At 44.3% G+C, this 922,746-nt stretch carries 908 protein-coding genes, 4 tRNA genes, 3 rRNA genes, 1 other RNA gene, 11 pseudogenes and 3 riboswitches (2 of these 930 cut by a window edge); of the genes and pseudogenes, 394 read left to right on the top strand and 533 right to left on the bottom strand.

All coding sequences use genetic code 11. The annotated features are described in order from the left end of the window. From SUN_RS06930 to SUN_RS06915, 4 genes are all read right to left on the bottom strand, one after another. Nucleotides 1–1,422 carry the 5' portion of an FUSC family protein gene (locus SUN_RS06930; RefSeq protein ID WP_041672715.1) on the bottom strand. Its footprint begins 774 nt before the window's first position, so 1,422 of the gene's 2,196 nt are visible here — the first part of the coding sequence; its start codon is at nt 1,420–1,422; its stop codon lies off the left edge, out of view. Further along, a complete protein-coding gene (locus tag SUN_RS06925) occupies nt 1,398–2,096 on the bottom strand; it encodes a potassium channel family protein (protein ID WP_011981027.1) in 699 nt (232 codons plus the stop codon). The genes SUN_RS06930 and SUN_RS06925 overlap by 25 nt, the downstream gene beginning before the upstream one ends. A gap of 25 nt (nt 2,097–2,121) precedes the next feature. Beyond that, the gene (locus SUN_RS06920) at nt 2,122–3,201 is read right to left on the bottom strand and encodes an AI-2E family transporter (protein WP_011981026.1); all 1,080 of its coding nucleotides are present in this window, start codon (nt 3,199–3,201) and stop codon (nt 2,122–2,124) included. 112 nt (nt 3,202–3,313) lie between these two features. Beyond that, nucleotides 3,314–3,685, bottom strand: a complete 372-nt coding sequence (locus SUN_RS06915; RefSeq protein WP_011981025.1) for a YbgC/FadM family acyl-CoA thioesterase — start codon at nt 3,683–3,685, stop codon at nt 3,314–3,316. A gap of 195 nt (nt 3,686–3,880) precedes the next feature. Here SUN_RS06915 and SUN_RS06910 point away from each other — a divergent pair, with 195 nt between their 5' ends. Next, on the top strand, nt 3,881–5,200 hold the full coding sequence (locus SUN_RS06910) for an FAD-dependent oxidoreductase (protein WP_011981024.1): 1,320 nt from the start codon (nt 3,881–3,883) through the stop codon (nt 5,198–5,200). Nucleotides 5,201–5,490: 290 nt separating this feature from the next. On the opposite strand, the gene SUN_RS06905 is transcribed toward SUN_RS06910, so the two are convergent. The 5 genes from SUN_RS06905 to SUN_RS06885 form a co-directional block, all read right to left on the bottom strand. Further along, complete coding sequence (locus SUN_RS06905) at nt 5,491–6,069, bottom strand: PqiC family protein (protein ID WP_011981023.1); 579 nt, start codon at nt 6,067–6,069, stop codon at nt 5,491–5,493. After that, the gene (locus SUN_RS06900; RefSeq protein ID WP_011981022.1) at nt 6,070–7,671 is read right to left on the bottom strand and encodes an intermembrane transport protein PqiB; all 1,602 of its coding nucleotides are present in this window, start codon (nt 7,669–7,671) and stop codon (nt 6,070–6,072) included. Then, nucleotides 7,658–8,287: a paraquat-inducible protein A gene (locus tag SUN_RS06895; protein ID WP_011981021.1), complete on the bottom strand. Its 630-nt coding sequence runs from the start codon at nt 8,285–8,287 to the stop codon at nt 7,658–7,660. The genes SUN_RS06900 and SUN_RS06895 overlap by 14 nt, the downstream gene beginning before the upstream one ends. Further along, nucleotides 8,284–8,916 (bottom strand): paraquat-inducible protein A, encoded by a 633-nt coding sequence (locus tag SUN_RS06890; protein ID WP_011981020.1) that lies wholly within the window; start codon nt 8,914–8,916, stop codon nt 8,284–8,286. The genes SUN_RS06895 and SUN_RS06890 overlap by 4 nt, the downstream gene beginning before the upstream one ends. Before the next feature lie 87 nt (nt 8,917–9,003). Next, nucleotides 9,004–9,228: a hypothetical protein gene (locus tag SUN_RS06885; protein ID WP_011981019.1), complete on the bottom strand. Its 225-nt coding sequence runs from the start codon at nt 9,226–9,228 to the stop codon at nt 9,004–9,006. A gap of 194 nt (nt 9,229–9,422) precedes the next feature. Here SUN_RS06885 and SUN_RS06880 point away from each other — a divergent pair, with 194 nt between their 5' ends. Together SUN_RS06880 and SUN_RS06875 are read left to right on the top strand one after the other, a co-directional pair. Next, nucleotides 9,423–10,904: an NAD(P)/FAD-dependent oxidoreductase gene (locus SUN_RS06880; protein ID WP_011981018.1), complete on the top strand. Its 1,482-nt coding sequence runs from the start codon at nt 9,423–9,425 to the stop codon at nt 10,902–10,904. A 199-nt stretch (nt 10,905–11,103) separates the two neighbouring features. Further along, nucleotides 11,104–12,549 (top strand): NAD(P)/FAD-dependent oxidoreductase, encoded by a 1,446-nt coding sequence (locus SUN_RS06875; protein WP_011981017.1) that lies wholly within the window; start codon nt 11,104–11,106, stop codon nt 12,547–12,549. Between the two features lie 47 nt (nt 12,550–12,596). On the opposite strand, the pseudogene SUN_RS06870 reads toward SUN_RS06875, so the two are convergent. Both SUN_RS06870 and cutA read right to left on the bottom strand, forming a co-directional pair. Beyond that, nucleotides 12,597–13,063: pseudogene (locus SUN_RS06870) on the bottom strand (low molecular weight protein-tyrosine-phosphatase). After that, nucleotides 13,039–13,359, bottom strand: coding sequence for a divalent-cation tolerance protein CutA (gene cutA, locus SUN_RS06865; RefSeq protein WP_011981015.1), 321 nt, complete (start codon nt 13,357–13,359; stop codon nt 13,039–13,041). Before cutA ends, SUN_RS06870 begins: the two are co-directional and overlap by 25 nt. Before the next feature lie 110 nt (nt 13,360–13,469). Here cutA and SUN_RS06860 point away from each other — a divergent pair, with 110 nt between their 5' ends. From SUN_RS06860 to SUN_RS06845, 4 genes are all read left to right on the top strand, one after another. Beyond that, on the top strand, nt 13,470–14,297 hold the full coding sequence (locus SUN_RS06860; RefSeq protein ID WP_011981014.1) for a thioredoxin fold domain-containing protein: 828 nt from the start codon (nt 13,470–13,472) through the stop codon (nt 14,295–14,297). 116 nt (nt 14,298–14,413) lie between these two features. Next, complete coding sequence (locus SUN_RS06855) at nt 14,414–15,013, top strand: trimeric intracellular cation channel family protein (protein WP_011981013.1); 600 nt, start codon at nt 14,414–14,416, stop codon at nt 15,011–15,013. Nucleotides 15,014–15,058: 45 nt separating this feature from the next. Beyond that, on the top strand, nt 15,059–15,649 hold the full coding sequence (locus SUN_RS06850; RefSeq protein ID WP_011981012.1) for a hypothetical protein: 591 nt from the start codon (nt 15,059–15,061) through the stop codon (nt 15,647–15,649). 1 nt (nt 15,650) lies between these two features. Further along, nucleotides 15,651–16,265, top strand: coding sequence for a fumarylacetoacetate hydrolase family protein (locus tag SUN_RS06845; protein WP_011981011.1), 615 nt, complete (start codon nt 15,651–15,653; stop codon nt 16,263–16,265). A 1-nt stretch (nt 16,266) separates the two neighbouring features. Here the strand turns inward: SUN_RS06845 and SUN_RS06840 are convergent, their stop codons facing one another. Further along, entirely contained in the window at nt 16,267–16,971 is a 705-nt protein-coding gene (locus tag SUN_RS06840) for a leucyl/phenylalanyl-tRNA--protein transferase (protein WP_011981010.1), read from the bottom strand. 84 nt (nt 16,972–17,055) lie between these two features. On the opposite strand from SUN_RS06840, the gene SUN_RS06835 reads away from it, so the two are divergent. The 8 genes from SUN_RS06835 (at nt 17,056) to uvrA (ending at nt 27,047) form a co-directional block, all read left to right on the top strand. Then, nucleotides 17,056–17,517, top strand: a complete 462-nt coding sequence (locus tag SUN_RS06835) for a 23S rRNA (pseudouridine(1915)-N(3))-methyltransferase RlmH (protein ID WP_011981009.1) — start codon at nt 17,056–17,058, stop codon at nt 17,515–17,517. A gap of 12 nt (nt 17,518–17,529) precedes the next feature. Next, a complete protein-coding gene (gene dksA, locus SUN_RS06830; protein ID WP_011981008.1) occupies nt 17,530–17,886 on the top strand; it encodes an RNA polymerase-binding protein DksA in 357 nt (118 codons plus the stop codon). A 9-nt stretch (nt 17,887–17,895) separates the two neighbouring features. After that, nucleotides 17,896–18,930 carry a hypothetical protein gene (locus tag SUN_RS06825; RefSeq protein WP_011981007.1) on the top strand — a complete coding sequence of 345 codons (1,035 nt, stop codon included), beginning with the start codon at nt 17,896–17,898 and terminating at the stop codon, nt 18,928–18,930. Nucleotides 18,931–18,946: 16 nt separating this feature from the next. Then, nucleotides 18,947–19,903 carry a tRNA dihydrouridine synthase DusB gene (gene dusB, locus SUN_RS06820; protein WP_011981006.1) on the top strand — a complete coding sequence of 319 codons (957 nt, stop codon included), beginning with the start codon at nt 18,947–18,949 and terminating at the stop codon, nt 19,901–19,903. Between the two features lie 73 nt (nt 19,904–19,976). Beyond that, a complete protein-coding gene (locus SUN_RS06815; RefSeq protein WP_011981005.1) occupies nt 19,977–20,399 on the top strand; it encodes a hypothetical protein in 423 nt (140 codons plus the stop codon). Between the two features lie 54 nt (nt 20,400–20,453). After that, entirely contained in the window at nt 20,454–21,197 is a 744-nt protein-coding gene (locus SUN_RS06810) for a sulfite exporter TauE/SafE family protein (protein ID WP_011981004.1), read from the top strand. A 112-nt stretch (nt 21,198–21,309) separates the two neighbouring features. Further along, nucleotides 21,310–23,910 carry a bacteriohemerythrin gene (locus SUN_RS06805; RefSeq protein ID WP_011981003.1) on the top strand — a complete coding sequence of 867 codons (2,601 nt, stop codon included), beginning with the start codon at nt 21,310–21,312 and terminating at the stop codon, nt 23,908–23,910. Between the two features lie 311 nt (nt 23,911–24,221). After that, nucleotides 24,222–27,047, top strand: coding sequence for an excinuclease ABC subunit UvrA (gene uvrA / locus SUN_RS06800; protein ID WP_011981002.1), 2,826 nt, complete (start codon nt 24,222–24,224; stop codon nt 27,045–27,047). 17 nt (nt 27,048–27,064) lie between these two features. Here uvrA and SUN_RS13060 read toward each other — a convergent pair whose 3' ends face one another. Further along, a complete protein-coding gene (locus SUN_RS13060; protein WP_050748044.1) occupies nt 27,065–27,460 on the bottom strand; it encodes a hypothetical protein in 396 nt (131 codons plus the stop codon). Nucleotides 27,461–27,601: 141 nt separating this feature from the next. Between SUN_RS13060 and polA the strand changes: the two genes are divergently transcribed. The 3 genes from polA (at nt 27,602) to SUN_RS06780 (ending at nt 34,684) form a co-directional block, all read left to right on the top strand. Next, a complete protein-coding gene (gene polA, locus SUN_RS06790; protein WP_011981001.1) occupies nt 27,602–30,298 on the top strand; it encodes a DNA polymerase I in 2,697 nt (898 codons plus the stop codon). An 83-nt stretch (nt 30,299–30,381) separates the two neighbouring features. Then, a complete protein-coding gene (locus tag SUN_RS06785) occupies nt 30,382–34,080 on the top strand; it encodes a DUF7149 domain-containing protein (RefSeq protein WP_011981000.1) in 3,699 nt (1,232 codons plus the stop codon). A gap of 40 nt (nt 34,081–34,120) precedes the next feature. Further along, nucleotides 34,121–34,684, top strand: coding sequence for a hypothetical protein (locus SUN_RS06780; RefSeq protein WP_148154677.1), 564 nt, complete (start codon nt 34,121–34,123; stop codon nt 34,682–34,684). Between the two features lie 222 nt (nt 34,685–34,906). On the opposite strand, the gene SUN_RS06775 is transcribed toward SUN_RS06780, so the two are convergent. Genes SUN_RS06775 through SUN_RS06765 form a run of 3 tightly spaced genes read right to left on the bottom strand, consistent with a single transcriptional unit; the run spans nt 34,907 to nt 36,339 of the window. Continuing rightward, on the bottom strand, nt 34,907–35,452 hold the full coding sequence (locus SUN_RS06775) for a methyltransferase family protein (protein ID WP_011980998.1): 546 nt from the start codon (nt 35,450–35,452) through the stop codon (nt 34,907–34,909). Between the two features lie 8 nt (nt 35,453–35,460). Further along, nucleotides 35,461–35,976 (bottom strand): DUF1858 domain-containing protein, encoded by a 516-nt coding sequence (locus SUN_RS06770; RefSeq protein ID WP_011980997.1) that lies wholly within the window; start codon nt 35,974–35,976, stop codon nt 35,461–35,463. A 12-nt stretch (nt 35,977–35,988) separates the two neighbouring features. After that, nucleotides 35,989–36,339, bottom strand: coding sequence for a NifU family protein (locus tag SUN_RS06765; RefSeq protein ID WP_011980996.1), 351 nt, complete (start codon nt 36,337–36,339; stop codon nt 35,989–35,991). 211 nt (nt 36,340–36,550) lie between these two features. Between SUN_RS06765 and ccsA the strand changes: the two genes are divergently transcribed. Next, nucleotides 36,551–39,664, top strand: coding sequence for a cytochrome c biogenesis protein CcsA (gene ccsA, locus SUN_RS06760; RefSeq protein WP_011980995.1), 3,114 nt, complete (start codon nt 36,551–36,553; stop codon nt 39,662–39,664). A 19-nt stretch (nt 39,665–39,683) separates the two neighbouring features. Continuing rightward, entirely contained in the window at nt 39,684–40,568 is an 885-nt protein-coding gene (locus tag SUN_RS06755) for a metallophosphoesterase family protein (protein ID WP_011980994.1), read from the top strand. 8 nt (nt 40,569–40,576) lie between these two features. On the opposite strand, the gene SUN_RS06750 is transcribed toward SUN_RS06755, so the two are convergent. Continuing rightward, entirely contained in the window at nt 40,577–41,212 is a 636-nt protein-coding gene (locus tag SUN_RS06750; RefSeq protein WP_011980993.1) for a tRNA cyclic N6-threonylcarbamoyladenosine(37) synthase TcdA, read from the bottom strand. Between the two features lie 99 nt (nt 41,213–41,311). Then, complete coding sequence (gene surE, locus SUN_RS06745; protein ID WP_011980992.1) at nt 41,312–42,106, bottom strand: 5'/3'-nucleotidase SurE; 795 nt, start codon at nt 42,104–42,106, stop codon at nt 41,312–41,314. Between the two features lie 111 nt (nt 42,107–42,217). On the opposite strand from surE, the gene greA reads away from it, so the two are divergent. The 3 genes and pseudogenes from greA to SUN_RS13355 all read left to right on the top strand — a co-directional run. After that, nucleotides 42,218–42,706, top strand: a complete 489-nt coding sequence (greA, locus tag SUN_RS06740; protein WP_011980991.1) for a transcription elongation factor GreA — start codon at nt 42,218–42,220, stop codon at nt 42,704–42,706. Between the two features lie 53 nt (nt 42,707–42,759). Continuing rightward, nucleotides 42,760–43,767, top strand: coding sequence for an N-acetyl-gamma-glutamyl-phosphate reductase (gene argC / locus SUN_RS06735; protein ID WP_011980990.1), 1,008 nt, complete (start codon nt 42,760–42,762; stop codon nt 43,765–43,767). A gap of 638 nt (nt 43,768–44,405) precedes the next feature. After that, nucleotides 44,406–44,531 (top strand): annotated as a pseudogene (locus tag SUN_RS13355) (transposase); the annotation flags it as partial. A gap of 72 nt (nt 44,532–44,603) precedes the next feature. Here the strand turns inward: SUN_RS13355 and SUN_RS06730 are convergent. Both SUN_RS06730 and SUN_RS13485 read right to left on the bottom strand, forming a co-directional pair. After that, complete coding sequence (locus SUN_RS06730) at nt 44,604–44,942, bottom strand: hypothetical protein (protein WP_011980989.1); 339 nt, start codon at nt 44,940–44,942, stop codon at nt 44,604–44,606. Nucleotide 44,943: 1 nt separating this feature from the next. After that, entirely contained in the window at nt 44,944–47,097 is a 2,154-nt protein-coding gene (locus tag SUN_RS13485; protein ID WP_232501315.1) for an RHS repeat domain-containing protein, read from the bottom strand. Here SUN_RS13485 and SUN_RS13260 point away from each other — a divergent pair. From SUN_RS13260 to trxA, 3 genes are all read left to right on the top strand, one after another. Continuing rightward, nucleotides 46,981–47,685 carry a transposase gene (locus SUN_RS13260; protein WP_232501314.1) on the top strand — a complete coding sequence of 235 codons (705 nt, stop codon included), beginning with the start codon at nt 46,981–46,983 and terminating at the stop codon, nt 47,683–47,685. The two genes, SUN_RS13485 and SUN_RS13260, sit on opposite strands and share 117 nt — an antisense overlap. Continuing rightward, a complete protein-coding gene (locus SUN_RS06715; protein ID WP_011980986.1) occupies nt 47,682–48,386 on the top strand; it encodes a UDP-2,3-diacylglucosamine diphosphatase in 705 nt (234 codons plus the stop codon). Before SUN_RS13260 ends, SUN_RS06715 begins: the two co-directional genes overlap by 4 nt. 227 nt (nt 48,387–48,613) lie before the next feature. Continuing rightward, nucleotides 48,614–48,991: a thioredoxin gene (gene trxA / locus SUN_RS06710; RefSeq protein ID WP_011980985.1), complete on the top strand. Its 378-nt coding sequence runs from the start codon at nt 48,614–48,616 to the stop codon at nt 48,989–48,991. 170 nt (nt 48,992–49,161) lie between these two features. Here the strand turns inward: trxA and SUN_RS06705 are convergent. Then, nucleotides 49,162–49,237, bottom strand: a tRNA-Arg gene (locus SUN_RS06705). Between the two features lie 129 nt (nt 49,238–49,366). Here SUN_RS06705 and SUN_RS06700 point away from each other — a divergent pair. Continuing rightward, a complete protein-coding gene (locus tag SUN_RS06700; RefSeq protein ID WP_011980984.1) occupies nt 49,367–50,284 on the top strand; it encodes a manganese-dependent inorganic pyrophosphatase in 918 nt (305 codons plus the stop codon). A 215-nt stretch (nt 50,285–50,499) separates the two neighbouring features. Further along, nucleotides 50,500–51,873: a DEAD/DEAH box helicase gene (locus SUN_RS06695; protein WP_011980983.1), complete on the top strand. Its 1,374-nt coding sequence runs from the start codon at nt 50,500–50,502 to the stop codon at nt 51,871–51,873. 169 nt (nt 51,874–52,042) lie between these two features. On the opposite strand, the gene SUN_RS06690 is transcribed toward SUN_RS06695, so the two are convergent. After that, nucleotides 52,043–52,852 (bottom strand): hypothetical protein, encoded by an 810-nt coding sequence (locus tag SUN_RS06690; RefSeq protein ID WP_011980982.1) that lies wholly within the window; start codon nt 52,850–52,852, stop codon nt 52,043–52,045. Beyond that, nucleotides 52,852–54,207, bottom strand: coding sequence for a hypothetical protein (locus tag SUN_RS06685; RefSeq protein ID WP_011980981.1), 1,356 nt, complete (start codon nt 54,205–54,207; stop codon nt 52,852–52,854). The genes SUN_RS06690 and SUN_RS06685 overlap by 1 nt, the downstream gene beginning before the upstream one ends. A 62-nt stretch (nt 54,208–54,269) precedes the next feature. Here SUN_RS06685 and SUN_RS13595 point away from each other — a divergent pair, with 62 nt between their 5' ends. From SUN_RS13595 to SUN_RS06540, 30 genes are all read left to right on the top strand, one after another. Beyond that, nucleotides 54,270–54,425: a hypothetical protein gene (locus tag SUN_RS13595; protein WP_158298183.1), complete on the top strand. Its 156-nt coding sequence runs from the start codon at nt 54,270–54,272 to the stop codon at nt 54,423–54,425. 77 nt (nt 54,426–54,502) lie between these two features. Next, nucleotides 54,503–55,906 (top strand): MBL fold metallo-hydrolase RNA specificity domain-containing protein, encoded by a 1,404-nt coding sequence (locus tag SUN_RS06680; protein ID WP_011980980.1) that lies wholly within the window; start codon nt 54,503–54,505, stop codon nt 55,904–55,906. 63 nt (nt 55,907–55,969) lie between these two features. Beyond that, entirely contained in the window at nt 55,970–57,223 is a 1,254-nt protein-coding gene (locus tag SUN_RS06675; RefSeq protein ID WP_011980979.1) for an Nramp family divalent metal transporter, read from the top strand. A 9-nt stretch (nt 57,224–57,232) separates the two neighbouring features. Then, a complete protein-coding gene (locus SUN_RS06670) occupies nt 57,233–58,789 on the top strand; it encodes a cation:proton antiporter (protein WP_011980978.1) in 1,557 nt (518 codons plus the stop codon). A gap of 3 nt (nt 58,790–58,792) precedes the next feature. Beyond that, nucleotides 58,793–59,338, top strand: coding sequence for a DedA family protein (locus tag SUN_RS06665; RefSeq protein WP_011980977.1), 546 nt, complete (start codon nt 58,793–58,795; stop codon nt 59,336–59,338). Then, the gene (locus tag SUN_RS06660; protein ID WP_011980976.1) at nt 59,338–60,030 is read left to right on the top strand and encodes a 2,3-bisphosphoglycerate-dependent phosphoglycerate mutase; all 693 of its coding nucleotides are present in this window, start codon (nt 59,338–59,340) and stop codon (nt 60,028–60,030) included. The genes SUN_RS06665 and SUN_RS06660 overlap by 1 nt, the downstream gene beginning before the upstream one ends. Nucleotides 60,031–60,100: 70 nt before the next feature. Further along, entirely contained in the window at nt 60,101–62,722 is a 2,622-nt protein-coding gene (locus tag SUN_RS06655; protein WP_011980975.1) for a plasma-membrane proton-efflux P-type ATPase, read from the top strand. Next, complete coding sequence (locus SUN_RS06650; RefSeq protein ID WP_011980974.1) at nt 62,706–64,094, top strand: NAD(P)/FAD-dependent oxidoreductase; 1,389 nt, start codon at nt 62,706–62,708, stop codon at nt 64,092–64,094. The genes SUN_RS06655 and SUN_RS06650 overlap by 17 nt, the downstream gene beginning before the upstream one ends. Continuing rightward, complete coding sequence (ppk2, locus tag SUN_RS06645) at nt 64,094–64,852, top strand: polyphosphate kinase 2 (protein WP_011980973.1); 759 nt, start codon at nt 64,094–64,096, stop codon at nt 64,850–64,852. Before SUN_RS06650 ends, ppk2 (SUN_RS06645) begins: the two co-directional genes overlap by 1 nt. After that, on the top strand, nt 64,849–66,099 hold the full coding sequence (locus tag SUN_RS06640) for an MgtC/SapB family protein (RefSeq protein WP_011980972.1): 1,251 nt from the start codon (nt 64,849–64,851) through the stop codon (nt 66,097–66,099). Before ppk2 (SUN_RS06645) ends, SUN_RS06640 begins: the two co-directional genes overlap by 4 nt. A 14-nt stretch (nt 66,100–66,113) precedes the next feature. Further along, nucleotides 66,114–66,851, top strand: a complete 738-nt coding sequence (locus SUN_RS06635; RefSeq protein ID WP_011980971.1) for a DUF6629 family protein — start codon at nt 66,114–66,116, stop codon at nt 66,849–66,851. Between the two features lie 180 nt (nt 66,852–67,031). Next, nucleotides 67,032–67,679 carry a peroxiredoxin gene (locus tag SUN_RS06630; protein WP_349674932.1) on the top strand — a complete coding sequence of 216 codons (648 nt, stop codon included), beginning with the start codon at nt 67,032–67,034 and terminating at the stop codon, nt 67,677–67,679. A gap of 71 nt (nt 67,680–67,750) precedes the next feature. Next, a complete protein-coding gene (locus SUN_RS06625; RefSeq protein WP_011980969.1) occupies nt 67,751–68,737 on the top strand; it encodes a YfdX family protein in 987 nt (328 codons plus the stop codon). Nucleotides 68,738–68,752: 15 nt separating this feature from the next. Then, on the top strand, nt 68,753–69,337 hold the full coding sequence (locus SUN_RS06620; RefSeq protein ID WP_011980968.1) for an HdeD family acid-resistance protein: 585 nt from the start codon (nt 68,753–68,755) through the stop codon (nt 69,335–69,337). Then, nucleotides 69,306–69,551: a hypothetical protein gene (locus SUN_RS06615; RefSeq protein ID WP_041672713.1), complete on the top strand. Its 246-nt coding sequence runs from the start codon at nt 69,306–69,308 to the stop codon at nt 69,549–69,551. Before SUN_RS06620 ends, SUN_RS06615 begins: the two co-directional genes overlap by 32 nt. A gap of 122 nt (nt 69,552–69,673) precedes the next feature. Next, entirely contained in the window at nt 69,674–70,318 is a 645-nt protein-coding gene (locus tag SUN_RS06610; protein WP_011980967.1) for a MarC family protein, read from the top strand. 45 nt (nt 70,319–70,363) lie between these two features. Then, nucleotides 70,364–70,714, top strand: a complete 351-nt coding sequence (locus tag SUN_RS06605; protein WP_011980966.1) for a DUF190 domain-containing protein — start codon at nt 70,364–70,366, stop codon at nt 70,712–70,714. Then, a complete protein-coding gene (crcB, locus tag SUN_RS06600) occupies nt 70,714–71,094 on the top strand; it encodes a fluoride efflux transporter CrcB (protein WP_011980965.1) in 381 nt (126 codons plus the stop codon). The genes SUN_RS06605 and crcB overlap by 1 nt, the downstream gene beginning before the upstream one ends. 54 nt (nt 71,095–71,148) lie before the next feature. Beyond that, nucleotides 71,149–73,275 carry an alpha-glucan family phosphorylase gene (gene glgP / locus SUN_RS06595; RefSeq protein ID WP_011980964.1) on the top strand — a complete coding sequence of 709 codons (2,127 nt, stop codon included), beginning with the start codon at nt 71,149–71,151 and terminating at the stop codon, nt 73,273–73,275. 2 nt (nt 73,276–73,277) lie between these two features. Continuing rightward, on the top strand, nt 73,278–74,924 hold the full coding sequence (gene pgm, locus SUN_RS06590; RefSeq protein WP_011980963.1) for a phosphoglucomutase (alpha-D-glucose-1,6-bisphosphate-dependent): 1,647 nt from the start codon (nt 73,278–73,280) through the stop codon (nt 74,922–74,924). Between the two features lie 26 nt (nt 74,925–74,950). Further along, entirely contained in the window at nt 74,951–76,222 is a 1,272-nt protein-coding gene (locus SUN_RS06585; protein ID WP_011980962.1) for a glucose-6-phosphate isomerase, read from the top strand. Then, nucleotides 76,219–78,741 carry a mannose-1-phosphate guanyltransferase gene (locus SUN_RS06580; RefSeq protein ID WP_011980961.1) on the top strand — a complete coding sequence of 841 codons (2,523 nt, stop codon included), beginning with the start codon at nt 76,219–76,221 and terminating at the stop codon, nt 78,739–78,741. Before SUN_RS06585 ends, SUN_RS06580 begins: the two co-directional genes overlap by 4 nt. Further along, nucleotides 78,738–80,759 (top strand): glycoside hydrolase family 57 protein, encoded by a 2,022-nt coding sequence (locus SUN_RS06575; RefSeq protein WP_050748043.1) that lies wholly within the window; start codon nt 78,738–78,740, stop codon nt 80,757–80,759. The genes SUN_RS06580 and SUN_RS06575 overlap by 4 nt, the downstream gene beginning before the upstream one ends. An 8-nt stretch (nt 80,760–80,767) precedes the next feature. After that, complete coding sequence (locus SUN_RS06570; RefSeq protein ID WP_011980959.1) at nt 80,768–82,804, top strand: alpha-amylase/4-alpha-glucanotransferase domain-containing protein; 2,037 nt, start codon at nt 80,768–80,770, stop codon at nt 82,802–82,804. Further along, nucleotides 82,797–83,798 (top strand): galactose-1-phosphate uridylyltransferase, encoded by a 1,002-nt coding sequence (gene galT, locus SUN_RS06565; RefSeq protein ID WP_011980958.1) that lies wholly within the window; start codon nt 82,797–82,799, stop codon nt 83,796–83,798. Before SUN_RS06570 ends, galT begins: the two co-directional genes overlap by 8 nt. Further along, nucleotides 83,795–85,168, top strand: a complete 1,374-nt coding sequence (locus SUN_RS06560) for a glycogen synthase (protein WP_011980957.1) — start codon at nt 83,795–83,797, stop codon at nt 85,166–85,168. Before galT ends, SUN_RS06560 begins: the two co-directional genes overlap by 4 nt. Beyond that, nucleotides 85,165–85,989 (top strand): ROK family protein, encoded by an 825-nt coding sequence (locus SUN_RS06555; protein WP_011980956.1) that lies wholly within the window; start codon nt 85,165–85,167, stop codon nt 85,987–85,989. The genes SUN_RS06560 and SUN_RS06555 overlap by 4 nt, the downstream gene beginning before the upstream one ends. Beyond that, complete coding sequence (gene glgA / locus SUN_RS06550; RefSeq protein ID WP_011980955.1) at nt 85,986–87,467, top strand: glycogen synthase GlgA; 1,482 nt, start codon at nt 85,986–85,988, stop codon at nt 87,465–87,467. Before SUN_RS06555 ends, glgA begins: the two co-directional genes overlap by 4 nt. Next, nucleotides 87,467–89,392: a 1,4-alpha-glucan branching protein GlgB gene (gene glgB / locus SUN_RS06545; protein WP_011980954.1), complete on the top strand. Its 1,926-nt coding sequence runs from the start codon at nt 87,467–87,469 to the stop codon at nt 89,390–89,392. Before glgA ends, glgB begins: the two co-directional genes overlap by 1 nt. A gap of 86 nt (nt 89,393–89,478) precedes the next feature. Next, on the top strand, nt 89,479–89,844 hold the full coding sequence (locus SUN_RS06540; protein ID WP_041672712.1) for a hypothetical protein: 366 nt from the start codon (nt 89,479–89,481) through the stop codon (nt 89,842–89,844). 344 nt (nt 89,845–90,188) lie between these two features. Here the strand turns inward: SUN_RS06540 and tnpA (SUN_RS06535) are convergent. The 3 genes and pseudogenes from tnpA (SUN_RS06535) to ybeY form a co-directional block, all read right to left on the bottom strand. After that, nucleotides 90,189–90,525 (bottom strand): annotated as a pseudogene (tnpA, locus tag SUN_RS06535) (IS200/IS605 family transposase). A 451-nt stretch (nt 90,526–90,976) separates the two neighbouring features. Next, nucleotides 90,977–91,909, bottom strand: a complete 933-nt coding sequence (locus SUN_RS06525) for a calcium/sodium antiporter (RefSeq protein WP_011980953.1) — start codon at nt 91,907–91,909, stop codon at nt 90,977–90,979. A gap of 9 nt (nt 91,910–91,918) precedes the next feature. Further along, a complete protein-coding gene (gene ybeY, locus SUN_RS06520) occupies nt 91,919–92,362 on the bottom strand; it encodes an rRNA maturation RNase YbeY (RefSeq protein WP_011980952.1) in 444 nt (147 codons plus the stop codon). 54 nt (nt 92,363–92,416) lie between these two features. Between ybeY and queC the strand changes: the two genes are divergently transcribed. Next, entirely contained in the window at nt 92,417–93,085 is a 669-nt protein-coding gene (queC, locus tag SUN_RS06515; protein WP_011980951.1) for a 7-cyano-7-deazaguanine synthase QueC, read from the top strand. On the opposite strand, the gene SUN_RS06510 is transcribed toward queC, so the two are convergent. Then, nucleotides 93,086–94,174: a tRNA pseudouridine(13) synthase TruD gene (locus SUN_RS06510; protein WP_011980950.1), complete on the bottom strand. Its 1,089-nt coding sequence runs from the start codon at nt 94,172–94,174 to the stop codon at nt 93,086–93,088. A gap of 162 nt (nt 94,175–94,336) precedes the next feature. Here SUN_RS06510 and SUN_RS06505 point away from each other — a divergent pair, with 162 nt between their 5' ends. Further along, nucleotides 94,337–95,125: a DUF7477 domain-containing protein gene (locus SUN_RS06505; protein WP_011980949.1), complete on the top strand. Its 789-nt coding sequence runs from the start codon at nt 94,337–94,339 to the stop codon at nt 95,123–95,125. A gap of 12 nt (nt 95,126–95,137) precedes the next feature. Here the strand turns inward: SUN_RS06505 and SUN_RS06500 are convergent, their stop codons facing one another. Further along, nucleotides 95,138–95,923 carry a sulfite exporter TauE/SafE family protein gene (locus SUN_RS06500; RefSeq protein WP_011980948.1) on the bottom strand — a complete coding sequence of 262 codons (786 nt, stop codon included), beginning with the start codon at nt 95,921–95,923 and terminating at the stop codon, nt 95,138–95,140. Nucleotides 95,924–96,003: 80 nt separating this feature from the next. Here SUN_RS06500 and SUN_RS06495 point away from each other — a divergent pair, with 80 nt between their 5' ends. From SUN_RS06495 to SUN_RS06485, 3 genes are all read left to right on the top strand, one after another. Beyond that, nucleotides 96,004–96,441, top strand: coding sequence for a hypothetical protein (locus tag SUN_RS06495; RefSeq protein WP_011980947.1), 438 nt, complete (start codon nt 96,004–96,006; stop codon nt 96,439–96,441). A 2-nt stretch (nt 96,442–96,443) separates the two neighbouring features. Continuing rightward, the gene (locus tag SUN_RS06490) at nt 96,444–96,719 is read left to right on the top strand and encodes an acylphosphatase (RefSeq protein ID WP_011980946.1); all 276 of its coding nucleotides are present in this window, start codon (nt 96,444–96,446) and stop codon (nt 96,717–96,719) included. Between the two features lie 109 nt (nt 96,720–96,828). Further along, entirely contained in the window at nt 96,829–97,029 is a 201-nt protein-coding gene (locus tag SUN_RS06485; protein ID WP_041672975.1) for a hypothetical protein, read from the top strand. Between the two features lie 48 nt (nt 97,030–97,077). Here the strand turns inward: SUN_RS06485 and SUN_RS06480 are convergent, their stop codons facing one another. The 3 genes from SUN_RS06480 to SUN_RS06470 all read right to left on the bottom strand — a co-directional run bounded on the left by SUN_RS06480 (nt 97,078) and on the right by SUN_RS06470 (nt 99,802). Beyond that, nucleotides 97,078–98,175 (bottom strand): TRAP transporter substrate-binding protein, encoded by a 1,098-nt coding sequence (locus tag SUN_RS06480; protein ID WP_011980944.1) that lies wholly within the window; start codon nt 98,173–98,175, stop codon nt 97,078–97,080. Nucleotides 98,176–98,356: 181 nt separating this feature from the next. Next, complete coding sequence (locus tag SUN_RS06475) at nt 98,357–98,794, bottom strand: hemerythrin domain-containing protein (protein ID WP_011980943.1); 438 nt, start codon at nt 98,792–98,794, stop codon at nt 98,357–98,359. A gap of 45 nt (nt 98,795–98,839) precedes the next feature. After that, nucleotides 98,840–99,802 (bottom strand): energy transducer TonB, encoded by a 963-nt coding sequence (locus SUN_RS06470; protein ID WP_011980942.1) that lies wholly within the window; start codon nt 99,800–99,802, stop codon nt 98,840–98,842. Nucleotides 99,803–99,915: 113 nt separating this feature from the next. On the opposite strand from SUN_RS06470, the gene hemL reads away from it, so the two are divergent. Both hemL and SUN_RS06460 read left to right on the top strand, forming a co-directional pair. Next, the gene (gene hemL, locus SUN_RS06465) at nt 99,916–101,208 is read left to right on the top strand and encodes a glutamate-1-semialdehyde 2,1-aminomutase (RefSeq protein ID WP_011980941.1); all 1,293 of its coding nucleotides are present in this window, start codon (nt 99,916–99,918) and stop codon (nt 101,206–101,208) included. Further along, on the top strand, nt 101,208–101,675 hold the full coding sequence (locus SUN_RS06460; protein ID WP_011980940.1) for a YchJ family protein: 468 nt from the start codon (nt 101,208–101,210) through the stop codon (nt 101,673–101,675). The genes hemL and SUN_RS06460 overlap by 1 nt, the downstream gene beginning before the upstream one ends. Nucleotides 101,676–101,707: 32 nt before the next feature. On the opposite strand, the gene SUN_RS13045 is transcribed toward SUN_RS06460, so the two are convergent. After that, the gene (locus SUN_RS13045) at nt 101,708–102,610 is read right to left on the bottom strand and encodes a tetratricopeptide repeat protein (protein WP_011980939.1); all 903 of its coding nucleotides are present in this window, start codon (nt 102,608–102,610) and stop codon (nt 101,708–101,710) included. Between the two features lie 141 nt (nt 102,611–102,751). Here SUN_RS13045 and SUN_RS06450 point away from each other — a divergent pair, with 141 nt between their 5' ends. Beyond that, on the top strand, nt 102,752–103,282 hold the full coding sequence (locus SUN_RS06450) for a DUF3558 domain-containing protein (protein WP_011980938.1): 531 nt from the start codon (nt 102,752–102,754) through the stop codon (nt 103,280–103,282). A 41-nt stretch (nt 103,283–103,323) separates the two neighbouring features. Here the strand turns inward: SUN_RS06450 and SUN_RS13480 are convergent, their stop codons facing one another. From SUN_RS13480 to SUN_RS06430, 4 genes are all read right to left on the bottom strand, one after another. Further along, the gene (locus tag SUN_RS13480) at nt 103,324–103,698 is read right to left on the bottom strand and encodes a hypothetical protein (protein ID WP_148154671.1); all 375 of its coding nucleotides are present in this window, start codon (nt 103,696–103,698) and stop codon (nt 103,324–103,326) included. 163 nt (nt 103,699–103,861) lie between these two features. Continuing rightward, nucleotides 103,862–104,521 carry a YeeE/YedE thiosulfate transporter family protein gene (locus SUN_RS06440; RefSeq protein ID WP_011980936.1) on the bottom strand — a complete coding sequence of 220 codons (660 nt, stop codon included), beginning with the start codon at nt 104,519–104,521 and terminating at the stop codon, nt 103,862–103,864. Continuing rightward, nucleotides 104,521–105,024, bottom strand: a complete 504-nt coding sequence (locus SUN_RS06435; RefSeq protein WP_011980935.1) for a YeeE/YedE thiosulfate transporter family protein — start codon at nt 105,022–105,024, stop codon at nt 104,521–104,523. The genes SUN_RS06440 and SUN_RS06435 overlap by 1 nt, the downstream gene beginning before the upstream one ends. 74 nt (nt 105,025–105,098) lie before the next feature. Further along, complete coding sequence (locus SUN_RS06430) at nt 105,099–105,299, bottom strand: hypothetical protein (RefSeq protein WP_148154669.1); 201 nt, start codon at nt 105,297–105,299, stop codon at nt 105,099–105,101. Nucleotides 105,300–105,493: 194 nt separating this feature from the next. Between SUN_RS06430 and SUN_RS06425 the strand changes: the two genes are divergently transcribed. The 4 genes from SUN_RS06425 to SUN_RS06410 are packed head-to-tail and all read left to right on the top strand — an operon-like array spanning nt 105,494 to nt 108,612. Then, on the top strand, nt 105,494–105,805 hold the full coding sequence (locus tag SUN_RS06425; RefSeq protein WP_011980933.1) for an AtpZ/AtpI family protein: 312 nt from the start codon (nt 105,494–105,496) through the stop codon (nt 105,803–105,805). Further along, nucleotides 105,792–106,346, top strand: coding sequence for a hypothetical protein (locus SUN_RS06420; protein WP_011980932.1), 555 nt, complete (start codon nt 105,792–105,794; stop codon nt 106,344–106,346). Before SUN_RS06425 ends, SUN_RS06420 begins: the two co-directional genes overlap by 14 nt. 26 nt (nt 106,347–106,372) lie before the next feature. Beyond that, the gene (locus tag SUN_RS06415) at nt 106,373–107,086 is read left to right on the top strand and encodes an N-acetylmuramoyl-L-alanine amidase (protein WP_011980931.1); all 714 of its coding nucleotides are present in this window, start codon (nt 106,373–106,375) and stop codon (nt 107,084–107,086) included. Then, nucleotides 107,086–108,612: a sodium:solute symporter gene (locus tag SUN_RS06410; protein WP_011980930.1), complete on the top strand. Its 1,527-nt coding sequence runs from the start codon at nt 107,086–107,088 to the stop codon at nt 108,610–108,612. The genes SUN_RS06415 and SUN_RS06410 overlap by 1 nt, the downstream gene beginning before the upstream one ends. A gap of 97 nt (nt 108,613–108,709) precedes the next feature. On the opposite strand, the gene SUN_RS06405 is transcribed toward SUN_RS06410, so the two are convergent. Next, entirely contained in the window at nt 108,710–109,297 is a 588-nt protein-coding gene (locus SUN_RS06405; RefSeq protein WP_011980929.1) for a hypothetical protein, read from the bottom strand. Nucleotides 109,298–109,431: 134 nt separating this feature from the next. Between SUN_RS06405 and SUN_RS06400 the strand changes: the two genes are divergently transcribed. The 4 genes from SUN_RS06400 to SUN_RS06385 all read left to right on the top strand — a co-directional run bounded on the left by SUN_RS06400 (nt 109,432) and on the right by SUN_RS06385 (nt 112,962). After that, complete coding sequence (locus SUN_RS06400) at nt 109,432–110,511, top strand: anhydro-N-acetylmuramic acid kinase (RefSeq protein ID WP_011980928.1); 1,080 nt, start codon at nt 109,432–109,434, stop codon at nt 110,509–110,511. A gap of 201 nt (nt 110,512–110,712) precedes the next feature. Further along, on the top strand, nt 110,713–111,660 hold the full coding sequence (locus tag SUN_RS06395; RefSeq protein ID WP_011980927.1) for an aminoglycoside phosphotransferase family protein: 948 nt from the start codon (nt 110,713–110,715) through the stop codon (nt 111,658–111,660). Between the two features lie 237 nt (nt 111,661–111,897). Then, the gene (gene murU / locus SUN_RS06390) at nt 111,898–112,566 is read left to right on the top strand and encodes an N-acetylmuramate alpha-1-phosphate uridylyltransferase MurU (RefSeq protein WP_041672710.1); all 669 of its coding nucleotides are present in this window, start codon (nt 111,898–111,900) and stop codon (nt 112,564–112,566) included. Between the two features lie 45 nt (nt 112,567–112,611). Continuing rightward, nucleotides 112,612–112,962 (top strand): hypothetical protein, encoded by a 351-nt coding sequence (locus SUN_RS06385; protein ID WP_011980925.1) that lies wholly within the window; start codon nt 112,612–112,614, stop codon nt 112,960–112,962. Nucleotides 112,963–112,967: 5 nt separating this feature from the next. On the opposite strand, the gene SUN_RS06380 is transcribed toward SUN_RS06385, so the two are convergent. The 4 genes from SUN_RS06380 to SUN_RS06365 all read right to left on the bottom strand — a co-directional run bounded on the left by SUN_RS06380 (nt 112,968) and on the right by SUN_RS06365 (nt 116,907). Next, entirely contained in the window at nt 112,968–113,786 is an 819-nt protein-coding gene (locus tag SUN_RS06380; protein WP_011980924.1) for an HAD hydrolase family protein, read from the bottom strand. A gap of 3 nt (nt 113,787–113,789) precedes the next feature. Continuing rightward, nucleotides 113,790–114,530 carry a hypothetical protein gene (locus tag SUN_RS06375; RefSeq protein WP_011980923.1) on the bottom strand — a complete coding sequence of 247 codons (741 nt, stop codon included), beginning with the start codon at nt 114,528–114,530 and terminating at the stop codon, nt 113,790–113,792. Between the two features lie 61 nt (nt 114,531–114,591). After that, nucleotides 114,592–115,779, bottom strand: coding sequence for an NnrS family protein (locus SUN_RS06370; protein ID WP_011980922.1), 1,188 nt, complete (start codon nt 115,777–115,779; stop codon nt 114,592–114,594). A gap of 105 nt (nt 115,780–115,884) precedes the next feature. Further along, entirely contained in the window at nt 115,885–116,907 is a 1,023-nt protein-coding gene (locus tag SUN_RS06365) for a cytochrome-c peroxidase (protein WP_011980921.1), read from the bottom strand. A gap of 179 nt (nt 116,908–117,086) precedes the next feature. Between SUN_RS06365 and SUN_RS06360 the strand changes: the two genes are divergently transcribed. Both SUN_RS06360 and SUN_RS06355 read left to right on the top strand, forming a co-directional pair. Beyond that, nucleotides 117,087–118,010 carry an NAD(+)/NADH kinase gene (locus SUN_RS06360; protein WP_011980920.1) on the top strand — a complete coding sequence of 308 codons (924 nt, stop codon included), beginning with the start codon at nt 117,087–117,089 and terminating at the stop codon, nt 118,008–118,010. After that, complete coding sequence (locus SUN_RS06355; protein ID WP_011980919.1) at nt 118,004–119,542, top strand: DNA repair protein RecN; 1,539 nt, start codon at nt 118,004–118,006, stop codon at nt 119,540–119,542. Before SUN_RS06360 ends, SUN_RS06355 begins: the two co-directional genes overlap by 7 nt. Here SUN_RS06355 and SUN_RS06350 read toward each other — a convergent pair. Next, on the bottom strand, nt 119,523–120,314 hold the full coding sequence (locus tag SUN_RS06350; protein WP_011980918.1) for an Hpt domain-containing protein: 792 nt from the start codon (nt 120,312–120,314) through the stop codon (nt 119,523–119,525). The two genes, SUN_RS06355 and SUN_RS06350, sit on opposite strands and share 20 nt — an antisense overlap. A 143-nt stretch (nt 120,315–120,457) precedes the next feature. Here SUN_RS06350 and SUN_RS06345 point away from each other — a divergent pair, with 143 nt between their 5' ends. The 11 genes from SUN_RS06345 (at nt 120,458) to mrdA (ending at nt 128,769) form a co-directional block, all read left to right on the top strand. Next, on the top strand, nt 120,458–121,228 hold the full coding sequence (locus SUN_RS06345; protein WP_011980917.1) for a TatD family hydrolase: 771 nt from the start codon (nt 120,458–120,460) through the stop codon (nt 121,226–121,228). Between the two features lie 8 nt (nt 121,229–121,236). Beyond that, complete coding sequence (locus SUN_RS06340) at nt 121,237–122,334, top strand: lytic transglycosylase domain-containing protein (RefSeq protein ID WP_011980916.1); 1,098 nt, start codon at nt 121,237–121,239, stop codon at nt 122,332–122,334. Nucleotides 122,335–122,395: 61 nt separating this feature from the next. Further along, nucleotides 122,396–123,181: a septal ring lytic transglycosylase RlpA family protein gene (locus SUN_RS06335; protein WP_011980915.1), complete on the top strand. Its 786-nt coding sequence runs from the start codon at nt 122,396–122,398 to the stop codon at nt 123,179–123,181. A 14-nt stretch (nt 123,182–123,195) separates the two neighbouring features. Further along, nucleotides 123,196–123,768, top strand: a complete 573-nt coding sequence (hisB, locus tag SUN_RS06330; RefSeq protein WP_011980914.1) for an imidazoleglycerol-phosphate dehydratase HisB — start codon at nt 123,196–123,198, stop codon at nt 123,766–123,768. Continuing rightward, nucleotides 123,765–124,262 carry a KdsC family phosphatase gene (locus tag SUN_RS06325; protein ID WP_011980913.1) on the top strand — a complete coding sequence of 166 codons (498 nt, stop codon included), beginning with the start codon at nt 123,765–123,767 and terminating at the stop codon, nt 124,260–124,262. Before hisB ends, SUN_RS06325 begins: the two co-directional genes overlap by 4 nt. Before the next feature lie 80 nt (nt 124,263–124,342). Beyond that, complete coding sequence (locus SUN_RS06320) at nt 124,343–124,765, top strand: hypothetical protein (RefSeq protein WP_148154667.1); 423 nt, start codon at nt 124,343–124,345, stop codon at nt 124,763–124,765. Nucleotides 124,766–124,807: 42 nt separating this feature from the next. Beyond that, on the top strand, nt 124,808–125,281 hold the full coding sequence (gene lptA, locus SUN_RS06315) for a lipopolysaccharide transport periplasmic protein LptA (protein ID WP_011980911.1): 474 nt from the start codon (nt 124,808–124,810) through the stop codon (nt 125,279–125,281). Beyond that, on the top strand, nt 125,278–125,919 hold the full coding sequence (gene yihA, locus SUN_RS06310) for a ribosome biogenesis GTP-binding protein YihA/YsxC (protein ID WP_011980910.1): 642 nt from the start codon (nt 125,278–125,280) through the stop codon (nt 125,917–125,919). Before lptA ends, yihA begins: the two co-directional genes overlap by 4 nt. Next, nucleotides 125,916–126,380 (top strand): N-acetyltransferase, encoded by a 465-nt coding sequence (locus SUN_RS06305; RefSeq protein WP_011980909.1) that lies wholly within the window; start codon nt 125,916–125,918, stop codon nt 126,378–126,380. Before yihA ends, SUN_RS06305 begins: the two co-directional genes overlap by 4 nt. After that, a complete protein-coding gene (locus tag SUN_RS06300; RefSeq protein ID WP_011980908.1) occupies nt 126,377–126,838 on the top strand; it encodes a hypothetical protein in 462 nt (153 codons plus the stop codon). Before SUN_RS06305 ends, SUN_RS06300 begins: the two co-directional genes overlap by 4 nt. Beyond that, nucleotides 126,835–128,769 carry a penicillin-binding protein 2 gene (gene mrdA / locus SUN_RS06295; protein ID WP_011980907.1) on the top strand — a complete coding sequence of 645 codons (1,935 nt, stop codon included), beginning with the start codon at nt 126,835–126,837 and terminating at the stop codon, nt 128,767–128,769. Before SUN_RS06300 ends, mrdA begins: the two co-directional genes overlap by 4 nt. 335 nt (nt 128,770–129,104) lie before the next feature. On the opposite strand, the gene SUN_RS06290 is transcribed toward mrdA, so the two are convergent. The 4 genes from SUN_RS06290 to SUN_RS13715 all read right to left on the bottom strand — a co-directional run bounded on the left by SUN_RS06290 (nt 129,105) and on the right by SUN_RS13715 (nt 131,201). Continuing rightward, complete coding sequence (locus SUN_RS06290) at nt 129,105–129,521, bottom strand: DUF4442 domain-containing protein (RefSeq protein WP_011980906.1); 417 nt, start codon at nt 129,519–129,521, stop codon at nt 129,105–129,107. A 37-nt stretch (nt 129,522–129,558) separates the two neighbouring features. Further along, nucleotides 129,559–129,951 carry a VOC family protein gene (locus tag SUN_RS06285; protein WP_011980905.1) on the bottom strand — a complete coding sequence of 131 codons (393 nt, stop codon included), beginning with the start codon at nt 129,949–129,951 and terminating at the stop codon, nt 129,559–129,561. Next, nucleotides 129,948–130,244, bottom strand: a complete 297-nt coding sequence (locus tag SUN_RS06280) for a helix-hairpin-helix domain-containing protein (RefSeq protein ID WP_011980904.1) — start codon at nt 130,242–130,244, stop codon at nt 129,948–129,950. The genes SUN_RS06285 and SUN_RS06280 overlap by 4 nt, the downstream gene beginning before the upstream one ends. A gap of 93 nt (nt 130,245–130,337) precedes the next feature. Beyond that, entirely contained in the window at nt 130,338–131,201 is an 864-nt protein-coding gene (locus tag SUN_RS13715; protein WP_011980903.1) for a homing endonuclease associated repeat-containing protein, read from the bottom strand. A gap of 473 nt (nt 131,202–131,674) precedes the next feature. On the opposite strand from SUN_RS13715, the gene SUN_RS13040 reads away from it, so the two are divergent. The 12 genes and pseudogenes from SUN_RS13040 to SUN_RS13030 all read left to right on the top strand — a co-directional run bounded on the left by SUN_RS13040 (nt 131,675) and on the right by SUN_RS13030 (nt 146,353). Continuing rightward, nucleotides 131,675–132,307, top strand: a complete 633-nt coding sequence (locus SUN_RS13040) for an IS5 family transposase (protein WP_050748042.1) — start codon at nt 131,675–131,677, stop codon at nt 132,305–132,307. Between the two features lie 71 nt (nt 132,308–132,378). Then, a pseudogene (locus tag SUN_RS13775) lies at nt 132,379–132,588 on the top strand (transposase); the annotation flags it as partial. A gap of 423 nt (nt 132,589–133,011) precedes the next feature. After that, nucleotides 133,012–135,426: a phosphoenolpyruvate synthase gene (gene ppsA / locus SUN_RS06265; protein WP_011980902.1), complete on the top strand. Its 2,415-nt coding sequence runs from the start codon at nt 133,012–133,014 to the stop codon at nt 135,424–135,426. A gap of 13 nt (nt 135,427–135,439) precedes the next feature. Continuing rightward, the gene (gene eno / locus SUN_RS06260) at nt 135,440–136,717 is read left to right on the top strand and encodes a phosphopyruvate hydratase (RefSeq protein ID WP_011980901.1); all 1,278 of its coding nucleotides are present in this window, start codon (nt 135,440–135,442) and stop codon (nt 136,715–136,717) included. Between the two features lie 12 nt (nt 136,718–136,729). Continuing rightward, a complete protein-coding gene (gene gap, locus SUN_RS06255; RefSeq protein WP_011980900.1) occupies nt 136,730–137,743 on the top strand; it encodes a type I glyceraldehyde-3-phosphate dehydrogenase in 1,014 nt (337 codons plus the stop codon). Between the two features lie 10 nt (nt 137,744–137,753). Next, nucleotides 137,754–138,659, top strand: a complete 906-nt coding sequence (locus SUN_RS06250) for an aldolase (protein WP_011980899.1) — start codon at nt 137,754–137,756, stop codon at nt 138,657–138,659. Between the two features lie 25 nt (nt 138,660–138,684). Continuing rightward, nucleotides 138,685–140,079: a dihydrolipoyl dehydrogenase family protein gene (locus SUN_RS06245; protein ID WP_011980898.1), complete on the top strand. Its 1,395-nt coding sequence runs from the start codon at nt 138,685–138,687 to the stop codon at nt 140,077–140,079. Nucleotides 140,080–140,101: 22 nt separating this feature from the next. Further along, nucleotides 140,102–141,442: a 2-oxo acid dehydrogenase subunit E2 gene (locus SUN_RS06240; RefSeq protein WP_011980897.1), complete on the top strand. Its 1,341-nt coding sequence runs from the start codon at nt 140,102–140,104 to the stop codon at nt 141,440–141,442. Beyond that, nucleotides 141,439–142,767, top strand: a complete 1,329-nt coding sequence (locus SUN_RS06235; protein ID WP_011980896.1) for a dihydrolipoyl dehydrogenase family protein — start codon at nt 141,439–141,441, stop codon at nt 142,765–142,767. Before SUN_RS06240 ends, SUN_RS06235 begins: the two co-directional genes overlap by 4 nt. A gap of 261 nt (nt 142,768–143,028) precedes the next feature. Continuing rightward, nucleotides 143,029–143,949, top strand: coding sequence for a TIGR00730 family Rossman fold protein (locus tag SUN_RS06230; protein ID WP_232501357.1), 921 nt, complete (start codon nt 143,029–143,031; stop codon nt 143,947–143,949). A gap of 68 nt (nt 143,950–144,017) precedes the next feature. Then, nucleotides 144,018–144,776, top strand: coding sequence for a DUF6629 family protein (locus SUN_RS06225; protein WP_011980894.1), 759 nt, complete (start codon nt 144,018–144,020; stop codon nt 144,774–144,776). A 347-nt stretch (nt 144,777–145,123) separates the two neighbouring features. Further along, nucleotides 145,124–146,353, top strand: a complete 1,230-nt coding sequence (locus SUN_RS13030; protein WP_011980893.1) for a GGDEF domain-containing protein — start codon at nt 145,124–145,126, stop codon at nt 146,351–146,353. Nucleotides 146,354–146,397: 44 nt separating this feature from the next. Here SUN_RS13030 and SUN_RS06215 read toward each other — a convergent pair whose 3' ends face one another. From SUN_RS06215 to SUN_RS06190, 6 genes are all read right to left on the bottom strand, one after another. Next, nucleotides 146,398–146,784, bottom strand: a complete 387-nt coding sequence (locus tag SUN_RS06215; RefSeq protein ID WP_011980892.1) for a class II SORL domain-containing protein — start codon at nt 146,782–146,784, stop codon at nt 146,398–146,400. An 80-nt stretch (nt 146,785–146,864) separates the two neighbouring features. Then, the gene (locus tag SUN_RS06210; protein WP_011980891.1) at nt 146,865–147,302 is read right to left on the bottom strand and encodes a heme-binding domain-containing protein; all 438 of its coding nucleotides are present in this window, start codon (nt 147,300–147,302) and stop codon (nt 146,865–146,867) included. A 122-nt stretch (nt 147,303–147,424) separates the two neighbouring features. Then, nucleotides 147,425–148,309, bottom strand: coding sequence for a CoB--CoM heterodisulfide reductase iron-sulfur subunit B family protein (locus SUN_RS06205; protein WP_011980890.1), 885 nt, complete (start codon nt 148,307–148,309; stop codon nt 147,425–147,427). Nucleotides 148,310–148,318: 9 nt separating this feature from the next. Further along, complete coding sequence (gene sdhB / locus SUN_RS06200; RefSeq protein WP_011980889.1) at nt 148,319–149,308, bottom strand: succinate dehydrogenase/fumarate reductase iron-sulfur subunit; 990 nt, start codon at nt 149,306–149,308, stop codon at nt 148,319–148,321. A gap of 10 nt (nt 149,309–149,318) precedes the next feature. Further along, nucleotides 149,319–151,046, bottom strand: coding sequence for an FAD-binding protein (locus SUN_RS06195; RefSeq protein ID WP_011980888.1), 1,728 nt, complete (start codon nt 151,044–151,046; stop codon nt 149,319–149,321). A gap of 157 nt (nt 151,047–151,203) precedes the next feature. Then, on the bottom strand, nt 151,204–152,259 hold the full coding sequence (locus tag SUN_RS06190; RefSeq protein ID WP_011980887.1) for a hypothetical protein: 1,056 nt from the start codon (nt 152,257–152,259) through the stop codon (nt 151,204–151,206). 151 nt (nt 152,260–152,410) lie between these two features. Here SUN_RS06190 and SUN_RS06185 point away from each other — a divergent pair, with 151 nt between their 5' ends. Next, nucleotides 152,411–153,232, top strand: coding sequence for a thiamine-phosphate kinase (locus SUN_RS06185; protein WP_011980886.1), 822 nt, complete (start codon nt 152,411–152,413; stop codon nt 153,230–153,232). Nucleotides 153,233–153,237: 5 nt separating this feature from the next. Here SUN_RS06185 and SUN_RS06180 read toward each other — a convergent pair whose 3' ends face one another. From SUN_RS06180 to SUN_RS06165, 4 genes are all read right to left on the bottom strand, one after another. Next, on the bottom strand, nt 153,238–153,843 hold the full coding sequence (locus SUN_RS06180) for a 3-methyladenine DNA glycosylase (RefSeq protein ID WP_198407656.1): 606 nt from the start codon (nt 153,841–153,843) through the stop codon (nt 153,238–153,240). Between the two features lie 47 nt (nt 153,844–153,890). Beyond that, nucleotides 153,891–155,327, bottom strand: coding sequence for an FAD-dependent oxidoreductase (locus tag SUN_RS06175; protein WP_011980884.1), 1,437 nt, complete (start codon nt 155,325–155,327; stop codon nt 153,891–153,893). A gap of 10 nt (nt 155,328–155,337) precedes the next feature. Then, nucleotides 155,338–156,015 (bottom strand): phosphoglycolate phosphatase, encoded by a 678-nt coding sequence (locus SUN_RS06170; protein ID WP_011980883.1) that lies wholly within the window; start codon nt 156,013–156,015, stop codon nt 155,338–155,340. Between the two features lie 305 nt (nt 156,016–156,320). Further along, nucleotides 156,321–156,791, bottom strand: coding sequence for a host attachment protein (locus SUN_RS06165; protein ID WP_011980882.1), 471 nt, complete (start codon nt 156,789–156,791; stop codon nt 156,321–156,323). Between the two features lie 157 nt (nt 156,792–156,948). Between SUN_RS06165 and truD the strand changes: the two genes are divergently transcribed. Both truD and SUN_RS13025 read left to right on the top strand, forming a co-directional pair. Next, a complete protein-coding gene (gene truD / locus SUN_RS06160) occupies nt 156,949–158,016 on the top strand; it encodes a tRNA pseudouridine(13) synthase TruD (RefSeq protein WP_011980881.1) in 1,068 nt (355 codons plus the stop codon). An 88-nt stretch (nt 158,017–158,104) separates the two neighbouring features. Further along, nucleotides 158,105–161,776, top strand: a complete 3,672-nt coding sequence (locus SUN_RS13025; RefSeq protein WP_011980880.1) for a bifunctional diguanylate cyclase/phosphodiesterase — start codon at nt 158,105–158,107, stop codon at nt 161,774–161,776. A gap of 2 nt (nt 161,777–161,778) precedes the next feature. On the opposite strand, the gene SUN_RS06150 is transcribed toward SUN_RS13025, so the two are convergent. Then, a complete protein-coding gene (locus SUN_RS06150) occupies nt 161,779–162,252 on the bottom strand; it encodes a CYTH domain-containing protein (protein ID WP_011980879.1) in 474 nt (157 codons plus the stop codon). A gap of 5 nt (nt 162,253–162,257) precedes the next feature. Beyond that, nucleotides 162,258–163,526 carry a UDP-N-acetylglucosamine 1-carboxyvinyltransferase gene (gene murA, locus SUN_RS06145; RefSeq protein ID WP_011980878.1) on the bottom strand — a complete coding sequence of 423 codons (1,269 nt, stop codon included), beginning with the start codon at nt 163,524–163,526 and terminating at the stop codon, nt 162,258–162,260. Nucleotides 163,527–163,706: 180 nt separating this feature from the next. After that, nucleotides 163,707–163,781, top strand: a riboswitch (cyclic di-GMP riboswitch). A 30-nt stretch (nt 163,782–163,811) separates the two neighbouring features. Between murA and SUN_RS06140 the strand changes: the two genes are divergently transcribed. The 3 genes from SUN_RS06140 (at nt 163,812) to SUN_RS06130 (ending at nt 166,870) form a co-directional block, all read left to right on the top strand. Further along, on the top strand, nt 163,812–164,375 hold the full coding sequence (locus tag SUN_RS06140) for a hypothetical protein (protein WP_011980877.1): 564 nt from the start codon (nt 163,812–163,814) through the stop codon (nt 164,373–164,375). A gap of 86 nt (nt 164,376–164,461) precedes the next feature. Continuing rightward, complete coding sequence (locus SUN_RS06135; RefSeq protein WP_011980876.1) at nt 164,462–164,800, top strand: hypothetical protein; 339 nt, start codon at nt 164,462–164,464, stop codon at nt 164,798–164,800. Beyond that, nucleotides 164,801–166,870: an ATP-dependent helicase gene (locus SUN_RS06130; RefSeq protein ID WP_011980875.1), complete on the top strand. Its 2,070-nt coding sequence runs from the start codon at nt 164,801–164,803 to the stop codon at nt 166,868–166,870. It begins immediately after the preceding gene. Nucleotides 166,871–167,020: 150 nt separating this feature from the next. On the opposite strand, the gene SUN_RS06125 is transcribed toward SUN_RS06130, so the two are convergent. From SUN_RS06125 to SUN_RS13590, 10 genes and pseudogenes are all read right to left on the bottom strand, one after another. Next, nucleotides 167,021–168,022: a sensor histidine kinase gene (locus SUN_RS06125; RefSeq protein WP_011980874.1), complete on the bottom strand. Its 1,002-nt coding sequence runs from the start codon at nt 168,020–168,022 to the stop codon at nt 167,021–167,023. Then, nucleotides 168,012–168,695 carry a response regulator transcription factor gene (locus tag SUN_RS06120; protein WP_011980873.1) on the bottom strand — a complete coding sequence of 228 codons (684 nt, stop codon included), beginning with the start codon at nt 168,693–168,695 and terminating at the stop codon, nt 168,012–168,014. The genes SUN_RS06125 and SUN_RS06120 overlap by 11 nt, the downstream gene beginning before the upstream one ends. Before the next feature lie 7 nt (nt 168,696–168,702). After that, nucleotides 168,703–169,131 (bottom strand): annotated as a pseudogene (locus tag SUN_RS13770) (cytochrome P460 family protein). 398 nt (nt 169,132–169,529) lie between these two features. Further along, nucleotides 169,530–169,991 (bottom strand): nucleoside deaminase, encoded by a 462-nt coding sequence (locus tag SUN_RS06110; protein WP_011980871.1) that lies wholly within the window; start codon nt 169,989–169,991, stop codon nt 169,530–169,532. Then, the gene (locus SUN_RS06105; protein ID WP_011980870.1) at nt 169,992–170,741 is read right to left on the bottom strand and encodes an NYN domain-containing protein; all 750 of its coding nucleotides are present in this window, start codon (nt 170,739–170,741) and stop codon (nt 169,992–169,994) included. Continuing rightward, nucleotides 170,738–171,349: a 16S rRNA (guanine(966)-N(2))-methyltransferase RsmD gene (rsmD, locus tag SUN_RS06100; RefSeq protein WP_011980869.1), complete on the bottom strand. Its 612-nt coding sequence runs from the start codon at nt 171,347–171,349 to the stop codon at nt 170,738–170,740. The genes SUN_RS06105 and rsmD overlap by 4 nt, the downstream gene beginning before the upstream one ends. Nucleotides 171,350–171,386: 37 nt before the next feature. Beyond that, a complete protein-coding gene (locus SUN_RS06095; RefSeq protein ID WP_011980868.1) occupies nt 171,387–172,724 on the bottom strand; it encodes an SH3 domain-containing C40 family peptidase in 1,338 nt (445 codons plus the stop codon). 82 nt (nt 172,725–172,806) lie between these two features. Continuing rightward, nucleotides 172,807–173,886 carry a dipeptide epimerase gene (locus tag SUN_RS06090; RefSeq protein WP_011980867.1) on the bottom strand — a complete coding sequence of 360 codons (1,080 nt, stop codon included), beginning with the start codon at nt 173,884–173,886 and terminating at the stop codon, nt 172,807–172,809. Then, nucleotides 173,883–174,107 (bottom strand): hypothetical protein, encoded by a 225-nt coding sequence (locus SUN_RS06085; RefSeq protein WP_011980866.1) that lies wholly within the window; start codon nt 174,105–174,107, stop codon nt 173,883–173,885. The genes SUN_RS06090 and SUN_RS06085 overlap by 4 nt, the downstream gene beginning before the upstream one ends. 31 nt (nt 174,108–174,138) lie before the next feature. After that, nucleotides 174,139–174,471, bottom strand: coding sequence for a hypothetical protein (locus SUN_RS13590; RefSeq protein ID WP_041672709.1), 333 nt, complete (start codon nt 174,469–174,471; stop codon nt 174,139–174,141). A gap of 285 nt (nt 174,472–174,756) precedes the next feature. Here SUN_RS13590 and SUN_RS06075 point away from each other — a divergent pair, with 285 nt between their 5' ends. Next, complete coding sequence (locus tag SUN_RS06075; RefSeq protein ID WP_011980864.1) at nt 174,757–175,125, top strand: STAS/SEC14 domain-containing protein; 369 nt, start codon at nt 174,757–174,759, stop codon at nt 175,123–175,125. A gap of 10 nt (nt 175,126–175,135) precedes the next feature. On the opposite strand, the gene SUN_RS06070 is transcribed toward SUN_RS06075, so the two are convergent. Genes SUN_RS06070 through SUN_RS06060 form a run of 3 tightly spaced genes read right to left on the bottom strand, consistent with a single transcriptional unit; the run spans nt 175,136 to nt 177,528 of the window. Further along, the gene (locus SUN_RS06070) at nt 175,136–176,299 is read right to left on the bottom strand and encodes a DUF819 domain-containing protein (protein WP_011980863.1); all 1,164 of its coding nucleotides are present in this window, start codon (nt 176,297–176,299) and stop codon (nt 175,136–175,138) included. Nucleotides 176,300–176,314: 15 nt separating this feature from the next. Then, nucleotides 176,315–176,749, bottom strand: coding sequence for a methyltransferase family protein (locus SUN_RS06065; RefSeq protein ID WP_011980862.1), 435 nt, complete (start codon nt 176,747–176,749; stop codon nt 176,315–176,317). Then, nucleotides 176,746–177,528 (bottom strand): patatin-like phospholipase family protein, encoded by a 783-nt coding sequence (locus SUN_RS06060; protein ID WP_011980861.1) that lies wholly within the window; start codon nt 177,526–177,528, stop codon nt 176,746–176,748. The genes SUN_RS06065 and SUN_RS06060 overlap by 4 nt, the downstream gene beginning before the upstream one ends. 69 nt (nt 177,529–177,597) lie before the next feature. Here SUN_RS06060 and SUN_RS06055 point away from each other — a divergent pair, with 69 nt between their 5' ends. From SUN_RS06055 to SUN_RS06035, 5 genes are all read left to right on the top strand, one after another. Continuing rightward, on the top strand, nt 177,598–178,413 hold the full coding sequence (locus tag SUN_RS06055; RefSeq protein ID WP_011980860.1) for an SDR family NAD(P)-dependent oxidoreductase: 816 nt from the start codon (nt 177,598–177,600) through the stop codon (nt 178,411–178,413). 61 nt (nt 178,414–178,474) lie between these two features. Next, nucleotides 178,475–179,008, top strand: a complete 534-nt coding sequence (gene mog / locus SUN_RS06050) for a molybdopterin adenylyltransferase (RefSeq protein ID WP_011980859.1) — start codon at nt 178,475–178,477, stop codon at nt 179,006–179,008. 16 nt (nt 179,009–179,024) lie between these two features. Next, nucleotides 179,025–179,234 carry a hypothetical protein gene (locus SUN_RS06045; RefSeq protein ID WP_041672708.1) on the top strand — a complete coding sequence of 70 codons (210 nt, stop codon included), beginning with the start codon at nt 179,025–179,027 and terminating at the stop codon, nt 179,232–179,234. Next, entirely contained in the window at nt 179,231–179,446 is a 216-nt protein-coding gene (locus SUN_RS06040) for a hypothetical protein (protein WP_041672707.1), read from the top strand. The genes SUN_RS06045 and SUN_RS06040 overlap by 4 nt, the downstream gene beginning before the upstream one ends. Nucleotides 179,447–179,612: 166 nt before the next feature. Continuing rightward, complete coding sequence (locus SUN_RS06035; protein WP_011980858.1) at nt 179,613–180,359, top strand: carbonic anhydrase; 747 nt, start codon at nt 179,613–179,615, stop codon at nt 180,357–180,359. A gap of 19 nt (nt 180,360–180,378) precedes the next feature. On the opposite strand, the gene SUN_RS06030 is transcribed toward SUN_RS06035, so the two are convergent. Continuing rightward, nucleotides 180,379–181,065 carry a rhodanese-like domain-containing protein gene (locus tag SUN_RS06030; protein ID WP_011980857.1) on the bottom strand — a complete coding sequence of 229 codons (687 nt, stop codon included), beginning with the start codon at nt 181,063–181,065 and terminating at the stop codon, nt 180,379–180,381. A 98-nt stretch (nt 181,066–181,163) separates the two neighbouring features. Beyond that, nucleotides 181,164–182,747 (bottom strand): SulP family inorganic anion transporter, encoded by a 1,584-nt coding sequence (locus SUN_RS06025; RefSeq protein ID WP_011980856.1) that lies wholly within the window; start codon nt 182,745–182,747, stop codon nt 181,164–181,166. 417 nt (nt 182,748–183,164) lie between these two features. Here SUN_RS06025 and SUN_RS06020 point away from each other — a divergent pair, with 417 nt between their 5' ends. Then, nucleotides 183,165–183,428 carry a hypothetical protein gene (locus tag SUN_RS06020; RefSeq protein ID WP_041672706.1) on the top strand — a complete coding sequence of 88 codons (264 nt, stop codon included), beginning with the start codon at nt 183,165–183,167 and terminating at the stop codon, nt 183,426–183,428. On the opposite strand, the gene SUN_RS06015 is transcribed toward SUN_RS06020, so the two are convergent. Continuing rightward, nucleotides 183,412–184,665, bottom strand: coding sequence for an NAD(P)/FAD-dependent oxidoreductase (locus SUN_RS06015; RefSeq protein ID WP_011980855.1), 1,254 nt, complete (start codon nt 184,663–184,665; stop codon nt 183,412–183,414). The genes SUN_RS06020 and SUN_RS06015 overlap by 17 nt on opposite strands. Nucleotides 184,666–184,707: 42 nt before the next feature. Here SUN_RS06015 and SUN_RS06010 point away from each other — a divergent pair, with 42 nt between their 5' ends. From SUN_RS06010 to SUN_RS05985, 6 genes are all read left to right on the top strand, one after another. After that, entirely contained in the window at nt 184,708–185,640 is a 933-nt protein-coding gene (locus SUN_RS06010) for a class I SAM-dependent methyltransferase (RefSeq protein WP_011980854.1), read from the top strand. A 110-nt stretch (nt 185,641–185,750) separates the two neighbouring features. Continuing rightward, entirely contained in the window at nt 185,751–186,413 is a 663-nt protein-coding gene (locus SUN_RS06005; protein WP_011980853.1) for a MerR family transcriptional regulator, read from the top strand. Continuing rightward, entirely contained in the window at nt 186,414–189,875 is a 3,462-nt protein-coding gene (locus SUN_RS06000; protein ID WP_011980852.1) for an acyl-[ACP]--phospholipid O-acyltransferase, read from the top strand. 75 nt (nt 189,876–189,950) lie between these two features. After that, nucleotides 189,951–192,476, top strand: a complete 2,526-nt coding sequence (locus tag SUN_RS05995) for a DUF2339 domain-containing protein (RefSeq protein ID WP_158298182.1) — start codon at nt 189,951–189,953, stop codon at nt 192,474–192,476. A 94-nt stretch (nt 192,477–192,570) separates the two neighbouring features. Further along, nucleotides 192,571–193,140, top strand: coding sequence for a Tll0287-like domain-containing protein (locus SUN_RS13020; protein ID WP_011980850.1), 570 nt, complete (start codon nt 192,571–192,573; stop codon nt 193,138–193,140). Between the two features lie 345 nt (nt 193,141–193,485). Further along, nucleotides 193,486–194,475, top strand: coding sequence for an HTH domain-containing protein (locus tag SUN_RS05985; protein ID WP_011980849.1), 990 nt, complete (start codon nt 193,486–193,488; stop codon nt 194,473–194,475). Nucleotides 194,476–194,514: 39 nt separating this feature from the next. Here the strand turns inward: SUN_RS05985 and SUN_RS05980 are convergent, their stop codons facing one another. The 8 genes from SUN_RS05980 to SUN_RS05945 all read right to left on the bottom strand — a co-directional run bounded on the left by SUN_RS05980 (nt 194,515) and on the right by SUN_RS05945 (nt 203,655). Beyond that, the gene (locus SUN_RS05980) at nt 194,515–195,111 is read right to left on the bottom strand and encodes a DUF2238 domain-containing protein (RefSeq protein ID WP_011980848.1); all 597 of its coding nucleotides are present in this window, start codon (nt 195,109–195,111) and stop codon (nt 194,515–194,517) included. 1 nt (nt 195,112) lies between these two features. Further along, nucleotides 195,113–195,721: a class I SAM-dependent DNA methyltransferase gene (locus tag SUN_RS05975; protein ID WP_011980847.1), complete on the bottom strand. Its 609-nt coding sequence runs from the start codon at nt 195,719–195,721 to the stop codon at nt 195,113–195,115. 56 nt (nt 195,722–195,777) lie between these two features. After that, the gene (locus tag SUN_RS05970; protein ID WP_011980846.1) at nt 195,778–196,431 is read right to left on the bottom strand and encodes a TetR/AcrR family transcriptional regulator; all 654 of its coding nucleotides are present in this window, start codon (nt 196,429–196,431) and stop codon (nt 195,778–195,780) included. A gap of 945 nt (nt 196,432–197,376) precedes the next feature. Then, the gene (locus SUN_RS05965; RefSeq protein WP_011980845.1) at nt 197,377–199,293 is read right to left on the bottom strand and encodes an LTA synthase family protein; all 1,917 of its coding nucleotides are present in this window, start codon (nt 199,291–199,293) and stop codon (nt 197,377–197,379) included. 467 nt (nt 199,294–199,760) lie between these two features. After that, entirely contained in the window at nt 199,761–200,192 is a 432-nt protein-coding gene (locus tag SUN_RS05960) for a hypothetical protein (RefSeq protein WP_011980844.1), read from the bottom strand. A 31-nt stretch (nt 200,193–200,223) separates the two neighbouring features. Next, entirely contained in the window at nt 200,224–200,859 is a 636-nt protein-coding gene (locus SUN_RS13015; protein WP_011980843.1) for a hypothetical protein, read from the bottom strand. Nucleotides 200,860–200,922: 63 nt separating this feature from the next. Next, nucleotides 200,923–202,767, bottom strand: coding sequence for a mechanosensitive ion channel family protein (locus SUN_RS05950; protein ID WP_011980842.1), 1,845 nt, complete (start codon nt 202,765–202,767; stop codon nt 200,923–200,925). Between the two features lie 117 nt (nt 202,768–202,884). After that, the gene (locus SUN_RS05945; RefSeq protein WP_011980841.1) at nt 202,885–203,655 is read right to left on the bottom strand and encodes a hypothetical protein; all 771 of its coding nucleotides are present in this window, start codon (nt 203,653–203,655) and stop codon (nt 202,885–202,887) included. Between the two features lie 85 nt (nt 203,656–203,740). Between SUN_RS05945 and SUN_RS05940 the strand changes: the two genes are divergently transcribed. Together SUN_RS05940 and SUN_RS05935 are read left to right on the top strand one after the other, a co-directional pair. Continuing rightward, nucleotides 203,741–204,766: an aldo/keto reductase gene (locus SUN_RS05940; protein ID WP_011980840.1), complete on the top strand. Its 1,026-nt coding sequence runs from the start codon at nt 203,741–203,743 to the stop codon at nt 204,764–204,766. Between the two features lie 111 nt (nt 204,767–204,877). Beyond that, nucleotides 204,878–205,546 (top strand): uracil-DNA glycosylase, encoded by a 669-nt coding sequence (locus tag SUN_RS05935; RefSeq protein ID WP_011980839.1) that lies wholly within the window; start codon nt 204,878–204,880, stop codon nt 205,544–205,546. Nucleotides 205,547–205,672: 126 nt separating this feature from the next. On the opposite strand, the gene acs is transcribed toward SUN_RS05935, so the two are convergent. From acs to SUN_RS05895, 8 genes are all read right to left on the bottom strand, one after another. Further along, nucleotides 205,673–207,628 carry an acetate--CoA ligase gene (gene acs, locus SUN_RS05930; RefSeq protein ID WP_011980838.1) on the bottom strand — a complete coding sequence of 652 codons (1,956 nt, stop codon included), beginning with the start codon at nt 207,626–207,628 and terminating at the stop codon, nt 205,673–205,675. A 139-nt stretch (nt 207,629–207,767) separates the two neighbouring features. Beyond that, nucleotides 207,768–208,388 carry a 3'-5' exonuclease gene (locus tag SUN_RS05925; RefSeq protein WP_011980837.1) on the bottom strand — a complete coding sequence of 207 codons (621 nt, stop codon included), beginning with the start codon at nt 208,386–208,388 and terminating at the stop codon, nt 207,768–207,770. Between the two features lie 11 nt (nt 208,389–208,399). Next, nucleotides 208,400–210,226 carry a putative nucleotidyltransferase substrate binding domain-containing protein gene (locus SUN_RS05920; protein ID WP_011980836.1) on the bottom strand — a complete coding sequence of 609 codons (1,827 nt, stop codon included), beginning with the start codon at nt 210,224–210,226 and terminating at the stop codon, nt 208,400–208,402. 109 nt (nt 210,227–210,335) lie between these two features. Beyond that, nucleotides 210,336–212,012, bottom strand: a complete 1,677-nt coding sequence (locus SUN_RS05915) for a cation acetate symporter (RefSeq protein WP_011980835.1) — start codon at nt 212,010–212,012, stop codon at nt 210,336–210,338. After that, complete coding sequence (locus tag SUN_RS05910; RefSeq protein WP_011980834.1) at nt 212,012–212,326, bottom strand: DUF485 domain-containing protein; 315 nt, start codon at nt 212,324–212,326, stop codon at nt 212,012–212,014. Before SUN_RS05910 ends, SUN_RS05915 begins: the two co-directional genes overlap by 1 nt. A gap of 13 nt (nt 212,327–212,339) precedes the next feature. Beyond that, nucleotides 212,340–213,779 (bottom strand): OprD family outer membrane porin, encoded by a 1,440-nt coding sequence (locus SUN_RS05905; protein WP_011980833.1) that lies wholly within the window; start codon nt 213,777–213,779, stop codon nt 212,340–212,342. 147 nt (nt 213,780–213,926) lie between these two features. Next, the gene (locus SUN_RS05900) at nt 213,927–214,589 is read right to left on the bottom strand and encodes a response regulator transcription factor (protein ID WP_011980832.1); all 663 of its coding nucleotides are present in this window, start codon (nt 214,587–214,589) and stop codon (nt 213,927–213,929) included. Then, nucleotides 214,570–216,225 carry a cache domain-containing protein gene (locus SUN_RS05895; RefSeq protein WP_011980831.1) on the bottom strand — a complete coding sequence of 552 codons (1,656 nt, stop codon included), beginning with the start codon at nt 216,223–216,225 and terminating at the stop codon, nt 214,570–214,572. The genes SUN_RS05900 and SUN_RS05895 overlap by 20 nt, the downstream gene beginning before the upstream one ends. Before the next feature lie 219 nt (nt 216,226–216,444). Here SUN_RS05895 and SUN_RS05890 point away from each other — a divergent pair, with 219 nt between their 5' ends. Next, nucleotides 216,445–217,272, top strand: a complete 828-nt coding sequence (locus SUN_RS05890) for a damage-control phosphatase ARMT1 family protein (RefSeq protein WP_011980830.1) — start codon at nt 216,445–216,447, stop codon at nt 217,270–217,272. A gap of 7 nt (nt 217,273–217,279) precedes the next feature. Here the strand turns inward: SUN_RS05890 and SUN_RS05885 are convergent, their stop codons facing one another. Then, nucleotides 217,280–218,311 carry a bifunctional 3,4-dihydroxy-2-butanone 4-phosphate synthase/GTP cyclohydrolase II gene (locus SUN_RS05885; RefSeq protein WP_011980829.1) on the bottom strand — a complete coding sequence of 344 codons (1,032 nt, stop codon included), beginning with the start codon at nt 218,309–218,311 and terminating at the stop codon, nt 217,280–217,282. A 270-nt stretch (nt 218,312–218,581) separates the two neighbouring features. On the opposite strand from SUN_RS05885, the gene SUN_RS05880 reads away from it, so the two are divergent. Next, nucleotides 218,582–218,977 carry a rhodanese-like domain-containing protein gene (locus SUN_RS05880; protein ID WP_011980828.1) on the top strand — a complete coding sequence of 132 codons (396 nt, stop codon included), beginning with the start codon at nt 218,582–218,584 and terminating at the stop codon, nt 218,975–218,977. 73 nt (nt 218,978–219,050) lie between these two features. Here SUN_RS05880 and SUN_RS05875 read toward each other — a convergent pair whose 3' ends face one another. Next, on the bottom strand, nt 219,051–221,300 hold the full coding sequence (locus SUN_RS05875) for a glutamine--tRNA ligase/YqeY domain fusion protein (RefSeq protein ID WP_011980827.1): 2,250 nt from the start codon (nt 221,298–221,300) through the stop codon (nt 219,051–219,053). A gap of 163 nt (nt 221,301–221,463) precedes the next feature. On the opposite strand from SUN_RS05875, the gene gltX reads away from it, so the two are divergent. From gltX to SUN_RS05860, 3 genes are read left to right on the top strand one after another with little or no spacing between them, the layout of a single operon-like run. Further along, nucleotides 221,464–222,750: a glutamate--tRNA ligase gene (gene gltX, locus SUN_RS05870; protein WP_011980826.1), complete on the top strand. Its 1,287-nt coding sequence runs from the start codon at nt 221,464–221,466 to the stop codon at nt 222,748–222,750. Continuing rightward, complete coding sequence (locus tag SUN_RS05865) at nt 222,747–223,022, top strand: YggT family protein (RefSeq protein ID WP_011980825.1); 276 nt, start codon at nt 222,747–222,749, stop codon at nt 223,020–223,022. The genes gltX and SUN_RS05865 overlap by 4 nt, the downstream gene beginning before the upstream one ends. Before the next feature lie 5 nt (nt 223,023–223,027). Continuing rightward, nucleotides 223,028–224,314: a transglycosylase SLT domain-containing protein gene (locus SUN_RS05860; RefSeq protein ID WP_011980824.1), complete on the top strand. Its 1,287-nt coding sequence runs from the start codon at nt 223,028–223,030 to the stop codon at nt 224,312–224,314. Nucleotides 224,315–224,324: 10 nt separating this feature from the next. On the opposite strand, the gene SUN_RS05855 is transcribed toward SUN_RS05860, so the two are convergent. After that, complete coding sequence (locus SUN_RS05855) at nt 224,325–224,855, bottom strand: hypothetical protein (protein ID WP_011980823.1); 531 nt, start codon at nt 224,853–224,855, stop codon at nt 224,325–224,327. A gap of 89 nt (nt 224,856–224,944) precedes the next feature. On the opposite strand from SUN_RS05855, the gene mobB reads away from it, so the two are divergent. Genes mobB through SUN_RS05840 form a run of 3 tightly spaced genes read left to right on the top strand, consistent with a single transcriptional unit; the run spans nt 224,945 to nt 226,507 of the window. After that, nucleotides 224,945–225,442, top strand: a complete 498-nt coding sequence (gene mobB, locus SUN_RS05850) for a molybdopterin-guanine dinucleotide biosynthesis protein B (protein WP_011980822.1) — start codon at nt 224,945–224,947, stop codon at nt 225,440–225,442. Nucleotides 225,443–225,455: 13 nt separating this feature from the next. Then, complete coding sequence (locus SUN_RS05845) at nt 225,456–226,310, top strand: class 1 fructose-bisphosphatase (protein WP_011980821.1); 855 nt, start codon at nt 225,456–225,458, stop codon at nt 226,308–226,310. Continuing rightward, nucleotides 226,310–226,507 carry a hypothetical protein gene (locus SUN_RS05840; protein WP_011980820.1) on the top strand — a complete coding sequence of 66 codons (198 nt, stop codon included), beginning with the start codon at nt 226,310–226,312 and terminating at the stop codon, nt 226,505–226,507. The genes SUN_RS05845 and SUN_RS05840 overlap by 1 nt, the downstream gene beginning before the upstream one ends. Nucleotides 226,508–226,516: 9 nt before the next feature. Here the strand turns inward: SUN_RS05840 and SUN_RS05835 are convergent, their stop codons facing one another. The 3 genes from SUN_RS05835 to SUN_RS05825 form a co-directional block, all read right to left on the bottom strand. Further along, entirely contained in the window at nt 226,517–228,223 is a 1,707-nt protein-coding gene (locus tag SUN_RS05835) for an AMP-binding protein (RefSeq protein ID WP_011980819.1), read from the bottom strand. An 80-nt stretch (nt 228,224–228,303) separates the two neighbouring features. Beyond that, the gene (locus SUN_RS05830; protein WP_011980818.1) at nt 228,304–228,558 is read right to left on the bottom strand and encodes a GIY-YIG nuclease family protein; all 255 of its coding nucleotides are present in this window, start codon (nt 228,556–228,558) and stop codon (nt 228,304–228,306) included. Then, nucleotides 228,558–229,073 (bottom strand): hypothetical protein, encoded by a 516-nt coding sequence (locus tag SUN_RS05825; RefSeq protein ID WP_011980817.1) that lies wholly within the window; start codon nt 229,071–229,073, stop codon nt 228,558–228,560. Before SUN_RS05825 ends, SUN_RS05830 begins: the two co-directional genes overlap by 1 nt. Nucleotides 229,074–229,242: 169 nt before the next feature. Here SUN_RS05825 and metG point away from each other — a divergent pair, with 169 nt between their 5' ends. Both metG and SUN_RS05815 read left to right on the top strand, forming a co-directional pair. Further along, nucleotides 229,243–231,192, top strand: coding sequence for a methionine--tRNA ligase (metG, locus tag SUN_RS05820; protein WP_011980816.1), 1,950 nt, complete (start codon nt 229,243–229,245; stop codon nt 231,190–231,192). Further along, a complete protein-coding gene (locus SUN_RS05815) occupies nt 231,192–232,172 on the top strand; it encodes a hypothetical protein (protein ID WP_011980815.1) in 981 nt (326 codons plus the stop codon). Before metG ends, SUN_RS05815 begins: the two co-directional genes overlap by 1 nt. Nucleotides 232,173–232,392: 220 nt before the next feature. Here SUN_RS05815 and SUN_RS05810 read toward each other — a convergent pair whose 3' ends face one another. After that, nucleotides 232,393–233,031 (bottom strand): class I SAM-dependent methyltransferase, encoded by a 639-nt coding sequence (locus SUN_RS05810; RefSeq protein WP_011980814.1) that lies wholly within the window; start codon nt 233,029–233,031, stop codon nt 232,393–232,395. A 337-nt stretch (nt 233,032–233,368) separates the two neighbouring features. Between SUN_RS05810 and SUN_RS05805 the strand changes: the two genes are divergently transcribed. Both SUN_RS05805 and SUN_RS05800 read left to right on the top strand, forming a co-directional pair. After that, on the top strand, nt 233,369–234,295 hold the full coding sequence (locus SUN_RS05805; RefSeq protein WP_011980813.1) for an STM4504/CBY_0614 family protein: 927 nt from the start codon (nt 233,369–233,371) through the stop codon (nt 234,293–234,295). A gap of 143 nt (nt 234,296–234,438) precedes the next feature. Beyond that, nucleotides 234,439–236,151 carry an oleate hydratase gene (locus SUN_RS05800; protein WP_011980812.1) on the top strand — a complete coding sequence of 571 codons (1,713 nt, stop codon included), beginning with the start codon at nt 234,439–234,441 and terminating at the stop codon, nt 236,149–236,151. A 60-nt stretch (nt 236,152–236,211) separates the two neighbouring features. On the opposite strand, the gene SUN_RS05795 is transcribed toward SUN_RS05800, so the two are convergent. The 4 genes from SUN_RS05795 to SUN_RS05780 all read right to left on the bottom strand — a co-directional run bounded on the left by SUN_RS05795 (nt 236,212) and on the right by SUN_RS05780 (nt 240,818). Continuing rightward, complete coding sequence (locus SUN_RS05795; RefSeq protein ID WP_011980811.1) at nt 236,212–236,487, bottom strand: hypothetical protein; 276 nt, start codon at nt 236,485–236,487, stop codon at nt 236,212–236,214. Then, entirely contained in the window at nt 236,487–238,301 is a 1,815-nt protein-coding gene (locus tag SUN_RS05790; RefSeq protein WP_011980810.1) for a Na/Pi cotransporter family protein, read from the bottom strand. The genes SUN_RS05795 and SUN_RS05790 overlap by 1 nt, the downstream gene beginning before the upstream one ends. After that, entirely contained in the window at nt 238,301–239,932 is a 1,632-nt protein-coding gene (locus SUN_RS05785) for an inorganic phosphate transporter (RefSeq protein WP_041672955.1), read from the bottom strand. Before SUN_RS05785 ends, SUN_RS05790 begins: the two co-directional genes overlap by 1 nt. 181 nt (nt 239,933–240,113) lie before the next feature. Further along, the gene (locus tag SUN_RS05780) at nt 240,114–240,818 is read right to left on the bottom strand and encodes a L,D-transpeptidase family protein (protein WP_011980808.1); all 705 of its coding nucleotides are present in this window, start codon (nt 240,816–240,818) and stop codon (nt 240,114–240,116) included. Nucleotides 240,819–240,861: 43 nt separating this feature from the next. On the opposite strand from SUN_RS05780, the gene SUN_RS05775 reads away from it, so the two are divergent. The 18 genes from SUN_RS05775 to upp all read left to right on the top strand — a co-directional run bounded on the left by SUN_RS05775 (nt 240,862) and on the right by upp (nt 258,644). After that, nucleotides 240,862–242,241: a Na+/H+ antiporter NhaC family protein gene (locus tag SUN_RS05775; RefSeq protein WP_011980807.1), complete on the top strand. Its 1,380-nt coding sequence runs from the start codon at nt 240,862–240,864 to the stop codon at nt 242,239–242,241. A 23-nt stretch (nt 242,242–242,264) separates the two neighbouring features. Next, nucleotides 242,265–243,383 carry a linear amide C-N hydrolase gene (locus SUN_RS05770; RefSeq protein WP_011980806.1) on the top strand — a complete coding sequence of 373 codons (1,119 nt, stop codon included), beginning with the start codon at nt 242,265–242,267 and terminating at the stop codon, nt 243,381–243,383. Nucleotides 243,384–243,453: 70 nt separating this feature from the next. Beyond that, a complete protein-coding gene (locus SUN_RS05765; protein ID WP_011980805.1) occupies nt 243,454–243,927 on the top strand; it encodes a DUF1566 domain-containing protein in 474 nt (157 codons plus the stop codon). Between the two features lie 83 nt (nt 243,928–244,010). After that, nucleotides 244,011–244,343 (top strand): hypothetical protein, encoded by a 333-nt coding sequence (locus SUN_RS05760; protein ID WP_011980804.1) that lies wholly within the window; start codon nt 244,011–244,013, stop codon nt 244,341–244,343. Nucleotides 244,344–244,389: 46 nt separating this feature from the next. Beyond that, nucleotides 244,390–245,076, top strand: coding sequence for a rhodanese-like domain-containing protein (locus SUN_RS05755; protein ID WP_011980803.1), 687 nt, complete (start codon nt 244,390–244,392; stop codon nt 245,074–245,076). A gap of 49 nt (nt 245,077–245,125) precedes the next feature. Further along, nucleotides 245,126–246,175 carry a lipid-A-disaccharide synthase gene (lpxB, locus tag SUN_RS05750; protein ID WP_011980802.1) on the top strand — a complete coding sequence of 350 codons (1,050 nt, stop codon included), beginning with the start codon at nt 245,126–245,128 and terminating at the stop codon, nt 246,173–246,175. Nucleotides 246,176–246,274: 99 nt separating this feature from the next. After that, nucleotides 246,275–247,357 carry an epoxyqueuosine reductase QueH gene (locus SUN_RS05745; protein WP_011980801.1) on the top strand — a complete coding sequence of 361 codons (1,083 nt, stop codon included), beginning with the start codon at nt 246,275–246,277 and terminating at the stop codon, nt 247,355–247,357. 61 nt (nt 247,358–247,418) lie between these two features. Beyond that, nucleotides 247,419–247,868 (top strand): 3-hydroxyacyl-ACP dehydratase FabZ, encoded by a 450-nt coding sequence (gene fabZ, locus SUN_RS05740; RefSeq protein ID WP_011980800.1) that lies wholly within the window; start codon nt 247,419–247,421, stop codon nt 247,866–247,868. Between the two features lie 8 nt (nt 247,869–247,876). Then, nucleotides 247,877–248,659, top strand: a complete 783-nt coding sequence (gene lpxA, locus SUN_RS05735) for an acyl-ACP--UDP-N-acetylglucosamine O-acyltransferase (RefSeq protein WP_011980799.1) — start codon at nt 247,877–247,879, stop codon at nt 248,657–248,659. 9 nt (nt 248,660–248,668) lie between these two features. After that, nucleotides 248,669–249,889, top strand: coding sequence for an ATP-dependent Clp protease ATP-binding subunit ClpX (gene clpX, locus SUN_RS05730; RefSeq protein ID WP_011980798.1), 1,221 nt, complete (start codon nt 248,669–248,671; stop codon nt 249,887–249,889). A gap of 30 nt (nt 249,890–249,919) precedes the next feature. Further along, nucleotides 249,920–250,954 carry a rod shape-determining protein gene (locus SUN_RS05725; protein WP_011980797.1) on the top strand — a complete coding sequence of 345 codons (1,035 nt, stop codon included), beginning with the start codon at nt 249,920–249,922 and terminating at the stop codon, nt 250,952–250,954. Next, nucleotides 250,944–252,053, top strand: coding sequence for a rod shape-determining protein MreC (gene mreC / locus SUN_RS05720; protein ID WP_011980796.1), 1,110 nt, complete (start codon nt 250,944–250,946; stop codon nt 252,051–252,053). The genes SUN_RS05725 and mreC overlap by 11 nt, the downstream gene beginning before the upstream one ends. Before the next feature lie 74 nt (nt 252,054–252,127). After that, on the top strand, nt 252,128–255,403 hold the full coding sequence (gene carB, locus SUN_RS05715) for a carbamoyl-phosphate synthase large subunit (RefSeq protein ID WP_011980795.1): 3,276 nt from the start codon (nt 252,128–252,130) through the stop codon (nt 255,401–255,403). 5 nt (nt 255,404–255,408) lie between these two features. Further along, nucleotides 255,409–255,849, top strand: a complete 441-nt coding sequence (locus tag SUN_RS05710; RefSeq protein WP_011980794.1) for a hypothetical protein — start codon at nt 255,409–255,411, stop codon at nt 255,847–255,849. Continuing rightward, nucleotides 255,849–256,214 carry an HIT family protein gene (locus tag SUN_RS05705; protein WP_011980793.1) on the top strand — a complete coding sequence of 122 codons (366 nt, stop codon included), beginning with the start codon at nt 255,849–255,851 and terminating at the stop codon, nt 256,212–256,214. Before SUN_RS05710 ends, SUN_RS05705 begins: the two co-directional genes overlap by 1 nt. A 116-nt stretch (nt 256,215–256,330) precedes the next feature. Further along, on the top strand, nt 256,331–257,536 hold the full coding sequence (locus SUN_RS05700; protein WP_011980792.1) for a molybdopterin-dependent oxidoreductase: 1,206 nt from the start codon (nt 256,331–256,333) through the stop codon (nt 257,534–257,536). Nucleotides 257,537–257,547: 11 nt separating this feature from the next. Continuing rightward, nucleotides 257,548–257,865 carry a sulfite:cytochrome C oxidoreductase subunit B gene (locus tag SUN_RS05695; protein ID WP_011980791.1) on the top strand — a complete coding sequence of 106 codons (318 nt, stop codon included), beginning with the start codon at nt 257,548–257,550 and terminating at the stop codon, nt 257,863–257,865. 152 nt (nt 257,866–258,017) lie between these two features. Next, the gene (gene upp / locus SUN_RS05690; protein ID WP_011980790.1) at nt 258,018–258,644 is read left to right on the top strand and encodes a uracil phosphoribosyltransferase; all 627 of its coding nucleotides are present in this window, start codon (nt 258,018–258,020) and stop codon (nt 258,642–258,644) included. Nucleotides 258,645–258,649: 5 nt separating this feature from the next. On the opposite strand, the gene SUN_RS05685 is transcribed toward upp, so the two are convergent. Genes SUN_RS05685 through SUN_RS05675 form a run of 3 tightly spaced genes read right to left on the bottom strand, consistent with a single transcriptional unit; the run spans nt 258,650 to nt 261,615 of the window. Further along, complete coding sequence (locus SUN_RS05685; RefSeq protein WP_011980789.1) at nt 258,650–259,555, bottom strand: CHAD domain-containing protein; 906 nt, start codon at nt 259,553–259,555, stop codon at nt 258,650–258,652. A gap of 54 nt (nt 259,556–259,609) precedes the next feature. After that, nucleotides 259,610–260,260 (bottom strand): TrmH family RNA methyltransferase, encoded by a 651-nt coding sequence (locus SUN_RS05680; protein WP_011980788.1) that lies wholly within the window; start codon nt 260,258–260,260, stop codon nt 259,610–259,612. Between the two features lie 8 nt (nt 260,261–260,268). After that, nucleotides 260,269–261,615 (bottom strand): AAA family ATPase, encoded by a 1,347-nt coding sequence (locus SUN_RS05675; protein WP_011980787.1) that lies wholly within the window; start codon nt 261,613–261,615, stop codon nt 260,269–260,271. 102 nt (nt 261,616–261,717) lie between these two features. Here SUN_RS05675 and SUN_RS05670 point away from each other — a divergent pair, with 102 nt between their 5' ends. Genes SUN_RS05670 through SUN_RS05660 form a run of 3 tightly spaced genes read left to right on the top strand, consistent with a single transcriptional unit; the run spans nt 261,718 to nt 262,860 of the window. Continuing rightward, the gene (locus tag SUN_RS05670; RefSeq protein ID WP_011980786.1) at nt 261,718–262,215 is read left to right on the top strand and encodes a hypothetical protein; all 498 of its coding nucleotides are present in this window, start codon (nt 261,718–261,720) and stop codon (nt 262,213–262,215) included. A gap of 1 nt (nt 262,216) precedes the next feature. After that, nucleotides 262,217–262,417: a YwbE family protein gene (locus tag SUN_RS05665; RefSeq protein WP_041672705.1), complete on the top strand. Its 201-nt coding sequence runs from the start codon at nt 262,217–262,219 to the stop codon at nt 262,415–262,417. Beyond that, a complete protein-coding gene (locus SUN_RS05660) occupies nt 262,414–262,860 on the top strand; it encodes a YaiI/YqxD family protein (RefSeq protein WP_011980784.1) in 447 nt (148 codons plus the stop codon). The genes SUN_RS05665 and SUN_RS05660 overlap by 4 nt, the downstream gene beginning before the upstream one ends. A gap of 12 nt (nt 262,861–262,872) precedes the next feature. Here the strand turns inward: SUN_RS05660 and SUN_RS05655 are convergent, their stop codons facing one another. From SUN_RS05655 to glmS (SUN_RS05605), 12 genes are all read right to left on the bottom strand, one after another. Next, on the bottom strand, nt 262,873–263,118 hold the full coding sequence (locus SUN_RS05655) for a hypothetical protein (RefSeq protein ID WP_011980783.1): 246 nt from the start codon (nt 263,116–263,118) through the stop codon (nt 262,873–262,875). 21 nt (nt 263,119–263,139) lie between these two features. After that, nucleotides 263,140–263,415, bottom strand: coding sequence for a DUF503 family protein (locus SUN_RS05650; protein WP_041672704.1), 276 nt, complete (start codon nt 263,413–263,415; stop codon nt 263,140–263,142). A gap of 440 nt (nt 263,416–263,855) precedes the next feature. After that, a complete protein-coding gene (locus SUN_RS05645; protein WP_011980781.1) occupies nt 263,856–264,326 on the bottom strand; it encodes an REP-associated tyrosine transposase in 471 nt (156 codons plus the stop codon). Nucleotides 264,327–264,888: 562 nt separating this feature from the next. After that, nucleotides 264,889–265,080, bottom strand: coding sequence for a hypothetical protein (locus SUN_RS13470; protein WP_158298181.1), 192 nt, complete (start codon nt 265,078–265,080; stop codon nt 264,889–264,891). 152 nt (nt 265,081–265,232) lie between these two features. Further along, on the bottom strand, nt 265,233–267,713 hold the full coding sequence (locus tag SUN_RS05640; RefSeq protein WP_011980780.1) for a S8 family peptidase: 2,481 nt from the start codon (nt 267,711–267,713) through the stop codon (nt 265,233–265,235). Between the two features lie 12 nt (nt 267,714–267,725). Beyond that, a complete protein-coding gene (locus SUN_RS05635) occupies nt 267,726–268,685 on the bottom strand; it encodes an AAA family ATPase (protein ID WP_011980779.1) in 960 nt (319 codons plus the stop codon). A 120-nt stretch (nt 268,686–268,805) separates the two neighbouring features. Continuing rightward, nucleotides 268,806–269,009, bottom strand: coding sequence for a hypothetical protein (locus SUN_RS05630; protein ID WP_041672703.1), 204 nt, complete (start codon nt 269,007–269,009; stop codon nt 268,806–268,808). Nucleotides 269,010–269,338: 329 nt separating this feature from the next. After that, the gene (locus tag SUN_RS05625; protein WP_050748040.1) at nt 269,339–269,617 is read right to left on the bottom strand and encodes a hypothetical protein; all 279 of its coding nucleotides are present in this window, start codon (nt 269,615–269,617) and stop codon (nt 269,339–269,341) included. Nucleotides 269,618–269,969: 352 nt separating this feature from the next. Beyond that, nucleotides 269,970–271,538, bottom strand: coding sequence for an AMP-binding protein (locus tag SUN_RS05620; protein WP_011980778.1), 1,569 nt, complete (start codon nt 271,536–271,538; stop codon nt 269,970–269,972). Between the two features lie 2 nt (nt 271,539–271,540). After that, nucleotides 271,541–272,734, bottom strand: a complete 1,194-nt coding sequence (locus tag SUN_RS05615) for a glutamate mutase L (protein WP_011980777.1) — start codon at nt 272,732–272,734, stop codon at nt 271,541–271,543. Then, a complete protein-coding gene (locus SUN_RS05610; RefSeq protein ID WP_011980776.1) occupies nt 272,731–274,092 on the bottom strand; it encodes a methylaspartate mutase in 1,362 nt (453 codons plus the stop codon). Before SUN_RS05610 ends, SUN_RS05615 begins: the two co-directional genes overlap by 4 nt. After that, nucleotides 274,089–274,493: a methylaspartate mutase subunit S gene (glmS, locus tag SUN_RS05605; RefSeq protein ID WP_011980775.1), complete on the bottom strand. Its 405-nt coding sequence runs from the start codon at nt 274,491–274,493 to the stop codon at nt 274,089–274,091. The genes SUN_RS05610 and glmS (SUN_RS05605) overlap by 4 nt, the downstream gene beginning before the upstream one ends. Before the next feature lie 206 nt (nt 274,494–274,699). Here glmS (SUN_RS05605) and rraA point away from each other — a divergent pair, with 206 nt between their 5' ends. Next, nucleotides 274,700–275,182: a ribonuclease E activity regulator RraA gene (gene rraA, locus SUN_RS05600; RefSeq protein ID WP_041672702.1), complete on the top strand. Its 483-nt coding sequence runs from the start codon at nt 274,700–274,702 to the stop codon at nt 275,180–275,182. A 34-nt stretch (nt 275,183–275,216) separates the two neighbouring features. Here rraA and SUN_RS13585 read toward each other — a convergent pair whose 3' ends face one another. Beyond that, nucleotides 275,217–275,429, bottom strand: a complete 213-nt coding sequence (locus SUN_RS13585) for a hypothetical protein (RefSeq protein WP_011980773.1) — start codon at nt 275,427–275,429, stop codon at nt 275,217–275,219. A 225-nt stretch (nt 275,430–275,654) separates the two neighbouring features. Between SUN_RS13585 and SUN_RS05590 the strand changes: the two genes are divergently transcribed. Next, a complete protein-coding gene (locus SUN_RS05590; protein ID WP_011980772.1) occupies nt 275,655–276,017 on the top strand; it encodes a hypothetical protein in 363 nt (120 codons plus the stop codon). Nucleotides 276,018–276,031: 14 nt separating this feature from the next. Here SUN_RS05590 and SUN_RS05585 read toward each other — a convergent pair whose 3' ends face one another. The 5 genes from SUN_RS05585 to SUN_RS05565 are packed head-to-tail and all read right to left on the bottom strand — an operon-like array spanning nt 276,032 to nt 279,689. Next, complete coding sequence (locus SUN_RS05585) at nt 276,032–276,655, bottom strand: HAD family hydrolase (protein ID WP_011980771.1); 624 nt, start codon at nt 276,653–276,655, stop codon at nt 276,032–276,034. Nucleotides 276,656–276,663: 8 nt separating this feature from the next. Further along, complete coding sequence (locus SUN_RS05580; RefSeq protein ID WP_011980770.1) at nt 276,664–277,572, bottom strand: PDC sensor domain-containing protein; 909 nt, start codon at nt 277,570–277,572, stop codon at nt 276,664–276,666. A gap of 15 nt (nt 277,573–277,587) precedes the next feature. Next, nucleotides 277,588–278,403 (bottom strand): phosphatidylserine decarboxylase, encoded by an 816-nt coding sequence (locus SUN_RS05575; protein ID WP_011980769.1) that lies wholly within the window; start codon nt 278,401–278,403, stop codon nt 277,588–277,590. Continuing rightward, entirely contained in the window at nt 278,396–279,229 is an 834-nt protein-coding gene (locus SUN_RS05570; protein WP_011980768.1) for a hypothetical protein, read from the bottom strand. The genes SUN_RS05575 and SUN_RS05570 overlap by 8 nt, the downstream gene beginning before the upstream one ends. Before the next feature lies 1 nt (nt 279,230). After that, nucleotides 279,231–279,689 (bottom strand): iron-sulfur cluster assembly scaffold protein, encoded by a 459-nt coding sequence (locus SUN_RS05565; protein WP_011980767.1) that lies wholly within the window; start codon nt 279,687–279,689, stop codon nt 279,231–279,233. 110 nt (nt 279,690–279,799) lie between these two features. Here SUN_RS05565 and SUN_RS05560 point away from each other — a divergent pair, with 110 nt between their 5' ends. Then, complete coding sequence (locus tag SUN_RS05560; RefSeq protein ID WP_011980766.1) at nt 279,800–280,534, top strand: exonuclease domain-containing protein; 735 nt, start codon at nt 279,800–279,802, stop codon at nt 280,532–280,534. A 22-nt stretch (nt 280,535–280,556) separates the two neighbouring features. Here the strand turns inward: SUN_RS05560 and SUN_RS05555 are convergent, their stop codons facing one another. From SUN_RS05555 to SUN_RS05520, 8 genes are all read right to left on the bottom strand, one after another. Then, nucleotides 280,557–281,468 (bottom strand): MBL fold metallo-hydrolase, encoded by a 912-nt coding sequence (locus SUN_RS05555; protein ID WP_011980765.1) that lies wholly within the window; start codon nt 281,466–281,468, stop codon nt 280,557–280,559. Beyond that, complete coding sequence (locus SUN_RS05550; RefSeq protein WP_011980764.1) at nt 281,465–281,920, bottom strand: hypothetical protein; 456 nt, start codon at nt 281,918–281,920, stop codon at nt 281,465–281,467. Before SUN_RS05550 ends, SUN_RS05555 begins: the two co-directional genes overlap by 4 nt. Before the next feature lie 14 nt (nt 281,921–281,934). After that, on the bottom strand, nt 281,935–283,518 hold the full coding sequence (locus SUN_RS05545; RefSeq protein ID WP_011980763.1) for a hypothetical protein: 1,584 nt from the start codon (nt 283,516–283,518) through the stop codon (nt 281,935–281,937). Next, nucleotides 283,512–284,123, bottom strand: a complete 612-nt coding sequence (locus SUN_RS05540; protein WP_011980762.1) for an ABC transporter ATP-binding protein — start codon at nt 284,121–284,123, stop codon at nt 283,512–283,514. Before SUN_RS05540 ends, SUN_RS05545 begins: the two co-directional genes overlap by 7 nt. Beyond that, nucleotides 284,123–285,193, bottom strand: a complete 1,071-nt coding sequence (locus SUN_RS05535; protein WP_011980761.1) for an ABC transporter permease — start codon at nt 285,191–285,193, stop codon at nt 284,123–284,125. Before SUN_RS05535 ends, SUN_RS05540 begins: the two co-directional genes overlap by 1 nt. 8 nt (nt 285,194–285,201) lie before the next feature. After that, entirely contained in the window at nt 285,202–285,729 is a 528-nt protein-coding gene (locus SUN_RS05530) for a YceI family protein (RefSeq protein ID WP_011980760.1), read from the bottom strand. 15 nt (nt 285,730–285,744) lie between these two features. Further along, entirely contained in the window at nt 285,745–286,761 is a 1,017-nt protein-coding gene (locus SUN_RS05525) for a hypothetical protein (RefSeq protein ID WP_011980759.1), read from the bottom strand. 106 nt (nt 286,762–286,867) lie between these two features. Beyond that, nucleotides 286,868–288,640 (bottom strand): multiheme c-type cytochrome, encoded by a 1,773-nt coding sequence (locus SUN_RS05520; RefSeq protein ID WP_011980758.1) that lies wholly within the window; start codon nt 288,638–288,640, stop codon nt 286,868–286,870. A gap of 297 nt (nt 288,641–288,937) precedes the next feature. Between SUN_RS05520 and SUN_RS05515 the strand changes: the two genes are divergently transcribed. Beyond that, nucleotides 288,938–289,600 (top strand): response regulator transcription factor, encoded by a 663-nt coding sequence (locus SUN_RS05515; RefSeq protein WP_011980757.1) that lies wholly within the window; start codon nt 288,938–288,940, stop codon nt 289,598–289,600. On the opposite strand, the gene SUN_RS13010 is transcribed toward SUN_RS05515, so the two are convergent. From SUN_RS13010 to SUN_RS05500, 3 genes are read right to left on the bottom strand one after another with little or no spacing between them, the layout of a single operon-like run. After that, nucleotides 289,591–291,672: a sensor histidine kinase gene (locus tag SUN_RS13010; protein ID WP_011980756.1), complete on the bottom strand. Its 2,082-nt coding sequence runs from the start codon at nt 291,670–291,672 to the stop codon at nt 289,591–289,593. The two genes, SUN_RS05515 and SUN_RS13010, sit on opposite strands and share 10 nt — an antisense overlap. Beyond that, nucleotides 291,669–292,079 (bottom strand): hypothetical protein, encoded by a 411-nt coding sequence (locus SUN_RS05505; protein ID WP_011980755.1) that lies wholly within the window; start codon nt 292,077–292,079, stop codon nt 291,669–291,671. The genes SUN_RS13010 and SUN_RS05505 overlap by 4 nt, the downstream gene beginning before the upstream one ends. Nucleotides 292,080–292,088: 9 nt before the next feature. After that, nucleotides 292,089–293,102 carry a hypothetical protein gene (locus SUN_RS05500; RefSeq protein ID WP_011980754.1) on the bottom strand — a complete coding sequence of 338 codons (1,014 nt, stop codon included), beginning with the start codon at nt 293,100–293,102 and terminating at the stop codon, nt 292,089–292,091. A gap of 114 nt (nt 293,103–293,216) precedes the next feature. On the opposite strand from SUN_RS05500, the gene SUN_RS05495 reads away from it, so the two are divergent. The 5 genes from SUN_RS05495 (at nt 293,217) to SUN_RS05480 (ending at nt 296,338) form a co-directional block, all read left to right on the top strand. Beyond that, nucleotides 293,217–294,083, top strand: coding sequence for a metal ABC transporter solute-binding protein, Zn/Mn family (locus SUN_RS05495; protein WP_011980753.1), 867 nt, complete (start codon nt 293,217–293,219; stop codon nt 294,081–294,083). A gap of 7 nt (nt 294,084–294,090) precedes the next feature. Then, entirely contained in the window at nt 294,091–294,894 is an 804-nt protein-coding gene (locus tag SUN_RS05490) for a metal ABC transporter ATP-binding protein (protein WP_011980752.1), read from the top strand. After that, complete coding sequence (locus SUN_RS05485; RefSeq protein ID WP_011980751.1) at nt 294,891–295,697, top strand: metal ABC transporter permease; 807 nt, start codon at nt 294,891–294,893, stop codon at nt 295,695–295,697. Before SUN_RS05490 ends, SUN_RS05485 begins: the two co-directional genes overlap by 4 nt. Further along, complete coding sequence (locus SUN_RS13580) at nt 295,694–295,867, top strand: hypothetical protein (RefSeq protein ID WP_158298180.1); 174 nt, start codon at nt 295,694–295,696, stop codon at nt 295,865–295,867. Before SUN_RS05485 ends, SUN_RS13580 begins: the two co-directional genes overlap by 4 nt. 96 nt (nt 295,868–295,963) lie before the next feature. Further along, entirely contained in the window at nt 295,964–296,338 is a 375-nt protein-coding gene (locus SUN_RS05480) for a hypothetical protein (RefSeq protein ID WP_011980750.1), read from the top strand. 44 nt (nt 296,339–296,382) lie between these two features. On the opposite strand, the gene SUN_RS05475 is transcribed toward SUN_RS05480, so the two are convergent. The 4 genes from SUN_RS05475 to SUN_RS13710 form a co-directional block, all read right to left on the bottom strand. Beyond that, complete coding sequence (locus SUN_RS05475; RefSeq protein WP_011980749.1) at nt 296,383–296,841, bottom strand: rhodanese-like domain-containing protein; 459 nt, start codon at nt 296,839–296,841, stop codon at nt 296,383–296,385. Nucleotides 296,842–297,051: 210 nt separating this feature from the next. Then, on the bottom strand, nt 297,052–298,056 hold the full coding sequence (locus SUN_RS05470; protein WP_011980748.1) for an AAA family ATPase: 1,005 nt from the start codon (nt 298,054–298,056) through the stop codon (nt 297,052–297,054). A gap of 73 nt (nt 298,057–298,129) precedes the next feature. Then, on the bottom strand, nt 298,130–299,536 hold the full coding sequence (locus SUN_RS05465) for a hypothetical protein (protein ID WP_011980747.1): 1,407 nt from the start codon (nt 299,534–299,536) through the stop codon (nt 298,130–298,132). A gap of 169 nt (nt 299,537–299,705) precedes the next feature. Beyond that, complete coding sequence (locus tag SUN_RS13710) at nt 299,706–300,374, bottom strand: DUF2853 family protein (RefSeq protein ID WP_011980746.1); 669 nt, start codon at nt 300,372–300,374, stop codon at nt 299,706–299,708. 240 nt (nt 300,375–300,614) lie between these two features. On the opposite strand from SUN_RS13710, the gene SUN_RS05455 reads away from it, so the two are divergent. Next, on the top strand, nt 300,615–301,097 hold the full coding sequence (locus SUN_RS05455) for a DUF2231 domain-containing protein (RefSeq protein WP_011980745.1): 483 nt from the start codon (nt 300,615–300,617) through the stop codon (nt 301,095–301,097). Nucleotides 301,098–301,148: 51 nt separating this feature from the next. Here SUN_RS05455 and SUN_RS05450 read toward each other — a convergent pair whose 3' ends face one another. From SUN_RS05450 to SUN_RS05440, 3 genes are all read right to left on the bottom strand, one after another. Next, nucleotides 301,149–303,728: a M14 family metallopeptidase gene (locus SUN_RS05450; protein WP_011980744.1), complete on the bottom strand. Its 2,580-nt coding sequence runs from the start codon at nt 303,726–303,728 to the stop codon at nt 301,149–301,151. Nucleotides 303,729–303,901: 173 nt separating this feature from the next. After that, nucleotides 303,902–305,332: a hypothetical protein gene (locus SUN_RS05445; protein ID WP_011980743.1), complete on the bottom strand. Its 1,431-nt coding sequence runs from the start codon at nt 305,330–305,332 to the stop codon at nt 303,902–303,904. A gap of 18 nt (nt 305,333–305,350) precedes the next feature. Further along, a complete protein-coding gene (locus tag SUN_RS05440; protein WP_011980742.1) occupies nt 305,351–306,250 on the bottom strand; it encodes an ATP-grasp domain-containing protein in 900 nt (299 codons plus the stop codon). A 104-nt stretch (nt 306,251–306,354) separates the two neighbouring features. On the opposite strand from SUN_RS05440, the gene SUN_RS05435 reads away from it, so the two are divergent. Both SUN_RS05435 and SUN_RS13005 read left to right on the top strand, forming a co-directional pair. Beyond that, complete coding sequence (locus tag SUN_RS05435) at nt 306,355–307,458, top strand: M20 family metallopeptidase (protein WP_011980741.1); 1,104 nt, start codon at nt 306,355–306,357, stop codon at nt 307,456–307,458. Nucleotides 307,459–307,508: 50 nt separating this feature from the next. Next, the gene (locus tag SUN_RS13005) at nt 307,509–308,621 is read left to right on the top strand and encodes a GGDEF domain-containing protein (RefSeq protein ID WP_011980740.1); all 1,113 of its coding nucleotides are present in this window, start codon (nt 307,509–307,511) and stop codon (nt 308,619–308,621) included. Between the two features lie 10 nt (nt 308,622–308,631). Here the strand turns inward: SUN_RS13005 and SUN_RS05425 are convergent, their stop codons facing one another. Together SUN_RS05425 and SUN_RS05420 are read right to left on the bottom strand one after the other, a co-directional pair. Continuing rightward, the gene (locus SUN_RS05425) at nt 308,632–309,138 is read right to left on the bottom strand and encodes a ComF family protein (RefSeq protein ID WP_232501356.1); all 507 of its coding nucleotides are present in this window, start codon (nt 309,136–309,138) and stop codon (nt 308,632–308,634) included. 81 nt (nt 309,139–309,219) lie between these two features. Beyond that, the gene (locus tag SUN_RS05420; RefSeq protein ID WP_011980738.1) at nt 309,220–310,035 is read right to left on the bottom strand and encodes an SIR2 family NAD-dependent protein deacylase; all 816 of its coding nucleotides are present in this window, start codon (nt 310,033–310,035) and stop codon (nt 309,220–309,222) included. Between the two features lie 46 nt (nt 310,036–310,081). Here SUN_RS05420 and SUN_RS13575 point away from each other — a divergent pair, with 46 nt between their 5' ends. Beyond that, nucleotides 310,082–310,222, top strand: a complete 141-nt coding sequence (locus SUN_RS13575; RefSeq protein WP_158298179.1) for a hypothetical protein — start codon at nt 310,082–310,084, stop codon at nt 310,220–310,222. Here SUN_RS13575 and SUN_RS05415 read toward each other — a convergent pair. The 3 genes from SUN_RS05415 to SUN_RS05405 all read right to left on the bottom strand — a co-directional run bounded on the left by SUN_RS05415 (nt 310,219) and on the right by SUN_RS05405 (nt 313,557). After that, nucleotides 310,219–310,680, bottom strand: a complete 462-nt coding sequence (locus tag SUN_RS05415) for a hypothetical protein (RefSeq protein ID WP_011980737.1) — start codon at nt 310,678–310,680, stop codon at nt 310,219–310,221. The genes SUN_RS13575 and SUN_RS05415 overlap by 4 nt on opposite strands. A 1-nt stretch (nt 310,681) precedes the next feature. Beyond that, a complete protein-coding gene (gene lepA, locus SUN_RS05410; RefSeq protein ID WP_011980736.1) occupies nt 310,682–312,493 on the bottom strand; it encodes a translation elongation factor 4 in 1,812 nt (603 codons plus the stop codon). A 128-nt stretch (nt 312,494–312,621) separates the two neighbouring features. Then, a complete protein-coding gene (locus SUN_RS05405; protein ID WP_011980735.1) occupies nt 312,622–313,557 on the bottom strand; it encodes a ribose-phosphate pyrophosphokinase in 936 nt (311 codons plus the stop codon). Nucleotides 313,558–313,674: 117 nt separating this feature from the next. On the opposite strand from SUN_RS05405, the gene SUN_RS05400 reads away from it, so the two are divergent. Continuing rightward, nucleotides 313,675–314,286 carry a DUF2062 domain-containing protein gene (locus SUN_RS05400; protein WP_011980734.1) on the top strand — a complete coding sequence of 204 codons (612 nt, stop codon included), beginning with the start codon at nt 313,675–313,677 and terminating at the stop codon, nt 314,284–314,286. Nucleotides 314,287–314,331: 45 nt separating this feature from the next. Here SUN_RS05400 and mnmA read toward each other — a convergent pair whose 3' ends face one another. The 6 genes from mnmA to aroQ form a co-directional block, all read right to left on the bottom strand. Continuing rightward, entirely contained in the window at nt 314,332–315,354 is a 1,023-nt protein-coding gene (gene mnmA / locus SUN_RS05395; RefSeq protein WP_011980733.1) for a tRNA 2-thiouridine(34) synthase MnmA, read from the bottom strand. Continuing rightward, nucleotides 315,351–315,851, bottom strand: coding sequence for a FliM/FliN family flagellar motor switch protein (locus SUN_RS05390; RefSeq protein ID WP_148154662.1), 501 nt, complete (start codon nt 315,849–315,851; stop codon nt 315,351–315,353). Before SUN_RS05390 ends, mnmA begins: the two co-directional genes overlap by 4 nt. After that, nucleotides 315,817–316,905 carry a flagellar biosynthesis protein FlhF gene (locus tag SUN_RS05385; protein ID WP_011980731.1) on the bottom strand — a complete coding sequence of 363 codons (1,089 nt, stop codon included), beginning with the start codon at nt 316,903–316,905 and terminating at the stop codon, nt 315,817–315,819. Before SUN_RS05385 ends, SUN_RS05390 begins: the two co-directional genes overlap by 35 nt. Then, complete coding sequence (gene folK, locus SUN_RS05380) at nt 316,902–317,402, bottom strand: 2-amino-4-hydroxy-6-hydroxymethyldihydropteridine diphosphokinase (RefSeq protein WP_011980730.1); 501 nt, start codon at nt 317,400–317,402, stop codon at nt 316,902–316,904. Before folK ends, SUN_RS05385 begins: the two co-directional genes overlap by 4 nt. 19 nt (nt 317,403–317,421) lie before the next feature. After that, on the bottom strand, nt 317,422–318,441 hold the full coding sequence (locus tag SUN_RS05375; RefSeq protein ID WP_011980729.1) for a M24 family metallopeptidase: 1,020 nt from the start codon (nt 318,439–318,441) through the stop codon (nt 317,422–317,424). Between the two features lie 108 nt (nt 318,442–318,549). Further along, entirely contained in the window at nt 318,550–319,038 is a 489-nt protein-coding gene (gene aroQ / locus SUN_RS05370) for a type II 3-dehydroquinate dehydratase (protein WP_011980728.1), read from the bottom strand. A 111-nt stretch (nt 319,039–319,149) separates the two neighbouring features. Between aroQ and SUN_RS05365 the strand changes: the two genes are divergently transcribed. Together SUN_RS05365 and sppA are read left to right on the top strand one after the other, a co-directional pair. After that, on the top strand, nt 319,150–320,373 hold the full coding sequence (locus tag SUN_RS05365; RefSeq protein WP_011980727.1) for an aminofutalosine deaminase family hydrolase: 1,224 nt from the start codon (nt 319,150–319,152) through the stop codon (nt 320,371–320,373). Continuing rightward, complete coding sequence (gene sppA / locus SUN_RS05360; protein WP_011980726.1) at nt 320,366–321,220, top strand: signal peptide peptidase SppA; 855 nt, start codon at nt 320,366–320,368, stop codon at nt 321,218–321,220. Before SUN_RS05365 ends, sppA begins: the two co-directional genes overlap by 8 nt. Before the next feature lie 196 nt (nt 321,221–321,416). On the opposite strand, the gene SUN_RS05355 is transcribed toward sppA, so the two are convergent. Beyond that, a complete protein-coding gene (locus SUN_RS05355) occupies nt 321,417–321,839 on the bottom strand; it encodes a thioredoxin family protein (RefSeq protein WP_011980725.1) in 423 nt (140 codons plus the stop codon). 158 nt (nt 321,840–321,997) lie between these two features. On the opposite strand from SUN_RS05355, the gene SUN_RS05350 reads away from it, so the two are divergent. From SUN_RS05350 to SUN_RS05335, 4 genes are read left to right on the top strand one after another with little or no spacing between them, the layout of a single operon-like run. Then, on the top strand, nt 321,998–322,207 hold the full coding sequence (locus tag SUN_RS05350) for a hypothetical protein (RefSeq protein ID WP_041672701.1): 210 nt from the start codon (nt 321,998–322,000) through the stop codon (nt 322,205–322,207). A gap of 15 nt (nt 322,208–322,222) precedes the next feature. Continuing rightward, nucleotides 322,223–322,429, top strand: a complete 207-nt coding sequence (locus SUN_RS05345) for a hypothetical protein (RefSeq protein ID WP_041672700.1) — start codon at nt 322,223–322,225, stop codon at nt 322,427–322,429. Nucleotides 322,430–322,456: 27 nt separating this feature from the next. Beyond that, nucleotides 322,457–322,684, top strand: coding sequence for a hypothetical protein (locus SUN_RS05340; RefSeq protein WP_041672699.1), 228 nt, complete (start codon nt 322,457–322,459; stop codon nt 322,682–322,684). A gap of 13 nt (nt 322,685–322,697) precedes the next feature. Beyond that, the gene (locus tag SUN_RS05335) at nt 322,698–324,023 is read left to right on the top strand and encodes an APC family permease (RefSeq protein WP_011980724.1); all 1,326 of its coding nucleotides are present in this window, start codon (nt 322,698–322,700) and stop codon (nt 324,021–324,023) included. Here the strand turns inward: SUN_RS05335 and SUN_RS05330 are convergent. The 5 genes from SUN_RS05330 to SUN_RS05315 are packed head-to-tail and all read right to left on the bottom strand — an operon-like array spanning nt 324,020 to nt 327,869. Then, entirely contained in the window at nt 324,020–324,859 is an 840-nt protein-coding gene (locus SUN_RS05330) for a zinc-dependent peptidase (protein WP_011980723.1), read from the bottom strand. The two genes, SUN_RS05335 and SUN_RS05330, sit on opposite strands and share 4 nt — an antisense overlap. A gap of 1 nt (nt 324,860) precedes the next feature. Beyond that, nucleotides 324,861–325,778 carry an EI24 domain-containing protein gene (locus tag SUN_RS05325; RefSeq protein ID WP_011980722.1) on the bottom strand — a complete coding sequence of 306 codons (918 nt, stop codon included), beginning with the start codon at nt 325,776–325,778 and terminating at the stop codon, nt 324,861–324,863. 17 nt (nt 325,779–325,795) lie between these two features. Next, nucleotides 325,796–325,969 carry a hypothetical protein gene (locus SUN_RS13650; protein WP_011980721.1) on the bottom strand — a complete coding sequence of 58 codons (174 nt, stop codon included), beginning with the start codon at nt 325,967–325,969 and terminating at the stop codon, nt 325,796–325,798. A 3-nt stretch (nt 325,970–325,972) separates the two neighbouring features. After that, nucleotides 325,973–327,325: an APC family permease gene (locus tag SUN_RS05320; protein WP_011980720.1), complete on the bottom strand. Its 1,353-nt coding sequence runs from the start codon at nt 327,323–327,325 to the stop codon at nt 325,973–325,975. Next, nucleotides 327,312–327,869 carry an HdeD family acid-resistance protein gene (locus tag SUN_RS05315; protein ID WP_011980719.1) on the bottom strand — a complete coding sequence of 186 codons (558 nt, stop codon included), beginning with the start codon at nt 327,867–327,869 and terminating at the stop codon, nt 327,312–327,314. Before SUN_RS05315 ends, SUN_RS05320 begins: the two co-directional genes overlap by 14 nt. Nucleotides 327,870–328,031: 162 nt before the next feature. Between SUN_RS05315 and SUN_RS05310 the strand changes: the two genes are divergently transcribed. From SUN_RS05310 to SUN_RS05270, 9 genes are all read left to right on the top strand, one after another. Beyond that, nucleotides 328,032–328,358: a hypothetical protein gene (locus tag SUN_RS05310; protein WP_041672697.1), complete on the top strand. Its 327-nt coding sequence runs from the start codon at nt 328,032–328,034 to the stop codon at nt 328,356–328,358. A gap of 13 nt (nt 328,359–328,371) precedes the next feature. Then, nucleotides 328,372–331,188 carry a helicase-related protein gene (locus SUN_RS05305; RefSeq protein WP_011980718.1) on the top strand — a complete coding sequence of 939 codons (2,817 nt, stop codon included), beginning with the start codon at nt 328,372–328,374 and terminating at the stop codon, nt 331,186–331,188. A gap of 34 nt (nt 331,189–331,222) precedes the next feature. Beyond that, nucleotides 331,223–332,443 carry a hypothetical protein gene (locus tag SUN_RS05300; RefSeq protein ID WP_011980717.1) on the top strand — a complete coding sequence of 407 codons (1,221 nt, stop codon included), beginning with the start codon at nt 331,223–331,225 and terminating at the stop codon, nt 332,441–332,443. A 410-nt stretch (nt 332,444–332,853) separates the two neighbouring features. Then, a complete protein-coding gene (locus SUN_RS05295; protein ID WP_011980716.1) occupies nt 332,854–333,216 on the top strand; it encodes a DUF7674 family protein in 363 nt (120 codons plus the stop codon). Nucleotides 333,217–333,442: 226 nt separating this feature from the next. Next, nucleotides 333,443–333,976 carry an REP-associated tyrosine transposase gene (locus tag SUN_RS05290; protein ID WP_011980715.1) on the top strand — a complete coding sequence of 178 codons (534 nt, stop codon included), beginning with the start codon at nt 333,443–333,445 and terminating at the stop codon, nt 333,974–333,976. 106 nt (nt 333,977–334,082) lie between these two features. After that, nucleotides 334,083–334,349, top strand: coding sequence for a helix-turn-helix domain-containing protein (locus tag SUN_RS05285; RefSeq protein WP_011980714.1), 267 nt, complete (start codon nt 334,083–334,085; stop codon nt 334,347–334,349). A gap of 114 nt (nt 334,350–334,463) precedes the next feature. Next, entirely contained in the window at nt 334,464–334,853 is a 390-nt protein-coding gene (locus SUN_RS05280; RefSeq protein WP_148154659.1) for a hypothetical protein, read from the top strand. Nucleotides 334,854–334,895: 42 nt separating this feature from the next. Continuing rightward, nucleotides 334,896–335,450 carry a DUF3592 domain-containing protein gene (locus tag SUN_RS05275; RefSeq protein ID WP_011980712.1) on the top strand — a complete coding sequence of 185 codons (555 nt, stop codon included), beginning with the start codon at nt 334,896–334,898 and terminating at the stop codon, nt 335,448–335,450. A gap of 78 nt (nt 335,451–335,528) precedes the next feature. Further along, complete coding sequence (locus SUN_RS05270) at nt 335,529–336,296, top strand: transposase (protein WP_011980711.1); 768 nt, start codon at nt 335,529–335,531, stop codon at nt 336,294–336,296. Between the two features lie 166 nt (nt 336,297–336,462). Here SUN_RS05270 and SUN_RS05265 read toward each other — a convergent pair whose 3' ends face one another. Next, on the bottom strand, nt 336,463–337,317 hold the full coding sequence (locus SUN_RS05265) for a type IV pili methyl-accepting chemotaxis transducer N-terminal domain-containing protein (protein WP_011980710.1): 855 nt from the start codon (nt 337,315–337,317) through the stop codon (nt 336,463–336,465). Nucleotides 337,318–337,542: 225 nt separating this feature from the next. Further along, complete coding sequence (locus SUN_RS13865) at nt 337,543–337,665, bottom strand: hypothetical protein (RefSeq protein ID WP_255322728.1); 123 nt, start codon at nt 337,663–337,665, stop codon at nt 337,543–337,545. Between the two features lie 481 nt (nt 337,666–338,146). Here SUN_RS13865 and SUN_RS05255 point away from each other — a divergent pair, with 481 nt between their 5' ends. From SUN_RS05255 to SUN_RS05240, 4 genes are all read left to right on the top strand, one after another. Next, nucleotides 338,147–338,419: a type II toxin-antitoxin system Phd/YefM family antitoxin gene (locus tag SUN_RS05255; RefSeq protein ID WP_011980708.1), complete on the top strand. Its 273-nt coding sequence runs from the start codon at nt 338,147–338,149 to the stop codon at nt 338,417–338,419. Then, nucleotides 338,416–338,772 (top strand): type II toxin-antitoxin system RelE/ParE family toxin, encoded by a 357-nt coding sequence (locus SUN_RS05250; RefSeq protein WP_011980707.1) that lies wholly within the window; start codon nt 338,416–338,418, stop codon nt 338,770–338,772. The genes SUN_RS05255 and SUN_RS05250 overlap by 4 nt, the downstream gene beginning before the upstream one ends. A gap of 58 nt (nt 338,773–338,830) precedes the next feature. Next, a complete protein-coding gene (locus SUN_RS05245; protein ID WP_011980706.1) occupies nt 338,831–339,010 on the top strand; it encodes a hypothetical protein in 180 nt (59 codons plus the stop codon). A 183-nt stretch (nt 339,011–339,193) separates the two neighbouring features. Next, nucleotides 339,194–341,953, top strand: a complete 2,760-nt coding sequence (locus tag SUN_RS05240; RefSeq protein WP_011980705.1) for a UPF0182 family membrane protein — start codon at nt 339,194–339,196, stop codon at nt 341,951–341,953. Between the two features lie 55 nt (nt 341,954–342,008). Here the strand turns inward: SUN_RS05240 and bioV are convergent, their stop codons facing one another. The 6 genes from bioV to SUN_RS05210 form a co-directional block, all read right to left on the bottom strand. Beyond that, entirely contained in the window at nt 342,009–342,521 is a 513-nt protein-coding gene (bioV, locus tag SUN_RS05235) for a pimelyl-ACP methyl ester esterase BioV (RefSeq protein ID WP_011980704.1), read from the bottom strand. A gap of 3 nt (nt 342,522–342,524) precedes the next feature. After that, nucleotides 342,525–344,198, bottom strand: a complete 1,674-nt coding sequence (locus SUN_RS05230; protein ID WP_011980703.1) for an AAA family ATPase — start codon at nt 344,196–344,198, stop codon at nt 342,525–342,527. After that, a complete protein-coding gene (gene mtaB, locus SUN_RS05225; protein ID WP_011980702.1) occupies nt 344,173–345,426 on the bottom strand; it encodes a tRNA (N(6)-L-threonylcarbamoyladenosine(37)-C(2))-methylthiotransferase MtaB in 1,254 nt (417 codons plus the stop codon). Before mtaB ends, SUN_RS05230 begins: the two co-directional genes overlap by 26 nt. Then, nucleotides 345,423–347,120, bottom strand: coding sequence for a mechanosensitive ion channel family protein (locus SUN_RS05220; RefSeq protein WP_011980701.1), 1,698 nt, complete (start codon nt 347,118–347,120; stop codon nt 345,423–345,425). Before SUN_RS05220 ends, mtaB begins: the two co-directional genes overlap by 4 nt. Next, nucleotides 347,117–348,169 carry a 3-dehydroquinate synthase gene (aroB, locus tag SUN_RS05215; RefSeq protein WP_011980700.1) on the bottom strand — a complete coding sequence of 351 codons (1,053 nt, stop codon included), beginning with the start codon at nt 348,167–348,169 and terminating at the stop codon, nt 347,117–347,119. Before aroB ends, SUN_RS05220 begins: the two co-directional genes overlap by 4 nt. Before the next feature lie 63 nt (nt 348,170–348,232). Further along, nucleotides 348,233–349,666 carry a COG3400 family protein gene (locus tag SUN_RS05210; RefSeq protein ID WP_011980699.1) on the bottom strand — a complete coding sequence of 478 codons (1,434 nt, stop codon included), beginning with the start codon at nt 349,664–349,666 and terminating at the stop codon, nt 348,233–348,235. 85 nt (nt 349,667–349,751) lie between these two features. Here SUN_RS05210 and tgt point away from each other — a divergent pair, with 85 nt between their 5' ends. Then, nucleotides 349,752–350,873 carry a tRNA guanosine(34) transglycosylase Tgt gene (gene tgt, locus SUN_RS05205; RefSeq protein WP_011980698.1) on the top strand — a complete coding sequence of 374 codons (1,122 nt, stop codon included), beginning with the start codon at nt 349,752–349,754 and terminating at the stop codon, nt 350,871–350,873. 31 nt (nt 350,874–350,904) lie between these two features. Here the strand turns inward: tgt and SUN_RS05200 are convergent, their stop codons facing one another. Together SUN_RS05200 and SUN_RS05195 are read right to left on the bottom strand one after the other, a co-directional pair. After that, nucleotides 350,905–351,411, bottom strand: a complete 507-nt coding sequence (locus SUN_RS05200; RefSeq protein WP_011980697.1) for a transglycosylase SLT domain-containing protein — start codon at nt 351,409–351,411, stop codon at nt 350,905–350,907. A gap of 217 nt (nt 351,412–351,628) precedes the next feature. After that, entirely contained in the window at nt 351,629–352,519 is an 891-nt protein-coding gene (locus SUN_RS05195; protein WP_011980696.1) for a 5'-nucleotidase, read from the bottom strand. Between the two features lie 115 nt (nt 352,520–352,634). Between SUN_RS05195 and SUN_RS05190 the strand changes: the two genes are divergently transcribed. The 4 genes from SUN_RS05190 (at nt 352,635) to SUN_RS13765 (ending at nt 357,175) form a co-directional block, all read left to right on the top strand. Continuing rightward, a complete protein-coding gene (locus SUN_RS05190; protein WP_011980695.1) occupies nt 352,635–353,198 on the top strand; it encodes a LemA family protein in 564 nt (187 codons plus the stop codon). Nucleotides 353,199–353,209: 11 nt separating this feature from the next. Continuing rightward, nucleotides 353,210–355,081: a DUF2207 domain-containing protein gene (locus tag SUN_RS05185; RefSeq protein WP_011980694.1), complete on the top strand. Its 1,872-nt coding sequence runs from the start codon at nt 353,210–353,212 to the stop codon at nt 355,079–355,081. Nucleotides 355,082–355,225: 144 nt separating this feature from the next. Further along, the gene (locus SUN_RS05180) at nt 355,226–356,821 is read left to right on the top strand and encodes a phospholipase D family protein (protein ID WP_011980693.1); all 1,596 of its coding nucleotides are present in this window, start codon (nt 355,226–355,228) and stop codon (nt 356,819–356,821) included. 132 nt (nt 356,822–356,953) lie between these two features. Continuing rightward, the gene (locus tag SUN_RS13765; RefSeq protein ID WP_011980692.1) at nt 356,954–357,175 is read left to right on the top strand and encodes a gamma-glutamylcyclotransferase family protein; all 222 of its coding nucleotides are present in this window, start codon (nt 356,954–356,956) and stop codon (nt 357,173–357,175) included. Between the two features lie 161 nt (nt 357,176–357,336). Here SUN_RS13765 and cls read toward each other — a convergent pair whose 3' ends face one another. Next, the gene (gene cls, locus SUN_RS05170) at nt 357,337–358,785 is read right to left on the bottom strand and encodes a cardiolipin synthase (protein WP_011980691.1); all 1,449 of its coding nucleotides are present in this window, start codon (nt 358,783–358,785) and stop codon (nt 357,337–357,339) included. Between the two features lie 229 nt (nt 358,786–359,014). Between cls and SUN_RS05165 the strand changes: the two genes are divergently transcribed. From SUN_RS05165 to SUN_RS05135, 7 genes and pseudogenes are all read left to right on the top strand, one after another. Then, nucleotides 359,015–359,263: a hypothetical protein gene (locus SUN_RS05165; protein ID WP_041672694.1), complete on the top strand. Its 249-nt coding sequence runs from the start codon at nt 359,015–359,017 to the stop codon at nt 359,261–359,263. A gap of 255 nt (nt 359,264–359,518) precedes the next feature. Continuing rightward, nucleotides 359,519–360,148: pseudogene (locus SUN_RS05160) on the top strand (transposase); the annotation flags it as partial. Nucleotides 360,149–360,441: 293 nt separating this feature from the next. Further along, nucleotides 360,442–361,878, top strand: a complete 1,437-nt coding sequence (sufB, locus tag SUN_RS05155; protein WP_011980689.1) for a Fe-S cluster assembly protein SufB — start codon at nt 360,442–360,444, stop codon at nt 361,876–361,878. Next, on the top strand, nt 361,875–362,633 hold the full coding sequence (gene sufC, locus SUN_RS05150) for a Fe-S cluster assembly ATPase SufC (protein WP_011980688.1): 759 nt from the start codon (nt 361,875–361,877) through the stop codon (nt 362,631–362,633). Before sufB ends, sufC begins: the two co-directional genes overlap by 4 nt. Next, nucleotides 362,630–363,823: a SufD family Fe-S cluster assembly protein gene (locus tag SUN_RS05145; RefSeq protein ID WP_011980687.1), complete on the top strand. Its 1,194-nt coding sequence runs from the start codon at nt 362,630–362,632 to the stop codon at nt 363,821–363,823. The genes sufC and SUN_RS05145 overlap by 4 nt, the downstream gene beginning before the upstream one ends. Then, complete coding sequence (locus SUN_RS05140; RefSeq protein WP_041672691.1) at nt 363,820–364,254, top strand: SufE family protein; 435 nt, start codon at nt 363,820–363,822, stop codon at nt 364,252–364,254. Before SUN_RS05145 ends, SUN_RS05140 begins: the two co-directional genes overlap by 4 nt. After that, a complete protein-coding gene (locus SUN_RS05135) occupies nt 364,244–364,747 on the top strand; it encodes a metal-sulfur cluster assembly factor (protein ID WP_011980685.1) in 504 nt (167 codons plus the stop codon). Before SUN_RS05140 ends, SUN_RS05135 begins: the two co-directional genes overlap by 11 nt. On the opposite strand, the gene polX is transcribed toward SUN_RS05135, so the two are convergent. After that, nucleotides 364,744–366,459: a DNA polymerase/3'-5' exonuclease PolX gene (polX, locus tag SUN_RS05130; RefSeq protein WP_011980684.1), complete on the bottom strand. Its 1,716-nt coding sequence runs from the start codon at nt 366,457–366,459 to the stop codon at nt 364,744–364,746. The two genes, SUN_RS05135 and polX, sit on opposite strands and share 4 nt — an antisense overlap. Continuing rightward, the gene (locus tag SUN_RS05125; RefSeq protein ID WP_148154657.1) at nt 366,456–367,643 is read right to left on the bottom strand and encodes a hypothetical protein; all 1,188 of its coding nucleotides are present in this window, start codon (nt 367,641–367,643) and stop codon (nt 366,456–366,458) included. The genes polX and SUN_RS05125 overlap by 4 nt, the downstream gene beginning before the upstream one ends. A gap of 104 nt (nt 367,644–367,747) precedes the next feature. Here SUN_RS05125 and SUN_RS05120 point away from each other — a divergent pair, with 104 nt between their 5' ends. The 3 genes from SUN_RS05120 to SUN_RS05110 all read left to right on the top strand — a co-directional run bounded on the left by SUN_RS05120 (nt 367,748) and on the right by SUN_RS05110 (nt 371,480). Beyond that, nucleotides 367,748–368,377, top strand: a complete 630-nt coding sequence (locus SUN_RS05120) for a phosphoribosyltransferase (RefSeq protein ID WP_011980682.1) — start codon at nt 367,748–367,750, stop codon at nt 368,375–368,377. Between the two features lie 260 nt (nt 368,378–368,637). Next, nucleotides 368,638–370,116: a DEAD/DEAH box helicase gene (locus SUN_RS05115; protein ID WP_011980681.1), complete on the top strand. Its 1,479-nt coding sequence runs from the start codon at nt 368,638–368,640 to the stop codon at nt 370,114–370,116. 149 nt (nt 370,117–370,265) lie between these two features. After that, nucleotides 370,266–371,480 carry a hypothetical protein gene (locus SUN_RS05110; RefSeq protein WP_041672690.1) on the top strand — a complete coding sequence of 405 codons (1,215 nt, stop codon included), beginning with the start codon at nt 370,266–370,268 and terminating at the stop codon, nt 371,478–371,480. 36 nt (nt 371,481–371,516) lie between these two features. Here SUN_RS05110 and SUN_RS05105 read toward each other — a convergent pair whose 3' ends face one another. The 4 genes from SUN_RS05105 to SUN_RS05090 are packed head-to-tail and all read right to left on the bottom strand — an operon-like array spanning nt 371,517 to nt 375,009. Continuing rightward, a complete protein-coding gene (locus SUN_RS05105) occupies nt 371,517–372,092 on the bottom strand; it encodes a PqiC family protein (RefSeq protein WP_011980679.1) in 576 nt (191 codons plus the stop codon). After that, nucleotides 372,092–373,732, bottom strand: a complete 1,641-nt coding sequence (locus tag SUN_RS05100; RefSeq protein ID WP_011980678.1) for an intermembrane transport protein PqiB — start codon at nt 373,730–373,732, stop codon at nt 372,092–372,094. Before SUN_RS05100 ends, SUN_RS05105 begins: the two co-directional genes overlap by 1 nt. Beyond that, nucleotides 373,733–374,356: a paraquat-inducible protein A gene (locus tag SUN_RS05095; protein ID WP_011980677.1), complete on the bottom strand. Its 624-nt coding sequence runs from the start codon at nt 374,354–374,356 to the stop codon at nt 373,733–373,735. Further along, entirely contained in the window at nt 374,353–375,009 is a 657-nt protein-coding gene (locus SUN_RS05090; RefSeq protein ID WP_011980676.1) for a paraquat-inducible protein A, read from the bottom strand. Before SUN_RS05090 ends, SUN_RS05095 begins: the two co-directional genes overlap by 4 nt. Before the next feature lie 37 nt (nt 375,010–375,046). On the opposite strand from SUN_RS05090, the gene SUN_RS05085 reads away from it, so the two are divergent. Together SUN_RS05085 and SUN_RS05080 are read left to right on the top strand one after the other, a co-directional pair. Further along, on the top strand, nt 375,047–375,730 hold the full coding sequence (locus tag SUN_RS05085) for a diacylglycerol kinase family protein (RefSeq protein WP_041672689.1): 684 nt from the start codon (nt 375,047–375,049) through the stop codon (nt 375,728–375,730). After that, complete coding sequence (locus SUN_RS05080; protein WP_011980674.1) at nt 375,685–377,361, top strand: beta-N-acetylhexosaminidase; 1,677 nt, start codon at nt 375,685–375,687, stop codon at nt 377,359–377,361. The genes SUN_RS05085 and SUN_RS05080 overlap by 46 nt, the downstream gene beginning before the upstream one ends. Before the next feature lie 124 nt (nt 377,362–377,485). Here SUN_RS05080 and SUN_RS05075 read toward each other — a convergent pair whose 3' ends face one another. The 3 genes from SUN_RS05075 to SUN_RS05065 are packed head-to-tail and all read right to left on the bottom strand — an operon-like array spanning nt 377,486 to nt 380,897. Continuing rightward, complete coding sequence (locus tag SUN_RS05075) at nt 377,486–378,661, bottom strand: exo-beta-N-acetylmuramidase NamZ family protein (RefSeq protein ID WP_148154655.1); 1,176 nt, start codon at nt 378,659–378,661, stop codon at nt 377,486–377,488. 12 nt (nt 378,662–378,673) lie between these two features. Beyond that, the gene (locus SUN_RS05070; RefSeq protein ID WP_011980672.1) at nt 378,674–379,963 is read right to left on the bottom strand and encodes an ATP-dependent DNA helicase; all 1,290 of its coding nucleotides are present in this window, start codon (nt 379,961–379,963) and stop codon (nt 378,674–378,676) included. Beyond that, a complete protein-coding gene (locus SUN_RS05065; protein WP_148154653.1) occupies nt 379,953–380,897 on the bottom strand; it encodes a ribonuclease T2 family protein in 945 nt (314 codons plus the stop codon). Before SUN_RS05065 ends, SUN_RS05070 begins: the two co-directional genes overlap by 11 nt. 69 nt (nt 380,898–380,966) lie before the next feature. Here SUN_RS05065 and SUN_RS05060 point away from each other — a divergent pair, with 69 nt between their 5' ends. Continuing rightward, complete coding sequence (locus SUN_RS05060) at nt 380,967–381,884, top strand: HpcH/HpaI aldolase/citrate lyase family protein (RefSeq protein ID WP_011980670.1); 918 nt, start codon at nt 380,967–380,969, stop codon at nt 381,882–381,884. Then, nucleotides 381,871–382,857: a lytic murein transglycosylase gene (locus tag SUN_RS05055; protein ID WP_011980669.1), complete on the top strand. Its 987-nt coding sequence runs from the start codon at nt 381,871–381,873 to the stop codon at nt 382,855–382,857. Before SUN_RS05060 ends, SUN_RS05055 begins: the two co-directional genes overlap by 14 nt. Nucleotides 382,858–382,867: 10 nt before the next feature. On the opposite strand, the gene SUN_RS05050 is transcribed toward SUN_RS05055, so the two are convergent. The 5 genes from SUN_RS05050 to SUN_RS05030 form a co-directional block, all read right to left on the bottom strand. Next, nucleotides 382,868–383,482, bottom strand: a complete 615-nt coding sequence (locus SUN_RS05050; RefSeq protein WP_011980668.1) for a protein-L-isoaspartate O-methyltransferase family protein — start codon at nt 383,480–383,482, stop codon at nt 382,868–382,870. A 1-nt stretch (nt 383,483) separates the two neighbouring features. After that, nucleotides 383,484–384,287, bottom strand: a complete 804-nt coding sequence (amrB, locus tag SUN_RS05045) for an AmmeMemoRadiSam system protein B (RefSeq protein WP_011980667.1) — start codon at nt 384,285–384,287, stop codon at nt 383,484–383,486. Nucleotides 384,288–384,425: 138 nt separating this feature from the next. Next, the gene (gene amrS, locus SUN_RS05040; RefSeq protein WP_011980666.1) at nt 384,426–385,436 is read right to left on the bottom strand and encodes an AmmeMemoRadiSam system radical SAM enzyme; all 1,011 of its coding nucleotides are present in this window, start codon (nt 385,434–385,436) and stop codon (nt 384,426–384,428) included. A 181-nt stretch (nt 385,437–385,617) separates the two neighbouring features. After that, nucleotides 385,618–387,495, bottom strand: coding sequence for a putative bifunctional diguanylate cyclase/phosphodiesterase (locus tag SUN_RS05035; RefSeq protein WP_011980665.1), 1,878 nt, complete (start codon nt 387,493–387,495; stop codon nt 385,618–385,620). Between the two features lie 41 nt (nt 387,496–387,536). Beyond that, on the bottom strand, nt 387,537–388,952 hold the full coding sequence (locus SUN_RS05030; RefSeq protein WP_011980664.1) for a DASS family sodium-coupled anion symporter: 1,416 nt from the start codon (nt 388,950–388,952) through the stop codon (nt 387,537–387,539). 80 nt (nt 388,953–389,032) lie between these two features. On the opposite strand from SUN_RS05030, the gene SUN_RS05025 reads away from it, so the two are divergent. Beyond that, a complete protein-coding gene (locus SUN_RS05025; protein WP_041672686.1) occupies nt 389,033–390,385 on the top strand; it encodes an SLC13 family permease in 1,353 nt (450 codons plus the stop codon). Between the two features lie 146 nt (nt 390,386–390,531). After that, nucleotides 390,532–392,466, top strand: coding sequence for a hypothetical protein (locus SUN_RS05020; RefSeq protein WP_148154651.1), 1,935 nt, complete (start codon nt 390,532–390,534; stop codon nt 392,464–392,466). Nucleotides 392,467–392,609: 143 nt separating this feature from the next. On the opposite strand, the gene SUN_RS05015 is transcribed toward SUN_RS05020, so the two are convergent. Genes SUN_RS05015 through acsA form a run of 6 tightly spaced genes read right to left on the bottom strand, consistent with a single transcriptional unit; the run spans nt 392,610 to nt 397,935 of the window. Next, nucleotides 392,610–393,587: an alpha-ketoacid dehydrogenase subunit beta gene (locus tag SUN_RS05015; protein WP_011980661.1), complete on the bottom strand. Its 978-nt coding sequence runs from the start codon at nt 393,585–393,587 to the stop codon at nt 392,610–392,612. Beyond that, the gene (locus tag SUN_RS13570; protein WP_158298178.1) at nt 393,574–393,726 is read right to left on the bottom strand and encodes a hypothetical protein; all 153 of its coding nucleotides are present in this window, start codon (nt 393,724–393,726) and stop codon (nt 393,574–393,576) included. Before SUN_RS13570 ends, SUN_RS05015 begins: the two co-directional genes overlap by 14 nt. Continuing rightward, a complete protein-coding gene (locus SUN_RS05010) occupies nt 393,719–394,684 on the bottom strand; it encodes a thiamine pyrophosphate-dependent dehydrogenase E1 component subunit alpha (RefSeq protein WP_011980660.1) in 966 nt (321 codons plus the stop codon). The genes SUN_RS13570 and SUN_RS05010 overlap by 8 nt, the downstream gene beginning before the upstream one ends. A gap of 12 nt (nt 394,685–394,696) precedes the next feature. Further along, the gene (locus tag SUN_RS05005; protein ID WP_011980659.1) at nt 394,697–394,945 is read right to left on the bottom strand and encodes an acyl carrier protein; all 249 of its coding nucleotides are present in this window, start codon (nt 394,943–394,945) and stop codon (nt 394,697–394,699) included. Further along, nucleotides 394,942–396,174: a dihydrolipoamide acetyltransferase family protein gene (locus tag SUN_RS05000; RefSeq protein WP_011980658.1), complete on the bottom strand. Its 1,233-nt coding sequence runs from the start codon at nt 396,172–396,174 to the stop codon at nt 394,942–394,944. Before SUN_RS05000 ends, SUN_RS05005 begins: the two co-directional genes overlap by 4 nt. A 9-nt stretch (nt 396,175–396,183) precedes the next feature. Then, on the bottom strand, nt 396,184–397,935 hold the full coding sequence (gene acsA / locus SUN_RS04995) for an acetate--CoA ligase (RefSeq protein ID WP_011980657.1): 1,752 nt from the start codon (nt 397,933–397,935) through the stop codon (nt 396,184–396,186). A 40-nt stretch (nt 397,936–397,975) separates the two neighbouring features. Here acsA and SUN_RS04990 point away from each other — a divergent pair, with 40 nt between their 5' ends. Next, a complete protein-coding gene (locus tag SUN_RS04990) occupies nt 397,976–398,779 on the top strand; it encodes a lipoate--protein ligase family protein (protein WP_011980656.1) in 804 nt (267 codons plus the stop codon). Then, nucleotides 398,754–399,614 (top strand): lipoyl synthase, encoded by an 861-nt coding sequence (gene lipA / locus SUN_RS04985; protein WP_011980655.1) that lies wholly within the window; start codon nt 398,754–398,756, stop codon nt 399,612–399,614. The genes SUN_RS04990 and lipA overlap by 26 nt, the downstream gene beginning before the upstream one ends. A gap of 1 nt (nt 399,615) precedes the next feature. Here lipA and SUN_RS04980 read toward each other — a convergent pair whose 3' ends face one another. The 9 genes from SUN_RS04980 to SUN_RS12995 form a co-directional block, all read right to left on the bottom strand. Beyond that, nucleotides 399,616–399,957, bottom strand: a complete 342-nt coding sequence (locus tag SUN_RS04980; RefSeq protein WP_011980654.1) for a carboxymuconolactone decarboxylase family protein — start codon at nt 399,955–399,957, stop codon at nt 399,616–399,618. Between the two features lie 90 nt (nt 399,958–400,047). Then, nucleotides 400,048–402,072: a sensor histidine kinase gene (locus SUN_RS13000; protein ID WP_011980653.1), complete on the bottom strand. Its 2,025-nt coding sequence runs from the start codon at nt 402,070–402,072 to the stop codon at nt 400,048–400,050. A 79-nt stretch (nt 402,073–402,151) separates the two neighbouring features. Beyond that, nucleotides 402,152–403,609: a CCA tRNA nucleotidyltransferase gene (locus SUN_RS04970; protein WP_011980652.1), complete on the bottom strand. Its 1,458-nt coding sequence runs from the start codon at nt 403,607–403,609 to the stop codon at nt 402,152–402,154. Nucleotides 403,610–403,614: 5 nt separating this feature from the next. Beyond that, nucleotides 403,615–404,139, bottom strand: a complete 525-nt coding sequence (locus SUN_RS04965) for a YbhB/YbcL family Raf kinase inhibitor-like protein (RefSeq protein WP_011980651.1) — start codon at nt 404,137–404,139, stop codon at nt 403,615–403,617. A 74-nt stretch (nt 404,140–404,213) separates the two neighbouring features. Continuing rightward, entirely contained in the window at nt 404,214–404,846 is a 633-nt protein-coding gene (locus SUN_RS04960; protein ID WP_198407649.1) for an ABC transporter ATP-binding protein, read from the bottom strand. Between the two features lie 23 nt (nt 404,847–404,869). Continuing rightward, the gene (locus tag SUN_RS04955) at nt 404,870–406,393 is read right to left on the bottom strand and encodes an ABC transporter permease (protein ID WP_011980649.1); all 1,524 of its coding nucleotides are present in this window, start codon (nt 406,391–406,393) and stop codon (nt 404,870–404,872) included. Between the two features lie 2 nt (nt 406,394–406,395). Further along, the gene (locus tag SUN_RS04950) at nt 406,396–407,397 is read right to left on the bottom strand and encodes an extracellular solute-binding protein (RefSeq protein ID WP_041672684.1); all 1,002 of its coding nucleotides are present in this window, start codon (nt 407,395–407,397) and stop codon (nt 406,396–406,398) included. After that, a complete protein-coding gene (locus SUN_RS04945; RefSeq protein ID WP_011980647.1) occupies nt 407,397–408,056 on the bottom strand; it encodes a hypothetical protein in 660 nt (219 codons plus the stop codon). Before SUN_RS04945 ends, SUN_RS04950 begins: the two co-directional genes overlap by 1 nt. 407 nt (nt 408,057–408,463) lie before the next feature. Next, nucleotides 408,464–411,157 (bottom strand): Ig-like domain-containing protein, encoded by a 2,694-nt coding sequence (locus SUN_RS12995; RefSeq protein WP_255322723.1) that lies wholly within the window; start codon nt 411,155–411,157, stop codon nt 408,464–408,466. Between the two features lie 230 nt (nt 411,158–411,387). On the opposite strand from SUN_RS12995, the gene SUN_RS04935 reads away from it, so the two are divergent. Then, nucleotides 411,388–412,365 carry an AraC family transcriptional regulator gene (locus SUN_RS04935; RefSeq protein WP_011980645.1) on the top strand — a complete coding sequence of 326 codons (978 nt, stop codon included), beginning with the start codon at nt 411,388–411,390 and terminating at the stop codon, nt 412,363–412,365. Here SUN_RS04935 and SUN_RS13700 read toward each other — a convergent pair. The 15 genes from SUN_RS13700 to SUN_RS04865 form a co-directional block, all read right to left on the bottom strand. Beyond that, nucleotides 412,325–412,732, bottom strand: coding sequence for an HAD-IIA family hydrolase (locus SUN_RS13700; protein ID WP_198407648.1), 408 nt, complete (start codon nt 412,730–412,732; stop codon nt 412,325–412,327). The two genes, SUN_RS04935 and SUN_RS13700, sit on opposite strands and share 41 nt — an antisense overlap. Next, nucleotides 412,716–413,078, bottom strand: a complete 363-nt coding sequence (locus SUN_RS13695; protein ID WP_198407647.1) for a hypothetical protein — start codon at nt 413,076–413,078, stop codon at nt 412,716–412,718. Before SUN_RS13695 ends, SUN_RS13700 begins: the two co-directional genes overlap by 17 nt. A gap of 50 nt (nt 413,079–413,128) precedes the next feature. Next, entirely contained in the window at nt 413,129–413,461 is a 333-nt protein-coding gene (locus SUN_RS04925; RefSeq protein ID WP_011980644.1) for a hypothetical protein, read from the bottom strand. A 16-nt stretch (nt 413,462–413,477) separates the two neighbouring features. After that, nucleotides 413,478–414,308, bottom strand: coding sequence for an EcsC family protein (locus tag SUN_RS04920; RefSeq protein WP_011980643.1), 831 nt, complete (start codon nt 414,306–414,308; stop codon nt 413,478–413,480). Next, the gene (locus SUN_RS04915) at nt 414,296–414,826 is read right to left on the bottom strand and encodes a methylated-DNA--[protein]-cysteine S-methyltransferase (protein ID WP_011980642.1); all 531 of its coding nucleotides are present in this window, start codon (nt 414,824–414,826) and stop codon (nt 414,296–414,298) included. Before SUN_RS04915 ends, SUN_RS04920 begins: the two co-directional genes overlap by 13 nt. An 11-nt stretch (nt 414,827–414,837) precedes the next feature. Further along, nucleotides 414,838–415,518, bottom strand: a complete 681-nt coding sequence (locus SUN_RS04910) for a class I SAM-dependent methyltransferase (protein WP_011980641.1) — start codon at nt 415,516–415,518, stop codon at nt 414,838–414,840. Beyond that, nucleotides 415,519–416,124, bottom strand: a complete 606-nt coding sequence (locus SUN_RS04905; protein WP_011980640.1) for a pyridoxamine 5'-phosphate oxidase family protein — start codon at nt 416,122–416,124, stop codon at nt 415,519–415,521. It abuts the gene before it with no gap. Then, on the bottom strand, nt 416,108–416,491 hold the full coding sequence (locus tag SUN_RS04900; protein ID WP_011980639.1) for a hypothetical protein: 384 nt from the start codon (nt 416,489–416,491) through the stop codon (nt 416,108–416,110). Before SUN_RS04900 ends, SUN_RS04905 begins: the two co-directional genes overlap by 17 nt. Nucleotide 416,492: 1 nt before the next feature. Continuing rightward, nucleotides 416,493–416,882 (bottom strand): tautomerase family protein, encoded by a 390-nt coding sequence (locus SUN_RS04895; RefSeq protein WP_011980638.1) that lies wholly within the window; start codon nt 416,880–416,882, stop codon nt 416,493–416,495. A gap of 417 nt (nt 416,883–417,299) precedes the next feature. Then, entirely contained in the window at nt 417,300–417,707 is a 408-nt protein-coding gene (locus SUN_RS04890; RefSeq protein WP_011980637.1) for a YiiD C-terminal domain-containing protein, read from the bottom strand. A gap of 2 nt (nt 417,708–417,709) precedes the next feature. Beyond that, on the bottom strand, nt 417,710–418,231 hold the full coding sequence (locus SUN_RS04885; protein ID WP_011980636.1) for a hypothetical protein: 522 nt from the start codon (nt 418,229–418,231) through the stop codon (nt 417,710–417,712). An 83-nt stretch (nt 418,232–418,314) separates the two neighbouring features. Then, nucleotides 418,315–418,893, bottom strand: a complete 579-nt coding sequence (locus SUN_RS04880) for a TetR/AcrR family transcriptional regulator (protein WP_011980635.1) — start codon at nt 418,891–418,893, stop codon at nt 418,315–418,317. Nucleotides 418,894–418,953: 60 nt separating this feature from the next. Next, nucleotides 418,954–421,212, bottom strand: coding sequence for an efflux RND transporter permease subunit (locus SUN_RS04875; RefSeq protein WP_011980634.1), 2,259 nt, complete (start codon nt 421,210–421,212; stop codon nt 418,954–418,956). 8 nt (nt 421,213–421,220) lie between these two features. Continuing rightward, nucleotides 421,221–422,393: a hypothetical protein gene (locus SUN_RS04870; RefSeq protein ID WP_011980633.1), complete on the bottom strand. Its 1,173-nt coding sequence runs from the start codon at nt 422,391–422,393 to the stop codon at nt 421,221–421,223. After that, nucleotides 422,390–423,142 (bottom strand): outer membrane lipoprotein-sorting protein, encoded by a 753-nt coding sequence (locus SUN_RS04865; protein WP_011980632.1) that lies wholly within the window; start codon nt 423,140–423,142, stop codon nt 422,390–422,392. Before SUN_RS04865 ends, SUN_RS04870 begins: the two co-directional genes overlap by 4 nt. A gap of 95 nt (nt 423,143–423,237) precedes the next feature. On the opposite strand from SUN_RS04865, the gene SUN_RS04860 reads away from it, so the two are divergent. Further along, nucleotides 423,238–423,900: a TetR/AcrR family transcriptional regulator gene (locus SUN_RS04860; RefSeq protein ID WP_011980631.1), complete on the top strand. Its 663-nt coding sequence runs from the start codon at nt 423,238–423,240 to the stop codon at nt 423,898–423,900. Here the strand turns inward: SUN_RS04860 and SUN_RS04855 are convergent. The 9 genes from SUN_RS04855 to SUN_RS04815 are packed head-to-tail and all read right to left on the bottom strand — an operon-like array spanning nt 423,890 to nt 428,083. Beyond that, nucleotides 423,890–424,339 (bottom strand): PaaI family thioesterase, encoded by a 450-nt coding sequence (locus SUN_RS04855; RefSeq protein ID WP_011980630.1) that lies wholly within the window; start codon nt 424,337–424,339, stop codon nt 423,890–423,892. The genes SUN_RS04860 and SUN_RS04855 overlap by 11 nt on opposite strands. A 37-nt stretch (nt 424,340–424,376) precedes the next feature. Further along, nucleotides 424,377–424,751, bottom strand: coding sequence for a thioesterase family protein (locus SUN_RS04850; RefSeq protein ID WP_041672682.1), 375 nt, complete (start codon nt 424,749–424,751; stop codon nt 424,377–424,379). Further along, nucleotides 424,752–425,258, bottom strand: a complete 507-nt coding sequence (locus SUN_RS04845) for a GNAT family N-acetyltransferase (protein WP_011980628.1) — start codon at nt 425,256–425,258, stop codon at nt 424,752–424,754. It lies immediately after the preceding gene. Next, nucleotides 425,248–425,610: a hypothetical protein gene (locus SUN_RS04840; RefSeq protein WP_011980627.1), complete on the bottom strand. Its 363-nt coding sequence runs from the start codon at nt 425,608–425,610 to the stop codon at nt 425,248–425,250. The genes SUN_RS04845 and SUN_RS04840 overlap by 11 nt, the downstream gene beginning before the upstream one ends. Then, nucleotides 425,603–426,103: a hypothetical protein gene (locus SUN_RS04835; protein ID WP_011980626.1), complete on the bottom strand. Its 501-nt coding sequence runs from the start codon at nt 426,101–426,103 to the stop codon at nt 425,603–425,605. The genes SUN_RS04840 and SUN_RS04835 overlap by 8 nt, the downstream gene beginning before the upstream one ends. Further along, nucleotides 426,100–426,714 carry a TetR/AcrR family transcriptional regulator gene (locus SUN_RS04830; protein WP_011980625.1) on the bottom strand — a complete coding sequence of 205 codons (615 nt, stop codon included), beginning with the start codon at nt 426,712–426,714 and terminating at the stop codon, nt 426,100–426,102. The genes SUN_RS04835 and SUN_RS04830 overlap by 4 nt, the downstream gene beginning before the upstream one ends. 58 nt (nt 426,715–426,772) lie before the next feature. Continuing rightward, complete coding sequence (locus SUN_RS04825; protein ID WP_011980624.1) at nt 426,773–427,342, bottom strand: pyridoxamine 5'-phosphate oxidase family protein; 570 nt, start codon at nt 427,340–427,342, stop codon at nt 426,773–426,775. Further along, the gene (locus SUN_RS04820) at nt 427,323–427,625 is read right to left on the bottom strand and encodes an isochorismatase family protein (protein ID WP_011980623.1); all 303 of its coding nucleotides are present in this window, start codon (nt 427,623–427,625) and stop codon (nt 427,323–427,325) included. The genes SUN_RS04825 and SUN_RS04820 overlap by 20 nt, the downstream gene beginning before the upstream one ends. Continuing rightward, entirely contained in the window at nt 427,622–428,083 is a 462-nt protein-coding gene (locus tag SUN_RS04815) for a YybH family protein (protein ID WP_011980622.1), read from the bottom strand. Before SUN_RS04815 ends, SUN_RS04820 begins: the two co-directional genes overlap by 4 nt. 84 nt (nt 428,084–428,167) lie before the next feature. Here SUN_RS04815 and SUN_RS12990 point away from each other — a divergent pair, with 84 nt between their 5' ends. Beyond that, the gene (locus SUN_RS12990) at nt 428,168–428,728 is read left to right on the top strand and encodes a TetR/AcrR family transcriptional regulator (protein ID WP_011980621.1); all 561 of its coding nucleotides are present in this window, start codon (nt 428,168–428,170) and stop codon (nt 428,726–428,728) included. A gap of 72 nt (nt 428,729–428,800) precedes the next feature. Further along, entirely contained in the window at nt 428,801–429,040 is a 240-nt protein-coding gene (locus SUN_RS13450) for a hypothetical protein (RefSeq protein WP_148154649.1), read from the top strand. A 45-nt stretch (nt 429,041–429,085) separates the two neighbouring features. Here SUN_RS13450 and SUN_RS12985 read toward each other — a convergent pair whose 3' ends face one another. The 7 genes from SUN_RS12985 to SUN_RS04775 form a co-directional block, all read right to left on the bottom strand. Then, the gene (locus tag SUN_RS12985; protein WP_011980620.1) at nt 429,086–429,295 is read right to left on the bottom strand and encodes an SDR family NAD(P)-dependent oxidoreductase; all 210 of its coding nucleotides are present in this window, start codon (nt 429,293–429,295) and stop codon (nt 429,086–429,088) included. A 38-nt stretch (nt 429,296–429,333) separates the two neighbouring features. Continuing rightward, nucleotides 429,334–430,653, bottom strand: coding sequence for a methyltransferase domain-containing protein (locus tag SUN_RS04800; protein WP_011980619.1), 1,320 nt, complete (start codon nt 430,651–430,653; stop codon nt 429,334–429,336). 12 nt (nt 430,654–430,665) lie between these two features. Further along, the gene (locus SUN_RS04795; RefSeq protein WP_011980618.1) at nt 430,666–431,232 is read right to left on the bottom strand and encodes a cysteine hydrolase family protein; all 567 of its coding nucleotides are present in this window, start codon (nt 431,230–431,232) and stop codon (nt 430,666–430,668) included. Between the two features lie 311 nt (nt 431,233–431,543). Continuing rightward, a complete protein-coding gene (locus SUN_RS04790; RefSeq protein ID WP_011980617.1) occupies nt 431,544–432,011 on the bottom strand; it encodes an ester cyclase in 468 nt (155 codons plus the stop codon). 100 nt (nt 432,012–432,111) lie between these two features. Then, on the bottom strand, nt 432,112–432,843 hold the full coding sequence (locus SUN_RS04785) for an AraC family transcriptional regulator (RefSeq protein ID WP_148154647.1): 732 nt from the start codon (nt 432,841–432,843) through the stop codon (nt 432,112–432,114). 150 nt (nt 432,844–432,993) lie between these two features. Beyond that, nucleotides 432,994–433,560, bottom strand: coding sequence for a GNAT family acetyltransferase (locus SUN_RS04780; protein ID WP_011980615.1), 567 nt, complete (start codon nt 433,558–433,560; stop codon nt 432,994–432,996). Continuing rightward, a complete protein-coding gene (locus SUN_RS04775) occupies nt 433,550–434,161 on the bottom strand; it encodes a pyridoxamine 5'-phosphate oxidase family protein (protein WP_011980614.1) in 612 nt (203 codons plus the stop codon). The genes SUN_RS04780 and SUN_RS04775 overlap by 11 nt, the downstream gene beginning before the upstream one ends. Before the next feature lie 99 nt (nt 434,162–434,260). On the opposite strand from SUN_RS04775, the gene SUN_RS04770 reads away from it, so the two are divergent. The 3 genes from SUN_RS04770 (at nt 434,261) to SUN_RS04760 (ending at nt 436,764) form a co-directional block, all read left to right on the top strand. Beyond that, the gene (locus SUN_RS04770; protein WP_011980613.1) at nt 434,261–435,640 is read left to right on the top strand and encodes a PLP-dependent aminotransferase family protein; all 1,380 of its coding nucleotides are present in this window, start codon (nt 434,261–434,263) and stop codon (nt 435,638–435,640) included. A 109-nt stretch (nt 435,641–435,749) separates the two neighbouring features. Further along, nucleotides 435,750–436,379 carry an NAD(P)H-dependent oxidoreductase gene (locus SUN_RS04765; RefSeq protein WP_148154773.1) on the top strand — a complete coding sequence of 210 codons (630 nt, stop codon included), beginning with the start codon at nt 435,750–435,752 and terminating at the stop codon, nt 436,377–436,379. 40 nt (nt 436,380–436,419) lie between these two features. Next, nucleotides 436,420–436,764, top strand: coding sequence for a TraR/DksA family transcriptional regulator (locus SUN_RS04760; protein ID WP_011980611.1), 345 nt, complete (start codon nt 436,420–436,422; stop codon nt 436,762–436,764). Nucleotides 436,765–436,782: 18 nt separating this feature from the next. Here the strand turns inward: SUN_RS04760 and SUN_RS04755 are convergent, their stop codons facing one another. From SUN_RS04755 to SUN_RS04735, 5 genes are all read right to left on the bottom strand, one after another. Further along, the gene (locus tag SUN_RS04755; protein WP_011980610.1) at nt 436,783–437,184 is read right to left on the bottom strand and encodes a rhodanese-like domain-containing protein; all 402 of its coding nucleotides are present in this window, start codon (nt 437,182–437,184) and stop codon (nt 436,783–436,785) included. Nucleotides 437,185–437,247: 63 nt separating this feature from the next. After that, entirely contained in the window at nt 437,248–437,835 is a 588-nt protein-coding gene (locus SUN_RS04750; protein WP_011980609.1) for a transglutaminase-like domain-containing protein, read from the bottom strand. A 3-nt stretch (nt 437,836–437,838) separates the two neighbouring features. After that, nucleotides 437,839–438,633 (bottom strand): methyltransferase family protein, encoded by a 795-nt coding sequence (locus SUN_RS04745; RefSeq protein WP_148154645.1) that lies wholly within the window; start codon nt 438,631–438,633, stop codon nt 437,839–437,841. After that, entirely contained in the window at nt 438,582–439,928 is a 1,347-nt protein-coding gene (locus SUN_RS04740) for a PepSY-associated TM helix domain-containing protein (protein WP_011980607.1), read from the bottom strand. Before SUN_RS04740 ends, SUN_RS04745 begins: the two co-directional genes overlap by 52 nt. A 21-nt stretch (nt 439,929–439,949) precedes the next feature. Then, nucleotides 439,950–441,698: an AAA family ATPase gene (locus SUN_RS04735; protein ID WP_011980606.1), complete on the bottom strand. Its 1,749-nt coding sequence runs from the start codon at nt 441,696–441,698 to the stop codon at nt 439,950–439,952. 391 nt (nt 441,699–442,089) lie between these two features. On the opposite strand from SUN_RS04735, the gene SUN_RS04730 reads away from it, so the two are divergent. Further along, nucleotides 442,090–442,806, top strand: a complete 717-nt coding sequence (locus SUN_RS04730; protein WP_011980605.1) for a c-type cytochrome — start codon at nt 442,090–442,092, stop codon at nt 442,804–442,806. Nucleotides 442,807–442,874: 68 nt separating this feature from the next. Then, complete coding sequence (hrpB, locus tag SUN_RS04725; protein ID WP_011980604.1) at nt 442,875–445,358, top strand: ATP-dependent helicase HrpB; 2,484 nt, start codon at nt 442,875–442,877, stop codon at nt 445,356–445,358. Between the two features lie 179 nt (nt 445,359–445,537). On the opposite strand, the gene SUN_RS04720 is transcribed toward hrpB, so the two are convergent. Further along, on the bottom strand, nt 445,538–445,972 hold the full coding sequence (locus SUN_RS04720) for a heme-binding domain-containing protein (protein WP_011980603.1): 435 nt from the start codon (nt 445,970–445,972) through the stop codon (nt 445,538–445,540). Nucleotides 445,973–446,074: 102 nt separating this feature from the next. Here SUN_RS04720 and SUN_RS04715 point away from each other — a divergent pair, with 102 nt between their 5' ends. Together SUN_RS04715 and SUN_RS04710 are read left to right on the top strand one after the other, a co-directional pair. Then, entirely contained in the window at nt 446,075–446,647 is a 573-nt protein-coding gene (locus SUN_RS04715) for a hypothetical protein (RefSeq protein WP_011980602.1), read from the top strand. Between the two features lie 63 nt (nt 446,648–446,710). Next, nucleotides 446,711–447,052, top strand: coding sequence for a cupin (locus SUN_RS04710; RefSeq protein WP_011980601.1), 342 nt, complete (start codon nt 446,711–446,713; stop codon nt 447,050–447,052). Between the two features lie 36 nt (nt 447,053–447,088). On the opposite strand, the gene accD is transcribed toward SUN_RS04710, so the two are convergent. The 3 genes from accD to gltB all read right to left on the bottom strand — a co-directional run bounded on the left by accD (nt 447,089) and on the right by gltB (nt 453,211). Then, nucleotides 447,089–447,985 carry an acetyl-CoA carboxylase, carboxyltransferase subunit beta gene (gene accD / locus SUN_RS04705; RefSeq protein WP_011980600.1) on the bottom strand — a complete coding sequence of 299 codons (897 nt, stop codon included), beginning with the start codon at nt 447,983–447,985 and terminating at the stop codon, nt 447,089–447,091. Between the two features lie 4 nt (nt 447,986–447,989). Next, nucleotides 447,990–448,724: an inositol monophosphatase family protein gene (locus tag SUN_RS04700; RefSeq protein WP_011980599.1), complete on the bottom strand. Its 735-nt coding sequence runs from the start codon at nt 448,722–448,724 to the stop codon at nt 447,990–447,992. 71 nt (nt 448,725–448,795) lie between these two features. Next, the gene (gene gltB / locus SUN_RS04695) at nt 448,796–453,211 is read right to left on the bottom strand and encodes a glutamate synthase large subunit (RefSeq protein WP_011980598.1); all 4,416 of its coding nucleotides are present in this window, start codon (nt 453,209–453,211) and stop codon (nt 448,796–448,798) included. A 181-nt stretch (nt 453,212–453,392) separates the two neighbouring features. Between gltB and recO the strand changes: the two genes are divergently transcribed. Together recO and SUN_RS04685 are read left to right on the top strand one after the other, a co-directional pair. Beyond that, entirely contained in the window at nt 453,393–454,010 is a 618-nt protein-coding gene (gene recO / locus SUN_RS04690; protein ID WP_041672681.1) for a recombination protein RecO, read from the top strand. A 25-nt stretch (nt 454,011–454,035) separates the two neighbouring features. Continuing rightward, the gene (locus SUN_RS04685) at nt 454,036–454,905 is read left to right on the top strand and encodes a hypothetical protein (RefSeq protein WP_011980596.1); all 870 of its coding nucleotides are present in this window, start codon (nt 454,036–454,038) and stop codon (nt 454,903–454,905) included. A 20-nt stretch (nt 454,906–454,925) separates the two neighbouring features. Here SUN_RS04685 and SUN_RS04680 read toward each other — a convergent pair whose 3' ends face one another. The 8 genes from SUN_RS04680 to SUN_RS04645 form a co-directional block, all read right to left on the bottom strand. Next, on the bottom strand, nt 454,926–455,270 hold the full coding sequence (locus tag SUN_RS04680; protein ID WP_011980595.1) for a zinc ribbon domain-containing protein YjdM: 345 nt from the start codon (nt 455,268–455,270) through the stop codon (nt 454,926–454,928). Between the two features lie 65 nt (nt 455,271–455,335). Next, nucleotides 455,336–457,006 carry an aspartate:alanine exchanger family transporter gene (locus SUN_RS04675; RefSeq protein ID WP_011980594.1) on the bottom strand — a complete coding sequence of 557 codons (1,671 nt, stop codon included), beginning with the start codon at nt 457,004–457,006 and terminating at the stop codon, nt 455,336–455,338. A gap of 31 nt (nt 457,007–457,037) precedes the next feature. Further along, a complete protein-coding gene (locus tag SUN_RS04670; RefSeq protein WP_011980593.1) occupies nt 457,038–458,474 on the bottom strand; it encodes an OprD family outer membrane porin in 1,437 nt (478 codons plus the stop codon). A 10-nt stretch (nt 458,475–458,484) separates the two neighbouring features. Further along, a complete protein-coding gene (gene glsA / locus SUN_RS04665) occupies nt 458,485–459,561 on the bottom strand; it encodes a glutaminase A (protein ID WP_011980592.1) in 1,077 nt (358 codons plus the stop codon). Nucleotides 459,562–459,663: 102 nt separating this feature from the next. Further along, nucleotides 459,664–460,152: a redoxin family protein gene (locus SUN_RS04660; protein WP_011980591.1), complete on the bottom strand. Its 489-nt coding sequence runs from the start codon at nt 460,150–460,152 to the stop codon at nt 459,664–459,666. Between the two features lies 1 nt (nt 460,153). After that, on the bottom strand, nt 460,154–461,008 hold the full coding sequence (locus SUN_RS04655; RefSeq protein ID WP_011980590.1) for a fructosamine kinase family protein: 855 nt from the start codon (nt 461,006–461,008) through the stop codon (nt 460,154–460,156). A 117-nt stretch (nt 461,009–461,125) separates the two neighbouring features. Then, nucleotides 461,126–461,344, bottom strand: coding sequence for a hypothetical protein (locus SUN_RS04650; RefSeq protein ID WP_011980589.1), 219 nt, complete (start codon nt 461,342–461,344; stop codon nt 461,126–461,128). Further along, on the bottom strand, nt 461,344–462,330 hold the full coding sequence (locus SUN_RS04645; RefSeq protein ID WP_011980588.1) for an AAA family ATPase: 987 nt from the start codon (nt 462,328–462,330) through the stop codon (nt 461,344–461,346). Before SUN_RS04645 ends, SUN_RS04650 begins: the two co-directional genes overlap by 1 nt. Nucleotides 462,331–462,417: 87 nt before the next feature. Here SUN_RS04645 and SUN_RS04640 point away from each other — a divergent pair, with 87 nt between their 5' ends. After that, nucleotides 462,418–463,362, top strand: coding sequence for an AEC family transporter (locus tag SUN_RS04640; RefSeq protein ID WP_011980587.1), 945 nt, complete (start codon nt 462,418–462,420; stop codon nt 463,360–463,362). 108 nt (nt 463,363–463,470) lie between these two features. Here the strand turns inward: SUN_RS04640 and SUN_RS04635 are convergent, their stop codons facing one another. From SUN_RS04635 to SUN_RS04595, 9 genes are all read right to left on the bottom strand, one after another. Next, nucleotides 463,471–464,445, bottom strand: a complete 975-nt coding sequence (locus SUN_RS04635) for an ABC transporter ATP-binding protein (protein WP_011980586.1) — start codon at nt 464,443–464,445, stop codon at nt 463,471–463,473. Further along, nucleotides 464,430–465,383, bottom strand: a complete 954-nt coding sequence (locus tag SUN_RS04630) for an ABC transporter ATP-binding protein (RefSeq protein WP_011980585.1) — start codon at nt 465,381–465,383, stop codon at nt 464,430–464,432. The genes SUN_RS04635 and SUN_RS04630 overlap by 16 nt, the downstream gene beginning before the upstream one ends. Next, nucleotides 465,380–466,213, bottom strand: coding sequence for an ABC transporter permease (locus SUN_RS04625; protein WP_148154641.1), 834 nt, complete (start codon nt 466,211–466,213; stop codon nt 465,380–465,382). Before SUN_RS04625 ends, SUN_RS04630 begins: the two co-directional genes overlap by 4 nt. Nucleotides 466,214–466,230: 17 nt before the next feature. Beyond that, nucleotides 466,231–467,184 (bottom strand): ABC transporter permease, encoded by a 954-nt coding sequence (locus SUN_RS04620; protein ID WP_011980583.1) that lies wholly within the window; start codon nt 467,182–467,184, stop codon nt 466,231–466,233. Next, nucleotides 467,181–468,734 (bottom strand): ABC transporter substrate-binding protein, encoded by a 1,554-nt coding sequence (locus tag SUN_RS04615; RefSeq protein WP_011980582.1) that lies wholly within the window; start codon nt 468,732–468,734, stop codon nt 467,181–467,183. The genes SUN_RS04620 and SUN_RS04615 overlap by 4 nt, the downstream gene beginning before the upstream one ends. A gap of 160 nt (nt 468,735–468,894) precedes the next feature. Then, nucleotides 468,895–470,505, bottom strand: a complete 1,611-nt coding sequence (locus tag SUN_RS04610) for a bifunctional metallophosphatase/5'-nucleotidase (RefSeq protein ID WP_011980581.1) — start codon at nt 470,503–470,505, stop codon at nt 468,895–468,897. A gap of 341 nt (nt 470,506–470,846) precedes the next feature. Next, nucleotides 470,847–471,485, bottom strand: a complete 639-nt coding sequence (locus SUN_RS04605) for a porin family protein (protein ID WP_011980580.1) — start codon at nt 471,483–471,485, stop codon at nt 470,847–470,849. A 93-nt stretch (nt 471,486–471,578) separates the two neighbouring features. Then, nucleotides 471,579–472,952: an OprD family outer membrane porin gene (locus SUN_RS04600; RefSeq protein WP_011980579.1), complete on the bottom strand. Its 1,374-nt coding sequence runs from the start codon at nt 472,950–472,952 to the stop codon at nt 471,579–471,581. Next, nucleotides 472,949–474,172, bottom strand: coding sequence for a phosphatidylserine decarboxylase (locus SUN_RS04595; RefSeq protein WP_011980578.1), 1,224 nt, complete (start codon nt 474,170–474,172; stop codon nt 472,949–472,951). The genes SUN_RS04600 and SUN_RS04595 overlap by 4 nt, the downstream gene beginning before the upstream one ends. 311 nt (nt 474,173–474,483) lie before the next feature. On the opposite strand from SUN_RS04595, the gene SUN_RS04590 reads away from it, so the two are divergent. From SUN_RS04590 to SUN_RS04555, 8 genes are all read left to right on the top strand, one after another. Then, complete coding sequence (locus tag SUN_RS04590) at nt 474,484–476,226, top strand: dipeptidase (RefSeq protein WP_011980577.1); 1,743 nt, start codon at nt 474,484–474,486, stop codon at nt 476,224–476,226. Between the two features lie 37 nt (nt 476,227–476,263). Beyond that, nucleotides 476,264–477,580, top strand: a complete 1,317-nt coding sequence (locus SUN_RS04585) for an alpha/beta hydrolase family protein (RefSeq protein ID WP_011980576.1) — start codon at nt 476,264–476,266, stop codon at nt 477,578–477,580. A gap of 5 nt (nt 477,581–477,585) precedes the next feature. Next, entirely contained in the window at nt 477,586–478,854 is a 1,269-nt protein-coding gene (locus SUN_RS04580) for an alpha/beta hydrolase family protein (RefSeq protein ID WP_011980575.1), read from the top strand. A 115-nt stretch (nt 478,855–478,969) separates the two neighbouring features. Continuing rightward, nucleotides 478,970–480,811 (top strand): phosphatidylserine decarboxylase, encoded by a 1,842-nt coding sequence (locus SUN_RS04575; RefSeq protein WP_011980574.1) that lies wholly within the window; start codon nt 478,970–478,972, stop codon nt 480,809–480,811. A gap of 71 nt (nt 480,812–480,882) precedes the next feature. Continuing rightward, complete coding sequence (locus SUN_RS04570; RefSeq protein ID WP_011980573.1) at nt 480,883–481,611, top strand: hypothetical protein; 729 nt, start codon at nt 480,883–480,885, stop codon at nt 481,609–481,611. A 76-nt stretch (nt 481,612–481,687) separates the two neighbouring features. Next, entirely contained in the window at nt 481,688–483,130 is a 1,443-nt protein-coding gene (locus tag SUN_RS04565) for a nitrilase-related carbon-nitrogen hydrolase (protein WP_011980572.1), read from the top strand. Then, nucleotides 483,127–484,062: a histidine decarboxylase, pyruvoyl type gene (hdcA, locus tag SUN_RS04560; RefSeq protein WP_011980571.1), complete on the top strand. Its 936-nt coding sequence runs from the start codon at nt 483,127–483,129 to the stop codon at nt 484,060–484,062. The genes SUN_RS04565 and hdcA overlap by 4 nt, the downstream gene beginning before the upstream one ends. A 37-nt stretch (nt 484,063–484,099) precedes the next feature. Further along, the gene (locus SUN_RS04555; protein WP_011980570.1) at nt 484,100–485,287 is read left to right on the top strand and encodes an asparaginase; all 1,188 of its coding nucleotides are present in this window, start codon (nt 484,100–484,102) and stop codon (nt 485,285–485,287) included. On the opposite strand, the gene SUN_RS13330 is transcribed toward SUN_RS04555, so the two are convergent. Further along, entirely contained in the window at nt 485,170–486,237 is a 1,068-nt protein-coding gene (locus SUN_RS13330) for an amidohydrolase family protein (RefSeq protein WP_198407646.1), read from the bottom strand. The two genes, SUN_RS04555 and SUN_RS13330, sit on opposite strands and share 118 nt — an antisense overlap. 57 nt (nt 486,238–486,294) lie before the next feature. Next, entirely contained in the window at nt 486,295–488,040 is a 1,746-nt protein-coding gene (locus tag SUN_RS04545; protein ID WP_011980568.1) for a bifunctional aspartate transaminase/aspartate 4-decarboxylase, read from the bottom strand. Nucleotides 488,041–488,285: 245 nt separating this feature from the next. Between SUN_RS04545 and SUN_RS04540 the strand changes: the two genes are divergently transcribed. Continuing rightward, entirely contained in the window at nt 488,286–489,419 is a 1,134-nt protein-coding gene (locus SUN_RS04540) for a carbon-nitrogen hydrolase family protein (RefSeq protein ID WP_011980567.1), read from the top strand. Nucleotides 489,420–489,520: 101 nt separating this feature from the next. On the opposite strand, the gene SUN_RS04535 is transcribed toward SUN_RS04540, so the two are convergent. The 3 genes from SUN_RS04535 to SUN_RS04525 all read right to left on the bottom strand — a co-directional run bounded on the left by SUN_RS04535 (nt 489,521) and on the right by SUN_RS04525 (nt 491,989). Further along, nucleotides 489,521–491,056, bottom strand: coding sequence for a class I adenylate-forming enzyme family protein (locus SUN_RS04535; RefSeq protein ID WP_011980566.1), 1,536 nt, complete (start codon nt 491,054–491,056; stop codon nt 489,521–489,523). A 39-nt stretch (nt 491,057–491,095) separates the two neighbouring features. Beyond that, nucleotides 491,096–491,560 (bottom strand): hypothetical protein, encoded by a 465-nt coding sequence (locus SUN_RS04530; protein WP_011980565.1) that lies wholly within the window; start codon nt 491,558–491,560, stop codon nt 491,096–491,098. A gap of 108 nt (nt 491,561–491,668) precedes the next feature. Beyond that, nucleotides 491,669–491,989 carry a transposase gene (locus tag SUN_RS04525; RefSeq protein ID WP_011980564.1) on the bottom strand — a complete coding sequence of 107 codons (321 nt, stop codon included), beginning with the start codon at nt 491,987–491,989 and terminating at the stop codon, nt 491,669–491,671. Between SUN_RS04525 and SUN_RS04520 the strand changes: the two genes are divergently transcribed. Continuing rightward, the gene (locus tag SUN_RS04520) at nt 491,988–492,656 is read left to right on the top strand and encodes an IS630 family transposase (protein ID WP_011980563.1); all 669 of its coding nucleotides are present in this window, start codon (nt 491,988–491,990) and stop codon (nt 492,654–492,656) included. The two genes, SUN_RS04525 and SUN_RS04520, sit on opposite strands and share 2 nt — an antisense overlap. 13 nt (nt 492,657–492,669) lie before the next feature. Here the strand turns inward: SUN_RS04520 and SUN_RS04515 are convergent, their stop codons facing one another. From SUN_RS04515 to SUN_RS04465, 11 genes are all read right to left on the bottom strand, one after another. Further along, on the bottom strand, nt 492,670–493,236 hold the full coding sequence (locus tag SUN_RS04515) for a TMEM175 family protein (RefSeq protein ID WP_011980562.1): 567 nt from the start codon (nt 493,234–493,236) through the stop codon (nt 492,670–492,672). 187 nt (nt 493,237–493,423) lie between these two features. Further along, a complete protein-coding gene (gene budA, locus SUN_RS04510; protein WP_011980561.1) occupies nt 493,424–494,230 on the bottom strand; it encodes an acetolactate decarboxylase in 807 nt (268 codons plus the stop codon). Next, on the bottom strand, nt 494,227–494,955 hold the full coding sequence (locus tag SUN_RS04505) for a hypothetical protein (RefSeq protein WP_011980560.1): 729 nt from the start codon (nt 494,953–494,955) through the stop codon (nt 494,227–494,229). Before SUN_RS04505 ends, budA begins: the two co-directional genes overlap by 4 nt. Before the next feature lie 140 nt (nt 494,956–495,095). Then, entirely contained in the window at nt 495,096–496,646 is a 1,551-nt protein-coding gene (locus SUN_RS04500; RefSeq protein ID WP_041672680.1) for a SpoIIE family protein phosphatase, read from the bottom strand. Nucleotides 496,647–496,797: 151 nt separating this feature from the next. Next, nucleotides 496,798–497,154 carry an ATP-binding protein gene (locus tag SUN_RS04495; RefSeq protein WP_011980558.1) on the bottom strand — a complete coding sequence of 119 codons (357 nt, stop codon included), beginning with the start codon at nt 497,152–497,154 and terminating at the stop codon, nt 496,798–496,800. Next, nucleotides 497,151–497,450 (bottom strand): STAS domain-containing protein, encoded by a 300-nt coding sequence (locus SUN_RS04490; RefSeq protein ID WP_011980557.1) that lies wholly within the window; start codon nt 497,448–497,450, stop codon nt 497,151–497,153. Before SUN_RS04490 ends, SUN_RS04495 begins: the two co-directional genes overlap by 4 nt. Then, nucleotides 497,447–498,886, bottom strand: a complete 1,440-nt coding sequence (locus SUN_RS04485) for an ATP-binding protein (RefSeq protein ID WP_011980556.1) — start codon at nt 498,884–498,886, stop codon at nt 497,447–497,449. The genes SUN_RS04490 and SUN_RS04485 overlap by 4 nt, the downstream gene beginning before the upstream one ends. A gap of 114 nt (nt 498,887–499,000) precedes the next feature. After that, nucleotides 499,001–499,624, bottom strand: coding sequence for a phosphatase PAP2 family protein (locus SUN_RS12975; RefSeq protein WP_158298177.1), 624 nt, complete (start codon nt 499,622–499,624; stop codon nt 499,001–499,003). Nucleotides 499,625–499,694: 70 nt separating this feature from the next. Further along, complete coding sequence (locus SUN_RS04475; RefSeq protein ID WP_011980554.1) at nt 499,695–501,353, bottom strand: metallophosphoesterase; 1,659 nt, start codon at nt 501,351–501,353, stop codon at nt 499,695–499,697. A 157-nt stretch (nt 501,354–501,510) separates the two neighbouring features. Continuing rightward, on the bottom strand, nt 501,511–503,919 hold the full coding sequence (locus SUN_RS04470; protein WP_011980553.1) for a hypothetical protein: 2,409 nt from the start codon (nt 503,917–503,919) through the stop codon (nt 501,511–501,513). 147 nt (nt 503,920–504,066) lie between these two features. After that, nucleotides 504,067–507,660: an oxoprolinase family protein gene (locus SUN_RS04465; RefSeq protein ID WP_011980552.1), complete on the bottom strand. Its 3,594-nt coding sequence runs from the start codon at nt 507,658–507,660 to the stop codon at nt 504,067–504,069. Nucleotides 507,661–508,014: 354 nt separating this feature from the next. Between SUN_RS04465 and SUN_RS04460 the strand changes: the two genes are divergently transcribed. Continuing rightward, nucleotides 508,015–509,544, top strand: coding sequence for an AAA family ATPase (locus SUN_RS04460; RefSeq protein ID WP_011980551.1), 1,530 nt, complete (start codon nt 508,015–508,017; stop codon nt 509,542–509,544). A 21-nt stretch (nt 509,545–509,565) separates the two neighbouring features. Here the strand turns inward: SUN_RS04460 and SUN_RS04455 are convergent, their stop codons facing one another. From SUN_RS04455 to ade, 4 genes are all read right to left on the bottom strand, one after another. Then, entirely contained in the window at nt 509,566–510,234 is a 669-nt protein-coding gene (locus SUN_RS04455) for a porin family protein (protein ID WP_011980550.1), read from the bottom strand. Nucleotides 510,235–510,363: 129 nt separating this feature from the next. Beyond that, nucleotides 510,364–512,631, bottom strand: a complete 2,268-nt coding sequence (locus SUN_RS04450) for a diguanylate cyclase (protein WP_011980549.1) — start codon at nt 512,629–512,631, stop codon at nt 510,364–510,366. A 111-nt stretch (nt 512,632–512,742) separates the two neighbouring features. Then, nucleotides 512,743–514,026 (bottom strand): NCS2 family permease, encoded by a 1,284-nt coding sequence (locus SUN_RS04445; protein ID WP_011980548.1) that lies wholly within the window; start codon nt 514,024–514,026, stop codon nt 512,743–512,745. A 2-nt stretch (nt 514,027–514,028) separates the two neighbouring features. Then, nucleotides 514,029–515,630, bottom strand: a complete 1,602-nt coding sequence (gene ade / locus SUN_RS04440) for an adenine deaminase (protein ID WP_011980547.1) — start codon at nt 515,628–515,630, stop codon at nt 514,029–514,031. Between the two features lie 61 nt (nt 515,631–515,691). On the opposite strand from ade, the gene SUN_RS04435 reads away from it, so the two are divergent. Beyond that, the gene (locus SUN_RS04435; RefSeq protein ID WP_011980546.1) at nt 515,692–516,045 is read left to right on the top strand and encodes a thioredoxin family protein; all 354 of its coding nucleotides are present in this window, start codon (nt 515,692–515,694) and stop codon (nt 516,043–516,045) included. 133 nt (nt 516,046–516,178) lie between these two features. On the opposite strand, the gene SUN_RS04430 is transcribed toward SUN_RS04435, so the two are convergent. The 12 genes from SUN_RS04430 to SUN_RS04375 all read right to left on the bottom strand — a co-directional run bounded on the left by SUN_RS04430 (nt 516,179) and on the right by SUN_RS04375 (nt 527,932). Then, a complete protein-coding gene (locus SUN_RS04430; protein ID WP_011980545.1) occupies nt 516,179–517,549 on the bottom strand; it encodes an FAD-dependent oxidoreductase in 1,371 nt (456 codons plus the stop codon). Between the two features lie 36 nt (nt 517,550–517,585). Further along, nucleotides 517,586–518,902, bottom strand: a complete 1,317-nt coding sequence (locus SUN_RS04425; protein ID WP_011980544.1) for an NADH-quinone oxidoreductase subunit N — start codon at nt 518,900–518,902, stop codon at nt 517,586–517,588. Next, a complete protein-coding gene (locus tag SUN_RS04420; RefSeq protein WP_011980543.1) occupies nt 518,899–520,338 on the bottom strand; it encodes a complex I subunit 4 family protein in 1,440 nt (479 codons plus the stop codon). The genes SUN_RS04425 and SUN_RS04420 overlap by 4 nt, the downstream gene beginning before the upstream one ends. Further along, on the bottom strand, nt 520,335–522,185 hold the full coding sequence (locus SUN_RS04415; protein WP_011980542.1) for an NADH-quinone oxidoreductase subunit 5 family protein: 1,851 nt from the start codon (nt 522,183–522,185) through the stop codon (nt 520,335–520,337). The genes SUN_RS04420 and SUN_RS04415 overlap by 4 nt, the downstream gene beginning before the upstream one ends. Then, nucleotides 522,185–522,481 (bottom strand): NADH-quinone oxidoreductase subunit NuoK, encoded by a 297-nt coding sequence (locus SUN_RS04410; RefSeq protein WP_011980541.1) that lies wholly within the window; start codon nt 522,479–522,481, stop codon nt 522,185–522,187. Before SUN_RS04410 ends, SUN_RS04415 begins: the two co-directional genes overlap by 1 nt. After that, nucleotides 522,474–522,947 (bottom strand): NADH-quinone oxidoreductase subunit J family protein, encoded by a 474-nt coding sequence (locus tag SUN_RS04405; RefSeq protein WP_011980540.1) that lies wholly within the window; start codon nt 522,945–522,947, stop codon nt 522,474–522,476. The genes SUN_RS04410 and SUN_RS04405 overlap by 8 nt, the downstream gene beginning before the upstream one ends. Continuing rightward, the gene (locus SUN_RS04400) at nt 522,944–523,543 is read right to left on the bottom strand and encodes a 4Fe-4S binding protein (protein WP_011980539.1); all 600 of its coding nucleotides are present in this window, start codon (nt 523,541–523,543) and stop codon (nt 522,944–522,946) included. The genes SUN_RS04405 and SUN_RS04400 overlap by 4 nt, the downstream gene beginning before the upstream one ends. Continuing rightward, a complete protein-coding gene (locus SUN_RS04395; RefSeq protein ID WP_011980538.1) occupies nt 523,544–524,497 on the bottom strand; it encodes a complex I subunit 1/NuoH family protein in 954 nt (317 codons plus the stop codon). It lies immediately after the preceding gene. A 10-nt stretch (nt 524,498–524,507) separates the two neighbouring features. Beyond that, nucleotides 524,508–526,151, bottom strand: coding sequence for an NADH-quinone oxidoreductase subunit C (locus SUN_RS04390; RefSeq protein WP_011980537.1), 1,644 nt, complete (start codon nt 526,149–526,151; stop codon nt 524,508–524,510). Continuing rightward, nucleotides 526,152–526,625: an NADH-quinone oxidoreductase subunit B gene (nuoB, locus tag SUN_RS04385; RefSeq protein ID WP_070108834.1), complete on the bottom strand. Its 474-nt coding sequence runs from the start codon at nt 526,623–526,625 to the stop codon at nt 526,152–526,154. After that, nucleotides 526,609–526,947, bottom strand: coding sequence for an NADH-quinone oxidoreductase subunit A (locus SUN_RS04380; protein ID WP_011980535.1), 339 nt, complete (start codon nt 526,945–526,947; stop codon nt 526,609–526,611). Before SUN_RS04380 ends, nuoB begins: the two co-directional genes overlap by 17 nt. Nucleotides 526,948–527,020: 73 nt before the next feature. After that, the gene (locus SUN_RS04375) at nt 527,021–527,932 is read right to left on the bottom strand and encodes a hypothetical protein (protein WP_011980534.1); all 912 of its coding nucleotides are present in this window, start codon (nt 527,930–527,932) and stop codon (nt 527,021–527,023) included. A 383-nt stretch (nt 527,933–528,315) separates the two neighbouring features. On the opposite strand from SUN_RS04375, the gene SUN_RS04370 reads away from it, so the two are divergent. From SUN_RS04370 to yegS, 4 genes are read left to right on the top strand one after another with little or no spacing between them, the layout of a single operon-like run. Beyond that, nucleotides 528,316–529,374, top strand: coding sequence for an AI-2E family transporter (locus tag SUN_RS04370; RefSeq protein WP_011980533.1), 1,059 nt, complete (start codon nt 528,316–528,318; stop codon nt 529,372–529,374). A 1-nt stretch (nt 529,375) separates the two neighbouring features. Then, nucleotides 529,376–529,699 (top strand): hypothetical protein, encoded by a 324-nt coding sequence (locus tag SUN_RS04365; protein ID WP_041672679.1) that lies wholly within the window; start codon nt 529,376–529,378, stop codon nt 529,697–529,699. Nucleotides 529,700–529,709: 10 nt separating this feature from the next. Next, nucleotides 529,710–530,195 carry a hypothetical protein gene (locus SUN_RS04360; protein ID WP_011980532.1) on the top strand — a complete coding sequence of 162 codons (486 nt, stop codon included), beginning with the start codon at nt 529,710–529,712 and terminating at the stop codon, nt 530,193–530,195. 10 nt (nt 530,196–530,205) lie between these two features. Beyond that, nucleotides 530,206–531,102, top strand: a complete 897-nt coding sequence (gene yegS, locus SUN_RS04355) for a lipid kinase YegS (RefSeq protein WP_011980531.1) — start codon at nt 530,206–530,208, stop codon at nt 531,100–531,102. A gap of 3 nt (nt 531,103–531,105) precedes the next feature. Here the strand turns inward: yegS and SUN_RS04350 are convergent, their stop codons facing one another. The 6 genes from SUN_RS04350 to SUN_RS04325 form a co-directional block, all read right to left on the bottom strand. Continuing rightward, nucleotides 531,106–532,977, bottom strand: coding sequence for a TRAP transporter large permease subunit (locus tag SUN_RS04350; RefSeq protein ID WP_011980530.1), 1,872 nt, complete (start codon nt 532,975–532,977; stop codon nt 531,106–531,108). Nucleotides 532,978–532,999: 22 nt separating this feature from the next. Beyond that, nucleotides 533,000–534,178, bottom strand: a complete 1,179-nt coding sequence (locus SUN_RS04345) for a diguanylate cyclase (protein WP_011980529.1) — start codon at nt 534,176–534,178, stop codon at nt 533,000–533,002. Beyond that, a complete protein-coding gene (locus SUN_RS04340) occupies nt 534,175–534,651 on the bottom strand; it encodes a Rab family GTPase (RefSeq protein WP_011980528.1) in 477 nt (158 codons plus the stop codon). Before SUN_RS04340 ends, SUN_RS04345 begins: the two co-directional genes overlap by 4 nt. Before the next feature lie 23 nt (nt 534,652–534,674). After that, a complete protein-coding gene (locus SUN_RS04335; protein ID WP_011980527.1) occupies nt 534,675–536,549 on the bottom strand; it encodes an OmpA family protein in 1,875 nt (624 codons plus the stop codon). Nucleotides 536,550–536,631: 82 nt separating this feature from the next. Further along, nucleotides 536,632–537,183: a hypothetical protein gene (locus SUN_RS04330; protein ID WP_011980526.1), complete on the bottom strand. Its 552-nt coding sequence runs from the start codon at nt 537,181–537,183 to the stop codon at nt 536,632–536,634. A gap of 78 nt (nt 537,184–537,261) precedes the next feature. Further along, complete coding sequence (locus tag SUN_RS04325) at nt 537,262–538,056, bottom strand: hypothetical protein (RefSeq protein ID WP_011980525.1); 795 nt, start codon at nt 538,054–538,056, stop codon at nt 537,262–537,264. A gap of 57 nt (nt 538,057–538,113) precedes the next feature. On the opposite strand from SUN_RS04325, the gene SUN_RS04320 reads away from it, so the two are divergent. Then, entirely contained in the window at nt 538,114–538,557 is a 444-nt protein-coding gene (locus SUN_RS04320; protein WP_011980524.1) for an META domain-containing protein, read from the top strand. 253 nt (nt 538,558–538,810) lie between these two features. Here the strand turns inward: SUN_RS04320 and murF are convergent, their stop codons facing one another. From murF to SUN_RS04295, 5 genes are all read right to left on the bottom strand, one after another. After that, on the bottom strand, nt 538,811–540,268 hold the full coding sequence (gene murF / locus SUN_RS04315; protein ID WP_011980523.1) for a Mur ligase family protein: 1,458 nt from the start codon (nt 540,266–540,268) through the stop codon (nt 538,811–538,813). Continuing rightward, complete coding sequence (locus SUN_RS04310) at nt 540,265–540,996, bottom strand: alpha/beta fold hydrolase (RefSeq protein ID WP_011980522.1); 732 nt, start codon at nt 540,994–540,996, stop codon at nt 540,265–540,267. Before SUN_RS04310 ends, murF begins: the two co-directional genes overlap by 4 nt. Nucleotides 540,997–541,119: 123 nt before the next feature. Beyond that, a complete protein-coding gene (locus tag SUN_RS04305; RefSeq protein ID WP_011980521.1) occupies nt 541,120–542,004 on the bottom strand; it encodes a L,D-transpeptidase family protein in 885 nt (294 codons plus the stop codon). A 12-nt stretch (nt 542,005–542,016) separates the two neighbouring features. Next, complete coding sequence (locus tag SUN_RS04300) at nt 542,017–543,234, bottom strand: L,D-transpeptidase family protein (RefSeq protein WP_011980520.1); 1,218 nt, start codon at nt 543,232–543,234, stop codon at nt 542,017–542,019. Then, nucleotides 543,231–544,370: an NAD(P)/FAD-dependent oxidoreductase gene (locus SUN_RS04295; protein ID WP_041672678.1), complete on the bottom strand. Its 1,140-nt coding sequence runs from the start codon at nt 544,368–544,370 to the stop codon at nt 543,231–543,233. Before SUN_RS04295 ends, SUN_RS04300 begins: the two co-directional genes overlap by 4 nt. Before the next feature lie 75 nt (nt 544,371–544,445). Here SUN_RS04295 and SUN_RS04290 point away from each other — a divergent pair, with 75 nt between their 5' ends. The 3 genes from SUN_RS04290 to SUN_RS04280 all read left to right on the top strand — a co-directional run bounded on the left by SUN_RS04290 (nt 544,446) and on the right by SUN_RS04280 (nt 546,233). Continuing rightward, nucleotides 544,446–544,799: a hypothetical protein gene (locus tag SUN_RS04290; protein WP_011980518.1), complete on the top strand. Its 354-nt coding sequence runs from the start codon at nt 544,446–544,448 to the stop codon at nt 544,797–544,799. A gap of 123 nt (nt 544,800–544,922) precedes the next feature. Further along, nucleotides 544,923–545,621 (top strand): C40 family peptidase, encoded by a 699-nt coding sequence (locus SUN_RS12970; RefSeq protein ID WP_011980517.1) that lies wholly within the window; start codon nt 544,923–544,925, stop codon nt 545,619–545,621. A 36-nt stretch (nt 545,622–545,657) separates the two neighbouring features. Next, the gene (locus SUN_RS04280) at nt 545,658–546,233 is read left to right on the top strand and encodes a hypothetical protein (protein WP_011980516.1); all 576 of its coding nucleotides are present in this window, start codon (nt 545,658–545,660) and stop codon (nt 546,231–546,233) included. 9 nt (nt 546,234–546,242) lie between these two features. Here the strand turns inward: SUN_RS04280 and eco are convergent, their stop codons facing one another. Further along, nucleotides 546,243–546,725 (bottom strand): serine protease inhibitor ecotin, encoded by a 483-nt coding sequence (gene eco, locus SUN_RS04275; protein ID WP_011980515.1) that lies wholly within the window; start codon nt 546,723–546,725, stop codon nt 546,243–546,245. 56 nt (nt 546,726–546,781) lie between these two features. Then, nucleotides 546,782–547,339, bottom strand: coding sequence for a Holliday junction branch migration protein RuvA (gene ruvA, locus SUN_RS04270; RefSeq protein ID WP_011980514.1), 558 nt, complete (start codon nt 547,337–547,339; stop codon nt 546,782–546,784). 157 nt (nt 547,340–547,496) lie between these two features. Between ruvA and SUN_RS04265 the strand changes: the two genes are divergently transcribed. The 5 genes from SUN_RS04265 to SUN_RS04245 all read left to right on the top strand — a co-directional run bounded on the left by SUN_RS04265 (nt 547,497) and on the right by SUN_RS04245 (nt 552,021). Continuing rightward, nucleotides 547,497–547,889 (top strand): hypothetical protein, encoded by a 393-nt coding sequence (locus SUN_RS04265; protein ID WP_011980513.1) that lies wholly within the window; start codon nt 547,497–547,499, stop codon nt 547,887–547,889. A gap of 21 nt (nt 547,890–547,910) precedes the next feature. Next, complete coding sequence (murJ, locus tag SUN_RS04260; protein ID WP_011980512.1) at nt 547,911–549,317, top strand: murein biosynthesis integral membrane protein MurJ; 1,407 nt, start codon at nt 547,911–547,913, stop codon at nt 549,315–549,317. A 63-nt stretch (nt 549,318–549,380) separates the two neighbouring features. Then, a complete protein-coding gene (gene cysS / locus SUN_RS04255) occupies nt 549,381–550,778 on the top strand; it encodes a cysteine--tRNA ligase (RefSeq protein ID WP_011980511.1) in 1,398 nt (465 codons plus the stop codon). Between the two features lie 359 nt (nt 550,779–551,137). Next, nucleotides 551,138–551,641 carry a hypothetical protein gene (locus SUN_RS04250; protein ID WP_011980510.1) on the top strand — a complete coding sequence of 168 codons (504 nt, stop codon included), beginning with the start codon at nt 551,138–551,140 and terminating at the stop codon, nt 551,639–551,641. 23 nt (nt 551,642–551,664) lie between these two features. Continuing rightward, nucleotides 551,665–552,021, top strand: coding sequence for a hypothetical protein (locus SUN_RS04245; RefSeq protein WP_011980509.1), 357 nt, complete (start codon nt 551,665–551,667; stop codon nt 552,019–552,021). Here the strand turns inward: SUN_RS04245 and SUN_RS04240 are convergent. From SUN_RS04240 to SUN_RS04210, 7 genes are all read right to left on the bottom strand, one after another. Then, the gene (locus tag SUN_RS04240) at nt 552,007–552,237 is read right to left on the bottom strand and encodes a histidine kinase dimerization/phospho-acceptor domain-containing protein (protein WP_041672677.1); all 231 of its coding nucleotides are present in this window, start codon (nt 552,235–552,237) and stop codon (nt 552,007–552,009) included. The two genes, SUN_RS04245 and SUN_RS04240, sit on opposite strands and share 15 nt — an antisense overlap. Before the next feature lie 128 nt (nt 552,238–552,365). Beyond that, nucleotides 552,366–553,475, bottom strand: coding sequence for a YARHG domain-containing protein (locus tag SUN_RS04235; protein WP_011980508.1), 1,110 nt, complete (start codon nt 553,473–553,475; stop codon nt 552,366–552,368). Nucleotides 553,476–553,590: 115 nt separating this feature from the next. Next, nucleotides 553,591–554,160 carry a hypothetical protein gene (locus SUN_RS04230; RefSeq protein WP_011980507.1) on the bottom strand — a complete coding sequence of 190 codons (570 nt, stop codon included), beginning with the start codon at nt 554,158–554,160 and terminating at the stop codon, nt 553,591–553,593. Between the two features lie 10 nt (nt 554,161–554,170). Next, a complete protein-coding gene (locus SUN_RS12965) occupies nt 554,171–554,533 on the bottom strand; it encodes a lysozyme inhibitor LprI family protein (protein ID WP_011980506.1) in 363 nt (120 codons plus the stop codon). A 10-nt stretch (nt 554,534–554,543) separates the two neighbouring features. Beyond that, a complete protein-coding gene (locus SUN_RS04220) occupies nt 554,544–555,515 on the bottom strand; it encodes a hypothetical protein (RefSeq protein ID WP_011980505.1) in 972 nt (323 codons plus the stop codon). A 147-nt stretch (nt 555,516–555,662) separates the two neighbouring features. Next, nucleotides 555,663–556,016 (bottom strand): HepT-like ribonuclease domain-containing protein, encoded by a 354-nt coding sequence (locus SUN_RS04215; protein ID WP_011980504.1) that lies wholly within the window; start codon nt 556,014–556,016, stop codon nt 555,663–555,665. After that, entirely contained in the window at nt 556,009–556,323 is a 315-nt protein-coding gene (locus tag SUN_RS04210; RefSeq protein WP_011980503.1) for a nucleotidyltransferase family protein, read from the bottom strand. The genes SUN_RS04215 and SUN_RS04210 overlap by 8 nt, the downstream gene beginning before the upstream one ends. A gap of 126 nt (nt 556,324–556,449) precedes the next feature. Here SUN_RS04210 and SUN_RS04205 point away from each other — a divergent pair, with 126 nt between their 5' ends. From SUN_RS04205 to SUN_RS04165, 9 genes are all read left to right on the top strand, one after another. Continuing rightward, entirely contained in the window at nt 556,450–557,514 is a 1,065-nt protein-coding gene (locus tag SUN_RS04205) for a quinone-dependent dihydroorotate dehydrogenase (protein ID WP_011980502.1), read from the top strand. A gap of 68 nt (nt 557,515–557,582) precedes the next feature. Continuing rightward, nucleotides 557,583–558,917 (top strand): M16 family metallopeptidase, encoded by a 1,335-nt coding sequence (locus tag SUN_RS04200; protein ID WP_050748036.1) that lies wholly within the window; start codon nt 557,583–557,585, stop codon nt 558,915–558,917. 19 nt (nt 558,918–558,936) lie between these two features. Further along, nucleotides 558,937–559,830 carry a 4-hydroxy-tetrahydrodipicolinate synthase gene (dapA, locus tag SUN_RS04195; protein WP_011980500.1) on the top strand — a complete coding sequence of 298 codons (894 nt, stop codon included), beginning with the start codon at nt 558,937–558,939 and terminating at the stop codon, nt 559,828–559,830. 1 nt (nt 559,831) lies between these two features. Continuing rightward, nucleotides 559,832–560,611, top strand: a complete 780-nt coding sequence (locus SUN_RS04190; protein ID WP_011980499.1) for an enoyl-ACP reductase — start codon at nt 559,832–559,834, stop codon at nt 560,609–560,611. A 329-nt stretch (nt 560,612–560,940) separates the two neighbouring features. After that, nucleotides 560,941–561,510 (top strand): CDP-diacylglycerol--glycerol-3-phosphate 3-phosphatidyltransferase, encoded by a 570-nt coding sequence (gene pgsA, locus SUN_RS04185; RefSeq protein ID WP_011980498.1) that lies wholly within the window; start codon nt 560,941–560,943, stop codon nt 561,508–561,510. A gap of 76 nt (nt 561,511–561,586) precedes the next feature. Continuing rightward, the gene (locus tag SUN_RS04180; protein WP_011980497.1) at nt 561,587–562,816 is read left to right on the top strand and encodes an OprD family outer membrane porin; all 1,230 of its coding nucleotides are present in this window, start codon (nt 561,587–561,589) and stop codon (nt 562,814–562,816) included. 251 nt (nt 562,817–563,067) lie between these two features. After that, nucleotides 563,068–565,191, top strand: a complete 2,124-nt coding sequence (gene feoB / locus SUN_RS04175) for a ferrous iron transport protein B (RefSeq protein ID WP_011980496.1) — start codon at nt 563,068–563,070, stop codon at nt 565,189–565,191. A gap of 1 nt (nt 565,192) precedes the next feature. Next, nucleotides 565,193–565,417: a FeoA family protein gene (locus SUN_RS04170; protein WP_011980495.1), complete on the top strand. Its 225-nt coding sequence runs from the start codon at nt 565,193–565,195 to the stop codon at nt 565,415–565,417. Between the two features lie 32 nt (nt 565,418–565,449). Continuing rightward, nucleotides 565,450–566,751: an OprD family outer membrane porin gene (locus SUN_RS04165; protein WP_011980494.1), complete on the top strand. Its 1,302-nt coding sequence runs from the start codon at nt 565,450–565,452 to the stop codon at nt 566,749–566,751. On the opposite strand, the gene SUN_RS04160 is transcribed toward SUN_RS04165, so the two are convergent. From SUN_RS04160 to SUN_RS04145, 4 genes are read right to left on the bottom strand one after another with little or no spacing between them, the layout of a single operon-like run. Beyond that, nucleotides 566,748–567,452: a copper resistance protein B gene (locus tag SUN_RS04160; RefSeq protein ID WP_011980493.1), complete on the bottom strand. Its 705-nt coding sequence runs from the start codon at nt 567,450–567,452 to the stop codon at nt 566,748–566,750. The genes SUN_RS04165 and SUN_RS04160 overlap by 4 nt on opposite strands. Nucleotides 567,453–567,462: 10 nt before the next feature. After that, on the bottom strand, nt 567,463–569,178 hold the full coding sequence (locus SUN_RS04155) for a copper resistance system multicopper oxidase (RefSeq protein ID WP_011980492.1): 1,716 nt from the start codon (nt 569,176–569,178) through the stop codon (nt 567,463–567,465). Between the two features lie 12 nt (nt 569,179–569,190). After that, the gene (locus tag SUN_RS04150) at nt 569,191–569,400 is read right to left on the bottom strand and encodes an SHOCT domain-containing protein (protein ID WP_011980491.1); all 210 of its coding nucleotides are present in this window, start codon (nt 569,398–569,400) and stop codon (nt 569,191–569,193) included. 18 nt (nt 569,401–569,418) lie between these two features. Continuing rightward, complete coding sequence (locus tag SUN_RS04145; protein ID WP_011980490.1) at nt 569,419–569,805, bottom strand: DUF302 domain-containing protein; 387 nt, start codon at nt 569,803–569,805, stop codon at nt 569,419–569,421. 222 nt (nt 569,806–570,027) lie between these two features. On the opposite strand from SUN_RS04145, the gene SUN_RS04140 reads away from it, so the two are divergent. Continuing rightward, nucleotides 570,028–570,546, top strand: a complete 519-nt coding sequence (locus SUN_RS04140; RefSeq protein ID WP_011980489.1) for a general stress protein — start codon at nt 570,028–570,030, stop codon at nt 570,544–570,546. A 113-nt stretch (nt 570,547–570,659) separates the two neighbouring features. Here SUN_RS04140 and SUN_RS04135 read toward each other — a convergent pair whose 3' ends face one another. Both SUN_RS04135 and SUN_RS04125 read right to left on the bottom strand, forming a co-directional pair. Continuing rightward, on the bottom strand, nt 570,660–571,247 hold the full coding sequence (locus SUN_RS04135; RefSeq protein WP_011980488.1) for a c-type cytochrome: 588 nt from the start codon (nt 571,245–571,247) through the stop codon (nt 570,660–570,662). A gap of 348 nt (nt 571,248–571,595) precedes the next feature. Next, nucleotides 571,596–571,964: an ArsR/SmtB family transcription factor gene (locus SUN_RS04125; protein WP_011980486.1), complete on the bottom strand. Its 369-nt coding sequence runs from the start codon at nt 571,962–571,964 to the stop codon at nt 571,596–571,598. A 141-nt stretch (nt 571,965–572,105) separates the two neighbouring features. On the opposite strand from SUN_RS04125, the gene SUN_RS04120 reads away from it, so the two are divergent. Further along, on the top strand, nt 572,106–573,104 hold the full coding sequence (locus tag SUN_RS04120; RefSeq protein WP_011980485.1) for a rhodanese-like domain-containing protein: 999 nt from the start codon (nt 572,106–572,108) through the stop codon (nt 573,102–573,104). 1 nt (nt 573,105) lies between these two features. Further along, nucleotides 573,106–574,485: a class I SAM-dependent methyltransferase gene (locus SUN_RS04115; protein ID WP_011980484.1), complete on the top strand. Its 1,380-nt coding sequence runs from the start codon at nt 573,106–573,108 to the stop codon at nt 574,483–574,485. A gap of 113 nt (nt 574,486–574,598) precedes the next feature. On the opposite strand, the gene SUN_RS13755 is transcribed toward SUN_RS04115, so the two are convergent. From SUN_RS13755 to SUN_RS04110, 3 genes are all read right to left on the bottom strand, one after another. Continuing rightward, nucleotides 574,599–574,682 carry a hypothetical protein gene (locus tag SUN_RS13755; RefSeq protein WP_232501359.1) on the bottom strand — a complete coding sequence of 28 codons (84 nt, stop codon included), beginning with the start codon at nt 574,680–574,682 and terminating at the stop codon, nt 574,599–574,601. Between the two features lie 7 nt (nt 574,683–574,689). After that, nucleotides 574,690–574,815, bottom strand: a complete 126-nt coding sequence (locus SUN_RS13860) for a hypothetical protein (RefSeq protein WP_255322727.1) — start codon at nt 574,813–574,815, stop codon at nt 574,690–574,692. A gap of 64 nt (nt 574,816–574,879) precedes the next feature. Continuing rightward, a complete protein-coding gene (locus SUN_RS04110) occupies nt 574,880–576,391 on the bottom strand; it encodes a multicopper oxidase family protein (RefSeq protein WP_011980483.1) in 1,512 nt (503 codons plus the stop codon). Nucleotides 576,392–576,851: 460 nt separating this feature from the next. Here SUN_RS04110 and SUN_RS04105 point away from each other — a divergent pair, with 460 nt between their 5' ends. From SUN_RS04105 to SUN_RS04085, 5 genes are all read left to right on the top strand, one after another. Next, on the top strand, nt 576,852–577,187 hold the full coding sequence (locus SUN_RS04105) for a hypothetical protein (RefSeq protein ID WP_011980482.1): 336 nt from the start codon (nt 576,852–576,854) through the stop codon (nt 577,185–577,187). A gap of 480 nt (nt 577,188–577,667) precedes the next feature. Further along, entirely contained in the window at nt 577,668–578,003 is a 336-nt protein-coding gene (locus tag SUN_RS04100) for a hypothetical protein (protein WP_011980481.1), read from the top strand. A 222-nt stretch (nt 578,004–578,225) separates the two neighbouring features. Beyond that, nucleotides 578,226–580,601 (top strand): heavy metal translocating P-type ATPase, encoded by a 2,376-nt coding sequence (locus tag SUN_RS04095; RefSeq protein WP_011980480.1) that lies wholly within the window; start codon nt 578,226–578,228, stop codon nt 580,599–580,601. A 42-nt stretch (nt 580,602–580,643) separates the two neighbouring features. Then, on the top strand, nt 580,644–581,297 hold the full coding sequence (locus tag SUN_RS04090; RefSeq protein ID WP_011980479.1) for a response regulator transcription factor: 654 nt from the start codon (nt 580,644–580,646) through the stop codon (nt 581,295–581,297). Further along, nucleotides 581,290–582,438, top strand: coding sequence for a sensor histidine kinase (locus SUN_RS04085; protein ID WP_011980478.1), 1,149 nt, complete (start codon nt 581,290–581,292; stop codon nt 582,436–582,438). Before SUN_RS04090 ends, SUN_RS04085 begins: the two co-directional genes overlap by 8 nt. Here the strand turns inward: SUN_RS04085 and SUN_RS04080 are convergent. Beyond that, nucleotides 582,424–582,765: an ArsR/SmtB family transcription factor gene (locus tag SUN_RS04080; protein ID WP_011980477.1), complete on the bottom strand. Its 342-nt coding sequence runs from the start codon at nt 582,763–582,765 to the stop codon at nt 582,424–582,426. The two genes, SUN_RS04085 and SUN_RS04080, sit on opposite strands and share 15 nt — an antisense overlap. A gap of 82 nt (nt 582,766–582,847) precedes the next feature. Between SUN_RS04080 and SUN_RS04075 the strand changes: the two genes are divergently transcribed. From SUN_RS04075 to SUN_RS04035, 7 genes are all read left to right on the top strand, one after another. Further along, nucleotides 582,848–584,062 carry an SO_0444 family Cu/Zn efflux transporter gene (locus SUN_RS04075; RefSeq protein WP_011980476.1) on the top strand — a complete coding sequence of 405 codons (1,215 nt, stop codon included), beginning with the start codon at nt 582,848–582,850 and terminating at the stop codon, nt 584,060–584,062. Nucleotides 584,063–584,198: 136 nt separating this feature from the next. After that, on the top strand, nt 584,199–584,591 hold the full coding sequence (locus SUN_RS04070; RefSeq protein WP_011980475.1) for a c-type cytochrome: 393 nt from the start codon (nt 584,199–584,201) through the stop codon (nt 584,589–584,591). A gap of 96 nt (nt 584,592–584,687) precedes the next feature. Beyond that, a complete protein-coding gene (locus SUN_RS04060; protein ID WP_162465579.1) occupies nt 584,688–585,158 on the top strand; it encodes a hypothetical protein in 471 nt (156 codons plus the stop codon). 27 nt (nt 585,159–585,185) lie between these two features. Then, nucleotides 585,186–585,824 carry a response regulator transcription factor gene (locus tag SUN_RS04055; protein WP_011980472.1) on the top strand — a complete coding sequence of 213 codons (639 nt, stop codon included), beginning with the start codon at nt 585,186–585,188 and terminating at the stop codon, nt 585,822–585,824. A gap of 124 nt (nt 585,825–585,948) precedes the next feature. Beyond that, nucleotides 585,949–586,884, top strand: a complete 936-nt coding sequence (locus SUN_RS04050; protein ID WP_050748035.1) for a sensor histidine kinase — start codon at nt 585,949–585,951, stop codon at nt 586,882–586,884. 465 nt (nt 586,885–587,349) lie between these two features. Beyond that, on the top strand, nt 587,350–587,664 hold the full coding sequence (locus SUN_RS04040) for a PepSY domain-containing protein (RefSeq protein ID WP_011980469.1): 315 nt from the start codon (nt 587,350–587,352) through the stop codon (nt 587,662–587,664). 36 nt (nt 587,665–587,700) lie between these two features. Continuing rightward, nucleotides 587,701–589,590 carry a heavy metal translocating P-type ATPase gene (locus SUN_RS04035; RefSeq protein ID WP_011980468.1) on the top strand — a complete coding sequence of 630 codons (1,890 nt, stop codon included), beginning with the start codon at nt 587,701–587,703 and terminating at the stop codon, nt 589,588–589,590. A gap of 13 nt (nt 589,591–589,603) precedes the next feature. On the opposite strand, the gene dsbD is transcribed toward SUN_RS04035, so the two are convergent. After that, on the bottom strand, nt 589,604–590,974 hold the full coding sequence (dsbD, locus tag SUN_RS04030; RefSeq protein WP_011980467.1) for a protein-disulfide reductase DsbD family protein: 1,371 nt from the start codon (nt 590,972–590,974) through the stop codon (nt 589,604–589,606). A gap of 161 nt (nt 590,975–591,135) precedes the next feature. On the opposite strand from dsbD, the gene SUN_RS04025 reads away from it, so the two are divergent. From SUN_RS04025 to SUN_RS03945, 17 genes are all read left to right on the top strand, one after another. Further along, entirely contained in the window at nt 591,136–591,441 is a 306-nt protein-coding gene (locus tag SUN_RS04025) for a hypothetical protein (RefSeq protein ID WP_011980466.1), read from the top strand. Between the two features lie 63 nt (nt 591,442–591,504). Then, nucleotides 591,505–591,840, top strand: coding sequence for a PepSY domain-containing protein (locus SUN_RS04020; RefSeq protein ID WP_011980465.1), 336 nt, complete (start codon nt 591,505–591,507; stop codon nt 591,838–591,840). Next, nucleotides 591,837–593,012 carry a TolC family protein gene (locus SUN_RS04015; RefSeq protein WP_011980464.1) on the top strand — a complete coding sequence of 392 codons (1,176 nt, stop codon included), beginning with the start codon at nt 591,837–591,839 and terminating at the stop codon, nt 593,010–593,012. Before SUN_RS04020 ends, SUN_RS04015 begins: the two co-directional genes overlap by 4 nt. Beyond that, nucleotides 593,005–594,141, top strand: a complete 1,137-nt coding sequence (locus SUN_RS04010; protein ID WP_011980463.1) for an efflux RND transporter periplasmic adaptor subunit — start codon at nt 593,005–593,007, stop codon at nt 594,139–594,141. Before SUN_RS04015 ends, SUN_RS04010 begins: the two co-directional genes overlap by 8 nt. A 9-nt stretch (nt 594,142–594,150) precedes the next feature. Then, a complete protein-coding gene (locus tag SUN_RS04005; protein WP_011980462.1) occupies nt 594,151–597,204 on the top strand; it encodes an efflux RND transporter permease subunit in 3,054 nt (1,017 codons plus the stop codon). Beyond that, nucleotides 597,205–597,513 (top strand): hypothetical protein, encoded by a 309-nt coding sequence (locus tag SUN_RS04000; RefSeq protein ID WP_011980461.1) that lies wholly within the window; start codon nt 597,205–597,207, stop codon nt 597,511–597,513. It abuts the gene before it with no gap. A 3-nt stretch (nt 597,514–597,516) separates the two neighbouring features. Beyond that, on the top strand, nt 597,517–597,927 hold the full coding sequence (locus SUN_RS03995; RefSeq protein ID WP_011980460.1) for a c-type cytochrome: 411 nt from the start codon (nt 597,517–597,519) through the stop codon (nt 597,925–597,927). Nucleotides 597,928–597,942: 15 nt separating this feature from the next. Further along, on the top strand, nt 597,943–598,596 hold the full coding sequence (locus SUN_RS03990; protein WP_011980459.1) for a response regulator transcription factor: 654 nt from the start codon (nt 597,943–597,945) through the stop codon (nt 598,594–598,596). Beyond that, nucleotides 598,583–599,815 carry a sensor histidine kinase gene (locus SUN_RS03985; protein ID WP_011980458.1) on the top strand — a complete coding sequence of 411 codons (1,233 nt, stop codon included), beginning with the start codon at nt 598,583–598,585 and terminating at the stop codon, nt 599,813–599,815. The genes SUN_RS03990 and SUN_RS03985 overlap by 14 nt, the downstream gene beginning before the upstream one ends. Nucleotides 599,816–599,914: 99 nt before the next feature. Then, a complete protein-coding gene (locus tag SUN_RS12960; RefSeq protein WP_011980457.1) occupies nt 599,915–600,703 on the top strand; it encodes a hypothetical protein in 789 nt (262 codons plus the stop codon). A gap of 223 nt (nt 600,704–600,926) precedes the next feature. Then, nucleotides 600,927–602,384 (top strand): multicopper oxidase family protein, encoded by a 1,458-nt coding sequence (locus SUN_RS03975; protein WP_011980456.1) that lies wholly within the window; start codon nt 600,927–600,929, stop codon nt 602,382–602,384. A gap of 344 nt (nt 602,385–602,728) precedes the next feature. Further along, nucleotides 602,729–603,010 (top strand): hypothetical protein, encoded by a 282-nt coding sequence (locus SUN_RS03970; protein WP_011980454.1) that lies wholly within the window; start codon nt 602,729–602,731, stop codon nt 603,008–603,010. Between the two features lie 109 nt (nt 603,011–603,119). Further along, a complete protein-coding gene (locus SUN_RS03965; protein ID WP_011980453.1) occupies nt 603,120–604,487 on the top strand; it encodes a hypothetical protein in 1,368 nt (455 codons plus the stop codon). 9 nt (nt 604,488–604,496) lie between these two features. After that, nucleotides 604,497–605,378, top strand: coding sequence for a metal ABC transporter substrate-binding protein (locus SUN_RS03960; protein ID WP_011980452.1), 882 nt, complete (start codon nt 604,497–604,499; stop codon nt 605,376–605,378). Beyond that, on the top strand, nt 605,369–606,121 hold the full coding sequence (locus tag SUN_RS03955) for a metal ABC transporter permease (protein ID WP_011980451.1): 753 nt from the start codon (nt 605,369–605,371) through the stop codon (nt 606,119–606,121). Before SUN_RS03960 ends, SUN_RS03955 begins: the two co-directional genes overlap by 10 nt. A gap of 224 nt (nt 606,122–606,345) precedes the next feature. Next, nucleotides 606,346–606,606, top strand: coding sequence for a hypothetical protein (locus SUN_RS03950; RefSeq protein ID WP_011980450.1), 261 nt, complete (start codon nt 606,346–606,348; stop codon nt 606,604–606,606). A 287-nt stretch (nt 606,607–606,893) separates the two neighbouring features. After that, nucleotides 606,894–608,120, top strand: a complete 1,227-nt coding sequence (locus tag SUN_RS03945) for a response regulator (protein ID WP_148154636.1) — start codon at nt 606,894–606,896, stop codon at nt 608,118–608,120. A gap of 95 nt (nt 608,121–608,215) precedes the next feature. Here SUN_RS03945 and SUN_RS03940 read toward each other — a convergent pair whose 3' ends face one another. Beyond that, entirely contained in the window at nt 608,216–609,391 is a 1,176-nt protein-coding gene (locus SUN_RS03940) for a hypothetical protein (protein WP_011980448.1), read from the bottom strand. 174 nt (nt 609,392–609,565) lie between these two features. Here SUN_RS03940 and rseP point away from each other — a divergent pair, with 174 nt between their 5' ends. After that, nucleotides 609,566–610,618 carry an RIP metalloprotease RseP gene (gene rseP, locus SUN_RS03935; protein ID WP_011980447.1) on the top strand — a complete coding sequence of 351 codons (1,053 nt, stop codon included), beginning with the start codon at nt 609,566–609,568 and terminating at the stop codon, nt 610,616–610,618. 129 nt (nt 610,619–610,747) lie between these two features. Next, complete coding sequence (locus SUN_RS03930; protein ID WP_011980446.1) at nt 610,748–611,431, top strand: YggS family pyridoxal phosphate-dependent enzyme; 684 nt, start codon at nt 610,748–610,750, stop codon at nt 611,429–611,431. Between the two features lie 30 nt (nt 611,432–611,461). Here SUN_RS03930 and SUN_RS03925 read toward each other — a convergent pair whose 3' ends face one another. The 6 genes from SUN_RS03925 to SUN_RS03900 form a co-directional block, all read right to left on the bottom strand. Then, nucleotides 611,462–611,881 carry a hypothetical protein gene (locus SUN_RS03925; protein ID WP_011980445.1) on the bottom strand — a complete coding sequence of 140 codons (420 nt, stop codon included), beginning with the start codon at nt 611,879–611,881 and terminating at the stop codon, nt 611,462–611,464. 24 nt (nt 611,882–611,905) lie between these two features. After that, complete coding sequence (locus SUN_RS03920) at nt 611,906–612,322, bottom strand: Fur family transcriptional regulator (RefSeq protein WP_011980444.1); 417 nt, start codon at nt 612,320–612,322, stop codon at nt 611,906–611,908. 145 nt (nt 612,323–612,467) lie between these two features. After that, nucleotides 612,468–613,064, bottom strand: a complete 597-nt coding sequence (locus SUN_RS03915) for a peroxiredoxin (protein WP_011980443.1) — start codon at nt 613,062–613,064, stop codon at nt 612,468–612,470. A 167-nt stretch (nt 613,065–613,231) separates the two neighbouring features. Further along, a complete protein-coding gene (locus SUN_RS03910; RefSeq protein ID WP_011980442.1) occupies nt 613,232–615,061 on the bottom strand; it encodes a menaquinone biosynthesis decarboxylase in 1,830 nt (609 codons plus the stop codon). 109 nt (nt 615,062–615,170) lie between these two features. Further along, nucleotides 615,171–616,103 carry a L,D-transpeptidase family protein gene (locus SUN_RS03905; RefSeq protein WP_011980441.1) on the bottom strand — a complete coding sequence of 311 codons (933 nt, stop codon included), beginning with the start codon at nt 616,101–616,103 and terminating at the stop codon, nt 615,171–615,173. Between the two features lie 115 nt (nt 616,104–616,218). Continuing rightward, nucleotides 616,219–617,424, bottom strand: coding sequence for an IS256 family transposase (locus tag SUN_RS03900; RefSeq protein WP_011980440.1), 1,206 nt, complete (start codon nt 617,422–617,424; stop codon nt 616,219–616,221). A gap of 270 nt (nt 617,425–617,694) precedes the next feature. Here SUN_RS03900 and SUN_RS03895 point away from each other — a divergent pair, with 270 nt between their 5' ends. Both SUN_RS03895 and SUN_RS13750 read left to right on the top strand, forming a co-directional pair. After that, nucleotides 617,695–618,387, top strand: a complete 693-nt coding sequence (locus tag SUN_RS03895; RefSeq protein WP_050748034.1) for a transposase — start codon at nt 617,695–617,697, stop codon at nt 618,385–618,387. 140 nt (nt 618,388–618,527) lie between these two features. After that, nucleotides 618,528–618,668: pseudogene (locus SUN_RS13750) on the top strand (transposase); the annotation flags it as partial. A 509-nt stretch (nt 618,669–619,177) separates the two neighbouring features. On the opposite strand, the gene SUN_RS03890 reads toward SUN_RS13750, so the two are convergent. Then, nucleotides 619,178–619,753, bottom strand: coding sequence for a class I SAM-dependent methyltransferase (locus SUN_RS03890; protein ID WP_011980439.1), 576 nt, complete (start codon nt 619,751–619,753; stop codon nt 619,178–619,180). Between the two features lie 3 nt (nt 619,754–619,756). Further along, nucleotides 619,757–620,671: a DUF234 domain-containing protein gene (locus SUN_RS03885; protein ID WP_011980438.1), complete on the bottom strand. Its 915-nt coding sequence runs from the start codon at nt 620,669–620,671 to the stop codon at nt 619,757–619,759. 269 nt (nt 620,672–620,940) lie between these two features. Between SUN_RS03885 and SUN_RS03880 the strand changes: the two genes are divergently transcribed. Next, nucleotides 620,941–621,507 carry a pseudouridine synthase gene (locus SUN_RS03880; RefSeq protein WP_011980437.1) on the top strand — a complete coding sequence of 189 codons (567 nt, stop codon included), beginning with the start codon at nt 620,941–620,943 and terminating at the stop codon, nt 621,505–621,507. A 73-nt stretch (nt 621,508–621,580) separates the two neighbouring features. Here the strand turns inward: SUN_RS03880 and SUN_RS03875 are convergent, their stop codons facing one another. The 28 genes from SUN_RS03875 to fabI form a co-directional block, all read right to left on the bottom strand. Beyond that, nucleotides 621,581–622,564 (bottom strand): DUF438 domain-containing protein, encoded by a 984-nt coding sequence (locus SUN_RS03875; protein WP_041672671.1) that lies wholly within the window; start codon nt 622,562–622,564, stop codon nt 621,581–621,583. 89 nt (nt 622,565–622,653) lie between these two features. Next, nucleotides 622,654–622,971 carry a YkvA family protein gene (locus SUN_RS03870; RefSeq protein WP_011980435.1) on the bottom strand — a complete coding sequence of 106 codons (318 nt, stop codon included), beginning with the start codon at nt 622,969–622,971 and terminating at the stop codon, nt 622,654–622,656. Next, entirely contained in the window at nt 622,968–623,390 is a 423-nt protein-coding gene (gene arfB / locus SUN_RS03865; RefSeq protein WP_011980434.1) for an alternative ribosome rescue aminoacyl-tRNA hydrolase ArfB, read from the bottom strand. The genes SUN_RS03870 and arfB overlap by 4 nt, the downstream gene beginning before the upstream one ends. A 3-nt stretch (nt 623,391–623,393) precedes the next feature. After that, complete coding sequence (locus SUN_RS03860) at nt 623,394–623,876, bottom strand: hypothetical protein (protein WP_011980433.1); 483 nt, start codon at nt 623,874–623,876, stop codon at nt 623,394–623,396. A gap of 9 nt (nt 623,877–623,885) precedes the next feature. Beyond that, complete coding sequence (locus tag SUN_RS03855) at nt 623,886–624,248, bottom strand: lysozyme inhibitor LprI family protein (protein ID WP_011980432.1); 363 nt, start codon at nt 624,246–624,248, stop codon at nt 623,886–623,888. A 10-nt stretch (nt 624,249–624,258) separates the two neighbouring features. Continuing rightward, nucleotides 624,259–625,227 (bottom strand): hypothetical protein, encoded by a 969-nt coding sequence (locus SUN_RS03850; RefSeq protein ID WP_011980431.1) that lies wholly within the window; start codon nt 625,225–625,227, stop codon nt 624,259–624,261. Nucleotides 625,228–625,419: 192 nt separating this feature from the next. Next, nucleotides 625,420–625,773 (bottom strand): DUF6172 family protein, encoded by a 354-nt coding sequence (locus SUN_RS03845; RefSeq protein WP_011980430.1) that lies wholly within the window; start codon nt 625,771–625,773, stop codon nt 625,420–625,422. A gap of 270 nt (nt 625,774–626,043) precedes the next feature. Beyond that, nucleotides 626,044–626,439, bottom strand: coding sequence for a hypothetical protein (locus SUN_RS03840; RefSeq protein WP_011980429.1), 396 nt, complete (start codon nt 626,437–626,439; stop codon nt 626,044–626,046). Between the two features lie 65 nt (nt 626,440–626,504). Then, complete coding sequence (locus SUN_RS03835; protein ID WP_041672898.1) at nt 626,505–627,476, bottom strand: virulence protein RhuM/Fic/DOC family protein; 972 nt, start codon at nt 627,474–627,476, stop codon at nt 626,505–626,507. 122 nt (nt 627,477–627,598) lie between these two features. Beyond that, entirely contained in the window at nt 627,599–628,369 is a 771-nt protein-coding gene (locus SUN_RS03830) for an REP-associated tyrosine transposase (RefSeq protein WP_011980427.1), read from the bottom strand. Then, nucleotides 628,287–629,333: a virulence protein RhuM/Fic/DOC family protein gene (locus tag SUN_RS03825; protein ID WP_232501355.1), complete on the bottom strand. Its 1,047-nt coding sequence runs from the start codon at nt 629,331–629,333 to the stop codon at nt 628,287–628,289. Before SUN_RS03825 ends, SUN_RS03830 begins: the two co-directional genes overlap by 83 nt. Before the next feature lie 84 nt (nt 629,334–629,417). After that, on the bottom strand, nt 629,418–630,902 hold the full coding sequence (locus SUN_RS03820; RefSeq protein WP_011980425.1) for a DUF2779 domain-containing protein: 1,485 nt from the start codon (nt 630,900–630,902) through the stop codon (nt 629,418–629,420). Beyond that, nucleotides 630,902–633,919, bottom strand: coding sequence for a hypothetical protein (locus SUN_RS03815; protein WP_011980424.1), 3,018 nt, complete (start codon nt 633,917–633,919; stop codon nt 630,902–630,904). The genes SUN_RS03820 and SUN_RS03815 overlap by 1 nt, the downstream gene beginning before the upstream one ends. Then, entirely contained in the window at nt 633,919–634,449 is a 531-nt protein-coding gene (locus SUN_RS03810; protein WP_011980423.1) for an ABC-three component system middle component 1, read from the bottom strand. The genes SUN_RS03815 and SUN_RS03810 overlap by 1 nt, the downstream gene beginning before the upstream one ends. Next, the gene (locus SUN_RS03805) at nt 634,424–635,707 is read right to left on the bottom strand and encodes an ABC-three component system protein (RefSeq protein ID WP_011980422.1); all 1,284 of its coding nucleotides are present in this window, start codon (nt 635,705–635,707) and stop codon (nt 634,424–634,426) included. Before SUN_RS03805 ends, SUN_RS03810 begins: the two co-directional genes overlap by 26 nt. Next, on the bottom strand, nt 635,704–636,138 hold the full coding sequence (locus tag SUN_RS03800) for a hypothetical protein (protein ID WP_011980421.1): 435 nt from the start codon (nt 636,136–636,138) through the stop codon (nt 635,704–635,706). The genes SUN_RS03805 and SUN_RS03800 overlap by 4 nt, the downstream gene beginning before the upstream one ends. 294 nt (nt 636,139–636,432) lie before the next feature. Further along, nucleotides 636,433–637,755 carry an IS1380-like element ISSlsp1 family transposase gene (locus tag SUN_RS03795; protein ID WP_011980420.1) on the bottom strand — a complete coding sequence of 441 codons (1,323 nt, stop codon included), beginning with the start codon at nt 637,753–637,755 and terminating at the stop codon, nt 636,433–636,435. 100 nt (nt 637,756–637,855) lie between these two features. Further along, complete coding sequence (locus SUN_RS03790) at nt 637,856–638,413, bottom strand: MBL fold metallo-hydrolase (protein ID WP_011980419.1); 558 nt, start codon at nt 638,411–638,413, stop codon at nt 637,856–637,858. After that, nucleotides 638,413–640,782, bottom strand: coding sequence for an AAA family ATPase (locus SUN_RS03785; protein ID WP_050748032.1), 2,370 nt, complete (start codon nt 640,780–640,782; stop codon nt 638,413–638,415). The genes SUN_RS03790 and SUN_RS03785 overlap by 1 nt, the downstream gene beginning before the upstream one ends. Continuing rightward, nucleotides 640,766–641,887 (bottom strand): metallophosphoesterase family protein, encoded by a 1,122-nt coding sequence (locus SUN_RS03780; protein ID WP_011980417.1) that lies wholly within the window; start codon nt 641,885–641,887, stop codon nt 640,766–640,768. Before SUN_RS03780 ends, SUN_RS03785 begins: the two co-directional genes overlap by 17 nt. A gap of 254 nt (nt 641,888–642,141) precedes the next feature. Then, nucleotides 642,142–642,411, bottom strand: coding sequence for a hypothetical protein (locus SUN_RS03775; RefSeq protein WP_011980416.1), 270 nt, complete (start codon nt 642,409–642,411; stop codon nt 642,142–642,144). After that, nucleotides 642,411–642,680 (bottom strand): hypothetical protein, encoded by a 270-nt coding sequence (locus SUN_RS03770; RefSeq protein ID WP_011980415.1) that lies wholly within the window; start codon nt 642,678–642,680, stop codon nt 642,411–642,413. Before SUN_RS03770 ends, SUN_RS03775 begins: the two co-directional genes overlap by 1 nt. 128 nt (nt 642,681–642,808) lie before the next feature. Then, nucleotides 642,809–644,905, bottom strand: coding sequence for a helix-hairpin-helix domain-containing protein (locus SUN_RS03765; protein WP_011980414.1), 2,097 nt, complete (start codon nt 644,903–644,905; stop codon nt 642,809–642,811). Between the two features lie 30 nt (nt 644,906–644,935). After that, the gene (locus SUN_RS03760; protein WP_011980413.1) at nt 644,936–645,274 is read right to left on the bottom strand and encodes a hypothetical protein; all 339 of its coding nucleotides are present in this window, start codon (nt 645,272–645,274) and stop codon (nt 644,936–644,938) included. Between the two features lie 49 nt (nt 645,275–645,323). Further along, on the bottom strand, nt 645,324–646,598 hold the full coding sequence (locus SUN_RS03755) for a CAP domain-containing protein (RefSeq protein WP_011980412.1): 1,275 nt from the start codon (nt 646,596–646,598) through the stop codon (nt 645,324–645,326). Nucleotides 646,599–646,614: 16 nt separating this feature from the next. After that, nucleotides 646,615–647,406, bottom strand: coding sequence for a TrmH family RNA methyltransferase (locus tag SUN_RS03750; RefSeq protein ID WP_011980411.1), 792 nt, complete (start codon nt 647,404–647,406; stop codon nt 646,615–646,617). Further along, nucleotides 647,399–647,737 carry a four helix bundle protein gene (locus SUN_RS03745; protein ID WP_011980410.1) on the bottom strand — a complete coding sequence of 113 codons (339 nt, stop codon included), beginning with the start codon at nt 647,735–647,737 and terminating at the stop codon, nt 647,399–647,401. The genes SUN_RS03750 and SUN_RS03745 overlap by 8 nt, the downstream gene beginning before the upstream one ends. Before the next feature lie 59 nt (nt 647,738–647,796). Beyond that, nucleotides 647,797–648,624, bottom strand: coding sequence for an enoyl-ACP reductase FabI (gene fabI / locus SUN_RS03740; RefSeq protein WP_011980409.1), 828 nt, complete (start codon nt 648,622–648,624; stop codon nt 647,797–647,799). Between the two features lie 82 nt (nt 648,625–648,706). Here fabI and SUN_RS03735 point away from each other — a divergent pair, with 82 nt between their 5' ends. Both SUN_RS03735 and SUN_RS03730 read left to right on the top strand, forming a co-directional pair. Continuing rightward, nucleotides 648,707–649,201, top strand: coding sequence for an asparaginase domain-containing protein (locus SUN_RS03735; protein ID WP_011980408.1), 495 nt, complete (start codon nt 648,707–648,709; stop codon nt 649,199–649,201). Between the two features lie 57 nt (nt 649,202–649,258). Continuing rightward, nucleotides 649,259–649,654 (top strand): hypothetical protein, encoded by a 396-nt coding sequence (locus tag SUN_RS03730; protein WP_011980407.1) that lies wholly within the window; start codon nt 649,259–649,261, stop codon nt 649,652–649,654. Nucleotides 649,655–649,705: 51 nt separating this feature from the next. On the opposite strand, the gene SUN_RS03725 is transcribed toward SUN_RS03730, so the two are convergent. Next, nucleotides 649,706–649,891, bottom strand: a complete 186-nt coding sequence (locus tag SUN_RS03725) for a hypothetical protein (protein ID WP_041672669.1) — start codon at nt 649,889–649,891, stop codon at nt 649,706–649,708. A gap of 127 nt (nt 649,892–650,018) precedes the next feature. On the opposite strand from SUN_RS03725, the gene SUN_RS03720 reads away from it, so the two are divergent. Continuing rightward, nucleotides 650,019–650,768, top strand: a complete 750-nt coding sequence (locus tag SUN_RS03720; RefSeq protein WP_011980406.1) for an endonuclease/exonuclease/phosphatase family protein — start codon at nt 650,019–650,021, stop codon at nt 650,766–650,768. Between the two features lie 54 nt (nt 650,769–650,822). Here the strand turns inward: SUN_RS03720 and SUN_RS03715 are convergent, their stop codons facing one another. The 14 genes from SUN_RS03715 to SUN_RS13565 form a co-directional block, all read right to left on the bottom strand. After that, complete coding sequence (locus SUN_RS03715) at nt 650,823–652,166, bottom strand: DEAD/DEAH box helicase (protein ID WP_011980405.1); 1,344 nt, start codon at nt 652,164–652,166, stop codon at nt 650,823–650,825. Further along, nucleotides 652,166–653,218 carry a CNNM domain-containing protein gene (locus SUN_RS03710; RefSeq protein ID WP_011980404.1) on the bottom strand — a complete coding sequence of 351 codons (1,053 nt, stop codon included), beginning with the start codon at nt 653,216–653,218 and terminating at the stop codon, nt 652,166–652,168. The genes SUN_RS03715 and SUN_RS03710 overlap by 1 nt, the downstream gene beginning before the upstream one ends. A gap of 27 nt (nt 653,219–653,245) precedes the next feature. Further along, nucleotides 653,246–654,574 (bottom strand): magnesium transporter, encoded by a 1,329-nt coding sequence (mgtE, locus tag SUN_RS03705; RefSeq protein ID WP_011980403.1) that lies wholly within the window; start codon nt 654,572–654,574, stop codon nt 653,246–653,248. A 122-nt stretch (nt 654,575–654,696) separates the two neighbouring features. Then, nucleotides 654,697–654,876: a YgaP family membrane protein gene (locus SUN_RS03700; protein ID WP_011980402.1), complete on the bottom strand. Its 180-nt coding sequence runs from the start codon at nt 654,874–654,876 to the stop codon at nt 654,697–654,699. Between the two features lie 116 nt (nt 654,877–654,992). After that, entirely contained in the window at nt 654,993–655,520 is a 528-nt protein-coding gene (locus SUN_RS03695) for a hypothetical protein (RefSeq protein WP_011980401.1), read from the bottom strand. Further along, nucleotides 655,517–655,846: a winged helix-turn-helix domain-containing protein gene (locus tag SUN_RS03690; RefSeq protein ID WP_011980400.1), complete on the bottom strand. Its 330-nt coding sequence runs from the start codon at nt 655,844–655,846 to the stop codon at nt 655,517–655,519. Before SUN_RS03690 ends, SUN_RS03695 begins: the two co-directional genes overlap by 4 nt. Nucleotides 655,847–656,323: 477 nt before the next feature. Further along, a complete protein-coding gene (locus SUN_RS03680) occupies nt 656,324–656,686 on the bottom strand; it encodes a helix-turn-helix domain-containing protein (protein WP_011980399.1) in 363 nt (120 codons plus the stop codon). Further along, nucleotides 656,686–657,021 (bottom strand): toxin-antitoxin system TumE family protein, encoded by a 336-nt coding sequence (locus tag SUN_RS03675; RefSeq protein ID WP_011980398.1) that lies wholly within the window; start codon nt 657,019–657,021, stop codon nt 656,686–656,688. The genes SUN_RS03680 and SUN_RS03675 overlap by 1 nt, the downstream gene beginning before the upstream one ends. Before the next feature lie 241 nt (nt 657,022–657,262). Continuing rightward, nucleotides 657,263–657,694 (bottom strand): ORF6N domain-containing protein, encoded by a 432-nt coding sequence (locus SUN_RS03670; protein ID WP_011980397.1) that lies wholly within the window; start codon nt 657,692–657,694, stop codon nt 657,263–657,265. Nucleotides 657,695–657,758: 64 nt separating this feature from the next. After that, nucleotides 657,759–658,088, bottom strand: coding sequence for a helix-turn-helix domain-containing protein (locus tag SUN_RS03665; RefSeq protein WP_011980396.1), 330 nt, complete (start codon nt 658,086–658,088; stop codon nt 657,759–657,761). Continuing rightward, nucleotides 658,081–658,278 (bottom strand): type II toxin-antitoxin system RelE/ParE family toxin, encoded by a 198-nt coding sequence (locus SUN_RS13320; RefSeq protein ID WP_255322722.1) that lies wholly within the window; start codon nt 658,276–658,278, stop codon nt 658,081–658,083. The genes SUN_RS03665 and SUN_RS13320 overlap by 8 nt, the downstream gene beginning before the upstream one ends. Nucleotides 658,279–658,354: 76 nt before the next feature. After that, complete coding sequence (locus tag SUN_RS03655) at nt 658,355–658,669, bottom strand: helix-turn-helix domain-containing protein (RefSeq protein WP_011980395.1); 315 nt, start codon at nt 658,667–658,669, stop codon at nt 658,355–658,357. Further along, nucleotides 658,662–658,982, bottom strand: coding sequence for a type II toxin-antitoxin system RelE/ParE family toxin (locus tag SUN_RS03650; RefSeq protein ID WP_011980394.1), 321 nt, complete (start codon nt 658,980–658,982; stop codon nt 658,662–658,664). The genes SUN_RS03655 and SUN_RS03650 overlap by 8 nt, the downstream gene beginning before the upstream one ends. 323 nt (nt 658,983–659,305) lie before the next feature. Then, nucleotides 659,306–659,470, bottom strand: coding sequence for a hypothetical protein (locus SUN_RS13565; protein WP_158298176.1), 165 nt, complete (start codon nt 659,468–659,470; stop codon nt 659,306–659,308). A gap of 482 nt (nt 659,471–659,952) precedes the next feature. Between SUN_RS13565 and SUN_RS03640 the strand changes: the two genes are divergently transcribed. Beyond that, nucleotides 659,953–660,168, top strand: coding sequence for a hypothetical protein (locus SUN_RS03640; protein ID WP_011980393.1), 216 nt, complete (start codon nt 659,953–659,955; stop codon nt 660,166–660,168). Between the two features lie 146 nt (nt 660,169–660,314). On the opposite strand, the gene SUN_RS03635 is transcribed toward SUN_RS03640, so the two are convergent. The 7 genes and pseudogenes from SUN_RS03635 to SUN_RS03605 all read right to left on the bottom strand — a co-directional run bounded on the left by SUN_RS03635 (nt 660,315) and on the right by SUN_RS03605 (nt 663,866). Next, nucleotides 660,315–661,202, bottom strand: a complete 888-nt coding sequence (locus tag SUN_RS03635; RefSeq protein ID WP_011980392.1) for an SEL1-like repeat protein — start codon at nt 661,200–661,202, stop codon at nt 660,315–660,317. A 23-nt stretch (nt 661,203–661,225) separates the two neighbouring features. Beyond that, complete coding sequence (locus SUN_RS03630) at nt 661,226–661,609, bottom strand: PIN domain-containing protein (protein ID WP_011980391.1); 384 nt, start codon at nt 661,607–661,609, stop codon at nt 661,226–661,228. Continuing rightward, nucleotides 661,599–661,856, bottom strand: a complete 258-nt coding sequence (locus SUN_RS03625) for a hypothetical protein (protein ID WP_011980390.1) — start codon at nt 661,854–661,856, stop codon at nt 661,599–661,601. The genes SUN_RS03630 and SUN_RS03625 overlap by 11 nt, the downstream gene beginning before the upstream one ends. Nucleotides 661,857–661,978: 122 nt before the next feature. Next, nucleotides 661,979–662,281 (bottom strand): hypothetical protein, encoded by a 303-nt coding sequence (locus SUN_RS03620; protein ID WP_011980389.1) that lies wholly within the window; start codon nt 662,279–662,281, stop codon nt 661,979–661,981. A gap of 157 nt (nt 662,282–662,438) precedes the next feature. Next, nucleotides 662,439–662,672 (bottom strand): annotated as a pseudogene (locus SUN_RS03615) (ORF6N domain-containing protein); the annotation flags it as partial. A gap of 22 nt (nt 662,673–662,694) precedes the next feature. Further along, nucleotides 662,695–663,360: pseudogene (locus SUN_RS03610) on the bottom strand (DUF72 domain-containing protein). A 53-nt stretch (nt 663,361–663,413) separates the two neighbouring features. Next, entirely contained in the window at nt 663,414–663,866 is a 453-nt protein-coding gene (locus SUN_RS03605) for a YbhB/YbcL family Raf kinase inhibitor-like protein (protein ID WP_011980387.1), read from the bottom strand. A gap of 162 nt (nt 663,867–664,028) precedes the next feature. Between SUN_RS03605 and SUN_RS03600 the strand changes: the two genes are divergently transcribed. Further along, nucleotides 664,029–664,742: a DUF434 domain-containing protein gene (locus SUN_RS03600; protein WP_050748030.1), complete on the top strand. Its 714-nt coding sequence runs from the start codon at nt 664,029–664,031 to the stop codon at nt 664,740–664,742. Between the two features lie 168 nt (nt 664,743–664,910). On the opposite strand, the gene SUN_RS03595 is transcribed toward SUN_RS03600, so the two are convergent. From SUN_RS03595 to SUN_RS13855, 3 genes are all read right to left on the bottom strand, one after another. Continuing rightward, nucleotides 664,911–665,396, bottom strand: coding sequence for a pentapeptide repeat-containing protein (locus tag SUN_RS03595; RefSeq protein WP_011980385.1), 486 nt, complete (start codon nt 665,394–665,396; stop codon nt 664,911–664,913). Beyond that, nucleotides 665,393–665,773 (bottom strand): thioredoxin family protein, encoded by a 381-nt coding sequence (locus SUN_RS03590; protein ID WP_148154634.1) that lies wholly within the window; start codon nt 665,771–665,773, stop codon nt 665,393–665,395. Before SUN_RS03590 ends, SUN_RS03595 begins: the two co-directional genes overlap by 4 nt. A gap of 65 nt (nt 665,774–665,838) precedes the next feature. Next, nucleotides 665,839–665,970 carry a hypothetical protein gene (locus SUN_RS13855; protein WP_255322719.1) on the bottom strand — a complete coding sequence of 44 codons (132 nt, stop codon included), beginning with the start codon at nt 665,968–665,970 and terminating at the stop codon, nt 665,839–665,841. A 54-nt stretch (nt 665,971–666,024) separates the two neighbouring features. On the opposite strand from SUN_RS13855, the gene SUN_RS03585 reads away from it, so the two are divergent. After that, complete coding sequence (locus SUN_RS03585; protein WP_011980383.1) at nt 666,025–666,558, top strand: putative iron-sulfur cluster-binding metallochaperone; 534 nt, start codon at nt 666,025–666,027, stop codon at nt 666,556–666,558. A 467-nt stretch (nt 666,559–667,025) separates the two neighbouring features. Beyond that, nucleotides 667,026–667,913, top strand: coding sequence for a polyphosphate kinase 2 (gene ppk2, locus SUN_RS03580; RefSeq protein ID WP_011980382.1), 888 nt, complete (start codon nt 667,026–667,028; stop codon nt 667,911–667,913). A 15-nt stretch (nt 667,914–667,928) separates the two neighbouring features. Here the strand turns inward: ppk2 (SUN_RS03580) and SUN_RS13310 are convergent, their stop codons facing one another. Beyond that, nucleotides 667,929–668,102: a PLP-dependent transferase gene (locus SUN_RS13310; RefSeq protein ID WP_255322721.1), complete on the bottom strand. Its 174-nt coding sequence runs from the start codon at nt 668,100–668,102 to the stop codon at nt 667,929–667,931. Nucleotides 668,103–668,272: 170 nt separating this feature from the next. Between SUN_RS13310 and SUN_RS03575 the strand changes: the two genes are divergently transcribed. The 4 genes from SUN_RS03575 (at nt 668,273) to SUN_RS03560 (ending at nt 674,342) form a co-directional block, all read left to right on the top strand. Further along, nucleotides 668,273–669,472 carry a TolC family protein gene (locus SUN_RS03575; protein ID WP_011980381.1) on the top strand — a complete coding sequence of 400 codons (1,200 nt, stop codon included), beginning with the start codon at nt 668,273–668,275 and terminating at the stop codon, nt 669,470–669,472. After that, nucleotides 669,472–670,674, top strand: a complete 1,203-nt coding sequence (locus SUN_RS03570) for an efflux RND transporter periplasmic adaptor subunit (protein WP_011980380.1) — start codon at nt 669,472–669,474, stop codon at nt 670,672–670,674. The genes SUN_RS03575 and SUN_RS03570 overlap by 1 nt, the downstream gene beginning before the upstream one ends. Before the next feature lie 8 nt (nt 670,675–670,682). Then, nucleotides 670,683–673,796 (top strand): efflux RND transporter permease subunit, encoded by a 3,114-nt coding sequence (locus SUN_RS03565; RefSeq protein ID WP_011980379.1) that lies wholly within the window; start codon nt 670,683–670,685, stop codon nt 673,794–673,796. Nucleotides 673,797–673,895: 99 nt separating this feature from the next. Next, the gene (locus tag SUN_RS03560; RefSeq protein ID WP_011980378.1) at nt 673,896–674,342 is read left to right on the top strand and encodes a hypothetical protein; all 447 of its coding nucleotides are present in this window, start codon (nt 673,896–673,898) and stop codon (nt 674,340–674,342) included. Nucleotides 674,343–674,426: 84 nt separating this feature from the next. On the opposite strand, the gene SUN_RS03555 is transcribed toward SUN_RS03560, so the two are convergent. From SUN_RS03555 to trxC, 7 genes are all read right to left on the bottom strand, one after another. Next, nucleotides 674,427–674,723 carry a c-type cytochrome gene (locus SUN_RS03555; protein ID WP_011980377.1) on the bottom strand — a complete coding sequence of 99 codons (297 nt, stop codon included), beginning with the start codon at nt 674,721–674,723 and terminating at the stop codon, nt 674,427–674,429. Nucleotides 674,724–674,851: 128 nt separating this feature from the next. Continuing rightward, nucleotides 674,852–675,166, bottom strand: coding sequence for a hypothetical protein (locus tag SUN_RS03550; RefSeq protein WP_011980376.1), 315 nt, complete (start codon nt 675,164–675,166; stop codon nt 674,852–674,854). Between the two features lie 163 nt (nt 675,167–675,329). After that, nucleotides 675,330–675,656, bottom strand: a complete 327-nt coding sequence (locus tag SUN_RS03545; RefSeq protein WP_011980375.1) for a hypothetical protein — start codon at nt 675,654–675,656, stop codon at nt 675,330–675,332. A gap of 50 nt (nt 675,657–675,706) precedes the next feature. Further along, nucleotides 675,707–676,048 (bottom strand): hypothetical protein, encoded by a 342-nt coding sequence (locus tag SUN_RS03540; RefSeq protein WP_232501351.1) that lies wholly within the window; start codon nt 676,046–676,048, stop codon nt 675,707–675,709. Nucleotides 676,049–676,209: 161 nt separating this feature from the next. Continuing rightward, nucleotides 676,210–677,397 carry a sensor histidine kinase gene (locus tag SUN_RS03535; RefSeq protein ID WP_041672666.1) on the bottom strand — a complete coding sequence of 396 codons (1,188 nt, stop codon included), beginning with the start codon at nt 677,395–677,397 and terminating at the stop codon, nt 676,210–676,212. Beyond that, complete coding sequence (locus SUN_RS03530) at nt 677,351–678,022, bottom strand: response regulator transcription factor (protein WP_011980372.1); 672 nt, start codon at nt 678,020–678,022, stop codon at nt 677,351–677,353. Before SUN_RS03530 ends, SUN_RS03535 begins: the two co-directional genes overlap by 47 nt. Next, nucleotides 678,015–678,443, bottom strand: a complete 429-nt coding sequence (gene trxC / locus SUN_RS03525) for a thioredoxin TrxC (RefSeq protein WP_011980371.1) — start codon at nt 678,441–678,443, stop codon at nt 678,015–678,017. Before trxC ends, SUN_RS03530 begins: the two co-directional genes overlap by 8 nt. 207 nt (nt 678,444–678,650) lie before the next feature. Between trxC and msrA the strand changes: the two genes are divergently transcribed. Then, a complete protein-coding gene (gene msrA / locus SUN_RS03520; protein ID WP_011980370.1) occupies nt 678,651–679,178 on the top strand; it encodes a peptide-methionine (S)-S-oxide reductase MsrA in 528 nt (175 codons plus the stop codon). A 507-nt stretch (nt 679,179–679,685) separates the two neighbouring features. Next, nucleotides 679,686–680,696 carry an IS5 family transposase gene (locus tag SUN_RS03515; protein ID WP_011980369.1) on the top strand — a complete coding sequence of 337 codons (1,011 nt, stop codon included), beginning with the start codon at nt 679,686–679,688 and terminating at the stop codon, nt 680,694–680,696. Nucleotides 680,697–681,011: 315 nt separating this feature from the next. On the opposite strand, the gene SUN_RS03510 is transcribed toward SUN_RS03515, so the two are convergent. Beyond that, nucleotides 681,012–681,102: transfer RNA gene (locus SUN_RS03510), tRNA-Ser, on the bottom strand. 102 nt (nt 681,103–681,204) lie between these two features. On the opposite strand from SUN_RS03510, the gene SUN_RS13560 reads away from it, so the two are divergent. Then, nucleotides 681,205–681,348, top strand: a complete 144-nt coding sequence (locus SUN_RS13560) for a hypothetical protein (protein ID WP_154806469.1) — start codon at nt 681,205–681,207, stop codon at nt 681,346–681,348. Here the strand turns inward: SUN_RS13560 and pyrF are convergent. Continuing rightward, nucleotides 681,338–682,030 carry an orotidine-5'-phosphate decarboxylase gene (pyrF, locus tag SUN_RS03505; protein ID WP_011980368.1) on the bottom strand — a complete coding sequence of 231 codons (693 nt, stop codon included), beginning with the start codon at nt 682,028–682,030 and terminating at the stop codon, nt 681,338–681,340. The two genes, SUN_RS13560 and pyrF, sit on opposite strands and share 11 nt — an antisense overlap. Nucleotides 682,031–682,097: 67 nt before the next feature. Between pyrF and SUN_RS03500 the strand changes: the two genes are divergently transcribed. The 8 genes from SUN_RS03500 to SUN_RS03465 all read left to right on the top strand — a co-directional run bounded on the left by SUN_RS03500 (nt 682,098) and on the right by SUN_RS03465 (nt 688,341). Next, nucleotides 682,098–682,625: a peptidylprolyl isomerase gene (locus SUN_RS03500; RefSeq protein ID WP_011980367.1), complete on the top strand. Its 528-nt coding sequence runs from the start codon at nt 682,098–682,100 to the stop codon at nt 682,623–682,625. Between the two features lie 45 nt (nt 682,626–682,670). Further along, nucleotides 682,671–684,566 (top strand): NAD(+) synthase, encoded by a 1,896-nt coding sequence (locus SUN_RS03495; protein ID WP_011980366.1) that lies wholly within the window; start codon nt 682,671–682,673, stop codon nt 684,564–684,566. 13 nt (nt 684,567–684,579) lie between these two features. Then, nucleotides 684,580–685,224 (top strand): PAQR family membrane homeostasis protein TrhA, encoded by a 645-nt coding sequence (locus SUN_RS03490; protein WP_011980365.1) that lies wholly within the window; start codon nt 684,580–684,582, stop codon nt 685,222–685,224. Nucleotides 685,225–685,308: 84 nt separating this feature from the next. After that, nucleotides 685,309–685,773: a hypothetical protein gene (locus SUN_RS03485; RefSeq protein ID WP_011980364.1), complete on the top strand. Its 465-nt coding sequence runs from the start codon at nt 685,309–685,311 to the stop codon at nt 685,771–685,773. After that, nucleotides 685,770–686,375 (top strand): hypothetical protein, encoded by a 606-nt coding sequence (locus SUN_RS03480; RefSeq protein WP_011980363.1) that lies wholly within the window; start codon nt 685,770–685,772, stop codon nt 686,373–686,375. The genes SUN_RS03485 and SUN_RS03480 overlap by 4 nt, the downstream gene beginning before the upstream one ends. A gap of 24 nt (nt 686,376–686,399) precedes the next feature. Further along, nucleotides 686,400–686,900 carry a hypothetical protein gene (locus SUN_RS03475; protein ID WP_011980362.1) on the top strand — a complete coding sequence of 167 codons (501 nt, stop codon included), beginning with the start codon at nt 686,400–686,402 and terminating at the stop codon, nt 686,898–686,900. Between the two features lie 71 nt (nt 686,901–686,971). Continuing rightward, nucleotides 686,972–687,922: a nitrate reductase gene (locus SUN_RS03470; protein WP_011980361.1), complete on the top strand. Its 951-nt coding sequence runs from the start codon at nt 686,972–686,974 to the stop codon at nt 687,920–687,922. A gap of 200 nt (nt 687,923–688,122) precedes the next feature. Continuing rightward, a complete protein-coding gene (locus SUN_RS03465) occupies nt 688,123–688,341 on the top strand; it encodes a cold-shock protein (protein ID WP_011980360.1) in 219 nt (72 codons plus the stop codon). A gap of 40 nt (nt 688,342–688,381) precedes the next feature. On the opposite strand, the gene SUN_RS03460 is transcribed toward SUN_RS03465, so the two are convergent. Beyond that, nucleotides 688,382–689,800 (bottom strand): DUF4139 domain-containing protein, encoded by a 1,419-nt coding sequence (locus SUN_RS03460; protein WP_011980359.1) that lies wholly within the window; start codon nt 689,798–689,800, stop codon nt 688,382–688,384. A 51-nt stretch (nt 689,801–689,851) separates the two neighbouring features. After that, nucleotides 689,852–690,217, bottom strand: coding sequence for a c-type cytochrome (locus tag SUN_RS03455; protein ID WP_011980358.1), 366 nt, complete (start codon nt 690,215–690,217; stop codon nt 689,852–689,854). 63 nt (nt 690,218–690,280) lie between these two features. Here SUN_RS03455 and folD point away from each other — a divergent pair, with 63 nt between their 5' ends. Genes folD through rpiB form a run of 4 tightly spaced genes read left to right on the top strand, consistent with a single transcriptional unit; the run spans nt 690,281 to nt 693,236 of the window. Beyond that, nucleotides 690,281–691,126, top strand: a complete 846-nt coding sequence (gene folD, locus SUN_RS03450; protein ID WP_011980357.1) for a bifunctional methylenetetrahydrofolate dehydrogenase/methenyltetrahydrofolate cyclohydrolase FolD — start codon at nt 690,281–690,283, stop codon at nt 691,124–691,126. 3 nt (nt 691,127–691,129) lie between these two features. Next, entirely contained in the window at nt 691,130–692,095 is a 966-nt protein-coding gene (lepB, locus tag SUN_RS03445) for a signal peptidase I (protein WP_011980356.1), read from the top strand. Further along, nucleotides 692,095–692,739 (top strand): site-2 protease family protein, encoded by a 645-nt coding sequence (locus SUN_RS03440; RefSeq protein ID WP_011980355.1) that lies wholly within the window; start codon nt 692,095–692,097, stop codon nt 692,737–692,739. The genes lepB (SUN_RS03445) and SUN_RS03440 overlap by 1 nt, the downstream gene beginning before the upstream one ends. A gap of 35 nt (nt 692,740–692,774) precedes the next feature. Continuing rightward, nucleotides 692,775–693,236: a ribose 5-phosphate isomerase B gene (gene rpiB / locus SUN_RS03435; protein ID WP_011980354.1), complete on the top strand. Its 462-nt coding sequence runs from the start codon at nt 692,775–692,777 to the stop codon at nt 693,234–693,236. A 370-nt stretch (nt 693,237–693,606) separates the two neighbouring features. Here rpiB and SUN_RS03430 read toward each other — a convergent pair whose 3' ends face one another. Beyond that, nucleotides 693,607–693,957 carry a hypothetical protein gene (locus tag SUN_RS03430; protein WP_188085347.1) on the bottom strand — a complete coding sequence of 117 codons (351 nt, stop codon included), beginning with the start codon at nt 693,955–693,957 and terminating at the stop codon, nt 693,607–693,609. Nucleotides 693,958–694,307: 350 nt separating this feature from the next. Here SUN_RS03430 and SUN_RS03420 point away from each other — a divergent pair, with 350 nt between their 5' ends. Both SUN_RS03420 and SUN_RS03415 read left to right on the top strand, forming a co-directional pair. Beyond that, the gene (locus SUN_RS03420) at nt 694,308–695,213 is read left to right on the top strand and encodes a protoglobin domain-containing protein (RefSeq protein WP_011980352.1); all 906 of its coding nucleotides are present in this window, start codon (nt 694,308–694,310) and stop codon (nt 695,211–695,213) included. Between the two features lie 173 nt (nt 695,214–695,386). Further along, on the top strand, nt 695,387–695,947 hold the full coding sequence (locus SUN_RS03415) for an adenine phosphoribosyltransferase (RefSeq protein WP_011980351.1): 561 nt from the start codon (nt 695,387–695,389) through the stop codon (nt 695,945–695,947). On the opposite strand, the gene lepB (SUN_RS03410) is transcribed toward SUN_RS03415, so the two are convergent. Continuing rightward, a complete protein-coding gene (lepB, locus tag SUN_RS03410) occupies nt 695,923–696,609 on the bottom strand; it encodes a signal peptidase I (protein WP_011980350.1) in 687 nt (228 codons plus the stop codon). The two genes, SUN_RS03415 and lepB (SUN_RS03410), sit on opposite strands and share 25 nt — an antisense overlap. Nucleotides 696,610–696,680: 71 nt before the next feature. On the opposite strand from lepB (SUN_RS03410), the gene SUN_RS03405 reads away from it, so the two are divergent. The 8 genes from SUN_RS03405 (at nt 696,681) to SUN_RS03370 (ending at nt 703,991) form a co-directional block, all read left to right on the top strand. Further along, entirely contained in the window at nt 696,681–697,049 is a 369-nt protein-coding gene (locus SUN_RS03405) for an STAS/SEC14 domain-containing protein (protein ID WP_011980349.1), read from the top strand. Nucleotides 697,050–697,122: 73 nt separating this feature from the next. Next, complete coding sequence (locus tag SUN_RS03400) at nt 697,123–697,662, top strand: hypothetical protein (RefSeq protein WP_011980348.1); 540 nt, start codon at nt 697,123–697,125, stop codon at nt 697,660–697,662. 18 nt (nt 697,663–697,680) lie between these two features. After that, nucleotides 697,681–698,781, top strand: coding sequence for a metallophosphoesterase (locus SUN_RS03395; protein ID WP_011980347.1), 1,101 nt, complete (start codon nt 697,681–697,683; stop codon nt 698,779–698,781). A gap of 44 nt (nt 698,782–698,825) precedes the next feature. Beyond that, nucleotides 698,826–700,073, top strand: a complete 1,248-nt coding sequence (locus tag SUN_RS03390; protein WP_011980346.1) for a DUF3298 and DUF4163 domain-containing protein — start codon at nt 698,826–698,828, stop codon at nt 700,071–700,073. A gap of 77 nt (nt 700,074–700,150) precedes the next feature. Next, nucleotides 700,151–701,380 (top strand): tryptophan synthase subunit beta, encoded by a 1,230-nt coding sequence (gene trpB, locus SUN_RS03385; RefSeq protein WP_011980345.1) that lies wholly within the window; start codon nt 700,151–700,153, stop codon nt 701,378–701,380. 126 nt (nt 701,381–701,506) lie between these two features. Beyond that, complete coding sequence (locus SUN_RS03380) at nt 701,507–701,920, top strand: DUF255 domain-containing protein (RefSeq protein WP_011980344.1); 414 nt, start codon at nt 701,507–701,509, stop codon at nt 701,918–701,920. A 70-nt stretch (nt 701,921–701,990) separates the two neighbouring features. Beyond that, nucleotides 701,991–703,463, top strand: a complete 1,473-nt coding sequence (locus SUN_RS03375) for a leucyl aminopeptidase (protein WP_011980343.1) — start codon at nt 701,991–701,993, stop codon at nt 703,461–703,463. Nucleotides 703,464–703,529: 66 nt separating this feature from the next. After that, nucleotides 703,530–703,991, top strand: a complete 462-nt coding sequence (locus SUN_RS03370) for a CZB domain-containing protein (RefSeq protein ID WP_011980342.1) — start codon at nt 703,530–703,532, stop codon at nt 703,989–703,991. A gap of 9 nt (nt 703,992–704,000) precedes the next feature. Here the strand turns inward: SUN_RS03370 and SUN_RS03365 are convergent, their stop codons facing one another. Further along, on the bottom strand, nt 704,001–705,629 hold the full coding sequence (locus tag SUN_RS03365) for a cation:proton antiporter (protein ID WP_011980341.1): 1,629 nt from the start codon (nt 705,627–705,629) through the stop codon (nt 704,001–704,003). A gap of 140 nt (nt 705,630–705,769) precedes the next feature. On the opposite strand from SUN_RS03365, the gene ychF reads away from it, so the two are divergent. The 4 genes from ychF to SUN_RS03345 are packed head-to-tail and all read left to right on the top strand — an operon-like array spanning nt 705,770 to nt 708,524. Next, entirely contained in the window at nt 705,770–706,873 is a 1,104-nt protein-coding gene (gene ychF, locus SUN_RS03360) for a redox-regulated ATPase YchF (protein ID WP_011980340.1), read from the top strand. A 41-nt stretch (nt 706,874–706,914) separates the two neighbouring features. Beyond that, nucleotides 706,915–707,385, top strand: a complete 471-nt coding sequence (locus SUN_RS03355; protein WP_011980339.1) for a DUF302 domain-containing protein — start codon at nt 706,915–706,917, stop codon at nt 707,383–707,385. 27 nt (nt 707,386–707,412) lie between these two features. Continuing rightward, nucleotides 707,413–708,042: a YceI family protein gene (locus tag SUN_RS03350; RefSeq protein WP_011980338.1), complete on the top strand. Its 630-nt coding sequence runs from the start codon at nt 707,413–707,415 to the stop codon at nt 708,040–708,042. 8 nt (nt 708,043–708,050) lie between these two features. Next, the gene (locus SUN_RS03345) at nt 708,051–708,524 is read left to right on the top strand and encodes a DUF1456 family protein (protein WP_011980337.1); all 474 of its coding nucleotides are present in this window, start codon (nt 708,051–708,053) and stop codon (nt 708,522–708,524) included. A 3-nt stretch (nt 708,525–708,527) separates the two neighbouring features. Here the strand turns inward: SUN_RS03345 and xth are convergent, their stop codons facing one another. Then, entirely contained in the window at nt 708,528–709,298 is a 771-nt protein-coding gene (gene xth, locus SUN_RS03340; protein ID WP_011980336.1) for an exodeoxyribonuclease III, read from the bottom strand. A 49-nt stretch (nt 709,299–709,347) separates the two neighbouring features. Between xth and SUN_RS03335 the strand changes: the two genes are divergently transcribed. Beyond that, on the top strand, nt 709,348–709,941 hold the full coding sequence (locus tag SUN_RS03335) for a class I SAM-dependent methyltransferase (RefSeq protein WP_011980335.1): 594 nt from the start codon (nt 709,348–709,350) through the stop codon (nt 709,939–709,941). 98 nt (nt 709,942–710,039) lie between these two features. On the opposite strand, the gene serB is transcribed toward SUN_RS03335, so the two are convergent. Continuing rightward, the gene (serB, locus tag SUN_RS03330; protein ID WP_011980334.1) at nt 710,040–710,663 is read right to left on the bottom strand and encodes a phosphoserine phosphatase SerB; all 624 of its coding nucleotides are present in this window, start codon (nt 710,661–710,663) and stop codon (nt 710,040–710,042) included. Nucleotides 710,664–710,731: 68 nt separating this feature from the next. On the opposite strand from serB, the gene SUN_RS03325 reads away from it, so the two are divergent. From SUN_RS03325 to hemC, 8 genes are all read left to right on the top strand, one after another. Beyond that, nucleotides 710,732–711,649, top strand: a complete 918-nt coding sequence (locus SUN_RS03325) for a methylenetetrahydrofolate reductase (protein WP_011980333.1) — start codon at nt 710,732–710,734, stop codon at nt 711,647–711,649. Nucleotides 711,650–711,819: 170 nt separating this feature from the next. Next, a complete protein-coding gene (locus SUN_RS03320) occupies nt 711,820–712,092 on the top strand; it encodes a DUF2018 family protein (RefSeq protein WP_011980332.1) in 273 nt (90 codons plus the stop codon). A gap of 11 nt (nt 712,093–712,103) precedes the next feature. Further along, nucleotides 712,104–713,000, top strand: a complete 897-nt coding sequence (locus SUN_RS03315; protein ID WP_011980331.1) for a polyprenyl synthetase family protein — start codon at nt 712,104–712,106, stop codon at nt 712,998–713,000. Then, the gene (gene hemA, locus SUN_RS03310; protein ID WP_011980330.1) at nt 713,000–714,307 is read left to right on the top strand and encodes a glutamyl-tRNA reductase; all 1,308 of its coding nucleotides are present in this window, start codon (nt 713,000–713,002) and stop codon (nt 714,305–714,307) included. The genes SUN_RS03315 and hemA overlap by 1 nt, the downstream gene beginning before the upstream one ends. Next, nucleotides 714,304–716,010, top strand: a complete 1,707-nt coding sequence (locus SUN_RS03305) for a proline--tRNA ligase (RefSeq protein WP_011980329.1) — start codon at nt 714,304–714,306, stop codon at nt 716,008–716,010. Before hemA ends, SUN_RS03305 begins: the two co-directional genes overlap by 4 nt. Nucleotide 716,011: 1 nt before the next feature. Further along, entirely contained in the window at nt 716,012–716,443 is a 432-nt protein-coding gene (locus tag SUN_RS03300) for an FxsA family protein (RefSeq protein ID WP_011980328.1), read from the top strand. Continuing rightward, nucleotides 716,382–717,212, top strand: coding sequence for a DsbA family protein (locus SUN_RS03295; RefSeq protein ID WP_011980327.1), 831 nt, complete (start codon nt 716,382–716,384; stop codon nt 717,210–717,212). Before SUN_RS03300 ends, SUN_RS03295 begins: the two co-directional genes overlap by 62 nt. Nucleotides 717,213–717,337: 125 nt before the next feature. Beyond that, nucleotides 717,338–718,309 (top strand): hydroxymethylbilane synthase, encoded by a 972-nt coding sequence (hemC, locus tag SUN_RS03290; protein ID WP_011980326.1) that lies wholly within the window; start codon nt 717,338–717,340, stop codon nt 718,307–718,309. Between the two features lie 843 nt (nt 718,310–719,152). On the opposite strand, the gene SUN_RS03285 is transcribed toward hemC, so the two are convergent. Genes SUN_RS03285 through rsmH form a run of 3 tightly spaced genes read right to left on the bottom strand, consistent with a single transcriptional unit; the run spans nt 719,153 to nt 723,494 of the window. After that, a complete protein-coding gene (locus tag SUN_RS03285; protein WP_011980325.1) occupies nt 719,153–722,293 on the bottom strand; it encodes an efflux RND transporter permease subunit in 3,141 nt (1,046 codons plus the stop codon). Then, nucleotides 722,294–722,569 carry a hypothetical protein gene (locus SUN_RS03280; protein WP_041672663.1) on the bottom strand — a complete coding sequence of 92 codons (276 nt, stop codon included), beginning with the start codon at nt 722,567–722,569 and terminating at the stop codon, nt 722,294–722,296. Nucleotide 722,570: 1 nt separating this feature from the next. Next, nucleotides 722,571–723,494: a 16S rRNA (cytosine(1402)-N(4))-methyltransferase RsmH gene (gene rsmH, locus SUN_RS03275; RefSeq protein ID WP_011980324.1), complete on the bottom strand. Its 924-nt coding sequence runs from the start codon at nt 723,492–723,494 to the stop codon at nt 722,571–722,573. 126 nt (nt 723,495–723,620) lie between these two features. Between rsmH and SUN_RS03270 the strand changes: the two genes are divergently transcribed. Continuing rightward, on the top strand, nt 723,621–724,193 hold the full coding sequence (locus tag SUN_RS03270) for a class II aldolase and adducin N-terminal domain-containing protein (protein ID WP_011980323.1): 573 nt from the start codon (nt 723,621–723,623) through the stop codon (nt 724,191–724,193). Nucleotides 724,194–724,394: 201 nt separating this feature from the next. Then, nucleotides 724,395–724,790 (top strand): response regulator, encoded by a 396-nt coding sequence (locus SUN_RS03265; protein WP_011980322.1) that lies wholly within the window; start codon nt 724,395–724,397, stop codon nt 724,788–724,790. Nucleotide 724,791: 1 nt separating this feature from the next. Here the strand turns inward: SUN_RS03265 and SUN_RS03260 are convergent, their stop codons facing one another. After that, nucleotides 724,792–725,097 carry a hypothetical protein gene (locus SUN_RS03260; protein WP_041672662.1) on the bottom strand — a complete coding sequence of 102 codons (306 nt, stop codon included), beginning with the start codon at nt 725,095–725,097 and terminating at the stop codon, nt 724,792–724,794. Between the two features lie 133 nt (nt 725,098–725,230). Between SUN_RS03260 and SUN_RS03255 the strand changes: the two genes are divergently transcribed. Further along, entirely contained in the window at nt 725,231–725,902 is a 672-nt protein-coding gene (locus SUN_RS03255) for a response regulator transcription factor (RefSeq protein ID WP_011980321.1), read from the top strand. Here SUN_RS03255 and SUN_RS03250 read toward each other — a convergent pair. From SUN_RS03250 to SUN_RS03230, 5 genes are all read right to left on the bottom strand, one after another. After that, a complete protein-coding gene (locus tag SUN_RS03250; protein WP_011980320.1) occupies nt 725,871–727,241 on the bottom strand; it encodes a sensor histidine kinase in 1,371 nt (456 codons plus the stop codon). The genes SUN_RS03255 and SUN_RS03250 overlap by 32 nt on opposite strands. Next, nucleotides 727,241–728,848: a response regulator gene (locus SUN_RS03245; RefSeq protein ID WP_011980319.1), complete on the bottom strand. Its 1,608-nt coding sequence runs from the start codon at nt 728,846–728,848 to the stop codon at nt 727,241–727,243. The genes SUN_RS03250 and SUN_RS03245 overlap by 1 nt, the downstream gene beginning before the upstream one ends. A 58-nt stretch (nt 728,849–728,906) precedes the next feature. Continuing rightward, nucleotides 728,907–729,428 carry a SixA phosphatase family protein gene (locus SUN_RS03240; protein ID WP_232501350.1) on the bottom strand — a complete coding sequence of 174 codons (522 nt, stop codon included), beginning with the start codon at nt 729,426–729,428 and terminating at the stop codon, nt 728,907–728,909. 69 nt (nt 729,429–729,497) lie between these two features. Next, the gene (locus SUN_RS03235; RefSeq protein WP_011980317.1) at nt 729,498–729,887 is read right to left on the bottom strand and encodes a hypothetical protein; all 390 of its coding nucleotides are present in this window, start codon (nt 729,885–729,887) and stop codon (nt 729,498–729,500) included. Nucleotides 729,888–729,902: 15 nt separating this feature from the next. Then, a complete protein-coding gene (locus tag SUN_RS03230) occupies nt 729,903–730,424 on the bottom strand; it encodes a PAS domain-containing protein (RefSeq protein WP_011980316.1) in 522 nt (173 codons plus the stop codon). A gap of 143 nt (nt 730,425–730,567) precedes the next feature. Between SUN_RS03230 and SUN_RS03225 the strand changes: the two genes are divergently transcribed. Then, nucleotides 730,568–732,619, top strand: coding sequence for a hybrid sensor histidine kinase/response regulator (locus SUN_RS03225; RefSeq protein WP_011980315.1), 2,052 nt, complete (start codon nt 730,568–730,570; stop codon nt 732,617–732,619). Here the strand turns inward: SUN_RS03225 and SUN_RS03220 are convergent. From SUN_RS03220 to SUN_RS03210, 3 genes are all read right to left on the bottom strand, one after another. Then, entirely contained in the window at nt 732,609–733,901 is a 1,293-nt protein-coding gene (locus tag SUN_RS03220) for a putative bifunctional diguanylate cyclase/phosphodiesterase (RefSeq protein WP_011980314.1), read from the bottom strand. The two genes, SUN_RS03225 and SUN_RS03220, sit on opposite strands and share 11 nt — an antisense overlap. Nucleotides 733,902–733,922: 21 nt before the next feature. Further along, complete coding sequence (locus tag SUN_RS03215; protein WP_011980313.1) at nt 733,923–734,300, bottom strand: response regulator; 378 nt, start codon at nt 734,298–734,300, stop codon at nt 733,923–733,925. Nucleotides 734,301–734,475: 175 nt separating this feature from the next. After that, nucleotides 734,476–734,940, bottom strand: a complete 465-nt coding sequence (locus SUN_RS03210) for a hypothetical protein (RefSeq protein WP_011980312.1) — start codon at nt 734,938–734,940, stop codon at nt 734,476–734,478. A gap of 142 nt (nt 734,941–735,082) precedes the next feature. Here SUN_RS03210 and SUN_RS03205 point away from each other — a divergent pair, with 142 nt between their 5' ends. Then, the gene (locus tag SUN_RS03205) at nt 735,083–736,465 is read left to right on the top strand and encodes a tetratricopeptide repeat protein (RefSeq protein WP_011980311.1); all 1,383 of its coding nucleotides are present in this window, start codon (nt 735,083–735,085) and stop codon (nt 736,463–736,465) included. A gap of 9 nt (nt 736,466–736,474) precedes the next feature. On the opposite strand, the gene SUN_RS03200 is transcribed toward SUN_RS03205, so the two are convergent. After that, entirely contained in the window at nt 736,475–737,797 is a 1,323-nt protein-coding gene (locus SUN_RS03200) for an adenosylmethionine--8-amino-7-oxononanoate transaminase (RefSeq protein ID WP_011980310.1), read from the bottom strand. A 119-nt stretch (nt 737,798–737,916) separates the two neighbouring features. Here SUN_RS03200 and SUN_RS03195 point away from each other — a divergent pair, with 119 nt between their 5' ends. The 7 genes from SUN_RS03195 (at nt 737,917) to SUN_RS03165 (ending at nt 745,137) form a co-directional block, all read left to right on the top strand. Further along, entirely contained in the window at nt 737,917–739,380 is a 1,464-nt protein-coding gene (locus SUN_RS03195; RefSeq protein ID WP_232501349.1) for a peptidylprolyl isomerase, read from the top strand. Continuing rightward, a complete protein-coding gene (ftsA, locus tag SUN_RS03190; RefSeq protein WP_011980308.1) occupies nt 739,377–740,762 on the top strand; it encodes a cell division protein FtsA in 1,386 nt (461 codons plus the stop codon). The genes SUN_RS03195 and ftsA overlap by 4 nt, the downstream gene beginning before the upstream one ends. A 30-nt stretch (nt 740,763–740,792) precedes the next feature. Beyond that, on the top strand, nt 740,793–741,962 hold the full coding sequence (gene ftsZ, locus SUN_RS03185; protein ID WP_011980307.1) for a cell division protein FtsZ: 1,170 nt from the start codon (nt 740,793–740,795) through the stop codon (nt 741,960–741,962). A 150-nt stretch (nt 741,963–742,112) separates the two neighbouring features. Beyond that, complete coding sequence (locus SUN_RS03180; protein ID WP_011980306.1) at nt 742,113–742,691, top strand: UPF0323 family lipoprotein; 579 nt, start codon at nt 742,113–742,115, stop codon at nt 742,689–742,691. A gap of 3 nt (nt 742,692–742,694) precedes the next feature. After that, nucleotides 742,695–743,873: a glutathionylspermidine synthase family protein gene (locus SUN_RS03175; RefSeq protein ID WP_011980305.1), complete on the top strand. Its 1,179-nt coding sequence runs from the start codon at nt 742,695–742,697 to the stop codon at nt 743,871–743,873. 316 nt (nt 743,874–744,189) lie between these two features. Further along, on the top strand, nt 744,190–744,648 hold the full coding sequence (locus SUN_RS12950; RefSeq protein WP_011980304.1) for a tetratricopeptide repeat protein: 459 nt from the start codon (nt 744,190–744,192) through the stop codon (nt 744,646–744,648). Between the two features lie 12 nt (nt 744,649–744,660). Beyond that, nucleotides 744,661–745,137, top strand: a complete 477-nt coding sequence (locus SUN_RS03165; RefSeq protein ID WP_011980303.1) for a hypothetical protein — start codon at nt 744,661–744,663, stop codon at nt 745,135–745,137. Between the two features lie 65 nt (nt 745,138–745,202). Here the strand turns inward: SUN_RS03165 and SUN_RS03160 are convergent, their stop codons facing one another. The 4 genes from SUN_RS03160 to prmC form a co-directional block, all read right to left on the bottom strand. After that, nucleotides 745,203–746,042, bottom strand: coding sequence for a symmetrical bis(5'-nucleosyl)-tetraphosphatase (locus tag SUN_RS03160; RefSeq protein ID WP_011980302.1), 840 nt, complete (start codon nt 746,040–746,042; stop codon nt 745,203–745,205). Nucleotides 746,043–746,047: 5 nt separating this feature from the next. After that, on the bottom strand, nt 746,048–746,575 hold the full coding sequence (locus SUN_RS03155; RefSeq protein WP_011980301.1) for a DNA-deoxyinosine glycosylase: 528 nt from the start codon (nt 746,573–746,575) through the stop codon (nt 746,048–746,050). Between the two features lie 88 nt (nt 746,576–746,663). Continuing rightward, on the bottom strand, nt 746,664–747,143 hold the full coding sequence (locus tag SUN_RS03150; protein ID WP_011980300.1) for a DUF4149 domain-containing protein: 480 nt from the start codon (nt 747,141–747,143) through the stop codon (nt 746,664–746,666). A gap of 82 nt (nt 747,144–747,225) precedes the next feature. Beyond that, nucleotides 747,226–748,074 carry a peptide chain release factor N(5)-glutamine methyltransferase gene (prmC, locus tag SUN_RS03145; RefSeq protein ID WP_011980299.1) on the bottom strand — a complete coding sequence of 283 codons (849 nt, stop codon included), beginning with the start codon at nt 748,072–748,074 and terminating at the stop codon, nt 747,226–747,228. Between the two features lie 122 nt (nt 748,075–748,196). Between prmC and SUN_RS03140 the strand changes: the two genes are divergently transcribed. Continuing rightward, complete coding sequence (locus tag SUN_RS03140; RefSeq protein WP_011980298.1) at nt 748,197–748,751, top strand: YiiD C-terminal domain-containing protein; 555 nt, start codon at nt 748,197–748,199, stop codon at nt 748,749–748,751. Nucleotides 748,752–748,770: 19 nt separating this feature from the next. Here the strand turns inward: SUN_RS03140 and SUN_RS03135 are convergent, their stop codons facing one another. Continuing rightward, on the bottom strand, nt 748,771–750,054 hold the full coding sequence (locus SUN_RS03135; protein WP_011980297.1) for a M48 family metallopeptidase: 1,284 nt from the start codon (nt 750,052–750,054) through the stop codon (nt 748,771–748,773). Nucleotides 750,055–750,209: 155 nt separating this feature from the next. Between SUN_RS03135 and abc-f the strand changes: the two genes are divergently transcribed. Then, nucleotides 750,210–752,159 (top strand): ribosomal protection-like ABC-F family protein, encoded by a 1,950-nt coding sequence (abc-f, locus tag SUN_RS03130; protein WP_011980296.1) that lies wholly within the window; start codon nt 750,210–750,212, stop codon nt 752,157–752,159. Here the strand turns inward: abc-f and cmoB are convergent. The 5 genes from cmoB to SUN_RS03105 all read right to left on the bottom strand — a co-directional run bounded on the left by cmoB (nt 752,156) and on the right by SUN_RS03105 (nt 756,164). Beyond that, on the bottom strand, nt 752,156–753,061 hold the full coding sequence (cmoB, locus tag SUN_RS03125; protein WP_011980295.1) for a tRNA 5-methoxyuridine(34)/uridine 5-oxyacetic acid(34) synthase CmoB: 906 nt from the start codon (nt 753,059–753,061) through the stop codon (nt 752,156–752,158). The genes abc-f and cmoB overlap by 4 nt on opposite strands. Further along, on the bottom strand, nt 753,062–753,601 hold the full coding sequence (locus SUN_RS03120; RefSeq protein WP_011980294.1) for a peptidylprolyl isomerase: 540 nt from the start codon (nt 753,599–753,601) through the stop codon (nt 753,062–753,064). It lies immediately after the preceding gene. An 11-nt stretch (nt 753,602–753,612) separates the two neighbouring features. Beyond that, entirely contained in the window at nt 753,613–753,912 is a 300-nt protein-coding gene (locus SUN_RS03115; RefSeq protein ID WP_011980293.1) for a hypothetical protein, read from the bottom strand. A gap of 86 nt (nt 753,913–753,998) precedes the next feature. After that, on the bottom strand, nt 753,999–755,528 hold the full coding sequence (gene rny / locus SUN_RS03110) for a ribonuclease Y (protein WP_011980292.1): 1,530 nt from the start codon (nt 755,526–755,528) through the stop codon (nt 753,999–754,001). An 81-nt stretch (nt 755,529–755,609) separates the two neighbouring features. After that, nucleotides 755,610–756,164 carry a 5-formyltetrahydrofolate cyclo-ligase gene (locus SUN_RS03105; RefSeq protein WP_011980291.1) on the bottom strand — a complete coding sequence of 185 codons (555 nt, stop codon included), beginning with the start codon at nt 756,162–756,164 and terminating at the stop codon, nt 755,610–755,612. 85 nt (nt 756,165–756,249) lie between these two features. On the opposite strand from SUN_RS03105, the gene SUN_RS03100 reads away from it, so the two are divergent. From SUN_RS03100 to SUN_RS03080, 5 genes are all read left to right on the top strand, one after another. Further along, nucleotides 756,250–756,885, top strand: coding sequence for a TlpA family protein disulfide reductase (locus SUN_RS03100; protein ID WP_011980290.1), 636 nt, complete (start codon nt 756,250–756,252; stop codon nt 756,883–756,885). A 14-nt stretch (nt 756,886–756,899) separates the two neighbouring features. Further along, the gene (gene ftsY, locus SUN_RS03095) at nt 756,900–757,766 is read left to right on the top strand and encodes a signal recognition particle-docking protein FtsY (protein WP_011980289.1); all 867 of its coding nucleotides are present in this window, start codon (nt 756,900–756,902) and stop codon (nt 757,764–757,766) included. 171 nt (nt 757,767–757,937) lie between these two features. Further along, complete coding sequence (gene radA, locus SUN_RS03090; protein ID WP_011980288.1) at nt 757,938–759,290, top strand: DNA repair protein RadA; 1,353 nt, start codon at nt 757,938–757,940, stop codon at nt 759,288–759,290. Nucleotides 759,291–759,578: 288 nt separating this feature from the next. Beyond that, nucleotides 759,579–759,938, top strand: coding sequence for a holo-ACP synthase (acpS, locus tag SUN_RS03085; RefSeq protein WP_011980287.1), 360 nt, complete (start codon nt 759,579–759,581; stop codon nt 759,936–759,938). A 54-nt stretch (nt 759,939–759,992) separates the two neighbouring features. After that, complete coding sequence (locus SUN_RS03080; RefSeq protein WP_011980286.1) at nt 759,993–760,397, top strand: hypothetical protein; 405 nt, start codon at nt 759,993–759,995, stop codon at nt 760,395–760,397. Nucleotides 760,398–760,415: 18 nt separating this feature from the next. Here the strand turns inward: SUN_RS03080 and SUN_RS03075 are convergent, their stop codons facing one another. The 3 genes from SUN_RS03075 to SUN_RS03065 are packed head-to-tail and all read right to left on the bottom strand — an operon-like array spanning nt 760,416 to nt 763,874. After that, the gene (locus tag SUN_RS03075) at nt 760,416–761,402 is read right to left on the bottom strand and encodes an SAM-dependent methyltransferase (RefSeq protein WP_041672661.1); all 987 of its coding nucleotides are present in this window, start codon (nt 761,400–761,402) and stop codon (nt 760,416–760,418) included. Further along, nucleotides 761,392–762,651, bottom strand: a complete 1,260-nt coding sequence (locus tag SUN_RS03070) for a TolC family protein (RefSeq protein ID WP_011980284.1) — start codon at nt 762,649–762,651, stop codon at nt 761,392–761,394. Before SUN_RS03070 ends, SUN_RS03075 begins: the two co-directional genes overlap by 11 nt. Continuing rightward, entirely contained in the window at nt 762,648–763,874 is a 1,227-nt protein-coding gene (locus SUN_RS03065) for an aspartate aminotransferase family protein (protein WP_011980283.1), read from the bottom strand. Before SUN_RS03065 ends, SUN_RS03070 begins: the two co-directional genes overlap by 4 nt. 114 nt (nt 763,875–763,988) lie before the next feature. Here SUN_RS03065 and SUN_RS03060 point away from each other — a divergent pair, with 114 nt between their 5' ends. The 3 genes from SUN_RS03060 (at nt 763,989) to SUN_RS03050 (ending at nt 765,751) form a co-directional block, all read left to right on the top strand. Next, nucleotides 763,989–764,291 (top strand): hypothetical protein, encoded by a 303-nt coding sequence (locus SUN_RS03060; protein ID WP_011980282.1) that lies wholly within the window; start codon nt 763,989–763,991, stop codon nt 764,289–764,291. A gap of 181 nt (nt 764,292–764,472) precedes the next feature. Next, nucleotides 764,473–765,510 (top strand): AI-2E family transporter, encoded by a 1,038-nt coding sequence (locus tag SUN_RS03055; RefSeq protein ID WP_011980281.1) that lies wholly within the window; start codon nt 764,473–764,475, stop codon nt 765,508–765,510. Next, entirely contained in the window at nt 765,503–765,751 is a 249-nt protein-coding gene (locus SUN_RS03050; protein ID WP_011980280.1) for a hypothetical protein, read from the top strand. Before SUN_RS03055 ends, SUN_RS03050 begins: the two co-directional genes overlap by 8 nt. A gap of 34 nt (nt 765,752–765,785) precedes the next feature. On the opposite strand, the gene SUN_RS03045 is transcribed toward SUN_RS03050, so the two are convergent. The 28 genes and pseudogenes from SUN_RS03045 to SUN_RS02915 all read right to left on the bottom strand — a co-directional run bounded on the left by SUN_RS03045 (nt 765,786) and on the right by SUN_RS02915 (nt 796,975). Beyond that, a complete protein-coding gene (locus SUN_RS03045) occupies nt 765,786–767,570 on the bottom strand; it encodes a molybdopterin-dependent oxidoreductase (RefSeq protein WP_011980279.1) in 1,785 nt (594 codons plus the stop codon). Beyond that, entirely contained in the window at nt 767,567–768,358 is a 792-nt protein-coding gene (locus tag SUN_RS03040) for an HlyD family efflux transporter periplasmic adaptor subunit (RefSeq protein ID WP_011980278.1), read from the bottom strand. Before SUN_RS03040 ends, SUN_RS03045 begins: the two co-directional genes overlap by 4 nt. A 41-nt stretch (nt 768,359–768,399) precedes the next feature. Continuing rightward, a complete protein-coding gene (locus SUN_RS03035; protein ID WP_011980277.1) occupies nt 768,400–769,560 on the bottom strand; it encodes a hypothetical protein in 1,161 nt (386 codons plus the stop codon). Between the two features lie 270 nt (nt 769,561–769,830). Next, nucleotides 769,831–770,274 (bottom strand): annotated as a pseudogene (gene tnpA / locus SUN_RS03030) (IS200/IS605 family transposase). Nucleotides 770,275–770,403: 129 nt separating this feature from the next. Beyond that, a complete protein-coding gene (locus SUN_RS03025) occupies nt 770,404–772,572 on the bottom strand; it encodes a DEAD/DEAH box helicase (protein ID WP_158298175.1) in 2,169 nt (722 codons plus the stop codon). Nucleotides 772,573–772,605: 33 nt separating this feature from the next. Further along, nucleotides 772,606–773,796, bottom strand: coding sequence for an ATP-binding protein (locus SUN_RS03020; RefSeq protein ID WP_011980275.1), 1,191 nt, complete (start codon nt 773,794–773,796; stop codon nt 772,606–772,608). 193 nt (nt 773,797–773,989) lie between these two features. Further along, nucleotides 773,990–774,339: RNase P RNA component class A (rnpB, locus tag SUN_RS13250), an RNA gene on the bottom strand. 239 nt (nt 774,340–774,578) lie between these two features. Then, a complete protein-coding gene (locus tag SUN_RS03015; RefSeq protein ID WP_011980274.1) occupies nt 774,579–775,133 on the bottom strand; it encodes a 2-oxoacid:acceptor oxidoreductase family protein in 555 nt (184 codons plus the stop codon). A gap of 11 nt (nt 775,134–775,144) precedes the next feature. Next, complete coding sequence (locus SUN_RS03010) at nt 775,145–776,002, bottom strand: 2-oxoglutarate ferredoxin oxidoreductase subunit beta (protein ID WP_011980273.1); 858 nt, start codon at nt 776,000–776,002, stop codon at nt 775,145–775,147. After that, complete coding sequence (locus tag SUN_RS03005; RefSeq protein WP_011980272.1) at nt 776,003–777,139, bottom strand: 2-oxoglutarate synthase subunit alpha; 1,137 nt, start codon at nt 777,137–777,139, stop codon at nt 776,003–776,005. Beyond that, on the bottom strand, nt 777,139–777,471 hold the full coding sequence (locus SUN_RS03000; protein ID WP_011980271.1) for a 4Fe-4S dicluster domain-containing protein: 333 nt from the start codon (nt 777,469–777,471) through the stop codon (nt 777,139–777,141). Before SUN_RS03000 ends, SUN_RS03005 begins: the two co-directional genes overlap by 1 nt. Nucleotides 777,472–777,699: 228 nt before the next feature. Next, nucleotides 777,700–778,572 (bottom strand): succinate--CoA ligase subunit alpha, encoded by an 873-nt coding sequence (gene sucD / locus SUN_RS02995; RefSeq protein ID WP_011980270.1) that lies wholly within the window; start codon nt 778,570–778,572, stop codon nt 777,700–777,702. After that, nucleotides 778,572–779,747: an ADP-forming succinate--CoA ligase subunit beta gene (gene sucC / locus SUN_RS02990; protein WP_011980269.1), complete on the bottom strand. Its 1,176-nt coding sequence runs from the start codon at nt 779,745–779,747 to the stop codon at nt 778,572–778,574. The genes sucD and sucC overlap by 1 nt, the downstream gene beginning before the upstream one ends. A 172-nt stretch (nt 779,748–779,919) precedes the next feature. Beyond that, nucleotides 779,920–781,317, bottom strand: a complete 1,398-nt coding sequence (fumC, locus tag SUN_RS02985) for a class II fumarate hydratase (protein WP_011980268.1) — start codon at nt 781,315–781,317, stop codon at nt 779,920–779,922. A 210-nt stretch (nt 781,318–781,527) separates the two neighbouring features. Further along, nucleotides 781,528–782,085: a Fe-S-containing hydro-lyase gene (locus tag SUN_RS02980; protein ID WP_011980267.1), complete on the bottom strand. Its 558-nt coding sequence runs from the start codon at nt 782,083–782,085 to the stop codon at nt 781,528–781,530. A gap of 11 nt (nt 782,086–782,096) precedes the next feature. Further along, nucleotides 782,097–782,948, bottom strand: a complete 852-nt coding sequence (locus tag SUN_RS02975) for a fumarate hydratase (RefSeq protein ID WP_011980266.1) — start codon at nt 782,946–782,948, stop codon at nt 782,097–782,099. An 8-nt stretch (nt 782,949–782,956) separates the two neighbouring features. After that, entirely contained in the window at nt 782,957–783,901 is a 945-nt protein-coding gene (locus tag SUN_RS02970; RefSeq protein WP_011980265.1) for a malate dehydrogenase, read from the bottom strand. 4 nt (nt 783,902–783,905) lie between these two features. Continuing rightward, complete coding sequence (locus tag SUN_RS02965; RefSeq protein WP_011980264.1) at nt 783,906–784,868, bottom strand: malate dehydrogenase; 963 nt, start codon at nt 784,866–784,868, stop codon at nt 783,906–783,908. 264 nt (nt 784,869–785,132) lie between these two features. Continuing rightward, nucleotides 785,133–787,316, bottom strand: coding sequence for an NADP-dependent isocitrate dehydrogenase (locus SUN_RS02960; RefSeq protein WP_011980263.1), 2,184 nt, complete (start codon nt 787,314–787,316; stop codon nt 785,133–785,135). 157 nt (nt 787,317–787,473) lie between these two features. Next, the gene (locus SUN_RS02955; protein ID WP_232501348.1) at nt 787,474–788,499 is read right to left on the bottom strand and encodes a hypothetical protein; all 1,026 of its coding nucleotides are present in this window, start codon (nt 788,497–788,499) and stop codon (nt 787,474–787,476) included. A 120-nt stretch (nt 788,500–788,619) separates the two neighbouring features. Then, the gene (locus tag SUN_RS02950; protein ID WP_148154632.1) at nt 788,620–789,522 is read right to left on the bottom strand and encodes a hypothetical protein; all 903 of its coding nucleotides are present in this window, start codon (nt 789,520–789,522) and stop codon (nt 788,620–788,622) included. A gap of 92 nt (nt 789,523–789,614) precedes the next feature. Continuing rightward, nucleotides 789,615–793,181, bottom strand: coding sequence for a DNA polymerase III subunit alpha (gene dnaE, locus SUN_RS02945; RefSeq protein ID WP_011980260.1), 3,567 nt, complete (start codon nt 793,179–793,181; stop codon nt 789,615–789,617). A 136-nt stretch (nt 793,182–793,317) separates the two neighbouring features. Then, nucleotides 793,318–793,635, bottom strand: a complete 318-nt coding sequence (locus SUN_RS02940; RefSeq protein WP_011980259.1) for a hypothetical protein — start codon at nt 793,633–793,635, stop codon at nt 793,318–793,320. Between the two features lie 27 nt (nt 793,636–793,662). Further along, entirely contained in the window at nt 793,663–793,953 is a 291-nt protein-coding gene (locus tag SUN_RS02935) for a hypothetical protein (protein ID WP_011980258.1), read from the bottom strand. A gap of 100 nt (nt 793,954–794,053) precedes the next feature. Further along, on the bottom strand, nt 794,054–794,614 hold the full coding sequence (locus SUN_RS02930; RefSeq protein ID WP_011980257.1) for a DJ-1 family glyoxalase III: 561 nt from the start codon (nt 794,612–794,614) through the stop codon (nt 794,054–794,056). A gap of 1 nt (nt 794,615) precedes the next feature. Next, nucleotides 794,616–795,569 (bottom strand): NAD(P)-binding domain-containing protein, encoded by a 954-nt coding sequence (locus SUN_RS02925; protein ID WP_011980256.1) that lies wholly within the window; start codon nt 795,567–795,569, stop codon nt 794,616–794,618. Nucleotides 795,570–795,654: 85 nt separating this feature from the next. Continuing rightward, the gene (locus SUN_RS02920) at nt 795,655–796,455 is read right to left on the bottom strand and encodes an efflux RND transporter periplasmic adaptor subunit (RefSeq protein WP_011980255.1); all 801 of its coding nucleotides are present in this window, start codon (nt 796,453–796,455) and stop codon (nt 795,655–795,657) included. A gap of 97 nt (nt 796,456–796,552) precedes the next feature. Continuing rightward, entirely contained in the window at nt 796,553–796,975 is a 423-nt protein-coding gene (locus SUN_RS02915) for a hypothetical protein (RefSeq protein WP_011980254.1), read from the bottom strand. Between the two features lie 195 nt (nt 796,976–797,170). On the opposite strand from SUN_RS02915, the gene SUN_RS02910 reads away from it, so the two are divergent. Together SUN_RS02910 and SUN_RS12945 are read left to right on the top strand one after the other, a co-directional pair. Next, nucleotides 797,171–798,322 carry a hypothetical protein gene (locus SUN_RS02910; protein WP_011980253.1) on the top strand — a complete coding sequence of 384 codons (1,152 nt, stop codon included), beginning with the start codon at nt 797,171–797,173 and terminating at the stop codon, nt 798,320–798,322. Between the two features lie 138 nt (nt 798,323–798,460). Continuing rightward, complete coding sequence (locus tag SUN_RS12945) at nt 798,461–801,544, top strand: hypothetical protein (RefSeq protein WP_011980252.1); 3,084 nt, start codon at nt 798,461–798,463, stop codon at nt 801,542–801,544. 30 nt (nt 801,545–801,574) lie between these two features. Here the strand turns inward: SUN_RS12945 and SUN_RS02895 are convergent, their stop codons facing one another. The 13 genes from SUN_RS02895 to pheS all read right to left on the bottom strand — a co-directional run bounded on the left by SUN_RS02895 (nt 801,575) and on the right by pheS (nt 820,112). Further along, nucleotides 801,575–802,561 carry a crotonase/enoyl-CoA hydratase family protein gene (locus tag SUN_RS02895; protein WP_011980251.1) on the bottom strand — a complete coding sequence of 329 codons (987 nt, stop codon included), beginning with the start codon at nt 802,559–802,561 and terminating at the stop codon, nt 801,575–801,577. A gap of 13 nt (nt 802,562–802,574) precedes the next feature. Then, a complete protein-coding gene (locus SUN_RS02890; RefSeq protein ID WP_011980250.1) occupies nt 802,575–804,545 on the bottom strand; it encodes a putative bifunctional diguanylate cyclase/phosphodiesterase in 1,971 nt (656 codons plus the stop codon). 131 nt (nt 804,546–804,676) lie between these two features. Next, nucleotides 804,677–805,243, bottom strand: coding sequence for an elongation factor P (gene efp / locus SUN_RS02885; RefSeq protein ID WP_011980249.1), 567 nt, complete (start codon nt 805,241–805,243; stop codon nt 804,677–804,679). 112 nt (nt 805,244–805,355) lie between these two features. Further along, complete coding sequence (locus SUN_RS13850; RefSeq protein ID WP_011980248.1) at nt 805,356–807,080, bottom strand: efflux RND transporter permease subunit; 1,725 nt, start codon at nt 807,078–807,080, stop codon at nt 805,356–805,358. Further along, nucleotides 807,080–808,711 (bottom strand): efflux RND transporter permease subunit, encoded by a 1,632-nt coding sequence (locus tag SUN_RS13845; protein WP_011980247.1) that lies wholly within the window; start codon nt 808,709–808,711, stop codon nt 807,080–807,082. The genes SUN_RS13850 and SUN_RS13845 overlap by 1 nt, the downstream gene beginning before the upstream one ends. 6 nt (nt 808,712–808,717) lie before the next feature. Further along, nucleotides 808,718–809,512, bottom strand: coding sequence for an efflux RND transporter periplasmic adaptor subunit (locus tag SUN_RS02870; RefSeq protein ID WP_011980246.1), 795 nt, complete (start codon nt 809,510–809,512; stop codon nt 808,718–808,720). Beyond that, on the bottom strand, nt 809,509–810,927 hold the full coding sequence (locus tag SUN_RS02865; protein WP_011980245.1) for a TolC family protein: 1,419 nt from the start codon (nt 810,925–810,927) through the stop codon (nt 809,509–809,511). Before SUN_RS02865 ends, SUN_RS02870 begins: the two co-directional genes overlap by 4 nt. Before the next feature lie 219 nt (nt 810,928–811,146). Continuing rightward, nucleotides 811,147–812,736, bottom strand: coding sequence for a phosphoglycerate dehydrogenase (serA, locus tag SUN_RS02860; protein WP_011980244.1), 1,590 nt, complete (start codon nt 812,734–812,736; stop codon nt 811,147–811,149). A gap of 88 nt (nt 812,737–812,824) precedes the next feature. Continuing rightward, nucleotides 812,825–814,483 carry a 30S ribosomal protein S1 gene (locus SUN_RS02855; protein WP_011980243.1) on the bottom strand — a complete coding sequence of 553 codons (1,659 nt, stop codon included), beginning with the start codon at nt 814,481–814,483 and terminating at the stop codon, nt 812,825–812,827. A 177-nt stretch (nt 814,484–814,660) separates the two neighbouring features. Beyond that, nucleotides 814,661–815,944, bottom strand: a complete 1,284-nt coding sequence (gene aroA / locus SUN_RS02850) for a 3-phosphoshikimate 1-carboxyvinyltransferase (protein ID WP_011980242.1) — start codon at nt 815,942–815,944, stop codon at nt 814,661–814,663. Nucleotides 815,945–815,954: 10 nt separating this feature from the next. Next, entirely contained in the window at nt 815,955–816,788 is an 834-nt protein-coding gene (locus tag SUN_RS02845) for a 4-hydroxy-3-methylbut-2-enyl diphosphate reductase (RefSeq protein WP_011980241.1), read from the bottom strand. Nucleotide 816,789: 1 nt separating this feature from the next. Continuing rightward, complete coding sequence (gene pheT / locus SUN_RS02840; RefSeq protein ID WP_011980240.1) at nt 816,790–819,123, bottom strand: phenylalanine--tRNA ligase subunit beta; 2,334 nt, start codon at nt 819,121–819,123, stop codon at nt 816,790–816,792. Next, the gene (gene pheS / locus SUN_RS02835) at nt 819,120–820,112 is read right to left on the bottom strand and encodes a phenylalanine--tRNA ligase subunit alpha (protein WP_011980239.1); all 993 of its coding nucleotides are present in this window, start codon (nt 820,110–820,112) and stop codon (nt 819,120–819,122) included. Before pheS ends, pheT begins: the two co-directional genes overlap by 4 nt. 131 nt (nt 820,113–820,243) lie before the next feature. On the opposite strand from pheS, the gene SUN_RS02830 reads away from it, so the two are divergent. Continuing rightward, a complete protein-coding gene (locus SUN_RS02830) occupies nt 820,244–820,597 on the top strand; it encodes a histidine triad nucleotide-binding protein (protein WP_011980238.1) in 354 nt (117 codons plus the stop codon). Nucleotides 820,598–820,714: 117 nt separating this feature from the next. On the opposite strand, the gene argH is transcribed toward SUN_RS02830, so the two are convergent. From argH to SUN_RS02805, 5 genes are all read right to left on the bottom strand, one after another. Then, nucleotides 820,715–822,109 (bottom strand): argininosuccinate lyase, encoded by a 1,395-nt coding sequence (gene argH / locus SUN_RS02825; protein WP_011980237.1) that lies wholly within the window; start codon nt 822,107–822,109, stop codon nt 820,715–820,717. 251 nt (nt 822,110–822,360) lie between these two features. Continuing rightward, nucleotides 822,361–822,476, bottom strand: a 5S ribosomal RNA gene (rrf, locus tag SUN_RS02820). Nucleotides 822,477–822,662: 186 nt separating this feature from the next. After that, nucleotides 822,663–825,543: ribosomal RNA gene (locus SUN_RS02815) — 23S ribosomal RNA — on the bottom strand. Between the two features lie 338 nt (nt 825,544–825,881). Continuing rightward, a tRNA-Ile gene (locus SUN_RS02810) sits at nt 825,882–825,958 on the bottom strand. A 130-nt stretch (nt 825,959–826,088) separates the two neighbouring features. Next, a 16S ribosomal RNA gene (locus tag SUN_RS02805) occupies nt 826,089–827,599 on the bottom strand. The 16S, 23S and 5S rRNA genes sit together here with 1 tRNA gene alongside, the layout of an rRNA operon. Nucleotides 827,600–827,944: 345 nt before the next feature. Here SUN_RS02805 and SUN_RS02800 point away from each other — a divergent pair. Beyond that, entirely contained in the window at nt 827,945–829,267 is a 1,323-nt protein-coding gene (locus SUN_RS02800; RefSeq protein WP_011980236.1) for an alkaline phosphatase, read from the top strand. A 125-nt stretch (nt 829,268–829,392) separates the two neighbouring features. Here SUN_RS02800 and SUN_RS02795 read toward each other — a convergent pair whose 3' ends face one another. The 5 genes from SUN_RS02795 to mqnE all read right to left on the bottom strand — a co-directional run bounded on the left by SUN_RS02795 (nt 829,393) and on the right by mqnE (nt 835,452). Further along, nucleotides 829,393–831,213, bottom strand: a complete 1,821-nt coding sequence (locus SUN_RS02795) for a citrate/2-methylcitrate synthase (protein WP_011980235.1) — start codon at nt 831,211–831,213, stop codon at nt 829,393–829,395. Between the two features lie 15 nt (nt 831,214–831,228). Next, complete coding sequence (locus SUN_RS02790) at nt 831,229–832,539, bottom strand: ATP citrate lyase citrate-binding domain-containing protein (protein WP_011980234.1); 1,311 nt, start codon at nt 832,537–832,539, stop codon at nt 831,229–831,231. 112 nt (nt 832,540–832,651) lie between these two features. Beyond that, the gene (locus SUN_RS02785) at nt 832,652–833,743 is read right to left on the bottom strand and encodes a hypothetical protein (protein WP_011980233.1); all 1,092 of its coding nucleotides are present in this window, start codon (nt 833,741–833,743) and stop codon (nt 832,652–832,654) included. Nucleotides 833,744–833,755: 12 nt separating this feature from the next. Then, a complete protein-coding gene (locus SUN_RS02780) occupies nt 833,756–834,325 on the bottom strand; it encodes an anthranilate synthase component II (RefSeq protein ID WP_011980232.1) in 570 nt (189 codons plus the stop codon). Nucleotides 834,326–834,372: 47 nt separating this feature from the next. Next, nucleotides 834,373–835,452 carry an aminofutalosine synthase MqnE gene (gene mqnE / locus SUN_RS02775; protein ID WP_041672660.1) on the bottom strand — a complete coding sequence of 360 codons (1,080 nt, stop codon included), beginning with the start codon at nt 835,450–835,452 and terminating at the stop codon, nt 834,373–834,375. Nucleotides 835,453–835,511: 59 nt separating this feature from the next. Between mqnE and SUN_RS02770 the strand changes: the two genes are divergently transcribed. Together SUN_RS02770 and glmS (SUN_RS02765) are read left to right on the top strand one after the other, a co-directional pair. Next, nucleotides 835,512–837,989 (top strand): HD domain-containing protein, encoded by a 2,478-nt coding sequence (locus SUN_RS02770; protein ID WP_011980230.1) that lies wholly within the window; start codon nt 835,512–835,514, stop codon nt 837,987–837,989. Continuing rightward, on the top strand, nt 837,990–839,798 hold the full coding sequence (gene glmS, locus SUN_RS02765; protein ID WP_011980229.1) for a glutamine--fructose-6-phosphate transaminase (isomerizing): 1,809 nt from the start codon (nt 837,990–837,992) through the stop codon (nt 839,796–839,798). It abuts the gene before it with no gap. 69 nt (nt 839,799–839,867) lie between these two features. On the opposite strand, the gene SUN_RS02760 is transcribed toward glmS (SUN_RS02765), so the two are convergent. The 10 genes from SUN_RS02760 to thiC form a co-directional block, all read right to left on the bottom strand. Then, nucleotides 839,868–840,590 carry a choline/ethanolamine kinase family protein gene (locus tag SUN_RS02760; RefSeq protein WP_011980228.1) on the bottom strand — a complete coding sequence of 241 codons (723 nt, stop codon included), beginning with the start codon at nt 840,588–840,590 and terminating at the stop codon, nt 839,868–839,870. Next, entirely contained in the window at nt 840,571–841,179 is a 609-nt protein-coding gene (pnuC, locus tag SUN_RS02755; protein ID WP_011980227.1) for a nicotinamide riboside transporter PnuC, read from the bottom strand. The genes SUN_RS02760 and pnuC overlap by 20 nt, the downstream gene beginning before the upstream one ends. A 1-nt stretch (nt 841,180) precedes the next feature. Continuing rightward, nucleotides 841,181–841,435, bottom strand: a complete 255-nt coding sequence (locus tag SUN_RS02750; protein ID WP_011980226.1) for a hypothetical protein — start codon at nt 841,433–841,435, stop codon at nt 841,181–841,183. 11 nt (nt 841,436–841,446) lie between these two features. Then, nucleotides 841,447–843,507 carry a TonB-dependent receptor gene (locus SUN_RS02745; protein WP_011980225.1) on the bottom strand — a complete coding sequence of 687 codons (2,061 nt, stop codon included), beginning with the start codon at nt 843,505–843,507 and terminating at the stop codon, nt 841,447–841,449. Nucleotides 843,508–843,573: 66 nt separating this feature from the next. Then, nucleotides 843,574–843,672: riboswitch (TPP riboswitch) on the bottom strand. A 62-nt stretch (nt 843,673–843,734) separates the two neighbouring features. After that, nucleotides 843,735–844,547 (bottom strand): bifunctional hydroxymethylpyrimidine kinase/phosphomethylpyrimidine kinase, encoded by an 813-nt coding sequence (gene thiD / locus SUN_RS02740; protein ID WP_011980224.1) that lies wholly within the window; start codon nt 844,545–844,547, stop codon nt 843,735–843,737. Continuing rightward, complete coding sequence (locus SUN_RS02735) at nt 844,537–845,169, bottom strand: thiamine phosphate synthase (RefSeq protein WP_011980223.1); 633 nt, start codon at nt 845,167–845,169, stop codon at nt 844,537–844,539. The genes thiD and SUN_RS02735 overlap by 11 nt, the downstream gene beginning before the upstream one ends. A 115-nt stretch (nt 845,170–845,284) precedes the next feature. Then, entirely contained in the window at nt 845,285–846,097 is an 813-nt protein-coding gene (locus SUN_RS02730; RefSeq protein ID WP_011980222.1) for a thiazole synthase, read from the bottom strand. A 40-nt stretch (nt 846,098–846,137) separates the two neighbouring features. Continuing rightward, nucleotides 846,138–846,338: a sulfur carrier protein ThiS gene (gene thiS / locus SUN_RS02725; RefSeq protein WP_011980221.1), complete on the bottom strand. Its 201-nt coding sequence runs from the start codon at nt 846,336–846,338 to the stop codon at nt 846,138–846,140. Further along, nucleotides 846,335–847,456: an FAD-dependent oxidoreductase gene (locus SUN_RS02720; protein ID WP_011980220.1), complete on the bottom strand. Its 1,122-nt coding sequence runs from the start codon at nt 847,454–847,456 to the stop codon at nt 846,335–846,337. Before SUN_RS02720 ends, thiS begins: the two co-directional genes overlap by 4 nt. An 89-nt stretch (nt 847,457–847,545) precedes the next feature. Next, complete coding sequence (thiC, locus tag SUN_RS02715) at nt 847,546–849,435, bottom strand: phosphomethylpyrimidine synthase ThiC (RefSeq protein WP_011980219.1); 1,890 nt, start codon at nt 849,433–849,435, stop codon at nt 847,546–847,548. A 104-nt stretch (nt 849,436–849,539) separates the two neighbouring features. After that, a riboswitch (TPP riboswitch) is annotated at nt 849,540–849,647 on the bottom strand. Nucleotides 849,648–850,092: 445 nt separating this feature from the next. Between thiC and metE the strand changes: the two genes are divergently transcribed. Then, on the top strand, nt 850,093–852,363 hold the full coding sequence (gene metE / locus SUN_RS02710) for a 5-methyltetrahydropteroyltriglutamate--homocysteine S-methyltransferase (protein ID WP_011980218.1): 2,271 nt from the start codon (nt 850,093–850,095) through the stop codon (nt 852,361–852,363). Between the two features lie 84 nt (nt 852,364–852,447). Here the strand turns inward: metE and SUN_RS02705 are convergent, their stop codons facing one another. The 3 genes from SUN_RS02705 to SUN_RS02695 all read right to left on the bottom strand — a co-directional run bounded on the left by SUN_RS02705 (nt 852,448) and on the right by SUN_RS02695 (nt 854,093). Next, on the bottom strand, nt 852,448–852,711 hold the full coding sequence (locus SUN_RS02705; RefSeq protein ID WP_011980217.1) for a hypothetical protein: 264 nt from the start codon (nt 852,709–852,711) through the stop codon (nt 852,448–852,450). Between the two features lie 74 nt (nt 852,712–852,785). After that, nucleotides 852,786–852,863: transfer RNA gene (locus SUN_RS02700), tRNA-Pro, on the bottom strand. Nucleotides 852,864–852,980: 117 nt separating this feature from the next. Further along, nucleotides 852,981–854,093: an Mrp/NBP35 family ATP-binding protein gene (locus tag SUN_RS02695; protein WP_011980216.1), complete on the bottom strand. Its 1,113-nt coding sequence runs from the start codon at nt 854,091–854,093 to the stop codon at nt 852,981–852,983. Between the two features lie 194 nt (nt 854,094–854,287). Between SUN_RS02695 and SUN_RS02690 the strand changes: the two genes are divergently transcribed. The 4 genes from SUN_RS02690 to SUN_RS02675 are packed head-to-tail and all read left to right on the top strand — an operon-like array spanning nt 854,288 to nt 858,000. Next, nucleotides 854,288–855,409, top strand: a complete 1,122-nt coding sequence (locus SUN_RS02690) for a bifunctional 2-C-methyl-D-erythritol 4-phosphate cytidylyltransferase/2-C-methyl-D-erythritol 2,4-cyclodiphosphate synthase (RefSeq protein ID WP_011980215.1) — start codon at nt 854,288–854,290, stop codon at nt 855,407–855,409. Then, complete coding sequence (locus tag SUN_RS02685) at nt 855,406–856,287, top strand: response regulator (RefSeq protein WP_011980214.1); 882 nt, start codon at nt 855,406–855,408, stop codon at nt 856,285–856,287. The genes SUN_RS02690 and SUN_RS02685 overlap by 4 nt, the downstream gene beginning before the upstream one ends. A 34-nt stretch (nt 856,288–856,321) precedes the next feature. Then, a complete protein-coding gene (locus tag SUN_RS02680; RefSeq protein ID WP_011980213.1) occupies nt 856,322–857,500 on the top strand; it encodes a sulfate adenylyltransferase in 1,179 nt (392 codons plus the stop codon). A gap of 8 nt (nt 857,501–857,508) precedes the next feature. Continuing rightward, nucleotides 857,509–858,000 carry a phosphatidylglycerophosphatase A family protein gene (locus SUN_RS02675; protein ID WP_011980212.1) on the top strand — a complete coding sequence of 164 codons (492 nt, stop codon included), beginning with the start codon at nt 857,509–857,511 and terminating at the stop codon, nt 857,998–858,000. On the opposite strand, the gene SUN_RS02670 is transcribed toward SUN_RS02675, so the two are convergent. From SUN_RS02670 to SUN_RS02550, 25 genes are all read right to left on the bottom strand, one after another. Beyond that, entirely contained in the window at nt 857,992–858,633 is a 642-nt protein-coding gene (locus tag SUN_RS02670) for a hypothetical protein (protein ID WP_011980211.1), read from the bottom strand. The genes SUN_RS02675 and SUN_RS02670 overlap by 9 nt on opposite strands. A 4-nt stretch (nt 858,634–858,637) precedes the next feature. Further along, entirely contained in the window at nt 858,638–860,083 is a 1,446-nt protein-coding gene (locus SUN_RS02665; RefSeq protein ID WP_232501347.1) for a DUF3482 domain-containing protein, read from the bottom strand. Beyond that, complete coding sequence (locus tag SUN_RS02660) at nt 860,029–861,405, bottom strand: DUF2868 domain-containing protein (protein WP_011980209.1); 1,377 nt, start codon at nt 861,403–861,405, stop codon at nt 860,029–860,031. Before SUN_RS02660 ends, SUN_RS02665 begins: the two co-directional genes overlap by 55 nt. Before the next feature lie 6 nt (nt 861,406–861,411). Beyond that, on the bottom strand, nt 861,412–862,692 hold the full coding sequence (locus tag SUN_RS02655; protein ID WP_011980208.1) for a malic enzyme-like NAD(P)-binding protein: 1,281 nt from the start codon (nt 862,690–862,692) through the stop codon (nt 861,412–861,414). 330 nt (nt 862,693–863,022) lie between these two features. After that, nucleotides 863,023–863,484, bottom strand: a complete 462-nt coding sequence (locus SUN_RS02650) for a hypothetical protein (protein ID WP_011980207.1) — start codon at nt 863,482–863,484, stop codon at nt 863,023–863,025. Then, nucleotides 863,484–863,957: a hypothetical protein gene (locus SUN_RS02645; RefSeq protein WP_011980206.1), complete on the bottom strand. Its 474-nt coding sequence runs from the start codon at nt 863,955–863,957 to the stop codon at nt 863,484–863,486. The genes SUN_RS02650 and SUN_RS02645 overlap by 1 nt, the downstream gene beginning before the upstream one ends. Beyond that, nucleotides 863,954–865,105 carry a 4Fe-4S dicluster domain-containing protein gene (locus SUN_RS02640; protein ID WP_011980205.1) on the bottom strand — a complete coding sequence of 384 codons (1,152 nt, stop codon included), beginning with the start codon at nt 865,103–865,105 and terminating at the stop codon, nt 863,954–863,956. The genes SUN_RS02645 and SUN_RS02640 overlap by 4 nt, the downstream gene beginning before the upstream one ends. Nucleotides 865,106–865,108: 3 nt before the next feature. Next, nucleotides 865,109–865,756: a TorD/DmsD family molecular chaperone gene (locus tag SUN_RS02635; RefSeq protein WP_011980204.1), complete on the bottom strand. Its 648-nt coding sequence runs from the start codon at nt 865,754–865,756 to the stop codon at nt 865,109–865,111. 151 nt (nt 865,757–865,907) lie between these two features. Next, nucleotides 865,908–869,261 carry a molybdopterin-dependent oxidoreductase gene (locus SUN_RS02630; protein WP_011980203.1) on the bottom strand — a complete coding sequence of 1,118 codons (3,354 nt, stop codon included), beginning with the start codon at nt 869,259–869,261 and terminating at the stop codon, nt 865,908–865,910. Nucleotides 869,262–869,272: 11 nt separating this feature from the next. Then, nucleotides 869,273–870,220 carry an NrfD/PsrC family molybdoenzyme membrane anchor subunit gene (nrfD, locus tag SUN_RS02625; RefSeq protein WP_011980202.1) on the bottom strand — a complete coding sequence of 316 codons (948 nt, stop codon included), beginning with the start codon at nt 870,218–870,220 and terminating at the stop codon, nt 869,273–869,275. After that, the gene (locus SUN_RS02620; protein ID WP_011980201.1) at nt 870,220–870,975 is read right to left on the bottom strand and encodes a 4Fe-4S dicluster domain-containing protein; all 756 of its coding nucleotides are present in this window, start codon (nt 870,973–870,975) and stop codon (nt 870,220–870,222) included. Before SUN_RS02620 ends, nrfD begins: the two co-directional genes overlap by 1 nt. A gap of 272 nt (nt 870,976–871,247) precedes the next feature. Continuing rightward, a complete protein-coding gene (locus tag SUN_RS02615; RefSeq protein WP_041672659.1) occupies nt 871,248–872,216 on the bottom strand; it encodes a hypothetical protein in 969 nt (322 codons plus the stop codon). Between the two features lie 71 nt (nt 872,217–872,287). After that, the gene (locus tag SUN_RS02610; RefSeq protein ID WP_011980199.1) at nt 872,288–872,725 is read right to left on the bottom strand and encodes a DsrE family protein; all 438 of its coding nucleotides are present in this window, start codon (nt 872,723–872,725) and stop codon (nt 872,288–872,290) included. After that, on the bottom strand, nt 872,722–873,534 hold the full coding sequence (locus SUN_RS02605; protein WP_011980198.1) for a thioredoxin family protein: 813 nt from the start codon (nt 873,532–873,534) through the stop codon (nt 872,722–872,724). Before SUN_RS02605 ends, SUN_RS02610 begins: the two co-directional genes overlap by 4 nt. Continuing rightward, nucleotides 873,531–874,316: a thioredoxin family protein gene (locus SUN_RS13300; protein WP_011980197.1), complete on the bottom strand. Its 786-nt coding sequence runs from the start codon at nt 874,314–874,316 to the stop codon at nt 873,531–873,533. Before SUN_RS13300 ends, SUN_RS02605 begins: the two co-directional genes overlap by 4 nt. Next, a complete protein-coding gene (locus tag SUN_RS02595; protein ID WP_011980196.1) occupies nt 874,313–875,227 on the bottom strand; it encodes an MBL fold metallo-hydrolase in 915 nt (304 codons plus the stop codon). The genes SUN_RS13300 and SUN_RS02595 overlap by 4 nt, the downstream gene beginning before the upstream one ends. Before the next feature lie 8 nt (nt 875,228–875,235). Further along, nucleotides 875,236–876,777 carry a hypothetical protein gene (locus SUN_RS02590; RefSeq protein ID WP_011980195.1) on the bottom strand — a complete coding sequence of 514 codons (1,542 nt, stop codon included), beginning with the start codon at nt 876,775–876,777 and terminating at the stop codon, nt 875,236–875,238. Nucleotides 876,778–876,932: 155 nt separating this feature from the next. Then, a complete protein-coding gene (gene soxB / locus SUN_RS02585; protein WP_011980194.1) occupies nt 876,933–878,708 on the bottom strand; it encodes a thiosulfohydrolase SoxB in 1,776 nt (591 codons plus the stop codon). Nucleotides 878,709–878,717: 9 nt separating this feature from the next. Next, nucleotides 878,718–879,479: a sulfur oxidation c-type cytochrome SoxA gene (gene soxA / locus SUN_RS02580; protein ID WP_011980193.1), complete on the bottom strand. Its 762-nt coding sequence runs from the start codon at nt 879,477–879,479 to the stop codon at nt 878,718–878,720. 3 nt (nt 879,480–879,482) lie between these two features. Further along, nucleotides 879,483–879,821 carry a thiosulfate oxidation carrier complex protein SoxZ gene (gene soxZ, locus SUN_RS02575; RefSeq protein WP_011980192.1) on the bottom strand — a complete coding sequence of 113 codons (339 nt, stop codon included), beginning with the start codon at nt 879,819–879,821 and terminating at the stop codon, nt 879,483–879,485. 55 nt (nt 879,822–879,876) lie between these two features. Beyond that, complete coding sequence (gene soxY, locus SUN_RS02570; protein WP_011980191.1) at nt 879,877–880,356, bottom strand: thiosulfate oxidation carrier protein SoxY; 480 nt, start codon at nt 880,354–880,356, stop codon at nt 879,877–879,879. A 17-nt stretch (nt 880,357–880,373) separates the two neighbouring features. Next, entirely contained in the window at nt 880,374–880,934 is a 561-nt protein-coding gene (soxX, locus tag SUN_RS02565; protein WP_011980190.1) for a sulfur oxidation c-type cytochrome SoxX, read from the bottom strand. Nucleotides 880,935–881,025: 91 nt separating this feature from the next. Then, the gene (locus tag SUN_RS02560; RefSeq protein ID WP_070108832.1) at nt 881,026–882,219 is read right to left on the bottom strand and encodes a sensor histidine kinase; all 1,194 of its coding nucleotides are present in this window, start codon (nt 882,217–882,219) and stop codon (nt 881,026–881,028) included. Further along, nucleotides 882,170–882,829, bottom strand: coding sequence for a response regulator transcription factor (locus SUN_RS02555; protein WP_011980188.1), 660 nt, complete (start codon nt 882,827–882,829; stop codon nt 882,170–882,172). Before SUN_RS02555 ends, SUN_RS02560 begins: the two co-directional genes overlap by 50 nt. Continuing rightward, complete coding sequence (locus SUN_RS02550) at nt 882,826–883,932, bottom strand: cache domain-containing protein (RefSeq protein WP_011980187.1); 1,107 nt, start codon at nt 883,930–883,932, stop codon at nt 882,826–882,828. Before SUN_RS02550 ends, SUN_RS02555 begins: the two co-directional genes overlap by 4 nt. A 182-nt stretch (nt 883,933–884,114) precedes the next feature. Between SUN_RS02550 and SUN_RS02545 the strand changes: the two genes are divergently transcribed. Beyond that, complete coding sequence (locus tag SUN_RS02545) at nt 884,115–884,582, top strand: DsrE family protein (protein WP_011980186.1); 468 nt, start codon at nt 884,115–884,117, stop codon at nt 884,580–884,582. An 11-nt stretch (nt 884,583–884,593) separates the two neighbouring features. Then, nucleotides 884,594–885,439: a metallophosphoesterase family protein gene (locus tag SUN_RS02540; RefSeq protein ID WP_011980185.1), complete on the top strand. Its 846-nt coding sequence runs from the start codon at nt 884,594–884,596 to the stop codon at nt 885,437–885,439. Here the strand turns inward: SUN_RS02540 and SUN_RS02535 are convergent, their stop codons facing one another. From SUN_RS02535 to SUN_RS13735, 5 genes are all read right to left on the bottom strand, one after another. Further along, a complete protein-coding gene (locus SUN_RS02535; protein ID WP_011980184.1) occupies nt 885,440–886,459 on the bottom strand; it encodes a sensor histidine kinase in 1,020 nt (339 codons plus the stop codon). It abuts the gene before it with no gap. A gap of 63 nt (nt 886,460–886,522) precedes the next feature. Then, nucleotides 886,523–886,927, bottom strand: a complete 405-nt coding sequence (locus SUN_RS02530) for a thioredoxin family protein (RefSeq protein WP_011980183.1) — start codon at nt 886,925–886,927, stop codon at nt 886,523–886,525. Nucleotides 886,928–886,931: 4 nt separating this feature from the next. Then, the gene (gene dapE / locus SUN_RS02525; protein ID WP_011980182.1) at nt 886,932–888,035 is read right to left on the bottom strand and encodes a succinyl-diaminopimelate desuccinylase; all 1,104 of its coding nucleotides are present in this window, start codon (nt 888,033–888,035) and stop codon (nt 886,932–886,934) included. A gap of 11 nt (nt 888,036–888,046) precedes the next feature. After that, nucleotides 888,047–888,391, bottom strand: coding sequence for a rhodanese-like domain-containing protein (locus SUN_RS13740; protein WP_011980181.1), 345 nt, complete (start codon nt 888,389–888,391; stop codon nt 888,047–888,049). A gap of 90 nt (nt 888,392–888,481) precedes the next feature. Then, nucleotides 888,482–888,826, bottom strand: a complete 345-nt coding sequence (locus tag SUN_RS13735) for a ferredoxin-thioredoxin reductase catalytic domain-containing protein (RefSeq protein WP_041672658.1) — start codon at nt 888,824–888,826, stop codon at nt 888,482–888,484. A 102-nt stretch (nt 888,827–888,928) separates the two neighbouring features. Here SUN_RS13735 and gatC point away from each other — a divergent pair, with 102 nt between their 5' ends. The 6 genes from gatC (at nt 888,929) to lysS (ending at nt 893,567) form a co-directional block, all read left to right on the top strand. After that, nucleotides 888,929–889,219, top strand: a complete 291-nt coding sequence (gatC, locus tag SUN_RS02510) for an Asp-tRNA(Asn)/Glu-tRNA(Gln) amidotransferase subunit GatC (RefSeq protein WP_011980180.1) — start codon at nt 888,929–888,931, stop codon at nt 889,217–889,219. 5 nt (nt 889,220–889,224) lie between these two features. Next, a complete protein-coding gene (locus tag SUN_RS02505; protein ID WP_011980179.1) occupies nt 889,225–889,566 on the top strand; it encodes an arsenate reductase family protein in 342 nt (113 codons plus the stop codon). Between the two features lie 19 nt (nt 889,567–889,585). Further along, entirely contained in the window at nt 889,586–890,644 is a 1,059-nt protein-coding gene (locus tag SUN_RS02500) for a type IV pilus twitching motility protein PilT (protein ID WP_011980178.1), read from the top strand. A 54-nt stretch (nt 890,645–890,698) separates the two neighbouring features. Beyond that, complete coding sequence (locus tag SUN_RS02495; protein WP_011980177.1) at nt 890,699–891,319, top strand: CvpA family protein; 621 nt, start codon at nt 890,699–890,701, stop codon at nt 891,317–891,319. 12 nt (nt 891,320–891,331) lie between these two features. Further along, entirely contained in the window at nt 891,332–891,778 is a 447-nt protein-coding gene (locus tag SUN_RS02490) for a Fur family transcriptional regulator (RefSeq protein ID WP_011980176.1), read from the top strand. A gap of 145 nt (nt 891,779–891,923) precedes the next feature. Further along, complete coding sequence (lysS, locus tag SUN_RS02485) at nt 891,924–893,567, top strand: lysine--tRNA ligase (protein WP_011980175.1); 1,644 nt, start codon at nt 891,924–891,926, stop codon at nt 893,565–893,567. 74 nt (nt 893,568–893,641) lie between these two features. On the opposite strand, the gene mltB is transcribed toward lysS, so the two are convergent. The 3 genes and pseudogenes from mltB to SUN_RS02470 all read right to left on the bottom strand — a co-directional run bounded on the left by mltB (nt 893,642) and on the right by SUN_RS02470 (nt 897,497). Continuing rightward, on the bottom strand, nt 893,642–894,661 hold the full coding sequence (gene mltB, locus SUN_RS02480; protein WP_011980174.1) for a lytic murein transglycosylase B: 1,020 nt from the start codon (nt 894,659–894,661) through the stop codon (nt 893,642–893,644). 95 nt (nt 894,662–894,756) lie between these two features. Continuing rightward, nucleotides 894,757–895,956, bottom strand: a complete 1,200-nt coding sequence (locus SUN_RS02475; protein ID WP_011980173.1) for a cation:proton antiporter — start codon at nt 895,954–895,956, stop codon at nt 894,757–894,759. 217 nt (nt 895,957–896,173) lie between these two features. Continuing rightward, nucleotides 896,174–897,497 (bottom strand): annotated as a pseudogene (locus tag SUN_RS02470) (IS1380-like element ISSlsp1 family transposase). Nucleotides 897,498–897,790: 293 nt separating this feature from the next. Between SUN_RS02470 and SUN_RS02465 the strand changes: the two are divergent. After that, nucleotides 897,791–899,041 carry a serine hydroxymethyltransferase gene (locus SUN_RS02465; RefSeq protein WP_011980170.1) on the top strand — a complete coding sequence of 417 codons (1,251 nt, stop codon included), beginning with the start codon at nt 897,791–897,793 and terminating at the stop codon, nt 899,039–899,041. 24 nt (nt 899,042–899,065) lie between these two features. Here SUN_RS02465 and SUN_RS13730 read toward each other — a convergent pair whose 3' ends face one another. Next, nucleotides 899,066–899,368 (bottom strand): hypothetical protein, encoded by a 303-nt coding sequence (locus tag SUN_RS13730; protein WP_041672657.1) that lies wholly within the window; start codon nt 899,366–899,368, stop codon nt 899,066–899,068. A gap of 36 nt (nt 899,369–899,404) precedes the next feature. On the opposite strand from SUN_RS13730, the gene SUN_RS13725 reads away from it, so the two are divergent. Beyond that, complete coding sequence (locus tag SUN_RS13725; protein ID WP_232501346.1) at nt 899,405–899,548, top strand: hypothetical protein; 144 nt, start codon at nt 899,405–899,407, stop codon at nt 899,546–899,548. 95 nt (nt 899,549–899,643) lie between these two features. Here the strand turns inward: SUN_RS13725 and SUN_RS02455 are convergent, their stop codons facing one another. The 3 genes from SUN_RS02455 to SUN_RS02445 form a co-directional block, all read right to left on the bottom strand. Then, nucleotides 899,644–899,952, bottom strand: coding sequence for a hypothetical protein (locus SUN_RS02455; RefSeq protein WP_011980168.1), 309 nt, complete (start codon nt 899,950–899,952; stop codon nt 899,644–899,646). A 24-nt stretch (nt 899,953–899,976) separates the two neighbouring features. After that, complete coding sequence (locus SUN_RS02450) at nt 899,977–900,195, bottom strand: hypothetical protein (RefSeq protein ID WP_041672656.1); 219 nt, start codon at nt 900,193–900,195, stop codon at nt 899,977–899,979. Nucleotides 900,196–900,335: 140 nt separating this feature from the next. Continuing rightward, complete coding sequence (locus SUN_RS02445; protein ID WP_011980167.1) at nt 900,336–901,037, bottom strand: hypothetical protein; 702 nt, start codon at nt 901,035–901,037, stop codon at nt 900,336–900,338. Between the two features lie 310 nt (nt 901,038–901,347). Here SUN_RS02445 and SUN_RS02440 point away from each other — a divergent pair, with 310 nt between their 5' ends. The 7 genes from SUN_RS02440 to SUN_RS02410 all read left to right on the top strand — a co-directional run bounded on the left by SUN_RS02440 (nt 901,348) and on the right by SUN_RS02410 (nt 910,751). Continuing rightward, a complete protein-coding gene (locus tag SUN_RS02440; RefSeq protein WP_011980166.1) occupies nt 901,348–904,440 on the top strand; it encodes an efflux RND transporter permease subunit in 3,093 nt (1,030 codons plus the stop codon). Between the two features lie 100 nt (nt 904,441–904,540). Next, on the top strand, nt 904,541–905,302 hold the full coding sequence (locus SUN_RS12940; protein ID WP_011980165.1) for an SPOR domain-containing protein: 762 nt from the start codon (nt 904,541–904,543) through the stop codon (nt 905,300–905,302). A 3-nt stretch (nt 905,303–905,305) separates the two neighbouring features. After that, on the top strand, nt 905,306–906,712 hold the full coding sequence (locus tag SUN_RS02430) for an anthranilate synthase component I family protein (protein ID WP_011980164.1): 1,407 nt from the start codon (nt 905,306–905,308) through the stop codon (nt 906,710–906,712). A 3-nt stretch (nt 906,713–906,715) separates the two neighbouring features. Then, a complete protein-coding gene (locus SUN_RS02425; RefSeq protein ID WP_011980163.1) occupies nt 906,716–907,513 on the top strand; it encodes a shikimate dehydrogenase in 798 nt (265 codons plus the stop codon). Next, nucleotides 907,510–908,838 carry a multiheme c-type cytochrome gene (locus SUN_RS02420; RefSeq protein ID WP_011980162.1) on the top strand — a complete coding sequence of 443 codons (1,329 nt, stop codon included), beginning with the start codon at nt 907,510–907,512 and terminating at the stop codon, nt 908,836–908,838. Before SUN_RS02425 ends, SUN_RS02420 begins: the two co-directional genes overlap by 4 nt. 76 nt (nt 908,839–908,914) lie before the next feature. Next, complete coding sequence (locus SUN_RS02415; RefSeq protein ID WP_011980161.1) at nt 908,915–909,568, top strand: response regulator transcription factor; 654 nt, start codon at nt 908,915–908,917, stop codon at nt 909,566–909,568. Continuing rightward, nucleotides 909,561–910,751, top strand: a complete 1,191-nt coding sequence (locus SUN_RS02410; RefSeq protein ID WP_011980160.1) for an ArsS family sensor histidine kinase — start codon at nt 909,561–909,563, stop codon at nt 910,749–910,751. The genes SUN_RS02415 and SUN_RS02410 overlap by 8 nt, the downstream gene beginning before the upstream one ends. A 38-nt stretch (nt 910,752–910,789) precedes the next feature. Here SUN_RS02410 and SUN_RS02405 read toward each other — a convergent pair whose 3' ends face one another. Continuing rightward, complete coding sequence (locus SUN_RS02405) at nt 910,790–912,142, bottom strand: class II 3-deoxy-7-phosphoheptulonate synthase (protein WP_041672863.1); 1,353 nt, start codon at nt 912,140–912,142, stop codon at nt 910,790–910,792. A 287-nt stretch (nt 912,143–912,429) separates the two neighbouring features. Next, on the bottom strand, nt 912,430–913,137 hold the full coding sequence (gene cmoA / locus SUN_RS02400) for a carboxy-S-adenosyl-L-methionine synthase CmoA (protein ID WP_011980158.1): 708 nt from the start codon (nt 913,135–913,137) through the stop codon (nt 912,430–912,432). A 174-nt stretch (nt 913,138–913,311) separates the two neighbouring features. Here cmoA and SUN_RS12935 point away from each other — a divergent pair, with 174 nt between their 5' ends. Beyond that, on the top strand, nt 913,312–915,135 hold the full coding sequence (locus SUN_RS12935; RefSeq protein WP_011980157.1) for a diguanylate cyclase domain-containing protein: 1,824 nt from the start codon (nt 913,312–913,314) through the stop codon (nt 915,133–915,135). Here the strand turns inward: SUN_RS12935 and SUN_RS02390 are convergent. From SUN_RS02390 to SUN_RS02355, 8 genes are all read right to left on the bottom strand, one after another. Further along, nucleotides 915,127–915,948, bottom strand: coding sequence for a bifunctional riboflavin kinase/FAD synthetase (locus SUN_RS02390; RefSeq protein WP_011980156.1), 822 nt, complete (start codon nt 915,946–915,948; stop codon nt 915,127–915,129). The genes SUN_RS12935 and SUN_RS02390 overlap by 9 nt on opposite strands. A 32-nt stretch (nt 915,949–915,980) precedes the next feature. Then, nucleotides 915,981–916,694: a 23S rRNA (cytidine-2'-O)-methyltransferase TlyA gene (locus SUN_RS02385; RefSeq protein WP_011980155.1), complete on the bottom strand. Its 714-nt coding sequence runs from the start codon at nt 916,692–916,694 to the stop codon at nt 915,981–915,983. Further along, nucleotides 916,691–918,637 carry an NAD-dependent DNA ligase LigA gene (ligA, locus tag SUN_RS02380; protein WP_011980154.1) on the bottom strand — a complete coding sequence of 649 codons (1,947 nt, stop codon included), beginning with the start codon at nt 918,635–918,637 and terminating at the stop codon, nt 916,691–916,693. The genes SUN_RS02385 and ligA overlap by 4 nt, the downstream gene beginning before the upstream one ends. Next, the gene (locus tag SUN_RS02375; RefSeq protein ID WP_011980153.1) at nt 918,634–919,281 is read right to left on the bottom strand and encodes a SanA/YdcF family protein; all 648 of its coding nucleotides are present in this window, start codon (nt 919,279–919,281) and stop codon (nt 918,634–918,636) included. The genes ligA and SUN_RS02375 overlap by 4 nt, the downstream gene beginning before the upstream one ends. A gap of 3 nt (nt 919,282–919,284) precedes the next feature. Then, nucleotides 919,285–920,424: a dihydropteroate synthase gene (folP, locus tag SUN_RS02370; RefSeq protein ID WP_011980152.1), complete on the bottom strand. Its 1,140-nt coding sequence runs from the start codon at nt 920,422–920,424 to the stop codon at nt 919,285–919,287. 184 nt (nt 920,425–920,608) lie between these two features. Then, nucleotides 920,609–921,226, bottom strand: a complete 618-nt coding sequence (locus SUN_RS02365; protein WP_011980151.1) for a DNA polymerase III subunit delta' — start codon at nt 921,224–921,226, stop codon at nt 920,609–920,611. A 2-nt stretch (nt 921,227–921,228) separates the two neighbouring features. Beyond that, nucleotides 921,229–921,774 (bottom strand): HobA family DNA replication regulator, encoded by a 546-nt coding sequence (locus SUN_RS02360; RefSeq protein ID WP_011980150.1) that lies wholly within the window; start codon nt 921,772–921,774, stop codon nt 921,229–921,231. A 6-nt stretch (nt 921,775–921,780) separates the two neighbouring features. Further along, a protein-coding gene (locus tag SUN_RS02355; protein ID WP_011980149.1) for an aspartate kinase crosses the window boundary here: on the bottom strand, nt 921,781–922,746 show its 3' portion. Its footprint extends 240 nt past the window's final position; the window shows 966 of its 1,206 coding nt (coding positions 241–1,206); its start codon lies off the right edge, out of view; its stop codon occupies nt 921,781–921,783.

Genomic DNA, 922,746 nt, shown 5'->3' with positions numbered 1-922,746 from the left:
GAAGTAAAACCCCATGAAGGCGTAGAGGAAAATGAAGAGCGCAAGCTCCCATCCGTAATGTATGTTGGGCAGTACCAGAATGTACATGGCTGCCGCAAAGATGAAGGAGAAAGTGAAAAGGATGATCAGGATGGAGGGCTTCAGCGGACTGTAGGTGGTCAATACACTCAAAGCAGTCGCCAGCGTGACAATAAGAAATCCGCCGGGAGGGTTGAGCGTGATCCAGAAGATGACGGTCGCCCAGAAGATCAGAAAAGTGATGAGTGTACCTTTCATATCTTCGGTATCGAACCAGTTGAACGAGGATGTTGTAACTTTGCTCAGTTCGAACCGTGTAGGATAGGGACTGAGTATGGCATTGATTTTTTCAGCCAGTGCCCTGAGCTGTCCATGTAGTTTCCGTATGTCAAGTATGGTCGCGATGAGTGCGGCTCTGTCAGTATGAGAAAGGGATGCGACGGCTTCTTTGTCGTATATCGCTTTCCATTCGGCAGGTATCTCTATCTCTTTTTGCTGTCCGATCGCATTTTTGAGAGAAGAGAAAAGCTGTTTTATCTCATGGTCTGCCTGATCGAAATTTGTGACATATTTGCCGTAGCTGCCTGAAAAATGTGTTTCGTCATGGTAGGAAAGGAGCATGAGAAGTTCATCGATCTGTCTGACGTTCTGCAGGATCGTATTTCGCTGTGCAAGATTCAGGCCTGAACTTTCCGTAGATGTACCGGTGACGGAGTTTTTGAGTGCCGCTTCCTGTGACTGCAGTTTTTCGTACAGTGCCTTGCGTTCAGCCCTCTCTCCGTCTCTTTTGCTATAGAGCTCTTCCTGTGTCGATACTATTTCGTTCGTGATATCGACGGTGTCGTTCTTTGCCTTGACCGGCCAGAGAAATATGCCGACAAACGTAAAAATGGCGATACCCAGAACGGTCATGAAAGTACGGTCGATACCGTAAAGAAAGACATCATCCACTTCACCGTTCTTGAAGACCATCATCATGGTCACGGCAGTGAGCATGAAAACGGTATTGTCTCCCCTGTAGGCCCTTGTGAGGTAAAGAGCGATGCTGACACAGATGGAGAGAAAAATGAGGTAGAGTTCCCTGTCCTGGGGAAAAAGGCCGATGAGCACCATACCGACGACGGCGCCGATGATTGTTCCGACTACCCGGCGCAGTCCTTTGGTGACGGATTCTGCCACCGGTCCGGCAACGGCGATCAGCATAATGGCAATGGCGGCCGTCGATCCGTTCTCCCATCCCTGCGCAAAGGAGATGATGTAGGCAAGCATGATGGACAAAGAGACCTTTACGGCGAACTTGAATTTCTCGGAGAGTGAAAAAGAGAGCAGGCGGTCCAGGAGTGTATGAAGAGAAGCCTGCTTTGCCCCAACGGCTTCTTTCACTTGGGTTCTTCTTTTCTGCATACTTCATCCGCCCGTTTTTCCTGAATGGCGGATAGGTGCAGAGAGATCAGGCTTGATACGATAATGGCCATGTAAAAGACCCCGAAAACCGCTTCCATGGAGACAAAGAATTCTGCGATATGGTTGGTAGGCAGAATATCGCCGTACCCCAGTGTGGTCAGTGTCACAAAACTGTAGTAGGCGACACGGGCAAAGATCTGCTGCCAACTTCCCGCCTCAATGCCTGAAAAGGCCTGATGGTCCGTTGCAAGGATGATGAGATAGATCATCGCCCAGATCAGCCCCAGCAGAAGATAGAGGGTCATTGAACCGATGATCTTGTTACCGTCGATATCTCCGACAAAAAGTACCTGCCTGAAGGCCGCTGCAAAAGCGCCTACGAAGAAGAGGAGCAGGGTAAAGAGTATAAAGTAGACATCGAAGTGGTGCGGAAAGAATTTTCCGAGCAGCGTCAACACGATAAAAACAGCAATGACAAGGTAAATGAACCACTTGACCGTGACATCGGTCTTCAGGCTTTTGATACTGGCAAGCAGCATCAGAACGGTCATGAAAGAGAAAAGGTCCTCCATCATGCTTCCCTGTACCTCGGCGACCACCGCTGCAGAGAAGAGCAGAATGACCAGGGCAAAGAAGAGATAGAAGAAATTATTTTTCCGGGTGATCTTTTTCATAAAACTTCAATGGTCCAGTTATAGTCTAAGACTTTTGGAGCGCTTCGTCCTCTTTCACTTCTGCTATCCAGAAACCAAAGAGTGTGTAAGCCAGAGCGAAAATGACTGCACCGACGAAGAGGCCTATCATGCCCATCAGCATCATGCCGCCGATGGCACCGATAAGGATGACCAGCATCGGTACATCGACACCTCTTCCCATCAGCATAGGCTTAAGCACGCCGTCACTCGCTCCGACGATGAGCATATAGATGGTAAAGACCACTTCGGCAGTTCCCGACCCCTGTGAGAAGACATAGAGAATGATCGGCAGAATGATGATCAGCGCGGGAAGCTGGATAATGGTCAGGAACATGATGATCACAGCCCAGACAATGGCAAGCGGTACTCCCATGAGCGTCAGACCGATCAGCGCAAAGATCGCCTGGATGATAGCGACACCGAGAACACCGTTGACCACGGAACGAACGGTGAGCGTAGAAAGTTTGGCCCAGTCATTACCTTTGTCGCCCATGAGACGGCGGGAAAGATCTTTGTAAAATTTCACCGCGCCTTCGCTTCCTATAAGAAAAGCGGCCGCGATAAGCATGGAGACCACAAACATAAAGACCGTACCGATCAGACCGCCCAGGGAAGAGAGTAAAGCAGTGATCCCATTTTTAATCTCTTTGGAGAAAGGCTTGAGGGTCTTTTTGAGATCATGTGAAGCATTGTTCCACAAAGTATAGGTTTTCTCTCCGATAACGGGCCATTCCTTGACCTTCTCGGTCGGTGGAGGAATAGTGATCTCGCCATCCTTCATTGAATGAATGATCTTCTCAGAGGTTTCGATGGTCTTTCCCGAAAGGGCATAGGTGGGAAGTATCAACCCTGCGATGACCATTACGGTAATGGCAATGATGATCTTCTTCCTGTGACCGAAACGCTTTTCGAGCATATTTACCAGAGGTGCAATACCCACAGCGATAATGATACCCCAGACAGTGACTGCCATGAATGGCTTTGCGATCAGATAGGAGAGGTAAACGACCAGTGCGATAATGCCGACCTTGACGGCTATTTCTATGGCAAGATTTACCTTCTCTTCACGTTCAGTGATGTTCATGATATGGATTCCTTCGGATAATATAAGTTGAATAAATAATTATACCCGATGATTCTGTCAAAAATCTGTCATTTGATAAAATTTTGATAAATTTTTTTATCTGTGACAGGTTTTAAAATATATCAAAAATTATTTGGAATTTTTCGGGGATGCGTCTGGGTCTGCCATTCTCTATATAGACCAGCACCACTTCCATGGAAAAGATTTTTGTTTCTTCCCTGAATATCTCCTGCAGCAGCACCATAGAGCTGCTTTTCTGACTCAGGATCTTCGATGTGACATACAGCATATCTCCCAGTGTGGATGTCGCCAGAAAATCGGCTTTGATGTTCCGTACCACAAAACCACTGTCCGAACCCTCTCCGGGCACCATATCACGTTCAAAGAATATTTCCGAACGCGCTCTCTCGCAGAAGTTGATGTAACGCGAATGATAGGTAATCCCTCCGGCATCCGTATCTTCATAATAGACTCGTATTTTCACCTGTTTTTCTCCTATTTGATATATTGTAACCAAGAGTAGCTTTTATCCTTTATGCTATATAAAGTTTCCGAGGTTATTTGGAATACCGTATAGTTAAAATAATTCTCTCGGTATTGGGGAGAGGGAATACAAAGTAAGACGCAATTAATTAAATTATGATATAACTATATCTTAATTTAATTATAATTGGGAGATATGCCAGTGAACAGAAGAGATGTTTTAAAGTATGGGACAAGTGTATTGTTATCTGCAAGTTTGGCTTATTCAAAAGAAGAAAAAAAATTAGAAAAAACAGACAATATTCTTAATAAAAAGAAAACAAAAAATCCCCGTATAGTAGTTGTAGGTGGTGGTTGGGCCGGACTTGCACTGGCGAAAGATGTCAAGCACCGTGTACCCCATGCAGAAGTGACAATGATAGAAAGACGTGATCATTTTGTCTCATGCCCTATGAGCAATGAGTGGCTGGTAGACTTGGTAGATCTGGAATATTTAACACACAGTTATCTGGATGCAGCTAAAAATAACAACTATATTTATTTGCATGCTGAAGTGACAGATGTAGATAAGAAACATCATATACTTAAAACCAGTATAGGTGATGTGGGGTACGACTATCTTGTGTTTGCTACAGGCATAGAATATGACTACCATGATCTGGTACAGGATGATAAAGCTTTGGAACAGAGGTTGAAAACTGAATATCCTGCGGCATTCATACCGGGTTCAGAGCATATGACACTGAAAGAAAAAATACATCATTTCAAAGGTGGAAATTTTGTGTTGACCGTACCCGGTGGTAACTACAGATGCTTGGCTGCACCTTATGAACGTGCCTGTCTCATTGCAGATTATTTTGATAAACAAAACATTGATGGGAAAGTCATTATTTTGGATGCGAACAGTGATATAAAAATCAAAGCAGAGGGGTTTCATTCGGCATTTAAGGAACTTTATAAGGATCGTATAGAATATCAGTCTTCTGTTGAGATAGACGCTATTGATCTGGATAAAAAAGTGATCACCACGGGGTTTGATGAGATAATGTTTGCCGATGCGAGTTTCTATCCTAATGTAAAGGCACCTTATCTTTTGGAAAAACTCGGTATGACACGCCAGACAGCGCATAACAGAGTAGAAGCAGACATTAACCAATACACCTACAAATTTAAAGGAAGTAACAATATCTATGCCTGTGGCGACGTACGCCCCATGGGCTTTTCCAAATCAGGAAATACAGCGTATTCAGAAGGACTGAATGTCGCTAAAATGATCGCAGATGAAATAGCAGGGAAAACACCGGTTTGGCAATCTCCTGTGACTACCTGTTTTTCAATTCTTAGAACAAAACCGGAAAAATGTATCTCACTCTATACCGAGTACGCGTATGATAAAAAGGGCGGCATGCTTTTTAAGAATAACATGACCGATGAAGCATGGAAGACCAATGGTTTAGGCAAGTCACGCGTAGCCTATGGCTGGGCTGAAAGTATGTATAGCAATATGTTTGGTTAACACTTTTTCAGCGTTTTTGGGATTTTATGTAGGTAGGAGTGCCTGTAGTTGTGTATTTTGTTTAACCCGGATTTTGCAATAGAAATCACAGAACTTGCATCAGTCATTGCACTATGGTCATTCACAAAAAACCATCGATTAACCTATTGGTTAAACTCAAATTTTTTGCAAACACCCATAGCCAAGCACTTGATACATTTCTTGCGATTCTATTACAAAATCCGGGTTTAAAAAATAGTGCCTATTGAATTTTCGCAATAGACTCCTATCTTGTATATTCGATGTCCTCTTTATATACGTGTGCGTATCCTGGATGCGATACGTCTGCTGAGCCTGTCGATCAGGCGGCTTTGGGTGTCGACGATTTCGTCAAGTGTTTTGCCTCCCTGGGCAGTATAGTTTACAGATTCACTGTAGAGTACACTGTTCTGCGCTTTGTCCACGAGGCTCCAGCGTCCCTGAAGGGTGACCTTGCCGTTCTCATAGCCGTCGAAACGGTCAATGGTGACATAGATACGGTACTTGTCGTCAATGGGTTCTTCCCATGGGGAGGTCAGGAAGGTATAGTGTGGAAGGAGGGTGGAAATATTGTGTGCAAGAACAGTTTGAATGTTCTGTGCAAGTGAACCTGCCCAGAGTGCTTTGTCATGTACATTGACACGGCCTGCACTCAGTCTTGTAACAACCTCTGATTTTCTAAGGTACTCGGCCACTTCGACTTCGGCGATACCGATGACCGTTGCTCTTTTGCTTTTGATACTGTCTGCCTGCGGAGCACTTTTGGGGTGCAGCTGGTAGAAATCCGATTTGCTGCTGCAGCCGCTCAGAAGACCCAGTGCAATGAGAAGTATGGCTATGTTTTTTTTCATCTATTTTTTTCCTTGTATGAGTGATTCCGGATGTCGCTCGAGATAATCGGTCAGGTTCTTTATGGAACGGCTGGTTTTGGTCATTTCATCGAGCAACCTGATGATCTTCTTGTTGATCTGGGCATTGGAGTCGAGATAATTCTGCTGCAGGGCCTGCATGCTGGAACCGGCACCTTTCATCATGTTGTCCGTACTTTTGATGGTGGCATTGAGCTGCGGCAGTGTACCGGTTCTGAGCTCTTTAAGTGTATCCCGAAGTTCTTTTCCTATCTCTTCGAACGGTACGGAAGCGATTTTGTCAAGAACGGTTTTCAGGTCGCTTTTGAGTGTTTCAATGGTTCCGGGTACGGTAGGAATGACATAGAGTCCGTTCTCCTGTTTAAGTGTTGCTGCCGGTAAATCTTTGTACATGTCGAGGTTGACGTACAGCTCGCCGGTAATGAGATTACCACTTTTAAGCTGCGCTCTGAACCCGTTCTCTATCAGTTTCTTCAAAATAGCCGGATTGACACCGTTGGATGCATTCTTTTCACGATGCATGATCGTAAAACGCTCCGGTTCGATCTTGATCAGTATGGGGATCCTGAAATGGGCATCATAGGCATTACCGACCAGTGAAAAGTCGACGACTTCACCGATATTCACGCCACGGAACTCTACCGGTGCACCGACAGAGAGCCCACGAATGCTGCTGTCAAAGTAGACCCAGAAGAAAAGTTCGCGCTGATAATGCCTTTTTTGTGCCTCTTTCATTGTGTTGTACAGGGTGAATACATGATTGGGTTTTACCTTCTTTACTGTTCCCTGTTGACGGAAATTATCAAAAGAAAGACCTCCCGAAAGGATGGCAGTGAGTGATTCGGTACGTATGTCCACACCATTGGCACTGAGTGAAGCACTGATACCACTGGCGTTCCAGAAGCGTGTCTGGTTGTTGATAAGTTTGTCGTACGGTGCCTTGATGAATACTTCGATGTCGACTTCTCTCCCGTCATGAGAGAGATGATAGGCACTAACGCTTCCTGCAGGAAGTTTTTTGTAGTAAATGGGAGAACCGATATCGATTGAGCCGATATCCTGTGCTTTCAGTATATACTGCGTTCCTTTTTCATCTGCAGGGACAGGAGGAATAATGTCAAGGCCTTTGAACTTCCGGGTGGACTCTTTTCCTTTTTTGGGATCCATCACAATATAGACACCGGAGAGAAGTGTTTCGAGACCTTCCACCTGATTGGCTGAGATTCTGGCTTTCATGACCCAGAATCTAGTTTTTTCAGTCAGGTAGGGCCTCATGTTCTTTTTCATTTCTGCCGTGATGATCACCTGGGAGAGGTCTTTGCTGAAATCCACATTGATGACTTTTCCCACCTCGATATCTTTGTATTTGATAACGGTTTTTCCGGCAATTACTCCTTCAGCCGATTTGAAGGTGATGTGGATGACCGGACCTTTTGCATTGATACTCTGAATGATCAGCCATGCTCCGACGATCAGAGCAACGATCGGTACGATCCATACAGTCGAGATCGCTTTGCGTTTCTTCTGCCATACGGCTTCCTCTATTTCCACATTTGAGAGATCATCGTTATTATTGTCTTGCATTACACTCCTTTGTATTGTCCCAGATCAGTTTCGGGTCGAACGACATGGCTGAGAGCATGGTCATGATGACGACCAGCAAAAAGAAATTGGCACCCATACCGGGTTTGATCTCTGTCAGCGCCCCAAAGTGGACCAGCGCGACCATGGTTCCCACGACATAAACATCGACCATGGACCATCGTCCGATGACCTCTGTAAGCACATACAGCTTTTTTCTTCTTTTACGGTGCTGACATGAACTTTTTTGCACTGAGATGAGCAGATAGATCAGAATGAGTATCTTCAAAATTGGTACAAAGATACTTGCCGTGAAAATGACGAACGCGATAAGGTAGGCACCCGTATCAATAAAGTACAGTACGCCGCTCATGATCGTATCGGATTCCGTACCCGCAAAAGTAGCAACATGCATCATGGGCAGTACATTCGCGGGAATGAAAAAGACGATACTGGCAAGCAGATAAGCCCATGTTTTCTGGATGGCATCGGGCTTTCGGATATGGACTTCACTGTCACAGCGGGAACAGTAAGCTACATCATCCGTACCTGCCATGGGCACTTTGACAATAGCTTGGCATACGGGGCAGTCGGTCAACCCCCTTTCTATCGCTCTCATGACTGTACCTTTTGACGCTCAAGGCGTTTACGGTCACCAATGCGCTCCCAAACCTGATGCGGATCGAAGATAGATTGTGAAGCAGCCATGATCAGGACCATCAGCATAAATGCCCAGAGTGAGGTACCGGGGATGATCGTCCCCATTTTAACCAGTTTTACAATAGAGACGAGTATGCCAAGAAAGAGGACATCCAGCATGCCCCAGGGAAGCAGTTTTTCCAGCAGTTTGAGCATTTGCGTCGCATAGCGCGGCAGGAAACCGTGATAGAGTGAGCCGAACAGAACGCAGTAGAGAAGGATACGGAAGAGAGGAACGACAATAGTCGTCAGCAGGATCGCCGTTCCCATCATCCACTCTTCATCCTGGAAAAGATAATAGATACTGGTCGCAAAATTGGCATGGGAACTGTTACCTGCCACATGAAAACTTAAAAAAGGAAAATAGTTCGTTATGATGAAGAGAAAAAGTGCCGCAAGGTTGTAAGCATAGAGTTTTTCCACCATACCGGGTTTGTAGGTATAAAGCTTTGTACCGCAGTTCGGACACTTGTATCTGCCCGGCCTGTTGGGTGTACTGATCTTGCTGATTTCGTCACATTCATGGCAGATGTGGTAGTGTGTGCTCATTAAGATCCATACTTTTTTTAATGATAGGATATCATCACTTTGCTTATAGGTTAAGTGAATTCCGTATGAATACGAAGAATTTCAAATCTACCGAGACGATTTTTGAAACAACTTGACAAGCCCCCTCGGTACGGCGATGATGATATAGATGATCAAGGTAAAGATCAATGGATGCATAGGTCCTAATCCGTAGGCTCCTGCATCAGGGAGTGCCATCAAATGGTCTAGCGGGTGGGAAGTCCATTCTTTGAAATGCATTCCTATTGCCAAAACCAGAAATATACTTACAAAAATAATCAGCTCTTTTTTCACAATGTATTCCTTGGTAAAAAATAATGCTCTAATCATAACAAAAAGAATTTAGAAATGAGTAAGAATATTTTCAGTGTTTTTAAATTATTATCTTTGCAAATAATTATTATAATTTTTTACAAAAATTCAGCTTGATTAAATTGTAAAAAATTTATAATAATCCTGATTTTTAATTTTAAGAAATAAGGAAGAATATGTCTAAGAAAATAGAATCAAGCAAGATTGCATATGATGCGTTAAACCTTGCTGAGGGTATGAGCAGAAGAGATGCGCTGAAGGTTATGGGACTGACAGGCGGTGCAGCAATGATGATGGGTGCTCCTACGCAGGCGGAAGCCGGGCCAAGCAGTGACAAAAAAGCCAAGATCGTTATCGTAGGTGGTGGTGCCGGCGGTATCATGGCGGCAGCAAGATTGAGAAAAGCGGCATCGAATGCCGAGATCACACTGATCGCTCCCAATGAGACACATCTTTACCAGCCGGGCCAGGTATTTATGGCGGCAGGGCTCTATAAAGAGAGTGATATTCAGCACAGCAATGCCGATCTTGTACCGGATGGTGTTACGTGGGTGAAAGATGAAGTGACGGTATTCGATCCTGACAACAATAAAGTAACGACAGCGAAAAATGGTGATATTCCTTACGACTTTTTGGTAGTTGCAACAGGTCTTGCCTATAATTATGAAGGTATCGAGGGCATGAGTGCTGACCTGGTAGGTAAAAACGGTATTTCTTCAGTCTATCTCAACAATCCCGTAGAGGGAACAGCAAGAGGCGGGGTCGCTACCTGGGAATGGTTCACAGATATGAGGGCGGCAGCAGAAGCGGCTTCGCCGGAAAACCCGATCAAAGTCATCTGTACACAGCCTGATACACCGATCAAATGTGGTGGCGCACCACAGAAGATCCTCTACCTGAGTGACGATAACCTGAGAGGGAACGGTCCAAATGGGGGTGCGGATGTCAGTAAAAATGCACAGTTCAGTTTCTGTAAGAAAGGCACAAAGCTCTTTGGTCTTCCGGGATATAACAAGACACTGGTGGAAGAAGTGACACCGATGTACGGCAATATCACCGATAAATGGAACCATGTACTCAGAAAGATCGATGCAGAAAAGAAAATAGCGACTTTTGAGCATACATATCAGACCAAAGGTGAATACGATAAAGATCTTGGCGAATATGATATGATCGACCATAAAGAAACGGTGGAGATGGAGTATGACTTTATCCATGTCGTTCCACCGATGAAACCGGTTGATGCGGTTGCCAGTTCTCCTCTTGGATGGCAAAAAGGGTCCGCAAAAGGCTGGTTGGAGTGTGACCAGTACACATTGCAGCACAGACGCTATGAAAATGTATTCGGAATCGGAGATATTCTCGGTATTCCAAAAGGAAAGACAGGTGGATCAGCAAGACACCACGGACCGGTTCTTACGGAAAATCTTATTGATGTCATGAACGGGAAAAAACCCACAGCGAAGTTTGACGGATATACGGTATGTCCACTCAAAACACAATACGGTGATATCATGCTTGCAGAGTTTGATTTTGACGGTGTAGCTCCGTCATTCCCATTCCTCGATCCCACCAAGCCAAGATGGATATGGTGGGCATTCGACCTCTATATGCTCAAACCTATGTACTGGCATCTAATGATGAGAGGGTTGATGTAGACTTGCTGCTTGAAAGTGGGGCTGTCCCACTTTCTAAATTGTGATGATTTTTTCTTTTTATAGTTCCAATACTTTACATTTTCTTGCCTAAATTCATATTTCTTATGACGTTAATAGAAAGCAATCTTGCGTATTAATGATATTGCCTCTTTTTAAATTATGTTAAAATAAACCAAGACCAATTTGAAAAAGGAAAACTATGTCTAACAAAATGGAAACAAGTAAGATAGCATACGAGGCCTTGAACGCTGTAGAAGGAATGAGCAGAAGAGACGCTTTGAAGGTGATGGGCCTGACAGGCGGTGCAGCAATGATGATGGGCGCTCCTACCCAGGCACAGGCGGGACCAAGTAGTGACAAGAATGTCAAAGTACTTGTCGTTGGTGGCGGTGCCGGAGGTATCATGGCGCTGGTAAGACTGCACAGAGCGATGCCGAATGCACAATTCACCATCATTGCGCCCAACGAGATACATCTCTATCAGCCCGGGCAGGTATTTATGGCTGCGGGGCTCTACACGCATGACGATGTCGTCAAGCCGAACAAAGACTTCATTCCCGAGGGCGTGAACTGGATCAAGGATGAAGTGGCGACATTCGATCCCGACAATAACAAAGTGACCACAGTTGGCGGCAAAGAGGTAGGCTATGACTATATGGTCGTGGCTACAGGTATTGTTTACCACTATGACCGTATCAAGGGATTGACGGAAGCGGATATCGGTACCAATGGGATCTCCTCCGTGTACCTGAGCGATCTTGCCAAAGGTACGACAAAAGGGGGCGAAGTCACCTGGACCTGGTTCAATGAACTCAAGGCGGCGGCAGCTTCAGGCAAGAAGCCGACAGCCATCTATACCCAGCCCAATACGCCTATCAAGTGCGGCGGGGCACCGCAGAAGATCCTCTATCTGAGTGCGGACCACTTGAAAAAAGAAGGGCTGGAGGCGAACTATATCTTCGCTACGAACGGCGGAAAACTCTTTGGTCTTCCGACCATCGCAAAGTCGCTTGAGAACGTGCAGAGCTGGTACGATACCATCACCAACAAATTCAAACACAACCTTGTAGCGATGGATGTTGCCAACAAGGTAGCGACCTTTGAAAGAACGTACGAGGTTAAAGGCGAATACGACAAAGACCTGGGTGAGTACGATATGATCACTAAAAAAGAGATGGTGGATATGAACTATGACTTTATCCATGTCGTACCGCCGATGTCCCCTCCCAAAGCTGTTGTTGAGTCCAAGCTCGGATGGCAGAAAGGGTCTGCAAAAGGCTGGCTTGAGGTCGATCAATATACGCTTCAGCACAGAAGATACTCCAATGTATTCGGCATAGGGGATGTCTGTGGTATTCCCAAAGGAAAGACGGGCGGATCTGCAAGACACCACGGTCCGATCGTTGCGGGCAACCTGCTTGCAGCAGTCAACGGCGAACCGCTGAAAGAGAAGTTTGACGGATATACGGTCTGTCCTCTGAAAGTGGAATATGGCGAGATCATCATGGCGGAATTCAACTATGACGGCCTTGCTCCGACCATGCCGTTCCTCGACCCTGCGACACCGAGATGGTTCTGGTGGGCGTTCGACCTCTATATGCTCAAACCTATGTACTGGCATCTTATGCTCAGAGGCTGGTTTTAATAGAGTGTTGGAAAGACAGGAGTTCTATCTGTCTTTCCGTACCTTTTCTACCTGCACTCCTTTTCCAAAAGATCCTCTACACATCTGTCAATCATATCAAATACCTTTTCAAACCCTTCAAAACCGTTAAAGAAATAGGGATCGGGAACATCCATTCCATTGCAAGCACCAAAATCACCCAGTTTGAACACAGTAGAAAAACCGAAATTTTCAAGGTCCTCCTTGTTTTGTTCATCCATGGCGATGCACAGTCAAATGTTTCTGTATCTTCACTTCTGAGAGGACGGGAGCGCTGGCCTGAGATATCGACACTATGGTCTCTGGCGATTTTGACGGAATGCTCACAGGGGGCTTTCCCTTCATGCCAGTCGCTGGTTCCCGCCGAGTCGATATGCAGATACAGACCTTTCTCTTTGGCATATTTTTTGGCTATGCCTTCAGCCAATGGACTCCGGCAGATATTGCCCAGGCAGACAAAAAGTATTTTTTTCACAGTGTCTCCCTTTCTATCCATGCCAAATATGCTCCGTTGGCATCCAGTATAGGTGTCATGAGGATCTCCGGTACCTCGTAGGTATGCCTTTGTAAGATCTGCTTCTTTATCGCAGGGAAGTGTTCATTTTTTGTTTTCATTTGCAGGAGAAACTCTTTGCTCTCATCAAGAGAACCTTCCCAGCAGTAGAGGCTTTCTATGGGATAAAGCTGTGCACAGGCGATCAGTTTTGCTTCAAGCATGGCCCTGCCCATCTCTCTCGCTCTTGCTTCATTGTCGATGGTCGTGGTGACGATGCAGTATCTGGTTTCATTCATAGAGAGTATCTTATAGTATAATCTCTTATAAACCTCTCAAGTATTTGAACTGTTAAAGAGAACTTTACGTTATAATCGTTCCCAAAATTCTTTCAAAGGTTTTACCCCAAATGAAACGGTTTCTTTCTATACTCTTGACATTTTCACTACTTCAGGCCCAGAGCTTCTTTACGCTCACAGGAGTAAAGCAGTACCGTATCCTTGTTGCCAATACTTCATCCAAGGTAGACAAGCGTTATAACAAAGAGATTGAAGCAATGTTGATGGAGATGTCAAAAGAGATCGGTATAGACATGAAAAAAGATACCGGTACAGTTCTGGTGCTGGTATTGCGAACGATTTTGGTGGACCAATGTATCGGTATCAGGATCGATCTGGAGTTGGGTGAGTATCTGCCGCGTCCGGGAAGCAGTGAAAATGTTCTGGCCATCACTTACATCGATACACGAAGGATAAGTGTCGATGCGGTAGAAGATGACCTGACAGATACGGTTGAAGAGATGGCGGAAAAATTTGCACTGCAATACAAAGATGACAACAAAGTGCTTATGAAAGTTCAGGAGGACAAAAAGAATTCAGAGAAAAAAGTATTGCATGAGAATTTTGCACAGGAGATGGGGTATGAGACCAACTATAGGGTTGCTATGGAGAAAGCCAAAAAAGCCGGAAAACCCGTGATGGCATTCATAACGACAACTTACTGTCCCTGGTGTAGAAAAATGGAAAGTCGTATTTTAAGCAAAGCCCGGATCGATGCGCAGATCAAGAAAAAATACATACCGCTACTGCTGAATTTCGATGAAAAAGCTTTCCCCAAAGCACTCCATAAGATCACTGTGACACCGACAGTATACATAATCGACAGCAAAACGGAAAAGATCCTGCATACTTTTGTCGGCTACAGCAGTAGAGAGGATATTCTTAGAGAGTTGAAATGATAGAAGAGAAAAAGCTTTTTGCTCACGTTTGCATATGTCGGAGCTGGAGGAATTTTTTGACATGATCGATAGCATCCCTGGGTAGGCTTAGATGCTTTTTTAGCTATAATCCCCTTATGTTTGAAATCGCAGAATATATTGGTATCATCGCTTTTGCCATTTCCGGTTTTTTCGTGGCGGTCAGAAGCAGGCTTGATTTTCTCGGTGTACTCATTTCGGTCTTTCTGACTGCACTTGGGGGAGGGATCATCCGCGATGTCGTAGTCGGAAGAACACCCTATGCCTTTACCTACAATACTCCCGCTGTCATCGTCATTACGGTGATGATATTGCTGATACTCCTGAAGTTCCATAAAAAAGAGAGCATTGAGAACCGGCCCCTTTTCATTTTCAGTGACTCGGTAGGGCTGATCTCTTTCAGTATCACCGGAGCGATGATCGCTTTGGAGAGTCAGGTAAACCTGACCGGCGTGCTGGCTTTGGCATTCGCCACTGCAGTAGGAGGGGGTATTACGAGAGATGTCATCATCAACGAGGTCCCTTTTGTTTTCAAGACCGGCTTTTACGGTACGGTTGCGCTTCTGGTCTCACTGCTTGTCTATCTGCTGCATATGCAGGGATGGATGAACTATTATACACTGAGTGTGGTCTTTGTATTCGGAGTAATGCTTCGTATCGTCGCTTATTACAGAAAATGGTCCATTCCTCTGGTTTGACCGCTTTCTCTCGATATGGTACAATCATACAAAAAAGGATACACCATGATCAAAAAAACCATTTTCAGTCTGCTGCTTCTGTGGGGATTCTCCTCTACGGTATCTGCCGACATGGCAGCACAGAGACCCGATATGAATGCTCAAATGGCGCAGATGCAGAAGGGAATGGCGCTTCTGCCGTTTTTGACCGCTCCTATAGAAAGCAATGAAAAACTCACATCAAAGGATGTCGAGTTGTTTCTGAGTACGATACAGAAGAAAGACATGCACTATGCCGACTACAGTGAGAAGATGGAAAAAGGCTATGAAGAGGCCGCGGCCGTGCTGAAAAAAGGTGTCAGTTTCGATACCTTCGTCAAAAAAGCCATAGAGCTTTCCGGTGTACAGGGTGTACTGGACAAAGATGCCAAAGAGATCGGTTATGAAGATGCCCTGGACCTGACATTGAAAACCACACGGATCGTCAGAGCCATGATGGCAATAGAGATGGAGAAGCAGATAGCCAAAGCCCCCAAGGAACAGCAAGCTATGATGCGCAATATGATGTCAGGAATGATGGGCGTACCCAAACCCGAAGATTTAGAAGTGGTTAAGCCCTATGCGGATCAACTCAAGCAGATCATGAAAAAACAGTAACATGAAAACTGTAAGATATCGGAATGAGAATGTTCCTGTCTCGAAAGTGGTCTGCATAGGCAGGAACTATGTAGAACATATTGAAGAACTCGGTAACGAAATACCTCAGAACATGGTAGTGTTCAACAAACCGAATTCGGCCATTTCTGACAGGCTTCACTACTTTTCCGAGCAGTGCCGTTTCGAAGGTGAGATCTGCTTCCTGATACGAGAGGGAAAGATCGATGGTGTAGGATTCGGGCTTGATCTTACCCATGCCGACATACAGAACCATCTCAAGAAGAAAGGACTGCCATGGGAACGTGCCAAAGCTTTTGACAAATCAGCAGTCCTCAGTGATTTTGTACCTCTGAACGAGCCAGTGGAGAGTTTGCATATGAAGCTTTACATCAATGATACGCTGGTCCAGTTCGCCACGTATGAACTGATGATGTACAAACCCCATACGATGCTTGAAGAGATACAGCAGTTTATGACACTTGAAGACAACGATATTATAATGAGCGGTACGCCCAAAGGCGTCTCAACCTATAATTTGGGGGATACTTTCAGGGGTGAAGTTTATGCAGGGGAAATGCTATTGGTATCTGTAGAGTGGAAAGCAGAGCAGCAATAAGTTATTGCCCGGTTGCCTCGAACCAGCGTTTCAAAAATTCAGGCCGTTCATAGACTTTTGCACCCAAAGTAAATTTGTAATCCATATAGGGTTGTCCAAGATTCCAGAATGCGAAGCCTTCGGTTTCAAGGTGTTGTGCCAGCAGTACCAGTTGGGCTGTACCGTAATTGTTATAGGGTTTTGCTCTACGGCTGAATCCGCTCAGGCTGGTGTATGTCCTGCCTATGATATAGCCTATCTCTCCGGCAATGAGCTTTTCCTCTTCTCTGAGTGTAACGGAGATGACCTTGAAGTTCTCATCTTTCCCTTCTGTCTCTTTGAGCATCTTCAGGTAACGTGGTGTCAGCCAGTTGTTCCTGTGTGTCAGCTCTATGGCCTGGGCAACGGTATCGAGTTCTGTGCCTATCTCGATGCTGAGTGCTTTTCGTTTGAGTAGTTCCTGTACTTTTCTGCTGATATGGAGGTCTTTGAAGTTGAGCAGGACGTAGGCGAACTGTATCTCGGGAAGCAGCAGTTCATCCTCCTCGAAATAGTCGGTGACCGCTATAAAGCCTGCTTTAGCCTGTGCAATATAATACACAGGTGTAAAATCTTCGCTCCAATAATAGTTTTTACGCATATCCGAATAGATATTCTCCTCAAGAAATTCCCGATCGATCAGAAGGTCATAGGGTAGATGATATATGCCGAGCTGAATCGTATCCATGAGGTTGATGCAATGCTACTCCCTTCTTCTTTTTGTAATTGTATAGAAAAATGGATACAATTACAAAATTTTTTTGGGGTCCCTATGAAAATAAACGTCATTATTATCGATAAAAAGGGAAAAGACCAGCTTTATGCCCCTTTGATCGAACACTATAAAAAAATATCCAAACCCTTTGCTAAAGTCGAAGTGATCGAGCTTTTTGACAAAGAGATCGCAAAAGCACAGGATATCTCACCTGAAGCAGCACAGAGATCTTACAGCAAAGCACTGGAGAAATATTTGGGCAGTGGCATAAATATCGCTTTGGATCCTGCTTCAAAAGAGGTGGACAGTTTCGAATTCGCGAAATTGCTTAAGGATAGCGTGACTGTAAACTTCTACATTGGCGGTGCATACGGCTTTGAGAGGGATTTTTTAAGCAAATGTAATAATGCCGTATCATTTGGTAAAATAACGCTTTCACATAAACTGGTGAAGGTTGTGTTGATGGAGCAGATATTCAGAGGGCTGACCATCAATCATAATCACCCATATCACAAATAATTAGGAAGATAAATGTTGACACAGGAAGAACTGAAAGAGTTTGAGAACAAGTTGCTGGACAGACGTGTTCAGATAGAGAAGAACCTTAACGGAACCGCACTTGAACTGGAGGGTATGAGAAATCTCGATCTTAATGACGAGGGTGATTATGCTGCAGCATCTGCCGAAACAGCAGTCGATAGCGCGATTTTGGAGCAACAACGTAAAGAATTAGCGGAAATTGACCTTGCTTTGGATAAAATAAAAAACGGAACTTACGGTATTTGTGAAATGTGTGAAGAGCCTATCGGAAAGGCACGACTTGAAGTGAAGAACTTTGCACGTTTCTGTATCACTTGCCGTGAGATAAACGAAAAAGAACAACAATAAGGATAGAACATGAGACTGGGGCTATATATCTTCGCTGCTTTGACATTAATGGCTATTACAGGGGCACTGACCTATACGGTCAATCCCAATAACTATCTTGTAGAATTCATGGGGATCAATTTCAATTTCCCTGTGGCAGTTTGGGTTGTACTGCCTATGGGAGTGTTATTGCTCTTTACAGCTATCCATATGATCTTTTATTCTCTGAAAAGTTATTTCAAACTCAAGAAATGGGAAAAAGATGCTTCTACGCTTGAAGATGCACTCTACTGGTCTTTGGTCAATGAACCGAAAGAACAGAAGTACGCGATGGAAGAGATCAGAGGTTCTGCAGTTGTTCTCGGCAAATCGTCATTGAATGTCAATGATGCGGTCGAGGGGCTCAATGCAAGACTTTCAAAAGTACTGAACATCCTTAACAAGATCAAGAGCGGAGAATATGTCGATCTTAAAGAGAATAAGATGGCAAAAGTCTTCAGTGACGGGAATCCGCACCTGATTCAGAACAGGCTCAACCGTTTGCATAACGATCCTGACTTCGTTGAAGAGGTCATGAAATCCTCTTCCCAGTACTCCAAAATGGTACAAAAGCAGGCTCTTGATATTTTTGCGCGCAAAGAGACATTCTTCAAAGCACGCAAATATGCAAAGATCTTCGACCCTGAAAGTCTGCATGTCATGCTTGCCAGAGCGGTACATGAGGAGGATATGGGCTTGAGTGTCGATATATTGAATGACTTCGTAGCAGTATTGAAGCTGAGCTGTACCGACTTTGTAAAGATCGCCAATGTCACGAAGAAGGTCCTTTCTCCTAACGAAAATCTTGCTCTTTTCAAATCATATCAAAGCAAGTATCCAAAGTCGCAGACAGCCTATCTTTATCTTCTTTTCGATTACGAACTTATAGATGAAGCAAGTGCCTATCTCGATGAACATGGAGAGCATGAATTCCTGAAATTTAGAGCTTTCAACGAGTTGAAGAAGAGCCATAAAAAATTCAAACTCGAAGATCTCGTTAGCGTCGATACTATTTGTGTAAAATAGGTATCCTCTACCTTACATGGCATCCCTCGATTTTTCAAAACCCCTTTATGCTCTGGCCCCTCTCGCGGGCTTTACGGATCTTCCTTTCCGATCGGTTGTCAAAAAATTCGGTGTCGACCTTACCGTTTCCGAAATGATCAGCTCCAACGCACTGGTGCATAACAGTAAGAAAACCCATAAAATGCTTGAAAAGAGCCCGCGGGAAGATCCGTATTCCATCCAGATCGCAGGCTCTGACCTTGAGGTGATAAGGCGTGCCGTGGAGATCATAAACGAGCAGGAAGGGGTGAGCGTCATAGACCTGAACTGCGGCTGTCCCGCTCCCAAAGTGGTCAACAACCTCCAGGGAAGTTCTCTACTGACCGATCTTCCACAGATGGGAAAGGTTATAGAGACCATCAAAACACACTCCAATAAACCCTATACCAGTATGAAGATGCGCCTCGGTTTCAACGAAAAGAACCATGTCGAGATCGCCAGGATCGCAGAGGCGAGTGGAGCGGACTACATTGCAGTGCATGGACGGACCAGAGCAGGACGCTACAAAGCGCCTGTCGATTATGATGCCATCAGGGAGATTAAGGAAGCAGTAAACATTCCGGTCATTGCCAATGGGGATATCGATTCACCCGAAAAAGCACAGTGGGTCCTGGAACATACAGGTGCCGACGGTGTGATGATCGGCCGTGCAGCCGTAGGTAAGCCCTGGATTTTCAAGCAGATAAAAGAAGGCATGGCACAGCCGACTTCTGAACTTATCAAAGAAGTGGTCCTGGAGCATTTTGACCAGATGATCGATTATTATGACAAATACGGGGCGATCATCTTCAGAAAGAATCTTCACTCCTATTCCAAGGCGGGATATCAAGGTGCATCACTCTTTAGAGACAGGGTCAACCGTATAGAAGACCCCAAAGAGATGCGTGAAGTGGTAGAAGAATTCTTTTCTCAGAAATTCTTCCATGAAGCGTAGTGTTTTTTGATGTATATCAAAGATATCTAAACGACTTCAGACTATAATCACACAAATTTTTCAAGGCCAAACTATGACTTTTGTATTCATTAAGACCATTCACCTTTTTGCCGCCTTTATTTATGGTGGTTTTCTTATTACGGACAATCTTTTTCTTAACAAGATCAAACGCTCCTACAGCGAAGAGGAGCATGCAGCTATACGCGAATCTTTTATGAAGTATGTACGTAAAGTGGTCCCGCCAAGCCTTATTGTGGCTGTATTGACGGGACTCTATCTTATCTCTCAAGTCTATGGTCCCATCGGGCCGGACGGTCTGACCTGGTTCCAGTCAGTTCTGTCCCTAAAAGCCTTTCTCGGTATCTGGCTTGGACTCAGAGGCGGACTGCAGGTTTACTTCAAGATACAGCCATTTGTATTCAAAAGCCATGTCCTGCCTTTCGCCTTTGTGATCACGATCATTTTCCTGTCACAATTTATGTATTTACCAGTATAGAAGATTCATTCAAAATAATGTTATAATTCTCGCATTCATTTTTGGAGTAGGCCCATGTTCATAGAACTATTACTTGTCGGTATCTTCATCGGGTCTATGTCCGGTTTTTTCGGTATTGGCGGGGGAATGATCCTCGTACCGATACTGCTTGCTATCGGTTTTGAGATCAAAGATGCCATCGGTATCTCCATCATCCAGATGGTCTTCTCTTCGGTCTACGGCTCCTACCTGAACCATAAAAAGGGTTCCCTGATTGTTGGTGAAGGGATCTTTGTCGGTATCGGCGGTTTTGCCGGGGGGTATCTTGGAGGATATGTGACACATTATGTCTCCGATACGGTGCTGCAGATACTGTTTCTCGGTATATTGCTTTTTGCCCTTTTCAGACTGTTCTTCTCAAAGATGCATATAGACGATTCCCACTCAAAAACCCTGAACAAAGGATTGCTCTTTTTCATAGGATTACTGATCGGTATTTTCTCCATTACCCTGGGGATCGGCGGGTCCATCATTCTGACACCGATCCTGGTAGGCCTGCTGCATTATCCGCTCAAAAAAGCGATCAGCGCCGGGCTTTTCTTTGTTGTCTTCTCATCCATCGCAGGTATGATAAGCCGCCTGATGATAGGCACGATAGACTTCCAGAACGGGCTCATCGTGGCAGTTGCCTCACTGGTGGGTGTATTCGGAGGGATCTGGCTTAAGGACCATGTCCATGACACACACCACAAGTCGGCCTTGATGCTGCTCTATCTTATATCTCTGGTGATCCTGGTCAGGAAGATGTTCTTTGCATAAAGCATAGATGAGTGTATTGGATTATAAGGTTTTGATTTAGTAACTTTTTACCTACCTACATCTTTTACTATTTATGATATGATATATCTAAAAAATAGTGGTGGTAGGCAGGATGAAAAAGGTGGATATTTTTCCATGGGATGATAATTTCAATACAGGTATTGAAATTATAGATACCCAGCATTATCAATTAGTTTCAATTATCAATCGCTTAGCTATGAATACTACCCATAGAATAGGCGACCTTAATATTATTTTTGAGGAGCTTATTGATTATACACTTTATCATTTTAAAACAGAAGAAAGTATTTGGCATAAGTACCTTCCTGATAATTCACTCGAAATAGAACATCAAGCTACGCATCAAGGGTTTATCGATAAGGTATTACGATTTAAATCTGAGCAATTTACGTCATCTTCCGATAAACTTTCTGAAGAGACATTAAGTTTTTTGGCTACTTGGCTTGCTTCACATATCCTTGAGTCAGATCGTTATATGGCACAAATAGTGCTTTCTTTACAGAATGGATTTTCTTTGGCAGAGGCAAAAGTGCATGCAAAAGAAAAAATGGGTGAATTGACTTCTCTTCTAATCAATATAATCTTATCGAGATACAAGACCCTTTCTTCTAATACAATAGACCTTCTAAATGAGATAAAAAGTCGTCAAGATAAAGAGGAAAAGTTAAAACTTGCTGCCAGCGTTTTCAGTCATGCCCGTGAAGGCATCATCATTACTGATGCCGAAAATAAAATTATCGAAGTGAATGACACATTTATATCTATGACAGGCTATAAGCGTGAAGAAGTTTTGGGCAAAAACCCTAAATTACTCAAGTCAGGAAAACACGATTCTGGATTTTATGCTGAAATATGGAGATCAATTAGTGAAAAGGATTATTGGAGTGGTGAAATAATTAATCGTCGAAAAAATGGCGAGGAGTATATGGAAATGCTTACTATCAGTGCGATATTAGATGATCAGGGAAAGCCAAAGAATTATGTAGCATTATTTACTGATATCACTACAAAAAAAGAACATCAAAAACAGTTAGAACATATTGCCCATTATGATGTTCTAACCAGCCTTCCTAACCGAGTATTGTTGGCAGATCGTCTCTCTCAAGCTTTACATAGTAGTCGACGAAATAATCTGGTTTTAGGTGTTGCATTTATTGATATTGATGGCTTCAAAGAGATCAACGATACATATGGACACAATACGGGAGATGACCTGCTGATCACACTCTCCTCGCGTATGAAAGGCGCTTTACGAAATAATGATACATTAGCAAGAATTGGAGGAGATGAATTCATAGTTGTATTTACTGATTTAAAAAAACCTGAAGATTGTCACCCAATGTTAGAGCGATTGTTACAAGTAACCTCTGCTCCCATTATCCTCAATAATAAAAGTATGAGTGTTTCCGCGAGCATAGGACTAAGTATCGCAGCTCCCGATAAAGAGATAGATGCGGATCAGCTTATACGTCAAGCAGATCAGGCGATGTATCAAGCGAAACAATCTGGTAAGAACCGTTACTCTGTGTTTGATATAGAAAAAGATAGTGCTGTGAATATCAAAAGAGAAAGATTAAATCAGATTAGTAAAGCAATGGATAATCGTGAATTTGTCCTCTATTACCAGCCTAAAGTGAATATGACTACGGGTGAAGTGATTGGTGTTGAAGCATTGATACGTTGGGAACACCCGGATCATGGTTTACTTCTTCCAGGAGAGTTCTTACCGATTATTGAAAACAACATGATAAGCATAAAGTTAGGTGACTGGGTTATCGAAACAGCGCTTAGTCAGATCGAAACATGGCAAAGACAGGGATTAGATATCTCTATCAGTGTCAACATTAATGCGCTCCAACTACAGCAAATAGATTTTGTATCACGTTTGGAAGAACTATTGAGTATGCATGCTACCGTTGATCCTAGTCTTTTAGAACTGGAAGTACTTGAAACGAGCGTAATAGATGATATAACACAGGTTTCTAACGTTATGCATAGGTGTATAGATCTTGGTGTGCGGTTTGCATTGGATGATTTCGGAACCGGATATTCCTCCCTGACATACCTTAGACGTTTACCTGCACATTTAATTAAAATAGATCAAATTTTTGTACGCGATATGCTTATTGACCCTGATGATCAGGCAATAATTGAGGGTGTAATAGGTCTATCTAAAGCATTTGGGAGAAAAGTAATTGCTGAAGGTGTAGAAACCATAGAACATGCTAAAGCGCTCTTACAAATCGGTTGTGAACTGGGACAGGGATATGGAATTGCAAAAGCGATGAAAGCTTCAGATATTCAAGAGTGGATTAAATCATGGAAATCAAATACTATGTGGAGTAAGTTTGTGTATGATCAAAAAGACTTTAATGTTCATTTAGAAGTTAATCATCAACACTGGATTAATGCTTTACAAGGGTATTTAAATGGTAAACAAGAGAATCTTCCACCAATGAATTCAGATAAATGTCATTTTGGAAAGTGGTTGCAAAATGAGGGACATGAACAGTATGGTCAGCATCCTGCATTTCCCATGCTGATTAATATACATGAACGCCTCCATGTACTCGGTCGAGAACTTGTTGATCTTTATACACAAGGTAAGCAGGATGAAGCTCAATTACGTGAAGTTGAGTTATTGGCAATATACAGTGAACAAGTCAATAAAATAAAAGAAATATTATCTTGATGTATAGACTTTCCCTTATAACATAGACAAAAAGGAATGACACAAGAGAAAATAAGAAGTTACTAGAAGTTCAGAAGCTTCAAAAAGGAATAGTAACCCTCTATGGATTTCATATAGAGAGTATAGTCTTATTGTATGAACCAAGTGTGAATCTTATATTGACATTTAAATGGTTTTAGAAAACCACATAAAATATATAAGTTTATAAGGTTTTCAATTGGTAGCTAAATAAAGTGTATAGACTTCATATTAGCTACCTAGTTATGCTATAATTCCAAATTAATTTTTCAGCAAGGCAAAGAAATAGAAATATGGCAAAAAAACAAGATATGATCCATGTGTATGGAGCCAAAGAGAATAATTTAAAAAATATTGATATCTCTATACCAAAGAACCAGCTGGTGGTCATTACGGGAATTTCGGGTTCCGGTAAATCGACACTGGCATTCTCTACGCTCTATGCCGAAGGACAGAGACGCTACATCGAGTCTCTCTCCTCCTATGCAAGACAGTTCCTCGGACGTGTGGGGAAACCTGATGTGGACAAGATCGACGGTCTAACCCCTGCGATCGCGATAGACCAGAAGACTACTTCGAAGAACCCGCGTTCGACGGTGGGGACCATTACGGAGATCTACGACTACCTCAGACTGCTTTTTGCCCGTGTGGGCGTACAGCACTGCCATAAGTGCGGAAAGCCCATCTCTTCCATGTCGGCTTCTGATATCATCGAAGAGGTACTTAAACTGCCCGAAGGTGCCAAACTGATCATCATGGCGCCGCTGGTCAAGGCGAAGAAAGGTACCTTTGCCGATATGCTTGAATCCCTGCGACACAAAGGGTATGTCCGTGCGATGATTGACGGAGTGATGGTACGTCTGGATGATGAAATAGAGCTCAGCAAAACCAAGATGCATACCATCAAAGTGGTCATCGACCGTGTGGTCATCAAAGAAGATAACCGCGACCGTATAGGGCAGGATGTAGAGAAGGCGCTCAAAGAGAGTTACGGCGAGATGGAAATCGAAGTGCTTAACCATGAAGAGCTTGGGCTCGACCGGAAAGACTATCACTACTCTGAGCATCTGGCCTGTTTTGACTGTAAACTCAGCTTTGAGCCGCTGGAACCGGTCAGTTTTTCGTTCAACTCACCCAAGGGTGCCTGTCCTGCCTGTGACGGTCTGGGGATCCGTTATGCCATCGACCTCAAAAAAGTGATCGACCAGGACCTCTCCATCGATAAAGGTGCAGTGAAGATTATGTATGGATTCAATAAAAGCTACTATACGAAATTCCTCAACGCTTTTTGTGAACAGAACGGTATCGATATTAAAAAGCCCTACGGTGAACTTGAGACACATGAGCAGAAAGCGATCCTCTACGGTAACGGGTCCACTGTGGACTTTACCTGGAAAAGACATAAGCTCAAGCGTGAATGGCCCGGTGTGGTCAAGTTCGCTCATGACATGTTCAAGGACGAGAAAGACCTTTCAGAGTATATGACAGAGAAGGTCTGTGACAAGTGTAACGGGCACAGGCTTCGTCCGCGTTCACTGGCGGTGAAGCTCGAAGGAAAGAACATTGCCGATATCATCGATATGCCGATCGATGAATCCTATGCCTATTTTGCAGACAGAAATAACTTTTCTCACCTGACCGAGCAGCAGCAGATGATCGCGGAGTCTATCCTCAAAGAGCTGTATGAACGTCTTTACTTCCTGCACGATGTGGGTCTGGGCTACATTACACTCAGCCGTGACGCCAGAAGTATCTCGGGTGGTGAGGCACAGCGTATCCGTATCGCTTCGCAGATCGGTTCGGGGCTGACAGGGGTCATGTATGTACTCGATGAACCAAGTATCGGTCTGCATGAGCGTGATACGATGAAATTGATACGTACACTCAATTCTCTCAAAGAAAAAGGTAATTCCGTGATCGTAGTCGAACATGACAAGGAGACGATTCTTGCAGCGGATTACATTGTCGATATCGGCCCGGGAGCAGGGGAGTACGGTGGGAAGATCGTTTTTTCGGGAGATGCCAAAAAACTGCCTAAAGCCAAAACGCTTACGGCCGATTACCTTTTTGGTAAGAAGGAGATCTCCTATTCGCATGACAATCCGCAAAAGAAGTGGATAGAAATTAAAAATGTGACGATCAACAACATCGAGAATCTCGATGCAAAGATCCCGCTGCATAACTTTGTCTGTATCACGGGTGTGAGCGGAAGCGGAAAGAGCTCGCTGATCCTCCAGACACTTTTGCCTGTGGCAAGGGAACTACTCAACAACGCCAAGAAGGTCAACAAAGTGGATGGTGTGGAGATCACGGGGCTTGAACATCTTGACAAAGTTATTTATCTCGACCAGAGCCCCATCGGACGAACACCGCGTTCCAATCCGGCGACCTATACGGGTATCATGGATGAGATACGCAAACTTTTTGCCCAGACCAAAGAAGCCGAACTGCGCGGATACAAGATAGGACGTTTCTCTTTCAATGTTAAAGGCGGACGCTGCGAGAAGTGCCAGGGGGACGGACAGATCAAAATAGAGATGCACTTCCTTCCTGATGTGCTGGTCAGCTGTGATACCTGTAACGGTACCAGGTACAATGCCCAGACACTTGAAGTGCTTTACAAAGGCAAATCGATTGCCGATGTACTGGCGATGAGTGTAGGGGAAGCCCTGGAATTCTTCAAAGCCATTCCTTCCATTGCCGCCAAGCTTAAAACACTGACAGCGGTCGGACTCGACTATATTACACTTGGACAGAATGCTACAACGCTTTCGGGTGGTGAAGCGCAGCGTATCAAACTGAGCAAAGAGCTCAGCCGTAAAGATACAGGTAAAACACTTTATATACTCGATGAACCAACCACGGGACTTCATTTTGCCGATGTGGACAGACTTACCGGGGTACTGCACCACCTGGTGGAACTGGGTAATTCTGTTGTAGTTATTGAGCATAACCTCGATATGGTCAAAAATGCGGATTATATCGTAGACATGGGACCTGAAGGTGGAGACAAGGGTGGTTTGATCATTGCAACGGGTTCACCGGAAAAACTGGTGGAAGAATATAATAAAACAGGCTCCTATACTGGTGAATATTTGGCTAAAGAGTTAAGTTCCTGATCTGAAGCTGAAGGAAATTAGTGTAGACGGTGAATATTTTTTTTCTTTGTATTCCGATGTGTGAAAGAGATAGCGCTTTTAATGATCCATAGAATGATCAATGTAGCAAGAATCTCATAACCGATCGCCCATGTCATAATAAAAGGCGATTCACTATTGACGGAAACGAATACATCAAACTTGCCGTCAGCAATATAGAAAAAAAGAAAAAGTAGACCCAAAATATAAGGTAATGAAACAAAATAAATAGCCAAAAAGACCTTTTCAAATCCTTCAGGAAAGAAAAGAGGGGTATCTTGCAATTTTACTTCCTTTTTTGTAAAGCTCCCGCCAATACCATCAGCAGACTTTATACGTTTTTGTGGATGTGAAAAATGAGTAGCACCATTAGATGAATGTTCTCTATTTTCCATGGATCCCACCTTTTACATTTTACATTAATTATTATTATTTTATTGAAAAAGTAATAATAGTTTACTTAATATAATTTCTTTTGATATGTTACATTGTAACCATAAATTGGATAAAATACATAAAAAAATCAGGTATTCTCTTTGAAAACAATCACTATTATAGACACTTTCGGTTTCTTCTTCAGATCCTATTATGCTTTGCCTCCACTGCGTAATTCAGAGGGGTTTCCTACGGGACTTCTGACAGGCTTCATCAATCTTGTAGATTCGCTGCACCGTGACCACGGAACGGATTATCTCGTCTTTGCGCTCGACAGCAAAGGGCCGACATTCCGAAACGAGATCTATCCGGAGTACAAAGCAAACAGGGAAGCACCGCCGGAAGACCTGACCAAACAGCTTCCCGTTGCGATCAGGTGGGTGGAGAAGATGGGTTTTGCCAATCTTGCCAAAGAGGGCTTCGAAGCGGATGACATCATCACCACAGTGACTAAATTTGCCAGAGAGCAGGATATGAAGGTTAAAGTGGTCTCGCATGACAAAGACCTCTATCAACTAATAGACGACGGTTTGGTCGTGATGTATGACTCCATTAAAAGAAAAGAGATAGACGAAGCCGCCTGCATCGAGAAATTCGGTGTCAATCCGAAAGATTTCGTTGATTTTCAGGCGATCGTGGGTGATGCTTCGGACAATGTTCCCGGTGTGAAAGGCATTGGTGTGAAGGGAGCGGCCAAGCTCATCAACGAGTTCCATACGCTTGAGAATATTTATGCGAATATAGAAAAGTGCGGTACACCGCGTATACAAAAACTTTTGCTCGAATACAAAGAGAGTGCGTTCCTCTCTCGCGAACTGGTCAAAATGCGAGATGATGTCTATGATGATCTCGACCTGAGCAAGTTCGTTTTTGAAGAGAGAAATTATCTCAGCTGTCTGATCGACGAATTTGAAAAGTATGAAATGAAACGGGCACTTCAAAAAGCAAAAGTAGGGCAGAGTGAAGTAGGATGTCATGACATTGCACCGCCAAAACTGAAGACACCTTTACTTACATTCGAATCGATAACACTCGATACCAAAGAGAAACTGAATGAAGTCATAGATGAACTTTCCAAGGATACACTGGTCGCTTTCGACACCGAGACTACCGGACTCGATACACGAACGGATAAGATGGTCGGTTTTTCTTTCTGTACCTCAAATGAAAAGGCTTACTATGTGCCGGTAGGGCACTCTTACCTCGGTGTAGAGGAGCAGGTTGATCCTGAAGATGCTGTGGCTGCACTCAAAAAACTGATGAAACAAAAAATAGTCGGACAGAATCTGAAGTTCGACCTCTCTCTGCTTTACAATCAATACGGGATGGAAGAGGTACTCCCCTTTGCCGATACGATGATCATGGCATGGCTTACCGATCCGGGTTCAAGGGTCGGATTGGATTCTCTGGCACAGAAATTTTTCAAATATGATATGAAACCTTTCAAAGAGATGGTCAAAAAAGGGGAGAATTTCTCCCATGTCAATATCGCCGATGCAACCTTCTATGCGGCGGAAGATGCCTGGATGACTTTTCTGCTCTATGGCGCTATCAAGAAGAAGATGGAGCTCTCTTCGCTTACACATCTGCTGAAAGAGGCAAAGGATGTAGAGTATCCGTTCATCAATGTACTGATACGCATGGAACGCCTGGGGATCAAAGTGGACCAGGTCAAGCTGGAAACACTGAAGAAAACACTCAGCGAAGACCTGCACCGGCTTACTTCGGAGATACATGAACTCAGCGGTAGCGAATTCAACATCCGTTCCACACAGCAGCTCGGCGTAGTACTGTTCCAGCATCTGGGGCTCAAGGGTGGCAAGAAGACCAAGACCGGCTACAGTACTAATGAAGCGGTACTGCAGTCACTCAAACATGAGCACCCGGTTATAGGAAAAATACTCGAATACCGCGAATACCACAAGATGCTCTCTACCTATGTGGAACCCCTGCTGAAACTGGCCAAAAAAGATGAGAAAAGCCGCATCTATACCTCTTTCATTCAGACAGGTACGGCAACGGGACGTTTGAGCTCCAAAGACCCCAATCTTCAGAATATCCCGGTGCGTTCCACTTTGGGGCGTTCGGTACGTGAAGCGTTTGTTGCCAAAGAAGGTTATAAACTGGTCAGTATCGACTACTCGCAGATCGAACTGCGCCTGTTGGCACACTTCTCAAAAGATGCCGCACTGATGGAAGCGTTCAACAAAGGTACGGACATCCACATGGCAACGGCCGTCAAACTCTTCGGTGAGGAAGAGGCGAAAGCAAAACGTAACTTCGCCAAGTCTGTGAACTTCGGTCTGCTCTACGGCATGGGTCCTAAGAAACTTTCTGACGAACTGGGCATCACCTCTGCAGAAGCCAAAGAGATCATTGCTAACTATTTCGCGAGTTTCCCCACGGTGAAGAATTTCCTCGAAGGCATACAGGAGAGGGTGAAAATAGACGGATATGTGGAAACACTGTTGAAACGAAGACGTATTTTCGACTACGAGAATGCCAATGGTATGCAAAAAGCCGCCTACATGCGTGAATCGGTCAACACGGTCTTCCAGGGATCGGCAGCCGATCTCATCAAACTCTCCATGAACGATATCGACAGTATGATCATCGATGAAGCGCTGGAAGCGCATATGCTGCTGCAGATACACGATGAACTGATCTTCGAGATCAGGGAGGATCAGGTCGAGAAAATTTCCAAACGTTTCGTGCATGTCATGGAACATATCTGGGAGCTTGAAGTGCCGCTGGTCTGTTCCGTGAGTGTCGGTGACAGTTGGGGTGAACTGAAGTAGATATATTGTTTTTTTTGGATGGGAGCTGTTCTTATACGGTTTTTTTACGCTAAAATAACTCCACTACGAAAAGGGTGAGATTCATGTTGAAACTTGAAGTTAAAAAGCCAAGAAAGTTCATTAGTCCGTTATTGTCCAAAAAGAGTGTCACTGCAGCCGAGATAGAAGAGTTCGAAGAGGCAACGCAAAACTATCTTGAAGTGCTTGAAAGACAGCGGATCGAAAAACAGTCCGAACCCAACATTGTCTCCAATGCTTTAAAGCCTTATTTTGAAAACCTCTCTTATGTTGCGCAAAGCTATTCCCAACAAGGTCAGAGCGGTATGGATCTGGCTTTGATGCTGGAACACAGTCCGTCAGTCATTATCGAAGCAAAAGTCTTTGACTCTGCTGCCATGATCACGCAAAATGACATCAACAAAAAAGCACTGCATGAAGCTATTTTGTATTTTATGCGTGAGCGCAAGAAGGGCAATAACAGGCTTTACCACATTATCATCACCGATTTTTACCGCTGGTTTGTTTTTGATGCCAAAGATTTTGACAAGCTCTTTTGGCAGGACAGAGAGATAAAAAAGGTATTTGAAAGCGTAAAAGACTCTTCTGTGCTCGGTGACAGAACAGAAGATTTTTACAGGATGATCGCAGAGCAGATATCGGGAATGAAAGAGAATCTCATAGATGACAAAGTCATTGAGGCTGCCTATTTTGATCTTAGAGATGCACGAAAGCCAAAAGAGACCATAGCGCTCTATAAACTGCTCTCCAAAGACACTCTTTTAAAAGCTTTCAATCCCAATGATGCCAATACACTCAATAAAGAGTTCTATAATGAACTACTGTATATCTTGGGACTGGAAGAGCAAAAGAGTGGAGGCAAAAAACTTATCTCCAGGGCAAAAAAACCTCACGGCGCATCACTGTATGAAAACATAGCCAGGAACTTGAAGCTGGCTGGACATACACAAGAGTTTGAGGTCATCATACGGCTGATGATCGTATGGATAAACCGTATCTTGTTCTTGAAACTTCTGGAGTCACAGCTTGTCAAGTGGAACGGCGACACCAAGTATAGATTTTTAAATCGTCAAACCATAGATGATTTTGACAGGATGAAGATCTTTTTCTTTGATATCCTGGCGAATAGACCACACGACAGGGCTCATAAGGAGTTTGGACATATACCCTATTTGAATTCTTCACTTTTTGAGATGAATGAGATAGAGAAAAAATACATAGATATCTCTTCGCTTGAAGACAACTGCGAACTGCCTTACTACAGCAAAACCGTACTCAAAGATACTCGGGGCAAGCGTAAAGAAGGCAGTGTTAATATGCTGCACTACCTCTTTGAGTTTCTGGATGCCTATGATTTCTCCAGCGAGGGGAGCGAAGAACTTGTAACGGAGAGCAAGTCTCTCATCAATGCTTCGGTACTCGGACTGATCTTTGAAAAGCTCAACGGCTATAAAGACGGGAGTTTTTATACGCCGAGTTTCATCACGATGTACATGTCCAAAGAGACCATCACCAAAGCCATCATAGAGAAGTTCAACCAACTCAAAGGCTGGAACTGCAGTTCACTCAATGAGCTGGATGACAAGATAGAAGACAAAAAAGAAGCCAATGCCATCATAGACTCACTGAGCATCTGTGATCCGGCTGTGGGGAGCGGGCATTTTTTGGTCTCGTCACTTAACACCATACTGGAGATCAAAAGCCAACTTCGCATACTCTTTGATGCTGAGGGTAAGCGTATAAAAGATGATTATGAACTAAGTGTTGAAAATGATGAACTCATAGTCAGAGATGATGAGGGTGAGATATTTGAATACAAGCGCAATTCCAAAAAAGCTACACGCATACAAAAAATGCTCTTTACTGAGAAACAGAAGATCATCGAGAACTCACTCTTCGGTGTAGACATTAACCCCAACTCTGCACAGATCACACGGCTCAGGCTTTGGATAGAACTGCTCAAGAACTCGTATTACGACGAGTCGAACCAACTGGTCACGATGCCGAACATAGACATCAACATCAAAGTGGGCAACTCGCTCATCAGCCGTTACGGCCTGCACGACGAGATAGACATACCAAACATCAAACATGCCATCGTCCGTTACAAAGAGGTGGTCAAGGAGTACAAAGAGGGGAACTTCGTACAGTCCAAAGAGGAGATACGCTCTGCCATAGAGGAGCTCAAGGGGATGTTCGGTCTGACGCTTCAGGCACAGTGGAAGCAGACGGAACGGTATAAAAAACTTCTTGAAAGCTATGTTAAAGAGTTTGGATTAAACAGTTTGCCAAGAGATATTCTGTTAGATGCATTGGATTTTAACCTCGATAAACTTGGCGGTAGCCAAACAAGCATGTTCAGTGAAGATCAAACACTTACAAAATCCAAAAAGGTACAAAAAGAGAAATTACTAAAACAGATTGAAAAAGCTTCCAAAGAGATCGACGAGATCAAAAAAGGAAAGGTGTATGAAAACGCTTTTGAGTGGCGCTTTGAGTTTCCAGAGGTACTGGACGAAGAGGGGAACTTTGTCGGGTTTGATGTGATAATCGGCAATCCGCCGTATATTCCGCTTAACAAACTCAAGGAGATCGACTACAGCCAGTTTGGCTACAGGGTCTTTGACAAAAGTGGAGATATACTGTCACTCTTTTTTGAAAAAGGCATTACTATTTTGAATCAATATGCCTCTATGTCACTCATCACCTCAAACAGCTGGCTGAAGACCAAATACGGCGAGGTGCTCAAAGATCTTTTTTCTGCATCTGGTGCATCGGTGCAGATCATCAACTTCGAAGATACACAGATATTTGAAGAGGCAACGGTGGAAACATGTATCGTAACGATCGACAGAAGCAAGCCGGCAGACACAAAAACGGTCAATATCAGAAAGTTCGATGCCAAGAGAGCAACGGTAGAGACGCTGAAAGAGGCGATAACAACTTTTGCATCAAGCGGTGAGGATAACGCAAAGCTCATGCAGAAAATAGAAGAAAGAGGGAAACAGCTAAAAGAGTGGGATATATCCATCAATTATGGAATAAAAACGGGTTTCAACAAAGCATTTATTATTGATACGGAAACCAGAAACCGGCTCATTGCAGAAGATCCCAAAAGTGAAGCACTGCTCAAGCCTATGGTGCGTGGACGGGATGTGCAAAAGTATGCTATTGAATGGGCGGATATGTGGCTAGTCGCTACACTCCCTTCTCTAAATCTGGATATCGAGGAGTACCCTGCCATAAAATCATATTTGAGCAGTTTTGGCAAACGGCTTGATCAAAGCGGCGAAAAAGGCAGCCGTAAAAAAACCAATAACAAATGGTTTGAAACTCAGGATTCAATTGCGTATTATGAAGAGTTCGATAAGCCCAAAATTGTCTGGGGCGAGATTTCAGATGCACCCAAGTTTGCGTATGATGAGAGCGGTATATATGGAAATGACAAAATTTTCATCATGACAGGTGAACACTTAAAATATTTATTATCTATACTGAACTCCAAGCTATCCGAATGGTATTTTTCAAAAATATCTGTTACAACAGGTCAGGGTACGATTTTATGGAAGAAGTATAAACTGGAAATCCTTCCTATTGCAGAATGTAAAGACCAGCAACCTTTTATAGATCTGGTAGACCAGATAATAGAGCATAAAAAACAAAATCAGGACACCACTGACCTCGAAGCCAAAAGCAACCGGATGGTTTATGACCTGTATGGCTTGGCAGAAGAGGAAGTTGCGGTAATAGAGGGGAAAATATGACAATTTGACATATTTTTGTATCTGAATTAATTTACAGTGTATGATTGAAGAAAAAGGTAGAATGATGTCAAGTATGAATGAAAAATATAATGTAGTGCTGCATGGACTTGTAAATACTGAAAATAATTGTGTTAATGCATCAATTTTTAATTTGGAATATGATGAGTATAGAAGTATAGTTGATGAATTGGAGTATGATGATCTTATAAATAGAGGTGAATGGTGTTTATCTGGTGGTTATCATTTTATGGGTTTAACATTTAGGGGTAGAAATTTTATAGAAAATAATGACAAGAAAGAGTATCATAAAATAGAAAAAACAGAGATACATAATAATCTTAGTATAGAAACAAACCATGGTATAGCTGTAGCTGGGAATGATAATATTATCAACAGTTCAGAATTCAATCAAAAATTCACTCAATTAATGCAGGGGATACAAAACTCAAGTATAGAAAATAAAAATCAAATAATTAATGAATTAAATGAACACAAAGATGACAAAGTGGCGTTGCAATCATATTTAGGAACATTACTGACTCGTGGTGCAGAGGTTGCTGCTATTGTACCTGCAATAGGTACATTGTTGGGAATGTTGGGATAAATAGTCAACCCTGAAAAAGCACTGAAGTCAGCACAGAACAGATACTATCCCTCAGCCATACGCGCATTGAAAGAGTGCATTAAAATAGAAAATGAAAACGATACATCGTCATGGCACATAGAGGAAAATGTGCCCTACATGAAAAAACTTTTGGCAAAACATGAACGAAAACGTAAATTTGTAGAACTGTTCTTTAAAGCATTTGACACTATTGTATGAACTTCATGATATTGGGATATTTCGTTTTACAGGTTTCATGAAAAGCTTTTTAAGACAGGAAAGCCTGAATGAGACCATGGGTACCTTCTGGGCATAGGCTTTGTACTCATCGCCGAATTTCTTTTTGACTTCCATCTCTTCAAATATGATGACCATGAAAATGATGAAGAGCATTTCGACAGGTGCAATGATACAGATGAACGTAGGGCTTCCCAAAAGCAGGGCCCATCCCAAAGGGAGCAGTGTGAGTCCAAAGAGCATGGGGTGGCGCATACAGCTGTAAATTCCTGTGGTCACAAGGCGGTTCGTTTCGAGCCGGGGAATATCGCCAACTCTTCCTTTGGTCAGCTCTCTTCCTCCGTTTGCAGCGGCATGAAAGGCCAGCCTGAGAATGATCAGACCTGCCATAGCTGAGAAGAGATGGAAGAAAGGGCTGGCAAAGAGAGGATCATTCAGATCATTTTTTATGCCGATGTACGCACCGCCGAGGAGCATCAGCAGCCATAAGAGAATTCGAACGATGACAGAAGCGGTAGTTTTTACTTTCATCCGGGACTTCAGGCTTTTCTGATCAGCGTGATGAACCGGTCTTCTTTTTCTTCCTTTACCGCGACTTCATGACCTTTTTGGGTGAATTCATCGATGAGGGGCTCGGGCCTGAAGTCCGAGACGATCTCCAGGATCTCTCCGGAAGCGAGGGGTCTGACGGTTTTGTTCGCTTCGGCAAGAGGATTGCCCTCGTTGTCGAGTATCTCGTTGGCATTGAGGGTTGCTTTGGGCGCTCCCTTTGTCCAGTCCGGAAGGGGTTCATACTCTTTTGTGTCAGTTTCTGATCTTTCGGTCTGCAGAGGTTCCTGTCCTACCGCAGTTCTAAGTTGATTGAGCAGGTCATTGGCATCCATCCCACCGACGATGGCAGCCTGTTTTACGGTTGCCAGTTTGGCAATAGTACGTCTGAGTACAGGGTTGTTCAGTTTTTTGAATTTGGGATTGATCCCTATAAGGATATCTTTCATCCCTTCATAATTCTTAAGCAGATCGGCTATAGTTGTTGCAAGGGTTATCTCTTTCATCATATTCACCTTTTAAAAATATTTTTTAATTTTATCGAAAAGACCTTCTTCGTCTTCGACCTTCTCTTCTTCCGTATCCTCTTCGGTGTAACAATCATCCGGCAGTGTGTTTTCAGGCGTGCCGTCGACATTGACCACATTGAGTTCCGGGTGTATCAGTTCCCTCAGTTTCTTCTGTACGACCATCTTGGTGGTCATCAGACTCATGGAGCAGCCGTGGCAGGTACCGGTGAGTTCAATGTAAACCGTTCCGTTTTTCACACCGAGTAATTTGATGGCTCCGCCGTGAGACTCGACATATTCATTAACAGAGGGCAGGTGGTGTTTGACTGCCTGGTAAATATCCTGATCGTTAAATGTCATCTATTATCCTTTATAATGAGAATGATTATCTGTTGTGATAATATTCCTTTTTTCCTTAAATAGGACTAAAAATATCTTATTTTATTGCAAGAGAATTTTTTTGCCTTGATTTTTTATCAAAATTATCGAATGATTAATAAAGATGGGCTATAATCACCCCTTATTAACCCGGCTCAAGTATTCGGGATCACATTTTGAAGGTTTTTGTCACATGATAAAACATATTTTTTCTATGAAAATGGCAGTGCTCGTGCTGTTTATTTTCGGTGTCAGCATAGGTATTGCGACATTTATCGAGAATGATTACGGCACACAGACAGCCCAGGCACTTATTTACAAGGCAAAATGGTTTGAACTCTTTTTGGCGTACTTCACGGCCATACTTCTTTACAATATCTTCAAGTACAAGTCGTACAAAACGAAACCGGCTGTATTCCTCTTCCACTTTTCCTTTTTCATTATAGCAATTGGGGCATTGATCACTCGATATGTCGGCTATGAGGGGATCATGCACATCCGTGAGGGGCAGACAACGAATATTATGGTTTCTGATACAAAAATACTGCAGGTATTTGCCAAAAGCGGTGACAAGAACGCTTCTCTGGAAAAAGAGCTCTATTTCTCCTCCATGACGAAGAACCATCTCTCTGAAAGCCTGTCGGTTGGAGACAAGAAAGTAAAAATTGATCTGGTCAAGTACTTGCCGACCGCCGATAAAGAAGTCGTAAGTGATCCAAACGGCAAGACCATGCTCGAACTCAAGATATCTGCCGGTGGACGGGGTAAACTGTATTACTTCGGGAAAGGCGACAGAATAGATTTCGGGAATTTTTATGTTGCGTATGAGCCCAAAGAGGAAAAAACGGACAAACCTACTTTTCTGATCAGCGGTGATCCGGATGCGCTGAAGGTTCATTTCCCTTTTCTCCTCGAAACACTCAATATGGAAACCAAAAAACCTGCTGAGCTCGATGCAGGTGAAAATAATTTGACCCGCAGAATGCTCTACCGTTTTGCCGACAATGCTGTCGTGTTGAAATCTGTTAAAGAGAAGGTACGTTTGAGAACGGTCTCCCATGACATTAAGACAAAGCCCGGTAAATCCGAGTTTGTGCAACTGAAGGTCAGTGTCGGTGACAAGAGTAAAATAGAGACATTCCGTCCTTCCAAGGGACAGGTAGGGAAATTGCACAAATTTACACTCAACGGAGTGGATATCAGCATGAGTATCGGTGCCAAGGTCATCAGGCTTCCCTTCTCCATAAAACTGGTCGATTTCCAGCTTGAGCGTTACCCGGGGTCAATGACTCCATCGTCATATGCCAGTGAAGTTGTACTCATTGACAAAGAAGAGAATCTGACCATGCCGTACAGGATCTATATGAACCATATTCTCGATCACAGATCATACCGATTTTTCCAGTCATCCTATGATCCTGATGAAAAAGGTACGGTCCTTTCAGTCAACCATGATCCGGGAACCATACCGACTTACATCGGCTATATTCTTCTGGCACTTGGAATGCTCTGGAGTCTCTTCATTCCGAACGGACGTTTCCAAAAACTTCTCAAGGGTGCGAGAAAACTGCAGCATGGTGCCATTGCACTCTTGTTCGCACTTATGTTGGCTGCACCGCAGTATATACATGCGGCAGCTCCCTCACTTACACCGGAACAACAGACTGCACTCTCAAAGTATGATGCAAAACATGCCGTGAAGTTTGGAGAACTGGTCGTACAGGACCATCAGGGGCGTATGAAACCGATGGATACCATTGCCCATGATGTCGTTGCAAAGATCACAGGGAAAAGCTCCGTGTTCGGTATGGAACCGACACAGATCTTTATGGGTATGATACTCCAGCCTGAGCTGTATCAGAATATACCGATGATCAAAATAGGGCATAAAAAGATCGCGCTTGACTTGGGACTGCCCGAAGATACGAAGTTTGCGAAGTTCACCGATTTCTTCAGTAAAAAAGACAACGGCTACAAGCTCTTCGATGCCGTGTCCGAAGCCAGCAGGAAGAAACCCCTTGAAAAATCACAATATGACAAAGAACTGATCAAAGTAGATGAGCGTGTAAATGTTTCCTTCATGGCGTATCAGGGAACATTGATGCGTATCTTCCCGAAACCCAATGACAAGAATCATAAATGGTATGCACCGATGGAGGCTATGAAAACATTCCCTCCCAAAGAGGCACAAAATGTAAAAATGGCTATGTCAGCGTATTTTATCATGGCAGGGCAGGCACTCAAAACAGGTAACTGGAAAAATGCTGACCTTGCACTGCGCGGGATACATAAATATCAACAAAAATATGGTGCCGATGTACTGCCAAGCAAACGCCATGTGGAAATGGAGATCTGGTACAATAAACTGGGACTCTTTGGTAAACTGGTACCGGTTTATCTCTTGTTGGGGCTTCTCCTGCTTATCTTTGCATTCATTCATGTCATCAAGCCGAACTTCCCTATGAAGTGGATCATGCGCGGTGCATGGACCATACTGATCATCGCGTTCATACTGCATGTGGCCGGTATGGGTATCCGCTGGTATATCGCAGGACATGCACCGTGGTCAAATGCCTATGAATCCATTATATTCATTGCAGCTTCCACGGTACTGGCAGGGATCATTCTTGCACGCAAGTCACCGTTCGCACTGGCCGGGACCGCGATCCTGGCTGGTGTGACCATGGGCGTGGCGCACATGAACTTCATCAACCCCGAGATCACCAACCTGGTACCGGTGCTCAAGTCCTACTGGCTGATGATCCACGTGGCGACGATCATTTCCGGAGACGGTTTCCTCGGTCTTGGATCCATACTGTCACTTCTGGTACTGATCCTCTTCATCATCAGAGGGAAAGAGGGCAATGCCAATATAGACCGCTCCATCAAAGAGTTGACGAACCTTGCCGAAATGGGACTCATTATCGGCCTGATGCTTCTGACCGTAGGGAATTTTCTGGGCGGTGTCTGGGCCAACGAGAGTTGGGGACGCTACTGGGGCTGGGACCCCAAAGAGACCTGGGCGGCGGTGACCATCCTGATCTATGCGACTGTACTGCATATGCGTTTCGTGCCGAAACTGCACGATACCTTCATCTTCAACGTGGCATCCACCTGGGCATACTCATCGGTGCTTATGACCTATTTCGGGGTGAACTACTACCTCTCCGGACTGCATTCCTACGCAGCGGGTGATCCTGTACCGATCCCTATGTGGGTCTACTATGGCATTGCAGGGCTTGCGGTACTTACGCTCCTGGCATGGAGGAACAGGAAGATGAAAAAGGCTCCTGTAAAGCCGATATGATATACCCTGTGGAGAAATGATGCAAAAGCCTCTTCGTATCCTGCATTTCAGTGATATACATGTCAATATACAGATCCGTCACATGCACTGGAAAAAATGGTTCAGCAAACGTGCCATAGGTGCCATAAACCTGTTGCGGGGACGGGCGAGCTATTTTGATGATACAGAGAAGAAGCTTGCCGCACTGGTACGCTTCAAAGAAGAGAACGACATCGACATCGTCATCAATACCGGTGACTATACCGCTTTGGGGCTCAGGAGCGAACTGATCCTTGCCAGACAACTGCTTGACCCGCTCATGACCCCTCCGCAGAACTACATTACCGTGCCGGGCAACCATGATATCTATGTACATGAAGGAAACAGCCATTACCGTTTTAGCGAACAGTTCTGTTCTGTCTTGCAAAATGATCTACCTGAATACTGTAGGGGAGGCCACTGGCCGCTGATACGCCTTTTGGGGGATGATGCAGCAGTGATTGCAATCGATAGTGCCCGCCCTAATCCGGTGCCCTGGAAATCCAGTGGTGAAATTCCTCCCGAGCAGTTGCAGGCACTCGAGGAGATACTGAAAGATGAAAGAGTCAAGGGACGTTTTCTCTTTGTGATGACGCACTATGCACCTCGTCTCTCCAATGGAGAACCGGATAAAAAACTGCATGGTCTCATCAATGCGGATGATTTTCTGGAAACCTGCAAGGGGATAGAAAACGGTGCCATTCTTTTTGGACATATTCATAAAACCTACCGTCTGCATGTTCCGGGTGTGAAGAGTGAACTTTTCTGTGCCGGGAGTGCCACAATGCAGGGTCATGAGGGTTGCTGGGTTTATGAAATGGAAGGAAAAAAGATGCAGGCGAAACAGATTGGCTGGGATGGTGAAAATTACTGTTTTGTTGAGTAGGACAGTCTCTATCCAAGTATACGCTTGATCGCTTCCGAACAGACGGTAAGGCCTACTGCACCAGTCACAGCCACGCATGAGCCTTTTTCTTTGCACCTGTCCTCTTCGGGCGAGAAGACCACTGTGAAATTCCTGTCGAACTTCGCTTTTTTGAGTTCATTGCGTATCTTTCGTGCCAGTGCATCTCCATGCGTTTTCCAGATGGAGGAGACCTCTATCTTGTTCGTATCATAGCGTTTGGCGGAACCCAGTGCCATGATGAGCTTTTTGTAACACTTTTTAGCCACTTCTATCTTGACTTTGGTGGTATCGGCTGCATCGATGATGATATCATAGGGGTCAAAATCAAATGATGCCACCCAGGCTATATCCATTTTATGGTTTATGATCTTGACACCCGGGTAGAGCTTTTCCAAAGCTTCGACCTTGACTTCTCCTACAGCCTCAGAACCGATCTGCCTGTTTTGGTTGGTCTCGTCAAAGACATCATAGTCAAGTATGGTGATGTCCTGAACACCGGAACGGTAGAGACAGTCAAGCGTATAGGAGCCGACACCGCCCACACCGAGTATCAGTACCTTGGCTTTTTGAAGTTTTTCAAAGTCTTCATCTCCAAAGAGCATACGGCAGCGTTCATATCTCATTGTTTTTCTCCGAAAAAGCAATGAGGGTGAAGAGCGAGGAATGAGGAATGTCGGTAAGCATTGTATGAAAAGGCTTTTGTTGATGGATAATTAATTGCGTCATTTGTTGAGCCACTCCTCCAGATTGTGGATATCGCTGTGCGAGGTCATGTCAAGCTGAACGGGAGTTATGGAAATATAATCCTCTTTTACGGCTTCGAAATCGGTGGTATGTCCTGCGGTTTCCATCCATTCCAGCCGCGGAAGACCTATCCAGTAATATTCCAGTCCCCGGGGATTGTAGTGGACTTCCGCATGAAAACCGTAATGCTTGTTCCCCAGCCGGGTACTCTTGAAACCTTTGCATTCGGCAGCAGGAATAGGGGGGATATTCACATTGAGGAATTTACGGTCCGGCAGAGGGTAAGAGCCTTCGAAGATCTTCTGTACCAGTTTGATGATGCTCTGCTGTGCCAGTTCATATCCGAACTCCCTGATGCTCGCTCCGCTATTCATATAAACCTGTGAGACAGCGATGCCGGGAATGCCCTGAAGTACCGCTTCCATAGCGGCGGATGCAGTTCCTGAGTAGGTGATGTCCTCACCCATATTTGCTCCTATATTGATACCGGATATGACGATATCGGGCTTTTTTTCATTGGCAAAAAGTTTGGTGAGAGAAAGGAAAATGCAATCCGTAGGCGTACCGTCATCAAGCTTGTAAAAGTGTTCGGACACTTCAACGAAACGCAGCGGTCTTGTCAGGGTCAGTGAGTGCCCGCAGGCTGACTTCTCCGTGGTCGGTGCCACTACTGTCACATCTCCCAATGGTTTCAATGCTTCGACAAGAGCCAAAAGGCCTTCCGATTCGTATCCGTCGTCATTGGTGACCAGTATCTGTTTACGCTTTGACATAAGGGAGGATCCTTGAGTTGATTATTTGAGCGCTATTATAACCTTTTTGGTATAATACTTTAAATTTGAGGGAACCTCTAATAATCAATGAACTATTTTAAAGGATGAATCGTGCAAAAAGAGCCGATGCTGGAAGAGACATACAGAAAACTGTCTGAAGAGTTGGAGCAGCTGAAGTCAGTTGAGAGAGGCGTGATCGCCAAGGTCATTGATGAAGCACGTGAACTTGGTGACCTTAAAGAAAACGCGGAATACCATGCAGCAAAGGACAAACAGGGTCTTATGGAAGCGCGTATCGCTGAGTTGACCGACGTGGTAGGACGGGCACAGGTGGTAGACCCTTCCACTTTTTCGCACGACCGTGTCAGTTTCGGTTCGACCGTAGTACTGGTAGATCAGGATACGGATGAAGAGGTACGTTACACCATTGTAGGTGGACAGGAGTCCAACCCACAGTCAGGTCTTATTTCGATTCAGTCTCCGATGGCAAGAGTGCTCATCGGGAAAGAAGAGGGAGATGAAGTGGAGCTTACCCTCCCCAGTGGTAAAAAAACATATGATATCGAAGAGATACTCTATGAAGAGATCACATTAGGTTAGAGATTGAACAAATAATGTAGGGTGCGATATTTCGCACCAAAGAGGATAAAAAAATGATAAAAGTAGGTGTAGTAGGGGCCAGTGGATATACAGGGCTTGAACTGGTCAAGATGCTGATCACCCATCCGGGTTTTGAACTGACCTATCTGGCTACAACACAGGGCGATACGACCATTGAAGCCCTGCATCCGTCACTGGAAGGTGTTGTAACATTGGAGGTGGAGAAAGCGGATGTTAATGCCGTAGCGGATGCCTGCGAATTGGTTTTTCTGGCTCTTCCGCATAAAGCATCCATGGGTTTCGCCAAAGGGCTCATTGAAAAAGGTGTCAAGGTCGTAGACCTCTCGGCGGACTACCGTCTGGAACTCGATACCTATGAAGCACATTACTGCGAACATGAGGACAAAGAACATCTTGACGAGAGTGTCTATGCGCTCATCGAATATTACAGGGAAGAGCTCAAAGAGGCGGAACTTGCGGCAGGCCCGGGGTGCTACCCTACAGCCACTCTGCTCGGCATACTCCCATTTATCCCCTACATTGATACCTCTGCACCACTTTTTGTCGATGCCAAATCAGGTGTGAGTGGAGCAGGGAAGAAACTTTCAGAGACAACGCATTTTGTAACGGTCAATGACAATATCTTTGCCTATAACCCATTGAAACACCGCCATGCACCTGAGATCGCGGAGAAGATCGAGAAAGTACATGGAGCAAAGATGAACGTAAACTTCGTTCCCCATCTCATTCCGGCTACACGTGGTGAACTGGTTTCCGTTTATGCGACGCTCAAAGAAGATATCGATCCACTGGAAGTTTTGAGAAAGCACTATGCAAACGACAGGTTCATTCGAATACGTGAAAAACCGGTCGATATCAAAAGTACGGCAGGAACGCATTTCTGTGATATTTACGCTGCAAAGAACGGTCATGCACTGTTTGTCAGTTCTGCCATAGACAACCTGTTGCGTGGAGCAAGTTCTCAGGCACTGGCTGCGGCAAACTTGATGTGTGGATATGATGAGGGGATGGGGTTACCGGTGATTCCTTATATGCCGTAATGTGTATGTAGTGATTTAGTCTAAGTAAAAAAGTTAATAGTATTAGGAGGGGAGTTATGAAAAATATAGATAATGTCACTTCAAGGACATAGAGCAATCATATTATGATGATGGCTATGTTGTCGAACATGGGAAAAAACAATAAGCCAAAATATCTAGAGTGCTACGATTACGTTCACCTGACCCCTGTGCTCTTCTTTTTTGAGAGTAAGTACCATCTGTGAGTTTAGTGACTAAAGAGTTATTGATATCTCTAGTGAGGGTGAAGTCACCACTTTGTATAAGCAGTCCATCTTTATCATAACTATAGTTTTCTGTCTTGTCAGCGTATGTGAAACTTACTACTCTAAAGTCATTATCATAGCTAAGCTCTGTGTCTCTTCCAGTACACCACTTTGTACCATACTTGTAAGTAGGGTACAATCGTAGGTGAAGCTAAAGCTTTCACTCCCGTGTGTAATACTACTTAGGTTGTTTTGGCACACATAGTTGTAGTTTGTTGTTCCCTCTGGTATGACGATGCTTTTTGTTATAAGTTTTGGGTTATGTGACATGGGTTATTTTAGCCTGTTTTGGCTTTGAGGTTTGGGTTTTAGTGGGGTTGTCGTTGTCACCCGACCCCTCTACTTCATCGGTTCAAGAAGTTGAGGCAGAAACCCTATTGGGGAAACAATTTCTGGGCGAAAGGGTACTGTGTGGATACAGTAGGGCTTGATGGTGATATGATACGGAAGTATGTAAAATATCAAGAGAAAAGTATATAAATTTCATACTATTGTTCCAAAAATACGATTACGTTCACCTGAACCCCTATGCTTTGGGAGGCAGTCAGGTTTTTATGCCCATCTGTGAGTTTCAGGTAAACACATCTCACATAATTCTTGCCCTTCAAAACTTCCTCCATTATAGACAAAAGAAAAAAAACATTCTTCTTCTAATCCTATAGGATTCTTGTCTCTGTTAATCATATAAGCAGCGCATTTATCGCATTGCGTGATTGAATATTTTTCTTTATTTAATGTCAATGTTCTATATTCAGTATTATTACTGTTAATATTGTATTTCAGGAGTATCTTTTCTAAATCCTCAAGTAAGTTATTTAATTCATTTTGTTGTATAGTTGATGTATCAGATTCAAAACTAATATCAAAAATCACATTAGAAATATATTTCAATTTATTTACCTCCTCTATGGTATATTTGACCTTGTGGTCCGGTACAGGTTACTGTAACATGTTTTGCTTGACATTTTAATCTTCTTTTTGCTCTTTTTTCTGCTTCTTTTTCAGCAATAGATCTATTTTTATGTTTCCAAACTGCCTGTTTGCATTTTTGATTATTTTTTTCTGGACAATTATTAGGTATATTATCATTGCAACAAGCTACTACGGCACAAGTCCAAACACCTTTTCTTCTTCTTGGGGTAATTGGAGATGTTTTAGAGGAAGCATCTTCTCGTGTATCACCAGAAATTAAACTTGCTAATGATGCAACAGCAGCCGTCACAAGTTCTCCTGCTGTAATGGTAATTTCTGGTAAAAAAGGTATAGCAAACTGTATAAACAATCCCTCAGCATCCACAAAATCAACAGGATCCCCAAGCACATACCCATAAAGATTACTATCTCCACCGGCAAAGCCAATCGGGTCTTTAGCCGTCCACTTCCCAGTATAAGCATCATAATCACGGTAACCAAATCTAGTGAGTTGTGTATCTGTATCATAAAGACCACCAGCAAACCCAAACGGTACTTTGAATGCTTCGTTGCTGTCTGTTAAGATATTACCAAATGTATCATAAGTTATTTCTTTTATGACGTTGTGTGAAGCATCCGAGACTGCACGAAGTGAGCCTACTTGGTCGTAGTGCAGGTAGTACTTTGTTCCATTGCTGTCTGTCATAGCTACAGGTATACGCCCGTCTGCATATTCAAAGCGTTGTACCAAGTTATCATCTTTGTCGTAAATGGCTAGTAGGGTGGCAAGGTCAGCCCACAAGTATTTTTCTGTGATTTCACCATCTATGAGCTTAGCCACTCTTTGATTAAGGGCATTGTATTCGTATGTTACGGTCACTGAGCCTGTCGAAGTGGTAGGTGTAACAACCTCTCTAAGTTCTCCCATAGTGCCATAAGAGTATGTCGTAGTCCCATGTGGTGTAGTCTTCTCTGCAAGGTAACCATCTTCATCGTATCTGTAGGTATTGTCTCCATAGACTATAAGGTTATCATCAAGTGTGTAGCTTCCTGTGGTTTCTATTCCATACACATTTGCCCATGCTCTGTTACCGTTACTGTCATATCTGTATTCCTCTACAGTCACTCTACTGTTCTTCTTTCCCCCTTTCTCTACTTTGATGAGTCTGTCTCTCTCATCATAGCTATAATGATACGTCACATGCTGTTTCTGCTTTTTAAAGCCTTTTTTCTTTTTCTTTCTTGGTACCAGTTTGACAATGGTCTCTTCTTTTTTAGCAATCCTCGCTTTTTTACGTCTGAGTTCTAATTTAAAGACTTGGTCTTTTTGTGTTTTAAGGTCACCGAAGTTATTGTAGGTTCGTTTTTGGGTGAGTGTGCCATCTGTAATCTTTTGAGTCAAACCATTCTCAGGGTTTCTAGTGAGAGTATAATCTCCACTCTGAGTAAGTAGTCCGTCTTTGTCATAACTGTAGTTTTCTGTCTTGTTTGCATAGGTAGTGCTTGTGGTTTGGAAGTTGTTGTCATGGGTGTAGTTGGTTGTGTGATTAAGTACCCCTTGTTGTGTGACAGTTATCGGTAATGTACCATCATAGGTGAAGCTAAAGCTTTCACTCCCGTTTGTGATACTACTTAGGTTGTTTTGACATGTATAGTTGTAGTTTGTTGTTCCCTCAGGTGTTGTAATGCTTGATACTCTGCCATCAGAATAAGTAGTATCGATGCTCTTTTGGCTTGGCTTTGTGACTTTAGTGACACGACGTTGTTTATCGTAGGTATAAGTGGTTGTTTTTTGCAGTGGGCTGGTGTAGTGGGTTCTTTTGTTTACTCCATTGTACGAGAAGGTATGGTCTGCTGGTGTGGAGATATAGGGGTCAGGTGAACGTAATCGTAAGTTGTTTTTCGATATACTTTTACACTTTGATAAAATAAAAAAGGAGTGATAGATAGTATGGCAAGACGACCGCGTATAGAGATAGCAGGGAAGTATCATATCATCAATAGAGGTGTGGCGCAGATGCATGTATTTGAAGAGCCTGAAGATTATGAATACTTTGAAGACCTGATGTGCTTTTATGCCAAAAGCTTTGGTATTATTATCCATAATTATTGCTTGATGAGTAATCACTATCATCTACTCATCGAAATTACACAGCAAAACCTCTCAAAGTTTATGAGACAACTTAGCATGGGTTACTCTATCTACTTCAATAAAAAGAACAAACGCACAGGACATCTCTGGCAAGGACGCTTTAAATCATGGTACGTGACAGACGAAGCGTACTTTTATACACTGATGTGTTACATAGAGCAGAATCCACTTAAAGCCAATATGATTGAAGATATAAGAGAATACCCTTATAGCTCCTACCATTACTTTTTGGACTACGAGAACATACCAGAATGTTTGCAAAATGCATGGATCGTACAAAACTATAAAGAAGACACGGAGGCTATAGAAGCATTTTTAACCGTTCCCGTAGACAGCGAGCAACTAGCAGAACTAAAAACCGCATCAAGTCTAGTGGAAGCGCCCAATGTGGATAAAAAACCAGATATAGAAAAACTGAAAAAACGTTTTTCAAAAAAGCAGGGGACCAAAGAGAGAAATGTTACAATATGCAAAGCATATAAAGAGGGGTACTCGCAGCACATGATTGCAAAAGTATTGGGTTTGGCACAATCAACCGTGAGTGCTATTGTTAAAAGAGGAATGAAGTGATAGAGATACAGGGAAACGCTTTATTCATAGCTGATTCTCATTACCCTCATCATGGTGATGCGTTTCTTGAAACTTTACAAAAGTTAGAAAGTGGGGAAGTGCAAACCCCTCAGCTTTTTCTGATGGGTGACAACTTCGATCTTCTCTTTGGCTACAATGAGTATATTCAAACTTTTTCTTTAGAAGCCATCGAACTGTTACAGAAGCTTTCCCAAAAGATAGAGATACACTATTTTGAAGGGAATCATGACTTCTGCCTGAAAGAACTTTTCCCTCAGGTTCAGGTGTACAGCAGAGAAGAGCAGCCTGTTTTCTTTAATTTGGGAGAAAAGAAAGTAGGTATCTCCCATGGAGACAAGTATGCCACAGATTTTGGATATGATCTCTACTGCAAAATTATGCGAAATAAAACAACATTGACCGTGCTGAAGCCTTTTGAAAAGGCTATCATCGATGACAGAATGAAAAAACTCTTGGAAAAAAACATCTGCCATACATTTACTGGGTTTGAAAAGAGGGTCGAAGAGATCATGAAACATTATGAGGAATGTGATCTGGTGATCGAGGGGCATTACCATCAGGCCAAAGTATTTGGTAACTATATCTCGCTGCCTTCACTCGCATGTCAGGAACAGGTTGCTGTAGTAAAAGAAGGAAAGGTCCTGTTTGTTTCACTGAAAGAGCTTGAGACCGGTTTGTAGTATTATTTTCAGTCCGTTATGTCATAATGTTGGTTAATCCCGGATTATGCATTAGAAATCACAGAACTCTGTTCAAACCATTGCACCGTGGGCACTTGCACAGAAACAATCGATGCACCTTTGGATGCACCTCATATTCTGCGCAAATACCCACAGCATAAGCGTTTGGCAGATTTCAAGCGATTCTAATGCATAATCCGGGTTAATTAAATTTATAAGGATCAAAAATGGCATTAGAAAATCTGACAGCGCAGAACTTTAACGAGAAAGTAACCTCTAACGAAATAGTAATTCTTGACTTCTGGGCTCCATGGTGCGGGCCGTGTAAACAGTTTGCCCCCATCTTTGAAAAAGTAGCAGGAGAGTACCCTGACATTCTTTTTGGAAAGGTCAATACAGAAGAGGAGCAGGAGTTGGCCGGACACTTTCAGATAAAGTCTATCCCGACTACAATCATCTTAAGAGACAACATTGCTATCTTCCAGCAGCCGGGTCTCATGCCCGAAGAGGGTCTCAAAGATGTCATCAGACAGGTACAGGAACTTGACATGGATATGGTACGCAGAGAGATCGAGCAGCAGCAGTCAGGTGAAGCTGTAGAGTAAGATTATCTGAAGATATTTTATACCTGTGTGCAACTCCATATTTAGGGATACTGTATTTTAGTACTTATTTCTATTATTATCTTAAGACAGTGTTGTATATTGATAGGCTTTAAGCGCCGTTGTAGAGAGGAAAGATAGGTTTTATTGGTTGAGGTTAAAATGGTTGCCAATGGTGTCCCCGGGAGGACTCGAACCCCCAGCTAGGCCTTAGGAGGGCCCTGCTTTATCCGGTTAAGCGACGAGGACAAAATAGTACAGACGGCATTATAGCAAAAGATGTTTTGATTTTCCCAAATTTACCCTTGCTTGATACAAACAATTTTTGGCTTTCTCAATCTAATAAGATATAATACGAAAAAATTTACAGGATATAATATGGCTACCTATATTTTTGGACATACAACACCGGACTCAGACTCCATCGTCGGAGCGATATCACTTTCATACCTCAAGAACCAGCTTGGTGAGGATTGTGTACCTACACGACAGGGAGAGATCAACCCTGAAACGAAGTGGATACTTGATAAATTCGGTTTTGAAGCACCGGAACTCAAAACATCCTATGCAGGAGAGAAGGTCTACCTGATAGACTTCATGGAACGTTCCCAAAGCCCGAAAGACATCGATGAAGCGACCATTTTGGGCATTGTGGACCACCACAAACTCGGTGACCTCACCACGAATGCACCGCTGGAAATGTGGGTACGTCCCGTAGGATGCTCCAATACCATCGTCAAGCAGATGTTCGACTATTATGATGTGGAGATACCCAAAAACCTTGCCGGGATCATGATGTGTGCCATTCTCAGTGACACGGTCATTTTCAAATCGCCTACCTGTACCAAAGAAGACACCAAAGCGTGTAAAGAACTTGCGAAGATCGCGGGTATCGAGGATTACAAAGCAGTGGGTATGGAGATGTTCATCGTCAAATCTAATGTTCTTGGCGCAACACCGAGAGAACTGGTGACAAGAGACTTCAAGGACTTCAACATGGGTGGTAACCTCATTGGTGTAGGACAACTTGAAGTGGTTGACCTTTCTGTCTTCGACAAGATGAAAGCAGACCTGATGGATGATATGAAGAAGTTGAAAGAAGAGGGCGGCAGACACTCTGTACTTCTTCTGCTCACGGACATCATGCAGGAAGGTTCCCAGATGCTCGTGGTCAGTGATGAGCCTGAAAAGATTGAAAATGCTTTCAACGTGAAACTTGAGAACGGCGAAGCCTGGCTCAAGGGCGTTATGAGTCGTAAAAAGCAGATCATTCCTTTCCTTGAAGAGCAGTTTTAACACGAAAAAGAGGTGTTTTCAAAAAGTTAACACCACATTACCGATAATTACGCTATAATGCCGGACAATTTAAGCGTATATCGGTCAACGACTTTCTTTTTAAACCCATACTTCGGGTGGCACAACACACAAACAACTCAGCCTAAGACCGACCTATTTACCAATACGGTAGGCTCGGAATTACTCTCTAACAAGAGATATACATTAGGATATTTATGTCATTTACAAACCTGGGATTAAACGAATCCCTTCTCAAAGCAATAAAAGATCAGGGGTACACCTCTCCAACACCCATTCAGAAGCAGGCAATACCTGTAGTCATAGAAGGCAAGGATGTCCTTGCCGCGGCGCAGACCGGTACGGGAAAAACCGCAGGTTTTACCCTGCCTCTGCTTGAGAGACTTTCAGAAACCCACCCGAAAATGGGTAAAAAACAGATACGTGTCCTGGTACTGACACCAACACGTGAACTTGCCGCACAGGTTGCCGAGAGCATCAAGACCTACGGCAAATATATGAAGTACACTTCTACAGTCGTTTACGGCGGTGTGGGTATTAACCCGCAGCTGGCGACCATCCGAAGGGGTGTCGACATTGTTATTGCAACACCGGGAAGGCTTCTGGACATTGCAGGTCAGCAGGGCATAGATTTCTCTGCGTTGGAGACACTTGTCCTCGACGAAGCAGACAGAATGCTTGATATGGGCTTCATTCATGACATTAAAAAACTGATGAAGATGATGCCAAAGGAAAGACAAACACTGCTCTTCTCCGCAACATTCTCTCTCGAGATTAAAAAGCTGGCTTCAGGACTTTTAAAAAATCCTGTGCTCGTAGAAGTGGCGAGAGAGAACACTACCGCAGACCAGATCAGCCAGGTCGTCCACTTTGTGGATAAATCACGAAAAAGAGAGCTGCTTTCGCAACTCATCAAAACAAAGGACTGGAGACAGGTTCTCGTCTTTACGCGTACCAAACATGGTGCGAACAGGCTGACGAAACAGCTTGAAGAAGCAGGCATCTCCGCTGCGGCCATTCATGGTAACAAAAGCCAGGGTGCAAGAACAAAAGCACTTGCCTCCTTCAAGGCCAATGAGATCCGTGTGCTGGTAGCAACGGATATTGCCGCAAGAGGGATCGACATAGACCAGCTGCCGCACGTGGTCAATTATGAGCTGCCGAATGTACCTGAAGATTATGTGCACCGCATCGGGCGTACCGGGCGGGCAGGGCAGAGTGGTGAAGCTGTTTCTCTGGTCTGTGTAGATGAACACAAGCTGCTTTTCGACATAGAGAAGTTCATAAAATCAGAGATCAAAAAAGTACATATAGAGGCTTTCACGCCGGACCCAAATATCAAAGCGGAACCCATTCAGAACGGAAGAGGCGGCGGACAGAAACGTGGAGGCGGTAATAGCCGTAACAGATCGAGGAATACAAATACATCCAACAGAGAACATAAAGAGAGTTCCGCCAAAAAAGCAAACACAAAAAACAGTGCTGCGGCCAAGATAGGTAACAACATTCAGGAAAAACTGGACAAACTCGAAAAGAGGGATATGAATCCGAACAGGCAAAGAAGAAGATAATAAAAATGAATAGAGGACAGCACCTCCTCTTGTCTTTGTGAAGAAAGATCAGTTCTTTGCCTTTCCATTGACGTTTAATTCTTTTATAAACAAGAATTCAAATTTATCGTAAGTGTGTATTTGCATAACCCGGGTTAATGTCATTGTTATTCCCGTGTTTTGCTGGCTATTATTTTATATCCTCGAGTAGCATCGGTGTACCGATAGCCTGTAGTCTGGCGTTGCTTACTTTAAAGTAGGTTTCCCAGAAAGAAGTGAGGGCTTTGAGTGTTTTGGAGTCCCGGTAGCTGTTCTTCCCGACCATACCTGCACCGATGATGTAGACCCTCGCACCGTCGAAGTCGGCTGTGTAGCCGCTTTTTTGCAGTTTGGCCATCTCTTTTTTTGTATCGATCCTTCTGAGCGAACCTTTGGAGTAGAAGGAAGTGATGGAAGAGTGTTCCATCATATCCGAGACTAGCAGTACCACTTTCTCTTTGGCTTTGGAAGGTTTGATGATGTGCTCTGCAATATCGTCGAGCGACTTGAGGATGTCTGAGTGCGGCAGTTTCTTGTTCGCACCTTTGAGGGTCCGTACCAGTGCCTTTGTCGCTTTCTTTTTGGCATATTTGTACTGCCCGTTCATGCAGGCTTGGTATTTTCTGAGCTTCTTTTTGGCGATCTCGTGTTTTGCACTTTCGGGCAGCAGCGCTTCGAGGCTTCCGGAGTAGGGTACATCGGTATATTTGCCTTTGGCGTTGGCCGAAAAGGAGGCGATGGTCACGGCATAACCGTTCTTGATGAACTTCATCATGTTCTTGTAGGTATAGATCATCATATTCTTGTCAAGCGGTGTGGTCTGGTCGACAAGAATGAAGAGTTCTTTCTCTACAGCAGGGTTCGGGTTCTCTATCTGCAGGGCTTTGTAGCAGCTTGGCACATCGTTGCGTGCCAGAAGCAGTGTACCGAGTGTCAGAAGGGTTAAAAATAGTCGTTTCATCATTTGTCCTCGAATGTCAGGTACTGTCGGAAAGTTCTCTCTTTGTTGTTGCGCAGCAGGGCAGTCGTTTCGGCATCCGTTCCCGTGTTGTCGTTGATGATGTTCATCTTGTGCTGCAGTTTCTGAAGCTGCTGCTGCGCTACTCTTGCAATGTGTGTTTTGACCCTGTCGTAGTAGGAAAGGAAGGCTTTTTTGGTCGCGAAGCCTCTCAGGCACTCGTAGGCCTCTTTGGATTCACGTCCTGCAAAGTCCCAGTGCATTCCGAAGAAGATACCCAGTATCTGTATGAAAATGAACATCAGTCCCAGTACGATAAAGGTGGCGTCGCCGCCTTTCTGGTTTGTTTCATCTTCGATTGCCGCCGTATTCTTTTCTGCCGGGGCTGTCGCATCTTTTGCGTTATCTCCGAACAGTGAAGAGAGATCTTCTTTGGCATCTGCTGCTGCGTCATCTCCGAATAGTGTGCCGATATCATCATCGCTGCCGGCACTCTCCGCTCCCGCAAAAGGTGAAGCATCTTCGTTGAAGATATTCATTGCCGTTTCATGAGAACTGGCGATCTCCTGCGTCAGGACCTGGTGTCTGATATAGGTTGCCCCGATGGCAACGGCGAAGATGAAGATCAGTGTCAGAATGGTCTTTGTATAGGTCGTCTTTACCTTATCGTTCACATCGAGACGGTTGAGCATTCTGATGTAGTTGGGAGAAGTACTGTCGTCAAAAGTGTTGTCGATGCTGATGAGCTGCTCGTCAGGTTTGAGGTCTCTCCAGTTCGAACCGCCGGCATTGTCGTTCTTGTACCAGCGGCGGATCTTCTTGATGAGCGTGTTCTTGTGCAGTTCCTGTCCTGTCATATGCGTCAGCCAGACCAGCAGGATGGCGAGCATGGCAGCCACGCCGATAGCACCTTTCTGCTGTGTCGCTTCACTGGCTCCGGGGATGGTGAAGCCCGCAAGCACATAGGCGAAACCGAAAGCTTCGACGATGACAAGTACGAAGATCATGATCCATATGAAAGTAGGGGTCGGTTTGCGTCCAAGTTCGCCTGCGGCATGCAGGTACTCTTTGGCTTCATCATACGATTCGCTGTCCTTGTCCACCTTTTCATAGAAGTTGTAGTAGTCACGGCAGAGACGCTCTTCGGAATAGAACCATTTGTGTTTTTCATCGAAGCCCTCGATGTCTTTCGCGAGTACGGAGAGCTTTCCGATCACCGGAAAGTTGTAGGTGAAGTTCAGCCACCAGAACTTCACTTCCTGCCAGTGTGTGATGATGAAAGCCAGAACGATCGCGCCAAAAACAAGCAGCAGCGTCTCGATCTGATGCATCATGATGAATGCCCATATTTTTTCCATATACTTCTCCTATAATAAGTGACGATTATTATATCTAAAAATATTTTGCTATAGTTGGTATTATGAAAAAATCCTTATTGATATTTATTATTTTGGCACTGCTGATCATTCTTGCAGGATTCGCCTACAAGAAATACTGTGAAACAAAACCGGGCGCCTGCAAACAGGAAAAGATTGATCCGGATGATTTTGGCCCGCAAGAAGGCATCGACTGGTAAACATTTCTCCTTATACGTTTACTTAAAAGTGATATACTATTTTATAGAAATACCATATCAGCCATAAAGGAGCAAAAATGGCAACAGTAGTATCTTATGGAGCAGCGGAGGTCGTGACCGGGTCATGTCACCTGCTGGAAATTGACAGCGGAACACGTATTCTTGTAGATTGCGGGATGTTCCAGGGACGCGAGGAGCATCGCAATTACGGCCTGTTTGATTTTGATGCGAAGAGTGTTGATTATCTGCTGGTAACCCATGCACACCTCGATCATGTAGGCAGGATACCCAAGCTGGTCAAGGAAGGCTTTAGCGGGACCATCGTCGCTACAGATGCTACGTTTGCCCTGGCAGAAGTCGTGTTACTTGACAGTGCAAAGATCATGAAAGAGGATTATCATACCCACTATAAGAAAGCACAGAGAAGAGGAAACGAAGGAAAAGTTCTTTTGCCGCTTTATGAGGAGAAAGATGTTCAGGCTGCATTAGCACTGCCGCATATTATGCCGGAGTATGACAAGCCCTTTGAACTTTGTAAAGATGTCACGGTTACTTACCGTAATGCCGGGCATATTCTTGGGTCTGCCTATATAGAGATACGCTATAAAGAGGGAGAGGAAGAACGCCATATCGTTTTCTCCGGAGATATCGGAAATGATAACGATATGGTCATCCCCAATCTCGTTCCGTGTAAAGCAGCGGATTTCCTTTATGTGGAATCTACCTATGGAGACCGTAACCACAAGGGTGCGTTGGAGAGTGAAGAGGAGTTCCGTTCCGTCATTACCAAAACACTTGAGAACTGGGGAAATGTCATTATTCCTTCGTTTGCCATAGAACGGACACAGGAGCTTCTCTGCATTCTCAAAGAAATGCATGACAAAGGCGAACTGCCCGAATGCAAGATCTTTCTTGACAGTCCCATGGCGACCAGAGCGACCGCTGTCTATAAAGAGTTTGCAGAAGAACTCCTGAGTACCGAGTGCCAGACGATCAAGAAGCGTGATGGTACGGTATTTGATTTTGACGGCTTGAACTATACACTTACTGTGGATGAATCCAAAGCGATCAATGATGTCGACGAACGGGCGATCATCATCGCAGGAAGCGGTATGTGTAACGGGGGCAGGATACTGCATCATTTCAAGAACCGTTTGTGGAACCCTAAAAATGCAGTGATTTTTGTCGGCTACCAGGCAGTAGGGACATTGGGACGACGCATCGTGGACGGCGCCAAATGGATCAAGATCTATCATGAAGACATCCGTATCAAGGCAAGTATGTATACGATCAACGGTTTTTCCGCACATGCCGACCAGAACGGCATCATTAAGTGGGTAAAAGATATCGAAGATCTGCAGCGTATCTTCCTCATTCACGGAGAAGAGGAAAAGCAGGAAGTCCTTAGAAAAGTCATGGGTGAGAAGCTGCATGAAAAAGCACATATCGTTGCACCGGAAGAGGTGATATACCTCTCCTGATCCACACTATAAACGGTTCAGATATTAAGTCAAGAGGATAGATAAGCTAAGGCAAGGGAAGCAATGCAGTTAAGATTTAAAGAAAAGATACGTTTTGATATTGCCAAAAACCGTGAACGCATAAAGCAGCTCGGGCCGGGTCTCATTACCGGCGGGGCAGGGGACGACCCGTCCGGAATCGTTACCTACACGGTCGTCGGAGCTACGACCGGTTTTTCCCAGTTATGGCTTCTGCTGCTTTCAACACCGATGATGATCGCTATCCAGAACCTGGTGGCGCGCATTGCGATCGTGACAGGGAAAAGCCTGCCGGAGATCACAACAGCATACTATTCAAAAAAACTGACCGTTCTGATGATCATGATACTGGCTCTGGCCAACATCCTGACCATCGGTGCAGACCTTAATGCCATCGCGGCTATTTTCCATACGCTTACCGGTTATCGTACCGTCTATTTTCTCATCCCTATTACTGCACTCATCGCTTACCTGATCACATTCGGGCAGTATAAAAAGATAAAATCGATCTTCATTGGCATGACAGCAGTCCTTGTCGTCTATATCATTGCAGCTGTTCTTGCCAAACCGCCGGTACTGCTGCTGCTGAAAAATACACTGGTGCCGCATATAGAGATGAACAGTGCGTGGATCATTGCAGCGCTCGGAATGCTGGGAACGACCATTTCTCCCTATCTGATGTTCTGGCAGGCGGCGGAAGAAAAAGAAGAGAAAAAGAGTATCGTTCAGGCAGATGAAGTCGGTTTCGACACTATCACCGGTATGGTCTACTCGAACCTGCTCGCTTATGCCATGATCGTCACCGGGGCAGTGATGCTCTATGGTAAACACAGTAATATAGAAGACGTTATGACATTGACGGAAGCCCTGCGACCTGCCGCAGGGGACTATGCTTTTGCCCTGTTCGCACTGGGTATAGTCGTTGCCGGTTTCCTGGCGATCCCCGTACTGGCAGGATCGACCGCCTATGCCGTAGCTGATACTTTTGGCTGGCGGGAGGGTATGGACTACAAAGTCAGTGATGCCAAAGGGTTCTATGTTGTATTTATCGGTGCGCTGATCATCGGAGATATGATCGATATGTATCCGGGTATTACGGTTGTCGATGCACTGTACTATTCCCAGGTGCTCAACGGGATGCTTATCCCCGTACTCATAGCTTTTGCCCTGGCGATTGGAAACAACAAAACGATCATGGGTGAGTATGTCGCCACACGGTTTCAAAACGTTTTTTCCCTGTTTGCCATGCTTGTTACACTCGGGCTTACCGTCGTGATGGTCTGGCAATGGATAGGGTAGGAGGAACAGATGTCGTATGAATCGGTAATACTGATACTCTTTGTCATTGCTTCTGTTGTTGCGGTCATTACGCGGTATATCAATCTTCCCTATACCATTGCATTGGTGGCTGTAGGGCTTATGCTGGGGGGATTACACCTTTTGCATCCGCCGTCCCTGACACAGGAACTGCTCTACTCCGTCTTTCTGCCGCCGCTCATTTTTGAAGCGGCGATCCATCTGCGGGCTTCAGAACTGTGGCGAGACGGCTGGCCCATCGCCACACTGGTCATCCCTGGCGTGATCGCCTCGACACTGCTGACAGCTGCGGTCATGGTCCCCGTCAGTGTCCATTTCGCCTTGATCGATGCGATCACCTGGCCTGTCGCCATTCTCTTCGGTGCGGCCGTTGCCGCGACCGACCCGGTAGCCGTCGTCTCGCTTTTCAACAAACTGGGTGCGCCCAGGCGGCTGAGACTGCTCATAGAAAGTGAAAGCCTGCTCAATGACGGTACATCTATCGTTGTTTTCATTCTTGCCATGCAGTATATCATGGGCGACTTGGGAACACCACAGGATGCTGTAGTTGATTTCTTCAGGATTGTCGGTTTCGGTTTGCTTGTGGGTGTCATAGTCGGGCTTGCCACTGCTGCGGTGATGCACCACCTCGATGATGCGATGATCACCATCACACTGACGACCATTGCAGCATACGGTTCATTTCTTATTGCAGACAGGCTTGGTGTCTCCGGTGTCATGAGTACGGTAGCCGCTGGGCTGATCACCGGAGGAAAGGGACTGTCGGAGATACTCTTTCCCTCCATCCGGCTTGCCACGGAAACCTTCTGGGAATACATCGCTTTTGCCATGAACTCCCTGATCTTCCTCCTGATGGGATTTGCAGTAAATCTAACATTGTTATGGGAGCTTTTTCCCATCATACTGATCGCGTATGTTTCGGTCCTGGCTGCACGTTTCTTTGTTGTGACCGGCACCTGGGCAGTATTCTACCCCACCAATCACAAATTCCCGTTTTCTTGGGCGGCAGTGATGACATGGGGTGGGCTCAGGGGCGCACTTTCCATGGTTTTGGCACTCAGTATTCCCGATTCGTTCGCATTGAAAGAGCTGATTGTGACACTGGTCTTCGGTGTGGTCCTCATCTCCATCTTCGTACAGGGACTTACCATGTCGCCGCTGATGAAAATGCTGGGTATCGTTTCACCTGTTTCCCAGCTAAAGCACTATGAACTTCTCAAAACGGAAATCTCACTCTACCAGGACATAATAGATAAAATGAACAAGCTGCATCAACGGCGTTTTCTGAGTGCAGAGAGTCTTGAGTCTCTGACAAGCGAATACCAGAAGAAGATCGACGCACTCTCCGAAGAGCTCGATAAAGCAGAAGTGGACAAAGAAACTTTGGTAAAAGAAGAGGTACTGAAAACAAAACGGAGGATGATCATGGAAGAGGCAAAGACACTGCTTGAACGGTATCAAAGCGGAACCATCAGTATTGAAGTCTATAAAACGGTCAAGCATGAACTCGACAGTCAGCTGTTCGAGCTTGAAAATATGGAGGCATAAACGATGATAGATTTTTTCATAGCACACTTCTCTTATCCTATTCTCTTTGCCTGGAGCTTTCTCGAGGGAGAGATAGGGTTGACACTGGCGGGTTACATGATCGAACAGGGAAAGTTTGACCTGACAAAAGTTTTGCTTATCACCATGAGTGGTGCCTTCATCAGCGATACGGTACTTTTCCTCTCGGGCCGCCTGTTCAAGTCAAAAACAGAGATGCTGCTTAAGAACTACGAGCACAAAATGCAGAAAGTTGAAAGCTGGTTCCTTCGCTTTGGAAGCTGGATTGTTGTTTTTGAACGTTTCATCTACGGTACACATATTCCTGCGCTGCTGATGCTGGGTGTATCAGGTTTCAACTTCTGGAAATTCCTTCTGCTTGAGATCATTGGTGTGGCCCTCTGGTCGGTGACCTTTACGACTCTGGGCTACTACTTCGGCCAGACGGTCATCGATGCACTGACATTTGTACAGCGTCACCTCACCATTGCCCTGCTGGCAATGCTGTTTTTCTATGTCATCTATCTACTGCAAAAAGAGGAGGAAGCATAATGGCTTCAACACTGATACTTTTACGACACGGGCAGAGTGTCTATAACCAAAAGAACATCTTCACGGGGTGGACAGATATCGAACTGAGTGATCAGGGACGGCAGGAGGCGAAAAAAGCGGCTACGGAACTGAAAAGACTGAAGCTCTATCCTGATGTCTGTTATACCTCCTGGCTTAAACGCGCGATCCATACGGCACAGATCGCATTGTCCCAGATGGCGTGGGAACATATAGATTGCATCAAGAGCTGGAAGCTCAATGAACGCCACTACGGCGCCTGGCAACAGTGCAACAAAGATGTTGTAAAACAGGAAATAGGCGAGGAAGCCTTCTTAAGCGTCAGGAGAGGCTACAGTACTCCGCCGCCCCCACTGGATGAGAACGATCCCCGCGCCGCGAAGTTCGACCCCAAATACAGAGATCTCGACCCGGCACAGCTGCCCAAAAGCGAATCACTGAAAGACACCCACGCGAGAGTGAAAGAGTACTATCGTGACGTGCTCATTCCCGAGTTGTCGAAGGGAAAGACAGTCCTTGTCAGCGCACACGGAAATTCACTGCGTGCCCTGGTCATGGAAATCGAAGGCTTAAGTACCGATGCCGTCGTTAAACTCGAGATCCCGACAGGGAAACCGCTGGTCTACCGTTATGACACAGGGATGACTGCCATCAAAAAAGTGAAAGTTGATTGATCTTCATTAACTTTTTTGTAAGGTTTGGGAGTATAATAAAAAAATAATTGATACCAAAAAGGAAACCGAGATGCCAAATGATCCAAAAGATACGGACAACAGCTCTATCCCTGAAGATCAAGAAAAATCAGTAAATACGGATATTAAAGGCCTGACACATGAAGAGGCACAGGAGCGCCTTAAGAAATTCGGCCCCAATGCCATCACAGCCAAAGAAAAGAGTTGGCTACAGCGACTGTTTAAGCGATTTTGGGGACCCATCCCCTGGATGATCGAAGTAGCCGCCGTTCTCTCTGCAGCGGCGCAACGCTGGGAAGATTTTACGATTATCATAATCCTTTTATTCGTCAATGCCTTTGTCGATTTCTACCAGGAGTCCAAAGCACTCAACGCCATTGCAGTACTCAAGAAGAAGCTTGCACGAAAAGCACTGGTACTGCGCGACGGTGAATGGCAGGAGATCGATGCCAAAGAGCTTGTCCCCGATGATATCATCAAGGTCAAGATAGGAGATATCGTCCCCGCAGATGTAGCCCTGATTACCGGAGGGGATTTTCTTCTGGTCGATCAGTCAGCCCTGACCGGTGAATCACTCCCCGTTCACAAAAAGATCGGCGATGAGCTCTATGCCAATGCCATCATCAAACAGGGTGAGATGATAGCAAAAGTCACAGCAACAGCCAAGAATACCTACTTTGGAAAGACCGTAGGACTGGTCGCAAAAGCGGAGCAGGAAGAAGTAAGCCATTTCCAAAAAATGGTGATCAAGGTCGGTAACTTTTTAATTCTTTTAACTTTGTTCATGATTGCCATAATCATATATCACGGTATAGAAACACAGCAGCCAACGGTAGAACTTCTTATCTTCGCACTGGTACTGACCATTTCCGCCATTCCTGTGGCAATGCCCGCTGTCTTAACTGTGACCATGGCTATCGGAGCACAGGTGCTGGCAGCCAAACAGGCGATCGTCAGCCGTTTGGCTGCCATCGAGGAAGTGGCCGGCATGGATGTACTCTGTTCGGACAAGACCGGTACGCTCACGCAGAACAGGATGAGTCTTGCCGATCCTTATCTTGCTGACAACTATACGGCTGATGAGCTGATGGTATTTGCCGCGCTTGCCAGTAAAGAAGAGAACAACGATCCCATTGAAAAACCTATTTTTGACTACATACATCAGAAAAAGCTTGAAGAAAAACTCAAAGGCAGGCAGCTCAAAAAATTCCTACCTTTTGACCCTGTCCATAAAAGAACCGAAGGGATCTATGAAGGCGATGACTGTGAACTCATTTACACAAAGGGCGCTCCACAGGTCATCATAGAACAGAGCGACGACAAAGAGTTCGATAAAGCCAAAGCCTACAAGCAGGTCGAGAACTTTGCTTCGAAAGGCTTCAGAACCCTCGGTGTGGCATTTCGAAAATGTGAAGAAGATGCCTATCACTTTGTAGGCCTCATCCCTCTGTTCGATCCTCCGCGTGAAGATTCGGTCGAAGCCATTAGCGAAGCCAAAGATAAAGGTGTATCTGTCAAGATGGTTACCGGTGACAACATCGCTGTCGCCAAATACATCGCTTCGATGCTGAAGATCGGTGACAATATAGAAGATATCCATACGCTCAAGGGCGAGTCGGTCGAAGAGTATCTCTATCTTTCACAGATCCTTTCACGCGCCATTGCCGAGTCTATGCATCCTGACGCCTCCAAGGATGAAATCGATACTATGGTCAAAAAGATCGTCCAGAAAGTACAAAAAGAGCTTTACAATATGCCCGTTCCAAAAGGCAGCGTGAAAAAACACGAATCGGAGATCGTCGCACTGATAGAAAAGGCGGACGGATTTGCGCAGGTCTTCCCTGAAGACAAGTATATGATTGTCGATTCGCTGCAAAAAGCGGACCATATCGTCGGTATGACGGGCGACGGTGTGAACGATGCGCCTGCACTCAAAAAGGCTGACTGCGGTATTGCCGTAAGCGGTGCGACCGATGCGGCACGTGCCGCAGCCGACATCGTACTGATGGCTCCGGGGCTGACGGTGATTGTCGATGCGATCAAAGAGGCAAGACAGATCTTTGAACGTATGAAAAGCTATACGATCTTCCGTATAGCAGAGACGATCCGTGTCATTATTTTCATGACGCTTGCCATCGTGATCTACGATTTCTATCCTATTACGGCACTGATGATCATCATCCTGGCACTTTTGAACGATATCCCTATCATGACAATTGCCTATGACAATACGAAGCTGCGGGAGACACCGGTAAGATGGGACATGAAAGAGGTCTTCATCCTGGCTTCCTGGCTCGGACTGGCAGGAGTTCTATCATCCTTTACGCTTTTCTGGATTCTGATCTCCCTGATGCATCTGCCGTTGGATTTTGTTCAATCGGCCTTCTTTGCCAAACTGGTCATAGCCGGGCACGGAACGATCTACAATACCCGTATCGATGATTGGTTTTGGAAGCGGCCGTGGCCGTCCTGGACACTGTTCAATGCCACCTTCTTCAGCCGTGTCGCCGGTACGATTATTGCCGTGTACGGCTTCGGCCTGATGGAACCGATCGGTTGGGTATGGGGACTCAGCATGTGGGCCTATGCATTGACCTGGTTCGTCTTCAACGATGTAGTGAAAATGGGTGTATTACGTTATTATAGAAGGAAATATCATGAAGATATCATCTAAAGGCAGTACTATGGAAAGAAGAGACGCTCTTAAAGTCATGGGAATAGGCGGTGCCGCACTGTTGGCCGGCGGTGGTACATCCGCTTCGGCAAAAACAAAACTTTCCACATTCGCAAGCAGAAAGAAAGCTGATATTGTTATCATCGGAGGCGGTACGGCAGGAATGACCGTTGCAGCCCGGCTGAGACGGTCTGCACCCAATGCGAAGATCACGCTGATCGCTCCCAATGAAACGCATCTCTACCAAAGCGGACAGGTCTATGTTGCCGCAGGACTCTTCAGTGAATTTGACAACAAGCGCCCCACCAGTGAGCTGCTTCCGGACAACGTGATCTGGATGAAGGACAAAGTGACGGCATTCGATCCTGACAAAAACCGGGTACAGACAGCAAAACATAACACTGTTCCCTACGATTATCTTGTTGTGGCCCTTGGATGTGAATATGATTATAATGCAGTCGAAGGTATGTCTTCCGATGATATAGGAAAACACGGTATCGCCAGTGTGTATATGAATGATCTCAACGAAGGAACCTCCGAGGGTGCTATTGTTTCACGCATGTGGATGAAAGCCATACGCAGAAAAGCCCAAAAATCGGAGGTCAGGGTTCTGTTCTCCGACTCCCAAACGCCTGTCAAAGGGGAGGGTGCTTCTCTCTCCATGCTCTTTTTAGCCAATGATATGCTCAAAGGAAACGGGTTGAAAATAAAAGACAAAGACCTTCAACATAAAGTAAAGTTTACATTGACCAAAGCGGGTAAAGTGCTTTTTCCTTCTGCAAAGATCGATGCAGCGCTGAAAAGAACAATGAAAAAAACAGACAATGTCTCTGTCTCCTATGGGCATATACTAAAACGTATCGATAAAGAGAAAAAAGTAGCGGTCTATGCGAATGGTGATGAGGAAGTGAATGTCAGCTATGACTACCTGCATATCACTCCGCCTATGAGGGCACCACAGGTCGTACGTGATTCTGAACTTAGTATAAAGAATGGACCGCATAAAGGGTGGCTCGATGTCGATGAAAATACACTGCGTCACCCCAAGTACAGAAACGTTTTTGGTCTGGGTGATGTAGTGGGACTTTCTTCAGGGAAAAGCGGTGGCGCCGTCAGGGAACAGGCGATCGTCCTGCAGGATAACATTGCCGCTGTTATGGAAGGAAAGGTAGAGCCAATGAGCTATGAAGGGTATTCTGTTTCACCTATCAAGACACGATACGGTAGAGTGATGCTTGCCGAATATACGCCCAAAGGACTTGCACCGATGTTCCCACTCAATCCGACTACTCCGAGATGGATATGGTGGGAAATGGATCTGCATTTGATGAGACGTGCCTATTATGACCTGATGATGAGAGGAATGCTGTAGTGAAAAAAAATGTCTATAAAAAAGAGCTCTACAAGTTGCAGGTGGAACTGGTCAAATTCCAAAAATATGTGATCGAAGAGAATGTAGCTGTATGTCTGGTCTTGGAAGGGCGTGATACAGCAGGGAAGGACGGGACGATCAAGCGTTTTACCGAACATCTGAGCCCGCGTGAAGCACGTACGGTCGCTTTAGGAGTACCAAGTGACAAAGAGAAGAAATCCTGGTATTTTCAACGTTATGTACCGCATCTTCCGAGTGCAGGTGAGATCGTTTTTTTCAACCGAAGCTGGTATAACCGTGCCGGTGTGGAAAAAGTGATGGGTTTTTGTACCAAAAAACAGTATAAGGCTTTTATGGAGGAAGTAGGCAGTTTTGAACAGATGCTCACACACTCGAATATTTGTTTTTTCAAATATTTTCTCGATATTTCCAAAAAAGAACAGAAAAAGCGCCTGGAAGCACGCAAGACTGATCCGCTTAAACAGTGGAAGCTCAGTCCTATCGATGCCAAAGCACAAAAAATGTGGGATGCTTACTCCAAGACAAGAGATGATATGTTCAACAAGACTTCTTTTGTCTATGCGCCATGGTATGTCGTCCATACAGATGATAAAAAAGAGGCACGCATCAACATCATAAAACATTTTTTGAGTCTCAATGACTATCCAAATAAAGATAAATCACTGCTGGTATATGACCATGACGTCATTTGCAAATTTGATCCGGTCTGTTATGAAAAAGAGATGATCGCACCATGAACCTGAGCCCCGATCTTATTCATCTTGCCATTACCATTGTCTTCAGTTTTCTTGTAGGAATGGAACTGAAGGCCTACCGTCAGCAGTATCATGCTAACGATGATAATTTGTTCTTTGGTACGGCACGTACCTATACCTTCATAGGAATACTCGGGTTTATCTTCTACAAAATGGAGCCTGAACATTTTACGCTCTACATTACTGTACTGGTCATGCTGTCCGTATTATTTTTAGTATTTTACAAACAAAAAATAGAGAATGGCAGGTCAAGCATTCTGCCTTATGTAGTGTTGCTTGGTGTCTATGCCTTCGGTCCGATGACCGAGCGCTTTTCGCTCTGGATGCCGTCACTTCTCTTTGTGCTGATCATTTTTCTTTTAAATGCCAAACAGTCTCTGCAGCGGTTCAGCACCGATGTCAATATGCACGAATTCGAAACATTGGGAAAAATGGTCCTGCTTTCCGCTGTGATCCTTCCTCTGCTTCCCAATACCAATACCATTCCATACGTCCCTATCTCTCCTTTCAAGATGTGGCTGGCGGTCGTCGTCATTTCGGGAATCAGTTACGGCGGATACCTGGTACAGAAGTACTTTTTTCCTTCCAAAGGATATTTCCTTACAGGGATATTCGGCGGGACATACTCTTCTACTGCAACGACGGTCGTGCTGGCACGAAAGGCAAAAGCAGGGGGTAATAACCCGGTAATAGATGCAGCGATTATCGCGGCGACCTCTATGATGTATCTGAGGCTTCTGGTCGTGGCGATGGTCTTCAATTTTTCTGTCGCAAAGTCGCTTGCCCTGCCATTCATTGCACTGTCCCTTGCAGGTATGGTCATCTCTTTTATATATTTGCGGCAAAGAGAGCATAAAACCACCAATGCTGACTTTGTTGACGAGAACCCGCTTGAACTAAGAACTGCTTTTGTGTTTGCCGGACTTTTCGTGCTGATGATGGTAGTTACGCATTTTGTCATCGGTCATTACGGTAATGGGGGCTTACAGATACTCTCATTTGTGGTTGGATTCACTGACATTGATCCTTTCATCCTGTCTCTTCTTACCGGAAAATATTCTGTTGCACAGACGGAACTGGTCACAGCTATTATGATCGCGGCAGGAAGTAACAATATCCTTAAATCTGCCTATGCATTATGGTTTGGAGGCGTAAAAGGTGGTAGAAATTCAGCGGCATGGATCGCACTTCTCGGTGTTGCAACCATTGCAATGGGGTTTTGGATTTAATGAAAGGATAAACAGTGGATTTTGCTATATTGAATTTTACAGTTTCCGGAGCGATTTTCATTGTAGGGATCATGACCTTGAAAAAAGTAAGTTCACCTAATGAAGTGGTCTTTGCCAGTCTGCCGCTGTTTTTTTCTTTACACCAATTTACCCAGGGATTTGTCTGGCTTGGTATGGATCATCTCATTGGCGGCAGAGCATTGCATATGGCTGAGAGTATCTTTGTTTTCTATGCACAGGGGCTGTTGCAGTTCCTTGTGCCTTTGGCGATCTGGCTGCTCCAGCCTGCAGGTATCCGTAAGCACCTCATTGCATTCCTCATGTTTTTAGGGGCTTTGTTAACAGCATATTCTCTGTGGAAACTTTCGATCGTACCGACCCATGTATCCATAGTGGATGGTGTGCTTGCCTATGACAATCCTGCGACAAAACATTTGTGGCTGGCTGTAGGGTATATCATTACCACCTGCGGAGCACTCATACTCAGCAGCAGTATTGCCATTCAACTTTTTGGATGGCTGAACCTTTTGGGACTGACTGTGGTATACCTTATAAAACCGTACGGATTTACATCACTATGGTGCTTGTATGCTGCAGGTGTGAGTATTTTACTCTATTTCTATTTTGTAGAACGACGTATCCGGTTTTTACAGGATATCAGAGAGAAAGAGATTGATATGAGTAAGACGCTTACAGAGGAACTTGCCAAACTGGAACATCATTACCCCAGCCTGGCAAAGAGCATAAAATAAAGGTACCCTGACATATTTTTTATCTTTCATAAGATATTATTAATTTTTTCATTGTCTTCATTAATAATAGATTAGTGTTTTAGTACTATAATTTTTTTGTTGATAAAAATTATCTATAAAGGAAAATTTATGGCGTGTGATAACACAGAAGTCGTTCCTCTTAAAGAAGAACCTGCAAATATGGAAAAAAACCAAGAGAAAAAGGAAAGTAACATGAGTTCAACATTAGTAATGAGAAAAACACCGGAATTTACAATGGAAGCATACGATGCAAAAACAGGTCACTATACAACAGTGAGCAGCAAAGATTATGAAGGGAAATGGCATGTAGTATGTTTCTACCCTGCCGATTTCACCTTTGTGTGTCCTACGGAACTGGCAGCGATGAATGCAAAAGCGGATGAATTTGAAAAAATGGGTGTAGAGATTTTGGCAGTTTCAACGGACACAAAGTTTTCGCATAAAAGATTTGTAGAGACTGAACCTGTTTTAAAAGATTTCAAATTAACGATCGGTGCAGATGGCACAGGAGAGGTCAGTCGTGCATTCGGTGTGTACTTGGAAGATGAAGGTGTTGCACTGAGGGGAAGATTCCTTATTGATCCTCATGGTGTATGTGTTGCCCAGGAAGTACAGGCACCGTCAGTAGGCAGGAACGTCAATGAATTCCTTCGTCAGGTAGAAGCATGGCAGCATGCTGAAAAAACCGGTGAAGTATGCCCTGCAAACTGGAGACCCGGTAAAAAAACACTACCTGTAAATAAAGAAGCAGAAAAAATGACCGGCCGTGTAGGTGATTATGTAACGGTAGAAGAGTTACTCTCCTAATACATTAAACATCGGTTATACAAATAGGATTAAGATTTTACTGTAACAAATAAAAATTATAAGGATATAAAATGAAAAAAAGATTTTTACTTTCAGCTTTGACATGCGGGTTGCTTTTAGGAGCAACAGGATTGCAGGCAAAAACAGACAAAAAAGAACTGGTCAACAATGTGATGCAGCAGGAGGTTAAGAACCATAAGCAGGCTCCCAAAGAGATCGTTGCAGGTATGCAAAATACTTTTGCAGCACTCCAGGCAATGCAGGCAGGTAAAAAAGAAGATGCCAAAAAGGCACTTGAATCGGCAACGAAGAGTTTCGATGCTGCGCTGAAAGCCGATCCGTCACTTGATATCATTCCTATCGATGAGAGATTCCAGGCTTTTGCTTTTATGGGAACATCCGATGTCATAGACGCAAGACTCAAACTGGCACAACAGCTTTTGAAAGCGCATGATACACAGGCTGCCACTGCTGTTCTGACACCCCTCAAAGATGAACTGGATATTTCCGTTATCTCCATTCCAATGAAGATCTATCCGGTAGCGACGAAAAAAGCGTTGGATGAACTGAACAAAGGAAATGACAAGGCAGCATTTGCAGCCATAGCGGAAGCCATGAACTCGCTTGTAGTGGTCAAAGCGATCATCCCGACACCATTGCTGACAGCTCAGGATCTCATTACAGATGCATCCAAACTGGACAAAAGCAAAAAAGACGAAGCCCAGAAACTGCTGGCTGCAGCCAAAGAAGAGCTCAAGAGAGCGGAACTTCTCGGTTACGTCTCGAGACATGAAGCGGCCTACAAACTGCTCAATGATGACATAGAGAAGATCCAGAAAGAGATCAAAGGTAAAAATATGGTTGAGAAACTGTATGATACATTGAAAAATGATTTCAAGAAGATCATTGCCAATACGAAGATCTCAAAAGAGACACCCGAACAGGCAGCAGAACAAAAAGTCAATGTATTTGAAAAGAAAGAGGCCCAAAAAGCAGTGAAGGTCAAAGAGGAATTCAAACAGGAAGCACAAAAAGACGAGAAAAAAACGGTACAATAAACCAAAGGATTCAATATGTGGAACTGGAACAACAATCTCAGTCCTGAGATGAACATTAACAAGAACCTGGTAGACAACTTCAAGAAGTATGCCAAGATAAGCGGGATCGTCTTCATCGTACTCGGTACGGCGGGGATCGTATTTCCCACCTTCATGTCGTTCACGACACTGGCATTCGTGGCATACCTGATGCTTTTTGCCGGCATATCCGCCGGATGGCTAACGTGGCAAAGTAACAAGAATGACTGGGCAGGATGGCTGAAAAGCTTCCTGCTTGTCATGGTAGGGCTTTTTATGATCTTCTACCCTATGCAGGGGATCGCTGCGCTTGGCCTGCTGTTTGCCATCTATTTCTTTACCGATGCCTTCGCCGGATTTGGCCTGGCATTTTCACTCAAGCCCCAGAAAATGTGGTGGCTGTGGCTTATCAATGCCATCACTTCACTGGTGCTGGGTGTCATCTTCATTGTCGGATGGCCGTTCAGTTCCCTCTTTATGGTCGGACTGCTTGTAGGAATAAGCCTTCTTTTTGATGGTGTAGCACTGCTTTCAGGAGGCATTTTTCTCGATGAGATCGACAAAAAAGAAGACAAAGATTAGCCTTAAACACAAAATAGCACTTTTCACGGTCTATTTTGTACTGTTCATAGCCCTTACGGCCATGGTAGACTACTATGCCTATGATCTGATTAATCCGTGGATATTCATTGTGCTCAGTTTCGCCGGAGCGGTATGGGCCACAATGGCCCATGTAAAAAGCAAAGAGAAGTCCAAAGCGGATGAACTGGCGCATGACCTTGAAGAAATCATATAACCCAAATCTCTCAAGATTTTTCTGTATAATCTGATATGAAAATCAATACAACAGCATTAGTAAAAAATAGGAAAGTCCATCAAAATCGTTTCTTTACAGCAAGCCAATAACAAGGTAACAAAATGACAGCATATCTTTCTATCCTCTCGCATGACATCATCGCACTGATCACCATACTCAACCCTATTGCCGCTGCAAGCATTATGGTAGGAATGGTGACACCACCTACACCTAATGTTATCAGGCCTATCGCCTTTAAGGCGACATTGACAATACTCATTGCATCATTGGTAACTCTTTTCAGCGGCGAATTTGTATTCAAACTTTTTGGTATCAATGTCTTGTCTCTGAAAGTCATAGGCGGCATCATCCTGATGCTCATTGCTATTAATATGGCATATGGACAGCAGAGTAAAGCAAGACATTCAAAAGAAGAGGCAGATGAAGCGACGGAGAAAGAAGATGTATCAGTCATTCCTCTTGGTATCCCCATCCTTTTCGGACCCGGGGCAATTGCCACGATCATTGTCTTGAACAACAACCACTTGCAAAACCATTCGATGGTGATCAGCTACGGACTTATCAGTGCGGCTATTTTTGCTGCAGCAATTGTGATCTACTTTACACTGCGTTACGCTGGAGCTATCAACAGGGCACTCGGCGTAACAGGAATGAAGATACTGACAAGGATCATGGGACTAATCGTCGGTGCAATCGCTGCACAGTTCATCATCAGCGGTGTCAAAGGTCTCTGGGGAACAATGTAGAGATATACTGAACAAAGTTAGAATTTCACATATCAAAGGAAAAAGATGCAACGTTATTTGGGAATACGGAAAGAGTTAAAGATCTATATCAGTAATGAAGATACGGTAGATGGCAAACCGCTTTTTGAAGCACTTTTGACTTTGGCAAAAGAGAAAGGGCTAGCCGGAGCAACCGTTCTGAAAGCCGTCGCTGGAATGGGAGCACACTCCGAGATACACAGTTTCAATGTCTGGGCACTCAAACAGAAAGTACCGTTGATCGTCACTATCATAGACACCGAAGAGAAGATCAAAGCGTTCCTTGATGCAGCAGACGGTATGATAGCCGAAGGGCTTGTGACGATGAACGATATCGAGATCATCCAGTACCACCATCCCAAGTTCGGAGACAAATGATGCAGCCCTATTTGTTGCTAGCCGTGGGTACGGGAGGTTTTGTAGGTGCGATCCTTCGTTTTCTCATCAGCGGCTGGGTGCAGAGACTTTCGCCGACACTGTTTCCCGTCGGTACGCTGAGTGTGAATGTGTTGGGGAGTTTTATTATCGGTTTTCTGGCACTATATTTTGAATCGGTCGTGGCTCCGCACCAAAAAGCACTGGTGATCACCGGGATGCTCGGTGCACTAACAACCTTCTCTACTTTTTCCCTTGAGACGGTTACAATGCTGCAGGGAGGACTGTGGGGGCGTGTGGTAACAAATATCACGCTTAATGTTTTCCTGTGTGTGGTTGCTACGATGCTTGGTATGATGCTTTTCAAACGACTATATGGATAAATGAGATAGAAGACAGGAATATACTCTAAAATAAGATAAGATTGGAAATAAAGAATGTTCATTGATGATCCTTCAAAAAATATCGCTATACCAAAGCTGCCCAAAGAGATAGAATTTCTCAGTGATATCGCCCTAAACCTTTGGTGGACATGGAATCCGAGGGGGAAAAATCTTTTTAAACTCATCAATCCGTACTTATGGAAAGAGAGCAGTGAAAACCCTATAAAAATGTTAAATGCTTTATCCAGGAAAGACCTTGCCTCTTTGGGAGAGGATGAAACATTTATGAAAGAATACAAATATGTCCATGCCCTGTTCAAAGACTATATGCAGGACAGCAGAGTCTATGCCGAAGAAGAGCCGCTTCCCATTGCCTACTTCTGTGCAGAGTATGGGTTACACCACTCTGTACCCATCTATTCGGGGGGGCTTGGTTTTCTTGCGGGAGATATTCTCAAAGAATCAAGTGATATGGGGCTGCCGATGGTAGGCATAGGGTTCATGTATGCGCAGGGCTATGTCAGGCAGGTCATAGGCAGCGACGGGTGGCAGAACGGGAGCAATGAAACCATAGACAAGGACAGTGCACCGATTGAAAGGGTTTTGGACCACGACGGAAACCATTTTACGATACAGGTTCCCTTTATCGACCCGCCGGTCTATACTTCTGTGTGGAAGATCAATGTCGGCAGAGTCACACTCTACCTGCTCGATACAGATGTGGAACAGAATGACCCCTGGGACAGAGGTATCAGCTCCCACCTTTATGTCCCCGATATGAATCAGCGTCTCAGGCAGCAGATAGTACTGGGTATAGGCGGATACAGAGTGCTTGAAGAGCTTGGCATCAAATATTCCATTCTCCACCTGAACGAAGGGCATCCGGCCTTCGCGCTTTTTGAAAGGGTGAGAAGTTTTATAGAAGATGAAAAAATGAGTCTGGATGAAGCGGTGGAGAAAGTCAAAGAGACCTCTGTCTTTACGACACATACGCCGCTCCAGGCCGCTACAGATGTATACAGTTTCGATATGATGAGCAACTACTTCAGAGACTACTGGCAAAAACTTGGTCTGAGCAAAGAGCAGTTCTTCAGTTTTGGCAGCAATCCCGATGCACCCAATGACGGTTTCAATATGACCGTTCTTGGACTGAAAATGTGCCATCAGCGAAATGCTGTCAGTAAAAAACACTCGGAAGTGACCAAAGAGATCTGGAAGAATGTCTTTGCTATGGATACGAAAGAGAATGTACCCATAGAATATGTGACAAACGGGGTGCATATTCCCACCTGGCTGAGTGATGAACTGACCCGAACCTATGACAAAGTGCTGGGTGAGCAGTGGCAGCATCTGGAAGATGAAGAAGCGGTATGGAGCAGGGTGGAGGAGATCGATGAAGAGAAGATCTGGGATATGCATTATGCCAATAAGGTCCGGCTTGTCAATTTTGTAAGAGAGCGGGTCAGGCAGAAATGGGCCAACGAGGGTATAGACCCGCTGGTAGCAATGGCGGAAGGCGTTATGCTGGACCCCGATGTACTGACCATAGGCTTTGCACGAAGAATGACAAGCTACAAACGGCCGAACCTGATCCTGCATGACCTTGAAAAACTGGAAAAGATCGTCATTGACTGTGACAGACCCGTTCAGATCATCTTTACGGGCAAGGCGCATCCCTCCGATAATCCGGGAAAGAAAATGATACAGAATATTTTCAAGGTTGCACAAAACCCCCGTTTTAAAGGTAGAATAGCTTTCATTGAAGATTATGGCGAAGAAGTGGCAAAATATCTTGTCAGGGGTGTCGATGTGTGGCTGAACAATCCGCAGATACCTATGGAAGCCTGTGGTACCAGCGGCATGAAAGCCAGTCTGAACGGTACGCTGCATTTCTCCGGGTTGGACGGCTGGTGGCCGGAAGCCTACAATGGTGAGAACGGCTGGAAGATCGGAAAAGAAATATCCGATGATGCCCGGGATGCCCAAGATATTTATGATATACTTGAAAATGAGATCGTTCCACTTTTTTACAACATCGATAACGAAGCATTTCCCAAAGAGTGGGTTAAGAAAATGAAAAAGGCAATGATGAGCATATCACCGCAATTCAGTGCACGAAGAATGATGAAGGACTATCTGGATAAATTTTATATCCCTATCGGCAAAAAAATAAAGGAGTAACAGTGGCAGATTCACATCTCAGTGCATTGGCAGGGCAAAAGGTTCCCAAAGAGCAGCTTGAAAACATTCCCAAACTGATCAGTGCATACTACACACTTGTTCCGGACATCGAGCAGAAAGAACAGAGAGTGGCTTTCGGTACTTCCGGCCACAGGGGAAGTGCCTACAAAAAAAGTTTCAATGAAGCCCATGTGAAGGCCATCAGCCAGGCGATATGTGACTACAGGAAGTCAAAAGGGATCGATGGTGTTTTGTTCATAGGCAAAGATACCCATGCGCTTTCCATACCGGCTCAGCTGACAGCCCTGGAAGTCTTTGCTGCCAATAAAGTTGCTGTAGCCATCGCCGAGGATGACGGCTATACCCCGACACCGCTCGTCTCATTCGCTATCATAGAAGCCAATAAAAAAGAGGGCAGCCTCTGTGACGGCATCGTTATTACCCCTTCACACAATCCTCCTGCTGACGGCGGGTACAAATACAATCCGCCCAACGGCGGTCCGGCAGATACCGATGTGACTTCACAGATAGAAAAGCGGGCCAATGAAATATTGGAAAATGATTTGAAAGAGATACGATCGTGCACCCTCAAAGAAGCGATGTGTTCGGGTTATATCACTGCATATGATTTTATGACCCCTTATGTTGCTGCGTTGAAAGAGATCGTCGATATGGATTCCATTAAAAAGGCCAATCTCAACATCGGTGTCAATCCTCTGGGGGGAGCGAGTATCGCCGTGTATCAAAAGATCAATGAAGTATACGGGCTTGACATGGATATACTCGATCCCTATGTGGACCCGACGTTTTCCTTCATGCATTTGGACCATGACGGAAAGATACGCATGGACTGCTCTTCACCCTATGCCATGGCAGGGCTGATCGAGCTCAAAGACAAATATGACATTGCGTTTGCCAACGATGTGGATTCGGACAGGCATGGTATCGTCACGCCCAAAGGCGGGCTGATGAACCCGAACCATTATCTGAGCGTGGCGATATGGTATCTCTTCACATCGAGAAAGAACTGGCGTGAAGATCTGAAAATAGGCAAAACGCTGGTTTCCAGTTCCATGATAGACAGGGTCGCTAAATCCCTGAACAAAACGGTATATGAAGTGCCGGTCGGTTTTAAATGGTTCGCCAAAGGTCTGATGGACGGTGAACTCGGCTTTGGCGGAGAAGAGAGTGCGGGTGCTTCGTTCCTTCGATTTGACGGAAGTGTCTGGACCACGGACAAAGACGGTATTATTTTGAACCTTCTTTCTGCGGAGATTTTGGCGAAAGAAAAAAAGGACCCGGCACTGATCTATGCCGGTTTTGAACTAAAGTTCGGCAAAGCGTATTATGAAAGAATAGATGCTCCTGCATCGAAAGTGCAGAAAGAAAAACTGAAAAATCTCAAACCCCATGATATACATCAAGATACGCTTGCCGGAGAAAAGATAGAATGTATCTATGCCAAAGCACCGGGAAATGATGCCGATATCGGCGGAGTGAAGATCGTTACGAAAAACGGATGGGTTGCACTCAGACCGTCGGGTACAGAAGATATTTACAAGATATATGCTGAGAGTTTTCTCTCACGTGAGCATTTAAAGACACTACAGAAAGAGGCAAGCGGGATCGTTGATGCGATAATGGATTGAATATAAAAGGGAAGAGAGACCGACCTATGGTTACTTACGAGAAAGACTTTAGCCTGCAGAGGGATGAACCCGGCAAGGCAGAGATGATGGATGTGTTCCATGCCATCGAGAAAGAAGCAAAAGAAGGGGTCAGCGGGTACTATACTCTTCCTGAAGATTCGAAGATGATCATAGAGGAGGTGGAAAGCTATGTCGGTCGGGAACCCGGTATTTTCGTTTCACTCGAAACGATTGTCGTGATGGGGATCGGCGGTTCCTCTTTGGGGACCAAGGCGATACACGCTGCTCTTGAAAGCAAATATACAGAAGCAAAGAACATTTTTTTCCTTGAAAATCCTGATCCAGTATCTCTACGCAAACAGTTTGACCGGATAGATAGAGACAAAACACTTTTTATTGTCGTTTCAAAATCCGGTTCCACCATAGAGACCACCTCCATATTCAAAGCGGCTATCGACCATTTTGACCTGCACCTTGAGGGTAAAGATGCTCAGCGGATTATGGTCATTACCGATGAAAATTCGCCTCTGGACCGCTTTGCCGCCTCATACAGCATCAAAAGTTTTCATATCCCCGCCAATGTCGGAGGACGTTTCTCTGTACTCAGCAGCGTGGGGATCGTGCCTCTGATGCTTGCGGGCTATGATGTACAGGCTATACTGGAAGGAGCAGGCAGTTTTGCCAAGCGTTTTTTTGAAGTAGAAGAAGAACACCTGCTCAGAAAAGCCCGTTTTTTGACACAATACCGTGACGACTACCCGGTGACAGTACTTTTCTCCTACGGAGACTGTCTGGAGAACTTCACAAAGTGGTTTGTTCAGCTTTGGGGTGAATCTCTCGGAAAAATAGACGGGCAGGGCAGGCATACGGGTTTGACACCGGTGGGCCACATCGGTTCGGTCGATCAGCATTCTTTTTTGCAGCTTATCATTGAAGGTATGAGAGACAAGACGGTGACCTTCATTAAGATAGAAAATTTTGATTATGATCTGGAAATTCCGGATATATCGTTAAAGTATATTGAAAAAGTCGATTATGTCAATGGACACACTTTCAATGAGCTGATCGATGTAGAATGTGATGCGACAAGAGAAAGCCTGATGGCAAAGAAGATACCGGTGGACAGGATCGTGCTGGGCAAGGTGGATGAAGCAAATATCGGAGAACTTATTATGTATTATGAAATACTGACTTCGGCTTGTGGTATTATGATGAATATAGATACCTATGATCAGCCTGGCGTTGAACTTGGCAAACAAATACTGGTAAAAAAATTTAGGAAAGAGGCGGGAAAATGAATAAAAAAATAAAAGCCGTAATGATGGCGGGTGGCTTCGGAACCAGAATACAGCCTCTTACCCACTCTATGCCAAAACCCATGCTCCCCATCTGTAACATTCCCATGATGGAACATACCATGAGAAAACTTGTTGATATAGGTATCACAGAAATTGTGGTTCTGCTCTATTTTAAACCGGAGATCATAAAAAACCATTTTGGTGACGGCAGCAGAATAGGTGTAAAATTAGAGTATGTATTGCCCGAAGAAGATTTAGGCACTGCTGGAGCGGTCGGAGCAGCAAGAGAATTTCTCGATACGACCTTCATCATTGTCAGCGGTGACCTTGTGAGCGATTTTGATTTTGAAAAGATCATCGATCATCACTACAAGACCGAATCCAAACTGACCATCACTCTTACCTCTGTAGAAAATCCGCTTCAGTTTGGCGTTGTGATCGCCGATGAGAACGGAAAAATTGAGAAATTCCTGGAAAAACCGAGCTGGGGGGAAGTGTTCAGCGATACCATTAATACAGGTATTTATGTCATTGAACCCGAAATTCTTGACTACATTCCGACTGAAGACAATTTTGACTTTGCCAAAGACCTGTTTCCTCTGTTGATGAGTGAGGGAATTGACCTGATGTCCTATGATGCCAGGGGATACTGGCGCGATGTCGGAAACCCCGACAGTTACCGGGAAGTATACGGTGATATATTCAAACAGAAGATAAAAGTTGCTTTTCCGGGTAAAAAAATAGAATATCCTGACGGTGTATTGTATCTTGGGGAAGAGAGCGAGATCGACCCTTCGGTGGAGATCATCGATACGGTTATCATAGGCTCACACGTCCAAATAGGGAAAAATGTACGGCTGCATAATGTCTCGATAGGCGACAATGTTGTGATACAGCCGGAAACAAAGATCAGGAACAGTGTGCTGTGGCATGATATCATCATAGGAAAAAAATGCGTGTTCGATAACAGTATTATTTGCAACGATACACACATAGATGATATGGTTACGGCAAAAGCCGGTGTTATACTGGCGGAAGGCTGTGATGTTGGCAAATTGGCTGTATTCGATCAGGATATCACCGTATGGCCGCATAAAACCATAGAGGCAGCTTCCATCGTGAACAAAAATGTCATATGGGGGAACAAATATAAAAACTCCATTTTTGAAGACGGCAGGGTAACGGGGAAAAGCAACGTGGAAATATCGTGCGAGATGGCTTGCCAGCTTGCAGAAGCGTTTGCAGCCCATCTGCCGTTGGGAAGTACGGTTATCGTAGGCAGGGACCACAGTAAAAGTGCCCGTATGCTTAAAAGAGCGTTTCTGGGAGGCTTGCTTTCAGGCGGTGTCAATATTGTAGATTTAAAGGCAATGCCTCCGGCAGTACTCCGGCACAACCTTGGTATAAAGAAGGAACTGGTTGCAGGTATCTATTTCAGACAGAATGTATTTGACCCTACGGGTGTAGAGTTTACGTTTTTCAGTGAAGAGGGACTGCGTATAGACGGTAATATGGCCAAATCTGTCGAGAAAGCTTTTTTTCAGCAGGATTACCGCAGGGTTGACTATGATAAGATCGGAAGAATAGAAGAGAATTATATCCATCATCTCAATGAATGTATTACCTACAAAAAAGCGGTAAAAGAGGCGATCGACCATAAGATCATCAAAAAGAACGGATTCAGGGTTGCTATAGATCTGATGTACGGCGGTACCAAAGATATTTTCCCGGAGATCATATCGGAACTGCAGATAGAAAACATTATATTGAATAGCTATACTGATTATCATAAAATGGCAAATATGGCACATGTCGAAAAGAAATCGAAAGACGATATTTCCGCCATCGTCAAGAACCTGAAGTTCAATATCGGTTTTTTGATGTATCCGAACGGCCAGCAGTTGGGCATTGTCGGTGATGACGGGGAAGTTCTTGGCAGGATTAAAGGACTTTTCGTTGTACTTTCCCTTTTGAACCTGGAAGCGAAAGAGAAAGAGAAAAAGCTCAATGTATTTTTACCCACCTGGGCGCCGGACCTGACAGACGAACTGTTCGAAAATCTTGTGATAGAGAGAGGAAAGTATGCCAACTTCAAGGCGGATAAAGTGAAAAAATATGATCTCGTTGCAACGATCGACGGCAATTTTGCTTTTACCGAGTTCTCCCTCCACCGAGATGCCATGTATGCCAGTCTGAAGATCATGGAAATGCTGTCACGCCATCAAGTGACAATTTCGGACATTTCCAAACAGTTTGAACGATTTTACTATAATCATATCGAAGTAGAGTGTTCACAGGCCCAGAAGGGAAAAATGATGAAACGCTTCTTTCAGGAAGCTAAAGATAAAAAGTCCTGTACCACTGACGGGGTCAAGATATGGGAAAACGAGACTGACTGGATACTGATGATCCCAGATCAGGTGAGGGATCTGCTGCATCTGTACGTACAGGCAAAAGATAAAAACAGCGGGGAGGCTCTGGCAGCAAGATACGAAGCAAATATCAAAGAGTGGATGTGAGTCTGAAACTCTCTTTTCTCTGGCATATGCATCAGCCGAATTATGTGGATGAAAACGGCATCATGTGCATGCCGTGGGTCTTTTTACATGCGATCAAAGACTATTATGAAATGCCCTGGCTGCTCTCACGGTTCCCGAGACTGAAAGCAACGTTCAATCTTACCCCGACCCTGATCAGACAGCTTAAACTCTATGAAGCACACAGATATGAAAAAGATAAATTTCTAACGCTCTGGATCCGGGAAGTATCGACGTTGGAAGAAGAAGAAAAAAAATATCTGGTAAAACTATGCAGGTCCGCTCTGTTCGAGACAATGGTTAAACCGCTCAAAAGATATGCAGCACTGTATCATAATGAGAATTTTACAGAGAGTGAACTCAGAGACCTTGAAGTCCTGTTCCTTTTGGCATGGTGCGGTAATTACCTGAGACAGAACAGTACAGTTGTACAGACTTTGATACGTAAAGAGACAGCATATACGCAGAGTGACAAAGAAGAACTTCTCGATGCACTGTTGAAGTTCATTCCGCAGATCCTCCCCTTTTATGGAAGCCTTTTGCAAAGCGGACAGATCTCACTCTCTACCACACCTTACAATCATCCGATCCTCCCGCTTCTGATCGACATGCAGACGGCAGTGATCTCAAACCCAAAGACCACACTGCCACAGGATCCTCTCTCTCTGAAAGATGACGCACGCAAGCAGGTAGACAAAGCCATTGAACTGTATACGGAGGTATTTGGACAGAGGCCTACCGGTCTGTGGCCGGCAGAAGGGGCTGTAGATGAAAAAAGTCTACACCTTTACCGTGAAAGCGGTATCCAATGGATCGCCACAGATGAAGCGATCCTGTTGAAAACACTTAGTAGCAGCGAAAAAAGCCTCTGCTATCAACGGTATGAATATGATTCTGTTTTCATTGCATTCCGGGATCATGCGCTCAGTGACAGTATAGGGTTCCGCTACCGTTTCATGGAGGAAGAGGAGGCAGTAAAAGACTTCATGAAACGACTCGATGAGATCGGGCAGCAGAATCCCGATGCGAGCGTTTTTGTCATCGTGGACGGGGAGAATGCTTGGGAATTCTACCGGAACAATGCCATGGATTTTTTCCTGGAACTGTACGATGCCATTTCAAAAAGCCGGACTGTTTCCCTGCAGAAACTTGATGAAGCGGCTAAAGAAGTGAGACGGGAGCTAAGCTCCCTGCAACCGGGCAGCTGGATATACGGCACCTTTGATACCTGGGTAGGGCAGAGTGAGAAGAACAGGGCGTGGGAGTTGATATACAAGACAAAGAGAGAGACTGCTTCTTCGTACCGGAAACTTGACAAAGAGACAAAAGCATTGGCGGACGAACACTTTCTGGCCAGTGAATGTTCGGATTGGTTCTGGTGGTACGGAGAAGATCATTACAGTGATTTCCTTGAGGAGTTCGATACCCTTTTCCGTTTGCACCTTATAGCGATTTACGAACTGTGCCGTATACCTGTACCGTCAGACCTTTATCTGAATATTTTCAGGAAAAGAAATGTTTTTCTCAGCCAGGTCAGACCGCAATTCCCACTGTCGGTAGAGGTCGATGGAAAAGAGAGTTCGTTCTATGAATGGCTTGGTGCCGGTATGATAGATGAGAGCAAAGCCTTTTCTACCATGGACGGTGCAAAAAGGATCGTGCAAAAACTCTACTATGGTGAAAATGAAACAATGATGTATTTCAGGCTTGACGTGAATGTGGAGCAGTTCCTGCAAGCGTACAAGGAGATAAAACTGCATTTTAAAGAATTGGCCGATGTCATCGTTCTTCCTGTAGCCACACATTATCAGCAGGATGGTTTAACTTTGGCATGCAAGGATATGGTAGAATTCTCCATAGATAAAAAATACTGTCAGAAAAAAAGCAATCTTCATCTTCAGCTGGAAATAACAGATAAGCAAAACAGCAGTGAATTTGTACCGATCTTCGGTGATATAGAAGTGTGCCTCGATGATTACAGTAAAAACTGGTTTATATAGGAAAAGAGATGGATAAAAAAGTCAAACTGCTTTTTGGCATACATATGCATCAGCCGGTAGACAACTTCAGGGAAGCTGTGGACGAGGCTGTAGAAAAATGTTACAAACCTTTTTTTCAAACCGTAAAAAAGTTCCCCTTTTTCAAGTTTTCCCTGCACTGCAGCGGATGGCTGATGGAGGAGATCAGAAAACGACATAAAGAGGTTTTCGCTGATATACAGGCGTTAAATGAGAGGGGAAGCATAGAATTTTTCACTGCCGGTTTTTATGAGCCTGTCCTGTGTGCCATTCCTCCCTGCAACAGAACGGCCCAGATAAAAAAACTGAACAAAGCGGTCAAAAAACAGTTTAAACAGATCCCGAAGGGGTTGTGGCTGACGGAGAGGGTCTGGGAGAATGGCATCATAAGTGAACTGATAGAATGCAATATCTCTTATGTGATGGTCGATGACTATCACTTCAGGGCAAGCGGATTTGACGAAGAGGTACTTGACGGATACTTCCTGACAGAAAATAACGGTGAGAAGATCGCTCTTTTCCCCATTAGCCAGACATTGAGATATGCACTTCCTTTTAAAAATGTGGAGGAGGCGGTGGAGGCGGTCAAAAAAAGCGCCCGTGACGGCGGTGCAGCTATTATTTTTGATGATGCCGAAAAATTCGGACTTTGGCCGCAAACCCATGAATGGGTTTATGAAAAAGGGTGGCTTGAAGCATTTTTGAGTGCACTTGACAAAGACGAGCATATTGAAAGCCTGCATTTTAGAGAGTTCCATGAAACCCATAGAGCAAAAGGTCTGGTCTATCTCGATAATGTCGCCTATGAAGAGATGGGAGAATGGAGCCTGAAGTCACAGGATACATTGAAGCTCAAAGCGATAAAAGAAGAAGTTGCAAAAGAGTATCCCAAAGATGTAGATAAGTTTGTCAAAGGTGCTTCCTGGAAAAACTTTTTTGTCAAATATGAAGAGTCGAACAGGCTTCATAAAAGGATGATAGAGGTTTCAAAGCATCAGACAGATAACAAAAAATACCTTGATGCACTCTACAGACTGCAGACTAATGATGTCTTTTGGCACGGTATTTTTGGAGGGCTCTATCTGCCGAACCTGAGAGACAATGCCTATGCCTATCTTTGTGAATGTGAAAATTTACGGTATCAAAAAGAAAAGCATACGATGGAAGTCAAAGATATAAATCTGGATGGATATGATGAGATAAAGAGTGTCACCAAAAATTTTATAGTAAGGTTTGACAGCAGGCAGGGAGGACAGATGGTAGAGTTTTTGCAAAGGGACAGAAAGTTCAACTATCAGAATACCCTGACCCGGCGGGAAGAAGCCTATCATCAGGCGCTGCTGGAAGAGATGCAGCCAACAGGGGAAGAAGCTCAGCGAAAAGAGGAGATCGCTACGATACATACCTTGAGATCAGATGCGGACAGAGGCATCAGGGAGGCTTTGTATTTTGACTGGTATATCAAAAATTCTTTTATTGACCATGTCAGTGATAAAAGTCTGACGCTTGAGAATTTTAAACAATGCCGCTTTAAAGAATATGGGGATTTTGCCGATCAGCCGTTTATCTATGCTGTCGACAAAAGAAAACTTACGTTCAAACGTGACGGTGGCATCTATGATGACAAAACCTATGAGACGACAGTGGTGAAAAGCTATATCTGTGATGCGCAGGCCATACAGTTTTCTGTAGACATAACGACACAAAGCCAGGAGAGTTATCTGTATGGATTGGAATTCAATCAGCATTATGCCGATCTCGAGAATGTACTGCTGAACGGACAAAGGCTCAACGAGGATATCACACTTGAGAGGATCAAATGTTTTTCTTTAAGAGACAGCTATACCCAAAAAGAGATCATTTTTACGCTCGACCATACTTTTACCCTACTGGCAACACCGCTTTGTACGGTCTCAAAAAGTGAAAAGGGATTTGACCGGATGGTACAGGGAGTCAGTTTTATTCTGATCTTCCCTTTTGTGGAGATCCTGAATCTTCAGGGTTCCCTGGAGGTAAAAGATGTCTGAGATACGTTACGATATGCTGCATGATACATATGTAGTCATTGCACCCGACAGACTGACCCGTCCCAATCTTTTTCCGGCCCATTCGGCAGCCTTGAAAGACACAACTGCCTGTCCCTTCTGTGCCGGACATGAATCGATGACACCACCTGAAATATTTGTATTGAAAGATGTCAAGGGCAGATGGAGAACCCGGGTGGTCCCCAACCTCTATAAAGCTCTTGCGATAGAAGCGACCGATGAGAGAAAAGAAGAGGGAATCTATGAAAAAATAGACGGTTTCGGTGCCCACGAGATCATTGTAGATACTCCTGAACATGTCACAGATTTTGATGAATTGAGCGCTGTACAGATGACCGACTGGCTCCTGACGATGAGACAAAGGGGTAACGATCTGAAAAAAGACAGTCGACTGCACTATTTTACCCTCTTTAAAAATCAGGGTAAAAATGCCGGTTCGACCCTTCCCCATGTACATACACAGCTTATAGCACTGCCGGTCGTTCCCAGAAAAGAGCTTCAGGTTCTGAAGCATCTTTATGCCTATTACAGAGAGCATGGACGAAGCATGTTCAAAGATATAGTAGACTATGAAAGGGAACAGAAAACCAGGGTAGTGGATGAGAGTGAGCATTTCCTGGCTTATGCCCCGTATGGTAGTCAGTTCGCTTTTGAAGTTATCATTATGCCCAAGATCGAACTGTCAGACATTGGTTCATGCCATGACAGCCTGCTTGCAGAGGCAGCTTCACTGCTTAAAAAAGTATTATCGGGTTTAAGAAGAGAGCTGAGAGAGTTTGACTATAATATCTATATACAAAATCCGCCTTTTCAAAAAGCATATGAGACAGAAGCGTTTTTTGACGATATCAAAAATTTTTACAGGTTTTATATACGGGTGATCCCCCGGCTGTATCAGACAGGAGGCTTCGAATTGCAGAGCAGTATGACGATCAACCCCTTAGCCCCTGAAAAAGCAGCAGGACTGCTGCGATGAAGGTCCTTTTTGCCAGCAGTGAGATCTACCCGTACTCCAAAAGCGGCGGACTGGGAGATGTGGCACATTCTCTACCGCTTGCACTCAAAGAGCAATGCCGTATCATCAGTATTACACCGCTCTATCGTTTTATAGACAGGAAAAAATTTCGTTTGAATTCTCCCGGTACCGTCTGCACGATGTCTATTGCCGGAAAGAGCTATACATACGAGCTTTTCCGGTCAGAGGAGAGTGATACCCTGTTCGTCTATAACGATGTTTTATGTGAATCCGAAGCGCTTTACGGATATGACAATGATGCACTGCGTTTCGGACTCTTTTCCCATATCATCGCTGATGTCGCCAGAAAGATGAAAGTCGATATCGTACATTTGAATGACTGGCATACCGCTTTGGCCGCATTGCTTTTAAAAGACGATCGCGTCAAAACCGTTTTCACGATACATAACCTTGCCTATCAGGGGATATTTGACAAAAAAGTGTTGAAAAAACTGGCTATCGATAAAAAATATTTTACGATGGAAGGTCTGGAGTTTTACGGGAAAGCCAATTTCATGAAGGCAGGGATCGCTTACAGCGACAAAATTACGACGGTCAGCCCCACCTATGCAAAGGAGATACTCACCGAGGCATACGGATGCGGCCTGGACGGATTTCTCAAAAAACACAAAAAAAAGCTCAAAGGAATACTGAACGGAATAGATACTACATTTTTCAATCCGCAGAGAGACAGTACCATTTATGTAAATTTTGATGCAGCCCACATAGAAAATAAGGTTAAAAATAAAAAAGAATACTACAAAAAGCTGGGTATTAAAAAGAGGGAGAAACCTCTGTTCGTTTTTATCGGCAGGCTGGTGGAGCAAAAAGGAATATCGATCATCATAGACCTGCTTAAAGATCTTTCAATGGAACCTTTGGAGTTGGTCATGCTTGGAGAAGGGGAGCAGGAGACAGAAAAAAAACTCTCTATACTGTCAGGTAAATATGAAAACATTCACTACATAAAGGGATATGATGAGGCACTTTCACACCGTCTGTACGCAGCGGCAGATTTTCTGCTGATGCCTTCACTGTTCGAGCCCTGCGGGCTCAACCAGATGATAGCTGCACACTACGGAGCCGTACCGTTGGTACACAGTACCGGAGGGTTAAAGGACAGTGTGTTTGAGGGAAAGAAAAAATGTATACAGGGATTGGTATTTGACCCTTTTTCCAAAAAGGAATGCCTTGCTGCCATCCACAGAGCTTTGACATTGTATCGGGACAAAAAGGCATACATTAAGATATCGACATATGACATGCAATGCGATGTTTCTTTTAACAAAAGCGCAAAAGCCTATATGAAGATCTATGAGGCTCTGTTGTGAGCAAACTCTATATAGATATAGGCGGAACCTACCTGAGAAGCGAACTGCTTAAAAATGGAAAAACATTCAAAGAGAAAGTGTCAAGCCGGGGGATATCTTTGAGCGAATACCTCGAACAAAAGTTAGGAGCCTATCCTGACATAGCAGAGATCGGGATCTCCTTTGCCGGTCAGGTAGACCATGGAAAGATAGTTTCCTCTCCGAATATTGCAGTTAAAGAATATGATATTAAAAAATATATTGAAAAGAAATACCCGGTATCCCTGAAAATAGACAATGATCTCAACTGTGCGATGCTCGCAGAAAAAGAGGATATAAAGAGAAAAAATATGGCACTGTTATACATAGGTACAGGTATGGGGTCCGCCGTTCTGGAGCAGGGTGAAATTGTAAGGGGTGAGCGAAATCTGGCATATGAGATAGGGCATGTACCTTTTAAAAAGGCACCGTTCCGGTGCGGCTGCGGCAAAGACAACTGTCTGGAGCTTTTCAGCAGCGGCAGCGGGTTGAAAAAGTGGTATACCTATTACGGACTCCCCCAAATGACTTTGGAAGAATTGAGAAAGTCTAAAGACAAGTATGCGAAGAAGATATATCAGAACTTTCAGGAAGGTCTGTTCCGGGCGGCTGCTACACTTGTGACGCTGGCAAATCCGAAAGTCCTGGTACTTGGCGGAGGTGTCGTTTCTGCCAATCATTTTTTGAAAGAGAAGGTAGAAAAGAAGATCGGAAAATATGCGCTGGCCTCAAACCTGGAAGGCTTGGAGATAAAGCTGAGTCAATTAAAAAATGCATCAATAGAAGGAGCAAAACAATTATGAAAAGAAAGATCAGGACACTTTTTGTAGCGAGTGAAGTCGTACCCTTTGCTAAAACAGGGGGACTGGCTGATGTCAGTGGTGCTTTGCCGAAAGCTTTGGCCAGACTCGGGTCAGATATAAAGGTGGTCATGCCCCGCTACTATACCATAGACAAGAACACTCTGGAGCATATACCCATGGCACTGGGGGTCGATATGGGAGCTATGGGGGAACTTTGGGCCGGAGTCTACAGGACTTATCTTCCGGACAGTGAAGTCGAGATCTATTTTATCGATCATGAGGCCTTTTACGGCCGAAGCGGCCTTTACCATGAAAGTGAAGCCTATGAGGACAATGACAAACGATTTGTTTTTCTCTCAAAAGCCGCATTGCAGTTATGCCGGGCACTCAATTTCAAACCTGATATCGTCCATGCCAACGACTGGCACACTGCTACACTGCCAATACTGCTGAAGACTTCTTTGCATGAAGATGATTTCTTCAAAGAGAGTGCATCGGTGCTGACAGTGCATAATTTGCAGCATCAGGGAGTTTTTGGCAAAGAACTGATGAATGTACTTGGGGTAGGCTGGGAACACTTTACTCCCATGGAACTTGAAGCAATGGACAATGTCAATCTCCTCAAAGGCGGTATTACCTTCTGTGATGCTTTGACAACGGTCAGTAAAAAATATGCCAGGGAGATACAGACACCTGAATTCGGTTTCGGTCTCGATGAACATCTGAGAGCCCATGCCCACAAACTGTACGGCATACTCAACGGGATCGACTACACGGAGTGGAATCCTTCGGTAGACAAATATATTGCTGTGAACTATGATGTGGATACACTCGAAAAAAAGAAAAAATGCAAGCAGGATCTTCAGAAAAGATTTAATCTCCCCCAGAGAGAGGATGTCCCTCTTATCGGTTTTGTCGGTAGATTTGTCACACAGAAAGGCATCGAGCTGATCGCCACGGTCATCGATGGACTGCTTGAGATGGATATACAGGTCGTGATGCTGGGCAACGGAGAGTTCTGGGCAGAAAATTTCTTCAGTCAGGTAGCAGCCGGACATCCTGATAAATTCGGATGCTATATCGGATACAGTAACGAACTGGCCCACCAGATAGAAGCTGGGAGCGATCTTTTCCTGATGCCTTCACTGTTCGAGCCCTGTGGACTGAACCAGATCTATTCCCTGCGATATGGTACCTTGCCCATCGTCAGGGCCACGGGCGGACTGGATGATACGATCGTGAACTATGACCCCCAGACCAAAGAGGGCAACGGATTCAAGTTCTACCATGCCACTCCTGATGCCCTCTACCATACGGTAAAATGGGCAGTAGAGACCTATCATCAGGAGAAGGATGATTTCCTTCATATGCAGAAAAATGCTATGAGGGAACATTTCAGCTGGCTGGATTCGGGCACTGCGTATCTCGATATCTACAAGGCACTCTATTACCATCAAAAAATTCAAAGGTATAAATAATGCTTCATACAATGCACTATGACGTGTCCCGGTTCAAGCCGCTGGATATCTATCTATTTAAAGAGGGAACCCATACCAAGCTTTATGAGAAATTCGGTTCCCATTTTATGAGAAGCAAAGGCAGGAGCGGTGTTTACTTTGCCGTCTGGGCTCCCAATGCCAAACGGGTCAGTGTCGTAGCCGACTTCAATGCCTATGATGAGCGGGCACATCCGTTGAAAATGAGAGACGATGACTCAGGGATATGGGAAGGCTTCATTGAAAATGTGAAGGAGTATGTGACATACAAATATCATATTGTCTCAAATTACCACAACATCGTAAACCTAAAGACGGATCCGTATGCCAAATATTGTGAAAAGCCCTCCAATTCGGCCTCTGTCACCTACAAGCTTCAAGGCTACCGATGGAAGGACAGTGACTGGATGGAGAGGAGAGCCGACTTCAATGGGCATGACAAACCTATGAGCATTTATGAAGTACATCTGGGTTCCTGGAGAAGAAAGGTGGAGGAGGGCAACCGCTACCTTACCTACAGCGAATTGGCAGACGAACTGGTTGCGTATGTCAGGGAGATGGGCTATACCCATGTAGAACTGATGCCTATTACGGAATACCCGTTCAAGGGTTCCTGGGGCTATCAGGTCACGGGATATTTTGCTCCGACGGCACGTTACGGAAAACCCAAAGAATTTATGAAACTGGTAGATACGCTGCACCGGAACGGCATAGGCGTGATACTCGACTGGGTACCCTCACACTTTGTCACGGACGGCCATGGCCTTGCGACATTTGACGGAACCTGTCTGTATGAGCATCGGGATCCCAGACTGGGGTTTCAGCCGCAGTGGGGCAGTGCGGTCTTCAATTACAGCAGGAATGAGGTACGTGCTTTCCTGATAAGCAGTGCTTCGTTCTGGTTCGAGAAGTATCATATCGACGGTATCAGGGTGGATGCTGTGGCTTCCATGCTTTATCTTGACTACGGTAGAGAAGCGGGGGAGTGGCTGCCCAACAGAGAAGGCGGCAGGGAAAATCTCGAAGCCATCGACTTTTTAAAACAGCTGAACCTGTCAGTGTATGGTGAATTCAAGGATATCGTGATGATCGCAGAGGAATCCACCGCCTATCCGATGGTCAGCAAGCCGGTCCATCTCGGCGGTCTGGGGTTCGGGTTCAAATGGAATATGGGATGGATGCACGATACGCTGAAATATTTTGCGCTGAACCCTGTCTACAGGCAGCATCATCAGGATGACCTGACCTTCAGCATCTGGTATGCGTTCGATGAAAATTTCGTACTGCCATTAAGCCACGACGAGGTCGTACATATGAAAGGTTCCCTGATTAACAAGATGGCGGGAGATGACAACCAGAAATTTGCGAACCTTAGAGCTTTATATACCTACATGATGGCGCATCCGGGTAAAAAACTGCTTTTCATGGGTGGAGAATTTGCCCAGTACCGGGAGTGGGACTATGAAAGCTCACTCGACTGGCATCTGCTTGAGAGTCCGAGACATAGAGGGATTCACACAATGTTGAAGGAGCTGAACCAGTTATATAAAAATGAAAAAGCCCTCTATCAGTATGATAGTGAACATGCCGGATTTGAATGGGTGGAACGCTCTGACAATCTGCACAATACCATCTCTTTCTTCCGAAAAAGCGACAATGTCGATGAGACGGTCATCGTGGTATGCAACTTTGCAGACAGAACGAGAGAGGACTATAGAGTTGCTGTTCCCAAGGAGGGTAAGTACAAAATGATCTTCAATTCGCAGAACAGCAGATATGAAGGGTGGAGTCATGACAGTGAAAGTATTTATGAGAGTGAAAAACATTTGGCGTGGGACAGAGAAGATTCTATCAGCTTCACTATGCCGGCACTCGGTGTTGTCTATTTCAAATTAATTGTAGAATGAATGATACGGGTTGATTTAAATCAATTTTGTGTTACAGGAATGATGATAGAATAAATAATAACCAAATTTAAAAAAAGGAGAGATTTATGAAAAAAATTATCATCTCAACTGCAGCAGTAGCTACTATTGTATTTGGAGTGACAACCCTTGCTGCCAATGAAGGTGTTAGTGACTCTGTAGCAAAAAAAGAGGCAGCGGCTCTGGCCAATCCCAAAATGACAGAAGGTGAGCATGCAGCAAAGGCTAAGGTAGAAGAAGCGGCTGCAGAAGGGGAGTTTAAAGATAAAATGGACAGAGAGAAGTTCAAGAAAGAGGCTGCATCTGATGAAAAGAAAGTTGATGAGGTCACAAAAGTAAAAGAGCTTGAGGCAAAAGACCAGGCCGAAGCACCGAAAAAAATAAAAGCGTTTGAAAAAGAAGCTGTTTCCGACGAAAAGAAAACTGTAAAGTAAATACAATATGATTTTTTTCACTATCTTCATAGTAGTGTGGAGATAGCCTTTTCTATTATTTACTTTCTTATTAAAAAATCGGAATACATATCTTTAGCTCGGAAATTACTATCACCTAAATAGAATATGGGCACCTCTAAAAACCCATCCCAAATCACCGATATGGTAAAATAGATAATCAAAGAGAAGTAGAGGGAAAAGTATATGCCAGGACTGTGTGATTATGAGAACCAGTCACAGACCTCCGGCAAAGCCGAAGGCATGAAAGTATGAACCGCTCAAAGCGGTCTTAATCGCCTAAAGGCAACAACTCAAAACAGTGACAGTTTATCCAACTTCCTATCTTACTGTTCTTGATGACGAATATACTTTCGCATCTTTCCTTCATCCCTGCCAACCGTAGACACATGATAGCCTCTTGCCCAGAAACTCTGTCCTGTTAAATTCTTTCTTCATCCAAGATAAATCCGTGCAATTGAAATGAGCATAAGAACATGATCGTTCATCAAACGCCCTTCTTCAATTTTACACTCTTTTTGTTTAGAAAGTTCATGAAATATCTCTCCCAAATACTTTCTCAGTTCTCCGTACAGTGTTTTCTTTCTGTATTTTGGTATCCATACTACTATGGTACTTGCATTCCCAAACACTATGTTTGATGGTTTGTTGTATAATATTCATCCTGTGCCATCCTTTTTCTTTGAACTTTGAGCAGTTCAAGAACTTATGATATCACAGAGACTCCCGGAGCTGTCAAACTTTGGGAGTCCACCAGTAGAACTGGTGGTTTACTCAGGGGAATTAGAGAAGATCAATGCTCATCAGCTACCACTGAATAAATTGGATAAGATTATTGACTGGGACATATTTCATAAACCTATAGAAGAGGCACTCTACATAGAACCAAAAGCACTTGAGGAAGACCACCATTTGACAGGGTAATGATGTTCACTCAACTTTTCTACTGAAAATAGAAGAATTGTTGAGAATTATTTTAAAAAATTAGAATGGATTTATCTTGGCTACTGAAATGGTGGTTTTTAGAAGTGCCCATATTTTTAAACCCCATACTACCGAGGTTTGCTTAGGTTTTTAGCAACCCGTTTTCTTACTTTAACTCTGATTTTATTATTTACATACTTTGTATGGTATTATTCAGAAAGAGTCCTAGAATGATCACCAGGCTGATACCGGCGGATTTGGTGTACAGTTTGTTAGCGGTAAGAAAGACCAGGATCAGTGTGGCCACGATCATCGTAGAGATATCGAAAAGATAGGCAGATGCATTGATGGGCATGGGATTTGCTAATGCTGCTGAGCCAAGCACCACGGTTGTATTGGCGAGGTTCGAGCCGATGATATTACCGATGGCCATATCGACCTTTCCTTTCATGGCAGCCGAGATACTGACGACAAGTTCGGGCATGGAAGTTCCCAGAGAGATCATGACAATACCAATGACCCACTCGGAGATGCCGAAACTTTTAGCGATCTCTGAAGCACTCTCTACCGTAAAATGTGCGCCGACGATCACCAGTATGAATGCACCGACAAGTACAGGGATCGTCGCCGCCCAGGAGAAATGACTTACATCGATTTCATCGAGGTCCTCAAGAGGGATACTTTGGGCATCCTGGAGTAAAAAGAGCAAATAGGCACCCATGAGCAGCAGAAGCAGTACGGCATCAAAACGTGAGATGACACCATCGAGGATCATCAAGATGAAGACCAGGACGGGTACCAGTGCCCAGGTACTGTCCTTGGCGAAGAAATCCCGCTTGGGGCTGATATTTCTGGCAATGAGAAACACACTTGCGAGTACCAGGGTGATGTTCAGTATGTTGCTTCCGATCACGTTGGAGATGGCGATCTCCGGCTTATGGTTCATACTTGCCGCGATACTTGCTGCCATTTCAGGCAGGGAAGTTCCAAGTGCGATCAGTGTCGCCCCGATGATGAACTCAGGTATATTGAACTTGAGTGCGATCTTCTCACTCTGTTTGATGATGAGTTCAGCGCCCCAGATGAGCGCACCCATCGCAATGACAAAAATGACAAAATTCATCGGTTTCCTTTAATCGTTTCGTATGATAAGACTGGAAGGCAGACCGAATTCTTCAATGATCTCCCGCTCTTTCTGGCGCATTTCGCCCTCATCCGTTTCATGGTCGTATCCCAGCAGATGCAAGAGTCCGTGTATGAAGAGCAGTTTGAGTTCGTCCTGCTCTGTATGGCCGTATGTCTTTGCTCTTTCTCTCACAAAATCAGCCGAGATGACGATCGTCCCCAGCGGGATATCGAAGACACTTTGTTCTGTAAAGGGTGTCTCCAGCGGAAAACTGAGAACATCGGTGGGATTGTCCCTGTCTCTATATTCCCGGTTGAGTTCCTGTATGTTCTCATTGTCCGTGATGATGAGTTCTATCTCTCTGTTGGTCAAAGACTGCGCGATCTTCTCGAGGGCTTCGATATCGACATTTAAAGTGGTCTGATTGTCCAGTTCTATTATAGTATGCATGCCCGAAGTTTACCCAAATCTTGGTAAAATGGTATTAAAAAGTAGGATATCGTAATGGGTAAAAAAGCAGTCTGTATTATATCGGGAGGCATGGACAGTGCTCTAAGTGCAAAGATCGCGCAGGAAGAGGGCTATGAGATTATTGCCTTGCATTTTAACTATGGACAGCGTACCCGGAACAAAGAGCTGGAATGTTTCCGAAAGATCACTCAGGAGCTGAATGCCTCGGAATCTTACGAGATCGATCTTGATTTCTTTGAGCAGATCGGTGCCTCGGCACTGACGGACAAAAGTATTGACGTTCCTATCGGAGGGCTGGAAGAAGGTGTGCCGGTGACCTATGTGCCTTTCAGAAACGGCATCTTCCTCTCCATTGCTGCGGCTATTGCAGAGAAACATGGGGCTGAAGCACTCTTCATCGGTGTGGTCGAAGAGGACAGTTCCGGTTATCCGGACTGTCGTGAAAGCTACATTGAACAGATGCAAAAAGCGATCAACCTGGGTACGAAAGATGAGACGAACATCGAGATAAAGATGCCTCTTGTCTCACTGAGAAAGAGCCAGATCGTACAAAAAGCCATTGAGCTGGGTGTTCCCCTTGAAGATACATGGAGCTGTTATCAGGCGGAAGATGCAGCCTGCGGTGTCTGCGACAGCTGCCGCCTGCGTCTGAGAGGGTTTGAAGTTGCCGGAGTAAAAGACCCTATAGCATACAGAAAGTGATTAGGATTTAAGAGAGAACTTCCCGATCTCTTCGAGGAAAGTCGTGGCATAAGCGCCTTTAGGAAGGTAAAAGTCCACGATAAGTTTCTGCTGCTCTTTCTGATATGCTGTTTCGACCTCTTTGGGCCAGATCCAGGCAAAACGTCTGTCTCCCTTGAGTGAACTCAGTTCCGTATCGTCAAAAGGCTCTTCGAGATGGTAGGCGTCACTTTTGGCACGCATGGCATTGGCACCGCAGAGCAGTCCTGTCGGAGAGATCTTTGCCTGTTTGAATGCCAGGGCGCTTTGCATCATATCTTTGACATAGTTTGGTTTTCCGTAAGGGTAGGGCATGATGATATCCCCCAGAAAGAGTTTGAAGAACTGCGGCTGTTTGGCAAGTACTTTGACCAGCTCAGGAGGATATTTGAGTTTTTTGGCAGCGCTGTCAGGCTTCTCTTTGGCAATGACTGCAGAAAGTTTGACGCGCGAAGCGAGCCATTTGTTGAAGAGGTGGCTCTGATAGGCGGAAACAAGCAGTTTCTCTTTGCTCCCTTTAAGCTTTTTCCCACTGTGCGCGATCTCCTTGCCCTGAAGGTAGGACTGGCTGTCCTCTCCAAAACGCTGGTAGCCGTAATAGTTCGGTATACCGTCTACCTGCATTTTCTTGGCAGTGGTGTTGAAGAACTTCGCATCTTTCTCGTTGATCTTGTGCAATACAATGCTGAAACGGTTTCCTTTGAGATGGCCTATTTTGATAGGAGCTTTGTTATAGGTACGTTCGAGTATTTCCACGCGTTCGGTCGTCAGATTTTTGTTGAGCTCTTTTTCATATCTTTTAGGCAAAGAGATGTACTGTATGGTTGTGGCATTTTTATCTTTCAGACCCGCATACCCGATATCGCGTTCCTGAAGTCCGGTTGCTTTTGCCAGAACGGTCACGAGTTTCCAGGTACTCATATCGGTCTTTTTGATCTTGAGAATGAGAAAATTTCCTGTTCCCGTAAAATCGTAGAGAGGTATTTCCTCAACGAAAAAACGTTCAATGGTCTGATTGAAGTCAAAGTGAAGCGGTGAATGGTCGTAGGCATAGGTCTTAATGTGATTCATGTCGGAATTATATCCAAATCTATCACCGTATGATACATTTTTAATCCCTATGAAGGTAAGTCGTCCGGTTCCACCTTATTTTTTATTGGATATGCGATACAATAAAGTTTAGTTGAACTTATACAATTTCATAATTTCAATAAAAGAGATTGAGGAGAATAGATGAAAAAGATTTTAAAAATAGCAGCGGTAGCATTGATACTGCCGGCAAGTGTGATGGCAGCAGATTTCTGGGTGGGTCTTTTTGCAAAAGATACGGGCTTTACCGGTCAGTCCTATACGACGAGTAAAAGCCTTTCGCGTCTGAAGACGACTATCGACAACGAATGGGCCAAGGGCTATGACCTGATAGATGTCTGTTACGGACATGATGTCTGGATGGCGCTCTATGCAGAAGGTGCCGGGTACAAACAGCAAGCCTATACGCATAGACGTGATATCAAAAAATTCGCCCAGGCGGTTGAGGCTTACAAAGAAAAAGGTTTCACGCTGATCAATGTCGAGTACGGCGCAGGTGACTGGCTGGGTATTTTTGCCAAAGGAGCCAAATACAAGGATGTTGTGTTTGACTACACACGGTACCGTGATGATTTTGAAAAGACTATCATAAAACGCTGGCAGCAGGGGTATATGTTGATCGATATCGAAGCTGCAGAAGGTTATTGGAGTGGGATCTTTGCCAGAAACACCGGTTTCAAGAACCAGGGGTACGATATGGTCGATGACTGGGATCTTGTCAGTTCCGTGATCAAAAAACGATGGAAAGCCGGTTACCGACTGGTAAATATCGAATATACGGCGGGAGAGTGGTTTCTGCTTTTTGCAGTCTACCCGAAGGAAAGAGAAGAACTCTTCGCAAACAATGAAGATATCGAGGATTTCCAGAAAACCATCCGAAAGAACTGGAAAAAAGGTTTTTACCTGATCGACCTTGCTAACGGCAGGGACTGATCACCCTTTCTATTAACCGCATTTGCCGGGGGCACACTTCATGCCTCCGCATTTCCCTTCCAGCTTGCTTTTCACACTTCCTGTTTGCATACTGTCCATCATTTGCTGCATTTCTTTGGGATGCGCAATGAATTTGTAGCCTTTATAGAGTGTGTAGAATCCGTAAAAAACCACAAGCATAGCAGCCAGTTTCATCATAGTACCTCTCAAGGAGCCCTTTTGAAGGAACTTCGTGACCGTTCCCAAAAAGAAGAGTGCAGGGATGGTCGCCAGTCCGAAGGTCGCCATAACGATGGCGCCCCAGAGTGGACTGGCAGTCGCTGCTGCAAAGATGGCAAAAGAGTAGACCAGCCCGCAGGGGATGATACCGTTGAGCATACCAAGCAGGTAGAAACTTGAAAGAGAATTGCTGCTGATGAGTTTTCTGAACGTGTTCTGGTACCATTTGTTCTTCGAGACGGACCATTCAGCAGAATTGAGAAATTTGAGATTGCCCAGTAATGAGAGGCCGGCTGCCACCATCAGGATACCCGTGAGCACAAAGAGGACTCCTTTGGTGGTCGGGGTAAAGGCGATGGCTTTACCCATTAGGCCAAACAGAGCTCCCAATATACTGTATGTGGTCACCCTTCCGAAGTTGTAGGCAAGATGTGAGATGGTCTGTCGTACCCATGAAGCCTTATGGTCAATCTTGCTTGAGCTGTAGGCAACGACGATCCCCCCGCACATACCGATGCAGTGTCCCACACTGCCCAGAAAAGCGGTACTCAGAATAATGAGCAGATCAATATTGTTCATTTTGTCTCACTTTGGTCAAAAAATTATAAAACTATAGTCTTTTTTTGTTAAAATGGTGTTAAGTTTCATCAAGGAGCATAATGTTTAAAATATTCAAAAGAAATGTCATGAAGATGTTCAGAGAGATCCTGGTCTATCACAACAGCTCTCTGGAATTCCGGGCCAAACTGCTGACACTGATGATCACTTCTGACAGTGAAATATCAGAATGTGAAAGGCAGAAACTCAAGGAGATCGCCCATACGATCTATCATGACGATCAGGAGCGGGCTGAACTTCTGATCGATACAGTATATGAGTTCCATACCAAGATCGTGACAAACAATGGCCTGGATTTCGAGCATCTTGTTGCACAAGTACGAAAAGAGGTTAAAGAGGTAAAACGTTTCTGTGAGAAGATCGATATCGGCCTTTTGATGCAATTGCATGAATGTGTGGATGAAAATGACGATGAGGCACTGTTCCAGATGCGTGTCATCGAATTCCTGCAGAGCCTGAAAGATGAATGTAGGATGTAAAAATGGAATGGTACAGATTTATTATTCACGGGAGAGTGCAGGGTGTCTTCTACCGAAAGTTCGTTTCACAGGCACTGATGAGAAAGCAGATCAAAGGTTACATTCAAAATCTGCCTGACGATACGGTAGAAGTGGTAGTTGAGATCTTTGATGACGATTTCGACAGTGTCATGAAAATACTAAAAGAGGGCTCGCCCCTAAGCAGTATCGATGAGATCACCTATGAGATCATCGATGATGCCCAGTTCAATACGGATGGCTTCGAGATAAGATATTGAGTCCCGGAGGGTGGTGCATTCCTGCCCACCACATAAGGAAACCGGCACAAGAAGAAACTGAATGGCGAAAGCCATGAACAACAATAAAAAATCAATATGGAGAATAAAAATGGCAAGTGGATGGGGATGCCAGTTTATGGGAAAGAACGGTGATATTAAAGATTGGTGCATGAAACTGCACCATCCCTGTGATCCGGGATGCAAAGGCTGTATCATCTACGGACAGGTGGAATTCTCCCAGCCTCAGGTAGATGAGGAACAGGAGAGAAAAGTCAAGAAACGCAGTGACAATCCTCTGGGAGGGCGTTAAGAGATTTGATAGTTATAATTCCCTAAGAAAACAACTGTTAAATCTTAGTTAGCTCCTAATCTCAAGAAAGTTCTTTGTACTGATATCATCCCAGGGTTTATTCAGCTTGTAGAATGCTTCGTAACTTTTAAGTACACGTTTGAAGTCATTACTTTTGGTACTTTCGTCGGCCAGCACCTCTTTAAGTGCTACTTTGGCTGCATCCATCATCTCTTTGGGGAATGTTTTGATCTGTACTGTGTCCGGTAGTTCCGCCAAAGCTTTGGCATTTTTGAATCGGAATTCCTGCAGCATATTCCCTGTCATCTCTTCACTGGCTGCGGTAATGATAGCCCTGTGTTCTTCACTAAGTTTCTCCCAGCGGGCTTTGTTGAACGTGATTTCCAGAATGGAGCCCGGTTCATGCCAGCCGGTGTAGTAGTAGGGGGCCGCTTTGGCAAAACCCATCATACTGTCAAGCGCTGGTCCGACCCATTCGGTTGCATCAATGGTACCGCGCTCAAGTGCTGTGTATATTTCTCCGGCTGGAAGAAGTACGGGATTGACCCCCAGACGCTTCATTACTTCTCCGCCCAGTCCGGGAATGCGCATTTTGAGACCTTTCAGATCTGCAAGGCTTTTGATCTCCTTTTTGAACCATCCGCCCATTTGTGGTCCGGTCGTACCGCCTATGAGCGGATAGAGGTTGAACTTTCCGTACAGTTCTCTCCAAAGTTCATAGCCTCCTCCGAATTTCAGCCAGGTGATCATCTCTTCACTGGTCAGCCCTAGCGGCATACCACCAAAGATGGAAAAAGCGGGGTTCTTACCCTTCCAGTAGTAGACACCGGAGTGAAATGCATCTATCTGTGCGGCAGAGGTAGCATCGAAAACTTGCATTGCCGGTACCAAAATATTCTTAGCAAAGACCTTTATTTCCAAGGTTCCGCCGCTAAGTTCTCCACAGCGCTGGGCAAAGGAATCTACTCCTGTTCCCATAATAGGAAAATGTGCCGGCCATGAGGTGGCTAGTTTAAGGGTGACCTTTTTACCATTTTTGATATTAACAGAGCCTTTGGCTATTTTTTCTTCAGCTCTGTGGCATCCTGAAAGTGCAAGGGTACCTGCATTTAATGCAGTAGCGGTTATAAAGTCTCTTCGTTTCATCTATTGTCCTGTAGCGGTTTCAATTTTGGGTTATTATAGCAAAGAAGCGGTAAAGGGTTGGATGCAATAGTTGATCCAAAAAAGTCATAGGCTATAGCATATAAAGAGCTATGAGAAAGTTTGTTGGATGGACTACGATAATTAAAACATTCTTGATGATCTTTCCTTCTTTATTTCACAGTTAATCACTATTGAGCTTTGAGTAAAGATTTGACTCTTCAAAGCTAATACGCTGTGCAAGTATGTCTACAAGCTCTTTGAATGTCGTGTAGAACTCATCATCAAGCGGTACATCCGGGCTTGCATATTTTGCTAGAAAATTCATCAGAGTGATTTTGGTAGATTTGAAACCAACGACAAAATCTTCTACCATTGACTGTATATGTTTATCGATCTTTTCCGTTTCTTCTTTCATCAGTTTGAAGAGTTTTAGGTCTTCATCCATCACATGGTCTACTGCAAGCTTATTAAGTTCTTTGAGTGCCTGCTTTGCAGCTTTTTCATTATATGCATCATAGGATTCTAGCACTTTGGTAGCCAATGCTACTATCGCTCTATGTTCCTCTTCCCATTTTTCGACTAATTTCTCATTTTTTGTTTTAAAGAGTGATCTGAACATAATCTAATTTCCTCACTTTTTATTATATTATAACATAAATTTTTTTTAATAAATACTATATTGTACATAGAAAGTGATCTTTGTCGTTGTCTTGGGATGTGGGTAGTCTTTGTAGGCGATGCGTATGACCTGCAAGGTATTATCATCCAGTGCCGTGTATCCGATACGGCTCCGCAAATGAAGGCCGGTGATATTCCCGTTGGGGTGAAGGTAGAAGGTGACCACGTTGGTTCCTTCCTGGTGTGTTCTTACTGCCACATCGGGATAGCCGTTCTGAATGAGCGTACGCTGGGTGATACGGTGAATGACCCCAAGGTTCCTTTTGATGAACTTTTTCTGCGTAGGCGTAAAGCTGTTGAACTCGGAGCCATAGAGCTGTTTGATCATCTGCGAACCGTAATTGGGTCTGGAAGGCGCGCTTGGTGCCAGTGAAACGGAGCGGCCTGAACCCATCAGTGCGCCGGCCAGTCCTTTTTTCGGATGTGACGGTTTCCTTGGTTTCTGTGGTTTGCTTTTTTTGACTATTCTCTTCTTTGGCTTCTGCTCTTTTTTCTTGACTACTTTTTTTGGTTTTTCCTCTTTTTTGGCCACCTTGGTGACATTGTTCTCTTCACTCTCTTTTTGCTTCACGGTCAGACGTGCTTTTTCATCGAGCAGTTTTTTCCTGGCAATTGGAGTAGGGGCTTTTACAGGCTTCTTTTCTATGGGCTTTTTTTCAACAGGCTTGGGCTTTGGAGGTGCAACGGGTTTTGGTTTGGAATGTGGTGGCTGTGGCTGGACCGGTTGTGGTCTGGGTTGGGGTGGCACGGCCGGTCTGGGTGCCGGAGGTGTCGGTGGTACGGTTTTGAACTGTTTGAGATTCAGGGAGATCTTTTTACCCGGAGGCGGTGGCGGAGGGAACTTCATCTCTTTGAACGGGAGGAAAATGAGCAGAAAAATGAGCAGGTGCAGCAGTAGGGAAAGCAGAAGCCCCTCAAGCGTACGTATGGTTCTCCCTCTGATCTTCATCGTGTGTACAGCCTTTTTGTCTGGTAGTGTTCAAGTATCCTAAGTCCCCTTAGTGTATAATCCCCATACTTTATCCATAATGGATGCAATTATACTTAACAAGGATTAATACTATGGCATACGACAAAAGTATTGCGGCATTTGAAGAGGCTTACAAGGTCATCCCCGGAGGTGTTGACTCTCCAGTACGTGCGTTTAGCGGCGTAGAGGGAACACCGCCGTTCATAGAAAGAGGTGAAGGGGCATACCTTTTTGATATTGACGGGAACAGATATATCGATTATGTACAAAGCTGGGGTCCGCTGATCTTCGGTCATACCGATGCAGATATCGAAGCTTCAGTTATCGATTCGGTCAAAAAAGGACTGAGTTTCGGAGCACCGACAACAGTTGAGACGGAACTGGCCGAAGAGATCGTTTTGATGTTCGAGAGTATCGACAAAGTACGTTTTGTCAGTTCGGGAACCGAAGCGGTCATGTCGGCGATCCGTCTGGCAAGAGGGGCAACGGGCAGGGATAACATCCTGAAATTCACCGGATGCTACCACGGACACTCCGATTCGCTGCTGGTACAGGCAGGTTCGGGCTTAGCGACATTTGGTACACCGTCAAGCCCGGGAGTGCCTGCTGACCTGACCAAACATACGCTTTTGGGGACCTACAATGACATTGAAAGTGTCGAGAAGTGTTTTGCGGACTCTCCGGAAGGGATCGCCTGTGTAATCATCGAACCGATCGCCGGAAATATGGGGCTTGTACCTGCGGATGAAACCTTCCTGCAACAGCTTAGAGCTCTATGCGACGCACATGGTACCCTGCTGATCTTCGATGAGGTGATGAGTGGCTTCAGGGCTTCCCTTAAAGGTGCACAGGGTATTACGACAGTGAAGCCTGATATGGTGACACTTGGAAAGGTCATCGGTGCGGGTATGCCTGTTGGTGCCTTCGGAGCCGGAGCGGAGACTATGGCACAGCTCTCTCCCGAAGGGCCTGTCTATCAGGCTGGAACACTTTCGGGTAACCCGGTCGCCATGGCAGCGGGACTGACCAGTCTTAGAAAACTCAAAGCCAATCCGGCCATCTATGTCGAACTGGGGAATAAGGCCAAAAAACTGGTCGAAGGACTGAAGAGGGCGGCAGATTCCGTCAATGTGCCCATGGTCACGGATGTGAGAGGTTCCATGTTCGGTTTCTTCTTCTCCGACAAGCCGGTCAAGAATTTTGCCGATGCGATGGAAAACGACCAGAAACTCTTTGCCAAATTTCACAAAGGGATGCTTGACAGAGGTATTTACCTTGCCTGCTCCTCTTTCGAGACAGGGTTCATCTCAACAGCCATCACTGATGAGATGATAGATGAGACGGTCAAAGCGGCCTATGAGACACTCAAAGAGATCAAAGGCTAATGCAGCCCATGCAACAGTGTTACTGCAAAAGTGGCCTACCGTTCTCACAATGTTGTGAGCCCATTCTGCGTGTATTTGAACCTGCTCCCACTGCACTGGCACTCATGCGTTCACGCTACTCCGCCTACTGTCTGGGTGATGTCAACTACCTGCAGGCGACCACGCATGACCATACCTGGAGCGATGAAGAGCTGAAGTTTATACAGGACTGGGCGGACAACAGCCACTGGCAGCATCTCGAGATCGTTGATCATGACGAAGATACGGTAGAGTTTAAAGCCTATTACATCTACGACGGTGTACAGCATATGCACCATGAAAAATCAGCTTTTTTGAAAGTGAATGACATGTGGAAATATGTGGATGGAGACATTTACGAAGATAAAGTGAATTTTTTACGCAACGAGGCCTGTATTTGCGGTTCTGAGAAGAAATATAAACGTTGCTGTGCGCAAAAGCTTAAATAGGATTTTTACCTTGTTTTTGTTCTAGAAAACAGTCACATTTGTATATTCAGGGGAGGGTTTTTATACTCTTTTTTAATTTCCTCCAGATAATCGTGCTTCTCTTTTGGTGGAGCTGGTCGTGACAGCTTTATCTTTTCTTTTCTCCTGAGCTCATCGGGTAGATCGATTCCGCCGCATTCCATGTTCTGATAGGGAATAAGTGTACCGATGTCTTGGCAATAGCCTAAGCTACAGCCAAGTAAATCCCCTTTTGTTTTTGCTGTTTTTACACAGTTTTCCTCTTGCTTCAGGTAATACCTGAGTATGGGCTTGGAGAGCTTGTATATCTCTTTGCTGATAGCCTTTTCTTTTTTCTCCAATGCCTCACTCAAATATGTTCGACAGGCTTGATGTTCAATAGCTCTGTAACGGGTGTGTAAATGCAAGATTTTTCGCATTCGCTTTGGGTACTTTTTGTAAAGGATACAGTCGAAGCAATCAAGACAGTATCTGTCAGGTCTTGCTATGATATTTGCAGATGGACACTTTTTGATAAATGGATCAACATGTGTTTTTGAACAGGTTTGCTTAAGGGTTTCGTATTGTTCATTATAGTAACTTTTCCCATTGTACTCAGCCATTTTTTTAATCGTTTTATAATAGTATGGCAGCATTTTATCGGTGCAGATGGCCGGATCACTGAGTCTGAGTTCTATACCGGCATGCACAAAGTTATAGTAAAAATAGGCTTTTTGTGGATTCTTTTGAATGCCTATTCCCTTCTCGTAAAATGTGGCCAGGTTATACGCGGCCTTGACATTGCCCTGCATATACCCCTTAGAGTAAAGGGAAAATGCCTTTTTATAATGCCCTTTTTTATATTCTTTGTAGGCTTCGTCCGTAACTGAGCCAAAAAGTAAAGCGTTTACTATGGCCAACAAAATTAAAATTTTCATTTCAGCTCCTTTACCTGCTTTTTCAATACTACACAATTATAATGAAACAGTGTGCCAAAAGTGTTCAAACATGAGTGATATAACCATTAGAACAATAATTTGGTATACTTTTGGCACATTTGTATAGAAAGGAATATGGAAATGAAAAAATCAGTGATAACAGCAGCGATTCTGTTTGGTATGGCTATTTCAGGCTGTGGTGCTTCCTCCGATGCATCGAACGGAAGTGCATCAAAAGGCAGTGCCGTGGCAAAAGAGGATGTTTGTACTCTGTTGACAACAGCAGAAGTTTCACAATTGGTAGGTGAGGCAGTCCATGATGGAAAACGGGATACAAAGCATACTTACCCGAATTCCTCTGCCTGTACCTGGACCTCTGTCAGCCACGATATGCCGCTTCTAATCCTGACTTACAATCAGCATGCAGCCTCACATGATCTAGCTTATTATGCTCCACCGGGCAATGCTGTAAAGAAATTGAATAGTGCTCCAAACGAAGCCGTTGCCGTTTTGACATCAAAACAAAATCTTTTCGAAGTGATAGTCAGAAGTGGAAATAATGCTATCCTGCTCATCGCACCATATCTGAAAGTGAAAGAGGGAAGTGATAAATGGAAGAATGAAGTGAAGTTGACTGATCTCGCGGCTGAAAGGGCAAAAAAGAGGGAATAGCAGGACTTCTTTTTAAAAGCAGTCCTGAAATTTGGAGGGAATTATTTTTTGTCTCCCGTGACAACTTTTTTGCCTGCTTCAGCACCTTTTTCAGCACCTTTTTCAGCACCCTTTACTGTACCTTCCACAGCGCCTGCCACGGCACCTACAGCAGCACCAACAACATCACCTACTACAGGTACGACTTCATGTCCCTTTTTGGCTCCTTCTTCGATCCCTTTCCCTGTACCTTTAACGGCACCTACTGCCGCGCCACCTGCAGTACCGACAGTTCCACCTGTCAATCCGGCTGCTGCTTCACCGGTCTTTTCCACCACCTTTTTACCTTCCTGTGCAACCTCATCTGCAAAAACTGAACCTGTAAGTCCGATAAGTAGAGTAACTGTTAATAATGATCCTGTAATAATTTTTTTCATGTATATCCTTCTGTTGAGTTATATGTATTTCTACATCTTATATTTTACATAGTTTGTTGTTAATAATCAAGAAAAAATTAAAATTTGCAGGAAGAAAAAAACAACATAATGTTCATCTGGAAGTAATGTGCACTATTATGTTGTATGGATAAATGTATTTTGTTTACTGTCTGTCCGGTCTCTGGTCGTCAGGCAGTTTGGAGAGATCGGCTTCATCGAACATTTCCACTTTTGGAATGGCAATGGCGATAAGCGTGACTATGATACCGAAGATCAGCACCACAAGATGTTCATGTCCCGGGAAAAGTTCGGGGAGGGTGAGTTTACCTGCGCTTGTTCCCATCAACGGTTTGAAGAAGTCATCGTAATAGAATGTAAAAACCAAGCCGCCGAGTAGTCCGCCGATAGCGCCTACAAGAACATCGATACGTCCTTCTGCAATGGAGACCGGTCCTGTTCCGGGACATTTCCCGAAGATAGCCATGGAGATACCGAAGAGCGTACCGCCTATGATCAGCCCCTGCCAGATGATGGGTTTTACATGGTAGTGTGCCCATCCCGCTTCTATCATGAAATAGAGTGCAATACTGGTAAGCCCCACGGCAAGGAAGAGCATTTTAGGGACAATGGTGTCCTTCAGCATGGCAAATCCGGCGATCTTTTCAAATTTGTCGACACGGGTATACTGGATGATACCACCGAATATTACGCCGATCAGAAAGACTAGTGCAAGAGAACCGTGCCCCTGATGGATCACGTTTTCGAACATTTGTGCCAGGCGTGAAAAAAAGTCATCACCGGCAGTTTTAACTACGATATCCATTATTTCTCCTCCTTGTTATAGAAAAGTTTTCCCGTAATGAGCAGAGCGACCATTACAACGGTACCGAATATCATGGAAGAGATGGCCATCTGGCTCATTCCTGACATAAAGTGACCGCTGGTGCATCCGCCTGCCAGCCTTGCACCGATGATCATGACGAATCCCGCAACAAAACTCCAGAGCAGTCTGGAAAGAACCGAATTGTTCTTGTATTTCTTCCACCCCGTCGGAACAAGGGAGAACCTGAAACTTTTGGTGATGAACACTGAGGTGACGAACCCGCCGAACAGGGCACCCGTAAGCATCACGCCTTCCCAAGCACCGGGATTCTGTATCTCTTTGAGGTATGTGTATTTGTCTGCATCAAGATCGAAGATGAGGTCTGCGAAGTAGGGTACGTAGGTAGATGCACCTATAGGTCTGTCTGCTCCGAATATGGAAAATGTCATCAGAAGAAGCAGTGACATAAGTATGCCACCCATCCACCAGGGTAATCGAGCCATAGTAATCCTTTAATAGATATTTTTCATATTATAACAAAAAGATATTATAATCATAAAATTAAATTATTTTATGATTATATGCATTTTTTTTGAAATGATGTTATTTTTTTATCGAGGCAATCTTTATACTCTTTGTCATAAAATCGTTTTGTTTTCATCCAGCTTCTATAGCTTCTATCGAAACAGGTTTCATGAAACAGGTCTATCAGATCACAATAATCCGCCTTTTGTGCTTTACATGCTGCTATCTGCTGTGATTCTATTTTGAGACTCATTTGATTGTCGGATCTCGATGAAAAAATATAGGAGATCGCAAAAATAATAAGAACGAGTATGAATGACTGTTTGTTCCAACGCATGGTATTCTCTCAATTTTATATCAGATGTGCTCTATAGTATACAGAAACATCTTTTATTAAAGATTTTGTTATACTTTCAATAATTATTCGAGCTTCCCAAGGAAACAGATATGCAAAGAAAAGAAGATGATCCAAAATTCAAAAAGATCGTAGATGCTGCTGACGGACTGAGCCTCGGTATCTCCATGGTCGTGGCAGTGCTGATAGGTGTTGCGATAGGGCTGGGGTTGCAAAAACTTACCGGTGCGATGTGGACACTTTGGATAGGGGTGTTCATTGGTATAGCTGCAGCAGTCCTGAATGTCTACAAAGCGTATGATAAGCAGAAGAGATCACTGGATGAGTTGGCGACTGATCCGCGTTACCGACACCAGAGAAAATATACGGCAGACGATGATGAGGATGAGGATGACAGGTATTAATAAAACACTTTTCATCATATTGGTCATTGCAGACATTCTTCTTACAGGAGTCTCATTAATATTTTTTGATATCAAAACACTCTGGAATACTCAGATAGGTTTTATCTCTGCAACGCTCGTGATGATCGCTTCGATGCTCAGCTACCGCCGGATGGTCAACGCAAGGGTTGAGAATGAAGTGATCACAACGGACATCGACAAGGATGTCATCGATAAGCTCGAAGATCCCTACGACCTCTACAGTGAAGAGGTGCTTGAATCAGAAGAGGAGAAGGACCCTTCCCAGACGGTCAAGGAGGAAAAAAAGAAACTCAAAGAGAACAGACGGACACCCTTTGAAGTACTCAAAGATACAAAGGCGGCACTGTCACTCTACAGATTGGGTGCCTATGCTGTTCTCATTTTGGGATTCCTCTATCTGCACAGGCATGGATTGCTGGATATACCGAGCTACATTGTCGCACTGGGTATTCCTCCCGTGATCATCGTAACGATCCTGCTCAGGAACAAAGAGAACCATAGCCAAGATTCGATAAAATAAATGATATCGCCAAGAGGAACCTCTTTATGACAAAAACTTTAGTAAGCGCTTTGGCGTTTCTGACACTCGGTCTGCAGAGCATGCCGGCAGACAGCTTTAAATGTACGACCAAACCCATCCAGCCACCTTTGCGTATTGTCGATAAGCCCATAGATTTCGGCAAGCAACGTGTGAACATGACCAAAGCGTATATACGACAGCATTACGGGCTTAAAGTGAAGAACATCACCATTACGCCCCGTATCATCGTGCTGCACTGGACAGCGGAGATGGACCTCAAAAAATCCTTTAACCGGCTTAAACCGCAAAGACTGTTGACAGACAGGAAAGACATCGCCAAAGCTTCGGCGCTCAATGTCTCCGCACAGTTTCTCGTGGACCGTGACGGGACCATTTACCGTCTGATGCCGGAGAACTGGATGGCGCGTCATGTCATCGGCCTGAACTATTCGAGTATCGGTATTGAGAACATTGGAGGGAAGGGGAACAAGGCGGAAGACCTCACCCCTGCGCAGCTGCGCTCCAACATCGCACTGGTGCGTTACCTCAAGGCAAAATATCCGACTATAAAATACCTGATAGGCCACTATGAGTACAGACAGATGGAGCATACTCCTCTCTGGCTTGAGAAGGACAAAGGCTACCGAACGGTCAAGAATGACCCGGGCAGGAAGTTCATGTCCGCTGTACGAAAAAATGTAAAAGATCTGCATCTGAAGATGCCTCCCAGAGGCAGATAATGCATTCGGCTTTCTCCACGCTGGACTGGGCGGTCTTTTCTTCATATTTTTTGGTATTAATCGTTACATCCGTTCTTTTAAGCCAAGGAAAGATCAGAAATACCAGAGACTATTTTGTAGGAAGCAATACCGTTCCGATGTGGGCTGCAGCCATCTCGGTACTGGCCACTTCGCAGTCGGCAGCCACCTTTCTGGGAGGCCCGGAATACGCCTACAGCAAAGATCTGACCTTTATCGGATTTTACCTCTCTGCCTTTTTGGCTGTTGTGTTTGTGGCCAAAGTGCTCATTCCCCGTTTCTATGCCATTAAAGCGGTGACAGTTTATGAACTGCTTGAGAAGCGTTACGGTGCATCTGCAAAGAAACAGGCGGGTGTCATGTTCCTTGTGGGGCGCCTGTTTGCTTCGGGAGCACGGCTGTACATAGGAGCACTGGCCATATCGATGATCCTTTTTCTGGATATTGCAGCCGCTCATGTGGCCATTTCCATTGCCGTTTTGATGCTGGGTGCACTGGCCTATGTCTATTTTGGTGGGGTAAAATCGGTCATTTTTTCCGATATTATTCAGGCAGTCACCTACATCGGGGCAGGGATTGCGGTACTGATCTACCTCTATATGAGTATGAATGCCGATATGGGTACGATCGTCTCGACACTGCAGACAGAGCATAAACTCAAACTGCTTGACTGGTCTTTGAGCGGTGGATTCTCAGTCTGGGCACTGCTTGGCGGATGGCTGCTGTTGAACATTGCTGCCTATGGGCTGGATCAGGATATGACGCAACGGGCTTTGACCTGTAAAGATACCAAAGAGGCGCAGAACTCCCTGATGTTCTCGATCTATATGACGATCCCCGTGGCCATTCTGTTCCTGTGTATAGGGCTGTTGCTCTATCTCTTCTATCAACATCCCGAACTCTCTGGGCTCAATACCGAAGTGGTACAGAAATTCGACGGTGAGAAGATCACGATATTCATGTACTATATTTTGCATGAGATGCCTGAGGGGATGCGCGGACTGGTGACGGTCGGAGCGGTTGCTGCGGCCCTCTCTTCTTCCAACTCCGTATTGGGTGCCATGTCCTCCGTGGCCATTGAAGACCTTTACAAACCCTGGAAGCGCAAAAGAAGTAATGTGGATGAGATGCATTTCGTCAAAGCGGGCAGGGCGGCTGTATTACTATTTGCCGTGGCCCTTTCAGCTATGGCGATGATCAGCTACTACTGGCAGCGCTACACCGAACTGCCGCTGCTCAGTTTTGCGCTGGGTGTCATGGCTTTTGCCTATACCGGACTGTTGGGGGTCTATGCTGCGGCCATATTTACCAAACGCGGCAGTGCAACAACCGTACCGCTTTCTCTGATAGGCGGTTTTATGACCGTGCTTCTTCTTCAGCCCTATGTACTTGGTGCCGCATTTGACTTCAAACTGGGATTTGCCTGGCAGATACTCATAGGTACGATCGTGGCATTCGGGATCATGATGGGTGCAAAAGATCACGACATAGTTAATCAAAATACATAGATTGGATTTTGACGACTACTTTGTCACAATGTATTCTGTGAATTGTTGTAAAGCAGCCGGGACTAAAGCCATTATTGGTTCCGATTTTTAGGTGGGACTATCTGCAAAATCCGTAGTACCTCCAGTCTGCTGGACGGTAGAAGTAGCGGTCAAAGAGGCCTTTTCCTTTTAGACGGTCATGGTAGCCGTAAAAACGGTCGTATCGGTAAAAAACACCTTCAAAATAGTATCCGTAGCGGTTAAAATAACCATAGTAAAAGCCGTTTTGGTCGTAAAAGGCGGCTCTGTCATAGCGGTATGCGAGAACCCATCCCCGTTTAAAGTGTCTATGTCCGTGTTCGTATTGTGTATTGTTGTCTCTGGGGATACCATAGAAAACTTCGGAATAACGTTCAGTATAGCGCTGTTTCTGTTTATACCTTGCCCCTGTAGGATGATTATAACGGGAAGGACTGTTACTGTGATGGTATTGTTTTGGATGATGTACATTGTTTAAATATCTTCTGTGCCGTTTGAACTCTTCTTTTGTTTGGAATTTACGGTGTTTTGCTTTCTGCTGTGTCAGTTGTCTGTCGAGTTGTTGTATTTTGACTTCACTCATGGGCTGAGGCTTTGCTTCAAGCAGTATAGTGGAAATTAAAGCCAAACCCATCAGAGTTAGCATTTTTAAAATTTTACGTGTCATTGATGACTCCTTTGATTGTAATAGGGCATGATAAAATAAGTTTGTGGAGGCTTTGTGATGCCATAGTGGAGCAATCGTGGAGAAGTTCCTAAAGTATGATAAAATACAGTTTCAAATCCGTATACAGGAAAGTCATGAATAAAGAACGTTATATCGGTATTATGTCGGGTACATCACTGGATGGCGTGGATGTGGTACTGTGTGAAATAGACAAGAAGTCCTGCCTGCTCAAAGCATCTGTCGAATATCCGTTCCCCGATGATCTGAAAAAGGAGATACTCTCCATGATCAACGGCAAATGCACTTTGGCTCAGGTGGGCAGTGTGGATGTTAGACTGGGAATACTTTTCTCCGATGCGGTCAATGCCCTGCTGGAGATAGAGAAGATAGATCCCAAAAGTATCAAAGCCATCGGTTCGCACGGACAGACGCTCTGGCATGAACCTGTAGGGAAGTATCCCTTCTCCATGCAGCTGGGGGACCCCTCTGCTATCGCGGTGAGGACCGGCATCAAAGTCGTAGCGGATTTCAGGCAAAAGGATATGGCGCTTGGAGGGCAGGGGGCACCTTTCGCTCCGGCCTTCCATGCCTTTCTTTTTGGGGGCACAGATGCCTCGGTGAGCATTTTGAACATCGGGGGTATGGCAAACATCACCGTTCTGGGGAAAACGCTCTTGGGCTACGATACAGGCCCGGGAAACGTGCTTATGGATATGTGGGTCGCAGAGCATAAAGATGTTACTTATGACAGAAACGGTGAATGGGCACGAAGCGGAGAGGTGATCTACCCACTTTTAGAAGCAATGCTGGAAGATCCCTATTTTTCTCAGCCTCACCCCAAGAGTACAGGAAGGGAGAAATTCAACGAAGCATGGCTTCAAAAACATCTTAACGCTCAGCACTCAACGCTCAACGCTCACGATGTACAGCGTACATTGTTGGAACTGACTGCCGTCAGCATCTCCAATGAAGTTCTGAAATTCAATCAGGATATCCTGCTGCTCTGCGGGGGAGGAGCAAAGAACGCTTTTCTTGTAGAACGGCTTGGTACACTGATGCCCAACATTCAGATAGGTATAGCCAACGATGCCGACAATATAGAAGCGATGACCTTCGCCTGGCTGGCGTACAAACGTCTGCACAATGAACACGTGGATCTCAAAGATGTGACGGGAGCAAGGCAGAATGCCATTCTTGGAGGTGTCTATGTATAGTCAATATTTACTTTTATTGTGTAAAAATATTCACTATCATCATAGATTTCAAGTGAGTACTCTCTTCATTTTTTTCTCAAAGAGAGTGATGACTGCGTCACCGTTTCACTTCACAAGAGAAAAAACGAAGCAAAAAATCGTCGTGGTTCTCGAATCGCTTCGCTTTCAAGGGCGTTCACCACGACAGGGAAGAGCAATTTAATGAATGAAAATATAAAAGTATGGCTCGAGAGTATCGGCTGGGGGGACTGGGAGATCGAAGTGGCTTCAGCCGATGCAAGTTTCAGGTCCTACTACAGGCTTAAAAGACAACGTCATGCTGAGACGTTTATCCTTATGGACAGTTCTTTGATGCCTGAAAGCCTGCCTCCTTTCGTAGAGATGAATGAAAGACTTAGTGCAGTTGATGTACATGTACCTTCTATCATAGTAAAAAATATTAAATCAGGATACCTGATACTTGAAGACTTCGGCAGTACACATTATCTCGATGTGCTGAATGAGGACAATTATCGTGAACTTTATATGAAAGCCATCGATGAGATCGTCAAAATGCAGAGGGCAGACACAGAGGGGTTGCCTCTGTACGATAGAACGTTCCTTCTATTTGAAATGGATCTGATGGAGGAGTGGTACCTCAATAAATATTTACAAATATTAATTTCTGAAGATCAGCAGAAAATCATCAGAGAGACGCTGGATATTATAGTTGACACGGTACTGGAACAGCCGCAGGGTGTTTTCGTGCACCGTGATTACCATTCAAGGAATATTATGCTGATACCCGGCAACGAAGTGGGTGTGATTGATTTTCAGGATGCAAGAGCAGGGGCGGTCACCTATGATCTGGTCTCCCTTCTAAAAGACTGTTATATCGAATGGCCTAAGGAGGCGGTGGAAGAGTTGGCTCTGTATTATAGAGACCAGGCAGGATTAAAAGTAGATGATGCAGCATTTTTGAAGTGCTTCTACTTTATGGGCCTGCAGCGGCATATCAAGGTACTGGGGATCTTCTCGCGGCTTTCTCTGAGAGACGGGAAAGATGGGTATCTGAAGGATATACCGCTGACTTTGAAGTATGTGCTGGAAACGGCTTCCAGGTATCCGGAGACTCTAAGTTTTGCTAAAATGTTAGAAGCAATAGTATGATTTGATGGAGAAGATGATTTGCATCTTAGATTGCAAGTGAGTACTCTCTTCATTTTTTTAGAAAAAACGAAGCAAAAAATCGTCATCTCTCTCGAATCGCTTCGCTTTTCTGGCACTAAATTCCGATACCCCTGTCGCTAAAGCGTAAGTGGGGTGCAATGTCGTTCGAGATGACAAGGCACGATTTGCGTGATTAATGGAAAAGGTGCGCGGCACGCACCGAAAGGATGTTTATATATGAAAGCAATGATACTCGCAGCGGGGCTTGGAACACGTATGCGTCCTTTGACGGACCATACCCCTAAACCGCTTTTGGAGGTAGGAGGTATTCCCCTTATCGTTTGGCACCTTGAGCGTCTTGAGCATGATGGCTTCAGGGAGATCGTCATCAATGTGGCGCACCTGGGTTACAAGATCATCGAGGCTTTGGGTGATGGTTCCGAATGGGGTGTTAAGATCAGCTACTCCGATGAACAGGAAGAGGGATGTCTGGAAAGCGGTGGAGGGATCGTTAAGGCCTTGCCGCTGTTTGGTGATGAGATTTTTCTTGTCGTCAATGGCGATATCTTCACTGATTATGATTTTAACTGCAAAATGAAACTGGGTGAGGGCATACTGGCGCATCTTGTGCTGGTACCCAACCCCGAGCACAATCCCGAAGGAGACTTTGCCCTGCTCGAGGGAAAAGTGGTCGATGCCAAAGAGTATACCTTCGCGGGTATCGGCTACTACTCTCCGAAACTCTTCGAAGGTGTTCCCTATGGGAAACACAGTATCGTCCCGCTTCTCAAAGCAGCCATGAAAGAGGGAAGGATTACCGGCGAGCTTTATGAGGGTGAATGGCTTGACATCGGTACGCCTGAAAGGCTGGAACTTCTGAACGCACAGCTTTTCAATAGTAACTAAATACTATAATCTTGGATAAAGCAATTACAATTGGAGGAGAAAACAATGCATAATAAATTGATTTTGGCAGCGACAAGTGCGACTTTGCTGCTGGTTACGGCATGCAGTACAAACCAGCCTGCATTCAACCCTGCAGACACGACAGTGGTATCGGTAAAAGGGAAATCATACAACATTCCCAAAGGCGCGCACCCTTCACCGTATGTCGATGACAAAGTGATTGAATTCTATCAGAAGATCGGTTTGAAATCGTGTAGGAAAGGCGACATGACATGGGAAGAGGAAAAGGCCAAAGAAGAAATGGGTATCGCTATCAGCAAAGGCGACAAGTCTATCTATAAAAAACTTGCAAAGGAAGGAAGAATAGGCTGCGCAAGCCCCATAGCTTCCAAGTAAACCGACTACACTCCTGCCAGGTATTTCGCCACGGCATCCTCGTCGTTGCGGTGGGGCAGGACGATATCTGCAACACTCTTAACTTCATCCAACGCGTTCGAGACCGCCACTGAAGTACCGGCAAGTTTGAACATACCGATGTCATTTACCGAGTCGCCGAAGACTGTGACATCGGAAGGGTCACGTTCGAGATACTCCATGACCTTTTTGAGTGCATGGGCCTTGTCCCCTTCGGGATGCAGTAGGGTGAGGAACCAGCCTCCGCCGTATTTCTCTGGAGAGAGTTTCGCTTCTATCTCATTTCCAAACGTATTTTTAAGTGCTTCATAAAGCGGTCTCAGCTGTGCTTCATACCCGAAGTAGACGATCTTCAGGTTCTGTTCCATGGTTCTGTTGTCAGGGTTGAACTGCATACGCGGATCATCCTTGTAGCCTTTGAGCACATCACGTTGATAATCATTGAGCTTTCTTGGGTATAAAAAAGATTCATTGATATCACTGTCCTTCACCCCGATAATGAAGGGGTCAATATCATGTGCTATGCCCACTTCCACAATAGCATCTCCCAGTGTTTTCCCGATGGTCTTGATGTCTATGATCTCCTGTTCCGGAGTTACGATAATGGAACCGTCCAGCAGGATCATGGGGGCATTGATTTGCAGTTGGATCAGCAGCTCCTTCGCTTTGGTGAAACTTCGGGCAGTAGCAATGCCCATGAGGGCATGTTCTGCTTTCATGTTCCATGTTTCGATGCTATAGGGACTAAGGCTCAGGTCTGTACGCAGAAAGGTATGGTCAAGGTCTGTAATATAGATGGGTTTCATTGTTTATCTTTGGTGTTTGGAAAGGTCATAACGGCTGGCAATAGAAAGGAAGAACTCTTTAAGTGCATAGGCTGTTGCACCGAAAACAGCTTTGGATTCATGGTCCATGACAGGTGTTTTGACGATCTCAAGCAGTTCCTCGAGTTCTTCAATGGTGAAATCTTTGACGGCATAGATCGTTTCGATCTTCCCTGTCTCCATCATCATTTTTATGTATCTCTCCCGGCTTTTTTTCATGCTCGCTTCATCCATTTTGGCACCACCGATACTGTTCTGCATCAGCGGTTTCATCAGGTTGTCAAAGAGAATGCCAATGGAATCTTTTGTGTACAGTGCTTCGCCGATCTTTTCTGCCAGTTCAATGCGTGCAGATTCATCGGAGTCCTGCTGTATCCGCTTAACGTAGGATTCCGCCAGCTTGGGATCGAATTCCGGATCGTTCTGTGACGATATGAAGCGCATAAGCAGTACGTTACGGTACTGCTTAATGATCTCATCCATCTCGTCCTCGCTCAGATTTTTCTGAAGGTACTCTCTGAAGCGTATGGGGAGCATCTGCATATCATAGGTACTGGTTTCGTTGTTCTCATTGCGATTAAGGTTGTTCTGCATCATGGAAAACTGCTTTTCGAGTTCAAGCAGCTGTTCTTCCGAGTAGGAGACCGTAAGGTAGCGTTCTACCTGTTCAGGTGTGGCGGAGAAGAGCAGTGTCGAGAGCAGTATGGAATATAGAAACTTTTTCATAAATGGGATTATAGCATAGAAATGCAGGGTGCGTAACCACGCACCTTTTAGACATAAAGATTCAACTCAGCTTTTTCCCGTTGATAAGAACGGCGAAGAAACGCACAGCCCAGGCAGTGAACATGATAAGCCATGCCGTTGCAGAGACGTCGAAGAGGACCATGAAGTTCCATCCCAGTGCTGCTGCGAGGGAAACAAGTATACGTAAGGCTACGACAACCTGTGTCCAGTAGAAAAGGAAGGTAACCCATCTGTCTGCCTGCATTATATTCCCTGAATGGCCGATGGTCACTCGGGTGCCGAAACCGATCATGATGGTAAGGACAAAGCCGAGTACCAACATGTGAATATCGAGTACCAGAAAGTTCACACCGCTTAGCAGTGTTGTAAGATTTACCAGTGCTGAAAGAATGAAGGCAACAGGTACCCAGAAGAGTGCGATATGCAGTATCCAGAGCAGAGGATTGGGGTTGGGGAAGGGCAGTTTCCATCTAAGAATTTCTTTACCTGTGAACAGACCGATCAGCAGGTCTACGATGAAAGAACTGTTGGTATAGATACCTTCAAGAAGGACATGCAGGATCAGCAGTACGAAAATAGTCTTCATCAGGTAGTCATTTCGTCCCGCCATACTGTGTGAGAAAAAAGGAACCATTCGCTGAGCTACTGAAAAGGTCAGAAAAAAGAGGAAGAGATAGGTGGATATCTCTGTGGAAAGTCCCATAAGCGGTGAGTAGAAGAATGCAGCAATGATGAAGAGAAAATGTGCCAGTACCCCCATCTTCATCGCTGTGAGTATCCAGTAGACATCATGTTTGTCATCCATGGTCGTTGTGTTGTAGATATTCCTGAGTATGTTGGTCCCCATCACATGGCCGATGAACACTACAGCCATGCCGATACCTGAAAAAACAGGGGTCACGATACTGCCAAGCAGCACGAGCGTTGCGCCGATGTAATAGAAACCGAAAACACGCATATAGGTACTTTTCCCGATGACCGGCGTGGCTGTGAAGCGTGGGAATGTCGTAAAAAGAAAACCGAAAAAGGCCGGAGTGAACATCAGGTAAGTGAATACGTAGACGTGGAACCCGACCGGAGAGACCGCCATATGCAGTACGCCTTTGTAGGCAAGCATGAATATCAGCATCCCTGCAAGGGCGGAGATGAACGCCAGAATGAAAAATGGCTGGTGGGGCTGTGAAAAGAAGTAACTGTCTTCAGACTCTTCCGAGAATTTCATATGCATGAAGATACCTTTTGTTTATATTATGAGGAAATTGTTAAAACATCATCATAACAAAAAAGTTTGAAAAAAAAGAGGTCCTGCCCCGAAAAGGGGCAATAGGAGAGATTACTTGAAGTCTGGCTTTGGTGTTTTGAGTGTACTTTCCGGGAACTGAGGGTAAACGATCTCAGGTTTTTTCCCATCGAGTGCCTTGAAGAATGTCACGATCTTGGCAGCATCTTCATCGGAGATCTTCATTCCAAGCTGTGTTTCACCCATGATCTTGACCGCTTCTTTCAGATCCCATACAGTACCGTTATGGAAATAAGGTGCTGTTTCGGTAATGTTTCTCAGTGTCGGTGCTTTGACCATACCGTTCTTGTCACCCTTGAAGTCACCTACGTTGGCATATTTGAACTTTCCAACTGCAGGGAATGGCTGCATACTTCCGCCCAGAGCGATACCTGTATGGCAGGAAGTACATCCTTTGTCGATGAATGTAGCAAGACCTGCTTTTTCGGCATCGCTCAACGCATCTTCTTTCCCGTTGAGGTAGTCATCGAATCTTGAAGGTGTTACAAGTGTTCTTTCAAAGATACCGATGGTTTTAGTGATAGTGACAAAATCTACTTTGACATCCTTTCCGTACGCTTTTTTGAATTCATCCACATACGCAGGGATGGAATTGACTCTTGCTTCTACCAGTGAAGGTGCTGCAGCCATTTCAGGTGCAGCCTGCATAGGACCCTGTGCCTGGTCCTCAAGGTCTGGGCTTCGTCCGTCCCAGAACTGTTTGTCGAAGAATACCGCATTGTAGACTGTCGGCGAATTGAGGTGATGCGGGTTTGCCGTCCAGTTGTGGCCTGTCGCGGCAGGTACACCGTCTACACCGCCAAGACCAATGTTGTGACAGGTATTACATGAAATGATACCGCTCTTTGAGAGTCTTGGTTCGAAATAGAGTTTCTTGCCCAGTTCAACTCTTTCAGGCGTGATGGTATTCTTCGGATCGATCAGCTTCATCAGCTCTGCTTTGTCCGCAGGGATCGCTTTTAATCCCGCATTTTTGGCTTTGTCTGCAACCGATGCTGCACCAAGCAGCAGTGAAGATGCCAACAACGACATTCCCATAAATTTAATGATTTTCATCTATACACCCCTAAAATTTTTGATAATCGTATTATAAAGAAAAAATCCTTAATAACAATTAAAATTGTCAAATAATAATAATTATTCTTTAAATTTTTTCAGAGGATGTCTATTCTCTATACAGTCTGAAAGAATAAACCTGACAATTCGACAGTTTTTTAATCCTCAAAAGCAAGATTATGATACTCTACAACCAATACGATACAAAACCCTTCAGGAAAACGATGAGTAACGAGAAACTTATACAGATAAAAACAGCCGGATTCATTTTAAAGCCTGACTCTCCGGAGATCAGACCTCTTTATGAGAAGATCAAAACGCAGTTCGAAGCCAAAGGTATCAGTGTAATGCTTTCTGAAAAGTCTGCAAGGATGATAGACTTGAACGGCATGCCTTTTGAAGAAATGTGTGCCAAGGCTGACTTTCTTGTTTCCCTGGGTGGGGATGGTACACTGCTGTCACTGGTCCGCCGCAGCTACGGATATCATAAACCGGTTGTCGGTATCAACGCCGGCAACCTGGGGTTTCTGGCGGATATCACTCTGGATGATATCGATGCCTTTTTGGGACGCCTGCTTTCCGGAGAGTACCGGATAGATGACCGTATGATGATCAAAGGATATATTGCAAAAAGATCAGGTGAAAAGAAAGAATTCATTGCCTTCAACGATGTGGTCATCACCTCTCCCGAGCCTTCCAAAATGGTAAAAGTCAATGCTTCGATCGACGGGGAACGCTTCAACAGCTACACGGGTGACGGGCTTATCATCTCCACCCCTACGGGATCGACAGCCTACAACCTTTCAGCAGGAGGCCCCATTGTCTACCCGTTGACACAGGCATTCATCATTACCCCGGTACTGGCACATTCTTTGGCAAACCAGCGTCCTCTGGTCGTACCGGCGGACTTCAGTATTGAACTGGATGCGGAGAAGTACCGTGCCATCGCTTCCATAGACGGACAGGAAGTGTATGAACTCGAAGAGGGGGATGTGCTCTACATTGCCGGTGCCAAAAAAGGTGCGAAGCTGATCCACAGGATGGAACACAACTACTTCTCTGTACTTCGTGAAAAACTTCACTGGGGAGACCGAAATTGGTAGAGCGTCTCTATCTTCGTGACCTGGTGACCTTTCAGGCACTCGAGCTTGAATTTGAGCAGGGGCTTGTGGTCTTTACCGGGCCCAGCGGTGCGGGAAAGTCAGTGTTGATGTCTGCCATTCTTTCCAGTTTCGGTTACAGTACGCAGGGGGCGGCGGCACTTTGTGAACTCAATGTCATCAAACCGCCAAAACTTTCCAGTGAAGCCTATCTGCTTGAAGAGGATCTGAGCATCAGGACAATGAAGAAGGAGAAGCTACGTTATTTCATTGATGGGCAGAATATCTCCAAGAAAGCATTGTCCGGACTTTTTTCTCCTTATGTACGCTACCTGAGTGTACGTGACAAAGGCGGTTTTGATTCTGAAACGCTTTTGGAGTTGATCGATAGTACACTGCTTACGAAAGACAAATCATATAAAAAGCTTTTCAAAGAATACAAAAAACGCTATCTGAATTACAGAGAGAAAGCACAGGAACTCGCAAAGATAAGAAAAGATGAGACCAGGCTGGCAGAACTGATAGAGTTCGCTACCTATGAGATAGAAAAGATAGAGGCCATCGATCCTTGCCCGGGTGAGGAAGAGGAGCTGCTTCAGGTCAAGCAGCAGCTTTCACGCATAGACAAGATCAAAGAGGCGCTTGAGAACGCTTCGGAGATATTCCATTTTGAAAGCAGCGTGGAGGAGGTCTACCATCTACTGGATAAAGAAGGTGATCTCTTCTTCGAAGCGATGAACCAGCTGCGTGCCGATTTTGAAGACACACAACTGCTTGCAGACGAACTGGAAGAAGTTGATGTCGAAGAGGTCCTTGATAGACTGAGTGACCTGACTGCACTGAAGAACCGTTACGGTTCCATTGAAGAGGCATTGGCATATAAAGAGGCTAAAAAAGTGGAACTTTCAGGCTATGTGAACATAGAACATGACAAAAGTATGCTCGAACAGTTTCTGGCACTCGAACACAGCGAATTAGGCATTCTTGCCGGAAAGATCTCCCAGGCGCGTAAAAAAGAGGCTTTGGAGATAGAAAAGAAGTTGGCTGAATATCTTGCAAACCTGAAACTGCCTCAAATGCAGTTTCAGTTTACCAGTGTGCCCCTGAATACTTTAGGAATGGATGAAACCGGTATGATGCTTGGCAATTCAACCACAGCGACACTCAGCGGCGGGGAATTCAACCGTCTTCGTCTGGCTCTGATGGCGGTCAGCATCGATAAAGGTGCTGACAAGCAGGGTGTACTGATACTCGATGAGATCGATGCCAATGTCAGCGGGGATGAATCCATCGCCATTGCAACAATGATTGCCCAACTTTCATCAGTGTATCAGATATTTGCCATTTCCCATCAACCTCATCTCTCTGTAAAGGCTGATCAGCATATCGTGGTCACCAAAGAGGGGAATGAGAGCAGGGCGGAAGTGTTGGGTGATGCAGGCCGTATCAATGAGATCGCACGTATCATCTCGGGAGAAAAACCAACCGAACAGGCGGTAGCATTTGCGCAGAAGCTTAGAGATACTGCACTTTGAGTCTTTCAAGCTGGATCTTCAGCTCTTCATAGTAAGATTTTGAGAGTATGGGATCGTTTCCTGTTTTCAAATATGTATTGTAGTCTATGAGCAGATCGGCAACACCACCTGTACCGATATTGGTTGATGAGCCTTTGATACTGTGGGTCAATTGCTCCATCTGATGAAAATCCCCCTCCTGTAGGGCTTTTTCTATGAGAGGCAACTGTTCTTCTATCTGGGAGATAAGCTCTTTGACGAAATCTTTCGCTTCTTCATCGGAGAGTCCCATCTCAACCAGTCTTGAATGGTCGAAGTCGGGATAGGCTGGAAGGGCCTTTGCTTCTTTAGCTGTTGTGGCTGCCTCTTCCTTGGCCTGTTTTTTAGCTTCTGCCTGGGCAGTCTCCCTGGCAGCTTTCTCTTTCTGGGCTTTTCTTTTGGCTTCTGTCTCTTCGAGAGCTTTTCTTTGTGCTTCCTTCTCGGCAGCTTTTTCAGCTTCTTCTTTTGCTTCGGATGCTTCTCTGGCAGCTTTTTCTTTTGCTTTCTTCCGTATTTCTCTTTGGGCTCGTTGTCTGGCTTTTTCTTTTTGGAGTTCCGTAGCCTCTTTCAACTCTTCTTTTGCTTCTTTTGCTTGGGCTTCAGTTTCTTCCGGGGTAACCGGTTTTTCTGTCTTTTTCTTAATTTTTGGTTTGGGAACTTCTTTTTTTAGATGAGGTTTTGTAGTTCGATTCTCACTATAGACAAGCAGAGCAAGGATCAGAAACATAATAAAGAGTAAAAAATATGCAACCATTAGAAAGAGCCTCCAACCTTTTTAATATATAAACTATATCTTATTTAAGATTAGAGAAAGTTTCCCACTTCTGTTTTTGGATTCCATTCCCTGATTCTGTGATTTTTTGCTATAATCCATTTCAAAAAAGCAGGTACTGACCGATGATCATAGATACACATTGCCATTTGGATGATACACGCTACAATGATGACCTGGATGAAGTGATACACAGAGCGGAAGAGAATAGTGTAGAGAAATTCATTATACCTGGTGCTGATCCGGAGAGTCTTGAGAGGGCTGTCTGGATCGCGGAAAAATATGACTCTGTCTATTTTGCCGTAGGAGTACACCCCTACGATGCCCAAAACTACGACCGAACTTTTCTTGAGAAATATGTGATCCATCCCAAGTGTGTCGCCATCGGTGAATGCGGTCTTGACTACTTCAGGCTTCCGGAATCTGAAGAGGAGATCACAGCTGAAAAGAAACGCCAGAAAGAGGTTTTTATAGACCAGATCCTTTTGGCAAAAGAGCAAAAGAAACCGCTGATTGTTCACATCCGTGATGCAAGTGCGGACTCTCTCGAACTGTTGCAAAAGTATGCCGGAGAGGAGGGTGGGGTACTGCATTGTTACAATGCGGACGAATCTCTGCTGAAACTTGCTGACAGGAATTTCTATTACGGAATCGGCGGGGTACTGACATTCAAGAATGCAAGGAAGCTCATCAATGTCTATCCGAAGATCCCGCAGGAGAAACTCCTCATCGAAACGGATGCACCTTACCTGACACCGCATCCGCACCGTGGAGAACGCAATGAACCTTCATACTGTACTTTTGTGGCAGAAAAGATGAGTGAACTCAGTGGGTTGCCTCGTGAAAAGATGGAAACACTGACGACAGAGAATGCCGCCAGGCTGTTTGGGATATAAGGCATAAGATGCACAGAGCGTTTAAAAGTATCATCTTTCTGTTGTTACTGATACAGACAGCTTTGTTCTCTACTTCGCTCGCCGAGAAATACCCCGTTTACAGTTATGTTTTTTCAGAGTTCGATGTGGATGAGTCCTACATCGACAATGAGGACTTTGAAGCTTTTGTTAATAAGAACGAGAAAAAGATAACACGTTTTTACAAACGTTCCATGCAAAGAGGAGAGATACTCTCTCCCATGGTCAGAGGCTACCTGATGGACCAGGGGTTGTCCGATCTTTTCATCTACATCTCCATGGTAGAATCAGGATTTTCCACCGATATCGTCTCGTCAAAAAAGGCGGTAGGACTTTGGCAGTTCATGCCTGCTACAGCCCAGCACTATAAACTGGAAGTCTGTAACGGTTTTGATGAGCGCTGCGATCCTGTCTCTGCCACAAGTGCAGCGATCGATTATCTTGGCAAACTGCATGAACAGTTCGGCAAATGGTATCTTGCTGTGATCGCCTATAACTGCGGTGAAGGGCGTCTTCGTAAAGCCATCAGACTGGCAGGCAGTGATGATCTGGAAATTCTGACCGATGAAAGAGACAGGTACCTGCCCAAAGAGACAAGAAATTACATACGCAAGATTCTGCTTGCCGCGATGATAGGCGAAGGGAAATTCATCGATTTTTCTGCAAACCCTGAACGAAGCGATGAAAAGCTGTACCGTGTCGAAATATCGGGAGGTACTGACCTGGGAAGACTGGCTGAAATGCTGAAGATGAAACCCCGGGAACTTCTCAGCTTGAACAGACAGTTCAAAAAAGGTATAGTTTCAAAGGACAAAGCATTGTATACTTTGATGATCCCCGAAGAGAAGATGATACTTTTCTATCTCAAATATGAACTGAAAGAGGAGAAAAAAAGCTTCAAACCCAATCTAGTCTCCCATGTCGTTCAAATGAGGGACACACTGCAGAGTATTGCCGAACAATACCACAGTTCCGTAGAAGAGATCAGGGCAGCCAACAAACTCGAAGACGATTTTCTTGAACTCGATTCTATTCTGCTTGTACCAGTCAGCAGGGAAACCTTTGAAAAGATGCTCCAGACACGTTAGTCGGACAAGCGTAGATAAAGAGAAATAAAGAGATAATATTCAAAAACAATCGGGGACCTATTTGAGACGATCTTCCACACTTCTGCTGCTTGCGGTTTTCATATTTTCGACCATGTTGTTTACGGGATGTGCAAGTAAAAAACAGCGGATATACAAGGCGTCAGGTCATACGTCAGCGGCAAGACAGAAGTCTACTATGCGTTGTTATACGGTACGGGGGAAGCGTTATAATCCCACCTATGTAAAAGTAGGGCAGAAAATGAATGGTATCTCGAGTTGGTACGGGCCCAATTTTCACGGCAAATACACCAGTAATGGTGAACGTTACAATATGTATGCCAGAACAGCTGCGCACAAGACCTGGCCGATGGACACGATGGTCAGGGTACACAACCTGCAGAACGGCAAGAACACGATCGTCCGCGTCAATGACAGGGGGCCGTTCGTGAGAGGACGTATCATAGACTGTTCCTATAAAGCGGGAAAAGAGATCGGGCTTGACAGATTGGGGATTGCCAAAGTACAGATAGAGGTGGTCGGGTTCGCCGGGAAAGTGCAGTCTGATGCCGCCATTGCAAAAGCGCGCAGGACCAACACCGAAGCACGCGTGAAACTGACGAACTTCGGTGTACAGGTGGGTGCGTTCAGACGCTATGAAGGTGCGAAGATTTACCGGGAGAAATATGCCGGACGCTATCCGAAGTACAAGACGGTCATCAAAAAGTTCGCGGATGTGAACGGTGCGCCGCTCTATCGTGTATGGCTGATGGGCTTCAGCTCAGAGGATGAAGCACGAGACTTTAAAAACTGTAACGATATGTCTGGGGCATTCATTGTACGAAATTAAGATGAGGGGATAAAATGATTGAAGTAACAAGAGAGACAAAAGAGACACAAATCTCGGTGAAACTGAACCTTTACGGGAAGGGACAGGCGAAGATAGACACGGGTGTTGGATTCTTTGACCACATGCTCGAAGCATTTACCAAACATGCACACATCGATATGGAAGTAACCTGTACCGGTGATACACATATCGATGACCACCATACGGTTGAAGATGTAGGCATTGTGATCGGTCAGGCTTTGCGGGAGGCGATCTACCCTGTCAAGAGCATTGAGCGTTTCGGGAATGCGACGGTCGTAATGGATGAAGCAAGTGTGACCTGTGACATTGACCTCTCCAACCGTGGCTTTCTTGTCTTTGAATTGCCTATTGGCGGTAAAGTAGGGGAGTTCGATGTAGAACTGGTCGAAGAGTTCTTCAGAGCCTTTGCTTTCAATCTACCATTGACACTGCATCTTATCTATAATCGCGGAAAGAACAAACACCACATCATCGAAGCGGCTTTTAAAGCCCTGGCTGTGTCACTGAGACGTGCAGTAGCTATCAATGAGAATGCAGGTATACCGAGCACCAAAGGTGTACTGTGAGCATAGAACTGATCGTACTTGATGTCGACGGTACCATGACTGACAGCCGTATTACCTATTCACAGACCGGTGATGAAATAAAATCTTTCAACGTCAAAGACGGTCTTGCCATCGCCAGCTGGAGAAAACTGGGAAAGCAGGTAGCTATCATTACCGGCAGGAAATCGGCCATTGTCGAACGCCGCGCCAAAGAGCTGCATATCGAGCATTTCTATCAGGGGGTCGAGAACAAAAAAGAGGTTCTTGATGCTCTTTTGGAAAGACTCGATATAAGTATGAAGCATGTAGCAGCCATAGGTGATGACCTCAATGATCTGAGTATGCTCAAGGCGGCCGAGATCTCTTTTGTGCCAAGGGATGCCTCTGCACATGTAGACAGGATTGCTACGGTTGTCCTCTCCAAAAGAGGAGGGGATGGTGCGGTGAGAGAAATGATAGAGTATCTTATTGTCAAAGAGGGACTGGAAAAAGAGTATTTGGAATTATGGGCATAAAACTTGAACTACTGCTTGCTGTACTAATTGTAACGATATTATCACTTGCTTATAGTATCAAGATTACTGATAATATATCGATGAAAAAAGTTTCTAAAAAGGAATTGGAATTTACTGATATAACCCTGGTGGAGGTTGATACCAAAAAACTGGTTTTTACTGCATTTGGTACCTATGGTATCCATCAGGGAGATATCTTGACAGTAGAGAATATTGTCTACCATACGGATGCAATAGAACACTTATTGGCAGATAAAGGGCTATTTATCGATAATAAAGTCTATCTTGACGGGCATATAAAAATGAAGCAGAATGAGGGTTTTAACTACAGAGCAGAACATGCTGCGTATGACAAAAAGACGGAGATACTCACCATCACTTCGAAGTTCACAGCGGTCATGGACAAAAATATCGTACATGGCAATACCGGCTGGTACGATACCCGTAAAAAAATCCTTTTTGCCAAAGAGGTCGATGCCGTGCTTTATACGGCCGAAAAGTAATAAAATGGTATAATAAATATCAAATTTTAAGAAGGTTATATTTTGAATTTCACCAAGCTGTTGCTCCCGTTTCTGTTGCTATGTACTTTGCATGCCGAAAAAGTGGAAGTGACCTCTGACTCCATGAAAGCCGAAGATCTTAAAAAAGAAGTGCATTTCATCGGGAACGTCAAAATTAAACAGCTTGACAGCTGGCTGCACGGCGATAAGGTCATCGTCTATTTTGACGAGAACAATGAGACCAGGATGTATGAAGCGGTCGGTAAAGATAATGTTGTTACATTCGAGGTTAAAGAGAAAAAAGGGTTTTATAAAGGGAGTGCTTTGAATGTGAAGTATTACCCTCTTACTTCCAAATATGTGCTGACCGGTAAAGCGGTCATCGATGACCTTCTTAACAAGCGTCATATCGACGGAGATGTTATAGTTCTGGATATGACCACGGGAAATGCAACAGTCAAGGGTAGCAGGAAGAAACCGGTTAAATTCATTTTTGATATGGAGGAGAAGAAGTGAATGCCCCACGAGTCGTAGAAGCTGCTTTTATCAAGTCCGCACAGAGTATTGCCGACTCCCTGCCTGAAGATATGAGTGAAGTGGTCTTCCTTGGCCGCTCGAACGTAGGTAAAAGTTCAACTCTTAACTCCCTGACACAGCGAAAGAATCTGGCTAAAAGCTCTGCGACTCCTGGTAAAACACAGTTGATCAATTTCTTCGAAACACGCTACCTTTACAATGAAGAGAGTTTCCCCGTACGTTTTGTCGATCTTCCCGGTTTCGGATATGCCAAGGTTTCCAAGTCGCTTAAAGAGGTATGGCAGAAAAATCTGGTCGAGTTCATCGAACACCGTATATCCATCAGACTTTTCATCCATCTTCGCGATGCACGTCATCCCCATGCCAAGATAGACGATGATGTGGAAGCGTATATTTCTGAGTTCATCCGCCCCGATCAGCGTTATCTGACCGTGTTCACCAAAATAGACAAACTCAACCAGAAAGAACGGGCAAAGCTCAAACGTGAATTTCCCGGTTCCATTACCGTATCGAATCTAAAAAAGAACGGCCATGACAGGGTTCATTATGAAATACTCCGTACGATCTTCGGTATCGATGAAGAAACAAAAAAACCTGACGGGGAGAAAACGGTTTGATCACTCTGGTAAAAGCAAACCTGTCAGATATTCCCGAGATGCAGTCACTGGTGCTTTCAGAGGTAAAAGACGGGGTGATCCTCAACCGCAGCGAAGATGAAGTGGCCACGAACATACGCTCTTATGTGCTGGCTAAAGAAGGCGAAAAACTGGTAGGTTATACAGCGCTGCATATCCATTCCAGAAGGCTGGGAGAGATACGAAGCCTCATCGTGAATGAGGCGTATCGCGGACAGAGGATCGGCCAAAAACTGGTTGAATTCGCAGTGGAAGAGGCGAAAGCCCTGCATGTAGAGGAAGATGTATTGGTATTGACCTATACACCGGGATTTTTTGAGAAACTCGGTTTCAGGGAGATCAGCAAAGAAGCGATCCCTGAACACAAGATCTGGGCAGACTGCATCAAATGTATTCATTTCCCGGTCTGCAACGAAGTGGCACTGGTGTATAAACTTTCATGAAAAATCCTACACTGACCAAATATCTGATGAAACTGCTTTTCTGGGCATTGATACTCTTCTTTGTGCTCTTCTACCCTATGCTGATCTCATTCTATGTTTTCCTGCCGTTGCTTGTAGGTGTCATGGGGTATCTTTTCATTAGCGGGGTAGACCAGGGAAAGTGGGGCTATGTTTTGATCTCGCTGATCTATTTCATCAATCTGGAGCTCAACCTCTCCCTTCCGTTTTTTCTGATCCTTATTTCAGTACTGATCGTCTATATGCTCTTCTACGGTACCCTGACACATTTGAAAAAGTGTAAGATATGTGTACCGATCCTCACCGTACTGCTTATCGATGTGGTATATCTTGGTATTTTGCTTGCCTATGATTTCATATTCAGTACCCACAGTATTGTGTTGGATAATATCCTGCTCTATTCCCTGATCGTGGATCTCCTTGTGGTCGTAGTGATATGAGATATAAGATAACACTGCTGCTTTTCATACTGGTATGGGCAGCGATGATCACTCGGCTCTATCATGTAAGTGTCAAATCAAACTTCTATTATGAAGGACTTGCCAAGGCAAACATAGAGAGAAAAGAGTATATCAAACCTGTAAGAGGAGAGATCACCGATCGTAACGGGAATCTTCTGGCAATGAACCAGATCGGGTTCTCTCTATCGATAAAACCGCATCTTTCCACGAAGAATGTCGAGGGGAAGAAGAGCCAGTTAGAGCAGGCAGTGGATATCCTGATTGAAACCTTCCCCGACCTGAACAAAACAATGATGATGAAAGTATATAAAAAGAAGAGTTCTCCCTACAATCACAAATACATCAAAGTGGTCGATTTCCTACACTATGCGGACATGATGGGGGCATACCCAAGGTTAAGTATGTTTGATGATATCAAAATAGAAGCAGAGACGAAACGATACTACCCCTATGGCAGATACGCAGCCCATCTCATAGGGTATACCGGAAGGTCAAATGCCAAAGAAAATGAATCAGATGAAGTGGTCGATGTTGTCGGGAAAGTGGGTAAAAGCGGGCTTGAAAAGTATTACAACAGTTTCCTTCAGGGTGAACTGGGATACCAGGTCAACAAGGTGACCGCGAGGAACAAGGCCATTGATGTCCTTGAAAAAATGCTACCCAAAGACAATAGAAACCTTGAGCTCAATATCGATATTGACCTGCAAAAGATGATCTATGAACACTTTGGTGATGCGACCGGTGTGGCAATCGTGATGCGAACAACGGGTGAGATCATTGCAGCGGTGAGTTATCCTGCTTATGATCCGAATCTTTTTGTCGGAGGGATCAGCTCAAAGGACTGGAAAGCGCTGCAGGAAGACCTGGCACATCCTTTTACCAACAAGATCACCCACGGGACCTATCCTCCTGGATCTTCCATTAAGCCGGGAATGGCCATGGCATTTGACAAGGCCAAGCCGGGTATTTTGGAGAAGAGCGAATACTGTAAAGGCTACATGACCATCGGGAACAGTAAACATAAATTTCGATGCTGGAAACATAGTGGTCATGGTACGGTATATCTGCGTAAAGCGATCATGCAGAGCTGTGACGTTTACTTTTACAAGAAAAGCCTTCAAGTGGGGATTGATGCGATGGCGAAAAATCTTCGCTCATTCGGTCTGGGAGTGAAAACTGGTGTAGACCTTCCAAGAGAATACAACGGTGTTATACCGGACAAAGCATGGAAAATGAAGCGATTCAAGAAATCATGGTTCTTAGGAGAAACGGTCATTGCTGCTATCGGACAGGGGTATGACCTTGTCACGCCACTTCAGGTAGCACGCTATACGGCATTGATAGCCACGGGTAATCTTGTTACACCACGTGTGGCAAAGCGTATCAACGGTGTAGATATCAATATGACAAGTGTTCCAATAAAATTCAACCCGATATCTATCTCTGAGGTACGTAAAGGAATGTACGATGTCTGTAATATTCCACATGGTACAGCGTACAGACTTATGCATGATCTTCCTATTAAAGTAGCGGGCAAGACAGGTACATCCCAGGTGACATCCATACCACAGGGAATGGGGAAGAGGCTCAAAGAATCCGAACTGGCCTACTTCCACCGTTCCCATGCTTGGATCACGACCTATGCCCCCTATGACAATCCGCAATACGTTGTAACGGTCCTCATCGAGCATGGCGGCCACGGTGGTAGTACCTCTGCACCTATGGCGGGAGATATCTACCGTTGGCTGTATAAGAACAATTATTTCACGAGCAAGCTGCAAAAAAATATTGATACAGCGGTCGGAACAGAACAGATGGAAAGTGTTGAAGTACAGAAGAAAAAAGAGAAGATCAGAAAACGAAATGAAGAGCTCAGAAAGAAGAGCAGCGAGGGACTGTCACTCTTTTAAGAAAACAGCTTCAAGACACGTACACTGAGGTGTCGAAAATGTTTTACACCTGGTGTCTTAGTGTAGATTTTATGTATACCTTTTATTGCAAGATTAGAATAAAGGGACTTAAATGGCTACTGAATAGATTATAAAATCTCCTATATAGAACTTTTTATAAGGTTTTTTATTGAAGGGCTTAGATTTATAGCTCGCAAACGTCGCTACAGCGAATAACCTTATAAAATATGTTAGATTATAAGGTTTTAAATTTCGTGAACAAGAAATTTGTAACGGTAGAATAGAGCTAATAAGTCGTCGTAAGGCTACTTTATTCGCTTCTATGTCTTGTTATCTTATTTTTTTGTTACTTGAACAAACCAGTTAAACTTACCGTTAAATGTTTCTACTCCATCACTATCAATCAATTTAATGTCAATAGTAATGTTTGCACGTGATTTTTTTTCAAGTTGTTCTTGAAATTTAGACTTTATATCATCATCAATTGATGCAAATGCAATAATGTTATTTTTTGAAAGTTGTTTAAACTTAGTTTCACAACTTCTAAAAACTGGAACAGTTTTTTCAATTAGCTCTGGAAATCTACTTTGTAGATAATCTATACTGGCAGTCTCAGCTAATGTAAATTGGGAACCAGCATGTTGAGTTTGAAAAAAACTTTCTGTCTTTTCCTGAAATGGCAGTTCTAGGTTGCCATCATGGTTTCTAAAAATACCTAAATATTTAACTAGTGGAATGTTTTCAACATTCATAACTGTTCCTTTTGTAAGATAATGCTGGCGGTGATTCTTAGCTGCCGATTGGTGAACATAGCTCAATTACTGAACCATCCACTGCTCTAACATAGCCAACAAGCTGGCCCCATGGCTTTTCTTCAGGCTCCTTGATTGGGATTGCCCCCGACTCAACAGCTTTATTAAAGGCCGATGCTACATTCTCTGTAACAAACGCCAATTCAATGCCAAAAGGTTCAGCTTCTACACTTGCCTTTATGTACTTTCCGCCAAGGTTCATATTTCCCATTTCATGGGATGCAAATGCCAATGTTGTTTCACCTGTGTTCAACTCGCCATAAGCTTTGGACTCATGAATGAATTTGATTTCAAAACCAAACGCTTTAGAATAGAACTCCAGTGTTTCTTCTACGGATGAAACATATATTATCGTATATCCATATTTCATTTTATTTCCCTGTTTTGATTCATCTCGTTTTTTCGAGTCTCGGTAAAAGACCACCATGGTAGTGGTTCTCCGCCCTCCATGAAATGGATGACAGACATAAACACATCAATAACACATGGATCATGCCTTTTCCCTGATATCGCGCAAAGCTTTTCATACATTTTGAGGGGATCATTTCCGATCAAATTTTTCGGATGGTCGATACCAATCATATGAAGATCATGGGCAGTGGCTCTTCCGATATTTGGAAGATCTTCCAACCTTGATACTGATTCTCTGTCTGGGTTCTTCATGTGATTTCTTATGCGGCTAACGTTTGTCGTGAGCAATAATTTTCCCGCTAGGGTAAATTATTGGTCTCCTCGTATTTGTTATGTTTTCTTTTTTCAAACTAAGTCACTTTTTCCTAAGTTACAATCTGAGCATAATGTTTGTAGATTTTCTAATACAGTTTCGCCACCTTTAGACCATGGATAAATATGGTCAACATGTAAAATTGTTTTTGGGTCAGTTGCAGGTGACCTTCCACAATTTTTACATTTAAAATTATCATTTTGAAATGTTCTAAATCTTAATCTAAGGTTGATAGTTCTTGATGTTTTATGATGAATTGAATTTAAGGGTAATTTCTTTGGTTGGCTTTCTTCTTTTATTAAAGCTTCAGGCTCTTCTTGATTCGTATATTCAATAAAAGCTTCTAGTGTTTTTCTCCAATTACCAAATCTATTACTATATGTATTTCGAGTTATTTTTGATGGCTCTTCACTCATTTGAGTAACAGTTGGTTGTTTACCATGATATATCCAAACATTCAATATGTTTTCAAATAAATCTTTGTTAGAGTATCGGTTTTGCGAACTTTCAACAGTTAAACCAGCTTCTTTAAGTGCATTTGACCATGAACCAAAACAACGTTCTATTTTACTTGTATTCGATATTTTTTTGTGTGTATTGAAAACTGCTCGACTTAAAATATTTACGTTAGGAAGGTTTGAAATTCTTTTAAGTTCTTTGATTAAATCATTCTTTGTAATTTCATAATCTTTAAGAGATGAAAGACCTGCTTTTTCAAGAGCTTTAATCCAGCCACCAAATCTTTTTCTTAATGTTCCTTCTGAATACCTGCCATGTGTATCATATTCTTTTCTCGTGATTTTTGTCTTATTAAGTTCTTTGGCGATTTTTTTCAAATCACTAATAAGGTCTTCGTCAGAAGAATTTCGATTATCTGGTTTCAATTCAAACTTCATTTATTAAAAACTTCCTTTTCTTCATATTTTGTGAACATAACTATTTATTAACAGAACACTTTGTCCTGCTATTACGATATTTCAGTATTAATAGTATATCCAATATGTCTCGTTATTTACGAAAAGAGATTAAATTTGTATATTTTTATAGTATTTCGTGTTTTTATAACATTTGATAATGTCCCTTTAGGCTGAAATTAGCCATTATCCAGACAAAGTGTTCTATTATTTGTTGATTTCTGGCAATAACGGACAAAATGTCCTGTTTGTAAAACCTCATAAAATTATATAGTCACTCCTTAAAAACCCAAACACCTCCTTAAAACAGGCACTTTGGAAGCGATAAAAGGGTATAATAACGACCAATAAACATACTAAAACAGGTCACTTCCTGGTCGAAACAGGTGTTAAAATTGCTTCCAAAGTCCCCTAAAAATAATCAACCCAATCTTTTTCATTCACAGCTTCGAGATATGCTGGATTCAAATGATCCTCTCATTGCCCTTGCAGATACCATAAACTGGGAATTCTTCGATGAATCCTTTGCCAAATATTACAGTGATGAAGGAAGACCGGCAAAGCCAATCCGCCTTATGGTCGGACTGCTGCTGTTAAAACAGTTGGAGAATCTCTCTGATGAGAATGTGGTTCTACAATGGAAACGTAATCCTTACTACCAATACTTCTGCGGTATGACAGAATATGTTCCGGCACTGCCTTGTGATGCAACAGAACTTGTCAAGTTCCGTCAGCGTATCGGAACAGAAGGGGTAGAGTCAATCTTTGCAATGAGTGTTGCATTGCATGGTAAAGATGCTGAGGAGAAACAAGTTATAATCGATACCACTGTGCAAGAAAAGAACGTCACTTACCCAACAGATGGGAAACTGGCTATCAAGATGATACATCATCTACATAAGATTGCCAAAGAAGAAGGCATACAGTTAAGAAGAACCTATGTTAAGGAAATTAAAGGACACCGTATTTCACTTCAATTTTTCAGACATCCAAAGAAGATCAAGAAAGCAAGAGCTGCCATGAAAAAACTTGGAACCATTGTTGGTATTCTTATCAGGGATATTTCAAGAAACCTCGATGAAGCATAACTTGAAAAACATAAAGAAGTATTTGATCTCTATACAAAAGTGATCAATCAAAAGAGGTAGACGGTACAAAAATCTGCATTCCTGATACTCCAAAGAAACGAGATACCAAATACCAGAAAGAACAAAAACGAAAGAAGTTTAGAAGACGGGCTGCCATTGAACCCATCATTGGTCATGTCAAGTCAGACCATAGGATGCAGAGGAACTATTTGAAAGGATTTGTGGGAGATCAGACCAACCTTTTACTGGCTGCAACGGCATTCAATCTCAAGAAGTGGATGAATAACTTCTCTGTGGTGCTTTTTTTAGTCAAAATTGCATATGTCATTTACTTTATGCTGCATATCAGAGCCGAAGAAAGACGAAAATATGCTGATCTTTATCTGATACTTTACAGGTTGTGGTAGAATTGATGGTATAGAATAGTTGGTCTGTCTGAGAAGTAGGTTTTTCAGGGTTGACTACTTATGTTAAGTTTGTATTTCAAGACTATTCCCTACATACAGTCTCAATAATAGGTTTCCCAAATCCCAAAATAGAAATAAGTGATTAGTTTTATTAGATTGATGTTAATTTATTTATGGTTGAATTGGTGTTAGATTTGTGGATACTAACAAATGGTAAACAAAAATCGTAGTATACTTATTTAATGTGTAAATTTGAGCAACTTTTAAAATATATGATTAGATCAAAAAGGGTATGCAATGAGTAAAAATATCAAATGGTTCAATGAGATAGGTATTGAGGATGTCGCCGAAGTCGGAGGAAAGAACGCTTCTCTTGGTGAGATGTACCAAAACCTGACACAGGAGGGCGTCCGTGTTCCCAACGGTTTTGCCGTGACCTCCAGTGCCTACAGACATGTACTGAAAAGCAACGGTGCGTGGGAAAAGCTTCATGCGCTGCTTGATGACCTCGATGTGACCAGTGTCGATGCGCTTCAGAAAGCGGGAAAGGCATCTCGAGAGATCGTTTACAACTGTGAGCTCCCCGATGATCTCAAGTCGGAGATCCTTTCTGCCTATGCAAAGCTCAAAGAGGAGTATGATGAGAGCCTCTCACTTGCCGTCCGATCTTCTGCTACAGCCGAAGATTCTCCCGAAGCCTCTTTTGCCGGACAGAACGACACTTACCTGAATATTTCGAACGAAGACGAACTGATAGACGCCTACAAACGCTGTCTGGCTTCCAACTTTACCGACCGTTCCATCCACTATAAATACGACAATAATTTTGACTACCTCAAAGTCTATCTCTCTGTGGTCGTGATGAAGATGGTGCGTAGTGATATCGGTGCGAGCGGGGTGATGTTTTCTCTCGATACGGAAACAGGGTTCAAAGATGTCGTATTCATTAACGCCGCGCTCGGACTTGGCGAGAATGTCGTACAGGGTACCATTAACCCGGATGCTTTCTATGTTCATAAACCTACCTACAACAAAGGGTTCAGAACGGTTCTGAAGCGTTCTCTTGGTTCCAAAGAGAAAAAGATGATCTTCACCGATACGATCAACCTGGACAATATTGCGGTGGAGTATACGAAGAATGTTCCGACGACAGAGGAAGAGCAGAACCGTTTCTGTATCACCGACGAGGATGTCATGGTACTGGCCGGCTATGCTATCAAAGTGGAGAACCATTACTCACAGAAAGCGGGCTTCCATAAACCGATGGATATGGAGTGGGCAAAGGACGGGATCGACGGGCATCTCTACATGGTACAGGCACGTCCGGAAACGGTTCAGTCACAGAAAAAGGGCAATGTCCTGGAAACCTACCACCTTAAAGAGAAAGGCAAAGTCCTGGTAACCGGACAGGCCATAGGTACCAAAATAGGGCAGGGGAAAGCGCACTACATCGCAAGCGTGAAAGAGCTCGACACCTTTAAAGCGGGCGAAGTACTCGTCGCCGATACGACCAACCCTGACTGGGAACCCATTATGAAGATCGCTTCAGCTATCATCACGAACAAAGGTGGGCGTACCTGCCATGCGGCGATCCTGAGCCGTGAACTCGGCATTCCGGCAGTGGTCGGGTGTGACAATGCGACGGAGGTTCTCAAAGATGCAGATGAAGTGACAGTGAGTTGTGCTGAGGGGGAAGAGGGACATATCTATGAAGGTATTTTGGATTTCGAGATCATTAAAACAGACCTGAGCAACCTTCCCAAAACAAAAACGGAGATCATGATGAATCTCGGTAATCCGGATATCGCTTTTTCACTCTCCTCATTGCCGGTCGACGGGATCGGTCTTGCACGTATGGAATTCATTATCAACGAATACATCAAAGCCCACCCGATGGCGCTCAAGCATCCCGAAAAAGTGGATGAAGCTACAAGAGCCAAACTTCAGGAGTTGACACAGGCATATGATTCCATGGAAGACTTCTTTGTCAAAACACTTTCCGAAGGGGTGGCTACCATCGCTTCGGCTGTTTACCCCAAGCCCTGTATCGTGCGTATGAGTGACTTTAAATCGAATGAATATGCCACGCTTCTGGGCGGTGACACCTTTGAGCTTAAAGAAGACAACCCCATGATCGGATTCCGCGGGGCATCACGTTACGCCCATCCCAACTATGAAGAGGGCTTTGCGCTTGAGTGTGCGGCCATGAAGCGTGTACGCGACGAGATGGGATTTGATAATGTCACTTTGATGATACCGTTCTGCCGCAGGGTGGATGAGGGACAAAGGGTCATCGATACGATGGCCAAATACGGACTCAAACAGGGCGAGAACGGCTTGAAGATCTACGTAATGTGCGAGATTCCGAATAACGTCATCCAGATAGATGCCTTCAGCAAGCTATTTGACGGTTTCAGCATCGGAAGCAATGATCTTACGCAGCTTACCCTCGGTGTAGACCGTGACAGTCAGGTGGTCGCGTTTGATTATGACGAACGCGACGAGGGTGTCAAAGAAATGATCAGAATGGCGGTCGAAGGATGCAAGCGCAACAAACGGCACAGCGGTATCTGCGGTCAGGCACCGTCAGACTATCCGGAAATGGCGGAGTATCTTGTGCGGCTTGGCATCGAGTCGATGAGCCTGAACCCCGACAGCGTGCTGAAGACCATAGAGAACATCGGCAAACTTGAAAAAGAGCTGGGAAGATAGAAAAGGATAAGAAATGTCAAAGAGCAGTATAGTATCGATCGACGCCATAGAGATCCTCGATTCACGGGGCAATCCTACCGTACGGGTACTGATGGAACTCGATGACGGTACGGAAGCGAGTGCTTCGGTACCTTCGGGTGCCAGTACGGGAGAGTACGAGGCGCATGAACTGCGTGACGGTGACAAAAAGCGTTACGGAGGCAAGGGCGTGAAAAAGGCCTGTGAGAATATCGTAAAACAGATCGCACCGACCCTGTTGGGCATGGATGCTTCGGAACAGGCAAAGATAGACCGTACACTGATCGAACTCGACGGTACGGACGATAAAAGCCGTCTGGGTGCCAATGCGATCCTCGGGGTTTCCATGGCGGCGGCCAAAGCGGCGGCACAGAGTCAGCATACACCACTGTACCGCTACCTCGGCGGTGCGGAAGCAAGACGTCTTCCCGTACCGTGCATGAATATCCTCAACGGCGGCGAACATGCAGATAACAGTGTGGATTTTCAGGAATTCATGGCGGTACCGCACGGTGCACCCTCTTTCTCCGAAGGGCTGCGCTATGTGGCAGAGACTTTCCATACGCTGAAAAAACTGCTGCATGAGAGAGGTCTTGCCACCTCAGTCGGCGATGAAGGCGGTTTCGCTCCCGATCTCGGCAGCAACGAAGAAGCCATTGAGCTCATTGTAGAAGCGATCGAAAAAAGCGGTTACCGTCCCGGAGAAGATATCTCCATAGCTATCGACAGTGCGGCCACTTCGTTCTCGACTGACAAAAAAGGGCATTACGACCTGAAATGGTCCGGTGCGGGAAAAATGCAGAGCAATGACCTCATTGCACTGGCCAAAGAGTGGGTTGACAAGTATCCTATCATACTCTGGGAAGACCCTTTGGCAGAAGAGGACTGGGAGGGATTCGCCCAGTTCACCTCTGCGCTCGGGGACAAGATAGAAGTGGTTGGTGACGATATCTTTGTGACCAACACGAAATTCATCTCCCGCGGTATTAGAGAACATACGGCCAATGCCTCTCTAATCAAACTCAACCAGATAGGCACGGTCAGCGAGACCGTTGCGGCGGTCAGGCTCTGCGAAGAGAACGGGTGGAGATCGTTTCTTTCCCACCGTTCCGGTGAGACTGCAGATACCTTCCTCGCCGACTTTGCCGTTGCCATGCAGAGCGGCCACCTCAAAAGCGGGTCGGCCTCACGCAGTGAACGCCTTGCCAAATACAACCGCCTCCTAGAGATCGAACACGCTCTTGGCACGGATGCCAAATACTACTGGAAATAGAAAGGAAACTTCATGAAAAAACGTATTGCTATCAACGGACTCGGACGCATAGGGAATCAGGTACTCAGACACTATATACATGCACTGCCCGCACATTGTGAAATTGTCGCCGCCAATACATCGAGTGTTGAAGATGCAGCCTATCTGCTTAAATATGACTCTGTACACGGACGGGCGGATTTCGACATCGGTACGGAAGAGAAAAAACTCATTATCGACGGGCACGAGATCGCGATCGTCAGCAGCCATGACCCCCGCGAACTGCCGTGGAAAGAGCTGAATATCGATATTGTGCTGGAGTGTACGGGACATTTCACCGAAGGCAGCCTTGCGGCACAGCATCTTGAAGCCGGTGCAAAAAAAGTGATCATTTCCGCTCCCGGGAAAAATGTGGACAAAACGATCGTGCTCGGGGTCAATGAGAACGAATACGATCCCGCGGCGCATCATATCCTCTCCAATGCTTCCTGTACGACCAATTCACTGGCACCTGCCATGAAAGTGCTCGAAGAGAATTTCGGTGTAGAAAATGCGATGATCACAACAACTCATGCCTATACTTCGACACAGACAACGGTGGACAAGCGTGCGAAAAAACGCAGACGCGGCCGTGCGGCAGCGGTAAACATCATACCGACTACGACAGGTGCGGCGATCGCGACAACAGAGGTGATCCCTGCACTCAAAGGCAAGATGGAAGCGATGGCGCTGCGCGTACCGGTACCTGATGGTGCGGTGACTGAGATCGTGGCACTGCTGAACAAGCCGGTGACTGCCGAAGAGGTGAACAAGGCATACAGTACCGCGGCTGGGGGCGAGATGAAAGGTATTCTTGATATTACGACGGAAGAGGTCGTCTCCTCCGATATGCTGGGTAATCTGCACTCAAGCATTATCGACGGTCTCTCGACGGCGGTTGTAGGTGAGCGTATGGTCAAAGTGCTGGCATGGTATGATAACGAATACGGCTATTCGCAGCGCCTGCTGGAACTTGCCGATTATGTCGCGAAAAAAATGGAAGCGTAAGGAGAAGATGATGAAAATGACACTCCCGGCAGATGTCCCTGCCGATAAAGAAAAAGCGTTTATTGAGAATTTCGAGAAAACGACCGGCGGAAGCGGACGGCTAATGCTCTTTGCCGGAGACCAGAAAGTCGAGCATCTCAACAATGACTTCTACGGTGAAGGTATTCCGCTCGAAGACAATGACCCCGAACATCTTTTCAAGATCGCCTCAAAAGCCGACATCGGTGTCTTTGCGACACAGTTCGGGCTCATTACCCGTTACGGACGTGACTACAGCGATATTCCCTATCTGGTAAAACTCAATGCCAAGACCAATCTCATCCCCTACGAAGCCAAAGACCCTTACTCACAGCAGTGGTTGGAAGTGGAAGATATCGTCCGTTTTCAAAAGAGCAGTGGGCTGGATATACGTGGGGTGGGGTATACGCTTTATCTGGGCAGCGAACATGAACATGCCATGCTGCGCGAAGCGGCACGTATCGTGCATGAGGCGCATCTCAACGGCTGGATCGCTGTGCTCTGGATCTACCCGAAAGGCAATTTTGTCAAAGACCAGCATGACAGACATCTCATTGCCGGTGCGGCCGGAGTAGGTGCGGCACTCGGAGCGGATTTTGCAAAACTCAAAGTACCGTACATAGACGGTAAACTCGATACTGAGGGGTTGAAAGAGGTGACAACCGCTGCGGGACGGACAGGTGTGCTGTGTGAAGGCGGGGACAAAACGTCGCCTGAAGCATTCCTGATGGAACTGCATGAACAGATACACCATGGCGAAAGCCGCGGGAACGGAACGGGGCGCAACATCCACCAGCGTCCACTCGATGAAGCTATCCGTATGGCGGATGCCATTTATGCGGTCACGGTCAAGAACGCTTCTGTCGAGGAAGCTTTGCAGATACTGGAAGGTAAGTAAGAGCCTTTCAAACAAAGGAAAAAGAATGAAGAAATATGATCTCGTAGTCATAGGGGCAGGGCCCGGCGGTACGCCTGCGGCTATGGCAGCGGCACAGTTTGGTAAAAGCGTATTGCTCGTCGACAAGAGAGATGCACCCGGCGGAGAATGCCTTTTTGAAGGATGTATTCCCTCCAAAGTACTGGAGAATGCCGCCAACCGGTTTGAAATATTCAAGGAGATGAAAGCCTTTCATATCGATGTCGATGGCAAAGAGCAGATACACTGGGAAGCCGTACTTGAGGACAAAAAGCAGATACTCAAACGCAGGTCGATGGGGGCGTTGAAACAAGTGGAGAGGTTTCCGAACCTGGAGTTCAGACAGGGAACGGCACGCTTCACCGATACGCATACCATTGATGTCGATGGAGAGAAGATCGCCTTTGACCATGCGATCATCGCGACAGGTGCTGCAGCATTCCTTCCTCCCTTTGAAGGGAAAGGGGTCAAAAATGCCTGGACCAATGCGGAAGTTTTTGAAAAAACGGAACTTCCCGAAGAGATCACCTTTATCGGTGCGGGAGCGATCAGCTGTGAGCTGGTACAGATGTTCAACAAACTGGGAACCAAATGCCACATGCTTGAACGGGGTGAAAGAATTCTGAAGCACATCGATGAAGAATCAGCCATGGTGGTGCAGGAGAAGATGATACGTGAGGGCATCGATGTGCAGCTCAATGTCACTTTTGGAAAAATAGAGGGTGAAGAGGGGGCGTTCTCCGTCAGCTATACGCAGGACGGTGAAGCAAAAGTCCTTGAAACACCCTATCTGCTCATCGCTACGGGACGCGCTGCCAATGTGGAAGGTCTCGGACTTGAAACTGTAGGCGTGGACTTCGACCGGCACGGTATCCATGTCGATGAAACGCTGCAGACCACGCAGGAGAACATCTATGCGGTAGGAGACTGTACGGTAGGGCCGAAGTTCGCACACTGGGCCACCTATGAAGCGGGGATAGCCATCCATAATATTTTCGCACCTATGAAGCATAAAACAGATATGTCCAAACTCAGCTGGGTACTCTTCTCAGATCCGCAGATCGCCTCTGTGGGGCTTAGCGAAGCGGATGCACAGAAACAGGGGATGGAAGTGTCCGTAGAACGTTACGACTATGCCGTGGATGCCCGTGCCCAGCTTGACAAAGCGGAAGAGGGCTTCCTGAAATTCGTCATAGAAAAGAAAAGCGGGATCATACGCGGTATTCAGATCGTGAGTGAGGATGCTTCTTCTCTCAGTGGTGAAGCTTCTCTGATCGTTGCCAATGAACTCAAAGCGATGGATGTAATGAAAACGATCCATCCGCATCCGACACTGACGGAAAGCTTCGGAAAACTGGCACAGCAGATTTTTTTTAAAAGTATGATGCAGCCAAGAAGATAAATAAAAGGACAGGAGGAGTGCTATGGACTACAAGGTCGTGATGCCCCGTCTATCGGATTCGATGGATGAAGGACAACTGGTAGAATGGAAGATCCGGCCGGGGGATGTGGTCAGGAACGGTGACGTAATCGCAGAGGTCGAGAGCGACAAAGCGGTCATGGAGATACAGATCTTCAAAAGCGGGACGGTAAAAGAACTGCTCATAGATGCGGGTAGTACCGTGCCGGTCGGAACGCCGATGGCGGTGATCGATACGGATGTGGGCTCAGGAAGCAGTGTTAAAACGGAAGAAAAATCCAAAGAGCAAAACAGCACGTCAGTCTCTGCAGCCCAAAAACCTACAGAAACCGTACCTGTAAAAGAGAAGCGTCCTCCTGCAGTAGAAACGAAAAAAGCACCTGTTGAAACCCAGGCATCTGTACCAAGTGCCATCGATATACTTATGGGGATTTCTGATACTTCAACAGAAGAGAAGTCCTCCTATACCGGAGGCAATGCATCGCCAAGAGCCAGAGCGCTTGCCGCGAAGTACGGTCTTGACATTGAAACACTTCAGAATGAAGGCAAACTGCCTGTCCCGGCACATTCGGCAGATGTAAAAGGATATTGGTTGCGTCGCTACTTTACCCCCAAAGCACTTGAACTCATAGCCAGGTACAACCTTTCGATCGATCTTTTCGAGGCGCGGAAGAAGCATGACGAAGCCGAGATCATAGCCTATATCCAATCGCATGAAGTACCTCTGCCCGAACCGATCGACATGCCGCACAAAGCGATGATAGCCATCGTGAATGCTGCGCAGAAACGTCCGGTCTACCATATGACGGACCGTATCGATGCCACGTTGCTGAACCACTATGTATCCAAAGATCTGACGATCACGGTCTGGTTGCTCAAACTCTTTGCTGAAGCGATGATGCGGCAGAAGTATTTCCGTTTAACATTGACGGACGATCATATGCAACTCTGGCCGAATGCTTCCATCTCCGTTGCCATGGCCCATGGCGAGTACCTCTATATGCCGGTATTCAAGACAGTGAACACAAAGAACCCTGCGGCGATCGCAGAAGAACTGCATCAGTTCAAGACAAAGATCTCCCAAAAGAAACTGACGAAGGAGGACCTGACAGGTTCGACCTTCGGAATCTCCAATCTGGGGATGACCGGTATTGAACAGTTCGATGCGATGATTAACAAAGATGACTGTGCCATAGCGGCGATCGGCAGTGAGATTGAGGGAAGGATCACCGTTACTCTCACGGTCGACCATCGCATCGTTAACGGATATCAGGCGGCATTGTTCATGCAGGAACTCAAAACACTGGCACAGGATGAAATGTTCTTTAAGGAGGTAGCACAATGATTTACGACTATGATATTCTTTTTCTGGGCGGAGGCCTGAACTATGCGGGTGCCGTAACTGCGGCGAAAGCCGGGCTGAGAACGGCACTGGTAGAAAAAAAGATGGTACATCTGGGAGGGACCTGCCTGCATAACGGGTGTATCCCTTCCAAAATGTACCTGCATGCCGCTGAAACGGTCCTGGCTTCAAGAAAGAACCATTTTACGGGGAAGATAGCCCTGGATATGGCAAAACTCGATGCCGAAAAAGAGGCCATGCTCTCCAGGGCGACGGGTGCGATCACAAAGCAGTGCAGCGATGTGGAGCTGATAGACGGGGAAGGGGTCCTTACCGCACCATATACCGTAAAAGTCGCTGACCGTACTATTACGGCAAAACATATCGTCATCGGTACAGGATCCTCTGCATTTATCCCTGAGGGGGTCGACTATGACGGAGAAGATGTCATCAGCAGTGACGATGTGCTCAATATGAAGGAGCTTCCCGAGAAGATCGCAGTGTACGGCTCCGGAGCGATCGGTCTGGAAATGGCAAGCTTTTTTGCGGCTGCAGGAATAGAGACCGAGCTGATCTGGCGGCATGATAGGCTTTTGAGGAAAGCACATCCTACGATCTCAAAGCATTTGATGAAACAGTTCGAGAATCTCGGTGTGACCCTGATGGGATACCAGACGATCAAAACGGCTAAGAAGACGAAGCGCGGCGTGCATATCGTCTTTGGTGATGGGAAAGAGCACTACGTACCCAAACTGCTGGTAGCCACCGGCCGGCGTGCCAATACGGCTGCCATACAGACCGAGGAAGTGAAGGTCGGCAAAAAAGGGATAGAGACGGACATGCATTTTGAAACGACGCTGCGAGACCACTACGCCGTCGGAGACTGCAACGGAAAGATTCAGCTTGCCCATGCCGCCCGGGCGGAAGTACTCTATGTGGTCCGCCGTATCCTTGGGAAGCAGCGTGAAGCGATACGTATAGATAATATCGTCAAATTCATACATACGCTGCCCTCATCCTATGCCTATGTCGGAAAGATACGCTCGCAACTGGAGGATGAGGGTGTGATCTATCATGAGAGCAGCGTGCCGCTGGGAGGATTGCCCTATCCGCATATCAACGATGCCGACCTCGGGCTCATGGCTGTCTACAGTGATGAAGAGAACTTCATCATAGGTGCCGAGATCTTTGCGCCCCATGCAGAAGAGCTTGTTGCCATCGTTGCCATGGCGATCGCCGGAGAGATGGATGCCACACTCGCCAAACGGACGATACTGGCGCATCCCACCTTCAGCGAGAGTCTGGAAAAAAGTTTTATGCGTCTATAAGGTCATTACGCTAAAACGATACTTACAGCCGTATAGCAAGAACTATCGGGAATGGATTTTCCTCTGGTGAACGTATATATTATCTAAAAAATTTTCCCGATGCTTGTATCGGTTGGAGTCTGTCAAAATAATTTATCGAGGGTTCCGTCCCGATGATAAATTTAAAAACCATTTGATACCCCGTTGCTTGCAGCGGGGTAGTTCATTGAAAAAAAGTAAAAAGTGAGTTCTGATATGCAAGAAAAAAACAATAAAAAAGAAATGTTTTACAAGATACCAAAAGTTCATAAAAAGCTAATGCCATGGCAGCACCCTAAACCTGAAGAGGAAGAACCTGAGGTACGTGAACGTATTGAAGCTATTATGCGTAACCACAATTATATAGAGGCAGACAGTGATTCTGATTTTCTTCGAAGAGATGAAGTACGTGGCGTTAGGCTTGAAGTAGATTACCTTAAAACAGAGTTACTGCTGAAAGAACATGGCATAGAGCATACTATTGTAGTTTTTGGTTCAACACGTATTTCCGAAGAATCTGAAATAAAAAGACGTATCGAAAAACTCGAGGAGAGCCTTAGTGACAAAGGTGATAACAGTGACATGGAAAGGGAGTTGCGTACGACTAAAAACCTATTGGCAAAAACCCATTATTACGATACGGCAAGGGAATTTGGACGGCTTGTAGGTAATTCGGGGAAAGGTCCTGATGACGCAAGAGTCACACTGATGACAGGGGGAGGGCCGGGCATAATGGAAGCGGCGAACCGTGGGGCTTTTGATGTCGGTGCTAAAACGATAGGACTGAACATCACTTTGCCGTATGAACAGTACCCCAATCCCTATATCACACCTGAACTCTGTTTCCGGCTCCATTACTTTGCTGTCAGGAAAATGCATTTTCTCAGACGTGCCAAGGCACTGGTGGTTTTTCCTGGCGGTTTTGGTACCATGGATGAGTGTTTTGAGGTCCTGACTCTGGTTCAGACACGAAAAGTCGATCCCATTCCCATCATATTCGTAGGGGAAAGCTACTGGAAAAACATGGTCTATTTTGAAGGTTTTGTGGAAGAGGGTGTAATAGACCCGGAAGACATGGATATATTTACCTTTGTAGAAACGGCTGAAGAGGCCTGGGAGACGATACTTCAATGGTATATTGATAGTGATGATCCTCTGGTATAGAGCACTGTTCTGAAGATCCCATTCTATTAGTCAATTCTATATTCAGAGGGTTTAAGTATAATAATCCTATGTTTTCTATTATTTTGAATTTTACCCTTTCGGGTGCACTTTTTGTCGTAGCAATCCTAACTTTCAAAAAGGTCAGCATACCCAAAGAGGTGGCCTTTGCCAGCTTGCCGTTTCTCTTTGCACTGCATCAGTTCACGCAGGGATTTGTCTGGCTGGGGATGTATGGCTTGATCGGTCCTCGTGCTCTGGGTCTTGCGGAAGGTATTTTCGTATTCTATGCACAGGGATTGCTGCAATTCCTCATTCCTTTGTCACTCTGGCTCATCGAGCCGGCAGGAACACGGAGAAAACTGATAGGGGTACTGATGGTTATCGGTGGTATCCTTACGGCGTATACACTCTACGGACTTGCCGAAGAATCTACCTCTGTTTATGTAAAAAATCATATACTGGTCTATGTCAATGAATGGACAGACAAAATCTGGGTAGGGATCCTGTACGTTCTGACCACATGCGGTGCACTACTTTTGAGCCGAAGTATCGCTATACAGCTTTTTGGTTTACTGAACTTTTTATTTCTAGTCCTTGTCTATGTTTTCATCCCATACGGTTTGACTTCTGTCTGGTGCCTCTATGCCGCTGCGATCAGTGTCCTGCTCTACTTCTATTTTGTAGAACGCCGTATCGCTTTCCTGCAGATACTGAAAAAGAAAGAGGTTGATTTCAACTCCAAGCTGGAAAAAGAGTTGAACACTCTGAAACACCGTTACCCAAAGTTGAGAGAAAAATGGCAAAGACGTTTTAGTGTGGACAGATAATCTTCTCACCTATCTGTCTAAAGCCTTCTGTTTTTATTGGCTATAAACAGTGGTGCCAACTCTATCTTATTTTCTCTTACTTCCACTGCTATGATTCCTTTTTCTTTTTATCATAGCTGGTTTGGAATTTACAGAATTATTTTTACGTTACCTCACTCACTTTCAAAAATGTGGTATATCAGAGCAGAGGAAAGACGAAAATATGCTGATTTTTATCTGATGCTTTACACAGGTTGTGGTAGAATTAATGGTATAGAATAGTTGGCTTGTCTGAGAAGTAGTTTTTTCAGGGTTGACTATTTAGAGTTATATGTATTTATTATCAGTCTAAAATCAAAAGGGGAAGTGTGCAGTATAAAAATGCCAATTCTAAAAAAATATTACTTGCAATAATTTTATATCTCTTTTGGGTTGGCTATTTTACTGTAAATAACTATATAGAAGAGAAGAATAGAATATACAAAGAAATAGATACAAAACTTATATCTGGTGCTAAAATTTTACCTTTACTGCTTTCTAGTAATTTCCATAAAAAAGAAATGAATAAAGATACTGTTAGCAAAGAGGAAGACTGGAGAAATATTATCTTAATTTCTAAGGTTGCTGATGTAATGGGACTGAAATATATTTATTCATTAATATTAAAAGATGGCAAAATATACTTTTCCTCTTCAAGTGGAACTGCTGAAGAACGGAAAACTCACCACAATTTAGCAACCTATTTTACACATTATGATGATGTCCCTCCAGAAGTTAAAATGGCTTTTGATACGGGTAAAATACAGTTTGCTGAATATTCTGACAAGTGGGGAGACTTTCGTAGTGTATTTATCCCAATGCTGACAAAAGGTAAGGTAACCTATCTAGTTGCGGCAGATATCGAAACTAGTTATGTTAAATCATTATTAAAAGATTCTCTGTTTAAAAGCTTGATGAATTCTTTATGGTTTGTAATGTTTCTAGTACCTTTTATTATTTTTTATTTTCGAGAACTATGGTACTCTAAAAAAGCTTTAGAGTCAAAAGTCGAAAAGCGAACTAAAGAGTTGAATAAAACAAATGAAAAATTAAAAAAATTGGCATCTACAGACCCATTGACTGAGTTATTTAATCGAAGACATTTTGAAAGTTTAACAGAGCCATTCTTGGAACTTGCAAAAAGAAATGATACAGAGATAGCCATCATAGTGATAGATATTGATAATTTTAAAAAAATAAATGATACCTATGGACATAAAGTTGGTGATGATGTTATTGTGGATTTAGCCACAATCTTAAAAAGAGGAAGTAGACAAAGTGATATTGTATGTAGATGGGGCGGAGAAGAGTTTATAATACTTTTAGCAAATACAAATGGTAAAAGTGTTCTTACAATTGCTGAAAAAATAAGAAAAAAAGTTGAAAATCTTGTTAGAACTCTTGAAGATGGAAATGAATTGAAGTTTACAATAAGTTGTGGTGTAGCATTAGTTAATAAGGAAAGTAATACAAGTATACATAATGTTATTGATAGAGCAGACAGAGCACTTTACAAAGCGAAAAATAGTGGAAAAAATAAAGTAGTAGAAAGTACTTAGTCAACCCTGAAAAGGCTTCTAAAACCCGCATAGCGGGCCTTGTATTAGTCTGCTACAGCTACTTCAACAGGAGTAGATTCCCAGATTCCGTGTTTTGTACAGTAACCGTGTGCAACAAGGTTAAGTTTGCTTTTCATTGGTCTGATGTTGAATGTTACTTCAGCATGAGATTTTTCGTTACCGAGTGTTCCCGGTACGAATGTAGCCATAGCGAGTTTTGTGTCACCGTCAAAAAGTGTGATAGACTCGATGTAGTGGTCGAAATCATCCGGGTGAGTGTATTCCTGACCCATTTTAACGTTTACTGCAAGCATTTCACCTTTTTTTGCGTCACCTAAAACGGTGATGAACGGTGAGTGTCTGTCGATAAGGTCTTTTTTTGCTTCTCTTTCTACTGTGTCGATGTCAACATATTTATTAATTTTTGGCATGTTATATCCTTTTAATTTGGTTTTGTACAGTTATTATAACATAAATAATTAACAAATAGGACAAAAATTATCTTATTTGATCAATAATCCTCTTTGATGTTACTTTCCGCCCATTCTTTTATCTGTCTTCTTTGTTCTCTACTGAGTTTGGCCTCTTCATGCAGGCTAAGATACATTGGCATAGGCATAGAAAAGTTTATGGTCTTTGCAATGCCCTTGTAGAGTTTCTGTTTCTTGTCATCATCATAACGGTACCATGTCTGAAAGTTCAGCCACTCACGTCCCTCTTTGATATGGCTCTTGACTTCCCATGAGAGAGGCGCTATATTACCGTACCATGGCATTTTCGTTTCATAGGAGTGGCAGTCATAGCAGGAAGTCTTCAGCATCTTCATGATCTCTGCGGGTGCCTTGATCTCTTCATCCGGAGTGACCTTTTCGGGTTTGGGTATGGATATTTGGATGGCCTGTATAAGGATGAGGGCACCGAAGAGCCAGGCAAGTATTATTTTGAACATGAAATATTCCTAAAATTATATTTTTTGCATTATAGTGGATTAATACTAATCATAGTTAAATTTGAAATATTTAGTTGGGAGAAAAACAGATACTCCCGCAGAATACGGAAGTATGTCAGCAGTTATGCCGTAAGGTGAGTGGCTTTCTGAACGTGGTAGTTCAGTCCGATCTCTTTTGGTGTACAGCCGAGTGCAAGCGCAACCATTTGAGGCATGTGAAGAACGGGAAGTTCTATATCGCGTCCGATAACCTTGCCTACATCGTCCTGGTAGGTATCCATCTTGAGATGGCAGAGTGGGCAGGGTGTTACCATGATATCAGCATTGTTGTCGATAGCATCTACCATGGCATTACCTGCAAGTATTTCTGAGGTATGGTTCGCCTGAAGCTCTACGTGGAAACCGCAGCACTTGTTCTTGTGGTCGTAGTTGACCGGATGGCCCTCGAGCGCATCGATGAGCTGGTCGAGTGAGGTAGGGTTGTACGGGTTCTCTCCGCCGTTGCTCGTGTGGTGCAGTTCGGACGGGCGGATGTTGTGACATCCGTAAAATGGCGCAATGTTCAGATGGCTGAGTGGTACCTCCACCTTATCCTTGATGTTTTCAAGACCATACTCGTCGATGAGGCAGTAGAGGAAGTGTTTGATCTCTGAAGTACCCTTGTATTCCAAGCCTACCTCTGCAAGTTTCTCGTTGACCCTCGCTTTGAGATCCGGATCCGTGTCAAGCGCATGTTTTGTCATGGCAGAGTTGAGCTGACAGGTGTTACAGATGGTGATCATGGTAAGACCAAGCTTTTCTGCATAGCAGATGTTCCTTGCATTCAGTACATGTGCCAGGAATTCGTCGAAGTCCTGAAGATGGCTCGCGCCGCAGCAGGAAGCCTCTTCCAGAATGGTGATTTCGATACCCAGTTTATCCGCTACTGCAAGCGTAGATGACAGTAGTTCAGGTGTGGACTGCTTTGCGGTACATCCTGTAAATAGTGCATATTTTAATTTGCTCATCGTTTCTCCTTACAGCTTGTTCGTTTGTGAGATCTCGATGAGTTTCTGGATTTCATCAAGATTTTTGGATTTAGGCACATTGTCCACCCAAGGCAGTCCGTCGTTCCAGTGGATCTTGCCGGCTTTCATCATTTTCATCGCGGTTTTGAGGTGTTTGTACATACCGAGGTACCCCTCTGAATATACCACGATATCCGCTTCGTCAAGGAAACCGTGCTTTTTGATACTTCGTACAAAACCTTCCGCGTGTCTTGTAGCGACATTGCTTTTTGCCACATGCTGCTCAAACTGCATATTGTGCAATTTAGTGATCTTCTCGATAGGATTGATATCTTTGGGGCAGGCTTCGGCACACTCGAAACACTTCACACAGTCCCAGACACCCACACCCGGTTCAGCTGTGAGTTCAAGTCTCTCTTTGCCGGCATGGTCTCTGGTATCGACCGTGAATCGGTATGCTGCATTGAGTGCTGCAGGCCCGAGATAGTCAGGATTCGCTTCAAGTGCAGGACAGGAGTAGTGACAGGCACCACACTGGATACAAAGGTCAGAATCAAGGAATTTGTTGAATTCTGCAATACTCTGCTTTGTTTCATGCTCGGGATGCGGGTCGATATCTGCAACTACATACGGCTGGACCGCCGCATGTTTGTCCCAGAAGTCCTTTTTGTCGATGATCATATCTTTAACCACGCGTTTTTTACTGGAAGGTTCAAATACCAGTTCATTGTTGAACAGATCAAGCAGTTCAATGGCATTCTGTTTACATGCCAGTGTCGCTCTTCCGTTCACCTTGATCGCACAGGCACCGCAGATACCGTGCCTGCATGAACGTCTGTAGGAGAAAGAACCGTCATGTTCCCATTTGATCCTGTTGAGGAGGTCGAGAATGAGTTCATCTTTTCCCACTTCCATCTCATACTCTTTATAGTATGGAAGATAGTCTGTTTCAGCATTGAATCTGAATGCTTTTATCGTTACTTTTCTTGTATCACTCATCATGCCCTCCTTAATATGTTCTTTCTTTAGGTTCAAACTTGCCGAGGACAACGTCTCCCCATTCCGTGGTTATGTTGAAGTCTTCATCCATATAGGCGTACGTATGTTTGAGGAATCTTTCATCATCTCGTGTCGGGAAGTCTTCACGGTAGTGGCCACCGCGGCTCTCTTCTCTGTTGAGCGCGCCTACGACAATGAATTTGGAGAACTCAAGCATATGACCAAGCTCAAGAGCTTCCTGCAATTCGGTGTTAAAAGTATGAGACTTGTCATCAATACGGATGTTATTGAAGCGCTTCAGCAGTCTGTCGATCAGTTTGAGCTGTCTTTCCAGTGATTCTTTAGTCCTGAATACACCTGCATCAGCTGTCATCCCGTTCTGCAGTTCCGTTCTGAGGTCCGCAACCCTCTCTGTTCCATTGGATGTCTTGATCCTCTTGAGCTCATCGAGCATTCTCTGTGCATCTGCTTTGTTCGCTTTACGCAATTCTACACCTTCATCAAGTGCTTTTACCATGTTTTCACCGGCATGACGTCCGAAAAGCAGGGCTTCGAGTACCGAGTTGGCACCCAGTCTGTTTGCTCCGTGTACGGAAACACAGGAACATTCACCCGCAGCATAGAAACCTTCTACGAACTCCGTAGGGCTTTTGCGTACCTGACAGTCGATATTGACCGGAATACCCCCCATGGAGTAGTGTGCCGTTGCAGAGATATGGATAGGCTCTTTAAGCATATCCTGCCCCTGGAAAGCGATGGCGAGTTCACGAAGCTCCGGCAGTCTTGTCAGAATGATCTCTGGGTCGAGGTGCGTCAGGTCGATATTCACGGACTGACCGTCCTTACCCACACCGCGTCCCTGACGGACCTCTTCCATGATCGCACGGCTTACAACATCCCTTGATGCAAGCTCCATAGCATTGGGAGCATACTTGGACATAAATCTTTCACCTTCAGAATTGTAAAGACGACCCCCTTCACCACGTGCTGCTTCAGAGATAAGTACCCCCGAACCACCGAGTCCGCTCGGGTGGAACTGTACGAATTCCATATCTTCAAGCGGAAGGCCGTGTCTTGCAACGATTGAAAGTGAATCACCCGTATTGGCATGCGCATTGGAGTTAAATCTGTACGCTCTTGCATGTCCGCCTGTCGCAAACATGGTTACTTTTGCATTGAAAATAGCCGGCTCTGAATTACGAATGTTGAAAGCAGAGACCCCTGAAACTTTCCCGTCTTCATACAGCAGGTCTGCGCAGTACCACTCATCAAATACTTCAATACCTTCACGGAATGCCTGCTCGTAGATTGCCTGGAGCAATGCAAGCCCGGTTCTGTCTTTCGCATAGCAGGCACGGGGTTTGGACTGGCCGCCGAATGGTCTGATAGCGATATCACCTTCTTCATCTCTGGAGAAGACCGTTCCCATGTGCTCTGCCCACCGGATCGTTTCAGGGGCTTTGGTACACATAAGTTCGACTGCATCCTGGTCCGCAAGGTAGTCAGACCCTTTGACTGTATCAAATTCATGTAGTTCCGTAGAGTCGTCTTTACCCAAAGCGGCATTGATACCACCCTGTGCAGCACCCGAGTGTGACCTCAGGGGATGAAGCTTGGTGATGACCGCAGTCTTTTTCCCCGCAGCTGTCAGTTCTTTGGCAGCAGCGAGACCGGCAAGACCGGCACCGACAATCACAGCATCATATTCGTAGATTTTAACATCTGAGTTCGTATTCATAGTAGCTATGTCCTTTGTTGCAATTTACATTGATTATAGCTATTTAGTCATTAAGTCTAATTAATATGGCGGGAGAATAGGATAATAGAATAGAAGGATGTTACGGTTTTTCATCTGATGCATTACATTATTTAATGTAATGCATCAGACATTTTTATCAAGCGGCTACTGATTCGTTCATAGTAAGAAAGTCTTCAGTGGTGATCAGCGTCAGTTCTATGTCTCTACCCATAGTCCTTGCAATGGCGGAAAGGTTCTTTTTGAACATCTCATAGGCAGCGGCATTTTCCACGACCAGAATGTCCGCTCCGCAGTCGAGGGCATCGAGCAGTGTAATGCCCGCTTTTTTGAATGCAAGCGCTTTGCGGTCTTCAAGCAGTGCCAGTCCGCAGAGTTTATGAGCTCTGGCAAATGTAGTCATGGTCGCACCCAGCGCGGCGATCTTTTTTGCGACGGCTTCTGAGTTGTCATTTCCGCCACCATAATAGTAGGCGATCTCTTTACCTTCGGTCTCGATAAGTACGACAGATGCTTTTTTGGTTTCAGGCTTTTTGATGAATTTTGCGGTCATTTTATCTATCAATCCCGGTTCGGTCTTTTTGGGTGGTTTGACCATCAGCTTGAGCGCCTCGATGGCATCCGTATGATCCTGTGCCCTGAAGAGGTTGTTCTCGTATTCGCATTCGAACAGGCCGCTGTGGGCAGTGGAGATCGTATGCAGGATCACTTCGGCATGTTCGCTCTCTTCGGCAATGAGCCTGTGTGCCAGCACAAGTACGGCATCCCCGATGTAGTCATGGTCGAACTTCTCTGTTTCAGAAGCGTAATGCAGGGCGTAAAGTGTCTTATAGTACTCCAGGTCTTCTTCTGAGGCATACGGGGCAAGCAACTCATAGGATTGCATGAAGTCATCGTCATTTATGATCAGCCCGTTGTTGGAGCGGTAGGCATTGACAGGATCGATCTGAAGCGCGGTACCGAGTCTCTCCACCACCTCTTTCATGGGCTGCTCACCCTCTACGACAAGATCGTTGATCCTGAAGACCAATTTCTCTTCAGGATAGGAAAAGTTCTCGTTCTGCGCTTTGATCTGCGCCAACATATCAACGGCTTTTGCCGCTTCATCCAAAGTGACCTTGAATTGTTTATAGTAAGGAAGATAATCCGTTTGTGCATTGAAAAAGAATGCTTTGATATTAAGTGTATATGACATAAGTTCGTTCCTTCTTGTTATCATTGGCTAGATTATAACTTACTTTTTCGTTCTCATTCCAAATTCAGACTCTTTTGGTGTTAAATCTGTAGAAGTATGTTACAATTTTGCCAAATAATCTGCAGAATGTTCTGTATATAAAGTATATAAAATGGATAAAGAGCACTATCTCATTCACAAACTGAGTTCCAAATATATCGGTGACGATGCCGCTGTGGTAGGGAATACACTCTACAGTATGGATGCCTTCTTTGAAGATACACACTACAAAAGAGCGTGGATGAGCATGACGCAGATAGGGAGGAAGGCCATGCTGGTAAATCTCTCGGATGCCATAGCGATGAACGCACAGCCCAAATACGCTTTGGTAACAGTCTCCCTGCCTCAGAATGTGAGCACGGAAGAGATAGACGCGTTGACGCAAAGCCTGGAGAACACGGCTGCCCAGTTCGGCTGTGAGATCATCGGTGGCGATACCGTTGCCGGAGACAAGCTTCACCTCTCCATCACCATCATTTCACAGAGTGATGATCCGCTTTTACGTAAGGGGTTGGAAGAGGGTGACCTGCTTGCCTATACCGGAACACTGGGTGAGTGCAAACGAGACCTGGACAGACTATTAAGCGGAGAGGCGATCGCAGAGAATTCATGCTTCTATGAACCGAAACTGAGAGCCGGTTTCGTCACGAAAGCAAGACCGTTCCTGAGTGCCGGGATGGATATCTCCGACGGTCTCTACTGCGATACGAACAAGTTGCTTGATATGAATAAATATGGATTCGAAATATTAAATAATATAAGCGATGAAATAGGCTTTAGTGGGGAAGAGTATGAAATGCTTGTCGGTTTCAATAAAGCGTATCTGGAGACATTGAAAAGAATTGCCGAAGTATCAGGAACGACACTGACAGTTTTTGCAGAAGTCGTTAAAAACAGTGAACGCTTTCCCTGTAAAAGCCATCACTTTCTATAGGGAATTTAGGCTTTCAGTTTCATCTTTTTGTTGTACTCCACGATCATGCCGTGAAAGCGGGCGAATATTAGGTTGATATCTTCTTTGGGGAACTGTTCTCTAATCCCTTCTTCCAGGAATGTTTTGTAGGAAGTGTAGTTTTGAAGTACAATACCATGCTCTCTAAGTACTCTTTGGGTGTAGCTGTCAACGACCATTTCATCCCGGAAGCAGGCATAGCATAGGATGCTGTCCGCCGTTTCGGGTCCGACACCTTTCTGCTTTAGAAGCCATTCCCGTGTCACTTCACTCTGAAAGCGTTCAAAAGTACGGAAATCTTCTGCTATGTTTCCGGCAAGTGTAAGCAGTCTTGGGGCTTTCTGGTTGTAGAACCCGCTTGGGTATATGTGTTCCTTGAGTTGCACTTCATCCAGCTTTAGAAGGCCTTCAAGTGTCAGGTGCCCTTCAAGATTTTTTAGAGACTTCTCCACATTCTTCCATGTCGTATTCTGCGTAAGAAGTGCGCCGACGACCACCTCGAAACTCCCTGCATTGGGCCACCAGTATCGTGGCCTGTGGGAAAGGAGCTCGAGGGACTCGAGTTTTTTGTAAAGTGTATAACTGTTTTTGATCATAGATCAGATCTCCACTTTTCTTTTGAAATCAGGTTGAACTCTGGTCACTTTGGATTTGTCCGTTTGGAGAGAGAGGCCGGGTATTGTCTTGCTTCTGCGATCTCCTCGGCATAGCTGGCTATCTCTGATTTCTTCAGGGTAGAGATGGCATGGTGATCCCTGCGATGTTGCGCCGAAGGCGGGAGGTATCCGAGCTTGACCAGATCTTTGGCGATCGCATCGGCCATATCTAGGGCGGAAGAGACTTTTACGATCTCGCAGCGGGCATACCTGGGTGCGGGGAAGGAAACTTCGGCCACACGCAGTGTCGGGTCATCTCCGGGGATCTGCTGTGCCCCGAACAGCGGTTTGGAACCTACTTTGGCTTCTGAGAATTCAGGAATGAACTGCGAGAGGTGTCTGATGGCACTTTGTGTTCTTTGTTTTGTCTCTTCAGGGCGCCATGATCTTTCGATCTTTTCAAGGAAGTCCTGTTTCAGGTGCGGCTGGCAGCTGAAAGCTGTATTGGCGACCAGTCCGTCTTCATAGAGCGTGATATCCTTTGTCATACCGTGAAGCTGGAAATAGCCGTCAGGATAAGGGGTGAATTGCCCCATGCCCCGTGGTGTCCCGCGTTCACCATGGAAGATGACCTCCGGCCAGAGGCTGTCGCAGCAGCTTTCCCAGCGGCTGATATAGGCAGCTTTGAATTCGACCATACGTTTGCATTCCACCCCTATGAGATCATCGATCTTCCCGGATCTGAAACCTGCCGCATTGATAAGGTAGTCAAAGTGCTCGTGTACAGCCCGGTCGTTCTGGATATAGATGATCTCCCAAGCCCCAGAACGGCAATCTTCCTGAATATTACTTACTATGGTCTCCAGTTTCAGGTCCACATTCTGCAAAGTTTCGAGTGCCAGGATCGCACCGGAAGCCATACGGAAAAGGTTAAGCCCGTATTCCTGTACCATAATGAGCGGGAACTGTACTTTGTCAAGGTCTATGTACCTGGCTACAGGGATCATCCATTCGTCACTGTTTGTTGGTATCGGTACGACAGGTTTTTGTCTGAGAGATTCCATCTGCTCACGGCTGTAGAGCCTGTAATAGGCTTCATTCTCTCCCAGTACCTTGTTTTTCGGGTCAGCCTCTATGAGCTTTTCATATTCTCCGACCAGGAGTTTCAGGCGTGGCAGCAGGGCATCCGGCGTTCCGTGATCTTCAACAGGAATGGCAATGACTGTCGGGCGGTAATCAACGATGAAAGGGTAGTAACGCAGAAAATCTACAGACTGTTTTAGAAGTGTGACACACTGGGCATCAGAGATCTCTCGGTAAAGATTCCCTCCCGCGTGCAGATGGCAGAAGGGAGGGCCGCTAATGAGACTTTTCTCCTTCTCAAACAGGGTAACGTCAAGTCCCAGCTGCCCAAGGTAAAGTGCCGCTGTTGCACCCGCAACACCGCCGCCTATGACGGCTATTCTACTTTTTTTCATCATACGCACATCCCTACATTAAAAAGTTTAAAATATCGGCAAAGTCATCCACGATGGCATCCGGTCCGTAGACAGCGATATCTTCACCATAATTGTAGCCGTAGGTCACACCGATACTCTGCATACCGGCAGTATTGGCTGCAAGAATGTCGTTTTTGGAGTCTCCGACCATAAGGGATTGTTCTACGCTTACTCCCAGTGTCTGACAGGTATGCAGAAGCGGTGCGGGGTCAGGTTTCTTTTGGGGCAGAGAGTCGCCGCCCAGGATCAGCTCAAAGAGGTCATCCAGACCCAGATTTTGCAGGATCGGACCAACGAAGGCAAAAGGTTTGTTGGTAATGACGGCAAGTCTGTAGCCGTTCTTCTTCAGGCTGCGGAGTGTCTCTTCCACATGAGGGTAGGTGACCGTACTTTCTGCCAGATGTTTTGCATAGAAGTCCAGAAAAAGGGCCATTGCCTTCTCGAACAGTACTTCATCCACCTCTTCGTCTGTTTCTCTTGTTCCCAGCAGGGCACGTTTGACCAGCATTTGGGCTCCGTTACCCACCCAGTACCGTACCGTATCCTCAGGGAAGGTCTTTCTGCCAAGTGCACTGAGCATTTCATTGACCGCAAGCGTCAGGTCAGGTACACTGTCTATAAGTGTACCGTCCAGGTCGAATAGTATGAGTTCTTTGTTATGAAGTTTCAAACGTTGTCCTGTATTATTTTTATTATTCACTGTGATTATACATATTTTTGGGGAAAAGTCAATCCGGTATATTCTACCCAAATCTCGAAATAGAATTCTTGTAATCTTTGCCATGCTCGTGTCCATGGGGTTTGTTTTCATGTTTGAGGCACACCCGTAGGTGCGGTGATGAATATGAAGCAAAGTTCATGGATGCGATGATGGTGAGGAGTGCTGAATTTCTATTTCGGGATTTGGGTTCTAATCGGGAAAAAGAGAAATGGTCTTGCCCAGCTATCTATCAGGACAAGACCGGGGAGGGCAGACTAGAATTGGTCCGGCAGTTCTGTTTTGTTTACTTTTATAAGATCTTTTTCTATTGTTTTGACCACTTTTGCCTTTGCGTCAGGAGATATACGCTCCACAATACGTTTGCAGACCATATCGGGTAGAGCAAGGTATGCTGGAGCACTCTTTTGAATAATGATATCCGAGATATCTTTAGCGAGTTCTCTCAACACATCTTCTTCGATTTCCTGTTCAATCGTATGCTTCTCTCCGATACTGCCCTGTGTGAATGTACCTCGTCCCTGACTTCCGCCTTTAAAGCGGCCTGCCTGATCAGTCAGCATTTCATGCAGTTTCTTGTGTGACTCACTGTAGCACTTTTCATCGACAAGATCAAGTTTCACATTTGTAGGTTTCAGTCCCGCTTCCGCTTCAAGGTCACGGGGCATTGCCTCATATACTTTAAGTTCACCAAGGTTAGCCAAAATAACAATGTTTCCTACTTTCATTTAACACCTCCTGTTTGGGAAATTCTTTTATACAGGTTGATTATACTTTTAAAAGATTAAGTTGTCAATTCTTTTTCCGTTGGGTTATTGGAGGTGCCCATATGTAACCACAATTCAGATAAAATAAATACTCATTACAATACCAGGACTGTGCCCAATGAAACTTATCTACCCTCTCAATATTAAGAACGACTTTGTCTTCAATTCTACTCCGCGTGATTTTACCGTTGAAGAGATACCTCTGTACGAATTTACAGGGGAGGGTGAGCATTTGGTTCTCAAAGTACGAAAAAAAGAGATGACTACCTGGGAAATGCTTGATGCAATCTCCAACCATGTCGGCATCAGAAGACGTGACATGGGCTATGCCGGTTTGAAAGACAAGCATGCCATGACCATTCAGTACATCTCCCTGCCGGCGAAGTTCGAAGAGAAACTGGATGCTTTCAGCCATGAAAAGATCAAGATACTCGATAAAGTACGTCATAACAATAAGATACGTGTAGGGCACCTCAAAGGTAACCGTTTCGAGATCCGTCTGAAAAAAGTACTCGGTGTGCAGAAGGATAAACTGGATTCTGTGCTGAAATGGATCAAGAGTCATGGGGTACCGAACTATTTCGGCAACCAGCGCTTCGGTACGGACGGGAATAACTGGGAAGACGGGAAAAAGCTGATAGAAGGGAAACTGAAGATCCGCGACAGAAAGACCAGAGAGTTCCTGATGGGATCGTATCAGAGTTATCTTTTCAACAGTTGGCTCTGCAGGCGAATGGAGCTCACACTCTTGCTACAGGAGTTCAGCGAAGCAGATACGGAGAAGCTGATGAATCTGCCTGAGGGTTCACTCAAAGGTAGCAAAGAACAAAAAAACTTTTTCAAGCTTGTTGAGGGTGACCTGATGATGCACTACCCGTACGGCAGGCTTTTTGAAGTGGAAGAGCTCAGCAAAGAGGCAGAACGGTTTGAAACAAAAGATATCGCGCCTACAGGCCTCATACCCGGTACAAGGGTAAAAAGGTCCGCTGCAACCGCAAGAATGCTGGAAGAATACTTCGATGAAGAGATCAAAATGAACGGGGCAAGACGCTACGCCTGGATACAGGTAACGGAGATCAAAAAGAATTATGTGGAAGAGAAAGCCCACTATGAACTCTCTTTTGTGCTTCCCAAAGGCTCGTATGCAACGAATGTATTGGATGTGCTTAGAGGTAACGCTTCCTGATTTCAAGCTGCCCGGAAGGGTAAACTATTGTGATTTGTTGTCTATTTGACTATAATATATTATTAAGATACACAATAAAAGTGAAGTGATGAGAACAGTCAATACCTACTATACAGACAAGCAACATTTTCAAGAGTTTGTCCTACAAGTGGATATTGCTGACAATGATCAACTCCTGATCCAAGTTTTCACCAGCTATACCGACAAAACCAAAATCGAGGTAATGACGAATGAGATCACCTCACTTTTCCCCCGTGCGGTCATTATAGGGGCAACAACCGACGGAGAGATCTGTTCGGGTAAAGTTACTACCCATACCCATGTCATTTCACTGACACAGTTTGAAGATACCGTCCTCTACCCTGTTTGCGTAGACGCTGACGGTAAGATGGATAGTCATGAGACAGGCCAGACACTGGCAGAGGCCGTTACTTCTCAAGAAGACAAAAAAGTACTCATTGCTTTTTTGGACGGTACCAAAAGCAATGGTGAAGAGTTTCTTAGAGGCATCGATGCAGTCTGTCCGGAACTGACTGTAGCAGGCGGAATGGCCGGGGACTATGCAGAGTTTAAAAACACTTATGTATTTACGGGAGAACAGATTATTTCACGCGGAGCCGTAGGAGTAGCGTTATCCAATCCGAAGCTGCATATCTATACAAAATACAATTTCAACTGGAAGCCAATTGGCAGAAGCCTTGTTGTAACGAAAGTCGATAGAAACCGTGTCTATACCATTGATGACATGTCGGCCTATGACGTATATAAAAAATATTTTGGTGAAGAAGTGGCCCAAAAACTGCCTGCCATTGGTATTGAATTTCCGCTGATCATTAAAAAAGGAGGTGACCTTACGGCCAGAGCAATTCTGTCGGTACATGAGGATGGTTCTCTCTCTTTTTCGGGGAACTTTCATCAGGGAGACACAGTCTATTTCGGCTACGGTGATGCCAAGATGCTTTTGGATCAGTCCGAACAGATTGGCCAGGATATTGTTTCCCAGCCTGTTGAATGCATCTTTATCTATTCATGTATGGCTAGAAGAAGATTCCTGCCCGAGTTGATTGAACAGGAAACAAAACCATTACAGAGTGTAGCGCCGGTATCGGGATTTTTCACCTATGGTGAATTTTTCTCCTTTTCAGGCAAAAAGGCGCTGCTTAATCAGACAATGACGATTTTGGGCCTCAGCGAATCATCTCATAAAACAGATAAAAAAATAGTGAAACAAAAAATTGTTTTGAATGAATATCAGGCATCAGCAAAAGCATTATCCCATTTCATAAATGTAAATATGCAGGAGGCTCAAAAGGAATTTCAGAAGCTTGAAGAAAAAACCAGGGTGATAGAAGCACAAAAAGAGGCCTTGCACAGAATACAGCAGATCGGACATTTTGGAAGCTGGGAAATAGACCTGAAACACAATACGGCACAATGGTCGAAAAGAAGTTATGATATCTACCAGCTGGATCCGGAAAACACACAGCCGACACTCGACACCTTCCTTTCACGGGTGGTTAAAAAAGACAGACATATTGCCTATGAGGGACTGAGAAGCCTTCAGGATGGAAAGGTCAAAAGTGTTTCGCTTCGTGTCAGACGTGAGGACGGAGAGATCATCACGGTGCTGATCAATGCCAAGATGCTCTTCGACAAGCAAGGGGAGCCGGACAGAATCGTTGGAACGACACTCGATATCACGGAACAGCTCAGGTTAAAACAGGAGAACAAAGAACTGGGCGACATCATAGAGTACGCCAGCGGTGAAGTACTGATCGTTGAGCTGGGCACATTCCGCTACCTGTACGCCAATGATGCGGCTATCCGGAAACTGGGTTATACCCGTGAAGAGATATGCAGACTTTCCATTCTGGATATCAACAGAGAGATCACCCATAAACAGCTTAGGGAATTTGAAAAAGAGATACGGGCCAATGGTACGGTACTTAACAGGACTGTCTACACAAAAAAGGATGATAGTAAATACCCAGTACAGACCTATGCACAGTACGGAAAATACCATAACAGGGATGCTATGATCATCTTCAACCTTGATATCAGCCATTTGGTAGCCATCGAAAAGAAAGAGATAGAACAGGCACAGATACTCGAACAGATACATGATGCGGTGATCTCAACTGACCTGGACAACAAAATTATTCACTGGAACCATGGGGCAACCGAGTTACTGGGGTATGATGCTTCTGAAATGATCGGGAGGAACATTGATATTCTCTATCCGGAGGATGAGCTTAAAAAGGCACAATGGATGAAAATGCAGACACTTCTGTACGGATCCTATCGAGACCAGATACGCAAACAGACTAAAGAGGGAAAGATGATCTATACGGATGTATCTGCTTCAGTTCTAAGAGATGAGAAAAAGAGGATCATTGGTATTACACGTTATTCACAGGATATTAGCCAAAAAAAAGAGATAGAACTGGAGTTGTTGGAACAGACCAAACAGCTTAACTTCCAGGCGTACCATGACCCGCTCACCCAGCTCCCAAACAGGACGCTCTTTAACGACAGGCTGGAGCAGACGATCACCTATGCGCATAGACATAATGAAAAGTTCGGGGTATTCTTCATTGATCTGGATAACTTCAAACTTATCAACGACACACTCGGGCACCATTTGGGAGATGAAGTACTGAAAATCGTTTCACACAGGTTTTCCAAGTGTATCAGGGAAGAAGATACGCTTTCGCGTCTGGGAGGGGATGAGTTTACCGTATTGGTACATGAGCTCAATACACCTGAATCTGCAGCAAAGATAGCTGGGAAGATGATGGGTTCACTCAAAGAGGAGGTCGTAGTAGAGGGGCAAACACTACATGTGACCGCCAGTATCGGTATCAGTCTTTACCCCAGGGATGCGGTCTACAAGAACGACCTGCTCAAATATGCCGACAGTGCCATGTACAAGGCCAAGGAAGTGGGCAGGAACAATTACCAGTTCTACTCATCCGAAATGACCAACCTGGCTATGGAAAAAGCCACGATGGAGAAGGAGTTACGCAAAGCAATAGCAAAGAACCAGCTGCGTGTCTATTATCAGCCACAGATCAATGCGCGTAACAGGAGTGTAGTCGGGCTAGAAGCGCTTGTACGATGGGAACATCCCGAAAAAGGGCTTATATTGCCTGATGCATTCATACCTTTGGCAGAAGAGACGGGTCTTATAAGGGAGATGGACTACTATGTCATGCATCAGGCCATGAGCGATATGGTCGAGTGGTATCATATAGGTCTTAACCCGGGCATACTCTCTTTGAACCTTCCTATTTCACAGCTAATGAAAGAAAACTTCTTCTACACACTGCAGAATACAATACTGAAAACCGGTTTCAAGGTCAAATGGCTGACGTTCGAAATAACGGAGACCCAGGTAATGCTCAACCCAAAGCACTCCATTAAAAAACTCTATATGCTCAACCAAATGGGGATCAAGATATCTATAGATGATTTTGGTACCGGTTATTCCTCTTTGGCCTATCTGAAGCGTCTACCCGTAGACAAGCTGAAGATAGACAAAACTTTTATTTTTGACTTACCGTACAATACCGAGGATTGTGCCATTACAAATGCTGTGATCGCACTGGCGGAGAGCCTGCATCTGGAGATCATAGCAGAAGGTGTGGAGCACAGGGATCAGGTACGTTACTTGTTGGAGAACGGCTGTTACATCATACAGGGCTACCATTATTCAAGACCCATCCCCAAGCAAGAAATGACCCAGTATCTGATGCGTTAGCGCTAGCTATCAGCCCACATGGAGTAGGGGTGATCGATAAGGTAGGCGTTTCTGTAGTGTGGATCGTAGGAGACTTCCTCTGTGACCCATGGAGGCTTTTGGAAGGTTTCGTGCTCAGCCTGCAGCTCTATTTCAGCAACGATCAGTCCTTCATTGTCCCCTTCGAAGATATCCAGTTCCCAGGTATGGTCACCATAGGGAATAAGATAACGTTTTTTTTTGATGTGAGAGGAAGTACAGAGCTCGGTAAGCATCATTTCTGCCTCTTCAACAGGTATGCCGTACTCGAACTCTGAGCGGGTCAAGCCTTTGGCTTTGCCTTTTAGGGTAAGAAATGCCCGGTCATCACTGATACGGATACGGACTGTGGCAGTACCGGCTGTAGGGATATAGCCCTGTTTAATGTGATGAGCGGTAGGAAGTTTGGGAAGTTTTGTGCTGTCAACAAGGAATTTTCGCTCTATCTCTTTTGGCATACGACTTACTTCTCTTCTTCTTTTCTGACGATATCCGCACCCAGCGCAGCCAGTTTGCCTTCCAGGTTGTCATAACCTCGGTCAAGGTGGTAGATACGACGGACATTGGTCGTTCCCTCGGCTACAAGCCCGGCAAGGACCAAAGCAGAACTGGCCCGCAGATCGGTCGCCATGACATCTGCACCATGAAGTTCTTTTACTCCTTTTACCGCAGCAACACTCCCCTTGAGCCAGATATCGGCACCCAGACGGTTCAATTCGCTTACATGCATGAATCGGTTCTCAAAAAGACGCTCCTCAATCAGGCTTTCCCCATCAGCCATAGCAGCAACAGCCATGAACTGTGCCTGCATATCGGTAGGAAATCCCGGATACTCTATCGTGATGAGATTGACAGGGTTGATAATATCTGTAGGATGAATGGTAATGCTGTCCTTAGCTATATCAAAGGTGAACCCCATACTTTCAAGTTTGTCAATAGAAGCGCGTATATGCTCCGCATTGACCTTGTTTAATGTAATCTCCGATTTTGTGATCGCACCGGCACAAAGGTAGGTCCCCGCTTCGATACGGTCGGGGATGATCTCTACGGTTTTAAATGCAAGCGGTATACCGTCCGTGCCTTCTATAGTGAGTTCATTGGTACCGATACCTTCTATCTTTACACCGGCATCAGCAATCATTTCACATAGTTGTACGATCTCAGGTTCTTTGGCCGCATTGATGATGATGGTCGTTCCTTTGGCAAGTGCGGCTGCCATAATGATGTTTTCCGTACCGCCTACCGTGATCTTGTCAAAAATGATCTTTGCACCGTGCAGTCCGTTGGGAGCGACAGCATGGACATAACCGCTTTCTATCGTAATCTTTGCACCCATGGCTTCCAGTGCTTTGAGATGCAGGTCAATAGGGCGCTGCCCGATGGCACACCCGCCGGGCAAGGAGACTTCACATTCACCAAAACGGGTGAGCAGGGGACCCAGTACCAGAATGGAGGCTCGCATCTGCGAGACGATCTCATAGACCGCTTTGGTCGAGGTGATGGATCCATTATTGATCTTTGCAACCGTTCCCTCATGTTCCACCACGCCGCCAAGCATGGTAAGCAGTTTGAGCAGTGTACGGATATCGACCACATTTGGCAAATTGGTGAGGGTTACATCTTTGTCACTCAGGATCGTTGCAGCGATCACAGGGAGCGCCGCATTTTTCGCACCGCTTATTGTCACGCTGCCACTCAGTTTTTTCCCGCCTTTTATCTCCAGATACTGCACTGTTCTCCACCTCTTTTTAATGTATAGGGATTCTATCAAAAGATTGGTTAAGAGTAGAAGAACAAATAGAATATTAAATAATATTATTATTTTCAGCTTTTCACATTAAAAAATAGAAAAATTTTGATATTATTCACTATGATTTAAAGTTAATATTATAAAATGTGCAGTACTATATTATCTAATATATGCCAAACCTGTTGCGAAACAGGGACGGAAAGCCACGGGTCTCATGAAGATAGCCGGGTTGCCAGACTTTGATTATTTAAAGAAAAGGGAACCGTGATGTCAAATAGTTTAGACAAACTTAAAGCACTTACCAGTCGTTTGGAAGAGGAGTTGTCACAGAAAGAAGCAGCTGCTGATGTCAGTACAGAGGAGAAAAGAGAACCCAAAGTATCACCCGTTCCCACACCTGCCAAAAAGAATGAAAAACCGGTTGAAAATATCAGCTTTGAGGGTGTCAGAGAAGAAAATATCGCGAGAGTCAAGGCTCTTTATGAAAAGCTGAAGATCTTTGAGAAATCTCCGAATTTTGATGATATCTTTATCTATAAAGCAATGAATCTATCCGGTATCGGTCTCAAAGAAGAAGATTTTGGAGAAGTACGAGAAGGAAAATATATCCAAATCATCGCTATTACCTACGAACCAGACAAGAATGGAAAGAAAAAAGCCAAAAACGTTTCACTCGGATATTTTGGAAAAGCGGAAACACTTGATCCTACACTCAAGAATGAGATCATTGAATTCGTACTACGATGGCGTTATGAAAAAGCTTTTCAGAACGTCGAACACTACAAAGACCTTATTGCCAGAGTAGAGACACCAAAAGAGACACTGTTTTAAATTTCGGTCTTTTTTCTTCTCTTTCCTAACCTCTTTTTTGCTACAATCTGATTCTTGACACACTATCTATATATATTAGGAAAAACATGCATCTCGAACTAACACCTGAAGCACTTTTGATTCAACTCGGCTATTCGCAGACCCCGCAGACACTTAATCAGATCAAAGATATCATCGCAAATACGGACGGTTTTGAAAAATTTTCTCCGCATCTCCCATCATTTAACGATGCACTTGCCGTGGAAAAAGGGTATATTGCTATGTCCAATTCGGAGAACTACCTTAAGATCAAATGTAACGAGGATAGTTCGGCAGACAACCTCAGTGCCTTCAACAAGATCGTCAACCACTGGGCGGATAAGTACAAACTGAACCTGAAAAAAGTCGACAACAAAAATACTTACTACATTCTCGGTCACATATAATTGCCACTCAGCACACTCAACGCTGAACAGCTCAGCGCTGCCACCGCATCTCTGGGACAAAATCTCATCATCGCCAGCGCCGGGACAGGGAAAACTTCAACCATCGTCGGGCGTATCGCCCATCTTCTAAATGAAGGCACGGACCCTTCGAAGATCCTTCTGCTGACCTTTACCAACAAAGCTGCAGGAGAGATGATCGCCCGTCTGGAGAGGTATTTCCCAAAAAAAGTCGTATCGCGTATCGAGTCAGGTACGTTTCATGCCGTCTCCTACCGATGGCTCAAAGAACTGCACCCCAACCTTGCGCTCAAACAGCCTTCAGAACTCAAAACACTTTTCAGGAGTATTTACGAAAAACGAAATTTTGAGCGAATGAACCTGCCTCTGGCGCCTTTTTCGGCCACCTACCTTTACGAGATGTATTCTCTGTACCAAAATGCCTCCCTTGAGGGATTCGATGAGTGGTTTTTGGAAAAGTACCCAGATCATGAAGTGATTATGGATGCCTATATGGACATTGTGCAGGAGTTTGAGAAGGAGAAGATCGATTACGGTTTTGCTTCGTTCAATGACCTGCTGCTGCGTATCAAAAGTCATCTTGAGGAGAACACCATACACTTTGAAGAGGTACTGGTAGATGAATACCAGGACACCAACACGCTTCAGGGAGCGCTCATCGATACACTCAAACCACGTTCGCTTTTTTGCGTCGGAGATTATGATCAGAGTATTTACGCCTTTAATGGTGCGAATATAGAAAATATCGCTACCTTTTCCAAGCGATACCCCGATGCCAATGTTTTTACACTCAAAACGAATTACCGCTCTACTGCCCCCATTCTTTCTCTTGCCAACAGGGTCATAGAGCGCAACGAACGCATTTACCCCAAAAAACTTGAAGTAGGGCGTCACGGAAAGACCCACCCGCCAAGACTGCTGATGTACAAAGACCTCTTTGAACAGTATCAGGCTATTGCACAGAGCATCAAGCATACCCATGTTCCCAATGACAACATTGCCGTGATCTTCCGCAACAACTCTTCTGCAGACGGGATAGAAGCGAGTCTTCGTGAAGTGGGAATACCGTGTAAACGAAAGGGTGGAACAAGTTTTTTCGATGCCAAAGAGATCAAATTTCTTCTCGATCTGCTCTCCCTGCTGGTCAACCCCAAGGATATGATGGCGTTCATACATGTTTTTGAATATGCATCAGGCGTGGGTTCCGCACTTTCCAAAGAGTTCTTTCAGTGTTTTCTTCATTTTGGGAACGGTAATTTCATGCAGGGGGTTCTCTACCCGGTTAATTCGGAACTTCCCAAGCTTAACCCCAACAAAAATGTTCAGCTCGGGCTCTTTGACGATGACCATGAGATCGGTTCAGCCACGCGTTTCAAACATCTCGATCTTCCTCACAGTGTTTACGGCCATCCTTTACTCAAGCACCCGAAGATCATTCAGGACGGTGTAAAGTTCTTCAATGATTTCTACAGACTGATGAATGAGATCAAATCCGAGAAGAATCCTGCCAAGATTCTCCGGACAGCCATTTCATCCAAACTCTACAGCGGGATCGTTGAAATGCTCTCGACACAGAGAGGGCGCCTGAAAACCGGAGAGGTGGACGAAGAGAAGAAGAAAGTGGCACGTGAACGCATTTTGCGTAAAGCCAACCTGCTGCTCGACCTTTCACGACAATACAAAGAATTGGGCCGATTCGTCAATGCCATGGTGCTGGGCGGCGGAGAGCTCAGTGAAGGGGAAGGGGTGAATCTGCTGACGGTACATGCCAGCAAAGGCCTGGAATTCCCGGAAGTTTATGTAGTCGATCTGGTGGACGGCCGTTTTCCCAATAGAAAGATGATGAGCAGCATTGAAGAAGAACGAAGGTTGTTCTATGTGGCCGTCACACGAGCAAAAGACAAACTCTACCTTTCTCTTGCCCAGTACGACAAAGTCAAGAAAATAGACTACAAACCTTCACAGTTCCTGCATGAGGCAGGGTTGATCAAAGGGGAGTTCGTTGAACCAGAGCCCAAAAAGAAGAGGGTGAAGAAAACGGCAGAAGTTTAATAAGGGCACCGTTAATAACAGACAATAGGTGGCAACTGACCCCCGTACTTCTGCTATCTCAATACGAGGTTTACGTGGCATATTCTTCTCCTTTAGATCCGATAAACTTTACAGACCTCTTTACTCTAAAATAAGGTGAATACAGTTGACTCATTGAGGTATTAAAGCTATTTTAAACCCATTCTTATACTTGGTATCACATGCTAAAGAATAATCATTTTTTTGTGCTAGATTTTTTGTTATTGCAAGTCCCAATCCAAAACCGCTTTTAAGGCGGTTTTTACTTTCATCCACTGTATAAAATGGTTGAAAAATTTTCTCACACTCTTTTGTCTCTATGCTTGTTCCTGTGTCTTGCACTATAAGGGAATTATTTTCTAAAGCAATAGTGATACTACCTTTAGTAGTAAACTTGATACTATTGTCAAGTAAATTTATGATAATCTTTTTCAAATCTGTTTTAGTAAATAGAATCTCATCTTCTTCTTTCATTGCATTTATCAAAGTGACACTTGCATCAGGCACAAGGAGTACAAATATTTCTTTATCTATAAATTCTTTGAGTTGTATCTTCTCTTTTTTTACAACACTTTTCATAGACCCAATAAATAAAAGTACGTCACTGAGCAGTTCATTCATATAGTGAGTCTCGTATTTAACTTTTTCTAAGACTAACGGTATATTTTCATTGGCTACCAAACCATCTTCTATAGCCTCTATATTCCCTTGTATAATAGTCAAAGGCGTTCGAAAATCATGAGCAAATGAGCGAACCATCCATGTCAGTTCACTATTTTTTTCTTTGAGCTCATTAATAGAGTTCTCCAGCTGTATGGAAACAGTGTTGAGTATTTTATTTATCTCAGTTATCTCATCTATATATTCATTTTTATCATAGAGAGTAAAATCTTCTTTAGATATTAAAATAAGTCTCTTTTGTATATCTGCAAATTTCTTGGAAAAATAACTTCCAATCAAATAACTCAACAAAGCAATTACAGGCAAAACGATACTAATAGTTATGACTATTTTTGAAAACATTTTCATACCGATAGGAACATCAATAATATAAAATGTCATAAAGGCGGTAAATATTGATATGATAAATCCTGCAATAATGTAGGAAATCAGTAGTAATTTTTTAATGCTCATTTATTATGTACCCTTGGCCATGAACTGTTTTAATGTATTCTACGGTATCGAATTTTTTTATCTTTTTCCGAATATGCGAAATATGTGAGTCAATTCCTCTACTGTCTATTTCACCTAAATTATTTTCATAAATCAGATATGACAACTCCTCTCTTGAAAAAAGTTTTTTCGGATTGTTTATAAGGGTAAAGAAAAGTAAATATTCACTAGGTGTAAACGCAAGACCACGACCATTTATTTTAATCTCTTTTTTTGCATCATCCAAGGAAAGGTTTTGTAGATTTATTGACTTTTGGGATATTAGAATGTTTTCTCTTCTAAAATATGACTCCACTTTTGCAAGCAACTCTTTGGTACTAAAAGGTTTTGTAATATAATCATCTGCACCGTATGCATATCCCTTGAGTTTAGTTTCTTCTTCATCAAGAGCACTCACTATAATTAAAAATGTTTGTGGTGAGAATTCTCTGAATTTTTTGCAAAGCGTAAGTCCGTCAACATGAGGAAGCATAATGTCAATAGTTGCCAGGTCGTATTTATCTGTACGTAATTTAGCAAGAGCTTCATTGCCATCTGTAGATATATCTACATCATACAAAGAGGTGTCAAATCTTTGTACAATCAAATCAGCAATGGCTTTTTCATCTTCGATGACAAGAAGTTTTTTTTTCATGTACTCTCTAAAATGTTTTTTGAAAGTGCGTAAAAAGATAATCATCACTTTTTACACTCGCATGGCATGCAATACAGCTTTGTGTACCTTTAGCCCAAGGCTTATAACCGTCTTTAGTTTTGACAAAACGGGCATAACCCCAGTGGTCTCCGTCATGATTAAACTTTTTACTGTTTTTTATCATCTATTCGACTCTTTGTATTTTATCTGATTCAAGTGCTCCCGGCCAAGTCGGCATTTTTTTCACACTCCATCCGATTTTTACAATTTTACTTCCATCAGGCATAATCTTAGTCTGATGTAAAAGAGCATTATAAGCAACTGGATTTGCTAAAACATATCGTATCTCATTTTTATCGGTTCTGAAATGGGTGGCAATAATTTTATAGTTTTGATACCCCTCAATTTCTTTGAAGGCCAATTTATTATTTGGCATTTTTAAATCTGGAACACCAGCATTGTTCGTTAAATAAACATCGGATTGTGCGAATAAGCCTGAAGCTAAAACTGTTGAGATTAGAACTTTTGTTATTGTTTTCATAAAATATATCCTCGTATTTTTAAGATAATTGTATTATAAAAAATAATTGTGGAGATTATCTAAATATTATATAGTTTTTTGTAGATTCTATTTATTCAAGGAACATTATATACCGATCAGCTTATAAAATTTAGCACCTAAAATTGGCGTTAATAGGACAAAGTGTTCCGTTATTTGTCAAATAATCGTTTTAAAGGACAAAATGTCCTCCCTGGATAAGAAGGCAAGAATGCAGTAACCAAAGAAAAAACCATTTGACACAGTACGAAATAACCTACTTATACCGATAGCGATCAATAAGGTATTTTCTCCGGATCTTCATACCACACACTAAAGAGTGTCTGACATTGTTCATGGGGTGTATGCATAAAGGAGACCGGATCTTTTTTCTTCCCCAGAATGATCTCGGTGATCAGGCTGTCGTCAAAACCAATGCGGGCAGCATCTTCTTTTGTGTTACAGTAGTAGACCCTCTCTATATGTGCCCAGTGGATCGCGGAGAAACACATGGGACAGGGTTCTCCTGTCACATAGAGCGTGCATCCTTCAAGCTTGAAGTTTTGGAGTTTTGCAGAGGCATTTCGTATGGCGATCATTTCGGCATGCGCGGTGGGATCATTGGTTTTGACCACTTCATTGTGCCCGGACGCAATGATCTTTCCGTCTTTGACAATAACGGCACCGAAGGGACCGCCGTCTCCTGCTTCTATCCCTCTTTTTGCTTCAAGGAAGGCTTCCCGCATAAAAGGGTCCATTTAACTCTTCCAGCGTTTATCTCTGATACTCAGCTGTTTGGTGTGCTCATCGTAGGCGATATCAAAAAGGTCTATTTCCTTGACAAGATTGCTCAGTTTCTTGTAGCCGTAGTTGATGGGTGAAAAAGAGGTAGAATTGTTGATGTAGGTCCCCACGTCTGCAAGGTTTGCCCAGCCGTATTCATCCATGGTATGGTCCACAGCATTTCGCAGTACATTGACCAGCCAGGTATCCTGGCGCATCTCTTTGCCGCTTTTGCGTACAGGTGTTGTTACTTCAGCGTTCGGTATATCTTCATGCTTGACCGATGTCGCCATCAGTTTTTCGGTAAAAATGAACTGTGAACAGGCTGCCATAAAGGGTTTGGGAGTCTTTTTCTCCCCAAAACCGAATACCTTGATACCTTCGGCCTGTACACGCATAACTACAGGGGTAAAGTCTGAATCACTGGTTGCAAAAGCAAAGGCATCGATATCTTTGGTATGCAACAGGTCAATGGCGTCGATGGTCATAAGGATATCCGTAGCATTCTTGTTCTTGGAATAATCGAACTGCTGTATGGGCTTGATGGCGAACTCGAGGAGTTTATCTTCCCAGTTTTTTAGATTGTCTTTAGTCCAGTTCCCGTAAGCCTGGCGGATATTCACCACGCCGTATTTGCTCAGTTCATTGATGATCCCTTCGATCGAGCGGTGTGAAATGTTGTCACAGTCGATGAAAAGGGCGATATGGTCTTCTTTTTTTGTCATGCTTTACCTTTTGGACGGTAGTAGGTCAATGTACTGCGTCCGAATTTTTTCTTTTTAACCTTTTCAAGAGCACCGATATCATCAGGCATGGTCAGGTTGGTCATATGTTCCACGGCAACCATTTCACATACCTCAGGTTCGATCTGTCCGATGAGGGCTATGGTTTTGTCGTAGACCTCATCCATCCCGTCTCTGGTAGAAAAAGGCGGATCAAAATAGAAATAGGTTTTCCCGCCCTGACGTTTCAACAATCCGTAAACAGTGGCAAAATTCTCAAAACTGTCTCCGTAGAATGCATGACACCGGCTTGGGTCGGTCTGTTTGATGTTATTCTCGAGGGATCGGAAGGCAGTCTTGTTATACTCCATAAAATAACACTGTGCCGCACCGCGGCTGAGTGCTTCCAGTCCAACCGAACCGCTGCCTGCAAAGACTTCAACGAAATTCCTGTCGATGATGTCGAATTGGACGGTATTGAAGAAGGATTCCTTCAGAATGGACTTGGAGCTCCGCGTGGTCGAGATATCGGGTATCTCGATATGTTTTCCTTTGAATTCCCCCGCGATGATGGTGGTGGTGAACAATTTGATCTTTTCTTTTCTTTTCATAGAGCGTATTTTACCTTGTTTTATTGATTATATTCTATTAGAATTTCACTATCGTTTTGAGTGTATTGATAAGCCTGCTGCTCTCTTTGGTATCTCTGCGTTCCTTGCCCGGTTCCGTAGAGGTAATTATGGTTCGTCCTGTAACCAGCTTTGAACCGTCCTTCTTGCGAATACCCCAATAGGTATGCATGATCACCGGTTCCCCTTTGTACTCGCCAAGATAGAGAACTATATGCCCGGGAACGTAGAGCAGGGAGCGGAAAGGGTCTGCTTCCCGGATGATCTTCTTTTTCTTTGCCTGTCTCGGGATACCTTTGATGGGTATGGACTGACCGTCCTTTGCCTGTTTGCTTGAGTTACGCCTGAGGAAAATACCGAACACACCCAGAAAATCTCTGGTTGTCGCAGAACAGTCACGACAGCCGTAGCCACCGCCCCAGCCGTAGGGTTCATTGTAGAATTCTTTGGCCACTTTGGCAACATTATGAGGTGTGAACGGAAGCGGTTTTTTTGCAATGATCTTGGGATTGCTCACAGCAATCTTTTCTATCTGTGCTTTGCCATTTCTGTCACGTTTGGCCGCAAGATAGTGCTTTCCGTCCTTCGAAACTGGGAAAAGCGTTCCCAGTTTCACGAAACTCACCTCTTTGCCGTTCTCGTCATACAGTCTGAGGTCATCTTTGATCGTGATGGCATACTTACCGTTCCTGAAAGCTCGAATAAACTTTTGATCGACAAAGGCGATATCACTCACCTTTACCCATCCGAAAGCGTAGGAGGCACGGACGAATGCCCACCTACCGTCCTTTGAAAAGTGTGATACGAACACCGGTACATTCATATGTAGGGCCGAGTTCTGATTGTAGTTAAAAGGAAATCCCTCCCCGACACGGTGAGGATCAAGGTAGAAGGGGGTAGAGGTAGGCAATGCCCTTACATTGGTACGTTCGGTCGTGATGGCTTTGTAGCGCTTGGCATTTTTATGTTTGTAGTTTGCATTACGTATCCATTTTTTATAGGTTGATGCCGGTATTTGCTTCCCGTTTTCTGTGTATATCTTGTTTTTGGTTACAAAACGCACTTCCCAAGCGAAATCCTTCATGGGGATATCCAGTTTTTTCAGTCGCCATGGTTTGAAGTATTTGCGGTTAAATGCTTTATCGGAACGCTTCTGCCTGGCTTTTGGCCAGAGTTTGATCTGTTTGGCATAGTAGGCAGGGTCCTGAGGTATTCTTCGCATATCCGCCACTTTATTTTTTGGCATATGGTCGATTTTACTGGGTTTTCGGGTACTCTCTTTAAGCAGATACTGGGCAGGTAGAAGTGTGGAAAAAGAAAAGATTATAAAAATAACAAAGTTGATCTTTCTGTACATTTTTGTATGCTTTATTTTGGTTTTTGCTATTCTAATACAGATAAGTTAATAGAGTGTGTATGCTTTGATATAATAGGTCATTTTATAGATCTTTAATCCCTGAAATACCCAGGCCGACATCCTCTGAAAGCATGATTCGACTCTCATTATAGTGTACGGTGGTTTCAACAGGGTGAGAAACCAGCAAGCTGACGGCATCCAAATCGAGCATAGTGATCACATCTGCTTTGGCCGAGGCTACATGTACACCTGCGGTAACGGATATGGGACCTTCCAGCATACACCCTATCATACATTGCACACCGAATTCTTTTGAGAGATCGGCAAGGGCAAGTGCCTGTGTGATGCCTCCTGTCTTTGCCAGTTTGATATTGACATAGTCTATGGCTTCAAGTTCGAGCAGTCTGCGGGCATCTTTGAGCGAGAAAATCGATTCATCGGCAAGCAGGGGAGTCTCTACTCTCTCTTTGATATATTTCAACCCTTCAATATCATCTGCCGCCACAGGCTGCTCGATGAATTCGGTGATGATTCCCCGCTTTTCAATGCCGTGCAGGAGTTCCACACTCTGTTCTGCTGTCCAGCCCTGGTTGGCATCGAGTCTCAGTTGAATGCTATCGTCCAGGGCTTCATGTATGGCAATAATGCGTTCAATGTCCTTTTGGGGGTCATCTCCGATCTTAATTTTGAGTGTACTGTAGCCAAGAGAAACCGCATTCAGAGAATTGGCTATCATTTTGTCTATCTCTCCCATACTGATAGTAATATCGGTCTCAAACTCTCTCTTTTCTCCGCCAAGCATTGCATAAAGAGGCAGAGAGAAAGATTTGGCTCTAAGATCGTACAGGGCGATCTCCAGTGCGGATTTGGCTGTAGTATTTTTGATGATATGGGAGTGAACATGTCCAAGAAGCGTATCAAAATCCTCTATCTCCATACCTATAAGAAACGGTTCTATCAAAGCAAGGGCTGCTTCAATGGAACCGATGGTCTCACCGGTAATGACAGGCGTAGGAGCTCCTTCTCCATAACCGACAGAACCGTCGTCACACTCGATGATGACGACAAGATCCTCCAGCACATCTACACGACGCAAAGAAGTGACAAAAGGATTTTTAAGGGGTGCTTTAAGCAGATCGGTTCTGATACGGGATATTTTCACGCCATACTTTCTTCTGTTTTTATTGTATCTATCTTTACGGAAAGCGCTTTGATCTGTCGGGAAAGTTTTTCCTGTTTTTCTTTGACCAGTCCCTCTTCAACATTATCCATTGCATATTCGAGTTCCATTTTCAGCTTACGATAGGCTGTTAGAAGTTCAGCTTTGAGCTTTTCATACTCTTTAAGCTGTTCTTCTGCTGTCAATACCGTTTTTTCCTGCATCTTTTCCTCTTTTAATATCGGCGATAAGTTCTTACTCTTGTCGTATTCCTAACCCTGCTGCTACGTGTGGTCGTGTAGTTTCGGTTACTATACCTTCTATTGTAATTGCTGTTACTTCTATAATTGCTATTGTAACTTCTATTTCTGTTGTAGCTACTACTTCTGTATCTGTTGTATTCATTTTGGTTTCTATAATATCCGTAGCGTCCTGGTTGTGCTCTGTAGCGTCGACCATTGTAGTATCTGTACCCATTATTATAATAGTGTCCATTTCTATACCGGTGACCTCTGTAATAGTAATAGCCATTACGATAGTATCCGCCATAATAATAATGCCCACCATAATAATAATATGGATGTCCATAATAGTACGGATAACTATAGGAGGAAAGGGCTAATCCAGTTGCCACACCCAGTGCCGCTCCTGTAGCCATAGCCTCATCTTCCGGAGTACATCCTGAGAAAAGTAGAGCAGAGCAGAGTACACCTATTGCACCCAAATGTTTAAATTTTTTACTTACCATTCCAAATCCTTTTGTATTCTGATTTTTTATATTATACTACAATCGTGAATAAATCGTGACGCTTTGGAGAACCATTAATCTATAATGGTTATACTTCGTAAGACCAGTTACAAAGGAGACTATTAATGTTGGAAGTAAACATAGATAAAGAGAACGCTCTTGCGGTACTTGAACCGCATGGTGCATTGAGCAAAAAGGATTTTGACAATGCTGCCAAGGTAATAGATCCGTTCATTCTTGAGAGTGACGGGAAACTCAACGGTATCATCATCTATACGAAGTCTTTCCCAGGCTGGGAAGATTTCGCGGCTTTGAGCCGACATATCACATTCGTGAAGAACCATCATCAGAAGATCAGGCGTCTGGCTTTTGTTACCGATACTTCTGTTATAGAATTCAGTAAAATGATCGCTGCACCGTTCGTAGATGCAGAGATCAAAGTCTTTGACTATGATGATTTCGAAGAAGCGAAAAGCTGGATTAAATCGGCATAAGATCCGGCTCTTATCCTGCGATCATCTCCAGGACCTTGCCAACCATCAGGCCTCCGAAGGTACCGAGAATGTATCCCATCATAGCCATGAGCACACCTATGGGGATCAAAGCCTTCGAATAGGCTGAAGCCAGAATGGGTGCGGAAGCGACACCACCTATGTTGGCCAATGATGCGACTCCCAAAGAAAATAGGTCAAGCCTGAATATTTTTGCAAAAAATATCATGATAGTCGCATGTATAGCAATAATGACAAAACCGGCCATGATGTAGAGCGGTGCTTCTGCCAGTTCAGCAAAGTTGGCACGGGAAGCGATGAGTGCAACAATAAGATAGAGCATGATGCTCGCCAGTTCTGAAGATCCTGAGAGCCTTGCAACAGGTGTCATGGCAAAGAGTATGCCCGCAACGGTAGCTATGATGACTACCCAGGTCGTCATGGTAAGAAAATCCGTTGTTGGCAGCAATGCACCTGCATACTGTGAGAGTGCTGAAACGAGCAGTGCTGAGCCCAGCAGCAGGAAAAGCGAGGGGAAAGTGATCGCTTTGCGCTGGGCATCCTTGAATGCGAGATGCTTCCCGACTTTATCTATGACAGAAGTATCTGCTTTGCTCCAGGCATTGAAGCGTTTGGCGAAGGGTACCAGGGCAAGCAGTACCATGACCCAGACGGCATAATCGACAGAATCGATGAGCAAGGTGTACCCCAATGCGGCATCAGGGAGGTCCAAAGCACCCTGAATAGCCACCATATTCCCCGTACCGCCCATCCAGGAACCTGAAAGCGCAGCGAATGCTTTCCATGAATCAGACGCAAAGGAACTGTGGAAGAGGGTGAACATACCTATGAAGCCTATGGCGATGCTTATCGATGCCAGAAGGAAGGTCAAAAGCATTTTTTTGCCCAGTTTCATAATCTCCCGCATATCTGCATGCAGCAGCATCAAAAAGATCATAGCAGGAAGCAGGTCGGACTTGAGTGTTTTATAGGTAGCCGTGATCGATTCGCTTTTCTGCCAGAGCCCTAATGTGGAGAAAAGCATGACGACAAAGTAGATGATGACAATGGCAGGAAGATACGCGAAGATCTTTGCTTTCGTCTTCTTCTCGGCAAATACAATAGATGCTGCAATGGCCATCAGTAAAGCGAGATAGCTAAATCCGTCAGTGATCATAGAAAGCCTTTCATGTTATAAAATATACGGTATGAAATATTTCGTTTTTCCCCTGTATTCGAGGTAACATGGATCGTGTGAAAGCCAGAGGGATTCTTCTCTTTGTGCTTTCAGCAGTAGTACATTGACAAGAAAAAGCCAGAGCAGCCATTGTACCGCACGAGGATCCATCAAAGCCACTCCAAGCATCATCAGAGTCACGGAGGCATACATGGGGTGGCGTATCCAGCGGTAGATTCCTGTAGTAACCAGCTCGCAGTTCTCTCTGAGCTCGGGTTCGATGTTGAAATTACCCAGCCTGTTGTGAGTCAATGCCCACAGGCCCACAACAGCCCCGATGCTGAATACCAGAATGGACAGAAGATCAAAACGGTAATGCACCAGCAGGAGCATCACGCCTATGGTACTGAACTGTAAAAATACCAGCAGTTTTGAGTACAGATGCTTCATCTCAGCAGTCCCAGCCCCAGTTGACGTATCTCTTCATACTTGTGGAATGAGAAAGTCTTGTATCCTTTGGTCTTTGGTTCTATGAGCAGAATTTCTTTTGTAGAACAGGCTATGTGCGATCTGCTCTGGTTATATATGAGTAGACGGACGGATTTCTCGAACATTTCCATAACATTGGCTGTTTTGAAAAAGTTGTCAGGCATCTCTTTTTCAAAAGAGTTCTCTCCAAGAACATCGACTGCCAGTACGGTTTTACAGGAAGCTTCGTTCACTCCGAGATTCTCACACAAAAAACCGTCACCGTATGTTTTGCCCTCGACCACATGCTCTTCAAATATGCCTGGTATGGCCAAGGTACAGAGAATGGCATCTTTGATAGTTACATCATCTTTGGCAGTAAATATACGTTTATGTCCGTTAAAAAGGTTGGTTGCGATAAGTTTGAGGGGCGTTTTTGTATCCTTCATTTTTCTCTTCCCAAAGAGCCCTTCAAAGATCAGGGCGATCTTGTCGTTGTCTATCATGGCATTACCGGAGAGTGAGAACTTCATCCAGTTGTATATTTTACTGAAGTTTTTAATATGTTCATAGATCTCAGCCTCTTTCATACCGATAGCCACACAGGCACCGACTATGCCACCCATACTCGTACCGATGATCTCGATAGGGTAAAGTCCCTCTTTTTCAAGGTCATGCAGTATGCCAAGATGTGAGATACCAAGAGCACCGCCACCGGAAAGTACCAACGAGAAATCGTTTTGCCGTAGTTTTTCAATCATGGAAGTATTGTAACATATCCATTAGCCATTCTAAGATAAAATATGGGGAACACTAACAAAGGATTGCATATGTCAAATATCGTGATCACTGGCTGCAGTACGGGTATTGGCCTGGAGACAGCCAGGTATCTCAAAGAGAGATACATTACAGTCTATCCGACGGCAAGAGATCCCAAAGATGTGGAGATGCTCAGGTCAATGGGCTTTGAAAATGCCATGCAGCTCGATGTGACCAAACCTGAACAGGTAGAAAGTGTGATCGAAAACGTACTTGCAAAAGAGGGCAGCATCGATGTCTGGTTCAACAATGCAGGATACGGACAGCCTGGAGCGATTGAAGACATACGCACCGATGTGCTCAGAGAGCAGTTCGAGACCAATGTGTTCGGTCTGCATGAGTGTACCCGCCAGATCATACCGGTGATGAAAAAGCAGGGACACGGCAAGATCATCCAGCACAGTTCCGTGCTTGGTCTCATTTCACTCTTTGGCAGAGGAGCGTACAATGCCAGCAAATACGCCATCGAAGGACTGACCGATACGCTTCGGCTCGAACTGCAGGGCACTGAGATTTATGCTGTACTGCTTAATACGGGACCGATCACCAGCCATTTCAGAGAAACGGCCATGCAAAAACTGTGCCAGAATGTCGATATTGAGCATTCAGACCATAAAGAGAAGTACCTTAAGAGTCTGAAGGCAAAGAAAAGTGATGTCCCTTTCAATGAAGAGGCGGTCTCTGTCTCACGTGTGGTGCACAGGATTATATTAGCCCAAAAGCCGAAGCCCAGATACTACATTACCAAGGCTACCTATCTGCTCGGTTTTATGAAACGTTTGCTGAGTACTTCTCTTTTGGATAAACTCCTGCTTAAAACAGGATAACTATTAGGGTAGATATTAACGATTTTAAGCTATAGTATCTCAATTTTTTTTAGGATGAACAATGGACAAGATAAAGATCGGTGTAGTAACGACAAGTGACAGGGCAAGCAAGGGTATCTACGAGGATATCTCCGGGGTAGCCATTATGGATACCATGAAAGAGTATTTACTTAATGAATGCGAGTATGAATACAGGTGTATCCCTGATGAGCAGAGTCTCATCGAGACGACACTTGTGAAATTGTCGCGTGATGAGAACTGTGACCTGATCGTTACTACAGGTGGAACGGGGCCTACAATGCGCGATGTTACTACGGAGGCTACGGAGAATGTCTGCCAGAAACTCCTTCCCGGTTTTGGGGAACAGATGAGGGCGGTCAGTCTGCAGTATGTTCCTACGGCTATACTTTCACGCCAGACTGCAGGTATCTGTAACGGTTCACTTATCATCAATCTTCCGGGAAAACCAAAGTCGATCCGTGAATGCCTGGATGCAGTATTTCCTGCCGTGCCGTACTGTATCGACCTCATTGGCGGTGCATACATGGAAGCGAACGAAGAAGTCATCACTATCTTCAGACCCAAAGCAAAATAGGAACATACTAAACAATATGAATATTGAATTTATCGAAGAAAAGATCAACGAGATCATTGCAGAACTTGAAAAAGAGGTTATGGAGATCGTGACAGATGAGACGATAGACAAGCAGAATACCAATCTCCGTATGAAACCGCTTGCATCGACCAAACAGATACTTGTCAATGCGCTTGACAGTATCAAGATGGTGGACAGGCTCAACAGGGAGGATATGGAAAAATGATCAGATTACTGCTCCTTCTAAATATTACGACACTGTTTCTTTTTGCCGGAGAGAAACTTCCTGTACCTTCATCGGTGATCGTTGGTGGAGCGCTCTTGAGCATTGTCCTGTTTTTCTGGGGTATCTACAAGGCTGTCAGGACACAAAAAACAGTCTATGCACTTGCATTCCTGCCATTCCTCATTTTGATCGTATGGATGTTCGTCAGCTGAAGATATTTGAGCTTCAATTCTACTGTCAAAGATAAACAATATTTTTGACCTATATTAAACATCTGATTATTTTTCATGATATTTCCCAGCCTTGTGGGAATTTTTTGATACTTTTTAACCCGAATGGGTCTATACTTATAAAACAAACCAAACAAAAGGATCAAGAATGAAAAAAACACTCTCACTACTTGCAGCTGTAGCACTTATGGGATCAGCTTCATACGCAAGCGGGCATGGAGCAAAATGGGGATACACAGGTCACAATACACCTGAAACATGGGGGCATCTTTCAGAAAAATACCATATGTGCAGCGAAGGATTGAACCAGTCGCCTATTAATATCACACACTCAATCTCCGATCCCAACCATGCACCGTTGAACCTTGACTATAAAAAAGGTTCCAAAGAGGTGGTCAACAACGGCCATACCATTCAGGTCAATGTAGAAGCCGGAGACAAGCTTGTGGTTGACGGAGACACTTTTGAACTCAAGCAGTTCCACTTCCATTCACCAAGTGAGAACCGCATCAACGGGAAAGCATTCCCGCTCGAAGCACACTTTGTACACCTTGACAAAGACGGGGACATCGCTGTAGTTGCAGTCATGTTCGAAGAGGGAGCCGAAAACAAGGACCTTGCAAAGATCTGGGCAAAGATGCCACAAAAAGCGGGAGAGAAGAATGACTTAAAAATAGCCGATATTGCTGCGAACCTCATTCCTGAAAAACAGCACTATTACAGATTTAACGGTTCTCTGACAACACCTCCGTGTACTGAAGGAGTGAGATGGTTCGTACTTGAAAAACCACTAACGATCTCAAAAAAACAGGTTGAAGCATTCGAGCATGTGATGCATCACCCGAACAACAGACCGATTCAACCGCTTGATGCAAGGGTTGTTGTAGAAGAATAAGCCTATCCCAAATAGATCTCTACTTGCGGGTAGAGGTCATTCCCGCACCCAGCCAGTCCTGCATACCACCGCGGTACCACTTCAACTTTTCTGCCGGATAGCCTATCTTCAGCAGAGCAAAGATCATTTCGGGGGACTGGGTACACCAGGGACCGTTACAAAAAAGCAGCAGGGTTTTGGCTTCAGTAAAATCATATTCTCCATTCGCATCTTTTTTCACTCCAAGATATTTTAGTGCGTATTCAAAATGAAACTCATACTCCTTATGTTTTTTGAAATAGATAAACGGCATATTGACCGCCCCCGGTATCGTCATATAGTCGAACCAGGGTTTCGTACGACTGTCTAGGAGCAGCATATTTTTGTCTTTTTGCATCTCTTTTAGAAAGATGAGGACTTCCAGCTCACCAAAGGTCTCCAGTCCTTCCTCCAGATGCATCGGCAGCAGTTTCCCTTTGGTGTGTACAAAGGTTGATTTGCAGACAGTAGGAACTTTGGGGTTGGCAAAATTCCCCGTCCAAAGCATCTCATTGTTAATAGGCACTTTTTTGCAGATGTCTGGTATCTTTCGTTTTACATGGTAGGTTATCTTTTTCTTGTCTGGCAGAGTGGTCGTTACCTTGACGCCACGATGTTCAATACTCTGCACAAGAGCAAAGAGGGACGTAGCGGCAAAAAGAGGTAGAAGTAAGGGAAAAAATCTCATAATATGCTCCATATAATATTTATTACTTATATAGTAGCATAAAAATAAAGAATTTTGTAAATAGAAAGTGAGTACGCTTATGGCGTACCCAAAGAAGGTTAAACGTCGTGTGCAACCTTGTAGGTCGGGTCATCTTCTTCATAGGTGCAGAACGGTCCGGCTGTTCGCAGCATCTTTTTACAGTCTTCGGAAAGGTGTCTGAGCGTGAGCTTCTTGCCGGCTTTTCTGTACTTCTCTGTCAGTGCATCAATGGCTTCGGCTCCTGAAGAATCCATGACCCGTGCCTTTTTGAAGTCGATGACCACTTCTTCAGGGTCATTTTCAACATCGAACTGTTCATTGAATGAAGTGACCGAACCGAAGAAAAGCGGGCCGTCAAGTTCATAGATCTTTTTATCCCCTTCCATTTTAGTATGGGAAAAGATCTTTGCATGTTTCCAGGCAAAGACAAGCGCGGAAATAATGATACCGGCAATGACTGCAACGGCCAGGTCAAAGAAGATGGTGATGATGGTCACAATCACAAGCACGAAGGCATCGGACTTTGGCATGTGGCTGATACGTTTAATCGAGGAGAACTCGAATGTACCGATACTCACCATGAACATGATCCCGACAAGGACAGCCATAGGAATGGCAGCGATCACATCCGAGAAACTTACTACAAGAATGATCAGCAGAGTTGCTGCAGTAAAGGAGGAAAGTCTCCCAAGACCGCCTGACGTGAAGTTGATAACGGACTGTCCGATCATCGCACAACCTGCCATACCGCCAAAGAGTCCTGACGTAGCGTTTCCGACACCCAATGCGACACACTCTTTGTTCCCGGAGCCTCTTTTCCCTCCCATTTCATCCAGAACGGAGAGGGTAAGAAGGGACTCGATGAGACCAACCAGCGCAACGATAACCGCAGTTGGAAGAATGATCTTCAGTGATTCCAAGCTGAAAAGCAATGACCAGTCCGGCATGGCAAAATGAGGGAAAGAGACATTGGAAAGATCTGCAAGGTCACCTACGGTCCTGGTATCGATATGCCCAAAGTAGACTACAAGTGTGACCACAATGATCGCCACAAGGCCTGCAGGTACGGCTTTACTTACTTTTGGCAGGTACTGCATGGTCGCCATAGTAATGATGATGATAATGTACATGATGTAGTTCTCGGAGAGACTGGCTTTGATAATGTCAATCCAGGAACTGTACTGACCTATATTAGCTGGAGCAAGGAAAGGAAGCTGTGCCAGTGCGATGACTATGGCCAGACCGTTCACGAAACCAAAAAGGGCAGGCTGGGGTACGAGACGAATGAACTTACCCATTCTCAACAGACCAATGGCTACCTGTATAAGTCCTGCAATAATGGAGGTGACCAGTATGTAATGCAATACCATCATAGAAAGTGCTTCCGCATCGAGTTCCGGGTACATATATTTGACCGAAAGGCCGAGTGAGACAAATACCACGGCCACAGAACCCGTAGCACCAGAGATCATACCGGGTTTACCGCCAATGAGCGCTGTAATGAGCCCGATGATGAAGGCTCCGTAAAGGCCGACCACCGGAGAGACACCGGCAATGAACGAGAAGGCGATCGCTTCGGGAACCAATGCTACAGATACAAGCGCACCGGAAAGAATATCATTTTTGATATTCTGTTTTGAGTAGTTTTGAATGTTGAACACATCAAATCCTTACATAAAATAAAAGTGTGGAATTTTAGCATAATAGTATTAGATGTGCCTATTTGAAGAATCATTTGATTTTTTATGAAAATAAGTAGAAAAATTGGCTATAGTTTTCCTACAAAATTAACTTTAGGGCACCTCTAATAACCCTAGATGCTCATAACATCTCTAGCTTTTGTCTAGGCTAGGCACTCTTTTAAAGGCCTAGCCGTAGCTAAGTCGAAAAAGAGTAACGACGCATAGGCAAAAGCTAGTGATGCCCACAGGGTGGGCTTTGCAAACGTAATCTTTCACAAGATACTTACTTCGTCTTAGCTTTGGCTAGGACTTGAAAGCCTCTTGCAAAATCTCACATTTGCAAAACCCATTATGAGTATTTAGGGTTATTAGAGGTGCCCTTTACAAAGGTGCCATATGACAAAACTGTATAAATTCCTGCTGCTCATCACCATCATAGCGCTGGGGACCATCTGGTATCTTGCAGTGAAGAAAGACAACTTTAGAAAAGAGGAGATAACCCATATAGGGCAGAAGCTGAAAGCTGATACCATGCGAGACTGTCTGCACGAAAAGGGGTTCAAAACAGCCGAAGAAGCTGATCCCGCAACCCTTAAAAAGTGCCGGATTCTTGCAGATGAAAAGTGGCAAGAAGCAAAAGACCTTAACGAAAATCTTTAAGCAAACCTGCCATATATCCGCTGGCAAAGGACCACTGCAGGTTATAGCCCCCGCAGGGGCCGTCCAGGTTCATCACCTCACCACAAAAGTACAGGCCGTCCATTTTTCTGCTCTGCATCGTATAGGGGTCTATCTCTTTGAGCGAGACGCCGCCGCGTGTGATCATCGCCATTTTGAACCCGTCATGGCCGTTGACGGTCAGCGGGGTGGAGACAAGAAGCCTGATGAGCCTGTCCCGTGTCTGGCCTTTAAGTTTTCCCAACGCAGTGTTGGTATCGGCTTCTGCGAGTTTGCAGAGTTCGCGACTAACAGATTCGGGAAGCAGGGTGGAAACAATCTCCAAAGTGTTTCTGTGCGGTTTTTTTTCTAACTCCTTTTTGATATGACTGCGAATCTGTTCCTCATTCATCCCTTTGGTCAAGTTCATCAGAACAGGCACTTCCTCATATTTGCTTAAAAGCGGGGTGATCTCGCGGGAAAAATCCAATACGACAGGACCCCTGATACCGCTTTTGGTAAAGATGAGATCCCCCTGGGCTTTCAGTTTTTTATATTTCTTCATATCAACGGTCATAACGACCTTTGCGATGGTGTCGGCCGTACAGTTGGCTACCCATTTCTCCTTGGTTTTCAGAGGCATCATGGCCGGATACACTTCGGTGACCGTATGCCCGATGGATTTCGCAAGCATGTAGCCGTCACCCTCTGCACCCAGTACCGGATAGCCTTTACCTCCGGTTGCGACCACGATATGGTCTGCCTCGAAACTGTCTGTCTCGGTCTCCACGCCAGCAACCTGGCTGTCATCATGTGAGAGTCCCGTCACTTTCTGCGAACAGCGCACCTCTACACCCAACCGCTGCATCTCCTTCTCCATGGCATTGATGATGGTTGATGAACTGTGTGTCACAGGAAAGACCCTGTAGCCGTCAGGGGCATGACTTTCCACACCGATCTCTTTGAAGAAAGCCATCAGTTCTTTGTGGTCAAACGCTTCAAGGGCAGGCATCATGAACTTTCCGTCACGACCGAAACGTGACATGAAGGTCTCGTTGTCCAGAGTGTTAGTCAGGTTGCAGCGTCCACCGCCCGTCGCTTTCAGTTTGGCACCTATCTTGGAGAGTTTTTCAAGCAGTAGGACTTTTTTACCCTTACGTGCAGCAGTAATGGCTACCATCATCCCAGCTGCCCCGGAGCCAATGACAATGAGGTCATACCTCTTTTCTGTACATTTCATGATAGAATACTATCAAAATATGACAAAGAAAGAGATACAGGTATGGTATTTACAACACAGAGCATGCAGGATATCCTTCCCTTGCTCCAAAAAGAGATAGCACAGCACGACAGCGTCTCCTTCTCTGTACTTAACCCCGATCTTGCCGAAGGGTATGCCGGCACTCACATAGAGATAGATGGCGAAACATATATCTATCGCAGCCTTAAAGCCTGGAGTGATCTGGCGGAACTACTATTGTGCAGGCTACTCCTGCCCAAAGAGGGCAGCTACCCGTTTATAACAGTGACATACCAAAAACTGCGAACAGACAGTTCTTTTCACTTGGATACGGCAGGTCCAAAAGCAAAAAAATACGGTGTGGCTTCAGACTTCTTCGCCATCCACAAGATGGAGGAACCGGCTTTTTTCTACTACTATCAACAGGCGCTAAACAATGTACACATAGAAAAAAGAAAGCACATCCTGGACCTGGGTGTGAACCGTGGGGATGAATTTGATGTTATCAGGAATCGGGTAGATGTCAAAACCTACCAGGATATGGAGTTGGTCGGCATCGACCACAGTCAAACAGCCATAGAATATGCAAAGAGGCAGTTTCCCGAAAATAATGTAACGTTCCATGCCGAAGATATCAATCAACTGAACAGTTTGAATGTGGGCAGATTCGATCTGCTCATCAGCATTGGCACACTGCAAAGCCCCGGCATCAACTTCAAACCTTTTTTCATGGAACTGGTCCAAAACCACATTAGGAAGGAGGACTCGGCCCTGATTCTCGGCTTCCCCAACTCCAGATGGATCGGTGGAGAGATGATCTACGGTGCCAAGGCTCCTAACTATGCCATGAACGAGATGAGCCTGCTTTGTAACGATGTGATGTTCACCAAGAAGTACCTTCAGCAGAAAAAATACAGAGTGACCATTACAGGGAAGCATTATCTCTTTTTGACTGCTACGAAAATTGGAGTATGAAAGAAAGACTTATCATAAAAAAGTAGAAATATATTAAAAGTGTAGAGTGTCACTTTACACTTTAAGATTAAAATGACTATACTGTCACAAGTCAATAAAAAGGATTTGTGATGGCATATAAAATGAAAGAACTGATGGCTCTTAGTGATGTGAGCAAATCAACGATACTTTACTACGTCAAAGAAGGACTGCTTCCCGAGCCTTCAAGGCCCAAACCCAATGTACATCTGTATGATGAGTCTTGTGTGCAGATACTCAAATTTATCAAATACCTCCAACACAACTTCTCCTACACAATCTCTGAGATAAAAAGTATATTTGAAGACAACAGATTTGACTTTGATGGCAGTTTTGAGATGATGGTACGTTCGTTGGAGCTTATCTCGGGCACAAAAGACAACCAATGGTACAGCAAAGAAGAGTTTTTGACGCTATTGGATATGGATGAAGAGACGTTAAGGGCATACCAGGTGAAAGGGTACCTGTTCGAACGGGCGAAAGGGTTCTCCTCCAAAGAGGTGGAAGTCGCAAAGGTGCTTCAGCGAGCATATGCTTTAGGCCTGGACTGCTCTCTGCTAGATGCCTATGTGGCCGATGCAAAGGTACTTGCAAAAAAAGAAAATGAGATAGGTTCAAAACTTCTCAAGGATGATAGCAAGTCACATGATGAACGCTATGAACTGCTTTTTGATCTGGTCTTGACCCTCAAACCCTATATCTTCAATATGCACACGGTAGAGACGCATAAAAAAATCATCAAAAAGGAGAGTTAGATGAAACACCTATTTAAAATCTCGGGTTTTACTCCCTACATATTTATCATCCTGCTCAATGCTATGACGGATCTGGGACACAAGATCATCCTGCAAAACACCATTTTTAAAGCCTATGACGGCTCAGAGCTCATCGTCCTTACTGCCATCGTCAACGCGCTTATCCTGCTGCCGTTCATCTTTCTTTTCTCTCCTGCCGGGTTCATCTCTGACAAATATCCGAAAGTGAAGGTTGTAGAGTATGCTTCTGCTGCTGCCATAGGCATCACGACGCTTATACTTCTTTCTTATTATATGGGTTGGTTTTGGGCAGCCTTTGGACTAACATTTATACTTGCGGCACAGTCAGCCATTTATTCCCCTGCCAAATACGGTCTTATCAAAGAGATGACGGGCAATGAAAACCTGGCGCCCGCCAATGCATTGGTACAGTCTGTAACTATTGTGTCTATCTTGGCAGGTGCGGTCATCTACTCTGTTTTCTTTGAGTCTCTTTTGCAGGACAGAAGTGTGATACCTTCTGAAATTTTAACCTATATCGCGCCGGTTGGGTATATGCTCATTGGAGCAAGCATCCTTGAATATATACTGGCTCGCCGATTGGTCAAAAAAGTGAAACCTGTCGCTATAGATGAGAGTATGGCCTTCGAGCCCCAAGCGTACAAAGATCTGCATTATCTAAAAGAAAATCTTTCTATAATCAGGCAAAACAGTGCAGTATGGTTGAGTATTTTGGGTCTAAGTATTATCTGGGGTGTTTCACAGGTGGTACTTGCTATCTTTGGAGAGTATCTTAAGGCAACACTGGGCGTAACAGATACAGTGACGGCACAAGGACTGTTGGCACTCTCCGGGCTTGGGATGATAGCAGGCTCCATGGTGGTAGGGCGTGTGAGTAGAAACTACATTGAAACAGGTATCATCCCGCTAGGGGCGCTGGGTGTGACTGTGATGCTTTTTATGATGCCGACACTCTCCTCACTATGGACATTGGGAAGTGCACTGTTCCTATTTGGGTTTTCTGCAGGACTGTTTGTCGTACCCCTTAATGCCATCATCCAGTTTGCCGCCCCGTCGCCTATCCTGGGAAAAGTACTTGCGGGAAACAACTTTATGCAAAATGTGAGTATGTTCGGCTTTCTCATTCTTACGGCACTGTTTGGCTACTTCAATTTAGATGCAGTAGGGTTGTTCTATATTATTGCAACGGTTTCGCTACTGGGGATGGGATATACATTTATCAAGCTCCCTCAGTCACTCGTTCGGTATGTTGTACGTATGATCATAGGGTTTAAGTACCGTTTGCATGTAGATGGACTCCGAAATATACCTGCCGATAAAGGCGTACTCCTTTTGGGAAACCATGTCTCTTTCCTGGACTGGGCGATCCTCCAGATGGCATACCCCAAACAGATACGTTTTGTGATGGAGAGAAGCTATTATGATAAATGGTACCTGAAGCCGTTTCTGGATTTCTTCGGGGTGATACCCATCTCAAGTCGTGGAAGCAAAGGTGCCTTGGCTTTGGTGACCGCAGCACTCAACAGAGGTGAGACTGTGGCGCTGTTTCCTGAAGGGCATCTGTCCCGTAATGGACACCTGGGTACTTTTCAAAGAGGTTTTGAAGTGGCGGCCAAAGATGCCGAAGATGCTGTCATCATACCTTTTTATCTAAGAGGGTTGTGGGAAGACAACTTTTCATATGCTTCCAACAAAATGAAACGCAACACAAATAAAGACATCTCTGTCACATTTGGAGAGGAGTTGAATGTGCATAGTGGTGCAAGTGAGGTCAAAAAAGCTGTGTTTGATCTCTCCGTGAAGAGTTGGAAAACCTATACACAGACGCTGCCTTCATTGCAAAAAGCATGGATAAGGGCTGCAAAAGAGCAGGGTGGCAAACTCTGTATTGCTGATTCTACTGGCGTAGAGGTAAATGGTGACAGGTTTGTCACAGGCACGCTGATGATCGCTTCTGCCCTCAAACCCATACTCAAAGAGAGTCAAAACATTGGGCTGTTGTTACCTACTTCAGTAGCCGGATCCATGGCAAATATGGCAATTTTAACACTTGGCAAAACGATTGTAAATCTAAACTACTCAAGTGGTGAAGCATCACTACTTCATGCGCTAAAGATCGCCAACATCACAAAAGTGGTAGCCTCAAAACAGTTTGTCACAAAACTCAAAGCCAAAGGATTTGACTTGGGTGAAGTACTCTCAAAAGTGGAAGTCATTTACCTTGAAGATATCAAAGCGAAGATGGGTAAAGTCAAAGGAGTGTTTACTTTGGGACTTGTCAAACTTTTACCTGCGTGCTTACTGAGCCTGTTCTATATCAAAGATGCAGACTTGGAAGAGACAGCTGCAATACTTTTCTCAAGTGGCAGTGAAGGTACACCAAAAGGCATAGAACTTAGCCATAAAAATATGATGGGGAACATCAAGCAGGCCATTACGCTCATCAATCCTAAAGATGATGATGTCATGTTGGGGACCTTGCCTATTTTCCATTCGTTCGGGCTCACCGTAACGACACTCCTGCCGCTGATAGAAGGCTTACCTGTAGTGTGCCATCCTGACCCGACGGATGGATTTGGCATAGGGAAGATGGCTGCGAAGTATGAAGCGACGATGCTTTTTGCGACAGCTACCTTCTTCAGACTTTATACACGTAACAAGAAGCTGCATCCTTTGATGTTTAAAGATCTTCGTATGGTCATAGCAGGAGCAGAAAAACTCCCCCAAGAGATACGAGACGAGTTTAAAAAGAAATTCGGACATGACATTTACGAAGGTTACGGTGCTACAGAAACTACACCTGTAGCCTCCATAAACATACCGGACGTACTCATGCAGGATTCTTGGAAACCTCAGATAGGTCACAAGATAGGTACGGTAGGACTGCCTGTACCTGGATCAAGTTTCAAGATAGTCGATCCTGAGAGTTTCGAAGAGCTTCCAACAGGAGAAGAGGGCATGATACTCATAGGGGGTACACAGATCATGAAAGGCTACATCGGAGACCCTGAAAAGACAGCCTCTGTCATCAAAGAGATCGATGGCATTCGTTGGTACGTCACCGGAGACAAAGGACGCATAGATGAAGATGGTTTCCTCACCATAGTTGATCGCTACAGCCGCTTTGCCAAAGTAGCCGGCGAGATGGTAAGCCTCGGTCTTGTAGAGTTTGAAATAGCAACTGTGTTAGGCGAAAATGACCAAATAGCAGTTGCTGCATTGCCAGATGCCAAAAAGGGTGAAAAGCTTGTGCTTCTTCTTGAAGGAGAGATGGAAATAGAGACACTCAAAGAGAAGATAAAATCACTGGAAATGAACCCTCTTTTTGTGCCTGGCGAGTACTATAAAGTAGAAGAGCTACCAAAACTTGGGACAGGAAAGGCTGACTTTAAAGGAGCTAAGAGCTTGGCTCAAAAGATGAGTGAAAACCGGAAGGGATAACAAATGAACACATCAGCATTTTGGATTATCGTATTAGGCCTTTGGATATTTACACTTCAAAACAGAGTCAAACACTTGGAAAAAATAGTATCCAGACTATTGGACAAAGATACAAAACCTGTAGCTCAAACTCTGACTGTTGAACAGCAAGCAGTCAAACCTGAAACGAAACCCGTTGAATCGGAGGATCAGGCAGAAGAGGAGCCGGAATATGTCAGTGCAGTCTCACAACTGGAAATGGCACATGAATCACCTAAACCAACAAGGGATACTGCTCCTAAAGAAGCGTATGTGCATACCGAACCCTCATGGCTTATGCAAATGCTCAGTAACTACTTTACCGGCGGCAATCTGCTTGTGCGCATAGGAGGAGTGATACTCTTTTTTGGTTTGGCATTTTTGGTCAAATATGCCGCAGAACACAGTGTGATAAGCATAGAGATGCGTTTATGGGGTATTGCCCTGATTGCCGTGGCATTGATAGTGACGGGCTGGAGACTGCGTGACAGAGAAGGTGCCTACGGACAGATACTCCAGGGACTTGGCGTGGCGATACTCTATCTGCTCATCTACGGGGCATCGAAGTTTTATGGCTTACTCTCTTTGGAAATGGCATTTGTTTTAATGCTTGGTGTAGTAGTATTAGGCTCGATTTTGGCCGTGATGGAAGATTCCCTGCCGTTGGCACTTTTTGCAACGGCAGGCGGTTTTCTGGTACCCATCCTGACTTCAAGCGGAGATGGTTCTCATATCATGCTGTTTTCCTACTATGCTTTCTTAAACCTTGGTCTGTTCATCGTCGCATGGTTCCGTTCATGGCGTGTGTTAAATGTGGTTGGTTTCCTTTTTACCTTTGTCATCGCAACGGTGTGGGGTGTTTTACGTTACAAGTCAGAACTTTTTACTACGACTGAACCGTTTCTGATACTGTATTTCTTTATGTATTTGTGTATTTCTGTTTTGTTTACCATCAAACATCCATTTGAGCCTAAAAATCTTGTAGATGGAACATTGGTCTTTGGCTTACCGATGATAGCATTTCCTTTACAGATAAGTTTGGTACACGATTTTTCCTATGCAGAAGCTTACAGTGCACTCTTTTTGGGTCTGCTTTACCTGGCACTTTGGTTTTGGCTGAAAAACAAAGAACGTACTTTGCTTTTAGCGCAGTCGTTTCTGGCACTCAGTGTGGTCTTTTTTACCATAGCCATACCGTACATTTTTGATGCAGATGTCTCTGCTGCACTCTGGTCACTTGAGAGTACCGGTATTATCTGGATAGCACTGAAACAGTCTCGTCCTTTAACACGTTACTTTGGTATGGCTCTACTGTTTGTTGCTCTTTTTGTCTATCCGGATTCTGTAGGATATTACAATAGTCTGACTCTGGCGGAATATCTGGGTTATCTTATCATCATCACAGCCACATTCATCGCGGCGTATTTGCTAGATACACATAAACATGTACTTCCTGCACTTGATGTATTTATCGCTAAAGTCTATTTGTTTTTTGCCATATTGTTCTGGTTTACGGGGACATTGAATATTTTACCGCGTATATACGCTTTTGTAGCAGGACAGGACATTCTGTTTACACTTATCGCAGGCACCTTGCTTTTGGTTGCTGTGACGATGAAAGTACAGTGGCAATTACTTGTAAAGACTCTTCAGGGCTTTCTTTTTCTGGGGATGCTTGTCTTTTTTTTACAGGCGGGAGGTATCATCAGACTGCTTTATGTGCATCCTTTTGTAGATTTGGGAGCCGTACTTTATGGTATCTTTTTACTCTTGCACTTTTTACTGCTTTATCTCTACCGAAAAGAATGGCAGTGGGCCAAGGCTATTCATGTCGCAGGGCTCTGGTTCTTTGTTCTTGTTGTTAGTTTGGAATTGCATTATCATATAGAAAATCTTTACCATCAACAGAGTGATTCGCTTATGGCTTTGGCATGTGTGCCTCTTGTAGTTTCTTTTTTACTCATGCTTCCCAAACAGTATAGAGGTTGGCTGGAAGAACAAAGGGAAGCGTACCAGATGTTGGGTGCAGGCGGTCTATTGACGGCTTTGGGGGTATGGCAGCTACGTACTTTTTCAGTGGTGCCTGTGGGGAATGCATTGCCTGTATTCAACCTGCTTGACATCATACAGATAATGGTCTTGGCTATGATGGGTTACTGGGGATATCGTCAAAAAAACTTATTGTCCAAAGAGGCAGGGAATACGCTCTATGGTGCAGTAGCGATAATGGGAATTCTATTGATCACTGTCATTTTCGCAAGAGCGGTACACCACTCTCAAGGTATAGCATACAATATGCATGCATTATGGGATAGTGACTACTTCCAAACAGGACTGTCATTACTTTGGAGCATGATAGCCATTGTTTTAATGGTACTTTCCAAACGTTATGGGCAAAAAATACTTTGGCTGGGAGGTTTTGGGCTACTCATCGTTGTGGTACTCAAACTCTTCTTTGTAGAACTTGCACACTCCGGAACCATTGAACGCATTGTCTCTTTTATCGTGGTGGGAACATTGCTTTTGCTCATAGGATACTTTGTGCCGATGCCGCCAGGTGAAACCGAACATGATGAGACATAAAACGATAATTTACAGCACACTGGGTATCATATAGTTTTATCTGTGGTTAACCTATCTTTACTATAATCGAAAAATAAAAAACAAGGACAAAAGTATGAAACTAAGTTTATTTGCAGCATCTTTGCTGATCGCCACTTCAACTATGGCAGCCGATACGGCACAGACACCAAATGTTAAACTCGAAGGTGTCAAATACATCAAAATGCTGGGCGGTGCCCTCAAATCACAGCTTCAGGCCAAAATGAAAGAGGACAAAACAGGATTGACCGCGCTTGCCTTCTGTACAGGCAGTGCGAACGATATCACCAATGAAGTGAACAAGAAACTTCCTCCTTATGCAAAAGTAAGAAGAACGTCCCTCAAAGTAAGAAACGGCAAAGTCAATACACCCGATGCCACAGACCGGAAGGTTATGGAGGAATATGTTGCATCCATCCAGGCCAAAAAATTCAGCCCGAAAGATATCAAGGTAGTGGAAGAGGGCGATGTAACAAGAGTCTATAAACCTCTCGTTGCCAAAGCTGTCTGCCTCAAGTGCCACGGCACCGATCTTTCTCCCAAGATCTCTGAAGCCATCAAGACCGCTTATCCGAACGACAAAGCGACAGGTTTCAAAGAGGGTGATCTCAGAGGTGTGATCATCGCGGAGATCAAGAAACACTGATCGCACACCACTCGCAATACAAAACGATTTTTCCCCTTAAAAAGAGCAGGATATCATGTCCTCTCTATTGCCTGAAATCAACAAGTAGGGGAACGCTTTACTAAAGAAACTTTTCATCATAGATGAAACCGTATTTACTAGTTTTGTCCGTATATTGGCTTATTTCTGCCTAAAAGGACATAAGAACTTTACGATCTTAGAGTTTCTAAAGAGAAACTACTGACAATATGGCAAATTGCTACCTTTCTTGAAATAGCAGGATATTTTTTGTATACTCCTAACATAAATAAAGGGATATACTTTCCCCCTAATAAATAGTTATCTGAAAAAATTTGAAGGAAAATTATGACAGTGAAAGAAGCAATTCTAAAAAGCTTAGAAGATTTAAAAAAAATAGTTACTCATAAAGATGTTCTTAATCATATAACTTCAAAAAAATATTATGATTTTAGTAAAGGAAAAACACCAGAAGCGACGATATCAGCCTTGCTTGGTGACTTTATTAGAAATAATGACTCTAGGGTCAAGAGAATAAAAGGAGAAGGTGGGACCTATTTATATTATCTTGCAAAATATGAACAAGAATTAGATATTGAAAACCTTCAAAATGAGGTATCCGAAAAGAAAAAAAACATAAAACCTTCATTAACATATAAAGAAAGAGATTTGCATAAATTATTAAGTAGCTATTTGAAAAATCAGAATATCTATTCAAAAACTATTTTTCACGAACAATCAAAAAATAATAGTGATAAGAACCAAAAATGGATTCATCCAGATATGATTGGTATCAAGTTTTTAAACTTATCCTCAAAAGTAAATCAAGCTTTTATGAAAATCCTCAATAAAGGTGATACATTTAAAATAACTTCGTATGAACTAAAAAAAGAAATTAACACAGACTATGAATTAAAACAAGCATATTTTCAGGCTGTCTCAAATTCTAGTTGGGCAAATTATGGATATTTAGTAGCTTTTGAAATCAGCGATAGTCTTATAGATGAAATGGAACGATTAAATCAATCTTTTGGAATAGGTATAATTGAATTAAACTCAAATCCATATAAAAGCAAAATTTTATATCAATCAAAGCTAAAAGAACTAGATTTTAAAACTATTGATAAGTTATGTAAAATCAATAAAGAATTTGAAAAGTTTATCGAAAATACTGAAAAAATACTGTCTGTTGAAGATAGATATTATAATTCAGTTGAAAAGGAATTTGATGATTTTAGTGATTCATATTTTAAAAATGATTCAGAGATTGAAGAATATTGCAATGAAAAGAAAATTCCTTTCGATAATATAGATAACAAAAACTTTGGAGAGAAATAGTTATCCCCCTACAGGCACAACCATTTCTCAAGTCAAACGTTACTCTATTTCCCGCAATTGCCTGTCATGCCAGCGGGCGAGCAGAAGCAGGGCAGTTATGCCGCCGATAAGTGCATACATCATATCTGACTGTGTATCCCAGATATATCCCTGCGTGCCCAAAAATGCTTCTGCATCATCGCCCGTTGCCAGGGCAACCCACCACTCGACCAGTTCATAAAAAGCGGAAAACGCCAGGACGATACTGAGAACGATGTAGTTCAGCCAGATACGTGACCCGTGAACGATCTCTTTTCTTATCAGTATCTCTCTGGCAAGGATTGCAGGTTCGAACCCCTGCATGAAATGTCCGACTTTGTCGTAATTGTTCCTGCTCTGATGCAGCACTTCCCTGATCCAGTCAAAAAGAGGTACTTCCGCATAGGTATAGTGACCACCGACCATTAAGATGATCATATGTACTAATATCAATGTATAGAGCAGGGGTGTAAGTGGGAACTTTTTATAAGTTACTACGATCAATATGAAGCCGATCAGTGCAGGGAATACTTCCAGAAACCAGGTGAACTGGTCTTTAGGGTTGATAGCCGACCAAACCAAAGCGATAAAAAAGATACCCAGCCATAAATATTTCATACTATTTCACCGCAGTCATTAAAAAGACGGTAAAGTCACGGTACGGTTTGCTGATCGTATTGGCCAGATCAAAGCGGATATCTTTAAATCCGGCCTCTTTAGCGATCTTTTCGAGTGCCTGTCTGTCAAACCCGTGATGGAAGACACCGGTGTTGTCACTGTGGAAGCTGCCATCTTCACTGTCAAGATCGGCAATGGCAATGAAGCCTCCCTCATTAAGCATGTCGTAGAACTTGGAGAAGAGGGCCTTTTGATCTTCAACATGATGAATGGTCATGGAGGAGATGATACCGTCAAATTTTCTTTCGAGCGTATCGATACTGAGGTCCTTTTCAACCACTTCGGTCTCACAGCCGAACTCGTCACACTTTTTTGTGAACTCAAGAAGCATAGAAGGGGAATTGTCTACCGCTACGATCCTGCCTACATGAGGTGCAACAAAGTAACTCAACAATCCTGTTCCTGCACCAAAGTCCATGATCTCTACAGAAGGGGTGAGTTCTATATTCTTTAGTATTAAATCTGCAATGCCTTTGGCATTCTGTACTCTTTTCGAGTTCATATCCCATGATTTTGACTTGTGTTCAAAGTGATCTACTTTATTTTTCATTTTAATATTCCTTAATATAATAATATCTGTAACTTTTAATATTATTTAGTATTTATCTAAAAAAGCGTCTCTTGTTTCTCTATTTTAATATTATCCCAGAAGAAATCAACATGTTTTTCAAATAAAGAGACAACTGAAGAGGTCGATTTTTTATCTAATTTTAGCAAAGAAACCTGCATCTGATAGAAGAACAGGGGAGAAAAGAACTCATTTGCCAGCAAAAGGGGGTCTGAGGACTTAATCATCCCATCCTGCATCATTGCAAAGAAGAAACCGGAGAGCTTTTTGACGTTCTCCTGGTAGAAATGCTCGTTGTATATCTCCCGTATTCGCTCGTTACGGTAGATCTCCTGCATCAAAAGCTTTAAAAGCGCCTCATTTTGGCTGTCAAAGCCAATAAGCTTGAAGGTAGTGGCAAGGTTCATTAGAAGTGATTTCCCCTGTTTATGGAGCTCCTGGCCCTCTTTATCGTCAAATAATGTGACGATGGCTGACGAGGTCAGGTTGCTTATAAGTGTTTCCAGTATCTCGTCTTTGTTCTTGAAGTGGTTATAGAGCGCGCTCTGCTTCACTCCCATCGCCCCTGCTATATCTCTTACCGTTGTTGCCTTATACCCTTTGGATGAAAAGAGTTTCAGGGCATTCTTCAATATTTTCTCTTTAGTTTTAGCCCCTTTGGATAGGGGAGTTTTAACGCTCTGCTCGTTCATTGCGGCTCCTTTAACGATATTATAATGAACATTTGTTCATAAGTCAAGAGTAGAGTACGAATGTAAGTGAACATTTGTTCTTTTATGTTATTTAAGATATTATTCCTTATGAACATTTGTTCATTTATTTGCACTCATTAATAATTCTTTATGAACATTTGTTCTTTAAATGGTGTCTGCTGCCCAGAAATACGCTATCTATTGAGATCGGTACTGTAACTATACAGATATCGTTAGAGGAAGGGGTAATTATTATATTTATTAGTATTATATTATTCTAGATTTTGATCCTTCTTTGCATGCCAGAATAAGGGAATAATAATATTAAATAGTATAAAATTTATTACTTTACTGTTGTTCTTGATTGAATTTTTAATATACATGGATGACGTACCCCATATCGAAAATTACATTTACTCAAAAAAAGACAAACACTGAATAATTGAAAAAATGATTAAAACAAATTTATTACTTGTGACAAAAAATTTCAGATGGATTATTGTTGGTACTGAAAAATGCTCAGAATAGAAATTTTAAATTTTTTTATATTTAATAAAAGATGGTCCGAATACAAATTAATCTGAATAGTGCCACTGGAAAGATGTTTATACATGAAGTCATTCGAAAAATACAAAATAGGTTAGGTTTTATCTATTATTGAAGTTATTTTTATATTTTAGTCAAATAGTACTTTTTAAATTCACTTTTCCCTTTACACATTTATGCCTAGAAGTAGAGAGTTGCTTTTTTAATAGAATTTATATTATGTTAATCAATAGAGATTTTATTACTATGCTTAAGAATAATTTTATAGACTTTAACATATCTGCATAAATAAATGGTATCCTACAAAACAATATGAACTGTAGTTCCACTATCTAACACAGAAGTTATTTTCATCTCTCCACTATGGAGTTCTACACGAAGATGAAATATTTATACTCACTATCTTAACAACTGATGCTTGTAGAGGTAACTCGCACTCTGATAATAGCTGACCGTATCGTCTACATCTGCTTCGGATGGTTTTTCTTCAGTATACGCCACACTATAGAGTGTCTGTTTCTTCACTTTGTAATTCTGTACCGTTTTGTCCGGCGATAGCACGGTCAGAGTGTTGTTTCTGAAAAGCCCCAGTTTTTGGTAGTTGCCTAGGAATGCCCTTTCCTTGTGGTCCGGCTTTAAAATATCATCTCCATAAAATTTGGCCTCATAATTCTGTCCGAGGATCCCCAAAAGCGTAGGTACAATATCTACCTGCGAAGCAAGCTTGCTGACAACTTTCGGCTTGATGAGTTTTGGTGCATAGATGAAAAGCGGTATCTTGTAGCGCCATACCGGTAGTGCTGTTTTGCCCGCACTCCCACCGTTATGGTCCGCAACGACTACGAAGATCGTATTGTCAAACCATGGTTTTTTGGATGCCTCTTTGAAAAATTTATCAATGGCATAATCGGTGTATTTTACCCCGCCGCTGCGTCCTGTATGGGAAGGAATGTCGATCTTTCCATCAGGATAGGTATAGGGTCTGTGGTTGGAGGTGGTCATGACAAAACTGAAAAAAGGTTTCTGTTTCGCAAAAGATTTGTCTGCCTCTTTGCTGACCTTGTTCAGAAGATCTTCATCACAGACACCCCATACATTGGAGAATGTCACTTCATCATCCTTGAAATCAAATCTGTCCACCACTTCAAACCCGTTATTGGAAAAAAAGTAGTTCATATTGTCAAAGTAACCGTGACCAGCATAGATAAATTTATTTTCATAGCCCAGGTTTTGAAAGACAAAACCTGCAGAGTTCATGTGCTGGCAATCGGGTCTTTTAACAATACTTCTGCCCGGTGTCGGTGGCAGAGAGAGCGTGACCGCTTCCATACCCCTGACTGTTCTTGTACCTGTCGCATACAGATTGTTAAAAAAGAGTGATTTTTTCGCCAACTCATCCAGGTGCGGGGTCAGCCCTCTTTTGTCACCAAACGCACCAAGATATTCCGCACTGAGACTCTCCACCATGATCAGGACGATATTGTAACGATGTGCTGGTCCATTATTGTTAACCACTCTGGTAATATCATGTATATCGTTCGTTTTAAAGGTCGCATTCTCTCTTTGTAGAAGAATATGCAATCGTCTGAACACACTTTCATTATCCAGTGTTTTGTAAAATTCATCATAGTCCAGTTCATTGTGTCTAAAGGCACTGAAAAGTGAATAGAAACCATTCTTCGCCAACTCCTGGTCGAACTTGTTCGGAACATTTTCTGTCAGAGTCTGCTTGTCCAGGAATACAAAGAAAAGCAGCGGCAGCGCAAGGTAAATACTTCCTATCTTCAGTCGTTGTGAAAACGGCATGTCACATTGAAATGCCGCCTTGTGCAGATCACTCTTTTTATGGTTGACATAGAAGATCCCTCCCGTAATGAACAGAATGATCATCACAAGAAGCGGTATAGGGTAGGATTCCAGAATATTATGTATCACTTCATGTGTATAGACCAGATAATCCACCGCGATAAAGTTAAAACGTTTCCCGAATTCTTCCCAGAAAAAATATTCACTGAAACCATTGAACACCACCGTATAGATCACAGCAAAATAGATCAGCAGACTGATGATCTTGTGAAGGGTTGAGTTGAAGATCTTCCGGGGCACGATAATAAGATAGATAACAAATGGTATCAGATAGTAGGAAACAGCTACGAAATCATAGAACACCCCTATGGAAAAGACTTTTATCAGCTCAACAATACCCGTATCTGCCTGATCATAGGTCATTGCCAGTAACACGATCCTTGTAATGAAACTTACAAAAATGAAAATAGCAATGAAGTTGGCTGCAAACCTGAACCTTCCTTTATTCATCTGATAGACTCCTGCCGTTAGTTTTTCCCACACTATATATAATACTCTGAAAATGAAAATCTTATTCATTTTATCTTGACATTATACAATGTAAATCACAAATTCTGGGGTGAATTTGGTACTTTTGGGTGGTCTTTCCGGTTTTATGTTGGATGGTCTCTTTTTTCTCATCCCGGGGTTTGGCCCGCTGATTGCTACAGACCCTCTCACAGCTTCACTATTCTGACCTTGTCGGCAATGCCATGGTTGGGGAGGCGCTTTTACTGCTCTTGGTGCTGCACGTGTAGACCGGGGATTTGCTGAAGAGGACGCCATCAAATATGAGAACTTTGAAAAAGAAAACAAAATTCTTGTGATCGTCAGAGGAGAAACTGAAAAGGCCAATAAGGCAAAAGAGATTCTTGAAGGCCTCAACATAGGTACCATCAAACTACATTAATAATATAGGTTCCGGGACCGATTGGACTCTATCCGATCAGTTTACTGTTGAGTTTGGCAATCACATGTAAATGATTTAACATGTTTTTGTCCAAAGAGGTTTTTTTGATCTTCGATGCCATACTGACCAGGTAGTCGTATGAGTCCAGTTGTATCTCTTTTCTGTGCAACGCCATGGTACTGAGATGTTCCATAATCTCATCATGCGGCAGGACAGAGCTAAGGTTTTCAACCATCTGTGTTAAATGTTCTTCATCATTACCTACCGAAGCAGCAGCGATCTCTTCGGCAGCATCTTCATCCAGCCCTCTTTTATGAAGGATGGATGCAATGCTGTTGGAGAGTTTTTTGGCTGAGTTAAATCTTGTCTGTATGTTGTTCTGAAACTCTACTGCGAGCAGAGGGTTCAGGGCCAATACAGAAACAAGTATTGTTACACCTATGAAATTATGTCTGTTCATGCTATCTCTCCAAGATTTATTTATTGTTTAATTAATGTGTCTGGATCTTACCGGCGCCCTGCTTCATTCCCATACCGCATTTTCCACCGCCGCATTTCATTTTCATACCTTTGCCCTGACCCATTCTTTTTTTCATCATTTTACCTTGCATGCCATGCGTCTTATTTTTGTTAGCAAGCAGGAAAAGGAGCTGGTCTTTGGTCAAAATATCTTTGGTCTTTTCAATGCAGTTCAGGTGTACCATCGTAGCTTCCGCTTCCAATGAAGCCAGTTTATCCACTTTTTCTTTAAGGTCAGCAGCCTTTGTACCCGATGTACTTGCCTGTACGATCTCTTTCTTAAGTGCTATGACTTCAGGTTTTAGTCTCTTGACGGTGCCCATGGTCTCTTTTCTGACCGCTGTCAGTTTTTCTTTCTGCTCAGCAGTCAGTGCGAATGCAGCATTATCCCAGTTTCTCATGACATCCTTAGTCAAATGGGGAAGTCCATGCTTGATGAGGAAAGGAGAGTTCATCATCATCTTTCTTTTCATCATTTTCTTTTTCATCTGCATTTTTCCACCACATTTCATCTGAGCCCCTTGCCCCTGTCCGCCCATCATTCCGGCATTTGGTGCTGCAAGGAGCATAGAGAGTGTTGCAATTGATGCGAGTGCTATTTTTTTCATTTTATTTTCCTTTAATTTACTGTCAGACAATTCTACTTGTCTATAGTAAACAGTATGTTAATACTATTTCTCAATACCATTTTCAGCAGATATATCTGGACAATTCTCTTTTCCCTGATATATGGTCAGTGCCGGATAAGCGAAATCCAAATCATGTTTCTTGAGTATCTCGGCAATCTTGTACATCACGTCCTCTTTGACCGAAAGCCACTCCTGCCAGACAACGGAACGGGAAAAACAGTAGACCAGAATATTGATGCTTGAGTCTGCAAATTCATCCATATAGACAAGCGTGGTCCGCTTCACACCTTTGAAATCTTCGGCCGATATGATCTTGGGTTGACGGTAGTAGGATTGGAATTTTGTTCTTTCATTGGCTATACCGGGATGTTCTTTCAACATTATGCGTATATCTTCTACTGCCTGCCTGATATCGTCAAAGTCCGATTCATAACTCACACCGATCTTCATTTTGATACGTCTTCCGACACTCCTGCGGCTCCAGTTTTTAATACCTTCGTTCACCAGCTTAAAGTTGGGAATTGAGATAAGTGCATTGTCGAAGGTACGTATGGTCGTTGCCCGAAGCCCTATTTCAACGACCGTCCCGTCCATTTTGTCTATCTCTATCCAGTCACCCTGCTGAAAAAGGTCACCGGCGAGAATGGAGATGGAACCGAATATATTGGCGATACTGTCCTTGGCCGCGAACGCTACGGCAAAACCACCGATACCCAGACCTGAGAGTACTGCGGTGAGATCAACTCCCAGGATATAAAGTATGAGAATAAAAGCGATCGTTATGATAAGTATATTGGTACTTTTGATGATCAGATTGATCACTTCTTTTTTGAGGTATTTGTTGCTTTGGATCCTTTCAAGTTTCATATGGACAAGAAAGTTACTGCTGCGATATATGAGGATCGTGAACAGTATGATGTAAAGCACGGCAAAAATCTTGCTTATTAGTACGCTTTTTGTATCGACACCCAAAAAGACAACAAAAATCACCTGAATAATGAAGAGTGTGACAATAAGATTGAGGAGTTTTACCAAATGACTGTTGATATAGTCCCTGTCCTCTTCTTTGACCTGATACTTTTTCAATATCAGATTCATGATCAAGTAAATGATCTTCTGTACCAGGAGTATGAAGAGTATAACAACGATAACTACCGTCAGTTTGCTGCTGTCGAGATTCAGCGGTACAAGATAGGGATTCAGTTTCTGTCCAATAGTGGATTGATTTACCTTGCTTGCAAAGGCGAAAAGTTTCGCTTCTGAAAGCCTCGCTGTACGGTAAATGTTTAGACGGTTTTCCACAAGTTTGGCACTGAACGTCCTGCTGACGGCTTCGAGGAGATTATTACGTTCAACGGACTTTCGTATCTCTTTAATAATACTTCCTTTTTTATCACTGCTTTTGACTATCTCATATACCTCTTTATCCAAAGGCTTGTATTCTGAAAAATGCTTCAGTAGTATCTCGTCGACCTTGTCCTCGTAAAACGCTTTGGATTTATTGTCCGTGTTCCGTAGTACGTCATTGAGGATATTCCTGATCAGATCTCTGATCATATATTCATGCAGAATGGCTTCATCTCTCAGTACAGCTGTCTTATTACCACGCTGCATATTGCGGTTCAGCCGAAGCTTGAGTTTGCTGATCTGCGTACGGTAGGGATTGGATGCCTGCAGATTCTCTTTTTTATTGGTGGCATACTGCAGAAAGAAACTCTGGTACTCTCTGTCCTGCTCTTTTTTTATTTCTGTTCTCTCATCTTTCGTCAGGTTCTGTTCGAGTAGTTGTTTTTCAACTTTCATCTGCTGGTCAAGAAAAGCATCGAGTCTTGTATTTGCCAAGAGGATCGATGTAAAGAGAATGGTTAAAACAAGTAATTTTTTCAAATAATATCCTTTAGGGAACCTCTAAAAATAGGTGATTGTAGGTATTACCTATTATTAGAGGTTCCCTTTATACTAATCTAATAATATCACATAAAACGCTAAACAACAGAAGAATGGTTATGGAGCAAACAGTTCCCAAAAATCACCGAATTCACTTTCAAATTTCTTCAGCCTTAGCTCAAGGCTCTCTTTGATGACCTGACTTTTACACAGAAAGAAAAAAATCCGTGGGGAATACGGTTTATGTTTGATAGCCAGCACATGATGATATTCTTTCTTCAGATCATGAAGCAGGGTTCGTATCTGCTCATGATGCGTAAAACAGCGTCCCAGATGCTGGTAGACAATGCACACTTCAAGATACGGCAGTCTGTAAAAGTAGCTGATCTCGTCGGCAAAAATATATTTATGCGGGTAGACCTTCTGCGTATAGTGAGAAGAGAGTGTCAGGAATTCAAAGGCATGCTCTGCCCTTTTGCATTTGAGTGCCATACCGTTATCGGGTGCGACAGCGACTATCTGTGACTTGCTTGAGAATGTCAATGCTCTGTTGAGCCACAAATAGCGGTCTTCAAGCGCTTTGGGTACTTTATCATAGAAAAAACGGGCATGTTTCAACAACTTGAGCTTTTCAAGTTCCACTACCTCACGTTTGTTACGCATGAGAATACCCATCAGTGACTCCTCCAGATACTCGTCACTGCCCATCATTCTTTCAAAATAGTCGATATGCTTTCCGTCATTGTTCATTTCACCCTCACCTTCATGCAGAAACCATATCTGAGAAAGCATTTTTCCTGACATCGGGCTCTCATTATGATCAAAAAGATACCGGAAAAGCTGGAATTTCCCGAAATCGCCTACATCTGCTACATAACGGTCCTGCATCCTTAGGCTCCTTTCTCTGGAATAATCACTATTATTATACCATTAAGATATGATAGCATTAGAAAAAACATTCAGGAGTACACAAATGCAGTACAGATATATAGGAAGAACAGGGCTTCGTGTCTCCCCTATCTGCATGGGGACGATGACCTTCGGTACACAGTGTGACAAAAAAGAAGCCTTCAGGATTATGGACAAAGCTTATGATCACGGGGTGAATTTTTATGATACGGCAGAACTTTATCCTGTCCCTCCGGAAGCGGATCTGGCGGGCATCACGGAGCAGTGGGTGGGAGAATGGATACAGACGAAGCCCCGAGATTCTATCATTCTGGCTACCAAGGTCGCCGGTGCTGCCAGTGGGTGGTTTGTTCCCCCTATTCGTCACGGATTGACGGCCATCGATCGTTTCCACATAGAACGTGCGGTCGAGGGCAGCCTGCAAAAACTTAACACAGATTACATCGACCTCTATCAGATGCACTGGCCCGATACGGTCGTGCCAATAGAGGAATCGCTTGAAGCCTTCGACAGACTGGTACGTACCGGAAAAGTTCGCTACATAGGTACCTCCAACGGCACTGCCTACGGTACCGCTAAAGCTCTGATGACCTCGCATTACAAAGGTCTGGCACGGTTTGAATCGATCCAGAACAACTTTTCCCTGCTCAACAGACGATTTCTGGATGAACTTTCAGAACTTTGCAAAAAAGAACAGGTCTCCCTTCTGCCCTATTCTCCTCTGGCAGGCGGGGTGCTCAGCGGGAAATACAACCAGGCGATGAAACCCGAAGAGGCTAAAGGGAGATTTGCCGACTACCTCAAGTCGCCTAATCAGAGACAGCGTGCCATGGCACAGCGTTTCATGAATGACAGGACCCTGGCTTCGACACAACAGTACCTCAAAATCGCCGCAGAGGCAGAACTGCATCCGGTCACACTTGCCACAGCATGGTCAAAACAGTTTGATTTTGTCGCTTCCACGATCATCGGTGCCACCAGCGCGGAACAGCTCGATGCCTCACTGGCTGCCATGGACCTTATTCTCAGCGATGAAGTTCTTCGTGCTTGCGACAAAGTACATGCAAACATACTTTACCCTATGGGATAAATATATTCTGAATTGAGTATACTTTGGTTAATAAAGTTTTTTAACTTTATTTCGAGATTTGGTGAGGATGTAAGTACTGTCTGTTAAGTTCCATAGGAGTATAATACTTCTATGAAAAATCTGCACAATGCCCTTCTTTTAAAACAACTTTACCAGCTCAAGCAGTTGGGGTACAGGTATACCGATATCATGCCCTATCAGGAAGAGAAGATCGACCTTACCCTGCCTGACACACTGGACTCGCTGCAGAAACAGGCAATAAACTGCCACCTCTGTGACCTGAGCAAGAGTCGGCAGAAGGTTGTCTTCGGAGAGGGGAATCCCCATGCGGATATACTGATCATCGGTGAAGGTCCCGGAGCAACTGAGGACAGCACCGGGAAACCTTTCGTAGGGCGTTCGGGAGAACTGCTTTCCAAAATGCTCGAAAATGTTCTTGGTCTCAAAAGAGCCGATGTCTACATCACCAACATCGTCAAGTGCCGTCCGCCCAACAACAGGGCTCCTACTCCCACCGAGGCACACACATGCCAGCCCTACCTGCTCAAGCAGATAGAGCTTATCAAACCCAAACTCATCCTGACACTCGGAGCGACCGCATACCACTATCTGACCGGAGACGATACCGGTATCACCAAGGTCAGAGGCAGTATCCACAAACACGGAAACGCTACACTTATCCCAACCTACCATCCAAGCTATCTGCTGAGAAATCCCAGTGCAAAAAAAGAGGTGTTTGAAGATCTGTTGAAAGTAAAAGAGTTGATGAAGAGCTTTTAAAGCATTCGTCATCCTGAACTTGTTTCAGGATCCCTTCGGATCAAAATGGATTTTGTCTGTAGGAGAGAGATCCCAGGTCAGGCCCGGAATAATGGGGAAGATATTTTTCCTTCCCCGGATATGTGCCTATTCACACTCTTTTTTGAGAATATCTTCGATGATACCCACGATACTCGGATCTTCCAGTGTTGAAGTATCCTGCGTGATCGCTTCACCTTTGACGAGGCTTCTGAGGATTCTTCTCATGATCTTTCCTGACCGTGTTTTCGGGAGGTCGGGCACGAATGCCATATCGTCACACAGTGCGATGGCACCGATCTCGGACTTGATGATCGTATTGATCTCTTTCATCATGGCAAATTCATCTGCTACACTATGCGGATCCTTGAGGACCACATAGGCGAAGATCCCCTCGCCTTTGATCTCGTGCGGTTTACCGACTACTGCGACTGCTGCGACATTGTCATGTTTCTTGACCGCCGCTTCGACTTCTGCCGTACCCATTCTGTGGCCTGAGACATTAATGACATCATCAGTACGTCCGGTAATGGTAATGTAACCGTCCTCATCCATCATCGCACCGTCACCCGTAAAGTAGACCGCTTTGCCGTCTTTCTTGCAGTCGCCAAAGTAGGACTTCACGAATCTTTCAGGATCGTTCCAGATCGTTCTGATCATGCTCGGCCATGGTTTGGTGATACACATGAAGCCTTTTTCCCCTACCGGTGTCGGTGTGCCGTCTTCTTCCATGATCTCAGCTACGATACCCGGAAGCGGGAATGTCGCACAGCCAGGCTTGATAGGTGTTGCCGCAGGCAGTGGAGAGATCATATGCCCGCCTGTTTCTGTCTGCCAGTAGGTATCGACAATGGAACAGTTGGAGTTACCCACCGCTTCGTAGTACCATTTCCAGGCCGACGGGTCAATAGGCTCACCCACAGTCCCAAGGATACGCAGTGAAGAGAGGTCGTACTTTGCCGGCTCGTCCGCACCCATCTTGTGAAGGAGTCTGATGGCGGTCGGCGCCGTATAGAACTGGTTTATCTGATACTCTTCCACCATTTTCCAGCATCTTCCCGCATCAGGGAAGGTCGGTACACCCTCGAACATCACCGTTGTCGCACCCGCAGCAAGCGGCCCGTAGACGATATAGGTATGTCCCGTGATCCAGCCCACATCGGCCGTACACCAGTAGGTATCGTTGTCTTTGATGTCAAAGACCCACTCCATGGTCATCTGCGCCCAAAGGATGTACCCTGCACTTGAATGCTGGACCCCTTTTGGTTTTCCGGTACTTCCCGAAGTGTAAAGAAGGAAAAGGGGATGCTCGGAATCCACCATCTCAGGCTCACATTCAACGGATTCATTCTCTACCAGTTCATTGTAGGCATAGTCGCGTCCCGCTTCCCAGTGGATATCTTCACCGTTACGCTCGACAACACAGACCGCCTCGACACAATCGCACCCTTCTTCAAGCGCTTCGTCAACAACCGGCTTGAGCATATACGGTTTTCCTTTTCTGAAGGCACCGTCAGCGGTAACGACCAGTTTGGCTTCCGCATCGATGATACGGTCTCTGAGCGCTTCAGCCGAGAATCCACCAAATACCACAGAGTGGATAGCACCGAGCTTGGCACAGGCAAGCATGGAGATCGCCGCTTCGGGGATCATCGGCATATAGAGCACGACCCTGTCGCCTTTTTTAATGTTGAATTTGTTCCTGAAGAGGTTCGCCGTTCTGTTTACCTCGTAGTAGAGTTCACGGTAGGTCAGTGTTCTCTGGTCGCCGTTGTCACCTTCAAAGATGATCGCTGCTTTGTTCTTCTTGGTCTTGAGGTGTCTTCCCACACACTGATAGGCGACATTCAGCTCTCCGCCTTCGAACCACTTGTAGAATGGTGCATCATCCTCATTCAGCACTCGGTCGAACGGTTTGAACCAGTCTATTTTCTCCTGGGCATATTTGCCCCAGGTTCCTTCATAGTCCTTTTCAAACTCTTCGACAAGATCATTGTACTCGCACATGTTTTTGATAAGGGGATCAGTGAACATCTCTTTTTTCGGGTAGTATATTTCGCTCATATATTTTCCTTTTTATATTTTATTTTTCATTGGTTTTAGTTTAACATAAATCATCATATTTTAAAATGGTTTCTCCCAAAATATTTTAATTAGGACTAATTTAGTCTCAATTGTAACATCATGAGAAAATATGACCATATTATGTACGCCTCAGACTTTTCGTATGTTTCAATTTAAGATAGATCATCGCTGTCATCACCGCATCGTTCAGGGCATCGTGCGCCTGAAGTTTCGGCAGTGACAGGTCCTCGATGATCGTCTCAAATCTCAGGTCTATGTTTCCCTGAGGAATCGTGGATATTTTTTTGTCGTAATAAATTGCTGAAACCTCCTCTTGTTTATTGGGTAAAGTAATACCGTACATCGGTTTGATGTATTTGTTTATCATCGCAACATCAAACTCCAGGTAGTACCCTGCAAGTGTCCTGCCGCCTATGAAATAGAGAAATTCCTCTATCGCCTCTTCGATGGGAACGGCATCTTCGAGATCACAATGGCGTATCTGATGGATCGTGATACTCTCATGCGATATCTGCTTCTCCTGCTTCACGTAAATATGCATTGCTTCATCTGTCAGAATCCTGTTCTCTTTTATTTTGACCGCGCCGATGGAGACTATCCCGTCTTTTTTGGGGTCAAGTCCGGTCGTTTCACAGTCAAAGACCACTACCTCTCCGCTGAAATCCCCCTCGAACAGAAAAGTGAAGCGCTCATCTGTCAGATGTTTTCGGTTCCATTTTTTTCTCAAACTTCCAAACACCCTGTCTTCCCTCAACTCACTATGGAAAGATGAAAGTGGTACGCCACTCGCTTCTTGAATGACTCTACCATTTTGAGCGCTTCTTTGAGCGTATCTCTTTCCAGTTTGCTCAGCACACTCCAGTCAACGTAATTGTCCGGGACTTTGCCGTGCTCCAGCTTTTCCAGTCTGGCATGCAAACGGAACGTGTTGAGTACTTCAAGCGTCTCTATGAGGTTGGAGGCATCCTTCTTGTCCATGTAGCCAACGTCGTTCAGGGCTTTGATGCGTTCATTGGTATTGGTCTTGGTGATGCCATGTTCAAGAGCCAGTGCCCTCACGCCGTGTACCAGTGCAAAGATCGCCCCTTTTTTGATGTCGATCTCGTCTTTGTGCGTCTTGTCCGTGCTGACAAAACGTGAGAAGAGCCCTATGGGAGACTCAAAACTCTCCACAGATTTTGCAAAATAGGGCAAAAAGACCGTGTGCTCTTTCACTTCATGCAGGAGCATCTCCCTAAGCCCTTTGAAAAGGTTTATGTTCCCTGCCACGGCAAAGGCATCATAGAATATAGCAAGGTCCATCACTCCCTGATAGTCAGGCATTTCGATCCAGCGTCTGATCTCCTCTTTGTATGCGCTGGCATCCTTGGCCCATTTGGGGTTGATGACCATAACATTGCCTTCACAGCGCGGAAAACCGATGGCATCGAGTGTTTCAGTAAATTTCAGAAGGTACTTCTCTTTCTCTTCGGGTTCGAACCCCTCTTCGAAGACCATCGCGTTGTCCTGGTCGGTCTTGAGTATCTGCTCTCCCCTGCCCTCACTGCCGAGCAGCAGCAGCGTACATCTTTCATGCCATGTTTCGGGAAAGATCAGTGCAAAAATGCGCGCATACATCTTTTTGTGCATCTCCGAAACCAGTCTGGCGATATAGCGTGACTTCACCCCTTTGTAATGCAGGGTCTTTATCATGACATCGATACGCTTAGTGGCATCGACAACACTTTCGATATCCTCGGCCTTTTCGATCTGGTTGCCTATGATATGGGACTGGTTTGCAAAATAGCTCAAAAGGTCAATGAGGGTGAGTATACCGACGGGTTCGCCGTTCCCGTCAGTCACGGGGAGGTGCTTGATGGAATTCCCCGTCATCAGAAGCAGCACATTAAAGAGCAACTCTCCCTCATGGACGGCAATGATCGGGTAGCTCTGTATCTGCGATATCGTTTGCAGGTTCTGCTCTTCTTTGTGCAGAATGTACTTGCGCAGGTCCGCATCGGTCACGATACCGTAACCCTTTTCATTCTTTACAAGCAGCGCCACAGCTTTTTCACTTTCAAGTTTGGCAAGGGCTTCGACGATGGGCATATCGGCATCCACCATGCAGGCATCGTGCAGTATGGCTTCGTCGATACGTGCGACCATAATGTCAGCCATTTTGGCACTCTCCTGGCGCTCTTTGATCATTTCTATGCGTTCCACGATGGAAGAAAAGAAGTAGTTCTTGAAGTCGCTGTTCTCTTCGCAGAGCTGCAGAATAACTTCTCCGGGTATCTCATAGCATATCAGCTCTTCAATGACACTGTAGTCATAGGCTGATTCCTGCTCCTCTATGATCTCTATACCGCCAAAGCTGTCGTCTTCATGGTAAAGGTCTATGAGTTCATCGTTCTTTCTGGCTTCCACAACACCTTTGATGATATAGTAGAGTCTCTCGGGCCTGCGTTGGGCAGAAATGAGCTTTGTGCCCTCAGGGTAATAGGCGATCACTGCACTTGACTCTATGGTCTGCAACTCCTCCCGGTCCAAAAGTGAAAACGGCAAGTGAGCGTGGAGTCTCTCAAGTAAGGCTATCATCTTTTATACTGTCTCCCAAGTGTGAATTCTCTCTATAACATCATACTGTAATGATATTATAAAGAAAGTTCCGCACAAAGCCTTTTTGGCTTTGTGCAAAGAACGTTGCTTAGTGTGCCGAGGCACCTTCTGCACCGATACCTGTCTGTGAACGGATATCCTGCGCTTCGAAGGCTTCTCTCTCCAGTTTCGCATTTTCACTGTTGTCAGTGATGGAGAAGAACCAGATACCCACGAACGCTACCGTCACAGAGAAGAGTGCCGGATACTTGTACGGGAAGATCGGTGTTTCATAGCCGAAGATTTGCACCCATACGATCGGACCGAGGATCACAAGCATGACTGCCGTTGCAAGTCCGAGACTTCCACCGATGACCGCACCTCTTGTGGTCAGCTTGCTCCAGAACATGGAGAGGAAGAGTACCGGGAAGTTTGCCGATGCTGCGATGGCGAATGCCAAACCGACCACGAAAGCGATGTTCTGCTTTTCAAATGCGATACCCAGAATGATCGTGATGATACCAAGGATCACGGTCGCTATCTTGGAGACTTTCATCTCTTTGACCTCGTCTACCTCGCCTCTTTTAAACACGTTGGCGTAGAGGTCGTGCGAGATCGCCGAAGCACCCGCAAGTGTCAGGCCTGAAACGACCGCAAGGATCGTCGCGAACGCTACCGCCGAGATGAACCCAAGGAAGAAGTTCCCGCCCACTGCATGGGAGAGGTGGATCGCAGCCATGTTGTTACCGCCAAGTATCGGTGAACCGCCGCTGATCGCCTGCTTTGCTACATCAAGATACTGAGGGTTGTTGAGTACCATAACGATCGCACCAAAACCGATGATGAAAGTCAGGATATAGAAATACCCGATGAAACCGGTTGCAAAAAAGACTGATTTTCTCGCCTCTTTGGCATCGGCAACGGTAAAGAATCTCATCAGGATGTGAGGAAGTCCCGCTGTACCGAACATCAGCGCGATACCGAGCGAGATCGCTGAAACAGGGTCTGAAACCAGTCCTCCAGGCGCCATGATGGCCTGATGTTTCGGATGCACTTCTACCGCTTTGGCAAACAGCGCCTCAAGCGAGAACCCGAAGTGAGCCATAACTGCGATCGCCATGAACGTCGCACCCGAAAGCAGCAGTCCCGCTTTGATGATCTGTACCCAGGTAGTCGCCAGCATACCACCGAACGTCACATAGAGGATCATCAGTGCACCGACGAGAACAACCGCCAGCTCATACGGAAGACCGAACAGCAGCTGGATCAGTTTACCCGCACCAACCATCTGGGCAATCAGGTAAAGAATGACCGTCGCGATGGAACCGAGTGCTGCCAGTGTTCTGATGGGTGTCTGCTTGAGTCTGTAGGCTGCAACATCGGCGAAAGTGTACTTACCGAGGTTTCTCAGTCTCTCTGAAATAAGGAAAAGAATGACAGGCCAGCCGACAAGGAAACCGATGGAATAGATCAGTCCGTCATATCCTTTCAGATAGACCAAGCCGGAAATACCCAGGAACGAAGCCGCCGACATATAGTCACCTGCGATCGCCATACCGTTCTGAAAGCCGGTGATCCCGCCACCGGCAGTATAGAAGTCCTTCGCAGTTTTCGTTCTTTTTGCCGCCCAGTAGGTAATACCGAGCGTACCGCTCACGAAAATAAAGAACATGATGATGGCCGAGATATTCAACGGCTGCTTCTGCACCTCGCCTTCAATCGTACCCGATGCCACCGCGGCCGCACCCAACAGAAGTGTCAATGATATAAACAGAAACTTTTTCATTATGCAATATCCTTCAACTCTTCTTTAACCTGATGACTGAGTTCATCAAATTCACTGTTGGCCCTTCTGACATAGACACCTGTCAAAATAAATGCGATAATAATGATTGCCACACCGATAGGAATACCGATGGTCATGACGCCGTCACCCATGCGTATACCCAACAGTGACGGATCGAATGCAATCGTCAGGATGAATGCATAGTAGACGACCAGCATAATGATGGAGAGCGTCCAGGCGAACCTGCTTCTCTCTTTTACGAGCTTCTGATACTTCGGATTGTTCCGAACGTGTTCGATCTGTTCTTTTGTCATCGATTATCCTTAATTAAAAATTGTAGTTTGCGATAAGTCTGTACTCATCCCATCCTGTTCCAGTAGATGAAAAATCATCTGGGAAGTTTCCTCTAAATCTCAACTGAAGTCCTTTAACGGATTCCGGTGTATAAATAAAGTCAAACCCCGGTTCTGTTGCTGTCCAGCTGTTTCCAGGACTATACGCATTATCAGCACCTACATCAAAACTTGTATAGTATACCGTTGCTTTAAGGTTTAATCCCATATCTTTGAAATTATAAGTTGCAGCAACTTTCCACGCATCCGTATCTGCAAAGAACTGGTGTCTTGTCACCATTCCTTGAGTAAAGGCCGGCATACCACCCCAGGGAGTGATCGTTCCAAGATTGGCAGGACCACTTGCATCACCAGAAATTGAATATGCTGCATATACAGTAAGTCCCGCATACTTCACACCGATTTTTGCCGCACCATAATTACTGCTGATACCTGCACCGGTCAAACGCTCAAGATAGCTACCGATATCACTCTCGTTAATATACTGGCCAGCAACGAACATATTTACATCTTCATTTACTTTGAAGTTATAGTCAGCCTGTAGATATAGTGCATTCAGAATATCCCATCCGATATAATCCCAAGCTTGCAGTTTAAGCCCTTCAATACCACTATAGATAGCTGCAATGGCTGTCACACCAGCAGTACTGTTGTCCAATCCTGTCTGTGTTTCATCACCAAGTGCGATCGTACCCATGTTGACAAAATCACCACTAAGTCCCAACTCTGCACCTAAACCGTAACCACTATGCAATGCAAGCATTGAGCCTGCTTTTGTACGATCATGCGGCATATAAACATTAGCAAAAGTACCAACGGTTTCTCTGAACACATGTCCTGCAATCAAGGTCGTATTTTCAATGTCCGTATTACTTACCAAGGCTGCTTCAAAAAGGTTTGGAAGCATTCTGGCATCATCTGCACCTGCAAGCGGTGTATCAAGTCTCATACGACCTGCTTTCAAGTTCGTATTGTCTGTTTTATAGTTCAGGTATGCCTGTCCAATAAATGCATAGTTGTCACCATTGTATCCTTGTAGGGATGGGTCATACCTTGTAACACCTAAGCCATCACGGAAATCATCTTCAAGTGATTGATCATGTATATCAAATCCATAAGTTCCATATACCGCTGCTGCGGCTGAAAAACCACTCATTACCGGTGTTTTATACCCAATATAACCACCTATAGCCAAAGAGTTACGGTTGTTATCTGGTTTAGTTGCATAGCTATATGTTCTGTCTACATAGAAAGATCTTGCCTGTCCAAAGATCTCTCCATTGCTGTCATCTCCATCATTGATCACTTCTGCAAATGATCCATGGTTGACGTTTCCATCTGTACTTGCCTCGTCATGTGCATAAGCAATACCCATTGCCAAAATAGCAGCAAGACTTAATTTTACTAACTTCATTGTTTGTTTCTCCTCGTAATTTTTTACAGTTACAGTATGGACGATGAAAATAGCATTAAAATAGCATCACTGTTTTAGAAGAAAAAAAAGAAGAAAAATAATGAAAATGTAACCAAAAGTAACCAAAGATTTAACAAAAAAGTCAGATCAGTGTTTCTGGGTCATGCGGTAACCGATGCCTTTGAGACTCTCTACAAGCTCCTCTTTCAGGACCTTCTTTACCCTGTGTATCTCCGCTCTGATGGTGGCATTGTCCACATTCGCATCTTCCCAGACATAATGTCTGAGCATGTCAAAATCGATGATCTTGTTAATGTTGGAAGCGAACAGATCGATGATCTGGGCCTGCTTGAGGGTCAGTGTCTGCTCCTCATTGTCGAAGAGCAGTCTTTTACGCTCCAGGTCATAACTGTACATCTTGCTGATATTGACGATGCATTTGGGAGCGATGTTGGCCATTTTGAGCAGCCGTTCTATATGTAATGTGAGTTCCTTGAGATGAAAAGGCTTTTTGAGGTAGTCGTAGCATCCAAGTTCATACGCCTTTGATATCTGTTCTATCTCGGTGATCGCCGAGATGAAGATGGTAGGGACGAAAATTTTCTCCGTCTGCAGCTTGTCAAGAAGCGTGAGTCCGTCTATGGATGGAGTATTGATATCGAAGATGAAGAGGTCGTAACTGTTTTGCAGAGAGCTTTCAAGCGCCTCTTTTCCGTCCTCATGGGCATCCACTTCATATCCGCTGTCCGTCAGGTACTCAACCATGGCTGTCTGCAGCATCAGCTCATCTTCAAGCAAGAGGATCTTCATCGGGACTCCTTTCGGTACTGTTATGGAAAGTATAGCTGAATATCGTTATCTCAGTGTCCGATATCACTTCGACTTCAACCCCTTCTTTTTCACAGATGGACCTGACAATCTCCAACCCCAGACCAAAGCCGCCGTGTACGGATTCTTCCTGGTGAAAAGGCTCGAAGATCAGGCTGGTGTCCTCTATCGGCTTGGAATGTGTTGTGAAGGAGAGTACTGTTCTTCCTTCCTCTTTGCGTTCCAAAGCAACTTCTATATCACTGTTCCTGTGAGCATATTTTACTGCATTGGACAGGTTGTTGTCTATGATGCGCTGCAGCTCTATATCGGAGAAGCAGAGTGTAATCTCCGGTTCAATCTTCGAGATGATCCTGTGCTTGTTTCCCCTGGCGATCTCCGCAAAAAATGCTATGCGCTCTTCAAGGAAAAGAGAAAAAGAGATCCATTTCTTGTCGTACTCAAAACGGTCTTTTTTGACCATATAGCTCAGATCGTCATAGATATTGGCGATCATCTTGCTTGCAGCCTCTATCTGGGAGAGGTATTTGTCTTCCCCGAATTTGATCTTGTGCATGTCTATATGCATCATGATCACTGCAAGGGGCGTGTTGATCTCGTGTATAGAGTGTTTGATAAAGCTGTCCTGTGCCTTCACCAGAGATTCACTGAACTCCTTTTCCTTCTCAAGCAACCTGTTCTTTTCTCTGAGATCCTCAGTCTTTTGTTCCACCCTCTTCTCAAGTGTCAGGTTCATCTCCAGAAGTTTTTCGTTTCGTTTATGGATGGAATTGACCATATCATTGATGTACCTCACCATATGCTTGAACTCTCGCAGGTGTATCTGGTCTTCATCGATCGTGGTATGGCTTTTGGCCGCTTTCTTAAAGAAGGAGCTGAACGTATTTATCTCTTTACGAATAATGTTGTTGATGATGGCGATACCGGCAAAACCTATCCCTAAAAAGATAACGGTCAGCGTAAGGATATCCATCATATATTTAACCAGAAGGGTATTGAGCTTTTCTTTTCTCTGCGCTATGAGCTTTTCGACTTCATCGAGGTAGACACCCGTTCCCACCATCCATTTCCATGGTTTGAAGGCTCTGGCATAAGAGAGTTTCGGGGTAGCGACACCTGTTCCCGGTTTGATCCACATGTAGTTCACAAAGCCTCCATCGGGTTTCTGCGAAACATCGATGAGTTCTTTGATGACTTCCACACCGTTGGGATCCCTGAAGCTATAAAGATTTTTCCCTTTGTTTTGTAGATGTATCGGGTCGGAGAGATTTGTACCGTTGAAATCATAGATAAAGACATAACCCGTTCCGTCCGGACGGCCATACAATTCTTCTATGGCATTGATGATCTGTGCTTTGAGCTTCTCTTCATTCAAAGAGTCCTGCCAGGTCTCATAACTGTGCCCGATAAATTTAAGCACCCTGTCAATATCGAATTTGATCGTATTTTTCTGTTGTTCTAAATATTGTTTTCGTATCGTAGCTGTTTCTTTGTCCAGGTCACTGTATTCTTCATACACAACCAACGTGGTGAACAATATGACGAACAGAAAGACAATAAGCATTCCCCACAGGTAGAGGGATGTTATGGTTTTGTCTTTAAAAAAAGCTGAGAACATTTCTGTTTAGACCCCTTCGATGGCTTGCGCTGTATTTTTATTATTCCCCCAATGAACAATAATTATATCCGGCATTCCTTTTTCCTCATCATACTATTGGTCAAAGTATATCGTATTCAAGAACAGAATAAAGGTGCTTCCCCAAAAAGATTTCCTTATCCCTCATTCTTAGAGGTACACTATAGTATAATACCAGAAATAGATTGGCAGGCAAAAGCATTGAACATCAAACCAGACTGTATCACCTGTATTATGAACCAGACACTCAAAGTGTGCAAACTCCTCGAAGTCGATGACCTTACCGCCAAAAAGCTTTTGGACAGCACAGCAGATATCCTCATGGCGCATGACCTTTCACATACACCTCCGCAGATAGCCAAAGAAACCTATACTAAAATTGCTGAACTGACAGGTGTGGATGATCCCGTAGCCAAAGCAAAAGCACTTGCTACCGAAATGGCGATGAAGGTCGATACCGCTTTCGTCCAGACACTGCACGATGCGGTGAAATTTGCTGTTATCGGAAATGTCATTGACTTTGGTGCACAGGAACAGCTAAATCTCGATGAAACCATACAGACACATTTCCATCGTCATTTCGGTATCGATGATTTCAATATATTCGAAGAAGAGCTCGAGTCGGCAAAAACACTCGTTTATATCGGTGACAATACAGGTGAACACATTTTTGACAAACTTCTCATTGAAACCATTAAAAAAAAGTATGATATTGAAGTGTACTATTTTGTCAGGGGTACCCCTATCATCAATGATGTTACGATCAAGGAAGCACAAATACTGCAGCCTCTCGCGACCATTGTTGATACAGGTGTACCGACACCGGGGTATGATCTGTGCTATGCCAACAGTCCATCAAAAACCTTATTCGATAAAGCGGATATTGTACTGGCCAAAGGCATGGGAAATTTTGAAAGTCTGTATGACGAGACAGACCGGATAGTCTACTATCTTTTCATCGTCAAATGCAATGTTGTTTCAGAAGCGATCGGCCAGGAAGTAGGAGAGTTGATCTTTAGCAGACATTGAAATGCCCCTAAACCACTTCTACCTTTTCCACAACATCCAGCCCGAATCCTGCAAGCCCGACAAATTCGGTATCTTTGCTCGTTGTAATGAGATTGATGTTCTTAATACCCAGGTCTTTGAGTATCTGTGCCCCGACACCGAACTCTTTTGCCTGTTCCTGTGAAATGGTCTTCGTATCAAGAAACACCAGGATCCCGCCGTTTTGTTTCAAATATTCTATGGCATGGTTAAGCGCGTTGAAACGCTTGTCATCGAGTATCAGGTCAATATCGGTCCCGATATTATGGAACTTCACATTGGCGGTCTCATGCAGTTTGTAGAACTGTATCACTGTATGGCAGCGGTCAAGATGGTCACTGTAGACGATCTTTTCTACTTTTATCCCCTTGAGTTCACTCTCTTCATTCGAAACACGTTTGACAAGCTTTTCGTTCGCCAGACGGTACTCGACGATGTCGGAGATATAGACGATAGGCATGTCGTATTTTTCCGAGAAGACTTCAAGGTCATCTTTGCGCGCCATTGTACCGTCATCCTTGATGATCTCGCAGATGACACCTGCCGGCGCCAGGCCTGCAAGCTTGCAAAGGTCGACAGAACCTTCAGTATGCCCTGTTCTTACCAACACGCCGCCGTCTTTTGCTATCAGCGGGAAGATATGCCCTGGACGCACGAAATCATCTGCCACGGTCAACGGATTGGCAAGCTTCGAGATACAGTCATCTCTCTCAGCTGCCGAGATTCCGGTTTCCGCATTGGCGGAGTCTATGGAAACGGTAAAAGCCGTCTCATGGTTGGAGACATTGTTGTCCACCATCGGCATCAGGTCAAGCTTGGCCGCAATCTCTTTGGTAATAGGTGTACAAATGAGCCCCCTAGCCTCTTTTGCCATGAAGTTCACAAGCTCGGGTGTCGAAAAAGTAGCGGCATAGACAAGATCACCTTCATTCTCACGATCCTCATCATCCATCATAATTACCATTCTGCCTCTTTTGATCTCGTCGATGGCTTTTTCTACTCTTTTTATTGCGTCTGACATGTTTTTTCCTAAAAATATAATAATAAATTAATGTATTATAACTAATGTCTGTATAGAGTGTGATTTATATCATATGTCAAATACTCCTATATAATACTCTTTTTATCAAGTAAAGATGCAAAATTTTAGTAATATAGATTTCCATAATAAACAAAATAAAATAGAAATTTTAAATTTAATTTCCAAAAAAATCTATAAATGCGACTTTTGTTACATTTTCATTAACTGTAGTTATGTATAATATAAGTACAAAAAATACAGGAGAGTAAAATGTCAGACAAAACAAAAGAAAAAATAGATGTAATTATTGAACTTAATAAAGAAAAAGAGAATCTTGGGATGGTAAACCTGCACCAAACCAGAGAACTGCTGATGGATGCAGGAGCAATACTGCTCGATGTACGTCCACCGGCAAAAGTAAACGGTGAGAATGCGCAGGAAGCGAACATTGCCAATGCGTACTATACGCCCTATCCTGAATTTGCGAGTTATCTTGACGAACTGCCGTCAGACCATACAAGTCCTATCGTCATCGCCTGTGTAAAAGGATGGTTCGCCAACCGTGTCATGGGATATCTTGAGATGATGGGGTATGAGAATGTCTATGTCCTCGATACAAATATCGAAGACCTCATTGAAGTGCACCACGCACATGCGGATCAGTAACTGATCTGAAAAACATGTCTCCGTATCTTTTCGATACGGAACACAAGAAAATCCTTCTTAAATATAACCTTCCTTATTTTAGCTTTTTGGCTACAAGTTCATTTACCACTTTAGGATTCGCTTTGCCCCCTGTACTTTTGAGTACCTGCCCTACAAAAAAGCCCAACAGCTTGGTGTTTCCATCTTTGAACTTGGCAACGTTATCCGGATTTTTTGCCATGACCTCTTCAATGATAGGCAGAATTTGAGCAGGATCACTGATCTGTACAAGGCCTTTTTCTTCGACGATCTTTTCCGGATCTTTTCCGGAAACTGTCATCTCTTCAAATACCTGTTTGGCGATTTTTGTTGAGATCGTCTCCTCATCGATCATTTTCACCAGCCCTGCAATCTGCTTTGGCGTGAATTTCAGCGCATCGATCTCTTTTTCCTTCAACTCTCTGGCAACCTCGTTCGCTACGGTATTTGCAAGTGATACAGGACTCTTAAGTGCAGAGAGTGCCTCTTCAAAAAACTTGGAAAGTTTCTCGTCACGTGCCAGTGTATTGGCCACTTCACTGTTCAGTTTCAGTTCACCTGTATACTTGTCGAAGCGTGCCTGCTCGGCTTCGTTCATTGGAGCTACTTCACCGTCTATCTGCACTTTTTTTGGTTGAGGCTTGGGTGCCTTATCAGGAGCTTTTCTTTTTTTGCTCCAGGAGTCCTTAAGTGCGACGATCTTGTTAAACACTGGGTGCTCATCACTGTAGTCAAGCGGATCGGCATAGAAATACCCCTGTCTTTCAAACTGGAACCTTTCATCGGGTCTTTCCGTGATGACTGCCGGTTCGACAAGTGCATACTCTATCACCTTCAAAGAATCAGGGTTGAGATCTTCCATCCCTTTGGGAGCTTCCTCTTTAAAGAGCCTGTCATAGAGTCTGACTTCCGCTCTCTTCGCTCCCTTCGCATCCACCCAGTGGATCGCACTTTTGACCTTGATGCCGCTTGTGTCCTGCCCGCTTTTGGAGTCGGGATGGTACTCCGCTTTGATTTCAACGATATTGCCCTTGGCATCTTTCACCACCTCTTTACAGGTGATAATATAGGCATGTTTCAGTCTTACCGGCTGATCAGGCGTAAGTCTGAAGTACCCTTTTGGCGGGTTCTCACTGAAGTCATCCTGCTCTATATAGATCTCTTTTGAAAAAGGCAGTTTTCTTGAACCCTCTTTGGGTACATCATGCGGATAATAGGACGCATCGATCTCTTCAGAACCTTCATAATTTTCAATGGAAATCTTGAGCGGGTCAAGCACACACATCACACGCGGCACTTTTGTATTGAGGTCGTCCCTGATGGCAAATTCAAGCTGTGCGACGTCTACCGTCGAATTCGCTTTTGCGATACCTATCTGGTTGCAGAAGTTCAAGATGGATTCCTTTGTGTACCCTCTCCTTCTGTATCCGGCGATGGTCGGCATACGGGGATCATCCCATCCATTGACCTTTCCTTCATTGACCAGTTCCAAAAGTTTTCTTTTGCTCATCACCGTGTAAGTGATAGCAAGCCTTGCAAATTCATACTGGTAGGGACGCGGCGGTTCAAGCTCCAGCGTATCGAGGACCCAGTCATAAATGGCACGGTTGTTCTCAAATTCCAGGGTACAAAAAGAGTGTGTAATACCTTCAATATAGTCAGAAAGACAGTGGGCAAAGTCATACATAGGATAAATGGACCATGTATCCCCTGTTCTGTGATGGTGTGCATGTCTGATACGATAGAGGAGCGGATCGCGCAGCTGCATATTGGCCGCACCCATATCGATCTTTGCACGAAGAACATGCTCTCCCTCTTTGAACTCACCCTTTTTCATTCTTTCGAGAAGATCCAGATTTTCTTCAACACTGCGCTCGGCATACTTGCTGCGTCTTCCAGGCTCTGTTACGGTCCCCCTGTACTCGCGTATCTCCTCTTCGTTCAGGCTGTCGACATATGCCTTGCCCATTTTAATGAGTTGAATGGCATAGTCGTACAACCTGGGGAAATAGTCAGAGGTATGACGTATCCCGTCATCCCACTCGAAGCCGAGCCAATGTACGGCATCCTTGAGAGCTTCAACGTACTTGGTATCTTCTGTGATCGGATTGGTATCATCCATTCTGAGGTTGCAGCGTCCATGATAGTCACGCGCAATACCAAAGTTTATGACGATAGATTTAGCATGTCCGATATGCGGAAACCCATTCGGCTCCGGAGGAAATCTTGTATGAACTTCCTGGAACTTGCCTGATGCCAGGTCCTCTTCCACTATGGTACGTAAAAAATCTTTGCTCTCATTCATTCTTGCCAACCTTTATTTAAAAGCTGTATTTTATCGAATTAGAGCTTATGCATCTTGTAAGCTACGGATATTTTGGAAGTGGAGGGCATTTCTAATAATAAACTCACTATAATAACAGCCATAATAAAGGTGCTATAAAGTCACGACTTTTGGAGTAAGATGAATGCTTAGATTTGCCCCGTCACCTACGGGTGACATGCGTACAGAACAGCTGCGTATAGCGATATTCAACTACATCGTGGCCAAACAGAAAGAGGTCAACTTCATCGTACGCATTGAAGATACGGACAAAGAGCGCAATATTACAGGAAAAGATACCGAGATCCTGCAAATATTAGAGAAGTTTGCCATCACACACGACTCTGTCTTTCACCAGAGTGAACACCTCAATATCCACCAGACCCTTGCCATCAGACTGCTCGAAGAGGGAAAGGCCTTTGTCTGTACCTGTACACCCGAGGCACCTGAATCGGACAAGACACCATCCCGATACAATGGAAAGTGTTTTAATGTGGACAAAGAGGAGCTCAAGAGACTCAAAGAAGAAAAGATCCCCTTTGTCATCCGTCTGAAAAAGCCCGAACACGACATGATCATCCATGACCTCTACAAAGGTGAGACCGTCACCTCTGCAGATGAAGTGGACTCCTTTGTCATTCTAAGAGCAGACGCTACACCGACCGAGAATTTCGCTTCGGCCTGTGACGATATGCTCTCGGGTATCGACTTCATCATCCGCAGTGAAGAGCACCTCGACGAGACAGCAAAGCAGGAATATGTCAAAAAGCAGCTTGGCTACGAAGAAGAGACTACTTACGCTCACCTGCCCGTCATTCTCAACGAAGAGGGCCAAAAGATGGATGAAAAAGACGACGCTTTTACGGTCAAATGGCTCTTTGAAGAGGGTTACATCCCCGATGCCATCGCCAACTACCTCATTTCGCTGGGCAACACCACACCTACCGATATCTTTACCCTGCCTGAAGCGATCGAGTGGTTCAATATCACCAAACTCTCCGGATCGCCGGTAAAATTCAACATTGAAGAATTGCGTCTTCTCAACCGTAAACACCTTGAAAAGATGGACGATAAAAGACTCTCCTCACTCTTCGGGTTCGCCGATGCAGATATCGGGAAACTGGCCAAACTCTATATAAACGAGGCTGCCACCATCAATGAACTTGATGCCAGGATCAAAGCGATCTTCTCACCAAAGGACTTTGACGGGAAGTGGGGAGAGCAGATGCGTATGCTCGAGAAGATCATCGCAGAGGCGCCGATGTTCGCTACTTTTGAGGCGTTCGAGTCCCACCTCATGAAAGAGAGCGGCCTGAGTGGCGAGTACTTCTCCAAACCGCTCAGAGTACTGCTGACCGGCGCCGAGCAGGGTCCCGAACTGAGCGACATTTATCCATATATCAAATCTTATTTACTGGAGGTAGCATCATGAATGCACTTATCTATTCTATTGTACAACTGATCCATACGGTGATCAATCTCTATATCTGGATCGTCATTATCGCCGCACTGCTGAGTTTCGTACGGCCCGACCCGAGAAATCCGATCGTTCAGATTCTTTACAGACTGACAGAACCGGTCTACGATGTGCTTCGCAGGAAAATGCCGTTTTTGATCATTGGCGGGATTGACCTCTCTCCTCTTGTCATCATCCTCGGACTGCAATTCATCGATACCTTCATGATGCGCGCATTGCTGGGATAGACTAAATGTTCAAGACACTGCTTTCGACACTTGTTATCCTGTTGGCACTGGGAACTACTTCTATCGAAGCAAAGACATTTTCTTATTCCCAGGTACACAATATGCCAAGAAGTGTGGAAAAGGACTACTATATCTGGCGTTTCCTCCAACAGAGAAGCACAACTGCTTCACAGGCACGTACTATCATCAAAGATGTAGACAATATCAACAAAAAACTGCGTATCGCCTACAAGAAGAAAACCGGTGCCAATCCACCGAACATCACGCATAAACCCTATGTCACAGAACAGCAGGTAGAGGACTGGAAACACCAGGCAGAGGGGAACAGACTCTTCGATGAAGGTATCAAGCAGGTCCAGCGGAAAAAACTCCAAAAAGCGATCACCTATTTTCATAAGGCACACGATGTTTACCTGAAACGCTGGGAGAAGGACAAGTCACTTTTCTGGCTCTATCTGCTGACCAAAGAGAAGAAATACCTTTACAAGATCAAACGGAACAGCACCCACATCAATATGTACACCCTGCTTGCAGCAGACATCACGCACAGCCAATACCCCAAAAGTATCATTACGCCCCGGGTAAGCAAAAAAAGTGTGAGCAATATCGATGTGACCAACCCTATCCACTGGGCAAAGCTTAAAATCAAGGTAAAAAAACCCAATGCCGATCTTGAAGCACTGGCAGAAGACTGCGAATCACAGGCGACCATAGGGATGAACACTTATATCAAGGCTAAGGCATGCAACTACAGAAAATCCTATTTCCCCATGCCTTACCGGTCTGCCATGCAAGGTTACCCTGTAGAGCGCCAGGCGCTTATTTATTCCATTGCGAGACAGGAGAGCCGTTTCGTGCCGGCTTCTGTCTCACGCTCCTTTGCACTTGGAATGATGCAGTTCATGCCTTTCCTCATCGACCATATCGCCAAACAAAAAGGGATACAGATGGACTATGATGATATGTTCAAACCAAAAGTCGCTATCCGATTTGCCGATTATCATCTGGACTATCTTAACAAATACCTCTACCATCCTCTCTTTGTCGCTTATGCATACAACGGCGGCATAGGTTTCACCAAAAAACTGATCAGAAATCGGAATTATTTCAGGAACGGTCCTTTTGAGCCTTACCTGAGTATGGAGAAAATGACCAATGTGCAAGCACGGGAATATGGAAAACGTGTACTGACGAACTACGTCATCTATATGAACAAGTTGGGAAAATCCACGAGACTGCTCCCCTATATAAAATCATTGACCGACCCGTCAAAAACGGATAAATTCAGATAATCAGGTGCCTTTAAAACGCCTCATTCGTAAAGACATACTTTGCCTTCTTGGCAAAGTGAAGTTTTTTCACCCCATAGGTCTCACTGTTGAATACCAGGTCGAACTTCATGCTCGAAGTGTGAGGGAAGACCACTTCAAAGTAATCACCCCAGTCTGTAATGAACGGGATATCTTTTAAACGTTTATCTGCTTTTTTGAGTATTTTTACGCTTTTGGGTGTTTCACCATTCAGTGTCAGATTGAAGTCTCCGGCAGTAAAATGGGCTACTTCTTCATCTTCCATATAAAGTCCGACAATAAAAACTTCATCTCTTTTGTCCTTCTCTTTGGGCACATCGGTCTGCGAATAAAGGTAGGTAGCCGTCAGCAGTACTTTGGTCTCATTAGCATCATAAAGTTGGGCTTTTTCCGTATGTAGAAGTTTTTTGTGATACACTTTTTCTTTGTTGTAGACCTGCAGGAGCGCTTTCTCCTCTTTGGAGCTGCATCCGCCAAGAAGAAGGGAGAAGAGACAGAATGCCATTACAGTTTCTCTATGCATACTTCTCCCCTTTTAATAATAAGGAGTTTAACATACATTCAATAAAGATTTAAGTATAATTCTTGCAATAACAATAAAAGGTTTTATGCGTGAATAAAAGAGTAGCCGTAGCATTCACCGGTCCTTCAGGGAGCGGAAAAACGACACTGGTGGAGAAAGTCTCTAGAGAACTCATCAAGACCCAAAAGGTCACTATCATCAAGAACGATCCCAAGAGCAAGGCCGTTTTCGATGTGGAAGGGAAGGACAGCTACAAGTTCTACCAGACCGGTGCCGAAGTGGTCGTTACATCCCCTACCCGCACTACCTATTTCTCACAGAGGGAGAAGAACCTCGATGAGATCGTTGCCATGATCAATGAATTCGACATATTGCTTGTTGAGGGACTAAAGACACTGCCGCTGCCGCGTATCGCCATTTTCAGGAACAAGATAGATGAGGATTACTTCGACTGTTCTGAAGCGATCGCCATCGATCACACGATAAACCCTGCTGATTATGCGATACCAGAGAACATTGACATTCTCAACCTGAACAACCTTGAACAGATCATTGACTGGATCAAGAACAACGCCACCAGTATATAAGAGAGGAAAATCCATGCATACTATATTTGAAACCATTGAAAAGGTTGCCCTGAAGATCGACCACGCCATCAAGACTGAAGATCTCGGATATTCAGAAAGCGAGAATTCTTCGGGAGAAGACCAGCTCAAACTCGATGTTAAGAGCGATTACCTCATTGAAGAGGCGTTCAAATCGGTCTCTTTGGTCAAAGACCTGATCAGCGAAGAGAAAGAAGGGGTAATGCCCCTGCACAGTAACGGGAAATACACTATCTGTTACGATCCGCTCGACGGTTCGAGCCTTGCTGATGTCAATCTCTCTGTAGGTTCCATCTTCGGGATATACGATGGCGAACCTAAAGGTGAGAACCTTGTGGCATCTGCCTACGTGGTCTACGGACCACGCATAGAGATCATACGTGCGGTCAAGGGGGAAAGACCAAAGCATTACCGCGCACAGGATGGTTTTTTCAACCTTGTAAGCAAAGAGGTCATTTTGAAAGAAAAAGGAAAACTCAATGCTCCGGGAGGTACACAGCAGAACTGGTGTGACTACCACAAAAGTTTTGTAGATGACCTCTTTGCCGAAGGATACAGACTGCGCTATTCCGGAGGAATGGTTCCTGACCTTCACCAGATCCTGCTCAAAGGCGGCGGTATTTTCTCCTACCCCGGAACCTCCGACAAACCGCACGGGAAACTCAGACAGCTCTTCGAAGTGATCCCTTTTGCCTTCATTTATGAGCAGGCAGGCGGTCAGGCGATCGATGCCAAAGGAAAAAGGCTTATGGAACTTGTCCCTGCACATCCGCACGATACCAGTCCATGCTTCTTTGGTTCCAACTATGAAATAAAAGCACTCAAAAAAGCATATGGGGTCAATGCCTGATGTCCGAGACGGTCCTTGATGAATGGCAGATCACCCTCAAGCATCAAAAAGTGGCGCTTGAGAACTGTCAGAAAAAAGAAGGGGTCACCAGCTGTCTAAAATGCGAGAAACTACTCAAATGTGAACTCCGGGATGCCTATGTCAAAGCGGTCTATGACAGCATGAGCAAAGGCAAAGGCGGAGGATTTGAGTTCTGATCCATTACGCTACACATACAGGTAACGCTTGATCTTCTTTGTCGGTGTCTTGACAAAAGGCTCTTTTTGTTCTATCACTCTTCTGAGGCGAGAAAAAGATGATACTTTTCCATTCACCTCTTTGCGTATCTCTTCAAGCACGTTTGCCACTTCCTTGTGGACCTCTGTTTCAGACTTCTTTTTTACACCCAGTTCTTCATCGAGTTTGTCATAGTCAAGATTGATACGTGCGGTCAAAGTCCCGTTATCATCGAATACCAGTGAATCGGCCACAGAAATATTGGCATTGATGACCGCTTCGATCTGTTCAGGGTAAATATTCTCACCGCTTGATCCTACGATGATATTTTTGGCACGTCCGCTCATGAAGAAATAACCGTCATTGTCAATGTAGCCGATATCTTCAGTATTGAACCATCCGTTCTTATCCATCACTTCAGCTGTCTTTTCCGGATCTTTATAGTACCCTTTCATCACAATGGGACCTCTTGCCCAAAGGGTTCCTATGCCATCTGCATTCTTGTCACGCAGTTCAATTTCCACACCGGGGACCACCGGACCGATCGCCTTGAATTTTGTCTTTTCAGGGTTGGTACCTGCAAGAAGGGGTGATGTTTCCGTCAATCCATAACCGATACAGTAGGGAAACTCCGCTTCTCTGAGAAACTTCTCTACCAGCGGAGACAGCCCTGCGCCTCCTATACCGAAGAAACGCATCTCTCCGCCGAAAGTCTCCATAAGTTTCTTTCCCGCTATCCTGTTCAACTGTTTGCGTATGAACGGTACAGCATAGAGTGCTTTGATGAGAAAATTCTTTTCAAAATTGGGCTGTATCCTGTTCTTGTAGATCTTTTCTATGATCAGCGGGACAGAAAGCATAAAAGTCGGCCTGACCACTGCCAATGCCTTAACGAGTATGGTCGGTGTCGGCGGTTTTTGAATATAGTGGATCGAAGCACCGTTAAGTATGGGGATGATCATCCCGACCGTACACTCGAAGGTATGTGCAAGCGGAAGCACGGAAAGAAAACGGTCCTCAGGAAAGATGTCCACCACATGCTGTGCTGCTGTGGCATCAAAAGTAATATTCCTGTGGGTGAGCATTACCCCTTTGGAACTCCCTGTCGTTCCGGAAGTATAAATGATCGCAGCGAGATCATCTTCTTTGATGATATGCTCTTCCTTCTCTCTTTTCTCCTTCCCGAGCTTCTCCATTGCTTTGCTGAACTGCTCTCCACCTCTTTTAAGCATTTTATCCATTTTGGAAGGGGTAGAGAGTTTTGTCAGGATATTCAGCTTGTCGGCAATGACGAGCAGACACATATCGGGCGGCTGTTTTTCGTCCAGAAGCGTTTCAAAGAGCTTTTGGGAAATGAAGGCAGCTTTACACTCTGCATGATGGGCAATGTGCATGGCCTCCGAGGTATGAAAATCAGGCAGGATAGGCACGATGACTGCACCCATCGTCACTACTGCAAAATAGATCGCTGACCAGTTAGGCATGTTTTCACTGTAAAGCGCCACCTTGTCTCCGGGACGGATATCGTAGGCATACAGCATTTCCTGTATTTTGGAAACCTTTGCTTTCAACGCTTCATAGCTCATGACATTGCCATCCACGAACTGGACGGCAGGACGATCACCATACGTCTCTGTACTATATTCGAAAAGTGCCTTGAGTGTCAATTCGGGCAGTTGGATAAACGGCTTGCTCATGCAGGGCCTTTAGGGATAAATTTAATTGGTGCGTTAATATTGTAAGTATACAAAAAATGGCTAAGAGAAAAGAGCCTTATTTAAGATTTTTTCATTACCACCAAATGAAGTTTATCTTTTCTACTCATTTTTTTCTTGATCTCATACTCCCGTTTGGAAGCAGTACTTCTGTCACTATACTCTTCTGTGTAAACCAGTTTAACCGGTCGTCTTGTTCGTGTATATTTGGCACCTTTGGATGAATGGTTATGCTCATCAAGCCGGCGTTCAAGGTCAGTAGCGATCCCGGTATAAAGCGTTCCATCAGCACATTCGAGCATATAGACAAAATACACTATTGTCTCGGTGAATGTGCATCTTCGAGCGCAAAAGGCTTGAAATAGACCCTGATGGCATCTTTGGAAATGAATATCTTGTCGGAGTGCTGCTCTATCTTGAGAAGAACGTCCCTTTTCTTCATCTCGCCAAAAGTTCTGTAGTACAGTGGCACGATGGAGGGACGGCTGGTGAAATTCTCACAGGTTTCTACTTCAAGGTAATACTCCCGTTCCATATCTTTAAGTTTGAAGAACGTCTTATTGCCGAATTTATAGACTTCTTTATTCAGGAAACGTATACGCTTCATTTCCTTGCTATGTTCTTCCCTGATACGCTTATCGTTCAGTTCCTTGAGAATTCTGTCCTTGTCCTCATCCGTATATTGCTTTTTGTACGACTTGACAAGTTCCTGAAACTTCTGCCTCTCCAATCGCTCATTGTTGAGCCTGTCAAGAATGAACTGTTTCTCTTCTTCGCTGAAGGTCTCTTTTTTGGCAATGTTTTCTAAATAGGATTTATTTTGCTGATCCATATCTATATTTCCCCGTTTGTTCTTTTATTGCACTTATTATAATATAATTTTATAAATCCACAGCATACCCATGTCACAGCACAATTTCGCTAATATATCTCCTATAATTTTACACCACTGTGTAACAATAATAAATACAATAAACTCATTTGTTTAAGGATTATATTTCATGTCATCATCTTGCCACAAAGCATACATTACCACCCCTATCTACTATGTCAACGATATTGCCCATATCGGTCACGCCTATACGACCATCATTGCAGACACACTTGCACGCTACTCCCGCATGAGCGGCCTGGATACTTTCTTTCTTACCGGAACGGACGAACACGGACAGAAAATAGAGGAATCCGCCAAAGCCAGAGGCAAAACGTCACAGGAATATGCAGACGAGATTTCCGCAACTTTTAAGAATCTCTGGGATGATTTCGGTATCTCTTACGACAAGTTCATCAGAACAACCGATGCGGACCATATGAAAGGGGTTCAGAAAGCCTTCAAGGTCATGTACGACAACGGCGATATCTACAAAGATGTCTATAAAGGCCACTATTGTATCTCCTGCGAGACCTTTTTCCCCGAATCTCAGCTGGTGGACGGCGAATTCTGTCCGGAATGCGGCAAACCGACCACCATCGTTGAAGAGGAGAGCTACTTTTTCAAACTTTCTGCCTACGAAGACAAACTGCTTGCATGGTACAACGACAACCCCAACTGCATCCTTCCCAAAAGCAAACGAAACGAAGTGATCCGTTTTGTCGAAGGCGGTCTTGATGACCTTTCCATCACAAGAACCAGCTTCGACTGGGGTGTCAAGCTACCGGCAGAGCTCAACGACCCCAAACATGTCATGTATGTATGGCTCGATGCACTGATGAACTATGTGACCGCGCTCGGTTACGGTACCGATGAAGCCAAAATGGACTTCTGGCCGGCACGTGTACACCTCATAGGAAAAGACATCCTGCGTTTCCATGCCATTTACTGGCCGGCATTCCTGATGAGTCTCGGACTTGAAATGCCTAAACACATCGCGGCACACGGCTGGTGGACACGCGATGGAGAGAAAATGAGCAAATCCAAAGGCAACGTCGTCAACCCAAGAGAAGTGGCAGATGCCTACGGCCTGGACAATTTCCGTTACTTCATGCTCAGGGAAGTCCCTTTCGGTGGCGACGGAGACTTCTCCCAAAAAGCACTCATCGACCGTATCAACTCCGATCTGGGAAATGACCTAGGTAACCTGCTCAACCGTCTCATAGGGATGAGCGGCAAATACTTCGAAGGCAAGGTAGATTCAGCCAATGTGTCCAAATACTACCAGACCGAACTTGATGAAGTAGATATCTCTCTGGAAAAACTCGAACCGCTGCTTTTCGATATGCAGATACACCGCTATCTTGAAGAACTCTGGAGACCGCTGAGCGTTGCCAACAAAGCTATCGACAAATATCAGCCATGGACACTCATGAAAGAAGGCAAAGAAGGGGAAGCAATGGCACTCAATGGCCTCATTGCGAATATCCTTGCCAAAGTATCGGTCATGCTCTACCCTGTCATGCCGGTGATCTGCCCGAAGATCGCAACTGCTCTGAGCTTCAGCATCGACAATGCAAGCTGGAACAGTCTGATCAAAGAGAAACAGCTGCTGGAGACCTTTACCATCGAAAAGATCCCACCGCTCTTCCCTCGCGTCGAAGAACCACTGCTTGAGCAGGCTGTTCCTGAAGATACAAAAACCGAAGAGAAAAAAGAAAACAAAGAAGAAAAAAAGAAGGATGAAGGTGCTGCTCTCATAGGCATCGACCAGTTCTTCCAGACCTCACTGAAAGTCGGTACAGTCGTTGCAGCCGAAGAGGTACCAAAGAGCAAGAAACTGCTCCTGCTCCAGGTCGACATCGGTGAAGAGAAGCCGAGACAGGTTGTAGCAGGTATCAAAGAGTGGTACTCTGCAGATGATATGCTGGGTACACAGGTCTGTGTCGTTGCAAACCTCAAACCGGCAAAACTAATGGGCCTCAAGAGCGAGGGAATGCTTCTTGCAGCCAAAGACGAGAACGGACTCTGCATGATCCGTCCTGAAAAACCTAAAACACCGGGGACACCGATCAGCTGATGAAAATAGAAGATATTGTAAACCTCACAGAGGGAACCCTTACCAATACACCAAAAGTCCAGGCCATAGAGGCAGCGACCGTTTACCCTTCCAAAGTGGAACACGGCGACCTTTTCTTTTCCTCCAACCAGGAAGAGATAAACAAAGCCGTCGAGAACGGTGCCTATGCCATCATCTACGATGACGACAGTATTGAAAGAAAGGATGACGAGATCGCCTGGATCAAAGTTTCCGACATCCAGCTGGCCGCATTCAAACTCATCCGCTACGTGATCATCAAGAAAGAGGCGAAATTCTTCCTCCTCAACGAGCATGAAATGTCTTTTCTGAAAATGATACTCACGCACAAAGGGAATATCTCTTTCATCGCCAACGACTGGCGCAAGGCTTTCGAGCAGATACTCAACTCCGACGATGCCCTTTTCGTAGGTACGGACAAAGAGCTGATGAAGCTCATCAAGCCGGACATCAAAAGACTCGAAAGGGACGTGGAAGGCTATCCTGTCTTTGACACCCTCTTCAGAACGACCTTCAAGGTCGGCGGCTATGTCTATCAGGAAAAAGAGCTCATTCCTTTCCATCTGGACCATCTCCTCCGCGTGGTCGCCTTCTGTGAGGCTGAAGATCTTCCCTACTCGCTGGATCGCCTCAAGTACACCAAACACTTCATGCCTGTTTTCATAGACGGACAGCTCAAAAGCACTCAGGCGGGCAAGAGTGATAAAGTTGCCATCTTCACGGACAATATAGAAGATATCGTTGAAGCCAGAGAGTACATCAAACGAAGCAACACCTGGGTCAAAGGAATTGTACTCACCCCGCCCAAGACCAAAGTACCGGGAATCGACCGTCCACACTGGTTCGAGAGTGAAGAAGAAGTCCGAGAGATCCTCAAAAGCACCCTCTTCAACTACGCCTTCATCTACAATGCGGACAAAAGTATCCTTAACACGATCAAGGAAGAGTACAGCCTCTTTTAAATTATCATCAGGAACCCGAACTCGTTCGGGATAAAAGCTACCTACTATTAAAACATTTAACCGTAAAGAACCTCATGGCTCCTACAGGAACCCTGAACTTGTTCAGGACTAAGTCACTTTATCATTTCAACATTCTGCCGCGAAGAACTTCGCGGTTCCTATGACCTGCACCCCAAACTCGTTCAGGATAAAAACTGCTTTTCCGTTGGGCAAATCCATCTTACGGTTTTCCTATCACCACCATATTCTTCCCGTTATCGCCTACAAATTCACAACCATACATTTCTGCCAATACCCTGAACGTTTTCGCCCTGAAAAAAACGATATGCGTCGGGTCCTGATGGTAGTACCACTTTTTAAAAGCCTCTTCATTATTGGGATGAAACTGAGTCTGAAGTGCAAGATATCCGCCATCTTCAAGCCTCTCAAGAAGTGAATGGAATACTTCTTTCGGTTGATGCAAATGCTCGAAAACTTCTGTAGATACAATAAGTTCATATTTTTTACTATCATCAAGGCTGTCGAGGTGGTACAGAGGATCGAAATAATCACACTGTATCCCCTTCTCTTCCAGAAGAGATGCCAGAAGCGTACTTCTGCCACAACCGAAATCGAGTGCCGTTTTCGGTGTACCAACTAGTGGCAGCACAAAGTCAAGAAAACGTTGAAAGTAAGCCCTGTACCCCGGATGGTCCTCATCGTTCTCATGCAGGTCGTAACGGCTTTTCTGTTCTTCTATACTTTGGTAACATTCCGGAGATTTGAAAATGTATTCGCAGGATTTGCAGTGGTAGTATGTGATGTTTGTCTTGTCATCCACAAAACACTCTGCAGGCTTGTCACAAATATGGCAGGTCATTGTTCACTCCTTTGTGTGTGCTATGGTACAGTGTGGTTGGTTAAAGCTACATATCCAAAGGACTAACTACTCTGCCCTATCTAATAATTTTCTTTTTACTTCCAAAATATCCGACTAAAAGGACATAAGCAATTTTTATCATTATAGGATTTTTAAAAAGAAAGTAGTAAAAATATGGCATATTGAGCCCTGACCGTAGAGAGGAAATGTCCCTGGGGTGCATATTTTAGAAATAGACGGATATTTTTGATATACTACTAATATGAATAATAAAGTAATAGAGGGACATTGTGTTACACTAATGAATAAGTTAGCTTAATACTAAAAAAGGTATGTGATGGGTATATTTGACTTGTTTTCTAAAAGACAAAAAAAACTTAGAGGGGAAATTCCGGATGTATATCAATATGAAGATATAAATAATAATTTTAGAGTTCAGGTTGTACATATTATTAAAGATACATTTGGCAAAGACACTTATGGTCATAATTATGTTTCAAATGCATTTGATGAAATTCATAGAATTCTTTGCAAAGAATATGGAGTGTTTTCATTAAAAGAAGACGAGAATTATACATTTAATGAAATTTATAATTTCTTTTTATCCACACATGAATATGAAAAAGCATTGGATATAATAGAATTAAGTTTCAAATTTATAAACAAAGTTGTAAGACAAGACAGTTATCAATATTATACTCAAGATCATAGACTTAGTCCAGATGAAGCTATTGAAGAACTAAATCAAAGATTTAAAGAACATGGTATAGGCTATCAATTTGAATCAAATGAGTTAATTAGAATAGATTCACAAATGATTCACTCAGAAGTTGTAAAACCTGTTTTAAAACTTTTGCATAACCCAATATATTCAGGGGCTAATGAAGAGTTTTTAAAAGCTCATGAACATTATAGAAACAATAGAAATCAAGAATGTTTAAATGAATGTCTAAAATCATTCGAGAGTACTTTAAAAGCAATTTGTGATAAAAATAATTGGTCATATAACCAAAATGATACATCTAAGAGATTGATAAAGATATGCTTTGATAATAATCTTATTCCAACTTATTTACAAACACAATTTTCATCACTTCAACAATTATTTGAAAGTGGTGTTCCAACAATAAGAAATAGAAACTCTGGACATGGTCAAGGGGTTCAACAAATTCAAGTAACAAATGAAATAACTAGTTATATGTTACATTTAACAGCTAGTAATATATTATTTTTGATACAACAAGAAAAGTTGCTACACACATAAAGCTAACAAATCATTGGAGAGAAATATTTGACCCTGCGCTCAAATATTTCTCAATCCAGTCGTTAGAATCATCCAGAAACCATCTTGATAATTCGGGTTGATATGGCTACAATAGTAGTAAGCAAAATACAAAAAGGCCAAACATGAACAATTATCAACGGATCAACACACGCAAACCAGAAGGAATCGAGAACAAAAGAGCCTTCCTCATAGGCTCGGGGATAGCCTCATTGGCCGCAGCGGAGTACCTGATGCGTGATGGGCATATGCAGGGAAATCAGATCACCATTTTCGAAGAAGGCAGCTTGGCCGGTGGTGCCATGGACGGTGCCGGTAATCCCGAGGATGGCTTCATCGCGCGTGGCGGAAGGGAGATGGAAGCGCATTACGAATGTCTGTGGGACCTCCTTTCACAGGTACCTTCCATCGAAGAAGAGGAACGTACCGTTCTGGATGAGTTCAGAGAACTCAATGAGATCGACCCGAACTTTTCCAAGGTAAGGGTCATTTACAACCGGGGTGAAAAACATCGCAGAACCGATCTGGGGCTCCATGAAAAAAATACGCATAAACTGACCAGGCTGCTGCTTACAAAAGAAGAAGATCTTGGTGCCGCAACTGTTGAAGAGTATTTCGACAAATCGTTTTTTGAGACAGATATGTGGCTCTACTGGAGAAGCATGTTCGCATTTGAGACCTGGCACAGTGTCGTGGAAATGAAACGATATATGCATCGTTTTATCCATCTGATGCCAGGTATGAGTACGATGAGAGGTCTTGTTTTCACCAAATACAACCAGTACGACTCCCTGATACTTCCGCTGAAAAGACTGCTGGAATCAAAAGGAGTCAGTTTTGTCTTCAACACCACGGTGACCGATCTGGATATCGACATCAATGAAGATCAAAAAACGGTGACGGCCATACATCTGAACAAAAACGGCAGTGAGGAAACGATAAAGACATCCGCTGACGACCTCGTCTTCTTCACCAACGGCTCCATGACCGAGAACTCATCGCTTGGCGATACGGACCATGCACCGGTCCTGGACAGAAGTGAAGGGGCAGTATGGGGTCTGTGGAAGAAGGTGGCGGCAAAAGATGAGGCTTTTGGCAAACCAGAAGTCTTCTGCAGCGACATCGACAAAACGAAGTGGGAATCTTTCACCATCACGGCAAAGGGAACGAAAATACGCAAACTCCTGGAAGATTTTGCCGAACGAAAGTTCCTTCCCCACCGCACCGCGACAGGCGGCATCATCACCGTCAAAGATTCCAGCTGGCTGCTCAGCGTCACGGTCAACAGACAGCCACAGTTCAAGAACCAGCCTGCCGACACCACCGTGGCATGGGCCTATGCCCTCTTCCCCGACAAGAAAGGCGATTTCATTGACAAAAAGATGAGCGAATGTACCGGCAGGGAACTGCTGCAGGAACTGCTGTATCATCTCGGCATCGATGCGAACGAGATGCAGGCCTATCTCGATGAGTGTATTGTCATCCCTGCAATGATGCCCTATATTACAAGCCAGTTCATGCCAAGAGTTAAAGGCGACAGGCCAAAAGTCATCCCGGAAGGCAGCGTGAACCTTGCATTTTTGGGCCAGTTCTGTGAAATAGAGGGCGACTGTGTCTTCACCGTAGAGTATTCTGTCCGTTCCGCCATCATGGCTGTATACCATTTTCTAAATCTGGAGAAGCCGGTCCCGGAGATCTACCCGAGCCAATACGATATACGCGCTCTGGCTGCTGCGGTCAAAACGATGAAACCCGATGATGAGGGTATTGTTCAGAGACTGATCGAGAGTGTCATCAAAAAGAAACTGGCCAATACCACCTTTGAGGGCTTGCTGTAAAACCCTGGTTCTTTAAGCAATTATGTAAAAACCCTATCTTTCCAGAGGTAGGGATTCTTATTATTTTTTATTTGAAATATCAGCATTCTTTTTGTCATTAAGCCTGGCCAATATCTTTTCGCCTTTTTTTATCTGCAAAGAGATGATTGTCAGTTCTTCTTTTAGCTCTTTTGACTCTTTTTTCCCCATCTTTTTCTTTGATTCTTTTTCAAGCATCTCTTTTTTGGACTTCAGTTTTTCCAAAAGACGTCTAATGGATTTCTTTTTCCCTTCTACTTCAAACCCCTCCAATCCCAATAATTCTTTTACACTGTTAATGAATTTTTTTACACCCATTATGCTCTCTCCTCTTTTAAAATTAAATCAACATCTTCATCATTGACCATAAACTCTTCCGCAAGGTCTTTTATGTCACTGGAAAAATCTATAAATAAGATCTCTGCCATGGCAATGAAGTTTTGGCTGATCTTGTAGGCATAGGCACTATCGTTCATCAATGAAGTTGCCATTTCATTGGTGATCAGGTTATTTCGTATCAGATTGTCAAGAGTACCGTTTGCCAGAATATCGTATCTTTCCATATGCACTTTGACTTTTGACAAAAGGAGAAGGATTTCATCTTCCTCCATCATTTTAGATAATTTGTCAATGTTTCTCAACAATTCAGCCAAACCTACTCTGATATTATTATATTTTTCTTTGATATGCTCATTCTCGCTGGTGGAATATTTTATTAAATTCTTTTGCAGATGATGTGTATCTTTCACTGCTTCGACAATATCCCTGTTGGCAAGCTTTAATTTATATAATTTCTGAATATCTTCTGTACTCATATAGGATTGGGCTTTGGCGGAAAAATCTATGATCTCACCATAAAGCCCTTTGATCCTGTGGCGGTAGAAATCATCTATATCAATTATTTTTTTACTGTAAGGATCCATTACAATTTCTTCCAGCGGCCTGGTGGATACAATATTGCTTCGCTTTAAATTCAAACCGTGGGCTATGATTTCAAAAGCATTCTCGTACAAATGCTTTGTCTCCTTTATCAAGGAGAGCATCGCCGTTGCCGGGAGCTCCAAAACCGAGTCATTCAAATACTTCGCGCCTTCAAACTCACCTTCTTTTTTCTTATTGCTTTTAATAGCAGTTTGAAGAAAGTCAACAAGCCGCTGCGTAAAAGGTATAAATATCACCACACCCATGATCTTGAACAAACTGTCGAATACAGCCAGTCTTAATGTATGGTTATCACTTGCGATACCGAGATGATCGCTGATAAAATCCACGGTGGACATCATCTGATGCATGATTGCTACAGCGATCACCGCTGTCACTACGTTGAATATCAGGTGGGCACCTGCCAATCTTTTTCCATCAATATTTGAACTTAATGAACCGAGAATCGCCGTGATGGTCGTACCGATGTTGGCACCGATAACCAGGGCAATGGCATTTTCATATGTTATCTGGTTTGCTGCCAAAGCTGCCAGGATCAATACAATAGTGGCATGCGAAGATTGCATAATAACTGTTGCCAGCACCCCGATACCGATAAAGATTATTATGCCTTTGAATCCCGGCACGGCAAATGCGGCAAGGTCAATAGTATCTTTGAACGCCTCAAAGCCTTCTTTCATGTAATGAATCCCAAGGAACAGAAAGCCCAGTCCGGCCAGTATATACCCAAATCCTTTGAGAGACTTGGCCTTTTGAAATATCAGGATAATACCAAATACCAGCATAGGCATTGCATATTGTGCAATATGGATTTTTAATCCAAATCCCGCCATAAGCCATGCTCCGGTTGTGGTACCGATATTGGCACCATAAATGATCCCTACTCCCTGAAAGAGGCCAATCAGACCTGCACCAAGAAATGAAATAGTCAGTACGGACACAAGGGAGCTCGACTGCATCATGGCAGTCGCTACAAAACCAAATCCTATGCTCTTAGATAGTTTATCTGTAGATTTTTTGAGGACTTTCTCAAGGGTACCTCCTGAAAAAGCTTTAAAGCCTTCTTCAAGGGCAATCATACCAAATAGAAATATTGCTACTCCAGCTGATATTTCTTTAAAATTGGGACTGATCCAAAAGCCATATCCCAGTATGATGAGTATGGTTGGTAAAAAAATTCGTTTTAACATTAAAGAACCATTCCTCTGATCATAAAGTAGATCGCGGCAGACAGTACAGCGGCGGCAGGAACGGTAATAACCCAGGCAGCGATAATCTTCTTCACCGCTTCCCTTTTGACGTATTTAACTTTTTGGGCACTTTTTAACATCTTTTTAGCTTTTTTCAGGCGCGATTCTTCTTCATCAATCATCTTATAAAGATCAACAATCCTTTCATACTCCGTTTTTCCCTTTTCCTCTTTTACTTCAAGAGTTTTTAGTTCGGCATGCAGTGCTTTAAGCTGTTTTTTCTCATCAACGATACGTTCTTTATCATGGATAATCTCATCTTGAATTTTGGTTGTATCAAGATATTCTCTTAAAAATCCAACACCGAAGATACCACCTACGGCAATATGGGTAGAACTGACAGGAAGTCCCAACTGGGACGCGATAATGACCGTAATGGAAGCTGCCATAGCTACAGAGAATGCTCTTATCTGATCGAGTTCTGTAATCTCGGAACCCACTGTTCTGATAAGCTTTGGCCCGTAGAGTGCAAGACCGATGGCAATCCCCAGTGCGCCCACTGCCATGACCCATAAGGGTATGCCTGCTTTTGCTGAAATACCACCGGTCATTACAGCATCACTGATGGCCGCCAAAGGTCCGATGGCATTTGCCACATCGTTTGCACCGTGTGCAAAGCTTAAGAGTGCCGCTGCAAAGATAAGGGGTAGCGTAAAGAGCATATTGATACCTATACGACTGTTTTCAATATTGTGCGCTTTTTTTGCAACAACTGTTTTTACTATAAAATAAACAATGATTCCTACAACAAGTCCAAAGATAGCGGCAACAATAAAAGTAGGTTTTTTCGTATCAGGTAAAAAAATCAGTATATCCACGATACTTGGCCAAACTTTTTTAAGGCCTTTTAACGTAAGGTAGGTAATAAAAGCCCAAGACATAACAGCAACAAAAACGGGAACCCATTTAACGGCTGCTTCCACTTTGTCCTCCTTGAAAACCATTGTTTTCTTTATGGCAAAAAGGAAAGAAGCTGCAATAATCCCGCCAAGTACAGGGGAAATGATCCATGAAGCTGCGATCTTTCCCATAGTCCCCCAGGAAACAATGCTGAACCCCGCTGCGGCAATACCGGCACCCATGACGCCACCGACAATAGAGTGCGTGGTTGATACCGGTGCTTTTGCCATCGTTGCAAAATTCAGCCACAACGCAGCAGCCAAAAGTGCCGACATCATAGCCCAGATAAATGAATCTGCATTAGTACCAAAAGCAGCAATATCAATAATCCCTTTTTTGATGGTCTTTACAACATCACCACCTGCTATCAATGCTCCTGCTGCCTCGAATATGGCTGCAATGACGATAGCCCCACCCATGGTAAGTGCTCTTGAACCAACAGCCGGCCCTACATTGTTTGCTACATCATTGGCACCGATATTCATAGCCATATAGGCACCAAAGAGCGCTGCAATCGCCAAGAAAACATTGTTTGGTATTCCACCCGTACTCATAAAGCTATAGCTTAAAACCGCTACCATAAAAAAGAGTGCGGCCCCAAGCCTTATAAAATCAAAACCACTACTTTTTATAGCCTCTTTTTCCATTTTTTTTACTGTCTGTATTTCCATAATCCATTCCATCCTTTATTACTATTGTACTCCTCCTTGACTTAGTAGCAAAATAAAAAGCATGTTCCCATCGATGTGACATCAAAGATCAAATAAAACCATCCCGCGCATTATTGCACGGGAATCCTACTCTCGTATCTCTATTAAATTTGCCCTGAAGTTAAAATCACAGGGACAAAGCCTATAGAAAGAGTTTGAAATTCTTCCCCAGCCTCTGTACGACATTTTTCGTTCCCTGGATCAGAAGCGGATTCTTCTCTGCATCCAGCCACTTGATGAGACTTTTCATCTCCCTCTCATTCATGACCGTACATCCCGCAGTCGGCACCTTTTTGATATGCAGGAATATGCACGATCCCGCACCGGGGATTGCTCCCTTTTCGTCAATGTGGTTGTGATTGACCACAATACCATACTTGTAGTAATCCTTGGGGAACTTCATATGTTCCTTACTTTTGTAATCAACCTTTATCTTCGTACTGTCAACGATCTTGTTGTAATACTTAGAATGTACATCGTCTACGCAATGGTCCGTCTCTTTGTAAACGACGTAGGGATACCTGACATCAAAAGGCTGGTACCCAAAGGCCTGTTTGAGTTCGAAGATGCCTGCCGGTGCCTTGCCGTCCCCCTCTTTCTTGATGATCTTAGCATCCTTGGGAATGCGGTGCAGTCCCCTGCCCCATCCTATGCCGTTGCGTCCGATCTTCACATGGACAGACTTGCCTACCTTCTGCCACACGGACCCTTTTTTCTCATAACGCTGCAGCATACCATTGGGTGTGGACCAGTTCTTTGTCGTCACGACGATCAGCTGTTCCGTTTCGGGCAGCTTTGCCTGTAGTGTTGCAGCAAAAAGCAGTAAGCCAAGTAAAATCTTTTTCATTGTGTTATAATCCTTTCATACATTAAACGATCAGGTACTTTTTATGGAATACGGAATCATCTCAATCGCAATACCCCTGCTTACGATCTTTTTGGCCATTATAACAAAAGATGTCATCGTTTCGCTCGTCGGAGGGATCTTTGCCGGCCTTTTGGTACTCAACGGCTATAACCCGCTCACGGCTTTCACAGCACTTTTTGACGGCATCATTTCCCTTTTTGCAGAGGGGTGGATCACCAAGACACTGCTTTTCATGCTGCTCGTCGGCGCCATCATAAGACTGCTGACGGACAGCGGTGCCGTGGACAGTTTCGTGGCATACCTAAGCCGGGAAGCAAAAAAGATCGATTCCCCCACCGGCTCCATGATGCTTGCCTATATCATCGGCGTCATCATCTTCATCGAATCGTCCATTACTTCGCTGGTCGCCGGCACCGTAGCCAAACCGCTTTGCGACAAGCACGGGGTGAGCCGTGAAAAACTCGCCTATATCTGCGACTCCACTTCCGCGCCTATCTGTTCGCTGATCCCCATGAACGGCTGGGGTGCCCTGCTTCTGGGACTGATCATCACGGCAGTAGAGTCCAAGGTCATCAGCGGCGATCCCGTCTCCCTGCTTGTCTCTTCCATACCCTACAACTTCTACGCCATATTCACGCTGCTGATCGTCCTGGGGGTGATCTACTTTAAATGGGAGATCGGCCCCATGAAACATGCGCTTCCCGCTGCCTACCACCCCAGCAGTGTGAACGAGCAGATCAAAAAAACCCCCTGGCCCATGCTGTTACCCCTGATAGTCATGGTCCTTGCCGTCCCTGTGGCGCTCTACATTACAGGCAAGGGTGACATCTTCAAAGGCTCGGGTTCCACTTCTGTCTATTATGCGGTGATCGTAACGCTCATCTTCATCTACCTCTACTACATTCCGGGCAGGATTATCTCACACAAAGCCTACTTTAAAAGCTTTTACCTCGGCCTGGGAGAGATGATACCCGTCACAATGATACTCCTCTTTGCCATCTTCATAGGCAAGGTCATCGGTGACCTCGGTACTGCAGCCTACCTCTCCGATCTGCTCAGCGGCAATATATCACCGGTGTTGATCCCCATGCTTATCTTTCTTGTTTCAGGCATTACCGCCTTTTCCACCGGAACAAGCTGGGGTACCTTTTCCATCATGATGCCCATAGGCCTGGCACTGGGAGCAACGATGGGTCTGGACATTCCTCTCGTCATTGCGGCTGTGATCTCCGGCGGGATCTTCGGCGACCACGCTTCTCCCATTTCCGACACCACCATCATCTCCTCCATGGCTGCGGGATGTGACCATGTGGAACATGTCAGAACACAGCTTCCCTACGCATTGATCGGCGGAGTACTGTCGGCAGCGGCATTTCTGCTATCCGGATGGATATTAGTATAATACTCAAACACACAGGAGACAAAATGAAAAAAATGATAACAATACCTATAATAGTCGTGTTTTCACTGATCACAGCATTTATAACAGCCGGTGCGTGTACCCATATCTCTCTGAAAGGCGTCGATGGAACGACGGTGAGCGGACGAACCATGGAGTGGGCCGGATTCGATATGGAAATGCGACTGAGAGTCATTCCGAGAAATGCAAAACTGAAGTCACTCCCTATGACAGACAAAAAACTTGGGATGCATTGGAAGGCCAAATACGGCTTTGTTGGCGTCGATATGATGAAGATGTCTTTTGATGAAGCGATGAATGAGAAGGGACTGAGCTCCCAGTCGCTCTATCTTCCCGGATTTGCCAAATATCAGGAATACAATCCTGCTCAGGCGGCCAACTCCATCACCGCCCCCGATTTCAACAAGTGGATTGTCAGTCAGTTCGCAACGGTTGACGAAGTACGCAGCGTCCTCAAGAGAGGTAAAGTCCGGATAGTTCCTTTTATTCATCCAGCCTTTGGCGGGTCCATACCTTTGCACTGGGCCATTACTGATGCTTCGGGCAAAGAGATCGTTGTAGAGTATGTCGACGGCAAACTTCATATCTATGACGCTCCGCTGGGCGTGATGACAAACTCACCTCCGTATCCCTGGCATCTGACCAATCTGCGAAATTATCTAAACATACGCTCCGTTGACTGGAAACAGGTCAAAATAGACAGTATGACTATCAGGCCTATCGGTGCAGGTTCCGCTTTGCTGGGGATACCCGGTGATTTCACTCCTCCCTCCCGCTTTATCCGTGCCGTTGCCTTTAAGCAGACTGCCCGCAAGACGAAGGGCGGATACGATACCGTAACCGAGCTTTTCAGGATCCTGGACAACTTCAACGTACCCGCCGAAAAAGTAGATCCGAACGCGCTCAAAAAAATGGGGCTCAAGCCTCTGCCCTATGGAGGAACCCAATACACCTGTGCCTGCGACCTGAAGAACCTCATCTACTACTACCACACCGATAATGACCGCTCGGTCCGAAAAGTAGATCTCAAAAAGATTGATTTCACTTCCCTCAAAAAGCCTTTTACTATGTCCCTTAGAGGAAACAGGAATGATCCCATCGATGTGACATCAAAGATCAAATAAAACCAGCCTTCGCAATAATGCGCGGGCTGGATTTTGTTATAATCTATATTAAAAATTGAAGGAAACTCAAATGAAAAAAATATTTGTACTATCCACACTCAGCATTGCCGTACTGTATAGCGGTTTCTGGCCGGATTTTAGTTTTGCCTATGAACACGGTAAAGGCAATGTCGACAAAAATTTTGCCAGAGACAACAAAAAACAGATCGTTCTGGACAAAAAAGATAAAAAGTTCTATTACGACGCAAAACCCTCCAAAAAAATGAACTATCATGATGCCGTCCAATACTGCGAAAAGATGGATTACTTAGGCTATACGAAATGGCAGCTTCCCACCAAAGAAGAGATGCGCTCTCTGCTCGAACTGTCACGCCGGGATGTAACGGTCAAACATGCTTTCAAACATATTCAGAAAGGCATCTACTGGTCATCCACCAAAGACAGAAAGAATGAAGCATGGTATTTTGATTTTGAACTTGGGAGATATTTTGTTGCTGACATGAACAAGAAGTTCTATGCACTGTGTGTCGGAAGAGAGAAGTGATACTTAATACAACGACCGGAGGACAGACTGCTTGATGTAAAGGCTCCATTACAGGGGAACAGGTCAATCAAGTACAGAAACTGATGAGCATCTACCTAAAAGAACATGGTATCAAACAAGACAAAATACTGATCGTGCATATGTTTACGGAAAAGATGCTTTCCCATAAAAGCGTACTCGGGTATTATGACAAGGTTCACCTGTTGATGAACCTTGACGGACACGGCTCCCCGGCACTGAAGGTCAAGATATACAATGGGATCTACACGAAAAAACGTGCTGCACAATTTGCCGGAGGATTCAAATTTTTTTTCAGAGAAGACAAACCGCTTATGACACCCGAGCAGGTCCTTGGACTGAAACCGGTAGGAAGATCCAGAATCAAAGTAATTCCAAGATATATTAACTATCAGTAAACTATTCTTTGTTAATATCATTTTATAATATATTAAAGAATGAATCATGAAACATCTTATCCTCTCGGCTTCCATTCTCTTCTTACCTCTTTTGGCAGAGAATCTTAGAGTATATCAATATACAGGCGTAAGAACACAGCACACAGACAAAAATGGTAAAAACGAGAAGATCCATATAGAAAGAGAGATCGATCCTAAATGCCTCGATCTTGCGATCACGAATGAAATGATATGGGAAGGCAGTTACGCGAATCCTTCCGTTCCGATAGAGTGCAAAGCAATGTTCGTGACCAGTGTCGGGCAGGTACAACCCATGAAACTGCACCCGGATGTCGAAACCTACGGTGAGATGGAAGTGATGAAATTCATCAAGACCATGCAGGACCGTGATGACATGATGCTGATCGACACAAGAATGGAAAACTGGTACCGCTATCGTACAATCCCGGGAGCTGTCAACATCTCACATCTTGACATCTCCAAAGCCAATCTTTTTCCAAAGGCCTTTCAAAAAGCACTCAAAACTCTCGGAATCATCCAAAAGAATGGTCAATACGATTTTTCAAATGCAAAAATCATTGTTCTTTTCTGTAACGGAGCATGGTGCAGCCAGTCACCCAAGATGATAGAGCATCTTCTGAAACTTGGATATCCCGCAAAAAAGATCAAATGGTACAGAGGCGGTATGCATGATTGGCTGACACTGGGAATGACCTCAACAAGGGCTAAATAGAGATGCCCTGTGCTAAAATACGGCAAATCTACCTTGAGGACAGCACATCGTGAAACTACTTGTATCCGCCCTTGAGCCATCATCCAACCTGCATCTGAAAGAGGTACTCAAGCATACCCGCGATATAGAACTCATGGGTATCTTTGACAAAAGCATAGAGAACGGTACACCTCTGTACGACATCTCACAGATGGCGATCATGGGTGTGGTGGATGCCGTCAAAAAACTGCGATGGTTCTTTAAAGTGGCCGATGAAATGGTAGCACTTGCCAAAGATGCTGATAAAGTGCTGCTGATGGATGGTTCGGGATTCAACCTTCCTTTGGCAAAAAAGCTTAAAACCACTTATCCGGACAAAGAGATCATCTACTATATCCTCCCACAGGTATGGGCAAGCCGTCCCAAACGTGTGGCAAAACTTGAAAAGTATTGTGATCACCTGCTTGGCATTCTCCCCTTTGAAATAGACTACTACAAGAGCGGCAAGGCACAGTATGTCGGTCATCCACTGCTCGATGAGATCGATATAGAGCACGATGGGGAAAGAGCAAAAGGGTACATTGCCTTTATGCCCGGAAGCCGGAAAGCGGAGATCAGCCGGCTGATGCCCATTTTTCTGGAGCTCAGACAAAAGCTGGGAAGCGAGATCAGGCCGCTACTCGTCATCCCACCCTCTTTCAGCGACAAAAAAATCGCAGAACTTTACGAGGGGAGTGATGCATTCGAGATCATAAGAGACACGCACGATGCCCTCAGACGTTCGGAGTTTGCTTTCATCTGTTCGGGTACTGCTACACTTGAAGCAGCACTCATAGGTACACCGTTCACCCTTACCTACATTGCCAAGAAGATCGACTATTTCGTTGCTTTCAAAATTTTGGGTATCACCCAGATAGGCCTGGCAAATATCATCCTCTCACATTACAACGGTACAACCCTACACAAAGAACTGCTGCAGGAAGAGGTCACGGTTGACAACCTGCTCAAAGAATACTACAATACCGACCGAAAAAAATTCACTGCCAAGGCAAAAGAGCTCAGGGAATATCTTGGGCACGGAAGCTCAGCAAACGTTGCAAGAATTATTATGCAACCGTAGGGTGCTGTGTCCTCATAGCACCATTTCCGATATATAAGATACAATAAATTTAGTGGTGCCGTCAGGAGACGGCTCCTTACGAGAAAAAGAAGGAAACACATGCTTGTGCATATATGCTGCTCGGTCGACAGTCACTACTTCTTGCAAAAGCTTCAGGCAGACTACCCAGACGAAAAGCTCACCGGATTTTTCTATGATCCCAATATTCACCCCTATTCCGAGTATTATCTGCGTCTGCTCGATGTGAGAAGAAGCTGTAAAATGCTTGGTATCGATCTGATAGAGGGGGAGTATGATGTAGAGAACTGGCTTGAAGCGATACGGGGCCTGGAGCATGAACCTGAAAAAGGCGCACGCTGTTCCGTCTGCTTTGACAGGCGTTTTGAGATCACAGCAAAAAAAGCAAGTGAACTCGGAGAAAGCGTATTTACTTCAACATTACTGACCTCTCCCAAGAAATCTCTCAGGCAACTCCAGCATGCAGGCGATACCCTGGCAGAAAAATTTGGTATCGAATTCATAGCCCCGGACTACAGAAAAGCTTCGGGAACACAGGAGCAGAACATTCTGGCAAAAGAAGATGCCCTCTACCGACAGGACTATTGCGGATGCCTTTTTGGACTGACCATGCAGCGTGAACAACAGCAGAAGCTTGCTGATGAGCTTTTTGTACCTCTCTCCGGGCAGATACAGCCTGAATCCATCGAAGAGCGTGTAGAGATGTACGAAGAACGCTGGCAACTAGAAGAGCAGGACATCCCCTACAGGATCGTCAAGCAGCGTTTTCTCAACTGGCGTCTGAAAACGGGACTCCTTCGCGTAAGAAAACAGGTCGTAGCTGCACATTTCCTGCCCTATTCCACACTCAAAGGCGAATACAGCAGAGGGAAGATCGAATATACAACAGGTGATCTGCACCATATGAACCGGGATGAAGTAAAGTTCATCACGCTCGAGACCTACAACAGACTTGTTGAGAGCTGTTACAACACGGTCATAGAACTGATCTTTTCTCCGCCGCCGTTTGAAAAAGAACTGCAAATACGTACCCAACTGGGGATGTCACCCTATGATCTTTCCGCCATTCTTGTCGTAGAAGAGATCCCCTCCAACAAAATAGAAATCCTCTGTCAAAGCGAGGTATACAGCGATGTCAGGGAGATTCTGATCCGTACCTCTTAGGACTAACCAGTTTTTTACTGTTTTTTCGATAAAATAAGAGAATTTTTTTTAAAGGTTCTCCATGGTTTTTAATGTCGTTGAAATACAAAAAATCCTTCCGCATCGCTATCCGTTCCTCCTGGTCGATCGTATTACGCATCTTGAAAAAGGCAGCTATATCGAAGGGTACAAGAATGTATCCATTTCCGAGCCGGTTTTTCAGGGCCACTTTCCCGATCATCCCATTTATCCCGGTGTCATGATCATCGAAGGTATGGCGCAGGCTGGCGGTGTGCTGGCATTTGAAAGCATGGACAATGCGACACAGGAAGAGATAGCGAACAAAGTAGTCTATTTCATGAGTATCGACAAAGCGAAATTCCGCTCACCCGTCACACCGGGAGACCAGCTGGTCTACAAGCTCAATGTCATCAAGAACAAAGGTGCCATCTGGCAACTTGATGCCAAAGCCTATGTAGATGACAAACTGGTCGCCGAAGCCGAGCTCAAAGCCATGATCGTGGACAAGTAGGTCCTTTGATGTCTGCTATCCACCCTACCGCCATCGTCGAGGACGGAGCCATCCTCGGGGAGAATGTCTCTGTCGGCCCTTTCGCCTATATCGGTGCCAAAGTATCCATCGATGATGGCACTTCCGTCGCTTCGCATGCCGTTATCGAGGGGCGAACCTCCATCGGGAAAAACAACCGTATCTTTTCCCACTCTGCCATCGGTACGATCCCGCAGGATCTCAAATATGCCGGGGAAGATGTGGAGCTGATCATCGGGGACAACAACAACATCCGTGAATTCACTCTGCTCAACCCGGGTACCAAAGGAGGCGGTTCCGTCACCAAGATCGGCAACGGAAACCTTCTGATGGGCTATGTCCATCTTGGGCACGACGTCATTTTAGGTGACAACTGCATCCTTGCCAACGGCGCGACGCTCGCAGGACATGTGGAGCTTGGGAACAATGTCGTCATCGGAGGACTGACCCCTGTCCACCAGTTCGTACACGTAGGAGACTTCGCCATGATAGGCGGAGCGAGTGCGCTGGCCCAGGATATCCCTCCCTACTGCCTTGCCGAAGGGAACCGTGCAACACTCAGGGGGCTGAACCTGACCGGACTGAGGAGACATATCCCCCGTGAAGAGATCAATGCGCTCAAATCCGCCTACAGAGAACTTTTCGAAGAAGGAAAAGCTTTGCAGGATGTCGCCCAGAGACTCTTTGAAGAGAGCAGTTCTGAAAAAGTAAAAAATCTGTGTAAATTCATCAAGACCTCCAAAAGAGGCATACCGTTTACACGTAAATCGTAAAGGAAAACCATGCCAATCAAATCATGCAGCTTCTGCGGAACACGAGAGAGCGAAGAGAATCCGCTCATTGCCGGAGAAAATGCCTATATCTGCTCCAACTGTGTCATCTCCGCCTACAAAATCCTTTTTGGCGAAGAGGAGCAGGAAGCAGAAACAGCCGCCCACGAAGCAGTGACACTCTACACGCCCAAAGAGATCAATGCCCTGCTCGATGAATACATCATCGGACAGGAAGGCGCAAAAAAGACACTCTCAGTCGCCGTCTACAATCACTATAAACGTATATTCAGGAACATTTCCGACGACGATACCCAGCTTGCAAAATCGAATGTGCTGCTGATAGGACCTACTGGATCGGGAAAAACTCTGCTTGCGCAGACCATAGCCCGTTTCCTCAACGTTCCTATCGCCATTGCAGATGCAACCAACCTTACAGAGGCCGGTTATGTCGGAGAAGATGTCGAGAATATCCTCACCAAGCTGCTTATGGAAGCGGACGGTGACCCACAAAGAGCTGAACAGGGTATTGTTTTCATCGATGAAATTGACAAGATCGCGCGGATGGGAGAGAACCGTTCCATCACACGAGACGTATCCGGTGAAGGGGTTCAGCAGGCACTGCTCAAACTCATCGAAGGCTCTGTCGTGAACATCCCGCCTAAAGGCGGACGCAAACACCCGAATCAGGATTTCATCCAAATTGATACTTCGAACATCCTCTTCATCTGCGGTGGTGCCTTTGACGGACTCAATGACATCATCAAAAGAAGACTCGGTGGCAACACACTTGGTTTCGGACAGGAAAAACGTTCCAAATCCGAAGAAGAGAACATGCTTCATCTGGTCGAATCGGATGATCTTGTCTCTTACGGGCTCATACCGGAACTGATTGGGCGTTTACATGTTCTGGCAACATTGGGTAAAATAACAAAAGAAGATATGGTGCGTATTTTGATCGAACCAAAGAACTCATTGGTCAAACAGTACCAGAAACTCTTTGAGATCGACGATGTTAAGCTTACGTTCGAAGAGGATGCCCTTTCCCTGATCGCACAAAAGGCGATCGACAGGAAAACGGGTGCACGCGGATTGCGTTCTATTATGGAGGAAGTTCTTCTCGACATTATGTATGACCTGCCGGAACTGGCCGGATATGAAGTGATCATTACCGAAGAGGTAGTGGAGAACGGTGCCAAGCCACTCTATATAAAAGATAAAAAAACAGCATAAGCTGTTACCGAGAAGAAAGGATAATTATATATGTTTAAAAAAGTATTAGGTCTGTTTTCAAATGATCTCGCTATTGACCTTGGGACGGCGAACACGCTCGTACTCGTCAAAGGACAGGGAATCAGTATCAATGAACCGTCTGTGGTCGCCATACAGTTCGACAAACACGGACAACAGCGTATCCTTGCCGTAGGCCAGGAAGCCAAGGATATGGTCGGTAAAACACCGGGCAATATCAAAGCGATCCGTCCAATGAGAGACGGGGTCATTGCCGACTTTGAAGTCACAGAGATGATGATCCGTTATTTCATTGAAAAAGCACATAAAAGAAAAGGCTGGTTCTCCCCGCGTATTATTATCTGTGTACCTTACGGTCTGACTCAGGTAGAGAGACGTGCGGTAAAAGATTCGGCTGAGAATGCCGGTGCACGATATGTCTACCTGATCGAAGAGCCAATGGCCGCTGCGATCGGTGCGGGCATTCCGGTCAAAGACCCCAATGGTAACCTTGTCGTCGATATCGGCGGTGGTACCACGGAGATCGGTGTGATCTCACTTGGGGGTCTGGTCCTGAGTAAATCGATCCGTATCGCGGGAGACCATCTTGACCAGTCCATCGTCGATTATGTCAAAAAGAACTTCAACCTGCTCATCGGTGAACGTATTGCAGAAGAGCTCAAGATCAAGATCGGTACGGCCATTCCTTTAGAAGAAGAGATGAGTACAACGGTAAGAGGTAGAGACCAGATCGAAGGTAGTTTGATTGCTACGGAGATCACATCAGAGCATATTCGGGAAGCTATCAAAGATTCCCTTGAAGAGATTGCCAATGCTCTCAAGACCGTTTTGGAGCAGACACCGCCGGAACTTGCAGGCGATATCGTTGAAAATGGTATTGTCCTTACCGGAGGTGGTGCCCTAATCAGAGGATTGGATAAATATCTCTCCGATATCGTCAAACTTCCTGTTTATATTGCTGAAGATCCGCTCCTTGCTGTTGCAAAAGGCACAGGTAAAGCGCTTGATGAGATAGATATCTTACAACAAATGGCATATGAAGACTAGAATAATAATTATTATTATTCTGCTGGCTATTCTTGCAGGATTATTAACAAAAAATGATGAACGGATCATGGATGTACTCCTTGGTGCCATCAATCCGATCAAGCAGAAATACAAGAACTTCACACAGAACATTGAAGACAAGAGCCAGAGCTATATCTTTCAAAAAGAGTCCATTGAAAAATTGAGCCGTGAAAACCGCATTTTGCGTAAACGGCTACTCGAACAGACACATTACATCAAACAGGTCAAAGATATCTATGATGTCCTTCCCCAGCTCAAAAGGCTGCCGGCCCACAATATCTCCATCACAGAGACCATCTCTTACGTTAAACTCAATAGTTTTACCCAGATCATACTCACCAAACCCAAAGAGGTACATGAAGGCAAGCTCTACGGCCTGATACAGGGTACTGTAGCTGCCGGCGTAGCTGTCGTAAAGAATAATCAACTCTACGGCTATCTCACTTCTGACGAAAAGTGCCGATTCTCCGTCTTTATCGGAAGGAACTCAGCTCCAGGTATCGCTATGGGACTGAGCAAGAACGAGATGATCGTCAAGTTCATTCCGAAATGGCACAAGATCCAGGAAGGGGACAAGGTCGTCACCAGCGGCCTTGATAACATTTTCTTTGCCAATGTCCCTGTGGGGATCGTCTCAAAGGTCGAAACACAAAGTGCCTACAAGGTCGCATATATCAAGACCTACAGTGATGTATTCCATCCAAAGACCTTCTTTTTGATCAATGATCCAAAAGCGACTCTGGCACGTAATTTCGACAGATTCCTCACTGAGATACCAAAAGAGAAAGAGTGTATCCAGCCTGCCGATCTGAACCTGTCAGATGTGAACGGAACAGACATGAATGGAACCGTCCTCTCTGCCGACAGGAACGGAACATCTGATACAAGACTGAGCGAAGGAAACCTGAGCGTACCGATCATCTCCAGCATCCCTGCCCGTATCGATCAGACACAGGAAGAGGTCATTGAGCCGGAAGTCCCGGTTGAACCGCATACGGAACCAAAACCGGAACCTAAGAAAAAACATATCATTCACCGCAAGAAAAAACGTGCAATACAAAGTCTTGATCTCTTTTAAAAATGCCCTTTATTAAGGGCATTTTTTGCCTCTTTCTACTATAATATTAAACTAAAAATCAAAGGTATCTCTCCATGCCAAAACGCGACGACATCAAAACAATTTTACTTATCGGTTCAGGACCTATTGTCATTGGACAAGCCTGCGAATTCGACTACTCCGGAACCCAGGCGGCAAAGACGCTTAAAGAGCTCGGATACAGGGTTGTTCTCATCAACTCCAACCCCGCTACCATTATGACCGATCCCGAGTTTGCCCACCGTACTTATATTGAACCGATCAACGAAGAGGTAATCGCCAAGATCATCAAAAAAGAGAATGTAGACGCTATTCTGCCTACAATGGGTGGCCAGACTGCATTGAATGTCGCCATGAGTATGCACGACAAAGGGATGCTTGAAGGTGTCGAGTTCCTTGGGGCCAACCCGGCAGCCATCAAAAAAGGTGAGGACAGACAGGAATTCAAAGAGGCAATGATCAAGATCGGTATGGACCTGCCTATCTCTCAGTATGCCTACAATATGGATGAAGCCCTTGATGCAGCGAAAAACATTGGCTTCCCACTCATTATCCGTGCCTCCTACACGCTTGCAGGTGGGGGTTCGGGTGTCGCTTATAATATGGATGAGTTCAAGGAGATCGTTAGAGGCGGCCTTGAAGCATCACCTATCTCGGAGATTCTCATCGAAGAATCATTGCTTGGATGGAAAGAGTACGAGATGGAAGTCATCCGTGACAGGGCAGATAACTGCATCATCGTCTGTTCCATCGAGAACTTCGACCCGATGGGTGTCCATACAGGTGACTCCATCACCATGGCCCCTGCCCTCACACTGACGGACAAAGAATATCAGCATATGAGAGATGCCTCTTTCAAGATCCTCAGGGAAGTAGGTGTCGATACCGGTGGATCGAACGTACAGTTCTCCATCAACCCGGATACCGGCCGTATGATCGTCATCGAAATGAACCCGAGAGTGAGCCGTTCTTCTGCACTGGCATCCAAAGCAACCGGTTATCCTATTGCCAAAGTCGCTACACTTCTGGCTGTCGGATTCACTCTTGATGAAATTACCAATGACATCACAGGCACCCCTGCTTCTTTCGAGCCGGTCATCGACTATATCGTGACCAAACTGCCGCGATTTACTTTCGAGAAATTCCCGATGGCCGACTCGACTCTGACCACGGCTATGAAGTCTGTCGGTGAAGTCATGAGTATGGGAAGAACGTTCAAAGAATCCTTCCAGAAAGCACTCTGTTCACTTGAAACAGGTCTGACCGGTTTCAATGAGATCAAGTGTGACGGCGAAACATTGGTCAGGGAGATCCGCCGCTCCAATGCCGAACGTATGCTTTATGTCTTTGAAGGACTTAGACGCGGCATGAGCGTCGATGCGATCTTCGACCTGTGTAAGATCGACAGATGGTTCCTTTACCAGCTTGAAGAGTTGGCACAGAGAGAAAAAGAGATGGACATCGCCCTGCTCTCTGATGCCACAAGACTCAGAGAGGTCAAAAGCGAAGGTTTCTCCGATGCCATGATCGCTGAAGTAATCAACAAAAAAGAGGGCCTTAACCTCACTGAGAACGATGTCTACAATGCCAGGGAAAAACAGGATATCGTACTGGAGTACAACGAAGTAGATACCTGTGCCGCCGAATTCAAAGCACTGACACCCTACCTCTACTCTACAACAAACATTACAAAGTTGCCTGACAATCATTCATCCTCCATCATCAATCCTCCATCCGAGGACAAAAAAGTCCTCGTCATCGGCGGCGGCCCAAACCGTATCGGTCAGGGTATCGAATTTGACTACTGCTGTGTACATGCGGCATTCGCCCTTGAAGATATGGGTATCAAGTCAATCATGTATAACTGTAACCCCGAAACCGTTTCAACAGACTACGATACATCCGATATCCTCTATTTCGAGCCGATCGACTTCGAACATGTAAGAAACGTCATCGAGCTTGAAAATCCGGATGGGGTTATCGTTCATTTCGGCGGACAGACACCGCTGAAACTGGCTAAGAACCTGACCGCTATCGGTGCGAAGATCTCCGGGACTTCGGCAAAAGTGATCGACCTTGCCGAAGACAGGGAACTGTTCTCCAACTTCATTACCGAGCTCGGACTGAAGCAGCCTGAAAACGGTACAGCCTTTGCCAAAGATGAAGCAATGGCCATTGCCAACCGTATCGGTTACCCTGTTCTTGTACGGCCAAGTTTCGTACTTGGCGGACGCGGGATGAGAACGGTTTATAACGATGCCGAGCTGAGGGAATATATGGACGAAGCTGTCTCTGTCTCCAACGATGCGCCTGTACTCATCGACAAATTCCTCGACAATGCCATTGAACTCGATGTCGATGCCATCTGTGACGGCAAAGATGTCTATATCGGCTCGGTCATGCAGCACATCGAAGAGGCGGGTATCCACTCCGGTGACTCCGCCTGTTCACTGCCTCCGGTCTCCATTTCGGATGAACTGATTGCGGAAGTCAAAGAACAGACGGCAGAGATCGCCCTTGATCTGGGTGTCATCGGACTGCTCAATATCCAGTATGCCATTCACAGAGGTGAGATCTACCTGATCGAGGTGAACCCGAGGGCTTCCAGAACCGTACCGTTCGTCTCTAAAGCGACCGGTGTACCGCTTGCCAAAGTGGCTACAAGAGTGATGGTCCAGGGTGACCTGAGAGAGTCTTTGAAATTCTACGATACTTTCAATGTCGTCAACTTTGACAAAAAGATCATGGAACCGAACCTCAAAGGGCATGTCGCGGTCAAAGAAGCGGTATTCCCTTTCAACAAGCTTCCCGGTTCAGATCTCATTCTTGGGCCTGAGATGAAGTCCACAGGTGAAGTCATGGGTATTTCCGAGAACTTCGGTATGAGTTTTGCCAAGTCCCAGTTCGCTTCCAAGAACAACATTCCTCTGGAAGGCAAACTTTTCATCTCCCTCACCGAGATCGATAAACCGCATGCCGGGGAGATCGGTAAAATGTTCACAGATCTCGGCTTTGAGATCGTGGCAACTTCGGGAACGCATGCAGCGCTTGAAGCAGCCGGCGTAGCATCGACCAAGGTTCTCAAGATCTCTGAAGGCCGTCCGAACATTGACGATATGATCAAGAACGAAGAAATCGCACTGGCGATCAATACCTCTGACAACAAGGCGAGTAAAGCAGATGCAAAAACAATCCGTCAGTCGGTACTTGCGAACCATGTTGCCTATTTCACCACGCTGGCAGCTGCGAAAGCGACTGCACTAGCGATCAAAGAGCTTAAAGACCAGGACGGATGCCTCGATCCAAAAGCACTGCAGGATTATCTGGCATAACAGTGATGAAAGATCTGAAGCATCTGGTTTTTCTCACCCAGACCGATACCACCATCGGTTTTGTCTCTCAAAGTGCTGAGAGACTTACACAGATCAAGAAGCGCCCTCCCCACAAATATTACATCAAAGCGGTCAATTCACTCAAAACGCTCAAAACATTCACACGTATTCCCTCTAGTCATAAAAACAGAGTCAGACGCGCAAGGAAAAGTACGTTCATCATGCCTGACGGACATTCATACCGTGTAATCAGAGACACACATCACCTATTGCTTCTCAACCGTCTGCAATGGGCGTACACTACTTCTGCAAACCTAAGCGGTCAACCGTATGATGAGATCTTTGCCAAAGAAGCTGCTGATGTTATCGTCACGCCACTTAAGATCAAAAAGAAACCCTCCATCATCTATAAACTTGGAAAACATACACTACAAAGGATACGCTGATGTCTGTCATCTATGAAAACAAAAATATCCGCATCGAAACGGAAGAAAGTGAAATACCCTGGCTCAAGATCTTCACCCAACACCCCTACAAAGAGATGAGCGAAGTACCTTCTGAGATCAAGTTTGAGATCTATGACTTTCTGGATATCATAGAGAAAGCGATGATCGATTATTACAGTCCTGAAAAAATCAATATCGCTTCTTTCGGGAACTATCTGCCGCATGTACACTGGCACATCATGGCACGATTCAAAGAAGACAGTTACTTCCCTGAACCGATGTGGGGAGACAAACAGAGAGAAACTACAATGAAGCTCCCCTCTTTTGATAATTTTTGTCAGGAGCTGAATAGCTTGATAAGATAAGTATGAAGTGTAATATATGCTTTTTCAGTCCCTATTAAGCTTTCAAAAAGCATAATCATTCCATGAGTAACCGCTCACTCCGGTTATATACCCACTTCCCAACAATAAGGTTTTTTATGGAAAGAAGAGATTTTTTTAAAAAGGCAGCAGTAACTGCCGGCGCAGCCGCACTGGGTACCTCTACCCTTAAAGCAGGTGAAACACACCAGCCCATCAGTAACAGAAAAATAGGAGATGTCACTTTTCCTGAAAAGCGTCCTCTCATCACTTTCTCGGACAGACCACCACTGCTTGAGACTCCACGAGAGGTTTTTACCTGTGCACTGACACCCAATGATCAGTTTTTTGTACGCTGGCATATGCCCGATATCCCGACCTATATCGATATGGACAAATTTACTATCTCTGTCAACGGTATGGTCAACAAGGAACTCAAGATCTCTCTCAAAGAGCTCAAAGAAGACTACGAGCAGGTAGACGTTGCCGCAGTACTTCAATGCGGAGGTAACAGCCGTTCTGCATTTACACCGACTGCCGGCGGTATACAGTGGGGTAGCGGTGCCATGGGATGTGCGATGTGGAAGGGTGTCAGACTGCGTGACATCCTCGACAGAGCCGGAGTCAAAAAAGGAGCGGAATGGCTTGCGGTACGCGGAAGCGAAAAAGCCGCCTATTATGAAACACCCAACTTTATTCGTGAACTTCATCTCGATGAGCTCGATGATCACGTCATCATTGCCTACCAGATGAACGGCGAAGACCTGCCTTACCTGAACGGATTCCCTGTAAGACTCGTTATTCCCGGTGTCTACTCGGACAGCTGGATCAAAATGATCGACAACATCACCGTTACGGACAAATACCAGAAACTCTTTTTTATGGACCACGCCTATGTCGTACCGGACAATGAATGCGAATGTGAAACACCTGAGAAAAAATTCCCGAAAACCAAGCCGATCTACAAAATGAACGTCAAATCCGTCATTGGCTACCCGTCTAACGGTGCAAAGCTGACACTGAAGTCACAGGCCGTGATACGCGGTGTTGCCTTTGACGGCGGTGCAGGTATCAAAGAGGTACAAATCTCTCTTGATGGCAGCAAGACATGGGACAAAGCCATACTTGACAGCGGAAAACTCGGTCGATATGCCTACAGAACGTTCCGTTACGGTTTCAAACCGCATACACTCGGAAAAATGGAGATCATGGCAAAAGCGATCAATAAACTCGGTGAAGCACAACCACTTTCAAAAGATATTAAATGGAACCATGGCGGTTACAAATACAACGGTATCGATGTCGTTACTGTAGAAGTCGTATAAAGGATCGAGGAATGACTGCAATCAAAAAACTAATTATCACAACACTGCTCGCGGCCACACCGTTGATGGCACAGGTCAAAGAGAAGATCGAAGTCCCGTACATGGCTTTCCCGATCAAAATGGGAAAAGGGTTTGATGCCGTTCAGGCGAACTGTCTTATGTGCCATTCCTTTGGCTATATTATCAACCAGGGAAGACAGTCCAGAGCGTTCTGGAAAGGAAAAATCGATAAAATGATCATCCACTTCAAAGCACCAATCAGCGACAAAGACACCAAAACTATTGAAGACTATCTCTTTCAACACTATGGGAACGGTAAGGAGCAGTAAACCTTTCTTCTGTATCGGGAATATATTCCCGGTATACTCCTGCAGATCCAAAAATCCAAATTCTGGATTTGGTTCTGGATTTGGGAATTCGTCTATAATCCTTAAAAGAAATGCTATAATAAATAATTACAAATATCCAATTGGGGATCACAATGATACATGAACTGAAAAATCCTGTCGTAAAAACTCTTTTGAACCATTTGCGTGACACGAAAACAGATGCATTTCGTTTTCGTCATATTGTTCATGAGCTTACACGCCTCCTGGTCTATGAGGCACTGACAAATGAGCCCATGGAGGAAAGAGAGATAGAGACCTGGCAGGGCAAAGAGAGTTTTCCCTTCCTGAGAGAGAAAGACCTTCTTTTTGTCACTGTCCTGCGTGCCGGCCTTCCGATGCTGGAAACCGCTATGAACATATTTCCGGAAGCCGAAGCCGGTTTTCTTGCCATGAAACGGGATGAAAAAACGCATCAGTCCGTACTTTACTATGACCGTGTTCCCGAAAGCTGTGAAGGTAGAACCGTCATTATTGTTGACCCGATGGTCGCCACAGGAGGTTCACTCTGCGATGCCATTGCCCTTATGAAAACACGATCCCCAAAAAAGATCCTTACCCTCAATCTCATAGGTGCTCCGGAGGGACTGGATATCATCAAACAGAAACATCCCGATATTGAGCTCTACATTGCCCAGATAGACGAAAAGCTCAATGATGACAAGTTCATACTGCCAGGCCTTGGAGATGCAGGAGACCGTTCCTATAATACACCGGCCTAACACTTTTAACGGAAAAGCTTCCTGTAGCACTTCTTTTTTCTCAGGAATCTTTCCAATTGTTTTTTGATCTCTTTTATCTCTTTTTCCCGATACTTTTTCAGTTCAGGCCGAAGCACCTCTGAAATAAAGATACGCAATGTCGGATCTTCCTCAATCTTTAGCAACTGCTCCAGTAAAACATCCTGCTGGCAACTGTCATGAAAGTCACCCAGCACCTTCTGGATCTTTTTCATCTCTTTGAGAAGTTTTTGCATCTTCTTTTTCCGATACAGACCGGCAAAGGTTTCCAGCAGATAACGAAGCTTTTTGTAAGAGATACGCAGTGCATGCAGCTTCTCTTCTGTCTTTCCAGGCTTTTGCTCAAGTGCTTTGATCTGTTTCTTTATTTTCAAAAAGCGTCTGTATATTACTTTGTCAGAAAGTTTTTTGATTGTAACATCACTGTCTGAAACAGTGTTGAAGTATTCCCGGCCAAGGTAAGCTTCCCAGGATCGTAAAATATCGCTGCAGGTTTGGCTTAGAAGATACTCCAGAATCTTCCTGTGCTCCTTTTGCAGCATCTCCTCCAGCTGTTTTTTCAAAAGATTCACTGCGTCGTTGTGGGAAACCGCTTCAGCGCTCAAAGTGCATATCCGCCCATACAGTACATCGAGATCACGTTTGGTATTACTGATGCCGATGAGTGTTTTAAGTGCCTTTCTATGCACCAGGATCTGGCCGCTTCTATCGATGGATGAGAACTCCCCCATCAGTACGACCGACCGTCTCACTGCAATCCTGAACTGGTGCAGCACTTCATTGTCATCCTCTTTCAGCACACGTTTGCGGTAGGCATAGATATCTGCAAGCAGATCCTGCAAGATATCTCTAACTATTGAAACAGCATTTTCTTTTTTGCGTATTATCTTCACGCTTGCCTCCGATAATCTATTAATCGATAAAATATTATACCACAGACATGATCTTCACCTTAGCGGTATCTTCCCTTTGCTTCTCCTGGCGATATTGTCACGATAGAGCCACCCACTCTTGATCTTCTCCCTTTCCTCTTTTGAGAGCTGCGGTGTATCATACTTGCCTGCCTCCGCCAACTGCCGCTCTGCCTCATAGAGTATGAGTGCCGCAGCGACAGAGACATTGAGGCTTTGGACCATACCCTGCATGGGGATGATGATCACCGTATCGGCCAGCTCAACTGTTTCTGAAGAAACACCATCCTTTTCATTCCCCATCACGATGATCGTCGGCTTTGTGTAATCTACTTCTCTGAAAGGAACAGCCCTCTCTTCTAAATGGGTCACAACAACCTGATACCCCTCTTTCTGCTTCTTCTGAAGAAACACTCTTTGCTCTTCTGTACTTATTCGGGTACGTTCCACCCAACGGTGTGCTCCCTGGGTAATGGTCTTGTGGATACGAAGATCCCTGTTGTCTGATGTCGTGTAATATAGATGCTGTACCCCTACGGCATCGCAGGTACGGAGAATGGCCGAAAGGTTCTGGGAACTGTGAACGTCATCGAGCATGACTTTGAGTGTAGGCTGTTTACAGCAGAGTATCTGATCGATGCGGTCTATACGCTCCTGACTCGATCGGACACGCCGCTCCTCTTTCATATTGACTCCTATAGAGAAGCCGGGATCGGATAAGAACGCTTTACTTTTCCGACGATCTTCAACAGCTCTTCCTCTTCAACGATCTCCTTCTCGATCAGCTGAAGCGCCAGTTTTTCTATTTTATCCCAATGTTCCCTTACCAGCGCTTCTGTCCGTTCTCTTGCCACATTGATCCAGTGCATGAACCGTTCTTCTATCTTCGCCGCCAGGAAATCATCAGCCATCATTGCAATAGATTCAATGTTGATCAATCCCAGTTCTTTGTCCATCCCCAGCGTGGTAAGCGCTGCATAGATATTCACCGATGCCTGGGAGAGATCATTCACGGCACCACTGTCCATCTTTTCCTCACCGGCCTTCACGATCTTTGACATACGCCCGGCCATCAGGACACAGACATCATTGAAGATCTCTTCTTTGGTAATGTTGGAGTATTCATCTTCCGCATTGTATGAAACGAATCCGAGCATTTTGCTCCGACGTGAGATCGTGACCTGTTCTATTTTTACCTGCGGCATCAGAATGCAGGAGAGTACAGCATGTGCCGCTTCATGATAGGCGGTCATTTTGAGTTCCTCTTCCAGGTTCTTGACCATCTGCGTTTCGATCTTGTGTCCGTACTTGATGATGTTTATCTGCTCGATAAGAATATCCTCGGTAATCCACTTCTTGTCCTCTTCTATGACATTCAGTGCCGCCATTCTCCCCAGCCTGTCGAGTTCCATCGCGCTCATCCCGGTGATATAACGGACAATACGGTCCACGTTGATCTTCGGGTCATGCGGTTTTTCGAGTATCTTCTCGATAAAGAACTTCCTCGCATCTTTGTCGAGCTTGGATACCTCGATGAGGAAATCAAGTTTCTGAGGCGCGGTCAGTACGGGATCGACATCATCCAGTGATTCTGCCGTTGCGATTGTAAAGACCGTAGGCTCAGACGATTCGATCACTTTGGCGATATCGGAGAACGATACATTCGTAATGGTCCCCTGCAGGACACCTTTGATATCGATATCTTCGAGAAGAACGACACTGGGAGCATGCCGTGAGGCAAGGTCATATACTTCCTTGATATGGTCGAGTTCAAACAGTTTTGATCCCGAGATCTCCAGATACGAAAAGCCCGCCTCATGAATGAAAGCCTTTGCAAGCATGCTCTTGCCTATACTTGGCGGACCGTACAGCAGCGCACCTCTGGGCAGCGGTATATCGAAGTCCTTCAGCTTTTCGGGGTCCTGTATGATCTTAATGATAGACCGGAGTCTCTTCTTGACCTCTTTATGTCCCACTACATCATCGAAGGTAATATCAGACCGCTTGAACTTGAGTTTCTCTTTTTCTCTTTTGGATGACATGAGCACCCCTTTTTTGGATTAATACAATTCTATCATATCCATGTATAAGAGTATGCGGGATTTAGGTATAATACGCCCAATCCATGAACGAAAGAAAAATATATGTGTGATTTCAATACTTTGAGTGATGAAGAGAAGCTTCATTACCACACTCTGCTGCTCGATGCGGCAGAGAAATTCGGCGGAAAGAACTTCTTTCTGCAGCTTCTTGAAGCAATACGTGAGAGCAAGCCCCATCCTTTGACTGCTGCAAACCGTGAGTTCACCTTTGAGCTGGGAACGGTCAAGTGGAACAAGGTGATCTTTAACGACAAACTGCAGCTGTTGCAAAAAGCCCGTATCAACGAAGGAAAACAGAACAATCTGCTTCCTCCAAAAGACGAGAAGAGCTATAAAAAAGTCCTGAACCTTGTACGTACGCTCAAACCGATCGTATTTCATGTCAAACCAGCCCATAAAGAAAATGGCCCCGGTTTTTTCTTTCAGCCTTTTGTACGTGTAGATGACGAGACTACCAAACTCAATCCTCTCTTTGATGCACTCTTCTTCTGTGCTATTGAGACAGTGAAGAAAATACTCAACTATGAGCCAAAGGCCTGATATGCCAGAGAAAGACGGCAGAAAAAGAAGCAACATAAAGTATGGGATGGATGTAGCCATTGTGTTGAAAGAGGATCAGAGTACAGGCTATCTTACCTACGGCAAGGTCCAGAAGATCCTTACCAACTCCCCTACCCATCCGCACGGCATAAAAGTACGGCTCAACACAGGCGAAGTGGGACGTGTGAAAGAGATACTGTGACACTCTTCATCGACGGTGATGCCTTTCCAAATCTTCTTAAACCCATTGTACTTCGCAGTATCGAACGATTAGCACTTCCCACCAAGGTCATTGCCAACAAGAAGATCAATATAGGCAGGTCATCACATATCGAATACATCATTGTGGACCAGGGAGCGGACGAGGCGGATCACCGCATTGTGGACCTCTGTCAAAAAGATGATCTTGTCATTACCGCGGATATTCCTCTGGCCGACCGTATCATCAGTAAAGAAGGACATGCCATAGACCATCGCGGAGAGCTCTACAGTATTGAAAACATTAAACAGTATCTGGCTATGAGAAACCTGATGGAGAGCATCAGGGAGAGCGGAGAGATGACAGGCGGCCCCAAAGCATTCGGACCCAAAGATGCCCACGCCTTTGCCAACCAGTTCAATGCTTTTTTGGCAAAGAACTGCTGAATGTACGGATCTTTATGAAGGTGATTCTTCTTTAATCTCTACCCATTGGCTCAGGTCTGACGGAACATTTTCAAGTTCATTCTTTAATTTATCCCATTCGACATAATCTGTATCAAAGTTCGCAACATCCTCTGCTGCACGCTCAGCACTTTCGTAAGAACCAAGCATCTCCTCATTGATCCAAAGATCGTATCTTTTATGCTCTATCTGTCTTATTTCAAATCTTCCGATCTCAGAATTATAGATATACATTTTCATTTCAAACTCCTCTTGGTAAAATCATATCTCTTCATACTCCAGATCAAAATGATACTCCGAGAAATTCCTCTCAAGCATCTTTTCAATCTTTTCACGGTATTGCGCTGCACCCAAAGTATTTTGTGACAGAAAAACAAATGCGATATCCGTTTCTTTGGCATACTCGCCACTCACATCGAGCACTGAAACGTTAAAGGCTTTCAGTTTCTCCCTGATGCTGTTAACCACACTCCTGCGCCCTTTCAGAGAATGGACATACGGCAGTTCAATATGGAGTATACAGTTAGAGATAATCATGTATTATTATAGCATCATATGTGTCCCAACGGAAACACACGATCTACCTTTCATGATCTTTGTCCTCAAATATTCGATATGCGTAGGGTGTGCAACAGCACACCTTCCACACATGAGATTTCATATTTATTTGGTAGTTTTTATTTTAATCGGTGTGCAATTACACACCCTACAACTCCCCTCTAAAAGCCCTGTCCAAAAGGGAAGCCTTCAACGCTTTCAAGCTCTGCATCTTCTCTTTTTGAACTGATTTTACTTTTTCTGTTTTTTCTGAGAGTTGATCTAGGTATTTGACGGTTTTTTACTTGGATTTTATCGCTGCATTGCACCACCATACATATTCGGTACCCGTAGGGTGTGCAATTGCACACCTTCCACACATTAGATTTTATATTTAATTGGTAATTTTATATTTTAATCGGTGTGCGATTGCACACACCCTACGCGGGTTTTTGGAATGATGAATATTTCCAATCCTCTATGGTTTCTGCCAAACCATGTTTCACGGGATTATTTTGCATATAATTTATCTTCTCCCACATATCTTTTTCATTTCGTATGGTGTGTTCATAATACCTCTTTTGCCAAATGGGTTTATGTCTTCTTTGGTATCTACTGAAAGATTGTGTTTCCTCTGCAAAATACTTTTCATCACAATGTCGGGAAAAATATGCCTTGACATACCCTATAATCTTAGGGTACTCCACACTCACAGCAGGGGTGATAATCATATGCAGATGGTCAGGCAACACAACGATTTCTTCTATACGATAATCAAATACCTTCTTGCTCTGCCTGAAGCTCTCTCGTAACAATGCTATATTTTCCACAAGTATAGGCTTGCGTCTGTGTGTCACCATCGTGATGTAATAGCTATAACCATCTTCAAATATTCTTCTATAATTTGCCATAAAATAATTTTATCGTATCGTATAATTCAATTTTAAAAATATGTCATATTGTCATATTATTGTTGATTTTATATTTATTTGGAATTTTGGTGTGCTAATGCACACCCTACGGTTTGGTTTTATGTGTTGGATGATTGTCTTTTGTATATATGGTTGGAGGTTTGATCGGTGCATTTATCACCATAAATGTTTTGATACCCGTAGGGTGTGCAACAGCACACCTTCAATAAATGATTTCATATTTAATTGGTGATTTTTATTTTAATCGGTGTGCAATTTGTTGGAATTTTATCGCTGCATTGTATCACCGCAAATATTCGATACGCGTAGGGTGTGCAATTGCACACCTTCAACCCATGTTTCCATATTTATTTTGTGGTTTTTATTTTAATCGGTGTGCAATTGGTTGGAATTTTATCGCTGCATTGTATCACCGCAAATATTCGATACGCGTAAGGGTGTGCAATTGCACACCTTCAACCCATGTTTCCATATTTATTTTGTGATTTTTTATTTTAATCGGTGCACATCGGTGTGCAATTGCACACCCTACAACTCCCCTCTAAATGCCCTGTCCAACTTCAGGCTCTCCATCTGCAGCTTTATTGATTTCTAAGTCATTGATGAACTTAAAAAAGAGTATCCACGATATCTGTTCCATGCACATCACCGCAGCAGAGATGCCGTCGTCTCGGCGGAGGATGTCGGCTATTCTGTTGATCTTGCTTTCCATGATTGCCTTTTTATCTATCAATGGGTAAATTTTATAGTTTTTTACACATAGCTTGGAACCTATGAGTAAATTTTGCTGTTTTTTTAACACAGGTCTAGAGCTATGTTAACTTTTTTACATTTTTTTAACATGGCTTAATTGCTATATTAGATTTTTGGCTTTTTTCTAACATATCAAAAAGTAACTTCAATACCAACTGGAATTTCTATCTGAGCTAATACAGGTGTGTAAATATCTACTTCTTCAGATGGTGTTGAAATAGAAACTACTAAAGAATATCGTGTTTGCTTGTTAAATTTTTTTAAATTTCTTCGTTCTCTCCACCATCCTATACCAGGGTAAACCACTATTTTATTTGAGTCTGCAAGTTCAGCTGCAGTTCCTTTCCAAATATCTGAATGGATGGATCCTTTATCTCTTGCCTGTGAACCAATCACCCAATGATCCGAAGCACTTGTTGTGCCTGGATGGGTATTGTCTTCATCTCGTTCAGCTACATTGATTCTTTGAATTAATTCCTCTTCTGTTTCTCCCGGAGAATTTATTTCAAAGCGAAGCATGTGAGATGCATAACGATATTTATCTTTTCCACCAATTTCTCCTGGTCCAGGTTCAATAAAGTAAGAAAGAGTAACACGCATTTCTACTTCTATATCAGGTGGTAAGTTTAGTAAAACATCTTTTGGCCAAGGTAGTTCATAGAAGTGCATATCTTTTGTTTTATAAGCATTCCCTTCTTTTACAAAAGGTTGAATCTCTGATTCAGCTATAAGGGTTAATGAATTAGATGCACTATGCAAAGCTCTTTCTAGAGAAGGCACACCATAACCACAAATGCGAAGTAAGTTTTTTATATTCTGTTTCTCAGTCAGGCTAGTATCATTAAATTGAGCTGTAAGTTCATCTGTCCACTTTGCTGAATGTATCATTAAAGCACGTATTGTTTCTGGCCAAAATTCTGGATATTTTACTTGTATTTGTGCAGCAAACCAACATGCTTGAGCTGTAGCCAAACTAGTCATGCGAAAATCTGTAAAATGACCACGATGTGGCTCAAAGTTTGTAGTAAGCATAGACAAGTCTTCACATTCAGTTACAAATGTATTATCTACTGCTAAATTTCCTCCTTCCATAACTATTTCAGGTTTTATCGGCCATTTATCTTCCCATACTGAAGATGTTGTAGTAAATGGTGAAATTGCATTATGCGGTGCCAAAGGCGTATACCCTGCTAATGCTGGGTCTGTAATGTTGTGTAACGAGGTATAAGCCCCAACTGTTACAGCATTCCATGATTGTGCTGGATCATGTATTGAATCCGTTATTAGCGCATCAGGGTAGTTGGCTGAATTGGTAAATTCTGTGACCTCAGTATTTCCTGCACTAACAATCATAAGTCTTTGAATGCCATCTTCTGCACCAGAAGTCAGACTATCCACCGTTGATGACCAGGAGGATGGCCTCCCCCTGTCTCTTGTATCATTTGATGTGATTGCCATACAAATAACTCTTTTTGTGTCAGGTGCCTGAATTTCAGCTAAACTAACTCCTTGACTGGTTACAGCTCCCCATAATCTAGGATCATTTTGTTCTGGAGGTGGAGGCAAAATCTTAACTGATTCAATCTGATGCTTCAATAGAATAGATCCTGTAGTGGTGGCACACCTTTCTAAATCACCATAAGTTGCGATACCTGCCATCATTGTTCCGTGTCCATCATGGTCATTAGTGCCCCAAACTCCATCTACTGCATGACAATTAGAAGTATCCAGAACGGGGGACAATAAATCATGACCATTATTGATACCAGTATCCAAGATACACACTGAAGTACCTGAATCTTGGTTAGTCTCAATACGTGCAATTAAATCATTAACCCATTCAGTTTGTTCTCTAGGTGGCATTTCAGTCCAGAAAAGTGCACTTTCTTTTGCTAACCGATATTCAGCTACATGATCAGAATATCGTGAAAGCAATATCAACTGTTCATTATTAACATATATAATTTTTACAACCCTTTCAGGGAAGTGAAGTACATTAGAAGTTGACTGTATATCATGTTCTTCTAGTAAGTTCTGAAATGACGATAGATCTTGTTCGGGGGCATCTACTCTAATCCAAACTTCACACCACTTCGGTTCTTCTCCAGGAATTAAATTAAGAGGGTCACACCAAAAGTCCTCGACCAAAGCTTGACTAATCTCAACAACACTATTAATTAGCTTTTTATTTTTTGGTTGTCCGCTATCCGTATCTTCCTCTGTATATTGGCGTAGTTTATTTGAGAAAAATTCTTTCTTCTCATTTGGTACAAACACAGTTGCAGAGGACACTTCGCCAGCTTGATTGGTATGGACATTGAGTAAACGAATATTAGCCCCTATATGTTCTAGGCTTTTACTCATTAGCCCATTCTCTCCATCACCTTTAAATTCCAAATAAATACCTTTTCGAGTGGCTGAAAGGTTATAATCATTTACTTCCCTTTCAATACCCTCCAATGCATTATTAAGTTGAGTTCTAAGCATTTGACTGTGTTCTGCACGATTACGTTCAGGTATACGAAGTGATCCGCCACCAGAACTTGTGCTGGTAAAGTTTTTTGTTTCGGGTACTGTAGTAATCTTTATATGGGGATACTGCTGAATTGGCATATAAAACCTTATTTAAGATAGATGATTTTTCTTACGCTCTTTTATCATCTGAAGTAGTAGGGTGGCATTGACTTTTGTTTGATCTGAAAGAATAATATGCTTAATCGCATCTCTACATGCATGATCAATCTCGGCATGACTCAAACCTTCACTCTTTTTCAATACACTTTTCCATTCAAAACGTATAGCTTTAAAGGTGCCTAAGATATTTTCTATAAGATTCTTTCGCTCTTCTTCTTCTGGGTAATCATAGTATAAGACATCATCAAATCTACGGAACAATGCGTGATCAAGTAATTTAGGGTGATTTGTGGCAGCAATGATCAAACTATCTGAAGTATCTTGTTCAATAAACTGTAAAAATGCATTTAATACACGACGCATCTCACCCACGTCATTATCTAGTGTACGTTCACTACCAATTGCATCAAACTCATCAAACAAATAAACTCCAGGCTTTTCTTTAATTAAATCAAAAATTTGCCGTAATTTTGCACTTGTTTCACCCATAAATTTAGTTACCAATCTATCTACTTGTATAGTATACAAAGGAAGATGTAACTCTCGTGCTAAAACTTTTGCTGTCATGGTTTTTCCTGTTCCCGGAGCACCTGAGAGTAAAATTTTTCGCCTATAATCCAATCCATGTGACTTTAGTTTATTTTTCTGTCTATATTCTGTTAAGATGCGAGTGATCCTATTCTTCAAACTAGTATTCATAACTAAAGACGATTGTGTAATATCTGTTTTTTCAGCAAGAATTAGACCTTCTAATTCAGTAGGGAGAAAACTTATTGGATGCTTTATTTTTTGTTGTTCTTTATTTAAAATATTGCGTAAATCAAGAGCTAATGAAGCATGTCCTTTTCTAGCCTCATGGGCAGCCACCTGAAGAGCAACCGTACGAAATCGTTCTAAGTCATCACTAAAATGTGATTTTATTAAAGATTTGATTTGTTCTGCTGTTGCCATATTTAATACCTAATATTTTTATATATTATATCAATATTCACCATAAAAGGATGAGAATACTTTGAATGAATTAGATGACTGTACATTAAGTGTGTATAGTAGATACATTCACATTCTCATTTATATATCTCCCAACCCAAAATACCCCTCACGGATATTGGCTGCACCTTCAAATGCCTCTTTGAGTTTTCTCCTGCCAAATCTAATGAGCTTACGCCCGTCAGTAAAATAGTATTCACGGACGATATTGGATTCAAGCCAGTTGCTGGATTTGATCTGAGGGTCGATGAGTTTGGCTCTGGTGTCTGCCTCGGTATATGCCATACGTAATTGCCCTCTCCCCCGTTGAAGTACTATATTTTAGCGTAAAAAAGTTAGAGTTTGCAAGATAAAAAAATAACATTCAGGGGCCTGTTACAATGAATGATTCACGGTCATTCGGGTGCTGTGAAAAGGTGTGCTGTTGCACACCCTACAACAATATCATTACGGATATCAAATTGCTATACATATCGGTTACGCGTAGGGTGTGCAATTGCACACCTTCCACACATGTGATTTCATATTTATTTGATGATTTTTATTTTAACCGGTGTGCTGTTGCACACCCTGCAACAATATCATTTCGGATATAAAATTGTTATACATATCGGTTACGCGTAGGGTGTGCAACAGCACACCTTCTTACGATAAAGAACCAAGACAATACCATACTGGCCAAAATAATGCCGTTCTATTTCTCTCAGTTCAATACCTGACAGAAGTTCGGGCAGTCCGCCTTTTCGGATGTAGGACTTGAAGTTCCGGTAGTGTTCCCCGCCCGCGATCCACTCGATAAAGTAGATCATCCATTTTGAGAATGGGGATGTTTTTTCGCTCAGTTCGTAATCTACAATGAGAATGTCACCGCCCTCTTTTGTTACGCGTACCATCTCCTCGACGATCCTTCGGGCTGTGTGTCACCATCGTGATGTAATAGCTATAACCATCTTCAAATATTCTTCTATAATTCACCATAAAACAATTTTATCGTATCGTATAATTCAATTTTAAAAATATGTCATATTCTTGTTGATTTTATATTTATTTGGAATTTTGGTGTGCTAATGCACACCCTACAGTTTGGTTTTAGATATTAGGTTGTTTTATACATATTCAGTACGCGTAGGGTGTGCAACAGCACACCTTCAATACGTTATTTCACATTTATTTTGTGATTTTTATTTTAATCCGTACATATCGGTGTGCAATTACACACCTTCTTACTCTTCCACTTTCCCTCTTTTAAATGAGGAACTCTTTTCTGAGTGCCTCTTTGTCGATGACCTTGTCGTGCAGTGTTTTGAGCGGCATACTCTTTTTGTAGACGATCTGTGCGGGGAGCATATAGTTCGGCAGGTGTTTTTTGAGCTCGAAGAGTATCTCGTTCTTGGCCAGTTCATGCTTTGAACCGTATACCATCACGATCTCCTCTTCGATCTGCTCATTGGGAATGGAAAAGACCGCACACTCCGTGATCTCTTCTATATTGGCATAGACCACGCTCTCTATCTCATGGGGACTGACACGGAAGCCCTGTGTTTTTATCATGTCGTCTTTGCGTGAAACGAAATAGATATACCCCTCCTCATCCGCATAGACATAGTCACCGCTGGCAATGACGATCTCATCGGTCAGCTGCCCTTCAGGGTGCAGTACCTTGTCAAGAATATGGATACTCTTGAAACGTTTTGCCGTCTCATCGGGTGCATTCCAGTACCCTTTGTAGATGCAGGCGCCGCGATGGATCAGCTCACCTACCTCTCTTGGCTTACACGCTTCCCCCTCCTCGTTGATGATGAAGATCTCCACATCGGGGATCGCCTTTCCTATGGAATTGGGGCGAATATGAATCTGGGAAGGGTCCAGGTAGGCTGAACGGAACGCTTCTGTCAAACCGTGCATGGAGTAGAATGCCGTATCGGGAAAATGCGTCGTGATGTTCTTGACCATCAATGGGGTGATGTTACCGCCTGAAGAGGTGATCGCTCTAAGATTTCTGAAATGTTCCGGCTGCGGGATGCGGTGCGGGTCTTCATCGAACATCTGGGTAATGTGTATAGGCATCAACGGCAGTACCGTGATGTTCTCATCGATCAGGTGTGAGAAGAAGTCTGAGGGAAGGACAAACTTATGGATCGCCAGTGTCGCTTTTTTGTAGAGTGTCGTGAAGATCTGGTTCAGACCGTAGTCAAGATTAAACGACAGGATACCCGAAATGACATCCTCTTTTTGAATGTTCAGATACTTAGAGACGATCCTCGCTCCGTCTGTCAGGGCGCGGTGGTCTATGACGATTCCCCTGGGGTTTCCCGAAGAGCCGAAGCTGTAGGTAATGACGGCGTTGTCATGCCCTTTGACATCACATTTTACCTCAGCGGTGTAGCATTTGTATATCTCTTCCAAAGAGACATCACTCTGCTCACTGGCTTCATAGGAGATGATCTTTCCTCCAAAGTTTATCGCTTTGATGTTTTCTATTTTGACCTTGTCGGTAATGATACAGGAAATGTTACAGTCATCGATGATGTGCTGGATCTGCTCGGGTTTGAGCAGCCTCGTGATAGGCACAAAGACATACTCAGTAGATAGCACTGCGAGTATGGCGATGACCTGTTCGGCACGCTTGTTCGAATAGATACCTATCCGGCTTCCTTTTTTCAGCCCCAGTGTCGCAAGGTAGTGTGCTATCTGGTCAACCTTTTCAATGAGCTGGGCATAGCTGTACGTTTCACTTCCGTGTCTGAGCCCGATCTTTTCAGGCTCACTCTGAGCTGCGATCTCCAATAGATTTCGAATACTGTTCACTGACATGACTACTCCTTTAGGGAACTTCCTGTAATACCATAGGTCCAGATCTCATAATTTTGATCAAGCAGAATTTTGGGGGCATGGTGGAAATGAAGGATCTTTTTATAAAAGAAAAGAACGATGTCATCCACTTCTTCCTGCGTCAGTACCTTGGTGATACCACCGGTAAGCACGATACTGTTAAGGATCTCCAGATTGAGCTCTATGTAAGAGGCATGGTGCTTGGAGACCTTGTAAAGTACCAAAAAGATCGCCAGCTGCATCAAAGTGCGTGTGGCCTTTTCACTGTACTCTTCCAGGATGTTCTCCGTGACGTTCAAATGTTCCAGAAGCTCGAAAACGAACTCATTGTTCTTTGCGGTATGCACCAGACTCTCACGCGATTTGAAGACACCCAGTTTCTTGAAGACCAGTCTGTCATAACCGCTGTCAGTCAGAATGTTGTCGTTGACCAGGTCACGGCTGTAGTGGATGTCCGTGGTCGCCCCGCCGATATCCACAACGATGAACGGATCGGCCACGTCCATATGTTCACTGATCTCTGAAAGCGAACGGTTGACGATGTAGGGTGTAGAGAAGATCTGGTTGGTTGTGATCCCATAGAGCTGCTTGATATCCTCTTTCCCCATGATATCTGCCTGATAGAGGTCGGTCAGATAAGTTTTCAGCGCTTCTTCCTGGATCTTGAGCTTGTCGGATATTACATTTTCAAGCACAACCAGGTTTTTGATGTTCTCCTGCAGGAAAGGGACACTCTTTTTCGTTCCCACATAGACGATATTCTGATAATTCACTCTCTCCAGATAGTCCAGGAGCTTTTCGTCAAATACGTTCTCTACGCTGTCTATGCCCCCTACGATGATAACGACGTCGATCATCTCTGTCGGTACGGGTTCCTGCTCTATCCTTGGATACAGTACCGTATCGATGATGTTGATCCCCGAATTGAATGCAATGTTGATGGCATACTTCAGACTGAAAGAGTTTGTCAGCCCGATGATCAGCGTACTCAAGCCACCGTTGGCAGAGGAACAGATATGGATATCTTCAGCGCTGTACTGTTCTATAAGGCTGGTACACTTGCTACTGAGATCATCAAAGATATTTTTGTTGAAATCCCTGAAATACTGCTCGATCTCTCCTTCCTGGGCCACTTTGAAATAGGTACTGCCTATATCTATCATTAATTTACTACTCATAGCATGATCCCTATATCCTGAATGATCTTGTCCACCACACGTTCCCCCTCGGCCAGTTTTATCTTCGAGCGTTCATAGGCGAAACTCTTTTCCGAAATAGGCAGTTTTCCTTTTTTCAGAATACGGATATTGCTCTGCGGGTCACGGATGGTGATCACTTCATTCGCATTGATGATATGCGGTGAGAAAGGAATATCTATGTACCCTTTTTTAATGGAGTTGAAGACCTTTCTCCAAAGCGTATCTGCCCCATCATTGAATACCGCTTCAAGGATCTCGTCGACTTCGTTAGTCAGATTCTCTTCCTCTTCCTCATCGCCGACCGTCGGCAAGCCTTTGAGCATACCCAGGGTATATTTCACATTGGCGACCGCCATGGCATTGGCCTCTTTGGTCGGGATACCGAAAGCTTCGTTCCGTGTTTTGGTGATGATCTTGTCAGCCCCGACCATCGCAGCGATCACGGTCGAAGTGTTGATGAGAGAGTCGGAGTACTCCTTGTTCCTCGGGAACGCCCCCATCCACTGGTGATAGACGAGATTGATCGTCGCATCTTCATGTCCGAACCTGTCGGCATATTTTCGGGCAAGCTTCTTGATGACATTCGAAGAGACGATGTCCTGCAGCATGGAACCTGTCTGGGAAAAACTCACGGAGAAGGACTTCACCCCTTCTTCAAGAGAGAGCAGCATCTCCAAGAGCTGGATGACGATGACGATGGCCGGTGGTTGAAGCGTAGCAGATAGCGGACCGAAAGATTCACGGTTGATCGGCTCATTGAGTTCAGAGTATTTTGCACAGACTCTCTCAACGTATTTCCAATAGAGAAATGCTTTATCCATGGGGAAATTCTTGGAATACGGCAGAAGGTAGGTAATAGGCCCACCCTCGATCTCAAATATCCCCGATGCCAGAGCTGTCTCGACCAGCAGACGCGCATCGGGCGTACCATGACGCAGACTGACAGGCGTATCATAATGCGTGATCATTTTCCTTGTGGTACGATATCCGTGGTTCACCAGAGGGTAGCCGTTGAGCATATCGACATCGTTCTCTTCGGAGAGCGCCAGCATCTTCTTCGCCGAAGCGTAGTCGTTCAGACGGGTATTGGAATCGATGGTCAGAGGAAGCACATCGACATTGGCCTCTTTGAACTCTTTGTAAAGCTGAAAGACTTTGTCGTAGGTCGGGAAACCCCCGCGCGGCTGCACCAGCATGTGGTCGGCTGTCTTGAACTTGTGGGAGATAAACAGGTTCTTGCTCGCACCCCTGATGAATTCTTCCACCTCTTCAAAATCGAAACGGTCTATATACTCATTATTGACGATGATCTCACGTTCTCGCTGCAAAAGACTCATTTGCGTGCCTCCAATGCGGCTTCGAGCTGGTCCAGACCTTCATTGAGGTCGACCTGGTGGAAGACCAGGTCAAAACCGTAGTTCTGAAACTTCGGAACGATCAGTTCAGGATCCATCTCTCCCACACCGAGATTCCCACCTATCATAAAAACCACATCCTTGAAATCGTACTGGCTTTTGAGTATCTTCAGGTCACGGCACCACCCTTCCGCCTCCCCATTGAGAGAAGAGATCAGAAGTACATCTGCATCGGTCTCTATCACCGCATCCATAAACTCTTCAAGGTAGGTATTCACCCCTAAATTGAAGACTTCAAACCCGCGCTCTTCGAGTGAAATATCAATCAGCCTGTTGGCAACGACATGAATATCGTTCCCAACTACTCCGGTTACTACTTTCATCTATCTGCTTTATATATAAATTATTCATAATTCTATCTAATTATAGATTTTTTTTAGTATAATCATTCTAAAAAATATCTTATCTTACTATGTCATCCTGAACTCGTTTCAGGATCTCTTCGGGATTTATACGTTATTTTGAAACCAAGAGGGATTCTGAAATAAATTCAGAATGACAGATGATCGAGTTATCCAAGGAACAAAAAATGCCCTTTTACACTGCCGACATTTCAGACGAACACCATGAAAAAGTCCAGGTCCTCTCACCGGAGTATCATTCGTATGGTGGCGTAGAGAAATGCAAAGGCCCCATCGCCACACTCAAACTCAACGAAGAGAACTCCGATCTCATCAAAATGCTCAAAGAGCCCGGTGAGGGACGCATTGCCGTAGTCGATGTTGACCGGGCGCACTATGCGGTCGTGGGTGAGAACCTGATGAAATTTGCGCACGAGAACGGCTGGGCGGGCATTCTCATCAACGGTTATGTACGTGACACACACATTACCAAAACCATTCCCGTCGGACTCTGGGCCCTGGGAACCTGTCCGCGGAAAAGCCATAATAAACAACCGGGGGAGCGTGATGTTACCTTCACTTTCGGTGGTGTATTTTTTAAAAACGGGGAAATTCTTCTTGCGGACCATGACGGTATCATTGTCATTGACGAAGAGAGTCTGGAGGGGTAACAGGTATCGGATGAACCGATCCCTATGCTAAGATCTATTTTTTAGACTTTTTACTTTTCTTCTTTGTTTTCTTTTTGCTGTTCTTCTTTTCAGCTTTTTTCTTTTTGTTCTTCTTTGAGACAGGCTTTTTCGCTTTGTCTTTTTTCTTTTCAGCTTTCTTCTTAGCCTTCTTTTTCTCGGCTTTTTTCTTTGCTTTCTTCAAAAGTGCTTTTTTCTCTTCTTCTTTCTTCTTTGAATCTTTAGCCATGATGACTCCTTCTTATATATGGGATACACATATAATAGCACTTTATCTTATTAAGAATTCTTAACCAAAATTTCAAATAAAAATTCAACGTTTATATTATCATCATAAAAATATTCTTTAGATACAAAAACAATATTTCAATATTTTTGATTCTACTGTCGTTATTCAATCAGTTTTGATATACTTGTCAAACATTCCATATATTTATTAAGAAAGTAATCTAATATGAAAACAACCGCATATTTATTAACGATATTGGCCATAGCCGCAACATTCTATTTTGCTGTTATTTCGATGGGAGACAAGTTCAACATGAAGGGACTTGCGATTATTTTTGCAGTAGTGATCCCCTATTTCCTGGGTCTGGGACTGTTGTTCTGGGTAAAGAGCCGTACAGCTGTTATCACGGCTTCAGCAGTCATGATCATTCTCTCTATGTTAGGGACTTATATGCTGTACAGCAGTATCATTCTTCATCCCGATGCGCAAAGCGGTCTGGTCTTTTTCGTTCTGCCGGTCTATCAGTTCCCCATTATTCTGATCACAGCTGTTTTCGCATTTTTCATGGAACGTAAAGCCGTTTCCTGATCCGATCGTTACAATTATCGTTCGAGCAGTATCTTTTTAAGCTCCTCCACTGACCTTACCGCATTGGTATGATCCGTAAATCCCCAGTCGACCATCGTGTAGGGGATCCCTGCCCTCTGACTTGCCATCTCATCCCTGGGGCCATCACCGACAAAATGTGCTCTGTTCTTCTCCATTCCCGTCTCATCGAGTATTTTATAGAGCATATCCGGGTGGGGTTTACCCTGCGAAACATCGTCGTAACAGGCTATGGCATCGAAATGATCATGGACCCCAAGGTGTGTCAGCGACTCGATGGTGGAACCGCGGTAGGCGTTTGTGGCTACGCCAAGTGCATGCCCCTCCTCTTTCAAAGCGTCGAGAAGCTCTCTGATCCCGTCATAAAGTACCAGCTCTTTTTCATGGTTCTTCGTGTAATACTCCGAGAACCATCTTTCATGGTCCGGATCGAAGCGTTTGGAATGGTAGAAGAACTGTGCAGGATTGATGGTATGGTCATTGACATGCTTGAGGATGTACGCCTGTTCCATCGGCTCGAAGCCGAGGTTCTGACGTACATAGTTGATGGCGTTGGCAATGGTGAGTGATGAGTTCACCAAAGTGCCGTCCATATCGAATATGATCAGTTTGGACTTCATTCTCTCTCTTACTTATTTTTCTGGTTGACTTTCAGATAAACTGAAAGAGAAAGAATGAGCACACCGATACCGACAAGAAGATAGACCGCATAAAGCAGTTTTCCCGGATCGGTCAAGGCAAACTTGAAGACCAGCATCAGTGCTTCGATGGAAAGCGCTATGATGATGGAACCCAGGAATCGTACCATCGTCTGATGGGTATCATCCGTGGACTCCTTCTTTTTGACCCGTCCGAGGACCTCCTCTTCGAAGATCGCTTTGGTCAGATCGACGATCGCCAGAGAGAGGGTCAGAAGAATGGTAGATTTGAAGATCTTGTTGATATCGATATCAGAAAAGTTTACTCCAAAATGAAGAAAATCTGCAACTCCCTTAAAGAAAAGCAGCAGTGCTACGGCAAAAAGTGCAGCGGCAAAAGCGGTATATATCCATTTGCTAAGTATTCCGAAATTCGAATCAATCGAACTGGGATGTACCATTTTCAAAATATTCTTCAGTGTGATATCAACACAGATGATTGCCAGAAGATTGTCGTCTTTGTCATACAGAGGGAATGTTGCCGTCACGACCAGAGCATTGCTGACAAGTGAAGGGTACGGGTCGGTCAGCATACATCGGTGTTCCTGAAGCGTTTTGTAGTAGTAGGCACGGTCGCTCCGGTCTTCACCTTTTCCAAAACCTCTTAGTTTCGGATTTTTGGAAATGTTGTCTATGATCTGTATGCCGTTACCGTCAATGGCGTAGATCACTTCACTCTGCGGCAGAGCTTCCTGCAGATGTTCAATTTTTTTTATGACACTTTCAAGCGTACCGTTCTCCATGTTCTGGGAGATGTTCCGGCTCATGATGTAACAGAGGTAGGCCCTTGCCTTCGTACGTATCTGTGCGTATTCCTGTATCTCTTTGACCATTAGCATCCTATTTCTCCTTTTTTAACAAATTCTACCCAGGGCATCACCATATGAGACTTTCTGATTGATAGCGATTTCGGGGACGATACTCCCTTTTTCAGAGAAGGTCAGAATGGTGGAACCCATTTCGAACCATCCGTAGAATTCCCCTCTCTCCACCCATAGATCTTCATAGGTATAATGGACCGGTTCTCTTATCTCGGAATTCGTTCTGACCTTCTCTTCAAAGGTAACGACCATCTGCCCTACATTGAGCGCTGCTACAAGTACAAGTACCTGCACTCTTCCTTTTTCATCTTCACATTCGATGACCACTCTTTCATTTTCTATGAAAAGGTCCTTCATATTGCGAAGCAGAGGAAAGTTCACCGGGTAGTGTTTCCCCGGTATATGCGTCAGACTGTTCACTTTCAGACGCATCGGAATGTGATATCGGTGATAATCTTTAGGAGAGAGATAAAAGTTTATAAACTCCCCTCCTTCCACTTTTGCCGCGGCTTCCTGATGATATTCTCCGAAAAGTCCCTCTATGCTGTAACGCATCCCTTTGATCTGATAGGCTTTACCCTCTTTGATCGTTCCGGCATCGGTAATGAGCGCATCTACCCCTGAAATCAATATGTTTTCATCTTCCGGAAGTACCCGCGGCTTTTCCAGTGCCCTGGTAAAAAGTTTATTGAGCGTTTTGTAGCTGCACGGCTCTCTGAACTCACTCATGTCCAGGCCCATCAGTTTTACGTATGAAGTATTGATAAAACACTGTATAGATGCGGGAAACTCCTTTGAAGCGAATTTCCCGAAATAGTGTGAAATGACAGATGTAAAATGCTTAGCCATTCGCTGCCTTCGCATAGTGTGCCAAAGCGTCCGTCATCAGTGAGATATGGTAATTCTCCTGATGATTGATAAAATCGAAAAACTTTGCCAACTCATCACTGTCTTTCGCTACCGCTTCAGAGAGCTTTTTGCACTCTTCTTTGGCTGCAAGCTCTTCATTAATGCCGTCTTTAAGGAACTGTACTACATCTGCAACCTGATACAGCTCTTTCATCACTACACGCGGTACAGCCAAAATTCCCATTTTTGCGCCCATATCACCAAAGCTTTTGAGATGGAAAAAACTTTCATCGATAAGTATCTGGAAGATCCTGTTCATATAGGCATCGTTACTGTGTGCTTTGAGATAGTTGTAGATCATAATGAGTTCATACTCTTTATAAGTCTCTTCAAACAAAAAGAGGGTCAGTGCATCCGTCGCTTCTTCCGTGAGTTCTATGCCGGGAAATTTGCGTTCCATACTGAATGCCGTGACTCTTTCATCCTTCATTTTTTTCAATACATCGACCATATAGTGAATATCGCTGCTTATTCTGCTATCAAGCTCTTTGTCCGGCGAACTCAAAAGCTGCAGATCGATCTCTTCAAGCCTTTTTACAATGTCATTTAACATATCACTCAGTTTTTCCACCTTTATCGGTATGGCATCCCTGTCATAACTATACGATTCGTTCAATGTTATCATTTCATTTTCAAGCCAGGTAAAGTGCCGGAAAAGGATGTCTGAGAAGTCGAAAAGAACCTGTTTGTTCTCTGTTTTGCTCATAAAGCCCGCCATCAGTGTAGCAAGCCATGCTTCATGTGTTTTTATCGCCACTGTCTTCATTTTACTTTCCTTCTTCTTTATTTTCTTCTTTGGGCACACAGGAGTTTGCCACCTGATAAGTGATCACCGGATATGACGGGTCTTCCTGTCGTTTCACATAGGTATCGACTGCGGCTTTGATCGCCAGGGCGACCATTTCAGAACAGGCGGCATCTTCAGCGGGAAGCTTCTCGAGCAGCTTCATCGTTGCATCCACAAGATTGTAGGCACCGTTGAGATTAAGTCCCTTGGCCTCTTCGGTCAGCATGGAGCCGGCCACTACGGTCGTCGTACAGCCTATGGCCTGAAATTTGATATCGCCGATATAGGGTTCTTCCTCATCGGTTTCGACTCTCATATAGATAGCCACTTTCTCACCGTTCTCCGGATTCTTTCCCATACCTTCGGCATTCGTACCGGGCAGAGAACCGTAATTTTTCGGGTTCATCATATGTTCTATAACTTGTGCATCCATTGTCATGCATTGCGCTCCTGTGTAAGAATGGGAATTATTATACCATGTGTGATTTAGAGTTGGGGGTTGTCAGATAAAATCTGATATGATTCTTCACTTATATAATAGGACTCAAAATGGCAAAATACGTACTGTTCGACACAGAGACCACCGGCAACCAGGAAGCAGACCGCATTATACAGATCGGAGCAATGATCGTACATTCCAAAGATGAGATAGAAGTTTTTGACGAACTCTGTTCCACACAGGTACCCATCAGCATCGAGGCGATGGAGGTACACAACATCACACCCGATGTCATTGCAGGCAAACCCACCTACAGTGAAACTGCCTTTGCCAAAAGAGTGCAGGAACTCAATACAACGGAAAACTACCTGATCGCCCACAATATCTCGTTTGACCTCGGTATGCTGGAAAAAGAGGGCTTTGTCAACCACTATACGCTGATAGACACCGTCCGCTGTACCAAACATCTTCTGCCGGACAGCCCCTACCATAGACTTCAGTACCTGCGCTACTCACTGGGACTTTACAAAACAGAAGCACAGGAAGCACAGAAACTCGGCATCACCATCAAAGCACACGATGCCATCGGCGATGTTCTGGTGATGAAACTGCTGCTCTCCAAGCTGGTTGTACTGACCCAAGAGCATTTTCCGGGAGTCAACCCTATGCAGAAAATGGCAGAACTGACCCAGACACCCGTTCTTATGAAAACGTTCAAATTCGGAAAATACAAAGACCGTGATATCGAAGAGATCGCCCGTGAGGATATGGGTTATCTTCGCTGGATGCGAAGCAACCTCGATCTTGATGAAGATATGAAATTCACTCTGGACCAGTACCTTTGAAGACTATCTTAATCAAAGTCGACTATATCATATTGAAAACTTCGCCCGGTTTTAGTATCACTACTGTATCAGGATGTGCATCAGCAATTTTCTCTATCCACTGCAATGGTTCATCAAGCGGTTCATCAGTCAGTTTAAAAGTACCATAATGCATGGGGATCATCTTATTGGCACCCAACTGTTCAAAAGCGTTGAATGCTTCCTGAGGGTTCAGATGATTGTACTTCATAATGAATTCTGGTTTATAGGCACCGATGGGCAATAGCGCCACATCGATATCGAATCTTTTACCTATCTCTTCAAAATGATCCCCGGCTGCCGTATCGCCGGAGAAATAGATGCTCTTCCACTGCCACTCAAGCACATAGCCACCCCAAAGTACGGTATTTTTGTCAAAAGGTCCTCTTCTTCCCCAGTGTTTTGCCGGTACTAAAGTGAATTTTAACCCTTCTTCTTCGACACTTTTATACCAGTCAAGCTCTACGGTCTGTATCTCTGGATCTATCTCTTTAAGCAATTTTGACATTTTAAGCGGCACTATGGCTTGAGGTTTCTGTTTCAAAACTTCTTTGAGAGAAGCTTTATCAAAATGGTCATAGTGGGTATGGGAAATGAGCAGATAATCGATCTTTCCCAGTGTTTCGATACTGTAAGGATCCGGTATCTGTCGTTTATAGAATGGAATATCCCCAAACACAGGATCTATCAGAATGCGTTTGCCTCCCAATTGCACAAGAAAAGAGGCATGTGAAAGCCAGCAGATAAAGTCTTCATCACTCTGCAACTCTTTCGACCGGTCTACTGTTTCAAGCGGCACGATCTCCTTTTTCTCTACAGTTCGATTGAAAAGTTTCCACCTGAGTATCTGTAGAAAGTTCAGATTGACCGAACTGTCATATTTGCCGCTGAATTTTCCGTTCCTATATGTTTTCATGGTCTCCTGAATATCGCGTCAAGGTCTTTTACTGTTAGAAACTTAACACTGCTTACTTTAAAATTTTTGAGTGTGTAAACAGTTATTTTGCCTTCGCGCCTGTCGAAGATTTTACCCGAATCATCACGAATTAGCAACAAGGGGAAAGGATACTTTCTCATTTTGGGCAGCGCGAACATGGAAGTGATAAAAGAGGGCATACTGCTTATGTCTGAGATGAATCGGGCATGGTACTGACTTAAAAAAGTGTTTCCTTTGTTTTTAAGGTAATCACTCAGTCCAATAGAAACATCTTTTTCAAAAGCCATAAGAATGAGCCTGTCCTGCCTGGAGAGCATATGTGCTTTGCCAAACTGGTCCTGCAATGTTATTTTCGGAAAAGCATCTCCCACTTTAATGTCCGCAAACAATGTAACAGAGAGTACCAAAGCAGCAAGTAAATATTTTTTCATAAAAGATCCTTCTCTTAATTTTTTACAGTATGGACCTTTAGTCCGTCAAGTGCGTTATTTTTCATAAACAACAGATAGACCAGAACAAAGGTCAGATCTGTGAGAGCAATAGCATAGGCGATCCAACCCAGAATACCTGCTTTGTATAAAGCGAAGAAGCCAGCAGCAGTGATGACACGGACTATCACCGTTGCTGCGGCAAGTGCATAGGCATGTTTTTTCCAAAGGAGTCCAAGCAGGTGGATAAACCCTACCCCCATTACAAAACCAAAAACAATCTGCTGGTAGCCTGACGTATATTGCTGGTCTATAAGTGCATAGATCGAAGAACCAAAAAGCACCAATATCAATCCGCCGACACCATCAGAGAGAAAACCTGCAAGGTTGTAAACATCTATGCTTCGCAATCCTCGAAAATAAGGTAACAGATCAAAGTATTTTACTGAATATAGCAACCCAAATAAGAAAAGAAGACCAAACAGTGCACGCAGTGTCCACATCAATTCCATGTGCATTGTAGCAAATCCGGCCTGAGCGTATCCGCTGATACTGAGTACTACTGCCATCAGCACCAGCATTGTACTCAGGTAAAGTGCCCTTCTACGAGAGATTTTGACAAAAGGTTCTATGATGGAGAGTGCTAAAAAGAGCAACCCTATGCCCACAGCGATATGGGCATGTCCTACCACAAGGTCATTACGGTGAAAAAGGACACGCAGCTGGGGAATAAAAAGAATGTTCCCTTCCACATCCGCGAACAGGAAGGCAAAAATGGATATAAACAGCGTCAGGTTCTTTTTTACGGACAGACCGGCATCTTTCCACCATCTGTAAAGCAAAGGGATATAGAGCAGCGTGAGGTATTGCAAAAACCACTCCGCATTGTAGGAGATATTTCCGACAAATGAGCGATAAAGTACAGAGAGAAGATAAAAACCCAAAGGGATCTGCCAAAGGATATGCCAGCGGGTCTGAAAGGCAAGCTTTGGCGAAGCCAGTTTGATAGCAAGATAATAGATGGCGACCAATGCGAAGCTCATTCCCAGCGTATTATCCCCGTGTGGTCCCATAAGCATCTTTTCCACCTGTCCATAGTCCGGATTCATAAGAAGAAGCAGGGCAAAAGGACTGATGATAACCAGTACAAGCGATACTTTTACCCATAACGGCTTGGTCTCATAATTTTTAATACTTTTAAAAATAGCCATAATATAAAATAGACCGGCAAAGGCAAGCAATACATTCAATTCATAGGGAAAATCATAAAAAGGCAACCCTCTGGTCACGCCTGCCAATAAAGAAAAGATCATAAATATGATAAAAATATACCACAGCCATAAAAAGCGTTCCAGATAATAGAATGACTCTTCCGTCATCACACCTTCTTTGTCGAATAGCGCAAAGGGCAGCAGTGTCATCATCAACGGGATAAATCCGTAAAGCATCAAAGAGATATGCAGGGAACGCACCAGGTCAGGACGTATCAGCTCCGTGCCCATTCCCAAGAGCTGCAGCGCATACAGCAGTCCGAAAACAGCCGCAAGCACAAGAAAAACATAGGAAAAATATATGTGTAGCAAAAGACGTTCTTTCAACATAAACGACCATCCTTGAGTGAAATAATATTGTCCGCAGATTGGATCTTATGGCTGTCATGCGTAACGACAATACGTGTGGCATCGATCTGACGCAAGAGATCGAACACCCTATCGGAATTCCTTGAATCCAGATTTCCCGTAGGTTCATCGGCAAAAAGGTATTTGGGATCATTAATGAGGGCCCGGGCTATGGCAGCACGCTGGCGCTGTCCGCCGGAGATCTGGTCAGGATATTTGTCCGCCAGTTCGGCAATATCGAGTGAGGCCAGCAGTGCCATGATGTCAGCCTTCGGTTTTTTCGTGACCATGGCAATATTGTCATACACACTCAAATGGCTGATCAGGTAATGGAACTGAAAGACAAAACCGATATTCTCGTTTCTGAAACGGTTGATATTGGCTATCTTCCCGCTCTCAAGTCCGTCAAAATAGAGTTTCCCTTCCGAAGGCTTCAGGAGCGTAGAGACGATGGAGAGCAGTGTTGATTTTCCGCTTCCGCTCTCTCCCGTAATGACATTGAAACTGTTTTTTTCAAATGTCAGTGAGATATCGTGCAATACGGACTCACTGTCATAATGGTGTGAGATATGTTCAAGTTTTAACACTACTGCCCCCTGTTGATAAGTATGATAGGATCAACACGCGCTGCAAGGAATGCAGGGATCAGCGCACCCACTACTGCCATGAGCAGTGAACCGATAAGCAGCTCAACAAAAAGTCTGCTGTCTATCTCTCCGCTCAAATACCCCTGAAATTTCTCTATATGCTGCAGCCAGTCCAAAAGAAACAGGCTGATGCCGTAGGCCAGAACGAAGGCAAGCAGAGTCAATACTGTCACCTCGATAACAATGTCGAAGATGATCTTTGCCTGCGAGATCCCCATGGCACGTTTGATCCCGAATTCGTAACGCCGGTCGTTGATCATCATACTCATCAGAGAGACGATCGCCAGAAAGCCCATGAAAAAGGAAATGGAGGCAATGACCCCACTGGAGATGCGTATGATTTTGAACTGGTTGTAATTGTCTATAAAGTCCGTAGTGGATTTGACATCGACCTCTTTGTTCAGTGCTTTTATCTGACGGATCACGGCACCTGTGCCCTCATCCATGTTTTTCAAAGAGACCAGCAGAAAAGAAGCACTTTTATTGAAGAGCTTCTGGGCATCTGCTATGTTGATGACCACACCGCCGTTCTCAAAACCGATATCGCTTTTATAAACGCCCGAAACCCGGAACGGTTTTCCCATCAGGGTGATCTTTTTAGGGTGCGTCAAAATAGAAGCGATACTCTCCCCTACCACAACCTCCCCAGCTTTGGGATACCTCCCTTCACTCAAGACATAGTTGGCAAACCGGTTTTCTGTCACACCGTAAATACCTGCAATAGGCACCGTGTCTATGGCCCCTGCCCCGACTATCACACCCTGTGCGGACTTGACGTTTTCTATCTTTGAAATGGGCACAATGAACGAACGGTTGATATCGGAGAAAAATGTATCTGCCACCCCCTTTTGCATGACGATGATATCACCGTCTGTTTTAAGCATAGATGAATACATTTGAATGACCCCATTCCCCAAGGCAGTGATCATAAAGATCGAAGCAATGGCGGATGTGGCCGATATGAGGATCAGCAGAGTCTTGTATTTGTACCGTAGAAAAGATTTGAACATCAGTGGTCTTACTTCTTTTTAAATGTCACATTGACACTCAGGTCGATGCGGTCACGTACCGTCAAAAGAAGCAGTTTCGGCGGTTTTACACCATAGTCGGACATTTTGAAAGAAGCTTTTCCTTTCAGGGCTACACTACCGGGTTTTTCGGCAATATCAGCCTTGATGCTCAGCGGTTTTTGAACACCGTGAAAGTTCAAAATCCCGTCAATTTTATATTGATTCCCCGTTTTTGTTACACTTTTGAATGTATAGGTTGCCAGAGGATACTTGTCACTCGCTATGGCTTCAACCATATGTTCGTCACGAGTCTCGTTGTCACTTTTCAGTTTTCTGACCGAAACGTCAACACTGCCTTTGATCGATTCTACAGAATTTCCCATGCTCAAATGGGAAGTAATACTTTTGGTCACAGGATCGATCGTCGAGTCACCGAATACTTCGGTATGTGCTTTGACACTGCCGTTTGTGACGATGAGTGAAGATGCCATCAGTGATGAGGCTGCCAAAAGTGAAAGTAAAAGTGTTTTTTTCATGGTTGATTCCTTTGATTAATGTATGTTTGCAGTTGATTTAGGCAGTATGAAACTGCCGACCGGCAGTTTCAGTGTGCCACGCTTGTTCCAGAAGTTCCAGATCAGGAGTGCCAATACTGCCCAGGCAATCGCAAAAGTATGCGATAAGGCAATGAACAGCCCCAACCCTGATGCCGCCCATAGACTGAGCGACATGAGGGCGAGCTGAACGTAAGGCAAACGTATAAGCTTGCTTAGAATAATCACATTGTAGTAAGAGATCACAAACGGATAGACCACGGACAATCCCTCCTGGGAACCCAATGTATAAGTCACATAGGTAAGGATAAACAGCCCTAACAGTGCTGCATCATTATATTTCCAATGTCTCAGTCTGTAGGCAACTGCAAGACCGATAAGGTGGAAAAGAATGATCATCCAGATGAAATGATCCTCTCCCCACAGATGCATCACCGTATTACGTGAAAGCGTTTCGAACAGTGCGGCATCCAGCAGTAGCCACAGGAAGATATTGCCCATACTGTACAATGAAACCATTCCTTTTGCATCCCGTACCGTATTCATACCTGAAAAAAGCGAGGTCGCAAAGGCGAACAGTGACAGCCCCAATGCAATTCCTGTTCTGTCGACCGCCTGCACATCAAATACATAGGTTCCAAACGCATAAGAGAGTGCCAGGGCAACGACAACGATCCACAGACGCTGCACACCGGCAATGAGCATAGGGGCTGTCAGACCACTGATGAATCCCAGCAGAAAAAGCTCCAGACCATTTGCTTTGGCATAATCAATAGAAAGCAATAGCTGGGAAAAAAGAAGAAAAGAGATAAGCCATTGCCGGTCTTTATAAACAAGAATAGATAAGAGAATACCGATCATGCCGCCGGCAGGTACCATCCATATTTCAGTAAGGTTCGAGTGGTGATACTCGACGATCCCGGTTTGCAAGATAAGCAGATAGTAGGTGAATTCCGCCGCAAAAAGTAACATAAATGCATAAGTTGAAAATGGTGTTTTCAAAAGTGTTTTCAAACGTTGCCTTTCATTGAGATGTTGAAGTATAGAACAGAAAAATGAAGATTTGATGAAGACCCGGAAAGAGAAGAGAATACCTCTCTTTTCCTATAGGGAAATCCTGTTAGGGATTGGGACCGTTATGGCAATCATAGCAGCTGACTTGATGACCTTTGGCAAAAGTCTTTATACCATTCTCGACCGAAAAAGTTCTTGCTGTCCATGTTTCAGAAAGAACAGAACCTCTATAGTTTTGACCGTGACAGACCGTACACTGTGCTGCATTGTTTTCGGCTACATCTTCATGCCCGTTGACCCAGGATTGTCTGACCGGGTGCATACCGTGCGGACCGCCTGTAACGGTATTGGGTACGGAGCTGTGACATGCACTACATTCACCGATGGTGCCGGCATGTCCCTGTATACCTTTTGCCAGCAGATTGTCTGCCTGATGTGCTGGATAGATCGCATGGGTGGCACCATGACATGATTTGCACTGCAAGTTACCGTGACCTTTACTGAATCGATAAAGACTCAGCCCATTTGCCGGGGTATTGGGATTGGTGGCAAATTTGGTATCTATAACATGTCTGAGCGTATTTGTTGTCGGATCAATAGCCGATGTCTCTCTCATGCCGTCATAGTGACACGCCTGACAGTTTGGCTCATCCACCCATCCTTTTCTGTTTTTGTCTGCAACATTTGACATGTGACCGTGACAGCTTTGACACTGCATCATAGCATTTCCTGCACTGTCTTTGGCATCCCCCATGGCACCTCTAAGACATTTGGTTGCTGCTCCGGGGTGACATGCGTAACAGGCACTTCTATTTTGACTGCTGTTCATAGAAAGGTTTGTATATGGATCTGTGACATTGGCATGGTATCCATGTATAGCCGCAGTGAATGCTTTGACACCGGCAACACCGGTACCTGGAAGGGCATTGCTTGAGTGACATGCTGCACACAGGATTGGTGTTCCGGCATTAGCTGTAGCTTCAAGACCTTTGACATCATAGGTATATCCTTTTGCCTGTAGTGCAGTCATGTTGTCCTTTACCGCATTGGGCATACGATCGTCATGTAGTCTTAAAACATTCAGTTTAAAGTCTTTTTCCGGATCGGAATTGTTCACCCAGCCTACCTTTGGTTTCGCTTTCGGGGCAAGAGAGTTGCTCGCATGACAGCGTTTACAATCCATCTCATCACTTACAGGCAGTACCGCTTTGGCTGTGGCAAGTATGTTCCCTGAGGTATCTTTCGCGGTCACTTTGACCAAAGGATAGTAATTTTTAGAACCGTCATCATTGTATGGTGTAAGCGGAATCCCCTCTGCTTCCCACCACCCGAATGCATTGTTGTATTCCAGTGTATCAGGTGTGCTGCTTGGTGTCTTTTTACCTTTCAGTCCTGTGTCGGGGGCAAGGACTACGCCAAAAAGTTTCTGACTGAAGTCCCAGAAATTCGTCTTGTCACTACTCGATCCATTTATCTTTCCATCCGTGCCTGTCGTAGATTCATAGGTTATTATTACACCGGAGGTGATCAGGTCTCCATTTTTATCTTTCAGTTGCGCATGCAAATTATTGTAGGGAGGCAGTATTGAAAACACAGAAAAATCATTCCCGTCCATACAGTGCATCCCCAAATCATTCCATGCTGTGAGCGTATAGCCGTTGGATACGGTCGTACCTCTACCTGCCGTGCCGCCGTTGTTTGCACTTTCATCCGTATTGTCTTCTTCATCATGGTTATCACCATACATGGTATTGTCACTATTGGCGTTACCGGTACTGTCTATCCCGGTAGTGCCGGTCGATCCACCACTTCCACCTCCGCAGCCGCTTAACATAAAAAGAGCTATTAGCATACTGAACAGTATAAACACTTTTTTCATTTCATCTCCTTTAATCTGGGTTTAACTTAAGATATAGAAGTGTAAAACAGATAAATGAAGATTTGATGAAGGTGACTGTTTTCCGCCTTAAGCAGAATACTTCTATAATATCTTCATCTCGGATTTGCATTAGGATCGCTTGAAACCTGTCAAAGCTTGTGCTGCGGTATCTACGAAAAACACAAGGTGCACCCGAAGGTACATCGATTGTTTCTCTGTATGTGCTCACGGTACAATGGTTTGTGTAAAGTTTTGTGATCTCTATTGCAAAATCCGGGTTCATAAAAAAGGAGCACTGTGTATCTACTAATCGTTGAAGACGAGAAAGCCGTTGCTGACCAGCTAAAAGAGCTGCTTGAACAGGAAAAATACCGTTGTGATGTCGCCTATAACTACAGGGATGCACTGGAGTACTGCGATGAAAGACGTTATGACCTTATACTGCTTGACTGGAACCTGCCTGACGGGGACGGGCTGACTCTTCTAAACGTTCTGCGTGAAGAAGAAGATGCTACTCCTGTGCTCATGCTCTCTGCGAACAGTAAGGTGGATGACCGGGTAGCGGTACTTGATGCCGGTGGTGACGACTACCTCTGCAAACCCTACTCGAACATTGAGCTTCTGGCCCGTATACGTGCGCTTCTGCGCAGAGAAAGTCCGCAGAAAACTACACTGCTTAAAAGCGGTGATCTTACTCTTGATACAAGCAGCAGGAAAGTCTGTGTCAACAAAGAGCCGATCACTCTGAGCCCTGCGGAGTTCGATCTTCTTGAACTGCTTCTACACAACAAGAACATCGTACTGACCCGCTACCAGCTCAACGACTACCTCTGCCAGGACTATAACAGCCTGAAACAGAGTAACCTTGTTGATGTACACATCAAAAATCTGAGAAAGAAGATAGGAATAGACAACTGTATCGTAACGGTTAGGGGCGTCAGATATAAAATTCAGGACTGAAGTTTTAAACGCAGTATTGCAGTTGTTCCCAATCCTTTACCCTCGCTCTGCAACAGAACATCTCCTTCAAAAAGAGTTGCCAGTTTTTTACTGATAGCCAAGCCCAGTCCGCTTCCTTTCTGAATACTGTCCGTACTCTGCTTCACCTGTGTGAACTCATCGAATATGACATCTATCTCTTCTCTGGAAAGTCCGATACCGCTGTCCCGGACAACAATACAGACTCCTTCATCACAAAGTTCCATACGAAGTGCTATCGTCCCTTCATCAGTGAATTTGACAGCATTGGAGATAAGGTTGATAAGTATCTGTTTGAACAGGCGTCTGTCCAAGAACACTTCTACATCATTGCGAAGCCTGTTTTCAAACGTCATTTCAATATGCTTCTCTTCTGCCAGAACTTCGAGCATACTTATGACTTCTTTGGTCAATTTCTCTATGGTGCCACTGCTTACGATCTCTTTTGAGACAGGCACTTTCCCCGCTTCTATCTGTACAAGGTCCAGTATATCGTTGATCATACCCAGCAGGTGTCCGGCGGACGATTCTATGGTAGCGATCTTCTCCTGCTGCGGTATCGTGAGACCTTCATAGCCTATAAGATACTGAGTAGCGCTCAGGATCGTATGCAGCGGTGTCCTCAACTCATGCGACATGTGAGAGATAAATGTGGACTTGGCAGAAGAGGCCGCTTTGGTCTGGTCTACCAAACGTATCTGATCGAGCTGAAGCATGATCATCGTCGCGATGGCACGGTAGAATTTCTGCTCTTCCTCGTCACCCTCTTTACGGACATCCGGCAGTGAGATCACCCCGTAAAAATCACTGGTGCCTTTTTCAAAATCTTTCACATAGAGTAGCATTTGTGCGTGTTCATCTTTCCTATCCGGATATGTTTTGCTGAAAGAAAAGCGCTGGCCAGGCATCAGCTTCTGCAATTCTTCGAGTGCCAATGAGATACATGCCTCTTCGCTTTCAGTCTGAATGAGATTGTTGAAAATAGTGACAAGCTGTACAAAACGCAACAGTCTCATCCTGTTCTCTTCTTCAAGCATTCTGAAAGTACGATCAACCTCTTCGACCATTACATTGAAATTGCTTGCAAGTTCGGAGATCTCATCTTCTGATGATACAATGACCTGTGTCGTATAATCCTGTGTATCAATAATCTGCTGCGTGGCATTTGTCAGGGTTCTCACAGGCTTAAGTATACGCTCCCCCATCCACCATGAAAGCACTCCGATCACAATGAAACCAAAAGCAAAAAGGATCCATAAAAAAAGCAGGAACTGGTTTAAAAAGGAGAACGCGATCGATTTTTCGATCATATATACAATAAACCCTTCGGACAGTATCCCTTCAAAACGTTCATTAAGTATCAGATAGTCCTCACTAATGTAATCTTTTTGATACCCTTCAAGCTTTAAAGTTTTATAGACAGGCATTTCCCCTATGTGCAAAGCACTTTCGGGGAAATAGAAAAGTGTAGTAAGCCCTTTTTGTCTGACGACATACTGTTCCAGATTATTCAGGTCATATCGAAGAACAATATAGCCAAGCATTGCACCGTTCTGCAACAAGGAAGTGACTGGAGAGAATAAATATAGCATCTTATTTTTGAAAAAATATCTTTTAGCCTGCCGGGAAGCATGCTCTACCTCTTTGGTATAGACAAATATCTCTTTATTCTGTTTTGATGTAGATGCGACGATCTTTCCGTTGGTATCCAGCGCAAAAAGGTCTACATTGGTCCCGATATCCTGTTTTTTATGCAGCAAAAGTGCTGCAATACGCTTATCGACATCTTCCACGGTCATATCGTTCATCATATCAAGCGTAGCAAGAAAATGGAGTTCTTTCTGCAACGAGATTAACTGCTGTTCAATATTGGTTTTTACCAGGTGCATTTGTGCATGCTGAATGGCCAGAGTATCATCAAGTATCTTTTCTTTTCCAAGGTTATGCAGATAAAGCAAAATTACAATGAAGGGAACGAACCCGATGAAAAAAAGAACAATACGCAGCTTATTTTTCAATGTTCTTGGTATAATATTTTTCAATATACTATTCACTCTTTTATCCTGTAAATTACTTTAATACCCTTGACTGCCTTACGTTCAGGAATATACCCAATAGCGCCCTTGACCTTTTTGACAAAGCGTATCATGCTTTCAACGGATTCAACACGGTACGGCGGACGATGCCCCAGATAGTGTTCTTTCATCCAGTATGCATCCAGTGCTGACGGGCTCATATGCAACACATTTTTTTCAAACTTTTTTCTCAGTTTGTTCTGCGGGGGCAGGTTGAGCGGAAGCAGTTTCATCTCTTTCCAAAAGCGCCGTTTACCCAGATAGACCTGACGAAGCTGGAATGGAGTCACTGTATTTATATCGTTGGAAGCATTGGTGACGACCAGCAGGTCATCTGCCGACACGGCCACAGACAACAAAAGAAAAGCGAAGAGGAACTTCAGCATACCGCGAACCTAAAAAAGCATGGAAAAAGACAACATGAATTTGTTGTCCTCGCTAAAGGAGTGCCACTGATACTCTCCTTTGATGGCAACGGAATACAACGGCCTGTACGTATAGGCAAATACTGCAAATGTATCCTGCCTGTCGGTATCACGGTCATCATAACTCTCTACCCTGAATATCGCTTCATGCCCCTCTTTGAGGGTATAGAGCCCCTGAACATAGCCGACATAGGGCACGGTTGTACCTTCATCATCAAATTGTGTGCCGACCTCGCCCTGCAGTTTGAACTTTTCATGGAAATATTGCACTGCTGCTGAAAAGTAAAAGTATGATTTGTCACTGACGAGCCGAAAATAGCCGGCATTCAAATGGTAATTCCATGCATCACCCTCTGCGGACAGTCCTGCACCGTAATGACGGTCCGTATCCAAATTATTGTAAACTTCGTCACTGATGAGCGCATCCATATCTTCCGTTCCCTGTACCAATACATCCACAGTCAGCATACTGTCATTGTTGCTGCTGTACTTTAGCTCCACCCCTGTAGTGAATCGGGGAAAGAGTATTTCACTGATAACCGGGTTGGATGTCGTATCTCGCAGTACATTGATCGAAATAAGGTTCCACAACCCTATGGGAGAGTTGAATTTCCCCATTCTTGCCATAGTATGTTCATTGAAAGTATAATCCAGATACATCCGCTCTATATGAAAATGGTCATTCACCTCTTCACTGGCTTCAGGACCGCCAAAAGATTCGGTATAGATATCACTGGCTTCAAATTCCATCATATACGCTATATTTTCATGTTCGCCATACAACATCACGGAGATATCATCGAGTTTTAATGAGCGGCCGGCGGTGTGGGACAGATCTTCATACTCCAGCGAGAAATAGCCTCCCATATAGAGCGGCAGATCCCCCACTTTTATACCATGTCCCAGTTTATACCCTGATTCTTGTGAAAAAACAGAGACAGGCAATATGAGGAACAGAAAAAACAGTTGTATCATCGTTTTCATAAATATACCTTCCATTGCAGGATCGAGTCAAAGTATATCATTTTCTATTGAATACACAAATCAACGTTTGGATATTTTGTTGGTGAGGTAATATAATTTGGCTATAATCTGTTTATGAAAAAAATCATCCTTTTATTTATGCTTTCAAGCACATATATATTTTCTAATATCAATGCTGTCGTTAGTATCCTGCCTGAAAAGACTTTCATCAAAGCAGTCGGCGGGGACAAGGTCGATATTGCCCTGATGGTCATGCCGGGGAACTCCCCACATACCTATGAACCAAAGCCCTCGCAGATGAAGGAGATCGCCAAGGCGGATCTCTATTTTGCCATAGGAGTGGAGTTTGAAAAGGTATGGCTTCCAAGGTTCAAAGACCTCAATGGCAAAATGCAGATCATAGACCTGACACAGGGCATAACGAAACTGCCCATGCAGGCACATGAACACCATGGGGAACACACAGGTCATAAACATGAAGAGATGGGTTACAGCAGTTTGGACCCTCACGTTTGGACCTCCCCTTCCAATGTCAGGATCATTGCAAAGAATATTTACAATGCACTGGCCAAAGCAGATCCGGAAAATAAAGAATATTACCGACAGAACCTTGATTCCTTCATTTCAAAGATCAATGAGACGGACAGAAAGATAAAAGCGATACTGGCAAAGACTCCCAAAGGTACCAAATTTATGGTATTTCATCCTTCGTGGGGTTACTTCGCCCACGAATACAACCTGGTGCAGCTCCCGGTAGAGGTGGAAGGAAAGAGCCCCAAACCAAGAGAACTCATAGCACTCATCAAAGAAGCCAAAGTGGAAAAGATCAAAGCGATCTTCACACAGCCCGAATTCTCCGATGCCGCAGCACAGACCATGGCAAAAGAGTTGAAGATAAGCGTGATAAAGGTATCGCCTTTGAGCGAGAAATGGTCGGAGAACCTTCTGAATATCGCACGTGCCATTGCAGGGAATAAGTAGAACGTAAATGAATGTCATCGAAATACGGAACCTCACCTTCGCCTATGACAAAGATATTGTTCTGGAGAATGTGAACCTCAATGTTGAAGAGAAGGATTTCCTTGCCATTATCGGCCCCAACGGCGGAGGAAAATCGACCCTTCTCAAACTGATACTCGGTGTGAACAAGGTCCAGAAAGGCAGCATAAAGGTCTTTGGTGAAGCACCGCACAAGAACCTCTCTTCCATCGGCTATGTCCCGCAAAATACAAACATAAACACGGACTTCCCCATCAAGGTCATTGAAGTGGTCCTCATGGGGCATGTAGGCGAGAAGAGGCCGCTTTTCGGTTACGGGAAAGATGAGATAGCCTGTGCTATGGGAGCACTTTCCCAGGTAGGTATGCAACATTATGCCCAGAACAAGATCGGCTCTCTCTCCGGTGGGCAGCGACAAAGGGTCATGATCGCCAGAGCACTCTGCGCGCATCCAAAGATACTTATTTTGGATGAACCCACGGCCAGTATTGACACCAAAGGGCAGAAAGAGATCTATGAACTGCTCAAACTACTCAACAGGGATATTACCATCATCGTGGTCAGCCATGACATCTCGGTCATTCTGGAGTATGCGAACAAAGCGGCCCATATCAACAGAACGCTTTCTTTCCACGATATCAGCGATAAAAAGAAAACGTTCCATACCCACGGCGACCAGGATCATTTCTGTGAAATAGAACTGCTACAGATGCTTGGAGCCGATAGCTGCAGTACCTGTGGGAGTGATGAAGGTCCGCTTAAACCTGTACCCAAGTGGGAGGAAAAAAAATGATAGAGGCACTTTCGTTTGACTTTGTCCAACACGCCATTCTGGCCGGCATTCTCGTCAGCCTTGCTGCCGGGATCATCGGTTCACTCATCGTGGTCAACCGCATGGTATTCCTTGCCGGTGGTATCGCCCATACTTCCTACGGAGGGATCGGTCTTGCGGTCTATTTCGGTCTGCCTATTTTTCTGGGAGCATCTCTCTTCGCCGTGGGTGCCGCCCTGCTCATAGCTACATTGACCATAAAGAACCGTCACCGTATTGACACGTTCATCGGACTCATCTGGGCGGTAGGAATGGCCATAGGTGTGATCTTTGTTGACCTGACACCGGGCTATAATGTCGACTTGATGAGCTATCTCTTCGGCTCCATACTCGCCGTAAACACGGAAGATCTCTATTTCATGGGAGGTCTGCTTGCAGTCATCCTGTTTGCGATCACCTTTGGCTACAGACATATCCTGGCAGTCTCCTACGACAGTGAATATGCTGCACTGAGAGGAGTTAATGTCAGGTTTTACTACACCCTCATCCTGATCCTCTCGGCACTCACCGTTGTCGTAGCCATTAAAGTGGTCGGGCTCATCCTTGTTATTGCTATGCTGACCATCCCGGTATACATTGCAGAAAAGCTTTCCAACAGCCTCTTTTCCATGATGCTTCTCTCCGGTGCCATTGCAACGGTCTTCACACTTGTAGGCCTCTGGTTCTCCTACATCTATAACCTGACTTCAGGTGCTTCCATTATTCTTGTATCGGCTGCATTTCTGGGGATATTTTTACTCTTTACAAAAGGAAAAACACTATGAAACATATCTATTTCTCTCTCATAACACTTTTGCTCATCACAGGCTGCTCTCCTGCTGTAGGTTTTGGTATCGGTGGGGTTGCTGGCGGAAGCAACGGTGGTACGGAAGTGATCGCCACACAGGACGGCATACATGGCCAGATTGTGGCCGGAGGGGATATAGTACGTTGACTATTTATAACCTTTATCTAATATTGTGTAAAATTTAAAAAAGTAATTTACCTGTGACATGTTTTTCACGGATAGTTCAATCAAAGGAAAAAACTTATGAAAAAAATAATCATTGCAATGCTGCTCTTCTTTGTCGCAGTCTTTTTCATGCTGAAATACTATTTTTCAGATACCATCATCAACAAATACCCTGATGTAGAATCAGTCAAAAAAGAGAGTGCCATACAGAAAGGATGGATACCCGCCCTTCTTCCAGACTCTGCCTATGACATTGAAGAGACACACGACATCGACAGCAACCAACTTTTTGGAAGGTTCTACTATAAAGAGGTAGATGAAGAGAGGATCGTACAGAAACTCACACCGGCTCCCGACATGAACAATACCTTTGAATGGGGAGACTTCCTCTTCAGGATCAACAAAGAGAAGAACGAGGTCAGGTACCGGAACAAAACGGACCTGACTCACTAAAGGGCACCTCTAATAACCCTAGGAGTCTATCGGACTCCTAGGCATTACTCTTTACTTAATACAGTTGTACCTAAACCTGTCTCAATAGGATATCCGGCTTCTGCCCATCCTCTCAACCCGTCTTTTAGGCTAACTGCGTTTTTATAGCCTAATTTTCTCAATGTTTGCGCAGCCAATGCACCACGATTTCCTCCACGACAAAAAGTAACAATCACAGCATCTTTGTTTTTGATCTTATTAGGTACTTTAAACTCTAAATTTCCACGAGTGATAGCAAAATACTCATCAGCAAATATCTCCCCTTCGGCTCTTTGCTCAGCTTCACGCACATCTAAAATAATAACTGGTTCTTCCTTGTCAAGCATGATTTTGAGTTTTTTGGCACTAATTTCTCCTGATTCTTTTTTTGCCAGTTCGATTAGTTTACTTGTAGCGGCATTAGCGGCAGCAAGAGGCATTATGCTCAATGCAGCCAGCAGGGATATTGTGATTATTTTTTTCATATTTTTCCTTCGAGTTTGGGTATTTGCACGATACACTGATAATACATAAAAACATAAGCGTTCCCTTTGTTTTATCAATATAATTAGTTATCAGATCAAATATCTAAATATTATAATATGATTTTATTATAAAAAAGTCAAGGAACAATGGATCCTGATGAAAAATTTTAGAGAAGGCCTATATCGTGTGAATGCTTTAGGGCACCCCTACTATGAAAGCAAATAAGCAAACTTCCTGACCCATTCACCCCACTCCTGTGAACCTTCGACATCGATATCGTTCTGCTGCATGTCTTTGACCAGCATGATGGAGAATTCACCCGGAAGCTGCAGGGAGAACTTCAGTACATTGTCAACTGCTTCATCTGAAGCGTTGTCCCGTAAAGCGTTGACCAGTCCGATGGCAAGTGCCATTATCACCTTCGGGTCATCTTCTTCCAGCTCCGTCAGTGTACCGTTAAGCACTTCATTGAGATCGGGAAGTTTCTTCATTACCTTCTTGAAACTCAGGTAACCCACTGCTGCTTCACGCCCGACAGCACCGCTGATACTATCTAATATCAATTCTGCATCTATACCTGATTTAACAATGTTGTCCACATATTCCCATGACCGCGGTGTAGCAAAGCTTTTCTCATTGGATAGAGGGTCAAAAGTGAAAAGCATGGACTTGTCATAGGCGAGGAATGCAATGATGGCACTCTCTATTTCCTGTCCGTATGCCCAGTTCTTCCAGTCTGTAAAATCAACTTCCATCTCGAAATGCACGAAACGGTTGGCAAGCGGCGGCGGCATTTTATAGACCACGCCCCTGTCGTTCTCACGGTTGCCGGCAGCTACGATGCTCCAGCCTTTCGGCAGCTCATACTCCCCTACCCGTCTGTCGAGGATAAGCTGGTAGGCTGAAGCCTGTACCGCCGGGGGCGCCGTGTTGATCTCATCGAGGAAAAGGATACCTTTGCTCTCGGGGTCGGAAGGCAGGAAACTCGGTTTTGCCCAGACACCTTCATTGGTATCGGCTTTAAAAAACGGGATACCTTTCAGATCGGTCGGATCAAGCAGTGAGAGACGAAGGTCGAGGAATTCCAGCTCTTTCGCTGCCGCAATCTGCTTGACAATAGAGGATTTTCCAATACCCGGTGCTCCCCAGATAAAGATGGGAAGCTGTCTGTCAATCAGTTTGTCAATGACTTTGGTAATATCTGATGCTTTCATTTAATCATATTCCTTCAATAACAACATTGCAAAGTAATACTTGCAACAATTTTTAATTTCAACTTTTAATTTCTCAAATATTGATTATTACTTTACTCTGGTTCAGAACCGCTTCATATGACCGCATCAAATTCTTATTCTGAGCCAATTCATTCTGCAGGCGGGTATCTATTTTAAGTTCCTCAAGCAGTTCCAGCGGCAGAGAAGCATTACTCGCCAGGCCACGATTGATCTCCAGCTGCTCCTTGGCGAAGAGTTCCCGAAGTATCCTTTCTGGCAGAGACGGATTGTGTGCCAGCGCCACAAGCATTTCCGGGCTCTCCATATTCTCTTCGTAAAGTGCCTGAAGAATCCACAGCGGTGTAGAGGGGTTTCGTGCCAGATGTACAAAGTCCTCCACTTCGTCATGCTGGTAAATAAGCTCCAGCACATCGGAAGAAACAGCTTTGTTCCCGCTCAGAGCTTCCAAAAGCTCTGCACTTCCTTTTTCCAGCAGTTTACCTATCACCTTCATTGCCAAACTGCTGTTGTGCCCTATCAGTGCAAAAAGGTGCTCGTCCACTCCAGACTTTTCAATCACTTCCAGACGTACAGCGTCAATAGGCTGATGTATCAGCAGCAGCGAGACGACTTCTTCTCCCTTTTCCAGCAAAGCAGTAAATATCTCATCATCGATGGAAGGGTTTGTCGCCAGCGCTTTGTTTGTCTGTGCATCATTCCTGTCAAGCAGAAGCTTCAACGTCTCTTCCCCTACAGCGCGATTACCAGCCAGCGCAGCATTGACCCTACTATCTCTGAAAGAGAGCAGTTTTCGTATAAGTTCTTCATTCAGCGCAGGATTCCTTGCGATGGTCTCACGCAGGCTTACCTTCTCTCTTCCCCGTACCAGGAATTTAAAATTCGGAAAGCCCAGCAAAGCCATAAGCAGCTCCGGGTCGGTCGCTTCCGTTGCCAGCCGCCTGAGTGTCAGGTAGGTATAAAGCAGATCCTCTTCATTGGGCCTGATCTCAATGTAGCGGCGCAGTGTGTACATAATGACATCACGGTCCTGACGGTTGTCCTCCTCATCTTCATCAAAGCGGTACAGTTTAAGCAGTCGGACAAAGAGTTCATCTGTAAGATGTTCATTCCCAAGCAGCCTGACGATCCGTTCCTGGTCGTTCCCCAGCCTGATCGCCATTAAAAGTGTATCATCATCGATCTCTTCTGAGAGAAGATGCTCAAATACGTTCAGCTTGAAAAGAGGCAGTTTACGATCATAGGCATCGTTGGAAATGTCCTCTTCGACCGGATTGAGCCTGTGATACTCCACTACGCCAACCACATCCTCTTCAAGATATTGGGTCGCCGTGATCCTGTACTTCTTCAAAAAACGCTCTCTCTCCTTTTCGGTAAAGATCCCCTCTTTTCCAAGAAAAAGAAGTTTTTTGCCTTCGGAAATTTCCAGCAGTTGTTTAAGTGTTTTGTTTTCTTTCATCATAATTTTAGTATAGCATAGTGGGTTTTAAATAGGAGTTAATTGGTCTTATTTACTCTGTATCGTATAGATTTGTAGGGTTACAATATCGTTAAGTCAAGGATTTCTCCTCTTTGGAGTGATGCTTTAAACACTTTCCGAAGTTAAAGCATCGGCTGAATGAAGATATCCTTTAGCTCAATGCAGATTCTTTGTTAAATTTTTGTGCAAGTCTATAATAAAAAGTTGCACGGTATTTTGTCCGTGTACCTTTTAACTCCTGGCATACTTCCTGAATGACTGCATCAAGTTCTTCTTTGCTGAGTTTCAAACCCAATTTTTTAACAAGAAAATTCTTTCTGACTGTATCGAGCTCTTTGGGGTCGGAACAGGAGACTAATTCAGCATCTTTTCTATAGATGGACGGCCCGAGATTTTTTACAATGATGGCTAAAAAATCTTTATCTACTTCCTTGTAGTGCTTCTTTATATCTTTTGCGTAAAGTGCAATCTTCGCATCTTTTTTTGAACCTTTGGTTGTTTTGTTTGCTTTGGGTTTTGCGGTTTCTTTTTTAGATGCAGTACTCTTTGCTGCTGCTTTTTTTGTTTTTGGCTTGGGTTTTACAGCGGCTTCTTTTGTTTTACCGGTATTTTTTGCTTCTTTTTTAACAGCTTTTTTCTTCACAGGTGTTTTTTTTGTTTGAGATATTTCTTTCTCAGCAGAACTATCCGCTACCTGAGTTTGTGCATCTGTCTCTTCTGCCAAATGCACTTCTTCCCTTCTCTCTTCTACTTGAGATGCCTTTGCTTTTTTTGTTTTAAACATACTCATAAACAGTTGTACAATAGCAATTTTTGCCATAATAGTTCTCCTTCACGATAGAATGCAACAATTATATCGTAATTTTATCATTACTACTTCCTGTTCCTGGAACGATCCTTCTCTCCCGTAAATATCGGCATAACCCCAGTATCAATGTCATCAATAGCTATTTTATAATTATTTTATATAAACAAATCATATTTATAAATTAACTGATATAATCAAAATTTAATATATTTACCATTACAATAGAGAAGAATCTCTAAAACAGGAATCAAAATGAACGTCATACATCCTCCATTTGTAAACTTCATCATAGCGTTGCCGTTTGTGGCTCTCTTCTCCCAGGTCACCTATATGTTCACCAAAGACAAGGCCTACTCCAAAGCTGCCTTTCGGATCATAGGTTTCGCAGCGTTGATATCTTTATTTGCTGTATTCAGCGGTTTAGGGGATGCAGAAAAGATCATAAAAGGCCATATGATCCTGCAAGACGGCGTACAAGCTATAAGCAGTCACAAAACATTCGGCCTCTTTGTCGTAGCCATACTGCTGGCCACTACCCTATCAAAATGGTTCGCAATCTCAAAAAACTCATCTTTTCTTGAAAATATCTCTACAGTACTGATTATCGTAACACTGATGGCTTCACTCTATCAGGGAAGAAGCGGCGGTTCTCTTGTATATAAATATTCCGGAGGGATTGATAACAGGATCATAAAGCAGAGAATGGAAGAGCATAAAGAGCTTAAACACGATTAAGAATGTTGAAAATACATCCCCTCTTCCTTGAGGAAGCAGAGGATAGAGATATTAATACTTCTCCAGCGGGTCATAGCGTACGATGGCCGGTTTGGAGAAATTCGGTACATCATCATAGGAGAATACTGCATAATACTTCTCTGTATCAAAGGCAGCAAAGTTGTCATAGGTCCAGGTATCTTTCCCTCCGTAAAGCTTGACGCCATCCATAAAGTGTTTTGGCGGATGAAAGCTGTTACGCACGACATAATAGCCGCTCAGTGCCTCGTCTTCCACTTTGTCCCAGTACAGTTTAATCATCCTGTTCTCTTTGCTTATCTTGACATTTTCAACCGCAGCAACAGGTGTTCTGCGTTTTTCAATGTATTTGACGACAAGCGCGACATCTTCATTCCATGTGGTAATGCGGTTCTTCGCACCCAGCGCCGACGTTGGCTTTATGACCAGTTTTAGGGTCTTGCCTTCCTGGTGCAGTTCGTCAAGTACCTGTCTGGAAAGCGTATCGAAATTGAAATACTGATACTCTTTGGCATTGAGGTCAGACTCCGCTACTTCGTAACCGATATATTCGATCTTCTCACGGTTTTTGATATCTTCATAGGTTCCTGCTTCACCGATCTCCACCAGTTCCACATAAAAACGGATGTCCGTCTTCTTTTTAAAAGTATTCTTGTTGCGTATTTTCAAAGCACACTGTATGATCATCGTTTTATTATGTTCCGGCAGCTGCGAAAGATCAAAATCAAGATAACCGTATACTTTGTCACCATTGGCATCGAAACCGCTTTGCAGCACAGATTCATCCACACCTTCTTTTGAGATAGTAGTGAAAGTCTGTACCGGAAGGTTTATCTTTTCATTCTTGACGGTATATTTGATATCAAGCATCGGACGGTAATGGATCCCTCCACCAAACTGTCCGTAACCGATATCAAATTGCATCATCTGGCTGTCTTCTCCATCCGGAAGGTATTTCGGCCCATCGATCCTGAAGACTGCCTGTTTGTTCTCTATCTCCTCCTGAAGCATTTCACACTCTCTCTGCGAGAACTCCCAGAAGTTCCAGATACCCTGTGTCAGCTGACGTGACTTGATCGCCTGCCCGATGATCCCCTTGGACTCGGCATTTTCTATCTCATTAAAATCAGTTATTTCTGAAAAACTGCCGTGTTTGAGCAGGGAGAGGTCCCATTGGCCGAACTTTTCGATCTTTGCACCTACCCTGTTCATCGGATAGAGGTAGAAACGAGCCGATTTGATTATGGCATTTTTCGGCAAGGCACTCAGGTCGATCGTGGCAACGGCATCACAGATACCTTTGGATTTGTTGATACCCACAAAAAGCGAGTTGAGCCCGAAGTGTGAACGGTTCTGCTCCTGTGTGTACTGTCCTACATATCCAGTTCCGTCTTTAGATGCAAAGATCAGTTTAAAGAACTCATCGTCATCGAGTTTCGTTCTTACTTTGACCACCGGTGCGAACGGTGATTTGAAGGAAGTATTCTTATTGACAGCACGGATGGTATAGTGATAGTTGGTCGAACTCTCAAGGTCCGTATCTACAAAACTGTTCTCTCCCGCTATACCGACTTTCGTACGTTCATTGCAGGCATCCTTGTCTTTGGTACTTCGGTATATCTCAAAGAAAATGTCATCACGCTTTTCATATTTCCATACCAGCGTAACAGAACTGGGTGTCCTGTCATCAATGGTAAAGTCCTCCACCCTCCTTGGTGCATAGGAAGAGTAGTTGATGACTTCGGAGAAGGTTTTAATGAGTGCCGGGATATTCTCATGGATACTGCTGCTCATACTTTTCATGTAATCAGGAATATTTTTTGTTCCCACTTCCACGACTAGTGCAATGATCCCTCTGGAGTAGTAGTATTCCCTTCCGCTTCCACTGATGAGATGTGCAGGCGGCTTACCACGGTGGATACCGTACTTTCTTCCCGTGATCTTAACGAACTCATCGTTCATGTTCGCAGCGATCACGTTCATATCGGTACCGTTCATCTCTGCTTCATGCTTAAATTTGTGGGCAGGGAAAAAGACATTCCCCTGGGAGTGATAATCCAGTGCAATGGTGATGTTCTCATGGGCATCGACAAACTCTTTGATGGCTCTTGTCTCTGCCTCTGAGAACGGTTCTTCCCCGCCGTACACATTGGAACTCGTGTCTTTCTGTTTAACAAAACCTATAGAAAAGTTTCTGTTCAAATCCACTCCGTAAGTACCGTCATGGTTCTTGCGGCGGTTCTTTCTCCAGAAAGAAAAGTGTTTACGCGAATACTCATACCCGTCAGGGTTCAGACAGGGTACCATATAGAGAGTGGATTCTTCCAATGCTTTTTCAAGTACAGGGTCTACAGTCCGGTTCTGGACAACATGGCTGATGAACTTGAGTGCCAGTTCATGTCCGATCCACTCTCTGGCATGGATACTCCCGGTATAAAGCAATGCCGGCTTTTCATCTGCTGTCTCGACATTGTTTGATATCTTGGCAAGGACGATATCACGTCCTTCATAGGTAGTACCTATTTTGATGACCTCGATGAGATCGGGGTACTGTTTCTCCATGGCATGAAGAAATTCCAGGCTCTCCTGGTATGACATATATTGATTTTTCATTGGTATCTGTTCTCTTTAAGTAATATTCGTTGGATATATAAATCAATTCAATATCCGTATTGAACTGATCTATAGACCATATATGGAAGTGGAGACTTCAGTCCCACCTCTATGGTGAGTGTGACCGAAGGAAATGCCCTTGGGTGAAACATCTCACTTCCAACTATTGGTAATTAGAGCTTCTTCTTAAACTCTTTCCATTCTTTCTGAAGTCTGGTCAGGAATTTTTTCTTGAACCATGAGATCTCTTCTACAAGCTTTTCAGGAGCGGTCTCAAGGGCATGTACCAATTCTGTCGTATCGAACTTGTCCATGATCTTTTCAGCTTTCTTTTTACCGATGCCCTCTACAGAAGTCAGAAGTTTTTCAACTTTTTTCTCTGTAAGCTCAATCATATTCTCCTGCTCTGCAGACTCTGAATTCTCATCCTCGTCGTTATAGTGCGGATTGCTTTGAGCATGTACTTTTCTAATACTTTTCCCGTAATTGTCCTGGAAATTCCATTTTTCGCTTGGCCACTCTTCTTTGGTACGCGTGTATGTATTAAGTACAGGATAGAGCGCATCCAGCTCATGCAGATACATTTCACCCTCTTCGGTCTCTTTGGTCTTGCTGTCAAGGAAGAATGCACCGTCATAGCTTGGTGTATAGCGTCCGAAAGTAATGTAGCGCAGTGTTCTAAGCACTGAAGCGTCCATCTTGCCGAGCTCTTCCCAGTTGTACAGAGGCATGTTCGGTAACGGGAATCTTCCGTTGGAGAATTTCCACATAAGGTACTGGCCTATCCAGTCCCTGATGTACGGGAAGGCAGCGAAAGCCGTTGCACACTCAAGGATCCTGTATTTGCCATCCTGGCCTACGGCGATATCACAGGCCCAGTACTCTGCATTGGCAGCTTTGGAAACCTTGACGGCAAGGTCAAGTAACTCTTTGGGTACATCCATATAGTCCATACTTCCGCCCTGTGAAGTATTGGTCAGCCACTCGCCTTCAGGCGGTCTTCTCCAGAAAGCACACACAGGCTTGTGGCCGATGAGCATCACACGGACATCCGCTTCCATAGGCACGAAATCCTGCATATAGACAGGATGGTACTTCTTCTGTGCCAGAAGGTTATGGGCTTCCTGTGCAGAATCTACCTTGTGGACGAAATATCCCCCGTAGTTTGAAGGACCGTAAGACTTCTTGATGATCTTCGGAAACTTCGTTTCATCGATGAACTTGTTCGCTTTGTCGTGATCGTAGAAGATATACGTTTTAGGGATAGGTATATCATATTTCCATGCAAAACGTGTCACATTCTCTTTTGACTTGTTGGAGAACTGTGTATCCATGGAAGGGATGAACTGCACATGCGGCAACTCTCTGGCGATCTCTCTGAATGTCTCATACGCTGTTGCGGGAATGTTACCGATGAGTACATCGATCTTCTTTCTTTTCACCTCTTTGATGAATCTCTCTTTATCGTTCTTCCAGTGATACGTCACCGTTTCGATCTTATCCGGCCAGCCTCTGAAGTTCGATTTGTCAAAAAATCTCAATACGTAATCAAGATAGAGCAGTCCCAGTTTTGGTAGTTTTTGTTGTTTTTTCTTTTTTGCCATTTTTTTCTCTTTCAAATTTTATTTTTTTGTTTTTCTGTCGATCAGATTCACGATCAGGTCGATCTTTTTATCATTGAAGTTCAGTCCCATCTTCTCCTGTTCCGGTGTGGCGAACGCGGGAATGCCGTTGACTTCCAGTACCACATACTCTTCACGTTCAAGATCATAAATGATGTCCACTCCCGCAATATCCGTACCACAAACCTTTGCAGCCTTTTTCGCAAGATTGATGATGTCGTCATTAGGCTCACGCATAAAGACAGAACCACCGCTTGTCACATTCGTACGCCAATCCGTTCCACTTGCTTTTCTTCCGTAACATCCTACGAACTCACCGTCAACGATGTCCACACGGAAGTCCGTATTGTCATAGTTGACGAATTTTTCCACATAGAAGAAACGAAGGTCCATCTGGTTGAGGAAGGGAAGCAGGGTATCGAGTGTCGCTTCACTTTCGATCTTGGTAAGTCCTACACCGCCCCAGCCGTCTGTAGGCTTATAGACCATTTTGTCCCACTTTTTGATGATCTTTTTGAGTTCATGTCCGTCATCTCTGTGGCAGAGCTTGAAACTCGGCGTAGCAACACCGTGCTGTCTGAGAAGAAAAGAAGTCTGAAACTTGTCTTCCGTCAACGCAAAGGCATCATACGTATTGATCATCGGAATCACCCTGTTGAGTGCCTGGTATAGAAAGACCTGGTACTGTGTCTGCTCTCCAGCGTTGTAGGAGAAGAAGAGGTCAAGTTCCTCCACTCTCAGTTTGTCATGAAGGATATGTCCGTTCTTCGCTACTGCATGTCGCAGATTGATATCGGTAATGGTCTCAATATCCCTCTCTTTGAGCTGTTTGACGATTTTTTTCTGTATCTTGTCCCCGCCGCCGTTACTATACAACCACATACCGATTTTTCTTGACATATGTTCTCCTCTAATTAATGTATAATTTTACTATAATTTACTAAAATATCTTCAGAGAATCATTACAAAAACGTAATTAAATCATCACTTTTGGGGGAAGCAGTATGGCCGAAATCGATTTTACAGAACTCAAGAAGATCATCAAGATCAATTCCTGGACGAAAAACAAAGAAGGCGTTGACCGTAACGGAGAGATCTTCGCCTACTGGCTGGAAGAGCTCGGCTATACACTCACAAGGTACCCTCGCGAAGAGATAGGTGATCACCTGCATCTCACTTCCACACAAAAAGAAGGAAAAAAACTGCTGCTGCTTGGCCATCTTGATACCGTTTTTCCTCACGGTACCTTCGAAAAATTCACAGAAGATGAAGAGTGGATCTACGGTCCGGGTGTCTGCGACATGAAAGGCGGCAACTATGTCGCACTTCAGGCCCTGAGAAATGTCCACAGAAAATTCGGTGAGATACACAATATCGACTTCCTCCTCGTCAGTGATGAGGAGACAGGCAGCGATGACAGTAAACACCTCTCTGCCAAACTGGCAAAAGCATATGACTACTGCATGGTATTTGAAGCCGCAGGGCTGCACAATGAAGTGGTTGTAGGAAGAAAAGGTGTCGGCACCTTCTTCATCGATATCAAAGGGGTTGCAGCACATGCAGGAAACAATTACAGCAAAGGTGCCGATGCCAACCTTGAAGCAGCAATCAAACTGCAAAAACTCGTAGCCCTGACAGATCTTGAAAAAGAGACCACCGTGAATGTCGGAAAGATCAGCGGCGGCATAGGTGCCAATACCATCTCACCCCATGCCCACCTTACATTTGAGCTGCGCTATACCAACACCCATGAAAGAGACAGGGTACTCAAGGCAATCGATGAGATCGTCTTGTGTGCCTATGTGGACGGTACAGAATCCGTACTTTCCGGTAGCATACAAAGAGATGTTATGCAGCCCTCTCCTGCACAAATGACCTTCATTGACAATATCAATGATGTCTGCGATATCGTGTTACCTACAGAAAAACGCGGCGGTGTCAGCGATGCGAACATTGTCTCCTCCCAGGGAGTAGCTACCCTGGACGGCTGGGGGCCTTACGGTGATGGGGACCACACTATCCATGAGAGAGCTTCCAAGAAGAGTTTTCAGGAGCGCATTGCACTTGTGACTGAGATATTCGAACATTTTCTTGAAGGTAAAATATAGTATTTATTTTTATGTTATACTTTTTGCAATGATTTAGAGGGGGGGTCTTTATGAAACCAACGTTAAAAGAACTGATCATAGGATCATTCGAATATAATGACTATAATCCGCTCCAGACAAAGATCCTTCTTCTCAATGCAATGTTCTTTATCACCATTATCATCAATATATTGTTTGTCTTCATCAATCTGTTCGGAATACACGAATATACACTTTTTTATGTGAATCTGTTCATGATAACATTCATAGGTTTTGCCCTCTACCTGCTAAGAGAAAAACAAATGCATGTAACTGCAAGCTATATGGGGAATGCAACACTTTTCATTGCCTTTCTTACTCTTGCGTTCATAAAGCACGGTGAGAACTACACACTCATATGGACATATTTCTTTACACCTTTTGCCATTATTACACTTGGTGCGAAGCGTGGTCTGATAGTCTCCTTTACTTTTATTATGGTTCTTTTGGCTCTTACCTACAACGGTATAGGTATATGGGACAACAATGACTGGAATGAGAAAACCTTTTTACGAGTTTCCCTTGCACACTTTGTAATGCTTTATGTCATATATACTATCCAGCACAGTACTGAAAGTGCCAATTCAAAGATTGAAAAACTGAGACAAAAAGAGAAACTGCAGATGAAACTGCTTGAGAAGCTTTCCATCACCGATACACTGACATCACTCTATAACCGACGTTTTTTTGAAGAGATATTTCCAAGACAGATACTTAAGGCTAAAAGCAACAAAGAATTTCTCACTTTCTTCACACTTGATCTTGATTACTTCAAACAGTATAACGATACGTATGGACATCAAAAGGGCGACTGGGCTCTAAAACAGATCGCTGAAACCTTAAAGGAAGTATTTAACAAAAGTGATGACTATATCTTCCGTATGGGTGGAGAGGAATTCGCCGGCATCATTTTGGATGAAGATATTGCGAACATACATGCTCTTATCAATACTGTTATGGAAAAACTTAATGAAAAAGAGATAGAGCATAGCGGTAATCCCGATACAAATATCCTGACATGTTCCATAGGTGTATATATCCAGGCACCTGAAGACGGGCTCAATCACCAGGAGATCTACAGGCTTGCAGACGAAAGCCTTTACAAGGCCAAGAGAAAGGGACGTAACCAGGTTGTTTTTGCATAGTTAATATACCCTACTCCTCTACATCAGCAAGAGTCAGAGCGAACAATACATTGACATCATGTTCTATCAGCACCTTTTGTGCCTCCTGAAGTGTTATTCCCGTAGTAATGATATCATCGACCAATATGACATCAACACCTTTTTTGCCTGTATAGATAAAATCCCTGGGATGATCCAGACGGTATTGCAGTGGCTTCCCTGAATAATTCACCCTGTTCCTTGCCAATAGTGAAGCATGCTGAGGAAGGGCCTGTTTACACTTCATTGTCCTGGTCAGCAGTGCAACGTGCGAATATCCATTCCTGACATACTCGTCGATCCCAACAATATAGACCCTACCCTCGTCATTTTCAACGAACTCTTTTATGAAGGGCTTGAGAAAAAGTTTTCCAAGCTTCTTGAAAACACGGTATCCTTCGGGTTTGTGCTTGGTATGAAGCAGAGGCTCAAGGGTACTGTATCTGAAAAAGCTGATGACATCCAAAGTACCGATTGTTCGGGTCTTTACCGTGGGCATGAACAGAGTCTCTTGACAATGTTCGCAAAGGATATCAAGACTTAGTTTTGAGCAGGAGAAACAGCGCATATACAAGTCATTTTAAATAATATTGGACAAAGCTTCGAGTGCGCCCATAGGCAATTCTACCTGTGCACCGAAACTCTCTCTTGGGTTGATACGTATGAGCGGAACATCGAATCTGTCTGCTATCTGTTCGGAAGTGTTCCTCACGGTGGCGACGGCTGTTCCGGCACCCATTTCGATGATCGCCGGCTTTCCTTCCTCTTCTTCCATCATTTCCATCCATTTGGCCAGACGTTCCCTCTGTCCGTCCGTACGTGCATACTCCCAGCCATAATCACCGAACATCAGGATATTGGGCCGTGCCACAGCGCCACAGAACGGACAGGCCGGCAGAGGATCTTTCGCTCTGAAATCATCCGTGATCTCGATCTGTATATCCTCGGCACTCCATATCATTCCCTGACAATTGTCGAGACATTGCAGATGATGAATGGAGCCGTGACACTCCATAATCCGCTCTTCGGCAAAGCCCGCTTTCTGGAACTGTCCATCGACATTGGAGGTAAAAACAAAACTTCCATATTTTTTAGTATTAGCCAAATAAAGCAATTTTATGAACCCTTCATGCGGCTCGGTCTCACGGTAAAGGTGGAGTCTGTGTCCGTAAAATGCCCAGGCCAGATGAGGATCATTCTCAAACCACTCCGGATTGGCCATCTCTTCAAACCGTAACCCCAGTTCTCTTACCTTTGGATAAGCGTTCCAGAAACCTTCTACACCCCTAAAATCAGGCAGTCCGCTGTCCACACCCATCCCGGCACCCGCCATAATAAAAAGTGCATCGGTTTCATTCAAAACCTTTTGTGCTGATTCAATCTCTTTTTCGTACATCTGGAAATTATAGCATATGATTATCATTTATAAATAGTAATTTAGAATGTTACAGAAAGGCCAGCATGTCGGTGCTGATCTATTCGATCTATTTGTAGTACATTCGGGTATTTACCTGGAGTATGCCAAAGCCTACCTCGAAGAAGAACAGATAGACGTTGTGGATGAGGAATCACTGCCGGGTTAGAGGATATTCCTTAGTACGATGGCATAATGCATCACAAAGAGGTTCAAAAAGAATATCAGCAGACTCGAACCTCTGGAAAGGAACTGCTGGATCGGCGTTCTTTCCCTGCCGTTCGTTTTGTATGCAATGACGAAATGTATCACGGTCGCTACGGTAAGGATCGCAACGAGAATGACCTTCATCTGCAGGGCATTCGATATCGGACTTCCGTTGGGATGCAGCATGATCTCAAAGAGATGGAAGTTGATCCCCATGATGAATCCCGTGCTCAAGAGGAGTATCAGGGCTACCACTTCGAACCATCCAAAGATAGGCCCTACGTGCGGGTAAACTTCCTGCTGCGCCTTTTTGTCCCTGAGTGTGACACCGAGAACGAACATGAATACAGAGCCTCCGATCCAGCTGATCGCCATGATCAGATGGATATGAAATGCCCATTTCGTAATCCACTCCCACATCTTAGCTGTCCAGCTTCAGGACAGCCATAAATGCCTCCTGAGGTACTTGTACCTTACCGATGGCTTTCATACGCTTCTTACCCGCTTTCTGCTTCTCAAGCAGTTTACGTTTACGGGTGATGTCCCCTCCGTAACACTTGGCGGTCACGTTCTTGCCCATGGACTTGACGTTGGAGCGTGCGATGACATTGTTTCCGATACTTGCCTGAATCGCCACTTCAAAAAGCTGTCTCGGGATGAGTTCTTTTAGCTGGCCGACAAAAGCCAGGCCTCTGGTTCGCGCTTTGTCCTCGGGTACGATAATCGAGAGAGAGTCCACCACTTCTCCTGCTACCCTGATATCAAGCTTCACCAAATTTCCCGGCCTGAAACCGATGGGTTCATAGTCAAAACTTGCATAGCCTTTGGTGGTGGATTTGAGTTTGTCATAAAAATCCATTACAATCTCGTTCATGGGGATATCATACTCCATCAATACACGCGTCTCGTTCAGATAATCCATTTTTATCTGTATCCCGCGACGGTCGTTCAGCAGTTTGATGAGATTGCCCACATACTCCTGCGGTGTCAGAATGGTCGCTTTGACATAAGGTTCGTAGATCGTATCGATCTTTTGCGGTTCAGGCAGTTCCGAAGGGTTCTGTATCTCAATCTCTTCACCGTCGGTCTTCTTGACCTTGTAAACGACCGTAGGCGCCGTAGCGATGAGCTCGAGATTGAACTCTCTCTCCAGACGTTCTTTGATCACTTCCATGTGCAGCATACCGAGGAAACCCGTTCTGAAACCGGAACCCAGTGCCATGGAACTTTCCGGCTCAAAGCTCAGTGAAGAGTCATTGAGCTTAAGTTTGTTAAGTGCATCACGAAGATCTTCGAACTTGTCCGTTTCTATCGGGTAGATACCTGCAAAGACAAAGGGTTTGGCAGGTTCAAAACCACCGATAGCCTCTGCCGTAGGGTTCTTGGCATCCGTAACCGTATCACCCACCTGAAGTGCTTCGACCGTTTTGAGTCCTGTCACGACGAGCCCCACCTCTCCGGTGGAGATCTCGTTGGTCTTGACAGGTTTGATCGGGTTGGGATACATTAGGTCAAGTACCTGATGCTCCTCTTTTGTTCCCATGATCTTTATTTTCTGTCCCTTCTCTATTTTCCCTTCAAAGACGCGTACCAGTGCCAGCGCACCCAGGTAGTTGTCAAACCAGCTGTCATAGATGAGTGCTTTTGTCGGCGCATTGATATCACCCTCCGGTGCCGGAATACGCTCGACTATCATATCGATCAGTTCAGGAACACCCTGTCCTGTCTTGGCTGAGACCAGGGCATGCTCCGTTGCATCGATGCCTATGGCCTCTTCAAGCTCGGAGAGTACTCTGTCAGGATCGGCTGCAGGCAGGTCGATCTTGTTCACGACCGGCAAAAGTTCCAGGTCATTCTCTATAGCGATGTAAACATTGGCTATAGTCTGTGCCTCCACCCCCTGTGCCGCATCGACGATGAGCAATGCCCCTTCACACGAAGCCAGAGAACGGCTTACTTCATAAGAGAAGTCAACGTGGCCCGGAGTGTCAATGAGGTTAAGGATGTAGTGCTCACCGTCTTTGATATAGTCCAGACGTACCGACTGTGCCTTGATGGTGATACCACGCTCTTTCTCTATATCCATCGTATCCATTACCTGCGCGGACATCTGTCTGTCAGAGACCGCCCCGCATTCTTGTATGATACGGTCAGCCAGGGTGGATTTACCATGGTCGATGTGAGCGATGATGGAGAAGTTACGGATATTCTCCTGTGGTACTTTTTTTGTCACTTTGTTCCTTATCTGACCAGATAAAAATTCTTTTTCATCCGGTGTTGTAGGGTGTAGTCTCCCGACAACACTCTGTTTAATTTATACATTGCTTTTTGGTGCTGTGAGGGCACAGCACCCTACAGTGTTTAGTTCGTCTCAAAAAGAGAATTAACGCTCTCATTGTTATGCACCCGTCTGATCACCTCTCCGAGCATGGAAGCAGTGGAGAGCATCTTGATCTTTGTACAGTGTCTGGTCATCGGTATAGTATTGGCTACGACAAGCTCATCGAGCTCACCCTTCTCAAGACGGTCGAATGCCGGTCCGGAGAGTACCGGGTGGGTACAACAGGCCATGACAGAGGTCGCACCAAGATTCTTCAGTGCTGCTGCCGCTTTGACCATGGTCCCTGCCGTATCGACCATATCGTCAATAAGGATCACATCTTTACCCTCCACATCGCCGATGATGTTCATCACTTCGGATTCGTTTGCCTTTTCGCGACGTTTATCGACAATAACCATATCGAGCCCCAGTTTATTTGCAAAATATCTGGCTCTTGCCACACCGCCGATATCTGGAGAAGCAATAATAGGATTCTTGAAATTCTTCGCTTTGATATAATCCATGAATAGTATCGCTCCATAAAGGTTGTCTACCGGAATATCGAAGAAGCCCTGTATCTGTGAAGCATGCAGGTCGACAGTGACCATTCGTGTGATACCCGCTGTCTCCATCAGATTCGCTACCAGTTTGGCAGAGATAGGTACTCTCGGTGCCGCCTTTCTGTCCTGTCTGGCATAACCGTAATACGGAACGACCGCCGTGATGGATTTAGCTGAAGAACGCTTCAATGCATCCGTCATGATAAGCAGTTCCATCAAATTGGCATTGGCCGGTGCGGAGGTCGGCTGTATGATGAATACATCTTTACCGCGAACACTCTCAGCAATCTGAACATTGATCTCACCATCAGAAAAACGGTTGATCTTTGCCTGAGAAAGAGGCATTTCAAGGTAATTGGCTATCTCTTGCGAGAGTTCAGGGTTCGCTGTTCCGGAAAAGATCATATATCCGCTCATTGTGTACCTTTTGTAAATAAATTAGTACGCGTATTTTACACAAAAGTTGATAAAAAGGGGATTTAAAGCTCCCGGATACTACACTAATGCAAATAATTAATATAAGTACGGTTTTAAATGATAAGAAAAGTTTTTAGAAAGAAGAAGAATACGGGCGGAAAGCAAAACAAGATCGATGCCTTTTTGGAAAAATACCATCTTCCCAAAGACTATCTTGGTATCAACCGCCGTTCGGTCACACGCGGTGTAGGTATTGGACTTTTCTGGGGCTTCATTCCCATGCCTATGCAGATGGCTGCCGTACTGGCCACGACACCGTTCATCCGTTTCAACGTACCCATCGCTATCTCCATGGTCTGGCTCAGCAATCCATTTACCATGCCACCGATGTACTACATGGAGTACCTCACGGGAAACTTTTTGCTCGGACGGGAAGGGATACACAACGTCGAACTGACGGTAGAGTGGTTCAAGAACAACCTTGGCGATATCTTCGTGCCCCTCTATGTCGGTACAGCATTCTACTCCATTGTCGTATCGGGTTTGATCTACCTTGGATTGAACTGGCTATGGATACACTCGGTCAGAAAAGAGAAAGCCGAAAAGGATATTGCACGCAAAAAACACAGGGAAGAAAAAAAGCGTAAAAAACAGGAGAAGTCTAAAAACAAACACTTCAGTTTGACCTCATCACAGGAACATGAGCCGCAGATAAAAAAGAAACCGTAGGGTTTGTAATGCCCTGCAGGAATTAGCCTGGGTGCATACACCATCTTAACAGATCACTCCGCCGCCCAGTAGTCTTCTGCCATCATAAAATGCTGCAACCTGCTCTTTTGCCAGTCCAAAAACCGGTTCAGTCAGTACAACGGTGGCTCGTTCTCCCTCTATCTTGATATGACAGGGTACTGCTCTCGTACGGTAACGTACCTTCACTTCACAGTCGAACTCTACAAGGTCTTCAAAAAGGTTGATCTGCTTGACTTCGAAGGCATTCTCTTCGAGTTTTTCACGTGTACCTACCACAATCTGGTTGCTTTCGGGTTTGATATCTATAACGAAGTGCGGATCATGGGCGCCGTTGACAAAAAAGCCCCTTCTTTTACCGATGGTATAGTGCATGTAGCCTTTATGTGTTCCGACGACATTGCCCTGCGTGTCAACTGTTTCTCCGGGCATATCTATATTCATATGCTTTGCCAGTACTTCGTCATAGGAATTTTCCACAAAACAGATCTCACTGCTTTCCGCCTGTGTCGCGAACTCTTTGAGTACGTCAATATTGGCAGCATATGCTTTGACATCATCCTTGATCCATGTACCAAGCGGGAAGAGAAGCCTTGGCAGGACCTCTTTTTTTACTTCCGAAAGAAAATAGCTCTGATCTTTACCTGCATCTTCTGCCGCATAAATATAATTTCCATCACATTGTAAGTAATGTCCCGTTGCAACAAATTCAATACCCAATGTGTCGGCGAACTCTACCATTTTCCCAAATTTGATGGTACGGTTGCACATCACGCATGGGTTGGGTGTCAATCCCTTCTTATAGCTCTCAACAAAATACTCATAGACATTGGCATTGAATGCTTCGCTCAGGTCATGAAAATGCACTTTGATCCTGAGATAGTCGGCAACCTTTTGTACTTTTCCCCAGTTATCTTCATGGTACCCGGGCTTGTCATGCAGTCTCATGTAGACACCCTCGACCTCATAGCCTTCTTTTTGCAGTAGCACGGCTGTCACAGTAGAGTCCACTCCACCGCTCAGTCCTACCAGAACTTTTCCTTTTGTCATATCTTCTTTACCTCTTTTATCTGCACCGCGATCTCATCATCTACCATGACAAGTCTGGCAGTTGCGATCTTTTTTTTCTCAACAAAGAGTGAAATATCATCCAGATCTACTTGGTTGGTTTCCACTTTATGCCCGGCTTCGAGCACCCTGCTTCTTAAAGTAGCCAATGAAATTCCCACTTCTTTATATTTTTTACTATCAACCATATTTACTGTACGCTTTACTAGTTCAACTATCTGAATCGTCATACTTTCGTCATAAGAAGCAAGCACCGCTTTTGCACAGCCATTCTCTTCTGAAACAAGTATCATTTCCATCTGTTGCATTCCAAGAAGAAGCACATCACCCTTGGACAACTTTTTGAGTAGACTCTTCTTGAGCGTGACGGAGGGCAGACACAATTCATACTCTGGATAGACCTGGTGTTTCTGCATCAGTCTTTCCAGACGAAGCGCCTGATTCTCATCCTTCATGCACATCCCCGATGAACTTTTCAAGCAGATACTCCTTGCTTGCCACCAGCAGATCGTCCGGTACTTCCTGTCCAGTCGAGAAGTAGCTCATCGGAAGGTCATAGAGCAGCATGAAATTAAGCAGTGTACCGAAATGTTTCGTCTCATCGAACTTGGATATGATCACGGAGTCCAGGTTCAGAAAAGAAAAGTTCTCATGGATATCTTCCATATCTTCATACTTCACCGTTGCTGCAAGCACCAGTGCCACTTCGATCTTTTTAGGTATCTTTGTATTAACGAACTCGATCGTCTTGACGAATTTCTGTGTATCATAGGGAGACATGCCGGCAGTATCGACCAGGATAATATCATAGGAACTCAGTGCTTCAATCTTTTCTCCAAACGCATCGGCAGAGGCGATGGAGTAATGTTCTATCTGCATGATATCCGCATAATGCGCCAACTGTTCGATGGCACCGACTTTGTAGCTGTCGAGGTTGATAAGCGCCACTTTATAGGGCCGGTCCAGCAGGTAGGCATACCGGGCAGCCAGTTTGGCGATCGTGGTTGTTTTCCCTACGCCTGTCGGCCCAACAAGCATCATGATCTTTGAGTGATCCAGATCTTCTTCTTTGACCTTGAGAGTTTCATCGATCTCTTCAAGCAGATAGGAGACAAGCAGCTGTGCATCATCCATAACCGTTGTACCGATAAGAGGGATAAGTACACCATCAAGCCATTGTTCGGCGATTCCTTTTTTCATGAAAAGTTTTTTAACATCGTCTGCAACCGTACCGAACCTGCCTTTTTGCAACAGCCCATCACGCATCTCTTCAAGCTGTGTCTTGAGTTCACCGATCTCATCCAGAAGTATTTCTTCCTCATTTTCAGGGCCCCTGTAAAGTGCCTGTGCACCGAACGACTTCTCCATAAAAAGTGCTTTGGGTACGGCGATGACTACTTCGGAACGCAGTTCGTCGTCATCGTACTTCACCTGCTTTGCAGAAACGATCTTGATATCGGTACCGTATTTATCCACAGCCTGTTCATACGCACTTTTGGGATCGGCGGCTACAAATGTTTCATTGATCATCATCGATTTACCTTTTCTTTCATCATTGACAGAGGGATCAGCACTGATGCTCTCTGCATCCAAGAAGGATGCGGAAGTGTCAATTCTCTACTCTCCATCCTGATATCCTCATAAAATATCAAGTCTATATCCAGTGTTCTTGGTCCGTCTTTAAATAAACGTTTTCTACCAAACTTCTTTTCTATCCGAAGAACATAACGCAGTAACTGCTTTGGTGTCAGATCGGTCTCTACAAGCAGTGTTGCATTCAGAAAATCATCCTGTTCCAGAAAACCGAATGGCGGATTTTTTAGTATCGGTGAGCTCTCCAGCAAATGAATGAATTCAGAATCTTTCAGGTACCAGAAAAAATGCTCGAAACGGCGGAGTACATCACCTACATTCCCGCCGATCCCCAGAAGCGCTCTATAGCGCATACGGGAATTTCTGTTTGCATTATAGGGAAAATGAGGGGTAAAAATCAATGTCAGGTCTTTGTTCAGTTTTTTTCTTTTTACCATTTATTTCCCAATATAAAAATCAGAGCACCCGCGCTCTGCCGTCCACCATTGCCACCATGTCCTCGATACGAATACCGAACTCTCCGGGGATGTAGATACCCGGCTCTATGGTATAGACCATCCCGTCTTCGATGACGGTGTCCGAGCGGCTGGAAATGTAGGGCATCTCGTGGATATCCAGTCCCACGCCATGTCCTGTCGAGTGAACGTAATACTCTCCAAAACCTGCTTTGGTGATAAGATCACGTGTCAGGGCATCGACCTCTTTGGCTTTCATACCTGAACGGGCTTTGGCTATGGCCCTGTCATGGGCTTTGAGCACAGTATCGTAGGCTTTCTGTATCTTCCTCTTTGAGAAAGTCTGTTCGGTACCAAACTCAAAACCCTTTTTGGCAAAGACAGTACGCGTTCTGTCGGAACAGTAACGCTTGTACTTCAGCCCCGCATCGACCAGAAGAAGATCACCCTTTTTAAGTTTTCTTTTTGTCGGGGTGGCATGCGGTTTGGCAGCATTGCCATTAATGGCAACGATAGGATCGAAACTGAGATCAAACTTTCCGAAACCGCTTAGAACGGATTTGGCCCTGTATGTCAGTTTAAATTCATTTTCACCAAAACCGTTCCGGCTAAACTCTTTGGCAAGCGTAGAGAAAGCTTTTGTACCAAGCTTGGCCGCTTTGGCTATGATCTTCAACTCTGCATCACTTTTTATGATACGTTTTTTATGGGAAAAGTCCGGTACCGCCTTAAAATGTACTTTGGTTTTAGTACTGATGGCTTCAAAGCCGGCAACACTCCACTCTTTTGGATCGAAAATCACCTTTCTGACTTTTGCCTTTTTAAGCAGCTTCAGCGCTCTGCTGTACAGGTCTCCATCTACCACTACATTGGCACCCCTGACATGATCCTGCGCGTCTATTGTATATCGGCTGTCGGTAATGAAGAATGCTTCAGATCCTAGTGAGAGATAGAGTGCATTGTCACAACTGTAACCGCATTCATAATAGATAGCATTTTCATCTTTGAGCATATAATTCATGTTGAGCCTTTTAAAAGAGGAGGAGAACCGTAGGGTGCGATATTTCGCACCGCCTGACTAATACGAGGTATACGTGTCTTCTGCGACAGGCACAGAAAACAGAGAAAATTACTTCTGCTGTGCTGCTGCCTGGGCTTTGGCCTGCTGCTCTCTCATTGCCGCTACTTCAGAAAGGATCTGTGTCATACCGACCATTGCAAGATGGTAACCGAACGGCCCCATACCCACGATCTGTCCTGCACATACCGGTGCGATGAGCGACTTGTGTCTGAACTCTTCTCTCTGATGGATGTTGGAAAGGTGTACTTCCAATGTCGGAAGCTGTACCGCTGCGATCGCATCACGGATAGCGATGGACGTATGCGTATAGGCTGCCGGGTTGATGATGATCCCGTCTGCATCACCGATACACTCCTGAATACGGTCTACGATCTCACCCTCAAGGTTGCTCTGGAAGAATTCGATCTCCAATTTGTTCTGCTCTGCAAAACCTTTCATCTGCTTATGGATATCTTCCAACTTCATCGGACCATAGATATTCTGTTCTCTGATACCGAGCATATTGAGGTTTGGACCCTGGATTACAACTATTTTCATTTTCTGCCTTATTTATTTAATTTGGGTATCATTTTATCAAATTAGAATTAATCCCCGTTTACAATAATACTGCAAATCCCGGGGCCAAAAACAAAAAAAGGATGTATCTTCATGAAGATTATAGTTGCTGACCATATCTATACACCCAACGGCTTCATCGAGAACCAGGCCGTGGCCTTTGACGAACAGATCCGTGGTATTGGCCCTCTTGAGAGTCTTCTGACAATTTACCCGAATGCGGATATCATCAGGACGGCACCCTACTCGGTCATTTATCCCGGTTTCATCAACACCCATGTCCACCTCGAATTCTCCGCCAACAAGACATCTTTGAAATATGGCTCCTTCATGCCGTGGCTCGACTCGGTCATAGAACACAGGGATGACCTCGTCAATGCCTGCGACAATGCTATGATGCAAAAAGAGTGTGACGAGATGCTGCGTTCGGGTATTACGGCATTCGGTGCCATCTCCAGTTTCGGAACGGAACTTGAAGTGTGTGAAAAAGCAGCCCAGCGCGTCGTCTTCTTCAATGAGGTCATTGGTTCCAACGCTGCTACTGCCGATATGCTCTACGGTGATTTTCTTGAACGCGTCAAGGCTTCCCAAAGCTGCGATGAATCTGCCAAGATCACACCAGCTGTGGCCATCCACTCCCCCTACTCTGTTCATCCCATCATTCTTCAGAAAGCCGTGACACTTGCCAAACAGAACAAGATGCCGCTGACCGCACACTTCCTGGAATCACAGGTGGAACGTCAATGGCTGGAAGAGGGAGAAGGAGAGTTCAAAAGCTTCTTTGAAAAATACTTCAGCACTTCCACTCCGGTTACGAACATCCAAGAATTCATGCATGCGTTCGACACCTACCCGACCCATTTTGCCCATGCGGTCCAGGCTACAGAGGAAGAGCTGGAGTATCTTAGTCAAAAAGGCCACTCCATCGCACACTGTCCCCGTTCCAATCGCTATCTTGGCTGCGGAAGACTGCCTATTGAAACACTGCAGAAATATGCGCTTCCCTATAGTGTAGCCACGGATGGTCTGAGCTCCAATGACTCGCTCAGCATCTTTGACGAATTCCGCGCTGCGATTATGCTGCATCATCAGGCACCCATCCATATACTTGCGGAAAGGCTGATCAGGGCCAGTACACAGGATGCCGCCGAGATCCTCGGCCTCAACTGCGGAAAAATAGAAGTGGGAGCCTTGGCCGACCTGGTGGTACTTACCCTTCCGGCCATGCCCCAAAGCAAAGAAGAGGTAGCGCTCTGGAGCATCATTCATACCAAACAGGTCTCACAGGTATACATAGAAGGAGAACAGTATGTTTAAAAAATTCAGCGATTTCATCAAATGGCTTGGCGATCACTTCAAGGGGATGCTGTTCTTGCTCATCCTTCTGATCGTCTTCATGCCCACTTCAGAATCTAAACTGAAACCCGCCAACCTGCAGGAGATCAAGCTCACCGGTCCCATCATGGATGCGGATAAAGTCCTCAAAGAGATAGACAAAGCAAGAAAAGATGACGACATAAAAGGGGTACTTTTCAATGTCAATTCACCCGGAGGCGCTGTTCCACCCTCCATCGAGATCTGCCATGCGATCAAAGAGCTCAAGGAAAAGAAACCTGTTATCGCCTATGCCAGCGGCATCATGGCAAGCGGAAGCTACTATGCCTCCATCTATGCCAACAAGATCATCGCCAATCCCGGTTCGATCGTGGGTTCCATCGGTGTGATCATGGAAGCCCCCAATCTTCATGAACTGATGGAGAAGGTCGGTGTAGGGACACAGATTGTTAAACAGGGGGAGTACAAGGAAGCCGGAACACCGACAAGGGAATGGACACCCAAAGAGAGAGAGGAACTTGAAAGGCTGACCAAGGATACATATGAGCTGTTCGTTTCGGATGTCGCCAAGGCAAGAGGGCTGGATGTGAACAACTCAACAGCCTATGCCGATGCACATATCTTCTCTTCCAAGAGAGCCAAAAAAGCAGGCCTCATCGACGAGATTGCTACAAAGAGAAGTGCCAAAGAACAGATTGCTGCCTTGGCAAAAGTTAAAGAACCAGTCTGGAAAGAGAAAGACAAGTTAGAATCCTTTTTCGAGGACTTAAGTACTAAAAGTATTTTGAAACTTCAAAGTTATTTTTATGGACTTAAAGCGATTCTTTGATTTTTATAGGCAAGACTTTTTTTAAAAAACTTCATTGTTCTTCAAGGTCTCTTCAAATAGAAAATATTTGATTCCTCCGAAAAAGAATACCGACAAAATGAAGTTTATGAAGATGTATTATATGGTTTTCACTGTGTCTATGGACTTTTGTGATGGGTTTCCCTGTATGCATATTAACTCCCCCCTGCTGAAACTGTTACCTAAATAGTTCATCACGTGTTTTAAGAGATTCTCTCAGGTCGTTCAAAAAACATTTCTTTCCGATATAGCCAACATTTTCATATACATTTTTTTGAGAATTCTGGTCTATATAGAAAATTGAAGGGAAAAAGTCTTCTTTGAAAACATTTGGATAGGCATCATCTTTGTCAACAATTAGTGTCACATAATTTTTGAGCGCCTCTTTCACCTCAGGTTCGACAAGGGTTCCGTATACCATTTTGTCGCACCATCTGCATCCTTTTTTCACGATCACCATCACCAGCATTTTCTTTTCAGATCTGGCTTTTTTGAGTGCCGTGGCAAAGTTACTCTCTACGTCCAATTTTTCGGCTGCTTCTTTTGCATCTGTTGCGAACAGTGTACCTATAAACAGTATGGATATCAAAAACAGTTTCAAGAGATCTCCTTGTGGTTCGATATATCGAGTGATATAATACCTTAAATTTATTACTGTACCAATATAAACCATTAATGTAAAAGTGATAGAATGTCACTGTAAAATATCAGGGCATCTCTAAAAACCATAGATTTAGAGGTGCCCATTAGGAAGGTAACATGACACCACAAGAAAAAGAGATGGAAATGATGAAGTCTGAGATCACAAAAGAGATCAGAGCGATCTTTAAAGCCAACATGAAGATCTTTGACTGGGATATTCCCGAAAATGACGACAGGAAATCCGCAGAGTTGATCAGCGATGTAATGCAGAAAGCGATCGATGAACTCAAGCAAGAAATTTCCGACGGAAAGTTCGATCAATATTAATACAAGGAAAACATTATGAGTAACAGCAATTTAAAACATCTGGAAAGAATCAAAGAGAACATCGACAAGTCGGATGTACTGAGCGAAGAAGAGAAAAGCAACTCTATGAAGCATATCGAGGAGTGGTATGCCGAAGACCAGGCATGGGGTACATTCATTAATGAACTGGCAAAGATCTCTCCAAAGGTCGAAGCGATACTTGCCGAACTCGGCCTGATCTAAACACACTAAAATATAGAAGGATAAAAAATGATGGAATTTATGAAAAAAGCAATGGACTGGGTGCTTGAAAAAGAGCAGGATGCGGCGAAAGACTGCCATGCCAATCCTGAAGATATTGAAAAACAGATCAAGCTGATAGAAGAGAAAAAATCCATTCTGGAAAAGAAATATCAGGATGATATAGCCGAATTTGAACATATACTCAATCGTCTGCATGCCATCAAGGCCCAGAGCCTGAAGTGTAAGACCAAATAGCCTGCATAAAAGTATGAAAGAAAAGAAGATCGGCTTCATTGAAGCTTTCAGTATCGGTGTGGGCGGTATGGTGGGCGGCGGCATCTTCGCCGTTCTCGGACTTACTATCGATCTGGCAAAAGGTGCCGCGCCCATAGCTTTTGCCGTGGCAGGTTTCATCGCACTGGTCACCGCCTATTCCTATGTCAAACTCTCTCTGCGCTACCCAAGTGAAGGCGGGAGTATCGAGTTCATCGTCCAGGCTTTCGGCAACGGCCTCTTCTCCTCCATCATCAATAACCTGCTGCTGATATCCTATGTCATTATGCTGGCGCTTTATGCCTATGCTTTCGGCAGTTACGGTTCGGCACTTATAATGGGAGACGATGTCATGTGGGTGCATAAGGCTCTGGCAGCGGGTATTATTCTATTTTTTATGACTATCAATATGATGGGTGCCTTTCTGACAGGGCGCGCTGAGGATATTATGGTCTTTGCCAAACTTGCCATACTTGCCGTCTTTGCCGCAGTTGGGACTTCAACCATAGATATGACCCATATGGCACCACAGGAGTGGATGCCTATGCCTTCTGTCCTTACCGGAGGGCTTATCATCTTTTTGGCTTATGAAGGATTCGAACTGATCGCAAACACTGCCAGAGATGTTGAAAACCCGGAAAAAACACTTCCAAAAGCCTATTATTCCGCCGTAATATTCGTCATTATCCTTTACATATGGATCGCAATGGTCACAGTCGGGAATGTCTCTTTTGAAGAGGCAAAGAAGGCACAGGATTATGTGCTTGCAGTTGCTGCAGAGCCCTTTTTCGGAAAGGCGGGTTTCATCGTTATCGGTATCGCTGCCTTGCTCTCAACCGCTTCGGCGATCAATGCGACACTCTACGGCGGAGGCCGTACCAGTTATCTGATCGCAAGGTATGGAGAACTTCCCAACCATTTTGAAAGGAAGTTCAAAAATGGCTATGAAGGAATGATCATCATTGCCCTGCTGGGGATCATCTTTGCAACCTCTTTCAGCCTTGACAATATTTCGGTAGCAGGAAGTTTCGGTTTTCTTGTTGTCTTTTCACTGGTGAACTTCGCCAACTTTAAACTTTACAGAGAAACCGGTGGCAACCGTTTGATATCAGGATTCGGTACTCTGCTCGGCCTTAGCGCCACAGGAGTACTCATAGGCTACAATATGATCCATTCCCCCGCTTCGCTCATTACAAGCGGTATCGTAATTTTTGCGGTATTTGTTTTTAGTTTTACCTATTATCATCTCAAGAAGAAACGACTTGCTCCATACCTTGATAAGGCATTGGAAGTAGAAGAAGAAAGTGGCGAAAAGCGTTAGGCTTCCTTCGCTGCAAGATCTACACCGTAGAAATCTTTAAGTTCATTGTATAGATCGGGGAATTTCTTTTTCAGACTGCCCGGTGATTCGAAGAAGCGTTCACTGATCACAGCAAAGAACTCCGCTTCGTTCGTTGCCGCATATTCCCCTATGAATTTATAATCACCCCAGTCCCTGTTCTTCATGGCAACCTTATTCAGCTTTTCGAACTCTTTGTAAAGTACATTGGTCCACTCATGGTATTTGGAGCGTTCCATCGGCGGAACACCGTCTATCTCTCCGTCCATGAAGTCGATCTCATGGGCAAATTCATGCACAATGACATTCTCTTTTCGGGGATGGTAGGCTTCACGTTTGGCATCATGCCAGATAATGACAACGGTATCGTTCGCAGACTGTCCGTCAATGAGGAATTGCTCTTTTGAGAAGATGCCGCCGTTATTCTGTACTCTGTCTATCATGACAGGATGATTGTAGATAATGATATTCTTTAAATTATCGTAGCAGTTCTCTGTGTCAATATGCAGCAAAAGCAGGCAGGCATAAAAAGAAATGACCACTTTCATCTCTTCTGTAACTTCCAGCTTTGCACCGATAAAATTTTTGGTGTTCATAAAACGGAGTATGGAGCGTTCTATCTTCTCTTTTTCTTCAGAGCTGAGATACTGGTATTGTTTGATGCGGGAGAGGACGCTTCTGTCCTCTTCCTCAAAAGGCATTGCGGCAATACGCTGTAATTCTTGCTTTTGACGATACCATTTGATAAGCCAATAGCCCAGAATCGTCAGGCCCAGAAGACTGACAAAGAGGAGAAGATTGAGATAATATGATGCCAAATCAGTGATTATCCAGCGTCTTGAAATAATGGAACATTGTGATAAGGCCGAAGAACGGACCGAAGATGTTAAAGACCGGTACAAAGTTGAAAAGAACCGTCACGAAAGCAACAAACCAGATAGTCCCACTGTGTTCTTTCAGAATAGATTTGTCCACATTCTCATGTGTTAATGCTGCGGCATCGTAACCCATAGTATCCTTGATCAGCCATATCCAGAGTGCGATCTGGATAAAAATATTCAGTAGCGGAACAAAAAGAAGCGGAAATGCCAATATGGAAAGTCCAATGAAGATTGCACTGTCCTTGATAGTGTACCGTGTTGTTTTAAACACATTGTCTCGAATGACTTTATCTTCGGGAAAATGTTCTATCTCGATCAGTTCGATCAGTGGTTCACTGAATATGCTTGCAAGAAAGACCAGACTCACTACGATAGCATTGTAAATGATATAAAAGCCTATCAGAAAGGCGATACCCTTCTCTACTGTTTCAAACGGCAGCCAGGTAAGCAGTTGCAGGAACTGATGGTAAATATAGCTTCCTTTAAAGAACCATATCAGACCCCAGAAAAGTGCAGAGCCGACAAGCATCAGTACGGAAAAGGTACTGTATTTCTCTTTGGAGACCTTACGCAAAATAAGATTACCGAAAAAAGCAAAGATAAGTGCAAAGGTGATCAGTGTCATCTGGAACCACAAAAAGGTCGAAAGCATCCATGCTCCGTTTGACCGGAGCATGGAAAACGGTACCATATCTATGATCTTGCTGCTGAAGTTGATCAGACCATCCCATACAAGTATACCGATCCCCAGCCAGACCAGAGAGACGATAACTCCGCTGATCGTGACATATTTCATAGTCCGCCAAGTAAGGATCTCTTTGAATCCAAAGAAGATCGAGTTCATTATATTATTCATCAGTTTTCCTTTATATTCTAAAACATGAACATATTGAATATTCCGCCAAAAACAGTCGATACCAAAGTCAGGAACCCAAATATCACTATCATGGCAGGAATTGAAGCCAATGCCAACTTTATTAATAATACCACTAAATCCATAAAAGGTATGTCAATTCCTGAAATAACTACTTTTTTTTCTTCTTCCATTGTTTAATCTCCTATGATTTTTTTAAACTTGTTTTTTATGTTTTGTTCAAATTTTTCGATCAATTTGGCATCTGTCTGAATTTTAATGACACGTTTTGTGGTTATACGCAAGAGTATTTCAATGGCAAATGCCAGTACAAAAGCACCAAACATGTAAAATGCGATCATAGGCATTTCTTTCATACTCGTATAGTAAAGTGTCAAGCCGGCTATAGCGAACATACTCAGTGCTGCGCCAAGTACCACATAGAAATTGGCACCGGTCTCTTTGATACGGAGCAGATGACCCACATGGGTCAAACCCTGTATGACCAGTACAACCAATGCCGCGATCGTAGTAACCTGTGAAAGATTCAGAAAAAGGATCATCGGTATGACCAGAAGCCCTGAGATGATGAGTCCTTCAAATGAATGAAATACATTGTAAGTATAATTCTCCGGAAGATCTCCGTCTTTTGCCAGTGTATAACCGATTTCCGTTGCGGCATAGAGTGTTGCATTGATCGCGGAAGCGGTCGCCAACAGTGCTGTGGCTGCCATAACCTTGAAACCTATGGCACCGAAGATCGGTTCAGCAGCCTGTGCCAGTGCATAATCTTTTGTCCTGATCACTTCTGCAAGCGGAAGATTTCCCAGTACTGCAATACTTGTCAGAATATACAGTATCCCAACGATCAGAATGGTAATGATCATAGCACGCATCATCGTTTTTTTGGGGTTCTGCATATCTTCTACCGTATTGGTGATGACGCTGAAACCCTGATAGGCGAAAAAGGTCAACCCTATCGCAAAAAGCATACTCTTGAACGGCGGCATATTTTCAGTGTCCAAAAGTTTTGGATCTATGTAAAAAAGGGCAACACCGGCAAAAGCGATCAGGATAGTCACCTTGATCACTACGATCACATTCTCGGATCTGGCAACCAGTGAAGCGCCGATCAGGTTGATGAGAATGAAAAGTCCCATTACTCCAAGCGCAAAAATGTTTTCCGACATCGTTCCACCATGCACAAAGGTACCTGCATAGGCACCGAACGACTTAGCCACAGCAGCAATGGCGATGAGCTGGGAAAAATAGAAGAGCACCCCTGCACTTCCAGAGAAAACACCCTCACCAAAGCCCTGTACCAGATATTCAACTATACCGCCACGCGAAGGATAGGTGATCGCAAGCTTTGCAAGAGAATATCCGCTGAGCAGTGCCGCTGCACCGCCGAATATGAAAGAGAGCCAGACCAGATTACCGGCGATGGCACCTGCCTGTCCTATAACAATGAAAATACCGGCACCCACCATGGAGCCGATACCGAGAAATACTGCGGACCAAAGTCCGAAAGCTTTTCTATTGTTGATCATCTTTCCACATTTTATCAAATAGATTTGCACCCATTACCAGAGCCAGTCCGTCAAAGAAGAGGCTGAAACCTACTAGCAGACCGATAAGCAGTATGGAGGTATGCGGCCATCCGATGACGAATATCATTGCCATCAGCAGTGAGAGAATGGCATTGAATGTCCAGATCCCCCATCCTTTATTGGGGTAAAAAGAGGCAGCCAGTGTAAATCCACTGAAAGCATCCATAAAAAAGTAGATGGAAAAAAGAAGTCCCAGGGTAGCGATACCTCCGGCCGGGTTGACAAGCATATAGACACCTACCCCAAAGAAGATCAGTGTTTTAAGCCATCCTCTCCAGTCACCGGCATCACTTTTATAGGTAAAATACCCTACAAGGAATGCACTTATCAACAGCATCCATGCCACGAAGACCACGGTGGTCAATGATGCCGCCACAGGGAACATCGCTCCCAGAAAACCTATGACCATCAAAATGACACCAACGGTCTTTGCATTTTTTTTGAACACTTCGAGCTGTTCGATCTCTTTGGGTACTTTCCACATATTTATCCTTTAAATACTGTAATGTTGACATTATAGGACTCAATGTTAAACATAAAGTAAACATCTCAGATAAGGAGAAATGGGACGGATAATATGACAATATGACATATTTTTATTTTTTTGGGCTGACTTTGTGTATGATGAGAAAAAACGGAGGGAAAAATGGAAGGTATGATCAAAGTAAGCTATACCGTAATGTGCAAGAATGACGTCTATATTGAACTGGAGCTGAAACAACTCCTTGAAAACGAAAAAGTGCTCAAGGCGATCAAAGGCGAATTTGCCAAGGGACTGCGTAACATCGATGTGCAGAGCAAGGAGAATACGGAGATTCTCATTAAAAGTCACAAAAGCATTTATGATTTCACTGCGAGCAAGAATGATTTTGCAGACCTGCTGGAGCTGGCCGAAGAGGATGCACGCAAACATAAACGTCTGAAAAAAGAGTGTGATGGTGTAGAACTGGTGGACATTGTTACAGTAGATTAGCTATACTGCCACTATGGCAAAGAAAAAGAAAAAATATCTGATAAAACTCAACAACAAAATACGAAACTACTTTAACGGACTCCCTTTTGACGAGGGCATAGCCACACTCGATGAAGGTAAACTTGCGGAACTGATAATGCTTCTTGAGATAGACCTTGATTCGCATGAAAAAGAGGATATGGTACGCGCTTTGAGGCGTGTCTGGAGTGAGGAAGGTGCCGGGACCCGTGAACTGATCGTCTCCTATCTGACACAAAGCCACAAAGCCGTACATAAGAGCAGACGCAGTGCTCCTCTGGACAAAGTAGAAAAAATACTGCAGATTCTTGACGAAACGGAACACAGCAGGGAAGAGGAAAACCAGATACTCGATGCTTTCATCGATGTCAGAAGCGCAAAGATAACTCCTGATAAAGTCGTAGGGAAACTGCATTATTTGCGTATGAAAGGAAGACTTACTGCGCTTGAACGCTCTTTGGATGTTGAATTCAACTCACTCAATGAAATGGAATTCTACCACTCTTTCATTTTTAAACTCAAAGCCTTCGACTTCAACAAACTGCTGCAATGCACTACACCTCCCCTGCCTTTGGATGAGATGTGGGAAATGTCCGATGAGAAGATACTTGAAAGACTCAAAGAGATCAAAGAAGAGACCATTGCCAAACGTACTCAGGAGATAGAGCAGTTCTTTACTTCCATTCTTGAACACGAACACCCCTACCTGAACGAAGAGCAAATGGCCGAGGCTCTCAAACACATGCCGCCGGAACTGGAACTGCACCATGCACCGCTGCCGCTTTCGCTCATAGAAGGTCTGCTGCACAGTATCAGTGAAAAATATGAGGTTTTTGAGAGTACGGACCATATCATCATTGAAAAAGAGAAGTTTCATGATCTTTTTAGTACCACCCTCTTCTACAACACGTCGGTCTCCTATGAAAAACCTTTTCTCTATTCTCTCATCTGGCGCGGTGCCCAACTGCCTGTCAAAGAAGATCTCAACCGTGTCAATGATGACCTCCTGGCACATTTCAAGGTGGCCATAGGCGACTTGCTCGAAGAGATGAAAGAGATGAGCGCAAAACTTACGGTAGAAGATGAAGTGCTGCATGAGTTCATCGTACGTTTCGTCGAACCTCAGATACGTGCTTCACATACCCTGAAGTTCAAAGAAAAGAGCAGACGTCGTGTACTGTTCCATTTTGGCGAATATATCAAACCGCTTCTGGAGAAACAGAAACGCGAAGAGCTGCTGGCTAAGACCATTCGTGACTTCAAGAACCTTTTCCCTCTGGCACGAGAACTTAAACGCAAGATCGTCTTTCATGTGGGGCCGACCAATTCGGGGAAAACCTACACTGCGCTACAAGAGCTGAAAGAAGCCACAACAGGCTACTATCTCGCACCGCTTCGCCTGCTTGCACTCGAAGGCTATGAGAACCTCAAAAAAGAAGGCGTACACGTCTCTCTCGTAACAGGGGAAGAAGAGATCATAGACGAGGAATCCACCCATATCTCTTCAACCATAGAGATGATGAACAATGCCGTCGATGTCGATGTCTGCGTCATAGACGAGATACAGATGATCTCCGACCGCGACCGCGGCTGGGCCTGGGCGAACGCACTCATAGGGGCACCGGCCAAGAAGGTGATACTCACCGGTTCCGCCAATGCACTACACGCGGTGGAAGCACTTTGCGAATACCTCGGTGAGGAGCTGGAGGTGGTACACTTTGAACGCAAGAATGAACTTGTAACAATGAAACACCCTCTTTCCATGAAAAAAATAGAACCTCAGACCGCAGTGGTAGCCTTTTCAAGAAGGGAAGTCCTTTCCCTCAAACAGCAGCTCTCTGAAAGATACTCTGTCTCGGTGGTGTACGGAAACCTTTCACCAGAGGTCAGACGCGAAGAGGCACGACGCTTCAGAGAAGGAGAAAGTCAGATACTGGTCTCGACCGATGCCATCGCCATGGGGCTCAACCTGCCTATCAAAACACTCCTTTTTGCCAAAGACAACAAATTCGACGGTTTGCGCCGACGTGAACTGCTCCCTACGGAAGTACAGCAGATCGCCGGACGGGCGGGACGCTACGGTTTTGAAGAAAAAGGCTATGTCGGTGCTCTCGATACTGCCGCACTCGATACTGTCAGCAAAGCCTTCCATGCACCGCTTGCAGACATCGAACTGCCTGTCTCGGTCATGGCAAGCCTCGAGCATGTCATGCTCATAGGAGAGATCCTTGAGACAGAGAACATTACCACCATCCTGGGCTTCTTTGCGGACAATATGGAGTTTGACGGTCCCTTCATGGCAGCCAATATCGACTCTATGCTGGAGATCGCCGCCATAGTGGATGAGTATGACCTTGACCTGAAAACACGTTTCTACCTCTCCTGTGCTCCGGCAAGTATTTCCTCGCCTTACATCGAGTCGGTCTTTCATCGCTATATCAAACAGATCGAAGCGGGCAAAAAGGTACGCTATATACCGCCAAGAGACCTGCCAAAATTTGCCCAGACGAACGATATGCTGCTCAATGCCGAAGACCGGGTACGGGAGATCTCTCTCTATCTCTGGCTGAGCTTCAAGTTCCCCAATATGTTTGAAGATACTGAAAAGGCTATACAGGCACGTGTTAGATTGAACAATTACATAGAAAACTCTCTGCGCCAGGGTCACTTCACCAAACAATGCCGAAAATGTGGAAAGGTCCTCGACTTCTCCTACAGGTTCTCCATTTGTGACAGCTGTCACGCACAAGGGAAAAGAGGCTCCTCTTCCCACTCCTGCAGAGGTGGATACCGGGGAAGAAGAAAAAAATAGATTTTAACTATATTAAATAATATTAGGATTAATAATGCGAATTCACCTTATTTTATTGGCTTCGATCACTTTCATTCAGGCTGACTGGAAATCCGATATGCTCAAACAGGGTACCGAACTCTATGAAACTACCAGGAACAAAACAGTAGAACTCTACAAAGAGCTCAAACCTTCCGAGTTGAGCAAGGAAGAAAGTAAAGCAGAACACATGAATACACTCTGGGATGAATTGCTGCCAGACCTTGAAAAAGGACTGGAGTATACAGACAAGCTTGAAAAAGCCCCCGACTCTTCCTGGATCGGTTCAGACAAGAAAGATATTCAGGAAGATCTCGACAAGGTATTCAACAGGATCATCGATACCCTCATCGAAGATGATTTTCTCTCGTATAAAAAAGGGATCAACAGCCTTCGACAGGATATTGCCGCCAACAAGAACACGATCGCATTCTACAGAGAAAAGAAGATCTCTGCACCTCTGCAGAGCAAGATCAAGACCACCAAATCGGAATATGCCGGGAAGATCGAAGCATTGCAGGAGGAGAACAAAAACAATGAGATCCGTATCGGGCAGATCAAACAGAAGCTCATACAGCAATTCTCCGACATCGGTGTGAACCTGACGCCCGAGCAGATCAATGTACTTTTGACGCGTGTGGACGGGGATGATATCATTCAGATGGCACTGATGATGGATGTGCTCAAGCACATTACCCAGCAGATCATGGTACTGATGAAAGAGAACAGTGAAGACCTGAACTATGCCAAGAAATACTACGGCCTGCACCTGGTCTCACTGGAACTGGTCGTCTATATTCAACAAAACTACATCGATAAAGTAGATAATCTCTACATCCCAAAGATAGACAATATCATGTTCGAGGCAAAAAAAATGGTTGCAGAGACAAAAAGACTTGCCGCATCGGAAGCGAGTGAGAGACGCAGAAGTATTTACGAAAAGAATATACAGGCACAGGAACTGACGGCCCATGTAGCCGAACTTTACAGGCAGGACCTCATTACCTCAAAGGTCAGTATGATCAATGCACAAAAGATCACACAAAAGAACCTACAGCTGGCGCGCAATACCTACAAAACCGTAGTGCTGAGTGCGGACCTTTACGAACTGATCTCGGAGAGTCAACACATGTTCTCGGAGGTCAGCAAGATACAGGTTCCCAACATCGTACCCTTCGAGAATATGCAAATACAGAAAAAATACTATGAATTAACGAAACTAATAGAAAAAAAGTAGCTGTACTCTCACATTATATCCAAAGGGCTTGCCACCCTGCCCTTGTTCATTTCGGGTTCAATAGTAAAAATCTTTGCCCTGAACGCAGTGAAGAAATGCCCTTGGAGTGTATATTGACATATTTTTAGAAATAAACAGATATTTTCTATGTCTGTTTATTTTAGATTTTATAAGTAAACTGGTATATAATGTTCCTTGAATAAATAGATGCGACGTTTCCGCTTCGCTACAACATCGCATCGGCCGCGCTGCGCACTGAACGTGATCCCTTGCCATTTGCTGGTCTCCGCTTCGCTACGTCCATCAAATGCCAGGATACACACATCAAGTCTGCTACCAGAATACCCTTCGGGTTATTCTGATATCATACTGAATGGCGATCAGCGCGGCCGTTATGTAAAGGACGCATTATGCACAGAAGTGAATTTTTAAAAGAATTAAAAACACTATTTCCTGAACTTACAAAAACTATAAACAAACAAGAAGGTTTATTATCATTAGAGATAGATGAATTTAGAAAGTTTACTAATTATGCAGTTGGAAATAAAGATAAAAATACCGTCAATCTTTGTTATGAACTAGCTGAAAAAGCTTATTTAACTGGAAACAGAGAATTAAAGGCATTAATTAACACTGAGTTTGTTGAGTTTTTAGATCTTCATCACAATGAATGGGCTTGGGAAATGTTACCTGTTATCCTTAAAAATCTCTATTTAGACTTTTATGGATTAACACCTCAAGAACAATTGAAATCTAAACGAACATTTGGTTAAATGAATTTTTGAGTTTCTATAACTACATAACAAATATGTGGAGACCAATAATTTACCCTAGTGGGAAAATTATTGTTCACGAAAGTCGTTATACTACACTTTAGTAAAAGACATAAAAGGCAAGGAATGAATTTTAACTCGTTCCACAGCTCCAGCTGTGGAATGCTTATCAGACTCCAAATAGCAAAACTAACTTCATATAATCCATAAAACGCTATACTAAATTATGGGACGCAGTAGATATAAGATATATGAACCAACACATCCACACTTTTTAACATGTACAGTACTACATTGGTTGCCACTGTTTACAAACCAAGAGAGTGTACAAATCATTATAGACTCGTTAAGTCATTTACAAAAAAATGACAATATGATTATCTTCTCTTATGTGATATTGGAAAATCATTTACATCTTGTAGCTAGTAGTGATGACATAAGTAAAACCATGCAGAAGTTTAAATCTTATACTGCCTATGAATTGTTAAAATTATTAGAAAAAAATAATGCAACAACATTGCTAAAACAGTTTGCATTTCATAAAAAAGCACATAGAAAAGAGAACACTTACCAAATATGGGAAGAGGGATTTCATCCTAAACTTATACAGGGTGAAAAAATGATGTTTGAAAAAGTAAACTATATCCATCAAAACCCAGTTAAAAGAGGATATATTGATGAAGCTGAACATTGGAGATACTCTAGTGCTAGAGATTATAGTGGTGTTGATGGCTTATTGGAGGTAGAGAGATTGTGGTGAGTTTAAATACTGATATGCATTCCACAGCTGGAGCTGTGGAACGAGTAAAAAAACATAACAAGTACTTGGAGAGCAATAGTTTACCCTAGCGGAGCATAGGGGTCAGGTGACAATAACAACTTGCAGTAAAGTAGACAGTAGTATACTGCAAGAGCTCAAAACAGCCTCTTCTTTGGTGGAAGCTCCCAATATAGACAGGAAACCTGATATCAATAAACTTACGAAAATATTTTCGAATATACAAGATAAAAAAGAGAGAAACAGGCAAATCGTAAAAGCATATGACAAAGGCTATTTTCAGCATATGATCGCTAAAGTATTGGGTATATCACAACAGGCAGTGAATGGGATTATTAAGAGGAACAGGAAATGAGTTGTTATTGTCACCTGACCCCTATCTCTCTATCTCTGACCCCTATCTCCCCTATCTCCATACTTTAAAAACTTAAGATAACATTAAGGCGAAAAAATATTGGGGGGACTGAAAATGAAACAGATATTTTTAATTTTATTGCTAGGATTATCAGTATTAAATGGTGTAGAAAAAATTGATGAGCAGGAAATAGCAAAAAGAATGCTACTTAAGATAAGTGCACCTGCACTCAAGGGTGCTAAAAAAGGATTAGTATGTCTAAAACTAAAAACAGAGAAAGAGTATTTGGAGTGTAAACAAGAAGCACGGCAGGAATTTTTAACTTCAGAGATGGGTCAAGCATTTAAAAATAGAATGAAGAAGATAACTTCTGATGACTGGGTAGACAAGGAAAAAAGAGAGCAAGCGATAGCTAAACTTAAAAAAACTATCGAAGAACTTGAGCCTCAAGTAGTTTGTGCAAAGAATCCTAAGACAGTAGACTATATGGGATGCATGGAGTGAGTATTACGGGTAGCACAATAGTGGGAAAAGAGGGTCAAGCAGATGAGTAGGCAAAAAAAAGCAAGCATTACCCATGAGATTTACAAGATGTGCAAGCAGAGTAGGTTTGTTTTTTTCTTTATGATTGTCGTGCCAGTTTTTATTGGTCTTTATTTTTTTTATATCGGAGTAAAAGAGATAAAGCTTGCAAACGAAAGTACCGGATGGCCTTCAGTACAGGGAAAAATCACTATTTCATTATTAAGTAAAAATATCAGTAGTTATAGACGTCATCCAAGAGGTGCACCATCTATAGCATTTCATTATAAATATGAAATAGATCAAAAGATATTCATAGGCGACAGAGTAATGTATGGATATAAAAATAATTTTTTTACCAGTGATTCATATCGACAGTCAAAAGCTTACACTAAAGGAAACAGCGTAACGGTCTATTATAATCCTGACAACCCTGAACAAGCTGTTCTGGAACCTGGAGCTAATTTCCCATATTCGTGGAACATAATCATGATAGCGCTGATACTAATGATACCGCTTTATTTCGTCATAAAATATGAGTTTTTATATAAAGATGAGAAGAGTGAAGATGAAGAGTAAAAAAATAAGGGTCAGGTGACAACAACAACTTAATACATCTTATGCTATACTCCTCCAAATAACCAAAAAGGAGTGGTGGTGGCAAGACGACCCCGTATCGAACTAGTTGGGTATTACCATATCATCAACAGAGGTGTGGCTCAAATGCCCATCTTTAAAGAACCTGACGATTATGAACAGTTTGAAGAGCTGATGTGCTCCACCATGAAGAATTATGGGATCACTTTGCATAACTACTGCCTGATGTCCAATCACTATCATCTGCTCATAGAGACAAGCCGGGAAAACCTCTCCAAGTTCATGAGACAACTTAACATGAACTACGCCATTTACTTTAACAAAAAATATCATCGCTCAGGACATCTCTGGCAAGGTCGCTTCAAGTCCTGGTATGTCACTGATGAGGCTTACCTCTATACACTGATGCTCTACATAGAACAAAACCCGCTGAAAGCCAATATGGTAAAAAGTCTAGAAGATTACCCTTACAGCTCTTATCATTACTTTTTAGAAAAGCAAATACCGGAATGTCTGCAAAATGCATGGATAGTACAAAATCATGGCCATGACATAGAAGCGATCAAAGAGATGTTGAACAGTAAAGTAGACAGTAGTATACTGCAAGAGCTCAAAACAGCATCTTCTTTGGTGGAAGCTCCCAATACAAACAAAAAACCTGATATCAATAAACTTACAAAAATATTTTCAGAGATACAGGATAAAAAAGAGAGAAACAGGCAAATCGTAAAAGCATATGACAAAGGCTATTCTCAGCATATGATCGCTAAAGTATTAGGTATATCACAACAGGCAGTGAATGGGATAATTAAGAGGAACAGGAAATGAGCTGTTGTTGTCACACGACCCCTTATCTTTCTTATCTTTGGAATGATGGGATAAGATAAAAGAAGTTTGGGAAAGATATCGGGGGCCAGAGCCTCCGATTCCATATAGATTGCAATTGTAGATTTGCAGTATACTGTATCAGCATACTACAATGAGATCGAACTACCTACTTGATAGAGGCCTCAAGCATTTTGACTGCCTTGTTGGACTCTTTGAGCAGTGTCATATTGAGTTTTTCTGCTTTTTTGAGCGCTTCATCGGAAGTATCGGCACCATTCACGATCGGTGCATACTCAGCCCATATCTTTTTGACCCCCTCGAACTGCGCTTTGATATCCGCTTTTTTGCAACCTGCAATCAGTTCGTCAAGTGTCTTGTCGAAAAGCGCCGCAGTCTTTTTGATATTTGCTTTATTGGCATCTGCATCGATTCCGTTGGCGATCAGAAGCAGCTCTTTTGTCATCTTCTGGGTCAGCATCCTCTGTCTCCCGGCAACATTGATCTTTTTGGCCATTTCGGGAGCGAGCTTGGAACCGCTTGCTTTAGCATACATCTGCACTGCTGCATTCATATTTTTGAGCAGCGGAAGATTCTCTTTGGCGATTGCCTCAAGTGTCGCTTTATCCGCCTTGCCTGCAATCACCTTATCGATATTGGCTTTGAATGGCACCCAAAGATCCGTTACCTTCTGAAGCTGTGCAAGAATCTCCTTGTTGTCAGTCTTGGGGAGATTGAGACTGCTGTCACCGCCTATCAACCCTTTGAGTGTCTTATCAAAAAGCGCTGCTGTCTTCTTGAGGTTTTCTGTATTGGCTTCCGCGTCGATCCCTTTGGCGATATAGAGTGCCTCTTTGCTCATTTTTTGCGTCAGCATTCTCTGCTTACCCGCCAGGTTGATCACGACACCGCTCTGCTGCTTGGTTTGAGCTACCGCTGCCGGAGCATTCTCCGCTGTCGCCAGAGTTGTCACACCCACTGTCAAACACACACTTATAGCCGCTGCTGAAAAAATTCTTTTCATCAATTCTCCTTTTGGTAATAATAAATTCAATTTATCATAGCAGAAGATCTGCAAACAGGAATTGATATATATCAAGAAAAGTAATTCAAATTTACAAGCTATCATCTGTTTTTTGGAAGTGAAAACTTTAGTTTCACTCTTGACTCTGTGTGGGGCTAAAGGGAACCTCTCTTAAATAACTGAAACCCCAAAGCCCTCAATTCAGGTGCTTTCAGGCATTTTAGCTTACACAAGTGTCATTCCAAAAGATACGGCCTGGCTTTTCAACTTCTTCATCAATTTTTCTTTGTACTTTAACTCTTCAACAGTAAAAATACTTTCATCATAAGGCGTTTGATTCGTCAGCATAGAATAAACGATCCTTGCAAGTTTATGCGCCGTTGCAGTAATGGCTTTCGGTGCACCGAGCCTTGAGCGCATTTTTCTAAAATAATTTCCAAAGCATAGAAGCATAGAAAGCATAGAAACATAGGGGTCTATCATCCCTCATCTTGCTCATCTTGGCCCCTCATCTTAAATAGAGCAAATGGTATATGTAAAAAATGTAATCAAAAAGCACCATTTATAAGAAAAAAAGATAATACGCCTTATATCTTGAAGTGCATCACAAAATTTTACTCTCAGACGGTGGCGAAGATAGTCTAGAAAATGCTATTGCTGTTTGTCCAAACTGTCACAGAGAATTACACTTTGGTTGATAGCTTGTCTAACAAATCATTGGAAAGAAATATTTGACCCTACGGATCAAATATTTCTCAAATCAAACGTTAGCATTATACTTGCATATTAAGTCTGAATTTGGTACAATAAAAGGACTGAAGGAGATTTTATGCAAATTATAAATGATATAAAGCCTGTTACCTATCTAAAAAGTAGAGCAGCTGATGTTTTAAAATATATCAATGAAACTCATAGACCTATGATAATCACCCAAAATGGCGAAGCTAAAGCTGTTATACAAGATCCAAAAAGCTATGAAGATATGAGAAATGCCCTTGCTATAATGAAGCTTCTTTCATTTGCAGAAGAAGATATTAGGAGTGGAAATCTTCATACTGAAGAAGATGTTTTCAGCTCTGTTGAAGAAATCCTCGGTAAATGAGTAAAACTTATAAAGTTAAATGGACTTCAAATGCAAAAGAAGACCTTTTAAATATTGTTGATTATATCAAAAAAGATAGTCTAAGTGCTGCAAGAGAAGTTTATGGACAAATAAGAGAAAAAGCACAATCTAGCAACTTTTTTCCTTTAAGAGGCAGAGTAGTTCCTGAACTTCTAAAAGAAGGTATAACTATTTATAGAGAACTCATTGTACAACCTTGGAGAATTATGTACAAAATTGAAAATGACACTGTTTATATTATGGCTATTTTTGATTCAAGACAAAATGTAGAAGAGTTGTTGTTACAAAAACTATTAAGAGGGAATATGCTTACAAAACAGAGTAGCCAATAAATTACCTAGTGGCAATTTATTGGCTATCTTTAAGTGTTAGAAAAGTAAAAGGATTGCTATGCAGAAAAAAGAACCAAAAACCTGTGTAAAATGCGGTGAGCCTTACTTTGGTGACCACTGTGTAGGATGTCACAGCAACCAGTATGCCCACTACAATGCAGATACTTCCACCAAAAATAAAGTACTGATAGCCTTTGCGTTTTTGATCATTGTCGGACTCATCCTGCTCAATAGGTGACTGCTCCCTATTTCGTATCGGCTTCTGCTCATGGTTTTATCTTTTTTCTGTATTATAGAGCAACAAGAGAGTTGGAAAATTATGTGCAAGTGTGGATTCCGTTTCACACCATGTCATGTTTTTTAGGTTGCAGTATGCGTTCCTATCTAGGACGGATGGGAAAGAGGAAAGGAAACAAAAATTATGAAAAAACTTAAAAAACCGATTATTATTACAGCTCTTGCCATTTTCACTATTTATCTGTTCAGCCTGTTTGTTGATTATTATGGCGATTGGCTTTGGTTTAAAAACATGGGATACGATTCCGTATTTGACACTATTCTCCTGACCAAAATTTTATCATTCATCCTGTTTTTTCTCATTTTCATTTTATTTTCAGGTATCCACATTCATTTTGCATATCACGGGGGAAGCCAAAGCAGGAACAACATTCCCCTTGCGGATGATGACCCGAGACAGAAGATATTGCCGCTGTACCAGGGGAAAGCGGTTGCCTGGCTGTGGGCTGTTATTATCTTGTTTTTTGCCATTGTTATGGGTTCTTACGCCTCCGCATATTGGCATGACTTTTTAAAGTTTATTTATCCGTCTTCTTTTGATTTGAAAGAACCTATTTTTGGGAAAGATGCAGGATTTTATATTTTTACACTTCCGGTGTATCAATTTGTTGTAAGTTGGTATCTTTTTATGGTCGTCATTACCTTTATCGGTGTTTTATCTTCTTATTACATTGATACTGCATTTAACTTTACTAGTAGAAAATTTAACATTACCGGGAAGGCAAAAAGCCATTTAACCCAGCTGACCGCCTTTTTTGCACTGGGGGTTTCTGCACTCTATTTTATAAAATTATATAATATTTTATATTCTTCCCATGGTGTTGCTTACGGACCTTCTTACATGGACGTTCATGCACAGATTCCTGCCTATTGGACTATTCTCGTTATGAGTTTGATCATAACGATACTTTTATTTTTTTATCCTTTTTATAAAAAAAGAAAAGTCATTGTTTCTGCCTTGGGACTATGGGTTTTGGTTTGGGCAGGATTTGTGTGGATTTATCCGGGAATCGTTGAACAATATATCGTAAAACCCAATGAACTGAAGAAAGAAACACCTTATATATTAAATAATATAAAATTTACCCGGACAGCCTTCGGACTAGATAACATTAAGGTCAAACCTTTTTCTGTAGATCAGAATATAACATACAAAGATATTCTCGATAACCGTCATACTATTGAAAATATACGTTTATGGGACCGCAGGCCTTTGATACAAACCTACAAGCAATTGCAGGAAATTCGCCTGTATTATGATTTTAAAAATGTACAGGTTGACCGTTATCATTTTCATAAATACACCGAAGTGGTATTGGGAGCCAGAGAGTTGCCTGAATTGGGAATTCCTGCTCGGGCACAAACCTGGGTAAACAATCATTTGATCTATACCCACGGATATGGTGTTGTGATGAACCCTGTCAATGAGATCACATCCGATGGAATGCCTGAACTTATTGTGAAAGATATTCCCCCAACGACATCCGTTAACCTGAATATCAAGCAAATGGCTATCTATTATGGCGAAGAAACAAACCAATTTGTTTTGGTCAATACAAGAGCCAAAGAATTTGATTATCCCAAAGGGGATGATAATGTTTATGCCTCATATGCGGGAAAAGGAGGCGTGCAGATCTCTTCTCTTTTCAGGCGTCTGGTATATGCCTGGAAGTTTTCCGACATTAATATTCTTTTTACAGGTTACCTTACCAAGCAAAGTCGTATTATGTTTCACCGGAACATCATGCAGCGTGTAGCAACGCTTGCTCCTTTTCTTTCTTTCGACTCTCAGCCTTATCCGGTTGTCGGTAAGGATGGCAAACTCTATTGGATACAGGATGCCTACACCACAAGCAATATGTTCCCCTATTCCGAACCGCTTTACCATAATCCGATAGAAAGAGGGATCAATTACATCAACAACTCTGTCAAAATTGTCATTGATGCTTATGACGGAGATGTTTCATTTTATGTCATTAACCCAAAAGACCCGCTGGTTCAGACCTATGAGAAGATCTATCCCAAACTGTTTAAGCCTTTTAGCAACATGCCCGGTTTTTTGAAAGCACACATCCGCTATCCGACAGATCTGTTTAATATTCAAACTAAAATGTACAATGTGTATCACATGACCGATCCCAAAGTGTTTTATAATCAGGAAGACTACTGGGAAATTCCAAATGAAACATACAGCAGAGGAGAACAAAAAATGTTCCCCTATTATATTATTATGCGTTTGCCTGATACGAAAAATGAAGAATTTATTTTGATGATACCTATTACACCTTCCAAAAAGGATAATATGAACGCATGGTTATGTGCCCGCTGTGATGCCCCAAATTACGGTGAACTGATCGTGTATACCCTGCCTAAAGACAAGCTCATTTACGGGCCGATGCAAATTCAAGCCAGAATCAATCAGCAGCCCGACATTTCCTCTGAACTGACCCTTTGGGGTCAGCAAGGTTCAAGGGTTATAAAAGGAAATCAACTGGTGATTCCCATAAAAAATTCATTTATTTATGTTGAGCCGGTATACCTGCAGTCGGAAGAGGGTCAAATTCCTGAACTGAAAAGAGTTATCGTGGCTTTTAAAGAGAAGGTAGAGATGAGGAAAACACTCGATGAAGCACTCGAGGCTGTCTTTAATGTTGCCCCGGGTCAGATGGCTAACCCCCAACAATCGGCAGGCAAACATGTAGGAGGAAGGACTGTTCTTTCTATTGAAGCGCATAAAGCACTTGAGCATTACAACAAGGCTATGGATTCCCTACGACAGAATGATTGGGCTAATTTTGGCAAAGAGTTAGACGAGATGAAATCGGTTTTATTAAAAATGACTCAGTCTGAAACCAAGTCAAGCGGTATGCCAAAAGTTAAATAACAATGATCACAGAATCATTTACAGTCACATCTCACTTCACCTTTTGTGAAGCAGGTTATTTCAACAGCAGATGCCCGGCACCTTTCAGCCAGTAACAGGTCGCGATATCCGAAAAAAATTCAAATGCTTTCTCCGCATCGATGATCTTGTCTTCTGAACCGAGAAAGACTTCTATTACCGTACCTCTTTGGCGTATCTCTTCTATTTTCTCTTTCTCCCATCGATACGTCAGGAGTGACTCGAGTTCTTCTTTGCTTCCCATCTGCAGGTATGGTTCAAGATCGACTGTGGACGGATAAGCTGCATTTTGAAGGAATTGTGTTGTGTAAGCTGTTTTGTCTGCTTCAAAGTAGCGTAACTGCGCTCGAATGAAACTGGACTTCTGCATCTGGAAGAATGCCGGAGAGAGCAGGATGAGCCTATCCACTCTTTTGGATGTGGCATGAACATATTCCAGTGCCTGCTGTGCACCGTAACTGAAACCGACTACACAGAGTTCACTCCCTACAAGCCATTCACTAAAAAATCCTTCTTCTCCTCTGAGGGAAAAACCGTTGAAGTAACGCAAGGTTTAAAATATCTCCAGCAGTATTTTTCTACACGCTTCCTGGTCTATGTTTTCATGCTGAAGAAGATACTCGGAAACATCTGAGAGTGCTTTTCCGAGTTTTTTGAGAAGGTCGGTCACTTCCGAGACCATTTCACGCATCAGCTCCTCTTCCTTATGCGGATTGACAATGAAGTCTTCACTCATCCAGTAGTCGTATATCACTTTATTGAGCAACTCTTTAGCCTGCCTGATGTCGGTACCGGCATTGTTGAACTGTTCATTATAGTGCAATTTTGTCGCAATGCTTCCGGCAAGATAGACCTTGATACGGTTGATGAGTTTGGAACGGGAAAGTATCTCGTGTTCCTGAACGGAGAGTCGGGTAGTAACGATCCCGATCTTCTCGAACTCGACGTCCAGCCAGGTGGCTACGACCGCTTTGGCTCCCTGATAGACAGCCTGTATCTTCCGCTCTTCTTCCGTAAAGCTGAGTATCTTGCGTTTGCCCAGCAGTACCTTCTCCTTGACCGCTTCGAAGTCACTGTTCTCAACGACCTTTCGCCCCTCTCTCATGGCATAGATCGCTGCTTCATTTGTCAGGGTATCCAGCGCAGCCGAATTGAAACCGACGGTCATACGCGCTACACTTTCGATGTCCACATTGTTTGGTTTGTGTGCCAGGTAGAGTTCGAGTATTTTCATCCTGTCCTCAAGGTCCGGCAGGGAGATATGGATACGTCTGTCAAAACGCCCTGCCCGAAGCAAGGCTTCATCCAGCACATCGATCTTGTTGGTCGCACCAATAACGATGACACCGGAACTCTCTTCAAAACCGTCCATTTCGGTTAGGAGTTGATTGAGCGTCGCTTCACGTTCATCATTCCTGAACTCTCCCCTGCTCTTCCCCACGGCATCTATCTCATCTATAAAAATGATACTCGGTGCCATCTGCTTGGCCTTTTTGAAAAGTTCGCTCACACGCTTGGCACCCATACCCACATAAATATGCACGAAAGAAGCACCGCTTTGATAGAAGAACGGTACACCTGCTTCTCCCGCGACCGCCTTGGAAATAAGTGTTTTACCCACACCTGGAGGGCCTACAAGCAGCACACCCTTGGGGAGGCGTATATCCATGTCACGGTATTTCTGCGGCTCACGAAGGAAGTCGATGATCTCTTCGAGCTCCTCTTTGACATCTTTGATCCCTGCGACATCCTTGAAGGTCACGTTTGACTTAAGTGCCTGGACCGGTTCGTAGATCTCTGCATTCTCTTCTCTCGCACCGCGGATCTGTCTGAGCTGCTGCAGACGGTTCACTTTCATCATTCGGAAAAGATAGCCGATGGAGCCGAGCAGGATCAGCAGCAAAAGCAGATCGAAGATATAGCCTTTATCCTCTTTTACCTCCACAGGATATTTGCTGAAAAAAGCGGCCGTATTGATGGCATTTTTATAGATCTTGTAGTTTCCTCCATCCGTTTTGAGATGGATATAGTCTCCGTCCACGATCACCTTTTTGATCTTGTCCTTGCTGTAGAGGATGTTGGCCTGCTTGTGCGTGATCAGGGTATCCGTATCACGCAGTGCCGTGTAGGCAAGCAGAAGAACGACCAGACCTGAGAGTGTGAGGATGATCTTCAGGTTTTTTTTGTCGAAGAGTTTGGATCTAAAGTCTTGCGCTGTTGCTTTCACTGCCTACCTCCACTTGATTGAGAAGTACCCAGTTCGCACTGAGATCCTCATCACTTTCTACTTGTACACGGTTGAAATACTGATCGAATCCGCTATAGATGCCGTTTTTGCCGCTCTCCAGCAATACTTCGAGATCACAGTTGTGCTCACGCCGAAAAAGGAAGTTCTTTGCTTTGACAAGTGCCGTCAGCTCACGGTGGCGCTCTTTTGCGATGTTACCCCGAATTTCGGGTTTCATAACAGCCGAAGCGGTATTGTCACGCTTGGAGTAGGAGAAGGCATGCACATGTGTCAAAGGTAGTTCCTTGACACGGGAAATACCTTCCTTCCACTCCTTCTCATCTTCTCCGGGATGCCCTACGATGTAGTCCGTCCCCAGCGCATAGCCCTTCTCTGCGATCCGGTGAAAAAGTTCCAGGTCTGTAGCAAATCTGTTACGGCGGTTCATCAGTTCGAGCATCCGATCAGAAGTATGCTGCAGCGCGATATGCAAATGTTTCGCCATCCAGGGTTCACTCAGCAGTTCCATAAACTCATCGTCGATCTGAACGGGTTCGAGACTCCCTATACGGATGCGACGCACACCGCGGATCATACTCATCTTTTTGAGCAGTTTTGCCATGGAGGTGTCATGGTCTCTCCCGTAGGAGCCGACATTGGTGCCTGTGAGTATGAACTCGCCAAAACCGTTGGCGGCCAGTTTTCTGATCTGCTCGAGGATAGTCTCTTCTCGGTGTGAGCGTGCATTCCCGCGTACTGCGGGGATGATACAGTAGGAGCATCTGAAGTCGCAGCCCTCCTGTATCTTGATGAATGCCCTGCTCTTTCCGACAAATTCTTCAACGATGGTGGAATCGATATGCTCCAGGTCACCGATCTCGTAGAAACGTGTCTCTTTTTTGAGGATCTCGTTGATATTCTCTTTCTCTGAGTGTCCCATGACACCAAATACTTTTTCATCTTCGAAAAGCGCTTCCCCTTTGGAGTGGGAACCGCAGCCTGCCAGAATGACCCTTGCATTGGGGTTCTTTCGCTGTATGGAGGAGATATAGTTCCGCACAGAAGAGTCCGCTCCGTTCGTGACCGTACAGGAGTTGACCACAATGATATCGCTCTGCGTATCGTCCTGTGAGAGTTCGAACTCACTGAGCTTGGACATCATCACCTGCGTGTCAAACTGATTGGTACGGCATCCGAAGGTTTTGAAAAAGACTTTTTTACTACTCATGCCAGCGTATCCTCATCATACTGTATCTCTTCGGGAGGCAGAGGCTTTCGCACATCCTTGTCAACATAGATAGACTGTGTCGGGAAGGCGAGGAAGATGTCGTTCTCAGCCTGCAGTCGCTCTATGATCTCCATGGAGATCGTACTTCTCAGTGTCAGTGTCGCATAGGCATTGGTATGGTACCAGGCGGAGATCTTGATACCATACGGCTCAATGAAGGTATAGATGCGAGGCTCTACATTGGTATTTTTCATACTGTACTGGCTTCTGAGTTTATTTAGCTGTTTCCGGGTGATCTCCGTATAGCCTTTGGCATATTTTTTGGTGACTTCTTTTGCAATGGAAGAGGCTTTTGTAACATTGGAATCAAAGGTGATCATGAAATCTATACCGTCCCATACCGTTTTCAGGCCTGCATGTGAATAGTTGGCGACCATATCGGTAAAAATGAAATTATTGGGTACAAATATGATCCGCCCTGCTCTTCTGTTGTGCATATAGGTCGTTAAGGTAATGTCTTCCTGAATGGTCATACGCAGCAAAGAGATATCGACGACATCTCCCACATACTCCACACCTTCACGTACAAATTTCACTCTGTCCCCTACATGAATGGCACCGCCGATGATAATGACGAACCAGCCCATAATAGACATGAACCAGTCCTTCATCGCAATAGCAATACCCGCGGAGGCGAACCCAAGAATGGTCACGATATAGTTCACATTCTCTATATAGGCAAAAAGCAGTGTCAGCAGCATCAGTGTCACAAAAGTAAAATTCAACGCTTTATTTATGGTGTAAAAGCGGTCATTGTCCGACATGTAGCGTCGAACAAGATACTTGATCAGCAGGATAAAAAGAATGAAAAAGAGGATGATCATACCGATGTTGCTGGCCTTCTCCATCTCTCTTTTGATGTCTGCACGAAGATTGAGTGTCAGTTCGTCGATCTTTTTGGTATATACATTTTGCGTGGTCTTGAAAATCTCGACAACCGGTGTGAATGTTTTGATCTTCTCTTCGGTATCTAAAAGCTCCTCTTTGTATTTTGTGTTGTTCGCATCGTAGAGGAGTATCTTCTTGAGAAGCAGCTTCCTCTCCTCGAGTTTCTCCATGACTTTTTTTATGGATTCATACCGGCTCTCGTATTCTGTTTCATCCGTTTTGAGTTTCTTGATGTAGGAAAGAGCAGAGATGATCGCCAAAGGATTTCCCACGGTTGGAACATCGGTAATTTCCGGCGGCTTCAAGAATTTTTTGAAAGGATCACTTTCGTACTCTTTGAGCAACTGCAGCTTCCCCTCGATAATGGAGCGCTTGCTTTTGAGCATTTCAAAGGCTTTCTCTTCCTCTTTTGTTCGTTTGTATTTGTTATCGAGAATGGCCATCTGATCATCCAGATGCTCTTTTTGTTTCCTCAGTTCCATGTAAGTATGATAGTTGCTGTAGATCTTTGACCAGATGTTGTTGTCGAGCAGTTTCTTATCGAGTGCCTGCTTTTTCTCTATCAGGGCTTTGAGTTGCCTGGCCTTGGCCTGCGCATCACCGGATTTTCTTTGCAGTGTGGTGACGCTTTGATTGTTCTCCTGAACCGTATGTGTTACGGCAACCGTCCCGTTCTGCTCTGTGGCCGGCGCCGCAAAAAGAAGCATACTGCACAGGAGTGAAACAGCAAGAAGCCTGTGCATCATACCTCTTCCTCAAACTTCTTCAAAACATTCTTTACCACGCTCTCATCGATATCGCTGACAATTTTATGTCCGCCTATGCCTTCAGGCAAAATGAATTTTATACTGTTGTTCGCACTCTTCTTGTCCAGGAAGAAGTGCTCATAGAAATCATCCACATCTTTGATCGTGTAGTGTGTCGGCAGAGAAGCTTTTTCCAAAAGTGCTTTGATACGATCAGCCTCGGTTTCACCCAACAGGCCAAGTTCGACTGCCAGCGCGTTTGCCATGACCATACCGATCGCAACGGCTTCACCGTGAAGATAGGTAGTATAGCCGGTCTCGTTCTCGACCACGTGGCCGAAGGTGTGTCCATAGTTGAGTACGGCGCGTATCCCTGCTTCCTTTTCATCCTGGTTGACTACCCAGGCTTTGAGCTCTACGCTTCTACGTATCGTCTCTTTGAGTACCTCTTCATCGCTCAGATCGGCAGTGACCAGGAATTCAAAATAGTCTTTGTCAAACATCACCGCCATTTTGATGATCTCTGCCACACCGGCTGAAAATTCCCTCGAAGGAAGGGTTTTCAAAAATGCGGGATCGATATAGACCGCTTTTGGCTGGTAGAACGCACCGATAAGGTTCTTGCCATACCTGTTGTTTACACCTGTTTTCCCTCCAACACTCGCATCGACCTGTGAAAGCAGTGTCGTAGGGATTTGAATGAAATCGATCCCGCGCTGGTAAAGACTTGCCGTAAACCCGGTCATGTCTCCAATGACCCCGCCGCCAAATGCGATCAGAAGGGATTTTCTGTCGAACTTATGTTCAAAAAGCTCATTGAGGATCGTCTCTACCGTCTCAAGTGTCTTGTATTCCTCTCCGTCGGGTACGGTGATCACCTCAAGCTGCGGTGCTTTTATGTGTGCAAGCAGTGTTTGAAGGTGGTAACCCGCCACAGTGGGATTGGTCACTACGGCAACTTTGGTATCGAAAGTAAGTTGGGGGAGTGCATCGATAGTGATATCGTAGGTAATGTTTTTTGTATGGGCCAGTTCAATAGGGACGATCATTTGGGATAACCTTGCATAAAGATAATGCTTTTATTTTATCTTAAATGCCCTTAATATGCACTATCATCCCTCGCTCAGCGCAAAAGGCACCAGAAGTTTGGGGTGTTTTTTCGTAGTAAGCAGGAAGTCGCTCACCTTCGTCGAGATCAGCCGCATGACATTGTATGTGTTCAGCTCTTTTTCAAAAGCGCCTATCTGGAGTACATCCACCATATTGTCCAACTCTCTGATCGGATTGGCGATCTTCTGTTCTATGTGAATGTCCATACCAAAAATATGTGTCAGCGTCTCGTAGTGTTCGATGATGATCTTTTTGCTGTCAAAATCACCTTCCGGATCAAAATCACAAAGAGAGAGTTTGAGTTCGAGTGATTCGGAGATATCAAATGCCGTGGACGAGATGGATTCCATCTTTTCTTTTTCATTTTCCATCAAAACCACTGCTTCTTTGACATTGTAAAGCAGGTCATCACCGAAAAGATAAACCACTTTTCTAAGCTCATACAGCGTTTCTTTGAGGTCTTCCGATTCAAAACGTTCTATACTGTTAAGTACCAGTCCTATATCGTATTGCTGGATGTCATACTCTATGAGCGTTTTGATATCCTGATCATCATAACAGGTACTGATGATGATATTTTCTGTTTCATAGCTCTTAAGCTCTTCTACCAGTTTAAAGTCATTGGGATAGAGAATGCGTATATAGAGTTTTTTTTCTTCCAATTTCTCCAGAAGGTAGATACTCTCTTTGAGATAGATCAGGGCATTGTCATGGTCAAAACGAAGATCCAGTATCAGGAAGAGATCCCGCCCGAATGGTTCGGGGAAAAGACCGATACGTTTGTTGATGGTCTTGTAGACGCCGTTGAGCACGATGGGTTTTCCCAGTATCAACAGGGTATCGTTCGGGCGTATCATCGTGGCGTTGTTGGGGATAATCTGCTTGTCGTTACGGTAGATCGCAGCGATCTTCCATTTTCTCTGCAGAATGGAGCCCACATGTCTGAAGGCATAGGTGCTTCCAAACGGAACATGGACCTCCATGATCTCCCCCTGCCCCAAACCGACATTCTGGGCGACGACAGGTACATTGGGAAGATGGTCATACAGATGTGCCGCTATCAGATCGTCGACATGGAGAAGTATCACATTCTCCAACCCTTCTCCCACTGTCTCTTCATCCCACTGGTTCACCAGTACTATTCTGGCTTTGTCATCAAGAAGCTGTATGTTGTTCAGCGCATATTTCGTATCGTCAATATCCTGCATGACGATGAAAACGAGAGTATACTTCACTTCCATCATGATCTTGTCAAGCTTGGAGAAACTGGTGGGATCTGCCTTGATCAGTGTAATATTCTTTCCCAGTTTTTCAGGAAGTACATCATCATTGTAGTAGGTGACATAGTAATGGTTCTCCGCCACCCTCTTCTTGTCGACCCACTCCAGGAAATGTTTGGCGATACTGCCGTCGGCGAGTATAAGGATATTCTTCATTGATGACCTATTTGGCTTCAACCTGCATTTCAAAATGGAAATTCAGATATAATCACAGCATTAATTTGGGAGATATTATAACACAATGCATTTTCAGATAGATAAAACCGACAGCAAGGCCAGAGCCTGCACCATAAAAACTGCCCACTCCACCATTCAGACACCTGTTTTCATGCCTGTGGGCACCGTCGGCGCCGTCAAGGCCCTCGATGCAACCGACCTTGCCACTTTCATCAAGCCGGAGATCATTTTAGGGAACACTTACCATCTCTACATTCGTCCCGGTGACGAGGTCATCAAAACCATGGGAAAGCTGCACGGTTTTACCAAATATCCCAAAAGCTTTCTGACCGATTCGGGAGGTTTCCAGGCTTTCTCGCTCTCAGACAACGTCAAGATCGATGAAGGCGGCATCACTTTTAGAAGTCACCTTGACGGCTCCAAGCACTACTTCACTCCCAAGAAGGTCATTGACATACAGAACAATCTCGGTTCTGATATCATGATGATCCTCGACGACCTGGTCGCATTGCCGGCAACACAGGAACGCATCAAAGCGAGTATCGAACGTACGACACGCTGGGCAGAGGAGTCCATCACCTACCACAGAGCGAACCAGAAAAAAGGGATCGGTGTCGACCAGAACATCTTTGCGATCATTCAGGGCGGAACGGACAAAGCTTTCAGAGAGAAGTCAGCCAAAGAACTCTGCAGGCTCGACTATGACGGTTTTGCCATTGGAGGATTGAGCGTGGGGGAAGCCAACCAGGATATGTACGATACTGTGGAATGGACCACGCAGTTCATGCCCGAGGAGAAACCGCGCTACCTCATGGGTGTGGGTACACCCGAGGACCTGGTGGAGAATGTCTCGAGAGGTGTAGATATGTTCGACTGTGTCATGCCGACAAGAAATGCAAGGAACGGAACGCTCTTTACCTCTTTTGGGAAAGTAAATATCAAGAAAGCGGAATACACGACCGATGCAGGCCCCATCGACCCGGAATGCGGCTGTATGGTCTGCCAAACCTACTCACGTGCCTACCTGAGACACCTCTTCCGTTCAAGGGAGATCACCTATTTCAGGCTGGCGACGATCCACAACCTGTATTATTATCTGAATTTGATGAAAGAGATGAGAGAAGCGATTCTTGAAGAACGCTTTAATGATTTCAAAGTAACGTTCTACAGGAAAAGAGGAAAGTAAGAGGTACCTCCAAAGGAAGAAACCTGAAAGATTATGCGAATTTTTTCTTCCAATATCTCATCCACACAAGTCTGAGTTTGCTTCTGTGCACTCTGCTCAATCTTTTGGGAAGATTGTTTCGAAGGTTTCTTTCAAGATTTTTGCTGAGTTTTTTGCTTTTCATGATGGCATGAAAACCGCCGGCACCCTGCTGATGTGTACCGTAAATGGAAAAAGCATTCACTTTGAGACCGTTACGCTTCAAACTGCGGATATTGTCTGCCATGATCGCTTCGAATATCCTGTCCTGGTTTCTGGGCTGTTTCCATTTGCTGTAGGGGATATGTAGTTTCTTAGCATAGGCTCTGGCCGTTTTAGGCATGATCTGGTAACGTCCATAAGCACCGCTCTTACGGTTGTGCGCATGATAGCTTCCCGTAGTGCTTTCCACTTTTACCACTTTTTTAACGATCTGTTTCATAGTGGCCGGCTTCAAGCCTGCCGTCTTGGCCAGTTTGGCATAGGCATTGGAAGATGTCGTAGTGATAAATAGTGTCACAATAACGGCAAAGAGTCTGTTGGTGATTAATCTGCTTGATAGTTTTGAAAAAAAGGTTTTGTTTTGCTGGTTTCTGATCTGATATATATTTGCTACTATAGTTGATCCTTTATTATTTGATTTCGGAATATTACATAAATTTAATTAATCGAAAAATAACAAATACTTAACTTAAATTTAAGTAGTCAAAATAAATGAGGTATAATATTAAATAGTATCAATGCTGGTACGGCACTTTTGCAGAGGGTGTCTCTTTGGCCGTATATTCCAGATGTGCATCCTGGTCATCAAAGAAAATATCTGCTCCAAAGGCTTTTACCACCTCATATTTCTGTACGCCACCCTGAAAAAAGGCTTCGTCAACACGGACACCCCATCCCTCCAGTGTCCCAAGCACTCTCTCATGTGTGGAGAAGTTCCGCGCCGTGATCAATGCCGTACGAATGGGAGAGGACTCCATAGGGAATTTATCCTGTATCTCCGAGATCGTTTTGAGGAACTTAAAGAAAGGCCCCTTGCTGAGCGGGTTTTTGGCATTACGGCGTTCATGCTCGATGAAAGCTTCCAACCCCTCTTTCTGATAGACACGTTCGCTCTCATCTCCGAAGATCACTGCGTCACCATCGAAGGCTATTTTGACCATATCACTCTCTTCGGAAGTAATGGGCGTATGAGGAAGTATGGTGGCTGCAGCCACTCCCGAATTGACCGCTTCTTCCACATCCGGTGCATAAACCGAGAGAAAAAGATCAACTTTGAAAGCATTGAGATAGCGTGCGACAGGTGTACCGGCCGTCCAGCCTGTACGTTCGATATCGAGGGCATAGTGCTCGATGGAGCGTCCTATGCGAAGACCCGTAGCCGCATTGTTCCGTGAGAGGATGATCACTTCAATGAGTTTGTTATCGAACTTCTTATTTATCGCAAGCAGGTTCTGGACGAACCTGAAAGCCGAACCTTTTGCAAGAGGGTTGTCAAGGTGTTCAAGCTGGTGTTTGTAGTAGCTCTCCAGCCCATCTCTGTCAAAAATGGCATTCTCCTCTTCCAGGTCGAACAATGCACGGGATGAGATAGCGATAACGAGTTTGTCCTGAAGGTCATAGGCCATAATTATTCTTTTTTAGGGAAGTATAACACAAACTTGTATTCTATATATTTTAGCACTTTTTTGACACAAATATTTGATATAATGTTAATAATCATTATATCTGGAGGTTAAAAATATGAGTTTTGGAAATATAATACTGCTTATTATCGTGGGTATCGGCGTATATCTGATCTCGATCTATAACAAGTTCGTTTCACTGAGAGCCGGCATTGATGCCGCTTGGTCTGACATCGATGTACAGCTTAAACGGCGCTACGATCTCATACCGGCACTGGTCGATACGGTTAAAGGATACAAAGAATACGAGGCCGATACACTTGAAAAGGTCATTAAGGCGCGTCAGGTTGGCCTTACCGCAACTTCTGTAGATGAAAAAGCCGCCGCGGCCAATATGCTTTCAGGTGCGTTGGGCAAACTCTTCGCTTTGGCGGAAGCCTACCCAGATCTTAAAGCCAATGAAAATTTTCTGCATCTTCAGGGTGAACTGAGCCGTCTGGAAGAGACCATTCAGAATGCAAGACGCTACTACAATGCCATTGTCAGAGACTACAATGCAAAACTTGAGTCCTTCCCCGACCTTTTTGTTGCACAGAAATTCAACTTCAAACCGCGTGAATACTTCCAGCTGGACGAGAGCGAAGCCGAAGCGGTCAAAAAAATGCCGAAGATCGACCTTTAAGTAGCTCCTTCATGCTGAAAAAAACCTTTCTCACTCTGCTTCTTCTGTGTGCGACACAGCTTTGGGCAGAGCGCATCAGCGCCTATACCGTCAACATCACTGTTGAACAGAGCGGTGAACTCGCCATCAAAGAATCCATTGACTATGACTTTGAAAATGCGTCAAAACACGGTATTTTCCGTGATATTCCCTTTACCATAAAGTACAGCGGCGTCATCAAAGATCTTGGTCTGCACGCATTTTCTGTGCAGATGGACGAAAAGCCAGTGATCTGGCAGAAGTCTGTCATGGACTCGGCAAAGGCCGGAAAGGTCATACGTCTCAAGATCGGAAATTCCGGTGCTTTTGTTACGGGCAATCACCTTTACACCATCTCCTACCGTGTCAAGAAAGGTATCCTGCCAGCCGCACAGAATGAATACGACGATGCCATACGCTGGAACATCATCGGGACAGGCTGGGCCGTTCCCATCCGGAATGTGACGGCCAACATTTACCTCCCTCCTTCGCTGAACCGGCAAATGGTTGCAGTCTCGACCTATACCGGAGAGTATGGAGAGACCGCATCGGGTGCAACGAGCAGATGGATGAATCCGCAGCATCTTCAGGTAAAGGTACCCTCTTTGCAGCCTTACGAGGGTGCCACGGTCGAACTTGCCTATCCTGCCGATACACTGGGTCAGAACGGCCGGGACAATGTCAAGGCCTCTTTTGCTGAATGGTTTCTTGCCCACTGGCACTGGGGTGCGCTTGTTGGCTATCTGTTCTATTTTTACCGGGCGCTCAAGCTGCATACCGGATTTGAGGATCGCCGCTCCATTGCTGTACGCTACGGACCGCCAGAAGGTCTCAGTCTTTTGCAGTCAGGGCTTATTCTCGATAAATTTGCCGATGACAAAGATTTTGCCGCAGCGATCTTGGAACTGGCGCAGCTCGGTTATCTTGAAATATATCATGAATCAAAGAAGGTCGACCCTCTGCTCAAACGCTTGGACAAAGATACCAAAGAGCTTACTGGGGACCAAAGATACCTGCTTGAGAAGATACTCTTCAACGGTACGGACAGCTTTGTTCTCTCAAAACAATCGGAAGCGAAAGCGAAAAAACTGCGCAAAGGCTTTGATGCCATCAATGAAAAACTCTACCTATGGTCTGTCATGCAGGGATATATGGGAGAGAATCCCCAAAAAACGAGAAACAGCTTTCTTATCAAGAGCATTCTATGGCTGCTTCCCGCTTTTGCACTTCTGGTCTATACCTTTTATCGAACCTATGGCATAGACGTGATCTTCCTACTGCTCTTTCCCATTGTTTTCATCGGTGCTGGGCTTGGTATAGCGTTCTCGAATAAAGGCTGGTCCTATAAGCTTTACGGACTCATTTTTGCAGTGGCGGGTTCAGGGCCTCTGCTCAGTCTGCTTCAATCGGATATGTCGCTGAGCGGACTGCTGACCGGTCCGCTCGGCGTGTTCATCGTCTTACTTCTTGCACTCTTCTATACCTATAAAAAAATAGGGAAATACACCCAGAAGGGTGCCTATGCCCACAAGCAGCTTCTCGGCTTCAAGGAGTTCGTAGCGCGCGTCAAAAAAGATGAGCTCAAAAGACGACTGGCACTCGACCCTCTCTATCTTGAAAAAACCCTGCCCTATGCTGTTCTCTTTGATGAGACAAAACACTGGCTCTCTTTTTTCCCTCTGATGGGGGTTGCTTCACCCGACTGGTATCACGGAGATCTCGATGATCTAGATAATTTCGCTTCCAATGTTGCGACAACATCCACACCGCCTTCAAGCAGCGGTATGAGCGGCGGTGGCGGTTTTTCAGGGGGAGGAGGGTTCTCCGGAGGCGGTGGCGGTGGCGGTGGCGGCGGAAGTTGGTAATTCCAATTCCAAACGCCGGAATACTTCCCTTCCTAACGCTTTTTCCCCTCACCTTATTACAGTTTTTCATTTGGACTGCATGACACAATAAGAGACTCTTGGCTATACTTTTTCCAAAAAAATTGAGCAGGAAGGAAGAAAGAGATGTCCCGTTTTTTACATACCGCAGTACTGGCTGCCACCCTTCTCTTTCTTTCCGCCTGCAACCATAGCAGCCCTGCATCCTTGCCGCCCAAACAGAAAAGTTTCACCAAGCTTCCCAAAGGGAAAGCACCGCTGCTCCATTACCTGGCCAGGACGGACAGGCCCCTTGGTAAGCATTCCGCCTTTTATCCACTTGAAAAACCCATGGATGCTCTTGCCGCAAGAATATTCCTGATCGACCATGCCAGCACAAGCCTGGATGTACAGTACTACATTTATGAAGATGACCGAACGGGGAATTTCTTCTCTTACCATTTGCTCAAAGCGGCCCAAAGGGGCGTAAAGATCCGCATACTGCTCGATGACCTTATTACAACGGGCAAAGACAGGGAATTTGCCATACTGGCCGCACATCCCAACATCGAACTGCGTCTTTTCAACCCCAACCGCCTGAGAAGGTCATTCCGTAACCTGGCGCTCCTCTTCGACATCGACCGCCTCGGCAAACGTATGCACAACAAAGCGCTCATTGCCGACGGAACCTCCGCGATCATCGGGGGAAGGAACATCGGTGATGTCTACTACGCGGCAGATAATGAAATACTCTTCCTTGACTACGACATTCTTACCATCGGAAAGGTCGTACCTGACATCTACCGCTCCTTCGACATTTACTGGAACAGCAAAGAGGCCGTCCCCTCTGATGAGGTATTGGACAATGGTAGTATCGACAAAACGGAGTACCAAATTGTGGCAAAAAATCTTGAAAAGGAAGTAAGGGAGTTTCAGCATAGTCCTATAGGAACTGCCTTGTCCCGTTCCAATTTTCTAAAGAAAATATCACAAAAAACCCTGCAAATGACTGTAGCGGAACGGACCGATTTTTACTATGACTACCCCGAGAAGGTCACCACGAACGAGAATGACAAGCAAACCCATATCTCCTCACAGATCAGTGAGGACCTGAAACACATCAACCATGACCTGATCATCGTTTCGCCCTACTTCATCCCCGGGGAAGAGTTGATGAAGGAACTGCGTGCATTGAGAAAGAAGCACATCAAAGTCACCGTTGTGACGAACTCTCTCGCCTCCACCGATGTCTTCCCCGTTTACAGCGGCTACAGATGGTACATCAGAGACCTGGTGCAGATGGGGGTCGTGCTGTATGAACTGAAACCCACAAGCCTGAAAACGGCCCTGAAGAAGAAAAAGATCAAAAAAACGTTCAGTGCATCGCTCCATACCAAGATGATGATTCTCGATAACGACCGTCTCGTCGTCGGTTCGGCCAATGTCGATCCAAGGTCCGACAAGCTTAATACCGAGACCCTTATGATCATTAGTTCCGAAAAGCTTGCAAGCGGCCATAAAAAAGTACTCTCAGCCATCCTGAACGAGAAATATTTCTACAGAGTCACCTGGGGCGAACATCCACTGGAACCCGAAGATGACGGCATGGTACAGTACGGACCGGTCTGGCACACTCTGGAGAACGGAAAAGAGAAAGTCTACTACACGCCTCCCCGGGCCGGGTTCCTAAAAACTCTGGGGACGGACATACTCTCTCTTTTCCCTATAGAAGGATATCTGTAATGGAAACACTTTTCGTCTACGGAACGCTGATGCCGGGCTGTCCTCACGGCCATGTCCTTGAGAACATCGTCGGAAAGTTCGTACCCGCAACCGTGCAAGGAGAGCTCATAGGCGCTGGGTGGTCCGGCCTCCATGGGCTACCCGGGTATCAAGCTCAGTGACAAAGACGACACGGTACACGGCTACCTTTTCTACTCTGACAATCTTTGTGAGCACTGGGACTTTCTTGATGAATTTGAGGGTGAAGAGTTCGTTCGTTCCAAAGTGACCGTGGAACGCTACGACGAACTGGATGTGGAGACGTACATCTACGTGCTGAAAGAGGAGAAAGATTCGATCGAAGATCTCTCCTGACAGACCAACATCATCTCATGGGCACCTCCAATGCCATTATTTACCTGGAAGTGGGGACTTTAGTCCCACCAAACATAGAGGTGAGAGTGACCGCAGGAAATACCCTTGGGTGAAACTCTGCACTTTCGACAACCCTTAGCTTAATGGTATTGGTGGGTACCTCATAAAAGTGGACCGAGTATCGCAATAGTGTTGTTCCAGAGACGACGTCTGAACGGCCATGCTCTTACCTCTTCCAGAGTGACCGGAACGGAAGTGAACAGATACTGCTCCTGACGCTGACGTATCGCCACTGTCATTTCGCTGTCATGGTAGAGTATGTTGTTCTCATAATTGAGTTCAAAACTGCGCCTGTCCATGTTGGCAGAGCCGATCAGCGTGATCTCATCGTCCACCGTTACCGACTTGGTATGCAGGAGTCCGCCTTCATACTCGTAGATCTTTACACCTGCCTTGAGCAAATCTTCATAATAGCTGTGGCTTGCTGCAGCAACGACCCATGAGTCATTCCTTCGGGGAAAGATCATGATCGTCTCCACACCGCGGTATGCCGTCGTACACAGCGCATTCTGCAGGGACTCGTCCGGGATGAAATACGGCGTGGTGATGATGACCCTTTCGTGCGCAGTGAAAAGGAGCGATTCGAACATTTCGGGGATAGCCGTCGGGCGCTCCGTCGGCCCGGTAGCGACTACCTGCGCGGTGAAGCCGTCTTCCATCGGCATGGTAATGGGTTGGAGCAGAAGCTCATAAAGACTCTCATCGGTATGAAGCATCCAGTCACTGGCGAAGACATACTGGTTCTGAATTGCCACAGGCCCTTCAAAACGCATCATGATGTCCACCCAGGGGGCAAACTTCGGTTTGACACGAAATTCAGGATCGGCACAGTTCTGGCTTCCACTGTAGGTAATGCTGTTGTCTATGACGACTATTTTCCGGTGATTTCTCAGATCGACCCGTCCCCGGAATGGCCGCAGCAGAATATTGCCTATGGGAAGCAGTACTGCGAGTCTGACACCTGCTTCTTCCATCTCTTTCCAGTATCGGGAGCGTACCATATCACGTGAACCGATATCATCCGCCATGACCCTGCATGTAACACCTCTGCTTGCAGCCCGCTTGAGGGCTTCGACGACTTTAAGGCCGTTCCTGTCCGAAAGCCAGATGTAAAAACTCAGGTGCACATGCTCTTTTGCTGCATCGATATCGGAGATGATTGAGTCGATCGAGGTATTGGAGTCTGGAGGAAGCTGCGCGATGTTTCCTGCTACAGGGGGAAAACCGTTAATGGATCTTCCGACAGCGAAGACCGGAGTGAAAGGTTTGGGGATCTTGGTAGCGAGATGCGGTTCATTCCCTCTGACCGTCGGCAGATCATGACGCATTTTTTCAATGATCTTTTGCAGTTTTTCTACACGTTTTCGGCCAATATTGACTTCTCCAAAACCGATATAGGCCAGGATACCCAAAATGGGAAGGGATATGACAACGACGATCCATGCGATCCGGGAAGCCGGCTGTCTATGCGGCCTGGTCAGTATGCGTGCGAGGATAAGCAAAAGAATGGACAGATGCGTCAATGCGCCGGCGATCACCCAGAAATTCATAGCAACTCTTTTTATATGAATTATATTCTTATTCAACTCTTTTGTCCACAGTAAAGCCAACCACATACATCTGAAAATAATATGACAATTTGACATGTTTTTCGTCTGATATCTTCAGTTACAATACAATACTCCCCTGTATCAAAAGAAAAAAGAACGCCTTTACATCACCGAACTTCTGGATGAACCTGCCGTGACCTACCCTTCCTTTTATCTGTTGAGCAACTCTATGTTCAAAAACGAGATGCTTCACGCTGCGATCATCGCTCTGCACAGTTTTGATTTTTCCTGGTATGAAATGCCAAAAACGCATGAAGATATCTTCGCCATGTTTCATTCAGGAACCTTTCCGATCTACAAAGAGAAGTACATTGTCGGATATTTCGGGAACAAAATGATGTATCTTGAAAGCAACGGATGGAAAGGAATGCCCGCTACAGCGGACATTTTCAAGCTTGAGAACTGGCTGGTATGCTAAATTTCACTAAAAGATAAAAATTGTTATTTTAATTAAGACTAATTTTATCTTAATAAGATATACTTCCAACATATCTTAGGGACCGGAAAGACATTTTTTATTCTTCCTCCTTTTTTAAAAACGTCAATGTGCTAACTACCCATTATCACATACCTTCTCCAAAAACCATCCGGTTCCTAAGATTAATAGATCAAAAAAATTACTTCAAATTCCTACAATATTTTAGCCTACTAAACACACAATGTATTCATCCCAGGTGCAAACCTTGACCATTCAGTCTATACCAATATCAAAGAGATAGAAAATTGGGAAGTACTGCAAACCAAAGAAGGTACGGCACATCATCTAAAAGAGGAGGTATCTGAGTTTGTGCATACGATGAGTCATACAAACCATGCATTTAGAATGATCGTGGTTAAAAAGACAGTAACACCTATACTTCCGGAGATCTGGGATATGCTAAGTATAGAGGAGAAACTTGATCTTGCAAGAGAACATTATCATGTCATCGCTACCAATGCAGCTGAAAGTATGTCCGCACAAGATGTTGTTGTATTCTATCGCAAGCGTGGAGATACAAGTGAGAATCAGATCAAAGAACTTAAAAATGGTTTCAATCTCTCTTATCTTCCTTCATCAAACTTTATCTCCAATGCATTTTACTTTCAGATAGGGGTACTGGCTTACAATCTTTTTATCCTTTTTAAACAGATGCTTAAAAATAGTTGGCAAAAACATACAGTTGCCACAATACGCTATATGTTTTATCGTTTAGCAAGGAAGGTTGTAAAACATAGTAGAAAAATCATATTGAAAGTTCAAGAAGAATTTGTAGAAATGTTTCACGCTATAAGAGTGCGTATATATAAGGCTTCCCTGGAATGATACACATATAATGTTCCAAAAAATATCAATTTGACACAAACTTCAAACACCAGAATAGTGCCTGAAAAACAGCATTATTAGTAAAAAGTACACAATATCCTTCAGGTACAGATACATTCTTACAAAATGCAACAAGCAATCTCCTTTTATGATGTATAAAATTGTGAAATCGTTTATTCTTGCATTCTGGAATTAATGTACTTGAGCTATTTACGGATTTGGGCTAACCTCTTATTAATCTATCTGTGCTATAAATACAAATAAGACAAAATTTCTCCTAAAGGAGTATGCCGATGGCAAACGAAGAACTCAACAAAGCTGTCTCGGGTGAATACAACCTTGGTTTCGAGATCGATATTGAGACCGATGTCGTACCTCCAGGCCTTAATGAAGACACGATACGCTTCATTTCAAAAAAGAAAGAAGAGCCCGAATGGATGCTGGAGCTCAGACTCAAAGCCCTCAGAAAATGGCTGACGATGGAAGAGCCCCACTGGGCCCACCTTGAGTATGAACCCATTGATTATCAATCTATCTCCTACTATGCCGCCCCAAAAACCGGCGGCCCGGAGAGTCTCGACGAAGTCGACCCGAAGATCCTCGAAGCCTATGAGAAACTCGGTATTCCCCTTGAGGAGCAGAAACAGCTTCAGGGTATCGCCGTCGATGCCGTCGTGGACTCGGTCTCCGTCAAGACGACCTACTCCGAAGAGCTTCAGAAGCACGGCGTGATCTTCTGCTCCATCTCCGATGCAATACGTGACTATCCGGAGCTCATTCAGAAATATATGTTCTCCGTCGTTCCCATGGCGGATAATTATTTTGCGGCACTCAACTCGGCTGTCTTCACCGACGGAACTTTTGTATATATTCCCAAAGGAGTACGTTGCCCTATGGAGCTGAGCACATACTTCCGTATCAACGCGCTCAATACCGGGCAGTTCGAACGAACACTCATCGTAGCCGATGAAGGCTCGTACGTCAGTTACAACGAAGGATGCTCCGCGCCGACACGCGATGAGAACCAGCTTCATGCCGCAGTGGTCGAGCTTGTGACAATGAAAGACGCCGAGATCAAATACTCCACCATCCAGAACTGGTACCCCGGAGACGAGAACGGCAAAGGCGGTATCTACAACTTTGTGACCAAACGCGGACTCTGCAAGGGGGACAACTCAAAGATCTCCTGGACGCAGGTGGAGACAGGTTCTGCCATTACATGGAAATACCCAAGCTGCATTCTTAAAGGTGACAACTCGGTCGGCGAGTTCTACTCGGTCGCTGTGACCACCCTCGCCCAGCAGGCCGATACGGGTACCAAGATGATCCACCTCGGGAAGAACACCTCTTCGACCATCATCTCCAAAGGTATCTCGGCTATGAAAGGCCAGAACACTTACCGGGGACTTGTGAAGATAGGTTCGGATGCTGCAAATTCGCGTAACTACTCGGAGTGTGACTCCCTGCTCATCGGCGACAGGTGCGGGGCACACACTTTCCCCTATCTCGAATCGAAAGACACACAGGGGCAGATAGAGCATGAAGCCACCACTTCGAAGATCAGCGATGAACAGCTCTTCTACCTCAGACAGAGAGGGATCAATGAAGAGGATGCCGTCTCGATGATCGTTCACGGATTCTGCAAAGAAGTATTTTCACAACTCCCTATGGAGTACGCAGTAGAAGCAAAAGCATTATTGGAATTAACATTGGAAGGAAGCGTAGGATGAAAACATTAGAGATAGAGAACATACATGCAAAGATCGGAGAGAAAGAGATACTCAAGGGCTTGAACCTTGCATTGGAACCCGGAAAGGTCCATGCCATCATGGGGCCAAACGGCGCGGGTAAATCGACACTCTCCAAAACGATCGTGGGGCATTATGATGTAAAGGTCACGGAAGGTGACATTCGCTACAAAGGCAAAAGCATTATAGAGATGGAGCCTGAAGAGAGAGCGCTTGAGGGTATCTTCCTTAGTTTTCAGCATCCGGTGGAGATCCCCGGTGTGAACAATGCCTATTTCCTCAGAACCGCACTCAATGCCAAACGCAAGCATGAAGGGAAAGAGGAGCTCAATGCAGCCGAATTCCTCAGGCTGATGAAGAGCCATCTCGAAATGCTCGGTATGAAGTCGGATATGATCAGCCGTTCGCTCAACGAAGGTTTCTCCGGCGGAGAGAAGAAACGTAACGAGATCCTGCAGATGCTCATCCTCGAACCTGAAGTGATCATCCTCGACGAGATAGACTCCGGGCTGGATATCGATGCGCTCAGAGCGGTCTCCGAGGGTATCAACAAGATGAAGGACGGCAAACGTTCTTTTCTCGTCATTACCCACTACAGCCGTATTCTGGACTACATCGAACCTGACTATATCCATGTACTCAAGGAAGGGCGCATCATCAAAACGGCTGGCCCTGAGCTCGTAGCAAAGTTGGAAGAGGAAGGGTATGAATCCATCATCGAGGATATAGAGTCATGATACTCGACACACTGAGAGACAAAACAGCAGAGGAGATGGGTCAGCTACTACAGGCTGATGAGCATACAGCTATCCTTGAAAGGCTGCACACCCTTGGCATACCCACCAAAAAAGGTGAAGCCTACCGCTATTTTGACATTGAATCTCTGCTGGCAAAAGAATATCATACGCTCGACTATGTGCCAAAAAGTATTAAAGAGAGCGACAGGGTAGAGATCGTAGACGGTACTGTCATCTCTGCTCCCAAGGGAATGCGCATCTTCTATGAAGCCTGCAAGGTGATCGACATGGAACACTTTGACCCGCTCTATTACCTGGGTCACCTACTCGTACCGCATGTCATCAAGATAGAGATCGACGGCGATGCCCATGTAGAGATCGTGCACCGTTTCACACAGAGCAATGCACTCATCAACTATCGCATCGTTCTTGAGAACCAAAGCAACAGACATGCTACTATCAATGAGACATTCGAAGATGCGAATATTTCCGGTTCTCTGGTACTTTACGGCCATGACGTCCGGATCGCACCGGACAGTACGCTCAGAATGCTCAAAACACAGACCCTGCAGCCAGAGAACTATGCCATTGTGGCATCACACAGCATTCAGGTCGGCAGAAATGCCAATGCCATTTTCAAATCATTCGATTTCGGCGGCGGTCTGGGACTGCAGCTGATAAAAATGGAACTGGATGAGCGTGCCCATGCCCAGGCGGGGCACCTGCTCTACCTGAACAGCGATGCCAGAAGAGGTACCGTGTCGCAGATCGTGCATAAAGGGATGCACTCCACTTCCTCACAGGAAGCCAAGAATATTCTGGATGGCTCTGCCAGGGGGATCTTCGATGCGTTGATCAAGGTGGAGCATTCGGCCAGGTACACCAAGGCACACCAGAACTCCAAAGCGATCCTCCTGGATGAAAGAGCTTACATGGCGGCAAAGCCCCAACTGGAGATCTACATAGACGAACTGGAAGCCTCACACGGCTCCACAACGGGGCAGCTGGACAAAAAACAGCTCTTCTACCTCCAGTCACGCGGTATTTCCGCTACTGAAGCCCGGAAAATGCTGGTCATTGCCTTTGCTAATACGCTCATAGAGAAGGTCAAGGACAGCCGGCAGCAGGAGCGCATCAAAGAGGCGTTTGACAATGCTTTTTATACCCTTCACGAAAAGGAGGCATCATGAGCATGGAAGAGACTATTTCCCGTTACAAAGAAGATTTCGATCTTTTCCCAACAGCCAACGACAAACTCGAATATATCTTCGATCTGGGAAAGAAACACACCACACTTCCCGAAGAGGAGAAGAACGACGAGACCTTTGTGGAAGGATGTGCCTCAGCGGCATGGCTTGTCGGCAAATGTAAAGACGGCAGACTCGTTCTGCGCGGGGAAGGTACTTCAGAAATGGCCAAAGGGATGCTGACACTTCTGCTGGACATTTTTAATAATCGTACGCCTGACGAGATCCTGACTTTCGACCCGGAAAAACTGCATGAGATGGGTGTCATAGAACTACTCTCCCCTGTACGACAGCAGAGCCTGGAAGCCTTTTTAAACAAGGTGTATGCCTATGCGAAAAGATGTAAAGAAAAGGAGATTCCAAATGAATCCTGAAGATATAAAGATTGATGATATTCCGACCACGGCCGAAGAGATGAAAGCATACGAAGAGAAGTTCGGGAAAAAAGAAGAAACACCGAAGTCCGAGGTCAAAAGACCCTCCGAAGCGGAGATCAGAGAGAGAATGGATGAAGAGAAAAAAGCATTCATGGATAAAATACCAAGCGATGAAGAGATGAAAGAGATCGTCATCGAGGAACTCAGGAAGATCTATGACCCGGAACTACCTGTCAACATCTACGACCTCGGCCTCATCTACAATGTAGAGTGCTGGACCAACGAGGTCTCCCTGATGAAATGGTGCAAGATCACTATGACCCTGACCTCTGCTACCTGCTCCATGTCCGATGTCATCGTTGATCTGGTCAAAAGCATTAGCAAGCGTGTCGAGTATCTTGAAAATGTGGATGTCGACATCGTCTTCGATCCACCCTGGGACCAGAGCAAAATGAGCGACGAGGCCAAACTGGCAATGGGAATGCTTTAACCCAGAAGCTTTTTCAGTTTTGAAAGGGAAAGGGTGTTGATGACATCCTTCTCTTCCAGCCACCCTCTTCTTGCCTGATATACACCGTACTTCATGTAGTCCAAAGATGCCGCATTGTGCGAATCGGTCGAAATGGCAAAACGCACACCTGCCTCTTTGGCGCGTTTGGCATAAATATCGTTAAGATCAAGCCGTTTGGGCTGTGCGTTTATCTCAAGGAAACAGCCGTTATCCGTTACCCCTTTGAACAACTGTTTCATATTCACCTTGTAGGGTTCCCTCTCACCGATGAGCCTGCCTGTCGGGTGGGCGAGTATTTTTACGTAAGGATTTTCCAGGGCCTTTAAGATCCGTCTGGTCTGCATCTTCTGTGTCAGCCCGAAGTGGTCGTGTACCGCAGCGACCACAAAGTCCATCTCTTTGAGCACACTGTCCGGCAGTGCCAGGCTTCCGTCTTCAAGAATGTCCAGTTCAATACTTTTCAGTATGGTGATGCCTTTCAATTCTGCGTTGATCCGGTCAATCTCATCCATCTGTTCCCTCGCCCGTTTCTCATCCATACCGTGTACGATACTCATATGCTTGGAATGGTCGGTAATGGCGATATATTCGTATCCGTGTTCTTTTGCTGCCAGCGCCATTTCTTCAATGCTGTTATGCCCGTCACTGTAATGGGTATGCATATGCAGGTCGCCCCTTATCTGCGCCTGTTCTACGAGCTTTGGAAGCCTGTTCTCCCGTGCAGCTGTATGCTCCCCCCTACTCTCTCTGAGCTCAGGCTCGATATAGCGAAGACCCACACCCTCATACATCTCTGCCTCTGTGGCACCCGCGATCCGTTTTCCATTTTTGAAAAGGCCGTATTCGTTGACCTTCATCCCCATATCCCTTGCCATGATCCGTACGGCGATATTGTGCGATTTCGAGCCGGTGAAGTAGTGTAGTGCCGCTCCGTAGCTCTCGGCTTTCACGCAGCGAAGATCGACCTGCAGATCGCTGTTGAGAATGACCGTGGAGCGCGTATCGCCATGTGAAACGACCTCTTTGATCCCAGGGTAGTTAACGAAATAGTCTATGAGTTTTGCCGGATCTTTCGAAGTTGCCAGAATATCCAGGTCGCCAACGGTCTCTTTTCTCCTTCTGAAACTCCCCGCAACAGTAACCTGTTCTGCTCCGGAGAAGTTTTTCAGGTATGCCTCAAGTGCCTGGGCATGCGGTTCCGCCACAGAATAGAGAAAACGTTTCCCCTCTTTCTTGGCAAGCATCGTACCCTTGAGTATCTTCTGCTCCATCTTCTCGCTGAACCCTTTGAGCTGACTGATCTTGTGTGCCTCGGCTGCTTTTCTCAAGGCTTCCAGAGAGCCGATATTCAGCTCCTGGTAGAGTATCTTCGCCCGTTTTGGGCCGATACCTTCTATCTTTAGAATATCAAGAAGATGCGGAGGGAAGGAGTGTTTGAGATATTCAAGTTTTGCCAGCCTGCCGGTCTGAACGATCTCTCTGATCTTATTGGCTATGCGCTCCCCGATCGTAGGGATCTTTGAAATATCCTCACCGGCCTCGACCATTTTTGAAAGGTCTTTTCCCAGGTTCTCAATGGTACGTGCGGCATTCCTGTATGCCCTCGTTCTGAACGGATCCTCTCCTCTGATCTCCAGTAGATCGGCTATCTGGGTGAAGATGGAAGCGATCTCTGCATTGCTGACGGTCATGACCTATCTTCCCATTCTATACGCAGGTAGCCGTCCGGCATCAGGCTTGTAGCCAGCATGACCGCATTGATATCGAGATGTTCTATCCAGGTATTGCTTTTTTGGTTTTCACTGTCCTGCCAGAATGCTTCAATGTATTCATGCAGAGCACTGTACTCTCCAAGTGTTCCAAGTAATGATCTCAACAATTTCTCATTGGCAACAGTCAGTTCATGTTCCTCAAGCAGATGCTTGATGATCTCTACCGCATGCAGTCCTATACTCAAACCGAGTTCGCGAAATGCCAGGCGGTATTGTGCCGGGTACTTCACTGTTTTTTCAGCAAGGAAATGTCCGATCCCCTGCCGGGCATGGTCCAGTATGGAAAACAGCATATTGGATGTTGATTCACTGTTTTCAACAATATCCAGCTGTGCCAAGATGCAGGCATCACTCAGCAATCCGCCCAGACCGAGAGGATCTGTCGTGTCCATTCCCATCGAACTGGCCATCTGATACAGTCCTTCTATTTGAGGAGAAATATCAAGTTCATCGGAAAAATTTTCATAGCGTTCCGCTGTCTTTTGCAATGCAAGATAAGTAATGTATCCATCGAGTGCATCATGCTGTCCCATGGAAGATACCAGAGGATAGCTCAGGTCGATACTCATCTTCCAGAACATACGTCTTGCTCCGTAAGGCGTCAGATAGGTAAATTTTTCGTAGGCTGTTTTCGCAAGTTCGATGGCCCAACGATTATACTTCGGATCCTCTGTCACTTCGGTCACAAGGTTCAATGCATGCATCCATTTGGTCAGATAATGGAAGTACTGTCCGTCCTGCTCCCACTCCAGACGTTCATTCTGCGGCTCATCTTCTTTCCTCTCATTCAGAGCTTTACCGATCCGCAGGCCACCGATGGTCGGATGCAGTTCCGCTTCCCTGTCATCAAGGCCGCTGATCCAGCCGCTCCGGCTGTCATCGCTGCGATGTCTGCCAAGTACATGATGCACCTGGTCGACAAGCAGCAGTGCATCTTCCCTGTAGCGTTCCAATCCTGTCTGACGGTAAAGTTCCAGAAAATTGCAGACGGCAAAAGCATCGGTCCACAGATAACGCTTCGGTACACAGCTACTTTCTCTGATACAGGTACGCTTTGCAAAATTTGTCATGATGGTCTCAACGATAGCCACTTTGTTCATCATTATACTCCTAAAGGAATCTCTTATTAAATAATACCTAATTTTTATCATATTTTTTTCAATTGTGCTAAAATATAATAAAGAGAATTTCTAAAAAAGGAATTGTTGTGTTCAAAGATCGAAAAGATGCCGGTCGGAAACTGGCGATTGCCCTTCAAAAATACAAAGATACTGATACTCTGGTTCTTGCCATACCCAGAGGCGGTGTTGAACTGGGATGTGAGGTCGCCCAGGCGCTGCATTGCGACTTTTCCTTGCTCATTTGCCGCAAACTTCCCTATCCGAATAACCCGGAAAGCGGATTCGGTGCCATCGCCGAAGACGGTTCACTCTACATCAACACCCTCGCCGCTTCTTTTGTACCGCAGTCCGAGATCGACAGGATCATCCAGGAACAGGCCGGAGAGATACAAAGACGTATCGCCAAACTCAGGGACGGACAACCTCTGCCACAAATCAAAGGGCGTACCGTGATCCTTATTGATGATGGCATAGCCATGGGCTCGACCATGCACGCCGCCGTCACACTCTGTAGAAAACAGGAAGCTGCAAAGATCGTAATCGCCGTACCTGTAGCCGGACGTGAAGCCATAGAAGAATTTTCCAGACTGGTCGATGAGATTGTCGTGCTGGAATCACCCAGGGATTTTCATGCAGTGGCCCAGGTCTATGAGAACTGGTATGATGTGAGTGATGCAGAGGTACTGGAGTTGATAAAAAAGATGAAATACGAGTAAATTACTCCGAAATCCATCTTACCCCTATCTTTTTACTGATAAACCTGCTATAATTTCGAACTTTTCTGCAAGAGAGTATCAAACTCCTTATTCGAGATACAACATATCTCCTCTATTTTCCACGAACAAAAGCGTGTGACACAAAGTTTGGTATCGGTTGCATGAAACAGGGTTTTAGACCTTATGTACCATATGAAACAAACTTCCTATGCATCGCAAGACAACTACAACACCGACCATTTTAATACAAAGACATACACATGAAATTTACAGATTTTAACCTCAAAGACACCATTCAGGCTGCCGTAGCGGAAGCCGGATTCAAAGAACCAAGCCCCGTACAGAAAGATGCCATCCCTCTCGTTCTCGAAGGACACGACATGATCGCACAGGCACAGACAGGTACAGGAAAGACCGCTGCGTTCGGCCTGCCTATCATGAGCATGATGAAAGCAGACGGTTCCGTTGAAGGCCTGGTCATCGTCCCGACACGTGAACTTGCCATGCAGGTGAGCGACGAACTTTTCCGTTTCGGGAAGCTTTCAGGACTCAAAACAGCCACCGTTTACGGCGGTACAGCTTACGGTAAGCAGATCGAGCGTATCAAGCAGGCTTCCATAGTAGTGGCTACTCCGGGACGTCTTCAGGACCTTTTGATGAGCGGGAAGATCAAGCTCAACCCACATTTCGTCGTTCTCGATGAAGCAGACGAAATGCTCGATATGGGTTTCCTCGACGAGATCAAGAACATCTTCACCTTCCTCCCAAAAGAGCGTCAGACACTGATGTTCTCAGCGACCATGCCCAATGGCATCAGAAAACTTGCAGAGCAAATTCTTAACAATCCCAAAACGGTTTCCATCACAAAAAGTGAAAGTACCAACTCCAAAATCACACAGTACTATTACGTGGTTCAGGAGAGAGAAAGAGACGATGCACTTGTCAGACTCATCGACTACAAGAACCCGGAAAAATGTATCATCTTCTGCCGTATGAAAAAAGAGGTAGACAGACTCGTCGCGCACCTGACAGCCCAGGGCTTCAAGGTAAGCGGCCTTCACGGTGACATGGAACAAAAACAGAGAGAAGTAACTATCAGGGCTTTCAAACAGGGTGGCATAGACATTTTCGTGGCAACTGACGTTGCGGCACGTGGTCTGGATGTCAATGACGTCACACACGTTTTCAACTACCATATCCCGTTCGATTCCGAGTCTTACGTTCACCGTATCGGCCGTACAGGACGTGCCGGAAAAACAGGTGAGGCCATTACTTTGGTAAGCCCCAACGAACTTCGAACCATCAAACGTATCGAGAAAGATGTAGGGACAAAAATGACCACACAAGTCATCCCTACCCGTATAGAAGTGCAGAACAACCGTAACGATGAGCTCATCGCGAAGATCGCCCAGACTCAGATCACCGACAAGGCGATCGAACTGGTCAAAACACTGCAGCATGACCTCGACATCGTGACCATTGCACACCTGCTTGCCTCCATGGTACAGTCGGAAATCTCCGTCAAAGGAAAAGACAACATCGGGCTTGGCCTTGAAGAAATCGAACTGCTCATCGAAAGGGCCATGCAGAACAGAGGCGGTGGCGGTGGCGGCCGTAACCGCGGACGCGGCGGATACCGTGGCAACAACAGAAGAAGGTCCGGTGGCGGAGACCGCAACAAACACGGACGCAACGGCAGAAGCGGACGTAACGGCGGTCAGGGCAGCAATAGAGGCTAATTGATCTCCACTACAAGATCAGATCAACAACCGTCTTGTCTCTTTCTTTAAATGGAATCTATTTTGTACCAATAAATTTATTCTCTTTGTATCGTTTAGTAATAATATATTTATTTGGGTATATTTATATAAATAATTAAATAATTTTTATGTTTTTTATAGTAGCATATTTTATAAAGAAATACTCTGGGGGGGGAATATTTAGAATGCTCGATGAAAACAATACTTTCAATATAAATGATTTACTTAAAACACTTTTTATCCAAGTTGAAGAACAAGCCAAAAAGAACCATACAGAACTCATCATTCAGATGGACTCAAGTATACCAAAACTACTACGAGGTGATGAAAAACCCTTACTTCAGTTCTTTACAAAACTATTCGAGTTTGTTTTTACGAACAGTAACAGTAGTGAGATTATGCTAACGTTACATGCACCAGATGATTTTGTTTATCAAGAAGAGGTTATCTTTGAAATACCACATATTGACTTACTCAATGACCAATCCTGCATACTCCTAAAAGCCATACTGAAAAATGACTTAGAAGCACTCAATGGCAAGATTGAAAAAGACAGTGATAATACTCTCCATATACGTATTCCATTCACTCTTCATGAACTCGGATTCCGGCGCCACTACAGGCTTACCGATAAAAGTATGCTCGATAAAAAAGTCTTAATAGCTCTAAAAAGCAAAAAACTTGCTGAAACAATCAAAAAATATTTCCAGTATTTCAACTATGACATCAATATCGATAGTATTGATCAGCAAAGTAGTGTTCAAACGTATAATATTGTTATAACCGAAGACGAAAATCTGACGGAAACTTCTATTCAAAAATTAAACCATGCCAAAACACTTGGTAGTCATATCGTTTGGATCGGGGCCTCTGCCTATAAAAACAAAATAGAAGCAAATGATATCATTCAGAAACCTATTACCCAGGAGGACATCTATCTACTTATTGGAAAACTTTTTGGCAGTACTGAGAGTATTACCAAACTAGAAAATGAGCCGGAAAATCTTACTGAAGCACTTGATAAAGTAAAAAGAAAGAAAAATAAAGTTCTGAATGAAGATATACTAAAAGAGAATAGAGACAAAGCAATAGAGTTCCTCAAAAAATTTGGAGATTCGGACATACGCTTTAAAGAGCTGCTAAAAGAGAAAAATATCAAAGCTGTTAAACATTGTTGCAATGAGGTAGAAACATATGCAAAAAACATTGGTGCAGAAAACTTGCTAAACCTTGTTGAAATGGTAAAATTGGTTCTCCAAAGTGGTGAAGATGATATGTTGGCTATATTTCCAAATAAATACCATAAGGAACTCAAAAGGCTCAAAGCATCCATTCTAAAATAGCTCTACAAAAAAACTTCAATCAAGCCTTACCTTTTTCTAATTATGCGGAATAAATAATGCTCTGATACCCAATGCCACCTGCTCTTCAAGCTGATCGAAGGCTTTGTCCATTGCTGCAACGATACTAGCAGCACTGCTCCCTGAAGGCACACTTGTACTGAAGAGTTTTGCTTTGCGTTTGCTGGTCTGCATATTCTCCAGCCGGATGGAGGCATCGAGATAGACCCTGTCCCCCTGTGCGATGAAACGGGAGATCTGTACTTTGACCTTGATCCTGGGCTGAGAGCTGACTCCCCAGGGGTAGCTGTAGACTTCAGGCTTGTTGAACTTTTTCTGCAAATAACCGATGAGCCTCTGCGTCAGTCCTTCATCAACATCTTCCGCCCAGTTTGCGCCGCTGATGAAAGTGACCTGGCTGTTCGATTTGGCCACCGCTATCTCCCGTTTGAAAAGGTACTTGGGTACGCTAACCTTCTCCACACCGATAGCACCCCTGATATGGCTGTAAGTCGTGGTGGGCTGCGGCGCAGTGGAGAGGACATAGTAGCTGGAAGTGCCGCAGCCTCCCAGCAGCAGAAGTAAAAGTATCGGTATGATCTTCGTTTTAAACATTATTTGTCTCCGAAAATGAGTGAATTTGGTTTGCGGTTAAGCATCTTGAGGAACTCCTGCATCTCTCGGGAAGTCTTGGAAACCGTTTTGAGCGTCTCCGAGATCTGCCGGCTGAGCAGAGAATTGTTCCCATAGCCTTTGACGACTTTTTGCGTCGTCTTCAGCGTTCGTGTCAACTCTTTGAGTGCATTGTCGACCTCATCGGGCATTCTTGCAAAGCTCTTCTTGCCGGTAAGCGTATTGAGGTTCTTCACTGTCTTTTTCAGTTCTTCAAGGACCACATTGGCATTCTTGACTGGTTTTTCGCTCTCTTTGACCACTTTGTTCAGTGAAGCAACGAGCTCCTCTATAGGCAGTCGGTTGATCTTATCCATGATCTTCAACAGTCCTGCCATCATATCGCCGTTGACAGAACGTACGGTCGGGATGCGTGCATATTTTCCTGTTTCTTCCATGCTTTTGTTCCCGTCAGAGTCGGTGAAAAAGAGGTTGACATAGAGCCTTCCTGTGATAGGGTCAATTGTGTCAACACGTGCGCGCAGGCCCTCTTCTACTGCCCGGTAGAGGTTTTCTCTCCCTGTATCGTTCGCATCGGAAAGATCGTCAAAGACGGATGTGTCTATCTCCGTGAGTACCGTACCGTTCATTTTGTGAGTCTTCTTGTCATAGGAGAGCGTGATCTCCACAACGGAGCCGATCTTGAAACCGTCATACCGGACCGGGGATCCGATCTTCAGTTTGGCGATGGAGTCTTCCGTATGGAGCATAAAGAAATCGATCTCTTTCTTCTCATGGCCCAGTTTTTTGGTGTTGACCGAACTTTTGTTCTTGTGCAGAAGGAAAGCAAAAGTATCCGGTACGGTGCGGTTGGCATCCCTGCCCGTCGTGGAGAATTCTATGGCACCCTGCAAGAGGTCTGCTACGGGAGCCACATTGACATCGAGTGAGCCGTTCACTATTTCGGCATCCAGCGTGCTTCTCACCCAGAATTTCGAGTCGGTATGGACATAGGGAACATACCTTTTATCGATGAAAACGATCACATCCACAAAAACATCATCGAGTCCCAGCATCACATACTCGACACGCCCTACCCTGATATTTTTCAGATAGATCGGTGTTCCGGTCTTGACCGCACTGTCTCCGCGCGGTGTTCTCAGGACAAAGTATTCTCCGTTCTTGTCACTTCGGTAGGCATGTTCCATTCCAACAAAGTTTTTCTTCAGTATGCCACCCTTTTTGGAGGCGATACCTATGTAGTTACCCGAGATCAGCGTATCGAGTCCCGAAATACCGGAAACACCCAGTTCGGGTTTGACGATCCAGAATTTGGCACTATCGTTCAGGTATGGCTCTGCCACCTTGTCCATCCGCGCGATGACAACGACACCGTTACCGTCTTCCTGCAAGGTGATCTTCCTGACCGTACCCACAGGAACATCTTTGTACTTTATCTGACTCTGTCCAGCTTTGAGCCCTTCATTGTTGGGGAAAATAATTTTAATCTCCGGGCCCAGTTCGGAGTAGTACTGGTACGCCAACCATCCTGCAATGATGAGGGCGATGAAAGGAACGATCCAGATAGAAGTGAAAAAATTGAATTTGGTGGATTCCTCTACCTGTGGCAACTGTTCCGGCATCTATCTGTTCTCCTTGCTCTGTGGCTTAACGGTTCCCCTGATCAGACTTTCATCGAAGGCATGTGCTGCCAAAAGGGTAAAAAATACGGAAAGTGCAAAAGCCGTGGCTGCCGTTCCTGCGATGATCTCTATGTTCGCCAGATGTATCAGCGCCATCAGAATGGCCACAACGAAAACGTCTATCATCGACCAGGGACCGATCGCCTCCGTCATATAGTAAAGTTTGTGCTTGTTCACCTTACTGTCTTTTCCGAGAGGGTATTTTACACTAATTAACAGATAAATCAAAACCAGGAATTTCACGATGGGTATCATGATGGAAGCAAAGAAGATGATCGCGGCTATGGGGTAGGAACCGTGTTCCCACAACAAGATGACCCCGCCGATGATTGTACTGCCTTCTTTGCTGCCGAACTGCGAAGTGATCAGCATCGGATAGAGGTTCGCGGGAATGTAGGCAATTATCGCGGTAATGAGGTAGGCCCAGCTCTTCTCCGTCTTGTACCGTCTGTGTTTGTAGATGTGAGAACCACAGCGCCTGCAGATATTCCTGCTTCCCTTGTCTATATTGACCGCTTCACAGGTCGGACAGCGTAGCAGGTCTTCCTCTTTGACCTCTATCATACGGCTTCCTTTTGGGACTTTTGTCTCAGAAATACTCTTTTTCTCAGCATCCAAATCTCCGAGATGTGGATACTCCGTGTCACATAGATGTCGAGCAAAACGAAAACGATCAGCGCCCAGAAAGCGATCCCCATATGGATCTGGGCATAGCCTATGAGTTTAACCAGCGCAACGAGGATGCTGATGAGAAAGATATCGCTCATACTCCAGGGTTTGAGTTGTGAGAGCAGTACCAGCAGCTCTTTGCTCAGATGCTCCCCTTTACCGAACTTCAAAAGCATAAAAACAAGCAGATAGAGCAGAAAGATCATCAACGGGAAAATGAATATCAGAAAAGCGCAAAGCATTCCTACAATGAAAAACCCATTGTCGAACAGACTCATGATCGTCTTCGGGATCGTAATGAACTGTTCGTTTCCCAGCAACTCTATCTTGACCAGGGGGAAAAAGTTGGCAACAAAAAAGAAAATGAGCGCCGTAATGCTCAAAGCCAGTCCGTGTTCCGCCAGACGGCTGTCATAACGGTACATAACACTGTTGCATTCCGAACAGCAGGCTTTGGCTCCGTCTTTTATGGGTATCTCATGGTGGAGAGTATGGCACTGGGGACAGATGACAAGATTGTCAAGGGCATCTTCGTTTTCAATTTTCATGGCTATAATTATAGCCAACTAACCTACAGGATCTATGATGAAGATACTCTCGATAGGGAAACAGCTTTCCCACCACACATTGGCCATCACTTCCATCGAGACCTCCGAACTGCGCAAGCACCATGATCTCGAGCAGTATGACTACGTCATCATCAACGGCGGAGACGGAACCATCAGGCGTGTACTGAACCAGATTCACAGCCTGAACAGTGTGCCCACCTTCATTCTCAACCCTACCGGTTCCTTCAACGTAGTCGCCAGGATACACCGGGCTCCAGAGATCGGTTCCGTACTCGACAGGCTCACCAAAGGCGAAACACCCAGAACACAGAAACACCACCTCTTTAAAATGAATGACGAACTTTTCCTCTTCTCTGCCGGGAACATGGGTGACCTGCAGCATATCTTCCTCTCTGAGACTTTTCGTTTCGGCTGGCTCAAACACGGTATGGCCAAATACATCCTCGCCGTGATCTTCCTCTTCCCCGTACATCTCATCATGACACCGTTCATGCTGATGAGTAGTACACGTTTCTTCATCTTTACTCCTGCGCGTTTCATCAAAAAATTCGGGAGTTTTTACGGTGAGGTACATGAGATCGATATAGACCTTGACAATGACTACAATATGATCGAACTCGATGGTGACATCGTAAATGTCAAAGGAAGGCATTTGTGCATCAGGCATGCAGGGAGCGTGCGGGTGGTAACGAAACAGTGAATCCTTTTAAAAAGTACTTCATGATGTCACCACTGATCTTGATGCTATGGATTTGTATCGCCGTACCGCACATTCTGTTTGCACAGTACAATATCAATGTCATCATTCCCAAACCCCAGAAACTCATCAAGGGCAGCGGTGAATTTCAACTGAATAAACAGAGTCGTTACCGCTCCGATACCCCTCTAGCCGACAATGCCATACGCTATCTGCAGGAACATTTGAAACGGAATGCAGATTACTCACTGAAAAAAGAGACTATATCCACAAAAAATACCATCCGCTTCCACTACAACACCAAAAAGATCAGAAAACCCGAAGCCTACAGACTCAGAATAGACAAAGAGCAGATCAGTATCGAAGCAAGAGACAGGGCCGGTTTTTTCTATGCGGTCATTTCACTGATGCAGCTGATGGATCCGGCTATTTGGCGCAATGCGAAAGGCAGGAAGATCAGGCAGTGGCAGATCTCCTCCTGCACCATCGAGGACTATCCGCGTTACCGCTGGCGGGGCATGATGCTCGATGTCTCGCGAAACTTCTTCTCCAACGCCTATATCAAAAAGTTCATAGACCGTATGGCACAGCAGAAACTCAACCGCTTCCACTGGCACCTGACCGATGATGAGGGGTGGCGCATCGAGATCAAGAAGTATCCGCTGCTCACGAAGGTAGGCGCGAAGCGCGGACCGGGAACGAAGCTGCCATTCTCCACTTTTCCAGCCATGCGCGGACCGAAGAACAGGATACAGTCAGGGTACTACACCCAAAGTGACATCAGAGAGATCGTCGCCTATGCCAAAGCCCGTTCCATAGAGATACTGCCGGAGATAGACATGCCCGGCCACAGTAAAGCGGCCATTACAGCCTATTCCAAACTGTTGCAGGACCCCAAAGACAAAAGCCGTTACCACTCCGTACAGAGGGTCAGCAACAATACGATCAACCCCGGAATGGACAGCACTTACATCTTTCTGGACAATGTCATTACCGAGGTCAGCAGGCTCTTTCCTTTCGGATACATCCATCTGGGAGGCGACGAAGTTCCAAAAGGGGCATGGAGCGGATCGCCTGCAGTGAAGGAACTGATGCGTAAAAAAGGTTTGAAGCATACCAGGGAAATACAGAATTATTTTTTTGGCAGAATGGACAGTATCCTTGCAAAACACGGCAAAAAGATGATCGCCTGGCAGGAGGTTCTTTCAGGAAAACCGAGACTGCGGCAGGGTGATATCTTCATGGCATGGAAAAGCCCAAAAGCGGGCTTCAAGATCATAAAGAAGCATCGCAATGCCATCATGGCACCGGTACAGTACCTCTACTTCGACCAGCAGTACGTCAGAAGCAAAAAAGAGCCGGGGCACACCTGGTCCACACCTGTCAGCACAAGAAAGACCTACAGCTTCAACCCCGGAAGTTCCCGCTATCTCAAAGGTGTACAGGCCTGCCTTTGGTCGGAAACACTACTCAATGAAAAGATAGCCGACTACCTGGCATGGCCCAGGAGCTTTGCCCTCTCGGAAGTGGCATGGACGGAGCAAAAGAGGCGGAATTGGAAGGATTTTCGGAAGCGGGTTAAAAATAGAGGCCTTAAGAGGTTACAGATCCAGAATATCCATTACAGACCATAATACGATAACTCGCGTAGGGTGTCCGTGTCCCTATGGCACCAAAAATCAATCATAAAAAAATGTTGTTTATGCATGGCTTAATTGGTGCTGTCAGGGGACAGCACCCTACGCGATCCCAATCATATTACGGATAGAGAAGATATTTTGCACGTACCTTTCTGAACTTTCGAAGGTCTTTTTCCCAGCTTTTTCGTATTGCTGCCTCGGAAGCTCCGGAAATGATCTGTTCTCGTAACTGATCCGTTCCTGCCAGCCTGTCAAAAAAACCGTTCCTGAGGAAAAAATGCTTTTTATCGATGTACTTGGTATAGGCATCCCGCAGATAAGAGAGGTTCAGCCGCTTTCTGCGACGTTCTTTTCCCATGTCCACTCTGCTCAGATCAACCCCGTAACACCGCTTTCCTTTGTACTTTGGGTATCTGGCCCCGGGTCTCGACCTTGGCACAAATGAGAATTTTTTAACCCTGTATTTGGGTGCCCCGTAGAGTTGAAAAGGCTTGGCGCTCCCTCGGCCTGCAGAGATGACCGTTCCCTCAAAGAATGCCAGTGAGGGGTAGAGCATCACCGCCCTGTCGTTTGGCAGATTGGGAGAGGGTTTGACAGGCAGGGAGTAGAAGGAGCCATGGGTATAGTTCTTCAGGGGTATGACGGTTAGATTCGCCTGTACACCATGCTTCAGCCACCTCTCTCCATTGAGCATTCTGGCATACTCCCCGATGGTCATGCCGTACACGACCGGCACCGGGTCAAGGCCGACAAAAGAGCGGTATTTCTTCTTTAGAACAGGACCATCGATGTAATGCCCATTGGGATTGGGCCTGTCCAGGACCATGACCTCAATGCGCTGCTCAGCTCCCGCTTCCATGACATAATGCAATGTCGAGAGATAAGTATAGAACCGTACACCCACATCCTGTATGTCGAAAAGGATCAGATCGATCCCCTTCAGGTCCTTTCTGGTGGGTTTTTTATGCTTACCATAGAGAGAAACGATAGGCAGTCCCGTGCTTCGGTCACGGCTGTTCCCAAGATGTGCACCTGCATCTGCCGTTCCGCGAAAACCATGCTCCGGCACGAAGATCTTTTTGACCTTGATACCATGTTTCAACAGATAATCCACAAGATGTATTCCACCGGCCAAAGAGGAGTGATTGACCACCAGCGCGACCTTCTTCCCTTTTAAGAGCGGCAGATACAATTCGGGACGTTCAGCCGCCGGCGTGATCTTCCCTGCAAGAAGTGCAGCTGAAAAAAGGAGGCATATCCCTATGATCTGTACGGTTTTTTTTACAATACCCATGATCACACTGTCCTATTCCATAACGGGCAGGTCCCGGTAATACGCTACCACTCTCTGATCCACATGGATCACCCGCTGCAGATACTGTGAAAGGTCACCCCGGCTGAAATCGATCTTCAGCCGTTTGGGGTCGATGGCCCTTGAAATGGCTACGTAGAACTGGCTTGGCGCGAAGATGTTGTCCACATTGCACACCAGATTGTCGATGCTCATGCCCTGCGACTTGTGGATGGTCACGGCATAGGCGAGCTTCAGCGGGAACTGCGAGAGGGTAGCCAGAGACATCGTTTCGATGGTACCATCCTCCCTGACAGCCATATCGAGCAGGTCGAAGTCATGGCGTTCCACACGGACGTACTCATCCTCCTTCTCGACAATGAGGTAGTCCTCTTCTATCTTTTTGAGTATTCCCCGCTCCCCGTTGACGAATTTGCCCCATTTATTCACGGTAAAGAGAATGGGCACGCCCTCTTTAAGGGTCAGCTGTTCGGGGACGGGCAGCATATTCTTCCACCCTGCCAGTTTCTTTTCGTGTACCTTGCCGAACATTTCGATATTGGCAAAAAGGATGGTCTCTTCAGTCTCAAGTTCGTTGATCCTGGCACGGTTGGTCTGTTCGACCTCAAGATTTCGGCCATAAAGACAGGTCGGGTCCTTTTCCAGGCCTTCATTGTTCCAGAGGCGCATCATGTACTGTACTACCTCTTCGTCGCAGACACCCTTGCGTACTTTGGAAAGGATGTGTGTGAACTCCGCATCCTGTGTCCGTTTCATTTCGGTCAATTCGATGACCGTCAGATCGAAACGTTCCCACGCCATGCTCTCGAAGGCATAGAGTTTCTCACCGAAGACATCGTTGCGTTTGTTCTGTTTCTGCACCGGCGGCAGCTGAAAGAAGTCTCCCACAAAAAGTACTTTGCCCAGATAGCCGTAATTGTTGAGCCGATAAGCGATCATGTCAAGCAGGTCGGTACTGACCATCGAGATCTCGTCGATGATGATCAGATCGGTGGCCTTGAGAACTTTTTTAAGATTACTCAGGCGCTTTTTGGCACGTTTGTCCGAAACGGCAAGTTCATCGAAATTAGAGGCGATACCAAAAGCAAAAAAACTGTGTACGGTAAACCCCCCGATGTTCACGGCGCTCACGCCTGTCGAACCCAGTGCCACCACCTGTTTTCCGCGTTTTCTGTAGTCAGAGATCACTTCGTTGGTAATGTAGCTTTTCCCTACCCCCGCACCTCCGGTCAGAAAGACATTGGAATGTTTCAGTGCTTCAAGTACATCAGTTTTACTTGCCATAACCCGCCCTGTCGACGATGCCGCTCTGGCATCGGCTTCGTACCGGCTTTCCGTTTTTAAGCATTGAAGCAAGGTCATCCCCTTTGCTGCCAAGATGCAGCCAGAGTTCGGTAACAAGCCCCTGCCTGCACTTCATCTCCACCCGCTTACCGCTGCCCGGGCCAAAACGCCTGTCAAAAAGATGGCGTACCTGAGCAAGCGTTACCCTTTTGCCCTGGTTCTTCACAAAATACTCATTGACCCCACTCTGCTCGAACTGCTCCATCAAGGCGATGATATCTCTGAAGTAATGCTCTGCATCTTTTCCGTAGCAGGTACCGTGCCTGATCCACTCGTGACGATGCAGGTTGGAGGAGAATCCTGGCATAAAGTGCGACAAACCGCCAATGGTACGCTCACTCAGTGCCAAATGAGGCAATCTGTTCCACTGCCCGTGCCTGTCCAGCGTAACCAGTGAGGCATCGACATCGCAGTAACTGTTGTTCTGCGGCTGCGGCCAGAGTCCATGAAGTACGAAATGGCTCTCACTGTAACGCTTCGAAGCAAAACCAAACAGTGGCTGCCGACACTCTTTTCTGTTGCGGTGTGTTTCGCAGAAGGCATTGTGCCAGGAGAGTGCCAAAAGTAAATCTTGGGGCTCCCCGCTGGTTTCATATTTTTTAGTATTATACGTATCTGACGTATCTTTCTTCGTTGAGAAGCAGCACTCGTCAACCCATCTCTGTGCAGGCTGTTCCCCTTTGACCAATACCAGGAACTGTCCTTTGTGATGCTGAAGTACGGTATATTCCCGGCTGGTATTCAGGTGGACATCATGGCTGTTCTGTGTATGCTTCATATTGTTGAAGGCAGGACAGTTCCCCGCGGGAACAGCCTCGTACCTTGCAAACAGCGAGAACGTCATGATAAGCATCAGAAAAAAAGATCGTCTCATTTCACAGACCTTGGATTGTATTTGGAAAGTATTATATCGTTTTGGGATAAGTTTTGATATGATTACTTCATGATATTTGAAAACCTTGAAACAATCCCCAAAATCTTTGGCAGCAAAAAGAAACCCCCCTGTTCCAATCAACGCAGGCGCTCCAACATGATGCTCAACCCTCTGAACCTAAAGCATCTCAACCGAATGGACGAAAGCCCTGCGGACATGATCACCCTCAATCTCGAAGATGCCATTGCGCCCAGCCGTAAAAAAGAAGCACTGCATAACATCGCCCTTTTCCTCTCCCATATGGAGTCGAGCAACTCTTTCATTATCGTACGTACCAATCCCCTCGATGAAGGCGGTGCCGAGGAGATAAGCTTTTTGAACGATTTTGGCTTCGATGCCATACGTGTGGCCAAGGTAAAGGACCAAACTGAGATAGCCAAGGCACTTACACTGCTCTCTGACAATAAGGAACTGCATATCTCCCTTGAGACCAAAGAGGCGTTCAAGGACCTTGCTAAACTCCGCATCGATGAACGGCTCACCATGGCCAACCTTGGCATACTCGACCTCCTAACTTCACTGGGATTGCCGCAGTCCATCGTCACGCTCGGCAACCCGACCATCGATTACATTCTCTCAAAGTTCCTTGTGGATGCCAGAACAGCCGGCATACACCCCATCTCCTTCATGTTCCAGGAGTACAACGATACAGAAACCTTCAGAGCCTGGTGTGAACATGAAAAGAAGATGGGATTTGAAGGTAAAGCATGTATGGGGCCCAAGCAGGTCGATATCGCCAATACTGTTTTTAGTATTAATGAATATGAAATTGAAAGGGCACGGCACATCAAATCTGTCTTCGAAGAACATTCTGCTCAGGGCATCAACGGTTTCATGGATGGGAAATATGGATTCATTGATGAGCCGATCTATCGGGATGCTCTATTGATACTAAATAATATAGGAGAACAATGTGCGACCGCTTAAACTACTCCTTCTCATTACGATGATCCCCCTCTTCCTGCTGGCCAACGATGACCGGCCGCCTGTCAGGTACGACTACCTCTCCAAACCCGATGTCCAGCGTTTCATCAGAATGATGCATACACGCTACGGCTTCAGTGAGAGTTATCTGAGAAAGGTATTTAAGCATGCCAGGCTTGACAGGGACACACTGGCACGCTATACGGGAAAGTTCAAGAAGAACACGACTGTGGGAAGCTGGGAACGCTTCAAACTGCATGTGGTCAATCCGGAAACATTCAAAGAGGCAAAAGCCTTCAAACGAAAGCACTACAGGATGCTGAAAAAGGCCGAAAGAGCTTATGGGGTAGATATGGACTACATTGTCGGCTTTTTAGGCGTAGAGAGCCGTTTTGGGAACTATACGGGGGATTACAACATTCTCGATGCCCTTGCCACGCTTGCCTTTCATAAAAACCGTATGCAAAAGTTCTTCAAGAGTGAACTCAAACACCTCTTTCTCTTTGCCAGGGAAAAGAAGTACGACATTACAAAACTGCAGGGTTCCTTTGCCGGAGCTATGGGCTGTGTGCAGCAGGTCCCTTCGGTCGCCCGCCGCTTCAATAGGGATTTCGACGGTGACGGTGCCAGTGTATGGGATATAGAGGACTGTATAGGCTCGATCGCATCCTTCATGCACAAGAACCGGTGGGAAAAAGGAATGCCCGCCGTCATTCCTGCCAGATACAAAGGCGGCAAACGTTTTACGCGGCTGCGTACCTCTCATAAACGTATGCTTCCCATGAGTACCATTAGAAAGGCGGGGGTCACTCCTGCACAGCCTTTCCCATGGAATAAAGCCTATCTCGTCAAAACACGCAACAGAACACATGACGACCTCTGGCTGGGAACAACCAACTTCAGAGTGCTCACACGCTACAACAACTCGGCCAACTACGGTGTAGCAATCTACCTGATCGCAGAATCGGTAAAATAATCCGAGATAATCAATAGATCAGCGGTACGAAACGGAATCCAGGGTACTCCTCTTTGGAGATGCTGCCGTCAGAGAGCTTTCTGAAACGGAAGATGGAGTTTCTCACCGGAATGACCAGTACACCACCCGTTTTCAACTGGGTAAAAAGTTCCTCTGGTATCTCACTGCTGCTGGCAGAGACCAGTATTCTGTCGAAGGTCTCACCCGGCCTTCCCAGCGCTTTTCCCGCCTTTTGAATGCTGCAGTGGGGACCGAAATCGAACTTTGAAAGATTGTGCTTTCCCACTTCGACAAGACTCTCTACCCTCTCCAACCCCTGCACACTTCCGCTTTTTCCTGCGATGCTGCAGAGCAGTGCCGTTGTCCATCCCGACCCTGAACCGATATCGAGTATTCTCTCATCTTCGTACGGCTCCAACAGTTCGAGCATGAAAGCTACAGTGGAGGGTTGTGAGATCGTCTGGTCGTTTCCTATGGGCAGAGGGGCATCGATGTAAATATACTCCCCGAATGATTCAGGAATGAAGTTTTTTCTGTCTACTTTCTTGAATGCCTCGATGATCCGGGGTGTTCGCAAAGCACCGCCAACGATCATCGAGTCGATCAGTTCCTGCATATTCTTCATTTTACTCTCCCAGAAAAGCGGCACTCATGTAGCCGACGACCTGGGATTCATCGCCACTGGCATCCGCACTGGTCCTGTAGTCGAGCAGCAATGGTTTCAGCCCTCTTCTCTTGGCTGTAATCAGCATTGCTTCCACACCGATCTTTCCACAGGCTTCACATCCCTGATGTAATTCGGCCGTATCGAGTTTCTGTACGGCATCCAGACAGATGCTGTCAAGCTGCTTGGCCTTGTTGATATCATAGTAGTGGCTCAGGTCCGTGCTTATGACCACAACAGTATCGGGGTCATCCAGCAGATAGTCTATCACTTCCGCCAGTCTTGCTGGGTCTTCATCACCGTACACCAGTTCCACTACGGAGGCATCCGTATCGTAGGTCTTGACGAAAGGCATCTGCACTTCCGTACTGTGTTCATGATGGGCATCCGGAACGAACTGCAGGCCGAACCTGCTTTTTAGTTCATTGACCAGTTCTCTGTCGATGGGCAACGCTCCCAAAGGGGTATTGTAACTGTCATAATCGGAAATACTGGTTCCTTTCAGATAGACCCTGTGGCTTGGGCCGATCACGACCACCCTCTTGGCTTCTGTATTTCCCAGCAGACGCATGGCGACATTTGCCGTAAAGGCTGAATAGACATAGCCTGCATGCGGTACGATGACTGCCCTAGGTTTCATATGCAGCAACTCTTCATTCTGAAGATGCTCCTCTATGATCCTGTTATAGTGTTCGAACATCTCTTTGATCTCATTGGCATCTGACGGGTAGAACTGTCCCGCTACAGCTGTTTCTCTTGTACTCATATTACTCTTCTCCTATTTTAATATTATTTAGTATAATATTATGTTTTCGATTGGAATCGAAAATTTCAACACAGTGTATCCTATAGATTGTTCCGAATTTGCCGAGGCTGAAGCCAACGATTCCAAACGAGACCATCACTATTTCCAAATTCCTTCTATCTCTCTCTTGCATTTCGGGCAGTGTCCATCCTCCAGCCTGTTGACTGTGACCGAATACCCCGTTCTGTCTATCAGCAGTTCACCGCAGTCCGGACAATAGGTATCGCCATGCACCGGCACATTGCCGAGGTAGATGTAGTGCAACCCGGCCTCCTGGCCGATCTTTTTGGCACGCATCAGTGTCTCTATACCTGTAGCCTGATGGTCCATCATCTTGTAATCAGGATGGAAAGCGCTCAGGTGCCACGGGACATGTTTTCCCAGTTCATCGGCAATGAACGCTGCCATCTCCTGCAGGTCCTTGTCGCTGTCGTTCTCTCCGGGGATGATCAGTGTGGTCACTTCGACCCAGATGCCCTCCCCTACCATTCTTCTAAGGGTCTCTTTCACGCCTTCAAGACCACCTTTGAGCACCTTTTTATAGTAGGCATCGTCCCAGCTTTTGAGGTCGATATTGGCTGCATCCAGCCAGCTTGGCATATCTGCAATTATCTCTTTCGTTTCGAACCCGTTGCTGACAAAAATGTTCTTCAGCCCTCTCTCTTTGGCGATCACCCCGATATCTTTGGCATAAGGGTAAAAGATGGTGGGTTCGTTGTAGGTATAGGCGATCGAAGCGGCTCCGTGTTCAAAGGCAAGGTCCACCATTTTTTCCGGAGAAACTTCTATCTGCTTGTTGACATGTGTCTCCTGAGAAATATCCCAGTTCTGGCAGAAAGGGCATTTGAAGTTACAGCCTACTGTACCGAACGAGAGCGCTTTGCTTCCCGGCAACAGGTGGTAGAGCGGTTTCTTCTCGACAGGATCGACATTGAGTGCCACAGGGTGTCCGTACACCAGGTTCTTCAGTTCTCCATTCTCATTCTTGTTGACCCCACAGATCCCGACCTGCCCCTCTTTGAGCTTGCAGTAGTGCTGACAGAGCAGACAGACTATACGGTCTTTCCCTTCTTCTGTTTTATAGTATTTCATGTTTTCGTGTACTGTCATAGTGACTCCTTCTTTTAAACCCTTATACAGAAAGGCTCAACTTTCTTTAACTATACCATATAGGTTTGAAAAAGTCAAGAGGCGGGAATAAAAATAGTATATCAGGGAAAAGAGAGGAAGGTGATCCATAAAATGGGAAGGGGAATATTGGATCGGCAATCCGTACAGGGAGTTGAAATATTTACACACCTATTTCAAAATGGTGCTGCTCTCTGTTGTTGAGATAAAAGGTTTCAAATGCTTTCTGTTCCAATGCTTTGGAAAAGTAGAAGCCCTGGAAGATGTGACATCCGTTGTCCCTCAGGAAGTCGAACTGCTCTTCGTTCTCTACCCCTTCTGCCACTGTTTTGAGGTTAAAGATCTTTGCCATTGCCAAGATCGTGGAGATCATCAGTTTGTCAGACTCGTACTTGCTAATGTGGCTGACGAACGTACGGTCGATCTTCAGCTCATCAATAGGCATTTGACGCAGAGAGCCCAGGGAGGAGTATCCCGTACCGAAATCATCCATCGAAAATGAGATACCGATACGTCTCAGCTTGTTCATCACAGCGATAATTTTGTACATATCTTCTATCAGGATCGTCTCCGTCACTTCAAAAATGATCTTCTTTCTGGTATGGTCATTAAGATATTTCTCCGAAAGCATCTCAACCTGTCCCAAAAAGTCCGCATGGAAGAACTGGCGCACACTGAGGTTGATGGAGAACTGCTCCAGATCGATCCCCTGTTCCTCCCATGTCTTCAGCGTTTTGAATGCTTCTTCCATAATGTAGTGTCCCAACTCGATGATAAGTCCAGTTTTCTCGGCAATCCCTATGAACTCGGAAGGAGGTATGAAACCGAATTTGTCATTTTTCCATCGTACCAGCACTTCACAGCCTACCAGCTGACGTTCCTGGTTCATCTGAGGCTGATAACGCAGGTCTATCTCGTTATGCTCCAAGGCAAAGTAGAGTTTTCTCTCCAGTTCAAGATGATACTCGACTCTTTTCGCCAAAGCTTCGTTAAAGAGTATGATCCCATCACGTCCCTGGGCTTTAGCCTCATACATTGCGATATCTGCTTCTTTAATGAAATGTCTCGCTTCAGAGGAGGTACGCCCGATACCGTTCACTCCGATACTCGCACTCAGATAAAGGTGGTGCCGGTCGATCAGGTAAGGTTCTTTCAGACGCTGCAGAAGCTTCTGGGCAAAGGTATAGGAGATCTCCCTGCAATGCTCCATATACTCGAACTCTTCACTCACTATGGTAAACTCATCTCCTCCAAGACGGGAGATCAGATGATCCTCTCCGCAAAATTCTTTGATCCGGCTGGCGACCTCTATCAGTACCTTGTCCCCTATTTCATGGCCAAGCGTATCATTGATGGTTTTGAAGTAGTCCAGGTCGATCAACAAGATATAGGCAAACTTATTGGAATAGTGTACTCTTTTGATCAGCTGATCCATATAGTCAACAAAATACCGACGGTTGAAGAGCCCGGTAAGCGCATCATGCTGTGCCTGATAGTAATTTTTCTGAAGCATCTGATAGCTGTTGTCAGAAGCATAGAACAGCACTCCCCACAGTATCATGGAAAAAATGGCAAGCACATAACCGTACCATTCCCCGATGAGTGAGAAGTAGACCACCAGCGGCAGCATCAGTATTGCCAGTACAGGCAGGAAAAGGCGCTTGTCCGCAATCAAAATGGCAGATGCAACGACCGCAGCTCCCAACTGCGTAAAGATAGCGATATAGTGCATCTTGCTCTCGGTCTCATTGGCATAGAGTATAAATATTAGGCTCCACAAAGCAAAAATGATGTAAAAGAACACCATCAGCCTGATATACCAGGATTTCAGATCCGCTGTATTCATCTGTTCGGGTTTGTATCCCTTATACAGGAACCAGCCCCACAGGGAGACAAGCAGCATCAAGCCGTACCATACAAGGGCAGGAATGACAATGCCGTGAAGCCACGCCAAACCTATATAGGCCAGGCCAGGTAGCAGGGAGAGTGCCGTCATGAGAGGAATATGTTTTTGCAGAGTATAGATACTGTATCGATTCATAATATTATTTTAGTATTTTTTTTTATAATTTTAGATTAAGTTTATACTATAAATATAATCCATGCCGTACCTACCGTAAGAAATATCAGCGTATTGACTGCCGTAATAATCCCGCCTATTTTGTACACTTCACCCGCTTCAATATAGCCGCTTCCCGTGTAGATGACGTTCGCCGAGGAACCCTGCGGCGTGATGATCGCATTGAAGTTGGTGGCAAAGAGCAGCATGTATGCCATCAGTTCCGGTGGTACACCCGCTTTCATCGCTACTCCGAGGAAGACAGAGAAGAGTGCCAGCATCTGCGCGGTCTGGGAAACAAAAAAGTAGTGTATCAGCACATATCCGACGATCAGTGAGACATACACTACCGGCCAGGAGAATCCCTCGACGCTTGTCGAAATGTGTTCACCCACCCAGCCCATGAAACCCAGTTCATTGAGGTATTTGGACATGGCATACAGAATGGCGAACCAGACCAGCGTTCCCAAGGCATTTCCCTCACCCCTGAGGTCTTCGAGCGTGAAAATGTTGGTCAGCATCAGAATGCCAAGCCCCAGAAAAGCCACTGCGGTCTTGTCCAGGCCCCAGCTGCCGGACATAACCCAGAGAAATACCATGCCGATGAAAACGCCTGCCATGATCCACTCGTTTTTATGTACAGGTCCCATCTTGTCCAGCGCTTCCTGTGCGATCTGTGGTGCTTCTGGCGTCTCTTTTAGTTCGGGAGGGTAGATCTTGAAAATAACCCAGGGTACGAGAAAATAGAGGATCAGCACCGGCAGGGATGCAGCCAGCGCCCAGGAACCATAGGAGATATCGACACCCACCTCTTGGGCCATCTTCGCACCGGCAGGGTTCGCCGCCATAGCGGTCAGCCAGAGTGTGGACGAGAGAGTAAGGCCGGCCATAGAGGTCATCATCAGAAAAGAACCTATTTTCTTGCGTGACCCGTTGGAGACCTTCGATCCGCTGTCTGCTGCCAGGGCGTTCACTATGGGAAAAAGCACCCCGGAGCGTGCCGTATTGCTCGGGAAGGCCGGGGAGATGAACATATCGGCCGCCACGATGGAGTAGCCCAGTTTCAGGCTTGAAGTACCGAACTTGCGGATGATCAGAAACGCGATCCGCTTTCCAAGTCCCGACTTGATGACCCCGCGCGCGATGAGAAATGCAACGATGATCAGAAGAATGAACCCTTCCGAAAATCCGCTGTAGGCCTGCTTGGTCGTCAGCGTCCCCGTCAACACCACTGCTGCAAGTGCGAGAATGGAGGAAGTGAAGATAGGCATGGCATTGATAATCACCGCAAAGATCGCCGAAATAAAAATGGCGAACAGATGCCAGGCCTGCGTCTCGAGACCGGAAGGTGTAGGCATGAACCACAGTATCAGGCCAAAAAGCAGCACAGAGAGCTGCAGCCAATGTGTTTCTATCTTCTTTTTATGCTGATGCGACATGGCTTTCCTTAATAGGTAGAAATTAATTTATTTAATTATAGTAGAATAATATAAGAGATACAACTTGGGGAGGGATCACTATGTCTATGGCTGAACAGATCAAAAAAATCGTACTGGCACTGATACTTGCAGGAGTGGCTTTTGCAGGGATGTTCCCTTTTTTCACTTTCGCACAGTCCAGCATGGTCGCCATCATCGTTCTGATGGTCACTTTATGGACCAATGAGGGCCTGCCGCTCGCAGTGGTGTCCCTCATTCCTATCGTCCTCTTTCCCGCAGCCGGCATCCTGACCACCAAAGAGACCACGATCAACTATGCCAACCCCATTATCTATCTTTTTCTCGGAGGTTTCCTCGTTGCTATAGCCGTTGAGAAGACGGGACTTCACAAAGTTATCGCCAACCGGATGCTCGCGCTCTTTCCCTCTTCGGTACGGGGGATCATTTTTGCGCTCATCATCACATCCGGGCTGTTGAGTTCGGTACTTTCCAACACAACGACCACCCTGCTTCTGCTGCCCATTGCCCTCTTTCTGACCGAAAATGTCAAACTGAAAATGAGACTGGCCCTCGGTATCGCCTACGGTGCGAGCATCGGCGGCATCCTGACACCCATCGGCACCCCGCCCAACCTGATCCTCATGGGGATCATGGAAGAGATGGGAATGCCGGCAATCCCCTTTGTCAAATGGGTCTATCTCGTAGCACCGCTTGTCTTTACCATGTTCCTGGTGGTGGGTTATGTACTTAGCATGGGACTTAAAGATATGCATATCGAGACCAATCTTAAAAAAGAACCGCTTACCGGGCATCAGAAAAAAGTACTGATCCTCATTGGTGGGCTAATCCTCATGCTGCTGGTCAATGCCCCCATCAAGCCTTATTACAGCGGTCTTGGCCTGAGTGAACCGGGCATACTCCTTGCGGCGGGACTGCTGCTCTTCACTCCCCCATTTTCCATTCTGGACTGGATGGAGGACAAAGACAACATCCCCTACCGAATCATGTTCCTTTTCGGTGCGGGCTTCGCCATTGCCGCTGCCTTCACCAAAACAGAGATGGCAAGCGTAATCGCAACACACCTGGTCAGCTTCTCCAGTATGCCACTGCTGCTTTTCATCATCATTATCGCGACGATGATCACTTTTACCACAGAGATCACCAGCAACACGGCACTGATCTCCATTATGTTGCCCATTATCTATAAAGTGGCTGAACAGACCGAGGTCAACGCTACGCTCATCATGCTTGTTGCTACCATCTGTGCTTCGTATGCTTTCATGCTGCCCATTGCCACACCGCCCAATGCCATTGCAATGAGCTCAGGTGTCATCAAGATAAAAACAATGGCAGCCTACGGCTTTATCTTCAATATTATGGGGATCATTCTCATCGTTACTATTGCCAATTTCTTCTGGATAAACGTCCTCTAAAGATCTCGGCCAGTTCGCCTGGTTCTTTAACTTCCCCTCCTTATTCCTCTCCTCTGTTGATGATATGGTAGTATGTACTATAAAATCATAAAAATCATAAAAACCATAGAATTTATCATTTTATGCTTTGTTGTTATAATGTCAATATGTCGACAAATGAAAATCAAATGAACCATGTAGTAGCTGTTATGTTTAAAACATTGATCTTGCTTGCTGCATTGTCTGTATGGCGATATGCAAATACAAGTTGCTGGTTATTTGTTATCGTTTTAACAATAGTTTCTTTCTTTTTGACTATGACATTTTCAGAAGGTAGATTACTTTACCGAAAAGGTTTTGCAGACCAGGTGTTTAGGGACAGTTCCATATTTCATCGGTGGCTGAATAAAACCTGGTTTGTTCTGATAAGCTCTCTTTTCAGTGCACTAATCGCAGGGATAATGCTGCTTTTAAGTATCCTGCATCTAAATGGGAAAGTACTCATTGTGATGTTTTTGGATATTGGTTTATTATTGACACTCTACTGGCTGTTTATAAGATATTTCTCGAAACATACTTATGAAGGTATAACTCATCTGGTTGCCAGAAAAACTGCTGTCATCGTGAATATAGTCATAATGGTTCCTGTTGCGGTTGCAATAATGCTGTATTCAATGCCTCCAGAATTTTTACACGGCTCTCTTGTCGCAACCATAGATGGTGCTAAGCAGAGTATTACTCCAGTCTCATGTGAAAGCCTGAGGTTACTACAGACATATGATGCTGTCAGGAATGGATTTGCATGGTGGGCAATGTTCAAAGCATCCTCATCTCTTGGAGGTACCGTTTACGCAATACTTGTCTGGCTGGGATTCTTAGTGATGCAGACTTTTTACCTTTGGATATTTTCAAGGCTTATCCTCAGCAGCACTATACCCTTTGTAAACGTTTTTTCAAAAATAAATCAATACAAGATAGACAGGTTTTCGCTTGGCTTCTTTGGTGTTATTGTTGCATTTGCGGTTATCTCCATAACATTCATGCCAGATGAAAGGGTAGATAAAAATGAAACTGTGGAGACCAACACTACTTATGTATCAGATGTGTTGAAAGAGATTGATACATTAACACAAGAGGAACGAAACAAAAGTATAGAAGCTGTTAATAGCTACATCGATACCGAAGTCAACCATGTGTTTCAAAGTGTCTATGCAAATATACCCCAATACGCTGACCGACAATATGTATGGTACCGTGACTATGTAGATATGTACCAGGTCGCTGCAAAAAAAATATCGGATGGCTGGGAAAAATACAAGTATTACATAAGAAAATATATATGGCAGGATGATGTATCATACCCATTGTTGAACAATACAAAAAGCTATGCTCAAAAAAGCAGCGATGAGCTTCAGCGGGTTTTGTTTCAAAACGGAAAATTTGATAAACAGATTTATGACCTTCAGCAGAAAATAAATGCCTATACTCAAAAACGGATAGTTCAGTCCAGAGACAGTATTGCAAGCTCCATAACACTTCCTGAAGGAATTAAGCTCTCTGAAGGAGATATGCAGCGTCTTCAGAATATTAACGCCGCAATTGAAAAATCATTTTTGAAAGCAAAAAACTCTTTGGTTAAAACGGCAATGGCCTACAAAGTTGGTGAAGTTGGAGTAACATTGGTATTGACTAAGACCATAGTAGCAAAACTATTAGCCAAGTCAGGAGTTAAAGTCATTGCAAAAACAGGGGCAAAAACAGCTATCAAGTCTGGAGGATTCCTCTCTGGAGCTACTACAGGTCTTGCTGTATGTGCTCCATCTGGCCCATGGGCACTGGCCTGCGGTGCCGCAGCTGGAACACTTACGTGGGTTGGTATTGATTTTGCGGTAGGCAGTGTTGATGAAGTGCTAACGAGGAATGCCTTTGAAGCAAAGCTGAGGAGTGAAATTAAGCGAAATGAAAACGCATTCAAGCAGCAAATGAAACAAACATATGCGCGCGGTATCAATGACCTGTTTAATACACTTGATGCGTCAGTGCATAAAAGGCCTATTGATGCAATAATCTATGATAGAGATACAAATACTTCCAAGTTGTAGAAGGTATTTTTCTGTAGCAACTAAGTACTAGAGAAAAGTGCTCAGATGATACTGATAATATAACACTCATTATCTCACTAAATACTTATTCTATAATAAGCTAATCAATACTCCCGATACTTACATCGGGGTTATCTCTCAGATTATAACCCATTGTTCTTCCCCCACTCAACGATCTTCTCGGTAATAGAATCGGGGGTAGGAATGGACGCAAGTTCAAGTTTTCGGTTGTAGGGGATCGGTACATCTTCCCCCGCAATCCTCAGCGGTGCCGCATCGAGACTGTAGAACATCTCTTCAGCCGCCCAGCTCACTATCTGTGCTCCATAGCCGCCTGTTTTGTGGTCTTCTTCCACAACAACGATCGCGCCCGTCTTTTTCAGCGATGCTTCAAGGGTTTTGTAATCGACCGGGTTGAGTGAACACAGATCGATCACTTCACAGCTCTTGCCTATCTGCTTTTCTATCTCCGGCACTGCTTCCATCACATCATCGACCATTTTCAGATAGCTGACGATGGTCACATCTTTGCCCTCTTTGATAACACGTGCCTTGAAAGGATCGATCTTCGTATTGAGATCCACTTCACCTTTTTTGTTATAGAGAAGTTCATGTTCAATGAAAACAACGGGGTCGTCACTCATAATGGCATATTTCAGCGCATGGTAGGCATAGTTCACGTCTCCCGCTGCAAAGACGATCAGGCCGGGCACGGCACTGAGCATCTGCTCGTAACTCTCGGAGTGCTGCGCGGCCAGCTGACGGCTGACCCCCTGAGGAAAACGTACCACCATCGGCAGTGTGATCTTTCCGGCACTCATATAGCGGTACTTCGCCATATGGTTGATGATCTGGTCAAAGGCAAGCAGAGCGAAGTTCGCCGTCATGATCTCTGCAATAGGCCGCAGTCCGCCCATTGCCATACCCACGGCATTTCCCACAATCGAGAGTTCCGCGATGGGTGTATCAATCAGCCTCTTTTCCCCGTATTTGGCGACAAGGCCTTCCGTCACGCGGTAGCTTCCTCCGTACAATCCAACATCCTCACCCAGGGCAACCACGGTCTCATCGATCGCCATCGCCTCGTCTATCGCTTTGTTCAATGCTTCACGATACAACATTTGCACCCACCTTTGATATAACGCCCAGGAAAGCGGTTCCCTGGGTTACGTTAACACTGAGTTTGCTTCGGCAGCAGGCCCGCCACACTGGCGTGACTTCAAACATCACTTCATTACATACTTCAGATACACTATACATTTGCACATCCTTTACAGAAAATATCGGCATAAAGCTCTTCAAGCCCCGGTTCGGGAGCATCAGCGGCAAAGGCAACGGCCTCATCTACTACTGCCTGTGCCTTCTTCTGCAAGGCCTCCAGCTGTCCGGCGTCCAGTCCGTAGTTTGTTTGAAGCACTGCTTCCATCCGCTCTATGGGGTCCTTCGCTTTGCAGATATCCAACTCTTCTTTGCTGCGATAGGTGCCGGGGTCGCTCATGGAATGTCCTTCGTAACGGCAGGTCATCGCTTCAAGGAATATCGGGCCGTGCCCATCCTGGATCAGTCGTTGCGCTTCTTTGACTGCTTCGTAAACAGCTATGGCATCCATGCCGTCCACTTCCATAGTCTGCATATAAGGTTCCGCTTTTTTGGCTTGTTTTTCAAAGGCTGCGACACGGGTGATCTTCGTTCCGATCGCATAGCCGTTGTTCTCGCACAGGAAGAGCAGAGGAAGCTTCTGGGCACTGGCATTGTTAAGCGATTCAAAGAAGGCACCGCCATTGGTCGCACCGTCACCGAACACGACCATTACACCATCTTCCTGTCCGAGGAATTTTCGGGCATAGGCACATCCCACTGCATTGGGGATCTGCCCGCCCACGATCGCATCACCGCCGTAAAAGAAATGAGAAGGATCGAACAAATGCATCGATCCACCCCGGCCCCGGCTCACACCAGCAGCCTTTCCAAACAGTTCAGCCATGACAGCCTTGGGGTCCATCCCCCTTGCGATCGCCATGACATGTTCACGGTAGGTCGTAAAAACATCTCCTTTGTCAAAGGCTTTCATCGCCGAAACGCTGAAGCCCTCCTGCCCTATATCCAAATGCAGGAAACCGGCGATATCTCCGGCCATATAATGTTCTTTTGCTGCCAGTTCGAAGGCACGTCCCAGTAGCATATCATAATAGATCTCTTCCGCAAGCAGTTTGTTCATACTCCTGCTCCCTTACTTCGATAAATGCTTGACAAAATAGTCAGCCATATGCTCAACCGTATCGACCTCTCCGTAATCGGACTCGGGTACTTCCACACCAAGTTCATCGTTAAGTGCGGTCAACAAATTCAGGAAATCGAACGAGTCTATCTCAAGCGATCGCTGAATATTCTCATTCTCGGGGATCGTCTCCCCCTCGTGTTCCGGAGCGATCTCGTAGATCTCCTCGATTATCTTCTTTTTAATCTCATCTTTCGTCATAACAACTCCTCGGGTTTTTGTAAGAATTCATCCAGTTTGTTCAGGAACAGCGCTCCGGTACGTCCGTCCGTGGCACGATGGTCACCAGCCAATGTCGCCCGCATCACCTTGCGCACCGCCAGGGCATCACCCTCAATCCATGGCGCGTCAGCGATGCGCCCGAGTCCTACCAGTGCCACCTGCGGCGGGTAGATAACTCCCAATACCTCTTCCACACCAATATCACCGAGATTGGTGATGACGATCGTCTGCTGCGTGATCTCGGAACTGCGCAGCTTTCCAGAACGCGTCCGCGTGATCAGGTCATGAAAGGCTTTCATCGTACCATCAAGATCCATCTCCTGCGCATTGAGTAGCGCCGGTGTTACCAGCCCTCCTTTGCGCTTGGCGATGGCCACACCGGGATTGATCACCTCACTCATCTGCAAGGTGTCATTCTGCCAGAAACCATTGAGTTCCGGTACGGCCTGCAGTGCCTTGACAACCGCACGGATGGTCAGGGCAGCGGGCAGAATACGCTCTTTGATACTCCGTTTTTCATTCTGCTCCGCCAGCCAATCGAGTGCCGGTGTCATATTGATCGATGTGGAAAGATAATAGTGGGGGATCTCCGCATTCGAACGGCTCATTGCCGCAGCGATCGCTTTTCGCATGCTGTCGGAACCGCCCCGCTTCTGCTTGGCCGTTTTGGCTGCCGCCTCCACCTCGTCCGTACCGATCTTGCCTTCCGTTTTGGCGGCAAGTGCTTCCAGGTCCACACCAAGCTCCTCCGCTTTTTTGCGAGCTGCAGGGGATATCTTAATCTCATGGTCGGTGGATTTTTTCGGTTTTTCCTTTGTGACTGTCGTTTTTGCTTCTTTGACACTCTCTTTCTTTGAGGGTTTTTTCGCTTCGGAAGCTTTCTCTGTCGTCTCTGTTTCTGTCGAAACTTTCGGGGCCGCCTCTTTCCCACTCTGCGTTCCCAGCTCTTTTTCCAGTGCTTCCGCTGTTTCATTCTCCCCGACGATCACGGCGATCGGTGTTCCGACATCGCATGTCGTACCCGGTTCGACCAGAAGCCTGTCAACAACACCGTCCTCGAAGACTTCGACCTCGATCACGCCCTTGTTGGACTCTACCTCTGCGATCACCTGGCCTTTCTTTACCTTCTCGCCCTCTTTGACCTTCCACTCCATCAAAGTGCCCGATTCCATATCGGCACCGAGACTCGGCATTTTAAAAATACTCATATCCGCTCCTTATTTTTCCAGTGTCGAGGTATCACCCTCTGGCAATCCAAGCTCTCTGGCCTTCAACAGACGGCGCATGATCTTCCCACTTCGGGTCTTGGGCAGGTTCTCCTGGAACTCTATCTCTTTTGGCGCCACCGCGGCACCCAGTTTTTTGCGTCCGAACCCTATCAGTTCACGTTTGAGCTTTTCGGTGGGTTCATAACCGCTTTTCAGGGAAACAAAGGCTTTGACCATCTGCCCTATCAGCGGATCGGGCTTACCGATAACGCCGACTTCCGCCACTGCCGGATGCTCCATCAGCGCACTTTCCACCTCGAACGGCCCGACCATGTGCCCTGAAGTCTTGATGATATCATCCGCGCGTCCAACGAACCAGAAGTAACCGTCTTCATCTCTGTAGGCAAGGTCACCCGAAATATACCAGCCGTCCACAAAGCTTTTTTTATATTTTTCTTCATTGTGCAGATAGCCGCGGAACATCGAAGGCCATCCCGGTTTCAATGCCAGGTCGCCGTCTTTTCCGGGTTCCCTGATCTCCGTGACCGTTCCGTCACCGTTCTGACGCACCACCGCGGCAACGATACCCGGCAGCGGCCGTCCCATGGACCCCGGTTTGACATCCTGGCAGAGATAGTTGGCGATCATGATACCGCCCGTCTCCGTCTGCCACCAGTTGTCATGGATCGGCATTTTAAGTTTCTCTACACCCCAAATGACCGCTTCGGGGTTGAGGGGTTCGCCGACACTCTGTACCAGACGCAAATGTGAAAGATCATAGCTTTCAAGAGGTTCGATATCGAGACGCATAAGACGGCGGATCGCCGTGGGTGCGGTGTACCAGACAGAGATCTTGTGCTCCTGCAAAATACCGTACCAGCGTTCGGCATCGAACTCCGCTTCATCCACGACATTGGTCACCCCGTGCAGCCAGGGCGCGATGATGCCGTAGGAGGTACCCGTCACCCAACCCGGATCGGCGGTACACCAGTACATATCGTCAGGATGAAGGTCCAGTACGTAGGCACCCGTCACCCAGTGCGTGTACATCGCCTTATGGACATGTATCACCCCTTTGGGCATACCCGTCGTTCCGCTGGTAAAATGCAGCAGTGACATATCTTCCGGCTCCGTATGCACGATCTCGAAACTGTCCGACGCTTTTTCCATCAGACGCGGCAGGGAAAGCACCTTCTCGTTCACGTCCTCTTCGGCATCGATCAACAGGATGGTACGCAGTTCGGGAAGCTGGTCCATCTGGGGAGCGATCTTTTTCTCATACAGCCTCTGTGTCGTCAGAAGCCCGCGGGCATCGCCGCGCTGCATCCGCTGCAGTATCGGTTCAGGACCGAACTGGGAGAAGAGCGGGCACATCACCGAACCGTTTTTGAGTATCCCCATCGTTCCAATATAGAGTTCGGGAAGACGCGTCGAAAGTGTATAGACACGTTCTCCTTTTTCAAAACCGAGTGATTTGAGTACATTGGCGAACTTTGCACTCTCCCGTTTCATCTGCGCAAAAGTATAGGTACGCTTCTCGCTGTTCTCTCCCAGCCATATCAGGGCCGCTTTCTCGGCCAGCGCACCGTTGGCATGCTTGTCTATCGCTTCATGGGCGATGTTCAGGCCGCCTCCAGGCAAGCCTTCGAACTCTTTGGCGATACTCTCCCAGTCAAAACTGTCGTAGGTCACCTCATAGTCTGTCATATTGGGCTGAACTAAAAAATCAGCAGGATTTTTTTTGATACGTCTCTCTTCCATCCCTTCTCCTCCTATTTAATTTTCTATAGTATAATCCAAAATGGTTAATAAAGTAAAAATACAGTTATGGAGATTTATCGACAGCCCAGCGGCTTCGGCACAGTGGAATATGGCCGTGGATGAAGCACTGCTGACCGCTTTCAAAGAAGAGGACCTGCCCATCTTCCGTCTCTACCGATGGGAAGAAGCGTCGCTGAGTTTCGGCCGTTTCTCACAGCCCAAAGAGACACTTGACTGGAACAGGGTTCGTACAGAAGGAATCCCCTGCGTCAGACGTATAACGGGAGGCGGCATTCTGGTGCATGGCAGCGATATCTCCTATTCACTGATCGTTCCGCATACTTACGTTCGGGACAAAGGTGTCAGAGAGGCATACCGGGAACTGTGCGCTTTTCTCATCCGACTCTATAAGCTCCTGGAGATCGATGCCGGTTTTGCTCTTGACAGGCATCTTCCCGAAACACAAAGTACCGTCTGTCTCGCGGGAACAGAAGCCTACGACATCGTGACAGACGGCAGAAAGATCGGCGGGAACGCCCAGCGCCATACCCACCATGCCATGCTGCAGCACGGAACGATACCGCTGGAGATCAACCGGGAACGTTTTGAAACGCTTTTCCTGAAAGAGTCGGGCCTTTCACAGGCAGCGACACTGAGAGAGACCGACAGAGGCATGACTGAAGAGGTATTAAAGGAAAAGATCATCAAGGCTTTCAGCGACACATTTGATGCCACACTCCAAAAAGAACCTTTAAACGAGGCAGAGCAGGTGCTTGCACAAACACTTTTTGACAAAAAATACAGCCAGGAGGCATGGAATGTCCACGCAAAAAGCAGCCTATAGCAAACCCGAATGGCTCAGAAAGAAGATCACACTCAGCAGTCTGCGTGAAGTCGAAGCCATCATTGCCAAAGGTAAGCTCCATACCGTCTGTCAGGAAGCCATGTGTCCCAACATCGGTGAATGCTTTTCCCGTAAACAGGCAACGTTTCTGATACTGGGCAAAGAGTGTACCCGCCACTGCACGTTCTGCAACGTCTCCAAAGAAATGCCGCTTCCGCCCGATCCGGATGAACCGTTACATGTGGCAGAATCCGTGGAAGCGATGGGTTTGAGACATGTGGTCATCACCAGTCCGACACGTGACGACCTTTCCGACGGCGGTGCGGAACATTTTGCCAAAGTGGTCCGGGCTATCAAAACGTACGACGAGACGATCATTGTGGAACTTCTCATCCCCGACCTTCAGGAGAATGAAGCCGCACTGCAGATCATCGCCCAAAGCGGTGCCCAGATCATCGGGCACAATCTCGAGACGGTACCACGCCTCTACCACATACGCAAAGGGGCGAAATATGAACGCTCCCTGCGTGTACTCAAAAAACTTGCCCAGTTGAATCCCGACATCAGGACCAAAAGCGGTATCATGCTTGGGCTCGGAGAGAAAGAAGAAGAGGTCAATGCATTGCTGCAGGACCTTCTGGATCATAACTGCAGACTGCTAAGCATAGGACAGTACCTTTCACCTTCAAATGAGCATACAAAGGTCGTCGAGTTCGTACCACCGGAACGTTTTGACCATTTCCATGATGTCGGTATGGCCATGGGCTTTGACTTCATCAAAAGTTCACCCTATACCCGAAGCAGCTATATGGCGGATGAATACCTGAAATCTTAAATCATTTTCCTATAAATTCATCCAGCGCTTTTTCCACAGGGATCATATACATCAGTGCCGGCCCGCCGTGCATAAGTACTGCCTGCATTGCCGCATCGATGACCTCTTCCCTGCTCGCACCGTTGGTCAGTGCCCCTTTGACATGCAGGGCAATACACCATTCGCACTGCGCCGCTATAGAAAGGGCGACATTAATAAGGTCTTTGTCTTTTGAGCCCAAAGCACCGGGTTTTTCAACACTCATCATAAACTGGTTGAATGCTGCTGTCTGTTTGGGAGATTCTTTCTGCAGACGTTCGACCAGTGCTTTTATCTCATTGAGTTTTTCAGTATAGGTACCCATTTCATTCTCCTTCATTCTTTTTCATCATTATATAGGCCAAGCGTAAACAAAAAGTGTACCCACTTGTCTCACATAAAAAGTGAAGACGATCTATGATTCAAACCCGATTATAAAACAGGCACCTTTATTTCTGTTCTCAACATTGAGTTTCGCTCCATACTTCTCGGCGATCTGTGTACTCATGTAGAGCCCTATACCCGTACCTTTCCCCTCTTCCTTCGTCGTGACATTGGCTTTGAAGATATCGGGGAGTACCTCTTCAGGAATACCGCCGGCATTGTCTTCTATCTCTATTCTCCTGCCCTGTTCATCATCGATCAGCCGGATGGTAATATTTCTTTTTTCTTCAATGTTGTTGTCGTTGAAAGCATCTTTTGCATTGTTGATGATGTTGAGGATCAGGTGTTTGAACTCGTTTTTTGAACCGTGCAGCTCTATTTCGCTCTCTTTTTCCACATCTATCGTAATGCGGTTCTTCATAAACTCGTCTTTGGTCAGGAACATCACGGAATCTATGATCTCCGATACCCTGAAATCCTCATTTTCCTTGTTGGGACGGAAGAATGACCTGAACTCATCGAGCGTATCGACCATATGGTCTATCTGTATCTGGATATTCTGACTGAATTCATCCACATACCTCTGGTCGACCGTGCCTTCCTCAAAATCACTCTTGATGATCTCGCTGTACATGCTCAGCGCATTGAGCGGCTGTTTCCACTGGTGCGCCACGGCATCCATCATTTCCCCCATGGCCGCCATTTTGGACTGTTGTATCAGAAGTTTTTCATTGGTCAGGCGTTTCTGAATTTCATCTCTTTCCCTGCGCTGGGCATCTTCCAGCGCCAGTGTTCTGTAATTGAGATTGTAGACAAGCTGTCCGATCTCACCCTTGTCATCACATTTCAGAAAACGGTAATGGCCGTCTTCGAGCATACTGTTCTCCAACTGTCTGTTTACACTCTGCAAAGGATCGACAAAATATTTTTTCAACAGTAGATATCCTAAAAATGTAGCCAATAGTGTACTCAGGAATGTGATCCAGATAAGCACACTATAATCTTTATTGAAATCTTCAAGCACTACATCTTCCGACATACCTACGACCAGACTCATACCGGTATCGGGAAAATAGAAGATCGTTATTACACTGGCTGCATTGAGCAAAGCATCATTTTTAAGGAAATAGGTTTTCGTTTCCATACTTTTGGATCGTTCCTGCATGATTCCCAAGATCATTTCGGCATCATTCCGACTGATCTCCGAACAACATTGGGAAATTTCGGTTGCCTTATCTCCATACTGTCGAGCAATTTTTTCTTTTCTTTTCTGAAGATTTTTTTGGATCACATCCAAAATGGGAAGCAGTTTCGGATCTTTCCCTGTATAGATATTCTTTTCATGAATTCTTTCTTTCACTTTTGGAGATTTGGCAACGAAGGTACCTTTTCTGTCAAGTAACATACTATAACTGTTGTTTATTTCCTTCAAATTTTCCATGTAATGACCTATTCCCATGTCAATACTGGCCACTCCAACAAAGGTCTTGTCATGATAGATAGGTGAAACCACGGTGATCATCCGAACATGTGTTATGGGATCAGTGTAAACCTTTGTCCAGAATGTCTCACCCTCTTTCAGCTGTTTCCCTAAAACATAGAATTCCATCTGACGGTAATTTTGCGGATTTGAAGTCACATAGTCTTCAAGCAAACTGAGTTTTTTTGTCCTGTCCCGGTTAAAAAAGATAACTCCGTCCTTTTTTGACGGATCGAGCATATAAGGCTCAAACCATACACCGCCACTCTGAACATGCTTATCTCCCATGGCATTCATCAGAAGAGCAGGTATCAGTGTATTACTGGTTTTTTTATTTCTATATTTTTCTGCTGTGACAGAAGCGAGTATGAGAACATCCTCCTCCATCTTTATTTTGGTCCGGTTCATTTGGTCGACTATATGGATCGTACTCAACCTGGCTTTCTCAACAGCATTTTTCTCAAGAATACTCTCTTTAAAGAGTGAAAAACTTGCCATGATAAAAATAAGGAAAAAGAGACTGATGACGACAAAAAATCCGATCAGTTTGACCTTGATACTCTCATACCACTTCATATTTCCCTGTCCCTTTTCTCTTAATGATATATGGGCACCTCTAATAACCCTAGATGCTCATATTATAACAAAAAATGATTTATTGGCAATGATGCCTTTTGACATGATCAAGAGCCCCTTCTCTGTCTGAGATCACTCCATCAAGTTGCAATCCATACACCTCATCCAGAATAGTTCCAAATCTTGGCGAAGGCTGCATTCCAAGAGCTATGAGATCCCTCCCCTGCAAAATAGGTTCGATCGGCCTGTTTTTCACCTTCAGCTCTTCTGCTTTCCCAAGTAGCCACTCTCCTGCTTCATACACACCTTTTTTAGCTTCGGGTGTTGTACGGCCCAGAAAATCCGCTTTGGCCACCAGCACCAGATCTTCAATGTTCACTTTGGTTGCCAATCTACGTATGGCAGATGCTTTGGCTCCCTGTTTATAGAACTGTGATGGTTTGAGATGATGCTCCACCAGAGGTAGGATACTCTCGATGAAATCATGCTCCTCTGTCAGGCGATACATAAATGACCTTGTGGGTTCAATACCTGCCTTTTCATGTCCGATCGCCTTGATACACCCCTCTTCTACCGTTGTAGTCATCGGTTTTCCAAAGTCATGACACAATTCAGCGAACAAAAGCTTCAATGCTCTTTTTTCATTCCGGTGTTTATCTGTGGTGCTGTCAGGGGACAGCACCCTACACGACCTACTTTCTACTTTCTCTTCCTTGTTGAGTATCGATGCCATAGCATCGATACTCAGCATCGTGTGCGTCCATACATCCCCCTCAGGATGGTATTTGGTATCCTGCGGTACATCTATGAGTGCATGCAGTTCTAGAAAGCAGTGTTCGGTGATACCCCACTCCCGCATCAGCCCAAACCCCATGGAGGGCTTGGGCGCCTTGAGAAGCAGTTTTTTCCACTCTTCGTAAATGCGCTCTTTGGGCAGTTCTTCAAGTACTCCTGATGCAACCATTTGTTTACAAAGTACTGCTGTATTCTCTGCCACATCAAAACCAAAACGTGCAGCGAACTGTATGGCGCGGTAGACACGAAGCGGGTCTTCAATGAAAGTACTGTCATCGATATGGCGCAGTATTTTGTACCGAATATCATTCAGGCCGCCAAAAGGATCAAGAATTTCATATGTTTTAATATTATACCCGATGGCATTGATCGTAAAATCCCTGCGGTGTGCTGCTTCTTTGAAATCAAGCATCCCATCTATTTCTACTTCAAAGCCTGTATGTCCCCTGCCTGTCTTTCTCTCGGTACGCGGAAAAGAAAAATCATACTCGACATCACCGATCCTCAGTTTGACGATGCCAAAATGCTTTCCTACCTGAGAAACACTGCCAAATTTAGACAGGACCGATTCGAGTTCATCTAATGTCGTAAGTCCATACACTTCGATGTCATAATCCTTGACATCCTGCCCCATGACCATATCGCGTACCGCACCGCCCACAAGCAGTACAGCAGCACCTTTGGTTTCCAAACGATCTGCAATAGTATAGAGTACTTCAGGTAGATATATGGCACCCGGCATCTACATTATCTCCGATAGTATGAAACGATACTCGCTTTCGAGATCGTATGCGCGTTTATCTGATACCCGACAACCGGCGGTTTCGTACTTGCCTTTACCGGCAGTTTATTCACATCCAAAGCATACACGGTAAAGATATATCGGTGTTTATCACCCTTTGGAGGACATGCACCGCCAAATCCCGTACTTCCAAAATCGTTCAGAGTTTCAATCGTCCCTTTTGGCATTGACTTTCCGGAAGCTCCCGCAGGAATGGACGTAACATTCGCCGGAATGTTCACCGCTATCCAGTGCCACCATCCGCTGCCTGTAGGGGCATCAGGATCATACACTGTAATCGCAAAACTCTTGGTACCCTTCGGCACACCATTCCAACTCAGTTCAGGCGATACATTTTGCCCGTTACAGCCAAAACCATTGAACTCCTGCACTTTGGTGAGCTGACCTCCGACATCACTGCTCGTAAGCGTAAAATTACCGGCCACTGCCAATACACCTGCGACTATAAAAGAGATAAAAATTCGTTTCATAATCCATCCTTTTTTTAACGATTATAGCATACCTACACAAGCGCAAAGTAAAAATATTTTAGATTTTAGCGTAGTTATCTCTGTTCAATGATCTTCCCGTCTTGTATCTTTATGATTCTACTGGCGATCTCAGTGGCTTCTTCTCTGTTGTGCGTTACATACACCAGAGTAAACCCCAATTTTTCCTGCAAATCAATGATCTCCTTTCGCAAACGTCTGTTGAGATCTTCATCGAGGCTCGAAAGCGGTTCATCCATCAGCACAACCTTTGGGGAGAGGACAAGCGCGCGTGCCAGAGCGACCCTTTGTTGTTCTCCTCCCGAGAGGGCTTCTGTCTTTTTATTTTCATAGCCGGGAAGTCCAACAAGTGCCAGAAAAGCTTTGACCTTTTCCCCTCTTTCTTTTATGGGCACCTTATGCATTTTCAAGCCGAATGCTATATTTTCTCCAACACTCATATGGGGCCACAGTGCCAAGTCCTGAAAAACCATGGAGATACCTCGCTGATGAGGCGGTACGATGACGCTTCCCTCTTTACTGACGATCTTCAAATCAATTACAATTTCTCCTGAATCAGGCGCAATAAATCCTGCTATGAGTTTCAACAGAGTAGATTTCCCTGAACCGGAACTGCCCAACAGGACAAGCCGTTCTTTCGGTCTGACAAGAAGGTCTAAATCGTTTAGAACGTTTTTGTCTTCATACATAAATAAGAGGTTTTTTATTTTTATCATGCAGTTCTTCTCCGGCTCAAAATGGAAAACGGTACCACGATGGAAAGCACTATAATGGCACTAAGAGAAGCAATCGTTTCCGGTTTACCATTCGCCATCTGTGTCACAATGTAAACCGGCAGTGTCTCATAGCCCGGAGGGTACACCAGCATAGTGATCGTACTTTCCCGAAAACAGAAAATGAAACTTACCGCAAAAACAGCAATGAGCGTTTTTTTTGACTGCGGCAGGAGGATGTAGCGTAACACGGCAAACCAGTTCGCCCCGGAGATCTGCGCCGCTTCCATCATGGAAGGCGGTATCTGCAGTAGTTTGCGTTCACTCATTTTCGCCGCCACGGCCAGATATTTTCCGACGTAGCCGAATATGACGATCAGCGCAGAAGCGTAAATGACATCGAGCATCGGCCTGTTCCAGAGCAGTATCAACCCAATGGCCAGCACGGTTGCCGGAAGCGTCAGTAAAAAAACGATACTTGCATCGTAAAACCGCCAGTACGGCACTACTCTGTAAGCAATGATGTAAGCCGAGAGAAACCCGAACAGTGTCAACAAAGCCGCTCCGGTGAAGCTGTACAGAAAACTGTGCAGAAGCGGCATCCATGCCTTGGCAAAAGCAGCAAGAAGTACTTCAAAGTCTGTGATACGCAAAAACAGTGAAAGCAGTGGCAGTACAACGATCAGCAAAATGACAAGTCCCACAAAAATACTGAATCCTATCTGATATTTTTTCGGAAGTGATATGATGTTGATCCGTTCAAGCTCTTTGAGTTTGAACAGTTTTTTGTCCAGATAAACCCTTTCGACCAGTAGAACACCTGCAGCAACAACGATCATCGGCAGTGCCATCATCAGTGCCGCCTTGAAGTCGTAGAATGCACTGAAACGTACAAAACTCTCCAAAGGGAACACACTGTAACGCAGTACATTTGCCACACTGTATTCACCAAAGGTCAAGATAAATACCAGCAGAAAAGAGAGCACCAGTGCCGGTATGATCAACGGCAGGGAGATATATCTCAGCGCACCGATGTCCCCTGTATAGAGCCTTGCCGCGTCTTCAAGGTCGGGTGCGACCTGTTTCAGAAAAACCATGGTCAACACTGTCGGGATAGGCAGATAAACTGAAAAAAGCACCCAAGCCGTTCCCCCGAAACCAAAAAGGACGCTACTGAATGTGCTGTTGACGCCGATGACATCTATCCACCCCAGCGCTATGATATAAGGCGGGATCAACAGGGGAACGATTAAAAGAGACAAAAAGAATCGGGAAGTGGCAAGATCGGTCTTGGCAAAGAGTACCCCCAGAAGCATGCCTGAAAATGTCGTGATCAAGGCGACGACAAAGCTCAGGAGTAGACTGTTGACAAAACTTCCGTACACCTCTTTCTGGGAAAAGAGCGATCGAAGCGTTTGCAGGTCCATACCGCTGAAGGCATTCCATACCATCACGATGATCGGCAGTAAACCGATCAGCACAAACAGCAGGATCACACCCCACGCGAATGTCTGCCGTTGCATGACTATTTGGCCAGCCAGGCTTTGAGATAAGGCTGTATCCTTACCATTTCATCTGCCACTTTGGCATAATCGACCTTCATCACTTTCAGTTCCGAGATCGGCTTGAGCGATGCAGGCATCTTGACACCCTTGTGAAGCGGTATCTGCGCACAGTCCGCAAAGGCCAGCATCTCTTCCGTTTCAAGGCTGAGCAGAAAATCGATCAGTTTTTTGGCAGCTTCAGGATGTTTCGTGTGGGCAATGAGCATCGCTGTATTGGGGACAACGAACAAACCCATTTCCCCCTCTCTCTGATCGGGGTAAACAATGCGAATCGGATCATGCTGTTTGAGTCGGCTTACGGCATCGTCACTGTCCACCAGAGAAAAATCGTATTTCCCGGATGCAACCAGGTCCGCACTTTCACCGTTGCTTGTTGCAATGGCCACCCCGTTCGCCTTCATCTGTTCCAAAAATGCTTTCGTCTTTGCATCACCCAAAATCGTAAAAAGCGCCGCCACATGCGAAGTGGTTGTACCAAAGAGAGGATTGGCTATGACGTCTTTCCCCTTGAACTCAGGTTTGGCATAGTCGAAGACCGAAGTGGGAACATCCGTTGCATTTTTATTGACGATGAAAAGCCGTACCCTTGCCGAAAAGCCTGCCCAGTAGTGTTCTTTTTGTTTGAACTCTTCCGGTATGCCCTTGGCATTGGGACTCTCGTATGCTGAGAGTATCCCCTTTTTGCGAAGCACTTCCGCCCTGATGGGTTCATTCGCCCAGTAGACATCCGCCTGCGGATTGTTCTTCTCCGCGATCAACCGGTTCATCACCCCCGTACTTTTGGACTCTTCACTGTCATACACGGCATTGACCTTGATGCCTGTTTTCTTTTCAAATGCCTCCAGTACCGGTTCGGAGAATACCTGGTCTTCGGAGACATATACTGTGACACTCTGCGTATCGTTTTGTTTGGAACAGGATGTGAATATGAGAGATACAAACAAAAGAAGTATAAATTTCATCAATTGTTATCCTTTACAGTAAAGTCATCAAAGGAAGTAGCGGCATCCGCTTTGGTCCACACACCGACACCACCGCTTTTTTTGATAATATCATTGTCGCAATTCAATAACTTTTTACCGTCTAAAAAGCCTTCAAAATGACTGCCTTTCTGCACGATCTTCATAAGGTGCCACCTCTTCTTAAGATGCACATCAGCAGAACACAATTCCTTTCGATCACCGTTAATCACAGAGTAAAATCTGAAATTGTCTTCAAGTGGATTGAACCTTGCGACATAGTATGTATCTTTGTCCTGCACCCTCCACATAATACCGCCGCCCTGGTCTATATTCCCGCTGTTTGCTTTGAACCATACGGAGATCTCGCCATCCCTGAATGACACAGCATCGGTGTAACAAAGGTTAAAATAGCGAAAAGAGCCCCCTTCGAACGAAGAGAGAGATAAAATGTGTTTCCCGCGCGACGTGTCATTCGATCTTGTCACTTCCCAGACAGCTGCGGGATGCTCGGCATTGGTCTCTGCGCGTTTCCATGCTTGAGGAAGCTGCCCTACACTGACATTCTCAAAGTTCTCTTCAGATGTAGCACTGTACGAGAAGCTTGAGATACCGACAAGAAGCGAAAAGAGAAAGAAAAAACGTTTGATCTGCTGATGCATATTAACACTCCTGAATTTTGAATGGTTCAATTATAGCACGTTTCCTTTCCATCATAAAAAAAGTGGAATATTATTCCTGGCTACAGTATAGACCTAACAAAGCAGAGAGAAGTGGTCATTGCCGCCATACTAAAAAAGAGAGGTACCCGCATCGACCATCTTCTCGAGGTCTTCGTTACTAAGAATTTTCGGGGGAATTTACGCTCCGATGGAGCGCATAGATACATATATATGTTTAGAAGCTGATATAGGTTTCCTTCCATTTTAATGGAAGGTTTTTTACCACAAAGCGACTTTTACGCTTATTCCAACTATATCGATATGCTCCCATCATAGGAGCATCTCTGAATGTCTAACAACGGTTACTCTCCAATGTTGAGTGCCGCACTATTCTTCACGATTGCATCTTACTCGGTAGCATTAGCATCATTGGTAACCACCACATCGATTGAACCCTTTATCTCAGTGAGCTGTGCGGTAATGACCGCATTACCTACTGAGATTGCTTTCAAGTCACCAGTGTATGTACTGACACGTGCCACATCTCTATCACTACTGAACCAGGCAACATTATTATTGATGTCTTCCCACTTCACAGTGCCATCGCTGTAATTGAATTTACCGCAAGCCTGTAGCCACTTACCATGCTCTTCTACGGCTACAGTAAGTTTCTTCCCATAATCAGCATCGTTCGGAGTACATCCCCAACCCTGATCTTTCGTATTTACGATACCGATTTCTTCAAGCGTTTTCGTCGTAGTATCTTCTTTGACGTTTACATAGAACGAAGCAGTATAGTCTCTGTCGCGACTATAAGTCACTTTTATTTCAATACCGTTACCGACTCCTCGGCCAAAGACGAAAGATCCTTTTAATGTATTGACATACGCTCTCACTTGATCCGCGGACCACCAGTTAATGCCTCTTTCCGTATTGATGTACTCTTTGCTTCCATCACTGTACACGAGCCATGCCGTTGGGTAGTAGGCACCCTCACTCACCGGATCATAATTTACATCATCAACAATCGGTATATCGACAGTCTTACCAGTAATGACCGGACAGTTTCCGTCTCCACAGTAGCTCTCCTGAATTTCAATATGGTCGGGCGTCTTTCCTTCGAAGATAAAAGATTTACTTCCACGCACTCCACTGCTATGCTCTGCCGTGACCGTACCATTCGCCGCCGCAATCACTTCAAGTGTAACAAGCTTCGGATTGTCTTTATCAACTCTCACAAACGTGTCGGAATTGTCTGTTGTCCATTTAACGGTATCGGAAACATTCTGATTGCTTCCATCATTGAACGTCGCCCATGCCTCGAGTCGGATGGAGTGCCCCACTTCCGTCTTTGCAGGTTCTGGATCACTGAAGACAACAACTTCGGTGACGGTTTTTTCAACAACTGTCCCCCTAATAGTGTCGCTCACATTGCCATGGGTACCTTTGTAGGCCGCTGTCACGAAGGCATCGCCCGCTTTCAGTGCCGTCACGAGACCATTCTGGTCAACACTCACAGTTCCTACAGGACTGGCCGTCCATGTAACGTACTGCGTCACATCTCTGCCAGTCACCCCGTTATCAAAGTCCGCAAGCGCCTTGAACTTCAGGGTTTCGCCTACAACAAACTCACCATTTGTAGAAATGGAACCGTCATCCTCGACGATCTTCAGCGATGTCACCTGGGTGGGATTTTTCACATGGATCGTCAAACTACTCTCAACTAATTCGTATGCCGCCTTGATGACCGCATCTCCTTCTCTACCTTTATTGTTGGCTGTGACGATTCCTTTGTCATCTACCGTCGCCACATCCAAATTCTCGCTCCTCCATGAAACATCCTGTGTGATATCCCGAACGATACCGTCACTGAAGCTTCCCATAGCAGTCAACTGTGTCTGCTCTCCAGTAAAGAGGGTATCGTCCTCTCCCTGAATCTCAATACCTTGTAATGTGACAGGCACCGCTTTCACGCTCACAGCGTTACTTTCTACACCGTCAAGCTTTGCTTTTATCTCACTGCTGCCTGCGGCAACTGCTCTAACTGATCCATTCTTTTGTACATCGACTACTTTATCGTCGTACGCGAAGTAAGACACACGGTTCGTAACATCAGCATTTTCACCATCACTGTAGGTTGCAATGGCTTCCAATGTGCCGGTCGTACCTACCGGTACCGTGGCAGAGGTCTGGCCATTGGCAAAAGTCAACTGTATGCTCGTTATGTTAGCCGCTTTGACAGTAACTCCTCGGCTTTCACTTATACTATCGAGCGTTGCGGTGATGTTCGCCGTTCCTTCTGCATTGGCGGTGACGAGTCCTTTTGCATCGATACTTGCCACTTTTGGATCGCTACTATTCCAATTGACAGACAAAGTAATATCTTCTACGCTATTATCGCTGTAGTGTCCTGTTGCAGTAAACTGGATCTGATCGCCTACTGGCATTGTGTGGTCTAATGGTGAAAGAGTGATACTCTCCAATGTCACCGTCTCGGGCTTAACCGTCACGCTGACCATGTTACTCGCTGTTTCCTCGAAGTTCGCGGTGATTGTCGCCTCTCCCGATGCGATAGCGCTGACGAAGCCATCTTTATGCACATCGACCACTTTCGAATCGCTGACGCTGAACACAATACTATTTTCGATCTCAGAAGAAGTCAGCTCCCAAGTCGAGCCGTCACTGTAAACCACTTTTACTTTTAGCTCTCCATAGGCATCGACAGGCACTTCTACAGCAGTTTGTCCATTCTTGAACGTAAGCTGCACGTCTGTTACTGTTGCATTAGGCACTGTAACGGTAACAGTTGTTGTATCTGTAATTCCAGGTCCAGCTATTGCAGTAATTGTTGCTTGACCCGCACCGACAGCTCTGGCAGTATTACCATCCAATTTCACAATATTTTCGTCACTACTGCTAAAACTGACATTTCCAGTAATATCTTTCACATTACCGTCACTATAGGTGCCTTTCACGGTAAACGCCTGAGTCTCGCCGACTTTCAACATCGCTTGAGACGGAGTGATCTCGATGCTTTTCAGGGTTGGTGGGATTGGCGTATGATCATCGCCTCCACCTCCGCCGCCGCCACATCCGGTCATAACTACAGTTATAATACTAATAAGCATTATATACAAAAAATTTCTCTTTAAAAAACTCATCATTTCTCCTCATATTAAATATTTGAGTTCTACTTACTTTGCAAGCTAAGCAGAAAACGTATTATAATTATCTTTCATTTTATATTTTTTGTCTATTCAAAAAGCGAAAAAAAGAAAAATGTTTATCTTTATTATTATGAAGTTTAATCTGTCTATGTTAGAATTCATGTATGACAACCAAAAAACACCCATCACTCAGTGTCGATGACAATGATTTCTTTAAGTTCACTTTTACTAATTTTAGAGAAATGGAAGAGTTCGGAAAGAACTGGTCCTTTTATTGCCGATACCGTTTTGGTGTGAAGCCCTTTAAAGGTACGTACAACATCTGCCAGAATGAAGACTTCCAGATAGCCAGTGCTGTCTACCATGACGGGATGATGTACAACGGGTATGCACCCACGGGAGCGATAACACTGACACTCATCATCGACAAAGAGGGTTCTTTGACCGCGAACGGGAAGATCCTCAATGCCGGCGAGATTCTGGTACTCGATGACAGTGATGCATTTGAAATAGCCTTTTCCCACCCCATACGCAAAGGCGTAATATCGCTGAGCAAAGATTTCGTTGATATGCATTTCCCATATCTGCACCAAATGCTTGGCAGGGTATATGCTGACAGGGACGATGTACTGAAAGATTTGATACTCTCTTTGGAAGAAAACACGGAGTTCAAAAGCAGTGAGATACGCACAAAACTCATAGAAGTCCTGAAATTTTTGTCTCTTGATACCCAGGAAAAGATCACAAAAAAACTGTCGAAAAAAGAAGCCTTGATCTTCGATGTACGTGACTACATTATTAAACTGTCAGAAGACAACATACCCATTGAAGATCTGGCTAAAAAATTTGGAATGAGCGAAAGAACCTTGCAGACGGGCTTCAAAAAAATCTTCGGATACACCCCGAAAAAGTTCACCAAACTGCTGAAACTGAACCTGGCACACCGTGATATAGTAAAAAACGACGGTTCCAAGACCATCAGTGAAATCGCCATGAAATACGGCTTTGGTAATTTTGGCCTTTTTGCTCAGGAATTCAAACGGATTTACGGTGTACTGCCAAGTGAATCCACCCCCCCCCAGATCTTAACTTCTAACACTACTACAGCACCGAAGGAAGTTCCTTCACATCTACTAAAATAAAGTCTGCTTTGATACCTTTTTCCAGATCGTCCGGCTGAAATTTTCCCGTTTTGACCAATGCGGCTTTCATTCCGGCATCCTGGGCACCTTTGACGTCTGACTCTATGTCGTCGCCTATCATCAGTACTTCGTCGGGTCTGAGTCCCATCGAAGCGGCCGCCAGATGGGAAAAGTCACTGCTTGGCTTTCCTATGAGTATTGCCTCCGTACCCGCAGCGAACTCCAGCGCAGCGATGAACCCTCCCGCATCCATGGAGAGTTTGCCGTCACTGTCCTTGAAGTAACGGTTTTTAGCTGCAGCAATCAATTCGGCACCTTCCTGTAAAGCCCTGAAGGCACCGTTGAGTCTCTCAAACGTGAAATTCAAATAGGCATCCCCCCACTACCACAAAGTCAGGGGTGTCTGACCGTAGCGCTTCAAAGTATGCTTCCGCTTCATCGGTCAGTACGGTATAGACGGTACCGTTCTGCTCAGTAACATAATCTTTGGTAGCATTGAGAGCAGTAAAAAGCATTTGGGGGTCGATGTCAAAGCCCATCTTTTGCAGTTTGTTGTAAATCGTTTCAGGAGTTCTGCGTGTAGTGTTGGTCAGAAAACGCATCGGGTAGTCCCATTGCAATGAAGCGATAGTTTCAGCTGCACCTTCGATGGCATATTCTCCGGTGTAGAGAACACCTCCGATGTCAAACAGTAAGCCTTTGATTTTACTCATAAGAACTCCTTATTTGAATTGAATCTGTTATATTATAACATAAGAACCGATCAGACGATCACCTTCAGCATCTTCGCATACTCTTCGGGGATTTCAAAAGATTTGCCTTCGAGGTAAGAGGCAGCAACTGTATTGATCCAGGCTCTGGAAGTATGGATGCCGTAGATCTTCAGAAAATGTTTGCCGTTCTCCTTTGTCAACTCATAACGCTCGACATGAACGGCAAGTGGTTCCTTCTCCCCTTCAAGAAGTACTTCCATAGTTATACTTTTCTTTTCGGAATCCAAATTGAGTTTCAGCATCTTCCCGTACTCCTTTATGTAAGCGTTTATAGCGACCTTGGCACCTTTTGACAGTGCGGCATCTTTCACTTTTTTCAACATCTCTCAAAGCTCCGTTTCACAGGATAAGGTTGTTATAGAGCATTTCTATCTTCTCACTGCCGTACTTCTTCTCCAGCCGTTTGATGATGAAATGCCCCTCTGCCATATCCTGAAAGTGGTCGATAAACATCAGGTTGATCGCCGCACCGCCTGCCGCACCCACAAGCGGAATGGTTTGTGCCGCCAGTTTTTCGGAAACCACAATGCCAAAGCGCGAAGCGATGGTATTGATGAATTTGATGAGTATGGGCATCTGTCCTTTGGCAAGGGCATCCTGTATAGCTTTGCTGCTCATATGTGAAACGCTCTGCAGCGCCGCCCTCATTTCAAATGCCAGTGTGGCACGTGCTGCGAAATAGGCACTTTCACTGGCATCGTCATCACTGTTTCTGGTACTTCCCAGAGAAAAAACCTCAAGGCAGGCCAGTCTGGTTTCCATATCGTTCAGATTGTGCTGCTGCGACTGTGCCACATCGGCAATACTGCGCAGCATGATGGTAGTGGAGACTGGCAGTTCTATGGCCAGTGCCGACAGGCCGAAGAAACCACCCACCGCACCACTTCCACCAACCATCAGTTTGTGTTTTAAATTCTCGGGTAACGTACCCTGCTGCCCCTCGTTTAAACTCCCTATGGCTACGTCCAGAGCTTTTCCCAGGGCCTTGGATGTCGCCCTGTTGAGCGTTTCGGAGTCTATCTTATCTATGGCAAACTCTATCGGCTTGCCCAGATATCCCGCCACCTTCATGGCAAAACCGGGGTTTTCCAGGATCATCTTTGCTTTTTGAAGGTCCTGCAGATCCTGCTTGCTGAGTTCGTTGTCTGAAAAAGGTTCTACTGCATACATATCGGACTCCTCTGTTCTAATTCTAACAACTTCTTCTTAACCTCCAAGCCACCGGCATACCCGGTCAGGGTACCGTCAGAACCGATAATGCGGTGACAGGGTATCAAAATGGAGATGGCATTGGCGCCAACAGCTGACGCTACGGCACGCACCGCTTTTTCATTGCCGATACTTTTGGCAAGGTTAAGATAGGAGACAGTACTTCCGTAAGGTATTCGCAGTAAAGCTTCCCAGACAGATCTTTGAAAATCGGTACCCACCGTCAGTAGAGGAATATCAAAGACTTTTCGCTCTCCCTCAAAATACTCACCAAGCTGTTTAACCGCTATTTCAATGACATCACCCGACTCTTCGACGTAAACTGTGTTCAGCGCTCGTTTGAGCCGAGTATCCACCTGTTCTCTTTGTTTCCGGTATCGCCAATCAGCAAGACAGAGTTTGCCAGCATACTCTCCCACTATCAGTTCGCCAACTGGCGTTTTGACATACTGTATATTGATCATAGGTTCTACAGACATCTATCGCCTCTTTACGGCTTCGTGATCTTCAGCATCTCATTGGCACCTTTTTGAAACTCGTAGTCGGTTTTGACCACTTCTGCCTTGAAGCCTTCCTGCTCCAGCAACCTGATCATTCTGTCCACATAGGGCGAACGCTCGTTGGTCAGTGTCAATAATGGGAAAATGCGTACTTCATCGGCCACTCTTAGCATCTCATCGATCGCTGCTTTATGAAAGGCCTCATCGAGGTGATCGCTATAGAGAAAAAGAAAATGTGAACTGAGCGCCAGGTCAAAGCTGCCGTCTTCAAAAGGCAGGTTGGGGAGTTCCGCTTCGATGTATCTGCCCTCCTCTTTCCCATCCTCATAATCCATCAGGAATTCCATCATCGCTTCGATGCGAATGTGCTCCAGTGATTCCACATCGGGGATGTTCTTCCAGACGAAATTGTCCGCATTTGCTTTCACCTGCGCCATCACATCTTCGGCCACCTCATCTATGCGCTGCATGATCTCTTTTTTGCTGTAGGCATAGAGCGGATCAATGGAGACAACCGTACCGTCGTCATAGTCCACTTCGGTATTGAAACTCGAAGGGCCGTCACCGCATCCGAGTATCTTCATGTTCATAACATCATTTTGTGAAAGGTTGAACATCTCCATATATTCTTTTTTGCTGCGTCCCCAGGGGACGATGTTTTCCAACTTCATTCACTTTTCCTTTTCTCTAAACTGTTTCATCAACATGACCGTTTCACTGTCAATCTCCGTACCGCGTTCTTCAAGATGAGAAATGATCATTTCGAAACGCTCCTTCGGTAGGTGCTGCCCCAGTTTAAACTTTGCCCGCGTGCGTCGGGGTACAATCTTCAATACAACTGTAGCATCCAGAACTTTATCATACTCTGTATCTTCAAAAGGTTTGTATCCACCTTCAGGCTGAAATTTTTCCATAAGCTTTACAAAGATATTGCGTTTCTCATCTCTGTTTCCTATGATCTCAACCTGACCTTCAATGTGCACCGACTTGAAAAACTGTGTCGCCGGGCATGCAAGGCCTCCGGTAGAACTGAAAAAAGAGGGAATAAGCGAAGCGCTCTCGACGACGCTGAATGAGACCTCGGCATTACTTGTAAGCATTTCTATCTTTCTGCCTTTGCGCGAACCATGAAAGAAGAGCGCTTCATCTATCCGCACAAAATTGACAGGGACGGTATAGGGCTTCCCATCACCGCTAAGTCCAAGCACGCCATACTCCGCCCTGTCAAGCAGCGCATCGATAATGCTGCGCTCCGTGATCTCAAAAACCGGTTTCATCTTTTACTCCCTCCTTCAAATGGTACAGATATCCTACCACATAAATACTTCCAATGATCATACCCGGCAGCAGGGTCAAAAAGATGTGTTCTGTGCCCACCGTATAATGCACGGCCGCCTGTGTGCCTACGATGAACGCGAACCAGGCCAGCACATACCCGGTCAGTTGTATGAAATTTCCTGCAATACGGTGAATGATCTCCAGGTACATCGCCAGAATGACGGTAATGGCAAAGCTCATACTCCCCTGGGTAAACGCAGACGTTACAGCACCCGTATCATTGGCACCATACGCCCACGTCCCGTAAATGAAAAAAGCAGCGGCCGCGTTCTTCAATATCTTCTTGTAAGGCAGTGATGCAATCATCCTACACCTCCACCTTGTAATCTAGTACGATCTCATCACCGCCCATCCCACGGAAGCCGAAATGATACGCCGGGGCTTCCTGTATAAAGATCTCCAGATCATTTCCGGCAATACCCAGTTCCTCTTCAATATGCTTGAACAATAGCGCGATGAGTTTCTTCTTCGCCTCTTTACTTCGCCCCTCCATCATCGTGATCTCTATGATGGTATAGGCACTGCTTCTGTCCTCGGAGAAGAGCATATCTTCCGCTTTCATCGGGAAGAAACGGTGAAACCGCTTATTTTTGGGAAACTGCAACGCTTCCACCACACAGCGGTGTATCACCTCGGACAACCGCACTTTCTGAGGGTTCAGATGAGAATCCAACCCGTATATTTTAACCTGTGACATTGTTAAAACCTCAATTAATATTATTAAATATATAAACAGAAAGGTCTTGCTTCCTGCTTTGAACCCGGATTTTGCAATAGAATCACAAAATATTTTGCTGATGCTTGTCTTATGGGTGTTTACAAAGAATTTGAAGTTAACCCGTAGGTTAAGCGATGATTCTTTGTGAATGTCCATGAGGCAATGATCTGTGAGAGATTACTGATCTCTATTGCAAAATCCGGGTTGAAAGGTATGTGGACATACCTGCATTAAATCTGTGTATCGTTGATAGGTAAGATATCAGCTGAAGGGAATGATAATGGCTTAGCGCCATCTTCTTTGGAGCAGTCTTATAGTAGTGTAGTGTGACATTTTTGATAATTTCATTTCTGCTCCTTTGTAGTGTTGGTGAAAGTGTAAAGCAATTTTCCTTAATCAGCGCTTGGTGACAAACCAGTCAAAAGTACCCCTGAAACACTCCGTATCTTCTGCATCTGTCAATACAACACTAACGGTAATGCTGCCCCTCCCCTTTGCCTTGAACTGCCTCTCTAAACGTTCTTTGTCCGCATCATCCGCATATGAGGATGCACATACTTCAGTGTTGACAGGTTTGACATATCTGACAGAAGCACTGCGAAGCAGAGGAATGACTATACCGGAGAGTTCCGGAAAAAGATCCTGCAAACCAAGGCCGCTCTGGCTCTCTGCCAACGTATAAAGCGCACCTGCGTGGATCGTACCGATGTGATTATGCAGCGCTGAAGCGTTCTCCATGCAAAGCCGACCGCCCTTCTCTTCCACCTTAAGATGCTTGACAAAAGGTATTTCCGTGATATTCAACACTACTCCTTTACCGCATATGCTGTCAATATACGACCATTTCTAAATATCGTTCCGGCATGTTCAATGGCATCAAAAACATCTTTTTGACTCCAACCCATAGCGTAGAGGGCATCAAGGTCATTTTGCATACACGCCCTGCTCTCATAGATCGCCCTGATGGCATACTTACCCAGGGCCTTATGTCTCTCATCCAGAGGTATGTTCGCCATATCTGTTACAACACCATCGAGCACAGCCTGTGCATAGCCACGGGAGAGGAGCAGTTTAGTGTTATACATTTTACAATAATCGTACCCCTCACTAAATGCGATATGCAGACGAATGAAACCAAACAGGTCAAATTCTATGTTGGGATGTTTTACGATGCGAAGCACTGCTTTAAAAAAATCTTCCAGATACGTTGCATCTATATTGCCGAGAAATTCCATCTGCGGCGGGATATTTCCATAAACTGCCTTGACTTTCTTATAGAGATTATCAAGGCGCTCTTTTTGTGCGAGATTGGGTTTTACCATGAACATAACGATCCTTTTTTCAATATTAGACTAAATGGTCTAATTATAGTGTAGAGAAAATGTGCTTAAATTAGACTGATTGGTCTATTTTAGTACTGTTTCAGTGTTTCAAGGATGAATTTGCTGTGTTGAATGAACTTTCTGGGGCTTGAGAGTGTCGGACTGAGTGAGAGTACGCCCCAGGTGCTGTTAAGCAAATAAGCAGCGAAAGCTTCAGGGTCAAGGGTATCGCTAAACTCACCGCTTTCTATACCGCTGAGTAACAGTGCCGCAGCCTTCTTTTGCATCTGTGTCACTTTGGCGCTCAACATTGCATCAAACTCACTGTCAACCGGTGAAAGTTCAACCATCAGTCGGTACAACGGACATCCGTAAGTAACAAGCGGTCTGTTCCTGCTCATTGCAGCAAAGGTCTTTCTCAGGGCATCTGTTACACTCACCTCCTCTTCTTTCTCAAAATTGAAGAAGAGGTCCATTTTGGGAAAGAGCCGCTCCTCTACCATCGTGAGTACCAATGCTTTTTTACCCTTGAAATAGTGATACATCGACCCTTTGGGAATGCCCGCTTTTTTGAGGATGGTATCGACCGATGTAGCGGAATAACCGTGGATATAAACTTCATCGAAAGTGATGTCGAGAAGTTTTTCGCGTGTGGGTTGTTTGTTCATACTATCCTCTGTTATTCTTAAAAAATAATCAGCTTTTTTTAGAGATTAGTACATATGTGATTAAAACCTGCTTTTATACACCAAATTCAACAATGCCGGTAAAAGCAGCAGATCAAGTACAAGTGCAATGTTGAGTGCAATAACCGTTACAATGGCAAAATTTACGTTTGGGATGAAACGACTCACCCCAAACACTGCGAAGGTCAGTGAGAGGATCAGTGTTGTCAATATCATCGCATTTCCGCTATGGCTCATGACATAGTCTATACTCTCTTCAAAAGATTTCTCTTTGATCGCATCGAAGAATTTGCTGAAAAAATGTATTGTATCGTCTACGGCGATCCCCAGAATGACCGCAGCAGAGATGGCAACGCCTATGTCAATATGAATTCCCAGGTATCCCATGACCCCGGCAACCAGTATCAATGGAGCTACATTGGGGAGAATGAACAATAGAAGCATTTTCAGATTTCTGAAGATAAGGAACATCGCTACCATCACAACGAGCAGAGTGGAGACGATGGATATAACCAGTGTATCGGTCACACTGTTTTGCATATAGGCAAAAATAGCCGCCTGTCCCTGTACATCTGCGCTATAGGAAGTATGGGTGCGCCACCATTTTTTGATCCATGCTATCATTTCCAGATCTTTGGACGTATCCTGCACATTCAGGTTCAGTGTCAGTCTGAGGTAGCGTTCGTTGGTATCAACCTGATCGTTTATCTCCATTCCCTGAGGCAAACTCATGGAATACAGCAGCAAATATTGTGCTACAAGATTTTTATCATCAGGCACCGTCATGCCGGTATTCGGGTTCAACGTCTTTTGCATCCTGACGATGATATCTTTGAGCGAAATACTGAAACGCACTACCGGGAACTGCTGTTTCAGAGCTTTTTCAAAATCTATGATCTTCTCAAGAAATTTCGGATCTTTGATCCCCTCTTTGCGTCCGGAGTCAAGTACGACCTCATAAACCATGGGACCCGTAATGTGCTTCTCTATGAAATCGCTGCCGCTCCTGACAACTGTATCGGGAGAGAAATACTTGATGCTGTTACTGTCAACTTTGACATAGCGCAATCCGTATCCGGCAAGCAGGAACAGCAATACAAAGATCACGATAATCTTTCTATCATGTCTTGCGATAAAGGCACCATATCCTGTAATATTTGATATATCCAGGAAGTGCACCGGCTTGGCAGTATGGTTCTCTTTGCGTGTCAGTAAAATCGCCGGTGCCAGCGTCACACTCAGCACAAAGGCGATGAATGCTCCACTGGTAATGGCGATCCCAAGGGTGGCTATGGGTTCTATGGCACTCAAGCCCAGTGTCGCAAAGCCGGTGGCTGTCGTAAACGAGGTCATAGCAATGGGCAGAAAGTTCTTTTGCAAGGCGACGGTGACCGCTTCTTTGTTCATCAGACCCTTCTGTCGGTAATAGCCCCATGCAAGAAAGAGATGCATAGCATCGGCAATGGCAATCGCAGAGATGAATGAGGGGATATTGACGGTAAAATTGTTCAGTTTGTAGCCTGAAAGTATCTGCATACTCAAAACGATCAAGAACGTAAAGACAATCACAACAGAAGGCACAAGCACTCCCATTACATCCCTAAAAAGCAGCCAAAGTATCATAACAACGATCACTACGGCCAAAGGCATCAGCAGCAGGGCATCATGTTGGGAAACCGTAACGAGAGAAGCAGTAATGGCCGGTACACCGGAAAGGTAAAAACGGTACCCGGTCTCTTTTTCCGTTTTTTTGAGTATGCTTTGAAGCTTCTGCATGACCTCAATATTGACCGCTTCATCACTCCCCTGCAAAGATGCAAGTTTTACGGCAATAAGGGTCGTTTCCCCGTCTTTGCTGATCAGATGGTTCACGATCAGCGGATCATGCAGCGCCAGTACTCTTTTGGCTTTTAAGTCATCCGTACGCTCATCTATAAAATCTTCGACAATAATGTCATCATCCTCACTGCGGATATTCTGATAGTTCGTCAGAGAATCTACCTTCTGAACCCCTTTGATCTTTTGAAACTGCCGGGTTAGTTCCAACACCGTTTCGATTGCCTTGGCTCTGAATATCCCATGCCTGTCCTCAAAAGCAACGACAAAGGTATCATCGCCGCCAAAGGTATTTCTGAAAGCATCATACGATGTGACGATCCTGGAGTCTGCATCGAACCAGATACGGTAATTCCCTTCATAGGCGATATGCCTCAAAGAGAAAGAGAGCAATAGTGTGATCAGGGTTATAAAGAGTATCAGTCTATATTTGTATGTGTCCAAAAAGTCTATGTATTTCTGCATGGTTATTCCTAAAATGTATAGCTGAGCCCGAATTGGACTCTGGTATGATCATCAAAAGCCGATAACAGCGTGTTTTCTGCGGGAATAAAATGCAACCATTCTCCATGCAGCAAAAAACGATCCATCAGTCTCGTTTTGGCCTCGACTTTAAATACTTTCTCACGATGACTAAAGTCATAAAGCATCCCTGCTCTGAATTCACTGCTTCGTGTATCGTTCAAATTAAGTTTTGCCGCCAGGAAAAGGTCATCATTGTATATTTCCGATATATCCACATTTTTGACCTTTGCATCATCCCGATATCCATAACGGTAATACTCCGCATAAAAGGTAACATCTGCACCACCTATATCGTACAGACTTTTCTCTGCACCTATACCAAACTGCCAATAGTCACTCATCGGTTTGTAGTCGATAACATGCGTATAGCTTGCTTCCAGTTTGCATATCATATCGTTTACGACAATATGCGATAAAAAAAGTGCTTTGTTTACCCGATAGGCATACTGTGCCAGCTTTGAAGCATGGCTCTGAGGTATGAAATTGCGTTTGTTATCATATCCGTGCCACAGAATCACCCTGCTCTCACTCTCAAAGATTCTGTCACTCGCCACAGCATAACTCGCATAAACCGTAGGGGTATAGCGTCCATCCTCCAGATTCAATCGGGAATTATATGGCAGAGGCAGCGGATAGTAGGGAGTATTATGATCCGATAGATCCAGATCTTCTTCATAGAACTTTACCCCTGCTTCAAATACATCGTCACCAAAATATCGGCTAAGTGTTGCTGACCAGCTCCCCAGTTTGGCACTTTGGTCAAAAGGATTAAAAAGGTAGTTTTTCTGATTGAACACATCAGTGATATTGTACCCTTCCAGCTCTCCCCAGTAGAGAACCCGCTTCCCGATCTCAAATCGATATTTCCTCATGCTCTTCGCTGCAAAAAGTTCGTTGATGTGTATGTATCTTTTCTCTTCATAGCGATCACTGTAAAGATATATCAGTTTTATTTTGCTTTCAAAGGAGCTGTTCGCATAGCCAAGTTCTACACTTCCGCTCACATCCGTTTCGCCAGCTGAATTGGCATAATTGGCATAGGTCATATCTACACTGCTTTTAAATTCAACTGCCTCAAGTCCTATACACATCAAGAAAAGAAGCAAAACCGATTTTTTCATTTCAGAACTCTTTTTGAAAAATCAGCTTCATTCAATCCTGCTTTTACTTTGTCACTCTCCCAGACAAGCAGCGTGCTTTTTCCATTCTGCACATTTTTCATCTCCATCCTGACAATGCGGTCAATCCCCTTGATTTTTCTGTATTTCAGAAAAGAAACCTTTTTAAGCAATCTACCGTTCCTGTCATAATATTCGCCGAACATCGCCAGATAGGTTTTCGGATCAATATAGACAATCTGCCGGGAGTAGCCGCTGTGTGCATCTTTGGGGATGCGTTTAACTTTTAAATATTTTTTACCGTTTCGGGTAACTTTTTCTGCTTCACCTTTGTAACTGTAATTCCTGTAGTTTTGCGATGCAATATCTTCATAACTGAACTCACTTGCCATAAATGAGCCGGACTTGTTACGTGAGCTGATCCGTTTTATACGCTTTAGTGCCGGAAGGTAAAGCCATTGTTTATCATCTGTTCCTATTTGTTCATAGCTTAAAAGTTTGGTATCTTTAATATCTGTCGGATATAAAAAAACAATAAGCGATCTGTCTCCATTGTTACCTTCGAGCTTTTTGATACGCATCTTGCGTATGTTGGCAACACCCCGGGCATTTTTAAGCACCATCTTCGTTTCAGATATGCTGCTTTGGTACCCGGACATCTTTTCATAGGACTTTTTAGCCACTGTCATCGCACTTTCTGCCTCCAGCAGAGTTAAAATACCAACCATTCCTGCAATAACCATCTTTTTCATAAGCATTCCTTTTTCAGTTTTAATGTGAACAATGTTAACATACTCATTCTTAAATGTAAACATTGTTCACATTTATTTTTTGCTATACTGTCATTATGAAAAAAAACGACTATCACCATGGGAACCTCAAAGAGGAATTCTTAACGATCGCCTTTGCTTTTATTCGAGAGAATGACATAGAGAAACTGACCCTCAAGGTACTCTCCGATGCCACCCACACTTCACGCTCTGCGATCTACCGTCACTTCAGCTCAAAAGACGCACTCATTGAAACCATGATCATAACAGGTTTTGACGCATTCGACAGAACGATCGCCCCCATACTCACAGCAAAAGAAAAACCGTTACCCGAACGCTTTTATTTTGCCGGCAGGGCTTATCTTGACTATGCCAGAGAAAACCCCAGCCTTTACCGACTGCTCTTTGGGAAAAGATATGCCCATATCAGGGAAGAGATCATGACACTGGGAGATGACTGCAGCGGATTTGGTGCGCTTAAAAAGGCAATTGAAGAGGGACAGGAGAACGGCTTGATTAAAAAAGAAAACAGTTTCACGCAGGCCGTAGTGGTCTGGTCTTCCCTGCACGGACTGGCTTCAACCATTATTGACGGGTTCATGGACGTTGAGGCAAACAGCGAGCAGTTCTACAATGCCATGTACAAAAGCCTCCTTGCCGGACTACTCAGCAAAAAGGTCACCCTGCTCTCAACACTGCCGTTTTCAGATAAATTTCTGGAAGTAGAAGCTAAAGGATAAAGTTCACCACCCTGGATGAGGCATACACCACCCCGTTCTCATCCACCACTTCCACTTCAAATGTCAAACGCCTCTTTTTTTCTTCTGCAAGCTTTGCTTTTACATAGATAAATCCTATATCCATAGTAATGGCTTTAATCAATTTTGTCTCTATGGTACGTGTCATATTGGGAGCTGCTACCAACATACTCAACGGTCCTACAGCATTGTCTATCGCAGCATTTATCATACCACCCTGCATCGTCCCATAAGGATTTTGCCATTGCTCCAATACAGGTAATTTGGTTATAAGAGACTTTTCTGCTTCATTAAAGTCTATAATCTCACACTGCATCATTTCAAAGCTTGGCGGAGGCAGGGTAAAATCTCTTATTTTCTCACCCAGTAGTTTGGTGAATAGTTCTATGATGTTTATGTGTGTTTTTTCTTTTAAGCCCATGATTGTAGCTCTATGATTTTCATTTTGAATGATTCTCTCACCTCATCATCCTTTCAACAATCTTCAATGGCACTATGCTCCTTACATGAGAAGCTCTTGCTATTTCTTTTTCGCCAAACATTGCTCTTATACTAAAATGAACCTCTTTTTTGTTCTGTTCTAGAATCTCAGAAATAAACACAAGCTCTTCTCCCAATTTGACCATAGCAAGATGTTCTATGTTCACCTCTTTACCTACAGAGATGTAGCGTTGGTTATCTAACTCTTGATTGATTAATTTTGCACTCACAATCTCCATCCATTTGACAATGGTATAGGTACCTAAAACATCAGGTAGTGTGCTGTCAATGTCTGATATACAATCATCTAATTGCACTTTAAAAATTTCATTATATTTTTTGCACTTCATCATTTATTCCTTATAGTATTTTTCCAAATATACAGCACACAATCCATCCCGTTTCGGCATATCGACATTCAAATGAACCGGATACTTCATAACCCTGTCTATCCTGACATACCCTCTGCGAATATAAAATGCTATCAGCTCTTTTCTTTCAGCCAATACTGCCATAACAAAATGATCGACCTCCAAACTCTCATGAGCATACGTCTCTGCTTCTTGCAGCATAGTTTTACCTACTCCATACCCCTGAAGCGCAGGATCGACGGCAAAAAAACCTATGTAGGCTTTCTCTACTCTTTTTTCTACGCAAATCACCGCTGCAATACTCTCATTTTCAAGCACAAACAGATATGCATCTTCATCGTTCAGATAGCCAAAAACCTCTTCCTCGTTTGTCCTGTTTCCTGAGACAAGTTCCGTTTCGGTAGTCCAGCCTTCTTCTCCCCGATATGCCCTGTTGACAAGGGTGACGATACTCTTCACATCATTGCTGTGGGCTTTTCTAAAGTGCATCTTTGGACTCCACCAAATCTACCTCAAAATACTCCTTCAAAGCCATCTCTTGCCCTCGTATCTCCTCCATCAATGGACTCTTAGGAGATATAATAAATATGATTTTTTCGATACTGCTCTCTACCATCGTAGGTACAAACTCTTTCAACAGCCACTTGATATCTGCCTCATCACTTTCAAATCCATAAGTTGTATCTGTAATCCAAGTTTTAATATTGTGCTTGGCTATCTCTGCTTGGGCATAACGCAACGGTTCACGATAATCATCACCTTTACAAAACTGCTTCCATTCGCATAAGATGGCATCTTGAGTTTTTAGATGTTGGATTTTGCAGTATGGGGTGTTATACATTTTGTTCTCTCTTTATGCGAAATAGTCTAATAATCATCCAAACAATGACAGGCAAAGCCAACCATTTCAAAGTTGCAAAGATAGAATGGATAAAAAACAGGGTTGGTGAAAAAGCATTAACATCATTTAGAAACCATAGCTCCAAGCTATTTTCAATCCAGTCAAAAACTCCTGCCCCAATCGCCACATAAGGAAATATAGATGTTGGCTGCGCTTTCTCTTTTTCAAGCCAACTTATGAGTGATGCAAAAAATATCATATAGCTAAAAGCATAAATGTAGTCAAATACAATCAAGTGCCTAAAGGCTTCTACATCCCATGAAGATACTATCTCTTTTGCCTTGTTGATAAAAAATGATAGTTGCAAAGCAATAACGCCAAAACCATCTTTACCATCTATCATTGGATCAACAATTACCATTACAACAAATGCCATAATTAAAGTAGCTGTCATCGATAATATCACGATTTTTTTGCTTGCTAAAATATTCATTTTGAGCCTTTTAAAATAAAATCCAACTGCTCAATATAGTGATTATTCAATACCTTAAAATTCGGACACTTCATAAGCAGTGGTGTCGCAAAAAGAGTATTAAACAGCGAGGTATATACAAAAAAATGTTTCTCTTTTGGTATTGTGAGTTTTTCTATTAATGGCATTATAATATCAGGAAATCCACCCACTTCATACGGCACATCTTTCCCAAAACGAAGTATTCTCTCAGCTCTGCTTATATTTATATCTTTTTTAGACATCCCTTGCAGTGCCATAGAAGCGACTATCTCCATAAAAAGGTTGGGATTTTTTTCTATGGTTTTGGCTGTCTGCTCAAAGATACGGTAGAGAGCTTTTTGAGGTTCAAGCCCTTCTATATGCATCTGCATCTCCAAACTCCAAAGCTCTATAAAGTAGATAAGCACCTCTTTTTTACTCCCAAAATAGTTAAAAAAGGTCATCTCTGAAATCTCAAGTTCTTTGGCTATCTCCTTGACCGATATATCTGCCAAGGCTTTTATTTTGAGTTTTTCATCGAAGGTATCGAGAATTTTGAGTTTGAGTGCAGCTTGTTTTTTCTCTCTTAGCGAGAGAGTATTAATGGGCATTACAGTATCCTAAAAGTTTATTGATATAAAATATTTTAGTATACTATAATAATATTGCTTAGAGTTGTCTACCCATAAGTTTAGGTAAAAGACTTATATCTTTATCTTCTTCAGTAAAATTTAAAATCGAATCTCTTACTCTATGTAGGTTGCTAGGACAGTTTGGAATCACATATTCAATATCAATCATGATCAAACTATCAAACTTATATGCACTAAAATAATCCCAAAATTCACTTATATAAACATTTTCATAAACTACCGTTGCTTTACCAATGATCTTTAATCTCACATCTTGATTAAAATCAGGAATTAAAAGGCTTACCTTATTGTTTAATTCTAAATCTCCAAGAGAATGCAAAATACCATTCCCTTTAAAATTGGGAAAGACCAATTTATTCTCCTTGACCACATGCAAAAAACCTTTTTCTCCACCTTTATAATTAAGATTTGGTTGTCCGTCAGGTGATGCTGTTGCAAAAAAGAAATAGCTACAATTTTCTATAAACTCCATCATAGCACTATTGAGTTTACTCGTATCTAAGGTCTCTAACCAATAATCTGCATTTGCTTTTGTATTGTATTTATCTCGTGCTTTTTCATGCCCTTTATGAAATATATTTTTCATAAGTCGTCTCTCTAAAACTATTTGGATAATGTTTTTGAATTATTGTTCCATTTTCTAGATTAAATGCTTTATACAACTTTACACCATTACCTTCATGAAGAAAAAAAGATGCAGTCTCCCTAAGTGATACATGTTGTATAAAAAAGATTTCATAATTTTTTTCTTTTGTCAAATTAATGAGACTAAGCGCATTACTTAATGCTTCATTCATACCATCCAACACCATCTTTCCACTGGGAAAATAATCATTTTGCATATCTATTATAATAAGTGCTTTTTTCATAATACCTCCATCACAAGTTTTTGATATGTATCGAGCAATATGACATCTGTAATAGAACCATGATGATGTACCTGTTTGTATTGCCCCTCTTCTTTTGCATAAATTCTGCTGGTACGAATATCCAGCTTGATTTTTTCACTATTTTTGATAATATGCCCACGCTCTCTTCCTGCTACAAAAAAAAGCTCACCTTGTTTATATAGAGAATAATCATAAAATTCAACATATACTTCTACTTCTCCAAAAAAAATCTTTTTGTACACTTCAGAAATTTCGCTCCATCCTCTTAAAATGCCGCCAAGAGGATTATCCATCACACTATTTTGTATACTCCAGTTTGATTGCATTGCATCTATATTTTGTGTATTAAAGGCTTTGTAAAATGCTGATAATACTTCATATTCCCCATGAAGAGAAAGTGCTTCATATCCTGTTATAGGTTTATTATAAATTTTCATTTCTAATCCTTTTTTTGACTAACTAGTCAAATTATAGTATATTTTTGACTAATTAGTCAAGCAGTATTTTGCTATAATAATAAAATGAAAAAAAATTCAACACGTCAAAAGATCATAAATAGTGCATACAAACTTTTTTATGAAAAAGGATTTAACGGCACAAGTATTGATGATATCCTCCGTGATTCAGGATTAAATAAAGGTTCTTTATATCATCTTTTTAAAAGTAAAAAAGAAGTTTTACTTGCAGTCATACATGAAAAAATTGCCTACAATCTTGAACAAAAGTATAAAGATGTTGCTACTGTTGAACATCCACTCACCTATTTGGAAGAGAAACTTTTAACGACCGAATCATTTGATTTTAAACATGGGTGTGCACTCAATAACCTAGTACAGGAAATGAGTCCTGTAGATGCAGATGTAGCCAAAGCACTTTTAGAAGCATATGATAATCTGGAACATTACTATTTTTTAGCACTAAAAAGCATGGATATGGATGAAGAAAAAAAACAAACACTTTCTAAAATGATGGTAGCAACAGTAGAAGGTGCTATAATGGCAGCAAAAGCGTCACAGGATAAAACACCCTATCTCAGAATAATACAACAAATGTTTACACTTTTACCTAAACCTCACAGGTAATAAATAATCCATTTAAAAGACAATCTATTAATGAAAATTAGAAACCGTTCAGAGTTTTGTATCACCCGATAGATGAGTGAATTATATCACAACTCCAGAGCCTTATCCAATCTTCCCTCAAAGAAGATAGCCAAAACATTGATGGGTTCTGCTTTGGTTGCACCACACCACACATCGGGATGTCCTATCTACCCTGTAATGGAAGCATTGTTTACCACGCACGTAGCACTCACTTTGACACACTTTTCTATGAGTTTGATGGGTACTTCAAGGTTGGGCTTTAGCATAGCGTTGATTTTATCTTATGGATAATCATTGTAAAGCAGAGAGTACTTTACTCACGCATTGTTCATGAGCTTATCTATCTCTACCTATTTGAGCGATGAGACTTGGGATATTTTCTACATCTGTGAGGTCATACACCACACACTCTACTTCACTGGCATATTCAGAGCCTTTAAAATCACAAACCACCACAATGACTCTATCGCCCTGCTCTAAAAAAAGCTTGGTCAATGCCAAGCCTATGCCTCTGTTTCCACCAATGATCAATACATTTTTTTGCATATTATTTTCTTTTCTTTTCTTCAGATTATAATATCAGATTATACCTCTACACACTTAACCGCCCTTACCCTCAACCGCACATAATCAACAAACCATCCCGCCTCACTCTTGAGATGGTCTTCCAAATAGGCTTTACACTCCCTTTTGAAGACTTCAAACTGTTCATCGCTCAGATCGGCACAAACCCCCTTGGCAAAGACATCAAACCAGTTGCCGATATCTTCCATCGGGGTCGGTCGAGGGATCAGCTCGATAGACTCCACCCGAAAGCCTTCCGACTCCAGCAATGTCCGGTACTTCTCAGGGCTGGGGAAATACCACGGATTGACGAACGTCCCAAACTCCGGATGTTTGGCAAAACTCGCTTCCATCGCACGGACGACATGGTAGACATTTCCCTCTCCGCCAAACTCACACACGAAACGCCCGCCCGGACTCAACACTGTGGCGATACTGTTCACAGCATCTCTCGCCTCTTTAACCCAGTGAAGCGTTGCGTTGGAAAAAACCGCATCGAACGCCTCATGCCACGGTAAGTCGGTCACCGAACACACCTGCGCTTCGATCCATCTATCCCTACACGCATCAACCATCTCGGCACTCAGATCCACTCCGATGACCTCCGCACCCCTGCGCACGATCTCCTCGGCCAATGCACCTTCGCCGCACCCGGCATCCAGTATCTTCTCTCCCGGTTTCGGATCAAGCAGATCCACCACAGGCAACGCCAACTGTGACACAAAGGCGGTGTGTTTATTGTAGGTTTCCGGGTTCCATTGATTGGTTTCTTTTTGTTTTGTTTTTGTAGCTATTATCACACCTGTAGCCCACGATAATTGTACTATATTAAAATCATCTCTTTGATGTAAACACTGAACCAATGCATCTGCTTTTTCTTCATGTCCCTCTGGCCAATTATCTTGTGGCAACATGTCATCTATCACATACATACCACCCACTTTCAAAAGTGCCAATGCCTCTTCTAAATAATGGTACTTTCCAGGCCATGTATCTGCAAATATAAAGTCTATAGAGTTTTTTTCTATACCATCTATGACACTTTCACCACTACTACATACAAAAGTAATCCTCTCATCCTCTGCCAAATACTCTTTGGCTACAGCCATAACTTTAGTATCATTGTCTACAGTCGTTAACTGACTCATATCATCCATGCCTTCAGCTATCCATACTGTTGACAATCCACACCCAGTCCCCAACTCCAAAAATCTTCCATGAGGTTTACTTGTACAAAGCGTAGCCAACAATACTCCTACTTTCCTATCTGACTTCTGCTCAAAGCCTATGGCTTCACCTCTTTTTTCAATATTTTTTATTACTTGTTCTATATTTTTCATTTATTGTTCTCTCTATGCTTGTTCTATCAATAATTCTGTTGAAATACACTCAACACCAATATTTCTAATATCCATAATATTCGCTTGTGCTATCTCCTCTGTCTGTGCTGCTGTTGCATCTGTAACAAGTGTTACATCATAGCCCAATGCAATACCATCATAAATAGTTGCACGTATACAGTTTGGATACTGAATGCCACAAACGACAATCCTCTCAATCTTTAAACGTCTCAATATAAAATCTAATTCAGTATTCATAAATCCACTAAATCTATTTTTAACGATACGATACTCTCCATCCATAGGAGAAAGTCCATCTATAATCTCACAGCCCTTGGTACGAGGTACACAGTATTTCGTACCACCTAAAAAATCATCTAATCTCGTTTTTTCAATATCACTTCCATCTGCTCTATATTCTCTATAGACATGGAATACAGGTAATAACTTCTCTCTAAATGTATAAAGTACTTTTTGTATATTTGGTATAATCGGTACAGCTCCTTCTATACAGTGTGGAGCATTTGGCAAAACAAAATCGTTTTGCATATCTACAATAATTAATGCGGTTTTTGTCATAATTTTCTCTTTTTTTCGTAGGGTGTTGTACCCTTACAACACCAATAATTTAATATGCAATAGAAAAATGAATCCATAAAAAAGATACAGAAACATATCGCATACACAGCCAATCTAAGCTGGTCATCCAATCAAGGAATCTATAAAATTTAAGTAAATTGCTTAGAGGCTAAGCAGGAAAAAAGAGAGCAGAAGAGCAGAAAATCTTTGAGTGATTTGTGTTGTATATGAAAATATTTTCATTATGCTCTCCTTTATTTTGTTAGTGAAAGTGTAGTAGATTACTACTTAAATTCATATAACATCATATATTACAACCCTAGCTGCGTCTGAAACCCGTACAAATCATAGTAATCTTTTTGGGCTATAATCTTACCATTCTCATCTACTGTTGTCGTACTGATACCTTTGATGCTAAATTTTTTATTTGTTATCTTGGTTTTACCCCATAAACCACTAAATGTACCTCCATAAGTCCACTCGTAAGTAATAGTATTGCCACTCACAAATACATCACCTGTTTTGACCCAATACATATCAGGAACATATGCCATAAAAGCATCAGTAATGGCTTTTGTAACCTCTTTTTTACCTTTAGTTGTAGTATCAGATGGTAAATCATACCAAATGACATTTTGATTATAATAGCTGTCAATTTTACTGATATTATGTTCAGCCCATGCATTCATATAGCCATTGAGTACATTTTCTACTTTTGTTTCACTTGCCTGTAACATACTTACTGACACCATTATCAGCAATAATCCAATTCGTTTCATTTTGATTCCTTTAGAGGTTCTTTTTAGTTTAATATCATGCATTATGTCAAAAAAGAAAAGATATAACTACCTGTAAAAAGTTAAAAGTAGTCATTTTTCGTTATATTGTATTTTTTTGCATACTTTTAGGCGTTTGTCCATAGAAAGACTTATAGGCTTTTATAAAGTTTGAAACATTTAAGTAGCCTACATCAAATGCCACTTGCGTAACTGATTTTCCTTGGCTTAACAATGCATGAGCTCGATTCATTTTTTTCTCTATAAGCCACTGCTTTGGCGTGGTACCAAGCTGTTTTTTAAACGCTTTATTAAATGTAGAAAGACTCATGCCAGAAAGTGAAGCAAAGTCTGAAACTGTCAGATTTTTTTCAAAATGTTCAAGCATGAGTGAAGAGATATTGCGTTTTTGTTTATACTGTTCGGATGCATATAAAGTATCAATAAATTTATGTTCATTCTCCTGTACAACTAGATGTAAAAATTCTAATATTTTCAGGGTTAAAAATGCTTTATCACTTTTGTTGGTAAATGTCATTTTTTGAAGTGTTTCAATAAAATAGTTAATATTTTTAGAACTTTTTAAAGTACAAACTCTTTCATCGGTATGATGTTTTAAGGGTTTGTTTCCTAAAAAAGAGAGCGCTATTTCATGATCAAAAAAGAGTAAAAATACTTCTAAATCTTGAGAATTTTTTAAATAGTCAGAAACAACATAACTGTCTCTAGGCATAAAAATTATTTCTCCAGTTTCTGCTACTGTCAGGTTGCCATCATCATCTTCTATTTCAACCCTTCCATTTATCACATAAACAATAGCATGTGCCACTGTCATAATATCTGTATTTGTTACGTCATTGTCTAGTCGTTTATACAAAAAACAGTTATTGTCTACATGCAATAGTGCTGTCACACTGTCTACACTATATAGAACTTTAGGAAAGGTATGAAATTCCAAATTTTTATCACTTTATTTTATTTTTCCTCATAGTTTATCAAAATTTATATTTGTCTCACACCCCATCTCCCAATACCTATTACCATTAAATTCAAACTCTTGTATGACATCAAGTCCTAGTTTACGGTGATGTGCTTCAAAAGAGCGTGGGTTGATTTGGTTTACAAAGGTCACAAGTATAGGGTAACGTTTTGCCATGTGTGCTAATGCAAAATAAAATATTTTCGGTAATACCTCTGTACCTCTCATAGATTTGTCTATGCAGATAGGACCATACTGATAGGAATTTTCTACATTTAACTGTATACCTTTGTACTCCAAATGAGGCAAGTCATTTATCATATACTGGAACATCGCCCATTTAGACCAAAACTGCCACGAAGCAGCCATGACATAGGCTAAGACTTCCTCTCCTTCTTTAGCTATGAATAGCCCCTGCTCTTGTTCTATGAGCTGAGTGAGTTCTTCTTTTGTAAATGCAGTGGTGACGAAACCATCTTTTTTGTCTTCTTCGTTTATAGTATCTACTTGATACTTGGCATGTAGTTTGAGTGTTGCGTCTATATCATCTAGGGTTGCAACTCTATATTCCACTTTTTTCTCCTCTTTGAGCCTTCATCACCTCTATCGTTTTCTTGTCTATCTGCGTGCCACGCTTTTGCAAATGAGAAACTATCATTTCAAATCTCTCTTCACTCAAATGCTGACCAAATTTAAATTTGCAACGTATATGAGTTACTTCTATTTTCATTACTGCTGTCGCTTTGATGGCAGCGTCGTACTCAGAGTCACTAAAAGGTTTGTAGCCACCTTTGGGTTGTAGTTTTTTCATGAGTGAGGTAAAGACATTGGCTTTTTCTTCTCTACTGATTACCACTGTTACGACACCGTCCATACTTACTGACTTAAAGAACTGTGTCGCAGGACAGGCTAAGCCTTCCGTAGTAGAGAAGTCTGAGTCTATGAGTGCATAGTTCTCTACGACAGAAAAAGAGACTTTAGGATTCTTAGACAACATCTTCATCTTTTTATTTTTTAATGCACCATGAAAGTAAATGTCATCCTCTATACGTACAAAATTTACAGGCACAGCGTAAGGTACATCATCTACACTCAAAGCCAAAGTGCCGTATGCTGCTTGATCCAATACGTCATATATTACTTCTTTGTTTTTTATTTCAAAATGTGGATTCATCTGTCTTCCTATATTTTAGTTATGATAATTTGTGGTATTATATGCTCTATCTAACCCTATGTAAAGATACAAAATATTTATATTTTATAAGGACAGTTTGTGTACATACTCGATGAAAAAGAGAAGAAACCACTACATATACAACTCTATGAAGCGATAAAAGAAGACATCATCTCCAACTACGCCATAGGTGAAAAACTCCCCTCCATACGTAAAGTTGTCACACTCTATAACCTTAGTAAAACCACGGTAGAGTCAGCCTACTCACAACTCTATGCTGAAGGGTATATAGAGAGTCGTCCCAAGTCTGGGTATTATGTATGTGAATTCTATTTTGACAGCTACAAAAAGGACAAGGTAATTCCACATAGTAAAACAGATGCACCCAACAAATCCTACCTCTATGACTTTTTCCCTGCACAGCTTCATACAGAAGACTTTCCACTCAAGTTATGGAAACGTATCTCTGCTAAAGTACTTGACCAAAATGTTGACTTTGGAGCCTATCCCGATGGGCAAGGAGAGTACGTACTTAGAGATGCCATAGCCAAATACCTGCAAAATTCCCGTGGTGTAGCGTGTGATGCAAAGCATATCATCATCACCCATGGATTTGGTGACTCCATGGAGCTTTTGGCAAAGCTCATTCAAAAACGCTACAGGCATTTTGCTCAAGAGATACCGGGGTATCACATCGCCCACAAAGTGTTTGCTGCGTATGGTTATGACATTCACCCCATAGGGGTAGATGAAAATGGTCTTGATATCGAACAGCTTAAACAGAGTCAAGCCCAAATAGTGTACATCACCCCAACGCACCAGTACCCCACAGGTGCCACTATGCCCATTGCAAATCGTCTCAAACTCATACAGCATATGCAGTCCATAGACGGTCTCATCATCGAAGATGACTATGACAGTGAACTTAGCTACCACAACCGCCCTATCCCCTCTTTGCAAGGCGTAGACAGAGCAGACCATGTAGTCTATTTGGGTACCTTTGCCAAAGCACTCTCTCCTGCCGTACGTGTAGGCTACATGGTCGTACCTTCATGGATACGCAACCTCTACAAAGACAGCTACGATGCCCACTTTGCCAGAGTGAGCCTCTCAACCCAACTTACCTTGGCACATTTCATGACAGAAGGTCACTGGGAACGTCATATAAGTCGTATTCGTATTCTTAACAAAAAAAAGCACCAAACCATGAAAAATGCCCTTCTAAAATACCTTGGTAGTAGCTGTGACATCATAGCCGAGGGTGCAGGACTTGCCATACTCATCCAACCAACCAACACTTTTGACTACCAAAAGTTCAAACAGCTTGCCGAAAAAGCAAAAATCAAAATCTACCTAGCCAACGAACGCAGCGGTGGAGATTTTGAAGCAGTGCGTATGGGGTTTGGCGGATTTGCTTTAGAAGAGATAAAAAATGCAGTCAAAGCATTTAGTAAAGTCTGGCATCCTTCTTTTATATAAAAAACTCTCCTATACTTCTAGTGTAACTTTTTTCCCTCCATGGCAATATCCATTCAACTTTTACCTAAACTATTATATGCTATCCAAAACCATATAAGGATACATCATGATCAATAATGATTTCACCAAAGCGATGCAATTCCGCCATGCATGCAAACTCTTTGACGAAACAAAGCAGATACCCGATGAGACCATGCGCTATATTCTCGAAGCGGGGCGTACTTCCCCCTCCTCTTTCGGGATGGAACCATGGAAGTTCCTTGTTATCAGGAATGAAGAGATGAAAGAAAAACTGCGCCCTATTTGCTGGAACCAGCCGCAGATCACGACCTGTTCGGACCTGGTAGTCATTCTGGCGGCCATCGAGAGTGTCAGGCCCCAAAGCGGCATACCCGAAAAACGTTTTGCCAGACGGCCTCTCCCACAGGAACAGATAGATGCCTATATCGACCTCTATGGGAATTTCCTGGCCGATACCCTTTCAACCGATGAGAAGACCTTCTGCTGGACGGCGAGACAGACCTACATCACACTGGCGAACATGATGACAGCAGCAGCTTACGAACAGATAGACTCCTGTCCCATCGAAGGTTTTGAGAAAGAAAATGTGGAAAAACTGCTTGAGATAGACAGCTCCAAATATCAGGTAGCCGTGATGGCCGCATTTGGCTACAGAGTCAACGAACAGAGTGAACAGTTGAGGCTGCCTTTTGAAGAGATAGTGGAATTCATCGACTAAGCGAGACACTTAAATCAAACATTTTAAAGTGGAAATATACATGACAACGGAACAAAAACAACAATTCAAGCAGATCATCGAGGAACAGATACAAACTCTCAGCAGTGAGATCGAAGAGATCCGGGCTGCCATCTATCCGACCAAAGGCGAGGGAACATCAGACAAGGTCGCCCATATCAGTTTCAAGCAGGAGCAGAGCATTCATTTTCAACGCTATGAAGAGGCGACAAAACGCATGAACAGACTCAAGCATGCCTACCTGAAGATCGATACCCCCGAATACGGCATCTGCAAAGAGTGTGAAGAAGATATACCCATAGAAAGACTCAAGCTTGTGCCTGAATCACTTTACTGTGTAGCCTGCATGAATGAGCTTGGGTTGTAAAACACACCACAAAATCGCTTACTGTTTAACCGTCTTCTTCCCCGCTTTGATCCAGCCGTTCTCTATACCGCCTTTGAGTTCGTAGACATTTTTAAAGCCCATCTGTTCAAGTCCTTCTCCCAGAACCTTTGTACGGTTGGCATGCGCACAATAGATGAGAATAGGCTCTTTTTTGTCTTTGACCAAATGCCCCAGCTCAAAGAACCAGCCTGCAAGGTCCGGCTGTCCGTTTGGTGTAAAGAACATCATCTTGTGTGCTCCCTTGATGATACCTGTCTGCTCCCACTCACCGGGAGTACGAATATCTATGACAGGATATCCTTTTGCCTGAAGTTTGGCGAACTCATCCGCATCCACTGTCTTGAACTGTGCAAAGAGCGACACGCTTAAAAATGCTGTAAGCAGTAGTATTTTTTTCATCTATGATCCTTCATATTTTTTTTGCTAGTGTACACAAGAAAGATTAATCTGTGTTTTTTATCTTCACTGCTTGACTGTTTTATCTTTGATATCGGGAAAATTGTGTATCATCTCTTCATAGCAGGTATGTTTTTTCAAAGCTTCCACGACTTCGGGGAGCGGATCGGTCAGGTGCTGGGGAAGGTCAAACTCGTTTTCCTGTAACTCGAAAGCCAGCTGTTCATGCGGAGGGTTGAATACTGCATTCACGCCCTCCTTATTGCCTCTGGCATCCACCCTGTACCAGCCGTGATCTTTGAGGTAAATAGCATTGAGCCCGTGCAGGCAGTAGACATCTTCCACATACTCGCTGCAGGACAGACGCTGATAGCAAAAAGCCGTGGGAATGCCGTTGGCCCGAAGCAGTGCAGCAAGCAGGATCGCTTTGGCATAGCACCATCCGGTTCCATGTTTCAACACATCACTTGCACGATAGGTCGTGAGCTCATCTTTTGCATCACCACTGTGGCGTATCTGGTCTCGTACATATTCGAAACAGCGCTTGGCCACCTCGTCATCACTCTTACCACCTTCTGCCAACTGTGTGGCCAAAGCTTTTATGCGCTCATCGGAGTAGTTCACCAACGGTGTCTCTTTCAAATACTCTTTCATCGTTTACTTCCTTCTTACAGGCCACATCATACGCACCCGTTTTTTATAGTTCACATAGGCCTCGCCAAGTTCTTTAACAAGATCTTTCTCTTCAAAGTATAGGCCGATGAAAATATAAATCGTGAACCCAATGGAAAGTACCAGATGCCCATAGCTCATTGCAGGCGAGAACCACATGCCCATCAAGACACCCAGCTGAATGGGATGACGGAGGTATCTGTAGAGATGCTTCTCTTTGAATGTGATGGGTTTTGCCTCTTTGCCTGTCAGGTAAAAATAGACCTGCTGCAGACCAAAAAGCTCGAAATGGTTAATGATGAAACTGGCATAGACCGATAAACCCCAGCCAAAAACAAATCCTGCCTCCAGCAGCCATTTGAGCCAGCCAATTTCAACTTTCCATACATATCCGTCGATGGGCTGATAGTACAGACATATGACAATGAACACCACTCCCGAAAGCAGCACGTAGGTACTGCGTTCACTCACTTTCGGGATCATTCGTGTGACCATACGCTTGAACCCTCTGCGCGCCATTCCCGAATGCTGCAGGCCGAAAAGAAGGATCAGTGCAATGTCAATGAGCAGCGCCGTTCCCAAAGAGATTTCCTGCGGCATATCAACATTGTTTGACACAACATTCCAGTCACTGATGTAAAGAATGAACCATATCTGTCCTGTCAAACCTACAATGTAAGCAAAGACACCGTATAAAAATATGAGCCATTTATCTGTTTTATGTTCCATCATTCCTGCTTTGACGTTCTTTTTGAAAACAGTCTTTTTTTGTGAATCCATCTTGAAATACCGGTAAATCCGAGTATCAACAGTGCTATGGCGACAAAATCATTGATCCATTTCCACCAGGGAGCCACAAATACCCCTCCATGTATGGTCCGAAGTGTCGAAAACAGCGTGGCATCTTCAAATTCCGGCATCATTCCCTCGTAATGTTTGTAAGTAAAAAACTTGACCTCATCATCATAGTCATACGCATCCTTGAACGTATAGGGAACATCTTCCAGGGTTTTCCACACTCCGTCATAAAAACGGTTTGATCCGTCTTTCACACTTACATACAGCACACCGTCTATCCGTGCCATACGATAGGCGAAACCTTTTGTCTCCTGTTTCCAGCTTTTAAGGTCAGTACTTTTGTAGACACCATACCTGTTTCCTATACGGTAAGTCGTCCCGTCAAAATCAACAGAGCAGATATCGGAGGTCAAAGAGGAGTAGACAGGCGGTAAAACACTGTGAGGCACCACCGTTTCGGTCATGAACTTTTTCAATCCGCCTGAGTGGTTCAGAAATATTCCTGTTACTGCCAGGATGGTCAAAGGTATAAATGCCAGGACAACCACACTGTTTGCGTGCCACTTTATGAGTTTCCTGCTCATTTCGGCTTTTTTCTTCAGGTGTATATACCACCAGATAAGATAACCGCTAAGCGATAGGAAAATCAGAGCTAGTGCCCCGTAGTCATTGAGCAGTGCAGAGAGCTTTCCGTTCAAAAGTCCTCGTCCGAAATGCAGATCTTTGATCAGTTTTTTGAGCGTTATGTCATCCTGTAGTTGTGATGCATCTATTTTGACGACAGTATCGCTGACCACCGAAGCATCATCTCTTTTGATCAGCAGCAATCTGTGTTTATCGATACTTGCAAGCAGATATTTATCGGTGACCGCCAATGCATTGACATAATTACCCTGGAGGGCGTACAGGCTCCACTTATTGTCTTTGAGTACATAAATACCGTCGGAGGTGGCTGCGTAGCTTGCATTGGCATCTGTTTTAATGGCCAGACACTGCAGGTCTGTCATTTGACTGTACGTCTCACCCTCATCAAACGTTTCAAAGATCCCGCGTTTTCCGCCAACAATGATGTGGTCGGTATCTTCACTGTCTATCCAGTACGCTTCAAAAAGTTTTTTGTCTTCCATCAATGTCGTGTTGGGTACATTCCTAACTGTTGTCGTGTAAAGAAAGTTCCACTGCCTGTTGTTGATAAAAAAGCCCGTAAGCCCCAACACCAAAAGGAACAGCCCGACTAAAAGCCCAAAAAATTTATGCAGTTTAAAAAGTTTTACCATGCTGAACCCATCCTGTAGAAATTATTTCAGAGCATTATAACGATAATTGCTTTCCAAAAACAACATACAGACCCGTATATCATCATAACACACTTCCCCATTCAGAGCATCAAACACAGGCTTGAGCTTCAGTCTGCCATTATCGGAAAAATTCTCTTTCAGATTTTTGGTTTTCAGTTTCAGAGCTGCATCTTCTACCCGTGTAAATATCTCATCTTTTGGTCTATATTTTTCCAGATCAAACTCTGGCTCTTCCTCTTTTATCAGACCCAGATGCTGCACGATGGTACCTTTGCCCAAACCTCTGTTCTGTGCCAATTTCATAAGGGTATTTGACTTTTTAATGAGATTTTTCGTCTTGATGTGCGTAGGCGTAACGTATGCGGAATGCGAAGGTTTCCCTTCTTTGATCTTCTGCTTCTCTTCAGCAATCTTCTCTTTGGAGACAATACCGCCCAAGCGGGTAATGTGATCATCGAACGTTTTTTCCAGCACTTCAGGCGAAAGACTCTCTATACGTTCTTCCGCTTTCTGTGAAGCCGCTTTAATGCGCCCGTCCACATGCAAAATGAGCGGGTCTACACGCAGCGCCATAGGATTCAGACCCATCAGCCTCAAACCCTCAATGCTCTTGATACGCGAAAGTGCCACATACCCCTGCCCAGCTTCAAAAGTCTTGCTCAAATCCATCTCGGCAGCATCGAGGGTCATTCCCTGTGACTTATGAACAGTGATCGCCCATGCCAGACGCAGCGGCACCTGCGAAACCGTGGCAAGTACTTTGCCACTGTCATTTTCCAGTGACCACTCTTCTAGATCAAGTTTGATCTTTTTGCCCTCAGTAGTACGGACAATAGGCATATTGTCTATAGGAGAAAAGCTTTCCACCGTACCGGTAGTACCGTTGATATACCCCGCCTCGGGATTGTTCTTGATGAAAATAACCACTGCACCTTTTTTCAACGTCAACTCCTCCATCACCAGAGAGGACTTAAATATCTTTTCAATATTCTTTTGGCTCCCCTTTGATTCATAGACAAAAAGTTTTTCCTCGCCTTCAAGCTTTTCGAGTTCAGAGAGGTTAATACGGTCGACATCAACATTGTGCGTGTAGAGTTTGGTAGGATTAAAGTGCGAAGGCAGTGCTTTTTCAATACGCGCATCAAGCATCTTTTCCGAATTTTTGCTGATAGTTCCCGAGCGGATATCATCGAGTATCTGTATGAGTTGTGCATCATCCTGCCTGAATTTCTCTTCAAGGTAGCAGGTCTGCAGGTCCAGTGCTTTCCAGACAGGGGACTGCCAGGCAAAACGCTTCTCTTTTGGTTCTTTGCTCACAGGAGGCAGCTGAAAGAAATCTCCCGATATCACAACCTGCACTCCGCCAAACGGTACATCCGTCCCCTTGAACCCTCGTAGTATCAGATCCATCGAAGAAAAAAGCTCCGGAGAGATCATCGAAACTTCATCGATGATAAGAACATCAAGCTTTGAAAAACGGCTTTTGAGATATTTCTTGTCCAGCAAAAATTCCACATACCCCTCATCGATGCTCTCACGAATGCCCAATGCAAAAAAGGAGTGAATCGTCTGCCCGCCCAAATGTGAAGCGGCAATGCCTGTAGGCGCCACAATAGTCGGGTATACCCTTCGCTCTTTCAGGTATTGTGTATATTCATTCAAAAGATAGGTCTTCCCCGTTCCCGCCGAACCGGTCATAAATACATTTTTGCCTGACTTGAGGATGTTGAGTGCTGTTTGCTGTTTCATGGAGAGTATTATAGCCTACTGTTGGTATAATCTATGGGCACCTCTAATAACCCTAGATGCTCATAACATCTCTAGCTTTTGTCTAGGCTAGGCACTCTTTTACAGGCCTAGCCGTAGCTAAGTCAAAAAAGAGTAACGACGCATAGGCGAAAGCTAGTGATGCCCACAGGGTGGGCTTTGCAAACGCAATCTTTCACAAGATGCTTACTTCGTCTTAGCTTTGGCTAGGACTTGAAAGCCTTTTGCAAAATCTCACATTTGCAAAACCCATTATGAGTATTTAGGGTTATTAGAGGTGCCCCTAAATCATCTCGGTAAGATGGCCATAGGTATGAGTATAAATTATATTAATTATAATCTGATATAATCAATGAAAAATAAAGGATATGTAATGAAATCAATAGGATGGCATAGTACTTTACTTATAGCTGCATTGCTCTTTTCAGGATGTGGTGAGACAAAGAAAACACATAAACATTATGATGGAGAAGCACTGATAAAACAAAAATGTGCCTCATGTCATAACCTTGACATACCGCCCAAAATAAATGATGACGAGAAAGCGCCTCCGATGTATACAGTCACCGTCCATCTTCGTGACTGGATGAAAGGCGGAACCACTTCCGAGAAGGAGGCAAACTTTGTGGCATTTGTACAGTCCTATGTACTTTCACCGAGCAAAGAGAAATCCTACTGCATTAAAGAGGTACTTCAACAATACGGATTGATGCCTTCGCAAAAAGGAAATGTCACCAAAGAAGAACTCGGTGCCATTGCCCGATATGCGTTACTCACCTACGATCAGAAAAAATTGCTTGCAATGATGAAAGAGCAAAACCGTATTGCGGCAATGAAGCCTTATGAGCAGGTACTTACCCTCAAAGACTGCAAACTGTGTCATATCGACGGGAACGGTAAAGTAGGACCGCTTTTCAGCCAGATCGCCGCCAAATATACCATCAACGATCTCAATACGATCAAAGATGCCATTGTCCACGGCAGCAAAGGCAGATGGCCAAACTACCACATACCCATGCGTGCCTATAAAGACTTGACTCCAAAACAACTTGATGGGATCGCGAAGTGGATTCTGTCACAGAAGAAGTAGCAAAGGAAACTTCTTCTGATGGGGACTTTTATGACTCCCCCGTAACCTAAAAACAGTATAATCTTACTATGCAAACTTTGCCCATCACCCACGTCCTTCCCAAAGTCAAAGAGAAACTGATTCACCATAACCGTCTGGTACTGCAGGCACCTCCCGGAGCCGGCAAAACCACTGCTTTGCCGTTGGCATTGCTGGACGAACCGTGGCTGGAGGGCAAAAAGATCATCATGCTTGAGCCGCGTCGTCTGGCAGTGCGTTCTTCCGCGGCACGCATGGCAGAGCTTCTGGGCGAAAAGGTGGGACAGCGTATCGGATACCAGATAAAGATGGAGTCGGTGCAGAGCAGAGCAACCAAGATACTCATCGTCACAGAAGGAATACTCACACGCAAACTGCAAAACGACCCGGCACTGGAAAGTGTGGCGCTGATCATCTTCGACGAGTTTCATGAACGCTCCCTGCATGCTGACCTCTCTTTGGCTTTGGCTCTGGAGTCACAGTCCGTGTTGCGGGAAGATATGAAAATACTCGTTATGTCCGCCACGCTGAATACAGCGGCGATCTCCACACTTTTGGACAATGCACCCGTCATTGAAAGTCAGGGACGGGCTTTTCCTGTGGAGCGCATACACCTGGATGCCGGTACACCACAACCGACACTCAAAACTCTACCCTCCTACATTCATAAACTTCTGCTCAAACTGCTTGCCGAGGAGGAAGGCAACATCCTCGTCTTTCTTCCGGGAGTCCGACAGATCAAAGCGGTGGAAAAACTGCTCAATGAAAGCAGGATTAAAAATACCTACATCTCTACACTCTACGGGAACCTCAGCAAAGAGGCACAGGACAGAGCCATAAAAGCACCGCCCAAAGGCACAGGGAAAGTGGTACTCTCCACCAACATCGCACAGACTTCTCTGACCATTGAGGGTATTAAGATCGTTATAGATTCCGGACTTCAGAATGTTTCTGTCTTTAATCCCTTTTCAGGCATGAACAAGCTTGAGAGCAAATTCATTTCCAAAGACGCTGCCATCCAAAGGGCAGGACGGGCAGGACGGCTTTCAGCCGGGAAGGCCTACCACCTGTGGCACAAGTCCAGGATACTACAGAAACACGATACACCCGAAATACTCTCTGCCGACCTCAGTCAGCTTGTTCTGGAACTGGCACAATGGGGGAATGATGACATAAATGCTCTTTCCTGGATGGACACCCCGCCTATCACTGCCATACACCATGCCCGGGCACTCCTCAAACAACTCGGGGCACTCGATAGCAACGGACACATCACCTCCCACGGGGAAGCCATGGGCAGCTACGGACTTCACCCCAGACTTGCCCATATGATGCTCAAAGCCAAAGAGATGGATCTCTCCTATGAAGCGTCTCTTTTGGCAGTGCTGGTCTCGGAGAAAGATATCTACAGTAGCGCTTACACCTCTGCCGATCTACGCGAACGGGTCATCACCCTGCACGACGTCGCCCAAAAAGCAAATGTTTCATCTAAATATGTCGATATAAAACAGTGCCGATATTTGCTTGAAAATGCCAGACGCATTGAAAAAAACCAAACCTCCACACTCCATACGGAACAGCTTGGCATCCTGCTTGCATTCGCCTACCCTGACCGAATCGCACAGCTTCGCCACAGAAACAAAGGTACCTACCTGCTTTCCAACGGAAAAGGAGCATATCTGCACAGCGATGACACTCTCTTTAACAGTCCGTATCTGGCCATTTCAGACCTGGATGCCAAAAGTACCGATGCTGCCATCTACAAAGCCATAGCTCTGAGTCTTGCAGACATAGAAACCCATCTGGGAACAGAAACACAGGAGATGGTTACCTGGAACGAGGCAGAGGCACGGGTAAAGGTGCGCAAAGTAGAATGCTTTGGCAAACTCATACTCAAAGAAACACAACTGAAAAGTACCGCTAGTCCTGAAGTACTTGAGGTACTTTTGGATGAAATCGAAGCACTGGGTTTAAATATTTTACATTGGAACAAGGAAGCAAAAAACCTTAGAGAAAGAGTAAATTTTCTGCATCTTCATGATGAAAATTTTCCTGATTTTTCCGATGAAAACCTGCTTGACACAATGGACAAGTGGCTGGCACCCTACCTTCAAAATGTAACGACACTCAAAGCCTGCCGGAATCTCGATCTGCATAATATCCTTCTGGGACTTCTCAGCTACGAAGAGCTCCAAAAACTCAACCGCCTCGTCCCGGCTAAACATAAAGTTGCCAGTGGTTCACAGATAGGCATTGACTACAGTGATCCTCAACAACCAGTACTTGCAGTACGCCTGCAGGAGCTTTTCGGCACACACGACACCCCTGCTATACTCGGAGGCAAAGTCAAACTGATGCTCCACCTGCTCTCCCCTGCTTCACGTCCTATGCAGGTGACAAGAGACTTGAAAAGTTTTTGGGAAAATACCTATGATGAAGTCAAAAAAGAGTTGAGAGGAAGATACAAAAAACACTACTGGCCGGACGATCCGCTTGAAGCCAAAGCGACTTCAAAGACAAAGAAAAATATGTAAGTATCAGATTATGATACACCACTATATAAATCAGATCACACTGTAGAGATTTTAAAAATTGGCGGGATATATTTTACCATTCTGAATTTTGGGAGAGAACCTTTACCGGCAGAAAAGCTTGCCGGTATTGTTTTTTGGAGTACGGTTATTGCAACCGTTGGATCGAAGCAGTAGGTATACTACTCAAGATCAAAGGCAGCTTCTGTTGTCCACGCTTTTAAAGCTTCTTTCTCGGCATCACTGAGTTTTGCCTCTTTATGCATGATCAGATAGCTTTTCATCGGCATCTTGTCCTGGATCGCTTTTGGTATCTTCTCAAGATACTTGAGCTTTTTTTCATCGTCATACGAATTCCAAGTAGAGAAGTTCATCTTTTCTCTTCCCTTTTTGACATGCTTTTTTGTGAACCATGAAACAGGAGCGATACTGCTGTACCACGGGAATGTCGTATGACTTGAGTGGCAGTCAAAACAAGAACGTTTAAGTATTGCCTGTACATTTTCGGGAGCCTCTAAAGCATCTCCTTCTTTCACAGGCAAATCAGCGGGTACATTCATAGGAACAAATTGTATTCCTACGAAAACAAGTATTAGTAGTATTAATAATTTTTTCATAGGAAAAATAATACATCTTGCTTACTTAAACGAAGGTTTATAAAATAATTTTTGTATTTCAATATGATATAATGGCACAATTATTAACAATAAGGAACACCTATGAAAAAAACCCTACTCTGCCTCTCATTACTCACTGTACTTTCCAGCTCTGCTACTGCCACCGACATGGAAGCAGGAGATGTCTTTGAATACCTTAAAAGCGCCCTTCACGGAGAATGGAAGCTCTCACCCAAAGAGAAACAGACAAATACAACGGCATATAAAAACAAATATGTATTGCCTTTGGTAGGTACAGATAAAACAGCAGTGGCTTATAAATTTATCGGTTTTGGTTCAACTCTGCAGGAAGACCTGCTGCCAAACACAGAGAAACAGATGGTGACCATGTATCATTGTGATGACAACATTGACTGTACACAGGTTTTGGCAACACACTATTGCACGAAGATGAACCAACCACAATTCATTCTCGACCTGAACAAGACCACCAAAGAAAAAGTGATATTTAACTGCAATATGAAAACAAAACTCTGCAACTCAAATGAAGACCATGTCCATCAAATCATTCTTGAGTTTTCGAATGGCGGAAAGCACTTAAAATCTTCCTATCTGGGATGGACGGACCAGAAACCGAACAAGAAAAATTCTATCTATCATTTCGATAAAAAATAATTGACAGATATCAACATATACGTTAGAGGGTATAGATATAATCTCCCAAAATAAAGGATAAATATGCAAACAGCTTCATTTTACAACGATCTGAAATTTTCAGAGGAAAGTGTGGTCATCACACCCATGCTTGAGAGTGATTTCGGCAAGGAGATACGCATAGCGTTCAAAGAGGGTCAGATCATGAAAGAGCACAAGACCAAATTTCCCATTACTGTCATGACACTCAGGGGTTCCATCGAGTTTGGGGTGGGAGAGAGAAAAGTGATCCTGAATGAGGGAGATGTCATTGCATTAGAAGGGAATGTCATGCATGAGCTCAAGGCTCTTGCTGAATCTGTCGTGCGTTTAAGTCTACACAAGGGGGACAGTGTTGCACGTGTCAAAGGGGTATTAAAACTCTGATGCACTACGCAGGGTGGATGCGATCCACCCTGCAGACTACTCTTCTTCTACAGCTGCGACTTCCGCATGTTCTCCGCTGTCCATAGCTTTCAACTTAGCCGGACTGTTCTCTTTTGAAAAGAGTTTCAGCAGGTCAGAGAGTGTCTGCTTCATATTCCCGCGGTCTACGACCATGTCGATGAGACCATGCTCAAGCAGGAATTCCGAACGCTGGAAACCTTCGGGAAGGTCGACACCAACTGTCTGCTTGATAACCCTCTGTCCGGCAAACCCAATCAGTGCGCCCGGTTCTGCCATAATAATATCACCCAGCATCGCAAATGAAGCCGAAACTCCACCCATAGTGGGGTCTGTCAGTACAGAGATGAAAGGAAGGCCTTTGTCGCTGAGTCTCTTAAGTGCTGCAGAAGTTTTACTCATCTGAAGCAAAGCATAGGTACTCTCCTGCATTCTGGCACCGCCTGAAGCACTCACGATGATCACACCACATCCTTTTTCGATAGCTCTGTCAACAGCACGGACGATCTTCTCACCTTCAACCGAACCGAGACTTCCTCCCATGAAAGCAAAGTCAAATACGACCAGTTCCACATCCTGGCTGTCTATTTTACAACTTCCACTTACCACCGATGAAGTTTTTCCTGTTTTCGCTTTCGCTTCTTCGATACGTTTTTTATATGATTTTTTGTCGGAAAATTTCAACGGATCAATTGGAGCGAGATTGGCATCATGTTCTGTAAAACTTCCTTCATCGGCGATGAACGAAACCCTTTTGTCCGCACTGATACGGAAATGGTGGTTACATTTCGGGCAGACATTCTGTATGGCTTCAACCTCTTTGTAATACATCAACGAGTTACATTTTGGGCACTTTATCCACTGATTAGGTCTTTCATTCTTTACTTCATCTTTTTTAAACAGGTTACTGAACATGCTATTATTCCTCTCTCAGGTCTTTGACCAGTTTTTCTATCTTGTCTGCGACGTTTTTTTGTTTCGATACTATAACATAATCCGCCTCAACAATCACTTCAAGGCCTTCACAAAGTGCCAGTCCCGCCGCAAAATCATAAATACGGAACGGTCCGACAAAAAGGACGTATTCGACTGTATGTGCATAGGCCAGTGAAAGTGCTATGGCGCCCGGAGCCCTGAATTTAAACCCCAGCTTATCCAGTGCCGCAACCAGTAAGGGATGGGCATAGGCTTTTTCAAAAAGCCCTATCTCCGAAGCAGAAGAGACATGACGGGGGTGAAATTCTGCACTGAAAAGTTGTCCCTGCAATACATCATCATTTCCTGATTTGACAAAGAGATCACCATTGGCAAGATTACAGACCACCGCTGCATCGAGAAGACCGGCTGCATTCACTCTGGCAACAGAAGTTCCGTAATAGGGGAAAAGGGAAAGGGCATTGGAAGAGCCGTCTATGGGATCGATGATAATCTTGACATCACCCTCTCCCATGATCCCAGACTCTTCAGACTCGATATGCCCGAAAGGGGAAAGATATTTAAAAAAAATTTGTTCCGCAAAGAGATCAAGTTTTGAACTGACATCCCCACCTGCACCTACTTCGGTCTTTTCATACCAGGAAGCATCAAAGCCCTTTTCAAGCGCCGAAGCGATCTCTTCGTTAGCCTTGATGCATGCTTCGATAAATGGGTTCATCTTGTTCCTTTATCTACCCGTTCGGTGCGTGAGTACGCACCCTACAGTAAAACATATCATGAAAATGTGTTTTACTCGCCTTTTTTGTTGGCATCAAGTGACGGTCTTGCACCGCGCGGTACTACAAGCCAGAACTTACGTACACACTCTCTGGCATTGTCAAGGATATACTGTGCTTTCTCACTGCCTGTTTTTTCAATATAGTCTTGCAGAAGTCTTTTGAGTCCAAACATTTCAAAATCCAGCTCATCGGTATCTATACGCAGTGCTTCTACCAGTTCAGGGTTCAGCTTTTCGTAGAACGTACCCTCTTCATCATAGACAAATGCTTTACCGCCGGTCATACCCGCACCGAAGTTCACTCCGGTATTGCCGAGAATGACAACTGTACCGCCTGTCATGTACTCACAAGGATGGTCTCCCGTGCCTTCAACGATAGTGGTCGCTCCGGAGTTACGTACGGCAAAACGCTCACCGACCTGTCCACTGATATAGAGTGTACCGCCAGTCGCACCGTAAAGACAGGTGTTCCCGCCCAGTGCGAACTTCGGTCCCGATTTGGAAGAGGTAATGACAATGCGCCCGCCGTTCATTCCCTTACCGATATAATCGTTTCCTGCCCCCTGGACATTGATGGTCACACCTTCGGAAAGGAAGGCACCGAGAGACTGCCCGACGACCCCTGTAAGGTTGATCGTGATAGTATCGTCAGGAAGCCCTTTGTTGCCGTGACGCTCTGCGATCTCACCGGAGATCCTTGTACCGAAACTTCTGTTCAGGTTGCTGACTTCTTTGTTGATGACAACCGGCTTGGACGGATCTTCGATTGTTGGCATCAGCTCTTCGACGATCGCTTTTTCATACTCGTTCTTGTCATACGGTTCATTGAACGGCACCTGACAGGTATCGACACCGTCCACTTTTTTCAGGAACTGTTCGAAATCGAACTTCTTGGCATACTCGTCATCGATGATCTTGAGCAATTCTGTTTTACCGACGATCTCCTCAAGTGATCTGTAACCCAGAGAAGCAAGGATCTCACGTACCTCTTCGGCAAGGAGCGTAAAGTAGTTGACCACTTTCTGTACATTCCCTTTGAAACGCTCTCTGAGGTGAGGGTTCTGTGTCGCAACACCTACACCACAGGTATTCAGGTGACAGACACGCAGCATGATACATCCGACGATAACCAGTGCACCTGTACCAAAGGCATACTCTTCAGCACCGAAGATTGCTGCTTTAATGACATCGAGCGCTGTTTTGAGCCCTCCGTCCGTTTCGACAGTAACATTGCCCCTGAGGTTGTTGGCTTTAAGTGAATTGTGCGCTTCATAGAGTCCAAGCTCCCACGGATTACCCGCAAATCGGATGGAACCGATAGGCGCCGCACCCGTTCCGCCGTCCCCGCCGGAGATGATGATCTTGTCCGCATACGCTTTGGCTACACCCGCCGCGATCGTTCCTACACCTGCAGTCGATACGAGCTTGACCGCGATCCTTGCTTTCGGATTGATCTGCTTGAGGTCAAAAATGAGCTGGGCCAGATCCTCGATGGAGTAGATATCGTGGTGAGGCGGTGGTGAAATCAGCGTCACACCCGGCTTGGTATATCTCAGTGATGCAATAAGCGGAGAAACCTTGCTTCCGGGAAGCTGTCCGCCTTCACCCGGTTTTGCACCCTGTGCCACTTTGATCTGCAGCTCTTCAGCCGAACGCAGATACTCCGGTGTTACTCCGAAGCGTCCTGAAGCGATCTGCTTGATCTTGGAATTCTTGATGGTCCCGTAACGTGCAGGGTCTTCACCACCCTCCCCTGAGTTGGACTTCGCACCGATGGTATTCATCGCCTCTGCCAGCACTTCATGTGCTTCGGGAGAGATAGACCCCATAGACATTGCCGCAGAAGAGAAACGCTTGAGGATCTCGGAAGCAGGTTCTACCTCGTCAATACTGATGGGCTCTCTTGGCGAGTTAAGCTCAAAGAAGTCCCTGATGAACTTCTTGTCCCTTCTGTCTACCAGCTCTTCGAGCTTTTTGTAATCCTCTTTGCTTCCGCTCAGTGCACACTGCTGGATAGCAGCAATGGTCGGTCTGGAGAAGTCATGGAACTCTTCACCTTTTTTATACTTGTAGTACCCGCCTTTATAGAGCGCTTTTCTTTTGCCTTTGAAGGCATCCGTAAATGCGCGTTCATGGTTACTGTTGAGTCTGGCGTCGATATCTTCATACCCCAGTCCTTTAAGCAGTCCGTGCGTACCGCTAAAACACTCCGATACTATCTCGTCACCAAGACCGATCGTATCGAAGAGCTTGGAGTTACGGTAGGAAGAGACGGTCGAGATACCCATTTTGGACATGATCTTGAGCAAACCTCCGCCCATGGCACGTCTGATGCGCTTGAGTGTGATCGTCATATCAGTATCTTCATCCGCCAGCTGCTCTACGGTATAGTACAGCAGGTACGGATAGATCGCCGCTACGCCGTAACCGATCATACAGGCTGCCGAATGCGGATCGAACACTTCACCAGTGACCGCAACGATGCTGCTCAGGTGTCTGAGTTTTTCTTCAAGCAGGACAGTATTGAGACGTCCTACAACCATCAGCATAGGCAGGACCTTGGTCTCTTCCGAGAGGTCCCTGTCATCAAGCACTATTGTTCGAATACCCCTGTCGCGGACATCGGCAACGATCTTTTCCACCAATGCGTTCAGGCTCTCTTTGAGGTCGTGCGTATAGGTCGTACTGTAGCTCGCCATTTTATAGGCAACGTCATATTTCTCATTTCCTTCGGTACCGAACTCTTTGAGAACCGCGAATTTTTCCGCCGACATGATGGGTAGTACGGTCTTGAGACGTTTTGCATGTTCCGCATCGTCAGAAAGCACATTTCTGATCTCACCGAAACCGGTATTCAGACTGGTCACACTTTTCTCCCTGATCGGGTCAATCGGAGGGTTGGTCACCTGTGCGAACTTCTGTTTGAAGAAATCGGTGAAGTTTCTCTGCTGGGTAGAGAAGGCAGCGATAGGTGTATCGTCGCCCATGGCACCTGTCGTCTCTTTTCCTTCAGTCATCATCGGTTTGATGACCTCTCTCATCAGCTCAAGCGTATAGTTGAAGTAACGCTGCTTGGCTTCCATCACTGTATGGTCGGTCGATACCTCTTCCACATGTGTATTGGGAACATGTTCCTGAAGATAACTCATATTCTTGCCCATCCACTTGTTGTACGGGAACATCGATTTGAGGTAGTTGTCTATATCGGTAGTAGTCAGGACCTTTCCATACTTGAGGTCAACACCCATCATCTCGCCCGACTGCAGTCGGCCGCGCTGGGCGATCATCTCTTCAGGCAGCTGAAGTACACCATACTCCGATGAGATCAAAAGTCTGTTGTCTGTGGTGATAACATATTTTGCAGGCCTGAGTCCATTCCTGTCAAGTACACAGCCGATATAACGTCCGTCGGTCATACTGACTGCCGCCGGTCCGTCCCAAGGTTCGAAACAGGTACTGGCATATTCGTAAAAACCTTTGAGGTCTGTATCCATCAACGGCGCATTGTGCCACGGTGCAGGAATGAGAGAACGTGCCGCCTTGAAGAAGTCCACACCGTTGACCCTGAGGAATTCCATGAAATTGTCCAGACTTGCCGAGTCGCTCATACCGTCCTGGATCACATCTGTCAAACGTGCCATCTCTTCATCCGTAAAGACATCAGACTTCACTGCCGCCATTTTGGCTTTGACATTGAAACGGTTGGCAGTTACGGAGTTGATCTCACCATTGTGGGCGATCATACGGAACGGTTGCGCCAGTCTCCACTCGGGCAGTGTATTGGTAGAGAAACGCTGGTGGAAAAGACAGAAAGAGATTTTGAAATGCTCGTCGGCAAGGTCTTTGTAGAACTCTTTGATGTGCGTAGGCATGACAAGGCCTTTATACGAAACCACCTTGGTCGAGAAGGAAGGAATGTAAAAGTCCCTGTCATCTTTGAGCGCATGCTCTATCCCTTTGCGTGAAAGATAGATCAACGCTTCAAAACGTTCTGTTGCGACCACGCTTCTGGGCACTACAAAGACCTGCTTAATCGCCGGAAGAGTAACAAGTGCCTGCTCGCCCAGTGCATTGGTATCAACAGGTACAGTACGAGTATAGATCACTTTGAGGTCATTGTTGGCACAGATCTTCTCGATCACATCGAAGTCAGATTCGTTACGGGAAAAGACCATGGCAACGGCATACTGCTCAGGCAGATCTATACCGTCTTTGGCAGCCACATGCTCGAAGAACGATCTTGGCAGAGAGAGAAGAAGTCCCGAACCATCACCTGTTTTACCATCTGCTGCAATCGCACCTCTGTGCATCATACGCGACAACGATGTAACGGCATCTTCCAAGTTTTGATGGGTAGGCGTATTGTCGATGGAGCAGAGAAGTCCGAATCCACAATTGTCCTTGAAGGAGGTAAATAAATCTCTCATATGTCAACCTTAAAAATAGTGTAGTAGAACGGCTCACAGCGCAACTATAAGCGTTCAAAATGGTGATGATTATACTTAAATATACGTTAGATTTAAATTAAAAGCTAGCTTTCTCCCTTCACACAGGGGTTTGCATTAACTTGATTTTTACTATAATAAAAGAAAAAAACAGAGGTATCAGATCAAAGGTTTCATACTGAGTGTTCGCAAAGTGAAGAATGAGGATTCCATTGCCATGGTCCTCACTGCACAGAATGTCAGGACCTATTACCGTTTTTTCGGGGCAAGACACTCCATTTTGCAGCTTGGAAACCTTGTTGATTTCGAAGTCGAGGGGGAAGACGGCCGCTTCTTACCACGTCTGCGTTCACTCTCGCACATCGGTTTTCCCTGGCTCTTCGACAAAAACAGACTGCTGATGTGGCACAATTTTATCAGGCTCTTCGAACCGCATCTCAAAGAGGCGGAAGAGATCGACAGTTTTTACTACGACCTTCTGTTGAGTGCCGCGAGAAAATGGGAGAAGCAGAATCCCAAACGTATCGTCTGTGAAAGCTACATCGAACTGCTTGAGTATGAAGGGAGACTCTCTCCCGAAAAGAACTGCTATATCTGCGAACAGCCTATCGCAGAGGAGATCGCTCTCATACAGGCACTGAAACCGGCACATCCTGCCTGCATCTACAGTCCTTCACTGCCTACAGACAAAATAATGGACTTCTTCCGGACAAAAAAAACCCTCTTCCTCGAAGACCATGAGGTGGACCATCTCTTTGATGTCGTCATGAAAGGCCTCTAAAAGTATATGAAAGTATAATGACTGCATGAATAAACATATGCTTTTTACCTGCTGTATCCATGTAGCGATTCTTTTTGCGACCACAGGCTGTGTCAAATTGAACTGCCCCCTGCCCGTAGAGCTTGACAAAACGGTAAAACAGGAGCCTCTCTCCTCCGCTTCGGCCGCAGCCGATGTCAAACGGAACTCCTGGAGTATGGACGGTCTCTGTGCCGACAGGATCACTTTTTACGAAAATGGCAGAAAATGGCGTATGCTCCTGGTCCGGAACATAAAGAACCCCACCGGGCCGTTCTGGTACCTGCCGCACGACAATGAAAATTCCGCACTCGATGCAGCCGTCTATGCCGTCAAAAAATTCGGCGGCGGTTTCCTGGCGGTAGAAGCAAACGGGAACAGATATGCTTCAGGCAAAGACCCCAACCGAAACTTCAAACCTGCATCTTCCTATACAAGAACCGTCTTTAAAGTGATCGACGCGTTCAAAAGCCCCTCCATGCCCTACCTGGCGTTGCACAGCAACAGGAACGGCCATCAGAACAACGGCGGAGAGGGAATGGTTTCCATGAGAGTGGCCGGGACCCATACAAAATCCTATCCTGCCGGAAGCATAGCTGTCGGAAAAAAAGAAGGCTTGCATGATGAGGACAGTCTGGTCTACCTTGCAGGGAGAAGTCTCGATACAAAAAAGATCGCTGCACTCAATGCCGAAGGGCTGAACGTCAAATATGAACTTGTAGGCAGCCGTGCTGACGACCATTCCATGTCCAACTATATCGCACTTCACAGAAGCAGAAATGGTTACGTGAACATTGAAGCCGAGGATGGAGATACCTCGACACAGAAGAAGATGATAGACAGGGTTATAAAACTCGTCTACCAGGGTGTGCTGTAGCATCCAGGGAAGATAGGAACTTACGCCTTTTTGACGAATTCCTGCTTGAGTTTTATCGCACCGACACCTGGTACTTTACAGTCGATATTGTGACCGTCGCTGCCTTCGACAAGATGGATACCCTTGATCTTGGTACCGACTTTGATCCCGCCGCTGCTTCCTTTGACCTTGAGGTCTTTAATGACCGTGACCGTATCACCCTCTTCAAGGATGTTGCCATTGGCGTCTCTTACGACGAGTCCTGCTTCCTCCTCTGACGCTTCATCCTTGCTCCACTCATGTGCACACTCGGGACAGATATAGAGGCTGCCATCCTCATAGGTATATTCACTGCCGCATTTTGGGCAACTAGGGATATTTTCCATGTTGTTTCCTTTGTAAATTGAATCTTGAGGCGTATTTTACTCTTCTTTTTTTAAGTTTATCAGATTTAGAAGATCATGATGAGGCTGCCGGCAATGACCAGCAGGACATTGGCAAAGGCATAAGTACCGGTATAGCCCAGTGCAGGTACAGGGCTTTTGGCCTCCTTGATGACCACCGAAAGTGCTGCACCACTGGTCATCGCCCCGGTAATGGCACCGAAGATGAGTGCAGGTGAGATCTTCAGGAACCTTCTTCCGACAAAGTACCCTACGAGGATCGGTATGATCGTCACGCAGATGCCTGCAATCACCAGTGTCAAGCCATTCTGCTGCAGGGTACCGATGATGCCGCTCCCGGCACGCATTCCTACACCCGCCATGAAGAGCAGCAAGCCGAACTCCATGAGAAACCAGCGTGTTGCCTCAGGCAACTGACCAAAGGTCGGTTTGATGCTTCGCCTGAAGCCGATAAAAAGACCGGAGACCAGAAGCCCTCCCGCAGACCCCAGCCCGATGGAAACCCCTCCGACCGTTACACTGAGCGTACCGATGAGCAGCCCGATGACGATACCGAAGGAAAGCGTGATCATATCGGTCTCCACCCCGTCACGTTCAACTTTCCCCATGAACTCACCCATCGCTTCTATCTGGTGCGGAGTTCCAAGCACCGTAATAACATCATTCTTTCCCAGCACAGTATTGTCATCATATCCGATACGCTTACCCTTCCTGCGTATTTCCATCAGCATGAGGCCGAAACGTCTTCCGATGGCAAGTTCATGAAGGGGGCGTCCGATAACGGCATCATTCTCCACGATGATCTGCGCGCTGTCCTGTACATCTTCACTGGTCCATTCCGGTACGATCTCTTCTGCGATCTTCGAGACCTTTTCGGCAAAATACCTTCGCGGCCCAAGCACTTCAATGACGTCACCGACCTTCAGACCGTTCTCATCCACAGGGAAGAACGCATCATCTCTTTTGACCTTTACAACAGAACGTCGGTCCCAATACTTGTCTCTCAACTCATCCAGAGAGAGTGACTCCACTTCGGGATTTGTAATGCGGTAGGCACGCAGCACGACATTGTCCGGCAGTCCGACACTCTCTTCGCCGGATGTACTGAAACGTTTCGCCTCTTCGGACAGATCGATACCAAGCAGTTTAGGCAGATACTGGACCGTCATAATCAACCCCACAAGTCCGAAGATGTAAGTAACTGCATACCCCATGGACATGTTCTTGATGAGCTGGTCATTGCTCCAGCCTTCCTGCATCGTGACAGAACCGGACTGTACTGCATCCTGCGCCGCGGCAAGTGTAGGCGAAGAGGTCAGGCCGCCCGAGAGCAGTCCTGCTGACATACCCGGCGGCAGGGCAAGGAAATATGCCCATGCCGCAGCGATGAGAAAACCGGTCGTTGCCACAACCACGGCAAGTGCAAAATATTTAAGTCCGTCCTGCTTGAGTACGGCGACGAAACCGGGTCCTGCCTGATAGCCTACAGAAAAGATAAAGAGGGAAAAACCGATCATCTGGGCTGAACTTGAGATCTTGAAACCGAAGTATCCAAAGATCAGACCAGCAAAAAGCACCCCTGCAACGGAACCCAGGGAGACCGAACCAAAACGGATCTTCCCTATGAGGTACCCGATGCCGAGCACTAGGAAAAAGGAGAGATCGAGGTGGTTATGCAGAAAAGGGAGGATCGATTCATCGATGTTTTCTATCCGCATTGTATTTCGCCTCCCTGTCTCTGTTTAGGTATTAGAACTTATAACCACCGATAAGCCTCAATGAATACGTATTTGGCTCATTGTCCAGATCGACCTTCTCATAGGTTCCCGTAAAGTAGATACCGTTGTCCGCATTATAGCTCAAACGGACGCCATACAGGTTCATCACATCCTGAGGGTCTCCATAACCATTTTTGGAATATGTCGGGTCAAGATCGAAATGTGTGTACCTCGCACCCAACCACAACCCTTCAATGCCCTGCTGCTTGAAGTTGTAACCCAGCTGCGCTTTGTAGGTGTTGGCATTTCTCAGGCTTCCCGCTTCGAAGAAGTGGAAGATCATCCCGTTGGCGAAGTACGGGTAAGCACCCCAGGCACCGAGTGTATCTCCCGTACCGTCACCGTCCGTATAGAATGATGCACCCAAAGCCACATCGAATCCATTCTCATGGCTGGCATTCAGTCTGAGAGAATAGATGCTGTAGTCAATTGCACGGCCGCCAAGAACATTGCTGTAATAATCCTCAAGACCGCCAACACCTTGGAAATCGATCAGCTGTGCACCCAGATCATAGCTAACAGCATCCCATTTTCCGTTGTAGTCATACTGCGCAAAGAAAGTGTTATAGTAATCGTTCATATAGTAATCCCAGATCTGAAGATTGTGGGTATCATCCTTGTACTGGAACACACCCGCCCATACACCTTCATCTCCGGCAAGCTCTTTATAGCCGCCATCCACGAAACTCGCATCGGACATCGTATGCCACTCTGTACCGTTGGCACCACTGTCCCATACACCGATCATCTTGTAGAAGTATCCGCCCGCGAACATAATGTTCTCGAAGCTTTTGTTCATATAATAAGCGCCCTGAAAACTGTCTGCAAGCATATACCAGTCGTCTGCATCGACCATAGGGGTAACAACCTCTTTCGCACCGGCAAGGAACTGGTGCGCCCCGTCTTCACTCTTATAGGTTACATAGGCTTCCTGAAGAATGATGAAGGATTCCCTCTCAGTCGGGTCGAAAACGAAGTTTCTCTGCTCATCAAGTTCATCGTTGATACCGAAGTCCGTTGCACCGGCTACAGTGATCTTTCCGCTGAATCCCTTGTAGTTGGGAGACGCAAGAGAGACTTTCGGAACAAGGTAGACACCATGGGAATCTGCATGCCCTTTATTCACATTGGGGTTTGTCGCAATGATCTTTCCCGTTGCACTATCAATATGGGAAGGCGGGTTGTCATAATCATAATTGACATACCCGGCACGGATATCTCCGGTGATCTTCCAATCACCAAGCGAATATCCCTCTTTCTTATCATCGACATGCACGACCGTTTCATAGGCATGGTCATCGTCTACGGAAACCGTATCGGACGCATTGAATGTCTCTGCCGCATAAACAGAAGAGGTACTCAGCGCCAGAAGCGCTACAAGTGAGAGTCTGATTCTTGAAATACGCATCCCCTGCCCCTTACTGTGCCAACGGGTTGATACCCAGCTTGTCGATGATATAGGCTGCTGCTTTCTGGCCTCTTACGGAGTTACCGTACTTGTCAAGCGGCGGAGAGACGACACCGATACCCATTTTTCCCGGAACGACAGCGAGAATGCCCCCGCCAACACCGGATTTGGCAGGTGTCCCTGTCAGGTAGAGCCAGTCGCCTGCATTGTCATAGAGTCCCGCGGTTGCCATGACCGCAAGAATTTTCTGTACATGCTCTCTATCAAGTACTCTCTTCCCTGTCTTGGGATTAATACCGTGATTTGCCAAAGTTGCCGCCATTACCCCGAGATCATGCGAGGAGATACCAACCGAACACTGTTTGGTATAAACCGTTGTCGCTTCAAGCGGATCGGACCCCATACGTCCATACGCATCGAGCAGTTTGGAGATCGCCTGATTTCTTTTGTTGTCATTGACTTCCGACTGGTAGACATCTTCTTTAAACGGAAGCTTTCTACCGGCAAAATCATTCATATTCTGCTTAATCTTGAACCATCTCTCTTTGGAATCCTTCGCTTCTACCCATGAAGTCGCCTGAATGGCACCCGCGTTCACAAAGGGATTGGAAGCGCTTCCATCATGTAGCTCGATCGCGATGATGGAGTTGAATGCCAGTCCTGTCGCATTGACCCCAATCTTCTCCTGAAGGAACTTGTCACCTTTTTCCTGGAGCACTTTACAGGCTGTAAAAACTTTGGAGACCGACTGGATGGAGACTTCCGCCTTCGTATCACCTATCTCATACACTTTCCCGTCAGGCGTTACCAGCGTGATACCGAAGATCTTCGAGTCGACCTCGGCAAGTGCTTTGATATAATCGGCATTCTTGCCACCCTGGTCGTTCTTGAACTTTTCATATGCCTCTTTAAGCACGGCATTGATACGCTCTTGTGTCAAAGAAGTTTTCTTTACCTCTGTCTGGACTGCTGACGGTACAGGTCCCTTGGCCTGTACCGGACTTGTCCCCAGCATGATAAATGATGCACAGGCAATAGAAAGTCTCATTACCCCTTTTTTGACAAAATGTCTGCTCTCTATCTTCATCTCTTACTCCTTTTGCAATAAAATTTAGTATGTACAATAGTAGCATAAAAAAAGTGTATTTTTATCACCAAAACGAAGAAAAATACATTCTTTTTGATAGGTTCAGTCGATAAGTGTCATTCGTGCCAGCAAACCTGCTGTTGTCGTATACCCTACTTCGGTAAACTTCAACCTGCCTTCGGCATTGTAGATGAATGTCATGGGAAAAGCCTGTACCTTGAACTTTCGCGCCCATGAGCCCTCTTTGTCATTCACTACCCTAAAATCCAGCCCTCTCTTCTCAAGATACTGTCTGATCTTTTTATCACTGCCTGAGTTGACAGCGATCGTCAGTACCTCATATTTTTTTGAAACACGCTCTATGTTTGCCGCCTCCAGTTTACAGGCAGGACACCAGGTCGCCCAGAAGTGGACAATAACCGGTTTCCCAGGCTTCAGGCTGTAGGTGCTGCCGTCCACAAGCTGTACCGTCTCTATCGGAAGCTGCAACGAATCCAGATCCGGTTTACGCACATAGCTTATAATATTAGATAATATAAATAAGAGTGCTGCGCCTATAAGGATCTCTTTGACCCATTTTTTTACATTCATTTTATACCTTCAGTTGCTTTAGCCTTTTTTCCAGTGCCGGCAGATAGCTCTCCCCGTAAATAGCCACATGCACCAAAAGAGGATAGATCTGATAGATCGGTACCTTCGTTTCATGGAATTCTTTACTCAAAGGATGTACCTCCGAATAGTGTCGAAAGAAAGTTTCTCCGAAAGTATCGAAGAGAAAGATGAAGGCGAGCTCCATCTCCCTATCCCCGAAATATATCGCCGGATCGATCAGAAAGACAGACTTAATATTAAATAGTATGTTACCGCTCCACAGATCTCCGTGCAGCAGTGACGGTGTGATCTGACTCATATCAATATACTTGTAAAGGTCCCTGCAGAGTTTCTCTACTCTCCCAAGCATCCCTTTTGGAAGATGCCCTTTGTCAAAGCAGATCTTTGCCATAGGCATGATGCGCATCTGTCCGAGAAAAAGTGTCCAGTTGTACTGTGTCTGCTCATTTTTCTGTTCAAAAGGCCCGATGGTCGTATCGTACCAGTATCCGTACATCCTGCTGTCATTGGTAACGCTGTGCAGAGAAGACAATACCTTTGCCGCTTCGATCTCCTGATCGTATCCTGACACCCTGCTTTCTTCGATGAATTCTATCAGCAGATGACTTTCCGAACTGTCATAGACTGCAGGTACCGCAATATCATATTTTTTAATATCTTTCAGCATTCTCACTTCTGTCTGAAGATGCGTTGAGGGTTTGGAAGTTTTCAGGAGGTATCTGTTCGACGGTATTTTCAGTGTATAAATGGGGCCTATCTGTCCCTCTGTCAGGTAGTCTAAGGAGAGAAGTTCCTCATTGAGCAGGTTTTCGAAATATATCTTGTCTACTTGCACATCTCTCCTTTAATATTGGTGCGTGGTTACGCACCCTTGTGAATAAAAAGCTTTGCAGAGCAAAGCATACCGACATTCTTCGTTCCCCACTCCTCATCCTTCACTTGGACATAGGCATCAGTCTATATCCACCCCGTCCCAAAACTCATCATAGTCCAGGTTGGTCATGGCATTCTCATCTTCCCTGTTCTTCTCCATCAGCTTCTGCTGTTCAGCTTCAAAATACTGTTCAAGCGCCTCTTCAAGTATGGTATTGACATCTTTTTTCAGTATCTCCGAAAAAGCCAGAAGCGATTCGACGGTACTTTGCTTAAGTGAAATATTTATTGCTTCCATTAAGATGGCCTCTTAAATTCTGCTTTAGGCTCCGGTACATTGGCAATAACGATATCAATGATTTCATCATTCTCAATACCACTAAATCTAGTGTGTTCACTTTTAATGAGTCGGTGTCTGAAAACATCATGGACTACTGACTTTACATCATCAACCGTCACTTCATTTCTCCCACGCATCCAGGCATGTACCTGTGCACACTTTGTTAGTGCCAGTGAGCCTCTTGGACTTACCCCTACTTCAATCATTACACCAAGCTGCTTACTGTAACGCAAAGGATATCTCGTAGCAAAAACCAATTCAATGATGTATTTTCCCATAGCTTCGCTTATCTCTACTTTTGCTACCTCTTTACGGGCAGCAAAGATCAACTCCTGTGGGATTCTGTTTTCATATACAGTTTTTTTATGCCCTTCATTCATGACTTTTCTGACCATTTCATATTCCGAATCCATATTGACATAATCAATCTTAACATGCATTAGAAAACGGTCTTTTTGCGCTTCAGGCAGAGGGTAAGTCCCTTTCTGTTCCAACGGATTTTGCGTGGCAAGTACCACAAAAAGTTCAGGCAGTTCATACGTTACTCCGGCAACGGTTACCTGCTTCTCCTCCATCGCTTCAAGCATTGCTGACTGTACTTTTGCCGGAGCTCTGTTAATCTCATCTGCCAGAATAATATTTCCAAAGATGGGCCCTTTGTGAAACTCATGTATATGTTTACCATTCTCTTCATAGAGATGTTCTTCTCCTATGACATCGGAAGGTTCAAGATCCGGTGTAAACTGTATGCGAGAGAACTTTGCATCAATAGCATTGGCCATGGAACGTACTGCACGGGTCTTTGCAAGACCGGGGAGTCCCTCAACAAGTACATTACCATCAGCTAGCATACTCATAATAAATCGTTTAACAATATGTTTTTGACCTATGACTTCATTGTTCATTCTGTCAAAAAGTAACTTTATAGCTTCTTTTGGTGTCATCTTAAACCTTATGGAATATTTAAATAGATTATACCACGAATGGGTGAAAAGGTCACCTCTAAAGCTTAGAAAGCTATAATATAGATTATGAATGCCTATTTACATACCCTCACATCCATTCTTGTCATAGCCTGTGTCATTTTACTGGTTGTGATGTTGCGAAAAAGAGGGGTGCTGCATCAGGAAAACGGTATCCTTTTTTCTCAGCTTGTCATACAGGTCACACTGCCGGCTCTCATTTTTGATGCACTCTCAAGGTCTACATTCGAATGGCAGTATATTCTTCTTTTCCTCTATATGTTCATCTCTGAAATGATACTGCTTGTCATTGCTTGGATCTTTGGAAAAATATTGCAACTGGAACGGAGCCAAATGGGTTCTTTTCTACTGGCATCAGCTTTCGGCAGTTCAGCCCTATTGGGCTATCCGCTTATTATGGAGCTTTTCCCAGGCAATGTGACCGCCCTTACAGAGGGAACTTTTGTTTCAGAGTTTGGTGTGGGATTGCCGCTTTTTACTGTGGGAGTGATGGTCGCCATACATTACGGACAGGAACAGCAGACAAAACGTGCTTTATTCAGCAGCGCCTTTCTTTTTTTCAAATCTCCTATTTTTATTGCCATTGTTACCGGCTTACTCTGGTCTTTTTCCCCGCTTGGTACAACAGGTATTTTTCTCACACCACTTTTTGAAGCACTCCACATCATAGCCAAAGCCAATACTTTTCTGGTAGCCCTGACCGTAGGGGTTCTTTTGAGTTTTTCTTCCCTGCACAGTATCATGTGGCTTGCACTCGTCACTATAGTCATCAAGCTCATTATCAGCCCCCTGCTGGTCTATCTGCCTGCAAGTATGATGTCTTTGGAGCCATGGCAGCTTCAGGTTCTGCTGCTGGAAGCTGCCATGCCCTCGGCAATGCTCAGTGTCGTACTCGCCAAACGTTACGGTTGCGATGCCAAACTGGCAGCCAAACTGGTTTTCATTACACTTACAGGCAGTTTATTCACAGTTTCTTTTATGATAGGGCTATAAAGTCCAAAATTTTGAATTAGAAAATTCAATGCAAAACTTTTAATCGTCCATCAACAGATTTGGGATCCTGTATTTTTTGACTTTCCATACGGTTGCCAGAGAGGAACCTTAGTCCTGTACTTTTGGGCATCGTACCATGTGTCCACTACCGTTGTCTGTCAGTTCCGGATGAAGTGCTTCACAGCTTTCATCTTTCAGTGCACACCTGCTGGCAAAAAAACATCCTTTGGGGAGGTCGATCGGTGTCTGTATCTCGCCTGCCTGCAAAACACTTTCGGCAATGACAGAGTTGTGCAGTGTCGGTATGACAGAGAAAAGCATTTTTGTGTAGGGGTGTTTAGGGTTGTCAAAAAGTGCCTCTTTGGATGCGTACTCCACGATCTCACCAAGATACATGACCGCAACATGGTCGCTGATATGTTTGACCACACTGAGATCATGGGTGATGAACAGCAGCGTCAGATTGTACTTTTTTTGCAGATCGGAGAGCAGGTTGAGTATCTGTGCCTGTATGGAAGCATCGAGTGATGCCACAGGCTCATCCGCCAGAATAAGTTCCGGTTTCAGTATGATGGCTCTGGCAATGGCGATCCTTTGCCTTTGTCCGCCGGAAAACTGATGGGGATAACGTTCAAGGTAATCTGTATTGATACCTACCTCTTCGCATAGGGAATGGATCACTTCCCTTCTTTCATCTTTATCCATATCGGTATGTACCTTCAGTGGCTGCTCCAGAATGGTTTTGATTTTTTTCTTCGGGTTAAGTGAAGCGTAGGGATCCTGGAAGATCATTTGGATCTCTTTTTGCAGGGAACCTCTTTGCAGAGGTGAGCGCATTGCGATATCTTTTTCATGAAAACAGACAGAGCCTTGTGTCGCTCGGTAAAGCCCAAGTATAACCTTGCCGATGGTCGTTTTTCCGCAACCGCTTTCTCCTATAAGAGAGAGTGTTTTGCCCCTGGAGATATCGAAACTAATTTTATTGAGGGCATGGAGCTCTTTTTTACTGAAGGTACTTGCATTGACATCAAAAACCTTTTCTACTTCTTTAACTTCGAGTAGCGTATCTAAATTTTGTGGCAATAGACGATCCTTTCTCCCAAAACATGTTTTTGCGGATAAACATCACACTGGCTATCAGCAATCGGACATCTCTCCTTGAAGTAACAACCCTGTGGCAGATCAAACAGCGAAGGCATATCTCCGGGGATCTGATAGAGCCTCTCCTGTTCTTTGTCCAGCGAAGGCAGACAGGCAATCAACCCCTGTGTATAGGGATGTTTCGGGTCGGATAAAATCTCCTGCCTGCTGCCGTACTCCACGATCCTGCCTGCATACATGACGGCTATCGAGTCACAAAGCTGTGAAATCACCGCAATGTCATGACTGATAAAGATCATGGAAGATCCAAAATCACTGCACAGCTGCTTCATTATATAAAGGATTTGTGCCTGTATCGTCACATCGAGGGCTGTAGTGGGTTCATCGGCAATGAGTATCTGTGGATTGTTCAACATGGCAATGGCGATGACGATTCTCTGCTTCATACCGCCCGAGAGCTGGTGGGGATAGCTCTGCATTCTCTGCCGGGCAGAAGGAAGTCCCACCCGTTGAAGCATAGCCATACTCACAGCGTAAGCCTTTTTGTGTGTCAATGAAGGTTGATGGTATCGAAGTGTCTCCGTGAGCTGCTCTCCTATAGTCAGTACTGGATTGAGAGAGGTCTGGGCATCCTGAAAGATCATGGCTATCTCGTTGCCCCGTATATTCTGCAGTGCAGCCTCATCCAGTTTAGTCAAATCTTTCCCGTCAAAAAGCACCTCCCCTTCAACAATCTTTCCAGGTTTGTCTATCAGATTCAGTATGGAAAATCCGGTCATCGATTTTCCAGCTCCCGATTCTCCTACGATACCAAGGATCTCACCTTTTTGAAGGGAGAAACTGTTACCGTCAACCGCTTTGGCAAGCCCTCTGGGAGTATCAAAGTAGGTTTTCAGATTTTTTACTTTCAAAAGTATCATACTCTTTCCCCTTTAGGATTCAGTACTTCTCTGAGTCTGTCACCCATAAGGTTGATGGAAATGATCAGGAGCATCAGCACCACTCCAGGGAAAACGGAGCCCCACCAATATCCGCTAAAAAGAACTTGATAGCCATTGGAGATGAGGGTACCGAGGGAGGGCTCGGTAACAGGAACACCGACACCTAGAAAACTCAGTGTTGTTTCTAGGATGATGGCATAGGCGACCCGGACAGTCGCCAGGACAATGATGGGTGAAACGACGTTTGGCAGTATCTCGGTAAAGAGGATGGGAAAACTCCCCATACCCAGTGCCTGGACCGACTGGACATACTCTTTTTCTTTTTCCAGCAGTATACTGCTGCGGACAGTTCTTGCATAGTAAACCCAGCTTACGATGGTAATGGCAAAAATAATTTTATTGATACCCGTTCCCCAAAGGGCCATAATGATCAATGCGATCAGTATGGCGGGGAAAGAGAGTTGAATATCGGCAATTCGCATAATGAGTGTATCGATCCACCCGCCATAATAGCCTGAAACCAATCCCAGAAAAACCCCTGCAATAACGGAGAGAACCGTACTGACAACACCGACATAAAGTGATGTTCTCAAGCCATAAAGTATGGCAGAATAGATGTCTCTTCCCTGCTCATCCGTTCCCAGCCAAAATGCATGACTGGGCGGCTTGAAACTGTTTTGCAGATAAAGCTGGGTGAGTTCATAGGGATTTTGGTATGCAAAGAGTGAAGGATGAAGCGAAAGGATGACAAACAGGGCAAAAAGTATCAATCCTGCTGCGGCCGTTTTGTCTTTGAAAAAATTCAGCATAAATTCATTTTTAAAATTCAAGATAGTCTCACTCTCGGATCCACCCAGGTATAAAGTATATCGACAATGAAATTGATCAAAATAAAGATCAATGCGACGACCAGCAGATAGGCAATAACGACAGGTCTGTCCAGATTTTGGATCGAATCGATGATCAGCTTACCAGTTCCCGGCCATGCAAATATCGTTTCAGTGACAATGGTAAAGGCAATAAGCTGGCCAAACTGTATGCCGATAACGGTGATCAAAGGAAGCAAGGTGTTCTTGAAGGCATGACGATAGACAATAACTTTTCGCGGCAGACCTTTGGCCGTAGCAAATTTGACATAGTCCTCTGTCAACACTTCCCTCATACCACTTTGGGTCAGTCTGATAATCAGTGCCAGTTGAAAGAGTGAAAGTGTGGTGACAGGCATGATGAGATGCTTGATGCCATCCCAGGTAAAAACACTGCTGAATAGATAGACCTCTCCTCTGCCCGATGATGGAAGAATTTCAAATACAACGGAAAAAATCAGTACGAGCATCATGCCTATCCAAAAAACCGGTATGGAAATACCCGTAAGCGAAAAAAGCATGATTGCTTTGCTTTTCAATGAATCTGGGTCCATGGAAGATATGACACCCAGAGGGACTCCCAAAAGAATTGAAACGCCCATAGCCAGAATGGCAAGCTCCAGTGTCGCGGGCAGTCTCTCAAGTACAATGTCCAATGCCGGTTCACCGTAAATGAAAGAATTCCCTAGATTTCCGTGTGAAAGCTGTATCATAAAACTTTTATATTGTGTCAGGAAAGAGCCATCCAGTCCGAGTGTATGCCGCATTTGCGCCACTTCCTGTGCCGTGGCATCCGGTGGCAACAAGAGCTGCAGAGGGTCGCCGGCTTTATACATAATAAAAAATGCGATAAAGCTGACAGCGAGCATTACAAGAAAGGAGTTGAACAGCCGACTTATAACATATCGTATCATTGTTTCTCCTTCATATTTGGTTGAATATCATAAGCCCATATTTTACCATCCAGCCGCGGCTGAAAAGCAATGGTTTTTTTTGCAGCATAGAGATCAACCTGAAAGTGCAGAGGAATGATGCACTGTTCCTGCAAAAGAGCCGTTTTCTGTACCTCCTGTAAATAATGGAGTCTTTTTTTCGGCTGCATGATATCTGCCGATGCTTCAATGAGCTTATCAACTTTGGCATTGGAAAATCTGCCGTAGTTATATCTTCCGTATCCTTTTTTTTCATTATAGGAGTGAATACATGCGTTGAGCATTGAGCTGAGATCACCGTCACTGTTCTCCCACCCCACGAGAAAAAAGCTGGTATTCAAACTGCTTATTTGAGAGAAAAACCGTGATTTTGGTATAGCATTAACGCTGACTCTGATACCGATTTTTGCCAGGGATGAAGCAACAGCCTCTGTGATCTGTGCATCTTGGACATAGCGGTTGTTGGGAGAATCTATCTGCACATCAAAGCCGTCAGGATAACCCGCTTCGGCAAGTAGCTCCTTTGCCTTTTTGGGATTGTAGGAGACTCTTTTTATTGCGGGGTCCGAACCAAATACGGCACTTGGACTGAATTGCGCAGCCGGCTTTGCAAATCCGTGCATAATATATTTTACAATACCCTCTTCATTGATACCATAATAAATAGCCTGTCTTACTTTTAATTCTTTAAAAGGGTTTTTTCCTGTTGGACTTTTCATATGAGGTGAATGGTTGCGAAACTGGTCCATCTGCAGATAGATCAGTCTCAATCCGGGCTGTTCAAAAAAACGGACATCGCTGTTTTTCTTGACTCTCTTGACCTCAGTGACTGGAACTCTGTTTATCAGATCAACCTCTCCGCTCAGGATCGCGGCGACCCGGGTAGGGTCATTGCTTAGAGGTTTGAAAATCAGTTCGTCAAAAGGAGCTCTCCCCTGCCAATAGGCAGGGTTTGCTTTCATGGCTATATGGTCGCCCCTGCTCCATGAAAGCAGGGCATAAGGCCCGGTGCCTACAGGATGATTGGCGATCCAGTCATCGGATTTGCCTTTCAATGTCTCTTTATCGAGTATCTTGACATAGGTCATTTTCTTTAAAAATACGGGAAAGGGCCGTTTGGTAATAAATTTGACAGTATAGTCATCTATTTTTTGGGCGGAAACGATCATATTCACCTTGTCCTGGAAGCCAGACTTTGCCCAATGTTTGATACGGTCAAAAGAGAAAACGACATCGTCCGCATTGAAGGTATTCCCGTTGTGAAAACGGATACCTTTTCTTAAATTCAGTATCCACTCAGTTGGCCGTGGATTGCTCCACGATGTTGCCAGATCTGGATGGATCTTCAAATCTTTGTCAAAAGAAACCAACCCGTCAAACATGTTGGACAAAATAGAAGAGGTCGCTACTTCATCTTTGAAATACGGATCCATACTGAGCGCATCGGAGGCAACACCTATCTTCAGAGTTTTTGCATCTGTAACAGAAGTTGCAAACAGGGTAAAAAATAGAAAGATAAATATTTTTTTCATACCCTAATCCCCCTCTTCTTATTTTACTTCTACTCCAATTCCAATAAGTTATTGGAGAAATAGCACAATCTTTAAATATTTCCACTTCTGCAATCTGGTCCCCAAATTTATTACCATCATAAAAAATATACGAATAATATTAAGACACTCTAAATTTCTGTCAAGGCAAGATTTTCAATCGTCCATCAACAGGTTTGGGATCCATTACTGTATGTTTTTCCAGATATCCTGCCATGACCGTATAAAACGTCGTATAGGTATTCTTTTTGTCCGTACCATACTGTTCAAACCAGAAGTAACCGTCACCGGAATGTGTGACAAGGTAAGCGTTTGATAACACTTTATATACCTTGTCATCTTCCACAGGTGCCAATGACCCGTCCGGCATGACAATGTCTATATTGCTTACCCTCTCCCCTGCCTGCTCAATGGTCCATGAACCGTCATCATTATGTTTGATCACCTGTGGCTGCTTACTGAGATCTATCGTATAGTGTATGCCGGAAACCTGCATCAACCCGCCTCGCCCATAGGAAGCCGCACTGTGCTCCAGTATCTGTTGCAGGTATTTTCCCTTGATATTCATCATATATGCATTATTTGAAAATTCATCGATCTCATGAAGCATGGTATCAGTAATGTTACCCGGAGGATAAACCTTTTTACCTCTGAAAGCACCTCCATTGTTCATGACTATATCTACAGAAAACTTATCGCGCAACAGGTCATTTATCAGGTCGGCTACACTGGATTCACCTTTTCTCAATGCATCTGTCGTCAAGTCCCATTCAACGGTTGTTTTTCCCAAAACAACTGTTGCCGGCAATTGTGCTTTATAGGCTTCAAGTATTGTCTCTACTTTTTTATCTGCGGTTATGGGATCAATGACAGGAATCAAAAAATATTCAGCCTCTTCTTTTTTGATACGATGATTGTTGTCAAGATGAAGAAGCAGTTTGAGCACATAGGAGCCCTCTTCTCCGCCATTTACGATCAGTGTATCACCTACCCGAACCAGCTGTTTGGTCACTTCATGGGAGTGGCCTCCGAATATCACATCGATACCTTCTACTTTTTGGGCAATTGATTTGTCCTGATCCAACCCTATATGTGTTACAGCTATAATGATATCGCACTGTTCACCTTTCAGTACTTCAACCATCTTCCTGGCCGATACAGTATTGTCAGCACTGAGCTTGACTTTTCCCGGGCTTGTAATAAGGGGAAGATCTTCAGTCATCAGAGAGAAAAAACCTATTTTGGCACCATTGGCATTGACGATCTTATAGGAAACACACCTCCCTTCCAATGCAGTACCTTCCACTATAAGGTCTGAACATATCGTATCAAACGAGGCATAGTCTAAAGACTTGGCAAATACCTCTGTTCCCTTGTCAAACTCATGATTACCGGGGGCATACACTCCATAGCCGCTTTCACTCATTAGCGAATAAATGGCTTCTCCCTTGAATGTATGAAAATACCGCCCCATCAGGTCATCTCCACTTGAAAGAACAAAGGTACCGGAAGGGTTTTCTGATTTGGCCTGCTTTAGAACAGAGGCTATCCTGCTGATACCTCCTCCCATTATCTCCACTTTAGAGCCATTGATCTCATATTCTTGTTTAAACGGTTCCATCAAACCCTGTATATCAGCTGTTCCTACAATGGTAATTTGATCTTTCTGTGAAGTTGCAGAAGTACATCCTGAAAAAACGATGCTTACAGAAATTAGTAGAATGAAGAGCAGGATATTTTGTTTTTTGTGCATTGTGAACCGCTACTCCTTTTTAACATTGCAGCAAAAACAAAGGATGTTTTTGCCACCTTCAGTCTTGAAAACTAAAGGAAATCTCTAATAATAGGTAATACTCACAATGGGTTTTACAAATGTGAGATTGTGCAAGAGATTTTCAAGTCCTAGCCATAGCTAAGACGAAGTAAATATCTTGTGCAAGATTGCGTTTGCAAAACCCACCTTACGGGCATCACTAGCTTTCGCCTATACGTCGTTACTCTTCCTTGACTTAGCTACAGCTAGGCCTTCCAAAGAGTGCCTAGCCTAGACAAAAGCTAGAGATGTTGTGGGTATCACCTATTTTTAGAGGTTCCCTAAAATTTATATGACAATCCAATATTCCAGGAGGACGATTCCACATCGACATCAATGATTTCCCCAAAGGGATTCACATTACCTTTTATAGCCGTATCATCATAGATCCTGACATAATCTGCAAATACCGATATATTTTCTGTCAATGAGTAAGAAGCACCTCCTCCCCATGAAAAAGATGAATCTTTCGGATTATACGGGCCATGTTGTGAATCCTGATGTCCCCAGCCAAGCAGTACATAGACATCGAGTGCTTCTGTTACCGGGTACATCGGTTTAAGATATACACCCCATGCATCAAACTGTGCATCCAAAGTGCGCGTACCTCCTGTAGGGTGGGTTGTTGTGATTTTGTCATCTTTGGTATCCCAGTATCTTGCTTCAACTGCAATATATGGGTTAAATTTGTACCCTGCCTGCAGCATATAGCCATGATAATCCACATCCCCGTATCTTCCGTTTGATATTGCCACTTCATTGTGAACAGCAGCATAAGCCAAACCTACATAGAATCCGGCATCACTACTGACAACCACAGGTATTTCTTCCACAGGTTCAACGGGGGCAATATCCCCTCCCGCCATTGCAAATGCACCCATTGCACAAAACACCGCTACTGTTAATTTAATATTTTTCATCACTGTACCTCTCCTTTTTTATTATTACGAGCATCTATAGTTATAAGATGTGCCCTTATTTTTATTGTACACCAAGTAGTCTTAGAGAGTTATCTAAAAAGAATAATTGACAATAAACCTCATGTCTGTAATATCATCATAGACATGAAGAAAATTAAATCCGTGCAGATCTTCATAGGCTCTGAAATCATAATTTGTATCAAAATCGATATAGGCGGCTTCTATTTTGAACTGTAGTTTCTTATTCCATTCGGGTCTGTATTTTATGATCATATCGTATTCATGATTATCCTGATCAGCAAAAATATCTGTCAATTTGTTTGGCAGATCAAATTTACCGGCATACAGTGAGAAGTTCAGGCCGTAAAACGGAAAATCATATTCCACGGTGATGACATTGCTTATTGTGCCTCCCTGGTCGGCTCCGTTATACATCAAACCACTGTAAAGTTGGTTGGCACCCCACATATCGATAATGCTGCCGCCGTCCAGAGAATTTTCATCATATTTTGTTTTATTGAACGCATAAGTAAAAGTAAATGTATCATAGACACTTGTCAGTTTGGCACCGTAACTATAGGTATCGATACTGCCGGCAACATGCGCTCCGACATCGTCCTGCTTGACAAACTGAACTCCGAGACTATTGATAAAACGACCTGCTTGAAAAGTATAAGAGCCGACAGCATATACAAAATTGACAAAATCCGATACATAATAGTTCCAAAGTTCCAGATCCGTTTGTTTCTCTTTATAGGCTATCGAAGCTAAATAAAGGTTCTTTGGGGGCCCTATGTAGTTTCCATTGCTGTCATAATGAGCCGGATTGTAGTCACCCCGTATCGGATTCCTGTCAACAGTTTCCTCTTTGAGAAGATCTTTAGATGCGTTGACAAAATCTATATATGTTGTGGAAACCAACGTCTTGACACCAGATACGATAGCTGCACGCAATGTAATATTTTCATAATCCCTGTTCTCCAGGATCACCGCTTCATACGTATAAGGTGTCATACGGATATCATTGTCTGACAAAAACTGATATTCATTCAATCGTTGTCTTCCCACCTTGAGTACTGTCTCGCCATATGCCCATTTTACAAATGCTTCACCCAGGACACTGTAACCACTCTGATCATCTTTTAGCAGTTGAAGTCCGCCTTCACTTGGCGGATTATGAAAAAGGGGTTGTGATGTATAAAAAGTGGCTCCGGCACTCAAATGATAGAAAGAACCCGTCTCAAACGTAAAGTATCCACCTATTGCATTGGAAGCTTTGTGAGATGAGTGTCGTACTTTAAAAATACCCATGGAGTCCTCTACCAGTTCATCATACCCCCTCTTCATCATGTAGGAGCGTAACTGCCCTTTGAATACAGTCTCTTCAAAGGCAGATGATAATGTATCACCGGCTGACAGGAAAATTGCCCCTCCTGCAAGCAGTCCCCCAATTGCCATATATCTCATGGAGTATCAAAAGTACCTATCTGATTTCCGAGCCGGACTCTGATGGCGTCCGATTTGAACTTCCCTTTTTCAAAGAACATTATGAAGAGTGATCCTCCATACAGAAAATAACCTAATTCATCCCCTCTTTTGACGGGAACCGGCCTGGTCATATTTTTATACTTCTTATTGAAAACGATAGAACCGATATTGCTCAAGCCGACTGCCACCATGCCGACATATCCGTATTTACCGGTATCTCCGATAAAGTATCCCCGTTTATAGCTGCTGAACTGATTGAAATCCGTACCGTAATAGCCGACATTGCCGTATTTTGGCACAAAGGAGGGGAAGTCGTCCATGCCCAACAGGGCACCCCTGATAATTTTGGATTCAACTATCTTTCCATCTATGGGTGAATGGTAGTGGTGATAGGTATTTGGCATCAGGACACATGATACTGCCGTACCGCCCAAAAACTTTTTATAGTATCTCGAATCATCAAACATCTGTTTGAGATTGAGTTTCTGGTGTCCCTTGGTTGCAATCAGTGTGTTTTCATCGATCAAAACCTGGGGAATAGAATTGATAATGCAGTCTGTAGGTGCTGTGATAACATAGTCACGATTTGGCATCGTCTGGGGACGGCTCTCTTTGTGATCTTTCAATCTTCTTGAAAAAAATTGATTAAAAGTTTTGAACCCGCCAGTATCCGCTTTGGGATCAGGCAAGGCATAATCCTCTTTTTCGATCCTGTCATCATTAAGCCATTCGGCAATATATCTTCCGGAGGCCGGTGTATCCATGAAGTGGCCATACTCTTTCATATAGTTACCAAAAAGCTTCATTCCTGTTTTGCTTTGAAACAATGTTTTGGCAAAAGGGTTTTTATAGCTGAACATATCCATCTCCTGAATATATTTCAAGCCGTCATCCCCACTCCCTATAGCTTTTGGCAGAAACTCGCACCACTCTTCAAGAAAAGGCGGCAGGTCTTTGTAGCTTTTGCCTATCCAGGGGTTTCCGCCACGCATATAGCCTTCCGGAGCTTCAACCATATGCGTAAAAGATTGGTCCATTAATAATTTGAATACTTTATCCTTTTTGTATGTTTCATCTATTTTTTTAATCGACTGATAACAAGGGTTCTTTGCATCCAGATGAGCTGCATAGAGCGATAGGGTGTTTGCCAAGAGCGCAATACCTATTAGCTTGATTAAACGGTTCAATATTCTGTTCATAATTCATTCCTCCTTCAATTAGTGTACATTTATTATGCTGAAGTTTAACCCGGATTATGCATTAGAGATTACAGAACGCTACGCAAACCATTGCACCGTGGACACTTACGGAAAACCATCAATGCACCTACGGGTGCACCTCAAGTTTTCCACAAATACCCACAGCACAAGCGTTTGGCAGACTTCAAGTAATTCTAATACATAATCCGGGTTTAAGAAATAATTTTGTGAAACTACTATATCATCATACAGTATAAGCTATGACATCCAAACGCGTGATGTTTTACCAGAGATGGTTGAAAGGCTAAAAAATGAAAGTATCTATCAGACAGCTGACTCTCTTCACACTGCTCAGCTCAATCCCTCTCTTCTCCTGCACTACAATGATCATCACAAAGGGAGCCAGCAAGGACGGTTCCGTCTTTGTCGCGCACTCTGATGACAGCGAAATGTTCGATAACCGTCTGGTCTATGTCCCGGCCGCAGATCACAAAGAGGGCTCAACACGACCTGTTTATTATGATCCCTCTTCACTGGGTAGCAGACCGGAATACAATGCCAATGTCCTGAGGCGATATATTGGTACTCATAGAGGACCTATCTATGTGGACAATGATATGCCCCAAAGCATCCCTCTGGGCTTCATCCCCCAAGTAGCACACACCTATGCCTATATGGATGGCAGCTATGGATTGATGAATGAGCATCAGTTGATGATGGGCGAAGCGACCAATGGTTCCAAGGTGACGCTGGAGCCCGAGCCTGGTAAAAGAATATTTTACAGTGCCGAATTGGCTCGTGTCGCAATGGAGCGCTGCAAAACAGCCAGATGCGCCATCAAGCTTATGGGGGAGCTGATCGACACCTATGGCTATTATGGTACGGGGGAAGTGCTGCCTGTTGCTGATACCAAAGAGGGATGGGTCTTTGAGATGGCACCCAGCCCGGACAAAAGCAAGGGACTATGGGTAGCCAAAAAAGTTCCCGACGGCGAGATCTTCGTCGCGGCCAACGAGTTCCGTATCCGTGAAGTCGATCCGAATGATCCTGATATGATGTATTCCAAAAATCTTTTTGATGTCGCAAAAAAGCATCAATGGTGGAATCCCAAAAAAGGAAAACTTGACTGGCTGCGTACTGTCAGCGAAGGAGAGTACAGCCACCCCTACTACTCACTCCATCGTGTCTGGAGGCTACAATCCAAGATCGCACCTTCACTCAAACTCTCCCCTTGGGTCAAAGACGGTTTTACCAGGAAGTACCCCTTCTCCATCAAACCTGATAAAAAACTGGGTGTACAGGATGTCATAAACCTTTATAGAGATTATTATCAGGGGACGGAATTTGATCAAAGCAAGGGTATCACTGCCGGGCCTTTTGAAAACCCCTATCGTTATACAGGCCCGATGGATGCCAGCGGTGATACAGGCAAACTGACCGGACGTAAAGGTGCCTGGGAGCGTCCTCTCTCTATTTACCGTTCGGGATATACCTATGTGGCCCAAGCGCGCAGTTGGCTGCCTGACCCTGTCGGTGGACTGTTTTGGTTTGCTCCGGATGAGCCAATGAGTTCTGTTATCACACCCTTTTATGTAGGTGCACATGACCCTGTGCCGAAGCCGTACTATACCGGTTTCAGTGACAAGTTTGATCAAGAAAGTGTCTGGTGGGCTTTTAACTTCGTAGCCAACTGGGCTGCGATCAAATACAGCTACATTATCCAGGACATCAAAGAGAAGCAGAACGAGTTGGAACTTGCGGCCATAGAAGGGACCAAAGCAATCGAAAAGTCTGCTCTTGAAGTCTATAAGAAAGATCCGGAACAAGCCAAAGCAATGCTCAGTGAATTTTCACGCAATACGGCGATGAATGTCTATCGTACCTGGTGGAAACTTGCCTGGAAGCTGGTAGCCAAATACAGTGACGGTTATGTCAATGAACCGGGGAAGATGGCACAGGAAGTTGGCTATCCCAAAGCCTGGTACAAACGCTCCGAGTGGAAGAATGGTCCGATCCGTTACGAAAAGCCCAAGAAGATGCACCCGGGGGATTAAACATTTCCCGAATTTCTTCCATAAAAAGGAGTAAAAAATGAAGTTTTTAAATGCACTTGGTATCTGCCTGTTCTTTGCATCACTGCACAGTTCGGTGTATGCCAAAGAGGAGGCTCCTATGAGGAACAAAGACGCATCGGCAATATCGGCACAGAAAGAGAACTATGACGCACACCGTTCCTATGTAAGTTACCATTTTGAAGATGAAGAGATGGATTTCGCTTTTCAGTGGCTCCTTGGCAGCTTATCGAACGGCGGTGCCGAACTTGGAGAAGCATTTTATGCTGCCGGCAATATTACAGATGGCGATCCGAAAAGCTGGCAAAACGAATGGGAAAAGATGGCTCAGAGGAAAGAGTCCCGTGCCAAAGCCGCTCTTGAAAAAGGCCATAAGGCTACTGCCCGTGAAGCGTATCTGAAAGCCTCCAATTATTACAGAACGGCACTGGTCTCTATACTGCCGGACAATCCCAAGTTCAACACACTTGGCAAAAAGACCCGCTTCTGCATGAAAGAAGCCGGAAAACTGTACGACCCTCCAATGACCTACTTTGAAGTTCCTTTTGAAAAAACAAAGCTCCCCGGGTATTACCACCCCGTCAAAAAAGACGGTAAACCTCGCAAGACGCTTTTGATGATAGGTGGCGGCGAGACTTTTATGGAGGACCTTGTCTTTTACATTGAACCTCAGACGATCAAGCGCGGATACAATTTTATCACCGTGGACCTGCCCGGCCAGGGAATGCTCCCCGCCCAGGGAGAGTTTTTCAGAAAAGATACCGAAACCCAGATGAAAGCTGTTTTGGATGTTGTTTTGAAGTTCCCCGAAGTAGATCCTGAACAACTGGCCGTGTTCGGTATCAGTAACGGCGGCTACTTCGTTCCGCGTGCGGCGACAGTAGAAAAGCGGATCAAGGCAATTATTGTCAGCAGTGCCGTTGTCGACAACTACCGTATGTTCAAAGAGATGCCTTTTTCCAAAGATACGCAAAAACAGATCGACCAGTGGCCGCCGTTCAAGAAGGCGGTGACCTCTGCAGTGACTTGGCGCTGGGGGCTTGACCCTGAAAATGTCAAAGGGCAAATCGAAGCCAACAAAGGGTTTCAGTTTGATCCAGCCAAGGTTACCAGTCCGGTACTGGATCTTGTCGGGGCGGGAGAGTATGCCAACAAAGAGACTGAACGGCAGCAAAAAGAGTTTATGGACAAAGTAGGAACCAAGAACAAAACACTGGTGATCACTCCGGAAAATGAAGGGGCCTCTTCTCACTGTATCGGCGAGAATAGAACCCTGATGGCTGAAGTGGTCTTTGACTGGCTTGATGATCTCTTTGGGAATCAATCAAAGGAATGATTATAATGCTAAATTTACGGATCCTTTTTTTAGCTTTGAGCATTCTTTTTTCTACTGTTTTCGTTCAGGGAGTGGAATGCATCTTTAAGGATCCACAATATTCCTTTCAGACGCTCAGAACTATAGGCTACAGCAGCACAGGGGGTGCAGATATCGGAGAGTGTTTGAGTACAGTTCGCCGCATTCAGGAAAGCGATAATGAAAGCTGGTACAAAGAGTGGTTAGCGACTGCAAAGCGCCTTGAAAAGAGAGCGGACAAGTTTCTATCAAAAGGGCACATGATAAGTGCAAAAGAGGCATATTTTCGCTCCTCCAACTACTACCGCACTGCGGAATTTTTCCTTCATACTAATCCCAATGATCCACGGATTGTCAAGACTTGGAAAAAGAGCCGTAATACTTTCCTCAAAGCTGCAAAACTCTCCAAAAAACCTATAAAGTTTGTGAAGATACCCTTTGAGGGAACTACTCTGCCAGGTTACCTCTGTCTTGTGGACAACTCCGGCAAAAAGAGACCACTTTTGATCATCCATAGTGGATTTGACGGCACAGCAGAAGAGCTCTATTTTGAAATTGGTCATCTTGCGGTTGAAAGAGAATTCAATGTTCTTTTATTTGAAGGACCGGGACAGGGTGAAGTGATTCGTGTACAGAAGATACCGTTTCGTCCAAACTGGGAAAGTGTAGTGACACCTGTGGTAGATTTTGCTCTGACTCTTCCAGAAGTCAACCCAAAGAGGATCGGGCTCATAGGCATTAGTTTCGGAGGCTATCTTGCTCCACGGGCTGTCTCTTTCGAGCATCGCATTAACCTATGTGTTGCAAATGGAGGAGTATATGATTTTTATGCAAATGTCATCAAAAAATCCCCACCAGACATAAAGAAAATTCTCAACAACAAAAAGGCATCTATAAAGTTCAATAAGGAAATTATGGAAATTATGAACAAAGATGTTGATGTAGGCTGGTTCTTTGCAAACGGTATGTTTACTTTTGGAGCCAAATCTCCGACGGACTTAATTAAAAAATTAAAGCCCTACAATATGAAAGAGAGGGCAACAAAGATACGATGCAAAACTCTGGTGGTTGATTCCGAAGGAGATAAAGATCTTCCCGGACAAGCAAAAGAGCTTTATGACGCCCTGAGATGCCCCAAGACATATCTGCTCTTTACAAAAGATGAAGGTGCTGAAGAGCATTGTCAGATGGGAGCTATCATGATATCCAATGAGAAAATTCTCAACTGGATAGAAGAGAATTGGCATAGCAACTAGTAAATTCTGGCTATAATGATATAGAAAGGAACTCAAGATCAAAACTCCTTTTGAGGCAGTTCAGAGTTGGTTTCAGTTTCAAATGAAACCTAAACTATTGATAGAAGGAAAGAAAATGAAAAAGTTAAAACTGTTTACAGGTATCGTTTTCCTGATTGGAATGATAAGTTCGAGTGTAGTATATGCCGACACATCGCTGGGGGTTAGAATCCCCACCGCCTATTTTGCCACAACCGGTGCTGGTCAGTCCAATGACGGCATACCACCCGATCCCTACGAAACATTCTCTTATGACCTGGCGCTTCAGGATGCCGGCATAGAAAATTTCAATGTGATGTACTACACCTCCGTGCTTCCTCCCCAATCGTATGAGATTTCACTGAAGGAAGCTAAAAAACAGTTTCACCATGGTGCTGTACTGGAATCAATCATGGCAAAAGCCAGCGGCGTCAAAGGCGATACGGTCGTAGCCGGTGTCGGCCGGGTCTGGGCCAAAGATCCTAAAAGCGGCAAAAAAATCGGAGGCTTTGCTGCCGAATATGAATTTGTCTACCACAAAAAGAGAGTAGCACAGGAAGAGGTAAGAAAGAAGGCAAAAGCACAGTTGACAAAATCACTCAAACATGAGTTGTCGATCAGGCATCTGGAACAGGTAGGTGATATGACATACAACATCAAATTTCTGCATATCACCAAAAAATACGGTATGGTGCTATCTCAGCTTGGGTTTGTTAGTTTTATCTATGTGGATCCCATCAAAAAATCAACAGATGCTCAGGCGCACAAGCCAATTACCCAAAAGCTTATCACTCTGCTAAAAAAGAATCCTGAACTCAAAAGGCTTTTGGAAAAATCGATCGCAAAGGCAAAAGTCGTCAACCCGGATACCAAAACCAATCCTGTACAGAATCTCAATGACTATTATGCCTATCTTGACAAAGCTGTCGAATTGATTCCGTCAGAGGTTCTCAAGCACCCCAAGCATCTTCTGCGTGAGCAGATTATGCAGAGTCTCTGTTACTTCTATTTTCTGATCGACCAACCCCTCCCAGAGCTTGAAGGAAAAGGGCTTTACAACAATACGCTCCAATACTATGAGCCTTTCTCTACCTGGACGAGAGCGTTTGCCAACGACTGGGGAATGTTTCTCGATACAGAGAAGTCTTGGAGTAAAAAAACCTATGAGGAGTTCTATAAGGACCCACGATTTGGTTTGGATACCGGATGGTATGAACCCGCAAGCAACTGGAAAACTTTCAACGACTTTTTCAGCCGCTACCTGAAGTCTCCCGAAATGAGACCGATTGCCACACCTGCCGATCCATCGATCGTCGTTGCCCCGGCAGATTCTGTCCCTCAGGGTACCTGGGCTATTGACAAAGACTCCAGGATCAAAGTAGAAGGCGGATTGAAAGTCAAGCTTGCAACCTACTACAGTGTCAAAGATCTGGTTGGTGAAGACAGCCCCTACAAAGATGCATTTGCCAACGGAGTTCTGACACATACCTTCCTCGATGTCAACGACTATCACCGCTACCATTTTGCTGTGAGAGGAGAGATAAAAGAGGTCAAAAATATTGTGAAAAATGTCTCACTGGAAGTAGTCTGGGATGCAAAGCAAGGCAAATATGCCCCCATAGACTCCACAGGCTGGCAGTTTACCCAAACCAGAGGGGTTGTGGTGGTAGATACAGGAAAGTATGGTCTGGTAGCACTGATCCCTATGGGGATGGCTCAGGTCTCTTCTGTCAATTTCGAAGGGGATGTCCGACCCGGTATTGTTCATAAAAAGGGTGATATGCTTGGAAATTTCCTCTTTGGCGGGTCTGATTTTGTCATACTGTTTCAAGACAAAGCAGGATTTGAAATCACAGCATCTAAAACTCCCAACGACACAAATACCTATAAGCATATGCTGATGGGTGAAGCTTATGGGGTAATGAAGGGAAATCAGTAACCGTGAGGATTTGGAGAACTAAAGAAAATGAGTTTGAAAAAAAGGTGGTAAAAATCTATTAAGGAATTGCAATGGAAAAAATGGTGGACTGCCGGGCACTTCGTATTCTAGGTGTATCGGTATCGATTCTTCTGCTTTGGAATGGTGTCTGTGACTATATATACGGTTACTCCTCTCAGCTTAGCGGGGCAGCCTATTTTTCCCCGGCCGTTCTTGATGTTGTCAGTACCGCGGGAGGGCGTCCGCACTGGATGGTGATGATGGCACAGACTGCCGGGTGGCTCTATCCGATTTATGCACTCTCCTATCTGCCTTGGTGGGTCGGAATGCGGCGTGCCGGATTTTGGCTGGGCACCGTACCGCTTCTTCTGCTTGCTTATTCACTGGTGATGATCGGTGGAATTCAGCATGCCGGATGGGCATTTTTGAGTGTGTTGGAACAGGCCAAAGAAGCTGTCGGCAGTAGTGATCCTCTTTTTTTTAATACGGCACAGACCTACATCACTGAACACTTCGTCATGGGTGATCTGACAGCTATGATCGCTTTTAATTTGGGGGCAATCTGGCACGCTGTAGCCTTACTCAGTGGAAAAACAATATTTCCTCGCTGGTTCGTACTTTTTTCACCTTTTGGCGTACTGACTATTACGCTAGTCGCGGGGGCAATCTCCCCTGCACCGATCGCAGGATATTTCATTGCACTGTTCGGTACCTGGTTTATGCTGATACCGCTTATAGCAAGTACCGTCTGGGTACAGCGACATCTATGCCGAGGCAATAAGCCTGATAACTCAAGGTAGGTGAATAATTTTGGACAGCCATATACAATCAGATTATACATCTTTGAAAAATAACCGGTTCTTTCACGGGAGTTCATTGCTGATTATCGGTTCTTTTTTGATGATTAGCTCTGATATGCGTGGCGGCGCAGGAGTATTCGGCTGGTTTATGCTTATACCATTCTTGCTCTATGTCACGCTCTATCATGAGTTTAAAAGCCGTCTATGGCTCCTGCTTACCCTTGTTGTAGGAGCTGTATTGACATTCACGAAGTCAGTATCAGACCCCATAATGATCTCTTTGCCGGTATCCATTATGTTTGGGGTAGTGACAGGCCTACGATACTATCTTGCCTTTTTGATATGGGATTATATCCGGAAATGGACTGATGACACTGCCAGCATCATTGCCTTTCCGGCCATTATAGTAAGCTTGGAATATCTGCAAGCATTTTATACACCGTTCGGCGTATGGGGATCTCTTGCTAATACACAGGTATATAATCTCCCCCTTATCCAAACAGCGTCACTTTTTGGATTTCTGGGCATATCGGCACTGATGTCCTGGGCTGCCGTTTTGGGAGCTTTCTTCATTCTCCGGAGAAATTTCGCAAATATAAAAATATCCGTTGTGCTCTTTGTCATCATTTTTATTGGACTGAATATATGGGGTGACTTACGCCTCAGTACCGTTCCCCAAGGCAAGCATATACTTGTTGCCGGCATCACGAATGGTCAGACAGTAAGCAAGGCACTGCCAAACCCCGAAGATCCCGATGTTCTGCAGAATACACAAAGACTGATAGAACTCACACGCAAAGCCGCCGCGAAGGGAGCCGACATAGCCGTCTGGGGAGAAGTATCGACAATCGTTTCAACCAAGGGGGAAAAGGCATTGCTGGGGACACTTTCCAGGCTGGCGAAAAAGCATCATATTGCAATCGTTGCAGCCTATGCTCTATTGCTCCCGAAAGAAGAACAGAGCGAACTGTATAAGATGAAGAACAAATTCACCTGGCTGAGAGATGACGGTACCATCGCCGAAACATATCTCAAGCACCACCCCGTCCCGGGGGAAGGAAGTGTTCCCGGTCGTGCCCCACTGAAAGCTATCAGGACAAAATATGGTAAAATGGCGGGAGCTATCTGTTATGATTACGATTTCCCGCAAATATCGTTAACACAGGCAAGGCTCGGAGTCGACCTGGTTCTGCTCCCCGGTCTTGACTGGCGCGGTATGCTGATACGGCATACTCTGATGGCACGAATTCACGCTGTAGGGGGAGGGTTTTCCCTGTTCAGATCGGCAAATGAGGCTACTTCAATGGGATTTGACAATCTCGGTCAGATCCGTGCAGCTATGACTGCATTTGGAGACGATGAGAGTATATTGATCGCTTCTCTGCCTGTTAAGAGAACGGACACCCTCTATACTCACATCGGCAATTTGCTTGCATATATTGCTATGTTTGTACTTATACTGCTGTTTTTCTTGGCAGTTTGGAATCATTTCAAAAAACAAAAAAAGGATCAAAGATGAAGTTTTCTACTATTTTAACCGTTTGTGTACTGACAGGAACTCTTTTCAGTTCTATCCAGGCACAGGAGAGTATCAACAAAGATGCCATAAGCCCATTCAAACAGTATTGTGACGGATATGGAAATCCAGGTGCGGAGGGTCTTGGTTATGTATCCGTGCTGAAAGTCTCAGCCGGTACCGTTAAAAAAACGGATGATATGCTTCTCGACAACATTGTCGCCTATGATCGGGCGGAAGCAAATGATGCCTATGTCGGTCAGATCAATATGCTGACAGCTTCATCTTTTTCCGGCCTGGCAGGACAGATATGGGGGTATGACCTTGCTGTTTCCGAAACGATAAAAGAGAAAAAAGAAAAACCTCTTTTTACCGTCAAACAGTATGATGGCTCCGACCTGAAGGTTTATGACGGTGCCCCTTTGATTGAGGCGGGTAAAGCGCTCTTTGGTACCGAGAGAAAACGCCGTTTTCCTCTGGTTCCCGGTGCCCATACCATTTGCGCCAACAAAAGCGTCACATCGTACCGGCCAAAAAAAGGGGAACCCGACGCTGCCAAAAATGAATCATATGGTGTCTGGTCTTACATTGTTATCAATATTGCAAAAGACCGCACCAAAGATGCCTCTCTGTTTATCGAAGATGCCGGAGTCTGGACAAAAAATGCCAATGATAAGGACTTGGATGCATTTCTCCAAAAACACCGAAAATCTGTTCTCTGGAGTGTTGCTGCCTGCGGTAAAGACCAAAGTGTTTTGTACGAACGATCGTATATCAGCTATGCCTATGTCATCATGAAGCCCGGTGAGGTAGGCACAGCATTGACCGTTGCCCCTTATGTCGTACTGGCGAAAGATGCGATCCCCAAAGAGGGCTTTGGGCAACTAAAGAAAATGAATTTGAAAGAGTGGGAAAAATCTATCGGTTTTAAATAATCCATCGTGTAAGACAGCCGCATAAAAGGAGGTAACGATGAGACAATTCCATTCACTGCTAAAATTGATTTTGCCATTGCTCGCTTTGTGGACACAACTGCATGCACAAAAAAATTTAAAACCGGACACAAAAGATATCCTGCCCGTAGTCGTAGTGGTCACTACCGGAGGAACCATTGCTATGAAATATGACCCTGTGTCGGGTGGTGTCGTTCCGGCTGTATCAGGAAAAGACTTGCTGGAAGCTGTACCGGGTCTTGGTAAAATAGCCAAAATTGAAACAGTGGAGTTCTGCAATATTGACAGCTCACAGATGACACCCAAAATATGGAGAAACTTGAGTCTGAAAGTTGATGCTGTGTTACGACGCCCGGAAGTAGCAGGCGTTGTGGTAACCCACGGTACCGATACGATGGCCGAGGGAGCTTATTTTCTCGAAACAACGCTCCATTCCCAAAAACCGGTTGTTTTCGTCGGTTCGATGCGCAGCAACTCCGACCTGAGCCCTGACGGCCCTGCCAATCTTTACAATGCAGTATTTCAGGCAGCTTCATCCAAAGCTGAAAAATGGGGAGTGACCGTCACCATGAACCAATACATCAACAGTGCCAGGTATGTCTGTAAAGACAATACGACCAATGTGCAGACATTTGATTCCGGAGGACATGGGTATCTCGGCTATATTGTCGGCAATCGGATCATTGGTTACAATGCGGCACCTGCCAAAAAAAAGCTGTCCGCACCAAAAACATTGCCGGATATTCCGTTGATCTACTCTTACGCGGGAGATGACGGATCATTGATCCGATATGCTGTCGATCATGGTGCCAAAGGATTGGTAGTGGCTGGCGTCGGTGCAGGCAATGTAAATCAGTCTGTATTCAAAGCCTGCAAATATGCTCTAAATAAAAATGTACCTCTGGTGATCGCCAGCAGGGTTCGGCACGGAGGTGTCTATCCGCTGTACGGTGATGAAGGGGGCGGTGCCTCCCTTCTTAAAGCGGGCACACTTCTGGCTGGAGACCTGAGCCCGTACAAAGCCAGGCTTCTCCTGATGATAGCACTTGGACAGCCCAATATGAACCCCCCAAAGGCTAAAGAAAATATTTACTTCGCAATAGAAGCATCTATCTTCTTGCGTACTCTCAAAGGCAGAATGCTCAAAAAGTTTTTCTCAGCCACAAGACGAGCGGTTTTTGGAGACAATGCATCCAGAAAAACATAATAGCGTTTTATGGTCTGTTCATAATTGTCATAATGACCGATATTATCTGTACCGATCATAAATCTGTCAGGAAACTCTTCGACCAAGGCTACCCACTCTTTGCTGGGTTTTCCATGTGGAGCGACATAGTTTGGATAGACAACCCAGGAGAGGTCTATCCAGAGATTGGGATATGTTTTGAGCATTCGTCCCATAATGGATGCCAGATTGGGCACCACAATGCGCCGGCTGGCTCCGGCATGTGCCCAGACTATGCGGGTTTTTGGATGGTTTTTGACAGCCTCTTCCATCTCTTCCAGATAGAGCGGCTTGTGTACCCATACCGAACTGATATCACTGTGAATGGTTACAGGCAGGTCATGCTCGGCGGCGAAATCATATACAGCATCCAATGCGATATGATTTGCCCTGGCCTGCTCACCGTATGTCAATGCTGTCAAATCATCATGCCGAGTCAGGATCTCGCCGATCCCTTCCCAGGTATCCGGATACAGGGCAAACATCCGCTTCAGGTGGTCAACAGCATTCCTATCCGTAGGATTAAACCCGCAGATAAACGGATGGAATCTTCTGCGCTCTGATGCAGAAAGGGTTTCAAGCGCTCTTGCAACAATAACATCCGTAGCACTGTACCAATAGCTTCGTGAATCATCGGCAAGATAATATTTTGGCTGAACGGGATCAACAGCATTCCATTTTTTCACAACCGCCAATCCATTGAGCATCGCATGCTTGACTCCGGTACGGTCCATCATCTTAAGAAGATCTTTTATTCCGTCACTTTTCTGCAAAAAGTCCACATAATGCAAATGGGCATCTGTCACTTCATATTTGCTTTTCTCTGATTCAACGTTTAAGTGTGATCCTTTCTCTGAAGCATTGACCCCATAGGTCAGAACAACCATCCAAACCACTAATATCCACGATAATCTCACATTAAACAATTTCATAACCTTTTCTCCTTTTTGTCATTATTACAATTCAGGATTACACAATGAATCCTGACGTTAGACCGGCATGGATTTTTTGTATCCGTCCATCACGGAGACAATCGCATGCCCAATCTGCCGACAATCTTCTTCGTCAATGTTGGCCAATGCCACCCTGAGTGACCACCTCGGTCCGGCAAATCCTCCACCGGGTAGACAGACCGTATGGTGGTCTTCCGCCAGTCTGAATAAAAATTCAAGAGGATGCGTTTTGACCAGATGCTCCGCGAACGCGCTGCCGTGTTTCTTTTCCGCCATTTTTTTCAAATCAATCAGGGCATAGTAGCGTGTCAGGTTGTTTCCTTCCGGCTCTGGCATATCCAAGGCTTCAAACAGTGCAGACCATCGTTTTTTGAGAATACCCATAATAGATTTTTTGTAGCTGTAATTTTCGTCGATGAGCTCATAAAGCGAAAAAAGGGACATCGCTACCTGCTGCGGACCGGAAAGTCCTCCCGTATGCGCTAGAGCCACCTGCCGGCTGTCTATTTCCAGACGTTCATAGAATGGGATCTCATTCGGCTTGGTAGAGACCAGACGATATCGGAAGTCCAAGCGGGCCTGCTTGGATCTTGGAAGCTTCTTGATGAGCCGGTCAACCACATTGTTTTTGTGAACCATCACAACACCAAGCCGCCAGCCGGTAACCCCGAAATATTTTGAATAGGAGTAAACACCCAGAATATTTTCAGGCAGTTCTTTACCAAAAGTATTGAATTCATCGACAAAACTGGCATACACGGTATCGGAGATAATGATCATATCCTTATTGTGCATCCGTATTGTATCGGCCATACGCTTGACCGTATCCGCATTCAGTGAAACCGAGGTTGGATTGGTCGGGTTGACCATATAGAGTGCCTTGACTTTCCGGTCCTTCAGCTTGGACACTTCACTATCGGGAATCTGCCAACCCATTTTTTCATCACCACGGATATAGACCGATTCCAGACCATAATCTTTCAGTACTGGCAGTTCCAGGTATGGAGAGAAAATAGGCGTCACAATAGCCACCTTGTCTCCGGGAAGCAATACCATATTTTCTCTCAGAGAGTTGAAAATATAGATCATGGCCGCCGTTGCCCCCTCTGTTACAAAAAGATGGAAATCGCCCTGAGGGGGCTTATTGGAGAAAACAACCCTGTCAAGATATTTTCGGACGATTTTTTCAGTGGCGGGAAAGATACGGGGGGGATCCGGATAAAAATCTCCCTGCACGCCATCCATGAGTTCATAAACCAATTCATCGGCATCCATTTCTGTCTCATTTTTTGCATATTCTATACTTCTGCCCAAAAAATCGGCTTCCGTATCATATTTGTGTTTTGCCAGAAATTTCTTTAACGCATTGTACATTCCTTCTTTGCTTTGCCGATATCCTACATCTATAATTTTAGAATTCTTCTCAGCCATATCTGCAGCAAAGAGCGTTAAAAGTGCCAGTGATTTACGCACCAGCGTATTGAGGAAATTGGGATTTCCCCTGCCGGCATTCACTATACTGCAACCGGATTTCGAACAGTCCGTTTCAGCTTTTTGGATCAGAATATTTTTAACCTCAAAAGGACTTTCCAAAGCAAGATCTTTCCAGTCGATATGTGTATCGGCACTGATTTCCGAAGCCGACAGGCCAATGAGACTTCCTGCAGTAAAAATCGACATACCAAACGCTGCCGCGTACTGAAAAAAGTCACGGCGGGTAACTACTCCCTCTTTTGTTGCTTTGGCGATCTCTTTAATGAATGGGTGTATCTTCTGTGACATTTCGTCTCCTTTCATTTGTGTTTTTCTTGGAACCTGTAAATCTCTATCGATCTCTTGCATTTTCATAGCAAATTATTCAAGCTCCCTTCTTAATAGTATACTCCCTGCTTTATTAAAATATACGCAGACTAATATAGGGCGAATGCGGAGTGTTGAATCTCTATTTACGGATTTGGTATAACTTTCCATAAAACAATCCTCGCTATAATAGAACTATTCACACTTATCACATCAGGAGGAAAGAGATGAAAAGAGTATTGAAAACTTTGATGATTGTGCTATTAGTCATCGCTACCCCTGCAACAGCCGGAGACAAAGCAAACCCAACATGCGATGGCACACCGCAGTACGACAAGACTGTAATGCAGAGCTATCGGTTGCTCCAGTTCAAGACTTCGGTCTATGAAAAAGCGCCGAAATTGGGCAAAGGAATCCGACTGGGCATCTATCAGGCACAGGCTGTCAGCGGCGAGGGGGCGACGGCAAAGAATCTCAAGCGAATGGAGCACGCCATTCGACTGGCAAAGGAGAAACACATCCAATTACTCTCTTTCCCGGAGCTTTATATACCCGGCTATACCCTCAGTCCTGCGATGGTCAAGAAGGTCGCACAGTTCAAGGATGGCCCCGCTGTCACCAAGGCGCGAGAACTGGCGCGTAGAAACAATATTGCTATTCTCCTACCCTATGCCGAAAAGGCCAAACATTCCGATGGGACTCTGGCTTATTACGACAGTATCGCTGTCATTGACGAGCACGGAAAACTGCTCAACAGCTACCGCAAGACCCACCTCTACGGCCAGCAAGAACGTGACAACTGGTCCTTTGGCAACGGCGACTACCAGGTTTATCACTTTTTTGGCTTTCCTGTCGGCGTGCTCAACTGCTATGAGTGTGAATTCCCCGAACTTTCAAGGATCCTTGCCCTCAAAGGAGCGAAGCTTATCGTAGGTCCGACAGCGGCAGACAACTACTATACCCTGCCAGACGGCAAACGCAGCAATGTCCCCTACCCTGACATCTCCAAGACGCTCATCCCTGCTTATGCCTATGCCAACAACATTTTCTTCGCCTACTCCAACCGCGCCGGCTATGAACGACGAGGCAAAGACCAGTGGCACTACCGCGGCAACAGTATCATTACCGGCCCACACGGAGATATCATCGTCGCGGCAAACCACGAACAGGATACGATGCTCATAGCTGACTGTATCCCGGGTTTCTACGGGATGACTCATCCGGCACCAAAATACAACTACCTGCGTGACCGAAGGCCGGAACTCTATAAAGAGCTGACGGCTCCCAAAGTGGACTTTATCAAAGGAGGGTACACCTATCCGGTGTATAGGAATGGGAAGGAGATTTTTCGGAAGCGGTAAAAATAGTTGAAGTTACATTGGGGAATGCTATGCAACTTGATCCGGCATTCCAGAATATTTAGTGTCTGTCGGTGTAATATTTTTACTTAAAATTTCTACCTCTAAAACCCTGAAGCAATATATTGTTCCGCCATACTATGAAGCTTTTTTCGATCTATTTTCCCAACGGGATTTTTTGGAAGGCTATCCACAAATATCCACTTCTGCGGAACCTTGTAGTGCGATAGCCTCTGGGACACGAAATCCCTCAGCTCATCAGCCGTCGGGGCAGGCACTCCCTGCCTGGGTACGACAAACGCCCCCACGATACTGCCATAGTGCTTATCGGGAAATCCTACAATCCCGCAAGATTCAACTTTGGGATGATCTTCCAACACATCTTCTACTTCACCGGGCATAATGTTGGAGCCGCCCCTGATGATCAGCTCCTTGATCCTGCCGACAAAATGATAATATCCCTCCTCATCCTCGTAGGCCAGATCACCCGTATGGAACCAACCGTTTTCAAAAGCCTTTTTGTTCTCTTCCGGCTTGTTCCAGTAGCCTATAGTGATTAATTTTCCTTTAAGGAAGATCTCACCCGTTTTGCCCCGAGGAACATCGCGCCCGTCTTTGTCAATTAATCTCGCCTGCGTTCCCCATATCGGTTTTCCAATGGTACCCGGCTTTATCTTTCCCTCTTTTGGTTGCATAAAGCACCCCTCAGCTTCTGTCAATCCATACGCTTCCATAATATCGTGACCTGCCAGAATGCGGAAAAGTTCATAGAGATGGTGTGAAACTTTGTCTCCTGCGCTCAATGCGTATTTGACGGGGGAGAAGTCTGCCTGTTCGGCACCCGGGCACTCCAGCACTTCCAGGAATTGTGTAGGCAAAAGTCCCGTAAGTATAGGTTTGTATTGATTTAACAACTTGATGTACGCTCCTGGTTCAAACTCCTCTACCATAACAACAGTCGCACTGTTCTTCAGAAAGAATAGTGCCATTGTAAATCCTGCCATATGGCAGATCTGGGTAGCAATGAGTACACTATCGCTGGGGATAGTATCATGGTATGCACTTCTATATTCGATAAGATGATAAAGTGTTTCGTGTGTATGAACGACGCCTTTTGGCTCACCTGTGCTTCCTGAAGTATAGATAATGAGGGCCGGGTCCGTAATACTTAGATCCGGAAAGATTACTCTGTTGTTGGCAGTATCGGTAAGCATTTTGTTCCAGGAGAGTGAAGCGTGATTTGAGTCCCCATCCATGATATAGATATGTTCAAGTGATGCAACGGTGCTGTCCAGGTTTTCAACAACAGGAAAGAGTTCAGAACTGGTGATAAGGATTCTGCTTCCACTCTGCTCGATGCCATAAACTGCTTCAGGTGTCTGGTAGCGTGTGTTCAGGGGGACAGCAATCGCGCCGATACGAAAACAGGCGAAATAGAGCCCAACCAGTTCGACACTGTTTTTCATAAACAGCGCTACCCTGTCTCCTCTCGTGATACCAAGAGAGATCAAGGTTTTTGCCCAAAGATCCATTTTTTCGGAAAGCTGCGCATAGGTGTAACTCTTTTCTCCGCATATAACCGCTTTCTTATCGGGGGTTTGTTTGACGGCCTGGTCAATTATTTCATATAAGAGCAGCATCTCATCCTTTTTGCAAGTTTCCTACACCGATTTAAACAATCAAACCCGAGTTAGCTGAGTCGTCATTAAGGTACCATCTGCCAGCTCAAAGACCATAATAATCTCAGCATTACTGTAGAGATCAATTGTGATAGACTGTATATAGCTGTCAGCGCCGTGAAAGTGCTCCAGATATGCCAGATATTCATCTTTTGTCATTATGCTTGGGAAGCCGTTACCCAGTGTGGAAATCTTGTCGATAGGCTCGATCTCGCAAGTGTCTGTCATCAGATTGGTACCTACGATATGGGTATCCCCCATTGTCTGCATATCGCCGTTCAGAGAGTCTGTGGTTTGGAATCCCTGCGCTACCAATCCATCGCACGGACTGTTCTGGGTGGAAATATGGTAGTGCCAAGTCCCTATCATATTGACCTGGACAGGAAGAGTGTCATTATCGTTGCTGCAAGCTGTAAAAAACAATGCTGATAATCCAATCAGCAGAATAGCTGTAATTTTTTTCATTTCAAATCCTTCATTTAGATATGATCCTCACTTGTGTGTATGTCATAGCAATGCTAACTACTCATATACTATCTTAGTAAAACAAAAAAAATACTTATTTGGGTAGCGTCAAAAATTTTCTGTAAATTTTTCCTTAGCCTCTTCAGATTGTACCAAATTATCCCAAGAAACATACTTTCTATCCAACCATTTGGCATTGGTGTCCACTGCCAGGGGCACCAACAGGCGTAGTACCGAGTTGTCACTCAGGAAAGCACCGACTACCTTTGTTCTTCTCTTTACCTCCTTGTTAAACCGTTCCAGTACATTCGTGGAATGGATTTTCCTATGATGTTCTTTAGGAAATGCCAGGAACGTCAGCACATCCATCAGGTTGTCTGTGAGGAACTTAACCAATTTAGGATGTGATACTTCATAGGCTGCTGCCATGCCGTTGGTGATACCACCCAAGCAGAATGCAAGCTTTGTTTCAGCGATGGAAGATGTTCTTGAAGTCTATGCACGACCTTACGATCCAGAGTTCCCCGTTGTCTGTATGGATGAATCAAGTATCCAATTAATCGGTGAGGCACAAGATCCTATTCCTGCTGCACCGGGACACCCAAAACTTGTGGATGACGAGTATATACGAAACGGTGTTGCCAGTATCTTTCTTGAAGTCGAAGCACTTGGAGGGAAGCGTGCTGTCAAAATTACACAGAGCCGTACCCGAGTCGATTGGGCACACTTTATCAAAGAGATGCTTGAAGTGCGTTATCTCAAAGCACAAAAAGTTGTTTTGGTGATGGACAATCTAAACACACACAATATCGCTTCGCTCTATACTGCTTTTTCTCCTCAGGTAGCCAGAAGTCTGGCAGAGCGTCTTGAAATACACCACACCCCCAAACACGGAAGCTGGTTGAATATTGCAGAGATTGAACTCAGTGTATTGAAGCGGCAATGTCTGGCTGGAAGGATTGCCGATATTGAAACAATGAAAAAAGAAGTAAAAACCTGGAATGAAGACAGAAACAATCAACAGACCAAAGTTGATTGGCAATTCAAAACTAAGGATGCACGGATAAAGATGAAGAGGTTTTATCTGAAGGTTTAGGGTTTATGGTGTACTAGTATAATTTCCGATATGCAGGGCTGGAGAATAATCGAAGCAATGTAATGAGTACGAATATGAGCAGTGATATTTTAGGGTGAATCCAGGCAAGCAAAGCGGCGATGAGGTATGCTGCTGCGACCAGCAGGCTCATTTTGATATGTATATGGATATAAGGGTCCGATCTATGCTTGGGTATCGAAACTGACAGTCTGAGCCAGATCGACGCGAGGACTACCACCATCATCGTAATACCGTATAGCATAATAGGCAGTTCGGATCCCCAGCGTGTCTCGCCGACAAATGCAGTCGCAAAAGGGATCTGTGAAACTGCAAAGAGGAAAAATCCGTTTACCCACAATATCTTGTAATTGACGGTACTGAAATTATTGAAGATGTGATGATGATTGAGCCAAGACATAAAAACGGTAATAAAGGATATGACATAGGCTACATAGACAGGCCAGAGACTCAGCAGGGCATCAAGCGTCGGCTCCCTGGGTGTTTTGAGATCCAAAATAAGAATTGTGATCACGATGGCCAGCACTCCGTCTGAAAAAGCCTCAAGTCTATTTTTTTTCATAAATTTTCCTCATTGCTATTGTCGCAAACCTTTCCATCGCCCCCAAGTTTCAGCTTGGGGGCGATGGAAACTTCCATTTCTTGATAATATATTTTAGCGTAACTACATAAAGGATAATATCAACATCAAAAAATACAACAGAATTGCAAAAAGAACACAGAACTCTTTCTCTCCCTAAATATTTCTATCATGTAGTAGGTAACAGTATCTGCCAATTACTCATATAATCTATCTCTATGATTACATCTTTCACTTGGCACTCCAATACATGACCGCCTGCTTTTTTGTCTTGTGTCAGAAAATGAAAATGATATCCGGCAACATTTACTTCTCCTATATATTCAGGTAGCCTAAATCCAACAATGGTACCTCTTTGCTGAAAAAATTCAAAAGTTGGCTGCGTTTTAATCACATCAACCAATAAAGGGTATGGTTTAGTTTGTCGTGGAACACTTCTTGTCTTAATGTAACTGAATAACCCTTTTATTTTGATACCATAAGTGATATTTTTAGCAGGCAGCACATCATCTATGTATGTTTTTAATTCTGAGCAATCCATAGATTGCTTTAGCGCTACCGTTTGATCTGCTTCAAAGTATGCTACGGTGGCAAATGGTATTTTTATACTGTCATCCATCACTCGTGCAACACCATCTGATGCTACCTGATATATTTGCCCATCCATCACTATCATTTCACCATCCAGGGCATTGAATGTACCTAAACCAAAATCACCATTATCTTTCAACTCACCACAACTCATATTACCATCATAGGCACCTTGGAGCAAGGCATCAAGAGTGGAGTATTGAAATAGTACATTTTGCTTTGTTGACGGTAGAACTTTATGTGATGATTGACATCCGGATATAATAAAGCCAAGTACAATTGTAAAAAATATAGCTGATAAAGTACTTCTCATTGTTCCTTCTCCCAAACCGATATCAATTACTCTTTTTGCAATACTGCTGTCGATACCGGCAATATAAATCACTCATCACCCATCGGGGTCCACATACTGTAGTTGGCATAGTTTTCCACCTCAGATACATACCAAATACCAAATCTGTTTTCTTCATCGACGAACATCAAATTGAGTGTATATTCTCCGTCGTCACCAGCAACTACAATTGTATTGTTTTCAAGCCGATAAGGATAGCTATGTTTGAGCGTCCCATCAGTTGCATACACTTTGAGAGTTGTTTGTGTGAAAAAAACCTCTTCTTCGATCGATTCGCCAAGGTAGGAGTATGTACTGAGATAGCGTTTCCCCACAAGCATCTCCGATGTGAATTTCAGTTCGAGATACCATGTATCCTGCCATACTCTACCATCATCATCCATCCCTGTAACTTCCCACTTAGTAGGCTCGGCTACATCCAGCTCTATGATTGGATTCATATCATTGTCTGCAACAACTAATTTGCCATCGAGAACGCTGTAATCTACATCGTCTTCTATGCCAAACATACTTTCATACCTGAGCTTTCCCTGGGGAGTAAAAGTGACACCTCTCCATATTGAGTTTTTTTCATCGAATGTATAGATGATCTGCCCTGCCAGCATTTCAGGGGTAAACTGTGTTGCTCCCGCAAAATTGCCTCCGGGACCGTTTACTTCTATGGTATAGCCCTCATTGTTATCGGAACTGTTATTTCCGCATCCTGTCAAAAATACCAAACCGATAACCAGCATCAGTAAAACAATTAACTTTTTCATTTTCTCTCCTTGAAAATTAACTATATTTAATTATAATATTTATTTTAAAATTATTTATTAAGATTTAGATTTTGCAAATTCTCTCTTTATAATATGTTACCCTATTGATGTAATTTTCGTTGGAGATATCGACAAAATGGTTAAGATATACGGCATATCAACATAGTAATATCATCATTAGCAACATTGCTTTTGATAAATCTGTTAATATTTTCCAATAAATATTTCAAACTGAATTCCCTCTCCAGGCTTTTTGCCACCCTTTCTATACCGAACATCTCATGTTTACTGTTCTCCGCTTCCGTTACACCATCGGTAAAACAGATAAGCTGAAACGGATCTTTCATTGTCAAGACATTGTTATCATATACTGTATTACTAAAAGTATTAACAGGTGGATGGATAGTACTGATGGGAGAAAACAACCGATCAGTTTTTACAATGAAGCCAGGGTGTCCTGCATTACAGTACGTCAATGTATGTGTCTTAAAATCATATTTTATGACCAAAAGTGTAACAAACATGCCATTGCTGCTCATCTCCAAAAGCTTACTGTTTGTCAGGGTTATGATCTCTGCGGGGTCATCTGTTGTGTCGATTGCATTTTTCAAAAGTATCTGTGTCGCCATCATGAACAAAGCTGCGGGGATGCCTTTTCCGGAGACATCTCCAACATAGAAAATGATACTCTTATCCAACTCTTTATAGCCATAAAGATCTCCTCCGACCTTTTTTGCCGCTTTTAAATACAAATGTATCTCAAACCTGTCTGTTTCAACATCCTTATGTACCGGCAAAAAACTCATTTGTATTTTTTTGGCCAGTTCGAGATCATTCCTGAGCTTGGTTTTCTTTACGATATCTTTTTTAAATTGTTTCAATATGATGAAGATCATCAGCAGTATGAGCAGAATATCAATAATAACTATAACGACAAGTTTTTGTTTAAGTTCAAAAAGTGACCGATACAAAACAGCATTGTTCAGGAAAGTCATAATTTTAAAATCACTGTAAGGCATTGTTGCATAGTAAAGTGTAAATTCTTCATCCCCGATATTGACCGTATAGATACCTCTGTCTGTTTCAAGTATATGTGGAATTGCATTTAAAAGTGTCTCTGAATGTACATTTTTGGCATAGGTGATTGCAGTTTGCTTCATTGCATATTTATCATCGGGGTGAGAGAGTAAAAATCCGTTTTTATCCAATACAAATACAAAATGTTCTTTGGAAAATGTCATTTTTTGAATTTTTAGAGACAATACATCTATCTTTATATCTGCCGTTATGACCCCTGAAAAATGATCATACTTGTCTAACATGGGATAGGAGAAAGTACTCATAAAAACTTCTCCACCTCCTTCGTCAAAATAGGGTTTGCTCCACTCACCTTTTTTTGACTCTCTGACTTTTGTATACCAGTTCTGATGAAGATAGTCATATGCCGGAGGCAACAGCCACTTTTCTGTGACTGTTGCATTGTTTTCATAATAGTATTTACAATAGAGCCTGTTTAATGAAGAGGAGGGATCAATCGCCAGTGCGCTTCCAAATACATTCGGATTGTTTTTGACATGTTTTTTTAAAAAAGGTAAAACAGCTGTATACTCATGGGGATGCAACTTTAGCATATAGGAAGCTTCCTTGGTAAACGCAGAAGCATCTTCCAAATACTGTTTTATTTCTGACATGATTTCAGTATTTATCTGGGAGGCCTTCTGCTTCGCAGACCTTGTTAATTTACTGCCACCCACGTCTTGAATAAAATACAACGATAAGAGCAACAGTGGTATGGTAATGACTAAAATATAGAAAATAACTTTTTTCTGTATCCTGTCCAGTTTAAATCGTGAGTTTGTAAATACTTTTGCCATTTTGATGCCGGTAACTAAACGTTTCAGTCATTGACTCAACCAAAAACAGTCCCAGCCCTCCCTCTTTTAACTCTGCAATATCTTTTTGATCCGGTTTCTTTACAGTAAGGTCAAAACTATCAGACAGATACTCCAGATCTATCTCTATCTGTTTTGAATGCCTGATAGTCAATGAAAATTCCTTTGCCTCTGTATATTTGAACATATTTGTTACCAACTCTTCGGTAACCAGCCTGATTTTATAGCACAGATCATCACTTAGTCTATGTTTCGCACAGAACTCCTCCAAATAACGATCAACTGCATCGATCGATGTGAAATTCATTCTATCTCTTTTAAAAAAGTCAAAAAGCCCGAGACTTGAAAAATCTCTTTTACCGTTCCGTGCGCTCCTTTTAAAAAACACTCTTTATCGTTCTCCTGTGCCAGTTTTGCACATTTCAGAACGACTTGCAGGCCTGATGAACTGATATAGTCCAAATCACTGACATCGATCACAATATCACGATCGATATCTACCAGCTTTTTGTCTACAATTTCTTTTGCCTCATCCGCATTCATGGCATCAAGCCTGTGACTCAAAATGACAAAAAAGCTCTCATCTTTTCGTATCTCTATCATACTGCTTTCCTTTTTTCATTTGAAATGTACTCTACCCGTACTTTGGCCCTGTCAGCATAGATCTCGACTTTTGACTCATCAATATCCTGAGGTAAAAACTCATACACCAGCACATCTTTACCCTCTACGAAAGAGGGCAGTATGCCGGAGAAGAAAAACTTTTCATCTTCCGCCTGTGAGACCAGTGTTTCAACATTCTGATCCTCCATGACGATATAAAGCAATATCACTTCCGCTTTCATCCTGAACAGAAGGTTGAAGAATGCTTCCTTGATATAACTTATATTATCTTCACCTGTCTCTGTGACAAAAATTGAACCTACTTCAAAATTTGGAGCGTATGAACTTTTAACTATACCATTTTCTCTAAGATCACATTCTTCCTCTTGAAATGAATAGTCCAGTTTCAGATCTCTATAGATCGCCTCTATCACCTCTCTATGTTTAGCTGGAACAGACAAAACCCTTTTTCTGTTCTTCAGCGGCAGGTAGTAGTACATGCAGCTGCCTCTTTGGGAAGAATCTGCTTCAATCTTTTTGAATTTCTTTACGGGAGAAACACCAAAACCCATTCCTACAGGCACGGCACCGAGTGCTTCATTTGTTTTTTGGGAAAAAAGATGCACTGTCACAGGCTTGGACATAATACCTTCAAGCCCCAGTTCTTTGCCAACCTCCTGGGTTTTGACACGTATCTTTTTCATTAAGCCAAGCCCTCTGTACTTTGGCACTACAACTGCCTGACCGATCTCCGCCACACTACCGAGATCTTCTCTTTCCAATGCATAATGCCCGGCGATCCTGTCTCTTTTTGTATCGTACGCAACGACCGAGACCAACTGCCCGCTTTCATTGAGTGAGATGATCCTCTCCGGGAAATAGAGATCCTCATTGGGGTAACTGTATCCATATGCTTCATAGATGATTTGGGAGATCTCCATTGCCCATCTCTCTTCAAACTGTTTGATCACAATGTCATCGATGGAGGCTTCAAAATTCTCATCATCTTCTGTTTCGGGCAGAGTATATATTGCCTGCTGGGGCAGTTCAAAATAGAGTTTGAACTCCCTGCCCTCTTTTCCATGATTAAGCCACTCAGCCTTATGACTGAACTTTTTAATCAGAAGCAGCTCTAAGGTTTGGGTGTCTATAGATTGAAGGCCATCTGCTGTTTTTTGCGGGAAAGATATCTCAATAGGCAAACCTTTATCTATAAACGAGAGGATAAAATATCTTTCACTGATCTCTATGGATATCTCTATATCCCCCTCTTCATCCCTGTAGGAATTCCGGAGTATATAGACAAATGCTTCTTCGGCACACAACTCGATCTTATCCTGAATCTGCCGGACATCAAAGACTTCACTGCTCACATTGACAAAGCTGTTCAGCAGGGGTAAAAACTTTTTATAGCTCGGGATGATCAATTTTAACATTCTATACCACCTTTTTCCAGATAAGCTCCGTAGAGAATCTTTTTCATAAGGAATTACCCCTTTTCTCATTTATGGCCCTTATACTATGATATCAATATTGACCTGACAGCAACCTCAATCACCCTTTATCTCGTCAAAAAAATAGCCATGCATCCATACAGCGGTCATGATGCCGACAAAGGCGCCAAACAGCACATCACTGGGATAATGTGCGGTAACAACCACCCGGCTTGCACCGACCATCAATGCAAGAAACATAAAAAGAAGCATAGTGCGTTTGTACAAAAATCCCAAAGCGGTAAAAAAAGAGAATGCCCTTATAGTATGATCGGACGGTGTAGAGTTCAGCACCCATTTTGTAGTAAAAAAGTGCAGCCCGTATTCACCATGTTCAAAGAACATTATGGGCCTGTAACGCCCAAGCAGATACTTGAATCCCTCACCTATCATAACGGCAACAGTGACGGTAATAATGATATAAAAAAGTTTTTTAGTACTTTTTTTCCTTATACCCGGATCAAATATAACAATATATCCAAAAGCACACAGGAGAGCAATATTGACATAGAGCGATGAAGCCAGTACCGATATCTGCTTCCCGATCGATTCTGCTGCTGTACCCGGCATATTGTGATACATCCAAAGATCGATATTTCTATCGAAAAACAGAAACAGGATCACATAAAGTGCAGCCGTTGCGAGTGTGACGAATATGATTTTTTCTCTTATGCTTTTCAACAGGCTCATTCTTTCCTCTACGATAAATTTTTAAAATATTAGAATTTTTTCACAGTACTATTACCAATGGTTAATTTGTACTGTCCAGGTACTCCTCGTCAATCAGCTTCAAACTCAATTTTTCATCATCGCCCATAACCGCCTGATAAAGTGTGACACTGTCAATGTCTGAACCGCTGGATGCAGAAGTGTTGAGTATAACTGCTGTGCCGGTCAAGGCACCTTCATTGAGGTATTTTCTGTCAACCCATGTTCCTGAATTGGCATAGATATTGCCAAGTGTTGCCAGATCTTTTTTGAGCAGTGCGTGATGGGTATGGCCAAATACGACTATCCTGGTTTTGGACTCCTGAGGTACAAAATACTGCATTATTGCAGAGTACTCAAGTGTACCGAACCAGAAGAATTTTCCGCTTCCATTCATAATGCCGACAATGACAGGAGTTGGGAAAATTACCCCATTTCTCTCCTGGCGTTCCTTCCAGTCAGGAGCTATCGTCTCTGTATAGATATCTCTTGCATCATTGGATGAATAAAGCTGTGTGTAGTCATCTATCTGTGTATAGATCTGGGGTTTATCCGGGTCAAAGTTTGGTATATTGATGGAAGCAACGGCTATATCCCAGGCAGTCGTATAGATGAGTTCGGGAGCTATGTTCTCGGTTGCCTGCGGCTCTATTGGCAATTTCTCTGTTGATTGAAGATTACCCGTAGCATAGATACGTGTAATAAAGTAGCCCGGCGGCAGAATGCTTCCTTCTGTTGTTACAGAATCCGGTGCATTGAAAAGATCATAATTATGGCCATGCTCCATAGTAACATTCGTTTCATATGCAGGCGTATAGCTTCCGGTACCGGCAGTACCGCCATGCCAGTGTCCGTTCGGAAAGATCGAATAAAATATCTCTTCGGTAAACAACATATCGTGATTGCCCGGAACATAACTGAATCGGATAAGCCCTTCATCAGCGATCTGATTGAGTTTGTCAATTATCCCTTTGTTCACATTTGCCTCTGCCACGCTATGAAAATAAGCTTGCGTATCGGCCACATCATCATGAAAAGTACGGTATGCCATCGGTACAACCCACATATCCATCATATCGCCCAGCACGACAAGCTCTTTGATCTGATCACTGCTTCTGACTTTTTCAAGAAACGCTTCCAGCAGTTTTCCGTTTTCCGTAAAGAGACTGTAGCCATCCTCATAGCCGCGCTGCTCATTCATATGCAGGTCGCTGATCACTACGATTTTGGTACGCTTCGATTCTCCCGGTTCTGTAGATTCAAAAGGATTTTTACCGGTAGTAACGAACTCCAGTGAAATCGGAGCAGGCAAACTGTAGCCGTAGATTGATCTAATGTGGTCACTGACTGCAATTGTATATTTCCAGGACTCTTTCAGACCGAAACCGTCATTCAGTTTGATGAGAACGCGCTGCCTATGCGAATCAGCAGGATCCGGCATTACCGTATAGGCATTGCCGAGACTTCCTATTTTGTCTTTCAGTAATATATTACCATCCAGTGTCTCAGGGTCTATTGGTTCGTTAAATTTTAAAACAATCTGTTCAGCATTATGCTTTACCATAGAGTTATCAGGATCAAGCATTACACTTAAACCATTTACTGTGCTATCTTTGCTGTCACTGTTATTGCAACCGCCTATCGCCAGGCTTACCGCCGTAACGACAGAAAGTCTGATAAAACTGCGTCTGAAAGCATCCATAAATGATCCTTTATTTTAATATCTTTTTTACTCGTTCCTATCCGTCCCTGAGGTAAAGCATACTTCACGTCTATTATAAAAATAAGCTACTACACATAACAAACTTCGATATACACTCCCACGCAAGAGCGATGGGAGCGAGAAAAATGACACAGTATTATTCACAGTCCCCACCAGAAAATTTGAAATAAACATATTCAACTTCATCTAAGTTGGCTCTTGAGAATGGAGCAGAATCATCCTTATGGTTAGCCGTTACATAAAATTCAAAATAGATATAATACCTATATCCGGGTTTAACTTTAAAAGTCATAGTGTGCTCAGGATAATAATGACCAGATTTACTTTCTCCCGCTTCCACACTTATTGAATATTTCCAATTCATAATAGCTTTACCTTCAGTAACATTATGAGAGCCAGTCTTATATGCAGCCTCAGCTACATTTGTAAATCCTGGGCAAGTTTCACACTCTTTACCTGAAGCGTCTAACCAGTATTTGGCTTTATAACATATTTTAATTTGTCTCTCTTCTGTTCCATTGTAAGTAAAATAACCATTAATTTCCGCCTTTGAATTTATTGTATCATCCACGAGGTCATTGTTATCAATAACCAGTTCTACAGGCCAGTTATTTGCTCCCCCCGAAAGTGAGCTATGACTTGATACATCCTTGGACAAACTCCACAAAGAAGAAGATTCGGTAAAATGGTTGTCTACACGCCCGCCATTTGTAAATACTTGAAATCCATAGGCAATAGTACCACTACTGTTTAAATCATAACCAGTGTCGTATCGTTTTACCTCTATATTTCCCCAATCTTCACATAAACCGTTATTGCAGGGACTAATGGCATATGAATCACCCTTAGGGTTATATGCCTTTCCGCAATTGTATTCAACTACATTGTAGTCCGTACTTGACTTGACTTTATCGCCATCCCAATAATCATAAGCCCTTCCCGTAACGGTATGTCTTGAAGCCGGACAAGGTATGTAATGCTGCATATCAAATGCTGACCGTGCATACATAACATCAGGTGTTTTCGGCACATCAGCCGTACTGATATGAAAAAAACGAACCTCAAAATCGTCAGGATCCGTTCCTGTCATTAGCTGACGATAAAATTCTGCACGCTTCAAAATGGATTCTGCCGAATTTGGCAAAAATTTTCCATAGAGAGGTGCATCTTTCAGGATCATACTAACTGCATTGTAAATAAAACTGTTTTTATTGTCCATATCTCCTATCTCTGTATAGAGCAGATTACATTCACTGGTATTGTCAGGATTGCTTCTGTAACAGTCGAGATACTTCTGTGCACTGGCGTTGTCATCTTTGGCTTTGTATGCCTCTACCGCCAGGTTGACCCCTTTGACCTGATTATTCAGGAGTTCGGAAGTATAGTACTCAAATCCCTGATAGGCTTTTTGCAGGTTACTGTCGTCATTATATGCAAGCTGCAGCATCACCTTATCCACATAGTTGCTGAACAGCGGTGTAGGATTGCCCTCGATCGCTGTATAGATCGACATAACCTGATTGGGGATATCGTACTGTGCTCCGAGTATATCATCAGCCAGGTTCGCTATCTTGGTACGATCCCCTTCTCCAGGCTTGACCCCCTCTCCAAGCAGCTGCATATCCTGTGTAGCGGTTGCTATTTTCGTCACCGCATCGCGAGGCCAGTCCACATCGTTTTTGATAGAATCTTCACTCACTTTGATATCGGTCAGGATAGTTTGGAGTTCACCCTCTATTGCATTGAGCTCACTGCTGATCAGGTTAAGCTGGCTATCAATATGGCCAAGGGTCTTCTCTTCATCACTGTTACCGGAGTCTCCCCATCCAAGCAGAGAAAGGAAATCGCCCATCACATTCCTACCTACTTTACCCAGCATACCATTAGCCAGACCTTTTAGAATGAAGCTGAAAGTAGCGCCGGTAAATCCTTCGCTTTCCAACTCCTCGGTCTCAGTCGGATTCATATCAAAAAAACACTTCACCTCGGCACCTGTCTGATGCACTTCTTCTGTATCTACGGTGTACTGGTACTGCACACAGGAGTCCGCCGTATCGCCTTTGAGCGTATAGCTTACAATCAATGGATTTTCAGGTTCCAGTGTATGAAAAACAGCAATATTGGCAATAGGCCTGTCTCCGGCCACAGCCTTGACAGCACTGTAAGCCTTGTCAAAATCGATATTGGGAAGATCGGCGGGATGGTATATCTCTGTCTCCATCCAGGGCTCATCGACCAGTTTGTCGTCAAGGACATTGATGTTTTTATCTGTTTCATAGACATGCGTCTTGTCTGTTCCTACCGCACTCAAAACATAAAGCGTATCGAGAGACTCTACATCATTCACCATCGTGGCACCGTCACGCGATTGGGCAAAAATGATGTAGGCACCCTCTTCTCCTGCCAGTTCATTGGCTTTGGAGCTTTTGATCGCTTCCGCCAATGTCGGCTCTGTCGGCTCTTTTAGTGTACTGTCGGAATGTCCACATCCTGCCAAAAATGCCAATCCGGCAGACAGCATCAGTGTTATTGTCAGCTTTTTCATTTTTTCCTCCTTTTGGCAGGTACTGCCAAGAGAGATCACTCCAATCTCTCCTCCTCTTTTCCTAAATGTATTAGAAAATACATTATTATTTTATGATATAGAAATTTGGCAAAATTATTTCTTAAGGACAATACAGGGCATCCCTAATCAATCCAAGCCGTATCCGCCGCCGCCCGGTGTCCTGATCCGTATCTTCTCCCCGGCTTTAACTCTGATACTCGCTTTCCCCTCCACTCTATGCCATTTGCCGTCATGAAAATGCTCGTTGATACCCTTTGCACCGTCGGAAGCGCCGTTTGCTCCCCAGGGGGCATAGACTCTTCTTTCAGTCAGCAGGTTTACCGTGACCGGTTCGAAGAAGCGATAGGTTCTTACGACTCCGTTGCCTCCGTGCCACTCACCTTTGCCGCCTGAATCTTCTCTGACAGAGAACTCTTCTATCATCACGGGGTATCGTCTCTCTATCACTTCGGGGTCTGTGATGAGGGTGTTGGTCATATGGGTGTGGACAGCATCGGCACCGTCGAAGCCTGCACCATCTGAGTCCACCCCCGCACCGGCTCCGCCTGCTATCGTTTCGTAGTATCCGAAGTTTTCATTGCCGAAGGTAATATTGTTCATACATCCCTGCGACGCGGCGACACTGCCGAAGGCTTTGAGGATGACATCTACTATCCTCTGTGAAGTGGTAACATTTCCGCCAACCACGGCAGCATCAGGAGATGGATTCAGGAGTGAATCTGAAGGAAGAACAATATCGACTGCCCGCATCAAACCCTCATTGAGCGGCAAATCATCATCTATGATGGAGCGAAGCACATAGACGATGGCTGATGAGAGTACTGACGGGGGTGTATTTTGATTGCCATTAAGTTCTGCGGAGGTGCCTGTGAAATCAAATGTAGCTCTGTCTCCTTTGATGGTTATCTTCAAGGCTATTTTGCTCCCGTTGTCGAGGTAATCCTCCGCTTCGAGGACTCCGCCTTTTCTCTGGGCAATGATTTCAAGCTTTTTGCTTATCGCCCTGAAACTGACATCCTGAATATACTCCATATAGGAGGAGAGCTTTTTGCTACCGTGCTGTTGCATGGCATCTTCGAGAAGATCGATTCCCTTTTTGTTCGCCGCTATCTGAGCCTGGATGTCCGTGATATTCTCTTCTATCCTCCTCGCACCGGCACTTCGCAATATTTCGACTATTCTTTCCTGTGCAAAATAATGTTTTTCTACAATCTTTTGCAGAGTGAAAATGGCTCCCTCTTCCTTGAGCGTAGTCGAAAATGAGGGCATGGAGCCCGGTACCGCTCCTCCTATATCGGCGTGATGACCTCTGCTTGCGGCAATAGCGTATATCTCGCCATTTTTCAGCAGTGGTGTGATGAGTGTGATATCGGGCAGATGAGAACCGCCCTCAAACGGGGCATTGGAGATAAATACATCCCCCTCCTGGATATTGCCGCTGAACTTTTTCAACATCGCTTTAACGACGAAACTCATAGAGCCGAGATGCACCGGCACATGCGGTGCGTTGGCTATAAGGTTTCCTTTGTTATCAAACAGGGCACAGGAGAAGTCAAGCCTCTCTTTGATATTTGTGGAGACGGCGGCATTTTGCAGTACGGCACCCATCTGCTTTGCTATGGAGATGAAGAGGTTGGCGAAGATGCTCAACTCTATGGCATTGGGACCCTGCACGGCTTCAGCAGGCTTTTGGGTGCCTTTTTTGCCCTGCGACAGTGAAATGACGACATCTCCGTATCTGTTGATTTTGGCATCGGAGCCATCCTCTACTACGATGGTTGATGTATCATCTATGATGATGGCAGATCCCGCTATTTTATCTCCCCACTCCAATGCCTCAAGTCTGTAGAGTTTGGCATCCTGCCATCCTTTTTCGCCGTAAAATTTGACAGTCTCTATCGCATTTTTGGCAGAGTTGCTCTTTTTGACAACCGGCCGTTCGCTCTTCTGCGTTACGATACGCGACTGAAGCTGTATCTCATCCACTATCAACGGAAGATCGAGACTGAAACCGAACTGTTTGTGGTAAAGATTGGCGAAACTCTCCGCGAAAGAGAAGTCTTTAGTCTCTTCAACAAGCATTGAGTAGTCGGTACCCTCGTAACGTATCAGCAAGGCTCTCTTGAAGATAGCACCCTCTCTTTTGGATTTGAGTTTTTCAAACTGCTTCTCTATTTTTTCGAGGAGTTTACCGCTCAATCGATCTTCGATACTCACTTGGTCATTGTGTATGATGTCCGCCTGTCCGATACCGTAAGCGGAGAGGATACCGGCAAATCTATGGACGATCACCTCCTCTAAGCCGAGGTATTCCGCTATGGCACAGGCGTGCTGTCCTCCTGCACCCCCGAACGATGCGAGAGAGTGGGATCTAATATCGTACCCTCTCGCAACCGAAACCTCCACGATCGGTTTGGACATTGTATCGTTGGCTACTTTGAGAAATCCGTAAGCGATCTCTTCTACTGAAAGAGGCTTTTTCACATCCCTGTTGATCTCTTCCGCCAACGCTTCAAAAGCCTCTCTTGATGCTTCGACATCAAGTGCTTCATTTTCACTCTTACCGAAAATTTTTGGAAACTGTGATGGCACGATGCGCCCCAATACCGCATTGGCATCGGTGATACTGAGATACCCTCCCTTCCTATAACAAACTGGTCCGGGATCTGCCCCACTACTCTCGGGACCCACGACAAACATCCCGTTTTTATAAAAGAGTCTGGAGCCACCCCCTGCCGCGACTGTCATAATGTCCAACTGAGGAGAGCGGATGACGGTTCCTGCTATCTCACTCTCAAATCGCAAATCCAACTTTCCGTCATAACGGGATACATCGGTGCTGGTTCCACCCATATCGAAACCTATCAAAGCTTTATCTTCATACAGCGACGAAAGCCCCAACACCCCGCCGGCCGGTCCCGAGAGTATGGCGTTGCTGCCCCTGAACTCCCCTGTAGGGCTGAGTCCGCCGTGAGACTGCATAAAGAGCAGTTCAGTCTCCGCGAGCCTGTTGCGAAATCCTTGGGAGAAGTCGTTGATATATCTGCGAATATGTGGTGTCAAATAGGCATCCACCACAGTCGTATCTCCTCTGATTACCGCCTTGACCGAGGGGATGACTCTGTGCGAGAGACTCACCTGCTCGAAGCCCAACTCTTCGGCAATCTCACCCAATATCTCCTCGTGTTCAAAGAATTGATACGAATGGAGCAACACTATCGCCAATGCCTCTATACCCTGCGATTTGAGTCTCTGCATCGTTTCTTTTGCAGACTCTATATCAAGTGGCTTGATGACCTCGAAACCGCCACCCTCCTTTATGGGAAGCACCCGCTCATCTATCTCGACTACCTCTTCGTAGAGCACTTCGGGTTTTTTGATATTCAGATCAAACAGTTCAGGACGGTTCTGATATCCGATCTCAAGCAGGTCTCTAAACCCTTTTGTGATCAGCAGTGCCGTCCTCGCTCCCTTTTTCTCCAACAGTGCATTTGTAGTGACAGTCGTTCCCATCCTGATCCACTCTATCGACTCTTCGGGAACACTCTCAAGAGAGACTGCATCCGATGAGATCCTGCCAAGAAGCCTGCGAATCCCCTCCCTTGGGGCATCATCATAATTGGCAGGATCAACAGATAGAAGCTTTTCTATATAAATTTGACCATCATGTTCGGCATACACATCAGTAAAGGTACCACCTCTGTCTATGGAAAATTTCATTGTTGGCCTTTTGGAAAATATGTTATATTATAGGGAATCTCTAATAATAGGTAATACCCACAATTGGTTTTGCAAATGTGAGATTGTGCAAGAAATTTTCAAGTCCTAGCCGTAGCTAAGACGAAGTAAATATCTTGTGCATGATTGCGTTTGCAAAGCCCACCCTTCGGGCATCTCTAGCTTTCGCCTATACGTTGTTACTCTTTTTCGACTTAGCTACGGCTAGGTCTTCAAAAGAGTGCCTAGCCTAGACAAAAGCTAGCGATGTTGTGGGTATCACCTATTATTAGAGGTTCCCTATAGTATATCGTTCATAAGGAGAAGAAAAATGCAAAAGACAAAAGGTTTCCTGTAATGAGCATAGAAAAGCATAATATTCTCATCCGGAATCTCATAAGATATCTAAAGCCGCAATGTGATACACAGCTTTTGCAGACACATATATCTACAGTGATTCTTTGCGGTGATACAGTCTATAAACTGAAAAAGCCTGTCGATTTCGGTTTTTTGGATTATTCGACACTGAAAAAACGCCATCTGTATTGCATGGAGGAGCTCCGGATCAACAAGCGCTATGCCCCGAAACTCTATCTGGGTATTGTGAAAATCACCGGTTCCATCGAAAATCCAGAAATTGAGGGCGATGGCAAAGTGTTGGATTACGCTGTCAAGATGCGCCGCTTTGAACAGAGAAACCAGCTGGACCATATCGCGGATGACGGCAGGCTGGAGATAGAAATGGCAGAAAAGATAGCAGAGATGCTCGCAGGTATTCATACAGGCTTGGAAAGTGTAGATCCTGCATCCGCCTATGGAGATCCGAATGCTCTGTACGCACCCATGAAAGAGAATTTCGAACAGCTCGCGATCCTGGATACAGAAAGATTTTCCCGAAAGAAAGATGCTGTAGAAATGTGGACATACCGTGAATTCAACAGGCTCAGAAAAGTACTGAAGAAAAGAAAAAGAGAAGGTTTTATCCGTGAATGCCATGGGGATCTGCATCTGCACAATATGGCTCTCTATAAGGGGAAGATGATTCTTTTCGACGCAATAGAGTTTAATCCAAATCTCAACCATATCGATGTGATCAGCGACCTGGCATTTTTGCTGATGGATCTTGAGTATCGCGGACTGTTCCGACACAGCCGCAGAGTGCTGAACCGCTATCTGGAATTGACAGGAGATTATGAAGGGGTCGAGGTTCTGAACTTTTACAAAACCTACAGGGCAATGGTACGGGCAAAGGTCTCGGCACTCAGAGCAGCCCAGACAGGAAAAGGCAAAGAGTACGAAGCCATTTTGGATGAAGTGGAAGGCTATATGGATCTGGCAATAAAATATACAGAGAAAACAGATCTGTTTTTGGCTCTGACGCATGGTTTTTCCGGTTCTGGCAAAAGTACCTGTGCGCTGATGTCAGTGGAGTCATACGGTGCGCTTCGTATCCGGTCCGACAGAGAACGAATGAGGCTTTTTGGGCCAAACGGCGAAAAAGGGATAGAAGAGAAATATTCACCTGATGCAAACAGAAAGACCTATGAACGATTGGCAAAACTTGCACTGGTAGTTTTGCGTGCCGGATTGCCGGTTGTTGTTGATGCGACTTTTTTGAAACAGTGGCAGCGAAAGCTTTTTGAGCAACTCTCCGTCGAACAGGATATTCCTTTCAGGATACTCGATCTGCAATGCGATACAGAAGTGATACGGGACAGGATAAAGAAACGTACCAAGCTCGGCAATGATATCTCCGAAGCAGATACGAATATACTTGAGATGCAGATAAAAAATGCAGAAGAACTGTCTGAAGATGAGTTAAAATATCAGAAAATCATTGACTGCAGTTCTATGGAATCGATGATGGATTCTTTACTGCACAGGTAACCGATGCAGCATATTTCCAAATCAAAATCTATAACTTATTCCGACACTCAAAACAGAAAAATCAGTATCCAATAGTCTCGGCAGACGCTCATGCGGTTCGCCTTCTTCATCATACCACCGGGTATAATCAACAAACACCGAAAAGTCATCTCCTATGGCATACTGTACACCTGCACCCCATTGGAAACCGCTGCCATCCCAGCTACGATAAGGTTCTTCATGACGTTCTCTTTCGACTTTTCCATACCCCAGTAATCCATAGATAGAAAAATCCCCAATAGGGTACATTGGTTTAATATAAAGAGCCATATTGGAAATATCAATATCAACATCCTCCTTAATTCCACCCAAATGATTATGGGTCAATGAATGATCACCCACTGAAAAAGTGTATCGGCCCTCCAGCGCAAGATAGGGATTGAACTGATACCCCACCTGCAGTAAAATATTATCGGCATTGGAATCCGTATCTTTGACAACCTGGCCATGACGAGGGTCACCTGGCTTATTGAGTTTTGCTGTACGGTTAGAGCTGAGATAGCTATACCCCAGTCCTACATAAAAAGCACTATTAACAGGTGTCTCCACAATAGGTTCTTCTACCGGCACTATAGGTACAACATTTCCGCCTCCAAAAGACAATCCACTCAACGATAGAATCGATATAAGGGAAAAAGTTATTTTTTTCATAGGTTTTCCTTTTATGACATTTTTATTGAACTTCTTTGCAACATATATTATAGCCAGGTCACCTGACACTTGACCCTCGTCAAAGACGCAGCGCATCGAAGTTCAAAGATAAAAACAATGTATACGAACTTAGAGAGCCACAGTTACCCTATTCTTTCCGTCCCTTTTGGAATCGTACAGCGCCTTGTCTAATCTTCTAATAAGAGATGTATCGCCAATATTTTCCCTGTTGTACTCGGCTACACCGACACTGGCAGTGACCTTCAGGATCTTTTCGAAACTCTCATTCTCGATAGCTATCCGGATACGTTCTGCAAATTTTGCTGCCTCCTCTTTGCTGGTATCCGGGCAGACGATGAGAAACTCTTCACCTCCCCATCGTCCGGCACTATCCTTTTTTCGGACACTGCTTTTCAGTATTTGTGCAATGTGTTTGAGTACGATATCGCCTACATCGTGGCCATAGCTGTCGTTGATGTTTTTGAAATTGTCGATATCGATCAATATAAGGCTGAAACAGCCTTTTGTCCTGATTCGTTTCACTTCACTATCGATCAAGCGGTCGATTTTTCTTCTATTGAAAAGTTCTGTCAGGGAGTCTATCATAGAAATCGCCTCAAGTGCATTCTTTTCGGTACTCATTTTCCTGTATCGGTAATAGATGATCAAAACAACGAGCAATACAACAAGTAAAATTTTCAGCAGCACTGCATGGCTGATTCCATTCTCTATCTTGATACTTGTCCAACGGCTGGCAATGGCTTGTTTTGTCTCCTCATCAATCGTCGCTATCGTTTTATCGAGTATGGAACGCAGCTGCGGCTGGCTTTTCTGCACCCCGTATCCCAGTACCAGATTTTCATCGAATTTGGCAGAGATCTTCAGTGTGCCGACATACTCTTTTTGCACAAGATAACCGGCGGTCGTAAGATTGTCAATAAAACCGAATAGTTTGCCCTCAGCAACCATTCTCATCCCTTTGGTGACACTCTCCACCTCCGTCAGCTTGATATCGGGATAAATCTTTCTAAAAAGCTCAATATACGCATAGCCTTTCACGATACCGATCTTCTTATCCGAAAGCTCCATCAGGTTCGTATAAAACCCTTTATCTATACCAGTGACAAGTACCAGAGGAATGTTTAGAAGCGGGTTGGTAAATAGAAGATACTCTTTTCGCTTCGGTGTCACCATTGCCAAAGTAAGAACATCACACTTGCCCTCCCTGGCAAAGCGCAGCGATTCATTCCAACTTTTGGTCAAGACGAGATGAAAGGGCCTTCCGATCCTGCCGGAAATAATTGAAAGATAATCGGCATCCATACCGATATGCCTCTTGTCAACAATAGCACTCAGCGGCAGCCAATCCGGATCGGCACAATAGGTAATGACATTTTTTGTATTGAGATAGTTGGACTCTTCTGCACTCAGGCCGATATCATCCGGAACCGTATTGTAGATAAACTTGTCGAGATTCAACGATGTCGAAGGAGGCAATATCCCAAGCGAAATGAATGTGTGGGCTATCTCCTTGACTCTCTTGGGGTCGATACTTCCCATCGGATAGAATTTTGGAAGGATCATATTTTTGATCTGATCGGCTTCATACTTCAGGGAGGCGTAGTCTTTGTACTGCGTATTGTATTTATCCAGTATCAGCCTGATGATCTCGTCTTTGTGTTTCAGGGCATATTTCCATCCCTTGATCGTAGCATTCCTGAATGCCGCTACACGCTGCGGATGCTCCCTCAGCTCTTTTTGGGAAGTGAAAAGATTGAGGTCATAGAAGCGAACCCCATACGCACTGGGATCAAGGACATTATATGCGACGCCCTTTTTGTCCAGTTGATAGGTTTCATTGGTGACAAAAACCGTCATCGCATCCACTTTTTTATCAATGAAGTCCTGAAGATCGAAAGAGGGAGGAACAGCAATGAAATCCGATTCGTTCATATCGAATTTTTTAAACATCATCAGCAGTTTGGCATCGTTCACAGTAGTATCGGACACCATCACCTTTTTGCCCTTCAGATCGCTTGGCAGTTTGAACTGTTTTTGAGTGACAAGCACAAGGGGTGACTGCTTGAAAAAGTTGGCCAACAACACAAGCGGATCGCCTTTAAGATAACGGTAGATCAACGTAGAATAAGTCGCACCGAATGTTACATCACCACTGAGTACCCTATCGATAGTATTTGATCCACCGTCAAATTCTATCAAATCGACATCCAGCCCCACTTCTTTGTAAAACCCTTTCTCTTTGGCCGCATAAAAGCCGGCGAACTCAAACTGATGTTTCCACTGAAGCTGTACGGAAACCTTCTCGGGGATGTTTGCGCAAAAGGCAAAACTGAACATTGCCATAAGCAACAAAATATATCTACCTATACATTTCATTGAAAGAGTACCTTTCACACCGTTTATTTTAATAATAATATTATCTACCTATATTATACATGAAACCTGCACCAGTAAGTTTTACCAAAATCTCGATCATTCAAATAGACACTACAAAAAGAAGAATAGCAGTACAGCGATTCCCGCCAAGGCTATCATCCCTTTACTTGTTTCCCTTATTTTGCCCTTCATCACTTTTACCACCACATAGACCAAAGCACCTAGCATCAGCCCGTCTGTGATCGAATAGGTCATAGGCATACCCAGTACGGTGAAGAACGTACTGTACTGCATGGCAGGGTCATCATAGTTGATGGAGCGCAGCTCGGAGAACATCATCGTACCTACCAGTATCAGGACCGGGTAGATGGCAAAGGAGGGAATGGCTTTGAAAAACGGCAAAGCGAAAAGCGGAAGGATGAAAAGCAGCGCCGTTACAAGTGCCGTAAGTCCTGTCCGGCCTCCTGCCTCTACCCCTGCAGCACTTTCGATGAAGGGTGTCGTACTGGTCACCCCTGCAAAACCGCTCATAAACGTACCTGCAGCATCCGCCTGTATGCTCTTCTCAAGTGCAACAGAACGCTTCCCTTCATACAGACCGGCACGCAGACCAAGCCCCGTCAGTGTTCCCAGCGTATCAAAGATATCGGTGATCAAGAAAGTCAGCAGTACCGGAACCATCGATAGCTTCAGCACCTCAACTATATCCATCTTAAACAGAAGTGGTGACATCGATGCGGGCATAGAGATAAAACTTTCAGGCAATTTGGCAATACCCAACAGCCATGCCAGCACTGTCGTCGCCGCAATGGAGACGATGAAGGCACCGCGTACTTTTTTCAGCAACAGAAACAGTGCAAGAAGCAGGGAAAGTATGCCCATCAGTACCGGTGCTTCACTGAGTTTCCCGAGTGTGACCAGTGTCGCATCACTCTTAACGATGATATGCAACTGCTCCAGTCCGATGAATGAAATGAATGCACCGATACCCGCACTGACAGCCCGTTTGAAATCCATCGGCATCGTCTCGATGAGCCAGCGCCGAAGCGGTGTCATCGTGACCAATACATAAAGCGTACTGGAAACCACTTCCACACCCAGTGCCGTCTGCCAGGTCATCCCCATTCCTTTGACCAATCCAAAGGTGAAGAAGGCATTGAGTCCCATCCCGACACTCATGGCTACAGGGGTATTGGACCAGAAAGCATTAATAAGTGTGGCAAGAATCGTCATTACTGCCGTTGCGGTCACCAAAGCATCATAAGGCATACCTGCCTCACTCATGATGGCTGCATTGACCGGAATGATGTATAGCATGGCAAGAAACGTACTGACTCCGGCTATCACTTCTGTTTTAACATCAGTTCCATGCTCTTTGAGTTTGAAAAATCCCATATCTATCTCCTGCAGGAATCTATAAAATGAAAGCTGCGTCCATCAAACAACCCTTTGTCGCTGAGTTTAAGTTCAGGAATGACCAGAAGTGCCATGAAAGAGAGTGTCATGAAAGGTGCGCTTAGTAGTGAAGTAAAATATTCCCGTACCATCCTGTCGAGATCAGCGTAACGATTTGCCACTTCAAAACCGTCTTTGTCACTCATTAACCCCGCAATCGGAAGACTCAGGACTTCGATTTCTTCTTCTGTTACTGCACAGATCCCGCCCCGGTTCCCGATGATCGTATTGACCGCTTTGGCAATCAAGGCATCACTGCACCCTACCGCAATGATATTATGCGAATCATGCGCGACACTCGAAGCAATGGCACCTTTCTTGAGGCCAAACCCATGCACGTACGCTACAGCCGGCTTTACATCTTCATAACGGTTCACCACCGTGATCTTCAGCACATCTTTCGCTTTCCCGGAGGAAAGATCCATGATCTCCTCTTCCGTGATCAAAGAATGGTCGAGGGCATGAATGATCTCCGTATGGACACAGCGCTCCAATATAAAATCTTCCTCTTTTTTTATTCCGGTATGAAAATGGTTGGGGGTTTCCACCGTAACGGAATCGATCAGCGGTTTCTTTCCTCTGGCAACGATCTCTCCATCGATGACCGTTTGAAGGACTTTAAAATCTTTCAGGTCTTCTACTACAATAAAATCAGCCGGGTCCCCTACCCTCAGCAACCCAACTTCAAGCCCATAATGCTCAACCGGATTGACCGAGGCGATCCTGAGTACATCAAAGAGATCATACCCTTTGGCGATCGCCCGTCTGACATGTCCGTCAATGTGCTCTCTGGCAAGATCATTGGGATGCCGGTCGTCCGAACAGAACATCAGTTTGTTCGGATAGGCAGGAATGAGCGGTGCAAGCGCTTCGAAATTCTTGGCAGCCGAGCCTTCACGTATGAGTATTTTCATACCCTTCTGCAGCTTTTCCAACCCCTCTTCGTAGGTGAAAGCTTCATGGTCGGTCTCGATACCCGCCTCGATATATTTTGTCAGCTCATCTCCTCTGAGCCCGGGGGCATGCCCATCGATACGTTTGTGTAATGCTTTGGCTTTTGCAATCTTCGCCAGCATGTCAGGGTCACCATTGATCACACCGGGAAAATTCATCACTTCAGAAAGGTATTTGATCTGCGGCATTTTCAACAGGCTTTCTATCTCGTCGGGCCCCAGTGTCGCACCACTGGTCTCGAACGTAGTGGCAGGAACGCAGGGAGAAGCCCCAAAGTAGAATTTGAACGGTGTCATTTCACTGTTGTCCAGCATATACCCAACACCGGGTATTCCCAGAACATTGGCTATCTCGTGCGGGTCTGACACGGTAGCAACCGTACCGTGGCAGACGGCGAGACGGGCGAACTCACTGGGCGGGAGCATGGAACTCTCAATGTGGATATGCGCATCAACAAATCCGGGGAGTATGTAGGTATCACAAGGTGTATCAATTCTTTCTATAGAAGCGATCTTTCCTTTTTCAACTCTGACCTTTGCAGGGAATATCTCCCGTTTGAAAATATCTACATAATTGCTTTTCATTTCCATCTTCTCTCCTTCTCTTTTAATAAATTATAGCATGTAATGAAAAGAAAGCTATACTTTTACCATGGAACTTACAGATAAAAACTACGAAACGATCATCAAGAACAATGACACGCCTGTCTTTATAGACTTTTACTCCCCTACCTGCGGCCCATGCCAGATGCTGATGCAGCTGATAGACGAAAGATTGGAAAAATACGGAGAGGAGAACGGTATCCCTGTAGTGAAGTGCGATGTCAGCCGAAATCCGAAACTCGCTTCGGCGTTCAAGATACAGTCCGTCCCCTTCACCATAGCGGTGATGCCGGACGGAAAGCTGAAATACCCCGAACTGGGGCTGAAGAATGAAACATACTATTTCGAACTGATAGATAAGCTTGCAGGAAAAGGATCGTTCTTCAGCAGGCTCTTTTCATAGAGGGGCTTTCCGGGAGGGAGAGGGAAAGCACTATCCCCACTCTGTTTTAGTGGTTAGATCCCCTCCACGATCTTAGCATCGGCTACATGCGTGAAACCGGTGATGTTGGCACCATCCGTATAGTTACCTTTTTTTAGTGATTTTCGATTTTCTGGGCGATCATGGCCGCAGCCATCACAATGGGATAATTGGTCGGTGCAGCCGTCAGCATAGGCTGAGTAGCTACCTGCATGGACATCACCTGGTAAATGGTCATCTTGGTTTCTATCATCACTCCGATGATATTGATCATTTCTCCCGTTTCGTTCCCGCCGACGATCTGACCACCTATGATCTGTCCGCTATGTCGCATGGCAACCAGTTTGACGAACTGTTTATGTGCACCGGGAATGCTTCCGGGGTGTCTGTTCATACCGGTAAAGCTTCCCACCACGATATCAGCACCTGACTTGCGTGCTTCCTCTTCCGTGATCCCGGCGGAAGAGAATGCCGTAGTCCCTACCATGGTCGAGAAGATGGCAATGGTACCGCTGAATCCCTTAAGGTACTTAAAACCGAACAGAGAACTCCCTGCCATACGGCCTTCTGCAGCAGAAGTAGATGCCAGCATAACCTTCGAGGGCACTTTACTAATGAAGCCTCTTCTGGCACAACAGTCACCTACAGCAAAAACATCATGATTGGCTGTACGCATATATTCATCGACCCAGATACCGCCGTAATGTCCCAGGAAAAGACCTGCCTCTTTCGCCAGTTGGGTGTTGGGCTTGTATCCTGTTGCCAGAATGACTGCCTGTGCAGGGACGACCCTTCCACTTTTCAGCTGTACGCCACGGACGATCTTGCTGCCATTGTCGTCCAGTACACCGCTGACTCTGTCTTCACTGATAAAGGCAACATCATGTGCCAGCAGGATCTCTTCAGCCTGCATGGCGACTTCCGAGTCAAAGGTTCCTTTGAGAATATGTTTGCTTCCGCCTATGACGGTTACGTTTTTGCCACTCTCTTTGAGTTCCATCGCCATCTCGATACCGATAAACCCGGTACCCACTACAACAATGTTTTTAACATTATCGATATAGGTTTTCGCCTTGTCTATGAGCTGTTTGTTCTTTGGAACAGTAAAGACTCCTTCAAATGCTAAAGAAGGCTGCAGGGAAGCATGGACAAAAGGAACGGAGCCTGTCGCGAACACCAACTTGTCAAAATGGATCTCATGTGCAGACGTACGTGCCATTTTGGCTTCGGTATTCACCTCTTCCACTTTGGCTATGATGGTCTCTATGCCCATCTCTTCAGCTTTCGCACAGGAAGCGACATTCTTTTCACTGCTTCCAAGCGTAGTGCCGAAGACATAAGGGATCGCACAAGGAACCATCTGTACTTCCATCTCCCGCACTACCAGCACTTTTTTCTGCGGGTAGTTCATCTTTGCCGTTACGGCACACACACCACCGGCAGGACCCCCGCCGATGATGAGTACATCGCATGTTATCGTTTCCATTGTATTCCTTTTATGTTCATACTGTTTCCTTCCGATTTAAAAACTCTTGCCTACAGCGAAAACCACGAAGGCAAAGATACCGAAATAGAGCGTACCCCCGAAGAGTATGAGCTGAGACATCACGGTAAACTTCTCTTCGGCTTTGAATATCACGGACGCTTCAGCTTCGTCAAAATAGAGATGTTTGACGATCCAGGCATAGTACCCTACTGAGAGTGCCGAGTTCAGCAGTGCGATCAGCGCAACGTACCAGAGTCCCGCATCGACAACGGCATAGAAGACCACCGCTTTTCCGAGGAAACCCGCCAGCAGCGGAATACCCGCAAGAGAGAAGAGCTGCACAGTAAAGAAGAATGCCAGTACACCGTTCCCTTTTGCCAGTCCCTTGACATCTTCAAGTGTCTGCATACCGTACTTATTGCGCAGGGTGTCAAGTACCAGGAAGACAGCGGTCTGCATGAAGATGTAGGCGATCGCCATATAGAGCAGCCCGGTGGAGGCATATCCGCTCTTGACCGCCACATATGCCAGCAGCATATACCCCGCATGGGCAATAGACGAGTAGGCCAACATGCGTGCGAGTTTTTTCTGGTAGAGTGCCATGAAATTCCCCAGTGTCATCGTCACAACTGCCAGAATGGCCAGTAGAGGCACGCTCATTTCGACTGTTTGGGCGAGAGAAGGTGCAAAAAGCCTGAACGCTGCCAGAGCCACAATCGTTTTGGCCACTCCGGTCAGGAGTGCCGCATGAGAATGGCGTACCAGCGCATAGGTATCTGCCGCCCATCCGTGCATGGGAACGATGGTCAGCTTGTAGAACACGGCAAAGAGCATCACATAAATGCCTGCCAGAGAGAAGAGGTTTCCGTTGCTTGTGACAGGTGCATCCAGCACGCCACCTCCCATCAGGTAGAAGGCAGCACCCAACAGAAGCATACCCGTTGCGATGGCCCCGGCAATGAACATCTTCACGGCACCTTCCGCCTGCGCTTTGGTTCTGATATCGCTCACAAGCACAATGGAGATCAGGCTCACCGCTTCGAACGAGACAATGAACGCAAGCATCGTCCGGCTCTGCAGCAGCGCCACGGAAGCCGTAGCGAGGAAGAGCGCCTGCGTGATCGTCGTATCGTTCTTTTCATGCAGTACAAAGGCGATGAGTACAATAAGCATGACCACCGTAAAAAGCGTCATTGCGGCAGAGGTCTCGAAACCGTTCAAGCCAACGGAAGTGCCGCTCAATACCAGACCGGCTATCAAGGCTGTCAGCGCAAAGGGCTGCAGGAACTTCGTTCTGTGCAGCAGCAGGCTCAACAGCGAGGCGGCAAATAAAATGGAAAACGCACTTATCATAAGGCACCTCCTGAGGTAAGCAGCATGCTGAAGGCTGCATTGATCGTGTCGAACAGGACGGACGGGAAGAGGCCAAAACCTATGATGCCCAGCGCAAAAATGATCAGGGCAGCGAACTCGACCCTGTTCATTCTGAAATCACTTTTTTCCACCAGAGCGGACTTCTCCCCGTACACCACACGCCTGAACGTCCAGATAATATACCCTGCGCCTATCATGGAACCCAGAGCCACCACGATCAATCCGATACCATACTGTTCTATCGCAGCGATCAGAATAGTCAGTTCACCGATGAACCCCATGGTCCCCGGAAGTCCGAGTGCCGCCAGGCCAGCCAGTACAAAGATGGCGGAAAGGTACGGTGCTTTCTGCATCAACCCTCCCATATCCTTCATCTGCCAGCTTCCGGTTCGGCTGTGCAGGAATCCCGCGATCAGAAAGAGCGGCGAAATGATGAGCGCATGTCCTATCATTTCATAGAGTGCGGCAGAGAGGCCTGCATAGCTCAGGGTAGCAATGGCCACAGTGACCAGGCCCATATGCGAAATGGAGCTGTAGGCGACCATCTTTTTGAGATGCGTCTCATAGAGTGCCATGAAACCGGCATAAAAGAGCGTCACCAGTCCAAGCACCAGGATCACCCAGGCGAAATGCTCCGACTGTTCGGGGAGCATCAATACGACCATACGGATCATCGCGTAGGCACCCATTTTCAGCAGGACTCCCGCCAGAAGGGCAGAGACGGGTGCGGGTGCCTGCACGTGTGCATCCGGCAGCCAGGTATGAAAAGGGAATATCGGCATCTTTACGGCAAAACCGATAAAAAGCAGCCACCAGACCAGTACCGGCGTGCTCAACATTGCTTCTTTGACCATCGTCATATCGAAGATGCCTGTCTCTTTGTAGATGAGAAAGAATGCCAACAGTATCAGCATGGAAGCGACATGGGTATAGAGGAAGAATTTGACCGCCGCGTAAATGCGCCCTTCCGCACCCCAGATACCGACCAGAAAAAACATCGGTACCAGTGTCAACTCCCAGAAAATGAAGAACCACAGCAGATTGGTACTCATGAACACACCAAAGATCGGCCCGGAGAAGAGGACCAGAAGCGAGAAATAGTTCCTAGGGTCCTTCATAGTCCAGCTTGAAAGGGTTACCAGGATCAGCAGTGCGGAGGTAAGGATCAGCATCACCACACTGAGGCGATCCACCTGAAGGGAGAGAATAAAATCAAAATCCCTGACCGCGAACCATGAACCCAGGTCCATATACCCCTCCTCAGGCAAAGCGGACAAGAGTGCGAACGAGAAGAAGAGCATGATAGCGAACAGTGTCAAAGCGATGTATTTTGCCATGCCACTCTCTTTTTTGCCAAGCAGCATCATCAGAGAACCCAAGATAATCGGGCCGAATACAAAAAGAAGCGGACTCATAGACTACCTCCTACAAAAACTGCCAGCAGCAGAAGCAGCAAACCTGCGGTCATGGCCGCCGAATTGTCCCCTGCCCTGCCTGAGTAACTCAGGGTGAACCACCCCGTAATGCGTCTGCTCAGGCCTGTCATACCGTTGACCGCAGCATCGATGATGTGCCGGTCTATCCAGTTGATAGTTCCGGCAAAAGCATCGATGATGACATTGTGTGTCAGCCAGTGGACAAGGTATTCGATGTAATAGCCGTTGAAGAGTACCCCGTGGATGCTTTTCATCAAAGGGTGCGAAGAGATCTTCTCTGTAAGGTCAAGCCGTCTGTTGTAATAGTAGTAGACAATGAGCCCCAGCACCAGAATGGACCCCATCAATCCTATGAAGAGGCCGTCGAGGTGAGGCGCTTCGAGTGTTTCTCCCGAAACCATACGGGCAAGCGGTTCCTGAAAGAATCCAAGCAGCAGTGTTACCACCGCCATAATACCCAAAGGAAGTACGATCCAGAACTTCGAAGGCGCTTTGACCTTTTCGAAGAGCGCTTTGTCACGGGGTTTTCCGGCAAAGGTCAAAAGCCAGAGCCTTCCGATGTACGCGATGGACAATACGCCGGCAATGGTCACCATCACGCTCACCCATCCGTGTGTTCCGGGGTTGGCAATGGCCGAAACGATCACCGCATCTTTTGAGAAAAAGCCGCTGAAGGGAGGTATGCCGCTCAGAGAGAGTACCGCCATTCCCATGAAGAGCGCTGTCCAGGTCAGTTTTTTGCCCAGGCCGCCAAGCCGCCACATATCCTTGACATGGCCTGCCGACATGATCACCGCACCGGCTCCGAGAAAGAGCAGTGCTTTGAAGACGGCGTGATTGACCAGGTGCGTCATACCCGCTGCAAGCGAACCGGCTCCCAGCCCCACGAAGGCGATGGAGAGATGCGACATCGTCGAATAGGCAAGCACTTTTTTCAACTCGCTCTGTACCAGTGCGGAGGTCGCGCCGATGAAAGCGGAAAGTGCACCGATACTCGCGACCACGATCAGCGCTTCGGCCACCATATAAAAGTCAAAGAGTCTGGCAACAATGTAGATACCGCTGTTGACCATCGTCGCACCGTGGATCAGTGCGGAAACCGTCGTTGGACCTTCCATCGCACGCATCAGCCACGGGAAGAGAGGGAACTGACCGGATTTGCCGATGGCGGCGATAAAGATGAACACGGATGCAAGGAACATCATATCCTTGTTCAATGTACCGCTCTTGGCCATTTCATTAAGGTGTACCATGTCTATGCTTCCTGCATAGTAGTAGAGTATCCCGATCGCCGCAAAAAGGAAGATGTCTCCGAAACGGGTGAAAAGAAAAGCGCTCACCCCTGCATCCGCCGGATCTCTCTTTTGGTGCCAGAACGAGATCAAAAGGTAACTTGCCAGCCCCATGAACTCCCAGCCGACAAAGAGTGCGACCAGGTCTTTGGCACTCACCAGCAGGATCATCCCGCCGATAAAGAAAAGTACTTTGGCATAGTAGCGCGGCTGATGCGGATCTTCCGCCATATAGTCATGGGCGAAATGGACATCGAGGAAGCCCAGTCCCGTTGCGATAAGCAGCATCACCAGTGAAAGTTTATCAATATAGATGCCGAAAGGAATGCTCAAAGAGCCGAACTCGAACCAGGTCATCGGCAGATCGATCGCTCCGTCATAGGTGATCAGAAGATAGAGAGAGATCACAAAGAGCAGTGCCGAAGCAACCTCAGCCGTCCAGAAGGCCAGCGATGTTCTTTTCAGGCCCAGCAGATAGGCAACAATGGCACCGAAGAACGGCAGAAGCAGTAAAGCAAATACAGAAAAATGCATTATTCCACATCCCCGTTCAGTTCATCGGGAATGACGGACTTGCTCACTTTGTTCGCCGCTGCGAAGATGAGTACGCCTGCTGCCGCTTCAAGTGTCGCCAGGACCATGACCATGTAGGCAAGCGCAATGTTCTGCGTCATGCCCAGATAGTGCGCCGTGATCGCCAGCATCATGATGACCGCATTGAGAAGCATTTCAAGCGAAAAGAGGATACACAGGAAATCCCTGCCCGAAGAGACACCGTAGAGGCCGATGGCGAACAGTGCGAAAGCGAAAATCATTTCAGTTTCAAACATCCTTGCTCCTTTTGGACTTCAGCTGCCCGGTCATCTTTATGGTCCCGTAAAGCAGGCTCGCACCGATCAGGGCAAAGAGGATCACCATGTCACTGAAACTGTGCGCAAAGAGATCGACCTTTTCTGTCGGCTGGCCGGCTACCTTCTTCAAAGTATCCACCGCTCTGAAAAAGAGTACCGTCAGAAGCACAAAGACCAGAAAGGCACTTACCGCCGCCCAGGGACGCGAAGCCGCTTTGGGAAATTCCACCCCGATGATCGTCACGCCAAAGAGCATCAGGACCACGATCCCCCCTGCATAGACGAAGATCTGGAACAGTCCCAGAAGTTTGGCATCGAGCGTCACGTAGTAGATACCCAGCAGAAACATCATTAGGGCAAAACTGATCATGGCTGGAACACTCTTTTTGATCATCAGTGAAGCCGCCGCCAGGATCAGGACAACCGTTAAAAGTAACAGGCTCATTCTTTCCCTCCTTCTTCAGTATCGTTTTTCTCGGCAGGTTCGGTACTGCCCTCTTTCTTTTCGGATGGCGAGGCTTGCTTGGCGTCAGCTTTTTTTGCTGCTTCTTCTGCTGCCTTCTTTTCCGCTTCTTTCTTTTTGGCAGCCAGCTCTTTTTTGACGCGTGCAGCCTCTTCCGCTTCCAAACGGCTGTCTATGTAACTCTGCGGTATGTCCACATGCACCCAGAAATCATTCTGATCTTCGTGCCATCCGCCACTGAGCATGTCGTAGCGCCCACCACTCAGTACGATGGACTTTTCAGGCTTGGTCGGACAGACATCTTCACACAGACCGCAGAAGATACAGACCGAGAGATTGACCTCGGGGACGATATTCTGTTTCTTGAAGGGAAGATGTTTCATCGTAATGGCATGCGTCGGGCAGATCTTGTTACACGAGTCGCAGCCTATACAGGTTTCATAATCTATACGGTGTTCCCCTCTGTAACGCGCGGGACTGTGCATCGCCGTATATCTCACATCCACTTTTGCGGGGCTCTCCGTAAAAAGCGCTTTGGAGACACGCAGTACCTTTTTGGCTATGTCAAAAAGTATCATCTATGCACCTCCTAAGAAAAGTGTTCTGGCAAGCATGATCCATGCCATATTCAGCAGACTGACAGGCACCAGGTATCGCCAGGAGAAAGAGAGCATCTGCTTCATCGTAATACGCGGTGTAGCCGCACGAATGGTCATCATCAGCACGGCGATCATCAGCATTTTAAGAAAGAACCAGAAATATCCGTCGAAGAATACTCCTTTGTACGCTCCCAGAAAGAGTGTCGCAGCTCCGGCGAAGACCGCCATGAATTCAGAGAATTCCGCCATTTTCAGCAGGAAATAGTTGGTACCGCTGTACTCCGTGTAGAAACCGTAGACGATCTCCTGTTCCGCATCGGGGATATTGAACGGAGGCTGTTCCAGCAGGCCGAGGAGTGCGATAAAATAGAGGAAGAAAGCCGGCAGGAGTATCAGCACGCTCAGCCAGCTTGTCTCTTCCACGATAATCTTGAGGTCCATCGTACCGAAGAGCAGTGCGGGAGAGAGCGCTGCCAGAAAGAAAGCCGTCTCCATAGAGATCGCCTGCGTCAGTACACGTATCCCTCCCAGAAAAGAGTATTTGTTATCCGAACCAAAACCTGTCAGAAAGAGCAGGAAAGGCTCTATGCCTATCAGTACGATCAGCGCCAGCAGGCCGAAAGCACTCGGAATAGCCGGATAGGAAGCTGTCCAGGGAATGAATGCTGCCGGAAGCATCGCAACGATGAGTGCTATCAGCGGCATCATGGAAAAAAGATAGGGGTTCACACCCTCCGGGGTGATGCTCTCCTTACTCAAAAGTTTGCTCAGGTCAAAAAGGGTCTGGTAACTTCCGGCCAGCCCGTTGAAATGCGGCCCCACCCTCTTGTGCAGCGGTGCCATGAACTTTCTGAAGAACCAGAAAAGCCCCACGGTCCAGGCGATCACATAAAGCAGCCCGGGAAAAACGAAGGCTTGAAACAGTGTATTCATTATCTACTCCTTATCGGTCCAGGTCGCCCTGGCAGACATACAGACTGCCGAAGACCAGAGGGACATCTGACAATGTCTCACCTGCCAGAAGGTGGTTGAGCATCATCGTATGGTTGAAACTGGGGGCTTTCATCTTGAGGCGGTAAGGCGATTTGGCCTTCTCCTCGGTCACAAAGTGCATCAGGACCTCCCCCCTGGCCCACTCTACACGGCTGAGCGCTTCGCCTTTGGGGAGTTTCTTGGGTACTTTGACCATATGGTCTTTCGTCGGGTTGAACTCACCCGACGCCACTCCCTCTTCTATGCGCTTTTTCGCCTGCTTGATAATATCAATGGACTGTTTCAGCTCCTCGAAGATCACGGTGAACCTGTCGACCGCCGCGCCGCCTTCTTTGGTCACATACTCCATCTCCACCTGGTCATAGGCGGCATACGGCTCATCGATGCGTATGTCGGTCCTCACACCGCTTGCTCTTGCAACGATACCGCAGAGCCCGTACGCTTCGACCTCCTCGTCAGTCAGTATGCCGACCTCTTTGGCACGCATCTTCATGGTCGGGTTGTTGACGAAGATCATGTAAGTGTCTTCCACGGTGGCATCGAATTTGTCCAGGGCTTTCTGCAATTCATCCAGCATCGCCATGTCGAGTCCGTAACGTACCCCTCCGGGTTCTATGGCAGCCGTAGCGATTCGCGCACCGCTGTAGGATTCCAGGAAGTCAAGGAAGTACTCGCGCACATCCATGTTCCAAAGCCCCAGGGTATGCAGGCCGAGGTTGTTAAAGAACCCTCCCAGCCCCATGAAGTGGGAAGAGACCCGTGCCACCTCACCCAGAAGGACACGCATCCACTTGGCAAACTCTGTGATCTCCGTACCGGCGATCTCCTCAACTGCCATACAGTAACCCGTCATGGAGTTGATGTTGTCCATAAAACAGAGACGTTCCACCGCAACGATAGCACCCACAAAATCCTTTTTTGTCACCAGATGCTCCAGGGCTCTCCAGACATATCCGATATCGGGGTCGATACTGATGATCTCCTCGCCGTCGCAGTGGATACGCAGACGGATAGGGCCGCTCGCAGGGTGTGTTGGTCCCCAGTTGAGTACGGTCTCCGAACTCTCCGTGTCGAGATTGATCTCATTGTTCGCCTGTTCGCTCTTGAAACCCTCTACGATCGTTTTGATGTTCTGTACGACATCCTGTTCATGCTTGTCCCAGTCGAAATCACGACGGAATGGGGTCTTGCCCACAAAATCTTCCGACACGATGATGGGCCGCAGATCGGGATGCCCGACAAAGGTCACACCGAACATCGAGTAGGCTTCCCTCTCGTGCCAGTTGGCCGCGGGAAACGCTTCCGTCAGTGAAGCGATCCTGCACGCTTCCACTTCGCGGGGAATGTTACATTTGAGCCAGACGTTGCGTTTGCTTCTCAGGTCTTCAAAGAAGTAATTCATCTCGATGCGATTCTCATCGGGGAAGTCCGTGGGCGAAACCGTACTCAGCGTTTTCAGCCCTTTCTCTTTCAAAGCATTTGCGACGCTCACAAGGTCGTCACTGTCGTTGAGTTTTGCTTTGAGCCATATGGGTTTGTAGTGTTCGACATATTCTATATCGAACTGTTCAAGGTCTGCTTTGAGCACTTCCATCTAAAACTCCATCTCTTTCCAGAGTCCGCCCTGACTTGCCGCACTGGGTTCCTTGTTCTTGATCTTCTGCTTGACCTGCTCCAGCCCCTCTATGATCGCTTCGGGTTTGGGAGGGCAGCCGGCGATGAAGACATCCGCAGGCAGTATCTCCGTCGGATTCTTGATGACAGAGAGTGAATCGTTGTAGGGCCCTCCGTCAAAGGAGCAGGCTCCCAGTGCAACCACATATTTGGGTTCGGGCATCTGCGCATAGGTACGAAGCAGTGCGGGAAGGATCTTTTTGCTCACCAGCCCGGTGATCATCAGAACATCCGCCTGTCTGGGTGTGGGTGTAGGCATATAGCCGTAACGTTCCCAGTCATACCTCGGCCCCATGGCAGCTGCCATTTCAAGTGAACAGCATCCCGTACAGAAATGTGCCATCCAGAGGCTTTCACTCTTCGCATAATCAAAAAAGTCAAGAATTTTCAGCATATCGGTGCTCCTTCATTGCAACGGTGATCGCCAGAGCCATGATCAAAGCGAATATCGCTGCGATCAGAGAGGCATGTTTGTTGTCGGCATAGACAAAAAGTGTAAAGAAAAGCCCCGTCATATCGGCCACAATGAACATAATGGCATAGACAAAGAAACCGAAGTTCGCCTTTTTGGGAACGGAAGAACTTGCGGGAAGCCCGCACTCAAAATGGTCGTTCTTGACACTGCTCGGCGCATAGGGGGCCAGCGCGATACCGATGAAATAGAGGAGAAAAACCGCCAGCGTGACACCGGCGGCATAGAGGAGAAAAGTTTCCATGAAATGTACTTTTAGAGTTTATTTGTAATCTATTATACTGCTTCTATAATTACATATGAGTAAACAAAACATATTACTGATAATTAATATATTTAGGCGGATATTTGACCCTTCCTCCCTGCACACTTTCCATACCCATAACCTGTCTTGGTGTCATGATCGGATGGTCTTCTTTGAAAAAGAGTTTGAAACCGCCTGCGACCCTCTTTGCATAGGCCTTTGAATAGATACCGTTGTAGATATCTATCTTCAGTCTCGGAGAACCGTGGCCGTCCAGGTTCATGACAAGCTTGACATTGTCATAGTATCTCACTTTCACCTTGTCCTGCACCATCGAGTGTCTGAACATATGTACCACCAGTATCTTCTTTTCGGTAATACCGTTTTCTTTCATGTATTTTTCCATGATCGCCTGTACCTCGTTGACCCATTCCGCTTTGATATGCCCGATCTTTTTTCCCGGACGTACATTGAGGTTGCTTACTTCAAATTCCGGATCGATCGCGAGATGCACATTGTGATATTTGAGATACTTGAGTACATGCTTCACTGCCTGCTGTGGTGTATGCTTGCCAAGCTGTATATCGACGAACAATACGAACCCCTCTTTCTCCGCCGCTTCGATATAGGGCTGCAGTTTCTTGCTTCCGAGGTGGATAATGTAGTCTTTATGTGCACCCGGTTCTGCCGAAGCAAGACCGTAGATAACATCAAATCCCGGGATGACATGTTTCCCCGTGATCTTTTCATACTCCTGCGCTTTTTTTCTGACAAGACGTTTAAGCTCACTGATCGGGTGCTGACCGAGTACTCCAAGCGCCTTCACTCCAGGCCTTCCGTAATAGGCAACGATCAGAGAGTTAGGGTACGGAAGTTGCTCTGTGAGTGTTGGTTTACTTTTGTAGAGCGGATGGTCCGCCCCGAAGAGCGATACGGCACCCAGGATAAACAGTGGCAGTATCGCTTTTGTAATAATGTTTCGCATAATGATTCTCCTCCAAAATATGTTGAACCATTATACTTGTTTATGTTTATACTATTTCCATTAAAAAATATGTTTATCATATCGATCACAGTGTATAGACCAAAGTGATAATTTATAGAAGAAAAGACTGCCCGTTTCACGTAATCATCTTCTTTAACTGCTACTACTTGAATATGTACTATTTACATTCTTTTCTGTTCTATGGAACGTATTGATACCTTTCATTTTCGGTATGGTGAGTATGGGCACACGGTACTGTCAATTTTAATTTTCGGATAGAAAGCAATATACTACTTTATGCTATAATCATCCAAATCACTTAGACTGAAGAGGAAAAAGATGGATATCAATACCGACAAGATCAAAGAGATACTCTCCTGAGCATGTCCATGAACGAAAACAATACGCAGGGAATGTGGCCTGTCAACCAGCTCTTTTTGCTGACGGCGACTATGCTCATCACTATTTTTCTGCTGAAAGCGGCATCGGCAGTCATCGTACCATTCCTGATAGCTGTTGCCGTTTCCATCATACTGGCCCCGCTGTTCACACGCCTCGAGTCGAAACACATACCCAAACCTGTCTCACTGATTGTCGTCATTCTGCTCTCGCTCCTCCCCATTATTCTGCTCGGCGGCTACGTTGCGGAGCAGGCCGGGGAGTTTGCCGCCAACTACCAGAGCATCAAAGCGAACTTCATGCAAAGCCTGCAGGCATTCATCGCCCAGCTCGGCCATTACGGCATACATATCGACGATGCCAAGCTCAACGCTGTGCTTGAAAAAAGCAATATCGCGGGTATACTGAAAAATCTTGCCGCACAGGCGAACGAACAGTTCTCCAATATCTTCCTCATCTTTTTCATGGTGGCGTTCATGCTCATGGAATCGACCTATTTCTATAACAAAATGATGAAGATCGCCAAAGACTATCAGGTTGACGGCAACGTCATGCTTGAACTCCTCGAAAAGATCAAGTCCTATTTCAGCATTAAGGTCAAAACCAGCCTGCTTACGGCGGTATGGGCTTTTACTGTACTGTGGTACTACGAGATACCCTACTACTACCTCTGGGCTGTACTGGCCTTTGCGCTGAACTTCATCCCTGTCATCGGTTCCATTCTTGCCGCCATCCCTGCGATTGTCTTTGCCCTGATCAGCCACGGCATAGGCACAACCCTCTGGGTGGCGCTCTGGTATGTCATCATCAACATGGTGGTCGGAAACATCCTCGAACCGAAGATTATGGGAAAGGGACTGGGGCTTTCCGCACTGGTGATCTTCCTCTCCATGACCTTCTGGGGATGGGTCTTCGGCCCTGCGGGGATGATACTTTCCGTACCGTTGACGATGACAGTACAGTATCTGTTCGGACAGTACCAGGAGACAGAGTGGATCGCACTGCTTCTGAGTGATTACGAAACTGAAAACAAAGGAATATGAAATGGCAAAAATGACCATGCATCAGGAGCTTGAAATGCTCCGAAAAGAAGTCGAAGCACTTCGCAAAGAGAAAGAAGAAGAGGAAAAGAGAAAAAAGGCAGAGGCCCTTGAAGCTGAAAAGGCAAGGGAAGCAGAGCAGAAAGAAGCTGAGGAAAAAGCCAAAGAGATCATGGAGAGCATTGAGGAGGGGAAGACCGATGCCAAAGAGGTTTTCAACGACCTGCTGCAGACCATCAGGAAAGATTACGAAAACCTTTCGCCCACCTCGGCCATCGTACTCTTCGCACTGGGTACCGCTTTCGGGCATGCCCTCTCATCAAAATAAAGGAACGGACATGAGTGAAGATTTCAACGCAAAAATGAAACTGCTGATCAAAAGTGAAAAGGCAATGCTACGCCTCGAGATGAAAAAAAAGAGCCGCCAGACCTTCTGGATCACACTCGGACTCCTGGCGGTGCTGGTGAGCCTTGTTTTGCTCAACGTCACTGTCTATCTCTACCTGGCAGAAAGATATACCACTCTGCAGGCTGCTGCCATACTCTCTGGTATCAACCTTACTGTCGCCGCCCTCTTTTTCTTTATCTCTTCGAGACAGGAGAACACGGCTGAAGCACAAGCCATAGAAGAGATACGTGACTTTGCCTGGGAGCAGCTCTCTACAGACCTCGATGATGTCAAACAGAATGTCTCCGAATTCAAAGAGAGTGTGGTCAAGGTCAAAAAGAGCGTGGACTCCTTCACCAACGGAACGGCATTCGGCCTCAACAAGGTCATGCCTGTCATCACGACGCTCATCGAACTGAATAAAAAGAAGTCGTAGAAGGGTTACGATGAAAGTCTTTATCGTCCTCAACGGGAAAAAAGCCCAGCTGCCGGAAGTGCGCTCCGCCATAGCGGTCTTTCGTTCAGAATATGAAGATGTGCATGTCCGTGTCACCTACGAATACGGTGATATAGCACGTTTTCTAAATGAAGCCGTGGAAATCGGTACAGACCGCTTTGTCATAGGCGGCGGCGACGGTTCGGTCAATGAAGCCGTGGATGCCCTGGCAAAACTGCCCAGAGAGAAACGCCCCGTCCTTGCCATCATGCCTTTGGGAACTGCCAATGATTTCGCAACAGCATGCACCATTCCCCTCACCTGCCTTGAAGCGCTGCATTTTGCCGTAAAAGGACATGTAGCCTCTATCGATATCGCCCAGGCCAATGAACACCATTTCGTCAATATGGCCACGGCAGGTTTCGGTGCACAGGTTACAGCACAGACTCCTGTAGAATTAAAAAACTTTCTTGGCGGAGGGGCCTACACCCTCACAGGTGTACTCAAAGCGCTCAATTTTGTTCCTTATCGCAGCAAGATCGTTACTCCCTACCACGAACTGGATCTTCACAACATCTTTGTCGGTGCCATCTGCAACGGCAGGCAGGCAGGTGGCGGGCAGATGCTCGCTCCCCACGCCATGATCAACGATGGACTGCTCGATGTCGTCAGTATCATGCAGTTCAAACTCATCGACATCCCGCAGGTCCTATGGGAGATACAGAACCCTTCCATGAACGGCGAGTTCGTCAAATACCTTCAAACCCCATGGCTGGAAAGCAGCGCCCACAGCCAGATACCCGTCAACCTCGACGGCGAACCCTACCATTCAAGTACCATACGTTTTGAGATCATCCCTTCCGCCATCGATCTTGTTATACCAAAAAGTGCGCCCTGCCTCATCTAAACACTATTTACCCAAAAGATAGATCAATTCCGGAAAAAGCACGATGATCCCCAGAGCTACGACCTGTAGAAGGATGAATGGGATCACACCCCGGTAGATGGCACCTGTCGTTACTTTATCACCGGCCGCACCTTTGAGATAGAAGAGCGCGAAACCGAACGGCGGGGTCAGGAAGGATGCCTGCAGGTTCATCGCGATGAGAATAGCGAACCAGACAGGGTCTATGCCGAAACTTGCCACGATCGGTACCAGTATCGGCACGACCACGAAAGCGATCTCGATAAAATCGATGAAAAAACCCAGTAGGAAGATCACCAGCATCGCAATGAGGATGAAGGTCCATTTGTCACCGATATCGCCAGTAAAGAACTGCAGCGCCATATCACCACCGCCCAGTTCATTGAAGACCAGAGAAAAAGCCGTTGCACCGATGAGGATCATGAAAATCATTGCCGTAAGCTTCACCGTTTCTACAGCCGCATAGCGCACCAGCTCGAAATCTAGCACACGGTTATAGGCTGCCAGTGCAAAGGCACCCAGCACACCGATGGCTGCGGATTCCGTAGGCGAAGCGATACCTGCAAAGATGGAACCGAGTACTGCCGCGATGAGCAGCAGCGGCGGGAGGATGGCTTTAAAGGCTGCTTTGGCTACTTTTCCGTAGGATTCATTCGAAACGATGGCCGGTGCAGCCTCCTTTTTGAAGAAAGCAAAGACCAGGATGTACAGGATGTAGAGAATAATCAGCAGAATACCCGGAACGACGGCTGCCTTGAACAGGTCACCCACGCTCAGATGCATCTGGTCACCCAGGACGATGAGCACGATCGAAGGCGGTATCAGCTGTCCCAATGTTCCCGATGCGGCGATACTCCCCGAAGCAAGCGCAGGGGAGTAGTTGTGCTTCAGCATCAGCGGTAAAGCGATGAGACTCATCATTACCACCGATGCCCCAACGATACCGGTACTCGCAGCAAGTATCGCCCCCACAAGGACCACGGAGATCACCAAGCCGCCGCGTACGGAACCAAACAGTTTTCCCATCGAGCTCAGCAGGTTCTCTGCCATTTTTGACTTTTCCAGTATCAGTCCCATCAGGATGAAGAGCGGTACTGCCATCAACGTCACGTTCCCCATGATCCCATAGGTACGGTACGGCAGCATCTCAAGTACGTGCAGCCCCACCTCATCGGAGATCAGCGCAAAGAAGAGCGCCACACCGCCAAAGACGAAAGCCACCTGGAAACCGAGAAGCAGCAGAACAAGCGCCAGTGCGAACATCAAAAAGACCGGGTCGAACCAGAATGCCATACGGTTGAACCAGGCAAGATAGACCATAGCTCCCAACAGAGCCACCATACCAAGGATACGCCATAGTTTTCTTTTGTTCTCCAGCTGATGGTAGGCTTTAAGCACTTCACTGACAGCCTGCAAAATGAGCAGAACAAATGCGAGAACCAGTACCGCTTTGATTACCCATCGGCTGCCCAGACCTCCCGGGTCCGGCGAGACTTCATGCTGCAAAAAGCTCTGATAGGCCATATCGAAGGCATCGGAGACGAACAGGAGGGAGAAGGGAATGACCAGCAGTAACATGGAAAGTATCTGCACGATCACCTTGGTATCATGTGAATAGCGCTCAAAGAAGATGTCCACCCGTACATGCTTGTCGTGTTTCAGTGCATAGGAGAGTCCCAGCAGGAAAACAATATCGAAAAGATGCCACTCCACTTCCTGCAGGGCAATGGAACCGGCAGAGAAAAGATAGCGCATCCCGGCATCGTAAGCGACCAGCAGAGAGAGCGCTACAACAAGAACCGCTGCTATAAGTCCTGCGTATTTGGAAATACGGTCAAGATAATAGGAAAAGTGCATTTAGGATCCTCCCGTCACTATATCATTTAACAACCAGTTTGTTCTTTCCTGTTTTTTTAGCAATATAGAGTGCACTGTCCGCCCTTTCAAGCAAAGATTCCAGCGTATCATTTTTTAAAGAGGTCGAAAGACCGAAACTTGCAGTCAAGTGTCCAATCGTCTTGAACGGGTGCTTCTCTATGATCTGTCGTATCTGCTCTATTTTTTTTACGATCTTCCCTGTATCTGTACACTCAAAAAGTATCAAAAACTCTTCACCTCCCCATCTGGCAAAAAGATCATTGGCACGCATATTCTTTCGAATGAGATCGGTAAACTCCAGAAGTACCATGTCCCCAACCAAATGCCCATAGTTATCGTTGATCTTTTTAAAATCATCTATGTCAATAATGGCTAGCACTGCTTCTTTCCTTTCGTCTAACTTCTCATGAAGCTTTATGTCAAAGAATGATTTTCTGTATAGGCCTGTCAGGGGATCATGATCGATTTTGTTTTTCAGCGTCTGGTTTACTTCATTGAGTTGTGTAACTTTGGAAAAAGTAAACAGCTTGTATGCTTTTTCCAGAGGCGTTGCCTTGACAAGGAAAGTGTCTTTCCCCACCATCAATGTTCTTTCTTTTTCTTTAGCGTATTCATAGAGTTCCTCAAAACTCTCTACAGGAAGAGAAGTCAGCGCAAAATTGTACGCTTCCCTTTCCTTGAGATGGTACAGGTCCCGGATGCTGAAGTATTCAAGGAACTGCTTGTTTGCATATTCTATCCTGTTGTTGCTGGTCACTACCAGTAGATTATTCTGACTGTCAAGGATCTTTTTAATCGTATTGTAAAGCAGAATATTTTCATTACTATATTGTAGCAATTCCAGCTTGGACAGAGTAATCTCTGTTGTATTATGCAAAAGAATCAATACGATATCGTGACTATAGTGCTCAAGATGGATATTGATGTAGTGATCGTTCTTATAGACAGTTTCAAGGATATACCTGTTATTTGCATCCTCAAAAACTGAAGCTACCCTGTCTTCATATCCGACGATCTCAGGTAGGTAATCATATATTTCATCCCCTCTTTGTACATTTTTCCCTATGTAGCTTTCCACACCTTCAGAAAAGTCGGTTATGTGGTATTTACGGTTTATTAAAATGTATTCAAAAACATCCTGAGACAAAATGGCATTGAGGATAATCTGTATATTTTTCATAGAAGCATCTCCTTTGCGAGTGTACTGAATAAGCAGTTTACATTAAGACCATCTTTTGCAGATGTAAAAAAACTGCTCCCGTCAAGAACAAACAGCTCTTGTTGCTGATCTGTCAACAGGTCAGACTTATTGTAAGCCTTGACATATTTTGCATCCGGGTTGAGGCTCAAAAACCTTTCAATATGCTCTTTCAGGTCCTTCACCGTCTCTTCCCTGTTACAATCAGCCACAAAGATCGCACCGCTGGCACCAAGCAAATAACTTTCAGGTACTTTTTTTTGCGGGGTTCTTCCTTCTACGTCCCAGATAATAAGTTCATATTCTTTTTCATCAATAGATAAAGTTTTTTTTGATATCTTTACTCCAATGGTAGTAAGATATTTGTCCTCGAATGTGTTTTCAATATAGCGCCTTATCAGACTTGTCTTTCCTACATTGAAATCACCCAGTAAAAGAATCTTCTTTCGTATCATTGCTTATTTTTATCTTTCTGAATCTAATTCTGTTCTGTAAGTCTTACCAAATCATCACTGATCCGTCTCTCATCCAGACCATATCCTATCTCTACTCTTCTGGAAGCATTTTTATCTTCTATCCCGTTCACCATGATCACATCTCTGCCCGCATATCCCTTGAATTTCAAATATTTCAACAGACCTTTGCCTTTTAGGTATTGCAGAGAAGCAAGACTTTCAGTGACTACCTGGGCTCTTTTGAAAGAAAGTTGAGTATTATACTGTAAAGTTCCATCACTATCGGTATAGGCAGATACAGAAATACGATCAATATATTTTTTTGCTTCGGGAATACTCAAAAGAACAGAAAAATATTTTATCGAAGTCTCTTCCAAAATCTTTTTTGCATTACCCTGAAGGGCAACACTTCCTTTTGGGAAAAATTGAGGACCTGAAAAAACAAGTACGTTTTTCTTCGGATTGTAGTAAATGCTATCTGCAAAAGCTGCCGCAAGATGTTTGTCAATGTTCTTTTTGAGATTCAACAACCTGCTGATCTGTTTTTCTTTTTTCGACATTTTCAAAAGTCTATCACTCTTTGCGGTCAGTTCATTTATTATCTTTTTATTCTGAAGTACCTGCTCCTTAAGCTTTTCTGTAAGCTTGACAATGGATTTGTCAGCCGATTTTAATTCATGATCCAAAATTTTAATATACCCTGAAAGTGCACTTACATTACGTTCTATATAGATTTTCTGTTCCTCATATAGTTTTTCAACCTGTACCATGGGAATGGTAATATCATTGACAATCTTGCCTTTGCTGTTTTTCCGGATGATTTTATCAATATCATGAAGCGCACGGAAAGTATCGACACTTCCTTTTGCAAAGAGAGTCTGATCTTTGATTTCAATCTGTATCGGATATCCCGTTTTCTGCATGATCTCAGATCTAATATGATACTCCTCATATCGGTCTTTACTCCAGTAAAATGCCGGTATCAGAAAAATAAGAAGAAGCAAAACAAGAAGATATTGTCCGGTTTTTGACTGAATCCTTTTTCCGGATCGGTCTGAAATATTTTCCTGTTTATCAAGATAGTGCTGTAATTTCTGGGAAAGGGAGTGGATCTCACCACTGCTGTCATCTCCATTAAAATCCTGAAAAATATCCATATACTCTTTGACCAGAGAGGCAAAAAAACGGTTAATCTCCATTCGTTGTTCCCTGTCTGGCTCAGCATCCATGAAAGCGATCATATAAACACTGCCGGCACTCTCAATATACAGTGTAGCGTTTCCGTAACTGAGCAGTTGTATTTCATCATGCCTTTGATCACTTTGTATCCAGTCATTGATAAAATCTTTGATGGCACTGGCCATGGAAGCGACCAGATGCGGATCACTGATCGCCTTTTCTGTCAAATGGGCTTCACTGATAAGGAGTCCGCTCTTTTTATGGATCACAAAAAGAGAAGATATCAGCACATCTCCACTCTCTTCAAGTAGGAGTTCCGTTTCACTGACACCAGTCATTTTCGATTTGATTTTACGTTTGATACGATCAAAAGAGAGACCTTCGTCTACTTTTCTGTTGATGTTTTCCATCAATTCCCGGATAGCCGACGTAACGTATTTACTGATCATTCCACCCATAATGGGATAAAGGGAATCTATCATTGCATCTTTGTTCGAAGCGATCTCCCGCTTGATAGCAACTGCCAGGATATTTTGCAAAGAATGGCTCAGCGCTTCGGTATTGTTTTGTGAAGATTTGGCAATAATATCGGCAAGATGGTCTGAAAGTATCGCTATCGTTACCTGATCTTTACTCTGAAGACGTTCAAGCAGCATCTTATCAAACAGTGGAAGGATTTTTTTTGCTATGATCTTCTGGTCGTTTGATTCAATTCTCAATTTCCTGAGTTCTGACTCTAGTTCTTCCAGTTTTTTAAGTTCATCACTTAAAAGAAGTTCTTTGAGCTTGTCAAGGTTTGAATCACTTTTTTTCAGCTTCTTTACCTTCTGTCAATATAGTTTCCATATTAGTGCCCTGAATTTTCATTGCTACATCCAGAAGCATCTGGGCCATACTGTCCCGTGAGAGTTTATCATCAGAAAGTGCCGCAAATCTATTTTGCAAAATATCATTGAGTTCCTTTCTGGTTGAAGCAATAATTTCTTTGATCTTCTGCTGGTCATCGCCAATGTTCTCTTTGGTTAGTTTCAACTTGCTGTCAAATTCATCCTTTTGCATTGCCATTTTGTCCTGAAGTGCCTCATCTGTTGTATCGATAAGTTCTTTGAGCTTCTGTCTCTCTTTCTGTGTAAGAGTTGAGAGGTTATCTATCTTTTTTTCCAGCATTTCCATAGCACGATCAGTCTCTTTTTTAAGTTTTTCATGAGATTCTACAAAGTTATTTTTGATCTCTTCATGCATTTTTTTGATGCGTGCATCCATCTGACTGAATTTTTCATCGAACTCTTTGATTTGGGACCCAAAGATCAAATCCCTTATTTGATCTACGTTGTTTGCTTGTTTTTCTGACATTATGATCACTATCCTTAAAAAATAATTGATAAATTTTATTCTTTTCCATATAAGGGTAAGCTTATTTTCATTTTCACACTATTTCCAGTACGTATCCAAACGAACGTTCCACCCTCTTCTCCAGCGTTCTTCACCCCGCGCAGGAGGAGAGTTCTTTATACGGCGGGAGAGCATCGCTTTGGCGGAGTCGGCAAATGCTTTATATTTGTTGGGGTTCTTCTCGTCAAGATGTTCCAACACCTGAAGCAGTCCCCACCCCTGCCCTTTGTAACGTTCGCTCTTGAGCGTTCCTTCTCCTTTGAAATTGGTGTAGTCAAGCAGGATGTAAAGCCCTCTTTCATCTATCTTTCCGTTCTTTTTATAGAGCATATGGTTGAAACGTCGTTCGATCATGGCTGCTTTTTTCGGGTCTTTTATTGTATCCAGTATCTGGGGAAGCGCCTGCCTGAGACGTTCCGCCATGAACTCTGCCTGCTGGGGCATGGTTCGCTTGAGAAAGCTGAAAAGCTCCATGTAGTGTTTGCTCTTTTGCTTTTTGGCGGCAAAGAATTCCGCTTTCGTCTGCCAGGGGAGATCGGTTTGGGGTGTGAGCCATTTGGGCATCTCCACACCCTTCTTTTGCATGAATGCAACGACCATGGGAAAGACTTCGCGGAAACGCTCCGTGTGCCCCTTGGGAAACCAGATGAAATGCCCTATGCCGACCGAAGCGAAATCCTCACCTTTGTTCCACCAGACCAGGTACTTGTCTTTCCCCGCCCCCTCGTTCTGCCATACCTTTTTGGCGATATAGTTCGCCTGCTGCCTTGTCAGATTTATCTCGGCAGAAAAAAGTGTCATGGTTAATATATAGATAAACAATACCGTTCTCATACATCCTCCGTTAATCGATATTTATTATACTATCGAAAAAAATTGAGAGAGGTACTTATGATCTCAAAAAAACTGCTTTTTATCTCTTTGACATCGACACTGCTCTTCGGTTCGGCAGGATCTGTCTCGCTCAGCAGCCTTGACGGAAGCTGGATCCTCCGTACAATGGACGGACACAAAGTTTCAAGTGCCAGGGCCATACTCGACTTCAATTCAAAACACAAAAAGATAGACGGTTACGACGGATGCAACCGCATAGAAGGCAAACTCAACCTACATACCAACGACATGTACTCCTCAAAGCTCAAAACCTACCGATATGAATGCCTCAACTCTACCAAACGCTTCGTCAGCGCACGCCTCCACCAAGCCATAGGTGAAGGCTTCACCATCCAAAAAGGCAAAATGAAAGATGAAGAGGGTATCGTTCTCAAAAGCAAAAACCATACACTCTTTTTCAAAAAACTCGGCAAAAGCTCCATTACTGATTTTCTTAAGTAAGAGATATATTCAAAAGTTTCGTGTAAGTTTGAGGTAGGTTTGGATGATCGTCCTGAGTGAAACGACGAAGCTTACTATGTAGTAAGTGACCGAGTTGAACGAAGCCCAAGAATCAATACTTTAAACATCAACAAAAGCCCTTTCGTGTAAGTTTGCTGTAGATTTGGCCAAACGGCATGAGTGGAGAGAGGAAGCATACATTTCAGTATGTGACCGAACAAAACGAAGCCGTTCGGCCGAAGATGCAGTAAAATTACACGAAAGAAGGGGCGTCGTTGGCGAAGAGGATCAAATCCCCCGGCAACGTCTGCTCCACCAGCATACTCTCCATCTCTGACTTACTCGCAAGCTTCACCAGTTTCTCCGGGTCGACATGCTCTTTGAAGATGGCATAGTTCAGGTCTCCCGTTACCACTACCAGGTCAAAGACCTCATTGGCCCTTTTTGCTACCTGCATGTTCAGTTCGTCGTCCACTTCGACCAGGCCCGGTGTGATGACCACTTTTCTTCCGGCATAGGTCGAAGCAAGGTCGAAGGATGCCATCATTCCGTCAATATTCCCGTTGAAAGAGTCATCAAGAATGACCTTTCCTCCCGCATCGATACGCTGTAGCCTGTGATCGACCGCTTTGAGCGTGGAAAGACCCTGCTGTATCTCTTCATCGCTGAGGCCGAGCTTTTTGGCCACCAGTACGGCAGCAGCCAGGTTCATGGCATTGAAGGCACCCAGTATACTTGCCGAGTAGCGTACGCCGTCCAGTGTGAAAGAGGTAGCATCCAGTGTCGCTTCAATATCTTTTATGAGATACTCGGGAGCAGGAAGCCCGGTTTTCATATCCAGGTTCTCTCCGGTGCCGAATATATGGATGTTCTTTTCAGGTTTTACCATCGCGCTTTCGTGGATCCATGCTTCTTTAAGACGGTGGCTTTGGAGTATCTCCATTTTGGTGTTTCGGATGTTCTCCATGGTCTTGAAGTATTCGATATGCGCTGGGCCTATCTTGCCAACCACGACATACTGCGGGTTGACGAACGTGGTGATCTCGGCAATGTCACCCTCGCCTCTTGCCCCCATCTCGACCACATAGACTTCCGTATCTTCAGGCAGGTCGTCATTGATATCTTTCATCACACCGCCAAGCGTATTGACCGAACGCGGCGTAGCATACGTCCTGTACTTCGCTTTGAGCAAGTGTTCGATATAGTTCTTGATGCTGGTCTTCCCGTAACTCGCCGTGATCCCAACCACGGTGAGGTCTTTCATGTCGTCTATCTTCTTCTGCGCTTTGGTCTTGAAACCGTGAAAAAGCATCTTTTCGATGAAGAGAGAAATAAAATAGGCCAGGAAGATGGGAATGACCACTGCAAAATGGTTGAAGGCAAAAGTGATGAAGAGGGCCAGAAACACCATCAGTGCATAGAAACGTTTCACTCTTCCCGTCCATACCAGCGGCTTGTCCAGCCCTTTGTACCACTGGTAGAAAAACGCCAGGTAGGCGATAACGACCACGAAACCGAACTGCGGCAGAGCATAGTTCACCAGCACATAAAGAACATAAGGAATCAGGAAATAGACAAAATGCCACCAGGTCTTGGTATGGTGGAACATCACACGTTCAAGCTTGTAACTGTACCACTGAAGGTTGATGATGGCGTAGTAACCCATCGCCAGAAGAAAAAGTGCATAAAAAAGATAGTTTACGATGATCATGAGTTGCCGTCCTTGCATTGGTCTGTAATGGTCTGAGCGATGAACGGTGCATGTTTCAGAAAGAAGAAGTGGTCACCTTCGAGCGGATAGAGCTGTGCGCCGGGGATCATACCTTGTATCTTCTCCGCCGTCCAGAGCGGTGTCGCCGTATCTGATTTGCCCCAGAAGAGTAGTGCTTTGCCCGAAACATTTGAAAAATTATGTTCGAACGCCTCGTTGACCACATTTTTGAACGTCTCATACATCTCGTGGCTCATACCCTCCACATCTTTGGAAGCGAAAAGTTTGCGTATCCACGCGAATTTGAAAGGCTTGAGCAGTTTGGTCAGAGCGATCTTGACCTTGACATCCATCGGCTTGGGTACGAGTATGCCCGACGAGGAGAGCAGCACCAGACAGGGAGGATTGAGCAGTGTCGATACCTTCCCCCCGAAAGAGTGCCCCATGGCGATCTTCGCTTTTACATTCAGGGCATCGAGAAAAAGCTGCACGACAGCGGCATAATCCTGCGTCGTAAGCACTATGTCATTGCTGCTTTTCCCAAACCCGGGCATATCGAGGTAAATGTGTTTGTACCCAGGCAACTCTTTGCCGAATGCCTGCTTCATAATCTCTTTGTTACTCCCCCAGCCGTGCAGTACGAGCAGCACTTCCTCCTGCGAAGGATTGACCAGTTCATATGCAAGTTGAAAAGTGTGTTCTTTGTAGCTTATCTCTTTTGATGCCATGGTTCACCATTGTTTTTTAAAGTATTTTAACATATTAATCGAATGTTTTATCTTCTAATGCCTTTATATTAAGCATCACCGGCCATCCATACAGTCAAAATTTTTGATAAATCACTATCTGTTCTACTCTTCTGACTCACCAATAATATAACGTTTGTTCTCCACGCTGATCTTCGGCGGCAGGTGTTCAGCTTCGAAGTAGTCGTAGCCCTCTTTGAGGTTCTGCCAGAAGCTGTACCACCGGTAATGACTGTAGGCCGCCATATTTTCTGGTGTCATACGGAAAGGGTAAATGTGCACCTGCACTCTTTTCTGACCCTTTTTCAATGCCTCTTCCACCAGCATGTAGATCTCTTCTATCTTCGCATCCGTCATCGCGTAGCAGCCTATGGAGACACAGTTGCCATGTACCATCAGGTAGGCACCGGTCCGTCCGTACGCCCGGTCGTAGGCATTGGGGTAACCGAGATTGAACGAAAGGTGAAATTTGCTGTGCGGATTGAGCCTGCCTCTGTTCACGCTGTAGAAACCTTCGGGGGCCTGCCTGTCCCCCTCTTTGAGCTTGGGGCCGAGTCTGCCCGAGTAGGCGCAGATCTTGTACTCTTTGAGGAGTTTGTACTCTCCATCCTTTTTGATCCAGACCTCAAGAAGGGCTTCACGCTTGAAGATACGGATGAACACCGCATCGCCGACCCTGGCACCGGCATGAGAGAGTGCTTCTTTCAGTGGGACGTCCCTGAAGGTCTCTATGGGTACGAACTCCGTTTTATTTTCTTCCTGTGCCATACGCATAAGGTCCTCTACGGTCATGGTGTAGTTGATCTCCGGAATGTTCAGTCCGTAATCCGGAAATGTAAGGTTCTGTTCTATCGTAATATTCTGTTCCAGGGGATGGATCTCAACCACTTTGGGTTCTGACGCGGGCGGATAAAGATAAAAAAGTATGAAAGAGACAAGAAGAAGAAGCGTAACAAGGATATCGCCCAGTATCAGCCATGCCCTTGTCATTTGCTCATTCGATTAGAAATTCAGTTTCTGCATTGCGTCAAGACCATAAATGTCAGGGAACACTTTCAATGTACCATCCTCTTCAACATAGGCAGTCAAGTAGGCCGTATGCACAGGAAGCGGTTTGATGATCTTCATGTACTGTGTCTTGTAACTGTTATATTTTTCCATCGCCTCTTCGAAGCTGTAGTTGGTGTAGTGTTCTGTCAGATACTTCAGCATGAGCTTCGGATTCTGCAGCCTTACACATCCATGGCTGTAAGCACGCACGTTTCTTTTGAAAAGGTACTTGGTCGGCGTATCATGCATATAGACAGAATGATGGTTCGGGAAGATGAACTTCACGCGTCCAAGCGCATTCTTGTCTGATGGTACTTCGATGAATTTAAACGGAACATCGCCCTTGCCACCCTTATATGCTCTGAGATTCACAGAGCCTGGACTCAATGCCGGTGAGTCAAGATTGTAGTCTCTGCGCATCACCAGACGGTGCTTTTTCAGATACCCCGGGTCTTTAAGCAGTTTGGGGATCACTTCGTTCCTGGCAATGCTGTCGGGTACGTTCCAGGTAGGGTTGAGCACGATATACTGCAGGTTTTCACTGAAGATAGGTGTCTGGTGATCTTTTTTTCCTGTGATCACACCCATGGCGATGGAAGTCTTGTCATTCTCGATAACACGTACACGGAACTCGGGAATATTCACCAGGACATAGGTCTTGCCAAGGCCCGGCTTCATCAGTTTGATACGCTCGATACTCATACGTACCTTACGCAGTGCCTGTGGAGAGGCTCCCGGTGTTCTCTGCAACGCTTTGTATTTTGCCACAAGGAGCCTGAACTGCTTGTACTCCGGTACATAGGGTTTGAGGATATTCTCGATGCTTTCTCCCGCTCTGAGTTTCCTCTGAATGTCAGAGGTACTCACCTTCTGCCAGTAGGCATCATACTCTTTCCCAATCGTACTTCTGTCTATGCAGCTGTTGGCAAGGTTGTACGTGTAACCGACAAGAAGTTTGGTCATTAGTCTGGAGTTCTGACTCTGTCTGACCTTTTCGTAGAGCGATTTCTGGTTGCATAAAGATACATACTTGTCCGATGCGAGTATCTTTATGAACTGGCTCTTCTGCGATGAGCTCCATCCTTCGGCATCCTGCGGACCGACACATCCACTCACTATAACCGCAAATACCACCGCCAATACTATCTTCGTTCTCATCCCTATGTTCATCTTTTCCTCCCAGTAAAGAATCGTGCACAGTTCGCTGCGCTTGAAAATGCCCATTGGAAGTTATACCCTCCCAGTCGGCCTGTTACATCCAGTACTTCCCCCGTGAAAAAAAGCCCTTCTGTTTTTTTGCTCATCATCGTTTGCCTGTCCACCTCGGCTGTATCCACTCCGCCTTTTGTCACTTCCGCTTTGGAGTAACCGAATGTCCCGGCAGGGGCAAAAATGTAGTGGTTCAAGCCTTTTAAAATGAGCAGTTCATTATCTGTGATCTTGCTTCCTGTTTTGTCATGAAGCTCTAATTGTAGCAGAAATGCCTTAGTAACACGTTTGGGCATTGGCAGCAGTGACGAGAGCTGCTTAGGACTTTTCCTTATGCTTTCCCAGGAAAAACCGGGTAGAAAATCTATCTCCATCTTTCCTTTTTCCCAATACAGCGAAGCATCCAGCACTGCCGGCCCGCTGACGCCTTTGTGGGCAAACAGAAGGGATCCCTCGCAGGTCTGACCATTTACATTAATGACCACTTCCGTGGAAGTACCGCTGAGCTCTTTGAAGAAAAATTGCTCTTTCTGTACCGTAAAACCTACCAGTGCCGGAGCGGTTCTGACAATGCTGTGTCCAAAGTGCTTGGCGACCTCATACCCGATACCGCTGGCCCCAAGTTTCGGAAAACTCAGGCCACCCGATGCAACCACCACAGCATCGGCAGTGAGCGTTCTTTTGTTGGTTTTAACATAAAAATGCCCTTCTCTTTTGCTGACAGAAAGAACTGTTTCATTGTAAAGAAAGGTCTGTTTCCTACTCTCCTTTTGCAAAAGGGAGAGGAGTTCGCGTGACGACTCTTTACAGAAATACTGGCTATCTTTTTTCAGCACCGGTTCAAGTCCGCGCTTCTTCAGCCATCCCAACAGTTCTTTCTCGTCAAATGCTTCGAGTGAAGGTATGACAAATGATTTATCTGCCAGAAAAAAGTCCGTACCCATCACTGCATTGGTGATGTTGCACTTTCCTCCACCCGAAATTAAAATCTTCGCTCCGGATGCTGCGTTCTTTTCAATGATGGTTGCGGACTTTTTGGGAAGCAGAGAAGCCAGCATCAATGCACTTGCTCCTCCCCCTATAATAATGATATTCATAACGGTATTATATCTGCTACACAAACAATGCACAAGTTTATATTATCATTTCCAAAAAGAATGGAGAGAAAACCTATGAAAAAAGCAATCGCAGCTACATTGATCATCGGAGGGACTTTAACACTTACGCATGCATCCGAAAAATACGATACCAGAGCATTCAGGATCGTCACAAAGCTCTGTACCCCTTGTCACGGTACCCCCTTTTATATGGCAAAGCAGCTCGACAGTGACGACTGGGCTTACTTTTTTGACAATGAAAAAAAGATGATAAAGATCCATAAGAACAAACCCAAGGGAATGGCCAGTCTAAAAAACAAACTCTTCTTGAACCATAAAAAGCGATTGAAGAAATTTTTTGTCAAGAATTCCAAAGATTCCGGAGTTGTACACGGATGCGATGCGAACTTTTGTGGAACACATCACTAAAAAAACCATTTTATTTCCTCTTAAAGTTCATTTTGATATGATTAAATATCAAAAGTATATTCGAACAGTAAAATATACGAGTAAAAGGTATTGATAAAAACATGCAGTATGAAGAGAACAGGAATGAATAAAACATTTATATTATCTATATTTCTCTTTAGTGTATCCAATGCAAATCTCTTTACTATTACTGATACCAATCATAATGTCATCATCAGCAAAACACTTGAACATAAAGAAAATGACTGCCTCAACCAGAAAGAGACGGAGTATTCCCTTCAGGCGATCTATGATGAGCTGCACCGTGAAGAGAATCTCGCACACAGGGCTGAGGCTGCAAGACTGAGGGCCAACCGTATCGCCAGAGAAATGGTCGCAGCCAAAAAAGCGGGCAAAGAATATCATATGTCAGCCATCGACAGGCAGAAGCTTCTTGAAGATGCCAAATTCTTCAAAGGTGGAAAATATGTCTGGGGTGGTACTTCACCCAAAGGCTTCGACTGTTCCGGCTATGTACAGTACCTCTACAGGAAACACAATGTCAACCTTCCCCGCACGGCATGGGCACAGTCGAAAAAAGGTGAACCCGTCGATATACATGATTTGCAGAAAGGTGACCTGCTCTTCTTCCTTACCGATAAAAAGCGTGGTATTCCCGTAACACATGTCGGTATCTATCTTGGTAACGGAAAATTCATTCATGCCGCTTCAAGAAAGAAAGGGATCATCATCTCCCCCATAGATCACGGATATTATGCCCAGAAATTCGTCTCGGCACGTCGTGTGATCGAACCGCATAGACAAAGTATATCTTCCCTGTGATCTGTATCAGACACAATTCCACACCCAGGTAAAAGCATGAGAAGTATAGATATCAGCTATCTGGATGAAGGCAATCATGCCTATGCCGTTCATCTTGCTACCAAACAGCAGATACTCAGCTACAAAAACGGTATTTTCAGACTTGCCGATATTCCTGATGCAAATGCATTCGAAGCGGTAGATTTCTGGCGAAATGCTTCATTGTCTGCGGAGATACTCCTGAAAGCCTGTCTGCTCAGACACCACATTCCTTTTTTTAGGAAAAGAGCCCATGGTGAATACGGGAACAAAGTGACGGCCCATAGCAATGCCTGGCTCAGTCAGACACTGAAGGAGCTGCAAATAAGCTATATTGCAGAGATCAATACAGGAACCATTAGTACGGCGCTCAGAAGTGCCGAAGAGACATTATTTGAAAAGGTCTCTTTTCCTTCCGACAAAACGGCACTTATCTCGGAGATGATCTATATTATCATCCGGACAAGGCGTAACAGAAATAGCCATTTCTTTTTTCCAAACCAGGGACACATCGAGATATCGGAAGTGGAGATGCTCTATCTTCCGCTTTTGAATCTGCTTGAAGAGCTTTGGAACACCCCCGAGACAAACTAATGGGAGCCTCTAATGCTTTTTTGCCTGATGTACCTTATCTTCAGCGCTCCATACACGGTAACGCACCTCAAATCCTTTAGGCACATAGATCACTCTTCCCAGGCGGCTGTTGTACCGTACGAGCTCCATATCCCTGGGCAGGCGCAGTGAAACAAATGCCTCTTTCTTTGGCTCCTGACAGGCCATCATCGTTGTGGGGCCACTTTTGATATCGCTTACTTTATAATAACTGTATCCCCACCCTTGAAGAGGAAGTTTTTCGATCTTTCCGGAGAAAGAGTGGTGGTTGCAGTCGACCATCATTGTTTTGCCGATCAACAGTTCCACTTTATGGTCGTAGTCATTTTTGGTCTTGCGTACTTCAACGATGTAGCGGACATATCCACTTTCCGGTTCAGGGAACATACCGTATTTGTCTTTGGGTGTCTCTGCTGCATACAGTGATATGCTTACTGACAAGGCTGTCAATGCAAATGTTATTTTTTTGATCATAAAAACTCCTCTTGGTTTTTTCATTCTATCGTGATATTGTGCAAGAACCGTGAGCCTTATAGTCTCTGTAACTTCTTCAAGCCCTCTTTCACCAGAGTACTTGTATCGCCGGAACACCCTGAAAGCGCCTTTTGGATGGCATCTTTCTTGAACCCGAGGCTTTCAAGTGCCATGACCGCTTCACCCAGTGCACCGCTGCTACCCTCTGCTGCATTCCCGTCCACAATGAAGTCCGCCAACTCTACCAGAATACGGCTGGCCGCTTTCGGACCGATACCGGGTACTCTTTTGAGCATACTGACATCTTTTGAAGCCACTACTTTGGCAAAGGTCTCAGGTGTAAAGGTCGAACAGATGGCAAGCCCTACTTTGGGCCCTACGCCATTGATCTTCAGGACCGTATCGAACATCTTCTTCTCATTGGTATCCATAAAACCGAACAGCAGGTCGGCATCTTCCCGTATCACCTGAGTGATGAAAAGCTTTACACGCTTCTCCTGTATGGCATTAGAGGTATTGATGGAAACCTGTATTTCATAGATGATCCCGTTCACATTTAAATGAATGAATGTGGGATCACGTCTCTCCACTATTCCTTCCATACCTACGATCATATCTGCTCCTTATACTCCATTTCCATAAGTATAGCAACTGTTTTCATGATTTATCAAAAAATATGGCATATTGACATATTTTTAAGCCTATCCTCTATTTTACTGACTTTCACAAAAAAACTGCTATAATTTTCAAACTAAAAAACGGACGCTTCTTATGAAACTTTTAAAACCTCTCCTTATCGGTACTTCTGGCTTGCTATTTACAGGATGCTGTACCTGTTTCCCCCAGCCGAGTTATGACAAAAATATCGTATTTGTCCAAGGCAAACCCTACCTGGTCCCTCACGGAGCAGAATTCAGCAATGTGCCTGTCAAAAATGATGTAACAGTCAAAGACTATCGCCAGGCCAGAGAAGACTGTAAAAAAGGATATATCACCTGGACTTCACCCAAAGCAGCCATAGAACTCAAAGAAACCTACCGTACAAAGGGTGCCGACGCATTCTCATACGCCTACCAAAATGCTATCAGAGACCATAAAATGGGATGTTCCAAACCACTTAGCAATAGTGAATACGAGTATTACAAAACACAATACGGCCAGTAGAAGCCAAAAACAAAGAGACGCATGCGATTACGCTCCATATTTACCAACAGCTTCGGCATACTTTTTTCACGTGTAACAGGGCTGGGTCGTGATGTCCTGATGGCTTCTGCACTGGGAGCTTCAGTGTGGAGTGACATGTTCTTCGTGGCATTCAAGCTCCCCAATCTTTTCAGGCGTATTTTTGCCGAAGGTGCTTTCACGCAGGCTTTCATGCCCTCTTTTGTAGCATCCAAACACAAAGGGGTCTTTGCTACGGCGATCTTCCTGAGATTTCTTATCTTCCTTGTGGCGGTGTCATTGGTGATCACCTTTTTCCCCGAACCGATCACCAAACTGCTCGCCTGGGGCTGGGACAGTGAACAGATAGCCAAAACCGCACCGATGACTGCGATCAACTTCTGGTACCTGGATCTCATTTTCATTGTGACATTTTTGGCGACACTACTTCAGTACAGAGAACATTTCGCTACCACTGCCATGTCTACAGCCTTGCTGAACATTTCTATGATCACCGCACTGTGGCTCTACATGAAAGAAGACCCAAAGACTGTCGCTTACGCAGTGAGTTATGCCGTACTCATTGGAGGTGCGCTGCAGGTAGTAGCGCACCTCATTACCCTGCACAATTTCAAACTGCACAAACTGCTCATAGGCGGCTGGAAATACCGGAACCTCAAAGATGTAGAAGAGGAGAAGAAACATTTCCAATCCCTCTTTCTGCCCGGTATTCTCGGGAACTCCACCCCGCAGATCTCCGCATTCATTGATACAATACTTGCCACTTTCCTGATGACTGGTTCCGTCTCGTTCCTCTTCTATGCCAACAGGGTCTTCCAGCTTCCGCTTGCCATCATTGCCATTGCTACAGCGACCGTACTCTTTCCTGCCGTTTCCAAAGCACTCAACAATGGAAATGAAACCGAAGCTTACAAAAACCTCAACCAGGCGTTCTGGCTGCTGAGTTTCCTTCTGGGTGCAGCGATGCTGGGAGGAATGCTTCTTGCCGAACCTATCGTATGGCTGCTCTTCGAGAGAGGAAAATTTACACAGGCAGAAACACTGCAAACTGTTAACGTTCTGCGCATGTACATGATCGGTCTGCTGCCTTTCGGTCTGGCAAAACTCTTTTCACTCTTTCTCTATGCCTCTCACCGCCACCGAAAAGCGGCCAAAATCGCCGTCTATTCACTCATTGCCTCTGTCACTTCCTCCCTGATACTCATGCATCCTCTCGGAGCATCAGGTCTGGCACTGGCAGGAAGTATCGGGGGATGGGTCCTTTTCATCTTTACGGTCAAAGAGGTAGGGACAGAAAGATTCGTGGAGATCATTCAAAACAAAAAACTGCTCTATTTTCTAATTATGATGGGTCTGCTTACTGTTATATTTTACTATGCAAACAGCTGGATAGTGACGTTCATACAATAAATCTTCACCCCAATTTTCCAAATCTTTTGCTATAATCACAGGAATTTAATCCAAGGCGAAAAGATGCAGATATTCGACAGTGTACAGAAAACAAAAGTGACCTTTGAGCCCATCCGTGAAGGCGAAGCAAGTATTTATGTCTGCGGCCCCACTGTCTATGACGATGCCCACCTGGGACATGCAAGATCTTCTCTGGCTTTCGACCTGCTTTCACGTACGCTAAAGGCGCTTGGCTACAAAGTGATCATGGCTAAGAACTTCACCGATATCGATGACAAGATCATCAAAAAAGTCGAAGAAACAGGTAAAAGCATGCAGGAGATCACCTCTTACTATATCCAACGATACCTTGATGAGATGGAACAACTTGGGGTCCAGCGTGCAGATATCGAGCCCAAAGCCACCGAATCACTTGATGCAATCGAACAGATGATCCAGACACTGATCGACAAAGATTTCGCCTATGTCGTCTCCAACGGAGATGTCTACTTCGACACTTCCAAAGACAGCCATTACGGTGACATCTCACACAAGGTAAGCGACGACGATACCCAAAGCCGTGTCGAGCACAACTCCGAGAAAAGAAACCCCAGAGATTTCGCCCTCTGGAAAGCCTGTAAAGGAGAAGAAGATATCTGTTTTGGTGCCCCTTTCTCCTCCGGGCGTCCAGGCTGGCATATCGAATGTTCCGCAATGATAGAAAAATACTTTAAAGGAAACGGTCAATACAGCATCGACATCCACGGCGGCGGTGCCGACCTGCTCTTCCCCCATCATGAGAACGAAGCGGCACAGAGCCGCTGTGCCACAGGCCATGAACTTGCCAAATACTGGATGCACAACGGTTTTGTACAGATCAACGGAGAAAAGATGAGCAAGTCGCTTGGAAACTCTTTTTTTCTCAAGGATGCACTTGAAGTCTATGGCGGCGAAGTACTGCGCTATTACCTCAACTCCGTGCACTACAGAAATGACTTTAACTTCAACGAAGAAGACCTTCAGACCGCCAAAAAAAGACTCGACAAGCTCTACCGGCTCAAAAAAAGAGTGCTTCCTGGCAAAGCTTCTACTGTCAACAAAGCGTTTAAGCAGGCACTGCTCAATGCCATGAGTGACGACCTGAACATTTCCATCGCGCTGGCTGTCATCGACGAAATGATCGCAGAGACCAATGAAAAACTTGATACCGACCCCAAAAACAAAGCACTCAAAAAAGAGACCATTGCCAACATCGAATTCATTGACACCCTGCTCGGCTTTGGAGGCAAAGAACCTTTCTCCTACTTCCAGATAGGGGTAGACGAAGCCCTCAAGGAAAAGATAGAAATACTCCTTCAAGAGCGCACCGAAGCCAAAAAAGCCAAAGACTTCGCCACTTCCGACGCCATTCGTAACGAACTCATCGATATGGGTATTTCCATCATGGATACGGCCGAAGGCACCGTTTGGGAAAAAGCGTAGATAACTTTTCTTTACTATGTCAAATTTCGACAAATGGTTCTGATTGGTTTTGGATCATTAATGATCGACCGTAGGTAGATCAAGGGGTAGAAGAGTTGCAGGAGTAAGAAGTTTTTGAAGGGTTATCATTATCACCAGACCCTTTTTTGCAAAATGCTCTGCTGTTTCGATATAATTCATAGATCTTGTTTTAACAGAAAAATCTCTATAATTGAGATATTCTATGATTGGGTGAAGACCAATTGGCCTAATTGGGAAATAAAAAAGTATCTATTGTTTTGGGGTCATTCCAGGCTAACCAGTGACCTTTGATAGATAGGTTCATAGAATTGATAAAAGAATTGTTTGAATAAATTAAAATGACAGAAGAAAAATTTAAAATTAATCTCCAAAAACTAAAAGATAAGATTGCAAGAAAACCATCAAAATATACATCTGATTATGCAAGTACTTTCACTGAATCATTTAATAAGTATACAAGAACAAGTAAAGTAAATTTTATAGCATCATTAAATGATGTACTAATTAAGTTTGAATGGCCATACCCTGTTTACATGGAAGGTGATAGGTCTAACTATGCAATTATAAAAGAAATTATTGTAGGGATACCTATTTATTTTAAGTTAAATATACTACATCGTAAACAAACAGCAGAATTTGCTGAGAAATTTATAAATATATATATGTTAGAAATTTTTATTGGAGTAGAAGAGAAATATTTTCAAGTTGGAAAAAAAATCCTATTTTTATTGATAGACACTATGCTATTGACAATATTTATCATAATTATACAAAAGGTTACTGGTACTCATGTATGGTTTCCACTCTTCCATTATTGGATTTTTTATGTAGAAAATACTTAAAAACAGATAAAATTGGCCGATATATGACATTTATATTACCTATGTTTAGAAAAGCTGGTATCGGACCCAGAGATGTAATGCCAGGACATATTGCATGGGAAGTTGCAAAAGAAAAAGGGGAAGATGTAGAAAAGGCTACAGAAAATGATTTGAGGCTTGTTGGCATAGTTTTAGGATCTTTTCTGAGTTTTGCTAATAACTACTATTCTGAGTATAGAAAAGATAATGAACCTCTTGGATTAATTAATCGACATGCAATAATACATGGTGCTGGTAATCAAAACATTTGGACTAAAGAAAATGCAACAAGATTATTATTGTTTCTTGATTTAACACTTGCATTAGAACCTATTTTTGAGATTCTACTAAATGAAGAATAATAATTTGGAAAAGGTACCAGGTGACAATTCTGAACTTAGCTCATTGATGTATGCTGTCTCTTTTTTAAGTGTTACAAGTACTTCTGGTTTCTGCTCTTCTGTGACTATACCGCCCTCTAACTCTTCCAAGTACCCTTCTATGATGGTTAAAGGTGTTTTTATATCATGAGAAAGTGAGAGTATCATGTTGTTCAGTTGGGCATTTGTTGTTGTCACCTCGCCCCTATACTTCTATACTTTGGCCCCTATACTGCCTATACCCCTGGCTTCACACTCTGGCTCTACTTTATGCTAAAAAATCAGGAAGCATCGACCCCAGTGCCTTAACTGGTCCGCCAAAAGTTTTAGTCACCTATGGTCAGCTTTTTGAGCCATTCTTTTTCCTGAGGTGTCAGTTTGTTTAGCGCTGCTTTATAGGAGGGGTTCGGACGGTACCAAGGCTGCGCTTCATAATAACGCCGAATTTCGGGAGTTTTGAAAACATAACCCCGCCGCGCATAGGGGAGGTTTCTGAGAATCCTATACGATGTTTTGTCGTGTGAGTTGGTGATGTTTAAGGACTGGTCGATTCCAAAAGGAAGCCGGTTGTTACGATAATCAAAGTCATAGTTAGGTATCCCATCCACTAAATTTTTGAGGGGTGCCACGATTGAGAGGTCACCCCTGATTTTAAAGTTTTTTTTCTGGTAGACGATCGGTCCGCCAATTACAAAAAACTCTGCACACTCTTTCATCTTCTCGTAAGGTGTACACTTTCCCTTCTGGACGATGCCATTAACGTTCCACTCGGAAGGATTGCTGAAAAAGCTTTGCTTCATCACAAAATTTTGGTAGAGTCCAAGGTCGATTGAGAGGGTAAAATTGTCGATATGCTTATTGGCCCAGCGTTTCGCAGCGGTCAAAATGTAGTCGAAGTAGTAGGCATCATCAGTAGTTCCGGAGAGACTGTAGCGGTAGTGGTGGGTAACTGTATTGTCTCCCTGCGCAAAATCGGCATTAAAATGATAGACATACAAGAAAGGAAGTTCAGACAGATCAGAATTGCCAGCAATCTCATACATACTTTTAGCCTGAATTTTTCCATCTTTTAGATAGTTTTTGTCGGCAACGGTAACGCATTGGTAGGAAACGGGTTTGTCATTCACCTCTACGCTAAAGTGCGTTATGTAGGGGTGTTGCCCGTTTTTGGGTGCTGCTTCGACATCAGGACCCAAGGGCGAAGGCGCCTCAAAGCCCACATGGAGCTGCTTGGCCGACCCAGGGTTGTAAAAGTGATACTGTACGTTTACATCAAGTGTCCACCGGTCGATACGCTTGATCTCCAATACCTCCCAACTAATGGATATATCTGATTCAACAATCGGAATTAATTGATTGCCTGAGCCATAAAATACACCATCATTGCCCCATCCCAGCATCGTACAGATTGTCAACGTTGCCCAAAATTTATTCATTGTTCCATCCTCCTACTCACCTAAAACTTCCCCCTGAATAATTTGAAGAATATATTATTATAACCAAAAGTAGGGAGATGGCGGGGCAACTTTAGTACTATTTATCGTGGTGATTTCACAGACAGTGCTCAAGGGAAAAGGAAGAAAAGGGGTCAGGTGATCGTAATCGTGAAGAAAAGGGGTGATCGTAATCGTGACAGATTCTATTCCGTACTTTCAGCAACAGCGTGGACCGGATAATCCTCCAGACTGGAGAGTGAACCTTTGATGCTTCCGACCCGCCCGAGTATTGTGGCGATCTTCTTTCCTTTTTTGTAATCCTGATCCCGATCTCCCGATGGTCATCTGCCGCGCTGTAGTTATCAAAGATACGATACGTATAGCCCCGATTCGTGAAGAACAGGGTATTCAGATCCAAGCCTTCATTCTGAGCACCGCCGCCCCGAAAATAGTGTGAGAAGGTGAAACGTTTAAACGCGTTTTTATGGTGCTTCGGGTATTCCAGCTCTATTTTTCCCTCTTTGCCATAGCGGTAAACCAGATAGCGAGCATGGCTATCCACCGCTATGGTGATGATCTTGCCCTTTTCGGTCGTGAAGCCATAGAGCAGTTTTTCTCCCTTTTTGACATGATCGCCCGCCAAGACAGCTGTCGTCAAAATCACAGACACAATAATCGTTTTCACGGTAGATCCTTTATGGAAGCAGGGTGCGCAGAGATTGAACCCGCTCTCGGGTCAACGCGATCTTACAGCCGATTGTGAACTGTTTTTCTGCCGAACCGCCCCGCATCTCATACGCTTCGAAGCAGCACTCTCTATCCCGAAATGTGATCCAGGCTCTCTGGGCTTTGATCAGGTTGGGGATCTCCTCTTTTGGGAGATGGTTTTTGACGTGTCGATAGACGGCATTGAGTTGTTTGTCCCGGTAATCATACTCGTGGTATGCACACTGCATCCAGTCGTTGGTCGCCGGATGGCTGTCATAGCATTTTTGGAAATCGGGCTCCTGAGACATAAGCACATTCACGCTCAATAAAATCAACAATACGACGCGCATGGTATCCTCCTTAATCTGTGTTGGCAAATGCCTTTTTCCACACTGTCTCCCCCGTATTCTTATATACCGTGATCACGTATTGGCTGTGGCCTGCCTCATCTTCGATCGTCACCGTTTCAAAAAATCCTTTAGTGAGTTTCAACACATTGGTTATCGTATCCTGGGGATAGGCTTCTATCTTTTTCTGCCACAGCGTTTGACTGTCTATGCCCAAACGTGTGAGCCAAAAATAGCTCTTGCCGGTTCCCGAAATCGTCGTATGCCCCGCAACAATGACACTCTCACCCAGACCGATCAGCCCGCCGACTTCCACCGCCCCCGGCAAAGCCTGCGCGACCACTTTTTGCCATGTTATTGTGCCGTTTACAAACTGTTTTACCGTGACAGTGACCCGCCCCTCTTCCTCGGCATAATACAAAGCGACTTTGCTCCCATCCTTCAAGGTCAGAGATTGGAGACGGTTTTGACTGGGCACTTTAGGCACATTCGCAAGCAGATACTTCTTCGTAAAACGGACTACGTCCTTCGATTTGTTTTTGAATTGGAAAGATATTTTAGGTATGTTTCGAAGGGTATTATCCAGCCATTTGACCATCGTGCCCCGGAGAAAATAGTATCTGTTTTTTCGGATCTGCGTCTTGCCGGGATTGTATCCACCGGATGTCAGTGGCGCATTGTAGCGATAATCGATGCTGTAGACAAAGAAGAGCGTGCTATTTTGGAAGTAATATGCCTCCTCCACCCTGCCTGTTTCACCATAGATATTGAGCTGGATCAGCGCGATGGAGTCATCGGACTCAAAAAAATACCTTGCCACCGCCCCTTCGCTGGAGATATCCTCTATCTCCTTCTGTGCCGTTGCTAACGATGCTTGCCGACTGTTGATATCCCGATAAGCCTCTTTGATATCATCGATCGATGTGATAGGGGACGCTGACAAAAAACTAAACAGAAAAAGAAACAACATCAACACTTTCGCCATTGAGCATCCTTTGCAAAACGTTTTTACCTATTATATCTACAAAGTGTTTTGATTATCAACACACATCAAGGGTCTATCAGAAAAAGAGAAAAGGGGGTCTGGTGATAACAACAACTCAACTCGTCAATACAACCGGAGAGTATACATTTATTTTAAAGCTTCAATAGCACCATTATAAATAATAGGTAATCTTTCATTAATCACCTCTTCAACGATATAAAAGTCTATTCCCTCATAATCATGGGCTATAAAATTACGCAGTTCATAACTGCCTTTGATATCTTCTTTTTCAAAATTTGAGAGTATATCCAACTCCCCACTATGCAGAAGCTTATCAAACTGCTCTGCTATCACAGTGAGGTGCATCAGTATGGCAGCTCTTGCATTTTGTTCATCTTCCAATGCCTCTGTCACCGAGCCCTTTTCATCTACGATATTATTGATAAATTCTATCTTCTTACGTATAATCTCCACACGTCCCATTGCCCTTTGACTATACATAGATAAGCTCTTTTTCTATCTGTTGTTTAAAACTGGAGTGACTGTCTAAGTCGAATACATCGCTGCTTCTATGCAGTTCTTTTAGGAGTTTGGTTTTTAGATTTGAAATTAAATTAAAATAATCATAGGCACTATACTTATCTAAAAAATCCTCTTTTTTACGAATAGCAATATCTATGTCACTATAAAGGTTCTCTTTTTGAGTTGCATAAGAGCCAAACAATGCAATATCGGCTATTCCCTTAGCTTCAAGTTCCGGTTTGAGTTCTTTCAAATAGTGAAGTATCTTTTCTTGTGTCATTTTCATAGATTTATTATAGCACAATCTTTTCTAAAATATTTTAGGTATTTTGCCCCTGAAAAAACCATATCCAATCACCTACTATCAACTTATTTAGCTATAATATCATCCAATATTACCATGGAGAACACCGTGCCATTCTTTTCATACGATACCGTCAAAAAAATACTTTTTAACTTCGACCCTGAAACTGCACACACTCTTGCAGGTATCGGCCTGAGAGCACTGCCCTGCTGTCCCCCGCTTCTGCACTTCATAACAAAACAGTATTTCGTGACCGATCCGATGATCGAGCAGGAATTCTTTGGAAGAACCTTCAAAAATCCCGTCGGACTGGGTGCCGGTTTTGACAAGAACGGACAGTACATCACCTCCATGCCGGCACTGGGCTTCGGTTTTACGGAAATAGGAACAGTTACCCCAAAACCACAACCCGGCAACCCCAAACCGAGGCTTTTCAGACTTCTTGAAGACCGGTCCATTCAGAATGCCATGGGCTTCAACAACAGAGGGATGGGCTATATGCTTGAGCAGCTTAACAAGCTCTACTTCTTCGACTATCCCATCGGCATCAACATCGGAAAGAACAAGGTAACCTCCGAAGAAAAAGCATTAGAGGACTATGAAACACTTTTCCATGCATTCAAAGACTACGGTGACTACATCGTCATCAACATCTCTTCCCCCAACACTCCGGGCCTGAGAGACCTGCAGAACGAACAGTTCATCAAAGACATTTTTGCCATGGCAAAACGTATTACCGAGCAGCCCGTACTGCTCAAGATCGCACCGGATATGACCCACGAAGATGCCATTGCACTTTGCAACACTGCCGTAGATGCCGGTGCAGCAGGGATCATCGCGACTAACACGACCATAGACTACAGCCTTACGCCGCATGCAAAGGATTTTGGCGGGATTTCTGGAGCGTTGCTTACAGAGAAATCATACCAGCTCTTCAAAGCCATAGGCAAAGAACTGTATGGTAAAACCCTGCTGATCTCCGTAGGCGGTATCGACTCGGCTGAAGAAGCCTACAGGCGTATCAAAGCAGGTGCTTCGCTTGTACAGGTATACAGTATGCTCATATACAAAGGCCCTGCGCTCATTAGAGAGATTAACGAGGGACTTATAAAATTGTTAAAAAAAGACGGGTATACTCATATTTCAGAAGCTATCGGAGCCGATTGGAAATAAGCGCACAAGGTGCGAAATCACGCACCACATGTTCAACGGTGCGTGATTTCGCACCCCACGGAGATCATATGAATTTAAAAACAATCATTAAAAGAACAGTATTGGGACTGATACTGTTATCAGGAGCACTCATGGCCAATTCACTGCCAAAACACTATACAAAAACCCTTGACAACGGTCTGCAGATCGTTGTCATTCCTATGGACAACGATTCAGGCGTCATTACGACCGATATCTACTACAAGGTCGGGAGCAGGAACGAAGTTATGGGTAAAAGCGGTATGGCACATATGCTTGAGCATTTGAGTTTCAAATCGACCAAAAAGCTCAAAGAGGGTGAATTCGATGTCATTGTCAAAGGTCACGGTGGTGTAAATAATGCTGCGACAGGATTTGACAAAACACACTACTTTATTAAAACTGCCAGCAAAAACCTCCCCATGACGCTGGATCTTTTTTCAGAATTGATGCACAACCTCAAACTCACGGATGAGGAGTTTCAGAAAGAGCGTCAGGTCGTAGCCGAGGAGAGACGCCTCAGAACGGACAACAATCCTATGGGATACCTCTATTTCAGGGCATTCAACACACATTATGTCTACCATCCCTACCACTGGCTGCCTATCGGTTTTATGGAAGATATACAGTCGTGGAAAATCGAAGATATCAGAGCGTTCTACCACCGTTACTACCAGCCCGAAAACGCTGTCCTTGTCGTTGCCGGAGATATCAAGCCCGAAACGGTCTTCAGTGAAGCCAAAAAATATTTCGGAAAGATCAAGAATAAACACACGATCCCCAAGGTTACAGCCGTGGAACCCAAAGTGGACGGAGCTAAAAGAGCCATTCTGCACAAAGAGAGCAATCAGGTGGACACCCTTGCCATCCTCTACTCCATCCCAAATTTCGAAGATGACGACCAGGTGGTCCTTTCCGCTATCAGCCACATCCTGAGTAACGGTAAAAGCAGCCGTTTCGAGAAAAAACTGATCCATGAAAAACAGCTTGTCAACCAGATCTACGGTTACAATATGGAAATGAAAGACCCTGGCGTTTTCCTCATTATGGCACTCGTCTCTCCAGGTGTCGAGCCTGAAACAGTTGAAAAAGAGATACTCTCCGAACTTGAAAAGTTCAAGAACGGTGATGTCACACAGGCAGAACTCGACAAAGTAAAGATCAACACCAAGGCTGAATTCATCTACTCGCTTGAGAGTTCCGACTCGGTAACAAGCCTTTACGGAGACTACATCGTCAAGGGAAATCTAAAACCTTTACTTGAATATGAAGAGAAATTGGATAAAATTACACTCAAAGAGATCAGTCGGGTAGCAAAAAAATATTTTGACCATGACTATTCGACCACTGTGATCCTCAAAAAAAACGAGGACAAGAAACAGTAAGTACACATTAGGACAAAAAATGAATAACTACATTAGCGGTGCGACTACTGCGATTATTACGCCATTTAAGAACGGTACACTCGATGAAGCGACCTATGCCAACCTCATCCAGAGACAGATCGATAACAATATCGATGCTATCTGTCCTGTGGGAACAACAGGAGAGAGCGCAACACTCAGTCATGATGAACATAAAAGATGTATCGAGATTGCTGTAGAAGTATGCAAAGGCAGCAATGCGAAAGTCCTTGCAGGTGCGGGAAGCAATGCAACACATGAAGCCATTGACATCGCCAAACATGCCGAAGCCTGCGGTGTCGATGCCCTCTTCTCCGTCAGCCCCTACTACAACAAACCAAGCCAGGAAGGACTCTACCAGCACTACAAAGCGATCGCCTCGGCAGTCGAAGTCCCCTTTATGCTTTACAATGTTCCCGGACGGACAGGTGTGGACATCCTCCCCGATACGGTCAAAAGACTTTTTGATGATGTGTGGAATATCATGGGGATCAAAGAAGCGACAGGTTCCATCGAGAGAACAGTGGAACTTTTGGCAAAAGTACCTGACCTCTATGTCTTCTCCGGAGACGATTCGATCGACTTTCCCATTCTGGCAAGCGGTGGGAAAGGGATCACTTCCGTGACAGCCAATTTGCTTCCTGACATGAAAGCAGATCTGACACACGCAGCACTTAGAGGTGATTTCAAAACTTCCAAAGCAATCAACGATGAACTTTTCGAGATCAATAAAGTTCTCTTCTGTGAAAGCAATCCTATTCCGATCAAGGCGGCGATGTACATCGCCGGTCTCATCGATACCCTGGAATACAGACTGCCTCTTGTCCCGCCAAGCAGCGAAAATATGAAGAAGATCGAAAACGTTATGAAAAAATATAAAATCGTAGGAGCGTGAAATGGGTGAAATGAAAGGGAAGACCGTTGTTATTACGGGAGCGACGAAGGGAATAGGTAAAGCCTGTGCCGAAAAGTTCGCTCAGAACGGAGTGAATGTCGCATTCACCTACAACAGCAACAAAGATGCAGCAGATGTAATCGCTCAGGAACTCATGGATAGTTACGGTATCAAAGCCAAAGCATATCCCCTCGATATCCTCGATACCGATCAGTTCAAACCGCTTTTTGCTTCCATCGACGAAGATTTTGACAGAGTAGATTTCTTCGTTTCCAACGCGATGATCTACGGACGCCCTGTTGTCGGCGGCTACGGAAAATTCATGAAACTCAGACCCAAAAAAGGTCTGGCGAATATCTATACCGCCACGGTCGGTGCCTTTGTAGCCGGTTCACAGGAAGCAGCCAAACGCATGGAAAAAGTAGGTGGCGGTGCCATCGTGACACTCAGTTCTACAGGTAACCTCATCTACATTGAGAACTATGCCGGCCACGGTACCAATAAAGCCGCAGTGGAAGCCATGGCACGCTATGCAGCCGTGGAACTTGGCGAAATGGGCATCAGGGTCAATGCCGTCTCCGGCGGGCCTATCGACACAGATGCCCTCAAAGCATTCACCAATTACGAAGAGGTCAAAGCCGAGACCATCAAACGTTCAGCCATAAACAGAATGGGAAGCCCCGAAGACCTCGCCGGTTCCGTCTATTTCCTCTGTACGGACGACGCCAGCTGGATCACCGGACAGACCATTGTAGTGGACGGTGGAACGACATTCCGCTAATTAGTGGAATGAATGGAGGATGCATGATGAAAAGTGGAGAATGAGTTTCCTCTCCTTCTTTTTGATCTATGCAAAATTTACCCAAAGGTGCGTGATTACGCACCCTACATTAATCACACAAAGTGTACCTGTCATCTCGAACGACCTTGAAAGCGAAGCGATTCGAGAGAGATGACGATTTTTTGCTTCGTTTTTTCTAAAAAAACGCCGTGAACAAAGTGAAGAAGTGCCCTTGGGGTAGAAGAGAGTAACATCGCCTCAAGTCATAGCAATAGGCAATCATAGTAAACATATTTAATATCTAGATTTTAATAATAAAGGAGCAGATGATGGCATCATCACAAATTTTCAATATCCCTAACATCCTCGCCTTCATCCGCCTCCTCCTCGCACCCCTCATGTTCCTTTTCCTCGTCAATCAGGATGCCAGTATCTTTGAAGGTATCGACAGATCATGGCTGAACTATTTTGCTGCCTTCATCTTTGTGGTCGCCTCGGCTACGGACTTCTTCGACGGCTACATAGCCCGTACTTTCAACCAGGTAACCGTTCTGGGTGCCATTCTCGACCCTCTGGCGGATAAAATGCTTACCCTTGCAGGTTTTCTTGGGCTGATGATGCTTGACTGGGCATCTCCCTGGGCGATCTTTCTCATTCTCACCCGTGAACTTTTCATTACCGGCCTTCGTGTCTCTGCCATGAGCCAGGGAATGGATATTTCCGCCTCCTGGATGGGCAAGGTTAAAACAGTGGTGCAGATGATTGCCATTGGGTTTTTACTGATGCAGTGGCCCGGAGGTACAGTTCTTTTATGGATTGCCGTCGTACTTACACTCTACTCCGGCTATGAATATGTCAGAGATTTCTTCCAAAAAATGTCCCATCAGCCAATTGATTAAAAATTAATCACTTTTCTCATTTACTTTCCATTCATTTTTGTTATCATACACTCACAAAACAAAACAAGGAAACAGAATGAAGTTTACAAAACTTAGTTTAATCGCAGCATTGGCTGTAAGTGCTGCAGTAGCAGGTGGTGACATCGCTCCAGCTCCGGCACCAGTAGAAGAAGCTCCACAAACAACGATCGACGGTAAATTGACAGGGTACTACATTACTGCTGATAATGGAAAAGACTATTCTCCTACTCAGTCATACGATATGTTCGACAAAGACTGGTCACAGCTTGGTTTGGCAGCAACACTGGATGTAAACCATAAATTTACTGATAATATTGCAATGAACTTAAGTGCTATCGGTTATGTGAACACAAACAGAGACATTCCTTTTGACTATATTGGCGAATATTTTGAAGGTGAACCTCAAGGCGCATTCATCAACGTAGCAAACATTACGGCTACTTTCATGGACACTACGTTCATTCTTGGTCGTCAGCTTCTTAACACACCAATGTTGGCCGGTTTTGACTGGTTGCTCGCACCAGGTTCATTTGAAGCGTATACTGTTGCAAACCATTCTATCGAAAATGTGACTTTGTTGGGTTCATATGTAAGAACATGGAGACCGAACAATGCTGGTAACAACTGGATCGACTTCACATCAGATAGCGATATGCAAGCTGTAACCGGAGATCCATTGGCAGAAGGTGGTAATAACTGGACTGTAAGTGCTGCATACGATAATGAAAAACTTTCCGGAAGCATCTGGTACTACAATGTTGATGCCATGAATTATACTCAGTTCTATGTAGACGGTGGTTATGATTTTGATGTTGCTAAACTTGCAGCACAATATGTATACACTGACTGGGATAATGAAGATGCTTCTAATGTAATTGGTGTAAAAGCAACAGCTACGCTTGGTTCTTTTAATCTTATGGCTGCATATACTAACATTTCTGACAACGTTGCCGGTTGGGTTGGTGTAATGGATGGTCTTTACACAAGTTCATGGAATACTGCATCAGGTGGTTCAGAAGGGAACAACTTCAAAGTTAAAGCTGCAACTGAGTTTGCTGGCCTGACTGCATCTGCAAGCTATGCATACTATGAGTATGATCAAAACTCAATTGCCGGTACAGAAGATGACGGTTATGAAGTAGATGTAATCCTTGGTTATGACTTCAAAAGCACAGATATCGTTGTGATCAAAGATATGGACCTCAATGTTGTCTATACAAATACTGACTATGGACTTGGTGGTGACACCAACGCACTTGAAATTTATGCAAACTACAAGTTTTAATCCTACTCTGTAATCTCCCAAACATTTTGAATACACCACTCTCCTCTGGGAGAGTGTTTGGGCTTTTTACTTTCAAAACTTTTCCAAAGTTCCCTTCAAGAACAAACTTTTCCAAAATTAAAAACTTTTTATTGATAACGACTGTCAATTTTAACTTTACTTAAGAATAAAAAGAGTAAATTACACTTAGAAAAACAAAATGATAACAGTTTTCAATTTTACTTTTAAATAAACATAAGGAATCATAATCCATGAAGCAAATAGTCGTAGCACTTGCGGGGCAGCCCAATGTAGGAAAGTCCTCTCTTATCAATGCGATCTCCAATGCCAAGCTCAAAGTCGGCAACTTTTCAGGGGTCACTGTAGACAAGACGGAAGTGGTCTTCAAAATGTGCCACGAACAGTCATGTGAAGATTATGAGGTACACATTATCGACCTTCCCGGTGCCTATTCGCTGACCGAATATACTATTGAAGAGAAAGTGACCAAAAGTTTCCTTCAGAGCGATGAATATGACATCATCGTCAATGTGGTGGACTCCACCAATCTGCAAAGAAACCTCCTTTTTACCACCCAGTTGCTTGAAACGGGCAAAAAGGTCGTCGTAGCGCTCAATATGAGTGACGAAGCGGAAAAAGAGGGCATAGAGATAGATGAAAAACAGCTCTCTGCCATTCTCGGCGTCCCCTGTATCAAGACTTCAGCCAATACAAAAGAGGGTATCGAGGAACTCAAAAAAGCCATTGTGGAAGTCTACGAGAAAGAGGAGACGACTTCAAAGGTCATCTACTCCGACCCCATAGAAGAAGAGATCGACCGTATCGTTACCTTTATGAAAGAAAAAAACTACAAAAGCGATCTTCCCTACCGTCATCTAGCCGTCAAACTGCTTCAGGAAGATGAAGATGTATACAAAAAGATGCATGATGAACCCATCTGGATCGAACTGCTTCCCATCATCAGGGAAGCACTTCAGCATATTTACCTCCACACGGGAACCAAAAACCTGGAAGAGATCTTTGCCGATGAACACTTCGCTTTTGCAAAAGGTGCAAAGATGGAGGTCATGTCCGTCAAATCCATGAAGGCAAAGAATCTTACACAGAAAATAGACAATCTGCTCATCAACAAAATTCTGGGTATCCCCCTTTTCCTTTTCTTCATGTGGGCCTTGTTTCAACTCACATTTGAACTGGGTGCCATACCGATGGACTGGATAGATGCCGGATTTGTATGGCTTGCCGACCAGGCAAGAACGCTGCTCGGAAACGGTGAGATGGCTTCACTCATTGCAGATGGAATCATAGGCGGTGTAGGTGCGGTCATTATGTTCCTTCCGAACATCATCATCCTCTTTCTGGGGATCGCTTTGCTGGAAACTACAGGGTACATGAGCCGTGTCGCCTTCCTGCTTGACGGTTTTTTCCACAAATTCGGACTGCACGGCAAAAGTTTCATCCCCCTTGTAACAGGGTTCGGATGTTCCGTACCTGCCTATATGGCGGCAAGAACGCTGAAAAATGAAAAAGACAGGCTTATCACACTTTTCATCATCGGTTTCATGAGCTGTGGCGCGCGACTGCCCATTTATGTACTCTTTGCCGGTGCTTTCTTCGGACAGGAGCATGCCGGTAATATTCTTTTCATCATCTATATTTCCGGGGCGATGCTCGGGCTGTTCATGGCAAAAGCACTGAAAACATTCGTTTTCAAAGGAGATGATGAACCGTTTGTTATGGAAATGCCGAAATACCGTATGCCCTCTTTAAAACTCATCTGGCATACAGTCTATGGTCAGGCAAAGAGCTACCTGAATAAAGCGGGTACATTCATTCTTGCAGCTTCAGTGCTTGTCTGGTTTGCAAGCAACTATCCTAAAGACCCGACACTGGAAACACAGTACCAGACAAAAATAGAACAGGTACAGAACAGTGCCAAAAAAGCCGAACTGAACAACGAGCTTCAGTCAAAACTTCTTGAGCAAAGCTACCTTGGAAAGATAGGCCATGCAAGTGAAGCGTTCTTTGAACCGCTTGGTATGGACTGGCGTATGTCCGTAGCGCTGGAAGCAGGACTGGCAGCCAAGGAGGTGGTCGTATCAACTCTCGGGGTCCTCTATTCACTGGGCGACCAGGTCGATCAGGAGAGCAACAGCCTCATCGCACAGATACGCGCACAGATACCTTTTGCTTCCGCCATCGCCTTCATTGTCTTTGTCATGGTTTACCTGCCCTGTTTTGCAGCATCGGCTGTCTTTGCCAAAGAGGCGGGCGGATGGAAGTATCTGGCCTATCTCTTCTTCATGACAACGGCAAGTGCATGGATACTGAGTTTCCTGGTATACAGAGTCACATTACTGATCGCAGGAGGATGATATGAAACTGACAGAACTTACAAAAGGTGACAAAGCTGAGATCGTAAAGATCCATGCTGATAAACCTCTCAAAGACCGCTTGAATTCGTTTGGTGTTATGCGCGGGGAGGAACTCACTGTCAAAGGATGTTCCCTCGCCAAACAGACCATAGAGATAGAGGTTGGCGCTACGCTAATCGCCCTTCGAAAAGAAGAAGCCGAAAAGATTGAAGTCAAAAAAATATAAACTAAAAACAGATCAATAAGGGGAAAACAACAATGAAAACGATAGGGTTAGTCATACTTTCTTTAATGATAATGAGTATTGATATTTATGCAGAGCACAACCAGACTGTAGACACTTTTGACATTAACGGCAGCGCGCAGCAGCCGGTCAAGGTCAAAACCCTCAGGGGAGTCCTTGGAGAGAACTATCCGCTGGAACATGAAAAAGGCCAGCTTCGTGCCGGGTATATCACCTTTAACGAGAATGGCAATGAAAGAAACAGCGCTTATGCACTCGGCGGACACTACCATATTGACAGCAAACGTTGGAACGGGTTAAAGGTCGGACTTTCCGCCTACACAGTACTCAATCTCGGGATAAATCAGGACAGGAATGATATCAACCCAGATTTTTTCAATGCCGAAGGGAACAGTTTCATTCAGCTGACCGAAGCCTACCTCGACGGAAAATGGGGAAAGACGGAGATCAAACTCGGACGGCAGCTGCTCGACACACCGCATGCCGACAGTGACGACATCAGAATGATCCCCAACTATTTCGAAGCCTATACCCTCACCAATACAGACATTGACAACTTGATGCTCTCAGCCGGATTCATCAACAGAATGGCGGGCTGGGAGAATGGTGTGGATGCATCCAAATTCGTAAAGATTTACGAGACCATGGGAACCGATAATGAAATGGACGGTATCGCCTATGTTTCCGCCGTCTATGAAGGCATCAAGGATCTGACACTGAGCCTCTGGTACTACAATTACAACAATGTCGCCAATGTCGTATATGCCGAAGCGGGATATGCCTATGCATTCACGGAGAACAGGAGCCTGACCTTCGGTCTGCAGTATGATGGAAGCCGCCAGACGGGCAGCGCGCTTCTCGGAGAGCAGGATGCAAACACTTACGGCGTGAGTATGGAGTTTGCCGCTGAAGACATCGGATTGCATATTCTCACTGCCTACAACCTCGACAACGGAAACACCGGTGCAACTGGGCTGAGCCTTGGCGGCGGGCCGTTCTTTACCTCCATGGAAGACCAGACCTTCGATGCCATAGGTTCGGCAGGCAAAGCATGGATGATCGGTGCCGGATACCACTTTGATGCCATAGGGATCGACGGTCTTGTCGCCGCTATAGCTTACGGGCATTTCGAAGCTGACAAAGATTCATTATACGAATCTGAAGAAACAGATATCGTCATCGAATACAGCTGGAATGAAAAACTTACGCTGACCGCCGCCTTTGCTTCTGTCAGTTTCGATGCCGGGGTTGATGAGAACAACGATCCTCTCAATGACTTTGATCAGTTCCGCCTTGTTGCCAACTACAACTTCTAAAACCAGAAGCGTATACCTGCGAGCAGTGATGTTTCATCAACGGGGTTGAAGTCTCGGGTATTTCCGAATGTCTTTTCCCATGTCACGCCGATGTAGGGAGCGAATTCACGAACGAACTCGTACCGCAGGCGCAGTCCCGCTTCCATGGCGGACAGTCCCGATCCGATCTGCATAACCGGATCGTCTTTGGTGTAAAAATCCGCCTCTATGGACGGGGTCAATATAAGCTTCTGTGTGATCAATGCTTCATATTCCCCCTCAAGGCGCAGGCCGACATTGCCGTCACCATTCAAAAGCAGTGCAGCCCTTGTCTCGAAGAAATAAGGGGCCAGACCTGCGATGGCTATCTCACCCCATGTTTTGGATGCATCGCTATTCTTATCATAGGCGATTCCTGCCTGTATGTCCCAAAAGGGTGCGATAGCCCGGGAATATACAAGATCGTTCTGGCTCCGCTCCAGTCCGTCGGAAGTCGCTGCTCCCTGGGAATAGATGTAGAGTTTGTCCAGGTCATACCCGACATAGAAACTGCCTTCCCACTCCCTGCTGTTATCGTCATTATCCAGTATTTCAAATTTATCCATAAGGAGCATGGTGCGTATGGGGTCGTCTGCTCCTGCGGCCTGAAGGCTTTGTCCTGCAAGCAGGAGGCCGCCTGCAAACAGCAGACTCTTTTTCAAGTTCATTGTTATCGTTTTCATTTTCATCCCCCTATACCACTTCTACTTTTCTGAACATGCCCGCCATATGGTACAGCAGGTGGCAGTGATACGCCCAGCCACCTTTGGCATCGACGGTCACACGGTAGCTGATCTTCGCTCCGGGCTGTACGACGATCGTATGCTTGCGTACCAGATGGTTGTCGTCACCGGTTTCGAGGTCGCTCCACATTCCGTGCAGGTGCATGGGGTGGTTCATCATTGTATCGTTGATAAAGGTGATACGAAGCCGTTCACCATAGTGAAATACCAGCGGTTTTGCATCGGCATATTTGATCCCGTTGATCGACCACATATAGCGTTCCATATTGCCGGTAAGATGCAGGACGATCTCTCTGTCCGGTTTTTTTGCTCTGCGTGTCGAATAGCGGTTCTTCATATCGGCATAGGTCAGAACACGTCGTCCGTTATTGCGAAGCCCTACCCCCGGGTCTTCAAGACGGTATTTCGGGGCCATCGCTTTCATCGTACTCTGCGGGCCTGTCGCTATAGGCAATTTCGTAATCGGATATTTCTCTGCTTCCATAGCGCTCCATCTGTACTTTTTCATACTTTTCTTCATCGGCATTTTCATACCTTTGTCCTTGCCCATTTTGGACATACCCATCCCCATATCCGCCATGGTCAACGCTTGAGGTTTGTCCATTTTCGGTGCGCTTGCCAGTTTGGAGGCCGACGGGGTCAGTGAACCGAGTGCATACCCGCTTCGTTCGATACTTTGGGCAAAAATGGCATAGGCTCTGTTCGATGTCGGCTCGACAATGACATCGTAGGTCTCGGCCACCCCTATGCGGAACTCATCGACCCTGACGGGCTTGATGTGGTTCCCGTCCGCTGCGACCACGGTCATCTTCAGCCCGGGTATCCGTACATCGAAAAAGCTCATTGCCGCACCGTTGATGAAACGCAGACGGATCTTCTCGCCTTTTTTGAACAGCGCTTTGAACTGCGTGGCAGGATTCTGCCCGTTCATCAGGTAGGTATAGGTATACCCTGTGACATCAGAAAGATCCCTGTCGCTCATACGCATCTGATTCCACATCTTTCGGTCATCGAATGCCTTGCCAAAGCCCTTTTTCTTCACTTCAGAGAAGAAGTCGCCTACAGTTCGACGGTTGAAGTTGTAGTAATCGCTTGAAAGTTTGAGCTTTCTGTAGATGCTTGTCGGTTTTTCGTCGCTCCAGTCCGAGAGAAGGACCACATAGTCTTTGTCATAACGAAAGGGTTCTCTCTTCCGCGGCTTGATGACGATGGCGCCGTACATCCCCGTCTGCTCCTGGTAACCCGAATGGCTGTGGTACCAGTAGGTACCGTGCTGCCGTACCTTGAAACGATAGGTGAATGTTTCGCCCGGCGCGATCCCTTTGTAACTGATACCCGGTACACCGTCCATCTGATAGGGCAGTATGATGCCGTGCCAGTGTATGGAAGAGGATTTTTTCAGGTGGTTTGTCACATGGATCGTAACGGTATCGCCCTCCTGCCACACCAGAGTCGGACCGGGTATCTGACCGTTGATAGTCGTCGCGACCGATCTCTTTCCGGTAATGTTGACAGGTGTATAGTCAATATCAAGAAAAAACTCTTTGCCCGTCAGTGTACGCCTCTTGTCTGACGATCTTTTGGGCGATTCCGCCTGCAGGTCCGTTGCTGCAATACCCATGAAAGAGCTTGCAGCCACTCCCTTTATAAATGTTCTCCTCTGCACGACTATCCCCTTTTATGCATTTTCTCTTAAGAGTTTTGATTTCTCTTCATACTCTTCTTTGCTGATGCCTCCGCTGGCATACCTTTTGTCAAGTATACCCTGCGCTTCGCTTCTGCTTTTATTTTTAGTTTTATCCTGAAACAGATAAAATAAAATACCGATGATCAGTAAAGGAACGAGCCATCCAAAGCCCATTCCCCATCCGTGTCCGAATCCGTACATGATGTCTCCTTTCATACCTTAATCATCCCAGCTGTGCATGACCTGTTTCAGGTTCGTAAACAACATGGTCATAAACGATCTGAATTCATCGTTTACCTCTACCGCTGCAAGCATCTCTTCAAGGCCGATGGTCGAGAGTTTGGTTGCGTAATTCTCTTCATAGACCGCGATCCGGCATGGCAGATAGGCTGCGATCTCCGGAAGCTGTGTCAAAGCCTGCTGCGCCCCCGATGGGTTGCAGAGTTCAAAAACGGTGATGTCCCTCTCGATCGGGAAACCTTTCTCCTCCAGGATCTTCCTGAATTCATAGCGCTGCAATACGCCGAAACTGACTGCCTTCGCTTTCTCAGCGATCTCTTCTTTAACCTGTGCAATGGGTTTTGATGTCTGAACTTTGTAGATCATATGTTATCCTTTGGTGTTATATTGTATGAAGTATATCGGGAGAGTGTGCATGTAGTGTGCATATCTATCTGCCTCTGTTAACGTTGGAGTTACGAAAAAAGTATATCATTACAAAAGGATTACAGTAAGAAAGTGTCACATCGCAAAGAGAAAGCATTCCCTGCTTAAGTAACTATGCAAAATGTGACTGGGACATTACGTTAACAGATGAGGAGAAAGAGAATGACGAAAGAAAAAATAGTAGCCGTATATGACAGTGAGCATGATGCAATGGAAGCGCTGAAGGCACTTCAGGAGGCCAAGATCTCGAAAGATGATATTTCCGTTATCGGGAAAGGCGACCATGATGAACCCAAAGTCGAGTTTGAGATAGAACGTGAGAATGAAGATATCGTACGATGGGGGAAAGAGGGTGTATTCTGGGGTGCCGTTCTGGGATCTATGACCGGTGCATTTTTCTTCTGGGTACCGGGGTTTGGACCGCTTGTCGCTGCCGGTTCGGTTATTTCTTCACTTGCCGGGGCACTGGGAGGTGCTGCCACCATAGGCAGTGTCGCCGCACTGACCGCATGGTTCGTCGATATCGGCATAGAAGAGGCTGAGGCACACCGCTACACAGACCTGATGAAAGAAGGCAAAGTCCTCCTGATCGTAAAAAGCGGAGAAAAAAGTGCCGAAACAGCGAAAGAGGTACTGGAAAAACTCGGCAAAGGCGAAGTCAAACTCTATGCGGCGAAATAATTTATGTCATAGTAGCGCATATGCCGGTCTTTCCTAACGGAAAACCAGCTGTTTCGGCAGCAGGTGCCCTACTGCACTGCATTTCCGGGCTGAAATTTCCGGTTTAACGAATACTACTTGCCGCCGCATTTGCCTGCAGCACATTTCATGGCACCGCCTGCTTTTGGCTTTGGTGCCATGCCGCCGCCGCACTTCATCATGCCTTTACCCATGCCCATACCTTTTCCTTTGCCGGCATTGCACATCATATTCATGGCATCTTCATCCCACTTCTCATTGAAGTTGTCCACGACCCAGTTCGCGATCGTATCGAGGTCTTCTGCAGAGAGTGATTTGCCGATGGGAGGCATCACACCGAACCGTTTCAGTGCCATAGGCATACAGTGCGCTTTATCCACACTTGGGTTAACGATGTAGTCTTTGACGAAAGCAACAATCTGTGCCTTGTCACCTTTAAAATCATGTTTCAGCTTTGCAGAAACCTTGGCCATAGGCGGCGCTTTCATGTTCTTCATCATCTTCTCTTTCATCGACATGCGGTCCTGCATGCTCATGTTCATCATCTTTTGCTTGTCCATCATCGGTTTGAGCATATGGCAGGCTTTACAGTTTGTTTCATAAACGGCATTGCCGTTATTGCCTGCGCTGAGTGTCAGGGTTGAAAAGAGTAGCCCTGCGGCTACGATCAGTGTTTTTTTCATGGTATATCCTTTTTTTGAAAATTTTTATAAATAAGATGTATTAGTATACACCATTTCTGTGTATACAATGTGCACTTCTTTTTCTCTGCATGAGAATACACTGTAAAGAGCGTAATCATTGATCTCATTTTGTTGTTTGAGACGCGTGGTAGTGAACATGAAGCGAAGCCCATAGGTGCGATGATTGCGAAGAATGGTGAATTTCTATTTCTAGATTTTGGCATAATATTCTGCTTATCATTATGGGAAAGTGCATCTATACTGTTTGGAAGTTTTTTACTCTTATTTATTTCCCTGTGGGTAACAAATTTGTTTGTTCCCATAAAGTTTATCTTTTAGGCAGTCATGCTATTTGGTATTGTCATACTGATAGACCACACCCTTTTCATATTCATCAACCAGTGTTGCGAAACACTCCGCTATTTCTTTCATAGTTTCGATATTGGGTTCAATGTATATCTTATTCTTGCTTTTTGTCATAGTGATGATCTTGGCATCTTTCATCTCTTTGAGGTGACGGGAGATCGTCGGCAAAGCGAAGTCAAACTGTTTGGCAATGCTTGTTACACACGTGGCCTGCGCAATGATGTCATCATCAGGATTCTTGTCGTCTATGGAGCAGGCATAGCCACCGGTAAAAATGTTTTTAAATATTTTAAATCGTGTCTCATTTCCCAATGCTTTAAAAATTTTGATCTTATCTTCCATATTCAGCATAGTGTTGCCCTCTAAGTAATTTTGTATGATTATAGCACAATAAGACTATTTAGTTATTTAGACAATTAACTTTATAGTAAGCTTTGAAAATGTACAATACTGAAGCAATTTAGCATATTAGCTAAATAAAAGGAACTCTCATTGGCAAATAAAAAAATATTGGCAACTATCGTAGCAACAATCGCGGCATCACTCTGTTGTGTCGTACCGGTTTTAGCAGTTTTGGCGGGATCAAGCTCTCTCGCTTCTTCATTCTCATGGCTTGCACCCTACCACAATTATTTGGTATGGTTCACGGTTTTAGTTCTGCTGTATGCCTGGTACGACAAATTGAAACCGTCAAAAGAGATCGATTGTGACTGCGATGCAAAAACAGGTTTCTTTTCAAGTAAAAAGTTTTTGGCTATTGTAACGGTCTTCTCTGTTATCATGCTTTCATTCCCTCAGTGGGGTAACGAGGTATTTGATGGAGCACCAAGTGCAGAAAGTTGTGCGACAGGTGCCTGTGAAAGTGAAGTAAGTAAAAAGAGTGAAGTAAAAACGGCCAATGCCGCACCTGCAAGTACAGGATCAGCCTGCAAAACAAAATCAGACTGTAATGCCAAGCCGTTTAAACAAGCTATAAAGAGACCTATAGTGAAAAAGCCGACAGATGAAAAGGCATTGACGGTCTTTAAGTATATGCAAAATGAGAAACTTCATCCTACACCTTATAAACAAAAAGCCTGTACAGGTTATGGCCGTCCGGCAATTGACGGAATGATGGCTGATGCCAGAAGAAAAGTGGAAGAGATGTCTCCTATTGTACTGAAAAAGATGATAGACAATGAAGACGAATTCATACTGCTTGATGTCAGAGAAGTGGCACAACGTTCTGAAGGTGAAATTTATGCAGATGATACGGTACAAATGACACGGGGTGATCTTGAATTTATGATCATGAACAAGATCAAAAATAAAGATGCGGTCATTGTGACTTACTGTCGTACAGGAGGAAGAGGACTCTTGGCTGCCGAGACTTTGAAAAAACTGGGTTACGACAATATCTATACGCTCAAAGGCGGTCTTAAAGCATGGGCAAAAGCAGGTTTGCCTTTTGATTCCGGTTTGGGTATTGTAGTCAAAGTGGAGGATGAATAAAATGGCAGACAACAGACAGATCATTGAACTCTATTCGGAGTTGGCTGAAAATCCCAAGAAAGATTTTGGTTGGGAAAAAGGTTTGGGGAATGCAAGGGCGCATAACTACAAAGAAGAGTGGATCGAAAAGCTTCCAGATGAAGTCTGGGAGTACTGTGCTGCTGTAGGCAACCCTTTTTCTGTAGGAGACATACCTGAAGGGGCAAGCATTTTAGACCTTGGTTGTGGTGCGGGTGTTGATCTGCTTGTTGCTGCAACCCTCGTGGGTGAAAGTGGGCGGGTCACAGGTGTGGACATCACTCCCAAGATGGTAGAGAGGGCAAGAGAACATGCAAAAGAGGCAGGTTTTGACAATGTAGAAGTCTTAGAGAACAGTTTTGATGCGTTGGATATTGAAGATGAATCGATCGATATTGTCATCTCCAACGGTGCTATCAACCTGACTTCCTGCAAAGAGTCTGTCTTTGCAGAAATATACAGGGTACTCAAACCTGACGGGAAGATCTATTTTGCCGATATGATAGATATTTCTGCAGAAGAAGGTACCTGCTGTTCTGTGGAACAAAGTGCCTGTTGTGACAGTGAAAATAGTAATGAAGGTGAAGAAGACTGGGCAAACTGTGTGGCAGGTACCCTTCGTCAGGATGAACTGATAGAGATCATTGAAAAAGCAGGATTTGAAGATGTTGTATGTACAGGACTTACCCATTATACTACTGCTGAAACGACACAAGGGGCTACATTTAAAGCCGACAAGATTCCTGCTGTAAAAATAAGAGAAAAACACTGGAATAAGATTTTTAAAACCAAAGACTACACCCAGGTTTTATGGCACCAAAATTCACCGGAATTTTCCATAGCACAGATTAAATCACATATAAATTCCAGGGAAGATGCCATTATTGATATTGGTTGTGGTGCATCTTTCCTAGTTGATGAGTTGTTACAAGAGGGGTACAGCAATATAACCTTGCTTGATGTTTCAGGTCAGGCACTTGAAATTGTGAAAGAAAGATTAGGTGCATTGGCTGATAAAGTGACGTATGTCTGTTCAGACATTACAACTTTTGAAACTTCCAAACGTTATACATTTTGGCATGACAGAGCCGTTTTTCATTTTTTACTGGACGCTAAAGACAGAAAGAAATATTTTGAAGTCTTGCACGATTCATTGGAAGAACACGGAACTGCACTTATTGGAACGTTTAGTGAAACAGGTCCATTGCAGTGCAGCGGACTGGATATTGTTCAGTATGATGATAAGAAATTAAAATCGGAGTTAATAGACGGATTGGAATTGCTTGACAGTATAGAAGTCATCCATACAACACCGAAAGAGACAGAGCAGTCGTTTCGGTTTTTTATGATCGGGAAGGTCTGATTCCTCTCAATTAATAGCAACTTCACCAAAAAACAGTTCACGGTTCTCCTCAAAGTTATTGACCAAAGTGGTGAAGCACCCTCCCAGTTCCCGAACTGTCTCTATGTTCGGTTCTATGTAAATTTTGTTGCCTTTTTTTCCATAGTAACGATATTTGCTTCTCTTAATTCTTTCAAGTGTTTAAGAATAGTAGGCAAAGAAAAATCACAATGTTCCGAGATTGTACTGACACAGTGCAGTGGGCTGGATGTCGCCCAGTACGACGAAGAGAAACTGAGGTCGGAACTGATAGAAGGATTGACGCTTGTTGAGAATATGGAGATCATCCATCAAACACCCAAAGAGACGGAACAGTCCTTCAGGTTCTTTCTCGTCAGACGTGTAGACTGATCAACTATGAAACAGTGAACTGTCCCATCATCCCGTTGTCTTCATGTTCGAGGAAGTGGCAGTGGAACATATAGGGATTGTTGCTGTCTGCAGTCACTCCGTCCGCCGGGATCTCTACGATGAACTTGAGTGTTGTATGCGGCGGAAGATAGACCACATCTTTGTATCCCTTTTCATTTTCATGTACCTGATTCGGATCATCATTGCGTGAGACCACCCTGAAGTGTGTTCCGTGTATATGGAAATTGTGGTTCATACCGGTACTGTTCACGATCTCCCACTCTTCCACATCACCCTGTTCAAGTGCCGCATCGATACGGTTCATATCCATTGTTTTACCATTGATAGTAAACTCCATCCCCCCTCCAGAACCGTTCATACCGCCATTCATACCACCCATTTCTCTCATACCCAGTATGAACTGTCTTTGACTGGTCGGTGTCGGAACAGGAGCGAGTGTTGTCAACTCAGCCGGTAATTCTGTCACTTCTGTAGCAGTTTTACTTACATCGATCTTTAAAAATGTTTTACCATAGCGATATTCCTGAAGTGAAAATATTGCATTCATATCATCAGTAAAGTCAACAATGATCTCGGCACGTTCGCCGGGAGAAAGTATCAGGCGATCCATCTCTACTGGCTCTTCCAGCAGTGCATTATCCGAAGCGATCTGTCTGAAATTTTTCCCATTACTGAAACCAAGATCATACACTGTTGAATTCGAACCGTTAAGCAAACGGAAACGAACCTCTTTGGCTTCCGCTTCAAATGTAGGTTCGATGGCTCCATTGGTAATGAAAGTATCTCCTATATATCCCATATCAAGCTGCATCATACTTGGAGAATAGTCGATCCTTGTTTTATCTGCGGAAAAGAAGCGGTCCTGAAGTACCAAAGGGATGTCATCGATACCATACCGGTTAGGCAGATCCAGATTCTTAATCTCGTCATCCTCAATAATGATAAGTCCCGCCAATCCCTGATAGACATGCGGTGCGGTTTTATGAAGGTAGTGCGGATGGTACCAGTTGGTACAGGCGTTTTGATTGACGGTATATCGTGCCGACCAGGTTCCGTTTACTGCTATAGGCTGATGAGCCGTTCCATCCATTTCACCGGGAACATGCATACCATGTCCATGCATTGTTGTTTCAACTGGAAGATTATTTGTATAGTTGATGGAAACGTTATCTCCGTTCTTCAACAGAAGCGTCGGTCCAAGATAAGTACTGTTCAGAGCCCATGTCTTTGTTTGAATTCCTTCAAAAAAAGTATGCTGTGTTTCTATGATATCAAGATTATAATGCTTTATTCCATTAATATCTGTGGGCGTCTTCAGTTCCGGGATAGGCAATGAACCACTTGAAGGATTGCCTCCACCGGGGTTACCATCTCCCGGATTATTTCCACCAGGGTTATTGCCTCCTCCGGCAGTTGAGTTGGAACTACCGCATCCAGTGAGTACCCATACTGCTGCTGCAGAACTGATTGTAATAAACTTTCTTCTTTTCATCATACTTTGTCCTTGTTTTGTTTTTATAATCTGGGCACTTAGAATAATAAATCACGCCCACATGTAAGAATGAATCTTAATTATTTTATGTGCACGAAATGTGCAGACAATATGCACACTCCATACACACTGTTCTCTTATAATGCGGATGTACAGAGAGTGAAACCTCTGGAGGGCGCCTCTAACAATAGACGGTTTCCACAATGGGCTTTACAGATGTGAAATTGTGCAAGAGATTCTCAAGTCCTGGCCGTAGTCAAGACGAAGTGAATATCTTGTGCAAGATTGCATTTGTAAAGCCCACCCTTCGGGCATCACCAGCTTTCGCCCATACTGCGTTACTCTTTTTCGACTTGGCTCCAGCCAGGCCTTCAAAAGAGTGCCTTGTATGAACAAAAGCTGGAGATGTTGTGGATACCGTCTATTGTCAGAGTCGCCCTATAAAAACTTTAAAGGACACAACATGAAAAAAGTAGTTGTAGCAAGCATTCTTGCACTCGGATTGGGATTTGGTTTTGCTCAGGCAGAAAATAAAGCAGCGGTAGAGTTGGAACATGCGAATAAAACAGCTACAGGACCTGACAGTTTTGCAGGTGATATGTCTAAAATGAAAGCTGCCGGAAAGTGTAATGCTGACCAAAGCGGAAAAATGAAATCAAAAATGGAAAAATCGGAAAAAAAACCGACAAAAGCTGAGTTGGAGCTTGAACATGCAAACAAATTGGCTACAGAACCAGGCAGTTCAGAAGGCAATATGAAAAATATGAAAGCTATGGGTAAATGCAATACCGGTAAATAATTTTCTCCAGTAATCTCCTCCTAAAGGCAGCCTGATCTAAGGTTGTCTTCTCTAAACATATTCCATCAAATAAAACTATTGGAGCAATGATCGCAACATCTTTATGTTGCATTACACTTGTTTTAGTAGTATTGGGCCGTTCCAGTACGTAGCATCCTCATTTTCCTGGTTGACACCTTCTTACTCAATGCTCAAGTTACCTACGGATAGCTTTTCACATTTCTCAGTTCACATCTTGCCTCTTCTCGGTCTCTCAAAAGTTCAGATTATTCGTTGGGTGAGTAATAACATACACTATTTGGTCTGCTTCACGGTTTTAGTTCTCTTATATGCCTGGTACAATAAATTGAAACCTGCAAAAGAGATTGACTGAATGTGCACGAAATGTGCAGGCATTATGCACACTCCATGCACACTGTTCTTTTATAATGCGGATGTACAGAGAGTAAAACCTCTGAAAAACACTTTAAAGGACACAACATGAAAAAAGTAGTTGTAGCAAGCATTCTTGCACTCGGATTGGGATTTGGTTTTGCTCAGGCAGAAAATAAAGCAGCGGTAGAGTTGGAGCATGCGAATAAAACAGCATCAGGTATTGAAAGCAGCGACAAAGATATGTCAAAAATGAAAGCTGCCGGTAAATGTAATGCCGGACAGAGCGGTAAAATGAAAACCAAGTCAACAAAGCCGGCAAAAAAGCCAACCAAAGCGGAACTTGAGCTTGAACATGCAAACAAATTGGCTACAGAACCAGGCAGTTCAGAAGGCAATATGAAAAATATGAAAGCTATGGGTAAATGCAATACCGGTAAATAATAAAACTAAACAATAGTCACGGTTTTTAGAATCTTCCGTGGCCATTTTATATTACACCACCCACTAAATACCCTCCTTGTTAGGCAGTTTGATACTATCGGACTACCGTTTTTCCCACTCCATTACCACATGGACGCCTCTAATAAATCCCTTTCACCATACACACTCTATGCACATTATCGCACTATAATCGTTATAAGATTTAACCCGAAAGGATCCACCATGAAAACAAATATAAAAGATCCAATTTGCGGAATGGATGTCACTAGCGATTCCGAATTCCACATAAACTATGAAGGAACAACCTACTATTTCTGTTCCGAGAGCTGTCAGCATAAGTTCGATGCTGACCCTCAGAACTATATACATACAGAGGAAGATGCCGAATGTGCCACCTGCCGGCCTCTTTTTACAGAAGAACATCCTCATGAACATCACCAGCATGATCATGGCACTATGGGAAACAAAGAGAATGATCCTCATGCCGTCTATACCTGTCCTATGCACCCCAAGATCCGGCAGGAGGGTCCGGGGAACTGTCCTATTTGCGGTATGGCGCTTGAACCTGTGGTAGTACAGGCAGAGGAAGCGGAGAACGAAGAGCTGATCGATATGACACGCCGGTTCAAGGTGAGTACCCTTCTGGCGTTGCCGGTATTTATATTGGCAATGGTGGCCGACCTTGCTCCTGACCTGATACCCTCCTGGCTCTCTATGCGCATGGTGCAGTGGATTGAGTTCGCACTGGCAACACCAGTGGTACTTTGGGGCGGATGGCCTTTCTTTGTCAGGGGCTACCAGTCAGTCAAGACCTGGAACCTCAATATGTTCACCCTGATAGCCCTGGGTGTGGGTGCGGCATGGCTCTACAGTATGGTCGCACTTCTTTTCCCCCATGTCTTTCCGCCCAAAATGCAGTTTGAAGGCGAACTGGTCCATGTCTATTTTGAAGCGGCAGCGGTCATTGTGGCACTGGTGCTTCTGGGGCAGGTGCTTGAATTGCGTGCCCGTTCACAGACCAACACTGCCATACAGGCACTACTCGGACTCGCACCTAATACGGCACGTATCATCAGAGAGGACGGCAGCGAAGAGGATATACCACTTGAAGAGGTCAAAGTGGGAGACATTCTGCGTATCCGTCCGGGTGACAAAATACCGGTGGACGGTGTCGTGACTGAGGGAGAAAGCAATATCGATGAGTCGATGGTTACGGGAGAACCTGTCGCGGTACCCAAAAAAGCGGGAGATACGGTCATAGGTGCCACGGTCAATGCGACCGGTTCCCTGCTGATAGAAGCACAGAAGGTCGGAGCCGATACCCTACTCTCACAGATAGTGAACATGGTAGCTCAGGCACAGCGCTCACGTGCGCCTATCCAGAAACTTGCAGATGTCGTCTCGAGCTACTTTGTACCCATCGTAGTGATCGTAGCGATACTCGCTTTCATCGGATGGTACTTCTGGGGGCCGGAACCCCGTCTGGCCTATGCCGTCGTCTCTGCGGTAGCAGTGCTTATCATCGCCTGCCCCTGTGCCCTTGGTCTGGCAACGCCGGTCTCCATTATGGTCGGTACGGGGAAAGGTGCTTCTATGGGTGTACTCATCAAAAATGCGGAAGCACTGGAGATCCTTGAAAAGGTAGATACACTGGTGGTTGACAAGACTGGTACCCTTACTGAGGGTGCACCAAAACTGGTCACGGTCGAAGTACTAGAAGGGGTCGATGAAGAAACACTACTAAGGGCCGTTGCCACACTGGAGAGATCGAGTGAACATCCCTTGGCCGAAGCGATCGTCGAGGGTACCGAAGCCAGAGGCTTGAAACTCGGCAAAACAGACAACTTCAATTCTATCACCGGAGAAGGTGTAACGGGTGAAGTGGACGGTCTGAAGGTTGCCATAGGCAATGACAAACTCTTTGAAAGTCTCGGCATCGATGCAGGAGAACTTCCCGCTTTGTCCGAGCAGTACCGGGAAGAAGGACAGACAGTGATGCTCATAGCGCTTGACAACAAAGCCGCCGGTATCATAGGTGTCATGGATCCGATCAAAGAGAGTACGGCTGAAGCGATAGAGGCACTTCATGAAGAGGGTATCGAGATCGTCATGCTCACCGGAGACAATGAAACCACGGCAAAAGCGGTCGCTGCCAGGCTGCATATAGACAGAGTACAGGCAGAAGTCTCTCCCGAAGAGAAGTCAAAAGTCGTACAAGCACTTCAGAAAGAAGGCAGGCATGTTGCCATGGCCGGCGACGGGGTCAACGATGCCCCTGCCCTTGCCCAGGCACATGTGGGTATTGCCATGGGTACAGGTACGGATGTGGCAATGGAGAGTGCAGGCGTGACGCTTGTCAAAGGAGATCTGACCGGTATCGTCAGAGCTATCAGGCTCAGCCGTTCTACGATGAAGAATATACGGCAGAACCTTTTCTTTGCCTTTATCTATAATTCTCTGGGAGTACCGGTAGCAGCAGGTGTACTCTACCCGTTCTTTGGGATTTTACTCTCGCCGGTGATCGCGGCAGCAGCCATGAGTTTTTCATCGGTTTCGGTCATCAGCAATTCGCTGCGTCTGAAAAATGTGAAACTGTAGGATACTTTATAGTAAAATTACAACATACAAAGGAAAAGAGAGATGAAAATACTACTTATGGAGGATGATCCGGTACTTGGAGACATCGTTACGGACTATCTTCAACAATACTATACGACCCACAGGGCATTCGATTCGGCAGAGGCGCAGGAGTTCATTGATGAAGAGTCGTACGACCTTTTTATATTCGACATCAATGTCCCGGGAAAAAGCGGTATCGAACTGCTTGAAGAACTCAGATCTTTCAACGATACCACACCCGCCATTATCATTACCGCCTATGAGGACACAAAACATCTCAAAGAGAGTTTCGATGTCGGGGCACATGACTACATACGCAAACCTTTTGAGCTTGAAGAGCTGAGACTGCGTATAGAAAAGAGCAAAATACTCTTTCACATAGAGCAGGATGCCCCTGTCAAACTCAGTGACAAACTGACCTATTACCCCAAAAAACAGCTGGTCAGTGACGGAACGAACGAAATGCCACTACGACCCAAGGAATGCGAGATACTGGAATACTTCATCGCCCATCCCCAGAGGCTCATATCGCAAGAAGAACTGATACAGAATATCTGGGAGTTCGATGCCCTACCCAGTGATGCCACACTGCGTTCCTACATACGGAACCTGCGGGAGGTCATAGGTGCCGACAAGATCGTGACACAAAGAGGATTGGGCTACCGGTATGAATGATCTGGAAAAAAAGTCCTTTTATTCCTTCCTGGGGCTTTATATCGTCTCCTCTTTTCTGTTCATTTCCATGATAGGCTTCTGGTACTACACGGCACAGAAACATGCACTGGAAAACGAAACACACTACAAACTCGAACACCTTGCCGACAAGAAGGCAGGGGAGCTCATCATGGCGCATATGCATGGTACATCCACAAAAAAGACAATAGTTCCCAAAGATGTCACGATGGCGCTTATCGATACCAAGGGTAACGTAGTTGAAGGAAAGCTTGTCAACCCAAACATAAAGATAAAACCAAGCTATTTCACGGTCGATGACTACCAAATACTCATCTCCGATGCACCACGTGAACATATGAATATTTCCTATGTAGTCGTCCAGTCCGATACACTCAAAGGGCAACTCCACAGACTGAAAGATTCTGTCCTGCTGGTAGTGGGGATCGTTCTGCTGATAGTCATGGCCATTGCATGGATGCTCTCCAAACTCTTCATGAAACCGGTGCATGAGCGTGTCACGCAGATAGAACGTTTCATCAACGATGTCACCCATGAACTCAACACCCCCATCACTTCACTGACAATGTCAGCCGACCAGGCACTGAAAGCGGGCGGCTGTTCCCCAAAAATGCTCAACAATATCTCCATCAGTACCAAACAGCTCTATGACATCTACCGTTCTTTGACCTATCTGAACTTCAGTGACAAACAGGAGATAGCCGAGCCGCTCGATATCAAAGAGGTCCTGGAAGAGAGTGTCGCCTACTACACTCCTCTGGCCGAGATCAAACGCATCACTTTCAAGGTAGAAGCCCAGGAGATGAAATGCGTCATTCCAAAATCACAGCTGACCCTGCTTTTAGGCAACCTTATTGGCAATGCCATCAAATACTCATCCCCCAGATCGACCATCACGATCATTCTGAAAGAGAGAACACTGAAGATCATCGATGAAGGCATCGGCATCGAAGCGGACCAGCAAAAAGAGATCTTTGAAAAATTCAAACGCGGTACCGAATATTCCGGCGGTTTCGGGGTAGGTTTGAACATCGTCAAGAGCATCTGCAACCAGTACGGCATCCAGATAGAACTGGACTCCAAGGTCGATGTCGGTACGGAGTTTAGGTTATTCTTTAAGTAAGTGTAGTTTCTCTGTCTCTTTGGCGTATCGGCTGCACACGACTAAAGCAGGCAAGGATGGAACGATCTTTCTGACTGCATCGAACCAGCAGGAAAGCTCCCCGCTCTCCTCTGCAAGCGAATAGACCATCCATTTGCCTTTTTTTTCTGACACTATCAACCCGGCTGCCTTTATTTGACGCAGATGGCGCGAGACCAGAGGCTGCAAAAGCTGCAGCGTATCACATATCTCACAGACACAGATCGGCCCGTCCCTCATAAGCAGAGCAATGATCCTGACACGGTTTTCGTCTGAAAAAACCTTGGCGATTTGAATGAGTTGTTTCATTTAAGGTTATCCTTAATCTCTTTCGAAGTTCTAATATATAACAATATCGTTATATGAATAATAACATAAAAAGGTTTACAGTATGGAAATTACACATTTTTTGGAAGCACTCTGGCAGCTGAGCCTTGCCATGGCTCCCTATATTTTATTTGGTCTGATCTTTGCAGGCATCCTGCACGAGATCGTACCCGACAGTATCGTAACAAAGCACCTTGGCAACGACAATATCACTTCAGTGGTCAAATCCACCCTTTTCGGCATCCCCCTGCCCGTCTGTTCCTGCGGGGTCATACCCCTGGCAACTTCCATCAAAAAGTCAGGGGCGAGCAAAGGTGCGACACTCTCTTTTCTCATCTCAACACCCATTACCGGGGTTGATTCCATTCTGGCGACTTACGGTATATTCGGATGGATCTTCACGATCTACCGCGTTGTCACCTCCATGGTCATTGCCACGGCAGCGGGGATACTCACGAATATATTTGATAAAGACGAAGAAACTGTTGATAGCGATAGAGCTAAAGATATAGCGGTGAAGACAGACAAACCTTTGAATGCCAACTTCAATGGTGCTGTGGGGGCACAGCACCCTACGCGTACTCCTACATTCAAAATGACTGGAACTACTACTTCAGAAACATTTACACCCTCACCAACGTTCTCCTTTAAAACAGAAGCATTGCAAAGTGATGCAAATCAAAACGCTTCACTTAATAAAAGAAAGTTTTCTTTTATCTCCGCCATGAAGTACGCTTTCATTACACTGCTCGGAGATATCGCCAAGCCACTATTCTGGGGTCTCATCATCGGTGCGCTCATCACCGTGGCGATCCCGGACAACCTAAGTGAAATACTCAAAACCTACAACTGGCTAAGCTACCTCATCGTCATTGTCATTGCCGTACCGATGTATGTCTGCGCCACGGCGTCACTTCCCATCGCTGCCGGGCTGATGCTCAGCGGCGTGAGTGCCGGAGCGGCTTTCGTTTTTCTCTCAGCAGGTCCTGCAACCAATACGGTGACCATCGGGGTGGTAAAAAAGATGCTTGGCAACAGGTCACTGGCTATTTACCTGGGAACGATCGTGATAGGGAGTATCCTTTTCGGTCTTGGACTCGATGCCATCTTTGATGCATCACAGATCGATCCGACATCACTCATACATATGGATGAACACGGGGGCATCATCGCAACACTCAGTTCCATCGTACTGTGGGGACTGGTACTATACTTCCTACTCAAACCCTACTTTACGAAAAAAGAGAGTTGCAGTGGCGGTTCATGCTGTTCATCATAAGTGATCCATGAACGAGAGTACTTACTTTGTCTACCTCTCTCTTCTAAGAAGATAGATCATAATGCAGATGTTCACTCACACTTTACTAACGCTCTTTGACTATAATTGTTATATCTAAAAAGAAAAAGGATTCAAAATGAAAAAAGTTATAGTTACATTCGGTCTTACAGCTATGATAGCAACCTCGGTATTTGCAGGAGATCCAGCACAAACACTTATAGAAAAAAACAAATGTATGTCATGCCACAACATCATGGGCATGAAAGATGCACCCCCTTTTGCAGGTATTGCATGGAGAAACTCAAGAATTAATACCAACACTGCAAAGGCCACACTAAAAAACAGTATTAAGAACGGAAGTCATGGCAAGTACCCGATGTTTTCCGATACGAGAATGCCATCCTTCTCACATCTTAGCGACAAAGAGCTGGATACATTGGCAACATGGGTCCTCTCACAAGCACAAAATATGAAATGTGGACAGGGGAAATGCGGTTCCTCCATGAATAATAAAAAAGGATGGTGGTAGTCATGTGGTTCGATTGCTGGACAATAGGAGGTATCGGTATTATTCCACTACTCCTCCTGCTAACCATACTGTTTTTCTTCTACAGCCTGTTTGCAAATGAAAAAAGAAGCAGCAGCCTGGATATACTGGAATCAAGATATGCCAAAGGTGAAATCAGCAAGGAGGAGTATGTTGACATTAAAAAAGATATTACCTAAAAAGATAAAATCTGCTCTGGCACTTTTTTTTCTTGGATTTTCTGTATGGAGTATTGCGCAAACCAATACCATTGATGAGAAAATAGATAAGATCAAGAAGGCTTCAGGCACAGAAAAAAAGCTGTTGCTAAAACAGTTGGAAGTAGATATATCACAACAAAAATATAATAGTATAGATACAAACAGATCTACAGAAAACAGTAAAAGCATCGATGAAAATATAAAGGAGCATACGTCAAAAGATTTCAATTCTTCTACATGGAAGATTAATAAATGTGGCACAGGAAAATGCGGGACCGTGAAATGCGGAGTGGGCAAAAAGCCAAAAGCAGCAAAATCACTTGAGACCAATGTACCAACCTGTGACTGATACTGAAAATAGGTTATCTGAAGTACCATGAATAAACAAATATTGCTTCTTGAAGATGACTTCAACCTAGGTGACACCATTAAAGACCTGCTTGTTGCAGGCGGATATCAAGTCGATTATGTTACAAGTGGGCAGACAGCGATAGATCTTACTTACGATCATCAGTATGACCTGTATATCTTCGATATCAATATCCCGGATATTGATGGTTTGGATATTTTAAAAAGTCTTCGTGATGCGGATGATCTGACACCTGCCATTTTCATCAGCGCCATGACAGATTTAAAAACCGTACTCAAGGCTTTTGATGCGGGAGCTTATGATTTCATAAAGAAGCCTTTTTATTCAGAAGAGCTGCTCATTAAAGTCAACCTGAAGCTCATGGAAAAGGATCAAAAAATCCAATACAAAGATCTGGAATATTTCCCAAAAGAGAAAAAGCTGCTTCGAAACCAAAAGCTCGTATCTCTTGGGGAGGTCAGTACACAGATATTTGATCTCTTCATTCATAATATCGGCAGAGTTATCAATAAAACCGAACTATATGAGTGCATGAACAATCCAGGTCCGAATGCATTGAGGTTTCATATCAGCAATATTAACAAAATAACCGGTATAGAGATCAAGAACATACGGGGAAGAGGATATATTCTTGAGCAAAGTTGAAATAAATTCATTTATGAGAAGTATTGTTCTCTTTTTTGTTTCGTTGTCCATATTGATAATACTACTTTACAATCATATCTATCGTGACAAAGTGCAGACCCATCAATACACGCTTTATTCCCAAATGCAGATTGCCAGTCTGACTTTACATAGCAGCATATTTACAATCAATTTTGTAGAAAAGTCAAAAGACAAGCAGCTTTATAAACTTCTTCGTAACAAGAAGTCTCTTTATGCCTATTTTGAAATATTCAATTCAAAAAAATACTTTACAAAAGTTTCATACCCGCTAGAAAATTTTCGTAATGACATTGCCATCATCGAACGGGGGATTGCACATGAGATCATTCAAGCCTTATTCCTCGCGTTTATTGTCTCTGTACTCTTCTCATTTTATGCACTCTACCCATTAAAACAATCGTTAAAAATGACAAATGAATTCATAAAAGACATACTGCATGATTTCAATACACCCATCTCTACCATCAGGTTAAACCTCAGGCTCCTACCAGAATCAAACCCTAAAATAAAACAGAGGATAGCCAGTGCAGTAGATACGATCTTGAACCTTCAGAAAAACCTCAAGGAGTTCATCAATGAAGATATGGGAGAACGTGAAGCATTTGACATCAAATCGCTGATCGAACAAAGAGTAGCATTCTTCTCCGGCAGCTACCCCCATATATATTTCAATTTAGATATGGAATCAAAAAATATATATACCTACAAAAATGCAATGATCCGGATCATTGACAATCTTTTGTCAAACGCATGTAAGTACAGTAACAATGAAGGTAATGTATCTGTCTCCTTGGATCAAAATATATTATCGATCAAAGATAACGGGATCGGAATAAAAAACCCTAAAAAAATATTTGACAGGTTTTACAAAGAAACATCAAGAGGTTTAGGCATCGGTCTGCACATCGTCGACAAATTGGCAAAAAAAATGGATATTAAAATTGAAGTCCGATCCAAAATAAATAAAGGGTCCGTGTTCAAACTTGACCTATCTGCCATTATGAATCAATCGCAGCAAACCAGGCAGGCAAACAGTTAATGAAGCATAGTGACACGCTTCAAAACTTTACAAATCAGTCGTATTAGGCTATATTGAAATAGAATAGAAGGTTTAAAGATGAAAAATAGATTTATAATACTTTTACTGTTATTCTCATTTTTTCTTAACATTTCTCATGCCTCCATTATTGCCAACCAGGAACACTGTGCATACGAAAGCAGCAGTGAATACTTGCTTGAAATGGATCAAAGTACGGAATGTGGTAACCTTTGTGAGGTGCACCATCTTTTTCATATAGTGGCCATTCTCACACCTGTTAGCGAAATGATCCACAACCTTACATGCAGTGACCAACCTGACTCAAAACTCTTAACCTATACGCCACCTTTCAAAAAGGCAGAAAATAAACCTCCAATAGCCTGAATCCCTTCACCATACTACAGTTCTCTCAAAAGGACGGTTGAAATGCTCTCTAAATTTTTTAGAAAACACAAAGGATTACCTATGAAATATTTACTATTCACACTTGCTTTTTGTACAACGATTTATGCTCAGACCATGTCAGACTCTGAACACCTGGACCTGCATACGGAGTCAGCAAAACAGACCGATAAGACTCAATTACATCAAATGCATAAGATAGACGAGAACAAAGCAATGAAAATTGCCCAAAAACAGTGTAAGGAGGACAATATCAAACTGACGCTCAAGCATCACAAAAAGTACCTTTACTATCTTGGCACGACGACAGACTGCAAGGTCTACATCAATGCACTTAACGGTAAGATACTTACACCTGAAGAGATCAAAAAAAAGTAGTAACCGATAAAACAGATGACTGACCAAGGAAACAATATGAAAAAGAAAAAAGAAAACCAGTTTCATTCATGGATCACCTACCCTCCTCTGCGAAACGCTCTGATAGCAGCCGTCATTGCGTTGATCACATTCGGTATGGAATACTTTCTGCAAAGCAGCAGTACCATTACGACCCCCATGTATATCATTGCTATTGTCATTGGCGGATACCTTTGGGTCCGGGAGGGGATTGAAGAGCTCATTGTTGAGCATGAGATCAGCATATCCATGCTGATGATATGGGCGACATCCGGGGCAGCCTACCTTGGAATGTGGGATGAAGCAGCGGCTCTTGTAGTCCTTTACGGTGCTGCCGAGGGGATAGAAGAATACACTTTCAGTAAAACACGCAATGCCATCCGCTCCCTGCTCGACCTTGCACCCAAAGAGGCACGGCTCGTACGAAACGGCGCCGAAGAGATCGTTCCAGCCGAAACATTGAAAGTCGGTGACAGGTTCAACGTTCTTCCGGGAGAATCCGTACCTACCGACGGTATCATCATCACAGGAGAATCAAGTCTAGATGAATCCCCTGTCACAGGCGAATCTATGCCGGTGAATAAGAAAGCCGGGGAGAAGGTATTTGCTGCCACCATCAACGGTGAATCAGCCCTTCTTGTCGAAGCGACCACAGCATTTTCGGACAATACACTCTCCCGTATCATCGAACTTGTCGAAAATGCACAGGAGCAAAAAGGCCACGCGCAGATGTGGATGGAACGTTTTGGACGCGTTTACAGTCCCATCGTACTGCTAAGTGCCATATTGCTTGTGATTGTTCCATTTGTTACAGGAGCAGACTCTGCCTACTGGATAGAAAAAGCCGTGATCCTGCTTGTCGCAGCAGCACCCTGTGCACTTGTCATTTCCCTCCCCATCGCTATGGCAGCAGGCATAAGCGGTGCAGCCAAACGGGGGATCCTCATCAAAGGAGGTGCACATCTTGAACATTTGGGTGTTATCGAGACCATCGCTTTTGACAAGACCGGTACGCTCACCTATGGTAAACCGAAAGTCACTGATGTCATCGCTTTTCAAGAAGATGGGAGAGCACTTCTAAGCAAGGCGGCATCTCTTGAACAGTACTCTACACATCCTCTTGCCAAAGCCATCGTCACATATGCCAAAGGAAATAATGTCCCCTTGTTACCGGCAGATGCTTCAAAAACACTGATCGGTTCAGGCGTACAGGGACACATCGATGACATGCTTTGGTACCTGGGCAGCCCCAAGCTCTTTGAAGAGCTTGGCATGGATCTCGAAGCGCATACTTCCATCATTGAAGATCTGCAATCGGCAGGCAAGACTGTCGTACTTCTTGGTAACAGCGATGGACTTCATGGCCTTATTGGCATTCAGGACACCATACGGGAAAATGCAGCGAATGTCATTAAAAAACTTCACGGTCTCGGTATCAAAACTGTCATGTTGACCGGGGACAATTCCAAAACGGCACAAAGGGTGGCAGAACAGCTCGGTATGGATGATGTCCGTGCTTCACTTAAACCCGATGACAAAGTAAACGCCATCAAGGAACTGATGAAATCAGGTCCGACACTGATGGTGGGAGACGGGGTAAACGATGCACCTGCACTTGCAACAGCCACCTGCGGCATGGCTATGGGAGCCGCAGGTACGGATGTTGCCATAGAAGCAGCGGATATTGCGTTGATGGCAGATGATCTGAACAAGATCATTGAAGCCATTAAGATAGGTCAAAAAGCCCGTCGTGTCAGCAAACAGAACATTGTATTTGCGATCATTATACTTGCCATTTTGATTCCTTCGGGTGTGGGAGGGCTCATCTCTGTCGCCATGGCTGTACTTGTGCATGAAGCCAGTGAGCTACTGGCTGTTGCCAACGGACTGAGGTCCGGAAAGATATGATGCACGTGTCTGATCAATCCGAAATAATATCCAGAGTATCAAAAAATTCTTTCGGATCTTCATAGCCATAGAAGAGATCATTTTTAAGTTCCTTTCCTTTTCTATCAAAAAAGACGAAAGAAGGCGAGCCGAAGATATTAAAGCGTTTTCGGATCGCCTGGCTCTTTTCATCGGAAGTATCAGTAATATTGACCTTGACAGCAACATACTTCTCCTTCAATTTTGCCCTGACCTTCGGATCCTGGAATGTAGTGGCATTCAGCTTCTTGCAGACAGGGCAGGTATCTTTATAGAAATAGATGATCAGGAGTTTCCTGGCTTTGATCGCCTCTTTCATTTTGGCATCAAGCTCCTTCTCGTCTTTCACAAGCGTAAAAGGAATATAGTTCTTCTCATCGATCACAGAAACGTTATTCAGAGAGAGTTTTGGCAGAGGATGAAGTATATCTCTCTGACCATATGCCGCACCTATAAGCAGGAGCATACCCCATACCAGCACCACGATCCCTATACCTTTGAGGAATTTGTACCATCCTCTTGCCTCTTCACCCAAAGGACGCAAAGCCCCCAGGTAGATACTCACGACGATGAATAAAATACCCCAGGGAAGAAGCGGCGGTACAAGATCTAGCTCATTGAAAATGTAGATGGCTGTGGCCAGAAGCAGTACACCGAATGTGTATTTAATCTTGTTCATCCACTCACCGGCTTTTGGTAACAGATGTCCCGCACCCAGTCCCAGAAGCAGCAAAGGTATACCCATACCCAAAGCCAGGAAGAACATCGTGACCGCACCGAGCATCGGATCTGCTTTGGCAATAGCGATACCCAGGAACGAAATGAGTATGGGAGAGACACAGGCACCCAGGATCAAAGCGGAAATGGCACCAAGCAAAAAGACCATTGGACCGCTGCCTCCCTTGATGTGCTGGGAACTAGCGTTCAGTTTTGACTGTATAAATGAAGGAAGCTGTATTTCATACAGTCCGAACATAGAAAGTGCCATGGCTACAAAGATCAGAGAGATGGCCCCTATGGCCCATACATTTTGAAAATAAGCCTGCAACTGTTCCCCGGTAGCACCTGCCAGTGCGCCCATGACCGTGTAAGTCAGTATGGTTCCCAGCACATAGGCGGCAGAAAGATACAGGGCTTTGGCCTTGGTGATCTCCTTCCCCTGCCCGACGATAATACTTGACACAATGGGTACCATCGGAAGTACACAGGGTGTAAAAGTAAGCAAAAGACCTGCCACAAAAGAGCCCAGCGCCAGACTGAGCACCCCTTCATTCCCGGAAACCGTCTCCGTATCCACTCCTGCATAAAGCAGTGTGGCTGACAGCAAAACAAATACTGACAGGATCATCCATCGATTTTTTTTCATTTTATTTACCTCTATATTGGAGTTATGTGAAAAGTATAATGGAAGCCTGTGCAAGGTTTGTGTAGGTCATCTTGCACACTCCCTGCACGAAAATAAAATATAATAAATGAATAAAGTATATTTTCGTTATACTACAACAAATATTTCAGAAGGGAGAAGCAGTGAAAAGCACCATGTTGAAACTTTTACTATTGTCAGCGTTATTTTTCAACGTTGCCCATGCTGTTGTCATCGCTTCTGAAGAGCATTGTGCACATGAAAGTGCCAAGGAATATGTACAGGAAGTGGATCACGGCACGAAGTGTGGTGATCTTTGTGATTTTCACCACTTCTTTCATATGAGTGCTATCATCACACCTGTTATACAGCATATGCCAACCATTCAGCACGCAGAACAGCCCGATACGAAACTACTCACCTACCACCCACCTTTCAAAGAAACCGAAAACAAACCCCCTATAGCCTGATCCTTTTACCGGCACCATAGTTCTCTTTACAGAGCACTTTAAAACCCTAATTCAAGGATTACAATGAAATACCCATTACTCATACTTGGTTTTTGCACATCTATGTATGCGCAGACCATGTCAGCATCAGAACATCTCGATTTGCACAGATACAACCATCGTCCGTCACTGAAACATATGGATGAAAAAAATGCACATCGATTACATAAAATAGACGAAGACCAGGCAAAGAAGATAGCCACCAGGGCGTGCAGGAACAGTGACGTAAAACTCACATTGACACATCACGGATCCTACCTTTACTATATTGCCAGAACCACGAAATGCACGGTTTACATCAATGCACTCGACGGAACGGTCATCGATCCGAAAAAAATCAACACGGAGAAAAAACAATGAAACGAATGGGTTACCTCTTTTTCATATTTTCACTCAGCCTTTTCGGCATGAGTTACCAGACATTCAAAGCAAAAACACTGAAAAACTCGAAGATACTGAAAAGCCAGACACTCACCCTGCAGACGGCACAACAGAAGAACAAGATACTGCTGAGGGCTTCGAACCCGGTAATGAACCTGGAACTCTCGAATTACAATGAGAACGTCGGAGGAAGCGATATCGAATACGCAGCCGGACTTTCCCAGACCATCCGTACCGGAAGCTACATGGATGGACTGCGGGAGAAAGCAAATGCAAATTCACTGCTGAGCAAAGCTTTTGTCACACAGGGGCGTGCCGGCTACATCAAAACACTCGAAAACCTCTACACACAGTATGTCTACCAGAGCAAGATGCTGTCGCTTCTGGACCAGGAGTATACACTCTCCAACAGAGTGACTGCCATGGTAAAAGAACGCTACAAGAGCGGCTCTGAAAACCGTGTCGCCTACCTTCAGGCCCGAACGGAAACACTGACGCTCAAAACAATGAAATATACGACGAAGCAGGAGCTTGTCAAGCTCTATTACCAACTGCTTGCCATAGCGGGACTGAGCCAGAAAGTCTCTCTGGAGAAACGTTTCATCTATTCTGTCTCTTCCAAAACAAAGAGCAGTGCCAAACTGAGTCCGCAGCAGCAGGTTCTCAAGGCAAAAGAGAAACTCTACCGGAGTGACTACAGCATCAACCAGAGCAGTTTCCGAAATTTCGATCTCTATACCAGTGTGGAGCAGGAACCCGACCAAGGTATCGTACGTGTGGGAGTGAGCATCCCCCTCTCCATCAACAATGACAGAAGCGAAGAGAGAATGCTGGCAAAGCTCAAAATGCAGCAGACGCAGCTGGACAATGAGCAGCTCTCTATCAGCATACGTTCGCAAAAACAGATGCTCAAAGCAGCCCTCAGAGAACTTTCCGCGCAGTACCACGCACTCAGGAGCCTACAGAAAGAACAGCAGGAACTTACCACCCTTCTCCAGGAAGGATACAAGATAGCCAAAGGCTCACTCTTTCAGCTTATGACGGCGAAGAACAAGCTCATTCAGACAAGAAAAGCCCTGCTTCAGACACAAAAAATGATCAACGATCAAAAAATAGAATTACGTTTTTTACAAGGAGACTACAATGATTAAGACTTTACTGCTCATAGTGCCGATACTGGCTTTTGCCGGCGAAACGGCCACGAATAAAATAACGATGGACCATGCCAAGATAAAACCTTTGGGAAAGATCGTCCGTACCAATGCACAGATCACCCAGCTTTCCGACCAGAAACAGAAAATCGTCTCCAGACTTCCGGGACATGTCGAGAAATATTTCGTCACCACCGGACAGCATGTAAGAAAAGGCGAAAAAGTAGTACTTATAGAATCCATAGAACTCTCAAAGATGTCTGCGAACTATGTCGCCCTGAAGCAGCAGGCCAAAGCGGCCAAAGAACAACTTGCTACAGCGAAAAAGCTTTACAAGAAAGGCCTGACCTCCCAGAATGAACTTAACCAGAAGATCATCGAGATAGAAGAGATACTTGCTCAGCAAAGTGCCCTTGCTTCACAGCTCAATTCACTGGGGATCGATGCGAAAAAACTGACCACGGCTACGGACCAGTTCATCCTCTATGCCCATGCCGACGGCGTGGTCGGACAGATATTCGTTCCCCTTCACTCCAATGTCAATGCCGAAGATCCTCTCATGTCCATTGTCAACCAAAGCGCCTATTATGCCATCGCCTATGTGGATTTGAACGATGCCATGAAAGTGACAGCCAAAACAACGGGTTTCGTTACATTTGCCGGGAAGAAGTACCCTGCGCACTTCGTACAGCTTCTGCCCACCATCGACGAAGAAACACAGCGCGCCAAAGTACTTTTCATGATGATGAAATATCCAGAAAACATACTCATCAATGCCTTTACGGAGATGGAGATATCGCTTGAGCCGTACAGAAATGCACTCATGATAAAAAAATCTGCCCTCTCTCTCTTTCAGGGCGAATGGGTCGTCTTTGAAGAAGCCCGTCATGAAGACGAGGAACATGCTGCAGAAAAGCCGCATGGCCATAACAAAGAGGCAAAAGAGCATGAGGAGGAAGGCGAAGAAGAGGAAGAAGCACCCTATGTACCCAAAGTGGTCAAGATCATTGCCTACTACGGGGATGATGTTGCTATTGAAGGGCTTGACAAAGGTGAAGAATATGTCTCTGACGGTGTTTATTTCGTCAAGTCTATGCTGCTGAAATCTTCACTGGGTGATGGGGATTAGGAGTAGATTATGAAACGTTTTTTTGAACTGTTAATACAGTATAAATTCCTGATCCTGGCACTTTTCATTGCTGTTGCGAGCTTCGGTTACAAGGCCTACAAGGACATTCCGGTAGATGCCTTTCCCGACATTACACCCAAGCAGGTTGTCATCTATACCGAAAGTCCCGGAAACTCGGCTGAAGATATTGAGAAACTCATTACTTACCCTATAGAAGCGGCGATGTCCGGTCTTCCGGGTGTCAAGATGATACTCTCAAATTCTATTTTCGGACTCTCGTATGTCTCCATTTTCTTTGAAGACGGTTATGATACCTACTTTCTCAGACAACTGGTCACCGAGCGTCTCAACACTATCGAGATACCAAAAGGCTGGGGTAAACCTACCATGGGACCAAATACAACAGGACTGGGACAAGTCTTTTGGTATCAAGTCAAAGACAGTAGCGGCAAACTTTCATTAACCAAACTACGTGAAATACAGGAGTATATTGTTACACCGCTGCTGAAATCCGTTGACGGTGTAGAGGATGTCATCAGCTGGGGAGGATTTACCAAGCAGTATGATGTACTCATAGACCCCAAACGCCTGCAGGCAACCAATACCACTTACGATGAGATCATTGAAGCACTGGAACGTTCCAACATGTCCGCAGGCGGGCAGTACCTGGAGTTCAACAAGGAGCAGTATCTCATTCGCGGTGCAGGCTTTTACCAGACACTCGATGACATCAGGAACACTGTCATTCGCAGCAAAGATGCCATAGCGGTCACCATTGCGGATGTTGCAGAGGTCAAAGCTGGAACAGCACCCCGTTTCGGTGCCGTGACTATTGACGGGAAAGAAGCGATGTTCGGTATGGTGCTGCAGCGAAGCGGTACCAATGCCGCCAAAGTCGTTGATTCGATCAAGGCAAAACTCCCGCTTGTCAATGCTGCACTTCCCAAAGGCGTGAGCATCGAGACCATCTATGACAGGACCGAGATCACCCATAAAGCGGTCAATACAATGACTTCGGCACTTTTAACAGGTTCTATTCTTGTTGCGATCGTACTCTTTTTGTTTCTCTTTGAATTACGTTCGGCATTCATCGTCATTATCTCCCTACCGCTCTCTTTGCTTATCGCATTTTTGATGATGCAGGAATATGGTATGTCTGCCAACCTCATGTCTCTTTCAGGACTTGCCATCGCCATCGGTATGATCGTGGATGGAACCATCGTTGTGGTGGAAAACAGCTTTAGACTGCTGCATGACAACCCCAAACTTGAACGGGCAGAAGTGATCGCCATGGCAACCGCAGAAGTCGCCAAACCGGTCATTTTTGCCCTGCTGATCATTGCTGTTGTATTCATACCTCTGCTTAGTCTGGAAGGGCTTGCAGGAAAGCTCTACTCTCCCATGGCACTGGACATCGTCTTTGTTATGCTGGGTTCTCTTGTCGTGGCGCTGCTGCTCGTACCCGTACTCTCATTTATGATGCTTAAAACAGGGAAGCACTCCAACTCCCCACTCATGAATTTCATTAAAGGTTTCTACACACCTATGCTGAATTTTGCCATGCATAATGCCAAAAAGGTCATCATCGTTACCTTTGCGATCTTTGCCGTTCTTGCTGCAATGCTTACACAGCAGGGACGAGAGTTCATGCCTGAACTCAATGAAGAGTCCATCATGTACCGTGTGATCGCCATACCGGGTACTGCTTTGGGGCAAAGTGTCGATACCTCTAACGCTATTGAAAAATATATACTTAAAAACTATTCCAAAGATGTAAGCTCAGTGCTTACAATGATAGGACGAAGTGAAAAAGGTGAAACGGCACAGGGTAACTATATGGAAATACTTCTCACCCTTAAACCCGGGATCGAAGACCTGGAGTCACTGGGACACACTATGACAGAAGATCTGCAAAAAACATTTTCTTTTGTACAATTTATACCGACGCAGCCTATTTCCATGCGTATCGAAGAACTTCTTGAAGGTGTCAAGGCAGAGCTTGCCGTAAAGATCTACGGTGAGGACCAGAAAGTCATGGATAGGATCGCCACCCAGATCCAGCAGGCGGTCTCCGGCATAGAAGGGTTGGAGAGACCGGAAATAGAATCACAGCTGGGACAGGCACAGATCACCATAAAACCTGACTATCTGGCGCTTTCCCGTTACGGCATCAATGTTGATGAAGTGATGCGTGTCATCCGCAACGGCATAGGAGAAGAACCTGTCACCGAAAAAATAGAAGGTATCCGTCGTTTTGGTATCGTTCCCAAAATAAAGGGAGCGAAGAAAGACATAGCAAGCATTAAAGCCGTACTGCTGCGTAGCAATACAGGAAAAATGGTACGACTCGATGAAGTATGTGACATCAAAGTCATACAGGGACCTTCGTTTATTAAACGTGAAGATCTGAGCCGTTACATGGTACTTTCCATGGAAGTTGAAGGAAGAGACATTGCGTCCTTTGTTGAAGAGGCAGATGCAAAGATAAAAAAAGAGGTGAATATCCCCAACGGGTACTACATCAAATGGGCCGGGGACTTCAAGAATATGCAGGAAGCCACAGCTACACTGGCAATGATCATCCCTGTCACACTGCTGCTGATCCTGCTGCTGCTCTATACGGCATTCAACTCGTTCAAAAAAGCCTTCCTCATCCTGCTCGGCGTACCGCTGGGAATGATAGGCGGGATCGTGGGGCTGCTCATCAGCGGCGAATACCTGAGTGTTTCCGCTATCGTCGGTTTCATTGCCATCTTCGCCATTGCTATCCTCAACGGGATAGTACTGGTATCTTTCATTGATGAATTACGGAAGAAATTCCCTCATGTCAAAATGGTGGATATGGTAAAAGATGCCACACTGTTACGTCTCAGACCGGTACTCATGACAGCCTTTACCACGCTCTTCGGTATTTTGCCACTGCTTTATGCCACAGGTGTCGGTTCAGAGATACAGTATCCGCTTTCGGTGGTTGTGACAGGAGGCATCATCTCTTCTACACTACTCACTCTCCTTGTTTTACCAGGGTTGTATGTATTGTTTTTTAAAAAGGAGGAAAACTAAATGATACGCATAACAAGTACGACAAAAGTATTAAATGTCACTGGACAACTACAGAAGCCAAAAATGAGAATGCTTCTGATGATATTTGCATTAAATTTTTCAGTTTTGAGTATGGCAGACAACTATACCGCAAACGGAAGTGAACACAATAAAAGTGAGACAAAACCTTTGGAAAAGTCTAGATTTGAAATGCTGAAACAGTCAAAAGATGGCATTTCCCATGGTTCCAAATGCGGTACTTCCGACACAAAATGTAATGGAGGAACCTCACATGGTTCAAAATGCGGTTCCTGCAACCCCAAAAGGTAACTCATGAAATATTTATTTTTATCAGGATTATTACTTTCAGGCTTATCGGCTATGGACGGCCGGGCTGTTTTTGATAAAAAATGTGCCTCCTGCCACAGGTATGAGGTTAAAAAATATGACTTTGCCAAAGAAAAACATTCACTGAAAGCACCACCGATGAATGAAATTTCAAGGCGTCTTAAAAAGAGAATAAAAGTATATGACAAAGACATCCACAGATTTGTGGTCGTCTCATTTATAAAAGAGTATATCAAACATCCCTCTTTTACTTACTATATGTGCGATGACAAGGCAGTTGCCAGATTTGATATTATGCCGGCCATTACAGATATGAGCGAAGAGGAGTATCAGACTGTTGCCGAATGGATATATGACAACTACTCCATAGAAGAGTATGGTAAAAAACCAAAGTAACGGGAAAAGTATATTATGAAACGTATATTATATCTGGAAGATGATGACAAACTTGCCAAGCTGGTCATGCAGTATCTTGAGCATTATTATCTTATCGACCATGTCTCCACATTAAACGATATTGAAGCATATCTGAAGCAGCATCATTATGATATCGCCATCCTGGACAGAAATATCAATGATGCAGATATAGGGCTTATGGCAATAGGGCTCATTCATGCTCAAAATATAGATACAGGTATTATCATAACAAGTGCCTACAGTACAGTGGATGATAAAATAAAGGGACTTTCTCTTGGAGCAAATGACTATCTTGAGAAGCCTTTTGATGTCAGGGAGCTGGCAGCAAGGATCAATGCACAGCTTCGGAAAAAATTTCCCGAGCAGGTCAGCTATAAAGGGTTGCAATTCAATATGGCCAACAAGCAGATCCATTATGAAGGCAATATGATCCTGCTGAGCCAAAAAGAGAACGCACTTCTTTTTTTCCTTTTGGAAAATGCCAACAAACTCTTCACGGCACAGGAGTTGATCTATGCACTTTATGCACATCCTGACGATATTTTGCCCAACACCATAACGGTAACCATCGGCAAGATCAGAAAAAAACTGCCCGTTGATATCATCAAGACATTTAAGACGAGAGGATATATGATTGAACTTTTTTAGACCTTCTTTGGAAAATAAAACCCTTCTGCTGCTTTTGGGCAGCCTTTACGGTGCCCTTATTTTAATGTCCACGGTTTCTTTGAATGTCTATGAAAACCACTTGAAAAGTGAGTACCGGGACAACCTGAAATTCATTGCAAACTCTCTCGAACACCTGACAAGCCAAGAGATAAAAAATAAAAATTTTAATACCTGTAATACCCAGAGTCAGAAAATGTGTACACTCTGTACCCTCAACAATGATTTTGCCTCTGTGAATGTGGACTACTTTACCAGAAAAGAAGACATTAGGCACAAAGAATATGAAAAAATACTGATTTTAAAAGACGGCTCCTATATACAGCTTTCCATGTCAAAAAAATACATTGAGAGTCAACTGAACAATATGAGATACATTTTGTTCTATGTCTTTCTTATTGTCTCCATTCTCTTTACATTCATCATTTATCTTTTACACAGAAAGCTCTTCTCTCCGCTCAAATGCCTGGTAAACTCCTGTCATAACCTCGAACAGGAAAAAGATACGACGACACAATGCCCTTCAGACAGTTACGAGATCCAGGAGTTGCGTATGGCGATCCTCAATCTGCTCAAAAAAAACAAGTTGCTGTATGAAAAAAAGCATGACATGTTCAAGGAGATCACCCATCAGCTGAAGTCTCCCATCGCCATTATGCAGGCGAGACTCTCTTCACTGGCCAACGATACCTCTCCTGATACCGTCAAAGAGTATGTCAAGGAGACCAATACAGACATAGAGGGTATTAAAGAGATCATTCAGGATATCCTTTTTCTCGAAGGGGTGGAGCTCGATATACAAAACACCCATAAAAGCGATATCTCCATGAAAGCTGTTTTTGAAGATATGCAGAAGAAATTCCAGCCTCTGCTCGAACTCAACCAGATCACCATCGATGCAGACTGGCGTGAGGACTTCACCATTTACTCCTACAAGAAACCCATTTTACAGGTGATCCAGGCGATGTATGAAAATGTATCAATACACACCAAAAAAGGGACCACTATTGATATGGCCATTGATGCGGCGAAGAAAACGCTTATCATCAGTAATATCCCAAAAGACAAGGAGGACAACCTCTTCAAATCGACCAGGATCGGCACAAAGATCATAAAACGCCTTTCCGAGAAGCTGAATTTTACAGTGACCACGGAGCATCATAAAAACAGATATATCACTATGATCACCTTCCATTCATAATTTTTTCATATTGGCATCACTTTTTCGTCATATCTATAAGTTATAGTTTTCATAAGTATAAGTCTTTGGGCTTGTACAACTACAATAAAAAGGACTCATATGAAAGGGTATATAAAAAATTTTGGCTTAGGTTCAGCGGTAGTGCCATTTATCATCGGCTGCAGCGGAGGAGGATCTTCCACCCCGGCAGGTACGGCAACTTCTGCCACAATGGCAACTGTTTCCGGTACCGTACCGGGTACATTCATCGAAGCATTTTGTGAAGACAGCTATTATGCACAGGTGACTTCAAACAACAACGGAACATCACAGCATCCGTTCGAAATCAACATCCCAACAGATACAAACTGTACGATGATAATGACGACCAATGAGAAAGATCCTGCAAACCGATGCATCACGCAGGTTGGTTTTGACACAGGAAATACAACAGGTAAAACCTTTAAGGTTACAGAAGATATGAATATAGGGCATATCCCACTTCCTATGCAATACAGTGATGTCAAAGATGTGGACGGAGACCATGTTATTGATGACTGTCTCTATGTTAAAATACCTACGGACAATATGACGGTGAACGATATGCCGGTAATGGACCGTAACCAGAACGGTATGGTGGATAGTTATGACGACCGAGATGATGACGGTACCTGTAATGCTTACGAGGATGATGACCTAGATGGCATACCCAACGTACTTGATGACGATGACAACAATAGCAGGCCTGACTATATGGATGATGATGACCGTGACGGTACTTGGAACCACTATGATGATGACAACAATAGCAAGCCTGACTATATAGATAATGATAACAACAAGAGCAGGTCTGACCATATGGATGATGATGACCGTGACGGTACTTGGAACCACTATGATGATGATTAGAAACAATATTCTGACTATGATGATCACAATACAACTGTAGACCCCTAAGATCAGAATATCATAAAAAAGAACAGTGATCCACAGCTGTTCTTTTTTACACTTCATCTCCTACTTTTTTAATCCGCACAAGAAACAATCTGTTCATAATTTTTTCATATTGGCATCACTTTTTCGTCATTTTGTTGGGTTAAACTTCTTGTATAACTATAAAAAAGGATATAACATGAAAAGAAGAAATTTTTTAGGACTTAGTGGAATCGCAGCAATGTATCTGTTTATCGGGACAGAGGGTGCTGAAGCGAGAAGATGGAAAAGACGGGGAAATGATGGAGAAAGCGGTACTGCTACCCCTCCACCGGCAGTCGCTCCAAAGGCACTTCCGATACCTGCACTCATTAAACCTATCGACAGAAATGGTGTGAAACACTTTGACCTCAATGTAAATAAAGCCCAACATGAGTTTTTTGATGGTATCCTCACCAATACTTTTTCCATTAGCAGCACCTACCTCGGACCTACACTGTTACTTACAAATGGAGATAATGTCTCGTTGAACTATACAAACAATCTTTCTGAAGAAGTCACTATGCACGGTCATGGTATGCATGTACCTGCCAATATGGATGGTACACCGCACCAGACAATAGCTCCAGGGGCAACATGGTCAGCACAATATACCGTAAATCAGAATGCATGTACAAACTGGTATCACCCGCATACGCATCATAAGACACCACATCATGTGTATCAGGGCTTGGCAGGAATGATCATTATTGAAGATGATGAGAGTAAAACTTTAGACCTTCCAAACCGATATGGTATTGACGATATTCCTGTGGTACTTCAGGACCGTTTCTTCACAGCAGATAAAACAGCCTTGGATTACAGTCCGACACAGATGCAAATCTCCAGAGGATATATAGGAGATGTATTTATCACTAATGGTGCGATAGAACCAACTTTTGAAGCAGAAGCAAAAGAGATCCGTTTCCGTCTTCTCAATGGTTCAAACTCTTCAGTCTATGACTTAGGATTCTCAAATGGGAAAAGTTTTAAACAAATAGGTGGAGACAACTCTCTTTTGGAAGCCCCTGTTTCTATGACGCGTCTTGTACTCTCTCCAGGCGAAAGAGCAGAGATTGTTGTAGATTTAAGCAATGACTCTGGAGCATCTTTTACACTGCATGAATACAAAAACAATAAAACATTTATGACAGTCAATGTGAGTAAAGATGCTACAGCAGTCACTTCATTGCCAAACACACTTGCAGAGCTTGACCCTATAGACCTATCACTTGTCACAAATACAAGAAAATTCAATCTCGGTATGCGAAACATGGTATTTACCATCAATGGAAAAGCGATGGATATGAAGAGAATAGATGAAGTGGTTCCTCTGGGAGATACTGAGATCTGGGAAGTAAACAATATGATGGGTATGGATCACAATTTCCATATTCATGCCACACATTTCAGAGTTATTGAGCGTAACGACAGTGCTGCAAATGTACTTGAAAATGAAAAAGGGTACAAAGATGTAGTCTACTTGAAAGGCAACGAAACTGTCAAACTCCTGGTCAAGATGACTGATTATACTGATGCAACTGTACCATACATGTATCACTGCCACTTTTTAGAGCATGAAAATAATGCCATGATGGGTCAGTTTACAGTAGTTTAAAACTTTTGGCACTTTTGATATGAAAGGTAAGTCCAACCGTATTCTCCTTTGGACAAGGAATGGCACTTAGACTGAAATCTAAGTGCCATGACACATTAGCCCATTGTCCATACAATAGTGAAAATTTTGATATTAAATCACTTCTAGCGCAAAGAGGGGAACAGATACATGATACCTACCCATATATTACATTCGTAAAAAAGCTCTCAAACCTCATACACATCAAGGTATCTGTCACAGCTACCTCATCGTTATCGTTATTGCCGTATCCATGTATGTCTGTGCTCATAGCTTTTGAAAAAAACCAAAAATAAGCTATACTTCTATAAAAAAAGGAGAAATGTATGAAACGGTTTCAACAACGTATCGTACATTTTCTTCTTCTTTTCTATCTTTTCTCGTCCTATCTCGGAGCGACACATATACATCACGATGCACTTGCATCCCATGATAATTGTAAAGTATGTATCGTTGTCAAAAATCTTCATAACGGCGACACACCTGACTCTGTTACCCTGCCTCTTATAGACAGTATTCTTTATCAAAAAATAGCACTATATCAATCCCTCTTTGTTTTCGAAACTTTTAAAGGTTTTGACGCACACGCTCCCCCGTTATTTTCCTGAAAAATTCATATAACCCATACCAATATTGATATGCCTGTTGTGAGGCAGATGTTCTGTATTCATAACAGGCCTGTACTCCCTATTCAATGTATATAAGGAAAATACCCCTATGACAAAAAAAATCATTCTATTGTCCATGGCCGCTTCCGTCAGCCTTTTCGCGCAGAGCGAACTGGAGGAACTGAAAGCACTCCTGGCACAACAGATCAAAACAACACAGGCACTGCAAAAACGTGTCGAAGATCTTGAAAAGAAACAGACACGTGTTGCAGCAGAAACTACAGAAAAAGAACAACATGTTGTGCAAAAAGAAAAGAAACAAGCAACAGTAAAAAGAAAAGAACCCAAATTGGCCAAAACCGAACCGTCTGCAGAGGAAGAAGCGTATGGTGAAACAGACGATACAGTATCATCACAACAAAATACGCAGACATTCGACCAAAAATCTTTTCTACCTGATATCGCTCTCATTCTTGACGGCTCGGCAGTAGGACGAAATGTAAACAACAGTACCTATGAAACACAATACATCCCGGGCTTCACTGGATATAACCCTAATGAGGAAACTGAAATTCCGTTCAACAAAAACCGGGGATTCAACTTTAACTATGCAGAACTCGCTCTGCACTCTACCGTAGGTCCCTACTTCGATGCGGATGCGATCTTTCATCTTCAGTCAGATGAATTCGAAACGGAAGAGGCTTACATAACAACCCGCAGTATGCCGTACGGGCTTCGTGCCAAAATGGGTAAATTCAGAAGTGAGTTCGGACGTATCAATGCCATACACCAGCATGCCTGGAAATTTACTTCACAACCTCTCGTATTTGCAGCACTTTTCGGTCCTGAAGGTGTTAATGATGCAGGAGTGCAACTCCAGTGGGTACTTCCTACCGATACCTATTTAATGGCCGGATTTGAAGCGATGCAGGGCAGCAATGATGTGAGCTTCGGAGACACAGAAAAGAACAATCTGTATATAGGCTATCTCAAAAGCGGTTTTGATATAAGTGACACAAGCACACTCCTTGCCGGAGCTTCCATTCTACACGGCAAAAATGACCAGGGACTCGATACAGATGTCTACGGTGCTGACCTGACAGTCAAAACGACATTGGACAGCTACAGTTCCCTCACATGGCAATCCGAACTGCTCTACCGCAACAAAACAACCGTTACCGATAAAGAAAAACAGTCCGGCTACTACACACAACTGTACTACCAATACAATGAAAACTGGGCAGGTGGTATACGCTACGACTCTCTTTTCAAAAATATAGCTACACAACCGGATGACCTTGACCGTATTTCAGCCGTGTTGGAGTATAAACCATTCGAATTTACAAAATTCAGACTTCAGTACGCTTACGATCGCTCAAAAGCTTTTGGCTTGGATAATGACCAGCGTAAAAATATTTCCGAGATATTATTGGAATTCACTGTTGAAGCAGGCGCACACGGCGCACATGCATTTTAGGAGAACCTCATGAAAAAAATTATTTTACTGACTCTTGTCTTTTCTATATCGCTGTTTGCAAAACTCAATGTAGTTGCAAGTTATCCCTATCTTGGCAAGATCGCCGAAGTGGTAGGAGGTAAGCACGTTAAAGTAAAAATACTGGCTTCTGCAAAATTCGACCCTCACTTTATCATTCCAAAACCCTCCCTCATTCCTGCTATTGCCCGTGCCGATATGCTTGTTGCCAATGGAGCTGGACTGGAGATAGGCTGGCTGCCGCCGTTGATAAAGCGTGCGAATAATCCCAAAGTCCGTATCGGTGCAAAAGGCTTTGTCGACGTCAGTCGTACCATTCATCTCATAGACAAACCAAAAGCCGTTTCACGCGCCTATGGGGACGTACACCCGGAGGGTAATCCCCATTTCGATACCGATCCGCACAACGTGCTTCTGATTGCACGCTATCTTGCAAAAAAATTCTCCAAGCTCGATGCGGCGAATGCCTCAGTGTATGCACAGAACCTTGCCCGTTTTACCGCACGATGGAAACAGTACCTCAAAACATTTGACCGGAAAATGAAAGCATGTAGCGGTAAAAAAGTAGTACAGTACCATGAGCTCTACAACTATCTTCTCAAACGTTACCGTATCAAATATGTTGGAACCATAGAACCGCTTCCGGGCATTTCTCCAAGCTCCAAACATACCATGGCTTTGATCACGAAAATGAGACAGGAACATATCGGCACCATTTTGCAAGATGCATATCATGAGAAGAGGACTGCCAAATTCATTGCAGCCAAAACAGGAGCAAAGGTCGTTATACTGCCACACGATGTCGGTGCTGTCAGTGGCACGAAGACACTTGAAGACTTTTATAACCTTATAGCGAAGAGACTATGTCACTGATCACATTACTTTGGCCGGCTTTTGCGTTGGCAATACTGTTGGTCTTTATCCATGCTATTTTCGGACTGGAGATCATCAAACGCGGCGTAATCTTTACCGATCTTGCCATTGGTCAGTTCGCTGCGATCGGTGTAGCACTCAGCCTCCTCTTCTTTGATGGGCAATATGCCTTTGTGCTTACCCTGCTCTTTGCCCTGATCGGTGCATTTCTCATCTCTACCGCAACCTATCGTGTCAAACATATCGAAGCCTTTATCGGCATGCTCTATGCTCTGGGGGCAAGTGCGATCATCGTACTGCTCTCCAATACCACACAGGGAACAGAGCTTTTCAACAAACTACAGGCAACCGATATTCTCTTCACTATGCCATCGGACCTCTGGGAGCCGTTGATACTTTACAGCAGTATCGCTCTACTTTTTTATCTTTTTCGCAAGTCACTGTCAGGTATAAAAAAAGAGATGTTTTTCTTTGGTCTTTTGGCGCTGACCGTTACATCTTCCGTACAGCTTGCAGGGGTTTTGGTGGTTTTCGTACTGCTTATTGTTCCCGCATTTATATCATTGTTGCAGCGTAGGTTCAACCCTCTCGTCTTTGCCTGGATCATCGGGTCGATCATCATTATACTTTCTATGACGATATCATATATTTACGACCTTCCCACAGGTTATACTATCGTATTTCTTGCTTCCATGACGGGAATTCTAAGTGCATTGATCATTTCAAAACAAAGAATAACTTAAGGCCTTTCTTCCTCCAGTTTTATGGTATGTAGCACAAGCGCATTTAATTGGGTCTATCAGTTCAAACGTATTATTATAAAGCCCCCTGAGAGTCCTACATACCCATAATAGGTTTTAGAGATACCCTGTATTTAAATGCACTCTTTATAATATAAGGTACTACTTAAATATAAACTGTGATAAAATATATTATATCTATGTTATACCGTCAAAGGAGAAAAAAGGTGAAAGCAAACAAGCTTTTAAAAGATCAGTTAGACTATTTTGAAAATCAGACAAGAATATCTCTTTTGTCTTTATTTATACTCTCCCTGCTCATTGTCTACCTCGAGCTCGACCATCTAGACATTAGAGCGACACTCATATGGATTGGAATTAGCAGTGCTGTACTCATCATGCGTTTATTTGTCTCCAATAGCTACCGTAAACACAAAGAAAGTGCCAGAAGAGTAGACACGACGCTCTATTATTGGCTTTTTATATAGGAGTAGTATTGACTGCTCTTGTATGGGCTAGTGGCAGTTTTCTTTTTTTTGTTCCAAACTCACCCGCTGATCAAATTGTTCTTGTCCTTATCTATACGGGTATCACATCAGGGGCTATTGCCTCTCTTAGTGTACGTAAAGAATACTATCTTGTATATCTTTTCCTCTTTTTATCTCCTTTGGCCTATCTGTTTTATACCAGTCATAATGAAATCTCCACTACCGTTATCATACTTTTAGTCATTTATGGCATTTTTTTGACTTCACTCTCCCTCAAATACTTTCAAATGATCAACGATGGATTCAAGATCCGCTATGAAAACCTCGATCTGATAAAAGACCTCCAGCAGGCAAATATAGATGCTCAGATCGCATCAGAAACCAAGTCCGAATTTCTTGCCAACATGAGCCATGAGATCCGTACACCGATGACGGGTATCCTTGGTTTTGTCGAACAGTTAGCCAAAAAAGAGAACGACCCGGAACGGCTCAGACAATTCAATATCATCACAAAATCCGGTCAGACACTGCTTAGTATCATCAATGATATTTTGGATCTCTCAAAAATAGAAAGTGGCAAAATGACTCTGGAGCCACAACCCACTGACCTACACAAACTTTTTGATGATACGATCACACTTTTTGATGAGCTTATCAAGAGTAAAAATATTGATCTCCATAAAGAGATCGATGAAAAGTTGCCAAAATGTCTCATCATTGACCAGTTACGTTTCAAACAAGTGATCCTTAACCTTCTTAGCAATGCGATCAAATTTACACCCAGTGGCGGAAGTATTTCACTTCAGGCATCTTATGACCATACAACCCAAATACTTCAATGTGCAGTCCAGGACACAGGATTAGGCATAGGAAAAGAGCATCTTGAAAAGATATTTCATGCGTTTGCGCAAGAGGATACCTCAACTACCCGTCGCTATGGAGGCACAGGACTTGGGCTGACTATCTCCTCCAAACTTTTACATATGATGAAGGGTCAAATACATGTTCAAAGTACTTTAGGGGAAGGTAGCCGTTTTTATCTTGATGTACCTGTAGTATCCTGCAAAGAAACTGACCTATTTATAGACGAAAACCTACTTGATGAAAAAAGAGTTGGCAACTTAGTACTCAAAGGCCACGTACTTGTTGTGGATGACCAGGAGTTTAACCAAATGCTCCTAGGTACAGTTTTGAAACAGTATGGCGTAACCTATGACAGTGCCAATGACGGGGTTGATGCAGTCAGTCTTTATAGGCAAAATAGCTATGATGCCATCTTTATGGATGAGAACATGCCAAATATGAACGGCATAGAGGCAACAAGACAGATAAGAAGTATAGAAGAGGAACATGCACGTACCCGCACGCCTATCATCGCAGTTACTGCCAATGCACTCTCGTACGATAAACAGCGTTTTTTGGACGCAGGTATGGATGAGTATATCAGCAAACCCTATACAGAAGAAGCTGTCCTTAACGTATTAAAACACTACCTTCACAATTCAAAAAGCTAAATAGACGCTGAGCACTTGCGGGGTTGCATGTACTGTTCTATAAAAAGAACAATAAGTTGTGCAGGCATGATGCCTGTACAACGGAAGTGTAGTGTTTAATAAAGACTTTCTATCATCTTATCGAGATGGTTTTTCGCTCTGTAGAGGAAAAGTGTACTCTTACCTGAGAGTTTACCCTCTTCTGACATAGGCGTGTTGAGGAACTCTTTGATGGTCTTGATGAGATCATAGGTATCCTCCATCTCTTTGAGTGATTTGGCATGGTATTGTGTTGATTCCTCGTCACTTTTTTCCAGATGATGAATCCGCTTGAGTTTTCCCTTCTGCTCATGCAGGATCACTTCATAATTCTTCAGCGTCTCGATGGCATCTTTGATATGGGCATCGATGCTGTCCATCTCATCTTTACAGGTACCTTTGAGCGCTGCATACTCTTCCGCTTTTTTCAATTGCTCTTTGGCGAAAGAAAGATTGCTTGCAGCTTTTATGCTGACACGGATCTTGTAGACAATCCACATTACAAGCAGCACTGCAACGGCCAATATCGCTCCACCTACCATCGGATTATTCATGCCTACGAGCGAACCAAGACCTGCCAAGATACTTTTGTGCGTCTCTATGGATGCTATATTGTTCGGATTGAGCGTCATTCCTATTTTTTCCGTCGCAATATAAACAAGGCCGATCAGTGTAGCCAATCCGAAGATAAGAGCAAGCAGGAACCCGGTGAATTTACCGCTGGAGACATCACGGATATAGACCGGCGATACCTCCTCTTTGGTTTCAAAGACAACAGCCTCTTCTTCCTCCTTACCCTCGTCTGCACCGCTGTATCCCAGTGTTTCCAGCATCTCTTCACATTCGTCCATACCGCCTTTTTTGAGAGATTCTTTGGCTATCTCAAAATCTTTCAGATCGTCTGAAAGCAGGACTTTACACTCCTCCATCTGATTCTCGGCATCGTGTACGATATGCTTTGCCTTTTTGATAAGAAGCCCAGCAGCGTCCTGATTGTTCAAATTGGCGATCTGTGCATCAAGATCTTCTTCTGCTACTTCTTCAACCTTTTCTGTTTCATCGGAGGCTTCCGCTTCTTCACTTTTTTTAATATCTGCCTGAACCTCTTCATCCTTTTCAGGAACTTGAGTTTCCTCTATTGTCTCATTTTCAGGCTCAGTAACCTTATCGCTTTCCTCCAGATCAAGCAGTGCTTCCTCCAGATCTTCACCTTTTACCTCAAGTTCTTCATTCTGTTCTTTATGCTCACTCATAACTACTCCTCTTCAAAATATATTACTGCCTCCTTTCTATATAATCAGCAGCAACTTCTCACTATTTTATCAAAAAAATATTTCAAAAGATTAATCTATATCAATTTTTTACCACACTTGGATATAATCTGTTAAAAATTTATCCCGTCAAAGACAGGGATACATAGGATTTATATGGGTATTTTAGTTGCACTGCTGGTTCTTTCCGTACTGATCTTCTTTCATGAGCTTGGGCATTTCACTGCTGCACGTTTTTTTGGAGTACAAATCGATGTCTTCAGTATAGGATTTGGTAAACGCCTTTGGACAAAAAAGATTGGAAAGACCGAGTGGAGCATCTCCGCCATTCCTCTTGGCGGTTATGTCAGGATGAAAGGCCAGGATGATACTGACCCGACAAAGGTCAGCTACGATGAGGACAGTTACAATACCAAAAAACCATGGCAGCGTATTGTCATCCTGCTCGCCGGGCCTTTTGCCAATTTTCTGATGGCTTTCCTCCTCTACCTTGCCATTGCTTACATGGGTGTACCAAAACTGCTTCCGTATGTAGACAAGGTCACCAAAGATTCTCCGGCCTATCAGGCAGGCCTTCAAAAAAAGGACAAAATCCTTCAGATCAACGGTATAAATATCAGATTCTGGGAAGATATCGGTAAGCAGATCAATGCATCACAGGGAAAACTCACGATGATCATCGAAAGAGACCATCATCTCAAAACACTGACACTTAAACCCAAAGTGATCGAGGATAAGAATGTTTTTGGAGAAATGGTCAAACGGCGCATTATCGGTATTACCCCTCTGCCGAAACAGACGACTGTGATCTACGGCTTTACCGAAGGATGGAAGTATGCCTGGGATGAAACGGTCAAGGCAAGTACCCTGATCTTCAAAAGTGTACAGAAGCTCATTACCGGAGAGGTCAGTACAGACCAGCTCGGAGGGATTATCACTATCGTCGATGTCACGGCACAGGCGAGCCATGCCGGTATTTTGGCACTTTTCTTCTTTACAGCATTGATCTCAGTGAACCTTGGGGTACTGAACCTCATGCCGATCCCCGCACTGGACGGTGGACACATCATGTTCAACCTCTACGAGATGCTAAGGGGTAAAGCACCCAGTGAAAATGTCATGTACTATATGACCGTTACAGGCTGGGTACTGCTTGCCGGCTTGATGTTCCTTGGGATTTATAACGATATCCATCGGCTTATGGGCTAACCTCTTGCTTTGCAAAAGGAATGATGAATTATGAATTTTGAATTATGAATTTTGGTATGCTTTTCTTAATGAAAAGCTTTGATATCGGTAGGATGCCGTGCCCTCACAGAACTGACAAAGGATGCTAATATGATACTGGACAAAGAACACTTAAGAGCGAATCTCGATGAAGTCATCTGGAACATAGAAGAGGCGCGTATCTCCGTCAGCGAGCATCACATCGTACAGCTTGTCGCGGTGGGAAAATACACTGAAGTGGAGAATATTGTCACACTCTATAAACTTGGACAGAGAGCCTTCGGAGAGAACCAGGTGCAGCAGCTCAAAGCCCGTATGGCGGCACTTGAAGAACTTCCGCTTGAATGGCACATGATCGGCAGGCTCCAAAAGAACAAGATCAACAACCTCATCGACCTGCGTCCTTCACTCATGCAATCACTTGACTCTCTTTCTCTTGCTGAAGAGCTCAACAAAAAGCTTGATGCCAAAGAAGCGAAGATGAACTGCCTGCTTCAGATTAACTCTGCGAGGGAGGAAACCAAATCGGGCGTCACTCCGGAAGAAGCACAGGATATCTATCTGCAGATAAAAGAAAGCTGCCCGAACATCACACTTAAAGGTGTTATGACTATCGGGGCACATACCGATGACACCAAACTCATTCAGCAGAGTTTTGAAACCACACAAAGTATTTATGAAAAGTTGGAAAAAGAAGGAGCGACAGTCTGTTCTATGGGAATGAGTTCCGATTATGCCCTGGCGATCAAATGCGGATCGAACCTGATACGTGTGGGGTCGGCACTGTTCAGGTAGCAGGTTTGCTTACCCCCTACCTGCTCCTTGCTACCTACTATCTAGCCTAAGGTCCTTGTTTAAACGTTCAAATCCTTTTTCAACATCCTCTTGGGTCATATCTTCCATCAGATCGACATAGTAACTGTACTTCAGCGAGAACCCTTTACGCACCTCCATATTCAAATAACTGCTGGGAAAACCTTCGATGCATTTTGTCTGTACATTCTGGGTACTGTTACAGGTAATTCCGCTTTTATGGCTGATATCCAGATGGTACGGACAATTATCCTTAAAAGGGTACAGTTTTTCCATAGTCTTGCTGATCATTTTATTTTTGGGGAATACTGTCAATTTTAAACAGGGAAGAGGGGTCTTCAGGATTTTTTTATCATATACATTCACGATAGCTTTTTCATCGCAGGCAGTCAGGAACAACAAGCCGATACATATGAAAGATGTCTGTTTCATACTGTCTCCAGGTATGTTAGGAGGCTATACGTCACTCTGGCAGGATCCACAAACCCCATAAAGATTCACCTGGCGTCTGTCGAGTTTGAAATGTTCTTTCTCTGTCAATTCATGAAAAATCTTGTCCGTACTGGTCATACAATTCATATCTTCAACCTCTCCGCATTCTGTACAGATAAGATGCATATGGTCTATTTTTGCAAGTTCATATTTTGATTTTTTTCCGGCAATGGGTACTTCCACCAAAATACCGTTCTCCTGCATTAAAATAATATTTTTGTAGATCGTTGCAAGAGAGAGGGATGGATGCACTTTGATCACTTCTGCATAAATATCATCAACAGACATATGCCCGTGTTTTTCGATCACTTCAAGGATGTTCATACGCTGAAATGTTGCTTTGAGACCACTCTCTTTAAGAAGTGCCGCATAATCTGTCATTTTTGTCCTTTCCATCATAGGAATTGATACGTTAGCTCCGCACCCAAGCAAAAAGGGGGAGGGAGAAGAAAGCTTAAGTACGAAGCTAGCGTATCATTTCCAGACTTTTCCAGGCCAAAGCCTGGAATATATACTATACTGTTGTTTACAGTTCGTCAGCGTGCTTTTCAAGGTAAGCAGCAACACCTTCAGCGTCTGCCTTCATACCTTCGTCACCCGGCTGCCAACCTGCAGGACAAACTTCACCATGCTCGTTGGTAAAGAGCATCGCGTCTACCATTCTAAGCATCTCATCTTCATTTCTTCCAAGAGGAAGATCGTTGATGACCGCGTGTCTGATCGTTCCGTCAGCATCGATAAGGAAAGAACCTCTAAGTGCTACCGCTTCGTCAAGAAGCACGTCATAGTCTCTTGAGATCTGCTTGGTAAGGTCAGCGACCAACGGGAAGTTGATACGGCCGATACCACCCTGCTCTACCGGAGTTTCTCTCCATGCAAAGTGCGAGAACTGGCTGTCTACTGAAACACCGATGATGTTGATCCCTCGTTTCTTGAACTCTTCCGCTCTGTGTGAGAACGCGATGATCTCTGAAGGACATACAAAGGTAAAATCAAGCGGATAGAAGAAAAGAACCGCACCTTTTTCACCCAGGTTGTCCATAAGGTTGAAATCGTCTACGATCGATCCGTCAGCGAGTACCGCTGTAGCTGTAAAGTCAGGAGCTTTTTTTGTTACTAACATAATTTTTTTCCTTAAAGATAATTTTTATTACGTGAGAATTCTACCGGAATTTCTTTAATCTATTATTAATGAAAGAAGGAAAAGAGATAAAAATAGTCTTATTTTATTTTTTGTTTCCATAACGGTCATATTTGGTGCCGTGAGAACACGGCGCCAAACGGCACAAATCAGGCCTTATTAAAAGGCAAAAGTCCAAACCTTTTTATGAATACTTCATCAATATCTATGAGCCCCTTTTCCTGAAGAGAGTCAAGCACCTCTTTGGTACAGAAGGTATCACCCGGCCATTCACGCATAAAGCTGTCCACTTCGCTTTTGTTGGTCGCATCGATAGCAATGATGGATTTCAGTTTCACATCACGCTGTGCATCTATGTTATTGACCACACGCCAGATGAGCATATAGGGATCATTCAGATCATTGTTCGCCTCATCTACGACAACAAGTAGCCTGATATGTGCTTTGAGTACCCGCAGTTTTTTCATGAGTTTCTGCTGGGAGCGTTCTTTTTTTACGGCAATGACACAGACAGGATTTTTTGTATGGGTCATATACTGCTTGAGGCCGACCACGGAGCTGTCGATCTCCTGTATCGTGGCAAGCAGTGTTGCATCGTCCAGAAGTCCTTCCACGCCCTCTTCCACTTCATCACCCGTGGCATCTATCCCCAGTTTCCCGCCTACGAACTGTTCACTTGAAGAATGGTCCAGATGGTCTACGATCCCCTGGGTGATCAGTATTTTATCTTTACTGAGCCTGTTAAGGATATGCTCTGTCAAAGCTTCTGCCTCCTCAAGTTCCGGTGCATTCTCACCCACAAAGAGGGCATGTTTGACAAAACTCATCTGCCCCACACCCCAGAAGGCATGCATGAACTGCTGGGCATGTCCTTTGTACATCACTTTCATTTTGGCCAGTATCAGGTTGTGGAACACACCGTTCTCGGGCATATTGTAGTCAATGAGGTCCGGTGCCATCGGCTTGAGCATTGGCAAAAAGACACGCTCGGTTGCCCATCCCATATATTTATCCTCCAGCGGCGGTTTACCCACTACTGTTGCAGCGAACACAGGTTCTTTTTTCATTGTGACCGTCTCTACTTCCATGACGGGAAAAGGCTCTTTAAGCGTATAGTACCCCGTATGGTCTCCGAATGGCCCTTCTATTTCCATTATTTCAGGGTCAACGAAACCTTCGATGACGATATCCACATCTCTTGGAATATAGATATCATTGCTGATAGACTTCACAAGCTGGGCATTTTTATTTCTTACAAAACCGTACAATAACATTTCGAACATTCCGTGCGGCATCGGTGCCTGCCCGCACCAGATGTAAAGCGGGTCACCACCTATTGCTACCGTTACAGGCATCTTCTTTCCTGCTTTTTGGTACTGGTCAAAGAAGTGAGAAGCGTCTTTATGGATCTGCCAGTGCATCCCCAGCCTGTTCTTGTCATACTGCTGCAATCTGTACATCCCGAGGTTCTGCATCTGTCCGTCAAGGCTCTGGGTATAGACCTGCCCCATCGTAATGAACGGCCCCCCGTCCTCTTCCCATGTTTTAAGGATGGGCAGTCTGTCAAGATCGACCTCCTCTTTTGGAATGATCACTTCCTGGCATTCCCCTTTGAATTTCAGCCGTTTCGGAAAGACATTTTTAAGAGAAAAAAGTTTGGGGATCATCGCCAGTTTGGCTTTGAGTGTCTTGGGCGGTTTGAGCTTGAGAAGTTCCTCGATACCCTCAGCTACATCGTCGGGATGCTTTCCGAATATCTTCTCAGTGATCTCTTTGTTGGCAAAGATATTCATCAGTACAGGCATATCATACTCGATACCCTTGGCTTTGTTGATGGGTTTGGTAAAAAGAATCGGACGGGAGTCCTCTTTTTTTACCTCTACATACGCCACATGAGGAATCTCCAGCTCCACATCGAGCGCTTCATCTATGATCTTCAAGTTACCGTTGTCTTTAAGCCATTGTATGACATCCTGCATTGCACACCCTTCTTTTCAAATTGAAAAGATTATAGCAAAAAACAGCTACATATTTAGCTCGTTCCACATCCAACAGAGGATAAGAAGATAACCGGCACTGAATATCGGGTCAGCTGACCACAATTACTTTCGTACCAGGTTTTACTTTAGAAAAAATTGTTTTTGCAATTTTGAACGGAAGTCTTACACAACCATTGCTACCAGGGTGTCTCTTAATATATTTACTTGCATGCAATCCAACACCACCACTTGTTAAACGCATCCAGTGATGCATCGTATGACCAACATATTTTGCTTTTGGTCCTCTGTATTTTCTTCTGTCACCATGATAGACTTTTTTGCCGTTTCTATACATTTCACCGAATATAGTCGACTTTTTTGCTGCGATCTTTTCCATGATTTTGAATGTACCAAGTGGTGTATGTTTATCTCTATAGGTTTTTGTATTTGGCTCAAGTTTATGTTTTGCTCCCGTAGTACAAGGTGCAGAAAGTGCGACTTTTCCATTGACCAACAGTTTTACCCTCTGTTCGCTTACATCTACTTTTAGAATAGTGTTTTTACCGTTTGCTTTAGATAAAAGTTTATGATCTTTAAATACTTTGTAGCTCTTTCTCAAATTAGTATGTTTCGCAAAATCAGCATAACAGCTGTTTGAAGCTACGACATCCTTTTTTGCATGTTTTACTTTAGAAGACGTATGTGAAACTTTTACAAGCTTGACATTTTTAACTACTTTATCAAGCGTATTTTTAGTTTTTGTACCGACATAACCCAATGCAGGAGAAATGTTGTAATATTTCTGGAATTTTTCAACAGCCAGCTTAGTTTTTTTACCCCATTTGCCGTCTGTTTTAAGATTGAGTTTTAAATGCCTGTCTGTATTGAGTGCTATTTGCAGATTTTTGACCTCCTGCAGATTATTTGCACATTCCTGTGTTTCAAGCTTTTCACACATGTCGTCATAAGATTTGAAATTACTTTTTGCAGTTACGAGTGTAGAAAGCATAGCTATAGTTAAAAGAGTTTTGATAAAGTTCATATAGTCCCCAATTTTTGATTGGAAATATTTTATCAGTTTAGAATAAATTAAAAATAAAAGTCTGCTTGGTTTATACTTAAATTTCAAAAATTATATAAAGGGCAACTTGATAGCGTCAAAAATTTTCTGTAAATTCTTCCTCAGCCTCATCAGATTGTACCAAATTATTCCAAGAAACATACTTTCTATCCAGCCACTTGGCATTGGTGTCCACTGCCAGGGGCACCAACAGGCGTAGTACTGAGTTGTCACTTGGGAAAGCACCTACCACTTTCGTTCTTCTCTTTACCTCCTTGTTAAATCGCTCTAATACATTTGTAGAATGAATTTTCCTATGATGTGCTTTTGGAAATGCCAGAAATGTCAGTACATCCATCAGGTTCTTGGTCAGGTATTTGATCAGTTTTGGATGTGAGATCTCATAGGCTGAAGCCATACCGCTGGCATAGTCAATAGCATCCTGCATAGTTTTGGAATGCAGAATCACATTTATCTCTTCAAGGATAGTTTTGATATCCTTTTGAGGTACGACTTTCATGAGGTTTCTCTTAAAGTGTACCGAGCATAACTGCCAGCTTGAGCCTACGAAACTTTCACTGGCAGTTTTTTTGATCCCCTTGTGTCCATCAGAGATAATAAGATCCACTTTCTTTATTCCCCGTTCTTTTAAACCATCAAAGAAATCTTCATACGTTGAGACAGCTTCACTTTCCATTGGTGCAATATCGAGTATCTCTCTGTATCCCTCTTCATTGACTCCTATGGCTATCATCACTGCTTTGGAGACAAACCGTGAACCGTTAAAGACTTTCAGATAGAGTGAATCCACGTACAAGTAGGGATAGTAGGATCTTAGCGGTGAAGTTTTGAATTCTGTGACCAGTTCATCCAGTTCGTGGCTCAGGTTACTGACCGTGCTATGAGAAAGTTCAATATCCAGTGCCGAGACCACTGCTTCTACTTTTCTGGTGGAAACCCCTTTGAGGTAACTCTCAACGATCATCGACACCAAGGCTTTATCGATCCGGGAATAGTTCTCGAAGAGTTTGGTTTCAAACTTTCCGCTTCTGGCATAGGGACGTAACAGATTCAATTGACCCAGGGTTGTCTTTAACTGTCGTTCTTTATAGCTGTTACGGTAATCTTTTCGCTCTTCATTGCGTTCGTGACGACCTGCACCGATAAAGGCTTCGAACTCCTTCTCCAATATCGCATTGAGGATCTTCTCTCCTACCTGTCTAAATCCTTCTGTTTTATTGGCTATCAACAGCGGTGCCAACTCCTGCAGGTCAAACTCTATCTTATTTTCTTTTACTTCCATTGCTATGATTCCTTTTTCTTTTTATCATAGCTGATTTGGAATTTACAGAAATATTTTTACGCTACCTGCAACTTCGTCTTAGCTTTGACTAGGACTTGAAAGCCTCTTGCAAAATCTCACATTTGCAAAACCCATTATGTGTATTTAGTCACCCCTTAAAAACCCAAACACCTCCTTAAAACAGGCACTTTGGAAGCGATAAAAGGGTATAATTTCAACCAATAAACATAGTAAAAACAGGTCACTTCCTGGTCGAAACAGGTGTTAAAATTGCTTCCACAAACTCCAAAAAATACACAACCCAATCTTTTTCATTCACAGCTTCGAGATATGCTTGACAGCAATGATCCTCTCATTGCCCTTGCAGATACCATAAACTGGGAATTCTTCGATGAGTCCTTTGCCAAATACTACAGTGATGAAGGCAGACCGGCAAAGCCGATCCGCCTGATGGTCGGACTGCTGCTGTTAAAACAGTTGGAGAATCTCTCTGATGAGAATGTGGTTCTACAATGGAAACGTAACCCTTACTACCAATACTTCTGCGGTATGACAGAATATGTTCCGGCACTGCCTTGTGATGCAACAGAACTTGTCAAGTTCCGTCAGCGTATCGGAACAGAAGGGGTAGAGTCAATCTTTGCAATGAGTGTTGCACTTCATGGTAAAGATGCCCAGGAGAAACAGGTCATCATCGATACCACTGTACAGGAAAAGAATATTACATACCCCACAGATGGTAAACTGGCTATCAAGATGATCCATCATTTACACAACATTGCAAAAGAAGAATGCATACAATTAAGAAGAACCTATGTCAAAGAGATCAAAGGTCACAGGATTTCCCTTAGATTTTTCAGACATCCAAAGAAGATCAAGAAAGCCAGAGCTGCCATGAAAAAACTTGGAACCATTGTTGGTATTCTTATCAGGGATATTTCAAGAAACCTCGATGAAGCATAACTTGAAAAACATAAAGAAGCATTTGATCTCTATACAAAAGTGATCAATCAAAAGAGGTAGACGGTACAAAAATCTGCATTCCGGGTACACCCCTTAAAAGGGATACCAAATACCAGAAAGAACAGAAACGAAAGAAGTTTAGAAGACGGGCTGCCATTGAACCCATCATTGGTCATGTCAAGTCAGACCATAGGATGCAGAGGAACTATCTCAAAGGATTTATTGGCGATGAGATCAATTTGCTGCTTGCAGCAGCTGTATTTAATCTGAAGAAGTGGATGAACTGCTTCTTGGTGCTTATTTTTATCTGGAGAATAGAAATTATAGCCATGATATTGATACAGATTAAACCTAAAGACCGACAGAAATATACTGATCTTTATCTGATGCTTTACCGGTTGTGGTAGAATTGATGGTATGGAATTATTGGTCTGTCTTTGGAATGGGTTTTCAGGGGTGACTGTCTATGGAAAGGTGGAGACTCATCCCGTAAAACTGCTCTACAATTCTTATGTATACCTCTATTGTAAAAAGTATATTTCCAACACCTATCCTTTATTTTGACATTACTTTTATTCTCTATCTGTGATATAACCATACATCTTATGGCAAAAATCTCCAAGAAGAGAAAAAAACTTTATCAGAGCAAACTTCAAATCCAAAACTAAATCCATTAACCTCTCAGATGACTATGATGGCATTAAAGGAGAACAGGGCTTTAAAAATTATAGAATTTTTACAGGTTTATAACAAATAATATTTGAAGGATACCTCTAATAAGCACATAACATCAAGCCAATAACACCACGGTAAAATCTCCCTCCATGTACCCCTCTTTTATCTGCACTTTTGCACCAAGAGATCGGCAAAGCTCCCTGATCTCATAAGGAAGCCAGTAACTGAACTCTCCTTCCCGCTCCCTTCCTTCCAAAAGATTAAAAACAAATCCTTTACGGCTTTTGTCAAAACATCGCTGAATGAATAGTTTCGTCTCAAACCGTGTCAAAAGGTTCATAGACCCGCTTGCCACATACCAGTCTGCCACAGGCAGTGTCTGACGCAATATATCCCGTTGCATTATCTTGCAGCCTGTACGCATCTGAGCCTCTTTGACCATCGGTTCGCACAGATCCAAGCCGGTATAGGTCTTTGGCAGATTTTTCTTTTCCTTTAGGTAGAGGTAGAAGTCCCCAAAGCCGCATCCAGCATCGACAAGCGTATCCTGCCTCACATCCCCCAGGCAAGAGGCAATGGCTGAAAAACGGCGTTTCTGGGTCTGAGAGGAATCCCACGCCACACCTTCAGCCAATACACCATAGGTGTCGTAATTGTTCTGATAAAAGTTTTTTTGATCGATACGTGCCATGCATCAGTACTTTCTGTTTGTGTAGACCAGTAGATCTGCCTCACTCAGATCATCCAGCAGCGAGGAAAGATCTTTATATGACAAGCATGTCATCTCTGCATCCCGGATCTCTTCCATCTCAGGAGAAAATCCATTTTTGGAAAAGAGTACATACTCGGTGATGTCAAGTTCAGCTTTTTGGCACTTCTCTTTGAGGGCATGGAGCATATGTGGTTTTGCCGGCTCCTTGGCATACTTACATGCCCCGGCCAGCATTTTGCCAGACTTTCTGATCGCCAGTATCTCTATATGGGTATGTCTATCATAGTAGGAACCTATAGAGACGACGGGATCATCCACAGCCTTCTGCTTGACCAGTTCCCGTATCAGAAGGTTACTCAGCAGAATAGGGAAATTGGCTTTGCTCTGCTGCCATTTCTCCCTAAATTCATCGAAGTTCCCCTCGGCGATGTTCTTGTAGTTTTGCGAGACGAAGCCAAACCAAAAACGCATGAACGGCAGCGCAAACAGGATCCTGTCGGATTTGCCATCACTCTCCTTTATAGGCTCCTTGACTGACAGGTCAAATCTCAACAAACTTTTGTTTTCCAGATAGTCTATAGCCTCTTCACCCCTCTCTTTACCTATCTTGGCCTTTTTGAACGCATCATGCTCGTACTCCGCACCGAGTGCAATGATAGACAGCAGCCTGTGATACACCGGATTGTTATGTGTGTATCTTGTCATACTGTGATGCAAGGACTCATAATTTCGCAGGACCTTTTCCTCTATGAGTATCTCTACGCTCTTGGAGGTGTCTATGTCCCATCCAGTACCGCCAAATACAGCAAAGTATGCCAAAGCGGTATCCAGATCATCGATACTATTCTGGTACGCGAAAGAGCGAAAGTGCTGCAAGAGTGTAGGATGTTTTGCCATAGGAGCGACCTTGTGGTTTGGAAATGATTTACTGGAAAGATTATAGCTAAATTAGGATATATCCGGGAGGCAATGATGTGAATGTGGTTCGTCTGCCCTGGTAGTATCGGGCAGCTCATTTAGTATCTCAGAGAGTTCTCTGTGTCACTCCTCAATGTTATGGGATATTGCAGTATAAAAATGAAAATATACCAAATTGCCATATGTTTATAGAAATTTGTGGTATTTTACTTGTAAATTGGCTTTTATCAGCCCCAAGGAAGACACCCATGCATAGCTCGAAAAAACTGTTAGTACTCAACAAGCCCAAGGGCTATGTGGTCACGCGTTCTGATGAACTTGGGCGCAAAACGGTATATGATCTTTTACCCGATTGGGCTTTTCATGACGGGTGGATGCCCATCGGACGCCTTGATCTGGAATCCAAGGGGCTTCTACTGTTCACCACCGACGGCAAGATCGGCGATGCCTTGACCAGGCCAGGGAACTGTATTAAGGTATACGAGATCTGGGTCAGAGGTCATGTGACAGATGAACATATAGCAGAAGCCAAGAGAGGTGTAGAAAGCAAGCATGGCTTACTCAAAGCACTTGTCGTAGAAAAACTAGGAACAGGTGGCGCAAAAACCAAACTCAAGATAGTCATCGATGAGGGAAAGAACCGTCATATCCGCCGACTCTTCGGAGCACTGAAAGACCCAAAGTTTGGAACGCCGTTAAAGGTGTTGGAACTGAAACGCATCAGTATCGGCAGTTTTGAGCTTGACATAGAAAGTGGTAAATGGCGTTACCTTACAGTGGAAGAAGAGGGCATGCTGGTCAGGATGGTCTGTTGAACTTCCGTAAGATTTCCGATCCAATACTTCACACTTCATCAGCATAGTACTCCCTCAGCACTTTCCCACGCAATTATTCCCAGTCAAGCAGTCGTTTCTCCCCTTCCAGACCGCGTACATGCGTCACATCCTGACTCATCTCTATGACCCCTCTGTAGGTACCGTCCGGGTCTCGCACCGCAAAATATTGTATGTGAATGAACTGTCCTTTGAAGTTTATCCAGAATTCTGCCAGGTCCTGTGTCCCTGCTTTGAAGGCTTCAAGTATTTTGATGACCTGATCCACACTCTTTGGAGGGTGGCAGAATTTCACTTCACGACCTATGATCCCTGCACTTCTTGGAAATACTCTGTCCTCTCCTCTATTGTAAAAAACGACCTGATCATCTTCGTTGACATATGTAATATCCACAGGCAGAATGCGAAAAATGGAGTTTACCTGCTCAGGAGTCAACCACCCTTCATCAAAATGGGTTTTGTCCTCTGTACCAAAGGGAAGTGCTCTTTTTTGGGTATCCTGGCTTGGATGGATGTACTCATCTGCAGGGTAAGGCGCAGGAGGGGTATCGAACATCCAGCCTATCTCTTTGTCTCCCTCTTTGAACTCTTTCCACTCCTCTTCACTGAGCATCTGCATGGCATTGGGAAGGAGTCTGCCCTCTTCCACCTGCATAATGTGTTCAAGCGAACGGCACACCACCTGAAGATCAAAGGCAATAGTTTGTATATCATCTGCTTCTATGGCAGCTCTCAGAGCTTTTATCTCTTCACGTATCTGGTCATGAAAAGCCCACATTCCCTGGGAAGGACTTGTCCAGCCATGTTTTTCAAGATAAGGAAAAAGCTGGTTCTCCTTGCGTGCAAAGTGAAGCTCTACTTTGGCAAGCTTTTCAAACAGCTCTTTAAAAAGTTCAAACTGTTCCTGTATGTTTACGGCTTGCAGCTGTTCTATAAGGCTGCGGATAAGAAGGTTCTCCTCCAGGTAGGTACGTACAGGATGCCCATCGGGGAACTGCCCTTCAAACGGGGAAGTCTGGTTATTTAAAAATTCACTCATAAATATCATGCCTTGCTATTTTTTTGGAAGTATAGCGGAACAAAAGAAGAAACATATTGAATTGTATCAATAAATGCGAATTAGTATTTCTATGCGGCGTTTTCTTTGTTCTTCTGATTTTTTTGTTCCTCTTTGAAATGTTTGTACTTTTCCAGATCAGCATATATCAATTTCAGACAAATGACAAGGACAATGATATCATCTATCTGTCCCAACACCGGTATATATCCTATCGGTGAAAACAACATATAAAAGAATGTGACACTGATGATCACAATAGTCATCCATGAAATATCTCTATACTCATTCTTCCAGTAAGCTCTGATTAAACCGACCAACGCACGGATATCGTTCCAGAACCTGATAATTATCGCTATTTTTGAGTTGTGGTCTGATTGGTTTTTCATTCCCTCTCCACTTTCCCCCGCAATCGTTTCTTTCCGGCATGTTTCTTTTTTGAGTTCAATCTTCTATTGACAGAGCCTTTTGTCGGCTTGGTCGGTACTCGCTTTTTTTGAGTGACAGTCACACTTTTTATGAGTTCCACCAGACGTTCAAGTGCCTCTTCTCTGTTCTGTTCCTGGCTTCGGTGCTGTTGGGACTTTATCACGACTATACCGTCTTTGCTAATGCGTTTGTCTTTAAGCGCAAGCAGTTTCTCTTTGTAAAATGCCGGGAGTGACGAGGCAGCAATGTCAAAACGAAGATGGATCGCCGCAGAGACCTTGTTGACCTTCTGCCCACCGGACCCCTGCGCTCTTATGGCAGAGATCTCTATTTCATTTTCATCCAAAGTAACGGTATTTGATATTTTCAGGTTTGGCATGATCTATTCTCCACTTTCGGAAGTGGTTTTGACCGGATAGTTCTCCAGGCTGGACAGAGAACCTTTTATGGTTTTGACAACCCCTTTTATTGTGGTGATCTTTTTCCCTTTTTTGGTAATTCTAATGCCGATATCCCGGCTCTCGTCCGCAGCACTGTACTCATCAAAAATGGTATATTTATAGCTTTTGTTTGTAAAGGATAAAGCATTCAAATCCAAGCCCTCATTTTGGGCACCACCACCTCGGAAATAGCTTGAAAAAGTAAACTTCCCAAAAGAATTTTTACGATTTTTTGGATACTCAAACTCTATTTTTCCCTCTTTTCCATAACGATAAACCATATAGCTATCGTTGGCACCAACAGCTATGGTCACTGTTTTTCCCTTCTGCGTTTTGAAGCTGTAAAGCAGTTTTTCACCCTTTTCTAAATGCTCATTCGCAAAAACAGATACCGTCAAAATCAGTAATAATATAAACGTTTTCATCACACATCCTTACGGAAGGAAAGAGTACAATTCTTTGACTCTTTTTTCCGTCATTGAGATTTTACAACCGATATTCAGCTGTTTTTCTGCCGAGCCTCCCCGCATTTCATACGCTTCCAGATAACACTCCGTATCTCGAAATTTTATCCAGGCTCTTTGCGCTGTAACGAGGTTGTGGATTTCCTCTTTTGGGAGTTTATTTTTTACCTGCCGATAGAGGCTATTGAGTTTTTTATCCCAGTAGTCATACTCACTGTAAGCACACTGCATCCAGTTATTTGTTGCCGGATTGTTTTCGTAACATTTTTTGAAATTTGGCTCTTGGGACATAAGTAAATTTAACAACAGCAACATCAATAGCGCGACTCTCATGGTATCCTCCTCAGTCTAAGTTTGCAAATGCCTTTTTAAGCACCTGCTTTCCATTCTTGTTATACACAGTAATAAAATATTTGCTTTCACTCTCCTCATCTTCAATCGTAACCGTTTCAAAAAATCTCTTATTGAGTTTCAGCACACTGATCATCGTATCCTGGGGAGAGGCTTCTGTCTTTTTCTGCCATAGGCTTTGACCATTTTTGCTAAAACACTTGATCCAGAAATAACTTTTTCCGCTTCCCGACAGGGTCGTATGTCCTGCGATAATAAAGCTATCAGAAAATCCGACAATTCCTCCAACCTCTATTGCCCCGGGAGAAGCTTTTGCAATAATTTTTTGCCATTTTAATGTATCGTTTTCAAATCTTTTTGCCATGATGGTGACAAAACCTTCTTCTTCGGCATAATACAATACAACTTTGCTGCCATCTTCCAAACTCAGAAATTTTATAAAATCTTGGTTATGTGCATTTGGCACTTTGGCAAGTAAATACTGCTTCATAAAATGCAGTATTTCTTTCTCTTTGTTTTTGAATTTGGCAGAATATTCAGGTACTTTTTGTAGTTTGGTATTTAACCACTTGACCATTTTATCCCTGATAAAATAGTATCTGTTTTTTTGGATTTTTGTTTTTTTTGGGTCATACCCACTTAATATCGGCGGCTCATTGTAGCTGTAATCTATACTGAACATAAAAAAGAGATTTCCATTTTGAAAATAATACTCCTCTTCCAGTTTGCCCATTTCGCCATATATATTTAGCTTGATCAAGGCAATAGAGCCGTCTTGATCAAAAAAATACTTTGCCACAGCACCTTCGCTGGAAATATCTCGTATCTCCTGCTGCATAGTCACAAAAGATGCCTGCTGACTATTGATTCGCCGATATGCCTGCTTAATATCATCTATCGATGCGATAGATGAAGCGTGCAAGCTGAAAATGAAAAGAAGCGGTAATAAAATTTTCAGCATAGCATTTCCTTTTCGAGATGTTTTCATCTATTATAGCTACAAATTGTTTGATTTATAAACTACAAGTGCTCTTTTGCACTGTTGAAGGTCATTGGAATTGTAGCGTATCAGCATCGGTAACTTTGGGCTGTCTATAGAGAGTGCCCAGTGGTGTTACCTTGTCTCACAAAAAGAGAGGAGGATTCTTCCGCACTAATCAGCAGACTCACTGCTTACACTATCTTCGGCTGGCTCTTCTTCACTTGCTTCTTCGTTGATTGATTTTAACGGTTTGGGTACAGCTTTTGCCATAATCTCTATGTAGACTTGCGTGGCACCTGTAGCATGTATGCTGTCCAGTGCCGCCAAAAGCTCTTTATAGACGATATTCTCTGCCTCTTCTGCTGTGGTGCCTATCTTGCAGTCAAAGTCCCAGTAGGTAATTTCCGGGTCTGCCAGTTCTTTTCTCTTTTCGCGTTTGACATATTTTCTGATGTCATGCTTAACGGCTTCGAGTACGCGATCTGTATGCTTCTTGGGGTCGGTCAGTTGAAAAACTTTTTTCACTATTATTTCCTGTTTATCCCGGATTATGCATTAGAATTACTTGAAATCTTCCAAACGCTTGTGCTGTGGGCATTTGCGGAAAATTTGAGGTGCACCCGTAGGTGCATTGATGGTTTCTCCGTAAGTGCCCACAGTGCAATGGTTTGCGTAGCGTTCTGTAATCTCTAATGCATAATCCGGGTTTATTGTTATGTTTGTCAGTGTATCCAGTTTATACTAAATTCCTGAACATCAACATGGGTACGGTATCAATGTTACTAACCTCTAATTTTACAACGTAAAAGACAAATTGGCAAACGCCCCTTCAGCACTTAACGCACTCTTGTACCGTGTACCAAGTACCCTTACACTTTTAGTCTCCAAATCGCATATAGCAATACGAAAACTCGCCCCCATCTGTGGCTCGACGACGCATATGATGTTTCCTTCGTATTCTCGTGTAGCGTGGATGATGCCTTGTAGTTTTGGGAAAAAGTATTTCGGATAACTCAGCGGTGTGATCTCCACAATCTTGATCTGCTCATTTTTCTCAAGACTCTCCAGCATAAGCTGCGCATCTTCTATGCTCTCAAACTGCACACACCAATCATCAAAAACCTTATTGAAATTTTTTAGATCTTCATCCAAGAAACCTCCGACAAGTGATTGTAAAGCAAAAATTCCCATCTGTATTGTCCTCTATTTAAAAGCGCTATATTAGCATAATTCTCTCATACAATATCACTCATCATCTAATCCCTCAACATCAAAAGTACTAACCCCACCATACGATCTTTATCATTCGGGTTTGACTCCGCTATGAACAAGGTCAACGCGGTCAAAGCATTAGGATTTATAAATTTTTCCACATCAAACCCTGCTCTTTTCAGCAACCAGACAAAACTAAATGCACCCGTACGTTTGTTCCCATCGTTGAAAGGATGGTTTTTCACTATAAAGTAAAGTAAATGTGCCGCCTTTTCCTCTACTGTAGGGTAGGCATCTGCACCAAAGACTGATTGAAACACGTTACCAAAAATCCCCTCCAGGCTCTTCTTTGTTTTCTCAGTGGCAAATATCTCAGAGGCTTCACCTCTTTTCATCAACTCCTGCTTGAAAATAGCAACATCTTTATAAAGCTTCTCAACTTCAAACTCAAGATTTACTTTACTGATACCCTCTTTGGGCAACTCCTCTCTGTCATAACTGTCCAATCCAAACCAAGTAGCCGAAAAAGATTTGATAAGCTCCAATACATCCTCTGCTTTGACATTATCTGCATTTTGAGATAGCACTTTTATATCTTCAACTACCCGTAAAAATTCATCATAATTTTTTTGAAGGCGTTCTTTATTGATGGTGTAGCCTTGTACAATGTGCTCTTTGAGGGTTTTGGTGGCCCATTTACGGAAGTTTGTTGCTACTTTTGAGTTAACACGATATCCAACAGATAAAATCATATCTAAATTGTAATATTTTACCTGATAAGTTTTTCCATCACTGGCAGTTGTTGCAAATTTTGCAACAACTGCTATTTCTTCAAGTTCTTCATCTTTGAAAATATTACGTATGTGACGAGAAATAACTGATTTATCACGTCCAAATATTTGAGCAATCTCATCCAAACTTGCCCATACTGTTTCATTAGTAATGTCCTCTTTTAGTCGTATTTCACCATTTTCTGTTTGATAAATACTAATTTTATCTGATATTTTATTCATCATCCATCCCCTCATGCAACTCCAAAGCCTCTATATGCCCAAGCATACCAGCCCTTGTGATACCTTACAGTGTACCATACATCTCCGTCGTATTCTACAACACACCGCTTATATTAAGGGGCATATTATAGGCCAAGCGTTGAATATCTACTTTTGAGTATCTTAGAAACCAGCGATCGTGATACTCCGAGATACGCAGCGATCTTTGCCTGCGTGTAGCCATCATCCAAAGCATGGCGCATGGCTTCGTTACGTTCAGTATCTTTGAAATGTTCTTCAAGGCTTTTACTATAAGCGGCTTGCTTGACTCCCCCTTTTTCTATCACCTTTTGTGCCTGTATCTCTGCCAACTGTGCCTGCGCTTCTTCATCGAGACTTACTCCGATGATCTCTTGTATGTTTTCATAATCAAGCTCTTGAAGCAGTTTGGAGTCACGGGTACACGGTACGGGTTTTTGCCGGTTGGCAATGACCGCTCCCAGTGTATAAGGATATTCCCCTACTTTCTCAACCAGACCAGCTTCAATGGGGTTTTGTTCTATGTACCGTATCAGCGTATAGTAGTACTCCTCATTGACGATATAGCGGGAATAAAACCTCCCCTGCCAGAAGTGACCGGAGCGTTTCTGTTTTTTATTGGCATAGAGGGCGTAGTTACTGTTGAGCTGTTTCATAAAGAGTGAGAGGTTATTCAGCCGAGTCTCGACCAGCAGGTGGAAATGGTTGCTCATCAGGCAATAGTCATGCACTACGACTTTATAATCCCTGCAAGCTTTGCAGAGTATCTTCAAAAACACTTCATAGTCATCCTCATCAACGAAAATATCGGAGCGATTGACACCTCTGTTGATGACATGGTGATAGCCTGCAAGATCTATTCTGGGTTTTCTTGGCATAGTAGCCTATCCTCTTTTTATATATAGTATAGCGTAAATTTAGTGGATATTCAACGCCTGACACGTATTTCAACGCGGTCAAAGCATTAGGATTTATAAATTTTTCCACATCAAACCCTGCTCTTTTCAGCAACCAGACAAAACTAAATGCACCCGTACGTTTGTTCCCATCGTTGAAAGGATGGTTTTTCACTATAAAGTAAAGTAAATGTGCCGCCTTTTCCTCTACTGTAGGGTAGGCATCTGCACCAAAGACTGATTGAAACACGTTACCAAAAATCCCCTCCAGGCTCTTCTTTGTTTTCTCAGTGGCAAATATCTCAGAGGCTTCACCTCTTTTCATCAACTCCTGCTTGAAAATAGCAACATCTTTATAAAGCTTCTCAACTTCAAACTCAAGATTTACTTTACTGATACCCTCTTTGGGCAACTCCTCTCTGTCATAACTGTCCAATCCAAACCAAGTAGCCGAAAAAGATTTGATAAGCTCCAATACATCCTCTGCTTTGACATTATCTGCATTTTGAGATAGCACTTTTATATCTTCAACTACCCGTAAAAATTCATCATAATTTTTTTGAAGGCGCTCTTTGTTGATGGTGTAGCCTTGAACAATGTGCTCTTTGAGGGTTTTGGTAGCCCATTTACGGAAGTTTGTTGCTACTTTTGAGTTAACACGATATCCAACAGATAAAATCATATCTAAATTGTAATATTTCACCTGATAAGTTTTTTCATCATTGGCAGTTGTTGCAAAATTTGCAACAACTGCTATTTCTTCAAGTTCCTCATCTTTGAAAATATTACGTATGTGACGAGAAATGACTGACTTATCACGTCCAAATATTTGAGCGATTTCATCCAAACTCGCCCATACTGTTTCATTAGTAATATCCTCTTTGAGTCGTATTTCACCATTTTCAGTTTGATAAATACTAATTTTATCTGATATTTTATTCATCATACATCTCCGTCGTGTTCTGTAATATACCATCTATGAGCTTTTGGCGGCGTTTTCTGCTTGTCATGAGGGATCGCTTTTCGATAATCAGTCACCTGTCACCTCTCTTAATTTTTCCAATACCTTTACCATCGCCAGTGTATCGAGCTTACAGTACTCCAGCAGTGCGTTTCTCATCTTCTCTTTTTCACCCTCTTCCAGTTTGCCCAGATTGGCAAAAGCATTCATTGCTTCACCACCGTTTTGCACGCCATCAAGCATTTTGTAGGCATCTGCCATTTCAGGAACAAGTGCAGGCAGTACATATTTGATAGAGTAGCTTCCATTCATCTCGGGAGTGACGTAGTGTTTTTGCTGGAACGGAGTCATGAGGTCTTTGGTGTTGCCATGTATGGCCATAAGATGTTCGGAAAGGGCTTCATATTCTTGAGCCAGTTTTTTGATGACACCTTTTTCAAAGCTCATGTTGTATGCCAGTACTGTGACATCTCTGGGGATGTCTTCGCAGAGCTTTTGTGCCAGTGCCGCTCTTGGGTCTGTGCCGTCCTGTGCCAGAAACTCACGGTGCTCGAGTCTGCCGTCTTCGTGCTCTATGTGCAGCGAATACTGAAAGGGGATCTGCATAAACGGGCTGATGCCTTTCCATTGGGGTATGGCTTGCTGAAAGGTTTCGAAGTCCAGATGGTAGATGGGATAGGTCAAGGTATCGAGAAAAGCTTGTATGGCATCTTTGTCTATATGGGTGCTCCGGGCTTTGTAGTTTTCAACAGCTTGGCGCTGTTGGGCGGTCATCTCAAAGTCATCGGGGATGTCGGCTATGTCTACGATACCTCTTTCATAGAGTGCTTTCTGCTTTTTGCTGCCGAGATTGAAGATGTTAAAGATCGAATACTCAGGGATATTCCTCTGCACTCTCCAGCAATACTCCCTGGCATCACATTCATAGGGCTTATTACAATGCTTTCCTATGTCAATGTCCGGTTCGTTCTCTCTGTCTTTCAAGTAATTCTCAAACGCTTCAAGATTTTTAGGAATGCTCTCCTGCAACGCCAATACCTGCTCCGTCACATCCACCACAGAAAAAAGTTTCTCCAACTCCAGTTCATCGCCTCTGACGTAGGTATTATCTATATGCACAACATTGGCACTTTTGATGCTAAGCCCAAGATTTTTCAGCACATAGTACTGTATGGAGACATCTTGCAGATAGATATCTTTGACAGAAGTAGAACTCTTCACTTCATAGAGTGAAATGCCATCTTCATCTACTTGTAAAATGTCCACCATGACCAAAATACCATCATAAGAGAAAGTAGCCTCATAAATGTTTTTTACATCCTCATCCAGCCACTTTTGCGTAGTAGCCATCATCTCATCATAGTCTCTGGTAAACGGTACTTTTTCCCCAAGTGGGAAAAGCTGACAAGCCAACTCCCCTACCTCATTGCCTGTTTTAAATACTGCCTGGGCAGCTGCATCGGGAGGGGTGAGGACCTCAGGTTTGTATTTTTTGAGCCATAGGGATTTGGGGCATTGGATGGCTCGGGTGTAGAGGGATTTTGAGAAAGTCATTACCTTTTAACTTTTCCATATGTTTCTAGTTCAATAAACCTAGAATCAAAATACTCTGTAGGTATTTTCTTTTTTAATAAATAATAGAAATTTTCATCATGTGTCGAAAGAATAATCTGTTTATTATGGTTTGCAATAAAGCTTCTTAATAAATCTATCGTTGCAAGTATATTAATACTGTCCATTGATTGAATAGGGTCATCAATGAAAATACAATCTACATTATTTCCATTCTCATCTTTTGTTTGTAACGCTTTTGCTAAAAAAATACTCAAACTTAATACATTGAGCTGTGCTGTACTATAATAAAGTGCTGGTGATATATGCTTAGTACCATTATCATTATCAACAAAAACATTCAATTTCCCAACCCCATTCTCAAAATGGCATTCAAATTTCACTTTCTTATAGTCAGGATGTGGATCAATTTTTTCATAAATTTGATTAATTAAATCTTCATGAAAAAATTCTTCTATATCTTTATTGATTTTCTCTTCTAATTTCTTTTTCTCTGTGCTTAATTTAGATGCTACTTTTATTTTAATATTATATTTTTCATCATATTTTTCGAATTCTTGCTTCATCTTTTTATTTTCAATAAACTTCAATAAAGTATCTATGTTTTTTTCTATTATTTCAATTGAATTGACTATTTTCTTATTACTTGTTTGTCGTGTATTCAATTCAATTTCTTTAGCTTTTATATGGTTTTTTACATTATCGATATTGGTAATCTTCTCTTTAAAAAATTTCTCATACATTGATTCATATGTTAAAATATTTCTTGAATATAATTTAAATATTTCATCATCTAATAATTTTATTTCGACATCTAAATTATCTAAATTTTCAACAGTATATTTATCTACAATGGATGATTTTTCATTATTTAAATTATCTAACTCAAGATTCTTTATATTAAGTAATTTATCAATACTTTCTATATTATTATTTATTTGCTCAAGCACATCTATTTTAGCTTCAAATTTATTTATATAATTATATACAGCTAAATATTCTTCTTCATTTTTAAGTTTATTCAAACTTTTATTATGAATTTTTAATGCTTCTTCAATAAGCAAAATATTTTCTTTTCTTTCTTTTTCTTGAATCTTCAACTCAATCATTCTATTTTTTAATTCAGTTATTGAATTATGAAATGTATTTTGCTCTTTCTTCTTTAATTTAGTTAGTTCATCTTGACTCATTGCTTCTGTTTTTCTTATAAGATTTAATAATAAAGAATCTTTATCTTCTTCTAGTATATTTGGAGATAGACTTTTTATTTGATACTCTAATTTATCAATTTTATTTTTAGTATCAGAAAATTCATTATTCAATGATTGAATAATGAATTTTTTCTCATCTTCAATTATCTTATTATTCGTATTAATAATGTATTGTATCTTTTCTTCTTCTTTTAAAATTTCTTTTTCTAGGGTATTCAATAAAGGATTATTTAATACCTTATTTTTCAATGCGTCATATGAATCTTGTTTTGTATTACACAAAGGGCAAGTATCATTTTGAGTCTCATCAATAATTTGTATCCCTAATGATATTAAGTTTCTTAATTCTCTATTATATTGTTGATGTTCATTCTTTTTATGCTGCAGTGCAGTTAATTTTTCTTCATTAAATGTATTTTTCTGAATTAATGATTCAATCTTTTCAACTTTTAATTTATATCTGTCATCTGAACGAATATCTATAAAAATATTACTTTTTATAGCTTCTTTAATATGATCATATTTTACTAACGCATCCCTAAAAATTTTTATATCACTAACGTACCTCTGTAATTTTTCAATATTTTCATAGATTTTTGGTATATCAATTAATAATTTATCTATCTCTCTTTTCTCTTTTTCTAATCTTTCAACTTTAATAGATAATTCATTATACGCAACTTCTATTTTATCGAGATTCTTTTCATATTTTATCTTTGCATTATTCAGCTCTTTAATACGTATTTCAATATTGCGAATTTCACTTTCAATTGCTTCATATTTGGGATATTTTTTTCTTAAATTCGTAAGTTTTTCTTTTTCTAACTTCTTTGTATCAATTAAGTCTTGAATAATTTTTATATTTTTTGTCGTATTTAATAATCCAACATAATCATTTGATTTATTTTTTAACTTTTCCCAACTCTGCTTATCTTTAAAATATATTTCACTTTCTTCTAACCAATGGGGTAATTCAGGTATTAATTTGCTTTCAAAATAGTTTATTAGTTCACTAAGATTCTTTTTTTCTTGCAATAACTTAGTTTCTAGTTCAGATTTTTTGATTTCATCAAAACTATCATCAATCAAGTCTAGTTTTTCTGAATTTTTTAGATTTATTTCTTCTATTATTTTATTGGTAGATTTAAAAATACTATCGTCGATTCTTACATTTAACCTTTTTTCAATCTTCTCTTTTTCTTTTTTTATTTCTTCTTTTTCTTGATTATTTTTCTTCTCTAATTTTTCAATATTACTATAGTAGTTAGCCAGTGTCTTATCACCAAAATGAGAAATGAATTTTGTATATCTTTCTTTGTCATCATCCGCTTTTAAAAAATTATCTATACCATCTTGAGATAAAATAACATCTTTAAAATAACTATTAATACTTTTTTGACTTGAAAAATAATCTTTTCCACCAGCTCTTGAAATAGCAGGAATAGTATTTTCAAACTCTTTACGATCCGTCCATACTTTAACATATCCTTTTGTATTATCATCTACAAATTTATTTTTCAATATATATTGTTTTTCTCTATTTCCACTCTTTTTTTCTATAAATTTTCTCTCAGCATCAGATATTTTTTTATAAATATCTAATCGTGAAATATTTTTAGTAACTGCCCATTCTACTCCGTCATAAAAAGAAGTTTTCCCAAATCCATTTGGAGCATAGATTGATATAAAATTTGCTATTTTGTCATTAGGAAAAGTAAAATCAAAAGTACCATTATCTTTATTTTTATATGCTCTAAAAGCATGTAATTCTACTTTTTTAAATTTCATTACTTGACACCTTCTTCTAATAGATTTAATATTTCATCTATTTTGTTTGCATTAATATCATGTAAATCTTTAAGTTCTGAATATACCTTAGAATCTGAACTATATTTATCATTAACTTGTGAAGTTTTTATTAATCTTATATCATTAAAAGTAATATGTTTTTCAATAAGTTTTTGTATGTTTTCATCAGTTAAATCCAATTTATATCTATCTTCTATAATCTTTCTAGCAAAAAAAGTATTATTCTCTATTTTATATTTTAATTCATTACTAACCTCTTCTTCTAGGGTATATAATATATAAACATTCCACCTAATGAAATTATCAATAAGTAATTCATCTTCAATGCTCTCAGAAAGAACGCTACAAGTTTTTTGCCAGTTTTCTTTTAACTTATTTGAGCTTTTCTCTTTTATAAATATGACTATTAAATCATAGCTTTCATATTTAACTACTTTTAAATAATTTAAATCATAGTTCAATTTTATCTCTTCTATATCTTTATTATCCAAAAACTTTATTAATTTCATCTTTAATAATCTCCTCAATATTAGTTGCAGTAGCACCATTAAATACTGTATCACTATTATCGCAGTCATCTATCATCTGTTTTTGTATCGCATGAATATGCTTAAATGTAAAATCATGATAAGGATTCATACCATAAGCTATATTGAATTTTTCAGGTAATATACCATGTCCAATATTTTCTAATGTAGAAGATTTTATATGACAACTTGTTGGTGTTCTATCTCCATCACAAGCTACTATAACAGTTGCATTTTTTTCTAATGAGCTAAAATCAGAGGTTAAAATTTCTTCTTTATTCTCTTTCCAGTTAGTTGATTTCAAAAAAAGAAATTTTCTTTTTTTATTTATATCTCTAATTGCCTCTATCCCAAGAGGGCTATACATATCTAAAAAAACAGATATAACAATAAACTCTAAATACATAGACCAAAGCTCTTTATTAGAATAACATTTTTTATCATAACTTGACTCTAATATGTTGTATCTATTTTTAATATCTATGGGTTTTATTTTCTTAGATAAATCTTCTGCAATCAGTCTTAACCTATCTTGAGTTAATCTTTTTTCTGCTTCTTCCATACCATTTAAGAAAAAAATATTATCCAATAAACTAGAAAAATTATTTAGAAAAGGTGGATATAACGGTTGTAACACACCATTATTGTCTTCAATAATTTTATCGAATGCATTTATACTAATAAATCTTAATCTACTATTATTTTCATCTTCAGCAGATTCTGCATCCATACGACATTCAATACCAACTAAAATAAAATTTTCACCATCTTGTCTAAATACTCCTCCACCAGAACATCCACTAACATCTGATTGCGCATAATAACTGTCATTTTCAGCCACAATCTCTTGTCCAGACATATCTCCAACTTTTAAATTAAAATATTTAATTTCTTCAGTCTGCTGTCTTCTATTTTCTGGATATCCATAAAATTTAAATTCATCCCCATTATTTACTTGTTCCCATTGTTTATAGGGACTTGTAAAATCTATTTTTTCTATTTTTAAAATAGCTATATCTAAAGTAGTATGTTCATATTTTTCTATAATATTTTCAGATGTACCCTCTGGGGAACGCGTAAAATGTATGTCAGTTGCTAGTTTAGGATTATTTTGATTATCATATAAATTATGTTTTGCAGTTAATATATAGCTATATTCTTCTGTCATTGGTTGAAAGAGTACCCCACTGCCACCATCAACCATTACAGAACACTGTCTACATTGTTCAAAAAAACTCATATACGGAACTCACTTATATCTAAAGCTTCAAACAAACCATTATTTAACTCTTTTTCACTAAATATCTTTTTTATCAAATCTGGATAAGTAAAATATATTTTACATCCTGAATGTTTATTAATAATTCTAGCCAAAGTTTCTTTATTTGGTAAACCATGCTTTGAGCCATCAGTACTAATAATAAACTTATCACATTTAATTATTTCCAATAATTCATTTGATGTATTGGCTTTACTTCCATGATGAGAAACTTTCATGAAATCAATTTCTAATTTATTCCTATTCGAATATCTTAGTTCTTTTAAACCATCTATAATAACACTTGGATGAGAATCCCCTAAGAACAATATTTTTTTATCACCTATTTCTAAAATAAAAGCTATAGAACTTCCATTAGGTAATGATTTATCTTCCTCAAATTCATTTTGCAATAATTCATCAAAAGATTTTTCATAGTCATTAGATAAAGAAGTATGGGGATTATATGAAGTTTCCTTTTCCCAATTTTTAACCCAAATCCGTAAATAGCCCCAAAGTAATCATAAATTGAACTAAAATCAACGAGAGATATTATGCTAAAAGATTAGATGCATCATAAATTTGCGTATTACCTTGTTGTTTTTAGCACACCGACATGTTTATGCTAAAAATGCTGTTTTTTTAGGCACTATTCTAGTGTTTGAAGTTTCTATCGTATTGATGTTTTTGGTGACTTTATACGGGTATCATTCCAGTGAAACCCTATAGATGCATTCTCTTATGGAGTGAAATATTTCTACAAACTCTTTTTGAACTTTCAAGATAGTCTGCCTACTGTGTTTCACTACCTTTCCTGCTAAACGATAAAACTTATAGCGTATCGTGGCAACCGTATGTTTTTGCCAGCTATTTTGCAGTATTTGTTTAAAAAGAATGAAGAGATTATAAGCCAGTACACCTATCTGAAAGTAAAATGCATTGGAGATAAAATTTGATGAAGGAAGATAATTGAGATTGAAACCATTTTTAAGTTCTTTGATCCGGTTCTCGCTTGTATCTCCACGCTTGCGATAAAACCTAACAACATCCTGAGCAGACATGCTTTCATCTGCATTGGTAGCGATGACATAATAATGCTCTCTGGCAAGATCAAGTTTTTCGTCTATACTCAACATATCCCAGATCTCCGGAAGTACCGGTGTCACTGTCTTTTTGACAACAATCAGTCTAAAGGCATGGTCTGTGTGCTGCATGGTATGTATAAACTCAGCTACTTCTTCTTTAAGGTGATGTGCTGTACCTTCTTTGGTTTGGAATGATTGCCACTCTTTAATTTCTTTGATATTGGCGTAGACGGAATGATCTAAGTTAGCGCCCACGGTATAGGTGATATGATGATTATTGCAGTGGTTAAAAAGTTCAGCCTGATAAGAAGCAGAATCTGCTCTAAAAAAAGAGAGTGATTTTGCTTTGGGTAATTGTTCCCGACATCTTTTTAGAAACGTCAGATTATTATCTGCGGGCGCAATATTGCCTGAACGAAATTCACTGTGAATCACATATCCGCCATTGATATGACCAATCATAGGTATATATCCGCTTTGCATTTTATAAGTTGTCACTGCTGTACTTTTTTGTGAAAATATTACCGAAGCATCAATATCAAGTACTAAAGGCTCATCTATCGTTTTTAAATGTCTTCGCAACAGTTTACGATTGATGGATTCAATACCATAGATACCATGTAGTCCGTGACGTGTGATCCATTTTCCTACACTCTCTGATACAGGTATATGTTTAATCTTCAACGTCTCTTTGATGGCTTTATCTTTATGAATCATACGTAAGTCATCCAGGACCCTTCCTCCGCTATGAAGCATAAGAAGTAATGGTTGCATGTGTTCAAATGGCATATAACCTCGATTACTTTGAGGTAAAGGTAGATAGGCATTACAGAATTGATCGATTTTAGTTGCTTTTAGATATTCACCGAATAATATGGTTCCGGCATTGGAAGTAAGTGACTCTTTAGTTCCCTCTACAGAAAAATTTAACACACCTTGTGGCATACTTTTACTCCTTGGCAAAAGCTTCACCAAATGGGTGAAAGTGTTTAGTGTCGCTTTTGTCTTTCTTTTCCCCTATTTTACGATACTTCTTCTTTTATGGTTATTTTCTATTTACGGATTTGGGTTTAAGTAGCTTTTTTAATTTATCTTCAGTAGGCGATAAAATAATAAACTTCATATCTTCTATTTCTTTAATCATACCTGACTTTATAAGTTCAATGTTGCTAATACGATTCTCTAAAAGATATTGTTCAAAAGAGACTCCTTGTTTTATACTTGTATCTGGATTATATTCTCCTTCCAGTGTATAATTATTTTCATCTGCTTCTTGACTTTCAAAATACTTATTTATGACTACACCCGAATTAAACCATACAGATTGAACTAAATTTTTAGCATTTGCTATATCATTATCAAACCATTTCAAAACACCACCAATATGATCGTCATCTAAATGTGTAATTATTAACAAATCTATCTTCTCATCTTTGGATTTAATATAATCAATGATATCTTTTAATTCTCCATACTGCTTAGGTCTTCTGGGTCTTTTGGAACTATATGTTGCACCCGTACCAGTATCAATTATAATATTTTTTCCATGATATGAAATATATATTGCATCACCATTATAAGCTTTTAAAAATTTTATTTCCATCACAACTCCACCACCCTCTCAAACATCTCCTTAATCTCACTCTCATGAGAAATTAGAAATATCTGCCGGTACTGCTCTTTGATGGTATGGAATGCCTCCATGATCTCAAAACGCCGCTCTTCATCCTGTGAGCCGAACACCTCATCAAACGCCAGGAAACCAACCCCACCGCTGCCGCTAAGCTCACTCAGCGTCTTGGAGATCGCAATGCGCAGCACGAGGTTTGCCAAATCCACCTCCCCACCGCTGAAACGCTCTATGGGGTACTTGACACCGTCATCGTAGATGAAAAAGTCAAACTCATCGCTTACTTCGATGTGCTGATATTTCCCTCGGGTGATTGTCGCGTACATCTCGGAAGCCAGCTGGCTGATGCGTGGGGAGATTTGGGAGTTGATCTTGTTTTTGAACTCACCCATGAAAGCTTTGAGCTTGTCATAATCGCTTTTGTCATCGAGCTTGACCTGGAGCTGCTTTTTTTGCTCTTCGTTTCTGGCAAGTTTGCTTTGGAGTGTCTTTATCTCGCCTTCAATTCCTTTGAGCTTGACCCTCTCATCTGAAAGCGCTTTGGCAAGATCGTCTTTCTCTTTGCTCACCTTGGCATAGAGTTCTGACTGTTTTTCATGCTCTTTGGCATCGTAGCTGTGCGCTGCTATGGCTTTTTCCTGCTTTTTGATCTTCTCCTCACTCTGAGTGATGCCTGACGCTATGGCCTTTAACTCATTTTCAAGTGCCGGTATCTGGGCAATGAGCGTGGAGAGTCCGATGAGCTCTTTGTACTTGGACTCCAGTTTTTCCTTTTTTGCCAACGCTTCTTTATGCGCCTCTTCGTCGTACTTCACGTCTTTAAGCGCTTCAAGTGCCTGTTTGTTACTTAGTCCTTTTGCCGTAATCTTTTTGAACTCTTCTTCTTTGTCAGCGAGTGTCTTTTCATCGGCTTCCAGCACACGAAGATCACCGCTTAGTTTTTGTAAACTCTGTTCAAGTTTGGTCTTTGTCTCCTGTTCTTTTGCCTTTGCATCTACGACTGCTTTGAGCTCATGCTCTCTTTTGGCGATCTCCTCGTTGTGGAGCTTCTCTATTGTCTCTTTGAGTGTAGCAATCACATTGTCATACTCATCGAGCAGGGGGCGGGTGCAGGTGGGGCAGTCCGAACCCTTGCCGATGGATTCGATCCTGGCTACCTGTTTGTTGGTATTTTCGATCAGGCCGTTGTATTTGGCGATCTCCTCTCTGAGTCTGCTCTCTGCGGCTTCTATCTCTTTGAGCTTTTGCGCAGATGCTTGGAGCAGTCGGTTCTTTTCAGCCTGTTCTTTGAGAAGTTCCGGCTTGGCTTCGAGCTTTTTCCTGAGGGCCTGTATCTCTTTTTTGGCATTCTCATACTGCTCACGCAGTGCAACCTGCTCTTTCTCCAAGCCCTCTTTTTTCAGTAACAGCTCTTTTTGCTTCTGCAGTTTAGCGATCGTTCCTGCAAGTGCTTTGTACTCATCGATAAGATGTTTCTCTTTTTCGTACTGAGATGCTTTGGTCTGCAGCTCTTTCAGCCCTTTTTGCCCCTTTTGCAGATTGGATTTTTGATCTTCCAAGCCTTTTTGAAGCAGGGCAAGATCGGAGTTCAGTTTGGCAAAGTCCTCCTTGAGTTTTTGCAATGCTTTGAGCGTCTTATCGAGTGCATCGAGCTCACGGCTCTTGGCTTGAAACTTTTTCTCTATCTCGGCTACCTCTTTTTGCAGTGCTCCCAATGCTTTAGTGAGGCGCTCTTTTTCCTCTTCAAGCCTCCTTACCTCTTCACCCGAAAGCAACACCCCACTGACAGCCTCTATCTCATTTTTCAGGACTCTGAGTTTCATCTTGATATCGGTTTCTATCTTGTCTATCTTCTCGAGTCCTAGAAGCTTTCGGATGATCTTTTTGCGATCTTCGTTCTTCAGACCGCTGAGGGCGGTGAGCTCCTTTTGTGACGCGAAGACCGTATGCATGAACGCCTCTTTGGTCATGCCGATGAGCCTGATGATCTCTCCCGTCACCCCTTTGGCACTCTCTGCCAACAACACATCATCCCCATCGTACAAATAGGCTTTGGCCACCAGGGCTTTTCCACGCATCTCACGCACAACCTTGTAGCTCTCGCCATCTATCTCAAACTCAAGCGTCACCTTGACCGGTTCTTTGACATCTGCCTTGGCATAACGAATGGTCTCTTTCTCTCCGCGTACATCTCCGTAGAGCGCGAAAGTGATCGCATCGAAGATGGTCGATTTGCCCGAACCATTACGCCCGATGATCCCCGTGAGCCCTTCGGCAAAGTCCAGAGAGAAGTCCCGGTATTTTTTGTAATTTTGCATATGGAGGCTAGTGAGTATCATCATCCAACTCCTCATAGTGTGCAAAGAGTGCTTTGGCTTTGGCGGTCAGCCTCTCCTGTTCTGCCTCATCCTCCACGCTCTTCTTAATGTGCGAGATAAAGTACGCTTCCAAAGAAACAGACTCGATATCACCTTCGAGTTTCTCCCCCTCCACTGCTTTAAACTCACGCTTGACCTTCACATGAAGCGCCTTGTCAAAAAGTTCGTTTAACGCTTTGTTCGTAATGTCTATGGAGCTTGAAACACTCAGGTTGAATAGCCTGACCTCCACAAGCGCATCTTCTATCTCTGTCAGGTCAAGTGCGGCTGTCTCTTCTTCATAACGTTCAGCATCGATGCTGAAGCTCAAAGATCTCCTCAGGGGTATCGTGTGATGCGATATCTCCAGACCTTTGGAAAAGTCCAGCAGGACATACCCTTTGTCCTCCCGCTTGTCACTGCTGCTTGTCCGTTCTGTGGAGCCGGCATAGTAGACATTGGGGTGTTTGCCCACAGCACCAAACCCGTGCCAATGCCCTAAAGCCACATAGTCCATCTTCTCAAAAATATCTTCACGCGCTTTGGGATAGACCCACTCCCCGAACTCATGCATGAGGTAATGCGCGCCGACCGAACAGTGCATCATCAATATGTTCTTCTTTGCACTGTCAATACCAGCCTCGATCTTGTCCAGTTCCCCTTCGATGATCCGCTCATCGTTGATATGCGGCAAAGCATGAAAAACAATATCGTCAAAGACCACCGGCTCATAATGCTGTTGAAAAACAGCATGCACGTTATCAAGTGTTTCCAGGGCTTCAAGGATAGGTGAAGAGGTAGAAGTACGCGGAGTGGAGTGGTTACCAGCAATTACCACAAGAGGAATATCCTCTTTTTCAAGACGTTTGAGCTGTGTCAGGGCAAAGGTAATGGCACGATTGGAAGGAGAAGCACGGTGAAAAAGGTCTCCCGTGTGAATGGCATAGTCGGGTCTGCTGTCAATGATGGCATTTATAACATCTTCAAATGCTTTATAAAAGTCCGCTTCACGCTGGTTGATACCCTCTTCGTTGGTAATATCCAGATCACTGAAACCAAGATGCGTATCTGAAAAGTGTATGATCTTCAATATTCAAGTCCAATTGTTTTTATATATTCTATAGGAAAAGTCATATTAAGTATTTCACACCTCTTTCAAACTCAACCCTACCTTGTTCTTCTCCAAATCAATACTGATGACCTCAACCCTAAAGAATATGAGGTGATGCTAATGTCATCATATTGACCACTATCCAATCCTAGATTTCTCCACCAATTTCCAGTAATATACTTAAGGTATACCTTCTTCAAGTTCTTTTGACTTTAGCTTCGCAATGTCACTTGTTATAACTTTAATTCCAACTTATTAGTACTATAGTTATGCACCAATGACTGAATAATACTCTGATACGAGATACCAATATCTTTTGCTCTTTGTTTTATGAAGTCAAGGTCTGAACGTTTTAAATTTATACTGATTTGTTTTTTTTCATTAAGATACTCTAGTGTATCACCTGCCATTGTTTTTATGGCTTCATTATCAAAATCTACAGTTTCTGGTTCATTTTGTTCCAGTCCATCCAGTAGCTCTAACTCTTCATCTGTATACTTCATTACTTCTCCTTTGCATATTTTTTGTGTAATTTTCTACTTGGTATAATGTTTTTCAAAAAAATATCATCTCCATCAAACACATAAGGTACATAATGCACATACCCTCCAAGTTCAATAACGTAGATATATTGATTTGGATATTTATCTACATTGGGGTGTTTATAGTTATCTAACACACCATTTTCTTTCATTTCAGATAACACATCATCAAAAGAAAAACCTCTTTGAGATTTTAAAGTGCTGTTTTTATCTTCGTTCCATTTATACATAAATAACCTTATTTAGTTATATGATCATTATATTATATATATATTTATTTGTCAAACCTAATTAGTTCTTCATCTTTAAAAAGATTTTATCGATGTCAATATCGGTACCTATGGCAATTTGACATATTTTACACGTCCTTCAAACTCAACCCCACCTTGTTCTTCTCCAAATCTATACTTATCACCTCAACACGAGGCAAGTATTGATTCACACTCAATACTTCCAAAGGATGTTTGATGCGTTTTTGACTCATCTGGGAGATATGTATCATCCCGTCATTTTTTAGTCCTATGTCTACAAAAGCGCCAAAGTCGGCGATATTTCGTACCACACCTGAAACGATACTTCCTTCACGTAGTGCATTGATGTCTGTAAGTCCTTGCTTAAAAGGAATGCTGGGTAGCTCTTCTCTGGGGTCGAAACCTGGCTTGGCTAACTCTTTAATAATGTCCAGCAGAGTGGGTTCACCAACCTTTAGCTCCTCAGCGATTTGCCTTGTATCGCTCAGGTCATCATATTTTTCTAAAGCTTTTGCCACGGCATAACTCTCTGGGTGTATGCCTGAGTTATCGAAGATACTCTTGCCTTCACGTATACGCAAAAACCCTGCTGCCTGCTCATAGGCTTTTGCGCCAAGGCCCTTGACTTTGAGTACTGCCTTTTTAGAGTCAAATGTCCCTTCGCTCTCACGATGTTTGACGATATTTTCTGCCACTTTCATCCCTAGCCCTGCCACATAAGACAACAGCGAAGCAGAAGCAGAATTCACGTCTACTCCTACAGCATTGACCAGACTCTCTACCCCTTCATGGAGTTTACGCTCCAGGAGCTTTTGGTCGACATCGTGTTGGTATTGCCCTATACCCAAAGACTTGGGGTCTATCTTGACCAGTGTTGCCATGGGGTCACGCACCCTACCGGCAATGGAGATGGCACCACGTATGGTGACATCCAGGTCTGGATACTCCCTGGCTGCTATGGCTGAAGCAGAGTAGACGGATGCCCCTGCTTCGGATACTACGGTGTATGGTATGGTCACACCATCACTGTTAAGCTTGGCAAAAAATGCCTGGGTTTCATTCGAGGCAGTACCGTTACCTATGGCTGCACCTTGGATATTGTACTTTTTTACCAGCTTGACTACCACATCACGAGATTTGTCATATTCATCTCGTGGGGGTACAGGGTAGATGACTGCATGGTCAAGGTATTTACCGTTTTCATCGATGACTGCCAGTTTGCACCCTGTACGGTATGCCGGATCCACACCCATAAGTACTTTACCCGTCACGGGAGGGGTCATAAAAAGCTGTGCCATGTTCTTACCAAAGACCCCTATGGCAGCCGCATCGGATTTTTCTTTAAGCAGGGCAAAGACTTCACGTTCTATGGAGGGGTACAGCAGTCGTTTAAAACCATCTTTGTACGCCTCTAACAGTAGCGTCTTTGAGCTTCCCATATAATCACGAAGTTTATAGCGTTTGAGTGTCTCCAGATAACGTTCTGTATCTATGCTAAGTTTGACAGAGAGTTCTTTCTCTTTCTCTCCACGCTTGATGGCAAGGTAACGGTGTGAAGGGATATAGGCTATCTTCTCCGTATGAGCCTTGTAGTTTTTAAAACTTCCATTTTCTGTAAAGTGCTTGGTGGCTTTAACTTCTATGTTTCCATGGCGCTGTACCATTTGGCGAAGCACTTCCCTCTCTTTGGGCTGTTCGGCATAACGCTCCGCCACGATATCCTGTGCCCCTTTGATAGCATGGGCTACATCTTTCACTTCACCACGTACAAAACGTTTGGCTTCAGACATGAAGGCTTCTTTACTTAGCTTGGCAGACTGTAGGATATTGGCTAATGGCTCCAGCCCTTGTTTCATGGCTGTGGCGGCACGAGTGTTCTTTTTTTCTTTGTAGGGTCTGTAGATGTCTTCCAAGGCAGTCATCGTCTCTGCATTTTCTATACTGTTCTTTAACGTACTTCCTAATTGTTCACGCTCTTTAAGAATATGGAGTATCCCCTCTTTGCGCTCCAACAAACGCTTAGCAGACAAATACACATCATGAAATACCCGCAACTGATCATCATCAGCTCCACCAGTAAGCTCTTTACGGTAACGTGCAATAAAAGGGATGGTATCACCTTTGTCCAAAAGCATTAGAATATTTTTGATCTGATTTTGGTTGAGGGTGGTTTTTTTCACTAAAAGTACTGTGAGATTTTGCATGATCATCCCTTGATGTAACCCGGATTATAGCTATTTTTTATCTATATCCTCAACAGACTTTTCCAGTTTCTTAGCCACGTGGTCTATTTCCCCAAGAAAATGCTCGATCTTTTCACCCAGTTCGGCTATGAAATTTTTGGTCTTCTTCAGATCGATATCGATATGTTCATTATCGACTTTGATACCGACACTGTCATCGAGGTCTATCTTGCCTTCCGAGATGTCATTTTCCATCTTTTGGGCTTTTTGTTGCAGTTTATCCTGCAGGATGAGGAAGAAGTCTTTGGTTTTTCTTATATCGATATTTATATTGTCCTCACTGACATCCACGCCGATCTTTTTAAACAGTTCTTCTTTTTCTTTAGGCATAGAGCGTATCCTTTTTTAGGACTATTATATCACAAGGCAGGCAGATCTGTTACTGTACCTTCACGTGCACCGTTCGTGAAGCGCTCGTGATATCGAAATCCTGCGTACCTTCCGGCATGGCTGAAATCTTTAGGGTATGGTTGTCCACAAAAGTAATATCAACATCGAGAGGAAAACGGATATCGTTGATGATATCATGCGGGCCGAGGGGTCGAAAATAAAGCAGATGGGCCCGAGTCGGGTCAAGGCGAATCGTCTCTTCCCTTTTTGTGATGATATGCATTTTTTCCGTTGGCTTCTGTGTCTCAAATGACCAAGATAGATGCTTTTGGCCTTTGGGAGTACAGTAAACTATCTCCGCACGGTACCGTGTACCGTACTCCAGACGTTCAAGAGGGAAAAGTGCAAACTGGTTTGCTGTGAACCGTTGATGAGGATCGCTTCGTTTGTCCATGAAACGTACATTTTGGAGTTCTTTCCCATCCTGGGTAAAGAGTTTGAACGACACAAGGTCAACTTTTTTGAAGTAGTAGTCGTTGAAGACCACAGAGACAGGAAAACCACTTACTTCATAGTCAGGCAGTGGGTCAGGGACTTCACTGTAAAAGGCTGGCGGCACCTCTTCCTGCCCGTCATACGGGTAGAGAATAATCTTTGGATTATGCTGCTTGTTGTAGTTCTGTGCCCTTTTGAATTTCTTTTCGGCAATACGGTGTTGGGGGTCACGGCAGACTTTATAGACATATCTGCCGCTCCCTTTGAAGCCTGGTGTGTTGCAGAGCATTTCAAGCTCGCTGTTTCCCATCAGATAGACAAAAGCACTTTTTGTACTGTCTGAGGGCTTTTGTGTAGCACCAACACCAATCTGGTCGATAGCAGGGTCGAGAAAGCCGAAACGGTGGTAAATAGCTGAAAAGAGACCGTCGATGGAGCTTTTGCCGCTGTTGTTCTTGGTTGAGAGGTTTTCACTTACAAACGAAGAGTCGTAGCCTGCCTTCAGTGCCCTCTGCATTGGTGTAGCTCCCGTAAAACCTCTATGTCCGGGAATCTCTGCATGGGCTGATTCGTCATTGGCTATAAGATAATCCGCATGTGCCTGCGCCGCACGGTCGAGTTTTTCATTTTCCGAGAGTGTTGACATTCCCATGGACTGGCGTATCTCGTTCACATAGGCACGTGCTTCACTCTTCTCGTAGGCCATATCCATAGGGCGTGTCTGTTTGATGACGACCTCGGAAGCAGAGGCAGCAAGATCGTTCTGCAGACTTTCCCAAAAAAGATAGGATGCTGCCAGAAGTGCCAACAGAACCGCTATAAGACGCATCGCTTTCCTCTCTTCCCTACAAAAAAGCCAGCAGTGAAGCCGTGACTGCAACATTGAGTGACTCTACTCCGCGCTGCATGGGTATGGCAATGGAAGCATTGCAAAGTTTTTCAACAGCCGGGCTGACTCCTTCACTTTCATTGCCGAGTACAAAAATAGTTTTCTCGCTGTAAATCTGCTCTTTGTAACTTTTGTCTGCATGCGATGAGAGTGTATAGAGTGAAGCACCCTCTTTCCTGAAATGTTTCAAAGTCTCTTTCAAGTTTGAGGTTTTGATGATGGACATCTTGAAAAGTGTACCGACAGACGCTTTGATAACCAGTGGAGAGATCTGCGCTGCACCTTTGGTCGGCAGAAGGATCGCATCGATATTCCCTGCGGCACAGGAACGAATGATCATCCCCAGGTTCTGGGGGTTCGTCACCCCGTCAAGTGCGATGATACGGTAGTTTATGTTTTTCGATATGAAATCTTTCTCATCTCCGAAATGCTCCAGAACAATGTCAAGTGCCACCCCCTGGTCCTGTTTTGCATTTTTGGAGATACGTGAGAGAGAGGCTTTGTCATGGTACTGTACTTCTATACCACGTTTGGAAGCGATCTTTTTCATCTGCTCCAATACCGGAGCATCTTTATTGGACTTTGAAAGGTGGAGTTTATGGATGGTAATGTCCGGGTCCTCCAATGCTTCCAATACAGCATTGCGCCCGTAAATAGTCAAGACCTTGTCAAAGAAAGCCTTCTTCTTTAAATATTCATCCGAGTCCTGATGAAAGCGTTGAGTGTTAAGCGTTGAGCGTTTAGGCATAGTTCTTCTTTAGGCCGATAAGCATACGTGAAATTTCATTAAGCTCTTTTATCCAAGCCAACCCTGTCTCTTTATTAATATAACCTATCTCGATACCGATGTAAGTTTGCGTAATCAGTTCTGCATTTGATCCACGGGCAATTTCAATGAAACGTACTTTTTCTTTATCGGATTCTTTTTCCAAGCCTTCAGCGATATTGCTTGCAATGGAAAGGGAGCTTCGTGTTATTTGATCTTTAAAACCAAAATCTTTACATTGTGCGAAATTTTTATAGACCTCTACACTCAAACGGCAACTTCGTTTCCATACATCCAGTCTCTCACAACGCAAACAAATCTCCCTTCTTAACGCTAAACGCTAAATTCTCAACACTTCAAAATAGCAATTGCCTATTTTGACTCCCCGTTCCACGCAATATGCGGTTTGCCATTCTCATCGAACTCGACAGCAGGCATTCCCATAATGTTGTATCCGCCGTCCACATAGTGAATCTCACCCGTTACAGCTGAAGAGAGGTCTGAAAGCAGATACATTCCCGAATTCCCCACCTCTTCGATGGTCACATTCTTTTTCAGCGGCGCGTGTGCCGCATTCCATTTAAGCATGAAGGAAAAATCACCTATTCCCGCAGCAGCGAGTGTTTTGATAGGCCCTGCCGAGATGGCATTGACCCTGATGCCGTCCCTGCCGAGGTCTTCTGCGAGGTATTTGACCGTCATTTCAAGTGCTGCTTTGGCTACGCCCATCAGATTGTAGTTCGGTATATACTTCTCCCCGCCGTAATAGGAGAGCGTCAGGACGGAGGAGTTGTCGGAAAGTATGGGCTTGAGTTCTCTCGTGATCTCGATGAGAGAGTAGACAGAGATGTCCATGGCCACATCGAAGGCTTCTTTGGAGATGTCCACAAAGCGTCCGCTCAGTCCTTCTTTTGGCGCAAATGCGATCGAATGTACGATGAAGTCGATCTTTCCCATATCTTTCTCGAGTGACTCTTTGAGCGCTTTGATCTCTTCGGGTTTGCTGACATCACAAGGGTACAGTCTTGCTCCACATCCAAGGTCTTCGGCTATGGGAGCCAGTTTCTGTTCGAAACGCTCGTTAAGAAATGTGATGGCCATTTCCGCACCCTGTTCCTGACAGGCTTTTGCAATACCGTAAGCGATGGATTTTTTGTTGGCGATGCCAAGAATGACACCTTTTTTACCTTTCATGATCATACGTCATACTCCTTTGGAAATTGGAGTATTTTATCATCATTGAGGTAAAATGTAGAACGAGTATAGAAGATTAGGGTAAAAAATGCAGAAAATACTGATAATAAGCACAGGCGGTACATTCAACAAGATCTACGATCCGATCGTGGGAGATCTTATTGTCGAGAAAAGTTCCAAAGCAGTAAAAGAGATCGCATCAAAGTGGTTGAGCAGATTCGAAGTACTCAGTATCATAGGGAAGGATAGTCTTGCCATGACGAACCAGGACAGACTGGAACTTCTTTCAGTTGCTACCCAGACAGAACATGAAAAGATCATCATCATCCACGGTACCGATACTATGCATGTCACAGCCGAATACCTTGCAGAGGTAGAGATAGAGAAAAAGATTATCCTGACAGGAGCGATGGTACCCTACAGTATCGATCCCGTCGAAGCAACAGCCAACCTTACTTCTGCACTGGGTTATATGCAGCTTCTTGAAGAAGATGGTGTCTATACCGTAATGAACGGCCTTTTTGCTTCCTATGACAAGATCGTGAAAGATAAATCAAAAGGTAAATTTGTACGTAAAAAGTAGAGTACATTTATGATGATTGGATATAATAGCGACAATAAAATCATAGAGGAAAATGACATGAAATTAAGACTATTGGCAGCAGGGATAGCTGCATTGGCCCTCTCCGGCTGTACGAACAACTCGATGGTTCCTTCCTTCTCCCCGTCTGCACCTGCTCCGGCACCCAAAGCACCAGTAGTACAGAGGACGGACTACGCGCATGCGTCTCCTGAAAAACAGGACCGTTTCCATGAAGATATGATCGCTGTAGCAAAGAGCACAAAGAGTGATCCAAACTACCACAGAATGGCTCTGGATACTCCCGAGCGTAAAGCCTGGTTCAAAGACCTCATGTACAAACTCTGGGATGGACAGATCAGCAAACAGCAGTTCATAGCGGAAGGTGTCAGTAAATACCCCAATCACCAATATGAGTTTGAATTTGTCGCCAATGGATTTGAGCAAAGAAAATAGACTTTGCTTTTTACTCAGGTCAAGAACCACTTGACCTGATCTCTTTTTTAATTATCGTTCTCTTTTTTTATCGTTCTCTTTCTTGGGAAGAAATTTTCCACACCCTTTTTGAGGTGTTCCCCCAAAACTTCTGACTTCTCTTGCCGTACCGTTCTCATAGATCACCGTTCTTTGGCAATTCGGGGCTTCCACACACTCTTCGTTACTGCATCCTACATCTTCAGGGACTTGTGCCATTTATCATCCTTATTATAATTAAAATTTGGATGAATTATACATAGTTAAAGTAAATATTCGTGTTAGAATCAGTATAATTTGATACAAAAAGGACTAAAACTATGATTGCAATAGCTGCACCTCTATCATGATACGCTTTTTACCCTCCGTTCTCCATCATAAAGCCTGTGGGAAACAGTGCAATTCCTATTTCCCGGAAACCTTTACTCTGCTCTGCTGGAATGTACATAAGAAGAACCAAACAGACCCTGCCTTCAGTACTTTTTTGAAAAAGTTGCTCAAGAAAAAAGATCTCTACCTCTGTATGTTCCAGGAAGCGGAATTCAGAGGAGATACGTTTACTATTGATGATTGTGCCTACGATGCGGCGGCGAACCTGCAGGTCAAAGATACCTTCTATGGTGTACTCACAGCCTGCAGAACTGAATCAAACTCAGCAAAAGCCTACCTATCGAACAGTCAAGAGAGTCTCGTGGGGCCGCATAAAAGTCTACTTTTGAGTACCTACCCACTCAGAGAGAACATTACCCTGCTGATTCTCAATGTTCATGCTATCAATTTCAGGGAAAACAGCAGTTATGAAAGGGAACTTGAAATTTTTGCCGAGAAAGTAAGGACACACGAGGGACCGATGATCGTTGCCGGTGACTTCAATGCCTGGAACAAGAAGCGCATGGAAGCACTGCAAAAACTCCAGAATGAGCTCTCGTTGGAACGAGTAACATTCACGAAAGAAGACAATGTCAAATCATTTATGGGATATCCGCTGGATTTCGTACTCTACCGGGGCATGGAATGTACAGCCAAAGAGGTGATCTCGGATCATGATATTTCCGATCACCATCCGCTGCTTGTCAGCTTCCGTACAATGAGGTAATTCAATCTGATCGGTGCGTGGTTACGCACCCTACGCGGAAATAGAGCGTTGCTGCTATTTTTTGCCTCTACCGCGTTTTTTGTTAGGTGTTTTTGCTTCTTTGGTCTTTTTGGCAGCATCAAAGGCTTTGAAACCGTCACGTTTGGTCGTTTTGCGTTTCTTTCCTTTTTTGACGCCGGGTCGTGAAGCCGATTCCCGTTTGACTGAAGTGCTCTTTTTTCTACGCTGGGGCCCATGCAGTAAAAAGCCCCGGGCCTTTACCTCTTTGGGTGCATACTCGGGAAGGATCACCTCTTTGATTTTCCCACCAAGTACTTTCTGCAGATCATGCAGCTGTTCGATCTCATCAGGGCTGACAAGCGTAATGGCAATGCCTTCCCTGCCCGCCCTTCCCGTACGTCCCACACGGTGAATGAAATCATGCTTGACATGGGGGATATCATAATTGATCACAACATCGAGATCGCTGATATCAAGTCCTCGTGCTGCGATATCCGTTGCCACCAGTATCCGGTAGCGTCCTTCCCTGAAAGCATTGAGCGACTTCTTGCGCTCCTGATGGGTACGCTCTCCGTGCAGGATACCCACCTTGTAGTCCCATGAACGCAGACTCTCTGCCACACCGTCGGCCAACTCTTTCTTTCTCACGAAGAGCAGGACTTTCTCATAATTACCCGATGAGATGAGCCAGGCGAGCAGCGCTTCCTTTTTGCTGCGAAGTACAGGATAAAGCATCTGCGTAATCGTATCAGCGATCTTTCCGGGAGGGTCAAGTTCAATACGTTTGAGCGGCTTGATATATGTCTTGGCAAGTTTGATCACCCTTGGCGTGATGGTAGCGGAAACGATGATCTTTTGCGAGCGTTCGGTCATCATGGTGAAGATCTTCTCCAAGTAGCCGACAAAACCCATATCGAACATCATATCGGCTTCATCTACCACCAAGTGACGTATCGCTTTGATGTCGATATGCTGTGCCTCTATGTGCTCCAGCGCCCGCTGCGGTGTAGCGATGATGACATCCACCCCTTTTTTCAGGCGCTCGGTCTCCACTGTCCTTCTTCCCCCTCCCTGAAGCAGCACTACATTCAAATCCAATGCATTGACAAAAGGTCTGGAAACCTCATAGATCTGCTGTGCTAGCTCTTTGGTAGGCGAAAGGATGAAGAGTCGTGGATAGTGATGCGTGACCTTTTCAGCCTCGGGGTTGATCTGCTGGAGTGCAGGCAGCAGGTAGGCCAGAGTCTTTCCGCTTCCTGTCTGCGCGGACGCAATGGCATTCTGCCCGTCGAGCAGTGCAGGGATCAGCTTTTGCTGAATAGGCGTGGGACGCGCATACCCCTCCCCTTCAAGAAGTTCGGTCAGTGCAGTTGAAAGTTTGAGAGAGGCAAAGGACATCAGTCTAAATTCAGATCTTTATTCTGCCGTCTTCGCTGCAGACGCATTTTAAGTTTGGCGAGTTCACGCATGTCTACATGCGCATCACTCTCATCCACGATCTCGACACCCAGAATGGTCTCGACACAGTCTTCAAGCGTTACGATACCTTCTACCTGATCGTATTTGTCCAGGACAAGGAACATGTGCGCCTTCTTTTCTATAAAGAGGTCCAGTGCCCAGGAAACAGGTACCTGCTCATTGATACGGTAGATATCCTGTTGTATATCTTTCAGCAGAACACTGTCATCGTTGAGAGCTTGAGAAAAAAGCTGCTTGATCAGTACCAGTCCGGTGACATTCTCTATGCTCTCATCATAAATAGGAATCCGAGAATATTTGAAGATATCCGGTTCATTCTTGATGATATCTTTGATCATTCTGTTCCCGTCCAAAGCAAAGACAACACTTCTTGGTGTCAGAATATCCTGAACCTTGATATCATCCAGCTTCAGGATATTCTCTATAATATCGGATTCCTGCTCATCCAGTACACCTTCGTCTTCACTCAGCAGTGCACTTTCAAGAAGCTCTTCTTTGGACAGACTGTGCCCTTCATCACCTTTTTTGATACGGTTGGTCACGAAAAGTGTCATCAGAATGATCGGATAGGTGATCCAGATAAACAAACGTATGACATAAGCCGCAACCGGTGCAAGCACCTTCCAGTAGGTCGCCCCGATAGTCTTTGGTATAATCTCGGCAAAGAAGAGAATGGCGAAGGTCAGTACGATCGAAACATAGAAAACCGCTCCCGATCCGAATACATGCTCAGCCTGTGCACCTACCGCAGCTGCACCCAGTGTATTGGCAATCGTATTCAAAATGAGTATGGACGCGATGGATTTGTTAATATGCACCTTGTGTGATTTAAGAAGTTCTCCCACTTTGGGACGTTCTTTTTCCAAAACCGAGATATACGGCATATTGACTGAAAGCAGTACCGATTCAAGTACCGAGCAGATGAACGAGACGATCACTGCCGCTAAAAAATATAAAACGAGTAAGTCCATTGAACTAAAATTATCCTTTATTTTGTATTATAATAAAATGAGGCTTGCAAGCCCCAGAAAACTGAAAAAGCCTACCACATCCGTAATGGTCGTAAGTATGACCGTACTGCCGATGGCCGGGTCTATATTGAGCTTTTTGAGCATCAACGGGATCATCGAGCCAAAAAACCCTGCACTGAGAAGGTTGATGACCATCGAAAGCGCGATCACCACACCCAGCATACCCTTATCGAACCATATGGCAGCAATAACACCTATGATTATAGCGAAAAGCAGACCATTGGCAAGAGAGAGTATCACTTCTTTCTTAATGGTACGGTAGGCATCGTTCTTTGCAATGTCTCCCAGTGCCAGCTGACGGACAACGACTGTCAGGCTCTGTGTCCCCGCATTGCCTCCCATAGAAGCCACTATCGGCATCAGAACGGCCAGTGCCACATAGGACTGAATCGTTCCCTCGAACATACCGATCACAAGAGAGGCGGCAATGGCTGTGATCAGGTTGATACCCAGCCAGACCGCCCTTGCCTTTCCAGCCTTGATCAGGTCATCATCCTCTTCCGCATCGTCATTGACACCGGCAAGGTTATACATCTGGTCAGTCGCATGTTCGGAGATAAGATCGTAAATATCATCCGAAGTGATCCTGCCCAGAAGATAGCCGTGGTCATCCACAATCGGCATGGAGTTCAGGTCGTACTCCTGGAATTTTTTGACGATCTCTTTGATATCGTCATGGTCATGTCCTATGATCGGCTTGTACTTTTCGGGATTCTCACCGATATTCTCTCTGAGCGTCTTTTTGAAATCAAAGACCAGAAGATCATCGAGCCCTACACCGTAGCGCAGATGATTGTCTTCATCGGTAACAAAGAGATAGTTTACAGTCTCAAGTTCGCCCTTGCGTTTCAGCTCGGCGAACTCCTTGATGATATCTTCTACTTTATGGTCAAGTCTGGCGGCATAGACCTCCACCTGCATGTAGGCACCGGCTTCATCATCATCATACTGCTTGAGCTGAAGAATGTCCGCCTGGTCATCTTTATGCAGCTTCTTAAATACTTCCTTGGCCTTGCTGTCATCGATCTCTTCAAGCTCCTGAATGAAGTCCGTCTGGTCATCGGATTCAAGTTCGGCAACCGACTGTGCCAGTTCTTCTGAAGTGAACGAGTCAACGACATCATCAAAATACCTGTCAGGCAGTTCAAGTGCCACATCGGCAATAAGTTCTTTGGGGATATGCTTGACTGCTTCATCAAAATTCTTCTCATTCAGATCTTTGAGAAGCGAGGCGATCTCGGAAGGGTGCAATTTATCTGCAGGATGTGTCTTAAGATACTGTGTCAATTTATCCATACGATACCCCTTGGCATTTTTATTGCTGGAATTATACTTTATTTACTGACAAAACGGTTGAAAAAAAAGGAGAACAAAGAAAGGGAGGCCCATGCCTCCGCTTTTATAGCAGTGTACACTGTTTATACATCACACTTTTTGGTAATGATACAGAGAGGACAGAAGTTTGATAATCCCGCGATCAAAGGGATCACACCAAGATAGAACCACTTATTCCCTGTATAAACACCTACACCTATCAGTATAAGCCCAAGTACTATTCTGATCGGTCTGCATACTTTTCTGATCTTATTTACATCCATAGTAAATTCCTTGAATTTTTTTGTAACTATACTATAGATAACTTAGATTCAAATAAGACTGAAAATTTCTTTTTTTGGTGTCATCATTCAGATTTCTTGTTCTAATGATTCTACTTTTACACCCTACTCCTAAAAATCTTAAATTTTCCCAATTCATTTTCATTTTTAGACCATGCTTCAATTAACTTCAAATCAAAATCATTTTGTTCAGCTACCCAAACAGCCTGCTCCAAACCTTGAGGATCATCCCAGTGATAATAGGCTGCCAATCTATCTTTTATACAATCTGTGGGCGTCAATAATTTAAGTATGCCAGTCTCTTCTTCCAATGTTGCAATATTATTAACAGGTGCATCTCCAACACCCAGCGGACCTCTTGGAAATTCAATAAACAAAGAGGTGTCCTCGTGAACAAAATAGCGATTATGCTCTCTAAAGCCCATATCAAACATCATTTTTTTGATCAAACTATGTCCACCATTAAAACGATCAATCAAGTCAATGTCGTCAGAGGTATATTTACCATGGGAATAGATCTGAACACAGGAACCGCCTGAAAGTACAGTATCTATACCCTTTTCATCCAATTTGCTGCACACATAGGCAGCCAACTCTTCCATACACATTTCAGCAATGGACTTCATAATGGTTTTCCTGCCCGCCTTGGTCTCTTACGTCTCATTGTCAATCTTTCTATTTCTTCAGGACTGTAATAACTTCTGGCTTTCTCTAAAAGTGCTTTTAATTCATTCAAAAAAGCATAGCGAGGGTTGAAAAAGAAAAGTCGTGTACGTCCTACATTTTTGCTAACAAGCACGCCACCCAACTCAAGTTTTTCCAATTGCTTCTGAATGGGGTCTAAACTCGTAGCATAAAAATCGGCTATCTCTTTGGCATAGCCCTCATTATTTGCAAGAATAAACTGTAATACACGTTCACGGTTTTTAGAACCAAAAATTGTTTCTAACATATTTTACTACCTATTAATTAGTTTTTAATACCTATATTATAGGTTATAAAACCTATTTTGTCAAATATGCATATTCACCATATTTAAAATCAGGATTGTCATCATTCAGATTCTTCCGGCTTAATAAATCCTATCGTCTTGCGCTCTACCTCATTGGAAGCATCAACCAGCTCTTCCAGTGCTTTTTTAAGTTCTCTGTACTGCCTGTCATTTTTTTCGTTCCACTTCCATGATCTTCTTGGCTAGTACATTATAATGTTTAGAAAATTCCTGAAGTTTTTTAAAAGTCCTAATAATGGCAATATTCACTTCAATTGCCTTTTTTACTCTTTAACACAGAAGACAACATGTACACACCTTGTTCTGTAAAAGCATAAGGATTTACAGTAGAGTATTTCATACTATTGAAGCGGTCGCATTTTGCGACCAGTGGTTGAAGGGTTTGCCTCTTTATTGTTGTTTGCAATCTATGTATTTCTACGCAGCTTCAAATCCAAATTCTACTTTGAAATGTGTAGCTTTTACTTTTGCTATCAAGGCATTATTGGACTTATGTAATTCTACAATACCATAACGTTCAAGTGTTTTGAGTGTCCGGGATAAGTTTGACTTTGCTCTTCCTGTCAGCGCCTCAAGCTCTTTTAGTGACTTCGGTTCATGGTCCAGTATGGTTTTCAGTAATGCCTGATTTTCATTGCTGAGTATCTGTGCCATAGACTTCATAGACTCAAACCAAATTTTAGGTTCATCTGCTTTGGGTACATATAGTCCCTTTGCAATGTCTATGGTTCTTTGTTTGTACGCTTCTTTTGACATAATGCCTACTCGGACCGTTTTCATCAATTGTTCTCCATATAATACTCTACACTCTTCCAAAAGTCTTCAAGAAGTTGTGAAGCAGATTCAAATTCATAAGGTACGATATCCATCTGCTTATGGATATGGTCATACGTCTCTTTTTTTGCTCCATACTTCTTTCCACTTCTAAAACTATGTGCATTGTCATAACCAATAACTCTTTGGTTGTATTTATCATGTAAGGTCAAAGAATATCTGATGCCATGAGGTACGTTTTTACTTACCTCAATCCTCCAAGCCTCAAACTTGACCCAATAGCCATTATCCATAGGAAATGTTTCACCATCAAGGTTAAGTAAGTTCTCTAGATCACTCACTCTTTTTCCCTATTATCATTAGATGATAACATTAGTTCTTTTAATTTATTATTAAGTCTCACATCGTTTCCCAATTTGCTGTATAAGAAACCGTAACATATATTTTGACTGTAGGTGAAAAATATGGCAAATTGTAATGTTTTCTAATTTTTCAAATACTCACAGGCAGAAACAACCTCGACCTCATCGAATCTGTCATTATTAAAACGAACTTCCAGGAGACGGTATATTTCTTCTGTCATCATTCAGATTCTTCAGTCTTAATGAACCCTATGGTCTTACGTTCCACCTCATTAGAACTATTTATTAAATCTTCCAGTGCTTTTTTAAGTTCTCTGTACTGCTTATCATTTTTTCGTTCAACTTCCATGATCTTCTTGGCTAATGCATTGTAATGTTTAGAAAATTCTCGTAGTTTTGCAAATGTACGCATGATAGAAATATTAACTTCTATAGCAACATCTGATTTCAAAACAGTTGCCAACATATAAACACCCTGCTCCGTAAAAGCGTAAGGCATTGCTCCACCAAGATGCTGTTTTGAAGGTATCGCATTTTGCGACACCATAGATTCAACCTCTTTTTCATTGAGTTGAAACATAAAATCATCTGGAAATCTTTTAATATTTCTTTTGACTGCCGGATTCAATACTTTTGTCTCTACTTTATACAATCCGGTTCAACTCTCTTTTGCGGTCGTATCTTTCGTCCACAGATCACAAGACGCATATTTTTAGTTATGCCACACTAAGATCAAGACGATAATTCAAAAGTTCGGGTTCACGCTGTAGAAGTTCCAGTAATACCATTGTCGATCCACTGGGGGTACGTATACCCTGCTCCCATTGTCTTACAGAAGAGAGGCTGACATTTAAAAGTTTGGCAAAAACTGACTGACTTAATTTTAAGCTCTTACGTATTATTTTGATCTCACCTGCAGTAATGGTCACAGGTGCTATTTCAACCCCCATTCTCTTCAATTCTTTTTTTGTAAAGGAAACTTCCAGGTCAGCCTCTATCATATCTTTTACGGTTGAAGATATCGCTTCATTCATACTATCACGCATCTTTTTCTCCTATTTCTGTAAATACATTTTTTTCTATGGCTTTACTAAGCTCTTCATCACTCAAACCCAATATATCTTTTGACAATGTTTTAAAACTTTTCAACTCTTCAGCCGATAAGTTCTCCTGCTCCTTTTTCATAAAACCATAAACCATAACTGCTCTCTCATCTTCACGATAAACAAAATTCAGGTTCCAGGTGACAACAACAACTCAATCCATCAATACAACAGTTTGGGATGATTGCAAAAAAGGGGACAGGCTACATTTAAATCGTCCCTAACCTTTCTATCATATCGGGATACTTGTCTGTCAAAGCAAGTAGGGTGGAAGCCTGTTCATTTGGTCGGCTTGTGCCTAGTTCCCATTTTTCCAGCGTGCGTGGTGAGATGTGCAGAAAGTTTGCGAAAAGTGCACGGCTCATGTTGTACTTTTCTCTAATGGAGCGTATCTCATCTGCAGATAATACTTTGCGTTCTTTAGGTGTAATAGATATGGTTTTAAGTGTCAGTTTGTCTTGTTCAAAGGCTTTGGCATCTTCAAGCCCAGTTTTTAACTCTTCAAATAAATCTCTTTTAGCCATTTTTTAACTCCTCTACGATACTTTTGAGTATCTTCTTTTCCTGTGTAGTCAGATCACTTACTTCATTTTTGGCATACAAAGTCAAAAAGTGAATATGGCTTTTGTCTGTGATGTAAAGATAAATAGTGCGAATACCACCTCTCTTACCTTTATCATTGGCAGACCAACGGACTTTTCGTAGTCCACCGGTACCTTGTATAACATCACCAGCCAAAGGCTGTTCTAGTAAAAAGTTCTGCAATTGACGATAGTTCTCATCTTCCAGATACTTTTCACGTAACTTCTCAAATAACTTTGATTCTATAAATATCATTTATTGTACCCATATTGGGTATAGTATGTCAAGTTTCATTATGTCACCTTGCACGTCATTTTTATAAGTATAGAGAAGAAGAGAAATAATGCTTAAAAAGATGCCAAATTGTCATACTTTTAATATTGTTGACTGAACCCTGTATATCGTTATTAAGGGATGGGGTTAGGTGGTGACAACAACTCATTTCCTATTCCTCTTAATTATCCCATTCACTACCTATTGAAAAAAAAGGTACTGGGTAATAATGACAACTCAATCCATCTATCCAACAGTTGGAGGTGGCAGTTGGTGATTTTTTTAGGTTTGCATGCAGGCCTAGATCATTGATAGTAAACACCTACATTGTTGTATAATTTCTTTAATTTTCTTACCGCTTCTTCTTTATCTTTTTTTGTCGCTCTCCGTTGTAAAAAAATCCTTCTCTTTTCATACATTTTTCTTTCATCTTCCATCTCTTTCTTCAGTTTGGGGTCTTTTTTGAGCATCTCTGCAGACGGACGTATACCGGCAGTTACCTGCTCAGACAGCAAAGCTTTATGTAAAAAACCCTCATAAGCATGATGGGTTGGATGAGGCTGGCTAATCTATGAAAATATGACCTTATGTTATAATAGTACAAGATTTTAAGAAAGGTCTTTACCGTGCTCACAAGTGATACTTTTACAAGAGTTAAAAACCTTATTGAAAAGTCTGATGTACTAATTTTAAGTCATGGATATGATGAATTGGCAGAAGATGGTATATTGGTGAAAAAGATTATTTCGAGTTATAGATAGTGCCATTGTCTTGGAAGATTATCCAGATTTTAGAAAAGGACCATGTTGTTTAGTCTTGCAGAGAGATACAAATAATGCTCCTATACATGCAGTATGGGGTATATCCATAGGGACACAAAGGCCTGCTGTACTCATTACAGCATACAGACCTAGTTTAGATAGATGGTCAGAAGATTTCAAAAGGAGAAAAGATGCCAAATAGAAAACATACAAAATTACTGCATGAGGGTAAATATGTTGCAGAGGTCAAGATTGAGATTATTGACAGTGAAAATGCGTGGTCTCCCTATATCAGTTTGGACGATACACTGAAACTTGATACCGTGCGTGAACTCTTACGCGAAGAAAATATAACAGAAGCTAAAAAGTATGGAAAGGTATATATACTTAAGCCTGTCGCTGCATAGATTGTCATTCTTTTAAAAAAAATACCAGGTGACCAATAACAACTCAACCCATCAATACAACAGTTTGGGGTGATTGCAATAGTGTTTTACCTCTCAGTATTACTTGATTCAAAAATATCACCTGGACACTTAACTCCAGGCATAGATCATTGATAGTAAATACCTACATTATTATGCAGTTTCTTTAATTTCCTTACCGCTTCTTCTTTATCTTTTCTTGTCGCTTTCTGTTGTAAAAAAATCCTTCTCTCTTCATACATTTTTCTTTCATCTTCCATCTCTTTCTTCAGCTTGGGATCTTTTTCGAGCATCTCTTCAGACGGACGTATGCCGACAGTTACCTGCTGAGACAACAAAGCCTTATGCAAAAAATCCTCATAATCATTCAGGCAGCGCTCTACATCACTATTTGTCTGTGCACTGCGTATGCACTTTGTTTCTTTTTGAATGTAGTAGCTGATGATCGGTCGGATAGCAGTTATCATTTTGGATTTGTATTGTTTGATAAGAAGCTCTTCATAAACGGAATCGTTGTCTTTCATTTTTGCATGAATGTGTAAAATTCTTTTCATGCTCTTTGGAAATCTTTTATACAAAGAACAGTCGAACTCACTTAGTGTTGCACGGTCGGTTTTCGGGATCACTCTTGCGGCAGGACACTTGACGATAAAAGGATTTTTGGCACTTTTACAAAAACGCTTCAACGCTTTACTCTGCGCATCTTTATGAAGTTTTTTGAGTGTCACATAATAGTAGGGAAGCATTTCATCTTCGCAGGTTTTATAATTCTGAAAATCCATACTCTCGTACACTTTGTTGTAGTGCCACAGTGCTTTTGTTTGATTTTTTTCAGTACCTATGCCTCGCTCGTAAAACCGGGCCAAATTGTAATCTGCCTTTGCAGAATATGATTCACCATAGAGCTTGAAAGCTTTTTTGTAGCGTCCGTTTTTATACGCTTCATAAGCCTGATCGTCAAACATATTTGCAAAAAGAGAGGTCAACACAATGATAAGAACCATAAGAAACTTCATACTAAACTCCTATTGCGGTCATGTCAACACTTTTCTATATCTTTATCAAAGCTAATGATCTCAAACCCTTCAAGCCTCTGTTTTGCATAAAGCACCGCATCGGCAAAATCGATATTTTTTTCTGCATAGATTTCCAGTGCCTCAAAAGTAATGAGTTTATTTTCAGTATACAGATGATCATAAAGCAAAAGTTTTTTAAGCGTTGTTGCTATCTCTTTTTTACTATGCTTGTAGATCCGGTGTAATACAGATACGATTTCGGCTACGATGAAATCCATCAGCATCGCTTCCATTTTTCCATCTTCTATATCTTGAAATATTGCTACGCTTTTTAAAAAGTACTTTTCATTGTCTCTTGTCAGAAAACGGACCACTACATTCGTATCGATCAATATCCTATTTGCCATATTTTTCTCTCATCTCCTGATCGTAGGCACTTGTTATCTTTGTTTCAAGATCCATCGGGTCTTCAATACTGAGAGAACTTTTCAGAATGCCGCCAAGTTCATCTGTTAAATTGGCAGTTTTAAACTCTTTTTTCGGCAAGACAATAGCCAGAACTTCTTTGGTCTTTTTATCAACAATTTCTACAGTCTCAGTGAGATTTCTAAAAATACTGATTTTTTTCTGTAGTTCCGATATACCTAAAATCATAACAAACCTTTCTATATATTTTATAACATTATATATATACTTATATTATATATGGATTAAGAATAGTAAAAACAGCACTGAGTAAGTCATAGACGTTTCTTACCTCTTCTGAAGAGTTCGCTTTATGCTTTCACATTCAGCATCTCATTGAGACCGTCATACAGACCATTCTTGTATTCACCGTCCTGCAGGGCAGTGTGCAGCTTCATCTGTTCAATGAGCTTCTGCCTGAATTCTTCTCTGAGCCGCTTTTCCTCCTGAAGATATTTGAAGGTCAGTTCACTCACATACTTCAAAGCACTGAGACGACCTGCCCGATACTGCTCGCTGACTTTGAGCGTAGAGGTATTGAACTGGTAGTAGGTCAGCTGAGAGTAGCAATGCTTGCTGACAGTTTCAATATACGATTTTGACGACGCATCCATAGCTCTTCTCCTTGCTTTTTTACCTGAGATTGTGTAAGTATGCCAGTAAAAAGAAGAGCGTATTGATTGTATGACAAATTGTCATAGAAAATATTCCCGGATTCAAAAACACGAACAGCCACAATGGGATTTTATTGCCGCTAACTCAAATTCATATTCACTTTATGAAACCAATTTTGTTTGTTGTTTGTGTTGCAACAGGACTACGCAAAACAGTTGCCAACATATAAATACCCTCTTCTGTAAACGCATAAGGCAATTTTCGTGTACCACCATGTTTTGAACTTGATGTCGCAAATTGCGACTTCCAATCTTTCAGTTCTTTTTCTGTCAGTTGAAACATGAAATCATCCGGAAATCTGTCTAAATTTCTTTTAACCTGTTCATTAAGCCTTCTTGTCTCTAAAAGTCATTCAGGATGCCAAAAAAACCTTTAACCGTTTGGCATCTGCCACGGCGTAACCTTGCATATCGTTATTGAAATAGATATAAGTCTCTTTGCCGTTCTTTGTAAAGTCTTTTATATGTTCTGCCCACTACTGCAGAACTTCGTCGCTGTAACTTCCCTGATAATGGCCTGAAGGACCATGCAGCCTGATATATACAAAATCACCGGTTGCTACCAAAAGAGGCTTTTTCTGTCCAAAATCATGCAGGCACAATGCCACTCTGTAGCGACGAAGCATCTCAATGATCTCGTCATCGTACCAGCCGTCATGGCGAAACTCTATCGCAAATCTATATCCTGGCAGCAAAAGCTGAAGAAAGCTCTCCAGCAGCGCAGTATCTTTGTGTAAAGAAGGCGGCAATTGAAAAAGAATGGCGGCTGTCTTTTGACGGATCGGCTTGATGAGGTGCAAAAAGAGGTAAAGATCGTTTTTTACATCTTTTAACTTTTTGTAATGGGTAATGACACGCCAGGCCTTGAAAGAAAAAAGAAAATCATCCGGTGATCTTTGGGCCCAGTGTTCTATGGTTTTGGCTTTTGGAAGATGGTAAAAGGTACTGTTCATCTCCACTGTTTCAAAATGCTGCACAAAATATTCAAGCCAGTGTGCTTTTGCCAATCCCTCTGGCATAGAATGCACCGATCCAGTGGGGATAGTAAAAACCTGAAGTGCCGATATATGCCTTAGCGGGCATAGATCCCCATCAGTTCGGCCTCCTCTATCACATGTCCTCTCATTACCCCAAGTAGCTGCTCTTTGCTGAGACCCGGATCTAATTCAAGAGGAACATCCAGCGCGTAAAGTTTGATGAAATATCTGTGAGGCCTGTCAGGAGGGCACGGGCCGCCATATCCTGTTTTGCCAAAATCGTTGATACCCTGTCTGATGCCGTCAGCCAGCAGCGGTGCATCGGGAACATTTTCCGGCAACCCCTGTAGATCGGAAGGTATGTTGTATGCTACCCAATGCACAAAGATGCCAGAGGGAGCATCCGGATCATCCATGATCAAAGCCAGGGAACGCGTACCCTCCGGCACATTTTCAAAGATCAGGGGGATGGAAACATCACTCCCGTGACAGCCATACTCAAAAGGTATCTGATCGCCGTTTTCAAAAGCGGGACTTCGTACAAACATTTTAGATCCTTTCGCATCCAGGATTTAACCCTGAAGTGCAATTTGCTTATTGAAAATCATATCAAAATTATCCTAAGCTGATAATGGATTTTTATCGATTATTAATTGATGCAGTATATAATAGGAGCATCTCTAATAACCCTAAATAAAAAAGGAATGTCCATGCCCTTGCGCCATCGCGGTGTCCATCCCAAAGATGCAGAATATTTTGCCAAAGACCAGCTGCCTAAACTTGCAACCGCTGTCAAAGAGCTGTCGTGGCTGCTTGGCCGGGGTTACAGCATGAAAGCCGCCTTGACACTCGTTGGTGACCATCACCAGCTTGCTACACGACAGAGGCTTGCTGTCGGCCGCATAGCCTGTGCCGACGGCAAGATCGCTGCACGGCAGGCAAAATGCATCAGCCTGGAGACGCTGAAGGGACGGGAGATCCTCATTGACGGTTTCAACCTCATCATCACCATTGAGACCGCCCTTGGTGATGGTGCTGTCTTCGACTGTCTGGACGGCTGCTACCGTGACCTCTCGTCCGTTTACGGCAGCTACAGGCCGGTCGAAGAGACACTCCCCGCCATTGAGCTCATCGGCAATTTGCTGGCCGACTGTCACCCAAAGCAGGTCCACTGGCTTTTTGACAGGCCCGTCTCTAACAGCGGCAGGCTCGCCGGAATGGTCCAGCAACTGGGAGATGCACACAACTGGCCCTTCACCACCGAAACAACAGACCGCACCGATGCACTGCTGGCAGAGAGCAAGCGTATTGTCGTCAGCTGTGACTCAGCCATACTCGACCACACGGCACAGTGGTGCAACCTGGCACGTGAAGTCGTTACACGTTCAGTTCCGGATGCATGGATCATCGACCTGAAGGGTTGAAGCTGGACATCTGTTCCAATAGTTCCAATCGTTCAATATTTCTGTTTTGTCCAACGATAACCCTTTAAATTACATGTTTTATCGTATGATTTATTAACTTATTGTTTGATTAAAACGACACAATCAGTAAATTCATGCGGGATTTTTCGTGTATTACTTTGTATTGGGTTATCTGGGGATGCCTGCAACATTTTTATGAAAAACCGTTTTATAGAGGATGGCGCCTTTAAAGGTTGAATTGGACAGATCGTTGTTGTCGAATACGGCTGAACCGAGTGCCGCTTCATCAAAATTGCATTGGTCTATCTTTGCATTGCTAAAATCCCCTTTCCAGATCCTTGCTTCAAAAAAATCGACATGCTTCAGGAGAGCATTCACAAAACTGGCCCCTTTTAGATTTGCTTTTACAAATGCTGCATCACTGAGATCGGCATGCGTAAAATCTACCTTGTGCGCAAGTGTATTTGTCAAGTCGGCATGACTTAAATTGGCATCATGCAGATCCGACATAGTCAGATCCATATCCTTCAAGTCCGCATGACTCAAGTCACATCCGACGCAATCCCCCTCCTCTTTGAGCAACTTCAGGTCATTGACATCGAAAGCCGGAAGCAGGTTGATACAGATAATGATAGCTAACAGTATTTTTCTCATTTGATCTCTTTCAGGTTCTTAAGGAATTTATCGGCCTTGTCTCCACCGACGATCCTGTCTTTCTCTGTTGCATTTTCATCAATAAAGAAAAAGGTAGGAATGCCGATATACTTGAACCCCTCCGGCAAAGTATCTTTCTGAATATCAAGACTCAGAACAATAAAATGCTTTTGAATATACTCGGCAACTTCTTTGTTTTTGAACACAACCTCTTTCATATAGTTACACTCCGGACACCATGTTGCAGAATACATCATCATCACTTCTTTGTTCTGGCTTTTGGCTTTCTGCAATGCTGTATGGAAGTCATGTTCAAAGGGAAGTTCACCGGCGATCAATGCTGTCCCCAATGCCATTATTATTATCAAATATTTCATTTTTTGCCTTTTCATACATATTGATTCATTATATGAAAAGAGAGCTTAAGAGATATTATCCCAGATCAGATCTCACAACGGTCCATCTTCCTGAAGCCCTGACGGGCCCGCCACCAGAGCGGCCATTTGTAGAGGCGTTCTATGAGTTTTTTAACCAGATAGGCGGCATATCCGTTGATGTGTATCGATAACTGCATAGATATTTCATACAAAACCCTGTATAATCGGTAAAATTCGAACAAGGATATCAGATGTTCACTTTTAAACCGACAAAAGAGAAAAAACAAGAGAGCTGCTGCAGTACCCAGAAGGAAGAATCCTGTGATACGGAATCCCATAGCTGCTGTACACCTCAGCCTAAAGGCAAGGCAGCCTGTCCATCCTGCGGAGAAAAAGCAAAAGGGGTTCTCGGCAAGACCCTGGAACATCTCCTTGCCAACGAAGCCAAGGCAGGCCTGAGCTGTCTGGACGGTTTTTACTACTGCAAGACACCCACCTGCAAAGTGATCTACTTCAGAGGAGAAGAGATACTGACACAGCATGACGTCTCTGTGATCGTAGGCCTCAAGGAAGGTGCCTCACCGGTCACGGTATGCTACTGTTTTGACTGGACAAAAGAGAAGATAGAAAAAGAGCTTGAAGAGACGGGGAAAACGGATGCCCTTGAGGACATCAAAGCCAAGATGGAAGACCCAGGATGCTCCTGTGAGATACTCAACCCAAGCGGCGGATGCTGCCTGGGGGATGTGGGCAAAGCGATCAAGGAGATCGAAGCTGGAATTTAAACTTCATTGGAATTTATTAGATCACCGCACAAATATATAAATATGTGTAAAATTGGGTTCTATAAGTCTTGATACCTAGGTTTTTTTTCCAAATCCCGAAATAGAATTCTTTCAACCTTTGTAATGCTCGTGTTTATGGAATTTGTTTCGTGTTCAAGGCGTACCCGTAGGTGCGGTGATTGTGAAGAGTGGTAAATTTCTATTTCGGAATTTTAGTTTTTCATTATGATTTTAAAAAAATAGTTTTTATCTTAGAATAAACAATGCTATAATCTGATGTTATAGTAAGAGAGAAATAAGGAATCAAGAGCCAACATGCATTAAATTGATGCAAAAAAATGTTTTTGATAAGTATTCTTAGAAACTGCTCTCAATAATAAGGATAAAAATCCTTTTTAGAATATGAATTGTTATATGGAAAATTTCACCATCTCTTTGCCTATAAAATTTTGGAGGAAGGATTAGTAATGGAAAAAAAGAAACAAAAAAAACTTGTTAAACAATGTATCGGCAAGTGCAAAAAAGAAGAAGCAAGAGTTGAAGAGGGCAAGGAACCCCGTCTACCTGTCTGGAAAAAAAAATCCACACTCACCTATGAAAAAGAGTTAAAACTGCTGCAGATGGAGCTGCTAAAACTTCAGAACCATATCAAAGAGAAAGGCCTAAAAGTACTCATCATTTTCGAAGGGCGTGATGCGGCAGGAAAAGGCGGAACCATAAAAAGGATCATGGAGCATCTCAATCCCCGTGGTGCCAGGGTCGTTGCTCTGGGCATTCCTTCCGATGTTGAAAAAACACAATGGTATTTCCAGCGATACACGCAACATCTTCCAAGCGGCGGGGAGATCACCCTTTTTGACCGAAGCTGGTACAACCGTGCCGGTGTCGAACCGGTGATGGGATTCTGTACGGAAGAAGAGCATGCCCGATTTCTGCATGAAGTGCCCTTTTATGAGGAAATGCAGGTAGGTTCCGGTACACACCTGATCAAGTTCTATCTTACTATTTCAAAAGAGGAACAGGCAAAACGCTTTCATGAGAGACAGGTTAATCCTCTCAAAAATTACAAGATATCCCCCATAGACATCAAAGCACAGGAGTTGTGGGACAAATATACCATCGCAAAATACTCTATGCTGCTGGCATCACATACTGAACATGCCCCCTGGGCGATTATCAATTCTGACATTAAGAAAAACGCCCGAATCAACGTGATCAAACACATTCTTTCCTCTTTCGAGTATGAGGGAAAATCATCCGAGATAGACCTGACACCCGATCAGAGCATTCTTTATGATGGCGGCAAAGAGATCAGAAGACTAGAAAAAGTGATAGCGGAAGGTGGGAAACCCTAAACAGTATAGATATACCTATAGTTTGAAAGCTGCCTGAAGAAAGTCTTCCGCGATCACTTCAGGGTCTTCCAGACCGATGGAGACACGAATAAGTCCTTCGTGTACACCAAGGAACTTTCGAGTTTCTGCATCAAAGTCGCTGTAGATCGTACTGGCCATATGAAGGGCAAGTGTTCTGTTATCCCCGATATTCGCCGTCTGTCATCCCATTTTCCTATATGGAGTAATTAAGTGTATGGTTGGCTTTTTGCTGATAGCTTTTCAATTCGGAAAGCAGAATATCAAACACGTTCACCTTATACACACTTCTTGCACATAATTTATGTAAAATATGTTTATCTACACTTTAGGGACGAACCATGCGACTTTTCCTCTTCATTCTTGCAATAGCAGTTACACTGCTGCAGGCACAAAGCATCAATCAGCTTATCGATTACTCATTGAAAAAGCACACTTCTCTTCAGACCATACAGCACAGGCTTTCGGCTATGGATGACCGCATAGCCAAGAGCAGGAACTGGTCCAATCCGGAGATGATACTCAACATGAACGATATCCAGTTCGATGACCCAACCAACAGAGGCATCGAACCGATGCAGTATCAGGCGATCAATGTCAAACAGCGTTTCCCATGGTTCGGGAAGATCGATGCGAGAGAGCACTTTACCCGTGCACAGAAAAATGTCATCCTCGATTCTTATGACATTGCCAGGATCAAACTGGCAGAAGAGATACGAACGACCTCCTATACCATTCTTGAGATCAAAGAACGGCTTCGTATCATCGGAGAGTATGAACGGCTTACGAAACAGAATATCGCACTCTACGATGCCTACACGGCAACGGACAGCAAAAGCCACTCGAACAGTATGTCGGCCGAACTGATGCTCTCAAGGCTGCAGATCAGAAACGAACGCTACAGATCGGTACTTAAAAGCCAGGAAGCCAAACTTGCCTACCTTGTCCAGAAAAAGAACCCGTTTGTCTCCGACAGCCTGCACATGAGAAAACCAAAATCATTGCAGTATTATCTCACCCGTCTTGAACACAACCCAGCCTATCACAGAACCGTCTCACAGACAAAGGTGGCAAATGCCAACCGAAGAATAAAAGAGCTCGAAAGCAACCCGGACCCTTTCGTTCAGGTAGGCTATTTCAACCGTCAGGAGTATGAGGACTATGCCAGCGTCGCCGTAGGGTTCGCCCTGCCTATCCTCGGTTCTGAAAAACTCGAGACCGAAGCGGCACGCAAAGAAGTACTGGCAGCAAAGAGCGCGGCACTGGATTACCATGCGGCACTTGAAAGCGAAATCCGCGTGAACTATGCGCAGATGAAAGAGGCATACCACATCTACCGGATCATTCAGAACGACAGTATGCCCAAGCTTAAACATATGTTTGAACTCAATGAAGCTTCCATCGAAAGCGGTGAAGACCTCTTTACCTATACCAATCTGCTGGAACAGAAACTCGACCTCGATGAAGAAAGGATCGTTGCCAAGGCGCAATATCTCAGAAGCGTAGCCAAGCTCAAATCACTGATAGGAAACATAAAATAATGGAAAACAAAATATTCAAAACCTTTATACTTACTCTTGTACTTTTCACCATCTCGGCACAGGCAGAGATGAAATGTGAATCCGGAAAATGCAGTACAGGCAAAGAGGCAACCCAAAAAGCTATTCCCAAAAAACCTGAACCGGCCAAATCGGAAGCGATGCCCGGTATGACAACTGAAGAGCATACCGCCATGCTGAAAAAAGAAGCAACACAGGCAAAGAAGCCCGACCCCAAAAAGGCACAGGAGAAGAAGAACCGACGTATCATCGAACAGCTTTTCAATGTCAAAACCGTGAAAGTCAAACGTCTAAAAGCGGCAAAGGAGCAAGTTAACTACGGCTATATCGTCGTGGAGGATTCACGCAGGGTCGATGTCGTGGCCTGGTATGAAGGGTATGTCGAAGCGCTGTATGCCGATACGCTCTACCAAAAAATCAAAGAAGGAGATGCACTTGCAAAAGTCTACTCTCCGGAAGTCTATAAAGCCAAGCAGGACTACCTGAATTCACTCAAGTTCAATGCACAGCGCTCATCGCCAGGTATGCTTAGAGGGGCCAGGGAGAAACTCAGACTGCTCAACATAAGTGATAAAGAGATCGAGCAAATCAGATCGACACGGAAGATCGATCTCTATACGACTATCTACGCACCGATGTCAGGCTGGATCTTTTCCAAGAAGATCAATGAAGGATCAAGTTTTAAGAAGCAGGCGATGCTTTTTGAGATCGTCAATCTTGAACAGGTCTGGCTCGAAGCGAAACTCTTTCAAAAAGAACTCACCAAGCTCAACACACTGCAGCACTTTACTGTAAAGGTAGAAGGCATCCCAACAGTATTCAAAGCCAGAAAAACCCTGCTCTACCCGAGACTCAACCCCAAAGAGGCGACAGCGACACTGCGCCTTGTTGTCGACAACCCAAACGAAGAGCTTAAACCCGGCATGTATGCCAAGGTACATGCTTCCGGCAAGAAACAGACCGACCTGGTGATCCCGCGTACTGCTGCACTGAGAAAAGACGGCAGGTGGTATGCCTTTATCGCCACGGAATTCAAAGGAGAGTATGAACCGATCAAGATAGAACTCGAACCGCTCGACAACCAGTACTTCGTCGTCAAAAAAGGCTTGTCTGAAGGAGAATCCGTTGTAAATAATGCACTCTTCATGATGGACTCCGATGCCCAGATCAACAGTATCTATTAGGACACAGTATGATTGAAAAATTAATCTCCTTCAGTGTCAAGAACCGTTTTCTGGTCCTGATGGCGGCCCTCTTCATCGTAATGGGATCCATCTGGTCCATGAGGAACACCCCTCTCGATGCTCTGCCCGATCTTTCTCCTCCGCAGGTGATCGTCCAGGTCACATGGAAAGGACAAAGCCCGGAGACCATTGAAGATCAGGGGACCTACCCTCTGGTCTCCCAGTTTCTTGCCGTGTCGAACATCGAGACAGTGCGTGGATTCTCTACCTATGAGAATGCGCTCATTTACATTATTTTCAAAGAGGGAACGGACCTCTACTGGGCACGGTCACGCGTACTCGAACAGCTTGCCTCCATTCAGAGCCAGCTTCCCGATGACATGGAAGTGGCACTGGGGCCCGATGCCTCCGGTGTGGGCTGGGCCTATGAATATGCCTTGACCTCCAAGACCAAAAACCTTGAAGAGCTGCATACCCTGCAGGATTATTACTACAAATATGCCCTCATGGGTGTGGACGGTGTCTCAGAAGTAGCAACGATCGGCGGATTCATCCCTACCTATCAGGTGACGGTTAACAACGATGCCCTGGTACAGCACAATCTCTCCATTAAAGATGTGGCGCGCACGCTCAAAGAGAACAACAACGACACCGGCGGACGGATCATTATACAGAACGGCTATGAGTGGATGGTACAGGCGAAGGGATACATCAAAGATCTTGACGAGATGCGAAATCTCGTTATCACCACCAAAGACGGTGTACCCCTGACACTGGGAGACATCGGTCGTGTGGAAAAAGTACCGGCCGCAAGACGCGGTATGGCGGACTTGAACGGTGAAGGTGAAGTGGTCGGCGGTATCGTGATGCTGCGTTACGGCGAAGATGTCTACTCTGCCCTGCAGCGTATCAAAACCAAAATGAAAGAGCTGAAAGTGGAAGGGGTTGATGTGGTCACTACCTACGACCGTTCCGAACTCATCGGCAAAGCGGTCAATACCCTTAAAAGCACACTGATCGAAGAGAGTATTATCGTGGTCATCATCATCGGGCTTTTCCTGATGCACCTGCGCTCCTCTCTCATTGTCCTTATCGTCCTGCCACTTACCATAGGCTTGACCTTCCTTCTTATGAAACTTTTCGGTATCGGATCGAACATCATGAGTCTGGGAGGTATCGCCATTGCCATCGGTGCCATGGTCGATGCCTCCATCGTCATGATAGAGAATGCACACAAGGCCATACACAAGGAAGAGAAAAGACGGGAACGCGACCTGACAAACAAAGAACGTATCGAGGCGATCGTCAAGGCCTCACAGGTCGTCGGCCGTCCGATCTTCTTTGCGCTGGCACTGGTCGTGGTCTCGTTCCTGCCTATCTTTGCCCTTTCCGGACAGGAAGGGCTGCTCTTCACGCCGCTGGCCTTTACGAAGACCTTTGCCATGACAGCAGGAGCACTCCTCGCCGTCACACTGGTTCCTGTATTGATGATCTATTTCGTCAAGGGAAAGATCATCCCCGAGTCAAAGAACCCCCTGAACCGTTTTTTCATTTGGCTCTACCACCCGATCCTGATATACGGACTGAAATTCAAATACCTGGTCATCGCGATCGCTGCGGGACTGCTTCTTTTGGCCGTACCGCTTTACCAGAAGCTCAACTGGGAATTCATGCCGATGCTCGATGAGCAGACGGTCATGTATATGCCTGTCACGCCTTACGGGATTTCCATAGACCAGAGCAAGGCACTGACGCAGAAAACGGACAAGATCATCAAAAGCTTTCCTGAAGTGGCGACGGTATTCGGTAAAGGCGGACGTGCGAATTCCGCGACAGATCCTGCACCGCTGGGGATGATAGAGACCATCATCACCTTCAAACCCAAGGATCAATGGCGTCCGGGAATGACTACAGAGAAGCTGATGGCGGAAATGGACAAAGCCCTGCAGGTCCCGGGTCTTGTCAATTCATGGACCTACCCTATCCGCGGACGTATCGACATGCTGCTCTCGGGTATCAGGACACCGCTGGGGATAAAACTCTACGGAAAGGATGCCAAAGGACTGCAGGAGGTCGCACTGAAGATCGAAAGTACCCTACGTAACCTTAAAAGTACGCAGTCGGTCATCTCAGACCAGGCAAGTGCCGGTTTCTTCATCGACATCAATATAGACACTGAAGCGCTCAAGCGTTACGACATAAGCAAGTCCGTCATCCTCGAGTACACTTCTGCAGCCATCGGCGGTAAAAAGATCACCACCATGTACAAGGGTCTGGAGCGTTACCCCATCGCGCTGCGCTTCGAAGAGGAGGAACGCCGCAATCTCGACGAGATACGTAACATCCAGGTCAAGACACCGCTGGGCTTTGTTCCGCTTTCGACCTTTGCCGAAGTGGAGTACAGACAGAGTGCTTCGGTCATCAAGAGTGAAATGGCAACACCGGTGACATTCATTTACATTACACCTCAACTCGGAATGAGCGTCGTGACCTACAAAGAAGAAGCAATGAAAGCGTTAAAGGATCTCAAACTGCCTGCAGGCTACTACATAGAGTGGGCAGGACAGTCGGAATACCTTGCATCGGCGATGAAGAAGATCAAGTGGATCATCCCGACCGTACTGCTGGTCATTCTGGTACTCATCTATTTCGCACTCGGTGAAATGGTACCTACACTGATCGTATTCTTCACACTGCCCTTCGCTCTGCTGGGAGGATTCTTCTATGTGGATATACTCGGTTTCAACATGAGTATCGCAATTATCGTCGGTTTCCTTGCCCTCCTCGGGGTCGCGGCTGAAACGGCCATCGTAATGATCGTCTATCTGCAGGAAGCCGTTGAGGAAACAGAGGCGAGACTGGGTGATAAATTCGATCTGAAGCATTTGAACAATGCCATCTATGAAGGGGCTGTACAGAGGGTCAGACCCAAACTAATGACCGTCTTCGCGATTCTGGCCGGTCTTCTGCCCATCATGTACACACACGGTGTGGGCTCAGAAGTCATGCAGCGTATCGCCGCACCGATGATTGGCGGGGTTGTAAGCTCCGCTGTGTTAAGCTTGCTTCTGATACCGATCTTTTATGAGATGTATGAAAAGCATAAGCTGAAAAAACAATAAAGCAACACACCACGTAGGGTGCTGTCCCCTGACGGCACCAAAAACCAACATCATATAAATGGTGCTGTGGGGACACAGTACCCTACACAAGGAAAGACAATGCAGACATTTGAAACAAAAGCTTTTCAAAAGAAAAACATGCCGACACTCCTCATTCTATCAGCAGCCATACTGCTGCTAACAGGTTGTTCCGACAAGGAAAAAAACAAATCCCTTACCGAAGGCGGCATGAAATGCGGTGCAGGAAAATGCGGGTCGAGTATGGTGGACGGTTCTGCCGTACTGGTCAAAAAAAAGATGAACATTCTTGACCAAATGAAGAAAGAGGACAAACGGCGCGACTGTGTACTGAAGGCTAAGACGACCAAAGCGCTTTACAACTGTGTACGGGACCCTGAAACAGGCAGGTTAACCATCCGGGAAAATAATAAAACTGAATCTTTTGAGAATAAGATCACTCTTGAAAAGAAAGAGAAAAAAGTACCCGTGAAAGAGAGTAACGGCAGTATGAAATGTGAATCGGGGAAATGCAGCAGCGGGAATTAGGAATTAGGAATTAGGAATTTTATGATTTATTGCCTGAATTGTCAAGAGAGGGTTCAAAAGCCCGAAGGCTTTTGAAAAGAAGTCTTACTTAAGACCTGCAATATGATCAGCTACAGCTTGAATATCAGCGTCGCTCATAGAACCAACCTGACCTTTCATAAGTGCACCCATACCGTGTTGGTTAAGTGTACCTGCTTTGTAACCTTTAAGTTGCTCTACTGTTTTAGCAGCATCTTGACCTTTGATGATTGCTGATTTACCAAGAGCAGCTTTTTCACCGTTTTGTCCGTGACACCCTGCACATTTAGCAAAAAGTGCGGCACCGTCTGCCATAAGTAGAGTTGATCCAGCAAATAATGTTGCAATTACGATTTTTTTCATTGTTTCTTCCTTTAGATAAGATTGATTTTAAATGATCCAGGGAGGACAATATCATCCTCCCATTCACATTTATTTGAAGCATATAATATACCTCTATAGCTTAAAATTATATTAATTATAACCTATGTTTAGCAACTTGGTACGTTACCTGAATCAGATGCATACTCATGAGCAAAGTCATAGACATCCGGAACATATTTGGCTTTCAATTTAAGACCTGGGCAAATTTTTGCAGCTTCTTCTGCAAATTTACCGGCACCATTAATCTTTTCCCACTCACCCTGAGTGTGTTTTGTAGCAAATTTTGCACCAGAGAAACCACATGCAGCTTTCATTTTCTTCATGTAGATCTTTTTACCTTTGTTTACATCAGCAGAAGCAGTAGTAGAAACTACAGCCAAACCTAAAAGTGCGGCTACTGCCAATTTAGTCATTTTTGTCATTGTTCATCCTTTTATTAGTTTTAAGACAGAAGAATGATACCATGGAATTGTGAAAAGATTGTGAAGGTTGTAAAGAAAAAAAGCAGTTTTTTGTAAAAACTGCTTCTGAAAGTTACATATATTAAGTTTGATTAAGCAAACAATTTATATAAGTTAAACCAGTTTAGCATTTAGGAACGACACCGTCACTTGCATATTTGTGTGAGAACTCATATACACTTGGCCACCATGATTTTTTGATCTTTTTGAGTTTGAGTCTCGGACAGATCTTTTTGGCTTCATCCTTGAATTTTCCTTTTTCGTAGATCTCTTCCCACTCTGCCGATGTATGGTTCCTTGAAAACCTCACACCCGAAAAGCCACAGGCTTTACGAAATTTCTTTTTAAAGATCTTTTGGCCTTTTTTGGCACTGGCACCTGCCATGGAAACTGTCGGCACAGTCATAGTTACGAGCAGCGCAAACGCTACCATTCCCATAAGTTTTTTCATTTTATACTCCTTATTCTCATATAAATTAATATAATATAAAAATATTGTATCTACTTCAACTTATTAAAAACCTTAAATTTTTCCCAGTAGATATTGATAGCTTCATCCAGCTCTTCGGGTGAAAGCGTCGTTTTCTTTTTAATACCGAAATTATCTATAAAGAGTTCCGACATCACAGAGATACTTTTGTTGGGGTATTTCAGGTAATGCTTGATGCCCGCTTTGACATTCTGCTCTCCACTGTAGACCAACAGGTACTCCTTGAACATCTGCTGCAATGAGGTCGGCAGGTCTTTATGGCATGGGATACAGTTGCGTTCATAGACGTTCTGGGCTGAGAGTATGGCTGTAAACAGCACGACAATAAACAGTAATTTTTGTATCAATCTCATTCTCCTATTTATTTTGTTTTACTTTGACTTTCCTACGGCGGTCTTTGTAAGACAACGCCTTCGGTTCCAAGCCTATGAACGAGAAACTCTTCTCGTTCATTTAACGGCTTTCACAGTTTCGAACCTGAAAATGTGAAGCAGTTCACATTTTCTTACGGTTCTCACCACTTTAATACCATTCTTGTTCCTTTGTTCAGTTTGGAATAGACCTCTATTTTTATATTATACTCATCCAATATCTTTTTGACAATACTCAACCCGACACCAAATCCACCTTCACTCTGGTTAAAACGCATATAGCGGTCGAAGATGAAGGGGATTTTCTCTTCATCTATACCGACTCCGGTATCACTGATCTCTATCATGCCTATACGCAGTTTAATACCGATGCTGCCACCTCTTTTATTGTATTTGATCGCATTGGATAAGAGGTTGTCGATCACACGGGTGATCTTCTGTTTGTCAGCATGAATGATCACATTTTCCATATCGAGTTCAAAATGCAACTGCTTGGTGTTCGCCAATGCCGTAAAATATTCTATCCGGTCATGTATCAGCCCCTGAAGTTCTATCTCTTCTCTATGATCCTTCTGTTCCTGTTTAAGAGTCAGGTAGGTCAGGTCTTTATAGAGTTGTGAAACGGTCTTGGCTGCAATATTGATACGGTTAAGCTTTTTTTTGTTCTTCTCCACCATCACATCAGTATCCATCATTTCTACATTGGTCAGAATGGTCGAGAGCGGTGTATTGAGTTCATGGGTTGTATCTTTGATGAAACGATCCAGAAGCATGATAGAATCACGCATCGGTTTCAAAAAGAGTCTTGCCAAAATAAGCCCGAAGATCATAAAAAGTATGAAGGCCAATACCCCGCCCATGGCGATCTGTTTCCAAGCCTCATGTTTCCATAGTGTATCTTCAGGTACTTCGATGATAAGGTATTTGGTCCCAAGATAATAGATATCGAGAAGTTTGACAAAATGGATATATTTGTTAGTGACATAAATCTCTTCATCAAAATGGATATTTTCATCCTCAAGCAGGGAAAATATCTTTTTATATTCGATGTCATAGATGGCCGATTTGAAGCGAGGGTCTCTGGGGTATGTGGTACGTTCAGGGAAAAAGTAGTGCAGGACTTTGAGACGTCTGGTTTGTATGTAGGCATACTTCGAAAGTTCAGCCCTTTGATTGGAGAACATCAGCTTCTCCTGGCTTTGGTAATAAAAGATAGACAGCAGAGTGATCAGCAGGATCACCAGGGCCGTATAGAGCGCCAAAAATCTTAAAAGGGATTTCTTCTCACTTTTTAGCAGTGAATTTGTATCCCTGTTTCTTGATACTAACAATTCTGTCCTTGCCGATGATCTTGCGAAGATTCTTTATATAGGTACGAAGTGCCGTATCGCTTGGCTCTTCATCATAATCCCAGAGATGTTCATAAATACGTTCATGCGCCAGGACTTCTCCCTCTTTTTTGACAAAGAGCTTGAGAAGACGGGACTCCTTGTTACCCAAAGAGACACTCTCCCCGTCGATGATCAGCTCTCCATTCTTACTGTCGTATGAGATATTCTCATCGATGGCTATCAGCTCTTTGGATTCATGGAAGAAGCTGCGTTTGAGCAGGGTCTCGACACGGATCTTCAATTCCTTGAGTGCAAAGGGTTTACGGATGTAGTCATCACACCCGCTTTTAAACCCTCTTTCCAGATCATCAACCGAATCCATGGAAGTGATAAAAATAGCCGGTGCTACCACTCCCTCTTTCCTGCTCTCTTTGAGCAGTTCCAGGCCATCGATACCCGGAACATTGATATCAAAAAGCAGAAGATCGTACTTGCTCTCATAGAGCTTTTCCTGTGCTTCATATCCGTCATAGACAGAGACGACTTCATGCCCCTCCTCTTCCAGGAACTCAGTGACAGTCTCGTTGAGATTCGCGTCATCTTCAAGGAGCAGGATCTTAGACAAACTGTTTCACCCAGCTTTGCAGTCTTCCCGCACTCAGTGCACCGCTGACCTGATCAACCTGTGTACCATTCTTAAATACGATCAGCGTCGGAATGCTTCGTATACCGTACTGTGCACCCAGAGCCTGCTGCTCTTCTGTGTTGACTTTCAGGAACTGCGCCTGCAGCGGCATAGCCAGTGCAGCTTCTTCAAACGCCGGAGCCATCTGCCTACAGGGTCCACACCACGGTGCCCAGAAATCAACTACTACAGGAATATCGGAATTGGCAAGGAAGATCCCCAGTTTGTTTGCATCGACCGGAACCGGCTTGCTGTCCAGCAGCGATTTTTTACACGATCCGCAGTTAGCTTTGGTATAGTGATCTTTCTTGGGTATTCTGTTTACTTTGAGACAATGTGGACATACTACATTTATATTCATTGTAAAACCTCCAGTAATTTATGATAGTTTTTATTTTGTTGGATATTATAACATACAAGAGAACCAAACAATGAATCAAAAGTTGCATTTTCTATATTTATACACGGAAGTGGAGACTTCAGTCCCACCTTTGGTTCGTATACACAATAGTATACGTGGGACAGAAGTCTCCACTTCCGGATTTTGCAACAACTAAAGGAATCAATTATGGCACAAAAAGAACTCATAGTAGGCGGCGGATGTTTCTGGTGTACCGAAGCGGTATTTGAACTGCTCAGAGGGGTCAGTGATGTGGAGAGCGGCTATGCCAACGGTGACGTGCCCAATCCGGACTACCGCATGATATGCGGAGGCGACACAGGCTATGCGGAAGTCATCAGGATCACCTACGATGATGAGATCATCGACCTCGACACCCTCTTCGATGTCTTCTTTGCAACACACAACCCGACCACACTCAACCGTCAGGGTGCCGATGAGGGAACCCAGTACCGTTCCTGCATTTGTTATGAAGATGAGGGAACGCTCAAAGCGGCAAAACGTGCGATAGAACGTGCCCAGGCTGATTACAACGACCCCATCGTCACCACCCTTGAACCATTAAGGAACTATTACCCCGCAGAAGACTACCACCAGGACTACTATAGACAGAACCCCATGCAGGGTTACTGCAATGCGGTCATCCCGCCGAAGATCGTAAAACTGATAGAGAAATTCAGCGATAAGGTAACATAATTTTTATTACTCTAAAATTTTGTATTCCAATAAAATCATAAACAGATGACAAAGTCTTTTAATGGGGCTTCTGTCCTATATAGTTTCCAGGAGGGTCATATTGACAAACGATCACAGTCCACCCTGTATATTTCCCTGTCTGATAAATTGCTTTTCCACATTCAAATTCCTGTGTATCTTTCCAAATCAACTGTATGTAATGACCACATTGTGCACCTGGAGTGCAACAACTGTTGTTTTCATAATTATAATCATGTTTTTCCGAGTACCAGGCATTGATTGCATCAACATAGGTAGCTGTATTTGAAGAGCTAAACAGGTTCTCCCCATACCCCCATCCACTCTGCCATTTTCAATTTCTTCTACCCAGTATTCATATCCGTCCTACTCCGGTACACGATCAAATAAATAGAACCCTCTGATTAACCTCAGATAATCCACCTAACATCGAAATTTAGCTAAAATAGACCTATCAAGAGAAACAAATGTCAATCGAAGGAATGTTCTATGCAACTAAGCTTCTTCGACCATGAGATGCAGTATCAGGGCGGTAAAAAGAGTATGAAATTTCTAGGTGAGATGAAAGAAATCATTCCGTTTGACACGCTTGTATCCATTCTCATCGAAGAGGGTGTCTATAGGCCAGAGATAGGTAAAAAAGGCGGAAGACCGCAGACATCGGCAAAAATACTTCTGGGAGCACTGTTCCTGCAGAGCTGGTACAGTCTCAGTGATCCGATGACAGAAGAACTGATACACGACAGGATCTCTTTTAGAAAGTTCCTCGATATCACAGAAGAAGACACGATACTTGATGAGACAATCATCTGCAAATTTAAACGGAAACTGATAGAGAAAAAGCTGCTTTCACGTATTTTTGATGAAGTCAAAGAGATGATGATACAGAAGAATCTCATAGTGAATGAAGGCACACTGGTGGACGCTACCCTGATCCATAGTCCGGAACCAAAAAGAAAAAAAGATGATCAGGGCAACGTAGTGTCAAATGTTGCTTGCGGTAAAGAAGCAACCTATACTTCCAAAAGAGGACAGAAGCATCATGGACACAAAATGCATATCGCAACAGATACAAACGGTGTGATCAAAAAAGTCATAGCTACCACTGCTTCAACCCATGACCGTACACAGTTTGATACACTGACTGAAAATGAAACCAAAGCGGTATTTGCAGACGTCCTGAAAGAAGTGCCCTTGGGGTGCAGTGGCTATATGTCGCAAGAGCACAAAAGAAAACTTAGACAACAAGGTATCTTTAACGGTATTGTAGAAAGAAGAGTGCGAGGACAATCCAAACTTAGAGCCAAACAACAAAGAAACAATAAACGTTTTGCAAAACTAAGAGGTTTGGTAGAATTGTCCTTTGCATTTATGAAACACCATATGAATTTCAAAGCCTGTAGGTATTTAGGCTTGGAGAAAAACCAGGAACATTTTCATCTTATTGCCGCGTGTACAAACCTACGTAGAGTACCCAAACTGATGGAAGCCTATGGATAAGTATGGAAAATGGTGCAAAAAGTGTCAAAAATAGGCATAAAAAGCCAAAATAAATCAAAAAGAAGAGGATATTTCAAAGAAAACTAGCTAAAAATAAGAGACCTTATTTTTTAAGTACTATAATATTTGAAATTGAAGGAATTCTTTGGGTTTTTCAGAGGGTTCAATAAGTTTTATTTACTTTGTATAATCGGAGAAATGTAGAAAGTAGGTATATCATACTTTTTAACAAAAGTATCATAGCTGTGTCCAGATAGTTGGTTTTCAGTAGCCGTAAGCCCTGTATTATCGATGTTTGTGGGGTTTGTGTTTTGATGGCGGACAGTGAGGGATTCGAACCCTCGGTACCCTTACGAGTACGCATCCTTAGCAGGGATGTGGTTTCAGCCAACTCACCCAACTGTCCAGTAGTAGTTTTTGTGATGGGATTATAATCTACTTGCCTTAAACTCAAGCTTAAAAACGGCTATTTTATAGTATGATTTTAAAAATTAATTCAGGATGTCAAATGTTCCAAAAAATAGCACCGCTTATCGTTCTGGCCATGTTTGCCATTGGGGCATACTTTATGGTTCAGGGAATGAAAAACGCCACAGAGATGGCAGACCCCTCAAAGGTTAAAAAGAAGCAAAGCAGCGAAACTAAAAAGTAGAGATCAGCTTCAGTATCTCTTCCACTTTTCCTTTGGGGTCGCTGTCTTTGTAGATGGGCCTTCCCACGACAGGGAAATCCACCCTTTCTTCATTTGCGAGTTCCAGTGTCGCGACACGCTGCTGGTCCCCCGCATCTTCTCCAAAAGGTCTGATACCCGGACAGAGCGTTAAAAAGTCGTCACTGGTGGCATTTTTAATCGCCCTGCTCTCAAAGGTCGAACAGACCACACCGTCCAGACCGTTCTCAAAACTCATTCTGGCGAACTGTTCCGCCTTCTCATCGATGCCTTTTTCATAGATCATTCGGAAATTCTCTTCATTGAACGATGTCAGGGCGGTCACCGCAAGGACCAATGGGCGCTTTTCATACGAAGAGAGTCTTTCCATCACCGTCTTCATGGCAACTGCTCCGGCACTGGCATGGATGTTGAACATATCCACGCCGAGTTTGGCTATCTCTTCAGCCGCATCGGCCATGGTATTGGGTATGTCATAGAGTTTGAGATCAAGGAATATCCTGAAGTCCGGATTGATGGCTTTGAGCGCTTCGATGAACGGTTTACCGTCACGTATGTAGGCCCTGAAACCCACTTTCATCCATACGTTATACGCTTTGAGTGATTCCGCCAGTGCAAGATTCTCTTTGGCTGAAGGCAGATCGAGTGCTACACACAGTTCCATGGTAATGACCCCTAATATTATATTGGTATAATAATAGCCTAAAATAACTAATTAAGGACTAAACAACATGTTTGGAAAACAATCAAAAAGATATGACATCCCACAGGATGTAATGGAAACATACCAATATGCAAAGATCAAGACAAGCAAAGGAGATATCTGGGTCAAACTTTTCCCGGACGATGCTCCCAATACGGTTGCGAACTTCGCGCACTTGGCGAATGAAGGATTCTATGACAACCTGAAGTTCCACAGAGTGATCCCCGGTTTCATGGCTCAGGGCGGATGTCCTCACTCTGGTCCCACCGGTAACCCCGCAATGGCCGGAACAGGCGGACCGGACTGGCAGATAGACTGCGAGACGGATACCAGCAACCACCCGCACAGAAGAGGTTCTCTTTCCATGGCACATGCCGGTCCCAATACGGGCGGAAGCCAGTTCTTCCTCTGCTTTGCTCCATGCCCCCACCTGAACGGTGTTCATACGGTATTCGGTGCAATAGACGAAGACGATACAGAGAGTTTCATGGTACTTGACAAGATCGAACAGAATGACGATATTCTAGGAATCGAAATTCATAAAGAGAAAAATTAATATCTGTAAGGTGCGTGATTACGCACCCTACGCCCAAGGAAGAGCATGTTTGGATTTTACAGAGTTGCCTCAGCAGTCAACAAAACCACGGTTGCCAACCCTCAGAAAAATGCTGAAGAAATACTCACACTCATTAAAGAAGCAGCCGACAAAGAGGTTAGTGTCGTTGTATTCCCGGAACTTACCCTTACCGGATACACTGCCAGTGATCTTTTTCTCAACCAGACGCTGCTTGCTTCACAGAATGAATCTCTTCAATATATATTAAATAATATTGAAGAACTCGATACCATTGTGATCCTCGGTATCGCTTTGCTTGAGGCAGACAGGCTCTACAACTGTGCTGCTGTCCTGCAGGGAGGGGAGATACTGGGCATTATCCCGAAATCCTACTTGCCGAACAAGAAAGAGTTCTATGAGAAGCGGCAGTTTGTCAGTGGCCGGGATATTGTACGGACCGCCACTGAACTCCTCGGAAAAGAGGTACCATTCGGTGTAGACCTGCTCTTTACCGACGGTCGGAATATGACTTTCGGCGTAGAGATATGTGAAGACCTCTGGGCAGTGACCCCGCCAAGCAACCATATGGCAAGCAATGGAGCCAACCTGCTCTTCAACCTGAGTGCCAGCAATGAACTCATAGGCAAGCACGAATACCGTGAAGAGCTGGTCCGTACACAGAGTGCAAGATGTATGGCTGCTTATGTTTACAGCTCTGCAGGTGTGGGTGAGTCGACCACCGATACCGTCTATGGAGGACATGCCATCATCTCCGAGTACGGGACTACCCTTGCACAGAATGAACGCTTCAGCCTTGAAAGTTCACTGATAACCGCCGACATCGACCTAGAACGTATGCGATGGCTGCGTATCAATGAATCAAGCTACAGTGACGGCAGACGTAAAAAAACGCGTCTCATCAAACTAAAATCTTTGCCAATGATGTCTGAGCTGCAACGGGACATCACACCTGCGCCGTTCGTTCCTTCCCGATATACAGACAAAAAGCTCCGATGTGACGAGATCATCCATATCCAGGCACACGGCCTGATCAAGCGTATGACGCATGCCCACATCAAAAAGGCACTCATGGGCATCTCGGGCGGACTTGACTCGACCCTTGCCCTGCTCTCGACATACAGGGCTTTCGAAATAATGGGATGGGACAGCAGGAACATCATTGCCGTGACCATGCCCGGCTTCGGTACGACAAGCAGAACCAAGTCCAATGCAGTCAAGCTTTGTGAAGCATTGGGAGTGACACTCAAAGAGGTAGATATTACAGACATTTCCCTCAAAGAGTTTGACGCCATAGAGCACAACCCTGAAGAATTGAGTGTTACTTACGAAAATGTACAGGCAAGAGCACGTACTTCCATACTGATGAACATGGCGAACCAGGAAGGCGGACTTGTCATCGGTACCGGTGACCTGAGCGAGATCGCCCTTGGCTGGAGCACCTACAACGGCGACCATATGAGTATGTATGCACTGAATTCCGGCATCCCGAAAACACTTATCAGATATGTGATCGAATACTATAAATCGAATAAAGCCATCGCAGATATCATCGATGACATTCTCGATACGCCCATCAGTCCGGAACTTCTGCCGCACAGTGATGATGTGATCGTTCAGGAGACAGAAGAGATCGTCGGTCCCTATGAACTGCATGACTTCTTTTTGTACCACTTCATCAAGTATGGTGCAAAGCCTGACAAGATCCGATTTCTTGCGATGAAAGCGTTTGATATTGAATACGATGAAGAAACAGTGACAAAGTGGCTCAAAGTCTTTCTGCAACGTTTCTTCACTCAGCAATTCAAACGTTCATGCATGCCTGACGGCCCTAAAGTCGGGACGATCTCCCTCAGCCCGAGAGCTGACTGGAAGATGCCGAGTGATGCCGATGTGGAAATCTGGCTTCGTATGCTGGAATAGGTAGAATGAAATTATGAGCAATGAAGTCAATAATTTTGCTCTCATCGAAGAGATATGGCATGCCGTAACACACGGTATCGGTTTTACCTTGAGCATCGCTGCCCTGGTACTACTTGTCACGTTTGTGGTAATGCACGGACACGGTGCCCTGCATATAACTTCCGCAGCGATCTACGGTTCGTCACTCATGGTACTATACGGCAGTTCAACCCTCTATCATGCCCTCACCCATAACAAAGCCAAACATCTTTTTCAGATTTTTGACCATGCCTCTATCTACATACTGATCGCAGGTTCCTATACACCTATTGCACTTCTTACCATCGGTGGTACGACAGGATGGGTGCTCTTCGGACTTGAATGGGGTATCGCTGTTATAGGCATCGCACTGAAATTCATCTATGTTGGCCGTTTTGAACTGCTCTCCCTGATCGCCTATCTTGTCATGGGCTGGCTGATCGTTCTTGACTTTTCTACCTTTAAAGCACATATCGATCCCATAGGGTTTTGGCTTATCGTTGCAGGTGGTTTGGCATACAGTAGCGGTGTTTACTTTTATATTAAGGACAGTATTACCCATTTCCATACCATCTGGCATCTCTTTGTAATGCTGGGGTCTATCTTGCATTTTTTTGCTATTTTACTTTATGTTGTGTAACCCCAAATTTCTATTTCTGGATTTGAGGTAACAGTTAACAATAGCATGTTATAATAAGGAATATTTCAATTATTAGGAGAAACCATGAAAAAAGAATATGAGGAATTCATTGAAACAGCTAAGAAAAGTATCGATGTACTTGAGGAGAAAATAGAAGATATGAACGAGGATTTTTCCGAGGATGCCAAATTGGTGTGGAAAGATCTTAAATCATACTTTGAGAAAATCAAGATAAAACTGCAGGAAGCGGAACAGGAAGCAGAGCTCAAAAGTGAGTTGGGCATGATGGAAGCCCGGGATGCACTTGAGCATGTCCGCGACAGTGCTGAAGGTTTTCTTTATACTGTATCCAGAAATACGGCACAGGAGTTCGACCTTGCAGAGATCAAGGCACACCTGGCCAAAATGGATATTGAAGACAAATGGGAAGAGGCAGAGAAAGAGTTCTACCACCTTTACGGCGAGTCAAAAGTAGAGGCAGACAAACTGGCGAAAAAAGCCGGCCAGGAGATCAATGATATTATGTTGAAGCTGTCACAAATCGTATGACTACTTTCAAAACACTGCTCTTGTCCGGCGTAGCGATATGGTTGCTGAACGGATGCAATACTGCCAATATCGACTACAATGGTCAACAGCTTGTCATGCAGGTGAACAATACTACCCTGCAGATGGACGGCAGGCTGATGGCGAAAAAGAATTTGAACTTCCGTACACTTTTCCTCTCACAAAAAGTACTGCAGACCAAAGAAGGCAATTTCATCGTGTATGAAGATGCCCAGACTGACATCAATTATGAATTTCAGTTCTCACTCATATACATTACTCGGGTTGTTTTTGATGCAGGCAGGATCCGCCTTCTGTACTCGTCACCCAAAATGCAGATCTTTCAACTGCAATTGCCCAATGGAAAAATACTCAATGTTCTTGCACAGCAAAGTCAGAGCCAGGAGATCAAATATATGTATGGCATGAGCGCCAAACAGCTTGACCATATTCTGAAGACACTTCAGGCAAAAGTCCTGTACAAGCCTTACAGAGATGTGCTACAGCTTCGCAATACTTTTAATGCGATACGGAGTAGATGGACTGAGCGGAAAATAGACTTTGTACCTTTGGTGGTTCCCTACCAGACCTCAACAATATATTGACAGTTCCCAGATAATCATTGTGCGATGAAAAACCTGATCCCCTATCTGGCCATACTGCTTGTGATCGTATATGCCTTCTACAATGCTTCATTTCGGAAAGATGGACAGACGAGTGAAGCAGAGGAAATGACCGATAGCTACAGGAAACACATACAAAAACACACCACACTGCATACCGAAGAAGAACTGGCAAAAATACATACAGTTGGGTATACCAAAGCGTATATTACCAGCGTCATCAACCATGGATCAAAACAGTTTGACTTTCCGGGTGGCGAGATGGAAGCTGGATTTGTTTCCCATAAAGATGCACCCAAGATCGCCTGCTATGTTCTGTCACTCTCGGGGCAGAAATGTAAAGAACCCTACCCCAAAGATGCTGCCATGTTCTACACCAGTGTCTGCGGAGGATGCCATGGCGATGACGGGAAAGGGCTTGACGGCAGCTATCCTGACCTGACCCAAAAACCGCTGCTCGGCATAGAGAAAAGAGAAGAGTTCCTCAAGTCCCTACTCAGTAAATAAAATGGTCACCTCTAATAACCCATTATGAGCATCTAGGGTTATTATAGGTACCCAAATGTTATAATTCCCTCATGCATAGACTCTTACTCCTGACCTTTCTGCTATGGTCCATTCTGTCTGCAAAAGATATTCACCCTGTAGCGACCATAGAAGTTTCCGGTCTCGTAAGTGATTTCGTGGAAGATAATGGCTATCTCTATGTCGCTACCGATGCAGGCATGGTGGATGTGATCGACCTGAGCAGCAGGAAGATCGTCAGGCAGATCATCCTGCCTCCTCTTGAAACAGTACAGAATGGCAAAGTTCCTTCACGCATACATGCCATCGACAGATACCAAAACAAAACCCTATTGGTCTCCTCTGCTTCCAATGCCTATAGGGAAGTATGGATCGAACAGAATGGGCATCTCAGGAAGATCATCGGTTCGGATCAGCATATCATGCCAAAGAACGCCTTTTTCAACAAAGAGGGGAAGATCATCTTCGGTACCTTCGGGTCGGATGTCATCCTCTATGACAATCTTGAGAACTATCGCATATATGAACAACATATCTCGGAAAGTACCATGGGCGGCATGGTACTCAGCGATGATAAGAGCAAAATGGTCATTTCCGATGAGAGCGGTGCCGTGAGGATTATCGATGTCAATACCTCAAAGATCGACCAGGTGTACGACAAAGAACACGTGGATAACATCTATAAAGTAGCTTACGCCAATGGGGTCATTCTTACGGCAGGTCAGGACAGACGTGTCGGGGTTTATTTTACAGACAGTGACAACTCCTACCATCTCAAGAGCGATTTCCTTGTCTATTGTGTGGGATTAAGCCCCAAGGCAACTACAGGTGTCTACTCCAGTGGTATAGAACATCATTTGCAGCTTTTCAATCCGGCGACAAAAAGTAAGGGTGATCGTCTTGTAGGCCACTATGCCACACCCACCAAGATCCTCTTTATCAATGAAAAAGCCATGATCTCATCGGGCGATGAAGACAAAGTTTTTTTCTGGCTTTTACCATAAATATAATAAAAATATCAAAAATCATAAAATTTTTTGATAAAATCAGCTTAACTCTAAGAAAAGAAGCTACAATATATCCGATGAAAGATGAGGATCGAGTTCATCTTTTGAGTGTTATGTTAGTGTTAAGGCCCTGCAAGACCCCCGAAAGACTCTCTATTTAAATGTTTTCACAAATTTAAATTACCAAAGGTATAACAATGGCAGAATTAGTAAACGGAACAGTAAAATGGTTCAACGATGAAAAAGGTTACGGATTTATTCAACAAGAGAATGGTGGAAGCGATGTATTCGTACATTTCCGTCAAGTAAACAATGACAATGGCGGTCGTGTAACTCTTGCAGAAGGTCAGGCAGTAACATTTGAAATCGGTGAAGGTCAAAAAGGCCCACAGGCTGAGAACGTAACACCACTCTAAGACTTATATGCAGGCATCCCGCCTGCACTTTCAAACTCCCCTAATAATTTATTTTCAAATCTTTATCATAAGATATCTCAAATAGTACTTCTATCTTCTTCGTTTCATGCGGATCAAGTGACACATTCATTTCCACTTCACCATCCTTCAGCACTTTATAGTCCACTTTTTTCTTTGACTTGATATCCAGAAGTTTCACTTTTATCTCTTTTGTTGTAGAGGTCGGTATACGTTCCGTGACGATCAACATCTTTTTTTTATCAGATTTATTGGTCAATGTAAGTGTGTATCCGTCTTTCTTTCGCACCGTACTTCCAAAGATACCGGTCGTTCTCTCTTTTTTGACCAGAGGTTTTCTTACAATTTTCAAATCGAGATCCGCCTCCGTATAGAGACGATATCTCTCTTCATCGTACTCACCCATGGCACGGTCATTGATGATGGTGTCTCCATTTTTGATCTTCCAGCTGTTACGTTCTATTTGTGTTTTGGGTTTGAATGAACAGACATGAAAAGCAGTGGACATACGATACGGGTAAGCCCTGAGTGCACATTTCAGTAGTGCTTTCCAGGAAGTCACCTGTACATTTACCGGCTCACCCGTTGAAGGCAGAGACAAATTTTTGACCCAGTATTCTCTTGCAGAAAGGTACTCTGCCACTGGTGCCGGGGCATTCACTTCGGCAACTGCTGAAAGCATTGCATCATTCTGCATCATGGTACCGGCAGCTTTTTTGGCATACATACGTTTGGGGCGCAGCACATATTTACTCACGATCCAGGGGGAGAAATGTACAGGCGATATCGTACGGTGTGCAGCTCTGTAGTAGAACATCGCATCTTCCGCTTCTATATCTATGCCGCTGTGGTTCGTTACCGAAAGGTACTGCGTTACTTCTATCTCTTTGTTACCTTCGATCTGTGCCTCATAGTAGGTGGAAAAGACGACCTGTCCGTATGGCAGTTCAACAGTCAGGTCACCTTTACATTCTTTTGAGAGATAGAGTGCATTCTGTACCGGTGCCTGTCTTCTGAAATCCTGCGTCTGGAGCTGAAGCTCTCCTTTGAGACGCCTTTCATCAGTGGAAAGCTTTGCCTGTTCCCCACTCACCCGTTTTGCAGCTTCTATCCAACTCTGGGCATCGAGGGAAGTGGGTTGAGGCAGAGAAACGAATGTGTTAAGCAAAGCAATATTGGTTTGTATCGCTTTGAGTTCCTGTGCTGTCTTTTGGATATTTTTAAGCTCTTTGCAGAGTCTATCCTCCGGAGGACAGTTTATTTTGGTCAGAAGTGCGGTTTCATATCCTTTACATTTGGCTTTAACATTCTTGGCAAAACCGATAAAGGTGTTTTGAGGAATATAACCGTAAACGGTACTGTCCCGATAGACAGCCAAAGAAGAGGCCAAAGCCATAGTGGCTGTCAAGGAGAGTGTAATGAGTGTTCTGTGAAGATGCATATCAAAGTCCTTCTATAAATTTTTAGAGGTTCCCTAAAGGATTATTATAACCTATTTCGTTGCATTCCCCTCTTCACTCTCGCAGAGATATTCGCTGTTTTTCTTCTGAAGGTAGTCGTAGATCGCCTTTACCTCTTCATCGGTCAGGTAATAGCGGGGCATGATCTTATGGTAGCTGTTAACGGAGTTGATCATAGAGGTCAGGCTCTCTTTGCGGATGTCAGGGCCTCTGAGGACCTTTTTCCCGTGAATATCCCTGAACTCAACAATGACTTTCCCCTCACCGCTCTCACCGTGACACTCTGCGCAGCTCACACCACGGGGCTGATTATAGAGCATTTCACCATACTCATAATGAGAGATAAAATCTTCATCCGCACAGAGCAGGAGCGGTAGGAGAAATAGGAGTCGTTTCATCTCGTGCAGTACCTCTATAAACTATTTTCGATATAATACCGTAAAAAAATATAAGGGCGCGCTATGCAACTTATCGATGGTAAAAGCCTGGCACATAAAGTACAGGAAAATGTGGCGAAAGAGGTAGAAGAACTCAAGCAGGTGAAGAACATAGTTCCAGGCCTTGCGGTACTGCTCATCGGAGACGACCCGGCAAGCCATGCCTATGTCAATATGAAAGCCAAGGCCTGCGAAAGAGTCGGTTTCTATTCTATCACGCACAATATGCCAGACACTATCTCCCAGGATGAGATCATCGCTACCATTGAGATGATGAATGCCAATCCACGCATCGACGGTATTTTAGTACAGCTTCCTTTGCCAAAACATATAGATACGAACAAGATCCTCGAAGTGATCGACCCCAAAAAGGATGTGGACGGCTTTCATGCCTACAACGTCGGCCGTCTGGTGACGGGACTTGACAGTTTCGTTGCCTGTACACCGCTTGGCGTCATGAAAATGTTCGAAGAGTACGAGATAGACCTGGAGGGAAAAGATGTCTGTGTCGTAGGTGCCAGTAACATTGTGGGCAAACCCATGGCCAGCCTCCTGCTCAATGCCAATGCCACCGTGACCATCACCCATATCTTCACCAAAGACCTTAAAGCCCACACTAGCCAAGCGGACATCGTCGTGGTCGGAGTAGGCGTTCCCGGACTCATCAAGGAAGATATGGTCAAAGAGGGTGCCATCGTTATCGATATCGGTATCAATCGTATCGAGGATGGCTCACTTGTTGGTGATGTGGACTTCAAGAATGTCGCACCGAAATGCTCCTACATCACCCCTGTTCCCGGAGGTGTAGGCCCAATGACCATTGCCATGCTTCTCTCCAACACACTCAAATCCGCCAAACAAAGGGCATAAACCTTGAAAAAATTCCTTTCAGCCACCTATCGATTTTCCAGCTCATGGACAGGAACAGTTATCATCGTTCTTTTACTCATCTTTTTTGTTGCACAGTCCTTCGTCATCCCCAGCGGATCGATGAAACGTACACTGCTCATAGGAGACTTCCTCTTTGCCAAGAAGTTCTCTTACGGCATCCCTACGCCGCATCTTCCCTGGCTTGAGATACCGCTTCTGCCGGACTTCAACGGGAACGGGCACCTCATAGAGGGACCTAAGCCCCAAAGAGAAGATATCGTGATCTTCCGTTATCCGAAAAATGAAAAGATCCACTATGTTAAACGCTGTGTGGCTGTCGGTGGTGATGAGCTCATCTATGCCGACAAAAAACTGCTGATCCATTTCCATGAGGGAGATGCGTATATCAAGAAGAACTATCCGCAAGAGAAGATCAAACAGCTCAGAGGAAAGCTCTGGGTAGAGAACCCCTATATGGACAAGTACCCTGGTATACAGTACCAGCCTGAAGGCATGAATATCTTTGAAGCTCTGCTGCAGTACTACACCTACAACAAAGAGATCGATATGACCCCGATCATGGTCGACGGGCTTGACAGTATGGTATATGAAATAGGAAGCAACACGATCAACGCACTTTACAAAAAAGTAGAGCCTGACCATTTCTACATGATAGGCGATAACCGTGACAACTCCAATGACAGTCGTTTCTGGGGTTCTGTATCCTACAGACTGATCGTCGGAAAGCCCTGGCTGATCTATATGAGTCTTGAGCACCGTTCCTATGACCAGGTACTGAATGGACATGGCGGAGGAAGAGACCATGCAGGCCTCAGGAGAGTCTGCGGAGACATAGCCATCGACTCCAAAGAATGTGAAAAACTCTGGGACAAACAGCGCTTTACCGTTCGTTGGGGACGTGTAGGTCGACTAATCAATTCCATTGAACTTGAGGAGCCTATACAATAATGAGTGAAACAGAAATAATCAAGATCATCAGTATGATCATCGCCCTGATGATCGCCATCATAGGGCATGAGATCATGCACGGATGGGTCGCCTACAAATACGGCGACAACACAGCCAAAAGCCTCGGACGCCTCAAGATAAACCCTCTCGTACACATTGACCCTGTAGGGAGTATCCTGGTTCCGGGAATGCTCTTTTTCTCCGGGGCACCCTTTATATTTGGCTGGGCAAAACCTGTTCCCATCAACATAAATACTGTCATAAGGAATGGTGGTGCTGGCGCAGCGGTCGCCGTCTCGCTTGCAGGCATCACATTCAACTTTGCAATGGCTGCTTTATGCGCCGCACTTTTCCCAATGTTCGCACATCCAACTTCTGCATTTGAAGCTTTCATCGCCCTGCTGCTCTATCAGAGTGTAGTCATCAACGTGCTGCTCGGTGTTTTCAACCTCTGGCCCATCCCGCCACTGGACGGAGCCAATGCCATCCGCTATCTCGCTGAAGGCATGCACTGGAAATCTTTTACGGCATTTTATGATAAAATATATCCTTATGGGATGCTGATACTCGTAGCGGTGCTTTTTACACCCGTTTCAAATTATCTGTTCCAGCCCGTTACATGGATCGTAAAATGGTTACTCTGAACCATATCCATACCAATTCAATTAAAGGAAAATAGATGTCAAAGAAATTTTACATTGCAACAGACCATGCAGGTTATGCTGTCAAAGCCTACGTCAAAGAACTCGTCACAAACCTCGGCCACGAGATCATCGACCTTGGACCGGACTCAGCCGACAGAGTCGACTACCCAGACTTCGCAAAGAAGTGTACGGAAGCCGTCATTGCAAACCCGGGAAGTTTCGGTATCCTCATCTGCGGTACGGGCATCGGTATGTCCATAGCTGCCAACAAAGTATCAGGTATCAGAGCTGCTCTCTGCCACGACCACTACACTGCACAATTGACAAGACAGCACAATGACGCCAACGTACTCTGCTTCGGTGAACGCGTAGTCGGTAAAGGCGTCATCGAAGACATCATAGATGCTTTCGCCTCCACGGAATTCGAAGGCGGACGTCACGCTACAAGAATAGGCAAAATCGAAGCCGGATGCAGCTTCGGTGCTGATCTGGGGTAGTCATCCCCTATCCGGTCATTCCGGAATACACATCTCTCTTAAATAAACTTTTTCTCGTTCCCACGCTGAGCGTGGGAACGAGAAAAAGACATTTTTGATATACTACTAATATGAAAAAGAAAGTAATAGTGGGACAAAGTGTTCCCCTAATAAATAGTTAAGTATCAAAACACTATTCTCAGAAAGGTTAACTAGTTGGTGTCCATATATAATGAATTTCACAATTTAACAGACCCAAAACTTTTTACTGAAGATAATAAACAAACCAAAGGAGACCAATCAAAAATCCGCGGGTAGCTTTTTGATTGCTCATTTTAAACGTTTTCCTCGTTCCCACGCTGAGCGTGGGAATGCAAACCTCCACACCAATCTACCAAAAGCGCTCAATCTCCAAAAGTCCACTCTGCCCTTCATAATCCCTCGCACTCGAATACCGCCAATGGGATGCCTCATCCACATAGTCCCGTTTTACAGGGTTTTGGTGAATGTAGTTGATCTTACTAACCATCATTGCATCTGATTGGATAAGTTTAGGCTGTAGTCCCTCCTGCCATACCTGGTACTCTCTATCAGACTTGTGTGCTTTCTTATAAAATACCAGCTGATCAAGAATGGTTGTCACATTGTTTGTTTGAAGTAACTTTAGCACTCCTCTTGCTGTGTACCGCTTGAATTTTGTCATGCTCTGAGCGATGTCAATTTTATATCGACTTCTTCCCATGTTTGATTCCTTCAGAAACTGCTTTATCTGTTTTTGATATGATATTGAAATTGTAGTGATTGAGTTGAAAATGTGGCACTTTGTCATATTTTTTAGTGGAGTATGCATTTCCACGCTCAGCGTACAAACGAGAAAAGATATCGCTGATATAAAACAGCGGAACAAAGTAATTCTACAAGCCATAGAACAAGGCTATTCTCAGCATATGATTGCTAAAGTATTGGGACTACCACAACAAGCTGTGCATGGTATGCTGAAGAGGAGTAGGAAATGAGTTGTCGTTGTCACCTGATCACTGTTACTCGGGATTACTCTCTGTTACTTTGTTACTTAATAAATAAGGATTGAACATGCAACATTATAGAGACTTAAAAGACCACTATCAGTTTACCGAAGAAGAAGCAAAATTACTAAAAGAACTGCAGCCTCGTATGGAACAGCTTGCTGATGAATTTATAGATGGGTTTTATGATTATATATGGGGTTTTGGTAAAACTGCTCAATTTTTAAAAAATAAAGAAATTATTGCTTACCATAGGAAGAGAATCAAAGAGTGGTTTATTAACCTTTTTTGCGGGCAATATGATATGCCTTACTTTATGTATCTTTACAAAATAGGCGAAATCCATGTAAGAATTGGTTTGCCTACACACTATGTCAACTCTGCATTTACTTATGTTAGAACCTTCATACTTGCCAGCATAGAAAAAAATTTTAAAGACAAACAACATCATATAGATGAAATTAAGGCTGTTGAAAAAATAATCGATATGAATCTTGATATACTCACAAGTTCTTATAGGGAAGAAGAGTTGGGCAAGTTTTTGTCTCTTTCCAAAATAGAAAAAAATATTTTATCTGGTTTGAAAAACTTCAATTCATACATCAACTACTTCTTGGCCGGGGCATTGGCACTTGTAGCATTTTTTGCCATAGGACTTTTCTTATATGATATTTATTTACTTTTTTTTACGGATATGAAAATAGAAAAAGGGATATTGACAGTTCTTGGTAGCTTACTTGTATTATGGGCTTCTATTGAATTAATTCATGAAGAAATCCATCATTTACAAGGCAAAGGATTTGCCATTGGTGCATTCATTATGCTTGCTATGGCAGCACTTATTAGAAAAGTATTGATTTATTCTCTCTCGGCGGAGAAGGGAGAAGAGTTGCTGATTATTGCTGCTGTTATTGTCGGCCTGGCTGTTTCGTATTGGCTTGTAGGTGCAAAGAAAAGAACGACTATAGCTTAAACAGCATAGCAAGTCATGGGCCTTCAGCAATTTATCGGTTGCATTCAGTTGCCAGACTACTATTGAATTATTTAGATAACTGAAAATCCAATCAGTGATAGATAACAAGGGAAACCCCTTAATCAACTTGCGCTAAAATACTCTATAACTCCATATATCACAAAGGAAGCACCATGACACTCACCCCCGAAGACAGAACCATCATCCTTGACAGCATTAGGGACATCCCGGACTTTCCGAAACCCGGCATCGTCTTTAAAGACATCACTACCCTCCTCAACAATCCCAAAGCACTCAGTACGCTAATGGACCATCTGACGGAACGTTATCTTGGCTATGATCTGGACTACATTGCCGGCATCGATGCGAGGGGTTTCATCTTCGGTTCCATTCTGGCTGACAGGCTTGGCGTGGGTTTCGTACCTGTGCGTAAGAAAGGTAAACTCCCCTACACTACCGTAGCAGAGAAATACTCTCTGGAGTACGGTTTTGATGAAGTGGAGATACACATAGACGCTTTTGGTGAGAACGGCTGCTGCAGTACAGGTGAAAGATCAAAAGTCCTGCTCATAGACGACCTCATAGCTACAGGAGGGACAGCCAAAGCCGCTGCAAACCTCATAGACAAAGTGGGAGCTCACTGTGTAGAAGCCTGTTTCATCATGGAGCTTGGTTTTCTCAACAGCAAAGAAGGCTTTTCCGCTCCGGTCTACTCCGTACTGGAAATCGACTGACCTTTAAATGAAGACGGGGTAAGCCCACCGTTCTTCTTTACCTCTTTCTCGCTGCTGTCTGCCTCTTTGATCTCCAGCAGCGTCATCCAGTCCTTTGGCTTTTTAAGTACGTAGATCACTTTCGACATGACCCAGTCTCGCGGTACGGCCCCAAAGAAACGGCTGTCAGCGGAATTGTCCCTGTAGTCACCAAGGACGTAATAATGATCATCTTCAACGGTCGTCATGGGCAGTCTGCTCAGTTCACCCGGTACTTTGAGCTTCCAGTTGTGCACGACACCGTAATATTTCAAATAGGGATTTTTAAGAAAATATCCCTCTTTTGTCGATACTAGACTAAGGTCGTGTTTTTGTGCCAACCGGTATGTTTTGTCCGAATCACCATCGATCTGAAGATAGAAAAAGCGCTTTTCCTGAAAAAACCTGTCACCCGGCAGTGCCGCACAGCGTTTGACATAGAGCCTGCCTTTGGGATCGAGCGGATGTCTGACCACCAGCATGTCACCGCGTTTAATGGTATCGACCTGACGCTTGCACAGTACCACGTCACCCTCCAGCATTCCATAGTTCATACTGGTACCGTCTATCCTGTAGATACGGAACATATAGAACAGTATAAGCAAACCGGCGATAATTCCTAAATATATCAATACTCTTTTCATAAGGTATTATAGCCTCATTTCAGTTTAGACTCTGTATGATATACCGATATGCATCAACGAAAGGAGCATCCATGCTAAAGATCACAAAAAGCGGGCCGAACCGCCTTGACCTGGAATTTCAGGGCAAGATCACTACGGAAGATATGCAGGAGATACTCGATGAATTTATCACTCTATCCAAAGAGATAGAACACGGCAAAATACTCTACACGATCTATGATTTCGACTTCCCTTCCATGGATGCTATTATGGTAAAGCTCTCCCGTCTTCCTGAACTGTTCGGACTTTTAAAAAGGTTTGACCGCATGGCGATTCTGACAAATAAAACGTGGCTTCAAAAAATAGCCCAATTCGAAGGTTTTCTGGTACCCGGACTGGAGATAAAAGCTTTCGATCTGGATGAAATAGTAGAAGCAGAAGCCTGGCTTTCAGGGCAATAGGGTATTAAATTTCCCTACACCCAAATTGCACGCTGAGTATGATAGAATATTGTATTACATAAGGGCACCTTTTATGAACATAAAAAAAACAGTATCAGGCACACTATTTTTGGCACTTCTTTTCCTAACAGGATGTACACCAGACACGTTGACTCCGGTGAGCAATGCCAACCCGGACCGCTATAAAGGAAAAGCCACCATACTGATTGCCGTTGACGGTGACGGGAAAAGGGCAGTGAGGCATATCGAAGTGGTCACAAAAGAGGAGCCGCTGGGTTATGAGCTCTATTTCCACGACAGGAAACCCGAAAAAGGGTTCATTGAGTTGAAGATACCGACACCCAGCAGCGAGGTACGTCTCAAAGAGTATTCTCTGAGCGGACATTACGGGTGCAGTCGGGGGAAAGCCGGTTACGGGTCCGGGAGCAAGAGCATTGCAAAAATAAGCAGAGGAAAGACCTACTTTCTGGGTACCATCAATACCGATATGAACACTGTCTACAATGAAATGCCCAAAGCACTTGTCAAAGAGGCTAAGAAGAAGTACAATTATACTGCAAAGGGTGAAGATATTCCGAAAACATCACGTTTTCAAAGTAATCTGTCACTGTAAGGGTACCAAGGAGCATTTATGAGAATTTATCTGTTTTTTGTCATTTTTCTGCTCTTCTTTTTCGCATTGCACTATCTCTTCTACTCTAGGGTCATTAAAAAACTGCTTTTTTCAGAACAGGTCAAAAAGACACTGACATTCTTTCTGGGTATCAACTTTCTTTTCAATCTGCTCTATGTCATCGGACGCTACACTGATATGATCGGCAATAGCCTCTACTATCTGTTTTCTCTGTCTGTGGGCATCTCCTTTGTACTGATGCTCTATCTCATTGTGCATGAAGTACTCAATGTTTTTCATAAAGCACTCAAGCATGTTGATCATGAAAAAAGATACTTTATCAAAAAAAGCGGAGATGGTATGCTTTTGGCACTTTCCACAGCCTATGTCAGTGCTGCTGCCTATGAAGGAAGCAAAGAACCGGTGGTCAATGTGGTGAAGTTTGGCACATTCGACTTTTCCATCGTGCAGATAAGCGATCTTCATATTGGCGGTCTTGTAGACCGTGCATTTGTACGACATGCCGTTAAGAAGATCAATGCCCTTGAAGCGGACATTGTATGTATTACTGGTGATCTTGTCGACACATCACTGGAATTTATAGAACCTGCGGTCAGGGAGCTTGACAATATCAGGTCAAAATACGGAATCTACTACATTCTGGGGAATCACGAATATTTTCATGAACCACAGAAGATCATCAAATTCATCCAAACGACCAAACTGACACTGCTGCTCAATGACTCTGTCACCATCGACGTGCTCAAACTAAACATCATAGGTGTTACCGACCTCATGGGATACCGCATGGGGATGCTTCAACCTGACATACACCGGGCATTCGACAAGACCAACAAAACATACCGGACCATACTGCTGGCACACCAGCCAAAGTTCATAGAAGAACTTGGCTACTACAAGCCTGAACTCATACTCAGCGGCCATACCCACGGCGGACAGATATGGCCATTCGGGTACCTTGTTAGACTGCAGCAGCCTTTTCTCAAAGGCTTGCACACTCTTCCCAACGGTTCAAGTATCTACGTCAACAGCGGTATCGGCTTTTGGGGACCTCCGATGCGGCTCGATTCTCAGGCAGAGATCACCTATATTATCTGATCTTCTTTTGTGTTATAATCTTTCAAATATATTGGAGCTTCACCATGAATCAGATACTTACTCTTTTGCTACTTACTTCCCTACTCTCCTCAACAGAAATTTTTCTTGATAAAGCATGGATGCAAGGAAAAGGTATCTATACCCGTAGTGACAGCTACTGTCATCCGACAAAAGATGAGAGCGGTACCTTTTGCCAGAAAGATGAACTCTCTTATCCTGTGCTTCATGATGTACCCGACGCAGAAGTTGCCAAGCAGGTAGAAAACATTGTTGCCAGGGCTGTAACAGCCTACTCAAAAGGCGACCTTAAAGCAACAGTCATAAAAAATCTCAGTGACGAGAGCTATCAGCCACATGGGACATGGAATACCAGCAACGCTCTGGATCTCTTTGCCGTTACAAAGACAACATTCACCATAGCCAACAGCGGGAGTGGTTACACTGGTGGTGCACATGGCTACTTTTCTGTCAAGTATGAAAATTATGACCATGAAGGAAAACATTTGGAGATGGATGATCTTTTAAAAGAAGATTATAATGCCACTTTGCACCAGATCGCCCAGAAAGTCTATAAAGAGAGTATCGGTCTCAAACAAAATGATTCCCTTTTGAAAGACGGCTGGTTCAGTAACAAATTCATATTGAGCACTAATTTTGCCATCACCGAGAGGGGTCTTCTTTTTCACTACAACGCTTACGAGATCAAACCTTATGCTGCAGGACATACCAAATTTATGCTTCCCTACAGTAGTATTCGTTCACTTATTGACCCTCAAGGTCCGTTAAAAACATATTTACAGATACCTGAAAAAATACAAAGTACCTATATCAACGAGGATGTCGCCTCCCTGCACATCTCTGTAAAACGTATTGACCCTGAACATATTGAAGTTGATATAGAAGAGAAGGTATGGAGCTATGCCTCACGGGGATGGCTTTCACTCTCTTTTCCTGATCTTCAAAAGAAAAATGATGTCAAGATTGTTGCATCACAAGGTTTCAAGAGTATCAAACGGTACCCTGCAGGTTCAAAGGTCTATAATCAGAAGAGGAGAAAAGCAGTCAGAAGCAGCTATCTTTTAGTCGAAGGTGAGCCTCTCTTAAAAGATAACAGTAAAGCCAAGAAGATCACCCTGCTTGTAACGGTACCATCCAAAAGCAGATCGCTGCGTATCAGAGTCAGAATATCGTTTAAAAATGGGAAAAATCTCATCACCATGCCTTCCAAGTGGGATGGGGTACAAGGACAACAGGGATTCACCAACTATGAATTGACTTTTCCTCTGCAATAGACCATACACGGTAAGTATGGTCTTTGTAACCTCCTATACGCTATAATCTCTCCAACTATTACATAAGAGAAAAAAGCATGGATCTACATAAAGAAGTCTATATACCCAAACCAAGTCCGTTCGACCCGGACGAGAACGGACATTTCGGCAAGTTCGGCGGACGTTTTGTCCCTGAAACACTCATGCCGGCTCTTGAACAGCTGTGTAAAGACTATGAAGCGGTACGTTTCGACAAAGATTTCTGGGCAGAGGTGGACTACTACTACAAAAACTATGTGGGTCGTCCCTCTGCACTCTACTATGCCGAGAACCTTTCCAAAGAACTCGATGCAAAGATCTACCTTAAACGTGAGGACCTGAACCATACAGGAGCACACAAGATCAACCACTGTGTTGCACAGGCTGTACTAGCAAAGCGTCTCGGAAAGAAAAAGATCATTGCGGAGACCGGCGCAGGACAGCATGGTGTGGCAACAGCGACCGTGGCAGCGCTTTTCGGACTGGAATGCGAAGTCTTCATGGGCGCCAAAGATGTGGCACGTCAGGAACTCAATGTTTTCCGCATGAAACTGCTCGGTGCCAAAGTGCATGCGGTAGAGAGCGGTTCTAAAACCCTGAAAGATGCCATGAACGATGCCATCCGACACTGGGTGACCAACGCACGTAATACCTACTATCTCATCGGTACCGTAGCAGGGCCACACCCCTACCCTATGATGGTACGTGACATTCAGTCCATCATCGGATGGGAAGCCAAAGAACAACTGAAGGCGGCTGAAGGATGTCTGCCTGACAAGATCATTGCCTGTATCGGCGGCGGTTCAAATGCATTGGGCATCTTCAGCCACTTTTTGGAAGATGAAAATGTTGAGTGTATCGGTATAGAGGCCGGAGGAGAAGGACTGGAATGCAAGCATGGATGTTCTTTGGAAAAAGGCAGCCCCGGCGTACTGCACGGACAGCTCAGCTACCTGCTGCAGGATGAGGACGGCCAGGTACAGGAGGCACATTCCATCTCGGCAGGACTGGACTACCCGGGGATCGGGCCTGAACATGCTTTCCTTAAAGACAAAGGTATCGTCACTTACAGCCACATTACCGACGTTGAAGCTCTTGATGCTTTTGTCTGGCTTTCCCAATCAGAGGGGATCATCCCTGCACTTGAGAGTTCCCATGCCATCGCATACCTGAAAAAGATGAAGCCTGAAGAGATAAAAGGAAAGATCATCCTTGTAAATCTCTCCGGACGGGGTGACAAGGATATGATCCAGGTAAAAGATATACTCAAAGAGCAGTTTCAGGACTGATTCGTTCCCACATTATGCGTGGGAACACATGTCTTACCAATAAAAAATAAAATACTTCAAAACACATACTTTCATTATTTGTCCACTATAATAAAATATGATATACTTATATAAAAAGGATATACTATGAAAGCCTTTATATTTTCTTTACTTTTTGTATGCAACCTGATGGCTATCACTGTTGAGGATGCCGCATGGGTACTCGATGCACAGACCAGCATGGGAAAGGCGTACCAGAAAGCAAAAGCGGAAAAGAAAGATCTCATCATGCTTATCATCATCGAAAGCAGCTGTGAGTGGTGTGAGAAGATGGTCCATAGAACACTCAGAGACGTGAATATAATATCGGCACTGTCCGACATGGTTATCGTGGTTGCAGACTTCAACTCTCCGGAAGCAAAAGAACACAACGCTACATTGACACCCTCGATATATTTCATTGATGCCAAAACAAAGAAGACTGTCTATTCAGTTATCGGCTATGAAAAACCGGGAAGCTTCATGATCGATATCGTATCTGCAAAAGATAAGATCGAATAACTGAAACCATTTATCTATTACCTATATTTGGTTATACTCCAAAACATAAATTATAACCAAAAGGTAAACAATGAATTTCAATATAAACAATGCAAATATAAAAGATATCAAGGCCGATCTTGAGATCATCATCGTCATCGACAAAAACCTCAAACACAAATCGGTCAAAGACAAAAAACTGCTCAAAAAAGCCGGTTTTTCCGGAAGCCAGGATGAAGTGTGCCACCTTGTAGAGAAAAAAAGACTCTATGTGGGAGCGGAGACGCTCAAAGGAAGAGGCATCAGACCGGCAGTGGCAACAGCCATTCGTTCACTCATTGGGAAAAAAACCTATAAGACCATTAAGATCGCTACGTACGTAAGCCACCCTAGATGTTCGGCTTCCATCAGAGCTATGGTCGAGGGTCTGGTACTTGGAAGTTATACATTCAACCAGTACAAAAGCAAAAAAGTAAAATGTCCTGTCAAGAACGTTGAAATATCACTTGAAGGCTACGAGGCACATGAGATCACCATGGAAGTGGCAGCACGCGCCCTGAACAATGGAGTGATCGCGGCAGAGGCAACAAACTTTACACGTGACATCGTCAACACCACACCTGATGACTGCTACCCTGAGATCATGGCCAATATTGCGGAAGAACTTGCCAAAGAGAATAAGCTCAAATGCAAGATACTCAAACCCAAAGAGCTCAAAAAAGAGAAAATGGAAACCCTGCTTGCCGTAGCACGGGCTTCAAGACACAAACCAAGAGTGATCCATCTTTCACACAAGCCAAAGAACCCCAAAGCCGTCATCACACTGGTAGGGAAAGGTCTTACCTATGATTCGGGTGGTCTAAGCCTCAAGCCTGCCGATTATATGGTGACCATGAAGTCTGACAAGAGCGGCGGTTCTGCCGTTCTGGGACTGATGAAAGCCATCTCCGAGATGAACCTGCCCGTGGAAGTGCACGGCTTTGTCGGTGCAGTGGAGAATATGATAGGCGGAGATGCCTACAAACCGGACGATGTACTGGTTTCCAAGAACGGAAAGACCATTGAAATTCGCAATACGGATGCGGAAGGCCGACTCGTTCTTGCAGACACCCTCTCCTATGCACAGCAGGAGGTCAAAGCGGACTACCTCTTTGACTTCGCTACACTTACTGGTGCCTGCGTAGTGGGTGTTGGACACTATACATCAGGTGTATTGGGTTTCAACGAAGAGGTGAAAACAATGGTGACAAAGCAGGCAAAGATCTCCGGTGAACTTGCGACGGCACTTGACTTCAATCCCTACCTGCACAAGACCATCAAAAGCAGCATTGCCGATGTCTGCAATATTTCGAACACCCGTTACGGCGGAGCCATTACTGCGGGTCAGTTCCTCTCCGAGTTTATCGATGAGGAGCATAAAGAGAAATGGGCACATATAGACATTGCCGGACCAGCTTTTGTGGAACACACATGGGGCGAGAACCCGCATGGTGCTTCCGGTGCCGGGGTACGAATGATGCTCAGACTCATTGAGGGCCTTGCCAGAAAAAAAGAATCGCATTAATATCATTATCGATCTAAAAGATAGATAATGATAAAATATTCTTATTAAATTTTAGGAGTTTTTATTATGGAAAAAAATACAATCCTGGAACAATTAAGGGCGGCAAAAGCTGCCCATATCAACTGGGTTCAGCGTGCTAAAATGCTGATCTCCGGTTTTAAAATGGAAGAAGATGCCATACCGGTCAACTCTACACAATGCAAGTTCGGCCAATGGTTCTACTCTGATGCTCAAAGGCTTAACGGCCTGAGAAACAATCCACTTGACTGTATGTCGGAAATAGAGAAGCTTCACTTTGAACTTCATGATATTTATCTGAATATCTACAAAATTTATTATGACTTGGAGCCACAGGGCTTTTTCAGCAAGCTGTTTGGCAAAAAGAAAAAGATAACAGATGACTCTGTTAAACTTGCAAAAGAGTATTTTGCTTCTATGGAAGAGGTTTCCAAAAAACTTGTCAATGAGATCAATCTTATGGAAAGGCGTATTGTCGCATTGCCGGATACTGATCTTGAAACGCTTTAAAATTTCTCTTTAACTTTCCTTTATGGAAAGCTGGCAGGCCAACACTTCCTGCTCCATGATATCCGCGACGATATTTCTTGCGTTGACCACATGCTTGATACCAAGGCTCGATATCGTCTTTCCTTCCGCATTGTTCATCACCTTGACGATACTGTTGATATGCGGTCCGAATGAAGCGATATTCTCACAGATAAGCTGTTTTTGTATCTCATTGTCGATGGTCACGATGATGGCACAGCACTGATCGACATTGAAGTGTTCCAGTACCATCTTCTGGGCGGCATTGGCAAAAAAGATCGATTCTTCTCCTTTGGCTATGACCGCATCAACGACTTTGACATCATGCTCCAAAATAACATACAGCAGGTTTTTTTCTTTAAAGGACTTCACCAGTCTCTGCCCAAGGGGGCCATAACCGCAGACAATGATATGATCTTTGTACGTTCCTCCGATCATAGCACGTTCACGAAGCGTATCCGGTTCTTTGATCAGTTTGTCGGCAATAGCTTTGATGTTCTTGAGTACGAACGGTGTGATGATCATCGAGAGGACTACTGTGATGATCAGGATCTGATTGAGCCCCGGATCTATCAGCCCTTTGGAGTTTGCCAGCGCAAAGATCGCCAGTGCGAACTCCCCTACTTCGAAGAGTGCCAAAGCGGTTTTCAGCGCCGTTCTTTTCTGCACAAAGAACTGCAATATCCCAAAGATCAAAAAGCCTTTGAGCAGCATGATCCCTGCAAGCAGTCCCAGAATGATATGCCAGTATATCAGAATGGCGTGCCAGTCTATCAGCATTCCGATAGTAACGAAGAATACACCCAGAAGGATATCTCTGAAGGGTACCAGGTCCGCCTCTATACGGTAACGGTATTTGGTCTCGGACAGCATCATGCCCGCGATGAACGCTCCAAGCGAGTAGGAGAATCCGAACACTTCCGCCAGGACGGATGCAGAGATGACCCCCAGAAGCACAGCGACAAGGAATATTTCTTCCGAATCCGTCTCCATGATCAGGTCAAAAAAGCGTTCAAGAAAGTATTTCCCCACGATGAAGAGTATGGCAAAGACAAGCAGCGCACTGATCAGTGTATTGAACAGCATCACACTGACCGAATCGGTCTGTGAAGTAAAAATGGAAACCATCAGAAGCATCGGAATGACTGCAAGATCCTGGAAGATCAGTATCCCCACACTGCCACGCCCGTAACCTGAATGTATTTCATTCTTCTCATTAAGTATTTTGAGTACGATCGCAGTGGAAGAGAGGGAGAGTGCAAAACCGATCACAATGGCGCTTTTCATTTCCTGATGAAATAGCAGATGGGAGATAATGGAGAACAAAATCCCCGACAGCATCACCTGGAGACCGCCAAAGAGGAATACCTCTTTTTTCATGTGCTTGAGATGCTTGACCGAAAACTCAAGCCCGATCGTGAACATCAGAAAGACAATACCGAATTCTGCCAGATGCGAAAGCACCTCCCTTGAATCTTCTGCAAAATGATAAAAGGAGGAGATAGCGAAACCAGAAAGTACATAGCCTATGACCGTAGGAATATCGAACTTTTTCAAAATGATATTGAGCACCGTAGCAATAGCAATCGTAACGATCAGAACGATGAGAACATTTTCCATTAAAATCCATTCTCCCGGGTTATTTAATGATTATTATACATCAAAATATACACACTAACCCCTCCTTCACCAAGATTTCGATAAAATCGCGTATTATTTATGAGGTGAAGCACCTCAAATCATTATGCTAAGGAAATACCATGGGATTAGGCATTGGACTTGTAGGACTACCGAACGTAGGAAAATCTACGACTTTTAACGCACTGACAAAAGCACAGAATGCAGAGAGTGCGAACTATCCGTTCTGTACGATCGAACCTAACAAAGCAGTTGTTCCCGTACCGGACAAAAGACTGGACGAACTCTCCAAGATCGTCAATCCTGAACGTATTCAGCATTCTACACTGGATTTTGTGGACATTGCCGGTCTGGTTAAAGGTGCCAGCAAAGGTGAAGGCCTTGGGAACAAATTTCTGGGGAACATTCGCGAGACGGAAGTGATACTGCATATCGTCAGATGTTTCGAAGACCCCAACGTGGTACATACGGAAGGTTCCATCGATCCCATCCGTGACGTGGAGATCATCGAGCAGGAACTTCTTTTTGCCGACATCGATGCGGTACTAAAGCGTATCGAGATGCTGAAGAAGAAGGCCAAAGGGAATGACAAAGATGCCAAAATGCAGCTTGAAGCCGCTGAAGCCCTGCTTGCACACATCGAAGAGGGAAACCCTGTCTCTACTTTTGAGGGTATTGAAAGTGACGGTTTTAAAGCCATCAACAAAGACCTGCGCCTCTTGACAAGCAAAGAGATCATCTACGGTGCAAACGTAGATGAAGACGGCCTGAGCGAAGACAATGAATTTGTCCAGCAGCTCAAAACCTATGCGGACGAGAGAAACAGAGAAGTCATCAAGCTCTGTGCCAAAGTCGAAGAGGAAATGGTCGATTTCGAAGATGAAGAGAGAGAAGAGATGCTTGCAGACCTTGGTGTGGAGGAGTCCGGATTAGAACAGATCATCCATAAAGGCTTCGACAAGCTTGGTCTTCAGAGCTACTTCACTGCCGGTGTCAAAGAGGTACGTGCATGGACCATCAGGAAAGGAACTACCGCTCCAAAAGCCGCGGCAGTCATCCACAACGACTTTGAAAAAGGATTCATCCGCGCAGAAGTCATCAGCTATGAGGACTTCATACAGTATGGCGGCGAGCAGGGAGCCAAAGAGGCAGGGAAGAACAGGCTTGAAGGAAAAGAATACATCGTTCAGGACGGCGATGTAATGCATTTCAGATTCAACGTTTAAACTGAAATCGGTACGTGGTTACGGACTACAAAGGATATAGAGTGAAAAAAATCATTATAACTTCTATGATAGGGTTGTTCGCATTGACAATGACGGGATGCGAAAACAAAAAAGGGGCTTTCCTTGAAACAGTGGAGACGAACAACACGGTCCCTGTCGCAATCGAGAAGCTGATGACGGCTTTACCACAAAAGGGGCTTTCACATTTCAATACGATAGACCATGCCAAAGCGGCAAAATCTGTAGGTATGAGGCTCGAACCCGAGACAGTGGTGATATTTGGAAACCCAAAAATAGGTACGAAACTCATGCAGTGTAACCCAAGCATGGGATTGGAGCTTCCTCTCCGTATGCTCTTCACCGTAGAAGAAGATGGCATCACCACCATCACCTATACCAATCCGGAATACTGGACCCTCAAGCACAACATCAAAGATAAAACTTGTTTGGCTATCATACAGCAGGCACATATTGCTTTGCAGGAATTGGCCGAAAAAGCTGCTGCCAAATAGAAAATAGATATTTAAAAGGATATTCTTATGAAACGAACACTTCTTTCGCTGCTTGCTATGGCCTCAATGGCTTATGCCGCATCACCTACGGGCTGTGTACTCGTACAGCCTGCCGATATGAACGTCACATGGAAAGCCTACAAGACACCAGCCAAGATCGGTGTGAACGGGCAATTTACTGCGGTAAAATACACTCCCAACTCACTCGAAGGAAAGAACTTCCGGGAACTCTTTGTCGGTTCAAAAGTGAACATCGATACAAGCAAACTGACTACGGGGAACCCGGGAAGAGATGAAAAACTGGTCAAATTCTTCTTCTCACTCATGAGTTCCAATAGCATCGAAGCGAAGATCATCGACATCAAAAGGTCCGATAAACATGAGAAGGGGAAACCGCGTACCGGTACTGTGAGCGTAGAGATCACCATGAACGGAAAAACGAAGACCATTCCCATGAAGTACATCTACGACAAGGGGCAGTTTAACGCTACAGGCACCATTGACCTTGTCGACTTTGCGGCAGGCAAAGCATTGGCCTCCATCAACAAAGCCTGCTATGAACTGCATAAAGGCAAAACATGGAGTGACGTGACCATCGGTTTTTCCACAACGGTCAAAGCAACACTCTGCCATGTGAATATTGCACAGAAAAAGTAGACAGTATTTTGAAAACGAACGATATTCTCTATAAGACAAGCAAAGCACTGGGTCTTAGCGAAGCAGAGATCCTTGAAGCCTATACACTTGAGGGCTATGAGATGGACCCGAAACATCTCGAAGCCCTGCTCAAAAAACGCGTGGATAAAGATTTTGTACTCTGCTCCTATGAAGAGTTGGGGATGTTTCTCGATGGACTCGTGACACTCAAGCGAGGTCCTTCCCCAAAAAAGCCCGGCGATGACGAAGCAGTCGAGCTCACTAACAACCTCATCCTGAAAAAACTCCGTATCGCCCTGGAGCTCAAAGAGCCTGAAACCGAGATCATTTTCGGTCTGGGCGATGTCACATTGAGCAAGCAGGAACTCAAATCACTCTTCAGAAAAGAAGGACACAAGAATTTCAAGACCTGTTCAGATGAACTGCTAATAGCTTTCCTCGATGGTCTTGATGAATTTTACTATACCGGAGAAGAAGTCTAAATATCAGATATCCAATACCAGCTTTACAGGGCAGTGGTCACTGCCCATAATGTGGTCCAGAATATCCGCATCGACGATCTTCTCTTTCAGATCATCCGAAACAAAGAAATAGTCTATACGCCATCCCACATTCCTTTCTCTCGCCTTTGTTCTGTAAGACCACCAGCTGTAACGATCCGGTTCATCCCCGTGTATATACCGAAAAGTATCGATATATCCGTTATCAAGAAGTTTGTCCATCCATGCTCTTTCTACAGGCAGGAACCCCGATGTATTTTCATTGGACTTGGGACGGGCAAGATCTATCTCTTTATGGGCCGTGTTGACATCACCGCAGATAATGATCGACTTTCCCTCTGTCCGGACTTCATTGATATAAGCCAGAAAACGCTCATAAAATGCCAGTTTATAGGCTAAACGCTCTTCGCTTCTCTGTCCATTGGGAAAATAGACATTAAAAAGAACATAACTGCCGAAATGATATTCATTGATACGTCCTTCATTGAGGATATCAATATGATCCCCGCCGGATGCTGTACCCTTGATATTGGTAAACAAAGCAACACCGGACTGTCCTTTCCGGGAAGAGGAGTTGATACTTTGGAATTTGTAATGTTTTTCAAAAATACTATCCGGGATCTGGTCAGCTTCCGCTTTGATCTCCTGAAGTCCCAAAAAATCAATATCACTTTCATCGATCCATTTTAATGCATTTTTTTTCTCAACTGCACGTATGCCATTCACATTCCATGATATAAAAGTCGTTTTTGCCATGTTGATCCTTGATTATTTGGGTAGAATAATAGCAAAAAAGGCTGTAAAGATGGCAGAGGAAGACAGAGAGCGCTGGAATGAAAAATACTTCACCATCCCTGCTTCCGATAAACCCGTTGAACTCATTACCCGTTATGCTAAACTGGCTACGGGAAATCGCGCACTTGACATTGCCTGCGGAATGGGAAGGAACAGCAAATATCTTGCCTCCATCGGTTTTGAGGTCGATGCCTTGGATATCAGTTCGGTTGCCATCGAATCACTCAAAGGACTTGCACACATCCATCCCAAAGAGGTCGATCTCGATACACATGCATTCCCGGAAGAAACTTATGACCTGATCATCTGTACTTTTTTCCTCAAACGTGAACTCTTCCCCGAGATCACCAAAGCATTGAAACCTGGTGGACTTTTTCTCTATGAAACATTTGTCTACCATCCTGACAATGAAAATACACCAACTAACAAAAGCTTTCTGCTCGAAGAGGGAGAACTTGAAGAGACATTCAAAAACAAATATGACATTATGCATTTAAGGGAATACTGGGATGTAGATCTGAACGGTGAAAAAAGTCTCAAAGCACAAATGGTCGCGAAGAAGAAAAGCAGCGGAATAGCCAGCGGGAGATCTCTATGCCAGTGACTGTCATAGTTTGAGCCGCCTACCTTGAAACAGCGGGGAGTTCGTCGTCCGCACAGATGATCCAACTCTCGCAGAATGAACGGGTTACAGCATTTGCATCAAATGATCTTCAGGATCTCCCTTAGATCCTTTATATCCACACAATGCGTCGCAGCCTCTTTGAGGATGGGTTTCGCACAGAACGCCACGCGGGTATCGGCATGGGCGAACATACTGAGGTCGTTGGCGCCATCACCGACCACAAGTGTATCTTCCCTCCCTGCACCAAGCAGCTTCTGCATACGGACGATCATATCGCCTTTGGCTTCCGAGTACATCATCTCCCCGCCTACACGTCCCGTGAGTATGCCGTTCTCGTCATGCAGGAAGTTGGAGAAGTCTGCATCGATACCGAGCCTTTCGCAGGCTGGTTTAGTCGCGTTTCGAAAACCGCCGGAGAAACAGACCACGGTATAGCCTTTCTCTTTAAGCCCTCTGACCACTTCCACCGCACCAGGCATCATGGGAAGATCACTGCAGATCTCATCGACCCTTGCCTTTTCCAACCCTTCGAGCAGTGCTACCCTGGCGACCAGTGATTTGAAGAAATCCAGTTCTCCGGCCATCGCTCGCTCCGTTATGGCAGCCACCTGCTCCTCTATACCCAGAGGCGCGGCAAGAAAATCGATGGTCTCGCCATCCATCAGTGTCGAATCAAAGTCAAATACAGCCAGTTTGGACATCACATATACCTCTATGCATTATTTGGGTAGAATTATAGCCAATTAACCAAAAAACTAAAGAGTTGAAAATGTTTGAAAAATTCTGTGACATCCTCTGTGGGGATAAAAACTTCATTACCGTCGAAGTCAACCCGCCACACGGGGCTTCCTTGGATAAAATACTTGAAGATATTAAAAAATATAAACTTCATGAGAAGGTGACCGGATTCTCCTGTACAGACAACCCTCTGGCAAAGCTCAAAATGTCAGGTGTTCTCTCCGCCATCAGGCTGCAGCAGACCTTCAAAAAACCCGTTATCGCTACGATGAGTATGAGAGACAAGAACAAACTCTCCCTGCAGTCCACCCTGCTCGGGGCCAACGATTTTGACCTGCGCTGTATTCTTGCACTCACGGGCGACCCGGCAAAGTTCTCCGACCAACCGGAGGTCAAGGGGGTACTGGAGCGGGACTCCACCCTTCTTCTGAGCATCATCTACCATTTGAACAACGGTGTGGACTACAGTAACAAACCACTCAACCCGGCACCAAAGCCTATCTATCCATTTGCTGTGAGCAACTCTTATGCACGCAACATGAGGAGTCTACAGAAACGCATTGTTAAAAAACTCGACTATGGTGCAAGAGCCATTATCACCCAGCCTGTCTATGACCTGGAAAATGCAATGGAACTGCTTGAACTCTTTGAAGAGGCAAAAACAATGAGTGTTCGTGAAACATCAAAAGAAGCACATCTCATACTCGGCCAGTTCCCAATCGTCAGGGCCAGGACTGCCAATTTCATTGACGACAAAGTACCGGGTATCTCCGTGCCCAAAGATATCATCGATGAAATGAACCTTGCGGCAATGGATGGAGAAGAGAAGGAGCAGGAAGTGGGATTTACCCTTTCAAAAAAAATCTTTGATGAGATGATGAAAAAACACGGAAAAGTACATATGATGACACACAACCGTTTTGACTTATGTTCAGAGTTAATCGGTTAATCAGTCATCATTCCTCCTATAAGTCTACAAACTTATAGGACTCGAAAGAGTCCTTCGTCTATAGGAAAGCTGATGATGTAATGTGTATAACCATATATTAGAGGCTTCCTTAACATTTTTTGGTTATAATTATTGACTTTTTAAAAAATATAATAATTAGGATTACTAAAATGAATATATTTGATGATGATGATTATATGGCGAGTTCTCCCAGAGAGAGTTATTTCAGTATTGCCAAAACGGCCAATCAGAACATAACGGAGATGGAGATCGAAAAGATGTTCCGTCGTCTTGCCGTAGCTGAGAAGATGCTTGAAGAGAAAGGACTCGATGAGGAACTTGAAAGACAGATCAAAGCATTGGTGATCAATGAGGATGTTGACAGAAGACTTGATTCGATCTTCATTGAAATGATGGGTAATATCGTCACACAGTGTGAATAGAAGGACCAGTCATGTTGAATGCCGTTGAGAGAAAGATAGAACAGTTCATTGTTGAACTGGATGACAAAGAGGTGATGGGGCTGTATGCCAAGTTTCCTCAGGGAAAAAGATTGCGGGCAAAACTCATTCTGAAAATAGCCGGTAACGGGTTGTCCGTTGTGAAGACAGCGGCAGTTGTAGAGATGATCCATGCGGCCAGTCTTCTGCATGACGATGTCATAGACGATGCCTATACCAGGCGCTCCAAACCTTCGCTCAATGCCCTGTACGGTAATAAAACGGCCATTATGCTGGGGGATATCCTTTATTCAAAAGGTTTTTTTGAACTGAACAATATCTCATCAGAAGTAGCAAAGATCGTCTCCAATGCTGTTACACAACTCAGCCTTGGGGAACTCAAAGATGTATCCCTTTCCAAAATCTTCAATACAGACAAAGAGATCTATCTTGATATGATCTACCAGAAGACGGCATCGCTCATAGAAGCCAGTGCCGGTGCGGCTGCCGTGCTTGCCGGCAAACCCAAAGAGGCATACATGACTTATGGCAGGAACCTGGGGATGGCATTCCAGATGATCGATGATCTGCTTGATATCACTTCGGATGCGGTGACACTCGGCAAACCTGCACTGCACGATTTCGTTGAGGGGAAAACGACACTGCCGTATATCTACCTTTATGAAGCACTCGAACAGGAAGAACAGCAAAAGCTTGCTTCTTTGCATGCCAAGGAGCTTAGCGATACGGATCAGTCCTGGATCAAAATGAAAATGGAGGAGCACCAGATCCTTCTCAAATGCTATGCGCAGGCCAAAGAGCTGATAGAAGAAGCGGTGGAACTGATGAATTCCAATGGAGAAGAAGCGCTCTCCGATATCGCTTTGGAAATGATAGAGAGGGATTTCTAATGTATTATCAGATCGTAAGTTTTTCACATAAGAATTGTGAACAGAGCATGAGGGAGAAACTGGCTTTTCCCAATGATGAAGAAAAGGCCACTTTCCTGGAACAGTTGACGGGCTTTGAGTTCGTGCATGAAGCCTTCATTATCTCTACGTGCAACAGGGTGGAGATCGTCATGGCGACACGCGATAACTTCTCGAGCTACCATGCGGTATTGGGATTGATGAGTCAAAAGGGAGGCTTGAACTTCTATGAGCTGAAATCAACTGCGAAACGTTATGACGATGAAGAGGCGATAGAGCATATTTTCTCAGTAGTATCCTCTCTTGATTCCCTGGTGATCGGTGAATCACAGATCACAGGTCAGGTGAAAGAGGCATTCCGTTTTTCTTTTCAGCACGGTACGGCAGGACGCAGACTCAACCGTGTACTTTCCTATGCGGTCAAATGTGCGGCTGAGGTACGAAACGCGACCAATATCTCCCAAAATCCCATCTCCATCGCTTCTGTAGCCGTAGCACAGGCACATAAACTCCTGGGTGACAATATACAGGGGATGAAAGGCATCGTGGTCGGTGCGGGTGACATGGGTGTACTTGCAGCCAAACATCTGCTCAGAGTGGGCTGTGATGTCGTACTGATAGGACGGGACCTTGATAAGGTCCAGACAGTAGCGGATTCTCTCGGTGAGGATGTCAAAGCGGACACGATGGAGAATCTGACGAAATACATCAACAGGTACCGCCTTCTTTTTTCTGCGACTTCTTCTCCCGAGCCTGTGATCACCGGAGATCTCATTGAGAACGAAACACTTCCAAGACAGTGGTTCGATATGGCGATCCCGCGTGACATCGAAGATATGGAATTGGAAAAACTGCAGCTTTTCCGCATCGATGATCTGCGTGCCATCTCCAATGACAACCACGCTATGCGTGAAGAGCAGGCTGTAAGAGCGAATGAGATCGTTGAGCGTTATACAGAGGAGTTCTATGCATGGCTCAAGGCACTTTCCATCGAACCGGTCATCAAGCAGATGCGTCAGCATGTCTCGGCTGCCATTGAAAAAGAGATGCAGCGCGCATTGAAAAAAGGTTTCGTACCAAAAGAGTATGAATCTAATATGAGAAAGATGGCCGAGCAGATGTTCAACCGCTTTTTGCATGACCCGACACAGAATCTAAGAGCCTCTTCGACTGAGAGCAAGAATACCAATTGTATTGAGTCAGTCAAGAAGATGTTCAATATCGATACCGAGCATGTGGATTTCAAACAGTACAAGAACGATCACCATACCAAAGGATACAGCGCGTGAGATTTTCGAGATTATTGATCCCTACGACCAAAGAAACACCCAATGATGCAACCCTTGCAAGCCACATCTATCTGATCCGCGGAGGATTCATCCAGTCAGTGGGAGGAAGCGGGCTCTACAATTTCCTTCCCCTGGGTAAAAAAGTACTCGACAGGGTACGCAATGTCGTCAAAGAAGAGCTCGACAAGGCAGGATGCCAGGAAGTCAGTCTTTCCTTTGTGACCCCAGCATCACTTTGGGAAGAGAGCGGGCGTTATGAGAAGTACGGTAAAGAGCTATTACGTTTTAAAGACCGTAAAAACAATGAGTTCGTGCTTGGACCGACACATGAAGAGATGATGGTCAACCTGGTACGCCAGAGCGTCAAAAGCTACAAGCAACTACCTTTGAATCTCTATCAGATCAACCTGAAGTTCCGTGACGAGATCAGACCGCGTTTCGGTCTGATGAGAGGGCGTGAATTCCTGATGAAGGACGGGTACAGTTTCCATACTTCCGAAGAAGATATGAAACGTGAGTTCGACCTGATGGAGGAAACCTACAAGAAGATCTTTACCCGTCTCGGTCTTGAGTTTAGAGTGGTCGAAGCGGATTCCGGTGCCATCGGCGGAAGCGGAAGCAAAGAGTTCATGGTGCTGGCGGACAGCGGCGAAGATACGATCGTGGTCTGCGACAACTGTGACTACGGAGCGAATATCGAAGCGGCTGTCCGTCAGGAGAAAGACTGTGAGGCTAAGGCACCAGAAGCAGAAGCCGGCAAGGTTCATACTCCTGATACGACAACCATCGAATCATTGAGTGCTTTCTTCGATGTTGATCCCTACTATCTGGTAAAAATGGTCGCCAAACGCGCACTATATGATGAAGGGAAGAGTGAAGTGGTACTCTTCGCCCTTCGCGGTTCGGATGAACTTCAGGAGGTAAAAGCATGCAATGCAGTCAATGCAAATGACCTTGCGGATATCTCCGAAGAGGAACTTGAAACAGCCGGTCTAATCGCTGGCTATATGGGGCCGACGGGTGTACCTGAAGGTGTCAGGGTGGTACTGGACAACAACCTCAAAGATGCCACCTCCATGATCTGCGGTGCGAACGAGAAGGATCATCATCTGGTCGGGAACAGCTTCGAAGGCATGGAGGGTGACTACCATGATCTTGTTGCCGTACAGGAGGGTGACCTCTGTCCAAAGTGTGGTGCACCAATGCGTTACACTAAAGGTATAGAGGCCGGGCATATCTTCCAGCTCGGGACGCAGTACTCAGAACCGCTTGGTGCGACTTTCCTTGACGAGAACGGAAAAGCACAGCCGATGGTCATGGGGACCTACGGTATCGGTGTGAGCCGTCTGCTGGCAGCCATTATTGAACAGAACCATGACGACAGAGGATGCATCTGGACCAAAGAGTCCGCACCGTTCGACCTGCAGCTCATCGTCTCCAATATCAAAGATGAAACGCAGGTGGCTCTGGGTGAGAAGCTTTATGAAGCACTTACGGCAAAAGGCCTGGATGTGCTTTTCGATGACAGGAAAGACCGCTTTGGTGCCAAAATGAAGGATTATGAGCTGCTTGGTATCCCCTATGCTGTAGTTATCGGTAAAAAGCTTCAGGATGGACTGGTCGAGTTCATCAGCAGAGAAGGGCTTGTCAAAGAAGAAGTTTCTGCTGAAGCTATCCTTGATGTCGTAGGAGAAAGGGTCTAAGATGTTTTTGCTGATCATGATCCCATTTATGCTCTTGGAGCTGTATCTTTCACTCTATGTAGGGGAGCGCATAGGCTTCTGGTGGTCTGCAATCTGGATTGTGGTTACAATGATACTGGGGATCAGACTGCTTCAGTACACACCCTATACACTGATGGGAAATATTTCACATGTTTCTATGGGAAAACTGAGCCTTGAAGAGTTCCAGAATGCCAGCACATCGTATTTACTGGGAGCGATCCTTTTGATCATTCCGGGGGTATTGACAGATATTTTAGGTATTTTGGCACTGGGCTACACAATGTATTTACGTTTTGTTGCTAAAATAACGCCGGAACAAACAAAATTTAACCAAAACAAAGGAGATGACAATGTCATTGATGTCGAAATTATTGACGAGCACAGTGATCGCGACGATCGCATTGAGCGCTAATACGCAGGTAGACAATAAAGTATTATTAAACTATATAAAACGAAATGTAGTCAAAAACCCTCAGGTAGAGGTCAAGGGTATCAAGGTACTCGAAAAGAAAACACATAAGGATATCCCGGGTTGGGATGTTTATCTGACCTCGATGCAGCTCAAATTCCAGAAGAAAGACATAGATGCACCTGAAATGATCTTTGTCAAAGATGGATTGGCTACGGGGCATCTTGTGAATTTGAAGACCGGAAAGGACTATCGTAACGAGATCAAACCGACGGTACCGGAAAGTATGTATGATGATGCTCACCTGCTGTTCGGCAACAAGAATGCCAAACATAAGATACTTATCTTCTCTGACCCGCAATGTCCTTTCTGCCAGGATGTTGTACCCGGTATTTTGGCTGCAGCCAAAAAGAACCCTGACCTGATGGCTGTTTACTACTACCACCTTCCTCTAAAGAGGATACATCCTGTCTCTGAGACATTGACACGCATTATGCGAGTGGCGCAGAATGAAGGCAAAACGGATGTCGTAGAGAAGATGTATTCATTGAAGATAGAGCCCAGAGAGACCAACAAGAAAAAGATCATTACAGCGGTCAAGAAGCATACGGGATATGATATCACTGAAGCAAAGATTAACGATAAAAAGATAAATGCTGAGATGAAAGCGGATGAAAAAGCTGCAGGCAGAATGATGGTTTCAGGTACACCTACTGTGTATATTGACGGTCAGTGGGACAAGATGAGAAACGGGTATAAAAAGCTCAAGTAAGCCTTTTTCAGTGAAGAGTGAGGAGTGAAGAGTGAAGAGTGTGGGTACGCTTTTCTTTCTGGAAAGCTCCTTTTTATATAGGGTGTTGTGCCCTCACAGCATCAAAATAAAAAAAAGGGTTTTTATTGGAAAAACTGGTAATAGCGACACGGGCGAGCAACCTTGCTTTATGGCAGGCATATCATATCAAAGAGCGGATCGAAACAGCGTTTCCTGAGGTGAGGGTAGAACTCAATGAGATCACATCAAAGGGTGACAAGATCCTTGATAAACCTCTGGCACTGGTCGGAGGCAAAGGACACTTCACCAAAGAGCTTGAAGATGAGATGATCGCGGGTAATGCCCATCTGGCGGTACATTCACTTAAAGATGTGCCTACGTATATTCCCGAAGGCCTGGAGCTTTGTGCCATTACCGAGCGTCAGGACCAGAGCGATGTTTTCCTTTCGCATACTTACAAAAGTCTGAGTGAACTTCCCGAAGGTGCCGTTGTAGGTACGACTTCATTACGACGCCGTATGCAGCTGCTTGAAAAACGTCCCGACCTGAAAGTAAAGGATCTCAGAGGCAATGTCAATACTCGCCTGAGAAAGCTGAAAGAGGGTCAGTACGATGCGATCATCCTTGCGTATATTGGGCTTTACAGACTTGACCTGCTCAAAGATATCCCTTATGTTGAAAAATTGGACTTCTTCATTCCTCCTATGGGGCAGGCGGCATTGGGAATCGAGATCGTAGCAAACAATGACAGGATCAGAGAGATCGCTATGACCCTCAACCATGAACCGACCTTCATCTGTACGAAAGTGGAGAGGGACTTTATCTCTGTTATCGGTGCTGGTTGTTCCGCACCGGTCGCGGTCAATGCCACGATGGATAAGAAAGAGGACGATAAAGTTCCTACTATCAGTGTAAGAGCGATGATCGGTTACCCAGACGGTACACATATTCTTCACAAAAGCCTTACTGTGCCTTTGAATGAAGCCGACATCCTTGGTGATGAGCTTGCCCAGGCCATGATAGAAGAGGGTGCACTTGATATTTTAGAACAGGCAGAGATAATCGCTTTTAAAGATGAAATGCCCGAGAGGCTTTAACTTCTGTGGGAATCAATGAAAATAAGAGAAGAATTTATGGAATGGTAGACACAGGTGTTTCCCTTACTTATAAATTTTCCAATAGAAACCTCTGAAGAATCAAGAAAGAATACATTACTCTAAAACGCTTTTCTCTATTTTCACTGCCTGCTCTGATAAAGATTCAAATTCCTTCTTAAGAATACTATTGAGAATTTTTTCTCCTATTTTTCTGAATTCTTCCTACTTATACTCTCCAACCAAAAGTGCTCTAGTTCATCTGGATCAAATTCGATCCTATGTTCTTTCACTTCCATGCTATGACTCCTTTTTTGTTTCGCCAATTCAACCAATAAGCAATTTGGAACTTACAGGAATTATATTACACTACCGATGGGCTTTTACCTATTAGTAGTTCCTCAAAAAATAAAATCAAAATGCCTATATCATTATCTTACAGGACAAGCTAAATCATAGACCAGGGAAAGTACCGATAATGAACTACCCCGCTGCAAGTATCGGGGAAATCTTTCAGATTATAGAATATTGTATGAAGTGTTTTTTACAGAATTTGCTAGAAAGTTAGCTGCTTAATTGAGGTGAAATTGCGTTAGTGATTAGAATTGGCGAAGAAAAATACAAAGCACTAAAAAGAAGAAGCGCCAGCCATAGGAACTCATCAAAAATATGAAAATATGAAAAAACCGCTTCTTCGTAGGGAGGGATCACGATTGCTAAGAGGAAAATAGGATATAACTCTATTTTAAACAAGGAGTAACAGAAACTCTCAACATCGTCCGAAAAGATCATCTCTTTTCTGATTATATTATAACATTCCAAAACCAACCATTAAAAAACAAATAATTAATGAATAGTCAATAATACTTTTTTAACTTTATAAATAACAGCATACATCAAAGGCACATAATAGAGATTCAGCACGGTCGCCCATGCGATCCCGAAGCCCAGCGATATCGCCATAGGCTGGATGATAAGCGCCTGCCCGCTGGCAAAGAAGATCATGCTTGAAAGCCCCAGTACCGTAGTAATGGAGGTCAGCAGGATCGGGCGCAGTCTGTATCCGGCTTTTTGCATCATCTCATGCTGGTCCTTCGATCCTTTAATGAAAGAGAGCATGATGAGCCCGTCATTAACCACTACCCCGGCAAGCCCTATCATTCCCATGACACCCGGCATAGTCAGGTTGATCCCCATAATGTAAGTTCCCACCAATGCCCCCACGATGGAAAGTGGGATAGTCGAAACGATGATGAGCGGGAGTACCAGTGAGTTGAACATCCATACCAGAGAGATGAAGATGAGGAAGATCGCGATCATCGCAGCCTGAGACATCTCTTTTTTCATCTGCGTGTTCTCCTTCTCCTCTCCCTTGATGATCACTTTGATCCCCTCTTTCTCAAAAGTTTTCAAGAGTGGTTTGATCCTGGCCATTACTTCTGTCGCCAGTATGGTCTTACTCTCCACTCTGGCAATGACCGTACGAACCCTCTCTCCATCCTCTTTGAATATCTTGACAAAACTCTTTTTATAGATGAAATCGGCTATATCATCAAGACGTACGACCTGCCTGCCATCCGGTGTGGTCAGTTTGACAGACCGGATATCCATGGTTTCATCTTTCTCCGGGTCCTCAATACGTACACGTATCAAGCCCTTGGTATCGAACATCTTCCCGTATTCGCCTTTGAGGAACGAACCTTTGAGTACCGAAGTAACATAGGCTTCATTGAAACCAAGCATCTGCCCGTACTCGTTGATACGCAGTTTCAGCTCCCTGACCCCTTCGGTAGCATTGTCTGTGATGTCAAAAACACCCTTGATGCTTCCGAGCGCTTTCTTCAGCCGTTCGATCGCTTCGAGCTGCTTTTTTTCATCGGTGGTATTGAGCCCTATCTCGATATCGTGTCCCACGATACCCGTCTGCGGAACAAAAATGTTCAGTTCGGAAAAGAGTTTCTCACCGTTTGGCAGTTTCTTCTTCCTGAATGCCTCAACCACATCTTTCTGCGTTTCCGTGGCGATCTCCTGCGCCTTTTTCTCTCTAATCATGTCCGAGCCGTCATACTCCAGAGAGAGAATGGGGTTGATGTATTTGTCAAAAAAGTTTTCCGGCGCTTTCTCATGCAGGTTGATGAAGATATGAAAAAGATTCTTCCCTGTCTGGAAGGTCTGGTCCGCATTGAAGTAGAGACCGATGACCGAAGTAATGGAAGAGACTTCGGTCCCCTCCTTTCCATAATAGGCCAGCAGTTTTTTTTCTATTTCGGTGACTACTTTTTCAGTATCTTCCAGTTTGGAATTGACATCGATCTTCCCGTTCAGGTAGATCTGTGTCGAATCGAATTCCGGAAAGAGTTTGAACTTGGTCAGTCCCAGCATGCCTACGGTAGAGAGTATGATGAAAGTTACAAGCAGAAAGAGTGAACGTTTTTTGCGTTTGAGCAGTTTTCCGAGCAGCCTTTCATACATTACATCGAGTTTGAGCCAGAAGTCACTCCTGTCATGCCCCTTCTTCATATCTTTCGTGGAAAAAAACTCTTTGGAATGCAAAGGCAGAAAATAGAAGGCTTCAAAAAGTGATGAGAGCAGGAGAATAGAGATCATCACAGGAAGTACTTTCATGAACATTCCCATCTCTCCACTCATAATGAGCAAAGGCAGGAAGGCAAAGACCGTTGTCAATGTCGCTGTCAATACAGCCGGGAACATTTCCAGCGAGCCGTCGATAGCAGCTTCCCTCGGTGCTTTCCCCATTTCCATGTGCCGATAGATATTTTCCGCTACAACAATGGCTTCGTCCACCAGCATCCCCAGGGCTATGAGTGCCCCAAGCAGGGTCAGCATATTCAGACTGTAGCCTATCATATCCGCTGCGATCAGGGTGATCATGAAACTTGTCGGTATCCCTATGGCCACGACCAGTGCGATCTTGTAGTTGACACTCAGCAACAGAGCCAGAAAGACCAGGATTAGTCCGAAAAGGATATTGGAAGAGACCAGATTCAAACGGTTCTTGATCCAGATGGAGGTATCGGTATAGGCTTCAAAGACTACATCCTTATACTCTTTCTGTACCTCTTTTAACATTTGTTTGATCTCGCGGCTCAGGGCGATAGCATTACCTTTTTTGGTTTTGTTGATATTGATGGAGATATTCTGTACACCGTTAAAATGGGAAATTTCATTGCTTTCGCTCAAGCCAAATTGGACATGGGCGATATCACCAAGGCGTACCCTTTTGCCTGCAACAGTGATCAGTGTCGATTCCAGTGCTTTGGCCGACTTCTCTCCATTAATTGTAGAGAGATAAAGATGGCTGCCTTTCTGTTCTATGGTCCCTATGGGGAAAATGGAACTGAGTGTTGAAATGGCTTTGTAGACACTCTCTTTGGGAAGACCGTAGGCAGTGAGTTTTTCATTGTCCAGCTCGATGAGCACTTCATCGTCCGCATCCCCGCGTATGGTGATTCCACTAAGATCCTTGTAGGCACTCAGTTTGCTTTTAAGGTCTTCGGCAATATCCAGAAGCCTCTTTTTGGGTACATTACCCGAGATCGCAACAAGCAGCAAAGGGAAATCATGTACAGTGATCTTGGCAATGGGTTCATCCATATCGGCAGGAAGATCCCGCCTGATATTGGCGATGACATCTTTGACATCCCCAAGGACCAGCTGATTGTCGCTGCCCTCTTTGATATCTGCGCGAATAGAGAAAAAACCGTTCTGTATCACGGTATCGATATTGTCGATCTCACTGATACTCTTTATTTCGTCTTCAATGTTCCTGACGGCCATCTTGTCCAATACATCCGCACTGGCACCGGGGTAACCTCCGGTAATGGTTATCTGATCGAGTTCTGAAGGCGGGAATATCTCTTTGGGAATGTCCTGGTAGGCAAAAATGGAAAGTACCAGCATGAAGACCATCAAAATATGATTGATAACTGGCCTGTCGACAGCGAAAGTAACGAATTGTCTGATCATCTACTCTTCCGTGCTGTCAAGTATAAAGATCGTATCTGTAACCCTGTTCTTAAATTTCAAGGCTTCAATATTTTGCTCAAGAAGTACCTTTTCAGCTTTGAGCGCCGAAACTTCCCTCTGCATTTTGTTGACCTTTTTGCTTTCATAATAGATCTGATTACTCAGATAGATCTTGATACTCGCAAGGATCAGTACGATCGCCACAGAGATAAGAATGATCATGACCATCTTGAAAGTGATTCCGTCAGGCCTTTTTTTCTTTACATTTTCTGCCATTTTAGCTGTCACTCTTGAATCTGAAACTTCTGAGTTTGGCCGATCGGCTTCTGGGGTTGACCCTGAGCTCCTCTTTGGAGGCGGTCACCGGTTTGCGTGAGAGTGCTTTGCCCAATGCATGCTTCTTGCCGCAGGTACAGCGGATCGCATGGGGATCGCAGATACATTCCTGACTCCATTTCCTGAAGCGGTTCTTGACCAGACGGTCTTCCAGCGAATGAAAGGTAATGAGTGAGACCACTTCCCCTTCGTAATGTTTGGCTTCAATGGCATCGAGCAGCCCTTCTATCTCTCCGAGTTCATTGTTGACCTCTATGCGGATCGCCTGAAACATCAGGGTCGCCGGGTGTATTTTTCCTCCAGGGGGGATAACGCCTTTGGCTATCTCACTCAGCGCTTTGGCACTCTCTATGGGTGCTTTGGCCCTGGCATCAACCACAGCGGATGCCAGTTTTTTATAGGAACGTACTTCTCCGTAAGTATCGAAGATATACTCCAGCTTCTCTTTGGGATATGTGTTGACCACCTCATAGGCGGAGAGTGGCGCATTTGCGTCCATACGCATATCGAGTGTTTCCGAATCGAAGGCAAATCCCCGCTCTTTTTTATCAAGCTGCAGGGAGGAAACCCCGAAATCGGCAAGCAAAGCGGTCACTGGTGCTTCTTTAAGCGTAGGCAGTACCGTAGCGAAGGTACCTTTATAGAGGGTGCTTCTGTCACGGAAAGGCTCTAGACGTTTTTTTGAAAAAGCCAACGCTTCATCATCCCTGTCAATACCGATATGTTTCAAATGATCGTAGCGTTTCAGTATTTCGGAACTATGGCCGGCATACCCCAGGGTACAGTCAACGAAATACCCTTCCGGCACTCTGCTGAAACTCTCTAACACTTCTTCCAAAAGTACCGGTATATGCGGAGTTTCCACTTGTTCCCCTTCTTCATAAAAGTGTCGCGCAGCAATACATACCAACACTATTCACTATTCACTATTCACTATTCACTAAATATTACTGTTATAATAGCGAAATAATCCTAACAAAGGTTTCTACAAATGGACAAACATCTCATTGAAGAGATCAAGCATGTCTCACTCTCCATGTTCAACAAAAACTTCTTTGGCGTTTATCATGGATCGATCTCGGCGCGTATCTCGGCAAGCGGCTTTATCATCAACAAAAAAGACACTATACTCGATGAAATAACAGAGGAAGGACTCATAGCACTTGACTGCCTCAAAAGGGATTACCGATGGAGTGAAGCAAGCATAGATGTCCCCATTCATGAACGCATTTACGAAAATATTCCCAATGCCAAATATATCTGCTTCACAATGCCTCCCTATGCAACTGCCTACTCGTTAAAACACGGAAAGGTCTCTCCCCAGGATTTTCACGGCAAAAAGATCCTCGGGGAGATCATTGTGTATGACCCAAAAAGTATCGATGACTGGGTGGAACGTGCCCCCTATGAGATACCGCAATTCTTCCAGAAACATGACAGCCACCTGCTGCTCATCAAAGGATACGGACTGATCTCTTATGACAGAGATATCACCGAAATGGCAAAGAAGGTCGCCATTCTCGAAAATTCCTGCAGACTGCTGGCGCTTTCCGCCAATTTATAGGAAACTACAACTGGTATTTCACAATCCAGGTTGTGTATATGCCGGATCATCTTTATCCCGTCCATCCCATCTTGGATTGCTAAAACATTTTATCTACTTTTTGAGCTAAACTTTGTAGGAGTTTTCCTACATATTTAAAAGCTTATTTTGAGTATAATGTTTTATGTTTATAAAAATTAATCTAAATAATAAGAGGAAATAATGAGTTTAAAGAATTTCGGAGCCAAAACCATACTGATTGCCGAAGACGATACATTCAATATGCAGTTGCTGCAGGCATTACTGGCCAATATCTCAACTTTTAAAACTATACCATCCTATGATGGAGCAGAAGCATTGGAAATATTAAATTCATCCGGAACAGAAATCGATATGATCCTGTTGGATATTCGTATGCCGATTATGACAGGAGAAGAGTTTCTGAAAGAGATAAAAGGAAATACTGCACTCAGTGATATACCGGTACTGGTTATCTCGGTAGATCAGGACAATGAAGCTGAACTACGTGAAATGGGTGCGGTTGATTTTATCCAAAAACCTTTCGATATCAATGATCTGGAAAAGAAAATATCAGCAGCTTTCGGAGAAAGCAATTAAACTAAAGTATTTTTTTGATCTTTTCAATCTGCTTTGCAGTATCAAGATTATTCTTGAGATCTGCCATAATATCTCCGGCTTCCATATTTCCAAGATTGTACAATAAACCTTTGAGTGCATGCAAAGACTGGTTGATCTTTTCAATGTCGGGTGTCCTTTCATCGAGCAGTATTTTTAGTTTTTCACTTTCTTCTTCAAGATCCCGCTTCCCGGATGTAAGCAATTGTTCTATCTGCTCTTTTTTAAAGCCGAAGTTTTGAAATTTCTCACTTGCGATCAACATTGTCTCTGTAATCAGTTTTTCCATTTTTTACTTCTTTTTTAAGCATATTTTACACTATTTACTCTTTGAATATATATTTTTTTGCAAGTTTCAGGAAAGAAAAAAAGATGTATAATCAAAAATAAAATAGAAAAAGTAACCAAATGGATGATTTAGTATGATACAAATTACAATCGCTGATGATCATGAACTGATACGCAGCGGATTAAGTATGATCATAGAAGCACATAATGATATGCATATTCACACTGAGGCATCCAGCTATACGGAACTCCTTGAGGCACTTGAAAAAGCTGTCCCGGATCTTCTTATTCTCGATCTCAATCTGGGGGATACAAACGGACTGAGTACCCTTGAAAATATCAGCAGTCTATACCCTTCGGTGCCAATACTGGTATTGAGTGCCTACCCTGAAGAGATTTACGCACTTCGTACTTTTAAAAATGGGGCATCCGGCTATCTTAATAAATCAATAGTCTCTTCCGAGCTTATCGATGCCATTACTACGATCATGAGGGGGAAAAAGTATATCAGCAATAAATTTGAAGAGATTCTTCCATTGGGGACAGACCTAGGGAAAGAAGAAAAAGATCTCGTAGAGATCCTATCAAAACGGGAGTTTGAAGTACTGAATCTTATTGCAGCGGGGCAGGCTCCCAAAGAGATCGCAGAGAATATGAATGTCAGTCCAAAAACGATATCTACCTACCGCACACGGATCATGGAAAAACTCTCATTTGAGACGACTTCACAGCTACAGCGTTTTGCCTATGAAACCTTTATGGGGGAAAAGTACTCTACTCCGACTCGAGAGGAAAACAAACTCTAAAGCATGCACCTTTATCTGTATTTTTCACCTCCAATCTCCCCTGGCAGTGTTTTTCTACGATTAGTTTGGACATATACAGTCCCAGGCCGGTTCCTCCGCTTTCTTCTTTTGTCGTAAAGTAAGGATCAAAGACTTTTTCGATCAACACTTCCGGAATACCTCCTCCGCTATCTTCTATCTCCAAATATACTGACTTCCTGTCTCGGTACATCCTGATAATGATATGTTTATCATCTATGTTTTTAGCGGTAAGTGCATCTCTGGCATTATTCAAAAGATTCAATATGACATGGATTACCTCATTGGGGTAGGAGTAAACGATACAGTGGCATATTTCTTCTATAGTAACCGTAATTCCTTCTGCTTTCAGTCCGGAACCAATCAGGTCCAGCGCATCGTCCACTGTTTTTGAGAGTACAAAATCAGACTTTTCGGAATCAAAACGAAAAAAGTTTCTGAAATCATCAATGGTCTGCGAAAGGTGCTGCACATATTCTTCAATACGTTTGGTTTTTGCTGTAAACTGCTCTATATCACAGTGAGCGCTTCTCAGTACTTTTTGCATACCTACATTGGTTAAAGCAATGGCATTGAGCGGCTGTCTCCACTGATGTGCGATCATACTCAATGCTTCACCCATTTGTGCATGACGTGCCTGTATGAAAAGGAGTTGCTCCTGTTCACTGTTTTTCCGTACCGCTTCTCCGACCCGATCTTCGAGATTTTGATTTAGTGCTTCCAATTCCTTTGTTCTTCGTTCAAGTTCCCAGGTTTTTTTACTGACCTCTTCAGCCAGCCTGTGTTGGATATAAAGAAGTTTCTTTGTTGAAGCCTCCTCTATTGTCGCATACCAGTGAGAAATCATCAATACGATGACCATGTTCAGTATCCAGATAAAAAAATCTATCACACTCAATGAGAAACTCTGCATATCGCTAAAATAAAGTATCAGGAGTACCACTGTGAGCATACTTATCCAATAATATGCTTCTCGTTTGTCAAAAAGATAGTAGATCATGTAGACAATGGTGGAGAACCAGATAAAACGTATGGGCATATCCGGATGATTACGCAGTAGAAAAAAGGAAACAAAAATTGCAGAAAAAAAGACTATCCGTGTAATCACCTTGTAGGCTGAGGCATCTTTTTTCAGTCTGACGTAGCCAAAAACAACGATGCCTTCAAAAAGGATATCTGCCACAAACTGATTATAATCGCCCTCTGAAAGTCTGACAAGCAACATCACAGCAATTGTAATTGCCAGTATCGCCAGTACCCGTAGCAGCAGTCTTGTTTTCTGGGAAGAGAAGTATGCTTCCTGCAACTCTACATTTTTCATTATATCTCTTTAGGAAATACGGAGGAGACTTGCAGCAAACGTGCCATCACAGCCATCAGACTTTTCGGTTCTACCGGTTTGCTCAGGTAATCATCGAAACCTGCCTGCAGAAAACGTTCTCTGTCACCCTTAAGGGCATTCGCTGTCAGGGAAATGACAGGAGTATGGAGCCTTTTCTCCAGATTTTCTATTTTCAACAGTTCTTTAACCGCTTCCATACCGCTCATATTTGGCATATTCTCATCCATAAGTATCAAGTCAAATTTTCCGGATTTGAATTTTTCAACTGCTTCTACGCCATCATTCGCCATTTCATATGTCATCCCGCTATTTTCCAAAATGATGCTAAGCAGCATCCTATTTGCTTCTTGATCTTCGACAATAAGAATGTGCCCCTTTGGCAATGAAATCTCCGTACTTTTCCCCTCATTTTCTTTCCCTGTTTCCAGAGGAATGGAAAGAGTAAAGATACTTCCCTTCTCTTTTTCGCTTTTCAGGGTAAGTGTACCACCAAGCATGCGTGTCAGTTCCAGACTGATACTGAGTCCAAGCCCTGTTCCACCATAGTTTCTGACTGTCGAACTATCTGCCTGCATAAAAGGTTCAAAAATTGCTTTCTGCTTTTTTTCACTGATCCCGATACCGTAATCTTTCACCCTGATATTAAGCTGCCCGTTTTTGTACCAGATGATACATTTGACTACGGAACCCTCCGGTGTGAATTTTATGGCATTGGAGAGCAGATTGGTAAAGATCTGTTTGATCCTCAGCGCATCTCCGAAAAGTATCTTTGGCATATTATTGTTGTATCTGATCTGAAAAATGATATTTTTCTCTGCGGCCCTTGTCTGAAAGAGTTCAGCGATCATGATCAGATCTTCATAAGGATTGAAATTGTAAGGCTCAATCATGAGGTTACCGCTTTCAATTTTGGAAATATCCAGAATATCATTGATAATTTGCAGCAGAGACTCTGAGGAGTTTTCGACGATTTTCAGATACTTCAGTTTTGTTTCATCTTTTTCATTCTCTTCCAACAGTTTGATAAATCCGGTGATCGCATTGAGAGGTGTACGTATTTCATGAGACATATTGGCAAGAAAACGGCTTTTTTGTTCTGTTGCTTCTTCTGCCAGCTTTTTCGACCGGGCAAGATCTTCATGCATTTGCCTGTATTGGCGCCTTTTCAATATGATCTCAACTGCATCAGCAAGGACTTTTTCAAAACGCTCTATGTCTATGGGTTTAAGAATGAAGTGCATCACTTCAAGATCGATAAGTTCAAAGAGATATTTCGCTTCACCATGTGCGGAAAAGACAACAACCATTTGGCGTTCATTCAGTGTTTTGATCTGACGTATCATTTCAATCCCGTTGAGTTTGGGCATATTGATATCTGTCAGTACAATGTCAAAGTATTTCCCCTCTTTTTCATAAAAAGCCTGATACTTCTTCAACCCTTCTTCACCATTTTTGGCACTTTCGATATGGCTGAAATACATTTGAAGAAGATCAAGTGTACTCTCTCTGACAAATTGATTATCTTCCACATAAAGCAAGGTACATTCACCCGCTTCCTGAAGAAGCTCCTGAAGTGATTTTCGCATAAATAAACTGTTACTCCCTGTTTGAGTATTTAGTTGGTGCGGTAATTCATATAATATTCTACACTTCTTTATTTAGTATCGCCCTTATTTGGTTCGGAATATAGTACTGAAACTGTTTGGGTGAAATAAAAAAATCCATCGTGCCTTTTACATTTCCCAGATCACTCCACTGCTCAATATCAAAATTGGTGGCGACAACGCCCATGGTTGGAATCTTGGAGATATGTTCATCGATCAGACTATTTGCCATATCCGTAATTTGCGGATTGTGTCCTATGACAAATATGGTATCGGCATCATTTTCCTGAAGCATGACAATTTGTTTAAGTGTCTCTGTATCAGTAAAATAGAGTTCCTGCATATAATTGATTTTCCCGTCAAACTCCAGTTTTTTAGCAAGACAGTCGGCAGTCTCCTGTGCTCTGAGTGCACAACTGGAAAGAATAATATCAGGGCATACCCCTCTCAGCTTTAGATAGGAGCCGATGGTCTCTATGCTTTTTTTGCCTTTTTTTGTCAGTCCACGCTCGAAATCACTGGCATCGATATCTTTCCAGCTTGATTTGGCATGTCTTATCAAATATAATGTTTTAATGGTGCACCTCATTTTTGACTTTTTGTGCAATGACCTTTTGTCATTGCACCTGTTTTACATCTTCGCCAGTTCTTCAGACATATTCTTAGCTGATTTGTCCATAATCATTTTTGCCAAAGCGACATTTCCGTCATCTCTGAAGATGGCAAATACGTTGATCTTTGCAAAGTTGTCGTCAGAGAGCAACCCTGCACTGTTAATGAGAAACACATGCCCGTCCAGTGTCTTTGCTTCAATAGAGGAAGCTTCAGAGAAACCGACATCCAAAGAGGATTCAGATATCATTCTGTATGCATCATTAAAGATACTCGCAGAGTAGGGAATATCTGTTCCGGTATTTTCATTGTCAATATAAAGTGTCTCTCCGGAATAGTTCAGTACAGCTGAACCAAGATAGCCGTTTACGACACGCAGTCTTTTCATTGCATTGTTAAAATCGATCATTGTTTTTCCTTTAGTTTATTGTTTGTTGAGTTCGTCCATACATTCATTAAATGTTGCCAGGCTGTGACCTTTTTGTGCAAGAAAATCCTCCAGTACCTTTACTGAAGCATCAATACCGTTCTCTTTTTCTGCCTCAAGCATTTTTGCATAGAGTTCACTTATGGTCTTTTTGGCACTTTCACTCACCTTTTTCCTGGTGGAGACATAGTTTCTAAAAGAACCATCGGGATTCTTTGCCATTCTCACCTGAGCTAAAACCCAGTAGTAACTGCCGTCTTTGCATAGGTTTTTGACATATGCATGTACTTCTTTACCTTCGGAGATATTGTCCCAAAGGTATTTGAAGATCGCTTTTGGCATATCGGGGTGTCTTAAAATAGCATGAGGTTTATCCAGCAGTTCTCCCTGAGAGTAGCCGGAAATTTTCATAAAGATCGGATTGGTATAGGTAATATTACCTTCGGCATCTCCTTTGGATACGATCATGTCAACGTTGGTTACTTCGCGTTCTACATCGGTAGGTGTTGGTCTTTCCATATTGTAGTTCCTTTTTTGATTGTTCGGAATATTAACAAATAATCCTATGATGTGTATGTAGGAAATATCCTACAGTCATACAGGAGATTTTGTACTACAATTACAGCTATATTATACGAACAATAATTTCAGGAAATTAAAAAATGGGACAGATTGAACCTAAAGAACTTAAAGCACTTGTATCTGAATCTACACGTAAAATACAGTCTGCTTCAGACCATATAGAGATTAACAAAATTGCAGAAAATCTCATAAAACATGTCATGGGCACAGAGTATGCCTCTTTGTGGGTTTTTCATAAAGAGACCGCATCTTTATTGAGAGCCCGAAACGATGACAGTGTCAACGAAATATCCATGCTCGGCCAGCATGGGGTATTTGCCAAATGTTTCTTTACCCTGAGCGGCGGTATTTTCAACTACCTTGCCAGTGAAAAAGAATATCTGGCCGAAGTCGACAATCCGGATAATATCAGGATCAAATCGAAGATCATCTTCCCCATCATTGACGAAGAAAACTTTTTGGGAATGATCACTGCATACTCTTCCATCCATAAGATCAAAAATTTCACCGAAGACGATATGGAGATACTCGAGACACTTGCACCTTTCCTGACCAATGTCATTTATATGATGTATCCGGAGATGAAAGAACAAACAACGGAAGTTTATGTCAGCCAGCGTCTGACTGAGAGTTCTAAAGACCTGGTTGAAAAAGTCGAAGAAGTACAGCAGCAACAGCAAAAAACAGAAGAAAGTGAAGAGACACTCAGTTTTCTTGCCAATACAGTCCATGACATTCGAACTCCCGCAAACTCCCTGTATGGTTTTCTTGAACTTCTCGAAGATCATCTTGAGGACAGGAGACTGCTTCAGTACATCCAAAATGCCAAAGAAAGTGCCCATTTTATCAATGATCTGACAAGCTCTATTCTTGACCGCATCTCATCCCAGAGAGAGCGGAGCAAAGATGAAGCAGTGACACTGAATCCTACAAAATTCCTTGCTGATGTTGCAGAAACATTCTCAGCTAATATGTACAATAAAGGGATCACTTACAATATTTTCATTGACCCGGCACTTCCCAAAGAGATCACGATAGAAGATGGCAAGCTCAAACGTGTTTTGATGAACCTGCTGAACAACGCCTACAAATTCACTCCATCAGGAAGGGATATCTCCCTTCTTGTACAGTACAAAGCAGATGAAAAGAAGATGAAAATATCGGTTAACGATAGCGGAATCGGCATCGATCCGGAGAAACAGGAAGAGATATTCAAGGCGTTTTCACAAGCTGAAAAGGACACAAAGCAGCGATATGGTGGTACGGGTCTCGGACTGAGTATCGCCAAAGAGTATGTCAGTGCCCTCGGAGGAAAACTCAAACTTAAAAGTGAACTTGACAAAGGCAGCAGTTTCTATTTTTCACTGCCTCTCAATGTTAACAATCATGAAGCTATGTTGCCATCTATACACAATACCCATGTACAGATAGGACTGGTATTTGCCAAACACAACCTTCCCAGCGCAAGAAACATGGTACGGTATCTCACAAAACTGGGTATCGAAAAAACACAGATACCTACATTGAAAAAAATGGAAACCATCCCAAAAAATATAACCCATGTTATCTGTTATCAGGACCAACTCACTGAAGAAATTCAAAGGGAAACAGAAATAAAAAATATCTCTCTACTTACTGTGGAAGAAAAATTTCTTTCCCTTCTCCAGGAGGAGAACAGTATCAACACCATCATCTCCCAGTATGGCTACTATGCAAAAGAACTTTATGAATTTATCAGCGGAAATCAGCCTCTTCGCATACTTGTTGCAGATGATGACAGAATCAATGTCGAACTGATCAAAGCCATTCTCGCAGATGAGTTATGCCATATAGAGACAGTTACTGATGGTGAAGCAGCACTTGCATTGCTCAAAGAAGGCCTGAAACAGAATACCCCATATCAGCTCGTCTATCTCGATAAACAAATGCCTAAACTTTCAGGTTCGGAGGTCATTGCACGATACAGAGAGATGGAAACTCAAAAGCGTGGGAAGAGACTCTTTGCAGTATCCATTTCCGGAGATGGTTCCAAAGATGAAAACAACAGGGAAATGTTTGACATGTATGTAGGAAAACCGTTCAATAAAAAATCTATACAGGAAACTTTGGAGCTGGCAAAAACTATACAGTAGGTATAGTTTGTTCTATCAGATCAATCAGTTTGTCTTCTTTGACCGGTTTGCTGTACAGATACCCCTGTACAGTGATCTCTTTAAACTGTCGCAGCACATTATCTTCTTCTTTTGTCTCCACACCTTCGGCAATTACTTTCAATTCAAGTGCCTTCGCCATATCAATAATTGACTTGAAGAGTAGATAGTTTCTTCTGCTTAGATGTATGTTGTGTACGAAAGAACGATCTATTTTCAAATAATCAATCGGGAAATGCAGCAGATAGGTCAATGAAGTGTGTCCTGTTCCGTAGTCATCTATCGCAAGAGAAAAGCCCAGCGACTTTGCCTCATTCAGGCGTGCCGAAAAACTTTCGAGATGATCAGGGATAGTATCTTCCATGATTTCAAATGTCAATGCTTTGCCTTTGAGTGCATAGGCATCAAGTAAAAAGCGTACAGTATCAAGAAAACTTTCTTCCATTAAAACCTGAAAAGGGAGGTTTACTGCAATGGAAAACTCTATAATATTGTGTTCTTCAAGTCTACGAAACATCGATGCAGCTTCAATAAGTGTCCGCGTCATCAATGGTGTGATCATACCGCTTTTTTCCGCAAGAGGTATAAAAATTCTGGGAGGGATATTACCAAGTTCAGGGTGCTCCCATCGTGCCAGCATCTCCACACCTGTAAATGCAGACTTTTCATAGCTGTATTGTGCCTGATAGGCAAAATAGATTTCTCCATTCTCTAGGGCATAAGGAAGATCATGGAGCAGCCTGAATTCATGTTCATAAGAGAAATCAACTGTATCAGAACTGACAGAAATACGGTTTATCCCCTCTCTTTTTGACTCTTTCATCGCATGCTCGGCCTTTTTGATCAGCATCAACGGATCTCTCTCTTCTTTAGAGGAAATACTGATTCCGATCGCTGCGGTAATATAAAACAGATTGTCGCCAAAACTGATGGGTTCACGCAAAAGATTGATGATTTTTTCAGCAATTACCATCAATGTACTGCTCTCTTCAACACCCTCTTTCATAATGACAAAATCATAAGTTCCAAGACGTATAAAAAGTTCATCATCAAAAAGGTTTGAAATGTTTTGGCTAAGATTGAGAAGTATCTGTTTGTCTGTATCGTAACCGAATATTTCGTTAAAGCGTACCAGGTCTTCTATCTCAAGATAGAGTATTCCGGTAGGAAGGAAATTCTCGGAATGCAGTTTCTTTCCCAGATGCTCTACGAGCACATTGTAGCCGGGAAGTTCGGTCAAAGCATCCGTTACAGAAGAATTCATATGCTTAATCTACTTTGGGAATCAGCCAATTTGTAACAGTCTCATAAAATTCTGCATGAATGATTGAACCATAATAGGCTTTTTCATAAAAAGATCAAAGTAGCTCCGTTCCTTTGCATACTCATTTGGATAGATAGTCAAGGCCGCCAACCGTGTCTCTTCACTTTTTTTTCTGGCATACTTTGCAATTTCAACACCGGTACCATCCGGTAGATTCATATCGATGATCATCGCATCATACGGATCGCTGTTGTCAATCAGCTCATAGGCTTTTTCTACTGTATTTGCTTCATCTATATTGCAGTCTATCTTGAGTTCACTCATCATATTTAAAATTATTTTCGATTCAAATTCAATATTGAAATTTACATCATCAACAATCAGTATTTTTTTAGTCATCTTTAGCAATACTCCTTCCTAATTTATTCTATACCTATTATACTATCAATTATTTTTAAGTTTGTCTGTAGGCTATTTCTTACAAATCAGTATTATACTTCCTTAATTGCATGGCATCAATAAAAAACAAAACCCGATTTCCTTTATTCTTTTTTCTGATACATAAACAGGGAAATTAGTTTGTCCGCGTATAAGTCGCGAATATCTTCTTTTCATTTTCCGTTACCAGTTTCTGACGATTCAACTGTTTCATGACCAAAATGCGGATCGGGTCATTCTTGAAACGGTTGTGAAATGTCACTGCAATATTTTCAAGTGAACTTTGGGATATCCGGTACACTTCTCCGGCAACCGGTACTTCAATGTTATTGACAACGGCTACCAGGATATTTCCTCTTGTCTTCCATGTACCTGTCCCTTCGATACGAAGGTCTTTCATATAGGCATTTCCTTTTTTCACTGTGACAAGCAGCACCGTACCGAAAGTATGGTCTGCATTAAATCTGAGAAATTCACATTCGGTTATCCTAGTACCATTGTTAACACCCGTACTGACATTGTTCCATTGCCCTATCAGCATTGCTTCGTTGGCTGCATACACTTCAACAATGAAGAGAAATATTATCCAGAGTTTTTTCATTATTCTTCCTCTTGTTACTAATTCACCTCTATTATAATGTTATATAACTGATAGCCAAATGTAATAGCCAAATGTCAACACCCAAGTAAAGCATTATTTTGCTATAATTTTCTCATTAGACTCCCTACTTCAGGATCACTATATGAATCAAACCAAAAAGCGTCTTCAGATCATCAATATAGCTATTTCACTTACCGACATTGAAACCATACAACTGCAGATACTTAAACTCGCTTCCCTCAGGTCTGACCCCAAGCTTAAAGAAATTATTGCAGGTCTGCAGGCACAAAACTATGCCCAGACACAGGCACTCATTACTAAATATATTGAGACGCCAACAGAAGAGATCGTTCAAAGAATCCCTCAGGATGACCAGGAGATCATTGAACAATTTGACCTTTTTGTCACTGCTCCAGAGGAGCCCAAAAGAGAAGAAACAGAACTTTTCGATTTTGATACACTGACCAAAGAAGAGATCCCGGAAGAAAGTACTGAAGCAAACATTGATAAAATCGAAGAAGCGCTTGAGGAAACACAGCAAAATGATAGTTTTGACAACCTGCTGAACCTGACAGTAGAGGATGTCATGCCGGGTAACATCGAACTTGACATCAGTCATACACACCATGACGATTTTTTTTATACTCCAGTAGAGGATTCCCATACGACCAAAGAGAGTCACATCGATACAAACTTCATTCCTAAAGATAATTTTTTCGATACACCGGAGGACAAACAGCCATCCTTCCATAAAAACGATACAGAGGATGATGGACTCTTTGACAACCTTCCCGAAGAAAATATTTCGGAAGAAAGCGTAGAAGAAGACCTTAGTGTAACAGAAGACTTTACAGAGACAAAAGACTTTACAGTGCTAGATAAAGAAGTAAAGGAAACAGATGCCGGAAAAGAACCCCAGGAGGAAGCAGTAAGTGAAGAGCGTGCACCCGCTGCTTCTGCTGACGAACCTGAGATAGAGGAGACAAGCGCTGCCTACAAACCGATCCCCTACATTGACCAGAAACTCAAAAACATGTTGATCCAGTACCCCCCGCTGCATGACAGCAGTGAGCGTTATGAATCGGTGGACAACTGGCTACTGAAGATCAGTAACCAAGGGTACACAGAGACAGAAGTGGAAGAGGTCATTTCACATATACAAAAGCCTAAAGAGAACAATAATATTGCCGAAGCGGCACAGCTTCTGCTTATCTGTGGTGCCACAGAGTCAAAGTTCGCACAGTTCATACTGGCAAGGGAACTTTTCAGGGGAGAACTGCTTGAGAAGAACCTGCCCGAAGCCTTTACCCTCATCAACCGTCTTGCCCTGGACGACGACTACCCTGAAGCCATCTGCGACCTGGCACAATTTTACGAAAACGGTGTTGGTATAGACAAAGATAAGAAGAAAGCAGAGGCACTCTATCATGAAGCAATGGAACTAGGTGTCAAGAGGGCTGCATCCCATTATGAAAGATTGCAAAAAGCCAACAAAGGGCTGTTGGGAAAACTCTTCGGGAAATAGTTGCAGGCATTAATCATGCCTGCCCACTTTAACTTTTAATTTTTTAATTCCCTCATACGCCACATCCGTCATCTTATCTATCTCCTCATAACTGATAACATAGGGCGGCATGAAATAGATCACATTTCCCAGCGGCCGCAGGAGCACGCCCTTCTTTAGTCCATAGGTATAGATCTTCAGACCAATACGCTCTTTTGCATCATAACCCTGGAGTTCGACCGCTGCTACCATTCCCTGTTGCCTTACCTCTCTAACATTTTCCAGAGCGCTGAAACGTTCCAGTTTCTCTTTGATATACCCTGACTTCTTTTCATTGTCTGTCAAGACATCATTGCGTTCAAAAAGTTCCAGTGTCGCCAGAGCGGCGGAACAGGCAAGTGGATTGCCCGTATAGCTGTGGGAGTGCAGGAATGCCTTGTACTCATTGTAGTCACAATAGAAGGCACTGTAAACCTCATCACTTGTCATGACTACGGAAAGCGGGAGGTACCCTCCGGTCAATCCTTTGGAGAGTGTCATGAAGTCCGGAGAGATACCAGCATGGTCACAGGCAAACATTTTTCCCGTACGCCCGAAGCCTGTCATAATTTCATCCGCGATGAGGTGCACATCGTACTCTGCTGTCAATGTTCTTGCGCCTACAAGATATTCGGGGTGATACATGTGCATCCCCCCTGCTCCCTGTATAAGCGGTTCAAGGATCAGCGCAGCGATCTCGTCCGCCTGGGCTTCCAGCACTTCTTTGAGTAATACCAAAGCTTCTTGGGCAGCTCTCACACTCTGGTCTTTGGGAACAGGGACCTGCCTGTTGGCGATAAGCAGCGGTTCATAGGTCTCTTTGTAAAGCGACACATCTCCCACCGAAAGTGCTCCCAGGGTTTCTCCGTGATAGGAGTTCGTCAAAGAGAGGAAAAGTGATTTCTTTTTACCTCTGTTCCTGTGATAGTGGTAACTCATTTTCAGCGCTGCCTCGACTGCACTGGAACCGTTGTCGACATAAAAGACTTTTTTCAACATCTCAGGCGTGATGTTTACAAGCCTGTGTGCCAGCTCTACAGCCGGCTCATGGGTAAATCCTGCCAACAGCACATGTTCGAGTGTGTCAATCTGTGATTTCACTCTTTCATTGATAAAAGGGTTGGCATGTCCGAAAAGGTTGACCCACCATGAACTCACTGCATCGATATAGCTGTTTCCCTCAAAATCATAGAGATAGACCCCCTTCCCTGATTTTATCGGGATCAGAGGCAGTGTCTCATGATCTTTCATCTGTGTACAGGGGTGCCATATCACCTCGAGATCACGTTGCATCATCGTATTGTTGTTGACCATTTTCCACCTCTTTACTTTCATGCCCCAAGATTTATCATATCTTGTAATATCACAAGCTTATTTGGGTAAAATATTATACAAATTTTTCGATAGAAGGTAGATGAAGTATGATTAGCTGGATGCAAAAACACAATAAATATCTCGTATGGACCATATGGGTAGCAACCATCGCATTTATAGGTGCGGGTTTCGTAGGCTGGGGAACGTACAGTTTCGGTTCCAAAGCAGGCAATGTCGCCAAAGTAGGCAACATCGAGATCAAACAGACGCAACTCAATATGGCTTACAGTAACCTCTACAACCAGTACAATGAAATGATGCAGGGTAAACTCGATGAGAAGAAGGCCAAAGAGATGGGCCTGATACAACAGGCCTTCTCCCGTATCGAGGTACAGGCCAAACTGCTCAACTTCGCACAGGAGATGGGAATCGTTGTTTCAGACAAAGAGGTGGCCAGGACACTTGCCGGCATCAAAGGTTTCCAGAAAGACGGTGTATTCAATAAAGATATCTACAATGCCTACCTCAGAAGCCAGAGACTCAAAGCCAAAACCTTCGAAGCAACGCTCAAAGATGAGATAACTATCCAGAAGACCCTTGCACTTCTTCATACAGACGCACTGCCTCTTGAAGTAGAGACTGTCTCTTCTGCCATGAATATCGCAGACAAGCTGATGTACAAAGTACTCAAGAACGACGATGTCAATATCAGTATGGATGAGGCGAAGATCAAAGCGTTCTGGGAAATACAGAAAGAGAACTTCATGACCCCAAGAATGTACAAGCTTTCCATTGTATGGACAGCGACCGATGGAGTTGAAGTCACCGATGAGGAGATCAAAGCATTCTATGATGAAAATTCCTTCAACTATACCGATGCAGCAGGGAAGCAGCTTCTTTTTGACGAAGCCAAGGAAGAAGTGACAAAAGACCTGAAGATCAAAAAGAGCAAAAAAGCAGCTCAAAAACAGTATATCGCTTTCAAAAAAGGTAAACTGGAAAATCCGGAGAGCATGACACTTCCTGTCAATGACAGTACACTCTCCAAAGAACTCTGGGACGCCGTCATTGAGAAGAACAGCGGTGAGATCGTCAAACCGAAAGTTGTCGGAGACAAATATGCCACTGTCAAGATCGAAGCGGTCATCGAACCCAAAGCAAAAACCTTTGAAGATGCAAAAGAGGAAGTCACAAAACTCTATACGCTTCAGGCGCAAAAAGAAGCACTATTGAAGTTGGCAGAAAAGACACTTGAAACATTGGATAAAAGTAATGCGATGATATCCGATTTTGTTACTTTAGAGAAAAATGACAACCTGAAATCATTAAATTCACAGGAAAGTTTACAATTTTTACAAAAACTCTTTACATCTTTAAAAGAAAAAGGTATTATAAGCGTAGCGGATAAAGTAGTAGTTTACAAAATTATGGATCAGAAGTTCCTGCCGGCCGACCAGAACAGGACAGATTTTGTAAAACAGAGTGTCAATCAAATGAAAAGCAGAACATTTGAGGCCAACCTCATCAAGATGTTGGATGCAAAATATCCTACGGAAGTTTACATGGGAGGACTTAAAAATTGAGTGATACAATTTTAGCTATAGACATCGGTTCGACTAAAGTATGTGCAATCATAGCTGAAATTGACGATGCGGGCAAACTTCAGGTACAGGGCCACGGGATCGCCAAATCCCAGGGCATCAAAAAAGGTGCCATTACCAACATCGAACTCTCTTCCCGTGCTATCAAGAAAGCCATTAACGATGCCAAGCGTATCGCAGGCAGCAATATCACTTCAGCAACTGTCTCCATTTCCAATGCATATGCCAAAAGCCTGAACTCCACAGGTATTGTCAATATCCCACACAAAGACATCTCCATCAAAGAGATCAATCGTGTCATGCAGACTGCACTTTACAATGCCAATGTCCCCAACGAATATGAAGTGGTCCATGTACTCCCATACAATTTCAGAGTGGATGATCAGGATTTTATAGAAGATCCGTTCGGTATGAATGCCAGCCGCATGGAAGTCGATGTCAATATTATCATGACACAGAAATCCAACCTCTCCAACCTTAAAAAAGCGGTCCGTTCAGCAGGTGTAGAAATAGAGGGTATCGTTCTGAGCGGTTACGCTTCCGCCATCGCAACTATGGATGAGGATGAGAAAGAACTGGGTGTCGCAGTCATCGACCTTGGCGGACAGACAAGCAATCTTGTCATCCATGTAGGCAACTCCATCAGATACAACGACTTCCTCGGTGTAGGATCGAACCATATCACCAATGACCTTTCCATGGCACTGCATACACCACTGCAGATCGCCGAAAATGTAAAGATCCGTCACGGGAATCTTGTAGAGACAAGCAATGAAGTGATAGAGCTACCTATTATAGGGGATGAAGAGAACCGTAACGGTGTCTCTCTCGAAATCGTCCATTCAGTTATCTTTGCACGTGTCGAAGAGGCACTGATGATCCTGGCAAAATCACTTGATAAGTCCGCACTCAAAGAACAGATCGGTGCGGGTATCATTCTTACAGGAGGGATGACCAAACTCAAAGGTATCAGAGAGTTGGCCCAATCCATCTTTCCTTCCCTTCCCGTCCGCATCGGAAAACCAAGGGAGATTGACGGCCTTTTTGATGAGCTGAAAGACCCTGCTTTCGCTACTGTGATCGGTCTTCTGCTTTACAAAGCAGGAGAACATACACAGTATGAGATCAACTTCCAACAGGAACTTCTACACTCCAAAGACGTACATACAGATGATCTTGGTGATATCAAGATCGGCAATACCGTCAAAGAGGCAGAAGAGCAGCGTGAAGTAAAAAAACCAAAATCACAGGGAACAGAGGAAAAGGGTTCTGACAATATCATCTTCGATGACTTGCCGGATATCGGTGCTGACAAGCAAAATCCGATCAAAAAGCTGACCAACTGGGCTAAACAGCTTTTTTAAGAGATATATATTACAACAAGGGAGGAAAAAATGGAAGAGTTCGAAATCAATGTCATTGAGACAAAGTGTCACACAAACGGAGCAAAAATAAAAGCGATCGGTGTAGGTGGCGGTGGTGGCAACATGATCAACCACATGATACAGGAGGGGATCAACAGTATCGACCTTATCGTTGCCAATACAGATGCACAGGCACTTGACAGTTCACTGGCACCCTACAAAATGCAGCTTGGAATGAATGCTACCAGAGGTTTGGGTGCGGGTATGGTCCCGGATAAAGGTAGAGAAGCGGCACTTGAGAGTTTTGAAGACATCAAAACCATGCTCGAAGGCTCCGACATCGTGTTCATCTCTGCAGGTCTTGGCGGCGGTACGGGTACCGGCGCGGCACCTATCATTGCCCAGGCAGCAAAAGAAGTAGGTGCATTGACAGTTTCCATCGTGACAAGTCCTTTCAAGTTCGAAGGCAGAAAAAGAACAAAGCTGGCAAAAGAGGGTCTTGAAGAGCTCAAAAGAGAGAGTGATTCCATCATTGTCGTACCAAATGAAAAACTTCTTTCCATCGTTGAAAAGAACCTCGGTATCAAAGAGAGTTTCAGAATGGTCGATGACATCCTTGCACAGGCTGTCGGCGGTATTTCAAAAGTCATCCTTTCTCACGGAGAGAATGATATCAACCTTGACTTTGCCGATGTGAAAACAGTTATGTCACACAGAGGGCTGGCGCTGATGGGTGCGGGCTACAGTACCGGAACAAATGCGGCTTACGATGCTGCCAAAGCGGCGATCGAGTCTCCGCTGCTTGACAACATCTCCATCGACGGTGCAATGGGTGTACTGGTACATTTCGACATTCACCCCGACTATCCAATTATGGAGATCGGTGAAGCGATGAACATCGTTGAAGAGAGTGCCGATGAAGACGCGTCTGTCATCTTCGGTACGACAACCAATCCTAATATGGAAATAGATGAAGTACGTATCACTATCGTTGCAACCGGTTTTGAAGACAAAAATGCCATTCCAGAACCAACTTCCATCAAAAAGCCGACGCAGACAACAATGTTGGGTAACGACTCAAGTACTACAGCGACACCCCTCAATACCTTCAATGGCAAGAGAATCGTTGTAGGGCAGGACTACACGGAGAATGAGGACATTCTCGATGTTCCTACCTTCCTGAGAAAGCAGATGGATTAAAAAGCAGAGGGGCCAAAGCGGCCCATCCGTACCTTCCTTATATAGTCAGACAGAGAGACTCTTCCCTCTCTGCTGCACTTCCGATTAACATTTTTTTGCTATCATACCACTTCTATTAATATACCCGAAATTTTTCGTTAGGAACAAGAAATGAAATATATCAACAGACTTTCAACCATGGCTGCCGCAACCGGTCTTGGCGCCCTGCTCGTTACAGGCGTGACCGGATGTACCAGCAGCAATACACAACAGGAAGCGGTTCAGCCAAAAGGTGCTTTTGTCATCATTGAAGAAACAGCTCCTGGCAAATACAAGATAAAAGATGAATTCCCAGCCGATGAGACACGTATCGTACTCAAAGACCTGAACGGTACCGAGAGGGTCCTGACCAAAGAGGAAATGGACAAACTTGTTAAAGAAGAAGCTGCCAAAATTGACAATGGTACATCTCCATTGACACAGAAGAACCCGGAAGTCTCTCAAGGTATGGGACTTGGTTCCGTCCTGCTCTCCAGTATTGCCGGCGCAATGATCGGCTCCTGGATCGGGAACAAACTCTTTGGAAACCAGAATTACCAGAATAACCGTAAAGCCGGATACAAATCACCTTCCACCTATCAGAGAAGCAAAAAAAGCTTCAGCAAGCCAAGAAAAAGTACAAGTAAGCGAAGCGGATTCTTCGGCAATAGAAAGAGCTCTACAAGAAGCGGCGGCTTCTTTGGCGGTTAAACAGTGATCGCTTTACAGAAAACCACCCCTCTGACAACGAACTATCTTGAGTCCCTTGGTTTTGTCTGGCATACAGACAGTGATGAGAGCGCCTACATCTCGAACGAACTCGTTGTCATCTCTGAAGACGAAGCTGAAGCTTACTATGAAGCAGCTAACACACTTTACGACATGTACGTTGAAACCGGTGAATATATCGTTGAAAACAACCTCTTTCACGAAATAGGTATCCCCTTCAATCTTGTAGAGGTCATCAAAGAGTCCTGGGAGAACGATGTACACTGGCACCTCTACGGACGTTTCGACCTTGCCGGAGGAATCGGCGGCACACCCATCAAACTGCTTGAATTCAATGCAGACACCCCTACCGCTCTCTTTGAAACTACCGTCGTCCAGTGGGCGATCCTGAAACAGAACGGCTTGAAAGAAGCGGCACAATTCAATGCCCTCTACGAAGCACTGCTTGACAACTGCAAACGTCTTGTTACTCTCGATGAGGATGTTTCCGATTTCGAGTCACGCTATAAAGGCTGGAAATTCCTTTTCACCTCCATCAGGGGCAATGCCGAAGAGGAGAACACTGTCAAACTGCTGCAGCACATTGCGACTGAAGCAGGATACAACACTCAATTCGCCTACATAGACGAGATAGAGTTCTCTGCGGAAGAAGGGATCTTCTACAACGATGAGAATTATGAGCTCTGGTTCAAACTCATTCCATGGGAGGACATAGCACTGGAAGAGTCAGATCTTGCCATGCTGTTGACCAATATCATCAAGAAGCAGAAGGCTATCATCTTCAATCCGGCCTACACACTGATGTTTCAGAGCAAAGGTATGCTCAAAATTCTCTGGGACCTCTACCCCAACCACCCTTTCCTGCTTGAAACCTCATTTGACCCTCTACATGGTAAAAAACAGGTAAAGAAACCTTTCTTCGGAAGAGAAGGCGGCAATGTCAGCATACTCGACGCCAATGCACAGCCTGTCGAATCGGTAGAGGGTGACTATGGCAACCATAAAATGGTCTATCAGGCCTATACCGAACTGCCTGCAGATACTCAGGGTTCCTCCTACCAGGCAGGTGTTTTCTATGCCTATGAAGCCTGTGGACTGGGCTTTAGAAAAGGTGGAAAAATACTCGATAATATGTCGAAGTTTGTAGGGCATATCGTAGTATAAGGTTCTGCCATATTTAGAGAAAAAACGACTGCTGCAAACCTTCTCCGGGGAAACGGATGAAATAAAACTCACTTTCATGATCTCATTAGCAGAAAAGAATAAGTTTAACGCTATACTAACTCTCCTAAGAATTTTTTATGTTCTGGATTTTAGAAAGATCTGTAAGATATTTCCTACATATTTTTTTTATTCTTTCATATATAATATTTTATATTATCTCAAAAAATAAAATTATTGGGTGGCAGACGGAGTCATAAAGCAGTAGTTTTAACAGTACTTTATTTTAATATTAAAAATAAAAAGGGGCTGACAAAAAATGAAAAATATCTTTTTTATCATCGCTATACTTATTGGAGGGAGAGAGGCATCTGCTTCCGGCCTTAAAAATATTATCAAATGTTCCAAGGGTGATTCACATGCCTGTATTCAGGTTGGCCAACTCTTTGAATATGGTGAAGGAGTGAAACAAAACCTTGCTAAAGCAAAACAATATTATAAAAAATCCTGTCAGCTTCAATTGGGAAAAGGCTGCTGGAATTTAGCACATATATTGATTAAAGAGCATAATATCCAAGCAGCACTGGAATACGATAGAGAAGGCTGCAAGCTTAATTACAGTAATGCATGCAGTGATCTTGGATTTTTATATGAAAAAGGGGAAAGTATCGAACCAAATTACAGTCAGGCAAAAAAATATTATCAAAAAGCCTGTAATTTTGGGAATAAATCAAGCTGTAAAAAGTATACATATTTGGATAAAAACGGTATTACCTAGGAGGAAAGATAAATGAAAAAAGCTGTATTGTCATTATTTGTTGTATTTATTTGGACCATAAACGTATATGCAGACGGTCCATTAATGATGAAAGGATTCCATCACGATATACCGTTTGACAAAGCATGTGAAATATTGTCCGAATTTAAAAGTGAACGTGGTGATTTTATCTATGATGAAAAACAAAAAAAATGTGGGTTTGGAAGAAATAACCTTATCACATATCCATATATAAAAGAAAATATTACTTCCAAAAAAATTGATACAATCGTACTTTCCCCGGATGTAGTAGATTACCTGTTTGATGCAAAGTCACTTAATGTGCGAAAATTTTGCAGAATATTTTTAAAAAAATATAGTTGGATTGACAAATTCAATATGGCCAGAAAATATCAGCAAACAAGCCCTCAGTATGGCTGGAAACTTTCAATTGATAAAAAGAAGTGGATGAAAATAACATTCTTCAAAGAAAACAAAACACATCAATAGTTATTTTATTTGTTGTAAAGTCCCCCCCCCATTTCACCGATGGACCGGCAGAACAAGAGAAATACCTATTTTTTATCTGGGTTCATACATCCTTCACAGTCATACTCTCTAATCTTAGGCTCAGAAAGATCGATGCGTGCGGCGGTGAGCTTACCTCCCCAGAGACAGCCTGTATCAAGTGCCAGTACATGTTCATCCTGGTAGAAACCCAGTGTCGACCAGTGCCCAAAGATAATCTTCAGGTCGATCTCTTTTCTGTTCTCACACTCAAACCATGGTTTCAGTCCCTTTGCCCTCAATGCATCCGTCGGTGGACCTTTCTGGTCAAAATCGAGTCGGTGGTCTTTGTAGCAGAACCGCATACGGGTGAATGCACTGACGATGTAGCGGTCGATGTCTATTTTGCTGGAATCCCGATTGAAACGATTGATACCGCTTTTGAACATCTTTTTCAACCATGCAGCGGCACTTTCATCGTTTTGAAGCTTCTCTTCTACCCTGTTGGCATAGCGTATCGCCATCCCGAGATCGAATTCTGGGGAGATACCCGCATGTGCCATGCAGTATCCCAATTTGTAATCCACATGAAGGAATTTCTGACTTCTCAGCCAGTCTATCAGCTCTTTGGCCCTTGGCGAGTTTAGAATGGGATCGATGGTCGGGTTGGATTTTTTGATACCATAATAGGCGGCTATGAGACTCAGGTCATGATTGCCAAGTACCACTTCGACACTCTCTTTGATACTGTAGATATACTCCAGCGTCTCCAATGAGCCATCACCCCGGTTCACCAGGTCACCGGCGAGCCATAGCTTGTCTCTTTTGGGATCGAAATCAATCTCTTCAAGAAGTTTTCTGAATGCACCGTAACACCCCTGAATATCTCCCACTGCCCAGACTGCCATTTTCTCTACTTCCTCACCCCAAGGGTACTTGTCACTTCGTTCGGGCGCATTCCTAATTTTTCCGCGTATTGTACAACTTTCTCTTCAAATGTCATAGCGGCATAGGCGGGTGACGGTGACGGGAGGTAGACTCTTTCAATCTCGAGGTAGGAAAAGTGTGTCTCGAAAAGCGCCTGTGCTTTCTTGCCGGTAAAAGCGATCTTATCTATACTTGGATAGGCAGAGAGTAATGCCGGAATATCATTCACCACTTCATCTTCCAGTGAACTGTCAAGTGAATTCTCACGCTGACAGGACCCTATCATATCCCACAGCCCAAGTTTGCACTCTTTGAGAAGCCATATCTTCTGGTCACGGTTGTTGACTGGGTAACCTGTCAACTTTTCGAGTATCTTCCAGAACTGATTTCTCGGATGGGCATAATAAAAATTGTTTTCGAATGATTTGATGCTTGGAAACGAACCCAGAATCAGTGTTTTTGTGTCATTGAAAACAATGGGTTTGAAAGGGTGGTTCAATATTTCTTCTTTCAATTGTATCTCCTGTAGGGTGCTGTCTCCTGACAGCACCTTTTGCTTAGCATATTTTTATTGGTGCTGTGGGGGCACAGCACCCTACATGTTATTTACATGCCTTTTGCATATTTCTGACAATCAGCACCAGCAAAGCCAACGAGAAGATCTTGAAGTTGATCTCACTGCCTTTATGCATATTGAGAAAGGCTGCCGACTTGGTCATCTCTTCCCCTGCCATCTGCATGGTCAGGATATCCGGTATATAGTACTGTGAGAAAAGCAACCCTGTAGCAAAAACAAAGAAAGTCGCTACCTGCGTGATGGTATCTCTCTCAAACTTTTTGTATTTGTACCCTTCATACAACGCCACAACGATCAACATGAAATTCACCAGATAGGAGAGTCTTACAAAGTTCTGCGTCATAATGAGCCCTTCCTGGTAATGGCTCAGCACTTCACCGCCCAGCCACTGCTCCGTATGAAAGGTCACTGGTGCAACGACGATCCCGGCGTAAAGCCCGGCACCCAGCGTGGCTGTCAGTAAAATGAGATATGCCATTGTGGCGATTCTGAAATATTTGTTCATTTGTAATTTCCTTTTGTGTTTGGCCTTTTGGCATAAGTTTTTGCAGTATGCCAATTTCTTTTAACGGTGCGTGGTACGCACCCTACGTGAACTTAATGATGAACCCTCTGTCAAATCCGACAAGGTCTTTGTAAAATTTTATGGATTGTACTCCAATTTCTTTAACAAAAGAAGCGATGGGTTCTTTCTGGTCGTATCCCATCTCGCAGGCAAGCCACCGGATCCCTTTTTCTTTGACATCCAAAATGATCTGTTTGAGCAGTTCATCGCCGACACGTCCTCCAAAAAGCGCCTCTTTGGGTTCATAGTCCACAACATTGGATTCAAGCAGAAAACCCTCTGCGATATAGGGAGGATTCGATACCACAAGCTCCACCCTTTCATCTACTTCATCTATCAGGTTGGATCTTCGCAGCTCTATCTGTTTCTCCAGTCCAAAGGTTTCGATATTCTTCCGGGCCACTTTGATCGGTATTTCCGAAATATCGGTGGCGACAATGTTCAATTCGGGGAATTTTCGCGCCAAGACAATGGAGATGGCACCCGAACCCACACCGATCTCGGCGATCCTGCTTATCTTTTCTTCCTCAATGATCCCAGCAACTAGGTCTATGAGGATCTCCGTTTCAGGCCTTGGGACCAACACTCCTTTCTCCACTTCAAGGTGCAGGTCGTAAAAACTGGCACTCCCTACAATGTACTCATAGGGCTCGTTGGCAGCACGCCGTTCAACAAGATGCCTGTAGCTTTCCGGATCCTCCATCACGTCATTGTCATGTGTCACAAGATACATTCGGTCTTTTTGGAGGTGATGAGCTAAAAGCAGTTCTGCTTCGAACTGCGGCCGATCACAACTCTTTTCAAGTTGCGCCCTTGCCCATGCCAATCCCTCTTTTATTATCGTTTGTCCGTTCATTCTGAAGTTATACATCGATTTACCTTTAATATACTATAGTATAATGGTTTATTAAAATTCGCTGGTCTCTTTAGGCTACTTCTAATTGAGATACGCTTCACTCTCCATTTGAGGAGACCAACCCAAAGGCAGTACCCATGACTACCTACCAGTTCCCCCAATTTCCAAAGCAATTTCCAAAGAACAGATTGCTGCAGAAGGTCAAGGATTCTTTTGTAAAAAGATTCCTCACAGACAAAGCAAGTATCCGATATCTCGAAGAGGGGTTCATCAATGCGACCGACATTCCTTTTGTTAGGTTCATAGGCATCAAAGAAAAAGAAGAAGTACTCTCTTTGGATCTGAAGAAAAATGTCTGCAACCATGTTGAGACCATTCACGCTGCCGCGCAGTTCACTTTAGCCGAAACGGAGAGCGGTATGCGCCTGCAAAGCCTTTTCCCCGAACTGGAACAAAAGGTCATACCGCTTGTCAGAGATGCACAGATCAAATACAAAAAACCGGCTGCACAGAAGATAACAGCCCACTCCTTTGTAGATGATAAGGCTATTGAAAAGTTCAAAATACAGTTCGGGAAAAAAGGAAGAGCACTGCTTCAGATCAGGGTTGAAATAAGAGACATCGACGACACCCTCACCAGCGAAGCGCACATCACCTGGTTCGTACAGGCAAGATTGGATGAGAAGGCATAATTACAACTACTTCTCTTCTTTAGAGGTTCTCTTTATTCATATAAGCAAAGATCCCGTCATTTGGCAAGGATGGCTCTTCTCTCTTCTCCTCTTCAATCACTACATTACTGGCATCATACCCAAGCTCTTTTAGACGTTCGATAACAGGCGGATGGGTATGATAGAAAAAGATTACCAGCGGATGTGATTTGGGAAATGCTTTATTCTCAGTAATGAGTTTGAGCAAAGCAGAGACAAGATTCTCTTTACCTCCCATCTGCGAACCGTACTCATCAGCCGCATACTCATTGTGACGGCTGACATAGGACATGAACGGGGTGAAAATGAAGCTCAGCAGAGGAAGCAGCAGCATCAGCATGGCTATCTGAACACCGGGATAGGGAGAAACACCCATCTGTATGAACAATGACTCCGGCAGGTGCCCAAAGAGATAGAAAGCGATGAAAAGAAGCAGTCCCATCAATGCGATATTCTTCCAGATATCACCGTGTGAAAAATGTCCCAGTTCATGCCCCAGAACGGCAAGCAGCTCTTTTTTGTTCAGTTTGTCGAGCAGCGTATCGTAAAGTACCACCCTTTTGCTCTTGCCAAGTCCGCCGAAAAAGGCATTGAGTCTGCTGTCTCGCTTGCTTGCATCCATGACGAATATCCCGTCACTTTTCAACCCTGCTTTCTGCATCAGTTCCACGATGGCATCTTTGAGCTCCCCTTCTTCAAGTGGAGAGAACTTGTTGAAAAGCCCCATGAAGAACGGCATGAGAAGGTTGGCCGCCACAGCGATAGCGAACATCAGGATGAATCCCCAGAGCCACCATGTCTCGTACAAAGAGATGATCCAGGCCAGCACGGCGAAGACAGCCCCGCCAAGCACAATGAAAAGTCCTGCCGACTTGAGGGCATCGACAATGAACGTTTTTGGCGTCATTTTGTTGAAACCGAAATCTTCATCGATCTTGAAGGTCTGATAGAGAGAAAAGGGCAGCCCGACGACATAGTTCACCGCAACGAAACCAAAAAGGAAAAAGACCGAACTCGTCACACCGCCATCTACCTGAAACAGTGATGAGAGCCATGCAAACCCTGCAAATACCCACCAGAGGAACATCAGATAGTCCACAAAGGTTTCGATGATCCCGAGCTTCTCTTTTGCTACAGCATAATTTGCTGCCACAAGGTATTTTCCTGCCGGCATCAGAACAGGGTCTTTTCGTTTTTCCTGATTGATATACCCTACCTGCATAAACGAGATATAGAGTTTCATCAACGTATAAAGTGTATAGAGTCCGACAATGATTTCCAGCATAGTGTTCCTTTGGTAAAAAATGGAAATGGAAACTTCAGTCCCATCCGAACGCAATAGTGAAACTAAAGTTTTCACTTCCACGAAAAGCACAATATATCACGATGGACTTTAGCAAGCCTTAAAAGAGTATAATTTCACAAAAAAAGGTTTTATCCATGGCACTCATCGATCTTTTCGATATCAAAAAGCAGTACGATGTCAAAATGCTTCTCGACGGTGTTGATTTTCACCTCAATGAAGGCGAGAGGGTCGCTATCGTCGGAAAGAACGGCTGCGGGAAATCGACCCTGATGAAGATCGCACTGGGAGAAGAAGAACCTACGGACGGCAAGAGGATCATCGACCGTTCCATTCAGATAGAGATGCTTTCCCAGCAGCCTGTATTTGACCCTGCCCTCAATGTCAAAGAAGCCATAGAGAATGAACTGACAGAACTCAAAGAGGCAAAAGAGCAGTATGATATGCTTTCTTTGCAGGTTGCTGAGAACTTTGAAGACAAACAGCTTTTGGAAAAGTTTGAAAAAATCACTGCCTACCTCGACCACCACAATGCCTGGAGCCTGGACGACAAGATAGAACGGGTACTGCAGGAGTTCAAACTCAAAGAGTATGAGAACCGTCTTGTCATCTCGCTTTCGGGAGGGGAACAGCGCCGCGTCGCACTGGCCTCGCTTATTTTGAAAAAACCCGAAGTCCTGCTGCTGGATGAACCGACCAACCATCTCGATGTCTATATGGTGGAATTCCTTGAAGAGATCCTCCTCAAAGAGAAGTTCACCCTGCTCTTCATCTCCCACGACAGGCATTTCATCGATACCATCGCCACACGTGTCATAGAAGTGGAGAACCGGAAACTCGTCTCCTACAGAGGAGGTTACCGCGACTACCTGGAGCAGAAAGAGGCGCGCATGCAGTCGCTGGCAAAACAACATGAGAACCTGCTCAAACTGCTCAAGCATGAAGAGGAATGGCTGGGGAAAAGTGTACGTGCGAGGGAAAAACGCAATCAGGGTAGAAAAAGGCGTGTCTTCGAACTGCGCGACCAGGCAAAAAGCAACCCTACCCTCATCCGTAAAATGCAGCTTGAACTCGAACGGGAAAAGAAACATTTCAACCGCGAAAAGAGTGTCGGCAAAAAGAAGATGCTCTTCGAGATCGAGAATTTAAATTACACCATCGCCGACAAAAGGCTTATCGTCAACTTTAGCACACGTATCCTCCAGCGGGACAAGATCGCCATCGTCGGTGTCAACGGTGCAGGTAAATCAACACTGCTCAGACTGCTGCTCGGGCGCATCAAACCCGACAGCGGCAGTATTAAAAAAGGAGATTTCACCATCGGCTATTTCGACCAGCACAGGGAAATGCTCAATAATGATGAAACGCTCATCGGTACCTTCTGTCCGGACGGAGGCGATTCCATCGATGTCAGAGGCAAGCATATGCATGTCTTTGCTTACCTGAAGCTTTTTCTCTTTCCCGAAGAATTCCTCGGCAAAAAGATCTCACAGCTGAGCGGCGGGGAGAAGAACCGTGTTGCACTTGCCCTGCTCTTTACCAAAAATGTGGACTGCCTCATCCTCGATGAGCCGACCAATGACCTGGACATCCAGACCATCAATATCCTCGAAGAACAGCTACTCAATTTCCCAGGTGCGCTTATCTTCGTTTCACATGACCGCTATTTCGTCGACAAGATCGCTTCCAAGCTCTATATTTTCAAAGGCAACGGTGTTATCGAAGAGTCCTATCAGAGTTATTCGGAATATCTCGAAATAGAAAAAGAGATAAAAGAGCTTGAAAAAATGGAGCAGGACATTTCGTCCAAAGCCAAAGAGGAGACAACTGCCGCTCCCAAAAAGGCACAGACCAAACTCAGCTACAAAGACCAGAGGGACCTCGACATTCTCCCCGATGAGATCGAGTCACTCGAAGTCAAGATGGATGAACTGAATGCCTGTCTTGGAGATCCGGATTGTTACCAGGAGAAAGGGCTGACAAAACTCAGTGAAGAACTTGCCAAAATTGAAAAGGTCTATGATGAGAAAAGCGAACGGTACCTGGAAGTACTGGAGCTTGCGGAGTCTTTTGGGAATCAAGCCTAAGCTTTTTTTATAGCCTTGATATAGACCCTCTTGGGGGCAGGATACCCTTCAACCGTTTTTTCCGGATCGTCGGGATCGAGAAAGTCTTCGAGGCTCTGGGTATCTATCCATTCGGTCTTTCGCTGTTCGTTCAGGTCGGTCTTCATGATCTCCAGTACCTCAACACTTTCAAATCCGGCTCTCAGGCACCAGTTCTTCAGCGCATTCACCGTAGGTACGAAGTAAATATTTGGGATCTTGGAGTATCTGTCCCTTGGCGTGAGGCACATCTCCCCTTCCCCGTCTATCATGAAAGTATCGAGTATCAGTTCACCTCCTTTGTTCAGGCCTTTAAAAAGTGACTTGAGCATAGCCACAGGGTCTGAACGGTGGTAGAGAACCCCCAGACAAAAAAGGGTATCGAACTTGTGTTCGTAGAACTCCACATGCTCGACACCGAGCAGTTCATACACAATATCGCTTTTAATAAAATGCTCAAGGAACCGGAACTGTGAATAATAGATGGCGGAAGGGTCGAAGCCGATGAGTTTTTCAGGTTTTTGGGAAAGCATCCGGAAAAGATAATAGCCGTTATTACAGCCTATATCCCCTACCACTTTGCCCTTGAGATCGAAATGGGGTTCGAGCAGATTGTATTTGATCTGGCTTTGCCATTCGGAATCAATGAAAAGATCATTGATACGGAACGGCCCTTTTCTCCAAGGTTTCATTAAAAGAGCGGTCTCTCTGATCTGCTCTGCATCCTTATGAGAGAGATCCGCTATCTGGATATCAACGACATCGCCAAGGCTTACTTCGACATCATCATACTCCGGCAATGCCTTGATCGCCTCCTGGTAAGGAACGATGTTTTTCCAGGTCAGCCATTTTCGGCGCTCCTGCCGAAGTGTTTCGAGATTCATCTATTTTTTGATATATGCGCGTTTGATGACCTGGTCAAACATCGGTCTGTCACCTGCCGAAGTCGTTACATTTTCGATCTTCTGCACCACCTTCTTTCCTTTAACAACTTCACCAAAGATCGTATAGCCTCCGTTCAAATGTGGTGTCGGTACCGTCGTAATGAAGAACTGGCTTCCGTTGGTATTGGGACCATGGTTGGCCATGGCAAGAAGGAAAGGTCTGTCAAAGGTCAGATTCGGAGCATACTCGTTTTTGAACTCTTTATGCCAGATCGACTCACCGCCTCTTCCTGTACCTGTCGGGTCACCCCCCTGGATCATGAAACCTTTGATGACACGGTGGAAGATCAGGCCGTTGTAGTATCCGTTCTTCACATGAGTCACGAAGTTCTCTACGGCCAAAGGTGCCGCTTTTGGAAAGAGTTTGAGTTCTATCTTCCCTACATTCGTTTCAAGTACAACGATCGGTGCTTTCTTTCCTGCTGCAGAGAGATTGATCCCGCAAATCAACAATAGGCTTATCAATAACTTTTTATACATGCTGTTTTCCTTTATATTACATCATTTGCACATTTGTCAATGCGCAGTTCTTTGAGCAGAAGTTCGAAGAATTCACCGCTGTCTCTTTGGACATCATCATTAAACTCGATATAAAGTGCTTCATGATGTGTTTTATCGGTATTTTCATTGTCAAATATCAGTGGCTTAAGAGAGGTTTTCCGGGAAATCTTTTCAATTGCATCTTCTATCTCTTTTCTCAAGTCATCTCTTTCACCGTTAAATACCAAACTCATACCAGCATAACACTCTTCCATTTTTACATTTGCAACGATCTCTTCACATCTGTCCAAAACTTTACCTTTATTTCTGAATTAATACCGAATTATAACGCTTTTATTATTTTAATTAGCATAACTTTTTATATGCTATGGCAATGCTATTTTGCAATACTCACAGCCCTTGTTTCCCGAATGACATTAACCTTTATCTCGCCGGGAAACTGTACCTTGTCCTTAATCTCCTTGGCGATCTCTTTGCTGAGCAGAACAGCTTCATTGTCGCTCATTCTGTTTGCATTGACAAAGACCCGTATTTCCCGTCCGGCATTGATGGCATAGGCTCTTTCCACGTTCTCTTTGGACGTGGCTATCTCTTCGATCTCCTTGACCCTTTTGGTGAAACTCTCAAGTACTTCTCTTCTGGCGCCGGGACGTGCGGCACTGAGCGTATCTGCCGCACAGACCGCTGCACTCTCTACAGAATCCGGTTCTTCATGTCCATGATGGGCATAAATAGCATTGATGACCGTGGGATGCTCATTGTACCTTCTGCACAGTTCTGCACCGATCTCCACATGCGATCCGCCCATATCCTGTGTCAGGGCCTTGCCGATATCATGCAGCAGTCCCGCACGCAGGGCAAGCTTCTCGTCTCCACCCATTTCAGCCGCCATGACCCGAGCCAGTTTGGCCACTTCAAGAGTATGCGCCAAAGCATTCTGGCCGTAACTCGCACGGTACTTCAAACGCCCTATGAGTTTCACCAGCTCCTCGTGCATTGGGAAAAGTCCCAGGTCGATGAGGATGTTCTCCCCCTCTTCATAAGTCTTCTCTTCAAACTCTTTTTCCACCTTTTCATGCACCTCTTCAATACGTCCCGGATGGATGCGGCCATCTTCAATCAATATCTCTATCACACGTGTGGCTATGGCCCTGCGGTAGAGATTGAAAGAGCTGACCAGTATAACTCCCGGTGTCTCATCTATCACGATATCTACCCCAAGAAGCATTTCAAGCGCCTTGATGTTCCGTCCCTCTTTACCGATGATGCGCCCTTTGTGCTCGTCACTGGGAAGGTTGACCAGATTGATGAGCCGTTCACCGGCAAATTCCCCCGCGTAGCGTGTCGTGGCCTGCGCAAGAATGTAGTTCGCTTTCTTCTCGCCCTCTTCCTTGGCCAGTTGTTCATACCTGCGAACTATCGAAGCAATCTCCGCGCGGCTCTGTTCTTCAACCTTTTCAAGAATATACGCTTTAGCCTCTTCCTGTGTCATGGAAGCAGCATGTTGCAGTTTTTCTACTGTTTCGGAGATCTGCTTTTGCTTTTTCTCTTCAAGAGCCTCAAGTACACTTTCTTTCTCTAGTATACGTTGTTCAAGAAGTAACAAGGCCTCTTCCTCTTTTTCCACTGCTTTCTGCTCCAGTATCAAAGCCCTGTTCCGCTCTTCCACCTGTACCAGACGTTTCTGGAATTCTGCTTCATGTTCAAGTTCTCTCGTCTTGATCTTCATCTGGGATTCCTGCAGCAGAAGCTCAGCTTCGTTACTGATGGCTTTGGCCTTCGCCTTCGCTTCCATCTCCAAATGTGCGAATTTTTTCTGGGTACTGTTCTTGAGCCACAGGTAACATGCACCTGCCCCAACGGCCGCTCCGGCAATACCGGAAACGCCTGCTATGGTTCCTATCATATTTTTTCCTTTTTAAAGGGCAACCCCGATCATGGTCGCTCATGTTCCCAAGAAAAAGAAATGTTTTGTTCTGCTAACTGTTTATGGTACGACTATCATGTCCGCTCTGACATCATGGCCATCCGTTACTATTCTGCTGCTATAACATAATTCCCGTGCCACAAACACTGTTTTTCCTATATATTGCATCTCTTTTTCAAAAAATCTATCATACATACCCTTGCCGAAGCCTACACGTCTATGTGTCATGTCCACACCAACGATCGGTACGATAGCTATATCTATTTTTTTCTTTCTAAACTGTTTTGAATATTTTGGTTCTTTTATACCAAACCGCTTTGTTTTCAGCGGGTATCTATATTTTACCAAGCTAAAACTTTTACCTTCCATAAACGGAACATAGAGTTGGCGCCTTTCGCGTCGGAGTACTCTGATAAGCGGATAGAGGTTCACTTCCAGCTCCAGCGGAAGGTAGAGCATGATCACTCTGGCATCCATCTCTACAATGACCCTATAAAGTTTGGAAAGCACTTTTCTGTCTCTGACATAGTTATTCTTGCGACTGATCTCTTTGAGGCGTTCCAAGCACCTCTGTCTGAACTGCTTCTTTTGGCTCTCTTTCTGTATAACTTCCATTTAGTGCTCTTTTGGTATAATCTTTTAAATTTCTATGAACATACGCCAAACATTGCGTACTGTGATATTATAACCAAGGAATCATGTGATCAATATCAAACCCCTGCTTTTAAGTGTTATTTTGCTTTTTGCGGCGGGGTGCAGCGATAAGAAAGAAAAAACATCGGGTACAGAGAAGAATATCAGTGCCTGCGCCCCTTCAAAAGAGATGAATTGTTCCGAAAAGAATGAGAGTCAGATCAACAAGATAACGACCATGCTCGAAGGTAGTAGTATTCTCAAAAGTATCAAAGATGAGACACACGGGGTAATGGTGGACAAAAACCGTTTCATCATCAACGATGTTAAACAGCCTATCGTTCTTGTCAACTTTTTTAGTACTTGGTGTCCGCCATGCCGAGGGCAGATCCCCTATTTTGAAGACCTGCAGAAAAAGTACAGAAAAGAACTTTTTGTGACAGGCATACTGGTCAATGATGACATCAATGCCACAAAACTGGAACAGTTTTACACCAAATATCATATAGACTATTTTGTCTCCAATGACATCGAAAACGAATATGTCACGGCAAAAGTGATCGAAGCACTGAAGCTCGATGAAAATTTCACACTGCCGCTGACCGTGCTTTACAAAAACGGTGATTACTATACCCATTATGAGGGACCGGTCCCTGTCGAAATGATCGATCATGACATCAGAACTGCCATAGAAGAAAAATAAAGGAAATAGATACGATGTTCAACCTGTTTAAAAAAGTATTGGGAAAGACCAACGATGCCATCAAAGAGGTCGTTATAGAGAAGAAAAAAGAGATCAGCAAAGAGGAATTCGAAGATATCCTGCTTGAAGCAGATGTCAATTACGAACTGGCGGAAAGACTGCTCGATGCCCTGCCGGAAAAGATTAACCGTATCCAGGCTTTCAACTCACTGATCTCGGTATTCCAGTACAAAGCGGATTGGAAAGAGAGCAATGCCAAACCGTATGTTGAAATGATCATCGGCGTCAACGGAGCGGGGAAGACCACCACCATTGCCAAGCTCGCTTACCGTTACCAGCAGGAGGGCAAAGGGGTCATTCTGGGCGCAGGAGACACCTTTCGTGCCGCGGCCATCGAACAGCTTATCCGATGGGCGGACAAACTCGAAGTGCCCATTGTCTCCACCAGGCAGGGGCATGATCCTTCCGCCGTGGTCTATGACACTATCGAAGCGGCCAAAGCCAGAAGACTGGACAATGTTATAATCGATACGGCTGGAAGACTGCATACCCAGACGAACCTCTCCGAAGAGCTCAAGAAGATGATACGTGTCGCAGGCAAGGCGATGGAGGGAGCACCACACCGTAAAATGCTCATCCTCGACGGAACACAGGGAAGTTCCTCCATCAACCAGGCCAGAGCCTTCGATGAGATGATCGGCATCGATGGTATCATCATCACAAAACTTGATGGTACTGCAAAAGGCGGTTCGGTACTGAGCATCGCCGATGAACTGCAGATGCCCATCTTCTACATCGGGACGGGAGAACAGCCCAAAGACCTCATCCGTTTCAAAGCCAATGAGTATATCAATACTATATTGGATGAGATCTTCGTATAAGAGAAGAATGCTTTAAACATAATTATGGAAGTGCAGAGTTTACTCGCACCCTAAAATTCAAGGTGAAACTAAAGTTCTCACTTCCAGAAAATATTACAATTTGACATATTTTCCCGCACCTTTCCCCTGACTGTATTATACTTCTACTAACAAAATAAAAGAGAGAAAAATATGGCAAAGAAAAAAACACTCTTCGAATGTCAGGCATGCGGCTTCCAATCTCCAAGATGGATGGGGAAATGTACCTCCTGCAACCAATGGGAGACCATGGTCGAACTCACGGCAGACCAGATCAAATTCCTGAACGAAACATCGAAAAGCAGCAGTAGCGGCTCAGCCCTTTCCAAAGCACAGCCTATCACCCAGATCGAAGAGGACAACATCACTCGTTTCCCGTCAGGCAGCTGCGAACTCGACCTTGTGCTCGGAGGTGGAGTCGTTCCGGGCTCTTTGACCCTCATAGGCGGCAGTCCGGGTATCGGTAAATCAACGCTCCTGCTAAAGATTGCAGGCAATCTTGCGCAGCAGCGGAAAAAAGTACTCTATGTTTCCGGAGAGGAGTCTGCCGGGCAGATCAAACTGCGCGCCAACAGGCTCGACGCCAACCACGAGAACCTTTTTCTGCTTCCCGAGATCAGCCTGAGTACCGTACTCTCCGAGATCTCCAATGAAAATTACGAATTCATCGTCATCGACTCCATCCAGACACTCTACTCCGACGAAACACCTTCGGCACCCGGTTCCGTGACACAGGTACGTACCATCACCTTCGAACTGATGCGTGTGGCCAAGAGCCTGCATATTCCCATCTTCATCATCGGCCACATTACCAAAGACGGTTCCATCGCCGGCCCGAGGGTCCTCGAGCACATGGTCGATACCGTGCTCTACTTTGAAGGCGACTCCAACTCCGAACTTCGTCTGCTTCGCGGCTTCAAGAACCGTTTCGGCTCCACCAACGAGGTCGGTATCTTCGAAATGAACAAGAGTGGACTGAACGACGCCAAGAGCATGGCCGGCAGATTCTTCGACAAGGACAAGCTTCAGTCAGGCTCTGCGCTGACCGTCATCATGGAGGGAAGCCGCCCGATCATTATAGAGGTGCAGGCACTTGTTTCCGAAGCCTACGGACACCCAAAGCGCAGTTCCACTGGGTTTGACAACAACCGTCTGGGTATGCTTCTTGCACTGCTGGAAAAGAAGCTCGACCTTCCACTGGGTACCTACGATGTCTTCATCAATATCTCCGGTGGTATCAAGATCAACGAACCCTCCGCCGACCTTGCCATTATTGCAGCTATCCTAAGTTCTTACCGTGACAGGGAACTGAGTGCCGAAACACTCTTTCTCGGAGAAGTGAGCCTCACCGGCGAGATACGCGAGATCTCAGGCCTGACACAGCGTCTTAAAGAGATGAAAACACAGGGCTTCAGCAAAGCGGTCATCCCCAACAAGCCTATGGAAGAAACAGAGATCAAATGCTTTATAGCCGACGAAGTCTCCAAAGTAGTGGAATGGATGTGAGACACGTAAAGTAAACGTGAACTGCTTCACGTTTATAGTGTCGAAACCGAAGTGGTCGGAGCAAAGCGTAGCCACGAAGGCTGGAATCCTTACGACAACTGCTTGTCGTTTATAGGGGCGAAACCGGAGTGGTCGGAACGAAGTGTAGCCACGAAGGCTGGAATCCTTACGACAACTGCTTCACGTTTTTAGCGGCGAAACCAGAGTGGTCGGAGCGAAGCGTAGCCATCTAGGCCGGGAGCAGCATAAAAAATCGACACTTTACAACATTTTCGATATACTCTTTCCATGAAAGTCGGAACAGATATCATTCAGATCGATCGTATTGAAAAACTCATCGATCGATACGGTGACACATTCAAACAGAGGTATCTTTCAAAGGAAGAAATTGCTGCAGCCAAAAAGGTCGAAACGCTTGCCGGGTACTGGGCGGCCAAAGAGGCCATAGCAAAAGCATTTGGCTGCGGCATAGGCGCCCAGCTGGCTTTTCATGACATTATGATAGCCAAAGACAGCAGAGGAGCACCCTACTTTACCCTGAGCGATGAAGCACTCAAAACCTACACCATTCACTCAGCTTCCATTTCCATCAGCCACGACGGCGGTTTTGCCATCGCTGTTGCCGCGATCGATTTTGAAGCAGCTTGAAATTTTCCGGGGAATTATATTACAATACCGACACAATAATTTAGAAGGATAAAAATGAAGTATCTATTTATGATCGTTTTTGCCGCACTCCTGTTCACAGGATGCGTCGAGCAAGCTCCAAAGGTCAAGAAGGCGCCCGTAAAAACCAAAGAGACCAATGCCACAAGATATGTAGCACCGCCTCCACCAAAGAAACACATTGAACTCAAAGAGGTGCAGGATGACAACTATTCCCCGGAATATATGTACCCAGACGACAAATACAAGAAAGACAAGCTTGTCAAGGCAAAGGACAGTACTGCTGATGAGGCCATAGAAAAAGCGGCTGCGAGTATGAGCAGAGCAGAGTGTATCTCCATGATCGGACAGGAAAAGTTCGACAAATATACACAGATGTACGGAAACGAAGAAGCGTCCATCAAACGCTGTACGCTTCTTAAATCAATGCAAAAAAGCTAATTTTTTCCTCCTATACCTCTATTTGTGTAAATGGATCATCTTGAAGCGGTCACCCATCATGGTCGGGGCGATCAGCGTCTTGATCTTGTCCGCTTCGCGCACGTATCTATCCTGTGTTGTCTGTGAAGCGAACTGTTCGAGTATTTCTATCAATCCAAAACGTATCAGCGCTCTTGCCTGTGTTTCATAACTCTCCTCTCTGAATCCTGCTGCTTCAAATGCTTCAAGAACATGTTTGAAGTTCACATCGTAGGTGATGTCATCTTTCTGAAAAGACTCCGAAAGATCCAGAGCCTCGTCAAAGAGCGGGAAAGTCTCATGCGCATAGTAGACACGGATGGAAAAGTCATTGCGAACATACTTCTCACCGTAGTCAAAACTGACAAAGTCACACTTCTTTATGCCAGATGCCATCGCTTTGGCAAAATCCTCATAGCCCACAGCAACCTCACCCTGTTTCAGGTAATGTCCTTTGGCCCATTCCAGCATCTCAGTAGGTGCAGGCTCCCACGATATGGTATGATCTTCTACGACGGCTATCTGTTCATCCTTGAGAAGTTCACAGGGAAAGGCATCGAAGATCTCGTTGGCAACGACAAAAGCGTATGCGGTATTTACTTCAGAGAGGTCTTCAAAGTGTGTTACGGTTACATCGTCCCCGAAACGCTCTTTGATGTACGCTGACTGTACCTCCCGGACTTCGGGCTGACGCTCGACGATACCGAATCTAAGTGTCTGAACCAGGGAAGGATCACAGGTGTAAAGCCACTGTATCATGTCACATAGAAGATAGCCCTGATGTGCTCCCACTTCGATGAGCCATCCGTTTCTGTCTGCCTTTCCTTCTTTGAGCATTTTGAAAAAATGGTTGGCAATACTCGCCCCAAAAAAACTGCTGGTACTCACTGCCGTATAGAAATCCCCGGACTTTCCGATCGCTTTGAAATTTTTGTAGTACCCCTTCTCTCCGTAGAGCCATTCATTCATATATTCGCTAAAGTACATTTTCCACCCGTATGTAGAGTTTAAGAAGCTGTATCTGTTTGTCTATACTGTAAATACGCTGATCCAGTCTTCTGATCTGCTGCGAGTTCTTCATCACTTCCGCATCGTACAGGGTCTTTTCACCTGCTTCCGCAAGGTTCTTCGTCACTTTGTAGAGATTACCGTAAATCTTCTCGTCTTTTCTGGCTAGAGAGATCTTCTTGTCAAGGATATGCAGGCTGTTGCGTATCCAGTCATACTCTTCACTAACCTTGTTTTTCCTGTCTATAACCTCTGTGGCAGCCTGAAGTTTTTCCACTTTGCTCAACTCGATATCACTAAACGAATTAATATCGATAGGCATCGATACGGTAAATCCGTAATTGTAGTAACTCTCATTCAAATTGGGACTTGGGAAAAGCGGATTGAGGTCACCGTTGGAGTACTGTCCCTGTAAAGCAACTGTCGGAAGGTATTTTGCCCAGGTTACTTTCTCTTTATAGTCCATTTCAAGCGCACGCAGGTTGTCCCTTTTAAGTTCGAGGTTTTCATGGGTATAGCTCTGTTTGTCTATGAGTTTCAGTTTCGGCAGCCTGAGTCTATCAGGTTTTTTATCGCTCAAAATAGCAAAACGCTGCTTGAGCTCCATCTCGTTCAAACGCATCTCGAGCAGTGCCGTCTCATCCTGGCTCTTTCTGAGTATGGCCTGGTCAAGAAAACTGCTGTCCAAAATACCGGCTTCAAAACTGTCACGTTTCTGTTGTATATCGATGATATCATTCTTGATCTGGTATTTCATCTTCTGCTGTTCGAGCTTGATACGCTTGAGCTTAAAGAGGATCGCAACGGCATCACCGATCATCTGGCGTCTCTGTAATGTGATGTCGGCTCTATTCGCATTTCTCAATGCCCCGGAGTACTTGATGGCATAGTAGATCCCGCCCGACCTGAAGATCGGCTGGTCTATATAGACCGAAAAATTGCTGGTATCAATGGTCCCCGTTCTGAAACGTGTTGTATAATCTCTTCCGTAACGTACCGTCACCGGATTGATCCAACTTTTTGAAAGCATATCGCTCTGTAGTTCATTTCCCTGAAACTGGTAGTCAAAGAGCGTTTCTTTTGTGTCTGAAAGTATCTCTCCGAGTTCATCCGCCTGAAGCAGAGAAGCAACACAAAGACTACCAAACACTACCAAACGCAACCAGTTGCGTGAGCCCACTGCTGAAGTGGATCCAGTGTCAGCGTAGTCTGTGGAGCTTTGCTTCATAGACGTACCTTATCAATGGCAATTTCAAAACGCTTGAATCCTTCATCTATTTCATTTTTGCTGATCGTAAGACTCGGCAGGAAGCGTACTGTATTACGCCCTGCCTTGAGTACGACAAGCCCCTCTTTCAGACTGTTCTTTATCACAGATCCCTGTACTTCGGCATTCTTTGCACGCAATCCGCGCATCAGACCGAGTCCGACCTCTTTTTCAAAAAGATTCTCATACTTTGCCGCTATCTCCTGAAGCTTCACTTCAAAATAGAGCAGTGTTTCATGCAGTCCGCCGTTATCGTAAAGTTCGGAAAGTATATCCAGAACGGCAAGTCCTGCAGCCGTACTCAGGTAGTTGCCCCCGAAGGTACTTCCATGGTCTCCCGTGCTCAGTACATCCTTGTGCTTTGTCATCACCGCACCGATAGGTACACCCCCGCCAAGCCCTTTGGCAAGCGTAACGATGTCGGGTTCTATTTCATAAAGGTTCGATGCCAGGAACTCACCCGTTCTGTAAACCCCTGTCTGTACCTCATCGACGATGAGCAGCACATTCTTTTCTTTGAGGTGGGCGGCAAGCTTCTGTATCTCCTCTTTCTCAAAAGGCTGCACTCCCCCCTCACCCTGCACCAGTTCGAGCAATACCGCAACCGTCTCGTCATTGATGGCATCATAGACATCCGCAATGCTCGGCACATAACTGAACCCGGCAGGATAGGGTGAGAAGTTCGGTGTATGAAAACTCTTCTGTCCTGTCGCCTTGACCGTTGTGATGGTACGACCGTGGAAGGAGTGTTCCAGCGTAATGACTTTGTATCGTTTGTTGTCGAACTTCGTCTCACCGTACTTTCGCGCGATCTTAATCGCCCCTTCGTTCGCCTCGGCACCCGAGTTGGCAAAGAAAACACCCATGTCATAGCCTGAAAGCTCCACCATTCTCTGCGCCAGCTTTGCCTGAGGTTCTATCACCTGCAGGTTGGAGATGTGGATGATCTTCTTAGCCTGTTCACAAATGGCAGAGGTCAGTCTCTCATTCCCGTGTCCCACAGAGTTCACCGCAATCCCCGAAGCGAAGTCTATGTAGTCACGCCCGTTCTCATCATACAGTGTAGACCCCACACCCTTTACAAAGTTCGTGTAATCACGCGCATAGGTTTGCAGTACGTATTTTTTGTCCAATTCTTCCAGTGTCATGTTCTTTTCCGTTCCTGTTATCGTCATTCCGATCATGTGTCAGAATCACTCTTTTAAGTGTTGATATTATAGCAGAGTGTGTTGAAAAATGATTTTTTCTTGTTCACAGCCATGAGGTAAAAATGATATAATTAGCAAAAAAGGTTTTTTGTGATCTATAGAAGCGGAAAGATACAGTTTCTTTTCTGGACAGCATTTTTCTCTGTATTGATCTATCTCTGGCTCGCGACTGTCGGGCTGCAAACGTTTGTGCTTCCCGATGAACCGCCCATGACTTTCCCTACGCATGTAGCAACACTGATGTTCATACTGTTCGGACTGCTCATTCTCACGACCCTGGCTGGGGTAGTCGTCTCCATGATGATCTCCAACCGCTTCTATATCCGTTTTTTCAGCGGCATGACCATCTTCATCTTTGGATCTATGGTCTTTGCCAAAAGCTTTTTCGGATGAGATTAGGGTCTTTCAGAGATCATACCGGTATAGGGATGGGAATAATATAGGTGCTGCACGCCGTCAGTATGAAAGCCGCGACAGTAAGCAGCAAAACGACAATCATTCTCTCTTTTTTCATTTGTAGCCCTTCCTCACACTATTATCTGTTATAATAGCATAAATTGTAACAGGGGAGATCATGCAGGAGCAACATGCAAAGATAGGCTACACCCTCATGGTAATGGCTTCTATTGTCATCATCCTGGCCGGCATCAAAATGGCTGCGGTGATTATAGTCCCCTTTCTGCTTGCCCTTTTCCTGGCAACCATCCTCTCCCCTTTTTATCTGTGGCTCAAAAAGATGGGCGTCCATGAGATATTGGCCCTTCTCATCATTGTATTGTTCCTTTTCCTTGTCATCAGTTCCATGATTACGCTTATAGGGAACTCCGTACAGGACTTCAGCCAGAATGTCCCCATGTATGAAGCTAAACTCCGTACGGACCTGAGCCATATTTTTGACAGACTGGACAACTGGGGTATCCATGTTCCCAAAGACGATTTTCTCGCGATGTTTCATACAAGAAGTGTTATGCACTACATTGCCGGCACACTCAGAAGTTTTGGTTCTCTCCTGACCAACTCTTTCATGATCATCATGACCGTCATCTTCATGCTGATGGAGATCTCACAGTTTACTGCAAAGCTGGCACAGACCAATGTCAAAGGGCTTGCAACCGTGACCGAGGTAAGCGGTAAGATCAAACACTATATCCTGCTCAAAACACTGACCTCTGCCGCTACGGGGCTTATCATCACGATCATCTTGAAAATGCTGGGTATTCACTATGCCGTACTTTGGGGACTGCTGGCATTCCTGCTCAACTTCATCCCCAATATCGGTTCCATCCTTGCAGCCATACCGGCCGTCATGATGGCTCTGGTACAGTTCAACATCACAACCGCCCTGATCGCTGCGGGAGCATACCTTCTGGTTAATGTTCTGATCGGTTCCATACTCGAACCTCGCATCCTGGGAAAAGGCCTGGGGCTCTCCACGCTCATTGTCTTTCTCTCGTTGATCTTCTGGGGATGGCTGCTTGGACCCATAGGTATGCTTCTCTCCGTTCCGCTTACCGTCATCATCAAAATCGTACTCAACACACAGCCCAATACCAAATGGATAGCAACCATGCTTGGCTCCGGAGAAGATACAAAGGCGATTATAGATGTATAGAGTTCTGATCGCCTGTTTTTTGATGTATACGACCTTGCATGCAGCACATTGCTGGCAGATTAGGAATGAAGATAAAAGGCATCTGTGCGAAAGTAAATTTGAAGGGAAAAAGTCCTGCTGGCTTATCAAAGAGAACGATATGAAAGCGTACTGCGAAGCGACAGCGGAACACAAGAACAGCTGCTGGCTGATCAAAGAGAACGACCTGCGGCAGATGTGCCGGGCGGAAACGGGCTTTTAAACCCGGATTATGCATTAGAATTGCTTGATCCGAGTTAAACTCTTTCAACCAGTACTTTAACCTCCTGATAACAGGCATTCTCTCCCCCGTCACTCAAAATACAAGGAGTCAGATAGTTCACCCCTACAGTATTGGCAGTAATGATGAGACAGTCAGGCCTGAGATCTTCATTGATTCTGACCGTAAATTCTGCAGAGCCGTGCTCTGAACTTACTTTGACCCTCTCCCCCTCGGTATAACCGGTATCGGGTGGCAACTGTACGGTATCTTCTCTGACGAACTGCGTATTGAGCGATTTGGAAGACTTGGGTGTCAACAGCCAGAAGCTTTCGTCTTTGGGTTTGTTCTTGCTCTCCTTTCGGTACTTTCTGAAACGTTTGGTATTGATGAAGTCATCTTCGAACTCATCTATGAACTCGAATTCATCATCTTCTTCTCCGAAGCCTTCGGCATAAGGTGCGTCCTGATGTGCGGGAGAGATGTAATGCTCCCCTTCCCTCTCACACTGGGACAGCCAGGCATCCAAGTAGTACTCCTCGGACTGTAAACCGTCAAATCCGAACAGGTTGAAGAGTCTCCTGGTGAAATCATATTCGCTGATACCAATATCGGAGTCAAGAATTTTATTCATTTTCTGGACATACTGATGTCCGTAACTCAGCCTGACATCTTCTTTTTCAAAGAAGTTCTTTGCGGGAATGACGATCTTTGCCCTTTTGGACGTTTCATTCTCATACAGGCCGAAATAGATCAGGTTCTCGACCGCTTCGAGCTCTTTGATGACACCGTTGCTGTCGGGCATGGACTCGGCAGGGTTCCCTCCCTGTACCAATACTGTTTCAAAGCTGGAGAACTCCGTTGTCGCTTTTGGCACACGCTTGCACTCCACCTCAAAAGGATTCTCAAATCCCAATTTGGAGTTTGAAAGGTAACTCACCCCGCACCCCTCTTTTCCAAAAAGCCCAAGCGTTGCCGCCAGGGAGTCAATGGCATGCATCGTGTAGGCTCCTGTAGAGTATTTCTGTACACCGCTACCCACAAGAAAGACCACTTTTCTGTCACGTAGGTAGTTCAAAATACGTCCCATATCTCCCAGATCGACTCCGATGTAGGCCAGTATGGCTTTGATACGGTGTTCACGTGTATAGTCGTAGAAGTCCTCATACTCGGGTGCAAACTCGTCCATCCACTCGGTATCTTCGGTATCTTCCATGAAAATGAAACGTGCCAGCATGATCGCCACATAGTAGTCGGTTCTCGGCTGTATCTGAATATGCAGGTCAGCCTTTTTGGCTATGGCAGTCTTTACCGGGTCTATCACCACAATGTGTTTACCTTCTAGAAAAGGCATGATATGCGAATTGGTCACGGTAACGTTCCGTCCCCAGACCACAACGGTCTCAGCCTTTCCTATCTGCTCAAGCGGAAGGTTCCTGTTGATACCTCGTCCCATGATGATCCCCGCATCGCCTGCCCCGTCACAAAGACTTCCCCTGGTCAGTGTACCGTCTATTTTTTCCATGAAAAGATCGGTGATCTCCTGCATGACACCCAGGTTCCCCGAGCCTCTCCAAAGCAGAGACTTCTCTGCTTTAAATGCCTCCGCAACCGCCTGCATCGCCTCTTCCATGCTCACTTCTCTGCCGTCGATACGCGGTTTCTCGATACGAGGTGTTTCGAACATATGTTTGTTGAGGAGTGCGCAAAGCGCACCGTTGCCTGCGGGATGCTCTTTGTCCCCTTTCATTTTGAATTTATCATCTTCTACAATGATCCTGCAGGCATCATAGCAGTCAAGTCCGCATGCTGTCTCTTTCATTTCAGTTCAACCTTCAAAAGTTTTGAAAACCGCTCTTTGGGCGCAGGGATGTATATCTCCGCACGGTAGGAAGAGATGAATTTTTCATCTGCCACATTCCAGACCTTATTGATTCTATATGCCGTTTTCTTTCCATCGATATAAACTGTTCTGCTTTTTAGGTCTTTAAGTTCTTCAGGTTCAAGGAAAAGTACCAGCTTGGCTTTGCTGATATCCTGTACCTCGGCCAACGGCGTACCCGGATTGACAAAATCTCCCTCGCGCACCATCAGTTTATAGAGGTATTTTTTCTTCAGAACGATCGATTTTTTTCCTATTGTATCGCTCAGAAGCGCTACTTTGTATTTTGTATCGATAAGCTGTTTCTCAAGACTGACGATCTTTTCACGTGTGGAGAGGTATTGTGTCTTTGCAGAAGTATAACTGTTGTAGGCAGTATCTTTTTGGGTCTTTGAAGCAGTACTCAGTTTCGAGATACGCTGATAGTACCCTTCCTGTCTCTTGACCGTGCTGCTCAGACTGCCGGCTATGTCCTGATTGATACTGATCATCTGTTCAAGAAGCTGTACACTTTTCTGGCTGTCCTTGAGATTAATGTTGTCCATAACATCGTCTAGATGGATCACCCTTCTGTCTTCCACCATCGTACCCTCGGCATCCAGGTCAGCCTCGAGTACTAGCCCGCTTACTGCGGACTTCAGTACCACACTTTCATAAGGCTCCACCTTGGCATAATGCATCTTGGCGAACATGAACAGCGGCAGTAAAAACCAAACCAATATTTTCATATACTCTGTCTCTTTTTTTCACCGATTATATCCAAATAGCGTTAAAGTCGGCCCTTGAGATCCACTTTCAGTACCCAGACATCACTGTCTCTTCTTCTATCTGTTTTCTTATCCCCGACAATAAGGTATCCGTCTTCAAGTGCCACAATGTCATAGCCTACATCATCTGCCTCACCGCCGTAGGTCCTCTCCCAGAGCAACTTGCCGTTGCTGTCTATTTTGAAAAGGTAGAGATCGAAGCCGTTACGTCTGGTAAAACTCTCGCTCCGCCCAACGACCACAAACCCGCCATCGGCACTTGGAGCAACGGCAAACGCTTCATCCTCATGGCTTCCCCCGTAACTTTTTTCCCAAAGCAGCTTACCTTTTTTGTCTGTCTTTACCACATAGGCATTCATGTAGTTTCGTCCAAAACTGTCCGTATTCCCTACAAGCAGATACCCGTCCTTCGTCGCTAAAACTGCACGTGCACTGTCATCATCTTTGCCACCGAAAGCAGCATGCCACTCTTTTTTTCCCGACTTGTCGAGCTTCACCATATAGGCATCACGGTCACCATGGCCGTAACTCTCCGTATCTCCCACCGCCAGATAGCCGTTATCGGCGGCAATAAGACCATAAACACGGTCATCATCTTTGCCGCCATAGTAGCCACCCCAAACCTTGTCCCCATCTTTGTCGGTTTTAAAAATGTATGGGCTAAGGTCTTCATCAAAAAACTGTAAGTGTCGTTCATATCCGGCAAAGACCAGTTCCTCCCCGTCAGCAACCACTGCCGTACCGTAATACTCATCTGAGTCATCACGATAGAATGTCGTCTGCCAGTAGGGCTTGCCTTCACTGTTCACTTTCACCATATAAAAGCTCATGCGTTCATTGCCGTAAGTCTCCGTAGATCCCATAAAGACATAATCATTTCCCTGACGCACAATCGCATTCGCCTCTTCGTCATCTTCCCCGCCGTAGACTTTCGACCAGATCTTTTTACCGTTCTTGTCTATATTGATCAGGTAGGCATCAAAGTCCCTGTCCTGCGTAAAACTCTTGGTCTTTCCTGCGATCATAAAGCCATTCTCCGTCCTGACAACAGCCTTTGCGACATCATCTTCATCACCGCCAAAAACCTTACTGAACGTCCCCGAATTCTGCGCAGCAAAAAGTGTCACACCCGTACACATAATTCCTATCAATACTTTTCTCATTATTCTCTCCCATAAATATATATAATTTATCATAATGGAAAGTAACTTAAAAACAAATCAGTGGAAAAAGAAAATGGGAAATAATTGGAGATGAACATAGGTGCAACGATAAGTTATGCACTTTTGAAGATATAGCGTTATGTATTTACATTTTTATACACTCTTTATACACCTTTTTTATTTGACTTTCGTCTTAATCCTATACAAATTAAGAAAATATGTGAATGAACTACCCCGCTGCAAGCAACGGGGTATCATTACTACATGCGCTTACAAGTCAAATCGTAATTGACCCGTATGCACCTTATGATATGTCTTTCCTTGATTCTTTACATATCTTCGAATCATCTCTTCACTTCCATATTGTCCAACAGTATTAGCGTAAAAACCACTTGTCCACAAATTTCCTCCCCAAAGTATCTTTTTGATCTCTTTGTGTGTTGAAAAAATTTCTCTTGCTGTAATACTTTTGACTATCTGCACAATTCTTGAAACAGGCATCTTTGGAACTCATTGAATCAAAAAATGTACATGATCTTCATCATTCCCAATTTCAAGAAAATTGATCTCAAACCTTTCCGAAATACCTATACAAACTTCAACCAAAGTTTTCTCTATCTCTTTTGTGAAAACTTTCCTTCTGTATTTTGCTGGAAATACCATGTGATACAACAATACTGTTTTGTTATGACTTTTGAATATATGATCACTCATTTGTAATCATAACATACCTACCGTTTAAACTTGACTCCTACCGATGCAAGCATCGGGGAAATCTTTTCGATTATTCTCCGTTTAATACTTCTCTTTATGGATTTAATATGATTACCAAGTTTCATTCCCTTACACAGTTTCAAATAATGTCTGAACCGGTGCCAATACGTATCCCATCTTTTTATACCCTCTCATTCTCTTGTTGAAACTACTTTTCAGCATTGGGACTGATATATCAATAAAATCAATAGCAAGACATTGCTGTCCCTGCCTGCCAATTCGTCCCAAATACTGAATAATACGTTCCGGATAGGAGATAGGCATAGTGAAAATAATCGTATCAAGATGGCCGATATCGATACCTTCTCCGATATAACTGCTGGTGGAAAGAATAATAGAAGCATCTTCAGTCTTCTCAAACTGTAACCTCTTTTCTTTTGTTTTCAATCCACCATAAAGTAACACAGCATCAATACCTCTTGCTTCCAACATATGCCACAGAATATTCAAATGCTCTATGCGTTCACTCAGTACAAGTATTTTTCGTTCTGATAGTTTCACAATTTCATCGACAATTTGCCTATTACGCATATCATCTTCTGTTATTTCACCAAGCATCATACTAAAATGATCCATAAATGTGTCATATTGAGTTGTAACGGTTTTTAGCGTATGCTTGACGGTACTTTCTCTCACAGACTCATGCACTATATCCCCACACTGCAAATACATGATCGCTTCCATACCATCTTTACGTTTAGGTGTCGCACTCAATCCCAATACATACTTTCCTTTAAACCTCTTAAGTGGTATTTCAAAAGAGACTGCCGGCATGTGATGCGCTTCATCGATGATGATCTGGGAATAGTTTTCAATTAATTCAGGTCTATTTTTCAATGACTGCAAGGTGGCAACATCAAGATTACCATTAAGCTTTTTCTTTCCTTTGCCCAATATTCCAATAGATTTGATATCTATTTTAAAATATTCACTCAATCTTTTACTCCACTGTTCCAACAGTACTGTCTTATGTACCAAAATAAGTGTAGCCACCCCATGCTCCGAGATGACAGCTGAAGCAACTGCTGTTTTACCAAATCCAGGAGGTGCGATCAACAAAGAGTAATCATTTTTCAATATCTCATTTTTTGCTTTTATTTGTTCACTTCGGAGATCTAAGAAAAATTCTTGAGCAGGTATTTTCATATTTAGTCTTTTGTCTTCTATATGCATCTGAACTTTGTGCTTTTTAAAAAAAGATTTGAGTTTTCCATACAAACCACGAGGTAAAATAATATAACGTTCATTTAAATCATACGTTGAAACCACACGAGGGGTATTAAATGTTGACAATCTCTGCCGTTGACGCATAAAAAATTCAGGATTGTAAAATGATGCCATTCGCTTCAGTAAATTGAGCAGTGTTATAGATAGTACTGATTTTTCAATATAGATCGCATTATGCAAAACCATTTGAACTGCCTTTGGAAGCACCAATTTTTCCTGTTTGATTTCCCACGGCATCAAAGATGTTGATTCCGTCAATCTTGCATAATCAATAATCAAACTATGTAATTTTTGGGATGAGATTTTTAGAACATTTTGCAGTATACTCCATTGATTTTCATAGGGTTGCATGGTATCAATATCTATAAAAACTGTTTTCCCTTCACTTCGAGATCCAAAATGTAATGGCAGGGCAATAAGATTACCCAGTGCATCAGGAGCAACATAGTCTTGATTAGGAAAGAGACGGTCATAACTTTTCATGTCGATACCATCGCTGATATCCATGGCTTTTGTAATAATCAAGTCACCAAGTATTCTTGCATCCCTGGCTCGTACATCCTCGAGAAAGAAAAACCAAATGTGGATACCGTTTCCTGATTTAGATAATTCAAAGTAAGCATTGATATCCATTGCATTACAAACAGTATGAATTGCTCTGGCATCCGCTACAAAACTTGATTTGTCCAGATCAATAGCAAGGAAACTGCACAGAGTCTGATTTTTGACAGCATAGGTTCCCATCCTCACTTTACCCTCAAGGTGTTGCTGGATGACATGATCATTTACAGGGATGTAATCCGTACCCTTAAATGTCTTTGATACAGGAGAATATCCTTTTTTCAAACCATCTTTACTAATCCAATGCTTGGCATATACAAGCTCATTACCAATAAAAAGTTTTCGGAAAAGCTTAATCTTATCAGACTTAGAAAAGGGTGACAGTCTTTCAATCTCTTTTTTGATGGCAATAATGTTATTCTCAATATCAGATTTTTGTTTTTCAAACATTGCTAATTGTTTATAGAGTTGTTCTAACTGCATCTAATACAAAAATCCAAAAAGCCAAAGAGGAATCTTGTTGCCACTACCGATCTCTATATCATCAGAAACAACGAAAGAATCAGGCAGATCTTTTATCTGTTTAAATCCTTTTGAACTGCCACCTACTTCAAAAGTATACCGGTCATTTACCAGAAAATCACCTCGTTTTGGTATAGACATAACATATCTATCTATCAGCATACTTGCAAAGAATACTTCTCGTACGGTTCCTTTTTGACTTTTGTCACAATACGCTGCATGAAGATTGGTGTTATTGAGATAAACCTTTTCAGGCTTTGTAAATATATTATCACCTTTTGTCTTCGCTCGCATTACATTCAAAATTTTTGCTTTATGAAGATAGTCTAGAAATCTATACAGTCCCTTATAGTTATCACCCATCTCCATTCGCTGTAGTAGTTCTTTAATGTTAGGTGTATAGGGATGGGAAGAACATACAAGCCGTACAAGCTTTTTTATGTTTGATATACTGTCATACTCTATAGGAAAAACAGAGGGAATGTCAACTTCTATTACTGTATTTACTGTTTCATTAAGTCTCACAAGATAATTTTCCTGATCTTCAAAATAAAAAGGATAGTAACCACTTTCCAAATATTCTCTAAAAAGCAGTGTCAGGTTAAATTTCTCAAGAAGGTCATAAGCAATATCCACATGGTCTTTCAAAATCTCACTCAAGCTGAAACTTTTTAATAATATCCCTTTTTTCAGCTCTATGAACTCCCTGAAAGATAGCCCATATACATGATAAAGCAATGCCCTTCTACTCAAGTCTGCTTTGGCATTGTCTATTTTAAGTGCACTGCTTCCACTGAAGATTACCTTTAAATCCAAAATATCATAAATCATCTTGAGTTCTTTCTCGAAGTCATGATACTTATGGATCTCATCAATCACCAATACTTCCCCTTCTTCTTTACTGAATGCTTCTGCTACAGCAAACAATGAAGGGATATTAATCGTATCTGCACTAATATACAGTTTTTTACTGAATGGAATATCAAGTTTTTTTAAATACTGAATTAGAAATGTCGTTTTACCAACCCCTCTTGCCCCAACAATACCAACAAGTTTCTGATCAAGATTAATATTTTTATGAAAATATCTTTCATAAGTAAAATTATTTTTATGAAATATTTTTCTTTGATATTCTCTTAGTTCATCAAGCATAACGACTCCTTAAAGAAAATTATACATAAATTAGACTTCTAAGTCCAATATATTTATATATTTTTGTATTTAAGAGTTCAATTTATAGGAATATTGTATTGCAATACATTTAAAATGGGATAAACTTAGCAATACATTCCCACCTGCATAGTTCATCTAATATTTTCGAGGATATATTGGTTGGATGAGTTAGATAATAGGTGCAACGATAAGCCGGGTTCTGTCATTGGGTAGTTATTTATCTAGGCCTGTTGTTGCCAGCAGGCTCGAGCGAAGTATGAGTGCCGACTGAACGGCTTGTGAGACTTATACCATATACTTCTTGCTGCGGACAGGGTTTACCTGGCTGAGCGTGTTACCACACTCACCGGTGGGCTCTTGCCCCACCCTTTCACCCTTACCAAACAAAGTCTGGCGGTTTACTTTCTGTTGCACTTGCCCTCAGATTACTCTGGCCATCCGTTAGATGGAGTCCTGTCTCACTTGCAGCCCGGACTTTCCTCTCGTGACACAAATGTCACCAGCAACTACCTGTTGCACCTGCGCGAATTATAGCATAGAAATAGTGAATAGTGAATAGTGAATAGTGAATAGTGAATAGTGAATAGTGAATAGTGAATAGTGAATAGTGAATAGTGAAATTTTATATGGACTTACTTAAAATCTCATGAAGTAAAGATTTCTTCTTGATTTTATGTGGATTTGAAGGTTGTGATGAAGGAGTGTACGTCAGTACATGACTGAGTCACCCCTTCAAAGACACATGAAAGCGAGAAGAAAGATTACTTCATTGCTTCGAGAGCGTATTTTTTTCCTAACTCATATGCTTTTAGGTTCACTTCATGAACTTTTTTAGGTACTTTAGAAAGCATTGTATCGATAAGAACTTTTTCATCGAGTGCATGGGTGAATGTATTCGCAATCGCCAGGGCAACGACAGACTGTGTAATTACATTCCCTACTTCTTCTTTGGCGATAGTAATAATAGGTATCTCAACGATATTCCATTTTTTTCTATCTTCTTCTGTCGGGTGTACCAAGTTTGGTTCTACAACAATAGTCCCGCCTTCTCTCACACCGTTTTTAAAGAGTTTATAACTTGCTTCTGCAACTGAAAGCATAAAGTCAACTTCTCCATCTATCGCATATGGATAGAAGATCTCTTTATCATCCAATTGAATATCCACAACCGTCGGACCGCCACGCACTTGTGATGTATACGTTGCTGTTTTGACTCCATATCCGCCTGCTTTGATCTTTGCAGCTGCAAAGATTTCACCAGCCAGAAGAACACCTTGACCACCGACACCGGTAAATCTCATTACTATTCTACTCATCCTCTGGCTCCTTATATTTTTTTCTCAAAGTCATCTTGGGTAATCTTACCTCTCAGACCTTGATGTACTTCTTGAATCTCTTTATACATATCACAATATTCATCTGCTTCTGTATCCTGCTTTAGGATACCTGTTGGAAGCAGGTTCATCTGCTCTTCAGGAGACAAAGTATCATATTTCTTTTTGGAAACAGTAATACTGTCGATCCAATCCAGGTTCTCCATAGCATTTGCCATTTTATTCTTTCTACCAAGGTTGATATGGCAGTTGGAGAGCGCTTCAACATAGGAGAAACCTTTGTGCTCCATTGCCTGCAAAAGAAGCTTTTCCAACTTCTTGGGTGCTGTTACCTTTTCTCTACCGACAAAAGAAGCCCCCGCTGCTTCAGCAAGTTTACAGCCGTCAAATGTAGGGTCAATGTTACCCGCTTTCTGGGAAACGGTCCACATCCCTCTTGGTGTGGTAGGTGAAGTCTGAGAATTTGTAAGACCATAAATAAAGTTATTAATAATGATCAATGTAATATCAATATTTCTTCTACATCCGTGGATCGTATGGTTACCACCGATTGCAAGGCCGTCACCGTCACCTGCAACACAGACAACATGCTTGTCAGGGTTTGCCAGCTTGATACCTGTTGCGAATGCTACCGTTCTTCCGTGTGTTGTATGTACGGTATTGAAGTCGACATACGAAGAGAATCTTCCCGAACATCCGATACCGGAAACGACACAGATGTCATCTTTCTTCCAACCGAGTTTATCAACTGCACGAATAAATGACTTCAAAATAACACCGTCACCACATCCCCAACACCATAGTGTCGGCATCTTTTCTGTTCTTAAATACTCATCATAATTAAATGCCATTTACAGCTCCTTCACTTTTTCTATAATATCTGCAGGTGAGAATGGACGACCGTTCGTTTTGGTCAATTTATTGATATCCAGTCTACCCATTGATCTTTGTACCTCTTCGAGGTATTGCCCCTGGTTCAGTTCAACCACAAGTACTTTGTCAAATTTCTGACCAAGTTCATGCATACGTTTTTCGGGACTTGGCCAGAGCGTAATAGGTCTGAAAAGACCCGCTTTGATCCCTTCTTCTCTGAGCATATTTACCGCTTCTTTGATTGCCAATGAAGCTGAACCATAACCTACAAGAAGGATATCCGCATCATCAAGCATATACTCTTCGTTACTTTCGATCTCATCCTGATGTTCTTCTACTTTTCTGAAAAGCCTGTCGATCAGCTTTCTACATGTTTCGATCTCTTCAGTAGGGAATCCCATGGCATCATGGTGAAGACCCGTAAAGTGGTATCTGTAACCTTCAAACATTGGATTGAGTACTGCCGGTTCATCCTGGGCTACACCGTATGGTTTGTAGTCTGCAGGATCACCTTCAAACTTCTTTCTTGGTACGATACCTTTTTCAACTTCTTCAGCTGTCGGAATGATCGCCTTTGCATGCATATGCCCAAGTGTCTCATCGAGAAGAACAAATACAGGCTGCATGAATCTGTCTGCAAGGTTAAACGCTCTTACTGTTTCAGTATAACACTCTTCAAGATTTCCTGCACACACAGTGATCGATTTATAGTCACCATGCGAAGGATTCTTTGCCTGAGCAACATCACCCTGGGCAACACGTGTAGGAAGTCCTGTTGATGGCCCGCCTCTCATAACGTTTACACATACCAACGGTACTTCTGCCATTTGGGCAAGCCCAAGGTTCTCTGCTTTGAGAGACATACCCGGTCCTGATGTTGCTGTTAATGTTCTTACACCTGTCATACCCGCACCAATCGCTGCTGCGACACCGGCGATCTCATCTTCCATTTGAATTGCCACACCACCTTTTTTAGGTAAAAGGTCAGAACTGACGTGCATTATCTCACTTGACGGTGTCAGTGGATATCCGGCAAAAAACATACATCCGGCATCCACCGCTGCCATTGCAGACAGTTCATTTCCACTAGATATTACTTCTCTTGTTGCTGACATTAGTTAGCCTCCTTATAATCTTCGGGTAATCTCCACCCATTGTTAATAATTGCTTCCTGTCGTGCTTTTGAAGCATCTGTGAGTTTTGCGAATTTAAACTCTTTTTTCTCTGCTACGTAAATTGCAAAATCAGGACAGACAAGCTCACACTCGTTACATCCTATACATGATTCAGGAGCAATTACACTGATCATTGCACCTAGAACTGATTTTGGTTCCTGCTTCATCGAGAGAACACCTGCAGGACATGAATCCACACAGATATCACAGGCTTTACATCTATCGGTGTTTACCCATACCGGAGTATTTTCCGGAGCTGCCATTGTTGACATATTTTCCCCTTTTTATTTTTGAAATATTAAGTGAGATTTGTTATTCACTAAAATTAGAATAGCTTACTTTTAATAATTTAACTATAAATAAGTGGTAATTATGTGGAGTATAAGTGGGGTTGTTACCTTTTGAAGCAACAAAAAAAGTGTAATATTTGGAAAATTTATATGACGCAGGAATAGAGGAACGGGGTGAGAACACCCCGCTAAACCGTTAAAGCCAACTGGTTATTTTGACAGTACTTCTTTTACAGCTTTACCGATCTCCGCAGGAGAAACAACTACTTTTACGCCTGCTGCTTCCAATGCTTCCATCTTCTCTTTTGCTGTACCGGCACTGCCGCTTACGATAGCCCCGGCATGTCCCATTGTTTTACCTTTTGGCGCAGTTTGACCCGCAATAAAAGCAACAACAGGCTTAGTGATCTGTTCTTTGATCAGTTTTGCCGCCTGAATTTCGAGGTCTCCGCCGATCTCACCGATCATCACGATACATTCCGTATCTGGATCCGCTTCAAACATTGGGAGGATCTGCTTATAGGAGAGACCGATGATCGGGTCACCACCAATACCGACTGCTGTAGTGATACCATACCCTACATTACAAACCTGATTCGCACCTTCATAAGTCAATGTCCCTGACTTGGAGATCAGTCCGACATTCCCTTTTTTGAAGATCATACCCGGCATAATACCTATTTTACACTCTTCTGCCGTAATGATACCCGGACAGTTTGGCCCGATAGTCTTCATACCATGTTTTGTCGCATACGCTTTGGCTGCCTGCATATCTTTGACTGGAGCACCTTCCGTAATAATGACTGCAAGTTCAATGCCCGCTTCTGCCGCTTCCATCACTGCATCACCGACGAATGCAGGTGGAACGAAGATCATGGAAACCGTAGCGCCTGTCTCTTTGACCGCTTCTGCTACCGTATTGAATACCGGCTTGCCTAAATGCACCTGGCCACCTTTGTTCGGTGTAACACCGCCTACGATATTCGTACCGTAGTCAATACACTGCTCCGCATGAAAAGAACCTTCTTTACCTGTAAAGCCCTGAACGATTACTTTTGTATCTTTATTTACCAAAATTGACATTATATCTCTCCTTTCGCCGCAGCAACTGCTTTTGCAGCGCCGTCACCCAGATCTTCAGCAACGATCAGGTTTGAAATGTTCGCATTTTTAAGGATCTCTGCCGCTTCCGGAGCATTCGTTCCGTCAAGACGTACGATCACAGGCACATGCACATCCGTGATCTTTGTCGCTTCGATAATACCATTCGCGATTCTGTCACATCTTACGATACCGCCGAAGATATTGACGAAGATCGCTTTGACATTTGGATTCTTGAGAATGATCTCGAAACCTTTTGCAACGGTCTCCGCGTTTGCCGAACCACCTACATCAAGGAAGTTCGCCGGTGTACCACCCATGTGGTTGATCGTATCCATCGTACCCATTGCAAGACCGGCACCATTTACCATACAACCGATCTCACCGTCAAGTGCTACATAGGAAAGACCGTACTTTGCCGCTTCGACTTCATCGGGGTCTTCTTCGCTCAGATCTCTCATCGCTGCGATCTCAGGCTGTCTGTAGAGCGCAGAATTATCGAAGCCCATTTTCCCGTCAAGTGCCAGGAATTCACCCGAACCTGTTCTTACAAGCGGGTTGATCTCGATCATCTCTGCATCTTTGTCCATATAAAGTTTATAAAGCTTCTGTGCAAATGTAATGATATTCTTCTGTTCCGCTTTGTCCGTAATACCAAGACCGAACGCCAATTCACGCCCATGGAAACCTTGGAAACCAATCGTCGGGTCTACCGGAACCGTAATGATCTTTTCGGGTGTATTTTCCGCAACATCCTCAATGTTCATTCCACCTTCGGTAGAAGCCATGATCAGAGGCATTTCCAGTTTTCTGTCAAGAATGACAGAAAGATAGAACTCATCTTTAATGTCTGCACCGTCTTCGATGTAGAGCTTCTGAACCAGTTTTCCTTCAGGACCTGTCTGGTGTGTCACCAAAGTCATTCCAAGGATCTCATCTGCCAATTCTCTTACTTCATCCAATGATTTTGCAAGCTTGACACCACCGCCAAGCCCACGTCCACCTGCGTGGATCTGAGCTTTCACGACCCAAATCGGTCCACCCAGTTCTTTTGCTGCTTCAACGGCTGCATCAACACTTTCCGCCATTATACCTTTTGGTGTGGGAACACCATATTCGGCAAAGATCTGTTTTGCCTGATATTCATGTACGTTCACATAGTCTCCTTTTTTACAATAAGTTCCTTTATTATACGCCTATTAGCGATAATATTTTATTAATTGAATTATTATGAGAGGTGATTTAAAGAAAGTGTTAAATTTTTACACAGTTTTAAAGAAAAAACAGAGGAAAAGGCAGCAAAATGCTACCTTTTGTAAAAAAGGAGGTTTAGTCCTTAGGCGCTATCATCTCTTTGGGTTGCACATAACGGTCGAACTCTTCTTCGGTCAGGAAGCCGAGTGCAACGGCTTCTTCTTTCAGTGTCGTACCGTTGGCATGTGCTGTTTTGGCGATCTTCGCTGCATTCTCATACCCGATGTACGGATTGAGTGCCGTGACCAGCATCAACGAATCATTGAGGAATTTTTCGATCTTCTCTTCGATCGGCTCAATGCCGACGGCGCAGTTGACATCGAAACTTCTCATTGAGTCAGACAGCAATCTGATAGACTGCAGGATATTGTAGGCGATCACCGGCTTGAATACATTGAGTTCGAAGTTCCCCTGTGATGCAGCAAAACCGACAGCAGCATCGTTCCCCATCACCTGTACGGCCACCATGGTAAGCGCTTCCGCCTGCGTCGGGTTAACCTTGCCCGGCATAATGGACGATCCTGGTTCATTTGCCGGGATCTCGATCTCACCCAGGCCACAACGGGGACCGGAAGCCAGCCAGCGGATATCGTTAGCGATCTTCATGAGATTGGCCGCCAATGCTTTGAGCGTACCTGAGAGAACCACTTCTGCATCATGTCCCGTCAGTGCATGGAACTTGTTGGGCTGTGAGACAAAACCGTAATTATGTGCCATAAAACGGTTCAACTGGGTCGCAACCCTCTGTGAGAATTCCGGGTGAGAATTTAACCCTGTACCGACTGCAGTACCGCCGATAGCAAGCTCTCTACAGTAGACCAGAGCATCCTCGATCTGCTTCAGATTCGTTTCCAGCATTGCGACATATCCACTGATCTCCTGCCCCAATGTCAATGGTGTCGCATCCTGAAGATGCGTACGTCCTATCTTCACGATATCGGCAAAGGCTTTTGACTTCTCTTCGAGCGTACCCTTAAGCTGCTTGAGTGCAGGAATGAGATTGTCTGTTACCGCAACTACTTCGGCAATCCGCATGCCTGTGGGGTAGGTGTCATTGGAGCTCTGCCCTTTGTTCACATCATCATTGGGATGAACGATATGTTCTTTGGTGAAATCACCACCCATGATTTCAGTAGCTTTGTTGGCGACCACTTCGTTCATATTCATATTGGACTGCGTACCCGAACCTGTCTGCCAAACCACTAGAGGGAAATTGTCGTCAAGTTCACCGGCCAATACCAAATCGCAGGCTTCGACTATCGCATTGGTCTTCTCATCATCAAGACGGCCAAGCTCATTGTTTACCAGGGCACAGGCCTTTTTCAGGTTGGCAAATCCATGGACCACTTCCATCGGCATCTTTTCCACACCAATCTGAAAGTTCTGTACCGAACGCTGTGTCTGTGCTGCCCAATATTTGTCTGCAGGTACCTGCATTTCACCCATCGTATCTTTTTCTATTCTGTATTGCATGGTTGATCCTTTGTATCTTGTAATATATTATTCTGAATAGGTTATGGTACTACTGTTTGGTTAATGAATATTTGGAAAATGAAGAAAAATAATGTTTGGAGGATGAAGAGAGGTGCGTGGTTACGCACCCTACGACGGGATGTTAATGGGGAGGGGAAGGACTTTAGTCCTTCTACGATTCGAGGTTTAGCCTCTCACATGCACTGGATTTCAATCCTTGACTTCGTACTGTTCTCTTCCCATTTGGTAGAGATCGTTTCCGTACGTATCATTAATGACAGTGACCGGGAAATCTTTGACCGTGATCTTACGTACCGCTTCGGGGCCGAGTTCAGGATAGGCGATCACTTCGGCTGAAGTGATCTTTTTACCAAGCAGTGCACCTGCGCCACCGGTCGCACCAAAGTAAATACCGTCATACTCTTTACAGGCATCTTTGACTACCTGATTACGCTTTCCTTTACCGATCATTCCTTTAGAACCGTACCGAAGCATAGTTGGAGAGTAACTGTCCATCCTGTATGAGGTAGTCGGTCCGGCAGAGCCTATCGGATCTCCAGGTTTTGGCGGTGTCGGTCCTACAAAATAGATGACAGATCCCTCAATATCAAACGGTAGCTCTTCCCCTTTTTCAAGAAGCTCTACCAAGCGTTTGTGTGCCGCGTCACGTGCAGTAAAGATAGTACCGTTAAGCAGTACGGTATCACCTGCTTTAAGTTGTCTTGTATCTTCCGATGTCAATGGTGTCGTTAATGTATATTGTGCCATTTTCTTCTCCCTTATATCGTAATATGTGTATGTCTTGACGAGTGACACTGTACATTGACTGAAACCGGCAATGAAGCAATATGACAGGGGTTGGATTCGATGTGTACAGCCAGTGCCGTCTTGGTTCCACCCATTCCCATCGCACCGATACCCAGCTTGTTGATCTCTTCAAGGATGATTCCTTCAAGCTCTGCCATTTCAGGGTCTTCGTTCACGGAGCCAATATCTCTGAACAGTGCATGCTTGGAAGAGATACACGCCTTCTCGAAAGTACCGCCGATCCCAACACCCACAGTAATAGGAGGACAGGGGTTCCCGCCCGCATCTGAGATCACCTCTTTGACATAATTGACGATCCCCTCTTTACCAGCGGCAGGAGGGAACACTCTCGCTCTTGAAACATTTTCGGAACCACCGCCTTTGGCTGCGTACTCAATATCTATTTTATCCCCTGCAACGATATCGAAATGAATGATAGCAGGCAGGTTATACCCTACTGTATCTTTCAGGTTCGCACGAGAGAACGGTTCACAGGTGGATGCCCTGAGGTAAGCATCTGTATAGCCCTGTTCCGTCCCTTTATTGATGGCATCTTTGAGCAATCCGCCCCTGATCTTCACCTCATCACCGACCTTGACAAAGAATACTGCCAATCCTGTATCCTGACAAAGCGGCCTTTTTTCATCTTTCGCGATATCAGCATTCTCAAGAATCTGTCGGATCACCTCTTTACTGACAGGTGATTTTTCAGTTTCCATCGCCTCTTTGAGCGCATCATAGGTACCCTGAGGAAGGTCCGTACCGCAATGAACGATAATATCTCTTACCGCTTTTACTACTTCGTCAAATTCAATCTCTCTCATTTTTTTCCTTAGTCAAAAAATTTATTCTGTTTTAAAATAGCGATATTCTCATTGATGGAATCTACTGATATTTTAAACTTTTCTCTGGTCTCACTGTCCAGATCGATCTCAATGATCTTCTCTACACCGTTCTTTCCCAGTACTACAGGCACGCCTACTGTCACATCACTATACCCGTATTCACCATCCAGAAGTACGGAAGAAGAAACTACGATCCTGCTGTCATTCAACAATGCTTCTACCATATGTGCGATGGCACGGCCAGGGGCATAATAGCCCGAAGTACCCAGATGTTTAACGATCTCCGCACCACCCGTTCGTGTACGCTCGATGATCTCTTCCATCTCTGCTTTGCTCAACAGTTCATTCACCGGTACATCACCCACCTGTACTTTCTGGGGCAGAGGGATCATGTTCTGTCCGTGATCACCGATCACCAAAGTACCGATCTGTCCAGCACCGTAACCGAGTTTATTGTAGATCTGATAGGCCATTCTGGCACCGTCAAGTGCACCTGCCATACCGATGATACGGTTACGCTCCCAGCCTGTCATCCTCTGAATAACATAAGTCATGACATCCAGTGGATTGGAGACACAGATGATCACGGCATCGGGAGAATACGTCTTGACATCTTCCACCACTGTCTTCATGATCTTTGCATTGATCATCAGCAGGTCTTCACGTGTCATATCACCTTTACGCGGAACGCCAGCGGTAATGACAACGATGTCACAGTCATTGACATCTGCCGGGCTTTCTGCCGCAGTAACGATGGTACTGTTGGGTGCATAATGGCTTGACTGCGCGATGTCGATGGCCTTTCCTTTAGCCACACCTTCGGCAATGTCAAAAAGAACGATCTCATTACACGTTCCCATCATGCACAGACTGTATGCTGCTGTCGCACCGACCGCTCCCGCGCCGATGATCCCTACTTTACGTCTATGCATCTATCTACTTCTTGTCGTCGTCAAAGAAATTGGCTTCATACAGGGTATCGACCATCTCCTGGACGGAAGCGACCGAATTTTTGAAACGTGTCTGCTGCAGCGGTTTGAGTGTCATATTGATGACCTTTTCCGCACCGCCTGCTCCAATCATGACAGGCACACCTGAAACAATATCGGAATAGCCGTAATCATTTTTCAGCATAATGGCACAGGAGTGGATCTGGTTGGTATCTTTGAGTATCGCCTCGACCATTACTGTCGTGGATTTTGCCGGTGCATAATAGGCCGAACCGTCACCCAGAAGATTTACAATCTCCGCACCGCCGTTCCTTGTTTTTCTGACGATCTCACCGATCTCTTCCGAGTCCAGAAGGTCTTCAATAGGTACACCGGCAACCGTGGTGAACTTTGGAAGCGGTACCATGGTATCTCCGTGTCCACCCATGACCGTTGCACGGATCTGACCGGCACCGTACTCAAGTTTTTCATAAATGAAGTGCGCCATTCTCGCGGCATCGAGTATCCCCGCCATACCAAGTACACGTTGTCTCGGGAAGCCAGTCTCTTTGAGTGCCACATAGGTCATGACATCCAGGGGGTTAGATACAACGATCACGATTGCATCGGGAGCATACTCTTTTATCTCTCTTGAATAGCATTTAACGATATCTGCATTTTTAAAAAGAAGGTCATCCCTGCTCATACCCGGTGTTCTTGGTGCACCCGCAGTGATGATGACTACATCGGAGCCTTCCATATCTTCAGGCCCTTTAGCCGCTTTGACGATGGTATGCTGTCTTGCAGCATTGGCTGCCTGTGACATGTCCAGCGCTTTACCTTTAGCGACATCGTAGTTACGACCTCTGAGCATGACATGGTGACACGAACCGTTCATTGCAAGAATGAATGCGACCGTTGAACCAAAATTACCTGTACCGATTACCGTTACTTTTTTTCCTTTTGCCATTGATTTCCTTTTGTGTGAGAATCATAGAATTATCTTCAGGGAAGCTGCAAACAAAACATAACTCATAACTTAGATGATTATCAATAATGTTTTGCAATGCTTCTGAAGCGTAAAATCCCATGTTGAAGAACGTGTAGACTTATTTAAGGAGTCTATAGGTTCAATTATAATAATACTGGAAAATTATTATAAAAGTGTTACACAGGGGCACATTGCCCTGTGTGAAGTACCCATCTGTATCGATAGGTAATAGTTGAACTTTAGTTAGATAGCATCAATGATGCTGTTGAGTGTTTCAGACGGTCTCATTGCCGCTTCCGCTTTGGAATCATTCGGATGGTAATAACCACCGATGTCTTTTGCAGAACCTTCAGCCGCAAGAAGTTCGGAAAGAATCTTTTCTTCGTTTTTGACCAGTGCATCCGCTACCTGTGCGAACTTCTCGGCAAGCGCAACATCAGCTGTTTGCGTACTCAGCGCTTCCGCCCAGTAACGTGCTACCCAGTAGTGAGATGCCTTATTGTCCGGCTCACACGCTTTTCTTGACGGTGCCTTGTCATTGTCAAGGTATCCCTGGTTCGCTTTGTCAAGCGCTTCTGTCAATGCACCGATCTTGCTGTCTTCGGATTTCTGGTATTCCATTCTGAGTGATTCAGCCAAGGCAAGGAACTCACCAAGTGAATCCCATCTTAGGTGACCTTCTGCAAGGAACTGGTCTACATGCTTCGGTGCTGAACCGCCCGCACCTGTTTCAAACAGACCGCCACCTGCAAGCAGTGGAACGATAGAAAGCATTTTTGCAGAAGTACCAAGTTCAAGGATCGGATACATGTCTGTCAGGTGGTCTCTGAGAACGTTTCCTGTTACTGAGATGGTATCTTTACCTGCTCTTACTCTTTCGTTGGTGTATCTTGTTGCTGCAGCTACATCCATGATCTTGATATCAAGACCTGTTGTATCATGTTCTTTAAGATACTTGTTGACCTTCTTGATCATTTCTGCATCGTGTGCTCTGTTTTCATCCAGCCAGAAGACAGTCGGGAGACCCGTCAGTTTCGCTCTTTCAACGGCAAGTCTTACCCAGTCTTTGATCGGGATGTCTTTGGCACGTGACATTCTCCAGATATCTCCAGCCTCTACTTCATGGCTCATCAATACATCACCGTTCTCATTGACAACATCAACCGTCCCGGCTTCAGCGATTTCGAATGTAGTCGGGTGAGAACCGTACTCTTCCGCTTTTTGTGCCATAAGACCAACGTTTGCAACATTACCCATCGTTGTGACATCATATTGACCATTCTTTACACAGTCCGCTACCATTTCCTGGTGGAACATTGCGTAGGTACTGTCAGGGATGACCGCTACACATTCAACTGCATCTCCGTTTCTATCCCACTGCTTACCACCCTCTCTTACCACTACCGGCATAGAAGCATCGATGATCACATCGTTGGAAGCGTTGAAGTTCGTCTGACCTTTGTCAGAATCGACCATTGCGATCTTTGGAGCATCGGCATCCACCACTGCCTGGAATGCCGCTTTGATCTCAGCTTCTTTTGCATGGCCGGCGATCTTCTTCTCAAGGTCTGACATACCAAGGTTAGGGTTGACTTCAAGTTCTTTGAAAACATCTGCATACTTGTCGAACACTTCCTGGAAGAATACTTCAAAGGCATGACCGAACATGATCGGGTCAGAGATCTTCATCATTGTAGCTTTGAGGTGGATCGACCAGAGTACACCGTTCGCTTTTGCATCATCAATCGTTTTTTTGATGAACGCTCTGAGTGCTTTGGCTGACATGAAAGTTGCATCAAGGATCTCACTCTCAAGTGCATCGATCGTTTTAAGCTCTTTACCGTTCAGCAGGATCTTGACTGTTTGTGCCTTATCCATAGTCACTGACTTCTCATTACCGTAGAAATCCCCGTTACCTTCCATATGCGCAACATACGCTTTGGAGTTCTCAGCAAACGGCTTGAGTCTGTGCGGATGCTGCTGTGCATACTTTTTAACCGCTGCTGCTGCACGTCTGTCAGAGTTTCCTTCTCTCAGTACCGGGTTAACCGCAGATCCGAGACAAGGGTTATACTTTGCTCTGATCGCTTTTTCTTCTTCTGTTTCAGGGTTTTCCGGAAAATCAGGAATATCGAATCCCTGAGACTGCAGCTCAGCGATACACTCTTTGAGCTGACCGATAGAGGCTGAAATATTTGGGAGTTTAATAATGTTCGCCTCAGGTTTATGTACCAATTCACCCAACTTTGAAAGTTCATCTTCAGCCAGGCCCATAGCAGCAAGTACTCTTCCTGCAAGAGAGATATCGCTTGTTTTCACATCGACACCTGCCGCATTCGTAAATTTGCTTACGATCGGAAGAAGTGAATAGGTTGCCAAAGCCGGAGCTTCATCGATTTTTGACCATATAATAGTTGGTTTAGACATGTGTGTTCCTTAATAAATTGATTTTATGTGGAAAGATTGTAGCACTATTTGATTATGAAGGCAGGTGAATTAACTATTTTTTAAAACTTATATTAGTTATTTGTTTCCATTCTACACAGAAAAGAGCAGGCACTATTTCCTGTACGTTACATTTGACCTATTGATAGGCTCTTTTGACATCTTTTTCAATCTCACCCGGTGCTGAAGCGATCTTCATGAACTCAGACATACTCAACTGCGGAATAGAAAGGGCCAGATAGAATTTCGGATCAAGCATTACTGCCTTCTTTCCTATGATCATAGACTCGTACGGAAGGATATTCGCATCACGCTCCGCTTTGATCTTCTGAAGAAACTTGTTGGTTATGTTTCTGAGCTTATGCCCTACAAGGACATTTCCATTGGGAAGTTTCAAAGTGTAAGCAACATATTTGTTTCCGTTCCCACCTGCAACTTTGGAAAGAAGGTCATCTCCTTCGCCCACTTTGATGGTATCGTTCAGGTACGGCATACCGAACATGAACTGATACTTTGGAAGATCTTCAAGCACATATTTTTCTTCTACTTCATACATATCACCCAGAACTATCTGCAGAGCTTTGAGTGTTTCAGTGAACTGTCCGTACTTGTATTTGTCCTGGAGGAAAGCCGCTCCAAAATAAGAAGGGTTCTGCACACGTATCTCATTACCTTCGTTGACCAGTAGATGCAGTGCAGCCATCCAGGTATTGGTCTGAAGCAATTCATCGTTGGTAATGGTCAGTACAGTCTTGCCTTTCAGAATGGGTGTTACTGCCAGGACCTTGAATCCATTGGCTTCCAGTTTTTGTTTGAGATTATCGATATTCTGCAGTCGTGCCGCATAATAGGTAGAGAGTTTTTTAGGTGCTTTGCCACCAATGACAAGTTTGGCACCCTTAAAGACCTTGGGTGGCACTTCAACCTTCACAGACGGTTCAGATTTTACCTCTACGGTTACATCATCTTCTTTAAGTGTTTCTATCTGTGCTTCAAGTTCCTTTACTTTTTCTTTAAGACGCTCATTCTCTTTCTCGAGCGAAATAATTTCAGATGCTTTTGGATCCTGAGCCTTGAACCCAAGTCCAGGATCAGCACTGGATTCTGCTTTTGTTTGGCCCAAAGATACATCTGCCTGAAGATAGGTAAAAAGCAATACAAACATTATTGTTATTATTTTTGTAGCTTTATATAAATTCACATCAATCCTTTCATCAAAAATCCTGATATTATTCTATCAGATTTATTATAAGGAAAAATATATATTTTGATAAAAATGATCAATTTACCTGTTTTTAAAGTAGATCAACTCTTTAGGGTAACTCGATGGAAGGCCCTGAAGTTTCTGGTCTTCCCGGGTTTGTTCATATGTATCTAGAAACTGGGCTATCTCTACTGCTGCAACCGTCTTCGCAATTTCGGAAAGTGCAGCCGCACGGGCCACTTCGACCTTCGCTGCTGCTCTGGCTATGGCAGCACGGGCTTTAGCTTTGATCTCCTCAAGCGAAACATCTTCTCTTCTCATTTGAAGTAATACTTCGATATCCTTTTTTGGTAAAGCTTTGACCAATTCCGCTTTGGATACAGCCTGACGGATCTCCACAGCAGAAACAGATCTGGCAATCTTTACAGCCGCATGGCTTTTTGCTACGGAGAGTGTTGCTTCTTCATCCACCACTTTTGGTTCAGGCTGCATTCTGCTTCGCTCCACATTCCCTGTCGCAAGGATGATGTTTTGTGTCGCTTTGGCCTTTTGAACTTCAACCTGTGAAATAGCATTTGCAATGTTTTTCATCGCTTTTAGTTTCTCTTTTTTCAATGCCTGCTCATCTATTGCAGATGCCTGCTTTTTTGCCATCTCATCCACACTTAGCACTATCTTTTCTTTAGCATCGATCTTGCTGATTTCTACTTTTGCTACGGACTGTGCAATCTGAGCAACCGATTTAGTCTCTGCGATCCTGGTTTGTATTCCATCAGAAGAAAGATTCTCCTCTCCCCGATGTGCACGCTCAGCTTCGATCTGCGCTACTGTCTCCTTCAGGGTTTGAATGGCTTCAGTTCTGGCCTTCACTACCTCTGCAAAAGAATTCAATATCTCTCCCTGTACCCTGCTCCGCTCATCCTGTGCATGTAGCGATGACACAAAAAAAACACCCATGAAGAAGGCAATCATTATTCTATTCATTTCCAATCCTTTACTATTCAGCTATTATAATATATTATGGTTATGCTTATTATAGAATTATTTATCTACTATACAGATAAAGTAAAGGATTTTTATTCAACACTCAAACTCTCTTCGAGATACACACCCAGTTCCTTCGCCTCTCCAAGGATCATTTCGCTCACTTTCCATTTTGATTCGATGATCACATCTGCCAGCTTTGACTTGATTCGGAGTTCCAGAGGACGCTTGCCCGGGTAACGCTCCACAAGGCACATCAGATCCTCCACCGTTTTGGCATCGGGCATCAGGTTCAAAGCCAGGATCAGCGGCGGCTGTTCCGGTTCCGGCGTGTGCTTCTCCTCTTTTTTGACCTTGACCTTCTCTTTCTTGGCATCTTTGAGCGATTCGATCTTGATGATATTCATACGGGTAAAATCACCATCTTTACTGATCTTGACTTTGAAAGCGATCGGCTTGGTCGTATCGAAACCTTCATCGAGCTCTTTGAGACGGTTCTCAAAAAGCATCAGTTCAATGTTCCCATGCAGGTCCATAATGTTCGCGATTCCGAACTTGTTCCCTTTCTTCGATATCTTCTCGGTAATGCTTTCTATTTTTCCAATGAAAAGGGCCTGTGAACCGTCTGCCAGATCATCGATCTCGGAACTGAGTGTATAGTTGATACTCTCCAGCGTTTCACGGTACTTGTCAAGCGGGTGACCGGAGACATAAAAGCCCAGTGACTCCTTCTCCATCTCAAGGATCTCCATAGGTTCAAATTCTTCCATATGGGAGAGTTCAAGGGTAACAGAAGTCATTTCCTCCCCTTCACCAAAAAGGGAGCCAACAGCCATTTTCCTGGCTTCTCCAGCTTTTTTGGCCGTATCGATGATATCTTCTATCTGGGAAAGCATTGCTTTACGACTGTAACCGAAACTGTCCAGCGCCCCTGCTTTAATGAGCGATTCTATGACCTTTTTATTCACTTTGCTCGAATCGATACGTGAAACGAAGTCTGAGAAATCCCTGAACGCTCCCTCTTCCCTGGCTTCCAGCATGGAAGTGATCGCAATGTCCCCTGCACCTTTGATCGCACCCATACCGAACATGACAACCTCATCACCATCGATATTCGTCGCTTCAAAGACCAGTCCGGACCTGTTGATATCTGGCGGAAGCAGTTTGATGCCCATCTGTTTCAGTTCATCTACATACTTAACGACTTTGTCGGTATTGTTCTTTTCCAGAGTCAGGATCGCAGCCATGAACTCTGTAGGATAATAATACTTCAGATAGGAAGTATAGAAGGTAACCATCGCATAGGCAGCCGAGTGTGATTTGTTAAAACCGTAACCGGCGAATTTCACGATAAGGTCGAAAAGATCCGCCGCTTTGGCTCTATCAAATCCTTTCTCGGCAGCACCCTCAGCAAACTCGTCTTTAAGTTTATCCATCTCTTCCTTGATCTTCTTACCCATTGCCCGTCGCACGAGGTCAGCACCACCGAGTGAGAAACCGCCGATGGTCTGCACGATCTGCATAACCTGTTCCTGATAGACGATGACCCCGTAGGTCGGCTTGAGAATAGGTTCAAGTTCTGGGAAGGCATAGGTAATCTCTGCCCGGCCGTGTTTACGTTCGACGAAGTCATCGAGCATTCCCGACTCCATCGGCCCGGGACGGTAGAGTGCAAGCATCGCAATGATATCTTCGAAGCTGGACGGTTTCAGTTTTTTCGCCAAATCCTGCATTCCGGCCGATTCGATCTGGAAGAGGCCAAGCGTCTCACCCGTTGAAATGTAATCATACACTTTGGGATCCTCGATGTTCTCTTCAACAAAGTTGATACGCTTTCCGTGCCTTTTCTCAACCAGTTGCAGTGCTTCTTCGATCACGGTGAGTGTTTTGAGCCCCAAAAAGTCAAACTTGATCAGGTCGACATCTTCCACATATTTCCCCGAATACTGTGTTGCCAGCGTATCAAGCCCCGAAGGCTTGAAAAGCGGTGTCTTCTGCCAGAGCGCTTCGTTCGAGATAACAACACCGGCAGCATGGGTACCTGCATTCCGATTCAGCCCTTCGAGTGCGAGTGCATACTCCCAGGTACGTTTGGCCTGGGGATCGCTCTCCAGCAATTCCTTGATCTTGGGTTCTTTTTCATACGACGCCTTCAGGTCGATCCCCAGTTCATCAGGGATCAGTTTTGCCATCGCATCCGCTTTGGAGTACGGCATGTCAAGCACACGCGCAACATCACGGATAACCCCTTTGGCAAGCAGTTTACCAAAGGTGATAATCTGCGCCACGTTCACACGACCGTACTTTTCTACCACATAGTCGAGTATCTCCTGACGACGCGCCTGACAGAAGTCCATATCGATATCCGGCATGGAGATACGTTCCGGGTTCAAAAATCGCTCAAAGAGCAAGCCGTAAGGCATGGGGTCGATATCGGTAATACGAAGGGCATAAGCCACCAGCGATCCTGCTGCCGATCCACGACCAGGACCTACCGGGATCCCCATACGTTTGGCAGCATCGACAAATTCCCATACGATCAGCATATAACCCGGGAACTTCATATTGTTAATAATGTCTATCTCTACCTGTAGGCGATCCCAGTACTCCTGGTGCTTCTCCTCGGGAACAATCTTTAGACGTTCGACCAAACCTCTTTTAGATTCTTCTATAAAGAGGATTTTGTCGTTTTCAAGTGAATACTCCACCTCGGGTTCAGGCAGTTTGAGTCCGATCTCTTTCGCTTTTTCTCTGGCAAACTTGAAATTCGGCGGTGTCGGATTTCCCAGTTTGATCTCAAGGTTGCACTTGTCCACGATCTCCTGCGTTGCTTCAAGTGCTTCGGGAATATCGGCGAAAAGTTCGGCCATCTGCTCGGGGGATTTCACATAGAACTCATGTACAGAGTGGCGCAGACGATTGGGATCGTCATAGAGCTTGTTCATCGCAATACACATAAATGCCTCATGCGCGTCCGCATCCTGAGGATTGGTGTAGTGGGTATCGTTCGTAGCGACGATCTTGATACCCGTCTCCTGCGAGAGTTGAAGGATCTGCTTGTCTATACGGTGCTGATCCCCGATGCCATGACGCATCAGTTCAAGGTAGAAATCATCCCCGAAAACCTCTTTGTATTTCAGGGCAATACGTTTGGCCTCCTCGTACCCTTTGGCACCGAACTTGAGATTGCGCTCGGAAAGGTTGAGATGCCAGTTCACTTCCCCCTGAAGACAGGCAGACGAGCAGACAAGCCCTTCCGCATGCTCTTTGAGCAGGTTCCAGTTGATACGCGGATAGTAGTAAAATCCTTCAATGTAGGCTTTGGAAGAGAGGAACATCAAATTCTTGTACCCTGCTTCATTTTTTGCATACAAACAGAGGTGGAAACGCTGTCGAACCGACTTGTCTCCTAGTTCAGGCTGATTGTGTACATAGGCTTCCATCCCGATGATCGGCTTGATACCTTCTTTGCGCATGGTATTGTAGAAATCGATAGTACCGAACATATTGCCGTGGTCGGTCATCGCTACCGACGTCATTCCCAACTCTTTGACCTTTTTGGCCAGGGCTTTGATCTTGTTGGCGCCATCAAGCAGTGAATATTCCGTATGAAGATGGAGGTGTGTAAACTGCGGTTTTAATTTCGGTTCTTCTGACATATTATATAGACCTTATAAAATATTCTATTTTAATTAAATGGATTCTAATATAGCAGAGATTTTGTGAAACTGGGATTAATTAAAATCAAACAAAAGATCAAATAAAAAACAATATCAAAATGTAACCGCTCAAGCCCTACTTTGACCTCAAAACCCAAAGCAGGAACAAACTACCGATCCCCAAGTTAACCCAACTGACACCCGAAGCAAACATATCTTCAAGCTGGATGAACAGCCAGCGCTGTATAGCGATCGGTTCAGTAATACTGTGCAGGTGTGCCCAGAAGACAAGTTCATCCTGCCAGATATATGTTATAGCTTCAGGCAGGAAGAAAAAGAAAATGATACCTACGATCCCCCATATTCCTTTTTTCGGCTTGATGGATTTAACTGCCTCTTTGAATCTCGGGTCCTGCTCTATTTTTCCATGTATGTGTTTTATTTTTTCTTTCATCTCTGTTGCCTTGTAATTACAAAGGGGTCAGTCGCTGTACACACCTTCATCCATGTCGAAATCGTAGTCAGGTTCAATAGCAGGTACCTTTTTCAAAGTTTCAGGATCAAACTCCTTGCTTTTCAGGTCATATTCACTCCCCTGATAGAAACGCTGCTCTTTGGCATATTTTTTCTCAAGCTCCATCGCTTTTTTTACCGCTTCTTTGGTTTTGTTGTTATCTATACTACTGTTATTCTCTTTTGTAGTGTTATGTTCACTGCCAAAGCCCATTACAATAGTAAAGCTCAGCAGTAAAGCAATTATCGATAGTTTCATAATAGTCTCCACTTTGCGTTGTTAGCAAAAACTATATCAGAATGAAACTTTAATAAATATAAAATAAACTAATGATTTTAAGAATTTAAACTTATAGTACTTAGCAGTATCCCAAAAGCATTCCCTCTTTCACAGCCTGCATACTCTCTTCACCTACCAGTCTTTTGACAATGGCCAGACCGAAACACACTGCCGTTCCCGGCCCCTGTGAAGTCATGACATTTCCATCTTCCACAACTTTTTCGTCCGCTACATAGCCGGGATGGTCTATCTCTTCTACCGCACCGGGATACGCGGTATATCTTTCACCCAATACACCGGCTTGTTTTAAAGCGAACGGTGCAGCACACATGGCACCGACGATCTTTTTAGCTTTAAACTCTCTGAGCAGTTCCTGCACTCTGGTATTTTCCGCCAGTGCATAGGTACCGCCCCACCCTCCGGGAAGTACCATCATATCGAAGTCATCGGAAATGACATTTTTGATGGATGTATCCGCTTTGACGGTGATGCCGTTGGCACCCAGCACCAGGTCACTTTGCATTTCATCTTCAAGATACGCCACACGTACTTCAATGCCGCCGCGACGCATTACATCAATGAGCGCGACCGCTTCGAGTTCTTCAAATCCTTTTGCCAATGGTATCAATACGCTTGCCATGTTAATTCTCCTTACTTAAAATATGATTGATGATCCTGTATCCGTGGTTCAAAGCGATGGCAATACTCCCGCCACTGTTGAACACGATATCACCTGCAATGTAGAGCCCGGGGACTTCACTCTCGTAGTTATCATCGAAAATAGGTTCACCCGTTTCATCCAGGGTGATACCGCAGCTTTTAAGAAAATCTTTCGGGGTGGTCCCGCCTATGGCATAAATAACCCTGTCAAAAAGTTCCGGGCCGTCCGTGAAATTGACTTTGACCTGTCCGTGTTCACCTTCCAGGCTTTCAATATCCACACCCAGTTTCAATCTGACCGCTTCATTGTCACAATATTCTGCGATCATCTCCTGATTGGTCGGATTGGGGCGCGTCAGATCTTCACGTCTGTAGTTGAGTGTCACTTCGTTCGTTGCACTCAGTTCACAGGCATACTCCACTGCACTATCCCCGCCTCCGACAACGAGTATATGTTCTCCGTTACTGCATTTGTCAAGATTGAAATTGATCTGTGATCTCAATGAAGGGGGAATTTTATAGGAAGGTTTATTCGGTTTTCCCATCCGTCCGATAGCAACAATGACATTTTTTGCCATATCTTCGCCACAGCCGGAAATAACATGAAAAAGTCCATCTCTTTTTTCGACCTTTTCGACCGCACAGTTAAAACGGGTATCGATCTTTTCATCATCCAACTGTCGGTCAAAGAAATCAAGCGTACTCTCTTTGGTACCGTCGGTGAATTCGACATTGCCTTCCATATCCACTGCCTGACCCTGCCAGTCCTTGTCGACACGCTTCATATCTTTGTAGAATTTACGGATGGTATGTGAGTGGTTATCCATTTTTTCTATCATCAGTACTTTTTCAAGTCCAAGCACTTTCGCTTCTACTGCAGACCCTATACCTCCAGGTCCACCGCCGATTATGATCAGATCATATACATTTTCCATTAAGTACCATCCTTCTTAATAACAATTCAAATAAGATAAGTGTACCACTTTCTCAAAGAGAAATCCATACTTTTACTTAAAAAATCTATTTGTTTTCAGGAATGATCACTTTTGCATACATACCCGGGAAGATATTTCTGTCATCTTTATCAAATGAAACACGCATTTTGATCTTATGGGTCATAGGGTTGGCATCGGGAATAATCGCTTTGATCTTACCTACAGTTTTATACTGTATAGATGGTATCTCTACTGCAATACGTTGTCCCTCGTGAACTCTCCCTATAATCCCTTCTGAGAGTGAAACATCGATCTCAAGATGCTCTGTATCGACAATCATAATAGCCAACATGCCGGGCATAAGCATATCACCTACTTTGATATTTTTTTGTACCACGACACCGTCTGCCGGAGCTTTCATCTTGAGATAATTGAAGACCACTGCCATCTGTTTGACCTGTTCTGCAGCATGTTTGACCATGATCTTGGTCGATTCAAGCATCGCTTTGACGGTCTCAATCTGTCCTTCAAGATCATCCATACCAAACCCGGTCATACCATACTTCTTTTTGACGTTCTCTTTCTTTTTATTGATCACACGCAGACGGTCTTTCCAATATTCCAACGCTATCTGTGACTGCTCAAGCATCAAGTTGGCCTGCGTTTTCATAATGTCGAATTCAGCTGACTCCATCTCATAGAGATCATCTTCACGCTTGACCTTGTCACCCAGTTTGACATAAACTTTTTTCACGTAGCCCATATAGCGGCTTCCGATCATTTTCTGTCCGTCGGAAACCACTGTCCCTGTCAGTGAAATACTGCCGGCATGTACAAAACTTCCCAAAAGGAGCAGAAAAAGGGTAATTTTTTGTAGTCTTAACATATAGTGTTTCTTTTCATACTAAAATGCAACATCACATAATATTCAATATTGCTGGATGCCATTTTACAACTTCTATGGTTAATGATCACCTATACAGTTACCATTTTCTCAGACGTATATGGCATTTCATACACTGTTGTGAGATCTTGCTGTATTCCTGCAGGGCCTGGACTGCATCTCCGTCAGAGAAACGCTCCTCGATATCCTCGGCTTTCTTCTTGATCTTTTTTTGGATCTTTCGTGTCATCCTCAAGTCATTGTTCAGCCACTTTTCATAGATATCTTTATTATTCACTTCCGAATCTATGGGCCGGACATTGGTAATGGTCTCTTTGAGCACTTTTGTACCCGCCTTGACAATATCGATATTGTTATAGAAGAAGCCGGATTGAATATCCTGCATTGCCTGTGCCATCTTTTGCATATCTGCTATTCTGTCTGCCTGTGTGTACCCTTCTGCCATTGTAAAAGCCGTTGTTGCGGCTGTTAACAGTGCGAATTGACGTAATAATTTTACCATTTTATCATCCCCTTATCGATATTATTTTAGATAAGAGCATTGTAACCAATTATCTTTAATGAAACAATTACATTTATTATCATCATCAAGTTTAATTACATTTTTTTATACAGTTTAAGTTTTAATTTAAATATTTGGTGATAAGATGCTGGAAGGTGATACCTAAAAATTAACAACCAAACAAAAGGATGGTATATGAAAAAAACAGTAATTTCATGTGTAGCAGCAGCGGCACTTTTAACAAGTGCTCAAGCAGATTTTAGCTTTGGAGACATGTTCAAAGATATGAAAGAAGCAGCGATTTCTATGAGTAAAGATGCTAAAGACAGCGTCGAGTCCATGAAAGACGGTGCAGTAGAAACAAGTAAGAGTGCTGAAAGAACCGTAACCAATGTAAGTGCGGATGCAAAAGATACATCTGTCAAAGTATCTGACGACCTTAAAACAGCACAGGTTTCAACAAGTAAAGATGTCAGAGATGCAACAGTGGAAGTAGCAGAAGATACAAAAGATTCTATTACAAATACTACGAAAGATCTTAAAGATTCTACGACGATCGCATCCAAAGATTTTAAAGATTCAGCTATTTCAGTTTCAAAAGATATCAATGATGCAACAAAAACTGTTTCCAACGACTCAAGAGATTCCGTTAAAACAGTTTCCAATGATTCAAGAGATTCCGTAAAAACTGTCTCGAACGATACAACTGATTCAGTCAAAACCGTTTCAAACGATTCAAGAGACTCGGTTAAAACCGTTTCCAACGACTCGAGAGATTCAGTGAAAACCGTTTCAAATGACTCAAGAGATTCCGTTAAAACAGTTTCCAATGATTCAAGAGACTCAGTTAAAACTGTCTCAAATGACTCAAGAGATTCAGTGAAAACTGTTTCTAACGATACAAGAGATTCTGTAAAAGATGTGTCTGACAATGTGAATGATTCTACAAAAACGATCTCCAACGATACAAGAGATTCTGTTCAGACCGTTTCCAACGACCTTGACGAAACAACAAAAACAGTCTCTAATGATTCAAGAGATTCCGTTAAAACAGTTTCCAACGACTCAAGAGACTCAGTCAAAACTGTTTCCAACGATACAAGAGATTCTGTAAAAGAAGTTTCCAACGACCTCGATGATACAACAAGAACAGTCTCCAACGACTCCAGAGATTCTGTCAAGAGAGTTTCCGATAATGTCAATGACTCTACAAAAACGATCTCTAATGATTCAAGAGATTCTGTAAAAGAAGTTTCTGACAATGCGAACGACTCTACCAAAACGATCTCAAAAGAGACAAGAAAATCAGTGAAAGAAGTGGCTGACGATAACGACGCACACAAATAATCTTTCTACAATACTTCGAAAAGCTACCGTAACTTTTGGTAGCTTTTCACTTCTATTGATCAAAAATCATTAATTTCATTTATTATATATATAAGGAATATGCTATCCTATAATATTAATTATTCTAAGGATATGCCTATGTCTATTTTTAAAAAGTTCTTCATTCTAAGCCTGCTGTTCTTCATCCCCCTCTCCCTATTCTCTGCCGATACCAATAATGACGATTCGCTTGCAGTGATCTATACAATCAAAGGCGATGTCGAGAAGAAATACAATGCCATGATGGAAGAGAAACTAAAGACCATAGGATTCAACCTCACCGACCCGCACAAAAGGGTCAATGACCAATATAAAAAGAAATATGGTTCAACCGTTCTGGATGTACTGAGCTTCATGCCCGTTGTCAATGACAAAATGATGCTTCCCCTGCTCAACATCGATCCCCGTATTTCCGGTTTCGGCCCTTTCAATATGCTCATTGCCAAGAAACTGGATGAAGATTTCACACAGGTGGGGCATCTCTCTCCCAAAGTGATGCTGGATATCCTTGGTATAAAAGATCAAAAGGTCAGAGATACTTTCACGGAAAGCTTTGTCGCACTCGATGCGATGATCGAAAAAGAGCTGGGTGGCAAAAAAAGCCATCTTCCGCTGAAAAAGCTGCCGGAACAGACGATGCTGACCTATGAATACACCTTTGAACCTGTGGAAGATATTGAAGATTTTATGGATGAGTTTCAAGGGAAATTCGAAGATGCCTTCATCGAGAAGGAGTATCTCATAGCCGGCTATCATAACTTCATGGAAGGTACACCCGATGCCGCGGAAGTCCTGAAAGACTACGATGCTTTCTGGACCTACTCACTCTGTCATCTTGAGTTCTCCTACAATATGTTCGACACTGAAAATGCAAAACCGCTTGCAGGGCTCTTCGCACCCTGTACCATGTATATGTTCATTCCCAAAGGAAGCAACAAACTCATAGTAGGTATGTACAGACTGCACAACTGGACGGACTCACTCGGCATTACAGATGAAAAGAGGGTCAAACTCGTAGAGAAGCTTGACAGGGAGATACCTGAACTTCTCACTTCCCTGGGCATGAAGGCTATTCCCAATGTCAATCCAAAAACACTCTTCAAAACAGCACAGAAGAAAATACCTGAAAAGATATCCGTAGTTACGCCTGTCCCCCCTACAGCAAAAAGTACCGGAAAGACAAATCTGGCAACCATGTATACAATCAAAGGCGATGTCGAGAAGAAATACAATGCCATGATGGAAGAGAAACTAAAGACCATAGGATTCAACCTCACCGACCCGCACAAAAGGGTCAATGACCAATATAAAAAGAAATATGGTTCAACCGTTCTGGATGTACTGAGCTTCATGCCCGTTGTCAATGACAAAATGATGCTTCCCCTGCTCAACATCGATCCCCGTATTTCCGGTTTCGGCCCTTTCAATATGCTCATTGCCAAGAAACTGGATGAAGATTTCACACAGGTGGGGCATCTCTCTCCCAAAGTGATGCTGGATATCCTTGGTATAAAAGATCAAAAGGTCAGAGATACTTTCACGGAAAGCTTTGTCGCACTCGATGCGATGATCGAAAAAGAGCTGGGTGGCAAAAAAAGCCATCTTCCGCTGAAAAAGCTGCCGGAACAGACGATGCTGACCTATGAATACACCTTTGAACCTGTGGAAGATATTGAAGATTTTATGGATGAGTTTCAAGGGAAATTCGAAGATGCCTTCATCGAGAAGGAGTATCTCATAGCCGGCTATCATAACTTCATGGAAGGTACACCCGATGCCGCGGAAGTCCTGAAAGACTACGATGCTTTCTGGACCTACTCACTCTGTCATCTTGAGTTCTCCTACAATATGTTCGACACTGAAAATGCAAAACCGCTTGCAGGGCTCTTCGCACCCTGTACCATGTATATGTTCATTCCCAAAGGAAGCAACAAACTCATAGTAGGTATGTACAGACTGCATAACTGGACCGACAGTCTTGGTATCACGGATGAAAAAAGGGTCAAACTTGTAGAGAAGCTTGACAGGGAGATACCTGAACTTCTCACTTCCCTGGGAATGAAGGCCATTCCGAATGTCAATCCACTGACCGGTTCACCAAAACCGATTGCAAAACCAGCCGTAACACAGAAGAGAAAAGTACCGATAGTACCTGCCAAACCATCAGCTAAAAAAGAAGAAACAAAAGCAAAAACAGCCACGACTACAGAGACGAAGAAAACCATCAAGATCCCAACAAGTAATAAGACAGTTGAGATCACACTTCCGGTACCACCAAAGCCTGTGGAACCAGTTAAAGTCAAAACGTTCCATACGCAACAGGGGATACTGGACCGCTCGATCAAATTTTCCAAACGTATGCCTCCGAATTACATTCCTCCGGAACAGAGAATAGCTAAAGGGAAAGCGAAAAATACGGCAACGGATATAGGTGAAGTAGTTCATGGCAGGGTACCTGCCTATATCAGAGGTAAATACATTGATGTTAAAGAAGCTGAAAAACGACTCAAAAAAGCCGGCTTCACCATTTTGGGAGAAACAACACTTGATAAAAAAGGAAATTTGGTCTCCATCGTCTTTACAGACAAAGAGCTGACAAAAATGGCCAGCAAAAAGAACCGTGGTTTCGCGGCTTCACTGCGTCTGCTTGTCGACAAAAAAGATAACCATATCAGTATTACCAACCCGATATACATGGCCAAGGCATTCATGCAGGATCAGTATGACGACAAGGCAGCCAAAGCAACACTCAAGAAGATCACAGATAACTTCGAAAATCTGCTGAATTCCAAAGACAAACTAAAGTTCCAGCTGCTTCCAAACTACCAGTTCATGCACGGCATGCCAAAATACCAGGATATGGTCGTAGTAGCAAGAGGGGACAATCTGCTTTCCAAGATCAAGAACAACAAGAAAGTACTCTTCGTACAGAAACTGGATAACGGTGCGACCCTGATCGGCGTAGCACTTGGCAGACGTACCGGTAAATTCATTGGACGTATCGGTACGAACAATGCCGCCCTGCTCCCTTATCCTATCCTCATAGAGAACGGTGAAGCCAAGATCATGGAACCGAAGTATTATATCTCTGTCATGTACCCGCTGCTTCAAATGTCGGAGTTCATGACCATCGCAACCGTACCGGGTGCAATCATAAGGGATTGCGGAAAAGTATTTAAATAATATAGGAAAAAAGATTATCCTATACTTGGATTAATGTGAACGAGGATCTTTATGAGATCTTCGATCATGAAGTACTATATTGCCATCACTATCAGTATACGGAAAATCAGAACCACCTTTCTCAAATCTACGATCTTGCTTTGTTCTGAGTTTATAGTTCATATCAATGTTTTTTTGATTTTGTGCATCTACCAGTTTTTTCATCATTTTTAAATCCTTTGGTTCCAGCCTAAGTGCTGCATCAACCCAGATTTTAGTAATATCTATTAACTCTTCATAGTCAAGTGGAGCATACCGTTGTCTGGCTGCCTGTAACGCCTGCATACCATTAAACAGACGACTATTTCTTTTCATATATTGATTAACCGCTTTTTCACCTTCTCCTCTTTTTACTACTTGGGTAATCACCCCCATTTCATGCAATGTTGCAGCATCATATACTTTTCCGCTGGCAATAATTTCTTCCGCCAGTTTAATACCGACCGATCTGGCTAAAAAGCTATAAGCACCCATTCCGGGAATAAGATTAAATCTAATCTCAGGAAGACCCATCTGACTTTGCTCTTCCACAATAGTAATACTATGAGAGATAGCTCCTTCAAAACCACCACCAAGAGCATTACCTTCAACAAGTGCTATTGTTGTAATTGGGAGATGTAAATTAACTGCATTCATATAAACAATATCTATACAGACTTTGGCATATTCAAAAAGTCTATCAGCATCTTTCTTTTGAATCAACTCGGAAAACAGGTTTAGATCACCACCATAATTATATATTCCGGGTATTTGTGAAGCATGAACAAAATATTTTATCGGTGTTACTGGTTTCATATCACAATACTTAAAGTAATCTATAATATCCAGTTGAAGTTGTCTAAATTCATTCAATAGTTCCATATTATAACATGGTCTTAAACTTGGGTTTGAATACCCCCATATTGCTTCTGTTTCAGGATCATATCGTACGGTAATTTCACCCCTGTCTCGCAATAATCTATGAAACTCTTTATCCATATTTTTTCCTTGTTTATGATTTATTTTCAATATATTTTTTCTCTATATCGCTTACGGACATAGGTTTTGAAAAAAGGTATCCTTGTATTTTATAACAACCAAGTGCTTCTAGACATTGTCTCTGCTCTTCAGTTTCAACACCTTCTGCAACTACGTCAAGATTCATACTCTTGGCCATAGACAAAATAGCACTTACAAGTGCTTTATCATCTTTATTTTCAGTAATGTCTTTTATAAATGCTCTATCTATTTTCAATTTATTTACCGGTATCTTTTTTAAATAAGAGAGAGACGAATATCCTGTACCAAAGTCATCAATAGTGAGATCGACTCCAAGATCTTTAATCTGATTGAGAAGTCTTATTGCCTGAACAGGTTTTTGCATTGTATAACTTTCTGTAATTTCCAGTTCCAACCACTTAGGTCTGAATTTTGTTTTTTCTAAAATATCTGAAATGATTGATATTAAGCCATGGTGACGCAACTGTTTAACAGAAAGGTTAACCGCAATGCGTTCTGGATTAAATCCCTTTTCATGCCATATTTCTAATTGCGCAGCAACATCTTCCAAGACTCTTTCTCCAATTTGAATAATAATAGAACTTGTCTCTGCAATATGAATAAATTTATCTGGGGACAATAATCCTTTTTCAGAATGTTGCCATCTTAACAATGCCTCCAGTCCAATCAATTGATTTGTTCTAATATCAATTAATGGTTGATAGTAAACTATGAATTCGTCATTGTCAAGTGCATGTCGTATGCTTGTCTCGAAGGTAATTCTCTCAAGCGCTTTTACTGTCATCTCTTGTTTATAAAAATGAAATAAATTACATCCCTCATTCTTGGCACTGTACATAGCTGCATCAGCGCATTTTAAAAGGCTTTCCGTATCTTGCCCATCATCGGGATAGATACTAATACCCAAACTTACTGTTACATAGAGTGTATGTTCTTTTATCTTTATAGGTTTTGAAATAACCTGAATAAGACTTTGAGAAATCTCACCAATATTGGAGAGATCTTCCAAGTCTTCTAAAAGCAAGGTAAATTCATCTCCGCCGAGTCTTGCCAAAGTATCTGATTTTCGAAGCCTTTTTTGTAGTCTCGTTGCAAGTATCTTTAATACATTGTCACCAACGTGGTGTCCCAAAGAATCATTAATTTCCTTAAAGTTGTCAAGATCCAGAAACAATACTGCCAGTTTAGTATTGTTTCGTTTACTTTTATCAATAGAATGCTTTAATCTATCATAAAATAAAACACGATTTGGCAATTTGGTAAGAATATCATAATACGCAAGTTTTTTATATGCATCTTTTTGTTGTTTAAGTTTTTTCGAACTCTCTTTCAAGTCAAGATTGCTTTTTTCATAGATCAAGATACGTTTTTCTATCTCCTCTTTTATTCTTAGCTCCAAACTATTATTCAGCTTGTATAATCTTTTTTTTGCTGTTTTATCTCTTTTTTCATATAAATCAACAAGTACAGAGCCAATTAAAATAATGACTATTATTAACATAAGAGAATAAAAACTTAATCCCATATCTACAAAATAGTCAATACTGATAATACCAACAATACTCATTAGTGTCATGGCGACACCTAACTGTCTACCACCAAGGAAAAATGAAAAAATAATAATAACTAAAAACCATGCTACACGTTCATGTTCATTTGGAAATATACTTATTGCTGTCAATAAGAGGATGAGACTGATTATTGTAAATACTGGAATTACTATTTGATAGTTATCTTTTGATTTTCTTAGAAGATAAACTAGACCTATACTTAGAAAAATATAAACGCAAAGAAAAGATGCAAAAAAGGTTTCTTCCTTAACAATCATGGATATAGTTAAAAAAGATATAAAGATTAAAATAACAGCTATTGCACTATTCAATAAAGAAAATTTTGATTTTAACTCATATTCTTCATCGGAAAAAGTATAACCACTATGTAAAAAATTATTTAATATATCCATAATAATAACTTTTGTAAAAAAAGATAACAGACAAGTGGTTCTGTAAATCCTGCCCTAATAAAGTCCATCCTCCTTGCCCACATCAAAATATACTTTATTATATCATAGCAGTCTTGTTAAAATAAAATATTTTACTTAGCCTTTTCGAGGTACTTGCCTTCGACCGTATCTACTTTAATCATCTCACCTTCCAGTACGTGAAATGGTACCTGAACCACTGCACCGCTCTCGAGTGTAGCAGGCTTCTTGCCACCCTGTGAGTCACCTTTGAAGTTAGGCGGTGTTTCAACAATCTTGAGTACCACTGTCTGAGGGATCTCGACAGAAATCGCTTCACCGTTATGGAACAGTATATCCGCTTCCATACCGTCTATCATAAAATCAAATGTCTCTTTACCTACCTGCTCATGTGTCAAACCGATCTGGTCAAACGTGGTCGTATCCATAAACTGAAGCATCTCACCATCATCGTAAAGATACTGCATTGTCTTCTGTTCGAGTTCAGGCACTTCGAATTTATCACCCGCATGTACAGTTTTTTCGATCACTTTACCTGTTTTGAGGTTCTTGATCTTAACACGTACGAACGCCGCGCCTTTACCCGGTTTAACGTGTTGGAATTCAGTTACTTTATACGGGTTGCCGTCTAGTTCAAGTCTTACGCCTTTTTTGATGTCACCCATTCCGATTGTTGCCATGATATATCCTTAAAAATAAATTGAGAGATTATAGCAAAGAGTTGGTAAAAGGGTAATGGACAGCACCGGAGAGTGAGTAAAAACACTCTCCGCGGCACAGAAAGAAGGTTTGTTATTTTGTAATAGAAATACTGTCTTTGCGTTTACCGTCTTCATCAAGATGGAAATCCATCGCTTTTGAATTGTGCATCAGTACCGGTACGAAAATCAGCGATACAAAGACCGCCGCTACCGTACCGGAGATCAGTGCGACACCCAGACCGCCAAAGACAGGGTCGGAAGCAAGCAGTGCTGAACCAAGGATAATCGCAACAGCGGTCAGTGCGATTGGTTTCGCCCTGGTCGCCGTTGCAGTGGCAATTGCCTCTTTCTTGTCCATACCATGATATTCCATCAGCGACTTGGCAAAGTCGATCAGAAGCAGTGAGTTCCTCGAACTGATACCCATCAGGGCGATAAAGCCGATCAGTGAGGTCGCTGTCAGGAAAAAGGTCTCACTTGTAAAGAAGTTAGCTACCCAGTGCCCAACGATCACCCCGATCAAAGAGAGGAATGATCCCAGCAGAATGATCCCGGAAATGGCAAAGCTCTTATAATAGATCACCAGCAGCAGGAATATCAATACCAGTGCAGCGATAAAGGCACCACCAAGGTCCCTGAAGGTGTCAAGTGTCACTTTCATCTCACCGTCCCAGCGAAGCAGGAACTTTTCTCCGGTCTTTTTATCCGTCAGGTAAAGATCGAACATATAGGTCGTAAATCCGGCCTTCTCGATTTCATAATCTTTGGAGAATGCTTCTATCATCTGTTCTCTTGCATCAAGCAGCGGATAGACCTGTGAGACCATATCCGTTTCGGCAATGACATTGACCATACGTGAAAGGTCCTTGTGCATGATCATCGGACTCGATTTTACCTTCCTGATCGTCACCACTTCACTGAGTGGTACCATCATCCCTTTCATGTTCATCAGGTTCAAAGAGGAGAGTTTGCTTCGTAATTCATTTTCATTACGTCCGTTCAGTATTTTACTCTCTTTTTGCAATATGAGGAATATCGGTATCTGGTCAGGCACGTCTTTTGAGTTCTTGTGTGCTATGACCATCCCCTCGAATGCCAGATAAAGAATGTTGTTTACCTGTTCAACGCTCAATCCACTTCTGGCTACCTTTTCTTTGTCTGGGATCAGTTCAAATTTGTCAAAAATATCGTCCATCATTACGTCGATATCGACAAGACCTTCGGTTTTTGCAAAAATATTTGCAACACGTACAGAAATGTCACGTACTTTCTTCAGGTTCTCACCATGCACTTCAAGTACAATAGAAGCCAGTGTCGGAGGTCCAGCAGGCTGTTCAACGAATTTGATGTTGGTTCCTTTGACCAGAGGCAGACATTTCTTTTTAACGATGGGTCTGAGTCTTTGTGTCATGAGAAAAGAGGGTTCTGCTCTCGTATGTTTGTCCGTAAGATTGACAGAAATTTCTGAAACATTCTCCGTACTTTTCATCGCTGCACCTTTGACAAGTCCCGCATAATCAAGGGGTATACCCTGCCCACGGAAGAGCTCAAGGTTCATGATCTCTTTTTCATCTTTAAGTATATCGATGACACACTGGTTGACCTTGTCTGTCTGCTCTATGGAAGATCCCGTCGGTGTATCTACATAGACAGAGAAGGTATTGTCACTTTTCCCGGGAAGCATTTTGGCCAGTACCATTTTGGTGGGAAACATCATCAAAGAGAGGAAGAAAGCCGCTGCTGTCAATACAATGACCAGCATCTTCTTGCTTTTACTGCTAAGGATGCCGTAAATGAATTTTTCCAAACCTTTCATTACTTGACCTCCTTGCTGTCTTTATGCTTTTTTTTATGGTGATGATGCTTATGCACCGGTTTTTTCAACAACTTCAAACTCAAATACGGTGTAAAGATATACGCCACAAAAAGTGAAGCAATCAATGCCACCGGTACATTATACGGGATAGGCTTCATAAACGATCCCATCATACCCCCGACAAATGCCATCGGTACCATCGTCAGAATGATCGCAAGTGTTGCAACGTTCGTAGGTGCACCGATCTCATCAGTCGCTTCGATCAACAATTGATCCATCTCTTTCTCATCGACATCATGCGCATGCAGGTGTCTGTGGATATTTTCAATCACGATGATCGCTGCATCTACCAGCAGTCCCAGCGAGAGCAGGAAGGCAAAGAGGGTGATCCTGTTGATCGTCTGTCCGGAGAGATAGGCTACGAAAAGTGTGATAGCCAAAATGGCCGGTACGGTAAAGGTAACGATCAGAGATTCTTTCCATCCCAAAGCAAATACCAGCATCAAAGCGATGATGACAATGGTGATGATCAAGTGATTCATCAACTCGTTGACCGCCTCATTCGCACGTTCACCGTAATTTCGTGTAATAATGTAACCTATCCCCTCTTTCGCGAATTCCTTCTCATGTTCCTTCAGGACTTCGAGTACATCTTCGGCAACGAAGACCGCATTGGTCCCGGCAAGTTTCGCCACGGTGAGCGTCACCTGGTTTCTCTCTTCGCCGAGTTTGGTCGCATTGGCATCTTCCTTAAAACGCACTGTCGCTGTTTTAAAATTCTGTATGTCCATACCTTCGGTCACTTTGGCAACGTCTCTGAGATAGATCGGCGACCCCATGTACTGCGCCACGATAACGGAACCGACATCCTGGACACTCTCTATGGCATTTTTGACACCAAAGATCACCAGCTCATTATTTTTAGTACGTCCTTTGACATCGGGAACATCCACCGCAACGGACTGTACCGCCTTCATGATCTGCCCCATCGAGAGGTGATAGGCGGAGAGTTTGCTCATATCGACCTCAATGTTGTATTGCGCCCTTCTAGCACCCTTCAGGGTTGTTTTAGCCACATTATCCACTGCATTGATCTTCTGCTGTATTTTTCTCACCATTTCAAAGAGTTTGACATCATCAACATTACTCCCTTTTTTGGGGTAGAATGCCACAGTGACAATAGGAATATCGATATCGATATCAAACGGTTTGATCAAAGGCTGCATGACCCCTTTTGGCATCAGGTCCATGTTCTGCATGACCTTGTCATAGAGTTTTAGGTTCGAATCTTCACGGTTCTCACCGATATAGTACATCACACTGACGACCCCATAGTTGTTAAATGCCTGTCCGTAAATATGCTCAATACCTTTGACCTCACGCAGTTTACGCTCCAGGGGGTTGATGATGATATTCTCGATCTCACGAGGTGTCGCTCCGGGCATCGCTACAACAACCGCACCACCGGAAATTGCGATCTGCGGATCTTCTTCTCTTGGCATGATATTGAGTGCCAAATATCCCATAAGGAGCAAAAATACACCCAGTACCGCGGTCAAAGGATTACGTAAAAATCCTTTTGCCAGCTTCCCGGCATAGTCCGTTACCTGATATTCATTTTTTTCAGCCATATTACTTTACCTGATAATGATTTTGGCATACATGCCGGGATAAACCGACTTGCCTTTATGGTCAAACTCTATCTTGATTTTGAACTTGTGTGTCATAGGATTGGAGTTGGGGATGATCGATGAGATCTTTCCCTTCGTTTTCAAGTTCAAAGAAGGTACCTCCACCTCTACTTCTTTACCCAAGTGAATGAAGGGCAACTGTGTCTCTGAGATCTCTGCCACGATCTTGAGACGACTCAGGTCTGTCAGAACCACTGCCGGCATTCCGGGAATGGCCATCTCACCTTCATTGATACGCTTGGCAACAATGACCCCATCATTGGGGGCGGTAATCCTCAGATAGTTGTACTGGTTAAGTACCTCTTCTTTTTTTGCCAGAGCCTGGTTGACCTGCTCCTGTGATATCTCTACCATATCCTTGAGGTTCTTTTCTGCCAGTTCAAGGGTTTCCAACTCATATTTGGAAACCATTTTCTTTTCATAAAGTCTTTTGTGTCTCGCCAGGTTGAGTATAACATTGTTGTATTGGTTCTTGTTCATCTGCAATGCCAGTCTTGCCTGTGATATCGCAAGGTCAACCTGTCTTTCCGCCGCTTCGATCTCTTTGGAGTCAATCTCATAAAGCAATTGTCCTTTTTTAACGATATCTCCTTCCGATACCGCCATGTTCTTGATATAACCCATATAACGACTGGTCATCATCTTCTGGTTATCAGATACGACTGAACCGCTCAGGTCTATCTCCACTGCGTTCAATGTGGACAGCAGGAACACTGCTATTAATGTAACGATCTTTCTCATACATCCCCTCCTATGTTTATGATACTTTCAAGTTCGAATATTTTGGTATTTCTTTTGTTGACGACGGTCAGAAGCTTCAACAGCGATTCGAGCTGTTTTGACTGCTGGATCAGCACGTCCGTAATGGAAGCAAGTCCCTCTTCGTAACGTGTCCTGTAGTTTTCATACACCCTTTTGGCGAACTGCAGCTGCTTTGTGTAGCTTCTGATATCCGCATCGGCACTCAGGATCTCCGTTTTGAGTTTTTTGGCCTGAAGCACGATCCCTTTTTTGGCCAGTTCAACCTGGTCACGTACCTGCAGACGCTTGAGCTTCGCTTTTTCAAGCCTGGCATCATCCTGCCCGCCGTTGAAGATATTCCATTTTGCCTGAACACCGAAGGTATAGGAGTCTTTTCCTGTAAAGTCATTGAAGAGCGTATTGTCCGCAGAGCCGTACTCCGCGAAGCCGCCTACGGTCGGCAGGAAACTCGACTCTTCCACTTTCACGGCCATTTCGGAGATCTGCAGCCCCAGTTTGGCTTTCTGAATGTCAATGTTGTTCGCCTCGAGTATATGCCGATCTACGCGTGGCATAGGTGCTTTCGCACTGACCTTGTGAATGGAGCTTACGTCTCTATTGAGCAGGAAAGAGAGGAACTGGTAGGCAAGGTCTCTGTTGAGCTTTGCCTGGTTGTACATACTGTCAGCCTCGGCCTTTCTTGCCTGCACTTCAAGCAGGTCCATCTCTTTGGCATAGCCTTCCTTCTGCATATTCTGGATCACATCTTCGAGTGTATTGATGTTCTTCCTGATCTTGGAGAGGTTGGCGATATAGCGTTCGACCAGTGAAATATCGTAGAACGCTTTTTTCACTTCGTAAATCTTCACGTTCAGGAGTTTTTGCGTATCGTACTTGCTCATACGGTACATCGATTCCATGATGTGTTTATATTCTGTCAGTTTACCGCCGGTATAGATGGGCAGCATATAGGAGAGTTTTGTCTGATAGTTGTTTCGGGCAGCAGGGTAGTTCAGGTCATTCGGCTGAACAGCAAGCAATCCATTCAAGTTCTGAGAGAAACCGGGAGGAAGCATTCCACTGTTCGCAGCTGTCAGTGCATTTCCCAATGGTCCCAAAAATTCACTGAAACCAAAATCTCCAAATGTTGCTTCCCTGCTCATCAGTTTAAAACCAAAAACATTCAAAGCATCGTTCGAGCGCATCCCTGACAGACTGATATCAAGAGAACCGTAGTTCATCCCCTCGGCCACCTTCACTTCCATAGCCTGCATCTGTTCATTGAAACGTGCGACCTTTACTTCCAGGTTATCATGCTTCACCATATCCAATGCCTGGCGAAGTGGCAGGTTCTTTACTCCCGCAATAAGCGGTAAAGAAAGAGATAATAAAAGTATCACTCTTTTCATCATCATTGTATCTCCTCAATATAATCGTTTATTATAGCACAAGATGTAGCATTATTGTGCTTTTTTTGCAGTATTCGCGCGAATTATATCAAAATTAATTTAAAATAATGAAGAATAAATATGTTTTTCATCAATTTGTTTGAATAGAATATGAATAAAGAGTTAAAGTAAAAAATGAGTAAAAAATTAAGTCGACAAACTACAGACAAGAGCCTGTAGTTTGGGTTAAAGCGTTGCGTGACTTACGCTGATGCAAGCCTTAAGTGCAGAAAGGGCATCAAGTACCTCTTTGGAGACCTGACCATCAACACGGACCACAGCAAGTGCCTGCTGTTTCTTGTCGCGTCCCAGTCTGAAGTCTGAAATGTTCAGACCATTTTCTGCAAGAATTCGACCTACGTCGCCGATCACACCTGGAGTGTCCGTATTTCTAAAGAAGATCATCGTCCCCTTGGGCTCAACATCCAAAATATAGTCATCGATCTCGATGATGCGCTGTACAGTATCGTCAAAAACGGTTCCCGCGATCGTGATCGTACTATCAGCCGTAGTAAGCTTGATCTTAACTTTATTCGTGAAACCACTGGTGTTAGGCAGCACTTCATTGGCAAGTTCGATGCCACGCTCTTTGGCAACAAATTCGGCATTGACATAGTTCACCTGATCTGCAAGCGATTCTGTCAGTACACCTACGGTAGCGAATGTCTGCATAGAGGCAAGATAATCCGATACCGGGCCTTTAGCAGTCACTTTGATAGACTTGACTGCAGATTTTGTCACCTGTGAAGAGAGATGCCCCATTTTCTGGATCAATTCAAGGTACGGGCGGACAAAGTCAGGAAGTTCGTTCTCCTTGATAGGAAGGTTCAGTGCATTCGGATAGGCAATACCTTTTGCCGCCGCGATCGCATTTTCCGCTGCCTGAATGGCAATGTTACGCTGAGACTCTTTTGTATTGGCACCAAGGTGAGGTGTCACCGTTACATTATCAAGATCTAATAGAGGATGATCTGTAGCCGGTTCTTTGTTAAATACATCGATACCCGCCATGGCGATCTTACCTGATTTTAAGCCTTCAAGAAGTGCTTCTTCATTGTAAAGCCCGCCACGTGCACAGTTAATGAGGATCACACCGTCTTTCATTTTGGCGATCTCATCCTTATTGATCATACCGATGGTCTCTTCCGTTTTCGGTGTATGGATCGTAATGATATCGCAGGCAAGAATATCTTCAAAATTCTTGGTATACCCGATATCAAGATCGGTCGCTTTGCTCGGATCGATATACGGGTCATACGCAAGTACATCCATCTCGAAAGCTTTGGCTCTTTTACCAACGCGCGAACCGATATTACCAAAACCGATAATACCCAGTTTTTTGTCCTTCAGCTCCGTTCCGTACCAGTCCTGTCTTCTCCAGACACGGTCCAGCTTAAGATTATTGTGTGCATACGGGAACTGTCTGACACAGGAGAGCATGTGTGCCAAAGTCAGCTCGACCGCAGCGATCGTATTGGCTGTAGGTACGTTCATGACTACGATACCCTGCTTGCTTGAACCGGGGATATCGACATTATCCACACCCACGCCCGCACGTACAATGGCAGTGATCTTTTTGGCTGATTCAAGAAAAGCCGCATCTACATCGGTAGAAGAACGTGTGATCGCAACATCTGCCAAAGGAATGATCTCTGCGATGAGTTTGTCTTTGGGTTCATCTGCTGCATTGATGAGTTTGATCTCGCTATCGTTTGCAAGAATGTCCAAACCGCTCTGGTGAATATGGTCACAAACAACAATTGTTTTTTTTGACATCTGAAAACCTTTTAATTTTGGTTGAGTTTAAGTACGCAGTACTATGAAGGTGGTGTATGCGAGAAATGCATACACCATTTTTGTTTAATTATTTTTTGAACTTGTCACCGAAAGCATCACCAAGTGTCATGCTGTCGTCCTGATTAAGATTGAGTTGCTCCATTGCTTCTCTTTCTTCCTGTCGTTCAAGTCTTTTAACAGAAACTCTGATCCTGTCATTGTTCTCGTCGATGAAAGAGATCACACCTTTGATCTCCTGCCCTTTTTCGATCTCGTCGAATTTAAGCGGGTGAAGATCTTCTGTTCTGATCAATGCATCCACATTGTCTTCAAGCGCGATGAACACACCGAAATCTTTTTTGTCTTTTACTGTGCCGGTTACGATGGCACCATTCTTGTGAGTCTGTGCAAATGCTTTTATCGGAGAATCTTCAAGCGCTTTTTTGCTCAAAGAGATCTTACCTGCATCTTTGTCGATCTTGATGATCTTCACTTCAACTTCATCACCGACTGCAAGCTCTGACTTGGCATTTTTGCTCTTATCCCATGAGATCTCCTGATTATGAAGAAGACCCTCTACAGAACCTACTTTAACAAATGCACCGAAATCCGTGATGGAAGTTACCGTACCCTTGACCACATCGCCAACTCTGTACTGCTGCGTAAATGCATCCATAGGTTTTGGAAGAAGGCTCTTGAGGCTTACTCTGAGTCTTCTGCCTTCTTTGTCAACTTCGATCACTTCAACATTGATCTCTTCGCCATTTGTCAGATAATCTTTGGGGTGCTTGACATTTTTATCCCAAGAAATTTCAGATACATGAAGGAATGCTTCAAGATCTTCACCAAGATCAACGAATACACCGTAAGGCTCAATGTTAGAAACTGTTGCTGTTACTGTATCGCCTACACCGATGATAGAATCGATATCTGCCCAAGGATCAGGATTGGCATCTTTGATAGAAAGAGAAAGATGTCTTTTTTTCTTATCATAGTCAAGTGCAATGACATTGACCTCGTCACCTTCCTGGAAATATTTGGAAGGATTGACCGGACCTTTATGGGAGATCTGTGAATAATGAACAAGACCGTCCATTCCACCCACATCTACAAACATACCGTAAGATGTGATCTTTTTGATCGTACCTACGACAGGCTCTTTGTTCTCTAAAAGTTCTCCAACGATCTCATCTGTTTTCGCCTTATCTCTTTCGATAAGTTCTTTTCTTGAAACAACAACTGACCCTTTATCTTTATCGACTTTCACGATGACTGCTTTGACTTTTTTGCCAATAGCTTCAAAACCTGGCTTCGAAGAAAGGTATGAAAGCGTGCGCGGCATGAAGAATTCAAGACCATCCACCTCAACGACGTATCCGCCTTTGTTCTTCTTGGTCACAACACCTTCGATGATATATTCCTGCTCTTCGTCATACTCAGAGATGAACTCGTTCAATGCCGCTCTTCCGAGTGCCGCTTTGTAAGAGATACGTCCTCTACCCATGTTCAATACATCAATGTTGTCACCGACGTTAAAGAGGATATTTCCTTCTTCATCTTTGATCTCGTCGAGCGCAAGGTTTGCATCTCTACCGCCACCGATATCCACTACAGCCAAATTGTCTTTCTCATCGATCTTAACGACCGTACCGGTTACCAAATCACTTCTTGATTCTGATTTTTTAAACGATTCCTCAAGCATCGCCTCAAAATCTACATCTTCTATTTCGATATCTTCGAACTTCATACCTATCCTTATGTGTACACAAATTTTGCGATATTATATCTAAATTTTTTATCAGAATGCTTAGGGTAAAAAATAAATTTTTGGGGGAAACCATAGAGCGCTGCATTTTCACAGCTCCTTATTTAGCCATATTTCTGGTGTTGTCAGGGGACAACACCCTACAGAGATATCATATTTTTAATAACTGGAAATACTCTCCAAAACCTCAAAATAGGTTGGAAAAGTCTTGGCCGTACATTCAGGTTCATTGATAGTGACAGAAACCGGATCGAGTGCCAAAAGAGAGAAACACATCGCCATACGGTGGTCATCATAGGTATCGATAGCGGCATGCTTAAGCTGTACCGGCGGAGTGATAGTGAGGTAGTCCTCACCCTCTTCCACCTTTGCACCCACTTTTCGAAGTTCCATTGCCATGGCATGGAGCCTGTCCGTCTCTTTGACGCGCCAGTTATAGATGTTACGCAGCGTAGTTGTCCCTTTGGCGAAGAGTGCCGTGGTCGCTATGGTCATCGCCGCATCGGGGATATGGTTGAAATCCATATTGACCGCATTGAGCTCTCCCCTACTGACGGAGACATAGTCATCTCCCCATTCTACTTTGGCACCCATCTTCTCAAGTACATCTGCAAAAGCGACATCTCCCTGTACAGATGTTTTCCCTATACCTGTCACTTTGACCGTCCCGCCCTTAATGGCCGCTGCCGCCAGGAAATAGGAAGCAGAGGAGGCATCTCCTTCGACCATGAAAGTTTCAAGCGCCTGGTAGATTTGTCCGCCTTTAATAAAAAAACGTTCATAATTCTCATTACGAACCTCCACACCGAACTGCTTCATGATGTGCAATGTTATGTCGATGTAGGGTTTGGATACAAGTTCGCCCACAATATCGATCTGCATGTCTCCCCGAGCCATCGGTGCAGCCATCAGGAGTGCCGTCAAAAACTGGCTCGAGATCGAACCGTCTATCCTGACCTCTCCGCCTTTGAGTCCGTCAGCTTCGATCTTCAACGGCGGGTACCCTTCATTCTCCAGGTAAGTGATCTTCGCCCCTGCTTCTCTAAGTGCATCCACCAGATGGCCTATAGGTCGCTCTTTCATACGCGGTTCTCCGGTAAGCACATAAGTTCCGCTTCCCAGCGTCAAAGCAGCACATAGCGGGCGCATGGCCGTTCCGGCATTTCCCAAAAAGAGTTCCAAGGGTTCTTTCGTATGAAAGGGGCCGCCGTTCCCAACCACGGTACATTCCGTTCTGTCTTCAGAAAGTGTGTATTCCACACCCAAAAGTTTAAGTGCATTGAGCATATGCCGGGTATCGTCACTCTCAAGCAGATTGGTGATCCTTGTCGTTCCTTCTGCCAGTGCCGCGATCAGCAGTGCTCTGTTGGAAAGACTCTTGGAACCCGGAAGATTTACTTCTCCTTCAATATATCTGATCGGTTTGAGTGTAATACTGTTCATCGTGCTCTGCCTACTTCAGCGCTTCTATCTTGTCGATAACGTTCTGAACGATCCAGTCCGGTGTCGAAGCCCCTGCCGAAATACCGCACAGTTTCTTACCTTCAAACCACTTCGGTTCCAATTCTGCTTCATTCTCTATCAGATAGCTATCATCACAATAACTTTTGCAGATAGAGTGCAATTGCTTGGTATTGGACGAGTGCTTCCCGCCAATGACGACCATCACGTCTGCATCTTTTGCCAACTCTGCCGCTGCATCCTGATTTTCAAACGTTGCATTGCAGATCGTGTTGAAAACACGTACCTCTTTATGGTTGAGAATCAGGGCATTGACGATCTTTAGAAAATCTTCCGGCTTTCGGGTAGTTTGCGCTACCACTGCTACTTTTGAAAGGATGGGAAGCCCTTTAAGTTCATCTTCATGCTTAACGATGAACGCATTGCGGAGATCCTTGGCATAAGAGACCACCCCTTTGATCTCCGGGTGCTCTTTGTCTCCGAAAATGACGATACTGTAACCTTTTTCGCTCATATTCGCAACGATATTCTGGGGTGTCGTCACATAGGGACAGGTCGCATCAATGATCGGATTCTCCTGTGCTTTAAGCTGGGAAAGTTCATCTTTGGGGATACCATGTGTACGGATGACCACGGAATCTTCCGGTGTTACATCATCGAGTTTTTCTGCCAGTCCGATATCAAACCCTTCTTTGAGGCGGTTGATCTCGTCTTTGTTATGGATAAGCGGTCCGTAGGTCTTGCTTCCCTGATGTTCTTCAGCAATCTTGATGGCACGCTTCACCCCGAAACAGAAACCGTAACTCGATGCAAGCTGTATCTTCATACTATCTCAGCTCCGCATTGCAGTTGGTCTCGAGTGCCTGCATCACTTCTGCCATCACGGCTTCTATATCGCTGTCTTCGAGTGTTTTTTCCATGGACTGGATGAAGAACCTGATAGTCAGACTCTTTTTGTTCCCCAGTTTTTCATCTTCATAGATATCCACCGGGTAGCTCTCTTTAAGTGTCGGAATATCCAATCCGTTCAGTACTTTGGCCACTTCATAGTATGAGAGAGATTTGTCTATTACGATACTGAGATCTTTATAGACTCCCTGGAATTTTGAAATAGGTGTTGCACTGATATGTTCTGGCAACAGGGCATCCAGCGAAAGCTCTGCAATGAACGTCACGGGGATCCCGTACTCCTCCTGTACCATCGGATGCAGTTTGCTCATATATCCACATACTTTGCCGTTTACAATAATATCGGCAGACTGGTAAGGATGGAGTAGTGCATTATTCCTGGTACAGGGTACCAGGTCAAAGTCACCAACCACAGCACCGATCTTCTGTGTGAAGGAAGCGAAATCCACCATTTTCGGTTTACCCGCATTACTTACATTCTCCCCTTCTATCTGTCCGGAAAAGACAAAGGAGAGCACCTCGGATTCCTCTCTTTGACTCCCGAATACCGCACCGATTTCAAAAAGCGGAATCGATTTCTTGGTGTAACTGACATTACGTTTTACTGCATTGAGCAGATTTGTCAGAATCGTACTCCTAAGCGTATTAAGCTCTTCCGCAATCGGGTTGGCAAGGTCAAGCGCTGTCTCCACTGTTTCAAAGCCGTATTTCTCCAGTACTGCTCTTTCAGTAAAGACATAAGAAACATTCTCATAGAAACCATTTCCTACGGCACGATTTTTAATACTTTTCTTGGCTTTGAAACGGTCTGAAGTGGCATTCAGACGTCTCTTCTCTGCAAAAACAAACGGTTTGGCTTCAATATTGTTAATGCCAATGATACGAACGATCTCTTCAGTAATATCCTGAATATTCCTGATATCATGTCTGAACAATGGTACAGCCACTGCCACATGCTCATGGTCCATCATCGTAATCTCGAACCCCAGCTTTTTCAGGATAGTAACAATCTTGTTCATCTCTACATCCATACCGATGATGGATGACACTTCCCCGGAATCCACAATGATCTTCTTGTTATGACGTTCCACACGTACATCAAGCGAGCCTTCATAACAGTTGATATCGCTGTAATTATCCATCAGGTAAGCCAGGAACTGCAGACCAAGACCAAGATCGGGATTGGACCCTCTGGATGTCTTATAGTAAAGCTCATCTGTTTTCAATTGATGTTCAGCTACGGCTTCAACCAAAAGATCAGGATCAATGTAACTTGCTTCGATCAATAGTTTTGTTGTATTATCCGTTGCTTTATAATCCTCTACCTGATTCACACCGACGATACTTAATACTTTCTCATGGGCAAAGATCTCTATGATACCTTTAGCTTTGGCTCTGGGACTCACCATGATCTTGTCATCTTCATTGCAGAGCGGCACACAGTCATACGCACGCAGAATCACTCCTGTCGTATGGGTGGCATAGGCAAGTATTCTGTCCAGTTTGCCTTCTGCTTCCACATTGACCATTGCCAAACGAAGTCGGATCAGGAAGGTATCATCAATATATTCTATGCTTGCCAGCTTATAGCGCAGATCGGCATCTATTTCACCTTCAGTATGTAACTCTGCATCTCTGGCGATACCAAGCTTCATTCTCTCAGCCTGCTTGTACTCGAACGATTTCATCTCTATATTGAGCGCTGCACTGAGATCTCTTGCCACACCATAGATACTAAGGCAATCGCCTCTGTTGGCTGTGAGTTCAAGCTCTATGATCGTATCGGCAACGGTTGGGTATTCACCAAGCGCTTTCCCCACTTCAAGCTCCCCGATGCTCTCATCGAGTATCATGATCCCTTTGCCCATTTCAGGCAATCCGAGTTCAGAAGAGGCACAGACCATACCGGCACTCTTCACACCGCGAAGTTCTGCATCTTTGATCTCAAAATTACCCGGCAGCACGGCACCGATGGTCGCCACAGCCACATACTCTGCATCAAGCACATTGGCTGCTCCACAGACAATCTGCTCGACCCTGCCACCCACATCGATCTGACAGACATTCAATTTGTCTGCGTCCGGATGTTTCTCACAGGAAATGATCTTCCCAACCACGACTTTGGGGTCGATCTCTACCTGGTCGATACTGTCAACTTCCAGTCCAATGGCATTGAACGTTTCATAGAGTGTATCGTTACTGACCTCGCTCAGATCTATAAATTCATTTAACCAACTTCTTGTTACTATCATCTAAACTGCTCCAACAAACGAATATCTCCCTCAAACAGACTTCTCAGGTCCGGTATCTTATGCATTAACATCGCAAAACGTTCTACGCCCAGTCCGAAGGCATAACCGCTTACATCTTCATAGCCTACCGCTTTGAAGACATTGGGGTCGACGATCCCACAACCGAGTACTTCCAGCCATCCAGTGTGTGAACAGACACGACACCCCTTTCCTTCACAGAAAATACAGCTGATATCTACTTCCGCAGAAGGCTCGGTAAACGGGAAGAAGCTCGGTCTGAAACGTACCTCGACATCTCCAAACATATACTGTAAAAAATCGGTTAGTATCGCTTTGAGGTTTGCAAAACTCACTTTACCCTTTTCATCGACTACCAGTCCTTCGACCTGATGGAACATCGGCGTATGTGTCAGGTCATAATCCCGTCTGAAAACAGAACCCGGAGCGATCATCCTGATGGGAGGTTTGGTCTCCAGCATCGTTCTGATCTGCACGGGTGAAGTGTGTGTTCTCAACAGCCCACTGTCTTTAAAGTAGAACGTATCCTGCATATCTCTTGCCGGGTGGTATTTGGGGAGGTTCAAAGCTTCAAAGTTATGGAAATCATCTTCGACCATCGGCCCGGTCTCGACTGCAAAGTTCAATGCCACAAAGTAGTCAATGATCTTATCCATCGTCTCCATGACCGGATGCAGTGCACCCTTTTCTGCCACTGCTCCATACAAGGAAATATCGATCGCTTCACTCTTGAGCATTTTTTCTATTTCTTCGGCCTTCAGCACTTCATATCGTGCATCGAACGCTTCCTGAAGTGCTGTTTTTTGCTTGTTCAAACCTTCTGCAAAGGCTTTCTTCTCCGGCCCAGGGATATCTTTCATCTTGGCAAACTGTGCTGCAAGCAGCCCTTTTTTACCGAACAGTTCTATACGTACTTTTTCCAATACTTCAAGCGAATCTGCCTCAAGTATCTTTGCTTCCAAATTCTCCATAATGCTCCATTTATCGCATAATAATTGCCGTGATTTTATCCAAAAGTAACTAATAGTGGGGTTTATTGCGATTTTTCTATGATATAATCCACAATATAAAAATCAATAATTAATTTAAAAAGGATAATACCATGTGCATATTCTGCAAGATCGTCAATGGAGAAATACCGAACAATACCGTGCATGAGAGTGACCATTTTCTGGCATTTCATGACCTTTACCCCAAGGCACCGGTTCATATACTTATCATCCCAAAACAGCATGTAGACTGTTTTCAGGTTGTGTCACCCGAAATGATGGCCGATATGACACCATTTATCCAGGAAGTCGCAACAAAAGTCGGTATTGACCAATCCGGATACAGACTGATTACCAACAACGGAGTTGACGGAGGGCAGGAGGTAAACCATCTACATTTCCATATGCTTGGCGGAGCAAAACTTGTTTGGGACCACTCTCACGAAGACCCACATAAAAGTATCTAAATTTTTGTAAGGTGCATTTCTCTGCACCTTCTGTACTTTTAAAACTTTTTAGGAGCAATACACTCCACCAAAACCATCATCCATCTCAATCCTACCGTATCCGAAGCGATATGTTCATCATTTTTCATCTTGTTTTTCAAGCCATTTCTTCAGGTCCTCTATCTGCTCCAAAGTCCTCACCGTAGCCGTACCACCCTCAGACTGACGGGCATTCATCGAAGCACGGTTATCAAGGAGAGCTACTACATCTTCAGCAATACGCTCATCGATACTTTGCAAATCTTCCAAAGAAAGTTCAGAGATATCAAGTCCCTTTTCTTCAGCGAGATTCACCACATTACCGGTAATATGGTAGGCATCACGGAATGGAAGTCCCTGTTCTTTTACAAGGTAGTCCGCCAGGTCTGTTGCAGAAAGGTGACCCACCATACAGGCACGTTCCATAGCTTCTTTGTTCACCGTCATATCAGCGATCATCTCTTCAAGTACCTGTAGTGAAAGAATAGCTGTTCTTACAGAGTCAAACACACCCTCTTTATCCTCCTGCATATCTTTGTTGTAGGCAAGAGGAAGACTTTTCATGACTGTAAGCAGTGCTACAAGATTCCCATTGACACGCCCTGTCTTACCGCGAAGCAGTTCAGGAATATCCGGATTTTTCTTTTGCGGCATGATGGAGGAGCCTGTCGCATGACGGTCACTAAGTGTCACCCATTTGAATTCTGCGGCCGACCATAAGATGAGCTCTTCACTCAAACGGCTCATATGCATCATCACAGTGGAAATGTTAAAGAGTATTTCGAGTGCAAAATCACGGTCACTCACCGTATCGAGACAATTAAGAGTCGGTGCATTGAACCCCAGTTTATCCGAAGTGGTCTGACGATTAATGGGGTGTGGTGTGCCAGCCAACGCTGCACACCCAATTGGTGAATAGTTATTGCGCTCATAAGAGCTCATAAAACGCTCATAGTCACGTTTAAACATACTGGCATAAGCCATCATGTGATAACCGAAATTGATGGGTTGAGCATGCTGAAGATGTGTCATTCCCGGCAGCATTGTTTCCGCATTTTCCTCTGCCACCTTTACAAACGTTTCAATATTCTTCAAAAGCAGTTCCGCAATGGTTTTGGTATTACGCTGAACATAAAGTCTGAAGTCCAGTGCTACCTGATCATTACGGCTTCTAGCTGTATGCAGACGCTTTCCTGCATCACCTATACGTCGTGTAAGTTCACCCTCTATCGCCATATGAATGTCTTCATCATCACCCTCAAGTTTAAACAGACCTGACTCTATATCGGCAAGTATATCCTGCAACCCTGCATCGATCTTTTCCTGATCTTCCCTGGAGATGATCCCCTGTTCACTGAGCATGAAAGCGTGTGCACGTGACCCCTCAATATCCTCTCTGTAGAGTACTTTGTCAAAAGGAAGTGAGTTGTTAAGATCCTGAAGAAGTTTGGAACTCTTCTCTGAAATTCTGGCAGAAGCGATTTTTTTAGACATAGCAGTATCCTGTAAATAATAAATTAAGGTATTTTAGCGAAAAGTTGATGTAGGGAAGGCTAACGCTGTTATTGGTTATTGGTGTATTGGTTATTAGGAAGCCGTAGGGTGCCGTTTCATCGCACCACTAACATGAATAGTGAACAGTTTGACATAGATTAAAAGTTTAATTAAGTGTTATGTGTGAATATTTGAATAAAAAGAAAGTAATTTTATGATTATTGTAAAGATAAGAAGTCATTTATAACTCAAAGTGGCAGCGACCTACATTCCCACAGACGTAGCCTGCAGTATTATCGGCGATGGGAGGCTTGACTTCCAGGTTCGGAATGGAGCTGGGTATGACCCTCCCTCTAGCCCCACCACTAAGAGAGAGATGAACACCGTAGTGTGCATGTCTCTCTTTGCTTTTGGAAAGCTTGAGAAACTTAGTATTGTTAAGAGCCTAAATAATGTTTACAATTACAATCTGCAAGTACCTTTTTCTGAACGCTCAGCGCTAAGCGCTAAACGCTCTGCCTTGCACTTAGCAAGGTAGTACCTATTGAAGAATAAAGTAAATACAAACGATCTATTAGTACTGGTCAGCTAAATGACTTTCATCACTTACACACCCAGCCTATCAACGCAGTAGTCTTCTGCGGATCTTCAGGGAAGATTCATCTTGGAGTTGGCTTCCCGCTTAGATGCTTTCAGCGGTTATCACATCCGAACATAGCTACCCAGCGATGCCCTTGGCAGGACAACTGGTACACCAGTGGTTCGTTCACCCCGGTCCTCTCGTACTAGGGGCAACTCTCCTCAATCTTCCAACGCCCACGGCAGATAGGGACCGAACTGTCTCACGACGTTCTGAACCCAGCTCGCGTACCGCTTTAAATGGCGAACAGCCATACCCTTGGGACCTGCTTCAGCCCCAGGATGCGATGAGCCGACATCGAGGTGCCAAACCTCCCCGTCGATGTGAGCTCTTGGGGGAGATCAGCCTGTTATCCCCGGCGTACCTTTTATCCTTTGAGCGATGGCCCTTCCACACAGAACCACCGGATCACTATGACCGACTTTCGTCTCTGCTCGACATGTACGTCTCGCAGTTAAGCTGGCTTGTACCATTATACTCTGCGATGGATTTCCAACCCATCTGAGCCAACCTTTGTAAGCCTCCGTTACTTTTTAGGAGGCGACCGCCCCAGTCAAACTACCCACCAGACATTGTCCTCCGCCGGGATAACCGGCGCAAGTTAGCAATCAGAATATATAAGGGTGGTATCTCAAGGATGGCTCCGCTGCAGCTAGCGCCACAGCATCAAAGCCTCCCACCTATCCTGCACAAATATATCCCAATTGCAGTGTCAAGCTATAGTAAAGGTGCACGGGGTCTTTCCGTCTTGCCGCGGGTAGGAGGAATTTTCACCTCCACTACAATTTCACTGGATCCCTGGTCGAGACAGCTCCCATCTCGTTACGCCATTCATGCAGGTCGGTATTTAACCGACAAGGAATTTCGCTACCTTAGGACCGTTATAGTTACGGCCGCCGTTTACTTGGGCTTCGATCAAGAGCTTCGTTCCGAAGAACTAACCCCATCAATTAACCTTCAAGCACCGGGCAGGCGTCACACCTTATACATCCTCTTGCGAGTTAGCAAAGTGCTGTGTTTTTGATAAACAGTCGGGAGGGACTCTTTGTTGCAACCTCTTTGGCTTTCGGACGCGAAGTCCTATACCAAAGGAGGCACACCTTATTCCGAAGTTACGGTGCTAGTTTGCAGAGTTCCTTAACCAGGGTTCTTCCACGCGCCTTAGAATACTCATCTCACCCACCTGTGTCGGTTTACGGTACGGGCAACTATTAATACACTTAGAGGCTTTTCTTGGCACGACGGTATCAACGATTCTGGCTTTACTCCGAAGAGCGCAGCCAGCCTGTCAGGTCTCGAAAACAGCCGGCGGATTTTCCTATCCGGCTTATCTACACCCTTCGAGCCACTATTCCATCAGTGACCTCGTTTAACCCTATGCGTCCCCCCTTCGTACTAAACTAATAGTTGGTATCGGAATATTAACCGATTTGCCATCGCTTACCCCTTTCGGACTCAGCTTAGGACCCGACTAACCCTACATTGACGAGCATCGTGTAGGAACCCTTGGGTTTTCGGCGAACGGGATTCTCACCCGTTTTATCGCTACTCATGCCTGCATGCTCACTTCTAGCCGCTCCACCACTCCTTACCGGTATGGCTTCAATGCTGACTAGAACGCTCTCCTACCACTTGAACTATTGTTCAAATCTACAGCTTCGGTGTCTATTTTAGCCCCGTTATATTTTCGGCGCAGAATCGCTAGACCAGTGAGCTGTTACGCTTTCTTTAAAGGATGGCTGCTTCTAAGCCAACCTCCTGGTTGTCTAAGCAACTCCACATCCTTTTCCACTTAAATAGAACTTTGGGACCTTAGCTGGTAGTCTGGGCTGTTTCCCTTTCGACGGTGGATTTTATCACCCATCGCCTGACTGCCATGAATTCACATGAGGTATTCGGAGTTTGACTGGGTTTGGTACCTTGGTATAGGCCCTAGCCCAATCAGTGCTCTACCCCCTCATGTTTCGAACATGACGCTATACCTAAATATATTTCGGAGAGAACCAGCTATCACTAAGTTTGATTGGCCTTTCACCCCTATCCACAGGTCATCGGAGAAGTTTTAAACCTTCACCCGTTCGGTCCTCCACTAGCTCTTACACCAGCTTCAACCTGCCCATGGATAGATCACTTAGTTTCGGGTCTACAGCAACTAACTTGGCGCCCTATTCAGACTCGCTTTCGCTACGGCTTCTCGTTTGATTAACCTTGCTAGTCACCATAACTCGCAGGCTCATTATGCAAAAGGCAGTCCATCACCCTGTATAAAACATAGGGCTCTGAATGATTGTAGGCAGATGGTTTCAGGTTCTATTTCACTCCGCTTGCCGCGGTTCTTTTCACCTTTCCCTCACGGTACTGGTTCACTATCGATCCTGGAGTAGTATTTAGCCTTGGAAGGTGGTCCTCCCATTTTCAGTCAGGGTTACACGTGTCCCGACCTACTCGAATAGTCCATGGTTAGTTTTCGTTTACGGGACTTTCACCCTCTACGGTCAAGCATTCCAGCTTATTCTACTAACACCCCACAGAGTTTAGGGCTAATCCCATTTCGCTCGCCGCTACTTTGGGAATCTCGGTTGATTTCTTTTCCTGCAGGTACTGAGATGTTTCACTTCCCTGCGTTCGCTCTCTCGAAAGAGTAACATGACTCGCGCCATGCTGGGTTGCCCCATTCGGAAACCCGGGGATCAAAGCTTCTTGGCAGCTCCCCCCGGCTTATCGCAGCCTAGTACGTCCTTCATCGCCTCTCCTGGTCTAGGCATCCACCATCTGCCCTTAGATTAATTTGACTTAATTCTAAGGTACTACCTTATTAAATGCAAAATGAACTGTTTGTGTCTTACCACTTTGGTTCGTTTTTTGTATGTTTAATAAGTTGAAGATTTCTTACGTCTTCTAATTTATTGAGTTTCTTGCACATGAAAGATATTAAGTCTGAAGAACAAGTTCTTCTTGTTAATATTTTCTGTTAAATTGTAATTGTTTTGTAAAATTTGATTCAAACGTTTATAAATAAACATTCTCTTCGCGTTTTGCAACATTACGTTAGACTCTTAACAATAATAAGTTAAATAACTTTTAGACAAATGTCTAATTCAAATTTTCCAAGGAAAACTTGCATTAAACATATGGTGGGCGTACCAGGACTTGAACCTGGGACCTCACCCTTATCAGGGGTGCACTCTAACCAGCTGAGCTATACGCCCATATGCATTGTTTAAAGAACCTATATGATCTTTATCAACCAAACATAAGCTACTGAATAAACAGTGCAAACAAACCATCGTCTTATCGATTGTGATAATACTCTGTGAGGAAATATCATCTATACTCTTGAAAGGAGGTGATCCAACCGCAGGTTCTCCTACGGTTACCTTGTTACGACTTCACCCCAGTCGCTGATCCCACCGTGGAGGGTAGCCAGTTTAGCTTCCCCGCTTCGGGTGAAATCAACTCCCATGGTGTGACGGGCGGTGAGTACAAGACCCGGGAACGTATTCACCGTAGCATAGCTGATCTACGATTACTAGTGATTCCAGCTTCATGTAGTCGAGTTGCAGACTACAATCCGAACTGAGAACAGGTTTATAGATTTGCTCCACCTCGCGGTATCGCGTCTCATTGTCCTGCCCATTGTAGCACGTGTGTTGCCCTGGCCGTAAGGGCCATGATGACTTGACGTCGTCCTCACCTTCCTCCTCCTTGCGAAGGCAGTCTCACTAGAGTCCTCGGCCGAACCGTTAGTAACTAGTGACGAGGGTTGCGCTCGTTGCGGGACTTAACCCAACATCTCACGACACGAGCTGACGACAGCCGTGCAGCACCTGTTTTCGAGCTCCCGAAGGCACTCCAGCATCTCTGCCGGATTCTCTCAATGTCAAGGCCAGGTAAGGTTCTTCGCGTATCTTCGAATTAAACCACATGCTCCACCACTTGTGCGGGTCCCCGTCTATTCCTTTGAGTTTTAATCTTGCGACCGTACTCCCCAGGCGGAATGTTTAATGCGTTAGCTGCATCACCGAAGACACTAGGCCTCCGACGACTAACATTCATCGTTTAGGGCGTGGACTACCAGGGTATCTAATCCTGTTTGCTCCCCACGCTTTCGCGCCTCAGCGTCAGTACTGTTCCAGAAGATCGCCTTCGCTTTTGGTATTCCTAGTTATCTCTACGGATTTTACCCCTACACAACTAATTCCATCTTCCCCTCCCAGACTCTAGCCTAATAGTTTTGGATGCAGTTCTATGGTTGAGCCATAGGCTTTCACATCCAACTTAAAAGGCCGCCTGCGCGCGCTTTACGCCCAGTGATTCCGAGTAACGCTTGCACCCTCCGTATTACCGCGGCTGCTGGCACGGAGTTAGCCGGTGCTTATTCATATGGTACCGTCATTATCTTCCCATATAAAAGGAGTTTACACACCGAAATGCGTCATCCTCCACGCGGCGTTGCTGCATCAGAGTTTCCTCCATTGTGCAATATTCCCCACTGCTGCCTCCCGTAGGAGTCTGGACCGTGTCTCAGTTCCAGTGTGGCTGATCATCCTCTCAGACCAGCTAGGCGTCATTGGCTTGGTAGGCTCTTACCCCACCAACTACCTGATACCATATAGTCTCATCCCTTGGCGAAAAAACATTTCCCAACTTTAATTAATAAAGAAGGAGTATGAGGTATTAATCACCGTTTCCAGTGGCTATCCCTCTCCAAGGGGCAAATTAACTATACATTACTCACCCGTCCGCCACTTAGCTGACACTCTAGCAAGCTAGAGCCGTTCTCGTTCGACTTGCATGTGTTAAGCACGCCGCCAGCGTTCACTCTGAGCCAGGATCAAACTCTCCATTATAAAATAGAATGGTTTGAACCATTGTCAGAATCACTTAAGTTATTTCTACTTAAGTTAATTCATATCACTTTTTTGTTAAAAAGTGCAAAAATTAAATCTCAAATAGACGTTGATTTGTTTACTTATATTTGGTTGTCAAAGATCACTCAATAACACTCTTTCTAGCAACTCGCTAGCCGTCCATGTGTTGTTGGACGCGTATTATAGCACCGAAGTTCTTATTTGTCAAGGGTTTTTTTGGTTTTAGAGAAAAAAAATTTGTTTTTTTTTCTTTACTTACATTATATGCGCATAATTCTCTCTTTTTTAGCCTGTTTTTTTCTCTTTTTTTAGTACACTGTCACTATGAAAAAAATATCACTCTTACTCATCACAATCTCTTTTTTGACCGCTGCGCCAAAAACATCCGTTATTTTTATGATCGGGGACGGTATGGGACCGGCCTATACCTCAGCATATCGCTACTACAAAGATGATCCGAAGACGCCAAAAGTCGAGCCTACGGTCTTTGACGAGATGCTGGTCGGTATGAATACCACCTATTCCGAAAATTCGCTTATCACCGATTCGGCAGCAGCAGCTACAGCACTGGCAACAGGCTACAAAACTAAGAACGGTTTTATCGGAGCGACTGAAAAGCCACACTCACAGGTAAAAACACTTTTAGAGTATGCCAAAGAACAGGGATATATCACTGCAATGGCAGTGACCAGCACCCTGACCCATGCCACCCCTGCAGGATTCATTTCTAAAGAACACCACAGGGACAAGGAAGCGGATATCGCCAAGGATTTTTTTCCGGCAACAGCGAAAGAGAAGCTGAAATTTGATTTTCTCATGGGAGGTGGGGAGATCCATTTTAATGAAGCCTATGGTGACATCAACCAGACAGCAAAAAAACACAATGTAGCACTTTACCGTAACGGTTATGACTTTGATAGCATACATAACTATCCGTTTATTGCATTTACTGCCTATGATTATGCAAAATTTGCCATTGACGAAAAAGATGAGAACAGAGACCGTGTATCAAAAATGACGCAAAAAGCCCTTTCGCTTGTCGAGAACAAGCCATTCTTCATGATGATAGAAGGATCACAGATAGACTGGTGCGGACATATCAATGACATTGCCTGTGCAATGGCTGAGATGGATGATTTTGCAAAAGCAGTGGAAAAAGTCAAAAACTATGTAGACACCCACCCTGATACATTGCTCATCGTTACGGCAGATCATTCCACCGGCGGCCTGGCAATAGGAGACAAGATAGGGAAATCGGACAAGGTTTCAGACGAAATACGCAGCAGGTCATACATCTGGTATAAAGATGTGATAAAAAAGGTCAAAGCCTCTTCCATTACCATAGCCGAAGCGTTACGCACAACAAAAAATATCGACAAAAGCTTCGAAAACTATACCGGGATTGATCTGACAGATAAAGAATATGACCAACTTGCCTCTGCCATGAAAAAGAAGGACAAGAAACTCTGCAATGCTGTCAATGAGATCATCAATCAGCGATCCAATACAGGATGGACAACACATGGACATACCCTTGTAGATGTAGAGACTTTTGCCTATGGGAAAAGCAGTGAAAAGTTCAGAGGTTTGCTAGACAATACAGATATTGCAAAAAAATTATTTAAAGTGTTATCAGCAGGAAAATAACTTTATCTATCCAAGAAATTTTTTTGATTTGTTGTAGGTTTTGTGTAGAGTGAGAGCTTACTGTTTGGTAAGTGACCAAACGGAACAAGTTCCGTTTAGCCAAAGATGCAATAAAGCAGAAATATTTATGCGATAGGTTCAGCTTTCTGAACATCGTAAAGAATATCATCCATTGGGTGTCTGTACATTGGCATAGCCAATCTTTTCTCATCGAGTACGTGACCGATGAACCCGATGGATCTACCAACGATGAAGAAGGCATTGAGTGTACCTGACTCGATAAATTCATTGATTTCATCTTCAGAGTATCCAAGTGCTCTCCACATATCTACCATAAGAATACCGATAGTACCATCCACATTAAGAATGAGGTTCTCTTTCTTACTTGTAGTGAGCGCTTCAACTGTTCTTGCATAGTCAAGAAGCGGTGTTGCAGGGAAATTCTCTGCCGCAAAGTTCATAAGACCTGTAACACGGAGGTCAGGGTTCTTTAATGATTTGATTCTGTGTCCGATTCCTGGGATCGGTACACCCTCACCTTTCATATACTTTAGGAACTCTGCTGGTGTCAGATCGTTGTCATCCGCATATTTGAAGTATTTTGCCGCACCGTCAATGGCACCACCGAATCTTGGTCCAATGGTCAAAAGACCCGTGACCAATGCTTCTACCACTGATTTACCTGCTCTGGCAGTTACTTTTGCATTGTGCGCACCTGAAACGGCAGGACCGTGGTCGGCAACTGTTTTGATAACAGTTTCAATGAACTCTGTCGCCCACTTCGGATACTGCTTTTTGAACCAGAGCAGTGAAATGACATCACCGATACCTTTACCTGTATCCGGAGTCGCTACTGAAGAGATAGGGAAACCGGCATAGGTCGCTTCTTCGCCTCTGTCATCAGAGATCGTACAGATGAACTGCTTGGGTCTTCTGACCTTTGGAACGATTCTGAGCTCAGGCTCTTCGATCTCACCAATGATACCTTTTGATTTAAGATCATTATAGACTTCTGCGATCGTAGCAGGAAGGTCATTGAATGATTCAGGTACATGGATACCGGCTTCAGCCATTGCTTTGTTCTTCGCAGCAGCTGTTTCGGCATCTGCATTTGCAGAAGCACCTGCGTGACCGAACTGAACACCTGAAGAGAAGTGCTTTGCAATCGTACCGATACACCATGCGATAATTGGCTTTTTGATCCTGCCGTCTTTGACAGCTTCGATCACTTTGTACTCTTCCGTACCACCCACTTCACCAAGAAGGATCATGTATTTGACATCTGGATTGCTTTCCATTCTCAGCAGGTGATCGATAAATACGGAACCGACAAATCTGTCTCCTCCGATCGCTACACCTTCTGCAATACCGTCAGCATTGATGGCAATAATGTTTGAAAGCTCATTGAAAAGACCGCCTGATCTTGTTACAAGACCACAGGAACCTGCTCTGTGAAGTTTGGAGTTCACAATATTCTCAATCGTACCACCGATATTGGCAATCTTGAATGCGCCTGGAGCAATGGCACCAACTGTTGCAGGCCCGATAACCGTAATTCCGGCATCTCTTGCCGCCTGATTCATTTTTCTTGCCAATCTTTCAGGAATACCTTCCGCAGTGATCATGATGGATCTGAACTGATCTCCCATTTCGATCGCTTCCATAGTTACATCATAGGCTGTTCTGAATGATGCGAAGTTCAAAAGTACATCTGCCTGAGGCTGTTCTTTGACAGCATCTGCTGTTGACTTGTAAAGAGAAATCATGATCTCATCTGGACCATAGAAGAATTTCTCGAACTTGTTTCCGCTCGTAGGCGCGACAATACCGGCTACGGATGGCTTGTCTCTACCGATCGTATAGTCATAATCCAACATTCTCTGGATCGCTGTTTTGTTGTTGTTCCAAAAAATCGCTTGTGTGTCTTTAGTATATAATCTACTCATCTGCTTCTCCTACCCTTACTTCTCTAATGCCATTCTAACAATGTCAGTGACATGTGTTTCCGGCCCATAAACTTCAATATAAAGACCCAATCTGTCAGCAGCTTCTTTGATATCCTTCAGCCCTTTTTCATAGTTTGGTCCGCCACGTCTTACATAGATCTTTGTCTTATGCTCTTTGAGCTTGTCCGCATAGATCTCAAATGCCTGAATGATACCCGTAAATGTTTTGGCAACATCGGTAAAGTTCGCAATCGCACCACCGATGATAAGCACTTTTCCTCTGGGGTCATCGTATCTTGTCATCAGATCGAAGATCGTTTCTGCATAGAACTTTGTTTCACCTGTTGTCGGCCCGCCTGAGTATTCACCATAGTTCGCGAGGTCCTCAACACCGGCAAAGTCGGCGATTGTATCAGCATAAACTACTGACGCACCACCACCGGCGACCATTGTCCAGATGCGGCCCATCGGGTTAAGGATCGTCAGCTTGAGAGAAGCGCCTGATTTGCTATCCGCTTCTGCGATCGCTTTTTCTTCATCGGACATATCCTCCATACCGAATGCAGTCGGGAACTCGATGTCACCCCATGCATCTTTCATCATGAATCCTGCGGTATCGTCCAGTCTTGCAACCAGGTCAAGGATCGCCATTTCACCGCCGTCAAGCATAACGATCGGGTTGATCTCAAGGTAAGCGAAGTTCATATCTCTGTAGAATTTGAAGAACTGGATCGCAAAGGATGCAAATGCCGTTTTGTTCTCGTCAGGAATATCGGCAGGGATATGTGACTTGACCATTTTTTCCATATCTGCATCAGGCATATTGATAGGAATATGGACTTCATTGACTTTTTCATCCCATCCTTCTTCAACTTCCATACCACCTTCTGCCGACATGAATAGAACATCATCTTCACCGACAGTTGTAGCTGAAATATAATACTCCTGATCCTGAGTATGCGGTGTGAACGGTTCTACAATAAAGTGTGTCAAGTGTCCTTTTTCTCCGGAGAGGAGCGTTACATCATGAGACTGCTTCTCATCGATCCACTTTGCAGCATCTTCCAGAGTAACATCGCCTGGCTTTTCTACCCTAAAGAGAACAAGGTCATTTTTACCTCTTTTACCAAACAACATATCCGGCTTTGCAACCAACGGCTCCTGATTCAACCACTCAAAACCATGTTCTTTTGCTTTCTCTCTCAGTTCGTCTCCACTGCTAACTAATACTGATTTGAATCCATAATGGAAACCATCAAAATATTCGTTCCAATGTCTTGCAAAAATTGCTTTACCATCGTACTCTCTAATCGCTTTTTGAGCCATCGAGTTCTCCTTTAATTTAGTTCCTAATAGTTTAACATGGGATTGTTTTAACTTTTGTTTAGGTAATTCAAACTATAAGTAGAAAAAAAATATTGTGTATTTTAGAAACAGTTTATTGCTCATTCATACAAGATCGAATACCATAATATCTCAACTGATATCTTTCGCGCTCATTCTTTGTATCGTAGCAATGTATCCCTTTGGATTTTAACTCTTTTGCAAGGTAGTAAGGTTGATAGATACGTTTGGCAAAATGTTTCTGAGGGTTTGATGACATATCATAGGTTGTTTTATGAAAAATGATCACCAAGGCACTCAAGATCAGGGATCCCATAACAATATAGAAACCACGTCTATACCATACCTGAAACTGTGGGAGTCTGACACGTATACTCTGGTTGTACTGGTCAAGCATCAGCACAACTGCACCCAGAACATAGGGAGCGAAATCGGTCAGATAGATACGTTGTCGTATTGAAAGAAGCAGAGAGAAGGCAAACGCCGTGAATGAGATGTACCAGAGAAGATTTTTCTTTCCTCGGAGCAGCGTACGATACATGGTATAGAAAAAATACAAAAATACCAAAGGAGAAAGAACTGTTGCATAGAGCCCGAATATCTCAGCAAAGTGTCCTGAAGGTCTTCCGCCTATGGCAATTCCTTTTGCCAGATAGATGAAGGCCAAAAGGAAGGCCGATGCGGCGATGGCAAGCTTTTTGTCTTTGTGTGTGATTCCATATAGAAGTATGGCCACGAAAAAAAGAATGGAGGCTTCATGAACGAAAAAAAGCAGCAGCATGATGAGGGGAAGGTATATTATCTTTCCGGAATCATACAAAAGCACAAAAAGTAACACAAACGGCAAAACGACAATACCGACATTGGCCAGCGTGCTTGCTGTGATGATACCCGGAAGCAGCATGAAAATGAAGGTGGACAGATAGGCATCTTCACGTTTTTCGAAATGCCTTCGGCTGAGTTCATAGAAGAACCAGATGCTGAGAAAACCAAAAAGCATAAAGAAGATACGCAGGCCTATGAAACCAGGAACGATCTCACTGCTCCAGTGCATCAGGGTCGATGCGGCATTATGCGAGGCATAAAGGAGCTTTGCCTCATGTGGACTGAGCGGCGTAGTAATGGCCAGGTAAAAAACAGCTATCACATACAGCGGTAAAACCAGAAGGAAAAGCTGTTTTTTCATTGTGAACTTAACTTAGAGTTTAAGAAAGTTGTCCAGCATCTCATGCCCGTATTCACTCATGATGGATTCGGGATGGAACTGTACACCGTAAACCGGCCTGTCCTTTATCTGCAGGGACATGATCTCTTCATCATCTTTGCTGTGTGAAGTAGCGATGATATTTTCAGGCAGATTCTCTTTGTTGACCGTCAAGGAGTGATAGCGCGTTGCGCGGAATTCTTCGGGTAAGCCTTTGAAGATCGGCGTATCGGCATCGACCTCCACCTGCGATGTCTTCCCGTGCATCATATGTTTGGCACGGATCACCTCTCCACCGAAGGCCTGGGCGATGCTCTGGTGTCCCAGACAGATACCGAAGATCGGTGTAGTATCGGCAAAATTCCTGATGACATCAAGTGTCACTCCGGCATCATCAGGCGTGGACGGCCCGGGAGAGAGGATGATCTTTTCTGGATGCAGTGCCTTGATCTCATCAATGCTCATCTCATCGTTCCTGATCACCGTTAAGTCTGCTCCGAGTTCACGGCAATACTGTACGACATTATAGGTGAAGCTGTCATAGTTGTCTATCATTAATACCATGTTGTTTCCTAATCTTTATATCGGACTATTTTATCACGCTTTGACTATCAATATACTTTGAGTTCATTGTAGAGGCTGTCTCGCTCTACCGGTGTAAAACCCGAATTTTTGATCATCGCAACGAAGTCATCCAGGTTCATACCATGTGCAGATGCCGCTCCCGCAGCGGACTGGATGGACTCTTTTTCTATCGTCCCATCCAGGTCATCCGCACCGAATTCCTGTGCGATCAGTGCCAGGTTGATGGAGGCGGTCACCCAGTAGGCTTTGATGTGGGGAATATTGTCCAGCAGGATACGCGAGATGGCGTAGGTCTTGAGGATCTCCTGCCCGGAAGGGAACTCTTTGACTTTTAAGAAGTTGTTATCTCTCTGGTAGACAAGCGGGATGAAAGCGTTGAAGCCGCCCGTTCTGTCTTGCAGGTCACGCAAACGAATCATATGGTCAATACGGTGCGCCCGTGTTTCCACATGTCCAAAAAGCATCGTAGCGTTGCTCTCCCTGCCTCTCTCATGCCACTTTTCGTGGATCTCCAGCCACTGTTCTGAGGTAACCTTCCCTTTGCAAAGGTACTCACGCACACCTTCGTCAAAAATTTCCGCACCGCCGCCCGGCATAGAATCCACACCGTTCTCGATCATCAGGTCGAGTACCTCATCATAAGAAAGTCCGTACTCGCGCTTGAGGAAATCGATCTCAGCAGCGGTCATCGCTTTGATATGCACGTCGGGGAATGCCTCTCTGATCTTTCTGAAAGCACCCATGTACCATTCCACTCCGTCGTTGGGGTTGTGTGCGGAGACAATATGCATCTCTTTGGCACCGTTCTTGACAGAATTCTCTACGATCTGGAGTATTTCATCGTGGCTCATCGTATACTGATTGGGGTTCTTTCGACTGGCAGAGTAGGCACAGAACTTACAAATGTCGGCACAGACATTGGTGGGGTTGATATGGCGGTTAATATTGAAATAGCTTTTCTTCCCGTACTTTTCACGGCGTATCCCATCCGCAAGTTCTCCCAGGGTATAAAGATCGAGGTCATAGAGCGCTTCACCCTCTTCCTGAGACAACCTTTCTTGGTTACGTATCTTCTGTATTAAATTCTGCTCTTGTTGCACATCCATCTCTGTTCATCCATAATTATTTTTGGGTATTATAACACTTATAGATTAGGAGTTACTAAGTGGACAGAGTCAAGGCACAGATAGAAGAACTACTTTACACGAATGCCCCCCATTTCGAGATCGCCAAAGTACTCAAAGGGGAGATCAAACGCTATTTCGATACACTGGAAGAGACCTTTTCTACTTCGGGAGGCAAGGACTTTCTCGTCAAGCATACCCGAAAGATAGATACCGTTCTCAAACTGGTGTACCAGGTTGCACACCGGGATATGTTCGGCAACTATGCCCCTCTGAAGAACTCCGTTCCCCTGGCACTTGTGGCACTCGGATCTTACGGACGGGAGCAGCTCTGCGTCTACTCCGACATCGACCTGATGATCGTCTACAAGGATATCCCCGGGTACAATACAAAGGAGATGATAGAGAAAATACTCTATATTCTCTGGGATACAGGTTTGAAGCTCGGCCACCGCGTCCATACGGTCGAGGAACTCTATGAAGTCTCGAAGACTGACATCACCATCAAGACCGCGTTAATCGAATCGCGCTTTATAGAGGGTTCAAATTTCCTGTGGACCGAGACACAAAACGCACTATACAGAATACGGCATGACGATCCGGGCACATTCATACGTCTCAAACTTGAAGAACAGGCGAAAAAACATAAAAAATACCCTCTGACAATGGAACCGAACCTCAAGGAGGGTTCAGGCGGATTCAGGGATGCCAACCTCGTCTACTGGATCGGCAAAGTCCTCTACAATGTGGACAGCATCAAAGATCTGCCCGAAGCAATCGTGGAAGAAAAAGAGTACCGTCCTTTCCGCATCGCGCTGGAATTCCTCTTCCGGGTACGTTCGGCACTGCATCTCGCCTCACATAAAAAAGAGGACCGCCTTCGGCTTGACCTCCTCCCCTCCGTTGCCGGACTACTGGGATACGAAGAGAACCCAAAGGGGCATATCAGATTTGCTATGAAGGTGACGGACAGCCTAAAAAGCATCCGTCTCTACAGTACGATCTGGTTAGAAAAACTGACCAGGGACTATATGGAGATCCCTTCGGAGAAACGCTATATCTACCCCAAAGGGAAAGATTTCAATACCATGCTGAAACATCTCTGCAATGAAGCTAAAACGCCTTACAGGGCACACCCCACCCTGCTGCAGGAACTTCTCAACGCCAAACGTCCTGAACGGCCCGACAGGAAACTTTACGAAACGATCGCAATGATCTTCTACCAGCCGTATGCTTACTCCATTCTCAGTACGCTCTCTTACACCAAACTACTGCGCTATACCATACCGCCCATCAGGAAAGTGGTCGATATGCCGCAGTTCGACGGATATCACCGGTATGCCGTCGATATTCACTCCCTGCGTTGTATCTATCATCTGGAACATATTGGGGAACCGCTTATTCTGGAACTTTATGAAGCGTTGAGCAAAGAGGAAAAAGCCATAATGAAGCTGGTTGTTTTCCTTCACGATGCGGGCAAAGGAAGAAAAAGAGACCACCATCTCGTCGGTGCCTCTCTCTTCAGGATCTTTGCCCAGAAACTGCAGTTCGACCCTCATCTCATTGAAATAGGAGAGCAGCTGATCCAGTACCATACTCTGATGAGCAATATCGCACAGCGAGAAGATATCTACAACGAGAAGGTCATTTTCGGTTTTGCTTCCCATTTTCCTACCAAAAAGCTGCTTGACATGATCTATATTCTTACCTATGCCGACATGAATGGCGTAGGCGGAGAGATCTACAACTCTTTCAGTGCAAAGCTGATCCGTACGCTCTACAAACATTCCCTGGAAATCCTTGGGCAGACCGAACTGCTTGACGAAGCGGCAAAACGTGCCACAAAAGAAGCGGCACTGAAACGCCATCCGGCATTCAAGGCACTTAAAAAAAGCGAACAGAAGAAGATACTTCAAATGCCTTCAAACCTTCTCTTCCTGCGTTATCGGCCTGAACGCATCATAGACATTGCCAAAAAAGCATTTGAAACAGAAGATTTTACGTACCAGATTAGCAATGAAGCACACCTGACCATCGAGATTATCCGTACAGGTTCTTTCAATCTGAGCTATCTGCTCGGTAAACTTACCAATCTTGAAGTAGTCAATATGGATATCAGCAAGCTTTTCAATGAACTCAAATATTTCAAGATCGACTTTGCTACAAAGGTGGGAACAGATGAAGTATATCTTGTCGAAGAGATCATCGCTGATGCTTTCGATCCCACAAAGAAGAGTATCAAAAAGGTACCCCATATCGAAAGAGAGGATATTGATATTGACTGCGAGCACTCAAAGACCTATGCACTTATGCATCTCAAGAGCAAAAACCAGAAAGGGCTACTGGCCTATGTCATTAACCTTTTCGACGACCTGGGCATCGATATTGTCACAGCAAAGGTGCATACCCTGAAAAACAGGGTACGGGATATGTTCCTTATCGAAAAGAATGGAAACTTTTGTCATAATGTTGAGATCATAATAGAAAAACTGACTACTAAAAAGAATGAGGAAAAATAGATGTGTGGAATCGTAGGGTATATCGGCCCCAAAGAAAAAAAAGAAATACTGCTGGACGGACTGCAGGAGCTTGAGTACAGAGGCTATGACTCCGCAGGGATCGCGGTCATAGAGGGTGAAAAGCTCAACAGTTTCAAAGCCATCGGAAAACTGGAAAACCTTAGAGAGAAAACCAAAGAATATAGCAGTGAAGGCTTTGGCATCTCCATCGGACATACACGCTGGGCAACCCACGGCAAACCGACAGAACTCAATGCCCACCCGCATCTGGGGGCCTACTCCTATGTCGTACACAACGGGATCATTGAAAATTACCAGGAATTGAAAGAGGAGCTTCAAAAAGAGGGGATCCATTTTCTGAGCCAGACCGATACGGAGACTATCGTCCACCTCTTTGAAATATACAATAACAAAATGAACGATCCATTTGCAGCTTTTGAAAAGACGATCGGACGGCTTGAAGGGGCTTATGCGACCCTGCTCATCACCGAGGCGGCACCCGATACCATCTTCTTTGCAAAGAACGGTTCTCCTATGCTTATCGGTTTTGACGGAGCAGAGGTCTACTTTGCTTCTTCCGATACGCCTATCATAGGAAAAGCGAATGAAGTCTATTACCTTGAAGACGGCGAATACGGCTATGTCAAAGAGGGAGAGGTCCACCTCTTCAATGCGGAAAGTGAAAAAACTTTTACCAAACAGCCTTTGACCGCAGACAAACTCTCCGCGCAGAAAGACGGGTACCGCTTCTTTATGGAGAAAGAGATCTATGAGCAAAGCACTGTCATGTCTGAAACTATTATGGGACGCGTGCTGGCTGATAAGATCATATTGGATGAGCTGGATGACGATTTCTTTGAAGGCATCAACGCTATCAAGATCTGTGCCTGCGGAACCTCTTATCACTCCGCACTGACCGCCGCCTATCTGTTTGAGCGCATTTCAAAGATCCGCTGCGATGTGGAGATCGCTTCAGAGTTCCGATACAAAGAACCGCTTTTAAGCAAAGATACCCTCTTTATCACTATTTCTCAGAGCGGTGAAACGGCCGATACGCTTGAAGCCTTGAAGATGGCCAAACGTGCGGGACTCAAAAGCCTGAGTATCTGTAACGTGGACAACTCTTCCATCGTACGGGAGAGTAATGCTGCCATCCTAACACGCGCAGGGATAGAAAAAGGCGTCGCAAGTACCAAAGCCTTCGCTACACAGACCATGGTACTCTGGATACTTGCACTCTACATGGGCCAGGAGAAGCAAACCATTACTGCAGATGTATTGAACAGCGAAATCGATGCGATCCTCCATACGCCAAAAGCCCTGGTCGTCACGGACAATCTGCACGCCAAACTGACCCGGCTTTCCAAACGTTATCTTCACGGGCACGGATTTTTCTTCATCGGAAGGGACATCTTCTTCCCGCTTGCCCTCGAAGGTGCGCTCAAGCTCAAAGAGATCTCCTACCTGCATGCTGAAGGCTACCCGGCGGGCGAGATGAAACATGGTCCTATCGCACTTGCAGACAGCGATCTCTTTACCGTAGCTCTTATGCCAAAGACCATGCACTATGATAAGATCAAATCGAATGTGGAAGAGCTCTCTGCAAGAGATGCCACCATCTGTGCTATCTCCCCAGAACCTTTTGAACTGGCAGATGATTTCATTCAGACCAAATGCGATTCTCATCCTATGCTGGAATTCTTTGAAATGATGGTAGTCACGCAACTGCTTGCACTGGAGATATCGGTACGTCTTGGAAATGATGTGGATATGCCGAGGAATTTGGCGAAATCTGTTACGGTAGAGTAAATTACTTTGGCCCTTTCGACTAAAATGTGATCGTGTGCCAATTACCGTGATGGTGGGTTATTATCCACCCTACGCGAAATCATTCACGTGTAAATTGTCTTTAAACCACTGTTTGCATAATTCTTTGTAAATGACTTTATAAGCTTCAAGTTTTTCTTTTTCCCATCCTTCCCTTCCGAAATACCAGGCTAACATATAGGCTTCATCTATCTGTCCAAGTTCAAACTCTATACTCACGGCTGCAAGATCAAAGTACCTGTCATTCATAGAGGCAAATTCCCAGTCGATCAATGTTAGGTTTTTTGAAGAAAAGAGACAGTTTTTTGGATTAGGATCGTTATGGCAGAGTACTATTTCTTTAGGATATCTTTCAATAATTTCAAAAGATTTTTTAACCTCATCATTGACATCTTTAAAAAGTTCTTCAAGTTTGAGCGGAGGATTGTCTATGCTTAAACTGTGTAATATTTTCAATGTTTCCGTCAGCAGATTCAATTCTTCTCTTTGCAATTGTGTTCTATGTTCACCTTCTGCAAATTCACAGACCATAAAACTCTCGTCACTGTGTAACAGTAGAGGCTTTGCCGCCAAACCTCTTTCATATGCCATTGTTTGTATTTTATATTCCAAGACACGATCACGGTCGGCCAGTTTAAATTTTCGGAGCAGATAGTTTTTATTCCCGACTTCAAAACGGTAGTTTTCATTGGAGTAGCCCTGTTCTGGCAGCAGTGTTATCTCTTCTATGACTTTCCCGTTAAAAAGGTCTGTTCTATCGAGCAAGGTCTTCATTATACGCCTTTCGCCAGCTGGTATACCCGTAGAATGCCAGAATGACATAGAGAATGAAGAGTATGATCGTTGCATAGTAGCCGGACTTGTAATAGAGTGTGATCGCAGTGGAATCGATGATCATCCAGTAGAGCCAGTTCTCCAGAACTTTCTTTGCCATCATCCAGGTAGCGATCCCCGAAAAGACCATGACAAATGCATCATGGTAGGCGAATTTCGCTCCTGCATAGGTCTCTGAAAGGTAACCCAGAAACAGACTGCCGACAAGCCCTAGAGAAATAAAGAGAAGATGTTTTTTTATGGGCCATCGGCTGATGTGAAGGGTCTCCCCGTGTTCATCCTCTTTCCAGAGTATGAAGCCGTAAACAGCCATGGCCATATAGTAAAAGTTCAGAATGGAGGAGGAGACCAGCGCACCGTCCCAGAAAATGATCGTATAGATAAGGGTGCTGAAAAAGGCAAAAGGCCAGGCCCATTGGGACTCTTTGGCGGCAAGAATGACATAGCTTATACCAAGAATGACGGCCATGATCTCCCAGCCGGACATCATTGCAAATGCATCAAGAACATTCTGCCAGTTCATCTCCATGCTAATAGCGTCCTTTTCGGTTGTGTCCGACCATCTTGATGACAAAGATCGAATCAGGGATCTCTTCAAATACCGAGTATATCTCCTCTTCAAGCATATTCATGATCGTCCGGTACTCTCCGTGAAGCTGTGTACTGAGTTCATTCTGTACCACGTTGATGTTCGGATCCTGTTTCAGCCTCTCGATGAAAGCTGTAATAGGCGCTTCATACTGCTGCTGCAGAGGGTACATGCTGATATCTACTGAAATATCCATGGTTCTTTCCTTTAAAAATCATAGGTCACTGTCAGACTAAAGGTTCTGGGTGTTCCTTTTTGTGTATAGAGTTCCGGCTCGTAGAATTTGGACGGATCGTTACCAAAATAGAATCCTCTGACATCATACTCTTTGTCTGTCAGGTTCCTGCCCCACAATATTGCACTGAAGTTACCGTAAACATATTCTATGCTGCTGTTGAGAAGTGCATATGAGTCAGACTTCTGGTCATGTGTGTCAGAGAAGTAGTAACTTCCCATTCCCTCGACATTGGCTTTGAATCTCCAGTTCTCCAAAAAGCTGTAATCCAATCCCACATTATACTGATATTTCGGTGACTGTGCCGGTGCACGTCCTGTCATTTCAGGCGTATACTCATCAAATTCTGCATGGAGCAGCCCCAGTTTGCTGTAGAGGTGCAGAGTGTCATTGGGGTAGTAATCCAATTCAGATTCAAGACCATAATACGTTCCCTTTGCCGCATTGTCGAAATAGTCGGAAAAACTTCTATCGTTCTCTATATAGGCTTTGACCTGCTGGTCTCTTCGTTTACCGTAAAAGAAGTTGAGACGGTTGACAAGTGTGTTATCAAAGTATTTTGAATTCACACCTACATCGAGATTCCAGAGGGTCTCAGTCTCAAAAGTTCTGTCTTCACTCGGAAGCGTATTGTCCGCATTGACACCTCCTGGCTTGTAGCCTCTGGAAAGTGTTGCATAATAAAGAGCATTCTCATCAGCCTTATAGGAGAGGCCGATCTTTCCGCCGTACAGATTTTCATCATTATTTTCAACAAAGGCATCCGAATCACTGTAATCCACTTCCCAATTCTCCGCTCTCAAGCCCAATGTGAAAACAAGCTTGTCCGTCAGGTCACTGTCTATCTGTCCGTAGATCGCTTTATTCGTCGTATCATAGTTATGGGTGAACGTTTCCCAGTGGTCATCTTTAAAATGATTTCTAGTCATATCCTCACTATAGTCTTTATAATATACACCAACTGTCCATGCAGTTGTATTATTAAAGATCTTTCCTGCCTCATCCGATACCATTCGCATATCGAAATCGGTCTGTTTTCTATTTCTGAGGTACTGGTCAAACCAGTCGTACGGCCATAGAGAAGCATCAAATTCTCCTACATACGACCAGTCTTCGTCATAACTGTATTCGGAGTCTGAATTACTATGGCTTACAGCTGCAATCAAATGCATTGCATCGTTTATCTGGTTGGTATACTTGAGGGAGAAAGCATCTGTCAGCTGTGTATCTTTACCCGGTTTGTCGGAGTGGGAAACCCAGGAGTTGTCCAGTGTGAATGCATCATATCCGTTGTCTATATCAGCATGGATATAGTTGAGATCCAGTGTACTGGAGTCGTTAATAAGCCACTTGAGTGCTGCTTTTACTGTCAATTCATCGATATTGTTCGTATCGTCACGCCCGAGATAGCTGTTCTCCATATACCCATCACTGCTGTTCTTGTAGACAGAGATACGTCCAAGCAGTTTATCATCGATGATACTGCCTCCGACTGCCGCACCGACCGCTTTGGTATTGTAATTTCCCACTGTTGCTTCAAAATGGCCATTCGTTTCTGCCGTAGGTTCATTACTTTGGACCACGATCACACCGGCCATGCCATTGGCACCGAATGTCGTTCCCTGCGGTCCACGGAGTACTTCTACCTGTTTCGTGTCGAACAGTGTAATCCCCAGAGGGTTTTGTGAAAAGTCCATGCCATCAATGATGATACCGACCGAAGGATTGATCGGTGTTTCAAACTGACTACGCTCACCGATACCTCTAATCTGCACATATTTTGCCTTGGATGCTCCTGCAGAAAAGTTGACATTGGGTGCCTGTGTAAGCGTTTCTATAAAAGGCTCTGTCGCCTTGTCATATAGATCCTCTTCGGCGAAGACCGTCATACTGTTGGTAACCTGTGAAAGGTTTGCTTCCCTGAAGTCTGCGCCGACTACAATAGGGTCAATGTTTACCTCTTCTGCGTAAAGTGCTGTCGAGACAAGTGCCGAAGCCGTCATGACCGATAATGTTAAAAATCTGGATTTCATAATAATTTTCTCCTAATGATTGATCATAGTGGAAGAGGAGTGTTTCAAGCGGGATAAATATCTTGCTGTAGACATTCGACTCTTCCTTACGCCGGTATGAACCGGGTCAAGTTCTGCGGGTGGTTTTCTCAGCCTTTATTACAAAAGACACCCCGAGAGTGATCTGTAGGTATGTTATACAAAAAATAATATTGTATTATCCTTAAATAGGACTATTTTACTCTCATTTAAAAGATCGGCTCCCTTTTTTCCTCATTTTTGGTATGATATTGCAAGTCTAATTCATCAGCATGTTCCAGCTTCCGGGAAAGAAAGTCTTTAGCTCCTGACACGCTTTCATTCATTTCCAGCCCTTTTGCAAGCCCTGTTGCTACTGCTGAAGAGAGAAGACAGCCTGTGCCGTGTGTATGGGTGGTGTCTATTCTTCTGTGAGCGAACGACTCCATAGTACCGTCTCGCTGTACAAGATGATCAATCGCCTCTTCAGCTTCACTATGACCGCCTTTAAGCAGTACTGCGTTCACACCCAGATCAAAAAAGGCTTGGGCAACCTCTTGGGTCTCACTTTCTTTTCCACTGTATGTGTGGTGCTGCAGGGTATTGACCTCCGGAATGTTTGGTGTTATGAGATCGACCAGAGGGAAAAGTTCCTTTTTCATAACCTCTACAGCATCCTCTCGGATCAGTTGCCTGCCGCTTGAACTGACCAGAACCGTATCTAATACGATATTTTTCAAATCGTATTTTTGAATGATCTCGACAATGCTTTGCACCACCTCTTTGTCGGCAAGCATACCGATCTTCACTGCATCCACACTGATGTCATCCAAAAGTACTTCAAGCTGTGCTCTGAGTATCTCGGGTGCAGTGTTGTGGACACTTTTAACACCTGTGGAATTCTGCGCAGTGACAGCAGTAACCGAAGAGAGAGCATACCCTCCCAATGCATGGATTGTCTTTACATCCATCACTACCCCTGCCCCACCATACGGATCAAATCCGGCAATGGTCAGTACCGTCGGTGTATGCTCAGACCCCATAGGTTTCAAATACCTCTATGAGTACTTTTGTTTTTTCCTTACTGACCTTGTCTGCCTCCAATACACCGGAGATCATCGCGATGCCACTGGCTGCTTTCGTCTGTACAACCTCTTTGATATTGTCTAGGGTAATCCCGCCGATAGCCACCACCGGATAGTCCACACTTTCCGCCCACGACTTCAGCAGTCCAATGCCCACCGTATTGTACTTCAACTCCTTGGAGATCGGTACAAAAACAGGACCGATCGCGATATAGGAAGGTTCAAATCCCAGGGCGATATCGATCTCTTCTGGCGTATGGGTACTGATGCCAAGGCGGATACCGGCATCAAATATGGCCGCTACATCCGCTTCCCGGATGTCCTCCTGCCCTAGATGAATGCCGTAGGCACCATGTTTTATGGCAAGCTGCCAGTGGTCATTGACAAAAAGTCTGGCTTTGAATTCTTCGGATATCCTGATCGCTTCTATGATCTCCTGCTCAAGCGCTTTGCCATCCATATCTTTCACACGCAGCTGTGCAGTCGTGATGCCGCATTCGTAAAGCGGTCTGAGTTTATCGGCTCTGTCCACAACCGGGTAGATACCCAGAGGGCTCTCATTACATTTTGGAAATTTCATTGAAGGATCCTTATTTCATTGGTGCGTGTCTATGCACCCTACCGTTGTTATAAAAGTTTTCCGCAGGAAAACATACCAACACTCTTTACTCTTCACTCAAATAGAGGTTGCTCACCTATTTACCCTGGTGCCAGAAGGGTGTGCCAACCGTCGGTGTGGAGGGAGAAGCAAACTCACGCTCCTGCATTGCACCCGCTTCATACCCTGTTCGCCCGGCTTCAACTGCCAGGGAAAATGCCTTTGCCATGGCTACAGGGTCCTGTGCAAGGGCCACTGCCGAATTGAGAAGTATGCCGTCATATCCCAGTTCCATCGCCTGAATGGCATGGGAGGGTTTTCCGATACCCGCATCGATGATGAGCGGCATCTGGGGAAAGGCTTCACGGATAGCTTTGAGGTTGTAAGGATTCATCAGCCCTTTCCCAGACCCGATGGGTGATCCCCACGGCATCAGAATGTTACACCCAACATCGACCAGTCTCTTGGCAACAACCAGATCGTCCGTCGTGTAGGGAAACACCTCAAACCCCTCTTGAATGAGTACCCTGGCTGCTTCTACCGTTTCATAGGGATCGGGTTGCAGGTTATACTGGTCACCTATCACCTCAAGCTTGATCCAATTAGTCCCAAACACCTCTCTTGCCATCTGTGCAATAGTAATAGCCTCTTTGGCAGAGTGGCATCCTGCCGTATTGGGCAGTACTTCCATCCCCAGATCACGAATGATCTTCCAGAATCCTTCGCCCGCCTCTTTGTTCACACCCTGCCGGCGCAGAGAAACAGTGACAACCTGTGAACCTGAAGCCCTGATCGATGCCTCCATAATTGCCGGTGAAGGGTAAAGTGCCGACCCTATGAACATCCTTGAATTCAGGGTCTTACCACCGATCTGCCAGTTCTTCTCTTCCTGTTGCATATGTTGTGTCATTTTCATTCCTTTATCGGTGCGTGGTTACGCACCCTTGGTATTACCCTCCGCAAACCGGTGCGAGTATCTCGACCTCATCACCTTCGCTCAAAAATGTTTTTTCATAGCTATCCGATGGCACAAAGGTCATATTGCATGCCACAGCACCCACCTTTTCGGTAAAGCCAAGAAAAGCGATAAGTTCTGCAATACTCATTTGACCTGCTACCTCTTTGCTTTCACCATTGACTATGATCCTCATGCATTCTCCTTCATGGCGTACTCATTCAAAAGCATTCCTTCCTTCAGTGCTTTCTCCACGATTGCGGGGGCCAACAGGTACCCGTGTCTGTAAAGTCCATTGATACGCGTCAGACCCTTTTCATTCTCTATGCGCGGCAGGTTGTCTTTGAATGCCGGACGGCAGTTGGTCTCGGTATTGACCACCCGTGCCTCTCCAAAGTTGGGGTGTAGCGTATAGAGTGCAGAGAGCAGTTCCATGGAGGAGCGTACCGAAATAGGCGAAGTATCTTCACTCTCGATCTCCGTCGCCCCTATGAGATAACGTTTGTAACCCTCGGTCTGAGACAACTTGCACTCTTTACAATACTCGAGGTCTATTCCCTCGCATCCATTCCCGCGGGGGACGATGTAGAGTTTGTAACGCGGGTGCATCAAACGTGTGGGACGGGAAATGTCGATGTCATTGGCTTCCACCCACATCACTTCACCACGGACACCGCGAAGGTCGTCAAAATGCTCCTTGGCTCCAAGACCTCTGGTATCAAAGACCCAGTCAAATGCTTCTACACCCTCTTTGGTATGTACCAGCCCCGCTTCAATTTTCTCTACAGGCGTGTACTCTTTGAAACGTACATTCTTATAGCGGTCAAAATAGTTCACAGAGAAGGCCATAAAACGCTGTGCATCGACCAAACCTTCATCGGGGATATAAAAGCCTTTTTGATGCGTGTAAAGGTCCGGTTCAAGTGCAGTCATCTTCCCTGCATCAAGCAGATCGATATTGTCTGCCGTATTTACTTTGCGCTGAAGCATTCCGATGAAGTGTTCCAGCTCACCCATATCCTGTCCGTGAGCGGTAATGACCGTACCTTTCTGCTGATAACCGTCAAAAAGCCCGATCTGCCTGAGCAGGTCAGGCCATAAATCGATGGAGCGGTGGCCAAGATCGAATATGACCGACTCTGCCGTCTCCAGCTCCGCATAGGGAGCGAGCATCCCCGCTGCCGTGAAGCCTGCTGCCGTGACACCCTCTTTTGAGTCTTTGTCAAAGAAGGTTATGGTGTGGTTACCGGAACGAAGCAGGTTGAGTGCGACCACTCTTCCGACCAGTCCGGCACCGGCTATTGCGATGTTCATTTTTTATCCTCTATTCTATTTTGCAGGATGCTATGTCACCACAGCACCAAAATATACCAATGACATTGGTGCCGTCAGAGGACAGCACCCTACGCGTTCTCTATTTTATCTGCCTCAATATAAACCTCACTGCCAAACTCCTGGAACTTCATGCTCATCTCATCCATTCCCGCCTGCTTGGCCGTCTCTACATCCGTTCCAAGGTTATCGGCATACTCTCTTACTTCCGCCGAGATCTTCATGGAGCAGAATTTCGGTCCGCACATGGAGCAGAAGTGCGCCACTTTGGCCGCTTCCATCGGCATGGTTTCGTCATGGTACTCTCTGGCTCTTTCCGGGTCGAGTCCAATGTTGAACTGGTCGATCCATCTGAACTCGAAACGTGCCAGACTCATGGCATCGTCCCTTGCTCTGGCTCCCGGGTGCCCTTTGGCAATGTCCGCTGCATGGGCAGCCAGTTTATAGGTAATGAGCCCCTCTTTGACATCTTCGCGGTTCGGCAGGCCGAGGTGCTCTTTGGGTGTCACGTAACAGAGCATCGCACAGCCGTACCAGCCGATCATCGCCGCACCGATTCCTGATGTGATGTGATCATACCCCGGAGCAATATCAGTGGTTAACGGTCCAAGAGTATAGAACGGTGCCTCGTCACACCACTCCAGCTGCTTCTCCATATTCGCCTTGATCATATGCATCGGTACATGTCCGGGTCCCTCGATGATGGTTTGCACATCATGTTTCCAGGCGATCTTGGTGAGTTCACCCAGTGTCTTGAGCTCGGCGAACTGCGCTTCATCGTTGGCATCTGCGACCGAACCGGGTCTGAGCCCGTCACCCAGAGAAAAAGTCACATCATACGCTTTCATAATTTCGCATATCTCTTCGAAGTGTGTATAGAGGAAGTTTTCCTTATGATGATGAATCATCCATTTTGCCATGATCGACCCGCCACGGCTGACGATCCCTGTGACACGTTTTGCCGTCATAGGCACATGATGCAAAAGCAGCCCAGCATGGATGGTAAAGTAGTCAACTCCCTGCTCCGCCTGCTCTATAAGTGTATCTCTGAAAACCTCCCAAGTGAGGTCTTCAGCAATACCATTGACTTTCTCCAATGCCTGGTAAATAGGTACCGTTCCGATAGGTACAGGAGAATTACGCAAAATCCAGTCACGTGTGGTGTGGATGTTCTTCCCTGTAGAGAGGTCCATCACGGTATCGCCGCCCCATCTGGTGGACCAGACCATCTTCTCTACCTCTTCGGCAATACTCGATGTCGTTGCAGAGTTACCGATGTTCGCATTGACCTTGACAAGAAAATTACGCCCGATGATCATCGGCTCTACTTCAGGGTGGTTGATGTTGCACGGTATGACCGCCCTGCCTTCGGCGATCTCTTTTCTGACAAATTCCGGAGTGATCTCTTCAGGAAGATTCGCTCCGAAACGCTCACCTTTAAGACGTTTTTCCCTCTCTTCATCGCTCAGGTAACGTTTGCTCATCTCCAGATTCTGATTCTCACGGATCGCCACAAATTCCATTTCGGGTGTGATGATGCCCTGACGTGCATAGTGGAGCTGCGACACATTTTTACCTTTTTTGGCACGAAGCGGTGTCCGGTAAAGCCCTCTGCTTCCCGCAGCCACGAAGTCCAGTTGTTCTTCTGTATTATATCCGTTATCCTCAGGCTTGACTATACGTCCTTCGTACACCTCAACATCCCCACGTGATGATATCCACTCTTTACGGATAGAGGGAATACCCTTTTCAACATCGATCTCTACAGAAGGATCGGTATAGGGTCCGGAAGTATCATAGACGCAGAGTGTCGTATCGTTGCTTAGCGAGATCTCCCTCATAGGTACACGGATATCTTTGTGTATGGATCCCTCCACATAGATCTTCTTCGAAGCAGGCAGAGGCTCCCTTGTCAAAATGTCATTTGACGCGGCAATGGTTTCTTTAAATGGTTTGGTCATGATGTTTTTCCTTTGAAATTTAATATCAAACATAAATTTTTGTAGGAAAGAGTGTAATACGTAGTAATGAAATTTCCAATCAAGGAAAAAATCATCAATAGAAGTAAGTTACAAAAGCTCTTCCTTACGCCGGTATGATCCGGGTCAAGTTCAGCGGGTAGGCTTTTGCGGCCTTCTCAGCCTCAACTTGTGAGGCACCCCGAGAGTTTGATGGTGCTACTATAGAATAATTCAGATAAAAATAATCTTAATTGAATTTTTAAAGTACAGCAAAAGGAGAAATATGTACAATTAGCAAAAAAATTGATATAATTCAACTAAAATTTTTAAAGGAGCAGTCATGACACCTCTTATCAACCGACTAATTGATGCCGTCCAGTCTGCTCCCATTTTACAGCAGCGAGTTTGTCTGTGCAACTGCTTTTATAAAAGCAAAGCACGCTTGGTACTACTTTTAAACCACTTCATTCCCCGTTGTCCATTCTATACGACATTTTATGCCTTTCGGCGTACGGGTGTGCATCCTCCAAAATCTCTTTTTTCATTCTAAACCAATAATCAACATTTTTTAGCCGGTATCTGTTTCAGTGCGTGTCTACGCACCCTACGTTTACCTGGCTTTCATTATTTATTTGTATATGAACAAAGGATACACACATGTCAAAAAATTACGTAACAGGGTTCCCAAGAATCGGGGAGCAGAGAGAACTGAAAAAAGTACTGGAAAAATTCTGGGCGAAAGAAACGGACTTTTCAGAAGTTGAATACATCGCAGCACAACTGAAAGCAAGACACTGGAACTATCAGAAAGAAGCCGGCATCGACTTCATCTCAAGCAATGATTTTTCACTCTATGACAATATGCTTGATACTGCCATTATGCTCGGAGCGATCCCCGCACGTTTCAAAGGGCTCGAGAACGAAGAGCTCTACTTCTCTATGGCAAGAGGAAACAAGGATGCCGTAGCGATGGAGATGACCAAATGGTTCAACACCAACTATCACTACATTGTACCTGAACTGGGCAAGACAGACAGCTATGCTCTTAACAGTACAAAAATTACTGAAGAGTATCGGGAAGCCAAAGCATTGGGCATTACCACAAAGATCAACCTCATCGGCCCCATCACTTTTCTGGGACTCTCCAAACGTACGGACAGAGGAGATACCTATGAACTCTTCAGCAAAATCCTTCCGCTGTATGAGCAACTCATCAAAGAAATAGGCAGTCTTGATGACCACGTGACCGTACAGATCGATGAGCCGATCTTCGTCAAAGACATAGAGCCAAAAGTCCTCAGCCTTATCAAACCTTGTTATGACACCATCTGCAATGCGGCAGACAATGTCAATATCATTGTTTCCACCTACTTTGAGCATGCCACTGAAGCAACCAAGGTGCTCGTACATACACCGGTATGGGGGATCGGCCTTGACTTTCTCTATGGTGGAAAGAATTTTGAAAGTCTCGAAGCCATTGCCAAGAGCGGCAAGAAGCTCATTGCCGGTATCGTAGACGGACGCAATATCTGGAAAAATGATATTGAAGCGACCGTGGCACTGCTTGAAAAGATTGCCGAAAGCATCGAAAAAGAGAATATCATCGTCTCGACCTCTTCCTCTCTGTTACATACTCCCTTCACACTCAAATATGAGGAGAAGATGGATGAAGAAGTCAGAAACTGGCTCAGCTATGCTGTTGAAAAACTCGATGAACTCAACCTGATCAACAAATTATTCTCTGGAAAGAAACTCAGCAATACAGAAAAAAATGCACTTGATGCGAACAGATCGGCTAATGAAAGCCGAAGAAGTTCCAAACGTATTCATGACAAAGCTGTTCAAGAGCGACTATCAACATTCAGTAGATTTGAACGTGAAGGTACATACGAGGAACGCATCGCTATTCAGCATGATGTATTGCAATATAAACCACTTGCAACCACTACCATCGGCTCATTTCCTCAAACTGCAGAGGTAAGAAAAGCACGACGCAATTTCAAAAACGGAACCATAGACGAAAAAGCCTATACCAAAACAATGCAGGAGTATATTGATGAGTGTGTTGCATTCCAGGAGGAGTGCGGTATAGAAATACTTGTGCATGGTGAACCGGAGCGTAACGATATGGTCGAGTATTTCGGTGAACAGCTCAAAGGCTACGGTTTCAGTCAGAACGGCTGGGTACAGAGCTACGGCAGCCGATGTGTCAAACCACCCTTCATCTATGGTGACATAAGCCGTCCCAAAGCAATGACCGTAGAGTGGATCAGCTATGCGCAGAGTCGAACAAAGAAGATTATGAAGGGGATGCTCACCGGCCCGGTCACTATTCTCAACTGGTCTTTCGTACGTGACGATCTGCCAAGGAGTGAAGTAAGCAAACAGATCGCCCTTGCCATCCATGATGAAGTAAATGACCTGCAAAATGCAGCTATCAAGATTATCCAGGTAGATGAAGCCGCCTTTAAAGAAGGATACCCGCTCAGAAGCCAAGATATACCCGAGTACGAAAACTGGGCGGTCAGAGACTTCAGGGTTGCTGTCAGTTCTGCACGGAAGGAAACACAGATCCATACCCATATGTGCTATTCTGAGTTCAATGACATCATTCGAACCATCGAAGCGATGGATGCTGATGTCATTTCCATAGAGACGGCCCGAAGCGGCAACGAACTGCTCAAGATCTTCGCAGAGGTCGGATACAAACAGGAAGTCGGACCCGGAGTATATGACATCCACTCTCCGCGTATTCCATCGGTAGAAGAGATCGTTGAGCAGATCAAAAAACTGCTGAAAGTCCTACCAAAAGAACAGCTCTGGATCAATCCAGACTGCGGCTTGAAGACCCGTAAATGGGAAGAGGTAAAACCAAGTTTGGAAAATATGGTGAAGGCTGTACAGATCGTACGGGAAGAGTTGGCTTAAATATATATGTAGGGTGGATTCATCCACCGTCAACTTAAAATGCTCCTATGTAAATACGACTTGTCGATGGTGGAAAATCCCATCCTACGCATCTTCATCTGTTTTCAGATCGACAAGTTCGGTGAGAAGCTCTTCTGCTTCCTCCTCGTCGAGCTCATCTTTTTTGATCTCCTCTACAATGGCAAAGCATTCTGTTCTCATTTCACGCATCTCTTCAAGGTCTTCTTTCTGCTCTTTAGTTGCATTTTTTGCTTTGTCTATCGCAGCAAAAAGCTCATCGATGGCTACTTCAAGATCGGGAATGATCTCAAGCTCCAAAAGGTTTTTCAGTTTTTCTGTATTGGTCATTATGGTATCCTGTCTGTTTTATATTTCCGTATTGTAGCGAAACTTGATATTTTTTGGGAATAAAAAACGAAAAGTGGTCGGAGTGACAGGACTTGAACCTGCGACCTCTATCACCCCAAGATAGCACGCTAGCCAGACTGCGCTACACCCCGACGATTTAGTAGTATATAGTGTTTTGAGGTGCGAAAGTATACACCAGAAAAGCTAAAAAAACATATAAAAGAAATGAAAAAATGAAGGAGTATCCGGCAAAAGCCGGAAAAGAAGAATTAGACGCTACACGCACTCACACCCGGAGGTGTCGTAGGCTGTATCGCCTGGTTGTCTGCGCCGCCTTCTGCATTGACCTTGTCGATGAATGCAAGCAGGTCGGTCGCCGCTGCCTGGTATCTTTTGGCTGTTTCGGAATCAGGCTTGTGGTAGGTTACAGGCATACCTGTATCTCCACCCACTCTGATCTCAGGCTCTATAGGAATACGAGCGATCACATGCGTATCATACTCTTTGGCTACAGGCTCAGTCGTACCCATACCGAAGATATCCGACTCCGTATGACACTCGGGACAGATAAATCCGCTCATGTTCTCGATGATACCCGCTGTCGGGATATGCAGTTTCTGGAACATGTCGAGTGAACGTCTGCTGTCATCAAGTGACACTTCCTGAGGTGTCGTAACCGTAATACCTGCTGTGACCGGTACCGACTGTGCCAATGTAAGCTGTGCATCACCTGTTCCAGGAGGCATATCGATGACCAATACATCGAGTTCTGACCAGAGAATGTCTCTGAGGAACTGCTCGATGGCTTTCATGATCATGGAACCTCTCCAAATAAGAGACTGTCCCGGTTCCATCAATGAACCCATAGACATCACTTCCACACCGTAAGCTTTCATAGGAAGCACTTTGTTCCCCTGGATCTCAGGTTTCTGGTCATCAACACCCATCATACGGGGGATGTTCGGTCCGTAAATGTCCGCATCGAGAAGACCTACTTTTTTACCCTGCAGAGCCATAGCGATCGCCAGGTTAACGGAAGTCGTTGATTTGCCAACTCCGCCTTTACCTGAACTCACCATAACAAAGCTTTTGACATGTGGCGCGATGTTCTTACCGCTTACAGAGTTTGACATCTGCTTTGGCGCTTCAGGTGCTTTAATGTTGATATTGATATTTTCAAATCCAAGCTTCTGAAGCTCTTTGGTCGCATCGTCTCTAAGCTGTGCCTTCACTTCATCCGCAGAGGATGTGATATCTATAGTCAATCCGATCGTTTTATCGTTGATCAATATGTCTTTTACAAATCCAAATGTTACGATATCTTTCGTAAATCCCGGATACGTTACATTTTTCAATGCTTCCAATACATTTTCTTCTGTCATTTTTATGACTCCTAATTTGAGATTATTTATGCAAGAGTTATACCACTCAAATCTTAAAATATATTGAAATTTTAGTAATTAGGATATATTTAGTCCAATTTATGCTATTTCCTTTCATATCTCATCTTACAGAGATAATCAAGCTACTTAGGAGTATAATCCGTTACTATTTGATACACAGTGAGGTTTTTCAGGTGCCTGATATCACATTAATACTACTTGGAGCCGGCAATTCTACACGATTTGAGAGCGATGTAAAAAAACAGTGGCTCTATAGCGGAGAGATCCCTTTATGGCTGCATGTAGCTGAGAGCTTTGAAGCCATGGGGGCCTTTGCCAAGATCGTTATTGTCTCCTCACCCGAAGACATAGGTCTCATGAAACACTTTGCGGACTATACCTACGTCCAGGGTGGAGAGACAAGGCAAGCTTCATTAAAGAATGCTCTCGAAGATGTTACAACAGAGTATGTTCTTGTCTCGGATATCGCCAGATGTTGCGTCCCGGCAGCAATGATACATCGAATTCTGGATGCCAGAGAAGAGGCAAGCTGTATCGTTCCGGTACTGCCTGTTACCGATACACTCTATTTGGCACAAACACCCTTGGACAGGGAACAGGTACGGATCATACAGACCCCTCAGCTCAGTGTTACAAAAACACTCAAACAGGCTTTACAGACCGATCAGCTTTTTACAGATGACAGTTCAGCCGTTGCTTCCATGGGGAAAAAAGTTCATTTTGTCGAAGGCTCGCATGAAGCACACAAACTAACCACTATTTCAGATCTCAAGAAGCTCCCCTGCATAGAGGCACCATCCGGAAAAACACTAACAGGCTTCGGTCTGGATATCCACCCTTTTGAAGAAGGAAAAGCAATGGTTCTCTGCGGTGTGAAGATCGCTGTGGACTATGGATTCAAGGCACACAGTGACGGAGATGTTGCCATCCATGCGCTCATCGATGCGCTTCTGGGTGCCGCAGGAATGGGGGACATAGGTGAACTCTACCCTGACACCGACCAGAGCTATGCGGGAGCGAACTCGACGCGGCTCCTGAGCGATACCGTCCGAAAGATCAGAACGCACGGCTACACTATCGGCAATGTGGACATGACCATTCTGGCACAGGCACCGCGCCTGCTTCCCTATAAAGAGAAGATGAAACACTCCATCGCCTCTCTGCTGGAAATCAGGCCCCACCTGGTGAACATCAAAGCAACGACTGCCGAAAAACTCGGTTTTGTCGGTCGCAAAGAGGGTGTAACAGTACATGCAGTAGCAAATCTAACATATTATAACTGGAAACAAAAATGAAGATTATTATCGTAGAAAATGAGCTCTATCTGGCACAAAGTATTGCCAGTAAACTGGTAGAAAACGGCTTCGATACCGAAATATTCTCTTCGATCAAAGAGGCGATGAACAGTAACGGAGACGTTTATCTGCTCTCCACCAACCTGCCCGGACAGAACACTTCTCCGCTGATCACAAAGTTCAAAGAGAAGATCATTATACTCATGGTCAGCTATATCAACAACGACACGGTCGGTGAACCCCTTAAACTTGGGGCAAAAGACTACATCGTAAAACCTTTTATGATCGAAGAACTGCTGAGAAAAATAGAGCACTATCAGGAGTATCAGAATCTCAGGAAGAAAACCGCACTTTACCATGAATATATGCAGAACCTGCTCAAAGAGATCAAGCTCGATTTCGATATGGAAAAACTTACCTACCCGCTTGTCATACAGACCAACTACCAGAGACTGGTAGACAAACTGGTCTTTGAATACGCACATACACAGAACAAGCTCCTTACCTTTGTACCTCTTGGGGACAGTAACTGGAAAGAGAAAATAGAAAGTGCCAATGGAAAGTTGCTGCTGTACATCACAGAGATACACCTCATCAAGAAAGCGGAAAGAGAGAAGCTCTTTGCCCTGCTCGAAGGGCAGAACTTTATCCTTTGCAGTACTTCGGAACTGGAAACCCCTTTCCCAACCATCACACTCAATACCGATTCGAAACTCTACGACCAGAATGAGATACTGACCATCGATGATTATGTCAAATTCATCGTGAACAGTTTCCAGTACAAATTCCCCGATACCGAACTCTCCAAAAAGCTGGGTATTTCCCGTAAAAGTCTCTGGGAGAAAAGGAAAAAATATGATCTTTTCAAAAAGAAGTAGCATGTTACTGTACATCACAGGAAAAGGCCTCTAAATGCAACATAAATCACTTTATATCGATACAGAAGCACTCTCCGCCCTCTCACTTGTCAAAGAGGGGCTGATCTCACCCGTTGAGGGCCTGATGAATGAGAAGGAAGCCCGCGAGGTCGATGAAACAAAGTTCTACAAAGGTGTGCCGTTCCCTTTTGCCTTTATATTGGCGCCCAAAGGTACCCGCAACAAAAAAGTGCTTCAAAGCTTGAAAAAAGGTGATGTGGTCGACCTGATCAATTATGACAAAAAGGTAGGTGAGCTCATCGTCGATGAGACCTTCCCTATCGACCCCAAAAAACGTCTGCATAATATTTACGGTACCAGTGACCCATCACATCCCGGTGTCAAGAACACTATGGCCCGACTGGGCGACATGGCTGTAAGCGGTGAATATACTGTTGAATACCCTCTCGTTACCGATAACATTCACCGGATCAAAAGTATGATCACCAAAACAGGGGCAAAGGTCATCAGCTCCATGATGCTCGCGGCCAACCCTTTCAACCGTGCACACGAAAGAATGATACGCCAGGCTATCAGCGATGCAGACCTGCTGGTGATCTTCCTGCGCAAACCGTTTACCTCCGAAGGCTTGCGTTACGACATCCGTTACAATTCGCTGAGTACGTTCGTCGACAACTTCCTCCCCCGCAACAAAGTGATCATTATTCCCTTTGAGAACTCCTACATCTTTGCAGGTTTCAACGAACTGATACTCGATGCGCTGTTAGCGAAAAACTACGGCTGTAATCAGCTGGTCGTCGGAAAGAACCATGGAGGACTGGGCCTCTACTACGACAAGAACCGCCTCAATACAGTCTTCGACCACTGTAAGAACATCGACATCGATATTAAGACCGTAGATGAGTATGTCTACTGCGATACCTGCAAGACTCTGGTCAGCACCAGTACCTGTCCCCACGGACAGCACCACCATGTACACTACCACAGTGAGTCGATCATGAAACTGATACAGAGCGGACTCATCCCACCGCCGATCCTGGTCAGAAAAGAGGTCTCCGCCAACATTCTGGCCGCCCTTTTCCCCGAGCGCTTTGAGAATCTTCAGGAACTCTACTACTCACTGATGCCGGGATCAGGCCTCCTTGAACAGCAGAGCGACGAGCAGTTCTACATGAAGCTGATCCAGCTTTATCAGACCTCGTCGCTGACATAAGAAAAGCCATGACACTGCAAACACTTTTTCTGACATTCTTCGGTACCGGCCTGAGTCCCCAGTATCCGAAAACCGTAGCCACATTTGCCGCCCTGATACTCGGCATAGCCATACTTCACTACCTTGGCATGGAAACACTTTTCATGCTTGCTTTTGCCGTTACCGTCATAGGCATCTTCGAGATCAACAAATACGAGAACCTTGGCGGAGAGCATCATGCAAAGGAGATCGTCATAGACGCAGCGACGGGGATGTGGCTCAGCCTGATGATCGCCTCTTCCACTGCAGCGACACTGCACTACCCCTCTGTGAACATCCTCGCCATCGTATTCAGTTTTGCCGCCTACAGATTCTTTGACATCTGGAAACCCTCTACCATTGGCTGGATAGACAGGGAGGTAAAAGGCGGACTGGGCGTGATGATGGACGACGTACTCTCGGGAATAGCAGGAGGATTATTGTCCGTAGTAATCCTGATGGGTATCGGGAAGTTATTTTAATTTGGACTTCTCCCCTGTCCTGAACGTATCGAAGAACATTCCGATCACCGAGACCACCATGATTGCATACGCCATGAACCTTGTTATACCGGCAATCAGTGACTCATGCTGCAATATTCCCATTTTTCCCAAAAGATAATTGAAATCATGATAGGCGTCTATACCCAGGAATGATTTACTTGCAGGCAGTATCAGTCCTTCATGTGCCGTTGAGATATACCATGCCGTATAGTATAGTGAAAAACCGACAAAGAAAAGTGCAATATGCATGGCAAAACGTTTTCTTTTTCTTTTGTAATAGTAGGCGATACCGGCAGGAAAGAGCAGCTGGAACAGTGTCCCGTTGAGGACCATCAAAAATTCCGGACAGGGAAGGATATAACATACCCCATGCCCACTCTCATGGATAATCCCCAGTGTTTGGTTGGCAATGAAGAAGTAGAGAGAAAATATCTGTCCTACGATACTGTAATTCTGTGTATGAGCGGTTTCCCATGGTGCATAATGCGGGAAAAGGAGGAGAAAAAGTACAAAAAGAAGCAGGAGCAGTTTCTTTGCAGCAGGCGTCATAACATCCGTTGCATATTCTTTGTTCCCACGCTTTTTTGGGTAAAGATGACTGAGCATACCCATAGTGTCAGTCGATTAGGCGTTTTAGTACAGTTTCAATATGCTTTTCATATTCTTTTAACATTTCAGGTTTGACCTCATCCCCTGAACGGAACAGTTTGTGGTATTTCTCCAAGGACTTCCGCAATGTATCATCCATCCACAGATCGGTAAAATCACGGCCCATCTCCAATACGACTTTGTCTCTGATCGCATGGGACCTTTCAGCTATTTTCACGGCATGAAAAAGAGCACGGTTGAGCAGAATGTATGGGAAGTTCACGTTCTTCATGGGGCCGGCTTCCAGATATTTCTTTCCCAGTTTCTGCCCCAGTACTTTGACGTCAGAGAGTTCGTTAAAGCCAAAAAAGGCACTTGTGCCGCCTACTACCGCACCGATGGCAGACCCGAGAAAAAACGTACTGCCTCCCAGCAGCAGGTCGACTCCCGCACCGGTCACTGCACCTCCGGTCGCGCCGGTGAGCAGCAGCTCTTTCCTGCTTAGACCAAAAAGCGAAGCACTCTCTTTTGAGAAGAGGTCCATCCCGTCGAAAAGCAGTGCCTGCTGCGCTTTTTCCAGGTTCTCATGGTGCCATATCTGTTCCACTCTGTGCTGTGAAACCTCTTCATAGGTTCTGAGCTTTGCTTTGTAGCGCTCCAGAACCAGCGTTTTTTCCGCTTCTGTCGCCTCTTCTGATCTGATCGGCAGGCGCTCTACATGAGAAAGTGACTGATGCAGCAGGCGTGTAATACTCTGCGCAGTTCGTTCGAACATTTGCGCATGATAGACCTTGAAAAGCCGTATCGATTCATTCACAGGGGCGATCCACTCCTCTTTAAGCTGCGCGATACTTTCAAGCAGAGAGAGGTGCTGGGGGAAGGTCGCTTTCATCGGGTTAAAAAGGCGTACCATTTTGAAGTACTGCCCCAGCGCCCTCTTCCACTCTTCCACATAGTTCGTATCGTCTATGAGGTTTATCAGTGCCATGGAAGGCTGTCCTGTCCAGCGCAGTATCTCCATCTCCGCCTCATACTCTTCCCCGTAGGGTTTGGAGCCGTCCACCACATAGATGATCCCTGCGCCGTTCATAATGGGCTCGAGCAGTTCAATCTCGTCGTTGAAACGCAGATCTTCTTTGTGCCCGTTGATGAATGCCTGTACTATTTCAGGTCTTTTGTCTGCGGTCACTTCATGTTTCTGCAGCCAGGCAAGTACTGAACGTGCCCTCTGAAAACCGGGGGTATCAAAAAGTTCATACAGGACCTTTCCGTCAACAGTAAGAGGAAAACTGCGTTTCTTTGTTGTCGTTCCCGGTGTATCCGATATCTGTACGGTGTCATCAAATGCCAGAGTCGAGACAATGCTGCTTTTTCCTTTATTCGGATGGCCCACAACGGCAAAAGTGGGATGTGAGACTGTCATATCTTCAACCACACTTTCTCTTCTCCCATACCCTGCAGTTTTCTGCCCCACATTGCAAGTTCATTCTGTTTAGGCAGATAACCGTTCTGGGGTGTACCCACAGGAGCGACGATGATCCTGTCAGCCACTTTTGCAAGATCTTCTAGAAAATCAACGAAGTCCATCGTAGGCGGTTCCCAGGCTTTGACATAGAAAAGTACCTCTCCCTTTGCTTTGAGAACGATCTCCCTGTCTTCATCGAGGGTATTGGTCCCACCTACATCTTCAAGCAGAGGAGAGGTGATCTTCATAGCATCATTGAGCAGGACAAGATCGTCATGTGACATCGCCCAGCCCAAAGTCAGGTCATAGGAACTGTCAAACGTTTCCACTTCACGGACATAATGGTTTCCTTTGGGCTTAAACACCTCTTCTGTTTTGGGAGAGGAGGTCGTGATAAGCGGTTCATTCATAGCCCGTAAAAGTACCTGAGCACCGTCAAGATTTAGAAAAGACCTTTTGAGCGCTCTTCGGTAGCCAATGACAGAGATCAGCCACATAACAAATCGTAGAATGATCGCATAGAAAAGTGTGGCAAAAGCAAGAAACTTCCACCACTCTCCCAGCTCTGAAGCATTGCGTACCATTTCCGGGTCAAGCTTTTCTCCCAGGCGGAAGTATTGGCTCTTCTCTATGAGTTCAAGAGAAGGCACTGCTGTAGGAAAAAATGATTTCCATGGCAGAGCAATCGTTTCAAGCAGTGCATGGAATTCCTGTGCACTGACATGCAGTGTCGTACTCCATGCAAAAGCGATATCTTTGGTGACAACCATGCCCAGAAGCGCCACAAGCAGGCCGATCGAAAATATCAGGGCAAGCAACTGGGAACGTCGTATGACAAGCCAGTTGAGAATAGAAGGATTGACCTGAAGTTCATCAAGGCTCTTCTTCACTTTCCCGGGAAGCAGACGCAGGACCTTCTCCATCCAGTATGCCGGGGAGATATGTACCAGGAAACTGCGTGACGCATTGGCCCTTAACATGGAAAAAAGTGCCAGTGTCATGGTGATAATCGGTAAGAGTATCACCATCGCCAAAAAGTAAACGACATTGACCGGTTCATGCCCGCTGTAGCTCAAGAGGGCAACCCCGGAAAAAAGGCCAAGAAAAAAGGCGATCACACCCAAAATCAGTGTGATCCCGTAAAGGTATCCCGTAACCGTTTCACTTAGCAAAGGCTTTTTCAGCCACCCGCGATGCTGCTGCGTCCAGAGCAACAGCAGTTTGAACGGGTTCTCTCCTTCATGTTTCAGGCCAAAAGCACGTTTCTCTTCACGTGTACTCTTGTCAGTCTGAAGCAGTGCATAAAGATCGAGGTAGGATGCCAGATTCATGCAGTCTTACACTTCTTCCTCATCGGGACAGCCATAGATAAGGCATCTGAGCTTTTCTCTGTAGGCTTCATGGTCATAGCTGTCAACTCTTGCCACACCCTCTTCGAATGCAGCCTTCGCTACCGCAGAAGCAACCCAGATAAGTGCCTCTTTGTTGAAAGGAAGCGGAATGATATGTTCTTTTCCATACTCTATATTGTCATTGTGATACGCTGCTTTAACGTAATAAGGTACCGGTTCTTTCGCCAGATCCGCCAACGCTCTTGCCGCTGCCATTTTCATACCTTCGGTGATCTTTCTTGCACGTACATCGAGCGCACCTCTGAAGATGAACGGAAAACCAAGCACATTGTTGGTCTGGTTGGGATAGTCTGAACGTCCTGTTCCCATGATCACATCATCCCTTACTTCTTTGACCTCTTCAGGTAAAATTTCCGGTACAGGGTTCGCCAAAGCAAAGATGATCGGCTCGGGTGCCATCTTCGCTACCATCTCTTTGGTCAATGCACCCGCTACACTGAGTCCAAGGAACATGTCAGCCCCTTCAATGACATCTTCCAGGGTCTTGTCCTCGGTTTCAACGGCAAACTCGGCCTTGTATTTGTTCAGGTCATCCCTGCTGGTCGAGATCACCCCTTTTGAGTCACACATAATGATATTCTTCACACCCAATGCCTGATACATTTTTGCACAGGAGATACCCGCTGCGCCTGCTCCGTTGACCACGATCTTGATCTCATCCACTTTTTTACCTGTCAGGTCCAGTACATTGATAAGACCTGCAGTAGTGATGATGGCCGTACCGTGCTGGTCATCATGGAACACGGGAATATCCAACGCTTCCTGAAGGCGTCTTTCGATCTCGAAACATTTGGGTGCTTTGATATCTTCAAGATTTATCCCCCCGAATGTCGGTGCAATCGCTTTACATGTCGCAATGATCTCTTCGGTCTCGTGCACATCCAGTTCTATATCAAATGCATCCACGTTGGCGAACTTCTTGAAAAGCACCGATTTCCCCTCCATGACCGGCTTACCTGCCAACGGTCCTATATCTCCAAGCCCAAGTACGGCAGTTCCGTCAGAAATGACCCCAACAAGATTGCCTCTGTTGGTATATTCAAACGAAAGATTCTCGTCTTTTTCTATTTCAAGGCAGGGGATCGCCACGCCCGGCGTATAGGCAAGCGAAAGTTCAAATTGTGTGTTGCAGGGCTTGGTAAGGTCGATCCCGATCTTACCGTTCTTATGGTATTCAAGTGCTTTTTCTTTGGTGATTGTTGACATTATAAACCTTTCTAATAATTATAGGGAACTCTAATAATAGGTAATACCCACAATGGGTTTTGCAATGTGAGATTGTGCAAGAGATTTTCAAGTCTTAGCCGTAGCTAAGACGAAGTAAATATCTTATGCAAGATTGCGTTTGCAAAGCCCACCCTTCGGGCATCACTAGCTTCCGCCTATGCGTTGTTACTCTTTTTCGACTTAGCTACAGCTAGGTCTTCAAAAGAGTGCCTAGCCTAGACAAAAGCTAGCGATGTTGTGGGTATCACCTATTTTTAGAGATTCCCTATATAATGTAATTATACTCCAAGAAAGGTTAACAGGGGGATACTATACAAAATACTCTTCAATGATCTGAGGGAAGAGTTTCATGGTTTTTCTGGCTTTGTCGATCTTGGGCTGAAAGATCTCGGAGGAAGCAGGGAAATCCTGCATCAGCTCCTGATAAATCGCAATCTTGTCTTCCATATGCTTCCCCAGCGCATCGAGTACCGCCTGCATGTTCTCTTTGCTTGTCGCATACTTCATCAACAGTTCGAACATTCTTTTTCTCGGATGGATCGCCATGGAATCACCCGCTTCAAGTGCGATATCCTTGATGTCCCATCGTGAGACATAGATGCCGCTTACCGCTGGAGAGACCAGTTTGGCATAGAGCGCTTCCGTGTAGGAAGGGTAATCTTTAAGATCGTTCTCCTCGTCACTGGCACAGCTGCCGTCCACGCAGGCTTCTTCATTGATATTGAAATTCTCAAACTCTTTTCTCAGGTCTTCCATATTTCTTTCATTCATTATTTTTCTCCTATTAACGTTGGTATCTCATCCGTATCTATCCTGGCACCGAACCATCGGTTGGCAAGCAGCATCATTTTGGCAACAAAAAGTATCTGGTCATCGAGGAATTCAGGCTTCTCAAACAGGGCTTTGGCTTCATCGTCCAGACAGTAGCCATGCACCTTTCCCTCGGTTACTTCGATGAACTCGACACGCTGTTCTCTCTGTGCACATTCGTCAAGATCGTCACAGTACTGTACGGCATTAGCCTGGAATTCCCGCTCCAGCATCATCCGGTCAACCTTTGACTGTCCGACACTCGTCATCGTAAAGTCAAAGTGCTCGTCTTTGATGTTCAGGGCGATCGCTGTGGCATTGATGCCGTTATGTTTGAGTATTTTATTGAAATACTTCCTCATATAACCCGTCTGGGCATTATAGCCAAGAATCGTACACAACCCGGTATCGGGTTTTATCTCTTCAGGTCTCATTCTGTCTCTCCGGACATTTTCTTTGCGTTCTCGTGAAGGAACATCGCTTCTTCCTCTTCCACCATGCATCTCGGGCAGGTCACTTCCCCACCGGTGTAGGTAAAGTAGTTCCCACATTCATTACAGCGTTTGACAGAGAAGGTCGCCAGGGTTCGCTGTGTCGGTTCGAAGAACTCTTTGATCTCGAAGCCTTTTTGCAGATGGATCGCATCGGGTTCACAGGCATCGTGGCAGAGACGGCACTTCAGGCAGAGCATTGCATCGAAATGGATCAGCGAGAACTTGCCGTCGGATGAGAGAGCTCCCGTCGGACAGATACGGTAGCAGATCTGGCAGTTCGTACAGTTCTCATCCACATACTTCTGGGAGACGAAACTGATCTCCTCTTCGGGAAGTACTTCAAATACGTCAGGCACACCTGCACGTTTGAGTGTCGTAAAGAGGATCTTGCGTTTGTCAGGCAGCTGTTTATCCCTGATCTTCTCGATTACGGAAGCATCAATGTCAAAACGTCTAAGCTCGTCGGCATCCACCGCTTCATCAAAGGCTTTTTTATGTTTGACGACACCTTTGAGAGATACATTGCCCAGGAAAGAACGTCTGGAGGAGACTTCCTCTTCCATACTGTCGTCATTCGGGACCTGATCCGGAATCCCATGAGATCCTGAAACGAGTTCAGAATGACGTACGTTCTCTTCAACATTTGTTTCAAGCTGTTTCTGCGAAAAACTCGACAAAACAAAATTGGCCTCGTCTATCGTCTTTTCAATATGCTCGAAAAGGATCGAATCAGGATCATAGACACTCAGATCAAGCGTAATGGGTTCTTCACTTGCCAGAGCGAGGGAAATAAGGTGTTCCACACTCAGAACAGAGAGACAGGGTACATTGATATTGGGCGAGATAAGCCTTACTTTTGATTCCAGAAAGGTAAAAAAGAACTCTGTAGTCGAAAAATCCGACAGGGCAAAAGCTTCGGTAGGGCAAACGCCTACGCAGGCAGCCGCTTCCACGCCTGTAGCCGTTTTGAAGGTGGGCAGATTGTCCTGAAGCGTAATGGAATCGGGACAGATGTCCATACACTTGGTGCACTCGGAGAATTTGCTTTTGGCCCTGACACAGGAGGCCACATCAAAATGCAGTTTCATAAATTATGCTATATCCCCACAGAAGGTATCGAGCTTCTCATTGACATATTCATAATCACTAAGCAGGAACTCCAGAGTCAATTCCGCACCGTCATGATAGAGCGGTGTTCTTGACTCTCTTTTGGCATTGATGAGGAACATGGAGCCCCATTCGAGAAGATGGTCTCTCAAAAAGCCTTTCTGGATCTGGAAGAGTTCGCATATCCCTTCTTTGTCTTCAGCTTCAAGTGCTTTGAGCTGTGCATTGCAGAGCATATACATGAATTCAAGTTCCACCCCGATATGGTCACCGCTGACCACTCTGGCTTTGTCCAGTTCAACTCTGAAATCCAGTGCATCATAGAGTTCGATCACAGGGTTTCCCTTTCCGCTGTCAACCATCTGGTCCTCTCTGACATAAAAACTCTCATACGGTACAAGGTGCATCAGGAAAAGATTGGTGAAATCCACATTATAATATTGCTCAATCAGTTCCTGTGTCGTAAACTCTTTACGCTTGGACCAGTTTCTGTAGTTGGGGAAAAGAGCAAGATAATTCTCATTGTTTTCGATCACATCCAAAAAAGCCTCATCCACTTCCGTGATCATCAATCTTGATATCAATGCATACAATGCTACTCTATTCTCTAAATCCTGTTTTAATTCTTGCATATGGTTGGCTGCCTTTTTAGCTTAGTCACTTGTTGCGGTAATATACCACTTTCAAAATAAATTTAACTTAAGAGACTTGTCAAAAGAAAATTATTTGGAAAATCGTATGGAGAGGGACAGACAGAAGTCTGTCCCCACATGTGTAAGAGTGTTACGCTTTGATATCTACTGAGTAGGCTTTCAGTGTCAATGGCACTGCCGGTCTCTTAATGTGAACCGGTCTTCTCAGTTTGTCACCTGGAGCCAACGGACGTGTCAGTCTGTCTCTCCATGCCTGATAGACTTTGAAGTTGTTGTCATAGTTCACATAGATATCACCGATCTTGTCATCTTTGCCGGCTTTTTCTATGCTGACCTTCTGATGCCATGCGTGGTTACCGCCGATAGGATCCGGATGAGAAGGCGCCACAGCATTCTGCCATGAACCGCTCAAACCATCCCACCAGATGTTGTCAAGGTCCTTGTTGTACTCTTTGAACTGCCACGTATCTCTACGTGCCTGCATACCTTCAATGATACCCTCTTTTGGTTTCATCGTACCGATCTTGCCATCCATAGTCATATCGAATAGTGGTGCACCGAGACCGAGAACACCGAGTTTATGCTCGAATCCTGGAATCTCTACCGCATTTTTGAGTTTCCATCTACCTGCGTGGTGTGAACAGGCAAGAACACCAGGCATCGTACCTTCAGTCGGTACAGCCATCGCGATAAAGTAACCGGACTCAAGGCCGGAAACGGTATCGGTGATCGTTACTTTGATCGGATCTTCCCTTTTGATACCGAGACGTTTCGCATCTTCCGTATTGATCCAGACCGGGTTATGGTTCTGCGAGATCTCCATCAGGTGCTTCGAGTTGACTGAACGTGTATGAATGTTATACGGCAATCTAAATACCGTGTTCAGTGCAAAGTCATTGTCCTTTTGCATAAAGTCGTGGTGCACCTGTGTAACGAGATGTACCATATCTTTACGCTCCTGTGCAGTTCTTGGATAAATAGGAATCGCATACTCAGGCCATTTCCACTCTGTCAGCCATTTACTATAGAACTCCAGTTTACCGCTGAGCGTATGGAATCCTTGCTTGATCTCACCGTCAACCTCAACACCGATTGGCTTCATGCCGCCAAATACATGGTCTTCTACCAGCAATGTGCCATACTCATCTTTCTCTACATCGCTGATATCATATTCGTGACCGTGAGCGATATATTTGTCACCCTCTCTTTTGAGTGGTCTCTCCTGTGGTCTAAAGACGTGGTCTTCTTCCAGCCATGTCCCCATATCTCTCATCATCTCATAGTTTGGATACTTTGAGTTAGGATACTTGAGTTTCGCCGTTTTTCTGAGGTTTGGAAGCTTGTCAAGAGCCGCCTGATACCATTCAGGGATAGTAGTACATCTTGACGGGTCCTCTTTAGATGCCCAGAATTTCTTGACACCGAGACTTCCGTCAGGATCGACATGGTGAACCATGATATTCATCCAGAACTCCATCTCTTCCCAGATTTCACCCAGTCCGGCAATCGTATGCGCTTCTAACGTAGCACGTGTCGGATCTTTCGGTTTCCATCCGAGTTTTTCAAGTGCAACTCTGAGTGCAGGGTTCTTGAAACTCAACCATCTTGCCGGTTTTGTAGGCTCGGATGACTGGTCATGTCTTTCACCCGCAAGTCCTACAGGCAATACAAAGTCACAGTACCAGTTGGTCTCCGACCATGTAGGAGAAAGGTTGAATGCCATTTCGATCTTGTCTTCTCTCTTAAGCGCTTCGATCCATCTGAAACCGTCCGGGTTGATCCAGACTGGGTTGTACATACGTGGGATCCATACTGCCAGTTTTTCAGGAATATTCGTAAGCCCTTTTCTCTTCCACTTCGCTCTCCACTCGTCGTCAAGCAGCAGGTGTGGCATGATATGAGACATTTCAAATGAACTCAACGGATATTCAGGCGGCCACGCGATCTCATTCCATACATCGACTCTTGGAGGTCTTTCACCTGCAACTGTCGCCCCATCACCCTTACCGTTCACAGAGATAACATGCCAGTGGTGCATTCCTACACCACCGATATTTCCTGCCATAGCACCACGAAGTGCCAACGGGAAGAAACCGGAACGTGTATTCATCCAGCTACCTCTATGGCCGATGGTTCCTGCTCTCCAAAGGTAAGTAGTAATTCTGTCACCTGCATCAATGAACATCTCAAAGAGTTCATCAAGTTTATGGCCATATCCTTCCATTTTACACTCTTTGATGACGAATTCTTTAGTGTATGGCGAATAGATCTCTTTGAGCATCTCGATAAAGCTTTCATAACTTTCATCCTGAGGTACCTGCTTCATGTAGCCTTTGGATACCATAAGTGCCAACTGCTCTTTGTCTTTCATGAGCTGATCCCAGTTCACCCAGTTCTTGAAGAAGGCATGGTTTACCAGAGACTTTCCGTGAATATCTGTTTCATTCAGAATTCTGTTTGCAAGATGCAAATAAAGTGCTGCTTCTGTTCCCGGCCATACAGGTATCCAAAGATCGGCGATACCCGCTGAGTTGGAGAGTCTCGGGTCCATTACAACAAGCTTTGCCCCTTTTCTTCTTGCATCAGCGATATACCCTGCCGACTGCTGGAAATAGTGTCCCGCATCCGCCGCATGGGATGACTGAAGGAATACCAGTTTTGCATTTGCCCAATCCGGAGAGTTCCTGTCATCATTCGCCCACTGGATCGTACCCTGTCTTGCACCTGCGGAACAGATATTGGTATGAGAATCATACCCGTCACAACCCATAGAGTGTGGTATACGGTGACCGAAACCGTTCTCGTTCGGACGACCGACATGGTACATGATCATCTTTTTGGAAACTTCGTCGCCTTTTTTGAGCGTATCGTGCATTTTTTTACCGATCTTCGCCATCGCTTCATCCCAAGTGGTTCTTACCCACTTACCTTCACCTCTTTTGGAACCTGGTGCTCTCATCAAAGGGAAAGGGATTCTGTCCGGATCATACATTTGCGTTTGTGCCGCATAACCTTTGGCACAGTTTCTACCACGGCTTCCTGCATGAAGCGGGTTACCCATGTATTTCTTCACAAAAAGGTCTTTTGGGTTCTTGGTTCTTTTGTATTCACCGATCTCGACCCATGCAGTCAGACCACACTGCGCTTCACAGTTGGAACATACGGTAGGAACCAGCATAAACTCATTGACTTTGATCCCGTCAGGGTTGTCTTCACCTCTGATACCGTTTCTTCCGGCACCACCTCTTTTCCAGTCATTACCATCCAACTCTTTAAAGCTGTCCCACTGTTCGAACGGTGGATAGAAGGAAAGTGTTTCCGGTGTCGCTGTAAACGATTTGTCTTCAGCTGTTGCAGGCGTATCTACGATCGTCTCGAACACACCCGCTGCCAGAGTTGCACCGGCTACAGAATAAGCTGTCCCTTTCAGGAAACTTCTTCTGCTCTCTATAAAATTATTATCATTTTTCATTGATTTTGTCATACATATCCTCCTTAACTCAAGTTTAGCAATTGTGGGATTTTAAGCCATACATCTTTTGCCATATACAGCCCGATCAATGCCAGGATAGCGGCAAATCTAAGCAGTGTTTTATTGTCTTCTTTCATATTCTTGACTGCAAGGAAGAATGGAATAATAAATCCAAGCACCATTGCGAACCAGAACTCTGCATTGTACTCTCCGCCGGAGTGAACGTATGCCAATGTCGCTTCTGCTTCAGAAGACTTGAATGAGAAGAAATACTCACCCATATACATCAGGAAGGAGAAGAAGGTTGCGATCGCCAATACAAGTGCAAGGTCTCTTCTGCTCTCTTTGCTCCATGAACCAGAGACGAAGATAAGACCTGCCGAACCTGCCAGGAGTGCTGCCCACATCATTTGCATGACTTCCGCAGGTGCCTGCCACAACTCTCTCGCAGAAGCTTCCGCCATAATGATCGCCGTGTACAGTGTCACAGGAACTGCCAGGAACACAACGAACGGGAAGAGCTTTTCATACAAAGCACTGTGCTCTCTTGCCATCTTGGCGCAGGGACCCTGCTTTCTTACATCAGGATGAGCATCAAAGAAACCGATGACCATCAATATAGTAATCAGACCTGTAAAAAGTGAAGCCATCCATGCACCGACCGTAATTGCTGAAGTCCAGTGCGGGTGAAGGAAAATATTCACCATTCTGTACGGCTGATGAAGGTCAGTCAGCGTAAAGAGAAGGAAAATATTCAAAAAGATAAATGATATGAGAGGCATCGTCCATCTCAAATTCGGCATCTCTTCTTTCTTGTGTCTATATAGCAAAAATGCACCTACCAGGATCACACCTGTACCTACAGATTTAGCCCACATATTCAATGTGATCATCCAACCCCAGATAATACCTGGAAGTGCGACATCCAATGTTACAACAGCCTGTGTTGCGTGAATTCCATGTTCTACCATTAGTGACCTCCCTCTTCTTCGTGAGATTCATGTGAATTGTCAAAATCCATGAAACTTTTATTGTCCAGATGTTCATGCGAAGTGAACGGTGCAAGGAATCTGTCTATCACACCGTGATGCGGATCACCGATATGCTTCAAGTGTGTCACGTTATTGAACAGGTTATATCCTTCAAGACGCTGCTGAGCAAGCGGATTCAATGTCTGGTTACCACCGCCTACATAAAAATGTTTCGGCGTAGTGTGTTTTTCTGGTTTACGTACCTGAACAGCACCCTGATGCTCCATGATATACTGGGAAATATGGCTGGTGTCATCATCGATATCACCAAAGATATTCGCCTGTACAGGACAGATAACGACACAGGCAGGCATCATACCGCTTTCGATACGGTGTGCACAGTAGGTACATTTGTCCGCCGTGTTCGTTTCTGGGTCCATATAGATCGCACCGTAAGGACAGGCCATCATACAACCGGCACATCCGATACATCTTGAAGAGTCGACATTCACGATGCCGTTCTCAAGATAATGCAATGCAGATACCGGACAGATTCTCTCACACGGAGCACTTTCACAGTGATTACATCTCAACGGTGTAAAAGATCTCGATGCATCAGGGAATGTCCCTATATCAATATACTTTACACGCAGACGCCAAGAGCCGAGCGGAACTTCATTTTCCACTTTACAAGCTACTTCACAACCTTTACAACCCATACACAGGTTAAGGTCAACTAAGAAACCTAGTTTCATACTTCCTCCTTGAATTTTAGCTAAACTTATAATAATTATAAGTTCCCGTTAAACGGTTATTTCACGGGTTAACGCATGGATTAAGTCTATTCTACTTTGCATTAAAAATGCTTTAGTATCTTCAATAAAAAGAGGCTTTTGTGTGAACTGTTTCAAAAGTAACGCTTTTGATCAATTGTCGTGACTGATAGCATCAGTAATAGTGTATTTGGATTTTATGCGGTAGAACAATATGAATGTTCTACCAGGTTTTGAGAATGTTTTTGAGGATTTTACTCTGTAAGTTCCGATAAGATTTTATTCATGCTTCCCTGTGCCTCTTCAAGAACCTCAAGTGACTCTTTATTTTTTATACCCATTGAAGAGATCCAGTTATAAACACTCGGGAAAGCCAAATGCATACTGTTCTCACCCTTCTTCTTATACATATAGAGTGAACATGGTGCGTACGCCCCTGCTTCAGGATGTGTTTTTGCAACCGTATAGATGACTGGAAGTTTACAGATAGAGTAGACATGATAGAAATCATAACCTTCATATTTGTTCTCTTTAAAGTCATGATTGAGGTCATTGGTTCCTGCTATCACAAAACCATAGGTAGAGAGCGTTCCCTCAAACTCCATCTTAAACTCTTCCTTTTCATCTTCCCACTCTTCGGGATCCATCTCCATCTCATAACTTGAAACCAAAGAGCCTTTTGGCTCCTGCACACTGTAGGAGAGTGCTTCAAACTTGCCTTGAGGCATGGCGGTTTTTAGAGCCTCTTTGACCATTGCTCCTATCTTTACAAGTACCGCATCATCTGCAGGAATCTTCAATATTTTTGCCATCGCCTCTACTCTGAGAGAAGAGATTGAAATTTTCTTATCATCTTTTTTGGTATAAATTGACATACTCATAGGAGAGAACATACCGATACTTGGATACTTTTTTGCCAGCTCAAGTGTCTCTTTTTTACTAAAGAATGTAAAAAGATTATAGACATCAAAACTTGTCTCTTTAAACTTTTTCTTAAACGGTACGTTCATATCTCTGTTTGCAGAGATAAAGAAACCCTCTTTTTTAAATGCCGCTTCAATGGTTGCGGGTGTAATCTTCCCGTCTGCATTGTCTGAAGTAAATATCTGAATATCACCTGCTGTACTCTTTTGTGCTGCCGGAGATGCAGGTTTCACCTCTTTTGCCCATACTGCACCCATCAATAACGAGAGACACAATATTCCTTTAACTACTATTTTCATCTTTACAACCTTATGTTTAAGTTGCTGTATCATACCAATTAAGTGTAAAAATAGTGTAAAATTTGCTAGCGTTACGGTCGTATATAGATATATCCCCGCAACTGCCTTTCTATCAATTCAACAATCCCTGCAGTGACCACTTCTACACCATCTATAAGATCTTTTTTTTCTATATGCAGTGTCCGCATGGTGTTACCGCATGCGATGAATTCCACATCATAAGTCATGAGTGCTTCGACGCGTTTTCTAATGTCTCTATCCCCGTGTTTTAAAAGTGCTTCTATCCCTTGGGAATAGGCAACAATCACCACTTCAACATTCTCCGGTCCGTAAAATTTCATCACATTATTTGCAGAACTCAAGACATGATTGATTTCTTTTCTGTCTCTAACAGTAATGGGGAATATAAATTTTCTTGGATTATCGATCGCTGGCTTGGGGTTGGCAAACTCTGTCTCTGCCGATACAAACTGCATCAAGCAGATGCAAACTAAAAGTATCTTTTTCACTGTTTTTTCCTTTTTATTTTTTCTGCCTCTTTAAGAATCTCCAGGAAATCCTCTTTGCTCCATGAGCCGGGGATACGCTTCGTCTTTACACTTCCACTTTGCTGGTCGGCAAAGACAAAAAAGAATGTCGGGGTCATACTGACACTTAACCCAAGAGGCAGGGGTTGCTTGCTGACATCTACATGAAGTACGATGAACGATTTTTTCAGAAGATCAATGACTTCTGCATCAGAAAAAACCCGTTTCTCCATTTTTTTGCAATATCTGCAATGGGGTGCGGTTGCCTTGATCAGAATAGTTTTATGTTCCTCTTTTGCCCTTTTGAGTATTGTACCAAAAGAACCATCTTCTGCTTTTGCTTTTTTCTGAACCTTCTTGTCATAATCATACACAAAATTACTAATGGCCTCGATGTCTTCCGTGGTCAACTTTCCTTTGAGACTAGGCATCGTTTTAAAACACTTTCCGATCTTTGGATTAAGCACGCTCTTGCTTTTATCGGGATAAATAATATAATCGGCAATGAACGAACTAACCTCCAAACGCTGTATCTCTTCATCTGAACGGGGATCTCCGATCTTTTCTTTCATGCTTCGTGAGATCTGGCTGATCGTAGGGGCTTTGAGCTTCAACAGTGTATTGTTTGCTTCGAAAAAATTTTCCGCAAGTTTCTCTTCTGCGATATGAAGTTGGTGACACTTGGAACAAATGCTCCGATAAACCGATTCTCCCCTGTCGGCATACAATGATGCAACACATGCCATACCAACTACAACACTTCTGAATAGATACAGAGCACTATATTTCATTTTTTTGCCTTTTTGCTTTTTGCCTCTTCTTTTGCCTCTTTAAGCAATGCAAGAAAATCCTGTTTTCCCCAGGCTCCGGGAATATTTCCAAGTACATTGCCATATTTGTCAATAAAAATAAAACTCGGCGTAAGTTCAGCTTTCAACCCCAAAGGCAAAGCATGGGTAGAAATATCAATGGACACCGGAATAAAATCTCTCTCTATTGCCCGAATCACCTCCGTATCTATCATCACTTCCCGTTCCATTTTTCTACAAAAATGGCATGTTCGGCTCATCGCTTCGATCATTATGATCTTATCTTCTTTTTTTGCTCGCTGCAGGGCTTTTTCAAATCCTTCGAATTTAACACTTTTCTGTTTTACGATCTCTTCATCAAAATCATACAGATATGTGCCTATCTCTTCGAGTTCCTCTTCACTCACCTTACCTTTAAGTGATGGCATCGTATCAAAGACTCTCATCACCTCATCAAGACAGAGACTTTTATCGCGGTCAGGATTCACTACATAGCTACTCATGAATGCGATGACCTCCATGCGGTGTATCTCCTTATCCCCTTTTGGATCACCAATACGCTGTTTCAGTCGATAGGAGAGTTGATTGAGTGTCGGTGCTTTAAGTTTTAGCAGGGTATTGTTATGGTCCGCAAAATTCTCTTTAAGTTCTAACATAGGCACAAAAGGTATGTGACAGGACAGACAATGCTTTTCAAACAGCACTTTACCCTCATCTGCACACACGCTCAACAGCATAGCGGCTATCAACCCTATGATTTTCATTCTTCATCCTCTATCATTTCCAACTCTTTGTAGGCATCCAGAACATTCCGGGCATGAAGAACATCATACAGTTTCATATTTTTATACTGTGGCATGGTGACTTTTTTTGTAATATCTTCCATACCCACATCTTCATCCAGGGCATCCTGCACTTCTTTTTTCATCTCTTGCAGATAACTTCTAAAATGTTTTGTTACGGTTGCATCAGTCTCATAGCCGTGCCCGCCAACGATTACTTTGGCACCATACGCATCTATCTTGTCCAATGCCTCAAGTGAACCGACCAAAGAGCCGTCCCGTAAAGAGGTAAGCCTGCCGCTAAAAACAAGATCTCCGGCAAACAGTACCTTCTGCCCCTTCAAAAAGACGATCAGGTCCCCTTTGGTATGTGCCGCCTTTACAGGCTGACTGATCATAAATACTTTGTCTCCCGCCTTCAAAGTAAGGTTGTTATCCACTATCGTATCCAGTTTTACAATGGAGGTCTTTCCATAAAGCTCTTTTCCCAACACACGCTGCATTCGTGTCTCCATACCGGCAACTACATTTTGTTCATAAGTCCTCGGACCTATCAACAAAGCACCTTTGCTCTTGTAAAAGCTGTTACCAAGCCAGTGGTCGTCATGATCATGGGTTGTAATGACATATTTTACGGGAAGTTTTGCGATCTGCTGCATCCTCTCATAGGCTTGAGAAGCATAATCGTATGTGGGGCCGCTGTCGATAACAACAAACCCCTCTTTTGTATGAACAAAACATGTATTGACCATATTGCCACCATTCTCTTTACTGATATTTTCCAGTTTTCCAAAAAAACAGTATGTATCCTCTGCAACCTTTTTGGGTACAAGGTTGTACTCAAATGCCTGCAGAAAAAGACTCATTAGAGAGATAAGGACAATATGCTTCATCTCAATGCCTAGAAAAGATAGTTGAATTCTAAACGAAATTCATCATATGACCAATCTTTTTTATAGTCAGTAAGACTGCCTGGTTTGAGTGTCGTGTCATCCGCAGAAACATGACCATAACGCATTCTCATTTGAAGATCTTGTGTAATATTCGTCCAGGTATCTATGTGGATTACATTACTGTCTGAAGGCACATTCTTGTTATCATCAAAATCCTGGATCGCATAACGAATACTTGCTTTCCATGTCGGGTTGAATTTATAGACTGCTCTCAGCATAATCGTTTCAGTATTTGAGAACCAGTTATACTGTGCCATTGCTCTGGTAAATCCACCTGTAGGGAACCCTCTCCATGGTGCAACAATATCAGCTTCATCAGCTACTTTTGAATAACCTAATCTAAAGAATCCTTTTTTATCCGGCATTAAAACATCTAATCTTGCATTGAATAAACTTGAGTCCAATGAGTTTTTTGCACCGTCACTATATCCTATCATTGATTTACCTAACGCATTTACTGGATTCTTAGTGCCATTCACACTAATAACTGCTCCTCCACCATCGTCATTTTGAATAAACTCACGAATACCCGGTCTTACTGCCCATCCTGAGTCAGAAAGAGGGATTTTATAGTGTGCTTCAATCACCCAATCCTGCAATACGCCTGGGATTTGAAGAAAACTTCCTGTTAGTTTTAAATTTTTAATATATTTGGTTGTAATATCTGCAAGATACATGTTGTGATCAGGATCTTCACCTGCATTCACAAAATTATTATAATTTAAACCTCTGTGCTTTCCTGCATCATCATTGTTGTTCCAGGATTCTCCATTAGCATCCTTAAAAGTAATCACATCATGTGAATTTTCATGGTCTCTCAGCTTTTGAGCGCCAAACCAGGCAACTCTTGCCTTTGTTTTAGGCGCAATTTTCACTGCAGCAGAAGCACCGTCAAAGGTATTCGGGATCATTTTAGTATCATTGGATTTAGTAAATACAGATTCAAAAAGTTGACGACCGGCTTTTACATCAACCGTACCATTGTTATACTCTAAATACCCCTCACCCAAAGTATGAAGACCAAATCCACCACCGGTTTTTACCTTATAACGACTGAACGTATCTTTACCTGCTTTAGCGAAGCCGACTTCGTCTGCATCAGGTCTGAAGAAATCCGGGTTCATGGATCCGTAATAGCCTACTGTAAAACTGAAACCGTTTAAGATTGCAGATTTATAAATTAAACTACCGCCTAAGCCCATCTCTTTTGGCGCATTATTTGGTGCACCATCTGCTGCCCAATGCCAATAGAAACTATTCATTCTCAATCTACCGTAAAACACACCTTCTGAAAACAGATCATGGATGTTATCTACTGCACCGGGGAGCACTTTGTAATTCAGTGTCATATTACCGTTCAATGTTCTTTTTACCACATCTTCTTTTACCGGTGCTTCTGCAGGTGCGATATCACCGCCTGCCATCAAAGCAGTACTTCCCATTAATAACGTTGCCGTTACCAATCCTAATTTTATTGTTCCTTGTTTCATTTCTCTTCCTTTTATTCGTTCATCTTTTTGAAAAGATAAGTTTTGCTATAATTAAAAAGTGATATTTACTATCACAACCATGGGTGCCCCGTCTATGTCAAGAAGGAAAATGACAATAATCTCTGGACAAACAAAGACGGGGCACGGTTATAACGTCAGCACTTGGCACCTTTAGCCGGACATCCACAATCATAATCCAATACTTTTACGTTGGACTCCATGCTGATATCTACAACTTTTTGTTTACGTATATAATCACTCACCACTTCATAGACAGCACGTATTTTTTTCTCATCCAGGTTTTCACCTGCATTTTGTAAGTTTCCTCCCCATGAAGAAACCCTGTAGGTCTTTTTTAGATCGATCGGCTTACCTCCTATCTTGAAATCTGAAATACGTTTTCCCGATGCTGCAGCAACTTTAATGCTGTAGCTTGCACCTGTCAGACGACTCATGTCTCCGCCCTGCTGAAGCAGAGGATTTTCATTAAATACATTGTCAGCAATGTCTTCCATCAGGTTCGCTATCACTGCACCTTTAAGATCGAAAGTATACACTTCCGGATATGTGATCGCTGTCATTTCGTAGACATTGTCTTTGAGTATCTTGTCACCCGGCAGGAGCGTCGTTCCCCATCTATACCCAGGTGTAAATACGATATCACTTCCCATCTCTGTCTGGATCGCCTGGCCTATAAGTGCATCAAAGGTGGAGTAGAAAGTATCTCTTTTATAAAGGAGCCCTTTCGTCGTTCCCAACACTTCATTAAGCTCCTTATCAAATGGTGCATACGATTTGGCAACAAGTTCATCCCCTGCTTTATCTGCCGGTATGAGGTTTGAAGCTACAGGCATCAGTTTAAAGTTATAGCCTGCCACTTTCTTGTCTTTGATATCGATATCCAGTCTGCCTACATATTTACCATGACTGCCTGCAATCAGAATCACAGTATCATTCACAATAATAGGTTTGGGACTAGGATCATGTGTGTGGCCACTCAAGATGAAATCAACACCTTTCACTTTTTTCGCCAATTCCTGGTCTACAGAGAAACCATCATGACTCAACACAACCACACAATCCACTTTTTTCTCATTACGAAGCTCATCAATGAACTCCTGAAGAGACTCGTGTCTCAGTGCAAAACTCCATCCTTCAGTAAACTTTTTAGGGTTGGCTGTAGAAGTGAACGGAAATGACTGTCCGATAATACCGATCTTCGCTCCACCAACTTCTTTAATGGTGTATGGAGGGAAAATCAACTCTTCAAAGTCATCAGAGAAAGGATCGTTGTCAATGACGTTTTGAGAGATAAACTCTCCTTTCAACATCTTGATAAGCTCCATCACTCGCTCTTTACCATAGGTAAATTCCCAGTGACCTACCATCACGTCCACACCCAGATAATTCTGTGCTTCAACAATGGCCGCCCCGTCCGTTTTCAGTGCAACTGCCGTTCCCTGCCAGGTATCGCCGCTGTCCAAAAGAAGGACATTTTTTTCGCCTCTCTCTTTTTTGACATGGTCAATGATAGGTTTTATGTGGGCAATTCCACCCATTTTACCGAATTTCTCAGCAAGCGTTTCAAAGTCATTATAGGTATCAAAATATTGATCCAGTGAACCAGGTTTAATACCGTAATAACTCTCAAAACTGTCTCCACAGATGAAGCCTGGTGTTCCTACCAGGTTTTTTGCAGAGATCAATGTTGATGGCTCTCTCCAGTAGAGTGGTTTTATATGTGCATGCAGGTCGCAAATATGCAGGATGGTCGCTTTACCTTTGGGCTCAAAATCCACAATATCAGAAAAACTTAGTTTTTTGATACGCTCCTTGCCGGCTTCTCCGGCAAAGAGATTCGTTCCTCCTGTTGCACCCAACAAACCTAATGCTGCTGCAATCTGAAGGAAATCTCGTCTGTTAATATCCATTGTATCCCCTTATCTTTTCAAACCAGGAATGGCAATAGCTTTTTTCTTGTCCTGTGCCAGCTTAGTGACATAGATTTCAAGGCCTACCATTTCTTTGGATCCTATCGGAATCACTTTAAGCAAAGCATTTTTCATACATCCCTGAAATCTTCTTTGCAATGTTCTGAGACTGGACTTCGTCATACGATATGCAGGCCATGTCACTCCAGCTCCGGCTTCACCAAGATCAGGAAGAGGTTGTGTTCTAAGCACCATACCCACGATATCTTTACTATGACAGGAGTTACAGGAAAGTCCTCTCCCGCCTCTTGCTGTCATAAAGGTCTTTTTACCCAATTCATAGGCCTCTTTTTCATGTGGCTCATTCAAATCAAGATTGGGTACTTCATCATTTGCCAATGATTTCACATATGCCAGCATAGAGAACATTTTTTTATCTTTGAGTTTTGTTATTTTTTTACCCTGTTCAGCCTCCATTGCCTGCATTACCTGGTCGAGCCCAACGACATTTCCAAGCTTTTTCACATATTTTGGAAAAGAGGCAATCTCTTTAGGCAACTCTTTTTCACTCACTCCCAAAAACTTTGCAAGTGCCGCTTCGCCACCCAGTTGTTCTTCAAGTATCTCTCCACCCTCTTCCACATAAATATCAGCAGGGTTGTTTTCCAACATCTCTTTATACATTGCTCTGTCAGCATCACTCATAGCGAACTGCTCTCCTGCAGTTGCCATAGTCACCAAAAGAGCCAATGGTAATATCACTCTTTTCATTGCTTATCCTTTTGGTTTAAGTTTTTTGCTTTTACTGTTTTTCTCACCTGTATTGTCTGTATAGTCTACTGTGATCTTACCTTTTCCGGGTACCTTGAAGTTAACAGAAAAGTAAGGGTTTGTCGAAACAGTTTCCCATACTTTCATCGTAGTGAACGGCTTACCGTCGAAACTGAATGTAATGCTGTCTATATAGTGCGCAGGCTTTATTTTGCCTGTTTTCTTGTCTTTCTTTAAACCTGTATCCATCGGGTGTATGACAATAAAGTCAACTTTTACTATATCTCCCGCTTTATACTTCTTTGGTTTGATCTTTATCATTGATTTTCGTGCTTCTGCCATTTGTTATCCTTTATATACTGTTATTTTTATATGTGCATTACCAGACTGGCTGAAATCAGCCACATCCGCCAATCGTTACTTTTACACTTTTTGCTGCCTTGATGAACGTACCGTCACTTAGTTCCGCAACACCGATCACTTCCTGCGTAGAACCCAATTTGATTCTCGTAGCAAAATAGGCTTTGCCATTGGCTGGTGTAAGCATCACATCTACACATCTTGAATTACCGTTTTTTGCAGCAAGCACATGAATAGCCTTGACATAATTTCCCTCTTCCATAGGATGATCGACATTTACTTTGACAGGGACAACCGCACCGTTCTCTGCGATCTCAGGTACAGTAAGTTTTACCTTGTCACTCTCTTTTGCGCCTTTTCCTCCCGTGATCGCATCAATTGCAGCCTCTACCGATAAGGCATTCGGGCCTTTTGGCACTGCCTTTTTTTCTTCTTCTGCCATGAGTACTGCAGGAGTTGCTGTTGCAACTACCGCCGAAACTGCTGCTATACTTTTTATAAAACTTCTTCTTTTCATACTTTACCTTCCTTTTATTACTTTTGCTTTTTCTCAGATACTACATACGATGTAAGATCACATATCTCCTGTTCATTGAACAGCTTGGTTGTAAGATTTACAGTCATGTGTGTGTCTGGATTGTCTATCCTCGGATCTGCAATCTTTTGAAATACAAATGGATAATCTCTTGTTTTTGTATCAATGAACATTGCTTTGTACCCTGTCAGGTCAGGACCGATATTTCCGGCACCTTTGGCACCTTCGATATTGTGGCACGCCACACAGTTTCCATACTGTTTAGGCTTTTTTTTGCCATTCTTCTCAACAAATTTTGCCAATCCTTTTGGTGGCTTCTTTTTTGCTTTTTTCCCATTCAGATTATGGAAAATATACTCTCCTCTTGCAATGGACGCCGCATCTGTTGTTACACACCCTTTGGGCATGGTATATTTCGTCGGTTTGGCAAGTTTGTCTTTTTCTATCAGCTTGCTTGCATCGGGCATTTCATATGCTTTGGTCAAATCTACTGCATTCACCAGTGATGTTGATGAAATCAAGATTGCAGCAACAGTAACAAGTTTGATTTTTCTTTGCATTTACACTCCTTTTTTTATAGTTACGAAAGCATCATAACAAAGAAGTGTAAAAAAACTGTAAAAAAAATAAATGTATGATTATTAAAATAAATTATTGACTTGAAAATGTGTAGGTAAAGGTCGTTCCTCTGCCAAATATTGACTTGACATCGAGGCCTATATGCTCTTCTTCTGTGATCTGCTTAACGATATTCAGGCCTATACCAAAACCGCCCTTGGCCTCATCTTCCCTGTAATATCGGGAAAAGATCTTTTGCACATTCTTTATGCCAACACCATGGTCTTCAACCTCAAATACGACCCTGCCTTCTACAAGCCTCAGCGAGATAAGCACCCGGGTATCGTTGTTGCTGTATTTAATAGCATTGGAGATAGTGTTGTCCACGATGCGCTGCAGTTTCGTTTTTGAACAATGATACATCACCCCATTTTCAATATGGGTATCGAGTACAATATTTTTCAGGTTGGCAACCTCTTGAAAATAATCTACCCTGTTTTGGACGAACTCTCCCATATCTATCATTTTTTTTGTGTACTCTATCCGCCCCTGCTTGATGAGGTAATCCATATCATTATAGATGGTTGCAAGCGTTTTGGAAGCAGACTTTATGCGAGAGAGGTATTTATTGTCTCCATTTTTCCCGACAAAAAGGTCTACATTGAGATTGATGATGCTCAGAGGTGTATTGATCTCGTGCATGGAATCTTTGATAAAGTTGTCCAACTGCCTGTTCAGTTTTTCAAAAGGTACGGAAAAATTACGCAACAGCAAAAGAGAGAAAATGAAAAGTGCAATGAAAATAGCTATCAGAACTGAAAAAGCATACAGATAGATACTACTGGAAGTATGTACCGTTTCAACCACCAGTATCGATGCTCCAAAATAATAACCTTTCGGCAGAGGATAGACATAATAGTATCGGTTTGCATAATGGTGAAAGCCCTCGGTAAGTGTATTTGGCTTAAAATCCAATGTTGAAAAGATCGTTTTATACCTTTCATCATAGAGTGCCGCACTATACTCTTTATACCTTGGGAAATGGTATATTTTGTCACTGTTTTTATAGTTTTGCATGGAAAGCATGATCTCTTTTGCCTTGGAATCCAGAGAAAGCTTAACTTTTGCCTCGTCGATCTGCAATAAAAGACCGACATAAGTGATCAGGGGTACGATCAGTAAAACCGCCAATACCGATGAATAGATAATCGCATATTTACGGGCAAATTTACGGGCATCAAAAATCAATACTGTACCCCACACCACGGATATTTCTGATAAAATCATGTTTCAGTTTTTTACGCAGAGTACCGACCTGTACACGGATATTGGTCGGGTCGATCCATTCTCCCCATATCTCTTCCCAGAACATTTCATACGATACGACATTCCCTTTCTGCTTGATAAGCAGTTCGAGTATCTTCGCTTCTGTTTTTGTAAGTATGATATCTTCATCTTCAAAAGAGAGTTTTAATTTTTTAAGATCATAACAATACCCAAAAGGGAGTTCAATACGTTCGTCCTGGGAAGAGAAGCAGTATGTTTTAATGACCTGTTCCACCCGCAACCTGAGTTCGGCAAGGTCAAACGGTTTGCGTATATAATCACATGCTCCACACTCATAACCACGGGTTAAATCTTCTATATCTGTTAAAGAAGTGATGAAAATCGCCGGTACCGTCACCCCTTCTTTCCTCAACATATCGAGTATTTCGAAACCATTCTTTTCACCCAGTACCTTTACATCCAGCAACAGCAGGTCATATACAGTTTCATAGATGGAATCGTAAGCTTCCTCTGAGTGGGCAAAACAGTTCACCTCATACCCACTGTCTTCAAGAAACTCTTTCATACTCAAGGCCAGTATCGATTCATCTTCCAGTATAAGTATTTTCATTTTATCACCCCAGTCTTCTTTTCGTTATGTTTATTGGAAAGTATGATATCGATCAGTTCTTCTTTGCTGTACTCCCCAAGAATACTTTTTGCTTCAGATTCAAATTCCTGTTTGTCTTCTTTTTTCAGGCGGGGAAGCAGTTCAATCAGTTCTTTATCGTATCCGTTTCTAAAACTGCCAAAAGGATGTGCCCATGAAGCAACAACGTTCTGCATATCTTCATCTGAAAACTGTGTAAAGAATGAAAAACCCTGATTCTCGTTTTCATAATCCTTCAATGCTTTTTGGGAAAGTGCAAGTACATACACGCCTATTTTATCTCCCTTCCCGTTATGCATAGGCTCTAAAAGATAATAGGTACCCTCATGCAGCATATAAGTTTTTTTTTCGAGTTTATTCCAGTCTATTGTCTGTAATTTTTCTTTCGCTTGCTGATGATAATTCTGGTTAGCCAGAATATGGTTATGTATCACTGGAAAATTGCGCATTAATGCAGCTTGTTCCAGAAAACGTTCATCCATCAGCGCAAAAAGTTCTATGCCTTTTCTGCGGAGTTTTACCGAAAATTCATCAATCAACTTAATCGCTTCGAGATACCCTATAAGTTTTTTCCCACTGCGTACGGGTATGGTGGCCTTAAATGTCAACAGTCTTCCTATTTCCATACCCACTTTAGGTTGCTTATTATGTTTCAATTCCTGTAGGTCATCCCTGAACCACCAGATGGGCATACCTTCAAATCCTTCGTTCCAGCTTCGTGCAAAAATATAGAAATCTGGTGTAAGCAGCTGTATGCGTAGTGACTGAAGATGCGTATATTTTTTAAAGCGTCGGGTAATATTCCGCAGAATCTCATACCCCTGGGATTCATTATCGTTTAGGAGTGCATTTTTAATAGCTGCATCTTCTGCCAGAGCCAGGGAAAGCGACAACAGGTCTGTCATTTCATAAGCAAGTCCGGCTCTAAAGTTCGATATGATATGGTCACCCAGCGTTTCCAGCCTGGCTTCCCTGGTCTGTTTAAAAAAGAAAAAAACCGATGAAAAGAGAATGACCAGTATAAAAAAGGTAATCCAAATAAATATTTTATTATAGTACTTCATTATTTTAATCCTACGAAACAAACACTGTATTTGGGCTTAACGCAAGCAATAACCATAGAGATTTTATAGCTCTTTATACTTTTTTTACACTTTTCTGATATTAATAGAATTATGGGCACCTCTAATAACCCTAAATACTCATAATGGGTTATTAGAGGTGCCCTTGCATACAAAGGATATCAATGAAAAAGATTCTTGTCATATTACTCTTGGCATGCGCCATCCTCCATGCAGAGGAAGAGACGGCACAGGTTGTTTACGACCTTACGACTGGGAACCTGATGACATTGGAACGCAAGTTACTTAAAGGTGTTGTTGCCAATAAAGCACACTATCAAGGCAAGCTCAAAGAGCTTAATGTTGTCGTGGTCATCCATGGTGGAGCCTATAAGTTCTTCACAAAAGATCCGATCCATTCCATTTTCAAGGGGGACAATGCCCTTATGAAAAATCACAAAACACTTGCCAAACGCATTAAATCCATGATGAAGAATTATGATGTGGAATTTCTTATGTGCGGTGCCGGTATGTCCAAAAAGAAACTGCAAGCAAAAGATATATATAGTTTTGTTAAAATAATCCCTAATTCCACCATTGGACTCATAGACAAACAGAATGAAGGATATGCTTATATCCCCATTGGTGACTAAAAGGAGCCATTATGGCAACAATTACAAGAAGAGGTTTTATGAAAGGGGCACTGGCAGTCAGTGCTTTCCCGCTTGTCTCTCCAGCAAACGAAGCGGAGGAAAACGACCGTCTTAAATTCATTCATATTACAGATTCACATATGGATCTCAGCAACGATGAAAGTGTGGAAGCCATGGAACTCATGGTGGCATTCGTCAATAAAAACTACCCTGGTCTGGATTTTGTTCTTTTTGGAGGCGACAACTTCAACAACAATGTCAAAGGCAATTCCGATGCATTGAAATTCAAAGAAATCATCGGAAAACTGCACTGCCCCTCCTATGTGGTCCGAGGCAACAAAGAATCTTCGCCGAAGCCAAATGACAGTATCCATCTGGATGAATTCAAATCGCTATTTATGGACGATAAAGCACTGACCGTACGGGGGAAAGACTGGCTGCTGGAGAAAAAAGGAGTACAGATACTGGGTCTGGACAGCTGCATAGAGAATGCCAATAACGGGATCTATACCCAAGAGACGATCCATTTTGCAAAAAAAGTTTTAAATGCCGGAAAACCCTCAATTATCCTCAACCACCATCCCTACACAAATTACTGGAAAGGAACAAAGGAGAAAGATCTGCACAAATATGTACTGAACAACACTAAAGAGGTACAGCAGGCTCTCTTTTCCTATCCCAATCTTATGCTTACGCTCTCAGGACATAAACACATAGATTCCGTCACACAGATCAACCATGTTAAAGTTGTGGTTACCAGAGGATTCATAAGACCCCTGGATATGGATATGTATCCGATGCGTTATGTTGAAGTCCATGATGGAAATATCCAGGAGAAACTGATCTATACCGCCTGATCAGAGCTTGAAAGAGAAGGTGGACCCTTTATCCAGCTCACTCTCTATTTCCAGTGTGCTGCCATGCAGTGTCAAAATGGTTTTTACGATGGAAAGTCCCAGCCCCATGGAATTGTCCCAGTTATGTGTACCGGAACGATAGAATTTTTTTGTCACCTTTCCCAGGTCTTTCTCACTGATCCCCGTTCCCTTGTCGATCACGGAGATTCGATCTTCATCTATCCTGACTGTGATGGTATCTTTGGAATATTTCAAAGCATTTTCGATCAGGTTCTTCAGCACCAGTTCGATCAGTGTACGATCCGCTTCCACAGTACGCTCTTGACCAATGACTTCGATCTCTCTGTCTTTATAGGCTTCCTGTAATACCGCTTTTACCTCGTTGGCCAGAGAGAGCAGATTGAAAGTACTTTTATGCAGTGTTGCTTCACCACTCTCAAATTTGTTCCATAAAATAAGCCGTGAGAGAAGATCTTCTATTTTTTGACCATTGTTGTAAACCTTTCCCAGAAACTTCTCCTGTAAAGGCTTGGGGATATCAGGGTCTTCCTGTAATGTCTGTGAATATCCCATAATGGATGCAATGGGATTTCTGAATTCGTGGGCGATGGCAGAGAGCATGTCAGCACGCTGGCGGTTCTTGAGTTTGAGCTTGGCATTGTAGCGCTGTTTGATATCTTCACGTTTTTTGGCATTTTTGAGTACACGGATCAGATTCTCGTTGATCTCTTCGAATTCACGCGTAAAGAAGCATGTCTCGTAATCGATCTTTTCTATCTCATCAAGATTCTTGAGATATTTGTTGATCACTTCAAGCTCGTTCTGCATACGTTTGGCACCACGGAAAATGGAGAAGATAAAAATAGCGAAAGCGATGCCAAGCAAAACGATGGAAAGGAGTATATCCTCCCGTTCCTGCATAACGACTACGATGAGGACAGAAAAGAGGATAAAAAGGAATACGCCGAGTGTCACCAGTCTGGCCATGACATATTCGGTAAATTTCGGTTTACTGAACACTTGTTTCCTCCTCCTTTAAGAACTACCTGAAACAGACAGGGAAAACCCGATCTCCCGGGGAGATCACTTCTGTGCAGCTCTTTTCTCTTCCACAGTAGTGATAAAGCTGAGGAAGTCATCCACATCATAATATCCGACCAGTTTCTGGATCACCTCTTTGTCTGCATTCATAAAGAAGATGGTCGGTACGCCGTCGATCTCAGGCAGTGTTTTCACTGCTTTCTCATCTTCCTCCATAACACGGACAGTCACATAGTTGGAAAGCTTCTTTTCCACACCTTCGTCACCCAGTGTACGATAGCGCATTTTTTTGCACCATTTGCAGTGTTCTCCTTCCACCATGACCATGACGACCTTATGCTCTTTGGCCGCTTTTGCAAAAGCAGATGAGAGGTCTTTCTGCCAGTCGATATCGGCAAAGAGCTGTGTGAACATCATGAGAATAGAGAAAAGTAAGATTTTTTTCATGGTATTATCCTTGGGTGAAATACTTGATCGTTTCTTTGAAAACTTCATACAGTTTTTCAACTTCTTCGATCGAGGTTCTCTCATTGGGTGCATGGATCGTATCGTTGATCACACCGAATTCAATGACATCTATGTTGTCGGCCGCGATGAATCTTGCATCACTGGTCCCGCCTGCCGTAGAATGTTTTGGCGTGATGCCGCAGACTTTCTGAATGCTTTCATCCAGGGCATGTACGATCGGCCGGTCGGGATCCGTCAAAAAAGGTGTGGCAGACTGTTTGAGTGTCAAGTCATAATCCATTCCGTTGAAATAGGTGTGCACAAATTTCTCCACATCTTCCAAAGTCGTTTCAGTCGAGTTGCGGACATTGAACATCATTTTAAGTTTTCCCGGTGTAACATTGGTAACTTCCATACCGGCACGCAGGTCGGTGATAACGAACTGACTTGGGCCAAAAAATTCGTCGCCCTCATCAAGGTTCACTCCCGCCATCATTGGAAGCACCTGCGCCACCTTGTGAATGGGATTCTTTGCTTTCTCCGGGTAGGCTGCATGTCCCTGTATGCCGTGTTTTTCTATCACGCCGTTGACGGAACCTCTCCGTCCCACTTTGATCGCATCTCCAAAAGCCGTTTCACAGGTCGGTTCCGCCACGATGCAGGCATCAGGGAGCAGGTCAATCTCTTTAAGGTGCTGAAGCATGATCTGGGTGCCGTAGGTGGCATCGCCTTCTTCATCTGAAGTAAGCAGAATGGAGAGCCTGCCCGAAAAGTCTTCACACTCTTTGACCGCCTGCACAAAAGCAGCCACACCGCTCTTCATATCCTGTGTACCGCGGGCATAGATCTTTCCCTCTTTGATCACGGGAACGAAGGGATTGGTATGCCAACCGTCACCGGCAGGAACGACATCGACATGACCGGCAAAGCAGAGATGGGGTCCCTCGGAGAATTTTTTGGTCAAAAAGAGATTCTTTACTCCCTCTTTGTTCACATATGTTGCTTCGTACCCTTTAAGATAAGATTCTATGAATGCCAGGGAACCTGCATCATCGGGTGTAACGGATTTGAAGCTCAACAGCTTCATTAAAAGGTCGACGACATTCATTTTTGCTCTTTTTATTTTTCTATTTCACCGCGATACGATACGATCCCGCCGATGTGGTTCAATATTTTACTGTGGCCGTTCTGTGCGAAGACATGCTGCACCTGCCCGCTTCGGTTATCTGTCCGACAGGTAAATATAATAGTTTTATCTTTGTATGAATCAAAAATTTCCTGGGCCCACTGCTGGAACGTGGACGTTGGCCTTAACATATCCACACCTTTGATGTGGCCCATGTTGTACTCCATATCTTCCCGTACATCGATAAGCAAAAAATCTACTTTTCCTTCTTCTCTGGCTTTCAACAGGGTTTCAAGTTCCGAGGAACTGACATGGTTTTTTTCAAGAAGTTCTTGCATAATACTCTCCGTAGTCTCAGGATTTTTTTCACTCCTGATGTTAAAATGATCGCGTATTGTACCCTATCTTATTTAACGTTACTTCCTGCACTAACTGTTCTCAGCCACATATTCAGGCGTACAGAAGATACCGCAGTGGCATTTCCCCTCATTGGGGACCTCATCGTTGATCGCCTGGGGACAGGGACAGATACGGTCATCCGAACTTTTGAATTTTCCAGGTTTGGACTGATCAGGCTCTACCATGTAGCAGGGACAGAATCTTTTTCCGTAAAGCATTTTATGTCTGGCCAGACCGAGCTGTACACCTTCATTGACATCATGCATCGGATGGTATTCCCATCCGAACTGCTTGCATACCTTATCTGTGAACTTTTTTGTTTTTTCCAGTTCTGCCAAAAACTCGGGGGAACTCATATCCAGTTGCTGCATCATATTTCAATCCTTTATACTTGCTATACTTATAATTATAGTTATATCTTAAACCAAATTAATATATAATGATACAGTTATAATATAAAGATAAAAAGGGAAACTGTGCAGATAGACAACACTGTTTTGGAAAAACTCGAAAAACTCTCCCATCTTCGTATCGATGATTCAAAAAAAGAGGAAGTGATGGGTCAGCTGAGTGAAATACTCGGCTACATCGATAATCTCAACGAACTCAATACGGATCATCTCGATGCAGCCTTTTCGACACTGAAGGGAGGAACACCCTTGAGAGAGGACATCCCAAGAACAGAGAATAACATTGCCAGGGACATTCTCTCCCGTGCACCTGAAAGCAAAGATGACTTTTTCATTGTACCTGCGATTATCGAATAAAGCCCATGATCAAAGTATACGGTATCAAGAATTGTGACAGTGTCCGCAAGGCAGTGAAATTCCTCAAAGCGCATGGGATCTCTTATGAATTCATCGATTTTCGCGAAACATCCGTTACACAGGGAACTATCGATACCTGGCTGAAGGAAAGTGATATCAACACACTCTTCAACACCAGAGGCACGACATACAGAACCCTCAAACTGAAAGACCAAAACCTTTCCGACGATGAGAAACGCCAATGGCTGGCCAAAGAAAATATGCTGATCAAAAGGCCTGTTATATCATTTGAAAAGAATGTGATAATTGGATATAATGAGTTACAGTATCAAAATTTACTAATCTAAAGAATTAAGAAGGATTTTCATGGCCGATTTCGATATCAAAAAACTCTTACAAAGTGTTGTAAAACACGGTGCTTCAGACCTCCACCTGGTCTCAGATGCGGAACCGCAGATAAGGCTTGACGGCGCACTCAAACCTGTTAACCTTCCAAAGCTGACCGGCGAAGATATTGAAGAGATGTGTTATTCAATGATCACAGAAAAACAAAAACAGCATTTTGAAGAGTATGATGAACTTGATTTCGCCCTTTATCTACCGGGGATCGGCCGTTTCAGAGCGAACTACTATCGTACACTGGGCAATGTCGCAGCTGCTTTCAGGGTTATTCCCATTGAGATCCCTTCTCTCGACGATCTTGGAGCACCATCGATCTTTAAAAAGCTGATCAAGCGGGAAAAAGGACTCATCCTCGTGACCGGGCCTACAGGTTCAGGTAAGTCGACCACATTGGCTGCTCTCCTGAATGAGATCAACCTTTATGAGCAGAAACACATCATAACAGTGGAAGATCCTGTGGAATTCATTCACACAAACAAAAAGTGTGTCTTCTCCCACAGAGGGGTTGGAGAAGATACCAAAAGTTTTTCCGCAGCCCTCAAGTTTGCTATGCGTCAGGATCCCGATATCATCCTGATCGGGGAAATGAGGGACAAAGAGACGATTGAAGCGGCACTGACTGCGGCAGAGACAGGACACCTTGTATTCGGTACCCTACACACTTCTTCTGCACCCGGGACCATCAACCGTATCATCGATGTTTTCACCGGTGATGAACAGCCACAAATCAGAGCTATGATCTCCACCTCGCTCGTTGCCGTCATTGCGCAGTCGCTTCTACCCAAACTCGGTGGAGGGCGTGTTGCTTCACATGAAATTCTTGTGACAAACCATGCGATCTCCAACCTGATCCGTGAAGACAAAGTACACCAGATCTATTCGCAGATGCAGCTCGGGCAGGAAGGTACAGGCATGCAGACCCAGAGCCAGGCACTTCTCAAGTTTATCAGGGACGGAAAGATCAGTCGTGAGACAGCGATACAGTTCGCCAACAAACCCGAAGAGCTTACTAAAGCCCTCTAACAGTTTGACAGGGTACAATACAAAAATTCTAATGATAAATAGGAATACAAAATAATGGAAAATTTTACAATGGTTGATTTCAACTATTTTGATGTGACCATCAGTGCAATCGTCCTCCTCTTGGGTATCAAAGGTTTTATGAACGGTTTCATCAAAGAGATCTTTGGCCTTGCGGGATTGGTGGCAGGAGTCTACTTCGGATCACGCTTTGCCGATACGTCAGCCGCTTTCATTAGTAACAATTTTCTACAGATGCAGAACCCTACCCTGCTCAAACTTCTCGGATTTCTCGCTATACTTATCATTGTCTGGCTGAGTGCAACGCTGCTAGGTTCCATCCTCTCCAAACTGACCAGTGCCAGCGGGCTCGGTTTCATCAACCGGCTTTTCGGTTTTATTGCAGGCGGCGGGAAATATTTCATCATCTTTGCACTGATTGTGACAGCACTCTCCAATGTCACACTGGTCAAAGAAAATCTAGGGAAATATGTTAATAATTCCGTTCTCTATCCCCATCTTATAGAAGTGGGGTCAAAGATCATTCATCTTAATCCTGCCTCTCTGGGGCTGGGAGATGCATCCAAGACTGAAATGTTCAAAGAGGTTGCGAATCTCAAAGAAAGCAAAGAAAACAATGGTTCGACAGAAAGCAATGCTTCTACAGCAGCACATTAAAGGGATACAATCATGATCACCTACCCGCTTCTTCTGGATAAATTCAAGGGGCTTTTGAAAAACAACTCACTGAAGTTCACCAAACAGAGAGAACTGATACTGAAGTTCCTTTATGAGAATGAAGGTCACTTCACTCCGGAAGATATCTATATGCTCATCAAAAAAGAGTATCCCGATGTCAACATTGGGATCGCGACCGTCTACAGAACTTTGACACTGCTTGAAAATGAGGGGATAGCCAGTTCCATCTCTTTTGGGACACAGGGGAAAAAATATGAGTTGGGCCTTAAAAAACATCATGACCATCTCATCTGTACCTCCTGTGGAAAGATCATCGAGTTCTTCGATGATACCATAGAAAGACAGCAGGAGAAGATCGCTGAGAAATATCACTTTAAAATGACCGATCATACCATGAAGATCATCGGTCTTTGCGAAAAGTGCCAAAAAAAGCAATAAGAAAAGAAGTCCGGAAGTGGGTGTTTCAGCCTCACCAAAAATACAGTAACTCATTATAATAGAGCTGTATCTTGTATGTGAGACTAAAGTCTTCACTTCCCTGCAAGCCATAACATAATACAAGAACATCAACACAGGAGAAACCTTGATATTTGATAATCAATATATTCAGGAACGAATCAAAAAAACTGAAAAACTGAGAGAAGAGGGGATGAATCCCTATCCGGCGAACATTACAAAAGGTATGCCCTCTTCGGACTTCTTTGAGCACTATGCCTACGTAAAAGAGCAGACGACAGATGAGAAAAAAGATGAGGGGCAGACCGTTACCCTGACAGGACGGATCAAGTTCATACGTATCATGGGAAAAGCCGCTTTTGCCAAGATAGAAGACACTGACGGCCTTGTACAGATCTATTACAACCGTGACGACCTTCCCGAAGGCTACTACAACACTGTAGCGAAGAAACTTTTCGAAGTGGGCGATATTATTGAAGCGACCGGCTACCCTTTCGTGACACAGACAGGCGAACTTACCCTGCACTGCAAGGACCTCAAGATCGTTTCCAAAGCGATCATGCCGCTTCCGGAAAAGTTCCACGGCCTGACCGACCATGAGATCCGCTACCGACAGCGTTACCTCGACATGATCATGAACCCGGAGGTCAAAGAGACCTTCATCATGCGCTCCAAGATCGTTTCACTCATCAGACGCTTCTTTGAGGACCACAGCTTCCTCGAAGTCGAAACACCGATGATGCACCCCATCCCCGGCGGCGCGAATGCAAAGCCGTTCGTGACCCATCACAATGCACTGGGCGTGGACAGATATCTTAGAATCGCGCCGGAGCTTTACCTCAAGCGTCTGACGGTCGGCGGTATGGAAGCGGTCTTCGAGATCAACCGTAACTTCCGTAACGAGGGGATGGACCAGACACACAATCCCGAATTCACCTCCATCGAGTTCTACTGGGCTTATCACAACTATCTTGACCTGATGAGGCTGACGGAGGAGCTCTTCGAATATATCTTTGCCCAGCTGCAGATGGACAAAACCATCACCTACGGCGAGTATGAGATTGACTGTTCAACACCGTTCGCCAAAGTACCCTTCGTGGAAGCACTGACCAGCATCGGCGAGGTACCCGCAGAGGTTGCCACAGGCAGAGAGAAAGCGATCGCCTACCTCAAAGAGCATGGTGTAGAGGTCAACCCTAATCTCACACTGGGCTATCTGCAAGCAGAACTTTTCGACGAGTTCGTCGAAGGCAAGCTGATCAACCCGACGTTCATTACGGACTACCCTATCGATATTTCACCGCTTTCAAGAAGAAGTGATGACAATCCCGAGATCGCCGAACGCTTCGAGCTTTTCATGGCAGGCAAGGAGATCGCCAACGGCTTCAACGAGCTCAACGACCCAATCGACCAGTTCGAACGTTTCAAGGCACAGGCAGACGCCAAAGAGGCGACCGGTGATGAAGAGACCATGCATATGGACCTCGACTTCATCCGGGCTCTGGGACACGGTATGACACCGACTGCTGGAGAGGGTATCGGTATCGACCGCCTGGTAATGATGCTGACCGACAACCACTCCATCCGTGACGTCATCCTCTTCCCGGCCATGAAGCCAGAAGCAAAACTTGAAGAGGCCAAAGCGGAGATCGCCTGCAAAAAGTGCGGCAATACCAATGAAGAGGAGCTCAAACCTGCCAAGAAAGGCAAAGGGTTCTTCTGTAAAGATGCGGCTGCCTGCAATAAGAGAGCACAGGAGAAGAAGGCCTGATTTTTCGGTGCGTGATTACGCACCCTACGCGGTTTTTATGTAGGGTGGATTTATCCACCATTTACACAGGCCTTTTACCTGAGATAGCTTCCGTACTTCTTCTTGTATCCCTTTTTTAATTTTTCCGCCAGCTGATAGACCGCCATCGCATAATAGGCGCTATGGTTGTAGCGTGTGATCACGTAGAAGTTGTGTGCACCGTACCAAAGCTCGTCAAAACCGTAACGTTTTAACTTGATCAAGTGTACTTTACCGTGGTAGTTAAACTGCCATTTTGGAGAGATGTTTTTAAGTGAGGCACGGGAATATTTGTATTTGTACCCTGTCCTTTTCCCTGTAAAACGTTTTCCGGGGTAAGAAACCCTTACGGCAACCGGCTGCCCCCTTCGCCACCCGTGACTTTTAAAGTAGTAGGCGACACTTCCTATGGCATCTTCAGGGCTGTTCATTCTTTTTTTGCCATCTTTGTTGAAATCTACTACGAACGTTCTGTAGTTACTCGGCATAAACTGTCCAAGCCCTATCGCTCCGGCAAAAGAGCCTTTGACATTTTGCGGGTTGACCTTTTCCCTGCGTGTCATCAGAAGGAACTCTTTGAGTTCGTAACGGTAGAACCTCTGCCGTCTGTTCTTTTCGAATGCCAGTGTCGTCAGGGTATCCAGCACAGGGAATTTACCCGTATTTTTTCCAAAATGGCTCTCTATACCGATGATCGCAGCAATATATTCGGGCTGTACTCCGTATTTTTTATAGGCCCGCAGAAAGGTTTTTCTGTATTTGTGCATATATTTTATACCCAGATCGGTCTTGGAAGGCTTTAAAAATATCTCTTCATAGCGGTCCCACGGGCCCTGCTTCTTTCTTCTTTTGGGTGGTTTCCACTTCTTTCTGTATTTCGGTACATAGATGGCAAGCGCCCTTCTCTGGAACTTCACATGGGAAAAAAGATTGTTCAGATAGCTACGGTTGAAGTGATAATGTTTGACCATCCGGTCTATGAAGACACGGACTTCACGTTTTTTCGTATAGTCTTTCGACCAACCTGCTGTACTGAACAGGAGAACAGAAAACAGTACAAAAGTTATTTGTTTCATTTGCATTCTATCCTCCATTTATGATGAGGCTATCATAACAGCTAATTATCAATCAAGTGTAAACACGTCACTTCCAAAAAGCTTGAAGGCAACGTTTACTCCGGTGTCTTGCCGTAGGCAGCTTTGATCAGCAGTGGCGGCAGCATCGTGGTCAACACGATTACCACAATGAGTGCTGTATATATCTCATTCTCAAAAATCCCGCTGGCACGGCCTATCTCTGAGAAGATCAGCCCTACTTCACCGCGAGGCACCATGGAAAGACCGATGATCATCCTCTTTCTAACGCTCAGACTTTTCAGCAACAGAGGAAACAGCATCTTCCCTATGACAGAAACAAGCAGGATCGATCCGCCAAAAAACCAGATATGAGATTCACTCCAATCGATTTTCTGCAGGTTGATGGAGAGCCCTACCGTTACAAAGAAGATCGGAGTGAAAAGCAGCACGATGGGACGCATCTGCCTCTCTATCTTGTCAGCAAAGTGCCTGTCCTCACCTATCATCGCGCCAAAGGGCAGAAAGAAACGTCTTGAGAGTGCCAGTCCGGCAGCGAACCCACCTATGATCTCCGGCGCGCCCATCTGATGTGCCATCCAGGCAAAAAAGAGGACCAGAGAGATGATCGCCGTAGGGATAAGCCCGGGGTAATTCGTCCGGGTATCATACTTCTGTATCAGTACCGCCATAAGTTTCGCAGCCACAGGTGCAATGATGAAAAAGGCTGTGATAAAGAGAAGGACCCGCCCGGTATCGAACAGGTTCACTTCACCGCTTTGAGAAAAGTCATAAAGGATCGCAAGCAGGACCACACCGAAAACATCATCGAGGACTGCAGCACCCAATATGATCTCGCCCTCTTTGCTCTGATTCTTTTTCAAGTCTTTGAGCACACGCACAGTGATACCAATACTCGTAGCCGTGATCGTTCCCCCTACGAAAAGAGAGGTAATCAGATTGAGATCGAAAAGATAAAAAGAGAGTGCCGCACCCAGGATCAGAGGAAAAACAAAACCGCCTATGGCCACGAGCGTAGCGCTCCATCCGCTTTCCTTGAGCTTGCGAAGGTCTGTCTCCAACCCTACATCGAAGAGCAGCAGTATGATCCCTATTTCGGCAAGCATCTTGATGGTGTCATTCAGGCTTACCCAGCCCAAAATGCTCGGTCCCAGAAACAGACCAGCAGCCAGTTCGCCCAGTACGGGCGGAAGACCGATACGCCCAAAGAGTTCTGCAAAAATGCGCGCACCTACCAATATTAACAATAAAATGAGAAAAAAGTCATGTGCCTGCATAATCCCAAATCCGTAAATAGCCCCAAAGTAATCATAAATTGAACTAAAATCAACGAGAGATATTATGCTAAAAGATTAGATGCATCATAAATTTGCGTATTACCTTGTTGTTTTTAGCACACCGACATGTTTATGCTAAAAATGCTGTTTTTTTAGGCACTATTCTAGTGTTTGAAGTTTCTATCGTATTGATGTTTTTGGTGACTTTATACGGGTATCATTCCAGTGAAACCCTATAGATGCATTCTCTTATGGAGTGAAATATTTCTACAAACTCTTTTTGAACTTTCAAGATAGTCTGCCTACTGTGTTTCACTACCTTTCCTGCTAAACGATAAAACTTATAGCGTATCGTGGCAACCGTATGTTTTTGCCAGCTATTTTGCAGTATTTGTTTAAAAAGAATGAAGAGATTATAAGCCAGTACACCTATCTGAAAGTAAAAATGCATTGGAGATAAAATTTGATGAAGGAAGATAATTGAGATTGAAACCATTTTTAAGTTCTTTGATCCGGTTCTCGCTTGTATCTCCACGCTTGCGATAAAACCTAACAACATCCTGAGCAGACATGCTTTCATCTGCATTGGTAGCGATGACATAATAATGCTCTCTGGCAAGATCAAGTTTTTCGTCTATACTCAACATATCCCAGATCTCCGGAAGTACCGGTGTCACTGTCTTTTTGACAACAATCAGTCTAAAGGCATGGTCTGTGTGCTGCATGGTATGTATAAACTCAGCTACTTCTTCTTTAAGGTGATGTGCTGTACCTTCTTTGGTTTGGAATGATTGCCACTCTTTAATTTCTTTGATATTGGCGTAGACGGAATGATCTAAGTTAGCGCCCACGGTATAGGTGATATGATGATTATTGCAGTGGTTAAAAAGTTCAGCCTGATAAGAAGCAGAATCTGCTCTAAAAAAAGAGAGTGATTTTGCTTTGGGTAATTGTTCCCGACATCTTTTTAGAAACGTCAGATTATTATCTGCGGGCGCAATATTGCCTGAACGAAATTCACTGTGAATCACATATCCGCCATTGATATGACCAATCATAGGTATATATCCGCTTTGCATTTTATAAGTTGTCACTGCTGTACTTTTTTGTGAAAATATTACCGAAGCATCAATATCAAGTACTAAAGGCTCATCTATCGTTTTTAAATGTCTTCGCAACAGTTTACGATTGATGGATTCAATACCATAGATACCATGTAGTCCGTGACGTGTGATCCATTTTCCTACACTCTCTGATACAGGTATATGTTTAATCTTCAACGTCTCTTTGATGGCTTTATCTTTATGAATCATACGTAAGTCATCCAGGACCCTTCCTCCGCTATGAAGCATAAGAAGTAATGGTTGCATGTGTTCAAATGGCATATAACCTCGATTACTTTGAGGTAAAGGTAGATAGGCATTACAGAATTGATCGATTTTAGTTGCTTTTAGATATTCACCGAATAATATGGTTCCGGCATTGGAAGTAAGTGACTCTTTAGTTCCCTCTACAGAAAAATTTAACACACCTTGTGGCATACTTTTACTCCTTGGCAAAAGCTTCACCAAATGGGTGAAAGTGTTTAGTGTCGCTTTTGTCTTTCTTTTCCCCTATTTTACGATACTTCTTCTTTTATGGTTATTTTCTATTTACGGATTTGGGATAATGGGTATTATAACAGAACTCATTCGGAGTTGGGTATTACGGTACTATTTTGAAATCCACCTTCTTATAGAACAACTGTAACTTTATGTGCACCTCTAATAAAAATAATAAAGTCCTTAGAGGAATTTTGCTATAAATACGTTTAAATTATTCCTAAAGGAACACAATGTCATATGCCATAGAAACGTTTGACCCGGAGATATTCCAGGCAATTGAAAATGAAAGAGAGAGACAGACGAACCACCTCGAGATGATCGCATCCGAAAACTTCACTATCCCTGCCGTCATGGAGGCGATGGGTTCGGTCTTTACCAACAAATATGCCGAAGGATATCCGCACAAGAGATACTATGGCGGATGCGAATACGCCGATGTGGTAGAACAGCTTGCTATCGACAGGGCCTGCGAACTCTTTGACTGCAACTATGCAAATGTACAGCCCCACTCCGGCTCACAGGCGAACGGTGCCGTCTATGCGGCGCTGATCAAAGCCGGGGACAAAATACTTGGTATGGACCTCAGCCACGGCGGTCACCTCACTCACGGCTCAAAACCCAGTTTTTCCGGCAAAAACTACCACAGCTTTACCTACGGTGTCGAGCTTGACGGGCGCATCAACTATGACAGAGTCATGGAGATTGCAAAGATCGTACAACCGAAGATCATCGTCTGCGGTGCCTCTGCCTATGCCAGAGAGATCGATTTCAAGAAGTTCAGGGAGATCGCCGATGAAGTCGGCGCGATCCTCTTTGCGGACATCGCACACATTGCAGGTCTGGTCTGTGCCGGTGAACATCCAAGCCCGTTCCCGTATGCCGATGTGGTCACAACAACGACACACAAAACACTTGCAGGACCTCGTGGCGGTATGATCATGACCAACGATGAAGACATTGCCAAGAAGATCAACTCTGCCATCTTCCCGGGTCTTCAAGGCGGGCCGCTTGTTCATGTAATTGCTGCCAAGGCAGTCGGTTTCAAACACAACCTCTCTGATGAATGGAAAGTCTATGCAAAACAGGTGAAAGCCAATGCTTCCATACTTGCAGACGTGCTCATCAAGAGAGGCTACGACGTGGTCTCCGGCGGAACAGACAACCACCTCGTTCTTGTCTCCTTCCTCGATAAAGAATTCTCAGGGAAAGATGCCGATGCGGCACTGGGTGCCGCCGGTATCACCGTGAACAAGAACACGGTTCCAGGAGAGACAAGAAGCCCGTTCGTGACTTCAGGTATCCGTATCGGTTCGCCTGCATTGACAAGCCGCGGCATGAAAGAGATAGAGTTTGAGATCATCGCCAACAAGATCGCTGATGTACTCGACAATGTCAACGACAGCGAACTGCATGCAAAGATCAAAGAGGAAATGAAGGAACTTGCTTCCAACTTCGTGATCTACGATAAGCCGATATATTAAGGTGCAGCCATAAAAGTTTTTGACTTAGAGCTCAACGACGGTCACTACTACATCAAACGCAAGACGATTGTCGAAAAGATCCATTTCGATAACCGGACCTTCTATGCCAAGTTCGAGCTCATAGAAGAGTCCCTCACCCCGCTTCTGCTTACCCAGCACCTCAACAGACAGTATACCATCGCCGCACCGCTTCTGAACGAAGGGGGGCTGACCAACTATCTTGTACTCGAGTACAGGGGCGATGAGCACCAGCGTTTCTACTACCTTGTCAAACAGCTTTTCAGAACACTCAGTATTGAAGATTACCATATCTATCAAGGCAAACATGAAGAGACCATTCAGGTCTTCATTGAGGTCAAACCGTTGACACTCGAAGAGGCAGATCAAGCACTGCAGAAGATCTCGGACACACTCAAAGAGAAACTGGGAAAGAAATGGAAGACACTCCCTTCGGCTTCCCTCCCTGAAGCATATAATATCGTTACACTGCCCCATAAAGAGATTTAAGTTAACGCTCTCATATTATCCAAAAACATTCTTGCTCCAAAACCTTATAAATTTATGTATTTTATAAGGTTTTGAAAATTTGTCTCTTTCAATTGTTAATTATGCTCTAACTTAGTAATTTCATATTGTCCATCCAATATAGTCCAACCAGTTAATCCGTTTTTTGATTTAATTTTAAATGCCATGAAACCTTTACCATATCTAATGCGTAATACATTGTATTTTTCACCGTCATAAACTTTGAATATTGGTGTATTACATAGATATCCACATTTCCAATCTTCAAAAGCTATAGAATCTTTTTTGACTCTTAATATGTTTTCTCTATCTTGTTGTGTATCAAACCATACCACTCCATACGTTAAGATAAAAACAATGATAATGCTTGAAAGTAATATTTTCATTTATTCCATACTTAGCTCAACCATCTAAAGAACTCTAAACAAATGAGAAGTATCATTACTGTCAAATTCAATATCTTCAATTTTCACTGAGACTTCTTCAAGTGCTTTTAATTGCCAAGGTTTTCTTTTTTTACCTGATTGACCTATATGCTGTTCATCCCAAGCATATGCCCATATAGATTTAACATCTTTATGTTCATAACCGACTTTATATAGTTTATCAGCCAACTCAAATTTATTCATACTAATACCTTTATTAAGATAATTATACATATTTAATATGAAAACCTTATAATCTAACATAGAATATAACGGGCAAAAAATCCTCATAAAGTTATATATTTTATAAGGTCTTCAATGTGTTATATTTAGTTCCCGAAAGTCTATGCTTCTTCAAGACCAATTTCTTTATCAATTTTTTCCATAAGCCCGGTGTAGCCTCTTGAATTAAAGTCTTCAATTACTTGTTTGCGTACTGATTTGGCAGCATCTATCCGATTGTTTTTCATTAAAACTAAAAGTATATTGTATATTTCCATTACATAACTACCTATCATCTGCCTTTCTATATCATATTCGGGGTTTGATTTGCAATATTTCATGGCAATATTAAAGCTTGTAAGTGCTTCCTTGTATTTTTCTTCAGGATTAGGTAGATATGCATTACAAATTTTCCATTTTTCTTTTTTGATAAGTTTATCCCAAATAAATCTAACAATATCTTGAGAAAGTGTAGACTCTTCATCATGTAGTTTGATAAATTCATTGACTGGCAACTCAGAACTTTTTAAATATTCACAAATAGCAACATAATCATGAAATCGTTCTGGTTCTTTTGTTTTTAAGAGCAAGTCTAGAGCTTCATCCCTTTTTGACTTTAGTCTAATGAGAGCCTCCGGATATTTCTCTCCAAGTTTTACCCACTCAGATAAACAGTATGAAAGTCGTACTCCATACGAAGAAGCAGGATCATCATCTAGAGCATGTTCAAAGAAATAATCGTAGTTTTCAAGAGCATCTACATAATTACCTAAGCGAAAAGCTTCTCGTGCTTTATCAAGTGCATCTTTTTGAGGTTTACCCATTTCTTTTTATCCTTTTATTGTAAGGAATACTATACACCTTTTCTTATTAAATTTTGAACTAAATAGAGATGAGATATATTCGATAATTCAAAACCTTATAATCTAACATATTTTATAAGGTTATTCGCTATAACGACGTTTGTAGCCCATAAATATTTACCCTCCCATAGAAAACGTTATAAAATGTACTATATTGGCATGTTTTATAAGGAAAAGTACCAAAGGAGCACTACCCATAGCGAGCTCTTCATGACATGTCAGTATCTGCTATAAAATATACGCTACAATGACAAAAAAGTAATGGATATCGATGTTCGAAAAACTTCTGCGTTTCTTTGTTGAGAACAGCCGGCTCAACTACTTTCTCTTCATTCTCATCTTTCTGACAGGCGCGGTGCTTTACACGAAAACCCCAAAAGAGATCTTCCCTTCTTTTGAACTGGACATGGTCTCTGTGAACGGACACTATGCCGGGGCTTCCATCGATATGCTCAACAAGATGGCCGTCAAGGAGATAGAACAGGAACTCAAGAACATCGACGGTATAGATAAGATGGCGACCATTATCTCGGCAGGGAAGTTCAACATCATCCTTGAGCTTGAAAAACGGGTTGACAAATATAATACTGCCGAGAAGGTCAAGAATGCCATCGCCCTGACAAAACAGTACCTCCCCTCCGATATGGACGAACCGGTGGTCAATGTCCTGGAAGTGAAGCGCGACCTGATGCGTGTGGCTATCTCCTCGCAGAAGGCGCCCCACTCGGCACTCATCGAAGCTGCAGACAGACTCAAAGACAAAGTATCTGCCCTGAAGAACATTTCCGAGGTCAAGATCTTCGGCGACTCGGACAAATACTACGATATCCATCTCGATACACAGAAGATACGGGCCTACGGGCTGGATGAAAGTACCGTCGTTGCCGCGCTTACCGGGCTCTCCTATATCTTCCCCGTTGGGATGATAGAAGAGAGCGATGCCAAGCACTTCTACCTCTCCACCTACAACGGCCCCAAAGATGCCCAGAAAATGCTTCAGAGCCAGCTGGACATTGGGGGCAAAACGCTTTACCTCAAAGACATTGCAACCGTTTCAAAGCGCTATGAGGATGCGGCTACGATTTACTCCATCGACGGGAAAAATGCCGTGGATGTGAGCATCAAGCAGAGCAGTGAGGGGAATGCCCTGAAACTGGCTGAACAGATCAGAGAGATTGTCGCCCGCATGAACCAGAACAGCAAGGGCATATACTTCACGATCCATAATGACCGTTCCGAAAAGATCAAAGACCGCCTCAACATCGTCATCTCCAACATACTGCTGGGGCTGATCCTGATCTCACTGCTCGTAGGCATTCTGATAAACTGGCGTATGTCTTTAGTCATCACCCTGGGTATCCCTACCTCTTTTGTCATGGGAGTGATCTATCTTTATCTGGCAGGCTATACGATCAATATGATCTCACTGGTCGGAGTGCTCATTGCCCTGGGGATCATCGTGGACGATGCTATCGTGGTCAGCGAGAATATTCAGCAGCACATTGAGGAGGGGCTGGAACCCAAAGAAGCGGCCATACAGGGAGCCAAAGAGATGTTCAAGCCTGTCACCATCGCCTCCCTTACCACCCTCTTCGCGTTCATTCCCGCCCTGATGATGAGCGGCAATATGGGAGAGGTTATCAAACTCATTCCCATCGCCGTCTCCGTGCTGGTCCTGGCTTCGCTCATCGAGTCCTTCCTTTTTCTTCCCATACACGCGGCCCATCTGCTTAACAAAAATGAAAAGACCACTTCCTGGGAGCGTGCCAACCGGATCTACAGCAAACTGATCCATAAGCTGATGTATTACAGGAAAACGTTTCTGACACTCTTTCTCATACTGGTACCTCTGCTGATCGTCATCGGTGTCAAAAGCAGTAAATTCCAGATGTTCCCCAAGTTTGATGCGAGCACCATACGCATCACACTCAAAGCCAATGTCAACACTTCGACCGAAGAGACCATGCGCGCACTGAAAGCGATAGAAAAAGACCTCTATGCACACAAAGATGAATTCTACATAGAACATATCGGCTCGGTAGCGGGCTGGAGAAGGGACAGTGCGGGGAATTCGGAGAGCTACCCCTATGTGGGGAACATCGACATTGAACTTCAAAAGCTCAAGGCACAAAATCTCGTTGACAGGTTCATCACCCCTACACTCAGCTTTTACTATGACAGTGAAGGACGCACCAGAAAGGAGAAATCTGCGGTCATTTCCGAAAAGCTCAGGGCTTTCCTGAAACAGCAGCATTACAAAAAGCGTTTCGGTCTGAGCGATCTTGCCATCGTCGAAAGAAAGGTCGGTCCTATAAAGTCGGACCTAAAAATCGGTTTGGTCTCGGATGACAGCCAAAAGATCATGAAGTATGCCAAAAAGATCGAAGAGAAACTCTCTTCACTCAAAGGGATCGTCTCCGTGAATGATGCCATGCATTACGGTGTGGACGAGATAAAACTCAAGGTCAACAGTTATGGGGAATCACTGGGGCTCAACGAGAAAAAACTCGGTGCCCTGCTCTCGAATTTCTATCTGGAAAAACGCATCGGTTTTGCTTTTGACAGTTCCGACCTGCTCGAACTCAAAGTACGAAGCAGCCAGAAAGATTCGCTTGAAGCACTCAAACAGTTTCAGATACGACTCGATAATGGAAGTTCGGTCTCACTTGAAGATGTTGCGGATTTCCACATCATACGTTCATTTGAAAAGGTCATCAAGGACAACGGGCTGACCAACTTCTACATCTATGCCAACGTCAACAGCAAGGTACTGACCGCCACTGAAGCGATCGATGCCATCAAGCCCATACTTGAAAAGGCGAAAAAAGAGGGTATCAAGATCATTTTCAAAGGAGAAGAAGAGAAGAAGAAGGAGCTCAAACACGATATGATGCTTGCCTCTGCTATGGCCATGCTGCTCATCATGCTCTCCCTGCTCTACCTCTTCAATTCCTTCAGAGAGACGTTCATGATCATGACAGTAATTCCCTTTGCCTTCCTTGGCGTGCTCATAGGGCATTTCGTCATGGGCCTGAACCTCTCCATGCCCTCCATCATCGGCATGCTGGGGCTTTCAGGGGTGGTTATCAATGACGGGATTATTATGCTGATGAATCTAAAGAGAGCAAAGGACCTTGAGGGGATATACTACTACGCGTCCAAGCGTTTCAGGCCGATCATCCTTACATCGGTCACCACGCTTATTGGTCTGGCTTCACTGGTGTTTTTCCCTACAGGGCAGGCAGCCATCTTCCAGCCTATGGCGATTTCTCTGGCATTCGGGCTTGCCTGGGGAACAGTACTGAACCTTCTCTACCTACCGGCACTCTATACGATACTCAATCAGAAAAAGCTTGGAATGTAGGGAGGATGACCGTTCCGTCCGGCATTCTTAAAATCCTAAACTTTTATATACAAATCATAGGGTATAATTAGCCTAAAATTATATCTGGAGACCTCCCCTAATGAATGACCACAATTTAGATGATCTTATCATCGATAATATTGAGCCCAAAAATAACAAATCAAAAAGTTTTTTAACGATCGTTGCATTGATCATCGTTGTTCTGATCGTGGCGATCGTATTTACCAAGACCATACTCAGTGAGCCAAAGAATACAGAGATCGCCCTTGAGGAGAACATGACCGATATGATCAGTCCGGAGCTTACCCTTCAGAGCACCCCTAAGGTCAAGGCACCCAAGGGTGAGACCAAACTCTCTTCCATGATAGAAGAAAAACTTACACCCCCAAAGAAAACCGAAGAGATCAAAAAAGAGACGGTGGAGATCGATGAAGAGGTCGCTGTTGAGAAAAAACCTGTTGTAGCGGCAGTGGTACCCGAACCTGCCGAAAAGACACCTGTTCCAAAAGTCGTAGAGAAAAAAACTGAAGTGAAAAAAGAACCTGCCAAGCCTGTAGAAACAGAAAAGATCGTTGTACCCGTAAAGCCGACTGCACCGAAAAAAGTGGCCGTTCCCAAAAAAAACCATACCACTTCCGGCGTGAAGTACTATATACAGGTCGGATCGTTCTCGCAGACACCAAGCACACGATTCCTGAACACCATCAAGAAACACGGTTTCGCCTACAAGATCACAGCACCGACTGCCAATGGTGCCAAAAAACTGCTCATCGGACCATACCCAAGCAGAACCGATGCAGACAATGCACTGGTAAGAGTCAGGGACCGCATCAACAAGGGTGCGTTCATCGTAAAGAAATAAGCCATGATGAAAACAGTTCTTTTTGACCAATTGACCCCTGTGGCACTCTATGGAAAGATCAAAACCCTCTTTCCCGGTGAAATCACTATGCTCTTCGAAAGTGTGGTCAATACCAGTGACGGGAACTTTTCTTTCATCACCATAGGAGCACAGGAACGCCTGCGCTACAAGGACAAGACAACACACTATACAGATACTTCCGGCACGGAAAAAGTTCTCGATGAAGATCCTTTCACCTTCATGAAATCCTACTATGCCCGTGTCGATCAGGAGAAGTACAAAGAGAGAGCGCTGGAAGCAGGCTTCTCTTTCGTAGACGGATTCATCGGTTTTATCGCTTACGATATGGTCAAAGTCTTCGAACCTGTACTCTCTGAAAGTATGGACAACCTTCTCGATCCACTCGACACACCCGACCTGGACCTCGTACGCCCAAAGATCATCATCGCCTACTCCCATAAAAGTGCAAAGCTCACACTGATCCTCAATGATGCGCGCATGCAAGAAGGGTTCGGGCAGATCGAAGAGATGCTGCATGAGACCTTTACACCGATGGAAATCAAAGCGGTCGAACTCGAAGGAGAAGGCACTTTCAGTATTGACGAAGAACGTTTCAAGGCACTGGTCGTTGAATCCAAAGAACACATCCGTTCGGGAGATATCTTCCAGATACTGCTTGCCAACCGCTATACGCAAAAAGGGAAGATCGATCCGCTGAGTTTCTACCGTGTGTTGCGTTCGAAGAACCCCTCTCCCTACCTCTTCCTGCTCGACTATGAGGATTTTTCCATCTGTGGTTCCAGCCCGGAAGTGATGGTACGGCTCACAGACGGGGAGATACTGCTTCGCCCTATCGCCGGTACACGTAAACGAGGGAAAACACATGCAAGGGACAAAGAGCTTGAGCTTGAAATGCTGAACGACCCCAAAGAGTGTGCCGAGCACCTCATGCTCATTGACCTCGGCCGTAACGATGTGGGACGTGTCGCAAAGACAGGTACTGTAGAAGTGACCGACATGATGCGTGTAGAGAAGTACTCTCACGTGATGCATATGGTCTCCGATGTCGAAGCGGTCATCCGGGATGACAAGGATATGTTCGACCTTTTTGCCGCAACATTCACCGCAGGTACTATGACCGGAGCACCAAAGATCAAGGCAATGGAGCTCATCGCCAAGTTCGAGGGCCTCAAAAGAGGATTCTACTCCGGATCGGTCGGCTACTTCTCCTTGAACGGCAATATGGACTCCGCCATCGCCATACGGACCTCTCTCATCAAGCCGGACTCCATTACCCTTCAGGCAGGTGCCGGTATAGTTGCGGACTCTGTCCCTGAGCTGGAGTACTTAGAAGTGAAGAACAAACTCGGTGCCCTGCTGGCAACCCTTAAAGAGATGGAAACGCTTTAGAAGATGACAGGACAACTCTTTGCCATCTTCGGCAACCCCGTTTCACATTCAAAATCTCCTCTCATGCACAACCTCGCTTTCAAAGGACTGGGATTTGAGGGATGCTACAACCGCTACAGACTCGAAGACGGTACAAAACTCAAAGAAACCTTTTTTGCTTTGGGGCTCAGGGGTATCAACATTACCGTGCCGCACAAGGAGCATGCTTACGCCGCCTGCGACGAACTGGACCCATTTGCCCGGAAGGTAGGAGCGGTCAATACCATCGTCGAAAAAAAAGGAATACTCTACGGCTACAATACGGATGCTCCCGGCTTCCTCAAAGCGATCTCAGAATTTGAGAATGTCAAAAAGGTCCTCTTTCTGGGTGCCGGCGGTACGGCACAGTCCACTTCCGCCATACTCAGGGATGAAGGGTATGAGGTCACCCTGCTCAACCGAAGCGCCGGACGGCTGGAGAGATTCGCGCAGGAGGGCTTTAAAACGGCTACCTTTGAGACCTTCACACCCGAAAGCTACGACCTTGTCATTAATATGACCTCCGCAGGGCTTGAAGATGATGCACTTCCCGCTCCAAAGGAACTGCTCGATGCCGTCATCCCTTCTGCCAAAGCCTGCGTTGATGTCATTTACGGCAAGGAGACCCCTTTTTTAAAACTGGCAAAATCTTTGAGAAAACCAACCAAAGACGGCTCTAACATGCTGCTCTATCAGGGTATCATCGCATTTGAACATTTTACAGACCATCGTTACACCTTTGATGAGATCAAAGCCCATATGGAAAAAGCGTTTACACTATGAAAAAGATCGTTTTCGCCCTACTCGGACTAGTGCTGATCGCCGCAGTGGCATGGTTCAACCTGCCCAAGATCACACCCTACTACACACAGCTGACCAAAGCCCGTGTCGGGATGAACCTCGACCTGCAGCCAGAAGCACAGAAAAAAGCCCATTTCGTCGGATCGGAAAAATGCAAAGAGTGCCACAAAGAACATTATCATGACTGGAAAGCCTCCATGCACTCGAAAATGATACAGGATATCCGAAAGGACGGTTCCGTGGTCGTGGCGGACTTCTCCAAACTGCCTGACGATGCGGACTTCACGCTCAAAAATGCTATCTACACTATCGGAAGCAAGTTCAAACAGCGCTATATGATCCCTGCGACCATCAACGGCAAAGAGGATTACCGCCTGGGGAACTACCAGTGGAATACGCAGACCGGGAAGTGGCAGCACTTCAAACCCTATAAGTACTGGTACCACGATTCCTACCCGCATGACAACAAACAGTTCCCCACTTCCACGACATGCGACGGCTGTCACTTCACGGGCTATATGTCTACAGGTAAACGTGTCGAACCCGCCATCGCCTGCGAAAGCTGTCATGGACCGGGAAGCAAACACGCAGAAGACCCCAACTCCCCTGTCTTCAAAGCCAGTCTGGCAGACCCCATCAGGACCAACGAGGTCTGCCTGCAATGCCATATGCGGAACCGCGACAAGCGCATGGAGACGGAGCAGGCCTCGGCTAAAGACCTCTGGATGAGCGCTATGGACTACCCTAAAGGCTACGAAGCGGGCAAACCGCTGATCAACCACAAACTCCCCGCACCGTTCGCACCGGGAAAAGCGACCAAAGAATTCTGGCCAAACGGTGCGGCAAAAAAGAACCGTACACAGGGGAACGAATATATCCATGACAGGATGTATAAGCATGGGATCACCTGTATCAACTGCCACAATCCGCACAAGCTGACCAATACGGCCAAAAAACCCGAAGGAAACAAGGCCTGTATGAAGTGCCATTCCTTAGGATCGGTCATCGGACCGCACCAGGATACCATCGAACAGCACACACATCACAAGGCGGACTCCAAAGGATCGCTCTGCATCGAATGCCATATGCCAAGAACAGGGAAACATACGGGTAAATCTCCACTGACCGTACGTTCACACCGTTTTGCATTCACCTACCCAGCAGAGACAAAAGCGTACGGTATGCCAGCAGAGACCAACGCCTGTTTTGCCTGTCATAAAGACAGGACACTGGACTCACTGCAGGATGATCTGAAAAAATGGGGAAATCTGGAATGGCAGAAACTTGAGTCTCCACCTATAAAGTGATTTGATTTCAATTAACCTTTTGGTACTATAATAGATTTATAGTACACATAAATCATTATAAGAAGGAGTCTTTTCTATGATCAACATTCTCATGATCGAAGACGATCCGGAATTCGCAGAACTGCTCAGCGAATATCTTTTACAGTTCGACATCAAGATCACCAATTACGAGGATCCGTTCCTGGGGCTGAGCGCAGGCGTAAAGAAATTCGATCTGGTCATCCTTGACCTGACCCTGCCGGGTATGGACGGGCTTGAAGTCTGTGAAGAGCTTGTCAGAAAGTATGACCTGCCTGTCATTATCTCTTCAGCGAGAAGCGACATCAGTGACAAGGTCAAAAGTTTTGAACTGGGCGCCTACGATTACCTGCCAAAACCTTATGATCCCAAAGAGATGTATGCGCGCATCATGTCCATTCTCAACCGTGTGAACAAAGACAAGGGAAGCCAGAGCACCCTCCCCAAAAGTGATTTTGAGATCAAAGGGGATACGATCTATTTCAAGGGACAGGCACTCTCGCTCACCCCTGCAGAATTCGAAGTTCTCTCACTGCTGGTCAAACACCAGGGTATCACACAGTCCAGAGAACAGATCATCAATACTTCGGGAACGATGAGTATCGACTCCCAGGGGAAAAGCCTCGATGTCATCATCTCAAAGATCCGCAGCAAACTCGGAGACAACAAACGCATACAGGCCGTCCGCGGCGTAGGGTATAAACTTGTTTAAAGACTCCCTGCGAAACAAGATCAATCTTGTTTTCTCTATTACGCTGGTCCTACTCGCCTCGCTGTTCATCGCGTCAGTAAAGTACGACCATGCCAAATTTGAAGAGCACAATGCCCTTCAGGAGAGAGCGATTGCCCATTATCTCTACGACTATTACCTCAAAACCGGAAAGATCGACGAAGCCTACCTCGAATCGCAGAATGTTTCTCTCATCACAGACAAGGGACAGGAGGTACAGATAGAGCGCTACTTCAAGGAGAAAGGTAAATATAAAAAGTATGCTGTCGATACCTTTCACCTTCAACGTATCATACTGATCAACAACGACCGATTCAAACTCTTTCTGAAGAACAGAAACAAACCAAGATATCCGGTCAAACGTATCATTGTATTCTCGATCGTACTCATGTTCATTCTTTTCCTTTACCTCTGGATCGTTAGAAGTCTCAAACCCCTTTCCGAACTCAAGAACAAGATCAAAACCTTTTCGGAGGGCAATCTCGATATCTCCTGTGCCAGTGACAAAGACGATGAGATCGCAGAGGTCGCCAACGAGTTCGACCATGCGGTGAAGATGATACGTGAACTTCTGCAGTCAAGACAGCTTTTTCTGCGCGCTATCATGCATGAGCTCAAAACCCCTATTGCCAAGGGACGTCTGATGAGTGAAATGCTACCGGATGAAAAGAGCAAGGCGCGTATGCACAGTATCTTCGAGCGTCTCAATCTGCTCATCGATGAATTCGCAAAAATAGAGAAGATCACTTCAAGGAATTTCGAACTGCATATCAAACCCTACAAAATGTCTGACCTTACTGAGGCAAGCATCGATATTCTGATGATAGAAAACCCTGAACGGCTTGTGAGTATCGAAGTCAAAAAAGACTACATCGTCAAAGTGGATTTCGAGCTCTTCACACTGGCCATGAAGAACCTGCTTGACAATGCCATCAAATACAGCACGGATAAACATGTCACTGTCAGGATAGAGAAGGATCATGTAGAAATCATCAACAAATCTGCAGCACTTCCGGAACCTCTGGAAAACTACTTCAAACCTTTCCATACGTCAAAAGGCGGATTGGGACTGGGGATCTACATTGTAAAAAGTATTCTGGATATCCATCATATGGAACTGGACTACAGGTATGAAGAGGGAAATAATATCTTTACGGTGAAATAAATGGTGCCGTCGGGGGACGGACACCCTACGCGATTTATTTACTGATCTGCTCCGCTGATTGTATCGGAGAGCATGAAAGCAAGCTCAAGTGCCTGGGAAGCGTTAAGTCTTGGGTCGCACTGCGTGTGGTAACGGCTTGCAAGCCCTTCCGCAGTAATCGCGCAGGATGTACTTCCCGTACACTCTGTCACATCGTTCCCCGTCATCTCCAGGTGAATACCTGCAGCAACTGTACCCATCTCTTTATGAATAGAGAAGAACTGCTTTACTTCCGAGAGAATATTGTCGAAATCTCTGGTTTTGAAACCGCTGGAAGACTTCTCGACATTCCCATGCATCGGATCTATCGTCCAGACGACGTTCTTCCCTGCATCACGTACTTTTTTTAGAAGAGGGGGGAAGAATTCTGCGATCTTCTCCGCTCCCATACGGACGATCAGGTTCAATCTCCCCTCTTCATTGTCCGGGTTGAGCGCATCAATGAGCTCGATGAGTTCATCTTCACCCATACTCGGTCCCACTTTACATCCAATAGGATTTTTGATCCCCCTAAAGTACTCGATATGCGCCTCGTTCAGGTCTCTCGTTCTGTCACCGATCCAGAGCATATGCGCTGAACAGTCATACCATTCACCTGTCTCCGTATCCAAACGTGTCAATGCCTCTTCATAATTCAGAAGCAGTGCTTCATGTGATGTATAGAGTGTCGTTTGGTGCAGCTGTGGCATCGTTTCGCTGGTCAGGCCGCAGGCTGACATAAACTTCATCGCATGGTCTATCTTGTCACTTAGCTCGTCATAGCGTTTACCCAGCGGGTTATCCTTGATAAAGTCGAGGTTCCACTGATGTACTTTGTTCAGGTCTGCCAGACCGCCTCTTGAGAAGGCACGTACAAGGTTCAGTGTGGCTGCCGACTGGTTGTAGGCACGGATCATGTTATGCGGGTTCGGTATTCTTGCCTCTTCAGTGAACTCAATACCGTTGATGATGTCTCCACGGTAACTTGGAAGTTTGACACCATCGACCTCTTCAAAATCGGAAGACCTCGGCTTGGCGAACTGTCCCGCAATACGCCCTACCTTTACAACCGGTTTGCCCGTAGAGTACATGAGGACCATATTCATCTGGAGCATCAGTTTAAAAAGGTTCTTGATGGTCTCAGCATTGAAATCTGCAAAGCTCTCGGCACAGTCACCACCCTGCAAAAGGAAGGCCTCTCCGCGTCCGGCTGCAGCAAGCTTGCGCTTGAGGTTTCTTGCTTCACCTGCAAAAATAAGCGGTGGGTAAGAGCTCAATTCCGCTTCGACTTTTTGAAGTGTTTCCTGATCCTGATAGGTTGGTTGTTGCTTAATGGGGAAATCTCTCCAACTGCCTGGTGTCCAACTCATAATAAGTTCCTTGAAAATAAATTGCAAAGATTATATCTGAAAAACGATGAAAATTATATGGATATGGAGACATTGCTGAAAATATCTTAAATAATACTTTGGATTTATAAAAAAAATGTACTTTTCACTCAGTGAATAAGCTGTGAACAACTGATATTAATTAATGAAACCCGATGAGCAGGGGAGGAATAAAATTATTCAAATTTTTTATCTTTTCACATGGTGAATAAACTGTGAACAACTGATATTAATTAATGAAACCCGCATTTCAGGGCTGTACCACAAAAGTGTTACTTTTTGGCAACAAATGTTACGAAGTTCGCCCACTGAAAGATCGTGCTGATATTTCTAAATCCGGCATCCCGGCACATACGGATATTCTCTTCGATCGTGAACGGGATCAGTACATTTTCCAAGGCTTCACGCTTCTGTGCGATCTCATATTCGCTGTAGCCCTGAGTCTTCTTGTAATCATAATAAATGTCGATCATCTCTTTATCCAGACGTTTGTCCTCAAAGACCACTTTTTCCGAAAAGATGAACATCCCGCCCTCGTTCAAGCTCTCATAAAGACGTTTTACCAGTTCGATGCGCTGCATGGGACGGATAAACTGCAGCGTGTAGTTCGCCACGATGATATCTTCTTCTTCATAGCTGTATTCCATCATATCCGCCAACGCCAGATCGATACTTGCCCCGAATGCCTGACATTTCTGTTCTGCCCGCTCAAGCATGGCAGGTGAATTGTCTATGCCTTTGAGCTGCATTCCGGCCTCCATCTTGCTGTGCAGGTCCAGCAGGAATTTCGCCGTCGAGGCTCCCAGATCAAGCACCTTCATACCCTCCCGCTGTTCTGCAAGGATCAGTGAGATCACCAGATGTCTTACCTCATCGTAAAAAGGAACCGAACGGCTGAGCATATCGTCAAAGACAGAGGCGACCGCCTGATCGAATTCAAATTTCTTTTCTATGGGTTTTTCAAATACTTTATCTTTCATAACGCCATTTTAACACAAGCTGCCCTCAAGTTACATTCTTATAGTTTTCATAAGTCCAATAAATTATTTTATTATATTTTAATAACAAATAGTATAAATTTTATATTTTTTACGTTTACACTAAGAAAAAAACTTTATAATGTACATACATTATTTATAAATGGGTAGGTGGAGATGCAGCAGTTAACCGTTCTTGTCGTTGATGATGATAGAGTATCAACCGCCATACTCAGCCATATGCTGGAAAACTATGCCGACAAGGTCCTCATCGCCGCTGACGGTGAAGAGGGACTTCGACTCTTCATGGAACACCGTCCAGAGATCGTCCTCTCCGACATCAATATGCCCCGCATGGGCGGACTTGAGATGGTCCGGGAAATACGGGCAATCGACGAGCATGTCAAGATCGCCATCTTTACGAACTTCGAGAACCGCGATATCCTCCTCAAAGCCATACAGTATGGTGTGAACCAGTTCTTTTCCAAACCGTTCGAAGCCAAACTTTTTGCCCAGGTCCTGCAGCACCTTGTCGATGAAGTCATGGAGAAACGGCGCATACAGGCAGAATTGACACGTCAGCAGAACATACTGCATGCCATCAATCAGATGTCACACAATTTCCTTCAGCAGACCGACTGGATGACCGCACTGTATGTAGAGATGCATAACCTCAAGATCGCTTCGGAGACATCTGCCGTTTTCATCTATAAAAATGAGGCGGATGACAAAGAAGATCCTCTCTATGCCTCACAACTTTTGGCGATCAATGACAACAAAAAAGCAAGAGCCAGAAAACGTATACACTACAAAAAGAACCATCTTATGCGCTGGAAAAAGGCACTGGAACGCGGTCATTCGGTCAATGGCAGTATCAATGTCTATGACCGTTCAAAACAGAAACTGCTTTCAGCTTTCAAGATAGAATGTCTTCTGATCCTCCCGATCTTTGTAAATCATGAATGGTGGGGATTTCTGGGCATAGGAAGCAATGCCGATCAGCCTCTCAAGAATTCAGATATTGAAATGCTCAGTACCGTCTCTTCCATCATCGGGTCAGCCATCAACAACAAACGCAATATCCAGTCACTTGAAATGTCTTCTCTGGTATTCAAACATACGATGGACGGGGTACTTATCACCAATGCAGACAATCGTATCGTACATGTCAACTCCGCTTTTACAGATATCACCGGTTATCAGCCTTCCGAAGTGATAGGAAAAGACCCAAAACTCCTGAAATCAGGAAACCATACCAAGCACTTCTATGATGAAATGTGGCGAAGGATCACTGACAGCGGATACTGGCAGGGAGAGATCACAAACCGTAAGAAGAACGGTGAGATCTATATTGAATGGCTCACTATCAATACGATCAGGGATGCCGAGGAGAATATCGAGCAGTACATAGGTATCTTCTCCGATGTTACCCATCAGCGCAAAGATGCGCATGACCAGGCTTACCTGGCCACACATGACCCGTTAACGGGACTTTCAAACAGGCTGGTACTCAATGACCGTCTGGAACATGCCATCGAACACGCCAAACGTTTTGACAAGTGTTTTGCACTGATCTTCTGTGATCTTGACAACTTCAAGCCCATCAATGATACCTATGGACATTCCGTTGGTGATAAAGTACTCAAACATATTGCCGATATCATGAAATCGACATTAAGGAAGAACGATACTATCTGCCGTTACGGCGGAGATGAATTCGTGATCCTGATAGAAGAGTTGAAAGAGTTTGAAAGTCTTGAGACCATCCTTGACAAGATCCGTACACTTACCAATCAAAGCTTCACGATCAACGGTATCGAACTGAATGTGGGCATCAGTATCGGTGCTGCTGTCTACCCCAATGATGCCCGGACATCGGAAGAGATTCTCAGCGTAGCTGATCAGGCTATGTATGAAGCCAAAAAAGAGGGGAAGAACAGTATCTCATTCTTTGGGAGTTATGAAAATCTTGTCTGTAACAATACCTACGCTTTAGCCTGAGGAAGACTCATTCAGTAATGCTGTTGCCCTTTCTATATCTTTTTCTATCTGCCCTTTCAGCATATCAAGCGTATCGAATTTTCTGTTCTTTCGTATCAAAGCCCTGAATTCCAATATGATCTCCCCTTCCACCATGCCAATATCTTTATCAATAATATGTGTTTCCACCGCAAAGGAACCATCCGTGCTTACACGGTGTCCCAGAAAGCTGACAGAATGGTACCAGGATGATCCTATCTTTGTTTGTGTCGCATATACCCCTTCCAGAGGAAGCTGATAGTGTTCTACCTTCAGGTTCAGTGTAGGAACCAGTGCTTTTTTACCCAATCCCTGTCCGGGAATCACTCTTCCCTTGATACTATAGTGTCTGCCAAGCAACTTGTTGGCCATGTAAATATTTCCTTCACGAAGATAGGCTTTGATGGTCCTTGAGTGTACAGGAATACCTTCAAGGCATATCTCATCGACAATGACAACCTCTTTGTCAAAAAGTTCCCTCAGTGTTGTGGCACTGCCGGCCTTGTTCTTCCCAAAAGCGAAATCATACCCTACTACGATACGCTCCAGTCGGGGAAAATCCTCATTTAGTTTTTCGACAAAATCTTCCGGGCTCAACGATTTTATCGTATCAAAAAAGTAGAAACAGCACATCTTGTCTGTATAGAGGGATCGTTTGTACCCCGGTGTAAGATACCCACCGTTACGCTCTATGACCACAATGGCATCCACAGCTTCAACGACTTTCATGTGTGCCACGTGCATACCGTCGAAAGAACCGATAGCGATAGATCTGATATTGTTTTGTATTTTCAAATTGTTCCCCTCTTGGTGCGTGGTTACGCACCCTACGCTTTTATAAAATGATAGAGGTACTCCCGGTTTCCCTCTTTGCCTGCCAGGGTAGAGAGTGCCTGAAACTCTTCTTCCCATCCCAGGCTCGATGCCTCTGCTTCAAAAACTTCTTTCTTTCTGGCAATAGCATCGAGATCCTGCACCACCCCTCTGCTGTCTCGTTTGACATCCCTGCCCACTTCGAACTGTGGTTTGTAGAGAATAATAATATCGGCACCCTTCTCTACCAGACGGTCTATGTCGTTCATAATTTGAAGAATGGAAATAAAAGAAACATCGCAGGTGATCATTTCAAAGGGCTTCTCTGTGTTAAAATCACGGATATCCGTCTCCTCATGTACACTGACCCTTTCATCACTGCGTATGGAAAAATGCAGCTGGTCCTTTCCCACATCTACACAGGTAAGCGATGCCACACCGTTTTCAAGTACGATCTGGGCAAACCCTCCCGTACTCGAACCGATATCCAACGCACTTTTACCCTGTATCTCTACAGGATGTTCCGAAAGGAAGCTCTCCAGTTTTCTGGCAGCACGAGAGACATAGAATTTGGCATCCGCTACTTCAACATAAGAATTCGTATCGATCTTGACCGAGGGCTTTGCCTTTTTCCCGTCCACGGTCACCTGTCCTGCCTTGATGGCTTCCAATGCACGGTTCCGGCTCTCGAAATAGCCCTCTTCTACCAGGTATTTGTCCAGCCTCACAGCATTGCCCTCATCTCATCTTCCGTCAGGGTCGGTACACCCAAACTCTCCGCTTTGGTCAATTTGCTTCCTGCATCTTCACCATAAATGACAAAGTCGGTCTTTTTACTGACCGATCCGCTGACTTTGGCCCCCAGCTCCTCCAGCATCTCCTTAATCTTTCCGCGGGACTCGCTCATCGTACCTGTCAGCACTACAATTTTGCCTTTGAAAGGGTTCTCTTTGGCTTCCACTTTCTTTTCAACCGTAGGTTTGATCGTGTTGAACAATTTCAACACCTTCTCCCTGTTGACCCGCATGAACTCCAGCAGTGAATTGGCCATCTCTTCTCCGATGCCGTCGATAGCCACGATATCTTCATACTTCGCATCGACGATACCCAGACCGAATTCCAGCGCCAAAGCCCTGCTTGCCACTTCACCGATGTGCTCTATCCCCATAGCAGTAATAAGACGATGGAGCGGCGCACCTTTACTTGCAGCGATGGCATCAAGCAGATTGCTGATCTTCTTTTCCTTGAAACCTTCCAGATCGGCAAGATCCTCATAGGTCAGACTGTAAAGATCCAGAATGTCATGTATCTTCCCCTCTTTGACCAGCTGCTCGACGATCTTGCTGCCGAGTCCATCGATATCCATGCATCCTTTTTTTGCAAAGTGGATGATAGTATTGATCACACGGTCGGGACACTCAAGGTTCTGGCATTTAATCAGCGCACCCTCATCGAGAAGTTCACTTCCGCAGGTCGGACAGTGCGTCGGCCGTTCGACCGGTATCTCATCACCCGTTCTTCTGTCTATCAATACTTTGGTTATCTTGGGGATCACGTCACCGCTTCGTATGATGATCACATGATCACCGATACGGATATCTTTACGCTCGATCTCATCGAAATTGTGCAGTGTGGCGCGGCTGACCATTGCCCCTTCAATATTGACTGGTTCGATCTCAGCCACCGGTGTGATCACGCCCGTACGTCCCACTTGAAGCGTAATCGCCCTAATCTGTGTGACCTTTTCGACGGCCGGGAATTTGTAGGCACACATCCACCTGGGGAACTTCACTGTATAGCCAAGTTCCTCCTGCTTCTCTATCTCATCCACTTTGATGACCATGCCGTCCATCATCATGGGGATCTCATCGCGTTTGGAGATCAGGAACTGATAGAACTTCTCTATGTTATCGATCGTGTGGCATGCTTCATGGTAGGGCGGTCTTAAAAACCCCTGTCCATAGATAAATTCCATCTTCTCTGAAAGTTTTTTCTGATCAAGTGTATTCTCGCCGATACCCCAGGGGTAGAAGACCAGGCGGCGTTTTGCCGTTACAGAGGAATCCAGTTGTCTCAGGCTTCCCGCTGCAGCATTACGCGGATTGGCAAAGGGAGCTTCACCTGCTTTCAGACGCTCTTCATTGATCTGTTCAAAATCATCTTTTCTGATCACCACTTCTCCTCGGATCTCGATAAGCCCTTTGTAGTCGATCACGAGAGGTACAGAACGGATGGTGCGGACATTGTCTGTCACCTCTTCACCCACGACCCCATCACCCCTTGTAATGGCACGCAGGAGTTTGCCGTCATCATAGAGCAGGTTCATGCTTGCCCCGTCGAATTTCGGTTCACAGAAGTAGTCACACTCCCCGACATTCTTCTCGACACGGTCCAGCCAATCCTGCACTTCCTCTTTACTGAAAACATCCTCCATGCTCCACATGCGCTTGATATGCTTTGCCTTGGTGAACTCGTCACGTACGATACCGCCCACGCGTTTGGTCGGAGAATCTTCCAGCGCTTTGTCCGGATGTTTCATTTCATAATCGAGTACTTCATGGTAGAGCCTGTCATACTCTTCATCAGTGGCAACGGGATTGTCTTCCACATAATAGGCATAGGCCCATTTTTTCAGTGTCTTGACTTTTTCTTTATATTCATCATAGGTCATTGTTTATAATGTACTTTCTCTTTTTTTCCATAGAATTTCGGTTCGGTCTGCAACAGATAGACATCCAGAAATGCCTTCGTCCGTGCCAACAGCTCTCTGGCTTTCATTTTGTAGGCCGCTTTTGTTCCCTCTTTGGTTTTAGCTTCAAAACCGATGACTTTCTGGCCCTTTGCCCTGGCAATGAAAATGGCCCGTTCCAGATGGAATTTTTGTGAAATGATTATATACTCTTTGAGATCAAAAATTGCTTCGGCCCGCATCACGGAATCAAGGGTACGGAAACCGGCAAAATCCTGACTTATGTACTTTGGGGGCACTCCCGCTTTGATGAGATCTTTATACATCGACCGAGTCTCATTGTAGTATCTGCTGTCATTCGTTCCCGAAACGACGATGGCCTGTACCTTCCCCGCTTTCCAGAGCGCCTCCGCCGCACGTATGCGGTACAGGTAGTAGTAGTTCTTCCTGCCTTTGACGATATACTTGTTGGTACCCAGAAGCAGTGCGGCTTTTCGGTGCGGCACCTTCCTGACATCGGCATAGATATAGGGTTTGGCCTGCCAGGAGATATAGAGGTTGATCGCTGCAATGAAAAGTGCCGCTGTCAGCAGCAGTGCCGCAAGCCACTTGAAGAACCGTTTCATTGCTTAAAGCAGTGCCTGAAGTACAGCCAGTGCCTGCCGGTGCTCTTTGACATCATGACAGCGGACGATGGATGCCCCGTTCTCCACCGCTTTGAGATGCAAGACCAGTGTACCGGGCAACCTTTCTTCCGTACTTGCAGGTATGATCTTGTCTATCATTGATTTTCGACTGGCACCGATAAGCACTTCGCAGCCAAAATGGCTGAAATGCCCCAGGTTCTTCAAAAGAGTCAGATTATGCTCCAGGGTTTTGCCAAAACCGATACCTACATCGAGAATGATGTTTTCCCGCTTCATTCCCATCGTTTCACATTTGGCAATACGCTCGGCAAAGAAAGCATCCACCTCGACCATCACATCCTCATATTTCGGACTCTTTTGCATGGTCTGTGGTGTTCCCTGCATATGCATAATGCAGAGTCTTGCACCGTATTCAACTGCCAGCGAGATGATCTTTTCATCTGCTGCTCCGGTAATGTCGTTGACAAGGGAGAAACCGTTCTGCAGGGCATACTCCACCACTTCAGGAGTATAGCTGTCAATGGAAAAGACCGCTTTGTCCGCCAAGCCGCTCTGCCCTACGGCATCACAGATCGGCTTGATGCGTGCCATCTCCTCACCTGTACTCACCGTTTGCGCCCCGGGACGGGAAGAGACCGCCCCGATATCGATGAGTTCTGCACCCTCTTCTATCATACTTTCAATACGTGCTACGGCTTCATCATTCTGAAACCTGCTGCCCGCAAAAAAACTGTCGTCATTGGCATTGATAACACCCATGATCTTTGTCGGGAATGAGGGCAGGGAGAGGAATGCCTTCAGCTGATGTGCCAGTGTTTTCAGCCCGAAAGGCTGTGCCAGCTCTTTTCGCGAAAGAGTCTCCATATGCTTTTTCGTACCGATGAGTATGCAGTCATGCAGCGGTTTCTCACAGGTAATGACCCCGCCCGGCACCGCCAGCTCCGCACCAATGCTCAAAGCATCCTGCTTGAGAATGTTCGCTGCCGGGGTTTTGAGGTCCTTGATATAGAAATAGAAAAGCTCCATCTTCTTTGCCATAATGGCAATGCCGCCGCTCTCCACACCAAGTGTTTTTAAGGCTTTCTTTTTATCGGAAATCGTACCAAGTTTATAAATATGCATATAGACAACTCCTCCATGTAAATCACGCGAATGCGTGCCTCTTGTCATCCCGAACGCCATTGTAAGCGAAGCGATTCGAGAGGGATGACGATTTTTTTGCTTCGTTTTTTTCTAAAAAAAATGAAGAGAGAAACAACGCCTCAAGTCAAATAAAAGGAAATACAAAAAAACAAATATAATTATTTTACCGTTTTTTTCTTGCCAGAAGTTTCAACAGCAATGTCGTCAAAACGAACTGCGGAGGCGACCCTACATCCAACGCTACAAAAGCATTGGAAAAAAGTGCCAGTGTCTTTTCATCCAGATCATACTGCTGTGACCGTATCGCCTCTTTGGAAATGTTCTCTATCAGGAGCTTCATCGCTTTGGCATCGGTACGTTTATGGGACTGAATGAATTCATAAGCCGTTGCCAGACTGAGCTGCGGCAGGTCCAGTCCCAGATCTGTCTCTATTTTTTCTTCATTGAGAATGACAATAGGCAGACGGGAACGGATGGTAGAAAGAATGGTTGCTTTGCTTGGCGTAATAAGAATGAACTCTTTTTTGGTGGGAGGCTCTTCGATGACCTTAAGCAGTTTATTCTGTACGATAGTCGTGAATATCTTGGCTGCAAGGATGATGACTGTTGTCTCTTCGCTCGCCATATAGGCTTTTTCGATGGCCAGCCTGGCATCATCGACAGAAAAAGCTTTTTCGCCTTCCAGTATCTTGACGATACGCTCTGTCGTTGCGGCGGATTCAAGTGCAGATATCGTACCTTCGATATCGTTGGTGATGAGTACCTGGCTGATCAATCTCATATTCAGAGTTCCAGATCTCCGAAAAGTGCTGCCGAGAGTGTCGCATCGAAAAGCTTGTAGAGCTGCAGCAGTTTGATGTCCAGCAGCGGATCGGAGGAACGGAAAGCGAAACTGTTCTGAACCTCCTCATCCATGATCCATAGAAAACTGTCTTCATTTCTGTATGCGATCTTCGTATAGGGATGGTCACCTTTACCAATGTACCATATGAAGTAGCCGTTCGGATAGGAGATCTCGAACATATCTTCAAGCAGCTGTATGTTTTCTGTGGATTTCACGGACTTGAGATTGGGAAAACATTTACTCAGATTATAGACTGGAAGCAACGGCCTGTTCTTGCGTAGATCATTGACACTGTTGATGATATATTGGCCGAACCATTTATGATGTTCGTCCGTCACGACCAGTACAGTCTTGCCTTCCAGCATTTGAGAAACAGCTGATTTGACCAGAGGTGCCCATTCATAGCGATACTCTTCCATCCATGAGAAGTCAGACTCCTCATTCCGTATCGCTTCAAGCGTCCAGCTCAGCAGTTCTTTCATCATCTGGAATTATTTGTCCAGCCCATAGGCTTCATGGAGCGCACGGATCGCAAGTTCACCGTACTTCTCATCGATGATCATAGAGATCTTGATCTCTGAAGTGGAGATCATCTGAATGTTGATGTTGCTGTTCGCCAACACAGTAAACGCTGTAGCTGCCACACCAGAATGTGATTTCATACCTACACCGACCACGGAAACCTTGCAGACATGTTCGTCAAAGTCCGCTCCCTGTATCTCATGGTTGAATGTCTCTACCAGCTTTTTGGCATTCTCCAGTTCGCTCTGGGGTACGGTAAATCCAAGGTTGGTCAAACCGTCCGTTCCGACATTCTGGATGATCATATCGACATTGATGTTCGCGTCCGCCAGCGCAGAGAAGATCTCTGCCGCGATCCCCGGTCTGTCCACAACACCCCTGAGTGTTACCCTTGCCTGATTTTTATCCAGCACTACACCGCTGACCATGACTGCTTCCATATTCTCATTCTCCTTCGTTATCAATGTACCTTTATCATCACTGAAACTGCTTTTTGCATAGAGTTTCACATTCAACTTCTTCGCCAGTTCAACCGAACGGTTCTGCAATACTTTGGCTCCCAGCGAGGAGAGTTCAAGCATTTCGTCATAAGATATGGTATCGAGTTTTTTGGCATGGGGCTCGATACGCGGATCGGTCGTATAAATACCATCCACATCCGAATAGATCTCACACTGGTCTGCCTTGAGTGCAGCAGCCAGGGCAACAGCGGAGAGGTCCGAACCTCCACGGCCCAGCGTTGTGACCGAACCGTTCTTGTTGATCCCCTGAAAGCCTGCTACGACTATGATCTTTCCCTCTTTGATGGCATTCTGCATCGCTTTGGGATCGATCGATTCGATCCGTGCATAGGTATGGGTATCATCTGTAACGATCCCTGCCTGGCGCCCTGTCATGGCCTGGGCATCATAGCCTTTGGCCTGCAGCGCAATGGC

Source organism: Sulfurovum sp. NBC37-1, from assembly GCF_000010345.1.
Taxonomy (GTDB): Bacteria; Campylobacterota; Campylobacteria; order Campylobacterales; family Sulfurovaceae; genus Sulfurovum.
This window is presented reverse-complemented; position numbering and strand designations above follow the sequence as displayed.

Bases quoted from the DNA above. Each gene is read 5' to 3' on its own strand.
- SUN_RS06925 (WP_011981027.1), bottom strand. From the start codon at position 2,096: ATGAAAAAGATCACCCGGAAAAATAATTTCTTCTATCTCTTCTTTGCC.
- SUN_RS06920 (WP_011981026.1), bottom strand. From the start codon at position 3,201: ATGAACATCACTGAACGTGAAGAGAAGGTAAATCTTGCCATAGAAATA.
- SUN_RS06910 (WP_011981024.1), top strand. From the start codon at position 3,881: ATGCCAGTGAACAGAAGAGATGTTTTAAAGTATGGGACAAGTGTATTG.
- SUN_RS06905 (WP_011981023.1), bottom strand. From the start codon at position 6,069: ATGAAAAAAAACATAGCCATACTTCTCATTGCACTGGGTCTTCTGAGC.
- SUN_RS06900 (WP_011981022.1), bottom strand. From the start codon at position 7,671: ATGCAAGACAATAATAACGATGATCTCTCAAATGTGGAAATAGAGGAA.
- SUN_RS06895 (WP_011981021.1), bottom strand. From the start codon at position 8,287: ATGAGAGCGATAGAAAGGGGGTTGACCGACTGCCCCGTATGCCAAGCT.
- SUN_RS06890 (WP_011981020.1), bottom strand. From the start codon at position 8,916: ATGAGCACACACTACCACATCTGCCATGAATGTGACGAAATCAGCAAG.
- SUN_RS06880 (WP_011981018.1), top strand. From the start codon at position 9,423: ATGTCTAAGAAAATAGAATCAAGCAAGATTGCATATGATGCGTTAAAC.
- SUN_RS06875 (WP_011981017.1), top strand. From the start codon at position 11,104: ATGTCTAACAAAATGGAAACAAGTAAGATAGCATACGAGGCCTTGAAC.
- cutA (WP_011981015.1), bottom strand. From the start codon at position 13,359: ATGAATGAAACCAGATACTGCATCGTCACCACGACCATCGACAATGAA.
- SUN_RS06860 (WP_011981014.1), top strand. From the start codon at position 13,470: ATGAAACGGTTTCTTTCTATACTCTTGACATTTTCACTACTTCAGGCC.
- SUN_RS06855 (WP_011981013.1), top strand. From the start codon at position 14,414: ATGTTTGAAATCGCAGAATATATTGGTATCATCGCTTTTGCCATTTCC.
- SUN_RS06850 (WP_011981012.1), top strand. From the start codon at position 15,059: ATGATCAAAAAAACCATTTTCAGTCTGCTGCTTCTGTGGGGATTCTCC.
- SUN_RS06845 (WP_011981011.1), top strand. From the start codon at position 15,651: ATGAAAACTGTAAGATATCGGAATGAGAATGTTCCTGTCTCGAAAGTG.
- SUN_RS06840 (WP_011981010.1), bottom strand. From the start codon at position 16,971: ATGGATACGATTCAGCTCGGCATATATCATCTACCCTATGACCTTCTG.
- SUN_RS06835 (WP_011981009.1), top strand. From the start codon at position 17,056: ATGAAAATAAACGTCATTATTATCGATAAAAAGGGAAAAGACCAGCTT.
- dksA (WP_011981008.1), top strand. From the start codon at position 17,530: ATGTTGACACAGGAAGAACTGAAAGAGTTTGAGAACAAGTTGCTGGAC.
- SUN_RS06825 (WP_011981007.1), top strand. From the start codon at position 17,896: ATGAGACTGGGGCTATATATCTTCGCTGCTTTGACATTAATGGCTATT.
- dusB (WP_011981006.1), top strand. From the start codon at position 18,947: ATGGCATCCCTCGATTTTTCAAAACCCCTTTATGCTCTGGCCCCTCTC.
- SUN_RS06815 (WP_011981005.1), top strand. From the start codon at position 19,977: ATGACTTTTGTATTCATTAAGACCATTCACCTTTTTGCCGCCTTTATT.
- SUN_RS06810 (WP_011981004.1), top strand. From the start codon at position 20,454: ATGTTCATAGAACTATTACTTGTCGGTATCTTCATCGGGTCTATGTCC.
- SUN_RS06805 (WP_011981003.1), top strand. From the start codon at position 21,310: ATGAAAAAGGTGGATATTTTTCCATGGGATGATAATTTCAATACAGGT.
- uvrA (WP_011981002.1), top strand. From the start codon at position 24,222: ATGGCAAAAAAACAAGATATGATCCATGTGTATGGAGCCAAAGAGAAT.
- SUN_RS13060 (WP_050748044.1), bottom strand. From the start codon at position 27,460: ATGGAAAATAGAGAACATTCATCTAATGGTGCTACTCATTTTTCACAT.
- SUN_RS06785 (WP_011981000.1), top strand. From the start codon at position 30,382: ATGTTGAAACTTGAAGTTAAAAAGCCAAGAAAGTTCATTAGTCCGTTA.
- SUN_RS06780 (WP_148154677.1), top strand. From the start codon at position 34,121: ATGATTGAAGAAAAAGGTAGAATGATGTCAAGTATGAATGAAAAATAT.
- SUN_RS06775 (WP_011980998.1), bottom strand. From the start codon at position 35,452: ATGAAAGTAAAAACTACCGCTTCTGTCATCGTTCGAATTCTCTTATGG.
- SUN_RS06770 (WP_011980997.1), bottom strand. From the start codon at position 35,976: ATGAAAGAGATAACCCTTGCAACAACTATAGCCGATCTGCTTAAGAAT.
- SUN_RS06765 (WP_011980996.1), bottom strand. From the start codon at position 36,339: ATGACATTTAACGATCAGGATATTTACCAGGCAGTCAAACACCACCTG.
- ccsA (WP_011980995.1), top strand. From the start codon at position 36,551: ATGATAAAACATATTTTTTCTATGAAAATGGCAGTGCTCGTGCTGTTT.
- SUN_RS06755 (WP_011980994.1), top strand. From the start codon at position 39,684: ATGCAAAAGCCTCTTCGTATCCTGCATTTCAGTGATATACATGTCAAT.
- SUN_RS06750 (WP_011980993.1), bottom strand. From the start codon at position 41,212: ATGAGATATGAACGCTGCCGTATGCTCTTTGGAGATGAAGACTTTGAA.
- surE (WP_011980992.1), bottom strand. From the start codon at position 42,106: ATGTCAAAGCGTAAACAGATACTGGTCACCAATGACGACGGATACGAA.
- argC (WP_011980990.1), top strand. From the start codon at position 42,760: ATGATAAAAGTAGGTGTAGTAGGGGCCAGTGGATATACAGGGCTTGAA.
- SUN_RS13260 (WP_232501314.1), top strand. From the start codon at position 46,981: ATGCATGTATTTGAAGAGCCTGAAGATTATGAATACTTTGAAGACCTG.
- SUN_RS13485 (WP_232501315.1), bottom strand. From the start codon at position 47,097: ATGATAGTGATTACTCATCAAGCAATAATTATGGATAATAATACCAAA.
- trxA (WP_011980985.1), top strand. From the start codon at position 48,614: ATGGCATTAGAAAATCTGACAGCGCAGAACTTTAACGAGAAAGTAACC.
- SUN_RS06700 (WP_011980984.1), top strand. From the start codon at position 49,367: ATGGCTACCTATATTTTTGGACATACAACACCGGACTCAGACTCCATC.
- SUN_RS06695 (WP_011980983.1), top strand. From the start codon at position 50,500: ATGTCATTTACAAACCTGGGATTAAACGAATCCCTTCTCAAAGCAATA.
- SUN_RS06690 (WP_011980982.1), bottom strand. From the start codon at position 52,852: ATGAAACGACTATTTTTAACCCTTCTGACACTCGGTACACTGCTTCTG.
- SUN_RS06685 (WP_011980981.1), bottom strand. From the start codon at position 54,207: ATGGAAAAAATATGGGCATTCATCATGATGCATCAGATCGAGACGCTG.
- SUN_RS13595 (WP_158298183.1), top strand. From the start codon at position 54,270: ATGAAAAAATCCTTATTGATATTTATTATTTTGGCACTGCTGATCATT.
- SUN_RS06680 (WP_011980980.1), top strand. From the start codon at position 54,503: ATGGCAACAGTAGTATCTTATGGAGCAGCGGAGGTCGTGACCGGGTCA.
- SUN_RS06675 (WP_011980979.1), top strand. From the start codon at position 55,970: ATGCAGTTAAGATTTAAAGAAAAGATACGTTTTGATATTGCCAAAAAC.
- SUN_RS06670 (WP_011980978.1), top strand. From the start codon at position 57,233: ATGTCGTATGAATCGGTAATACTGATACTCTTTGTCATTGCTTCTGTT.
- SUN_RS06665 (WP_011980977.1), top strand. From the start codon at position 58,793: ATGATAGATTTTTTCATAGCACACTTCTCTTATCCTATTCTCTTTGCC.
- SUN_RS06660 (WP_011980976.1), top strand. From the start codon at position 59,338: ATGGCTTCAACACTGATACTTTTACGACACGGGCAGAGTGTCTATAAC.
- SUN_RS06655 (WP_011980975.1), top strand. From the start codon at position 60,101: ATGCCAAATGATCCAAAAGATACGGACAACAGCTCTATCCCTGAAGAT.
- SUN_RS06650 (WP_011980974.1), top strand. From the start codon at position 62,706: ATGAAGATATCATCTAAAGGCAGTACTATGGAAAGAAGAGACGCTCTT.
- SUN_RS06640 (WP_011980972.1), top strand. From the start codon at position 64,849: ATGAACCTGAGCCCCGATCTTATTCATCTTGCCATTACCATTGTCTTC.
- SUN_RS06630 (WP_349674932.1), top strand. From the start codon at position 67,032: ATGGAAAAAAACCAAGAGAAAAAGGAAAGTAACATGAGTTCAACATTA.
- SUN_RS06625 (WP_011980969.1), top strand. From the start codon at position 67,751: ATGAAAAAAAGATTTTTACTTTCAGCTTTGACATGCGGGTTGCTTTTA.
- SUN_RS06620 (WP_011980968.1), top strand. From the start codon at position 68,753: ATGTGGAACTGGAACAACAATCTCAGTCCTGAGATGAACATTAACAAG.
- SUN_RS06615 (WP_041672713.1), top strand. From the start codon at position 69,306: ATGAGATCGACAAAAAAGAAGACAAAGATTAGCCTTAAACACAAAATA.
- SUN_RS06610 (WP_011980967.1), top strand. From the start codon at position 69,674: ATGACAGCATATCTTTCTATCCTCTCGCATGACATCATCGCACTGATC.
- SUN_RS06605 (WP_011980966.1), top strand. From the start codon at position 70,364: ATGCAACGTTATTTGGGAATACGGAAAGAGTTAAAGATCTATATCAGT.
- crcB (WP_011980965.1), top strand. From the start codon at position 70,714: ATGCAGCCCTATTTGTTGCTAGCCGTGGGTACGGGAGGTTTTGTAGGT.
- glgP (WP_011980964.1), top strand. From the start codon at position 71,149: ATGTTCATTGATGATCCTTCAAAAAATATCGCTATACCAAAGCTGCCC.
- SUN_RS06585 (WP_011980962.1), top strand. From the start codon at position 74,951: ATGGTTACTTACGAGAAAGACTTTAGCCTGCAGAGGGATGAACCCGGC.
- SUN_RS06580 (WP_011980961.1), top strand. From the start codon at position 76,219: ATGAATAAAAAAATAAAAGCCGTAATGATGGCGGGTGGCTTCGGAACC.
- SUN_RS06570 (WP_011980959.1), top strand. From the start codon at position 80,768: ATGGATAAAAAAGTCAAACTGCTTTTTGGCATACATATGCATCAGCCG.
- galT (WP_011980958.1), top strand. From the start codon at position 82,797: ATGTCTGAGATACGTTACGATATGCTGCATGATACATATGTAGTCATT.
- SUN_RS06560 (WP_011980957.1), top strand. From the start codon at position 83,795: ATGAAGGTCCTTTTTGCCAGCAGTGAGATCTACCCGTACTCCAAAAGC.
- glgA (WP_011980955.1), top strand. From the start codon at position 85,986: ATGAAAAGAAAGATCAGGACACTTTTTGTAGCGAGTGAAGTCGTACCC.
- glgB (WP_011980954.1), top strand. From the start codon at position 87,467: ATGCTTCATACAATGCACTATGACGTGTCCCGGTTCAAGCCGCTGGAT.
- SUN_RS06540 (WP_041672712.1), top strand. From the start codon at position 89,479: ATGAAAAAAATTATCATCTCAACTGCAGCAGTAGCTACTATTGTATTT.
- SUN_RS06525 (WP_011980953.1), bottom strand. From the start codon at position 91,909: ATGAATTTTGTCATTTTTGTCATTGCGATGGGTGCGCTCATCTGGGGC.
- ybeY (WP_011980952.1), bottom strand. From the start codon at position 92,362: ATGCATACTATAATAGAACTGGACAATCAGACCACTTTAAATGTCGAT.
- queC (WP_011980951.1), top strand. From the start codon at position 92,417: ATGGGTAAAAAAGCAGTCTGTATTATATCGGGAGGCATGGACAGTGCT.
- SUN_RS06510 (WP_011980950.1), bottom strand. From the start codon at position 94,174: ATGAATCACATTAAGACCTATGCCTACGACCATTCACCGCTTCACTTT.
- SUN_RS06505 (WP_011980949.1), top strand. From the start codon at position 94,337: ATGAAAAAGATTTTAAAAATAGCAGCGGTAGCATTGATACTGCCGGCA.
- SUN_RS06500 (WP_011980948.1), bottom strand. From the start codon at position 95,923: ATGAACAATATTGATCTGCTCATTATTCTGAGTACCGCTTTTCTGGGC.
- SUN_RS06495 (WP_011980947.1), top strand. From the start codon at position 96,004: ATGTTTAAAATATTCAAAAGAAATGTCATGAAGATGTTCAGAGAGATC.
- SUN_RS06490 (WP_011980946.1), top strand. From the start codon at position 96,444: ATGGAATGGTACAGATTTATTATTCACGGGAGAGTGCAGGGTGTCTTC.
- SUN_RS06485 (WP_041672975.1), top strand. From the start codon at position 96,829: ATGGCAAGTGGATGGGGATGCCAGTTTATGGGAAAGAACGGTGATATT.
- SUN_RS06480 (WP_011980944.1), bottom strand. From the start codon at position 98,175: ATGAAACGAAGAGACTTTATAACCGCTACTGCATTAAATGCAGGTACC.
- SUN_RS06475 (WP_011980943.1), bottom strand. From the start codon at position 98,794: ATGTTCAGATCACTCTTTAAAACAAAAAATGAGAAATTAGTCGAAAAA.
- SUN_RS06470 (WP_011980942.1), bottom strand. From the start codon at position 99,802: ATGAAGATCAGAGGGAGAACCATACGTACGCTTGAGGGGCTTCTGCTT.
- hemL (WP_011980941.1), top strand. From the start codon at position 99,916: ATGGCATACGACAAAAGTATTGCGGCATTTGAAGAGGCTTACAAGGTC.
- SUN_RS06460 (WP_011980940.1), top strand. From the start codon at position 101,208: ATGCAGCCCATGCAACAGTGTTACTGCAAAAGTGGCCTACCGTTCTCA.
- SUN_RS13045 (WP_011980939.1), bottom strand. From the start codon at position 102,610: ATGAAAATTTTAATTTTGTTGGCCATAGTAAACGCTTTACTTTTTGGC.
- SUN_RS06450 (WP_011980938.1), top strand. From the start codon at position 102,752: ATGAAAAAATCAGTGATAACAGCAGCGATTCTGTTTGGTATGGCTATT.
- SUN_RS13480 (WP_148154671.1), bottom strand. From the start codon at position 103,698: ATGAAAAAAATTATTACAGGATCATTATTAACAGTTACTCTACTTATC.
- SUN_RS06440 (WP_011980936.1), bottom strand. From the start codon at position 104,521: ATGGATATCGTAGTTAAAACTGCCGGTGATGACTTTTTTTCACGCCTG.
- SUN_RS06435 (WP_011980935.1), bottom strand. From the start codon at position 105,024: ATGGCTCGATTACCCTGGTGGATGGGTGGCATACTTATGTCACTGCTT.
- SUN_RS06430 (WP_148154669.1), bottom strand. From the start codon at position 105,299: ATGAGTCTCAAAATAGAATCACAGCAGATAGCAGCATGTAAAGCACAA.
- SUN_RS06425 (WP_011980933.1), top strand. From the start codon at position 105,494: ATGCAAAGAAAAGAAGATGATCCAAAATTCAAAAAGATCGTAGATGCT.
- SUN_RS06420 (WP_011980932.1), top strand. From the start codon at position 105,792: ATGACAGGTATTAATAAAACACTTTTCATCATATTGGTCATTGCAGAC.
- SUN_RS06415 (WP_011980931.1), top strand. From the start codon at position 106,373: ATGACAAAAACTTTAGTAAGCGCTTTGGCGTTTCTGACACTCGGTCTG.
- SUN_RS06410 (WP_011980930.1), top strand. From the start codon at position 107,086: ATGCATTCGGCTTTCTCCACGCTGGACTGGGCGGTCTTTTCTTCATAT.
- SUN_RS06405 (WP_011980929.1), bottom strand. From the start codon at position 109,297: ATGACACGTAAAATTTTAAAAATGCTAACTCTGATGGGTTTGGCTTTA.
- SUN_RS06400 (WP_011980928.1), top strand. From the start codon at position 109,432: ATGAATAAAGAACGTTATATCGGTATTATGTCGGGTACATCACTGGAT.
- SUN_RS06395 (WP_011980927.1), top strand. From the start codon at position 110,713: ATGAATGAAAATATAAAAGTATGGCTCGAGAGTATCGGCTGGGGGGAC.
- murU (WP_041672710.1), top strand. From the start codon at position 111,898: ATGAAAGCAATGATACTCGCAGCGGGGCTTGGAACACGTATGCGTCCT.
- SUN_RS06385 (WP_011980925.1), top strand. From the start codon at position 112,612: ATGCATAATAAATTGATTTTGGCAGCGACAAGTGCGACTTTGCTGCTG.
- SUN_RS06380 (WP_011980924.1), bottom strand. From the start codon at position 113,786: ATGAAACCCATCTATATTACAGACCTTGACCATACCTTTCTGCGTACA.
- SUN_RS06375 (WP_011980923.1), bottom strand. From the start codon at position 114,530: ATGAAAAAGTTTCTATATTCCATACTGCTCTCGACACTGCTCTTCTCC.
- SUN_RS06370 (WP_011980922.1), bottom strand. From the start codon at position 115,779: ATGCATATGAAATTCTCGGAAGAGTCTGAAGACAGTTACTTCTTTTCA.
- SUN_RS06365 (WP_011980921.1), bottom strand. From the start codon at position 116,907: ATGAAAATCATTAAATTTATGGGAATGTCGTTGTTGGCATCTTCACTG.
- SUN_RS06360 (WP_011980920.1), top strand. From the start codon at position 117,087: ATGATACTCTACAACCAATACGATACAAAACCCTTCAGGAAAACGATG.
- SUN_RS06350 (WP_011980918.1), bottom strand. From the start codon at position 120,314: ATGGTTGCATATTTTTTACTCTTTATTATGTTTCTGATCCTTGCTCTG.
- SUN_RS06345 (WP_011980917.1), top strand. From the start codon at position 120,458: ATGATCATAGATACACATTGCCATTTGGATGATACACGCTACAATGAT.
- SUN_RS06340 (WP_011980916.1), top strand. From the start codon at position 121,237: ATGCACAGAGCGTTTAAAAGTATCATCTTTCTGTTGTTACTGATACAG.
- hisB (WP_011980914.1), top strand. From the start codon at position 123,196: ATGATTGAAGTAACAAGAGAGACAAAAGAGACACAAATCTCGGTGAAA.
- SUN_RS06320 (WP_148154667.1), top strand. From the start codon at position 124,343: ATGAAAAAAGTTTCTAAAAAGGAATTGGAATTTACTGATATAACCCTG.
- SUN_RS06300 (WP_011980908.1), top strand. From the start codon at position 126,377: ATGAAAAATCCTACACTGACCAAATATCTGATGAAACTGCTTTTCTGG.
- mrdA (WP_011980907.1), top strand. From the start codon at position 126,835: ATGAGATATAAGATAACACTGCTGCTTTTCATACTGGTATGGGCAGCG.
- SUN_RS06290 (WP_011980906.1), bottom strand. From the start codon at position 129,521: ATGAATGTTGAAAACATTCCACTAGTTAAATATTTAGGTATTTTTAGA.
- SUN_RS06285 (WP_011980905.1), bottom strand. From the start codon at position 129,951: ATGAAATATGGATATACGATAATATATGTTTCATCCGTAGAAGAAACA.
- SUN_RS06280 (WP_011980904.1), bottom strand. From the start codon at position 130,244: ATGAAGAACCCAGACAGAGAATCAGTATCAAGGTTGGAAGATCTTCCA.
- SUN_RS13715 (WP_011980903.1), bottom strand. From the start codon at position 131,201: ATGAAGTTTGAATTGAAACCAGATAATCGAAATTCTTCTGACGAAGAC.
- SUN_RS13040 (WP_050748042.1), top strand. From the start codon at position 131,675: ATGCTGGATTCAAATGATCCTCTCATTGCCCTTGCAGATACCATAAAC.
- ppsA (WP_011980902.1), top strand. From the start codon at position 133,012: ATGAGTAAAAATATCAAATGGTTCAATGAGATAGGTATTGAGGATGTC.
- eno (WP_011980901.1), top strand. From the start codon at position 135,440: ATGTCAAAGAGCAGTATAGTATCGATCGACGCCATAGAGATCCTCGAT.
- gap (WP_011980900.1), top strand. From the start codon at position 136,730: ATGAAAAAACGTATTGCTATCAACGGACTCGGACGCATAGGGAATCAG.
- SUN_RS06250 (WP_011980899.1), top strand. From the start codon at position 137,754: ATGAAAATGACACTCCCGGCAGATGTCCCTGCCGATAAAGAAAAAGCG.
- SUN_RS06245 (WP_011980898.1), top strand. From the start codon at position 138,685: ATGAAGAAATATGATCTCGTAGTCATAGGGGCAGGGCCCGGCGGTACG.
- SUN_RS06240 (WP_011980897.1), top strand. From the start codon at position 140,102: ATGGACTACAAGGTCGTGATGCCCCGTCTATCGGATTCGATGGATGAA.
- SUN_RS06235 (WP_011980896.1), top strand. From the start codon at position 141,439: ATGATTTACGACTATGATATTCTTTTTCTGGGCGGAGGCCTGAACTAT.
- SUN_RS06230 (WP_232501357.1), top strand. From the start codon at position 143,029: ATGTTTTACAAGATACCAAAAGTTCATAAAAAGCTAATGCCATGGCAG.
- SUN_RS06225 (WP_011980894.1), top strand. From the start codon at position 144,018: ATGTTTTCTATTATTTTGAATTTTACCCTTTCGGGTGCACTTTTTGTC.
- SUN_RS06215 (WP_011980892.1), bottom strand. From the start codon at position 146,784: ATGCCAAAAATTAATAAATATGTTGACATCGACACAGTAGAAAGAGAA.
- SUN_RS06210 (WP_011980891.1), bottom strand. From the start codon at position 147,302: ATGTTCAAAATAATACTTGCCTGGCTCTTCGGTGCCCTCATCCTTATA.
- SUN_RS06205 (WP_011980890.1), bottom strand. From the start codon at position 148,309: ATGAGCAAATTAAAATATGCACTATTTACAGGATGTACCGCAAAGCAG.
- sdhB (WP_011980889.1), bottom strand. From the start codon at position 149,308: ATGAGTGATACAAGAAAAGTAACGATAAAAGCATTCAGATTCAATGCT.
- SUN_RS06195 (WP_011980888.1), bottom strand. From the start codon at position 151,046: ATGAATACGAACTCAGATGTTAAAATCTACGAATATGATGCTGTGATT.
- SUN_RS06190 (WP_011980887.1), bottom strand. From the start codon at position 152,259: ATGTCATATACACTTAATATCAAAGCATTCTTTTTCAATGCACAAACG.
- SUN_RS06185 (WP_011980886.1), top strand. From the start codon at position 152,411: ATGGATAAAGAGCACTATCTCATTCACAAACTGAGTTCCAAATATATC.
- SUN_RS06175 (WP_011980884.1), bottom strand. From the start codon at position 155,327: ATGATGAAAAAAAGTAGAATAGCCGTCATAGGCGGCGGTGTTGCGGGT.
- SUN_RS06165 (WP_011980882.1), bottom strand. From the start codon at position 156,791: ATGAAAGTAGGAAACATTGTTATTTTGGCTAACCTTGGTGAACTTAAA.
- truD (WP_011980881.1), top strand. From the start codon at position 156,949: ATGAAACTTATCTACCCTCTCAATATTAAGAACGACTTTGTCTTCAAT.
- SUN_RS13025 (WP_011980880.1), top strand. From the start codon at position 158,105: ATGAGAACAGTCAATACCTACTATACAGACAAGCAACATTTTCAAGAG.
- SUN_RS06150 (WP_011980879.1), bottom strand. From the start codon at position 162,252: ATGCCAAAAGAGATAGAGCGAAAATTCCTTGTTGACAGCACAAAACTT.
- SUN_RS06140 (WP_011980877.1), top strand. From the start codon at position 163,812: ATGTCAAATAGTTTAGACAAACTTAAAGCACTTACCAGTCGTTTGGAA.
- SUN_RS06135 (WP_011980876.1), top strand. From the start codon at position 164,462: ATGCATCTCGAACTAACACCTGAAGCACTTTTGATTCAACTCGGCTAT.
- SUN_RS06125 (WP_011980874.1), bottom strand. From the start codon at position 168,022: ATGAGCATTAAAAAATTACTACTGATTTCCTACATTATTGCAGGATTT.
- SUN_RS06120 (WP_011980873.1), bottom strand. From the start codon at position 168,695: ATGAAAAAAAAACTTCTTGTCATCGAAGATGAAAAAGCCATTGCTGAT.
- SUN_RS06110 (WP_011980871.1), bottom strand. From the start codon at position 169,991: ATGGACCCTTTTATGCGGGAAGCCTTCCTTGAAGCAAAAAGAGGGATA.
- SUN_RS06105 (WP_011980870.1), bottom strand. From the start codon at position 170,741: ATGACAAAAAAAGAAGACCATATCGCCCTTTTCATCGACTGTGACAAC.
- rsmD (WP_011980869.1), bottom strand. From the start codon at position 171,349: ATGAAAAGAAAAGAAAAGATCAAATTGTTCACCACCACCATCATCGCG.
- SUN_RS06095 (WP_011980868.1), bottom strand. From the start codon at position 172,724: ATGTACAGAAAGATCAACTTTGTTATTTTTATAATCTTTTCTTTTTCC.
- SUN_RS06085 (WP_011980866.1), bottom strand. From the start codon at position 174,107: ATGCAGGAAAAAACGGTATTGACAGCAGAAGAACAGCTTAAAGAGTAT.
- SUN_RS13590 (WP_041672709.1), bottom strand. From the start codon at position 174,471: ATGGACATCCATATTATTATTATGGTGGGCATTATTATTATGGCGGAT.
- SUN_RS06075 (WP_011980864.1), top strand. From the start codon at position 174,757: ATGTTGGAAGTAAACATAGATAAAGAGAACGCTCTTGCGGTACTTGAA.
- SUN_RS06070 (WP_011980863.1), bottom strand. From the start codon at position 176,299: ATGATCACTGACGGATTTAGCTATCTCGCTTTACTGATGGCCATTGCA.
- SUN_RS06065 (WP_011980862.1), bottom strand. From the start codon at position 176,749: ATGAAGCATCTGTACTCAAAACTGCTGGTATTTTTACAGTTCAGTACC.
- SUN_RS06060 (WP_011980861.1), bottom strand. From the start codon at position 177,528: ATGATTGAAAAACTACGGCAAAACGATTTCTCGTTGGTACTTTCCGGT.
- SUN_RS06055 (WP_011980860.1), top strand. From the start codon at position 177,598: ATGTCAAATATCGTGATCACTGGCTGCAGTACGGGTATTGGCCTGGAG.
- mog (WP_011980859.1), top strand. From the start codon at position 178,475: ATGGACAAGATAAAGATCGGTGTAGTAACGACAAGTGACAGGGCAAGC.
- SUN_RS06045 (WP_041672708.1), top strand. From the start codon at position 179,025: ATGAATATTGAATTTATCGAAGAAAAGATCAACGAGATCATTGCAGAA.
- SUN_RS06040 (WP_041672707.1), top strand. From the start codon at position 179,231: ATGATCAGATTACTGCTCCTTCTAAATATTACGACACTGTTTCTTTTT.
- SUN_RS06035 (WP_011980858.1), top strand. From the start codon at position 179,613: ATGAAAAAAACACTCTCACTACTTGCAGCTGTAGCACTTATGGGATCA.
- SUN_RS06030 (WP_011980857.1), bottom strand. From the start codon at position 181,065: ATGAGATTTTTTCCCTTACTTCTACCTCTTTTTGCCGCTACGTCCCTC.
- SUN_RS06020 (WP_041672706.1), top strand. From the start codon at position 183,165: ATGACAAAACTGTATAAATTCCTGCTGCTCATCACCATCATAGCGCTG.
- SUN_RS06015 (WP_011980855.1), bottom strand. From the start codon at position 184,665: ATGAAATGTACAGAAAAGAGGTATGACCTCATTGTCATTGGCTCCGGG.
- SUN_RS06010 (WP_011980854.1), top strand. From the start codon at position 184,708: ATGGTATTTACAACACAGAGCATGCAGGATATCCTTCCCTTGCTCCAA.
- SUN_RS06005 (WP_011980853.1), top strand. From the start codon at position 185,751: ATGGCATATAAAATGAAAGAACTGATGGCTCTTAGTGATGTGAGCAAA.
- SUN_RS06000 (WP_011980852.1), top strand. From the start codon at position 186,414: ATGAAACACCTATTTAAAATCTCGGGTTTTACTCCCTACATATTTATC.
- SUN_RS13020 (WP_011980850.1), top strand. From the start codon at position 192,571: ATGAAACTAAGTTTATTTGCAGCATCTTTGCTGATCGCCACTTCAACT.
- SUN_RS05985 (WP_011980849.1), top strand. From the start codon at position 193,486: ATGACAGTGAAAGAAGCAATTCTAAAAAGCTTAGAAGATTTAAAAAAA.
- SUN_RS05980 (WP_011980848.1), bottom strand. From the start codon at position 195,111: ATGAAATATTTATGGCTGGGTATCTTTTTTATCGCTTTGGTTTGGTCG.
- SUN_RS05975 (WP_011980847.1), bottom strand. From the start codon at position 195,721: ATGAAAAATAAAGTAGATCACTTTGAACACAAGTCAAAATCATGGGAT.
- SUN_RS05970 (WP_011980846.1), bottom strand. From the start codon at position 196,431: ATGAACGAGCAGAGCGTTAAAACTCCCCTATCCAAAGGGGCTAAAACT.
- SUN_RS05965 (WP_011980845.1), bottom strand. From the start codon at position 199,293: ATGAATAAAGGAAGGTTCAGGTTTGCAGCCAACTTCATTGCTATTTTC.
- SUN_RS05960 (WP_011980844.1), bottom strand. From the start codon at position 200,192: ATGAACAGACATAATTTCATAGGTGTAACAATACTTGTTTCTGTATTG.
- SUN_RS13015 (WP_011980843.1), bottom strand. From the start codon at position 200,859: ATGAAAAAAATAGCACTCGCATCAATTGCAACACTCTCTATGCTCCTT.
- SUN_RS05945 (WP_011980841.1), bottom strand. From the start codon at position 203,655: ATGCAGGACCGTTATGTAGCAGATGTAGGCGATTTCGGGAAATTCCAG.
- SUN_RS05940 (WP_011980840.1), top strand. From the start codon at position 203,741: ATGCAGTACAGATATATAGGAAGAACAGGGCTTCGTGTCTCCCCTATC.
- SUN_RS05935 (WP_011980839.1), top strand. From the start codon at position 204,878: ATGAAAAATCTGCACAATGCCCTTCTTTTAAAACAACTTTACCAGCTC.
- acs (WP_011980838.1), bottom strand. From the start codon at position 207,628: ATGAGCGAAATATACTACCCGAAAAAAGAGATGTTCACTGATCCCCTT.
- SUN_RS05920 (WP_011980836.1), bottom strand. From the start codon at position 210,226: ATGATAGCCTTACTTGAGAGACTCCACGCTCACTTGCCGTTTTCACTT.
- SUN_RS05915 (WP_011980835.1), bottom strand. From the start codon at position 212,012: ATGAAAAAGTTTCTGTTTATATCATTGACACTTCTGTTGGGTGCGGCC.
- SUN_RS05910 (WP_011980834.1), bottom strand. From the start codon at position 212,326: ATGACAAAAGAACAGATCGAACACGTTCGGAACAATCCGAAGTATCAG.
- SUN_RS05905 (WP_011980833.1), bottom strand. From the start codon at position 213,779: ATGAAGTTAGTAAAATTAAGTCTTGCTGCTATTTTGGCAATGGGTATT.
- SUN_RS05900 (WP_011980832.1), bottom strand. From the start codon at position 214,589: ATGAAGATCCTCTTGCTTGAAGATGAGCTGATGCTGCAGACAGCCATG.
- SUN_RS05895 (WP_011980831.1), bottom strand. From the start codon at position 216,225: ATGTTCTCAGCTTTTTTTAAAGACAAAACCATAACATCCCTCTACCTG.
- SUN_RS05885 (WP_011980829.1), bottom strand. From the start codon at position 218,311: ATGTCAGACGCAATAAAAAGAGTAGAAAAAGCCATCGACGAGATCAAA.
- SUN_RS05880 (WP_011980828.1), top strand. From the start codon at position 218,582: ATGTCAGACAAAACAAAAGAAAAAATAGATGTAATTATTGAACTTAAT.
- SUN_RS05875 (WP_011980827.1), bottom strand. From the start codon at position 221,300: ATGAATGAGAGCAAAGATTTTTTACGTACCATAGTGGAAGAGGACCTG.
- gltX (WP_011980826.1), top strand. From the start codon at position 221,464: ATGCTTAGATTTGCCCCGTCACCTACGGGTGACATGCGTACAGAACAG.
- SUN_RS05865 (WP_011980825.1), top strand. From the start codon at position 222,747: ATGAATGCACTTATCTATTCTATTGTACAACTGATCCATACGGTGATC.
- SUN_RS05860 (WP_011980824.1), top strand. From the start codon at position 223,028: ATGTTCAAGACACTGCTTTCGACACTTGTTATCCTGTTGGCACTGGGA.
- SUN_RS05855 (WP_011980823.1), bottom strand. From the start codon at position 224,855: ATGCATAGAGAAACTGTAATGGCATTCTGTCTCTTCTCCCTTCTTCTT.
- SUN_RS05845 (WP_011980821.1), top strand. From the start codon at position 225,456: ATGCATACTATATTTGAAACCATTGAAAAGGTTGCCCTGAAGATCGAC.
- SUN_RS05840 (WP_011980820.1), top strand. From the start codon at position 226,310: ATGTCCGAGACGGTCCTTGATGAATGGCAGATCACCCTCAAGCATCAA.
- SUN_RS05835 (WP_011980819.1), bottom strand. From the start codon at position 228,223: ATGAGCAAGCCGTTTATCCAACTGCCCGAATTGACACTCAAGGCACTT.
- SUN_RS05825 (WP_011980817.1), bottom strand. From the start codon at position 229,073: ATGGATCAGCAAAATAAATCCTATTTAGAAAACATTGCCAAAAAAGAG.
- metG (WP_011980816.1), top strand. From the start codon at position 229,243: ATGTCATCATCTTGCCACAAAGCATACATTACCACCCCTATCTACTAT.
- SUN_RS05815 (WP_011980815.1), top strand. From the start codon at position 231,192: ATGAAAATAGAAGATATTGTAAACCTCACAGAGGGAACCCTTACCAAT.
- SUN_RS05810 (WP_011980814.1), bottom strand. From the start codon at position 233,031: ATGACCTGCCATATTTGTGACAAGCCTGCAGAGTGTTTTGTGGATGAC.
- SUN_RS05805 (WP_011980813.1), top strand. From the start codon at position 233,369: ATGGGTATATTTGACTTGTTTTCTAAAAGACAAAAAAAACTTAGAGGG.
- SUN_RS05800 (WP_011980812.1), top strand. From the start codon at position 234,439: ATGAACAATTATCAACGGATCAACACACGCAAACCAGAAGGAATCGAG.
- SUN_RS05795 (WP_011980811.1), bottom strand. From the start codon at position 236,487: ATGGGTGTAAAAAAATTCATTAACAGTGTAAAAGAATTATTGGGATTG.
- SUN_RS05790 (WP_011980810.1), bottom strand. From the start codon at position 238,301: ATGTTAAAACGAATTTTTTTACCAACCATACTCATCATACTGGGATAT.
- SUN_RS05785 (WP_041672955.1), bottom strand. From the start codon at position 239,932: ATGGAAATACAGACAGTAAAAAAAATGGAAAAAGAGGCTATAAAAAGT.
- SUN_RS05780 (WP_011980808.1), bottom strand. From the start codon at position 240,818: ATGAAAAAGATTTTACTTGGCTTACTGCTTTTTGCTGCAACACTACAG.
- SUN_RS05775 (WP_011980807.1), top strand. From the start codon at position 240,862: ATGGAATACGGAATCATCTCAATCGCAATACCCCTGCTTACGATCTTT.
- SUN_RS05770 (WP_011980806.1), top strand. From the start codon at position 242,265: ATGAAAAAAATGATAACAATACCTATAATAGTCGTGTTTTCACTGATC.
- SUN_RS05765 (WP_011980805.1), top strand. From the start codon at position 243,454: ATGAAAAAAATATTTGTACTATCCACACTCAGCATTGCCGTACTGTAT.
- SUN_RS05760 (WP_011980804.1), top strand. From the start codon at position 244,011: ATGAGCATCTACCTAAAAGAACATGGTATCAAACAAGACAAAATACTG.
- SUN_RS05755 (WP_011980803.1), top strand. From the start codon at position 244,390: ATGAAACATCTTATCCTCTCGGCTTCCATTCTCTTCTTACCTCTTTTG.
- SUN_RS05745 (WP_011980801.1), top strand. From the start codon at position 246,275: ATGCTTGTGCATATATGCTGCTCGGTCGACAGTCACTACTTCTTGCAA.
- fabZ (WP_011980800.1), top strand. From the start codon at position 247,419: ATGGTTTTTAATGTCGTTGAAATACAAAAAATCCTTCCGCATCGCTAT.
- lpxA (WP_011980799.1), top strand. From the start codon at position 247,877: ATGTCTGCTATCCACCCTACCGCCATCGTCGAGGACGGAGCCATCCTC.
- clpX (WP_011980798.1), top strand. From the start codon at position 248,669: ATGCCAATCAAATCATGCAGCTTCTGCGGAACACGAGAGAGCGAAGAG.
- SUN_RS05725 (WP_011980797.1), top strand. From the start codon at position 249,920: ATGTTTAAAAAAGTATTAGGTCTGTTTTCAAATGATCTCGCTATTGAC.
- mreC (WP_011980796.1), top strand. From the start codon at position 250,944: ATGAAGACTAGAATAATAATTATTATTATTCTGCTGGCTATTCTTGCA.
- carB (WP_011980795.1), top strand. From the start codon at position 252,128: ATGCCAAAACGCGACGACATCAAAACAATTTTACTTATCGGTTCAGGA.
- SUN_RS05710 (WP_011980794.1), top strand. From the start codon at position 255,409: ATGAAAGATCTGAAGCATCTGGTTTTTCTCACCCAGACCGATACCACC.
- SUN_RS05705 (WP_011980793.1), top strand. From the start codon at position 255,849: ATGTCTGTCATCTATGAAAACAAAAATATCCGCATCGAAACGGAAGAA.
- SUN_RS05700 (WP_011980792.1), top strand. From the start codon at position 256,331: ATGGAAAGAAGAGATTTTTTTAAAAAGGCAGCAGTAACTGCCGGCGCA.
- SUN_RS05695 (WP_011980791.1), top strand. From the start codon at position 257,548: ATGACTGCAATCAAAAAACTAATTATCACAACACTGCTCGCGGCCACA.
- upp (WP_011980790.1), top strand. From the start codon at position 258,018: ATGATACATGAACTGAAAAATCCTGTCGTAAAAACTCTTTTGAACCAT.
- SUN_RS05680 (WP_011980788.1), bottom strand. From the start codon at position 260,260: ATGAAAGAGGAGCGGCGTGTCCGATCGAGTCAGGAGCGTATAGACCGC.
- SUN_RS05675 (WP_011980787.1), bottom strand. From the start codon at position 261,615: ATGTCATCCAAAAGAGAAAAAGAGAAACTCAAGTTCAAGCGGTCTGAT.
- SUN_RS05670 (WP_011980786.1), top strand. From the start codon at position 261,718: ATGTGTGATTTCAATACTTTGAGTGATGAAGAGAAGCTTCATTACCAC.
- SUN_RS05665 (WP_041672705.1), top strand. From the start codon at position 262,217: ATGCCAGAGAAAGACGGCAGAAAAAGAAGCAACATAAAGTATGGGATG.
- SUN_RS05655 (WP_011980783.1), bottom strand. From the start codon at position 263,118: ATGAAAATGTATATCTATAATTCTGAGATCGGAAGATTTGAAATAAGA.
- SUN_RS05650 (WP_041672704.1), bottom strand. From the start codon at position 263,415: ATGATTATCTCTAACTGTATACTCCATATTGAACTGCCGTATGTCCAT.
- SUN_RS05645 (WP_011980781.1), bottom strand. From the start codon at position 264,326: ATGGCAAATTATAGAAGAATATTTGAAGATGGTTATAGCTATTACATC.
- SUN_RS05640 (WP_011980780.1), bottom strand. From the start codon at position 267,713: ATGCCAATTCAGCAGTATCCCCATATAAAGATTACTACAGTACCCGAA.
- SUN_RS05635 (WP_011980779.1), bottom strand. From the start codon at position 268,685: ATGGCAACAGCAGAACAAATCAAATCTTTAATAAAATCACATTTTAGT.
- SUN_RS05630 (WP_041672703.1), bottom strand. From the start codon at position 269,009: ATGGCATATACCGAGGCAGACACCAGAGCCAAACTCATCGACCCTCAG.
- SUN_RS05625 (WP_050748040.1), bottom strand. From the start codon at position 269,617: ATGGTACGCGTAACAAAAGAGGGCGGTGACATTCTCATTGTAGATTAC.
- SUN_RS05620 (WP_011980778.1), bottom strand. From the start codon at position 271,538: ATGTCAGTGAACAGTATTCGAAATCTATTGGAGATCGCAGCTCAGAGT.
- SUN_RS05615 (WP_011980777.1), bottom strand. From the start codon at position 272,734: ATGAGTAGTAAATTAATGATAGATATAGGCAGTACCTATTTCAAAGTG.
- SUN_RS05610 (WP_011980776.1), bottom strand. From the start codon at position 274,092: ATGAGTCTTTTGCAGCGAGAACGTGAGATCATCGTCAATAATGAGTAT.
- glmS (WP_011980775.1), bottom strand. From the start codon at position 274,493: ATGAAAGTAGTAACCGGAGTAGTTGGGAACGATATTCATGTCGTTGCC.
- rraA (WP_041672702.1), top strand. From the start codon at position 274,700: ATGCCCTTTTACACTGCCGACATTTCAGACGAACACCATGAAAAAGTC.
- SUN_RS13585 (WP_011980773.1), bottom strand. From the start codon at position 275,429: ATGGCTAAAGATTCAAAGAAGAAAGAAGAAGAGAAAAAAGCACTTTTG.
- SUN_RS05590 (WP_011980772.1), top strand. From the start codon at position 275,655: ATGAAAACAACCGCATATTTATTAACGATATTGGCCATAGCCGCAACA.
- SUN_RS05585 (WP_011980771.1), bottom strand. From the start codon at position 276,655: ATGAAGTCCAAACTGATCATATTCGATATGGACGGCACTTTGGTGAAC.
- SUN_RS05580 (WP_011980770.1), bottom strand. From the start codon at position 277,572: ATGCTAATGGTCAAAGAGATACAGGAATACGCACAGATACGTACGAAG.
- SUN_RS05575 (WP_011980769.1), bottom strand. From the start codon at position 278,403: ATGGCTAAGCATTTTACATCTGTCATTTCACACTATTTCGGGAAATTC.
- SUN_RS05570 (WP_011980768.1), bottom strand. From the start codon at position 279,229: ATGAAGACAGTGGCGATAAAAACACATGAAGCATGGCTTGCTACACTG.
- SUN_RS05565 (WP_011980767.1), bottom strand. From the start codon at position 279,689: ATGACAATGGATGCACAAGTTATAGAACATATGATGAACCCGAAAAAT.
- SUN_RS05560 (WP_011980766.1), top strand. From the start codon at position 279,800: ATGGCAAAATACGTACTGTTCGACACAGAGACCACCGGCAACCAGGAA.
- SUN_RS05555 (WP_011980765.1), bottom strand. From the start codon at position 281,468: ATGAAAACATATAGGAACGGAAAATTCAGCGGCAAATATGACAGTTCG.
- SUN_RS05550 (WP_011980764.1), bottom strand. From the start codon at position 281,920: ATGAAAAAATATTTACTTGCTGCTTTGGTACTCTCTGTTACATTGTTT.
- SUN_RS05545 (WP_011980763.1), bottom strand. From the start codon at position 283,518: ATGTTGAAAGAACGTCTTTTGCTACACATATATTTTTCCTATGTTTTT.
- SUN_RS05535 (WP_011980761.1), bottom strand. From the start codon at position 285,193: ATGTTCAAATCTTTTCTACGGTACAAATACAAGACTCTGCTGATCCTC.
- SUN_RS05530 (WP_011980760.1), bottom strand. From the start codon at position 285,729: ATGAAAAAAACACTTTTACTTTCACTTTTGGCAGCCTCATCACTGATG.
- SUN_RS05520 (WP_011980758.1), bottom strand. From the start codon at position 288,640: ATGAAAAAAGTGTTTATACTGTTCAGTATGCTAATAGCTCTTTTTATG.
- SUN_RS05505 (WP_011980755.1), bottom strand. From the start codon at position 292,079: ATGCTGAAGTTCCTCTTCGCTTTTCTTTTGTTGTCTGTGGCCGTGTCG.
- SUN_RS05500 (WP_011980754.1), bottom strand. From the start codon at position 293,102: ATGAAAACGATGATACAACTGTTTTTTCTGTTCCTCATATTGCCTGTC.
- SUN_RS05495 (WP_011980753.1), top strand. From the start codon at position 293,217: ATGAAAAAAATCATCCTTTTATTTATGCTTTCAAGCACATATATATTT.
- SUN_RS05490 (WP_011980752.1), top strand. From the start codon at position 294,091: ATGAATGTCATCGAAATACGGAACCTCACCTTCGCCTATGACAAAGAT.
- SUN_RS05485 (WP_011980751.1), top strand. From the start codon at position 294,891: ATGATAGAGGCACTTTCGTTTGACTTTGTCCAACACGCCATTCTGGCC.
- SUN_RS13580 (WP_158298180.1), top strand. From the start codon at position 295,694: ATGAAACATATCTATTTCTCTCTCATAACACTTTTGCTCATCACAGGC.
- SUN_RS05480 (WP_011980750.1), top strand. From the start codon at position 295,964: ATGAAAAAAATAATCATTGCAATGCTGCTCTTCTTTGTCGCAGTCTTT.
- SUN_RS05475 (WP_011980749.1), bottom strand. From the start codon at position 296,841: ATGAAAAAAATAATCACAATATCCCTGCTGGCTGCATTGAGCATAATG.
- SUN_RS05470 (WP_011980748.1), bottom strand. From the start codon at position 298,056: ATGAAAGCATCAGATATTACCAAAGTCATTGACAAACTGATTGACAGA.
- SUN_RS05465 (WP_011980747.1), bottom strand. From the start codon at position 299,536: ATGATGAAAGAAAACAAAACACTTAAACAACTGCTGGAAATTTCCGAA.
- SUN_RS13710 (WP_011980746.1), bottom strand. From the start codon at position 300,374: ATGGCAAAAATTGCTATTGTACAACTGTTTATGAGTATGTTTAAAACA.
- SUN_RS05455 (WP_011980745.1), top strand. From the start codon at position 300,615: ATGAACGTCATACATCCTCCATTTGTAAACTTCATCATAGCGTTGCCG.
- SUN_RS05450 (WP_011980744.1), bottom strand. From the start codon at position 303,728: ATGAAAAATCAATATATGTCATACCAGGAGAGCCTGGAATTTCTTCAT.
- SUN_RS05445 (WP_011980743.1), bottom strand. From the start codon at position 305,332: ATGGCAAAAAAGAAAAAACAACAAAAACTACCAAAACTGGGACTGCTC.
- SUN_RS05440 (WP_011980742.1), bottom strand. From the start codon at position 306,250: ATGTCAAGAAAAATCGGTATGTGGTTGTATAGTAACGGCGGCGGGGAC.
- SUN_RS05435 (WP_011980741.1), top strand. From the start codon at position 306,355: ATGGCCGAAATCGATTTTACAGAACTCAAGAAGATCATCAAGATCAAT.
- SUN_RS13005 (WP_011980740.1), top strand. From the start codon at position 307,509: ATGAAACCAACGTTAAAAGAACTGATCATAGGATCATTCGAATATAAT.
- SUN_RS05425 (WP_232501356.1), bottom strand. From the start codon at position 309,138: ATGCCCACGGTAAAGACCCGAACAATCGGTACTTTGGATGTCATCAGC.
- SUN_RS05420 (WP_011980738.1), bottom strand. From the start codon at position 310,035: ATGTACGAAAAAGAGATTGAATCAGCACAAAAGGTTTTGAATGAAACC.
- SUN_RS13575 (WP_158298179.1), top strand. From the start codon at position 310,082: ATGTTACAGAAAGGCCAGCATGTCGGTGCTGATCTATTCGATCTATTT.
- SUN_RS05415 (WP_011980737.1), bottom strand. From the start codon at position 310,680: ATGTGGGAGTGGATTACGAAATGGGCATTTCATATCCATCTGATCATG.
- SUN_RS05405 (WP_011980735.1), bottom strand. From the start codon at position 313,557: ATGAGCGGATATATGATCTTTTCCGGAACAGCGAACCCTGAACTCTCG.
- SUN_RS05400 (WP_011980734.1), top strand. From the start codon at position 313,675: ATGATAAGAAAAGTTTTTAGAAAGAAGAAGAATACGGGCGGAAAGCAA.
- mnmA (WP_011980733.1), bottom strand. From the start codon at position 315,354: ATGACAAAAGGAAAAGTTCTGGTAGGACTGAGCGGTGGAGTGGACTCT.
- SUN_RS05385 (WP_011980731.1), bottom strand. From the start codon at position 316,905: ATGATGATCAATGAAACATTTGTAGCCGCCGATCCCAAAAGTGCGTAT.
- folK (WP_011980730.1), bottom strand. From the start codon at position 317,402: ATGGTAAAAAGAAAAAAACTGAACAAAGACCTGACATTGATTTTTACC.
- SUN_RS05375 (WP_011980729.1), bottom strand. From the start codon at position 318,441: ATGAATTATATGCTCAAAGATGAAAATGCTATCTATTATGAATGCGGT.
- aroQ (WP_011980728.1), bottom strand. From the start codon at position 319,038: ATGAAAATAGTTGTAATCCAGGGTCCAAACCTCAATATGCTCGGTATC.
- SUN_RS05365 (WP_011980727.1), top strand. From the start codon at position 319,150: ATGAAGATTATAGTTGCTGACCATATCTATACACCCAACGGCTTCATC.
- sppA (WP_011980726.1), top strand. From the start codon at position 320,366: ATGTTTAAAAAATTCAGCGATTTCATCAAATGGCTTGGCGATCACTTC.
- SUN_RS05350 (WP_041672701.1), top strand. From the start codon at position 321,998: ATGACACCACAAGAAAAAGAGATGGAAATGATGAAGTCTGAGATCACA.
- SUN_RS05345 (WP_041672700.1), top strand. From the start codon at position 322,223: ATGAGTAACAGCAATTTAAAACATCTGGAAAGAATCAAAGAGAACATC.
- SUN_RS05340 (WP_041672699.1), top strand. From the start codon at position 322,457: ATGATGGAATTTATGAAAAAAGCAATGGACTGGGTGCTTGAAAAAGAG.
- SUN_RS05335 (WP_011980724.1), top strand. From the start codon at position 322,698: ATGAAAGAAAAGAAGATCGGCTTCATTGAAGCTTTCAGTATCGGTGTG.
- SUN_RS05325 (WP_011980722.1), bottom strand. From the start codon at position 325,778: ATGAATAATATAATGAACTCGATCTTCTTTGGATTCAAAGAGATCCTT.
- SUN_RS13650 (WP_011980721.1), bottom strand. From the start codon at position 325,969: ATGGAAGAAGAAAAAAAAGTAGTTATTTCAGGAATTGACATACCTTTT.
- SUN_RS05320 (WP_011980720.1), bottom strand. From the start codon at position 327,325: ATGATCAACAATAGAAAAGCTTTCGGACTTTGGTCCGCAGTATTTCTC.
- SUN_RS05315 (WP_011980719.1), bottom strand. From the start codon at position 327,869: ATGTGGAAAGTACCCAAAGAGATCGAACAGCTCGAAGTGTTCAAAAAA.
- SUN_RS05310 (WP_041672697.1), top strand. From the start codon at position 328,032: ATGGAAGGTATGATCAAAGTAAGCTATACCGTAATGTGCAAGAATGAC.
- SUN_RS05305 (WP_011980718.1), top strand. From the start codon at position 328,372: ATGGCAAAGAAAAAGAAAAAATATCTGATAAAACTCAACAACAAAATA.
- SUN_RS05300 (WP_011980717.1), top strand. From the start codon at position 331,223: ATGCGAATTCACCTTATTTTATTGGCTTCGATCACTTTCATTCAGGCT.
- SUN_RS05295 (WP_011980716.1), top strand. From the start codon at position 332,854: ATGCACAGAAGTGAATTTTTAAAAGAATTAAAAACACTATTTCCTGAA.
- SUN_RS05290 (WP_011980715.1), top strand. From the start codon at position 333,443: ATGGGACGCAGTAGATATAAGATATATGAACCAACACATCCACACTTT.
- SUN_RS05280 (WP_148154659.1), top strand. From the start codon at position 334,464: ATGAAACAGATATTTTTAATTTTATTGCTAGGATTATCAGTATTAAAT.
- SUN_RS05275 (WP_011980712.1), top strand. From the start codon at position 334,896: ATGAGTAGGCAAAAAAAAGCAAGCATTACCCATGAGATTTACAAGATG.
- SUN_RS05265 (WP_011980710.1), bottom strand. From the start codon at position 337,317: ATGAAAAGAATTTTTTCAGCAGCGGCTATAAGTGTGTGTTTGACAGTG.
- SUN_RS13865 (WP_255322728.1), bottom strand. From the start codon at position 337,665: ATGCTGACGAATCAAACGCCTTATGATGAAAGTATTTTTACTGTTGAA.
- SUN_RS05255 (WP_011980708.1), top strand. From the start codon at position 338,147: ATGCAAATTATAAATGATATAAAGCCTGTTACCTATCTAAAAAGTAGA.
- SUN_RS05250 (WP_011980707.1), top strand. From the start codon at position 338,416: ATGAGTAAAACTTATAAAGTTAAATGGACTTCAAATGCAAAAGAAGAC.
- SUN_RS05245 (WP_011980706.1), top strand. From the start codon at position 338,831: ATGCAGAAAAAAGAACCAAAAACCTGTGTAAAATGCGGTGAGCCTTAC.
- SUN_RS05240 (WP_011980705.1), top strand. From the start codon at position 339,194: ATGAAAAAACTTAAAAAACCGATTATTATTACAGCTCTTGCCATTTTC.
- mtaB (WP_011980702.1), bottom strand. From the start codon at position 345,426: ATGAGTAGTAAAAAAGTCTTTTTCAAAACCTTCGGATGCCGTACCAAT.
- SUN_RS05220 (WP_011980701.1), bottom strand. From the start codon at position 347,120: ATGATGCACAGGCTTCTTGCTGTTTCACTCCTGTGCAGTATGCTTCTT.
- aroB (WP_011980700.1), bottom strand. From the start codon at position 348,169: ATGATCGTCCCTATTGAACTGGCCCATACAAAAAACATTACCTACGAT.
- SUN_RS05210 (WP_011980699.1), bottom strand. From the start codon at position 349,666: ATGAAGAATATCCTTATACTCGCCGACGGCAGTATCGCCAAACATTTC.
- tgt (WP_011980698.1), top strand. From the start codon at position 349,752: ATGCATTTTCAGATAGATAAAACCGACAGCAAGGCCAGAGCCTGCACC.
- SUN_RS05195 (WP_011980696.1), bottom strand. From the start codon at position 352,519: ATGGCCTATGACCTTCAGGACAAACTCGTTATCGCTATCTCATCCCGT.
- SUN_RS05190 (WP_011980695.1), top strand. From the start codon at position 352,635: ATGAGTTTTGGAAATATAATACTGCTTATTATCGTGGGTATCGGCGTA.
- SUN_RS05185 (WP_011980694.1), top strand. From the start codon at position 353,210: ATGCTGAAAAAAACCTTTCTCACTCTGCTTCTTCTGTGTGCGACACAG.
- SUN_RS05180 (WP_011980693.1), top strand. From the start codon at position 355,226: ATGTCCCGTTTTTTACATACCGCAGTACTGGCTGCCACCCTTCTCTTT.
- SUN_RS13765 (WP_011980692.1), top strand. From the start codon at position 356,954: ATGGGCTACCCGGGTATCAAGCTCAGTGACAAAGACGACACGGTACAC.
- cls (WP_011980691.1), bottom strand. From the start codon at position 358,785: ATGAATTTCTGGGTGATCGCCGGCGCATTGACGCATCTGTCCATTCTT.
- SUN_RS05165 (WP_041672694.1), top strand. From the start codon at position 359,015: ATGTTCAAAAACGAGATGCTTCACGCTGCGATCATCGCTCTGCACAGT.
- sufB (WP_011980689.1), top strand. From the start codon at position 360,442: ATGGCAAACGAAGAACTCAACAAAGCTGTCTCGGGTGAATACAACCTT.
- sufC (WP_011980688.1), top strand. From the start codon at position 361,875: ATGAAAACATTAGAGATAGAGAACATACATGCAAAGATCGGAGAGAAA.
- SUN_RS05145 (WP_011980687.1), top strand. From the start codon at position 362,630: ATGATACTCGACACACTGAGAGACAAAACAGCAGAGGAGATGGGTCAG.
- SUN_RS05140 (WP_041672691.1), top strand. From the start codon at position 363,820: ATGAGCATGGAAGAGACTATTTCCCGTTACAAAGAAGATTTCGATCTT.
- SUN_RS05135 (WP_011980685.1), top strand. From the start codon at position 364,244: ATGAATCCTGAAGATATAAAGATTGATGATATTCCGACCACGGCCGAA.
- polX (WP_011980684.1), bottom strand. From the start codon at position 366,459: ATGACCGTCAGCAATGCAGAGATCGCTTCCATCTTCACCCAGATAGCC.
- SUN_RS05125 (WP_148154657.1), bottom strand. From the start codon at position 367,643: ATGATGAACAAAGTGGCTATCGTTGAGACCATCATGACAAATTTTGCA.
- SUN_RS05115 (WP_011980681.1), top strand. From the start codon at position 368,638: ATGAAATTTACAGATTTTAACCTCAAAGACACCATTCAGGCTGCCGTA.
- SUN_RS05110 (WP_041672690.1), top strand. From the start codon at position 370,266: ATGTTTTTTATAGTAGCATATTTTATAAAGAAATACTCTGGGGGGGGA.
- SUN_RS05105 (WP_011980679.1), bottom strand. From the start codon at position 372,092: ATGTTTAAAACGAAGATCATACCGATACTTTTACTTCTGCTGCTGGGA.
- SUN_RS05100 (WP_011980678.1), bottom strand. From the start codon at position 373,732: ATGCCGGAACAGTTGCCACAGGTAGAGGAATCCACCAAATTCAATTTT.
- SUN_RS05095 (WP_011980677.1), bottom strand. From the start codon at position 374,356: ATGATAGAGGTCAAAGAGGAAGACCTGCTACGCTGTCCGACCTGTGAA.
- SUN_RS05090 (WP_011980676.1), bottom strand. From the start codon at position 375,009: ATGAAAATTGAAAACGAAGATGCCCTTGACAATCTTGTCATCTGTCCC.
- SUN_RS05085 (WP_041672689.1), top strand. From the start codon at position 375,047: ATGAAGATACTCTCGATAGGGAAACAGCTTTCCCACCACACATTGGCC.
- SUN_RS05075 (WP_148154655.1), bottom strand. From the start codon at position 378,661: ATGGGTATTGTAAAAAAAACCGTACAGATCATAGGGATATGCCTCCTT.
- SUN_RS05070 (WP_011980672.1), bottom strand. From the start codon at position 379,963: ATGGCAAGTAAAACTGATGTACTTGAAGCACTGAAACATTCCAATGTC.
- SUN_RS05065 (WP_148154653.1), bottom strand. From the start codon at position 380,897: ATGAGACGATCTTTTTTTCTGATGCTTATCATGACGTTCTCGCTGTTT.
- SUN_RS05060 (WP_011980670.1), top strand. From the start codon at position 380,967: ATGATATTTGAAAACCTTGAAACAATCCCCAAAATCTTTGGCAGCAAA.
- SUN_RS05050 (WP_011980668.1), bottom strand. From the start codon at position 383,482: ATGAAGAATATGCAGGAACTGATCGACTCGATGATCGTTGGCGGTGCT.
- amrB (WP_011980667.1), bottom strand. From the start codon at position 384,287: ATGAGTACAAGAGAAACAGCTGTAGCGGGACAGTTCTACCCGTCAGAT.
- amrS (WP_011980666.1), bottom strand. From the start codon at position 385,436: ATGACAGTACACGAAAACATGAAATACTATAAAACAGAAGAAGGGAAA.
- SUN_RS05035 (WP_011980665.1), bottom strand. From the start codon at position 387,495: ATGAATCGATACAGTATCTATACTCTGCAAAAACATATTCCTCTCATG.
- SUN_RS05030 (WP_011980664.1), bottom strand. From the start codon at position 388,952: ATGTCGCATCAGCATAAAAAGAAGATAGAAACACATTGGCTGCAGCTC.
- SUN_RS05025 (WP_041672686.1), top strand. From the start codon at position 389,033: ATGTCTATGGCTGAACAGATCAAAAAAATCGTACTGGCACTGATACTT.
- SUN_RS05020 (WP_148154651.1), top strand. From the start codon at position 390,532: ATGTCGACAAATGAAAATCAAATGAACCATGTAGTAGCTGTTATGTTT.
- SUN_RS05015 (WP_011980661.1), bottom strand. From the start codon at position 393,587: ATGTTGTATCGTGAAGCATTGAACAAAGCGATAGACGAGGCGATGGCG.
- SUN_RS13570 (WP_158298178.1), bottom strand. From the start codon at position 393,726: ATGTATAGTGTATCTGAAGTATGTAATGAAGTGATGTTTGAAGTCACG.
- SUN_RS05010 (WP_011980660.1), bottom strand. From the start codon at position 394,684: ATGAACAAACTGCTTGCGGAAGAGATCTATTATGATATGCTACTGGGA.
- SUN_RS05005 (WP_011980659.1), bottom strand. From the start codon at position 394,945: ATGACGAAAGATGAGATTAAAAAGAAGATAATCGAGGAGATCTACGAG.
- SUN_RS05000 (WP_011980658.1), bottom strand. From the start codon at position 396,174: ATGAGTATTTTTAAAATGCCGAGTCTCGGTGCCGATATGGAATCGGGC.
- acsA (WP_011980657.1), bottom strand. From the start codon at position 397,935: ATGGAAGAGAGACGTATCAAAAAAAATCCTGCTGATTTTTTAGTTCAG.
- SUN_RS04990 (WP_011980656.1), top strand. From the start codon at position 397,976: ATGGTTAATAAAGTAAAAATACAGTTATGGAGATTTATCGACAGCCCA.
- lipA (WP_011980655.1), top strand. From the start codon at position 398,754: ATGTCCACGCAAAAAGCAGCCTATAGCAAACCCGAATGGCTCAGAAAG.
- SUN_RS04980 (WP_011980654.1), bottom strand. From the start codon at position 399,957: ATGGGTACCTATACTGAAAAACTCAATGAGATAAAAGCACTGGTCGAA.
- SUN_RS13000 (WP_011980653.1), bottom strand. From the start codon at position 402,072: ATGAAGTGGTATGAGAGTATCAAGGTCAAACTGATCGGATTTTTTGTC.
- SUN_RS04970 (WP_011980652.1), bottom strand. From the start codon at position 403,609: ATGCCGGGTGCCATATATCTACCTGAAGTACTCTATACTATTGCAGAT.
- SUN_RS04965 (WP_011980651.1), bottom strand. From the start codon at position 404,139: ATGAAACGAATTTTTATCTCTTTTATAGTCGCAGGTGTATTGGCAGTG.
- SUN_RS04960 (WP_198407649.1), bottom strand. From the start codon at position 404,846: ATGTATGAAGACAAAAACGTTCTAAACGATTTAGACCTTCTTGTCAGA.
- SUN_RS04955 (WP_011980649.1), bottom strand. From the start codon at position 406,393: ATGCAACGGCAGACATTCGCGTGGGGTGTGATCCTGCTGTTTGTGCTG.
- SUN_RS04950 (WP_041672684.1), bottom strand. From the start codon at position 407,397: ATGAAATTTATACTTCTTTTGTTTGTATCTCTCATATTCACATCCTGT.
- SUN_RS04945 (WP_011980647.1), bottom strand. From the start codon at position 408,056: ATGCATCAGCAGATCAAACGTTTTTTCTTTCTCTTTTCGCTTCTTGTC.
- SUN_RS12995 (WP_255322723.1), bottom strand. From the start codon at position 411,157: ATGACCGGATGTGGCGGCGGCGGAGGTGGAGGCGATGATCATACGCCA.
- SUN_RS04935 (WP_011980645.1), top strand. From the start codon at position 411,388: ATGACAACCAAAAAACACCCATCACTCAGTGTCGATGACAATGATTTC.
- SUN_RS13695 (WP_198407647.1), bottom strand. From the start codon at position 413,078: ATGAGTAAAATCAAAGGCTTACTGTTTGACATCGGAGGTGTTCTCTAC.
- SUN_RS04925 (WP_011980644.1), bottom strand. From the start codon at position 413,461: ATGTTGAAAAAAGTGAAAGATGCCGCACTGTCAAAAGGTGCCAAGGTC.
- SUN_RS04920 (WP_011980643.1), bottom strand. From the start codon at position 414,308: ATGTATGCAGTAGAACCTTTTTCAGACAACGAACTCAGCAAGCAGGAT.
- SUN_RS04915 (WP_011980642.1), bottom strand. From the start codon at position 414,826: ATGTCTGTAGAACCTATGATCAATATACAGTATGTCAAAACGCCAGTT.
- SUN_RS04910 (WP_011980641.1), bottom strand. From the start codon at position 415,518: ATGAAGTTGGAAAACATCGTCCCCTGGGGACGCAGCAAAAAAGAATAT.
- SUN_RS04905 (WP_011980640.1), bottom strand. From the start codon at position 416,124: ATGAAACCGGTTTTTGAGATCACGGAGCGCAGCATTATCGATGCGCTG.
- SUN_RS04900 (WP_011980639.1), bottom strand. From the start codon at position 416,491: ATGATTGCATCACTGCCTTACAAGAAGATATTGAAGAACGCGGCCGCT.
- SUN_RS04895 (WP_011980638.1), bottom strand. From the start codon at position 416,882: ATGTCACAGGTTAAAATATACGGGTTGGATTCTCATCTGAACCCTCAG.
- SUN_RS04885 (WP_011980636.1), bottom strand. From the start codon at position 418,231: ATGTTCATGGTAAAACCCAATCTCGCACAAAAAGAGCGCCTTGATAAT.
- SUN_RS04880 (WP_011980635.1), bottom strand. From the start codon at position 418,893: ATGAACAAACAACCCACACGCGAAAAACTTCTCGACATCACTTTCGAT.
- SUN_RS04875 (WP_011980634.1), bottom strand. From the start codon at position 421,212: ATGCAGAAATACATAGACTTTTTGGACACATACAAATATAGACTGATA.
- SUN_RS04870 (WP_011980633.1), bottom strand. From the start codon at position 422,393: ATGAAAAAATCGGTTTTGCTTCTTTTCTTGATGTGTATAGGACTTGAG.
- SUN_RS04865 (WP_011980632.1), bottom strand. From the start codon at position 423,142: ATGAAAAAGATGGTTATTGCAGGAATGGTTGGTATTTTAACTCTGCTG.
- SUN_RS04860 (WP_011980631.1), top strand. From the start codon at position 423,238: ATGAAAAAAAACGACTATCACCATGGGAACCTCAAAGAGGAATTCTTA.
- SUN_RS04855 (WP_011980630.1), bottom strand. From the start codon at position 424,339: ATGGGCTTAAAAGAAAAAACACACATAAACATCATAGAACTATTCACC.
- SUN_RS04850 (WP_041672682.1), bottom strand. From the start codon at position 424,751: ATGATGAAGTGCAAAAAATATAATGAAATTTTTAAAGTGCAATTAGAT.
- SUN_RS04845 (WP_011980628.1), bottom strand. From the start codon at position 425,258: ATGCACTTTAGAAAAGCCCACAGCAATGATGTGAAGAGTATCGTCACC.
- SUN_RS04840 (WP_011980627.1), bottom strand. From the start codon at position 425,610: ATGTATAACACCCCATACTGCAAAATCCAACATCTAAAAACTCAAGAT.
- SUN_RS04835 (WP_011980626.1), bottom strand. From the start codon at position 426,103: ATGAATATTTTAGCAAGCAAAAAAATCGTGATATTATCGATGACAGCT.
- SUN_RS04830 (WP_011980625.1), bottom strand. From the start codon at position 426,714: ATGCCCATTAATACTCTCTCGCTAAGAGAGAAAAAACAAGCTGCACTC.
- SUN_RS04825 (WP_011980624.1), bottom strand. From the start codon at position 427,342: ATGAAAAATATATTTCATAAAGGGCATGAAAAAGCACGAGATAAATAC.
- SUN_RS04820 (WP_011980623.1), bottom strand. From the start codon at position 427,625: ATGAAAAAAGCACTTATTATAATAGATATGCAAAATGATTATTTTCCC.
- SUN_RS04815 (WP_011980622.1), bottom strand. From the start codon at position 428,083: ATGAAAATTTATAATAAACCTATAACAGGATATGAAGCACTTTCTCTT.
- SUN_RS12990 (WP_011980621.1), top strand. From the start codon at position 428,168: ATGAAAAAAAATTCAACACGTCAAAAGATCATAAATAGTGCATACAAA.
- SUN_RS13450 (WP_148154649.1), top strand. From the start codon at position 428,801: ATGAGTGAATTATATCACAACTCCAGAGCCTTATCCAATCTTCCCTCA.
- SUN_RS12985 (WP_011980620.1), bottom strand. From the start codon at position 429,295: ATGCAAAAAAATGTATTGATCATTGGTGGAAACAGAGGCATAGGCTTG.
- SUN_RS04800 (WP_011980619.1), bottom strand. From the start codon at position 430,653: ATGAAAAATATAGAACAAGTAATAAAAAATATTGAAAAAAGAGGTGAA.
- SUN_RS04795 (WP_011980618.1), bottom strand. From the start codon at position 431,232: ATGACAAAAACCGCATTAATTATTGTAGATATGCAAAACGATTTTGTT.
- SUN_RS04790 (WP_011980617.1), bottom strand. From the start codon at position 432,011: ATGAAACGAATTGGATTATTGCTGATAATGGTGTCAGTAAGTATGTTA.
- SUN_RS04785 (WP_148154647.1), bottom strand. From the start codon at position 432,843: ATGACAGTGGCACATGCTATTGTTTATGTGATAAATGGAAGGGTTGAA.
- SUN_RS04775 (WP_011980614.1), bottom strand. From the start codon at position 434,161: ATGAATCCACATTTTGAAATAAAAAACAAAGAAGTAATATATGACGTA.
- SUN_RS04760 (WP_011980611.1), top strand. From the start codon at position 436,420: ATGACAACGGAACAAAAACAACAATTCAAGCAGATCATCGAGGAACAG.
- SUN_RS04755 (WP_011980610.1), bottom strand. From the start codon at position 437,184: ATGAAAAAAATACTACTGCTTACAGCATTTTTAAGCGTGTCGCTCTTT.
- SUN_RS04750 (WP_011980609.1), bottom strand. From the start codon at position 437,835: ATGAAAGAGTATTTGAAAGAGACACCGTTGGTGAACTACTCCGATGAG.
- SUN_RS04745 (WP_148154645.1), bottom strand. From the start codon at position 438,633: ATGGATTCACAAAAAAAGACTGTTTTCAAAAAGAACGTCAAAGCAGGA.
- SUN_RS04740 (WP_011980607.1), bottom strand. From the start codon at position 439,928: ATGGTAAAACTTTTTAAACTGCATAAATTTTTTGGGCTTTTAGTCGGG.
- SUN_RS04735 (WP_011980606.1), bottom strand. From the start codon at position 441,698: ATGAAACAGCAAACAGCACTCAACATCCTCAAGTCAGGCAAAAATGTA.
- SUN_RS04730 (WP_011980605.1), top strand. From the start codon at position 442,090: ATGAAATCAATAGGATGGCATAGTACTTTACTTATAGCTGCATTGCTC.
- hrpB (WP_011980604.1), top strand. From the start codon at position 442,875: ATGCAAACTTTGCCCATCACCCACGTCCTTCCCAAAGTCAAAGAGAAA.
- SUN_RS04720 (WP_011980603.1), bottom strand. From the start codon at position 445,972: ATGAAAAAATTATTAATACTACTAATACTTGTTTTCGTAGGAATACAA.
- SUN_RS04715 (WP_011980602.1), top strand. From the start codon at position 446,075: ATGAAAAAAACCCTACTCTGCCTCTCATTACTCACTGTACTTTCCAGC.
- SUN_RS04710 (WP_011980601.1), top strand. From the start codon at position 446,711: ATGCAAACAGCTTCATTTTACAACGATCTGAAATTTTCAGAGGAAAGT.
- accD (WP_011980600.1), bottom strand. From the start codon at position 447,985: ATGTTCAGTAACCTGTTTAAAAAAGATGAAGTAAAGAATGAAAGACCT.
- SUN_RS04700 (WP_011980599.1), bottom strand. From the start codon at position 448,724: ATGAACCCATTTATCGAAGCATGCATCAAGGCTAACGAAGAGATCGCT.
- gltB (WP_011980598.1), bottom strand. From the start codon at position 453,211: ATGAGAGATTTATTTACCTCCTTCAAGGACAATTGTGGATTCGGACTT.
- SUN_RS04685 (WP_011980596.1), top strand. From the start codon at position 454,036: ATGAATAAACATATGCTTTTTACCTGCTGTATCCATGTAGCGATTCTT.
- SUN_RS04680 (WP_011980595.1), bottom strand. From the start codon at position 455,270: ATGGAAAATATCCCTAGTTGCCCAAAATGCGGCAGTGAATATACCTAT.
- SUN_RS04675 (WP_011980594.1), bottom strand. From the start codon at position 457,006: ATGCGGATAGAAAACATCGATGAATCGATCCTCCCTTTTCTGCATAAC.
- SUN_RS04670 (WP_011980593.1), bottom strand. From the start codon at position 458,474: ATGCGTATTTCAAGAATCAGACTCTCACTTGTAGCGCTTCTGGCGCTG.
- glsA (WP_011980592.1), bottom strand. From the start codon at position 459,561: ATGAAGATAGAGAGCAGACATTTTGTCAAAAAAGGGGTAATGAGACTT.
- SUN_RS04660 (WP_011980591.1), bottom strand. From the start codon at position 460,152: ATGAATGTAAAAAAATGGGTCAAAGAGATCCTTATAGGCGCAGCACTC.
- SUN_RS04650 (WP_011980589.1), bottom strand. From the start codon at position 461,344: ATGGAAGCAATAAATATTTCACTTAAGCAAAGTACCGTCGAATCGCTT.
- SUN_RS04645 (WP_011980588.1), bottom strand. From the start codon at position 462,330: ATGACACCAAAAGAAGCTATAAAGTTACTTTTTGACAGAATGAACAAT.
- SUN_RS04640 (WP_011980587.1), top strand. From the start codon at position 462,418: ATGAATGCCTATTTACATACCCTCACATCCATTCTTGTCATAGCCTGT.
- SUN_RS04630 (WP_011980585.1), bottom strand. From the start codon at position 465,383: ATGATACTTTTGAAAGTAAAAAATCTGAAAACCTACTTTGATACTCCC.
- SUN_RS04625 (WP_148154641.1), bottom strand. From the start codon at position 466,213: ATGCTGAATTTTTTCAAAGACAAAACGGCCGCAGCAGGATTGATACTT.
- SUN_RS04620 (WP_011980583.1), bottom strand. From the start codon at position 467,184: ATGATACGATATGTTATAAGTCGGCTGTTCAACTCCTTTCTTGTAATG.
- SUN_RS04615 (WP_011980582.1), bottom strand. From the start codon at position 468,734: ATGAAAAAAATATTTATCTTTCTATTTTTTACCCTGTTTGCAACTTCT.
- SUN_RS04610 (WP_011980581.1), bottom strand. From the start codon at position 470,505: ATGCACAAAAAACAAAATATCCTGCTCTTCATTCTACTAATTTCTGTA.
- SUN_RS04605 (WP_011980580.1), bottom strand. From the start codon at position 471,485: ATGAAAAATATTAAATTAACAGTAGCGGTGTTTTGTGCAATGGGTGCA.
- SUN_RS04600 (WP_011980579.1), bottom strand. From the start codon at position 472,952: ATGAGATATATGGCAATTGGGGGACTGCTTGCAGGAGGGGCAATTTTC.
- SUN_RS04595 (WP_011980578.1), bottom strand. From the start codon at position 474,172: ATGAACAGAATATTGAACCGTTTAATCAAGCTAATAGGTATTGCGCTC.
- SUN_RS04590 (WP_011980577.1), top strand. From the start codon at position 474,484: ATGAAAGTATCTATCAGACAGCTGACTCTCTTCACACTGCTCAGCTCA.
- SUN_RS04585 (WP_011980576.1), top strand. From the start codon at position 476,264: ATGAAGTTTTTAAATGCACTTGGTATCTGCCTGTTCTTTGCATCACTG.
- SUN_RS04580 (WP_011980575.1), top strand. From the start codon at position 477,586: ATGCTAAATTTACGGATCCTTTTTTTAGCTTTGAGCATTCTTTTTTCT.
- SUN_RS04575 (WP_011980574.1), top strand. From the start codon at position 478,970: ATGAAAAAGTTAAAACTGTTTACAGGTATCGTTTTCCTGATTGGAATG.
- SUN_RS04570 (WP_011980573.1), top strand. From the start codon at position 480,883: ATGGAAAAAATGGTGGACTGCCGGGCACTTCGTATTCTAGGTGTATCG.
- hdcA (WP_011980571.1), top strand. From the start codon at position 483,127: ATGAAGTTTTCTACTATTTTAACCGTTTGTGTACTGACAGGAACTCTT.
- SUN_RS04555 (WP_011980570.1), top strand. From the start codon at position 484,100: ATGAGACAATTCCATTCACTGCTAAAATTGATTTTGCCATTGCTCGCT.
- SUN_RS13330 (WP_198407646.1), bottom strand. From the start codon at position 486,237: ATGAAATTGTTTAATGTGAGATTATCGTGGATATTAGTGGTTTGGATG.
- SUN_RS04545 (WP_011980568.1), bottom strand. From the start codon at position 488,040: ATGTCACAGAAGATACACCCATTCATTAAAGAGATCGCCAAAGCAACA.
- SUN_RS04540 (WP_011980567.1), top strand. From the start codon at position 488,286: ATGAAAAGAGTATTGAAAACTTTGATGATTGTGCTATTAGTCATCGCT.
- SUN_RS04535 (WP_011980566.1), bottom strand. From the start codon at position 491,056: ATGCTGCTCTTATATGAAATAATTGACCAGGCCGTCAAACAAACCCCC.
- SUN_RS04530 (WP_011980565.1), bottom strand. From the start codon at position 491,560: ATGAAAAAAATTACAGCTATTCTGCTGATTGGATTATCAGCATTGTTT.
- SUN_RS04520 (WP_011980563.1), top strand. From the start codon at position 491,988: ATGCCGTTGGTGATACCACCCAAGCAGAATGCAAGCTTTGTTTCAGCG.
- SUN_RS04525 (WP_011980564.1), bottom strand. From the start codon at position 491,989: ATGGCAGCAGCCTATGAAGTATCACATCCTAAATTGGTTAAGTTCCTC.
- SUN_RS04515 (WP_011980562.1), bottom strand. From the start codon at position 493,236: ATGAAAAAAAATAGACTTGAGGCTTTTTCAGACGGAGTGCTGGCCATC.
- SUN_RS04505 (WP_011980560.1), bottom strand. From the start codon at position 494,955: ATGAAAAAGTTAATTGTTTTACTGATGCTGGTTATCGGTTTGGTATTT.
- SUN_RS04500 (WP_041672680.1), bottom strand. From the start codon at position 496,646: ATGTCAGAAATAAAACAGTATTTGGAAGATGCTTCTGCGTTTACCAAG.
- SUN_RS04495 (WP_011980558.1), bottom strand. From the start codon at position 497,154: ATGAATTTCACATCGATCGATGCAGTTGATCGTTATTTGGAGGAGTTC.
- SUN_RS04490 (WP_011980557.1), bottom strand. From the start codon at position 497,450: ATGATAGAGATACGAAAAGATGAGAGCTTTTTTGTCATTTTGAGTCAC.
- SUN_RS04485 (WP_011980556.1), bottom strand. From the start codon at position 498,886: ATGTTAAAATTGATCATCCCGAGCTATAAAAAGTTTTTACCCCTGCTG.
- SUN_RS04475 (WP_011980554.1), bottom strand. From the start codon at position 501,353: ATGGATGCTTTCAGACGCAGTTTTATCAGACTTTCTGTCGTTACGGCG.
- SUN_RS04470 (WP_011980553.1), bottom strand. From the start codon at position 503,919: ATGAAAAAGCTGACAATAACACTGATGCTGTCTGCCGGATTGGCATTT.
- SUN_RS04465 (WP_011980552.1), bottom strand. From the start codon at position 507,660: ATGAAATTTTCCATAGACAGAGGTGGTACCTTTACTGATGTGTATGCC.
- SUN_RS04460 (WP_011980551.1), top strand. From the start codon at position 508,015: ATGAGCATAGAAAAGCATAATATTCTCATCCGGAATCTCATAAGATAT.
- SUN_RS04455 (WP_011980550.1), bottom strand. From the start codon at position 510,234: ATGAAAAAAATAACTTTTTCCCTTATATCGATTCTATCGTTGAGTGGA.
- SUN_RS04450 (WP_011980549.1), bottom strand. From the start codon at position 512,631: ATGAAATGTATAGGTAGATATATTTTGTTGCTTATGGCAATGTTCAGT.
- SUN_RS04445 (WP_011980548.1), bottom strand. From the start codon at position 514,026: ATGGGATTTTTCAAACTCAAAGAGCATGGAACTGATGTTAAAACAGAA.
- ade (WP_011980547.1), bottom strand. From the start codon at position 515,630: ATGGAAATGAAAAGCAATTATGTAGATATTTTCAAACGGGAGATATTC.
- SUN_RS04435 (WP_011980546.1), top strand. From the start codon at position 515,692: ATGGAACTTACAGATAAAAACTACGAAACGATCATCAAGAACAATGAC.
- SUN_RS04430 (WP_011980545.1), bottom strand. From the start codon at position 517,549: ATGGAAACGATAACATGCGATGTACTCATCATCGGCGGGGGTCCTGCC.
- SUN_RS04425 (WP_011980544.1), bottom strand. From the start codon at position 518,902: ATGATAAGTGCGTTTTCCATTTTATTTGCCGCCTCGCTGTTGAGCCTG.
- SUN_RS04420 (WP_011980543.1), bottom strand. From the start codon at position 520,338: ATGAGTCCGCTTCTTTTTGTATTCGGCCCGATTATCTTGGGTTCTCTG.
- SUN_RS04415 (WP_011980542.1), bottom strand. From the start codon at position 522,185: ATGCATTTTTCTGTATTTGCTTTACTGCTTCTGCCGTTCTTCGGTGCC.
- SUN_RS04410 (WP_011980541.1), bottom strand. From the start codon at position 522,481: ATGTTTGAAACTGAAATGATTTTCGCTTTCGCACTGTTCGCCATCGGC.
- SUN_RS04405 (WP_011980540.1), bottom strand. From the start codon at position 522,947: ATGAGCCTGTTACTTTTAACGGTTGTCCTGATCCTGGCGGCGGCTTCA.
- SUN_RS04400 (WP_011980539.1), bottom strand. From the start codon at position 523,543: ATGATACTTTTTGACATAGCCAAAAAGGTACTGCGTGTCTCCAAAGCG.
- SUN_RS04395 (WP_011980538.1), bottom strand. From the start codon at position 524,497: ATGAATACACTGTTTCAAGCCTTCGTTTTTCCCGGGCTGCTTTATGTG.
- SUN_RS04390 (WP_011980537.1), bottom strand. From the start codon at position 526,151: ATGGAAGTGCTCAAAGCAGACCTTGAACAGTTCGATATAGAATATGTC.
- nuoB (WP_070108834.1), bottom strand. From the start codon at position 526,625: ATGCTGAAAATTCTTGACTTTTTTGATTATGCGAAGAGTGAAAGCCTC.
- SUN_RS04380 (WP_011980535.1), bottom strand. From the start codon at position 526,947: ATGGAAACTTTTCTCCTCTATGCCGCCGGTGTCACGCTGGCGGTTTTT.
- SUN_RS04375 (WP_011980534.1), bottom strand. From the start codon at position 527,932: ATGCGAAACATTATTACAAAAGCGATACTGCCACTGTTTATCCTGGGT.
- SUN_RS04370 (WP_011980533.1), top strand. From the start codon at position 528,316: ATGTCCATGAACGAAAACAATACGCAGGGAATGTGGCCTGTCAACCAG.
- SUN_RS04365 (WP_041672679.1), top strand. From the start codon at position 529,376: ATGGCAAAAATGACCATGCATCAGGAGCTTGAAATGCTCCGAAAAGAA.
- SUN_RS04360 (WP_011980532.1), top strand. From the start codon at position 529,710: ATGAGTGAAGATTTCAACGCAAAAATGAAACTGCTGATCAAAAGTGAA.
- yegS (WP_011980531.1), top strand. From the start codon at position 530,206: ATGAAAGTCTTTATCGTCCTCAACGGGAAAAAAGCCCAGCTGCCGGAA.
- SUN_RS04350 (WP_011980530.1), bottom strand. From the start codon at position 532,977: ATGCACTTTTCCTATTATCTTGACCGTATTTCCAAATACGCAGGACTT.
- SUN_RS04345 (WP_011980529.1), bottom strand. From the start codon at position 534,178: ATGAAAAATATACAGATTATCCTCAATGCCATTTTGTCTCAGGATGTT.
- SUN_RS04340 (WP_011980528.1), bottom strand. From the start codon at position 534,651: ATGATACGAAAGAAGATTCTTTTACTGGGTGATTTCAATGTAGGAAAG.
- SUN_RS04330 (WP_011980526.1), bottom strand. From the start codon at position 537,183: ATGTCAGAAAAACAAGCAAACAACGTAGATCAAATAAGGGATTTGATC.
- SUN_RS04325 (WP_011980525.1), bottom strand. From the start codon at position 538,056: ATGAGAACGGTATTGTTTATCTATATATTAACCATGACACTTTTTTCT.
- SUN_RS04320 (WP_011980524.1), top strand. From the start codon at position 538,114: ATGATCTCAAAAAAACTGCTTTTTATCTCTTTGACATCGACACTGCTC.
- murF (WP_011980523.1), bottom strand. From the start codon at position 540,268: ATGATCATCGTAAACTATCTTTTTTATGCACTTTTTCTTCTGGCGATG.
- SUN_RS04310 (WP_011980522.1), bottom strand. From the start codon at position 540,996: ATGGCATCAAAAGAGATAAGCTACAAAGAACACACTTTTCAACTTGCA.
- SUN_RS04305 (WP_011980521.1), bottom strand. From the start codon at position 542,004: ATGACAAGGGCATGGCTGATACTGGGCGATATCCTTGTTACGCTTCTT.
- SUN_RS04300 (WP_011980520.1), bottom strand. From the start codon at position 543,234: ATGAACATAGGGATGAGAACGAAGATAGTATTGGCGGTGGTATTTGCG.
- SUN_RS04295 (WP_041672678.1), bottom strand. From the start codon at position 544,370: ATGAATATCATTATTATAGGGGGAGGAGCAAGTGCATTGATGCTGGCT.
- SUN_RS04290 (WP_011980518.1), top strand. From the start codon at position 544,446: ATGAAAAAAGCAATCGCAGCTACATTGATCATCGGAGGGACTTTAACA.
- SUN_RS12970 (WP_011980517.1), top strand. From the start codon at position 544,923: ATGAATAAAACATTTATATTATCTATATTTCTCTTTAGTGTATCCAAT.
- SUN_RS04280 (WP_011980516.1), top strand. From the start codon at position 545,658: ATGAGAAGTATAGATATCAGCTATCTGGATGAAGGCAATCATGCCTAT.
- eco (WP_011980515.1), bottom strand. From the start codon at position 546,725: ATGATCAAAAAAATAACATTTGCATTGACAGCCTTGTCAGTAAGCATA.
- ruvA (WP_011980514.1), bottom strand. From the start codon at position 547,339: ATGATCGTAGGTATGGAAGGAATAGTGGAGAGACGTGATCCCACATTC.
- SUN_RS04265 (WP_011980513.1), top strand. From the start codon at position 547,497: ATGAAACTTTTAAAACCTCTCCTTATCGGTACTTCTGGCTTGCTATTT.
- murJ (WP_011980512.1), top strand. From the start codon at position 547,911: ATGCGATTACGCTCCATATTTACCAACAGCTTCGGCATACTTTTTTCA.
- cysS (WP_011980511.1), top strand. From the start codon at position 549,381: ATGCAGATATTCGACAGTGTACAGAAAACAAAAGTGACCTTTGAGCCC.
- SUN_RS04250 (WP_011980510.1), top strand. From the start codon at position 551,138: ATGACAGAAGAAAAATTTAAAATTAATCTCCAAAAACTAAAAGATAAG.
- SUN_RS04245 (WP_011980509.1), top strand. From the start codon at position 551,665: ATGACATTTATATTACCTATGTTTAGAAAAGCTGGTATCGGACCCAGA.
- SUN_RS04235 (WP_011980508.1), bottom strand. From the start codon at position 553,475: ATGAATAAATTTTGGGCAACGTTGACAATCTGTACGATGCTGGGATGG.
- SUN_RS12965 (WP_011980506.1), bottom strand. From the start codon at position 554,533: ATGCGCGTCGTATTGTTGATTTTATTGAGCGTGAATGTGCTTATGTCT.
- SUN_RS04220 (WP_011980505.1), bottom strand. From the start codon at position 555,515: ATGGCGAAAGTGTTGATGTTGTTTCTTTTTCTGTTTAGTTTTTTGTCA.
- SUN_RS04215 (WP_011980504.1), bottom strand. From the start codon at position 556,016: ATGTATAGTCAAAGGGCAATGGGACGTGTGGAGATTATACGTAAGAAG.
- SUN_RS04210 (WP_011980503.1), bottom strand. From the start codon at position 556,323: ATGAAAATGACACAAGAAAAGATACTTCACTATTTGAAAGAACTCAAA.
- SUN_RS04200 (WP_050748036.1), top strand. From the start codon at position 557,583: ATGAATTTAAAAACAATCATTAAAAGAACAGTATTGGGACTGATACTG.
- dapA (WP_011980500.1), top strand. From the start codon at position 558,937: ATGAATAACTACATTAGCGGTGCGACTACTGCGATTATTACGCCATTT.
- SUN_RS04190 (WP_011980499.1), top strand. From the start codon at position 559,832: ATGGGTGAAATGAAAGGGAAGACCGTTGTTATTACGGGAGCGACGAAG.
- pgsA (WP_011980498.1), top strand. From the start codon at position 560,941: ATGGCATCATCACAAATTTTCAATATCCCTAACATCCTCGCCTTCATC.
- SUN_RS04180 (WP_011980497.1), top strand. From the start codon at position 561,587: ATGAAGTTTACAAAACTTAGTTTAATCGCAGCATTGGCTGTAAGTGCT.
- feoB (WP_011980496.1), top strand. From the start codon at position 563,068: ATGAAGCAAATAGTCGTAGCACTTGCGGGGCAGCCCAATGTAGGAAAG.
- SUN_RS04170 (WP_011980495.1), top strand. From the start codon at position 565,193: ATGAAACTGACAGAACTTACAAAAGGTGACAAAGCTGAGATCGTAAAG.
- SUN_RS04165 (WP_011980494.1), top strand. From the start codon at position 565,450: ATGAAAACGATAGGGTTAGTCATACTTTCTTTAATGATAATGAGTATT.
- SUN_RS04160 (WP_011980493.1), bottom strand. From the start codon at position 567,452: ATGAAAACGATAACAATGAACTTGAAAAAGAGTCTGCTGTTTGCAGGC.
- SUN_RS04150 (WP_011980491.1), bottom strand. From the start codon at position 569,400: ATGTACGGATTCGGACACGGATGGGGAATGGGCTTTGGATGGCTCGTT.
- SUN_RS04145 (WP_011980490.1), bottom strand. From the start codon at position 569,805: ATGATCTACAAAGTTCAGACATCAAAACCCATTGCACAGGTTAAAGAA.
- SUN_RS04140 (WP_011980489.1), top strand. From the start codon at position 570,028: ATGACGAAAGAAAAAATAGTAGCCGTATATGACAGTGAGCATGATGCA.
- SUN_RS04135 (WP_011980488.1), bottom strand. From the start codon at position 571,247: ATGAAAAAAACACTGATCGTAGCCGCAGGGCTACTCTTTTCAACCCTG.
- SUN_RS04125 (WP_011980486.1), bottom strand. From the start codon at position 571,964: ATGCTGAATATGGAAGATAAGATCAAAATTTTTAAAGCATTGGGAAAT.
- SUN_RS04115 (WP_011980484.1), top strand. From the start codon at position 573,106: ATGGCAGACAACAGACAGATCATTGAACTCTATTCGGAGTTGGCTGAA.
- SUN_RS13860 (WP_255322727.1), bottom strand. From the start codon at position 574,815: ATGGATGATCTCCATATTCTCAACAAGCGTCAATCCTTCTATCAGTTC.
- SUN_RS04110 (WP_011980483.1), bottom strand. From the start codon at position 576,391: ATGATGAAAAGAAGAAAGTTTATTACAATCAGTTCTGCAGCAGCAGTA.
- SUN_RS04105 (WP_011980482.1), top strand. From the start codon at position 576,852: ATGAAAAAAGTAGTTGTAGCAAGCATTCTTGCACTCGGATTGGGATTT.
- SUN_RS04100 (WP_011980481.1), top strand. From the start codon at position 577,668: ATGAAAAAAGTAGTTGTAGCAAGCATTCTTGCACTCGGATTGGGATTT.
- SUN_RS04095 (WP_011980480.1), top strand. From the start codon at position 578,226: ATGAAAACAAATATAAAAGATCCAATTTGCGGAATGGATGTCACTAGC.
- SUN_RS04090 (WP_011980479.1), top strand. From the start codon at position 580,644: ATGAAAATACTACTTATGGAGGATGATCCGGTACTTGGAGACATCGTT.
- SUN_RS04085 (WP_011980478.1), top strand. From the start codon at position 581,290: ATGAATGATCTGGAAAAAAAGTCCTTTTATTCCTTCCTGGGGCTTTAT.
- SUN_RS04080 (WP_011980477.1), bottom strand. From the start codon at position 582,765: ATGAAACAACTCATTCAAATCGCCAAGGTTTTTTCAGACGAAAACCGT.
- SUN_RS04075 (WP_011980476.1), top strand. From the start codon at position 582,848: ATGGAAATTACACATTTTTTGGAAGCACTCTGGCAGCTGAGCCTTGCC.
- SUN_RS04070 (WP_011980475.1), top strand. From the start codon at position 584,199: ATGAAAAAAGTTATAGTTACATTCGGTCTTACAGCTATGATAGCAACC.
- SUN_RS04060 (WP_162465579.1), top strand. From the start codon at position 584,688: ATGAAAAAAGAAGCAGCAGCCTGGATATACTGGAATCAAGATATGCCA.
- SUN_RS04055 (WP_011980472.1), top strand. From the start codon at position 585,186: ATGAATAAACAAATATTGCTTCTTGAAGATGACTTCAACCTAGGTGAC.
- SUN_RS04050 (WP_050748035.1), top strand. From the start codon at position 585,949: ATGCAGATTGCCAGTCTGACTTTACATAGCAGCATATTTACAATCAAT.
- SUN_RS04040 (WP_011980469.1), top strand. From the start codon at position 587,350: ATGAAATATTTACTATTCACACTTGCTTTTTGTACAACGATTTATGCT.
- SUN_RS04035 (WP_011980468.1), top strand. From the start codon at position 587,701: ATGAAAAAGAAAAAAGAAAACCAGTTTCATTCATGGATCACCTACCCT.
- dsbD (WP_011980467.1), bottom strand. From the start codon at position 590,974: ATGAAAAAAAATCGATGGATGATCCTGTCAGTATTTGTTTTGCTGTCA.
- SUN_RS04020 (WP_011980465.1), top strand. From the start codon at position 591,505: ATGAAATACCCATTACTCATACTTGGTTTTTGCACATCTATGTATGCG.
- SUN_RS04015 (WP_011980464.1), top strand. From the start codon at position 591,837: ATGAAACGAATGGGTTACCTCTTTTTCATATTTTCACTCAGCCTTTTC.
- SUN_RS04010 (WP_011980463.1), top strand. From the start codon at position 593,005: ATGATTAAGACTTTACTGCTCATAGTGCCGATACTGGCTTTTGCCGGC.
- SUN_RS04005 (WP_011980462.1), top strand. From the start codon at position 594,151: ATGAAACGTTTTTTTGAACTGTTAATACAGTATAAATTCCTGATCCTG.
- SUN_RS04000 (WP_011980461.1), top strand. From the start codon at position 597,205: ATGATACGCATAACAAGTACGACAAAAGTATTAAATGTCACTGGACAA.
- SUN_RS03995 (WP_011980460.1), top strand. From the start codon at position 597,517: ATGAAATATTTATTTTTATCAGGATTATTACTTTCAGGCTTATCGGCT.
- SUN_RS03990 (WP_011980459.1), top strand. From the start codon at position 597,943: ATGAAACGTATATTATATCTGGAAGATGATGACAAACTTGCCAAGCTG.
- SUN_RS12960 (WP_011980457.1), top strand. From the start codon at position 599,915: ATGAAAGGGTATATAAAAAATTTTGGCTTAGGTTCAGCGGTAGTGCCA.
- SUN_RS03975 (WP_011980456.1), top strand. From the start codon at position 600,927: ATGAAAAGAAGAAATTTTTTAGGACTTAGTGGAATCGCAGCAATGTAT.
- SUN_RS03970 (WP_011980454.1), top strand. From the start codon at position 602,729: ATGAAACGGTTTCAACAACGTATCGTACATTTTCTTCTTCTTTTCTAT.
- SUN_RS03965 (WP_011980453.1), top strand. From the start codon at position 603,120: ATGACAAAAAAAATCATTCTATTGTCCATGGCCGCTTCCGTCAGCCTT.
- SUN_RS03960 (WP_011980452.1), top strand. From the start codon at position 604,497: ATGAAAAAAATTATTTTACTGACTCTTGTCTTTTCTATATCGCTGTTT.
- SUN_RS03955 (WP_011980451.1), top strand. From the start codon at position 605,369: ATGTCACTGATCACATTACTTTGGCCGGCTTTTGCGTTGGCAATACTG.
- SUN_RS03945 (WP_148154636.1), top strand. From the start codon at position 606,894: ATGATCAACGATGGATTCAAGATCCGCTATGAAAACCTCGATCTGATA.
- SUN_RS03940 (WP_011980448.1), bottom strand. From the start codon at position 609,391: ATGAGTGAGCATAAAGAACAGAATGAAGAACTTGAGGTAAAAGGTGAA.
- rseP (WP_011980447.1), top strand. From the start codon at position 609,566: ATGGGTATTTTAGTTGCACTGCTGGTTCTTTCCGTACTGATCTTCTTT.
- SUN_RS03930 (WP_011980446.1), top strand. From the start codon at position 610,748: ATGATACTGGACAAAGAACACTTAAGAGCGAATCTCGATGAAGTCATC.
- SUN_RS03925 (WP_011980445.1), bottom strand. From the start codon at position 611,881: ATGAAACAGACATCTTTCATATGTATCGGCTTGTTGTTCCTGACTGCC.
- SUN_RS03920 (WP_011980444.1), bottom strand. From the start codon at position 612,322: ATGACAGATTATGCGGCACTTCTTAAAGAGAGTGGTCTCAAAGCAACA.
- SUN_RS03915 (WP_011980443.1), bottom strand. From the start codon at position 613,064: ATGTTAGTAACAAAAAAAGCTCCTGACTTTACAGCTACAGCGGTACTC.
- SUN_RS03910 (WP_011980442.1), bottom strand. From the start codon at position 615,061: ATGCAGGATGTCATACAATGGCTTAAAGACAACGGTAACTTGAAGATC.
- SUN_RS03905 (WP_011980441.1), bottom strand. From the start codon at position 616,103: ATGAACTTTATCAAAACTCTTTTAACTATAGCTATGCTTTCTACACTC.
- SUN_RS03900 (WP_011980440.1), bottom strand. From the start codon at position 617,424: ATGGAAGTAAAAGAAAATAAGATAGAGTTTGACCTGCAGGAGTTGGCA.
- SUN_RS03890 (WP_011980439.1), bottom strand. From the start codon at position 619,753: ATGGCACGTATCGATCAAAAAAACTTTTATCAGAACAATTACGACACC.
- SUN_RS03885 (WP_011980438.1), bottom strand. From the start codon at position 620,671: ATGGCAAAACATCCTACACTCTTGCAGCACTTTCGCTCTTTCGCGTAC.
- SUN_RS03880 (WP_011980437.1), top strand. From the start codon at position 620,941: ATGCATAGCTCGAAAAAACTGTTAGTACTCAACAAGCCCAAGGGCTAT.
- SUN_RS03875 (WP_041672671.1), bottom strand. From the start codon at position 622,564: ATGAGTGAATTTTTAAATAACCAGACTTCCCCGTTTGAAGGGCAGTTC.
- SUN_RS03870 (WP_011980435.1), bottom strand. From the start codon at position 622,971: ATGAAAAACCAATCAGACCACAACTCAAAAATAGCGATAATTATCAGG.
- arfB (WP_011980434.1), bottom strand. From the start codon at position 623,390: ATGCCAAACCTGAAAATATCAAATACCGTTACTTTGGATGAAAATGAA.
- SUN_RS03860 (WP_011980433.1), bottom strand. From the start codon at position 623,876: ATGAAAACGTTTATATTATTACTGATTTTGACGGTATCTGTTTTTGCG.
- SUN_RS03855 (WP_011980432.1), bottom strand. From the start codon at position 624,248: ATGAGAGTCGCGCTATTGATGTTGCTGTTGTTAAATTTACTTATGTCC.
- SUN_RS03850 (WP_011980431.1), bottom strand. From the start codon at position 625,227: ATGCTGAAAATTTTATTACCGCTTCTTTTCATTTTCAGCTTGCACGCT.
- SUN_RS03840 (WP_011980429.1), bottom strand. From the start codon at position 626,439: ATGGGAATTTTTGCTTTACAATCACTTGTCGGAGGTTTCTTGGATGAA.
- SUN_RS03835 (WP_041672898.1), bottom strand. From the start codon at position 627,476: ATGATGAATAAAATATCAGATAAAATTAGTATTTATCAAACAGAAAAT.
- SUN_RS03830 (WP_011980427.1), bottom strand. From the start codon at position 628,369: ATGCCAAGAAAACCCAGAATAGATCTTGCAGGCTATCACCATGTCATC.
- SUN_RS03825 (WP_232501355.1), bottom strand. From the start codon at position 629,333: ATGATGAATAAAATATCAGATAAAATTAGTATTTATCAAACTGAAAAT.
- SUN_RS03820 (WP_011980425.1), bottom strand. From the start codon at position 630,902: ATGACTTTCTCAAAATCCCTCTACACCCGAGCCATCCAATGCCCCAAA.
- SUN_RS03815 (WP_011980424.1), bottom strand. From the start codon at position 633,919: ATGAAATTTAAAAAAGTAGAATTACATGCTTTTAGAGCATATAAAAAT.
- SUN_RS03810 (WP_011980423.1), bottom strand. From the start codon at position 634,449: ATGAAATTAATAAAGTTTTTGGATAATAAAGATATAGAAGAGATAAAA.
- SUN_RS03805 (WP_011980422.1), bottom strand. From the start codon at position 635,707: ATGAGTTTTTTTGAACAATGTAGACAGTGTTCTGTAATGGTTGATGGT.
- SUN_RS03795 (WP_011980420.1), bottom strand. From the start codon at position 637,755: ATGCCACAAGGTGTGTTAAATTTTTCTGTAGAGGGAACTAAAGAGTCA.
- SUN_RS03790 (WP_011980419.1), bottom strand. From the start codon at position 638,413: ATGGAAATAAAATTTTTAAAAGCTTATAATGGTGATGCAATATATATT.
- SUN_RS03785 (WP_050748032.1), bottom strand. From the start codon at position 640,782: ATGATGATACTCACTAGCCTCCATATGCAAAATTACAAAAAATACCGG.
- SUN_RS03775 (WP_011980416.1), bottom strand. From the start codon at position 642,411: ATGAAGTATACAGATGAAGAGTTAGAGCTACTGGATGGACTGGAACAA.
- SUN_RS03770 (WP_011980415.1), bottom strand. From the start codon at position 642,680: ATGTATAAATGGAACGAAGATAAAAACAGCACTTTAAAATCTCAAAGA.
- SUN_RS03765 (WP_011980414.1), bottom strand. From the start codon at position 644,905: ATGCAAAATCTCACAGTACTTTTAGTGAAAAAAACCACCCTCAACCAA.
- SUN_RS03760 (WP_011980413.1), bottom strand. From the start codon at position 645,274: ATGCCTAAAGAAAAAGAAGAACTGTTTAAAAAGATCGGCGTGGATGTC.
- SUN_RS03755 (WP_011980412.1), bottom strand. From the start codon at position 646,598: ATGCGTCTTATAGCGGTTCTGTTGGCACTTCTGGCAGCATCCTATCTT.
- SUN_RS03750 (WP_011980411.1), bottom strand. From the start codon at position 647,406: ATGCCTAAACGCTCAACGCTTAACACTCAACGCTTTCATCAGGACTCG.
- fabI (WP_011980409.1), bottom strand. From the start codon at position 648,624: ATGATCATGAAAGGTAAAAAAGGTGTCATTCTTGGCATCGCCAACAAA.
- SUN_RS03735 (WP_011980408.1), top strand. From the start codon at position 648,707: ATGCAGAAAATACTGATAATAAGCACAGGCGGTACATTCAACAAGATC.
- SUN_RS03730 (WP_011980407.1), top strand. From the start codon at position 649,259: ATGAAATTAAGACTATTGGCAGCAGGGATAGCTGCATTGGCCCTCTCC.
- SUN_RS03725 (WP_041672669.1), bottom strand. From the start codon at position 649,891: ATGGCACAAGTCCCTGAAGATGTAGGATGCAGTAACGAAGAGTGTGTG.
- SUN_RS03720 (WP_011980406.1), top strand. From the start codon at position 650,019: ATGATACGCTTTTTACCCTCCGTTCTCCATCATAAAGCCTGTGGGAAA.
- SUN_RS03715 (WP_011980405.1), bottom strand. From the start codon at position 652,166: ATGTCCTTTGCCTCTCTCAAACTTTCAACTGCACTGACCGAACTTCTT.
- SUN_RS03710 (WP_011980404.1), bottom strand. From the start codon at position 653,218: ATGGACTTACTCGTTTTATATTTTTTAGCGGCAGTGATCGTCTCGTTC.
- mgtE (WP_011980403.1), bottom strand. From the start codon at position 654,574: ATGGATAAATTGACACAGTATCTTAAGACACATCCTGCAGATAAATTG.
- SUN_RS03700 (WP_011980402.1), bottom strand. From the start codon at position 654,876: ATGGATGTAAATAAGATCAGAAAAGTATGCAGACCGATCAGAATAGTA.
- SUN_RS03695 (WP_011980401.1), bottom strand. From the start codon at position 655,520: ATGAAGTCCATTGCTGAAATGTGTATGGAAGAGTTGGCTGCCTATGTG.
- SUN_RS03690 (WP_011980400.1), bottom strand. From the start codon at position 655,846: ATGTTAGAAACAATTTTTGGTTCTAAAAACCGTGAACGTGTATTACAG.
- SUN_RS03680 (WP_011980399.1), bottom strand. From the start codon at position 656,686: ATGAAAACGGTCCGAGTAGGCATTATGTCAAAAGAAGCGTACAAACAA.
- SUN_RS03665 (WP_011980396.1), bottom strand. From the start codon at position 658,088: ATGCGTGATAGTATGAATGAAGCGATATCTTCAACCGTAAAAGATATG.
- SUN_RS03655 (WP_011980395.1), bottom strand. From the start codon at position 658,669: ATGGCTAAAAGAGATTTATTTGAAGAGTTAAAAACTGGGCTTGAAGAT.
- SUN_RS03650 (WP_011980394.1), bottom strand. From the start codon at position 658,982: ATGATATTTATAGAATCAAAGTTATTTGAGAAGTTACGTGAAAAGTAT.
- SUN_RS13565 (WP_158298176.1), bottom strand. From the start codon at position 659,470: ATGCTCAAAAAAGACCCCAAACTGAAGAAAGAGATGGAAGATGAAAGA.
- SUN_RS03640 (WP_011980393.1), top strand. From the start codon at position 659,953: ATGCCAAATAGAAAACATACAAAATTACTGCATGAGGGTAAATATGTT.
- SUN_RS03635 (WP_011980392.1), bottom strand. From the start codon at position 661,202: ATGAAGTTTCTTATGGTTCTTATCATTGTGTTGACCTCTCTTTTTGCA.
- SUN_RS03630 (WP_011980391.1), bottom strand. From the start codon at position 661,609: ATGGCAAATAGGATATTGATCGATACGAATGTAGTGGTCCGTTTTCTG.
- SUN_RS03625 (WP_011980390.1), bottom strand. From the start codon at position 661,856: ATGATTTTAGGTATATCGGAACTACAGAAAAAAATCAGTATTTTTAGA.
- SUN_RS03620 (WP_011980389.1), bottom strand. From the start codon at position 662,281: ATGGATGCGTCGTCAAAATCGTATATTGAAACTGTCAGCAAGCATTGC.
- SUN_RS03605 (WP_011980387.1), bottom strand. From the start codon at position 663,866: ATGTTTGTACGAAGTCCCGCTTTTGAAAACGGCGATCAGATACCTTTT.
- SUN_RS03600 (WP_050748030.1), top strand. From the start codon at position 664,029: ATGCCCTTGCGCCATCGCGGTGTCCATCCCAAAGATGCAGAATATTTT.
- SUN_RS03595 (WP_011980385.1), bottom strand. From the start codon at position 665,396: ATGAGAAAAATACTGTTAGCTATCATTATCTGTATCAACCTGCTTCCG.
- SUN_RS03590 (WP_148154634.1), bottom strand. From the start codon at position 665,773: ATGAAATATTTGATAATAATAATGGCATTGGGGACAGCATTGATCGCC.
- SUN_RS13855 (WP_255322719.1), bottom strand. From the start codon at position 665,970: ATGCAGTTATCGATACACATCAACGGATATGCCGCCTATCTGGTTAAA.
- SUN_RS03585 (WP_011980383.1), top strand. From the start codon at position 666,025: ATGTTCACTTTTAAACCGACAAAAGAGAAAAAACAAGAGAGCTGCTGC.
- ppk2 (WP_011980382.1), top strand. From the start codon at position 667,026: ATGGAAAAAAAGAAACAAAAAAAACTTGTTAAACAATGTATCGGCAAG.
- SUN_RS03575 (WP_011980381.1), top strand. From the start codon at position 668,273: ATGCGACTTTTCCTCTTCATTCTTGCAATAGCAGTTACACTGCTGCAG.
- SUN_RS03570 (WP_011980380.1), top strand. From the start codon at position 669,472: ATGGAAAACAAAATATTCAAAACCTTTATACTTACTCTTGTACTTTTC.
- SUN_RS03565 (WP_011980379.1), top strand. From the start codon at position 670,683: ATGATTGAAAAATTAATCTCCTTCAGTGTCAAGAACCGTTTTCTGGTC.
- SUN_RS03560 (WP_011980378.1), top strand. From the start codon at position 673,896: ATGCAGACATTTGAAACAAAAGCTTTTCAAAAGAAAAACATGCCGACA.
- SUN_RS03555 (WP_011980377.1), bottom strand. From the start codon at position 674,723: ATGAAAAAAATCGTAATTGCAACATTATTTGCTGGATCAACTCTACTT.
- SUN_RS03550 (WP_011980376.1), bottom strand. From the start codon at position 675,166: ATGACAAAAATGACTAAATTGGCAGTAGCCGCACTTTTAGGTTTGGCT.
- SUN_RS03545 (WP_011980375.1), bottom strand. From the start codon at position 675,656: ATGAAAAAACTTATGGGAATGGTAGCGTTTGCGCTGCTCGTAACTATG.
- SUN_RS03540 (WP_232501351.1), bottom strand. From the start codon at position 676,048: ATGAGATTGATACAAAAATTACTGTTTATTGTCGTGCTGTTTACAGCC.
- trxC (WP_011980371.1), bottom strand. From the start codon at position 678,443: ATGAATATAAATGTAGTATGTCCACATTGTCTCAAAGTAAACAGAATA.
- msrA (WP_011980370.1), top strand. From the start codon at position 678,651: ATGGCACAAAAAGAACTCATAGTAGGCGGCGGATGTTTCTGGTGTACC.
- SUN_RS03515 (WP_011980369.1), top strand. From the start codon at position 679,686: ATGCAACTAAGCTTCTTCGACCATGAGATGCAGTATCAGGGCGGTAAA.
- SUN_RS13560 (WP_154806469.1), top strand. From the start codon at position 681,205: ATGTTCCAAAAAATAGCACCGCTTATCGTTCTGGCCATGTTTGCCATT.
- pyrF (WP_011980368.1), bottom strand. From the start codon at position 682,030: ATGGAACTGTGTGTAGCACTCGATCTGCCTTCAGCCAAAGAGAATCTT.
- SUN_RS03500 (WP_011980367.1), top strand. From the start codon at position 682,098: ATGTTTGGAAAACAATCAAAAAGATATGACATCCCACAGGATGTAATG.
- SUN_RS03495 (WP_011980366.1), top strand. From the start codon at position 682,671: ATGTTTGGATTTTACAGAGTTGCCTCAGCAGTCAACAAAACCACGGTT.
- SUN_RS03490 (WP_011980365.1), top strand. From the start codon at position 684,580: ATGAGCAATGAAGTCAATAATTTTGCTCTCATCGAAGAGATATGGCAT.
- SUN_RS03485 (WP_011980364.1), top strand. From the start codon at position 685,309: ATGAAAAAAGAATATGAGGAATTCATTGAAACAGCTAAGAAAAGTATC.
- SUN_RS03480 (WP_011980363.1), top strand. From the start codon at position 685,770: ATGACTACTTTCAAAACACTGCTCTTGTCCGGCGTAGCGATATGGTTG.
- SUN_RS03475 (WP_011980362.1), top strand. From the start codon at position 686,400: ATGAAAAACCTGATCCCCTATCTGGCCATACTGCTTGTGATCGTATAT.
- SUN_RS03470 (WP_011980361.1), top strand. From the start codon at position 686,972: ATGCATAGACTCTTACTCCTGACCTTTCTGCTATGGTCCATTCTGTCT.
- SUN_RS03465 (WP_011980360.1), top strand. From the start codon at position 688,123: ATGGCAGAATTAGTAAACGGAACAGTAAAATGGTTCAACGATGAAAAA.
- SUN_RS03460 (WP_011980359.1), bottom strand. From the start codon at position 689,800: ATGCATCTTCACAGAACACTCATTACACTCTCCTTGACAGCCACTATG.
- SUN_RS03455 (WP_011980358.1), bottom strand. From the start codon at position 690,217: ATGAAACGACTCCTATTTCTCCTACCGCTCCTGCTCTGTGCGGATGAA.
- folD (WP_011980357.1), top strand. From the start codon at position 690,281: ATGCAACTTATCGATGGTAAAAGCCTGGCACATAAAGTACAGGAAAAT.
- SUN_RS03440 (WP_011980355.1), top strand. From the start codon at position 692,095: ATGAGTGAAACAGAAATAATCAAGATCATCAGTATGATCATCGCCCTG.
- rpiB (WP_011980354.1), top strand. From the start codon at position 692,775: ATGTCAAAGAAATTTTACATTGCAACAGACCATGCAGGTTATGCTGTC.
- SUN_RS03430 (WP_188085347.1), bottom strand. From the start codon at position 693,957: ATGGGAAGAAGTCGATATAAAATTGACATCGCTCAGAGCATGACAAAA.
- SUN_RS03420 (WP_011980352.1), top strand. From the start codon at position 694,308: ATGCAACATTATAGAGACTTAAAAGACCACTATCAGTTTACCGAAGAA.
- SUN_RS03415 (WP_011980351.1), top strand. From the start codon at position 695,387: ATGACACTCACCCCCGAAGACAGAACCATCATCCTTGACAGCATTAGG.
- lepB (WP_011980350.1), bottom strand. From the start codon at position 696,609: ATGAAAAGAGTATTGATATATTTAGGAATTATCGCCGGTTTGCTTATA.
- SUN_RS03405 (WP_011980349.1), top strand. From the start codon at position 696,681: ATGCTAAAGATCACAAAAAGCGGGCCGAACCGCCTTGACCTGGAATTT.
- SUN_RS03400 (WP_011980348.1), top strand. From the start codon at position 697,123: ATGAACATAAAAAAAACAGTATCAGGCACACTATTTTTGGCACTTCTT.
- SUN_RS03395 (WP_011980347.1), top strand. From the start codon at position 697,681: ATGAGAATTTATCTGTTTTTTGTCATTTTTCTGCTCTTCTTTTTCGCA.
- SUN_RS03390 (WP_011980346.1), top strand. From the start codon at position 698,826: ATGAATCAGATACTTACTCTTTTGCTACTTACTTCCCTACTCTCCTCA.
- trpB (WP_011980345.1), top strand. From the start codon at position 700,151: ATGGATCTACATAAAGAAGTCTATATACCCAAACCAAGTCCGTTCGAC.
- SUN_RS03380 (WP_011980344.1), top strand. From the start codon at position 701,507: ATGAAAGCCTTTATATTTTCTTTACTTTTTGTATGCAACCTGATGGCT.
- SUN_RS03375 (WP_011980343.1), top strand. From the start codon at position 701,991: ATGAATTTCAATATAAACAATGCAAATATAAAAGATATCAAGGCCGAT.
- SUN_RS03370 (WP_011980342.1), top strand. From the start codon at position 703,530: ATGGAAAAAAATACAATCCTGGAACAATTAAGGGCGGCAAAAGCTGCC.
- SUN_RS03365 (WP_011980341.1), bottom strand. From the start codon at position 705,629: ATGGAAAATGTTCTCATCGTTCTGATCGTTACGATTGCTATTGCTACG.
- ychF (WP_011980340.1), top strand. From the start codon at position 705,770: ATGGGATTAGGCATTGGACTTGTAGGACTACCGAACGTAGGAAAATCT.
- SUN_RS03350 (WP_011980338.1), top strand. From the start codon at position 707,413: ATGAAACGAACACTTCTTTCGCTGCTTGCTATGGCCTCAATGGCTTAT.
- xth (WP_011980336.1), bottom strand. From the start codon at position 709,298: ATGGCAAAAACGACTTTTATATCATGGAATGTGAATGGCATACGTGCA.
- SUN_RS03335 (WP_011980335.1), top strand. From the start codon at position 709,348: ATGGCAGAGGAAGACAGAGAGCGCTGGAATGAAAAATACTTCACCATC.
- serB (WP_011980334.1), bottom strand. From the start codon at position 710,663: ATGTCCAAACTGGCTGTATTTGACTTTGATTCGACACTGATGGATGGC.
- SUN_RS03325 (WP_011980333.1), top strand. From the start codon at position 710,732: ATGTTTGAAAAATTCTGTGACATCCTCTGTGGGGATAAAAACTTCATT.
- SUN_RS03320 (WP_011980332.1), top strand. From the start codon at position 711,820: ATGAATATATTTGATGATGATGATTATATGGCGAGTTCTCCCAGAGAG.
- SUN_RS03315 (WP_011980331.1), top strand. From the start codon at position 712,104: ATGTTGAATGCCGTTGAGAGAAAGATAGAACAGTTCATTGTTGAACTG.
- hemA (WP_011980330.1), top strand. From the start codon at position 713,000: ATGTATTATCAGATCGTAAGTTTTTCACATAAGAATTGTGAACAGAGC.
- SUN_RS03300 (WP_011980328.1), top strand. From the start codon at position 716,012: ATGTTTTTGCTGATCATGATCCCATTTATGCTCTTGGAGCTGTATCTT.
- SUN_RS03295 (WP_011980327.1), top strand. From the start codon at position 716,382: ATGTCATTGATGTCGAAATTATTGACGAGCACAGTGATCGCGACGATC.
- SUN_RS03285 (WP_011980325.1), bottom strand. From the start codon at position 722,293: ATGATCAGACAATTCGTTACTTTCGCTGTCGACAGGCCAGTTATCAAT.
- SUN_RS03280 (WP_041672663.1), bottom strand. From the start codon at position 722,569: ATGGCAGAAAATGTAAAGAAAAAAAGGCCTGACGGAATCACTTTCAAG.
- SUN_RS03270 (WP_011980323.1), top strand. From the start codon at position 723,621: ATGGACAAACATCTCATTGAAGAGATCAAGCATGTCTCACTCTCCATG.
- SUN_RS03265 (WP_011980322.1), top strand. From the start codon at position 724,395: ATGAGTTTAAAGAATTTCGGAGCCAAAACCATACTGATTGCCGAAGAC.
- SUN_RS03260 (WP_041672662.1), bottom strand. From the start codon at position 725,097: ATGGAAAAACTGATTACAGAGACAATGTTGATCGCAAGTGAGAAATTT.
- SUN_RS03255 (WP_011980321.1), top strand. From the start codon at position 725,231: ATGATACAAATTACAATCGCTGATGATCATGAACTGATACGCAGCGGA.
- SUN_RS03250 (WP_011980320.1), bottom strand. From the start codon at position 727,241: ATGAAAAATGTAGAGTTGCAGGAAGCATACTTCTCTTCCCAGAAAACA.
- SUN_RS03245 (WP_011980319.1), bottom strand. From the start codon at position 728,848: ATGCGAAAATCACTTCAGGAGCTTCTTCAGGAAGCGGGTGAATGTACC.
- SUN_RS03235 (WP_011980317.1), bottom strand. From the start codon at position 729,887: ATGATCGATTTTAACAATGCAATGAAAAGACTGCGTGTCGTAAACGGC.
- SUN_RS03230 (WP_011980316.1), bottom strand. From the start codon at position 730,424: ATGGAAAGACCAACACCTACCGATGTAGAACGCGAAGTAACCAACGTT.
- SUN_RS03225 (WP_011980315.1), top strand. From the start codon at position 730,568: ATGGGACAGATTGAACCTAAAGAACTTAAAGCACTTGTATCTGAATCT.
- SUN_RS03220 (WP_011980314.1), bottom strand. From the start codon at position 733,901: ATGAATTCTTCTGTAACGGATGCTTTGACCGAACTTCCCGGCTACAAT.
- SUN_RS03215 (WP_011980313.1), bottom strand. From the start codon at position 734,300: ATGACTAAAAAAATACTGATTGTTGATGATGTAAATTTCAATATTGAA.
- SUN_RS03210 (WP_011980312.1), bottom strand. From the start codon at position 734,940: ATGAAAAAACTCTGGATAATATTTCTCTTCATTGTTGAAGTGTATGCA.
- SUN_RS03205 (WP_011980311.1), top strand. From the start codon at position 735,083: ATGAATCAAACCAAAAAGCGTCTTCAGATCATCAATATAGCTATTTCA.
- SUN_RS03200 (WP_011980310.1), bottom strand. From the start codon at position 737,797: ATGGTCAACAACAATACGATGATGCAACGTGATCTCGAGGTGATATGG.
- SUN_RS03195 (WP_232501349.1), top strand. From the start codon at position 737,917: ATGCAAAAACACAATAAATATCTCGTATGGACCATATGGGTAGCAACC.
- ftsZ (WP_011980307.1), top strand. From the start codon at position 740,793: ATGGAAGAGTTCGAAATCAATGTCATTGAGACAAAGTGTCACACAAAC.
- SUN_RS03180 (WP_011980306.1), top strand. From the start codon at position 742,113: ATGAAATATATCAACAGACTTTCAACCATGGCTGCCGCAACCGGTCTT.
- SUN_RS12950 (WP_011980304.1), top strand. From the start codon at position 744,190: ATGAAAAATATCTTTTTTATCATCGCTATACTTATTGGAGGGAGAGAG.
- SUN_RS03165 (WP_011980303.1), top strand. From the start codon at position 744,661: ATGAAAAAAGCTGTATTGTCATTATTTGTTGTATTTATTTGGACCATA.
- SUN_RS03160 (WP_011980302.1), bottom strand. From the start codon at position 746,042: ATGGCAGTCTGGGCAGTGGGAGATATTCAGGGGTGTTACGGTGCATTC.
- SUN_RS03150 (WP_011980300.1), bottom strand. From the start codon at position 747,143: ATGAACAAATATTTCAGAATCGCCACAATGGCATATCTCATTTTACTG.
- prmC (WP_011980299.1), bottom strand. From the start codon at position 748,074: ATGTATAACTTCAGAATGAACGGACAAACGATAATAAAAGAGGGATTG.
- SUN_RS03140 (WP_011980298.1), top strand. From the start codon at position 748,197: ATGACTACCTACCAGTTCCCCCAATTTCCAAAGCAATTTCCAAAGAAC.
- SUN_RS03135 (WP_011980297.1), bottom strand. From the start codon at position 750,054: ATGCTGGAAATCATTGTCGGACTCTATACACTTTATACGTTGATGAAA.
- abc-f (WP_011980296.1), top strand. From the start codon at position 750,210: ATGGCACTCATCGATCTTTTCGATATCAAAAAGCAGTACGATGTCAAA.
- cmoB (WP_011980295.1), bottom strand. From the start codon at position 753,061: ATGAATCTCGAAACACTTCGGCAGGAGCGCCGAAAATGGCTGACCTGG.
- SUN_RS03120 (WP_011980294.1), bottom strand. From the start codon at position 753,601: ATGTATAAAAAGTTATTGATAAGCCTATTGTTGATTTGCGGGATCAAT.
- rny (WP_011980292.1), bottom strand. From the start codon at position 755,528: ATGATAGGAACCATAGCAGGCGTTTCCGGTATTGCCGGAGCGGCCGTT.
- SUN_RS03105 (WP_011980291.1), bottom strand. From the start codon at position 756,164: ATGGAAGTTATACAGAAAGAGAGCCAAAAGAAGCAGTTCAGACAGAGG.
- ftsY (WP_011980289.1), top strand. From the start codon at position 756,900: ATGTTCAACCTGTTTAAAAAAGTATTGGGAAAGACCAACGATGCCATC.
- radA (WP_011980288.1), top strand. From the start codon at position 757,938: ATGGCAAAGAAAAAAACACTCTTCGAATGTCAGGCATGCGGCTTCCAA.
- acpS (WP_011980287.1), top strand. From the start codon at position 759,579: ATGAAAGTCGGAACAGATATCATTCAGATCGATCGTATTGAAAAACTC.
- SUN_RS03080 (WP_011980286.1), top strand. From the start codon at position 759,993: ATGAAGTATCTATTTATGATCGTTTTTGCCGCACTCCTGTTCACAGGA.
- SUN_RS03075 (WP_041672661.1), bottom strand. From the start codon at position 761,402: ATGTACTTTAGCGAATATATGAATGAATGGCTCTACGGAGAGAAGGGG.
- SUN_RS03070 (WP_011980284.1), bottom strand. From the start codon at position 762,651: ATGAAGCAAAGCTCCACAGACTACGCTGACACTGGATCCACTTCAGCA.
- SUN_RS03065 (WP_011980283.1), bottom strand. From the start codon at position 763,874: ATGATCGGAATGACGATAACAGGAACGGAAAAGAACATGACACTGGAA.
- SUN_RS03055 (WP_011980281.1), top strand. From the start codon at position 764,473: ATGCAGGAGCAACATGCAAAGATAGGCTACACCCTCATGGTAATGGCT.
- SUN_RS03050 (WP_011980280.1), top strand. From the start codon at position 765,503: ATGTATAGAGTTCTGATCGCCTGTTTTTTGATGTATACGACCTTGCAT.
- SUN_RS03045 (WP_011980279.1), bottom strand. From the start codon at position 767,570: ATGAAAGAGACAGCATGCGGACTTGACTGCTATGATGCCTGCAGGATC.
- SUN_RS03040 (WP_011980278.1), bottom strand. From the start codon at position 768,358: ATGAAAATATTGGTTTGGTTTTTACTGCCGCTGTTCATGTTCGCCAAG.
- SUN_RS03035 (WP_011980277.1), bottom strand. From the start codon at position 769,560: ATGAGAAAAGTATTGATAGGAATTATGTGTACGGGTGTGACACTTTTT.
- SUN_RS03025 (WP_158298175.1), bottom strand. From the start codon at position 772,572: ATGTTTGAAAAACAAAAATCTGATATTGAGAATAACATTATTGCCATC.
- SUN_RS03020 (WP_011980275.1), bottom strand. From the start codon at position 773,796: ATGCTTGATGAACTAAGAGAATATCAAAGAAAAATATTTCATAAAAAT.
- SUN_RS03015 (WP_011980274.1), bottom strand. From the start codon at position 775,133: ATGAGTAGAATAGTAATGAGATTTACCGGTGTCGGTGGTCAAGGTGTT.
- SUN_RS03010 (WP_011980273.1), bottom strand. From the start codon at position 776,002: ATGGCATTTAATTATGATGAGTATTTAAGAACAGAAAAGATGCCGACA.
- SUN_RS03005 (WP_011980272.1), bottom strand. From the start codon at position 777,139: ATGTCAGCAACAAGAGAAGTAATATCTAGTGGAAATGAACTGTCTGCA.
- SUN_RS03000 (WP_011980271.1), bottom strand. From the start codon at position 777,471: ATGTCAACAATGGCAGCTCCGGAAAATACTCCGGTATGGGTAAACACC.
- sucD (WP_011980270.1), bottom strand. From the start codon at position 778,572: ATGTCAATTTTGGTAAATAAAGATACAAAAGTAATCGTTCAGGGCTTT.
- fumC (WP_011980268.1), bottom strand. From the start codon at position 781,317: ATGCAATACAGAATAGAAAAAGATACGATGGGTGAAATGCAGGTACCT.
- SUN_RS02980 (WP_011980267.1), bottom strand. From the start codon at position 782,085: ATGGCACAATATACATTAACGACACCATTGACATCGGAAGATACAAGA.
- SUN_RS02975 (WP_011980266.1), bottom strand. From the start codon at position 782,948: ATGAGAGAGATTGAATTTGACGAAGTAGTAAAAGCGGTAAGAGATATT.
- SUN_RS02970 (WP_011980265.1), bottom strand. From the start codon at position 783,901: ATGCATAGACGTAAAGTAGGGATCATCGGCGCGGGAGCGGTCGGTGCG.
- SUN_RS02965 (WP_011980264.1), bottom strand. From the start codon at position 784,868: ATGGCAAAAGGAAAAAAAGTAACGGTAATCGGTACAGGTAATTTTGGT.
- SUN_RS02960 (WP_011980263.1), bottom strand. From the start codon at position 787,316: ATGTCTAAACCAACTATTATATGGTCAAAAATCGATGAAGCTCCGGCT.
- SUN_RS02955 (WP_232501348.1), bottom strand. From the start codon at position 788,499: ATGTTTGTATTGCTTTTTACCTATCTTCAGGCAGATGTATCTTTGGGC.
- SUN_RS02950 (WP_148154632.1), bottom strand. From the start codon at position 789,522: ATGAATAGAATAATGATTGCCTTCTTCATGGGTGTTTTTTTTGTGTCA.
- dnaE (WP_011980260.1), bottom strand. From the start codon at position 793,181: ATGTCAGAAGAACCGAAATTAAAACCGCAGTTTACACACCTCCATCTT.
- SUN_RS02940 (WP_011980259.1), bottom strand. From the start codon at position 793,635: ATGAAAGAAAAAATAAAACACATACATGGAAAAATAGAGCAGGACCCG.
- SUN_RS02935 (WP_011980258.1), bottom strand. From the start codon at position 793,953: ATGAAACTATCGATAATTGCTTTACTGCTGAGCTTTACTATTGTAATG.
- SUN_RS02930 (WP_011980257.1), bottom strand. From the start codon at position 794,614: ATGGCAAGCGTATTGATACCATTGGCAAAAGGATTTGAAGAACTCGAA.
- SUN_RS02925 (WP_011980256.1), bottom strand. From the start codon at position 795,569: ATGGAAAATGTATATGATCTGATCATAATCGGCGGTGGACCTGGAGGT.
- SUN_RS02920 (WP_011980255.1), bottom strand. From the start codon at position 796,455: ATGTTAAGACTACAAAAAATTACCCTTTTTCTGCTCCTTTTGGGAAGT.
- SUN_RS02915 (WP_011980254.1), bottom strand. From the start codon at position 796,975: ATGGTAAAATTATTACGTCAATTCGCACTGTTAACAGCCGCAACAACG.
- SUN_RS02910 (WP_011980253.1), top strand. From the start codon at position 797,171: ATGAAAAAAACAGTAATTTCATGTGTAGCAGCAGCGGCACTTTTAACA.
- SUN_RS12945 (WP_011980252.1), top strand. From the start codon at position 798,461: ATGTCTATTTTTAAAAAGTTCTTCATTCTAAGCCTGCTGTTCTTCATC.
- SUN_RS02895 (WP_011980251.1), bottom strand. From the start codon at position 802,561: ATGGATAAAGAGTTTCATAGATTATTGCGAGACAGGGGTGAAATTACC.
- SUN_RS02890 (WP_011980250.1), bottom strand. From the start codon at position 804,545: ATGGATATATTAAATAATTTTTTACATAGTGGTTATACTTTTTCCGAT.
- efp (WP_011980249.1), bottom strand. From the start codon at position 805,243: ATGGCAACAATCGGAATGGGTGACATCAAAAAAGGCGTAAGACTTGAA.
- SUN_RS13850 (WP_011980248.1), bottom strand. From the start codon at position 807,080: ATGAAAGGTTTGGAAAAATTCATTTACGGCATCCTTAGCAGTAAAAGC.
- SUN_RS13845 (WP_011980247.1), bottom strand. From the start codon at position 808,711: ATGGCTGAAAAAAATGAATATCAGGTAACGGACTATGCCGGGAAGCTG.
- SUN_RS02870 (WP_011980246.1), bottom strand. From the start codon at position 809,512: ATGAGAAAGATCGTTACATTAATAGCAGTGTTCCTGCTGTCCACATTG.
- SUN_RS02865 (WP_011980245.1), bottom strand. From the start codon at position 810,927: ATGATGATGAAAAGAGTGATACTTTTATTATCTCTTTCTTTACCGCTT.
- serA (WP_011980244.1), bottom strand. From the start codon at position 812,736: ATGTCAAAAAAAACAATTGTTGTTTGTGACCATATTCACCAGAGCGGT.
- SUN_RS02855 (WP_011980243.1), bottom strand. From the start codon at position 814,483: ATGAAGTTCGAAGATATCGAAATAGAAGATGTAGATTTTGAGGCGATG.
- aroA (WP_011980242.1), bottom strand. From the start codon at position 815,944: ATGAACAGTATTACACTCAAACCGATCAGATATATTGAAGGAGAAGTA.
- SUN_RS02845 (WP_011980241.1), bottom strand. From the start codon at position 816,788: ATGAAGATACAGCTTGCATCGAGTTACGGTTTCTGTTTCGGGGTGAAG.
- pheT (WP_011980240.1), bottom strand. From the start codon at position 819,123: ATGATAGTAACAAGAAGTTGGTTAAATGAATTTATAGATCTGAGCGAG.
- pheS (WP_011980239.1), bottom strand. From the start codon at position 820,112: ATGGAGAATTTGGAAGCAAAGATACTTGAGGCAGATTCGCTTGAAGTA.
- SUN_RS02830 (WP_011980238.1), top strand. From the start codon at position 820,244: ATGTGCATATTCTGCAAGATCGTCAATGGAGAAATACCGAACAATACC.
- argH (WP_011980237.1), bottom strand. From the start codon at position 822,109: ATGTCTAAAAAAATCGCTTCTGCCAGAATTTCAGAGAAGAGTTCCAAA.
- SUN_RS02800 (WP_011980236.1), top strand. From the start codon at position 827,945: ATGAAAAAAATATCACTCTTACTCATCACAATCTCTTTTTTGACCGCT.
- SUN_RS02795 (WP_011980235.1), bottom strand. From the start codon at position 831,213: ATGAGTAGATTATATACTAAAGACACACAAGCGATTTTTTGGAACAAC.
- SUN_RS02790 (WP_011980234.1), bottom strand. From the start codon at position 832,539: ATGGCTCAAAAAGCGATTAGAGAGTACGATGGTAAAGCAATTTTTGCA.
- SUN_RS02785 (WP_011980233.1), bottom strand. From the start codon at position 833,743: ATGAAAAAACAGCTTTTCCTTCTGGTTTTACCGCTGTATGTGATAGCT.
- SUN_RS02780 (WP_011980232.1), bottom strand. From the start codon at position 834,325: ATGGTATTAATGATAGACAACTATGACAGCTTCACCTATAATGTCGTA.
- mqnE (WP_041672660.1), bottom strand. From the start codon at position 835,452: ATGGATGTGCAACAAGAGCAGAATTTAATACAGAAGATACGTAACCAA.
- glmS (WP_011980229.1), top strand. From the start codon at position 837,990: ATGTGTGGAATCGTAGGGTATATCGGCCCCAAAGAAAAAAAAGAAATA.
- SUN_RS02760 (WP_011980228.1), bottom strand. From the start codon at position 840,590: ATGAAGACCTTGCTCGATAGAACAGACCTTTTTAACGGGAAAGTCATA.
- pnuC (WP_011980227.1), bottom strand. From the start codon at position 841,179: ATGGAGATGAACTGGCAGAATGTTCTTGATGCATTTGCAATGATGTCC.
- SUN_RS02750 (WP_011980226.1), bottom strand. From the start codon at position 841,435: ATGGATATTTCAGTAGATATCAGCATGTACCCTCTGCAGCAGCAGTAT.
- SUN_RS02745 (WP_011980225.1), bottom strand. From the start codon at position 843,507: ATGAAATCCAGATTTTTAACATTATCGGTCATGACGGCTTCGGCACTT.
- thiD (WP_011980224.1), bottom strand. From the start codon at position 844,547: ATGGGGTCTGAGCATACACCGACGGTACTGACCATTGCCGGATTTGAT.
- SUN_RS02735 (WP_011980223.1), bottom strand. From the start codon at position 845,169: ATGAAATTTCCAAAATGTAATGAGAGCCCTCTGGGTATCTACCCGGTT.
- SUN_RS02730 (WP_011980222.1), bottom strand. From the start codon at position 846,097: ATGACACAACATATGCAACAGGAAGAGAAGAACTGGCAGATCGGTGGT.
- thiS (WP_011980221.1), bottom strand. From the start codon at position 846,338: ATGAGGATCATAGTCAATGGTGAAAGCAAAGAGGTAGCAGGTCAAATG.
- SUN_RS02720 (WP_011980220.1), bottom strand. From the start codon at position 847,456: ATGAACATCGCAATAGCCGGTGCCGGACTGGTCGGAAGAGTGGTCGCA.
- thiC (WP_011980219.1), bottom strand. From the start codon at position 849,435: ATGACCAAACCATTTAAAGAAACCATTGCCGCGTCAAATGACATTTTG.
- metE (WP_011980218.1), top strand. From the start codon at position 850,093: ATGTCAAAAAATTACGTAACAGGGTTCCCAAGAATCGGGGAGCAGAGA.
- SUN_RS02705 (WP_011980217.1), bottom strand. From the start codon at position 852,711: ATGACCAATACAGAAAAACTGAAAAACCTTTTGGAGCTTGAGATCATT.
- SUN_RS02695 (WP_011980216.1), bottom strand. From the start codon at position 854,093: ATGACAGAAGAAAATGTATTGGAAGCATTGAAAAATGTAACGTATCCG.
- SUN_RS02685 (WP_011980214.1), top strand. From the start codon at position 855,406: ATGAAGATTATTATCGTAGAAAATGAGCTCTATCTGGCACAAAGTATT.
- SUN_RS02680 (WP_011980213.1), top strand. From the start codon at position 856,322: ATGCAACATAAATCACTTTATATCGATACAGAAGCACTCTCCGCCCTC.
- SUN_RS02675 (WP_011980212.1), top strand. From the start codon at position 857,509: ATGACACTGCAAACACTTTTTCTGACATTCTTCGGTACCGGCCTGAGT.
- SUN_RS02670 (WP_011980211.1), bottom strand. From the start codon at position 858,633: ATGGGTATGCTCAGTCATCTTTACCCAAAAAAGCGTGGGAACAAAGAA.
- SUN_RS02660 (WP_011980209.1), bottom strand. From the start codon at position 861,405: ATGAATCTGGCATCCTACCTCGATCTTTATGCACTGCTTCAGACTGAC.
- SUN_RS02655 (WP_011980208.1), bottom strand. From the start codon at position 862,692: ATGTCAACAATCACCAAAGAAAAAGCACTTGAATACCATAAGAACGGT.
- SUN_RS02650 (WP_011980207.1), bottom strand. From the start codon at position 863,484: ATGAATGAAAGAAATATGGAAGACCTGAGAAAAGAGTTTGAGAATTTC.
- SUN_RS02645 (WP_011980206.1), bottom strand. From the start codon at position 863,957: ATGAGACCTGAAGAGATAAAACCCGATACCGGGTTGTGTACGATTCTT.
- SUN_RS02640 (WP_011980205.1), bottom strand. From the start codon at position 865,105: ATGAAACTGCATTTTGATGTGGCCTCCTGTGTCAGGGCCAAAAGCAAA.
- SUN_RS02635 (WP_011980204.1), bottom strand. From the start codon at position 865,756: ATGCAAGAATTAAAACAGGATTTAGAGAATAGAGTAGCATTGTATGCA.
- SUN_RS02630 (WP_011980203.1), bottom strand. From the start codon at position 869,261: ATGACAAAATCAATGAAAAATGATAATAATTTTATAGAGAGCAGAAGA.
- nrfD (WP_011980202.1), bottom strand. From the start codon at position 870,220: ATGGTAGAACATGGAATTCACGCAACACAGGCTGTTGTAACATTGGAT.
- SUN_RS02620 (WP_011980201.1), bottom strand. From the start codon at position 870,975: ATGAAACTAGGTTTCTTAGTTGACCTTAACCTGTGTATGGGTTGTAAA.
- SUN_RS02615 (WP_041672659.1), bottom strand. From the start codon at position 872,216: ATGAAAATAGTAGTTAAAGGAATATTGTGTCTCTCGTTATTGATGGGT.
- SUN_RS02605 (WP_011980198.1), bottom strand. From the start codon at position 873,534: ATGAAATATAGTGCTCTGTATCTATTCAGAAGTGTTGTAGTTGGTATG.
- SUN_RS13300 (WP_011980197.1), bottom strand. From the start codon at position 874,316: ATGAAAATCATAGGGTTGATAGCCGCTATGCTGTTGAGCGTGTGTGCA.
- SUN_RS02595 (WP_011980196.1), bottom strand. From the start codon at position 875,227: ATGAAGCATATTGTCCTTATCTCTCTAATGAGTCTTTTTCTGCAGGCA.
- SUN_RS02590 (WP_011980195.1), bottom strand. From the start codon at position 876,777: ATGAAACAAGGAACAATAAAATTAGGATTGGTAACGGCAACGTTATTA.
- soxB (WP_011980194.1), bottom strand. From the start codon at position 878,708: ATGGATATTAACAGACGAGATTTCCTTCAGATTGCAGCAGCATTAGGT.
- soxA (WP_011980193.1), bottom strand. From the start codon at position 879,479: ATGAAAAGAGTGATATTACCATTGGCTCTTTTGGTGACTATGGCAACT.
- soxZ (WP_011980192.1), bottom strand. From the start codon at position 879,821: ATGGCAGAAGCACGAAAATCAATGATAAAGATCAAACCAAAGAAGTAT.
- soxY (WP_011980191.1), bottom strand. From the start codon at position 880,356: ATGAAAAGAAGAAGTTTTATAAAAAGTATAGCAGCAGTTTCGGCGGTA.
- soxX (WP_011980190.1), bottom strand. From the start codon at position 880,934: ATGCAAAGAAAAATCAAACTTGTTACTGTTGCTGCAATCTTGATTTCA.
- SUN_RS02560 (WP_070108832.1), bottom strand. From the start codon at position 882,219: ATGATTTTATCAGAAATATCCGTGGTGTGGGGTACAGTATTGATTTTT.
- SUN_RS02555 (WP_011980188.1), bottom strand. From the start codon at position 882,829: ATGAAAATACTTATACTGGAAGATGAATCGATACTGGCCTTGAGTATG.
- SUN_RS02550 (WP_011980187.1), bottom strand. From the start codon at position 883,932: ATGAAGTACTATAATAAAATATTTATTTGGATTACCTTTTTTATACTG.
- SUN_RS02545 (WP_011980186.1), top strand. From the start codon at position 884,115: ATGAAAAAGATTCTTGTCATATTACTCTTGGCATGCGCCATCCTCCAT.
- SUN_RS02540 (WP_011980185.1), top strand. From the start codon at position 884,594: ATGGCAACAATTACAAGAAGAGGTTTTATGAAAGGGGCACTGGCAGTC.
- SUN_RS02530 (WP_011980183.1), bottom strand. From the start codon at position 886,927: ATGAAAAAAATCTTACTTTTCTCTATTCTCATGATGTTCACACAGCTC.
- dapE (WP_011980182.1), bottom strand. From the start codon at position 888,035: ATGAATGTCGTCGACCTTTTAATGAAGCTGTTGAGCTTCAAATCCGTT.
- SUN_RS13740 (WP_011980181.1), bottom strand. From the start codon at position 888,391: ATGCAAGAACTTCTTGAAAAAAACCATGTCAGTTCCTCGGAACTTGAA.
- SUN_RS13735 (WP_041672658.1), bottom strand. From the start codon at position 888,826: ATGATGCAGCAACTGGATATGAGTTCCCCCGAGTTTTTGGCAGAACTG.
- SUN_RS02505 (WP_011980179.1), top strand. From the start codon at position 889,225: ATGATCAAAGTATACGGTATCAAGAATTGTGACAGTGTCCGCAAGGCA.
- SUN_RS02500 (WP_011980178.1), top strand. From the start codon at position 889,586: ATGGCCGATTTCGATATCAAAAAACTCTTACAAAGTGTTGTAAAACAC.
- SUN_RS02495 (WP_011980177.1), top strand. From the start codon at position 890,699: ATGGAAAATTTTACAATGGTTGATTTCAACTATTTTGATGTGACCATC.
- SUN_RS02490 (WP_011980176.1), top strand. From the start codon at position 891,332: ATGATCACCTACCCGCTTCTTCTGGATAAATTCAAGGGGCTTTTGAAA.
- mltB (WP_011980174.1), bottom strand. From the start codon at position 894,661: ATGAAACAAATAACTTTTGTACTGTTTTCTGTTCTCCTGTTCAGTACA.
- SUN_RS02475 (WP_011980173.1), bottom strand. From the start codon at position 895,956: ATGCAGGCACATGACTTTTTTCTCATTTTATTGTTAATATTGGTAGGT.
- SUN_RS02465 (WP_011980170.1), top strand. From the start codon at position 897,791: ATGTCATATGCCATAGAAACGTTTGACCCGGAGATATTCCAGGCAATT.
- SUN_RS13730 (WP_041672657.1), bottom strand. From the start codon at position 899,368: ATGTTTGCCTTGATAGATATGGTAATCTTCAATACTGAGTGTTCTGAA.
- SUN_RS02455 (WP_011980168.1), bottom strand. From the start codon at position 899,952: ATGAAAATATTACTTTCAAGCATTATCATTGTTTTTATCTTAACGTAT.
- SUN_RS02450 (WP_041672656.1), bottom strand. From the start codon at position 900,195: ATGAATAAATTTGAGTTGGCTGATAAACTATATAAAGTCGGTTATGAA.
- SUN_RS02445 (WP_011980167.1), bottom strand. From the start codon at position 901,037: ATGGGTAAACCTCAAAAAGATGCACTTGATAAAGCACGAGAAGCTTTT.
- SUN_RS02440 (WP_011980166.1), top strand. From the start codon at position 901,348: ATGTTCGAAAAACTTCTGCGTTTCTTTGTTGAGAACAGCCGGCTCAAC.
- SUN_RS12940 (WP_011980165.1), top strand. From the start codon at position 904,541: ATGAATGACCACAATTTAGATGATCTTATCATCGATAATATTGAGCCC.
- SUN_RS02430 (WP_011980164.1), top strand. From the start codon at position 905,306: ATGATGAAAACAGTTCTTTTTGACCAATTGACCCCTGTGGCACTCTAT.
- SUN_RS02425 (WP_011980163.1), top strand. From the start codon at position 906,716: ATGACAGGACAACTCTTTGCCATCTTCGGCAACCCCGTTTCACATTCA.
- SUN_RS02420 (WP_011980162.1), top strand. From the start codon at position 907,510: ATGAAAAAGATCGTTTTCGCCCTACTCGGACTAGTGCTGATCGCCGCA.
- SUN_RS02415 (WP_011980161.1), top strand. From the start codon at position 908,915: ATGATCAACATTCTCATGATCGAAGACGATCCGGAATTCGCAGAACTG.
- cmoA (WP_011980158.1), bottom strand. From the start codon at position 913,137: ATGAAAGATAAAGTATTTGAAAAACCCATAGAAAAGAAATTTGAATTC.
- SUN_RS12935 (WP_011980157.1), top strand. From the start codon at position 913,312: ATGCAGCAGTTAACCGTTCTTGTCGTTGATGATGATAGAGTATCAACC.
- ligA (WP_011980154.1), bottom strand. From the start codon at position 918,637: ATGACCTATGATGAATATAAAGAAAAAGTCAAGACACTGAAAAAATGG.
- SUN_RS02375 (WP_011980153.1), bottom strand. From the start codon at position 919,281: ATGAAACGGTTCTTCAAGTGGCTTGCGGCACTGCTGCTGACAGCGGCA.
- folP (WP_011980152.1), bottom strand. From the start codon at position 920,424: ATGCATATTTATAAACTTGGTACGATTTCCGATAAAAAGAAAGCCTTA.
- SUN_RS02365 (WP_011980151.1), bottom strand. From the start codon at position 921,226: ATGAGATTGATCAGCCAGGTACTCATCACCAACGATATCGAAGGTACG.
- SUN_RS02360 (WP_011980150.1), bottom strand. From the start codon at position 921,774: ATGATGAAAGAACTGCTGAGCTGGACGCTTGAAGCGATACGGAATGAG.